Origin of the sequence: Cronobacter sp. JZ38 (assembly GCF_008932145.1) — a bacterium.
GTDB lineage: Bacteria > Pseudomonadota > Gammaproteobacteria > Enterobacterales > Enterobacteriaceae > Cronobacter > Cronobacter muytjensii.
This window is the reverse complement of record NZ_CP017662.1, coordinates 2,916,858-3,839,603: the sequence shown is the minus strand read 5'-3', so window position 1 is coordinate 3,839,603 and position 922,746 is coordinate 2,916,858. Positions and strand designations below refer to the sequence as shown.

Sequence of the window (922,746 nt, the reverse complement as noted above, 5' to 3'; positions counted from 1 at the left end):
TAAGCGCGTGGAAGTTGACGGTATTCAGGCGTGGTGGGATCTCGACCCGCGCGACATCATGGGCGATGACGCCGATGTCTATGAAAAAGTGCCGGATACGCTGGACGTCTGGTTCGACTCTGGATCGACCCACTCGTCAGTCGTTGACGTGCGCCCGGAATTCTCCGGCCATGCGGCGGACATGTATCTTGAAGGCTCTGACCAGCATCGCGGTTGGTTTATGTCTTCGCTGATGATCTCCACCGCCATGAAAGGCAAGGCGCCGTACCGTCAGGTACTGACCCACGGCTTCACCGTTGACGGTCAGGGCCGCAAGATGTCGAAATCTATCGGCAACACGGTCTCTCCGCAGGACGTGATGAACAAACTGGGCGCTGACATTCTGCGTCTGTGGGTAGCGTCGACCGACTACACCGGCGAAATGGCCGTGTCCGACGAAATCTTAAAACGCGCCGCCGATGCGTATCGTCGTATCCGTAACACCGCGCGCTTCCTGCTGGCGAACCTGAACGGTTTCGATCCGGCGAAAGACATGGTGAAACCGGAAGAGATGGTCGTGCTGGATCGTTGGGCGGTCGGCTGCGCGAAAGCCGCGCAGGACGATATCGTGAAAGCGTATGACGCTTACGATTTCCATGAAGTGGTGCAGCGCCTGATGCGCTTCTGCTCCATCGAAATGGGCTCGTTCTATCTCGACATCATCAAAGACCGTCAGTACACCGCGAAAGCTGACAGCGTGGCGCGCCGCAGCTGTCAGACCGCGCTGTATCATATCGCCGAAGCGCTGGTGCGCTGGATGGCGCCGATCATGTCCTTTACCGCGGATGAGATCTGGGGCTATCTGCCAGGCGCGCGTGAGAAATATGTCTTCACCGGCGAGTGGTACGACGGCCTGTTTGGCCTCGCGGAAACCGAAGCCATGAACGACGCTTACTGGGACGCCCTGCTGAAAGTGCGCGGCGAAGTGAACAAGGTGATTGAGCAGGCGCGCGCGGATAAAAAAGTCGGCGGGTCGCTGGAAGCAGCGGTCACTCTGTACGCGGAGCCGGAGCTGGCGGCGAAGCTCACCGCGCTTGGCGAGGAATTACGATTTGTCCTGTTGACCTCGCAGGCGAAGGTTGAGGATTATGCCAGCGCCGCCGCAGATGCCCAGCAGAGCGAATTGCTCAAAGGGCTGAAAGTGGCGCTCGCAAAAGCCGAAGGTGAGAAGTGCCCGCGCTGCTGGCATTACACCACCGATATTGGCAAGGTAGCGGAACACGCAGAAATCTGCGGTCGCTGTGTCAGCAACGTCGCCGGTGACGGCGAAAAACGTAAGTTCGCCTGATGAGTAAACCGATTCGTTCCACCGGTCTGCGCTGGCTGTGGCTGGTTGTGGTTGTGTTGATTGTCGATCTGGGTAGCAAGGCGTTAATCCTCCAGCACTTTGCGCTGGGGGAGACCGTCTCCCTGTTCCCGTCGCTGAATCTGCATTATGCGCGCAACTACGGCGCGGCGTTCAGCTTCCTCGCGGATAAAGGCGGCTGGCAGCGCTGGTTCTTCGCCGGTATCGCTATCGGCATCTGCGTGCTGCTCACCGTCATGATGTATCGTGCAAAGGCGAGCCAGAAGCTCAACAATATTGCTTACGCGCTGATTATTGGCGGCGCGCTGGGCAATTTGTTCGATCGTCTGTGGCACGGCTTTGTAGTCGATATGATCGACTTCTATGTCGGCGACTGGCATTTCGCCACCTTTAACCTGGCCGATACCGCTATCTGTATCGGCGCGGCGTTAATCGTGCTGGAAGGCTTTTTGCCGAAACCAGCCGCGAAAGCACAGGCGTAAATCTCCATGCCGGGTGGCGCTACGCTTACCCGGCCTGAAGCATTTGCGGCCTCTCGCAGGCCCGGTAAGCGCAGCGCCGCCGGGCAAACAGATGACCCAAAAAGTGAGCAACCTGCATGTCTACATCCATACAGAGCAACAGCGCGGTGCTGGTGCACTTTACGCTGAAGCTTGAAGACGGTTCCACGGCAGAGTCGAGCCGCAACAGCGGCAAACCGGCGCTCTTTCGCCTGGGCGACGGTTCGCTGTCGCAGGGGCTGGAGCGCGAACTGCTTGGCCTGCATGCGGGCGATAAAAAAGCGTTTACGCTGCTGCCGGAAGACGCCTTCGGAACGCCGAGCCCCGATCTCATCCAGTACTTCTCCCGCCGCGAATTTATCGACGCGGGGGAGCCGGACATCGGTGCTATTATGCTTTTTACCGCAATGGACGGCAGCGAAATGCCGGGGGTTATCCGTGAAATCAACGGCGACTCCATCACGGTGGATTTCAACCATCCGCTCGCCGGGCATACCCTTCATTTTGATATAGACGTGCTGGAAATCGATCCGGCGCTGGAGAGTTCTGATGCAGATCCTGTTGGCTAACCCGCGCGGCTTCTGCGCAGGCGTGGACCGCGCTATCAGCATTGTGGAAAACGCGCTGGCGATTTACGGCGCGCCTATCTACGTTCGCCACGAAGTGGTGCATAACCGCTACGTGGTAGACAGCCTGCGCGAACGCGGCGCAATTTTTATCGAGCAGATAAGCGAAGTGCCGGATGGCGCAATTTTGATTTTCTCCGCGCATGGCGTTTCCCAGGCGGTACGCAACGAAGCGAAAAGCCGTGACTTAACGGTATTTGACGCCACCTGCCCGCTGGTGACCAAAGTGCATATGGAAGTCGCGCGCTCAAGCCGCCGTGGCGAAGAAGCGATTCTTATCGGCCACGCCGGTCATCCGGAAGTAGAAGGCACGATGGGCCAGTACAGCAACCCGGAAGGGGGCATGTATCTGGTGGAATCGCCGGACGACGTCTGGAAAATTACCGTTAAGGATGAGGACAATCTCTCCTTTATGACCCAGACCACGCTGTCGGTAGACGACACCTCGGACGTTATCGACGCGCTGCGCCGCCGCTTCCCGAAAATCGTTGGTCCGCGCAAAGATGACATCTGCTACGCCACCACTAACCGTCAGGAAGCGGTGCGGGCGCTGGCGGAGCAGGCGGACGTGGTATTAGTGGTGGGTTCGAAAAACTCCTCTAACTCTAACCGCCTGGCAGAGCTCGCCCAGCGTATGGGCAAAACCGCCTACCTTATCGACGACGCGAATGATATTCAGGAAGCCTGGGTGAAAAACGCCGCCTGCGTGGGCGTTACCGCAGGTGCATCGGCGCCGGATATCCTGGTGCAGAACGTTATCGCGCGCCTGAAAGCGCTCGGCGGCAGCGACGCCCATGAGCTGACCGGTCGCGAAGAGAACATCGTGTTCGAAGTGCCGAAGGAACTGCGCATCGACGCCCGCGAAGTGCAGTAACTCCCGCGCGCGTACCGATAACAGCATGCCGGACGGTGAACATCGTCCGGCATTTTTTTATCCGCAAGCAGGCCAGTGATGACAGGACATTGTGTGAAAAAAACGCCGATTATTCTCGATACCGATCCGGGTATTGACGATGCCGTGGCCATTGCCGCCGCGCTGTTCTCGCCCGCAATCGATTTACAACTCATCACCACCGTGGCGGGTAACGTCAGCGTGGAGAAAACCACCCGCAACGCGCTGCAACTGCTGCATTTCTGGCAGGCTGATGTGCCGGTCGCGCAGGGCGCGGCCACGCCGCTGGTGCGCCCGCTGCGCGATGCCGCCTCAATTCACGGCGAATCAGGCATGGATGGTTACGATTTTCCGGCGCACGACCTGCAGACCCTCAATGTGCCCGCGTTTCAGGCAATGAATGAAAGCCTGATGGCAAGCCCCGAGCCGCTGACCATTGTCACCATCGGGCCGCTGACCAATATTGCGCTGTTGCTGACGCACTACCCGGCGTGTACCGCGAAAATCAAACGGCTGGTGATGATGGGCGGCTCCGCGGGGCGCGGCAACTTCACGCCGAACGCCGAGTTTAATATCGCCATCGATCCTGAAGCGGCCGCGCGGGTGTTTGAGAGCGGCATTGAAATTGTGATGTGCGGGCTCGACGTCACGCATCAGGCGGTGCTGACGCCCGACTATCTCGCCGCGCTGCCCGCGCTGAACCGGACGGGCCGACTGCTCCACGCGCTCTTTAGTCACTACCGCGCAGGCAGCATGACAACCGGGCTGCGCATGCACGATCTCTGCGCTATCGCCTGGGTGGTTAAGCCTGAGTTTTTCACGCTTAAGCGCTGTTTCGTTGCGGTGGAAACCCGCGGCGACTACACGGCGGGCACCACGGTTGTGGATATCGAAGGCCGGTTAAACCGGCCCGCTAATGCGCAGGTGGCGCTCGGAATCGACGTCGCCGCGTTTCGCGAATGGGTGGCGCAGACACTGGCGCTGGCGCCTTAGCTCACGGCCTCGCAGACAGTTTTTCCGTCAGATAGTCAATGAGCACCCGGATTTTGGCGGGCATATGACGTCCCGCCGACCACAGTAGCCAGAGTCTGCCTGAATAGCTGCTGATAAACTCCCATGCCGGCAGCACCTGTACAATCTCGCCTGCCGCCAGTGCGTCGCTTGCGGTAAAGCGCGGCAGGCTGCCGATACCGAGATGGCGCTTCACCGCGTCGAGCCGCACGCCGGTATGGTTGGCCGCGTAGCGCCCGCGCGTCTGGACCACCACGCTTTTTCCGTCGCGGCGAAATTTCCAGCGAGCGTCCGCCGCCGTCTCGCCAAGGCTGATGCAGCTGTGCTGACGTAATTCCTGCGGATGCTCCGGCGTGCCGTGGCGCGCCAGATACGCCGGGGTAGCGCACAGCAGGTGCTCTATCGGCATCAGCGGCTTGCCATACAAGCCGGGAGAGGGCGAGTCGGTGATACGCAGCGCCAGATCCACTTCATCATCAATCAAATCCATATAGCGGTCTTCGAGACGCAGGCAGATATCAACTTCCTGATAGCGCGCCAGAAATTCTTCCATCAGCGGGTGGATCACGAAACGGCCTACGGCTTTCGGCACGCCGAGCGTGACTCTTCCCTGCGGTGCCTGCGAGGCGGTGCCGCCGAGCGCCATGACATCGCGGGCGTTGTCCATCATGCTGGCGGCGCGCTGAAACACGCCGCAGCCTGCCTCGCTCAGGCGCAGCTTGCGGGTGGTGCGCACCAGCAGCTTGCAGCCCAGCTCACGCTCAAGACGTGAAACGCTGCGGCTGACGGAAGAGGGCGTGCTGCCAAGCTTTCGCGCGGCGGCGGAGAAGCTGCCGCTCTCCACCACCTGGACGAAAACGGCGATATCGGGCAGTAGAGCTAAATTCATATTTGTGCGCCTGATGCAAAGGTTCGTTGTCGCCGCGCAGGATTATCGCAGCGGCAATAATAAATATACTGTGTGATGAACCGGGAGGACAACGATGACACAACGAGACTACTACCTGAGTGACGCCTTAACGGGCGAGGCGACGGTGCTGCGCTGCGAGCAAAACGCGCAGGGCGACTATGAAGTGGAGCTGGACAGGACGCTGTTTCACCCGCAGGGCGGCGGGCAGCCCGCCGATAGCGGCACGATCAACGGCGCGCCGGTGCTGCGCGTAGAGAACCGCGGCGACACGGTCATTCATCTGCTGGCGCAGCCGCTGGCGAACGGCCCCGCCACGCTTGTGGTGGACGAACCGCTGCGCACACGCCATACCCGTTGGCACTCCGCCGGGCATCTGATTGGGTACGCGGGCGAGCGGCTTGGCTGGCGTCCGGTCAAGGCGCACCACTGGCCCGGCGAAGGCAAAATCACCTTTGCCCCGGATACGGCCACCGACGCGCCCGGGAGCGCGGCGTTTACGGCGGTTATTACGGAATGGGTTGCGGCCAATCTGCCGCGCAAGGTGGATTTCGTCGACGGGCGGCGTCAGGTGCGTTTCGGCGAGCTGCCGGTCTATGGCTGCGGCGGCACGCATGTCGCCTCGCTGTCGCAGGTGGGCGAGGTCACGCTCACCAGTATTAAAGTGAAAAAGGGGCAACTGCTGGTGGCGTACCAGCTTGCGGATTAACCCTCGCGGCAGGCGCAAACGCCTGCCGTCTCTACGGCATACCCTTAATAACATAGTGGTTACTACAGCTTTTACTGATATCCCCGCCGTTTTGTCATAATTTTCTAATTATCCCGGTTTTCCGCTGGCGGCCTGCGGTCAGGCTGGTTAACCTGAGAGCGATTTCTAAGCAATCTGAAGAGTATAAATATGCATGATGCACAGGTCCGCGTCGCGATCGCGGGGGCGGGTGGCCGTATGGGACGGCAATTAATCCAGGCGGCAATTTCAATGGAAGGCGTGGCGCTGGGCGCGGCGCTTGAGCGCGACGGCTCGACGCTGCTGGGCGCGGATGCCGGTGAGCTGGCAGGCGCTGGCGCGACCGGCGTTATTATTCAGAGCCGCCTTGAGGCAGTAAAAGATGACTTCGATGTGTTTATCGATTTCACGCGCCCGGAGGGCACGCTCGCCCATCTGGCGTTCTGCCGCGCGCAGGGTAAAGGCATGGTCATCGGCACCACCGGCTTTGACGACGCCGGTAAAGCCGCGATTCGTGATGCCGCGACGGCTATCCCGGTGGTTTTCGCCGCCAACTTCAGCGTGGGCGTTAATGTCATGCTTAAACTGCTTGAAAAAGCAGCGCAGGTGATGGGCGATTACACCGATATCGAAATTATTGAAGCGCATCACCGTCATAAAGTCGACGCGCCTTCGGGCACGGCGCTGGCAATGGGCGAGGCGATTGCCGGCGCGCTGAATAAAGATCTGAAAAGCTGCGCGGTATACGCTCGCGAAGGCCACACTGGCGAGCGAGAGCCCGGCACCATTGGGTTCGCCACGGTACGCGCGGGCGATATCGTGGGTGAGCACACCGCCATGTTTGCTGATATCGGCGAGCGCATCGAAATTACCCATAAAGCGTCCAGCCGTATGACATTTGCAAACGGCGCGGTGAGATCGGCGTTGTGGGTAAAATCCCGTAAAAATGGCCTTTATGATATGCGTGATGTGCTTAATCTCAATGATTTGTAATTATTATTACCCATCGTGATGTGGTTATTGCAATCGTAACTTTTTGATTGGAAGGGCAATAAATTATTGCCCTTTTTTATTTTGCTTTTTTTGGCGTTCTTAACGATTTTAAGGTTAAAGCACTCTTAAAAAAAAGTTTATGAGGGTTTTTTCGTTATCAGGTTGTGAATTTTGACCGTTTGGTCCACTTTGAAAGCTGTGTTATGCTTCCGCTTTATTTTTCTTGTCCAGCAACCGTTTTCCGCGCTTCGTTTTCTGTGTTTTTTGCCTATCATTCTCGCTGTTTTCATTAAAGCTTCCAAAATAACAATAAAAAGTGCGTTTTCAGGTAGACTTCCCCCTGGGTTATCTCTAGAATGCCGCCGTTTGCCAAAAATTCGCTGTTCAGGCGTTTTTGCATTGATTTAGCCACACCGGTTGAATTAATATGCAAATAAATTGACTGTTTATTCCCTGGAGGACGTTTTGATTAAGTCAGCGCTGTTGGTTCTGGAAGACGGAACCCAATTCTACGGTCGGGCCATCGGGGCAACAGGTACGGCAGTAGGGGAAGTCGTTTTCAATACTTCTATGACCGGTTATCAAGAAATCCTCACTGATCCTTCCTACTCCCGCCAGATTGTCACTCTTACTTATCCCCATATTGGTAATGTCGGTACTAACGACGCCGACGCTGAGTCCTCCCAGGTACATGCTCAGGGCCTCGTGATCCGCGATTTGCCGCTGATTGCCAGCAACTACCGCAACACCGAGGATCTCTCTTCTTACCTGAAGCGCCATAACATCGTGGCGATTGCCGATATCGATACCCGTAAGCTGACGCGTCTGCTGCGTGAGAAAGGCGCCCAGAACGGCTGCATCATCGCAGGGGATAATGTCGATGCCGCGCTGGCGCTTGAAAAAGCGAAAGCCTTCCCGGGCCTCAACGGCATGGATCTGGCGAAAGAAGTGACCACTAAAGAAGCCTGGAGCTGGACCCAGGGCAGCTGGGCGCTTAAAGGCGAGCTGCCGGAAGCGAAGAAAGCGGAAGAACTGCCTTACCATGTGGTGGCTTACGACTACGGCGTGAAGCGCAACATTCTGCGTATGCTGGTGGACCGCGGCTGCCGCCTGACGGTCGTTCCGGCGCAGACCCCGGCGGAGGACGTGCTGAAAATGAACCCGGACGGCATCTTCCTCTCAAATGGTCCCGGCGACCCGGCGCCATGCGATTACGCCATCGACGCCATTAAAAAATTCCTCGACACCGACGTGCCGGTCTTCGGCATCTGCCTTGGCCATCAGTTGCTGGCGCTGGCGAGCGGCGCGAAAACCGTGAAGATGAAGTTCGGCCACCACGGCGGCAACCACCCGGTAAAAGATCTCGACAACAACTGCGTGATGATCACCGCCCAGAACCACGGCTTTGCGGTTGACGAAGCCTCAATGCCCGCCACGCTGCGCGTGACTCACAAATCCCTGTTCGATAATACGTTGCAGGGCATTCACCGCACCGATAAACCGGCGTTCAGCTTCCAGGGGCACCCGGAGGCAAGCCCGGGGCCGCATGATGCCGCGCCGCTGTTTGACCATTTCATTGATTTAATTAAGCAGTATCGTCAAGACGCTAAGTAATCAGGAGACAGAGAGAAAATGCCAAAACGTACAGACATTAAAAGCATCCTGATTCTTGGCGCCGGTCCGATTGTTATCGGCCAGGCGTGCGAATTCGACTACTCCGGCGCCCAGGCGTGTAAAGCGCTGCGTGAAGAGGGCTACCGCGTCATTCTGGTGAACTCCAACCCCGCGACCATCATGACCGACCCGGAGATGGCGGATGCGACTTATATTGAGCCGATCCACTGGGAAGTGGTGCGTAAAATCATCGAAAAAGAGCGTCCGGACGCGGTGCTGCCGACCATGGGCGGCCAGACGGCGCTGAACTGCGCGCTGGACCTGGAGCGTCAGGGCGTACTGGAAGAGTTTGGCGTCACCATGATTGGCGCCACTGCCGACGCGATTGATAAAGCCGAAGACCGCCGCCGCTTCGACGTGGCGATGAAGAAAATCGGCCTTGAAACCGCGCGCTCCGGCATTGCCCATAATATGGACGAAGCGCTGGCTGTCGCGGCGGATGTCGGTTATCCGTGCATCATTCGTCCGTCCTTTACGATGGGCGGGACCGGCGGCGGCATCGCGTATAACCGCGAGGAATTCGAAGAAATTTGCGCCCGCGGCCTCGACCTTTCCCCGACCAAAGAGCTGCTGATTGACGAATCGCTGATCGGCTGGAAAGAGTACGAGATGGAAGTGGTGCGTGATAAAAATGACAACTGCATCATCGTCTGCTCTATCGAAAACTTCGACGCCATGGGCATCCATACCGGCGACTCCATCACCGTGGCCCCGGCCCAGACGCTGACCGACAAGGAATATCAGATCATGCGTAACGCCTCGATGGCGGTACTGCGTGAAATCGGCGTCGAAACCGGCGGCTCTAACGTGCAGTTTGCGGTGAACCCGAAAAATGGTCGTCTGATTGTTATTGAAATGAACCCCCGCGTGTCGCGCTCCTCAGCACTGGCCTCAAAAGCGACCGGTTTCCCGATTGCCAAAGTGGCGGCGAAACTGGCGGTGGGCTATACCCTCGACGAGCTGATGAACGACATCACCGGTGGCCGTACCCCGGCCTCCTTCGAGCCGTCTATCGACTACGTTGTCACCAAAATTCCGCGCTTTAACTTTGAGAAATTTGCGGGCGCTAACGACCGTCTGACCACCCAGATGAAGTCGGTCGGTGAGGTCATGGCGATTGGCCGCACTCAGCAGGAGTCGATGCAGAAAGCGCTGCGCGGTCTGGAAGTAGGCGCGACCGGTTTTGACCCGAAAGTGAGCCTGGATGACCCGGAGGCGCTGACCAAAATCCGTCGTGAGCTGAAAGACGCGGGCGCCGAGCGTATCTGGTACATCGCTGACGCTTTCCGCGCGGGCCTGTCCGTTGACGGCGTTTTCAACCTGACCAACATCGACCGCTGGTTCCTGGTGCAGATTGAAGAGCTGGTGCGCCTTGAAGAACAGGTCGCCGAGCAGGGCATTAATGGCCTGAACGCCGATTTCCTGCGGATGCTCAAACGTAAAGGCTTCGCCGATGCGCGTCTTGCGAAACTCGCGGGCGTCAGTGAATCGGAAATCCGCAAGCTGCGCGAGCAGTACAACCTGCATCCGGTCTATAAGCGTGTGGATACCTGCGCGGCGGAATTCGCCACCGATACCGCCTACATGTACTCCACTTATGAAGAAGAGTGCGAGGCGAATCCGAACCAGGATCGTGAAAAAATCATGGTGCTGGGCGGCGGGCCGAACCGTATCGGCCAGGGCATTGAGTTCGACTACTGCTGCGTACATGCCGCGCTGGCGCTGCGTGAAGACGGTTACGAGACCATCATGGTCAACTGCAACCCGGAAACCGTCTCCACCGACTACGATACTTCCGACCGCCTCTACTTTGAGCCGGTTACGCTGGAAGATGTGCTGGAAATCGTACGCATCGAGAAGCCGAAAGGCGTTATTGTGCAGTACGGCGGCCAGACGCCGCTGAAGCTGGCGCGCGCGCTGGAAGCAGCAGGCGTACCGGTTATCGGCACCAGCCCGGACGCTATCGACCGCGCCGAAGACCGCGAGCGCTTTCAGCAGGCGGTGGATCGCCTGAAGCTGAAACAGCCGGCGAACGCCACCGTGACGGCCATCGAACAGGCGGTCGAGAAAGCGAAAGAAATCGGCTACCCGCTGGTGGTGCGCCCGTCTTACGTGCTGGGCGGCCGCGCGATGGAAATCGTCTACGACGAAGCCGACCTGCGTCGCTACTTCCAGACGGCGGTGAGCGTTTCCAACGACGCGCCAGTGCTGCTGGACCGCTTCCTGGACGACGCCGTTGAAGTGGACGTGGACGCCATCTGCGACGGCGAAATGGTGCTGATTGGCGGCATCATGGAGCATATCGAACAGGCGGGCGTGCACTCTGGCGACTCCGCGTGCTCGCTGCCAGCGTACACCTTAAGCCAGGAGATTCAGGACGTGATGCGCCAGCAGGTGCAGAAGCTGGCCTTTGAACTCCAGGTCCGCGGCCTGATGAACGTCCAGTTCGCGGTGAAAGACAACGAAGTCTACCTGATTGAAGTAAACCCGCGCGCCGCGCGTACCGTGCCGTTTGTCTCCAAAGCTACCGGCGTGCCGCTGGCGAAAGTGGCAGCGCGCGTTATGGCAGGCAGAACGCTGAGCGAGCAGGGCGTCACCAAAGAGATAATCCCACCGTATTATTCGGTGAAAGAAGTGGTGCTGCCGTTCAATAAGTTCCCGGGCGTTGACCCGCTGCTGGGGCCGGAAATGCGCTCCACAGGCGAGGTGATGGGCGTGGGCCGCACCTTCGCAGAGGCATTCGCCAAAGCGCAGCTTGGCAGCAACTCCACCATGAAGAAACAGGGCCGCGCGCTGCTCTCGGTGCGTGAAGGCGATAAAGAGCGTGTGGTGGATCTCGCCGCCAAGCTGTTGAAATTTGGCTTCGAGCTTGATGCGACGCACGGCACCGCGATTGTGCTGGGCGAAGCAGGCATTAACCCGCGTCTGGTGAACAAGGTGCATGAAGGGCGTCCGCACATTCAGGACCGTATCAAGAATGGCGAATACACGTATATCATCAACACCACCGCAGGCCGTCAGGCGATTGAAGACTCCAAGCTGATTCGCCGCAGCGCGCTGCAGTATAAAGTGCACTACGACACCACGCTGAACGGCGGCTTCGCCACCGCAATGGCGCTGAATGCCGACGCTAAAGAAAAAGTGATTTCGGTGCAGGAGATGCACGCGCAGATCGCGAAGTAAGAAATTATGAATGAGCCAAAAGCCAGCGTAAGCTGGCTTTTTTTTATGCTTACCCCCTAAATTTAATAGCCAATTAGTTTTTCACTCCTGTGTGACCATCCGTTACCCTTGACCCCTTATCGTTTATCGAAGCCCAGTTTCACGTTTAAGGAGAAACACGTGTTAAAAAGAGTCATGCTTTTGGGTGCCTGTCTGGCATTGACCGCCTGTTTTGGCGGCGGTGACAGTAAAGAATTTTTGATTGATAACCCGACCGGGAAACCCTTAGCGATTTCTGTCGATGACCAAAAAATAACGGTTCCGGCAAAGGAATCTCACAATATTAAACTGGACGCGGGCCAACATACGTTGACGCTGGAAAATGGCGAAAAGGTAAAATTCAGCGTGTTTGGCGCCTGGCCTCGCTCCGGCGAGAGCGGCCTTATCAACCCGACCCGTACCCGTTACATTTACGTCGTGCAAAAGTATCTGGCGGAAGGCGTTCAGCCAGCCGGTGAAAATGGTGATGTTCACACCCTGACAATTGATGGGGAGACCGTCACCGGCCCATTCGAGGACCTGGGTAGCGAACTCTTTATTGATAATTTTGCGAAAGAGTGGGAGCTGAACCCGACAGAGGCTTTCCCTGAGTCGATGACATCCACGACGAACGATAATTACAAGACTAAGATTTTCCGCATCGAAGACTTTAAGCATTTCTATAACAATGAGTTTTCTCCGTCCGTTGAATATACGGAAAATATGCGTATTACGGAGTCGCGTTATCAGCCGCCTGTCATTACCGCGCATTTTAATTCTGCGGAATTACAGCAAAACCTGAATGACGCCACCAAAATTTATACCGCGTTTATTCACGCTGAGTCGGCAAGTGACCAAAAAGATCTGCTGAAAGAGTTTGAAAAACAGAACCGCGAAAAATGGCGTAAACCAGCAGCAGGCGGTGAAGAGCTGACCCGCTATTATGAAATCATGACCAATCTTAATCACATCATGATGAGCTCTATTCTTGAGCTTAAGCCGTAACGTCTGACCGCCGGGCGTCTGCATATCAGGCGCCCGGCCTCAGAACCTTCTGTATTTCCAAAAATTATCAGTCAGTTAACCTAAAATAATAAGGTGTGTAATCAAATCCAACGAAAAGCAGGGAGAACACCATGCGATCGAAACTACTGATAACATCCATTTTTGCTGCCGCCACGCTGTTTACCGTCGCGGGCTGTTCATCCAATCAGGCTGTTAAAACCACTGACGGCAAGACCATTGTCACTGATGGTAAACCGGAAGTAGATAGCGATACCGGCCTGGTATCTTATAAAAATGCCCAGACCGGCCAGACCGAGCAGATTAATCGCGGCGAGGTGAAATCCATGAGCGAGCTGGATAATTAAGCACGACGCTGGTTATTCCACACCTTAAAAACGGATGCTCAGGCATCCGTTTTTTGATTACGCGTTGATCCCACCTTCCCACTGCAAGAAATAATACCCCTGCGGATTGCCCCTGTAAGCGCGCCTGTTAACTGGCTACACTCATTCCATTCCCATGATGGGCAGCGACACAGGCAAAGTTATGATTTTAATTATTTATGCGCACCCCTATCCGCACCACTCTCACGCCAACCGGCGGATGCTGGAACATGTGCAGGGGCTGGACGAACTCGAAGTGCGCTCGCTTTATCAGCTCTACCCCGATTTCAACATTAATGTCGCCGCCGAACAGGAGGCGCTCGCGCGCGCTGATTTGATTGTCTGGCAGCACCCCATGCAGTGGTACAGCGTGCCGCCGCTTTTCAAACTCTGGATAGATAAAGTGCTCGCGCACGGCTGGGCCTATGGCAAAGGCGCAACGGCGCTGCAAGGCAAAAGCGTCTTGTGGGCGGTCACGACGGGCGGCGACAGGCATCACTTTGATATTGGCGATCATCCGGGGTTTGATGTGCTCGCCCAGCCGCTACAGGCGACGGCGCTCTATTGCGGCCTCAACTGGCTGACGCCCTATGTCATGCACCGCACCTTTGTGTGCGACGACGAAACGCTGGAAGGCAAAGCGCGGGAGTATCAACAACGATTAACCGACTGGCAGGAGCGTCATCATGGATAGCTATACTCTGATTCAGGCCCTGATCTATCTCGGATCGGCGGCGTTGATTGTGCCTGTCGCGGTGCGGTTAGGGCTCGGTTCGGTGCTGGGTTACCTGATTGCGGGCGGGCTGATTGGCCCGTGGGGATTGCGGCTGGTGACAGACGCGCAGGCGATATTGCACTTTGCCGAAATCGGCGTGGTGTTAATGCTGTTTGTCATTGGCCTTGAGCTCGATCCGCAGCGGCTGTGGAAACTGCGCGCGTCGGTGTTTGGCGGCGGGGCGTTGCAGATGGGCGCGTGCGGCTTGTTGCTCGGCGGCTTTTGCGTCGCGCTCGGGTTACGCTGGCAGGTGGCGCTGCTGATTGGCCTGACGCTCGCGCTCTCGTCAACGGCCATTGCCATGCAGGCGATGAACGAGCGCAACCTGACGGCTTCGCAGCTGGGGCGCAGCGCGTTTGCCGTACTGCTGTTTCAGGATATCGCCGCGATCCCGCTGGTCGCGATGATCCCGTTGCTTGCCGCGAGCGGCGAGGCGACGACCGCCAGCGCGTTTTTACTCTCGGCGTTGAAAGTCGTCGGCGCGCTGGCGCTGGTGGTATTGCTTGGCCGTTTCGTCGCGCGTCCGGCGTTGCGTTTCGTGGCGCGATCCGGGCTGCGTGAAGTGTTCAGCGCCGTGGCGCTGTTTCTGGTGTTTGGCTTCGGCCTGCTGCTGGAAGAAGCCGGATTGTCGATGGCGATGGGCGCGTTTCTTGCGGGCGTGTTGCTGGCGAGCTCCGAATACCGGCATGCGCTGGAGAGCGATATCGAGCCTTTTAAAGGGCTGCTGTTGGGGCTCTTTTTTATCGGCGTCGGTATGTCGATTGATTTCGGTACGCTGGTCGCGCATCCGCTGCGCGTGCTGACGCTGCTGTTCGGCTTCCTGATTATCAAGACCGTCACGCTGTGGCTGGTGGCGAAGCCGCTGAAGGTGCCGGGCCGCCAGCGTCGCTGGTTCGCGGTGCTGTTAGGTCAGGGAAGCGAGTTTGCGTTTGTGATTTTCGGCGCAGCGCGCAGCGCAGAGGTGCTGGATGCGGAATGGGCGAAGGCGCTGACGCTCGCGGTGGCGCTCTCCATGGCCGCGACGCCGCTGCTGCTCGTGCTGTTAACCTGCCTTGAAAAAACGGGACAACAACAGGCGCGCGAAGCCGACGAGATTGACGAAGAACAACCGCGCGTCATTATCGCGGGCTTCGGGCGTTTCGGGCAGATTGCGGGCCGTTTACTGCTCTCCAGCGGCGTGAAAATGGTGGTGCTTGATCACGACCCGGATCACATTGAGACCCTGCGCAAGTTCGGCATGAAAGTGTTTTATGGCGACGCCACGCGCGTCGATTTACTGGAGTCCGCCGGAGTGGCGAAAGCCGAAGTGTTAATCAACGCCATCGACGATCCGCAGGCGAATTTACAGCTGACGGAACTGGTGCAGACGCACTTCCCGCAGGTGCGGATCATTGCGCGCGCGCGCGATGTCGATCATTACATTCGCCTGCGTCAGGCGGGTGTGGCGCAGCCGGAGCGTGAAACGTTTGAAGGCGCGTTGCGGGTCGGGCGGATGGCGCTGGAAGAGCTGGGGATCGGGCGCTACGAAGCGCGCGAGCGCGCCGACCTGTTCCGCTGTTACAACCAGCAGATGGTCGACGAGATGGCCGATGGCGATAACGACACCACGGCGCGCGCCGCCACCTTCAAGCGCACCAGCGCAATGCTGACGGAGATTATCAGCGAAGACCGCGCGCATCTGTCGCTGATTCAGCGCCACGGCTGGCAGGGCACGCAGGAAGGCAAGCACACCGGCAACGACGCCGATGAGCCCGTCGTGAAACCGCAGCCATAAAAAACGCCCCGTCAGGGGCGTTTTCTTTTATATCAATGGCGGGCGCGAGTTAACTCAGCGCCACCTTGATGCCGAGCGCCAGCAGCATGCCGCCCAGCAGTTTATCGATAATCTTCTGTGCTTTGGTCAGGCCGCGACGCACCGGCGCGCTCTGGATAAGCAACACCAGCAGCGGCCACCAGACCAGCGTCAGCGCGACGATAATGCCCGCGTACCAGAGTTTTTCCATCATGCCGGAATTGACGTTCAGCACCTGGGTAAACATCGCCAGGAAAAACAGCGTGGCTTTAGGGTTCAGCAGGTTGCAGAGATAGCCCTGGATAAACGCCTTTTTGAGCGAGGTGGATTCCTGCGCCACGCCGTCCAGCGCCAGGCTGGTAGTGCCGCGGGCCAGCAGTGCATTGATGCCGAGCCAGACCAGATATGTCGCGCCGACATATTTCAGCGCGCCGAAAAGCCACGGCGTCGTGGTGATCAACACCGCGATGCCCGCCACGCAGTAAGTCATGTGCGTGACGACGCCTGCGATCACGCCCGCCGCCGTCATCATCGCCGCGCTACGCGGATACCGCGCGGCGTTTTTGATAACCAGAAAGAAGTCGGGGCCCGGCGAGAGCATACCCAGCGCCGCGATGGTGGCAACGAAAAGAGTGGTTTCCAGCATGGTCAATCCTCACATCAACGAGCGCGCACTATAAAGCATTCAGCCTGTTTTGGCATCCGCGTCAGCGGGCTTTACGGGGGTGTAAAGGCGAAGCGCTTGTGGTTTCAATGAGATAACGCGCGGGCGCGCACCTGTGCATCGTGCCCGGCGCAGCAGAACAAAAAAAATTCTCCGCCTGGTTCGGGTCGCCAGTCGACTAAAGATTGCGCTTTCCGTATAGTGGCGGCAATTTTTTACACCTGGGAAATTATCAATGATCAGTCTGATTGCGGCCTTAGCGGTGGATCGCGTAATTGGTATGGAAAACGCCATGCCGTGGGACCTCCCTGCCGATCTCGCCTGGTTTAAACGTAACACGCTTAACAAACCGGTTATCATGGGACGTCTGACCTGGGAGTCGATCGGTCGTCCGCTGCCGGGGCGTAAAAATATCGTGCTCAGCAGCCGTCCGGGCGATGACGATCGCGTAGTGTGGGTGCGCTCTGTTGAAGAGGCATTGCAGGCCTGTGGCGATGCCGAAGAGGTGATGGTCATCGGCGGCGGCCGCGTGTATGAACAGTTCCTGCCGCGTGCGCAGCGCCTTTATCTCACCCATATCGATGCGGAAGTGGAAGGCGACACCCATTTCCCGGATTACGAGCCGGACGAGTGGCAGTCGGTGTTCAGCGAGTTTCATGACGCCGACGAGAAAAACTCACACAGCTACTGTTTCGAGATCCTTGAGCGCCGTTAATCCGCGCGTCGGCGACGGTGATGTAAAAAAAGCGGAGGCGCAGGGCGCATCCGCTTTTTTTATGGCTTTGGTTTTATTAGGGTAATGGCGGCTGGCGCTTCGCTTCCCGCCCGGGGCGTCATGGTCGTAATGTGAGCTTCAGGAGGGGGCGACCGCTAAGCGTAGCGCGCTCGCCATTCTGGCATCACGACGCGACGGCGGCTTTATCGTCGTCGCTGTCGGTCTGACGGTTGGAGTGCTGGGTAAACACGGCTTTATCCTCCCAGCGCAGGCAGGTGAGGGTGCCGCCCCAGCAGCAGCCGGTATCCAGCCCATAGATGTTTTCCGGCGTGCCTTTGCCCTCAAGCGACGCCCAGTGCCCGAACACAATCGCATATTCTTCGGCGACCGGACCGGGAATGGCGAACCAGGGCTTCAGCGGCGCGGGCGCGCTTTCCGGGCTTTCCTTGCAGTACATATCCAGCTGGCCGTTCGGAAAACAATAACGCATGCGTGTAAATGCGTTCGTGATAAAGCGCAGGCGGGCAAGGCCGGTCAGCTCCGGCGACCAGTTGTTCGGCATATCGCCATACATGGCATCGAGGAACAGCGGGTAGCTGTCGCTTGAAAGCACCGCTTCGACATCGCGGGCGCAGGCCTGGGCGGTGGCGAGATCCCACTGCGGCGTGATGCCCGCGTGGGCCATCACCAGCTTTTTCTCTTCATCCACCTGCAACAGCGGCTGACGACGCAGCCAGTTGATAAGCTCGTCGGCGTCCGGCGCTTCAAGCAGCGGCGTGACCCTGTCCTTCGGCTTATTACGGCTGATGCCCGCGAAAACCGCTAACAAATGCAGATCGTGGTTACCGAGCACCAGGCGCACGGCATCGCCGAGCGAGCGCACGTAGCGCAGCACTTCCAGCGAGCCGGGGCCGCGTGCCACCAGATCGCCGGTCAGCCATAGCGTATCTTTACCAGGGGTGAATTCAACCTGCTGTAACAGCGCGACCAGTTCATCGTAGCAACCATGAACGTCGCCAATAAGATATGTAGACATCGTATCAGTGAATGAGTGTGGGGACGGCGAGGCGGAAAACCGGGATATCAAGGCGGAAGCCGTTGCCCTGGTCATCCACCATCTCGTAATGGCCCTGCATCGTGCCGAACGGCGTTTCAATAACCGCGCCGCTGGTGTACTGGTATTCGCCGCCGGGCTGAATATGAGGCTGAACCCCGACCACGCCTTCCCCCTGGACTTCGGTCTCTTTACCGTTGCCATTGGTGATAAGCCAGTAGCGGCCCAGCAGCTGAACAGGCGTTCGCCCCAGGTTGCGGACGGTGACGGTATAGGCAAAGACGAAACGCTCATCCTCCGGAGAAGACTGGGCCTCGATATAAACGCTCTGTACCTGTACGCAAACGCGGGGTGAATCAACCATGTTTAGCTCTCCTTCGAGGGCGGATTATCAGCTAAATAGTTCGCCATCTGGCAATACTGCGCAACAGAAATATTCTCGGCGCGCATGGCCGGGTCAATGCCAAGCGACGTCAGCACTTCCGGGCTGAACACATTGCCGAGGCTGTTGCGGATGGTTTTACGACGCTGGTTAAACGCTTCGGTAGTGAGGCGGCTTAACAGACGCAGCTCTTTCACCGGATGCGGCGGCGTAGTATGAGGCACGAGACGCACCACGGCGGAATCCACTTTAGGCGGCGGCGTAAAGGCGGTCGGCGGCACTTCAAGCACCGGGATCACCTGACAGAAATATTGCGCCATCACGCTTAAGCGACCATACGCCTTACTGTTCGGGCCGGCAACCAGCCGGTTGACCACTTCTTTTTGCAGCATGAAGTGCATATCGGCAATCGCACTAGTATAGCTAAACAGGTGAAACATCAGCGGCGTGGAGATGTTGTACGGCAGATTGCCGAACACGCGCAGCGGTTGCCCCATTTTCTCAGCAAGTTCGCCGAAGTTCATGGTCATGGCATCCTGCTGATAAATGGTCAGCTTCGGGCCGAGAAACGGGTGAGTTTGCAGACGCGCGGCGAGATCGCGGTCCAGCTCGATAACGGTAAGCTGGTCGAGGCGTTCGCCTACCGGCTCGGTTAACGCCGCCAGGCCCGGGCCGATTTCAACCATCGCCTGGCCTTTCTGCGGGTTAATCGCCGATACGATACTGTCGATCACAAACTGATCGTTTAGGAAGTTTTGCCCGAAGCGTTTGCGGGCTAAATGGCCCTGATGGACTCGATTATTCATTGATTCTTACTGTTCATAACCATGCTGATGGCGAGATTAAGCGCCGTGATAAAACTGCCGACGCTGGCGTTTCCTGATCCTGCCAGTTCCAGCGCGGTGCCGTGATCGACCGACGTGCGGATAAAAGGCAGGCCGAGCGTGATGTTCACTGCGCGGCCAAATCCCTGGTATTTTAGCACGGGCAGGCCCTGATCGTGGTACATCGCCAGTACCGCATCGGCGTTTTCGAGGTATTTCGGCTGGAAAAGGGTGTCGGCCGGTAGCGGACCAGTCAGATGCATTCCGCGTGCGCGCATCTCCTCCAGCACAGGGATAATCGTGTCGATCTCTTCGGTGCCCATATGTCCGCCTTCGCCCGCGTGCGGGTTCAGGCCGCAGACCAGCACATGCGGCTGCGCAATGCCGAACTTGCTTTGCAAATCATGATGCAGCGTCGTAAGGATATGTCGCAAAAGATCGGGTGTGATGGCGTCAGCGACGGCTTTCAGCGGCAGGTGCGTGGTTACCAGCGCCACGCGCAGCGCTTCGGTGGCAAGCATCATCACTACTTTTTCACTGCCGGCGCGCGCTTCAAAAAACTCGGTATGCCCGGTAAACGGAATGCCCGCGTCGTTGATAATTCCTTTATGCACCGGCCCGGTCACCAGCGCGTCGAATTCGCCGCGAAGGCAACCATCGCAGGCGCGCGCCAGCGTTTCGACAACATAAATGCCGTTAGCTGAGGCCAGCGTACCGGGTTTGACAGGCGCCTGTAAGGTGACGGGCAGAAGAGTGAGCGTACCCGCCGCTTGAGGGAGGGCGGGAGCGTCGGAAGAGTAGGGCAACAGCGTGAGCGGTAAATCAAGCTGCGCCGCCCGCGCCGTGAGCAGCGTCGGGTCGGCGCAGACGACCAGTTGCGCAGGCCAGGCGTGCTGGGCAAGCGCAACGACCAGGTCGGGGCCAATCCCGGCGGGCTCGCCGGGCGTAATGACCACTCGTGGGGTTTTTACCATCAGTTGCTCAGGATTTTCACGTAGGCGCTGGCGCGTTGTTCCTGCATCCAGGTTGCCGCTTCTTCGGAGAATTTACGGTTAAACAGCATCCGGTAGGCGCGATCTTTCTGCGCCGCGTCGGTGCGGTCGCTCTTACGAGTATCCAGCAGTTCAATCAGATGCCAGCCGAAAGAGGAGTGCACCGGCGTGCTCATCTGCCCTTTGCTGAGGTTCATCAGCGCGTCGCGGAACGCCGGATCGTAAACATCCGCCGCCGCCCAGCCGAGATCGCCGCCCTGGTTAGCCGAACCCGGATCCTGCGAGAACTCACGTGCGGCCTGCGCAAAGGTGGTTTTACCGCTCTTAATGTCTGCCGCGATCTCTTCAAGCTTCAGGCGCGCTTGCTGATCGGTCATGATCGGCGACGGCTTCAGCAGAATGTGGCGTGCGTGGACTTCCGTCACCGATACGGTCTGAGACTGGCCGCGCAGATCGTTGACCTTAATGATATGGAAACCGACGCCGGAGCGGATCGGGCCAATCACGTCGCCTTTCTTCGCGGTGCTCAGCGCCTGGGCGAACACGGACGGCAACTCCTGGATACGTCCCCAGCCCATCTGGCCGCCTTTCAGCGCCTGCTGGTCAGCGGAATAGGTCATCGCCAGCTTGCCAAAATCGCTGCCGTTACGCGCCTGATCGATAATGGAACGCGCCTGGGTTTCCGCTTCGCTCACCTGATCGGCCGTCGGATTTTCCGGCAGCGGGATCAGAATATGGCTCAGGTTCAGCTCGGTGCTGGCGTCATTCTGGTTGCCGACCTGTTCGGCCAGCGTTTCCACTTCCTGCGGCAGGATAGTGACGCGACGACGCGCCTCGTTATTACGTACCTCAGAGATAATCATCTCTTTGCGGATCTGCGCGCGATAGGTGTTGTAGTTCAGGCCGTCATAGGCCAGACGGCTACGCATCTGATCGAGCGTCATGTTGTTTTGTTTGGCGATGTTAGCGATAGCCTGATCGAGCTGCTCATCGCTGACTTTCACGCCCATTTTCTGACCCATCTGCAATATAATCTGATCCATGATCAGACGTTCGAGGATCTGATGACGCAGCGTGCTGTCGTCCGGGAGCTGCTGGCCGGCCTGGTTTGCATTAAGCTTTACCGACTGCATAAGGCCATCAACGTCACTTTCCAGTACCACGCCGTTGTTCACGACGGCTGCAACTTTATCGACAACCTGCGGAGCAGCGAAGCTGGTATTCACCACCAGGGTGATACCGAGAAGCAGCGTTTTCCAGTTCTTCATACCTTTTCCATTTCGTTTAACCGCAAAGCGGAGAATGTGTCAAAACCTGAGCATTACATGGAGCGCTGATACGGCAGAATGTTCGAGCGCAGCATCTGCTGGGTGCCGAGACCGTAGTTGGAGCTCAGGCCGCGCAGCTCAATGTTGAAGCCAATAACTTCGTCGTATTTGCTCTTATCGATATCCCAGCCGTTGATTTTACGCTCATAACCGACGCGGATAGCATAACAGCAGGAGTTGTACTGCACGCCGAGCATCTGATCGGCGGCCTCGTTGGCATTGGTGTCGTAGTAATACGCGCCCACCACCGACCAGCGATCCACAATCGGCCAGCTTGCCGTCATGCCCACCTGATTAATACCGTCTTTATACTGCTCCGCCGTTGAATACGAAGGCAGCGTGGCCTGGATATACTCCGGGCTGGCGTAACGGTAGTTAAGCTGTACGACGCGATCGTCATCGCGACGATATTCAAGCACGCCGTTACCGGTGGCGACGTTCGCGAGACGTGCGTCATACTGCACGCCGCCGCGCAGGCCCCAGCGATCGCTGATACGCCAGTAAGTATCGCCTGCCCAGACCATTGAGCCGGTATCTTTGTTCTTCTCCCAGTTAATATCGTCATCGCCGGTACGGGACTGGGTGAAGTAGTAGATTTGACCTACAGAAACGTTAAAACGTTCAACGGACGCGTCGTCATAAACACGCGACGTGACGCCGGTCGTTACCTGATTGGCTGAGGCGATGCGGTCAAGGCCGCCGTAAGTACGGTCGCGGAACAGGCCGGAGTAGTCGGACTGCAGCAGCGAGGAGTCGTAGTTATTAATGGCGCTCTGATCGCGGTACGGCACGTAGAGGTACTGCGCACGCGGCTCCAGCGTCTGGGTAAAGCCATTGCCGATAAGACCCGCGTCGCGCTCAAAGACCATTTTGCCGTCGAGCTTAAACTGCGGCAGCACACGGTTAACCGAATCTTCCAGATTGTTAGCCGCTTCATTTTTACCGCCGCGATATTCGCGATAGCGATCCAGATTTTCCTGCTGGTAGTGGGTCGCCAGCAGTTTTGCTTCGGCATTCAGGCTGCCCCAGTCGTTATACATCGGCAGATTGATGGTCGGCTCAAGGTGCAGACGCGTCGCTTCCGGCAGGTTTTCGTTCACGTTGGTAAAGCGCACCGCCTGGGCATAAAGACGGGTGTCAAACGGGCCGACGTCGTTCTGATAGAAATTCATGTCAAGCTGCGGTTCAGCGCGATAAGAGTCCCCGCGAGAAGTGTCGAACACCTGAAACTGGAGTGTTGAGAGCGTCGCGTCGAAGTTCTCAACCGCATAGCCAACGCTGAAAAACTGCCTGGCATAGCCATCAGTACTTGAGCCGTATTTGGAGTCGAAATCATTAAAGTAGCTGGTGTCGCTAACCTTGGTGTAGTTAACGTTAAAGCGCCACACCTGATCCATCACGCCGCCATGCTGCCAGTAGAACAGCCAGCGGTGCTTGTCGCTCATCCCCGGATTTTCGTCCTGATAGACGTCATCGGACGGCAGATAGTCGAACTCCATCAGGCCTGCGCCCGCGTGGGTCAGGTAGCGGAATTCGTTCTGCCACTGCACGTTGCCGCGCTTATGGATATAGTGCGGCGTAATGGTGGCGTCGAAGTTCGGCGCGATATTCCAGTAATACGGCAATGAGAACTCGAAATAGTTAGTGGTGCTGTATTTCGCGTTCGGAATAAGAAAGCCTGAGCGACGCTTGTCGCCGACCGGCAGTTGGAGATAGGGGCTGTAGAACACCGGCACCGGGCCGAGCTTAAAGCGCGCGTTCCAGATTTCCGCCACCTGTTCTTCGCGGTCGTGGATCACTTCGCTGCCCACGACGCTCCAGGTGTCTGAGCCCGGCAGGCACGACGTAAAGGAGCCGTTTTCGAGAATGGTGTAGCGGTTTTCGCCGCGCTGTTTCATCAGATCCGCGGTGCCGCGACCCTGACGGCCCACCATCTGGTAATCGCCGTCCCAGACGTTGGTATCTTTAGTATTTAAATTTGCCCACGCTTTAGGACCTTTCAGGATGACCTGATTGTCATCATAGTGCACATTACCCAGGGCATCGACCGTGCGCACGGGCTCTGGCTGGCCTTCCGCCTGTTTCTGATGAAGCTGTACTTCATCCGCCTGCAGGCGACCATTACCTTGCTGAATATCCACATTACCGGTAAACACCGCGTCGTCCGGGTAGTTACCTTTAGCGTGATCGGCGTTAATCGTCACCGGCAGCTGGTTAGGCTCGCCCTGCACCAGGGGACGGTTGTAGGTGGGAATGCCAAGCTTACATTGAGAAGCAAGATCGGCAGCCATGCCTTGTTGGCTGTAAAGGGCTGTGCCAATCATGGTGGCCAGCAAGGTGGGAATACGTTTTTTCATACGAGTTATTCGTGGTTCCATCATCAATGGCTTCGCGTCGGCAAACGGTCAGAGACTAACTTACTCATCACTACAGCGCCAGTGTTATCCTGTCTGCTTTTCTGCCTGCCTGTTAGGCACCGCTTTGAATGGCAGGTATGATAAAGGAATTTCTGGCTGACGGCATGACGATTTGGGGAGTATATGCAGTATTGGGGAAAACTGGTTGGAGGGCTCACCGGGCTGCTGGTCGGCGGTGGAGTCTGGGGCGTCATCCTCGGCCTGGTTATCGGGCATATGATAGACAAAGCGCGCAGCCGTCGTACCGTCTGGTTCACCAGCCAGCAGGAACGCCAGTCGCTCTTCTTCGCCACCACGTTTGAGGTGATGGGGCATCTGACCAAATCGAAAGGTCGTGTCACTGAAGCCGATATTCAGGTGGCGACGCAGTTTATGGACCGCATGAACCTGCACGGGGCGTCGCGAGACGCGGCCCGCAACGCGTTTCGCGTCGGCAAGGAGCATGGTTATCCGCTGCGTGAGAAAATGCGTCAGCTGCGCAGCGTCTGTTTTGGTCGCTTCGATCTGATTCGGATGTTTCTGGAAATTCAGATCCAGACCGCGTTCGCAGACGGCTCGCTGCACCCGAAAGAGCGCGACGTGCTGTATGTGATTGGCGAAGAACTGGGCATTTCCCGCATTCAGTTCGATCAGTTCCTGCGTATGATGCAGGGCGGCGCGCAGTTCGGCGGCGGTCAGCACTCCTGGCACAACGGCAGCGGCGAGGCGCAACAGGCTCAGCGCGCGCCGACGCTGGAAGATGCCTGCAACGTGCTGGGCGTGAAAACGACTGACGACGCCACGACCATCAAGCGCGCTTACCGCAAGCTGATGAGCGAGCATCACCCTGACAAGCTGGTCGCCAAAGGGCTGCCGCCGCAGATGATGCAAATGGCGCAGCAGAAGGCGCAGGAAATTCAGAAAGCCTACGATCTGATTAAAACGGCGAAAGGGTTTCGTTAAGGCTGCATAACGCTCTGCAACCGTTGTGCCATAAAAAAAGAGACGCTATGGCGTCTCTTTTTCTTTAATTATATAACGAGCGGCTTAAAAATCCGCAGGTGCCCGGAACGTCATCGGCGAGCCGTAAGCCGGGTGGGTGATGGTGAGCTGCTCGGCGTGCAGAAGCAGCCGTGGCGCAAGCGCGAGCGCCTGCGGCGTAGCATAAAACTTATCGCCGAGGATCGGATGACCAAGCGCCATCATATGCACGCGCAGCTGATGCGAGCGTCCCGTAATCGGCTTTAGCAGCACGCGGGCGGTATTGTCGTCCGCGTATTCCAGCACCTCATACTCGGTTTGCGCCGCTTTACCGGTTTCGAAACAGACCTTTTGCTTCGGCCGGTTCGGCCAGTCGCAAATCAGCGGCAAATCCACAACCCCTTCCGCCTTCTCCGGGTGGCCCCAGACTCGCGCCACATACTGCTTTTTCGGCTCGCGCTCGCGAAACTGGCGCTTAAGTTCACGCTCCGCGGCTTTGGTCAGCGCGACCGCAATCACCCCGCTGGTGGCCATATCCAGGCGATGTACCGACTCCGCGTTCGGGAAATCGCGCTGGATACGGGTCATCACGCTGTCTTTATGCTCATCGAGCCGGCCTGGCACGGAGAGCAGACCGCTGGGTTTATTCACCACCATGATGTGCTCATCCTGATAAAGGATGAGCAGCCAGGGCTCCTGCGGCGGGTTGTAGGCGTCCAGCATGTTTCGCTCCGGTTACTGGTGAGTCACCACGATGAGACGCAGCGCATCCAGTCGCCAGCTCGCCTGGTTAAGATTCTCCAGCACCTGCTGGCGGTTAGTTTCAATCGCCGCCAGTTCGTCGTCGCGAATGTTCGGGTTCACGGCGCGCAGCGCTTCGAGACGGGAAAGCTCGGCGGAAAGTTTGTCATCGGCTTCCTGGCGCGCCGCGTCGATAAGTTCGCGCGCCGCTTTTTCTACCCGCGCTTCACCGCCCTGGATTATCGCATGCACCTCTTGCTGTACCGCATTCACCAGCTTGCTGCCGGTATGGCGGTTAACGGCGCTCAGTTGACGGTTAAAACTTTCAAACTCCACCTGGCCTGCCAGGTTATTGCCGTTTTTATCGAGCAGCATGCGCACCGGCGTCGGCGGCAGGAAGCGGTTAAGCTGCAACTGCTTCGGCGCTTTGGCTTCCACGACATAAATCAGCTCCAGCAGCAGTGTGCCGACCGGCAGCGCCTTGTTCTTCAGCAGCGAAATGGTGCAACTGCCGGTATCGCCGGAGAGGATCAGATCCAGGCCATTGCGGATAAGCGGATGCTCCCAGGTGATGAACTGCGCGTCTTCGCGAGACAACGCCACGTCGCGGTTAAAGGTAATGGTGCAGCCATCCTCCGGCAGGCCCGGGAAATCCGGCACCAGCATATGATCGGAAGGGGTCAGCACAATCATATGCTCGCCGCGGTCGTCCTGGTTAATGCCCACGATGTCGAAGAGGTTCATGGCGAAGTTCACCAGACCCGTGTCGTCATCCTGTTCGGCGATGGCGTCAGCCAGTTGCTGAGCTTTTTCGCCGCCATTGGAGTGGATCTCCAGCAGGCGGTCGCGGCCCTGTTCGAGCTGCGCTTTCAGCTCATCGTGCTGCTTGCGGCACGCCTGAATGAGGTCGTCGAAGCCGTCAGTGTTTTCCGGCGCGGCCAGATAACCAATAAGCCGTTCATAAACGCTGTCGTAAATGGCGCGGCCGGTCGGGCAGGTATGCTCAAACGCGTCCAGGCCTTCGTGATACCAGCGCACCAGCACCGACTGCGCGGTTTTTTCGAGATACGGCACGTGGATCTGGATATCGTGCGCCTGGCCGATACGGTCCAGACGGCCGATACGCTGCTCCAGCAGATCGGGGTTGAACGGCAGGTCGAACATGACCAGCTGGCTGGCGAACTGGAAGTTACGGCCTTCGGAGCCAATTTCCGAGCACAGCAGTACCTGCGCGCCGGTATCTTCTTCGGCAAACCAGGCCGCCGCGCGGTCGCGCTCGATAATCGACATGCCTTCATGGAACACGGCGGCGCGGATGCCTTCGCGCTCGCGCAGCACCTGCTCCAGCTGCAGCGCGGTGGCCGCTTTGGCGCAGATCACCAGCACTTTTTGCGAGCGATGGCTGGTGAGGTAGCCCATTAGCCACTCCACGCGCGGGTCGAAGTTCCACCAGGTGCCGCTGTCGCCTTCAAATTCCTGATAAATCTGCTCCGGGTAGAGCATATCGCGGGCGCGTTCTTCGGCAGATTTACGCGCGCCCATGATGCCAGAAACTTTAATGGCGGTCTGATACTGGGTCGGCAGCGGCAGCTTAATGGTGTGCAGCTCGCGCTGCGGGAAGCCTTTCACGCCGTTGCGGGTGTTGCGGAACAACACGCGGCTGGTGCCGTGGCGGTCCATCAGCATAGACACCAGTTCCTGACGCGCCGCCTCGGCGCCATCGCGGTCACTGTTGGCGGTTTGCAGCAGCGGCTCGATATCCTGCTCACCGATAAGCTCGCTCAAGGCGTTGAGCTGTTCATCGTTCAGATGCGTCCCCGCCAGCAGCAGCGCGACGGCGTCCGCCACCGGGCGATAGTTCTGCTGTTCTTCGACAAACTGCCCGAAATCGTGGAAACGGCTCGGGTCCAGCAGGCGCAGGCGCGCGAAGTGGCTCTCCATACCGAGCTGTTCCGGCGTCGCGGTCAGCAGCAGCACGCCCGCCACGCGTTCGGCCAGCTGTTCAATGGCCTGATACTCGCGGCTCGGCGCGTCTTCGCTCCAGACCAGATGGTGCGCTTCGTCCACCACCAGCAGATCCCACTCGGCATCGCACAAGTGCTCAAGGCGCTGCTTGTTGCGGCGCACGAAATCCAGCGAGCATATGACCAGCTGTTCGGTTTCAAAGGGGTTGTCGGACTCGTGCTGGGCTTCGGTATAGCGCTCGTCGTCAAACAGGGAGAACCGCAGGTTGAAGCGGCGCAGCATCTCCACCAGCCACTGGTGCTGGAGCGTTTCCGGCACGACAATCAGTACGCGCTCAGCGGCGCCCGCGAGCAACTGCTGGTGAATGATCATCCCGGCTTCGATGGTTTTACCGAGACCTACCTCGTCCGCCAGCAGGACGCGCGGCGCATGGCGGCGACCCACGTCGTTTGCGATATTCAACTGGTGGGGGATAAGGTTAGTACGCTGGCCGCGCAGGCCGCTCCACGGCATCCGGTACTGTTCGCTCTGGTATTTGCGGGCGCGAAAGCGCAGGGCGAAACGGTCCATGCGGTCAATCTGACCGGCGAACAGGCGGTCCTGCGGTTTGCTGAACACCAATTTGCTGTCGAGGAACACTTCACGCAGCGTGACATTTTCCTCAAGCGTATCCAGACGGGTGCCGATATAAATAAGTAAGCCGTTTTCTTCCTTTACTTCATCCACTTTCAACTGCCAGCCTTCGTGGCTGGTCACGGTATCGCCCGGGTTGAACATGACGCGGGTGACCGGGGAGTCATTTCGGGCATACAGACGATTTTCACCGGTAGCCGGGAAAAGCAGCGTCACCATGCGGGCGTCGATCGCCACTACGGTGCCCAGTCCCAGTTCGCTTTCCGTATCGCTGATCCAGCGTTGACCAAGTGTAAAAGGCATATATATCGGCTCTATTCTCTTATCAGATTTGCAGGCAATAGTATGACTCCCGCCTGCGCGCAGGCGGGGGGTCGCAATCAGGGTGATGTGAAAAGGGCGCTATGGTACTGGATGCCAGGACGTTCGTCACGTGTCAAAAAAGCCCCATCTGCCCTGTCATCAGTGTAGCAAAGTCATCTTCCATGAACGGTAAGATCCCATCCGCGACGGGCTGTAACTGCTTCGTTAAATAGTGATCGTAGTCGAGCGCGCCCTGCTGATAATCCACCGGCTCCGGGCCGTTTACCGTCCAGACATACTTAATAGTGCCGCGGTTCTGGTACTGCGCCGGACGCCCGAGGCGCGCGTTATGCTCATCGGCGAGCCTTGCTGCGCGAACATGCGGCGGCACGTTGCGCTGATATTCGCTGAGCGGGCGGCGCAGGCGCTTGCGATACACCAGTCTGTCATCCAGTTCGCCCGCCATCAGCCGGGCGATGGTGTCGCGAATGTAATCCTGATAGGGCTCGCGGCGGAAAATCCGCAGGTAGAGATCCTGCTGAAACTGCTGGGCGAGCGGCGTCCAGTCGGTACGCACCGTCTCCAGCCCCTTAAACACCATACGCTGGCTCTCGCCTTCCTGAATCAGGCCCGCGTAGCGCTTCTTGCTGCCCATCTCCGCGCCGCGGATCGTCGGCATCAGAAAACGACAGAAGTGGGTCTCAAACTCCAGCTCCAGCGCGCTCTCAAGCCCCATGCTCTCCTGCAGATGCTGTTTCCACCACGCGTTGACGTGCGTCACCAGCCGTTGACCTATGCGCGCGGCTTCCGCTTCGCTGTGCGGGCTTTTCAGCCAGACGAAGGTGGAGTCAGTGTCGCCGTAAATCACCGTGTAGCCCTGCGCTTCGATAAGCGCTTTGGTCTGACGCATGATTTCATGGCCACGCATGGTAATAGAGGACGCGAGGCGCGGGTCGAAGAAGCGGCACGCGCTGGTGCCAAGTACACCGTAAAACGCGTTCATTATGATTTTCAGCGCCTGGGAAAGCGGTTTATTGCCAAGCCGTTTGGCCTCTTCGCGCCCCTGCCAGATCTGCGTGACGATCTCCGGCAGGCAGTGCGTTTCGCGTGAAAACCAGGCGCCGATAAAGCCTTCCACGCTCTTTGTCTGATCCGGCGCGCGGAGTCCTTCCACCAGGCCGACCGGGTCGATTAAAAAGGTGCGAATAATCGACGGATAAAGGCTTTTGTAATCCAGCACCAGCACTGAGTCATACAGGCCGGGCTGCGAATCCATCACATAGCCGCCGGGGCTTGCCTGGGACGGCACCGCGCCGAGATTCGGCGCGACAAAACCCGCGCGGTGCATACGCGGAAAATAGAGGTGGCTGAACGCCGCCACCGAGCCGCCGTGCCGGTCGACTGGCAGGCCGTTGACCGTGGCGCGCTCCAGCAGGAACGGCATGATCTCCGTTTTATGGAAAATGCGCGTCACCAGCTCGCAGTCTTTCAGGTTATAGGTAGCGAGCGCGGGTTTGTTTTCGGCGAAACGGCGATCAATCTCATCCATGCGCTGCCACGGGTTGTCGATGGCTTTGCCTTCGCCAAGCAGCTCCTGCGATACCGCCTCCAGCGAAAACGACGAGAAATTCCAGAAGGCGGATTTGAGCGCTTCGATGCCGTCGATAATCAGCCGCCCGGGGGCCTGCGCGAAAAAGACGCCATTTTTAAAACCATGTTCACGCCACTCCAGATCGGTGCCGCCGCGCCCGAGTCGCAGCGGCACGCCGTAGCGCTCGGCATGTTTTTGCAGCATACGCAGATCGAACTGAATGACATTCCAGCCAATCAGCACATCCGGATCGTGCCTTGCAAACCAGGCGTTCAGTTTTTCAATCAGCTGCGGGCGGCTTGCGACATATTCCAGCTCAAAATCGAGGCCGCGGGCGTCGCCGTTCTCCGGCCCGAGCATGTACACCACGCGGGAGCCGCAGCCTTCAAGGCCGATACAGTAAAGCTCGCCGTGGCGGGTGGTTTCGATATCCAGCGACACCCATTTAAGGGCGGGCGATAGAGCGGATTGGGCTTGAGGCGCGCGTTGATGAGCCGATCGCCCTGACGCTCGCCGCTGACCCACACGGGGGCGGTGATAAAGCGCTCCATCAGAAAGCGCTCCGGCGGGCGGATATCCGCCTCGTAGACCGTCACGCCGTTTTCGCGCAGCAGCTTATCAAGACGCATCAGCTGACGGTGCGAGCGGCAATAGAGGCCGCATACCGGCTGACGCTGAAAATCTTTCAGGACGAGCGAGGCGAAGCGTGCGTCGTTCTCGTGCGCCAGCAGGCTTTCGGCGCGAGGACGCTCGGCCTCAGGAATAAACGCCACCGACTCTTGCGGCGGCAGGCAAACCCGCAGAGGCCCGGTGTCCGTCGCCAGCCAGAACTCAATCTCCGTTCCCTGCGGTGTATCCCGCCAGTGACGGCTTAAAATAAACCCCTGATGCGCTTCAGACACGCTGCGTACTCACGTAAAAAACCAGGCATGATTATAGCCTGGCTGGCGGTGTTTTGCTGGGGTTTTATACAGTTGTGCCGTTGCCCGACGGGCGACGCAGGGCCGACCAGCGCTGCGCCTGTGGGAACGGTGCTACTGCCCGTAATACGCTTTCGCGCCGTGTTTACGCAGGTAATGTTTATCCAGCAACGTCTGCTGCATCGCGGGCAGTTCGGGCGCGAGCTGGCGACAGAAGATGCCCATATAGGCGACCTCTTCCAGCACGATCGCGTTATGCACCGCGTCGACCGCATCTTTGCCCCAGGCGAAAGGCCCGTGGGAGTGCACCAGCACGCCGGGCATCTGGGCCGGGTCAATATCCTGTTCGCGGAAGGTTTCGGCTATCACCACGCCGGTTTCCCATTCATACGCGCCATTGATCTCTTCATCCGTCATTTTACGGGTGCAGGGGATCTCGCCGTAGAAGTAGTCGGCATGCGTGGTGCCGGTCGCCGGGATCGGCAAGCCCGCCTGCGCCCAGATGGTGGCGTGGCGCGAATGGGTATGCACGATGCCGCCGATGGATGGGAACTGTTGATAGAGCAGCCGGTGAGTCGGGGTATCGGAAGAGGGCTTTTTGGTGCCTTCGACAACTTCGCCGGTCTCAATACTGACCACCACCATATCCTCGGCGGTCATCACGGTGTAATCGACGCCGGAGGGTTTGATAACAAACACGCCGCGCTCGCGGTCGACGGCGCTGACGTTACCCCACGTCAGCGTCACCAGATTGTGCTTTGGCAGCGCCAGATTGGCTTCCAGTACCTGACGCTTGAGTTCTTCTAACATTGTCGTCTCCATGCCGGAGGGCGCGTCGTGTGCGGCCTGCGATATCACAGGCCGGTCAACGAGCGCCGCCGGGCAGCAGTGCGTTAACGTTTGAGGCCGTAATAGACTTCATTCCAGCGCAGCGCGTCTTTAAAGGCGGGCAGGCGGGTGTCGTTGTCGATAACGGCAAGTTCAAGGTCGTGCATTTCGGCGAACAGGCGCATGTCGTCGAGCGTCAGCGCCTGGCTGAAGACGGTGTGGTGCGCGCCGCCGGCGAGGATCCAGGCTTCTGAGGCGGTCGGCAGATCCGGCTGGGCTTTCCACAGCGCGTTGGCGACCGGCAGCTTAGGCAGGGCGTGCGGCGTTTCCACCGCGTCGACGCAGTTCACCAGCAGACGGAAGCGATCGCCCAGATCGATAAGGCTCGCGTTCACCGCCGGGCCGGTGGTGGTGGAGAAGATCAGGCGCGCCGGATCGGCTTTGCCGCCGATGCCAAGGTACTGCACGTCGAGGATCGGTTTTTCCGGCGTGGCGATGGTCGGGCAGACTTCCAGCATGTGAGAGCCCAGCACCATGTCGTTGCCGTTCTCGAAGTTGTAGGTGTAGTCCTCCATAAAGGAGGTGCCGCCTTCAAGGCCAGCGGACATCACTTTCATGATGCGCAGCAGCGCGGCGGTTTTCCAGTCGCCTTCGCCCGCAAAGCCATAGCCCTGCTGCATCAGGCGCTGAACCGCGAGGCCCGGCAGTTGCTTCAGGCCATGCAGATCTTCAAACGTGGTGGTAAAAGCGTGGAAACCACCGTCCTCCAGGAAGCGCTTCATGCCAAGCTCGATGCGCGCCGCGTCGATAACGTTCTGGCGTTTATCACCGTTGATCTGTGCGGCGGCAGTCAGGCGGTAGCTGCTTTCATATTCATCCACCAGTGCGTTGATATCGCCTTCGCTGACGTCGTTAACGATAGCCACCAGGTCACCCACGCCCCAGGTGTTCACCGAGAAGCCGAACTTGATCTGCGCCGCGACTTTATCCCCTTCGGTCACCGCGACTTCACGCATGTTGTCGCCAAAACGCGCCACTTTCAGATGGCGGGTGTCCTGTTTCGACACCGCCTGACGCATCCACGCGCCAAGACGCCCCTGAGACTGTTTATCCTGCCAGTGGCCGGTCACGACGCTGTGTTGCAGACGCATACGCGCGCCGATGAAGCCGAACTCGCGGCCGCCGTGGGCGGTCTGGTTCAGGTTCATAAAGTCCATGTCGATGCTGCCCCACGGGATCTGCGCGTTGAACTGGGTATGGAATTGCAGCAGCGGTTTGTTGAGGATGGAGAGGCCGTTGATCCACATCTTGGCTGGCGAGAAGGTGTGCAGCCACACCACCAGGCCTGCGCATTTATCGTCATAGTTAGCGTCACGACAGATGGCGGTGATTTCGTCCGGTGTGGTGCCGAGCGGCTTTAACACCAGCTTGCATGGCAGTTTCGCTTCGGCGTTCAGCGCATTCACCACCTGTTCGGCGTGCTGATTCACCTGACGCAGCGTTTCAGGGCCGTAAAGGTGCTGGCTGCCAATCACAAACCACACTTCATATTGATCGAAAATTGTCATCATCGTGTCCTTAATGTGTCAGGGCCGCCTGGTCTGCGCGCTCGGCAGACTGCGGGGTGGCGGCTGAAGGGAGATAGTGTTGTTCCGCGCTTTGCGACCATTGCTGGAAGCGGCGATAGAGTTGTTCGAAGCGTGCGGCACGCTCTGGCTGCGGCTGTAGCGTGCTCTCAATCTGGCTTGCCATCGCCTGCTGCGCCTGCGGAATGTCGGCATGCGCGCCTGCGGCGACGGCGGCGAAGATGGCCGCGCCCAGCGCACAGCACTGATCGGAGGCGATGATTTGCAGCGGGCGGTTTAGCACGTCGCAGCAGACCTGCATGATCACCGGGTTTTTACGGGCGATGCCGCCGAGCGCCATCACGTTGTTCACGGCGATCCCCTGGTCGATAAAGCACTCCTGAATGGCGCGCGCGCCGAAGGCGGTGGCGGCAATCAGCCCGCCGAACAGCAGCGGCGCGTCGGTGGCGAGGTTGAGATCGGTGATAACGCCTTTCAGGCGCTGGTTGGCGAACGGCGTGCGGCGGCCATTGAACCAGTCAAGGATCACCGGCAGATGATCGAGCGACGGATTTTTCGCCCAGGCTTCGGTCAGTTCAGGCAGCAGCTGTTTTTTGCTCGCGTCGATCTGCGGTTTCAGTTCCGGATGTTGCTGCGCCAGTTTGTCGAGCGGCCAGCCGAGCAGGCGGCCAAACCAGGCATACATATCGCCGAACGCCGACTGGCCTGCTTCCAGCCCGATGAAATCCGGCACGACGCTGCCATCTACCTGACCGCAAATGCCTTTCACGGCGCGTTCGCCGACGTCCGCTTTTTCCGCCACCAGAATGTCGCAGGTGGAGGTGCCGATAACTTTCACCAGCGTGTTCGGCTGAGCGCCTGCGCCCACTGCGCCCATATGGCAGTCAAACGCGCCGCCGGAGATAACCACGCTTTCCGGCAGGCCGAGGCGCTGCGCCCAGTCGGCGCAGAGGTTGCCCACCGGGATGTCGGCGGTGAAGGTGTCGGTAAACATCGGATAGTCGAGATGCTGGTTAATCAACGGGTCGAGCTCATCGAAGAAGCTCGCCGGCGGCAGACCGCCCCAGCTCTCGTGCCACAGCGATTTATGGCCGGCGCTGCAGCGGCCGCGGCGAATATCCGCCGGACGCGTGGTGCCGGAGAGTAAGGCGGGCACCCAGTCGCACAGCTCAATCCACGAGGCGGCGGCCTGCGCGACCGCCCGGTCCTGACGCGTCACATGCAGAATTTTGGCCCAGAACCATTCGCTGGAGTAAATACCGCCGATGTAGCGCGAGTAATCCGCTTTGCCCGGCGTATGGCACAGGCGGGTAATTTCTTCCGCTTCTTCCACCGAGGTGTGATCTTTCCAGAGCACAAACATCGCGTTGGGGTTGTCGGCAAATTCAGGGTTGAGCGCCAGCACGTTGCCGCTGGCGTCAATGGGGGCAGGGGTCGAGCCGGTACTGTCTACGCCGATGCCCACCACGGCGGCGCGCTGTTGTGGCGAGAGTTCCGCCAGCACGGTTTTCAGCGCCGCTTCCATTGATTCAATGTAATCCCGCGGGTGATGGCGGAACTGGTTGCGGGCCGCGTCGCAATAGCGCCCCTCCTGCCAGCGTGGATACCACTCAACGCTTGTGGCAAGTTCGGCGCCGGTGGCGCAATCCACCGCCAAAGCCCGAACCGAGTCGCTGCCAAAATCGAGTCCCAGCGCAATAGCCATCTTCATACTCCATGCGATAAACAAACATGGAGAGAACATTAGTTTTACCCCGTCAAAAGGGTCAGGGTGGATCCGCTGAACTTATGGATAAAAATGCTGTGAAGCGAGAATTTGTGACGCCACGCAAATATTCGATGTGGACATTTCTGCCGCGCTTATAGACACTTCGGTTATGTATTAAAAAGCCTGACAGCGACGGCAATACAGGTTATTTTCTGTAATAAAGCGGGCTTAAGCTGCGGGCGTCGCCCTGAAGCGCGCCCCCGTACCTGCCGGTTCCGGCTAAAATGACGATATGGACAAATGGTTTCTTCACTCTCGCTTCGGAGCGCCGTGAAAATGGCTGAAACGCAAAACGATCCTCTGCTGCCCGGTTACTCGTTCAACGCCCACCTGGTGGCCGGACTGACGCCGATTGAGTCCGAAAGCTATCTCGATTTCTTTATCGACCGGCCGCTCGGCATGAAAGGCTTTATTCTCAACCTGACGGTGCGCGGCGAAGGCGTGGTGAAAAATCAGGGTAAGGAATATCTCTGCCGCCCCGGCGATATGCTGCTGTTCCCGCCTGGCGAAGTGCATCACTATGGCCGCAGCCCGGAGGCGAAAGAGTGGTATCACCAGTGGGTCTACTTTCGCCCGCGCGCCTACTGGCATGAATGGCTGAACTGGCCGGCGATTTTCGGCCAGACCGGGTTTTATCGCCCGGATGAAGCGCATCACGAGCAGTTCTCGGCGCTGTTTCAGGCGATCATCGACGCCGCACAGGGGCCGGGGCGCTATGCCGAGCTGCTGGCTATCAACCTGCTGGAACAATTGCTGCTGCGCCGCGTCGAGGCTATCAGCGAATCGCTGAAGGCGCCGCTCGACAGCCGTGTGCGCGACGCCTGCCAGTACATCAGCGATCATCTGGCCGACAGCCATTTTGATATCGCAAGCGTGGCGCAGCACGTCTGTCTGTCGCCGTCGCGGCTGTCGCATCTGTTCCGCCAGCAACTGGGCGTCAGCGTGCTGAGCTGGCGCGAGGATCAGCGCATCAGCCAGGCGAAGCTGCTGCTCAGCACCACACGTATGCCGATTGCGAGCGTCGGGCGCAATGTTGGCTTTGAAGATCAGCTCTATTTCTCGCGCGTCTTTAAAAAATGTACCGGGGCGAGCCCGAGCGAATTCCGCGCCGGATGTGAGTAAGGCAGGGCGGGCGTTGTGTCATGCCTGGTAAAGTAAAGTATGGTTAAAGAAGGATGTCTTGACGCAGGACATGGCGCTCAGGAAGAATCCTCTCTTCGTCACTTTACCGGATGCGTTATGGAAGCTTTGCTGGAACACTTTATCACTCAGTCAGTGGCGTATTCGCTGATTGCCATTACGCTGGTAGCGTTCCTTGAGTCTCTGGCGCTGGTCGGGCTGCTGCTGCCCGGCACCGTGTTGATGGCCGCGCTCGGCGCGCTGATTGGCAGCGGCGAGGTGAATTTCTACGAAGCCTGGGCGGCGGGGATTATCGGCTGCCTGCTCGGCGACTGGATCTCTTTCTGGCTCGGCTGGCGCTTTAAAAAGCCCCTTCACCGCTGGTCTTTCCTGAAAAAGCATAAGGCGCTGCTCGATAAAACCGAACACGCGCTGCATCAGCACAGCCTGTTTACCATTCTCGTCGGACGATTCGTCGGGCCGACTCGCCCACTGGTGCCGATGGTGGCGGGCATGCTTGACCTGCCGGTGCGTAAATTCCTGCCGCCGAATATCCTCGGCTGCCTGCTCTGGCCGCCGTTCTACTTTCTGCCGGGCATTCTGGCGGGCGCCGCCATCGATATCCCGCCAGAGATGAAAAGCGGCGCGTTTAAATGGCTGTTAGGCGGAGTGGCGCTGCTGGTGTGGCTGGCGGCGTGGCTGCTCTGGCGCTGGTGGCGCAGCGGCAAAACCGAAGACCGCCTTACGCGCTACCTGCCGCGCGCGCGTCTGCACTGGCTGGCGCCCGGCGTGGCGGTGGCGGCGGGAGCGGCGCTGTTTGCTATCCAGAGCCATCCACTGATGCCTGTCTACCGCGCTATTCTCTGGAAAGTGGTGACCGGCGCTCAGTGAGGCGTGATGCCGAGCAGCGCCGATGCGCTGGCCTCGCCGCTCAGCAACTGCGCGGTGGGGCCGTCCCAGACGATGCGGCCTTCCACGACCACCAGACTGCGTGGCGCGATGCGCGCCGCGTCTTCCACGCTGTGCGATACCATTAAAAGCGTCGTACCTTCTTCTACGCAGAGGTGCTTAAGCAGCGTCAGCATCTCCTGACGTAGCGCCGGATCGAGCGCGGAAAACGGCTCGTCGAGCAGCAATATGGGGCGCTGGCGTACCAGGCAGCGCGCCAGCGCGGCCCGCTGGCGCTGACCGCCGGAGAGCGCCGTGGGCAGCCGCTCCAGCAGGTCGCCAATCGCCATTTTACCGGCCATCTCTTCCACCTGACGCTTCTGCTGCGCGTCCAGCCGCAGGCCGGGCGAGAGCCCGAGGCTGATGTTCTGGCGCACCGTCAGATGGTTAAACAGATTGTTTTCCTGAAACAGCATCGACACCGGGCGTTGTGACGGCGGCGTATGGGTATGATCTTCGCCCGCGAGGCGCAGCGTGCCGCTCGCGGGAGCGAGAAACCCTGCCATCAGATTGAGTAGCGTGCTTTTACCCGCGCCGCTTGGCCCCAGCACCGCTATCCGCTCGGCCTCGCGGACGTCAAGCGTAAAGCGCATCGGCAGATGGTGATACAGCCAGGTGAGATCAGTCAGTGTCAGCATGGCGCCCCGGAAGTTTTTCAATCAAGGTGAACAACAGAAAACAGAGCAGCAGCAGCAGCAACGCCGTCACCGCGCCTGCGTCGCTGCGATAAGCGCCGATCTGCTGATAGAGATAAAAGGGCAGCGTGCGGAAATCCTCATTACCGAACAGGGCCACCACGCCGAAATCGCCAATCGACAGCACGCAGGCGAAGGCCATCGCCTGCGCGAGCGGTACGCGCAACGCGCGCGCCTCTACCAGCCGCAGCCGGTTCAGCCCACGTATCTCAAGCGACGCGCAGAGCGCGCCATAACGCGCGGCGATATCGCGCATCGGGTTATCCAGCACTTTCAGGGCGTAGGGGATAGCCATCAGCGCGTTGGTGAAAATCACTATCGCGTCGGCGCGCGCTGGCAACCCGACAGTGGCGTTTAGCAGCAGGAAAAAACCGGTCGCCAGCACGATGCCCGGCATGGCGAGGATCAGCACGCCGCAAAGCTCCAGGCTCTGCCCGGCGAGACGGCGGTGTCGCAGGTAAAGCTCGCGGGTGCTCCAGAGCAGCATCATGGTCAGGATGACGCACAGCAGGCCCGCGCAAAGCGCGATGCGCAGCGATGTCCAGAGCGCGCGCCACAGCGCCGGGTCGGCCAGCGCGTGCCCCATGTCGCCGCGTAAGCCATCCACCAGCACCGCCAGCAGCGGCGGCAGCAACAGCAGCAGCGCGGCGGTAATTAATAGCGCGTCGGTCAGTTTGCTGCGCCACGAATCTTCCGGGTTGCGCCAGCCGCGCACCAGCGTCGCGCCCACCGGGATCGCTTTACTAAGACGCTGGCTCAGCAGGATCAGCGACAGGCAGCAGCCCATCTGGAGAATCGCGAGCAGCGCCGCGCGTCCCGGGTCATAGTCGTAACTCAATGCCTGGTAGATGGCGAGCTCAATGGTAGTGGCCTGCGGCCCGCCGCCGAGCGCCAGTACCGTGGCGAAGCTTGCGAAGCAGAGCATAAAAATCAGCGCCGCCACCGGCGGGATCTGGCGGCGCAGCCAGGGCCACTCCACCAGCCGGAAAAAATCCCAGCCGCGCATGCCAAGCTGGGCGGCCAGCTGGCGCTGTTCGCCGGGGATCTGCGTCAGGGTCTGGTACAGCAGGCGGGTCGCCATCGGCATATTAAAAAAGAGGTGCGCCAGCAGAATGCCCTGCAGGCCGTAGGGCGAAAAAGACCATTCGATGCCAAGCGCCGCGCAGAGCGCGGCCAGCCAGCCGCTGCGCCCGTAAACGCTGAGCAGGCCGAAAATCGCCACCAGCACGGGCAGGATAAGCGTCATGGCGCACAGGCGCAGCAGGGTTCGCCGCCCCGGAAAGCGACGGCGATAGAGGGCGCGGGCAAGAGGAATGGCGGGCACCACGGAGATCAGGGCCGAGAGAAATGCCTGCCAGAAGGAGAAGCGCACCACATGCCACAGGTAGCTGTCGTTCAGCAGGGCGCGGGCATCGGTGTGCGGCGCGTGCACCCACAGCGCCGCGAAGGCCGCCAGCGCCACCGCCGCCATCAGCAGAGCGGCGATGAGGCCCGGCCAGAGCCAGCCCGGTGTTAGCGGCTCACGGCGCGTTGCCATTCGCTCGTCCATTGGGCGCGCTGCGCGGCCACATCCTCAGCGGTGAATTGCAATGAAGTGTGCGGTTTCGTCAGCGCGTTGAAGCCCTCCGGCAGCGCGACACCCGCGACCGGATACATCCAGTTGCCGGTCGGGATCGCATTCTGGAAACCCGGTGAAACCATAAATTTAAGGAATTTTTCCGCCAGTTCCGGCTGTTTGCTGGCGGCGGTGCGCCCGGCGACTTCCACCTGCAAATAGTGGCCTTCGCTGAAATTCGCGGCGGCGTAATTATCTTTTTTCTCTTCGATAATGTGGTAGGCCGGCGAGGTGGTGTAGCTCAGTACCAGATCGCCTTCGCCTTTCAGAAACAGGCCATAGGCTTCGCTCCAGCCCTTCGTGACGGTGACGGTTTTCGCCGCGAGTTTCTGCCACGCGTCCGGTGCCTTGTCGCCGTAGACTTTCTGCATCCAGAGCAGCAGGCCAAGCCCCGGCGTGCTGGTACGCGGATCTTCATAAATAACGCGCCATTTCTGATCGCTTTCCACCAGCTCTTTCAGGCTTTTCGGCGGGTTTTTCAGCTTGTTTTTGTCATAGACAAAGGCGAACCAGCCGTAGTCGAACGGCACGAAGGTGTCGTTGTTCCAGCCGCCCGGGATGTTGACGTCACCGGCCGGAACGCCGCTTTTCGCAAACAGCCCGGTCGCGGTGGCAGCCTGGAGCAGGTTGTTGTCGAGCCCCAGCACCACATCAGCTTTGCTGTTCTTGCCTTCCATGCGCAGGCGGTTGAGCAGCGAGACGCCATCTTCCAGCGCCACGTATTTCAGCTCACAGCCGCACTCGGCTTCAAAAGCGGTTTTGATTTTCGGGCCAGGGCCCCATTCGGAGGAGAAGGAATCGTAGGTGTAGACGGTCAGTACGGGTTTGGCGAAAACCGGGACGGCGACCAGCGCCAGCAGCGGAAGCAGTTTTTTTAACACTTTGCACCTTTATCAAATGGGGGCAAAGGATTTTGAGCGGTAGCCTCAAATCCCTTCGCCGGCGTTATCCGGATCAGGTTCGACGGGTATTATCTCAGCGCGCCGGTTTTCCGGCGGCACCCCGTTGAGAACGGTCCATTGTAATGATTTGCGTAATGTTGCGAAAGGGTTACGGCTCGGGCGGCGCAAACCAGGCGGATTTAAAATCAAACCAGCCGAGCGTATTCATCCGTACGCCGCGCATGCTGCGCTGGCCCTGTAGCATCAGCCAGTGGTGGATAAGCGGTAATATGTCTTGCCGCTCCAGCATTGTCTGGCACCACTGCGGCAGATTGAGCGCGCCGGTGCGCCAGCGCTGCGCGTCGCCCTGCCAGTCGAGCGGGATACAGCGCTGGATGAGCGGCACTTCGCACAGCTGCGCGAACAGCGAGAAATCAAGCGGCAGCGTGAAATTGGCGCTGTTCAGCCACAGATCGCTGGTTATCTCTCCCTGATACCACTCCTCGTAGCTCACTTCACGCAGCTCCAGCTCAACCTGTTCCTGCGCCAGAATATCGCGCAGCAGCGCGCCGATTATCCGATTCTCGATGTGATCGCCATAAAACGTGAGCGTCAGGCGCTCCAGCCCGGCGGGCTTTTGCGCCTCCAGAATTTGCGGCGCGTGGTGCCAGCGCGGCAGCAGGCCGTAGGCCGGGAACCAGATGCGCTGATATTGCGGCGCGGCGCGATGCAGCAGGCGCGCGGGCGTGAACAGATGGCTTACCCAGCGCCGTACCTGCGGCATCGCGCCGACGCGCGAGCGGGAATCAAACAGCAGGTAGTAGCAGCCCTCTTCGAGACGGCTTTCGACGGCTTTTTCTTCCGGCTCACGTGTCGGGCCCTCAAGCTGAACGGCGCAGCTTAACTCTTCGCCGATTTCAGGCAGTACCCAAAAATTCACTTCGTCAATAAGCGCCCGGTAGCCGAAATAGTCGTCGAAGGCGTGGATTTTCAGCTGCGTACTATTATTGCGTACCACCGCGTAGGGGCCGGTACCGACCGGCTGACTGGCGAATTTCGGCAGATCCGGCCATTCGCGTGGAAGGATCATCGCCGGTACGCTGCCGAGTAGCCACGGCAGCCAGTCATCCGGCTCGCTCAGGTGAATATCAAGCGTCCAGGCGGTAGGGGAGACTATCTGACGGAGATGCGCGTAAAGCGGCAGGGCGCAGATGCGTTGCAGCGAGCTGATGACATCGAGCATGTCGAGTTCGCGGCCATGATGAAAATGAATGCCGGGGCGCAGAAAAAAACGCCAGTGAAAAGGGGAAATACGCTGCCAGTGATGAGCAATATCCGCTTCCAGTTCCCCGTTTTCCTCGTTTATGCGCGTCAGCCCGCTAAAGATTTGCCGGGCGATATGGGTCTCTGAGCGGCGCAGCGCGCTGCCGGGCAGCAGGTTTTGCAGCGGGCGGTAGTAGAGCACGCGCAGGATATGACGCCCCTGACGGAAGCTACGGCCAAGATGCGAGAGCAGCATCTGACGCACGGCGGATTTGTCGCCAACGATCTGCACCAGCTGATCGATCCGGTCCTGCTCAAGCAGATCTTCCGCCCGCTGCTGCTGAAGCGCGAGCCCGGTATAGAGAAAACGCAGCCGTGAACGCTTGCCGCGCCCGGCTTCGGCGTCCCAGGTCAGCCAGCCGCGCGCCTGCATCGCGTTCAGCAACGTCCGCATATGGCGACGCGAACAGTTCAGCAGATCCGCCAGTTCATTGAGCGTGGTTTCCTGGGGCTTGCCGTCGCAGCATTGCCACAGGCGGATGAATTGCTGTTGCAGACGACCTGAAGGCATAAAAGGGGAACTCCTGCGGGAAACTCATCAATTTAATATTCCCTATATTACGGCAATACTTCTCTTCGATGAAAGCGGAGGTGCTTATGAAAACGTCAGCAACGGGCAGGTTTTACCAACGGTATTTCAGTGCAACAAAACGTCTTTCTGGCTCATGGCTGGCCCGCCTGAGTTGTCAGACGCCGCAACGGATGCTGAATGATGTGATGCAGTGGGAGACGACTTTCCCGGTGACGTTTAAGCGCCGTTAAGCAGACATCACGTGTAACTGAGTATTGGTGCTTTTCACCCGCCAGCAGTGTGCTACTGCTGGCTTTTTTCGTCTATGATGAACACTTTTCCGCCCGCCTTAAACGAAAGGATGCGCCCGATGTTGTGGTTCCTCACGCCTGCAAGACGTCTCAATCTGGTCTATCTCGCCTTTATGATTGTCGCTTTTATGATGGGCGTGGCGGGGGCGCTACAGGCGCCGACGCTGAGCCTGTTTCTGAGCCGTGAAGTCGGCGCGCCGCCGTTCTGGGTGGGGCTGTTTTATACCGTTAACGCCATCGCCGGGATTGCGGTAAGCCTGTTACTGGCGAAGCGCTCCGACAGCCGGGGCGACCGACGTAAACTTATCCTCTTTTGCTGCGTAATGGCCGTGGCAAACTGTGTGCTGTTCGCCTTTAACCGCCACTACCTGACGCTGATTACCGCAGGCGTGTTGCTGGCGTCGCTCGCGAATACCGCCATGCCGCAGCTGTTTGCTCTCGCGCGTGAATATGCCGATAACTCGGCCCGCGAGGCGGTGATGTTCAGCTCGGTGATGCGCGCCCAGCTGTCGCTCGCCTGGGTTATCGGGCCGCCGCTGTCGTTCATGCTGGCGCTGAGTTTCGGCTTTACCACCATGTTTTTGATTGCCGCTGGAATCTTCATCCTGAGCCTGACGATTATCTTCTTCGCATTGCCGTCGGTAGCGCGTATTGAGCAACCCGCCGATGTGGCGCTGACGCAGGTGAGCGGCTGGAAAGATAAAAACGTGCGGATGCTGTTTATCGCTTCTGTGCTGATGTGGGCCTGCAACACAATGTATATCATCGATATGCCGCTGTGGGTGAGCCAGGATTTAGCGCTGCCGGAAAGCCTCGCGGGCGTGCTGATGGGCACTGCGGCGGGGCTTGAGATCCCGGCGATGCTGCTGGCCGGTTTTTACGTGAAGCGATTCGGTAAAAAACCGATGATGCTGCTGGCGGTGGGGGCGGGCGTGGTGTTCTACGCGGGGCTGAATCTCTTTCACAGCCGCGAGGCGCTACTGGGGTTACAGCTGTTTAACGCGGTGTTTATCGGGATTGTCGCCGGGATCGGCATGATCTGGTTTCAGGATCTTATGCCGGGGCGAGCGGGCTCGGCGACCACGCTATTTACCAACAGCATTTCGACCGGCGTTATCCTCGCAGGCGTTGTGCAGGGAGCGCTGGTGGAGACCTTCGGGCATTATGCTGTCTATTATGTGATTGCCGGGGTGTCAGTGTTAGCGCTGTGGCTGACGAGCCGGGTGAAAGACGTTTAAAGCGGATGACGCCCGGGTAAAGGGGGCGATATCCAGGGTGGGTAAGCGTGGCGCACCCACCTTTTTTATAGCGGGTGCGGTTGGTTTGATGGCGGGTAAGCCGCGCGTACCCGCAGGGCCACTGCAAAAGCTGTAAAACTCAGCCCATAAACGCGGGCTGTTTTTTCTCATACGCGGCGATGGCAGCGTCGTGCTGCAGCGTCAGCCCAATGCTGTCCAGCCCGTTCATCATGCAGTGACGTCGAAACGCGTCAATGTCGAAGTGATAAGACTTCTCGCCCGCTTTCACCACCTGTGCGTCCAGATCCACTTCAAAGCGAATGCCTGGACTGGCTTTGACCAGCGCGAACATTTCGTCCACCTCTTCATCGCTGAGCGTCACCGGCAGCAGCTGGTTGTTAAAGCTGTTGCCGTAAAAGATGTCAGCGAAGCTCGGCGCAATCACCACTTTAAAACCGTAATCGGTGAGCGCCCACGGCGCGTGCTCGCGCGACGAGCCGCAGCCGAAGTTCTCGCGCGCCAGTAAAATTGATGCCCCTTTGTATTCCGGGAAATTCAGAACGAACTCCGGGTTCGGCACCTCGCCTTTGTCGTCCAGAAAGCGCCAGTCGTTAAACAGGTGTGCGCCAAAGCCGGTGCGGGTGACTTTTTGCAGGAATTGCTTCGGGATAATCGCGTCGGTATCCACGTTCGCCGCATCCAGCGGAACCACCAGACCGGTGTGTTGGGTAAATTTCTCTGCCATGGTGTTCCCCTTATTTCAGGCTACGGATATCGGCGAAACGGCCGGTAACGGCGGCGGCAGCGGCCATTGCCGGGCTGACCAGGTGGGTGCGTCCGCCGCGGCCCTGACGGCCTTCAAAGTTACGGTTGCTGGTGGAGGCGCAGCGCTCGCCCGGATTCAGGCGGTCATTGTTCATCGCAAGGCACATAGAGCAGCCGGGCAGGCGCCACTCAAAGCCCGCCTCGATGAAGATCTTATCCAGCCCTTCGGCTTCGGCCTGCGCTTTTACCGGCCCGGAGCCTGGCACCACCAGCGCCTGGACGCCCGGCGCCACTTTGCGGCCTTTGGCGATTTCCGCCGCCGCGCGTAAATCTTCAATGCGCGAGTTGGTGCAGGAGCCGATAAACACTTTATCGATAGCCACGTCGGTCAGCGGCACGCCTGCTTTCAGGCCCATATAGGCCAGCGCTTTCTCGGCAGAGGCGCGCTCAACCGGATCGGCGAATGACGCCGGATCGGGAATGGCGTCGGTCACAGAAATCACCTGGCCTGGGTTGGTGCCCCAGGTCACCTGCGGCGCGATATCTTCGGCATTCAGCGTCACTACGGCGTCAAACTGCGCGCCGTCGTCGGTTTTCAGCGTCTTCCAGTATTCCACGGCATCCGCAAAATCCTGGCCCTTCGGCGCATGCAGACGGCCTTTCACATAGTTGAATGTGGTCTCATCCGGTGCCACCAGGCCCGCTTTGGCGCCCATTTCAATCGCCATATTGCACAGCGTCATGCGGCCTTCCATGCTCAGCGCGCGGATAGCGTCGCCGCAGAATTCCACCACATAGCCGGTGCCGCCCGCACTGCCGGTTTTACCGATGATCGCAAGCACGATGTCTTTCGCGGTGATACCAGGCGCGGCCGTGCCGTTGACTTCAATTTTCATGGTCTTCGCGCGGCCCTGTTTGAGCGTCTGCGTCGCCAGCACATGCTCCACTTCCGAGGTGCCGATACCGAACGCCAGCGCGCCGAATGCGCCGTGAGTGGCGGTATGTGAATCGCCGCAGACGATGGTCATGCCTGGCAGAGTGATGCCCTGTTCCGGCCCCATCACATGCACGATGCCCTGATACGGGTGGTTCAGATCATAGAGCTCGACGCCGAACTCGTTGCAGTTCTTGATAAGCTCCTGCATCTGGATGCGAGCCATTTCGCCGGAGGCGTTGATGTCTTTCGTCTGGGTGGAGACGTTGTGATCCATCGTCGCGAAAGTTTTACGCGGCTGGCGCACCGGGCGGCCATGCGCGCGCAGGCCATCGAACGCCTGCGGAGAGGTCACTTCATGCACCAGATGGCGGTCGATGTAGAGCAGCGGCGTTTCGTTTGGCGCTTCATACACCACGTGAGCGTCAAACAGCTTTTGATATAAGGTCTTTGCCATGATTACACCCCTTCGGCCACATAGCGGGCGATGATATCGCCCATTTCATCGGTGCTGACAGCCTGACCGCCGCGGGCCAGGTCGCCGGTACGCACGCCTTCTTCCAGCGCGCGGTTAATGGCGTGTTCGATAGCCGTCGCCGCGTCATCGGCTTCCAGGCTATAGCGCAGCAGCAGCGAGAGCGACAGGATCTGGGCAATCGGATTAGCAATATTTTTACCGGCGATATCCGGCGCGGAGCCGCCTGCGGGCTCGTACAGGCCGAAGCCCTGCTCGTTAAGGCTGGCGGAAGGCAGCATACCCATCGAGCCTGTGATCATCGCGCACTCGTCAGAGAGAATATCGCCGAACAGGTTGGAGCAGAGCAGCACATCGAATTGCGACGGATCTTTAATCAGCTGCATGGTGGCGTTGTCGATATACATGTGCGACAGCTCGACATCCGGATACTCTTTGGCGATTTCATTGACGATTTCGCGCCACAGCAAGGACGTTTGCAACACGTTCGCTTTATCAATTGAGGTCACTTTATTGCGGCGCTTGCGCGCGGACTCAAAGGCGATGCGTGCAATGCGTTCAATTTCAAAACGGTGATAAACCTCGGTGTCGAACGCTTTTTCATGCATGCCGCTGCCTTCACGGCCTTTCGGCTGGCCGAAGTAGATGCCGCCAGTCAGCTCGCGCACGCAGAGGATGTCAAAGCCGTTGGCGGCGATATCGGCGCGCAGCGGGCAGAATTCTTCCAGGCCCGGGTAGAGCTTCGCCGGGCGCAGGTTGCTGAACAGCTTGAAGTGTTTACGCAGCGGCAGCAGCGCGCCGCGCTCCGGCTGCTGCGCCGGGGGCAGATTTTCCCACTTCGGGCCGCCGACTGAGCCGAACAGAATGGCGTCGGCCTGTTCGCAGCCTTCTACCGTCGCCTGCGGCAGCGGGTTGCCGTGGCGATCGATGGCGATGCCGCCGACGTCATAGTGGCTGGTGGTGATACGCATATCAAAACGGCCACGAACTGCATCCAGTACTTTCAGGGCTTGCGCCATCACTTCCGGGCCAATACCGTCGCCCGGCAAAACTGCAATATGATAATTTTTAGACATCACACGGTTTCCTGGTTGTGTTCTTTATTCTGTGCTTTGCGTTGCAACTCTTTCTCGACTTCGCCGGCGCGCCAGATATTGTTCAGCACGTTAATCATCGCGCGGGCGGAGGACTCGACGATATCGGTGGTCAGGCCCACGCCGTGGAAGTGGCGGCCGTTATAGCTGACTACGATATCTACCTGGCCCAGCGCGTTTTTGCCGTGGCCTTTCGCGCCTAACTGGTATTTCACCAGTTCAATGTCGTAATCGGTAATGCGGTTGATGGCCTGGTAGACCGCGTCAACCGGGCCGTTACCGTTGGCGGCTTCGGCTTTCACTTCCTCGCCGCAGGCGAGCTTGACGGACGCGGTCGCCATCGCGCTGGAGCCGGACTGCACGCTGAAGTATTCCAGACGGAAATGCTCCGGCTCTTCCTGCTGTTTATTGATAAAGGCCAGCGCTTCCAGATCGTAATCAAATACTTGGCCTTTTTTGTCCGCCAGCTTCAGGAAAGCGTCGTACAGGTTATCCAGGTTGTAGTCGCTTTCCTGGTAACCCATCTCCTCCATACGGTGCTTCACGGCGGCGCGGCCGGAGCGGGACGTGAGGTTCAATTGCACCTGATTCAGGCCGATGGATTCCGGCGTCATGATTTCGTAGTTTTCGCGGTTTTTCAGCACGCCGTCCTGATGGATGCCGGAGGAGTGGGCAAACGCACCGGCGCCGACCACCGCTTTGTTCGCCGGGATCGGCATATTGCAGATCTGGCTGACGGTCTGGCTGGTGCGCCAGATCTCCTGATGGTTAATCGTAGTGTGGACGTTGAGCAGATTCTGGCGCAGCTTGATAGCCATAATGACTTCTTCCAGCGCGCAGTTGCCCGCACGCTCGCCAATACCGTTCAGCGTGCCTTCAACCTGACGCGCGCCCGCGTGGACGGCGGCCATGGCGTTGCCGACGGCCATGCCCAGATCGTCATGGGTATGCACGGAGATAATGGCTTTGTCGATATTGGGTACGCGCTCATACAGGCCGGTGATGATGTTGCTGAATTCGAAAGGCAGGGTGTAGCCGACGGTGTCCGGGATATTAATAGTGGTGGCGCCCGCGTTGATGGCGGCTTCCACGACGCGCGCCAGATCCTCGATCGGGGTGCGACCAGCGTCTTCGCAGGAGAACTCGACATCATCGGTATAGTTACGGGCGCGTTTGACCATATAGACGGCGCGTTCGATAACCTCGTCCAGCGTGCTACGCAGCTTGGTGGCGATATGCATAGGCGAGGTGGCGATAAAGGTGTGAATACGAAACGCCTCGGCCACTTTCAGGGATTCCGCCGCCACGTCGATATCTTTTTCCACGCAGCGGGCCAGCGCGCAGACGCGGCTGTTTTTCACCTGGCGGGCAATCGTCTGTACCGACTCGAAATCGCCTGGCGAGGAGACCGGAAACCCGACTTCCATAACATCGACACGCATACGCTCAAGCGCCAGCGCGATTTGCAGCTTTTCCTTTACGCTCAGGCTCGCCTGCAGCGCCTGCTCACCGTCACGCAACGTGGTATCAAAAATAATGACTTGCTGGCTCATGGTTGGTGTCCTTATTTGTCCTGAGGCGCCTTGCGTGAGCATAAAAAAACCCGCGCAGCGGCGCGGGTTTTCGTATTTCTGATGACCTGACTCAAGCGTTATCGCCGAACGTCGCGCACCAGTCTACCGCGCACTGAAGATGCGTTTAGTAGTAGTAGACCAGCAAAACGAACGATGCGAATCATGACTCACGTCCCGAATAAAAGCGTTAATAGGCTTTTAGTGGTACTGGATAGCGCCGGCCATGTCAACCCCCTGTCCTTAATTCTACAGTTAATGCGCCAGCGCCCCGCAGTAAGCGGATTTAGTGGATTATGCTGGGTAATCGCATTTGTATAAAACATATCTATAAATTAAGCGAGGCGTAAGTATTCATGTATGCGGAGTGCCTCTTTATGGTCATTTTTTCCCGTTCCGATGGCATTAAAATATTCATCAAAACAATTAATTGCGGCGGCGGATAAGTGAGTTTTCTCTTTTAAACAGATTTTCTGAAAACGACGGGTCATCATTTATGAGAAAAGAGAAGAAGTTACTAAAACTTAATTGATAATTCATAAAGTGAATTATTGTTTATTCGTCTTTTTTATGATTTGATCACGCCGTACAGAGAAAGTCATGATAAACAAAGTCTAAAAGTGTCAGGGGAGTTAGCTTTATTGTCTATTAATGATCTTTTATTGCAAACCAAACGGCTTTTATGAAAATTTGAACCTCCTCTTTTGCCTGAGATTGCTACATGAAAACGGAATGTTTTGGGTAATGCATGCAAAGGGAATAATGTATCAGTGGAGTAAATTATGTCTGGTGATCATATTGATAATTCACCCGTATCTGAGGGGCTGAAGCCTCAATTACGCACGGTCGATCTTAATTTGTTGACGGTTTTTGATGCGGTGATGCAGGAGCAAAATATTACCCGCGCCGCGCATTTGCTGGGCATGTCCCAGCCTGCCGTCAGCAACGCCGTGGCGCGCCTTAAGGTGATGTTTAATGACGAATTATTCGTACGTTACGGGCGCGGCATCCAGCCGACCGTTCGGGCATGCCAGCTGTTCGGATCGATTCGTCAGGCGCTTCAACTGGTGCAAAATGAATTGCCGGGCTCCGGCTTTGAACCGCTCAGCAGCGAAAGGCTGTTTAACCTTTGTGTATGCAGTCCGCTGGATAATCTGCTGACGTCGATTATTTATAACAGCGTAATGAATATCGCGCCCAATATTCATTTAGTATTTAAATCTTCGCTGAATCAGAACATTGAACATCAGTTGCGCTATCAGGAGACGGAATTTGTTATCGGCTATGACGAATTTCGCCGTCCGGAGTTTACCTGCGTTCCGCTATTTAAAGATGAAATGGTGCTGGTGAGCAGCCAAAGTCATCCGCGTAAAGATAACCTGTTACGTGAAAGCGAAGTGTTTAAAGAGCAGCATGCGGTCGTGGCGTTAGATCGCTTTAGTTCTTTTAGCCTGCCGTGGTATGACACCACAGAAAAACAGGCCGCGATTGCTTATCAGGGAATGGCGATGACCAGCGTGCTGAATGTCGTGTCGCGTACCAATCTGGTGACTATCGCCCCGCGCTGGCTGGCGCAGGATTATGAGCATACCCTGCAACTGCAAATTATGCCGCTGCCGTTTAAATTAAACAGCCGCACCTGTTATCTCTCCTGGCATGAAGCGGCCGGGCGCGATAAGGGCCATCAATGGATGGAGGAGCTGTTATCCAACGTCTGCCGTCGCTGACGCGCCGTTAAGGCTCATCGGGCGGTCATGACCGCCCGTTTTTCTTTTATTATTGTCTTTTGTAGCATTTTATCCTGCCCTGATTTGCCGCCTCGCTGCGCCTCTGTTTATCCTCCTGATTATTTGATTTATCACTGTCAGGAATGAGCCTCACGAAATTTACGGTCATAAGCGCCGCTTATATTCAGCATATCTCTCCGTTTAACCGCTTTTCTTAAGCGCCGCGCAGGAATTTCGCGCGCGGCGCGGCACCCGATTGCTAATTGCCTGCCTCATTTTCAGCGGTTATGTTAGGGAGACGCATAACGATAATTAACGACAGGACATCACACCTGTACCAGTGACCGTGCGGAAAATGACTTCTGCCGTCAGTCCGTAAACAAAAGCCTGGAGGCAAACCATGGAGATGTTGTCTGGAGCCGAGATGGTCGTCCGATCGCTTATCGATCAGGGCGTGAAGCAAGTGTTCGGTTATCCCGGTGGTGCCGTGCTCGACATTTATGACGCGCTGCACACCGTTGGCGGGATTGATCATGTGCTGGTGCGCCATGAACAAGCCGCGGTGCATATGGCGGATGGTCTGGCGCGCGCAACCGGAGAGGTGGGCGTGGTGCTGGTGACCTCCGGCCCTGGCGCCACCAACGCGATTACCGGTATCGCCACGGCTTATATGGACTCCATTCCGCTTGTGGTGCTATCAGGCCAGGTGGCGACCTCGCTGATTGGCTATGACGCTTTTCAGGAGTGCGACATGGTGGGGATCTCCCGCCCGGTGGTGAAGCACAGCTTTCTGGTGAAGCAGACCGAAGATATCCCGACGGTGCTGAAAAAAGCGTTCTGGCTCGCCGCGAGCGGCAGACCGGGCCCGGTGGTGGTGGATCTGCCGAAAGATATTCTGAATCCAGCCAAAAAATTGCCTTATGTCTGGCCGGACACCGTCAGCATGCGTTCTTACAACCCGACCACGCAAGGCCACAAAGGGCAGATCAAACGCGCCCTGCAGACTCTTGTCGCCGCGAAAAAACCGGTGATGTACGTGGGCGGCGGCGCTATTACGGCGGCGTGCGAAAACGAACTGCGCGCGGTGGCGGAAAAGCTTAACGTGCCGGTGGTCTCTTCATTAATGGGGCTGGGCGCATTTCCCGGCACGCATCGTCAGGCGCTGGGCATGCTGGGGATGCACGGCACCTTTGAAGCCAACATGACGATGCATAACGCCGATGTGATTTTCGCCGTCGGCGTGCGCTTTGATGATCGCACGACCAACAATCTGGCGAAGTACTGCCCCAACGCGACCGTGCTGCATATTGATATCGACCCGACGTCTATCTCCAAAACCGTGGCGGCGGATGTACCTATTGTCGGCGATGCGCGCCAGGTGCTGAGCCAGATGCTGGAGCTGCTGGGCCAGGAAGAGAGCCAGCAGCCGCTCGACGACCTCCGCGACTGGTGGCAGCATATCGAGCAGTGGCGCGCCCGTCAGTGCCTGAATTACGACCGCGAAAGCGGCAGCATTAAACCGCAGGCGGCTATCGAAACGCTGTATCGTCTGACTAACGGCGACGCTTATGTGACGTCCGATGTCGGCCAGCATCAGATGTTTGCCGCGCTGTATTACACCTTTGATAAACCACGCCGCTGGATAAATTCCGGCGGCCTCGGGACGATGGGCTTTGGCCTGCCGGCGGCGCTCGGCGTGAAGCTGGCGCTGCCGGAAGAGACAGTCGTGTGCGTGACCGGCGACGGCAGTATTCAGATGAATATTCAGGAGCTCTCCACCGCGCTGCAATATGAACTGCCGGTGCTGGTGCTTAACCTGAACAACCGTTATCTGGGCATGGTGAAGCAGTGGCAGGATATGATCTATTCTGGCCGCCACTCGCAGTCTTATATGGAATCGCTGCCTGATTTCGTCCGCCTGGCCGAGGCTTACGGGCATGTCGGGATTTCCATTACCCGCCCGGAAGAGCTCGAAAGCAAGCTCAGCGAGGCGCTGGAGCATGTGCGCAATAACCGGCTGGTGTTTGTCGATGTCACCGTGGACGGGACGGAGCACGTCTATCCGATGCAGGTTCGCGGCGGCGGAATGGATGAAATGTGGTTAAGCAAAACGGAGAGAACCTGATTATGCGCCGGATATTATCAGTTTTACTGGAAAACGAATCGGGCTCGTTGTCTCGCGTGATTGGGCTCTTCGCACAGCGTGGCTATAACATTGAAAGCCTGACGGTGGCCCCTACTGACGATCCCACGCTCTCCCGCATGACGATCCAGACGGTCGGCGACGAAAAAGTGCTGGAGCAAATTGAAAAGCAGCTGCATAAGCTGGTGGATGTACTGCGCGTCAGCGAACTGGGGCAGGGCGCGCATGTCGAGCGTGAAATCATGCTGGTGAAAATCCAGGCGAGCGGCTATGGCCGTGAGGAAGTGAAGCGCAGCGCCGAAATTTTCCGTGGGCAGATTATTGATGTTACGCCGTCGCTCTATACCGTGCAGCTCGCGGGCACCAGCGAAAAGCTCGACGCGTTCCTCGCCAGCATTCGGGATGTGGCGAAAATTGTGGAAGTGGCGCGCTCCGGCGTGGTTGGCCTCTCCCGTGGCGAAAAAATTATGCGTTAACCGTATTGCCTTCTTGTTATGCATCCGCCCGGCGTTCCTGCCGGGCTTTTTTTTGCAGCAGGCGCGACAGGCGCGCGCAAAAGCAGTTGCTCAGGGTACTATTCTGCGCTTAGATGTTAAGGATTTTAACTTATAACCCTTGAAAGGTTATGGAGTAACACTCTTGTTAAGGGGCAAACGTGAAACTGGATGAAATCGCGCGGCTGGCTGGCGTGTCGCGCACCACGGCGAGCTATGTCATTAATGGAAAAGCCCGGCAGTACCGTGTGAGTGATAAAACCGTTGAAAAAGTGATGGCTGTGGTGCGTGAGCATAACTACCACCCGAACGCCGTCGCCGCAGGCCTGCGCGCAGGACGCACGCGCTCCATCGGGCTGGTTATCCCCGATCTTGAAAACACCAGCTATACCCGCATTGCCAACTATCTTGAACGCCAGGCGCGTCAGCGCGGGTATCAGTTACTTATCGCCTGCTCTGAAGATCAGCCGGATAACGAAATGCGCTGCATTGAGCATCTGTTGCAGCGACAGGTCGACGCCATCATCGTTTCCACCTCTTTACCGCCAGAACATCCGTTTTATCAGCGCTGGGCGAACGATGCCTTCCCGATCGTCGCGCTCGACCGCGCGCTGGATCGCGAACACTTTACCAGCGTCGTGGGCGCCGATCAGGACGATGCCGAAATGCTGGCAAGCGAGCTGCGCACATTCCCGGCCGAAACCGTACTTTATCTCGGCGCGCTGCCGGAGCTGTCGGTGAGCTTCCTGCGTGAACAGGGTTTTCGCAGCGCGTGGAAAGACGATCCGCGCGAGGTGCACTTTTTATATGCCAACAGCTACGAGCGTGAAGCCGCCGCCGCGCTGTTTGAAAAATGGCTGGAAACCCACCCAATGCCGCAGGCGCTGTTCACGACTTCATTTGCGCTGTTGCAGGGCGTAATGGACGTGACGCTCAAGCGCGAAGGGCGCCTCCCGTCTGAACTCGCTATCGCCACCTTCGGCGACAATGAACTGCTCGATTTCCTGCAATGTCCGGTACTGGCGGTCGCGCAGCGTCATCGCGATGTGGCGGAACGCGTGCTTGAGCTGGTGCTCGCGAGCCTTGACGAACCCCGCAAACCGCGACCGGGCCTGACCCGAATTCGCCGCAATCTCTACCGACGCGGCAGCCTCAGCCGTCGTTAAGCCGCCAGTGAAAATGGCAAAAAGGCAGCTTTGGCTGCCTTTTCTTTTGATTCGGATAATTCCGGCGCATTTTTACACATCCTGACATGAACGCTGCGCACTGTGCAGAAGAGATGTCTTATCCGGGATTAGTCGTAACCAATCATTTCTTATGTGTAATTTTGTAACTGTTTCTCGCGACGCGGAGGCTGCCGGAAGCAGTTTAGTTTCAGTCAGTTCGCGAATGGCAGATAAAAGCGCGCTAAACCATAGCAGGCGCTGTTAACTCCAGGGCTTTTACCTTAAAATGCCGCTCGCGTCGCAAACTCAACACTTAGTCCTCTTCACCGATCGTATTAAGTGGTTTTTAACGGTCCTGTGTGTATTCGTCATTTTTCTTACAAATATTCATAGCGTTAATTTTGCCTCGTCAGGATGGCAGGGATTTTATTTGCCGCTTTCTCTTTGTCAGCGCCGAATCTTTTGTTGAAGGCGGCCCCGGTGCTGGCTTGACAAGCTTTTCCTCCGCTCCGTAAACTCCGGTGGGTGGGATTTTGTGGGATAAAGTGGTGAAAAAGGGCAGAGCTCAGTGAGGCTTTAATGTTTCGTGGCGCAACGTTGGTTAATCTCGACAGCAAAGGGCGGCTATCCGTTCCGACGCGCTATCGTGATTTACTGCATGACGCCTCGTCCGGCCAGATGGTTTGCACTATCGATATTCACCATCCCTGCCTGTTGCTTTATACCTTGCCCGAATGGGTAATTATCGAACAAAAATTGTCGCGTCTGTCGAGCATGAACCCCGCAGAACGTCGAGTGCAGCGCCTGCTGCTGGGCCATGCCAGCGAATGCCAGATGGACAGCGCGGGCCGTCTTTTATTAGCACCCGTGTTACGGCAACACGCCGGATTGACCAAACAAGTGATGCTGGTCGGGCAGTTCAACAAATTTGAGCTGTGGGACGAAGCGACCTGGCATCAACAGGTCAGGGAAGACATCGACGCTGAGCAGTCATCTTCTGAAGTGTTGTCGGAGCGGCTGCAGGATTTGTCTTTATAAAATATGATGGAAAATTATAAACATACGACGGTGCTCCTTGACGAGGCCGTCAACGGCCTGAATATACGTCCAGACGGCATTTACATTGACGGCACCTTTGGCCGCGGCGGACACTCGCGTCTGATCCTTTCACAGCTGGGCGAACAAGGGCGGTTACTGGCTATCGATCGCGATCCGCAGGCGATTGCGGCGGCCGCTGCCATTGACGATCCGCGCTTCTCCATCATTCACGGTCCTTTCTCCGCGCTGGGCGAGTATGTCCGCGAACGCGAGTTACAGGGCAAAATCGACGGCATCCTTCTTGATCTCGGCGTCTCGTCGCCGCAGCTTGACGATCCTGAACGCGGCTTCTCTTTTATGCGCGATGGCCCGCTGGATATGCGTATGGATCCCACGCGCGGCCAGTCCGCCGCCGAATGGCTGCGTAACGCGGAAGAAGCGGATATCGCCTGGGTGCTGAAAACCTTTGGCGAAGAGCGTTTCGCGAAACGTATCGCGCGCGCCATCGTTGAGCGCAACCGCGAGCTGCCGATGACCCGCACCAAAGAGCTGGCGGAAGTCGTGGCGGCGGCCACACCGGTAAAAGATAAGTTCAAGCACCCCGCCACCCGAACTTTCCAGGCGGTGCGCATCTGGGTGAACAGTGAGCTCGAAGAGATTGAGCAGGCGCTGAAAGGCGCGGTGGCCGTGCTGGCGCCGGGCGGGCGTCTTTCCGTCATCAGTTTTCACTCTCTGGAAGATCGGCTGGTAAAACGCTTTATGCGTGAGCAGAGCCGTGGGCCGCAGGTGCCGGCCGGGCTGCCGATGACCGAAGCGCAGTTGCAAAAGCTTGGCGGTCGCGAACTGCGCGCGCTGGGCAAACTGATGCCGGGCGAGGCCGAAGTCGCTGAGAACCCGCGCGCGCGCAGTTCGGTATTGCGCGTCGCCGAGAGGACAGGCGCATGATAAGCCGGGTGACAGAAACCCTCAGCAAAGTCACCGGATCGCTGACCAGCACCGAACGCCACGCGCTGCCCGCCGTGATCGGCGGCGATCTTCTGCGCTACGGGAAACTGCCGCTCTGTCTGTTTATTGCCATTATCGTGACCGCTATCTTCGTGGTCACGACCGCGCACCATACCCGTTTGCTCACCGCGCAACGTGAGCAGCTGGTGCTGGAGCGCGACGCGCTGGATATCGAATGGCGCAACCTGATCCTTGAAGAAAACGCGCTCGGCGATCACAGCCGGGTTGAACGGATCGCAACGGAAAAGCTGCAAATGCAGCATGTCGATCCCTCGCAGGAAAATATTGTGGTGCAGAAATAAGGACTGACCAGGCGAATGAAAGCAGCAAAGACGCTTAAACCAAAACGTCAGGAAGAACAGGCCAACTTTATCAGTTGGCGTTTTGCGTTGCTTTGCGGCTGCATTTTGTTGGCTCTGGCATTTCTGCTGGCGCGCGTCGCCTGGCTGCAAATCATCGACCCGGATATGCTGGTGCGCCAGGGCGATATGCGTTCGCTGCGCGTGCAAGAGGTGTCTACCGCGCGCGGTATGATAACCGACCGCTCCGGCCGCCCGCTGGCGGTGAGCGTGCCGGTAAAAGCCATCTGGGCGGATCCGAAAGAGCTGCACGATGCGGGCGGCATCACTCTCGATAATCGCTGGAAAGCGCTTTCAGACGCGCTCAAAATTCCGCTCGACCAGCTTTCCGCGCGCGTCAACGCTAACCCGAAAGGCCGCTTTATTTATCTTGCCCGTCAGGTGAACCCGGATATCGGCGATTACATCAAAAAACTAAAGCTGCCAGGCATTCATTTGCGTGAGGAGTCGCGCCGTTATTATCCTTCAGGCGCAGTGACCGCTCACCTCATCGGCTTTACCAACGTTGACAGCCAGGGCATCGAAGGTGTTGAAAAAAGCTTTGATAAATGGCTCACCGGTCAGCCTGGCGAGCGTATCGTGCGTAAAGACCGCTATGGCCGCGTAATTGAGGATATCTCCTCCACAGACAGCCAGGCGGCGCACAACCTGGCGCTCAGTATCGACGAGCGCCTGCAGGCGCTGGTCTACCGCGAGCTCAACAACGCCGTGGCGTTTAACAAGGCGGAATCCGGCAGCGCCGTGCTGGTGGACGTTAACACCGGCGAAGTGCTGGCGATGGCCAACAGCCCTTCCTATAACCCGAACAACATTACCGGCACGCCGAAAGATGTGATGCGTAACCGCACCATCACCGACGTTTTCGAGCCGGGCTCCACCGTAAAACCGATGGTAGTGATGACGGCGCTGCAGCGCGGCGTGGTGCAGGAAAATACGGTGCTTAACACCGTTCCTTACCGGATTAATGGTCACGAAATCAAAGACGTCGCCCGTTACAGCGAGCTGACGCTTACCGGGGTTCTACAGAAGTCGAGTAACGTCGGGGTTTCCAAGCTGGCGTTAGCGATGCCGTCCTCAGCGTTAGTAGACACTTACTCACGTTTTGGACTCGGCAAGTCCACCAATCTGGGGCTGGTCGGAGAACGCAGTGGCTTGTTTCCACAAAAACAACGGTGGTCTGACATAGAGAGGGCCACCTTCTCATTCGGCTACGGGCTAATGGTAACGCCGTTACAGTTAGCGCGAGTCTACGCGACGATTGGCAGCTACGGCGTTTACCGCCCGCTGTCTATTACAAAAGTCGACCCACCGGTACCAGGCGAGCGTATCTTCCCGGAATCCATCGTGCGCACCGTGGTGCATATGATGGAAAGCGTGGCGCTGCCGGGCGGCGGCGGCGTGAAGGCGGCTATCAAAGGCTACCGCATCGCGATTAAAACCGGTACGGCGAAGAAAGTCGGGCCGGACGGACGATACATCAACAAATACATTGCTTACACCGCAGGCGTTGCACCTGCCAGCAATCCGCGTTTCGCGCTGGTGGTGGTGATTAACGATCCGCAGGCGGGTAAATACTACGGCGGCGCCGTTTCCGCGCCGGTCTTTGGTGCCATCATGGGGGCGTTCTGCGCACCATGAACATTGAGCCGGACGCGCTGACAACGGGCGAAAAAAGTGAATTTGTAATTAATCGAGAAGAGGGAACAGGTGGCAGATCGTAATTTGCGCGACCTTCTCGCTCCGTGGGTAGCTGGTCTCCCTGCGCGAGCTCTGCGGGAGATGACCCTGGACAGCCGCGTTGCGGCGGCAGGGGATCTCTTTGTGGCGGTGGTCGGTCATCAGGCGGACGGGCGTCGGTATATCCCGCAGGCGATAGCGCAAGGTGTAGCTGCCATCGTTGCTGAAGCGAAAGGCGAGGCGACGGACGGCGAAGTCCGTGAGATGCACGGCGTGCCGGTTATCTATTTAAGCCAGCTCAACGAACGCCTTTCGGCGCTGGCGGGGCGTTTTTATCACGAGCCGTCTGAACGCCTGCGTCTTATCGGCGTGACGGGCACTAACGGCAAAACCACGACCACGCAACTGTTAGCGCAGTGGAGCCAACTGCTGGGCGAAACCAGCGCCGTGATGGGCACCGTCGGCAACGGCCTGTTGGGTAAAGTGAGCCCGACTGAAAATACGACCGGCTCAGCGGTTGACGTACAGCATGTGCTGTCAGGGCTCGCCGACCAGGGCGCGAGCGTTGCCGCGATGGAGGTCTCCTCCCACGGGCTGGTGCAGCATCGCGTGGCCGCGCTGAAATTCGCCGCCAGCGTGTTTACGAATTTAAGCCGCGATCATCTCGACTATCACGGCGATATGGAGCATTACGAAGCGGCGAAATGGCTGCTGTTTTCCTCGCATCACTATGGCCAGGCGATTATCAATGCCGATGATGAAGTTGGCCGCCGCTGGCTGGCGAAGCTGCCGGATGCGGTAGCGGTGTCGATGGAAAATAACATCAATCCAGGCTGTCATGGACGCTGGCTGCGTGCCGATGCGGTGGAATACCACGACCGCGGCGCGACCCTGCGTTTCAGCTCTTCCTGGGGCGACGGCGAAATCGACAGCCGTCTGATGGGGGCATTCAACGTCAGCAATCTTCTGCTGGCGCTCGCGACGCTGCTGGCGCTGGGCTATCCGCTCGCCGCGCTGCTGGAAAGCGCGCCGCGCCTCCAGCCGGTCAACGGACGCATGGAAGTATTCAGCGCACCGGGCAAACCGACGGTAGTGGTGGATTACGCGCACACGCCGGACGCGCTCGAAAAAGCGTTGCAGGCCGCGCGCCTGCACTGCACGGGCAAGCTCTGGTGCGTCTTCGGCTGCGGCGGCGATCGCGACAAAGGCAAGCGTCCGCTGATGGGGGCGATTGCCGAACAGTTTGCCGACATCGTGGTGGTGACTGACGACAACCCGCGTACGGAAGATCCCAAAGCGATTATCGCCGATATCCTTACCGGCATGCTCGACGCGGGCCGCGCGCGCGTGGTTGAAGGCCGCGCTGAGGCGGTGACGAACGCCATTATGCAGGCGTCGGAAAACGACGTGGTGCTGGTGGCCGGTAAAGGCCACGAAGATTATCAGATTGTCGGCACCCGCCGACTTGATTACTCCGACCGCGTCACCGCGGCGCGTCTGCTGGGAGCAGTGGCATGATTCGCGTATCTCTGAGCCAGCTCGCCGCTGTTCTGAACGGCGAATTGCATGGCGTCGACGCTGATGTCGACGCGGTAACGACCGACACACGTAAGCTGACGCCGGGCTGTCTGTTTGTGGCGCTGAAGGGCGAGCGCTTCGACGCGCACGATTTCGCCCATCAGGCACAGGAAGGCGGCGCGGGCGCGCTGTTGGTAAGCCGTAAGCTGGATATCGCTCTGCCGCAACTGGTGGTGGCCGATACCCGCCTCGCCTTCGGCGAACTGGCCGCCTGGGTCAGACAGCAAATGCCGGCACGCGTGGTGGCGCTGACCGGCTCTTCCGGCAAGACCTCGGTAAAAGAGATGACCGCCGCCATTCTTGGCGAGTGCGGCAACACGCTCTACACCGCGGGCAACCTGAATAACGATATCGGCGTGCCGATGACGCTGCTGCGCCTCACGCCGGAACATCAGTTCGCGGTGATTGAGCTTGGCGCGAACCATCAGGGCGAAATCGCCTGGACCGTAAGCCTGACGCGCCCTGAAGCGGCGCTGGTAAACAACCTGGCGGCGGCGCACCTGGAAGGTTTCGGCTCGCTCGCCGGTGTGGCGAAAGCGAAAGGCGAAATCTTCACCGGGTTGCCGGAAAACGGCATCGCCATTATGAACGCTGATAACAACGACTGGCTGAACTGGCAGAGCGTGATTGGTAACCGCAAGGTCTGGCGTTTCTCGCCGAACCTCGCTACCAGCGATTTCAGCGCCACCAATATTCATATCACCTGCCACGGCACTGAATTTACGCTGCGTACTCCGACGGGCAACGTTGACGTTCTGCTGCCGTTGCCGGGCCGCCATAACATCGCCAATGCGCTGGCCGCCTCCGCGCTGGCGATGGCCGTGGGCGCGCCGCACCAGGCGATTAAAGCCGGTCTGGCGAAGCTGAAAGCGGTGCCCGGACGTCTGTTCCCGGTGCAACTGGCGGAAAACCAGCTGCTACTGGATGACAGCTATAACGCCAACGTCGGGTCGATGACCGCTGCGGCGCAGGTGCTGTCTGAAATGCCTGGCTATCGCGTGATGGTTGTCGGCGATATGGCGGAACTGGGCGAGGAAGCCGCGGCCTGCCATAAGCAGGTGGGCGAGGCGGCGAAAGCCGCGGGCATCGATAAAGTTCTGAGCGTCGGTACGCTCAGCGAAGCCATCAGCCGCGCCAGCGGCGTGGGCGAACATTTCAGCGATAAGCAGGCCGTGGTTGCACGCCTCAGAACCCTTATCAACGAGCATTCCATCATCACCCTTTTAGTGAAAGGTTCACGTAGTGCTGCCATGGAAGAGGTGGTGCGCGCATTACAGGAGAACAGGACATGTTAGTGTGGCTGGCCGAGTATCTGGTCAAATATTATTCCGGCTTTAACGTCTTTTCATACCTGACGTTTCGCGCCATCGTCAGCCTGCTGACCGCGCTGTTTATTTCGCTCTGGATGGGGCCGCGCCTGATCGCGCATTTACAGAAGCTCTCTTTCGGCCAGGTCGTGCGTAACGACGGCCCGGAGTCGCACTTCAGCAAACGAGGCACGCCGACGATGGGCGGCATCATGATCCTCACCTCTATTGTGGTGTCGGTGTTGCTGTGGGCGTATCCGTCCAACCCGTATGTCTGGTGCGTGCTGTTTGTGCTGGTGGGTTACGGCGCGGTGGGGTTTGTCGACGATTACCGCAAAGTGGTGCGTAAAGATACCAAGGGCCTGATCGCCCGCTGGAAATATTTCTGGATGTCCGTGATTGCGCTGACCGTGGCGTTTGCGCTCTATATCACCGGGAAAGATACGCCCGCGACCGAACTGGTCGTGCCGTTCTTTAAAGATGTCATGCCGCAGCTTGGTCTTTTCTATGTGCTGCTGGCCTATTTCGTGATTGTTGGCACAGGGAACGCAGTGAACCTGACTGATGGCCTGGATGGTCTGGCGATTATGCCGACAGTGCTGGTCGCCGCCGGGTTCGCGCTGGTCGCCTGGGCGACCGGTAACGTCAAGTTCGCGGAGTATCTGCATATCCCGTATCTGCGCCACGCGGGCGAGCTGGTGATTGTCTGCACGGCGATTGTCGGCGCGGGGCTTGGCTTTTTGTGGTTTAACACCTATCCGGCTCAGGTTTTCATGGGCGATGTCGGCTCGCTGGCGCTCGGCGGCGCGCTGGGCATTATCGCCGTGCTGCTGCGTCAGGAATTCCTGCTGGTGATCATGGGCGGTGTCTTTGTGGTGGAAACCCTGTCGGTCATTCTGCAGGTCGGCTCCTTCAAGTTACGTGGTCAGCGCATTTTCCGTATGGCGCCGATTCATCACCATTATGAACTGAAAGGCTGGCCGGAGCCGCGCGTCATTGTGCGCTTCTGGGTTATCTCGCTGATGCTGGTGCTGATTGGCCTGGCTACGCTTAAGGTGCGTTAATCATGGCAGATTATCAGGGTAAAAAAGTCGTCATTATCGGGCTTGGGTTAACCGGCCTTTCCTGCGTGGACTTTTTCCTGGGACGCGGCGTGACGCCGCGCGTCATGGATACCCGAATCTCTCCGCCGGGGCTTGATAAGCTGCCGGAAGAGGTGGAGCGCCATCTCGGCTCGCTGAATGACGCCTGGCTGTTAGAGGCCGATCTGATTGTGGCGAGCCCGGGCATTGCGCTCGCGCATCCGTCATTAAGCGCGGCAGCGGAGGCCGGCGTTGAGATCGTCGGCGATATCGAGCTGTTCTGTCGCGAAGCGCAGGCCCCCGTTATTGCGATTACCGGCTCAAACGGGAAAAGCACCGTGACCACGCTGGTAGGCGAAATGGCGAAAGCGGCGGGCGTGAACGTTGGCGTCGGCGGCAATATTGGCTTGCCGGCGTTAATGCTGCTGGAAGAAGGGCGTGAGCTTTATGTGCTTGAGCTTTCCAGCTTCCAGCTGGAGACCACGTACAGCCTGAAGGCAGCAGCCGCGACTATCCTTAACGTGACCGAAGATCACATGGATCGTTACCCGCTCGGCCTGCAGCAGTATCGCGCGGCAAAATTACGGATTTATGAAAACGCGACGGTGTGCGTGGTGAACGCGGACGATGCGCTGACCATGCCGGTGCGCGGCGCTGACGCGCGCTGCGTAAGCTTCGGTATTGATGTCGGAGATTATCACCTCAATCGCCAGCAGGGCGAAACCTGGCTGCGCGTGCGGGGCGAGAAAGTCCTGAATGTCAAAGAGATGCAGCTGGTTGGACAGCATAACTACACCAATGCGCTGGCGGCGCTGGCGCTGGCTGACGCCGCGGGCCTGCCACGCGCCAGCAGTCTGAAAGCGCTCACCACATTTGGCGGTCTGGCGCACCGTTTCCAGCTCGCTTTCGAGCATAACGGCGTGCGCTGGATTAACGACTCCAAAGCGACCAACGTTGGCAGCACCGAGGCGGCGCTGAACGGCCTGCATCTCGATGGTACGCTGCATCTGCTGCTGGGCGGCGACGGTAAATCAGCGGATTTCTCGCCGCTGGCGCGCTACCTGACGGGCGATCGCGTGCGTCTCTATTGCTTTGGCCGCGACGGCGACGCGCTGGTGGCGCTGCGCCCGGAAGTGGCGGAACGCACAGAGACGATGGAAGAGGCGATGAAATTGATTGCCGGGCGCGTGCAGCCGGGCGATATGGTGCTGCTTTCACCGGCCTGCGCCAGCCTCGATCAGTTTAAGAATTTCGAACAGCGCGGCGACGTCTTTACGCGTCTTGCGAAGGAGCTTGGCTGATGCGTTTATCTCTCCCGCGCCTTCGCCTGCCGCGTCTGCCCGGTATGGGTATTCTCGCCTGGCTGTTTATGGCGCTCCGTGGCTGGGTAATGGGCTCGCGCGAGAAAGACACCACCAGCCTGGTCATGTACGACCGCACGCTGCTATGGCTGACGTTCGGGCTTGCGGCGATCGGTTTTATCATGGTGACTTCGGCGTCGATGCCGGTGGGGCAGCGTCTGGCAAACGATCCGTTCCTGTTCGCCAAGCGTGACGGCATCTACATTCTGCTGGCATTTGCTCTGGCGCTTGTTACGCTGCGTCTTCCGATGGAATTCTGGCAACGCCACAGCGCCGCGATGCTGATAGCTTCCATAGTGATGCTGCTGATCGTGCTGGTAGTAGGGAGCTCGGTCAACGGGGCGTCCCGCTGGATTGCGCTCGGCCCGCTGCGTATCCAGCCTGCGGAATTCTCCAAGCTGTCGCTCTTTTGTTACCTCTCGAACTACCTGGTGCGTAAGGTTGACGAGGTGCGCAACAACCTGCGCGGCTTCTTAAAACCGATGGGCGTGATCCTCGTCATGGCGGTACTGCTGCTCGCGCAGCCTGACCTCGGTACCGTGGTGGTGCTGTTCGTCACGACGCTTGCGATGCTGTTTCTTGCAGGTGCCAAGCTCTGGCAGTTCATCGCGATTATCGGCATGGGCATCTCGGCGGTCGTGCTGCTGATCCTCGCCGAGCCGTACCGTATTCGCCGCGTAACCTCGTTCTGGAACCCGTGGGAAGATCCGTTTGGTAGCGGCTACCAGCTTACCCAGTCGCTGATGGCGTTTGGCCGCGGCGAGTTGTGGGGACAGGGGCTGGGAAATTCCGTCCAGAAGCTGGAGTATTTACCCGAAGCGCATACCGACTTCATCTTCTCCATTATTGGGGAAGAACTGGGATATATCGGTGTGGTACTGGCGCTTTTGATGGTATTCTTCGTGGCTTTTCGCGCCATGTCGATCGGGCGTCGCGCGCTGGAAATCGATCAGCGTTTTGCGGGCTTTTTGGCCTGTTCTATCGGCATCTGGTTTAGCTTCCAGGCGCTGGTTAACGTCGGCGCGGCGGCGGGTATGCTGCCAACGAAGGGCCTGACGCTGCCGCTTATCAGTTACGGCGGCTCGAGCCTGCTTATCATGTCGACGGCGATTATGTTTTTGTTGCGCATAGATTATGAAACGCGTCTGGAGAAAGCCCAGGCGTTTACACGAGGTTCACGATGAGTGGTCAACCAAAGCGGCTGATGGTGATGGCGGGCGGAACGGGCGGACACGTCTTTCCGGGGCTCGCCGTAGCGCACCATCTGATGGCGCAGGGATGGCAGGTTCGCTGGCTGGGGACCGCCGATCGCATGGAGGCAGACCTGGTGCCGAAACACGGCATTGAGATCGATTTTATTCGCATCTCCGGCCTGCGTGGTAAAGGCATGAAGGCGCTGCTGCTGGCGCCGGTGCGTATTTTTAACGCCTGGCGTCAGGCGCGGGCGATCATGAAGCGTTTCCAGCCTGATGTGGTGCTGGGCATGGGCGGCTATGTATCTGGTCCTGGCGGGCTGGCGGCGTGGTCGCTCGGTATTCCGGTCGTGCTGCATGAGCAAAACGGCATCGCGGGGCTGACGAATAAGTGGCTCGCGAAAATCGCCAGCCGCGTCATGCAGGCGTTTCCTGGCGCGTTCCCGAAAGCGGACGTGGTGGGTAACCCGGTGCGCACTGACGTGCTGGCGCTGCCGTTGCCGCAGGCGCGTCTGGCAGGCCGCGAGGGGCCGGTACGGGTGCTGGTGGTTGGCGGCTCCCAGGGCGCGCGCGTATTGAACCAGACGATGCCGCAGGTGGCGGCGCAACTGGCCGATGCCGTGACTATCTGGCATCAGAGCGGTAAAGGCGCGCAGGCGGACGTGCAAAAGGCGTATGCCGACGCGGGTCAGCCGCAGCATAAAGTGACGGAATTTATCGACGACATGGCGGCTGCCTACGCGTGGGCGGATGTGGTTGTCTGCCGCTCCGGCGCGCTGACGGTAAGTGAAATCGCCGCGGCGGGCTTACCGGCGCTGTTCGTACCGTTCCAGCATAAAGACCGACAGCAGTACTGGAACGCGCTGCCGCTGGAGAAAGCTGGCGCCGCGAAGATTCTGGAGCAGCCGCAGTTTACCGTTGAGGCGGTAAGCGAGACGCTGAAGGGATGGGATCGCGTCACGCTGCTCGACATGGCTGAGCGGGCGCGCGCTGCCGCTATTCCCGACGCGACCGAACGGGTCGCGGATGAAGTACGCGCGGTCGCCCGCGCGTAACGATTGCGGATAATGTTTGTTCCGCGTGAATTGATGATGTTATGGCGTTTGCCAAAGGCTTTTAAAGAATGAATACACAACAACTGGCGAAACTGCGTTCTATCGTGCCCGAGATGCGTCGCGTCCGGCACATTCACTTCGTTGGCATCGGCGGCGCCGGTATGGGCGGTATTGCGGAAGTGCTGGCTAACGAAGGCTACCAGATCAGCGGGTCCGATCTGGCACCGAACGCTGTCACGCAGCAGTTGACGGCGCTGGGCGCCACGATTTATTTCAACCACCGTCCGGAAAACGTTCTGGATGCGAGCGTGGTGGTGGTCTCCAGCGCCATTTCTGCGGATAACCCGGAAATTGTGGCGGCCCACGAGGCGCGCATTCCGGTTATTCGCCGCGCGGAGATGCTGGCGGAGTTGATGCGCTTTCGCCACGGCATCGCTGTCGCCGGTACGCATGGCAAGACCACGACCACCGCGATGGTGTCGAGCATTTACGCTGAAGCCGGGCTGGACCCAACTTTCGTTAACGGCGGGCTGGTTAAAGCGGCAGGGACGCATGCGCGCCTTGGCAACAGCCGTTATCTGATTGCTGAAGCGGACGAAAGCGACGCGTCATTCCTGCATTTGCAGCCAATGGTGGCCATTGTGACGAATATCGAAGCCGACCATATGGACACGTATCATGGTGACTTTGAGAACCTGAAACAGACGTTTATTAACTTTCTGCACAATCTGCCGTTTTACGGCCGTGCGGTGATGTGTGTGGACGATCCGGTTATCCGTGAGCTGCTGCCACGCGTTGGCCGTCAAATTACCACTTATGGTTTCAGCGAAGATGCCGATGTACGTGTGGAAAATTATCGTCAGACCGGCGCGCAGGGCCATTTCACTCTCGTGCGTCAGGACAAGCCTGAACTGCACGTGACTCTTAACGCCCCTGGCCGCCATAACGCGCTCAACGCGGCGGCGGCGGTGTCGGTGGCCACGGAAGAGGGGATTGAAGACGAGGCCATTCTGCGCGCGCTGGAGAGCTTCCAGGGCACCGGGCGTCGTTTCGATTTCCTGGGCGAGTATCCGCTTGCTGATGTAAACGGCAAAGCGGGTACCGCGATGCTGGTGGATGACTACGGTCATCACCCGACGGAAGTCGACGCGACCGTACGCGCGGCGCGTGCGGGCTGGCCGGAGAAAAATCTGGTGATGATTTTCCAGCCGCATCGTTATACCCGTACGCGCGATCTGTATGACGATTTCGCCAACGTATTGTCCCAGGTTGACGTACTGTTAATGCTGGACGTATACCCGGCGGGCGAAGCGCCGATTCCTGGCGCCGACAGCCGTTCGCTGTGCCGCACCATTCGTGCGCGCGGCAAAGTAGACCCGATTCTGGTCTCCGATCCGACGCAGGTCGCCGCCATGCTGGCGCCGGTCCTGTCGGGCAACGATTTGATTCTGGTTCAGGGCGCGGGCAATATCGGTAAAATTGCCCGCCAGCTGGCGGAAGCGAAGCTGCAACCGGAGGAGAACGCGCATGGCTGAGAAAATTGCCGTACTGCTGGGCGGCAGCTCAGCGGAGCGTGAGGTCTCCCTGCAATCAGGCAGCGCCGTGCTGGCGGGCCTGAAACAGGCGGGCGTCGATGCGTATGCGATTGACCCGCGCGACGTGTGCGTCACGACGCTGAAAGAAGAAGGGTTCGATAAAGTTTTTATCGCGCTGCATGGTCGCGGCGGTGAAGACGGCACGCTGCAGGGGACGCTGGAATATCTCGGCCTGCCTTACACCGGCAGCGGCGTGATGGCTTCGGCGATCACGATGGATAAATTGCGCACCAAACTGCTCTGGCAGGGCGCCGGGTTGCCGGTCGCGCCGTGGGTGGCCCTGGAGCACCGCGATATCGTAAGCGGCCTGAGCGAGACGCTGAAAGCGCGTATCGCCGCGCTTGGCCTGCCGGTTATCGTGAAGCCGAGCCGTGAGGGTTCAAGCGTTGGTATGTCGAAAGTCGACAGCGCCGATGCGCTGATGCCTGCACTGGCGCTGGCGTTTGAACATGACAGCGAAGTGCTGGTCGAAAAATGGCTGAGCGGCCCGGAGTTTACCGTGGCTATCCTGGGAGACGACATCCTGCCCTCGATTCGCATTCAGCCTGCCGGCGTGTTTTACGACTACGAGGCGAAATATCTCTCGGACGAGACGCAATATTTCTGCCCGAGCGGGATTTCAGCCGACCGCGAGCAGGCGCTGCAGGCGCTGGTAATGGACGCCTGGCGCGTGATGGGCTGTCAGGGCTGGGGCCGCGTGGACGTGATGCAGGACAGCGACGGCGGGTTTTATCTGCTTGAAGTGAACACGGCGCCGGGTATGACCAGTCATAGTCTGGTGCCGATGGCGGCGCGTCAGGCAGGGATGAGCTTCTCGCAGCTGGTGGTGCGTATTCTGGAGCTGGCGGACTGATATGTCGCAGGCTGCGCTGAACACGAAAAATCGTCCTGAAGAAAATACGGTTTCGCGCCGTAATAATGGGACGCGTCTTGCAGGCATCGTCTTTCTGCTGGCGGTCGTGTTAACCGTGATATTCGGCGGCTGGATGGTGCTGGGATGGATGGAAGACGCCCAGCGCCTGCCGCTGTCAAAGCTGGTGGTGACAGGCGAACGCCATTACACCCGCAACGATGATATTCGTCAGTCCATTCTGGCGCTGGGCGCGCCGGGAACGTTTATGACGCAGGATGTGAATATCATCCAGAATCAGATAGAACGCTTGCCGTGGATCAAACAAGCAAGCGTAAGAAAGCAGTGGCCGGACGAATTGAAGATTCATCTGGTTGAATATGTGCCGATAGCACGCTGGAATGACCAGCACATGATCGATACCGACGGCACCGCTTTTAGCGTGCCGTCCGATCGCGCCAATAAGCAGAGCTTACCGCTGCTTTACGGCCCTGAAGGCAGCGAGAACGAAGTGCTGCAAGGTTACCGGGCGATGGGCCAGGTACTGGCGAAAGATAAATTTACGTTGAAAGAAGCGGCGATGACCGCGCGTCGCTCCTGGCAGGTGACGCTGAGCAATGATATCAAGCTCAACCTCGGCCGGGATGACACCATGAAACGCCTGGAACGCTTTGTAGAGCTGTACCCGGTTCTGCAACAGCAAGCGCAAACTGACGGCAAGCGGATAAGCTACGTCGATTTACGCTACGATTCCGGCGCGGCGGTCGGCTGGGAGCCGGCCCCCACTGAGGAAATTAATCAGCAACAGAATCAGGCACAGGCAGAGCAACAATGATTAAGGCGACGGACAGAAAACTGGTAGTTGGACTGGAGATTGGCACCGCGAAGGTCGCCGCTTTGGTAGGGGAAGTTCTGCCCGACGGTATGATCAATATCATTGGCGTGGGGAGCTGTCCGTCCCGCGGGATGGATAAAGGCGGCGTAAACGATCTGGAGTCCGTGGTGAAGTGCGTTCAGCGCGCAATAGACCAGGCTGAACTGATGGCGGATTGCCAGATTTCTTCGGTCTACCTGGCGCTTTCCGGCAAGCATATCAGCTGCCAGAACGAAATTGGCATGGTGCCGATCTCTGAAGAGGAAGTAACGCAGGAAGATGTTGAAAATGTTGTCCATACCGCAAAATCAGTACGCGTTCGTGACGAACATCGCGTTTTGCATGTAATTCCTCAGGAATACGCTATTGATTACCAGGAAGGGATTAAAAACCCCGTTGGGTTATCCGGCGTTCGCATGCAGGCGAAAGTACATTTAATCACCTGTCACAACGACATGGCGAAAAACATCGTCAAGGCAGTGGAACGTTGCGGCCTGAAAGTTGACCAACTTATTTTTGCGGGCCTGGCGTCCAGTTATTCCGTATTAACGGAAGACGAGCGTGAGCTGGGCGTCTGCGTAGTGGATATCGGCGGTGGTACAATGGATATCGCCGTCTATACCGGCGGTGCGCTGCGTCATACTAAAGTTATTCCTTACGCGGGTAACGTTGTGACCAGCGATATTGCTTACGCGTTTGGCACGCCGCCGAGCGATGCCGAAGCGATAAAAGTACGCCACGGTTGCGCGCTGGGCTCCCTCGTTGGCAAAGACGAGAGCGTTGAAGTGCCGAGCGTGGGCGGTCGTCCGCCGCGCAGCCTGCAGCGTCAGACGCTGGCGGAAGTGATTGAGCCGCGTTATACCGAGCTGCTTAATCTGGTGAACGAAGAAATTCTGCAGTTGCAGGAGCAGCTTCGCCAGCAGGGTGTGAAACATCATCTTGCGGCGGGGATTGTATTAACCGGCGGCGCGGCGCAAATTGAAGGTCTGGCGGCCTGCGCGCAGCGGGTGTTCCATACGCAAGTACGTATTGGACAACCTTTAAATATTACTGGCCTTACCGATTACGCCCAGGAGCCTTATTACTCCACGGCGGTGGGTTTACTGCATTATGGTAAAGAATCGCATCTGAGCGGTGAGGCGGAAGTGGAAAAACGGACTTCAGTTGGCTCGTGGATCAAACGGATCAACAGCTGGCTGCGAAAAGAGTTTTAATTTTTTTCAGAGACCGGACAAAATTAGCGGTCTCAGGCGAAAGGCACAAAACGGAGAGACATTATGTTTGAACCTATGGAACTGACCAACGACGCGGTGATTAAAGTCATCGGCGTCGGTGGCGGCGGCGGTAACGCCGTAGAACATATGGTGCGCGAGCGCATCGAAGGCGTGGAGTTCTTCGCAGTAAACACGGATGCCCAGGCGCTGCGTAAAACCGCAGTCGGCCAGACTATCCAGATTGGTAGCGGCATCACTAAAGGTCTGGGCGCAGGCGCAAACCCGGAAGTCGGTCGTAACGCTGCGGAAGAAGACCGTGAAGCGCTGCGCGCCGCCTTAGATGGCGCAGACATGGTGTTTATCGCAGCCGGTATGGGTGGCGGCACCGGTACCGGCGCAGCACCGGTTGTTGCTGAAGTGGCGAAAGACCTCGGCATCCTGACCGTGGCTGTTGTCACCAAGCCATTTAACTTTGAAGGCAAAAAGCGCATGGCGTTTGCCGAACAGGGTATTGCCGAACTCTCCCGTCATGTCGATTCCCTGATCACCATTCCTAACGACAAGCTGCTGAAAGTGCTGGGTCGTGGGATCTCCCTGCTGGATGCGTTCGGCGCAGCCAACGACGTGCTGAAAGGCGCGGTACAGGGTATCGCCGAGCTGATTACGCGTCCGGGTCTGATGAACGTCGACTTTGCGGACGTGCGCACCGTAATGTCTGAAATGGGTTACGCCATGATGGGCTCCGGCGTTGCGAGCGGTGAAGACCGTGCGGAAGAAGCCGCCGAAATGGCTATCTCTTCTCCGCTGCTGGAAGATATCGATCTGTCCGGCGCGCGTGGTGTTCTGGTCAACATCACTGCGGGCTTCGACCTGCGTCTGGATGAGTTTGAAACCGTGGGTAACACTATCCGTGCTTTCGCGTCGGATAACGCGACTGTGGTTATCGGTACGTCTCTCGACCCGGATATGAACGACGAACTGCGCGTGACCGTTGTTGCGACCGGTATCGGTATGGACAAGCGCCCTGAAATCACGCTGGTGACTAACAAGCAGGCGCAACAGCCAGCTATGGATCGCTACCAGCAGCATGGTATGGCGCCGCTGACTCAGGAGCAGAAACCGGCTTCTAAAGTCGTCAACGACCCGACGCCGCAGACCGCGAAAGAGCCAGATTATCTGGATATCCCGGCGTTTCTGCGTAAGCAGGCTGATTAAGAATAAGCCGGAAGTTGGGCATATGCGCTCTTTGTGCTAAAATGCCCCACCGGTTGTGATGTACACTATCGGTAAGGTGAATTATTTGGCGAGATTATACGATGATCAAACAAAGGACTCTTAAACGTATCGTTCAGGCGACTGGCGTCGGTTTACATACCGGCAAAAAAGTCACCCTGACGCTGCGCCCTGCGCCGGCAAATACCGGGGTCATCTATCGTCGCACCGACTTGAATCCTCCGGTAGACTTCCCGGCCGATGCCAAATCTGTGCGTGATACCATGCTCTGTACTTGCCTGGTCAATGAGCATGATGTGCGGATTTCTACCGTCGAGCACCTGAACGCGGCCTTAGCTGGCCTTGGTATCGACAACATCATCGTCGAAGTCGACGCGCCTGAAATCCCGATTATGGATGGCAGTGCCGCGCCGTTCGTTTACCTGCTGGTTGATGCAGGTATTGATGAACTGAACGTTGCGAAGAAATTTGTACGCATCAAAGAAACCGTGCGTGTTGAAGACGGTGATAAGTGGGCGGAATTCAAACCGTATAACGGTTTTTCGCTGGATTTCACCATTGACTTCAATCACCCGGCGATTGATGCCAGCAATCAGCGTTACTGCATGAACTTCTCTGCAGACGCGTTTATGCGCCAGATTAGCCGTGCCCGTACTTTCGGTTTCATGCGTGATATCGAATATCTGCAGTCCCGCGGTTTGTGCCTGGGCGGCAGCTTCGATTGTGCCATCGTTGTTGACGATTATCGCGTTCTGAACGAAGACGGCCTGCGTTTTGAAGATGAATTTGTTCGTCACAAAATGCTGGATGCGATTGGTGACCTGTTCATGTGTGGCCACAACATTATCGGCGCGTTTACCGCCTATAAATCAGGCCATGCGCTGAACAACAAACTGCTTCAGGCTGTCCTGGCCAAACAGGAAGCCTGGGAATATGTCACCTATGAAGACGAGGCTGAACTGCCTCTGGCTTTCAAAGCGCCGTCGCTGGTGCTGGCGTAACAGCATAGTCTGACTAAAGACGACTGGTAAACCAGGTACTCTCTCCGGCCTGTGTTCGCCAGTCGTTTTTTATTGCGCTTTTGCATTGCTCTTGTACAACCATTTTTCTCGTCGCCTTTTTCCCTGCTTTAGCATCTCTCTGGTAATGACTAACTGCTGGTTTCTTGTGCGGATTGCGTAAGGTATCGCAGCGATACTGCTGCCGCCTCGCAGGAATGATGGTAGTATTTATGCCCTTATTAATGACAATCTAACGCTGGCCCTGCCGGCGTTATCCGGTGGGTTACAGTGCCTGGTATATTCACGCGTTGGCGACAGTTTGGAAGACGCTATTTCTGGCCGCATCTCCTGTTGGGGATGGTCGCGGCCAGTCTTGGCCTGCCTGCGCTCAATAATAATGCTGAACCTGCCGCGCCTGCGGAGGCCAGCAGCAGTCATACCGGCACGCTGCGCAGTTTCGATTCACTGGTACTGCTCGGCGAAACGTCCCGCCGTTCGGCGGCATTCGGGGTGGATTACTGGCAACAACACGCCATTCGCACCGTTATCCGTCATCTCTCTTTCGCTATGGCACCGCAAGCGTTGCCCATGGCGATGGAGGAAAGCTTTCCGCTTAAAGCGCAGCATCTTGCGCTGCTCGACACCTTAAGCGCCATGCTGACGCAGGCGTTTCAGCCTGCTGCCGCGCCTGTCCAGCCCGCGCCGCGTTTGCGTCCGCGTCTTTCCTTTACGGTTCCCGCCTGGATAAGCCAGGTACAGGGCATCCGCGCCGGTCCTCGTCTCCTCGCCTGAGTCTGTCCGTTTTTTAATTATCTTATTTTTGCCTGTGCGAGGCTTCAGAGAATTTATCATGTTAATCAAAATGTTAACCAAGGTATTTGGTAGTCGTAACGATCGTACTTTACGCCGTATGCGTAAGGCCGTTGCGCTTATTAATGGTATGGAACCGGCGCTGGAAAAGCTTTCCGATGAAGAGCTGAAAGGTAAAACCGCTGAGTTCCGCGCGCGTCTGGAAAAGGGCGAAACGCTGGAAAACCTGCTGCCGGAAGCCTTCGCGGTGGTACGTGAGGCAAGCAAGCGCGTCTTTGGCATGCGTCACTTTGACGTACAGCTTCTGGGCGGTATGGTGCTTAACGATCGCTGCATCGCGGAAATGCGTACCGGTGAAGGTAAAACCCTGACGGCGACGCTGCCGGCCTACCTGAATGCGCTGACCGGTAAAGGCGTTCACGTTGTGACCGTCAACGACTACCTGGCGCAGCGTGACGCCGAAAACAACCGCCCGCTGTTTGAATTCCTGGGCATGAGCGTCGCGGTGAACATGTCCGGCATGCCAGCCCCTGCGAAACGCGAAGCCTATGCTGCGGATATCACCTACGGCACCAACAACGAATACGGTTTCGACTACCTGCGCGACAACATGGCGTTCAGCCCGGAAGAGCGCGTACAGCGTAAACTCCATTACGCGCTGGTGGATGAGGTTGACTCCATTCTTATCGATGAAGCCCGTACGCCGCTTATCATCTCCGGCCCGGCGGAAGACAGCTCTGAGCTTTACAAAAAAGTTAACAAAATCATCCCCCATCTGGTGCGTCAGGAGAAAGAAGACTCCGACACCTTCCAGGGCGAAGGTCATTTCTCTGTCGACGAAAAAGCGCGTCAGGTTAACCTGACTGAACGCGGGCTGGTGCTGGTCGAGGAGCTACTGGTTAAAGAAGGCATCATGGACGAAGGCGAGTCGCTTTATTCGCCGGGCAACATCATGCTGATGCATCACGTCACCGCCGCGCTACGCGCGCATGCGCTTTTCACTCGCGATGTTGACTACATCGTTAAAGATGGTGAAGTCATCATTGTCGATGAACACACCGGTCGTACCATGCAGGGCCGTCGCTGGTCTGATGGTCTCCATCAGGCGGTGGAAGCCAAAGAAGGCGTGGAAATTCAGAATGAAAACCAGACGCTGGCATCCATTACGTTCCAAAACTATTTCCGCCTCTATGAAAAGTTGGCCGGGATGACCGGTACGGCGGATACCGAAGCGTTTGAATTCAGCTCTATCTATAAGCTGGATACCGTTGTGGTGCCGACGAACCGTCCGATGGTGCGTAAGGATCTGCCGGATCTGGTTTACATGACCGAAGCCGAGAAGATAGACGCGATCATCGAAGATATTAAAGATCGCACGGCGAAAGGCCAGCCGGTGTTGGTGGGTACTATCTCCATTGAGAAATCCGAAGTGATTTCTCAGGCGCTGACCAAAGCGGGCATCCAGCACAACGTCCTGAACGCCAAGTTCCATGCACGTGAAGCAGATATCGTCGCGCAGGCGGGTTATCCGGGCGCAGTGACTATCGCCACCAACATGGCAGGCCGTGGTACCGATATCATGCTGGGCGGCAGCTGGCAGGCAGAAGTCGCCGAGCTGGAAGCGCCGACCGAAGAACAGATTGCGCAGATCAAAGCCGACTGGCAGAAACGTCACGATGCGGTACTGGCATCGGGCGGTCTGCACATTATCGGCACCGAGCGCCACGAGTCGCGCCGTATCGACAACCAGCTGCGTGGCCGTTCCGGTCGTCAGGGCGATCCGGGTTCTTCTCGCTTCTACCTTTCCATGGAAGATGCGCTGATGCGTATTTTCGCCTCGGATCGCGTAGCTAACATGATGCGTAAACTGGGGATGAAACCGGGCGAGGCGATTGAGCACCCCTGGGTCACGAAGGCGATTGCCAACGCGCAGCGTAAAGTGGAAAGCCGTAACTTCGACATCCGTAAACAGCTACTGGAATATGATGACGTCGCCAACGATCAGCGCCGCGCCATCTACACCCAGCGTAACGAGCTGCTGGATGTGGCTGACATCAGCGACACCATTAACAGCATCCGCGAAGATGTGTTCAAAGCGACCATCGATGCGCATATTCCGCCGCAGTCGCTGGAAGAGATGTGGGACATCCCGGGCCTGCAGGAGCGCCTGAAAAACGATTTTGATCTGGAGTTGCCGATTGCAGAGTGGCTGGATAAAGAGCCGGATCTGCATGAAGAAACCCTGCGCGAGCGTATTCTGGAAAGCGCGAAAGAGGTCTATGCCCGTAAAGAAGAAGTGGTTGGCGCTGAGATGATGCGTCACTTCGAAAAAGGCGTGATGCTGCAGACGCTGGATTCACTCTGGAAAGAGCATCTGGCGGCAATGGATTACCTGCGTCAGGGTATCCACCTGCGCGGTTATGCGCAAAAAGATCCGAAGCAGGAATATAAGCGTGAATCTTTCGCTATGTTCGCAGCCATGCTGGAGTCGCTGAAGTATGAAGTGATCAGCACGCTCAGCAAAGTACAGGTGCGTATGCCGGAAGAGGTGGAAGCGATGGAGCAGCAGCGACGTGAAGAAGCGGAGCGCCTGGCGCAGATGCAGCAGCTCAGCCATCAGGATGACGAAACCGCTGCCGCGGCCGCACTTGCCGAGCAGAGCGGCGAGCGCAAAGTAGGCCGCAACGATCCGTGCCCGTGCGGCTCCGGTAAGAAATATAAGCAGTGCCACGGCCGCTTAAGCTAACCCGTTATTAAGCATCACAAAAGGCGCAGATATCTGCGCCTTTTTTACAGGAAAAAAGAATGAAAAAACTGCAAATCGCGGTAGGCATCATACGTAATCCACAGGGCGAAATCTTTATTACGCAGCGTGCCGCTGATGCGCACATGGCGAATAAATGGGAATTTCCTGGCGGTAAAATCGAAGCTGGCGAAACGCCGGAGGTGGCGCTGCGCCGTGAGCTTCAGGAGGAGACCGGGATCGTCGTGACGTCCGCCACGCTGTTTGAAACACTGGAGTATGCCTTTACGGATCGCCACATCAGTCTGTGGTTTTTCCTGGTGGAAAGCTGGGAAGGGGAGCCGTGGGGGAAAGAAGGGCAGCCGGGGCGCTGGGTGCATCAGCAGGCTCTGGAAGCGGAGGCGTTTCCTCCGGCTAACGAGCCTGTGATTGCTAAGCTGCGCCGCGCGCAACCTTAAGGCAGGTTTTCTTCTTCACTCCAGCCGTCACTGTCGGAGCGATCGCCGCTGCTGGGAATGCGTTTCTCTTCAGCGGCCCATTCGCCCAGATCGATAAGCTGGCAGCGTTTCGAGCAAAAGGGACGATACGGGCTCTGTTCGCCCCAGATAATTTCTTTGCCGCAGGTTGGGCAGTTAACGATAGTTGCGTCTGACATAGAGATTCCTTAACAGCAGGCCAGTTCAAAATCGAATCGTTCCGGTACGCGCCCGTGCTCGCTGTCGAGCGGCATAAAGCGGATCGCGAAGCGGCTTTTATGGCCGGAAATCTGTGGGTAAAGCGCTTCTTCCAGCGGAAGCTGCAGGCGCAGCAGATCGGCATCATCGCCGTTGTCCTGATAAAACCCGTTCAGGCTGGTTTGCTTACGAAACGGCGCAGACTGACGAATCAAATCCAGAATCATCTCCAGCGTGTGCGTCAGGGGCTGTAACGTGGCGAGCCAGTTGCTCACCTGAATATCGCGCTCTTCCTGCGGCGAGCAGAGCCAGACGTGCAGCAGCGGTAAATCGAAGCTACAGCAGCCGCCCGGAATACTGAGGCGCTGGCGCACCAGTGCGATAAGACGATCTTCACGCAGCGTCTGCCCCAGGCGGGGCGCTGCCATTAAGACGCTACTGCGCGCTTTCAGCTCCCGACGCAGCGCGTCGATGCGTTCGTTATCGACCCCCGGCACTTCGGCCCAGCTTTGCAGTTTACGCTGCTGGCGTTCCAGCTCTTTCAGCAGTTCGGTGCGGGTGTCCCCGCGTTCAAACACGTCCAGCAAATCGCCTGCATTGCGAAAGAAGTGCAGCGCGCTGGCATGATCGCGAACAGGCAGCAGCGCTTTCATTTGCTGGATGAGAAATTCGATACGCAGCCAGGTGCGCATTTTTTCATTCAGGGGGTGTTCAAAAAGAACGTGAGTCTGCATTACTTATTTTCCTGTGGAACGGCTTGCGCCGCCAGTTGCAGATAGCGTTGATGCAGACGCGCCACATCTTCGACTATCGTTTCCGGCGAGCCGTTATTATCTATAACGTCATCAGCGACAGCTAACCGGGTCTCGCGGCTGGCCTGCGCGTTCAGGATCTGCCCGGCATGCTCACGGGACACTCCATCGCGCTGCATGGTGCGCTGTATCTGCGTCTCTGGCGTCACGTCCACCACCAGCACGCGGTTAGCCTTCGTATGGAGTTCATTTTCAACCAGCAACGGCACGACCCAAAGCACATACGCCGAAGCGGCATGCGCAATTTCAGCCTGCGTCTGTTGATGGATAAGCGGATGCAGAAGCCCGTTAAGCCAGGCTTTTTCCTGCGGGGTTGAGAAGATAATTTCACGCAGCGCACGGCGATTGAGCGTGCCGTCGGGGTTGCAAATCGTCTGTCCGAAACGGGAGATAATGGCGTTTAATCCGGCGGTGCCCGGCTCAACGACCTGGCGGGCGATGATATCAGCATCCACTACGGTAACGCCGAGACGGGCAAAGGCGTCGGCGACTGTACTTTTGCCGCTCCCGATACCGCCCGTCAGTGCTACCGTATAAACCATAAAGCCTTCATCCCGAATCGTAAAATATGCGTAAGCCTCATGAAATATCTGTTATTTCATCGCGTTGCGATGCGCAAGCAAACGGTGGCTGCGGCCTCGTTTATCGTCCTCGCGCACAAGGTAAATTTATAGGATTGTAGCGTAAAAAAGCGCGCTTTCGCAGTCTTGCGGCGCCATTATTAGTGCGTATGATAACGTCACTGGAGTTGGCAGTTGTCCCGCCGCACACGTTACGCGCTCATCGCCATTAACCCAGGAATCGCACATGCGTATTGAAGAAGATCTGAAGTTAGGTTTTAAAGACGTTCTTATCCGCCCGAAACGCTCTACCCTCAAAAGTCGCTCTGATGTTGAACTTGAGCGTCAGTTCACCTTTAAACATTCCCGCGTACAATGGTCTGGTGTTCCGATCATCGCTGCCAATATGGATACGGTCGGTACCTTTGGCATGGCGCAGGCGCTGGCGGCTTTCGATATTCTGACCGCTGTTCATAAGCATTACAGCGTGCAGGAGTGGGGCGAATTCATTCAGTCAGTGCCATCTACCGTGCTGAAACATGTGATGGTATCGACCGGCACCTCTGATGCTGACTTTGAAAAAACCAAAGAAATTCTCGCCCTTTCGCCGTTGCTCCAGTTTATCTGTATCGACGTTGCGAACGGCTACTCGGAGCATTTCGTTCAGTTTGTCGCGAAGGCGCGCGCCGCCTGGCCTGATAAAGCGATTATCGCCGGTAACGTTGTCACTGGCGAAATGTGCGAAGAGCTGATCCTGGCAGGCGCTGATATTGTTAAGGTCGGTATTGGTCCGGGCTCTGTCTGCACTACGCGTGTTAAGACCGGCGTGGGCTATCCACAGCTTTCGGCTGTTATCGAATGCGCGGATGCCGCACACGGCCTCGGCGGACAGATCATCAGCGACGGCGGTTGTACCGTACCCGGTGATGTAGCAAAAGCCTTTGGCGGCGGCGCAGACTTCGTGATGCTGGGCGGTATGCTGGCAGGCCACGACGAAAGCGGCGGCACCGTCGTTGAGCAGAACGGCGAAAAATTCATGCTTTTCTATGGTATGAGTTCCGAATCTGCGATGAACCGTCACGTCGGCGGTGTCGCGCAATACCGTGCCGCAGAAGGTAAAACCGTGAAGCTGCCGCTGCGTGGGCCGGTAGAAGAGACGGCGCGCGATATTCTGGGCGGGCTGCGTTCCGCCTGTACCTACGTCGGCGCCTCCCGTCTTAAAGAGCTGACCAAGCGCACCACTTTTATTCGCGTGCAGGAGCAGGAAAACCGGGTATTCAACAGCCTCTGAAGCGCTGATCTCACGCTGGCGCAGCCCTTGCGCCAGCATTAATTCATCCCGCTCATCGCATCTCCCAGCCGGAATATTGGCAGATACATCGCCACCACCAGCGTGCCGACAATGAGTCCAATCACCATCATCATCAGCGGTTCCAGCGTCGCCGCCAGCGTCTGGGCGCGATCGGACGTTTGCCCAAGATGCCATCCGGCGAGTTTCTCCAGCATAATATCCAGTGCGCCGGTCTCTTCTCCGGTACGAATCAACTGAATACACAGCGCGGTAAATACCACCTCCTGCTCTATCGCCTTCCATAACGGCAAGCCTTCTGCAATACCTTGTTTGACGCGTCCGACTGCCAGCTGCCATAAGGGCGACGTCAGCGTTTCCTCCACGCTGCCGAGGCTTTGTAGCAAAGGAATGCCGGCGCGCTGCATCAATGAAAGTACCGTATAAATCTGGCTTAGCTGCTGGCCGCGGATTAGCGGGCCGAACAGCGGGACTCTCAAAAGCCACGCCGCTTCGCGTAACTGCCATTTCGGGCTGCGCCGCAGCCTGACAATAACCACTGGAGCCAACAGCAACAGACTGAGCCACCAGATTGCATATTGCATTAACCCTTCTGAAAGCGCGATCACGGCGCGTGTTACCAGCGGTAGCGGGGTATTAAAAGAGCGGTAGATAGCCGTAAACTGCGGTAGCACAAAACAGGTCATACCCAGCGTCAGCAACAGCGCGACGATAAAAATGAACGCTGGATAGCGCAGCGCCTTGATAACCTGTTTTCTTAGCTTTTGCTGATCTTCCTGCTGTTGCGCCAGTTGCTGACAGCATACGTCCAGCTTTCCGGTCAGCTCGCCCGTATGCATGAGCGAGATAAACAGCGGGGGAAAGATATCCGGCCACTGGCGCAGCGTCTCGGAAAAGGCGATCCCTCGTCCTAGCTGCTGCGCCAGTTGCCCAAGCAGCGCCTGCCATTGGGCCACCGGATGCTGACTCGCCAGCATGGTCAGCCCCTGCGTCAGACTGACGCCCGCCTGTAGCAGCGCAGCCAGCTGGCGGATCACCAGGATCCTGTGTTCGCTGCCCCAGTGGCGTTTATTAATGCTTGCCCGCTTAAGCATTAACGGGTGAACGTCGCTATCCATTAACTGTAGCGAGGCGCTGATTCTGTCCGGCGCCCAGAGCATGCCTGAATCGCTAACGCCGTCTTTATTTACGCCGCGCCAGCGCCATAACTGGTTATCCATGCGGCGCACCCGATACGCGATAAAGTTCTTCCAGCGTGGTTAGTCCCGCCTCCACCGTTTGTAAACCATGTTCAAAAAGCGTGGTCATGCCCTGCGCCCGCGCCTGTGAAGCTATCTCATCAAGCGGCGCGCCGCTGGCGACAGTCTGGCGCAGCGCCGCGTTGATGCTGAGCAGCTCGAAAAGCGCAATCCGGCCATAGTAACCACCATAGCAGCGCTCGCACCCGCAGGCCTTATAAGGGTGAAGCGGGCGCGGCCAGAGCGAGGCCGGGAGCGTTACTGGCTCCGGTGAAAATACCCGACAGTAAGGGCAGAGCTTTCTGACCAGACGCTGCGCGATGACCAGCTCCAGCGCGGAGGCGAGCATCCAGCGCGGCAGCCCCATTTGCTCAAGGCGCACTAATGTTTCCGTTGTGGAATTAGTGTGTAGCGTGGAAAGCACCAGATGCCCGGTCTGCGCCGCTTTAACGGCAATTTCCGCAGTTTCGAGATCGCGGATCTCGCCAATCATAATGACATCCGGATCCTGTCTTAACAGGGCGCGTAACACGGCCTGAAAGGTGAGCCCCGCTTTGGGCAATACGGGTGTCTGGTTCAGCCCGGTGACAGGGATCTCTACTGGATCTTCCACGCTACAGATATTTACCTGCGGATCGTTAAGCGCGCTGAGCGCGGTATACAGCGTGACGGTTTTACCGCTCCCGGTGGGGCCCGTAACCAGTATCAGTCCCTGTGGGCGTTGCAAAGAGTTGCAAAAAAGCGTCTCCTGCGCATGTGACAGGCCCAGCGCCTGAACCTCAAGCGGCTGTTCCGTTTGTTGTAGCAGACGCAGAACCACTTTTTCGCCACAGCGGCAAAGCAGGGTAGAGATACGAAACGAGACCGTTCGGCCTGCAAGCACAATACTGAACTGCCCATCCTGCGGCAGTCTGCGCTCGGCGATATCGAGGTTGCCAAGCACTTTCAGGCGGGCGGTAAGCGCGCTGGCAAGGGCCGCAGGCAGCGGCGGCAGCGCGTGTAACACGCCGTCAATGCGAAAGCGTATCTGGTAATGCGTTTCCGCGGGTTCAAAATGAATATCAGACGCGCGTCGCTGCAGCGCCTGTTGCAGCGTCTGGTCAATCAACTGAACAACGGAAGCGCCTTCCTCCTGTACGGCAGGGCGTAACGGGTCTGCCGCCAGCTGTCTTTCTTTCTCCAGCCGCTCGGCGCTCCAGCACTCAATATCAATATGCCGGTGCGTGGAAAAACGCAGCGCGTCCATCAGCTCAGCGCTGGGTTCGCCCGCCACGGCAATATGTACCGTGGCGTCGTCGATATTCAGCACCAGCGCGTTATAGCGCTGGCATAAGGTATGCAGATAATCGAGAGACATCATGGAGCCCTCGCTTAAGGTAGCGTGCTGCGAAAGACATCTTCGCAGGCCTGCTGCAATGCGGTATCGCTGGTAGCGCAGGTTCGCTTCCAGCCTTCCATGCCGTTAGCCGTGTTCCACTGGGGCGTCAGCGTCACTGACAAACCGTTAAGGCTGTCCTGGCCGGTAACGCTGATAACGCCTTGTGCGACGGTCATTTCGCTCACGTAGCGGGTAGTTTTGGGGGCGGGAATACCATTGGTGCCGGCATCACAGCTACTGAGCCCGCCGCGATCGATAACGCAAAGCTCAATCGCGGTGCGATAGGGGGTGACGGTTTGCAGCATATCCGTCAACGCCGCTTTGCGAAGGTAGTTTTGATATGCCGGTACGCCAATAGCGCTAAGAATGGCGATAATGCCTATCACCACCATCAGTTCAATCAACGTAAAGCCGCTTTGTCTGTTCATGTTTCCTCCTTGTGTGGGTGATGCCACTTTGGCAGGCCATAACAGGCGTCACCAGGAGGACAAACAGATTCAGGAATCTGTCTTCAGAAGAATTTCATACCGTTGCAAAGCCCAACAGCACCGTTGCGTAACATCTCGCAAAATCGTTAAGAAACAAGCGTGTCTTGTAAAAAGAGCAGGACAAGACAGAGGAGAAAATTGATGATAAAGCGCAAGGTGAGGGCAGGCGAAAACCTGCCCGGTGTTATTTAGCGAAACGCGGCTTTAGCGAAAGCGCATAGAGAGGTCGAGCGCGCGAATATGTTTAGTCAATGCACCGACAGAAATGAAGTCCACGCCGGTTTCGGCGAATTCACGCAGCGTTTCCAGCGTGACATTGCCAGACACCTCAAGCCGCGCCTGGCCTGCGGTACGCTTAACCGCGGCACGCATCTGCTCTACGTTAAAGTTGTCGAGCATGATGATATCTGCGCCAGCGTTGAGGGCGTCATCCAGCTCGTCCAGCGATTCCACTTCGACTTCTACCGGCACGTCCGGGTGCAGCCAGAACGCTTTTTCCACTGCCTGGCGCACCGAGCCGGAGGCAATAATATGGTTTTCTTTAATCAGAAACGCATCGGAAAGCCCGAGGCGATGATTCGCTCCGCCGCCGCACAGCACCGCGTATTTCAGCGCGCTACGCAGCCCCGGAACAGTTTTACGGGTGTCGAGCAGTTGAGTATGGGTACCTTCCAGCAGCGCCACGTAACGGCGCACTTCGCTGGCGACGCCAGAAAGCGTCTGGACGAAGTTCAGCGCGGTGCGCTCGCCGGTCAACAGCACGCGGGAAGGACCTTCGAGTTCGAAAAGCGGCTGATCGGGCTGCACGCTGTCGCCATCATTCACGCGCCAGGTCACGCTGACATCGCCGCCAAGCTGGATAAATACCTCATCAACCCAGCGCTTGCCGCAGAACACACCCGCTTCGCGCGTAATGACAACCGCGTGCGAGCGACTGTCTGGCGGTAACAACTGTGCAGTAATATCGCGGCTGGCATCCGTTTCGCCGCCGAGATCTTCACGCAGAGCCTGAGCGACGGTAACGGGGATATCCAGGGTGATTCTTTCCAGTAGCGCGTCACGTCGATGGTCCGGATTGTAACGGCGAGGCGGCATGATATAACTCCAGATTGGTGGCTAATCAAAAGAATGAAACATGCTACTCTGAAGCGAGTTTGAGTACCATAGAAAGGAGAACTGCGCATGCAGGTGAAAGATGGCTGGCTGGTGGATGCCAGGCTCGCGCCCTCGCCGCATCATGATTGCCGACCAGAGGACGAAGCGCCTTCGTTGCTGGTGGTGCATAACATCAGCCTGCCGCCAGGGGAATTTGGCGGCCCGTGGATTGACGCGCTGTTCGCCGGCACGCTTGACCCGGACGCACACCCTTATTTTGCCGGCATCGCCCATCTGCGTGTATCGGCCCACTGCTTGATCCGGCGCGACGGTGAGATTGTGCAGTATGTGCCTTTTAATAAACGTGCCTGGCATGCTGGCTTATCCTGCTATCAGGGGCGCGAACGCTGCAACGATTTTTCTGTCGGCATTGAGCTTGAAGGTACTGACACGCTGGCGTACACCGATGCGCAGTACCGGCAGTTGGCCGCGGTTACCCGCACATTGCTGGCGCTGTATCCGGCGATGAAGGGGCATATGACCGGTCACAGCGATATCGCGCCTGAACGTAAAACCGATCCCGGCCCGGCTTTTGACTGGCAGCGCTTTCGCGCCCTGGTGGCCGCCCCGTCTGATAAGGAGATGAGATGACGCTTTTCACCCTGCTGCTGGTGCTTATCGCCGAACGGCTTTTCAAGCTGGGCGAGCACTGGCAACTGGATCATCGCCTCGAGCCGCTGTTCCGCCGTGTGCGCCGCTTTTCGTTGTTCTATACGCTTGGCATGACGGCGCTGGCGATGCTGGTCGTTTTCCTGTGTCTGCATGCCCTGGAAGGGTGGTTCTTCAATGTGCCGCTGTTGATTTTCTGGATTGTCGTCGGCGTGCTGTGCATCGGCGCGGGAGGTGTGCGCAGGCACTATCACGCCTACCTCAAAGCGGCGAGCCAGGATGACGCCCATGCGCGCGAAAACATGGCGTATGAACTAACACTCATCCACGGCGTGCCGCCCGGCTGCGATGAGCGGGAGTACCTGCGCGAGCTGCAAAACGGTCTGCTGTGGGTAAATTACCGTTTTTACCTGGCACCGATGTTCTGGTTTGTTGTGGGCGGCATGTGGGGCCCGGTCACACTGACCGGTTACGCCTTTTTACGCGCCTGGCAAAGCTGGGTTGCCCGCCATCATACGCCGCACCAGCGACTGCTTTCAGGCATCGATGCGGTGCTGCATGTCCTTGACTGGGTGCCGGTGCGTCTGGCAGGCGTGGTGTATGCGCTGGTCGGGCACGGTGAAAAAGCACTCCCCGCGTGGTTCGCTTCCTTACTTGATCGCTTTACGTCACAGTATCAGGTACTGACCGGTCTTGCGCAGTTTGCGCTGGCGCGCGAGCCGCATGTGGATAAAGTGGAAACGCCGAAAGCAGCGGTATCGATGGCGAAAAAGGCGACGCTGGTGATTGTGGTCGTGGTGGCGTTGCTGACGATATACGGCACGCTCATGTGAGCGCGCCGTTGAGGGGCATTATGGGTGATCGGCGGGCGGTACGCCAAACTGCGGCATGCCGTTTTCATCCCAGATAACCAGCTTTACGCGGGTATGGCGGTTCGGGTCCCAGAGCGGATCGCCTTCGATTTCCGTGTAATTACGCGCGTGGTAAACCAGCACATCCTGGCCGTCCGGCGTCGTTGTAAAGCTATTGTGGCCTGGCCCGTACTGTCGGTTTTCATAGCTGGTGGTAAAGACAGGCTGCGGCGATTTATGCCAGTTGCGCAGATCACGCATATCGGCCGCCTGATCTATCCAGAGCAGCCCCATGCAGTAGTTCTCATCAGTAGCGCTCGCGGAGTAGGCGATAAACAAACGCTCGCCATGTTTCACCACCGCCGGGCCTTCATTGACTAAAAAGCCGCGGCACTCCCACTCCAGCTCAGGCTTACTCAACATCACCGGTTCGCCTTTCAGCGTCCACGGGTTTTCCATCTCACACAGGTACAAATTGGAGTTGCCCGGAATATCGGGCGCTTTCTGCGCCCACAAATACCAGAGTTTGCCCTGATGCTCAAACGTCGTCGCGTCCAGCGAGAAGGTGTCATACGGCGTTTGGATTTGGCCTTTTTCCACCCAGGTGCCGGTCAGCGGATCGCTGTCTGCACACTCCAGGACATACATCCGGTGCTGGAACATATTGTCTTTCAGCCCGCGCGTCGGGGCGGCGGCGAAGTAGATGTACCATATGCCCTGGATATGGTGCAGCTCCGGGGCCCAGATAAGCTCGCTCATCGGGCCGGTGTCCGGCTTACGCCAGACTACTACGGGTGCGGCATGACGCAGAGACTCGATAGACGGCGCGCGGCGGATCTCCAGCCGGTCATATTCCGGCACGGAGGCGATAAAGTAGTACTGGCCCTGATGGCGCAGAATAAACGGGTCGGCGCGCTGTTCAATCAGCGGATTCGGCCAGGGAGAAGTATTCATCATCGCTCCTTAAGGTTTAACTTCCACAGGTTTGGTCTGCTGGTATTCAGCAAGTTCGCGGTACTTTTCGCGGCGTTTTTCCAGGTCGCTCTGAATACGCGCCATCAGTTCGCGGTCCACTTTCAGCATCCGCACAACGCCTGCGGTAATCAGATACCCGACGCCCGGGATCACGGTAAACAGCATGACGATGCCGTTAAGGGCGCTCGCGCTCTGGGCTTTAGCGCCCGCGTCATATCCATACCAGGAGAGCAAAAAGCCTACCAGCGCGCCCGCGATAGCCAGCCCCAGCTTCAGGAAAAAGAGATTGCCGGAGAAGCTGATGCCAGTAATGCGTTTGCCGGTTTTCCACTCGCCGTAATCATCCACGTCCGCCATCAGCGACCAGTGCAGCGGCGACGGGATCTGGTGCAGCACATTTAGCAGGAAATACATCACGACAATCAGCACGGTGGCGTGCGGGTTCAGGAAGTAGAAACCGCAGGAGAAAATCGCCAGCACGATGTTGGTCCAGAAGAAGACTTTCAGCTTGCACCAGCGGTCGGTCAGCACTTTAGCCAGCGTGCTGCCGAGCATCATGCCGACCACGCCGAGGCTGATAAACAGCGTGGCGAAGCTGGTGCTCTGCTGCATTACCCAGGTGACGTAATACATGGTGGCCGCCATGCGGATAAAGCCAGGGCAGACGTTGCAGATGGTCAGCAGCAGGATGCGCACCCACTGGTCGTTTTTCCAGACGTCTTTAAGATCGGCTTTTAAATCGTCATTGGTTGGAACGGCCGGGCGAATGCGCTCGCGTACCGTAGCGAAGCTGAACAGAAACATGCACATGCCAATCAACGCCAGAATGGTCATGGCAATCTGATAGCCTTTGGCTTTATCGCCGCCGCCAAAGTAGTCAACCATCGGCAGCAGGGTCAGGGAAAGCAGAAGGGTGGCGATCCCTACCATCACGAAGCGGTAAGACTGACAGGCGACGCGCTCTTTCGGGTCGTTAGTAATCACGCTGCCAAGCGAGCAGTAGGGGATGTTGATGGCGGTATAGGTAATGGAGAGCAGAAAGTAGGTCACAAAGGCATAGACAACTTTGTTGCTGTAGCTCCAGTCCGGGGTGGTAAACATCAGCACGCTGAACAGAGCATAGGGGAACGCAATCCACAACAGCCATGGACGAAAACGCCCGAAGCGGCTGCGGGTGCGGTCAGCAATGGCACCCATAATAGGGTCGGTCACTGCGTCGATAACGCGAATAGAGAGAAGCAATACGCCAACCAGGGCAGGGGCAAGGCCAAAAATATCGGTATAGAAGTAGTTAACAAACAACATGATGGCGCCAAAGATAATATTGCATCCGGCGTCACCCATTCCGTAGCCGATTTTTTCTTTGACAGAGAGTCTGCTGTTTTCCATCGACACATCTCCGGTGAATAATATGGACAGAAGTATTATTCGACTGCAGGCAAACTGCGCAGCAGTAATAGGTCGCAGAGATGGATAATCGTGTTGTGCGGAAGAATTTGTGAGGAAGGTAACAACCCTCACCCGGTCGGGCGAGGGTTTGGACGCTTAACGGGCGTGCGCCGCTTTCGCTTTTTTCTCTTTCACGATATAGCCAATACCGAGAATAACCAGCCATACCGGGATCAGCCACACGGAGATCGCCATGCCCGGCGTCATCAGCATGATGACCAGCACCGCCGCCATGAAGATCAGGCACAGCCAGTTACCGGCCGGATAGAGCAGCGCCGGGAAACGTGGCGTGACGCCCTGCTGCTGTTTGGCGCGGCGAAAACGCATATGGGCCAGGCTAATCATCGCCCAGTTAATCACCAGCGCGGAGACCACCAGCGCCATCAGCAGGCCGAAGGCTTCCTGCGGGGCCAGATAGTTAATCAGCACGCACAGCGCGGTAAAGGCTGCAGATACCAGAATGGTATTCACAGGCACGCCGCGCTTGTCGACTTTTTGCAGCGCCTGCGGCGCGTTGCCCTGTTTGGCGAGGCCGAACAGCATACGGCTGTTGCAGTAAACGCAGCTGTTATAGACAGAGAGCGCCGCGGTCAGCACCACGATGTTAAGCGCGTTGGCTACCAGCGAGTCGCCGAGTTCATGGAAAATCAGCACGAACGGGCTGGTGTCTGCGGTGATGCGCGTCCACGGCAGCAGGGAGAGCAGCACCGCCAGCGAGCCCACATAGAAGATCAGAATACGATAGATAACCTGATTGGTGGCTTTCGGAATGCTTTTTTCCGGCTCGTCCGCTTCCGCCGCCGTGATGCCGACCAGCTCAAGCCCGCCAAAAGAGAACATGATAATCGCCATCATCATGACCAGCCCCGAGACGCCGTTCGGCAGGAAGCCACCCTGATCCCACAAGTTGCGAACTGTCGCCTGCGGGCCGGCGGTGTCGCTAAACAGCAGCCAGGCGCCGAAGAGGATCATCGCGACCACCGCGATGACTTTAATAATGGCGAACCAGAATTCCATTTCGCCGAACACTTTGACGTTTGTGAGGTTGATGGCGTTGATAACCACAAAGAAGACGGCGGCAGAAGCCCACGTCGGGATTTCCGGCCACCAGAACTGGATATATTTACCCACCGCCGTTAGCTCAGCCATCGCCACCAGCACATACAGCACCCAGTAGTTCCAGCCGGAGGCGAAGCCTGCGAAACCGCCCCAGTATTTATAAGCAAAATGGCTAAAAGAGCCTGCAACCGGTTCTTCCACGACCATTTCACCAAGCTGGCGCATGATCAGAAAGGCAATAAAACCCGCAATAGCGTAACCGAGAATAATCCCCGGCCCTGCGGACTGGATTACGGAGGCGCTGCCCAGAAACAGGCCCGTACCGATAGCACCACCCAGCGCGATAAGCTGAATATGGCGGTTTTTGAGGCCGCGCTTCAGCGTGTCGCCGTGCTGTTGACCTTCCATCATAAAACCTCGTGTGTGGTTGTTTTTATCCGCAGCATGACGCTGCTGTAATGTTGTTATGTCGCTGTGTGTAGTCTTTTCTTTACAGCCAATAAGGATGAAATTTGTAATAACGACTACCGCAGCGCCAAGAATAGTGATAAGCGCTGCCAAATGCACCTGCTTTCTCAGGGGTATCACGCGGAGTGAATAAAAAGAAACCATTTGTAAATCGCTGCGTTTATCCAGCACGCGGGCACTTCAATTTATTTTAAGCGAGAATAATGCATGGATATTCATATTTTAAACTAATGAATCGGTTCAGGTTGTAAAGCTTTACGTTTCATTAAAGTTAAAACTACCGCTTTGGAGGTAACAGGTTCATTTGCCCGGAGTTACATTTCTGAAACGTTATTTCTTTATGATTGTTAAAATATGCGGGCTTTCCTGATTTCAATCAAAACCAGGATGGACAGAAGGTGAATACTTTGTTACTTTAGCAACACGAACGTTAAATTGGTCATACCAATTGACTCCGGGCGAATGGCAGAGACAGGGAATAATGGCCTACAGCAAAATCCGCCAACCAAAACTTTCCGATGTGATTGAGCAGCAACTGGAGTTTTTGATCCTCGAAGGGACGTTGCGTCCCGGCGAAAAACTGCCTCCTGAGCGCGAACTGGCCAAACAGTTCGACGTTTCCCGACCCTCCCTGCGAGAGGCGATTCAGCGTCTCGAAGCGAAGGGACTGCTGCTTCGTCGCCAGGGCGGCGGTACTTTTGTCCAGAATACGCTCTGGCAAAGCTTCAGCGACCCGCTGGTGGAACTCCTCTCTGACCATCCCGAATCCCAGTTTGATCTTCTTGAGACGCGTCACGCGCTGGAAGGCATCGCGGCATACTACGCGGCGCTTCGCAGCACGGATGAAGACAAAACGCGTATCAGCGAATGCCATCAGGCTATCGAGCGCGCCCAGGAGTCCGGCGATCTGGACGCAGAATCAAACGCTGTGCTGCAGTATCAGATAGCCGTCACGGAAGCCGCTCATAATGTAGTGCTGCTTCATCTGCTACGCTGCATGGAGCCGATGCTGGCGCAAAACGTGCGTCAGAACTTTGAATTGCTCTACGCGCGCCGTGAAATGCTGCCGCTGGTCAGCAGCCATCGCACCCGTATCTACGAGGCGATTATGGCGGGAGAGCCGGAGCAGGCGCGAGAAGCGTCGCATCGCCACCTGGCGTTCATTGAAGATATTTTGCTGGACCGCAGCCGTGAGCAGAGTCGTCGTGAACGCTCGCTGCGTCGTCTGGAGCAACGTAAGAATTAATATTTTTCCGGTTTTTGCCGGAAGATTTGTACCAAAAGCGCCATTGAAGCGCGGCAACTAAACCCAGAACCTGTCTTATTGCGCTTTGTTAAGTGCGCGTAGTTCAGGTTGCATCGCGGCGGTAAGCGGCGAACCCCTTTGCAGGGCGCACGCGTAGCCACCGGTGGAGCAGCCGGACGCTGTAAGAGCATAGAGTGCAATGGGACAGGTTCCAGATTAATCAACGTATTAGATAGATGATAAGGAATACCCCCATGTCAGAACGTTTACAAAATGACGTGGATCCGATCGAAACTCGCGACTGGCTACAGGCGATCGAATCGGTAATCCGTGAAGAAGGTGTTGAGCGCGCTCAGTATCTGATCGATCAGCTGCTTTCCGAAGCTCGTAAAGGCGGTGTGAAAGTAGCGGCGGGCAGTGCTGCCCGTCAGTACATCAATACCATCCCCGTTGAAGAAGAGCCGGAATACCCGGGTAATCTGGAGCTGGAGCGCCGTATTCGTTCTGCTATCCGCTGGAACGCCATCATGACCGTGCTGCGCGCGTCTAAAAAAGACCTCGAGCTCGGCGGCCACATGGCCTCCTTCCAGTCTTCCGCGACCATCTACGAAGTGTGCTTTAACCACTTCTTCCGCGCGCGCAACGACAAAGACGGCGGCGACCTTGTGTACTTCCAGGGCCACATCTCTCCGGGCGTTTACGCACGTGCTTTCATTGAAGGCCGCCTGACCGAAGAGCAGATGAATAACTTCCGTCAGGAAGTACACGGCAACGGTCTGTCTTCTTATCCGCACCCGAAACTGATGCCGGAATTCTGGCAGTTCCCGACCGTATCCATGGGCCTGGGCCCGATCGGCGCTATCTACCAGGCGAAGTTCCTGAAATATCTGGAACACCGCGGCCTGAAAGATACCTCTGAGCAGACCGTTTACGCGTTCCTCGGCGACGGCGAGATGGACGAGCCGGAATCTAAAGGCGCCATCACCATCGCGACCCGCGAAAAACTGGACAACCTGGTCTTCGTCATCAACTGCAACCTGCAGCGTCTGGATGGCCCGGTCACCGGTAACGGCAAAATCATCAACGAACTGGAAGGCATCTTCGACGGCGCCGGCTGGAACGTCATTAAGGTCATGTGGGGCTCCCGTTGGGACGAGCTGCTGCGTAAAGACACCAGCGGCAAACTGATTCAGCTGATGAACGAAACCGTTGACGGCGACTATCAGACCTTCAAATCCAAAGACGGCGCCTATGTGCGCGAGCACTTCTTCGGTAAATATCCGGAGACGGCCGCACTGGTTGCAGACTGGTCTGACGATGAGATTTGGGCGCTGAACCGCGGCGGCCACGATCCGAAGAAAATCTACGCTGCATTCAAGAAAGCGAAAGAAACCAAAGGCAAAGCGACCGTTATCCTTGCTCACACCGTTAAAGGTTACGGCATGGGCGACACCGCCGAAGGTAAAAACATCGCTCACCAGGTGAAGAAGATGAACATGGACGGCGTTCGCTATGTCCGTGACCGCTTCAGCGTGCCGGTGGCCGATGAAGACCTGGAAAAACTGCCGTACATCACCTTCCCGGAAGGCTCTGAAGAGCACAAGTACCTGCACGAACGCCGTCAGGCGCTGCACGGTTACCTGCCGTCTCGTCAGCCTAACTTCACCGAGAAGCTGGAGCTGCCGGCGCTGGAAGATTTCCGCTCCCTGCTGGATGAGCAGAGCAAAGAGATCTCCACCACTATCGCTTTCGTACGTGCACTGAACGTAATGCTGAAGAACCCGTCTATCAAAGACCGTCTGGTTCCTATCATTGCCGACGAAGCCCGTACCTTCGGTATGGAAGGTCTGTTCCGTCAGATCGGTATCTACAGCCCGAATGGCCAGCAGTACACCCCGCAGGACCGTGAGCAGGTGGCGTACTACAAAGAAGACGAGAAAGGTCAGATTCTGCAGGAAGGGATCAACGAGCTGGGCGCAGGTTCTTCCTGGCTGGCGGCGGCGACCTCTTACAGCACCAACAACCTGCCGATGATCCCGTTCTACATCTACTACTCCATGTTCGGGTTCCAGCGTATCGGCGACCTGTGCTGGGCAGCGGGCGACCAGCAGGCGCGCGGCTTCCTGATCGGCGGCACCTCCGGTCGTACCACGCTTAACGGCGAAGGTCTGCAGCACGAAGATGGTCACAGCCATATTCAGTCTCTGACGATTCCGAACTGCATCTCCTACGATCCGGCTTACGCTTATGAAGTTGCTGTCATCATGCATGACGGTCTGCAGCGTATGTACGGTGAAGCGCAGGAGAACGTGTATTACTACATCACTACGCTGAACGAAAACTACCACATGCCGGCTATGCCGCAGGGCGCCGAGGAAGGTATCCGTAAAGGTATCTACAAACTCGAAACCGTTGAAGGCGCGAAAGGTAAAGTTCAGCTGCTCGGCTCCGGCTCTATCCTGCGTCACGTACGCGAAGCCGCGCAGATCCTGGCGAAAGAATACGGCGTGGGCTCCGATGTCTACAGCGTGACCTCCTTCACTGAGCTTGCTCGTGACGGTCAGGATTGCGAGCGCTGGAACATGCTGCACCCGCTGGAAACCCCGCGCGTTCCGTACATCGCTCAGGTGATGAACGATGCGCCGGCGGTGGCATCCACCGACTATATGAAACTGTTCGCCGAGCAGGTTCGTACTTATGTACCGGCTGACGATTATCGCGTACTGGGCACCGACGGCTTTGGCCGCTCTGACAGCCGCGAAAACCTGCGCCACCACTTCGAAGTTGACGCTTCTTACGTGGTCGTCGCAGCGCTGGGCGAACTGGCTAAACGTGGTGAAATCGATAAGAAAGTTGTGGCTGACGCCATCGCTAAATTCAATATCGATGCAGATAAAGTCAACCCGCGTCTGGCATAAGAGGTAAAGAAAGAATGGCTATCGAAATCAATGTACCGGACATCGGGGCGGACGAAGTTGAAGTCACCGAGATCCTGGTCAAAGTGGGCGACAAAGTAGAAGCTGAACAGTCGCTGATCACCGTAGAAGGCGACAAAGCCTCTATGGAAGTTCCGTCTCCGCAGGCGGGCGTGGTCAAAGAGATCAAAGTGTCCGTGGGCGACAAAGTCGAAACCGGCAAACTGATCATGATTTTCGATTCCGCCGACGGTGCAGCAGCTGCTGCACCTGCTAAGGCAGAAGAGAAGAAAGAAGCGGCACCGGCGCAGTCTACTGCCCCGGCTGCTGCGGCCGCAAAAGAAGTTAACGTACCGGATATCGGCGGCGACGAAGTTGAAGTCACCGAGATCCTGGTGAAAGTCGGCGACAACGTTGAAGCTGAACAGTCTCTTATCACCGTAGAAGGCGATAAAGCCTCTATGGAAGTCCCGGCGCCGTTTGCGGGCACCGTGAAAGAGATCAAAATCAACACCGGCGACAAAGTCTCCACCGGTTCTCTTATCATGGTCTTCGAAGTCGCAGGCGCTGCGCCGGCAGCTGAAGCGAAACCGCAGGTGACTGAGCAGGCTGCAACCGCGCCGGCCGCCGCTGCGGGCGCGAAAGACGTCAACGTGCCGGATATCGGCGGCGATGAAGTCGAAGTGACCGAAGTGCTGGTGAAAGTGGGCGATAAAGTCACCGCTGAACAGTCTCTTATCACCGTAGAAGGCGACAAAGCCTCTATGGAAGTTCCGGCGCCGTTCGCAGGCACCGTGAAAGAGCTGAAAGTGAACGTGGGCGATAAAGTCTCCACCGGCTCTCTGATCATGGTCTTCGAAGTGGAAGGCGCAGCGCCTGCTGCGGCTCCGGCGGCCAAACAGGAAGCGGCGGCACCGGCTCCGGCGGCGAAAGCGGATAAACCGGCTGCAACGCCTGCAAAAGCGGAAGGCAAATCTGAGTTTGCTGAAAACGACGCATACGTTCACGCCACTCCGCTTATCCGCCGTCTGGCGCGTGAATTCGGCGTGAACCTGGCGAAAGTGAAAGGCACCGGTCGTAAAGGCCGTATCCTGCGCGAAGACGTTCAGGCTTACGTGAAAGACGCGGTGAAACGCGCTGAAGCGGCGCCGGCTGCTGCCACTGGCGGCGGTATCCCGGGCATGCTGCCGTGGCCGAAAGTGGACTTCAGCAAGTTTGGTGAAGTGGAAGAAGTCGAGCTGGGCCGCATCCAGAAAATCTCTGGCGCGAACCTGAGCCGTAACTGGGTGATGATCCCGCACGTTACGCACTTCGACAAAACCGACATCACTGACCTGGAAGCATTCCGCAAACAGCAGAACGCCGAAGCTGAGAAGCGTAAACTGGATGTGAAATTCACCCCGGTAGTCTTCATCATGAAAGCCGTTGCTGCGGCCCTTGAGCAGATGCCGCGCTTCAACAGCTCGCTGTCTGAAGATGGCCAGCGCCTGACGCTGAAGAAATACATCAACATCGGTGTTGCGGTTGATACCCCGAATGGTCTGGTGGTTCCGGTCTTCAAAGACGTGAACAAGAAGAGCATTACCGAGCTGTCTCGCGAGCTGACGACTATCTCCAAAAAAGCGCGTGACGGTAAGCTGACTGCCGGCGAAATGCAGGGCGGTTGCTTCACCATCTCCAGCATCGGCGGGCTGGGCACCACCCACTTCGCGCCGATCGTGAACGCGCCGGAAGTGGCTATCCTCGGTGTCTCCAAGTCTGCGATGGAGCCGGTGTGGAATGGTAAAGAGTTTGTGCCGCGCCTCATGCTGCCGATCTCTCTGTCCTTCGACCACCGCGTGATCGACGGTGCTGATGGTGCGCGTTTCATCACCATCATTAACAACACCCTGTCGGACATTCGCCGCCTGGTGATGTAAGCGAAAAAGCCGGCCTGACGGCCGGCTTTTTTCTGGTAATTCCGCCAGACTGTGCGAAATTATCCGATGCCAAAAGGATTCGTTTGCCGTTTGTTGTTTCAAAATTGTTAACAGTTTTGTAAAATGCGAGCGGATAGAACGTCCCGGTGGATGATGGGCGTTAAAACATAAGCGTCAGACCCGCCGGAAAATTACAAAGAGGTCATGATGAGTACTGAAATCAAAACTCAGGTCGTGGTACTTGGGGCAGGCCCGGCAGGTTACTCTGCGGCCTTCCGTTGCGCTGACTTAGGTCTGGAAACCGTAATCGTCGAGCGTTACAACACCCTGGGTGGTGTTTGCCTGAACGTAGGCTGTATCCCTTCTAAAGCTCTGCTGCACGTTGCGAAAGTCATCGAAGAAGCGAAAGCGCTGGCCGAGCACGGTATCGTTTTTGGCGAGCCGAAAACTGACATCGACAAAATCCGCACCTGGAAAGAAAAAGTTATCAATCAGCTGACCGGCGGTCTGGCTGGTATGGCCAAAGGCCGTAAAGTCAAAGTGGTGAACGGCCTCGGTAAATTCACCGGCGCGAACACCCTGGAAGTGGAAGGCGAGAACGGCAAAACCGTGATCAACTTCGACAACGCGATTATCGCGGCGGGCTCTCGTCCGATTCAGCTGCCGTTTATTCCGCACGAAGATCCGCGCGTATGGGATTCCACCGACGCCCTGGAGCTGAAAGAAGTACCGAAACGCATGCTGGTCATGGGCGGCGGTATCATCGGTCTGGAGATGGGTACCGTTTACCACGCGCTGGGTTCAGAAATTGACGTGGTTGAAATGTTCGACCAGGTTATCCCGGCTGCCGACAAAGACATCGTTAAAGTCTTCACCAAGCGCATCAGCAAGAAATTCAACCTGATGCTGGAAACCAAAGTCACTGCCGTTGAAGCGAAAGAAGACGGTATTTACGTTTCCATGGAAGGCAAAAAAGCGCCTGCCGAAGCGCAGCGTTACGACGCCGTGCTGGTAGCTATCGGCCGCGTGCCGAACGGCAAAAACCTGGATGCGGGCAAAGCGGGCGTGGAAGTGGACGACCGTGGCTTCATCCGCGTTGACAAGCAGCTGCGCACCAACGTGCCGCACATCTACGCTATCGGCGATATCGTCGGTCAGCCGATGCTGGCGCACAAAGGCGTGCACGAAGGTCACGTGGCCGCTGAAGTTATCGCGGGCATGAAGCACTACTTCGATCCGAAAGTGATCCCGTCCATCGCTTACACCGAGCCGGAAGTGGCATGGGTCGGCCTGACCGAGAAAGAAGCGAAAGAGAAAGGCATCAGCTATGAAACCGCCACCTTCCCGTGGGCAGCTTCTGGCCGTGCTATCGCTTCCGATTGCGCAGACGGTATGACCAAACTGATTTTCGACAAAGAAACCCACCGTGTTATCGGCGGCGCGATTGTCGGCACCAACGGCGGCGAGCTGCTGGGTGAAATCGGTCTGGCTATCGAGATGGGTTGTGACGCGGAAGATATCGCGCTCACCATCCACGCGCACCCGACGCTGCACGAGTCTGTAGGTCTGGCGGCGGAAGTGTTCGAAGGTAGCATCACCGACCTGCCGAACCCGAAAGCGAAGAAGAAATAAGTTTCTCGCCTGATGAATAAACGCCTCTAGGGAGGCGTTTTTTTATGGCTGAAAAACCGCCCTTGCGGGCGGCAAGCCGGTAATTTCCCGGATTTAACACCAGCGATTCAACACCAGCGATTCAACACCAGCAGCACCGTGGTGCCGGAAATCTTCCAGCCACCGTGCGACGCCGCCAGCAGTGAACCCCGCGCAACGATGAGCGCAATAAGCCAACGCATCTCCATTGCGAGTAGCCCCGAAGGCGCTACGTTGATCCTCTCATCACCGCGAAAGGCAGAACCAGGCAAGTATGTCATGCTTGCCACACAGGTTGATGGAACTGCTTCCGGGCCCGGTGACTGGCTGCTACACCAGCGAAGCAGGCCAGGCGCTAATTTAGCGGTTCGAAGAGAAGGGTGTAAGGGGATTTCAGCGCTTGCAGCAAGTTACATGTAAATTCTGAAAGCGGTACGCAAAACGTACAGCCGGGCTTACGAGCAGAGCATTCTGTTGCCATCATTTGTCCTGTGTCATGCTTGCCACATAAACGGTGCAACGGTGTCTGCTATCACCCGCGCACAACAAGGAAACCGCCACCCGGCGGTTTTTTTGTGCCTCAAATCGCACTTCGGAAATGCGTTCTGCGGACCTTAACGATTCAGCAAAGATTTAATGTTGCTTTTTTGTAAACAGATTAACACTTCACCAAATTCCTGCTATTCTGCCCGTCGCGGAACCGGGCATTTACCCTACAAACTGCTGTCTCACAGGAGCGTGAAGAGAGAAGCCTGGCTCCGACTATGACAATGAGAGCGAGGAGAACCGTCGTGCTAGAAGAATACCGTAAGCACGTAGCTGAGCGTGCCGCCGAGGGGATTGTAGCCAAACCCTTAGATGCAACCCAAATGGCCGCACTTGTCGAGCTGCTGAAGAACCCGCCCGCGGGTGAAGAAGAGTTTCTGTTAGACCTGCTGACCAACCGTGTACCCCCGGGCGTTGACGAAGCCGCCTATGTAAAAGCAGGTTTCCTTGCCGCTGTCGCCAAAGGTGAAGCATCCTCCCCGCTGGTAACCCCTGAAAAAGCCGTTGAACTGTTAGGCACCATGCAGGGCGGTTATAACATTCACCCGCTGATTGAAGCGCTGGATAACGAAAAGCTGGCGCCGATTGCCGCCAAAGCGCTGTCCCACACGCTGCTGATGTTCGATAACTTCTACGACGTGGAAGAGAAAGCCAAAGCGGGCAACGCGTACGCGAAGCAGATTATGCAATCCTGGGCAGACGCCGAATGGTTCCTGTCGCGCCCGTCGCTGCCTGAAAAAATCACCGTCACCGTGTTCAAAGTGACCGGCGAAACCAACACCGACGATCTCTCCCCGGCGCCGGACGCCTGGTCGCGCCCGGATATTCCGCTGCATGCGCTGGCGATGCTGAAAAACGCCCGTGAAGGCATTGAGCCGGATCAGCCAGGCGTCGTCGGCCCGATCAAACAGATCGAGGCCCTGCAGCAGAAAGGCTTCCCGCTGGCCTACGTCGGCGACGTGGTCGGCACCGGCTCTTCCCGTAAATCCGCCACCAACTCCGTGCTGTGGTTTATGGGCGATGACATCCCGTTCGTGCCGAACAAACGCGGCGGCGGCGTGGTACTCGGCGGCAAAATCGCGCCGATTTTCTTCAACACGATGGAAGATGCGGGCGCGCTGCCTGTCGAAGTGGATGTGTCAAACCTGAACATGGGCGATGTGATTGACATCTACCCGTTCAAAGGCGAAGTACGCAACCACGAAACCGGCGAACTGCTGGCGAATTTTGAACTGAAAACCGACGTGCTGATCGACGAAGTGCGCGCGGGCGGTCGTATTCCGCTGATCATCGGTCGCGGCCTGACCACCAAAGCGCGCGACGCGCTGGGCCTGCCGCACAGCGATGTCTTCCGTCACGCCAAAGATGTGGCGGAAAGCAACCGCGGCTACTCCCTGGCGCAGAAGATGGTGGGCCGCGCGTGCGGCGTCGCCGGCGTTCGTCCGGGCGCGTATTGCGAGCCGAAAATGACCTCCGTAGGTTCTCAGGACACCACCGGCCCGATGACCCGCGATGAGCTGAAAGACCTGGCGTGCCTGGGTTTCTCCGCCGATCTCGTGATGCAGTCCTTCTGCCACACGGCGGCGTATCCGAAGCCGGTTGACGTGACTACGCACCACACGCTGCCTGACTTCATCATGAACCGTGGCGGCGTGTCGCTGCGTCCGGGCGATGGCGTTATTCACTCCTGGCTGAACCGCATGCTGCTGCCGGATACCGTCGGCACCGGCGGCGACTCCCACACCCGTTTCCCGATCGGCATTTCGTTCCCGGCGGGCTCAGGGCTTGTGGCGTTCGCGGCTGCGACCGGCGTGATGCCGCTTGATATGCCGGAATCCGTGCTGGTGCGCTTTAAAGGCCAGATGCAGCCGGGGATTACGCTTCGCGACCTGGTGCACGCTATCCCTTATTACGCTATCCAGCAGGGCCTGCTGACCGTTGAGAAGAAAGGCAAGAAAAACATCTTCTCTGGTCGCATTCTGGAAATCGAAGGTTTGCCGGATCTGAAAGTCGAGCAGGCGTTTGAGCTGACCGACGCCTCTGCCGAGCGGTCTGCGGCGGGCTGCACCATCAAGCTCAACAAAGAGCCGATCATCGAGTACCTCAACTCCAACATCGTGCTGCTGAAGTGGATGATTGCAGAAGGCTACGGCGACCGTCGTACGCTGGAGCGTCGTATCCAGGGCATGGAGAAGTGGCTTGCCGATCCGCAGCTGCTGGAAGCGGATGCTGACGCGGAATACGCGGCGGTGATCGATATCGATCTCAATGAAATCAAAGAGCCTATCCTGTGCGCGCCGAACGATCCGGACGACGCGCGTCTGCTCTCTGACGTCACTGGCGATAAGATTGACGAAGTGTTTATCGGCTCCTGCATGACGAACATCGGCCATTTCCGTGCTGCCGGTAAGCTGCTGGATACCCATAAAGGCCAGCTGCCGACCCGTCTGTGGGTGGCGCCGCCGACCCGTATGGACGCCGCGCAGCTCACCGAAGAGGGCTACTACAGCGTCTTTGGTAAGAGCGGCGCGCGTATCGAGATCCCGGGCTGCTCGCTGTGCATGGGTAACCAGGCGCGTGTGGCGGACGGCGCGACGGTGGTGTCCACCTCAACCCGTAACTTCCCGAACCGTCTGGGCACTGGCGCGAACGTCTATCTGGCGTCTGCCGAACTCGCCGCTGTCGCGGCGCTGATTGGCCGCCTGCCGACGCCGGACGAGTACCAGCAGTTCATGTCTCAGGTAGATAAAACTGCCGTGGACACGTACCGTTATCTGAACTTCGACCAGTTGAATCAGTACACTGAGAAAGCGGACGGTGTGATTTTCCAGACGGCGGTATAACGCAACCCGCCCTGGCGCGAAATGCGCCGGGCTGGTCAGTAAAAAGGGAAGCCACTGGCTTCCCTTTTTTATGGGCGTTACCGCTTACGAATTCGCTTTGCCGTCGTAACGCGGCAGGCTCACAACAGGGTAAGTAAACTCGCCTTCCACCTGACAGCGTTCCGGTTTCTGTTTACCGGCATCGAACAGCACATAGCGTTCTTTTTCCGGGAAGTAGATCAGATCGTCGCCGTTACGAAAGGAAATCGTCTCGTAAGGCACGCCGTTGTCAGTTTTGCTCTTCTCAATGCCCGAGGCAATCTGGAAGTGATCTTCCCACTTCATCGTTGAAAGGTGGTATTTGAAAAACGAAACCAGCACATTACCGCGGTTAACGCATTCAAGACGCACGGCCTCGCCGGCATACGCGCAGGAGAGCGGCAGCGCGGCGGTGGCGAGCAGCAGCGCGCGGCGAAGAAGAGAACTATTCACAGGCACATCCCATTACAGCAGTACTTAAGATAAACCAAGAGTAACATAGCTCATGCAACGGCTCGTCTACCGCGGCGTTTTCAGTTTCGTCGGCGGCGGCGCTTTTCTTTCCGTTTCATGCTGCGATAATAACAAGCGATAAACAATGCAACGGCCAGGCAGCGCCGGGCCAGAGGAAAACACCATGGATTATGAGTTTTTACGCGACATCACCGGCGTGGTGAAAGTCCGTCTTTCAATGGGCCACGAAGCGCTCGGGCACTGGTTTAATGAAGAAGTGAAAGGCAACCTGGCGCTGCTGGATGAAGTCGAAGCGGCGGCGAGCGAGGTCAAGGGCAGCGAGCGGCAGTGGCAGAAGACCGGTCATGAATACACGCTATGGCTCGATGGCGAAGAAGTAATGGTGCGCGCCAATCAGCTGGAGTTTTCCGGCGACGAAATGGAAGAAGGCATGAGCTACTACGATGAAGAGAGCCTGTCGCTGTGCGGCGTCGAAGATTTCCTGCAGGTGGTGAAGGCGTACCGCGACTTTCTGGCGCAGTACGGATAACGCGGCGCGTCCATGCGCCGCGCGGGGTTATACGGACGGAATATTGCGTCCGTAATAGATTTCACGCATCTCTTTCCAGAGCAGGTCGGTAATGACCTTACGCTCTTCTTCAGTTAACTCTTCCGGGCGGGTATGGAACATATAGTGCTTAAGGTCGAATTCCTTAAGCAGCATTTTGGTATGGAAGATGTTTTCCTGATAAACGTTCACGTCCACCATGTCATACAGCGCTTTCATGTCGTCAGACATAAAGTTCTGAATCGAGTTAATTTCATGATCGATAAAGTGCTTCATGCCGTTCACGTCGCGGGTGAAGCCGCGCACGCGGTAGTCGATGGTCACAATATCGGACTCAAGCTGGTGGATTAAATAATTCAGCGCCTTAAGAGGCGAAATCACGCCGCAGGTTGAGACTTCGATGTCGGCGCGGAAGGTGCACAGGCCGCCTTCAGGGTGGCTTTCCGGGTAGGTGTGGACGCAAATATGGCTCTTGTCGAGGTGCGCGACCACGGTCTCCGGCAGCGGGCCAGGATGCTCGGTTTTGTCGATAAGCTGCGGGTCGACCGGCTCTTCGCTCACCAGAATCGTGACGCTGGCGCCCTGGGGCTCATAGTCCTGGCGGGCGATATTCAGAATATTGGCGCCGATAATCGAGCAGGTTTCCGTCAGGATTTCCGTCAGACGGTTAGCGTTATAGAGTTCATCGATATACGCGATATAGCCATCGCGCTCTTCCGCCGTTTTGGCGTAGCAAATATCGTAAATACAAAAACTCAGGCTTTTGGTCAGGTTGTTAAAGCCATGCAGTTTCAGCTTTTTCAATTTTTATCACCTCCTTAGGATGCCTGAGACGCCAGGGCATCTTGCAAATATTGCGGCAGAGCGAAGGCTGCCGTATGAATGGCCGGATTGTAATAACGGCACTTCAGCCCGGCGGCGTGAAAGCGCGCCTGTAAGGTCTCGGTCGGCAGTTTACGCAGGGCCTCGTTATCCGTCGCCCAGGCGAAGGTCATAATGCCGCCGTAATAGGTCGGGATGGCGGCCTGATAAAAGCTGACGTCGCCAAAATAGTGGCTGAGCTTTTTATGGCTGCCGATGGCTTCATCCTGCTGCAGGAAGCAGACACCATTCTGCGCGACGAAAATCCCGCCTGGATTGAGGCAGCGCTTGCACCCTTCGTAGAACGCCGAGGTGAAGAGGCTCTCGCCCGGACCGATAGGATCGGTGCAGTCGGAGATAATCACATCGAATTTCTGGGTGGTCTGGTTGACGAAATTCACGCCATCGTCGATGACAAGCGTAAAGCGCGGATCGTCGTAGCTTCCGGCGTTGTGATTGGGCAGATGCTCGCGGCAAAACGCCACTACGCCCGCGTCGATTTCCACCATCGTGATGGATTCCACGCCCTTATGACGGGTCACTTCGCGCAGCATCGCGCCGTCGCCGCCGCCGATAATCAACACGCGCTTCGCGTGGCCGTGGGCCAGCAGCGGCACATGCGTCATCATTTCGTGATAGATGAACTCGTCGCGTTCGGTGGTTTGCACCACGCCGTCCAGCGCCATCACCCGGCCAAAGGCAGAGTTTTCGAAAATAATCAGATCCTGATGATCGGTCTTTTCGCGATAGAGCACTTTGTCGACGGCAAAGTATTGACCAAACTGATCGTGCAGCGTTTCATGCCACATAGGATTCTCGGTCACTGGCTGATACCTCCTTCGTTAACAACCCTTAAAAACGGGCGCAACATCATAGCTAACTATGACCGTGGATGCACGGTCACGATTTCACCAGAGGGGCAGGGGGAGGGGATTACTTCACGTAAGCAAGCAGGCTGAGCGAGTCTCGCGCCAGCGCTTTGCATTTTTTCGCGGTAGGAATAGCGATGCCGCTCAGATCGCGATAGCTGTCCTCGCCGAGCGCCTTCATATTGAAGCTGTCGTAGTTGCTTAAATCCCACTGATTCTGCTGGGCGAAAAAGACCAGCGCGCGGCGGATCTGCCCGTTCGGCAGGTTCTGGTAGCCGCAATCATTTTTCAGAAATACAAAAACAGCCGTCAGGTCGGCCATGTCTTCCGCTTCTGATTCACTCAGCGCAAAACTGTTGGTGGAAAAGGCCAACAGACAGCCCAGAAACATTAGCCTGACTACTTTTCTCATCACGTCTACCACTCGCCAACCGATACCAAACGATAGCACATTTCGTTCAGGCGCGACGAGGATATTTCGCCCTTCCATTGGCCGTTAAATGCCCATCTCAGGCGGCTTTGCGCCAACGTCAGAGGTAAGACAGCGAACAAAAAGGCTGTCTTTAACAGAGGAACGAAAAACCCGCAGGTTGATATGCCGAAGGCGGAACAATGAAGAGGTTTAAAATAAAACCACCGCTGTGAAATCTGCCGTTTAAGACCCTTTTTTACCGCCCGTCCTTAAGATATTGATTTTTATAGCGCTCGACGTTCACGTTAAAAAAGGGTTTCAGGAAGAAAAAGAAGAAATTTGTTTTTAATTCAAACAACCTGGTAATATTCGCTCTTGTTCACTGCCGTACAGGCAGCTTAGAAAAGTATTCGGCATGGTTAACTTCATCGACGATGGTTCACTGCCGTACAGGCAGCTTAGAAATGATAAGGAAATTTCCCCGAATACCCGATCATGTTCACTGCCGTACAGGCAGCTTAGAAAGATATCAAGACACCCCAGGTCAGAATAAAGAAGTTCACTGCCGTACAGGCAGCTTAGAAAACACCGGCGACGGCGATAGCCGCACCGCTTCAGTTCACTGCCGTACAGGCAGCTTAGAAATTGTTATTCCTGGACCAGGGTAGCCAGGAATTGTTCACTGCCGTACAGGCAGCTTAGAAATTATCGGTAGCTCTAATAATGTCTCGCCCGAAGTTCACTGCCGTACAGGCAGCTTAGAAACCTGTCTCAAGATTGATGCCCGCTGCGGCGATGTTCACTGCCGTACAGGCAGCTTAGAAAGGACTCGCCCGGACGCTACGCGCCCGCCCCGCGTTCACTGCCGTACAGGCAGCTTAGAAACGGCTGCGCGCAGCCTGGCGACGTTGAGAAACGTTCACTGCCGTACAGGCAGCTTAGAAAGGCGCGGGCGGTGCGGTGTAGAGCGGGGTGACGTTCACTGCCGTACAGGCAGCTTAGAAAAAAGAAGCAGACAAACTGGAAAGTTACGCTGTGTTCACTGCCGTACAGGCAGCTTAGAAATAGAGAAGCCGAAGCTGTCCAACAAACAGGTTGTTCACTGCCGTACAGGCAGCTTAGAAAGTGTGCGCGAGATATGCCGCATTCTCAAAATAGTTCACTGCCGTACAGGCAGCTTAGAAAAGTTCGTCGACGCGCCCGCGCCAGTTTTTGTCGTTCACTGCCGTACAGGCAGCTTAGAAATTGAACTACTTTCACGCCTTTAACCGGCATAAGTTCACTGCCGTACAGGCAGCTTAGAAATTCAGCTGGCAGTGAAGCGTTAATGGCTGTTCGTTCACTGCCGTACAGGCAGCTTAGAAATGCTTAAGCTGACTGAATAACGCATCAACCAGGTTCACTGCCGTACAGGCAGCTTAGAAATCTCGCCTTCTTCTGTGGAGCAGTCGCGCAAAAGTTCACTGCCGTACAGGCAGCTTAGAAATCTCTGCGTGCTCGGTTAGTCGCGACGAGATCGTTCACTGCCGTACAGGCAGCTTAGAAAGGGGAGTAGTTCTCGTTAAACCAGTTCTCCAGGTTCACTGCCGTACAGGCAGCTTAGAAATTACCAGCCCTGACCAGTTTACGAAATTCGGTGTTCACTGCCGTACAGGCAGCTTAGAAAATCACATCACCGGCAGATCGTCAGTAACTGCGGTTCACTGCCGTACAGGCAGCTTAGAAAGACGGCGCAAGGCCGGCCGCCCCTGCCCCGCTGTTCACTGCCGTACAGGCAGCTTAGAAAATATGCCGCGCTGGGTAAGCCGCATCACCCTGGTTCACTGCCGTACAGGCAGCTTAGAAATACGACTGGAATTCAATACAAAATAATCTCGAGTTCACTGCCGTACAGGCAGCTTAGAAATGCCGGACTGAATCAAACGCGCTCTGCGTAACGTTCACTGCCGTACAGGCAGCTTAGAAACGTGGCCGGTATTCAAAGGGCAGATTAACAACGTTCACTGCCGTACAGGCAGCTTAGAAAACTCATGGTAAGAGCTGGCGCTCTCAAAACGCGTTCACTGCCGTACAGGCAGCTTAGAAATGCCGCCAGGGTGGGGATTACTACACGTCGTTAGTTCACTGCCGTACAGGCAGCTTAGAAAGGCCGAGGAAAACAGGTGATAGGGCTGTTTGATGTTCACTGCCGTACAGGCAGCTTAGAAAACGCGGCCACCGTCTACACCCTGCCACGTCCAGTTCACTGCCGTACAGGCAGCTTAGAAAGGCTTGACCCGGACGCACCACGCACTAAACGCGTTCACTGCATACAGGCAGCTTAGAAAGCACGGCAGCGACGAGAAGCAAAACAATCAGAGTTCACTGCCGTACAGGCAGCTTAGAAAAGCATGTTTAGTGCTGTAGTCACAACATGAGATGTTCACTGCCGTACAGGCAGCTTAGAAAAAAACGCCTCACAAATTACAGAGGCTCATGGTGTTCACTGCCGTACAGGCAGCTTAGAAACATCAACTGATCGCCAAGCGATGCGGCCTGGCGTTCACTGCCGTACAGGCAGCTTAGAAAGCCTCGCTGCGCTGCGTCCCGTGGGGGTTTTGGTTCACTGCCGTACAGGCAGCTTAGAAAGTGAAAAGCGCCACGCCGGAAAGCGCCACGCTGTTCACTGCCGTACAGGCAGCTTAGAAAAGAAACTAATGCGTAAACGGGAGCGTGCCGCAGTTCACTGCCGTACAGGCAGCTTAGAAAAGTGATGATTACGTGCCGCCAGCTCGCGAACAGTTCACTGCCGTACAGGCAGCTTAGAAACGCTCCCCACGGTCGAGCGAGTGGATATCCACGTTCACTGCCGTACAGGCAGCTTAGAAAATCAGCAGGACGCTGAGACGCCACAAGGAACTGTTCACTGCCGTACAGGCAGCTTAGAAAAGTCGCGGGTAATGCTGAGGCGCTGCCATTTCGTTCACTGCCGTACAGGCAGTTAAGCAATGCCATTTTTAATGCCATCATCGGCGGCAAAAGCCCATACCTAAAGATTAATAAATAAAATTCTTTATTTATTCGTGCCCTTTGACGTGGCGGAGTGCATGACGACCGTGCATTTGGGCTGATATATTTTAAAAATTAAAAGGATGTCACGATATGGTGCCTTAATTAATCACATAATAACGCGTTATTTATATCTCTCTGTGATACTTCCTCGGTAATTATATAACGGAATTATAAGATGGACCGAAATTCTGTCACGCCGTCTGATTTAAAAACGATTCTCCATTCAAAGCGCGCCAATATTTATTATCTGCAATACTGCCGGGTGCTGGTTAATGGCGGCCGGGTGGAATATGTCACCGATGAAGGGAAAGAGTCGCTTTACTGGAATATCCCCATTGCCAATACCACGGTGGTGATGCTCGGCACCGGGACATCGGTCACACAGGCGGCTATGCGGGAATTCGCCCGGGCGGGCGTGATGGTGGGTTTTTGTGGTGGTGGTGGCTCACCGCTTTATTCCGGGAATGAAAGAGAGATTGAGGTTTCCTGGCTTGCGCCGCAAAGCGAATATCGGCCTACTGAATATCTGCAAAACTGGGTCGCGTTCTGGTTTGATGACGCGCTGCGCCTGGCGGCGGCAAAACGCTTTCAGCAAGTCCGGCTGCAAAACATTGAGCGTCACTGGCTCAGCAGTCGTATGCGGCGTGAACCTCACTTTCCCCTGATGGAAGAACCTCTGCTGGCGCTGCTTTCAAAAGCACAGACGCAAATGGCGCAAGCCGATACGCATAACACGCTGATGCTTCAGGAAGCGCAACTGACGAAGGCGCTCTATAAACTGGTGAGCCAGACGGTGAAATACGGTGATTTCACTCGCGCCAAACGCGGCGGTGGAACGGACGCGGCCAACCGTTTTCTCGATCATGGTAATTATCTCGCCTACGGGCTCGCCGCTGTTGCCGCCTGGGTCACCGGACTGCCGCACGGGCTCGCGGTGATGCATGGTAAAACCCGGCGCGGCGGCCTGGTTTTTGATATTGCCGACCTGATTAAAGACGCGCTGGTCATGCCGCAGGCGTTTATCGCGGCGATGACGGGGGATGATGAGCAGGCTTTCCGTCAGCGCTGCATCACCGGTTTTCAGCAGGCAGATGCGCTGGATCTCATGATTAACACCCTGCAGGAAACCGCCTGCGAACTGGGCGGTAAAGCCAGATGAACGTGCTGTTGATTTCGCAATGTACGAAGCGCGCCAGAGAAGAGAGCTGCCGCATTCTCGATCAATTTGCCGAACGTAAAGGCGATGGCGCCTGGCAAACGGTGATTACGCTTGAAGGGTTAAACACGCTGCGGCGTTTACTGCGTAAAACGGCCCGGCGCAATACCGCTGTCGCGTGCCACTGGCTTAAAAAAGGCGGCGAGACAGAGCTGATGTGGATTGTGGGAAATCTGCGGCGGTTCAGTGCACAGGGCTGCGTTCCGACTAACCGTACCGCACGGGATATTGTTCGTCGCGGGCAGGAGCATAGCTGGCACAGCGCCGAAGCGATGGCGCTTTTAGCCGCGATCGCCGGGCTGTTTCACGATTTCGGTAAAGCAAACACGCTTTTTCAGCAGACGCTTTCGGGGAAGTCCTCGCTCACTTTTCAGCCTTACCGCCACGAATGGATTTCGGTTCGTCTGTTCCAAGCGTTTGTCGGGCAACAGTCCGACCGGGAATGGCTGGCGGCGCTGGGCGTACTTGAAGCCACGGACGAAACGCGCTGGCTGGAAAGGCTGAAGACCGACGTGCCGGGCGATTCCGGCAGCCCTTTTGTCGGGCTGCCACCGCTGGCGCAGGCCGTCGCCTGGTTGATCCTCTCGCACCACCGTTTACCGCAGTGCTTTCTCAAAATCACAGGCCTGAACTGGAAGAGGCCGACGGCTGGCTGGTACGACAGCTTAACGCCGACTGGAATTCGCTCAACGCGCAGTGTCGCGAGTGGACCCCGCAGCAGGTTAACGCTGTGTGGCAGTTCCCACACGGTACGCCGTTGCAAAGCGCCCAGTGGCGCGATAAAGCAAGACAAATCGCCAGGCGGGCGCTCAACGCGGCATCGTTGTTCGGGTTCGGCAATATGCATCAGCTTTTTACGCTGCATATGGCAAGGCTTGCGCTGATGCTGGCCGACCATCATTACTCCGCCAGCGCGGCGTATTCGCGCTGGCAGGATGCTGATTACGCCGCCTGGGCCAACAGTGACAGAGCCACCGGCACGCTTAAGCAAAAGCTGGATGAACATAACGTGGGCGTGGCGCATAACGCGCTGCTGCTGGGAAGATCAATGCCCTGGGCGCGCCGGACGCTGCCTGCGATCGGCCGCCATAAAGGGTTCAGGGAGCGCGCAAGAGAGGGCCGCTTCAGCTGGCAGAATCGGGCCTGGGATATCGCCGAAGGGCTTCGCGAGCGCAGCCGTTCACAGGGGTTTTTCGGCATCAATATGGCATCGACCGGCTGCGGTAAAACATTTGCCAACGCGCGCATTATGTATGCGCTGTCTGAAGAGCAGGAGGGATGCCGTTTTACGGTCGCGCTGGGCCTGAGAACGCTGACGCTGCAAACCGGTGAGGCATTGCGGGAAAGGCTCCATCTTCAGGACGATGATTTAGCCGTCATGATTGGTTCGCAGGCCGTGCGACAGTTACATCAGCAGTTGCTTGCCGGACCGGATGCGGATAAAGACAGCGCCTCGCAGGAGGCCTTTTTCGATGCTCACCAGTATGTTCATTTCGAGGGCGCAATGGAAAGCGGACCGCTGCGTCACTGGCTTTCGGGCGATGAACGGCTCAACAAACTGCTCAGCGCGCCGGTGCTGGTGGCGACCATCGATCACCTCATGCCTGCCACCGAAGGCGTGCGGGGCGGCAAGCAGATCCCCGCGATGCTGCGCCTGCTGACCAGTGACCTGGTGCTGGATGAGCCTGATGATTTTGATATTGCGGACTTGCCTGCGGTTTGTCGGCTGGTCAACTGGGCAGGAATGCTCGGCTCACGCGTGTTGCTCTCTTCCGCTACGCTGCCGCCAGCGCTGGTTCAGGCCCTTTATGCGGCGTACTACAACGGCAGAAAACACTATCAACAGGCGTGCGGCGAACCCGGTTTACCAGTCAACATCTGTTGCGCGTGGTTTGATGAATATGGCGCGATGGCTGAAGAAATCGCCGACCCGCAAACGTTCCATACGACACACGCGGAGTTCGTGGCGAAGCGCGCCGGGAAGCTAAAAGAAAAGCCCATTCTTTGTCGGGCCCGCATTGCCGCGATAGAAGCAGAGTCGTCACAAGCTGCTGCGGTGGTGAACGTCGTTGCGCGCACGCTGCAACGGGAAATATTGGCGCTGCATCAGCAGCATCATGTTCAGCACCCTTCCGGCAAACAGGCGTCGCTGGGGCTGGTGCGCTTTGCCAACATCGATCCGTTGGTTGCCATTGCGCTGGCGCTGGCGGCGCTCCCTTCGCCCGAAAACGTCTGCATCCACTACTGTGTTTACCACAGCCATCATCCGCTGGCGGTACGCTCTTATATCGAAAATCATCTGGATAGCGCTTTTGACCGCAGCGGCAATAAGCCGCTGTGGCAATTGCCGGAAATTGACAACACGATGCAGTCTCATCCGGCGCAACACCATCTTTTTGTCGTGCTGGCGACATCGGTTTGTGAAGTCGGCCGGGACTGGGACGCTGACTGGGGCATTATTGAACCGAGCTCCATGCGCTCGCTTATCCAGTTCGCCGGGCGTATTCAGCGTCATCGCCAGCAAACGCCGGAGACAGAAAATCTGGTGATACTGGAGTACAACATCCGCGCATTACGTGAAAAGCAGCCTGTTTTTCACAAGCCGGGTTTTGAAACATCTCTCTTTCGGCTCCACAGCCACCGGCTGAGCGAGTTGCTGACCGAACCGCAATACCGCGCGATCAACGCCATTCCACGCATCCTTGCGCCAGTGCCTTTTCCACATGGCAAACGCGATTTTTCATCGCTGGTGGAGCTTGAACATGTGCGCCTGTACGAGGCGTTACTGGGCAAGCCTCAGAAGGATAATTTCCCGGCTTCGTCCTGGTGGCGCAAAAATGTGTCATGGAATGGCGAGTGCCAGCGGCGCACGCCGTTTCGGGATTCCGGCCCCGACGCCGCCTTTTATCTGCGTATGGAGGAATATGATGACGAACCGGTGTTTGTACACCGTTCGGAAAACGGCGTGGACTGGAAACGTTCTTCTTTTACCGGGCAACCGGTGGCATTTGCCGACGGCGTTATGCCCTGGCTGCATACCGATTATCAGGACATTTTACTGCGGCTGGCGGAGCGGATGGAGATGGAACTGACGGTGGTTTGCGAGCGCTTTAGCGAAACTCGTCTGCCTGTCAGCAATGATGACGCGATTAGCGAATGGCGGTATCACCCATTTTTAGGGGTGTTTCGCGCCCTCATCTGAGGGCGCGAGCTGCCTGTACGGCAGTGAATGTCTAACTATTAGATTTATTTCTAAGCTACCTGTTCGGTAGTCAAAATATTTTAAAGGTTAACGGGAGCGGCATCAAGGTATCAGGTATTTTTCTAATAATTATATTTAGGATAAAAAATTAATTGCCCAGTTTTTTGACGAGGAGTAGCGTTATCACATCGTCAAATGACAGGAGTAAAAAAGCGATGGGCAAATTCAGGCGTTTTTTTAGTGTAGCAATCGTAGCGTTCATGGTAACGCTGGGCTTACGCCCGTTACATATCGAGCTTTATCAGTCTTTACCCCAAGGAAAACAGGCTATTAACGCCTTTATCGCATTGGTTTTCTAGCAAAGGGCACCAACCAAAGGAGCAGGTATGTCACAAGGAGCACTGGCCGCTTTTATTGCCGACTACATCGCGACGCGACGGCAATCGAAGCTTGAGCAATTTGATAAAGATGCCGCTAAGCGCCTGGCGGCAGGAGAGCGTGACGAGGCCACGCTGTTACAGGAGCGGCGTGAACTGGAAACCCGTTATGAAACCCGTCACTGGCTGACGGATGCCGCCAGCCGGGCCAGCCAGATAAACCTGGTGACCCATGCGGCCAAGTTTACTCACGGCGATTCCAGAAGCAGCAGCGTCTACCGCACCACAAAAAACGGCGATGGCTATTTAAGTACGGCGTCTCTGGAAAACCCCGCTGCAGATGCGGTAGGTAATGCAGCCGCACTGGATGTGGCCAAACTTCTGCAAACTGAGGTAGAAGGCGATTCACTGCTCGCGGCTTTACAGCGTGGCGACTATAGCGCACTACAGGCGCTGGCGCAGGATGATGCGCAGCGACAGCACTGGGTCGAGGGATTTTCCCGCGCGTTAACCACAAGCGCGCCCGCTTCACATAAGCTCGCGAAACAGATCTATTTCCCGGTGGGTGAGGGCTACCACCTGCTGAGCCCGCTATTTGCGTCTTCGCTGGCCCATGCGATGCACCAGAAAATGCTGGCGTATCGCTTCGGCGAGGAGGTAAAAGCCGCCTGGGCCGCACGTAAAGCCCAGCGCTGGCACAGTACGCCGCTGACGTTATTCCCTGCTACCGCAGAGATGCACTTCGGCGGCACCAAACCGCAAAATATCTCTTCATTAAACAGCAGTCGCGGGGGCCGGATATGGCTGCTTTGCGCTCGTCCGCCGCTCTGGCAGCGGCAGGAAAAGCCGCCGCGTTATTTATCTTCTATTTTCGCAGGCAAGGCATTTAATCGGGCGACAAGCGGTACGGTGCAGCGTCTGGCTGACCTGCTGGTGGGCGTTAAAGATCACACCAACCTTGCCATCCGCCGGGCCCGCGATCGTTACGTGGATGAACTTATCGATCTGCTCTTTGCGCAGGCCAGTGAGTTACAGCGCCCGGAGTGGCAGGGCTGGAGTCTGGAGTGCGTAAAGCTAGTAGCGCATCAGCAGTGCTGGCTGGATCCGTGGCGTGCTCGCCAGGACGAGGCATTTTGTCGGGAGCGAGAGAGTGACCACTGGCAAGCAGCGGTGGAGGAAGACTTCGCGCGCTGGTTGAACTATCGCCTGAGCAAGCAGTTACCGGATGTGGGTAAGGTTGAAAAAGCATTCTGGGGCTCCCGCCCGCTGTTTCGCCAGCGCCTGCGTGAAATGGAATCCATTCTCGAGGAGGTGCTGAAATGAGCTCGCTAATCCTTCTTTCCCACCTGCGCGTGGAAAACGCGAATACCGTTGCCGGGTTAACGTGGGGGTTTCCGGCCATAACGCACTTTCTGGGTTATATGCATGCGCTCTCCCGCAGACTTACTGACAGCCACGGCGTGCGGCTTGATGGCTGCGCGGTGATTTGCCATGAGCATCAGGCTCATGCCTACTCTTCGGGGCGTGACTATCAGTTCGCTCTCACCCGAAACCCGCTCACGCGTGAAGGGAAAACGGCGGCTTTTAATGAAGAAGGCCGGATGCACCTTACGGTGTCGCTGGTCTTTGAATGTCACGGCGAGATAGCGAATGGCGAGCAGGGCAGGGCGGCGCTCGCAGACCATCTGCACACGCTTTGCCAGAGGCACAAACTGGCAGGCGGCAGCATCGTGGCGCTTCGTGACGTTAAGGTCATGGATTATCCACAGGAGGAGGGCGATACCCGGCGTCTGCTTTACCGGCTATTGCCCGGCTTTGCGCTGCTGGATCGCAGCCCTCTGCTCGCTGAACATCATCAGGCTCTCATGGCGAAAACGCCGCAGGCCACTTTGCTGGATGCCTGGCTTGATTTCGCGGCACTGAAGATAGCCGCCGCCGCGTCAGAAGATAACCCTGCGCCCACGCCTGATGACCCGGCGCAGTGGCGCTACGTGGAAAAACCGGCGCCGGGGTTTCTGGTGCCGCTGATGACAGGCTATCAGCGCCTCTCTGAACTCTACCCGGCAGGCGAGGTCGCGAACGCCCGCGATGATAAAACGCCCTTTGCCTGGGTAGAGGCCGCCTATGGCATTGGCGAGTGGTGTGGCCTGCATCGCATAAAGACGCTTACCGATCTTTTCTGGCGTTACCGAATCACCGAAACCGGTTACTACTGCTGCGGCACGCCGCAGAGTGAAGACGTGCAATGTCACGATGACACATTTAATTATGAATAATGAGGGACGAAATTATGGCAAAGGCTTCTGCTTCTCTGAAAACCGCTTCTGTACTGGCTTTTGAACGCAAACTCGCTGTTTCTGATGCGCTGATGTATGCCGGAAACTGGGAGGGCGCTAACTGGCAACCGATCCAGATTCAGGAAAAAGCCGTGCGCGGCACCATCTCCAACCGCCTGAAAAACGCGGCAACTACCGATCCGGCTAAGCTTGATGCCGACATACAAAAACCTAACCTCCAGCGCGTGGATGTGGCGGCGCTTGCGGCGCAGACCGATACGCTGAAAATCGTGTTTACGCTGCGCGTATTAGGTGGGCTTTCCACGCCGTCCGTCTGTAACGACCAGGCGTATCAGGACGCGCTGAAGGAGGTGATTGAAGGGTATGGCGAAGAGCACGGTTTTGGCGAGCTGGCGCACCGTTATGCCACTAACCTCGCGAATGGCCGTTTTCTCTGGCGCAACCGCGTTGGCGCAGAGCAGCTGCGCGTCGTGGTGAAGGGCAGCAACACATGGAGCTTTGACTGCCATGAATTTTCGCAGCGGGATTTCACCGCCCGAAACGCGGCTCTGAACGAACTGGCGCAGGAAATTGAACGTGGGCTTAACAGCGAAAGCTTTGTACTGCTGACGGTGGAGGCTTATGTACGGCTCGGCGCCGGGCAGGAGGTGTTCCCCTCTCAGGAGTTAGTGCTGGACAGCAACAGCAGCAAAAGCCGCCTGCTTTATCAGGTTAACGGCGTGGCGGGCATTCATTCACAAAAAATCGGCAATGCGTTACGCACTATCGATACCTGGCACCCGCAGGTCGCCGAGCTCGGCGCGATTGCGGTGGAGCCCTATGGTTCTGTCACCAGCCGCGGGATCGCCTGTCGTCAGCCGAAAGAGAAAATGGATTTTTATACCCTGCTGGATAACTGGGTGACCAAAGGCGTTAAGCCGGATGGCGATCAGCAACACTATGTCATGGCGGTACTGATCCGCGGTGGCGTTTTCGGTGAGAAAGCCGAATAAGGGGCGGTGATGGATCATTATCAGGATATCCAGGTCCTGCCGGACCCGGAATTCAGGCAGGAAACGCTGATGGCGGCGCTATTCGCCAAACTCCATCGGGCGCTGGGCGCGCGCGGCACAGGGGATATCGGCGTGAGTTTTCCGGACGTTGGTATCAAACCTGGCGGCCGGTTACGCCTGCATGGCCTGCAACCGGCGCTGGCGGAATTAGAGGCCACGCGCTGGCGGGCAGGGTTACAGGATTACTGCCAGAGCAGCGCAATATTACCCGTGCCTCAGGTGCAGGGCTGGCGGACCGTCTCGCGCGTACAGGTGAAAAGTAATCCCGAACGCCTGATGCGTCGCTCGGTGCGTAAAGGCTGGCTGACGGAAGAAGCCGCGCGGCAACGGCTCTGCGATTTACATGAGCAACAGACCTCTCTGCCATGGATTCAGGTTAAAAGTCTCTCCAGCGGCCAGTACTACAGGATCTTTATCCAGCACGGCGAGCTGCTGACCGCGCCCGTCAGCGGCGTGTTCAGCAGTTATGGATTAAGCCCCAGCGCGACGATTCCCTGGTTCTGACCTTTTTTAAAAATGCCTCGCTAACGTGTTGATTTTTATCATGCGCTGGCGAGGCGCTAAAAAAGGGTATACGGCATCAAAATGCATACCAGGCTTTTAAAAACAAAGGACTGATTTATTTCAGCGTTAGTTCACTGCCGCGCAGGCAGCTTAGAAAAGGGCGGAAACGATAATCGTCTTTCAGCTCACGTTCACTGCCGCGCAGGCAGCTTAGAAATTGAGCGTATAGCCGTTGTAACGGTTATCTTTGTTCACTGCCGCGCAGGCAGCTTAGAAAACGTCAAAATCCCTGGCGATCCTGTCAATGCCGTTCACTGCCGCGCAGGCAGCTTAGAAAACTGAAACCAGTAAGGCTGACCAGGGCGGAAAGTTCACTGCCGCGCAGGCAGCTTAGAAAGCCTCGCGAAAGTCGAGGCCGAGCGCGACGAGGTTCACTGCCGCGCAGGCAGCTTAGAAAAGCAACACACCAACGACCCGCTGGATGTGACGGTTCACTGCCGCGCAGGCAGCTTAGAAATTACGCCGCGATTGATGCTCGCATAGCTGAATGTTCACTGCCGCGCAGGCAGCTTAGAAACACAGTTGTGTCTCCGTTTGTACCGGCTCCGGGTTCACTGCCGCGCAGGCAGCTTAGAAAAGGGCAGGGCGAGAGCGGCAGCGCTGGCAAACGTTCACTGCCGCGCAGGCAGCTTAGAAAATGCCAGCGACCACTGATATAGCTATGCAAACGTTCACTGCCGCGCAGGCAGCTTAGAAAACTGACGCCTCCGGGCTTCGCCCTCCGCGATCGTTTACTGCCGTACAGGCAGCCACAAATCGTATACTGCTCCGCCAGACTTGACCTTCCCGCAAGGGGAGGGTTTAAGCTCAACGGGTGCACGTTGACGATAAGGACTGGAAGATGCAACGCCGAGATTTTATCAAGTACACCGCCGCGCTGGGCGCGTTAAGCGCGCTGCCGACATGGAGCCGGGCCGCGTTTGCCGCAGAGCAACCGGCGCTGCCCATTCCGGCGCTATTGACGCCCGACGCCCGCAGCAGCATTCAGCTTACGGTGCAGGCGGGCAAAACCGCGTTCGCCGGGAAAAATGTCACCACCTGGGGCTATAACGGCTCGCTGCTCGGGCCGGCTATCAAGCTGCGCCAGGGGAAGCCGGTGAATGTCGATATCCGCAATACCCTCGCCGAAGAGACCACGGTGCACTGGCATGGCCTGGAAGTGCCGGGCGCGGTGGACGGCGGCCCCCAGGGCGTTATCGCGCCGGGGCAGACCCGCAGCGTAAGCTTTACGCCGGAGCAGCGCGCCGCGACGTGCTGGTTCCACCCGCATCAGCATGGCAAAACCGGGCATCAGGTCGCGATGGGGCTGGCAGGGCTGGTGCTGATTGAAGATACCGAAAGCCTTCAGTTGATGCTGCCGAAGCTCTGGGGTGTCGACGACGTGCCGCTGATTATTCAGGATAAAAAATTTACCGCCAACGGCGAGGTCGACTATCAACTGGATGTGATGACCGCTGCCGTGGGCTGGTTTGGCGATACCTTGCTGTGCAACGGCGCCGTTTATCCGCAGCACACGCCGCCGAAAGGCTGGCTGCGCCTGCGTTTGCTGAACGGCTGTAACGCGCGCACGCTGAAAATTGCCGCGAGCGACAATCGCCCGCTGTACGTTATCGCCAGCGACGGCGGTCTGCTGGCGGAGCCGGTGAAAGTGACTGAGCTGCCGATGCTGATGGGCGAGCGTTTCGAGGTGCTGGTGGATACCAGCGACGCGAAGCCTTTCGATATCGTGACGCTGCCTGTGACGCAGATGGGTATGACCGTCGCGCCATTTGATAAACCGCAGCCGGTGGTGCGCATTCAGCCTGTTGTGGTGCCCGCGTCGGGCACGCTGCCGGATAAACTCGTGGATGTGCCGGCGCTGCCTGCGCTCGACGGGCTCCAGGAGCGCTGGCTGCAATTAATGATGGACCCGATGCTGGATATGATGGGGATGCAGGCGCTGACAAAACGCTACGGCAAGCAGGCGCTGGCGGGCAACCCGCACGGGCAGATGATGAGCCAGATGGGCCACGGCAAGATGTCGCACGGCGATAAGGGCCACGGCGGGCACGGGTTTGATTTCCACAACGCCAATAAGATCAACGGCAAAGCGTTTGATATGAACGCGCCCGCGTTCGCGGCGTCCCTGGGGAAATATGAGCGCTGGACCGTTTCTGGCGAGGGCGACATGATGTTGCACCCGTTCCATATCCACGGCACGCAGTTCCGCATTCTGACCGAGAACGGCAAGCCGCCCGCCGCGCATCGCGCCGGATGGAAAGATACAGTGTGGGTAGAAGGCGCGCGCAGCGAAGTGTTGGTGCGCTTTGATTACGCGGCATCGGCGGAGCATGCCTATATGGCGCATTGCCATTTGTTAGAGCATGAAGATACCGGGATGATGTTAGGTTTTACGGTGGCGTGATGCGATGAATGGCGGGTAAGCGCAGCGCACCTGCGCGCTGTTCAATTACAACACCGCCTGGTAAAAACATCCGTCAGCTCCACCATCCGCGCCCATAAAAAAAGCCCCTCGATGAGGGGCTTTTTATTATCCGACGCGGTTACTTCGCATCATCCGGCAAAGCATAGGCGACGATGTAATCGCCCATTTTGGTGCCGAACGAGCCGTGGCCGCCTGCGGAGATCACGACATACTGCTTGCCGTTCACTTCATAGGTCATCGGCGTCGCCTGGCCGCCAGCCGGCAGGCGGGCTTCCCACAGCTTCTCGCCGTTGGTCACGTTGTATGCGCGCAGATAGTTATCTGCAGTCGCACCGATGAACAGCACGTTACCGGCGGTGGTGACAGGACCACCCAGCATCGGCATACCCATGTTAAACGGCACCGGGAACGGCATCGGGAACGGCATGCTGTCGCGCGGCGTACCGATGCGTTTTTTCCACACTACGTCGTTGGTCTTCAGATCCAGCGCGGAGATATAACCCCATGCCGGCTGCTTGCACGGCAGACCAAACGGAGAGAGGAACGGGTTCAGGGTCACGCCGTAAGGCACGCCGTACTGCGGCTGGATACCGGATTCACTGCCGGTGCCCTGCGCGTCTTTCGGCTGCTCCATCGGGTTGCCCGGCCCACGCGGAATGAGTTTGGACACGAACGGCAGCGCCATCGGGTTGGCAATCGCCACCTGGCGGTGCGGGTCGATAGCCAGACCGCCCCATTCGAACATCCCCAGGTTACCCGGGAATACCAGGGTGCCCTGCTCAGACGGTGGGGTGAAGATGCCTTCGTAACGCAGGCTGTGGAACATCACGCGGCAGACCAGCTGGTCATACATCGTGGCGCCCCACATATCCGCGCCGCTCAGATCTTTCCTCGGACGGAAGGAGAGCTCAGAGAACGGCTGCGTCGGCGTCACGTAGTCGCCTTTCGCGGCACCCTGCGGAACCGGTTTTTCCGGCGCCGGGACAACCAGCTTGCCGTTGCGGCGATCCAGCACAAAGATGTTGCCGGTTTTCGCCGGTGCGTAAATCACCGGAACGGTTTCGCCTTTCACGGTAATGTCGGCAAGGGTCGGCTGCGCAGGCAGGTCCATATCCCACAGGTCGTGATGAACGGTCTGATAAGACCACACCAGCTTACCGGTCGAGGCGTTCAGCGCGACGATAGAGCTCGCGTAGCGCTCCTGCTCCGGTGTGCGGTTGCCGCCCCAGATATCCGGAGTGGTAACGCCCATCGGCAGGTAGACCATGTCGAGTTTCGCATCATAAGACGCCGGCGCCCAGGAGTTCGGGGAGTTCGGCGTAAAGTGATGCTCATCCGCCGGGATCGCATTCGGGTCTTTGGCACCCGGATCGAACGCCCACAGCAGTTTACCGGTGTTGATATCAAAACCACGGATGACGCCTGACGGCTCACGGGTGGAGAAGTTATCGGTCACCGCGCCCGCAATCACAATCACCTTATCGGTGACGATCGGCGGGGAGGTCGGCTCATACATGCCCGGCGTCGTGACCGGCATGTTGGTTTGCAGGTTCAGAATGCCTTTATTGGCGAAGCTTTCACACAGCTTGCCGTTATCCGCATTCACCGCAAACAGACGACCATCATTCACCGGCAGGATAATACGACGCGGGCAATCCGCGACAACGTCCGGGTTCGCATTCGCCGTCGTCGCTTCGTGATACGACACGCCGCGGCAGGTGACATGCTGGAACGTTGGGTTCGTATTCAGCTGCGGATCAAAGTGCCATTTCTCTTTACCGGTCGCGGCATCCACGGCGAAAAGACGCTGATGCGCGGTGCAAAGGAAAAGGGTGTCGCCCACTTTAATCGGCGTCACTTCGTTAGTGATTTCACCCGGATCGTTCGGCAGCTTCAGGTCGCCGGTGCGGAACACCCAGGCTTCTTTCAGCTGATGAACGTTATCGGTGTTGATCTGCTTGAGCGGAGAGTAACGCTGACCTTCCTGGTTACGCCCGTAAGCCGGCCAGTCGCCGTCAGGAATGCTCTGGCTGCCGTTCACGGCGGCAGGCGTGCTGTCCGCGCTGAGCGTGCCGTTGATTTCCTGCGGATCGTTAAAGCCCGCCCAGAACAGGAGCCCGGCGGTGATAATTAACGAGACCAGCAGCGCCGGTACGCCTGCGCGCGACGGCGTGCTGAGGCGACGCCAGACGAATGGCAGGATAAGCCAGACGCCGAAGAACACCAGAACGTCGCAACGCGGCGTCAGCGCCCAGAAGTCGAAGCCGACTTCCCAGATGCCCCAGGCCATCGTCCCAAGCAGGATAATGGCGTAAAGCCACAGCGCCGCGGCGTTACGTTTCCAGAGTAACCATGCTGTCGCCAGCATGCCCACCCCTGCGATGGGGTAGTACCAGGAACCACCGATTGAAACCAGCCATATACCACCAACCAATAAATACAGCCCTGATAATGCTGCGAACAGGGCTGTGAGAATCACGAGAAGTCGTGATTGTGTCTTTTTTGTTTCTGCCATAACCACACTCTTAATTTTTAAGTAGCAAGTTATTATAGTTGTTAACATATGTGATCTTAATCACAAAAAGAGCTTTTCGCACTTTTCTGCCGTCAGGGCGTTTTGCTGGTATACTGCCCCGCTTCTCAATCGTTACCGGCGGCAGCCGCGGCGGGTATCGGTGATTTATTTTTAAATCAAACGGTTAGCGATATGAAACATACTGTTGAAGTGATGATTTCCGAAGCGGAAATCAAGGCGCGCGTTGAGGAACTGGGCCGTCAGATTACGGAACGCTATCAGGACAGCGGCAGCGAAATGGTGCTGGTAGGGCTGCTGCGCGGCTCTTTTATGTTCATGGCGGACCTGTGCCGCCAGGTTAAAGTCGGGCATGAAGTCGATTTTATGACCGCCTCCAGCTACGGCAGCGGCATGTCCTCGACGCGGGATGTCAAAATCCTTAAAGACCTGGATGAAGATATTCGCGGTAAGGATGTGCTGATCGTTGAAGATATTATCGACTCCGGCAACACGCTGTCGAAAGTGCGCGAAATCCTGAGCCTGCGCGAGCCGAAATCACTTGCCATCTGTACGCTGCTGGATAAGCCGTCGCGTCGCGAAGTGGAGGTTGAAGTGGAGTTTGTCGGCTTCTCTATCCCGGATAAATTCGTGGTGGGTTACGGCATCGATTATGCGCAGCGCTATCGCCATCTGCCGTATATCGGCAACGTGGTGATGCTGGAAGAGTAAATCCAGCGTGCAAAAAAAGGGGCCAGCGGCCCCTTTTTTATTTCACGAACGCCCTTATTTATGGCTGGCGTGCGTTTTCTGGATATTGGAGACGCCTTTGCGATAACCCTGTTCCAGCGTGTCGCGGTCGGTAGCGGTCACGTCCAGATCGCGCAGAAGGCCATCGTGAATGCCATAAGCCCAGCCGTGAAGCGTCACGTTCTGGCCGCGTTTCCACGCGGACTGCATGATGGTGGAGTGGCCAAGGTTATAGACCTGCTCCATCACGTTCAGCTCGCAGAGCGTGTCGAGGCGTTTTTCCTGCGGCAGCTCGCTCAACAGCGCGTTATGTTTAAACCAGATGTCGCGGATATGCAGCAGCCAGTTGTTGATAAGGCCAAGCTCCGGGTTTTCCACCGCAGCCTGCACGCCGCCGCAGCCATAGTGGCCACAGATGATGATGTGTTCCACTTCCAGTACGTCGACCGCGTACTGCACCACGGAGAGGCAGTTGAGGTCGGTGTGGATAACCAGGTTCGCCACGTTGCGGTGAACAAAAATCTCGCCCGGCTCAAGGCCGGTCAGACGTTCAGCCGGTACGCGGCTGTCGGAACAACCGATCCAAAGGAAGCGCGGTTTCTGCGCCTGCGCCAGACGTTCAAAAAAGCCAGGGTCTTCTTCCACCAGCATTTTTGACCAGATTTCGTTATTACTAATGAGAGTGCTGATATCTTTCATAGAGGTTAACAACCTGTAACCAGACAATTGCGTTGGGGTAATATAGGGCAACTAAACTTTTTTTTAAACCACACAACTTATGCAAGAAAACAAGGTGACTGGACATCCATGACAATTGCACTGGAGCTGGAGCAGCTTAAAAAAACCTATCCCGGCGGCGTACAGGCGCTGCGCGGCATTGATTTACAAGTAGAAGCGGGGGATTTTTACGCACTGCTGGGGCCTAACGGGGCGGGAAAATCGACCACCATCGGCATCATCAGCTCGCTGGTCAATAAATCCTCCGGTCGGGTGCGCGTGTTTGGGTACGATCTGGAACGGGATGTGGTGAACGCCAAACGCCAGCTGGGGCTGGTGCCGCAGGAGTTTAACTTCAACCCCTTCGAGACCGTACAGCAGATCGTCGTCAACCAGGCGGGTTATTACGGCGTGGAGCGCCGTGAAGCCATCGCGCGCAGCGAAAAGTATCTTAACCAGCTCGATCTGTGGGAAAAACGCAACGAACGTGCACGTATGCTTTCCGGCGGGATGAAGCGCCGTCTGATGATTGCCCGCGCGCTCATGCACGAGCCGAAGCTGCTTATCCTTGATGAACCAACCGCGGGCGTCGATATCGAGCTGCGCCGTTCGATGTGGGGGTTTCTGAAAGATCTGAACGACAAAGGCACCACGATTATCCTGACCACCCACTATCTCGAAGAAGCGGAGATGCTGTGCCGCAATATCGGCATCATCCAGCGCGGCGAACTGGTGGAAAACACCTCCATGAAATCGCTGCTCTCCAAGCTGAAATCAGAGACGTTTATCCTCGATCTCGCCGCGAAAAGCCCACTGCCGAAGCTCGAAGGCTATCAGTATCGGCTGGTGGATACCGCAACCCTTGAGGTGGAAGTGCTGCGCGAGCAGGGCATCAACAGCGTCTTTAATCAGCTGACCGCCCAGGGCGTGCAGGTGCTGAGTATGCGCAACAAAGCGAACCGCCTTGAAGAGCTGTTCGTCACGCTGGTGAATGAGAAACAAGGAGAGCGCGCATGATGCAGCTTTATTGGGTCGCCCTGAAGAGTATCTGGGCGAAAGAGGTGAACCGGTTTGCACGCATCTGGGTGCAGACCCTGGTGCCGCCGGTCATAACGATGACCCTCTATTTTATTATTTTCGGCAATCTTATTGGCTCACGTATCGGCGAAATGCATGGCTTTAGCTACATGCAGTTTATCGTGCCGGGCCTCATCATGATGGCGGTGATCACCAACTCCTACGCCAACGTAGCCTCGTCGTTTTTCAGCGCCAAGTTTCAGCGCAATATCGAAGAGTTGCTGGTAGCGCCGGTGCCGACACATGTGATTATCGCCGGTTATGTTGGCGGCGGCGTGGCGCGCGGCCTGTGCGTCGGCGTGCTGGTGACGGCCGTGTCGCTGTTCTTCGTGCCGTTCCAAGTCCACTCGTGGCTGTTTGTCGCCCTGACGCTGCTGATGACCGCCATTCTGTTTTCGCTTGCGGGCTTGCTGAACGCGGTCTTCGCGAAAACGTTTGACGATATCAGCCTGATCCCGACCTTCGTGCTGACGCCGCTTACTTATCTCGGCGGGGTATTTTATTCGCTGACGCTGCTGCCGCCTTTCTGGCAGGCGCTGTCGCATTTAAACCCAATCGTCTACATGATTAGCGGCTTCCGCTTCGGTTTCCTCGGCATTTCCGATGTGCCGCTGCTGTTTACCGTCGCCGTGCTGGCGTGCTTTATCGTCGCGTTCTATCTGCTGTGCTGGTATCTCATCAGCCGCGGGCGCGGCCTGCGTTCCTGATGCGCTAACCGCGTCGGCGTTGATGAATATCACGCCGACGCGTCGCCACTTCGCTACACTACCCGGCCTGATGCAAGGAGATTCGCCATGTTAGGTTGGGTTATCGCCTGTCACGATTACGCCGCCCGCGACTACGCCGAACAGCTCGAAGCGCAGTTTGGCGCGCTGGCGCTGTGCCGGACAGTGGATTACTGGACGGGGCTTAGCACCAATATGCTAAGCCGTATGATGTGCGACGCGCTCTGGCACGTCGACCGCGGCGACGGCGTGATTTTTCTGACCGACAGCGTAGGCGGCGCGCCGTATCGCGCGGCGGCGCTGTTGAGTCATAAACATCCGCATAGCGAAGTTATCGCCGGCGTCACTTTACCGTTGCTGGCGCAGATGTACCCGCTGCGCGACGCGTGCGACAGCGCGGCGTTTCGCGACGCCATCGTGCAGGCTGGCGGCGAGGGCGTTACCAGCCTCTGGCATCAACAGCAAAAGCACCCGCCGTTTGTCCTGCTGCACGATAAATAACAGATTGGCTTGGTATTCATGTCACTTTTGTTAAAATGCACACAATTTCACCTCTGGTTGTCACTGTTCCTTCATTTCTATGTTAAAGCGTCTTTTTATCTGCCTGCTGCTGCTAGCCGCAGGCGCCGCGCAGGCGAGCCTGCTCGGCAACGAACCCGTTCCCGCGCAATATATGCAAATCACGGAAGATGCCGCTATCTGGGCCAAAGTAGGGGATAACGTACGGACAGTGGGCACGATCCGTAAAGGGCAGCTTCTGGCGGTCGTCCCGATTGCCGCTGACTATTACGAGTTCCGCTTTGGCTTCGGCACCGGATTTATTGATAAAAATCACCTGACCGACGTGCAGGGCAATAACCGGGTGAAAGACAGCCTGGGGGATCTCAATAAGCCGCTCAGCAACCAAAACCTGATCACATGGCGGGATGTCACCGTCTATAACGAGCCGGACATCAACAGCGCGCCGCTCGGCACGCTTGCGGAAAACCTGCGCTATCCTGTTGTCGGCAAGCTGAAGGACCGTCTGAATCAGACCTGGTATCAGATCCGCATCGGCGACCGGCTGGGGTATGTCAGCAGCCTGGAGGCGCAGGAGGATAACGGCGTTCCGGTGCTGACGTATCACCATATCCTGCACGATGACGAGAACACCCGGTTTCGCCATACCTCCACCACCACCTCGGTACGCGCGTTCAGTAACCAGATGACCTGGCTGCGCGACCAGGGGTATGCGACGCTCAGCCTCTACGATCTCGACGGCTACGTGCATAACCGCGTCAATCTGCCTGCCCGCGCGGTCGTCATTACCTTTGATGACGGCCTGAAATCGGTTTATCGCTACGCGTATCCGGTGCTGAAAGCGTACGGCTTTAAGGCGACGGCGTTTATTATCTCATCGCGCATCAAGCGCCATCCACAGCCGTGGGAGCCGAAGTCGCTGCAGTTTATGAGCGTCTCTGAACTGAAAGCGATCCAGGATGTGTTTGATATCCAGTCGCACACCCATTTTCTGCACCGTACCGACGGCGCGCATCATCCGATCCTGCTAAGCCGCACGTATCACAACATTCTTTTTGATTACAAACGCTCGCGCCGCGCGCTGGCCCAGTTCAATCCGCATGTGCTGTTTCTTTCATATCCGTTCGGCGGCTATGACGATAAAGCGGTGAAAGCCGCGGGCGACGCCGGGTTTCATCTGGCAGTGACGACGGTGAAAGGAAAGGTGAAACCGGGCGATAACCCGTTTCTGCTGAAGAGGCTCTATATCCTGCGCACCGATTCGCTGGAGACGATGTCGAAAATCATCAGCAACCAGCCGCAGGGATAAAAAAAGCCCTCGCGAGGAGGGCTTCATCTGTCGGTGCCGGGCGTTACGCCACCTGCACCGGCACCGCTTTGGCGATGCGTTTCATCTCATTGTCGCCGTCGAAATAGGCAACTTTCGGCTGCCAGCTACGCGCCTGCTCATCCGGCATGGTGACGTAGCTTGCGATAATCAGGATATCGCCGACATCCGCGCAGTGGGCCGCCGCGCCGTTCACCGAAATGATTTTCGAGCCGCGCTCGCCGGCGATGGCGTACGTTGAAAAGCGTTTGCCATTGGTCACGTTGTAGATATCAATAGCTTCATATTCCAGAATGCCCGCGGCCTCGAGGAAATCCTGATCGATGGCGCAGGAGCCTTCATAATGCAGGTCCGCCTGAGTGACTTTGACGCGGTGCAGTTTGCCCTGCAACATGGTGCGAATCATAACTTGAACCCTGTTTACCAGAATGTCGTCAGCGCCGGGCGGTGACCCGGTGCCAGGAATTTATCCCGGGCAGTATTGCCCTTTTTACCCGGACTGTCTACTGGGCTAATTCCACGGTCTGATTGTCGATTAATCGCGCCTGACCCAGCCATGCGGCCATCAGGATCACCGCCCGTTTGCTTGCCGGCGAGAGCGCCAGCAGCGTGTCGGCATCGCGGATTTGCAGGTCGTCCGGACGAAAGCCTTTGTCGCTGAGTTCTTCGCTTGCTGCGGCAATTATCGCCTCCAGATCGCGCTCGCCCGCGCGCAGTTTCTCCGCCATCGCGTTCATCACCTTGCTAAGACCCGGCGCGATTTTGCGCTGGTCGCTGGTCAGGTAGCCGTTGCGCGAGCTGAGCGCCAGACCATCTTTAGCGCGTACCGTCGGCACGCCGATGATATCGATGTCGTAGCCCATGTCGGCCACCATTTTGCGGATAAGCGCCAGCTGCTGATAATCCTTTTCGCCAAAGCAGGCGACATCCGGCTGCACCAGGTTAAAGAGTTTGCTGACCACGGTCGAGACGCCACGAAAGTGCCCCGGACGGCTTGCGCCTTCGAGCATTGTGGAGATGCCCGGCACCTCGACAAACGTCTGGTCGCTCATGCCGTGCGGATAGACCTCTTCCGGCGTCGGGGCGAAGACAATATCGGCGCCGCGCTTTTTCAGCTTTTCACAATCTTCCTGAAGCGTGCGCGGATAGCGCGCCAGGTCGTCGGCGCGGTCAAACTGCATCGGATTAACGAAAATGCTTACCACCACCACGTCGGCGTGGGTTTTCGCCTCATCCACCAGTTTCATATGGCCATCGTGCAGGTTGCCCATGGTCGGCACCAGCGCGATGCGTTTGCCTTCCATACGCAGACGGCGGATCTGCTGGCGCAACAGTGGTAAGGTTTCAATAATCAGCACAATACGACTCCTTTAGTGAAAACTGTGTTCTTCGCCCGGATACGCGCCGGACTCCACCTCAGCGATATACTGGCGCACCGCGGCGCGCATGTCGCCCGCCTGCGTCAGGAAGTTTTTGGCGAATTTAGGAATGTGGCCGCCGGTAATACCGAACGCGTCATGCATCACCAGGATCTGGCCGTCAGTGACATTGCCAGCGCCGATGCCGATGACCGGAATGGAGAGGGCTTCGGTGATGCGCTGCGCAAGCGCCACCGGCACGCATTCCAGCACCAGCAACTGCGCGCCGGCAGCTTCTAACGCCAGCGCGTCGTCAAGCAGCGTCTGGGCCGCGGCTTCATCGCGACCCTGCACTTTATAGCCGCCGAAAATATTGACTGACTGCGGCGTCAGGCCCAGATGCCCGCACACCGGCACAGCGCGTTCAGTCAGCATCCGCACGGTGTCGGCAAGCCAGCGACCGCCTTCGATTTTGACCATATTCGCGCCCGCGCGCATAACAGCGGCGCTGTTTTCAAACGCCTGTTCCGGGGTGGCGTAGGCCATAAACGGCAGATCGGCGAGCAGCAGGCAGTGCGGCGCGCCGCGTCGTACCGCGCGGGTATGATAGGCGATATCGTCTACCGTCACCGGCAGGGTGGAGTCGTGTCCCTGGACCGTCATTCCCAGAGAATCGCCGACCAGCATGACGCCAATCCCTTCTTCTTCAAAGAGTTTCGCAAAACTGAAATCGTAGGCGGTAATGGTGGCGAACTTCTTGCCCGCTTCCTTCAGGCGTCGCAATTGAGAAATGGTTGTCGGTTTCATGAGTGTCCCGCAAACAGAAAAAAAGCAGTGTAAACGATGCGTTTGCGGGAGGATACCGCGAGGAAAGCGGAAGCGGAATTTTTTGGTTTACCAGTGACGAATGGCTGAGCAATCAAGGCGTTCCAGCACGTCGGCCAGCCGCTCGCCATCCGGAAAGTGCAGCGTCGGGGCGATCTGTGCGAGCGGCAGCAGCATAAAAGCGCGGTTTTTCATGTCGTAGTGCGGAACGGTCAGCCGCGGCGTGTTTATTGTCTCATCGCCAAACAGCATGATGTCGAGATCGAGCGTGCGCGGCCCCCAGCGCTCCGCTTTACGCACGCGCCCCTGTTGCAGCTCGATGCGCTGGGTATTATCGAGGAGCGCATCCGCCGTAAGCGAGGTTTCCAGCGCCACGGCGGCGTTCAGGTAATCGGGCTGATCCTGCGGACCGAGCGGCGGAGTGCGATAAAATGACGAGGTCGCCACGATGCGGCTGTGCGGGATCTGCGCCAGCGCGGCCAGCGCGTCGTTCACCTGTGAAAGCGGCTCGGCGAGATTGCTGCCGAGCGCGATGTAGGCCAGAGTCACGCGCTGCCCTCGCGGCGCGGGGCGCGGCGGCGGGGACGACGCTGACGACGGCGCTCAGCCGGCTCGTCGCCCAGATCGTTAAGCATATTTTTTTGCAGCGGCGGCGCGGCCGACTGGAATTCACCCCACCAGTTCGTCAGGCGTTGCAGCTCGCCGTTGTTTTCCGCTTCGGCGCGCAGCGCCAGCAGATCGTAGGCGGCGCGGAATTTCGGGTGCTCCATCAGTTTCCAGGCGCGTTTACCCTGACGGCGCGACAGGCGCAGCTGCAGCATCCAGATATCGCGGATAAGCGTGGTAATGCGTTTCGGGATAGCGAGCGAGCGGCAGGCTTCGTCCAGCACGTCGTTCATCGCCAGCGCGAAGGCGTCATAGTAAGCAAGCCCGCTCTCCTGGGCGATTTTCTGCGCCATTTCGAGCTGCGGATACCAGTACATGGCGGCGAACAGGAAAGCCGGGTTCACGCGCATGTCGTTATGGATGCGGTTATCGGTATTCTTCAGCACCTGCGCGATGATGCGCTCCATCGGGCTGTCACCTTTCTCGGTGAAATAGCGGCTGATACCCGGGAACAGCGGCTGGAACAGGTTATATTCGCACAGCAGGCGATACGTGGCGTAACCGTAGCCTGCCTGTAACAGCTTTAAGGACTCTTCAAACAGACGCGCCGGCGGCACATCGTTCAACAGCGTGGCGAGGCGCGGGATGGGCTCCCCGGTCTCCGGGCTGATGCGCATATCGAGCTTCGCGGCGAAACGCACGGCGCGCAGCATACGCACCGGATCTTCGCGGTAGCGGGTTTCCGGGTCGCCAATCAGACGGATAATCCCGGCGTTAAGATCGTTAAGACCGCCTACGTAATCGCGCACCGTGAAATCGGCCACGCTGTAGTAAAGGCTGTTAATGGTGAAATCGCGACGCTGGGCGTCTTCTTCAATCGAGCCGAAGATATTATCGCGCAGCAGCATGCCGTTCTGGCCGCGCTGGGAAGTGGCGCGATCGCTCACGCTCTCTTCATGATGGCCGCGAAACGTGGCGACTTCGATGATTTCCGGCCCGAACATGACGTGCGCCAGGCGGAAGCGGCGGCCTACGAGGCGGCAGTTGCGAAACAGCTTGCGCACCTGATCCGGCGTCGCGTTGGTGGTGACGTCAAAATCTTTCGGTTTTTTGCCAAGCAGCAGATCGCGCACACCGCCGCCCACCAGCCAGGCTTCATAACCGGCTTTATTCAGGCGGTACATCACCTTGAGCGCGTTCTCGCTGATATCTTTGCGGGAGATAGCGTGCTGTTCGCGCGGGATAATGGTTATGGCGGGCTGTGCGGCGCCTTCGTCAACCACGCTCTCCTCGCGGTTTAACACCTTACGGCAAAAATTAGCGACTCGGGTAAAAATGGTGCACCTCGGTAGTGTCAGTCTCTGGACAAAAAACAGCGGCTAATATAGCTCAGCGCAACGCGTTTGAGAATGCCGGATTCGCGGCCACCGCCGCAGGCACCGCGCTGAGATCCCATTTTTCCACCGCCTGACGCAACAGCGTTTCGGTGGAAAGCGCGCGCCAGTCGTCTTCGACCGGCTGGTTTAAGAACGCCAGCGCGGCGCTCAGCACCGGACGCGGATCGCCCTTGGGCAGCGGCGGCGCGTGATTCTGTTTGGACAACTTGTTGCCATCCGGGTTAATTACCAGCGGCAGATGCACGTAATCGGGCGCCTGCCAGCCCAGTTGCTGATACAGCGAAATCTGGCGCACCGTCGGCTCGATAAGATCCGCGCCGCGCACGATTTCCGTCACGCCCTGGAAGTGGTCATCCACTACCACCGCCAGGTTATAGGCGAAAAGCCCATCCCGGCGATGAATAATAAAATCTTCGCGCGCCAGCGCCGGATCGGCGGTGAGTGTGCCGCGCAGTTTATCGGTAAAGGCCATAACCGGATGCGTCTGCACCAGCCGGACGGCCGCGTTTTCCGGGCCGTGATGCAGCGTGCGGCAGTGGCCGTCATAGACGCCGCCTGTCTGCTGAATGCGGCTGCGCGGGCAGGTGCAGTAGTAGCTCAGCCCGTGCTCGCGCAGGTATGCTAACGCCTCGCGGTAGGCGTCATGGCGTTGCGACTGGTACAGCACCTCGCCGTCCCAGTGCAGGCCGTAGTGCTCAAGCTGGCGCAAAATCGCGTCGGCGGCGCCAGGCATTTCGCGCGGCGGATCGATATCTTCAATGCGTACAAGCCACGTACCCTGCAATGCGCGGGCCTGCAGATAACTGCCGAGCGCGGCGATAAGCGAGCCGAAATGCAGTTCGCCGGAAGGAGAGGGGGCGAAGCGCCCGATATAAGGCTTCACAGACATGATGATGGCAGACATAAAAGAATACGGCGGGAAAATCCCGCCGTGAGTGATTTTGACCTGTGTCGGCGATTAGCCGGCCATCTGTTTTTCGCGGATTTCGGCGAGCGTCTTGCAGTCGATGCACAGATCGGCGGTAGGACGCGCTTCGAGGCGACGGATACCGATTTCAACACCGCAGGATTCGCAGTAGCCGAAATCTTCGTCTTCCACTTTTTTCAGCGTTTTTTCAATTTTCTTGATGAGCTTACGCTCACGGTCGCGGTTGCGCAGCTCAAGGCTGAACTCCTCTTCCTGGGCGGCACGGTCTACCGGATCCGGGAAGTTTGCAGCTTCATCCTGCATATGGGTTACAGTGCGATCGACTTCATCCCGGAGTTGATTACGCCATGCCTCAAGAATACGCTTGAAGTGCGCCAGCTGGGCTTCGTTCATATACTCTTCGCCCGGCTTCTCCTGATACGGCTCCACCCCAGCGATGGCGAGAATACTCAGGGACGATGTTTTACGGTTTTGCCCTTCTTGCATGTTGCTTCTCCTTAACACGCACTATCGATCCCCTTCTCGGGGGAAAAATCAGGCCGCTATAAATAACAGAAGCTTTTCCGGATAGCAATTATCTAAACGTTACACTTGACAACCCTGTGAGGAAAAGCGTATTTGCGCACGCGGCCGTATCATTATTAGTCGATTGCGGATCAACTGGTTATAAGCGAACCGGCAAAGGCGACGTCAGCGTTATCTCACTGGCGGAGAGCGAGGCCTTCCAGGCCAGCACTTCCACCCCCTTGCGCTGCGCCTCGCTTAAAAGCTCGGCGTAGCGTTCATCAATATGGCGTGCCGGGGCGACCTGCGTAATGGCGGAGTGCAGAACGGCGAACAACAGCACGGCCCGATCCCCGTTTTCCACCACGCTCATCAGCTCCCGTAAATGCTTCTGACCGCGCGCGGTCACCGCATCCGGGAAGTAGCCTGAATCGGGCTCCGACAGCGTCACGGATTTCACCTCAATATAGCAGTTAACCTTGTCACTCGCCTGTAACATGAAGTCAATTCGGCTGCGCTCCGCGCCGTACTTCACTTCGCTTTGGAGACTCTCATAACCGGCAAACGCAGGCAGACGCTGTGCCTGTAGCGCCTCTTTCACGACGGCGTTCGCGCGCAGCGTATTCACGCAAATTAACGCCCCGTCGCGGGTTTCGGTTAATTCCCAGGTATGCGGGTATTTGCGCGTCGCCACGCTGGACGTGGAATACCAGACGGTATCCCCCGGCGTGGCGCAGCCGGTCATCGCGCCGGTGTTCGGGCAGTGCAGGGTCAGGGTTTCGCCTTCCGGCGTCACCACATCGGCAAGAAAGCGCTTGTAGCGCGCAATCAGCCGGGCCGGTTGCAGGGCGGGGGTAAATTCCATGTCGCTTCCTTATGGGTTAAGAGACCAGCATTCCAGCGGCTGGTAACGGGTACGTCCCTTTTCAAAACGCGACTCATACAGCACAAACTCCCGCACCGGAAACTGCCAGCCAAACCCTGGCGGCGGCAGCCTGACCGGGTGCTGAGCGTTACGCAGTAATGTGACATGCGGATGAAAGGGTTGCACGCTTTGTGGGCAACCGCTGCGCGCCGCCTGCGCGCGCAGGAGATTCGCGAGCTGCAACAAGCCGCGCGGCGGCTGGCGCGACCCCAGCCAGACCACCTGCGAGCGGGGCCAGTGACCGGCGTCATCAAGATGCAGCGTAAAACCGGGCTGACTGATGCGCCCGGCGAGCGCGCTTAGCGTGCGCTGCTTCTGCGCGCTTACGTCACCTAAAAAGGCGAGCGTAATATGCAGATTAGCGGCGGCGATGGGCCTGCCCGCGTCGGGCGCGAAGGTCGCGGCGCGCCATTCAATAATTTGTTGCTGAAGCCCGGCGGGCAGCGGCAGCGCGAAAAACAGCCGTTTCTGGTCTGACATAGCGGTAACTCGTAATGATCGGGCGGAATGCTACAATGCGTGCCTTTCATAGTAACCCTCTGGAGCCTGTCGTGTCGTCTTTACCGGTCGCCGCCGTTTTGCCTGAACTTCTCAATGCCCTGAAGCATGCGCCCCAGGTGCTGCTTAGCGCCCCGACCGGCGCCGGGAAATCGACCTGGCTGCCGCTGGAGATCCTTAAGTCAGGCGGCTTTGACGGAAAAATCATTATGCTGGAGCCCCGGCGGCTGGCGGCCCGCAACGTGGCGCAGCGCCTCGCGGATCAGCTTGGCGAGCCGTGCGGTCAAACCGTGGGCTACCGGATGCGCGCCGAAAGCTGCACCGGCCCCACGACCCGGCTTGAAGTCGTAACCGAAGGCATTCTGACGCGGCTCTTACAGCGTGACCCTGAGCTGTCCGGCGTATCGCTGGTCATCCTCGATGAGTTCCACGAGCGCAGCCTGCAGGCGGATCTCGCGCTGGCGTTGCTGCTCGACGTCCAGCAAGGGCTGCGTGAGGATCTCAGGCTCCTTATCATGTCCGCGACACTCGACAACGACCGCCTCCAGGCGCTGCTGCCGCAGGCGCCGACGGTCATCTCCGAAGGGCGCAGCTTCCCGGTAGAACGTCGCTATCAGGCGCTGCCTGCGCATCAGCGTTTTGATGAGGCGGTGGCGCAGGCGGTGAGCGGGTTGCTGCGCGACGAAGCGGGGTCGCTGCTGCTGTTTTTGCCGGGCGTCGGCGAGATCCAGCGGGTGCAGACGCAGCTTGCGGAGCGCGTCGGGCGCGATGTGGTGCTCTGTCCGCTGTACGGCGCGCTGCCGCTCGCGGAGCAACGCAAAGCGATCCTGCCCGCGCCGCCGGGCGTGCGCAAAGTGGTGCTGGCCACCAACATCGCCGAAACCAGCCTGACCATCGAAGGCATCCGGCTGGTGGTGGACAGCGCCCAGGAGCGCGTGGCGCGCTTTGACGCCCGCACCGGCCTGACGCGGCTTATCACCCAGCGTATCAGCCAGGCGTCGATGACCCAGCGGGCCGGTCGCGCCGGGCGTCTTGAGCCGGGCATCTGCCTGCATCTCATCCCCAAAGAGCAGGCCGAGCGCGCAAGCGCGCAGGGCGAGGCGGAAATCACCCAGAGCGATCTCGGCGGTCTGCTGCTGGAGCTGCTGATGTGGGGCTGTCGCGATGTTGCCGAACTCCGCTGGCTGGATCTGCCGCCCGCGGTCAACCTTGCCGCCGCGCGCCAGCTGCTGACCACGCTTGGCGCGCTAAAAGACGGCCAGCTTACCGCCCGTGGACGCCAGATGGCGCAGCTTGGCAACGATCCGCGGCTCGCGGCGATGCTGGTCAGCGCGCAGGGCGCGGACGCCCAGGCAACAGCGGCGCGGCTTGCCGCTATTCTCGAAGAGCCGCCGCGCGGGCAGGAGACGGATCTGCGCGGCGCGTTTTCCAGAAACCAGGGCAACTGGCAGGCCCGCAGCGGGCAACTGATGAAGCGGCTGAAGGCGAAAGGCGGCGCGCCGTCGCTGACGCTTGCGCCCTCGCTGCTGGCTGGCGCGTTCAGCGATCGGATTGCGCGGCGTCGCGGCCAGGAGGGACGTTATCAGCTTGCGAACGGCATGGGCGCAATGCTTGAGGGGGACGACGCGCTGACGCGCTACGAATGGCTTATCGCCCCGCTGCTGCTTCAGGGGAGCCACAGCGCCGACGCGCGGATTTTACAGGCGCTGCCGCTGGATATTGACGCGCTGATTGACGCGTGTCCGCACCTGCTACGCCAGCGCGATTCGCTGGAATGGAACGACGAACAGGGCACGCTGCGCGCGCAGCGCCGCTGGCAGGTCGGGGAACTGGTGTTGAAAACCCAGCCGCTGTCGAAGCCTTCTGAAGAGGAGCTGCATCAGGCGATGCTCAACGGCATTCGCGAAAAAGGGCTTTCTGTTCTTAACTGGACGCCGGAGGCAGAACAACTGCGCCTGCGTTTGCACTGCGCGGCGCGCTTTCTGCCGGAACATCCGTGGCCGGACGTGAGCGACGAGGCGTTGCTGGCGTCGCTGGATGTCTGGCTGCTGCCTGAGCTGCGCGGGGTTCACTCGCTGCGCGCGCTGAAAAACATCAATCTCGCCCAGGCGCTGCTGCATTTACTCGACTGGCAGCAGCGGCAACGGCTGGATAGTGCGCTGCCGGGGCATTACACTGTGCCGACCGGCAGCCGGATAGCGATTCGCTATCATGAGGAAAACCCACCGGCGCTGGCGGTGCGCATTCAGGAGATGTTCGGAGAAGCCGAAACGCCGGTTATCGCCGAAGGCCGGGTGCCGCTTACGCTCGAACTGCTTTCACCCGCCCAGCGGCCGCTGCAAATTACGCGCGATCTCAGCGCGTTCTGGCGCGGCGCCTGGAAAGAGGTGCAGAAAGAGATGAAAGGGCGCTACCCGAAACATGTCTGGCCGGACGATCCGGCTAACGCGCTGCCGACCCGGCGCACCAAAAAGTATCAGTAGCGGCGGCGATGCCGTCGTGATGATTTGAGAGCTTTCTTCTTCCGCCTGCGGGCGGAAGAGCCAAGAATCTGGCCTTTGCGCCTGTACGTTGTGGAGAAAAAGCATGGCGGGGAATGACCGCGAACCTATCGGACGCAAAGGACGACCGACGCGTCCGGCAAAACAGAAGGTAAGCCGTCGTCGTCTCAGGGAAGAGGATTATGACGATGAGTATGAAGACGAAGACGATGAGGAGCCAATGCCGCGTAAGGTAAAAGGCAAAAAAGGCAAAGGCGGAAAACCGCGCGGCAAACGCCGCTGGCTGTGGCTTCTGTTAAAGCTGTTTGTGGTTTTTGTGGTGCTGTTTGTTATCTACGGCGTCTATCTGGATCAAAAAATCCGCAGCCGTATTGATGGCAAAGTCTGGCAACTGCCGGCGGCGGTCTATGGCCGTATGGTCAACCTTGAGCCGGATATGACCATCAGCAAGCAGGAGATGGTGAAGCTGTTGGAGGCGACGCAGTATCGTCAGGTGACGAAAATGACGCGCCCTGGCGAGTTTACCGTTCAGGCCAACAGCATCGAGATGATCCGCCGTCCGTTCGATTTCCCGGACAGTAAAGAAGGGCAGATCCGCGCGCGGCTGGAGTTTGACGGCGATCACCTGGCCACTATCGAAAATATGGACAGCAACCGTAACTTCGGTTTCTTCCGCCTCGATCCGCGCTTGATTACCATGCTTTCGTCGCCGAATGGCGAACAGCGCCTGTTTGTGCCGCGCTCCGGCTTCCCGGATCTGCTGGTGGATACGCTTATCGCCACCGAAGACCGGCATTTCTACGAGCATGACGGCATCAGCGTGTACTCCATCGGGCGCGCCGTGCTGGCGAACCTGACGGCGGGCCGCGCAGTGCAGGGCGGCAGTACGCTGACCCAGCAGCTGGTGAAAAACCTGTTCCTGACCAACAAGCGCACGCTGTGGCGTAAAGCCAACGAAGCGTATATGGCGCTTATCATGGACGCGCGCTACGGCAAAGACCGCATCCTTGAGCTCTATCTCAATGAAGTTTATCTCGGTCAGAGCGGCGACGATCAGATCCGCGGCTTCCCGCTGGCGAGCCTCTACTACTTTGGCCGTCCGGTCGACGAGTTGAGCCTCGATCAGCAGGCGCTGCTGGTGGGCATGGTGAAGGGCGCGTCGCTCTATAACCCATGGCGCAACCCGAAACTGGCGCTGGAGCGTCGTAACCTGGTGTTGCGGCTGTTGCAGGAGCAAAAGGTCATTGACCAGGAGCTCTACGACATGCTGAGCGCCCGTCCGCTCGGCGTGCAGCCGCGCGGCGGCGTCATCTCCCCGCAGCCGGCGTTTATGCAGATGGTGCGCCAGGAGCTGCAGGCGAAGCTTGGCGACAAAGTGAAAGATCTCTCCGGCGTGAAGATTTTCACCACCTTTGACTCGGTCGCGCAGGATGCGGCAGAGAAAGCGGCGGTGGAGGGCATTCCGGCGCTCATCAAACAGCGCAAGCTGAAGGATCTGGAAACGGCGATGGTCGTGGTGGACCGCTTTACCGGCGAAGTCCGCGCGATGGTAGGCGGCGCGAACCCGCAGTTCGCGGGCTATAACCGCGCAATGCAGGCGCGTCGCTCAATTGGCTCGCTGGCGAAACCGGCGACCTATCTGACCGCGTTAAGCCAGCCGAACACGTATCGCCTGAACACCTGGATTGCCGATGCGCCGATCTCCCTGCGCCAGCCGAATGGTCAGGTATGGTCGCCGCAGAACGACGATCACCGCTACAGCGGGCAGGTGATGCTGGTGGACGCGCTGACGCGCTCCATGAACGTGCCGACGGTGAACCTCGGTATGGCGCTCGGGTTACAGGCCGTGACTGACACCTGGAAAAAACTGGGCGCGCCGGAAAATCAGCTGCACGCCGTGCCGTCGATGTTGCTGGGCGCGCTGAACCTGACGCCGATTGAAGTGGCGCAGGCGTTCCAGACCATCGCAAGCGGCGGCAACCGCGCCCAGCTTTCCGTGCTGCGCTCGGTTATCGCTGAAGATGGCAGCGTGCTGTATCAGAGCTTCCCGCAATCCGAGCGCGCGGTACCGGCGCAGGCCGCCTACCTGACGCTCTGGACGATGCAGCAGGTCGTGCAGCGCGGGACCGGTCATGCGCTGGCGGTAAAATTCCCGAAACTGCACCTGGCAGGGAAAACCGGCACCACCAACAATAACATCGACACCTGGTTTGCCGGTATTGACGGGCGCGAAGTGGTGATCACCTGGGTAGGCCGCGACAATAACCAGCCGACCAAACTCTACGGGGCGAGCGGCGCGATGGCGATTTACCAGCGCTATCTGAGTAACCAGTCGCCGATCCCGCTGGATCTGACGCCGCCGGAAGATATTGTCGACATGGGCGTCGATGAGATGGGCAATTTCCTGTGCGGTGGCGGAATGCGTACGCTGCCGGTCTGGACCAGCGATCCGAACACGCTCTGCCAGCAGAGCCAGCCGGTCGCGCCGTCGGGCAATCCGTTCGATCAGTCCACGCCGCAGCAGCCGCAGCAGCAGCCTCAACAGGCGCCGCAGCAGGAAGAGAAGAGCGACGGCGTGGCGGGCTGGATTAAAGATATGTTCGGCAGCAATTAACGTCCCTTCCGGGAACACAGGGTTTAGCGCCTCTCCGGCTTCGGCGGGAAGAGGGCTAAACCCTTTTTTATTGTCACCGTTGTTTAATGTGCCGGTAACGTTCCGGCATCTCCCGATTAACCAGATAATTTCCTCTGGTGATTAATTGCCCCGTCGGCCCCCCGCGCCGCGCCAGGCGCTTGCTATATAAACAGCCTTTCGCATATTATCTCGGGCGCATAATAATAATTCTCGTTTACGTTATCATTTGTCACTATCACTCAGAGAAATTAGCATGGCGCGTTCCACTCACACTCAGATCAATACCAGGATTTGCAGACTGGCTGTTTTAGTCGCCACGGCGTGCAGCGGTTTCGCTGCGTCCGCCATTGCTGCCGACAACGGCCAGAAAGAGGAAACGATCACCGTTTCCGCTTCCGCAGCCGCGCAGGAAAGCGCCTGGGGCCCGGCCCCGACCATTGCGGCGAAGCGTTCCGCGACCGCCACCAAAACCGATACCCCCATTGAAAAAACGCCGCAATCTGTTTCGGTTGTGACGCGGGAAGAGATGGACATTCACCAGGCGCAGTCGGTGAAAGAAGCGCTGGGCTATACGCCAGGCGTGGTTGTCAGCAACCGCGGCGCATCGACCACTTATGACTTTGTCAGCATCCGCGGATTTACGTCCGTGGGCTTAAGCCAGAACAACTATCTGGACGGTATGAAGTTGCAGGGCAACTTCTACAACGATGCCGTTATCGATCCTTACATGCTGGAGCGCGTTGAACTGATGCGCGGCCCGACATCTGTGCTGTACGGCAAGAGCAATCCGGGCGGCATTATTGCGATGGTGAGCAAGCGCCCGACTACCGAACCGTTGCGTGAAGTCCAGTTTAAAATGGGCACCGATAACCTGTATCAGACCGGTTTCGACTTCAGCGACGCTATCGACGATAACGGCGAGTTCTCTTATCGCCTGACCGGCGTGGCGCGCTCCAACGACCAGCAGCAGGTCAACGCCAAACAGAAACGCTATGCCATCGCGCCGTCGTTCACCTGGCGTCCGGATGACAAAACCACTTTCACTTTCCTTTCTTACTTCCAGAACGAGCCGCAAACCGGCTACTACGGTTGGTTGCCGAAGGAAGGAACCGTCGAGCCGCTGCCAAACGGCAAGCGTATCGGCAGCGATTTTAACGAAGGCGCGTCGAACAACACTTATTCCCGCAACCAGAAAATGGTGGGATATAGCTTCGAACATGCTTTCGATGACACCTTCACCGTGCGCCAGAATCTGCGTTTCTCTGAGATGAAAACCTCTCAGCAGAGCGTCTACGGCACCGGCATTTGCACCACCAACACGTTTAACGCCCCTTGCCAGGCAATTTCGGCCAGCGAGCGCGATCACTATTTAGGTCGCGGTACCGTCGTGGATAACGAGCGCCTGCAAAACTTCAGCGTCGATACCCAGTTGCAAAGCGCATTCGCGACCGGTGAACTGGATCACACCCTGCTGACCGGCGTCGATTTCATGCGTATGCGTAACGATATCAACGCGAAGTTTGGCACGGCGCCAGCTATCGATCTCAACGGCGGCTACACGCCGGCAGATTTCGATTTCGAGGATGCCGAGCCGTATCAGCTTAATGAGACCAAACAGACCGGGATTTACATTCAGGATCAGGCTGAATGGGACAAATGGGTGTTCACGCTGGGCGGTCGCTACGACTGGTCTCAACAAGCAACAACCGTGCGTGCGAATTCCACTACGCCGGTCGCAGGATCGATTGAGCGCAACGACCATCAGTTTACCTGGCGCGGTGGCGTGAACTATCTGTTCGACAACGGTATTTCCCCGTACGTCAGCTACAGCCAGTCTTTCGAGCCGAACGCATTCGACCTCTACAGCACCCCGCGTATGGCCTTTGCGCCGTCCAAAGGTGAGCAGTATGAAGCAGGCGTGAAATATGTGCCGAAAGATATGCCGATTGTCATTACCGGCGCGGTGTATCAGCTGACCAAAACCAACACCCTGACCACCGATCCGAATGATGCGACCCAGCAGGTTCCGTCAGGTGAAGTGCGCTCGCGCGGTGTGGAGCTGGAAGCGAAAGCTGCGCTTAACGCGAATATCAACGTGACGGCGTCTTACACCTACATTGACGCGGAATACACCAAAGACACCAACCTCAAGGGGAATCACGTTGAGCAGGTGCCGCGTAATATGGGTTCGCTGTGGGGCGACTACACGTTTAACAACGGTCCGCTTTCCGGCCTGACCATCGGCACCGGCGGTCGCTTTATCGGCTCCAGCTACGGCGATCCGGCGAATACCTTTAAAGTTGGTAGTGCCGCGGTGATGGACGCTGTGGTCAAATATGACCTCGCGCGACTGGGCCTGCCGGGCTCAAGCGTTGCGGTAAACGTTAATAACCTGCTTGATCGTGAATATGTTTCCAGTTGCTTCCAGCCTTACGGCTGCTTCTGGGGCGCGGAACGTCAGGTTACGGCGACCGCAACATTCCGCTTCTGATCCGTCTTCGGGCACGCTTTGCGTGCCCTTCAACAAGTTGGCTACCATGCAGGACAAAACTTCCCCGCCCGATGCTGGTTTTTCTTTAAGAGATCTCGCTTTTCGTGTGCCTGGACGCACGCTGCTTCACCCCCTGTCGCTCACCTTTCCGGCGGGCAAAGTCACCGGTCTTATCGGCCACAACGGCTCCGGCAAATCCACGCTGCTGAAAATGCTTGGCCGTCATCAGCCCCCCTCTGAAGGCGATATTCTGCTCAACGGCGAGCCCCTGGCGCGCTGGAACAGCAAAGCATTCGCGCGCGAAGTGGCGTACCTGCCGCAGCAGTTGCCTGCCGCCGAAGGCATGACGGTACGCGAGCTGGTGGCGATTGGGCGCTATCCGTGGCACGGCGCGCTTGGGCGCTTCGGCACGGAAGACCGCGAGCGGGTAGAGGAGGCGATAAGCCTGGTCGGCCTGAAGCCGCTGGCGCACCGGCTGGTGGACAGCCTCTCCGGCGGCGAACGCCAGCGCGCATGGATTGCCATGCTGGTGGCGCAAAACAGCCGCTGCCTGCTGCTCGACGAACCGACGTCAGCACTGGATATCGCCCACCAGGTGGATGTGCTCGCGCTAATCCACCGCTTAAGCCAGCAGCGCGGTCTGACGGTGATCGCGGTGCTGCACGATATCAATATGGCGGCGCGCTACTGCGATCATCTGGTGGCGCTGCGCGGCGGCGAAATGATAGCCCAGGGCAGTCCGCTGGAATTAATGAACGGCGAGACGCTACAGCAAATCTACGGCATTCCGATGGGCATTCTGCCGCATCCGGCGGGCCTGGCACCGGTGAGCTTTGTCTGCTGATGCGTAATGTTCTCTCAACGCCTTTAAGCCGTCGGCGTCTGATGACGGCGATGGCGCTCTCGCCGCTGATGTGGCAGATGGCCAAAGCGCGCGCGGCGACGGTGGATCTTAAACGCATCGTGGCGCTCGAATGGCTGCCCGTCGAACAGTTGCTGGCGCTGGGCGTAACGCCTTACGCGGTGGCGGATGTGCCGAACTACCGGCTGTGGGTTAACGACCCGCCGCTGCCGGACTCGGTTATCGACGTCGGACTGCGCACCGAGCCGAACCTCGAACTGCTTACTCAACTGGAGCCGTCGCTGATGATCTGGTCGTCCGGCTATGGCCCGGCGGAAGCCCAGCTTAAGCGTATCGCGCCCGGCATGGGCGTGACCTTTACCGACGGCAAAGCGCCGCTTGCGATGGCGCGTCAGTCGCTGCTGGCGCTGGCGGAGCGGCTGGGCCTCCAGGCGGACGCGAAAGCGCATCTCGATGCGTTCGACCAGTTCCTGACACGGATGAAACCGCGCTTCGCGGCGCGGGGCAAACGCCCGCTGTTGATGATGTCGCTGCTCGACGCGCGCCATGCGCTGACTATCGGCACCAACAGCCTGTTTCAGCCGGTGCTGGACGCGGTCAACGTGCCTAACGCCTGGCAGGACGATACCAACTTCTGGGGCAGCGCGATTGTCGGCGTCGAACGGCTCGCGCAGTTTAAAGACGCTGACGTTATCTGCTTCGAACACGGCGATGACCAGGCGATGCAGCAGCTTGCCGCCACGCCGCTGTGGCAGGCGATGCCGTTTGTGCGCGCAGGGCGCTTTCAGCGCGTGCCCGCCGTCTGGTTTTACGGCGCGACGCTCTCGGCGATGCGTTTTGGCCGGGTACTCGATAATGCGCTGGGAGGCCGGGTATGAGGTCACGTCATCTGCTTTTTCCGGCGTTGCTGCTGGGGCTTTTGTTCGCGCTGGCGCTCGGCCTGAGCTGGGGCAACCTTAACGCCTTTCTGCCGCGCGCGCAGTGGCGCGAGGCGCTGTGGCGCCCGGATATCGACGCCATTGATCAGATGCTGTTCCACTACAGTCTGCTGCCGCGCTTTGCGGTGTCGCTGTTAGTGGGCGCAGGGCTTGGGCTGGTGGGCGTGCTGTTCCAGCAAGTGCTGCGTAACCCGCTTGCCGAGCCGACCACGCTTGGCGTGGCGACCGGCGCGCAGCTGGGCGTTACCGTCGCCACGCTCTGGGCGCTGCCCGGCGGCGTGCTGACGGCGCAGTTCGCGGCGCTGGCGGGCGCCTGCGTGGTCGGGCTGCTGGTGTTCGGCGTCGCCTGGGGCAAACGCCTCTCCCCGGTGACGCTTATCCTGGCAGGCCTGGTGGTGAGCCTTTACTGCGGCGCGGTCAATCAACTGCTGGTGCTCTTTCACCACGATCAGCTGCAAAGCATGTTTTTGTGGAGCACCGGCGCGCTGAATCAGAACGACTGGAGCGTGGCGGCGCGGCTGTGGCCGCAGTTGCTGGCGGGCCTGCTACTGACGCTGTTGCTGCTGCGCCCGTTAACCCTGATGGGGCTCGACGACGGCGTGGCGCGCAACCTTGGGCTGGCGTTGTCGCTGGCGCGCCTGGCCACGTTGACGCTGGCGATTGTCATTAGCGCTTTGCTGGTTAACGCGGTGGGGATCATTGGTTTTATCGGCCTGTTCGCGCCGCTGCTCGCCAAAATGCTCGGCGCGCGGCGGCTGCTGGCGCGGCTGCTGCTGGCGTCGCTTATCGGCGCGCTGCTGCTGTGGCTGTCGGATCAGTTTATCCTCTGGCTTTCCCGCGTCTGGCTGGAAGTCTCCACCGGCATGGCGACGGCGTTGTTTGGCGCGCCGCTGCTGCTGTGGCTGTTACCGCGCCTGCGTGCCATGAGCGCGCCGGAGATGAACGCGGGCGACCGTATTCCGGCGGAGCGCGGCCACCTGGCGCGCTGGACGCTGGCGGGTCTGCTGCTGCTCCTGGGCGTGGCGGCGCTGGCGCTCTGTTTTGGGCGCGATGCCGACGGCTGGGTCTGGGCGCAGGGCGATGTGCTGCGCGAGCTGCTGGGCTGGCGCTGGCCGCGCGTGCTGGCGGCGCTGTGCGCGGGCACGATGCTGGCGGCGGCGGGCTGCATTATCCAGCGGCTGACCGGCAACCCGATGGCGAGCCCTGAAGTGCTGGGCATCAGTTCCGGCGCAGCGTTCGGCGTGGTGATGATGTTGCTGTTCGTGCCGGGCGACGCCTTTGGCTGGCTGTTGCCGGCAGGGAGTGTCGGCGCGGCGGCGACGCTGATGATTATCCTGATTGCCGCCGGACGCGGCGGGTTCTCGCCGCACCGGATGCTGCTTGCCGGGATGGCGCTCAGCACGGCGTTTACCATGCTGCTGGTGATGCTTCAGGCGAGCGGCGATCCGCGTATGGCGCAGGTGATCACGTGGATCTCCGGCTCCACCTACAGCGTGACGCCGCAGCAGGCGTGGAATTCGCTGTGGGTAATGCTGGCATTGCTGGCGGTCACGCCGCTGTGCCGCCGCTGGCTGACGGTGCTGCCGCTTGGCGGCGACACCGCGCGCGCCGTAGGAATGGCGCTGACGCCGACGCGCATCGTGCTGCTGCTGCTCGCCTCGGCGCTGACCGCGGCGGCGACGCTGACCATCGGGCCGCTGAGCTTTATTGGTTTGATGGCGCCGCACATTACCCGCATGCTCGGTTTTCGCCGCGCGCTGCCGCAGCTGGTTATCGCCTCGCTGCTGGGCGGTATGCTGATGATGCTGGCCGACTGGGCGGGCCGTATGGCGATGTTCCCGTATCAGATCCCGGCAGGGTTGCTGGCGACGTTTATCGGCGCGCCGTATTTCGTTTATCTGTTACGCAAGCAGAGCCGGTAAGGATGGCGGGGGGCAGGCGCGCGCGTCGCTTACCCCCTGCATATTTAGGTAAGGTATCAGCACGGTGGCGGGTAAACGCAAGCGCACCCGCCACGCTAACACGCCCGATTACAGCGCCGCGAATACCCGGCGAGCGGCGTCGATGGTGGCGTTGATGTCTTCTTCGCTGTGCGCGACCGACATAAAGCCCGCTTCGAAAGCGGACGGCGCGAAATAGACGCCTTCTTCCAGCATCAGATGGAAGAAACGCTTAAAGCGCTCAACGTCGCATTTCACCACATCCTGATAGCAGGTCACGCTCTCAGCGTCGGTAAAGAAGATGCCGAACATCCCGCCGACATGGTTGACCACCAGCGGCACGTCCGCCTCTTTTGCGGCCTCGCGCAGGCCCTCCGCCAGCTGTGTCGTCAGCGCGTCCAGCGTGCTGTGCACACCCGGCTGCGACACTTCGCTCAGGCACGCGTAGCCTGCCGCCATGGCGATCGGGTTGCCGGAGAGCGTGCCCGCCTGATAGACCGGGCCGGTCGGGGCCAGCGCTTCCATCACTTCGCGACGTCCGCCGAACGCGCCCACCGGCATACCGCCGCCGATGATTTTGCCAAGGCAGGTCAGATCCGGCACCACGTTGTAATGCGCCTGCGCACCCGCCAGCGCGACGCGGAAACCGGTCATCACTTCATCGATAATCAGCAGCGCGCCGAATTCATCGCACAGCGCGCGCAGGCCCGGCAGGAAATCGGGCTGCGGCAGGATGCAGTTCATATTGCCCGCGACAGGCTCGACGATAATGCAGGCGATCTCCTGCGGGTAAAGCTCGAACGCCTCGCGCACCGAGGCGAGATCGTTATAGGTGCAGGTCAGGGTGTGTTTGGCGAAATCCGCCGGCACGCCTGGCGAGTTCGGCTGGCCGAGCGTCAGCGCGCCGGAGCCCGCTTTCACCAGCAGGTGATCGGCGTGGCCGTGATAGCAGCCTTCAAATTTGATGATTTTGTCGCGGCGGGTAAAGCCTCGCGCGAGACGGATGGCGCTCATGGTCGCCTCGGTGCCGGAGTTCACCATGCGCACCATATCCATCGTCGGCACCAGCTCGGTCACGAGCTGCGCCATTTTCACTTCCATCTCCGTCGGCGCGCCGAAGCTCAGGCCACGCTGCGCCGCTTCAATCACCGCGTTGCGGATAGCCGGGTGGTTGTGGCCCAGCACCATCGGGCCCCAGGAGCCGACATAGTCGATATAGGCTTTGCCGTCGGCGTCATAGAGATAAGCCCCGTCCGCCCGTTCGATAAACAGCGGCGTGCCGCCCACGCCGGTAAAGGCGCGCACCGGCGAGTTTACGCCGCCTGGGATAAGTTCGCGGGCAGCGGCAAAGAGGTTTTCAGACTTACTCATGAATCGGCTCCTGATTCGGGGAAATAGGGATAACGGACTATTCTAAGTCATCCCTTCCGGGTTATGAAAGTTTTGCCCGATTAAACCCCGACTGCCTGAAGGGCTTTTTTGAATGACGTCGCCGCCGGGCGTACAATGCGCAGCCTGAATTATCCCCGGAGAAACTGTTCGCATGAATTCGCAGACGACATCCACTCGCCGCGTCCGAGGCTTACGACGCGCCGCGATTATCCGCCAGCTCCTGCTGCGCGATAAAACGCCGCTGACGATTTTACTGCTGGCGGCGCTCACCGGCCTTGTGACGGGGCTGGCGGGCGTCGCGTTTGAAAAAGCCGTAGTCTGGGTGGCGCAGCAGCGCATCGGGCTGCTGGTGCAGACGGCAGACAGCCCGTGGCGCGTCTGGCCGCTGGCGTTTATTGTCTCCGCGCTGCTGGCTATGGTGGGCTATTTTCTGGTGCGCCGCTTCGCGCCGGAGGCGGGCGGCTCAGGCATTCCTGAGATTGAAGGGGCGCTGGAAGAGCTAAGGCCGGTGCGCTGGTGGCGGGTGCTGCCGGTGAAATTTATCGGCGGTATGGGCACGCTCGGCGCGGGCATGGTGCTGGGGCGCGAAGGGCCGACGGTGCAGATTGGCGGCAATATCGGACGCATGGTGCTGGATCTGTTTCGCCGCACCGACGCCGAAGCGCGCCACACGCTGCTGGCGACCGGCGCGGCGGCCGGGCTCGCGGCGGCCTTTAACGCGCCGCTGGCGGGCATTCTGTTTATCATTGAAGAGATGCGCCCGCAGTTTCGCTACAACCTGATTTCCATCAAAGCGGTGTTTACCGGCGTGATTATGTCGAGCATCGTGTTTCGCGTCTTTAACGGTGAGCGGGCGGTGATTGAGGTTGGACAACTGACCAACGCGCCGGTGCATACGCTCTGGCTCTATCTGCTGCTGGGCATTCTTTTCGGCGCGATCGGGCCGCTGTTTAACCGCCTGGTGCTCGGCATGCAGGATGTATTTGCCCGCCTTCATCGCGGCAATATTACCCGCTGGGTGCTGCTCGGCGGGACGATCGGCGGTTTGTGCGGCCTGCTGGCGCTATGGGAGCCGGTCGCGGCGGGCGGCGGCTTTGATCTGATCCCTGTCGCTGCGGCGGGGAATTTTACCGTCGGCATGCTGCTGTTTATTTTTATCGCCCGCGTGGTGACCACGGTGCTCTGTTTCTCCTCCGGCGCGCCGGGCGGGATTTTCGCGCCGATGCTGGCGCTCGGTACGCTGCTTGGCAGCGCATTTGGCATGGCGTGCGCCGCCTGGTTCCCGGACTGGCAGTTACAGGCGGGCACCTTCGCCATCGCCGGGATGGGGGCGTTGCTGGCCGCATCGGTGAGAGCGCCGATTACCGGCATCGTTCTGGTGCTTGAGATGACCGATAATTACCAGCTCATTTTGCCAATGATTATTACCTGTCTCGGCGCGACACTGCTCGCCCAGTTCCTCGGCGGCAAACCGCTCTATTCCACTATCCTTGCGCGTACGCTGGCGAAGCAGGAGGCGGAGCGACAGGCGCAGGCCGCCTGGCGGAATACTTGAACGATTTACCAGGGTAATAGATAATGGCCCTAAAGATCGGGTTATTCTTTGCCCGATTGCTGGTTTCCACGGGAGCAAAAAATGAGTGATGACGTAGCGCTGCCGCTGCAGTTTACCGACGCAGCCGCCAATAAAGTAAAAAGCCTGATCGCAGACGAAGACAACCCGAATCTCAAGCTGCGCGTCTACATCACCGGTGGTGGTTGCAGCGGCTTCCAGTATGGTTTTACCTTTGACGATCAGATCAACGATGGCGATATGACTATCGAAAAACAGGGCGTGTCGCTGGTCGTTGACCCGATGAGCCTGCAATATCTGGTCGGTGGCGCGGTGGATTACACCGAAGGCCTCGAAGGGTCGCGCTTTGTGGTGAATAACCCGAACGCCACCAGCACCTGCGGGTGTGGTTCTTCCTTCAGCATCTGACAGGCTGCTGAAACAAAAAAGCCGTGTTTTGCGACACGGCTTTTTTTATGGCTTACGCTTTTTCATCAAGCGCAAAGGTGGGCAGCTTCAGGTGCCAGCGAATGGCCGCAAGACGAATCGTCAGCGTTACAGCCATACCCATCATGCTGGCCTGCTCCAGCGGCACCGCGAAAGTATAAAACGCGGTGGCGTGGACAATGCCGCCTGCGATACATGCGGTGGCGTAGATTTCGGTTCGCAGGATCATCGGGATCTCGCGCGCCAGCACGTCGCGAATAATACCGCCGCCGACGCCCGTCACGACACCCATACAGATAGCCACCAGCGGCCCGGTGCCCGCCATAAACGCTTTATTCACCCCGATGCCGACAAACACCGCGAGGCCGACGGCATCCAGCACCGGTAAGATCCACTTCGGCAGACGCCGCGGCTGGCGCACCAGCGCGATGGTCAGTAAGCAGGTGACCATCGCCACCACCAGATCGGTAGGGTCTTTTACCCAGAACACCGGGCCGTGATCGAGCGCCATATCGCGGATCGTGCCGCCGCCGACCGCGGTGACGACGCCCAGCACCAGCACGCCGAAGGGGTCCATACGCAGTTTGCCCGCCAGCAAAACGCCGGAGATGGCAAACACCGCGGTGCCAATAATATCCAGCCAGTAAACCAGCATGATGTTCCTCGACTCGTTATTTTACCTCTGCCAGCGCCTGACAGAGCTGATTCGCGGCGAGGATAATACGCGGGCCCGCGCGCGCAAACCAGTCATCGTTAATGCTTATGACCGGCGCGTTGAGCTGAGGCTGCCAGAACTGCCGCGTGGCGGCGATATTTTTCTCGTCGCCGGGGATTATCACGGCCTGCGGCTGGCGGGCCAGCACCTGTTCACGGCTCACCTGCGGCCAGGGAACGGGGCTGTCGGCGAAGATATTGGCGCCGCCGCAGGTCTCGACAATTTCATTCTGAACAGATGCCCGGCTGGTGGTAAAGAGCGGACGCATACCGAACTGGATAAAGACGCGTTTTTTCGCGAGCCTCGCCGCGCGCGCGGCGAGCGTCTGCCAGCGCTGTTCGAGCGCGCGCGCTGCCGCCTGTGCCTTTTCCGGCGTCGGGCTATAAGGCGCCAGCGCGCGCAGGGCATCGGCAATCTGCGCGACATTTTGCGGATCGAGCCAGAGCACCTTAATGCCGAGCGATTTGAGCTGATTGACCTGCCGCTCCGGGTTGCCGCCGCGCCAGGCGACCAGCAGATCGGGCTTCAGGGCGACGATGCGCTCAAGGTTCATGCCCTGCCAGTTGGCGACCTGCTCAAGCTTACGCGCCGCGTCGGGGTAGTCGGAATAAGCGCTCACCGCAACGGGCGTAATGCCGGCGGCAAAGGCGAGTTCGGTATTGGCGGGGGAGAGGGTGATGACACGCGGCGCGGCGCAGAGCCACGCCGGGAGAAAAAGCAGGGCGACCAGCGCCCTGTTAAGCCAACGCTTAGCCACGGTTCAGGCTCGTGAGCAGCGTCTCTACCATCAGGCTCGACTGCTTCGCGGCCACCGCGAGGAACTCTTCAAAGCTCAGGTGCGACTGCTGATCCGCGACATCAGAAATCGCGCGCACGACAACAAACGGCACGCCGAAGTTGTGGCAGACGTGACCAATGGCGGTCGCTTCCATCTCCACCGCAATCGCCTGCGGGAAGTTATGGCGGATTTTCGCGAGATTCACCGAACCGTTAATGAACGCGTCGCCGCTCACCACCAGCCCGCGTACCGCGTGCAGGTTCAGTTGTTCAATCGTCGCCTGCGCCGCCGCGATGAGTTTCTCATCGGCTTTGAACGCCGCCGGGCAACCGGCCATCTGGCCATATTCGTAGCCGAACGCGGTGACATCGGCGTCGTGGTAGCGCACTTCGTCAGACACCACGATGTCGCCCACTTTCAGCGAAGGCGCGAGGCCGCCCGCAGAACCGGTATTGATAATCACGTCAGGCTTGCAGTGCTCCAGCAGCAGCGTCGCGCCCATCGCGGCGGAAACTTTACCGATGCCCGATTTCAGCAGCGCGACGTCCACGCCATTGAGGGTGCCGGTGTAAATTTCGCAGCCGGCGATGTTCAGGGTCTGGCGGTTGTCGATTTTGTCACGCAGCAGCGTCACTTCTTCTTCCATTGCGCCAATAATGCCTGCTTTCATAGAGATACTCGCTAAATGATGGATTCAGAGGCATAGTCTATCATGGCAGACAGCAAGGATTTAATTCGCGTGCGCGCGCAGACCGGGAGGGCGGATGCAGAAAATCGATTTCCGAAACAAAATCAACTGGCATCGTCGGTATCGCTCGCCGCAGGGCGTAAAGAGCGAACACGAGATCCTGCGCATCTTTGAAAGCGATCGCGGCCGCATTATTAACTCGCCCGCGATCCGGCGTCTGCAGCAGAAAACCCAGGTGTTCCCGCTTGAGCGTAACGCCGCGGTGCGCACCCGTCTGACGCACTCCCTTGAGGTGCAGCAGGTCGGGCGCTATATCGCCAAAGAGGTCTTAAGCCGCCTGAAAGAGCAGGGGCTGCTTGAGGCTTACGGGCTGGCGGAACTCACCGGGCCGTTTGAGAGTATCGTCGAGATGGCGTGCCTGATGCACGACATTGGCAACCCGCCGTTTGGCCATTTCGGCGAGGCGGCGATTAACGACTGGTTCAGCCAGCGGCTCTTTCCGGCGGACGCCGAAAATCTGCCGGTAAGCCAGGATCGCTGCGCGGTGCAGGCGCTGCGTTTGCAGGAAGGGGAAGATGACCTTAACGCCCTGCGCCGCAAAGTGCGTCGTGATCTGTGCCAGTTCGAAGGCAATGCGCAGGGCATTCGTCTGGTGCATACGCTGCTGCGCATGAATCTGACCTGGGCGCAGGTCGGCGGCATTCTTAAATATACGCGTCCGGCCTGGCATACCGGCCCGGTGCCGGAAACCCACAGTTATCTGATGAAAAAACCGGGCTTTTATCTCTCGGAAGCGCAATATATTTCGCGGCTACGTAAAGAATTGCAATTAGACGCTTACAGTCGCTTCCCGCTCGCCTGGATTATGGAGGCGGCCGACGATATTTCCTATTGCGTGGCGGATCTTGAAGATGCCGTGGAAAAACGCATTTTCAGCGTCGAGCAGCTATATCAGCATCTTTATGACGCATGGGGCGAGCATCAGCCGGGCGATCTCTTTAACCTGGTGGTGCAAAACGCCTGGGATAAATCGGGTACGAATCAGTTACACCACAGCGCGGAAGATCAGTTCTTTATGTATCTGCGCGTCAACACGTTAAATCGTCTGGCGCCGTACGCCGCCCAGCGCTTTATTGATAATCTGCCAGCGGTATTTGACGGCTCTTTTAATCACGCGCTGCTGGAAGATGACAGCCCGTACAGCCGCCTGCTGGAGCTTTATAAGAATGTCGCGGTGCGTCATGTGTTTAACCATCCTGACGTCGAACAGCTGGAATTACAGGGCTATCGGGTCATTAGCGGCCTGCTGGACATTTATCGCCCGCTGTTGTCGCTGACGCTGGCGCAATTTCGCGAGCTGGTGGAAAAAGAGAGCGTGCGCGCGCTGCCGATTGAATCGCGCCTTTATCATAAGCTTTCTTCCCGCCATCGGCTGGCTTATATAGAAGCGGTGAATAATCTGCACCCGCAGGCGGCAGATTTCCCCGTCTGGGAATATTATTATCGCTGCCGCCTTATCCAGGACTATATCAGCGGGATGACGGATTTATATGCATGGGATGAATATCGCAGGCTGATGGCGGTGGAATAATCCCGCTGCGTTTTGTAAAGACGACCAATAAATTTTTACTTTTTTCAGAAAATTAACGGTGGAACTTCGCGCTATAAATTCGCTCTGAGTAGTCACCTTCACAGCAATTTATTTGCGTTACTTGTTAGTTGGGAATGAAACGATGAAAAAAACCACGTTAGCAATGAGTGCGCTGGCTCTGAGCCTTGGGCTGGCTTTAAGCCCGGCTTCCTTCGCCGCTGAGACGGCGTCTGCGGTGACGTCGCAGGCGATGCCGAGCCTGGCGCCGATGCTGGAAAAAGTGATGCCTTCTGTTGTCAGCATTAACGTTGAAGGCAGCACGACGGTGAATACGCCGCGTATGCCACGCAACTTCCAGCAGTTCTTCGGCGATGATTCGCCGTTCTGCCAGGAAGGCTCGCCATTCCAGAGCTCCCCATTCTGTCAGGGTGGGCCTGGCGGTGGTGACGGCGGCGGTCAGCAGCAGAAATTCATGGCGCTGGGCTCCGGCGTGATTATCGACGCTGCCAAAGGCTATGTGGTGACCAATAACCACGTGGTGGATAACGCCACCACCATCAAAGTACAGCTGAGCGACGGTCGCAAGCTGGATGCCAAAATCGTGGGTAAAGATCCGCGCTCCGACATTGCGCTTATCCAGATTCAGGATCCGAAAAACCTGACCGCGATTAAGCTTGCGGATTCTGACAGCCTGCGCGTTGGCGATTACGCGGTCGCTATCGGTAACCCGTTTGGTCTTGGTGAAACCGTGACCTCAGGTATCGTCTCCGCGCTGGGCCGCAGCGGCCTGAACGCCGAGAACTATGAAAACTTCATCCAGACCGACGCGGCGATTAACCGTGGGAACTCCGGCGGCGCGCTGGTTAACCTGAACGGCGAGCTTATCGGTATCAACACCGCGATTCTGGCGCCGGACGGCGGCAACATCGGCATCGGCTTTGCTATCCCGAGCAACATGGTGAAAAGCCTGACGTCGCAGATGGTGGAATATGGCCAGGTGAAACGCGGCGAGCTGGGGATTATGGGCACCGAGCTGAACTCTGAACTCGCCAAAGCGATGAAAGTGGACGCCCAGCGCGGCGCATTCGTAAGCCAGGTGCTGGCGAACTCTTCCGCCGCGAAAGCGGGCGTGAAAGCGGGCGACGTGATTGTTTCGCTTAACGGCAAGCCGATTAACAGCTTCGCGGCGCTGCGTGCGCAGGTCGGCACAATGCCGGTCGGTACGAAACTGACGCTTGGTCTGCTGCGTGACGGCAAACCGGTGAATGTGGAGATGGAACTGCAGCAAAGCAGCCAGACGCAGGTAGATTCGTCTTCTATCTTCAGCGGCATCGAAGGGGCGGAAATGAGCAACCGCAGCGGCAAGGATAAAGGCGTGATGGTCAGCAGCGTGAAAGCGGGCTCGCCTGCGGCGCGCATCGGCCTGAAGAAAGGGGATATCATCGTCGGCGCGAACCAGCAGCCGGTGAACAATATCGCCGAACTGCGCAAAATCCTCGACAGCAAGCCGTCTGTGCTGGCGCTGAATATCCAGCGCGGCGACAGCTCTATCTACCTGCTGATGCAGTAATGGGTCAGCGAAAAGAAAAGGCCGCAAATGCGGCCTTTTTTACGTCTGATGCCTGGCGAGAATGCGCTTATTTATTGCGGGTAAGCTTTTCGAGATCGGATTCGATCTCAGAAATCTTATTCGCCACCACGCTTTCCAGATGGCGCAGGTCATCGAGGATTTTGCGTTTCAGATCGACTTCGGTGCGATCGCGCTGGCAGATTTGATCCAGCTCGTCTATCACATAGCGCAGGTTAGGGCTAATCTCCTGCACTTCTTTGTAACCCTGACCGACGCCGTCGGCGACCACGGTTTTGCGCTGGCGTGGGTATTTAAACTTCACGCTTTTGGCGAAGAACTCGCCTCTATCCTTATGAAAGTAGATCTTCAGGATATCGTTGTTCGCTTCCTGGCGCAGACTGTAACGGTCGATTTCATCAGGATTGGTTATGCCAAGACTCTTAAGATTGTCGTACATAGCGATCCCCCTGGGGAAATATTAACCTTTAGATAATTAACGAAAAGATCCCTTTGCGCCACCTTCAAGTGTGAAAAAGGCGGGTCAGGCCCGCCTTTTTTCGTTCTGCTTAGTCGATGGTACGCAGCAGTTCGTTGATGCCCACCTTGCCGCGGGTCTTCGCGTCGACTTTCTTGACGATCACCGCGCAGTAGAGGCTGTATTTACCGTCTTTCGACGGCAGGTTGCCGGATACCACCACGGAGCCTGCCGGTACGCGGCCATAGAAGGCTTCGCCGGTTTCGCGGTCATAAATTTTGGTGCTCTGGCCGATGTAGACGCCCATAGAGATAACAGAGCCCTCTTCGACTATAACGCCTTCTACCACTTCAGAACGCGCGCCGATAAAGCAGTTGTCTTCGATGATAGTCGGGTTCGCCTGCAGCGGCTCCAGTACGCCGCCGATGCCGACGCCGCCGGAGAGGTGAACGTTTTTACCGATCTGCGCGCAGGAGCCGACGGTCGCCCAGGTATCTACCATGGTGCCTTCGTCGACATACGCGCCGATGTTGACGTAAGACGGCATCAGCACCGTGTTGCGGGCGATAAACGCGCCCTGACGGACGGCTGCCGGCGGCACCACGCGGAAGCCTTCTTTCTGGAAACGCGCTTCGTCGTAGTGGGCGAATTTCATCGGCACTTTATCGAAGTAGCGGCTTTCGGCGCCTTCGATAACCTGATTGTCGTTAATGCGAAAGGAGAGCAGCACCGCTTTTTTCAGCCACTGGTGGGTGATCCACTCGCCGTTGATCTTCTCTGCGACGCGCAGTTCGCCGCTATCCAGCAGGGCGATAACCTGGTTAACCGCCTCGCGGGTGACGGCATCGACGTTCGCCGGAGTGATATCGGCGCGGCGCTCGAAAGCGGATTCAATAACGTTCTGTAGCTGCTGCATAATTAGCTTCTTTCCTGATAACTTTTGGGTATTAAAAATTCACTACACTTTATCGTTTGGATTGAGGGCCTCTGTCAACCGTTGTCTCACCTCCTGCTGGAGCAGATTATTAAGCCCACGCCGGTCCGCTGTCGCGATTATAAATAAATCTTCTACTCGCTCGCCGATAGTGCTGATTCGGGCGCCATGAAGCGAAATACCGAGGTCGGCGAAGACCTGGCCGACGCGCGCCAGAAGCCCTGGCTGATCGAGCGCGATAAGCTCCAGAAACGACTTTCTTTCCGTGTGGGTCGGCAGGAAATTGACTTCGGTATCTACCGTAAAGTGACGCAACTTAGCGGGCTGGCGTCGCGGCTGCGGCGGCTGCCAGGTGCGCTGTGTGATGGCCTGTTCGAGCCCGTGGCGAATCGCCTCGTGACGGTCGGCCGAGAGCGGGCTGCCGTCCGGCTCCAGCACAATAAAGGTATCCATCGCCATGTCGTCGCGGGTGGTGAAGATCTGCGCGTCGTGGACGCTCAGGTTGCGTCGGTCTAGCTCGGCGCAGACTGCGGCGAACAGGTAAGGGCGGTCCGGGCTCCAGATGAAGATCTCGGTGCCGCCGCGTGTCGCCTGCGGGCTTAGCAGGATCAGCGGCTGGCTGAGATCGTGTCGGAGGAGATGGCGCGCGTGCCAGGCGAGTTGATTCGGGCTGTGACGCACGAAGTAGTTGGCACGACAGCGTCCCCAGATATGGTGCAGCGCTTCTTCGTCGATGTTTTCCATCCGCAACAGCGCGAGCGCCTGCAACTGATGGTGACGCACCCGCTCGCGCATATCGGGCGTGCTTTGCATACCGCGGCGCAGCTGTTTCTCGGTGGCGAAGTAGAGCTCGCGCAGCAGGCTTTGCTTCCAGCTGTTCCAGAGCGTTTCGTTGGTGGCGCAGATATCCGCCACCGTCAGGCAGATCAGATAACGCAGCCGGTTCTCCGTCTGCACTTCCTCGGCGAACTGTTTAATGACTTCCGGATCCTGAATGTCGCGGCGCTGCGCGGTGACGGACATCAGCAGATGATGACGCACCAGCCAGGCGACCAGTTGCGTTTCGCGCGAGTTCAGGCCGTGCAGTTCGGCGAATTTCAGAATGTCCTGCGCGCCCAGCACCGAGTGGTCGCCGCCGCGTCCTTTGGCGATGTCGTGAAACAGCGCGGCGATAAGAATCAACTCAGGGTGCGACAGGCGCGGCCAGAGCTCCACGCAGAGCGGATGTTTCGGGCGGGTCTCTTCTTTGGCGAAGCTCTCCAGCTTCAGCAACACGCGAATGGTGTGTTCATCGACCGTGTAAGCGTGGAAGAGGTCGAACTGCATCTGCCCGACAATATGCGACCACTGCGGCATATAGGCCCACAGCACGCTGTGGCGGTGCATCGGCAGCAGGCCGCGGCTGACCGCGCCGGGGTGGCGCAGCATCGCCAGAAATAGCGACCGGGCCTCGGGGATGTAGCACAGCGGCTGTTTAAGATGGCGGCGTGCGTGACGCAGGTGGCGCAGCGTGGTGGAATAAATGCCGGTGATATCCCGGTTGCGCACCATCATATAAAACATGCGCAAAATCGCCTGCGGCTCGCGAATAAAGAGCGTTTCATCGCGCAGGTCGATAAGTGAGCCGCGCAGCTGGAAGTCATCATCCAGTACCCGCGGTTTTTCGTCGGTCGTCAGGGCGAGGATCGCTTCATCGAACAGTTGCAGCAGCATCTGGTTGAGCTCGCCGACGCGGCGCGTGACGCGGTAAAAATCCTTCATCATATGCTCGACCGGCTCGTTGCCTTCGCCTTCATAACGCAGACGCTGGGCCACGCTAAGCTGGCGGTCGAAGAGCAGACGGTTATCGTAGCGGTTGAGCTCCAGATGGAACGCGAAGCGGATGCGCCAGAGCAGGTGCTGGCATTCGTCGAGTTCGTTACGCTCCGCTTCGGTCAGAAAGCCGAAGCCGACCATTTCCCGCAATGACGTAGCCCCAAAGTGACGGCGCGCCACCCATTGCAGGGTGTGGATGTCGCGCAGGCCGCCGGGGCTGCTTTTAATATCCGGTTCGAGATTGTAGCTGGTGCCGTGATAGCGCTGGTGGCGCTCGTTCTGTTCCTCTACCTTCGCCGCGAAAAATTTCTCGGAAGGCCAGAAGCCGTCGCTGAAAATGTGCTTTTGCAGTTCAAGAAACAGCGCCACGTCGCCAATGAGCAGGCGTGATTCAATCAGGTTGGTGGCGACTGTGAGATCAGATAACCCTTCCAGCAGGCACTCTTCAAGGGTGCGCACGCTGTGGCCGACCTCAAGCTTGACGTCCCACAGGAGTGTCAGCAGTTCGCCCACCTTTTGCGCCTGCGCGTCAGACAGACGCTTGCGGCTCAGGATAAGCAGATCGATATCCGAAAGCGGGTGCAGCTCGCCGCGCCCGTACCCGCCAACGGCCACCAGCGCGGTATCCGGCGTTTCGCCGAAACCGGCGGCAAGCCACAGGCGTTGCAGAAGTTGATCGATAAATTCGGTGCGGGCTTCAATCAGCTGTTCGGCGGTAAAACCGTCGTCAAAGGCGGCGCTGAGCCACTGCTGGAAAGCGTCAAGATGCTGTTTTATCTGCGCGCAGGTGAGCGCGTCGGCAGGCCAGGTGGCGGGGTTTTCAGGCTGTCCGGGAAGAGGAGCGAGCGTGGTATTCACAGACTGCTCGGGTAATGTGTTGCTCATCATGCGCCACCCATAAAAAAAGCCGGCGTTTGCCGGCTTCTTATTAATCGTTATGCGAAATGATGTTGGGTATGGTGTCGTCTTTACGCAACGTCAGAATTTCGCAGCCGTTATCCGTCACCACAATAGTATGCTCGTACTGCGCAGACAAGCTGCGATCCTTGGTTTTCACCGTCCAGCCGTCCTTCATAGTACGGATGCGGTAGTCGCCAGCGTTGACCATCGGCTCTACCGTGAAAGTCATGCCCGGCTGCAGCACCACGCCGCCGTCGTCAGCATCGTAATGCAGCACCTGCGGCTCTTCATGGAAGCCGCGGCCAATGCCGTGACCGCAATATTCGCGCACGACGGAAAAACCCTGCGCTTCAACGAATTTCTGAATCGCGGCGCCGAGGCTGCGCAGGCGAATGCCAGGCTTCACCATGCGCAGCGCGACATACAGGCTCTCCTGCGTGATGCGGCACAGGCGCTCGCCCAGAATGGTCGGCTTGCCGACGATAAACATTTTAGAGGTGTCGCCGTGATACTCATCTTTAATAACGGTCACGTCGATGTTGACGATATCGCCGTCTTTCAGCAGCTTGCCGTCGTCCGGAATACCGTGGCATACGACTTCGTTAACGGAGATGCAGACGGATTTCGGAAAGCCGTGATAGTTGAGGCTCGCGGAGATCGCGTGCTGGTGATTCGTAATGTAATCGTGACAGAGACGATCCAGTTCGCCGGTGCTGACGCCCGGTTTTACGTGTTCTTCGATCATCTCAAGCACTTCAGCGGCAAGCCTGCCCGCAACGCGCATTTTCTCGATTTCTTCAGGAGTTTTGATTGAAATAGCCATAATCTGGTCCGCTGGTGCCGGAAAATTCGGCAATACTGATAAATGTAAAACAATGGTATCAGGGCATCAGGAAGGTGCCAAATTGAGAATCATTAAGGGCGACTCCCGTGAACAATTATTGGAGTCCCTGGCGAATTTGTGATATAAAGCGCGCCGGACTTCTGTACCAGAATCCTGGCACAGAGGCGACTACTCTCACTTTGTGTAATAACACACACGTATCGGCACATATTCCGGGGTGCCCTTCGGGGTCGGTAATATGGGATACGTGGAGGCATAACCCCAACTTTTAAACAGAGGTTTTAAATCATGGCAACTGTTTCCATGCGCGACATGCTCAAGGCTGGTGTTCACTTCGGTCACCAGACCCGTTACTGGAACCCGAAAATGAAGCCGTTCATCTTCGGTGCGCGTAACAAAGTTCACATCATCAACCTTGAGAAAACCGTACCGATGTTCAACGAAGCCCTGGCTGAGCTGAGCAAAATTTCTTCCCGTAAAGGTAAGATTCTGTTCGTCGGTACCAAACGCGCTGCAAGCGAAGCGGTGAAAGAAGCTGCTAACAGCTGCGACCAGTTCTTCGTGAACCATCGCTGGCTGGGCGGTATGCTGACTAACTGGAAAACCGTTCGTCAGTCCATCAAGCGCCTGAAAGATCTGGAAACTCAGTCTCAGGACGGCACCTTCGATAAGCTGACCAAAAAAGAAGCGCTGATGCGCACTCGTGAGCTGGACAAGCTGGAAAACAGCCTCGGCGGTATCAAAGACATGGGCGGCCTGCCGGACGCACTGTTCGTTATCGACGCTGACCACGAGCACATCGCTATCAAAGAAGCAAACAACCTGGGTATCCCGGTATTTGCTATCGTTGATACCAACTCCGATCCGGACGGTGTTGACTTCGTTATCCCGGGTAACGATGACGCCATCCGTGCTGTCAGCCTGTACCTGAATGCTGTTGCTGCAACCGTTCGTGAAGGCCGCTCTCAGGATCTGGCTTCTCAGGCGGAAGAAAGCTTCGTAGAAGCTGAATAATAAGGCATGCTCTTTTAGAGCCCTTATTAACCAGGTAGTAACAAGTTTGGTTAGGGGGCCTGTCTCAGGCTCCCTTTTTTGTTTGAGTCGGGCGTGCCGGAGCCTTCCGGCAGGCCTGGACTTATCTCCCCGCACGAGATAACCGAGGATTAAAGAATGGCTGAAATTACCGCTTCCCTGGTAAAAGAGCTGCGCGAACGTACTGGCGCAGGCATGATGGAATGTAAAAAAGCTCTGGTTGAAGCTAATGGCGACATCGAGCTGGCTATCGAAAACATGCGTAAGTCTGGCGCGATCAAAGCGGCGAAAAAAGCAGGCAACGTAGCTGCTGACGGCGTGATCAAAACCAAGATCGAAGGCAACTACGGCGTTATCCTGGAAGTTAACTGCCAGACCGACTTCGTTGCTAAAGACGGCGGTTTCCAGGCGTTCGCTGACAAAGTACTGGACGCTGCTTTTGCGGGCAAAATCACTGATGTTGAAGCACTGAAAGCGCAGTTCGAAGAAGAGCGCGTTGCACTGGTTGCTAAAATCGGTGAAAACATCAACATCCGTCGCGTTGCCTCTCTGGAAGGCGACGTTCTGGCAAGCTACCTGCACGGCGCGCGTATCGGTGTTCTGGTTGCGGCTAAAAATGCTGACGAAGAGCTGGTTAAACAGCTGGCGATGCACGTTGCTGCAAGCAAGCCGGAATTCGTTAAGCCGGAAGACGTGTCTGCTGAAGTGGTAGAAAAAGAGTACCAGGTTCAGCTGGACATCGCCATGCAGTCTGGCAAGCCGAAAGAAATCGCTGAGAAAATGGTTGAAGGCCGCATGAAGAAATTCACCGGCGAAGTTTCTCTGACCGGTCAGCCTTTCGTCATGGACCCGAGCAAAACCGTTGCTCAGCTGCTCAAAGAGCATAACGCTGACGTAACCAACTTCATCCGCTTCGAAGTGGGTGAAGGCATCCAGAAAGTTGAGACTGACTTCGCAGCCGAAGTTGCTGCAATGTCCCGCCAGTCTTAATGGTGTAAAAGAGCCGCCTGAGGGCGGCTCCTTTTTATCCGTCATTCATAAATTTCGGCCTGCTCTTATATAGCCAGAGCCGGAATGCGACGCATCATGTCGCCTGAATTAACCATCCCATTCGTTGACAGTTCCAGGAAAGAAACATGGCTACCAATGCAAAACCCGTCTATAAACGCATTCTGCTCAAGCTGAGTGGCGAAGCGCTGCAAGGAGCAGAGGGCTTCGGTATCGATGCGAGCATACTGGATCGCATGGCGCAGGAAATTAAAGAGCTGGTGGAGCTGGGCATCCAGGTCGGGGTGGTGATCGGCGGCGGCAACTTATTCCGCGGCGCGGGCCTGGCGAAAGCCGGGATGAACCGCGTTGTGGGCGACCACATGGGCATGCTGGCGACCGTGATGAATGGCCTTGCCATGCGCGACGCGCTGCACCGCGCCTATGTTAACGCTCGCCTGATGTCCGCCTTCCCGTTAAACGGCGTGTGCGACAATTACAGCTGGGCTGAAGCTATCAGCCTGCTGCGCAACAACCGCGTGGTCATTCTGTCTGCCGGCACCGGCAACCCGTTCTTCACCACCGATTCCGCTGCCTGCCTGCGCGGTATCGAAATTGAAGCTGACGTGGTGCTGAAAGCAACCAAAGTCGACGGCGTTTACTCTGCAGATCCGATGCAGGATCCGACCGCGACGCTTTACGATCAGCTCTCTTACCAGGAAGTACTGGAAAAAGAGTTGAAAGTCATGGATCTGGCGGCCTTTACGCTTGCCCGCGACCACAAATTGCCGATTCGCGTATTCAACATGAACAAACCGGGCGCGCTGCGTCGCGTCGTCATGGGCGAAAAAGAAGGCACTCTGATTACAGAATAATTTTCGTTTTCAGGGAATCAGGGTAAGATTCCGCTTTAAAATCGGTTTCCGTGACCAGGCGACCCGTCGGGTGCCGCAAGACAAATAAGGCTATACTTAGCACGCAGCCGCAAGGCATCGTGGCGCAGGTGTGGTCTGCCTGATAACCAGTTTTCAAGGATTCGTAACGTGATTAGCGATATCAGAAAAGATGCTGAAGTACGCATGGACAAATGCGTTGAAGCGTTTAAAACCCAAATCAGCAAAGTGCGCACCGGCCGCGCTTCCCCGAGCCTGCTTGACGGCATCGTGGTGGAATATTACGGCACGCCGACGCCGCTGCGTCAGCTGGCTAACGTCACCGTAGAAGATTCCCGTACGCTGAAAATCAACGTGTTTGACCGCTCTATGGGGCCGGCCGTTGAGAAAGCGATTATGGCCTCCGATCTTGGCCTGAATCCGAGCTCCGCAGGCAGCGATATCCGCGTTCCGCTGCCGCCGCTGACCGAAGAGCGTCGTAAAGACCTCATCAAAGTGGTCCGTGGAGAAGCCGAGCAGGCGCGTGTGGCTATCCGTAACGTGCGTCGCGACGCGAACGATAAAGTCAAAGCGCTGCTGAAAGATAAAGAAATTGGCGAAGATGAAGATCGTCGTTCTCAGGACGACGTTCAGAAAATGACTGACGCCGCCATCAAGAAAGTGGACGCGGCGCTGGCCGATAAAGAAGCCGAACTGCTGCAGTTCTGATCCCTTTCTGATGATACTGTAAACGCCGTACAGAAGAGCCGCCTCGCGGTTCTTGCTGGCGGCGTTTTGCATTGGATCGCGCGCCTGCGCGATGCGTTTACTCTTATTTCACGTTGAGCGCCTCATGAAGCATTTAACCATTCTCGGCTCTACCGGCTCTATCGGTTGCAGCACCCTTGATGTAATCCGCCATAATCCGGATAAATTTTCGGTTACCGCGCTGGTGGCGGGCAAGAATGTCGCCCGAATGGTTGAACAGTGCCTGGAGTTTCGTCCTCGTTTTGCGGTGATGGATAATGATGAGAGCGCGGCCGCGCTGCGCGCTGCGCTGCGTGAGCAGGGGAGTCAGACCGAGGTGCTGGCCGGACGCGATGCAGCGTGCGAAATGGCGTCGCTTGACGAAGTGACGCAGGTCATGGCGGCCATTGTCGGCGCTGCCGGGCTTCTGCCGACGCTTGCGGCTATCGCGGCCGGTAAGCAAGTGTTACTGGCGAATAAAGAGTCGCTGGTTACCTGCGGACGGCTGTTTATGGACGCCGTGGCCCGCAGCGGCGCGCAGTTGCTGCCGGTGGACAGCGAGCACAACGCGATTTTTCAGAGTTTACCGGCAACAATTCAACACAACCTGGGGTACGCTAAACTTGAGGAAAGCGGAGTCTCTTCGATTATCCTCACCGGATCGGGTGGACCGTTTCGACAAACGCCGTTATCTGACCTGGCGGCAATGACGCCGGACCAGGCGTGCCGTCATCCTAACTGGTCGATGGGGCGTAAAATATCTGTCGATTCGGCTACCATGATGAATAAAGGTCTCGAATACATTGAAGCTCGCTGGCTGTTTAACGCCCGGGCAGACCAGATGGAAGTGCTGATTCATCCACAGTCGGTGATTCATTCTATGGTGCGTTATGCCGACGGCAGCGTGCTGGCTCAACTGGGCGAACCCGATATGCGCACCCCCATCGCGCATACGATGGCCTGGCCGGCGCGAGTCCCTTCCGGCGTATCGCCTCTGGATTTTTGCAAGATAGCGACGCTGAGTTTCTGCGAGCCAGATTATCAGCGCTATCCGTGTCTGAAGCTTGCCATGGACGCGTTTGAGCACGGGCAAGCGGCGACGACGGCGCTTAACGCGGCGAACGAAATCACGGTCGCCGCTTTCCTTGCCGGAGAGATTCGTTTTACGGATATCGCAGCGCTCAATCAGGCGGTGCTGGATGAAATGGATCTTCGCGAACCGCAAAGTGTGGATGAAGTGCTCACCGTTGATGCCGAAGCGCGCAATATGGCGCACAAACGGGTGACAGGTCTCGCAAGCTGATGATTAATCACGCGGCGAAGGCGACGTTATTTGTGAGCGCTCTGCTTCGGTGATATAGTCTGCGCCACCTGAATACGGGTGGGTGAGCCTGGCCGGTCGGGCGAGCCGTGGTTGTCACGGCTTTTTTATGCAAAGGCTTCAGTATTCCTGAGTACCGCTTAATCCTTATCAGGGAATAAATACGCGTTATGTTGTCTGTAAACCTTCCATTAAGCGAAAACTTGCCCGCACATGGCGCGCGCCATGTTGCCATTATTATGGATGGCAATGGTCGCTGGGCGAAAAGACAAGGGAAAATCCGAGCCTTTGGTCATAAAGCAGGGGCGAAGTCGGTTCGCCGCGCGGTCTCTTTCGCTGCAAACAATGGTATTGAGGCACTGACGCTTTACGCATTCAGCAGCGAGAACTGGAACCGCCCCGCTCAGGAAGTCAGCGCGCTGATGGAGTTATTCGTCTGGGCGCTCGATAGCGAAGTCAAAAGCCTGCATCGCCATAACGTGCGTCTGCGGGTCATCGGCGATATCAGCCGCTTCAACACCCGTTTACAGGACCGTATCCACAAAGCCGAGGCGTTAACCAGCCAGAATAGCGGGCTGACGTTGAATATCGCCGCGAATTATGGCGGACGTTGGGATATTATTCAGGGAGTGCAGCATTTAGCGGCACAGGTCCAGGAAGGTCTGTTGCGTCCTGACCAGATTGATGAAGAGATGCTCAGTAAGCAGATCTGCATGAATGAGTTGGCTCCCGTAGATTTAGTGATTAGGACAGGGGGAGAACATCGCATCAGTAATTTCCTGCTGTGGCAAATCGCCTATGCAGAACTCTATTTTACCGATGTTCTCTGGCCTGATTTTGATGAACAAGACTTTGAAGGTGCGCTAAATGCCTTTGCCAACCGGGAACGCCGGTTCGGCGGCACGGCACCTGGCGGCATCGATGCCTGATGGGGGTAGCTTTTGCTGAAGTATCGCCTGATTTCTGCGTTTGTTTTAATACCGGTTGTTATCGCCGCGCTGTTTCTGTTGCCGCCGATGGGTTTCGCAATCGCCACGCTGGCCGTCTGCGTTCTGGCCGCCTGGGAATGGGGGCAACTGAGCGGTTTCGTTTCCCGATCTCAACGGGTGTGGCTGGCGCTGCTTTGCGGGCTGCTTCTGGCGCTGATGCTGTTTTTTCTGCCCATTTACCAGACGCCGATTAACGTTCCGTTGGTAGAAGGTGCGCTCTGGGCGTCGCTGGCATGGTGGGTGATCGCCTTATTACTGGTGCTTTTCTACCCAAATTCTGCCTCTTTCTGGCGCCATTCTAAAGCGCTGAGGCTGGTGTTCGGTCTGCTGACTATTGTGCCGTTTTTCTGGGGCATGGTGGCGTTGCGCGCCTGGCACTATGACGCCAATCACTACAGTGGCGCGCTCTGGCTGCTTTACGTCATGTTCCTGGTGTGGGGGGCGGATTCCGGCGCCTATATGTTCGGTAAGATGTTCGGCAAGCATAAGCTCGCGCCGAAAGTCTCTCCGGGGAAGACCTGGCAGGGCTTTATCGGCGGGCTGTTTACCGCGGCTATCATCTCCTGGATTTACGGCGCATGGGCGGATCTTAACGTTGCGCCTGCCACGCTTCTGACCTGTTCCATCGTTGCCGCACTGGCCTCTGTGCTCGGCGATTTGACGGAAAGTATGTTCAAGCGCGAAGCGGGCATTAAAGACAGCGGACATTTGATCCCGGGCCATGGCGGCATTCTGGATCGCATCGACAGCCTGACGGCGGCGGTGCCGGTATTCGCCTGCCTGCTGCTGCTGGTTTTCAGGACGATTTAACGGAATAAATTATGTTGAGCATACTCTGGAATCTGGCGGCGTTTATCATCGCACTGGGCGTTCTTATCACGGTGCATGAGTTCGGCCATTTCTGGGTTGCCCGCAAAGCGGGAGTGCGTGTGGAACGTTTTTCCGTCGGCTTTGGTAAAGCCCTGTGGCGGCGCACTGACCGCCACGGCACGGAATACGTTATCGCCCTCATCCCGCTGGGCGGCTATGTCAAAATGCTCGACGAGCGCGTGGAGCCGGTTGCGCCGGAACTGCGCCACCAGGCTTTCAACAATAAAACCGTGGCGCAACGCGCCGCGATTATCGCAGCCGGCCCCCTCGCTAATTTCCTTTTCGCTATCTTCGCCTACTGGCTCGTTTTCATGATGGGCGTGCCGGGTCTCAAACCCGTCATTGGTGAAATAACGCCCAATTCCATCGCCGCGCAGGCACAAATCGCACCAGGCACGGAACTAAAAGCCGTTGACGGCATCGAAACGCCAGACTGGGATGCTGTGCGTCTCGAACTGGTTGGTCGTATCGGCGAAGAGAACGTGACGCTAAGTGTCGCAACGCCTGGTGACAGCACCGTTACGGATAAAGTGCTCGATCTGCGTCAGTGGCAGTTCGAGCCAGATAAAGAGGATCCGGTGGCATCGCTTGGCATCCGGCCTTTCGGGCCGAAGATTGAACCAGTGCTTGCGCAGGTGCAGCCAAAGTCGGCCGCCAGCAAAGCGGGTTTGCAAGCCGGAGACAGGATCGTTAAAGTCGATGGGCAGCCGCTCAGTGAGTGGTCCGACTTTGTGACGACGGTGCGGGATAATCCGGCGCGTCCGCTCGCAATCGAGATAGAAAGACAGGGGAGCCCCTTGTCTTTAACGCTGATACCGGATACAAAACCCGGTAACGAAAAGGCGGAAGGGTTTGCAGGCGTGGTGCCGAAAATTGCGCCGCTGCCCGATGAGTACAAAACTGTGCGCCAGTATGGGCCGTTCAACGCCATCACAGAAGCTACAGCGAAAACGTGGCAACTGATGAAGCTGACGGTCAACATGCTGGGAAAATTACTGACCGGCGACGTTAAGCTGAACAACCTCAGTGGGCCAATCTCGATTGCCCAGGGCGCAGGGATGTCAGCGGAGTTCGGATTGATTTACTACCTGATGTTTCTGGCGCTGATCAGCGTGAACTTAGGCATTATCAATCTGTTCCCGTTACCCGTACTCGACGGGGGACATTTACTGTTTCTGGCGATTGAGAAGCTTAAAGGCGGGCCGGTTTCCGAGCGAGTTCAAGACTTTAGTTATCGCATTGGCTCTATTTTGCTGGTGCTGTTAATGGGGCTTGCACTTTTCAATGATTTCTCTCGGCTATAGAGAGCAGGTTAGGAAGAACGCATAACAACGATGGCGATGAAAAAGTTGCTCATAGCGTCGCTGCTGTTTAGCAGCGCCACCGTATACGGTGCAGACGGGTTCGTAGTGAAGGACATTCATTTCGAAGGCCTGCAGCGAGTCGCCGTTGGTGCGGCCCTCCTCAGCATGCCGGTTCGCGTAGGCGACACGGTTAATGACGAGGATATCAGTAATACTATCCGCGCGCTGTTTGCCTCCGGCAACTTCGAGGATGTGCGGGTGCTGCGCGACGGCGATACGCTGCTCGTTCAGGTGAAAGAGCGCCCGACGATCGCCAGCATCACTTTCTCCGGCAACAAGTCGGTGAAAGATGACATGCTTAAGCAGAACCTCGAAGCCTCTGGCGTGCGCGTCGGCGAATCCCTTGACCGCACCACGCTTTCCGATATCGAAAAAGGTCTGGAAGATTTCTACTACAGCGTCGGTAAATATAGCGCCAGCGTAAAAGCTGTCGTGACGCCGCTGCCGCGTAACCGCGTTGACCTGAAGCTGGTCTTCCAGGAAGGCGTTTCGGCGAAAATCCAACAGATCAACATCGTCGGCAACCGCGCCTTCAGTACCGAAGAGCTAATTTCCAACTTCCAGCTGCGCGACGAAGTGCCATGGTGGAACGTGGTCGGCGATCGCAAATACCAGAAGCAAAAGCTTCAGGGCGATCTCGAAACGCTGCGCAGCTACTACCTCGACCGCGGTTATGCGCGCTTTAATATCGACTCCACGCAGGTCAGCCTGACGCCGGACAAAAAAGGCATCTACGTCACCATCAATGTAACCGAAGGCGATCAGTACAAGATTGCTGGTGTTGAAGTGAGCGGCAACCTGGCGGGTCACTCCGCAGAAATCGAGTCGCTGACCAAAATGCAGCCGGGCGAGCTTTACAACGGCACGAAAGTGACCCGTATGGAAGACGACATTAAAAAGCTGCTTGGCCGTTACGGTTATGCGTATCCGCGAGTGCAGACGCAGCCGGAAATCAACGATGCCGATAAGACCGTTAAGCTGCATGTCAATGTCGATTCCGGCAACCGCTTCTATGTGCGTAAGATCCGTTTTGAGGGTAACGACACCTCAAAAGACGCCGTACTGCGTCGCGAAATGCGTCAGATGGAAGGCGCGTGGCTCGGCAGCGACCTGGTCGATCAGGGTAAAGAGCGTCTGAACCGTCTCGGCTATTTTGAAACCGTGGATGTGGATACGCAGCGCGTCTCTGGCAGCCCGGATCAGGTCGATGTGGTGTACAAGGTTAAAGAACGCAACACCGGCAGCTTTAACTTCGGCGTGGGTTACGGCACAGAAAGCGGCGTGAGCTTCCAGGTAGGTGTGCAGCAGGATAACTGGCTCGGTACCGGTTATTCCGTTGGCATCAACGGTACCAAAAACGATTACCAGACCTACTCCGAGTTCTCCGTCACCAACCCGTACTTTACGGTAGATGGCGTAAGCCTCGGCGGACGCATTTTCTACAACGATTTTAAAGCGGATGATGCGGATCTCTCCTCCTACACCAATAAAAGTTACGGTGTGGACGGGACGTTGGGCTTCCCGGTTAACGAATACAACACGCTGCGCCTCGGCTTAGGGTACGTGCATAACGACCTGTCGAATATGGAACCGCAGGTGGCGATGTGGCGTTATCTTGACTCCTTAGGCCAGAGCGCGAAAACAACGTCCGATGACAACGGTTTCTCGGCGGATGACTTCACGCTGAACTACGGCTGGACCTACAACAACCTTGACCGCGGTTTCTTCCCGACGGCGGGGTCGCGTGTGAACCTGAACGGTAAAGTGACGATTCCGGGCTCTGATAACGAGTTCTACAAAGTCACGCTCGATACGGCGACCTATGTCCCGATTGATGAAGACCACAAATGGGTGGTGCTGGGTCGTACGCGCTGGGGTTACGGCGACGGTCTGAGCGGCAAAGAGATGCCGTTCTATGAAAACTTCTACGCGGGCGGTTCAAGCACCGTGCGTGGCTTCCAGTCCAACAACATCGGTCCTAAAGCCGTTTACTACAGCGGTCCGGGTCTGGATAACTGTGACAAAGCCGCAGGCGGTTACTGTTCGTCCGACGATGCGGTCGGCGGTAACGCAATGGGCGTAGCAAGCCTTGAGTTCATTACCCCGACGCCGTTCCTGAGCGAGAAATATGCGAATTCCGTCCGTACCTCGCTGTTTGTTGACGCGGGTACCGTCTGGGATACTAACTGGCAGAACTCCGCTGCCATGCGTGCGGCGGGCGTGCCGGATTATAGCGATCCGAGCAACATCCGTATGTCTGCGGGTATCGCCTTACAATGGATGTCTCCGCTGGGGCCGCTGGTGTTCTCATACGCTCAGCCGTTCAAGAAATACGATGGAGACGAAGCGGAACAGTTCCAGTTCAATATTGGCAAGACCTGGTAATGTTCGTTACAAGGGAATGCGTTTAGCAGTCGCGATGACTTTCGGTGCGTGCGCATAGCACGCATCCGGGCCACGCAAAGAATAGTGCCTTCGGGCACATATGGGATGGTAAGGAGTTTATTGTGAAAAAGTGGTTATTCGCTGCAGGTCTTGGCCTGGCAATGGCAGCATCAGCTCAGGCTGCTGACAAGATCGCTGTAGTTAACATGGGTAATCTGTTCCAGCAGGTTGCACAGAGCACGGGCGTATCCAAAACGCTGGAAAACGAGTTCAAAGGCCGCGCCGGCGAACTGCAGCGTATGGAAACCGACCTGCAATCCAAAATGCAGCGTCTGCAGCGTGACGGCTCAACCATGAAGGCGAGCGAGCGCAGCAAACTGGAGAAAGACGTCATGGCGGGTCGCCAGGAGTTCTCCGGTAAAGCGCAGCAGTTCGAGCAGGATCGCGCGCGTCGCTCTAACGAAGAGCGCGGCAAGCTGGTTACCCGTATTCAGGCTGCCGTTAAAAAAGTGGCTGCTGACCAGGATATCGATCTGGTGGTAGACGCTAATACTGTGGCTTACACCAGCAGCGATGTGAAAGATATCACCGCTGATGTGCTGAAACAGGTTAAATAAGTAATGCCTTCAATTCGACTGGCTGATTTAGCTCAACAGTTGGATGCGGAGTTACACGGTGATGGCGATATCGTCATCACCGGCGTCGCTTCCATGCAATCTGCGAAGGGTGGGCAAATCACGTTCATGGTAAACCCGCGTTATCGTGAACAACTGGCGCACTGCCAGGCCTCTGCGGTCGTGATGACCGAGGCCGATCTTCCTTTTGCCAACAGCGCCGCGCTGGTAGTGAAGAATCCCTACCTGACTTATGCGCGCATGGCTCAGATTCTCGACACCACGCCGCAGCCGGCGGCCAGCATTGCGCCCAGCGCGGTGATTGACCTCTCGGCGCGGCTTGGCAATAACGTGGCCGTCGGTGCCAATGCTGTGATTGAATCCGGCGTTGAGCTTGGCGACAACGTCATTATCGGCCCTGGCTGCTTTGTCGGTAAAAACAGCAAGCTCGGCGCCGGCACTCGCCTGTGGGCGAACGTCAGTATTTATCATGATATTCAGATTGGCGAACAGTGCCTGATTCAGTCCAGTACCGTTATCGGCGCGGACGGCTTTGGTTACGCCAATGATCGTGGTAATTGGGTTAAAATTCCACAGCTTGGCCGCGTGATTATCGGCGATCGCGTCGAGATCGGCGCTTGTACGACGATCGACCGCGGCGCGCTGGATGACACGATTATCGGCAATGGCGTGATTATTGATAATCAGTGCCAGATTGCACATAACGTCGTGATTGGCGACAATACGGCGGTCGCGGGCGGCGTCATCATGGCAGGCAGCCTGAAAATCGGCCGCTACTGCATGATTGGCGGCGCCAGCGTGATTAACGGCCATATGGAAATCTGCGACAAAGTAACGGTAACAGGGATGGGGATGGTGATGCGTCCTATTACTGAACCTGGGGTCTACTCTTCAGGCATACCGCTGCAACCGAACAAAGTGTGGCGCAAAACGGCGGCGCTGGTGATGAATATTGATGAAATGAACAAACGCTTAAAAGCAGTTGAGCGTAAAGTCACTCAGCAAGACTGACTCGCCGGTTAATAAAGCCTGCCCGCCAACAGAACCGCGGCCTGCAAGCGATCCAGAATCGCCGCAGGCCGTGTTATTATTGCCCATTCAGTATATTTTTAGACAGGAAGAGTATTTTGACTACTGAAACTCATACTCTGCACATTGAAGAGATTTTAGAGCTTCTGCCGCACCGTTATCCATTCCTGCTGGTGGATCGCGTGCTGGATTTTGAGGAAGGTCGTTTTCTACGCGCAGTAAAAAATGTCTCTGTTAACGAGCCTTTTTTCCAGGGTCACTTTCCTGGTAAACCCATTTTTCCGGGTGTGTTGATTTTAGAAGCCATGGCGCAAGCCACCGGTATTCTGGCTTTCAAAAGCGTTGGCAAACTGGAACCGGGTGAACTTTACTATTTTGCAGGCATCGATGAAGCGCGCTTTAAGCGTCCTGTCGTGCCAGGCGACCAGATGGTGATGGAAGTTACCTTTGAAAAAACGCGCCGTGGAGTCACTCGCTTCAAAGGCGTCGCGCTGGTTGACGGTAAAGTGGTTTGTGAAGCCACCATGATGTGTGCACGGAGCCGGGAGGCCTGATACGTGATTGATAAGACCGCCTTTATTCATCCCACCGCCATTGTGGAAGAGGGCGCCGTTATTGGTGCCAACGCCCACATTGGTCCGTTTTGTATTGTCGGCCCTGATGTCAAAATCGGTGAAGGTACCGTACTGAAGTCTCATGTTGTCGTGAATGGTCATACTACGATCGGGCGCGATAATGAGATCTATCAGTTCGCTTCCATCGGTGAGGTTAACCAGGATCTGAAATATGCTGGTGAACCGACCCGCGTCGAGATTGGCGATCGCAACCGCATTCGCGAAAGCGTCACCATTCATCGCGGCACGGAACAGGGAGGTGGTCTGACGAAGGTGGGCAGCGACAACCTGCTGATGATCAATGCGCACGTCGCGCACGATTGTACTGTCGGCAGCCGCTGCATTCTTGCCAATAACGCCACGCTTGCCGGACACGTCTCTGTCGATGATTTCGCTATCATCGGCGGCATGACGGCCGTGCATCAGTTCTGCATCATCGGAGCGCACGTCATGGTTGGCGGCTGTTCCGGTGTCGCGCAGGACGTACCGCCTTACGTGATAGCTCAGGGTAACCACGCGACTCCGTTTGGCGTGAACATCGAAGGGCTCAAGCGTCGCGGCTTCAGCAAAGAAGCGCTGCACGCTATTCGTAACGCTTACAAGCTGCTTTACCGCAGCGGTAAGACGCTGGATGAGGTGAAGCCAGAAATCGCAGAGATTGCCGCAAAGCATCCTGAAGTGCAGCCGTTCTACGATTTCTTTGCCCGCTCCACGCGTGGTCTGATTCGTTAATGACCCGTCCCCTGACGATTGCCCTGGTCGCCGGAGAAACCTCCGGCGATATTCTTGGTGCCGGTCTCATCCGGGCGCTCAAGGCGCGCGTGCCGAACGCGCGTTTTGTCGGCGTCGCCGGTCCGCGTATGCAGGCCGAAGGCTGCGAAGCCTGGTATGAGATGGAAGAGCTGGCCGTGATGGGGATAGTGGAAGTGCTGGGCCGCCTGCGCCGCCTGCTGCATATCCGCGCTGACCTCACGCAGCGCTTCACCGCGTTAAAGCCGGATGTATTCGTCGGTATCGACGCGCCGGATTTTAACATCACGCTTGAAGGTAACCTGAAACAGCAGGGTATTCGCACTATTCACTACGTCAGCCCTTCCGTCTGGGCCTGGCGCCAGAAACGCGTTTTCAAAATAGGCAGAGCCACCGATCTGGTGCTCGCGTTTCTGCCTTTCGAAAAAGCGTTTTATGACAAATTTAACGTTCCGTGTCGTTTTATCGGCCATACCATGGCCGACGCCATGCCGCTTGATCCGGATAAAAACGCGGCGCGCGACGTGCTGGGCATCGCCCACCACGCCCGCTGCCTGGCCCTGCTGCCGGGCAGCCGTAGCGCGGAAGTTGAAATGCTGAGCGCGGATTTCCTTAAAACCGCGTTGCGTTTGCGCGAGCATTATCCCGATCTCGAAATCGTCGTACCGCTGGTGAACGCGAAACGGCGTGAACAATTCGAGCGCATCAAAGCGGAAGTCGCGCCGGCACTCACCGCGCACCTGCTTGACGGACATGCGCGCGAGGCGATGATCGCAAGCGACGCGGCGCTGCTCGCTTCCGGTACCGCCGCGCTCGAATGTATGCTCGCCAAATGCCCGATGGTGGTCGGCTACCGTATGAAGCCATTCACTTTCTGGCTCGCCAAACGGCTGGTCAAAACTGAATTTGTGTCGCTGCCGAACCTGCTTGCCGGGCGCGAGCTGGTCAAAGAGCTGCTGCAGGACGACTGCGAGCCGCAGAAGCTCGCCGCCGCGTTGTTGCCTCTGCTGGCCGACGGCAAACAGAGCCATGAGATGCACGACACTTTCCGTAAACTGCATCAGCAGATCCGCTGCAATGCCGATGAACAGGCGGCGGACGCGGTGCTGGAACTGGCGCAATGATGGAATTTATCTATCCGCACACGCACCTGGTGGCGGGCGTTGACGAAGTGGGCCGCGGCCCGCTGGTCGGCGCCGTGGTCACCGCTGCGGTGATCCTCGATCCGCTCAAGCCCATTGTCGGGCTGGCGGATTCCAAAAAGCTGTCAGAAAAGCGTCGCCTCGCGCTCTTTGATGAGATTAAAGAGAAGGCGATTGCCTGGAGCCTCGGGCGCGCGGAGCCGCACGAAATTGACGAGCTGAATATTCTTCATGCCACAATGCTGGCAATGCAGCGCGCGGTCGCCGGCCTCGCCGTGACGCCAGAGTATGTCCTGGTGGACGGCAACCGCTGTCCGGCTTTGCCGATGCCCAGTATGGCGGTCGTTAAAGGCGATAGCCGGGTGGCAGAAATCAGCGCCGCGTCGATACTGGCTAAAGTTACGCGCGATGCGGAAATGGCTGAACTGGACCTCACCTTTCCTCAGTATGGATTCGCTCAGCATAAGGGCTATCCTACCGCCTTTCATCTTGAGCGGCTGGCCGAGCACGGCGCGACGGCTCACCATCGGCGCAGTTTCGCGCCGGTCAAACGCGCGCTGGGCCTCGCCTCTTAACAGACACAGAGTTAACCGGAAACAGAAATGGCTGAACCTCGTTTTGTGCACCTGAGAGTGCACAGTGACTATTCCATGATCGATGGACTGGCTAAAACGGGGCCGCTGGTAAAAAAGGCGGCCGCGCTTGGCATGCCTGCCTTTGCCATCACCGACTTCACCAACCTGTGCGGGCTGGTGAAATTTTATGGCGGTGCGCATGGCGTCGGCGTGAAACCGATTATCGGCGCCGACTTCAATATGCAGTGCGAACTGCTGGGCGACGATTTTTCCCATATTACGGTACTGGCGGCGAATAATACCGGCTATCAGAACCTGACGTTGCTCATCTCGCGGGCTTATCAGCGTGGCTACGGCGCTTTAGGGCCGTGGATTGACCAGCAGTGGCTGGTGGAGCTTGGCGAAGGGCTGATTCTGCTTTCTGGTGGTCGTCAGGGTGACGTTGGTAAGTGTTTACTCCGCGGTAATAACGTTATGGCCGAGCAAGCGCTGGCGTTTTACCAGGAACACTTCCCGGATCGCTACTATCTTGAGCTTATCCGTACCGGTCGCCCGGATGAAGAGCGCTATCTGCACGCGGCGGTCGCGCTGGCGGAAGAAAAAGGCGTGCCGGTTGTCGCCACCAATGACGTGCGCTTTATCGAGCCTGGCGATTTCGACGCCCATGAAATTCGCGTCGCCATCCATGATGGCTTTACGCTTGATGACCCTAAAAGGCCGCGTCATTATTCGCCGCAGCAATATCTGCGTACCGAAGACGAAATGTGCGAGCTGTTCGCCGATATTCCGGAAGCGCTGGAAAACAGCGTCGAGATTGCCCGTCGCTGTAACGTAACGGTGCGCCTGGGTGAATACTTCCTGCCGAAATTCCCGACTGGCGACATGACCACCGAGGATTTCCTGGTCATGAAATCGAAAGAGGGGCTGGAAGAGCGCCTGGAGTTCCTGTTCCCGGATCCGGAAGTGCGTGCGCAAAAGCGCCCGGAATATGACGAACGCCTGGATATCGAGCTTCAGGTGATAAACCAGATGGGCTTTCCTGGCTACTTTCTGATCGTGATGGAGTTTATCCAGTGGTCGAAGGATAACGGCATTCCGGTGGGGCCGGGGCGTGGTTCGGGCGCGGGATCGCTTGTGGCATACGCGCTGAAAATCACCGATCTCGATCCGCTGGAGTTCGACCTGCTGTTTGAACGTTTCCTTAACCCGGAACGTGTCTCGATGCCCGACTTTGACGTCGACTTCTGCATGGAGAAACGCGACCAGGTCATCGAACACGTGGCGGACATGTACGGCCGCGAGGCGGTATCGCAGATTATCACTTTCGGTACGATGGCGGCGAAAGCGGTTATTCGCGACGTGGGCCGTGTACTGGGCCACCCTTACGGGTTCGTCGATCGTATATCGAAGCTGGTGCCGCCGGATCCGGGCATGACGCTTGCCAAAGCGTTTGAAGCTGAGCCGCAACTACAGGAAATTTATGATGCCGATGAAGAGGTGAAAGCCCTCATCGACATGGCGCGCAAGCTCGAAGGCGTCACGCGTAACGCCGGTAAGCACGCCGGTGGCGTGGTGATTGCGCCGACGCAAATCACCGATTTCGCGCCGCTTTATTGCGACGAAATGGGCCAGCATCCGGTCACCCAGTTCGATAAAAACGATGTCGAATACGCAGGGCTGGTGAAGTTCGACTTCCTGGGTCTGCGCACGCTGACCATTATCAACTGGGCGCTGGAGATGATTAACGCCCGGCGCGCGAAGCAGGGGCTGGAGCCCATTGATATTGCGGCGATCCCGCTTGATGACAAAAAAAGCTTCGACATGCTGCAGCGCTCGGAAACCACTGCGGTGTTCCAGCTTGAATCGCGCGGCATGAAAGACCTTATCAAGCGTCTTCAGCCGGACTGCTTTGAAGATATGATAGCCCTCGTGGCCCTGTTCCGTCCGGGGCCATTGCAGTCGGGCATGGTTGATAACTTTATCGACCGTAAGCACGGCCGCGAGGCCATTTCCTACCCGGATATCCAGTGGCAGCATGAAAGCCTCAAGCCGGTGCTGGAGCCGACCTACGGCATTATTCTGTATCAGGAACAGGTGATGCAGATAGCCCAGGTGCTCTCGGGCTATACCCTTGGCGGCGCGGATATGCTGCGTCGCGCCATGGGTAAAAAGAAACCTGAAGAGATGGCCAAGCAGCGCTCCATTTTTGAAGATGGCGCGAAAAATAACGGCGTCGACGGCGAGCTGGCGATGAAAATCTTTGACCTGGTGGAGAAATTCGCCGGGTACGGATTTAACAAATCGCACTCCGCCGCCTATGCTTTGGTGTCATACCAGACGCTGTGGCTTAAAGCCCACTACCCGGCGGAATTCATGGCGGCGGTGATGACGGCCGATATGGACAACACGGATAAAGTGGTCGGGCTGGTGGATGAGTGCTGGCGCATGGGGCTTAAGATCCTGCCGCCGGATATCAACTCCGGGCTGTATCATTTCCATGTCAATGACGACGGGGAGATTGTCTACGGCATCGGCGCGATTAAAGGCGTTGGTGAAGGCCCTATCGAGGCCATTATCGAGGCGCGTAATAAAGACGGCTACTTCCGCGAGCTGTTCGATCTCTGCGCCCGCACCGACACCAAAAAGCTCAACCGGCGGGTGCTGGAAAAACTGATCATGTCCGGGGCGTTCGACCGTCTCGGGCCGCACCGCGCCGCGCTGATGAATTCGCTCGGCGACGCGCTGAAAGCGGCGGATCAACATGCGAAAGCCGAGGCGATAGGCCAGGCGGATATGTTCGGCGTGCTGGCGGAAGAGCCGGAGCAGGTCGAGCAGTCCTACGCGAACTGCCAGCCGTGGCCGGAGCAGGTGGTGCTGGAGGGCGAGCGCGAAACGCTGGGGCTGTACCTGACCGGGCACCCGATTAACCAGTACCTGAAAGAGATCGAGCGATATGTCGGTGGCATGCGCTTAAAAGATATGCACCCGACCGAACGTGGCAAAGTGACCACGGCGGCGGGTCTGATAATTTCCGCGCGGGTAATGGTCACCAAGCGCGGCAATCGTATCGGCATCTGTACGCTGGATGACCGTTCCGGGCGTCTTGAAGTGATGTTGTTCACTGACGCGCTGGAAAAATACCAGCATCTGCTGGAAAAAGACCGAATCCTTATCGTCAGCGGACAGGTCAGCTTTGATGACTTCAGCGGGGGCCTTAAAATGACCGCCCGCGAAGTCATGGACATTGACGAAGCCCGCGAAAAGTATGCGCGCGGGCTTGCTATCTCGCTGACGGACAGGCAAATTGATGACCAGCTTTTAAACCGACTCCGTCAGTCTCTGGAACCCCACCGTTCGGGAACCATTCCAGTACATCTCTACTATCAGAGGGCGGATGCACGCGCCCGGCTGCGCTTTGGCGCGACGTGGCGTGTCTCTCCGAACGATCGTTTACTCAACGATCTGCGCGGCCTGATTGGTTCGGAACAGGTGGAACTGGAGTTTGACTGATGCGCTGCATCAGGTTCCGGGAGCCTCACTGGATGCAATCCGCGTGGCCTGCCAGGTTCGGAGCAGGTGGAACTGGAGTTTGACTAATACAGGAATACTATGAGTCTGAATTTCCTTGATTTTGAACAGCCGATTGCAGAGCTGGAAGCGAAAATCGATTCCCTGACTGCGGTTAGCCGTCAGGATGAGAAACTGGATATTAACATCGATGAAGAGGTGCACCGCCTGCGCGAAAAGAGCGTAGAGCTGACCCGTAAAATCTTCGCCGATCTGGGAGCCTGGCAGATTGCCCAGCTGGCGCGTCATCCGCAGCGCCCTTATACCCTGGATTATGTCCGCCTGGCCTTTGAGGAGTTTGACGAGCTGGCAGGCGATCGCGCCTATGCCGACGACAAAGCGATCGTAGGCGGCATCGCGCGTCTGGACGGGCGTCCGGTGATGATCATCGGTCACCAGAAAGGGCGCGAAACCAAAGAGAAAATTCGCCGCAACTTCGGGATGCCGGCGCCGGAAGGTTACCGTAAGGCGCTGCGCCTGATGGAAATGGCCGAGCGTTTCAACATGCCGATCGTGACCTTTATCGATACGCCAGGCGCGTACCCGGGCGTCGGCGCGGAGGAGCGCGGTCAGTCTGAGGCGATTGCCCGCAACCTGCGTGAAATGTCGCGCCTGAAAGTGCCGGTTATCTGCACCGTGATTGGCGAAGGCGGCTCCGGCGGCGCGCTGGCTATCGGCGTGGGCGATAAAGTCAACATGCTGCAATACAGCACCTATTCCGTTATCTCTCCGGAAGGCTGCGCGTCGATTCTGTGGAAAAGCGCCGATAAAGCGCCGCTGGCCGCTGAAGCGATGGGTATCATCGCGCCGCGTCTGAAAGAGCTGAAGCTTATCGACAGCGTGATCCCGGAACCGCTGGGTGGCGCGCACCGCAACCCGGAAGTCATGGCGCAGTCTCTGAAAGCGCAGCTGCTGGCGGATCTCGCCGATCTCGACGTGCTGAGCACAGAAGATCTGCTCAACCGCCGCTATCAGCGTCTGATGAGCTACGGCTACGCCTGATAAACGGCGAATAAAAATCTCAATGAGGGTCGCGCAAGCGGCCCTTTTTTATGGCCTCGCACCGCTGATGAAATGTGATTTTTGCAATGAGTTAACGTGAGATGACGCCGTCATTTCCGTTTCTACACTCGCTGGTGAACCACAACCAAAGGGGATACCGGAATGGAAATAGCAAAAATCGCGGCGATTGGCGCCGCAGGGCTTATCGCAGGTTCGCCGGCTTTCGCCGCGCCATTACTCAGCAGCAGTACACCATACACGCTCAACGCCAGCGACCTCACCCAAAAAGAGCATGAGCTGACCAATTTTCCACTGATGCAGTCGGTAAAAAGCGCTATCCGCACGCTGGATAACGCGCAGGTTGAGCAAATAGCGCCAGGGCGCGCCGCCAACCCGGATAACGTTAAGCGCGTAGAGAAAATCCTGAGCGCTCAGGACTGGGACTATCTCTTCCCGCTGCGCGCGCCGGAATATACCTACAGCAATTTCCTCAAAGCGGTCGGCAAATTCCCGGCGGTGTGCGGCGCTTACAGCGACGGGCGAGACGCCGAGGCTATCTGTCGTAAATCGCTCGCCACCATGTTTGCGCATTTCGCGCAGGAAACAGGTGGCCACGAAAGCTGGCGCGAGCAGCCGGAGTGGCGCCAGGCGCTGGTTTATCTGCGTGAAATGGGCTGGAGCGAAGAACAGAAGGGCGGCTATAACGGTGAATGTAACCCCGATACCTGGCAGGGGCAGACCTGGCCCTGCGGCAAAGATAAAGACGGCGATTACATGAGCTATTTCGGGCGCGGCGCCAAGCAATTGTCGTATAACTACAACTACGGGCCGTTCTCTGACGCGATGTACGGCGATGTTCGCCCGCTGCTGGATAAGCCTGAACTGGTGGCCGACTCCTGGCTGAACCTCGCCAGCGCGCTCTTTTTCTTTGTGTATCCGCAGCCGCCTAAACCCGGCATGCTTCATGTGATTGACGGCACCTGGACGCCGAACGCGCACGATAAAGAGAGCGGTCTGGTGCCTGGCTTCGGGGTCACCATTCAGATAATCAATGGCGGTGTGGAGTGCGGCGGTGAAGCGGAAAACGCACAGTCGTTAAACCGAATCGCGTATTACAAAGAGTTCGCCAAATACCTGAAGGTGCCGGTCCCGGCGGATGAAGTGCTGGGCTGCAAAAAGATGAAGCAGTTTGACGCGGGCGGTTCAGGCGCGCTGCCGATCTACTGGGAGATGGACTGGAGCTGGAGCACCACCACCCCGGACGGCCAAGCTTATGCGTGCCAGCTGGTGGGCTACCAGACGCCATTTAGCGCGTTCAAAGAGGGCGACTACGCAAAATGCGTACAGAATCACTTTAACGTGAAAATTGTCAATGAGGCCTCCGGCGGCACCACGCCTGCGCCGCAGCCACAACCTGCGCCGACGCCTGAGCCTTCCGCCAGCAACGTCGCGCCGGTTGCCCGCATCAGCGGCCCGGTGGGCGCAGTGGATGCCGGTAGCAAAGTGTCGCTGAGCGCGGCAGGCTCCAGCGATGCCAACGGCGATGCGCTGACTTACACCTGGATGACGCAGTCCGGCCAGACGCTGAGCGGTAAAGACAAGAGCGTCGTGACCTTCAACGCGCCGGAAAGCGCCAGCGACGCGCAATACACCGTCAGCCTGAAAGTGGATGACGGCAAGTTGAGCGACACCGTCAGCTATGTGCTTAACGTAAAAGCGAAAACCAAAACGCCAGACGCTGGCCCGGTAAGCTATCCGTCCTGGTCAGCAAGCCAGAGCTGGAAGCCGGGCGATATCGTCCTCAATCAGGGCGCGCTCTACCAGTGCAAGCCGTTCCCGGCGGGCGGCTGGTGCGGCGTGGCGCCCGCCTACTACGAGCCTGGCGCGGGCATTAGCTGGCAGGACGCCTGGGACGCGCTGTAACGCCCCGTTACGCAACACCCAACGCCAGCGAGCCGCTGGCGTTGTTCCTTCAACTATGCTTACCAGACGTTTTTTTTGCCAGGGGGTAAGCAGTGAATATCATCGCCATCATGGGGCCGCACGGCGTTTTCTATAAAGACGAGCCGATGAAGGAGTTGCAGGCGGCGCTTCAACAGCAGGGGTTTCAGCTGATTTGGCCGAAGAACAGCAACGATCTGCTGAAATTTATTGAGCATAACCCGCGTATTTGCGGCGTCATTTTTGACTGGGATGAATACAGCCTCGATTTATGCTGTGAAATCAATCAGCTTAACGAATACCTGCCGCTGTATGCTTTTATCAACACCCATTCCACGCTGGACGTCAGCGCCAATGAAATGCGTATGGCGCTCTGGTTTTTCGAATATTCGCTCGGCATCGCCGGGGATATCGCGACGCGCATCCGTCAGTACACGCAGGAATATCTCGATAACATCACGCCACCGTTTACCAAAGCGCTGTTTACCTATGTAAACGAAGGGAAATATACGTTCTGTACGCCGGGACATATGGCCGGGACGGCGTATCAGAAAAGCCCGGTCGGCTGCCTGTTTTACGATTTTTTCGGCGGCAACACGCTCAAGGCGGACGTGTCTATCTCTGTCACCGAACTGGGCTCGCTGCTTGACCACACCGGGCCGCACCTGGAGGCGGAAGAGTATATCGCCCGCACGTTCGGCGCCGAGCAGAGCTATATGGTCACCAACGGTACGTCCACCTCCAACAAAATTATCGGGATGTATGCCGCCCATGCGGGCAGCACCGTGCTTATCGATCGTAACTGCCATAAGTCGCTGACACATTTGCTGATGATGAGCGATATCGTGCCGCTGTGGCTCAAGCCCACGCGCAACGCGCTCGGTATTTTGGGCGGCATTCCAAAGCGGGAATTTACCCGCGACGCGATAGCGCAAAAAGTGGCGCAGACGCCGGACGCCAGCTGGCCGGTGCATGCGGTTATTACCAACTCCACTTATGATGGGCTGCTGTATAACACCAACTGGATCAAACAGACGCTGGACGTTCCCTCTATCCATTTCGACTCCGCCTGGGTGCCGTATACCCACTTTCATCCGATCTATAAAGGCAAAAGCGGCATGAGCGGCGATCGCGTGCCGGGCAAAGTGTTCTTTGAAACCCAGTCGACTCACAAAATGCTGGCGGCGCTGTCGCAGGCGTCGCTGATTCATATCAAGGGCGAGTATGACGAAGAAACATTTAACGAAGCCTACATGATGCATACCACGACGTCGCCGAGCTACCCGCTGGTGGCTTCGATTGAAACCGCGGCGGCGATGCTGCGCGGCAACCCGGGCCGGCGGCTCATCAACCGCTCGGTGGAGCGCGCCCTGCATTTTCGCAAAGAGGTACAGCGCCTGCGCGAGGAGACTGACAGCTGGTTCTTCGATATCTGGCAGCCGGAAGAGATTGACGAGGCGGACTGCTGGCCGATCACGCCAGGCGACGACTGGCACGGCTTTACCCATGCCGACCACGCTCATATGTATCTCGATCCGGTGAAAGTCACGATTCTGACGCCGGGCATGGACGCGCAGGGCAATATGGAAAAAGAGGGGATCCCTGCGGCGCTGGTGGCGAAATTCCTCGACGAACGCGGCGTAGTGGTAGAGAAAACCGGGCCGTACAACTTGCTGTTCCTGTTCAGCATCGGGATCGACAAAACCCGCGCGATGGGGCTGCTGCGCGGTCTGACAGAATTTAAGCGCGCTTACGATCTCAATCTGCGGGTGAAAAATATGCTGCCCGATCTCTGGGCGGAAGATCCCGATTTCTACCGCAACATGCGCGTACAGGAGCTGGCGCAGGGGATCCATAAGCTTATCCAGCAGCACGATCTGCCGGATCTGATGCTGCGCGCGTTTGATGTGTTGCCGGAAATGAAAATGACGCCGCATGCAATGTATCAGCAGCAGGTGAAGGGCAATGTCGAAACGGTGGAGATAGAAAAGCTGATCGGGCGCGTCTCGGCCAACATGATCCTGCCGTATCCGCCCGGCGTGCCGCTGGTCATGCCCGGCGAGATGATCACCGAGGAATCGCGCGCGGTGCTCGATTTTCTGTTGATGCTCTGCTCCATCGGCCGGCACTATCCGGGCTTTGAAACCGATATCCACGGGGCGAAGTGCGGCGAAGATGGCGTCTATAGGGTACGTGTCCTAAAAAACGAGTAACCCCTTGTTTTGCCGCACCAGGCTCAGTAACGTGCCAGACAATCATAAGGAGGGATTATGCTGGGTTTAAAACAGATTCACCATATCGCCATCATCGCGACGGATTATCATCGCAGTAAAGCGTTTTACTGCGACACGCTGGGCTTTACCCTGCAGTCGGAGGTGTATCGCGACGCGCGCGATTCCTGGAAGGGCGATCTGGCGCTTAACGGCCAGTACGTTATTGAGCTGTTCTCGTTTCCATTCCCGCCAGCGCGGCCAAGCCATCCGGAAGCCTGCGGCCTGCGCCATCTCGCGTTCAGCGTTGAGGATGTAGACCAGGCGGCGGCGTATCTGGAAAGCCGTGGCGTGACATGCGAGCCGGTGCGTGTGGATCCGCTAACCGGAAAACGTTTTACCTTCTTTGCTGACCCGGATGGCCTGCCGCTGGAGCTCTACCAGCAGTAACGCTTGCTCCCGACGCCATTGCCCGGTAAGTTGCCCGGCAATGGCTTCTCACTCTTTCGACGCAATGGATACTTCTCTGCTCTCTGCCCTGCGGGGCCGACGTCAGCTGCTGGTGGCCTACAGCGGCGGGCTTGATTCTACTGTGTTGCTCCATCAACTGGTGCGGCTGCGCGAGGCCTGCCCCGAGATGCGCCTGCGCGCCATACATGTGCATCACGGTATCAGCCCGAACGCCGACCGCTGGGCGGCGCACTGCCAGGCGCTCTGTCATCGCTGGCAGGTGCCGTTTGAACTGGCTTACGTAGAATTGGGGCAGGACGGACTCGGTCTTGAGGCGCAGGCTCGTAACGCGCGCTATCAGGCATTTGAGGCGGCATTGCTGCCGGGCGAGGCGCTGGTCACGGCGCAGCATCTTGATGACCAGTGCGAAACGCTGCTGCTGGCGCTCAAGCGTGGTAGCGGCCCGGCGGGACTGGCGGCCATGCCTGCTGAACTGTCGTTTGCGGGCAGCGTCATTCTGCGACCGCTGCTGAACACGCCGCGTGCGCAACTTGAGGCGTGGGCAGATCGTCATCAGCTTCGGTGGATCGACGACGAAAGCAATCAGGACGATCGTTACGATCGCAATTTTTTACGTCTGCGCATTCTGCCTGCGCTGGCAGCGCGCTGGCCGCATTTCACTCAGGCGGCCGCCCGCAGCGCGCAGCTGTGCGGTGAGCAGGAACAGCTGCTGGATGAGTTGCTGGCCCCGGAACTGGCTGCGCTGATGGATGGACGGACGCTTGCCATCGCGCCGCTTGAAGGCATGAGCGAACACAAACGCGCCGCGCTGCTGCGCCGCTGGCTGGCTGCGCTCAACGCGCCGATGCCCGCCCGCGCTACGCTGCAACGGATCTGGGATGAAGTGGCGCAAAGCCGTGAAGATGCGAGCCCGCGCCTTAAAGTGGGCGATAATGAAGCGCGGCGCTATCAGGGGCGGCTATGGTGGATCAAAGCGCGTCGCGGACAGCGCCAGACCGTTATCCCGTGGCATGACGCGCGCACTCCGCTGCGGCTTCCGGAGGCGCTGGGTACGCTGACGTTTGGTGGCGAGGGCGACACCGTGCGCGCGCCCCGCCCGGGCGAAAGGCTGTCGGTGCGCTTCGGCGCGCCAGGCACGCTTTATATTGTCGGGCGCGATCGCGGACGCACGCTTAAAAAGCTCTGGCAGGAACTCCAGGTGCCGCCCTGGCAGCGCGAAACCACGCCAATTCTGTTTTATGATGAGCAACCTGTTTGCGCTCCCGGCCTGTTTGTTACCCGTGAAGGCCAGGCGCAGAACGAACCAGGCTGGACTTTGGCCTGGCATAAGGAGCATGACGATGAATAAGCATGGTATTTTGCTGGCGGGCCTGCTGGGGCTTAGCCTGACGGCGCAGGCCAAAGGCGACCCGGCGGCGGGCGAAGAAAAAGCGGTCATGTGCGTCGCCTGTCATGGCGCGACGGGCAAAGCCAGCGCTCCTCTCTACCCCAACCTCGCGGGCCAGAACGAGGCGTATCTGGAGCACGCCTTGCAGGCTTATAAAAAAGGCGAGCGCAGCGGCGGCCAGGCAGAGATCATGAAGGCGTATGTCAGCGGACTGTCGGATGACGATATCGCGAATCTCGCGGCGTTTTACGCCGGGCAGAAACCATAAAAAAGGGCAGCCTCAGGGCTGCCCGTTGTGCAGGTGGAGCGCGCGTCAGGATTCGCTGACGACGACCGTGCCGATTTGTGGATGGCTGAAGCTGGCGATTTTATCGAGACGCAATTCGCGTACGGCACCGGCTTCATTGGCAACTAAATATTCGACGTTTTTGCGCGAAACCAGATCCTGCGCTTTGGCCTTAATGACCTCGCCGCTTTTCAGTTCCAGCGTCAGTAACAGATGATGCTGGCAGGCGAGTTCGAGGTTGTCATAGTCATCGCAGTTGATGGGTTGATAGGCATCATTCATTGACATAATCGCTCACCAGTAAGTTCGCGGCAGCATACGCCGCCTGTTCCCTGACCGACTCTGAAAGGGCTTCATCTGAGGCCACCTCATTCAGAACCCTTAATACGCAGCCCAGCGCGTCGGGAATGTACCCGAGCTCGCCGCTGGCTATCTGCGAATAGCGCTGTCGTATTAATTCACAATATTTATCCACATGCCCTCCTGTCAGAGCCTGACGACAGACTTCACCGCGGGATGCAAGTCTAAGCCTACGTAGTTAAACTCTGTTTAGCAAGGTGACTATACCATAGTCATCAGAGCCATAGCGCGAGCGCGCACGAGCCTGCCGCGCTCCGCTTGAATCGGCAGCCAGCCGGCGCGGATTGGGCTACAATACCCCCCAACTTTTCAGGGGGCCCTATGGCGTTAAAAGCAACCATTTATAAAGCGGCGGTCAATGTAGCCGATCTCGACCGGCAGCAGTTTCTCGACATCAACCTGACGCTGGCGCGTCATCCTTCGGAAACGCAGGAGCGGATGATGCTGCGTCTGCTGGCCTGGATGATGTACGCCGACGAGCGGTTGCAGTTCACCCGCGGCCTGTGCGCCGACGACGAGCCGGAAATCTGGCTGCGCAACGATCACCTCGGCATCGACCTCTGGATTGAACTGGGGTTGCCGGAAGAGCGGCGTCTCAAGAAGGCGGTGAGCCAGTCGCAGCAGGTGGCGCTGTTTACGTATAATGACCGCGCCGCGCAGGTATGGTGGCAGCAGAATCAGGATAAGCTTAAGCAGTACCAAAACCTGACTATCTGGTATATCAACGATGAACAGCTCGCACAGCTGAGCGCGCTGGCGGAGCGCACCATGACGCTGCAGGCGACGCTGCAGGAAGGCGTTATCTGGCTGTCCGACACGCAGCAGAATCTGGAGCTGCATCCTACCGTCTGGCACGCCAGGACATGATTACGTTTTCACGAAACGTGGTGGTGCCCGATGACGAAGTGACGTTCAGCGCCATTCGCGCGCAGGGCGCGGGGGGGCAGCACGTGAATAAAAGCTCCACGGCTATTCATTTGCGGTTTGATATTACTGCCTCCAGCCTGCCGGAGGAGTGGAAAGCCCGCCTGCTCTCGGCGAGCCATCATCTGATTACGGCGGAAGGCGTGGTCGTTATCAAGGCGCAGGAGTATCGCAGCCAGGAGATGAATCGCGAAGCGGCGCTGGCGCGTCTGGTGATGCTGGTCAGGGAACTTACCGCCACGCAAAAGCGTCGAAAGGAGACTCGCCCTACGCGCGCATCGAAAGTGCGTCGTCAGGAGGCGAAAACCCATAAATCCGCCACGAAAGCCCTGCGGGGGAAAGTGCGCGGTATGCCGGATTAAAAGCACACCCGAACGATAAGGAAATACGGTGAAAAAAATCATTTTTTGCGCAGCGGCGGCTCTGAGCCTGTTTTCGCTGTTGGGCTGTAATAACCGGGCGGAAATGCAAACCTTAGCGCCAACCAGCGCGGCGGAGTTAAAACCGATGCAGCAGAGCTGGAAAGGCGTACTGCCCTGCGCCGACTGCGAAGGTATCGAAACGGCGCTATTTTTAGAAAAAGACGGCACCTGGGTGATGAATCAGCACTATCAGGGCGCGAAAGGGCAGGCGGAATTCGCCTCTTACGGCACCTGGGCACGTACGGCGGATAAACTGGTTCTGACAGACAGCGAGGGCGATAAACACTATTTCCGCGCCCGGGGCGAGGCGCTGGAGATGCTTGATACTGAAGGCCACGCCATCGAATCGTCGCTCAATTATCGCCTTGAGCCCGTAAGCGATCCGCTGCCGGTGACGCCGATGACCATGACCGGGATGTATCAGCAAGACAGAAATGCCGCGACGTTTACCGACTGCGCGACCGGACGGCAGTCCGCCGTGGCGAATCACGCGGTGCTCGCACACGATGACCCGGTCGTGCGCGAAAAACCCGTGTTACTGGTGGTGGAAGCGCATTTCAGTATGACCGTGGATCCGGCGAACGGTACGGCGCAAAAGCGGCTGGTAGCCGACCGCAAAGTGGCGTTTAAGCCCGGCAAAGACTGCGACAATCCGTAACCGATGCGGATAAAAAAAGGCCCTCAACCGAGGGCCTTTTTTATGCGAAGTGCAAAGGCGCTTAGCGCTTCACGTTCGTCACCAGGTAATCCAGGATATCGCTGGTTTTGATCATCTTCTTCTCGCCGTCACGACGGTATTTGTACTCAATCTCGTCGTTGTCGAGGTTGCGGTCGCCGATAACCACCGTGTGCGGAATACCGATGAGTTCCATATCGGCGAACATGACGCCCGGACGCTCTTTACGGTCATCCATCAGCACGTCGATGCCTTTGGCGCGCAGTTCAGCGTAGAGCTTCTCGGCCAGTTCCTGCACGCGGAAGGATTTGTGCATGTTCATCGGCAAAATGGCGACCTGGAACGGCGCGATCGCGTCCGGCCAGACGATGCCGCGATCGTCGTGGTTCTGCTCAATTGCCGCTGCCACCACGCGCGTCACCCCGATGCCGTAGCAGCCCATGGTCAGGATCTGGTTGCGGCCATCTTCGCCCTGAACAGAGGCTTTCAGCGCGTCGGAGTATTTAGTGCCCAGCTGGAAAATATGACCCACTTCGATACCGCGCTTGATAAGCAGCGTTCCCTGGCCATCCGGGCTTGGATCGCCAGCAACGACGTTACGAATATCGGCGACGACAGGCGTCGCGACATCGCGGTCCCAGTTGATGCCGAAATAGTGTTTACCGTCGATGTTGGCGCCTGCCGCGAAATCGCTCATCACGGCGACGCTGCGGTCGATAATCACCGGAACCGGCATGTTTACCGGGCCGAGAGAACCGGGACCCGCGTTCACCGCGGCACGGATTTCCGCTTCGGTCGCGAACGTCAGCGGGCTTGCCACCTGCGGCAGTTTTTCCGCTTTCACGTCGTTCAGCTCGTGATCGCCGCGTACCAGCAGGGCGACCAGCGGAGAAGCGCTGCCTTCGGTCGCTTTAACCAGCAGGGTTTTCACCGTTTTCTCAATCGGCAGGTTGAACTGCTCAACCAGCTCGGCGATGGTTTTCGCGTTTGGCGTGTCGACCAGCGTCATTTCCTGCGTCGCTGCGGCGCGCGGGGTTGCCGGCGCAACGGCTTCGGCAAATTCTATGTTCGCTGCGTAGTCGGACGTGTCAGAGAAGACGATATCGTCCTCGCCGCTCTGCGCCAGCACCTGGAACTCATGGGACGCGCTACCGCCAATCGAGCCGGTATCGGCCTGCACCGGACGGAAATCGAGACCCATGCGGCTGAAGATTTTGCTGTAGGCTTCATACATCGCGTCGTACGTCTGCTGCAGCGACTCCTGAGAGGTGTGGAAAGAGTAAGCATCTTTCATCAGGAATTCGCGCGAGCGCATCACGCCAAAGCGCGGGCGCACTTCGTCGCGGAATTTAGTCTGGATCTGGAAGAAGTTGAGCGGCAGCTGTTTATAAGAGCTCAGCTCGTTGCGGATAAGATCGGTGATGACTTCTTCATGCGTCGGGCCGAGGACGAACGCGCGATCGCCGCGATCGACAAAACGCAGCAGTTCCGGGCCGTACTGCTCCCAGCGGCCGCTCTCCTGCCACAGTTCAGCAGGCTGAACCACTGGCATCGACACCTCGATAGCACCGGCATTGTTCATCTCTTCACGCACGATGTTTTCGACTTTTTTCAGGACGCGCAGGCCGGTCGGCAGCCAGGTGTATAACCCGGAGGCCAGCTTGCGGATCATCCCGGCGCGCAGCATCAGCTGGTGGCTGATAACCTCCGCGTCGGCAGGTGTCTCCTTCAGAGTGGAGAGCAGATATTGGCTAGTACGCATGTTGTTACGGTTCCGTTTGAACGTGTGAATTCAGGCACGCTAAAGCCTGACACAAAAAAGTGGTTTAGTGTACCAGCGAGAAAGGGCGGCCAAAAGAGAGGCTCAAGAAATTAACGCGGCTCCAGCGCGTAGACCTCAAAGCCCTGCGGCGTGACGCGCCAGCGGACGTTGAAATCAAGCAGCCAGACGGCGTAGCTTTTGCCGATCTCTTCTTCTTTACGGTAGGCCGGACGCGGATCCTGAGAGAGCACCTCGCCAATGAACCGTCCCAACATCGGGTAGCGTTTCTCAAGGCGCGTTAACTCGTGCGCTATCTCATCGGTAAAGGTGACCTGGACTGCGGCGTCCGGCGCCTGCTGGGCGTAGCCTGCGCGCGCGTCGGGCAACGCTTCGGCAAAAGGCAGATAAGGCTTGATATCGACAACCGGTGTGCCGTCCACCAGATCCAGCCCGCCGAGCGTCAGGATGACATGCTCTTTCTCGGTGCGGATACCCTGAAGCTCGACCAGCGACATGCCGACGGGATTCGGGCGAAAGGTAGAGCGGGTCGCGAAAACGCCCATGCGGGCATTGCCGCCAAGACGTGGCGGGCGCACGGTGGGGCGCCAGCCGCCTTCCATCGTCTGATGAAAAACGAACAGTACCCAGATGTGGCTAAACCCTTCCAGCCCGCGCACCGCGTCGGGCTGGTTATAGGGCGCTATCAGATGCAACTCGCCGCGCGCGCTGTTAACAAGGCCTGGCTGGCGCGGCACGGCGAATTTTTCTTTATAAGGCGAGCGAATGACGCCGATTTGCTCAAATGCAAATCCGGTCATTTGGTCGGAACGCTAAGGGCGGAGCCTACGCAGACGGCCTGACGGTAGCAGCCCGGCGTGCCGCTGGTCACTTCACAGCTATGCAGCAGAACGGCGTTCGCTTTCATTTTCGAGGCGTTGATCTGCAGGCGCTTGCGTGCTGTCGGGATATTCGGCGGAGAGTCCTGGTTAGAAGCCTGGCAAGATTCGCCGCTCACTTCGCCCAGATCGCGGAAGGGCTTGCCAACCAGATCCGCCGCATTGGTATAGATTTTTACCGGCGCAGGGCGAACCGTTTTGGGGCGAACAGGTTCAGATTTTTGCGGCGACGTGGTGCTTTGAGCAGGTTCTACAGGGGATCTGCTTAGCACGGAACAGCCGCTCAGGATGAATGCTAAAAGACAGATCGGTAAAGCACGCATAATAATTCCTCGTCGGTGATAAAAACGTGGCTTATTGAATCAGGAGCTTGCAGAAATAACAAGACGGGCTTAAGCCCGTCCTGAAATTAGTAGCAATGATAGCAAAACCGGCTTACCAGCCTTTAACCGCGCCGCCGTTAAAGACTTTGTTCGCCGCCTCGCTTACTTCGTCAGACTGATAAGCCTGAACGAATTTCTTCACGTTTTCCGCGTCTTTGTTGTCTTCGCGGGTCACGATCATGTTTACGTACGGTGAGTCTTTATCTTCGACAAAGATGCCGTCTTTGGCTGGCGTCAGGTTGATCTGGCTGGCGTAAGTGGTGTTGATGACCGCCAGAGCAATCTGATCGTCATCCAGCGAGCGAGGCAGCTGCGGCGCTTCCAGCTCGACAATTTTCAGGTTTTTCGGGTTTTCAGTGATATCCAGTACGGTCGGCAGCAGGCCAATATCGTCTTTCAGCTTAATCAGGCCCACTTTCTGCAGCAGCAACAGGGAACGGCCAAGGTTGGTCGGATCGTTCGGTACAGCAATCTGCGCACCTGGTTGCAGCTCTTCCAGCGATTTGATTTTGCGGGAGTAACCGGCAATCGGGTAAACGAAGGTGTTACCGACGGAAACCAGTTTATAGCCACGGTCTTTGATCTGCTGATCCAGATACGGTTTGTGCTGGAAAGCATTCGCGTCGATATCGCCTTTACTCAGCGCTTCGTTCGGCAGCACGTAGTCGTTAAAGGTCACCAGCTCGACGTCCAGACCATATTTGTCTTTCGCCACTTTTTTGGCGACTTCAGCGACCTGTTGTTCCGCACCCACAATCACGCCCACTTTAATATGGTTCGGATCTTTTTCTTCCTGACCGCAACCTGCCAGAGCCAGCGTGCCGAGCAGGGCGCCCACTGCCGCAAAGGTTTTAAATTTGAAAGACATAACCATTCCTTAACTGAAAGTATATTGATGTTGTGTGTAAACGTTACTTATGAGTGACAGCCCGGACGATGCGATCGCCTGAGAATTGAATTAAATACACCAGTACCACCAGTAATACTAATACGGTGTTCATCACGGTCGCGTTATAGCCGATATAACCGTACTGATAGCCGATCTGCCCAAGCCCCCTGCGCCGACCGCGCCACCCATCGCGGAATAGCCCACCAGAGTGATTAGCGTAATAGTGGCGGCGTTAACGAGGCCCGGTAACGCTTCCGGCAGCAGTACCTTACGGACGATCTGCATCGGCGTGGCGCCCATGGCGCGCGACGCTTCGATAAGACCCGATGGGATCTCCAGCAGCGCGTTTTCAACCATACGGGCGATAAACGGCGCCGCGCCGACCGTCAGCGGCACGATAGCCGCCTGCAGACCAATCGAGGTGCCGACAATCACGCGGGTAAACGGAATCATCCATACCAGTAAGATAATAAAAGGAATGGAGCGGAAGATATTCACCAGCGCGGAGAGAACGCGATAAAGTTTCGCGTTTTCGATGATCTGGCCCGGACGCGTGACGTACAGTAGCACGCCTACCGGCAGGCCAATGACGAAACCGAAAAAGCCGGAGACAAAGGTCATCGCCAGCGTCTCCCAGACGCCTCGCACCAGTAACCCCATCATTGCTTCAGACATAACCCAGCACCTCTACTTTTACATGATGTTGTTGCAGGTAAGCGATAGCCGCTTGTGTTTCTTCCTGAGTGCCGTGCATTTCGGTCAGCATGATGCCGAACTTAACGCCGCCGGCGTAATCCATCTGCGCGCTGATGATATTGTTGTTGACGTTATAACGACGCGCCGTTTCGGAAAGAAGCGGGGCGTCGACCGACTGACCGGTGAATTCGAGACGCAGCAGCGGTACGCGGTTCTCGCTGGATTGCGCATTAAGACGCTGGGCGTAATCTTCCGGTATATCGAGATGCAGCGTGGACTGAATAAACTGCTGGGCCAGCGGCGTTTTCGGATGTGAGAACACTTCGCTGACGCTGTCTTGCTCAATAAGCTCGCCATTGCTGATAACCGCGACGCAGTCACAGATGCGCTTCACCACGTCCATTTCATGGGTGATAAGCAGGATTGTCAGGCCCAGACGACGGTTGATGTCTTTTAACAGTTCCAGTATGGAGCGGGTGGTGGCCGGGTCGAGCGCGCTGGTGGCTTCATCGCACAGCAGCACTTTCGGGTTGCTCGCCAGCGCGCGGGCGATTGCCACGCGTTGTTTCTGGCCGCCGGAGAGATTCGCCGGATACGCGTCCTGCTTTTCGCTCAGACCAACCAGCTCCAGCAGCTCGTTAACGCGACGTTTGATTTCATCCCGTGGCATGTTGTCCAGCTCCAGCGGGAGCGCAACGTTGCCAAAAACAGTGCGCGAAGCCAGCAGATTAAAATGCTGGAAAATCATGCCAATCTGGCGACGGGCTTTGGTCAGTTCCGATTCAGAAAGCGCGGTCAGCTCCTGGCCGTCAACCAGTACGCTGCCCTGAGTTGGGCGCTCAAGCAGGTTGACGCAGCGGATGAGCGTGCTCTTACCGGCGCCGGAAGCGCCAATCACGCCATAAATCTGCCCGGCCGGGACATGCAGGCTGACATTATTCAGCGCCTGTATGGTGCGGTTTCCCTGCTGGAACACTTTGGTGATATTGGACAGTTTGATCATCTGGTTATTTATTATCTTATAGGAGTTAGCCGTGGCATTTTGTTCTGCTTTATACGGCCGGTGACCGTAAACAGAATGGATGTTAAGGCATCCAGACGTCTAAATCAATCTGACTGTCAGCAATGAGCGCTTTCTCCGTCCAGGAATCATGCGATACTAGACAGCATTATTTAAGGCAGGAGTTTTTCAGGTGGCTAAATCTGTACCGGCAATTTTTCTCGACCGTGACGGCACGATTAATATCGATCACGGTTATGTGCACGAAATCGATCGGTTTGAATTCATTGATGGCGTTATCGAGGCGATGCGTGAGCTAAAGGAAATGGGCTTTGCACTGGTGCTGGTGACGAATCAGTCCGGCATTGCGCGGGGTAAGTTCACGGAAGCGCAGTTTGAGCAACTGACTGAATGGATGGACTGGTCACTCGCTGACCGCGGCGTCGATCTCGACGGCATCTACTATTGCCCGCATCACCCTGAAGGGGCGGTAGAAGCGTTCCGCCAGAACTGCGATTGCCGCAAGCCGCAGCCAGGCATGCTTATCTCTGCCCGGGATTTTCTGCACATCGATATGGCTGCTTCTTATATGGTGGGCGATAAATTAGAAGATATGCAGGCGGCAGCAGCGGCAGGCGTCGGCACAAAAGTATTGGTGCGTACCGGCAAACCTGTGACGCCGGAAGCAGAAGCAGCGGCGGATTGGGTGTTAAATAGCCTGTCTGCACTGCCGGAGGCCATCAAAAAGCGCTAAAAACGTACGCAATGACGAAAAGGTGAGCGGTCGTGATTTTTTTTATGTTTTCCGCTTGCCATTACGTCTCGGCTCCCTATAATGCGCCTCCATCGACACGGCGCTGATGAAGAACATCACACAGCGACGGTGAGTCGGAAAGAGAAAAATCCTGAAATTAAGGGTTGACTCTGAAAGAGGAAAGCGTAATATACGCCACCTCGCGACAGCAGGCTGAAGGCCGCGTCGCACCGCTCTTTAACAATTTATCAGACAATCTGTGTGGGCACTCGGGGCACTGATATCTTAACGTCTTCGGACGATAAACGAATATCAAGTCTCAAGTGAACAACAGTTAATTCATTACGAACTAACAGTTTAATTCTTTGAGCATCAAACTTTAATTGAAGAGTTTGATCATGGCTCAGATTGAACGCTGGCGGCAGGCCTAACACATGCAAGTCGAACGGTAACAGAAAGCAGCTTGCTGCTTTGCTGACGAGTGGCGGACGGGTGAGTAATGTCTGGGAAACTGCCTGATGGAGGGGGATAACTACTGGAAACGGTAGCTAATACCGCATAACGTCGCAAGACCAAAGTGGGGGACCTTCGGGCCTCATGCCATCAGATGTGCCCAGATGGGATTAGCTAGTAGGTGGGGTAACGGCTCACCTAGGCGACGATCCCTAGCTGGTCTGAGAGGATGACCAGCCACACTGGAACTGAGACACGGTCCAGACTCCTACGGGAGGCAGCAGTGGGGAATATTGCACAATGGGCGCAAGCCTGATGCAGCCATGCCGCGTGTATGAAGAAGGCCTTCGGGTTGTAAAGTACTTTCAGCGAGGAGGAAGGGGTTAAGGTTAATAACCTTGGCCATTGACGTTACTCGCAGAAGAAGCACCGGCTAACTCCGTGCCAGCAGCCGCGGTAATACGGAGGGTGCAAGCGTTAATCGGAATTACTGGGCGTAAAGCGCACGCAGGCGGTCTGTCAAGTCGGATGTGAAATCCCCGGGCTCAACCTGGGAACTGCATCCGAAACTGGCAGGCTTGAGTCTCGTAGAGGGGGGTAGAATTCCAGGTGTAGCGGTGAAATGCGTAGAGATCTGGAGGAATACCGGTGGCGAAGGCGGCCCCCTGGACGAAGACTGACGCTCAGGTGCGAAAGCGTGGGGAGCAAACAGGATTAGATACCCTGGTAGTCCACGCCGTAAACGATGTCGACTTGGAGGTTGTGCCCTTGAGGCGTGGCTTCCGGAGCTAACGCGTTAAGTCGACCGCCTGGGGAGTACGGCCGCAAGGTTAAAACTCAAATGAATTGACGGGGGCCCGCACAAGCGGTGGAGCATGTGGTTTAATTCGATGCAACGCGAAGAACCTTACCTGGTCTTGACATCCAGAGAATCCTGCAGAGATGCGGGAGTGCCTTCGGGAGCTCTGAGACAGGTGCTGCATGGCTGTCGTCAGCTCGTGTTGTGAAATGTTGGGTTAAGTCCCGCAACGAGCGCAACCCTTATCCTTTGTTGCCAGCACGTGATGGTGGGAACTCAAAGGAGACTGCCGGTGATAAACCGGAGGAAGGTGGGGATGACGTCAAGTCATCATGGCCCTTACGACCAGGGCTACACACGTGCTACAATGGCGCATACAAAGAGAAGCGACCTCGCGAGAGCAAGCGGACCTCATAAAGTGCGTCGTAGTCCGGATTGGAGTCTGCAACTCGACTCCATGAAGTCGGAATCGCTAGTAATCGTGGATCAGAATGCCACGGTGAATACGTTCCCGGGCCTTGTACACACCGCCCGTCACACCATGGGAGTGGGTTGCAAAAGAAGTAGGTAGCTTAACCTTCGGGAGGGCGCTTACCACTTTGTGATTCATGACTGGGGTGAAGTCGTAACAAGGTAACCGTAGGGGAACCTGCGGTTGGATCACCTCCTTACCTGCAAGATACAACCTCGCGTGCTCACACAGATTGTCTGATAGAAAGTAAAGAAGCAAAACCTCTACAGGCTTGTAGCTCAGGTGGTTAGAGCGCACCCCTGATAAGGGTGAGGTCGGTGGTTCAAGTCCACTCAGGCCTACCAACTCCTCAGGAGTTGAAGAGGTTTAACTACGATGGGGCTATAGCTCAGCTGGGAGAGCGCCTGCTTTGCACGCAGGAGGTCTGCGGTTCGATCCCGCATAGCTCCACCATCACTTCAGAGTGTACTCACTGAGTATACTGCGAAGTATTTGCTCTTTAACAATCCGGAACAAGCTGAAAATTGAAACAGACACGCTGCTGCATTCTTCCGTAATAAGGAATGCGCGGTGTGTCAGAGTCTCTCAAACTCGCAGCACGAAGACTTCTTCGGGTTGTGAGGTTAAGCGAACAAGCGTACACGGTGGATGCCCTGGCAGTCAGAGGCGATGAAGGACGTGCTAATCTGCGAAAAGCGCCGGTAAGGTGATATGAACCGTTATAACCGGCGATGTCCGAATGGGGAAACCCAGTGCAATTCGTTGCACTATCTCAGCATGAATACATAGTGCTGTGAGGCGAACCGGGGGAACTGAAACATCTAAGTACCCCGAGGAAAAGAAATCAACCGAGATTCCCCCAGTAGCGGCGAGCGAACGGGGAACAGCCCAGAGCCTGAATCAGCTTGTGTGTCAGTGGAACGGTCTGGAAAGGCCGGCGATACAGGGTGACAGCCCCGTACACGAAGGCACACAGGCTGTGAGCTCGATGAGTAGGGCGGGACACGTGATATCCTGTCTGAAGATGGGGGGACCATCCTCCAAGGCTAAATACTCCTGACTGACCGATAGTGAACCAGTACCGTGAGGGAAAGGCGAAAAGAACCCCGGCGAGGGGAGTGAAACAGAACCTGAAACCGTGTACGTACAAGCAGTGGGAGCCTTCGTAAGAGGGTGACTGCGTACCTTTTGTATAATGGGTCAGCGACTTATATTCTGTAGCAAGGTTAACCGTATAGGGGAGCCGAAGGGAAACCGAGTCTTAATTGGGCGTTAAGTTGCAGGGTATAGACCCGAAACCCGGTGATCTAGCCATGGGCAGGTTGAAGGTTGGGTAACACTAACTGGAGGACCGAACCGACTAATGTTGAAAAATTAGCGGATGACCTGTGGCTGGGGGTGAAAGGCCAATCAAACCGGGAGATAGCTGGTTCTCCCCGAAAGCTATTTAGGTAGCGCCTCGTGAACTCATCTTCGGGGGTAGAGCACTGTTTCGGCTAGGGGGCCATCCCGGCTTACCAACCCGATGCAAACTGCGAATACCGAAGAATGTTATCACGGGAGACACACGGCGGGTGCTAACGTCCGTCGTGAAGAGGGAAACAACCCAGACCGCCAGCTAAGGTCCCAAAGTCATGGTTAAGTGGGAAACGATGTGGGAAGGCCCAGACAGCCAGGATGTTGGCTTAGAAGCAGCCATCATTTAAAGAAAGCGTAATAGCTCACTGGTCGAGTCGGCCTGCGCGGAAGATGTAACGGGGCTAAACCATGCACCGAAGCTGCGGCAGCGACACTGTGTGTTGTTGGGTAGGGGAGCGTTCTGTAAGCCTGCGAAGGTGTGCTGTGAGGCATGCTGGAGGTATCAGAAGTGCGAATGCTGACATAAGTAACGATAAAGCGGGTGAAAAGCCCGCTCGCCGGAAGACCAAGGGTTCCTGTCCAACGTTAATCGGGGCAGGGTGAGTCGACCCCTAAGGCGAGGCCGAAAGGCGTAGTCGATGGGAAACAGGTTAATATTCCTGTACTTGGTGTTACTGCGAAGGGGGGACGGAGAAGGCTATGTTGGCCGGGCGACGGTTGTCCCGGTTTAAGCGTGTAGGTGTGATGACCAGGCAAATCCGGTTATCTTTAACACTGAGGCGTGATGACGAGGCACTACGGTGCTGAAGCAATAAATGCCCTGCTTCCAGGAAAAGCCTCTAAGCATCAGGTAACACGAAATCGTACCCCAAACCGACACAGGTGGTCAGGTAGAGAATACCAAGGCGCTTGAGAGAACTCGGGTGAAGGAACTAGGCAAAATGGTGCCGTAACTTCGGGAGAAGGCACGCTGACATGTAGGTGAAGCCCCTGCGGGTGGAGCTGAAGTCAGTCGAAGATACCAGCTGGCTGCAACTGTTTATTAAAAACACAGCACTGTGCAAACACGAAAGTGGACGTATACGGTGTGACGCCTGCCCGGTGCCGGAAGGTTAATTGATGGGGTTATCGCAAGAGAAGCTCCTGATCGAAGCCCCGGTAAACGGCGGCCGTAACTATAACGGTCCTAAGGTAGCGAAATTCCTTGTCGGGTAAGTTCCGACCTGCACGAATGGCGTAATGATGGCCAGGCTGTCTCCACCCGAGACTCAGTGAAATTGAACTCGCTGTGAAGATGCAGTGTACCCGCGGCAAGACGGAAAGACCCCGTGAACCTTTACTACAGCTTGACACTGAACATTGAGCCTTGATGTGTAGGATAGGTGGGAGGCTTTGAAGCGTGGACGCCAGTCTGCGTGGAGCCAACCTTGAAATACCACCCTTTAATGTTTGATGTTCTAACCTGGCGCCATAATCTGGCGTGGGGACAGTGTCTGGTGGGTAGTTTGACTGGGGCGGTCTCCTCCCAAAGTGTAACGGAGGAGCACGAAGGTCAGCTAATCCTGGTCGGACATCAGGAGGTTAGTGCAATGGCATAAGCTGGCTTGACTGCGAGAGTGACGGCTCGAGCAGGTGCGAAAGCAGGTCATAGTGATCCGGTGGTTCTGTATGGAAGGGCCATCGCTCAACGGATAAAAGGTACTCCGGGGATAACAGGCTGATACCGCCCAAGAGTTCATATCGACGGCGGTGTTTGGCACCTCGATGTCGGCTCATCACATCCTGGGGCTGAAGTAGGTCCCAAGGGTATGGCTGTTCGCCATTTAAAGTGGTACGCGAGCTGGGTTTAGAACGTCGTGAGACAGTTCGGTCCCTATCTGCCGTGGGCGCTGGAGAATTGAGGGGGGCTGCTCCCAGTACGAGAGGACCGGAGTGGACGCATCACTGGTGTTCGGGTTGTCATGCCAATGGCACTGCCCGGTAGCTAAATGCGGAAGAGATAAGTGCTGAAAGCATCTAAGCACGAAACTTGCCCCGAGATGAGTTCTCCCTGAGACTTTAAGTCTCCTGAAGGAACGTTGAAGACGACGACGTTGATAGGCCGGGTGTGTAAGCGCAGCGATGCGTTGAGCTAACCGGTACTAATGAACCGTGAGGCTTAACCTTACAACGCCAAAGAAGTCTGGCGTGTTGAGAGATGATATTCAGCTTGTGACGGATAAACGTTCATGGCGGTACGCGGTGGACGGACAGAATTTGCCTGGCGGCTGTAGCGCGGTGGTCCCACCTGACCCCATGCCGAACTCAGAAGTGAAACGCCGTAGCGCCGATGGTAGTGTGGGGCCTCCCCATGCGAGAGTAGGGAACTGCCAGGCATCAAATTAAGCAGTAAGCCGGAACCATAATCCGGTGGTGTGACGAAATTCGGTGGAGCGGTAGTTCAGTCGGTTAGAATACCTGCCTGTCACGCAGGGGGTCGCGGGTTCGAGTCCCGTCCGTTCCGCCACTTATTAAGAAGCCCTGAGCAAATGCTCAGGGTTTTTTTTCGTCTTTATCATTTCAATTGCTTTTTTAGCAAAAAACTCCTGCTTTTATTGCTCTTTTTCGCTGCCTACATTCCTTTCATAATCCTCTCCAGCTTTTAAAAGAGAGGTAAAACATGACAGTTCCTGCATTCGGTTTGGGCACATTCCGCCTGAAAGATGACGTCGTTATCGCATCGGTAAAAGACGCGCTGGCATCAGGTTATCGTGCCATTGATACCGCACAAATTTATGGTAATGAAGCGGCAGTCGGGCAGGCTATTGAGGAAAGCGGCATTGCACGCGAATCGCTTTATATCACCACTAAAATCTGGACAGAAAACCTCAGCAAGGATCGTCTCATCCCCAGCCTGAAAGAAAGCCTGGAGAAGCTGCGCACCGACTATGTCGATCTGACTCTGATTCACTGGCCTTCACCGGGTAACGCTGTGAGCGTAGCGGAATCGCTGAATGCGCTGCTTGAAGCTAAAGCACAGGGGCTGACGCGAGAAATCGGCATTTCTAATTTCACGATTGCGCTGATGCAGGAAGCCATTGATGCCATTGGCGCCGATCAGATTACTACTAACCAGATTGAGCTGTCGCCATATCTGCAAAACCGAAAGGTTGCCGAATGGGCGCAGGCGCACGGCATTCACATTACGTCTTATATGACGCTGGCATATGGTAATGCGCTTAAGGATGAGGTGATTGGCCAGATCGCGCAGAAGCATCAGGCCACGCCTGCGCAGGTCATTTTAAGCTGGGCGATGGCGCAGGGATACGCTGTAATACCGTCTTCGACGAAGCGTGAAAACCTGCAGAGTAATCTGGGGGCCTTGACGCTGCAGCTGGATGCAGACGATATGGCAGCTATCGCCGCGCTCGATCGCAACGAGCGTCTGGTTAGCCCTGACGGACTGGCTCCGGCATGGGATTAACGGTATAGCCCCGCGGGGGCTATTTTTTTATCTGCTCGCTCAGGAAATCGATAAACGTCCTGATGCGCGTACTGACAGCGCGATCGCTGTAATATACCGCACTGAAAGGCATCTCCACCGGCAGACGGTACTCTACCAGTAATTCCACCAGTTCACCTCGTTCTATCTCTTTATCGATCATGTAATCTGACAGGCAGGCAATGCCATTGCCGTTGAGGCACAGTTGTTTGAGCGTCTCGCCGCTATTAGATGTCATCCCGGGCTTAATCTCCAGCAACTGCCCGTCTTCACAGGCGACTGGCCAGGTGTTAAGCGTCACTGGCTCCGTGAAGCCTAAACAAACGTGAGCTTTAAGATCGCAAATAGTGGCTGGCGTACCGTGATGCTCAAGATAGTCAGGGGCGGCAACGATTTTCCTGAAGCTGGTAAATAGCGGGCGTGCCCGGAGACTTGAATCAGTCAGCGTACCCGCGCGGATCGCCACATCCACTTTACGCTCGATGAGATTAATAAAGGTCTCAGAAGAAACCAGCGAGAGCGTGACCTCCGGGTAGCGCTCGCGAAAGGGTTTAATCATCGGCATTAACAGATGCAGGATCACCGGCGTGGCAGCATCGATCCGCAGCAGCCCGCGCGGCGTTTGCCGGCTTTCCATCAGTTCGGTTTCCGCAGCCCCCATCTCCTGCAACACCAGCTGAACACGACGGAAGTAACGCTCTCCTTCTTCCGTCAGGCTCAGCTGGCGCGTAGTACGGTTGAGCAAGCTGACGCCAAGTTTCATCTCCAGCTTTTTTACTGCCCGGCTGACGGCGGAATTTGCAAGATTGAGCTGCTCCGCCGCCCGGCTAAAGCTTCCGCTCTCCACGACCGCGACGAAAATAATCAGTTCATCAGAAGAAGCTTTCATTATTGCTCCAAAGGCAAAATTGTATTGAGACTTTGCATATTTTTGTTATTTAACCACAGCGCCATACTGCACGTCATCAACGACACAGTATGGAGTGAATTATGCCGCTGGCATTACTTGCATTAACCATTAGCGCCTTTGCGATAGGCACAACTGAATTTGTTATCGTGGGCCTGGTGCCCACCATCGCGCAGCAGCTCTCCGTTACGCTGCCTTCCGCCGGGTTGCTGGTTTCCGTCTATGCGCTGGGTGTTGCCATCGGCGCGCCCGTGCTGACGGCACTCACTGGCGCTATGCCCCGCAAGCAACTGCTTGTCGGGCTGATGGTACTGTTTACCGCCGGGAATCTGCTGGCCTGGCTTGCGCCTGACTATGAGACGTTAATTGCGGCGCGTCTGCTGACAGGGCTGGCTCACGGCGTCTTCTTCTCCGTCGGCTCCACGATCGCCACCAGTCTGGTCACGAAAGAAAAAGCCGCATCGGCCATTGCCATTATGTTCGGTGGGCTGACAGTCGCGCTGGTTACCGGCGTGCCGCTGGGGACGTTTATCGGTCAGCATTTCGGTTGGCGTGAGACATTTCTTGCCGTCTCTGCGCTGGGCGTGGTGGCGCTGATCGGCAGTATGGTCCTGGTGCCGAAAGAGATCCCTCGTCGCGCGGTGGCCAGCCTGCGGGATCAACTGAGCGTGTTAACGCACCCGCGTCTGCTGTTGATCTATGCGATCACTGCGCTGGGCTATGGCGGCGTGTTCACCGCCTTTACGTTCCTGGCGCCGATGATGCAGGAGCTGGCAGGTTTCTCTCCCGCCGCCGTCAGCTGGATCCTGTTGGGCTACGGCATTTCCGTTGCGGTCGGGAATATCTGGGGTGGTAAGCTGGCCGACCGCCGTGGTGCTGTAGCCGCGCTCACGCTTATCTTCGCGGCGCTGGCAATATTGCTGCTGGTCTTTCAGTTTACGGCGACGATGCACTATGCCGCGCTGGTGACGGTTCTGGTGATGGGGATCTTCGCGTTTGGCAACGTACCGGGGCTTCAGGTCTATGTGGTGCAGAAGGCGGAGCAATATACGCCAGGCGCGGTGGATGTCGCTTCCGGGCTGAATATCGCCGCCTTTAACATTGGTATCGCGCTGGGCTCGGTCATTGGCGGCCAGACGGTGCAGACAGTCGGGCTGTCCCAGACACCGTGGACAGGCGCGCTTATCGTTGCGGTGGCGCTGGCGTTGATTATCTGGAGCGGCAGGCTCGATAAACGTGCAAGCTTTAAACTTGCCTGATTTTCGGGAGCGCTTCGCAGGAAGCGCTCCTTCTGCTTTCCCCACGGTCATTGCATCTGTGAGCTAAAATCCCTATAACTGGTAAAAGTCGCTTATCTTGCGAACACATCTACAGGGGTTAGCAGCGAAACGTGCGAAAACATACTTATGCCATGCGCTATGTCGCCGGTCAGCCAGCAGAACGCATTCTGGCGCCAGGATCGTTTGCGAGTATAGGAAAGGCATTACCCGCCGGAGAACCCTTGCCTGGAGACGGCTCGCTCAGAGTCCTGGTCTGGAACATCTTTAAGCAGCAGCGCGCTGAGTGGCTCTCGGTCCTGCAAAATTTTGGTAAAGAGGCGCATCTGGTGCTGTTGCAGGAGGCCCAGACAACACCGGAGCTGGTGCGATTCGCCACCACCAACTATCTGGCGGCAGATCAGGTGCCGGCTTTTGTGTTGCCGCAGCATCCGTCAGGGGTAATGACGCTCTCTGCTGCTCATCCCGTTTACTGCTGCCCGCTGCGCGAGCGCGAGCCAATCCTGCGCCTCTCTAAATCCGCGCTGGTGACGGTCTATCCACTGCCGGATGGCCGCCTGCTGATGGTAGTTAACATTCATGCGGTTAATTTCAGTCTTGGGGTAGATGTCTACAGCAAACAGCTGGGGCCTATCGGCGATCAGATTGGTCATCACAGCGGCCCGGTGATCATGGCAGGCGATTTCAACGCCTGGAGCCGCCCGAGAATGAACGCGTTGTACCGCTTCGCGCGCGAAATGTCGCTGCGTGAAGTCCGTTTTACCGATGACCAGCGTCGCCGCGCGTTCGGTCGTCCACTCGATTTTGTGTTTTATCGCGGCCTGGCTGTCCAGGAAGCCTCCGTGCTGGTCACCCGCGCCTCCGATCACAACCCGCTACTCGTCGAATTCAGTCCCGGCAAACCTGAGCAGAAGTAAGGGGTGTCAGGTCTGCCGTTGGGCAGACCCTGCGCCTGCCCTTTCTTTTACTCAATGCAAGGACATGACAATGGCAACAGACTCTCATCACGATAATGTAGAAAAGCAGTTCGGCTCGCAGGCGAAAGCCTATTTAACCAGTCAGGTACATGCCACGGGGCGTGATCTCCGACAGTTGCGTGAGCGCCTGGCCGCATTTGCGCAGGCGCGAGTGCTCGATCTCGGTTGCGGGGCAGGGCACGCCAGCTTTGCCGCAGCAGAGCAGGTGCGAGAGGTTGTCGCTTATGATTTATCCTCCTCAATGCTTGCTGTGGTAGCGGAGGCGGCGCGCGAGCGCGGTTTCAGTCACCTGTCGACATGTCAGGGGCATGCGGAGTCTTTGCCATTTGAGGCAGAAAGCTTTGATATTGTGATAAGCCGTTATTCAGCGCACCACTGGCATGATGTGGGCCTTGCGCTGCGCGAGATAACGCGCGTCCTGAAACCCGGCGGTACCGTCATCATGATGGATATTCTTTCGCCCGGCCATCCGGTTCTGGATATCTGGCTGCAGACCGTCGAAGCGCTGCGTGATACCTCGCACGTTCGTAACTATGCCAGCGGTGAATGGTTATCGATGTTTAATCAGGCAGGGCTTATCACACGCAACGTCGACACCGATCGACTGGAACTGGAATTCAGTAGCTGGATTGCGCGCATGCGTACGCCTGAAGTACTCACGCAGGCGATCCGCGCTTACCAGCGCAGCGCGTCGGCCGGGGTGCAGCGTTATTTTGCGCTGCAGGAGGACGGCTCTTTCACCAGCGATACGATCATGATTGAGGCGAGTAAAGCGGCGTAATGCGGATAAAGAAAAAGGCACCGGGGGAATCGGTGCCTTTTCATGAGACTGCGGCTGGCGGTCAGGAATCGGGCGTCGAACTGTTCTTCACAAACAGGGTGATTTGATCGCCCGGTTGCAGATTGTCCGTATCGCTGTTCCAGCGCAACACATCCTTAATGTTTACGCCGTGACGCTTAGCTATGCTTGAGAGCGAATCGCCCTTACGCACTTTGTAGGTGATGCTGTCATTGTTGCTCGCCAGCTCGCCTGAGCTACTGACTGTGCCAACGGACAACGTCTGGCCTGGCTTCAGCTTCGCGCCGCGCAGATTGTTCCAGCGCTGCAAATCTTTGGTGCTGACGTTCATCCGGGCGGCAATTGCAGAAAGCGTATCGCCGGAACGCACTTTATAAGTGCGCGCAGACAGTGAATTATCGGCAACCAGCGTCGGCTGAACCGCAGCAATTTCACCCGCTGCCAGAGACGTACGCAACTGCTGCGCATGCTTCTGCGGCACCATGACGTACTGAGGCCCGCTCACGCCGAGGGTAGAGCCCTTAACGCCCGCATTGAAGGTTTTCAGCTTATTCACTGAAATCCCGGCCATTTCCGCAAGCTGTTCCATTTCCACCGGATTATTTACCTTCACGCGAGCCAGCGCACGGCTTTCATCCGTTGTCGGTAAACGCACCCCATACCTTTTGCTGTTTTTGAGTATGTCACTCAGCGCCAGCATTTTCGGCACGTAAATTTTGGTTTCCTGTGGCAGTGAGAGCGACCAAAAATCCGTGGGCATGCCACGTGCTTTATTCGCTTTCATTGCCTTCATTACACGACCTTCACCGCTGTTATAGGCCGCGACGGTCAGTAACCAGTCGCCGTCAAACATACGGTTCAGACGTTGCATCATGTTCAGTGCGGCAGTTGTGGACGCCACCACATCACGACGCGCGTCGTAATTTCGGGTCTGTTTTAAACCATAATTCCGCCCCGTGCTCGGGACAATCTGCCAGATGCCTGCGGCATTCGCGCCAGATGTCGCGTGGGGGTTAAAAGCGCTCTCCACTATGGGTAGTAGTACCAGTTCCATTGGCATATTACGTTTCTTAATCTGCCCGGCTATCCAGTACATATACGGCTCTGCCCGTAAAGTTACATCGTGGAGATAGCTCTTATTACTCAAGTACTTCAGTTTTTGTTCGCGGATCCGGTCATTTTCCGGAATCCCCATCTTTAGCTCGTCGCCAATGAAAGTCCACAGGTCCTGATCTTGCGCGAGGAAAGTTCCATCATCCATCCACCGCGCAGAAGCCGCTCGACCAGCGAACTTTCCTGCTTCCCCTTGACCAGCCGCAGAAAGGCTCTGTGCATGCTGTTGGACGCTGCCGTCGTGTTGCGACGCCTGGCACCCCACAAGCAGGACAGAGGCGAGTAAGATCGCTTTTGCCTTCATGTGTGTGTCAATAGTTGCTTAAAAGACGAGCAATGATAACGGCGAAGTTTCCTGAATACAAGCAAGAATTTTTAGAAGTTATCTTTCTTTGACCTTAACCATGCAAATCTCTCTTCAGGAGAGGACAACCGCAGATCTGCATTAATTTTTCCAATAAAATCATCATCTTCAAGACGGAGGTAAAGATTTATTTGGCGCTCATTTTTAAGAATTGAGGGGAGTGTTTTTTGATTTTTCGCACGTAACTCATTAACTTCTCGATAATATTGGGTTAAAACCGGATCGTTCGGCAAAATAGCCACTAAAAACTTAAGATTGCTTAATGTGTACTCGTGGGCGCAGCAAATAAGCGTTTCGTCGGGCAGGGCGTTTATCTTTTGGAAGGATTGGTACATCTGCGCTGGCGTGCCTTCAAACAGGCGTCCACAACCGCCAGAGAACATGGTGTCGCCACAAAACAGATAAGGGAAACTGAAATATGAGAAATGTCCTAAAGTGTGACCTGGCGTGGCGAACGCGAGGAAATCACAGCCCAGAATGTTGAACTTCTCGCCATCGTTGACTATAACCTGCGCGCCTTTGCTACGGGTCTCTTCTGGCCCGTACACAACGAGATCGGGAAAACGCGCCACTAATTCTTTTACCCCACCGGTGTGATCGTGATGATGATGGGTCAGTAAAATCGCCATCGGCCGCCATTGGTTTTCTTCAATAGCGTTCAATACCGGTTCCGCCTCGCCCGGGTCGACAATCAGGCATTGCCCTTCTGCATTATTCAACACCCAGATGTAGTTATCCTCGAAAGCAGGAATACTGTTAAGATTCATAAATCACCTCTTATGCATTACGGAAGGTAGTGATGAAACCGGCAAGGACACCCGCGACACTCAGCGCACCGGCCCACTGGGATGCATTTTCCTGGGGCGACAATTATCGCGCGACGCTTGAGCGGGAACTCCAGCCCTGGCTTGGGAAAATGTATGGCTTTCATTTGCTTAAGATAGGCAATCTCAGCGCGGAGATAAACACCGACGCCTGCGCTATTTCCCATCAGGTCAATATTGCGCAACAAGGCGATGCGCTGCAGGTGCAGGGCGACCCGCTGCATCTGCCGTTTGCCGCTAAATCCGTCGATGCCTGCCTGCTGGCGCATACGCTGCCCTGGTGCACCGATCCACATCGGCTGCTCAATGAGGCGGATCGGGTGCTGATTGATGATGGCTGGCTCATCATGACCGGTTTTAACCCGGTGAGCCTGCTGGGCGCGGCCAAACTCCTGCCGTTCGTTCGCAAACGCGCGCCGGTGAATAGCCGGATGTTTACCCTGATGCGCCAGATGGACTGGCTGTCGCTGCTTAACTTTGAGCTGCTCTATTATAACCGTTGTCAGGTGCTGCCCTGGTGTCGGCAGGGCGGCAAAATGCTGACGAAACATTTGCCTGCGCTGGGCTGTTTGCAGGTGATGGTGGCGCGCAAGCGCACCATCCCGCTGACGATCAATCCATTAATGAAGCCGCGCGCCCGCACGCAACTGCGCCCGGCTGTCGGCGCCACACGGCAGTATCGCAAGCCTTAACTCGCTGCCGTTTCCGGTTGATAGCCGGTGTCTTCAAGCGTTGGCGCCATTGCGGCCGCGCGCGCCAGTTCGTCACAGCGTTCGTTTTCCGGGTGCCCGGCGTGGCCCTTGACCCACTCCCACTTAATCTCATGCTGGCTTAGCGCCGCATCCAGCCGCTGCCATAAATCGACATTTTTAACCGGTTTCTTGTCGGCGGTTTTCCAGCCGCGCTTTTTCCAGTTGTGTATCCACTGCGTGATGCCCTGGCGCACATACTGGCTGTCGGTGCTGAGCGTGACGGTGCAGTGCTCGCGCAGCGCCTCCAGCGACACAATCGCCGCCATCAGCTCCATTCGGTTATTGGTCGTCAGGCGATAGCCGGCGCTAAAGGTACGCTCGTGCTGCTTATAACGCAGAATCGCGCCATAACCCCCCGGCCCCGGGTTGCCGAGACAAGATCCATCGGTGAAAATTTCTACCTGTTTACGCATCTCTGGTAGACTTCCTGTGAGTAAAAAGCCAAGTCTGACATAAACGAGCGCTATGAGCACAGCTATTACACGACAGATCGTTCTGGATACCGAAACCACCGGTATGAACCAGATAGGCGCCCATTATGAAGGGCACCGCATTATTGAGATCGGTGCGGTTGAAGTCATTAACCGTCGCCTGACCGGCAATAACTTTCACGTCTACCTCAAGCCCGACCGGCTGGTGGACCCGGAAGCCTTTATGGTTCACGGCATCTCCGACGAGTTTTTGCTGAATAAACCGGTTTTCGGCGATGTGGTGGACGATTTTCTCGACTACATTCGCGGCGCTGAGCTGGTCATCCATAACGCGTCGTTCGATATCGGCTTTATGGATTACGAATTCGGCATGCTCAACCGTGGCATTCCGAAGACCGAAACGTTCTGCAAAATCACCGACAGCCTGGCGATGGCCCGTAAGATGTTCCCGGGCAAGCGCAACAGCCTCGATGCATTATGTTCGCGTTATGAGATAGACAATACCAAGCGTACGCTGCACGGCGCATTGCTCGACTCCCAAATTCTGGCGGAAGTCTATCTGGCCATGACCGGCGGGCAGACGTCCATCGCGTTCGCGATGGAAGGGGATGGGCAGCAACAGCAGGGCGATACCGGCATTCAGCGTGTGGTCCGCCAGGCGTCGCGCCTTAAGGTCGTTCGGGCGTGCGATGAAGAACTGGCAGCGCATGAATCGCGTCTCGATCTGGTGCAGAAAAAGGGCGGTAGCTGCCTCTGGCGCGCCTGAGCATACTGAAAATGCTGACAAAATCGCCGGGCGGGCGATTTTTAAAGCAAACGATTCAAAATGTGAGAAAAACCGTTGACGGTTACGGGGCCAGCCCGTAATATTCGCCCCGTTCCCAAGGGAACACAACGCGGAGCGGTAGTTCAGTCGGTTAGAATACCTGCCTGTCACGCAGGGGGTCGCGGGTTCGAGTCCCGTCCGTTCCGCCACTATTCAGAAAGCCCGAATCAGCAATGATTCGGGCTTTCGTCTTTTCTGCGCCAGCAAAATCAACGGGCCGCTTTTAAGCCGCCCCTGAATATCACCCCAGCGTAAACGAGTCGGCGTCCTGCCAGGCCGGGAATTTTTCGCGATAGTCGTTCAGCGACTCCAGAGACAGCTCCGCTTCCAGACGAACCGCCTGATGCGCGTCGCTCGCGGCGATAATCTCGCCCTGCGGGTTGATGATGCGGCTGTCACCGCGGTAGTGATGGCCGTTGCCGTCGCTGCCTACCCGGTTGCAGCCAGCGACATACGCCTGGTTCTCAATGGCGCGCGCCGTCAGGAGCGCCTGCCAGTGCAGGGCGCGTGGGGCAGGCCAGTTCGCCACATAGAGCGCCAGGTCATAATCGTTGCGGTTGCGCGACCACACCGGGAAACGCAGGTCGTAACAGACCAGCGGCAGAATACGCCAGCCGCGCCATTCAACAATAAGGCGCGCTTCGCCCGCCACATAATGCTGATGCTCATCGGCCATGCGGAACAGGTGACGCTTGTCGTAGCGGTGTACCGCGCCCTGCGGCTCGACCAGTAAAAACCGGTTCACCGGCCCGCGTTCGCTCTGTAAGGCGGCGCTGCCCGCCACCATCGCACTGGTCTGGCGCGCCTTTTCCTGCATCCAGGCGACGACGGTCTCCTCCGGTAGCGACGCCTGCGCGGCTTCCATCGCAAAGCCCGTAGTGAACATCTCCGGCAGCACAATCAGATCCCGCCCCTGCATTTGTTCCAGCAGCACGTCGAAGTGGCGCAGGTTAGCGGGCCCGTCCATCCAGGTCAGCGGTTGCTGCATCAGCGATATTTTCAAACCAGACACGTTCAGACTCCCCCGTCATTGGCAACTCAGGCCACTTTATCACGCGCACGGCAGGATGCGAGGCAATAAAAAACCCCGCCGGAGCGGGGTTTTTCACAGAGCGACATTACGCGGCTTCGACTTTACGCACCGTCTCCGGCAGCTTTACAGGCTGTGTCGCCAGCGCATCCGGTTCGAACTCATCGACGTTAATGCTGCGCAGACGGCTCTCTTCGGCGCGAGTCAGAATAGCGGCTTCATCTTCATTGATGCGGCCTTCTTTCAGTGCGCGCTTCGCCAGCTCATCAAGACGGGTGAACGGCAGGTTTTTGCCCATCTCTTTGCAGATCCGCTGGTGGATAGGATCGGCGGCCATCACATCCTGCAATGCCTGCTCCAGCAACCCGACCGGGTTATGCTCGCTCGGCGTCAGGTACTGGCCGCGGCCGATGCGTGAACGGGTCGCCGACGGCGTCTGCAGGATCTTCGCAAGCTTGTGATCCAGCTTATCAGAAGGCGCGTCGTAACGGCGGCCCGCCGGGAAAATCGCTAGGCTCAGCAGGCCCGCGACCGCGCCGTTCGGGAAGTTACGCAGCAGATCGCTGATTGCCTGCTCGGCCTGATGCAGCGCGTCCTGCACGCCCCAGTGCACCAGCGGGAGATCCGCTTCCTGACGGCCTTCGTCGTCATAACGTTTCAGCACCGCTGAGGCCAGGTAGAGCTGGCTCAGCACGTCGCCCAGGCGCGCCGAGATGCGTTCACGACGCTTCAGGCTGCCGCCCAGTACCGCCATTGAGACGTCGGAGAGCAGCGCCAGGCTGGCGCTCAGGCGGTTGATATGTTGATAGTAGCGGCGCGTGGCGTCGCGGGTCGGGCTGCTGCTGGTCAGGCCGTTGGTCAGGCCGAGCCAGAAGCTCCGCACCAGGTTGCTGCCGACGTGGCCGATATGACGGAACAGCAGTTTATCGAACGCGTTAACGTCGTTATTCTGCGCCGCCGCCATCTCTTCCAGCACATACGGATGGCAGCGGATCGCGCCCTGGCCGAAGATCATCATGCTGCGGGTCAGAATGTTGGCGCCTTCCACGGTGATCGCGATAGGCGCGCCCTGGTAAGCACGGGCCAGGAAGTTGCCCTCGCCGAGCATAATGCCTTTACCGCCTGCGATATCCATCGCATCGATAATCGACTGCTGTCCGCGGTGGGTACAGTGATATTTCACAATCGCCGACAGCACCGCCGGTTTTTCGCCGAGCATAATGCCGTAGGTGATAAGCGACGCCGCCGCATCCATCACATACGCATTACCCGCGATGCGCGCCAGCGGCTCTTCGATCCCTTCCATTTTACCGATAGAGATTTTGAACTGACGGCGGATATGGGCATAAGCGCCGGTCGCCAGCGCCACCGATTTCAGGCCGCCGGTTGAGTTAGACGGTAGCGTAATGCCGCGACCCACCGACAGGCATTCCACCAGCATCCGCCAGCCCTGACCGGCCATTTTCGGGCCGCCGATAATGTAGTCAATCGGCACGAAGATATCTTTGCCGCGCGTCGGGCCGTTCTGGAACGGCACGTTGAGCGGGAAGTGACGTTTACCAATTTCCACGCCCGGCGTGTTCGTCGGGATCAAGGCGCAGGTAATGCCGAGCTCCTGCTCGCCGCCCAGCAGACGATCCGGGTCAGAAAGTTTAAACGCGAGACCCAGCACGGTGGCGATTGGCGCGAGCGTAATGTAGCGCTTGTTCCAGGTGAGGCGCATGCCGAGTACTTGCTCACCCTGCCACTCGCCCATGCAGACCACGCCGGTATCCGGAATAGCGCCCGCATCAGATCCCGCTTCAGGGCTGGTGAGCGCGAAGCAGGGGATTTCCAGCCCACGCGCCAGGCGCGGCAGATAATGGTTTTTCTGCGCTTCGGTGCCGTAGTGTTGCAGCAGTTCGCCAGGGCCGAGCGAGTTCGGCACGCCGACGGTAATCGCGAGAATGCCCGAGACGCCGGAGAGTTTCTGCAGCACGCGGGACTGCGCATATGCCGAAAATTCCAGACCGCCATACTCTTTTTTAATGATCATCGCGAAGAAGCGGTGTTCTTTCAGGTACGCCCACAGCTCCGGCGGCAGATCCGCCATTTCGTGGGTTATCTGGAAGTCATTGGCCATGCGGCACGCTTCTTCCACCGGGCCGTCGAGGAACGCCTGCTCTTCGGCGGTCAGCTTCGGCTGCGGGTAGTTATGCAGCTTTTGCCAGTCCGGGTTGCCGCGAAACAGATCGCCTTCCCACCAGGTGGTACCGGCGTCGATCGCCTCTTTCTCGGTGCGCGACATTGGCGGCATCACTTTACGAAAGCCGCGGAACACCGGTGCCGAGATAAGCGATTTACGCATCGGCGTCACGTTAAGGGGAACCAGAATGATAGCCAGCGGCACCAGCAGCCACAGCGACCAGAGGCCAACGGCGCCCAGGGCTGCGGTCCAGGCCAGCAGAATCAGGCTGCTGAGCGTCAGGCTGACGCGGTGATAAAACAGCGCACCGATCAGGACGAGGGTGGCAACGATACTCAAGATCATCATAAAGAAAAGCTCCCTTGCTTGTATGAGGTCTGACCACTTGTGATGATATGGTTGTAGAGGATGTTGCTTTTTTTAGCAATGCGTTCACAAAATAATTACAACCTGGCTCACATTGTTGCCGCACGTAAACGCAAAACCTGTATGCAGGCCCCGGCGTGGCGCTTCTCGCTCCCGGCGCTATCCGGTACACTGCATGCGGTTACTTTTTAATGCTGAAGGATATCCCTCATGTACCAGGATCTGATTCGTAACGAGCTGAACGAAGCCGCCGAAACGCTGGCTAACTTTTTGAAAGATGAAGCCAATATCCACGCTATCCAGCGGGCGGCGGTGTTACTGGCGGACAGCTTCAAAGCGGGCGGCAAAGTGCTCTCCTGCGGCAACGGCGGTTCACACTGCGACGCGATGCACTTCGCCGAAGAGCTGACCGGGCGCTACCGTGAAAACCGTCCGGGCTATCCGGCGATCGCGATTTCCGACGTCAGCCACATCTCCTGCGTTGGCAACGATTTCGGTTACGACCATATCTTCTCCCGCTATGTCGAGGCGGTAGGGCGTGAGGGCGACGTGCTGCTCGGCATCTCCACGTCCGGCAACTCCGGCAACGTTATCAAAGCCATCGAGGCCGCGCGTGAGAAAGGCATGAAAGTCATCACGCTGACCGGTAAAGACGGCGGCAAAATGGCCGGCACCGCCGATGTCGAAATCCGCGTGCCGCATTTCGGCTATGCTGACCGTATTCAGGAAATTCACATCAAAGTGATCCATATCCTGATCCAGCTGATTGAAAAAGAGATGGTGAAAGCCTGATTAGGCTGTTGTGCCGGTACGGGCGCGCGTCGCACGTCCGGCTGCCCCAGTGACGCCTTCTGCGAGGAAGGCGGCGTGTGACGAGGTGAATCATGTGCGAACTGCTCGGGATGAGCGCCAACGTGCCGACCGATATCTGCTTTAGCTTTACCGGCCTCGTGCAGCGGGGCGGAGGAACCGGGCCGCATAAAGACGGCTGGGGCATTACCTTTTACGAAGGCAAAGGCTGTCGCACGTTTAAAGATCCGCAGCCGAGCTACAACTCGCCCATCGCGAAGCTGGTGCAGGATTACCCCATCAAATCCTGCTCAGTGGTGGCGCATATCCGTCAGGCGAACCGCGGCGAAGTGGCGCTGGAAAACACCCATCCGTTTACCCGCGAGCTGTGGGGCCGCAACTGGACTTACGCCCATAACGGCCAGCTCACCGGCTACCGAACGCTCGACACCGGCCCGTTTCGCCCGATTGGCGAAACCGACAGCGAAAAAGCCTTCTGCTGGTTGCTGCATAAGCTCACCACGCGCTACCCACGCACGCCGGGCAACATGACGGCGGTCTTTCGGTATATCGCCGAACTGGCAAGCGAACTGCGCGAAAAGGGCGTCTTTAATATGCTGCTCTCTGACGGGCGCTACGTGATGGCGTTCTGCTCCACCAATCTCTTCTGGATAACACGCCGTGCGCCGTTTGGCGTCGCCAAACTGCTCGATCAGGATGTGGAAATTGATTTTCAGGAGGAGACAACACCCAATGATGTGGTCACGGTGATCGCCACGCAGCCGCTGACAGGCAATGAAACCTGGCACAAGATTATGCCAGGCGAGTGGGCGTTATTTTGTCTCGGGGAGCGTGTAGTTTGACGCCAGTTGCGGGTGCACCACGCTGCTGCTGAGCGGTTTGCTGACCACATAAGTGCCATTCACTACTGAAACGACTGGCGGCTGACGGGTCGCCATAAAGTAGTCATACCCAGGCTTCAGCTGTTTCCAGAAACCGATAAAGTACGAATACTTATGTCGCTCCATATTGGCGTCGGTCATGCGGAACGGATAAATGCTCACCTGGACATTCGGCTGACCAAACACCAGCGCGCCGGTGACGAACTGGAAAATCTCATCGATATTTTTATCGGTCATCGCATAGCAACCCACGGAAACGCAGGCGCCGTGGATCATCAGATATTTCCCTTCATAGCCGTTAGCGCGGTCAAAGGCGTTCGGAAAACCGATATTAATCGCTTTATAAAAACGGCTGTCGGGTTTGAGCTGGCTACGCTGCACGCTGTAAAAGCCTTCCGGGCTTTTGAAATCGCCCTGACGGCGTTTCGGCCCAAGACCGCCGGAATAGTTGCAGATACGGTAGCTATCCAGTAACTGGTATTGCTCGCCCATCTTGACGTACAGCTCAAGCGTGCGTTCTTCCTTAAAGATCTGGATATAAACCGGGGAACCCATTAACTGCTGTTTTAATTCTTTTTTTATCGGGGTAACGCTGTCGCTACTGACTGTACTGGCCCATGAAAAGCACGACACCAGAAGCATTGCGATTAACAATGCGATTTTACGCATACTGCTTGTTTCCTTGAGAACGCTAAGACCGATGCCGGAACGGCGCAGGGAGCCAAAATAAGACTATTCTGGTTCAGGAGCGCTCACATTAGCATCGCTGTTATTTTTCGCAAGCGCTGCCTGCTGCGTTTACAATTAAGTTCTGCTTAACTTCCCGGCGCCGCGTTGAATTTACTCAATCCCGCCGAAATAAGGAAGGTTGCCGCAGCGCCGCTTTTTTGCCAGACTGTATGCACATACAGTGCGAGGCCGGGGTATGCGCAAAATCATTCATGTCGATATGGACTGCTTTTTCGCAGCGGTTGAGATGCGCGATAACCCCGCCCTGCGCGATATTCCGCTCGCCATCGGCGGCAGCCGCGAACGCCGTGGCGTTATCAGTACCGCCAACTATCCGGCCCGAAAGTATGGCGTTCGCAGCGCGATGCCCACCGGAATGGCCCTTAAGCTCTGCCCGCACCTGACGCTCCTGCCGGGCCGTTTTGACGCTTATAAAGAGGCCTCTGCCCATATTCGCGATATCTTCTCGCGCTACACCCCGCTGATTGAGCCGCTCTCGCTCGACGAGGCGTATCTTGACGTCACCGACAGCCCGCACTGTTACGGCTCTGCCACGCTGATGGCGCGCGAAATCCGCCAGACGATTTTTAACGAATTACAGCTCACCGCCTCGGCGGGCGTGGCGCCGATTAAGTTTCTCGCCAAAATCGCCTCGGATATGAATAAGCCCAACGGACAATATGTTATTACGCCGGAAGCGGTGCCCGCATTTTTGAAATCGCTGCCGCTTGGCAAAATCCCCGGCGTCGGCAAAGTGACGGCAGGCAAGCTCGAAGGGCTGGGGCTGCGTACCTGTGAAGATGTGCAGAACAGCGATCTGGCCTCGCTGCTTAAACGCTTCGGAAAGTTTGGCCGGGTGTTATGGGAGCGCAGCCACGGCATCGATGAGCGTGAAATCAGCCCGGATCGCCAGCGGAAATCGGTGGGTGTCGAGCGCACGCTTGCGGAAGATATCCATGAATGGGCAGAGTGCGAGGCTATCATCGAACGGCTTTATCCGGAGCTCGAACTGCGGCTCGCGAAGGTCAAACCCGATCTGCGCATCGCGCGACAGGGCGTTAAACTCAAATTTAATGATTTTCAGCTGACTACTCAGGAACATGTCTGGCCGCGCCTGAATAAAGAAGACCTGATCGCGACCGCAAAAAAAACCTGGGATGAGCGGCGCGCCGGGCGCGGCGTGCGGCTGGTGGGGCTGCACGTGACGCTGCTTGATCCGCAGATCGAACGCCAGCTGGTGCTGGGGCTTTGAGATTTTCCCGGTCGGGCTGGTGGGCGCTGCGTTTACTCACCTGCATGGCGATGACCGGCGGGGGGCGTAGGGCGGGGAAGCGCAGCGCGCCCGACATCCGCAAACGACGCCAACGGCACCTCCCGTCCCCATCCTTCAAACATGTCTCGCGACGCCGCAAATAAAAAGGCGGCCTCAGAGCCGCCTTTATTCTGCATTCCGCTTAAACGCTTATTTAACCGGGATCGCTTTCAGCAGCTCGGTCAGCAGGGTCCAGTACTGGCCCACGCTTTCGATATGGACCTGCTCATCCGGCGAGTGCGGCCCGGTGATGGTTGGCCCGATGGAAACCATATCCATCTGCGGGTACGGTTTTTTGAACAGACCACATTCCAGCCCGGCGTGGATAACCTGGATATTCGGCGTTTTGTTAAACAGACGCTGGTAGGTTTCGCGCACCAGATGCATCACCGGCGAATTCGCGTCCGGCTGCCAGCCCGGGTAGCTGCCTTTAGCGACGCTCTGCGCGCCCGCCAGCTGGCCCAGCGCGTTCAGCATGCCCACCACGTAATCTTTACCGCTGTCGATAAGCGAGCGGATCAGGCAGATGATTTCCGCCTGCTCGTCGTTCATGGTGACCACGCCCACGTTCAGGGAGGTTTCCACCACGCCTTTGGCGACGTCAGAGTTACGGATGACGCCGTTCGGCATCGCGTTCAGCAGCGCCACAAACGCATCGCGGCTCTGTGCGGTCAGCGCGGCTTTATCCGTGCTCGCCGACTCCAGCAGAACGGTAATGTTCTTCTCTTTAACAGAGAGCTCATTTTTCAGGATATCGAGATAGGTATTCGCCAGCGTTTTCAGCTCGTCCGCTTTAGCGGCAGGCACCGCGACGGTCGCGAACGCTTCGCGCGGGATAGCGTTACGCAGCGTGCCGCCGTTGAAATCCACCAGACGCAGATCTAACGCTTTTGCATGTGCGAACAGGAAACGGGCCAGCAGTTTATTGGCGTTGCCGAGACCCAGGTGGATATCGCCGCCGGAGTGGCCGCCTTTCAGCCCTTTGAGCGTCAGTTTAAACGCCTCGAAACCGGCCGGGATCGCTTCGCGGGAAAGCTTCAGCGTGGAGATAAAATCGATGCCGCCGGCGCAACCCATGTAGATTTCGCCTTCCTCTTCGGAATCGGTATTGATCAGGATGTCCGCCTGCAACCAGTCGGCCTGCAGACCGAACGCGCCGTCCATACCGGCTTCTTCGGTCATGGTCAGCAGCACTTCCAGCGGGCCATGTTCAACGGCATCATCCGCCAGCACCGCCAGCGCGGAGGCCATACCGATGCCGTTGTCCGCGCCAAGCGTGGTGCCGCGCGCTTTCACCCACTCGCCGTCAATGTACGGCTGGATAGGATCTTTGGTGAAGTCATGAACGGTGTCGTTATTTTTCTGCGGCACCATGTCAAGGTGCGCCTGCAGCACGACCGGCTTGCGGTTTTCCATGCCGGCGGTCGCCGGTTTGCGAATTAAAATGTTGCCCACCTGGTCGCGCTCGGCGAACAGGCCTTTTTCCTTCGCCCAGCCCATGATGTGTTCGGCGAGTTGTTCTTCATGATAGGACGGGTGAGGAATAGAGCAGATTTTCGCGAAAATATCCCACAGCGGTTGAGGGGAGAGTTGAGACAGTTCAGACACGTTAAGTCTCCTTGACTGAGCCCGCTGCAATGCGGCGAACGGGCCTCTGGGTTATCGTTGTGATGTGCCGCAAGACGGGCCTGGGCAATAGCCCGAGAATACCACTTTCTTTTATGCCGTGCAGACCAAAGCGAGCAAAAACCACGGCCCGTGCCGCATGGCACTGGTTTTTAGCGGTTCAGATCTCTATAATCTCGCGCAACCTATTTTCCCCCTGAACACTTTTTAAGCCGTTTTTTAAACTGGCCGGGACACTTCACATGAGCGAAAAATACGTTGTCACCTGGGATATGTTACAGATCCATGCACGCAAGCTGGCGAGCCGCCTGCTGCCGGCCGAGCAGTGGAAAGGCATTATCGCCGTCAGCCGCGGCGGTCTGGTGCCGGGCGCGCTGCTGGCGCGCGAACTGGGTATCCGTCACGTTGATACCGTCTGTATCTCCAGCTACGACCATGACAACCAGCGCGAACTGAAGGTTATCAAGCGCGCCGAAGGCGATGGCGAAGGCTTTATCGTGGTGGACGATCTGGTGGATACCGGCGGCACCGCGGTGGCTATCCGCGAAATGTACCCAAAAGCCCGTTTCGTGACCATTTTCGCTAAGCCGGCAGGCCAGCCGCTGGTGGATGACTACGTTATCGACATTCCGCAGGACACCTGGATCGAGCAGCCGTGGGACATGGGCGTGGTCTTTGTACCGCCGCTGTCTGGCCGTTAATCCCGTCCTTACGCATCTTTACGCCCGGCACCGCCGGGCGTTTTTGTTTTTATCCATCGCCTGCGAGTACAATTAAGCTTTGTGACGTTTTCACGGAGGCAGAGAGCATGTCGCAGGCAAATCTGAGCGAAACCCTGTTTAAGCCACGGTTTAAGCACCCCGAAACGTCGACGCTGGTGCGTCGGCTTCAGCATGCCCCGCCTCCGGTCATTCAGTCCGCGCTGGATGGCAAAACGGTGCCGCACTGGTACCGCATGATAAACCGCCTGATGTGGGTCTGGCGCGGCGTCGATCCGCTGGAAATTCTTGAGGTGCAGTCGCGCATTGTATTAAGCGATGCCGAGCGCACCAATCCCGCCCTGTATGACACGGTGGTCGGCTATCGCGGCGGCAACTGGAATTACGAGTGGTCGAAGCAGGCGATGACGTGGCAGCAGCGCGCGGGGCAGGAAACGGACGAACACGCCATCGGCAAGGCGTGGCTGATGGCGTCGACGCTTTACAGTATCGCCGCGTATCCGCATCTGAAGGGCGACGCGCTGGCCGAACAGGCGCAGGCGCTCGCCAACCGGGCTTATGAAGAAGCGGCCACGCGGCTCTCCGGCGAACTGCGCGAGCTGACGTTCGCCATTCCCGGCGGCGCGTCCATCACCGGCTTTTTGCATCTGCCAAAAGGCGGGCAGGGGCCGTTCCCGACGGTGCTTATTTGCGGCGGTCTCGATTCGCTGCAAAGCGACTACTTTAATCTTTTCGAGCGCTACTTCGCGCCGCTCGGCATCGCCATGCTGACCATCGATATGCCGTCCGTCGGCGCGTCAGCGAAATGGACGCTCACCCAGGATTCGAGCTTTCTGCATCAGCATGTGTTGCAGGCGCTGCCGACGCTGCCGTGGGTCGATCACACCCGTGTGGCGGCGTTTGGGTTCCGCTTCGGGGCGAACGTGGCGGTGCGGCTGGCGTATCTGGAGGCGCCACGCCTGAAGGCGGTGGCGTGTCTTGGCCCGGTGGTGCATCAATTGTTAAGCGAGCCGACGCGGCAAGGCCAGGTGCCGGAGATGTATATGGATGTGCTGGCGAGCCGGCTTGGCATGTATGACGCCTCGGACAACGCGCTGCGCGTCGAACTCAACCGCTATTCGCTGAAAACGCAGGGGCTGCTGGGCCGCCGCTGTCCGACGCCAATGCTGGCGGGCTTCTGGAAAAACGATCCGTTCAGCCCGGAGGAAGAAGCGCGTTTAATCGCCTCGTCATCTGTCGCGGGCAAACTGCTGGAGATCCCGACTTCGCCCGTGTACAGCAACTTTGACAAGGCGCTGCATGAGATTTCCGGGTGGGTAAACCATAAATTGCGTTAATGATTGGCTAATTTCCATTGGTTTGGTAAAACAGTGGCTTCACAAAAGGAGATCGCAATGACGTTACCGAGTGGACACCCGAAAAGCAGGATGATTAAGAAATTCACTGCCCTTGGCCCGTATATTCGGGAAGAGCAGTGTGAAGATAACCGCTTCTTCTTTGATTGCCTGGCTGTTTGCGTCAACGTGAAACCAGCGCCGGAGAAGCGTGAATTCTGGGGCTGGTGGATGGAGCTGGAAGCACAGGAAGACCGTTTCACCTACACCTGGCAATTTGGTCTGTTTGATAAAGAGGGCGTCTGGAATGTCACCCCGATCAAAGACGCCGAAGTGAAAGAGAAGCTTGAGAAAACGCTGCGTGACTTCCATGAAAGATTGCGTGCGCTGCTCGCTTCGATGGATTTAAAACTGGAGCCGGTGACAGAAAACCTGAAACTTTCTGCATAAGCCGTATTTCAGTTAATACCTGGATAAGCCAAAAAATAACCCCGCCGCAGCGGGGTTATTTTTTTCGTAGCCACACGATGTTATAAACGCCCACGGCGTGGGCGTGTCAAATATTAATCAGAACTGGTAAACGAGACCCAGCGCAACAACGTCATCGTTGTTGATATTAAGTGCGTTGTCGTCGTCCAGCTGGTTAATTTTGTAATCAACAAAAGCAGACATGTTTTTATTGAAATAGTAGGTCGCTGCAACGTCCACATATTTCACCAGATCAACGTCGCCAATGCCGTTTTCAACATCTTTGGCTTTTGACTGCACATAGCCGATGGACGGACGCAGGCCAAAGTCGAACTGATACTGCGCAACCACTTCGAAGCCCTGGTTTTTATTGGCAAAACCGCCAGTGATCGGGGTCATGTTGCGGGTTTCCGCATAGGTCGCCGCCAGGTAGATATTGTTGGCGTCATACTTCAGACCAGTCGCCCAGGCTTCCGCGTTATCGCCTTTACCGAGCGTGGAATTACGCTGCGCCAGCGTACGGTTTGATTTGGTGTAAGCGCCGCCGATGCTCACCCCGCTGTCGCCCAGCGCGTAGTTAACAGAGGCACCGTAGCCGTCGCCGTTGGCTTTGCTGGCGGCACGGCTATCGTTCTCGTTTTTGCCCTGGTATTGCAGGCCGAATTTCAGACCATCCACCAGACCGAAGAAATCGGTGTTGCGGTAGGTGGCCACGCCAGTGGTACGGCCGGTCATGAAGTTATCGGTTTTGGTGTACGCGTCGCCACCGAATTCCGGGATTATATCGGTGTAAGAACCCACGTCATACAGGATGCCGTAGTTACGACCGTAATCGATGGAGCCCAGGTCGGCGAACTTCAGGCCCGCAAAAGCCAGACGGGTTTTGGTGGCGCTGTTCGTGCTGTCACCTTCCACACGGTTAGCGGCAACCTGATATTCCCACTGGCCGAAACCGGTCAGTTGATCGTTAATTTGTGTCGCGCCTTTGAAGCCCAGACGGATATAAGATTGATCCCCGTCTACAGCGTCGTTATCGCTCATATAATGTTCGGCTTTAACACGGCCATAAAGATCCAGCTTGTTGCCGTTCTTGTTATAAATTTCTGCGGCCTGAACAGCAGAAGACGCAACAATACCCATCACCACTAATGCCAGAGTGCTCTTTTTCATCATTAATCCCAATCATTATTTACGCGCTAAAATTCGCGGGTCAAAGACCTGTGAAAAAACAAGATGGGTTTTAACGGTCCGATATGAAAAAAATATGACAAAGTAAGATAAATTTTAAAAAGATATATTTTTCGTAAACTGTAATAAAAATATCAAACAGCGCCGCTATGCTTGCCGGTTCGTCTGCGCGCCGTGCGGTTTTTCGGGCCGGGAGTTGGCAAGGGCGCGCTCTCCTGTTACAACGTCATTTTGGGTTTAATTTTTCCAATTTCGTTGATACGGCAAAACATCATGAGTAACAGCCAGACCCTGGTGGTGAAACTGGGGACCAGCGTCCTGACCGGCGGCTCGCGTCGCCTCAATCGCGCCCATATTGTCGAACTGGTGCGCCAGTGCGCGCAGCAGCACGCCGCCGGGCATCGTATTGTGATTGTCACGTCCGGGGCGATTGCCGCCGGGCGCGAACACCTCGGCTACCCCGAACTCCCGGCGACCATCGCCTCCAAACAGCTGCTGGCGGCGGTCGGGCAGAGCCGCCTGATCCAGCTCTGGGAGCAGCTTTTCTCGATTTACGGCATCCATGTAGGGCAGATGCTGCTGACCCGCGCGGATATGGAAGATCGCGAGCGCTTCCTGAACGCCCGCGACACGCTCACCGCGCTGCTCGATAACCGCATCGTGCCGGTCATCAATGAAAACGACGCAGTTGCCACGGCGGAAATTAAAGTCGGCGATAACGATAATCTCTCGGCGCTGGCGGCAATTCTCGCCGGTGCCGATAAACTGCTGCTGCTGACTGACCAGCAGGGCCTCTTCACCGCCGACCCGCGCAACAACCCGCAGGCCGAGCTGATTCAGGATGTTTACGGCATCGACGACACCCTGCGCGCGATTGCGGGCGACAGCGTCTCCGGGCTCGGCACTGGCGGCATGGGCACCAAGCTTCAGGCGGCGGATGTTGCGGGCCGCGCGGGTATCGAGACCGTGATCGCCGCAGGCAGCAAGCCGGGTGTTATCAACGACGTTATCGAAGGGCTGCCGGTCGGCACGCGCTTCCACCCGCAGCAGACGCCGCTTGAGAACCGCAAGCGCTGGATCTTCGGCGCGCCGCCCGCTGGCGAAATCACCGTCGACGAGGGCGCGCAGGCCGCCATTATGGAACGCGGCAGCTCGCTGCTGCCCAAAGGCATCAAAAGCGTGACCGGCAATTTTTCGCGCGGTGAAGTTATCCGCATCCGCAATCTGGAAGGGCGCGATATCGCCCACGGCGTTACGCGCTACAACAGCGACGCGCTGCGCCGCATCGCCGGGCACCACTCGCAGCAGATTGACGCCATTCTCGGCTATGAATATGGCCCGGTGGCCGTTCACCGCGACGACATGATCACCCAATAAGGAGCCTGCCATGCTGGAGCAGATGGGCCAGGCGGCCAAAGCCGCCTCATATCAGATGGCGCTGCTCTCCTCGCGCGAGAAAAACCGCGTGCTGGAGAAAATCGCCGACTATTTAGAAGCGAATACCGAAGAGATTTTGCTCGCCAACGAGCAGGATTTACTGGAAGCGCGCCGCAACGGGCTGAGCGACGCGCTGTTAGACCGCCTGGCGCTCAACCCGCAGCGCCTGCACGCCATTGCGAACGACGTGCGTCAGGTGTGTCATCTGGCCGATCCGGTTGGGCAGGTGATTGACGGCGGTCTGCTGGAAAGCGGCCTGCGTATTGAGCGTCGTCGCGTGCCGCTCGGTGTGGTGGGGGTGATTTATGAAGCGCGCCCGAACGTGACGGTGGACGTCGCCTCACTGTGCCTGAAAACCGGCAACGCGGCCATTCTCAGAGGCGGCAAAGAAACCTGGCGCACTAACGCGGCGACCGTAAAAGTGATTCAGAGAGCGCTTGAAGAGTGCGGGCTGCCCGCCGCCGCCGTGCAGGCTATCGAAAGCCCGGATCGCGCGCTTGTGAACAAGATGCTGCGCATGGACAAATACATCGACATGCTCATCCCGCGCGGCGGGGCAGGGCTGCATAAGCTCTGCCGTGAGCAGTCGACCATTCCGGTCATTACCGGCGGCATCGGCGTATGTCATATTTTCGTTGATGAAAGCGCCGAGTTCGCGCCTGCGCTCAACATCATCACCAATGCCAAAACCCAGCGCCCGAGCACCTGTAACACGGTGGAGACGCTGCTGGTGCATGAGGCCATTGCAGAGCGTTTCCTGCCGGAGCTGAGCCAGGCAATGCACGCGCGCGGCGTAACGCTGCACGCTGACGAGCGCGCGCTGGCGCTGCTTGCCGGCGGCCCGGCGAACGTGGTGGCGGTGAAGGCGGAAGAGCTTGACGACGAATGGCTGTCGCTCGATCTCAACGTGAAGCTGGTGGCGGATATTGACAGGGCCATCGCGCATATTCGCGCGCACGGCACCCAGCATTCGGACGCCATTCTCACCCGCACGCTGCGCCACGCCGATCGTTTCGTGAATGAAGTGGATTCGTCGGCGGTGTACGTGAACGCCTCGACGCGCTTTACCGACGGCGCGCAGTTTGGCCTCGGCGCTGAAGTGGCAGTGAGCACCCAGAAGCTGCACGCCCGCGGCCCGATGGGCCTCGAAGCGCTGACCACGTACAAGTGGATCGGCTACGGCGACGATACGATTCGTGCTTAACTGAGGGCCGGGTGATGCAAAAATCGCCGCTTGATTCGCAAGGGCATTGACGTATCACCCGCTTTTACATAACCTTTTACCCCGTGCTCACGCACACCCTTCCTCAGGGCCGATATAGCTCAGTTGGTAGAGCAGCGCATTCGTAATGCGAAGGTCGTAGGTTCGACTCCTATTATCGGCACCACTTCTAGACTATTCAGAGTGTCATGCATTTCAATATGTAATTTGTTTTTTATAAAAGATAAATAACAGTACAACATTCATTAATCGCCTTTGTATTAAATCATCTATAATTCCTTTGCTCTATGAAGGCTATTGATTGGCTATCTTTTAAATGAAATTTTAAATAAATATAAAAATAGTGAGGCGTGTTTTATAACATAACACGCCCGCCTGTTTTTAACTCATGTTGAAGATGTTATCGCGCTGGATTCGATATGCGGCAATTGAAAGTAGCAAGCATAAGCTCTCTGAGAGAGACTACATAAATCTGGTTGTCGAAAATATCGCCTGATTTTTTCAACATTTATTATCTTATATGAACACTTCTTATAAACATCATTCTCACATTCAGTAATTTTTCCAAACATACTAAAATCGTCTTCAATATTTTGATGGGAAGATAAATCTATGTCTTCATAGGTCCAACAAATTATATAATGTATAATGTTTAGTGGATGATTTAAGATTTCAAGATGACTAAATCTATTCTTATATTCAATAGCCTTAAGTTTATCTTTATCAAAACTTGAATCTTGGTAAAATGTTCCTACACTATCAATCCCTCTGGCAGAGAATGTTAATGGTCTTAACCATAAATCTCTGTATGGAGAGTCTCCTGGAACAAAATGAGTAAGCGTTGTATAGAGCGTTCCAACCCAATGTTCGTCACTAGAATCTGGAGCAATAAACCATTTTTTTTCTAGTTGGGGAACGTCATTTATCATAAAACGTTCTCGATTTTTTAATCCTTGCTGAGTTTCAGTAAGTGCTTTTATTTGCTCTGAAATGTTTTCTGCATCTTTCTTTTTATTTAGCACATCAATGAAGTCCCTGAAAACTTCAAGTTCTACCTTCGCGGAGTCAATGAATTCTTTGATTTGATGTATGAAAGCTGAATCCTTAAGTACTTTATAAGCATCGTTACTAATTGAGTTTCTATTAGTAACCAAATCAAAAGGGCCATCAATTAAGAATAAGTAGTGTGACTGTGAATCATTATCGGCCAAGCATTGATAATCCGTTGCGAGTAAAGGCTCATTCCAGATTTGACTATAATTACAAGTTTTTATACCTTGCGATGATATAAAGGTACCTCTTTGATCTGTTAATTTTAAACCTGATTTTGATGAGCCCTGGCGATCAAGATTTGAATATTTCTCTAATGCTCGTCTATTTCCATCTATTGCAAATATCAGACTATATTTCTGGCCTTGATAGCGGATTACTTTAGCCTTTCGAGCATAAAATCGTGCAGAGCGTAAACGAGATAGTTTAGATGCTAATAAAGGTAATTCTCCATCAATGTCAATATCTAAATATGGATACCCTTGTTCAATTAAAGAGCATTCATCTCCGTCCCAAAGAAAAAGCTCAACATTTTTTATATCTTTAGATGCTTCATCAAGCTGCCTTTTTTCGATAGGTGAAAAACCATGGTTTTCATTAACGATTTTCACATCGCCATGTTTTGTGCAAAATCGAATGTAGTTATATACATATGAGTTTTCAATGTTGAAACCATTATTACTGTTTACAGTATAGAATTTTGAAAACTGTTCAACATTTAAATCTTTTATTATTATTATTGTTCCTGAAGAGAAATCATTAGGTGAAATATTTAATATAATATTGTCCACTGCTTTTTTAGTTCTTACATCTTGTTTAGGAATAATTTCAGATAATATCTCGGCAACGTTATTGCCTTTATGAGGAGTTATGTCGGTGTAAATATTTAAATTAGTCCTGGGGTTATCTATCCTTTTGTAAATCCAATCGGGCTCTGTACCAAATTTAGATATAACTGATATTTCAGAAGAAGCAAAGCATAACTTTGACCCTTGGCATTTATACCCTATACTTTCACCTTTTAACTTCGTGGTTTTTCCGATTGAAAAAAATGCTTCATAATTTGATATCTCTTTGCCGCCATCTCTTGATGTTGATAAACCTACTCCATTATCAATAAAGATAAGCCCATTATATTCTTCCAAAGGATAAAACCATATTTTACTAGCTTTGGCATCATATGAGTTAGATATGAGTTCTCTCAATACTTCGCAAGGGTCTTGTCTGTTCACAGAGAGTTCTGATAGTACATGTGTATAATCTATTTGAGGCGTAATGTTCATTATAGTTACCCATGTTAGGAAGAAGGTTTTTATATTGAATTGAACATATCATCTTTATATTTACGGAACAAGTTAATTTAAATAAATAGTTCTCGCTATGGTCCTTTATGTGCATTTAACTAAGAAGCATGACTTAAATCTTTCCTTAATCAAAATATTCAAGTTAAGTAACTATGCTGGACTCTACTGATTTCTTAAATATTCTGTTGAAGTAGGAACATAGGCGTTAGTTTTAAAAAAATATAATATATCATGTAGCAATTTATTTATATTCATAGCTTTTAGATTAGAAATATTATCCATTTGGTTTAAAGCCTAACCTCTTCAATTCTTCCCGCCCCAGGTTTTTAAACCAGTTTCCAAGGCTCATTCCCTGCGCCTTTGCAGCTTCCTCAAACTGCGCTTTGAGTTCAGGGGTAATCCTAATCTGAAAAGCGGGGGCTTTGCCGTTTCCTTTGGGTTGTTTGTCACGTTGTACAGTTGACATGTGTGTACCTATAGGAGGAATATAACTGCAATAGGTACGTACCCTAACATGGTTGACCTATCGAAACAACGCTCCGGTGTGCTGCAACACAACCGGAGCGTCTGACCACAAACGTTATACGGAGTAACGCTATGGCTAACGTCAATAGTAACACACCCGCACGCCCTGAAAATGAGGGCCATAATCTCAATCTGAACGCTCCCGCCACCCCGATGCCGCCGTCGGCGCATTCCAGAATGTTGAGCCTGCACACGTTGTGCGAAGGGCCGATCACGGCGGAAATGGATTTCTTCACGCTCGCCACGCTGTGTGAAGAAACAGTCAGCGAGCTGATTGAGTGCAAGGACGAGACGCTGTTTCTGGCGCTGACCGGGAGACTGGCGCTGATGCTGGAATCCCTCGCGGCCGCGCTCGACAGACCGGTGCCGGCGCATCTGTTTGCCTCACTGACGGCCGACACGCTCCCTTCAGAGGTGCCGTTCTGCATCGGCAGCGACGCGCAGATGCTGAGCCGCTACTGTAAAGCACTGAACATGACGTTAATAAGCCGCGCGCACCCGCCGGAAATGGCGGAAATGCTCACAGGGCTGCTGTTTGATCTCGTGAATCATCTGGTGGAATTTGTGAGAGCGCCCTGTTTTGTGCGTACTGAGGAGGGCTATGAAGACTGGGCCGGGCAGCACGTTATGTCGCTAAACTGACAAAAAGGCCGGGGGTTCCCGGCCTTTGTTTATCTGGCGCGCCAGTACAATGCAATAATCAGAAAGGGATTAAACACCTTCTATTCCAGGCTCGTTATGTGAAGCATCTGTATTTCTTTAATACGCTGTCTGTTCATGTTGATGTTACACGCCGTGGCGGCATTCCCAAGGTAGTGCGTGCTCGCTGCTTCTGTCACTGCAACGCCGCAATAATCATCACGATATTTGAGCCATTCGGCCTGGCTTCTTTTGAATAATTCAATCATCCGTTTTTTGCGGTCTTCATCTCCCATCCACCATTTGGTGTAATCAAAGTTCTCCATCTCTTTAAGCTTGTCCGCATAAGCCTTATTGAGCGCCCCGGTGGATTTATCATCAATGTCAGCTAAGCATTCGATGTTCTCGTCGCCATATTGATCTTCGCAGGCTTTCACGTCGTCGTTTCTTATTACGTTTGCTGTCTCAGTCGCCAGCGAAGCGTGGCTGACCAGCAGCACAGAAATGATAAAAACGATTTTTTTCATTGCAGTAAATCCCTTACTTTTCGTCTTGAGCCTGAACCCTGAATACCGCCATTCTACTGCGCGTAGCCGCCTTTAACCGGCGTCTCTTTATATGCCGCCCTGCCAGACGTGTTAGCACGGGTAGCCAGAGTTCTTCACCTGGTCGTCTCAACCACGATTAACTGTATCTCTTTGATGCGCCGTTTGTTCATATTGATGTTACAACCTACCGACGCCGCACCGAGAAAGTGAGTACCCTGCGCTGCGGTAGTCGCTACGTCGCAATAACCGTCCCGGTAGGTCAGCCAGTCACGCTGGCTTTTGCGGAAGGCCTCAATCATCCGTTTTTTGCGGTCTTCATCGCCCATCCACCATTTGGTGTAATCAACACGCTCCAGCGATTTAAGCTTTGTCTCATACGCCTTTTTGAGTTCGGCTTCGGTTTTATCGTTGAGATCTTCCAGACATTCGCTGCTGAATTCGTAATACTTATCCAGGCACTGGTCGACGGCGTTATCAGAAGTAATGTCTTTTTCATCTGCCGCCAGCGAAGCGGTAGCTATCATTAACAACGGGATTATTGCCAGGATCCTCTTCATTTTTGCAGATTCCTTATTCTTATTTGTGTTCTTTGCGCGTCGCGTCTTGAGCTTACGTCATTTCGAAGATAAGTAATGATTTCATTCCTGCTACCGCCTTTCGCTATAATTGCCACCATCTCTTTTGCGGTAACATTACCCTGAAATATAGTATCGATAAAGGTATCTCTAATCGCGGTATCGATACTGCTCCAGGGTAACGCATTCGGTATATTTAAATGACGGACATGTCGGCCATAAACATCCTTAGCATATATAACTTTCTCCTGATACGCGATTTCAAATAACCGGATTTGTTGCTGATGCGTAATCTCGCCTACCAGAGGCCCATAAAATTGTACAAACATCTCCGCTTCTCGTCCGCTCAGATAAGCGGCTTTAGAGCAAATGACAGCCTTATATTCCTCAATATCTGCGTGTCGCAGCGTAGCGAGTATTTCGCCGGCGCTACGCTTCTTCATATCAAATCCACGGCCAAGCGTTACACCAGACTCAAACCTGGGATGGTGGAGTATCCTCGAAAATTGCAGCAGATGTTTCGGTTGTCTGAAAGGCGCAACGGCGGTGATGTAATCCACGCCTTCACTGTCAAACGTCGTCTGGCCTTGCCGGACAATCAGGGGGCCTGCGACATGCCGTGGCCGCCAGCGGGGCGTTGTGGCCTCATGCAGGGCGTGCATAAACCAGTAATCAACCGGATGAATCAGGCCGGATGGTTTCATATTCAGTAAGCGCTGATACCAGTAAATGGCCTCCTGCGTTTGCAAATCACAGCGTCCATTTACGGTAATGTATCGCCCCGTTGTTTGACCGTAACCCGCATCGGCGATGAGTTTTTGCAGTGTTTTGACTTCATCGGGATTATTTGTTCCGCAGAAGCCAACCGAACCTGTGAGTCTGAATACCCTCGGGTTAGGGTAATGACGTTTTGGCATATTTCTCTCCCTTTCAGCCTGACAATCCTTTATTCGCTGGATGGTAGGCGGCGGGAGTAAACAGGAATATGATTCCTGTCATCCTTTAAAAAGGTATTATATTGCTCAGCATTCAATGCTAATGCTATTAATCAATGCTGTTAGTGGAATCGTTCATACATTTTATGAATGCTTTTTATATTTTTAGTTGGTCGGGGCATATTGATTTAATAAATATTATGAAGCCCCTGTAAGGTGAATAATGATGAATAAAGAAGAGGCCGAACAGGCCATTCTTGACTGGTACAGAGAAACATGGAACGGGAAATCTTTTATTTCAGGAAAACCCTGGAAGCTGGATTTAGACACGTGCCTGACCACGGGCGAACATCCCTGGGTGGTAGAAACGGGAGAAGAGATTATGGAGGATTACTTCTCGCGGTTTAATGTCGATAAAACAGGTTTCAGTCTTCTGAAATACTGGCCGGTCGAGCCGGGCTGGATCCCGAACGTTTTGCTTCCCGCCTCAATGCGCGTAAAGCGCGTTGCGCCAGCGCCATTAACGCTGCGTATGCTTGCTGAATCCGCAAAGGCGGGCCACTGGCTTTATGAGTAATCAACGGTCTACAACTGATAAGGCCGGAGTCTCCCGGCCTTTGTATGTGGCGCAGGTCAGAAGAAATCATTTACGGAAGAAAGCGCTTATGATCCGAAGATGCCTCTGTACATCGGTACTGTTCTTTATGCTGGCAGGCTGTGTCACGTTGCCGCCGAGGCATACGGCCAGCGTGACAACGGTCAGTGGCAATATCTGCCTCCGCGTGCCGGCACAACAGGGCGAAAGGCTCGACTGGATGGAAATCATGGAAAGCGCCAGGCCCTCCAGCACTATTATTCATTATGACGTTGCTCACCCGGTTTGGGTTTCTGCCGAAGAGTGTTTACCCGTTAAAGGGTTTCACTTTGTTGCAGGAAAATCTTACACAGTGCTGATTGCAACCGTTATCAACGAGAAAGATGCGCGTCAGTACGAATCAACATTTACAACGGGGCAAGGGCTGGCTGTCATTCAGTAATAACCGAACATGCAGGCGCTGTATTTCCCGTTGAAACACCATGACGGCTAAACCGCAGCGGCCCGGCATAGTATATAACCCCATAAGGTTTGGATGGCCTGCAACAGTGATCAGTAAATACGAAGCCCTGCGCATCGCAAAAGCCTGTGCGAATCAGTATCGCTTAAGCTGGAATGAGAAAAACCTGACGGTAACGAAAGGCCGGCTTGATGAAACGCCCTGTTTTATCGTTTCGACGCTTGACGACGGTATGGCAGAAACCGGCTCGTGGATGGATTTTGTCTTTTCGACGCCAGTGCGTTTTTATATCGACGCGTTGAACGGCACGTTTTTGGGTTATGAAGCAGGCAATCGCGGCGTGAACCCGGTCAAGCCTGCGTCATTTTAAGTAGCCGGTTATCCCACCGCCAGCAAACAGATCTTCAGCGCCACGTTATAAGACGCCTCAAACGATTTCACCGGCAGGAACTCAAAGCGTGAATGGAAGTTATGCGCGCCGGTAAAGAAGTTCGGCGTTAACAGGCCTTTCGCTGAGAGCGCCGCGCCGTCGGTGCCGCCGCGCATCGGAATGGTTTTCGGTTTAATATCGAGCGCCTCCAGCGCCTGATAAATCAGGTCAATCGGGCGGCGGTCATCGCCAATCGCGTTGCTGATATTGCTGTAAACGTCGCTGATGGTGATGTCCACTTTCGCGGTCGGGTGCGCGGCGGCGATTTTCTCCGCCACGTCATGCAGCTGCTGTTTGCGGCGCTCAAAGGCACTGAGGTCGAAATCACGGATGCTGGCGTTCAGCGTCGCGCTGTTCTGGCTCGCCTGCATGCCGTTAAACCACACATAGCCTTCGCGCCCGGCGGTGTGCTCCGGCGTCTCCTGGCGGTCGAAGTGGCTGATAAAATCGGTCGCCATCAGCAGCGGGTTCACCAGCACGCCTTTCGAGGCCATCGGGTGCGCCGTCACGCCGGTAAAGCGAATCTCCGCCTGCGCCGCGTTGAAGTTCTCATACACCACCTCGCCCAGCTCGCAGCAGTCGATGGTATAGGCGAAATCCACGTCAAAGCGCGCGAGATCCAGCGCCTTCGCGCCGCGCAGGCCAATCTCTTCGTCCGGAACAAACGCCACCACGATATCGCCGTGGCGCATCTCCGGCGTCAGGTTCTCCAGCAGCGTCATCACCACCGTCACCGCCGCTTTGTTGTCCGCGCCGAGCACGCTGGTGCCGTCGCTGAAAATAATCTCTTCGTTCGGGTAGGCTTTAATTTCCGGGCGCTCGTTCACCCGCAGCCAGATATCTTCTTTCGCGTTCAGGCAGAGATCTTCACCGGTAAACGTGAGGATTTGTGGATGAATCTCCGGCGACAGTCCGACGTCCACGGTGTCGGTATGGGTGATAAAACCGATGCGCGGCGCGCCCGGCACCGTGCCCTTTTTCACGGCGGTGACGGTCGCGTGTTCATCAATAATAATCTGCTCCAGGCCCAGCGTTTGCAGCTCATCGGCCAGGGCGCGGGCCATCTCATGCTGGCCCGGCGTGCTGGGCAGGGTGGTGGCAGATGCATCACTCTGGCTGGTGATTGCCAGGTAGCGAAAAAAGCGGCGGGTTAATTGACTGCCGAGCGGTGATGGCATGGTGGATCCTTCTTTATTTGTGTTATCAGGTGTTTGCGTTGTGGTTTTAATGTTATTGATGAAGTGACGAAGAATCAGACTCCTTTGGCACGAAATAAAAAACATAAAGGAATTACGATGATTAGCAAGCACACGATCCATGCGCTGGCGCTCGCCGCCCTCACCACCAGCGCCGCGGCAGGCGCGAGTACGCTGGTCTATTGCTCTGAAGGCTCGCCGGAGAACTTCAACCCGCAGTTGTATACCTCCGGCACCAGCGTTGATGCCAGCGCCGTGCCGGTTTATAACCGTCTGGTGGATTTTAAAACCGGCACCACCGAACTCGTGCCGAGCCTTGCGGAGCGCTGGGAGGTGAGCGACGACGGCAAAACGTACACCTTCCATCTGCGTAAGGGCGTGAAATTTCAGAGCAACAAATATTTCAAACCAACACGCGATTTCAACGCCGACGACGTCATCTTCTCGTTTATGCGCCAGAAAGACCCGAAACACCCGTACCACAACGTCTCGAACGGTAACTACTCCAACTTTGAAAGCCTGGAGTTCGGCAAGCTCATCACGGCTATCGATAAAGTGGATGACCACACGGTGCGCTTTACGCTCGCCCACCCGGAAGCGCCGTTCGTGGCCGATCTCGGCTGGTATTTCGCGTCAATACTGTCGGCGGAATATGCCGACGCGATGCTCAAAGCCGGCACGCCGGAGCGCGTGGACATGAACCCCATCGGCACCGGGCCGTTTAAGCTCGCGCAATACCAGAAAGATTCACGCATCCTGTTTACGGCATTTGACCAGTACTGGCAGGGCAAAGCGAAGCTCGACCGGCTGGTGTTCAGCATCACGCCAGACGCCTCGGTGCGCTACGCCAAGCTTGAGAAAAACGAGTGCCAGGTGATGCCGTTCCCCAACCCGGCGGATCTGCCGCGCATGAAGGAAAACCCGGATCTCACGCTGATGAGCAAATCGGGGCTGAACACGGGCTTCCTCGCGTTCAACACCCAGAAACCGCCGCTGGATAACGTCAAAGTGCGCCAGGCGCTGGCGATGGCCATCAACAAGCCTGCGATTATCGACGCGGTGTTCCAGGGCACCGGCACCGCCGCGAAAAACCTGTTGCCGCCGGGCGTCTGGAGCGCAGATAAAGATTTAAAAGACTATGACTACGCGCCGGAGCAGGCCAAAGCGCTGCTGAAAGACGCGGGCATGCCGGAGGGCTTTACCATCGATCTCTGGGCGATGCCCGTGCAGCGGCCCTATAACCCGAACGCCAAACGCATGGCGGAGATGATCCAGGCGGACTGGGCAAAAATCGGCGTGAAGGCGCATATCGTCACCTATGAGTGGGGCGAATATTTAAAACGCGTGAAAGGCGGCGAACACCAGGCGGCGCTGATGGGCTGGACGACCGCGACCGGCGATCCGGATAACTTCTTCGGCCCGCTCTTTACCTGCCAGTCCGCCAACGGCGGCTCGAACTCCGCGAAGTGGTGCTATGCGCCGTTCGATAAGCTCATCAGCGAGGCGAAAGCCACCAGCGATCGTCCGACGCGTGAAGCGCTCTATCGTGAGGCGCAGCAGATCATGCACGATCAAATGCCCGCCGTGATGATCGCCCACTCGACGATCTTCGAGCCGGTACGCAAAAACGTCACCGGTTATGAAGTCGATCCGTTCGGCAAACACATTTTTTATCAGGTGGATCTTAAAAAATAAGGCGGGAAACCGCCTCTGCGGAGGCGGTTTTAAAACGGCTAAGGATGCGGGAGATTACGGGAGAATTCCACATTCGCCACCGACTGCACTTTCCAGGCATTCCCTTCTTTAACCATGCAATCAATCACGATGTGATCCTGTTTTTTGCCAAACGCAATATAGACGTTATTGCATGCCGCATCCGCATCGCTGGCGACGGCGGCGATCTGCTGCCAGTCATCGCCCACGCTCTGCGCCTTAATAAACATATCTACGTCCGGGACGTCATATACATTTGGATCTAAGGCTGCCTGCGCTTTAAGTTTTTGAAGGGTGTCGGCGGTTACATAGCGGCTTAGCCCGGCGTAATCGGTCAGCGGCGCTTTGCCGCGTGCAATCTGCGCGATGTACCACTGATTAAACTGTACGGCGGCCGTAACGGGGGCCGGTACATCGTTCGCGGCTGCCAGTGAAACCAGCGGCCACAACAATACGATGGCGAGTAAGCTTTTCATATTAATCGTGCCTGTAAATAACATAAGAGGGCCTTACTGAGCGGTATTCAGGGCCCGGGTACATAGTTCGCTGAACAAAATCTGAATACCAGACACCTTTCCCGTCATAGATACAAGCGTGGCCCCATGGATGATGGGGCGTAGGTTGTATTACAGCGACATCACCGGCAACAGGTTCTCCATAAACCTGATGAAACCCAGCTTGAGTCAGATTCTGGCCCATATCTCTTGCATAATGGGTATTAATAATATCGACACCACCTGCACGAATGGCCTTCGAAACAAATTCTGCGCATCTTTTCTGACTTTGCTGACCTGCATGTTGGCGAGCATAAGAGACAGCCTCATTTTTATTCCAGGACATAACGCTTCCTTTTTTATGTGAGTGAAGAATAGTCAACGTTACGCCGAAAAAATATTTAAGGTTGTAAAACAGAGATAAGTGTTATTAACCACAATTTGAGAGGAATATAATTACCTTTTATTTATAAATTAAATAAATGACGGTTTTTTTGTCGCTTATCGCTCCGCACCTTCTCCCGCCACACTTCCCACCCAGGCCTGCAACATCACATCGCGCCACGCCTCATCCTGGCGTTCAAAAAACGCGGCGGTCTCATACAACAGCGCATCGGGCGCAAGGTGCGGTGATTGCAACAGCGCCAGTAACCCTTCATAGCCCGCGCAGGCGTGCCACTGGCACTGCGCCACGTAACCGATGTTTCGCTCCACCCGCATATGCTGGAAGAACGGCGCCTGGAGCGCGGCGGCGGCTTTGCGCTGCGCAGGCGCCAGCGGGATGAATAACAGCAACGCGCTGTCGGTGCCGTTTGCGGGCAGGGTAAAACGGCGCGGGGCGGGCAGCGGGCGCGGCGGCTGTGGGGTGACGAGCGGGAAGGGGAAGTCGCTTAAGCGGCGCGCGAGCGCGTCGCGCAGCAGCGGACCGCCGCCGTCAAGCGTAGCCTGCCAGGCCTGCGCGCCCGGTACACGCGTGGCCATCAGCAGCTCGCGGGGAAGCTGCGCCAGCAGGCGGCGCACTGCGATAGCCTGGTTTTTCTGTGCCTGCGCCCGCTGAGCCAGTCTTTCAGCTTCGGCGCGGTAGCGATCATCCGGCTCCCACAGGTACGTCATCATCTCCGTGAGTAGCACCATGATCAGCGCTTCGTCGCCGGACAGTGTGATGCGCCAGTCTCCGTTCACAGGCCCCACATGCAGCGCGCCGCCCTCAAGGCGCGCCCGGTCGCACAGCGGGCGCAGGCGTGAGAGCAGCTCCATGCCGCGACGCTCGCTGACGACGGTGCCCGGCGCGGGCGTAAGCGTCAGGGCGATACGTTCAGCGCCGGGTTGCCACGCGAGCGGCGCGCAGTCGCCTGGCAGCGCCACGGCAAGCGCGGGCGGAAAGACCGGCGCGGGGGAAAAGGGAATATCCGGCGATGTCCTGTCCGGCGTCGCCGGAAAATCGCCGAGCGTGAGCGTCAGCCCCTGCGTCGCGACCGGCGCGCCGTTGACTTCCGGGGCGAGCCACAGCCGCGTCGGGCGCTGCGCCATGAGCGCGGCCAGCAGCGGGCGCCATGCGCGGGCTTCCACCGGCGGCTGACCAAACGCATGCGCGCGCAGGGCGTCCATGGGCGATAACGCGTTGAAATCCTCGCAGGCGAGGCGCAGCAGGGGCGTCAGCGCCCCTTCCGGCAGCGCGGCGAGGGCCGCCAGCCAGCGGTGGAACAGCGCGTCCACGCGGGCCGGATCCACCGCCTCGCCAGCGAGCGTGAAGGTCACGCGCAGCCAGAGCGTGGCGTCATCCAGCGCGTCGGCCTCAAGCGCGGCGTCGTCGGCGAGCGTCTGTTCGCGCAGGGCGGCCATCAGGCCGCCGGGCGCTTCACTGCGAAGCGTGTGCGCCAGCAGGCGCAGGGCAGGGCGCACGGCGACGGGCAGCAAAAAACTCAACGCCAGTTGCGTAATCCCCGGCTGCGCCAGCGCGCACTCCTGGCCTGAATGCGCCTTAACGGTAAGCGGCTGCGCCACGCCCGGCGTGATGCGGGCGGCGGCCTCGCGGGCCAGCGCGTCGAGTTCATTAAGCGGCTGCGGGCCGCAGAGCCAGAGGTGCAGGTTCGCGGCGTGATAGTGCTGCTGATGATACGCAGTCAGCGCCGCGCGTAGTCGCGCGGCGTCGTCACCAAACGCCGCCTGATGGCCGATGCGCAGCCGCGTCAGCCGCGCATCGCCCGCCATTGTTGCCAGCATCGCCGCCTCACGCCGGGTCGCGGCGTCCTGCGTCAGCAGCCGATACTCGGCGTCAATCACCTGCGTCTCCTGCATCAGCGGCTCTGGCGTAAAGCGCGGGGCGACCAGCATATCGGTCAGGCGCGAAAGCCCAGGCTTAAGCGCCTGCGCAGGCACTTCAAAGAAAAACGCGGTCTGGCACAACCGGGTGGAGGCGTTAAGCCGCCCGCCCTGGCCCGGCGCCCAGCGCATCAGCCGCTCGTCGTCCGGGTAGCCCTCGCTTTCGCGAAACAGCATATGCTCCAGCAGGTGCGCGAGCCCCGGCCACGCGTCCGGCTCGTGCAGGCTGCCGGCGTTCACGCGCCACAGCGCCGCCGCCTGCGCGGCGTGCGGCTGGTGGATAAGCGTGAGCGTCACGCCGCTCTCAAGCCGGAGCGTGCGTGTCATTGCGGCGTTTTAAAGATGAGTTGCGAGTTGGCGCGGTTGCGAAACCGCAGATCGCCGATGCCCATCTGCGTGCGGTTCGCGGCCTCGCGCGCGGCGAGAATGGTGCCGTGATGCGGCGATTTGCTGCACACCGGATCGGCATTGGCCGCATCGCCGGTCAGCATAAACGCCTGGCAGCGGCAGCCGCCGAAATCCTGCTCTTTTTCCGGGCAGGAGCGGCACGGCTCCGGCATCCAGTCATTGCCGCGGTAGCGGTTAAACCCGAACGATTCATACCAGATGTGTGAGAGCGACTGCTCCAGCACCGACGGGAATTTGACCGGCAGCTGGCGCGCGCTATGGCACGGCAGCGCGGTGCCTTCCGGCGTCACCGAGAGGAAAATCGCGCCCCAGCCGCCCATGCAGCCTTTCGGGCGCTCTTCGTAGTAATCCGGCGTCACAAACAGCAGGTTGGCGAGGTTGCCGGTGTCGGCCATCTTTTCGCGGTACTGTTTCACCACCGCCTCGGCGCGGGCGATCTGCTCGCGGGTCGGCAGCAGCCCTTCGCGGTTGAGATGCGCCCAGCCGTAGAACTGGCAGGTGGCAAGCTCCACATCGTCCGCGTCAAGCTGGATGGAAAGCTCGATGATGCGGTCAATCTGATCGATGTTATGACGATGCAGCACAAAGTTCAGCACCATCGGGTAGCAGAGCGCTTTCACCGCTTTCGCCATCGCGAGCTTCTGGTGAAACGCTTTCTCGTTGCCCGCCAGCGCCGCGTTCAGCGTCTCGTCGCTCGCCTGGAAGCTAATCTGAATATGATCCAGCCCGGCGTCGGCGAAGGTCTGGAGCTTTTTCTCGGTAAGCCCAATGCCGGAGGTTATCAGGTTGGTGTAAAAGCCCATCCCGCGCGCGGCGGCGATAAGCTCCGGCAGATCCTTACGCACCAGCGGCTCGCCGCCCGAAAACCCGAGCTGCACCGCGCCCATCGCGCGCGCCTGGCGAAAGACGTCAATCCACTGCGCCGTGGTCAGCTCATTCTCCTGGGCGGCGAAGTCGAGCGGGTTTGAGCAATACGGGCATTGCAGCGGGCAGCGATAGGTCAGCTCCGCCAGCAGCCACAGCGGCGGGTTCACCGGTTTAGCGTCACTCACGGAAAATCACCCACTTTTGTTGATACGCGAGGCCGAGAAAGCCCAGCACGTCGTCGGTCAGGGAACCGGCTTCCGGGAAGCGCGCTTCCAGCGTGTCAATGATCGCGCCCGCCGTCTGCTGGCCGTCAACCAGTTGCAGAATGGCCGCCGCGCTCTCGTTGAGTTTCGCCATGCCTTCCGGGTAGAGGATCACATGTGTGTTCTGCGCCTCTTCCCATTGCAGGCGGTAACCGCGGCGAAATTGCGGTATATGATGGCGTTCAGGCTGCATCAGACCAGTCTCCGTTTGTGCCACACCGGCTCGCGGGTGACGGTGTGATAAGGGGCTCTGTCCAGCGCATAGGCCATCGTCATGGCGTCAAGCATGCTCCAGAGGATGTCGAGCTTGAACTGTAAAATCTCCAGCATCCGCTGCTGGCGCTCCAGCGTATTGCAGTACTCCAGCGCCAGCGACAGCCCGTGCTCCACGTCGCGGCGCGCCTGGCTTAAGCGGCTGCGGAAATAGTCATAGCCTTCCGCTTCAATCCAGGTGTAGTGCTGCGGCCAGCTGTCGAGCCGCGCCTGGTGGATCTGCGGGGCGAACAGCTCAGTGAGCGAACTGCACGCGGCTTCTTCCCAGCAGGCGCGGCGGGCGAAGTTCACATAGGCATCCACCGCGAAGCGCACGCCGGGCAGCACGCGCTCTTGCGAGAGCAGCGACTCGCGCGACAGCCCGACAGCCTCGCCGAGACGCAGCCAGGCTTCGATACCGCCTTCGCTGCCGTCATAGCCGTCGTGGTCGAGAATGCGCTGCACCCACTGGCGGCGCACTTCCGGGTGCGGACAGTTCGCCATAATGGCGGCGTCCTTGATGGGAATACTGGTCTGGTAATAAAACCGGTTCGCCACCCAGCCCTGGATCTGCTCGCGGGTCGCCTCGCCGTTATGCATGGCGATGTGATAAGGGTGGTGAATATGATAGAACGCGCCTTTTGCGCGCAGCGCCGCTTCGAACTCGTCGGGCGTCAGCAGTCGTTGCTCGGTCATAAAGCCTCTTATAGCGCGATAACCATCCCGTCGTGGCTCACCTCAATGCCCAGCTGGTGCAGGGACTGGCGCTCCGGGGACTCCTCGTTAAGGATCGGGTTGGTATTGTTGATATGAATGAGAATTTTGCGCTCTGCGGGCAGGCGCGCCAGCAGCGCCGCGAGCCCCTGTTCTTCTGAGAGCGCCAGGTGGCCCATCGCTTTGCCGGTGTTATGGCCGACGCCTGCGGCGGCAAGCTCATTGTCGCGCCACAGCGTGCCGTCAATCAGCAACACATCGGCGCGCTCAAGCCACGGCATAATCGCGTCGTCCGGCTCGCCGAGGCCCGGCGCATAGAGCAGATTTTTGCCGCCTTCTTCTTCGATAAACAGCGCGACGTTATGGCCCGGCAGCGGGCGGTCGCGGTAAGGCGAATAGGGCGGCGCGTTGCTCAGCAGCGGAATGGCGGTGAAATACACGCCCGGACAGACTCGCGTCTGAAAGCGCGCCAGCGGCGCGATAGCGTGATGAATCAGCCCGCCGTTCCAGTGAGAGAGCATCGGGAAGACCGGAAAGCCGGTACAGAGATCCTCATGCACTTCTGGCGTACACCAGACGTGATGCGGGCAACCTTCACGTAAATTGAGTAATCCCGCGCTGTGATCGATCTGGCTGTCGGTGAGAATAATCGCGCCGATACCGGTGCCGCGCAGCACCTCGGGATTATGCAATTCGGGTGAGGCGAGAAGCTGGTGACAAATATCGGGCGAGACGTTACACAACACCCAGTTTTTCCCGTCGTCACTGACGGCGATGGAGGACTGGGTACGGGCGGACGTCTTCATTGTGCCGTTACGCACGCCCTGGCAGTTGGCGCAGTTGCAGTTCCATTGTGGGAAACCGCCGCCGGCCGCCGAGCCGAGAACTTTGATCTGCATGTGTCAAACCGGAAAGGGAAAAGAGAAAAGGTGCCCGCGATGCCGCGGGCACAGGCGATTAACGGTTGGAAATGTACAGCGTCACTTCCAGACCCAGGCGCAGGTCAACAAACGCAGGTTTAGTCCACGTGGTCATAGTCTTACTCCTCATATAGCGGGTGATTTTTTATCACCCTGGTGAAACCGATTACCGGCGCGCTTATGTTGCGTAAATGTGATCGAGATCGCAACTTAAATGCTTAACCATTTATTGCGATTCTCCAAAGGCGAGCCTGAGAACACGCAACCAGTTGCGCCAGGCGAGCTTTTCAAGCAGCGGCGCGTCGAACCCGGCCACTGCCAGCGCCTCCATGAGACGCGGTAAACCGGTGACGTCGCCCATCGCATCCGGCAGGCTGATGCCGTCGAAATCCGATCCGAACGCCACCCGGTCTTCACCCAGTTTAGTAACCAGATACTCAACGTGCGTAACAATTTCAGATAATGGCGTATCGCCGTTGCGCTGGCCGTCGGCGCGCAGAAAGGCGGTGCCGAAGTTCACGCCGACCAGACCGTCGCTCTCTTTGATGACCGCCAGTTGCTCGTCCGTCAGGTTGCGCGGCTGCGCGCAGCGCGCGTGGGCGTTAGAGTGCGTCGCCACCAGTGGCCCGCCGCCAATAGCGGCGGTGTCGAAAAACGCCTTCTGGTTCATATGCGAGACATCCACCAGCACGTGATGCGCGCGACAGGCGCGGATAAGCGCTTTACCTGCGGACGTTAATCCGGCGCCGGTATCTGGCGAGCCTGGGAACGGCCCGCTGACCCCCTCGCCGAACGCGTTCGGCAGATTCCAGAACGGCCCGATACTGCGCACGCCCTGGGCGATCAGGGCTTCCAGCGGCTCCAGCTGCGCGTTAATCGCCTGCGCGCCTTCGATATGCAGCACCAGCGCCACCACGCCCTCCGTGATGCACTGCTCGATATCCGCAACCGTAAGGCAGACGCGCATTTTTCCACCGGACGCCTGCGCCATCTGATGAAACAGCGCTATCTGCGCCTGGGTTATCGCAAGGGGATCGTGCATCGTTTCGGCATCCGCCAGCGGCAGGTTGCGCATCTGCGCGACATACTCCGCTGGCGGCACGAACACCGCGAACAGCCCGCCGGCAAAACCGCCCTGACGCATCCGTGGATAATCCAGATGACCGCCTTCAAGGCCGGTAAACACCGCGCCGACAGGCTCGCTTTCAGCGCGCAGCCACAGGCGCAGCAGCAGATCGTTATGGCCGTCAAACACGGGCGGAAAAGCAGAACAGGGGGCGTGCATCGGCGCTCCGAAGTAAAAAAATGGTTAACCTATTGTGGCATGGGTAAGGGGAGCGCGCTTAAACGTGGGTGCGGTTTGGGAAACGGCGTTGGGATTCTCTCAACGCCTTTACGCGACGTTTGCCTTTAGCGAGTTTGCTTTACTTTTCCGCAAGCGTTTTGCCATTTTTTATCCACCAGCCGATTTTTGCTGATGAGGATAGCGGTAAATCGTTAACCAGAATTTGTGCAGTGAATTCGCCATGATGGATGCTCTTAATAGCCACGTTATCATGGTTCAGGTAATTCAAAAGAAAAATGGCGGCATTAATGACAGGAATAATGAAAAGGCAGATTTTTTCACCGGCAATTCCTTCTGAACCAGGTGCGAAGCGGTGACCAGCATAGCGTAAATGCATGTATTGAGGAGCATCAAACGTTGCGGTGTTTCAGCCGTCGCCATAATGTTTTCACAACAATAAACAGCAGCAGGGCGACTATGAAATCCGCTAACGCCATTAACAACCACCACAGCTCCTGCGCATTAAGAAAACCTATCCATTCGGCGGTCGCTACCAGACTGTCCGTTTCCTGACGCGTGAGTGGTCGCCAGAAATGAATGGTCGGGATAGTTATCATATAAAGCACACCAAACAGCACTACATTAGCGAGCAGGGCAGAGACTTTCATAAGCCACCACTTCAATTTCTCCATATGTCAGGATCCCTTTACCCATGACGACTTTATTCGTTGCCAGTAACGCGTCACGTATTAATGCAAAATCAGAAGAGTGCTGTAGCGTAATACATCCCAATGATAAACCCTGCCCCCAACAGGATGAAGACGAAAGTTACCGCGTTTTACCTCGTTTATCCAGGTATAGTCATCCAGCAGACCATCAGCGCGATATAATGCGAACCATTGAGTATGATCAGAAGGAACGCCCGCTACGCTGTTCCATGCATCTATCACCTGGGTTCTTATTCTTGAACCTGCGCCTCCCTGTGGTCTGTCTACAATCAGATATCGTCCTGGGGGTAATGGGCCTTTGTCGGGTAATGCAACGCATCCACCGCGGTTGCGGTATGTTGAATCTCCTGAAAAAGCCATAAAAGTGCCGACGCCATAGATTAATAGCGGTGAAAAATCAGCATTGTTAATTGTGAATTTCCCAAACAGCGCCAGGGTGATATTCCTCTGTCTGAGTATGCGTAAGATATTGTTCTGAGGCGTGATTAAACCTGAAACTGACGCGGCGATATTACGTGATTTTTAAGCGGGTTCTGTGTAAATACCGAGAGTTATTAGCTTTTAGGAAAAACAATAAAGGGTTGCTGTTAGTGGGTTGATTAATAAAAATTGCCATGATGCTCAGTCCGAAAAATAATCTCTCCGGTATGCTTATTCCATGGGTTTGCCTCTTTGTTCCGCGCCTCGCTTATTTTTTTGTACCCGGCGCATTCCGCTTCCCTGTACTACCCTTTATTTTTCACCTGTTGAAGGAGGCACGATGGCAGAGTCGCATCTGATTGATACCCTGGAATTTGGGCCGGAAAACGCGCCTGAGTGTAAATATGAAATTTACGGCGAGGACGACAAACAGCCGCAGTACGCCACGCGGTTTGTGCGCGACGACAGCGGCGAATGGCAGCCGCAGCAGGATCAGCTCCGTTTTGCCGCGCAGCAGGAGCAGCAGGCCGCCAGCAGCACGATGGATTACGGCTACAGCGACGGCGCGCCGGAACTGCGCGACTTACTGGCCGAAGCAAAAGAACACTGCGAACGCGACTGGCAATCGCGCCAGTAAGGCTTGCCCCGCTGCGCTGGCAGCGGGCACTCCCTCTGAAATAACGCGGCCTCACGGCATCACCGCGCCCCGGTTTGCGCCTACTCCATTCCCACTTCGCTGACTTGCTTGCGATTCTCCTGATTCCATAACGGGCTATCCCTGCCTGATAGCGGAGACATCACGCCATCCCATGCTCGAAAAGCGCCACGCAGTAAAGTAACCGTGTTGACTTAATTTGTATAAAGCGTATTTTTCAGGACATGAAAACGATTCTGATCATTGCCCCGGAAGGGGGCATGCTGCTGGAAGCGACCGGCATCGCGGATATCTTTACCCGCGCCAATCAGCTGCGGCCTGCGTCTTCCCCTGAGCCGCATTACCAGGTAACGCTCGCTACCACGCAGCCGCACCACGTCATCCACGGTGCCTCCGGCTTTAAGCTGCTGGCGGAGCATCGCCTGTGCGATCTCGCGCCGCAAACGCCGTTCGACACGATCATGGTGACTGGCCGCGGCCTCACGGAAGAGGAGGGCGATCAGGTGGCGCAGTGGCTCGCGCAGGCGGCCCCGTATGCCCGGCGCGTGGTCTCGGTGTGCGGCGGGGCGCTGCTGCTGGCGCAGGCCGGTCTGCTGGACGGGCGGCGGGCCACGACCCACTGGCGGATGCTCGATACGCTCGCCGCGCGTTTTCCGGCGGTGACCGTAGAGCGCGGGCCTATCTATGTGCAGGATGGCGATATCTGGACCTCCGCCGGCGTCACGTCGGGCTTTGATCTGACGCTCGCGCTGCTGGAAGAAGACGGCGGGTTTGAGCTGGCGCGCAATGTCGCGCAGGAGCTGGTGATGTACCTGCGCCGCCCCGGCGGGCAGTCGCAGTTCAGCCGCTACCTGCTGACGCAGGCGAAAACGCCCGGCCCGATCCGCGATCTCCAGGGCTGGATCCTCGAGAACCTGGCGCAGGACCTCAGCGTCGAGCGGCTGGCGGAGCACGTGGCGATGAGTCCGCGCAATTTCACCCGCGTCTTTACCCGTGAAACCGGCGTGTCGCCTGCGCGCTATGTCGAAGAGGCGCGCCTGGACGCCGCCCGCCAGCGGCTGGAGCAGGGAAGCGAAAGCGTTGAGCAGGTCGCCACCCTGTGTGGCTTCGGCAACGGCATTAACCTGCGGCGCGTCTTTGAGCGTAACCTGCATCTCACGCCATCGGAATACCGCGAACGCTTCTGCGCCCGCATGCTGGCGTAAAGTGATCTAATATCGTCGTTTACGCCATTTTCCCTCTGTTACATACTCTCTACAGAACGTTAACAGAGGAGCTTTATCATGGTTAAGGTAGGCATTAACGGTTTTGGCCGCATCGGCCGCAACGTATTACGCGCCGCGCTGGGCAATGAGGCGTTTCAGGTGGTGGCGATTAACGATCTCACTGACAGCAAAACCCTGGCGCATCTGCTCAAACATGACTCCCTGCTCGGCACGCTGCCTGCGACTGTAGAGGCGGGCGACGGCGAGCTTAAGGTTGACGGGCGCGCCGTTCGCGTCTTCTCCGAGCGCGACCCCGGCAATATTCCGTGGAGCAGCGTCGGCGTAGAGATTGTCATCGAAGCCACCGGTTTTTTCACCGATAAAGCCCAGGCCGACGCGCACATCACCAAAGGCGGCGCAAAGCGCGTGATCATCTCGGCACCGGCCAAAAACGACGACCTGACCATCGTGATGGGCGTTAACCATGAGCAGTACGATCCGGCGCAACACCGCGTGGTCAGCAACGGCAGCTGCACCACCAACGGCCTCGTGCCTGCCGCCCAGGTGCTGCATCAGCAGTTCGGCATCCGCCACGGGCTGATGAACACCACGCACGCTTACACCAACAGCCAGGCGCTGCACGATCAGCCCGAGAAAGATCTGCGCGGCGCCCGCGCCGCGGCGCTCTCCATCGTGCCTTACTCCAGCGGCGCGGCGAAGGCGATTGGCAAAGTGATCCCGGAGCTCGACGGCCGCATGACCGGCTACTCGCTGCGCGTGCCGGTACCGGTGGTGTCGATTGTCGATTTAACCGTGACGCTTGAGCGCGACGTGACCGTAGAAGAGGTCAACGCCGCGTTCCTGAACGCCTCGCAGGGCGGGCCGCTGAAAGGCATTCTCGGCTACAGCGATGAACCGCTGGTCTCCAGCGACTACCGCGGCGATCCGCGCTCGTCCATTATCGATGGCCTTTCAACGCTGGTGATTGGCGGCAACATGGTCAAAATCCTCGCCTGGTATGATAACGAGTGGGGCTTTTCAAACCGGCTGGTGGATCTGGCGCTGTTCATGGCGCGCCGCGGGCTGTAACGCATTACCGCTGAAAAAGGATGGCTCAGGCCATCCTTTTTTTATGCCCGCGGCGCGTCCGGGATGCGGGCAATCACTTTGATTTCAAAATCAAAACCGGCAAGCCAGGTGACGCCGACGGCGGTCCAGTTCGGGTATGGCGGCTGCGGGAAAATAGCCTGTTTCACCGCCATAATGGTTGGGAACTGGGTTTGCGGATCGGTGTGAAACGTGGTGACATCCACCAGATCGTCAAACGTACAGCCCGCGGCGGCGAGCGTCGCGCGCAGGTTTTCAAAGGCGAGGCGCACCTGGGCGTCGAAATCCGGCTCTGGCGTGCCGTCAGCGCGGCTGCCGACCTGGCCTGAGACAAACAGCAGGTCGCCGGAACGAATGGCGGCGGAGTAGCCGTGCTCTTCATAAAGCGCATGGCGGTGAGCGGGGAAAACAGGTTCACGGGCAATCATAGCGGGTCCTCTTATCGGTCAGGCGCAAGGCGGATGCAACGCGCCGGTTATTGATTTAATATACGTGGCGTATGTGAATAATAATCATACATACGCCGCGTATGTCAATTGAAATACGTAGCGTATGTGAAATGGAGGAGTTATGGCTGCGAGACGCCGCATCGACACGATGGAAGAAAACCGCGCGAAGCTCATCGCGGCGGCGCGTAAGGCGTTTGCCGAAAAAGGCTTTGCCGCCGCCTCAATGGATGAGCTGACTGCAAGCGTCGGCCTGACGCGCGGCGCGCTGTATCATAATTTCGGCGACAAAAAAGGGCTGCTCGCCGCCGTGGTGGCGCAGGTGGATGGCGAAATGGCGCAGCGCGCGAAGGCGGCTGCCGCGAACGCCGGCGACGACTGGGAAACGCTGCTCGCCGAAGGCGTGGCGTATATCCGGATGGCGCTGGATGAAGAAGTGCGGCGCATCGTGCTGCTGGATGGCCCGGCGTTTCTCGGCGATCCGGCGCAGTGGCCGAGCCAGAACTGCTGTCTTGATGCCACACGCCAGACGGTTATCCGTATGATGGAGAGCGGGGTTATCAAACCGGTGGATGCCGACGCCGCCGCGCGGCTGCTCAACGGCGCGGCGCTCAATGCCGCGCTGTGGGTGGCGGCAAGCCCCGATCCGCAGCAGGCGCTGCCAAAGATGATCGACGCCTTCACGCTGCTGGCAGGCGGTCTGCGCGCCTGAGTGGGCGGCGTTTATGCGAAAAAAGGATGGCCGGTGCCATCCTTTTTAGTCAGCGAGACAGAACGAATTGATAAAGCGCCACGCTAAATTATCGTCAAGAAACGCTTTATGTTGCCGAAATAGCGATTAGCGTTTGCCGGAAAATAAACAGAATGGATGGTTCCTTATGAAGAAACTCCTGCTTCTTGTGCCGCTGGTGTTTACTGCGCCGGTACAGGCTTCTGAAGTCACGGTAGGTCAGGTTTGCAAGGCTGCTTCTGCTGCGATGTTTGGCCGTGACCATAAGATCATGCAGTTGGATAAAGTCGAATCAGGTATTGCCTACGTACATTATATCCGACAGGACGACGGCACCCGTTGGGCAATCAAGTGCAAACTTATAGGCGATCAAGTTATGTGGGCATCTGACAATCCTGACAGCACCGGTCGCTGGCGAGATGATCCTGCAGACAGTACGGTCAAATATGCTATTGATGGTAAAAAAATGATTATTACCGAGCTTTACAGCGACGGTTCCAGTACCACTAACGCTTACCCCTTGAAGCAACTAAAGTGACCAGGATCTGCACTCCGTTGATTAAGCGGCTTCAATGTTAGTCATGGCGTTGCGGGCTTCCGCATCTCCCTCATACCCAACCGCTATATCCCCATTCCCCCCAAACGAAGCGGTTCCAGTTTCAGGATCCGCAGGCAGTCAAAAAGCTCTTCTTTTTGCGTTCTGCGTATCCCGGTCCAGACTAAAAGCTGGGCTGCGTCGTCCTGCAAGCCTGCGGCGGCGCGGCAATCTGCTGATAAAAGGGGGCCGGTATGTCTGAAGAAAGAATGATCAATACCACCATCGTCATCACCGGGGCGTCGAGCGGTTTTGGGCGCGGCGCGGCGTTAGCGCTGGCGAAACGCGGCGCGAATGTGGTGCTGGCGGCGCGACGGGGCGAAGCGCTGGAGGCGCTGGCGCAGGAGATCAACGCCGGTGGCGGCCACGCGCTGGCGGTGGAGACGGATGTCAGCCAGCCGGATCAGGTGGAGCGTCTGGCGCAGGCGGCGATCACGCGCTTCGGGCCGATTAATATCTGGATCAATAACGTCGGCATTGGGGCGCTCGGCTGGTTCTGGGAGATCCCGGTGGCCGATCACGAACGGCTGGTGGACGTAAACCTCAAAGGCGTCATCTATGGCGCACACGTAGCGGTAAAACATTTTATTGCCCAGGGCTTCGGCGTGCTGATCAACACCGGCTCCGTGGACAGCGAAGTGCCGCTCGCGTTTCAGTCGAGCTACGCCGCCACCAAAGCCGCGGTGCTGAGCCTCGGGCGCACCATCAACGAAGAGCTGCGGCTCAATGACTATAACGACATTAAAGTGGCGACCATCATGCCGTGGGCGGTCGATACGCCGTGGTGGACCCACGCCGCCAACTATACCGGCCACGCGCCGCGCATGGCCGCGATGGATTCCCCGGAAAAAGTGATCGACGCCATAGTGAAAGCCTGCTTCAAACCGGAAGAGGAGATCCCGGTGGGATGGAAGGCGCGCTCGTCTAACCTGTCGCACCACCTGTTCCCGGATATGACTGAGAAACTCTCGGCGAAGGTGATTAACCGTTCAGTGGAGAAAGCGCAGCCGCTGGCCCCGACGACCGGCGCTATCTATACGCCTATGGCCGACACCACCACCATTGACGGCGGCATCCGCGCTCGAATGAAGCAGGAGGATAAAGCGCGCTGAACGTGCAACCCGCCGGAAGGCCCGGCGGGTGCGGCTTAAAAGTCGTAGCTCATGGAGAGTTTCAGCGTGCGCGGTTTGCCCTGATAGAGATAAATGCCGCTGCTTTCCACGGTCGACCAGTATTTCTCATTGGTGACGTTATCGACACCCGCGCGCCACGTCACGGTATTCTGCTGATCGTTAAGCGTCATGCGGTAACGCACGCCGAGATCGAGCGTGGTGAAGTCTTCCAGCTTGCGGGTGTTGGCGGCGTTAGCGTACTGCGCGCCGGTGTGGTTCACCCAGGCGCTGGCGGTCAGCCCCTCGACCGGCGCGATATCCACCTCGCCGCCCACGCGCATCGCAAAGCGCGGCACCCCGACGGCGTCGTTACCGTCATTCACGCCGTCTTTGGTGCGGGTCATTTGTGGGTCAATCCAGGTGGCGCTGGCGTTCAGGCGCAGCCCCAGCACCGGCTCGCCGAACAGGTTCAGCTCCACGCCGCGGTTGCGCTGCTCGCCGCTGAGGGCGTAGATATTCGTGACGCTGTCCTGGGTGGCGACGGGCTTTTTGATTTCAAAGGCGGTCAGGGTGCCGCCAAGCCGCCCGAAATCTACCTTCACGCCCGCTTCATTCTGTTTTGAATGCAGAATGCCGGTGCTCTCGCCGTAGTTGGCGGCGGTCGACGGCGCGCTGCCGCCAGGCTCCAGCGACTCAGTATGGTTGGCGTAGAGCGATACCTGTTCGGTTGGCTTGTAGACGATGCCATAGGTCGGCATCCAGCGGCTGTCGTTAAACCGTGAATCACGCGTCTCATCGCCAGTTCTGGCGCTGTATTTGCGCACCACCACTTTCTGATGGCGCGCGGCCACCGTCAGCAGCACGCGGTCATCCAGCACGCCCAGCGTATCGCTCAGCAGCCAGCCCTGGGTGCGCGAGCGCCCGGTGGTCGGCGGCGAGCCATAGTTACCGCTGAAGCTGGCGTTGGGCGGACGGCCCACGTCTGGCGGGTCATAAATATTCACCGCCCGGGTGGTTTTCGCCATGCGCCAGGAGGTCGCGTCGCGGCGCGCGATGGCCGAATACCCCACATGCACCTGATGCGAAATAAACCCGGTGTCGAAGCGCCCGCGCACGCCGCCCATCCCGCTGAAATTATCAATAATGCGGTTGGTATCCATGCGGCCCATCGTGGCGTCGCCGGCGGCGTTGATCAGCCGCGGCGTGGCGTACAGCCCTTTCTCGTGGCTGTGCTGGCCGCCGAGGCCGCCATAAAGCGTCCAGTCGTCGGTGAGCGCATACTCAGCGCGCGCCATGCCGAACTGGCTTTCGAGATCGCTGTAAACCCAGTCCTGGCTGTAGTTCTGCGTCGCTTTCGGCACGGCCGGGATGAAATCGACGTTGCGAATATCCACGCCAATCCGCCCGCCGTGGAAGCCCTGCTTCTGGTAGCCGAGATCGAGCGAGGTTTTCAGCCGGTCGCCTTTGTAATCGAGGCCGACGGAGGCAAAGGTGGTGCGGCGCTTTTCGTTATCCACCGCCGTCTCGCGCTCGCGCTGCACCAGGTTTACGCGCGCGCCGAACTGCTCCGCGTCGCCGAAACGCCGCCCGGCATCCAGCGTGACGCCCGCCTGGCTTGCGGAGGTGTAGTCAACGCCAAGACGGGTGAGCGGCAGGTCGTCGGCATGTTTCGGCTCAAGGTTGATAACGCCGCCCACGCCGGTGGTGGACGCGCCGTTCACCAGCGCGTTGGCCCCTTTGAAGATCTCGATGCGGTCGACCATCGCCATCTCCACCACCTGACGCGGCATCACCCCGCCAAGGCCGCTAAAGGTCATGTCGTCGCCTTCAAGCGCAAAGCCGCGAATACGGTACGTCTCCTGGAAGTTGCCGTAGCCCTGCACGTTCTGCACGCCCGCATCGTTACGCACCACGTCGGCGACGGTGCGCGCCTGCTGATCTTCCACAAGCTTTGAGGTAAAGCTGATGACGTTAAAAGGCACATCCATCGCGCGCTGCTCGCCGAGCATGCCGAGCCGGCCGCCGTGCGCCACCTGGCCATCCAGATAAGCGGGCGGGGGCGTGTCGCCGCCCGGCGTAAATGCCTCGCCGGCGGCCTGTACCACAATGGTGTCTTGCGCCTGCGCATCGCCGCTGGCGGCCTGCGCGTAAGACGCGGCGCAGCCCACGGCCATCGCCAGCAGCGTTTTGCGTAACGTTACGTGTTTCATCCCCGAGGTTGTCCTGTCGTTATTCTTGTAAGGAAAAAGGGCCCCTTGCCGGGCCCGTAAAGCGGTTATTTCAGGTCGATGCGCACCACGTGCTCCGGCCCTTTAGTGGAGTGATCTTTATTAAACGGCTGTTTGACGGTAACCCACAGCGTCTGGCCGTCTTGTGAGAGCAGCAGGCTGTTCGGGTTCGGCGGCAGATCCCACTCTTTTTTCACTTTGTAAGTGGTGGCATCGAGGCTCAGTAGTTTTCCTCCGTCGCGCCGGGTGAGGTAGATCTCCTGGCGCTGCGGGTTGAATTTCACCGCCAGCGAATCGCCCACGTCGAGCTGTTTGATGACGTCGCCGCTGCGGATATCCAGCGCCAGCGTGGTTTTCGCTTTGGAGTTGTCGGTAACAAACAGACGGCCGGTCGCCGGATCTTCCGCCATGTTCAGCAGCAGCGCCGGTTTATCGCCGAGCGGTTTCCAGCGCTTTTCGATGCGCTGCGTGGTCGGGTTGATAACGAGAATTTCGCCGCCGCCGTTTGCCGCATACAGCCGTTGCGTGACAGGGGAGAAGTGCAGGCCGGTCACCCATTTGCCCGCGTTTTTGATGCGTTTTTTAAGCTTCAGCGTTTTCGCGTCGACGACCCAGATCACCGCCGGATCGGCGACGGCACCGACATACAGCAGGCCGTCGTGCCAGAGAATTTCACGCGCGCCGGACGGGAAGCCTTTCTCGTTACGCTCGTCAAACAGCAGGCGACCGGTGATTTTCCCGGTAGCGGCGTCGAGCGCGCTGATGCCGCCATCCAGCGAGTTGGTCACCCAAATCGTTTTACCTTGCGGATCGGTGGTCATGCCGAAGTTTTTCAGGTCGGTATGCGTTTCGCCGAGGGTTTTCAGCGACGCGGGATCGAGCTTGTAGATAACGCCGCCCTGAACATCTTTAAACGACTGTGCCGTGGCGACGTAAAGCGCGTGGGTCGTCGGGCTTAGCGCCATCTCATAGACGCCGTAAGCGAGCTCGCGCTTCACGAGGTTATCAGGCTGGGTTTGTGCGGCGGGAGCCGGAGAGGTGGCCTGCGCGGGGGAGGGTTGTGTCGCGCAGCCGCTAAGGGCGAGCGCCACCAGCAGCGCCAGGGCGCCAGTCTTGTGGTTCATCAGACAACTCCATTTGGTTTAACATATTGTTATAAAACGAAAAAGGGGAGTTCGCCCGCCGTCTGCGCCAGCGGTTCCTGCCATAAACTGAAACACCCTTTCACAGAAGCTGCAAATGTTACTAATAATCATTTGCAATTGAAAGCAAAAATCATCGGCGTGAAAAGGCGGCTAAAAAGCAGGGAAATGCGCTAAAAAGGCAGGAAAATAAGCAATGCCGGCAGGGGGGGCCGGCGTGGCGTTAACAGTCTCGCAGCGCCTGAACGAGGCGCGCCATTTCGTCGAGCAGGCGCTCGCGGTCGGCGCGGCGATCGCGCAGCGGGGCGGCAGAGCGGCGTTCAATAAAGCGCGTCGGCAGCAGCGTTGAGCCGCCGTCGCCATGGCCGGTGAGGCGCGCCACCATCCGGCGCACCGACTCCGCGCCGAGGCGGTTGAAATCCTGCTCGACGGTAGTGAGCGGCGGAATGAAATAGGCGCTGTCCGGCGTGTCGTCATAGCCAATTACCGAGACATCCTGCGGCACGCGCAGGCCGAGCTCGTCCAGCGCGCTCATCGCGCCGAAAGCCATCTGATCGTTTGCCACCAGCAGCGCGGTAATGTCGCGCCGCGTGCGGAACAGACTGAGCGTCTGCTGCCAGGCGTCCTTTGAGCTCCAGTCGCCATGCAGCAGCGCGCAGGCGTTGAGCCCGCGCTCTGCGAGCACCGCCTGCCAGCAGGCGAGACGCATTGAGGAGGCGACCGAGTGCGCGGGTCCCGCGAGCAGCGCGACCTGCTGATGTCCGGCATTGAGCAAAAATTCCGCGCTCTGACGCGAGCCGTCGCGCGGGTCAAAGCTCACGTGAAACACGTCGCTGTCGGCGGGCACGTCGAGAAACTGGCAGAGCAGATCGCTGTTTTGCGCCGCGAGTGTCGCCGCGGCGTCGGCCCCGAGCGGCAGGTTGATAATGACACCATCCACTTTCTGCGCGCGCATTTCGTTTAGCGAGCGTTGCAATTCCTCCAGCGTGCCGGTTTCCAGGGTGGCGATCACCACGCTGTAGCCCGCCCGCGCGGCGTGGCTTTTGATGGCGGCGGCGATCTGCGACGGCGCGTGGAGCGCCAGCGAGACGGTAATAAAACCGAGCGTGCGGGTGGCTTTGCCGGCCAGCAGCTGCGCGTTGCGGTTCGGCACAAACTGCAACGCCTCCATCGCCTCCAGCACCCGTTGGCGGGTGGCGGGCGACACCAGCGCCGGTTTGTTAAGCACGCGCGATACCGTCTGGTGCGATACCCCGGCCTTCCGCGCCACGTCATCCAGCGTGCTGAGTCGTTTTTTCATCGCCTTTCCTCTGCGTCTCGTCGGCGCAATCATCGGCGATGGCGGCGGCGAAAGTCAATTTCTGGCGCGAAATGTCTAGCGCTAACATCGGTGGTGTGACGTTGATCTCACTTCTCGATCCATTCACCGCAGGGATGTGATCCGGGATCGCATTCTGAAAAGCCGCTATTCGCCATTCTTACGCTTTCCCGCCATGCTGATTACCAATGTTAGCGCACGACATTTTTTGATTTCCAGGGAAAACTCATGACAGAAAACCCCACCACGACCGCTTTTAACGAGCTCCAGACGCGCCCGCTGGCGACCATTCTCGCCCGCAATGACTGGCAGAACCCGGCCATCACCAGCGTCAACCGCCTGCCGTCCCATACGCCGCTACACGGCTGGCGCGACGCCTGCCAGGCGCGCCGGGGCGAAACCTCCGACGCCGTGCTGTCGCTCGACGGCGAGTGGCAGTTCAGCTTTTTCACCAGCCCTCAGCAGGTGCCGGACGTCTGGCTGGCGGCCGATTTGAGCGACGCCTGCGCAACCAGGGTGCCGTCGAACTGGCAGATGGAAGGCTACGACACCCCGATCTACACCAACGTGCGTTACCCGATCCCGGTGAACCCGCCGTTTGTGCCGGACGAGAACCCGACCGGCTGCTATTCGCGCGATATCGACGTGCCGCAGGCGTGGCTGGAGGCGGGCCGCACGCGCATCATCTTCGGCGGCGTGAATTCGGCGTTTTATCTCTGGTGTAACGGGCAGTGGGTGGGGTACTCCCAGGACAGCCGCCTGCCGGCGGAGTTCGATCTCACCGACGTGCTGCATGCGGGCCGCAACCGCCTGTGCGTGCTGGTGTTGCGCTGGTCGGACGGCAGCTATCTTGAAGATCAGGATATGTGGCGCATGAGCGGCATTTTCCGCCCGGTCAGCCTGCTGCATCTCCCGGAGCAGGCCTTCGCGGACGTGCGCGTTCACACCGAGCTTGCGCCATCGCTGCGCCACGCCACGCTGTTTAGCGAGGTGGAAGTCACGCCCGCCGCGCGCGGGCTTGGCGTCAGCCTGGCGCTGTGGCACGGCGACACCGAAGTGGCGAGCCAGACGCGGCCGCTCGGCTCAGCCCCCATTGATGAGCGCGGCAACTACCCGGAGCGCGTAACGCTCTCGCTCGACGTTGACAACCCGCTGCTCTGGAGCGCCGAAGCGCCGCATCTCTACCGCGCGGTGGTCACGCTGCTTGACGCCGACGGCATGCCGCTGGTTTCTGAGGCGCACGACGTCGGCTTTCGTCGCGTGGAAATCCACAATGGCCTGCTGACGCTCAACGGCCAGCCGCTGCTTATTCGCGGCGTGAATCGTCACGAGCACCACCCGGAGAAAGGCCAGGCGGTGGATGAGGCGGCGATGGTGCAGGACATCCTGCTGATGAAGCAGAACAACTTTAACGCCGTGCGCTGCTCCCACTATCCTAACCAGCCGCGCTGGTATGAGCTGTGCAGCCGCTACGGGCTTTACGTGGTGGATGAAGCGAATATCGAAACCCACGGCATGGAGCCGATGAGCCGCTTGTCTGACGATCCGGTCTGGCTTGGCGCGTACAGCGAGCGCGTCACCCGGATGGTGAAATGCAACCGTAACCATCCGAGCATTATTATCTGGTCGCTCGGCAATGAGTCCGGCAATGGGGCCACCCACACCGCGCTCTACAACTGGATCAAGCATCAGGACCCGACCCGCCCGGTGCAGTATGAAGGCGGCGGGGCGGATACCCGCGCCACCGATATCATCTGCCCGATGTATGCCCGCGTGGAGACCGATCAGCTCATCCCGGCGGTGCCGAAGTGGTCGATTAAAAAATGGATTTCCATGCCCGGCGAAACCCGCCCGCTCATTCTGTGCGAATACGCCCACGCGATGGGCAACAGCCTCGGCAACTTCGCCGACTACTGGGCCGCGTTCCGCCAGTATCCGCGTCTGCAGGGCGGGTTTATCTGGGACTGGGCCGACCAGGCCATCACGCGCGTGGAGCCGGACGGCAGCCGCTGGTGGGCCTACGGCGGCGATTTTGGCGACACGCCGAATGACCGCCAGTTCTGCATGAACGGGCTGGTCTTCCCGGACCGCACGCCGCACCCGGCGCTCTTTGAGGCGAAGCATCAGCAGCAGTTCTTCCAGTTCCGGCTGGTGAGCGAAAGCCCGCTGCAAATCGAAGTGACCAGCGAATACCTGTTCCGCGACAGCGACAACGAGCGCCTGGTCTGGAGCGTCGAAGTGCGCGGTGAAGCGCGCATCAGCGGTGAAACCGTGCTGGAGCTCGGCCCACAGGCGAGCCGCGTGCTGACGCTCAGCGAAGACGGGTTTACCGCCAGGGCGGGTGACGACGCCATCTGGCTGCACGTGCGCGTTGAACAGCCGCAGGCGACGGCATGGTCCCCGGAAGGGCATCTCAGCGCCTGGGCGCAGTGGCCGCTTGCCGCGCCGCTCGCGCTGCCCGAGCCGCCGGTTGCGGGCGATGCGCCGCAGCTTGATATCACCGACGCGGAATTTGTCATCCGCCACGGGCGTCAGACATGGCGCGTCAGCCGCGCCAGCGGCCAGCTCACCCAGTGGAGCGACGACGGCGTCGATCAGCTGCTGACGCCGCTTGCCGATCAGTTTATTCGCGCGCCGCTTGATAACGATATCGGCGTCAGCGAAGTGGAACGCATCGACCCGAACGCCTGGGTGGAGCGCTGGAAGGCGGCCGGGCTGTATGAGACCGAACACCGCTGCCTGGTCTGCTGCGCGCAAACCATCCGCGAGGGCGTGGAAGTGCGCGCGCAACATGCGTATTTCGCACGCGGCCTGGCGGACGGCCCGGCGATCCTCAGCCGCTGGCGCATGGTGGTGGATAACCAGGGCGCGCTGCACTGCGATATCGACGTCGAGCGCAGCCCGGCGCTGCCGCCGCTGCCGCGCGTGGGCGTCGTCTGCCAGCTGCGCGGCGGCGAAGAAACCGCAAGCTGGCTCGGCCTCGGCCCGCATGAAAATTACCCGGACCGCCTGAACAGCGCCTGCTTCTCGCGCTGGACGCTGCCGCTCGCGGAGCTCTCCACGCCGTATATCTTCCCGAGCGAAAACGGCCTGCGCTGCAGCACCCGCGAGCTGAGCTGGAACGGCTGGCAGGCCGAGGGCGAGTTTCATTTCTCACTCAGCCCCTATGGCACCCGTCAGCTGATGGAGACCAGCCACTGGCATAAATTGCAGCCGGAGGCGGGCGTCTGGCTGACGCTTGACGGCTTCCATATGGGCGTCGGCGGGGACGACTCCTGGACGCCGAGTGTCCACCAGGAGTATCTGTTGACCGCGCGGGAATACCGCTACCGCTTTACCCTGCGCAGACGGCAAGGCTGACAGGGCGCGACCGCCGGGGCGCGCCCCGGCTTTTACAACAAAAACAGCCTTATTAACCCTGAAGGTGAAAGATGAATAAGCCTGCCCTGACCCCGGTTGAAAGACAGAACTTCATATTCTTTTTGCTGTTCTTCTTTTTCTACTACTTCATTATGTCGGCCTATTTTCCGTTCTTTCCGGTGTGGCTCGCGGATGTCGCCCATCTGAATAAAACGGATACCGGGATCGTCTTCTCGTGCATCTCGCTGTTCGCGATTATCTTCCAGCCGGTGTTCGGGCTGGTCTCCGATAAGCTCGGGCTGCGTAAGCATCTGCTGTGGACGATAACCGGGCTGCTGGTGCTGTTTGCGCCGTTTTTTATCTTTGTGCTCAAACCGCTGCTGGCGTTTAACATCTGGGTCGGGGCGTTTGTCGGCGGCTGCTATCTCGGCATCGTATTTTCGAGCGGCTCAGGCGCCGTGGAGGCTTATATTGAGCGCGTAAGCCGCGCCAATAACTTCGAATATGGCAAAGTGCGCGTTTCCGGCTGCGTGGGCTGGGCGCTGTGCGCCTCGATGACCGGCATGCTGTTTGGCGTGAACCCTAATATCATCTTCTGGGTGGCCTCGGCGTGCGCGCTGATTCTGGCAGGCGTGCTCTGGTTCTCGCGTCCGGCAGGAGAGAGCGGCAACCTGATCTCCGGCACCCAGGAAACCAGCCAGGCCTTCTCAATGAAGCTGGTGGGCGAACTGTTCAGAATGCGCAGCTTCTGGGCGTTCATCATTTACGTGGTGGGCGTGGCGAGCGTCTATGACGTCTTCGACCAGCAGTTTGCCAACTTCTTCAAAGGCTTTTTCTCAAGCCCGGAGCGCGGCACGCAAATTTTCGGTTTTGTCACCACCGGCGGCGAACTGCTCAACGCCACCGTGATGTTCTTCACGCCGTTTATCATCAACCGCATCGGCAGCAAAAACGCGCTGCTGATAGCAGGCGCGATCATGTCGATGCGCATTATCGGCTCGTCGTTCGCCACCGCCGACTGGCAGGTGATCATCCTGAAAACGCTGCATATGTTTGAGCTGCCGTTCCTGCTGGTGGGCACCTTTAAATACATTTCCGCCGTTTTTGATCCGCGGCTTTCCGCCACGCTGTTTCTGGTGGGCTTTAACCTCTCGAAACAGCTTTCGGGCGTCGTGCTCTCCACCTGGGCGGGGCGGATGTATGACACGGTGGGCTTCCAGCAGACTTATCTGGTGCTGGGGCTGATTACGCTTGGGTTTACCGTTATCTCCATCTTTACGCTTCAGGGGCGACCGCGCCCGGCGCTTGAGAAATCGCCTAATTCTTCTCTCGCCTGACGCCCGCGCCCTCCACGGGGGAGCCTGGCTCCCCCGCTATTCCCCTGAATGAATAAATTGCATGGCATAGATGTCAGAAATCTGTCCATTTATGGAAGAGCGGCGGGCCGCTTTCTTATACACTATGTGCCGCTATGGTAATCCGCCCGTTCCGACGCGGCCTCCAGAAAGCCGGTGATGAGGCTTCTGCCGCGCAAAAAAGAGTGAGACAGATGGAAATCAAACACAAAAAAAACCGTTCGCTTTATATCCCCTACGCCGGCCCGGTTCTGCTGGAGTTTCCGCTGCTGAATAAAGGCAGCGCCTTCAGCATGGAGGAGCGCAGCAACTTCAACCTGTTAGGGCTGCTGCCGGAAGTGGTGGAAACCATAGAAGAGCAGGCGGAGCGCGCGTGGCGACAGTTTGAAGATTTCAAAACGGATATTGATAAACACATCTACCTGCGCAACATCCAGGACACCAACGAAACCCTGTTCTACCGCCTGCTGGAAAACCATCTCGACGTGATGATGCCCATCATCTACACGCCGACCGTGGGCTCCGCGTGCGAGCGTTTTTCTGAAATTTACCGCCGCGCCCGCGGGGTGTTCATCTCCTGGCCGAACCGCCACAACATGGACGACATCCTGCAAAACGTGCCTATCCATAATATCAAAGTGATTGTGGTGACCGACGGCGAGCGTATTCTCGGCCTCGGCGACCAGGGTATCGGCGGCATGGGCATTCCTATCGGCAAGCTGTCGCTCTACACCGCCTGCGGCGGCATCAGCCCGGCGTATACGTTGCCTATCGTGCTGGATGTCGGCACCAACAACCAGCAACTGCTCAACGATCCGCTCTACATGGGCTGGCGTCATCCGCGCATCACCGACGATGAGTATTACGCGTTTGTGGATGACTTTATCCAGGCCGTGAAACAGCGCTGGCCGAACGTGCTGTTGCAGTTTGAAGACTTCGCGCAGAAAAACGCGATGCCGCTGCTGGAGCGCTATCGTGACGAGATCTGCTGCTTTAACGATGACATTCAGGGCACCGCGGCGGTCACGCTCGGCACGCTGATTGCGGCGAGCCGCGCGGCGGGCAGCCAGCTTAGCGAGCAGAAAATCGTCTTCCTCGGCGCGGGCTCCGCCGGGTGCGGCATCGCCGAGCAGATCATCGCCTGGATGCGCACCGAAGGCGGCTTAAGCGATGAGCAGGCGCGCGCCCGCGTTTATATGGTCGACCGTTTCGGCCTGCTCACCGACAACATGCCGAATCTGCTGTCGTTCCAGTCGAAGCTGGTGCAAAAGCGTGACAGCCTCCAGAGCTGGGACACCAGCAGTGATTCGCTGTCGCTGCTGGATGTGGTGCGCAACGTCAAGCCGGATATCCTGATTGGCGTGTCCGGGCAGACGGGCCTTTTCACCGAAGAGATCATCCGCGAGATGCATAAACACTGCGCGCGCCCGATCGTTATGCCGCTCTCAAACCCGACGTCCCGCGTTGAGGCCACGCCGCACGATATCCTGAACTGGACCGACGGCGCGGCGCTGGTGGCGACCGGCAGCCCGTTCCAGCCGGTGACCATCAAAGAGAAAACGTACCCGATTGCCCAGTGCAATAACGCGTACATTTTCCCGGGCATCGGGCTTGGCATTATTTCGTCCGGCGCGCTGCGCGTCACCGATGAGATGATGATGGCGGCCAGCGAAGCGCTGGCGTCGCATTCGCCGCTGGTCAATACCGGCAGCGGGCTGGTACTGCCGCCGCTGACCGACATTCAGCAGGTGTCGAAAGATATCGCGTTTGCAGTGGGGAAAATGGCGCAACAGCAGGGCGTGGCGGTGAAAACGTCCGCCGAGGCGCTGTTGCAGGCCATTGAGGAAAACTTCTGGCTGCCGGAGTATCGCAGCTACCGCCGCACGTCTATCTGATGCGGCTTCACGCTGGCGCGTCGCGCCAGCGTGCTTTCACTTCTGGCGTCTACCGCCGCGCCACTGCGCCCAGAGGCATTTGCCCGCCACCGTCGTTATCAGCGAACAGATAACCGACACCACCGCCAGCTCAATAAAATACGCGTTAAAGTCATCCAGGAACGGCACCACGTTCACCACGGCGGCCACGTCGCGCAATTCTGCTGCGTGCAGCAGGGCGAACAGCACATGCGGAATATTCAAAAAGAAGAAAATAAACAGCAGGCAAAAGATAATGGATTCAATGGTGTTGGCCGGGGTGACTCTCATTGACGCGCTCGGTTCTGAATAAAGGACAACCCCGACGACGCCTGGCGCCGCGGGGTCTGGCCTCGCATCATACCTGAAACCGCGCCCGACAACAGGTGATTTTATCGCCGGTTTCCCGGCGCACAGGCTCAGGCAACATGCTGGCGCACCTGCTCAATGCTGCTTAGGATCTCGCGCTCGATATCCGCTTCGCGCCATGTCGCCAGCGCTGATGAGAACGGCTCAAAAGCGTAAATCCCCTGATAGCCCCGCGCCTCCAGCGCGTTAACCTGCGCAACCGAGTTCAGGCGATCGCCCGGCGTCAGCATAACGCGCTGATCGTCGGTCAGCGCGTCGAACGGGCGCGTGTCTTCCACGCCTGAGAGGTGCACCAGCCCAATCATTGAAACCTCAACCTGCGCGAACTCCTGCGCTGCCTGCGGGTAGAGCGCGTGGTGAAAGGTGTCGATCAGCAGTTTAAAAGGGACGCTGGCGTCGCGGATCAACGTCTGGGCCTGCGCCGCCGAGCGCAGCGAGCTCTGCGGAAAACCGAGCGGCTCGACCAGCCCCTGAATGCCGTAGCGTTCAAAGAGGGGGGCGAGATCCTGAAGCGCCGCCAGCGTCTCGTCGGGCGCTATCTGGCGACCGTCGTTCAGCGGGCAGAGCACCAGCCCCGCCGCGCCCACCGCCTGCGCCTCTTTCAGCAGCGATTCGGTCAGTTCGCGCACCGCGGGCGTGCGCTGATTAAAGGGATACACGGCGTTAATCGTGACAATCTCAATACCGCAACGCGCCGCCAGGTCGCGCACCTGCGCATGGCTCAGGTCATCGGTCACGCTACCGCCGGGCATGTCATTACGCAGCTCGACCTTATTCAGTCCAAGCCGGTTAACAAGCTTAAAGAACGCGGGAATGTCCAGTCCTGGGGCGATTTTGCGGTTAACGCAGAAGCGGTGCAGTGCAACGGTCATCTTACTCTCCTGAAAGCAACAGAATGAAAGGGTCAGCCTGTCATTAATCAAAACATTTATTTCATAATTGGCAATGTTTGAAAATCCGCTTCTTTGATCGGCTTCGCAAAAAAGTGTTGAAGCCAGGCGGATATGCCCGTTATACGCGGTATAAGCCGTGATGTTTCAGGGGGTAAACCGATAAGGCGAAGGCGGGTTGAAACGGCGCAGGATGAAAATGCGACCATTGTCACCAAAATTACATTTCATTTGATTGCCTTATTGAAATATTCATTTCATTTAGCCAGGATAAGGACAGACGAGTTTACGCGAGCCGCCACGGCTACGGCATTGACCCCCTCCAGACGACGAGGCTAAGCATGACTATTACAGGAAACTTTATCGGCGGGAAAATCTGCTACAGCGACAGCAACCAGACGGTGCCGGTCTTCGACCCGGCCACGGGCAAACCGGTGCGTGAGCTGACGCAATCCACGGCCCGGGAGGTCTCGGGCGCGATTCAGGTCGCCCATGAGGCGTTCGCCGCCTGGTCGAACACCACGCCGCTGCGCCGCGCCAGGGTGCTGTTTCATTTCAAAATGCTGCTGGAACAGCATGCCGAAGAGCTGGCGGCGATTATCGTCAGCGAACATGGCAAGGTCTGGTCGGACGCGATGGGCGAACTGACGCGCGGCATGGAAGTGGTGGAGTTCGCCTGTGGCATTCCACACCTGATCAAAGGGGAATACTCCTCCGACGTCGGCACCCGCGTCGACAGCTACTCCCTGATGCAGCCGCTCGGCGTGGTCGCCGGCATCACTCCGTTTAACTTCCCGGCGATGGTGCCGATGTGGATGTTCCCGATAGCGCTCGCCTGCGGCAACAGCTTTGTGCTCAAACCGCCAGCGCTGGCGCCCACCGCTGCGGTGCGACTGGCGGAGCTGCTAAAAGAGGCCGGCCTGCCGGACGGCGTTTTTAACGTTGTGCATTGCAGCAATGAGGACGCCGAACAGCTCTATACCGATCCGCGCATCGCGGCGGTGAGCTTTGTCGGCTCGTCCGGCGTGGCGGAGCATATCTACAAAACCGCCAGCGCCTGCGGCAAACGCGTGCAGGCGTTCGGAGCGGCGAAAAACCACGCTATCGTGATGCCGGATGCGGATCTCGACGCGACGGTCAACGCCATTATGGGCGGCGCGTTCGGCTCGGCGGGCGAACGCTGCATGGCGCTGCCGGTGGTGGTGGCGGTGGGCGATGAAACGGCGGATAAACTGATCGCGCGCCTGAAGCCGCTGGTGGAGGCGCTGAAAGTCGGCCCAGGCTGTATGCGCGGGCCGGAAGAGAATGAGATGGGGCCGGTCGTCTCTGACGCGCACCAGAAAAAAGTCCTGGGCTATATTGAGAAAGGCGTCAACGAGGGCGCGAAACTGGTGGTGGATGGTCGCCGGTTCCGCCTGCCGGGCTATGAAGCGGGCTATTACGTGGGCGGCACGCTGTTCGATAACGTGACGCCGGAGATGGTTATCTGGCGCGAAGAGATTTTCGGGCCGGTGCTTGGCATCGTGCGCGCGCCGGACTACGACAGTGCGCTGGCGCTGATAAACAGCCACGAATTCGGCAACGGCAGCGCGATTTTCACCAGCAACGGCCACACGGCGCGCGAGTTCGTGCACGATGTGCAGGCAGGCATGGTGGGCGTCAACGTGCCGGTGCCGGTGCCAATGGCATTCCACAGCTTCGGCGGCTGGAAACGCTCTGTCTTCGGCGCGCTTAACGTGCACGGGCCGGACGGCGTGCGTTTCTACACCCGCATGAAAACCGCCACGGTGCGCTGGCCGCAGGGGCAACAGACCGTCTCTGAATTCAGTATGCCGACGCTGGGTTAATTTTCCAGGAGGAGCCATGTCGTTACTTGCAAAGGCGCAGCGCGACGCGCGCCATCTTCAGCACATCACGCCGGAAAGCGCCGGCTGGCGCTATATCGGCTTCGATGTCTGGATGTTGAAAGAGGGGGAAACGCTCACGCTTGAGAGCGGCGACCGGGAGCTGTGTCTGGTGCTGGTGGCGGGGCGTGCCTCGGTGAAAACGCGCAAGGCGGATTTCCCGGGGCTCGGCGGGCGGATGTCGCCGTTTGAGCGCACGCCGCCGTGGTCGGTCTACGTGCCGCCGCAGGAGCGAATTGAAGTGACGGCGGATTCCAGCCTGGAACTCGCGGTCTGCAGCGCGCCGGGTAAAGGCACGCTGCCTGCGCGGGTGATAACGCCGCAAGAGGTGGGCGTCGAGCATCGCGGCAAAGGACGTAACCAGCGCCTGGTGCATAACATTCTGCCGGACAGCGGCGAGGCGGACTGTCTGCTGGTGGTCGAGGTGTATACCGAAGAGGGCGCCACCAGCTCCTGGCCCGCGCACAAGCACGACACGCCAGTGCCCGGCCAGGAGACGCAGCTCGAAGAGACCTACTATCACCGTTTCGACCCGCCGCAGGGCTTTGCGTTTCAGCGGGTTTACACCGATGACCGCAGCCTCGACGCCTGCATGGCGCCCTACAATCACGACGTGGTGATGGTGCCGCGCGGCTATCATCCGGTCGCGGCGATTGCAGGTTACGACAGCTACTACCTGAACGTGATGGCCGGGCCTGAGCGAAAATGGCTCTTCACCTGGGAAGAGGACCACGCCTGGATAAACCACGACGACTATCCGCGGCGCTAAGCGTGGAAACAAAAACGGCCCGTACGGGCCGTTTTTTTGTGGCGCGCGTCAGGCGCTCTGCTGCTGCGCGGTTTTGCTGTTGTTAAGCGCCAGCGACACGGCCAGCGTCTGGGCGAGACAGAGCGAGGCCACCTGCGAGCGGAAGCCGTCCACCTGGGCTTCACGCACCACGAAACAGACATCGCTGAAGGCGGCGAGCGGGCTTACCTGGCTGTCGGTAATGGCAATCTGGCGCGCTTTGCGCTGCGCGCCAAGCTCGACCAGCTCCACCACTTCGCGGGAATAAGGCGAGAAGCTCACCGCCACCACCACATCTTTCGGCCCCACCAGGCTTAACTGCTCGGTAAACATCCCGCCCAGCCCGTCGATAAGAAACGCTTTACGGTCGAGATGGCGCAGCGCGTAGGTGAGATAAGACGCGACGCTGAACGAGCGGCGCAGGCCAATCACGTAGATATTTTCCGCCTCCGCCAGCAGCTTTACTGCGTTTTCCAGGTCTTCCGGCGCCATCTGCATCGCCAGCTGTTGCAGCGCCTGGCTGTTGACCATCGTAAACATGCTGAGGATTTCGCCCGGCGTTTCCGGAGCGCTGGTCTCTTCGCTGGCGGTCTGGCGGAACAGGCGCGCGCGCTCGGTATAGTTGGCGGTCTCCTCCATCAGATGCTGTCTGAACATCTGCTTCATTTCATTAAAGCCGCTGAAGCCGAACGCGTTGGCGAAGCGGATAAGTGTGGATGGCGGCACATCCGCCTGCTGGGCGATAGAGGCCACGGTGTCGAACGCCACGCTGTTGCTGTTATCGAGAATGTAGCGCGCCACCTGTTTTAGTCGTTTGCTGAGCTCGTCATACCGGCGACGAATTTCATCCTGCAGGATGGAGAGCTGGGTCGGATTATTTGCCATGTATCGTGCCTGAAAAAGGGGAAAAAGGAGGAAAGCTTGTGTCAGTGTATCAAATGAAGCGAATTTTTCATTTTCCCGAATGAAATACGCGATTCATTTCACGAAGCAGGAAGGCGCGGAGCGACAGGGCCGCTCCGCGAGGGGATCAGGAACGGGCGTCGCGCCAGAAGCCGATAAGCGTCAGGTAATTGTTTTTTACCTCGCGGATCAGCGCCTCGTCGCTAAGCTCGCCCTGCATCCAGCGGCGCGACGGCTGGCCAAAAATGGTGCGCCCGACCGCAAAGCCTTTGATGATGGGATGCGACGCCGCCTCAGCGAATCCTTCACGCAACTGCTCCTGCGGCGCGTCAAGGCCCAGCAGCAGGATGCCGCGACAGTACGGATCTTCCTGCTCAATCAGCGCGCTGATGGCCTGCCAGTGATGGCTCGCCAGCGGCGGCAGTTTCCACCAGTCCGGTTTGATGCCGAGCTGATAAAAATGCGCCAGCATACTGTGGTAATGCTGTTGGTCTTTATCCGGCCCGCTCTCGGGCAAAATGACTTCCAGCAGCAGTTCATGACCCGACTGCTGACAGGCGCGCCACACCTCCCGCAACAGCGCGTCTTGCTCTTCACGCAGCGCGAGCGGATCGTGCGGATGGTAAAAGACCAGGCATTTCACCACATGCTCCAGCGGCCAGCTTGCGAGCTGCGAGCCGATATCGCCATGCTCCAGGCGCAGCGGGCGGGAGCCCGGCAGTTCAATCGGGCGGCCAATCCACCAGCCCTGGCCGGTAATGGCGTTCAGCGCGCGCTGGCCGTAGGTGCCGTCCGCGAGAATGCCGCTGCGCCCCTCAAGCCCCGCTGCCTGCGCTGCGTCTTTCGCGGCCTGTAGCAGCAGTTGTTTCAGCGCCGGGATGCGCGCGTCGTCACAGCCGGTATCGCGGGCCAGATCGGCGAGCTGTTTGCGGTGATCGAAGGCGAAAATGCACAGCTCCGGCCACGCCTGGCGGCGGGAAGTGACGCGATGCAGATGATTTAAGCGGGCGTCGAGATCCGGGCGCGGCACCGCTTGCGCGCGGGCCAGATAATCATCAAGCTCGTCGCGGGTCGGCATCGCCGGGGCGCAGCCGTGGCGAGATACCACCAGCGCGCCGCAGGCGTTGGCGTAGCGGCAGGCCTGCTCCCAGCCCTCGTCATTCAGCCAGCCGCGCAGCAGGCCGGACATAAACGCATCGCCCGCGCCCAGCACGTTCAGCACCTCCACGCGCACCCCCTGAAAGAGCGGGATAGCGTCCCAGCCGTCCGGCACCGCGCCTTCCAGCACCACGCAGCCCATCGGCCCGCGCTTGCAGACCAGCGTGGCGTTCGTGGCGTGGCGGACATTTTTCAGCGCCGTCAGCGTGTCGGTGCTGCCGCCCGCGATATGAAACTCCTCTTCCGTACCGACAACCAGATCGAAAAGATGCAGCACTTCCTGCAACTGGCGCGTCACCGGCTCTGACTCCACATAGCGCGTTTCGCCGTCGCCGGGTGAGGTCAGCCCCCACAGCACCGGACGGTAGTCGATATCCAGCGCGGTACGCAGCCCGTGGCGGCGCGCATATTCCAGCGCTTTCAGCACCGCGGCGCGGGTGTCCGGGTGGGAGAGATGCGTGCCTGTCACCGCCAGCGCGCGGGCGGAGGCGATATAGTCTTCGTTGATATCCTGCGGCGTCAGCGCCATGTCGGCGCAGTTATCGCGATAGAAAATCAGCGGGAACGTCTCCTGGTCTTTAATGCCGAGCATCACCAGCGCCGTCAGCCGCTGTTTATCCGTTATCAGGTATTCAGTATCGACGCCTGCGCGCTGCAGCGTTTCCCGCAGGAAACGTCCATTATGTTCATCCCCCACGCGGGCCAGCATCGCCGATTTCAGCCCCTGAATCGCGGTACCGAACGCGACATTGCCCGACGAACCGCCGAGATATTTGGCGAAGGTCGCCACATCTTCAAGCCTGGCGCCGATTTGCTGCGCGTAGAGATCCACGGCAACCCGGCCAATACAAATGACGTCGAGCCGCTTAACTGCTGCATTCATAGCTACGGTTTCCTTTTGCATGCCTGCTTCACGAGAGGGCCGGAGAGCCGGCGGCGCGCCCGCAAGCAGCCTGAGGGTTAACGGTTGAACGTAGTATGAGAAATAAATATTTCATTTACAAATTAGTTTGAAATTAAAAAACCAAAAATGTGAACGCTATTCCACTCTGCGTGTCTTCAGCGCATGGCGCGCAGGCGCGAGCGCCGCTTCCGGGCAGCGCATCACCGGCCGCTGCAAAAGCATAGACTCTGCGGGGTTATCTGGCGCGGCGCGGTGTTGCGGGTTGCAGCGTTTCGCGATCCCTGCCACAGAAAAAGCCAGGGGGCGAAACAGAGTTTGATCGCTCTCTCAAAATGAAACATTTCATCTGTATTTTGGTTTAATGAAAAATATGTTTGCCTATAATCCAGACAGATTCCGGCAGGCAGTCCGCTTTTACACCGACACCAGAGCGAGCCTGCATGACATTGGCTGAAAAAGGAAGGCGAACATGGGCAAGCAGAGACTGACAATGGCGCAGGCGCTGGTGAAGTTTCTTGATAATCAGTATCTGGAGGTGGATGGCGAGACCGTCAAATTCGTCAAAGGCATTTTCGCCATCTTCGGTCACGGCAATGTGCTGGGGCTTGGCCAGGCGCTGGAGCAGGAGCGCGGCGAATTGCGTCTCTATCAGGGCCGCAACGAACAGGGGATGGCCCATGCGGCCACCGGTTTCGCCAGACAGTCGCTGCGCCGCCAGATCCTCGCCTGCACCTCGTCGGTCGGGCCCGGTGCCGCCAACATGATAACCGCCGCCGCGACGGCCACCGCCAACCGGATCCCGCTATTGCTGCTGCCGGGCGATGTCTTCGCCACCCGCCAGCCCGATCCGGTGTTACAGCAGATAGAGCAGAGCTACGATCTCAGCATCAGCACCAACGACGCCTTTCGCGCCGTCAGTAAGTACTGGGATCGCATTACGCGCCCGGAACAGCTGATGAGCGCCTGCATTAACGCCATGCGCGTCCTTACCGATCCGGCGGAAACCGGCGCGGTGACGCTGGCGCTGCCGCAGGATGTCCAGGGCGAAGCCTGGGATTATCCGACGGAGTTTTTCGCCCGCCGCGTGCATCGTCTCGACCGCCGTCCGGCGAGCGCCGCCCAGCTCAATGACGCCGTGGCGGCCATAGTCGCCAGCCGCAAACCGCTGATTGTCTGCGGCGGCGGCGTGAAATATTCCGGGGCGGGCGAGGCGCTGGCGCAGTTCGCTGAGCGTTATCACATTCCGTTCGCCGAGACCCAGGCGGGAAAAGGCACGCTCATCTCGTCGCACCCGTATAACGTCGGCGGCGTCGGTGAAACCGGCTGTCTCGCGGCGAACCTGCTCGCCAAAGAGGCGGATCTGGTGATCGGCGTCGGAACCCGTTTTACCGATTTCACCACCGCCTCGAAATGGATTTTCCAGCATCCGGGCGTGCGGTTTCTCAATATCAACGTCAGCAACTTTGACGCCTGGAAGCTCGACGGCATTCCGCTGCTGGCCGACGCCCGCGAGGCGCTGACGGCGCTTGACGCCGCGCTTGGCGATACCGCGTGGCAGGCGGGCTGGGGCGAGCAGATTGCCGCCGTGCAGAACCGCCAGATGAAAGAGACGCACCGTGTATATCAGGCCACGTTTCAGGAAAAGGGATTCGTTCCGGAGATAGATGATCATCTCGACCGCGAATCGGTCTGGCGAGAATTTCGCCTGCTGACCGACTCGACGCTCACCCAGAGCAGCGTGCTCGGCCTGCTTAATGAGGCGTTACCTGAAGAGGCGGTGATCGTCGCGGCGGCGGGCAGCCTGCCGGGAGATTTGCAGCGCGTCTGGCGCACCCGCGCGCCCAATGCCTATCACGTTGAATATGGCTACTCCTGCATGGGCTATGAGGTGAACGCGGCGCTCGGCGTGAAGCTCGCCGAGCCGCAGCGCGAGGTCTACGCGATGGTGGGCGATGGCGCGTTCATGATGCTGCATTCAGAGCTGGTCACCTCCTTACAGGAAGGCGCGAAAATTAACGTGCTGCTGTTCGACAACATGACCAACGGCTGTATCAACAATCTGCAAATGGAACACGGCATGGACAGTTTCGGCACCGAGTTCCGCTTCCGCTCGCCGGAGAACGGCCAGCTGAGCGGCGGGCTGGTGCCGGTGAACTTCGCCGCCATCGCGGCGGGCTACGGCTGTAAAACCTGGCGCGTCACCACGCTGGATGAGCTGAAAGCGGCGCTGGAGGCGGCGCAGCGCGAGACCGTCAGCACCCTTATTGATATCAAAGTGTTGCCCAAAACCATGGTGCACAAATATGGCAGCTGGTGGAACGTCGGCGTGGCGCAGCAGGCGCTGTCCGAACGTATTCAACGCGTGGCGCAACAGATTAACGAAAAACGCGCGCAGGCGCGGGATTACTGATTTTCCCTTTAAAAGACAACTTACCTTAACCCTGATTATTCCGGAGATAACCCTTATGTCGCTCAGATTAGGCGTAATTGGCGCAGGCGCCATTGGTAAAGAACATATCCGCCGCTGCACGCAGGTGCTGCAGGGCGCGACCGTCGTCGCGGTATCGGACATCAACCTGGATAACGCGCGCGCCGCGGTCAACGCGCTCGGCCTGCAAGCGGAAGTGTATGCCGACGGGCAGGATGTGATTAAGGCGCAGGATGTGGACGCGCTGATTGTCACCTCCTGGGACCCGACGCACGAGGCCTTTACGCTCGCGGCTATTGACGCGGGCAAACCGGTGTTCTGTGAAAAGCCGCTCGCTATGACCGCCGAAGGCTGTCGCCGTATTGTGGACGCCGAGATGAAAGCGGGCCGCCGTCTGGTGCAGGTGGGCTTTATGCGTCCTTACGACGAAGGCTACCAGGCGCTGAAAGGGGTTATCGATAGCGGCGACATCGGCGCGCCGCTGATGCTGCACTGCGCGCATCGCAACCCGGAAGTGGGCGAGAACTACACCACCGATATGGCCATCACCAGCACGCTTATCCATGAGCTCGACGTATTGCGCTGGCTGCTGAACGACGACTATGCCTCGGTGCAGGTGCGTTTCCCTCGCGCCACGTCGCACACCCACGCGCAGCTCAAAGATCCGCAAATCGTGATGCTGGAAACCCGCAAAGGGACGCTTATCGACGTCGAGATTTTCGTTAACTGCCGCTACGGCTACGACATCCAGTGCGAAGTGGTCGGCGAAACCGGCATTGCCCGGCTGCCGGAGCCTTCGTCGGTGCAGATGCGTAAAGCGGCGAAGCTTGCCACCACGATCCTGACCGACTGGAAAGACCGTTTCATTAAAGCGTATGACGTGGAGTTGCAGGCGTTTATCAATGACGTAAAAGCGGGCGAACTGCGCGGCCCGTCCGCCTGGGATGGTTACGCGGCGTCGGTTGCGGCGGATGCGTGCCTGAAGGCGCAGGAGAGCGGCGCGCTGGAGTCCATCAGCCTGCCGGAGCGCCCGGCGTTTTATCTGCGCTAAACCCGCAGCCTGCTAATGAATCTGACAGGGGTTAACCATGAAAATCGCCTTTGACGTCGACGTCATTAAAGACCTCGGGATCACGAATATGGTCCGGCAGGTCGCGGAGTGGGGCTATCAATACATTGAGCAGTCGCCGCACCCGCAAATTAACCCGTTTTATAAGCACCCGAAAGCGGGCCGGGAAGTGATCGCCGAATATAAAAAGGCGCTGCGCGACACCGGCGTTGCGCTTTCTTCCTTTATTTGCGTCTACCGCTGGTCGGGTCCGGACGAGCTGCGGCGACAGGCGGCGGTGAAAAACTGGAAGCGCCTAATCGAAATCGCCATCGAGATGGATGTGCAGGTGATCAACACCGAGCTTTCCGGCGACCCAAACCAGCCGGAGATCTGCGAGGAGATGTTCTATCGCTCAATGGAGGAGCTGTTGCCGATTTTCGAGCGCGAGGGGTTGCGCGTGGAGATCCAGGCTCACCCGTGGGATTTCTGCGAAGAGAACAACGAGACTGTCGATATCGTGAAGTCGTTTCGCAGCGATAACGTGAAATATGTCTACAGCGTGCCGCACACTTTCTTTTATGACAAAGGCAAAGGAGAGGTGGAAAAGATGCTGCGCTACGCCGGGGATGACCTGTCGCATGTGCTGATCGCCGATACCATGAACCACACCCGCCACTGTCGCTATATCGTCAACCCGCCGGGCGTCGACGCCGCGGTGCATCAGCATGTGGGCGTAGGGGAGGGGGAAGTCGATTTCCAGGCGTTGTTCAGCACGCTGCGCGATATGGGGTTCGCCCACCAGAGCTTTAAAGTGGGCGGCGAGCCGATTGTCGCCGCGTCGCTCTTTGGCTACCCGGAGAAGATGAAATACCAGGCGGTGGAAACCCGCGAACTGATTGAGCGCGAACTGCTGGGCCGTTAAGCCCCAGCCGGTTGCGACCTGAGAGGCGCATTATGAATAAGCAAGATGTGAAGCTGGCCATCGCCCCGATCGGCTGGACAAACGACGACATGCCGGAGCTGGGCAGTGAAAACACCTTTCAGCAGACGGTCAGCGAAATGGCGCTGGCGGGCTTTACCGGCAGCGAAGTCGGTAGCAAATACCCGCGCGACCCGGCCATTCTCAAGCCGATGCTGGCTATCCGCGGCATTGAGATCTGCAACGCCTGGTTCAGCACCTTTTTTGCGGCGGGCGAGCGGGAGAAAACCCTCGACGAGTTTGTGAATCACATGAATTTCCTGCATGCGATGGGCGCGAAAGTGATTGGCTGCTCCGAGCAGAGCGGCAGCATTCAGTGCACCACGCTGCCGGTGATGGGGCCGGACAAACCGTGTTTCAGCGAGGAGGAGTGGGCGCGCGTGGCGGAGGGCTACAACACGCTTGGCCGGCTCGCCGCCGAAAAGGGCATGCAGGTCTGTCTGCATCATCATATGGGCACCGGTATCCAGACCGCGCAGGAGATAGACACGTTTATGTCGCGCGTGGATGACACAGTGTTTCTGCTGTTCGATACCGGACACGCCTGGTACGCCGAAGGCAGCGAAGCGGCCATGCTCGCCATTCTGGAAAAACACCTGCCGCGCATTAACCATGTGCACCTGAAAGATGTGCGCCCGGCAGTCATTGACGAGGTGAAACGCGACGGGCTGTCGTTCCTGGCGGGCGTCAGGAAGGGCACCTTCACGGTGCCGGGCGACGGGGCTATCGATTTCCGTCCGGTATTCCGGCTGCTGGATGAGCATGGCTATCGCGGCTGGATGGTGGTGGAGGCCGAGCAGGACCCGGCAGTGGCGAACCCGTTTGAATATGCGGTGAAAGCGCGTCGCTATATCCTGGAGACCGCCGGGATCTGACCCTCGCGCGCTGGCCCGCCAGGGGCAAACTGGCGGGTCTGTCCATTCAGTCTGGCTTTTTTTGAAAACAACGTTTCATTATGGCTGGCGCTGTTCGCATGACGGCGTCGGCCCGCCCCGCGTTACGCCACCACTGGTTTTTTCTCGGTTTTATGCTTTTATCTGTTTGATAGTTCGTACTATTTTTTCGTATTGGGTGTCTTCCCCACAGCGATCGCTTCCCCGCCTGCGTGCTCATTATCACAAAGTAATAACAAAACATGACCTGCCACTCAAAATTAAAATTTCATTGTTTATATAAATGAAATATTCGATCTAAATTGATTGTGGTGAATATATCATCAACCGAGCCCGGCCCCTGACAACTGGCCGCCTCGTTTTTCCCTGAACGGCAGGTTACTGGAGTCTTTTATGACTAAAGAACAATATCTCACCCTTAACAGAGCATCAGGGCCTAACAGCGACGCGCCGACGTCGCCGTTTGTCAAAGTGATTGCGCTAATCGCCACGCTCGGCGGTCTGCTCTTTGGTTACGACACTGGCGTTATCTCCGGCGCGCTGCTGTTTATGGGCAGCGAACTGCACCTCACCCCGCTTACCACCGGTCTTGTCACCAGCTCTCTGCTTTTTGGCGCCGCCTTTGGCGCGCTGCTGGCGGGCCATATGGCGAACGCCGCGGGACGAAAGAAAATCATCATTTATCTGGCGGTCATTTTCGCTATTGGCGCGGTGGGTACCGCGATGGCGCCGGACGTGTCGTGGATGATTTTCTTTCGCCTGGTGCTCGGCGTGGCCGTGGGGGGCGCGGCGGCAACGGTGCCGGTTTATATCGCGGAGATCGCGCCTGCCAACAAGCGCGGCCAGCTGGTAACCCTCCAGGAGTTGATGATCGTCTCCGGGCAATTACTGGCCTATATCTCTAACGCCTCCTTCCACGAGCTGTGGGGCGGCGAGTCGACCTGGCGCTGGATGCTGGCCGTCGCGACGCTGCCCGCCGTGTTGCTGTGGTTCGGGATGATGTTTATGCCCGATACGCCGCGCTGGTACGCCATGAAAGGGCGTCTTGCCGAAGCGCGTCGCGTGCTGGACCGTACCCGTCGCCCGGAGGATGTCGACTGGGAAATGATGGAGATTGAAGAGACGCTCGAAGCCCAGCGCGCGCAGGGCAAGCCGCGTCTGCGCGAATTGCTGACGCCGTGGCTGTTTAAACTCTTCCTGATAGGCATCGGCATCGCCGTTATTCAGCAGTTAACCGGCGTGAACACCATTATGTATTACGCGCCGACGGTACTGACGGCGGTCGGGATGTCCGATAACGCCGCGCTGGTGGCGACCGTCGCCAACGGCGTGGTGTCGGTGCTGATGACGTTTGTCGGCATCTGGATGCTCGGTAAAATCGGGCGGCGCGCCATGACCATGATTGGCCAGTTCGGCTGTACCGCGTGTCTGGTGTTTATTGGCGCTGTCAGTTATCTGCTGCCGGAAACCGTTAACGGCCAGCCGGACGCGCTGCGCGGCTATATGGTGCTGGCGGGAATGCTGATGTTTCTGTGCTTCCAGCAGGGCGCGCTCTCGCCGGTGACCTGGCTGCTGCTCTCGGAGATTTTCCCCACCCGCCTGCGCGGCATCTTTATGGGCGGCGCGGTGTTCGCAATGTGGATAGCCAACTTCCTGATCTCGCTCTTCTTCCCGATCCTGCTCGCCTGGGTCGGGCTCTCCGGTACGTTCTTTATCTTCGCGGCGATCGGCATCCTGGGCGCGACGTTTGTCATCAAATGCGTGCCGGAAACCCGCAACCGCAGCCTGGAACAGATTGAGCACTACCTGCATGACTGGCTGGATAATAGCCCTGAGGGCCAGCGCCGCGCTCGCGAGCGCCGGGCGTGTCGGGCGCAGATGGATAACGCGCGGTCATAACGGGCGCGCGACGCAGAGGGAAGCCGCCGGGCTTCCCTTTTTTTGGCCGCTTATTGTTATATTTCTGTAACAAATATTCCGTAGCCTCACGTGCATAAAAACTATTCCCCTTCAAAACGACATCCCGAAAGGAAACCGCGATGGGCAGACCGTTAAAAACCTTATTCAAACGTGAGCATAGTGAAGAGATCAGCAACCGCAGCGACAACTGCGCGTTTTCGCAGGTGGCAGAAGTCTATTTGTCGCGCCGTCGCCTGTTGCAGGCGGGCGCGGTTGCAGGCGCTGCGGCAGCGTTCCCGTTTCTGCTGAAGCCGGAAAACGCGCTGGCGAAAGCGGTTGCAAACGCCAGCGGCAACCTCGGCAAAGCCACTGCGCTGGGCTTCACCAGTCTGCCGGTTTCCACAGAAGATACCGTTATCGTGCCGGAAGGCTACATTGCGAAGCCCTTCTATAAGTGGGGCGACGCCACCGGGCTTGCGGGCAACCTGCCGGTTTTCAAAACCGACGGCAGCAACACGACGCAAGAGCAGGCGGCGCAGGCCGGGATGCACCACGACGGCATGGCGTGGTTTAGCCTGCCGCAGGGCGGGCACAGCGCCGATCACGGTCTGCTCGCTATGAACCATGAATACATCGACAACGGCCTGCTGTTTAAAGACGGCGAAGCCAACTGGAGCCCTGATAAAGCGCTCAAAGGCCAGAACGCGATGGGCGTGTCGGTTATCGAAGTGAAAAAAGGCCAGCAGGGCTGGGAAGTGGTGCGCCCGTCCACCTTCGCCCGCCGCATCACGGCTAACACGCCGATGAAAATCACTGGCCCGGCGCTGCACAATAAACTGATGCAGACCGCCGCTGACCCGAAAGGCGAAACCATTCTCGGCACCATGCAGAACTGCGCCAACGGTTTTACGCCATGGGGCACTTACCTGACGTGCGAAGAGAACTGGTCCGATATTTTCGTCAAGAAAGCGGAAATGAACCCGCTTGAGAAGCGCTACGGCATCAGCGACAGCGACGACTCCTACCGCTGGAATGAAGTCGACAAACGCTTCAGCGTCGACGCCACGCCGAACGAACCGAACCGTTTCGGCTGGGTGGTGGAAATCGACCCTTACGATCCGCAGTCGGTGCCGCGCAAGCACACCGCGCTTGGCCGCATCAAGCATGAAGGCGCCGCCGTCACCATCGCGCCGGATAACCGCGTTGTGGTTTATATGGGCGACGACCAGAAATTCGAATACATCTATAAATTCGTCTCGGAAGGCAAATACAACCCGCAGGATCGCAAAGCCAATATGGGCCTGCTGGAAAAAGGCACGCTGTACGTGGCGAAATTCCACGACGACGGCAAAGGCGAGTGGCTGCCGCTGGTGTTCGGCCAGAACGGGCTCGACGCCAGTAAAGGCTTTGAAAACCAGGGCGATCTGCTGGTGAAAACCCGCCTTGCGGCAGATGCCGTGGGCGCGACCAAAATGGACCGCCCGGAGTGGATTGCCGTTGATCCGTATCATAGCGGCAGCGTCTACTGCACGCTCACCAACAACAGCGATCGCGGCAAGGAAGGCAAAGCGCCGGTGGATGCGGCTAACCCGCGCGCCAAAAACGTTTACGGCCACATCATGCACTGGCTGGAGCAGAACGGCGATCCGACCGCGCAGCAGTTCGCGTGGGATATTCTGGTGATGGGCGGTCGCACCGATACCGACAAACCGGAAGCCAAAGGCAGCATGAAGGGCGCGGAATTCGGCAGCGCCGATGGCCTGAGCTTCGATCATCGCGGCGTGCTCTGGATCCAGACCGACGTGTCGTCCTCGACCATCAACCGCAAAGATTATGAAGGCATGGGCAATAACCAGATGGTGGCGACGATCCCTGGCACCAACGAGTTCCGCCGCTTCCTGACCGGGCCGCGCGGCTGTGAAATCACCGGCATCGCGTTCACGCCGGATAACCGCACGCTGTTTATCAATATTCAGCATCCGGGCGAGCCGGGCGAAGGGCTGAGCGACCCGCAAAACCCGACGGCGGTCTCTACCTGGCCTGACGGCGACAAAGCGGGCCGCCCGCGCTCCTCGACCGTGGTGATCGTCAAGGCCGACGGCGGCATGATCGGCACCTGACAGTAAACCATTCAGAAAACAACGCAGGCGCAGTCAGCCTGCGTTTTTTTATGGGCCGTGGCAGGCTAAATCATGGGCTTGAGCCATGTGGAGGCTGGTCAATCTGCATACGCTGGTGCGGTTTAGAATCATCTGTTATATAACATTCTCTTTTATTCATGTTCACCTTCAGGCCTTTCGGTATATTCCTCCAGGATAAGACCTAAAGTCGGAACGTCTGCGCGCGGCGCACCCTGTTTTTTGCGGCAGTGCGCCGCTGAAGGAAAGTAAAACCTTATGATAGTTTTAAGGAACATCTCAAAGCTGTTTCATCAGGGTAAGGACACCATTACGGCCGTGGATGACGTCAACCTTGACGTCGAGCGCGGACAAATCTACGGCATCATTGGCTACAGCGGCGCGGGGAAAAGTACCCTGATTCGCCTGTTAAACGGCCTCGAAAAACCGACGTCCGGCACGGTGACCATCGCCGGCAAAGAGATTTCGGCCGCGCGCGGCGAATCGCTGCGCCAGGCGCGCCTGAAAATCAGCATGGTGTTCCAGCATTTCAACCTGCTCTGGTCGCGCACCGTCAGTGAAAACATCGCCTTTTCGATGCAAATCGCCGGCGTGCCGAAAGCGGAAATTAAAACCCGCGTGGCGGAGCTTATCGACCTTGTCGGCCTGAAGGGGCGCGAAAATGCGTATCCGTCGCGCCTTTCCGGCGGGCAAAAGCAGCGTGTCGGCATCGCCCGCGCGCTGGCGAACCGCCCGGACGTGCTGCTGTGCGACGAAGCCACCTCGGCGCTCGACCCGCAAACGACCGATCAGATCCTCGATCTGCTCCAGGACATTAACCGCCGCTTCGGGCTCACCATTGTGCTTATCACCCATGAGATGCACGTGGTGCGTAAAATCTGCGATCGCGTGGCGGTCATGGAAGAGGGGCGCGTGGTGGAAGAGGGCGACGTGTTGCAGGTCTTTACGCACCCGCAGCAGCCGATCACCCGCCAGTTTGTGCGCCAGATTAGCCAGGAAGAGGGCGATGAGGCGTTCGACCCCGCGCTTGCGGGCGAGCTTAACGGCGCCGTTATCAAACTGACTTTCGTCGGGCACAGCACCCACAAGCCAGTGGTGGGCGAACTGACGCTGCGCTACGGCCTGCCTTTTAATATTCTGCACGGCAAAATGACCCAGACCGCCCACGGCGTGTTTGGCCAGCTCTGGCTGCACGTGGTGGCGACGCCGGAACAGCTTGAGAATATCCTCGCCGATTTACGCCTGCATGAGATCCACTGCGAGGTTATCAAACATGCTTGAGTCACTTTTCCCTCATCTGAAGCTCGACCAGCTGCTGGCCGCCACCCAGGAGACGCTCTACATGACCGCGCTCTCCGGCGTCGCCACCTTTGTGCTCGGCATCGTGCTCGGCCTGGCGCTGTTTTTGACGGCGCGCGGCGGGCTGTTTGAAAACCGTCTGGTCTACGGCGTTATCTCCATCGTGGTGAACGTGTTCCGTTCCATCCCGTTTATCATTTTGATTGTGCTGCTGATCCCGTTTACCAAAACGATTATTGGCACCATTCTCGGGGCTAACGCCGCGCTGCCCGCGCTGATTGTTGGGGCCGCGCCGTTCTATGCGCGTCTGGTGGAGATTGGCCTGCGCGAAGTCGATAAAGGCGTGATTGAAGCCACCCGTTCAATGGGCGCACGCATGAGCACGCTGATTTTCCGGGTTCTGCTGCCGGAGTCATCCCCCGCGCTGGTGTCGGGTATCACCGTCACCCTTATTGCGCTGGTCAGCTACAGCGCGATGGCCGGGGTGATTGGCGCGGGCGGGTTAGGGAACCTTGCTTATCTGGAAGGATTCCAGCGTAACCACAACGACGTCACGCTGGTGGCGACGGTCGCTATACTGGTGATTGTCTTCATCATTCAGTTCATCGGTGACGCCTTAACCTCTTATTTAGATAAACGCTAACAACAACAGAGAACACACATCATGAAAAGAGTACTGACGCTGATTGCCGCCGCCACCCTGAGCGTTTCCGCCTGGGCCGACACCCTGACCGTGGGCGCGTCCAACGTGCCGCACGCGGAAATTCTTGAGCAGGCGAAGCCGATCCTGGCGAAGCAGGGTATCGATCTGGAAATCCGCCCGTTCCAGGATTACATCCTGCCGAACACGGCGCTGGCAAGCCGCGATATCGACGCGAACTACTTCCAGCACATCCCGTATCTGAACAGCGTGCTGAAAGATCACGCCGACGATAAAACCTATGATTTCGTCAGCGCCGGTGCTATCCATATCGAGCCAATCGGCATCTATTCTAAAAAGTACAAATCGCTCAAAGATCTGCCGGAAGGCGGCAAAGTCATTATGCGTGACGCCGTGGCGGAAGAGGGCCGTATTCTCTCTATCTTCGAGCGCGAAGGCGTTATCAAGCTGAAACCGGGCGTGAATAAAGTCGATGCGCGCATCAGCGATATCGTGGAAAACCCGAAAAAACTGAAGTTCATGCCGAACGTGGAAGGCTCTCTGCTGCCGCAAATGTATAACAACGACGAAGGCGACGCGGTGGTGATCAACGCCAACTACGCCATCGACGCGGGCCTCGACCCGGTGAAAGATCCGATCGCGGTGGAGAGCGGCGAAAATAACCCGTACGCCAACATCATTACCGTGCATAAGGGCGACGAGAAGAAAAAAGATATCGTGGCGCTGGTGAACGTGCTGCACTCTAAACAGATTCAGGACTGGATCCGCACCAAATATAAAGGCGCGGTGATCCCGGTAAATAACTGATTTGCCATTGGTAAAAGGGGAGCTGCGGCTCCCCTTTTTTTGCCCTGCGGCGGGTTAAATCCTGTGCCCCGGATTCTCCCTGGAAAGCGCGTTGGCCGCGCAGATAAGCGACAGATGGCTTAAGCCGAGCGGCATATTGCCGCGCCAGCCGCCCGTGCGGGTGTCATACATCTCATTAAAGATTTGCACGTTGCCGCTCTGGCACAACGTGTCGAGAATCTCTTTCATATCGTGCTGCGCCTCATCGCGCTTTTTCAGCTCCGCCAGGGCCTCGACGCGCCAGAAGGCGCAGGCCACAAAGGTGCTCTCTTCCACCTCGACGCCCGAATAGCGGTAGAGCATCGGGCTGTTGTGGCCCAGTTCCTGATAAATCGCTTCAAGCGTTGAGAGCATTCGCTTGCGGTTAACCTGACTGCCGTAATAGTGGGTGAGGCTGATAGCGGCGTCGAGCGTTTCGCTCCCCGCGTAGAAGGTGTACGCCTGGCGGCTTTCGCTCCAGCAGTGCGTTTCGATCCACTCGCTGATACGGTCGCGTTCGCGCGCCCAGCGGCCTTTCCAGGTCGGTTCGATATGGCCGATTTCCGCCAGCGCCACGGCCTGATCGAGCGCCAGCCAGCAGGCCATTTTCGAGTGCGTGTAATGACGCTCCTCGGGCAACTCCCAGATGCCGGAATCGGGCAGCCGCCAGCGATCGGCGCAGCGGTTCGCCAGATGCCCGAGCAGGCGTGAAGTGGCGAGATCAAGCACATGGCCCATCTCGACAAACAGACGCGCGGTCGCTAACAGGTCGCCATACATGCTGGGCTGGAACTGATCGCGGGCGTTATTGCCGAGCCGCACCGGCTGCGTACCCTGGTAGCCTTCCATCTGCGGGTAGCGTTCCTCAGGCACCCAGCCGCCTTCGAGCGTATAGCAGGCGCGCAGTTCGCCGTCGTGGCGAATAATGGTCGAGGTGAGCCAGGAAAACGCCGCCTTACAATCCTCAATCGACCCCAGGTAGACAAACGATTTAATAATCAGGCAGGCGTCGCGCACCCACGCGTAGCGGTAGTCGTAGTTTTTCTCTTTGCCGAGCCCTTCCGGCAATGAGGTGGTGGCGGACGCCGCCAGCGCGCCGGTCGGCGCATACCAGAGGAATTTCAGCGCCAGCGCCGAGCGCTTGACGTGATGTTCAAACGGGCCGTTCCAGTGAAGATTCTCTGCCCAGTCGCGCCAGGCGCGATCGCTGGTGTCGATACGCTGGTCGATTTTCTCAAGCGGCGGTATCGCCAGCGGCTCTTTTTCGGTGGCGACCAGCGCCACCAGCGATCGCGAGCCGGGCGAGGTCGTCAGGGTGCCTGTCATTCCCATGTCGTCACAGCGTTCGGTCTCCACGTCATCGGAAAGGCGCAGGGCCACCATCAAATCATCGAGGTGAAAAAGGGTTTTCTCCTGCACGTGATCCAGCCACGGCGAACAGGTGTGAGCGCGCGTGCCGGGTTTAAAACGCACCGTCAGGCGCACGTGGCCTTTGATGCCTTCAACGCGGCGCGCCATCTCGCTCCAGGGCAGGCGTCCGGCGAAGGTGCTGTTAATGGATTCTGTAATCAGCACCTCGCCGGAGGCGGTTTTATAGCGCGTTTCCAGTACGTTGCTGTTCTCACGGTAGCTGCGCGACATCTCCCACTCTTCTTCTGGCGTCAGCGCGAAAAAGCCGCCTTCGGGCGCATCGAGAATACGGTCAAACAGCGGCGGCGAATCGAGATTCGGCACGCACCACCAGTCGATAGCGCCGTCCGGGGCGATAAGCGCCACCGAGCGGCCTTCGCCGATGGCGGCATAATCGCCGAGGCCCGCATAGCCTTGCTGACGCGCGGGAGAGCGGTAAGTCTTATTTTTCACAGGCGGGATAATCCTTTCTCTGGTCCATGCTGGCGCAACCGCCGCAAGGCTGCGGCGAAACGGTAATGCCTTAAGCGTAGACCATGAGAGCGCGGTCACAGTTTGACCGAGGGGCGGGGGAGAGATAAAAAAACGGCCCGCCGACAGGCGAGCCGTGGCTGCGCGAGGAGAGAATTAGCGCAGGTTATCCGGGAAGTTAGCCGGCAGCTCGCTTGCGGCGCAGGCTATCACGGTGTCATCGTCAGGGCCGCAGTCACGCACGAAGGTGATGGTGGCGAACTCATCGATCACTTCGGTCGGGTAAGCCGGGCCTGCTTCACGGTAGGCTTCCATCTGTTCGATATGTTCATTCTGGAAGCAGACGGTTTTCTGCGGATCGTTCATCACCCAACGCGGGAAGAAAATGGTGCCGTGGAACAGCAGGTCGCCGAGGTTAGCGATCAGGCTGACGTCAGTACCGGTCGGTTCGGTCCAGGAGATTTTATAGATGCTTTCGCCGACGCGAACGATATACACGCGCTGATCTTTCACCCAGCGGTTGCCCACGATACCGCTGTGGATACGGTAATCGATGGTGGTTTCGTTTTTTACGTAGATCTCGTAGTTCCAGCCGTTGTCATAGGTATAGACCAGATGTTTACCCACAAAACCGCTTAAATCGTGTTTGTCGAAGTTGCTCATTGTTGGCCTCCTTTGTTTCGTTGAATTAAGCATAGACCTTTATTTTTTTAATGAAAAACGCTAATTTTGCATAAAATTGATTCAAAATTTCGATGAGTTATGCATAAAACAACGCTGGAACAATGGGCTTTGCTGGACAAAGTGGTGGAAGAGGGCAGTTTTGCGCGCGCAGCGCAAAGCACGCACCGCAGCCAGTCCTCGGTGAGTTACAACCTGGGGCTGTTGCAGGAGCGGCTCGGCGTGGCGCTTCTGGAAACTCAGGGCCGCCGCGCGGTGCTGACGCCTGCGGGCGAGCTGCTGCTGGCGCAAGTGCGCCCGTTACTGAGCGCTTTTACCTGGGTCGAGGCGCATGCCGCCACGCTTCGCAACGGCGTGCGTACCCGGATTGATCTGGTGGTGGACAACATCTTTCCGCGCGAGACGCTGTTCGCTGTCCTGCGCGAATTTCAGCGCCAGCACCCTTCGACACAGGTGCAACTGACCGAGGTGCTGGAGAGCCAGAGCGACGCCATCGCCGCGCACTCCAGCGCCGATCTGCTGGTGCTCTCGCGTCGCGAAGACAGTCTGGGACGCGGCGAGTGGCTGATGAACGTAAATTTTGTGGCGGTGGCTCACCGCGATCACCCGCTGGCGCAGATGCCAGGGCCGATTGGCGAAGAGGCCCTTGGACGGTACGCCCGCATTAAGCTTGCAGGCGGTGAGACGCAAAGCCCCGGCGGCGCGCCGGAGCAGTGGGTGTTTTCAACGGTAGATGCCGCCATCGAGGCGGTAATGCATCAGGTGGGCTACGGCTGGCTGCCGGAGGCGCGCATCGCAGGGCCGCTGGCGCAGGGGCTGTTGCGCCCGCTCCCGCTCGCCCACGGCGCGCGGCGCGCCACGCCGCTGCATCTGATTGTGAAAAAAGATCTGCTGGTGCCGGACGCCGCCGTCAGTACGCTGATTGCCCTGTTTAGTCGGCTGCGCGAGGCGTAGCGGCGCGCCGGTTGCCAAGGTAAATCAGCGCCAGCGCCACGGCGAGGCACGCTACCGCGCCGAGACGGCTTAGTGAGAACGGGATCGCCGCGTTGCCGAGCCAGCCGAAATTATCGATAAGCATGCTCATGGCGAGCTGACCGAATATGACCGCCACCGTCGCGACCGCTGTGCCGATGCGCTGTACCGCAAGCACCATGACCACAATATACGGCACGCCGCACAGCGCGCCGGTAAGCTGCCACTTCGGCACGTCCAGCAGGGAGATCGCGTGCGGCGGCTCGAAGAAGAAAATCAGCAGCGCGCAGACCAGCGCGCCCACTGAGAACGTCAGAAAGGCGCAACGAAACACGCCCACTTTCGCGCCAAGCTGGCCATTAATCGCCGCCTGAATGCTCAGCAGCGCGCCGCCGATCACGGCAAGAATAATCATTAACGTTGTCATCAGTGCACCTTAGCCCCGCGCGACCAGCGCCAGCGCGGCGAGAATAAACAGCAGCGCCAGCAGGCGCAGTTTGTCCATCGGGCGGCGCTTCGCGCCGAACAGTCCGAAGTGGTCGATAATCAGGCTTTTGAAAACCTGTCCTGCCAGAATGCCTATCATGGTCATGGCAATGCCGATAACCGGCGTGGCGACGGTCAGGATCACCACATACCCCGCGCCGAGCAGGCCGCCGGTCAGTTGCCAGCCGGGCTGGGCGAAAAACGACGGGCTGTTGCGCGGGCTATAGAACAGCATCAGCAGAAAGGTGAGCGCCGCGCCGACGCCAAAAATGCTGAACGCCGCCCAGAAATCCCCGACCTCGCCGCCGAGCGGCCCCAGCAGGCCCGCCTCAACGGAAAGCCCCATCCCGCCCGCAATGACGAGCGCTATTAATAAAAGCTGCATGGTTATCCTTAATAAAACGCGAAGGTCGCGCAGTGTAGTGCAGCGCGCTGTGTTGAAAAACGCTACGATGCACGAAACACCTTTGCAGGATTGGCACAGATGATGGACCCCAGTTCAGTCAACATTCGGGCGCTACAGCTTTTTATCAGCGTTTTTGACGGGCAGAGCTTCTCGGCCGTCGCGCGCCGTGAGGGCGTTTCGGCATCAATGGTCTCCCGGGTTATCCGCCAGCTTGAAGAGGCGCTCGGGCAGCAGCTTTTCTACCGCAATACCCGTGCCGTCATCCCAACCGAAGCCGGGCGGCTGTTTGCGCAGTACGCGCGCGGCATGGCCGAACAGTTCAGCGAGGCGCGCCGCGAATTACAGGACCGGGCGCTGGAACCCTCCGGGCTGCTTCGCATCAACGCGCCGGTGTTCTTCGGCCAGCGGCATATCGCGCCGTGGCTGACCGGCCTTGCGGAGCGCTATCCGCGCCTGCAGCTGGCGCTGACCCAGACTGACGACTATGTCGACCCGCACCGCGACGCCACCGATCTTATCGTGCGCATCGGTACGCTCACCGATTCCAGCTTTCACGCCCGCGTGTTTTGCGAGCAACGCTATTACTTCGCCGCCGCGCCGCGCTATCTGGCGCGCTACGGCACGCCCACGTCGCCGGAGGATTTCCGCACGCATCAGTGTCTGGTTTACAGCGGCTCATCGGGGCCGAACCGCTGGCTGGCGCGCAGGCCGGGCGAGCCGTGGGTGCATTACCCGGTGAACGCGCGGCTCGCTTCCAACAACGCCAGCTCGCTGCTGACCGCGGCGCTTGACGGCATGGGGCTGGTGCTGTTTCCGGACTGGATGACAGGAGAGTGGCTGAAGCAGGGCAGGCTGGTGAAGGTGTTGCCGGAGTATGAGGCGGCTATCAATACCGAGGCGCAGCATATCGCGGCAATCTACCCGAACGCGCGTCACCCGCCGCTGAACGTGCGCGCGGCGATTGACTATTTTATCGAGGCGTTCGGCACGCCGGTTTACTGGCAGCGCGATTAACACGCCAAAAAGGCCGCGCGAGGCGGCCCTTTTGGCGGTCTGGCTGTGCGGCGTTACGGCAGCGCGTAGGCTATCACGTAATCGCCACGGTCAGGAGACTGGCGGGCGCCGCCGGCGGAGATAAGCACATACTGCTTGCCGGTTTTCGGCGACACATAGCTCATCGGGCCGCCCTGGCTGCCCACCGGCAGGCGCGCTTTCCACACCTCTTTACCGGTCGACGAATCAAAGGCGCGCAGGTAGTAGTCCTGCGTGCCCGCGATAAACACCAGACCGCCCTGCGTCGCCAGCGTACCGCCAAGCGTCGGCATACCGACCGGCATCGGCGCGCGCATCTTGATACCGAACGGGCCGGTATCCTGTACGGTGCCGACCGGCACCTGCCAGACGATTTTCCGGGTTTTCAGGTCGATGGCGGAAAGCGTGCCGAACGGCGGCTCCTGGCACGGAATGCCGAGCGGCGACATAAAGCGGTTTTTATTCACCGCATACGGCGTGCCTTTCAGCGGCACCGCGCCCATGCCGGTGTTAATCGCCTCGCCGCCGTTGCTGCCACGGTCGATGGCGCTGGTGTCCGCCGGGATCATCTGCACCCACAGACCAAGACGCATGTCGTTGACGAAGATGTAGTGATTATTCGGGTCGGTCGACAGGCTGCCCCAGTTCATACCGCCGAGCGAGCCGGGGAAACTCAGGGATTTATCGGTGCCGGGAACAGTAAACAGGCCGTCATAGCGCATGCCTTTAAACGCGATGCGGCAGGCGAGTTGGTCAAACGGCGTCGCGCCCCACATGTCCGATTCGGTCAGGGTCTGCGCGCCAATCTGCGGCATACCGACCGAGTGCGGCTGCGTTTTAGAGTACTGCTCGTTGGGAATGGTGCCAGGCTTCATCGGCAGCTCTTTGACTTCCGTCAGCGGCTTGCCGGTCAGGCGATCCAGCACGAAAATCTGGCCCGCTTTAGTGCCGAACACCACGGCGGGCGTGGTTTTACCGTCTTTTTGCGGAAAGTCCACCAGGCTCGGTTGCATCGGGATATCAAAGTCCCACAGATCGTTATGGACGGTCTGATACACCCATTTCTCTTTGCCGGTGGTGGCGTCCAGCGCCAGAATCGACGCGCCATATTTATGATCGAGCGGCGTGCGGTTCGCGCCCCACAGATCCACCGAGGAGCTGCCCATCGGAATGAACACGGTGTTCATTGCCGGGTCATAAGACATCGGCGCCCACGAGTTCGGGGTGCTACGCGCGTAGTGCTGGCCCGGTTGCAGGCGGGCGTTCGGATCCTCGTTACCCGGGTCAAAGGCCCAGCGCATTTCGCCGGTTATCACATCAAAGCCGCGCAGTACGCCGCCCGGCATATCGGTCTGGACGTTATCCGCCACGCGGCCGCCCACCACCACCGTCGTGCCGGCAACGGTCGGCGCGGAGGTTAGCTGGTATTTCGGGTCCTGCGCGTCGCCGAGACCCGCTTTAAGATCCACGACGCCGTGGCTGCCGAAGCCTTCGCAGAATTCGCCGTTATCGGCGTTCAGCGCAATCAGGCGCGCGTCGATGGTGTTCATCAGAATACGGCGCTGGCAGGCGGCGCCCGCCGGTAGCGAAGGCGCGGGCACCGGCGTGGCGCCCGGCACGGTCGGCTGAGCGATCGGTTGGGTGGCGTCAAAATACGCGAGGCCGCGGCAGCGGTTCCATACTTCCGCTTTAGCGTTGATTTCACGCTTCCAGATCTGCTTGCCGGTATCGGCTTCAACCGCGATCACGTTGTTATGCGGCGTGCAGAGATAGAGCGTATTGCCGATTTGCAGGGGCGTTTGCTGATCTTCCGCGCCGTTGCCGGTCGGGCTGTCAGGAATATCGCCGGTGTGGAAGGTCCAGGCGACTTTCAGATCTTTAACGTTATCGCGGTTAATCTGATCGAGCGCGACAAAACGGCTGCCGCCCGGCGTGTTGCCGTAGTTCGCCCACGCTTTTTGCGCGTTCTCTTTAGCGACCGGAACCAGCGGCAGCGGCTCGCCTTTGAAGGCGACCGTCGGGTGTGGCTGGAACATCTGTACCAGCGTCGCGACCATACCGACGGCAATCACCGCGCTCAGCGCATAAGAGAGTTTCGCGAGCGGCGCTTTGCCTTCGCGACGACGCAGGGCAGGCCAGGTGAGAAATGCCAGCAGCATCATGCCCGCAGGCACCATCAGGCGAGAGACCAGGCCCCAGAATTCCAGCCCGGTGTCATACAACGCCCAGAGAAGCGTGCCGACAAACACCAAAAGAAACAGCACCACCGCCGAGGATTTGCGGCGCAGGAACTGAATCGAAGAAAGCAGCGTGACAACGCCTGCGATAAGAAAATAGACGCTGCCGCCAAGCGAGACCAGCTTGCCGCCCCCGATAACAAAGAAGAGGCCAATAGCGAGCAGCACCAGCCCCAGTAATACAGACCAGATGGCAAGCCCCTTTGAGCCGCCGGTCTTAGTTTCCGACATAAAATAACTCTCCCGAAAAGAACGTTCCCCGCGCGAAGCGGGTACAAAAACGCTTCATAAAAAGATTATGAAGCGTAAAATTCGCACAAAATTGCCTTTCGAGTGTAACATCAGACAGCTTTGAATGGGGTTTTTAACGCCCCTGGCGAGGCGTTAACCGCACTTTTTTCAAATTGTTCAGGAAGGGTCGTCTTCTTTTTTCTCCAGCGGCAAAGAGGTGCGACCGGGGCCGGCGGAGAAGGTGTTCCAGCAGGTGACAAAGAGCGCTGCGATAAGCGGCCCGACCACGAAGCCGTTAATGCCGTACACTTCCAGCCCGCCCAGCGTCGCGAGCAGGATAAGCCAGTCGGGCATACGGATATCTTTCCCCACCAGCAGCGGACGCAGCAGGTTATCCGCAAGGCCCACCACAACGATGAAAAACGCGGTCAGCAGCACCGCTTTCACGATGGCTCCGGTGGTGAAGAGATAGATAACCGCCGGCACCCAGATAAGCGCCGTGCCGACGGCGGGCACCAGCGACAGGAACGCCATCAGCGCGCCCCACAGAATGCTCGCGCCAATGCCCGCGAAATAAAACGCCACGCCGCCAAGCACGCCCTGAACCACCGCCACCACCACCGTGCCTTTTACCGTGGCGCGCGCGACGGCGGCGAAGCGGCGAAAGAGCCGCTGTTTGACTTTATCCGAGAGCGGCAGCGCATTCAGCACCATCGACACCAGCCGCGGGCCATCCTTCAGCAGGAAAAACAGCAGATAGAGCATGATGCCGAACCCAACCACCACGCTGAACGTGTTGCGGCTGATAAGAAAAATGCTGCCCGCCACGTACTGGCTGCCCTTAAGCGCCGCGCCGGAAATTTTCTCCTGAATGGCGGTCGCGCTGTCGAGCTGGTTTTCGGCGAGCATCTGCTGCGCCCAGTCCGGCAGTATGCGCACCACATCCGCCAGCAGCACGGAAAGCGTGGTGTTATTGGCCTGCAAATCGCTGTAAACCGTGTTGAACTCTTTAACCAGCGACGAGGTGATCACCGCCAGCGGCGCGAACACCAGCAGGCAAATCAGCACGACGGTTAAGAGCGAAGCGATACTGGCGCGCCCGCCCATCGCATGACAGAGCCTGCGCTTTATTGGATAGAAGATCACAGCGAGGATCACGGCCCACAGCACGGCGGAAAGATAGGGTTTGATCAGGTTGAAAAACAGGATCGAAACGATAAACAGGATCAAAATAAAAAACGCCCTGGACATCTCTTTCGAGTTCATGATGCATCCTTATCGTCAGTCAATAGCAGCCGGATACCACAACGGCGCGGCACCCGCTTCATTCCAGAAGGGTCTTACAAACGTAGCTGAACTCGGGGCGTTTTGCCGAAGGCGGCGAATCGGGGGCCTGTCCGACAGGCCCCCGGCGGGGTCAGGTTACCGGCCACTGGGTGAGGCGAATACCGCGCTGCGGCGCGTTCTGCGCAAAGTCGCTCAGCACCGCTTTGACATCCGGATCGAAATAGTCGGCGTTGTCATGCTCGACAATCACCACGCTCTTTTCCGGAATTTTATCCAGCAGCGCTTGCAGGCGCGGGTTATGCATAAACGTCAGGTTTTGATGAATGCGCAAGACATAGTGGTCGTCATAACGCGCCAGCTGCATGGCGTTGCGATGGCTATGCCAGAGGCTGAGCGCTATCTGGGCGGCAAGCCCGATGCCGATACCTGCCAGCATCCCGAACGCGATGATGCCAATGATGGTGGCGAGGAACGGCACCGACTGCTGCGCGCCCGCGCGGAACTGTTCCACAAAGAGGCGCGGCGTGGCGAGCTTATAGCCGGTATAGAGCAGCACCGCCGCGAGGCTCGCCAGGGGGATAGTCATCAGGACTTCACGAAACCACAGCACGCAGATGAGCAGCAGCGCGCCATGAATGAAAATCGACAGTTTGGTCTGCGCGCCAGTGCTGACGTTCACGGAACTGCGCACAATCACCGCCGTGATCGGCATTGCGCCGACCAGCCCCGAGAGCAAGTTACCCGCGCCCTGCGCCAGCATTTCACGGTTGGGCGACGGCGGCGGGTTTTGCGGGCGCAGTTTTTTCAGCGCCTCCTGGCTTAGGAGCGTTTCAAGGCTCGCCACCAGCGCCAGCGTCACGGCCACGACATACACCGACGGATTGGTAAACGCCTGCCAGGCGGGCGTCTCCAGCTCCGAAACCAGCGCGCCCAGGCTTGCGAACTCCGGTAGCGTAATCAGCGGCAGGCGGGCGAGCAGCGCGGGCGAGCTGTGGCTAAGCGCAAGCGTCGTCACGCAGCCCACCAGTACCGCGACCAGCGGGCCTGGGATCCAGGCGAGGCTTTTAACGCGCCGGATAGCTGGCGAGCCCCAGAGCGCCATCAGCAGCAGCCCGCCGACCGCGACCGCAATCGACACCGGCGAGAATGCAAAATCGCCGCTGAACACCGCCAGCAGGCTGTTTTCATCCGCCGCGCCCAGCGCCACCGGGATCTGCTGCATAATAAGCAGCAGGCCGATAGCCGCCAGCATGCCTTTAATAACGCTCCCTGGCACAAGCGAGATAAACCGCCCGGCGCGGATAAGCCCGAGCGCGATTTGCAGCACGCCCGCCAGCACCAGCGCCAGCAGAAAGGCGGAAAACGAACCCAGCGTTTCAATCGAGGCGACGACAATCGTCACCAGGCCCGCAGCGGGGCCGCTGACCGCGAACCGCGACGGGCTTAGCGCCGTGACCACCAGCCCGCCGATAATGCCGGTCAGCAGGCCGACAAACGGCGGCAGGCCGCTTGCCTGGGCGATCCCAAGGCAAAGCGGCAGCGCTACCAGGAAGACAACCACCCCCGCCAGGCTATCCTGGCGCAGCGTATTCATATTCATACCGCTTCCTCTCCCGTTTGCTCCGTCAGCATTTCCAGATGGCCGGACGCCAGGTCATACACGCAGCCGTAAACATTCAGCTCCTGGCCGCTGCGCCAGATATTGCGCACCGTGCGGGTCTGCACCAGGCGGTTGAATTGCGCGATGACGTTGGCTTCCACCAGTTGATTCAGGGTTTGTGTATCGGGCGGCGACGCATCGCGACCGGCGATATGCTGCGAGAGCGCGTCGCGCAGATGGCTGATGCGCCGCGCCAGCGATGAGGATTCATGCGCGAGCGACATTTGCGGCAACGTCAGCGCCGCCTGTACGCCGCCGCAGCCGTAATGGCCGCACACCACGATGCGTTTCACCTTCAGGTAGTGCAGCGCGTATTGCAGCACGCTCATAAAATTGTCGTCGTCCGGATCAACCATATTGGCGATATTGCGGTGTACGAACAGTTCGCCAGGGTGAGAGCCGGTAAGCACTTCCGCCGGCACGCGGCTGTCGGAACAGCCTATCCAGAGCGAGTGCGGCTGCTGCTGGTCCAGGTGTTTGCCAAAGTAATCCGGGTCCCGTTGAAGACGCTGCTGCGCCCAGCTACGGTTTTTGGCCAGAAGAGGTTTTAAGGTGGTCAAAATGCTGTCTCCATGAGGGATTCAACGAGCCGAATATCGACTGCCCGTTAAAGGCATTCTCCGTGGACTCGTTACGGCGAAATTAATAAGTAGCATTCTTCTTCGATATTTATTACTCAGGAAATTCCTATAAGAGAAATTAAAGTTTAAAGGTTTATCAGCTTTGTAAAGTTTTAAAAATTCTGGGTAAGTAAATGCGAGTGGCGATAATAGAAACAGAGAGGTAATTTATCAGGAAATGATTAGCTGGATGATAATCAGTATAGATAAGCCATTGTTATATTGTGGGTAATAAAGGCGGGCGCTTAACTTTATTTATAAATGCCTTTCACGGAAATATATCCGCTGATTCTCTTCCCAATTTCCTCATGCGTACTTCTGTTAATAAGAAATATTTATGTTTTAGGCGCAGTGCTGTCAGGTTTCTTTGGGCTGGGCGGCGGGGCTGACCGCACCCGTTGCCAGGCAGAGGATTGCGGTAAATACTCTTCTCATTTTCGCGCGGTACGCCGCTGTTAAGGCGCGCCGCGCAACATCCGACTGCTAAGGAGAACATGATGGCAGGGGAACATGGCGCGCGAACCAGCGCCTTTCAGCTGGAGGATTTCCTGAACGGCGACGTGATTGCCAGCAATGATGCCCTGCGTGACAGCGGCGCGAGTCTGGTGCAGCTTATTCGCCGCGAGCGTGATAACCCCGGCGTTACGGTGCCTGCCGTCGCGGAGCCGCTTCTGGTGTGGGTGGTGGACGGCGAGGCGCAGGTCAGCGAACGCGAGGGAGAAGGCGAGTGGCAAACCCGCCTTGCCCGCGCCGGTACGTTTTATCTCACCGCGACCGCCACGCCCTATGACATGCGCTGGACGCTGCCAGACGGCAAGCCATTTACCGTAATGCATATTTATCTGGAGCAGGCATTGCTGGATGACGCTTTCCGGCTCTGCCACGGCATCGATTATGCGCAGGGCGAGATTGACGATGTCGCTGCCGAAAGCGATCCGCATCTGGATAAACTGCTGAGCTGGTGCCAGCAGGAGATCGCGCATCCGCAGAAGGGCAGCGGCGCCGTGCTCGCGGGCGCGCTGAAAAGCCTGGCGGTCTGGCTGGTGAGGCGGTATGGCAGGCCGCGCCATCCCAACGACGCCGCGCGCCAGCATGCGCTGCCCGCCTGGAAGCTACAAAATGTGAAGCAGCATTTGCGCGCTCATCTCGCCGCGCCGTTTCATCTCCCGACGCTTGCGCAGATGTGCGCAATGAGTAACTGGCATTTCTCACGGCAGTTTAAGCAGGCGACCGGCGCATCGCCGTCGGCATGGTTTATTCAGCAGCGTATCCAGGTGGCCTGCCGCCTGTTGCGTGAAACGGCGCTGCCGGTGATTGATATCGCCTGCGAGGTGGGGTACGTCAGCCCCAGCCACTTTTCGCAGGTTTTCAGGAAGATAACCGGGATGTCGCCGGCGGCTTACCGCCGGCGTTAACGCTTAACTCACCGGCACGGTCATACCGCCGTCGGCCATCACAACCGCGCCGACGATGAAGCTGGCGCGCTCTGAGGCGAGAAAGGCGGCCACTTCGGCGATTTCGTGCGGCTGCGCCGCCCGCCCGATGGGCGCACTCTGCCCGTGCTGCGTCAGAAACTCGCGCCCGTCGTCACGGAAATGATTGAGGATATTCGTCACAACATCGCCCGCGCCAACGGCGTTGACCCGGATGCCATGCGGGATACCCTCCAGAGCGGCGGTGCGGGTAAGCTGCGCCAGCGCGCCTTTCGAGGCGGCATACGCGGCTATGCCCGGAAACGTAAAATATGACGCGTAAGACGCGATATTGACGATGGCGCCGCGACGCTGCGCCCTCATCTGTTTCATGGCCTCACGAGTGTGTAAAAACGCGCCCGTGACGTTGGTCGCCATCTGCCACTCCCACTCGTCACGGCTCAGCGCATCGACAGGTTTATAGAGAATGCGCCCGGCGTTATTAATCAGTATGTCAAGCTTACCGAAATGGCTCACCGCCAGTTCTGTGGCACGTTCCGCCGAGCCGTCTTTTGAAATATCCGCCACCAGCGGCACGATATTCTCCTGCGCCAGCGCGTTAACGTCCGGGTTAATATCTTCGGCGATAATTTTCGCGCCGCGTTCATGAAACAGCGTCACCAGCGCTTTACCAATACCGCTCGCCGCGCCCGTCACAATAACCACATTATTTTCAAATTCGTTCTGCATATTCATTGTCTGTCTCCATTGTTGTCCGGAGCGTTATTTATAAAAGACGTGGCCTGGCGTACCGTGGCGGTTTTGCTGCGGCTGTCGTGATTTTGCGTTTACTTTTATCCGGCCATGACAGCACGCGGCGAGTATGCGATGGTAGGTGGAAACATCGCGGTTAGAGCAGGAAAATAACAATGGCAGGGAATATCCTGATGTGGCTGATATCGTCAGCGTTACTGCTGGCCTATTTCTGGCGTGTCACGCTCAGGAAGCCGTTTAAAACGGTGGGTAAGCACTTTCTTATTCTGCTGGGCGTGCATCTGGCGCTCAGCGTGGGCGCGATGTCGCTCAGACAGTCCGGGCATTTTATCCCCGGCGAATACCGTTCAGCGGGCATATTGCTGATTAAAGGGTATATGCTGGCGATAGTGATTGTACTGGTGAATTTTTTCGCCGCGCTTTCCGCGCGCGGCGCGGCGAAAATGACTGACTTTCATGAAAAACATAACGCGGCCAATTTACACCGTCAGCCGCTGCGTTTTTATCTGCGCCATCAGGCGGGGATAGTCTCGGCGTACCAGTGTTTTTTTATCGCCGGCGGCGTTTTTATGCTTTGGGCGGTCTGTTTCCGCCTGGGGTTTTAAGCGGCTCGCGGCGCGGCGCGAGCCCCGGTTATTTCGCCGACTGCGCCTCGCGGCGCTCCGCCAGCAGGCGGCAGATCTCGGCGTGTTTCTCTTCGGTAAACGTAAAGCGCGACATCAACAGCAGGCGGATTAGCGAACCGATGGCGGGCAGCAGGCAGATGCCGAAAAACAGCCCATTCAGCACCGCAGGCGTCTGGCTCTGGGCCTGCGGCACATAGCCAATCAGCGTCAGGAACACGCCAATCAGCCCGCCGCCTACCGCCACTGACATCTTGCCGGTAAATGTCTGCCCGGAGAAGGTGATCGCCGCGCAGCGCCGGTGAGTGTGATACTCGGCATATTCAATAGTGTCGGCAATCATCGACGAGGTGAGAATATTGGTCATCATCACAAAGATATTGCTAAGCCCCAGCAGGATGAACAGCAAAATAGTGTGCTCAAAGCCCGCGAACCACATCACCACGCGCACGGCGATATCCAGCCCGCAGAGGATCATAAACAGCCGGCGCTTTTGCATCCGCCGCGTCAGCAGCGGTGCTATCAGGCAGACTACCGCGGCCACAATGCCGAGCACGCCAACCACCGTCTGTAAGCCTGCGTCGCCGAGGTTATAGATAAAGAAATAGATGTAAATGCCATTCGCGACGTTATGAAAAACGCAGAAAAAGAACGACATCAGAATAATAAACAGCGGCTTGTTATGGCGTAAGTTGCGGAAAGTGTCACGAATGGTGACTTTTTCCGGGCTGGGCGGCACGCGCTCTTTTACCTGCATAAAGCCGTTAATCATCAGCGGCAGACCAATCAGCATCATGACCAGCGCGCCCATGAAATAACCTTTGTCATCGCTGTAGGGGGCGAAAAAGGCGGCGAGGCGCGGAAAGAAAATACTGGCGCAGGCGATACCGGCGTTGACGCCGAGCATAGCGGCGGTCACCGCGCGGGTACGCTGCACCGAATCATTGGTCATCACCGATGACATCGACCAGAACGGAATATCGGAAATCGCATACAGCGTGCCCCATAAAATATAGGTCACTCCGGCGTAAATAATTTTGGTGGTCATGTCCGCGTCGATTTTATAAAACGACAGCAGCGTGACGCCGGTAATTAACAGCGGCGCGATGAGCATAAAGTGGCGGAACTGCCCGAAGCGGCTGTTTATGGTGTCCATAATGCTGGCAAACAGCGGATCGTGAATCGCATCCCAGGCGCGGGCTATCAGAAAAATGGTGCTCGCGGCCAGCGCTGAAATACCCAGCACGTCGGTATAGAAATAGTTAATAAACGATCCCACCAGCCCAAAGCTAAAACATTGCCCTAACCCATAGCCGAAATAGGACCAGAGTTCGCGGGACGGGATTTTCATCGTGTTTGCCATAGTCTCTGCCTTACTACCCGGCCACCGGGGCCGGGCAAAGATGTTATACAGCGGTGGATGTCACGGCGGGATGAAGGCCGATTTTGCTTAAGCGGCGTACCAGCTCGATTTCCGCCTGTGAAAAAGGAATGCCGTTTTCTTCAAACACATCGTGGAACCAGAGCCGGCAGTAGTCGGGGCTGTTTTTCATCACCACCGGCCACGGCAGCCACGTCTGGGTTTTGCCGCGCACCAGCCCCCACTGATAAGGCGCCACATTGGCGGCGTGCATCAGCGGCAACTGTTCTTCCACCGTGCTTCCGACGTGGCGCGCCAGCCACTCGGTACAAAACAGCGGGCGGCCGAGCTGCTGGAGCTGGTGGATGATAGCCACCATGCGCGCGGTGTGGGTGTAGGCGTGGAAGCTGATGACATCCGAAAGCGAGAGCGCCGCCTGGTCGAGCGGATGAGTGAAGTAGCGCTCGTTCGCCTCCTCGGCGGGCAGATGCCAGGCGCAGACGGTCAGCGGCTGGGAGGGGTTTTCCTCGCGCGCCCAGCTAAACGCCTGCGTCATCAGTTCCATCGCAAAACGTTCCAGCTTTTCGTCATACAGCACCTCTTCGGTGCCGCTTGAGAAAATGCCGCGGTTGCCGGGCTCGTTGTAGAGATCCCAGAGCAGTACGCGTGGGTCCTGACCGAAGCGGCGGAGAATATCGCGCACGTAGCGCTCCACCTGCGGCCAGGTGCTTTTATCGCACACTTTTGCGCGCCCCGGGCTCGCGGCGGCCTGGCTGTTGTGTTTGCCAGGCACCGGCGGTTTTTGCGGCCCGAGGTAAGGCTCATCGCCCGAAAACCCGCAGTCGTCCATCAAGGTGAGCATGGTGCGCAAACCGTGCGCCCCGGCAATGGCGAGAAACCGGTCGATGCGCGCGAGCAGCCCGTCGCGGTCATGTTCCCAGACGATAAACGGCAGATTGATGCGCAGCGAGTTATAGCCCGCCAGGGCCGCCCAGCCCAGCTCGCGCGTGATGGTTGGCTCGTCGAAGGTTTCCGCCTGCCAGATATCCGTCCAGTTCACCGCTGTCGAAGGCAGATAGTTAAAGCCGCACAGCCAGCCCTGATCCTGATACCACGCCTGCGCCTGCGCCTGGCTCCATTGCTGTTTCATTTATCGCTCCTTTCAGTTAATAATAATTAACTAATAAATATTAGCTGTGCGATAAACCAGCAAACCCCTGAGTGACGAAAGGAGAGGCAAGTCACAAACTGGCGGCACCGCCCGGCGTAAAACGTGACGCGCCACACAGGAGATTGCCCGTAGCGGGGCATGTCAGGTTATGATGCAGGGCTCACGACAGCGCGGGAAAAGGACGATGCGAAAAAATAAGGTGACGATGAATGATATCGCGCGCGCGGCGGGCGTCTCCCAGGCGACGGTATCGCTGGTGATTAACCAGTCCCGCAATATCAAGCTGAGTGATGAAACCCGTCAGCGGGTGATGGCTGTGGCGGCAGAGCTTGGTTACGACCGCGTCCCGGCCATCCACTCGCCGCGCAATCAGGAAGAGATCGCGCTGCTGATAAGCTCCCTGCAAAGTTTTGATCCGTTTATCGACGCCATCAGCCAGGCGCGCGAGGCCGCGTGGCGTAACCAGGTGCTGCTGACGGTTTATGACTACGGCGATGACGATGCGCTGGCGCGCGATATCATTCGCCAGCTTGAAAAGCGCAACTGCGTGGGGATTATTCTGGCCTCGCCGGTTACCGCCGTCATCGACATGTCGCCGTTTCATCAGTGCACCGCGTTACCGCTGGTGCTGCTGAACCAGAGCGCGCCGCAGTCGCCGCAGGTGCCATCTTTCGTACCGGACGATTACGCAAACGCGTATCTGCTAACACGCCATCTCATCGCCCAGGGCGCGCGACGCATCGCGCATATTACTGGCGAAGAGTGGATGGAGGCGACCCGCCAGCGGCTGGCGGGCTATCTCGCCGCGCTGAAAGAGGCGGATATCGACCCGGAGCCGGAACTTATCATGCAAACCAACTGGCAGTTCAGCGAATCGTTCCAGGCGACGCAAACGCTGCTGACGCGGACGCCGCGCCCGGAGGCTATCTTCTGCGCCAGCGACTGGCTGGCGATTGGCTGCTATCAGGCGCTGGCGACCGGCGGCGTGCGCATCCCTGACGATATGCTGGTGGCGGGGTATGACGATCAGAAAATTTCCGAGCAGCTTACGCCCGCGCTCACCAGTATTCAGTTGCCCTACAGCGAGCTTGGCCGGATGGCGGTGGAGTATTTGTGCAACGGCGAAGACGCGATAGCGCATGTCACGCTGACCGGACAGTTGCGTACGCGCCTGTCGACCTCGGCAAAGGGCGGCGCAAAATAACGGCCCCCTGAAATTTAGCGGGTACGCAAAAAGCGTTTTTTATGACAGCAAAATAAAAAGTTTATTACTGCTAAAAAAAAGCGTAGCGAAAGTAACCGATTATTTTGGGCGATCGAATAAAAAAACGGCAAGCCGTTCGAAAGACTGCGCTGACCAGAATGAATGAATAAGATAAAACTTAACCATCATCATATTTTTTCATAAAATCCGCGTTAAAAATGTCTGCGGGTTGCGAGCTTCAGCGTAAACTGCGTTTTCGCCAGGGATGCTACGTAAATACCAGACTGGAGGTGAATATGTATTCCTTTATCGCCAGGCAGCCCATCTTTGACGCTGCGCTTAATACCGTCGCGTATGAGCTGCTTTATCGCAATGGATTGACCAATACGTTTCCGATGGTGACGGAAGAATATGCCACTAACCATCTGCTGGCGGAGCAATTTCTTGTCACCCCGCTGCAACGTCTGGTGGGGCAGCACACGTCCTATATCAATTTCCCGCATGAGATGATTGTCAACGGTCTGGCGCAAACCCTCCCGGCGGAAAAAGTGGTGATTGAAATTCACCAGAACGCCGCCCCGGAACCCGAGCTGTTAAAAATGGTGCGGGAGATGTATTACAAGGGCTTTCGTTTCGCCCTGGATAACTTTCGTTTGAGTGAGGCGTGGTCAAGTTTTTTGCCGTATGTGACGGTTATTAAGTTCGATATTCAGGCATTAACGCCGGAGCAAATTTCACGTTTTATTCGTGAAAATAATATCAGTAACCGCAAATTACTGGCCGAAAAAGTCGAAACTCGCGAGCAGTTTACCCTTTACAAAGAGATGGGCTTTCAGCGTTTCCAGGGCTATTTTTATGGCGAGCCGGAAATGATTAAGACCCGTAAATTGCCGGAGCAGCAGATGTTTATTCTGCAATTGCTCAATGAAGTGGTTTTGGCCAACCCGGATATGCGCAAAATAGAAGAGCTGATAAGCCGCGATGTGGCGATCACTTACAAGCTGATGCGCTATGTCAATAATATCAAATATAAAATTAACCACCATGCCAACGCGGATGTGCTGCCTTTTCGCAATGTTCTCTATTTCCTGGGGCTTAGCGAATTGCGCCGGTTTATCGCGATCCTGGCGGTGACACACAGTAGCGAGCCTGCGGTCACCGAACTGTTTAACTACAGTCTCGCCTGCGGCCGCTTCTGTGAAATGGCCGTCGCGCAAACGGGCGCGAACGTCGATGAAAACGACGCCTTTATCGCCGGGCTCTTCTCGCGGCTGGATATTATTCTGAGCGTGCCAATGGTGGTGCTGCTTGAGCAGATAACCGTACCGGTCATCGTGCGCGAGGCGCTGTTAAACCGCAGCGGCACGCTCGGCGCGCTGTTGAATCTCTATGAAGGCTACGAGCAGAATCACTGGCAGGGCGTCACGCAGGGCATGAAACAGCTCAACATGAGCGAAGAGCAGGTCACGCAGCTGTTCCTGGAAGCGGTGGAGTGGGGCGACAGAATTATTTAAGGCTGCGCCGCAACCCGCTCCTGCCCGGTTGCGGCTAAACGTGCAACTTCAGGCATTACGCCTGTGGAACCTCGTCCAGCGAAAAGTAAATCGTCAGCCCGTGTTCGCGGGCGATCTCCACATCGCGGTCCGCGCCGCCAGAGGCGCCAGGCAGGCGCAACACCGCGTCGCATTTCGCCACCAGGCGGTGCGCGACCGGATACAAAAACCGCTCGCTTAGCGCATCGCCAGGCTTTTCGCTACCGGCAGTCCTGGAGAGCGGCAGCGCGAGCCATTCGCCAATCACCGGCACGTGGCCGCGCTCAAACAGCGCCAGCGCCGCCTGCTCAAGGCGCGCCAGGTTCTGCCGCATCAGGGTTTCATCGCCGTGGGTGCCGCTGCGCCACGGGCCCGCCACCAGAATCAGTTTGCTCATCGTCTTGTCCTTACACTAGCGCGTTCAGCGCCGCGTATTGCAGCAGCATGATGGTTTTGGCATCGACTATCTCGCCGTCGCGCACCGCGCGCAGCGCCTCGTCGAAGGGCATTTTCACGACCTCGATATCCTCGCCTTCTTCCGCGATCCCGCCGCCCGCGCCGCGTCGTCGCGCCGGATCGTATTCGCCGATAAAGAAATAGAGTTTTTCCGTCACCGAGCCGGGGCTCATGTAAGCTTCAAACACTTTCTCGACCTTCTCCACGAGATAGCCGGTCTCTTCTTCGGCCTCCGCCCGGATGCGCGCTTCAGGCTCGGCTTCATCCAGCAGGCCCGCCGCCGTTTCGGTCAGCAGCCCGTCGTAGCCGTTGATAAATACCGGCAGACGAAACTGGCGAGTGAGAATGACGCCGCGTTCAGCGCGGTTATACAGCAGAATGGTCGCCCCGTTGCCGCGGTCATAGGCTTCGCGGCTCTGTCGCTGCCACCGGCCGTCACGGCGCTGATAATCAAAGGTATATTTCTTCAGCACATACCAGTCGTCTGACAGGGTTTGCGTTTCAACAATGCGTACTTTTTCACGAACAGATGGCATGATGACGTCTCCACAGGTAGAATCGGCAACATAACGCGCATATTCGTGCATGGTCAAGAAATATCGTGCAAACAGGAAACCCGTATGCTGACGTCACAACGTAAAAAGCTCATCCTGGAAAAACTGGCGGCGGAAGGGCAGGTGCAGTCCCGGGCGCTCAGCGAGTGGTTTAACGTCTCAGAAGATACGATACGGCGCGATCTGCGCGAGCTTTCCGCCGAAGGCCGTCTGCAACGTGTGCATGGCGGCGCGCTGCCTGCGTCGGCGGCGGTGGCGGATTTCGCCGGACGCAGCCAGCTTTCGCTGGATTCCAAACGGGCGGTTGCCCGGCGCGCCGCAGCCCTGATTGAGCCTGGGCAGATTGTGATGCTTGACGGCGGCACCACCACCAGCGAGCTGGTGAAATGTTTGCCGCCAGATCTCGCTATTACCGTTATCACCCACAGCCCCGGCATCGCGCTGCTGCTGGTGGAGCACCCGCGGATTGAAGTGATCCTCATTGGCGGCCGGTTGTTTAAACATTCGATTGTCTCGGTGGGCGCGGCGGCTATCGAGGCGATGAGCCACCTGCGCGCCGACCTGTTTTTTATGGGCGTAACCGGCATTCGCGCCGACGCGGGTCTTAGCACCGGCGACTACGAAGAGGCGTGCGTGAAGCGCGCGCTGGCGTCGCGCGCCGCCGAAACGGTGGTCATGGCCTCGCGGGAAAAACTCAACGCCGCCTCCGCGTTCTGTATCGGCGATATCTCGCTTATCCATACGCTGGTGGTGGAAGGCGACACCGCCGACAGCCTGCTTGCGCCCTTCGCGGCGCAGGGCGTGACGGTGATAAAAGCGTAGCGTCGAGAGGGAATAACCCGGTCGGAAAGTGCGCATAACCGTGCAAAGCTGTCTATCCTGTGAATGACGACGCCCGAAAACGGTTATGCGGATAATTTCAGGAGGGACGGCATGAAGTTTTTTTATTTTGTTTCGTTAATTGCAGCGGCCTGTTATCTGTTTGCTTTTTTACCGCGCGCGAAAAGCGACCGCGAGCCGCTTGCTTACTGGGGATGCTGGATTTATCTGGGTGCCTCGGCGATTTACTGGGCAATTTTCGGATTAAAACACTATTTTTAATCGCTATATTAACGCGCCGGGAAATAATGCCCGGCGGATAACGCGATTTTATCGGAAAAGTAAATAGCGAGGGCATAATTCCTAAAACGTTTCTTTTTACCTGACCTCCATAATTCCATCGCTTTCTTTACAAAATTACGCTATCTTTCCGCGCGCAAAAGGCTCACTCTGACACATCGCGTTAGCGCTGTGGTTGGCAACGCGCTCAGGATTACCGTGCCGCTTTACTAATTTTCCTTTAATGACAAAGCGATACGAATTTCCGGTCGTAACATTCTTTTAAGACTGGAGCCAGTTTCTGTTAATTAAGGTTGTTATCATTAGCGGATTAAGTTTTTTTACAGCGGCGTTTTGCTGTGGTTGTCACCAGAAATTACGACGTAATAGGGTGAAGTGTTTCAGAATTAATAAAAAGACCATTTTTTATTCACATTCTGACATTACTTTATTTCAAACCGCGAGCCATTACGGCGCTTGTGCTTTTTTGGCTTCACCTGTTTTATTCTGTAGCAGGAAGGCAATATCCCTGCTGAATCATTCTCTGTCTGGTTTGTACCGCTTACGGAACGGCTTCTTTATGCGATACACCGCTGTGCATAAAGGGGCTTTATATGAATAACGTCACGCCTTTTTCCCGTGCGCTGTTGCATCCGCGCTACTGGTTTACCTGGTTTGGTCTCGGCCTGCTGTGGCTGCTGGTTCAGATGCCGCATCCGCTGTTAATGCGCCTCGGCGCGTTTCTCGGTCGTAACTCGCGCCGTTTTCTCAAGCGCCGTGAAAAAATCCTGCGCCGTAATCTTGAACTATGCTTCCCGAACTTCAGCGAGGCGCAAAAAGAACAGCTGATTCAGGAAAATTTCCTGTCGCTCGGCATGGCGCTGCTGGAAACCGGCATGGCCTGGTTCTGGTCAGATGCGCGCATCAAAAAATGGTTTAACGTCGAAGGGCTGCACCATCTGCACCAGGCGAGCGCGCAGCAGCGCGGCGTCATCGTCATCGGCGTGCATTTTATGTCGCTGGAGCTGGGCGGCCGCGTTATGGGGCTCTGTAAGCCGATGATGGCGATGTACCGCCCGCATAACAATAAAGCGATGGAGTGGGCGCAGACCAAAGGGCGCATGCGCTCCAACAAAGCGATGATCGACCGTAAAGATCTCAAAGGTATGGTGAACGCGCTCAAGCAGGGCGAAGCGGTCTGGTTCGCGCCGGATCAGGACTACGGCCCGCGCGGCAGCACCTTCGCGCCGCTGTTTGCGGTGAACAACGCCGCCACCACGCGCGGCACCTATGTGCTTTCACGCCTGAGCAACGCGGCAATGCTGACCATCGTGATGATCCGCAACCCGGATGCCAGCGGCTATAAGCTGATTATCCAGCCGGAACTGCAGGGTTACCCGCGTGAAGATGAAGCCGCTGCGGCCTGCTACATGAACAAGGTGATTGAGCGTGAAATTCTGCGTGCGCCGGAGCAGTATCTCTGGATCCACCGCCGCTTCAAAACGCGTCCGGCTGGCGAAGCGTCGCTCTATACCTGATACGCGTCATTACAGAAAGCCCCGCTCAGTGCGGGGCTTTTTTTTGGCTCAATCGTGGTTTTACCATGCCATGCAGCGCCGGGTTATCGCTCTCATCCTTGAGCTTCACGCCGGTGAGCCTGCGTAAAAATGCCTGTTCCAGCAGCCAGGCGAGCTTAAAGGCCGCCGCCTCCCAGGGCAGCCCCTCAGGGCGAATATTGGAGATGCAGTTGCGCTCGGACTCAATACGCGAGCGCTGCGGCTGCCAGGTGAGGTACACCCCGAGGCTGTCCGGCGACGAGAGGCCGGGGCGCTCGCCAATCAGGATCGCCACGGCCCGCGCGCCCAGCGCCTCGCCGATATCATCTCCCAGCGCCACCCGCGACTGATGCGCCAGCACCACCGGCGCGAGCGACAGCCCGAGCGTGTCAATATAGGGCAGCAGGGCGCGGATAAACCCGACCGACTGGCGGTGAACGGCATGGGACGACAGCCCGTCGCCAATCACCAGCAGCAGATCGACGTCGCGTTTACGCGCGCTCAGCACGGCCCGGCTCTCGTCATCCAGACGGCGACCCAGATCCGGGCGGTGCAGATAGGTGGCGCGATCGGGCGCGGCGCTGTGCACGGTCAGCGTCTCAAGCCCGAGCGCCTCCAGGGCGGTGCGCAACTGCTCGCTGTCGAAGGGCTGATGGATGGCGTCGCGCGCCTGCGCATGCGCCAGGCCGAATTTCAGCACCTCATCGGTAGGAAGGCTCGCGCCGCTGCGCCCGAGCGCGATGCGGGCATCGGTAAACTGGCGTAGCAGTTCCCAACTGTCGTGGATGCTCATACATTTTCCCCCTGCGGCAGCGCCGTCAGCAGCGGATGGTTAGTACCGGTCAGGCGCAGATCGCCCTGGGCGTTGATTATCTGCATTTTTTCAAGCCAGGCGGCGAATTCCGGTGCGTGCTTCAGGCCCAGCAGGCGACGGATGTAGAGCGCGTCGTGAAATGAGGTGCTCTGGTAATTCAGCATAATGTCGTCCGCGCCCGGCACGCCAATAAGAAACGTCAGCCCGGCGGTGGCGAGCAGCGTCAGCAGCGTGTCCATGTCATCCTGATCCGCCTCGGCATGGTTGGTGTAACAGACGTCGCAGCCGAGCGGCAGCCCCATCAGCTTGCCGCAGAAGTGATCTTCAAGCCCCGCGCGGATGATCTGTTTGCCGTCATAGAGGTATTCCGGGCCGATAAACCCCACCACGGTGTTGACCAGCAGCGGTTTAAAATGGCGCGCCACCGCGTAGGCCCGCGCCTCGCAGGTTTGCTGATCGACGCCATGATGCGCGTTTGAAGAAAGACAGCTTCCCTGGCCGGTCTCGAAATACATCACGTTGTCGCCGAGCGTGCCGCGTCCGAGACTCAGCGCCGCCTCGTGCGCCTCCTGAAGCAGCGCAAGGCTGATGCCAAAGCCGCTGTTCGCCGCCTCGGTGCCCGCCACCGACTGAAACACCAGGTCCACCGGCGCGCCGCGCTCGATAAGCTGGAGCGTGTTGGTCACATGCGTCAGCACGCAGGACTGCGTCGGGATCTCAAAACGGCTGATGACGTCATCCAGCATATAGTTGAGCCGCTCCAGCACCGGCAGGCTGTCGCTCGCCGGGTTAATGCCGACCACCGCGTCGCCGCTGCCGTAAAACAGCCCGTCGAGCATACTGGCGGCGATACCGCGCAGGTCGTCCGTCGGGTGATTCGGCTGCAAGCGCACGCTTAAATGGCCCGGAAGGCCGATGGTGTTGCGAAAGCGCGTCACCACGCGGCATTTGCTGGCGGCGAGGATCAGATCCTGATTGCGCATTAATTTGCTGACCGCCGCCGCCATCTCCGGCGTGATGCCCGGCGCCACCCGCGTCAGCGTCTCGCTGGTGGTCGATTCATCCAGCAGCCAGTCGCGAAAATCGCCGACCGTGAGATGGCTGACCGGCGCGAAGGCGTCGCGGTCATGGGTATCGATAATCAGCCGCGTCACTTCATCTTCTTCATACGGGATAACGGGGTTATCGAGGATGTCGCGCAGCGGCACGTCGGCAAGCGCCATCTTCGCCGCCATTCGCTCGGCGGCGCTTTGCGCCGCGACGCCCGCCAGCACATCGCCGGAGCGTGCCGGGGTGGCTTTCGCCAGCAGCGTTTTCAGGCTGTCGAACTGATATGTCGAATGGGTCAGCGTAGTGCGATACACAAGCGCTCCTTATGAGGCGACGCGCAGCTGGGCATCCACGGCGGCGGCGGCCCGCGCGCTGGCGGTCAGCCGGAACCACAGGTAGCCCGCCAGCATCATCACGGCGAAAATCGCGGCCAGCGCCGGGTTAAACCAGACCATCGCCACGAGGCAGATCAGGGCCATACCCAGCGCGAACGCGGGCGCCAGCGGCCAGAGCGGCGCGCGGAAAGGCCGCGCCAGATGCGGCTCGCTGCGCCGCAGCTTAAACAGCGCGGCCATCGAGACGATATACATAACAATAGCCCCAAACACCGACATAGTGACGATGCTGGCCGTGAGCGACATCCCGTTTATGGTTATCAACGAATCGGAGAAGATAGCGGCGATCCCGACAATACCGCCCGCGAGGATCGCCCGGTGCGGCGTGCGGGTACGCGGGTGAACGGTTGACAGGCTTGCCGGCAGAAAGCCTGCGCGCGCCAGAGAGAATATCTGGCGTGAATACCCCATGATGATGCCGTGAAACGACGCCACCAGGCCAAACAGGCCGAGCCACACCAGCATATGCAGCCAGCCGCTGTTGGCCCCGACGATGGTTTTCATCGCCTGCGGTAAGGGATCGTTAATATTAGCAAGCGTACGCCAGTCGCCGACGCCGCCTGCGAAGATCATCACGCCTGTCGCCAGCACCGTCAGGGTGATAATGCCGCCGCCGAGCGCGCGCGGAATGGTGCGCTGCGGATCTTTCGCTTCTTCGGCGGCCATTGAGGCGCCCTCAATGGCTAAGAAAAACCAGATGGCGAAGGGAATGGCGGCGAACATGCCCGGCAGGGCGAGGCTGCTGAAGTTCTCTGCTCCCGCCCAGCCGTGCGCGGTAAAGTGGCTCCACGAAAAGCCCGGCGCCACCACGCCCATAAAGACCAGCAGTTCGAAGATGGCGAGCAGGGTGACGATAAGCTCAAAGGTGGCGGCGATCCCGACGCCGAGAATGTTGAGCGTCATAAAGATGACGTACGCGCCGCAGGCGACCCATTTCGGGTCAAGCGACGGGAACTGCACGTTAAGATAGGCGCCGATGGCCATCGCGATGGCGGGCGGGGCGAACACAAACTCAACCAGCGTGGCGAAGCCCGCGATAAACCCGCCGGTGGGGCCAAAGGCCCGGCAGGCGTAAGCGAACGGCCCGCCCGCGTGCGGGATGGCGGTCGTCAGTTCGGTAAAGCTGAAGATAAACGCGCAATACATAGCGGCAATCGCCAGCGCCACCACCAGAAAACCCATCGTGCCTGCCTGAGACCAGCCATAGCTCCAGCCGAAGTGTTCGCCGGAAATCACCAGCCCCACCGCGATGCCCCACAGCCGGAAACTGCCCAGCGTGCGTTTTAACCCTGCCTGCTGTTCGCTCATACCTCACCTCGTAAGATACCGGATAGACCGGATGAGCGCTGCAAAGAGCGTACCAGCCGCGCAGGCCCGCATGGCGCGGGGGCGGGCGGGTCCGGCTGCGCCAGCGTGGTGCTGATAGTGCGCTGCTTTGGTGAAACGTGCGGCAGGCTTTGAAAAAGCGCGCAGGGTATGTGTTAATAACATTTTATTTACATGTGGAGCCGTCACGATGGCCGGGACCGCCGTAGCTTTTTCATTTCGCGAGGTCATGCAACAGCGCGCGCAGGAGAACGCGCTGCGGCTGGATGCGGATCAGACGCAGCTGGTCGCGGCGCTGGATGCGCTGGCGGCCCCGCGGCTGGCGGGCGGAGCGCGTTTCGCCGGGCTCTATGTCTGGGGCAGGCCCGGGCGCGGTAAAAGTTTTATCGTCGATAACTTTTTTGCCTCGCTGCCTCTCGCCGCGAAAAAGCGCGCCCACTTTCATGGCTTTTTTCGCGAACTGCATCAGCGGATGATGCACCAGCCGCTGGAGGCGGCGCTGCGCGCGCTGCTCGGCGACGCGCGGCTGCTCTGCTTTGACGAGTTTCACCTGCACGATCCGGGCGATGCGATGCTCGCGAAAAAGCTGCTGGAGGTGGCGCTCTCGATGAATATCACCCTTATCCTCACCTCCAACTATTCGCCGCGCGAACTGCTGGCGCATCCGCTGTATCACGAGCTTTTCGTGCCGTCGATTGCGCTTATCGAACGCGAAATGACAATTTTCGCGCTGAACGGCGAGCGCGATTATCGTCTCATGGCCGGGAGCGACGCCGGGCTGTTCAGCCAGGGCGCGTGGCTGCGCCCCGGTACGCCCGCCCAACGCGACGCCTGCGGGCTGCCTGGCGCCTGCGGCGAATTTGCCGTTGCGGCGGGGTATCACACGTTTTACGCCGTCTCGCCGCCGGGCGAAATATTACATTTTACGTTTGCGGGCTTATGCGAAGCGCCGACGGCGGTAATGGATTATTTAACGCTCTGTGAATCGTATTCCTGCTGGTTTATTGACGCGGTGCCGTTGCTCGCTAATGTAAATCCGGCCGCCCAGCAGCGGTTTATTAATCTTATTGATGTGCTTTATGATAAGCAGAGGCAGTTATTTGTTTCCAGCGCCTATGGCGTGACGGATATTATTCACGGGGTGGAACTTGACGATATCGGGCGCACCGCCAGCCGGCTTTCGCAATTACCGGTAATACAGATTCCTGTTACGGGTTAACGGAATAATAAAGCGCGCGCGTATTAAGAAAATAAATAATGAATGGTAATGAAAAAAAGGGTGCCTGAGAGGCATAAAACCGCCAGCCAAATCGCGGGGATTGCTCCCCGCGTCAGACGCTTACTCTCTGGATTTACAAGCCAGTGAAGCGACAACTTCCATGCTCGCGCCCCGCAAGCGCAGCTCGCAAAGCGTTTCCCGTGAGAGGGTGGTGAACATTAATACCGTCACGCAGACAATAATAACGCACCAGATAAAAGTATTGTCCTTCATAGCCATTCTCCTTGCCGTGAGGCGAGTAAGAGGCTAACATATGAACTGTCGGGTTCATGTGTCGGCCTCGGGTTAAGTTAATTAACTCGGGGCCTTCATCTTTTTGGGAACCTGCACAATGCCTGAAACCAAAAAGCTTCAGGCACCCGCCGCGAATAATACGCTTCTTTTATCCTGGTAAAATCTTTTCCTTTTTTGGTTTCTTTAAAAGTCACCCGAGTGAATATTCACTTCGCTTTGGCGCCGCGAATATTCACATTAGGGGTTCCTGTTATTCTTTTTCTTATTTATTGCTGACAGCGATTAGCCACGGCCCGCCAGAGCAAGGCCGCGACGCTGACGACCCGCAGGCGCGGCGTCAGGGGCGCTCATCGTCGTGCGCGGCGTGGATTTTGCCGCGAAAGATCCAGAAGCCCCAGCTGTTATAGATAAGCGTGACGGGCACGAAAACGCCGAAAGCCATCAGCATCAGCTTTTGCGTGGCGGGCGGGGCGGCGGCCTGCGTGAGCAGCAGTTTCGGCGGCAGAATAAACGGAAACACAGCGAGCAGCATCGCGCCGAACGCGGCGATGAACAGCAGCAGCGTCATCGCGAGCGGCAGAAAATCGCGCTGCTGGCGCAGCGCCAGGCCGAGCCCGGCGAAGGCCAGCAGCCCTGTTGCCGCAAGCGGCCCGCTCCACGCCCACGCCTGCAAATGCAGCCGGTAGCTTTCAGTAAGCTGCACCGTCCAGATAAGCAACCCGGCCAGCAGCGCGGCGGTGAGCGGCGCAAGCCACATCGCCTGATGCCGCGCCCGGATACTGAGCCCGCCTTCGCCGCGCCAGATAAGCCAGCAGGCGCCGAGCAGCGCGTACCCGGCGCTGAGCGCTATCGCGCAGTACACCGAAAACGGCGACAGCCAGTCCATCGCGCTGCCGGTGAACCGCGCGCCGTCATGCGTGATCCCTTCCATCCACGCGCCCATTGTCGCGCCCTGGCTCAACGAGGTTAGCCAGGAGCCGCCAATAAACAGCGCGTCGAAGAGCCGCGGGCGCAGATGACGGTACTCAATCGCCATACCGCGCACAATCATCGCCAGCAGCATGATATAGACCGGCAGGTAGAGCGCGCTGTAAAGCATGCTGAAGGCGACGGGGAACATCGCCAGCAGCGCGCCGGCGGTCAGCACCAGCCAGGTTTCGTTGCCGTCCCAGACCGGCAGCAGCGAAATATTCATCTGCTGGCGCGCCTGCGGCGGATGAAACGGCGCGAGCAGCCCGACGCCGAGATCCGCGCCGTCGAGCAGGACATAAATCAGCACGCCCGCCGCGAGCGCCCCGGCGCAGAGCAGCGTTAACAGCGGCAGGGAAAGCAGCAGTTCAGTCATTGGTTCTCCCTCGCAGGCTGTGCGGCACGATGCCGCCGCCGGTTTGCGCCGCCACGGCCGGGTTGGCGTCAGGCTCGTCGTCGCCCGGCGGTTTTGCGAGCAGGCGCAGCATAAACCACAGGCCCAGGCCGAACACCAGCAGATAGACCGCGACAATCGCGCCGAATGACCCGAGCACCAGCGAAGGGGCTACAGGCGAGGCGCTGTCGCGGGTCAGCAACTGCCCGTAGATGGTCCACGGCTGGCGGCCCGTTTCCGTCACCACCCAGCCTGCCAGCATCGCGATAACACCCGCAGGCGCCATCGCCACCATGCTTCGTTGCAGCCAGCGCGCCTCCCACAACCGGCCACGCAGCCGCACCACCAGACCGGCCACACCAAAGAAAATCATCAGAACGCCGAGCCCGACCATCGCGCGAAACGCGAAAAACACGCCCGGCACCCACGGCAGTTCATCCTGCGGATATTGATTGAGGCTATGGATCACGCCGGTAAGGTTATGGCGCAGATAGAGCGAGCCTGCGGACGGGATCGCCACTTCCACATGGTTGCGCCGCGCTTCCATATCCGGAATAGCAAACAGCCGCAGCGGCTCGCCTTCGCCGGGCGGCGGCGGGTTCCAGCTGCCTTCCATCGCCGCCAGTTTCACCGGCTGGTGGTCGCGGGTGTTGGCGCCGTGCAGGTCGCCCACCACCGCCTGTAAAGGGGCGAGCGCGAGCAACAGCCACAGCCCCCAGGAAAACATCCGTCGCGCGCCCGGTTGTTGCGGGCGTTTTAGCAGATGCCACGCGCCGACGGCGGCTACCAGGCACGCCGTGGCGAGCAGCGCGGCGATGGACATATGGATAAGCCGGAAGGGAAACGACGGGTTAAAAATCACGGCCCACCAGTCGACGGGCTGAAAGCGGCCATCAGGGCCGATACTAAAACCGGCGGGCGTCTGCATCCACGAGTTCGCGGCGAGTATCCAGAAGGCGCTGAACAGGGAGCCTGCCGCCACCACGCAGGTGGCGAGAAAGTGCACCCACGGGCGCACCTTGCCCATGCCGAACAGCACCACGCCCATAAACCCCGCTTCGAGGAAAAACGCCACCAGCACTTCCATGTACATCAGCGGCCCGATCACGGCGCCGGCGCGGCTGGAAAGTTCTCCCCAGTTAGCGCCGAACTGAAACTCCATCAGCACGCCGGTCACCACGCCGATCGCGACATTCAGCGCGAACACCTTGCTCCAGTATGTATAGAGATCCAGATAAATACGCTGCCTGCGCCACAGCCAAAGGCCCTCCAGCAGCATCAGCCACTGCGCGAGGCCAATCGTCAGCGCCGCCAGTACGATATGAAACCCGATGGTGAAGGCAAACTGGCTACGCGCCAGCAGCAGCGCGGTTTCCGGACTTATCATGAACACTCCGTTAAAGCAGGCGACGCGCGCTTTACCGGAAAAGCGGCGCGCGAAAAGGCGAGGTCAGGGGTGGTTTAAAGGTAGCCCGCCGGGGCGAGCCTGACCAGGCGGAGTATTCATATCAGCAATTTATTCTCCCCTGGCAGGGCGGCGTCTGAAACAGGGGGCATCCCTAACCTGCTGACAACGTGACGGCTTTTGCAATTTGCACGGCTTCCCGGTATAACGTTTATCTATGGATGTTTAGACGTCTGAACGTATAGAAGGGTTTATGCAGGAATCGCAGCAGTTACAACGCACCATGAAGGCCCGTCATCTGGTCATGCTCTCGCTGGGAGGCGTTATCGGCACCGGGCTGTTTTTTAATACCGGCTATATTATCTCCACTACGGGTGCGGCGGGCACGCTGCTGGCGTATCTTATCGGCGCGCTGGTGGTGTGGCTGGTGATGCAGTGCCTCGGCGAGCTTGCCGTCGCCATGCCCGAGACCGGCGCGTTCCACGTGTATGCCGCGCGCTATTTAGGTCCGGCGACCGGCTATACCGTCGCCTGGCTTTACTGGCTCACCTGGACGGTGGCGCTCGGCTCAAGCTTTACCGCCGCCGGATTCTGTATGCAGTACTGGTTCCCGCAGGTGCCGGTGTGGGTCTGGTGTCTGGTCTTCTGCGTCGTGATTTTCTCGCTCAACGTCTTCTCCACGCGCCTGTTCGCCGAGGGCGAATTCTGGTTTTCGCTTATTAAAGTCATCACCATCGTGGCATTTATCGTGCTGGGCGGGGCGGCGATGTTCGGCATTCTGCCGATGAAAGACGGCTCGCCCGCGCCGCTGTTTCATAACCTCACCGCCGCAGGCTGGTTCCCTGCCGGAACGCTGCCTATCCTGATGACGATGGTGGCGGTGAACTTCGCGTTTTCCGGCACTGAGCTTATTGGCATCGCGGCGGGAGAGACCGAAAACCCGCAGCAGGCGGTGCCGGTGGCGATTCGCACCACCATCGTGCGGCTGGTGATTTTCTTTCTCGGCACCGTGCTGGTGCTGGCGGCGCTGATCCCGATGGATCAGGCGGGCGTGGTGAAAAGCCCGTTCGTGCTGGTGTTTGAGAAAATCGGCATCCCGTATGCCGCCGATATCATTAATTTTGTCATTCTTACCGCTATCCTTTCTGCGGCCAACTCGGGCCTGTACGCCTCAGGGCGGATGCTCTGGTCGCTGTCTAACGAGCGCACGCTGCCGCGCGGTTTCTCGCGCCTGACGCGCCGCGGCGTGCCGCTGACGGCGCTGACCGTAAGTATGCTCGGCGGCGTGCTGGCACTCTTTTCAAGCATTGTGGCGCCGGATACCGTTTTTGTGGCGCTGTCGGCGATTTCCGGTTTTGCGGTGGTGGCGGTGTGGCTCAGCATCTGCGCCGCGCACTTTATGTTCCGCCGTCGTCATCTGGCTGAAGGTCGTGCGCCGGAAGAACTGCACTATCGCGCGCCCTGGTACCCGCTGACGCCGATCCTCGGCTTCGTGCTCTGCCTTATCGCCTGCGTGGGGCTGGCGTTCGACCCGAGCCAGCGTATCGCGCTGTGGTGCGGGCTGCCGTTTGTCGCGTTCTGCTACGGCGCGTATTATCTGACACACTTTTTCCGCACGCGCCGCCATGAGGAGCCTCGCCATGTCGCTGAATAACCCGTTATCCCTTCTATTAAGCCAGCGGCCATTTGTGGTGCTGGACGGCGCGCTCGCGACTGAGCTTGAGGCGCGCGGCTGCAATCTCGCGGACAGCCTGTGGTCGGCGAAAGTGCTGATGGAGCAGCCGGAGCTGATTTACGCGGTGCATCTTGATTACTTCCGCGCCGGGGCGCAGTGCGCCATTACCGCGAGCTATCAGGCGACGCCTGCCGGTTTCGCCGCGCGCGGACTTGACGAGGCGCAGTCGCGCGCGCTGATTGCGCGAAGCGTTGAGCTGGCGCGTCAGGCGCGTGAGGATTTCCTCAAAGAACAGCCGGAGGCCGGGCCGCTACTGGTGGCGGGCTCCGTCGGGCCGTATGGCGCTTTTCTGGCGGATGGCTCGGAATACCGCGGTGACTATCAGCTGACTGAAGCGGAATTCGCGGCGTTCCATCGCCCGCGCGTGGAAGCATTGCTCGCGGCGGGCGTGGATCTGCTGGCGTGCGAAACGCTGCCGTCGCTTGCCGAGGCCCGCGCGCTCGCCGTGCTGCTGGCGCAGTACCCGCAGGCCCGCGCCTGGTTCTCGTTTACGCTGCGCGACAGCGAGCATATCAGCGACGGCTCGCCGCTCGCCGACGTGGCGGCGGCGCTGGCGTCCTGTTCGCAGATTGTGGCGCTCGGCATCAATTGCGTACCGCTGGACGACGCCACCGCCGCGCTGACGCGCCTGCATAACGCCACGCCGCTGCCGCTGGTGGTTTACCCTAACTCAGGCGAGCAGTATGACGCGGTCAGTAAAACCTGGCGTCACGACGGACACGCCTGTCATACGCTGGCGCACCATCTCGACGCCTGGCGTGACGCAGGCGCGGCGCTCATCGGCGGCTGTTGTCGCACCACGCCTGCGGATATCGCGGCGCTGCGTGTGCAGCGTTGAGCATGATTGCCGGGGGGCGCTTCGCTTACCCGGCCTACAAAATATGGAGCAGGCAGGGCGGGTAAGCGCACCCGCCGTTTCCGGCTTCACCCGTCAGGTGAAGAGAGCGGGGCGCATATGAAAGCCTGGTGAAATCGTTCCGTTCGCCATCACGTCGCGTTTATATGCGTGTCTTTCTCACGCGAACGTGCAAAGGGGGCTCGCCGCCGCCCCCTTTGCCATCCCGGCTCCCGGCGGAAAATCGCCCCGGTGGGCCGATTTTTTTTTAGCCGGAGCAAACCCCCTTTCCCTGACGTTTTCTGCGCAGTAGGGCGGGTAAGCGCGCCCGCCATCCCGCACATCGCCCTCCATAGCGCACAAAATTAACTATCCATTACCGCTTTTTTTCTAAAAACGATTCGGCATGAGCGATGCCTTTTTATTCCTTTATCAAACGCCGCCTGCCGGAAATACTCCCCCATAACAAAAGAAGGGGAGCAGAGACTATGGCAATTTCATCGCGCATTATCTTGTCAGGCGCACTGGCGCTATGGGCATTTCAGGCGCAGGCGGTAGACGTCACCGTCGCGTATCAGACCTCCGCCGAACCGGCGAAAGTGGCGCAGGCGGACAATACCTTTGAGAAAGAGAGCGGTGCGAAGGTCGACTGGCGTAAATTCGACAGCGGCGCAAGCGTGGTGCGCGCGCTTGCCTCAGGCGATGTCCAGATAGGCAATATCGGCTCCAGCCCGCTCGCCGTGGCGGCAAGCCAGAATCTCCCCATCGAAGTCTTCCTGCTCGCCTCGCAGCTCGGTAATTCCGAAGCGCTGGTGGTGAAAAAATCGATTCGCACGCCTCACGATCTTATCGGCAAACGCATCGCGGTGCCGTTTATCTCCACCACCCACTACAGCCTGCTCGCGGCTCTGAAACACTGGGGCATCAAACCGGATCAGCTACAGATTGTGAATCTCCAGCCGCCCGCGATCATTGCCGCCTGGCAGCGGGGCGATATTGATGGCGCTTACGTCTGGGCGCCTGCCGTTAACGCGCTTGAAAAAGAGGGCGTCGTGCTGACCGACTCTTCTGAAGTCGGGAAATGGGGCTCGCCGACGCTTGATGTCTGGGTCGTGCGCAAGGACTTCGCCGAGAAACACCCGGAGGTGGTCACAGCCTTTGCCCGCAGCGCGCTGGCGGCCCAGCGCGGTTACATCGACGACCCGCAGGGCTGGCTGAAACAGCCGGCGCATCTGGAAAAGCTGTCGCGCTTAAGCGGTGTGCCGCAAAGCGATGTGCCGGGGCTGGTGCAGGGGAATACCTATCTCACCGCGAGCCAGCAGGTGGAGCAGCTTAACGGGCCGGTAAATCAGGCGATTATCGACACCGCCGCGTTTTTGAAAGCGCAGGGCAAAGTGGCGCAGGCCGGGCAGGATTACCGCGCGTTCGTGACCGACCGCTTTGTGAAGCCGCTGGCTCAGCCGTAAGGGGGCGCGATGTTACGGGTTTCTCATCTGCATGCCAGTTTCGACGGCAAGCCCGCGCTTGCCGATATCAACCTGACGCTTAATGACGGCGAGCTGCTGGTGGTGCTTGGCCCGTCCGGCTGCGGAAAGACCACGTTACTGAATCTGATCGCCGGTTTTTTGCCGCTCACGGCCGGAAGCATTACGCTCGACGGCAAACCGGTCATCGGCCCCGGCGCTGACCGCGGCGTGGTGTTTCAGCATGAGGGGCTGCTGCCGTGGCGCAGCGTGCTGGATAACGTCGCGTTCGGGTTGCAGTTACAGGGCGTTGGGCGTGAAGAACGCCGCGAACGGGCCCGCCAGATGCTCGCGAAAGTGGGGCTTGAGGGCGCGGCTAACCGGTTTATCTGGCAGCTCTCCGGCGGTCAGCGCCAGCGCGTCGGCATCGCCCGGGCGCTCGCCGCCGATCCGCAACTGCTGCTGCTCGACGAGCCCTTCGGCGCGCTCGACGCCTTCACCCGTGAACAGATGCAGACGCTGCTGCTGCGCCTGTGGGCCGGGAGCGGCAAGAAAGTGCTGCTCATCACCCACGACATCGAAGAAGCGGTCTTTATGGCGACCGACTTAGTCCTCCTGTCGCCTGGGCCAGGCCAGGTGCAGGAGCGGCTACGGCTTGATTTCGCAAGGCGGTTTGTCGCAGGCGAACCGGCGCGCCGTATTAAATCCGACCCGGCGTTTATCGCCCGCCGCGAATATGTCCTGAACCGGGTCTTTGAATTACGGGAGAGCGCCGATGAGCGTACTGATTAACGATAACGCGGCGAGTCCGCCCACGCGCCGCCGTCGTGCGGCCCCCCGCCCGCTGGCGCTTAGCCTCGCCACGCTGGGCGCGCTGCTGGCGCTCTGGTGGGCGGCGACGGCGCTACAGCTTGTCAGTCCGCTGTTTCTGCCCGCGCCGCAACAGGTATTGCGCCAGCTGATGACCATCGCCGGGCCGCAGGGGTTTATGGACGCGACGCTCTGGGCGCACCTCGGCGCGAGCCTCGCGAGAATGCTCACTGCATTGCTGGCGGCGGCGCTTATCGGCATTCCGGTCGGCATCGCGATGGGGCTGAACCCGTCACTGCGCGCCATTCTCGACCCGCTGATTGAGCTTTACCGACCGATTCCGCCGCTCGCCTATCTGCCATTGATGGTTATCTGGTTCGGCATCGGCGAGACCTCCAAAGTGCTGCTTATCTACCTCGCGATTTTCGCGCCGGTGGCGATGTCGACGCTGGCGGGCGTCAAAAGCGCGCAGCAGGTGCGTATCCGCGCCGCGCAGTCGCTGGGCGCAAGCCGCTGGCAGCTACTCTGGCACGTGATTTTGCCCGGCGCGCTGCCGGAAATTTTAACCGGTCTGCGCATCGGGCTTGGCGTCGGCTGGTCGACGCTGGTCGCCGCCGAGCTTATCGCCGCCACGCGCGGGCTGGGATTTATGGTGCAGTCTGCCGGTGAGTTTCTGGCGACCGACGTGGTGCTGGCAGGGATCGCGGTGATAGCCCTGGTGGCCTTTATTTTAGAACTGGGGCTGCGCGCGCTGACGCGTCGGCTGACGCCCTGGCATGGAGAAACACAATGAGCGAACGCATTACTATTACGCCGCTGGGGCCGTACATCGGCGCTCAGGTATCCGATATCAATCTGGCGAAACCGCTGAGCGACAGCCAGTTCGAGCAGCTGTATCACGCGCTTATCCGCCATCAGGTGCTGTTTGTGCGCGATCAGCCCATCACGCCGCAGCAGCAGCGGGCGCTGGCGATGCGCTTTGGCGATCTGCATATTCACCCGGTCTATCCGCACGCCGAAGGCGTGGAGGAGATAATCGTGCTGGATACGCATAACGACAATCCGCCGGATAATGATAACTGGCACACCGACGTGACCTTTATCGACACGCCCCCCGCGGGCGCGATACTGGCGGCCAAACAGCTGCCTGCCAGCGGCGGCGACACGCTCTGGACGAGTGGCATCGCGGCGTTCGAGGCGCTCTCCGCGCCGTTGCGGACGCTGTTAAGCGGCCTGCGCGCCGAGCATGATTTCCGTAAATCTTTCCCGGAGTGGAAGCACATGAAAACGCAGGAGGAACACCAGCGCTGGCGCACGGCGGTAGAGAAAAACCCGCCGCTGCTCCATCCGGTGGTGCGTACGCATCCGGTGAGCGGCAAACAGGCGCTGTTCGTCAACGAAGGCTTTACGACGCGCATTGTGGATCTGTCGCCCAAAGAGAGCGAGGCGCTGCTGGGCTTTCTTTTCGCGCATATCACGAAGCCGGAATTCCAGGTGCGCTGGCGCTGGCGGGAGAACGACGTGGCGCTGTGGGATAACCGCGTGACGCAGCATTACGCCAACGCCGATTATCTGCCTGAGCGGCGCGTGATGCACCGCGCGACAATCTTAGGCGATAAGCCCTTTTACCGGGCCGGTTAATCAAAGGGCGCTGCGGCGCCCTCTCTTTTTACACTCGCTTGTACATTCGGTTACACGCCGATACCAATCACTCACGGAAGCGGCGGCGCGGCTTCTCTATAGTGATTTCCAGAGCCCCGACGCGGGGTAACTGAAAGCCAATTCGAGGGTAAAGAGATGAAAAAAGTATTAGCGCTGGTTGTTGCCGCCACTATGGGTCTGTCTGCTGCTGCGTTCGCGGCGGATAACACTGCCGCACCGGCTCCGGCCGCTGCGACCACCACCACCGCTGCGCCGGCAAAAGCGCCTGCGGCGAAAACGCACCACAAAAAAGCGCACAAGAAAGCGGTAGAGCAGAAAGCGCAGGCTGCGAAAAAACACCACAAGAAAGCCGCCGAACAGAAACCGGCTGCTGAGCAGAAAGCCCAGGCGGCCAAAAAGCACCACAAAAAAGCCGCCGGGCAGAAACCGGCCGCTGAGCAGAAAGCGCAGGCAGCCAAAAAGCACCACAAAAAAGCAGTAAAACACGACGCGGCTAAACCGGCTGCCCAGCCTGCTGCATAAGTCATACGATCCCCCAGTAATTAAAACACCCGGCTTGCCGGGTGTTTTTTTATGGGTGAAATGTGGGCTGAATGGTGGGTGCGCTGCGCTTACCCACCCTACAGAATTCACATCAGTTTTTTGTCGGGCGGGTAAGCGACGCGCACCCGCCGTTCGGGGTTTCTCGATCTCGTTCAGAAAGAGCGTCGGTATGAGGGAATATATACCAGGGCGGTGAACAGGTTCCGTTCGCCTTAAAGTCGCCTTCATATAGGCGCTTTGCTCACGCGAACGTGCAAAGGGGGCTCGCCGCCGCCCCCTTTGCAATCCCGGCTCCCGGCGGAAATCGGCCCTGAGGGGCCGATTTTTTTTAGCCGGAGCAAAACCATCCACCACCAACCGATTAACGCCCGGGCGGAAAAAAGGTGGGTGCGCTTCGCTTACCCACCCTACGATGAAAATGGTGTTGTTTGGAGGGCGGGTAAGCGACGCGCACCTGCCGTTCGGGGTTTCTCGATCTCGTTCAGAAAGAGCGTCGGTATGAGGGAATATATACCAGGGCGGTGAACAGGTTCCGTTCGCCATAAAGTCGCCTTCATATGGGCGCTTTGCTCACGCGAACGTGCAAAGGGGGCTCGCCGCCGCCCCCTTTGCAATCCCGGCTCCCGGCGGAAATCGGCCCTGAGGGGCCGATTTTTTTAGCCGGAGCAAAACCATCCACCTTACCAACCGATTAACGCCCGGGCGGAAAAAAGGTGGGTGCGCTGCGCTTACCCACCCTACGATTAGCGTGGTGCTGTTTGCATGGCGGGCGCGCCAATATACCGCTCCCGGCGCGACGCTTTAAGGCGCGTTAAATCGACCAGCACCAGGCCGTCCACGCAATCGCTGAACGCCGGATCGCTGCCGAAATCGATAAACTGCACGCCGCCTGGCTCGCAGAGCTCCGAATATTGCTTGTAGAGCGGTGGTATCCCGCAGCCCAGATTGCCGAGCAGCGACTTCAGGCGCGTCAAATCATCCTGATAATTCACGCCGCCGAACTGCGCCAGCGCCTCCGGCAGCGAAACCGGGTAAGGGCGGCGCGAGGCGGCGAGCGGATGCTGCGCCGGGAACCAGAGCCGGTAAAACGCCACCAGCAGATCGCGCGCGGCAGGCGGCAGGCCGCCTGAAATCGATACCGGCCCGAAGAGATAGCGGTACTGCGGGTAACGCGCCAGATACGCGCCGATGCCCGACCAGAGATAATCAAGCCCGCGCCGTCCCCAGTATTGCGGCTGGATAAAGCTGCGGCCAAGCTCGATCCCCTGGCTTAACACCTCATCCATCCGCTCGTCGTAGTGAAAGAGGCTGTAGCTGTAAAGCCCCTGCGGCCCGCGCAGCGCCACCTGCTGCGCCGTCGGGATAAAGCGATACGCGCCGACTATCTCCAGCGCCGCGTCATCCCATAACACCAGATGCCAGTAGTCATCGTCATACGCATCGGTATCGCGGCGCTTGCCGCTGCCTTCGCCCACGGCGCGAAAGGCGATTTCACGCAGCCGCCCGAGCTCGCGCAGCACCGGCGCCTCTTCCATGCCGTTGCGTCGCCACAGATAAATGGTTTTGCCGTCCGGCGTCTTGCCGAGGGTCTCGGCACTGGCCAGCGCCCGACGCAGCACCGCCCGGTCTTCCGGGCGCGCAATGGCGCATTCCGTTTTAAAACAGCCTTTTTGCCCTTTGCCGAGGCGCGAAACGTGCAGGCGAAAACGCGCCGCCATCTCGCGCGGCGGCGTGTTTGCATCATGCCAGGCGCTCCAGGGAATGCGCTCGCCAATATTCACCGGCAGCGACGTGCCGCGTTTGCGGAACATCTCGCGGATTAGCATCAACATGGCGAGCGGCGGGGCGATAAGGGCAGCGCCGTAGAAGGCCAGACTGTTGCGCCCGGCGATATGCACCGGCAAAACCGGCGCGCGGTAACGGCTTGCGAGCTTCACAAATCCGGCGTTCCAGTCGCCATCCTGGATGCCCTCCATGCCGGGGCGCGACACTTCGCCGGACGGGAAGAAAATCAGCGCGCCGCCGCGCTCCAGATGCGCTTCCATCTCTTTAATCGCGGTTTTGCGGGTGCGGTTGCCGATATTGTCGACGGCGATAAAGAGCGACGAGAGCGGCTCCAGATGGCTTAGCATCCTGTTTGCCACCACGCGCACGTCGCGCCGCACGCGGGAAATGGCGTAGAGCAGCGCCAGCCCGTCGGCGGTGCCGGTCGGGTGGTTGGCGACGACGACCAGCGGGCCGTTGTCCGGAATTTGCTCCAGCGCGCGCGCCGGCAAATCGCAGCGAATATCAAGATGCTCCAGCACCTGCTCGACCATATCGAGCCCTTTAAGGTGGCGATGGCGGGCGGCAAAAGCCTGAAATTCGTGTTCATACAGCAGGCGCTTAAGCGTTTTTTTAAGCCAGGGGGCGGGGGTTTTCTGCGGGTAGAGATCGTCCAGAACGTTGTCGATGCTAAACACGGTTGTGTCTCCTCGGGAACCGTCTGCGAACAGTGATAGACCCGGAAGATGACGCCAGCATGTCAGGGGCGTGAAGGAACGGTCACAGCGCGGGGGGCGCAGGGAAAACGGCGGCGGGCAGAGCGCCCGCCGCGGCAGGTCAGAGAATGTTTTTCTCGGCCAGATCGAGCGCGAAATAGCTGAAGATGAGATCCGCGCCCGCGCGCTTGATAGCGCCGAGGCTTTCCAGGACCACTTTTTCTTCGTCGATCGCGCCCGCCTGAGCGGCGAATTTGATCATCGCGTATTCACCGCTCACCTGATAAGCGCCAAGCGGCAGGCTGGTGCGCTCGCGCACGTCACGCAGGATGTCGAGATACGCGCCCGCCGGTTTGACCATCAGCGCGTCGGCGCCTTCGGCTTCGTCCAGCAGCGATTCGCGGATCGCTTCGCGGCGGTTCATCGGGCTCATCTGATAGGTTTTACGATCGCCTTTCAGCGCGGTGCCGGCGGCTTCGCGGAACGGGCCGTAGAAGGATGAGGCGAATTTGGTGGAATAGGAGAAAATCGCGGTGTCGGTGAAGCCTGCCGCGTCCAGCGCCTGGCGAATGGCTTTCACCTGGCCGTCCATCGCGGCGGAAGGGGCGATAAAGTCAGCGCCCGCCGCGGCAGCCACCACGGCCTGACGTCCCAGATTGGTGAGCGTCGCGTCGTTATCCACGCCGTGCTCACACAGCACGCCGCAGTGCCCGTGGGTGGTGTATTCGCAAAAACAGGTGTCCGACATCACGATCATTTCCGGCACCGCGTCTTTGGCGATACGCGACATGCGCGCCACCAGCCCGTTTTCATTCCAGGTGTCGCTGCCGCACTCATCGGTATGATGCGAAATGCCGAACGTCATCACGGAGCGGATACCCGCCTTCGCGATGCGCTCGATTTCACGGGCGAGATATTTTTCTGGAATACGCATCACGCCAGGCATGGCGGCGATCGGTTTGTAGTCGTCCAGCTCTTCCTCAACGAAAATCGGCAGCACCAGATCGTTGCGGCTTAACGTGGTTTCTTCAAACATGGCGCGCAGCGAGGCGGACTGGCGCAGGCGGCGCGGGCGGGAACTCAATGAAAAATCGGCCATAATTGCTTCTTATCAGAGAAATGGGACAGGCTTTATTTTAACCCGAAACAGGGGTGGATGTTTGACGATTGTGGGCGCTAAACCGCGCGCCGTCGCGCAGAGCAGGGCCTGCCGGGGGGAAAGCGCGGACAGACCCTGACGCGCGCCGGTTATTCCCGCGCTTTTAACAGCTCGACGAGGCGCTCCAGCGCAAACACTGCGGCCTGATCGATAACGGTTTTTGGATCGCCGTTAAAGTGGCGTTTTTCCGCCACGGTTTCCTGGCCCGGCATTCCCCAGCCGAACCACACGGTGCCGGGCGGCGTGCCGTCTTCACCGCCAGATGGCCCGGCGTAGCCGCTCACGGACAGGCTGACATCTTCGCCGGAGCGCGCGCGCGCGCCTGCCGCCATTTCATGCACCGTCTGCTCGCTGACGGCGGTGTAGAGGCGCAGCGTCTCTTCTTTCACGCCCAGCATGCGCTGCTTGGCTTCATTGGTGTAAGTGATAAAACCGCTCGAATAAAACGCAGTGGTGTCTTCGGTGGCGCACAGCGTGTAAGTGATAAGCCCGCCGGTGCAGGACTCCGCGGTCGCCAGGCGTAGCCCGCGCTGGCTGAGATAAATGCCGGCCTGTTTTGCGGCGTGCTGAAGTTTTTCGTTCATTCGATTCATTTTCTCCATGCCATTGAGATATTCACATTATAGATGAGTATCCCGCAGTGAATGTGAAAAGTACCGGGAGCGCAGCGGCACCTGTATTTTATAACCGGTGGCTATGTTATTTATTGGAACAATAAGAGTTATATTTTTATCTCAATAAACCATTGCTTTTTTTATGACGGAATCATGAGGTTTTCTCGCAGGCAAGGCAGCAAAAGGAGCGGGGGGATATTCGCTGCTCTGAATTAAATAACCAAAAAGTTTGAATTCATACAATCCGTAAAGAAGAATTGAACCTTTAATTTCCCGATGTGCATAATTTTGCCGTTAATACACTCCGCTTGTATTACGGCAAACCATTTGATGGACCAACTTTGTGACGTCCCTGAGGAGGGATGATAAATGCACTCCTGGAAAAAGAAACTTGTAGTCTCACAATTAGCCGTGGCCTGCACGATGGCTATCGCTTCTCAGGCATCCGCCGCCACGGATATTTCAGGCAAAAGCTACGACACGTTTTATTATGACGGCGGCATTATGTATCAGGGTTATGTCGGCTATGACTATGGCGCTGATTATTATAACGGCAATATTTATCCGCAAATTTCCGGCGCGCAGGTCGACGGTGTTATTTCCACCTGGTATCTCGACGACGGTACCAGTAATAATAGCAACCGCAACGCCCTGACCATTAAGGACAGTACCATTCACGGGATGATTACCTCCCAGTGCATGACTGATAATTGCGATAATCGTACCGGAGATTACCTCTATAATCGTCTCGCCTTAACGGTCGATAATTCAACTATTGACGATGATTTCGAACACTACACTTATTATAACGCCGACGATAAAACCACCGCCTCTCAGGATATTTACAATCTCGGCACCGCGATTACGCTTGATCAGGAATCCGATCTGGTTATCCAGAATAACTCCCACGTTGCCGGTATTACGCTGACGCAGGGTTATGAATGGGAAGATAATCAGGACGTCACTTCCGCGACTGGCGCAAATAGCGGCGAAATTTTTAATAACACCATAGCGGTGACAGATTCTGTGTTGAGCTCTGGCTCATGGACCGATGAAGGCACCGATGGTTTTTACGGCCATACCGGTAAGGCCAGCGATTACGATAACGCTATTACCGCTGACGATATCGCACTGGCCGTTGTCGCTAACGCCAGCGCCGATAACGCGATGCAAACCACCGCCTCTTTCGATCGCTCAACCATTAACGGCGACATCTACTTCGAAAGCACGTTCGACGAGAATTTCGGGGGGTATGACCGCACCACGCTTGATGCCGACGGCAATCCGGTTACGACGCATGTCAACGCGTATGACGTGAACGGCGACGGCACGCTCGATTCCAACGGCTGGGATGACACTGACCGCCTGGACGTCACGCTGACGAATGGCAGCAAATGGGTGGGCGCGGCTGTCTCCAATGTGGAGGCGACCGCCGAGCTTTATGACTATCAGCCGAACAGCCTCTGGCCGGGCTCTACCTATGGCATCGAAAACGACGACACGGCGTTTAACGAAGCGGGCCACGTGACGGGCAACGAGGTTTACCAGAGCGGTATTTTCAACGTGACGCTGCAAAACGGCTCCGAATGGGACACCCGCAAAGCCTCGAACATCGACGCGCTGGTCGTGGATAACGTTTCGCAGGTGAACGTGGAAAGCTCATCGCTGCTGGCGGATTCTATTGCCCTGACTAATGCTTCCACGCTGAATATCGGCGACGGCGGCGCAGTCGCGACTGACTCGCTGACGCTGGATAGCGGCAGTGAAGCGACGCTGACGGAAGAAACCGCCTCGCTGTACGCCAACACGCTGACCGTCGATAACGGCGCGCAGCTGAATCTGGGTCTGGGCCAGGTGGACGCCGACCAGGTGGTGCTGACCGACGGCGGCGTGCTGAACGTGGCGAGTCGTGACTATGTGCTGGACGCGTCGCTTGGCAACGCGCGCTACGTCACCAACGATCCGCACCAGAAAGATTATGACGACGGCGTGATCGCGCTGAATTCCGATGGTCATCTGGCGGTCAACGGCGATGTGTCAGGCAACTACCGGGTGCGTATCGATAACGCGACCGGCGCGGGCGCGATCGCGGATTACAAAGGCAATGAAGTGCTGCGCGTGTACGACGATAACGACGCGACCACCGCGCGCTTTACCGCCGCCAACAACGCCGATCTGGGCGCGTACACTTACGAGGCCAGCCAGCAGGGCGATACCGTGGTGCTGAAACAGCGCGAGCTGACCGACTACGCGAATATGGCGCTGAGCATTCCTTCCGCCAATACCAATATCTGGAACCTGGAGCAGGATGTGTTGAGCACGCGTCTCGCGCAGGGCCGCCACAGCGCGGCGGATACCGGCGGTGCGTGGGTAACCTACTTCGGCGGTAACTTTAACGGCGATACCGGCGAGCTGAGCTATGACCAGGATGTGAACGGTCTGATGGTCGGCCTCGATAAACAGGTGGATGGCAATAATGCGAAATGGATGCTGGGCGCTGCGGCGGGCTTTGCGAAAGGCGACATGGACGATCGCACCGGGAGCGTTGATCAGGACAGCCAGTCCGCGCGTCTGTACGCCTCCGCGCAGTTCGCCAACAACGTGTTCCTCGACTCCAGCCTGAGCTACAGCCATTTCAGCAACGATCTGAGCGCGGTCATGAGCGACGGCCAGGCGGTCTCTGGCGATATCTCATCCGACGCCTGGGGCTTCGGGCTGAAACTGGGTTACGACTGGGCGTTTAATCCGCAGGGTTACCTGACGCCTTACGCCAGCGTTTCCGGGCTGTTCCAGGACGGCGACGGCTATCAGCTGAGCAACGATATGCGCGTCAACAGCCAGTCTTATGACAGCCTGCGCTATGAGCTGGGCGCAGATCTCGGTTACACGTTCAGCTATGGCAACGACCAGGCGTTCACCCCGTATGCGAAACTGGCTTACGTCTATGACGACGCGAACGATAACGATGCCGACGTAAACGGCGACAATATCGATAACGGCGTGGAAGGCTCTGCGGTTCGCGCGGGCCTCGGCGGCAAATTCAGCTTCACCAAAAACTTCAGCGCCTATGCCGACGGCAACTACCTCGGCGGCGGCGACGTTGAGCAGGACTGGGCGGCCAACGTGGGCGTCAAATATACCTGGTAATCATGTTAGTTAGCGTCAAAAGCTGCCTGTCCCGCGCGGACAGGCAGTTCCTATTAACACACCTGAAATGGATATCTCGCGTGTTAGATCTGGTAAAACCCCTTCATCATCTCGATGCCCTTCAGCGTCATCTCGGCCCGGCAGGAACGCCCTTTGACATTGACGCCCACTGCGAACTGTCGTTTTTCAACGAACAGGGCGAGCCGCAGTGCTGGTTTTTTAAGGAGGGTAGCCTCAATCTCTGGCGTGAACAAAACCGCATTCATGTCGATTTAATGACCTCGCCGCTTTATTTAAGCTTTTCCGACGCGGTGATCCCCGAGCCGCTGCGCTATACGCTGATGACCGAAACACCGTGTCGCGGCTTTCGGATGCCGGTGCGCCGGGCGATAGAAATCATCGAACATCGTCAGCTGTGGAAATCGTTCTGCCACTGGCAGACATGGCTGATGCGTTCGTTTGAGTGGCGCGACGCGCATTTTATCGGCACCACGACCTATTCGCAGATCCGCGCCACGCTGTTGACGATGGCGAGATGGAGCCCGGAACTGCGCGCCCAGATAGGCGTTATCCATCATATTCAGAATCACACCCATATTTCCCGCTCGGTCATCGCCGAAGTGCTCGCTGAGCTTCGCAAGGGCAAGTACATTGAAATGCAGAAGGGAAAGCTGGTGGCGGTGAATAAACTGCCGCTCAACTACTGAAAAAGTACGGCGCCGCAGAGGCGCCGTTTTTGAGATTACGATCCCGGCGTTTGCAGCGGTTTGTTGCCGCTCAGCTCGGTCACCAGATCGTTGATGCCGTCGCTCATGTTAGTAAAGCGCGTCAGCGGGGAGCGAGTCACCACCACGAACGCGCCGATGTTATGCTGCGGCACCATCGCCATGTAGGTGATAAAGCCGCCGCCGCCGCCGGTTTTCTGAATAATGCCAGGGCGTCCGGCTTTCGGAGCCATATAGACCCAGCCAAGACCGAGCGCGTCCGCTTTGCCCGGCACGTCCATTCCCACCACTTTCGTGAGCTGCGTGCGCTGATAAATCAGCGTCTGCATCCGGTCGGCCTGCGCGCTGCGACGGTGGAAATCGGACGCCAGGAACTGCTGCATCCAGCGCATCATGTCATCCGGCGTGGAATAGACGCCGCCGCTGCCAATCGCCGCCAGCGTGTTATTGCACGGGCTGGCGCCTTTTTCGGCCACCATCAGGCGCTTGCACTGATCCGGCGAGGGCGTAAACGTGGTGTCTTTCATGCCGAGCGGACGGGTTATCTGCTCTTCGAACAGCTGCGTATAAGGCTTGCCCGCCGCGTTCGCCAGCGCGTCAGCCAGAAGATCAAAGGCGAGGTTGGAATAGGCCGCCGTGGCGCCAGGGGCGGCTTTTAGCGTCGCGGTGGAGAGCCACTCCCAGCGCTGCTGGCGCGTCGGCCAGACAAACACCGGGCGTTTCGCCGCGCCGCCAGGCTGTTCGCGGGGCAGGGCGCTGGTATGCGTGGCGAGGTTCACCAGCCGGATAGGCTCGCCCTGATACGTCGGCACGCGCGCGCCGGGCGGGGCGTAGCGGCTGAGCGGATCGTCAAGCCGCACCACGCCCTGATCGAGCATTTTCACCAGCATTTCGCTGGTCATCAGTTTGGTGAGCGAGGCGATACGGATAACCGAGTCGAGCTGCGGGCGAACGTTATTGCCGGGGCGCGTTTCGCCGAAGCTTCTGAATACGCGCTGGTTACCGTCAATCACCACAATCGCCATGCCGGTCGCGCCGCTGCCATAGAAAATATGGTTGGCGTAACGGTCGACAATATCGGACGCAAAGACCGGGTCGGGCGAAGTTTGCGCGGCATGAGCCGCAGAAAAGGCCGCGCTAATCAGCAGGGCGCAGGAGAGCAGACAACGTTTCAACGAAGCAATCCATTCAGTGAGCGGGGATAGAGGGTATTTATACTACTGCGCGCAGATCTGCAAAGGCCGGAAAAGCACGCCCGCGTGCGAAAAAACGTAACGACGCGTAACAGCTCGTTTTTTTGCGCTAATTTTTTGTGCAATCGGCACCACTTCGCCTGTGGTAACCTCCTGCTTTCCCCAGAAGGAGTGCGCGATGTCTGTACCAAAGGTTGTGATGGTTATCGATATGCAAAACGGCGTTTTCGCGACGCCACGTTTTGACCGGGAAGGGCGCGTCGCCCGCATTAATCAGCTGATGGCGGGGGCAGAGCAGGTCATTATCATTCAGCACGCCGAGGCGGGCGGGCTGGAAGAGGGGACAGCCGGGTTTGCGGTGTTGCCAACACTCAACGTACCCGCAAACGCCCTGCGGGTGACGAAAACCGCCTGCGACGCCTTCTGGCGCACGCCGCTTGAGGCGCTACTGCGCGAGCATAACGTCGACGCGTTCGTGGTATGCGGCTGCGCCAGCGACTACTGCGTGGATACCACTATCAAACAGGCCGCGAGCCGCGGCTTTCGCGTTACCATCGCCGGGGATGCGCACACCACCGCCGATCGTACTGCCGCCACCGCGCCGGCGCTCATCGAGCATTACAACGAGATGTGGCGCAACCTGACGATGCCGGGCAATCCGCTGCGCGTGCTGAGTACCGGGGAGATCCTCACTGCGTGGCAGGCGAACTAACGCGCTTGCGGTCTGTCTCACCACGGCGCGAGCGTGGGCCGCGCCGTTACACTTTCAGAAACAATCGGGGCGGTGCGCTGGCCGCTCGTCGGGTTACACTCAACGCCCCTGTCGCGAGGGCAGGGCTGCGGTCATACAGCAACAGCAAAACAAGAATATTTGCAGGAGTGATTGATGTTTAAATCCTTTTTTCCTCGTCCCACCGCGTTTTTTCTTTCAGCGCTGGTCTGGGCGATGATTGCCGTGGTCGTCTGGCAACTGGGTGGCGACTGGCTTAGTGAACGGCTCGGCGTGGCGGGCGAACTGCCCATCAGCGCGGCTCGTTTCTGGTCGGGCAGTTTTCTGCTTTTCTACGCGTATTACGCGCTCTGCGTGGGGCTGTTCGCCGCCTTCTGGCGCTTTTACAGCCCGCACCGCTGGCAGCGCTGGTCGGTGCTGGGATCGGCGCTGCTGATCTTCGTCACCTGGTTTATGGTGGAACTGAGCGTTGCCATTAACGCCTGGTACGCGCCGTTTTTCGATCTGATCCAGACCGCGCTCGGCGCGCCGAATAAAGTCAAAATCGGCCAGCTCTACAGCGGGCTTACGGTGTTTCTCGGCATTGCGCTTATTTACGTGACGGTGGGCGTGCTGAATAACTTTTTCATCAGCCATTACATCTTCCGCTGGCGTACCGCCATGAACGAATACTATATGGAGCACTGGCAGCGGCTGCGCCATATCGAAGGCGCCGCGCAGCGCGTTCAGGAAGACACCATGCGTTTCGCCTCAACGCTTGAAGATATGGGCGTGTCGCTGCTGAAAGCCGTAATGACGCTGATTGCGTTTCTGCCGGTGCTGGTGGCGCTCTCGCCGCACGTGAAAGAACTGCCGGTGGTGGGCGCCGTGCCTTATGGGCTGGTATTTGCCGCGATCGTCTGGGCACTGATCGGCACCGGGCTGCTGGCGCTCGTTGGGATCAAGCTGCCGGGGCTGGAGTTTCGCAACCAGCGGGTCGAGGCCGCCTATCGTAAAGAGCTGGTGTATGGCGAAGACGATCCGACGCGTGCCGATCCGCCGACAGTACAGGCGCTGTTCAGCAATGTGCGCTACAACTATTTCCGGCTCTATTTTCACTACACCTATTTCAATATCGCCCGGATCCTCTACCTGCAAGTGGATGCGATTTTCGGCCTGTTTTTGATGTTCCCGTCGATTGCGGCAGGGAGCATTACGCTGGGTCTGATGTCGCAAATAGGCAACGTGTTTGGTGAAGTACGCGGCGCGTTCCAGTATTTAATTAACTCCTGGACAACGCTGGTGGAGCTGATGTCTATCTACAAACGTCTGCGCAGCTTTGAGCGAACGCTAAACGATCGGCCTGAGCCGCAACACGAACCGCAGGAAGCGATGTAACGCGCGCTGCCGCTGCGTCTTCGGAGCGATCCGCTTTTCGCGGCGGCAAAAACGTGGCAGGGTAAACGGCCTGAACCCAGCCTGACAGGATTATCATGGCCGCCACGCTTGCCTTGCCCGCTCGTTTTCGTCCCCTTACGCTCGCCGCCCTGCTGGCGCTGGCGGGCTGTACCAGCCAGACCTCAACCACAGAAAAGGGCGCGAAGCCGCTCGACGTGCGCGCCGTGGTGAAGCAGAAAATGCCCGCCAGCGTGAAAGACCGGGACGGCTGGGCGCGCGATATCGCCCGCGCGTTTGAAATGCAGAAGATAACGCCCAGCGAAGAGAACATCTGTTCAGTGCTGGCGGTGGCGGAGCAGGAGTCGAATTATCAGGCCGATCCGCAGGTGCCGGGGCTTGGCAAGATTGCCTGGAAGGAGATAGAGCGCCGCGCCGGTAAGTTGCATATTCCCGCTTTCGTGGTGCGCACCGCGCTGCTGATTAAATCCCCTAATGGCAAAAGCTACAGCGAACGGCTCGATAACGTGAAGTCTGAACGTGAGCTGAGCGCGATTTTCGACGATTTCATCGGCATGGTGCCGCTCGGCCAGACGCTGTTCGGCAACCTGAACCCGGTGCATACCGGCGGGCCAATGCAGGTGAGTATCGCCTTTGCCGAAGCGCACGCGCGCGGTTACCCGTATGATATCGACGGCACGCTGCGCCAGGAGGTCTTTACGCGGCGCGGCGGCCTCTGGTTCGGCATCTGGCATTTGCTTAACTACCCGGCGGATTACTCGCGCCCGCTCTATCGCTTCGCCGATTTCAACGCCGGCTGGTACGCGAGCCGCAACGCGGCGTTTCAGAATGCGGTCAGCAAAGCGAGCGGCGTGAAGCTGGCGCTGGACGGTGATGTCATTCGTTACGACAGCAGCGAGCCGGGCGCTACCGAAAATGCGGTGCGTAAACTGGCGGGCAGGCTGGACATGAGCGAGAGCGCGATTCATCGCGCGCTGGCGAAAGGGGATAGCGAAGATTTCAGCGACAGCGAGCTTTATAAAAAGGTGTTTGCGCTGGCGGACAAACGCGCCGGTAAGGCGCTTCCACGCGAGTTACTGCCGGGTATTCAACTGGAAAGCCCGAAGATCACGCGTAAGCTCACCACGGCGTGGTTTGCAAAGCGCGTGGACGACCGTCGGGCACGCTGTATGAGTAAAGATTAAAGGCGATGACGTCGCAGGCGGAAGAAAAACGCCATGACCATCGCAAAGACGCAGCCTGCCAGAAACGGCACCAGCGCGAACACGGTGCCGACCGCGAGTCCCATTTTGATTTGGGGACGGCCGTTTTCCTGCATCTGCATCAGATTATCCAGAACGCCTGGCGCATGCACCACGACATTCAGGAGTTGCGCGCCAACCCAGAAAGAGAACAACACAAACAGCGCGTAAGCGAGGTTGCCCAGCGCGGACGATCTTCCAGGTTTCCCGGCGATTATGGGTTTGGGTAACGATATCTCAGCCATACAGACCTCCGGGGTGTTCGACCTTCGTACTGGCGTGACGCCAGGTGCTACAGGGGAAGTTTGGCAGGAGATTTTATTTGTCAATATCGGATTCGTGGTAATTTGGCGGGCAGATTACTCCTGAATGTCAAAATTATGTCGATTCTCACATTTCTGTAACTGCGTTAATAAATGGTTAACATTCAGACTTTTCCTGCTCTCCGCGCGCAGCTCGATGGCCCACAGATATTCCGGTTTCTGACGCTTTTCGGCGTTTTTTAAGCGTAACCGTAACGCGCTTCACACCGCGCGACGCGGGCCACAGACAGGCGTCAGGGGATATGCGAAGATGCTTTTTTTGACGCTTTCGGAGTAACCATGCAACTCTCTGCCAAAATTCGCCGTGACTGGCACTATTACGCGGTCGCGCTGGGCCTGATTTTTATTATGAACGGCGTGATTGGCCTGCTGGGGTTTGAAGCGAAAGGCTGGCAAACCTATGCGGTGGGGCTGGTGACCTGGGTTATCTGCTTCTGGATAGCGGGCTTTATTATCCGCCGTCGCCCCGAAGAACCGGGCGCGGCGGAAGAGTAACGCTTTAACCGGTGATGGAGCTTTTCAGCGACGCGTCGGCGCGATGACGCTCCAGCGCCAGTTCAATCAGGCGGGTGATCAGTGCCTGGTAACCGATGCCGCTCGCCTGCCACAGTTTCGGATACATGCTGATATTGGTAAAGCCCGGCAGCGTGTTGATCTCATTTATAATCACCTCGTTTTCCGGCGTCAGGAAAACGTCCACGCGCGCGAGGCCAGCGCACTCCAGCGCCTGAAACGCGCGCACGGCGATGGCTCGGATCTTCTCGTTGATCTCAGGCGCGATATCGGCAGGCACCACCACGCGGGCAGCCTGATCGTCGATGTATTTGGTGTCGTAAGAGTAAAACTCGCTGTTGACCACGATCTCGCCGCAGGTGCTCGCCTGAGGATCCTCGTTGCCCAGCACCGCGCACTCGATCTCACGGCCCTGAATGCCGGTTTCCACCACCACTTTATGATCGAATTCAAAGGCCAGCGCCACGGCGGCGTGGAACTGCGCCTCGTCGTTGACTTTACTGACGCCGACCGATGAGCCCTGGTTCGCCGGTTTGACGAACAGCGGCAGGCCCAGCTGCGCTTTAACCTCGGCGAAGGTGATGCGCTGGCGGTTTGCGCGGGTAAGGGTAATAAACGGCGCGACGGCGAGACCGGCGTCGCGCAGCAGTCGCTTGGCGACGTCTTTATCCATGCTGACCGCCGAACCCAGCACGCCTGCGCCGACAAACGGAATATTCGCCATGCGCAGCATCCCTTGCAGGGAACCATCTTCGCCGAGCGTGCCGTGAACGATGGGGAAAATCACATCCAGTTGCGGCAGCGCCTGGCGGTTGTCAGAATCAATCAGCTGCTGCGCTTGCTGGCCTGGGATCAGCGCGACGTTTTTCTCCGAGCGGTGCAGGGCGATGCGCGCCGGGTTATCGGCATTCAGCAGATAGTGCGACGCGTCGTTAACATGCCACTGGCCTTGTTTATCAATGCCAAGCAGCACCACGTCGAATTTTTCTTTATCAATCGCATCGACGATATTTTTCGCCGACTGAAGCGACACTTCGTGCTCCGCCGATTTTCCGCCAAACACAATGCCCACGCGCAGTTTTGCCATTTTTACAACCATCCTCAAAGCAGACGAAAGTCCACAACATAGCACGCCCGGCAGGCGGATTCATGTGGTTCGTCGCCACGCAGCGCGAAGCGGTTATACTTTGATTTTGTGTCTGGTTTTCTGGCGGTGGCATGGCGAAAAAAGGGATAGCGATGGTAACGACCCTGGCGTTAACGGCGCTGGCAGGCGTCTGGCTGTATGATTCTCTGCCCGCCTGGTACAACCCCTTCGCGCCACTCTCGCCGCTCGATCCGCCGACGATGGTGACGCGCTACAAACTGCGCCAGATGGCGAAAAATCCGCAGGCGTGTCTGGCGCTACTCGACGAAGCCCGTAAGCGGGACATGATCCAGTACCGCGTCCAGGCATCGACCCGGGGCGACTGCCCGCTGAATTCGCCGGTGCGGGTGCAAAGCTTCGGCGAGGTGAAACTTAGCAGTTCGTTTCTCGCAAGCTGCCCGCTGGCGCTCAGCAGCGCCATGTATGTGCAGCAGCAGGCGAAACCCATCAGCGCCTCTGTGATGGGCAGCCCGCTGGTGCGCATCGACCACTACGGCAGTTACGCCTGTCGCAATATCTATCATCGCGCTAATGCGCGTTTAAGCGAACACGCGACGGCGGACGCGCTGGATATCAGCGCCTTTCGTTTTGCCAACGGCCAGCAGATAAGCGTGCTGAAAGGCTGGAAGGAGAGCGGCCCGCGCGGCGAGACGCTGCGCGCGCTGTTCGGCCAGAGCTGTCTCTACTTCGGCAACGCGCTGGGGCCGGACTATAACGCGGCGCACGCCAACCATTTTCACTTAGGCATGCGCGGTTTTGGCATTTGCCGCTAAGGATAATCGTCGGCGCAGGCGGCGCTCTGGTGTGATAAATGTCACAAACGATTTTATATTAATAATAAGCATCCAAAATATCTCAGGCCGCACTGATGGGCATATGTCTTTTGGCACATCCTGATACTCTTATACTTCATCGACTTACAGAAAGCAGATAGCGCGCGTATGGAATCCTGGAAGGTTAATCTTATCTCCGTCTGGTTTGGCTGTTTTTTTACCGGCCTTGCTATCAGTCAAATCCTTCCGTTTTTGCCGCTGTATGTCGCCGAGCTCGGCGTGCAGTCGCACGAGGCGCTGTCGCTCTGGTCAGGGCTGACGTTCAGCGTCACCTTTCTCGTCTCCGCGTTTGTCTCGCCGCTCTGGGGAAGCCTCGCCGACCGCAAAGGCCGCAAGCTGATGCTGCTGCGCGCCTCGCTTGGCATGGCAGTAGCTATCCTGTTGCAGGCGTTCGCGACCAGCGTCTGGCAGCTCTTCGCGCTGCGCGCGCTGATGGGGCTCACCTCCGGGTATATCCCTAACGCGATGGCGCTGGTGGCCTCGCAGGTGCCGCGCGACCGCAGCGGCTGGGCGCTCAGTACGCTTTCCACCGCGCAAATAAGCGGCGTGATTTTAGGCCCGCTGATGGGCGGTTTCCTCGCTGACAGCGTCGGGCTGCGCCCGGTCTTTTTGATAACCGCGCTGCTGCTGATGATAAGCTTCGCGGTAACGTTATTTCTGATTAAAGAGGGTGCCCGTACAGCGCTTTCCAGAAGCGAACAGCTTAGCGGCAAAGCCGTGTTCGCCTCGCTTCCGGCGCCGTGGCTGGTGGTGAGTCTGTTTATCACTACGATGGTCATTCAGCTCTCTAACGGCTCCGTCAGTCCCATTCTGGCGCTGTTTATCAAAGAGCTGACGCCGGACAGCAGCAATATCGCCTTTTTAAGCGGGATGATCGCGGCGGTGCCTGGTGTGTCGGCACTGCTGAGCGCGCCTCGCCTCGGGCGGCTTGGCGACCGCATCGGCACTGCGCGGGTGCTGATGGCGACGCTGGTGGTCGCGGTCGTGCTCTTTTTCGCCATGTCGTTCGTCACCTCGCCGCTACAGCTCGCGGTGCTGCGTTTTCTGCTCGGCTTTGCCGACGGCGCGATGTTCCCGGCGGTGCAGACGCTGCTGGTGAAATACTCCTCCGATAACGTGACCGGACGTATATTTGGGTACAACCAGTCGTTTATGTATCTCGGCAACGTGCTGGGGCCGCTGATGGGGGCCGGGATCTCCGCTGCCGCCGGTTACCGTTGGGTTTTTATCGCCACGGCGATAGTGCTGCTGCTGAACGTGTGGCAATTTGCCGCAGCCTTAAGACGTAACGCAAAAGCTGTAAATAATTAAACTGCCGCCGCGCGGGGGAATTAATTTCTTACGTCAGGCCGCTGTTAAGCGAGGGCGGATAATCGTTTTCTTAGCGGTATTGCTTTATTCCAGTCAGTAAAACGTTTCGCTCACGGGAATTTTTTGTGGCGCCGCACAAAACCGATGCGCCATTAAAAAAAGCCGCTGCGATCACTAGGCAACCCCGACGGCTAATGATAACTTCTCAGCAACAATTTCACGGGAAGACAGTGATGAAAAACCTTATAGCTGAGTTGCTGGTCAAGCTTGCAGAAAAGGAAGAAGAGTCTAAAGAGCTGGTGGCGCAGGTCGAGGCTCTGGAGATTGTCGTCACCGCCTTGCTGCGTCATCTGGATAACGAAACGCAACAGACGCTGATTGCGAGCGTGGAAGGGGCGCTCGAAGGCGTACAGCCGGACAGCCACATTCCGCAGCGCGATACCGAACTGCTCCAGCAATACGTAAAAAAGCTGCTGCGGCACCCCAGATCATAAACAGGTGAAGGGGGAGCCGCGTTATTTTTCTGTCACATGATTGCGCTACGCTTGGGACACAGCGTTATTCGCCAGCGCTATTTTCAGGAGGCGTTATTCCCGTTATGCGCATCAGGAAATACCCTGCGATACTGCCATTATTTTCAGCCCCTCTCTCCCTTTGTCGCGCGCTTTATCCTGCAGGTATGGCGCTTTTGTAATAATAACTTTACCGTATCACGCTTTCGTTAATTACGGCCGCCTCTTCTTTATCAGCGCAGCTATTTTTATGTGCGTCATAAGATTATTGTCTGGCTGACAAATACGACGACAGAAATAACCGGCTGCGATTTTTCTCTCTTACTTTTATATAGCGGCGGCTGGCGGCTGTACTCTCTGTGCTCGCCTGCCGATGGCGCGCCGTTTTCCGGCGGGTTAAAACGCCGCCAGCCTCTCTGACGGAAACAGGAAACTCTCTGATTGTCCATGAGAGAAACGGCGGATTAACGTTGTGTTGTTTTAAAAATATGGCGCTTTATCACATTAATTCCCACCATGCGGGGATATAGCGCGAGGTGAAGCGATTTTTCGGTTTTATAACCTGCATCACAAAACATTACTTCACAGCAATTTTATCCATATCTTCGCCGTTTCCCGCCTGACCGCTCAGCGGCGTTGCCACTACCGTTATGAAGATGGCCGATTGCCTTTAACGGGAGAAAAAAGATGTCCTCGGTAAGTGAAGTCACGCCTGCTGCCAGCGCTCAGGAACGTAAAGCGCGCCGCATGAACCTGTTTGTTTCTGTTTCTGCCGCTGTCGCGGGCCTGCTGTTTGGCCTGGATATCGGCGTTATCGCCGGGGCGCTGCCCTTTATCACCGATCATTTCAGCTTAAGCAGCCGCGCCCAGGAATGGGTAGTGAGCAGCATGATGCTCGGGGCAGCGCTGGGCGCGCTGTTTAACGGCTGGCTCTCCTCGCGGCTCGGGCGTAAATACAGCCTGCTGGCGGGCGCCGTGCTGTTTATTTTCGGATCGCTCGGATCCGCGTTTGCGCATTCGCTGGAAGTGCTGCTCGCCGCCCGTGTGATCCTCGGTATCGCGGTCGGGATCGCCTCCTACACCGCGCCGCTATACCTCTCGGAGATGGCGTCCGAGAAAGTGCGCGGCAAGATGATAAGCCTGTATCAGCTAATGGTGACGCTCGGCATTCTGCTGGCGTTTCTGTCTGATACCGCGCTCAGTTACAGCGGCAACTGGCGCGCCATGCTGGGTGTGCTGGCGCTGCCCGCCGTGATCCTGCTGGTAATGGTGGTGTTTTTGCCGAACAGTCCCCGCTGGCTGGCAGCCAAAGGGATGCATATCGAGGCGGAAAATGTACTGCGGATGCTACGCGACACCTCGGAAAAAGCGCGCGAGGAGCTTAACGAAATTCGCGAAAGCCTGAAGGTGAAGCAGGGCGGCTGGGCGCTGTTTACCGCCAACCGCAACGTGCGCCGCGCCGTGTTTCTTGGGATGTTGTTGCAGGCGATGCAGCAATTTACCGGTATGAACATCATTATGTATTACTCGCCGAAGATCTTTCAGATGGCGGGGTTCGCCAGCACCGAACAGCAGATGATCGCAACCGTCGTGGTGGGGCTTACCTTTATGCTCGCCACGTTTATCGCGGTGTTTACCGTGGATAAAGCAGGGCGCAAACCGGCGCTGAAAATCGGCTTCAGCGTGATGGCGCTCGGCACGCTGGTGCTCGGCTACTGCCTGATGCAGGTCGACCGGGGGCAGATCTCCACCGGTATTTCGTGGCTGTCCGTCGGCATGACCATGATGTGTATCGCGGGCTACGCCATGAGCGCCGCGCCAGTGGTGTGGATTTTATGCTCGGAAATTCAGCCGCTGAAGTGCCGCGATTTTGGCGTCACCTGTTCGACCACGACCAACTGGGTATCGAACATGATTATCGGCGCCACCTTCCTGACGCTTATCGATCATATCGGCGCGGCGGGCACGTTCTGGCTTTATACGGCGCTGAACATCGCCTTTGTCGGCGTCACGTTCTGGCTTATCCCGGAAACCAAAAACGTCACGCTCGAACATATCGAGAAAAACCTGATGTCTGGCAAGAAACTGCGCGATATCGGGCAGTGAGCCAACAAAAAGGGCTACCGCGGGTAGCCCTTTGTTTTTTAGCCCTTGCTGAGCTTTTCCGATTTGGCCATGCACTGGGCCATCGCTTCAATCACGGCGGCGCGCATGCCGCGCTCTTCCAGTACCCGCACCGCCTCGATGGTCGTACCGCCTGGCGAGCAGACCATATCTTTCAGCTCGCCCGGATGTTTGCCGGTCTCCAGCACCATTTTCGCCGAGCCCATCACCGCCTGCGCGGCGAATTTATAAGCCTGCGCGCGCGGCATACCGCCAAGCACGGCCGCGTCGGCCATTGCCTCGATAAACATAAAGACATACGCCGGCGCGGAACCACTCACGCCCACCACCGGATGGATCAGGTACTCCGCCACCACTTCCGCCTCGCCGAAGCTTCGGAACATCGCGAGCACATTCTGGATATCTTCGTCGCTGGCGAGCGCGTTCGGGGTGATGGAGGTCATACCGGCACCCACCAGCGACGGCGTGTTCGGCATGGTGCGGATAATTTTGCGATCGTGTCCCAGCACGGTTGCGAGCTGGTCAAGCGTGATACCGGCAGCGATAGAGACCACCAGCGAATCTTTGTTCAGACTGGAGGCGATATCGCTCATCACTTTCAGCATGATGTTGGGCTTCACCGCGCCGATGACGATATCCGCCGCCTGAGCGACCTCCTGCGCGCTGGAGGCGGTATTAACGCCATATTCCTGCTTCAGCGCCGCCTGGCTCTCTTCAGAGGGCGTATACACCCAGACGTTCTCCGCCCGCGCCTGGCCGCTCGCCAGCAGCCCGCCAAGAATCGCCTTGCCCATATTGCCGCAACCGATAAAGCCTGTTTTCTTCTCCACAGCATCACTCCGTTTTATCGCGTCCAGAATCACAAGGGGTATAGCTTAACGCGCTTTCAGGCAATCCGTTAAGGCTTCGGCTACGCTTATCCTGAATCCAGGGAGATGTGTGATGGCGAAATCTGTTTCTGACGAACGCGTCAGCCGGGAGACGCCGGTGCGCGAACATATGCATGCCCAGCGCGTCGAGTGGCGTATACAGCAGGGCGGAAACTGGCTGCTGTTTACGATTGTCGTTATCGCGCTGCTCGGCGGGTTTTCCGACGGCTGGCTGAGCGAAACCTCAATCACCAACCGCGAAAAAAGCCTGACCATTGAATACCAGCGTTTTCTGCGCGCCGAGAGTGACGAGCCGTTTGCGCTGCGCATTCAGGGGCCGAAAAACCAGCCGGTGACGCTGACCTTCGGCGGCGATCTCCCCGATCGCTTCGTGCTGCAAACGCTCCAGCCGCAACCGGTCGTCGCGCATACCGGCCAGCACACCCTGACGCTCACCTTCCCGCCGACGCCGGATGGCGCGCACGCGGTCTGGATGGTGACGCAGCCGCAATCGGCGGGGCGCCTGAGCTCTACCGTGACGCTGAACGGCGCGTCGCCGGTACATCTCACCCAGTGGGTTTATCCTTAGGAGAACAATATGGACAGCGTATTACGCGCCGCAGGCATGTATTTTCTGCTGCTGGTGGTGCTGAAGATCGCCGGTCGCCGCACCTTAATGGAGATGAACTCATTTGATTTCGTGCTGCTGCTTATCATCAGCGAGGCGACCCAGCAGGCGCTGCTCGGCAATGATTTCTCCTTCACCGGCGCGGCCATCACTATCATTACGTTGATTGTGCTGGATATCGTGCTGAGCTGGTTGAAAAACGCGTTTCCGCGTCTCGATTTGCTGCTCGACGGCTCGCCGCTGATCCTTGTGGAGAATGGTCGGTTGCTCACCGCGCGCATGAAAAAATCCGGAATTTCCCGCGACGATATCTTAAGCTCTGCCCGCACCAGCCAGGGGATTGAGCGGCTGGAGGAGATAAAATTCGCCATCCTTGAGAAAAATGGCAAAATCTCCATTATTCCCGCCGATAACCAGGAGTCGTAATGCCAGTCTGGGTGGATGCCGACGCGTGTCCGAAAGTGATTAAAGAAGTGCTGTTCCGCGCCGCCGAGCGTACCGAAACGCACGTGGTGCTGGTGGCGAACCAGCCGCTGCGCGTGCCGCCCTCGCGGTTTATCCGCGCGCGCCAGGTGCCTGCGGGTTTCGACGTGGCGGATAACGAGATTGTGCGCTGTTGCGAGCCGGGCGATTTAGTCGTGACAGCGGATATTCCCCTGGCCGCTGAGGTCATAGCGAAAGGAGCGGTGGCGCTGAACCCGCGAGGCGAACGTTACAGCGAAGCCACGATCCGCGAGCGCCTGACGATGCGCGATTTCATGGATACGCTGCGCGCCAGCGGCATCCAGACCGGCGGTCCGGACGCCCTGAGCCAGCGCGACCGCCAGCAGTTCGCCGCTGAGCTCGACAAATGGCTCAGCGGCCAGAAGCGGCAGGCTTAGACCCAGTTATCGTCGTCGCCGCCGAAATCATCGCCGCCAAAGTCATCGCCCGCGAAGTCGTTATTCCAGTCTTCTTCGCCGCTTGCCGGCACATAATCGTTGCTGTTGTCCTGTTGCAACCCGGCGTCCTGATTCAGGAACTGGCTGTCATCCGCCTGGTTGTAATCTTCCACGGCATTCACCGGGGTGTTATCTGCCGGTTGCGCCGGTTCGTTGATGATATTGACGAGTTCTTGCGGCTGGTGGTGACTGAACATGCTGGTCAGCATATTGCCAAGCACCACGCCGCCTGCGACGCCTGCCGCAGTCTGCAGAGCGCCCGCCATAAAGCCGCCGCCGCCGCGCGGGGCGTTATTGTAATACTGGCCCTGGGCCGCCTGCGGCGCATAACCAGCGGGCGGGGCGCTCTGGTACTGCTGCGCGCCGGGGATAGGATCAGAGCCGCGCGCGACCGCCTGCGGACGCGGCGGTTCCTGTTCGTGCTTATTGCCGCCAAACAGCCCGGCCAGGAAGCCGCCGCTGCTCTGCTGGCGGCTGGCGGAATGCTTAAGCTGTTCCACTTCCGCTTCCAGCGCCTGAATACGGCCATTAAGCTGTTTCATGGCCGCTTCCTGGATAAGAATGGTTTGCGCCATATAGTACGCCGCGCCCGGCTGAGCGCGCATGTGCTGCTCAATCCAGCGCTCGGCGTCCGCGTCGCGCGGCGCGCTGTTTTCGCCGGCGGCTTTGAGTCGGTCAAAAAGCCCGTCGATCAGACGTTGCTCTTCAGATTGCATGATTCATCCCTCTGTCATTGAACGCGATAATAGTAAGTCTGGAGAAAAATCCACACTTGTAAATGTCCGGTGCGTAAAGGAAATAAGAAATATGTAACCGGGTGCGGCGGATAGTGGGGTTGTGCCGGGCGTCCCCTTTCAAGTATGGTGGGCGCGTTTTGCATATTCTTGCGAGTGGTAGCGTGGCTTTACACTTGGCATTGACCCGAACGGTTGTTCCTCGCGGGGTTTCACGCGACATCCGCACTTTTGTAAGTTTAAATTTACGCCTGTCCTGTGTACTAGTTTATTGTTAAACTCATGGCTTACGGCCTGCGTTTTCACCCTTTCGTGGCTTGCGAAAGGCGAGGTAATCCATCCATGAATCAACCCATTTATTTAATCGGCGCGCGCGGCTGCGGCAAAACCACTACCGGCGAGGCGCTGGCTCGCGCGCTGGCATACAGCTTTGCCGATACTGACCGCTGGCTGCTTGAGCAGACGCAAATGACCGTCGCCGAGGTGGTGGAGAAAGAGGGCTGGCCCGGTTTTCGCGACCGTGAAAGCCAGGCGCTGCAGGCGGTGACTGCGCCTGCGACAGTGGTGGCGACAGGCGGCGGCATGGTGCTGCGCGAAGAGAATCGCGAGTATATGCGCCAGCACGGCGTGGTGATTTATCTCAGTGTGCCCGTGGCGGTACTGGCGCAGCGGCTTGAGGCGTTTCCGGAAGAAGGGCAGCGCCCGACGCTCACCGGCAAGCCGATGACGGAAGAAATCGCCGAGGTGCTGGCGGTGCGCGACGTTCTCTACCGCGCCTGCGCGCATCATGTGATTGACGCCGCCGACGCCCCGGCAAGCGTCGTCTCGCGCATTATCGCAGCGCTGCAACCGGCGCACGCCAGCTAAGTGCCGGGATTGTCTATACTTAAAGCTCGTCCCCGATAATTAAGGAAGAGCTATGCCGAGCAGACCCCCCTATCCGCGCGAGGCGCGCGTGGTTCCCATTGAAAAAGGCGTGCCGGGTAAAACCGTCACCAGCTATCAGCTGCGTGCCGATCACCCGGAGCCCGATACGCTTATCAGCGAGCACCCCACCGAGCACGAAGCGCTGGATGCCAAGCGCCGTTACGAAGATCCGGATAAATCCTGACCGCCAATGGCGGCAGGCGTCAGCGTGTCGCTGCGCTTACCGCCAGTCTGAAAAAATGCGCCTGCCGCTTTGTATCACACCTTTCATCCAAAGCTAATGTTAACGATACGTTATGATTATTGTGCTGCGGCAGGCGCGGTTTCGCGTGTTTGTCTCCTGTGCGGCGCCGGAAAGCTGCTACGCTTTCTGATTCCCCCTTCGCTTGCGCTCAAGTTTCAGGCATAGGGTGTCGTTATTAATGTGAGAGGCTGTAAACCAAGGCGATAAAAATGTGTGCGACTCTGGCGATAATTACCATCGGCGTAGTGCCTGTCAGCGAGGTGCTGCCGCTGTTAACGGAACATATCGATGAGCAGCAAATCACCCATCTGAGTCTGATGGGTAAGCTGTCGCGCGAAGAGGTCATGGAAGATTACGGCGTGTTGGGTCAGGAAGAGACGCTGGTGACCCTGCTCTCTGACGGCGAAAAAGCGACGGTATCGAAAGCCAAAACCGAAAGGGCGCTGCAAAGCGTTATCGAAGTGCTCGACAACCAGGGGTATGACGTCATTTTACTGATGAGCACGCAGCGCTTCTCTGGTTTGCGGGCGCGTAATGCGATGTTGCTTGAGCCGGACCGCATCATTCCGCCGCTGGTGGCGTCTATTGTCGACGGGCATCAGGTGGGGGTGATTGTGCCGATCCCGGAGCTGATGGATATACAGGCACAGAAGTGGCAGGTGCTGGAAAACCCGCCGCTCTACTCGCTCTCTAATCCGTTTTACGGTACGGAAGACGAGCTGGTCGGCGCCGGGCGCGATCTGCTGGCCCGCGGGGCGGATGTTTTGCTGCTCGACTGCCTCGGCTTCCATCAAAAACACCGCGATTTACTGCAAAAGTCGCTTGATGTGCCAGTGCTGCTGAGCAATGTTCTGGTGGCGCGGCTCGCTTCCGAACTCCTTGTCTGAGCGCGGGTCACAATTTGCGTGACAGCGCTCAGGCTGGCCCTCTATATTGTTTTTCCAACCATTTTTTCGATAAGGGCCTGCTTATGCTTCAGAGTAACGAATACTTTTCCGGTAAAGTGAAATCCATTGGCTTCACCAGCAGCAGCACAGGCCGCGCCAGCGTCGGTGTGATGGCGGAAGGCGAGTACACGTTTGGCACTGCGCAGCCGGAAGAGATGACCGTCGTCAGCGGCGCGCTGAATGTCCTGCTGCCAGGCGAAACTGAATGGAAAACGTATGAGGCGGGGCAGGTCTTTCACGTGCCAGGGCACAGCGAATTTCATCTGCAGGTGGCCGAGCCGACCTCTTATCTCTGTCGTTACCTGTAATTGCGCCGCCCCGGACGGGGCGACGCGAGCGAATTAACGCTGGGCTTCGCCGCCCAGCGCTTCCACTAAGTTCTGAATCAGCGCCGCCAGTTCGCCAGTCATTAGCGTGAAATCGGCGTCAAAGCGCTGCGCCACGTCTTCACGTGCAATGTCGTCGTTCTGATCGCGCAGCTCGTCGGCAAATTTCAGACGCTTGAGCGAGCCGTCCTCGCACAGCATAAATTGCACGCGCTGTTGCCAGTCGAGCGCCAGCTTGGTCACCACTTTGCCCGCTTCGATATGCACAGCGATTTCGTCGCTCACCAGCTCCTGTTTTTTACAGCGGATCACGCCGCCATCTTCAAGGATTGCCTTAAGCTCCGCTTCATCGAGCAACTGAAAGCCCTGCGGCACGTTATTAGCGCGCACCCATTCGGTAAGCGTCAGCTCGATCGGGTTTTCCAGCGTCAGCGGCACCACCGGCAGCGAGCCGAGGCTTTTGCGCAGCAATGCCAGCGTGTCTTCCGCTTTTTTGGCGCTGGCGCAATCCACCACGATAAGTCCGCTGGCGGTATCTATCCACATCATGGTCTGGCTGAAACGGCTGAAGGCACGCGGCAGCAGCGAGTGCAGCACTTCATCTTTGAGCGAATCTTTTTCCGTCTTTTTCAGTTTGCGGCCCTGATCGGCCTCCAGACGGGCGATTTTCGCTTCCAGCGCCTGTTTGATGACCGGCGCCGGGAGAATTTTTTCTTCTTTGCGCGCGCAAATCACGATCTGGCCGTTGGCGGCGTGGGTAAGCGCGTCGCTGCCGCCGCCCATCGGCGGCACCCAGCCGGTTTTCGCCATATCCTGGCTGCCGCACGGGGTGAAGGTAAACGCAGCTAACTGTTTTTCCATCTCATCCGCACGCAGCGCCGCGTCGCGGTTTAAACGGTAAACCATTAAATTTTTGAACCACAGCATGTTGATTTCCACGGCCTGGTAGTTAAACGCAGCGGGCATGATAACGAATCAGCCGCAGCGTTTCATTGCCTTTCACGGACAGGTTATCTACTCTCCAGGTAAGTCATTGAATATGAGGAAGCAGACGTGCGTATTGGGATCGATTTAGGCGGCACCAAAACCGAAGTGATTGCGCTCGACGACGACGGCGAACCGCGTTTTCGCCACCGCGTGCCGACGCCGCGCGACGATTATCCGCAAACCGTCGAGACGATAGCGGGCCTCGTTGAGCTTGCCGAGCAGGAAACCGGCGAGCGCGGTACGGTGGGCGTCGGCATACCCGGCACGCTTTCGCCTTATACCGGCATGGTGAAGAATGCGAACTCGACCTGGCTGAACGGTCAGGCGCTCGATAAAGATCTGAGCGCGCGGCTCAATCGTGAAGTGCGGCTTGCGAATGACGCCAACTGTTTCGCTGTCTCTGAGGCCGTGGACGGGGCCGCGGCGGGCGCGCAGACCGTGTTCGCGGTCATCATCGGCACCGGCTGCGGCTCCGGCATCGCGCTGGGCGGCAGAAGCCATATCGGCGCCAACGGCAACGCGGGCGAGTGGGGCCATAATCCGCTGCCATGGATGGATGAAGATGAGCTGCGCTATCGCGAAGAGGTGCCGTGCTACTGCGGCAAGCAGGGCTGTATCGAAACCTTTATCTCCGGCACAGGCTTTGCGACCGACTACCATCGTCTGAGCGGTCAGCCGCTCACTGGCAGCGAAATCATCCGCCTGGCGGACGCGCAGGATGCAGTGGCGGAGCTCGCGCTCAGCCGTTATGAACTGCGGCTGGCGAAATCGCTGGCGCATATCGTCAATATTCTCGACCCGGACGTGATTGTGCTGGGCGGCGGAATGAGTAACGTCGACCGGCTCTACAAAACTGTACCGCCGCTGATGAAACACTGGGTATTTGGCGGCGAGTGTGAAACGCCGGTACGTAAAGCGGTGCATGGCGACTCCAGCGGCGTGCGCGGCGCGGCGTGGCTCTGGCCTGCCACGCGCTAATAAAAAAGGGGCGCAATGCCCCTTTTGTCAGTCGACCTGATATTCCCGCGCCAGCCGGCTCACGCCGAGTCCGTTAATCTTCCTGACTTTAATCTGCACCGGAATACGCTCTTTCATCGCCTCAACGTGGCTGATGACGCCGATGGTTTTGCCGCTGGCGTTCAGCGCGTCCAGGGCATCCAGCGCGGTGTCGAGCGTCTGCGCGTCCAGCGTGCCGAAGCCCTCATCGAGGAACAGCGAATCGATGCGGGTTTTATGGCTGACCAGATCCGAAAGCGCCAGCGCCAGCGCGAGGCTTACCAGGAAACTCTCGCCGCCGGAGAGCGTGCGGGTATCGCGCACCGCGTCCGCCTGCCAGGTGTCAACCACTTCAAGCTCCAGATCTTCGCTCAGCTTCCGCTTCAGCAGATAGCGGCCATGCAGACGCGTCAACTGGTTATTAGCAAGCCACACCAGGTTATCCAGCGTCAGCCCCTGGGCGAATTTACGGAACTTATCGCCTTTCTGGGAGCCGACCAGATGGTTGAGCTGCCCCCATTCGTCGGCCTCGCGCCGCGCCTCGTCAATCAGCCCGAGCAACGAGGCGAGCCGCGCGCGGTTCTCTTCATCCTGGCGCAGCTGCTGGCGCAGCTCGCCCTGACGCGTCGTATTATCACGTAATCGCTCAGCGATAAGCGCCAGCGCCGCCTCGCTCTGACGCGCATCCGCCGTGTCGTCAAGCGTGGCCGGGCGCGCGTTAAGATGGTGCTCCAGCGCCTGTTGCGCCTGCGTAAACAGCGTCTGCTGCGCCTCCCGCTCTCGCGCCAGCCGCTGTTTTAACGCCTCAAGCGCGCGCAGCGTCGCGTCATCCAGCAAAGCGGCGAGGAACGCCGTTTTATCCGCGAACGGGCTGGCGGCGAGCGCCTCGTCAAACGCGCGGCAAGCGGTTTGATAACGCGCGCGCTCCTGCTCAAGCTGCGCGCCGAGCGTCTGCCACTGGGCCTCCAGCGACAGGCAGAGCGTATGAGCCTGCTGGCCTGCACGCGGCAGGTCGTCCACCGGCGTGGCGGCCGCCTGCGCGTCGCCATCCTCCGGCAGCAGAGTAAGGAGATTTTCACAGGCCGTCAGCTGCTCGCGCAGGCGTTGCTGGCGATCGTGCTCCTGTTGCCAGCGTGTCGCCTCTTCTTCGCGCGCGGCGAACCACGGCGCCGGGTCGTCGTGGTCCGGCTCGGCCAGCGACAATGCCGCCAGCTGGGCGCGCAGTGTCTCCTGCTGGGTCTGATACGCGCTTTCAAGCGCGGTGAGCTGGCGCTGCGCGCTGTCGATGGCCGCCTCCAGCATCTGGCGTTCGCGCAGCAGATGCAACTGCTGCTCGCGCTGTGTCTGCTCGTCAAGCCACGGCGTGATATCCTCGCCCGGCATCGCGTTGATCGCGGCGGCGGCGCAGAGCGTCTGCCACTGCGACGTGAGCGCTTGCTCCTCTTCCAGCAGGCTTGTCGCTTCGTTTTCCTGTTGCTGGCGCTGTCTTATCAGCGCGTCGAGCTGGCCGCGCAGCGCCGCGCCCTCCGCGCCAAGCTGTTCTTTTTCTTGCTCCAGCTGCGTGAGCCGCAGGCGGCTGGCGTCGGGTTTCAGCGCCTGATACGCCTCCACCGCCGGGTGTTCGGTCGCACCGCAGAGCGGGCAGGGGCTGCCAGGCTGCAGGCGCGCGCGCTCTTCGACCAGACTTGCGATGCGCTGCTCCAGCTCGCAGACCGCTTTTGCTCGGGCCACCTCGTCCTGTTTGGTTTTGTAATCCTGACGCTTTTGCGCAAGCTGCTGCTCCAGCTGCTGGATTTGCGTTTGCAGCGCGACAAAGCCCTCCTGCTGGCGCGCTTTACGGCGCATCAGCGGCGCAAAAGCCGACTGGAGCGTTGCCAGTTGCTGGCGCAGCGGGCGCTGTTCGTTGAGCGTCGAGAGCGCCTGGGCAACATCTTCAGGGGTGAGGAAAAGCCCGGCGTCCGGCAGCGCGTCGCGCTTGCGCCGGGTGGCGGCGAGACTGTCGTTAAGCGCCCGTACCTGTTGGCTGTCGCGTTTTTGCTGCGCCAGCACGGCGCGCCAGCCCGCCAGTTCGCTGCTCCAGAGGCGGTAGCGGTCGTGTTCCGTGAGCCAGCGGGCGACCCGGGCGAGGTCGTCTGCGCGGATCTGCGCCTGTTCCGCCGCTGCCTGGCGGATCTCCCGGCGGCGCTGCGCGCTTTCCTGTAAGCGAACGCTCACTTCTTCATGCTGGCGCTGGGTCGCGGCAAGCGAGGTCTCAAGCTCCTGGCAGCGCAGCCAGGCCGGACGCAGTTTTTCGGCGGGCAGCGCCGCCTCCAGTTTTGCAAGCTGCGGGGCGGCCTCCTGCAATGCCTGTTCCGCCCGCACCGCGCCCTGACGCGCCGCCTCAAGCGCGGCAGCGAGCGCGGTGCGCTGCGTCAGCCACAGATGCTGTTGCTGGAGCTGACGCTGCTGCGCCAGCTGCGTTTTTTCATCGTCAGTAAGCGCCAGCAAACCTCTGGTAAGGCTTTCGCGCTGCGCGTCATCCAGAAGCGTCACGCCCTGCGCCTGGGATTCGAGCTTCTCAAGCTGGCTGCGCGCTTCCTTATGCTGTTCGAAAATACGCGCGGAGACCTGGCCGTAGATTTCAGTGCCGGTGAGCTCTTCTAACAGTTCGGCGCGGGCTTTGGCCTCGGCGTTGAGAAACGCGGCGAACTGCCCCTGCGAGAGCATCATCGATCGGGTGAAACGGTCATAATCCAGCCCGGTCAGCGCGGCGATGCGGTCAAGTTTGTCTTTGATTTTATCGGCGACGATTTTGCCATCGTCACAGCGAGCAAGCTCCACGCGCGGCGCCTGTAAATTGCCGTCCGGCTGGCCGCGGGCGCGGCTCTGGCTCCAGAACGCGCGCCAGGCGACGCCTTTAACTTCAAACTCCACCTCCGCCAGACATTCGGCGGTGTCGCGGGTCATTAAATCGTTCTGGCTTTGCGACAGCGCGTTCAGACGCGGCGTGCGGTGATAGAGCGCAAGGCAGATGGCGTCAAGCAGCGTGGTCTTGCCCGCGCCGGTCGGGCCGGTAATAGCGAACAGTCCATTGCTGGCGAACGGCTCGGCGGTGAAGTCGATTTTCCATTCGCCTTTGAGTGAATTCAGGTTTTTCAGCCGCAGGGTTAAGATTTTCATGCCTCGTCTTCCTCGTGCAGGCTCTCCAGCGTGCGGGCGAACAGCGTGCGCAGCCGCGCCCGCTCTGGTTCTTCCAGCGCTTCCAGATCCAGGCGGCGCTCAAACACTTCTTCCACGCCCAGTTCGCTGAGGGTTTCAGTGCTGAGCGTGCCAGGCGCGCGCTCGCGCATCTCGCGGCTGCGACGCAGCAGGACGACTTCCACCGGCAGGCTTTCGGTAAGCTGGCTTATCTGGCGGTGCATGTCGTGCAGGAACTCTCCGGTGTCAATTTCAATATCGAGCCAGACTTTCGGCTCGTCGGGCGCGTCGCGCCACTGTTCGAGCTGGGCGGTAATGGACGCCAGGCTGCCTTTTAAAACCGCCAGCGGCTGGCTGACCGGCACAGGCAGGGCCGTGACCTCGCGCAGCTTGCCGTCGGCGAACTCCACCAGAAACACGCTTTTCTCTTTGCCGGTTTCATCAAAGCTCAGCGCAATCGGCGAGCCGCTGTAGCGGATATGCTCGCAGCCCGCGACCTTCTGGGCGCGGTGGATATGGCCAAGCGCGATGTAATCGGCGGGCGGAAAGCGATCCGCCGGAAACGCGTCGAGCGTGCCTATATAGATGTCGCGTACCGCGTCACTTTTCGTCACGCCGACGGTCGTGAGATGGCCGGTGGCGATAATCGGCAGATTACGCTCGCCGCGAAGCTGGCAGGCGGCCTCGTAGCACTGTTGATAGTGCTGGCTGATGGCCTCCAGCAACTGCTGTTGTTTTTCGCGCCCCGACTGGCCGCTAAGGCTGCGCAGCACATCGCGCGGGCGCAAAAACGGAATGGGGCAGAGCACCGCGCCGGGCTCGCCGTCGCGCCGGTATAATAAGGTGGCCTGACTTTCCGGCGTCAGCCGGGCGCTGGCGATCACCTGCGTGTTAAGGCAGGCGAGCAGCTCGCGGGATTCATTCAGCGTCGCCACCGAATCGTGGTTGCCGCCCAGCACGATAAGCGGACAGTTCGTCGCCTGCAGTTTGACGACAAAGCGGTTGTAGAGCTCGCGCGCATAGCTCGGCGGCGCGCCGGTATCAAAGATGTCGCCTGCGACGATAATCGCGTCCACCTGATGCTCGATGGCAGCGCCGAGGAGCCAGTCGAGAAAGGCTTCATGCTCGGCGGCGCGGCTTTTGGCATAAAAATTTTGACCAAGATGCCAGTCTGAGGTATGCAGAATACGCATGGGATGCCCTGTGGCGAAAAAGCGAGAAGGGGATTATAAACATCCGGTACGGCGAGTGTCCTGTTTCGTCGCGCCGCGCGGTTTTTTCGCCTGCGCTGACAGGTCATCTTACGGTCATCTTTTTCATAAATCTGTCATAAATCTGACGCATAATGGCGCCGCATTACATTCTGTTTACTTTATTTAACAGGGCTAATCATGGCGAGACGTATTCTGGTCGTTGAAGATGAAGCACCTATCCGCGAGATGGTGTGCTTCGTACTGGAACAAAATGGCTTCCAGCCGGTGGAAGCGGAAGATTATGACAGTGCGGTGAATCAACTCAATGAGCCCTGGCCGGATCTGATTTTGCTGGACTGGATGCTGCCTGGCGGATCGGGGATCCAGTTTATTAAACATATCAAACGCGAAGCGCTGACTCGCGAGATCCCGGTCGTGATGCTGACCGCGCGCGGCGAAGAAGAAGATCGCGTACGCGGTCTGGAAACGGGCGCGGATGATTACATTACCAAGCCGTTCTCCCCGAAAGAACTGGTGGCGCGCATCAAAGCCGTCATGCGCCGCATCTCCCCGATGGCGGTGGATGAAGTCATTGAAATGCAGGGCTTAAGTCTCGATCCGTCATCGCACCGCGTGATGACCGGCGAAAATCCCCTCGACATGGGGCCAACGGAATTCAAACTGTTACACTTCTTTATGACGCACCCGGAGCGCGTTTACAGCCGCGAACAGCTGCTGAACCACGTCTGGGGTACGAATGTGTATGTGGAAGATCGCACTGTCGATGTGCATATCCGCCGCCTGCGCAAGGCGCTGGAACATAGCGGTCATGACAGAATGGTACAAACGGTGCGCGGTACGGGTTATCGGTTCTCGACCCGTTTTTAAACCCAAAACAGGAGTGTGACGCGTGCTGGAACGGCTGTCATGGAAAAGACTGGTGCTGGAGCTGTTGCTTAGCTGTATTCCGGCGCTGGTTCTCGGGGCGATATTCGGCTATCTGGCATGGTTTTTACTGGCGGCAGTGACCGGATTGCTCATCTGGCATTTCTGGAATCTGCTGCGCCTTTCCTGGTGGCTGTGGGTGGATCGCAGCATGACGCCGCCGCCTGGCAGCGGCAGCTGGGAGCCGCTGCTCTACGGGCTGCACCAGATGCAGTTGCGCAATAAAAAGCGTCGCCGTGAGCTGGGCAATCTTATCAAACGCTTTCGCAGCGGCGCGGAATCGCTGCCGGACGCCGTGGTGCTGACCACGGAAGAGGGCGCCATCTTCTGGTGTAACGGTCTTGCGCAACAGCTGCTTGGCCTGCGGTGGCCCGACGATAACGGGCAGAACATCCTTAACCTGCTGCGCTACCCGGAGTTCACCAGCTATCTGCGCGGCCAGGATTTCAACCGACCGCTGCATCTGGTGCTCAATAACGGGCGTCATCTTGAGTTTCGCGTGATGCCGTACAGTGAAGAGCAGTTGCTGATGGTGGCGCGCGATGTCACGCAGATGCATCAGCTCGAAGGCGCGCGACGCAACTTCTTTGCGAACGTCAGCCATGAGTTGCGCACGCCGCTGACCGTGTTGCAGGGCTATCTTGAGATGATGCATGAGCAGACGCTCGAAGGGCCGCTGCGTGAAAAAGCGCTGCATACCATGCGCGAGCAAACCTACCGGATGGAAGGCCTGGTAAAACAGCTACTGACGCTGTCGAAAATCGAGGCGGCGCCCGCGATGCAGCTCAACGAAACCATCGATGTGCCGATGATGCTGCGTGTCGTGGAGCGCGAAGCGCAGACGCTCAGCCAGCAGAAGCATACCTTTACGTTTGAGGTGGAACCACAGCTTAAAGTGCTTGGCAACGATGAGCAGTTGCGCAGCGCGATTTCCAACCTGGTCTATAACGCGGTGAACCATACGCCTGCGGGCACGCATATCACGGTGCGCTGGGAGCACACGCCGCATGGCGCGCGCTTTAGCGTGTCGGATACCGGGCCTGGGATCGCGGCGGAGCATATTCCTCGCCTGACGGAGCGCTTTTACCGGGTGGACAAAGCGCGCTCGCGCCAGACCGGCGGTAGCGGGTTAGGACTCGCGATTGTAAAACACGCGCTGACGCATCATGACGCGCGACTGGAGATTGAAAGTACGCCCGGCAAAGGAACGACGTTTTCGTTTCTGCTGCCGGAAAGACTCATTGCCGCCGCGCCTGCCAAAGCGGTTTCTGTAGTGTAACTCGTCACGTCTGCTTTCCGGGGCCAGCCATAAGCTGGCCTTATTCATTTTTTATCCACCCTGCAGCGCTTTTTACATCGTTTGTTGCTTTTTTGCTCGCGCGAATCGCCGGAGGTTTTTTAGGAAATTAGATTTTATCACTGCCCCGAAACTTAGATCTGGCATAAAGGTCTGGTTTTACGATCCCGTCTTGCCTTTAAACGTTATAAGCGTTTAAATTGCGCCCCTGCTATTGCCAGACCGACTGTTTTTGCGTGGTAAACTGAAAAACAATTCTTCGCCAGCGTAATCGGGAAGCATATCCCGCTGTCGCCGTCTGAAATAGCCGCGTTTTCGTCAGGCAACTGACGGTAAAAAATATTTATTTCAACACCACATCCACAGGCAGTAAATCTTATGACCCATCAGTTAAAATCGCGCGACATTATCGCACTGGGGTTTATGACCTTTGCGCTGTTCGTCGGCGCGGGTAACATCATTTTCCCTCCTATGGTTGGTTTGCAGGCCGGTCCGCATGTGTGGACGGCGGCGATCGGCTTTCTGATAACCGCTGTTGGTCTGCCTGTGCTGACCGTGGTGGCGCTGGCGAAGGTCGGCGGCGGCGTTGACAGCCTGAGCCATCCGATCGGCCGCGTGGCGGGTATTCTGCTGGCGACCGTCTGCTACCTGGCGGTAGGGCCGCTGTTCGCGACGCCGCGTACCGCCACCGTGTCGTTCGAAGTGGGCATTGCGCCACTGACCGGCGACGGCGCGCTGCCGCTGCTGATTTACAGCCTGGTCTATTTCGCGCTGGTGATCCTGGTCTCGCTCTATCCGGGCAAACTGCTGGATACCGTGGGCAACTTTCTGGCGCCGCTGAAAATCATCGCGCTGGTGGTGCTGTCGGTCGCGGCCATTCTCTGGCCGGCGGGCGATATCAGCGTGGCGACAGAGGCCTACCAGAAAGCGGCGTTTTCCAACGGGTTTGTGAATGGCTATCTGACGATGGATACCCTGGGCGCAATGGTGTTCGGGATTGTTATCGTCAACGCGGCGCGCTCGCGCGGCGTTACCGACTCTCGTCTGCTGACGCGCTACACGGTGTTCGCAGGCCTGATGGCGGGCGTGGGCCTGACGCTGCTCTATCTGGCGCTGTTCCGCCTGGGCTCTGACAGCGCGACGCTGGTGGATCAATCCGTTAACGGCGCGGCTATCCTGCACGCTTATGTTCAGCATACCTTCGGCGGTGCGGGCAGCTTCCTGCTGGCGGCGCTGATTTTCCTGGCATGCATGGTGACCGCGGTCGGCCTGACCTGCGCCTGCGCTGAGTTCTTCGCGCAATACCTGCCGCTCTCCTACCGCGCGCTGGTCTTTATCCTGGGGCTGTTCTCCATGGTGGTGTCGAACCTCGGCTTAAGCCAGCTGATTCAGTTCTCGATTCCTGTGCTGACGGCCATCTATCCGCCGTGTATCGCACTGGTTGTGCTGAGCTTTACCCGCGGCTGGTGGCATAATGCGAGCCGTGTTATCGCCCCGGCGATGGCGGTCAGTCTGCTGTTCGGTTTGATTGATGGGGTGAAAGCCTCGGCGATAAGCGGTATCCTTCCGGCCTGGACTCAGAAACTGCCGATGGCGGATCAGGGGCTGGCCTGGCTGCTGCCGACCATCGTGATTGCGCTGGCGGCGGCCGTCTGGGATCGCATGGCCGGACGGAGCGTGACTTCCACCGCACACTGATCGTCGGTTGATTGTTGAACCACGGGGCCTGGCTCCGTGGTTTTTTTATTGTATGACGTGGTACTGGAAAGATGGAAAACGAGAACAAGCTCAAGCGCGGATTGAGTACAAGACACATCCGCTTTATGGCGCTGGGTTCAGCGATTGGCACCGGCCTGTTTTACGGCTCGGCGGACGCCATCAAAATGGCAGGCCCAAGCGTACTGCTGGCCTACATTATTGGCGGCGTGGCGGCGTATATCATCATGCGCGCGCTCGGCGAAATGTCGGTGCATAACCCGGCGGCGAGCTCTTTCTCTCGCTATGCGCAGGATAACCTTGGCCCGCTCGCGGGTTATATCACCGGCTGGACCTACTGCTTTGAAATCCTGATTGTCGCCATCGCCGACGTGACCGCTTTCGGCATCTATATGGGCGTCTGGTTTCCGGCGGTGCCGCACTGGGTCTGGGTGCTGAGCGTGGTGCTGATTATCTGCGCCATTAACCTGATGAGCGTCAAAGTGTTCGGCGAGCTGGAGTTCTGGTTCTCGTTCTTTAAAGTCGCCACCATTATCATCATGATTGCCGCCGGTATCGGCATCATTATCTGGGGCATCGGCAACGGCGGCCAGCCGACCGGTATCCATAACCTGTGGAGCAACGGCGGCTTCTTTGCGAACGGCTGGATTGGCACCGTGATGGCGCTGCAGATGGTGATGTTCGCCTATGGCGGCATTGAGATTATCGGCATCACGGCGGGCGAGGCGAAAGACCCGGCGAAATCCATTCCGCGCGCCATCAACTCCGTACCGCTGCGTATTCTGGTGTTTTATGTCGGTACGCTGTTTGTGATCATGTCTATCTATCCATGGAACGAAGTCGGCACCAACGGCAGCCCGTTCGTCCTGACCTTCCAGCATATGGGCATTACCGTCGCGGCGGGTATCCTGAACTTCGTGGTGCTGACCGCTTCACTGTCGGCGATCAACAGCGATGTCTTCGGCGTCGGTCGCATGCTTCACGGCATGGCGGAGCAGGGCAGCGCGCCGAAAGTGTTCGCCAAAACCTCGCGTCGCGGCATTCCGTGGGTGACGGTGGTCGTGATGTGCTTCGCGATGCTGCTGGCGGTGTACCTCAACTACATCATGCCGGAAAACGTCTTCCTGGTGATTGCGTCGCTCGCGACGTTTGCGACCGTCTGGGTCTGGATAATGATCCTGCTCTCGCAGGTGGCTTTCCGCCGTCGCCTGAGCGCTGACGAAGTCAAAGCCCTGAAATTCAAAGTGCCGGGCGGGGTGGCGACCACCATCGCGGGCCTGATTTTCCTGGCGTTTATCATCGCGCTGATTGGCTATCATCCGGATACCCGCATTTCGCTCTACGTCGGTTTCGCGTGGATTGCGCTGCTGCTGGTCGGCTGGGTGTTTAAACGCCGCCGCGACGCCCGTCTTACCGCGTAATCCTTCTCCCTTCATCCCCGCCGCCTGGCGGGGATGATGTTTTCGCTCTACGCTCACCTGAGATTCTCCGCCTCCCGTCTCCTCCCCCAATAAAATCCAGAATGAGGAAGGCGCGCGGTTGCCCGTGTGAAAAGATCGCCCCGTTTTCTGTCGATTAAGGATTAAGTGTATGTTGAATGCCTGGCATCTCCCCGTCGCGCCCTTTATTCGCAAGCAGGGGGAGACGTTACAGATTACCCTCTGGCTCAAGGGCGACGCGCTGCCGGAAACCGTTGTGCTGCGCTACGAGCGCGATAACGAAGAAACGCCGTTTACCATGAAGCGGCTGTCAGCCGCGCCGCACCCGGAGGTCAGCGCGTGGCAGGCGAGTATTCCGCTCGGCGACGGTCAGCCGCGCCGCCGCTACGCCTTCAAACTGCTCTGGCGCGATCGTCAACAGTGGTTCAGCCCGCTCGGCTTTAGCGCAGTCCCGCCTGCTCGTCTGGCGCTGTTCGCGACTGACGCGCCGGACAACGGCCCGCAGTGGGTGCAGGATCAGGTGTTTTATCAGATTTTCCCGGATCGCTTTGCCCGCAGCACGCCGCGTGGGGCGCAGCAGGACAAGATTTACTATCACCACGATCAGGGGCGCGACATTATTCTGCGCGACTGGCACGAGCCGGTAAGCGCGGAGGCGGGCGCCTCGACGTTTTACGGCGGCGATCTCGACGGCATCTGCGAAAAGCTGCCCTATCTGAAAGCGCTTGGCGTTACGGCGCTTTATCTCAACCCCATCTTTTGCGCGCCAAGCGTACATAAATATGACACCGCCGATTACCGCCACGTCGACCCGCAGTTTGGCGGCGATGAGGCACTGTTGCGCCTGCGCGAAAAAACGCGTGAGGCGCAAATGCGGCTGATTCTGGACGGCGTCTTTAACCACACCGGCGATACGCACCCGTGGTTCGATCGCCAGAACCACGGCGAAGACGGCGCGTGCCACCATCCTGACTCGCCGACGCGCAACTGGTACAGCTTCACCGATGACGGCCACGCGTTCTGCTGGCTCGGTTATGACAGCCTGCCGAAACTCGATTTCGCCGAGCGCGGCGTAGTGGAGGAGATCTACGCAGGCGAAGAGAGCGTCGTGAAGCACTGGCTGAAAGCGCCGTGGAACATTGACGGCTGGCGGCTTGACGTGGTGCATATGCTCGGCGAGCGCGGCGGGGCGAAAGAAAACCTGCGCCACGTCGAGGGCATTACGCGCGCGGCTAAGGCCGTGGATCCGCAGGCGTTTGTTTTCGGCGAGCATTTTGGCGACGCGCGCCAGTGGCTGCAAAACGACGCCGAAGACGCGGCGATGAACTACCGCGGCTTTACCACGCCGCTGTGGAGTTTTCTCGCGGGTGTGGATCAGGGGCTTGAACCGCAACGGCTCGACGCCGCCGACTGCATCCGATGGATGGAGGAGTACCGCGCGGCGCTCTCGCACCAGCAGCAGTTGCGGATGTTTAACCAGCTCGACAGCCACGATACCGCACGCTTTAAGACGCTGGTTAACGGCGACCCGGCGCGCCTGCGGGCGGCGGCAGTATGGCTTTTCTGCTGGCCTGGCGTGCCCTGCATCTTCTATGGCGACGAAGTGGGCGTGGAAGGCGGTAACGATCCGTTCTGTCGCCAGCCATTCCCGTGGGAACCCGCGCGCCAGGACGGTGAGTTGCTGGCGCTCTATCAGCGGCTCGCGCGCCTGCGCCATCGCAGCCGGGCGCTGCGTTCCGGCGGCTGTCAGGTGGCGTATGCCGAAGGCGATGTCATCGTATTCGCGCGCGTCTTCCGACAGGAGCGGGTGCTGGTGGCGCTCAATCGCGGCGCGGCCTGTGACGTGACGCTGCCTTTCTCACCGCTCCTTGCGGGGCAAACCTGGACGCATGAAGAGGGCGATGGCGCGCTGGATGAACAGACGCTGCGACTGGCGGCGGGGGCGGCGGTTATCTGGCGCACGCGATAAGCGTACCGAAATGCGGTAAAGGAATACCGCTTTTCATTCAGATATGGGAAAGTAGCCGCACCTCTGTCGCAGGGTCTGAAATCAATGGATGAGATTTTTGTATTTGCTGCTCTGATTGCGCTTTTCTGCATCGTCGTGGTGCCGGTACTGGCTATCATGGCGCTAAAGCGCAGCGCACGTAACGAAACTGAACTTCAGCACCTGCGCGAGCGGGTAGCGACGCTGGAGGCGCGTCTCGCCGACGCCTCTGCGACGGGCGCCGTAGCGCCTGCGCCGCAGGCCGCGCCTGTGCCCGCCACCGCAGTGCCTGTTGTCACTGCGCCTGAGCCTGATACGGCCCCTGCGCCTGAACCTGAACCGGCACCTGCGCCGCAAGTGGCTGATACGCCGCCGGTCTGGTCGCAGGCGGTGCGTGACGCGGCGAAACCGCGTGACGCCGCGCCGCGCCGTGAGAAGCCGGTGCAGGAAAACCGCGGCGAGGCCGCGCTCGGCGGCCTATTCACGGGGCTCGCCCGCTGGTTTATGCAAGGTAATCCGCTCGCCAAAATCGGCGTTATTTTGCTCTTTTTAGGGCTCTCCTTCCTGCTGCGCTACAGCGTTGAGCGCGACATGCTGCCGCTTGAGCTGCGCGTCGCGGGCGCGGGCATCGCGGGGCTGGCGCTGCTGGCGTTCGGCTGGCGGCTGCGGCATAAGTCTCCTCTCTATGCGCTGATCCTCCAGGGCGGTGCGGTCGGCGCGTTGTACATCACGATTTTCGGTGCGTTCCGGCTCTGGCAGATGTTGCCGATGCCGCTCGCCTTTAGTCTGATGCTGATCGTGTGCGCCGCGAGCGTGGCGCTGGCGGTGCTGCAACGCGCCTTAAGCCTCGCGATGCTGGCGAGCCTCGGCGGCTATCTTGCACCGCTGTTGCTCTCCACTGGCGGCGGCAGCCATATCGCGCTCTTTTCGTTCTATCTGCTGCTTTCTGTGGGCATCGCCGCCGTGAGCGTCTGGCAGCACTGGCGCGAGCTGAACCTGCTCGGGCTGCTCTTTACCTTCGGCGTGGCGGGCTTGTGGGGCATTAACGGCTATCAGCCGGATGACTGGCTGAGTTGCCAGCTCTTTCTTATCGCCAATATTCTGCTCTTCGGCGTGGTCTGTGTGGCGCTGTCGTTACGCGCGCAGCAGCACAGGAGAATCGTCGACGGCGTGCTGCTGTTCGCGCCGCCGCTGGTCGGGTTCGGGATGCAGTACGCAATCACCCGACACTGGACATACGGCCCGGCGTTTTCCGCGCTCGGCTTTGGGCTGGTCTATTTACTGCTTGCGCGCGCTGCGCTGCGTCGCTACCCGCAGGAAGGGCGGATACTGGCGATGGGCGGACTGGCGCTCGGCGGCGCGTTTGTCACGCTCGCGATCCCGCTGGCGCTTTCGGCCCGCTGGACGGCGCTCGCCTGGGCGCTGGAAGGGCTGGGGCTGCTGTGGTTTGGCATGCAACAGGCTCAGCGGCGCATGAGCTACAGCGGCAGCGCGCTACTGGTGCTGGCGGCGGCGAGCGCGATGTACGCCTGGCTTGACGGCATCGCCATGCTGAACGCGGCGTTTATCTGCGCGGTGCTGGCGCTCTGCTGGCTTGCCGGTGGCTGGCTGTGGCGTGAGCCGCAGCGGCAGGTGAGCCGCGTGCATCTTGGCGCTGGCATTGCGTTCTGGCTGTTGGCGCTTTTGCAGGCCGCCCGCTGGACGTTTGCGGATTTCTCCGTCGGGTTTGCCCTGTTGCTTGCGCTGCTCGCGCTCTCCGTGGTGCTGTGGCGCGTGGGCGCGCGTAAAGCCGCGTGGCCGGATCTTGCGTACGCCGTCTGGCTGCTGTGGCCTGGCATGGCCCTGATGCTGCTGTGTCATCTCGTGATTGACGGCGCGCTGATGCAGGCAGGCTGGCACAGTCTCGTCTGGTGTCTGGCGCTGCCGTGCGCGCTCTGGCTGCTGCGCCGCGATGCCGGCACGCTGCCGGCGCGTATCCAGCAGGGGCTGCACCTGACGTTGTTCTGGATGCTGTTGCTTGCCGCAGGCGCGGAGACCTGGTGGTTTACTGACAGCCTGCCGTGGGGCAGCGAGGCGTGGCAGGCGGGTATTATTCTGGCTGTCAGCGCCGCTATTGTGCTGCTGGTGAGCGCGGCGATCCGACGCCAGTGGTGGCCGTGCGCGCAGTGGCCTGCGCTTTACTGCGGACCGGGGCTGGCGCCGCTCGCGCCTGCGCTTGCGCTAGTGCTGCTAACGGGCAATCTGCTGGACGGCGTATCGATCGGCTGGCCGTATCTGCCGTTTATCAATCCGCTGGAGCTTGGCGCGGGCTTCGGCCTGCTGGCATTGCTGAGCTGGTGGCGGCTGCTCACGCGCTTCTGGTTGCCGGCGCTGCGTCAGGCTGAACCCTGGGCGCCGCTTGTCTGGCTGGCGCTGCTGTTCTGGTGGGGCAACGGCGTGGTGCTACGCACCCTGGCCTGGGGGGGGATATTCCCTGGCAGGCCGACGCGTTATGGGGCTCGCGCCTGGTGCAGACCACATTCGCGCTACTCTGGATGCTGCTGGCGCTGCTGGTGATGGTGTGCGCCACACGCCAGGGCGCGCGGCAGGGCTGGTTTTGCGGCGCGGGGCTGCTTGGCGTGGTGATTGTGAAATTGATGCTGGTGGACAGCGCTGGCGGCGGCGGGCTCGCGCGCGCCGTCGCGTTTATCGGCGTCGCGGTGCTGGTGCTGATTGTGGGTTATTTTTCTCCGCTGCCGCCGAAAGCGGCGCAGCCGGTCAACGCCCGTCAGGGGGAGTCAGAATGAAACGATACTGGATGGCCCTCGTCTGGGCGATGACCGCCGCGTGTGCGGCAAGTGATGACACCTCAGGCCCTGCCGAGAGCCCGCAGGATTACGCGCGTGGCGTTGAGCTTGCCGTCGAAGGGCAATCGCCCTGGTACCAGCTGACGCTGCCGGAGGCGGTGTATCAGCAGAGCGCGTTTCCGGACCTGCGCGATGTTCGCGTATTTAATTCGCAGGGCGCGAGCCTGCCTTTCGCGATGGAAACCACGACGCCGCCCGCGCCCGCGCCGCAAAGCGCGCCGCTGACGGTCTATAAGCTGGACGCGCAGCCGCTCAAACCCGTCCGTGACGACGATGCGCAGGCGGTGCTGCTGACCGCGCCGTCCGGCGTGCAAATCCGCATGGAAAACCCGCCCGACGAGACGCTGAGCGCAAGCTGGCTTATCCCGCTCGGCGAGGGGCGGGGCGAGCAGGCGCTGACGCAGCTGCGTCTGGCGTGGCCGCCGCAGGCGAACGGCTGGCAGGCACGGGTGGATGTGCTTAGCAGCGAGACGCTGCGCGACTGGCAGCCGGAAGTGGCCGACGCGCCGCTGATGGATTTAACCTCCGGCGATCAACGTCTGTTGCAGGACAAGGTGGATTTCAGCGACGGGCTCGCGCTTTCCGGCGCGAAATACCTGCTGGTGGTGGTGAAAAACGCCAGCGCGCCGCTCGAATTCACTTCGGCCACCGGGCAGTGGCAGGCGCCGCATCCGCAGCCTGTGCGCATACCGCTGCCGGCTCAGGGCGTGAAAGCGCCGGATAACGCGGCGGTCTACCATTGGCCGCGCCCGCAGCCGTTTGATGCGCTGACGCTGCGCCCGGCGCAGGAGAACGCCGTTGTGCCGGTGGAGATTGACTATCGCCGCGCGGATAACATGCCCTGGCAGCCGCTTAGCCGTACCGTGATTTACCGCCTGCCGGAGCGCCCTGTGGTCAGAATTGCGCTGCACGGTGAGCTGATTTCCGCCCTTCGCGTGCGCGCTATCAATCAGCGCTTCGGGGATGCCCTCCCGGAAGTAGTCGGCGAACGCGATGAAAAAACGCTGGTGTTTAACGCCCAGGGCCACGGCCCGTTCCTGCTTGCCTGGGGCAACGGCGCGGCGCAACCGCAGGCGCTGGCGCTGCAAACGCTGGTGCCGGGACAGCGCAACCTTGAGACGCTGCCTTACGCGCAGGCGGACAATCCTGTGACGTTAGGCGGCGATGCGCGGATGGTGGCGAAAGATGCTGTCGCGCAGCGCAGCGCGCTCTATACGTGGCTTATCTGGGGCGTGCTGGTGGCGGGAGCCGCCGGGCTGCTGCTGCTCGCCTGGCGGCTGTGGCGGGAGATCCGTCGTGAAAAGGCGGCGTAATCAGAGCGTCTGCTGGCGCGCCATCTCCATCATACGTGGATAAAAGCGCCAGAACTGGCGCTCCAGCGCGGCGTAGTGGGTATTGAGATCGTCCCAGGAATCGCGCAGCGCCGCCAGTTTCGGGCGGCGGCTCGCCATGCCGTTGAGCACGCGAGCGATAAAGTCCATGTCGCGGTAGCGCTCCATCCAGCGCTCGCGCCAGAGAACCTCGTTAAGGTTGACGAAGCGCTCGGGCGCATCGGGCAGTACAGGCAGGATCAGCGCGTGCGCATGGGCGACGAACTGGTCTAGCGGCATCTCGGGCGAAATGCGCGCCCAGTGGCGCGATAGGAAGTGATCCCACATGACGTCCAGCGTGACCGGCGCCACGCGGCGGGTTTCCGGGCGGAACCAGTCGCGCGCCTCGCGTACTTCCGGCAGGTTATCGGTGAGGACATCCACGCGCCGGTGCATGTAAATTCCCGCCACGACATCCGCCGGGTAAAACGCGTCCGGCTTGCCGCGCACAAAGTCCGCCATCAGGTTTCCGGGCAGCGAACTTTGCGCGAGATGCGCGAGGTGCAGATGGGCGAGAAAATTCATAACGATCCTTTCCAGAAAGAGAGATAAAGCGGCTTATCAGTTGCAGGGAGCGCGCCCCGGCACTAGACTAGCCGCCTGTTTTTTATGTCAGAGTTCCAGCCATGCGTTTGACCGATTTTTCCTTTGAATTACCCGAATCCCTGATAGCTCACTATCCACAAGCTCAGCGCAGCGCCTGTCGCCTGCTGTCGCTCGACGGGCCGACGGGCGATCTCACGCACGGCACTTTCACCGATTTGCTCGATAAGCTCAACCCCGGCGATCTGCTGGTCTTTAACAATACCCGCGTGATCCCGGCGCGCCTGTTCGGCCGTAAGGCGAGCGGCGGCAAGATCGAAGTGCTGGTGGAGCGTATGCTTGATGACCACCGTGTGCTGGCCCATATCCGCGCGTCCAAAGCGCCGAAGCCGGGCGCGGAATTACTGCTGGGCGATGATGAAAGCGTAAACGCGACAATGACCGCGCGCCACGACGCCCTGTTTGAAGTGCAGTTTAACGACGAACGTCCGGTGCTGGATATTCTCAACAGCATCGGCCATATGCCGCTGCCGCCGTACATTGAACGTCCGGATGAAGAGTCCGACCGCGAACTCTATCAGACCGTCTACAGCGAGAAACCGGGCGCGGTCGCGGCGCCGACCGCCGGGCTGCATTTTGATGAGCCGCTGCTGGCACGCCTGCGTGAAAAAGGCATCGAGATGGCGTTCGTGACGCTGCACGTCGGCGCGGGCACGTTCCAGCCGGTACGCGTCGAGAGCATTGAGGATCACGTGATGCACTCCGAATATGCGGAAGTGCCGCAGGACGTGGTTGACGCGGTGCTGGCCGCGAAAGCGCGCGGCAATAAAGTCGTCGCCGTGGGCACGACGTCGGTACGCTCGCTGGAAAGCGCGGCACAGGCGGCGCAAGACGCGCTTATCGCGCCGTTTTTCGGCGACACGCAGATTTTTATCTATCCTGGCTATCAGTACAAAGTGATCGACGCGCTGGTGACAAACTTCCACCTGCCGGAATCCACGCTCATTATGCTGGTGTCCGCCTTCGCGGGTTATCAGCACACCATGAACGCTTACCGCGAAGCGGTGAAAGCGGAGTATCGCTTTTTTAGTTACGGCGATGCGATGTATATCACGTACAATCCGCAGGCCATTAACGAGCGTCCGGGCGAATAACCGGGCGCAATACCGCTATTTTCTCTCTCCATAAGCGGAGAGGGCCGGGGTGAGGGGAGCCTTCACCCTGCAACATTAATCATCAGACTGTCTCTCTGATGTGGAGAAAAACGTGAAATTTGAACTTGATACGACCGATGGCCGCGCGCGCCGCGGCCGCCTGGTATTTGATCGCGGCGTGGTGGAAACCCCGGCGTTTATGCCTGTCGGCACTTACGGCACCGTTAAAGGCATGACGCCGGAAGAAGTGGAAGCCACCGGCGCGCAGATTCTCCTCGGCAATACCTTTCACCTCTGGCTGCGTCCCGGCCAGGAGATCATGAAACTGCACGGCGACCTGCACGATTTTATGCAGTGGAAAGGCCCGATCCTGACCGACTCCGGCGGCTTCCAGGTCTTCAGCCTGGGCGATATCCGTAAAATCACCGAGCAGGGCGTGCATTTCCGCAACCCGATCAATGGCGATCCGATTTTCCTCGACCCGGAAAAATCGATGGAGATCCAGTTCGATCTCGGCTCTGACATCGTGATGATTTTCGACGAGTGTACGCCATACCCGGCAGACTGGGATTACGCCAAGCGCTCCATGGAGATGTCTCTGCGCTGGGCGAAACGCAGCCGTGACCGCTTTGACAGCCTCGGCAACAAAAACGCGCTGTTCGGTATTATTCAGGGCAGCGTTTACGAAGATTTACGCGATATCTCGGTTAAAGGTCTGGTAGAGATAGGCTTTGATGGCTACGCTGTCGGCGGCCTGGCTGTCGGCGAGCCGAAGGAAGATATGCACCGCATTCTTGAGCATGTCTGCCCGCAGATCCCGGCGGACAAGCCGCGCTACCTGATGGGCGTGGGCAAACCGGAAGATCTGGTCGAAGGCGTACGTCGCGGCATCGATATGTTCGACTGCGTAATGCCGACGCGCAACGCGCGTAACGGCCATCTTTTCGTCACCGAAGGCGTGGTGAAAATCCGCAACGCGAAGTACAAAAGCGATACGGGGCCGCTGGATCCTGAGTGTGATTGCTATACCTGTCGCAATTATTCACGCGCCTACTTGCATCATCTTGACCGTTGCAACGAAATACTGGGCGCGCGGCTCAATACCATTCATAACCTTCGTCACTATCAGCGCTTAATGGCTGGTTTACGCAAGGCTATCGAAGAGGGTAAATTAGAGCACTTCGTCGCGGATTTCTACCAACGCCAGGGGCGGCCGGTGCCACCGTTGAACGTTGATTAATTTAATAATGAGGGAATTTGAATGAGCTTTTTTATTTCTGATGCGGTAGCCGCTGGCGGTGCGCCGGCGCAGGGCAGCCCGATGTCACTGATTCTGATGCTGGTGGTGTTTGGTCTGATCTTCTACTTCATGATCCTGCGTCCGCAGCAGAAGCGCACCAAAGAACATAAAAACCTGATGAGCTCTATCGCTAAAGGCGATGAAGTGCTCACTAACGGTGGTCTGGTGGGTCGCGTGACCAAAGTAGCGGAAAACGGCTACATTGCTATCGCCCTGAACGACACCACCGAAGTGGTTATCAAGCGTGACTTCGTCGCAGCCGTCCTGCCGAAAGGCACCATGAAGGCGCTGTAATCCATTGTTTTCCCAAAGGGAACTGCCGTGTTAAACCGTTATCCTTTGTGGAAGTACCTCATGCTGGTCGCCGTGCTTATCGTCGGCCTGCTTTATGCACTTCCCAACCTGTATGGTGAGGATCCGGCTGTTCAAATCACTGGCGCGCGCGGCGTCGCCGCCAGTGAGCAAACGCTGATCCAGGTCCAGAAAACGTTACAACAAGAAAAAATTTCCGCGAAATCTGTGGCTCTGGAAGAGGGCGCCATTCTCGCGCGCTTTGACTCCACCGATACTCAGCTACGCGCTCGCGAAGCGCTGATGAGCACGATGGGCGATCAATTCGTCGTCGCGCTTAACCTCGCGCCTGCCACCCCACGTTGGCTCACCGCTATTTCCGCCGAACCGATGAAGCTCGGTCTTGACCTGCGCGGCGGCGTTCACTTCCTGATGGAAGTGGATATGGACACTGCGCTTGGCAAGCTCCAGGAACAGAATATGGACAGCCTGCGCAGCGATCTGCGCGAAAAAGGGCTGAGCTGGACGAACGTACGTAAAGCCGATAACTACGGCGTGACGATTCAGTTCCGTGACAGCGATACCCGTGACGCCGCGGTTTCTTATCTGACGACCCGCCATCGTGACATGGTTATCTCCGGGCAGGGCGACAACGGTCTGCGCGCGGTGATGTCTGATGAACGTCTGCGCGAAGCGCGTGAATATGCTGTTCAGCAGAACATTAACATCCTGCGTAACCGTGTTAACCAGTTGGGCGTTGCCGAGCCGCTGGTGCAGCGTCAGGGCGCTGACCGCATCGTGGTTGAACTGCCGGGTATTCAGGACACCGCGCGCGCTAAAGAGATCCTCGGCGCGACCGCCACCCTGGAGTTCCGTCTGGTCAACAGCACGGTTGATCGCTCTGCCGCAGCCGCAGGTCGTGTTCCTGGCGACTCCGAAGTGAAGATGACCCGTGAAGGGCAGCCTGTCGTGCTGTACAAACGCGTTATCCTGACCGGCGACCATATTACCGATTCCACCTCTGGCGTTGATGAATACAACATGCCGCAGGTGAATATTTCGCTCGACAGCTCGGGCGGCAATATCATGTCCAACTTCACCAAAGACAACATCCATAAACCGATGGCGACGCTCTTTGTGGAATATAAGGACAGCGGTAAGAAAGACGCTAACGGCCGCAGCATTCTGGTGAAACAGGAAGAAGTGATTAACGTCGCGACTATCCAGGCGCGTCTCGGTCAGAATTTCGTCATCACCGGCATCGATAATCCGAACGAAGCGCGTCAGCTCTCGCTGCTGCTGCGTGCGGGCGCGCTGATTGCGCCTATCCAGATCGTTGAAGAACGCACTATCGGCCCGACGCTTGGGATGCAGAACATCACCCAGGGTCTGGAAGCGTGCCTGGCGGGCCTCGCGGTCTCCATTCTCTTCATGATCCTGTTCTATAAAAAGTTCGGCCTTATCGCGACTACCGCGCTGCTGGCAAACCTGGTGCTGATCGTCGGCATTATGTCGCTGCTGCCGGGCGCCACGCTGACCATGCCGGGTATCGCGGGGATTGTGTTAACCCTTGCGGTCGCGGTGGATGCGAACGTGCTGATAAACGAGCGTATTAAAGAAGAGCTCAGCAACGGCCGTTCGGTGCAGCAGGCGATTGATGAAGGTTACCGTGGGGCGTTCAGCTCTATTTTCGACGCCAACGTCACGACGCTGATTAAGGTCATCATCCTGTACGCAGTGGGGACCGGGGCGATTAAAGGGTTTGCTATCACGACCGGTATCGGCGTGGCGACCTCCATGTTCACCGCTATTGTCGGTACCCGTGCCATTGTAAACCTGTTGTACGGCGGCAAACGCATCAACAAGCTGTCTATCTGAGGAGTGCGTTGTGGCACAGGAATATACTGTTGAACAATTGAACCACGGCCGTAAAGTCTATGACTTTATGCGCTGGGACTACTGGGCCTTCGCCATTTCCGGCCTGCTGCTTGTCGCCTCTATTGTGGTGATGGGCGTGCGCGGCTTTAACTGGGGCCTCGATTTCACCGGCGGTACGGTCATCGAGATCGCGCTGGAGAAGCCGGCGGAACTGGATTTAATGCGCGAATCGCTGGAAAAAGCGGGCTTTGAAGAGCCGCTGCTGCAGAACTTCGGCAGCAGTCGCGACATCATGGTGCGTATGCCGCCTGCGCAGGGCGAAACGGGTGGTCAGACGCTCGGCAACAAAGTGCTGAACGTGATTAATGAGGCGACCGGCCAGAATGCGGCGGTGAAGCGTATCGAGTTCGTCGGCCCGAGCGTGGGCGCTGACCTCGCTCAGGCGGGCGCGATGGCGCTGCTGGTCGCGCTGCTCTCCATTCTGGTGTATGTCGGGTTCCGCTTTGAGTGGCGTCTGGCGGCTGGTGTGGTTATCGCGCTGGCGCATGACGTCATTATCACCATGGGCGTATTGTCGCTGTTCCAGATTGAGATTGACCTCACCATTATCGCATCGCTGATGTCGGTGATCGGTTACTCGCTGAACGACAGCATCGTGGTTTCCGACCGTATTCGTGAAAACTTCCGCAAAATCCGTCGCGGAACGCCTTACGAAATCTTTAACGTGTCGCTGACCCAGACGCTGCAAAGGACGTTGATCACCTCCGGCACCACGCTTGTCGTGATCCTGATGCTGTACCTGTTCGGTGGCGCAATGTTGCAGGGCTTCTCGCTCACCATGCTTATCGGCGTGTCTATCGGTACGGCGTCGTCGATTTACGTCGCGTCCGCGCTGGCGCTCAAGCTTGGCATGAAACGCGAACATCTGCTGCAGCAGAAAGTGGAAAAAGAGGGCGCGGATCAGCCGTCGCTTCTGCCGTAATCACGTAACGCATTACGCCAGTAAAAACCGCAGGTTTCGGCCTGCGGTTTTTTTTCGCCTGAATAAGGATTAAGCGAAAGCGCAGGTGCCACGATCATAAGCGCAGCCGTCTGGCTGATGACCGTGGAGCATCGGTGATGAACAATCATAAAAAAAGCCAGCGTACGCTGGCTTTTTGATTGAAGTGGTCAGGCTCAGAAGTTGTAACCGACCACCAGGTAACCACCCCAACCGGTCGTACGGGTGTTGTAGTTGGTGAATATCAGTTCGGCATCGTCATTCCACTGGCCGCCGTTGTGCCAGTAACGCGCCACCACAGAGTAGTGCCAGTGATCGTAGTTCAGCGCCAGGATATGGCTGGAGGCGATGGAGTCGTTCGTGCGGGCCTTCACGCCATTGAGCGCATAACCGCCTTTATCGCCGAGGTCTGAGCCCCAGTCAAAGTTGGTAAAGCCGATATAGCTCAGGTTGCCGCCCCACAGCTGGGTAATAGGCACAAAGTATTTCACTTTGAAGCGGTAGCCATCCCATTCGTTCTGGTTCTGCGCGCCATAGTTCTGCCACTGGTATTTGGCGTACACGTTCAGGGAGAGGCTCATCGGCAGGCCGGTATCGATATCGGTACCGAGACCCATATACCAGGTGCTCTGGCGACCCGAGGAGTTACGCCCCATATCGTAGATATAGTTGTTCGCAAAGTACCACTCTTTGAACGGGCCAAACGCCAGGCTGGTGCCGGTCAGTTTGTCGATAGAGAAACGCGGTTCGATCTCCATAAACAGTGGTGAGCCGTGGTTCCAGATCCCTTTGGCATCGGTATTACCACCGAAGAATACTGGCGCATCCAGATAGCCGTAGAAATCAAACCAGTCTTTTTTCGCGAAAGCTTCATATTCCAGGTAGGTATCGTTGCGAATGGTCGGTCCGAAGCGGGTGTGGTAACTGCCCACCACGTTGACGCTCTGGTGCCACCAGTCGGAAACAAACTCACTATTGCTGGTTTCTGCCGCGCTGGCAGTAAAAGAGGTGGAGAGCGCCAGGGCTGCACCGGCAGCTAAAACAATTTTTTTCATAATAGAGCCACTGTTTTAAGGAAATCCCCATTTCTGGGTGGAGTAAAGCTTTCGCATTTGGCGGGCTGGCCGCCACCGCATAAATTGTGCTGCCTATTATAAGTATCCAGCCTCACAAAAATATGTGGCGTTTCACATTCTTGCCATGTACGTAATCGATTGCGTTCACGTTTGCGTACATCGGAACGCGGATTCTAACGGCATAAGGGAACTCTGCCAACAATCACGATCTCACTTTTTGCTTAACGCGGCGGGAAAAGACGGAAATTAGCGGGACAAAAAAGCAAGTGGACCCAGCGGCGCGAATGTAACAAATGGTGCGCCGCTGGCGGAGAAGACGTTACGGCGCGACGATGGCGTCGCCCGCGATAAGCGGCTGGATATCATGTACGCGGATAAAACCCAGTTGCCCGGGCGTAACACCGGCGAGCGTGAGCGGAATGGAAACGTCACTGGGTGCCAGCGTACTGGCTGGCGCGCTGAACGGTTGATTCTGCACATTCACCTCCTGATAGTTCTCGGTAGTGCCCTGTAACTGGCCCCATTCCACGGTGCCGGTAAAGGCGGGCAGCGGTTCGTTGGACTCGCTCTGGATAAATAACGTCGCCTGCGTGCCGTTCGCGCCCGCCGAGACGTTACGCAGCGACATTTTCAGCATTCCGAGCTGGCTGCTGAGACGCGCAGGGGTATTTGAGCCTGGCAGCAGATAAACGCCGCTTTGCGATTTCACATTCAGCGCGTTCTGCTGCGTGATTTTGACGGTTTCCTGCTTCAGCTTCGTCATTTCGTGATTCAGCGTGCTGACATTCTGGTGCATCTGGCGCACTTCGCTTTGCGGAGCGCAGGCGCTTAATGCCAGGGTGCTGCCGGCGATCAGCCATTTCAGATAACGTGTTGTCATTGTTCGCTTTTCCTGAAAAAGGTGAGGTGCAGTAATGGTAGAGCCTGCCGGCGCGTCTGGCATAGCGCCTTTGTCTCAAAAAGGTTGCGTCTTTGTAGTCCCGCCAGTTCAGGGTAAACTGTTGTTCAGTTAACTTTTTCAGTCAGGAAGCGCTATGCATTGCCCGTTCTGTTTCGCCGTTGACACTAAAGTGATCGATTCCCGCCTGGTGGGCGAGGGCTCCTCGGTACGCCGTCGCCGCCAGTGCCTGGTGTGCCATGAGCGTTTCACGACGTTTGAGGTGGCCGAGCTGGTGATGCCGCGCGTAGTGAAAAGCAACGACGTGCGCGAGCCTTTCAATGAAGACAAACTGCGCAGCGGCATGCAGAAAGCGCTGGAAAAGCGCCCGGTCAGTTCCGACGACGTCGAAATGGCCATCAACCATATTAAATCCCACCTGCGCGCCACCGGCGAGCGCGAAGTGCCGAGCAAACTTATCGGCAATCTGGTGATGGAGCAGCTCAAAAAGCTCGATAAAGTGGCGTATATCCGTTTTGCCTCGGTCTACCGCAGCTTTGAAGATATCCGCGAATTCGGCGAAGAGATCGCCCGTTTACAGGATTAACCGATGTCCGACGAATTTTACATGGCGCGCGCGCTGACGCTCGCGGGACAGGGACGCTTCACCACGCATCCAAATCCGCGCGTGGGCTGCGTCATTGTTAAAGATGGCACGATCGTCGGCGAAGGCTTTCACCTGCGCGCAGGCGAGCCGCATGCCGAAGTGCACGCGTTGCGCATGGCGGGCGAGAGGGCGCGCGGCGCAACGGCGTACGTCACGCTGGAGCCGTGCAGCCACCACGGGCGTACGCCGCCGTGCTGCGACGCGCTGATTAATGCGGGCGTCGCGCGCGTCGTCGCGGCGATGCAGGACCCAAACCCGCAGGTGGCGGGGCGTGGGCTATATCGTTTGCAGCAGGCGGGCATTGATGTCAGCCACGGGCTGATGATGAGCGAGGCCGAAGCGCTGAATAAAGGCTTTCTCAAACGCATGCGCACCGGTTTTCCGTATATACAGCTTAAGCTTGGCGCGTCGCTTGACGGGCGTACAGCGATGGCGAGCGGCGAAAGCCAGTGGATAACCTCGCCGCAGGCCCGGCGCGACGTGCAGCGTCTGCGCGCTGAAAGCCATGCTATCCTCACTACCAGCGCCACCGTGCTGGCGGACGATCCGTCGATGACCGTGCGCTGGGACGAACTTGGCGACGCCACGCAGGCGGTGTATCCGCATGAAAACCTGCGCCAGCCGCTGCGAATCGTCCTTGATCGCCAGAATCAGGTGACGCCCGCACATAAGATTGTCAATCAACCCGGCGAAACCTGGCTTGCCCGCGCCAACCCTGACGACACCGTCTGGCCTGCGGGCGTGGAACAACTCCCGACGCCGGTACATAACGGCAAGCTGGATCTCGTCCTGCTGATGATGCAACTGGGCAAACGCCAGGTGAACAGCCTGTGGGTGGAAGCGGGCCCGCAGCTCGCAGGCGCGCTGCTCCAGGCCGGGCTGGTGGATGAACTTATTGTTTATATGGCCCCGAAACTGCTCGGCAGCGAGGCCCGCGGGCTTTTCTCCCTGCCAGGTCTTAAGAAACTTGCCGATGCGCCACGTCTGGAATTTCGCGACGTTGTTCAGGTCGGCCCCGATTTGCGCCTGCGCCTGACGCTCGCCTGACGGCGGGACGTAAAACGTAAGCAGTGCGCGAAAGAGTATGATAAAATCCGCCCCCCTGCGGGGGCTACATAACCCTAAGGTAAGAGTATGAACATTATTGAAGCTACCGTTGCTGCCCCGGACGCTCGCGTCGCCATCGCCATTGCGCGTTTCAACAACTTCATCAATGACAGCCTGCTGGAAGGCGCGATCGACGCCCTGAAACGTATTGGTCAGGTAAAAGATGAAAACATCACCGTGGTGTGGGTGCCAGGCGCTTACGAGCTGCCGCTGGCGGCACAGGCGCTGGCGAAAACCGCGAAATATGACGCGGTTATCGCGCTCGGTACGGTGATCCGCGGGGGTACTGCGCATTTCGAATACGTTGCCGGCGGCGCCAGCAATGGTCTGGCCCACGTGGCGCAGAACAGCGAAATCCCGGTAGCTTTTGGCGTACTCACCACTGAAAGTATTGAACAAGCCATCGAACGCGCTGGCACCAAAGCCGGGAACAAGGGCGCCGAAGCGGCGCTGACCGCGCTTGAAATGATTAATGTCCTGAAGGCTATCCAGGCCTGATTTTTTTGTAAGGGGAATTCCGTGAAACCTGCTGCTCGTCGCCGCGCCCGTGAGTGTGCCGTCCAGGCGCTTTACTCCTGGCAGTTGTCCCATAACGACATCGCCGATGTTGAATATCAGTTCCTGGCGGAACAGGATGTCAAAGATGTGGACGTGATGTATTTCCGCGAACTGCTCTCCGGGGTGGCGACCAACAGCGGCTATCTCGACGGCCTGATGAAGCCGTACCTGTCCCGTCAGCTCGAAGAGCTGGGCCAGGTGGAGAAAGCGGTGCTGCGTATCGCCCTGTACGAACTCTCAAAACGTGACGATGTGCCGTATAAAGTGGCCATCAATGAAGCGATTGAGCTGGCGAAAGTCTTTGGTGCCGAAGACAGCCACAAGTTCGTCAATGGCGTGCTCGACAAAGCCGCGCCGCATATTCGCCCCAACAAAAAGTAATATCCGCCTGCCGTCGGCAGGCGAGACCTGGCCCTCGTTTTCTTTTACCGTTCTGTGCGTCAGACGGGCAAAAAGCTGGCGATTGTCTACTATGGTCATCAATACGAAGAACCCGCTGTTCTTCGTCTGCTGTCTGAGGCCGGGCTTCCGGCCTTTTCTTCTTCTCTTCTGTAGAGGCGTAACCCTATGGCATGCGGCGAGTTTTCCCTGATTGCACGTTATTTCGATCGGGTCAGAAGCTCTCGTCTTGATGTCGAGACCGGCATCGGCGACGACTGTGCGCTGTTAACCGTGCCGGAGAAGCAAACCCTGGCGATCAGCACCGATACGCTGGTGTCAGGTATTCACTTTTTACCGGATATTGATCCGCGCGATCTCGGCTACAAGGCGCTGGCAGTCAATGTGAGCGATCTGGCGGCGATGGGCGCCGACCCGGCCTGGCTGACCCTGGCGTTAACCCTGCCGGAGGTTAATGAGCCCTGGCTTGAGGCCTTCAGCGACAGCCTGTTTGAACAACTCAGCTATTACGATATGCAGCTTATCGGCGGCGATACCACGCGCGGCCCGCTCTCGATGACGCTCGGCATTCACGGCTTCGTCCCGGCCGGGCGGGCGCTGAAGCGCTCAGGCGCGCGTCCTGGCGACTGGATCTACATCACCGGCACGCCGGGCGACAGCGCTGCGGGGCTCGCGATTTTGCAGCAGCGCCTGGCGGTGGAAAACGACCCCGACGCCGATTATCTCATCAAGCGCCATCTGCGCCCGACGCCGCGCGTGCTGCACGGTCAGGCTTTGCGCGGGCTGGCGAGCGCGGCTATCGATCTCTCTGACGGGCTGATTTCCGATCTCGGTCACATCCTGAAGGCGAGCGACTGCGGCGCGCGTATTGAGCTTAATGATATGCCGTATTCTGCGGCGATGACGCGTAACACCACGCCGGAGCAGGCCTTGCGCTGGGCGCTCTCTGGCGGTGAAGATTACGAGCTCTGCTTTACGGTGCCGGAGATTAATCGTGGCGCGCTGGAGGTGGCGGTGAACCATCTCGGTGTGTCAGTCACCTGCATCGGACAGCTGACCACCGCCGCCGAAGGTATGGTTTTTTTACGCGATGGCGCGCCGGTAACGCTCGACTGGAAAGGATATGACCACTTCGAAACGCACGTTTAATAAGGATGTCGCCAAAAGCCGGCTGAATTTACGCAACCCCTGGCATCTGCTTGCCACGGGGTTTGGCAGCGGCTTAAGCCCGTGGGTGCCGGGTACGATGGGGTCGCTTGCGGCAATCCCGTTCTGGTATCTGATGACGTTTTTGCCCTGGCAGCTTTACTCGCTGGTGGTGATGTTCGGCATCAGCCTCGGCGTTTATCTCTGCCACCAGACCGCCAAAGACATGGGCGTGCACGATCACGGCAGTATCGTCTGGGATGAGTTTATTGGCATGTGGATAACGCTAATGGCGCTGCCGACCCACGACTGGCAGTGGGTTGCCGCCGGGTTTGTGATTTTCCGCATTTTCGATATGTGGAAACCCTGGCCTATCCGCTGGTTTGATCGCAACGTTCACGGCGGCATGGGGATCATGGTGGATGATATCGTCGCAGGGATTATTTCGGCGGGCCTGCTCTACTGGGTGGGCCATCACTGGCCCATCGGTCTGATTTAACCGCATCAGCCCTCGCATCAGAGGGCTGATGTTTTCTGCCTATTTGAAACCGACGACCGGATGCGCCTTGTAAGGCGTTTCCAGCTCGGCCATCTCTTCGCTGGTGAGCGTCACCTCGACCGCGTCAATCAGCTCCTGCAACTGCTCCTCGCGCGAGGCGCCGATAATTGGCGCGACAACGCCCGGTTTACTCAGCAGCCAGGCGAGCGCCACCTGCGCGCGACTGACGCCTTTATCCTGCGCGATAAAGGCCAGCCGCTCGGCGATTTTCGCGTCGTTTTCTTCGGTTTCGCTGTAGAGCGTTTTACCAAATTCATCGGACACCAGCCGCGCCGTGGTTTCGCCCCAGGGGCGAGTCAGACGGCCGCGAGCCAGCGGGCTCCAGGGGATAACGGCCACGCCTTCGCGATAGCAAAGCGGCAGCATCTCCTGCTCCTCTTCGCGATAAATCAGGTTGTAGTGGTTTTGCATGGTGACGAACGGCGCCCAGCCATGCTCTTTTTGCAGGTTCAGCGCCTGCTCGAACTGGTGCGGATGCATGGAAGACGCGCCGATATAGCGCGCTTTACCGGCTTTCACCACGTCGTTTAAGGCTTCCAGCGTCTCTTCAATCGGGGTGTCGTAGTCCCAGCGGTGGATTTGCAGCAGGTCGACATACTCCATGCCGAGGCGGCGCAGACTGTCGTCGATAGCGCGGAGGATCAACGGGCGGGAAAGCCCCTGCGGCAGATCGCCAACCTGGTGATAGACCTTGGTGGCGACCACGACATCCTCGCGGCGTGCGAAATCACGCAGCGCGCGGCCTACGATCTCCTCGCTGCTGCCGTCAGAATAACTGTTGGCGGTGTCGAAAAAGTTAATGCCGCCGTCAAGGGCGTGTTTGATGATAAGGCGGCTGCTTTCTTCGGGGAGAGTCCAGGCGTGGTTACCGCGGTCCGGCTCGCCAAACGTCATACAGCCCAGGCACAGACGGGAAACCTGAAGGTCGGTTTTTCCTAATTGCTTGTATTGCATGGTTCCGCTCCTGCTTTCGGGTCACAAAGGGTACCTTTAAGCATAGCAGGAGCGGAAACGAAGCAGAGGTCAGGCGAGCCAGTCGCGCACGCGCCGGGCGATGCCGTCGGCGGTAAGGCCAATCTCCGCGCGCGCTTCGTCCTGGGTGCCCTGAGGGATAAAGTGATCCGGCAGGCCGAGGTTCAGCACCGGCACCGGTTTGCGCTTCGCCATCAGCAATTCGTTAACGCCGCTGCCCGCGCCGCCCATAATGGCGTTCTCTTCGATGGTGACCAGCGCCTCGTGGCGTTCGGCGAGCTCCATGATCAGCGCTTCATCAAGCGGTTTCACAAAGCGCATATCGACAAGCGTCGCGTTGAGCGCTTCGGCGGCCTGAGTGGCCTCCGGCAGCAGTGTGCCGAAGTTGAGCAGCGCCACTTTTTCACCGTGGCGTTTTACCACGCCTTTGCCAATCGGCAGCTTTTGCAGCGGCTCCAGCGTCACGCCGAGCGCGTTGCCGCGCGGATAGCGCACGGCGCTCGGGCCGTCGTTGTAGTGATAGCCGGTAAACAACATCTGGCGGCACTCGTTCTCATCGCTCGGCGTCATGATGACCATATCCGGGATGCAGCGCAGATAAGAGAGATCGAACGCGCCCTGATGCGTCTGGCCGTCGGCGCCGACGATCCCTGCGCGGTCAATCGCGAACAGCACCGGCAGTTTCTGGATGGCGACATCATGAATGACCTGATCATAGGCGCGTTGCAGGAAGGTGGAGTAAATCGCCACCACCGGCTTGTAACCGCCAATCGCGAGACCCGCCGCGAAGGTGACCGCATGCTGTTCGGCAATCGCTACATCAAAATATTGCTCCGGATACTGGCGGGAGAATTCGACCATGCCGGAGCCCTCGCGCATGGCGGGGGTGATGGCCATCAGTTTGTCGTCTTTAGCGGCGGTTTCGCACAGCCAGTCGCCGAAGATTTTTGAGTAGCTCGGCTGGCCGCCGCTGCTTTTCGGCAGCGTACCGCTTTCCGGATCGAATTTCGGCACCGCGTGGAAGGTAATGGGATCTTTTTCCGCCGGCTCATAACCACGGCCTTTCCTGGTCATGATATGCAGGAACTGCGGGCCTTTGAGGTCGCGCATATTTTTGAGCGTATGCACCAGCCCCAGCACGTCGTGGCCGTCTACCGGGCCGATATAGTTAAAGCCCAGTTCTTCAAACAGCGTGCCCGGCACCACCATGCCTTTAATGTGCTCTTCAGTACGCTTGAGCAGCTCTTTGATTGGCGGCACATTAGAAAATACGCGTTTGCCGCCTTCGCGAAGCCGCGAGTAGAGCTTGCCGGAGAGTAACTGCGCCAGATGGTTATTCAGCGCGCCGACATTCTCGGAAATCGACATTTCGTTGTCGTTAAGGACGACCAGCATATCCGGGCGGATATCGCCCGCATGGTTCATCGCCTCGAACGCCATACCGGCGGTAATCGCGCCGTCGCCAATCACGCAGACGGTGCGGCGGTTTTTCTCCTCGCGCGCCGCGGCGACGGCGATACCGATACCCGCGCTGATAGACGTGGACGAGTGGCCGACGCTTAACACGTCATATTCGCTCTCGCCGCGCCACGGGAACGGGTGCAGGCCGCCTTTCTGACGAATGGTGCCGATGCGGTCGCGCCGTCCGGTCAGAATTTTATGCGGGTACGCCTGATGGCCCACATCCCAGATAAGCTGGTCAAACGGCGTGTTGTAGACGTAATGCAACGCCACGGTAAGCTCCACCGTGCCCAGCCCGGAGGCGAAGTGTCCGCTTGAGCGGCTCACGCTGTCGAGCAGATAGCGACGCAGTTCGTCGCACAGCTTCGGCAAACTCTCTTTTGGCAACAGGCGCAGCTGTGCAGTGGAGTCCACCAGCGCCAGGGTCGGGTATTTGGCAGTATCAAAACTCATTCAGAGACTCATCGTGGTGTTATACGTTTATTTATCACGTTGGATTATGAAATTCGCTAACGCTTCCAGTGTTGCGGTATCCAGCGTCTGGGCTTTCAGCGGCGCCAGCGCCGCCAGAGCGTCGTCGCACAAACTGCGCGCTTTCGCCTGGGCTTGCTCAAGACCCAGCAGGGCGGGGTAGGTGCTTTTGCCAAGTTGCTGATCGGCACCCTGGCGTTTACCAAGGGTGGCAGTATCACCCACCACATCCAGAATGTCATCCTGTACCTGGAAGGCGAGGCCGATGCTTTCTGCGTAACTGTCAAGGTAAACCAGCGCGTCGCGGCCTTTATCTCCAGCGCACAAAGCGCCCATGCGTACCGCCGCGCGGATAAGCGCGCCGGTTTTATGGCGATGGATGCGCTCCAGCGCGTCGAGATCGACCTGCTGGCCTTCGGCTTCGAGATCGAGCGCCTGACCGCCGCACATGCCCGCCACGCCGCTCGCTTTCGCGAGCTCAGAGACCATCGCGAGACGGTCGCGCAGCGCCACGTTGTCCATCGGCGCGTCGCTTAAAATTGAAAACGCCAGCGTTTGCAGCGCATCGCCCGCAAGGATCGCGCTCGCTTCGCCGAAGCGGATATGGCAGGTCGGCTGTCCGCGACGCAGATCGTCGTCATCCATTGCCGGCAGATCGTCATGCATCAGCGAGTAGGCGTGAATGCACTCAATGGCCGCGGCCGGGGCATCCAGCGCGGTCGGGCTGACGCCGAACATCTCACCGGTGGCGTAGACCAGAAACGGCCGCAGGCGTTTACCGCCTAATAATGTGCCGTAGAGCATCGCCTCAACCAGTGGACTCTTCTGAAACGGCAGGGCGCCAATAAAATGCTGCAGCGCGCCGTTGGCCCGCTCAGCCTGCGACTGAAGCTGTTGACTGAAATCCATGTTTACTCGGCGTCCGGCGTAAAGGGGGTAAGAGGCGCATCCTCATTCTGAGAAAGCAGGATCTGCACGCGTTGCTCCGCCTGTTGCAGTTTTACCTGGCCCTGGCGCGCAAGCTGCACGCCGCGTTCAAATTCATTGAGCGCCTCTTCGAGCGGCAGGTCGCCGCTTTCCAGACGGTTGACGATGAGCTCAAGTTCCGACAGGGCAGTTTCGAAGCTGGCCGGCTGTTCATTTTTCTTCGGCATAGTAAATGTCTGACTCTATGGGTTAACTGTCATTTCAGCGACACTGCATGGTAGCGGAGACGCAAAGATTAGCAAATAACGCCTTGTGGGTTGGTAACAGGCGCAGTTACACCGCGATGGTGATATACTGCCGGGCTCACGATGCAGGCGCGCTACGTCCTGCAGTACCATTTTCTAAGCCCCGGTGGGCTTGCCAACGAATCATAGCCACCATGAAGTTTATCATTAAATTATTCCCGGAAATCACCATTAAAAGCCAGTCTGTGCGGTTGCGCTTTATAAAAATCCTGACCGGGAATATTCGTAACGTACTGAAACACTACGATGAAAATCTTGCCGTGGTTCGCCACTGGGACCATATCGTGGTGCGTATTAAAGATGAAGCCCAGCACGATACCGTGCTCGACGCGCTGACCCGTATCCCTGGCATTCACCACGTTCTTGAAGTCGAAGACGTGCCGTTCACGGATATGCACGACATTTTCGAGAAGGCGCTCGCCAACTGGCGTGAGCAGCTCGAAGGGAAAACATTCTGCGTGCGCGTTAAGCGACGCGGTCAACATGAGTTTAGCTCTATTGAAGTGGAGCGCTACGTTGGCGGCGGGTTAAATCAGCATATTGAAACCGCCCGCGTCAAATTAAAACAGCCTGACGTTACCGTCCATCTTGAGATTGAAGACGATCGTCTGCTGCTGATAAAAGGCCGCTATGAAGGCATCGGTGGTTTCCCGATCGGCACTCAGGAAGATGTGCTGTCGCTCATCTCCGGCGGCTTCGATTCCGGCGTCTCCAGCTATATGCTGATGCGCCGCGGTTGCCGTGTGCATTACTGCTTCTTTAACCTGGGCGGCGCGGCGCATGAAATCGGCGTACGCCAGGTGGCGCACTACCTGTGGAGCCGCTTTGGCAGCTCGCACCGCGTGCGTTTTGTGGCGATTAACTTCGAGCCGGTGGTCGGCGAAATCCTTGAAAAAGTGGACGACGGCCAGATGGGCGTGGTGCTCAAGCGTATGATGGTGCGCGCGGCGTCGAAAGTGGCGGAGCGTTATGGCGTGCAGGCGCTGGTCACCGGCGAGGCGCTGGGACAGGTCTCCAGCCAGACGCTGACCAACCTGCGCCTTATCGATAATGTCTCTGATACGCTGGTGCTGCGCCCGCTTATTTCTTACGACAAAGAGCACATTATCGATATCGCCCGCAAAATCGGCACCGAAGATTTTGCACGGACCATGCCGGAATATTGCGGCGTGATCTCTAAAAGCCCGACCGTGAAAGCCGTGAAAGCGAAAATCGAAGCCGAAGAAGCGAACTTCGATTTCACTATCCTCGACCGCGTAGTGGAGGAAGCCACGAACGTCGACATCCGCGAAATCGCCGAGCAGACCGAACAGCAGGTGGTGGAAGTGGAAACTGTCAGCGGTTTCGGCCCGAACGACGCGATTCTGGATATCCGCTCGGTTGACGAGCAGGATGACAAACCGCTGGTTATCGATGGCGTTGAGGTAGTGTCGCTGCCGTTCTATAAGCTCAGCACGAAATTTGGGGATCTCGACCAGAGCAAAACCTATCTGCTGTGGTGCGAGCGCGGCGTGATGAGCCGCCTGCAGGCGCTGTATCTGCTGGAACAGGGCTTTAAGAACGTGAAAGTCTACCGTCCGTAACGCCAGTGCGTTGCGTGAAGTGACAGAAAAATCCCCTCCACGGAGGGGATTTTTTATGGGCAGAATTTCTGGCGGGAAAGCTTAGTAGTCGCGATAGCTGTAAATCCCCGCCGCCAGCACCAACTGACCGGCGACCTCGTGCGCTTTTTCACGCCCGACCAGCAAGTCGATAATCTTCAGCGCGAAATCAATCGCGGTGCCTGGCCCCTGGCTGGTCAGCAGGTTGACGCGCGGATCCCAGACCACGCGTTTATCCTGCCACTGATCGTCCGGGATCGTCTCTTTCAGCGCCGGGAAGCCGGTCATGTTGCCGATGGGGAAGAGCGCATGCGGCACCAGTACTGTACCTGCCGCCGCGCAAATAGCCGCGACAATCCGCCCGGATAAATGAAACTGGCGCACCGTTTCGACCAGCAGCGGACTGTCGCGAAACGCTTCAGCGCCTTTCAGGCCGCCCGGCAGCACAATGATGTCGAAATCACCGTCCGCCACTGCCACCAGCGGCGCGTCCGCCAGCAGCCGGACGCCGCGCGAACACGCAATCGTTAAATCACCGTCGCTCGCGACGCTCGCGGTGGTGACCTTAATGCCGCCGCGAACCAGCAAATCGATGGTGGTGACCGCTTCGGTCTCTTCAGTGCCAGGGCCGAGGCATACCAGTGCCGATGCGCTCATACTCATTCTCCTTGCGTTTAATCTGTTCATACAGACGGCTGTTCACCGGCAGCGTCAGGCCATGCGCTCTGGCGCGGCGCAGCAGATAGCCGGTGATGTAATCAATCTCGGTGTGACGCTGCTGGCGGACATCCTGCAGCATTGAGGAGATATTGGCGGCGGTGCTCTCGATAACCTGGTCGATATAGTAAAGCAGGCTGTCCGTCGACGTGTGGTAGCCTTCGCGCTGCATGACCTGCGCCACTTCGGCGCAAATCTCCCGCACTTCATTCTGGCGCTCGCGCAGCTCGCCGTTCGGGCAGTTATAAAGCGCTGTCAGCGGGTTTATCACGCAGTTGGCGGCAAGCTTTATCCAGCGCGACGCATTAACGTTATCATGCCAGGCGACATCCGGCAGCGCCTGCTGCAACAGCGCCGCCAGCCGGGAATAGTCCTGCGCGTCCGGGGTGACCGGGCCAATATGCGTGGTGCCGCAAGCGACATGCGTTACTACATTGCCGTCGCGTCGCGCCGCATGCGTTGTGACGCCGGCGAGCAGCGGCTGCGCGATAGCGCGTAGCTCATCCAGCGTTCCCATACCGTTATGCAGCAGCAAAATGGGGCTGGCGGCGGGCAGGCGGGCGGCGAGCGCTCTCACCGCCTCGGAGACCTGCCAGGCTTTCAGCGTTACCAGCAGCAGCTCGCTGTCGGCGAGAAAGGCGGCGTCGTTCGCGGTAAAGGTGTGTGTAAACGCGCTGCCGTCGATTTCCACCAGGCTGACGTGGCAGGATGACTGCGGCACGCGCAGCCACCCCTGTACCTCGTGACCTTGTTTGTGCAGCGCGCTCATCCAGAGCTGGCCTAAAGCGCCGCACCCAAGCACGGTAATTTTCATTATTCCTCCTCGCCCGCAACGGCGCCGGGCGTTGTGTCATACGTCTATTATAACGTGAGCGCTTAGGCTTTCGCCTGCCGCCGGTTTCCGGGTTGTGTTATGCGCCTTTGCGGGTATTATGCAACGCACATACTGAGAGGGAGATAGAAAACATGCCATCTTTTGACATTGTCTCTGAAGTCGAAATGCGGGAAGTGCAGAACGCGGTTGAGAACGCCACGCGTGAACTTGAAACCCGTTTCGACTTCCGCAACGTGACCGCAAGCTTTGAGCTGAACGAAAAAAACCAGACCATTAAAGTGACGAGCGAATCAGATTTCCAGGTCAACCAGCTGCTGGATATCCTGCGCGCGAAGCTGCTAAAACGCGGCATCGAAGGCAGCTCCATCGACGTGCCGGAAGAGTTTGAGCACAGCGGGAAAACCTGGAGCGTGGAAGCGAAGCTCAAGCAGGGCATCGACACCGCGATGGCGAAGAAAATCGTTAAGCTGATTAAAGACAGCAAGCTTAAAGTCCAGGCACAAATCCAGGGCGAGCAGGTTCGCGTAACCGGTAAAGCCCGCGACGATCTCCAGCAGGCGATCGCGCTGGTGCGCGGCGGCAACCTCGGCCAGCCGTTCCAGTTCAATAACTTCCGCGACTAAGCGAGCGGAAGGGCAAAAATCAAAAGGGCGGAATATCCGCCCTTTTTTGTGTCTGATTGTCGCGGCTACGGTTAAGCGTGGCGGATCTGCTGTTCTATCTCGACGCGGTTTGTCACTTTGGTGTCGATTTTCAGATACGCGCTGCGTTCATCAGGCACTACCACCGCCTCGCTGACGCCCGCAGTCTCACGCAAACGCTGCGCGAGCGCTTCATCTGCCGACACTCCAGGCGGAATTTCCACGCGAATACTGCTGACATACGGCGGCTCTTTCATCGTGGTGCTGACCAGCAGCCAGACGGTCGCCAGCAGCGCGCCGACCAGAAAGACCGTCTGGGAATCGAACAGGCCATCGACCCAGCCGCCCAGCGAGCCGCCGATGGCCACACCCAGAAACTGGCTGGTGGAGTATACGCCCATGGCGGTGCCTTTATAGCCCGCCGGCGACTCTTTGCTGATAAGCGACGGCAGCATCGCCTCCATCAGATTAAACGCGATGAAAAATAGCTGTACGCCGACGATAAGCTCCCAGAAGTGCGGGCCTGCGCCCCACAGCACGATTTCGGCGATAAGCAACAGCGCCACGCAGAGGAGAAACACGCGCTTCATTTTGCGCTTCGCTTCGGCATAAATAATGAACGGCACCACCGAGACGAACGAAATCAGCATGGTGCACAGATAAACTTTCCAGTGCGCCGCCGCCGGGTAACCTGCGGCTTCCAGCTGGCCGGGCAGGGCGACAAAGGTCGACATCAGGAGAATATGCAGGCACATAATGCCGAAGTTAAGTTTCAGCAGCGTCGGCTCGGCCAGCACTTTGCGAAAACAGCCTTTGACCATGCCTGAGTCACGGTTCAGCACATGGCTGTCGCTGTCGGGCACGACCCAGAGCGTGATGAGAATGCCCGCGGTCGCGAGCACCGCGATCATCCAGAACAGCGCATGCAGGCCGAGCGCGTGGGTAATTATCGGGCCAAGCACCATCGCGATGGCGAACGTCACGCCGAAGCTGACGCCGATAAAGGCCATCGCCTTGGTACGGTTCTGTTCGCGGGTGAGATCGGAGAGCAGCGCCATAACGGCGGCGGCGATAGCGCCGGAGCCTTGCAGCGCGCGCCCGAGAATAATGCCCCAGATGGAGTCGGTCAGCGCAGCGACCAGGCTGCCGATAACGAAAATCGCGAGACCGCCGACAATCAGCGGTTTACGACCAATACGGTCAGAAAGCAGGCCAAACGGCACCTGGAAAATCGCCTGCGCGAGGCCGTAAATACCAATCGCGAGGCCAATCAGCGCTTCGCTGGCACCCTGTAACGCCATTCCGTAAGTAGTAATGACCGGCAGTACCATAAACATACCGAGCATGCGCAAAGAAAAAACCGTCCCTAAACCCCATGTCGCGCGCAACTCGACTGGTGTCATTTTGTTATCGTTCATTACCACCTCAGATAAAAAGCAGGCCTTAGTGTAGTGCGAGGGCAGGGGAGGGTAAATGCCGGGTTATTTAGAAAATATTTCAAGGGTTAACTATTCATGCTGTCAATGAATATCGGCCCGGATGAGCGCAATAAAAAAGGGTGCCGTAGCACCCTTTTTCGTGTCGGTGACTTACCAGACGTAAGTCAGCAGACTCTGTGAATCCGGCACCATAAAGTCCACGGACATCATCACGCTCAGCGAGGTGATGGCGACAATCGAGAACACAAACAGTTTGCGTGCCCAGACTTTATCGTTTTCAGCCTTGTAGCCGCGCAGGGCCATGCCAAGCCACCAGACGCTGACCGCTGCCGCCACCACCAGGTATTTATACCCGGCATAACCGCCCAGCGAGAGCATCAGGGTCGCCACGGCGAAGGCGATGATGTAAAGGGTAATGTGGTTTTTGGCCACAGAAATCCCTTTAACCACCGGCAGCACCGGAATGTTAGCGGCCTGATAATCCTTAAAGCGGAAAATCGCAATCGCGTAGGAGTGAGGCATCTGCCACAGGCTGAAAATCGCAAGCAGGATCAACGCGCCGGTATCGAACTCGTTAGTCACCGCGCAGTAGCCGATAACCGGCGGCGCAGCGCCGGACAGCGAGCCTATCAGCGTGCCATAGACCGAGTGGCGTTTCATGTAGAGGCTATATACCCCGACATACACCACAAAGCCCATGACCGCCAGCCACATCGCCAGCGGGTTCGCACCGAACCAGAGCAGCATAAAGCCAGCAATACCCAACAAGGTGGCGTACACCAGCGACATTTTCGGTGAAATCAGTCCCTTCACCAGCACACGGTTTTTGGTGCGCTCCATTTTGCGGTCAATATCACGGTCGATGTAGTTGTTAAACACACAACCGGACGCCACGACCAGCGACACCCCCACGAGGGTGAAAAGGAACAGGGGATAGTCGATGCTGCCTTTGGAAGCCAGCAGGAATCCCCCGATAACCGATATCAGGTTGCCGAAAATGATGCCTGGTTTCGTTACTTGCAGGTATTGCTTAATCATACTCGCCGCTCTTAGTGAACCATCATGTTGTAATTCAGGTTCCACATAATCCAGATAGAGCCTACCACTACTATCGCGATAATCAGCAACGTAAAGACAAAGGCTACCAGGTTCCAGCGCTCCTCAGAGGAAGCGTTCATGTGCAGGAAGCACACCAGGTGAACCAGAATCTGTACGACTGCGGTTGCCACTACCACACCCAGCAGGGTGCCGTGAGACGCGGAACCATTCATGACCATCCAGAACGGGATTACTGTCAGAATAACCGACAGGATAAACCCGATCAGGTACGTCTTGACGCCACCGTGATGAGCGCCGTTGTGATCGGTTGAATGACTCATTACATCGCCCCCATCAGATAGACTACAGAGAACACGCAGATCCACACCACGTCCAGGAAGTGCCAGAACATGCTCAGGCACATCAGGCGCGCGCGGTTATTGTGGGTCAGACCGCGGCGGGAGACGTGAATCATCATCACAACCATCCAGATAAGGCCAGAGGTCACGTGGAGACCGTGGGTGCCGACCAGCGCGAAGAAGGCGGACAGGAAGCCGCTTCTGTCTGGGCCGAAGCCTTCTGCGATCAGATGATGGAATTCATAGATTTCCATCGCCACGAACCCTGCGCCAAACAGGAAGGTCAGGGCGAGCCAGGACATCACCTGGCTCTGTTTGTTGTTGTTCATGGCGATCATCGCCATGCCATACGTGATGGAGGAGAACAACAGCAGGAAAGTTTCAACCAGCACAAACGGCAGTTCGAAAATGTCTTTCCCGGTCGGGCCCCCCGCCGTGCCGTTCACAAGAACGGCATAGGTGGCAAACAGACATGCAAACAGAATGCAGTCGCTCATCAGGTAGATCCAGAAGCCGAACACTTTGTTCGCTCCTGCATCGTGGTGCCCATGCTCATGGCTGCCATGGGCAAGTTCGTGATTAATGCTCTCAGTTGACATTTTTCAGCCCTGCTTTGGTGATTTCTTCGAAGTGCTGGTTTTCCAGTTTCTCAACGGTGGCTACCGGTACATAGTAATCCACGTCTTCATCGAAGCTCTTCGCAATCCAGGTAATAACGATACCCGCGAAGCCCACGATAGCCAGCCACCAGATGTGCCAGATCATCGCGAAGCCAAAGATGGTGCTGAACGCGCCGATGAAAATACCCGCTGCGCTGTTGCGCGGCATATGAATTTCTTCATAGTGCGCCGGCTGCTTGTAAGCTTCACCTTTGTCTTTCATTTCCCAGAACGCATCGCGCTCGTGGATTTCCGGTACTACCGCGAAGTTGTAGAACGGCGGCGGAGAAGAAGTCGCCCACTCCAGCGTACGGCCGCCCCACGGGTCGCCAGTCAGGTCGCGGTTCAGATGACGGTCGCGAACACTCACGTAGATCTGCAGGATGATGCACAGGATACCGCAGGCAATCAGCAGCGCGCCGATTTCAGCGACAATCATCAGCGGCTGGAACATCGGGTCGATGTTCTGGCTAACGCGACGCGTCATACCCATGAAGCCCATGGCGTACAGCGGCATAAAGGTCACGAAGAAGCCGATGATCCAGAACCAGAAGGCGCGGATGCCCCAGGTTTCGTTCATCTTGTAGCCAAAGGCTTTCGGCCACCAGTAGCTCATACCGGCGAAGCACCCGAAGACCACACCACCGATAATCACGTTATGGAAGTGCGCAATCAGGAACAGGCTGTTGTGCAGTACGAAGTCTGCGCCCGGCACCGCCAGCAGTACGCCAGTCATACCACCGATAGAGAAGGTGATGATGAAGCCGATGGTCCACAGCATGGAAGAGTGGAACTGAATACGGCCCTGATACATGGTGAACAGCCAGTTGAAGATCTTCACCCCGGTCGGGATGGCGATAATCATCGTGGTGATACCAAAGAAGGCGTTAACGTTCGCGCCACTACCCATGGTGAAGAAGTGGTGCAGCCACACGATGAACGACAGCACGGTAATCGCGATGGTCGCCCAAACGAGGGAGGTGTAACCGAACAGACGTTTCTTCGAGAAGGTGGAGGTGATTTCAGAGAACACACCAAACACCGGCAGAACCAGGATGTACACTTCCGGATGGCCCCAGGCCCAGATCAGGTTCACGTACATCATCATGTTGCCGCCCATATCATTGGTAAAGAAATGGGTGCCCAGATAGCGGTCCAGGGTTAGCAACGCAATAGTGACGGTCAGGATCGGGAACGAGACGATAATCAGGACGTTAGTACACAGCGACGCCCAGGTGAATACCGGCATTTTGAACATGGTCATGCCCGGCGCACGCATCTTCAGGATGGTCACGAAGAAGTTGATACCGGTCAGTGTCGTACCAATACCGGAGAGCTGGAGACTCCAGATCCAGTAGTCCACCCCAACGCCCGGACTGTACTCAATACCCGAGAGCGGCGGATAGGCCACCCAGCCGGTCTGAGCAAATTCGCCCACGCCCAGAGAGACGTTCACAAGGATTACCCCGACAACCGTGAACCAGAAGCTCAGGTTGTTCAGGAACGGATATGCCACGTCGCGCGCGCCGATCTGCAGCGGAACCACCAGGTTCATCAGACCGATAACGAACGGCATCGCCACGAAGAAGATCATGATAACGCCGTGGGCGGTAAAGATCTGGTCGTAGTGATGCGGCGGCAGGAACCCGGCTTCGCCGGAGGCCGCCAGCAATTGCTGGGTACGCATCATGATGGCGTCCGCGAAGCCGCGAACCAGCATCACGATAGCCACGAGGATATACATAATCCCCAGACGTTTGTGGTCCACAGAGGTGAGCCACTCGTTCCACAGATAAGACCACTTACCGAAGTAAGTGATAGCTGCAACTAGCGCCAGACCCCCGACGATAATGGCAGCCACCGTAACCATGATAATCGGCTCATGGTACGGGATTGCATCCAGTGTAAGTTTTCCGAACATCGTATTATTCCTCGGCCCCTTAGTGAGAGGTTTCCGCGTGATTCATGTCCATGCCTTCCATGCCTTCGTGGGCGTTGTGCTCCCCTTCAGACTGAGTCACGTCCATGCTCTTCCCAGGTCCCATGAATTTGTTAATCACGTCTTTAAACAAATTCGGTTTTACGCTGGAGAAGTATTCGACTTTGTTGTATTCGCTCGGGGCCGCCAGCTTGTCATAGGTCGCCATATCGTTAATGGTTTTGCCAGACTGCTTCGCTTTGGCCACCCACTGGTTGAAGGTCTCGTTATCCGGCGTGGCGATTGCCTTGAACTTCATGCCGGAGAAACCTGCACCACTGTAGTTAGCAGAAATACCGTCGTAGGTGCCGGCTTCGTTCGCAATCAGGTGCAGTTTGGTCTGCATACCTGCCATTGCGTAGATCTGGCTACCCAGGCGCGGAATAAAGAAGGAGTTCATCACCGAGTTGGAGGTGATTTTGAATTCCACAGGCGTGTTCGCCGGGAACGCAATTTCATTGACCGTCGCGATGCCCTGCTCCGGATAAATGAAGAACCACTTCCAGTCCATTGCGATAACTTCGATGGTCACCGGCTTCGCATCGTGCGCCAGCGGACGGCTGGGTTCGAGCGAGTGCGTGGTTTTCCATGTCAGTACTGCAAGGAAAATGATGATAAGGATAGGGATGGTCCAGACAACAGCTTCAACTTTGTTGGAGTGTGACCAGTTGGGGCTGTATTTTGCGTCCTTATTGGTTGCCCGATATTTCCAGGCGAAGCCAATAGCCATCACGATGGCTGGAATCACGACAATCAACATCAGCCCGAGGGCGGTCAGTATCAGTGAACGTTGCTCCAGTCCAATCTGTCCTTTGGGGTTGAGAAGCGCAGCATCGCAGCCACTGAGTAAAACAGTGCCTGCGAATAATGACAGCAGTCCCAAACTTTTATTGTATTTCCTGAGTCTCATTTAACGACCTCAATTCAGGGGGATCTGGTGGCGGTTAAAGTGTGCCGGGCATTTTACGGGAAGGTTACATTACTGTAAACACGAATGGCGCAGTGTCTGTGGGGTGTAACCGGGTTCTGTCGCTACCGTCACAGCCAATGCAACAAAATGTAAAATGTAAGCCATGACAGCCACATGGCAAGGGTTATAACAAAATCCTATGTAAAGTAAGGTCAAGACGGGAATTGAGTATATAGGGGTGGAAATAACATACAATAAATTAACAATGCGGTTTCAAATGAGAAACAATAACGGCGGGAAAATAATTTTTCACGGTGCTGAATCGTTAAAAATAATGTCGCACAGAATGATAAACGAAATTATTTAAAGTCTCTGCTACCAAATTTCGATAAATATATCTAAGCAAATCAAATGCTATTTTATTGACCAGTAAATTGGAACGCTTTCCTGGTTGTGCTTTTTTTCTGGCGATAAAAGCAACAATAAAACAACAATCATTCAGGGTAAAGGATTGATACGCATGGAAACAGTAACGCCTCTGATAGGCATCGATTTAGGCACGTCTAACAGCGCGGTGGCCTGGTTTACCGGGGGGCAGTCGACGCTGATTGCCGATGGTGATAAGCGCGTGCTGACGCCTTCTGTCGTCGGCCTGGACGATGACGGACATCTGATTGTCGGCGCTGCGGCGAAAGCCCGCCTGGTGAGCCACCCGACGCTCACGCACGCGAGCTTCAAACGCTACATGGGCACCGACAAAGTGTTTACCCTCGGCGAGCATCGCTTTCGCGCGGAAGAGCTCTCGGCGCTGGTGTTGCGCAAGCTGAAAACCGACGCTGAAGTGGCGCTCGGGTCGCCCATCACACGTGCGGTCATTACCGTCCCGGCCTGGTTTAACGATATTCAGCGCAAAGCGGTGAAAACCGCCGGGCATCTGGCGGGACTTGACGTCGAGCGTCTGGTCAATGAACCGACAGCGGCCTCGCTTGCCTATGGTCTTGCCGATAACCGTGAGCAAAAGTTCCTTGTTTTTGACCTGGGCGGCGGCACGTTTGACGTCTCTATCGTCGATATGTTTGAAGGCGTGATCGAAGTACGCGCCAGTAGCGGCGACGCGCGCCTCGGCGGCGATGACTTTACCGATGTTATTCGCCAGTGGATGCTGTCGCGTTACCCTGACTACCAGCCGGCGGACGCATTCGAAGAGGCGCAACTGACGGCGCAGGCCGAAGACCTGAAACACCAGCTCACGCAGCAGGCGCTGGCGACAGCCACGCTCCACGCTGGCGGGCAGGAGATGACCTGGCGGCTGGATAATGACACGCTCACCGATATCTGCCAGCCGCTGCTGGCGCGGCTGAAACAGCCCGTTATCCAGGCGCTGCGCGACGCCCGTTTTGATATCGGCGATCTGGACGATGTTATCCTGGTGGGGGGCGCCACGCGCATGCCGGTGGTGCGCCAGCTGGCGGCGCGCATGTTTGGCCGCTTCCCGCGCGCTGAGCTCAACCCGGATGAAGTGGTGGCGCTGGGCGCGGGCATCCAGGCGGGGCTTGCAAGCCTCGACGCGGCGCTCGACGACGTTGTACTTACGGATGTAATGCCCTATTCGCTCGGCATCGAAACGGCGCGCCGTCACGGCGAACGCTTCGAGAGCGGCTACTTTCTGCCGATTATCGAGCGCAACAGCTTTGTACCGGTCAGCATGTTCCGCTCCATCGCGACCGTTTATGACAACCAGCGCCAGCTCGAAATCGCCGTATTTCAGGGCGAGGCGCGCCGGGTGGCCGAGAATATTCTGCTCGACAAATTTACGCTCGATATCCCACCGCGCCCGGCGGGCGAAGTGACCGTGGATGTACGTTTCACTTATACCCTTGATGGCATTCTGGAAGTGGAATGTAAAATCGACGGTCAGGAGGACGTGGCGTCGCTGGTGATTGAACGCGCGCCTGGCAGCCTCAGCCCGGAGGAGATCCAGCAGCGCCTGGCGCAGCTCAATGCGTTGAAAATCCATCCGCGCGACCGCACGGAGAACCGGCAACTGCTGGCGCAGACGAGCCTGCGTTATGAGCAGACGCTCGGCGAGCGGCGTCATCTTATCGATCACTACAGCGCGCAGTTTGAGCAGGCGCTGGAAAGCCAGGATCTGCGCGCGATCGCCGACGCGCGTCAGTCGCTGGCGCAGATCCTCGCCCAGTTTGACGACGGGTTACGCTAATGGATGCCTGGAGCCTTCTCGGCCTTGAGCCGACCAAAGACAAAAGCGCGTTGCGCCGCGCCTGGGCGAAAGTGGTCAAGCAGCATCGTCCGGATCAGGACCCGCAAATGTATCAGCGGCTGCGCGAAGCCTACGAGGCGGCGCAACGCTACCAGGAAGAAGAAGACCTGGACGATGCAACCGACGGCGACGAGGCGCAATCGCCTGTCGTTATCACAGACGGTGATATCCCTGCCTGGCTGCAAACGGCCCTGCAAGCGGAAGCGACTCCGCAGCCGGATGTCATGTCGCAGCCCGGCTGGGATGCGCAGCAGCTTCGCGAGAAAGCGCAGTGGCTGTCGCCTTTTATCGTCGCCGATGAGATGGCTGGCTGCCAGCTGCTGGAAACTTACCTGGTAACCGAGCTGCCGGATGCGCTGGCGGCGCGCCGCTACTTCAGCGAGCAACTGGCCGGAGCGCTGGCGGATGAACAGTGGCTCACGCGAGGCCAGCTGGAGCATGTCGGTAGGGTAATGGGGTGGGAGCTTGAGAGCTACCGCAGCACAGCGCTGTCCGACTGGCTGGTGGAGGCGCTCGACGCGCGCGTCACCACTACGGAAGAAGATTACCGGATGATCGTGGAGCGCGGGCAGCATCAGGCGAACTGGCTCTGGCGAGCCCGCTGGCGACTGATGACCGAGCCGCAGGCGCCGCTGCCGTGGTGGGGGCGACTGTGGCCTGGATTTCTTGACGAGGCCCGGCAGCAGGTCCAGACGATGTGCGGCGAACAGCCCGGTTTATGGCAGCGTATTAACCCGGTGATGATGGAACTGCTCTATACGCCAGGCCGGGCGCTGTCGATGCATCTCTTCATAAGCCTGCTCTTTTGGGGCGGCGTGCTGGGTTTTCTGGCGGTCGATCCTCAGGTAAGGGCGGTGGATGTGGGGATTGTGAGTGCGATTGTGGGGGCTTATCTGTTCGGCATCCCGGCGCTCTGGAACCGCTATCCTGAGGGGAGCCGACAACGGATCGGCGTCCGTATTGGGTATGTGCTGTTATCAGTCACGCTGCTGGCGGCCCCGGTGGGGCTTTTTGCGCACTATGCCGTGGCGTTCTATCAGAAAAGCCACGAAATCACGTCGGTGCTTTATATGGTCGTGATTATCGTGGGAGTGCTGGTGGTGTGTCTGAGACCGCGGGCGCGGCAGTGGTGGCGCTGGCCCATTGATATCATCTCCGGGCCGATCGGGTTTCCTGTTCAGTTGCTTTGTCAGCTGCCGTGGGTGATTAACCTGTTTTTAATTCCGTTCGGCACGAAATTGTACAGCGTGTTTATCCGCCTTTTTATTGAGGCGATAAGATCAGGGTTCTGAACGCACCGCGACGCGACGTAGCGCCAGGTAATCAAGCAAACAGCCCAGCACGATCCCCCCCAGCGCCAGTAACGCGCCGGCTTCAAGCAGCATCGCATCAAAGGTTAACGCGCTCAGGCCGAGCGCGTTGCTGATAATCACCAAAAGCCAGGCGCCGAGCAGCGCGCAACCGATCAGCAGCAGGCGCAGCGCGAAACGATAACCCGCCGGGAACGCCTGGCGGCGCAAAAACGCGCCGGTTTCACGGGTATACTCCAGTGTGCCCCGGCACAACTGCAAGAGCAGAATACCCGGCACCGCCGCGACTACCGAGAAGAGATAAAAGCTCGGCCAGCCGTAAGCTTCCACAAACCAGCCCGCCACCGGGCCCACATAGACGCGTCCGACAGCCGAGAGCGCGGAGAGCAGGGCAAACTGGGTGGCGGAAAACGACTTATTACACAGCGTCATCAGCAGCGCCACAAACGCCGCGGTGCCCATGCCGCCGCACAGGTTTTCAAAGAAAACTGCGGCCGCCATGGTCAGCAGATCTTTATCGCTCACTGACAGCAGCCAGTAACCGGCGTTTGACGCCGCCTGTAAAATGCCGAAGATCAGCAGCGCGCGGAACAGCGACAGCCGCTGCATTAATACCCCGCCGTAGAGCGCGCCGATAATCGTCGCGAGCAGCCCCAGCGTTTTATTCACCATGCCGACCTGAGCGGCGTCAAAGCCGACGCCGCGAATAAGAAAGGTGGTGGTCAGGCTCATGGCGAACGCGTCGCCAAGCTTATAAAGGACAATCAGCAACAGGATAAGCCAGGCGTTGTTACGCGCGAAGAAATCGCGCAGCGGCGCAACGACGGCCTGCTCCAGGGTGCGCGGGGCCGGGATGGCGTCGTCAGGCTCCGGCGCAAACCAGGTGGCGATAAGGCAGGGGATGAGAAGCGCTGCCATCAGCCAGTAAGTGGCCTGCCAGCCGAGCCAGCGGTCTGCGAGCCACAGCGCCAGTCCGCCTGAGACCAGCATCGCCAGCCGATAGCCAAGCACGCTAATCGCCGCGCCCGAGCCGCGTTCGTCAGCGGGCAGCACGTCGGTTTTCCAGGCGTCGAACACGATATCCTGCGAGGCTGAACAGAACGCGATAAGCACCGCCAGCGCCGCCATCCAGCGCAGATGTGTCGAGGGCTCTAAAAAGCCCATCCCGGCGATAGCTACCAGCAGTAACAGTTGCGTGATAAATAGCCAGCCGCGACGCCTGCCGAGCAGCGGCGGCGTATAGCGGTCCATGACCGGCGACCAGAGAAACTTAAAGACGTAAGCCTGACCGACAAGCGAGAAAAAACCGATGGTTTTGAGGTCGATATTCTCAACCGTCATCCAGGCCTGAAGTGTGCCGGAGGTGAGCGCCAGCGGCAGGCCGGAGGCGAAGCCGAGGATCAGTAAAATGGCGGATTTCGGCTGCTGAAAAAGGCGTAAATAATGACTGTGCATGGGCGGCCGTAAAAAAAGCGGCCCGGCGAACCGGGCCTTTAAAAACAAGGATGATTAACGCGCGTTCTGTTTGATGAACTCGTGGATGCTGGTGTCCTGCGCCATATCGGCGATAGTGTCGCTCAGCACGGAGTTAACCGCGTCGGCGATATTTTTGTTGCTCGCCTGGAAAGCGCCTTCCACAGAATAACTGGCGCGGTAGTTTTTGGTCATCTTATTGCCCGTTTTCGCGGTCGCAATGATAGAGATGTCCGCTTTCGTGGCGATGTTGTAGCGCACGTTGCCCTGCGAGACGTCAGCATAGAGCTGGTTAACGATAATCTGCAAATCTACCGCGCCGCTTGGGCCAATCATGTAGCCGCGGGAGGTCATCTGTTTCTCCAGCACTTCCTGGAGCAGGAAACGCAGATCGCGCGAGGCGGTCAGCGTCACCAGCTGGTTGTCACGAGTCACTTTCGCCAGCGCCTGATCCTGACGCTGATCCGCGCCGTTAATGCTGACGGTCACGCCCATCAGGCTCGGGTCCTGCTGCGGCAGAGTGATTTTAGGGGAGACTTCAATCGTCGTCGGCGGGGTCGCGCAACCTGCCAGCATAAAAAGGGCAACGAGCGGGAAGAGTACTTTTTTTAACATGTTCAGGCTCTCAACGGTCCATGGGCAATAAAGAAGAAAATTCCCGCCATCATAGCATCGCCATGCGCGAGGGGAAGAGGCCAGTCGACTGAAAATAACGCAATGTCTTTTTTATGACCGCCGTCTGGCCTGGCATCGTCTGAAATTGCGGTTATAAGCGCGCTGACCGGCGCTGAGCGTGCCATAAAGCGCAGCGGCGGCAAAAGTTAAAATTGTGTTGTTTTTTGACAATGGAAACGGTAAAAGCGGCTAACCTTTAAAGTGATGGCTGCCATCGCAGCGTTGTCGAGGAGAGTCTTATGATGATACGCGAGCAGATTGAAGAAAAACTGAAGGCAGCCTTTGAGCCTGTCTTTCTGGATGTAGTGGATGAAAGCTATCGTCATAACGTACCGGCGGGCTCTGAAAGTCATTTCAAAGTCGTGCTGGTCAGCGATCGCTTCGTCGGCGAGCGTTTCCTCAATCGCCACCGGCTCATTTACGGCATTCTTAGCGAAGAACTGGCCTCGACGGTGCATGCTCTGGCGCTGCACACCTATACCCTGAAAGAGTGGGAAGGGCTTCAGGATACAGTGCTGCCTTCTCCGGCTTGTCGAGGGGCCGGCACCCTGGCCTGATGAATCACAGTTGCAACGGCGGGAGCTTTTCCAGTATGTTGCGCCAGCGGTAATAAAACGAAACGGCCTGCGTGGCCGTTTTTGTTTTGCCTGAATTTTGCACGCTATGTGCACTTTTCAGTCATAAATTTGCCGGGAAGTGTGAAAAGTGCCGCAATGCCTCGGCTGGCTTTTCTCGACTCCCCAAGGGGATGCCGCTATAATGCTGCGTCTTATTTTTCGGAATGTCTTCGGGACGATTCTGGCGACAGGGATAGTGTTTCTGCTAAAGAAGACGTCCCGGTTCTGCGAAGCGAATACCATAGGGCTTCCAGAGTTGACCGAGCACTGTGATTTTTTGAGGTAACAAGATGCAAGTTTCAGTTGAAACCACTCAGGGCCTTGGGCGCCGTGTAACGATTACTATCGCTGCTGACAGCATCGAGAACGCTGTAAAAAGCGAGCTGGTCAACGTGGCAAAGAAAGTGCGTATCGACGGCTTTCGCAAAGGCAAAGTACCGATGAATGTTGTTGCTCAGCGTTATGGCGCATCCGTGCGTCAGGATGTGCTGGGCGATCTGATGAGCCGTCACTTCGTTGACGCTATCATCAAAGAAAAAATCAATCCGGCTGGCGCGCCGAACTATGTGCCGGGCGAATACAAACTGGGCGAAGACTTCACCTACGCGGTAGAGTTCGAAGTGTACCCGGAAGTTGAGCTGCAGGGCCTGGAATCTATCGAAGTGGAAAAACCGGTTGTTGAAGTCACCGACGCTGACGTAGACACCATGCTGGACACCCTGCGCAAGCAGCAGGCGACCTGGAAAGATAAAGACGGCGCTGCCGACGCAGAAGACCGCGTAACCATCGACTTCACCGGCTCTGTAGACGGCGAAGAGTTTGAAGGCGGCAAAGCGACCGACTTCGTACTGGCGATGGGTCAGGGCCGCATGATCCCGGGCTTTGAAGAAGGCATTAAAGGCCACAAAGCAGGCGAAGAGTTCACCATCGACGTGACCTTCCCGGAAGAATACCACGCGGAAAACCTGAAAGGTAAAGCTGCTAAGTTCGTTATCAACCTGAAGAAAGTTGAAGAGCGCGAACTGCCGGAGCTGACCGAAGAGTTCATCAAACGTTTCGGCGTTGAAGATGGTTCCGTTGCCGGTCTGCGTACCGAAGTACGTAAAAACATGGAACGCGAGCTGAAAGGCGCCGTGCGTAACCGCATCAAGTCTCAGGCTATCGACGGTCTGGTGAACGCGAACAACATCGACGTTCCGGCTGCGCTGATCGACGGCGAAATCGACGTGCTGCGCCGCCAGGCCGCACAGCGTTTTGGCGGTAATGAGAAACAGGCTCTGGAACTGCCGCGCGAACTGTTCGAAGAACAGGCTAAACGTCGCGTCGTTGTTGGTCTGCTGCTGGGCGAAGTCATTCGTACCCACGAGCTGAAAGCTGACGAAGATCGCGTGAAAGCGCTGATCGAAGAGATGGCTTCCGCTTATGAAGATCCGTCAGAAGTTATTGAGTTCTACAGCAAGAACAACGAGCTGATGGACAACATGCGCAACGTGGCGCTGGAAGAGCAGGCGGTTGAAGCGGTACTGGCGAAAGCGAAAGTGACCGAGAAGCCGACCTCTTTCCAGGAACTGATGAATCAGCAGGCGTAAGCCCTTTCATCGTTCCACGACGAGGCATATGGGCCCGTCACCGCAGGGTGACGGGCTTTTTTGTCACTTTTCCTACCCAGAAATGGCGGGTAAGGGGTGTTTCGGTGTTAGCGTAACAGCAAAAGATTGTTATGCTTGAAACAGGGCATCATTATCCCATTAATGAAACAGTAAAAAGTGAACGACTGGCTGATAATCCGTCCGTAAGGTGTTTACCGGCAGGAGCGTAGTCATCCTGAGCGGTCTCAAGTAGAATCAGTACAGCAGGTTACTCAGAATATTTATCCAGGAGACGGATATGTCATACAGTGACGAACGTGATCAATTTGCACCCCATATGGCTCTGGTGCCGATGGTTGTTGAACAGACCTCGCGCGGCGAGCGTTCTTACGATATTTTCTCCCGTCTGCTCAAGGAACGTATCATTTTTCTGACCGGCCAGGTCGAAGACCAGATGGCCAACCTGATTGTCGCGCAGATGCTGTTTCTGGAAGCGGAAAACCCAGAGAAAGACATCTATCTTTACATTAACTCGCCGGGTGGGGTAATCACCGCCGGGATGTCAATCTACGACACCATGCAGTTTATTCAGCCGGACGTTAGCACCATTTGTATGGGCCAGGCCGCGTCAATGGGCGCTTTCCTGCTGACTGCGGGCACGAAAGGTAAGCGTTTCTGCCTGCCCAACTCGCGCGTAATGATCCACCAGCCGCTGGGCGGCTACCAGGGGCAGGCGACGGATATCGAAATCCACGCCCGTGAAATCCTGAAAGTGAAAGCACGCATGAACGAACTGATGGCGCAACATACGGGCCAGCCTCTTGAACAAATCGAGAGAGACACAGAGCGCGACCGTTTCCTCTCTGCAGGTGAAGCAGTAGAGTATGGTCTGGTTGACTCCATCATGACCCACCGTAACTGATGCCCGCCACGCGAGGGCCGCTATACTAGAAGAAGGCGGCCCTTTGCATCCTGGCGGCAGGCGCTGGTACGAGCATGGCGTTGTCGCGTGCGGCACTAAGAACAGAAAAGAGGTTTTGACTCATGACAGATAAGCGCAAAGACAGCTCAGGCAAACTGTTGTACTGCTCTTTTTGCGGCAAAAGCCAGCATGAAGTGCGAAAGCTAATCGCCGGGCCGTCCGTGTATATCTGCGACGAGTGTGTCGATTTATGTAACGACATTATTCGCGAAGAGATTAAAGAAGTGGCTCCGCACCGTGAACGCAGCGCTCTGCCGACGCCACATGAAATCCGTAGCCATCTTGACGATTATGTTATTGGTCAGGAAAGGGCGAAAAAGGTGCTGGCGGTAGCGGTCTATAACCACTACAAACGTCTGCGCAACGGCGACACCTCGAACGGCGTCGAACTCGGCAAAAGTAACATTCTGCTGATCGGTCCGACCGGTAGCGGTAAAACCTTGCTGGCGGAAACGCTGGCGCGCCTGCTGGATGTACCGTTTACCATGGCTGACGCCACTACGCTGACCGAAGCCGGTTACGTGGGCGAGGATGTGGAAAACATCATCCAGAAACTGCTGCAAAAGTGCGACTACGACGTCCAGAAAGCGCAGCGCGGCATCGTTTATATTGATGAGATTGATAAAATCTCCCGTAAATCCGATAACCCGTCCATCACGCGCGACGTATCCGGCGAAGGCGTACAGCAGGCTCTGCTGAAGCTTATCGAAGGCACCGTGGCGGCCGTACCGCCGCAGGGCGGGCGCAAACATCCGCAGCAGGAATTCTTGCAGGTTGATACCTCCAAAATCCTCTTTATCTGCGGCGGCGCGTTCGCAGGTCTCGATAAAGTGATCGCGAATCGTGTAGAAACCGGCTCCGGCATTGGTTTTGGCGCGACAGTAAAAGGCAAATCGCAGAAGGCGACCGAAGGTGAGCTGCTCTCCCAGGTCGAGCCGGAAGATCTGATTAAATTTGGTCTGATCCCGGAATTCATTGGCCGTCTGCCGGTTGTCGCCACGCTAAATGAGCTGAGCGAAGATGCGCTGATCCAGATCCTCAAAGAGCCGAAAAACGCCCTGACCAAACAGTATCAGGCGCTGTTCAACCTCGAAGGCGTAGAGCTGGAGTTCCGCGACGAAGCGCTGGAAGCCATCGCCAAAAAAGCGATGTCGCGTAAAACCGGCGCGCGTGGTCTGCGCTCCATCGTCGAAGCGGCGCTGCTGGAAACTATGTACGATCTGCCGTCCATGGAAGACGTTGAAAAAGTGGTTATTGACGAGTCCGTAATCGCGGGCCAAAGCGAACCGCTGCTGATTTATGGCAAACCGGAAGCCCAGCAGGCATCCGGCGAATAATTCGCCAGTTCTGACAATCAGTTAACAATAAATGGGGGAAATAATCCCCCATTTATTTTTCCTGCATCCGTGCCGTTGAATGTGCGGGAAACATCCCCATATACTGATTTACTTATTGGTGATGCCGTGAAGTGCGTTCACATGCGCCCCATCACCAGGCGGAAACTAAACTAAGAGAGAGCTCTATGAATCCTGAGCGTTCTGAACGCATTGAAATCCCCGTATTGCCATTGCGCGATGTGGTGGTTTATCCGCACATGGTTATCCCTTTGTTTGTGGGACGGGAAAAGTCTATTCGTTGCCTTGAAGCCGCCATGGATAATGACAAAAAAGTCATGCTGGTGGCGCAGAAAGAGGCCTCAACGGATGAGCCGGGCGTGAACGATCTGTTTACTGTCGGTACCGTGGCGTCCATTTTGCAGATGCTGAAACTGCCAGACGGCACCGTCAAAGTGCTGGTTGAAGGTTTGCAGCGCGCGCGTATCACCACGCTTTCCGACAACGGCGACCATTTCGCCGCGAAAGCCGAATACCTGGAATCGCCGGCCATTGACGAGCGCGAGCAGGAAGTGCTGGTGCGCACTGCCATCAGCCAGTTCGAAGGCTACATCAAGCTCAATAAGAAAATCCCGCCAGAAGTGCTGACGTCGCTTAATAGCATCGACGATCCGGCCCGTCTTGCGGACACCATCGCCGCGCATATGCCGCTGAAACTCAGCGATAAGCAGTCGGTGCTGGAGATGTCTGACATCAACGAGCGTCTGGAATACCTGATGGCGATGATGGAGTCGGAAATCGACCTGCTGCAGGTTGAAAAACGCATCCGTAATCGCGTCAAAAAACAGATGGAAAAAAGCCAGCGCGAGTACTATCTGAACGAGCAAATGAAAGCCATTCAGAAAGAGCTCGGCGAGATGGACGATGCGCCGGACGAAAACGAAGCGCTGAAGCGCAAAATCGACGCGGCTAAAATGCCGAAAGAGGCTAAAGAGAAAGCCGAGGCCGAGCTTCAGAAGCTGAAAATGATGTCTCCGATGTCGGCCGAAGCCACCGTGGTGCGCGGCTACATCGACTGGATGGTGCAGGTGCCGTGGAACGCGCGCAGCAAAGTGAAAAAAGACCTGCGCCAGGCCCAGGAGATTCTTGATACCGATCACTACGGCCTTGAGCGCGTTAAAGATCGCATCCTGGAATACCTCGCGGTTCAGAGCCGTGTGAACAAAATCAAAGGGCCGATCCTGTGTCTGGTGGGGCCGCCGGGGGTGGGTAAAACCTCGCTTGGTCAGTCCATCGCTAAAGCGACCGGTCGTAAATATGTCCGTATGGCGCTGGGCGGCGTGCGTGATGAAGCGGAAATCCGCGGTCACCGTCGTACTTACATCGGTTCTATGCCGGGTAAACTGATCCAGAAAATGGCAAAAGTGGGCGTTAAAAACCCGCTGTTCCTGCTCGATGAGATCGACAAAATGTCCTCCGACATGCGCGGCGATCCGGCTTCTGCGCTGCTGGAAGTGCTCGATCCGGAACAGAACGTGGCCTTTAACGATCACTATCTGGAAGTGGATTACGACTTAAGCGACGTGATGTTTGTCGCCACGTCCAACTCCATGAATATTCCGGCGCCGCTGCTGGACCGTATGGAAGTGATCCGTCTTTCCGGTTACACCGAAGATGAAAAACTCAACATCGCGAAGCGCCACCTGCTGCCGAAGCAGATTGAGCGTAACGCCTTGAAAGAGAATGAAATCGAGGTGGATGACAGCGCTATTATCGGCATCATCCGTTACTATACCCGCGAAGCGGGCGTGCGTAGCCTTGAGCGTGAGATCTCCAAACTGTGCCGTAAAGCGGTTAAACAGCTGCTGCTGGACAAATCGCTTAAGCGCATCGAGATCACCGGTGAAAACCTCAAGGATTTCCTCGGCGTTCAGCGCTTTGACTACGGCCGCGCCGATAGCGAAAACCGTGTAGGACAAGTAACGGGTCTCGCGTGGACGGAAGTGGGCGGCGATCTGCTGACCATCGAAACCGCCTGCGTGCCGGGTAAAGGCAAACTGACTTACACCGGTTCACTCGGTGAAGTGATGCAGGAGTCCATCCAGGCGGCGTTAACCGTGGTTCGCGCGCGTGCCGAGAAGCTTGGCATCAACAGCGACTTCTACGAAAAACGTGATATTCACGTTCACGTACCGGAAGGCGCCACGCCGAAAGATGGCCCGAGCGCCGGTATCGCTATGTGCACCGCACTGGTGTCCTGTCTGACCGGCAATCCGGTGCGCGCTGATGTGGCGATGACCGGTGAAATCACGCTGCGTGGCCAGGTGCTGCCGATTGGCGGTCTGAAAGAGAAACTGCTGGCGGCGCACCGTGGCGGCATTAAAACGGTGCTGATCCCGGATGAAAACAAGCGCGATCTGGAAGAGATTCCGGAAAACGTCATCGCCGATCTGGATATCCATCCGGTGAAACGCATTGAAGAGGTGCTGAGCCTGGCGCTGCAAAACGCGCCGTATGGCATGCAGGTCGCGACCGCAAAATAGTGACCTGACGCAAGCACGCTGAGAAAAACAGGGCTGGTAAGTGTTTTCGCACTTGCCAGCCTTTTTTTGTATAGCTAATTTAGATTGCCGTCCGAAGTGCCATCACTAACTCTTGTTGTAAGGGCATGAGAGGACTGCTATAACTGCTGCGCGGTCGCGTCGTGAAGGATTCCGGTGCGATATAAAATATAAAGAGAGGAAGAGAAGAGTGAATAAATCTCAACTGATAGACAAAATTGCCGCAGGTGCCGATATTTCTAAAGCAGCGGCCGGACGTGCGTTAGATGCTTTGATTGATTCTGTTACCGAATCTCTGCAGGCAGGGGATGAAGTTGCGCTGGTTGGCTTTGGTACCTTTGCTGTTCGTGAACGTGCTGCCCGCACCGGCCGTAACCCGCAAACTGGCAAGGAAATCACCATCGCAGCGGCGAAGGTTCCGGGTTTCCGTGCTGGTAAGGCGCTGAAAGACGCGGTTAACTGATCCTTTGGCTGGCATTATCGCAGCCGGGGGAGAAAACAAGGCGCATCATCTGATGTGCCTTTTTTATTTCTGGATGAGTAATCTGCTGATATGGGCTGACAACCGCCCCGGTTTCTTGTCACAATACGCCTTTGCGCGCAGCGGCCGAGCGGATGTCGTCACGTTTCTGTGCGAGTTCTACCTGTCATTCTACAGCGGAGTGTTGTTACACCATGATGGACAATTTACGCGCGGCGGCGAATCACGTCGTGCTCAAGATCATTCTGGGTTTGATTATCCTGTCATTCGTTTTGACTGGCGTGAGTAACTACCTGATTGGCGGTAACAGTAACTATGCCGCAAAAGTTAACGATCAGGAAATCAGCCGGGCCCAGCTTGAAAACGCGGTCAACGCGGAGCGCAACAACCTCGAAAGAAGACTGGGCGATCGTTTTTCGGAGCTCGCTTCCAATGACAAATATATGGCCGATCTGCGCCAGCGTGTACTGCAAAGTCTGATCGACGAAGCGCTGATCGACCAGTATGCGCATGCGCTCAAGCTTGAGATCAGCGACGAACAGGTGCGCGACGCGATTTTCAAAAATCCTGCGTTCCAGGAAAACGGTAAATTCGATAACGCGCGCTACAACGCGATTATCACCAGCATGGGTATGAGCGCCGATCAGTACGCGCAGGCGCTGCGTCGTCAACTGACCACTGACCAGCTGGTTAACGCCGTTATGGGCAGCGACTTCGTTCTGCCGGGCGAAAACGATCAGTTCGCGGCGTTGTTCTCGCAGCAGCGTCAGGTTCGCACCGCGACCATCGCGATTGATGCGCTGGCACAGAAGCAGCAGGTTTCCGGGCAGGAAATCAACGATTACTACCAGCAGCACACCAACAACTTCATGTCGCCTGAACAGTTCCGCGTCAGCTATATCAAGCTTGATGCCGCTGCGCTTGCCGAAAACGCCAGTGAAGAAGAGATTCAGGCTTACTACGACAAACATCAGGATGAGTTTGGTCAGCCGCAGCGCAACCGCTACAGCCTGATCCAGACCAAAACTGAAGCTGACGCGAACGCGGTACTCGCGCAGCTCAAGCAGGGCGCGGATTTCGCCACGCTGGCCAAAGAGAAATCGGTCGATGTCATCACGGCCCGTAACGGCGGTGATATGGGCTGGCTGGAGCCGGGCACCACGCCGGAAGAGTTTAAAAACGCCGGTCTGAAAGAGAAAGGCCAGCTTTCTGGCGTTATCAAATCTTCTGTCGGCTTCCTTGTCGTGCGTCTTGATGACATTCAACCGGCCAAAGTGAAGCCGCTTTCTGAAGTGCATAACGACATCAGCGCTAAAGTGAAGCAGGAGAAAGCGCTGGATGCCTTCTTCGCGCTGCAACGTACCGTAAGCGATGCGGCAAGCAACGACAACGAGTCGCTGGCGGGAGCTGAGAAAGCGGCAGGCGTGAAAGCGGTCGAAACCGGCTGGTTCAGCCGCGACGCCGTTCCGCAGGAGATCAATTTTAAACCGGTCACCGACGCGGTGTTTGGCGGTAATCTGCTGGGTGAGAATGGCACGCCGGGTAATAACTCCGACATCATTACCGTCGATGGCGATCGTGCTTTTGTGCTGCGTATCACCGAGCACAAACCGCAGGCCGAGAAACCGCTCGCCGAGGTAAAAGATCAGGTTACTGCGCTGGTGAAACATGAGAAGGCACTGAAACAGGCGAATGAAGAGGCGCAAAAACTGCTGAGCGCTCTGAATGCAGGCAAAGGTGATGAGGCGCTTAAAGCGGCAGGTATCTCCTTCAGCGCGGCGAAAACCTTCGAGCGCAGCACGCAGGATACGCTGACGCAGCCGGTCTTCGCGCTGCCGCTGCCGGCGAAAGGTAAACCGAGCTACGGCATCGGCAATGACATGCAGGGCAACGTTGTTCTGCTGGCGCTGGATGACGTTCGCAGCGGCACCATGCCGGACGCGCAGAAGAAAATGATGGCGCAGCGTCTGACCCAGAATAATGCGGAAATTGCATTTGACGCGTTGCTGGTGGGGCTGCGTAAAGACGCCAAAATCAAGTTTGGCGATACCGGCGCCGCGCCGCAGCAATAACGAGACGTCTCGCACAAATTTTGCAATTCTCTGCAAACCTCAAAGGCCGCTTTCGCGGCCTTTTCCATTTCTGAAATCTGGCGTTTGAGCCGTTTTCTCTGTCCGCTTATGGTGGCGGTGCTGTTAACAAACAAGGAGAACACAGCATGAAACGTGGAATCAAAATCTTCTGTCTCGCCGTCGCTCTGGCTGGCGGTACCTTTTGCACCGCGACGAGCGCGGCGCCATCAGCAGGAAAAGTCCAGGCGGAGCAGATAAAAGATAAACCAGCCGCCGCTGCGCCGCAGGCAAGGCCAGAAAGCGCGCCAGAAACCCTGGAAGAAACCGTGAGTATCAACACCGCCACGGCGGATGAGCTGGCACAGGCGATGAACGGCGTCGGTAAAAAGAAAGCGCAGTCTATCGTCAGTTATCGGGAAGAATATGGCCCGTTTAAATCCCTGGAGGATCTCAAACAGGTGCCCGGCATGGGCAATTCGCTCGTCGAACGCAACCTTTCCCGGATCCGGCTCTAATCGTTAACCATCCGCGCTTGCAGAGTTGAAAAACTTTGCCAGACTAAAGAGGTCATACCAGTGGTGTGGCCTCTCTTGTTTTTATCACTCTGTATCTCTTACAAAAAAGAAAAGGTTTAAGCGCTATGCAGACTCAAATCAAAGTGCGTGGGTATCACATAGATGTTTACCAGCATGTGAATAACGCGCGTTATCTGGAGTTTCTCGAAGAGGCCCGCTGGGATGGGCTGGAGAATGACGAAAGCTTTAAATGGATGATGGCGCACAACATTGCTTTTATTGTCGCCAATATCAACATCAACTACCGACGACCCGCAGTGCTGGGCGATCTGCTGACTATCACCAGCGAGGTAAAACAGCTTAACGGCAAAAGCGGCGTGCTGAGTCAGGTGATTACGCTTGCGCCTGAAGGCGAGGTGGTTGCCGATGCGCTCATCACCTTCGTGTGTGTCGATCTGAAAACGCAGAAAGCGCTGCCAATTGAAGGCGAGCTGCGCGAAAAACTGGAAAACATCACAGGCTAAATTCTGCAATCACGCCGCCTGTGCATGCAGTGATGGATTTCTCTCCGTTAAAGGCGAACAATCCGGTAGATGTTATCGGCCCGGAAGCACTGTAAAAAAATGCTTTTAAAATCAACAGGGCAGCCGCTCTTTAACAAGATGGGTTGTGATGTAAATGTTGGTAGGTTGTGGCGGGCGATAAAAAGGTAAATAAAACAAAGTATTGTCTTTAGAGTGTTCCCCGCGCCAGCGGGGATAAACCGTTTTCAGCGGGCGATCCAGTCACGGCGGTTGCGTGTTCCCCGCGCCAGCGGGGATAAACCGGGTGGAAGCTGGTGCCGATTGAGCCAACTAAAGTGTTCCCCGCGCCAGCGGGGATAAACCGATTTCCCTGTCGATTTGTTTTGAACATACCAAGTGTTCCCCGCGCCAGCGGGGATAAACCGTATCAATTGGAACGGGTATCATATAGCACAAAGTGTTCCCCGCGCCAGCGGGGATAAACCGAACGAGACCAGCAGCGGGAGGGGTGCGCGCAAGTGTTCCCCGCGCCAGCGGGGATAAACCTACGTCGAGCGTCGGGGGCTTGAGTTCGGCGTTGTGTTCCCCGCGCCAGCGGGGATAAACCGCAGATAAATATTTCAAACAGAAGTACCTCATCGTGTTCCCCGCGCCAGCGGGGATAAACCGCTCACCGGGCTTGATAGGCAGGTTGTGGAACTGTGTTCCCCGCGCCAACGGGGATAAACCGGAGGGGTAGAGGCGAGCAGGCAAAGAAAACCCGTGTTCCCCGCGCCAGCGGGGATAAACCGCCTGGCATTGGGAGTGGTGGCAGGCTGGTGGAGTGTTCCCCGCGCCAGCGGGGATAAACCGCTCTTCCCGGAGAAGTCTGCAGCGCTCATCTAGTGTTCCCCGCGCCAGCGGGGATAAACCGTCATAAACGGGCGCGCCGGGATTAACTCCCAGTGTTCCCCACCCCAGCGGAAATAAACCGGAACAGGGCGGTGAATAGAGACCAGAGAATACGCGTCCTCTGGCCCCCCACATTCTTCAGCGGCGTTTATACTTCAAAGCCAACGTAAAATTTCGCAACACTGCGCAACAAAGGAGAGACGATGCGGGTACACCATCTTAACTGCGGTTGTATGTGTCCTTTGGGCGGCGCGCTGTATGACGGCTTCAGCAAAGGGCTGCACGCGCATCTTATTTGCCACTGCCTGCTGATTGAAACCCAAAACGACGGGCTGGTACTGGTGGATACCGGCTTTGGTCGCGACGATATGCGCCATCCTGGCCGTCGGTTGCCGCTGTTTTTTCGGGCGCTGAACAATATCCAGTACCGCGAATCATTAACGGCGTTGCATCATATTAAAGCGCTCGGCTTTAAGCCGGAGGATGTACGACATATCGTGCTGACGCATCTCGATTTCGACCACGCAGGCGGTATCAGCGATTTCCCGCATGCGCAGGTGCATCTGATGCAACAGGAGATCACTGCGGCGAATGGGCGGGGTACCTGGCTCGACAGCGCGCGCTATCGGCCGGGGCAGTGGGGCAACCGGTCGGGCTGGCACGGCTATCAGGCGCATGGCGAGCCGTGGTTTGGTTTTAGCGCCGTGCGCTCACTCGATGGCCTGCCGCCGGAGATACTGCTGATCCCGCTGCCGGGACATACCGAAGGCCATGCAGGCGTGGCGATTGATACGCCGCAGGGCTGGATCCTTCATGGCGGCGACGCGTGGTTTTATCGCGATGAGATGGCGGCGGACCCGCACTGCACGCCGGGCCTGCGCTTTTATCAGTGGATGATGCAGAAAGACAAATCAGCGCGACTGGCGAACCAGAAACGCCTGCGGAACCTGGCCGCTGACGCAAATGCGGGCGTGACGCTGTTTTGCAGCCACGACGCCCGCGAATTTGAACGCGTCAGCGGTAAAAACCTGGCTATTTAAGCCCGGTTTTTTGTTTCATGGCGGCCATAACGGCAGGCTGATTTGCCTGATATTGTGACAGCCCGTTGGCGCGCAGATGGCAGGCGGCGCACTCGCCGCAGCCATCACCCTGAATGCCGTTATAGCAGGTGAGCGTCTGCTGGCGAATCACATCCAGCTTGCCCCAGTAATCCGCCAGCGCCCAGGTTTCCGCTTTATTAAGCCACATCAGCGGCGTCTCAAAGCGCACGTCACGCGCCATGCCAAGCGTGACGGCGTGGTTGAGCGCTTTAACAAACTCGTCGCGACAGTCCGGGTAGCCGGAAAAATCAGTCTCGCAAACGCCGGTGATCACTGCTTCGGCCTGCACCTGATACGCATAAACAGATGCCAGCGTCAGGAACAGAATATTGCGGCCCGGCACGAAGGTGCTCGGCAACCCGTCGGCATCGGGATCGTAATCCGGCACAGGGATGCTGTCGCGCGTCAGGCTGCTGACCGCGAGTTCGTTAAGCAGCGTCACATCCAGCACTTTGTGCGCACGCGCGCCCAGCGATGCGGCAAGGGCGCTCGCGACATCAATCTCGGCGCGATGACGCTGACCGTAATCGAACGTCACGCAATGCACTTCATCATATTGATGTAACGCCTGAATCAGGCAGGTGGTGGAATCCTGGCCCCCGCTGAAGACCACAACGGCACGTTTCATAAAGCCCCTGTCATTGAATAGCAAAAACGTTATGGTAGCGCCGCGTCGCCGCGCCCACCAGCTTCTTGCGGCGGCGGCAGCCATGCGCGGCTGAAATCAAACCAGCCGAGCGCGTTCAGTTCGATGCCGTTAACGCCAGGCGGCGCGCTTATCTGATAGCGATAGTTAAAGAGCGGGGTGATGACGGCGTCGTGCATCAGCGTCTGCCAGACCTGGCGCAGCGCTGCATTGCGGCCCCGATCGTCCGGATGGCTTTGCACCGCGTCCAGCGTGGCGTCAAGGTGCGCCCGTTGTGGGCCGGTTAACAAATGTCGCCAGAGCGGGTCGCAGCGCAGCCACTGTTCCAGCGTATATTCCGGCGCCTCGCCAATCAGCCTGTCGCCCATCACGATATCCGCCTGCGGCAGCAGCGCGCAGCCATCCCAGTTTTTCGCGTTATGAAAATGCAGTGTCAGACAGCATCCGCGCTGTGCCAGAAAAGCCTGAAGCTGGCGGGCCATTACCGGCAACTCTACTGGCAGGTGATAGACCAGCGTCAGTGAAGGCGGCAGCGGCGGCGGCGGTTCGTCGGGCCATTCCGGCAGTTCCCAGCCGGGCAGCAGTTCGTTGCTGGGCGTAATCAAATGTTCATCAAGCGGCAGGGCGTCAATCATGCCGCTGCGGTGAATGAGTTGCATCAGCCAGCGCGCCTGCGTACGCGACAGCCGCCCGTTTTGCCGGATACCGAGATAGCAGAACCCGAGGCTGATGCTGTTGCTCACCGGGCGCAGATGCTGGAGCTCTTCCTGCTGGCCGATGGCAATCTGCACCGGATGGCGGCAACTGGTGCCGAGCGCGCTGTCGAAGAGATCCGGCGTAATCCAGTATTCGACCGCTTTTAACAGTGGATGATTAAGATGATAAAGATCGTGGCTTTCGATGCGCACCAGGTCAGGCGTGAAAGCGGCAAGCCGGAACGGGCCGCAGCCGAGCGTCGCCTCGTCCGGATGCGCCAGATAACTGCAGTGGCTGGCAAACCGCCACGCCAGCCAGTAATCGGGGCGGATCAAATCGACGCGCAGGCAGTGCGTGTGCTCCACCGTAATACTTTTGACGCTGGCGAAGAGCTGGCGCAGTGCGTCAGGCTCAAGTAACTGTTGCAGCCGTCGCTGCAACTGCGCGGCGTCTACCGGTTCATGGTTGTGCCAGTGCAGGGTGGGGCGCAGATAAAAGCGCCAGCTGAGGCCGTCCGGCGACACATGCCAGTGGTGTGCCATATCGCCTTCCGGGCGCGCGCTTTGCGGATTAAACCGCGTCAGTCCGCTGAAAATTTGCCGGGCGAGGTGCTGTTCGGCGCGGCCTGGCAAAAAGCCGGGCGTCAGCGGCTCAAGCGGGCGGTAATAGGGAATGCGCAGCGTGGGAGTGTCGTTATGCCACTGGCCGCCCAGAAACGGGTGCAGCAACTGACGCAACTGGCCGGAAGCGAGCTGCGCGAGTGTGAGGGCGTTATGGTGCTGGCCCTGGCGTAACACGGTTTCCATCATGCCGGCGCGCACGGTTTGCGGCGAGACCATAAAAGTTAACTCGCCCCGTTTGCCACGGCCCGGCTGCGCACGCCAGCGCAGCCAGCCCTCTTGTTCCAGCTGGCGCAGCAGCGTACGGACGTGGCGCTCGCTGCAAAAACAGCGCGCGGCGAGCTCCGCGACAGTGACGGCCTGCGGGTCACCCTCCGACGCCTGCCACAGGCGCTGGAATTGATTAAGCCGGTTCAGGAGACGCATAAAAAACCCGGAACAATTTTTCGCAAGTATTCACTATTAGTTCCGTATATGCCAGGCAATACTGCCCGTCAACCGTAAGAGGGGATGAAAATGGTACGACTGGCCGCTTTTGATATGGATGGTACGCTCTTAATGCCCGATCACCGCACGGGCGACGCAACCCTGAAAACGTTACGTCGCCTGCAGGAGCGCGGCGTCACGCTCGCGTTTGCAACGGGTCGGCATTTGCTTGATATGCGTCCTCTGTTGCAGGAAATAGCGCCGGAGGCCTTTCTCATCACCGGCAACGGGACGCGCATTCATGCGCCATCAGGCGAGCGGCTGTTCGCCAGAGATTTACCGCCGCAGGTCGCTGAAATCGTGCTGCACGGTCACTGGAATACGTCCGCCAGTGTGCATGTGTTTAACGACAGCGGCTGGCTCACGGATAAAGATATTCCGGCGCTGTTGCAGGCGCATAGCTGGAGCGGCTTTCGCTATCAGCTTACCGATCTCAAACGCCTTCCCGCGCATGAGGTGACGAAAATTTGCTTTGTTGCCGACCATGCCACGCTCTGCACGCTGCGCACGGCGCTGAGCCAGACGCTTGGCGCGCAGGCGCATCTCTGTTTTTCCGCGACCGACTGTCTCGAAGTTCTGCCGCCTGACTGTAATAAAGGCGCGGCGTTACAGGCGCTGGCTCATCACCTGGGCATCACGATGGCGGATTGTATGGCGTTTGGCGATGCGATGAACGATCGCGAAATGTTATCGATGGCCGGGAAGGGGCTGATTATGGGTAACGCGATGCCAGAGCTTATCGCGGCGCTGCCTCATCTGCCGGTTATCGGGCACTGCAACAGAGAGGCGGTCGCGCACTATTTGACGGATTGGCTGGACACGACACCTTAATGATTCCCCCGAATGATGAGGCATTCCAGCAAGCCGGGGCTATCGTTATCCCCCGGCTTTTTTTATTTCCCGCCGCTGATGGTCACCGTCAGCTTCATTAATGAGTAGTTAAAAAGCTGCGGCGGCATGGTGTCCGGGTTGTAGAGATCGCCTGCGAAGCAGTAAACCTCCATCACGCCACCCCGTTTACCGAGCTCCAGCGCCTGCTGGAAAATATACGGCAGGTTTTCGTCATAGGTCACCGGCACATTGGCGTTATTGTTCAGCACGCGCCCGTCAAGGGTCGCCTCTTTGAACGTGACGTTGAGCGTTTCGCCCGGCGCGATAGCCTTTTTGCCCGCTTTGGTCTGAATAAAGAACAGCGACTTATTACGCTTAAGCAATTTTTTCTGCGCGGTCACTTTCTCCAGTTGTTTAATGCCCGCCTCGTACTTCTTCTCTTCGCGGCTGGACAGCTCTTTCAGCATCGATTCATGCAACGTCAACAGCAGTTTCGGTTCGATCGCGACTTTTTGCGCCAGACCATCTTTGATACCCATCAGCAGAAGCGGCAGATCCGTTTTGATGCCGAGATCGTTCATCTGATCCATGCTTTTTTGCACCAGCCGCGAGAACATCACGCCGTTGGCGTAAGACTGTTTGCTCGCTTTATCCTTAAGCGATACGGTGCCGGCTTCCGGCCCGGTTTTGCCGGTCGTCTGCGCCTGAACCTGGGCCGCGGTATCCGCCCTCAGTTTCTCAGCCTGTGCCAGCAGCTCTGTTTTTTCTTTTTCAGCCTGTGCTTTTTGCGCGGCGTTTTCCGCGTTCAGGCTCGCCAGTTTATCGGTCAGTTCCTGATTCGCCCGTTTGAGGGTTTCCAGTTCGGCTTGCGCTTTTTGCTGATCGGTAGCGGAGGCCGAACGCAACGCTTTGTCTGACGCCTCTGGCTGGTGTTCTTTATCAGCGAGCGACTGCTTCAGCGTCGCGATCTCCGCCTGGGCGGTAGTGAGCTGCTGGTTTATCGCCTCTTTTGCGGCGGCCATTTGCGCGGTCTGCTGTTGCTGGCTACGGAGCGCCAGATCTTTTTCGCTCTCACTGTCTTTGAGTCCGGAAAGCTCTGTCTGTAGCGCCGTCGCTTTCTCCTGAGTGCGGGTGGCGAGCGCAGTTGATGCGTTAAGTTTCTCCGTAAGCGCGGCTACCTGCGCCTTAAGCGCCGCTTCCGTCGCCTGGTTTTTTTGCAGCAGTGCGGCTTGTTCCGCCTGCATTTTTTGCAGTTTCTCTTTATCTTCTTTGCTGAGCGTACTGGTTTTAAGCTCCAGCAGGCTGTTTTGCTGTTTCAGGGCTGTGAGTTCAGCGGCGCGTTTATCAAGCTCCGCCTGCAGCGCCTGCGCTTTCTGGTTCAGCGCCTCAACGCTCTGCGCGTTTTGCTTCGCAAGCGTCGCCTTTTCCTGCTCAAGCTTCGCGAGCTGGGTTTGCAGCGCGTTTTCGCTTTGCGAATGTTCAGCGCCTGCCTTTTTGAGCGCCGCCAGTTCGTCAGCGCGTTTATCAAGCTCCGCCTGCAGCGCCTGCGCTTTCTGGTTCAGCGCGTCAACGCTCTGCGCGTTTTGCTTCGCAAGCGTCGCCTTTTCCTGCTCAAGCTTCGCGAGCTGGGTTTGCAGCGCGCTTTCGCTTTGCGAATGTTCAGCGCCTGCCTTTTTGAGCGCCGCCAGTTCAGCGGCGCGTTTATCAAGCTCCGCCTGCAGCGCCTGCGCTTTCTGGTTCAGCGCGTCAACGCTCTGCGCGTTTTGCTGCGTGAGCGTCGCTTTTTCCTGCTCAAGCTTCGCGAGCTGGGTTTGCAGCGCGTTTTCGCTTTGTGAATGTTCAGCGCCTGCCTTTTTGAGCGCGACCAGTTCAGCGGCGCGTTTATCAAGCTCTGCCTGCAGCGCCTGCGCTTTCTGGTTCAGCGCCTCAACGCTCTGCGCGTTTTGCTTCGCAAGCGTCGCCTTTTCCTGCTCAAGCTTCGCGAGCTGGGTTTGCAGCGCGTTTTCGCTTTGTGAATGTTCAACGCCTGCCTTTTTGAGCGCCGCCAGTTCAGCGGCGCGTTTATCAAGCTCTGCCTGCAGCGCCTGCGCTTTCTGGTTCAGCGCCTCAACGCTCTGCGCGTTTTGCTTCGCAAGCGTCGCCTTTTCCTGCTCAAGCTTCGCGAGCTGGGTTTGCAGCGCGTTTTCGCTTTGTGAATGTTCAGCGCCTGCCTTTTTGAGCGCGACCAGTTCGTCAGCGCGTTTATTCAGCTCGGCGCGTAGCGCCTGCATATCGTTGTTAAAACGCGCCGTGCTCTGCGTATTTTGCTGCGTGAGCGCGGCTTTTTCCTGCTCCAGCCGGGCAATCTGTTTTTGTAACGCATTTTCGCTCGCGGAATGGGTGTCGCTTGTTTTTTTCAACTGTGCGAGCTCCGCGGTTTTACTGGCGAGCGCCGCCTGAAGTTCAGCGGTTTTTTGCTCCAGCGCTTCAATACGCGCGGCCTGCTGCGTGCTGGTCGCGCCTTGCTCGCGCTGCGCATTTTGCAGGCTGCGGGAGAGGCGATCGTTTTCCTTTGCCAGCGCGCTGTTGTCTTTCAGCAGCTGCGCGTTTTGCGCCTCAAGCGCTGCGGGCGCGCCGAGGCTTTTTTTCTCCTGCTCCGCTGCTTTGAGCTGTTTTTTCAGCCGGGCGATTTCCTGCTGGAGATCGTTTATCTGGGCGCGCGAGGCGGAACGCGTTTGCGGACGTCTGGTGGGTTCAGGGAAGTCCATCGGTTTTACGTCGATTTGCTGAATAGTCGACAGAAAGTCATTTCCCTGCGCGGCCTGGCTATTTTGCGCAGCCCAGGATGACTGGCCGCTCAGCGCCAGTGCCAGCATGCAGGCGAGCGCGCTTTTGCGGCTTATTATTCTTCCCTTCATCCCGTCACCTCTCATTTAGCAATTCCCGCGCCTTTTTTCAGCTCGGCCAGCAGAGACTGCGAAATCGTATTGCAGGCGTCATTCACGCGGAACTGATAAAGCGGAGTGATGGTGTCTACCATAATATTGGAGAGATCGTTACTGATTGACGCGTAATATTGCGTCGCTTTAATGCTGCGATACAGTGTGTCGATCTGCTCGCGATATTTATCCCGATTAATATCGGCAAGGTGTTTGGTTTCCGCGAGGCAACGCTCAAGGCGCAATTTTGTATCATTGTTAACGGGCGCCAGTTGATTCATCGACTCCACCGGCGTGGGGGCTGTCTGCGCTGAGGGAGTGGTCGCCGCGGCGCTCGTCGCCTGCGGCGCGGAAGTTTTCACTGGCGCATTTTTTTTAGCAGTAGTACAGGCGCTTAAAGACATCATTATTGCGGCAATATAAATGATTTTTTTATTTAACATATTTTATCTCTTTTTATCTCTTATCTGTCTCATCTGTGTCTGATTACAGGATGCCAGCCATCCCTGGCGCAATCTGGCCTGGATAACCCAAATTTTGTCCAGTAATAGACTTACTCATCGCGAAGGGCGCGCGAGATTACGCCAGCATACCGGGAGAAAGAACGATGATTTTATACAGACTTGAGGAAGATAGATTTTAATAAATTCTTAAAAGTGGTTGTTTTATTTTTAAAGTAGATAATAAGCGCTGGAATATTTATTGAAATTATATTTTTGCGGATGGCGGCCGTGAACGGTAAAGAGGGTCTGTTGTATTTTTCGCGCAAATAAGAAAAATAAATTAATAAAAATAACAAATAAAAAAGCGGCGTACTGGCGCCGCTTTGCAGTGATTGCGCGTTACGCGCGCGCCTGGCGCAGCAATGCATTGATGTCCGCACGCCACGGCGAGATGTCGCCAAGTGTCGCCGCGACCCATTCCGGATTGTGATACGTGTCCAGATAACGCTCGCCGCTGTCGCATAAGAGCGTCACGATAGCGCCGTTACGGCCTTCCTCGCGCATCCGTGCCGCCAGCTGTAGCGCGCCCCACATATTCGTGCCGGTCGAAGCACCCACTTTGCGGCCCAGCAGTTCGCTTATCCACTGCATCGCCGCCACGCTCGCGGCGTCCGGCACCTGCAACATTTCATCAATCACGTCGGGGATAAAAGAGGGCTCGACGCGCGGGCGGCCAATGCCTTCAATCCGGCTGCCGACCGCGCTTTTCAACCCGCCGTCGCGCTGGCGCCAGTAATCGTAAAAGACTGAATTTTGCGGGTCGACCACCATCAGGCGCGTGGCATGTCCCTGGTAGCGCAGGTAACGGCCAATCGTCGCGGAAGTGCCGCCGGTGCCGGCGCTCATCACGATGTAATCAGGGATGGGGTGCGGCTCGTCGGCCATCTGACGGAAAATGCTGTCGGCAATATTGTTATTGCCGCGCCAGTCGGTCGCGCGTTCGGCGAAGGTGAACTGATCCATATAGCGGCCATGCAACTCGCGCGCGAGCGTTTCGGACGCCTCGTAGATCTCGCAGGCGCTCTGCACAAAGTGGCAGCGGCCGCCGTAAAACTCAATCTGTTCCACTTTGCGCCGCGCGGTACAGGCGGGCATGACGGCGATAAACGGCAGGCCCAGCATCCGGGCGAACCAGGCTTCTGAGACGGCGGTCGAGCCGGAAGAAGCTTCGATAATCGGCGTGCCTTCACGGATCCAGCCGTTACATAAGCCATATAAAAACAGCGAGCGCGCCAGGCGATGCTTAAGGCTGCCGGTGGGGTGCGTGCTTTCGTCTTTCAGATAGAACCAGATGCCCGGAAACGCGGGCAGGGTAAAGCGGATCAAATGGGTATCCGCGGTGCGCCGGGCGTCGGCGTGGATCTCGTTAATGGCGTGGTGAACCCAGGTGCTGGACATGATACGTTCCGGTTTATCAATTTGTGCCCAGCGTAAAGCATCTTTCAGGAAAATAAGTTGCCTTTTAGCCTGCGGATTGCTGCTATAGGAGAAAATTTTTCTACAGGAGGCGGGAATGTTAGATAAAATTGATTGCAGACTCCTCGCGCTGCTTCAGGAGGACGCGACGCTTTCTTTGCAGGCGCTCGCCGATGCCGTTAATCTGACAACGACGCCCTGCTGGAAGCGGCTTCGGCGGCTGGAGGACGAGGGCTATATTATTAAGCGCGTCGCGCTGCTGGATCCGCAAAAACTCGGTCTCGGCCTCACTGCCTTTATGCTGATTAAAACGCAGCATCACAGCAGCGACTGGTACAGTCAGTTCGTCGCGGTGGTAGAAGAGATGCCGGAAGTGCTCGGTTTCTGGCGCATGGCGGGCGAATACGACTACCTTATGCGGGTACAGGTAGCCGATATGAAAAGCTATGACGACTTTTATAAACGTCTGGTTAACCGGGTGCCGGGGCTGTCAGATGTCACTTCGAGCTTCGCGATGGAGCAGATAAAATACACCACAGCCCTGCCGCTTAAGCGCTAAACCGTCTGGCTCGCCACGACGCCCGCGCTTTATCATCAGACCAATCAGGAATTTCGCGTGCGATTATTTGCTCAGTTAAGCTGGTATTTTAGCCGGGAGTGGCGTCGCTACCTCGGCGCCGTTGCCCTGCTTATTCTTATCGCCATTCTGCAACTGGTGCCGCCGAAAGTGGTGGGTTACGTTGTCGATGGGGTCACTCAAGGTCATTACACCACCCGGCAGGTGCTGCTGTGGATTGGCCTGCTGGTGGCGATTGCCATTGTGGTTTATCTGCTGCGCTATGTCTGGCGCGTGCTGCTGTTCGGGGCGTCTTATCAGCTCGCGGTCGAACTCCGGCGCGATTTCTATCGCCAGCTCAGCCGCCAGCATCCGGAATTTTACCTGCGCCACCGCACCGGCGATCTTATGGCGCGCGCCACTAACGATGTCGATCGCGTGGTGTTTGCCGCGGGCGAAGGTGTGCTGACGCTTGTCGATTCGCTGGTCATGGGCTGCGCGGTGCTGGTCGTTATGTGCACCCAGATAAGCTGGCAGCTCACGCTGCTGGCGCTGCTGCCGATGCCGGTGATGGCGATTGTCATTAAACGCTACGGCGACAAGCTCCATCACCGTTTCAAGGCCGCGCAGGCGGCATTTTCGTCACTTAATGACCGCACTCAGGAGAGCCTGACCAGCATTCGCATGATCAAAGCGTTTGGGCTGGAGGACAGGCAGTCGGCGCTGTTTGCCGAGGACGCGCGCGACACCGGCGTAAAAAACCTGCGCGTGGCGCGCGTTGACGCCCGTTTCGACCCGACAATTTATATCGCCATCGGCATGGCGAATCTGCTGGCCATCGGCGGCGGCAGCTGGATGGTCATGAACGGTACGCTGACGCTTGGCCAGCTCACCAGTTTCACCATGTATCTCGGCCTGATGATCTGGCCGATGCTGGCGCTGGCATGGATGTTTAATATTGTCGAGCGCGGCAGCGCGGCGTACAGCCGTATCCGCGCGCTGCTGGCGGAGGCGCCGGTGGTGGAAGATGGTCAGGCGGCGCTGCCCGCCGGGCGTGGCGAGCTGAACGTGGCTATCCGCGAGTTTCGCTACCCGCACGCCGCCCGCACCACGCTGCAAAACGTCCAGTTTACGCTCAAGCCCGGCCAGATGCTGGGGCTCTGCGGCCCGACTGGTGCCGGGAAGACCAGCGTGCTGGCGTTGATTCAGCGTCATTTTGATCTCGACGCCGGCGAGATTACGTTCCACGACGTACCGCTCGCGCGCCTGCATCTGGACGAATGGCGCGCCCGGCTGGCGGTCGTCAACCAGACGCCGTTTTTATTCTCCGACACCGTTGCCAGCAATATCGCGCTCGGCAAGCCCGACGCGACGCGTGACGACATCGAGCGCGCGGCTAAACTCGCCTGCGTCCATGACGATATTCTGCGCCTGCCGCAAGGGTATGAAACGCAGGTCGGGGAGCGCGGCGTGATGCTCTCCGGCGGACAGAAGCAGCGTATCTCGATTGCCCGCGCCCTGTTGCTGGAGGCGGAAATTCTGGTGCTGGACGACGCGCTTTCCGCCGTCGATGGCCGCACCGAACATCAAATTCTGCATAACCTGCGCCAGTGGGGCGAAAACCGCACGGTAATCATCAGCGCGCACCGGCTCTCGGCATTAACCGAGGCCAGCGAAATCCTCGTGCTCCAGCACGGACAGGTGGCGCAGCGCGGGCGTCATGAGGCGCTGGCGGCGCAGCCGGGCTGGTATCGGGATATGTATCGCTATCAGCAGCTCGAAGCGGCGCTGGATGACGCGCCGGATGAGAATGACGAGGAGGCGCTGAATGCGTAATCCAGGACAGAGCTGGTCGACGCTGCGGCGTCTGCTGGCCTATGGCTCGCCGTGGCGTAAACCGCTCGGCGGCGCAGTGATCATGCTGTGGGTCGCGGCGGCGGCGGAAGTCACGGGGCCCGCGCTTATCAGCTATTTCATCGACAACCTGGTGGCGAAAAACCAGCTGCCGCTGGGGCTCGTGGCCGGACTCGCGTTCGCGTATGTGCTGCTGCAAATCCTCGCGGCGGGGCTGCACTACTGGCAGGCGCTGTTGTTTAACCAGGCGGCGGTCGGCGTGGTGCAACAGCTGCGAACCGATGTGATGGACGCCGCGCTGCGCCAGCCGCTCAGCGCGTTCGACACCCAACCGGTGGGCCAGTTGATTTCGCGCGTCACCAACGATACCGAAGTGATACGCGATCTTTATGTCACCGTGGTCGCGACGGTGCTGCGCAGCGCCGCGCTGATTGGCGCGATGCTGGTGGCGATGTTCAGCCTCGACTGGCGCATGGCGCTGGTGGCCATCACCATTTTCCCGGCGGTACTCATTGTTATGACGATTTACCAGCGCTACAGCACGCCGATTGTGCGCCGGGTGCGGACATATCTTGCTGATATCAACGACGGCTTTAATGAAGTCATCAGTGGTATGAACGTCATTCAGCAGTTTCGCCAGCAGTCGCGGTTTGGCGAACGCATGAATGCTGCCAGCCATTCGCACTACCTGGCGCGCATGCAGACGTTGCGCCTGGACGGGTTTTTGCTGCGCCCGCTGTTGAGCCTCTTTTCCGCGCTGGTGCTGTGCGGGCTGCTGATGCTGTTTGGGTTCACGTCCGTTGGCACGATTGAAGTGGGCGTGCTGTATGCGTTTATCAGCTATCTGGGCCGCCTTAACGAGCCGCTGATTGAGCTTACGACGCAACAGTCTATTTTGCAGCAGGCGCTGGTGGCGGGCGAGCGCGTCTTCGAGCTGATGGACAGACCGCGGCAGAATTACGGCCACGACGAGCGGCCTCTCTCAAGCGGAGCGATTGACGTGGATAATGTCTCGTTCGCCTATCGCGACGATCAACTGGTGCTGAAGGATATCTCGCTTTCGGTGCCGTCCCGCCATTTTGTGGCGCTGGTCGGGCATACCGGCAGTGGTAAAAGCACGCTGGCGAGCCTGCTGATGGGCTACTACCCGCTGACCGCAGGCGAAATTCGCCTTGATGGACGCCCGCTTGCCTCGCTCAGCCACGGCGTGCTGCGTAAAGGCGTGGCGATGGTGCAGCAGGATCCTGTCGTGCTGGCCGACTCGTTCTTTGCCAACGTGACGCTTGGACGTGAGATAGACGAAGCGCGCGTCTGGGAGGTGCTGGAAACTGTGCAACTGGCGGAGCTGGCGCGCGGCATGAGCGACGGCATTTATACGCGTCTTGGCGAGCAGGGCAATAATCTCTCGGTCGGGCAGAAACAACTGCTGGCGCTGGCGCGCGTGCTGGTGGACGCGCCGCAAATCCTGATCCTCGATGAAGCGACCGCCAATATCGATTCCGGCACCGAGCAGGCCATTCAGCAGGCGCTCGGCGCTATTCGCCAGCACACCACCCTTGTGGTGATAGCGCACCGCCTCTCGACTATCGTGGAAGCGGACACCATTCTGGTGCTGCATCGCGGTCAGGCAGTGGAGCGGGGCAGCCATCAGGCGCTCCTGGAAGCGCGCGGGCGTTACTGGCAGATGTATCAGCTACAGCTGGCCGGTGAAGAGCTTCAGGCCGCTGCGCAGGAGGAGTCGCTCAGCGCCTGATGCACCAAAACAACGCGTTCTGCTAACACTCATCGTTAGTGGTGCAAAAATGCAACGCACCCTGCACTGGCATGGTGCGTTTTTGCTTTCTGGCACCCTCGCGCCGCGCTGCGCTGCGCTTCCTTTCCCATCTCCTCGCCGCCGCCGCGCGCTTTTTCATTCCTGGCACGCCGCTTGCTTTATCCGTTCAACATCGCTGCCGCATTACCCAATTCTGACTGGAGGGGATCTATGAAGCTGGTTACCGTGGTAATCAAACCGTTCAAACTGGAAGACGTGCGTGAAGCACTTTCCACCATTGGCATTCAGGGCCTTACCGTCACTGAGGTGAAAGGGTTCGGGCGTCAGAAGGGCCATGCCGAGCTTTACCGCGGCGCCGAGTACAGCGTGAATTTTCTGCCCAAAGTAAAAATCGACGTGGCGATCGCCGACGATCAGCTTGATGAAGTGATCGACGTGGTCAGCAAAGCCGCGTGGACCGGTAAAATTGGCGACGGCAAAATTTTCGTCGCCGAACTGCAACGCGTGATTCGTATTCGTACCGGCGAAGCCGACGAAGCGGCACTCTGATTTCTGGCCAACCGTAACAGGAATGGAAAAGATGAAACACACAGCCCTCAAATCTGGTTTCGGCCTGCTTGCTCTGCTGCCCGGCTTCGCGCTGGCGGCGCCTGCGGTGGCGGATAAAGCCGATAACGCCTTTATGATGATAAGCACCGCGCTGGTGCTGTTTATGACAATCCCCGGCCTTGCGCTCTTTTACGGCGGTCTGATCCGCGCGAAAAATGTGTTGTCGATGCTGACGCAGATCTCCGTCGCTTTTGCGCTGGTGTGCGTGCTCTGGGTGGTATACGGCTATTCGCTGGCGTTTGGCGCTGGCGGCAGCTTTTTCGGCAATGTCGACTGGATCATGCTGAAAGGCATCAAAATTACGGATCTGATGGGCAGCTTCTATCAGTACATCCACGTCGCCTTCCAGGGGTCGTTCGCGTGCATTACCGTGGGGCTTATCGTCGGCGCGCTGGCGGAACGTATTCGCTTCTCGGCGGTGGTGATTTTCGTGGTGGTGTGGCTGACGTTCTCTTACGTGCCGATTGCGCACATGGTGTGGGGCGGCGGTCTGCTGGCCTCTCATGGCGCGCTGGATTTCGCGGGCGGTACCGTGGTGCATATTAACGCGGCGGTGGCGGGCCTGGTGGGCGCGTATCTGGTCGGCAAACGTGTCGGTTTCGGCAAAGAGGCATTCAAACCGCATAACCTGCCGATGGTCTTTACCGGCACCGCAATCCTCTATTTCGGCTGGTTCGGCTTTAACGCCGGCTCCGCCAGCGCCGCGAACGAAATCGCCGGTCTGGCCTTTGTGAATACCGTTGTTGCGACGGCGGCGGCCATCCTTGCCTGGGTGTTTGGCGAATGGGCGCTGCGCGGCAAGCCTTCTCTGCTGGGCGCATGCTCCGGCGCTATCGCCGGGCTGGTCGGCGTGACGCCTGCGTGTGGTTATATCGGCGTCGGCGGTTCGCTGATTGTCGGTATCGCGGCGGGCCTTGCGGGTCTGTGGGGCGTGACCATGCTGAAGCGCTGGCTGCGCGTTGATGACCCGTGCGATGTGTTCGGCGTACATGGCGTCTGCGGCATCGTAGGTTGTATCCTCACCGGTATCTTCGCCTCCACGTCGCTCGGTGGCGTCGGTTACGCCGAGGGTGTGACGATGGGCCATCAGGTGCTGGTGCAGCTTGAAAGTATCGCCATTACCGTGGTGTGGTCTGGCGTGGTGGCGTTTATCGCCTACAAAGTGGCGGACATGACCGTTGGGCTGCGCGTCTCTGAAGAGCAGGAGCGCGAAGGTCTGGACGTGAACAGCCACGGCGAGAACGCGTACAACGCCTGATCGTTGTGATTGCGAGCATAAAAAAACCTCCCGCGCGCGGGAGGTTTTGTTTTTTGTGGGGGAGGCCGGAAATGGCAAGCTTTGGAAAGGGGGACGTCTGGCAAGGGTGGGGCGCTTCGCTTACCCACTGAGCCTCATCTTCAAACGGTTATTCGCTGGGCGGCTAAGCGCAGCGCACCCGCTGTTCGGCAAACGGCGCGCCAACCTTACCCGCGCTTTCTCATCACGCCTTCCTGCACGGTCGAGGCGACAAGGACGCCGTCCTGGGTATAAAACTCGCCGCGTACAAACCCACGGGCGCTGGAGGCGGACGTGCTCTCCACGCTGTAAAGCAGCCACTCGTTCATATCAACCGGGCGGTGGAACCACATGGAATGGTCGATGGTCGCCACCTGCATCCCCGGCTCCAGGAAACCGACGCCGTGCGGTTGCAGCGCTACCGGCAGGAAATTGAAATCCGAGGCGTAACCGAGCAGCGACTGGTGCACCCGGATATCGTCCGGCATCTGGCCGTTGGCGCGCAGCCACACCTGACGCTCCGGCTTCGCCACATGGCCTTTAAGCGGGTTATGAAACTCTACCGGGCGAATTTCCAGCGGTTTGTCGCACAGAAACTTTTCTTTCGCCTGCGGCGGCAGGAGGTGCGCCAGCGAGCGGGCGATATCGGTTTCCGATTTCAGGCCGTCAGGCGAGGGCGCAGGCGGCATGGTTTTCTGATGCTCGAAGCCGCTTTCGGGTGCCTGGAACGAGGCGGTCATATAGAAAATCGGCTTGCCGTGCTGGATAGCCGCCACCCGCCGGGCGCTGAAGCTGTTGCCGTCGCGCAACACTTCCACGTCATACACAATAGGCTTCTGGCTGTCGCCGGGGCGCAGAAAATAGCTATGAAAAGAGTGCACCAGCCGCTCTTCCGGCACGGTCGCTTTGGCGGCGTAAAGCGCCTGGCCGACGACCTGACCGCCGAACACCTGCCGTAACCCGAGATCTTCGCTTTGGCCGCGAAAGAGCCCTTCTTCAATTTTTTCCAGATTTAATAACGCCAGTAAGTTGCTCAGCGCCTGACTCATAAAGGGTCCTCTGATACCGAGAAATGCACAGCCGTGCGAATGATATATGCCGATTATAACGCAGAAAGACAACTGGTCAGAGGGGTTCAATAATCTTAATAGCGGCCCGTTTCCAGGCGAAAATTAGTGATATGTGCCACACTTAGCACGACAAGCATGTTGTGAGAGCTCACGCTGGTGAGTGCAAGGCGCTTACTGGTGCATCGAAAATAAGGAGAACGCTATGAAACTCGTGCACATGTTAAGTGGTTTAGCCGTTGCCGTTGCGCTGGCTGGTTGCGCGCAGGATAAAAGTGCCGATATCGCCGTTCCCGCGCCGAACCCGAATACTTCTGGCGTCGCGACGAAGCCGGTGATTAAGCAGCCGAACGTGTCCGGGACAGTCTGGATCCGCCAGAAAGTGGCGCTGCCGCCGGATGCGGTGCTGACCGTGACCCTGTCGGACGCGACCCAGGCGAACGCGCCGTCTAAAGTCATTTCGCAGAAAGTGGTGCGTACAGAAGGCAAACAGGCCCCGTTCAGCTTCGTACTCCCGTTTAATCCATCCGATATCCAGCCGAATGCCCGCATTCTGCTGAGTGCCGCGATTACGGTTGACGATAAGCTGGTGTTCATCACCGACCGCGTACAGCCGGCGGTGAACGATGGCGGCAAGAAAATCGACCTGACCCTGGTGCCGGTGCAGCAGACCGCCGTGCCGGTACAGGCTGGCGGCGGCGCGGTCACAACCGTACCGTCTACCTCGCCGACGCAGGTCACGCCGTCCTCCGCCGTTCCGGCGCCGACGACGTACTAAGCCTGCCACAGCGCCTCTTCGGAGGCGCTTTTCAGTAGCGCCACCCGTAGCGCGCCAGATCGATCTCTCCTTTTCCCGACACCTGTACGCCTTCTGCAAGCAATGCCTGACGCTGACGCTGTAAATCCGGCCCTGTCAGCGAAATTTCTCCCCGACGATTCACCACGCGATGCCACGGCAAAAGGCTGCCCTCCGGCAGGCGCTTTAACACGCCGCCTACCTGACGCGCCGCCCGCGGCGAACCCGCCAGCCGCGCCACCTCGCCATAGGTTGTGACGCACCCTTCCGGAATGGCGGCGACAATCTGGTAAACGCGTTGCGGGAAGGTGTCGTGGTTATGCATGAGGACTCCTGTCAGTCAGGTTGTAAGCATATGAACGCACGCTCAGAAGGGCAACTCCGGGTGAACATGTGGCGTGGTTACTATAATAACGATGAATAAACCCTGCATAATCATTTGTAATTATTGATTTTTTTTTCCGTGCAGGGAAATACGCTTGCGCTCACAGTACGTTTACGGAACGCGCCGCAGAATAGCGCCCGTCTTTTTCAACGGACTGATTTATGAACAGTTTATTGTACTGGGGAAAAGCCCGGCCAGGTGAGAATCATCAGGGTGATGAATTTCATTTACTACAGTGGCACTCGCTGGACGTGGCCGCCTGCGGTTACGTGATGGTAATGGAAAACCGCTTTAACGCCGCCTCGCTATTCGCCGCGCTGGGCATTGAAGAGCGCCAGACGGCGGCAGAGTTTTTCGCCTGGCTGCTGTGCTGGCATGATATTGGCAAGTTTTCACGTCTGTTCCAGCAAAAATATACCCACAAGGCGCTTGAGCACGGCCAGCGCGATGTCAGTGACAGCCATCATCATCACACCGTGACGGGGACGTGGCTGTGGCGACATCATCTCGGCGATACCGCGGCGCAGAGCGTCACAGGCCCGCTGTCGGCGCGGGAGCGTCAACGCGTGCTGGATCGCTGGATACCCACCGTGATGGGGCATCACGGCAAGCCAGTGTCGTATGAGAATTGCCATAACGATTTCCTGGCGGAGGATATCGAGGCCGCGCAGTCGTTCGCACGGGCCGTACAGACGCTGCTTCCGTCCGTCACGCTGCCGCAGGCGTGGAACGACGCCTCCTGGCGTGAGTCATTTTTACCGCAAAGCTGGCGGGTCTCGGCGCTGGTTGTGCTGGCCGACTGGGTGGGTTCCGTCAATCACTTTTTCCCGTGGGTAGCCGGGGAGATGCCGCTTGCGCGCTACTGGGCGCGGGCCGTCGCGCAGGCGCAAAACGCGCTGCGGCGGCTGCCGCCTGCGAGCGATGTCGCGCCGTTTAAGGGCATCGACACGCTTTTTCCCTTTATTACCGAGCCGACGCCGCTTCAGCAAAAAGCGCTGGAGCTCACAATCAGTATGACCGGCCCGCATCTGTTTATTCTGGAAGATGTCACCGGGGCCGGTAAGACTGAAGCGGCGCTGGTGCTGGCGCACCGGCTGATGGCGGCGGGGCAGGCGCGGGGGCTCTATATCGGGCTGCCGACGATGGCGACGGCGAATGCGATGTATGCGCGGATGGAGCGCGCCTGGTTACGGCTCTACCGTGAAGGCAGTCATCCGAGCCTGGTACTGGCACACAGCGCCCGCAAACTGTCCGCGAGTTTCAATGCCTCTCTCTGGGAAAGCGAATTATTACCCAATGAATCCGGCGACGAAGCCACCGCGTTTGAGGGCTGCGCCGCCTGGTTCGCCGGGTCGCCGAAAAAGGCACTACTGGCGGAAACCGGCGTCGGCACGCTGGATCAGGCGTTAATGGCGGTGCTGCCGTTTAAACACCAGAATCTGCGCCTGCTGGGCCTTAGCGACAAAATCCTGATTGCCGATGAGATCCATTCGTATGACGCTTATATGTCGCACCTGCTGGAAAAGCTGGTAGAGATCCGGGCCGCCAGCGGCTGCGCCACAATTTTGCTCTCCGCCACGCTTTCGCAGACCCAGCGCGATCGGCTGAGCGCCGCGTTTTACAAAGGACTGAACACGCACCGCGAGCCGCCACGCCTCGGGCTCGACGACTACCCATGGGTCACGCATCTGCACGCGCAGGGGATTGACGGGCAGCGCGTCGCGACACGCGCGCAGGTGCAGCGCCGTGTTGGCATCGGCTGGATGGCGGATGAAGCCGCGTGCCTCGATAAAACAGAGAGGGTGGCGCGCGAAGGCGGCTGTATCGGCTGGATACGCAATTCCGTTGACGATGCAGTGAACAGCTATCGGGAATTAATTCGCCGAGGCAATATCCCTGAAGAAAATATTCTTTTATTCCATAGCCGTTTCGCGTTTATTGACCGTGCCGCGACGGAATTAAAAACACTGCAATGGTTTGGGAAAGAGAATGCCGATAATCGAAGCGGTAAAATAATTATATCCACTCAGGTAATAGAACAGTCTGTCGATATAGATCTGGATTATTTAATTAGCGATCTCGCGCCGGTGGATTTATTAATTCAACGCGCCGGACGCATGCAGCGCCACATTCGTGATAAAGACGGAAGGCTTAAATTCACCGGCGCAGATGAAAGGCCCGCGCCTTGCCTGGATATTCTGGCGCCGCCGTGGCAGGCGCAGCCGGATAAAACCTGGCTTTCTGCCGCGATGCGTAATACCAGTTACGTGTATCCGGCGCATTCCAGGCTGTGGCTGACCCAGCGCGTGCTGCGCGAACAGGGCGAAATACGCATGCCGGAGGCGGCGCGTCTGTTAATTGAAGCGGTCTATGGCGAAGGGTGCGCCGTGCCGGATGGCATGCAGAAATCTGAAGATGAAGCGATGGGCGACTATTACAGCCAGCGCGCCATTGCCGCCAATTTTGAAATTCACTTTGAAAACGGGTATGACCCAACCAGCGCGGCGCAGTGGGTGCCGGATGTCTCCACTCGCCTCGGGGAGCGCACAGTTGATCTCTGCCTGGCTTACGCGTCCCCGGAGGGTGTCACGCCCTACGCGCCGGGCGAAAACGCCTGGGAGATGAGCGCGTTACGGGTGCGTAAAACCTGGTGGGACAAGCACAGCGCCGACTTTACTTGCCTTACGGGTGACGCGCTGGCGCGCTGGCGTTTAACCCATCGCAAGCAGGAGACGGAGGTGATTTTGCTGCCGGGCGGCTATTCATCGAAAGAAGGGCTGCTGGGGAGCGATACAGCGCGGTAACCCAGGGGCGAATGCCCCCGGGGATTTATCCCCGCGTGAGTGGGGAACGGTTAAACACCAGGAAAAAAAATACACCGGTTTATCCCACAGGGAACGAGACAAGATTAACGGCTACAAAGGAAACGCAAAAGGTGTAATTTTTGTTTTGTTATTTCTTTAATCATTTTAAGAATTGTGCAGGGGCAATTTTTCTCTGTTTGGGGGTATTTTGTGAGTGTCAATTTTCTGGCGGGTGAAATACCTGGCTTCTCATTTTTGTAGTGTCCGCTGTCCGCCTTTTAAATTATTCGTGAAAGCATGCCTGTGAAATATTCGCAGGCAGAGGAGGGATGTGTTTTGCATTCATTAATTACCACAAAATGGCTCCCCGTTATTTACCGCGACGGCAGTCGCGGGAAAATCGCGCCGCTGGATTTGGCCGATGACAATATTCTGGAGCTGGTTTTACCCCGCCCGGATTTTCAGGGGGCGGCCTGGCAGTTTCTGCTCGGGTTGCTGCAAACGGCGCTCGCCCCGAAAGACGCTGAAAGCTGGGAGGATATCTGGGAGGATGGGTTAACCGCCGGGGCTATTCGCGAAGCCCTTGCGCCGCTGGAGAAACTGTTTGAATTTGGCCCGCACACCCCCTCATTCATGCAGGATTTCGAGCCGCTGGAAGGTGAAAGCGTGCCGCTGGCGCTACTGTTACCGGAAACCCCGGGCGCCCAGACGGTAAAGCTCAATAAAGACCATTTTATTAAGCGCGGCATCACCGAGAAATTCTGCCCGCACTGCGCCGCGCTGGCGCTCTTTTCCCTGCAGTTAAACGCGCCGGCAGGCGGTAAAGGCTACCGCACCGGGCTGCGCGGCGGCGGGCCGATGACCACCTTGCTGGAACTGCACCGCTATAACGGCGAGGCTCCGTCGCTGTGGCGCAGGCTGTGGCTCAACGTGATGCCGCAGCGTGAAAGCCGCTTGCCCCGGCCTGCGAACTATGACGCCCGCATCTTCCCCTGGCTTGCGCCAACCCGTACCAGCGAAAAAGCTATCGTAACGCCGGAGCAGGTCGACGCGCTCCAGGCGTACTGGGGCATGCCGCGCCGTATCCGTATCGATTTCTCTGCAACGCAGCCGGGCCATTGCGACCTTTGCGGCGAGCCGGGCGAGGCGCTGTTAACGTCAATGACGGTGAAAAACTACGGCGTTAACTATGTCGGCTGGATGCACCCGCTCACGCCGCATCGCATTCCCAAAAAAGAGGGCGGCGAGATGTTCTCCGTTAAAGGCCAGCCGGGCGGCCTGCTCTGGCGTGACTGGCTGGGGTTGATGATGGAGAGCGAAAGCGACAACAACCGGGAGCAGCCCGCCAGCGTGGTGAAAATTCGCCAGCAGCAACGGCTCGATAACGCGGAAACCGGCTTATGGTGCTTTGGTTACGATTTCGACAACATGAAGGCCCGCTGCTGGTACGAGCACCATCTGCCCTTTCTGCAAATCCCCGAATCACGACAGCCGTTTGTCCGCCAGACCCTCAGCGACGCCGCGCGTGTCGCCACGCTGATGCTCAGTAAATTACGCAGCGCGCTAAAAGAGGCGTGGTATGGCGAAGGCGCTACCGTGCGCGGCGATTTCAGCTTTATCGATATCGACTTCTGGCAGCAGACACAGTCGCGGTTCCTGGCGCTGGTCGAGGCGGTAAAAGCCGATGAATCCGGTGATAACCGCGCCCTGCTCAGCGCCTGGAACAGCGATATCTGGCGCTATACCCGTAGCTACTTCGATGAACGCGCCCTGACTAACCCGCAGGAGCGCACGGAATTCTCAGACATCATGAAAGCCCGCAAAAAGTTTTTCACGCAGACGAAAGCGAAGCCTGCGGCGAAAGGCGCGCGGGCGAGAAAAACGCAGGAGGCAAATTAAGTGAGCATTTTATCGCAGGCGCATCGCGAATCGCTGCTGAAGTGGCATTCGCTCATCAATGAACAGCAGGGACGACGGTTGCGCGCCGGCTTGCGGCGCAGTCATACGCTTTCTGACGTCTGGCTCAGTGAAGGGTTTCGGGTGCTGACAGCCCGTATCCCTTCGCTCTGGAATATACCGGGGCGAGAGTGGCGCTTCTGCGCGCTCGGCATCGTCGCGGCACTGGCCGCTCACGTCAAAAGCATTGAGACGCGCCAGTCTTTTGCCGCGCAGCTCGGGCAAATCAGTGGCAACAATCCGGTGATGTCTGAGCTGCGCTTTCGGCGACTGAACCAGGCGCATTCGCAGGAGGAGCTGTTCCGCCAGCTGCGCCGCGCGGTGCAGTTGCTCGGCGGCACGGTCAATCTGCCGGATCTCGCGGAAGGCGTGTTTCGCTGGTGCGCGGAAGAAGACGAACGCGAGCGCCACGCGGCACAAAAGCGTACCCCGACCGAATACATTCGCGTGCGCTGGGCGCTCGACTATTACATGGCGGGCACGGCGTCAGACACGCCGGATGCCGTCACTACCGACTTACCGGCCGATTCGGCCACCACTCAGGAATAAGGAACATTCGCGATGACCACATTTATTCAGCTTCATCTCTTAACCGCTTACCCTGCCGCCAACCTGAACCGCGACGACACTGGCGCGCCGAAAACCGTCACCATTGGCGGCGCGTCGCGTCTGCGCATCTCCTCGCAAAGCCTTAAGCGCGCCTGGCGTACCTCAGCGCTCTTTGAAGAGGCGCTCAGCGGGCATATCGGCACCCGCACCGCGCGTATTGGCCGCGAGGCGGCGGAAATCATGCTGGAAGGCGGCGTTTCACAAGCAAATGCGGTTGATTGGGGAAAAACTATTGCCAACTGTTTTGGCAAAGCCAAAACCGGCAAAGCAAAGAATGACCTCATCAACACGGAAACCGAGCAGCTCGCCCATGTCAGCCCGGCGGAAAGAGAGGCCGTGCAGGCGCTGGCCCGCACGCTGGCGACAGAGAAGCGCGCACCAAAGGTGGAGGAGCTTTCCTTCCTGCGCAAAGACGCGATGGCCGTCGATATCGCGCTGTTTGGCCGCATGCTCGCCTCAACGCCTGAGCACAATATCGAGGCCGCCTGTCAGGTCGCCCACGCGTTCGGCGTTGGCGAAACCCTGCTGGAAGATGATTTCTTCACGGCCGTTGACGATCTGCGCCAGGCATCAGCGGAAGAAGCCGGGGCCGGGCATATCGGCGAACTCGGTTTCGGCTCGGCGCTGTTTTATACGTACCTGTGTATTGACCGCGATCGCCTGCTGGAAAACCTTAACGGCGACGAAAAGCTCCTCGCGAAAACATTACGCGCCCTCGGTGAATGCACGCTGAAAATCTCACCCACCGGCAAACAAAACAGCTTCGCCTCCCGCGCTTACGCCAGCTGGGCGCTCGCGGAAAAAAGCACCGAACAGCCGCGTTCGCTGGCCGCCGCATTCTGGGAACCGGTCACCGGGACTGACCAACTGGAAGAGGCCGTGCGCCGCATTACCACGCTTCGCGACAATATGAATAACGTTTATGGCGGCCAACAGACGCCCTGCGCGACGTTATATGGCGTGAAAGGCGAAGGTTCCGTCGCGCAACTGCTGGATTTCATCAGCGCATAAGGGGCGACCATGAACCGCTATCTTATTTTCCAGCTCCAGGGGGCGATGGCCTCCTGGGGAGAGATCGCCGTCGGCGAAGTGCGCCATTCGCGGGCGCTGCCGGGGCGATCGGCGCTGCTGGGTCTGCTTGCTGCCGCACTCGGCATCCGACGCGATGACGAGGCGGCGCTCAACGCGCTCAGTCAGCATTATCAGTTTATTGTCTGCGCGGGGGAATGTGCCGCCTGGGCGCGGGATTACCACACGGTCCAGGTCCCGCGCGAAGCGCGCAAGGTGCGCTACTTCACCCGTAAAGACGAGTTGCGCGACGCGCTTATGCTCGAAACCACGCTTTCCCGTCGCGATTACTACGCTGACGGCTACTGGCTGGTGGCAGTGGCGGCGACGCCGGGCGCGCCTTATACGCTGGAGGCGTTGCAGGCGGCGTTACTGGCGCCTGAGTTTCCGCTCTACCTCGGTCGCAAAAGCCATCCGCTCGGGCTGCCGCTCTGGCCACAGCTGCATGACGGCAACGCGGCGACGGTACTGCGCGAGGCGCAGGCAGGCTACGGCGCCGCGCTAGGCGAGCTGTCGCCAGCGCTTAAACCGCTTGCGCGCTTTTATCCCCATCTCTGGTGGGAGGGCGATCACGCTGGTCTTGAGGCTGACGAACTCCAGACCTGGCGCGACCAGCCGCTCAGCCGTCGGCGCTGGGATTTCGGTATCCGAACCGTTAAACAAGGGCGGCTGACGCCGGAGGCGACATGTATCTCTCAAAAATAACGCTCCCCACCGCCAGGCTGACTCCGCAACGGCTGATGGACATGATGGCGCGTGGCGAATATGTCATGCACCAGTGGTTGTGGGAGCTGTTCCCCGATGTGGCGCAGCGCCAGTATCTTTATCGTCGTGAGACGTTACAGACCGGCTTCTGCTTCTGGTTGCTCTCAGCGAGCGCGCCGGCGCGCTCGCATCCGCTGTTTGAGGTGCAGACGCGCGCTTTCGCCGCAACGCCGCAGCCGGGCATGGCGTTACGTTTCACGCTTCGGGCAAACCCCGTTGTCACCCGCAACGGTAAGCGCCACGACGTGCTGATGAATGCGAAACATGAATGGAGGCGCAACGCCCAGGCGGGTGAGCTGTGGACGCTTCAGGAGCAGGCGGCGCTTGGCTGGCTTGCCGCGCAGGGCGAGAAAAGCGGATTTCAGCTCACGCAGGCTTCAGTGACCGCGTATCGTCAACAGCAGGTGGCGAAAGGGCGCGGCGCCCTGATCCAGTACAGCTGCGTGGACTATGACGGCACGCTCATCGTCACCGATCCGGCGCAGTTTAACGCGAGCATCGCGGCGGGCTTTGGTAAATGTCGCGCCTTCGGCTGTGGGCTGATGCTTATCAAACCGGACGATGGCGCATGAGTTTTGTCCCGTTAAACCCGATCCCGCTCAAAGATCGCACGTCGATGATCTTCCTTCAGTATGGCCATCTTGATGTTCTGGATGGCGCTTTCGTGCTGGTGGACAAAACCGGCGTGCGCACGCATGTGCCGGTAGGCGCTGTCGCCTGCATTATGCTGGAGCCAGGCACGCGGGTTTCTCATGCGGCTATCCGGCTCGCCGCCCAGGTCGGAAGATTGCTGGTGTGGGTCGGCGAGGCGGGCGTGCGCCTGTACGCTTCCGGGCAGCCTGGCGGCGCGCGCGCTGACAAGCTGCTCTACCATGCGAAGCTCGCGCTCGACGAACGCTGCGCCTGAAAGTGGTTCGCAAAATGTATGCGTTGCGCTTTGGCGAGCCGCCGCCTGAGCGTCGTTCGGTCGAACAGCTGCGCGGGATTGAAGGGGCCAGAGTGCGCCAGACTTACGCGCTGCTTGCAAAGCGCTACGGCGTAAAGTGGCACGGGCGTAATTACGATCCGAAAGACTGGGCGAAGGGCGATATCGTCAACCAGTGCATCAGTGCCGCCACCTCCTGTTTATACGGCATCAGCGAGGCGGCGGTGCTGGCGGCGGGTTACGCGCCTGCGATTGGTTTTATTCATAGCGGCAAGCCGCTCTCGTTCGTTTATGACATCGCAGACATCATTAAATTTGACGCGGTCGTGCCTAAAGCGTTTGAGATAGCGGCGCGCCACCCCGCGCAACCGGACCGCGATGTACGTCTGGCGTGTCGGGATATTTTTCGCAGCGAAAAGCTGACTGGCAAACTGATTCCGCTTATTGAAGAAGTGCTGGCGGCGGGCGACATTGAGCCGCCGCAACCCGCGGCGGATATGCTGCCGCCCGCTATTCCACTGGCGGATTCGCTCGCCGAAGCGGGCTTCAGGAGCCGCTAATGAGCATGCTGATGGTTGTCACCGAGAATGTGCCGCCGAGACTGCGCGGGCGGCTCGCCATCTGGCTGCTTGAGCTGCGCGCCGGGGTTTATGTCGGCGATGTCTCTAAGCGGGTACGTGAAATGATCTGGAATCAGATAACCGAGCTCGCGGAAGAGGGCAATGTGGTGATGGCCTGGGCTACGAATAATGAATCCGGCTTCGATTTCCAGACGTATGGCGAGAACCGACGCATTCCGGTGGATTTAGACGGCCTGCGCCTTGTCTCATTTTTACCCCTTCAGAATCAGTAGGTTAACTGTTCTTTAAGAATATGGAGATGTAATAAAAAGGTTGGTGGATTGTTGGGTGTGAAAAATTTCCTTATAAAACAGTTATATAGTTTTAGAGTGTTCCCCGCGCGAGCGGGGATAAACCGTAATTTTCTGCGCCGTAAATGACATTCATCGAGTGTTCCCCGCGCGAGCGGGGATAAACCGAATTTGCCGAAAAAGAGGAGGCAGCCTTTACGGTGTTCCCCGCGCGAGCGGGGATAAACCGATCCGCCTGAAAATAATAATAGTCGGCGTTACGTGTTCCCCGCGCGAGCGGGGATAAACCGCTCGCTATAGTGGATTTTAGTGGCAAAACAAAGTGTTCCCCGCGCGAGCGGGGATAAACCGACGTGATCTCTGACGCCAGCAGGCCGCCGGAAGTGTTCCCCGCGCGAGCGGGGATAAACCGCCTGGGAGCGTTTGTAACAAAGAGGTGGGCCCGTGTTCCCCGCGCGAGCGGGGATAAACCGGTTCGACGTTGTATTCGCTGACCTTGAAAAAGGTGTTCCCCGCGCGAGCGGGGATAAACCGGTTATAACAGGCTGGTAGCTGTGCGCGCGGCGGTGTTCCCCGCGCGAGCGGGGATAAACCGGCCGGGGTCGTTGAGGTTGGTTAAAACTGTGGGTGTTCCCCGCGCGAGCGGGGATAAACCGTTTGCAACGACAAACACTCGCAACGACAAACAGTGTTCCCCGCGCGAGCGGGGATAAACCGTTCGGCCTCTATGACGGTGCGCAGTGGCGGATGTGTTCCCCGCGCGAGCGGGGATAAACCGGCTCTGTCTGTTTTTGCCTGTGAGTTCGACACGTGTTCCCCGCGCGAGCGGGGATAAACCGCGCGACTGGTCCACCATGCCCGTGAACGGCTGTGTGTTCCCCGCGCGAGCGGGGATAAACCGGTTTTCGCTGACCCATCCATCCAGTGTTGCAGGTGTTCCCCGCGCGAGCGGGGATAAACCGAGCAGGGCAAAACGCGCTCACGAAGAGTCGGCGTGTTCCCCGCGCGAGCGGGGATAAACCGCCGGGCAAAACTGTATATATTTTCAACTCCGAGTGTTCCCGCGCGAGCGGGGATAAACCGACGAATTTTATCGTTGGCATCATGGCGCAGGTGTGTTCCCCGCGCGAGCGGGGATAAACCGCGCGCAATCAATAAAGACGAACCTAAATTTTCGTGTTCCCCGCGCGAGCGGGGATAAACCGACCCGACTACGCCGTGGCACGCGGTCTACAGCGTGTTCCCCGCGCGAGCGGGGATAAACCGAGTACACCCGAATCATTCCCAAATGACACCGAGTGTTCCCCGCGCGAGCGGGGATAAACCGCCGCGGCGTCAAATTCAGCTGATGCAAAGAGGGTGTTCCCCGCGCGAGCGGGGATAAACCGGAGGCAAACAACAACGAAGAAATCCCCGCTTGGTGTTCCCCGCGCGAGCGGGGATAAACCGGATCTGCGCGATATTTGCGATCCCGCCGTAGGGTGTTCCCCGCGCGAGCGGGGATAAACCGGTTACTGGCATTTAAATTCTCAGCCGGTATCGGTGTTCCCCGCGCGAGCGGGGATAAACCGTCGGCCGCTGGCTTGTCACACCTTGAAAATAGGTGTTCCCGCGCGAGCGGGGATAAACCGAAACGCCGTGGTGCGCGGCTTTTACTGGTGCGGTGTTCCCCGCGCGAGCGGGGATAAACCGATAATCACCGGTAGCAGTCATATTAAATACAAGTGTTCCCCGCGCGAGCGGGGATAAACCGCGGCTGCTCAGGGGCAGTGGGTGATTATTTCAGTGTTCCCCGCGCGAGCGGGGATAAACCGGTGTTTACCACGTTAGCCAGTGGAAAAAAAATGTGTTCCCCGCGCGAGCGGGGATAAACCATCTAGCCAGCCGACGCCCTGTTTCACGCTCCTTTCACCATGATTGCGCAATAAACCGGCATCCGGCGCGCGTTGGGTTGCAATCGCCAGGGGCAACAGACATAATGCGGCCTGCGCGTTTAACGACGCTCTCAATGGGGGCCCTGTTGGTTCTCCCGCAACGCTACTCTGTTTACCAGGTCAGGTCCGGAAGGAAGCAGCCAAGGCAGATGACGTGTGTGCCGGGATGTAGCTGGCAGGGCCCCCACCCATTTCAGGCGCTCTCGCCGCCACCGTCACAACATGCTGCTTCTTCTCTTATCCAGAGTATCTGTCTCTACTTTTTCTTATCCGCGAAACGCAATATCCATTTCCGCCACGTAGCGTTATATATTTTGTTTTTTATTTGCAAATTCATTTAACTGTCATTTATTTGTCATCTTATTGTCATAATAGCTTGTCGAATATCTCATTTTTGAAACGTCTTTTTATAAGAAAGAGCTTAGTGCTGGATCTTAATAATCAATTAAGGTATTAAATAGCTCTCATCTGTAAAGAAAGGAATTTTCTATGACTGCTGCGGTGCTTAACGTAAAAATAAATACGGACCTCAAAGAAAAGCTTCGTCAGTATGCTGAGCAGAACAGTGAGACGCTCAGCGCCGCCACAGAAAAGCTGCTGCTTAAAGCGCTGGTGCTTGCTGATGAAGACGACGCGGTGAGCGGCGAAGAGATCGACAGCCAGCATACCGAAGAAGATATCTCCCCACTTTCTGTAAAAGAAATCAAAGCGCTACGTAAACTTCTGAAGAAGAAAAAATGAAAAACGCCCCTCTGTCTACCACGGCTTCAACCTATCGGGAAGCCTGCGAGCTGTTGCGTTCAGGCTATGTAAAACACGTCCGTCTGGGCTGGGATGTCGGCAGCGATGAGTTTTTTCGCATTGCGTCTGACTGGTGCGATGCTGGCGCCAAAATAAAAAAAGAGGGCAATGAGTTTATCATTTCCCTGAAAGGCTTCCCGGTTCCCCGTCAGCATTAATTCCCGCTTGTTGAATGCGTCATTAATATATCATCTCCGTGACACGGCGCTGTTACAAAGCGCCGTCATTATCTTCCGCATAATAAAATGATACGCCTCACCATCTCATAACATGTGCAGTCACGGATGACGGTATTTTATGGCGAGCCGGAAGGGTCGCCATCTGTTTTTTCTGGCCGGGGTGATGTTATCGCTGTCATCCGACGCTATCGCTTCAGACTGACCTCATTCACGCTGCGCGGCATCTGTCAGGCCCTACACCAGGCCGCGGGCGGTCGTCGCGCGCGTCTCCATTAACTGCTGCCAGAGCGGCTGCAACCGGCTGAACGCCTCTTCCAGCCGTTCGGTCTCCAGCGTAAACGGCATACGCAGATAACGCTCGAACGCGCCATCCACGCCGAACCGGTTACCTGCGCCAAGATGAATGCCAAGCCCTTCGGCGCTGGCGGCAAAACGCGTCGCCAGCGGGCGCGGTAGCTCAACCCAGAACGATAATCCTCCTTGCGGCAGCGGGCTGCACCACTGCGGAAAATAGCGTTGCATGGCGTCGAGACAGGCGTCGCGGCGCGCTTTTAACGCCGCACGGCGCGGCGGCAAAAAGCGCGATGACTCCTCAATAAGCGTGGCGACGGCGAGTTGCTCCAGTAACGGCGAGCCGAGATCGAGCGTGTCGCGCATCTGTACCAGCGAGGCGATAGTGCGCGCGCTGGCGCGTATCCAGCCGAGCCGCAGCCCACCCCAGAAGCTTTTACCCGCCGACCCGAGCGTAATGACGTCATCCTGCCAGCTGAATGCGGCAAGCGGCGACGGCGGGGCGTTTTCATACCAGAGGTCGACCATGGTTTCATCCACTACCAGCGTCGTACGGCAGGCCGCCGCCGCCGCCGCCACGCGCTCGCGGGTCGCCGCGTCCATGCAACTGCCGGTTGGGTTGTGATAATCCGGAATAAGATACGCGAGGCGCGGCGACGTCTGGGCGAATGTGGCCGCCAGCCCGTCCGCGTCCCATCCTTGTGCGGTCAGCGATACCGGCACCGGGCGGCACGACGCGCCGCGAATAGCGGCGATGGCAAGCGGGTAAGTGGGGTTATCGACCACTACCCGGTCGCCGGGGCCGGTCAGCAGCCGCAGGATGAGCGCGAAACCGCTCACCGCGCCGTTGACCAGCATCACCTGATCGGCGCTGGTAGGCAGGCCACGCGCGTTATAGCGGGCGGCGATAATTTCGCGCAGGCGCAGCAGCCCGTGCGGATCGTAACCGGTATGGCCAAGGTAGTCCGGCAGCTGCGCGACGGCGCACTGGCAGGCTTCCAGCACTTCCGGGCCTGCGCTCAGCGCGGCGGTGGAAAGATCGAGCGCGCCGCCGCTGCCGGTCAGCGTCGGTACTGAAGCGCTGCCAGCCGGCAGAGCGATGGCGGAGCCCGCGCCATGGCGGCTTATCAGAAACCCCTCATCACGCAGCAGCCCCAGCGCGCTGGCGACCGTGGTGCGGCTGACGCCAAGCGCGCCCGCCAGTTCACGCTCGCCCGGCAGCCGGCTGGCGAGGGGCAGGCGCCCGTCAAGAATGACCAGCCGCAGGGCCTGCGCCAGCTGACGATAAACCGGCAGGCGGGCGTGCTCCTGCTGCCAGCGGCCAAGCAGGCGCAGCAGCGAGGCCGCGCCGGTGCGACGCGTATTCATAAGCAGTCCACTTTGTTGTAACTGGACCTTAATCTTAGGCCGGCTGGCTTTAAAGTAGTAGCCAATTTACTGGCGAGGAAAAAAGTATGTGGCGTCGTTTACTTCAGCTGTATGTCGGGCTTGCGTTGTATGGCGTGTCTACCGCGATGTTCGTGCGGGCCGATCTCGGCACCGATCCGTGGAACGTGTTTCATCTGGGCGTCGCGCGGTTGCTTTCGCTGAATATCGGCCTGGTGATTATCGGCGTCGGTGCGCTGGTGCTGCTGCTGTGGGTGCCGCTGCGCCAGAAGCCCGGGCTTGGCACTATCAGTAATGTCATCATGATTGGGCTTGCGGCGGACGCGGCGCTGGCCGTGTTGCCCGCAGCCTCCTCACTGGCGGTGCGCAGCGGGCTGCTGGCGGCGGCTGTCGTGGTGAATGCGCTCGCGACTGGCATGTATATCGGCGCGGGCTTCGGCGCGGGGCCGCGCGATGGTCTGATGACCGGCATCAATGCCCGCACCGGCTGGTCGGTGCGCAGCGTGCGAACCGCGATTGAAGTGTCGGTATTGCTGGCGGGCTGGGCGATGGGCGGCTCGCTCGGCATCGGCACGGTGGTTTACGCGCTGACAATCGGGCCGCTTATCCAGCTCTGCCTGCCGTGGTTTCAGGCAAAGCGCGTAAAGCGCGCCGCGCCAGGCGCCGCGGCGATTGAGAAAGGTTGAGTCGCCTTTTTCCGGCGCTGCGTTATGCTGAGAGTTTCCGCTGGCGAGGAACTGCGATGTCGAATAAGGAATCACTGCGTGCGCTGCCCGCAATCCACTGGAGCAGCGAGGCGCTGGCCGCCATGCTGTGCCGCTGCTTTGATGGTTATCTGGTGCCGTTCCAGCTGGATGGCGCCACCTTCGCTCAACGTTTCGGCGCGGAGAATGTCTGCCTGAACGCGAGCCGCGTCTGGCTTGAGGGCGATAACATCGTCGCGCTGGCATTGATTGCCCGGCGCGGCTGGCGCAGCCGCCTGGCCGCGTTCGCCATTCACCCGGCGTGGCGCGGCAAAGGCGTTGGTAAGATGCTGATGATGCAGTTGCTTGATGAAGCGCACGAGCGCGGCGAGAAAAGCATGACGCTTGAGGTGATCGTCGGCAACGACGCGGGGCAGGGGTTATATGAGCGGGTAGGGTTTGCCTGCGAAAGAACGCTGGTCGGCTTTCAGGCCCACAGCCCGGCGACGTTTGTCGATACGCAGGCGCTGATGCCGTGCGATCCGCATGAGGTGGCGCGCCGTATCGCGGCGCAGGCGGACGACCTGCCGTGGCTGGTGTCGCCCGAAACCGCCCAGGCGCTGCCGGGAACAGGGTTTTCACTTGATGACCGGGCGTTCGCGATTGTCGCGACCTGCTATGCCCAGCCGCAGCTGCGCGCGCTGTGGGTGGCGCCTGCGGCGCGGCATGAAGGGCGTGCGCGGCAACTGTTATCGCTGCTGCATGAGCGCTTTCCGGGGCTGATGACGCCGGTGGCGGTGGAGCAACGCCTCGCGCCGCTTTTTGAGCAGAGCGGCTTTCGGATCCAGCCGGTGCGCCAGTACGAGATGCGACACTCGCTTACCTGACGCCGTGCGCTTTACACCAGGCGATAAATGCCTCGGCGGGCAGCGCTTTACTGTAAAGCCAGCCCTGGGCGTACTGCACGCCGTGTTCGCGCAACCACTGCGCCTGGCTTTCGTTTTCCACGCCTTCGGCCACCATCTCCAGCTTCAGCGTTTTCGCCATTTCGATGATGTGCGGCGTGACCGTTTTGTACTCCAGCGCGTCGACAAACGATTTATCGATTTTCAGGATATCGACGTTCAGATCTTCGAGATAACTCAGGCTGGAGTAGCCGGTCCCGAAATCATCGATGTAAATCTCATGACCCGCCGCGCGTAGCCGCTCAATCACAGGGCCGCTTAAGCTCGGGTCGGCAAAGCCGCGCTCGGTAATTTCCAGCGCCAGCTGGCACGGTGGGATACCATGCTGCGCCAGCGCCTCGCTGAACATATCAACGAACTGCGGCTCATGCAGATCGAAGGCGGAAATGTTAATTGAGATGTGCTGTTGCGGGTGCGCGCGCAGCCAGTCGCCGAGATCGTGCAGAACGTTGTAAACAATCTGGCGCGTCAGCGGGCCGATAAGCCCGGTCTGTTCGGCGAGCGGAATGAAAATATCCGGCGTCAGCATACTGCCGTCCGGCTGGGGCCAGCGGATCAGCGCCTCGGCGCCAATGGGTTTGCCGTCCGCCAGGCGAATAATCGGCTGGTAGTGCATCACCAGTTCATTGTTGTTAATGCCGTCCTGCAGGCGATAGCGCGGGGACTGTAAACGCCGTAACAGGCGCAGCAGGTAAAACGCCGCCGCCAGGCTGATTAAAATCCCGGCCGGCAGCCAGATGAGCTGGAGCTTGCGGATCTCCGCCGTCTGCGGCGCCCGCGACGCCCAGGCCACCACGGCAATCCCGGAGCGCGGCTTCATGCGTATCAGGTAAATATTGCCGCGGTACTCGATTTTTTCGGCGCCGCTTTCACGCGCTTTACGCCAGACGGAGATATCAAACGGGCTGCTGCTGGCGAGGATCCGGTTGCGCTGTAACCCGATAATCGTCGTGTTGATGGGCCAGGCGCTGAACGGGATGAGATCGATAAACGAGTTGGGATCGATCAGAACCATATGTGGCATCCGACCGATCATGATCATGGGCGTCGGCATGCCGAGATCGTTTTGCGCGCTAAACCAGATGGGGTAACTGGATTCGCTGACCCATGTCGGCGTCGGCAGCGGTTTTGAGATGCTGCGGCCCACCAGCGATGAACAGAGCGGCGTCATATCCTGCAGGTAAACCACTTCCTGAACGTGGCGGAACACGAACGACGTGCGGCGCATCGCCTGCAGATGCGTCTCGCTGCATGCCTCGCCGTCGAAGCGATTGATTTGCGTCAGCGCCGCTTTCGCCTGTTGCATAATGGTGTCGGTGCGGATCAGCGTGCGTTCCGTGTAGGCGTCGAGCTCCATCATAAAGTGCTCTTCGGCCTGGTGGCGGGCGAGCCAGAAACTGAAAGCGACGGGCAGCAGAACGCTGAGCAACAGCACGGCTGTTACTACCCTTATCAGTTTTGCAATGGTCACGATGGTTGCCTGCCCGTAATGAAGAAAAGAGTGCGGAGTACCTTTAGCGTAGTGGGGGATAATGGCTTTTGCGACGGCATGTCGCATTGATTTCGCTTAGGGTTTAGGCAAAAAATAAGAAAGCAGCGCAGCCGCGCGGGCCGCGCCGCAGAACATACATCTTAGCGGCGGTGCGCGAGGCGGCGCACCAGCCGATCGCCGAGCGTTTGCACGCCCTGCACCAGCGCCACCAGAATCACCACCGTGGTGGCCATCACTTCATTATTGAAGCGCTGATAGCCGTAGCGGATCGCGAGGTCGCCAAGCCCGCCGCCGCCAATCACGCCCGCCATTGAGGAAAAGCCTATCAGCATCACCACTGTAAGCGTGACGCCTGCCAGCAGCGCAGGCAGCGCCTCCGGCAGCAGCGCTTTGCTGATCACATGCCAGGCGTTGCCGCCCATCGCGATGATCGCTTCGGCGCGTCCTTTGTCCACCTCATCAAGCGCGTTTTCCACCACGCGCGCGAAAAAGGGAAACGCCCCGATAGTAATGGGCACTACGGCGGCGGTACTGCCGAGCGTGGTGCCGATAATCAGGCGCGTCAGCGGGATAAGCGCAATCAGCAGCACGATAAACGGCAGCGATCGCCCGATGTTAATGACCCCGCCCAGCAGACGGTTAAGCCGGGGCAGAGGGAGCACGCCGTCGCGCCGGGTGATAAACAGCATCACGCCGACCGGCAGGCCGATAAGCACCGTAAAGAGCGCCGCCAGCCCAACCATATAGAGCGTCTCCAGAGTTCCCTGCGCCAGTAGCGGCCAGAGATCGTCAAAACTCATGCGACTTCGCACAGTATTCTGCCCTCCACGCCGTGACGACGTAAAAACGCCTGCCAGGCGGCGTTATCTCGCACCAGCGTCTGGCGCAGCACCGACCACGGCGCGGTTAACAGATCCGCGAGCCTGCCGCTCTCCACCAGCCGTCCGTTCTCCAGCAGCGCGGCGTGATCGCAGATGGCTTTCACCACCTCCAGCTCATGCGTGATAAGCACGATGGTCAGCCCCAGCTGGCGATTGATGTCGGCAAGCAGCGCCAGGATGGAGCCAGTGGTTTCCGGATCAAGCGCGCTGGTGGCCTCGTCGCACAGCAACACCTGCGGATGCGCGGCCAGCGCCCTGGCGATGCCGACGCGCTGCTTCTGTCCGCCGGAAAGGCGCGAGGGAAACGCGTTCGCTTTATCCGCAAGCCCCACGAGCTCCAGCAATTCCCCGACCCGCTGACGGCGCGCAGTACGCGGCATACCGGTTATCTCCAGCGGCACCGCCACGTTGTCCGCCACCGTGCGCGCATGCAGCAGGTTAAAGTGCTGAAACACCATTGCGGTGCGCTGGCGATGCTCGCGCAACGCGCGGTCGTCAAGGCGCGTGATCTCCGCGCCGTTCATCAGGATGCGACCTGCCGTGGGCCGCTCCAGCAGATTAAGACAGCGCAACAGGGTGCTTTTGCCCGCGCCGCTGCGCCCGAGTATCCCGTAAACCGCGCCCTGGGGAATGGCGAGCGAGACGTCGTCCAGCGCCGGGCGGCCCTCTCCGGCGTAAGTTTTGCTCAGCCCTTCCAGCGTTATCATGACTGCGGGGCCGCGACCGGGATCACCGAGCCGTTATAGTGCTGGCGGATAAATTCCGCGACCTGCGGCGACTGCAAATCCTTCGCCAGCGCTTTGATGCGCGGGTCGTTCACCAGCGTCGGGTTAGTCACCAGCAGGTTGGCATACGGGTTATGGTCGGCGCTCTCAAGGCCCAGCGCATCTTTCGCGGGCGTAAGTCCGGCTTCCAGCGCGTAGTTGCCGTTGATCACTGCCAGATCCACATCATCCAGCGAGCGCGGGATCTGCGGAGATTCGATTTCGAGGATCTTCAGGTTTTTCGGGTTCTCCCTGATATCGTTCGGCGTGGCGAGGCTGCTTGCCGGATCGTTAAAGCCTGCTTTAAGCGTAATCAGTCCCTGCTTTTGCAGTAAAAACAGCGCGCGGCTGAGGTTGGTTACGTTATTCGGCACCGCTACCGTGGCGCCTTCCGGCACGGTTTTGAAATCCTTATATTTATGCGAATAGATGCCGAGGGGTTCGACATGCACCGTCGCGGCGACCGCGAACGTTTTGCCGAGCGCTTTTTCCTGATCCTTCAGGTACGGCAGATGCTGAAAATAGTTGGCGTCAACGTCGCCGTTCGCCAGCAACTCGTTGGCGTTCACGCCGCTGGAGAGCTCCACCACGTTCAGATCGAGTTTGGGGTCGAGCGTTTTAATGTAGTTAAGGATTTCAGCGTGCGGCACCGGATCGGCGGCGATACGCAGCGGTTCGGCGGCCTGTAAGCCGGTCGCTACCAGCAGCGTCAGCCCTGCCAGCGTCAATGTGGCCTTATTCATGGTCTTTTCCTTTGCAAGTGAAGGTCAGGCAATCAGTTCATGGCTTTCGCGCAGCACGTCGCGGTAGTAGCGTTCGGCGACATCGGGGTGCGATCGCAGGCGGCCTTTTAAGTAGTTCCAGCCGACGTCGCGCAGCAGCGGATTGCGCGGATCGCTTTGCGGGCCGTGCGCCTCGCGGGCGAGTTCCGGCGGTAGGGGATAGACCGGCACCACGCCGTCGAGCCGCGCGCCCAGAAAGAAGGCGATGGAAAGGCGTTCTTTATCCGCTGGCGGCGAGACGACGCGGTGCACCGTGGCGCGCAGATAGCCGTTGGTGGCAAGCTCCAGCAGTTCGCCGATATTGACCACAAAGCTGGCGGGCAGCGGGGCGGCGTCAATCCACTCGTCGGGTGCCACTTCCACCTGCAAGCCCTGTTGCTGATCCTGCAACAGAAAGCTCAAAAAACCGGAATCCTTGTGCGCGCCGACGCCCTGATCGCTTTGCGTATGCTGCTGGCCGGGGTAGCGGATGAGCTTGATATGCTCGTTGGGCTGTTCGCCATACAGCGTGTCGAACGCGTCTGGCGCGAGATGCAGGGCTTCTGCGAAGGCGCGCAGCAGACGCAGCGCCATCTGCGCCATGTCGCGCTGAAAGCGCAGCAGAGTCGGTTTAAGCGATGGCTGGGCGTCGGGCCAGAGGTTCGGCCCCTGCAAACGACGCCAGGACGGCGCGTTCGCGGAAAGCGTGAGCGCCGGGCGCTCGGCGCCAATATCAAACTGTTCGCGCCAGTCCGGTTTGCCGCGCGTCAGCTCCGCCGCGGCGCGGTTATAGCCGCGAAAGTGAGGCGAATGGATCATCGCCACCCGCGCTTTTTCGTCTTCCGGCAGCGCGAAGAACCGGCGCGCTTCGTGTTGAACGTCGTCCAGCAGGCGGGTATCGACACCATGATTCACGATATAGAAAAAACCGATGTCGCGGGCGGCGTAGCGCAGGTGATCGAGAAACGCGGCGCGGTCGGCCGGGCCCTGATTAAGCCGGGCGAGATCCAGGATTGGCAACGTTGGGGGAAAGGCTGTGCTCATGGGGCGCTCCGTTAGCAAAAGAAAATAACAGTCGGTTATCAGCAAACAGACAGGCACAACAACAGCGCAGGCGCATAGGGATCTCCTCAGGTTGGCTCCATGACGTCACGGTGCCTGAAAAGCGTCGGCGCGCCCAATATCGTTCTTTTCTGATTTATAACGTCATGGGGTAAAAAGGATTTCTGGCTACCGCATAAGGAAGTATTTCAAAATGTTTCCGATGGAACGGAATTTGTTTTACCCGTCAATGGGTTAAATTTTCGTTAAAATCTTAACAATGATTCAACCTTCAAGTTTGCCGCTGCGCTGCCGTTGTCCTGAAAGAAGTTCCCTCTGAATCTTTCCAGGTAAATAACAATGCTAAAAACAACGCAAGCCAGGTTTATCGTTTTACTCTGTCTCTTTTTTGCGGCGCTCAGCGTTATTACCGCGCTGGTGATCCACTTTTTTGTGACGCCGGAAATTAAGCGCACTGAGACGCGTCTTATTCGTTATGAAGTGGATAACGTGGCGTTCAGCATCGTCGAACAGATGAACCGCGTGCAGGCGCAGATGCGCAGCGTGACGCAGAGCGTCGCGACCATGCAGAGCGATGAAATCGATCGTCTGCTGCCCGCGCTGGTAGATCAATACCAGGATGTGAATGTCTTTGGCGGGGGCATCTGGCCGCTGCCGGAAAAACGCGAGGCGGGGCGCAATAAATTCAGCACCTTTTTCGCCCGCAACGCCAGCAATCAGCTGGAAGTGAACACGTACTGGAACTCTGAGGCGGCGCCGAACTATTACGAGCAGGTCTGGTATAAAGCGGGGCTGAATGCGCCCGTAAGCCAGTGCGCCTGGGCGAACGCGTATCAGGATGACGCCAGCCCGCAGCCGCGCACCAACTGCGCGATGGTGATTACGAAAGATGGCCAGCCGTGGGGTGTGGCGACCATCGACGTGACGCTGGGCTTTTTCAACCAGCTGGCGAAACAGATGAACGAGGCGATTTCCGGACGCGTGCTGATTCTCGAAGCGGACGGCAAAATTGTCGGCGACGCAAACCAGGTAGGGAAAACCGCCAGCCTGAAAAAGCTCGCCGATCTCGGCGATGACCCGATGGCGCAGGCGGTGCAGAACACGTTGTCCCGCTTCCGCGCAGGCGAAAAAACCGAGCAGGAGTATGACCAGGATGGCGAATCGCACACCGTGATGTTGCAGTCCATCAAAAATAGCCCGTGGATTATCGCCGTCGATCTGCCGACCGCGCTGCTGACGACGCAGACTGATACCATTCTGGCGCGCCTGAGCATGGTGCAGATCCCGATGATGTTGCTGCTGCTGGGTGTGCTGGTGCTGTTTATCCGTTCGCTGATGGGCAAGCTGGCCGATCTTAACCGCAACATCAGCCGTCTCTCCGCAGGCGGCGCGGATCTGACGCAGCGCCTGGAGCCGACCAGCAGCCCGGAATTTAACGCGATTATCGACAGCTTCAACGGCGTGATCGACTATCTGCAAAAAATGCTGCGCCAGGTGGGCGACAGCGCCCGCGCGCTCTCGTCGGCATCGCAGCAGATCTCAAGCGGCAACCAGGATCTCTCCGCGCGCACTGAAGATCAGGCGAGTTCCATTGAGGAGACGGCGGCCTCCATGGAACAGCTCACCAGCACGGTGCGCCAGAACGCCGATAACGCCGCGCATGCCAACGAGCTTGCGCATCAGGCGTCGCAGGTGGCGGAGCGGGGCGGCAACGTGGTGCGCGAAGTGGTCAGCACCATGAGCGCGATTCAGAGTTCGTCCGGCAAGGTCGTGGATATTATCGCGGTAATCGACAGTATCGCGTTCCAGACGAACATTCTGGCGCTCAACGCCGCGGTAGAAGCGGCGCGCGCGGGCGAACAGGGCCGCGGTTTTGCGGTAGTCGCCTCCGAGGTACGCAGCCTGGCGCAGCGCTCCGCGCAGTCGGCGCGTGAAATCAAACAGCTTATCGAAAACTCCGCCAGCAATATCGACACAGGCACGAAGCTTGTGAATGAGGCGGGCGCGACGATGGATGAACTGCTGAGCGGCGTGCGCAACGTAACCACGCTGATGGGCGAGATAATGTCCTCCAGCCGCGAACAGAGCGCGGGGATTTCACAGGTGAACCTGGCGATTAACCAGCTCGACAGCGCGACGCAGCAGAACGCGGCGCTGGTACAGGAAGTGTCGGCGGCGTCTCACTCAATGAGCGAGCAGACGCAGCAGCTCGACCGCGTGGTAGCGGGCTTCCGCCTGTAAGTTAGCGCTTGCCTCTGAGAAGCCGGCCGCCCGATGCGCCGGCTTTTTTATTTCTGCCGCTCGACCCTTCACGCCAGCCGCTTGCAATTTCAGCGCGGTCGTTTTACGATATTGTTACGTTATAACATTTCTTTAAGGGCGAATGATGAAACCAGATATCCATCCCCACTACCGCACCGTGGTGTTCCACGACACGAGCGCCAACGAATATTTCAAAGTGGGCTCGACCATTAAAACCGAGCGTGAAATCGAACTCGATGGCGAGACATATCCGTACGTGACGATTGATGTGTCATCGGCGTCGCACCCGTATTACACCGGGCGTCAGAAGACCATCACTACCGAGGGCAGCGCCGCGCGCTTCCAGCAGCGTTTTGGCCGTTTCTTTAACGATAAAAAGGCGTAAACCATGCAGGTGCTGAATTCATTACGCAGCGCGAAAGCGCGCCATCCTGACTGTCAGATAGTCAGACGCAAAGGCCGGTTGTATGTTATCTGCAAATCGAATCCGCGTTTTAAAGCGGTGCAGGGCAGGAAGAAAAGACGGTAAGCATCGCCCTCGCAAGAGGGCGATTTTTTTAGTGCGCCTGGGATGCCGTCGCGGTGTTCACCGGCGGATTAGCGCTACCCGCGTGTTTATCGAGCGAGTAGATATCATAAAAGGAGAGCGCTTTTTTACGGGTCAGCATTTTCTCCAGCTGCGCTTTTTGTTCGGCGGTAATACGCGGCGAATGCTGGATCTCGTTCACCAGGCTCTCCGGCACGTTGCGGGTATTATACCACTCGCCGTTGTAACACACGCGCAGATCCAGAACATCGATATCTTCGTAGTGGTAGCGCGGGTTAACGTCGAAAAAGAAAAAGCCGTTAAGCAGCGCAAACAACACCACCAGCAGCCAGACCGAGCCTGCCAGCGTTTCCGACTGGAGCATCACCGCCATGGTGGCGAGCCACCCCAGATACATGGCGATAAACAACCCCGGATGTTTACGGATAAAGCTGATGCTAAAACGCGGACGGTTATCGCGCTTCTCTTCTTTGTTGAGCTGGTCAATCGTGGCCGTCAGCAGTCGCTGGATTTCAGTCATGCAAAACCTTCAAAATCTGTGTCGCGCGTGCGCGGGAAAGGGCATTTTAGAAGGCCGCCGCGCGCGAAAAAAGTAACAGACGGCCAACAAAAAACCATAACAGTTAACCGCAGCGGCACTCAGAGGCGGCGGATCACGCGCGCCGGGTTGCCTGCCACCACGCAGTTATCTTCCACTGAATGGGTCACTACCGCGCCAGAGCCGACCACGACGTTATCGCCAAGCGTGACGCCGGGGTTGATGATGGCGCGCCCGCCAATCCAGACATTATTGCCAATGGTGACCGGTTTCGCGAACTCCAGCCCGCTGTTACGTTCGGTCGGGTCCAGCGGGTGCGTGGCGGTATAGATGTGCACGCCGGGCGCCAGCATACAGTTATCGCCGATGCGCACCGGACAGACGTCCAGAATCACGCAGTCAAAATTGGCGTAGAAGTTTTCGCCAAGATAAATGTTATAGCCGTAATCGCAGCGGAACGTGGGTTCGATATACGCGTTCCCCGCCGCGCCAAGCAGCGTCGCCAGAATCTCCTGACGTCGCGCTTTCGCATCCGGCGCGCTGTGATTGTATTCATGCAACAGATGTCTGGCGCGCAGACGGTCCTCACGCAGTACCGGGTCGTTGGAGAGGTACAGCTCGCCCGCAATCATTTTGCGTTTTTCTTCGCTCATGGCTTAAGTCACTCCTTTAACAGTAAGGCCTGATAGTAGCCACTAAACGCGCGACTGACCATTCACTGCATTTAAGAGGGGGAGGCGCTGCACAAAAGAGAGGGGAGGAGGGGCCATGCTAACGGAGGCTCTGTTCGGTATGGCACGCATAATCCGAATCGCTCGACACTAACATGGCGCCAGCATCATCAATATCACTGATGATAATCACGTACAAAATAACAGGGGATTAACGGACAAATTTCCACACAGAGGTTGGGATTTTATCGTAAAGCTTATTCATGGTCAGTTCAGCGAGACGATGATCTGCAGCTGAATAAAATACCGCCAGTTCATTGTCAGGCAATTCATATTTATTTTTTTCAATCACACGTTCCAGCGTATCAATTGTCTGACAGCGTCTGAGTCGCATTAAATAATCGGTTTTGGTTAATGGTTTGGTCGTCATAATACACCTAAGTGGTTGTTCTATTTTTAAAAAGACAAGCTCACAGGATTCTCCCGGCTGGCGTTTACGAAACACCGGAAAAGCCTGTTTCCGGACTTGCGCCATTTTTGCAAATCTTGCGCATTGATACCGTAATTGCTGAAAAGCATAAAAGTATCATCCAGATATTCATCTAATTGCTCAATGAGAGCGGCATCTTCGTCATGCTTAATTTTATAATTAAGACCGAAACTGGCAATATGCTCAATCAGATCGTTCAGTTGCAGGTTAACGGCGGATGTGGGGTCGTTAACCCAGCCATGCTGGTTTTCGCCTAGCGTGGCGAGGCAATCATGATACAGGCTTTCGCAAAGAAATTTAAGCTGCGCTATATCATGCCGTTTTGGTGAGTATTCGTCCATAACGTATCCCCTTTTTAGCGAAAATTTTTAGTCAACAGCACCGCAGGGGCAGATACACAACGCGTATCAGGAGGCTTCGCGCTCCATTTTTAATCTACTTTTACTATAAAACACCCTGAGGATTTTTTCCTGGCACGATTACGAAAAATTACATTTTCGCTTTTAATCGCCCATCATTGTCGACACATTTACGCGAATCAATATTGGCAGCGAACGCTGACGCATTGAGAAAGAAAACTTAAGCTTTAAGTCTTAGATTTACCTTAGTTTAAAACTTTCATTTATTCGCGCCTGAAGAATATTCTGTAATAAGATCTTTTTCTGCATCGGATTAATCCCAATAAAATATTTTTAATGCAAAAAAGAGGGATACGGAGGCGAGGTGATGTTTTTTTGCGCGGGATTCTAAAAACGCCGGAAGGGGACGATGCGCCCCGTGGGGAATATCCCGGCAAAAAGAAAGGCCGCATCAGCGGCCTTTCTTATTCACGTTGCTCAACCGATTAGTGGTGCTCAACCGGATGGCTATGCTCAATATCTTCATTCTTGCGGCTGAAGCGGCGGCGTACCACTACAAAGAACACCGGAACGAAGAAGATAGCCAGAATGGTCGCGGTCACCATCCCGCCCATTACGCCTGTCCCTACCGCGTTCTGCGCGCCGGAACCTGCGCCGGAGCTGATAACCAGCGGCATTACGCCGAGAATAAACGCCAGCGAGGTCATCAGAATAGGACGCAGACGCATACGCACGGCTTCCAGGGTCGCTTCAATCAGGCCCTTGCCTTCTTTCTCCATCAGGTCTTTGGCGAATTCCACAATCAATATGGCGTTCTTCGCCGACAGGCCGATGGTGGTCAGCAGGCCCACCTGGAAGTAAACGTCATTGCCAAGACCGCGTACCGATGCCGCCAGCAGCGCGCCGATAACCCCAAGCGGAACCACCAGCATGACCGAGAACGGAATTGACCAGCTCTCATAGAGCGCCGCCAGACACAGGAACACCACGATAAGCGAAATGGCGTACAGCGCCGGCGCCTGGTTGCCTGACAGACGTTCCTGATAGGACATACCGGTCCAGTCGTAGCCGATACCGGTCGGCAGCTTGCTGGCGATCTCTTCCATCATCGCCATCGCTTCACCGGTACTCTTACCTTCTACCGCCTGGCCCTGGATCTGCATGGACGGCAGACCGTTATAACGCTCCAGACGCGGCGAACCGTATTCCCAGTGGGACGTCGAGAAGGCGGAGAACGGCACCATCTGCCCGTCAGAACCACGCACGTACCAGTTGTTGATATCGCTCGGTAACATACGGTACTGCGCCTGCGACATGACATACACTTTCTTCACGCGACCGCGGTCGATGAAGTCGTTGACGTAGCTGCCGCCCCACGCGGAGGCCAGCGTCGTATTGATGTCGCTCAGCGAAACGCCCAGCGCCTGCGCTTTTTCCTGGTCGATGTCGATTTTGAACTGCGGCGTATCTTCCAGACCATTCGGACGCACCTGCGAGAGCAGATCCGGGTGTTTCGCCGCTTCGCCCAGCAGCTGGTTACGCGCCTGCGTCAGCTTTTCATGGCCCAGGTTGCCCTGGTCAATGAGTTCGAAGTCAAAGCCCGTCGCGGTACCGAGTTCCACAATCGCCGGGAGGTTAAAGGCGAAGACCATCGCATCTTTGATCTGCGAGAAACGCCCCATCGCACGGCCAGTAATGGCAGGAACTTTGTTTTCCGCACCCGGACGATCCTCCCAGTTTTTCAACGAGACGAACGCCAGACCGGTGTTCTGACCGCGGCCGGAGAAGCCAAAGCCGTTAACGGTGAAGACGGAGTTAACGTTGTCTTTCTCCTGAGTGAGGTAGTAATTCGTCACCTCATCCAGCACCTTCTGGGTGCGCTCCTGAGTGGCGCCCGCCGGTAGCTGGGCCATCGTCAGGAACACGCCCTGATCCTCTTCCGGCAGGAAGGAGGTTGGCAGGCGGATAAACAGGAACGCCATCGCCACGACAATCAGCAGGTAGAGCAGCAGGTAACGACCGGTGCTGCGCAGAATATTCCCTACGCTGTCGGTGTAGTGATGCGTGCTCTTGTCGAACATGCGGTTAAACCAGCCGAAGAAGCCTTTTTTGCCTTCGCCGTGATCGCCTTTGGCGACCGGCTTGAGCATGGTGGCGCACAGCGCCGGCGTCAGGATCATCGCCACGATAACCGACAGCACCATCGCGGAAACGATAGTAATCGAGAACTGACGATAGATAGCGCCCGTCGAGCCGCCGAAAAAGGCCATCGGGATAAATACCGCCGAGAGCACCAGCGCGATACCCACCAGCGCGCCCTGAATCTGACCCATTGATTTACGGGTCGCCTCTTTGGGCGGTAGTCCTTCTTCCACCATCACACGCTCGACGTTTTCCACCACGACGATGGCGTCATCCACCAGCAGACCGATGGCGAGTACCATCCCGAACATGGTGAGCGTGTTTATCGAGTAGCCGAACGCCGCCAGTACCGCAAAGGTGCCGAGCAGAACGACCGGAACCGCGATGGTTGGAATCAGCGTCGCGCGGAAGTTCTGGAGGAACAGGTACATGACCAGGAACACCAGCACGATCGCTTCAACCAGCGTTTTCACCACTTCGAAAATAGAGATTTTCACGAACGGCGTGGTGTCGTACGGATAAACCACTTTCAGACCGCTTGGGAAGAACGGCTCCAGCTCCGCAATGGTCTTGCGTACCGCTTCCGCGGTATCCAGCGCATTGGCGCCGGTCGCGAGTTTAATACCGAGACCCGAAGCCGGCTGGCCATTGAAGCGCGCGATAACGTCGTAGTTTTCGCCGCCAAGCTCAACTTTCGCCACATCTTTCAGGCGCACCTGCGAGCCGTCCGGGTTCACCTTCAGCAGAATTTTGCTGAATTCTTCCGCGGATGTCAGACGGGTCTGCGCGATGATTGAAGCGTTAAGCTGCTGGCCTTTCACCGGCGGGGTGCCGCCAAGCTGACCGGCCGCGACCTGGGCGTTCTGCGCTTTAATGGCGCTGATAACGTCCACGGGCGTTAGCTGGAAGTTGTTCAGCTTATTTGGGTCGAGCCAGATACGCATCGCGTACTGCGAACCGAAGAGCTGTACATCACCCACGCCGGAAGTACGGCTGATGGGATCTTTAATGTTGGCGCCCGCGTAGTCGGCGATATCTTCCTGGGTCATCGACCCGTCAGTGTTGATAAGACCCAACACCATCAGGAACGAACTGGAGGATTTCTCGACGCTGACCCCTTGCTGCTGGACTTCCTGCGGCAGCAGCGGCATGGCGAGCTGCAGTTTGTTCTGCACCTGCACCTGCGCGATATCCGCGTCAGTGCCGGATTCAAACGTCAGCGTTATCTGCACGGTGCCCGAGGAGTCGCTGGTGGAGGACATGTACATCAGGCCATCGATACCGTTCATGTTCTGTTCGATAACCTGCGTCACGGTGTCCTGCACCGTTTTCGCATCCGCACCCGGGTAGGTCGCGTTAACCGTCACCGCTGGCGGCGCAATCGATGGATATTGCGCAACGGGCAGTTTCATAATGGACAAGCCACCTGCCAGCATGATGATGATGGCGATCACCCATGCGAAGATGGGGCGATCGATAAAAAACTTAGCCATGTTTTAACGGCTCCTGTTAACTCAAGACTGCGGTTGCTGTGACTGCGTCTGACCAGCGGCGCCGGATTTCTGCTGTTGCTGCTGGTTTTCAGTCACTTCCTGCACTTTCACCTGCGCGCCCGGGCGAACTTTTTGCAACCCGGTCACGATCACGCGATCGCCGGCTTTCACACCGTCGGTGACGACCCACTTGTCGCCCATCGCCTGGCCAACCGTCACCGGACGCACTTCAACTTTGTCGCCTTCGCCAACCACCATGACCGTCGCGTCACCGCGCGGCGTGCGCGCCACGCCCTGCTGCGGCACCAGAATCGCGTTCGGGTTAACCCCTTCTTCGAGACGGGCGCGGACAAACATGCCCGGCAGCAGCGTGTGGTCAGGGTTCGGGAAAATCGCGCGCAGCGTAATGGAGCCTGTGGTCTGATCCACAGTCACGTCGGAGAATTCGAGCGTGCCTTCCTGCGAATATTTCAGGCCGTCAGCGGTGGAGAGCGTTACTTTCGCTTTGCCGTTATCCTGCTTCAGCTGTCCGCTCGCCAGCTCCTGCTTAAGACGCAGGAAATCGTTGCTGGACTGGGTCACATCGACATAAATAGGGTCAAGCTGCTGCACCGTTGCGAGCGCCGTCGTCTGGCCGCTCTGCACCAGCGCACCTTCCGTTACGGCGGATTTGCCGATACGGCCGCTGATAGGAGAGGTCACTTTGGTATAGGCGAGGTTGATACGCGCAGTTTCCACCGCCGCTTTTGCCGCGACGACCGCCGCATTCGCCTGCTGGGCTTCCGCCTGCGCATTGTCGTAATCCTGCTGGCTGATGTACTGCGTGCCGAGCAGTTTCTGATAACGCTTGAGCGTCACCTGGGCGATATTGGCGCTGGCCTGCGCTTTGGCGAGATCGCCTTTCGCGCTTTCATAAGATGCCTGATAGGTCGCGGGATCGATCTGATAAAGCGAAACGCCTGCTTTGATATCGCTGCCTTCCTCGAAATTACGCTTGAGGATAATGCCGCTCACCTGAGGACGAACTTCCGCCACACGATACGCGCTGGTGCGGCCAGGAAGTTCAGTTGTGATTTGCAGAGGTTCGCTTTTCAGCGTCACCACACCCACTTCGGGCGCCTGGGGCGCTTGTTGCTGAGCCTGTTCACCGTCACATCCTGTAAGCGCTATGCTGCCTGAAAGCATCAGAACGACCGCCAGAGGCGTGAACCCTCTGTTTTTGTTCATATCTAAACCTCGAGTGTCCGATTCCAAAAAATGACCAATGGATCAAAAGTCCGCAAACCCATTGCTGCGTTTATAGTGTCGTCATGCTATGGTACATACATACAGAAATGTATGTAAATCTGACTCCTGTAAATTCACCGACATATGGCACGAAAAACCAAACAGCAAGCCCTGGAGACGCGTCAACACATTCTGGATGTGGCGATTCGCTTGTTCTCGCAACAGGGGGTGTCAGCCACATCGCTGGCGGACATTGCCCAGGCGGCGGGCGTAACGCGAGGCGCCATCTACTGGCATTTCAGGAACAAGTCGGATTTATTTAGTGAAATCTGGGAATCATCAGAGGCCAGCATTGGCGATCTTGAAAATGAGTATCGGGCAAAATTCCCAGACGATCCACTCTCTGTGTTACGCGAGATTCTCGTTTATATACTTGAAGCTACGGTGACAGAAGAGCGTCGCCGCCTGATGATGGAAATAATTTATCACAAATGTGAGTTTGTTGGAGAAATGGCTGTCGTTCAGCAGGCGCACCGCAGCCTCTGTTTTGAAAGTTATGACCGTATCGAACAGGCGCTGACGCAGTGCATCCAGTCCGGCATGTTGCCGGAAAACCTCCAGACCCGCCGCGCCGCGATCCTGATGCGCAGCTATATTACCGGCTTGATGGAAAACTGGCTCTTCGCGCCACAGACGTTTGATCTTAAAAAAGAAGCACGTGAACTGGTGGCGATTTTACTGGAGATGTATCAGTACTGTCCGTCCCTGCGCCACGCCCCCGACGCCGCGCCTGCGGCCACCTCTCGCTGAATTTATCTTAAAGCCCGGCGGGCCGCTATTCCATGCGCCAGAGCCGTGGTATTCTCTGCGCCGTTCCAGTATCCCCGCAGGCATTCCGCGTGCGGTCCGGCCATGATTTCATTCAAATGACAATGCAGCACACAACCCTTTCGCGGCGCCTGACGTCCGCCATGCTTTTGACCGTCCTGCTGATGTTCGGCGCGCTTTCGCCTGTCGTGGCGCAGGCGGCGTCCGCCAGCGGAGAGATCCCCTCGCGCGCCGAAGTGCAGTCGCAGCTTGATGCGCTGGGCAAACAGAAAAACCACTCTGCGCAGGATAAGCTGACGACGGAAGATTTAACGGCGACGCTTGAGACGCTGGATAAAATCGAACGCATCAAGCAGGAGACGGTGCAACTGCGCCAGCAGGTGCTGCAGGCGCCGGAGAAAATGCGCCAGGCGACTGAAAACCTGAACGCGCTGCGCAATCAGGATAGCGACGAGGTTGTGCGCCAGACGCTGAAAAACCTGTCGCTGCGCCAGCTGGAGTCGCGCGTCGCGTCGGTGCTTGACGACCTGCAAACCGCGCAGGGCGATCTCGCCACGTTCAACAGCCAGCTGGTGTCGCTACAGACCCAGCCGGAGCGGGTGCAGAACGCGATGTACAACGCCTCGCAGGAGCTGCAGCAGATCCGCAACCGCCTGAACGGCACGGCGCCCGGCGAAGAGACGCTGCGTTCTTCGCAACAAACGCTGATGCTGGCCCAGCAGGCGCTGCTGAACGCGCAGATTGATCAGCAGCGTAAAAGCCTCGAAGGTAATACGGTGCTGCAGGACGCGCTCCAGAAGCAGCGCGACTACACCACCGCGCACATCAATCAGCTGGAGCATCAGCTGCAACTGTTGCAGGAGGCGGTGAACAGCAAACGCCTTACTATTACCGAGAAAACCGCCCAGGAGGCGATTGCTCCGGAAGACGCCTCCAGCATCCAGAACAACCCGCTGGTGCGCCAGGAGCTGGAAGTGAATCACCAGCTCAGCCAGCGCCTGATCGACGCCACCCAGAGCGGCAATAATCTGGTACAGCAAAATATTCGGGTGAAAAACTGGCTCGACCGCGCGTTGCAGTCGGAGCGTAACCTGAAAGAACAAATTTCGGTGCTCAAAGGCAGCCTGCTGCTGTCACGCATTCTGTATCAGCAGCAACAGACGCTGCCTTCCGCTGACGAACTGGAAGATATGACCAACCGCATCGCGGATCTGCGTCTCGAACAGTTTGAAGTAAACCAGCAGCGCGACGCGCTGTTCCAGAACGACGCGTTCGTTGCGAAGCTGGAAGAAGGGCATCAGAGCGAGATTAATGACGACGTGCACGACGCGCTGTTGCAGGTGGTCGATATGCGCCGCGAACTCCTTGATCAGCTCAACAAACAGCTTGGCAACCAGCTGATGATGGCGATTAACCTGCAGATCAATCAGCAGCAGTTAATGAGCGTCAGCACCAATCTGCAGGAGATGCTCACGCAGCAGATCTTCTGGGTGAACAGCAACAAGCCGATGGACTGGGAGTGGGTGAAAGCCTTCCCGCAGGCGCTGCACGACCAGGTGAAGGCGATGAAAATCACCTTTAACTGGGAGAAAGCCTGGCCCGCCATGCTGAAAGCGTTGTTGGCAGGGCTGCCGCTATTGCTGATAGCCGGTCTTATCCGCTGGCGTTTTAGCTGGATGCGCCAGTATCTGAATAAACTGGCGGGCGAAGTCGGTCAGTTGCGCAACGACAGCCAACTGCATACCCCCAAAGCGATTCTGATAAACCTGATCCGCGCGCTGCCGGTCTGCCTGATTATTCTGGCGGTAGGGCTTTTTGTTTATGTGATGCAGCTGAATATCAGCGATTTGCTCTGGGCGTTCAGCAAAGAGCTGGCGATGTTCTGGCTGGTATTTGGCCTCTGCTGGCGCGTGCTGGAAAAAGACGGCATGGCGGTGAGCCACTTCAATATGCCTGCGACGCTGACCAGCCACTGGCGCCGTCAGATTGTGCGGGTGAGCCTGGCGTTGCTGCCGCTGCTGTTCTGGTCGGTGCTGGCGGAACTCTCGCCGTTGCATCTGATGGACGACGTGCTCGGCCAGACCATGATTTTCCTCAACCTGCTGCTGATTAGCGCGCTGGTATGGCCGATGTGCCGCGATAGCTGGCGCGATAAAGAGTCGCACACCATGCGGCTGGTCACGGTCACGGTGCTGTCCATTGTGCCTGTGGCGCTCCTGGTGCTCACCGCGACGGGGTATTTCTATACCACGCTGCGCCTCGCGGGGCGCTGGATAGATACCGTCTATCTGGTGATTATCTGGAACCTGCTCTACCAGACCGTGCTGCGTGGCCTGAGCGTCGCGGCGCGCCGTATCGCTTACCGCCGCGCGGTGGCGCGTCGGCAGAATATGGTGAAAGAGGGCGCCGAAGGGGCCGAGCCGGTGGAAGAGACCTCGCTCGCGCTCGATCAGGTGAATCAGCAGACGTTGCGTATTACCATGCTGGTGATGTTCGCGCTGTTTGGCCTGGTGTTCTGGGCTATCTGGTCTGATTTAATCACCGTATTCGCCTACCTCGACAGCATCGTGCTGTGGCATTACAACGGCACTGAAGCGGGCGCGGCGGTGATGAAAAATGTCACCCTCGGCAGTATTTTGTTCGCGGTAGTGGCGTTTATGGTGGCCTGGGCGCTTATTCGTAACCTGCCAGGCTTGCTGGAAGTGCTGGTGCTCTCGCGCCTTAAAATGCGCCAGGGCGCGTCCTACGCCATCACGACTATCCTGAATTACGTGATTATCGCGGCGGGTGCCATGACGGTGTTCGGCTCGCTTGGGGTGTCGTGGGATAAACTGCAATGGCTGGCGGCGGCGCTGTCAGTCGGTCTCGGTTTCGGCCTGCAGGAGATTTTCGGTAACTTCGTCTCCGGCCTGATTATCCTGTTCGAACGCCCGGTGCGTATCGGCGATACCGTCACCATCGGCACGTTCTCCGGCACGGTCAGCAAGATCCGCATCCGCGCCACTACCATCACCGACTTTGACCGTAAAGAGGTGATTATCCCGAACAAAGCGTTTGTGACGGAGCGCCTTATTAACTGGTCGCTGACCGACACGATCACCCGCGTGGTGATCCGCCTCGGCGTGGCGTATGGATCGGATCTGGATAAGGTGCGGGAGATCCTGCTGAAAGCGGCGATGGAACACCCGAAAGTGATGCACGATCCGGAGCCAGCGGTGTTCTTTACCACTTTTGGCCCAAGCTCGCTGGATCACGAACTGCGCCTTTATGTGCGTGAACTGCGCGATCGCAGTTATACCGTGGATGAGCTGAACCGTACCATCGACAGGCTGTGTCGTGAAAGCGATATCAATATCGCGTTCAACCAGCTTGAAGTGCATCTGCATAACAACCACGGCGAGATGCATACCGAAGTGAAGCGCGATCTGCGTAACGACAAAAACGACGGCGAGGCGAACGCCGCCAAAGCCTGATGCGTCAGCCCTTCTTCGCGTATCGGGGAGAAGGGCTGTTAGCTGTCGGCGTCGCGCAGCTTACGCAGATAGTCATCACGCACGATCTCCAGCGCCGCCAGCACCGTTTGCGGCGGGATCTCATGATTTTCCAAGAGCATAATTAAATCGACCGCGAGCTTGACCTCATCAGGGGCTTGTTCCAGCGACATCGTTTCTCTCCTTCAACCTCATTTAGTTTTAACGCGTAATGCGCTCCAGCGCACGCTCTGTGCGGGCCACTGCGGCCCGGCAGCGCGCCAGACGTTCGTCCAGTGCCTGGATTTCGCGTTGCAGTTGCGGGTCGTCGCCCGCGGCGAGCTGCCGTTCGCGCCCGGTTTTCATCGCCAGCAGGCGGCGTTCATACTCCTGATATTGCGCAAGCCTTGTGTGCAGACGCCCGCCGGGCAGATGCGCGTTCTCGTGACGGCGCAGCGCGGCGGTCGCCGCCTCGCGCCGTAACGCCTCAGTTTGAAGCGCGAGCCGTTCGGCAAGCCAGGCTACGCGCGCGGCGTCATTCTGCGCGACCGCCGCCTCAAGCCGCGACAGCGTTCCTTCAGCCTGCGTCAGATAATCGCCCAACCGCTCGCTTTTAGAAGGAAAAAGCTGGCGGTCAAAACGCGGCGAGAAATGGCGCTGCGACGCCAGCGGGCCGATCAGTTCGTGAAGCCCCGCGAGGCGGGCCTTAAGCGATTGCAATAATAGGGGGTTCTCATGTGACTCCGGGCGTTACGCCATGCGCGCTGTGCTACAGTAACTCACCTGGTTTCGCGAGTACGATTATGCAAAGGACTATTTTACTCATCCTGGGGTGGCTGGCGGTAGTGCTGGCGACGCTGGGCGTGGTGCTGCCGCTGCTGCCGACGACGCCGTTTCTGCTGCTGGCCGCCTGGTGTTTCGCGCGCTCGTCGCCGCGTTTTCACCACTGGCTGCTCTACCGCTCCTGGTTTGGCGGCTATCTTCGCCACTGGCAGCAATACCGGGCGATGCCGCCGGGCGCGAAGCCGCGAGCGATACTCGTTATCCTCGCTACCTTTGCTATCTCACTGTGGATGGTGAAGATTTTCTGGGTGCGGATCGTACTGCTCATCATCTTAGGCGGCCTGTTGATGTTTATGTGGCGCATCCCGGTCGTTGATGAAAAACAACAAAACCCGTAAAGCGCACCCGCGGTGGTTGCAATTGCCGCGCGCAGCCAGTAAATTCGAGCGTTTTCGAGTACAGGCGCCGTTGGTTAAAGGGTAAACAACTTCTCCCTTCAATCCTCTCCGGCGCCCTGTGAGTAATACCGTTTTTATCAGGCATACATCCATGACCGCAACTGCGCAGCAGCTTGAATTTCTTAAAAACAGCATTAAAAGCATTCAGGATTACCCGAAGCCGGGCATTCTCTTTCGTGACGTGACCAGCCTGCTGGAAGACCCTAAAGCCTATGCCCTGAGCATCGAACTGTTAGTGGAGCGCTACAAAAACGCGGGTATCACGAAAGTCGTCGGTACCGAAGCACGCGGTTTCCTGTTCGGCGCGCCGGTCGCGCTGGCGCTGGGCGTGGGTTTTGTCCCGGTGCGCAAGCCGCGTAAACTGCCGCGCGAAACCATCGCGGAAAGCTACGAGCTGGAGTACGGCACCGATCAGCTGGAGATCCATGTCGACGCGATTAAGCCTGGCGATAAAGTGCTGGTGGTCGACGATCTGCTGGCGACCGGCGGCACTATTGAAGCCACCGTGAAGCTTATCCGTCGTCTGGGCGGCGAGGTTACCGACGCGGCGTTTATCATTAATCTGTTCGACATCGGCGGCGAAGCGCGCCTCAACAAGCAGGGCATCACCTGCTACAGCCTCGTGCCGTTCCCGGGCCACTGATCTTCTTCCCGGCAGCCTCGCCCATCGGGTGGGGCTGTGTTAGCATTACCCCTTCAGAATCCACCACTCAAGCGTTTCAGAGCCTGCCCATGAGTTATCAGGTCTTAGCCCGAAAATGGCGCCCACAAACCTTTGCTGACGTCGTCGGCCAGGAGCATGTGCTCACCGCCCTGGCGAACGGTTTATCGCTGGGCCGAATTCACCACGCCTACCTGTTTTCCGGTACGCGCGGCGTCGGCAAGACTTCTATCGCCCGTCTTCTGGCGAAGGGGCTGAACTGTGAAACCGGCATCACTGCCACTCCGTGTGGCGTGTGCGACAACTGCCGCGAAATCGAGCAGGGGCGTTTCGTCGATCTTATTGAAATCGACGCCGCCTCGCGCACCAAAGTGGAAGATACCCGCGATCTGCTGGACAACGTCCAGTACGCGCCAGCCCGTGGCCGCTTTAAAGTTTACCTTATTGACGAAGTGCACATGCTTTCGCGGCACAGCTTCAATGCGCTGCTGAAAACGCTGGAAGAGCCGCCGGCGCATGTGAAATTTCTGCTCGCGACGACCGATCCGCAAAAGCTGCCGGTGACTATCCTTTCCCGCTGCCTGCAATTCCATCTGCGGGCGCTGGATCTTGATCAAATCCGCCAGCAGCTTGAACATATCCTGACGCAGGAAGGCATCAGCCACGAGCCGCGCGCGCTGCAACTGCTGGCCCGCGCCGCCGACGGCAGCCTGCGCGACGCGCTGAGCCTGACCGATCAGGCGATCGCCAGCGGCGACGGACAGGTGACCACCCAGGCGGTGGGCGCGATGCTCGGCACGCTTGATGACGATCAGGCGCTGAGCCTGATTGAAGCGCTGGTCGCCGCCGACGGCGAGCGCGTGATGCAGCAGATTAACGACGCCGCGGCGCGCGGCGTTGAGTGGGAGGCGCTGCTGGTCGAAATGCTTGGCCTGCTGCACCGCGTGGCGATGGTGCAACTGTCGCCGTCAGCGCTTGGCGCGGATATGGCTCCGCTGGAGCAGCGCCTGCGTGAGCTCGCGCGCGTAGTGCCGCCGGGCGATATTCAGCTCTATTACCAGACGCTGCTTATCGGGCGCAAAGAACTGCCCTGGGCGCCGGAGCGCCGGATGGGCGTTGAAATGACGATGCTGCGTGCGCTGGCGTTCCATCCGCGCGCGCCGCTGCCGGAGCCGGAGCGTGAGGTTCAGCCCGCCGCCGTGCTGCCGGTCGTGAACGCGACGCCTGCCCCGCAACCGCAGGCTCAGCCGCCGCAGCCCGTGCAGACAGAGGCCGCGCCGCAGTATCAGACGCCGTCTCAGCCGGTTTCGCCGTCTCAGCCGACCGCGCAGACGATTCCCGACACCACCAGCCAGCTTCTACAGGCGCGCAGCCAGTTACAGCGCGCTCAGGGAGCGGCCAAAACAAAAAAGAATGAACCGGCAGCGCCAGCCACAGCGCGGCCGGTGAATAACAGCGCGCTGGAGCGGCTGGCGTCCGTCACTGAGCGCGTGCAGTCCCGGCCTGCGGTGGTGAAAGACGACGCCCCGGCCAAAAAAGAGGCATATCGCTGGAAAGCGAAAAACATCGTGCCGCAGGCGCAGCAGGCCCCCGTCGCCACGCCGCGCGCGCTGAAAAAAGCGCTGGAGCACGAGAAAACGCCGGAACTTGCCGCGAAGCTTGCCGAAGAGGCGCTTACGCGTGACGAATGGGCTGCCGAAGTCAGCCGCCTGCAGGTGCCGAAGCTGGTGGAACAGGTCGCGCTGAACGCATGGAAAGAGCAGGACGGACAGAAAATTTGTCTGCACCTGCGCCCGTCTCAGCGCCACCTGAACTCCGCATCGGCGCAGAAAACCCTCGCCGACGCGCTGGGCGTTTTGTACGGCGCGCCGGTTGAACTGACTATCATTGAAGATGATAATCTGGCGCACCGGACGCCGCTGGAATGGCGGCAGGCTATCTACGAAGAGAAACTCGCAAAGGCGAGAGAATCGATTATCGCGGATGCCAATATCCAGACGCTGCGTCGTTTCTTCGACGCGGATCTGGATGAGGAGAGTATTCGCCCCCTTTGACAGGCAGTGTCGCTGCCTGTTGTAACCCCTGGCCTCGCTGTCGGCTCTGCCGTCAGCGACCTGAAGCAAAGAGAGAAGCTTATGTTTGGTGGTAAAGGCGGTCTGGGCAACCTGATGAAACAGGCCCAACAGATGCAGGAAAAAATGCAGAAGATGCAGGAAGAAATCGCCCAGCTGGAAGTGACGGGCGAATCTGGCGCGGGTCTCGTAAAAGTGACCATCAACGGCGCGCACAACTGCCGTCGCGTGGAGATCGATCCGAGCCTGCTCGAAGACGACAAAGAGATGCTGGAAGATCTGGTCGCTGCTGCGTTTAACGACGCCGCTCGCCGCATCGAAGAGACGCAGAAAGAAAAAATGGCTTCCGTTTCCTCCGGTATGCAGTTGCCGCCGGGCTTTAAGATGCCGTTCTGATGCCTTCGGGACGACAGGGCTCGCCTGTCGTCCTGCTTCCCGCGTTTTTCCTCGTTGCTCACGTTTTCCCGCTGCCCGTCACCTCTGGACTATGCTCTTACAAGAGGTTTGCCGTGCGTGCGCGAAGGCGCAGGTGGTAATCTACACGCTTTGTTCGTTGTTAAGGAATTCTTCATGCAGACCAGTCCTCTGCTGACTCAACTGATGGAAGCCCTGCGCTGCCTGCCGGGCGTGGGCCCGAAATCGGCGCAGCGCATGGCGTTTACGCTGCTGCAGCGCGATCGCAGCGGCGGTATGCGTCTTGCTCAGGCGCTGACCCGCGCCATGTCGGAAATTGGCCACTGCGCCGACTGCCGCACTTTCACCGAGCAGGAAAAATGTAATATCTGCACCAACCCGCGCCGTCAGGAAAATGGACAAATTTGCGTGGTGGAAAGCCCGGCGGATATTCACGCCATCGAGCAGACCGGCCAGTTCTCAGGCCGCTATTTCGTGCTGATGGGGCATCTGTCGCCGCTCGACGGCATCGGCCCTGACGACATCGGGCTTGACCGTCTGGAGCAGCGTCTGGAGGCGGAGCCGCTCAAAGAGATTATTCTTGCCACTAACCCGACCGTGGAAGGGGAGGCGACCGCCAATTACATCGCCGAGCTCTGCGCCCAGTATGGCGTTGACGCAAGCCGCATCGCGCATGGCGTGCCCGTGGGCGGCGAGCTGGAAATGGTCGACGGCACCACGCTCTCGCACTCGCTGGCGGGCCGCCACAAAATGACCTTCTGAGCCTGTCTGTCCTCTTTTTGCCCAAAGCCGCGTTGCGCGGCTTTTAACCAGTTAACGCCCGCCGCGTTAACCGCCGCTTGAAAAATCTTTGCGCTATCCCCATCTCTGCCTCAACCGTTTTTGTTCACTGTGGCCTGTTTTGTTGAGGTATCACCATTATGAAAGGACAAGAGACCCGTGGTTTTCAGTCAGAGGTAAAACAGCTTCTGCACCTGATGATCCATTCTCTCTATTCAAATAAAGAGATTTTCCTGCGTGAGCTTATCTCCAACGCCTCGGATGCGGCGGACAAACTGCGCTTCCGTGCACTCTCCAGCCCCGATCTCTATGAGGGCGACGGCGACCTGCGCGTACGCGTCTCGTTTGATAAAGATAACCGCACCCTGACCATCGCCGATAACGGCATCGGCATGACGCGCGATGAAGTGATAGACCATCTCGGCACCATTGCGAAATCGGGCACCAAAGCGTTTCTTGAATCGATGGGCTCTGACCAGGCGAAAGACAGCCAGCTTATCGGTCAGTTCGGCGTGGGTTTCTACTCCGCGTTTATCGTGGCGGATAAAGTGACCGTTCGCACCCGCGCGGCTGGCGCCAGCGCCGATGAAGCGGTGTTCTGGGAATCGGAAGGTGAAGGCGAATATACCGTTGCGGATATCTCCAAAACGGATCGCGGCACCGAAATCACCCTGCATCTGCGTGAAGGCGAAGATGAGTTCTTAAACGACTGGCGCGTGCGCTCGATTATCAGCAAATATTCTGACCATATTGCGCTGCCGGTCGAGATTGAAACCCGTGAAGAGAAAGACGGCGAAACCGTTGTCTCCTGGGAGAAAATCAACAAGGCGCAGGCGCTGTGGACCCGCAGCAAAGGCGAAATCAAAGACGAAGAGTACAACGAGTTCTACAAGCACATCGCCCATGATTTCACCGACCCGCTGACCTGGAGCCACAACCGCGTGGAAGGCAAGCAGGAGTACACCAGCCTGCTGTACATTCCTTCCCAGGCACCGTGGGATATGTGGAACCGCGATCATAAGCACGGGCTGAAACTCTACGTGCAGCGCGTATTTATCATGGACGACGCCGAGCAGTTCATGCCGAACTACCTGCGCTTTGTGCGCGGCCTGATTGACTCTAACGATCTGCCGCTCAACGTGTCGCGTGAAATTCTCCAGGACAGCTCTATTACCCGTAACCTGCGCAGCGCGCTGACCAAACGCGTGTTGCAGATGCTGGATAAACTCGCCAAAGACGACGCTGAGAAATACCAGACTTTCTGGAAACAGTTTGGCCTGGTGCTGAAAGAGGGTCCGGCGGAAGACAGCGCCAACCAGGAAGCGATCGCGAAACTGCTGCGTTTCGCCTCGACCCATACCGACTCCTCCGCCCAGACTGTGTCGCTGGAAGAGTATGTCTCCCGCATGAAAGAAGGGCAGGAGAAAATTTACTACATCACCGCCGACAGTTACGCGGCCGCGAAGAGCAGCCCGCATCTGGAGCTGCTGCGTAAGAAAGGCATCGAAGTGCTGCTGCTTTCCGATCGCATCGATGAGTGGATGATGAGCTATCTCACCGAGTTCGACGGCAAAGCGTTCCAGTCGGTGGCGAAAGCCGACGAGTCGCTGGAGAAACTGGCGGATGAAGTCGACGAAAGCGCGAAAGAAGCGGAAAAAGCGCTGGAGCCATTCGTGGAGCGCGTGAAAACCCTGCTGGGAGAGCGCGTGAAGGAAGTGCGTCTGACGCATCGTCTCACCGATACCCCGGCGATTGTCACTACCGATAACGACGAAATGAGCACCCAGATGGCGAAACTCTTCGCCGCAGCGGGCCAGGCGGTGCCGGAAGTGAAATACATCTTTGAACTCAACCCTGATCATCAGCTGGTGAAACGCACCGCCGATACTCAGGACGAAACACAATTCAAAGAGTGGGTGGAACTGCTGCTCGACCAGGCGCTGTTCGCCGAACGCGGTACGCTGGAAGATCCGAACCAGTTTATCCGCCGTATGAACCAGCTGCTGGTCTCCTGATCGCCGTGGGGGCTTAAGGTGGGACGCTTCGCTTACCCACCTTACCACCGGGGCATGTATTGGCGCAGGGCGGATAAGCGTTAGCGCATCCGTCATCGCAAAAACGCGCCCCCTCCCGTTACCCATAAAAGGCGGGCACACGTAAACGTACCCGCCTTTTTTATGCCCCGCCCCCGGTTTTCTGCACCTCAATCCCCGTTGAAACCATTCACCATCCGCCGCGTTTGTTGTCGGGATAGCGCCTTTAATGGTATGGTTTTCGCTTCAATCACGTAGTGAAAATGCAAACGTATGGAGAATTACGCAATGCGTATTATTCTGCTCGGCGCTCCGGGCGCAGGTAAGGGGACTCAGGCACAATTCATCATGGAGAAATACGGCATTCCGCAAATCTCCACCGGTGATATGCTTCGCGCCGCAGTGAAATCCGGCTCTGAGCTGGGCAAACAGGCTAAAGACATCATGGACGCCGGCAAGCTGGTTACCGACGAGCTGGTTATTGCGCTGGTCAAAGAGCGTATCGCACAGGAAGATTGCCGCAACGGCTTTTTGCTGGACGGCTTCCCGCGCACTATTCCTCAGGCGGATGCTATGAAGGACGCAGGCATCAACGTTGACTACGTGCTGGAATTCGACGTGCCGGATGAACTGATTGTCGATCGTATCGTTGGCCGCCGCGTACACGCCGCCTCCGGTCGCGTTTACCACATCAAATTCAATCCGCCGAAAGTGGAAGGCAAAGACGACGTGACCGGCGAAGCGCTGACCACCCGTAAAGACGATCAGGAAGAAACCGTGCGTAAGCGTCTGGTGGAATACCATGAGATGACCGAGCCGCTGATCGGCTATTACCGCAAAGAAGCGGAAGCGGGCAACACCCGTTACGCTAAAGTCGACGGCACCAAAGCCGTGAGCGACGTGCGCGCCGAACTGGAAAAAATCCTCGGCTAAACCGCCTTCGCGTGACCGACGCCGGGCCGAGCCCGGCGTTTTGCTTTCTGTCTCCCTCCTTTACGCTGCGCTTTTTCCGCCTGCGCCTTAAATTTCTCCGCCTGAGGGCGTATAACGTCTGCGGGTTAACAGACAGGGAATACCGCATGTTCAGACAGACTCCGCTGCTGGATGAGTCCACCGCAAGGCTTATCGTCCGGCGCGCCATGAGCATCATCGACTATCCGGTTAACGTGATGGACAGCCACGGCGTTATCATCGCCTCCGGCGATCCGCAGCGGCTAATGGAGCGCCACGAAGGCGCGCTGCTGGCGCTCGCTGAGAGCCGCGTCGTGGAAATAGACGCCGCTACCGCGCGTCATCTGAAGGGCGTGCGGCCTGGCATCAACCTGCCGTTCTGTTTTCGCCAGCGTCAGATTGGCGTTATTGGTATTTCGGGCGAGCCCGAGCTGGTGCGCGCCAGCGGCGAGCTGGTGAAAATGGCCGCCGAACTGATGGTCGAACAGGCGGCGCTGCTTGAGCAAAACCAGTGGGAGAAGCGCTACCGTGAGGAGCTGACGCTCCAGCTGCTCGCGGGCGGCGGCGAGCGCGAGGCGCGCGAATCTATGGCCGCCTGGCTTGGCGTCGCGCTCGACGTGCCGCGCATCGCCTGGATTGTCGAACTGCGGGACGGTAACCCGCAACAGATGCGCGAACTGCTGGCGGAGCTGGAGCGCGAAGCGCGCGACGCGCTGTTCGCCATGACCGGCTTTAGCGAAATGGTCATGCTGTGCCCCGCGAGCCTTGAAAACGGGCGGTGGAGCCAGGCGCAGGACCGGCGTCAGGCGCAGCGGCTGCATGCGCTCTGGCAGGGACGTTTTAACGTGCGGCTGATTATTGGCGGCTTTTACTCAGGCGATGCGGGGCCGTCCCGTTCGCTGCGCGCGGCGCGCGCCACGCAGTCGATGGCGCGCCGCCTTAAGCTGCGCCACAAGACGCTGTTCTATGATGAAAATCCGCTGGCGGCGCTGCTGTGCGATTCCGGTGACGACTGGCGCGCGGAAGAGCTTGGCGCACCGTGGCGCAGGCTTGCGGAACACGATGAAAAAGGCGTGCTGCGCCAGACGCTGCGCTGCTATTTTTCCCGGAATTGTGAGCAGGCGCAGACGGCCAGCGCGTTGCATATCCACGTCAACACTCTGCGCTACCGGCTTCAGCGCGTCGAAGCGATAACCGGCCTTAAAATCAATCAGTTATCTGATTGTCTCCAGCTCTACGTCGGGATGCTCACGCAGGCGTAATTTGTAGAAACCCACAAACAACGGCGTACTGAAGCGCGCGTTCTTTGTGGGTTTCGCTCAGGCATTCCCCCCTTCGCGACGCTATGTTGTCCTGACCCTTACCTCAACGAGAAAACAATAATGACAACGGTATCCACTCTCGGCGCGCTGACGGCGTTAGTCGTCGCGATTATTCTGATCCTGCGTAAAGTGCCGCCTGCTTACGGCATGCTGGCAGGGGCGCTCGCAGGCGGGCTGGTCGGCGGCGCCGATCTTGTCCATACGGTCAGCCTGATGATTGAAGGCGCGCAGGGCATCACTAACGCGGTGCTGCGCATTCTCGCGGCGGGCGTACTGGCTGGCGTGCTGATTGAATCCGGTGCGGCGCATACCATCGCCGAAACCATTGTGCGCAAAGTGGGAGAGAAACGCAGCCTGCTGGCGCTGGCCATCGCGACGCTTATTCTGACGGCGGTTGGCGTATTTATTGACGTGGCGGTAATAACCGTCGCCCCTATTGCGCTCTCTATCGCCCAGCGCGCGGGCATTTCGCGTATCGCCATTCTGCTTGCCATGATTGGCGGCGGCAAAGCGGGCAACGTGATGTCGCCAAACCCCAATACCATCGCCGCGGCGGACAACTTCCATGTGCCGCTGACTTCCGTGATGCTCGCAGGCGTAGTGCCGGGCCTGGTGGGGCTGGCGATGGCCTGTTTTCTGGCGAGCCGTCTTAGCCATAAGGGCAGCCGCGTCACCGCGCAGGAGCTGCCGGTCGAGAATACCGGGCCGCGCCCTGGCTTCGCCGCGGCGATCAGCGCGCCGCTGGTGGCGATTCTTTTACTGTCGCTGCGCCCTGTTGCGGGCATCGCCGTTGACCCGTTAATCGCGCTTCCGGCAGGCGGTCTGGCAGGCGCGCTGCTGATGGGGCGTTTGCGTCAGTGCAACACGTTTATGGTCTCTGGCTTAAGCCGTATGGCGCCGGTCGCGATTATGCTGCTCGGCACCGGCGCGCTGGCGGGGATTATCGCTAACTCCGGGCTGAAAGATGTGCTGATCGACACGCTGACCCATACCGGGCTGCCCGCCTGGCTGCTGGCGCCGCTCTCGGGCACGTTAATGTCAATGGCGACGGCCTCCACCACCGCCGGCACCGCCGTGGCGTCCGCCGTGTTCAGCCATACGCTGTTGGAGCTTGGCGTCAGCGGTCTGGCTGGCGCGGCGATGATCCACGCGGGCGCGACAGTGCTCGATCACCTGCCGCACGGGAGCTTTTTCCATGCGACCGGCGGCAGCGTCGGGATGACCGTGCATGAACGGCTTAAACTCTTACCGTATGAAACGCTGGTGGGCTTTACCATTGCCACCGTGTCGGCGCTGATGTTCGGCGTACTGGGTGTGGCTGCTTAAGGAATAAACCATGACAACCCTGAAAAAAATCGTTATCGCCCCGGATTCATTTAAGGAAAGCCTGAGCGCTATGGATGTCGCGAAGGCTATCGAGGCAGGCTTTCGTGAGATCTACCCGCAGGCCAGCTATGTGCGTCTGCCGATGGCGGACGGCGGCGAGGGCACCGTCGAGGCGATGGTCGCCGCGACGGGCGGACATATTGTGCACGTGCCGGTCACGGCGCCGCTCGGCAACCGGGTGGAGGGCTTCTATGGCGTGCTCGGCGACGGTGAAACCGCGGTAATCGAAATGGCGGCGGCCTCCGGCCTGCATCTGGTGCCGCCCGCGCAGCGCGATCCGCGCATCACGACCAGTTTCGGCACCGGGGAGCTTATCCTCGCGGCACTGGATAGCGGCGTTAAGGCGATAATCATCGGCATCGGCGGCAGCGCCACCAACGACGGCGGCGCGGGCATGATGCAGGCGCTGGGCGCGCGCTTTCTCGATAATCAGCAGCGCGGTCTGGCGCCGGGCGGCGCGGCGCTGGCCGCGCTTGCAAGCGTGGATATGTCCGGTCTCGATCCGCGTCTGGCGCACATCTCTTTCACGGTCGCCTGTGATGTCGATAACCCGCTGTGCGGCGCGAAGGGCGCGTCGGCGATATTCGGGCCGCAGAAGGGCGCGACGCCGGACATGGTGACGCAGCTCGACGCCGCGCTGCGCCGCTTCGGCGCCACGCTCGAAGCGGTAACCGGCAAAAACATCATCAGCGCGCCGGGCGCGGGCGCGGCAGGCGGCATGGGGGCTGCGCTGCTCGGTATGCTCAATGCGCAACTGCGCCCTGGCATTGATATCGTGATTGAAACGCTGGGGCTGGCGCAGGCGGTGCGCGACGCGGATCTGGTTATCACCGGCGAAGGACGGCTCGACAGCCAGAGCATTCACGGTAAAACGCCGGTCGGCGTGGCGCGGGTGGCGAAGCAGTTCCAGCGTCCGGTCGTGGCGATCGCAGGCAGCCTGACGCCCGATTATCAGGTGGTGCACGAGCATGGCATCGACGCCGCGTTCTCGGTGCTCGATCGCATCGTCACGCTGGAGGAGGCGCTGGACGACGCCGCGCGCAACCTGCGCGTGACGGCCCGCAACGTGGCGGCGCTCTGGCAGATGGCGGAGAACCACCGCTAGCGCCTTTTGCTGTTATCGGTTCCGGTGAATTCGTTTTACGTTACAATGATTTTCATTCGCAGCGGTGCGGCTGATGATTTCAGTCGCTCCGCTCGCGCCGGATATCAATGAGGAACCGTGATGCAGTCAGTGAAAAGCGGCGTTTTATTAGTCAATCTCGGCACCCCGCAGGCGCCAACCCCTTCAGCCGTAAAGCGTTATCTGAAACAGTTTTTGAGCGACCGGCGCGTCGTGGATGTGCCGCGTTTTATCTGGTGGCCCCTACTGCGCGGCGTCATTCTGCCGCTGCGTTCGCCGCGCGTGGCGAAACTCTATCAGTCCATCTGGATGGAAGAGGGCTCGCCGCTGATGGTCTACAGCCGTCGTCAGGAGAAAGCCCTGAGCGCGGCGCTCGGCGATGTGCCGGTAGCGCTCGGTATGAGCTACGGTCAGCCGTCGCTCGACAGCGCGGTGCAAAAGCTGCTCGACCAGCATGTTGATCACATCATTGTCCTCGCGCTCTATCCGCAATACTCCTGCTCCACCGTGGCGGCGGTGTGGGACGAGCTGGCGCGTATTACCGCCCGCTACCGTAAACTGCCGTCAATGACGCTTATCCGCGATTACGCCTGCGAGCCGGCCTATATTCGCGCGCTGGCGCAATCGGTACAGCGCTCGTTTGAAAAACATGGCGAGCCGGATCTGCTGCTGCTCTCCTACCACGGCATTCCGCAACGCTACGCCGACGAAGGCGACGACTACCCGCAGCGCTGTCGCGATACGACCCGCGAGTTGGTATCAGCGCTTGGCATCGCGCCGGAAAAAGTGATGATGACGTTCCAGTCGCGCTTTGGCCGCGAGCCGTGGCTCACGCCGTATACCGACGAAACCATGAAAATGCTCGGTGAAAAAGGCGTGAAGCATATTCAGGTGATGTGTCCGGGCTTCTCCTCGGATTGTCTGGAGACGCTGGAGGAGATCGCCGAACAGAACCGGGAAATTTTCATCGAGGCGGGTGGCGAAAAGTATGAATATATTCCGGCGCTTAATGACGAGCCGGCGCATATCGCGATGATGAAGGAACTTGTAGACCGTTACCGTTGATCGCATGCGGGGCGGGGAGTGTGCTACCATTCCCCGCCTGAATAGCCACCTGCACGCAAGACCATGAAATTTCCCGGCAAACGTAAGTCCAAACACTACTTTCCCGTCAGCGATCGCGATCCGCTCCTGCAACAAATTCAACCAGAAAGCGAAGTCAGCACCTCCTGGGTGGTGGGTATCGACCAGACGCTGGTGGATATCGAAGCCCGCGTGGATGACGCGTTTATTGCTCGCTACGGCCTGAGCCTCGGCCATTCGCTGGTCATTGAAGACGATGTCGCCGAAGCGCTGTATCAGGAGCTGGTGCGCGAAAACCTGATAACCCACCAGTTCGCCGGGGGCACCATTGGCAACACCATGCACAACTACTCGGTGCTGGCGGATGACCGCTCGGTGCTGCTGGGTGTGATGTGCAATAACGTGCAGATTGGCAGCTACGCCTATCGTTATCTCTGCAACACCTCAAGCCGTACCGATCTGAACTACCTGCAGGGCGTGGACGGAGCGATTGGCCGCTGCTTCACGCTGATAAGCGAGCAGGGCGAGCGCACGTTCGCCATCAGCCCAGGCCACATGAACCAGCTGCGCCCGGAAAGCATTCCCGAAGCGGTGATCGCAGGCGCGTCGGCGCTGGTGCTGACGTCCTATCTGGTGCGCTGCAAGCCCGGCGAGCCGATGCCGGAAGCGACCATGACCGCCATTGGCTACGCCAAAAAACATAACGTGCCGGTCGTGCTGACGCTTGGCACCAAATATGTGATTGCCGATAACCCGCAGTGGTGGCGCGATTTCCTCAAAGAACACGTATCGATTCTCGCGATGAATGAAGAAGAGGGCGAGGCGCTGACTGGCGAAAACGATCCGCTGCTGGCGTCCAATAAAGCGCTCGACTGGGTGGATCTGGTGCTCTGTACTGCCGGTCCGGTGGGGCTCTATATGGCGGGCTTTACCGAAGATGAAGGCAAACGCAAAACCCAGCATCCGTTGTTGCCGGGCGCTATCCCGGAATTCAACCAGTATGAGTTCAGCCGCGCCATGCGCTTTAAAGATTGCGAACAGCCGCTGCGTATTTTCTCCCATATCGCGCCATACATGGGCGGGCCGGAGAAGATAATGAACACCAACGGCGCCGGCGACGGCGCGCTGGCGGCGCTGCTGCATGATATTACCGCCAACAATTATCACCGCACCAACGTGCCGAACTCCAGCAAGCATAAATACACCTGGCTGACCTATTCGTCGCTGGCACAGGTGTGTAAATACGCAAACCGCGTAAGTTATCAGGTGCTTAACCAGCACTCTCCGCGCCTGACGCGCGGCCTGCCGGAGCGCGAGGATAGCCTCGAAGAGGCGTACTGGGAGCGGTAAGTGTAGCCGTAGTGGCGGGGGCGCTTGCGCTTACCCGCCCTACGGGGCTCCGACGTCTGTTTCTGTGTAAGGTGAGTGAGCGCATGCGCACCCACCTTTTTATTGGCGGCGGGAACAGCGGTTTTCTTCTCTTCCCCGTGGGTCAAGGACTGAGCTAAGGGAAATAGGCGAGGCCGTTGAAATCGTTCCGTTCGCCATAACGCCGCGTTTATTTGTGCGTCTTCCTCACGCGAACGTGCAAAGGGGGCTCGCCGCCGCCCCCTTTGCAATCCCGGCTCCCGGCTGAAAATCGCCCCTTCGGGGAAGCCGCGCCTTATTCCCTCTGGCCACGGGTCGGGCATGACAATACGTCCCTGTATTGTCATGCCCTCGCACCGCTTACTCGGCCCATCCCTGGGCCTCGCCCCTTCGGGGCCAACGCTTCGCGTTGTTCAAAAATGCTCCCGGCATTTTTGTCCCTCCGGTGCGTCCCGGCCTGCGGCGAAACGGCGCGCCCGATTTTTTTTAGCCGGAGCAAAACCTTCCACATTGACGCCGTGATGATTTTCTGGGCAGGTAAGCGAAGCGCACCCACCCTGACCAGCCGCCACCGCCTTAACTGTGGCTCAACACCTCCTGCGCCTGCTCGGGTTTATCGAGCATCCGCAGCATCGTGCTCGCGATTTCGCGCTCGCCCATCACGACCTCATTCGCGCCACGTTCGGTGATGTAATCCACCTCGTCGTCATAATGCGCGCGGGCGATGATCTCAATATCCGGACGCTTCTCACGCGCGGTAGCGACGATTTCGCCTGCCTCATAGCCGTTCGGGATTGTCAGTAGCAGCCAGCGCGCGCAGTCGAGGTGCGCCAGCGCCATGGTCTGCTCGTTAGCCGCGTTGCCAAGTACCGCGCGCACGCCACGCTCGCGCAGCGCCTCTACGCGGGCACGCGAGGTCTCTACCACCACCAGCGGAATACCCTCGGCGATAAGCTTCTCGCCAAGCAGGCTGCCGACGCGCCCGTAGCCCACCAGCAGCGCATGATTACAGACATCCACCGGGTTCTGCTGCTCTTCTTCCATCGCCTCTTCAAGCGTCTGCTCCTCCAGTTCGTCGTGGCGCGAAAGAAAGCGCTCCAGCAGAGCAAACATCACCGGGTTAAGCATAATGGAGAGGATAGCGCCCGCCAGCACCAGATTCTGTCCGTCCTGCGGCAGCAGATCCAGCGCCATGCCGAGCCCGGCCAGGATAAACGCAAATTCGCCAATCTGCGCGAGACTGACCGCAATCGTCAGGGCAGTGCGGCGTGAGTGGCCGAACAGCTTCACCAGAATGAAGGCCGCCAGCGACTTACCGAACAGGATAATCAGCAGCGTGCCCAGCACCGCCATCGGCTGCTGCACCAGGATCATCGGGTCGAACAGCATTCCGACCGAGACGAAAAACAGCACCGCGAAAGCGTCGCGCAGCGGCAGCGTATCGTGCGCGGCGCGATGGCTGAGCTCGGATTCATTCAGCACCATCCCCGCGAAAAAGGCGCCGAGCGCAAAGGAGACATCAAACAGCTCCACGGCGCCGAAGGCGATGCCGAGCGCCAGTGCCAGCACGGCAAGCGTAAACAGTTCTCGCGAACCGGTCGCTGCGCTGCGCGCCAGGATCCACGGCACCAGGCGGCGACCCACCAGCATCATCAGCGCGATAAAGGCGATAACTTTGCCAAGGGTGATCCCCATATCGACGCTCAGCGTCGCGAGGCCGAGATTGCCTTTTTCCAGCATGCCGGCGACGGCGGGCAGCAGCACCAGCGTCAGCACCATGACTAAATCTTCGACAATAAGCCAGCCGATGGCGATCTGCCCGCGCTGGCTGTCGATAAGCTGCCGCTCTTCAAGCGCGCGCAGCAGCACCACCGTACTGGCGGTAGAAAGACACAGGCCGAAAACGATACCTGTCATCAACGACCAGTCAAGGAAGGAGGCCAGCCCCATGCCAAGCAGCGTCGCCACGGCTATCTGCAAAATCGCGCCGGGTATGGCGATGGACTTTACCGCCATCAGATCCTTCAGAGAGAAATGCAAACCCACGCCGAACATCAGCAGGATCACGCCAAGCTCCGCCAGCTCCGGGGCGAGCTTCGTATCCGCGACAAAACCGGGCGTGAACGGCCCGGCCACCACGCCCGCCAGCAGGTATCCCACCAGAGGGGAGATGCGCAGCCGGTTGGCGAGCATACCGAGAATAAAGGCCAGAACAAGGCCACCGACAAGTGTGGTGATAAGCGGTGTGGCGTGATGCATTCCGTCTCCTTTCGTTGAATGTGGTACACCGGATGTTTTGCGTCCAACTCGTAACAGTTTATGACAATTTTCGGCAGCGCGGAGGAGAAAATTAGCGAAAACTTTCTGAAATCGTCCATTAAGCGCAAAAAATGCAAAGTGACGACATAACTCAATATTATCTTGAGCAAAGCAAGATGCCATGCGGGTAAATCGTCAAAATAAGGCACGATTCTCCCTGTAAAAAGACCTGTTTTAGACGGAGAAAACAGGCGGCGCTCTTCAATAACGAGAGTTTGGTGTTAAATGGCGGATTTTTGACGGAAAGATGACTGCAAGATGATAGCAATCATAAAGATTGAGTCGGTGACGGCGCTTTTTTGCGGGCCACGGCCTGAAACCCCGCCTGGGGAATAAGGCATAAACTTTGCTTCCTTCTGGCGTGCGGTTTTGAGGAAAGTCGCAAATCTGAAAACAAAGTTGAGTATGTTCGGCAGGCGCTGTAATTTCAGCATTTCACGTTAAGGATAGGGAGAGTTGTCATGGGGTTAGCCAGAAAAGGGTTGGCTGTCGCGCTGCTGGCGGGGCTTAGCCTGCTGAGCGGCGGCGCATCCGCCTGGGAGCAGGATAAAACGTATAACATCACCATTTTGCACACCAACGATCATCACGGTCATTTCTGGCGTAACGAATATGGCGAATATGGGCTGGCGGCGCAAAAAACGCTGGTCGACAGCGTGCGCCGCGAGGTCACGGCCCAGGGCGGCAGCGTGCTGTTGCTCTCTGGCGGTGATATCAACACCGGCGTGCCGGAATCCGATCTCCAGGATGCCGAGCCCGATTTTCGCGGCATGAACCTGATTGGCTATGACGCGATGGCCGTTGGCAACCATGAATTCGATAACCCGCTGAGCGTGCTGCGCCAGCAGCAAAAGTGGGCCAAATTCCCGCTCCTCTCCGCCAATATCTACCAGAAAAGCACCAATGAGCGGCTTTTCAAGCCCTGGGCCATTTTCAAACCGCAGGGCATTAAAATCGCCGTGATTGGGCTTACGACCGACGACACGGCGAAAATCGGCAATCCGGAATTTTTCACTGATATCGAATTTCGCAAGCCTGCCGACGAAGCCAAACTGGTAATTCAGGAGCTGCAGCAGACTGAAAAACCGGATGTGATTATCGCCGCGACCCATATGGGGCATTACGATGACGGCAACCACGGCTCTAACGCGCCGGGCGATGTCGAACTGGCGCGCGCGTTGCCGCCAGGGGCGCTTACCATGATTGTGGGCGGCCACTCGCAGGATCCGGTCTGCATGGCCTCGGAAAATAAAAAGCAGGTCGATTACGTGCCGGGCACCCCGTGCGCGCCGGACCAGCAGAACGGCACCTGGATTGTGCAGGCCCATGAGTGGGGCAAATATGTCGGCCGCGCCGATTTCCAGTTCCGCAACGGCGAAATGAAGCTGGTGCGCTATCAGCTCATTCCTGTCAACCTGAAGAAAAAAGTGACCTGGGATAACGGCGACAGCGAGCGCGTGCTCTACACGCCGCAGATCCCGGAGAACCCGCAGATGCTCTCGCTGCTGACGCCGTATCAGAAAAAGGGCCAGGCGCAGCTGATGGTGAAAATCGGCAGCGTTAACGGGCGTCTTGAGGGCGACCGCAGCAAGGTGCGCTTTGTGCAGACCAGCATGGGCCACTTAATTCTCAACGCCCAGATAGCCCGCACCGGGGCTGATTTCGCGGTGATGAGCGGCGGCGGCATTCGCGATTCCATCGAGGGCGGCGACATTACCTATAAAGATGTGCTCAAGGTACAGCCATTCGGCAACACGCTGGTGTATGTCGATATGACGGGTAAAGAGGTCGTGGAATACCTGACGGCGGTCGCGCAGAAAAAACCGGATTCCGGCGCTTATCCGCAGTTTGCCAACGTGAGCTTTACGGCGTCTGGCGGCACGCTCAATGATGTGAAAATCAAAGGCGAACCGGTCGACCCGGCGAAAACTTACCGTATGGCGACGCTCAGCTTTAACGCTACCGGCGGCGACGGCTATCCGGCCATCGATAAAACGCCAGGCTACGTCAACACCGGTTTTGTGGATGCGGAAGTGCTGAAACAGTACATCCAGCAGAACTCGCCGCTGGATGTAAACGCGTTTGAGCCGAAAGGCGAGGTGAGCTGGCAGTAACTCAGTCGCGACGGGCGATATCGGCGAACTGCGCGCTCAGCAGTTTCGCTACATCCGCCGTCGCCAGTTCGATATCCAGCCCGCGCTTGCCGCCAGAAATATAAATGGCCGGGAAGTCGCGGGCTGGCGCGTCTATCAGCGTCGGCAGGCGCTTTTTCTGCCCAAGCGGGCTGATGCCGCCCACCAGATAGCCGGTGGTGCGCTGCGCTATCATCGGGTCTGCCATTTCCACTTTCTTAGCGCCCAGCGCCTTAGCGACCTTTTTTAAATCGAGTTGTGTCGCAACCGGCGTCACGGCGACCGCCAGCTGTTTCATATCGCCGTTCACCGCCACCAGCAGCGTTTTATAAACCTGCTCTGCATTAAGCCCGAGCTTACGCACCACTTCATCGCCAAAGTTGGTTTCGTTTGGATCGTGCTCATACGTGTGCAGCGTGAAAGGTATTCTATTTTTTTCGAGTAATTTCACGGCGGGCGTCATCTTTCCTTTCCCATTTCTGTGGCCTGTCGGCGCAGCATAGCGCCGTTGATGGCCGAAAAAATTGTATCAGCTTGCTGGATTATATTGGCAGCGTGTATGGATTGCGCGACAATCGCCGCAACCGTTCGCTTCGCGGGCGGCATAACGACAATAATGAAAGTTCCTCTTTGACGGGCCAGTAGCGATACTGGCCTTCTTTTTTAGCGCGCGCGGAACATCGCCGGCAGGTTGTCTTCACCATAGAGATGCAGTGCGCCGACCGCCACCACATAGCGGCCCGGCGGCAGCGTCAACAGATACTGGTGCCACTGCCGGTTACGCTGCTGCATCAGCATATCCCCCAGCTCGGCGCTGAAGGTGTTCGGCAGCGCGACGTTATCCGCTTCCGGCGGGCGCGCCATCCACCAGCCAATCATAATCTGCAACAGGCGCGCGTTGGTTTGCCAGTGGGTCAGGGTATCCTCCAGCAGCGCCAGACCCTCCTGCGGCAAACGGCGCAGCAGCGCTACCTGACTTTGCGCGCCCTCCAGCTCCTTAACCGCTACCTGATGCGTTTCGGCCGCATTTAACAGCTGAAAATCGATCCCGAAATCAGGCCGCAGGCCGAGGCGCTGCGCCTGGTGCGCCTGTAGAATCAACGCCACCTGCCACAGCGGCAGGTCGTCCAGCCGGGAAAGCGGCAGCGCCAGGTCGTCGATGCGCTTTTCAAGCTGGCTGAACAGCGCCTCGTCGAGACGCTCGCGCAGCGGCGGGCAGAGCGGCACATCGCCGAAGGGCGAGGCGTCGCCGCGGATATCGGCTTCGACAATCAGCGCATCGGCGCGCTTTAGTTTTTCCACCAGGCGGGCGGGTAGCGGCGACATATCGGGCGTGCCCATATGGATGCTGCCGACCAGGTGCAGGTAGCGGCCGCCTGGCAGCGTAATATCCACTGCGGGCCACGGATAACCGGGACGCAGGCTGTCAAACCAGGTGCGCAGACGACGTAACAGGCCCATAACCACTTTCCCTGAGTAAAAAAGCCATGCTAACGCGCAGACGTGACGGGTGCAAACGAGAGGGGGCCGGGGGGCAGGTACGTGGAATGCCGTGCGCCATAAAACGCCAGAACAGGTAAGCGAAGCGCACCCGCCATTTCGCGTGTATTCGCAAAAAAGCCCGCCGGAGCGGGCCTGACATTACGGTTTCGGCGTAAAGCGCAGCAGCCGGTTGGCGTTGCTCACGACAGTAATGGATGACAGCGCCATCGCCGCGCCCGCCACTACCGGGTTTAACAGCGTGCCGGTCAGCGGCCACAGGATACCCGCCGCGATGGGGATGCCGAGCGCGTTATAGATAAAGGCACCCAACAGGTTCTGCTTCATATTGCCAAGCGTCGCTTTAGCGATAGCCATCGCGTCGGCGACACCCGTCAGGCTGTGGCGCATCAGCGTGATGGCCGCGGTTTCAATCGCCACGTCGCTGCCGCCGCCCATCGCGATGCCTACTTCCGCCTGGGCCAGCGCCGGGGCGTCGTTGATGCCGTCGCCAACCATCGCCACCTTGCGGCCCGCCTGCTGGAGTTGCTTAATGGCCTGCGCTTTGCCGTCCGGCAGTACGCCTGCGATCACCTCGTCAATACCCGCCTCGCGGGCAATGGCGTTGGCGGTCACGGCGTTATCGCCGGTCAGCATCACCAGCCGGTAGCCTTCGCGATGCAAACGCGCCAGCGCGGCGGCGCTGTCTTCACGCAGCGGATCGCGAATGGCGAACAGCGCCGCCAGCTTACCGTCCACCGCCAGCAGCACCGGCGTGGCGCCGAGGCTCGCCTGACGCTGCGCCTCGTCGCGCAGCGCGTCGGTCGCGATGCCGTTTTCCTCAAGCAGCGCCTGATTGCCGAGCAGCAGCGTTTTACCCTCTGCCGCACCGCTTACGCCCAGCCCGCGCAGCGTTCTGAAACCGCTGATGGCGGGCAGGGAAGCCCCTCCGGCACGCTCGATAATGGCGCGCGCCAGCGGGTGGCTGGAGCCTTGCTCAAGCGCGGCGGCAAGGCGCAGCGCGTCGGCTTCGGTGATTTCGCCAGTAGTGGCGATGGCCGCCACCTGCGGTTTGCCTTCGGTCAGCGTACCGGTTTTATCAAACACCAGCGTATCCACGTCGCTGGCCCGTTGTAGCGCATCCGCGTCGCGCACCAGTACGCCGAACTCCGCCGCGCGCCCGACGCCGGAGATAATCGACATCGGTGTGGCGAGCCCCAGCGCGCATGGGCAGGCGATGATAAGCACCGTAGTGACGATAACCAGCGTATAGACAATCTGCGGTGCGGGGCCTGCGAAGAACCAGACCGCGCCGCTTAGGAGCGCAATCAGTACCACCACCGGCACGAAGACCGCAGAGATGCGATCGGCCAGCTTGCCGATTTCCGGCTTGCTGCTCTGCGCCTGGCGCACCATACGAATAATGCGCGACAGCGTGGTGTGGTTGCCCACCGCGGCGGCGCGAAACAGCACGCTGCCATCCTGCACGACGGTGCCCGCATGTATCGCATCACCCGCCGCTTTTTGCTGCGGCACCGGCTCGCCGGTTAACATCGCTTCGTCAAACCAGCCTTCGCCATCGGTGATGTTGCCATCCACCGGCACGCGATCGCCGGTGGTGAGTCGCAGCGTCATGCCCGGCGTGACCTCCGCCAGCGGCACGCTTTTTTCGCCTTCCGGTGTGACGACGCGCGCGACCGGCGGCGTCAGATCCAGCAGGCGTTCCAGCGCCTTCGACGAACGCTGACGCGCGCGCGCCTCCAGCATATGGCCGAGGTTAATCAGACCGATAATCATGGCGCTGGCTTCGTAATAGAGGTGGCGGGCTTCCATCGGAAAATGCTGCGGCCAAAGGTTAACGCTCATGGAGTAGAGCCACGCCGCGCCGGTGCCGAGCGCGACCAGCGTGTCCATTGTCGCGCTGCGGTTACGCAGGCTTTTCCAGGCGCTGCGATAGAAATGGCCGCCCGCGAAAATCATCACGCCGAGCGTGATAAGGCCGATGACCAGCCAGAGCGACCGGTTGGCATCGGTGACCATCATATTGTCGCCGAACATGCCCCAAATCATCACCGGCACGCCGATGGCGAGCGCCAGCGTCGCCTGCCAGCGAAACCGCTTCATTGCTGCCTGCGCGGTCTGCTGCTGGCGCTCGCGACGTTCGGCGTCATCGTCAATCGCTTCGGCGCCGTAGCCTGCCTTTTCAACCGCCGCAATCAGCTCATCGGCGGACGCGTGGCCCATCACCAGCGCCGTACGCTCCGCCAGGTTGACCCGTGCCTGCGTGACGCCTGCCACCCCCTGAAGGGCGTTCTGAACGCGGCTCACGCAACTGGCGCAGCTCATGCCGTTGATAAGCAGCTGGCGGCTGTCGTCATCAATGGCGATATCGGCTGCCGGAAGCTCAGGTTGCGCCGCTGTCAGTGCTTCCGACGGGGTTGATGACTCTGTCAGCGGGTTAGCCTTTGGGTGTGCGAGCGTCGCGTCGTAGCCGGCCTGTTTGACCGTATCGATAAGCGCCTGCGCAGAGGCGGTGGTGGTCACGCTGGCATGTTCAATGGTGACCTCAGCGTGCTCAACATCCGGGCGTTGCTCCAGGCTCTCTTTCACCCGTTTTACGCAGTGCCCGCAGGAAAGCCCGTCCAGGGCCAGCTCAATGGTGTTCGACATACGTTGTCTCCTCAGTTAACGATCAACCTCAGGTTGACCAGAAAATCGTATTCGTTCTACTGTTATTCAGCGTAAACCTTCCATCAAGGGGAAGGTCAAGGGGGAAACATGAATATCAGCGATGTGGCGAAAAAAACCGGGCTGACCAGCAAAGCGATTCGTTTTTACGAAGAGAAAGGGCTGGTGACGCCGCCGTTGCGCGGGGATAACGGTTACCGGACTTACTCGCAGCGGCATATTGATGAGCTGACGCTGCTGCGTCAGGCGCGTCTGGTGGGGTTTAACCTGGAGGAGTGCCGCGAGCTGGTGCATCTGTTTAACGATCCGGCGCGCCATAGCGCGGATGTAAAAGCGCGCACGCTGCAAAAGGTGGCGGAAATCGAAAGTCATATCGAGAGCCTGCAGGCGATGCGCCAGCAACTGCTTGACCTCGCCGCCGCGTGTCCGGGCGACGACAGCGCCGACTGTCCGATTATTGATAATCTCTCGGGCTGCTGCCACCGGCGCGCCGACGCGTAAGGGTCAGCGCCCGGCGTTAAGCACGAATATTACCGCGCCGCGATACCACGGCGAGGCCGCAAGCTTCGCCTCCTCGGTTTTATTCCACTCGCCGTTCTGCGCGATGCCGATTTTAAAGGGAATGCGCAGCCCCAGCAGGGCGGGCAGATAGCGGGCGTACCCCGGCACGGTATGACGCCCCTGATAGGTCTGCACCACCAGCTCATCCACCGGCAGCGCGTTGAGACGCGCGATGCTGCCGGTCTGCGCCCAGTCGAGCAGCCCCGTGACGCCGAGCGCGAAGCGCGCATCCAGCCGCGCCCGCAGCCGCGTTAAAAACTGGTCGTAGTCGTCGATTCGGTGCGTGGCGGCGTCAAAATCAATCTGTAACCCGGTCACCCGATTCCCCGCCTGCGACCAGCGGGCGGGCAGACGGGCGAGCGTATCGAGCATCTCCTCCGTGAGATCGAGCCGCTCCAGCCTGACGGTGACCCAGATGGCCGGTGCGCGCAGCCGGGCGACGGGCTGACCGAGACGCACGAATGTCGCCTCGCCCCGGCGCGTGACCACTTCCCCCTGGTGCAGATAGATAACCTCGGCCTGACGCAGCGCCGCGGGCGGCCTGACGCCGGACCAGAGCCAGAAGGCCCGGTAGTCGGCGTCATTCGCCCGCGTCGCCTGCGCCCAGGCCCCCGCTGATGCCAGCAGCAGGCTTACCAGTAATATTTGAGCTGCTGCGCCCATGGGCTTCCCGGCCAGTTTTTCTTAAGCTGCCCGAACCAGGCTTTGCGCGTCGCTTTGTCCACCTCTTTACCGCCACAGTCGTTATAGCCTGACGGCGCGTAGCACATCACAGCACGGTAGAGCGCATAGCTTTTATCTTCCGGCTCGGCTTTAGGGTTGGCGATGACCTGCTGGTAATAGTGCTGACGGTTCGGCAGCCCGACCGGGTGTTCGGTGCGGGTCACGGTATCGAGCGTGCTGTTGCCGCCGCTGTCGCCCCACGGGTTGACCTGCGCGCCCGTCAGGCGGAAAAACTCGCCGAGACAGTTCAGCGCATGGCTGTCGTCCGGGTGAGCCGCCAGCGTTTTCGCGGTCTCGTCAAGCGGCATGCAGGCGTAGCCTTTCGCCACATCGTCGCCTTTCCAGTTGAAAATGGTCAGGCTGACGTCACCGTATGCCTTCTCATCCAGCGGTTTGAGATCGCCTGCGAGCGCTTTATCCTGGAGATAATCCTGGTAGCGGCCTTCGGTCAGATGGCGTGTAAGCAGCGTGTGCAGCGCAATCGTGCGCTCTTCGTTATTCATGCCGTGCAGCGCCTGGTGTTTAAGGAGATCCAGCGGCGCTCTGGTTTTCAGCACCAGTGAGCGGTAGCGCAGGCCCGTCACCAGGCTCTGCGGCGCGAAAATCGCCGCCGTTTCGTTGTTCTCAACCAGCGCGGCCGCCAGTTTCATCTGCAACAGCTGCTGTTCAGCGCCCGGTTTGGCGGATTTCAGCAGGCGCTGCCAGTGGTCGCGCGCGGCGGCCCACTGCTTTTGCGCGCCCAGCGCGTCGCCGTACAGCACCTGCTCGCTGAAGGCGAGAATATCGTTCTGCGGCAGGCTGTCGGCAGGCTTGATCGCCGCCACGACGGCCGCGTAATCCTGCTGCTGCCAGAAGAGCCAGGCGTTTTGCAGGTAGTTCCACAGCGGCATCAGCCCCGCTTTTTCATAGATGGGTTTGTAATCGTCGAGCATCTGGCGCGTCACGTGCGGGTTTTTGTCGGCTTTACGTTCATTTTCGCGCAGCCAGCGCAGCGTCTGGGTAAAGGTGAGCAGCGGCGCGTCCGGGCTGCTGATAAACCAGGTGTCGCCGCTGGCGTCTTTGCTTTGCAGTTTGGTGTCATTCTCTAAAAGCAGCGCGCGCAGCGCGTCGGCGTCCGGTGCTGCTTTCAGCGCCTGCTCATAGCGCGGGGCCAGCGAGTCCCAGTCCTGCAGATACCAGTAAATCCGGCGCTGCATACCGCGTGCGGAGTCAGCGTAGTCGCCCTCCGGCCAGGCTTTCAGGTACGCCTCAGAATAAGCGAGCGCCTGGCGCGCGGCGTTTTTGTCAATTTTAGTAGTGTCAAACAGGCCGTAATCGTCGTCCACCGCCGCGACGCTGCTCTGGTTAAGCGCCACGCGCATCAGCATATAGGCGGCGGTCTGCGCCACCCACGGCTGGCTGCTGGCTTTAAGCGCGCTAAAGCGTTCCGTCGCGGCGGGGTAGTCGCCCTGATAAAACGCGCTCGCCGCGCCAAGATATTCATCGAACGCGGCGGCGGCCGATCCCTGCGGCGCGTGGAGGCTCTCTGGCGTGCTGTCAGGTGCCTGATAAATACTCAGACGCGCCTGCGCCAGATGCTGACGCTGCGCGTCGGTCAGCGATTTCTCATTATTCAGCGCGGTCAGAAACGCGATGACGCTCTGAGAATTATTGGAGACAAAACGGTTTTCACGGTCGGCATCGCTGAGCGTCGCGGCGGCCGGGTCGAGATGCATACTGGTCAGCAGCGTTGCCAGCGGGTCCGGCGCATCGCCTGCGGCAGTGCCGGGCGCGGCAGTTTCCGTGACATCTTCTTCGTGATACCCAAAGTGGTAATCGCGAGTGGTGCGCGGGTCGGCGGGCAGCGGATATACCGGCAGCGTGAACTGTTTCTGCTCGCCGATGATGCGCATCAGGTTATCACGGGTATCATTATCTACGTCGAGCCAGGGTTCGCTTTGCAGCACGCAGCCGGATGAGCCCCAGGTACAGTCTTCGATATCAGAAGAAGCCTGCGCGCAGAGCGTGGGCAGCGCGAGAAGGGCGAGGGCGATCCCTGTCAGTCGTGGCGTCATAACGTCATTTCCTTGTGAAAATATTGTAAAAAAACCTGCCCGGATCATGCCCGAACAGGCTTTTATTGAACAGTGGCCTGGCGTGAAAAAGGGTCAGCGCGTCTGGCTTGTCTTTACGCGCAGGCGAATGCCGTCGATAGCGACCACCTCGACCGCCGTGCCCGCCGGTAAATCGCTGTCGGCAACCACCGGCCAGACGCTGTCGCCCACGGTAATCTGGCCGCGCCCGTTAACCAGCGTCTGCGTCAGCGTAAAGCGCTGGCCCACCAGCTGATGGCCGCGCTGGTTCAGCGCGTTGTCAGGGCGCGGCCCGGCCCGGCGGGACAGCCAGCGCCACCACAGCCAGACCGCGACTAACATCAACAGCGCGAAGCTCACGCCCTGCCACTCCCAGCCCATCGGCAGGAGCCAGGCGAGCAGCCCGGTCGCCACCGCCGCCACGCCGCTCCAGAGCAGGAAGCCGTTGCCGCCGAGCATTTCCGCCGCCAGCAGCAGGCCGCCTAAGCAGAGCCAGAAGACGTGAGGGTGAGCGAGGATAAGCGTCATCATGGGCGTTTACGCTCGTTGCCGCTCTCTTTCATCAGCTCGGCGATACCGGCGATCGAACCCATCAGGCTGGACGCGTCAAGCGGCATCATGACGACTTTGCTGTTGCTGGAAGAGCCAATCTGCTGGAGCGCGTCGGTGTATTTCTGCGCCACAAAGTAATTCACCGCCTGAATATCGCCCGCGGCGATCGCTTCCGACACCATCTTCGTGGCGCGCGCTTCGGCTTCCGCCGAACGTTCGCGGGCTTCCGCCTGCAAAAACGCCGACTGGCGGTCGCCTTCCGCTTTGAGGATCTGCGACTGCTTCTCCCCTTCGGCTTTGAGGATCTCCGCCTGGCGCACGCCTTCGGCCTCAAGGATATAGGCGCGTTTGGTACGCTCGGCTTTCATCTGGGCATTCATCGAGGCGATAAGCTCGGCGGGCGGGCGCACGTCACGGATTTCGATACGCGTAACTTTAATGCCCCACGGGTTGGTGGCTTCATCGACGATATGCAGCAGGCGAGTGTTGATACTGTCACGCTGCGAGAGCATTTCGTCGAGTTCCATCGAGCCCAGTACGGTACGGATGTTGGTCATGGTGAGGTTAATGATGGCGAGCTCAAGGTTGCTCACCTCATACGCCGCGCGCGGAGCGTCGATCACCTGAATAAAGCAAACCGCGTCAATCGTGACGTTGGCGTTATCTTTGGAGATAACCTCCTGCGACGGAATATCGAGCACCTGCTCCATCATATTGATTTTACGACCGATACGGTCCATGAACGGTACGACGAGGTTCAGGCCCGGTTGCAGCGTTTTGGTATAGCGGCCAAAGCGCTCCACGGTCCACTGGAAGCCCTGCGGCACGATTTTGACGCCGGCCATAACGATAACCAGCGCGACGAAAATAAGAACGGGGATAATAAACAGCATCAAACCAACCTCCTGTTGTTTGTGATAGCGGTTATTGTACCCCTTGCCAGCGTCGGGCGCAGCGCCCGAATCTGGCAGGGGAAGGTCACGGCGTCCTTGCCGCGTAGCGATCAGTAAAGCAGGGAGTAGAGCTGACGGCGGTATTTCGACGCCAGCGCGTCACCGGTACCCAGCGCGGCCAGGATTTCCTGGAACATTTTACGCGCCTGGCCGTCAGCGGCGCCCAGATCTTTTCTCAAATGTGCGAAAAGCAACTCCAGCGCCTCTTCGTTGCGGCCCACCTGATGCAGTTGCAGCGCGAGCTGGCTTGCGAGCTGCGCGTCATCCGGATTTTCCTCCACCTGCTGTTGCAGCTGCTGGATTTCCGGGGTGTCCGCCGCCTGCTTCAGCAGGTCAATCTGCGCGACCAGGCCCTGATAGCGGGTATCCTGATCCTGCAACGGAATCGCCTTCAGCACCGCTTCGGCGTCATCAGTGCGGTTAAGCGCAATTTGCGTCTGCGCCAGCAGAAGACCGATTTCACTCGACTGATTCGACATCTGCCAGGCCTCTTTGAGCAGCGGCAAAGCGTCGGCATGTTTGCCTTCCTGCATCAGCGCCATCGCCTCCTGGGCTTTCAGCTCTTCCTCACGCGGCAGAACTTTATCCAGCAGCGCGCGGATCGCTTCTTCCGGCTGCGGGCCCTGGAAGCCGTCCACCGGCTGGCCCTGGCTGAACAGGTATACGGTCGGAATAGCGCGCAGGCCGAACTGCGCGGCGATAGCCTGTTCATTGTCGCAGTCTACTTTCGCAAGGATAAACTGGCCCTGATACTGGTTCGCCAGTTTGTCTAGCACCGGCGTCAGCTGCTGGCAGTGCTGGCTGCGATCGGACCAGAAGTAGAACAGCACCGGCACGTTCATGGATTGCTCCAGTACCTGATGCAGGTTCGCTTCGCTGAGGTTGATAATATACTGTTCGGACATGAGTCACTCTCTGTTGTCGATTTCCTTTTTACATGGGGGCAGGGCGCGCGCCTTCAACTTACCCGTGTAAAATTTTGTCCATCATTCGCGTCGGCAGCAGCCGTTTCAGCCAGGCGACGGCGTGGGTCACCAGCGTGACCGGGTAGCGAATGCGCGGGTTCGGGCTCTCAAAAGCATGGCGCACTTTAGCGACCACCGCCTCCGGGCCGAGCGTAAATCGCGCGGCGATGCCAGGGTTTTCCACTGGCTTGTCCGTCTGCGTCTGGTTGACGTTTTCCGTAAAGCGCGTCCGGATGGGGCCGGGTTCAATCAGGCTCACCTTCACGCCGCTGTAGCGCAGCTCCATGCGCAGCGCGTCGGCCCATGCCTCCAGCGCGTATTTGCTGGCGGCGTAGGCGCCGCGGCCGGGTGTGGAAATCAATCCCATCACCGAACTGGTGTTGACGATGCGCCCTTCGCCATGCGGCAGCATCGCGGGCAGCAGCAGCATGGTGAGCTGGTGCGCGCCGAAAAAGTTGGTGGAGAACTGCTGCTCCATCTGCGCGCGGCTGATGGTGGAAAGCGGGCCGTACACGCCATAGCCGCCATTATTAAAAATGCCGTACAGGCGGTTATTCGTCAGGCGGATCACTTCCTGCGCGGCAGCCTCCACGCTCTGCGGCGAATCGAGATCGAGTTCAATGCCGGTAAAGCCCAGCGCGTTCATGCGCGCGACATCTTCCGGCTTGCGGCAGGCCGCGAGGATCTGAAAGCCCTGACGGCGCAACTCATGCGCGCAGGCAAGACCAATACCGCTGGAACATCCTGTAATTAAGAGTGATTTTTGCATAACTTTACCCGCTCAGCGCCCCGCAGGGTTATGAGTCGTGTTTAACTAAAGGGGCCAGTCGCTGCGCCATCCAGTCGGCGATAAACGGCTGGGCGTCGCGATTGGGATGAATGCCATCCTCCTGCATCCACTGCGGTTTGAGGTAAACCTCTTCCATAAAGAAGGGCAGCAGAGGGATGGAGTAAGACTGTGCAAGCTCAGGGTAAATCGCCTCGAACGCCTGATTGTAACGGCGTCCGTAGTTGGCGGGCAGTCGAATCTGCATCAGCATCGGCTGCGCGCCCGCCGTTTTCACCTGTTCTATGATTTTCGTCAGCGTGGCCGAGAGCGTCGCTGGTGGAAAACCCCGCAGGCCGTCATTGCCGCCAAGCTCAATCAGCACCCAGCGCGGCTGATGCTGTTTGAGCAACGCGGGCAGGCGCGACAGCCCCTGCTGCGCGGTGTCGCCGCTGATGCTGGCGTTGACCACGCGCACGTCGCGTTGCTGCCATTTATCGTTGAGCAACGCAGGCCAGGCGGCGTCTGCCGCCATGCGATAACCGGCGCTCAGGCTGTCGCCCAGCACCAGTAACGTGTCCGCCGCGGCGGCGCGAAAGCTTAATAACGCCAGTAACAGGAAAGGGAAATGCCAGCGGAAAACATTCTTGAAGTTCATCATCTTAATAAATCCGTCGGTCAGGGGGAACACGCACTTTCCATCCTTACCGGAGTTGAACTGGTTGTCAAACCGGGCCAGAGCATCGCGCTGGTGGGCGAATCGGGGTCTGGCAAGTCAACGTTGCTTGCGATCCTCGCCGGTCTCGACGACGGCACCAGCGGTGAAGTGCGCCTGCTGGGCGAGCCGCTGCATCAGATGGATGAAGAAGCGCGGGCGCGGCTGCGCGCCCGTGACGTCGGCTTCGTGTTTCAGTCATTCATGCTGATCCCGACGCTTAACGCGCTGGAGAATGTCGAGTTGCCCGCGATGCTGCGCGGCGAGAGCGGCAAGGCCAGCCGCCAGCAGGCGCAGGCGCTGCTGGAGCAACTGGGGCTTGGCAAACGTCTTGACCACCTGCCGGCGCAGCTTTCCGGCGGCGAGCAGCAGCGCGTGGCGCTGGCGCGCGCGTTCAATGGCCGTCCGGCGGTACTGTTCGCCGATGAACCCACCGGCAATCTTGACCGTCAGACCGGCGATCGCATCGCCGATCTGCTCTTTTCTTTAAACCGCGACAGCGGCACCACGCTTATCCTCGTCACCCACGATCCTGAACTGGCGGCCCGCTGCGATCGCACTTTGCGGCTGCGCGACGGCAAGCTGTGGGAGGAAGCATGACGGCCCGCTGGTTCTGGCGCGAATGGCGCTCCCCGTCGCTGTTAATCGTCTGGCTGGCGTTAAGCCTCGCGGTGGCCTGTGTGCTGGCGCTCGGCAAGATAAGCGATCGTATGGAAAAAGGCTTAAGCCAGCAGACCCGTGAATTTATGGCGGGCGACCGCACGCTCAGGAGCTCCCGCGCGGTGCCGCAGGCGTGGCTCGACAAAGCCGGGGAAGACGGCCTGGCCGTCTCGCGGCAGCTCAGTTTTTCCACCATGACGTTTGCCGCCGACCGTCCGCAGCTTGCGAGCGTCAAGGCGGTGGATAATCTCTACCCGCTCTACGGCACGCTGCAAACGCGCCCGCAGGGGCTGCTGCCTGCGCCGGGCACGGTGCTGCTGGCACCGCGTTTGATGGCGCTGCTTGGCCTGAAACCTGGCGATAACGTGGATGTGGGCGACGCGACGCTGAGCGTGGCGGGTGAAGTTATTCAGGAGCCGGACAGCGGCTTTAATCCGTTCCAGATGGCGCCCCGGCTGCTGATGAATCTCGCGGACGTTGAACGCACCGGCGCGGTGCAGCCCGGCAGCCGTCTCACCTGGCGCTACAAATTCGCCGGTACCCCCGAACAGCTCGGGCGCTATGAAAGCTGGCTGTTGCCGCAGTTGCAGCCGGAGCATCGTTGGACCGGCCTTGAGCAGGACGAGAGCGCGCTCGGCAAATCGTTGCAGCGCTCGCAGCAGTTTTTGCTGCTCTCCGCGCTCCTGACGCTGCTGCTGGCGGTCGCTGCCGTGGCGGTGGCGATGAGCCACTACTGCCGCAGCCGCTACGATCTGGTGGCTATCCTGAAAACCCTCGGCGCCGGGCGCGCGGCGCTGCGTAAGCTGATTGTCGGCCAGTGGCTGATGGTGCTGACGCTCGCCGCCCTCACTGGCGGGGCGGCGGGCCTGCTTTTCGAAGCGATCCTGATGCGGTTGCTGAAACCGGTGCTGCCCGCCACGCTGCCGGAGGCGAGCTTCTGGCCCTGGGTCTGGGCCGTAGGCTCAATGGTGGTAATTTCTCTGCTGGTGGGGCTGCGCCCGTATCGTCTGCTGCTGGCCACACAGCCGCTGCGCGTCTTGCGACGCGACGCGGTGGCGAACCTCTGGCCGCTGAAAATTTATCTGCCGGTGATGGCGCTTATTGTGGTGGCGCTGCTCGCCGGCCTGATGGGCGGGCGGATGTTGCTCTGGGCAGTGCTGGCGGGCGCGGTGGCGCTGGCCGCGCTGTGCGGCGCGGCAGGCTGGGCGCTGCTGTGGGGCCTTAAGCGGTTGCGGCTGCGTTCGCTCGCGCTGCGCCTCGCGGTCAATCGTCTGCTGCGCCAGCCGTGGCAAACCCTGAGCCAGCTCGCCACGTTTTCACTCTCTTTCATGCTGCTGGCGCTGCTGTTGGTGTTAAGGGGCGATCTGCTCGACCGCTGGCAGCAGCAGTTGCCGCCGGAAAGTCCGAACTATTTTCTGATTAATATCGCACCGGAACAGCGCGATGCGGTGAAAGGGTTCCTGGCGGAGCACCAGGTTATTACGCAGGCGTTCTATCCCATTGTGCGTGCGCGCCTGACGCAGATTAACGGCAAGGCAACCGCAGGTCATGAAGATGAGGCGCTTAACCGCGAGCTTAACCTGACCTGGCAGGCAGAGCGCCCGGATCACAACCCGATTACCGCGGGCAGCTGGCCGCCAAAAGCGGGCGAGGTATCAATGGAAGAAGGGCTCGCGCAACGGCTGAATATCGCCCCCGGCGACAGCGTGACGTTTACCGGCGACACCCAGGCCTTCACCGCCAAAGTGACCAGCCTGCGTAAAGTTGACTGGGAGAGCCTGCGGCCAAACTTCTTCTTTATTTTCCCGCCGGGGGCGCTGGACGGACAGCCGCAAAGCTTCCTGACCAGCTTCCGGGCTGATAACGCCGACACGATGCTGACGCAACTGAACCGGGAGTTCCCGACGGTCAGCGTGCTGGATATCGGGGCAATCCTGAAACAGATTGGTCAGGTGCTGGAGCAGGTGAGCCGCGCGCTGGAAGTGATGGTGGCGCTGGTAACGACCTGCGGCGTGCTGCTGTTACTGGCGCAGGTGCAGGTCGGGATGCATCAGCGCCGCCAGGAGCTGGTGGTCTACCGCACGCTCGGCGCACAGAAAAAACTGCTGCGCGCCACGCTCTGGAGCGAGTTCGCGCTGCTGGGGCTGGTGGCCGGTCTGGTGGCGGCTATCGGCGCGGAAGTGGCGCTTGGCGTACTGCAGACCCGCGTGTTTGACTTCCCGTGGGAGCCTGACTGGCGGTTGTGGGTGACGCTGCCGCTATGCGGCGCGCTGCTGTTGTCGCTATGCGGCGGCTGGCTCGGCGTGCGGCTCCTGAAGGGTAAAGCGCTGTTTCGGCAGTTCAGCGCTTAGCACATTTTCGTCGGTATTTATGCGCCTCCGGTCTTATGACCGGAGGCGTTTTTGTTTGTGGTTATCTTTCATCGTCTTAGCGCGGCCTGCCGTCAGCAGCAGCGAGCCGATGAATGAAATATTTTCAATTACCCGCCGCTTGCGAATATGCCATCTTAACGTGCCGCACCTCACGTGCGCGCGATCACAATAATCAGGCGGCTCACCGCCGTTACGCACTGACACACTTCATCAAAGGGAGATCCTCATGGGATTGCTAAAAGGCTGGCGCACGCTTGCGGGCGCATTACTTCTGGCGGGCGGCATGCAGGCCGCGCAGGCGGGCGACCCGCAAACCATCACGTTCGGCGTAGCGCCGGGGCCTTACGGCGATATGGTTAAACAGGCCATTGCGCCGTCGCTTAAAGAGAAAGGCTATAAGGTGGTGGTGCGCGAATTCAGCGACTACGTACAGCCGAACATGGCGCTTGCGAACGGCAGCATTGACGCCAACCTGTTCCAGCACTCGCTCTATTTTGAAAAATTCACCGCCGATAAGGGCCTTAAGCTCACGAAACTGCTGACGGTGCCGACTGCCGGTATGGGGCTCTATTCCCGCAAAGTGAAAAGCATCGATGCGCTGAAAAAAGGCGACATCGTTACGCTCTCTAACGACCCGACCAACCTGGCGCGCGGGCTGCGCTTTTTGCAGGCGATGGGCTTAATCACCATCAAGCCGAATATCGATCCGACCAAAGCGTCCGAACGCGACATCGCCACTAACCCGAAAGGACTGGTGTTTAAACCGCTGGAGGCGGCGCAATTGCCGCGCACGCTTGACAGCGTCACGGCGGCGCTGGTCAACGGCAACTTCGCCATCGCGGCGGGTCTGGATCTCTCTTCTGCCCTGAAGCAGGAACAGCTTGATGAAAATCTGAAAAATATCATTGCGGTACGCAGCGAAGACGCCGACAAGCCGTTTGCGAAGGATATCGTGGCGGCGGTGAAATCCCCGGCTTACGCGGCGGTAATTAACGATCCGAAAAATATTTTTAACGCGTTCCAGAAACCGGACTGGATGACGGCGACGCAAAAATAATGGTCGGCAGTGTCGCGCGGGCGGGCCTGATGCCTGCCCGCGCGTTTTTCAGAGGGTTGTCATGATTACACTCACTCACGTCAGTGTCGATTTCACGTCGGGCGGCCAGCGCACCCGGGCGGTTGACGACGTTAACCTGGAGATCCCGCGCGGAGCGATTTTCGGCATTGTCGGCACCAGCGGTGCCGGGAAAAGCACGCTGCTGCGTACCCTGAACGCCTTGCAACGGCCATCGGAAGGGCGCGTCACCGTGGCCGGAACGGAAATCTCCGCGCTTTCCGGCGCGGCGCTGCGCACCGCACGTCAGCGCATCGGCATGATCTTCCAGCACTTTAATTTAATGCATACGCGTACCGTGGCGCAGAACGTCGCCTTTAGCCTGAAAGCGGCGGGCTGGGAGCGGGCGAAAATAGGCCCGCGTGTCGCGGAAATCCTCGAACTGGTGGGGCTTAGCGATAAAGCCAGCCGCTACCCGGTACAGCTTTCCGGCGGACAGAAGCAGCGCGTCGGCATCGCCCGCGCTATCGCCAATCACCCGGACGTGCTGTTGTGCGACGAGCCCACCTCGGCGCTGGATCTGGAAACCTCCGCCACTATCCTGGCGCTGCTCAGGGAGATCAACGCTCGCCTTGGGATCACGGTTGTGTTGATCACTCATGAAATGAACGTTATCAAGACGATTTGCGATCGCGTGGCGGTGATGTCCGGCGGCAAGGTCGTGGAAGAGGGCGAGGTGTTTGATATTTTCGCGCGCCCGCAGCACCCGTTTACGCAGCAGCTGGTGTCGCACACGTTGAACCTGACGCTTCCGGCGCGCCTGCGCGAGCATCTGCACGGCTCGCTGCTGAAGATTTTATTTATTGGCGACTCCGCCGAACAGCCGGTGCTGTCGGAAGTGGCGGTTAACTTTGGCGTGGCGGTGAACATACTGCACGGCAAAATCGAGTATATCGGCGAGCGCGCGCTCGGCATTTTAGTCGTGCAGCTTACGGCGAACGATAACCCGGCGGCGGTCGAGGCGGCGGTGGAGCATATTCGCGCCCGTACGGCACAGGTGGAGGTGATCCATGGATGATTTACACGCTGACCTGACGCTGGCGTTTGGCGAAACGTTCCAGATGCTGGGCATTTCGACGCTGCTTGCGATCGTGGGCGGTCTGCCGCTCGGCTTTTTGCTTTTCGTGACCGACCGCCATCTGTTCTGGCAGAACCGCGCCATTAACGTGGTCGGCTCGGTGCTGGTGAATATCATCCGCTCGGTGCCGTTCGTGATCCTGCTGGTGTTGCTGCTGCCGCTGACGCAGTTTCTGCTGGGTAATACCATCGGGCCCGTGGCGGCGTCGGTGCCGCTCTCCGTCGCGGCCATCGCGTTTTACGCGCGACTGGTGGATGGCGCGCTGCGTGAGGTCGATCGCGGGATTATCGAGGCCGCCGAAGCGTTTGGCGCAAGCCCGATGCGTATCATCTGCACGGTGCTGCTGCCGGAGGCGAGCGCGGGCCTGCTGCGCGGCCTGACGGTGACGCTGGTCAGTCTGATTGGCTATTCGGCAATGGCCGGGATTGTCGGGGGCGGCGGCGTCGGCGATCTCGCGATTCGCTACGGCTATTATCGCTACGAAACCGGGGTGATGGTCGTGACCGTTATCGCGCTGATTGTGCTGGTGCAGGCGGTGCAGATGCTCGGTGACTGGCTGGCGAATCGCGCCGACCGACGCGGCAGGCATTAAAGACCACCGGCATGAATATTCACGGCGCGCCGGGCTTCCTGCGCGCCGTTTTCTTTTCTTCAGTCTCGTTTTCCTCTTCGATAAATTCCGGCAATCCAAATACGCAAACTGGCAAAGCGGGTCGCTTACGGGCGTAAAAATGCTGAAAATAACGCCAAAAAACCGTCGTTCAGCCATCGATATTTCTGGACGACTTTACCGCTTGCCTTCTTTACTGCTGAAACCGCAGAGAATATTCCATCTGGTTCTAACGTACCGCGAATGATTCTTTAACCGCCGAAAAACGCAGCCCTATCATTTGTCCGTTCTCTGTTTAACGGATAAATACACCATGTCGATAGTCGATTCTGTGACGTCTCTTATCGGGCAGACGCCGCTGCTGCGCCTCGCTAAGCTTGATACCGGCCCGTGCGAATTGCTGCTGAAGCTGGAAAACCAGAACCCCGGCGGCTCTATCAAAGACCGCGTGGCGCTCTCGATGATTAACGAGGCTGAGCGCCAGGGGCGGCTTGCGCCCGGCGGCACGATAATCGAAGCCACTGCGGGTAATACCGGCCTCGGGCTTGCGCTTATCGCCGCGCAAAAGGGCTACCGGTTGATTCTGGTGGTGCCCGATAAAATGAGTCGCGAGAAGATTTATCACCTGCGCGCGCTCGGCGTGGACGTGCGGCTGACCCGTTCGGACGTTAACAAGGGCCATCCGGCGTATTACCAGGATTACGCGCAGCGTCTCGCCGATGAGACGCCTGGCGCGCTCTATATCGACCAGTTTAATAACCCGGCGAACCCGCTGGCGCATGAAACCACGACCGCGCCGGAACTCTTTGACCAGGCGGGCGGGCGCATTGACGCCATTGTGGTGGGCGTCGGCTCCGGCGGCACGCTCGGCGGATTGCAGGCCTGGTTTGGCAAACACTCCCCGCAGACCGAATTTGTGCTGGCCGATCCGGCAGGATCGATCCTGGCCGATCAGGTCGAGACCGGGCGCTATCACGAGGCGGGATCGTGGCTGGTGGAAGGCATCGGCGAAGATTTTATTCCGCCGCTGGCGCATCTCGAGGGCGTTAAACAGGCGTTACGCGTCACTGACGCCGAGGCGTTCAGCACCGCGCGCGACCTGCTGAAAATCGAAGGCGTGCTGGCGGGCTCCTCCACCGGCACGCTGCTTGCCGCCGCGCTGCGCTACTGCCGCGCGCAGACGACGCCGAAGCGCGTCGTGACCTTCGCCTGTGACAGCGGCAATAAATATCTCTCGAAAATGTTCAATGACGACTGGCTGCGCCAGCAGGGGCTCCAGGCGCGGCCCGCCACCGGCGACCTGCGTGATTTTATCGCGTTTCGCCATGACGAGGGCGCCGCCGTCACCGCCGCGCCGGATGACACGCTGGCAACCGTGCTGGCCCGGATGCGGCTCTATGATATTTCGCAGCTGCCGGTGCTGGAGGCGGGCCGCGTGGCGGGCATCGTCGATGAATGGGATCTGCTGACGTTTATTCAGGGCGACAGCCAGCGTTTTCTCACGCCCGTTTCCGCCGCCATGAACCGCGAGGTGGTCACGCTCGATAAACACGCCAGCGAACGCGAGCTGTTTGACGTTTTCTCGCGCGGGCTGGTGGCGGTCATCACTGACAACACGCGCTTTCTGGGGCTTATCACCCGCACCGATGTGCTGAACCGCTGGCGCAACCGGCTTGAATCGTAAGGAGCTTTATTATGGATAAATTTGCCACTCTTAGCGTGCATAGCGGCACGCACCACGACCAGCACGGCGCGGTGATGCCGCCGATTTACGCCACGTCTACTTTCGCGCAGCCCGCGCCCGGCGAACATACGGGCTATGAGTATTCGCGCAGCGGCAATCCGACCCGCCACGCGCTGGAGCGCGCCATCGCTGAGCTGGAGGCGGGCCGTCAGGGGTTTGCGTTCGCCTCCGGGCTGGCGGCGATTTCCACGGTGCTGGAACTGCTCGACAAAGAGAGCCACATCGTGGCGGTAGATGATGTTTACGGCGGCACTTACCGGCTGCTGGAAAACGTGCGCAAGCGTACCGCCGGGCTTTCGGTCACATGGGCGAAGCCGGACGATCTTGCCGCGCTGGAGGCGGCGATCCGCCCGGAAACGCGCATGATCTGGGTGGAAACGCCGACCAATCCGTTGCTCAAGCTTGCGGATCTTGAAGCCATCGCCGGGCTGGCGCGCCGCCACGGAATTATCAGTGTGGCCGATAATACTTTTGCTTCACCGGCGATCCACCGCCCGCTGACGCTCGGGTTTGATATCGTGGTGCATTCGGCCACCAAATACCTCAACGGCCACTCGGATGTCGTGGCGGGGCTGGCGGTGGTGGGGGATAACGCGGCGCTGGCGCAGCAGCTGGCGTATCTGCAAAACGCCGTCGGCGGCGTGCTCGATCCGTTCAGCAGCTTCCTGACGCTGCGCGGTATCCGCACGCTGGCGCTGCGTATGGAGCGCCACAGCGCGAATGCGCTGAAGATAGCGCAGCGGCTGGAGCGGCATCCGCAGGTGGAAAAGGTCTTTTTTCCGTGGCTCGACAGCCATCCGCAGCATGCGCTGGCGCGCCGTCAGATGGCGCTGGCGGGCGGGATGATTTCCATCGTGGTGCGCGGTGACGACGCGCGCGCGGCGCAGGTAATAAAAAAGCTGCGGCTCTTTACGCTTGCGGAGAGCCTGGGGGGCGTCGAGAGCCTGGTGAGCCAGCCTTTCAGCATGACGCACGCGTCGATTCCGCTTGAGCAGCGGCTCGCGAACGGCATCACGCCGCAGTTGATCCGGTTGTCGGTGGGGATCGAGGAGGCGGAGGACCTGATTGCCGATCTGGAGCAGGCGCTGGAAGAGTAACGATGTGCGGGACGGCGGGTGGCGCTTTGTTTACCCGCCAACCGGACATAACGTGATGCGGTTGTGCTGGGGGAGTCAGCGCACTGACCTTATCAATCACCGCACCCAGGCGCCTGTAAAAAAGGCACCCCTCGGGGTGCCTTTCGCTTAGCGTAACAGCGCCTGCGCCCAGGCGATGCCGCTGGCATACTCTGGCGGAAGCAGCGGCGCGAGCGCCTCCAGCGTGGCGTCAAGCAGCGCTGGGTCGTTGTCGCTGAGGTTAAGGTGACCCACTTTACGGCCCGGACGCACCTCTTTGTCGTACCAGTGCAGATGCACCAGCGGCAGCTTGAGCCAGTCGTAATTGAGATCGCTGCCAATCAGGTTGACCATCACCGACGGGCTGCTGACCACCGGCTGCGGCAGCGGAAGGCCGGTCACGGCGCGCAGGTGCAGCTCAAACTGGCTTATCGATGCGCCATTTTGCGTCCAGTGGCCGCTATTGTGCACGCGCGGCGCCAGCTCGTTAATCAGCAGGCCCTGCGGTGTCACGAAACACTCCATCGCCATTACACCGACATAGTTCAGCTCGTCCATAATGGCGCGCAGCATCGACTCGGCCTGATCCTGCTGCGTGGCGCTCGCGTGCGGGAAAGCCACGCTGGTGCGCAGAATGCCGTCCTGATGCAGGTTATGGGTCAGCGGATAAAAGACCGCGCTGCCGTCGTGCGCGCGCGCGCCCACCAGCGACACCTCGCCGGAAAAGTGAATGCCCTGTTCGACGATACATTCGCCGTAGCACTCGGCAGGCAGCGTGTCGGTCTCGCCTTCACGCAAACGCCACTGGCCGCGGCCGTCGTAGCCGCCAGTGCGGCGCTTCACGATAGCCAGTTCGCCAAGACGGCTGAACACCTGCGGCCACTCGCTGCGGTCGGCCAGCAGCTGCCAGGGCGCGGTAGGAAGCGCGAGCTTATCAAGCAGTTGCTTCTGGGTAAGGCGGTCGGCGATAAGCGGGAAAACGTCGCGGTTCACAAAGGCGTTATGACGCGCCAGCTCGCGGGTGAGGGCGGTTTCCGGCCAGCGTTCGATCTCCGCTGTGATAACGCTTTGCGCGAACGGCACCGCCTGCGGATCGGCGTCGAGCCCTACCGGCCAGACGCGAATGCCGAGCGGCTCGCCTGCCTGACGCAGCATTCTGCCGAGCTGGCCGTTCCCCAGCACGCATACCTGCTTCATGCGTCACCCCGCGGGTCCGGGTTCTCCAGCACCTCGTCGGTTTGCTTCTGGCGCCAGACCTGAAGACGCGCCAGCAGGGCGCTGTCGTGCTGCGCCAGAATCTGGGCGGCCAGCAGAGCGGCGTTGGCTGCGCCTGCTTTACCGATAGCCAGCGTACCCACCGGAATACCGCGCGGCATCTGTACGATAGAGTAGAGGCTGTCCAGCCCGCTTAACGCGGCGCTCTGCACCGGCACGCCCAGCACCGGCACCAGCGTTTTCGCGGCGATCATGCCCGGCAGATGCGCCGCGCCGCCCGCGCCCGCGATAATCACCTGAAAACCGTTCTCCTGCGCGCTTTCGGCGAAGCTGAACAGTTTATCGGGCGTGCGGTGCGCGGAGACCACTTCAACGTGGTGAGGAACATCCAGAGCATCAAGGATTTCTGCGGCAAACTGCATGGTGGCCCAGTCGCTTCTGGAACCCATGACGATGGCGATACGCGCCGGGGTGTGGCTGGAGGACATACGTCTCAAAACTCCTGTGGTCAGGCGGCAAAATCAACGGGGTCGCCGTTACGAGGGCTTCGAGAATATCATGGATAACGGGCAAGGAAAACGGTTGCGTAGGCGTGCGGACGGCAAAAAAGGGGAGGGCGAATCAGAACGGAAAGGCGATCAGTTCAACGTCGTCTGGCGTGACTTTGATCATTGAGCCTTCGCTGTGCCAGGCGCCTAACACGACGCGATGAGCGGGCTGGCCGTTGGCTTCAAGGGCATGGACGGCGGGGCGGTGGGTGTGCCCGTGGATCAGCCACTGCACGCGCTGGCGCGTCATCGCCTCAGCCACAGCCTGGGGGTTGACGTCCATAATGGCGAGATCTTTCTGGCTGTTGGAAGCTTTGCTGCCGGCACGCATTTTTGCGGCGATGCGGCGGCGCAGGCGCAGAGGGAGCGTGAGGAAAAGCCGTTGCAGCCACGGCTTATGCACTTTGGCGCGAAACGCCTGATAGCCGGCGTCATCCGTGCAGAGCGTGTCGCCATGCATAATCAGTACGCGTCTGCCGTAAAGCTCAAGGACTTTTTCTTCCGGCAGAAGCTGCATACCGCTTTCACGCGCGAAGCGTTTGCCCAGCAGGAAATCGCGGTTGCCGTGAATGAAGTAACAGGGCACGCCGCTTGCCACGAGCGCCTTTATGGCGGCGGCGATATCGCGGTGCAGCGGCTCGGGGTCATCATCGCCAATCCAGGCTTCAAACAGGTCGCCCAGGATGTAAAGCGCGTCCGCCTCACGTGCCGTACCGGCTAAAAAACGCAGAAAACCGGCGGTAATCGCCGGTTCTTCTGAGCACAGATGAAGATCTGCAATAAAGAGCGTCGCCACGAATTACTCGCTGACGGTTACGCGCTCGATAATCACGTCTTCTTTCGGCACGTCCTGATGCATGCCGCTGCGGCCGGTGGAAACGCCTTTGATTTTATCAACCACGTCCATGCCTTCGACCACTTCCGCGAATACGCAGTAGCCCCAACCCTGCAGGCTTTCGCCGCTGAAGTTCAGGAAGTCGTTATCAACCACGTTGATGAAGAACTGGGCGGTCGCGGAGTGCGGCGCCTGCGTGCGCGCCATAGCCAGCGTGCCGCGGGTGTTCTTCAGGCCGTTGTTGGCTTCGTTCTTGATAGGGTCTTTCGTGCTTTTCTGTTTCATGCCCGGCTCGAAGCCGCCGCCCTGAATCATAAAGCCGTTAATTACACGATGGAAAATGGTGTTGTCGTAGAAACCTTCGCGGCAATATTCCAGAAAGTTTTTTACCGTTTCCGGCGCTTTGTCATCAAAAGTTTTGATTACGATATCGCCGTGATTGGTGTGAAAAGTAACCATGTCTGCATCCTGTTGTGTTTCAGTGGTGCTTCGGCTTCCAGAAGAAGCCACAGTAGGAGGCTGTTATAGCATAACTCACCGCTTGCTTCACCTTGCAAAGTGAGGTGCTTGCGCTTTCAATTATGGGTAATATAGGGGTTTTATCTGCTTACCACACACTGACACGGAAACTTCTGATGTTAAAAATCTTCAATACCATGAGTCGCCAGAAAGAGGAATTCAAGCCTATCCATGCCGGGGAAGTCGGCATGTACGTGTGTGGTATTACCGTTTACGACCTCTGTCACATCGGCCACGGGCGCACGTTTATCGCCTTTGACGTGGTCGCGCGTTACCTGCGTTTTCTCGGATATAAGCTGAAATATGTACGTAACATTACCGATATTGACGACAAAATCATTAAACGCGCAAACGAGAACGGTGAAGACTTCGTGGCGCTGGTAGACCGCATGGTCGCCGAAATGCACAACGATTTTGATGCGCTGAACATTCTGCGCCCGGATAGCGAGCCGCGCGCGACGCAGCACATTCCGGAGATTATTGAGATTGTGGAGCAGTTGATCGCCCGCGGTCATGCGTATGTCGCCGGCAACGGCGATGTCATGTTCGCCGTGGAGAGCGACGCCGATTACGGCAAGCTGTCGCGTCAGGATCTCGAGCAGCTTCAGGCGGGCGCGCGCGTCGAAGTGGCCGACAGCAAACGCAATCCGATGGATTTCGTGCTGTGGAAGATGTCCAAGCCGGGCGAGCCGAGCTGGCCGTCGCCGTGGGGCGATGGCCGTCCGGGCTGGCATATCGAATGCTCTGCGATGAACTGCAAACAGCTGGGCAGCCATTTCGATATTCACGGCGGCGGCTCTGATCTGATGTTCCCGCACCATGAAAACGAAATCGCCCAGTCAACCTGCGCGCATGACGGCGAATACGTTAACTACTGGATGCACTCCGGCATGGTGATGGTTGATCGCGAGAAGATGTCTAAATCGCTTGGCAACTTCTTTACCGTGCGCGATGTGTTGCAGCATTACGACGCGGAAACTGTGCGCTATTTCCTGATGTCGGGCCACTATCGCAGCCAGCTGAACTACAGCGAAGAGAACTTAAAGCAGGCGCGGGCTTCCCTTGAGCGTCTCTACACCGCGCTGCGCGGCACCGACAGCAGCGCGACAGCCGCGGGCGGCGAGGCGTTCGAAGCGCGCTTTATCGAGGCGATGAACGACGATTTCAATACGCCGGAAGCCTATTCAGTGCTGTTTGATATGGCGCGTGAAGTGAACCGCCTGAAAGCGGAAGACAGCCACGCGGCGAACCAACTGGCGGCGCATCTGCGTAAGCTCGCGGCGGTGCTCGGGCTGCTGGAGCAGGCGCCAGAGCAGTTCCTGCAATCCGGCGCGCAGGCCAACGATGACGAAGTGGCGGAAATCGAAGCGCTGATCGTTAAACGTCTGGAGGCGCGTAAAGCGAAAGACTGGGCGGCGGCGGACGCGGCGCGCGATCGCTTAAACGAGATGGGCATCGTGCTGGAAGATGGCCCGCAGGGCACCACCTGGCGGCGTAAATAAGAAAAAGCGGCGAAAGCCGCTTTTTTTATGCGCGATGTTCAGGGAGGGGGCAAGTGTGCTGCGCTTATCACCCCAGGTATGCATCCACACCAGGCTTGTTAGCAGGTAAACGTAGCGCACCCTTCCTCCGTCAGCGACGCACCATCACGCGGAGCCGCGCGCGATAAGCTGGCCTGAGAGCGTAATGCGCTGCGCGGCAAGGCCCGGCTCGTGAATAAGCCTGACAATAAGCCCGGCCGCCTGCCGGGCGGTCTCTTCGCTGGCGGACGAGACGTAGGTGAAAGACGGTGAGGTGAGATTCACATGCATCATGTCTTCAAAGCCAATCAGCGACACCTGCTGCGTCAGAAACACGTCTTTCCCCACGGTGCGGCCCACCTGATGGATCGCCTCCAGGCAGCCGATAATCGCATGCGGCGAGTGGCACAGCAGGGCGGTAATTTTATTATTCGCTTCAAGCAACTGGCGTACCGACTGGCTTACCGCGAGCGTCTCTTCAGCGCAGGCAGGCGCGAACTCATCGCGCCAAGGGAGGCCATATTGCGTGAGCGCGGCACGGTAGCCGAGCAACCGCTCCTGGCGAATCAGACACCCCGCCGTACCGCCAATATAGGCGATATTGCGGTGGCCCCGCTCTATCAGATAGCGCGTGGCGAGCCCGCCCGCCTGGCGGTTGTCGCGCACTACGCTGTTGAGCTTTTCCTCAACCGGCGACTGTGACACCACCACTACGGGCAATGTGCTTTGCGCGACCGGCGCAGGCAGCGTGCGGTGGTCGGAATCGGCGGTCAGGTAAACGACGCCCGCCACGCCCTGGCGGATAAACGAGACAAAACAGGCCGCCAGCCGCCCCGTTTCTCGGCCCGGCTGGGTGAGAAAGACCATATAGCCCTGCGCCTCCAGCGCCTGCACCAGGCTTGCCGTGACGCGGGTGGAGAACGGATCGTTGAGATCGTCCACCACCAGGCCTATCAGGTTGGAGGTTTTGCCGCGCAGGTTAGCGGCGGCGACGTTATGCACATAGCCCAGCGCCTTAATGGCGGCATGCACTTTTTCGATGGTCGCGGCGGAGATTTTTCCCTTCTGGCGCAACACCAGCGAGACGGTGGACACCGACACGCCCGCGTGACGCGCCACATCAATAATGCTGACCTTTTTCATCTGCCCTGATTTATCCTTTTATCGCCTGAGAACGCGGGCCTGGCGCCAGGCCCGCGCGGGCGTTATTTCCCCGTCATGCCTGACATGTTTTGCGCGATAAACTGCGCGCGCGCGCCGAATATCACCTGTATGCCGTTATCGCCCACAAACACCACGCCGCGCGCGCCAAGGGCGTTCAGCCCGTCTCTGTCAACCAGTTCCGGACGAGCGACCTCAAGACGCAGGCGGGTGATACAGGCACCGACGCTGGTGATGTTCTCTTTGCCGCCCAGCAGGCCCATGATATTGCCCGCCAGCTCCGCATCAGTTTTATCATCCACATTCGCGGTGATTTCCACCCGGCCCGGCGTTTTCACGTCAAAACGGCGAATAACAAAGCGGAAGGTAAAGTAGTAAATGATCGCCATCGGAATACCGACAATCACCGCGTTCAGGAAGTGGGTCTGATAGCCATTAAAAGACGGCAGGATCCCGAACGAGATGTAATCGATAAGCCCGGCGGAGAACGATTTGGCGATATGCGCGTCCAGCAGATACATGCACATATACGAAAGCCCCGCCATGATGGCGTTAAATACATACAGCACCGGCGCGACAAAAATAAAGGTAAATTCCACCGGCTCCGTGATCCCCGTCAGAAAACAGGTCAACGCGGCGGAGAAAAGAATGCCGGAGGCGATTTTTTTATTTTTCGTGCTGGCTTCGTGATACATCGCAAGACACGCCGCCGGCAGCGCGAACAGCATCAGCGGGAACTCGCCCTGCATAAATTTACCGGCATTCTGGTAAGTATCGCTGCTGAAGCTTTTCACGCCTTCTTCCAGCATCTTGAACCAGATGGTCTGGTCGCCGTGGATAACCTGCCCGGTCTGGGTGGTGTAATCGCCAAACGAATACCAGAACGACGGATACCAGATATGATGCAGGCCGAGCGGGATGAGCGCGCGCTCCACCAGCCCGAAGATAAAGGTCGAGGCCGCCTGGTTATCCCCATTCACGATGACCGACAGCGCGTCAATGCCCGCCTGGATGTGCTGCCAGACATAGGGCAACGCCAGTCCGAGCAGGAATGAGAGCAACGCCGCGGCAATCGCCACAAACCGTTTACCGGAGAAAAAGCCCAGGAATTCGGGCAGTTGCAGCGTGTGGAAACGGTTATAGCACCATGCGGCGAGAATGCCGGAAATCAGACCGCCGAACACGCCCATCTGGAGCGTCGGGATGCCGACCACCATCGCATATTTGCCGCCGCTCGCTGCCATCTCCGGCGTAATGCCAAGCTGCGTGCTGATGGTGATGTTGATAATAAACACCGAGACGGCGGCAGAGAGCGCCGCGATGCCCGACTCCGACGCCAGACCGACGGCAGAGCCGATGGCGAACAGCAGGGGCAGGTTATCAAAAATAACGCCGCCCGCGTTCATCATCAGCGGCAGATGAAATTTATCGCCGAACGCCAGCAGCAGACCGGCGGCGGGCAACAGCGAAATAGGCAGCATCAGCGCGCGGCCTATCATGGACAACTTCGAAAGCGATTTAACGACACCTGTGATGAGACTCATACCGATCCCCCGATTGGAACAGCCGGGCTTTGGCGCCCTGTTTTATAGTAAGTAGAACGTTCTAGTAGAACGTTCTACTTATGCTGTGGGATCGGAGGCTGAACACGCAACATCTATTTAACGTTCCGTCAGAAGATTTGCTGATTCTTTGAAGTCGGTTAGAAAACGCGGCGGATACGCAGCATGCGAAAAAACGGTAAAAGGGCAGGAGAGGGCGATAAGAAAAGCATCTGGAGCAGGGAATAATACGCCCTCTGCGACGAGAGGGCGTGAGGCGTTACGCGGTGACGGTCACGCTCTGGCCATCGAAGCTGACGGTCTGGCCGGCGACGATTTTGCAGCGCTTGCGGGTTTCTACCGCGCCGTCCACGGTCACCAGCCCTTCGGAGATAAAGATTTTCGCCTGCGCGCCGCTCTCGCTCCAGCCTTCAAGCTTCAGCAGATCGCACAGTTCGACGTGAGGGTGTTTGCCTAAAGAAAATGTCGCCATGTTATGCGTCCTCGCTGTCGTGATATTCAACACACGCCTGTAGCGTGTTCTGGATGAGCGTGGCGACCGTCATCGGGCCGACGCCGCCCGGCACCGGGGTAATGTAACCGGCGCGCTCTGCGGCGTCGTCAAACACCACGTCGCCGACCACTTTGCCGTTTTCCAGACGGTTAATGCCAACGTCAATCACGATAGCGCCTTCTTTGATCCACTCGCCCGGAATAAAGCCTGGTTTGCCGACCGCGACGATCAGCAGATCGGCGTTTTCGACATGCTGACGCAGGTTTTTGGTGAAACGGTGGGTCACGGTGGTGGTACAGCCCGCCAGCAGCAGCTCCATGCTCATCGGACGGCCAACGATATTGGATGCGCCAATCACCACGGCATTCAGCCCGTAGGTGTCGATATTGTAGCGTTCAAGCAGCGTCACGATGCCGCGCGGCGTACAAGGGCGCAGACGCGGCGCGCGCTGGCACAGACGACCGACGTTGTATGGATGGAAACCGTCCACGTCTTTATCCGGCGCGATGCGCTCCAGCACTTTCACGTTATCGATGCCTGCCGGCAGCGGTAGCTGAACCAGAATACCGTCAATGGCGGCGTCGGCGTTCAGTTCATCAATCAGCGCCAGCAGTTCGGCTTCGCTGGTGGTGTCCGGCAGATCGTAAGAGCGGGAAACAAAACCCACTTCTTCACACGCCTTACGTTTGCTGCCGACATAAATTTGCGACGCCGGGTTCGCGCCGACCAGCACGACCGCGAGCCCGGGGGCACGTTTTCCGGCCGCCACGCGCGCTTTTACTTTTTCGGCAACTTCAAGGCGCACCTGCTGCGCAATCGTTTTACCGTCAATAATCTTTGCTGCCATCAGAGAGAAGATTCCGTCTGTAATCAAAAGAAGAGGGGATGAGGATATTCTGTCAGAAGCGCGCCGTGCTGTCAGTTTTCGTTTGTGTCTTTCGCTCAATTGTCCAGCAGGCGGTTCGAAAGCCATTGACTCACCAGGTGCTGACCGTATAATTCCAGGCGTTTCACACCGCTGCCGCAGGCAAAAGGTGAAACGCCTCTCCACGAGGCGCCCTTAGCTCAGCTGGATAGAGCAACGGCCTTCTAAGCCGTGGGTCGCAGGTTCGAGTCCTGCAGGGCGCGCCATTATTTTTCAATGACTTACCCTTTGCTGTTTGCCTCCTTTTTTTCCATGTGGGACAGAGTTGGGGCATCAACGTCATAAATCGCCTCGACTGGCACCCCGCGCTTTACCCAGTGGCCACGCAGACTGCCTCTCACACGGTACGTTCTGTCAGTGCGTTTTGCGAAACCGACTAAGGGCGCGGTACGGAATAAGCCCGTTTGCTTATGCGCGCCGCAGAGCGCTGGCAAAATTTTCATTCGTCGTCGGCTCGAAGTCCGGGCGCACTCAGTTTCCCAGCGCCGCAAGAATGGCGGTTTCCATTTTTTCGGGGGGCGTGAACGGCGCAAAACGTTTGAGTGGTTTGCCATCGCGTCCAATCAAAAACTTCGTGAAGTTCCACTTGATCCGGCCACCCAGCACGCCGGGCAATTCATCTTTCAGGTAACGAAACAGCGGGTGCGTAGCCGCGCCGTTGACCGCCACTTTCCCGAACATGGGGAAGCTCACACCGTAATTGATGTGACAGGTCTGTGCGATTTGATCGGCACCGCCGGGCTCCTGATTACCGAACTGGTTGCAGGGGAAACCAAGCACTATAAACCCCCGGGCGGCATACTTTTTATAAAGCGCCTCAAGGCCTGCGTATTGCGGCGTGAAGCCACAGTGGCTGGCGGTATTCACCACCAGAATCACCTTGCCCGCGTAGTCGGCCATAGAGATAAGCTCGCCACGCAGGCTGGTGGCAGTCAGTTGATGAAAGGGGGTCATGACGGGATCCTCAAAACAAAATCAGTGTGACGTCGACATTGCCACTTCGCGCGTTGTAGCAGGGGACACACGGGATGTGCCGGGCGAGATGCTCCTGCTCCCGATTGCTCAACATACCATGATTTTAGTGAAAGGACGCCGGTAGCGCAGGCGTCCTGAAATGTGATGACCGCGCATCCCCATTAGCCGGAGCAGGCGCGCCGTATCGCGGAAGAAGCCGTTTACGCCGTCATCCCGCCATCGATGATAAGCTCTGCGCCGCTCACGTACCTGCTTTCATCCGAGGCAAGAAACAGGGCGGCGGCGGCCACGTCGTCGGGGGTCCCTAAACGCCCGGCAGGGATACGCGCGTTCATCATTTGCCTGAAGTCGTCGCTGACCTTGTCAAACATCGGCGTATCCGTGGGCCCGGGGCTGAGTGTGTTCACTCTGATGCCGCGTGGCGCCAGCTCTGCGTTCCACGAGCGCGCATACGAGCGAACCGCGGCTTTGGTGGCGGAATAGGTGCCATAACCGGCATTCGCCATGTTGCCTGCAATCGAACCGAGCAACACGATAGCGCCGCCATCGCCCATATGGCGAACCGCGTGCTGCGCCGTTAATACCATCGCACGCACGTTCAGGCCGAAGGCGCGATCGATATGCTCCCCGGTGGTCTCTTCAAGGCTCGCAGGCTCAGAGAGACCTGACGAGTACACCAGAATATCAAGGCGTGCGGCTCTGGCCTGAAGCGTGTCGAAAAGGCGCGCCCGCTCGTCGGTTTTAGTGAGATCGCAGGGGATCGCTTCGATTCGACCACCGATGGCGGCAACCGCTTCGGCCAGCTGCGCTTCGCGTCTACCGGTGATGAAAACATGGGCGCCTTCCTGCACAAAACGGCGCGCGATCGCAAGCCCGATACCGCTGTTGCCGCCTGTTACCAGGACGGTCTTTCCTTCAAGTTTCAACATGGCTACTCCAGAAAGAGGGTGGAAGCCAGATGATACATTTTGTATATTTAGGGTCAATTACGCACCTGATGTACATCAGATATATAAAAGGAAACCTCATGTCTACGGATATCGCTGCCCAACTGGCAGAAATCAACAGCACACGCCCTGTCCTGGAACAGGTGGCCAACAAATGGTCAATATTAATTCTGACCGTATTGTGCACCCAACCTGCGCGCTTTAACGCCATCAAGCGCAGGCTGGATCCCATCACGCACAAGGCCCTGACGGAAGCGCTGCGCCGGCTTGAGCGCAACGGTCTGGTCAGCCGCCGCGTGATTGCATCGTCACCCGTAGCGGTCGAATATGCGATTACGCCGCTGGGCCGGACCCTGCAGGAACCTTTTGTGGCGCTGGTGAGCTGGGCCAGGCAACATGGCGCCTCGATAGCGCAGGCGCAGGCGGCTTATGACGACAGGCTCGCTGCCGATGAGGCGGTGTAAGCGTCTTGTTTCCACCAGGGCCGGGCAACACGGCGGCTGAATAATGACTGCGGAGGCGTTATGGATATCACGCGTTTTTATACCTCTGTTAACGGCATTTTTTATCGGGCAATCGATCCTGCGTATCGGCACTTCGCCTTATCCGGCTCCAGGGCGCCGGGGCGATATTCAGGAGGCGATCAACCCACGCTCTACCTGAGTTCTTCGCCGGAAGGCGTCGGGGCTGCCATGCAGGCTCATCGCGATAACAGAGCGAGCCTTGAAATCATTAAAGTCAGCGTCGTGGCAGAGAAGATTTTTGACCTGCGCAATGGCGGGGCGATGCTGGCCGCAGGTATTGATCTTCACGACGCGATTGCGCCGTGGCAGGAGACCGTAAAAGAGGGCGGCATCCCCCGGTCATGGAAGGTTCGCCAGCGCCTGGAATCACTGGGAATGAAGGGGGTGATTGATCCCTCCCGCAAAGCGCCCGGCCTCTGGCATCTGGTGCTTTTTTCCTGGAATGATGACAGTCAGGCGCGGGTAAACATTATCGAATAGCGCATAAGCGCAGCATGGCTGAGTGGGCGTGACGCGCTAAGCATCACGTCGTCACAGCCCCATCCACAATGCGATTAAGGCGAGCAGCGCGGGCAGCGCCTGCACATAAAGAATTTTTCTGCTGGCGGTAAGCGCACCAACGATGCCGGCAATCAGTACGCAAACCAGAAAGAAGAGTTTGAACTGAAAACCGTTATCGCCCAGCCAGAGTCCCCAGAACAAACCTGCCGCTAAAAAGCCGTTATATAGTCCCTGATTGGCGGCAAGCACCCGGCTGTCGCGGGCAAAATCGGCACTCAGGTTAAACGCCTTGCGGCCCGTTTTCGTCTCCCATAAAAACATCTCAAGTACGAGAATATAGACGTGTATGACGGCGACAAGCGCGATAAGAACGGTAGCTGCCATGAGCACCCCTCATAAAGAAAAAAGCAACATCAACAGTATATATCGCGCAGCCGCACTGCGTGGAAGGCGTCAAGCCGTCGCAGGTACCCGCGCGCCCGCGCGCCACCAGACGATTAACGCCGCCAGCGCTACCACCCCGAGGGTCGCGAATGCTACGCGCCATGACGACTGCGCGACGATGCTTCCGGCGAGCGCCGGGCTGAACGCCGCCCCCGCGCCCTGCATCAGCATAATCACGCTCTGCCCGGCATTGATATGCCCGGAGCCGCGCAGCGCGTTAACGATATATCCCGGCACCGCCACGCCTAAGATCCCGGCGGCGACGCCATCCAGAATTTGCACCGGGATGACAGATAACGGCCCGGCAAAGCTCGCTGCCAGCGCGGCGCGTACCGGCAGCACGATGAGCGCAATCAGAATCAGCCTGCGATAGCCATATCTTTGCGCCTGCGCCGGGGTCAGGAGCGCGACCGGGATCATCACGCATTGCGCAATCACCACGGTCGCCGCCGCGTAAAGACCTGGGCTCCAGAGGTTGCTGCCGGTGGACGCCACGCGCATGCTCAGCATCGGCAGCAGCGCGGCGTTAGCGAGGTGAAACAGCAGCAGCGTGATACCCGTCGTCAGCAGCACCGGGTTGCGCATCAGCACCGACAGCCGTGGCACCGCGTGCGCTTTGTCATGTGTTTCAATGCCGCGCGCCACATCGTGATCGATATCCTGCTCACGGATAGCCAGCACGCTAAGCGCGGTGAAAACCGCCATACTGGTCATCAGAATAAAGACCGCACCGATGCCCCACAGCCACATCGCGCTGCCCGCCAGCACCGCCGCCACCATATTGCCGCCGTGGTTGAACGCCTCGTTGCGGCCCATCTGTCGCGTGAAGCCGCTCTGGCCGGTCAGGCCCAGCGTAATCCCCGCCACCAGCGGGCCAATCAGGGCGGCAACCAGACCGGAAACCATCTGCGACACCATCGCAATGCTGTAACGGGTGCTGTACCAGAGCAGCAATGTCGCCAGCGTCACCAGCGCGCAGCAGACCAGCAGCAGCAGGCGTTTCTGGCGCGTGGCGTCGATGATAATTCCGGCCGGTACCGTCGCCAGCAGCGCCGCGATGCCGCCTGCGGTCATCACAAAGCCGATATCATCCGGTCGCCAGTGCTGCTCTGTGAGAAAAATGCCGAGAAAAGGACCCAGCCCGTCGCGGACATCCGCCAGAAAAAAGCTCATCAGGCAGAGCGCCTGTAGCGAACGCAACATTCTTATCATTCTCCCTGCAAAATGTGGTGACGCGAAACGACGTTATCGAGTTGTTATAAAAGAATGATGGCGACAATAAAAAAAGTCACCCAGGGGAAAAGTAACCAAATGAAACGGGCGAGGCGGCGAGAGGCAACGCGCCCGCGAAGGGCGGCGCTTCAGCGTGCTGACGGGAAAGCGTATTTCAGGCAGAGGAATTGCTCAAACCGGGCGAACGGTATTTTACCCGCGGCGTTATCGTACTGGTCGACATGAGGGGCACCCGGACGATCACTCGCGCTTTGGCGCGGCTGCCGACCGCCTTACAGGCGTCTTCAGCCAAATCCACTTCCTGATAAATCAGCCGGGCGCTCACAGCGTCGGTGTTGATATCCGTGGAGACGCGCTTGCACGCCGCCTGATATTTTAGTATTTTCTAAATTTAGAAAACGCTAAACTATTCTTAAATGACCGAACGGGATCTGTTACAACGGCAGGCGAATGACGCGGCTGCACTACTGAAAACGCTGAGTCATCCTCAGCGCTTATTGATTTTGTGTATGCTCATCGACAAGCCCGGCACCGAAGCCGGTGAGCTGTGCAGGATGAGCGGGCTCAGCGCGTCCGCGACCTCACAGCATCTGGCCCGTATGAAAGCCGAAGGGCTTATCGAAGGCGTCCGGCAGGCCCGGTTTATCCGCTACCACATTAAAAATGAGGCGGTCGTCGCTGTGGTGCACACGCTGAAAAATATCTATTGTCCGGGAGCATAATATGTCGTCTGTGTTTATCACCCCTGCCGAGGCGAAGGCGCTTATTGAGCGCGATGCCATCCTGATGGATATCAGAGGCCATGATGAATGGCGGCGCGAGCATATTTCCGGCGCCCGTATGGTGTCGCCTGAAAACAGTCAGCCTGACGATTTTAGCGACACGGCGCTGCGCGAGACCGATACCGTCATTTTTCACTGCCAGAGCGGAATGCGTACGGAAAAATTTAAAGACCGGCTTATCGCTGCGGTATATCCGGCCAGAGCGCTAATCATGCAGGGCGGTATTAATGCCTGGAAAGCCGCCGGTTATCCCGTCATCACCGATCGCCGTCAGCCATTACCGCTGATGCGGCAGGTGCAGATCGTCGCTGGCGCGCTGGCGCTGTGCGGTACGCTTGCGGGCGCCACGCTTGCGGCGGGGTTTTATATTATTCCCGGCATTGTCGGGGCCGGGCTGCTGTTTGCCGGCGTGACCGGCTGGTGCGGTATGGCGAAATTACTGGCGGCGATGCCGTGGAATAAACGCGCCGCATAGCCGCTGGTGCGCGTAATGGGCAAATAATGAGAAAGTGAGCGCGCGCGCCACTTGCTGTCGTGCGGCAACGTGAGAATGATTGCGCCAGCGTCGGTAATGCGCGCCGTGAGGATACCGAAACCCAAAAACAACGCTGACGGTATGATAAATACAGGAAAAGAGGCGCAATGCCTCTTTGTTTTTTAATGTGTATAAACGTTGGGGAAGAAAGGGTGCCAAATCCTTTTGGCGGGTATTAAAGCGTTATGCTGTGATTAAATCGCTATGCCAAATAAAAGAAACAGACACGCGATAAACGCCACATACAGCGAAATAATAAAATATTTCGCGCCAAAACTATATTCCATTGTCACTCCCGGCGTGCTTCAGAGGCTGTGTAAAGTCTTTATCGTTAATTGCGAAGCGTTATAATCAATATGGCCCTCAAGGCGAGGTGCTCCGACGGTGCAGCGTAAAATAAAAAAATAAAAAAGCCGCTTTTAAAAGGCGGCTTAACCCTGTTTCCAGGTGGCGCGCATGGTAGGGGATTACCGGCAGCTTATCAAGCAATGGCCGGTCATTCCCCCTGAAAACCACTATATTTTGTAGCGATACGAATAAAGCGGCGTTATTTCATTAGGCCACAATAAACCGGTTAACCAGCAGCGACATCGCCTCCGACTGGTTATCAAGCGTCTGGCTGGCGGTCGCAGCCTCGGACACCAGCGAGGCGTTCTGCTGCGTCACCTGCTCTAACTGGTTCAGCGCCTCATGCACCTGCGACACGCCGAGCGACTGCTCAGCGGCGGCGCGGGCGATATCGCTGATAAACGTCCTCATCCGGGCGGTGTTCGCCACGGCGGCGTCCAGCGCGTGACCCGAGGCGTCCACATGCTCCACGCCTTCGCCGATTTTCGCCATGTTATTGGCGACCAGCTCACGGATAAGCCCCGCCTCGCGGGCGCAGCGCTGCGACAGCGTGCGCACTTCGGACGCGACCACGGCAAAGCCGCGACCCAGTTCGCCCGCCCGCGCCGCTTCCACGGCGGCGTTAAGCGCCAGCAGGTTGGTCTGGAAAGAGATATCGTCAATGGAGCCGACAATGCGCGAGATCTGTTCGCTGGAAGACTGAATATCCGCCATGCTCTGGCGGGCCGCATGCGCCACGGTGCTTGCGCTCTGCATCTCTTCTTCCATCAGGCGCGTCAGACGCTCGGCCTCGTGGGCGTTGTCGGCGGTCTGGGTAATGACGGTCGTTATCTGCTCCATGCTGGCGGCGGTTTCCACCAGCGAGGCCGCCTGTTCATCGGTGCGCTGCGCCAGATCCTGGTTGCCCGCCGCGATCCCGGCGCTGGCGTGGCGCAGCACCACGGCGCCGGATTTTATCTGCGCGACGATCTGCTGGATATCCTCAATGGCGCGGTTATAGGCGCGGTTGAGCGCGGAGAGTTCATCGCTGCCCGGCACGTCCAGACGGCGGGTTAAGTCGCCCTGCATCCCGTCAATAGTGGTTAACGTGGCGTGCAACTGACGATGAATACTGCGCGCGACCATCACGGCGAAACTCATCGCCACGATAAGCGCCAGCAGGGTGATAGCGAGAAAACGCTGCCATCCGGCGCGGGCGTCGCGCGCAAGGTCGCCCGCGGTGGTCAGAAGCTGCGCGGAGGCGGCGTTCTCCAGCGTGCGCAGGGTATCGATGCGCTGCGTCTGGGCCTCGAACCAGCTTCCCGGCGAGACGCCGAATCCGCCGCTTGCGGCTTTATCGAACGCGGTCTGGCGCAGCGCCAGCGCATGGGTGGCTGACGGCAGGGCGAGCGTCTCATCAATGCGTTTCACGCCGTTCGCATCGGAAAGCTGACGCGAGGCGGCAAGCCAGGCCTGCTGTTTGCCCACCACTTCGCTCAGGCGCGCCAGCTGGCCATCGCTGAAGCGGTCGGCGAAGAAAATCCCGGAGAGCAGCGCGCGCTCGACGCCCGCCTGTTCTTTCATGCTGAGCAGGCTGTAGTAAACCACCATCTCATTCACAATGACGCCCGCATGGCTCAGGTGCGTGCTGCGGCCCACCAGCTCCAGCACGGTGCTGATAGTTTCAGTGTAAAACGCCACGCCCTGCGGGGCGGGAATCGACAGGGCGGTTATCTGCTGGCGCGTCTCATCCAGCATCGAGACGCGTTGCTGGAAGGCGCGGATTGCCTCGCCGACGCTGCCTTTCAAACTGGCTTCATCGGTGCTGTTCATGGCGGCATTAAACGCTTTCAGCGCGTCGTCGGTATGGCTGCGCTGCGCCGTGAGCTCGCCGTTAAACTGCGCGCCTTTGCTGCCGAGATAACCGGCGCTCAGTCCGCGCTCTTTTTGCAGTTCATGCACCACATCGCCAGCGCTTTTCGCAAGGCGCGTCACTTCTTCGACATTTCGCATCTGCCGTTCAGTATCGATGCGCGCCAGCATTCCGGCACCCGCCAGCCAGAGCAGCGCCAGTAATAAAGGCAAAAGCGCGATGGCTAATTTCGTTTTCATAGAGATACGATATATCCATGACATAAGCGTCATTCCTGTGTTGCGATAAAAACAGATATATTTTTTATCGGTAACACAAATCAGGAGCTTTAATGGCTGACGCCGCGCTTAAGTCAATAAAATAACTAAAAAGAGTTATTCTGATGATCCAGAATATAAAAGAGTGAATTATTTTTTCAGATACCGTTTAAAACCGGCAATGCATCGCCGGTTTTTCAGGGCAGGCGGCGCCTTCTTTCTGATAAATACCGCTAATCAGAAGGGCGCCTGTCACGGGACGTGCTCAGGCAGCCCAGATCTCGCCGTGCAGGCGCACCAGTTCGGAGAGCGAGCCGCCGTCAGCGGTAAACTCGCGGACGCGATGCACGTCGCTGTCGTTGTTTTTCACGTAGCGGTGAATCGCCTCCAGCGCGCTGCTGGCGTTCAGCGGACGGGCGTAGCGCTCCAGTTTATCGAGCAGGCGCAGAATATCCTCGCCGAGGGTGCGCTGCTCGCCGGTACATACATCCGTCAGCGTACCGTCGAGACCATAGCGGCAGGCCTGGAAACGGTTGAACCGGTAAATCAGGTAATCCTCAGCTTTATGTTTATACGGCCGCTCTTCTAACAGCCAGTGTGAAAGCGCCTGAATAAAGCCGGCGATATTAATGGCGCGCTCCAGCGTCAGCGGCGTATCCATGACGCGCACCTCCACCGTGCCAAAGCCGGGGCTTGGGCGAATATCCCAGTGGAGATCTTTAATCGACTGCACCACGTGGGTGCCTTCAAGCCGCGCGTACATCTTCTCAAATTGCGTCCAGTCGGCGGCAAACGGCGCCGGGCCGTTGTCCGGGAACGCCGAGAAAATATTAAGCCGCGAGGAGGCGAAGCCGGTGTCCGAACCCTGCATATAGGGCGACGACGCCGAGAGCGCCACAAAATGCGGCACAAAACGCGAGAGTCCATGCAGCAGGTAAATCGCCTCTTCGCCGGTGCGGCAGCCGACATGCACATGCTGGCCAAACACGGTCGCCTGTTTAATCAGGTAACCGAACAGCTCCAGCGTGCGGGCGTAGCGCTCGCTGGCGCAAACCTCCTGGCGCTGCCATTTCTGGAACGGGTGCGTGCCGCCGCCGCTGATGACTAAATGGTGTTGCTGGGCGCAGGCCAGAATTTCACGCTGCATCGCGGCGAACTCCGCCGCGACCTGGTTGATATCACGACAGACGCCCGTCGCTATCTCCAGCATGCTCTCGGTGATGTCATGTTTGACCTCACCTGCGGTGATGCGGCTTTCCAGCGCGCTAATCAGCGTTGACGAATCCTGGCTTAAGTTATAGCCAGGCGGGCTGACGACCTGGAGCTCCAGCTCAACGCCCAGGGTGTAGGGCTCGGAAGCGGCGAAAGGTTTAAGCGGCATTGGAGGCTCTCTTATCCGTAATGGGTTCTGCTCCAAGTATAGTCACGCGACATCATTCAGTTGCGCATCGGCGGCTCGGATAACACTGAGTTCGTACACGCGTTTCCCCCCATAAATCAATGGCTATCTTCTGCACAGAAGGGCTGATATACCTTTTTATTAACAACACGCCGGGAGGAGAAAACGTGGCTTATTACAATCATTACGGCCAGCAGGTAGACGCGCCGCTGCCAGACTGGCAGGGCGCCCGCATGCCGGAGCGCGTGACGCTTGAGGGCCGCTACTGCACGCTGGCGCCGCTCAACGCAGACGCATATGCCGCGCAACTTTTCGCGGCATATCAGGAGGCCCCCGACGATCGCGACTGGACATGGCTTGCCAGCGATCGCCCCGACAGCGTCGCCCGGTGTCACGACTGGATAATGCAAAAAGTCATGGATCCGTCGCTGGTGCCGTTTGCCGTCATCGATAACGTTCGCGGCGAGGCGGTGGGGCTGGTCTGCTTTATGCGCATCGATAAAACCAACGGCGTGGTGGAAATCGGCCACGTCACCTGGTCGCCGCGCATGAAAAATCGCGTGACCGGCACCGAGGCGCTCTGGCTTCTGATGCGTGACGCCTTTGCGCGCGGCTTTCGTCGCGTGGAGTGGAAATGCGACTCCATGAACACCGCCTCGCGCCGCGCCGCCGAACGGCTCGGCTTTACATATGAAGGGCGTCTGCGTCAGATGATGGTGCGTAAGGGCCGCAACCGCGATTCCGAGTGGTTTTCGCTGCTGGACGGCGAATGGCCGCAGGCGGATGCCGCGCTCCGCGCCTGGCTTTCAGCGGAGAATTTCACCGCCGATGGCGTGCAGAAGCAGCCGTTAAGCCACTTTCGCAAGCTTTAAGCGACGCGCAGGAGCGTCAGGATCTGCTGCGCGTCCTGCTGCCAGTGCAGGGTAAAACACTGCCCCTGCGGGAAGGGGCCGAGCGCACAGGCAAGGCGCAGCGTCAGCCGGCTTTCCTCCAGCGCGACGACGCGCGCGCACGCAAAGCCAAACCAGTGGCCCACGTGCGGGAACAGCGCTTTAAAGAGGCTCTCTTTGGCGGAAAAGACCAGCGTCAGGGCGCTGGCGAAGGGCAGGGGCGTACGTTCAAGCAGCGTGCGCTCCTGCGCGTCGATAATCCCCGACGCCAGTTCCTCCGCCGTTGGGGACGCCATCACGGTTTCCACATCAAGCCCGATGCTGCCAGGCGTGGCGATAACCGTCGCCCAGGCGCGGTTACCCGTGTGCGTGATGCTGCCGGTAAAACCGGCGGGCCAGCGCGGCTCGCGGTGCGCGCCGATGCCGGGAACGCACGGCTTTGCGCCGGCGTCCCGTAGCGCCGCCACGGCGGCCATGCGGCCCGCCAGATGTTCCGCCTGACGCCGCACAACGGCGTTTTTAAGCGAGGCGTGGTGCGGCAGCCAGAGAAGATCGGCAGGCTGTAAAGTCTGCGGGGAGAAATCGACGCGCCAGACAGCGTGTCCGGCCACGTTAAAGGGGTGAGGGTCGTCTGCATAAAAAACGGGCGGGAGTCGCCTCCCGCCGTGGTCATCAGAAGTGGGTGTTGATGCCCATGAACCAGGTGCGTCCCGATTCGTTATAGGTTTCCGCTCCGGCGCCATACATCCAGGCGTTGGTTTTGGCGTTACCGGTGGTCTGGGCGTTACCGGCGCGCCAGTGACGCTTGTCGAAGACGTTATCGACGCCCGCGGTCAGGCTGACGTTTTTGGTCACATCCCAGGTGCCGCTCAGGCCGACGATGCTGTAAGGACTCACTTCGTTGGTGCCGCTGTCGCTTACGCGCTCGCCCTTGTAGTTATACATCTTCGGTTTCTGACGACCATACCAGGTCAGGGTGCTTTGCAGCGACAGATCGTCGCGCACCTGCCAGCTCAGCGTCGAGTTCAGCGTAAACTCCGGGATGATAGACAGGCGATCGCCGGTGGTTTTGTTTTTACTCTGCAACATCCAGGTCAGGTTGTTGCTCCACTGTACGGTATCGGTCACCGGCAGGTTCAGCGTGCCTTCCAGCCCTTCAACCACGGCTTTCGGCACGTTCTCCCACTGGTAGAGATCGGTTTTGCCGCTGATAGCCGTGACGCGCGAATAGCCCGCTTCGATTTTGTCGTGATAATCGTTACGGAACCAGGTCAGGCCCGCCTGATAACCCTCCTGCTTGTACTCCAGGCCAATCTCTTTATTGACGCTGGTTTCGGCCTTGAGATCGTCGTTACCCATCAGGTAGCAGCCGATATTGGTGGCGCTGGCGTAGCAGCCCTGGCCGCGGCTGTAGAGGATGTAGTTGTCGTTGGTCTGATACAGGCTCGGCGCTTTATAGGCGCGGGCGATGCCCATTTTCAGCGTCAGCGTGTCGGTCAGCGCCTGGGTGAGGTTCAGCGCCGGGCTCCAGTTGTTGCCAACGATAGTATGGTGATCGAAACGCAGCGACGGGGTCAGCGTGGTGCTGTCGGTCAGTTGCATGTTGTCTTCTGCGAACAGCGAGAAGATCTCCGCTTTAGCGTATGGGCTGCGGCCCGTTGTCTCGACGCCCGGAATCTCGCCGCCGCTGGTGGAGCCGGTCAGCGCCTGCGCGGTGGAAGTGCCGTCTTTCAGGCGCTGCTGATTCCACTCGGTGCCGACGGTCAGGTTCTGGTTCACCAGCCAGTCGAACGGAATGCTCACTTCGCTGTGCAGCAGCACGTCGCTCAGGTTGATATCCGAGAACTTCTCGCTGTTGAATAACCCTTCCAGACCGCCCGTGAGACCTTCGCCCAGGCGCGAGTTGCGGGTGTGCTCATACTGGGCGTAAGTGTTGGTGGTGACGCCGTTATCCCAGCCGCCGGTCCAGGTGACGGCGTAGTTCTGGCGATAAAGGCGGTTGGTTTCCTTGCCGTAGTATTTCTTCACCAGACCACTGGAGTTGTTGTCGTTGTTGGTGTTTTGGGTGTCGCCCGCGTAGAGGTTGCCCTGGCGGCTGTAGCCCGCTTCGAACTCCAGCGCCTGCATCGGCGCGAATTCCCAGCGAATCTGGCCGTTGATGTCTTTATTCACCACCCCTTCGCGCCCGGCGGGCAGGGTATCGGCGTAGCTGCCGGTGCGCAGCGATTCGTGCCCGGCGTTAATGTCCTGCGCGTCCGCCTGGGTTTTCGCCAGATTGCCGTAGAGGCGGAAGCTGACGCTGTCGCCAAGCGGCCCGGTCAGGCTGAAGTTAGTGCGTTTGGTGGCGCCTTCGGCTTTATGTTCCGGTACGTCGAAATAGCTGTCCCATGCGCCGTGCCATTCGTTGCTGCTGCGTTTGGTGATGATATTCACCACGCCGCCCGCCGCGCCGTTGCCGTAGCGCGCGGCGGCAGGGCCGCGCAGCACTTCGATGCGTTCTATCATCTCCGGCGGTACCCAGGCGGTATCGCCGCGGCTGTCGCGCTCGCCGCGCCAGCCCTGACGCACCGAGTTGCGGCTGCTCACCGGCTTGCCGTCAATCAGGATAAGCGTATTTTCCGGGCCCATGCCGCGGATATCTATCTGGCGGTTATTGCCGCGCTGGCCGCTGGTGGAGTTACCGGTCAGGTTGACGCCTGGCATGGTGCGGATGATTTCCGACACGTCGCGCGCGGGCGGGTTTTTGCGAATTTCGTCAGCGGTGATGGTGGAAACGCCAGGCGCCTGAAGGTTTTGCTGTGCGGCGGTAACCACAATTGTGTCGTCGTTTTCCGTTGCTTTGCCATCCACGGCGGCGGTGCTGTCCTGTGCCCAGGCGGGCAGCGCAACGCCATAAATCCCCATGTTTATCAGCATCGCCAGGGAGAGAGGGAGCTTTTTATTCATTTTGTATCCTGCTGTTTTCCGCAGCGGCCCGGAAGTCCTTCCCCAACGGGGCAGGGCGCGGCATGGAATTGCCAGGCTCGCCTTACGCAACAGACCGCTCATCCCGGAGCGGCAATGCGCAGAGGCCTGGTCGGGTTAATGTTTTAAGGGTGAAAGACGCGCTTCCCACAGCGCGCCAATACGCTATTGCAAATGCAAATAATTATCAATAATATTATCGACAAATTATCACGAGTTCCTTAAATTCATGATATTTATTAAAATTAATAAGGGGTTGGACGGTGGCGGTGCACGCAACGGGAAGTGAGGCCTGGTGGCAGGCAAAGCAGGCACAGGGCGTGCCGGAAATTTCCGGCGCGCAGCAGGGTAAATGCAGCGTCACCTTCTGGTGGCGCGATCCGGCGGGAGATGAAACCACCTCCGACGTGCAGCGTGTCTGGATCTACATCACCGGCATCACCGATCACCACAAACCCTCCGCGCCACAGTCGCTGACGCGCCTGCCTGGCACCGACGCCTGGTTCTGGCGCACAGCGCTGAGCGAGCACTGGCGCGGCAGCTACTGTTTTATCCCCTCGACGCGCCCGGATGATTTCGCCCCTGAAGCCTTCAGCGATACGCCCGCGCGCCATGCGCTGCGCGAAGGCTGGCGCAAATTACTGCCGCAGGCCCTGTCTGACCCGCTCAATCCGCACCACTGGCGCGGCGGTCGCGGCCATCCGGTCAGCGCGCTGCATCTGCCCGGCGCGCCCGCGCAGCCGGGCTGGGAAGAAGGCGAGGTGGCGTATACGCCCGCCGAAGAATTTCTCTGGCGCAGCGACCGGCTCGGCAATCAGCGCCGCGTCTGGCTTTTCACCACCGGCGGCAATGACGCCCCCGAGGCGCGCCCGCTCGCTATTCTGCTCGACGGCCAGTTCTGGGCGCATAGCCAGCCGGTCTGGCCTGCGCTTCAGCGGCTGACCGATCGCGGCGTGCTGCCGCCTGCCGTTTATCTGCTGGTGGATGTGATTGATACGGCGCACCGAAGCGAGGAGTTGCCCTGTAACGCCGTTTTCTGGGAGGCGCTGTGGGAGGAATTGCTGCCGCTGGCGCGAGCCAAAACCGCATGGCGCGACGCCCCGCAGACCACCGTCGTCGCCGGGCAGAGCTTCGGCGGCTTGTCGGCGCTCTACGCCGGGCTGCACTGGCCGCAACGTTTCGGCTGCGTGCTAAGCCAGTCCGGCTCGTTCTGGTGGCCGAAACGCGACGCGAACGGCGACGGCTGGCTGGTGGAAGCCCTGGCCGCAGGCCGCCTCGACCCGCGTCCGCTGCGCATTTTTCTTGAGGCGGGCCTTTATGAACCGCTCATTTTGCAGGCCAATCAGCGCTTGGTTTCCTTACTGCAACAGACACAGCAGCCGCTTTTCTGGCGTCAGGTTGACGGCGGACACGATGCGCTTTGCTGGCGCGGCGGGCTCACCGAAGGGCTGGCCGCGCTGTGGGGCAGCCCTCACGCCCCGGCGCGTTTTTAAAGACAGGAGTGAAGTATGGAATTCAGCAACCCCTTCGATAACCCGCAGGGCCGCTTCTGGCTGCTCGAAAACGACCAGCAGCAGTTAAGCCTCTGGCCGCAGGCGTGCGCGCTGCCGCCGGGCTGGCGCGTGGTGGCGCCGCCGCAAAGCCAGCAGGCGTGCGAGGCGTGGCTCGCACCACATGGCGCGGCGCTTCAGCCGACCCGTTTCGCGCATTCCGACGACAAGCGAGGTTAACGTGAAGGACGTAACCCTGACACCGGCGACGCACGCCGCCGCGCTGCCGCTGGTCGCGGCGCAGCCTGGCATCTGGATGGCAGAAAAACTCTCTGACCAGGTCAACGCCTGGAGCGTGGCGCACTATGTGGAGCTGAACGGCTCGCCCGATGCGCCGCTGCTGGCGCGCGCCATCGTCGCAGGCATGATGGAGGCGGATACGCTGCGCATGCGCTTTGACGAGCACGACGGCATCGTCTCCCAGCGTGTCGACCCCGATTTCACATTCGATACGCCCGCGATAATTGATTTGCGCCATGAAGCTTGCCCACAGGCAGCGGCGCTGGCGATGATGCGCGCCGATCTGGAGCAGGATTTGCGCGTCGCGAGCGGCAAACCGCTGGCGCACCATCAGCTGCTGCGCGTGGGCGACACGCGCTGGCTCTGGTATCAGCGCTATCACCATCTGGTGGTCGATGGCTTTAGTTTCACCGCCATTACCCGCCGTATCGCCGATATTTACCGCAGCTGGCATCGCGGCGAAGACCCCGGCCCGTCGCCGTTTGTCTCTTTTACCGAGGTGGTGGAGGAATACGCACGCTATCAGGCGTCGGACGCCTGCGCGCGCGATGCCGCTTTCTGGGCGCAGCAGGTGCGCGAGCTGCCGCCGCCGGCGACGCTTTCTGACAAACCGCTGAGCGGACACTCCTCCACCACGGCGCTTATCCGTCGTTCGCTGCGTTTTGACGACGCGCAGTTCGCCGCGCTGCTGGCGAAGGCTGACGGGCTCGCCGCGCCGGACATCGCGCTGGCGCTGGTTGCGCTGTGGCTCGGGCGTCTGAGCGGGCGTAATGACTACAGCGCCGGTTTCATTTTTATGCGCCGCATCGGCTCCGCCGCGCTGTGCGCCACCGGCCCGGTGCTCAATGTGCTGCCATGCCCGGTTCACATCGACCCGTCGCAGACGCTCGCGCAGTTTGCGGCAGGCTTCGCAAAGACGCTTAAAACGCTGCGCCGCCATCAGCGCTATGACGCCGAGCAGGTGCTGCGCGACAGCGGCAACGTGGCGCAGCAGACGCCGCTGTTCGGCCCGGTGCTGAATCTGAAAATGTTCGATTACCGGCTCGATTTCGACGGCGTCGAAGGTATCACGCATCAGCTCGCCTCAGGGCCGGTGAAGGATCTGGAAATCGCCCTTTATGTGGACGAACAGGGCGGCGTGACGCTGGAGCTGCTGGCCAATCAGCAGCGCTACGATGCCGCACAGATTGAGCGCCAGCTCGCCCGCCTGCCGCGTCTGCTGGCGCAGTTTGCGGCTGATCCTGAGCTTGCGTGCGCGCAGGCGGATCTGCTGGGTGAGGAGGATTATGCGCTGATTGAGCGCGTGAACCAGACCGCCATGCCGCTACCGCAGGAGACGCTCAGCAGTCTGCTGGACAAACAGGCCCTGGCGACGCCGCAGGCCGCCGCGCTGGCCGATGAACATTACGCGTTCACCTACCGCGAAATGCGCGAGCAGGTGCTCACACTCGCGGCGGAGCTGGTGCGTCGCGGGGTGGCGCCTGGCGATGTCGTGGCGGTCGCGCTGCCGCGCTCGGTATTTCTTTCGCTCACGCTCCAGGCCATTGTGGAAGCGGGCGCCGCCTGGCTGCCGCTCGATACCGGCTACCCGGACGATCGCCTGCGAATGATGCTGGAAGACGCGCGCCCGGCCATGCTTATCACCGCCGCGCAGGAGCAGGGCCGTTTTGCCGGTCTGGATCTGCCGGTGTTCTGCTATGAGGCGCCGCTGCCGGTGAACGCGCCGCAGCCGCTTGCCCGCTCGCGTCCGTCGCACACCGCGTATGTCATTTTCACCTCCGGCTCCACCGGACGTCCGAAGGGCGTGATGGTCGGCCAGACCGCCATCGTCAACCGGCTGTTATGGATGCAAAGCCACTACCCGCTCGGCGCGGATGATGTGGTGCTACAAAAGACGCCGTGTAGTTTTGACGTCTCGGTGTGGGAGTTTTTCTGGCCGCTTATCGTCGGCGCGCGGCTGGTGATGGCGCCGCCTGAGGCGCATCGCGACCCGCAGGCGCTACAGGCGCTGTTCGCGCGCTGGCGCGTGACGACGACGCACTTTGTGCCATCGATGCTGGCGGCGTTTGTCGGCGCGCTCGCCACGCCGCAGGCCGTTGATGCCTGCGCGTCGCTGCGTCAGGTGTTCTGTAGCGGCGAAGCGCTGCCGACCGGGCTATGCCGCGAGTGGGAGCGCCTGACCGCCGTTCCGCTGCATAACCTTTACGGCCCAACGGAAGCGGCCGTTGATGTGAGCTGGTATCCGGCTTTTGGCGAGACGCTCGCGAAGGTGGAAGGCCCGAGCGTGCCCATCGGTTTTCCGGTGTGGAATACCGGCCTGCGCATTCTGGACAGCGCTATGCGTCCGGTGCCGCCAGGTATGGCGGGGGACCTCTATCTCACCGGCATCCAGCTGGCCCAGGGCTATCTGGGCCGCCCTGATCTCACCGCCAGCCGCTTTATCGCCGACCCGTTCGCGCCAGGCGAGCGGATGTATCGCACCGGCGATGTGGCGCGCTGGCTTACGGACGGCGCGGTGGAATACCTCGGGCGCAGCGACGATCAGCTGAAAATTCGCGGCCAGCGCATCGAGCCTGGCGAGATTGACCGCGTCATGCAGAGCCTGCCGGACGTGGCGCAGGCCGTCACCCACGCCTGCGTACTGAACCAGAATGCCCGGACGGGGGGCGATGCGCGCCAGCTGGTGGGGTATCTGGTTTCCGCCTCCGGCGAGGCGCTGGATGTCGACGCGCTGCGCGCGCGCTTAAGCGCGCTTCTGCCCGCGCATATGGTGCCGGTAACGCTGATTCAGCTTCCCGCGCTACCGCTCAGCGCCAACGGCAAGCTGGATCGTAAAGCGCTACCGCTGCCGCAGCTCACCGCCCGTGCGCCAGGGCGACAGGCGGCGCCAGGCGTGGAAACGACGATCGCGCAGGCGTTTTCACAGCTTCTGGGCGTGGACGTGACCGACGCGCAGGCCGATTTCTTCGCGCTCGGCGGCCATTCGCTGCTGGCGATGCGGCTTGCGGCACAGCTTACGCGCGAGCTGGAGCGGCCGGTAACGGTCGGGCAAGTGATGATTGCGCCGACGGTGGAAAAACTCGCGGCGCAGGTAAACGCGGACCTGAGCGATGCGCAGGCGGAACAGGCGGGCTTCGACGCGGTGTTGCCGCTGCGCGATGGTACCGGGCCGACGCTTTATTGCTTCCACCCGGCGTCGGGTTTCGCCTGGCAATTCAGCGTGTTGCAGCGCTGGCTGTCGCCACGCTGGGCGATCACGGGCATTCAGTCGCCGCGCCCGGACGGCCCGATGCAGCAGTGCGCGTCGGTCGATGAAGTGTGCGATCGCCATCTCGCGACGCTTCGTGCGCTACAGCCGCACGGCCCGTACTGGCTGTTCGGTTATTCGCTTGGCGGCACCATCGCGCATGGCGTCGCCGCGCGCTTAAAGGCGGCGGGCGAAGAGGTGGCGTTCCTCGGCCTGCTCGACACCTGGCCGCCGGAAACCCAGAAATGGCAGGAAAAAGGCGAGCAGGAGCTCGACCCGGCAGTGCTGGCGGAGATTGAACGCGAGCGGGCGGCGTTTGTCAGCGCGCAGCAGGGGCAGGGCTCGACGCGGCTGTTTGAAACGATTGAAGGGAACTATGCTGACGCAGTGCGGCTGCTCTCGACCGCGCGCAGCACGCGCTTTGACGGCGATGCCACGCTGTTTGTCGCCGAACGCACCGTGACGCCGGGCCTCAACCCGCGCGACGCATGGGCACCCTGGACGCGCGCGTTAGAGGTGCATAACATCGATTGCGCGCATGTGGAGATAATCTCCCCATCCGCGTTCGAGGTAATAGGCCCGCTGCTGCGGGAAAGGCTGGATCAGGAGGCGGCGAAGGGCGATCTATAAGAGCGTTGATATCGTTCCGTTCGCCATCACGCCGCGTTTCTCTCTGCGCTTTTCTCACGCGAACGTGCAAAGGGGGCCCGCCTTCGCCCCCTTTGCCATCGCGGCTCCCGGCGGAACATCGGCCTGCGGGCCGATTTTTTTGAGCCGGAATACCACCGCTTTACCGCACCCGCCGTGGTTTTCCATCCAGGGAGGTGCGCTTCGCTTACTCACCCTGTAACAGAAACCGGGGCTGACCGTCTGGCGGGTAAGCGTTAGCGGCCCCGCCACTCATAACCGTCCGCCATCCGTAACCCCGTCATCCCCGGGCTTACGCGAGGCGCGGGTAACTTTCGGCGATGGGGCTGCCGGTGAAGTTCGCAATCCATCCTTCGGGATTATCGAAAATGCGGATCGCCGTGAAATGCGGCTGCGAGCCCATATCAAACCAGTGCGGCGTACCTGCCGGCACCGAGATCAAATCGTTTTTCTCGCATAACACCTGGTAGATTTTGTCGCCGATATGGAGGCAAAACAGCCCCGCGCCTTCGACGAAAAACCGCACTTCGTCTTCGCCGTGGGTATGTTCGTTGAGAAATTTGCCGCGCATCGCCTCTTTTTGCGGGTTATCGGCGCGCATGCTGATGACATCCCAGCTCTGATAGCCCTTTTCCGCCACCAGCCTGTCGATCGCATGTTGATAAGCGTTTAACACCGCCTCCGGCGTTGGGTTATCGCCGAGATCGCGGTCGGCCTGCCAGCGCTCGAACCGCACGCCCTGTGCGTTAAGCTGTTCGCGAATCGCCTCTGCATCGGTGCTCTGCCACAGCGGTTCGCGGGCATCATTATCGGCAAAAATCGTCAATGCGCTCATGTCGGGATCTGCTCCGGGTGGATGTCATCGAAACGGGAAACCTGGGGGTGGGTGCTTTGCGGATCCGGCTCGCCGCGAATCAGCTGAAGGGTTTTCCAGCCCGCCTCACGCGCGGCGTCCAGCTCTTCATGGATATCCGAGAGAAACAGCATCTGATGCACCGGCACGCCAGTTTTCATGGAGATATTGCGGTAGGACGACACCTGGCGTTTAGCGCCGACCTGGGTGTCGAAAAAGCCGCTCAGCAGCCCCGAAACGTCGCCTTCATCGCTGTAACTGAACAGCAGCTTTTGCGCCGGAACGGAGCCGGAAGAGTAGATGTAGATATCGATATCCTGATCGCTCCAGCGGCGCAGCGCGGGTACGACGTCCGGGTAGAGGTGGCCGGTGAAATCGCCATTTACATAACCTTCGCGCCAGATATGGCCCTGAATGGATTTCAGCGCCGGGGATTTACGATCTTCATCCATAAATTTGAAGAGGGTGTCAATCAGCTGATCGACTGACGCTGCCGGCTGGTGGATCTCGCCGCGCAGTTCGTTAAGCAGCAGATTCACCGGTTCGCGCTGCTCGCCTGAGCGGATAAAGCGCTCCAGACGCTCGCGCGCATACGGAAACAGGACGTTATGAACGAAGCGGATATCGGTCGTGGTGCCTTCAATATCGGTAACAATGGCGCGGATCATGCTCTCTCCAGCAGGCGTCGCTGCATTTCACATTCAAACAGGAATTCGAGCCCCTCCAGATGGCGACGCGCTTGCACGACATCTTCCCCCAGCAGGTCAGCCCGTGGCCGCGCAGCAAAAAACCGTAGCGCAGCGGAAACTGGCGGTGATGATGCGCAATGCGCTCCGCCAGAGCACCAATATCCTGATCGTTATCGAAAATGGCAACAGGCACGTCATCAAGATGGGTGGTTTGTCCGGCAAGCGATTTCTGCATCTCGTAACCGGTAAGGCGCAGCGTGTCGCTTTTCTCCACGCGGGAGAGCACCGTTGCGTTGACGGTATGCACATGCAGCACGCAGTTTGTCTCAGGGAAGAGGCGATAAATCAGGGTATGCAGGCCGGTCTCGGCGGAGGGTTTACGGCCAGACGGCGCGCGCGAGGTGGCGATTTCCACCTGTAAAAAATCGTCCGGCGTCAGGCTGCCTTTATCTTTGCCCGACTCGCTCAGCCAGCACCAGCGCGCGTCTTCACGCAGCGACATATTGCCGCCGGTGGCGGGCGCCCAGCCCTTTGCGCCGATCCAGTGGCAGGCCGCCACCAGTTGCTCCAGTTGGCTCTCTTTACTCATCGCATCCCCGCAGGCATATCGTTAGCGTTTAGACGTCTAAGCGTCTTGATTGCCAGAGAGTAGCATCGTGTTATAGTGTCGGCAACACAAAGACAACACCATAACAACACGACACCGAGCGAAAGGATCAGCCGTTATGAGCCACACCCCGTTGACGCCAGAAAGCAAGCTGCCCGCGCTGGGCACGACCATTTTTACCCGTATGAGCGCGCTGGCGCAGCAGCATCAGGCGATTAATCTGTCGCAAGGATTCCCGGATTTCGACGGCCCGCGCTATTTGCAGGCGCGGCTCGCGCACCACGTGGCGGCGGGCGCAAACCAGTACGCGCCAATGACCGGCGTACAGGCGCTGCGCGAGGCGATTGTCGATAAAACCGAGGCGCTCTACGGTTATCGCCCGGACGCCAGCCTTGACGTGACCGTCACGGCAGGCGCGACCGAAGCGCTCTATGCCGCCATTACGGCGCTGGTGCGCCCTGGCGATGAGGTCATCTGCTTTGACCCGAGCTATGACAGCTACGCGCCCGCAGTGGCGCTCTCTGGCGGCGTGCTGAAGCGCATCGCGCTGACGCCGCCTGACTTTAGCGTCGACTGGCAGCAGTTCCCGGAATGGTTAAGCGATCGCACCCGGCTGGTTATCCTCAATACGCCGCATAACCCCTCCGCCACGGTCTGGCGCAAAGCGGATTTCGCAGCGCTCTGGGCGGCGATTGCGGAGCGTGAAATCTATGTGTTGAGCGATGAAGTCTATGAGCACATCTGCTTTGCCGACGAGGGGCACGCCAGTGTGCTGGCGCATCCACAGCTGCGCGAGCGGGCGATTGCGGTGTCATCGTTCGGCAAGACCTATCACATGACCGGCTGGAAAGTGGGGTACTGCGTGGCGCCCGCGGCGCTCAGCGCCGAGCTTCGCAAAGTGCACCAGTACCTGACGTTTTCGGTCAACACCCCGGCGCAGCTGGCGCTGGCGGATATGCTGCGCGCCGAGCCGGCGCACTATCTTGATCTGCCCGCGTTTTACCGGGCGCGGCGCGACACGTTTATTCAGGCCCTCGCGGGAAGCCGCTTTAAGATTTTGCCCTGTGAAGGCACCTACTTTTTACTGGCGGATTACAGCGCGATCTCCTCACTGGATGACGTCAGCTTTTGCGAATGGCTGACCACGGAGGCGGGCGTCGCCGCCATTCCGCTGTCGGTATTCTGCGAGGCGCCATTCCCGCACAAACTCATCCGGTTATGCTTCGCCAAGCAAGAGGCGACGCTGCTGGCCGCGGCAGAACGGCTGGCGCGTTTATAAGGTCGGCTGATCCGGTGGCGCGCCGCCCTGTTTTAGCGCGGCGGGCACATCGTGCAGAAAATGCTGTTCTATCCGCGACACGAAGTTCACGAACGACGCGTTGGTTAACGATGAGCGGTTGTAGATAAGGTAGTAGTCTATCTGCGGCAGAGTGATGTTCAGCGCCACTGGCCGCAACCGGAAGACCGAGCGGTAGCGGCGCAGCGTGGAAACGGGCAGAATGCCGACAAAGTCGGTTTTGCCAATTACCGCCATGATCGCCGACGGCGAGTTACTGGTAAACGCGATTTGCCGCTCGCCGATAAGCTCGGATGACTTCACGTGGAAGTGTTTCTGACCCTCTTCGGTGCCGTTAAACAACGTGAATTTTTCCTGCGCCAGCGCGGCCTCGTCGGCGCGCTCCCCCAGCCGCGGATGGTTTTCGCCGCACACCAGCACGGTCTCCTCGCTAAAGCAGTGTTTGCAGATCATTGAATGACTGACGACAGGCGTCATGCCGATTATCAGATCGGCTTTGCGATAGGCCAGCAAATCTTCTGCGGTTTCGCTGGCGAGCGTGGTGTCGTAATGCTCCAGCTCGAAATCGTAAAGCTCACGAAACGCGCTCACTAACTCCGGCAGATGATCCGCCGCCAGCGACGGCGGGCAGTAGAGCACGAAATTTTTACGCAGCGGCGCGCCCTGCATCATATTGATGGTCTGCTCAAGCTGATTCAGATTGTCTTCGAGATAGTGATGCAGATTGGTGCCGACGGTGGTGGGCGTGATGCCTTTGCCGGAGCGGACAAACAGCGGATCGTTAAGCTGGTTGCGCAGGCGCTGCAACGACTGGCTTATCGCCGAGGGCGTGAGAAACAGCGCTTCAGCCGCCTTGCTGACGCTACGATGTAAATAGATACACTCAAAAATAACCAGAAGATTGAGGTCGAACTTTTTCAGATCCTGCAAATTTGCCATGGCAGCCTCGCAACGAGACGAAAGGGTTTTTATGGTTTATGCATTCTCTGTAAATAATAGATAAGGAATATGTTTTTGTGCGTACGAAGCGGGGCATATTCTGAAAAACCGAGCGGCCTTCACAGAAGCCGCCTGGCCGCGAGCGCAAGGGCGTTTTATACCGCGTGAAAGGCAAGTAAAAGCCATTTAATACAATATGTTGAGCGATAAAAAGACAACGTGTAAAGCGCGCGGCCCGTTGTTAAGCTATGCCTATCAGAGCCATAGACGGGAATAATCTTCGCCTGCGTTGCCCTTAAGGCAGGAGAGTGTTCTAATCGCAGGAATGCTTGTGTCGTAAATAGCGGCGCAGCACCTTTGCCAGCACGCTGGCTCTGACGTTACCTGCGGGTATCTCAGCGACTCAGGCCGCCCGTTCAGGTGGCTTTTTTATTTTTTTCGCCCGTTGGCGTCAAAAGTTCATAAGGTTGCCCCGGAAGCGTTGTTAGCTATCACTTATTGATTTGATAATACAAACGCATTGGCCCGGGTTGCTAAAATTCGATACCTTACGTCCCATCGAAAACACGGAGGAAGTATAGATGTCCTTGATTAATACCAAAATCAAACCTTTCAAAAACATGGCGTTCAAAAACGGTGAGTTCATCGAAGTTACCGAGAAAAACACTGAAGGCCGCTGGAGCGTATTCTTCTTCTATCCGGCTGACTTTACTTTCGTATGCCCGACCGAACTGGGCGACGTGGCTGACCATTACGAAGAGCTGCAGAAACTGGGCGTAGACGTTTACTCCGTTTCTACTGACACCCACTTCACCCACAAAGCATGGCACAGCAGCTCCGAAACCATCGCGAAAATCCAGTACGCGATGATCGGCGACCCGACTGGCGCCCTGACCCGTAACTTCGAAATCATGCGTGAAGACGAAGGTCTGGCTGACCGCGGTACTTTCATCGTTGACCCGCAGGGCGTTATCCAGGCTATCGAAATTACTGCTGAAGGCATCGGCCGCGACGCGTCTGACCTGCTGCGTAAAATCAAAGCAGCTCAGTACGTTGCTTCTCACCCAGGCGAAGTGTGCCCGGCTAAGTGGAAAGAAGGCGAAGCGACGCTGGCTCCGTCTCTGGACCTGGTTGGCAAAATCTAATTTTTCTTCGGCTTTTGCTGCATAGCTGTGTTGGCATCACTCTCGCGCCCCGGTCACTTACTTTTGTAAGCTGCCGGGGACTTAAGAGTTCGCCGCCTTGCTCTGCAACAAAAATCCTTCGAAAAATACAGGCATTATCACGGGTGCAGTTCTGTACCCGTTTTTTTGAAAACGCTTTTACGCGCTCTCATTTAAGTTGCAACGCGGCGCAGCCTGTACGAGGCGGCTTAAATGAGGAAGCGTAAGCTCAGGAGAAAATTATGCTCGACACAAACATGAAAACCCAGCTCAAGGCGTATCTTGAGCGTCTGACAAAGCCTGTTGAGTTAGTGGCCACGCTGGATGACAGCGCGAAATCAGCAGAAATCAAAGAACTGCTGACAGAAATCGCTGAGCTGTCTGACAAAGTCTCCTTCCGGGAAGACAACACGCTCGCGGCGCGTAAACCTTCATTCTTAATCACCAACCCAGGCTCAACCCAGGGCCCGAGCTTTGCGGGCTCGCCGCTCGGCCACGAGTTTACCTCGCTGGTGCTGGCGCTGCTGTGGACCGGCGGTCATCCGTCGAAAGAGGCGCAGTCGCTGCTGGAGCAGATCCGCGATCTGGATGGCGATTTTGAGTTCGAAACATATTATTCGCTCTCCTGCCACAACTGCCCGGATGTCGTGCAGGCGCTGAACCTGATGGCGGTGTTGAACCCGCGCATCAAGCACACCGCTATCGATGGCGCGGTGTTCCAGAATGAAATCACCGAGCGCAACGTAATGGGCGTGCCGGCGGTGTTCATGAACGGCGTGGAGTTCGGCTCCGGTCGTATGACGCTTGCGGAGATTGTGGCGAAAGTCGACACCGGTGCTGAAAAACGCGCGGCGGAAGAGCTGAACCAGCGTGACGCGTACGACGTGCTGATCGTCGGCTCCGGCCCGGCGGGCGCGGCGGCGGCGGTATACTCCGCACGTAAAGGCATCCGTACCGGTCTGATGGGCGAGCGTTTCGGCGGCCAGGTGCTGGACACTGTGGATATCGAAAACTACATCTCCGTGCCGAAAACCGAAGGTCAGAAACTGGCGGGCGCCCTGAAAGCGCACGTGGACGACTACGACGTTGACGTTATCGATACCCAGAGCGCGACGAAGCTTATTCCGGCGGCGAGCGAAGGCGGCCTGCATCAGATTGAAACCGCTTCCGGCGCGGTGCTGAAAGCGCGCAGCGTTATCGTGGCGACCGGCGCGAAATGGCGCAACATGGGCGTGCCTGGCGAAGATCAGTATCGCACCAAAGGCGTGACCTACTGCCCGCACTGCGACGGCCCGCTGTTTAAAGGCAAACGCGTTGCGGTGATCGGCGGCGGTAACTCCGGCGTGGAAGCGGCGATTGATCTGGCGGGTATCGTTGAGCACGTAACTCTGCTGGAGTTCGCACCGGAAATGAAAGCCGACCAGGTACTGCAGGACAAACTGCGCAGCCTGAAAAACGTCGACATCATCCTGAACGCGATGACCACCGAAGTGAAAGGCGACGGCACGAAGCTGACGGGTCTGGATTATCAGGACCGCGTGACCGGCTCCGTGAAGCATCTGGAAGTGGCGGGGATCTTCGTTCAGATAGGTCTGCTGCCGAACACCACCTGGCTGGACGGCACGATTGAGCGTAACCGTATGGGCGAAATCATCATCGACGCCAAATGCGAAACCAGCGTGAAAGGCGTGTTCGCGGCCGGCGACTGCACCACTGTGCCGTACAAACAGATTATCATCGCCACCGGCGAAGGCGCGAAAGCGTCGCTGAGCGCGTTTGATTACCTGATTCGCACCAAAACCGCGTAAGAATAAGAAAGTAAGACACCTGCGTAAAAGCCGCCTGCAAGGGCGGCTTTTTTATTGGCGCGCGGTGGGTGCGGCTTCGTTATTCATCCCTGTTTATCGTTAAAACGTTTACTTCACGAGGGGCCGTCATGACCTCTCTGCCGCTGCGAGCGCTCCGGTTCAAGGGTTTCAGGGGGTCATGGGTAGGAATAATACTGAGCCTTGCGCGCCAGTTAACATGATCCCGCTCGTGAAAGAGGGTTTAACGTCAACGCAGGGCGGGTAAACGCCAGCGCACCCGCCATTTAGCCTCAAATCACGCGCCATGTATGCGCAGGCATTACCGCACCACAAAAACCGGCACATGGGCGTGGCGCACCACGCTTGAGGCGTTTGAGCCTAACAGGTGGGTGCTTATCGACGGATCGCGCGAACCGATGACCACCACGTCGGCGCGTAACTCTTTCGCCATCGCGTTAACTTCATCGCGCACGCTGCCGAACCGGATATGGCTGCGCAGACGGTCTTCCGGCAGGGTGAAATGGTGCTTCAGGGTTTGCAGGCGCGCATTCGCCTCGGCTTCAAGATGTTCTTCAAACCGGCGGATATCGGCGGCGAAGCGGTGGAGGCTCAGGTTGGCCGAGCCGGGCAATACATGTAGCAGATGAATAATCCCAGCCTGCTGCGCCAGAAACTCCGCATGGGCAATCGCTTTGTCGCTCAGTTCCAGTTCAAACACATCAACAGGCATCAGAATAGTGTTGTACATCGTCACTCCTCCTTTAGCGGTTATCAACGCCTGCATAAAACCATATTTTTTGAGCGGATAATTTTAGCCGCCCGACAAATTTGTCCTTTTTTACACCGCAGCTTTGCCAGGAAAACTCTCAAAGCCGCCGCGCCACGAGCCGATCCCGCGGCGGGCGGGCCATCCGGTCTACCCTTGGTGTAGACCAGATGAACTTTCGCACTGGAACCTGTCTCTTTTTACTCTCTGCCAGGAGGTCGTAATGAAGGCGTTAACCTACCACGGGCCGCATAACGTTAAAGTTGAAAATGTCCCGGACCCGATTATCGAGGCGCAGGACGACATTATTCTGCGCGTCACGGCCACCGCGATTTGCGGTTCCGATTTACACCTCTATCGCGGCAAAATTCCGCAGGTGCATCATGGCGATATTTTCGGCCATGAATTTATGGGCGAAGTGGTGGAAACCGGCAGCGCGGTGAAAGATATCCGCCGTGGCGACCGTGTAGTGATCCCGTTTGTTATCGCCTGCGGGGAGTGTTTTTTCTGCAAGCTGCAGCAATATTCCGCCTGTGAGACCACCAACAAAGGCACCGGCGCGGCGCTGAATAAAAAACAGATCCCGGCGCCCGCCGCGCTGTTTGGCTACAGCCACCTCTATGGCGGCATCCCGGGCGGCCAGGCGGAATATGTCCGCGTGCCGAAGGGCAATGTCGGGCCGTTCAGGGTGCCGCCGGTGCTCTCCGACGATAAAGCGCTGTTCCTCTCTGACATTCTGCCGACCGCCTGGCAGGCCGTGAAGAACGGCCAAGTGCAGAAGGGCTCGCAGGTAGCGATTTACGGCGCAGGCCCGGTCGGGCTTCTGAGCGCCGCCTGCGCGCGGCTGATGGGGGCCGAGCAGATTTTTATGGTCGACCATAACGACTATCGTCTCGCGTTTGCCAAAGAGCGCTACGGCGTTATCCCGATCAATTTTGACGACAACGACGATCCGGCGGCGTTCATTATCGAAAACACGCCGGGCAACCGCGGCGTGGACGCGGTCATTGATGCGGTTGGCTTCGAAGCCAAAGGCAGCCTGACAGAAACCGTGCTGTCGAATCTCAAAATCGAAGGCAGCAGCGGCAAAGCGCTGCGCCAGTGCATCGCGGCGGTGCGCCGCGGCGGCGTGGTGAGCGTGCCGGGCGTGTACGCGGGCTTTATCCACGGCTTCCTGTTTGGCGATGCGTTTGATAAAGGCATCAGCTTCAAAATGGGCCAGACGCATGTGCATGCGTTCCTGCCGGAGCTGCTGCCGCTTATCGAGCAAGGGCTGCTGACACCGGAGGAGATAGTGACGCACTATCTGCCGCTCGAAGACGCCGCGCGCGGCTATAAGATTTTCGAGAAGCGAGAAGAGGAGTGCCGCAAGGTGATTCTGGTGCCGGGCGCCGCAACGCCGGAGGCCGCGCGCGATAAAGTCACCGCGCTGATGAACGCGCCATTGCAGCCGTAAACGCGTCGCGCATAAACAGAAAGAGGATGCCGGAGCATCCTCTTGTTTTTTGCCGCCATGCGGGCTTAGCGGTGATATTCGCCCGCCGCTTCCGGCTGGTAGAGCAGTTCCAGCACTTCGATATGCGTTTCGCTGCCGTCCGGCAACGGCCAGCGGATGGCGTCGCCCACGCGCAGCCCCAGCAGCGCCGCGCCCACTGGCGCCATCACCGACAGCGCGCCGTCGTTGCTGCCTGCAAGCTGCGGGTAAACCAGCTGCCGCTCGTATGTTTCACCACTCGCCAGATCGCGGAATTTCACCCGGCTGTTCATCGTCACCACATCCTGCGGCATCGCCTGCGGGCTGACCATCCGGGCGCGATCCAGCTCATCGTTCAGCGCGTCGGCGACCGGCAGACGCGCGAACGCGGGCTGTTCCAGCAGGCTATCGAGACGTTCGGCATCGAGTTCGTTGATGATAAGGGCAGGTCGGGACATTTCTTACTCCATGTCGTTGAATCAGGCAGCGTTTCGCCGCTAACAAGCGTCCAAAGAAAAACCCTCACCGTCAAAACGATGAGGGTCCGCGTCAGGGGATGATACTCAGCCTTGCGCGCCGTTTGAAGTGACCTGGGTCACGAAACGGGGCTTAAAGCAGGATGCTGCCCACCGTCGCCAGCAGGAAGGCGATAGTGCCCAGCAGGGTTTCCATCACGGTCCAGGTTTTCAGCGTCGTTTTCTCATCCATCTCAAGGAAACGGCCCACCAGCCAGAAACCGGAGTCGTTGACGTGTGAAAGCACCGTCGCGCCGCCCGCGATAGCGATAACGATAAAGCAGAGGTCGAACTGGCTTAAGCCTGGCGTCGCCTGCACCATCGGCGCGACCAGCGCGGCGGTGGTAGTCAGCGCGACGGTCGCCGACCCTTGCGCCACGCGAAGCGCGGTAGAGATAACAAACGCTGCCAGGATAACCGGCATGCCGGTATCAGAGAGTACGCCCGCCAGCGCGTCGCCGATGCCGCTTGCGCGCAGCACGCCGCCGAACATGCCGCCCGCGCCGGTCACAAGGATAATCCCGCAGATAGGTCCGAGCGCGCCGTCGCAGACTTTCTCCAGATGCTGGCGGCTGTGGTTGCGGCTAAATACCATCAGCGCGAAAAACACGGTGATCAGCAGCGCCACCGGGGTTTTGCCGAGCATACGCAGGAAGTTCACCACGCTATTATCGGCGCTGACCCAGCCCAGCACTTTGGCGGTGTTGAGGCCCGTATCCAGGAAGATGAGCGCCAGCGGCAGCAGCAGAATGGCCAGCACCATGCCAAATGACGGCGGGCGGTGCGTCGGGTCGGCTTCCACTTCGCCAAGGAAAGACGAGGGCAGTTTGATATCGAATTTCTTACCGGCGTACTGCCCATAGAGATAGCCGCCGAAATACCAGGTGGGGATCGCGATAATCAGCCCCACGATCACCAGCAGGCCGATATTAGCGCCCAGCAGTTCGCTGGCGGCAACCGGGCCTGGATGCGGCGGCACCAGCGCATGCATGGCGGCGAACGCGCCCGCCGCCGGGAAGGCGTATTTCAGCGTCGAGCCACCAAAACGTTTCGCCACGCTGAAGATAATCGGCAGCATCACCACCAGACCTGCGTCGAAGAAAATCGGGAAGCCGAACAGCAGCGAGGCGACGCCCAGCGCGAACGGCGCGCGGTGTTCGCCAAATTTATTGATAAGCGTGTCGGCCAGCACTTTCGCACCGCCGGAGATCTCCAGCATACGGCCTATCATCGCGCCGAGTCCCACCAGCAGCGCGACGCCCGCGAGCGTGCTGCCAAAACCGGTCAGCAGCGTGGGCACAACTTTATCAAACGGCACTTTGGTCAACAGCGCCACAACGATACTGACCAGGGTAAGAGCAAGAAAAGCATGCACTTTAAAGCGCATGATAAGTACCAGCAGCAGCACGACGGCACAGGCGGCAATGCCCAGCAGCGTACCGGCGCCATAAGCGTAAGTGGTTTCTGTCATCGTTATTGTCCTCAACATGGGTACAGTGAAACCGTAGCCTGGTCGGCGGTTTTCTCACTGATACCGGTAACATGATACTGGTAACATGCGGAGGGTTGTAAACAGGGGGTGTCATATTTATTAACATTTTGAGATCACCGTCAAACTCCCGCTTTCGCGGAGCCTGACGATGCATATCCCGCCTGACGCGTCTGTCAAATTTTCCGGCGCATTTTTTTCACTAAATCGCCAGATTTGTTGGCTATATCGAGCTTTTTTGTTGTGAAGTGGCCACGAAGTTGTCGCTTTGGTCTGTCGTTAACTAGCTTAGGATCGTGATGATTTGCCGTACATCGCGCTGTATACGGCGGCGCAACGCCACCGGACCCTGATCAGTGCATAAGAGGACATCATGAAAAAGCTCACCTTCACGTTTCTGACCGTGGCGCTGGCGGGCACCAGCCATTTCGCCTTTGCCGATACCCTGCGCATGGAATGTCCCGTCTCTCCCGGTGGCAAACAGTACTGCCAGTACATCAAAGAACGCTTTGAGAAGCAGACGGGCAACCAGCTCGAATTTATCGAATTCCCGGCCGCCTCGGATGAAAAGCTGGCGCTGCTGCAACAGCTGTTCGCCGCCAAAGATGAAAAAGCGGTGGATGTGTTTCAGTCCGACACCATCTGGATTGGCCTGCTTGATAAGCAGACGCTCGATCTCACCGATGCCATGGGGGGGATGGAAAAAGAGTTTTTCCCGGGGCCCTGGAAGAACAACACCGTGAATGGACGCCTGAAAGCGGTGCCGTCATATATCGACACCGGCGTACTGTTTTATCGCAAAGACTTACTGGAGAAATATAAAGAGCAGCCGCCGAAAACGTGGGACGAGATGACGCGTATCGCCACCAAAATCCAGGCGGAAGAGCGCAAGGCGGGGCATAAAAATTTCTGGGGATACATCTTCCAGGGCAAATCATATGAAGGGCTGACCTGCAATGCGCTGGAGTGGGTCGATTCCTATGGCGGCGGCACGTTTATCGACGAAAAAGGGAACGTGACCATTAACAATCCGAAAGCGGCGCAGGCGTTCGATATGGCGCGCGGCTGGATGGGTAAGATAACGCCGAAGGGCGTGCTGGGCTACAAAGAAGAAGAGTCGCGCACGGTGTTCCAGAATGGCGATGCGCTGTTTATGCGCAACTGGCCTTACGTCTGGCAGTTGTCGCAGGCGGATGACAGTCCGCTGAAAGGCAAGGTGGGCGTGATGCAACTGCCTGCCGGGCCGGACGGGCGTCAGGCGACGACGCTCGGCGGCTGGCAGTGGTCGATTAACGCCAATACTAAAAACCCGCAAGCCGCTATTGCGCTGCTGAAAATCTTAAGCGACGACGACTCGCAAACCACGCGCCTGAAAATCCTCGGTCACGCGCCGACGCGCGTCGCGCTTTATGAAAACAAAGACGTGCTGGCGATTGCGCCGGAGCTGACCCAGTTCCGCGATATCTTCGCCCAGGCGGTGCCGCGACCGGCGACGGTGACGAAAGCCCAGTATCCGCGCGTGTCGAACGCGGTGTTCAACGTGACCTTTAGCGTGCTGAACGGCAAAGAGGATGGCAAGAAAGCCACCGCGGATCTGCAAAAACGCCTGACGCGCGCAAAGGGCACCGGCTGGCGGTAAAGGCGGGATAACGATGTGGGGGCGGGTGCGCTTTGCTTACCCGCTCTGCACGTGACGAAACTGCGTGTCGCAGGGCGGGTAAGCGGCGCGCCCCCGCCATTCAAACCTGATAAACGCCGCCACACAGGGAACGAATTTCCCCTCGCGCCTGCGCGAAGAAAGCCGGAGCGAGGGCAATACCGTCGTGTCCGTCAACATGCTCAACGGAGCGCTTATGAAATCCGATAGCCTTACGCAGCCGCCGACAGCCCGGCGGCACAAGGTCTCCTGGCATCAGCGCCGTCGCCGCGTGGCGTGGGGGCTTGTGCTGCCCTCGCTGATCCTGCTGGCGCTGGCGGCGGGCTGGCCGCTCGCGCGCACTATCTGGTTCAGCTTCACTAACGCCATGCTCGACGCGCCGCAGGACTATCAGATGGTCGGCGTCGCCAACTATTTTGCGCGTCAGGATGGCGTCAGCATCGGCGTGCTGAGCGACCCGCTCTGGTGGCAGGCGGTAGGCAATACGCTGTGGTTTACCTTCACCTCGGTGGCGCTGGAGCTGCTGCTCGGCATGCTGCTGGCCCTGCTGATGAACGAGAAATTTCGCGGTCAGGGGCTGGTGCGCACCGCCATTCTCATTCCGTGGGCCATTCCGACTATCGTCAGCGCCAAAATGTGGGGCTGGATGTTCCACGACCAATATGGCGTGGTGAACGATCTGCTCGGCAAAATCGGTCTGCCGTCACACCTCGCCTGGATTGCCGAGCCGTCGCTCTCCATGTGGGCGGTGGTGATTGCCGACGTCTGGAAAACCACGCCGTTTATGGCCCTGATGCTGCTGGCGGCGCTACAGCTTATCCCGGCGGATCTCTACGAGGCGGCGAAAGTGGACGGCGCAAGCCCCTGGCAGCGCTTTAAGCGCATTACGCTGCCGCTCATTATGCCAGCGCTGGTCGTGGCGCTGATTTTCCGCGTCATGGATTCGATGCGCATCTTTGACCTCATCTACGTGCTGACCTCCAACAGCGAGGCGACGATGTCGATTTCTGGCTACGCCCGCGAGCAGATTGTCTCTTATCAGGATATGGGCATGGGCTCCGCGGCGTCGGTGCTGGTATTTATGATGGTGGCGGGCATCGCGGCCTGCTTTATCCGCGTCGCGCGTTTAAACGACAAGGAGAAGAACTGATGAAAATCACGCGCGGGCAGCGCAGGGCAGGGCATAAAGCGGTGATTTTTATCGGCGCGCTGATGGCCTGTCTGTTCTGCGTTTTTCCCTTTTACTACGCGATTATTACTTCGCTGCGCGCAGGCCAGGAGCTGTTTACCCCGGCCTATTTCCCGACCGGCTGGCACTGGGATAACTATGTGGTCGCGCTGGTGGATAACGGCATCGCCCGCAGCCTGCTGAATTCCGTGCTGGTGGCGGTGGTGACGGTAGGGCTGTGTCTGCTGGTGTCGGTGACCGCCGCGTTCGCGCTGGCGCGCGTGCCGTTTCGTGGGCGGCGCGTGCTGCTGTTCACCATTCTGTGCGTCTCGATGTTTCCGCAGGTGGCGGTGCTGACCGGCATGTTCGAACTGGTGCGCTTTCTCGGGCTGTATGATTCGCTCGGCGCGCTGGTTATCTCCTACACCACCTTCTCGTTGCCGTTTACCGTCTGGGTGCTGACCACGTTTATGAAGTCGATTCCGGTGGAGCTGGAGGAGGCGGCTATCGTTGACGGCGCGACAACCGGCACCATTATTCGACGCGTGTTCGCCCCGGTACTGGCGCCCGCGCTGGTGACGACCGGGCTACTGGCGTTTATCGGCGCGTGGAATGAATTTATGTTCGCGCTGACGTTTATTATCTCCGGCGACAAGCGCACCGTGCCCGTCGCCATCAGCATGTTCAGCGGCGCGTCGAGCTACGAGCTGCCGTGGGGCAGCATTATGGCCGCGTCAGTGGTGGTGACGCTGCCGATTATTATTCTGGTGCTGATTTTCCAGAAACGTATTGTCAGCGGGCTCACCAGCGGGGCGATAAAGGGGTAAATCATGGCGCAACTCCGGTTAGAAAAAGTGCAGAAACGCTACGGCTCTCATGCCGAGGTGATAAAGCCGCTCGATTTACAGATTAACAGCGGAGAGTTTGTAGTGGTGGTCGGGCCGTCCGGCTGCGGCAAATCGACGCTCCTGCGCCTGGTGGCAGGGCTTGAGGAGATTACCGATGGCGATATGTATATCGACGATCTGCGGGTAAACGACGATTCGCCCTCCGATCGCGGCATCGGCATGGTGTTCCAGTCCTATGCGCTCTATCCACACATGACCGTGTACCAGAATATGGCCTTCGCGCTCGAAATGGCGAAAGTGCCTGAAAAGGCAATCGACGAGCGGGTGCGTGAAAGCGCGCGGATTTTACAGCTGGAGCATCTGCTGGATCGTCGTCCGAAAGATCTCTCCGGCGGTCAGCGCCAGCGCGTGGCGATAGGCCGGGCGATTGTGCGTGAGCCGAGCCTGTTTCTCTTTGATGAACCGCTCTCGAACCTTGATGCTTCGCTGCGTGTGCAGATGCGTATGGAGATAGCGGCGCTGCATAAGCGTATCAACGCGACCATTCTCTATGTCACTCACGATCAGGTGGAGGCGATGACGCTCGCTGATCGCATCGTGGTGCTTAACCAGGGCCAGATTGAACAGGTCGGCTCGCCGCTTGAGCTCTACGATACGCCTGCCAACGTCTTTGTGGCGCAGTTTATCGGCTCGCCAAAGATGAATCTGATCCCCGGCAAAATGCTGCGCATTATGGAGCACGCCTGCGAAGTGGAGCTGGAAAACGGGCTGCGGCTGACGCTGCCGATACAGGCGCAAGCGGGCAAGGAAGGCGACGCGGTGCAGCTCGGCATTCGCCCCGAGCATGTCGGGATAATGACGCTTGCCAAAGCGGACGTGGAGGGGGAGGTGCTGTTCGTCGAACATATGGGCAATGAGACCCTGATTTACGTCAACGGCGGTTATGGCGCAGAACCGCTGGTCATGCGCCATACTGAGAGGCTGGAGATACGGCCGGAGCACCATCTGGGCCTGAAACTCCCACCGGAACACTGTTATCTTTTCGACAGCGCGGGCAGGGCGTTTGTACGGCTCAGCGGCCCGAAAAACCAGCACTAAGGGAGCGTGATGAAAGCAATCGACAAGAAGTGGTGGCACAACGCGGTGGTCTATCAGATCTACCCGCGCAGCTTTATGGACGCCAACGGCGACGGCGTGGGTGACCTGGCCGGGATCATCAGCAAACTCGACTATCTGCAACAGCTTGGCATCAACCTTATCTGGCTCTCGCCGGTCTACAAATCCCCGATGGACGATAACGGCTACGATATCTCGGATTACGATGATATCGCCGCCGAGTTCGGCACGATGGCGGAAATGGAGCAGCTGATTCATGAAGCGAAAGCGCGCGATATTTATATCCTGATGGATCTGGTGGTGAACCACACCTCGGATGAACACCCGTGGTTTATCGAGGCGAGAAAGGGCAAAGATAACCCGTACCGCGACTTCTATATCTGGCGCAAACCGGCGCCGGACGGCGGCCCGCCCAATGACTATCGCTCGCACTTTGGCGGCAGCGGCTGGGCCTATGACGAGGCGAGCGGCGAATATTATCTGCATCAGTTTTCGGTGCGCCAGCCGGATCTCAACTGGGAAAATCCACGGGTGCAGGAGGAGATCCACGCGATGATGAACCGCTGGCTCGATAAAGGCATCGGCGGCTTTCGCATGGATGTTATCGATCTTATCGGTAAAGAGGTTGACCGACAGATCATGGCGAACGGCAAGCACCTGCATGTGCTGCTGCGCCAGATGAACGAGGCGACCTTCGGCCCGCGCGATTCGCTGACTGTGGGTGAAGCCTGGAGCGCCACGCCGGAAGATGCGCTGCTCTACAGCGACCCGGCGCGCCAGGAGCTGTCGATGGTGTTTCAGTTTGAGCATATCAAGCAGACCTGGGACGAAAAAGCCGGCAAATGGCGCAGTAAGCCGTTCGAGCTGTCGCGTTTTAAGGCGGTTATCGACAAATGGCAGACGGCGCTCGCCGACCGCGGCTGGAACTCGCTGTTCTGGAGTAACCATGACCTGCCGCGCGCGGTGTCGAAATTCGGCAACGACGGCGAATTCCGCGAGGTGTCGGCCAAAATGCTTGCCACCGCGCTCCACTGCCTGCGCGGTACGCCCTATATCTATCAGGGCGAAGAGATAGGCATGACCAATGTGCGTTACTCCACCATTGAAGAGTACCGCGACATTGAGAGCCTCAATTTTTATCGCGAGCTTATCGCCGGCGGCCTGACGCATGACGAGATGATGACCGGTATTTACGCCAACGGACGCGATAACGCCCGCACGCCAATGCAGTGGGACGACAGCCCGCACGGCGGTTTTACCACCGGTATGCCGTGGCTTGGCGTTAACCCGAACTATCGTGAGATAAACGTCGCCCAGGCGCTGGCCGAGCCTGACTCTATTCTCTGGCACTATCAAAAGCTGGTGGCGCTGCGTAAACAGTACCCGATTCTGGTTTACGGCGATTATCAGATGCTGTTTGCCGAACATCCTGAAGTGTTCGCCTGGGTGCGCCGCTACGAGGGCGACACGCTGCTGGTGATTAACAACTTCTTCGGCAACGCCATTACGTTGCCCATTCCGGAAGCGATGCAGGCGTGGCACGGCGAGTGCCTTATCAGCAACTACGCGCCGCGCGACCAGCTCGCCGTGAGCCTGGAGCTGCAACCTTATGAATCTTTCGCGCTGTTAATTCATCAGGAGGGGTAATGATTGAGGCAACGACGCAGGTAAAAGGCCGCTGGTGGAAAGAGGCGACGGCCTACCAGATTTATCCGCGCAGCTTTAAAGACAGCAACGGCGACGGTATCGGCGATCTGAACGGGATTATCGAGAAGCTCGACTACCTGAAAGATCTCGGCATCGACCTTATCTGGATCTGCCCGATGTATCCATCGCCCAACGACGATAACGGCTACGACATCAGCGACTATCAGGGGATCATGGCGGAATTCGGCACAATGGCCGATTTTGACCGGCTGCTTGCGGGCGTACATCAGCGCGGGATGCGGCTTATTCTCGATCTCGTCGTCAACCACACTTCTGACGAGCATCCGTGGTTTCTGGAGTCGCGCTCATCGAAAGATAACCCGAAACGCGACTGGTATATCTGGCGCGATGGCAAAGACGGCGCCGAGCCGAATAACTGGGAATCTATCTTCAGCGGCTCGGCATGGAAGCGTGATGAGGTGACCGGCCAGTATTTCATGCACCTGTTCAGCAGCCGCCAGCCAGATCTCAACTGGGAAAATCACGAGATGCGCGCCGCCGTCTACGACATGATGCGCTGGTGGCTCGATAAGGGCATCGACGGTTTTCGCATTGACGCCATCGCGCATATGAAAAAGGAGCCGACGCTCAGCGATGTGCCGAACCCGGACAAACTGCCGTATGCGCCGTCGATGGTGGCGCACCTTAACTACGACGGCCTGCTGGATTATGTGGACGATATCTGCCGCAACGTCTTTAACCATTACGACATCGTGACGGTGGGCGAGATGAACGGGCTGGATGCGGATCACGCGGAAGAGTGGGTGGGGGAGAACCGCGGACGGCTCAATATGGTGTTTCAGTTCGAACATGTCCGGCTCTGGGAGCCGCAGGCGGGCCTGCGACCGACACCCGCCGTGCTGCGTAATATCTTCACCAGCTGGCAGCAGGCGCTGGAAGGCAAGGGGTGGAACGCGCTGTACGTGGAAAACCACGATGTGACGCGGGTGGTTTCACGCTGGGGCGATACTGAACGCCACTGGCGCGAGAGCGCGACCTGTATTGCGGCGATGTATTTTCTGATGCAGGGCACGCCGTTTATCTATCAGGGCCAGGAAATCGGCATGACCAATACGCGGTTTGCGAGCCTTGACGATTTCGACGACGTCTCGGCGCATAACAAAGCGCGCGATCTGCGAGATCAGGGCATGAGCGAAGAAGACATTGTCGAATTCCTGACGCGCACCGGGCGCGATAACTCACGCACGCCGATGCAGTGGGACGCGTCGCCGTACGCCGGTTTCAGCACTCACGAGCCGTGGCTGAAGGTGAACCCGAACTACGAGATGATCAATGTCGAAAGCCAGCAGCACGACCCGCATTCGGTGCTCAATTTTTATCGGCAGATGATCCACCTGCGTAAGCGCGAACCGGCGCTGATCTACGGGCGTTACGAGCCGCTGCTTGACGATCATGAGCAGATTTACGCTTATGGACGCACGCTGGGCGAGGAGCGCGTGGTGGTGCTCTGTAACCTCTCCGGCAAGGCTGCGGAATGGGAGGCGCAGGCGCTGTCGCTTGACGGCGCTACCTGCCTGCTCGCCAATTTCAGCGAGGGTCCGGAGGGGCATCGCCTGAAAGCCTGGGAGGCGCGGGTGTATAAACTGGCGACATAACGCGCGTCAACCTGTGACGTAACAGCATTTTTTGGAAGACAGATCGCGCCACAATGGCGCGATTTTTTTACATGGATGCAAATGATGATGCGTAAAACCGTTCTGGCCGCGCTGGCGTTACTGGCAATGTGGCAGGTATCCCCGGCGCTTGCGGCATTAAGCGACGATCAGGTCAAAGAGCAGATTATTCAGGAGGAGATTGACAATTATTCCGGCAATTGCCCGTGCCCTTATAACACGATGCGTAACGGTCGTGCCTGCGGCGGGCGCAGCGCGTGGAGCCGGGAAGGGGGCGCTTCGCCAGTCTGTTACAAACGTGAGGTGACCGAGGAGATGATCCGCGAATGGCGCGAGCGCAACGAATAATCGCGCTCGCGCGGATGGCTTAATACCCGACGGTATCAAGGATAAAGTTTTTCCCACAGTTGCCCGGATGCGGCTGCGGCGCGAACGCGTCGGCGCTGAGCGGCGCGTTGATCTGCGCGGCGTTCAGCGAGATCTGCATTTCGGTGAGATAGGCCGGGTTACCGTTGCAGGTGAGTTTGACTGCACGCACGCTCTGACGTCCAAAGGCTTTGGCGACGGCAGTATCAAACGCCTGACGACTCACCGCTTTGCCGTAGTTGGCCGCCAGAAACGCGCCCAGCGGACTCTGCTTGATCTCGTTGTTCATGCGGACCATCGTGCCGAAATAGGCGTCCGGATCAAAACCAAAGCAGACGCCGTGCTTGGCATATTCGTAGCGTTCAAGGCAGGAGTCGCCGCCCGCGCCAGGCATGGTCTCACTCAGTTTCTCCGCCGTTTCCAGCGACAGGCCGGTTTCCGCCGCCTGGCATTTTCTGTCGGCGCGGGCGAGCGGCATATTCGGCACAGGACGCGTGGCGCAGCCATAGCGCATCCAGCGTTTATCGTCGACGCCGCGCGCGGCGATGGATTTCGGCAGGCCAGGCCACAGGCCGTGCACCGTCAGGTAGTTGCGTTTATCGTCTTCTTCTTTTTGCAGCGCGCATTCGGTTGGTTCGTCGCGGTGACGCTCATGCATGCTCTGGCAAAAACCAGTCTGCCAGGAGAGCGCCAGCACGTAGCGATCGAAATCGCCATACTGCTTCGCTTCCAGCGGCTGCGCGGCGGCGGTTGTCGCGGCCATCGCCAGCAGCGCGCCTGCGGCGAGTAAAACTTTCCTGTTAACCATGGTATGGGTCCGAAATCGACGGGATAAATGACAAAGATGTGTCATTTAACCATAAAAAAAGCGCCGCGAGGGCGCTTTTCGGACAGATTCCGCTTAAGGGCAGAAGATTATGCCGCCACCAGCAGTTGCGTGGCGAGGATCACGACGATTAATCCAACCAGCACCGGCACCGAAGTGCGTTTTACTACTTCAAACGGCGAAATCTGCGCCATACCGGCAACCGCGACCACGACGCCGGAAACCGGCGACAGCGTACGGCCCAGGTTAGAGGCCTGAAGCATCGGGATAGTCAGATAGGCCGGGTTAATGCCGGCGCTGTGGGCAAGCTTCGGGATCATCTCTACAAACGCATAGAACGGCGCGTTGCCGGAGCCGGTGGTCATCGCGGCAAGCATAGTGAGCGTGACCAGCACCAGCATCAGAATAATACTGGCGGAGCCAAAGGAGGTGGCGACAGAGATCAGGCTCTGAATAAAGCCGATGGTGCTGAGGCCCTGGGCGAAAACCCCGGCGGCCACCAGCAGAATGACGACGCCCGCGAAGGCGTCCGCCATGCCCCGGTAAGCGACCTCCAGCCCGGCAAAGACTTTTTTACTGTCAAAGCCGCGCAGGAACTCAATAATGGCAGTCAGCACGATACAGATCACGAGAATGGTGATGATGTGCAACTGCGGACCCCATTTACCATCAAAAATCAGCACGCCGATGATAGGACTGAACGGCAGGATGGCGTAAAACGCGGGCGCATGGGTTTTAATATCGTTTACGTCGAGCATTTCATGGCTGACCTGCTCTTTTTTATCCAGCCAGCGCTGCCAGAAGAAGTGCGCGATCGCCATGCTGATAATCGCGGCGATGGAGATGGGCAGCGTGGTTTTAAAGGCGAAATCGATAAGCGGCATCTCAGAGGCCTGAGCGGCCAGCACCACATCACCGGAGGTGGGTGAGAGGATAATCGCCGCCGGAGAGGCGCAGATGGCCGCCGCCGCGCCGCGGCTGATGCCGACGTTCACCATTACCGGAAACAGCGTGGCCATCAGGAGTACGCCAAGCCCGGTGGCGGATGAGACGGCCAGCGACATCAGGCAGGCGACAAAATAGGCGGCAATCATCAGCACGTAAGGGGAGTTGATATAACGCAGCGGACGCGAGGCGAGTTTCACGACCATATCGTTTGCGCCGGTGTGCGTCATATAAGCCGCAAAACCGCAGAGCATCATAATCATCATGCCGAGATCGCCGCCGCGGCTCATCAGCAGAATTTTAATGTATTCAAAAATATCGCTGATGGCATAACCGGTACTGGTTTCTTTTGCCGGTAATATCGCGTGACCCATTAGCGCGCTAATGATTAACAGCAGCAGGCCGCCAACAAAAAGCACGCCGGTGGCGGAATAACCTTTAATGATATAACGCGCGACTCCCACAATAACCACGGCTCCTGTGAGGAGTTCCAGAATTGTTCCCATAATTGCCTCTGTTGAGCGACCGGAAAATAGCCTGGCGACGATAGGTGTATGGCTCAGGCGAGATGCGGGGGAATGTGCCTTAATTACGCTGAGTGTTATCTGATACATATCAATAAACTCTCTGCTAGTGGATAAGGCAAAGGGCAAGAAAATAAAGTATTTATAAATTAATTACTTGCATAAGGCAACCGATTAACAGCGATGAACGAAAATGCGCAGGGCATGTACAAAACGGAATTTGCGTTAAGGTGTGGCGGGCATCGCGATTATTGACAGGCATTATTCCGGCGCGTCAAGGAATAAAGAAATCAGGGGTTTTTAAGTGGCTCTGACAGTGTGCAATTCGATTTCAGAGGCCAGAAGCGTCTGAAAAAACCATGCGTAGTAAGTCTGAGGGCTCGCTTTCGGAATCAACCGACATCTGGTTAAGACTTCATTGAGGCACGATCGCCCAGAATATGGCTTCATACTAACAGTGGTAATTAAGACGTGACCGTAGTTAATAAATCCTTTCTGACAATTTTTCTGCTTTTCTGCCAGTTTGTGTTTCCCCTGAATGCCTCGGCGCTGGAAGCGCCACGCACCGTTAAAGCCTGGGCTTCTGTGCTTGGTGATAATATCGCCGAGACGTGGAACGAGCCGCAGCATGTGGATCTCTATGTGCCTGCCATTACCTGGCATGCGCGCTTTGCCTACGACAAAGAAAAAACCGATCGCTACAACGAGCGCCCGTGGGGAGCCGGTATCGGTAAATCGCGCTGGGACGAGAAAGGCAACTGGCACGGTCTGTATGTGATGGCGTTTAAAGATTCCTACAACAAATGGGAGCCTATCGCCGGGTACGGCTGGGAGGCGACATGGCGCCCGCTGCCTGATGACGCCTTTCATGTCGGGCTGGGCTATACCCTCGGCGTGACGGCGCGCGATAACTGGGATTACATCCCTGTTCCGCTGGTGCTGCCGCTCGCTTCCGTGGGTTACGGCCCGGCGACGTTCCAGATGACGTACATCCCGGGCACTTACAACAACGGAAACGTTTACTTCGCCTGGCTGCGGTTACAGTTTTAAGCGCAAAATATTTTCAGTCATAAGAAAATGCGCTAAGCCAGAGAAGACAAGGCTCACAAGCCCAACGGCAAAAAAAGTTCGCGACTTTTATCACTTTTTCTAAAAGTTCGACTGGACAAAAGCCACCACAATTGATGTACTGATATCCGACACAGCATTTGTGTCGATTTTTCATGTAAAGGTAATTTTGATGTCTAAGATTAAAGGTAACGTTAAGTGGTTTAATGAATCCAAAGGATTCGGTTTCATTACTCCGGAAGATGGCAGCAAAGACGTGTTCGTACACTTCTCTGCGATCCAGAGCAATGGTTTCAAAACTCTGGCTGAAGGTCAGCGTGTAGAGTTCGAAATCACTAACGGTGCCAAAGGCCCTTCTGCTGCTAACGTAATCGCTCTGTAATTACAACAGCAAGAATTTCAAAACCCGCTGACTCAGCGGGTTTTTTTATGCCTGTCCGTTTTACCGTTATTCAGTAAAACAGAAAGCTCTTCAGGAAAAACCCGACCACCAGAACGCTGAACAACACCGCCAGCCAACTCATCATTTGCGCTTTCATAAGCCCCTCCGCACCAGACAATGGGGCGATAGTGGCAGAGAAAAATTAAGCTAACATTAACGAGACGCCGTTTAGCGCATGTTCACGGACGAAAAGAGCCAGAATGCGAGCGCCGTCATCATAAATGAGCCCAGCAGGTTCAGCATGACGTTAAGCCCCGCCCAACCGATACGGCCTTCCTGAAGCAAAAAGACCACTTCTGCGGAAAAGGTTGAAAAGGTCGTCAGGCCGCCGCACAGGCCGGTGGTGATAAGAAGTTTCCACATCGGGTCCAGATGCGTCATCCGGTTGAACCAGGCAAGCCCTGCGCCGATGATAAACGCGCCGGCCAGGTTGGCCGTCAGTGTGCCGAGCGGAATGGCGTGATGGACCGGGTTCAGGCGCAGGCCAAGCCACCAGCGCAGCACGCTGCCGGTGCCGCCGCCCAGAAAGACCGCAAGCATAATTTTCAACATGAGCATTCGCCATTATGTTATTGGTAAGGCGAAGAGTTTACCGCCAGCCACGGCACGCTGGCTACCGTAACGAGGAGAGGCGCAGATGAAAGTAGCGGTGGGACAGTTCGCGGTCACCCCCGACTGGCAAAAAAACGCGTTAACCTGCGTGACGCTTATGGCGGATGCGGCCCGTCAGGATGCCGCGTTGCTGGTACTCCCGGAGGCGCTGATGGCCCGCAGCGATAACGACCCGGATCTGTCGGTAAAATCGGCCCAGGCACTCAATGGCGAGTATGTCAGTCGGTTGCGCGAAGAGAGCGCCAGAAACGGCCTCACAACGCTTCTGACGCTGCATATCCCCACCCGTGAGGGGAGAGCGGCCAACACGCTTATCGCGCTGCGTGGAGGCGAAATTATCGCGCAATACCAGAAGCTCCATCTCTATGACGCCTTCGCGATGCAGGAGTCGCGTCTGGTGGACGCGGGCGATGCAATACCGCCGCTAATTGAGGTGGCGGGTATGAATGTGGGGCTGATGACCTGTTACGATTTGCGTTTTCCGGAAATGGCCCTCAGCCTGGCGCTCGCAGGCGCCGAGTTGCTGGCGCTGCCGGCGGCCTGGGTACGCGGCCCGCTCAAAGAGCATCACTGGGCCACGCTGCTCGCGGCCAGAGCGCTGGATACCACCTGTTATGTGGTCGCAAGCGGCGAATGCGGCAACCGAAATATCGGACAGAGCCGTATCGTTGACCCGCTGGGCGTGACGCTCACGGCAGCGGCAGAAGGCCCGGACCTGATTTTCGCAGAGGTATCGGCACAGCGCGTGGCGCAGGTACGCGCCCAGCTACCGGTGCTTAAAAACCGCCGTTTCGCGGCACCGCAATTATTTTGATGTTTTTTTATCCAGCGCTTGATTCATCTCGTTACAGATTGCTATTGTGTGTCGGGCTGAAATGACCGTTAATAAGTGCGGTCTTTAAGATGGCCGAATGGCGCCAGATTTTCTAAGAAGGTAAGTATGGGTGAAATTAGTATTACCAAACTGCTTGTGATCGCCGCACTGGTTGTTCTGCTGTTTGGTACCAAAAAACTGCGTACGCTTGGGGGAGACCTGGGCGCGGCGATTAAAGGCTTTAAAAAAGCGATGAACGACGATGAGTCCGGCGCGAAAACGCCTGCCGCGACCGACGCTCCGGCGGAACGTCTGTCTCATAAAGAGTAATCTCCGGCCCTTGCGGCATAAAAAAACCGGCCTCTGATGAGCCGGTTTTTTTGTGGGCGATTGCCAGACGGTAACGAAATATTACGCGTTTATTTGACTTCTTCGCCTTTCGCCTGGAGATCGGCGTGGTAGGACGAGCGCACGAACGGGCCGCAGGCGGCGTGGGTAAAGCCCATCGCGAGCGCTTCCGCTTTCATCTCTTCAAATTCGTCCGGGCTGACGTAGCGCTGCACCGGCAGGTGGTGACGGCTCGGCTGCAGGTACTGGCCCAGCGTCAGCATGGTAACGCCGTGTGCACGCAGATCGCGCATAACCTCAATAATTTCCGCGTTAGTTTCGCCAAGGCCGACCATCAGCCCTGATTTGGTCGGGATCTCCGGGTGCGCTTCTTTAAAGCGCTCCAGCAGCTTCAGCGACCAGGCGTAATCGGCACCTGGACGCACCTGACGATAAAGACGCGGCACGTTTTCCAGGTTGTGGTTAAACACGTCCGGCGGCGTGGCGTTGAGGATATCCAGCGCTTTGTCCATACGGCCGCGGAAATCAGGCACCAGCGTTTCGATTTTGATGGTCGGGCTCTTTTCACGGATTGCGCTGATGCAGTCCGCAAAGTGCTGAGCGCCGCCGTCACGCAGGTCATCGCGATCCACAGACGTGATAACGACGTAGCGCAGCGCCATATCGGCGATGGTTTGCGCGAGCTTCTGCGGCTCGTTGGCATCCGGCGCCACCGGGCGGCCGTGGGCCACGTCGCAGAACGGGCAGCGACGCGTGCAGATAGCGCCGAGGATCATAAAGGTCGCGGTGCCGTGGTTGAAACACTCCGCAAGGTTCGGGCAGGAGGCCTCTTCACAAACTGAGTGAAGGCCATTTTTGCGCATCGCCGCTTTGATACCCTGAATGCGGGTTGAGTCGGCAGGGAGTTTGATTTTCATCCACTCCGGCTTTCTTAACAAAGCCTCGCGCTCTGTCGCCACATTCTTAACCGGGATAAGGGCCATTTTATCGGCATCGCGGTATTTCACACCGCGTTCCATCACAATGGGTTTACTCATAGCGTGCGTGTTCCAGTTGCGGATAACGAAGGAAAGCGTTTAAATTCAAGCTAATGTTGTATTTATCAACTATTTTTGAATTAACGGCACGCAGTATAACATTACTGCCACACAGAATCAGCCTGAGGGCACCCGAATTGCCGAAGAATTTGTAAAATAGTTGTTATTTAGTGCCCTTAAGCCGTCGCCCGTTATGAGGGCGACGCGTGAGCGGAAACCGCTTTGCTGGCAAACCCTTCCACAATCGCTTCAATCACATTCTGTACCACCGGATCGCGCAGGCTGAATTTATTGTAATGCAATGAAATGTCGATAGTTTCTTTAATTACGACATCGCTTTCTACTTCAATAAGTCCAAAGCTGTCTTTAAATAACGCGAATATACGTGCGGGCATAAAGCCGATTAAATCGCTGCTGCCGATGATGGACGCGATAGTAACCATATTGTAACTGCTGAACGAAACGTTTCGATCTGGCAGTAACGTATTGATCTGCTTGCGTACGCCGTTCACCATGCCGCCGGGCAGCATAATAAACGTATGTTCCCAGGTTTGCAGATCTTCAGACGTGACGGGTTCACCGGTACGGCTGCACGGATGGCCGCGACGGCAGACCACCGCGACGCGATCCTTAAAGAGCAGGTGCGTACTAAGCGTGCGCGAGGACCATGAGCCGCTGTCGACTACCAGATCGGTCTGGAACTGGCTCAGCTGCGTTTCGGTGTCCTGCAGGGGAATATTGCGGATTTGTAAGTGCGGATTCACCTTGCGGATCTGCTGATAAATCTGCGGGATCACCAGGGCGCCCAGCGAGGCGGACGTGGCGATAGTAATGGTGCGCTGTTTTTCATGCTCGCCCTGTAAATCCAGCGCGCCGAGAATAGACTCCAGTCCCTGACTGATATATTCGTGCATATGGGTCGCGTAAGCGGTCGGCGTGACCCCTTGCCCCTTACGAATAAACAACGGATCGGGAAATATCAGGCGCAGTTTTTGAATAGACTGGCTGATGGCCGATGGCGTCAGGTTCAGTACTCTGGCCGCGTTGACAATGCCTTTATGCACGTATACGGCTTCGAAAATCGTCAGCAGGTTAAGATCGATATTTCGCAGAGTCTGGAATATTTGCGGTCTACTGTCATCTTCCTGTTTGGCTGAAGGTTTTTCAGGGGGATGGTTCAATTCCACGCTACGCTCCAACTGTATAGATAAATCAAATAATAGAGAGGTTCTATTTATAATAACTGTGAACAGGTCCCTTAGCCGATAATAAAACGCTCCGGGGATCTTACCCGCATAAAGTGAACAGGACTTTACATGGTCGGCAAAGGGGCGGGTGGCGTTTTCAGATAAATCCCGCTTATCTTCTCGTACCGTTAATGTATTGATGAGATTAAGAAAAATCTACTCAGGCGCAGAGAAAATAAATAATCCGTTATGGAATGTAAAGCGGCAAATTGCATAACGATTAAAGGCCGCCACAAGAAGGGCGGCGAACAGGTAAAGTCTTAAGCGCTGATATATTCCGCCGTGGGATTATTAAGTAGCGCTAAAAAGTGATGCACCAGTCGCGGTTGTACAACTTCCAGTTGCGCGCCAGCAGATAGCGCGCTGACCTGAGTCATTTCCATTCCCGCGTAGCCGCAAGGGTTAATTCGTAAAAACGGACGCAGATCCATATTTATATTCAGTGCGAGCCCGTGAAATGAACAGCCTTTACGAATTCGCAGTCCCAGCGAGCAAATTTTTTTGCCGTCCACATAGACGCCCGGCGCGTCCGGGCGCGGATAGGCGTTAATGGCAAATTCAGCGAGCGTATTCACTACCGTCTGTTCCAGCAGCGTCACCAGTTCACGCACGCCAAGCTTGCGGCGTCGGAGATCCAGCAACACATACATCACCTGCTGACCGGGCCCGTGATACGTTACCTGGCCGCCACGATCGCTCTGAATAACCGGAATGTCGCCGGGCATTAACACATGCTCTGCCTTACCGGCTTGCCCCTGAGTGAACACCGGCGAGTGTTCTACCAGCCAGAGCTCATCCGGCGTGTTTTCATCGCGTTCATCGGTAAACTGATGCATCGCCTGCGAAACGGGTTCATAAGGCTGAAGCCCAAGCTGGCGAATGAGGATTTTTTCCTGAAGCAAAACTGCGTCTCCGAAGAGAGAAGGTGCGGGGAGTATATCACGAAGAGAAGTTACCCGGGCGCGGCCGGGTAACGGGGATCACAGTACCATACGCACGATTTCGATATTGCCGAGCTCTTCATAGAGCGTTTCCACCTGCTCGATATGCGTCGCGTTGATGGTAATCGAAACGGAATGGTAGTTGCCTTTGCTGCTCGGTTTCACCTGCGGCGTGTAGTCGCCAGGCGCATGGCGCTGCACGACCTCGACGACCAGATCGACCAACTCAGGCTTCGCCAGGCCCATCACTTTGTAAGTAAAGGGGGTCGGGAACTCAAGCAGCTCGTTAAGTTTGGTTTTCATGTCAGCTCCAGCGTTACGTCAAAAAATAATAACTCCCGCCGGGGCGGGAGTAGGATTGATGCTTAGTATATGGGGATGAAAGTCAGGCTTTCAAGTGGTCAGCAATTAACCAAACCAGTGGTGGAACATCAGCTTGATGTAATCAATGATGCGACCAAAGAAGTTACCTTCCTGAATCTCTTCCAGCACGACCAGCGGGCGCTGTTCGATGGTTTTTCCGTCCAGCTGGAAGTTAATCGTGCCCACGACCTGATTTTTAGCAAGCGGCGCGTGCAACTCGGAAGTGTTCAGCACATAACTCGCTTTGAGATCCTTCATGCGTCCGCGCGGAATGGTCAGATAAATGTCTTTATCAACGCCAAGCGATGCGCGATCGCTGTCGCCAAACCAGGCGGGCTCAGAGGCGAACTCTTTGCCGGCTTTCAGCGGGTTCACGGTTTCGAAGAAGCGGAAGCCCCAGGTCAGCAGTTTTTTGCTCTCGGCTTCGCGGCCTTTAAAGGTGCGCCCGCCCATCACGGCGGAAATCAGGCGCATCTGGCCTTCGGTCGCCGAGGCCACCAGGTTATAGCCCGCTTTGTCGGTGTGACCGGTTTTGATACCGTCCACGTTCAGGCTGTTATCCCACAGCAGGCCGTTACGGTTGGTCTGGCGGATACCGTTAAAGGTGAACTCTTTCTCTTTGTAAATAGAGTATTCATTCGGCACGTCGCGGATCAGCGCCTGGCCAATCAGTGCCATATCGCGTGCGGAGCTGTACTGGCCGTCGGCATCAAGGCCGTGGACGGTCTGGAAATGAGTGTTTTTCAGACCCAGCGCGGTGACGTAGCTGTTCATCAGGCCCACAAACGCATCCTGGCTGCCCGCAACGTAATCGGCCATCGCCACGCAGGCGTCATTGCCGGACTGTAAGTTAATGCCGCGGATGAGCTGAGATACCGGTACCTGCATGCCAGGCTTCAGAAACATCAGGGATGAGCCTTTGAAGACCGGGTTGCCGGTCGCCCAGGCGTCGTTGCCGATAGTCACCAGATCGGACTCTTTAAATTTGCCTGCTTTCATCGCCTGGCCGATGACGTAACTGGTCATCATTTTCGTCAGGCTCGCCGGATCGCGGCGCGCGTCAGCGTTCTGTTCCGCCAGCACTTTCCCTGAGTTGTAGTCGATGAGGATGTAGGCTTCCGCGTCGATCTGCGGCACCCCTGGGATCATCGTTTTGATATTAAGGTCGTCGGCATGGGCGGCGGTGGAGAGGGCTGCGACAGAAAGCGTCGCGCTAACGGCGAGACGCTGCATAAAACGAACGGAGAAAGTGGTCTTCATGGTCTGAACAACGACATCCGTGATGAGTGAAAAAAGTGCCTTACTATAGCAAATGCCTTATGGGCTGGCATCCGACTTTGCGCAGGATTTGTTAACGGTCTTTACCGTAACTGACAAAGCGGCAGGCCAGCCCGGCCTGCGTTTATTGGGCGACAGTAATGAAAGACTGTACCTGCGCTTCGCTCTGCAAACGCTGCTGGAGCGAGGCGGCCTGCGATTTGCTGGCGAACGGCCCTAACTGAACGCGATAAACCGCGCCGTTCTGGCTGACGCGTCCCGGTACGGAGAACTGCTGGCTCAGCTTCTGCTGCCACTGCCCGGCACGCGCGGCGTCGCTCACGGCGCCGACCTGCACCACATAGTTGCCCGCAGCGGCACTCGCCGGTGCGCTGGCGGCCGGTGCGACGCTACCCTGGACAGAGCCCGGTGCAGTCACCGGCGCGTTACGGGTCGCGGGGGCTGCGAGCTGCGCCGGTTCAGAGGCCGGCTGCGCGGTAGTATCTCCGACAGCCGGTTGAGGGGCCGCTGCGGCAGGCGCGGTTTCTGGCGTTGCGCTCTCCAGTACGCCTGAGGCAAGCGTTGTCGGCGCGCCTAAAAAGCCGCCGCTTTTCACCGGCGCGCCGGTGGTATCGTCACTTTGCAGCGTGTCATTGCTGACCGGACGGATATCGCCCTGCGGCGCCACCGGCTGCGGCGCGGATGACACACTGCCGAGGCCGCCGCTTAAATCAGGGCGCGCCGGGAGCGCGTAAGTCTGCTTCGCGACGGTTGTACAGGCCATGCCGGGGCCTGAAAGCGAGCCGTCCGGCGCGACGATAATCGGATCGATACGCACTTTGGTGTTATTCGAGGTGTTCAGTCTGTCCGCCGCCGCGCGTGAGAGCGAAATCACGCGGTCGTTGCCGTAAGGGCCGCGGTCGTTAATGCGCACCACAATCATGCGGCCGTTGGCGAGGTTGGTGATACGCGCATAACTCGGCACCGGCAGGGTAGGGTGCGCGGCGGTGAGCTGCATCGGGTCGAACGGTTCTCCTGACGCCGTCAGATTGCTATCCGGCTCGGCGTCATAAATCGCCGCGAGCCCCGCCTGGCTGAAGCGCGAGAGATCCTGAACGATGCTGTAGCGCTTACCGTCGCGCTCGTAATCGCTGTTCACGGAAGGGTTCAGTTGCTCGTAGCGAGGCTCCGCGCCGCTTATCTCAACGATCGGACCGTTGCAGACCGGCTGCTGTGGCGCCACGCTCGCCTGTTGTTGCCCTTCGTTATTTACGCCGCAAGCGGTTAATAACCCCGCGGCGATGCAGACGCCAATCCACTGCTTACGCATTGCGCACCTCTTATACGCTCTTCGACAACATTTTCCTGTGGGTATGGATCGACATGACGATACCAAACCCTGCCATGAGTACAATCAGGGCGGAACCCCCGTAGCTGACCAGCGGCAGCGGAACGCCCACCACCGGTAAGATACCACTCACCATCCCAATATTCACAAACACATAAACAAACAGAATCAGCATCAGCCCGCCTGCCATTACGCGCCCGAAGGTCGTCTGCGCGCGCGCGGCGATCCACAGCCCGCGCATAATCAGCAGCACATAGAGCGCCAGCAGCACCAGTACGCCGACAAGCCCCAGCTCTTCGGCGAGTACCGCGAAGATAAAGTCGGTATGGCGCTCCGGCAGGAATTCCAGCTGTGACTGTGTGCCGTGCAGCCAGCCTTTACCGCGCAGACCGCCGGAGCCGATAGCGATTTTCGACTGAATAATATGATAGCCCGCGCCAAGCGGGTCGCTCTCCGGATCAAGCAGCATCATCACGCGCTGACGCTGATAGTCATGCATCAGGAAGAACCACAGGATCGGGATAAACGCCGCTATCAGCAACACCGCGATACCAATCAGACGCCAGCTCAGGCCGGAGAGGAACAGCACGAACAGCCCGGAGGCGGCAATCAGAATCGAGGTGCCGAGGTCAGGCTGTGCGGCCACCAGCAGCGTCGGCATGAAAATGAGCACCAGCGCGATACCGGTGTTTTTAAGCGAAGGCGGGCAGACGTCGCGGTTGATAAAACGCGCCACCATCAGCGGCACCGCGATTTTGGCGATCTCCGAAGGCTGGAAGCGCACCACGCCGAGATCGAGCCAGCGCTGCGCGCCTTTAGAGATAGCCCCGAAGGCGTCCACCGCCACCAGCAAAATGATACAGACGATATAAAGATAGGGCGCCCAGCCTTCATAGACGCGCGGCGGGATCTGCGCCAGCACAATCATAATCACCAGGCCCATCATTATCTGGCCTATCTTGCGCTCCATCATGCCGATATCCTGGCCGCTGGCGCTCCAGATAACCATCGCGCTGTAAAAGCAGAGCGCCAGAATAATCAGCATAAAGGTCGGGTCGAGGTGGATTTTATCCCACAGCGACTTTTTATTCGGATTGTCGGTCATCTTATCGATCCTCCGCCGCCGCCGTGGCGGGGTTTTCCGTCGGCAGTTCGGTGTTGTTATCCCCGAGCATAATGTGATCGAGGATCTGACGCATGATGGTGCCCACCGCCGGGCCCGCGCCGCCGTTTTCCAGGATCATCGCCACCGCGACCTGCGGGTTGTCATAAGGCGCGAACGCGGTCATCAGCTTGTGGTCGCGCAGACGCTCGGCGATACGGTGCGCGTTGTAGGTCTCGTTGGCTTTCAGCCCGAAGACCTGCGCGGTACCGGATTTCGCGGCGATTTTATATGGCGCGCTGGCGAAATATTTATGTCCTGTGCCGTTGGCGCGGTTGGCAACGCCGTACATACCGTCTTTGGCGATTTCCCAGAAACCGGAGTGGATGTCGCCTACCGGCGGCTGTTCCGGCTGTTTCCACGGCACTTTCTGGCCGTTAACGACGGTCGTCATCAGCAGATGCGGCACTTTTACCACGCCGTCGTTAATCAGGATCATCATGGCTTTGTTCATCTGTACCGGCGTGGCGGTCCAGTAACCCTGGCCGATGCCCACCGGAATGGTGTCACCCTGATACCACGGCTTTTTAAAGCGTTTCATTTTCCATTCGCGGGTCGGCATGTTGCCGGAGCGCTCTTCAGAGAGATCGATACCGGTCATGCTGCCGTAGCCGAATTTACGCATCCACTCGGAGAGCCGGTCGATGCCCATGTCGTAAGCGACCTGATAGAAGAAAGTATCCGCCGACTCTTCCAGCGATTTCGTGACATTAAGCCGCCCGTGGCCCCACTTTTTCCAGTCGCGGTAGCGCTTCTCAGAGCCCGGCAGTTGCCACCAGCCCGGGTCGAACAGCGAGGTGTTGCGGTTAATCACGCCCGCGCTTAAGGCAGACACCGCCACGTATGGCTTCACGGTCGACGCGGGCGGATAGACGCCCTGGGTGGCGCGGTTAATCAGCGGCGTGTTCGGGTCGTTCAGCAGCCCGGAATAATCTTTGCTGGAGATGCCATCCACGAACAGGTTCGGGTTGTAGCTCGGCATCGACACCATCGCGAGGATGCCGCCGGTGCGCGGGTCAGTAACGACCACCGCGGCGCGGCTGCCCTGCAACAGCGTTTCAATATAGGTTTGCAGCTTGAGGTCGAGCGTCAAATAGATGTCATGGCCCGCCTGCGGCGGCACTTCTTTAAGCTGGCGGATCACGCGCCCGCGGTTGTTGACTTCTACCTCTTCATAACCGGTCTGGCCATGCAAAACATCTTCGTAGTAGCGCTCAATGCCGAGCTTGCCGATATCGTGCGTGGCGGCGTAGTTGGCGAGCTTGCCGTCTTTATCGAGGCGCTCAACGTCTTTATCGTTAATCTTCGACACATAGCCGATAACGTGGGTCAGCGCCGCACCGTAAGGGTAATAGCGGCGCTTATAGCCTTTCACTTCCACGCCGGGGAAGCGGTACTGGTTCACCGCGAAACGCGCCACCTGGACTTCTGTCAGGTTGGTTTTCACGGGAATGGAGGTAAAACGGTGCGAGCGTGCGCGCTCTTTTTTGAAGTTCGCGATGTCGTCGTCAGTGAGATCGACCACTGCGCGCAGCCCTTCCAGCGTGTCCTGCACGCTGTCGACCTTTTCAGGCATCATTTCTATCTGGTAGATAGTGCGGTTCAGGGCCAGCGGGGTGCCGTTGCGATCGTAGATAATCCCGCGGCTTGGCGGGATGGGCACCAGTTTGATGCGGTTCTCGTTGGAGCGGGTCTGGTAGTCGTTAAAACGCAGGATCTGTAAATGGTAGAGGTTGAAGACCAGGATCCCGGTCAGCACCAGGATGCCGGCAAAGGCGACCAGCGCCCGACGCACAAAGAGCGCGGACTCAGCCGTATAGTCACGAAAGGAATCCTTGAGTTTCATCCGCTGCTTAACTTACCTGATGGTGATTATTCACGATGATACGGGTGATTGGTGGTGATGCTCCAGGCGCGGTAGAGGCTCTCCGCGACAATCACCCGCACCAGCGGATGGGGCAGGGTCAGCGTGGAAAGCGACCAGCTCTGTTCCGCCGCCGCTTTACACGCATCGGACAGCCCTTCCGGCCCGCCTATCAGCAGGCTCACGTCGCGACCGTCTTGTTTCCAGCGCTCAAGCTCGCGAGCCAGTTGCGGCGTGTCCCACGGACGGCCCGGAATATCCAGCGTGACGATGCGGTTCTTCCCGGCCGCCGCCAGCATCATTTCGCCTTCTTTATCCAGAATACGTTTGATGTCGGCGTTTTTGCCGCGTTTTCCCGCCGGGATCTCAACGAGTTCGAACGGCATATCTTTCGGGAAGCGGCGCAGATACTCGCTGAACCCCGTCTGCACCCAGTCGGGCATTTTTGTGCCAACGGCTATCAGCTGAAGCTTCACGCCTTAACCCCAGAGCTTTTCCAGCTCATACAGGCGACGACTTTCTTCCTGCATGACGTGAACAATCACATCGCCGAGATCGACCACAATCCAGTCGGCGGCATTTTCGCCTTCCACACCGAGCGGCATCATGCCCGCCGCGCGGGATTCCTGGACAACATGATCGGCGATAGACATCACGTGACGGCTGGAGGTGCCGGTGCAGATGATCATACAGTCGGTGATGCTGGATTTGCCCTTAACATCAATGGCGATAATATCCTGGCCTTTAAGATCGTCAATTTTATCAATGACAAAATCCTGGAGTGCTTTACCCTGCAAGTTTTCCCCCTGGGAATGTGAACCTCGGATGACGCCGGATGCGCCATCGAATGACCGATACGAACACAGCGCCCGACAGGGCAGGCTGCGCTCAGAAGTGGGCTATCATCCCACCGCAGGCAAGAGTTTGCATCGCCATTTTTGTAAAACAATTTCAGAAAGGCGGTTTGCGGCGGGAAATATCTGGCAGCGGAGGATAACAGTATCGCCCGTTGTGTCAATGCCTGAGCCACAATCGGCTCAGCGCGCGGCAGGCGACGGGAGATACAGCGCGTGGCGGTGAATGTAATCCAGTACCGCCGGAGGCAGCAAATCGTCACACGGCTGCCGGCGCGCCAGGCGAGTGCGAATGTCGGTCGCGGAAATCGGGTAGAGCGGGGTATCGGCAAGATAGATTTTTCCGGCGGGCTGCTGGTGAAGCTCATCAGCATGATGGGCGAGATGCGCTGACAGCCAGCGTTGATCTTCTTCGGTTTTCATCTCGACCGGATAACCCGGACGGCGGCAGACCAGCAGGTGACAGCACGCCAGCAGGGCCTCGTAACGGTGCCAGGTGCGCAGCGTCAGTAAGGAATCCTGGCCGATGATAAATCCCAGCGGCGCGTCCGGTCCGGCCTCCTGGCGCAACTGCGCCATCGTTTCGCTGGTCCATGACGGCGTTGAGCGTTGCAGTTCGCGAGAATCGAGGCGGAACAGCGGATTACCGGCAATCGCCAGTTCAACCATCTCTTTGCGCTGGACGCTGCTGGCGCCCGGTTGCGGGCGATGCGGCGGCACATTGTTCGGCAGCATCGTCACCTGCGTGAGTTTCGCTTCTTTCGCCAGCGCCTCCACGGCGCGCAGATGGCCGTAATGGATGGGGTCAAACGTGCCGCCATACCAGGCCTGAAGAGAAGAGGCGAGATCAGCCATCAATAAAGACATCCGCCAGCGCTTTATGGCACAACACCAGAGAGAGACTTTCCAGCTCCGGCCAGACGTTCTGGCCGTAATCCTGCTTCAGCGTAATTTCACACTGTGTCAGCAGGCGCACGGCCTGCCACAGCCGGTCGTCGGTCAGGCGGGACAGCGCTTCGCCAAGAAGCGGGCGGCGGTTCTGCCAGACGCGATGCTGGTCGAACAGCGTGCGCAGCGGCGTGGTCGCCGACTGACGTTTCAGCGTCACCAGCGTGAGTAACTCGCGCTGCAGCGTGCGCAGCAGAATAACCGGTTCGGCGCCTTCCAGCCGTAGCTGTTGCAGGATATGCAGCGCGCGTTTGCTTTTGCCCGCCAGCAGCGCGTCGACCCAGTGGAACGGCGTGAAGTGCGCGGCGTCGTTGACTGCCTGCTCAACGCGCGGCAGGGTCAGCTTGCCGTCCGGCCAGATTAAAGAAAGCCGCTCCAGCGCCTGCGCCAGCGCCAGCAGGTTGCCTTCATAGCAATAGCAGAGCAGCTGGTTTGCCGCGTCATCAAGTTGCAGGTTCATCTGTTTCGCCCGGTTAGCCACCCAGCGCGGCAGCTGCGCCTGCTCCGGCGTCTGACAGCTCACCTGCACCGCACGGTCGGCGAGCGCGGTGTACCACGCGGCGTTTTCCTGGGCTTTGGTCAGCTTGTTGCCGCGTACGATCAGCAGCAGATCGTCATGAAGCAGGCTGACCAGCGTGGCGAGTTGTTCATTGATGGCGGCGTTGGGGCCGTTTTCCGGCAGCGCCAGCAGTAATGTCTGGCGACTCGCGAACAGGCTCATCGCCTGACAGAGTGAGAAAATAGCCTGCCAGTCGGTGCTGACATCAATGATATAGCGATGATGCTCGTCAAACCCCTGTGTCTGCGCCTGATGATGGATAGCGTCCTGGCTTTCCTGGAGGAGCAGCGGATCGTTGCCGAGCACTAAATAGGCCGCGCGCAGCCCTTCGTTGAGCTGCGCGCGGAGTTGTTCAGGGTAAAGCCGCAGCATTACTGAACGGGGAGGGTCGTGGAGACGCGGTTGCTGGCCGGCGCGGCGTCAGCGGTGGCAGGCGGCGTGGCAGCCTGCGGCGCGTCGCGGGTTTCCGAGACATCGCGCGCGTGAACCGCCACCAGTTTGCGGATCAGCTGTTCGGCGGCTTTGTCATACATCTCCTGAACGATGATGGTGCGTTCAGCCGACTTCGCGAGCGCCGTCAGCGGGTTGTCAAAGAATGAGCGATAGACGCGGGCACTGATCGGGTAGATGTCGTGACCCGGGATCAACACGCTGGCGTTTACCGTCATCACCATCTGGTACTCCGCGGTGCGGCCGTTCTGGAAGACCGATGCGGTATCCTGAGAGATAGACGCCGCGCCGATACGCAGCGACGGCACGTCCTGGCGAATTGAACTCGCCTCGACAATTTCCACACCGTTCAGACGCAGCTGGTTACGCACCGCGCGCGTCAGCGGACCGTTCGGATCGCCGGAGTTAAGGATTAACGTATGCATTTGCTCTGGCACCTGCGTGGTATTGCGCAGATGCCAGCCGCAACCGGCGGTGAGCATCACCGCCAGGCCTACTAACAGAGTAATCAGATGTCGCACGCTTCCTCCTGCGCTTAGCCTACAACCAGGTTAAGCAGTTTACCCGGTACGTAAATCACTTTACGTACGGTCACGCCGGCGAGGTATTTCGCCACCAGATGTTCCTGAGCGGCGCGCTCGCGCACCTGCTCTTCTGTCGCGTCGGCCGCCACGGTGATTTTACCGCGCACTTTCCCGTTGACCTGGACGACGACAAGCGTGGTGTCTTCCACCATCGCGCTCTCATCAGCCTGCGGCCACGGCGCATTGTCGATATCGCCTTCGCCTTTCAGCTCCTGCCACAGCGTAAAGCTGGCATGCGGGGTGAACGGGTTAAGCATACGTACTACCGCCAGCAGCGCTTCGCGCATCAACGCGCGATCCTGTTCGCCATCCTGCGGCGCTTTCGCCAGTTTGTTCATCAGTTCCATGATGGCGGCGATAGCGGTGTTGAAGGTCTGACGGCGGCCGATATCATCGGACACTTTCGCGATAGTTTTATGAACGTCGCGACGCAGCGCTTTCTGATCGTCATTCAGCGCATCCACGTTCAGCGCTGGCGCGTCACCGAGTTGGGTGTGCTCGTACACCAGACGCCAGACGCGTTTCAGGAAGCGGTTCGCGCCTTCCACGCCGGATTCCTGCCATTCGAGCGTCATATCCGCCGGGGAGGCGAACATCATGAACAGACGCACGGTGTCGGCGCCGTAACGCTCTACCATCTCCTGCGGGTCGATGCCGTTGTTTTTGGACTTCGACATCTTGCTCATGCCGGTATACACCAGTTCGTGACCTGCAGCGTCGCTCGCTTTAACAATACGGCCTTTTTCGTCGCGCTCAACGATGGCGTCTTTCGGGGAGACCCAGTTACGCTCGCCATTCGCGCCGACATAGTAGAACGCGTCCGCCAGCACCATACCCTGACACAGCAGCTGTTTTGCCGGCTCGTCGGAATCGACCATGCCCGCGTCGCGCATCAGTTTGTGGAAGAAGCGGAAGTAGAGCAGGTGCATGATGGCGTGTTCGATACCGCCGATATAGATATCGACTGGCAGCCAGTAGTTGGCCGCTTTCTCATCCAGCATGCCTTCTTTGTACTGCGGGCAGGTATAGCGCGCGTAGTACCAGGACGACTCCATAAAGGTGTCGAAGGTGTCGGTTTCGCGCAGCGCCGGCTGGCCGTTAACGGTGGTTTTCGCCCACTCCGGATCGGCTTTGATCGGGCTGGTGATACCATCCATAACCACATCTTCCGGCAGGATAACCGGCAGCTGATCTTCCGGCGTCGGCATCACGGTGCCGTCTTCCAGCGTCACCATCGGGATCGGCGCGCCCCAGTAGCGCTGGCGGGAAACGCCCCAGTCGCGCAGACGGTAGTTAACTTTGCGCTCGCCCACGCCTTTGGCGGCGAGTTTATCGGCAATCGCGTTAAAGCCCGCCTCGAAGTCCAGTCCGTCGAATTCGCCGGAGTTGAACAGGACGCCTTTTTCCGTCAGCGCCTGCTCGCTCAGATCCGGCGCGGTGCCTTCTGCGGTCAGGATAACCGGCTTGATCGGCAGACGGTATTTGGTTGCGAATTCATAGTCGCGCTGGTCGTGGCCCGGAACCGCCATTACGGCGCCGGTGCCGTATTCCATCAGCACGAAGTTCGCTGCCCATACCGGGATGGCTTCGCCGGTCAGCGGATGAATCGCTTTCAGGCCGGTGTCGATGCCTTTCTTCTCCATCGTCGCCATATCGGCTTCGGCCACTTTGGTGTTGCGGCATTCTGCGATGAAATCGCCAAGCGCCGGGTTAGCGGCGGCAGCGGCCTGCGCCAGCGGGTGACCCGCCGCGACGGCCAGATAGGTGACGCCCATGAAGGTGTCCGGACGGGTGGTGTAAACCGTCAGTTTCTCGTCGCTGTTCTGGACGTCGAAGGTGATCTCCACGCCTTCGGAACGGCCAATCCAGTTGCGCTGCATCGTTTTAACGGTGTCCGGCCAGTGATCGAGCTTGTCCAGATCGTTTAACAGTTCGTCAGCGTAAGCGGTGATTTTAATAAACCACTGCGGGATCTCTTTGCGTTCGACTTTGGTGTCGCAGCGCCAGCAGCAGCCGTCGATAACCTGTTCGTTGGCAAGCACGGTCTGGTCGTTCGGGCACCAGTTCACCGCGGAGGTTTTCTTATACACCAGGCCTTTTTTATAGAGCTCGGTGAAGAATTTCTGCTCCCAGCGGTAATATTCCGGTGTGCAGGTCGCCAGCTCGCGGCTCCAGTCATAGCCGAAGCCCAGCATTTTGAGCTGGTTCTTCATGTAATTAATGTTGTCGTACGTCCACGGCGCCGGCGCGGTGTTGTTTTTTACCGCTGCGCCTTCGGCCGGCAGACCAAAGGCGTCCCAGCCGATGGGCTGCAACACGTTTTTACCGAGCATACGCTGGTAGCGTGCGATCACATCGCCAATGGTGTAGTTACGAACGTGGCCCATGTGTAGTCGGCCAGAAGGATAGGGAAGCATCGACAGGCAGTAATACTTCTCTTTGCTCTCGTCTTCGGTCACTTCAAATGTGCGCTTCTCTTCCCAGTGAAGCTGTACTTTGGATTCTATCTCTTCCGGGCGATATTGCTCTTGCATGGCAGCCAGTAGTCCTGTTTTCAATACAGCTACAAATGTAGCTTTAACGTGTGTTATTTCAGATCCGCATAGCATAGCCGATTCGACCGCCGCACAACAGCCTTTCAGCGGAGGCGGCGCGAATAAGGAAAAGCGCGCTTTTAACGGGCGCTGTGCGCTGACAAACAAAGCGCTGCGGGATTAACGTCTACAATAAGAAGAGGTTACCCATCCAGGAGGAGAAAGGCGATGAACAAGGTTGCGCAGTACTACCGTGAACTGGTGGCCTCGCTCACCGAACGCTTACGCAACGGCGAGCGCGATATCGACGCGCTGGTGGAGAGCGCCAGGCGGCATATAGCCCGCAGCGGCGAGCTTACCCGCACGGAGGAAGAGGAAGTGACCCGCGCGGTGCGGCGCGATCTCGAAGAATTCGCCCGCAGCTATGGCGAAAGCCAGGATGAGCTCACAGACAGCGTTTTTCTACGGGTAATAAAAGAAAGCGTCTGGCAGGAGCTGGCGGATATCACTGATAAAACCCAACTGGAGTGGCGCGAAGTCTTCCAGGATCTCAACCATCACGGCGTGTATCACAGCGGCGAGGTGGTGGGGCTTGGCAATCTGGTGTGCGAAAACTGCCATCATCATCTGGCGTTTTACACACCCGAAGTGCTGCCGGTCTGCCCGAAATGCGGCCATAACCAGTTCCAGCGTCGGCCGTTTGAGCCATAATCCACACGCCTGCCCGCGGGGCGCGTATCGCTGACGCCCCGCGAGCGCTGGCTGCTGTGTTACGATTTTTATTGCCCCTAAGCGCGATTTCCAGCACGTTGCGTATCGCTTACGGCATTCTGCCGTAAACGCTGTTGTCCTGCCCGCCGTCGATTGTGTTGACGCGTCTCGTCGTTATACTCACCCCTGATTTTTAATGGAAAACTCTTGAGGGAACAGTGAAACACGCATACTGGCTCGCAGCCGCGCTGCTGGCGCTGACCGCCTGCAACAAACAGGACACCTGGGAAAATAGCGACTATCTCATCAAAACGATTAGCGTTGATTATGACAATAAATCCCAGAACGGCACTGGAGCAGAAGGACATCCTGAGTTTCAGGCTGCTATTACAGAAGAAATACGCGGGCTTAAAGGGAAATTCTATTTTCACCTGAATAAGGACACGTTGACGTGGTATCAGGATACGCGGCCGCATACGGAGAAAATCGCGGATCGTCGGGTGCAGATTAACGGTATCTGGCACACACTCACGCGCGATGCGACGAGCAATATCGTGCGCGTCGTATCGGATAACACGGGTATGTGCGGGTTATACCGCTGTACGGTCACGATGGAGTTGACGCCTGCAAGCGCCGAGCCGGCACGGCTGGCGCGCCTGAAAGCACAGTTTCAGCAGACCGAACAGCGCCGTCTTGCTCAGACGCAGCGCCAGAAGGCGCAGGCGGAAGAGGCGCTACGCCATCCACCCGCAGGGTTTCTTGTCAGCCTGAATAACGATGCCGAACTGACGCTGCCCGACGCGATGATTCAAAGCCTGCAACGCTGGGAGTCTGGTATTTACAGCCGTCGTATTGGCAAGCTCAGCATCGACTGGCAAAACGAACATGATGAAATCTATTCGTTTACTAACCCGGCGCAAACCCTGCACGGTGAACTTATTATCGCACCGGGCGCGCAAGGCGATATTGAATTCGACCGCTGGCTGGCGTTGCAGGAGAGCGTGATTTACGCCTCGTCGCGCGGCGCGATTTATTATAATGCGCAGGGCTTGCCGGAGGCGTTTTATTACCACTATAACGCGGCGGCAAAACGCTATGTCATCGGCATCGCTAACAGCGAGTCTTTTGCGGATATCCTGACAACCTATTCGGTGTTACGCACGATGGATCCGGAATACCGCATGCAAAACGTAATTAAGATGGATGATCTGGCGCTGCCAGCGGCGGCGCTTGAAGAGCGAATGGGGATCACCGCCAGCGACCTGTTTGACTGCGCCCGATCCCGCCTGCTCATCCTCGATACCATAAATACGCTGCTGGCGGAGGCTGAGCGTGGCGAGAAAGCGACGCGTAACGTGCACCGCGTTCCCGCTCAGCTCAGCGGCGGCGGCCATGAGGATTATGCGAAGATGGTCATTCACCGTGGCACCCTGCGTGACGTGGCGGCGAAAACGCAGAAGGACTATCCGGGCGGCAGGTGGCTTAATGAAACTTACCTGTACCCGCAAAACGCGCAGTTTGACGGCGCCTACAGCTTCTTGCTGGAAAAAGATGGCCTGGTGTATGAGTTCTACGTGGATAACAGCGAGTATACGCAGGCGGAGCGGATGCTTTATCTGACGGTGCTAAGAACAATCGACGCCGCAGGTATTCATTCTCTGCCGGCGAGCAAGCGCGCTAACCTGTTTGCGCCGCAGAAACCGTAACAGACGCGCCGGCATACCGTGCGGGTATGCCGGCAGGGGCGTCATCAATGCAGGATTTTAGCGAGGAAGTCTTTCGCGCGTTCCGATTTGGGGTTGGCGAAAAACTCTTCTTTCGGCGAATCTTCCACAATTTTGCCTTCGTCCATAAAGATAACGCGGTGCGCAACCTTACGCGCGAACCCCATTTCATGGGTCACGACCATCATCGTCATCCCTTCCTGCGCCAGTTCAACCATCACGTCCAGCACCTCGTTGATCATTTCAGGGTCGAGCGCGGAGGTGGGTTCGTCAAACAGCATCGCCACCGGGTCCATACAGAGCGCGCGGGCGATCGCCACACGTTGCTGCTGGCCGCCGGAAAGCTGTGACGGGAACTTATTGGCATGAGCGGAAAGCCCGACGCGCTCCAGCAATTTCAGCCCTTTTTCGCGGGCAGCGGCTTTATCGCGCTTGAGCACTTTTACCTGCGCCAGCGTCAGGTTTTCGATGATTGAGAGATGTGGAAACAGCTCGAAGTGCTGGAATACCATGCCGACATGCGAGCGCAGCTGCGCCAGGTTGGTTTTTTTATCGTTGACGCGGGTGCCGTTGACGACAATTTCGCCCTGCTGAACAGGTTCGAGGCCGTTAACGGTTTTAATCAGCGTCGATTTGCCGGAGCCGGAAGGGCCGCACACCACCACGACTTCGCCTTTTTTTACGGCCGTGGAGCAGTCGGTAAGCACCTGAAAGTGACCATACCATTTCGAAACGTTTTTCAGGGTAATCATTATACAGTCCTTTTCTTCAGCCAGCTGACCAACAGCGATGCACTTAAACTAATGACAAAGTAAACGGCGCCTGCAAACAGGATCATCTCTACCTGCGTGCCGTCGCGCTCGCCAATCGTCGAGGCGGTGCGGAAGAAATCCGCGAGACTCAGCACGTAAACCAGCGAGGTATCCTGAAACAGCACGATGCCCTGAGTGAGCAGAAGCGGCACCATGGCGCGAAACGCCTGCGGCAGGATAATCAACTTCATGGATTGCCAGTGTGTCATCCCGAGCGCCAGCGCGGCGCTCGACTGGCCGCGCGAGATGCTCTGAATACCGGCGCGAATAATTTCCGAATAGTACGCGGCTTCAAACATTGAAAACGCCACCATCGCCGAGATGAGGCGGATATCGGTTTTTGGCGAGATGCCCAGAACATCCTGCAAAATGCCCGGCACAATCAGGTAAAACCACAGTAGCACCATCACCAGCGGAATAGAGCGAAACACGTTGACGTACGCCGTGGCGAACCAGGCGAACGGCTTAAACGTGGAGAGGCGCATGACCGCCAGCAGCGTGCCCCAGACGATGCCGATAATGACGGCCGTGACGGTGATTTTTAAGGTGATGACCAGCCCTGCCAGCAGATAGGGCATAGAGGGAACAATCGATCCCCAGTCGAACTCGTACATTATTTGCTCCCCATATTGCCCGGCAGGCGAACCTTACGTTCCACCAGATTCATGACCAGCATGATGACCGTATTGATAAATACATAGGCGAGCGTAATAGCCGTAAACGATTCCCAGGCGTGGGCGGAGTAGTCGAGCAGCTTGCCCGCCTGCGCCGCCATATCCACCAGACCGATAGTGGAGGCGATAGCTGAGTTCTTCACCAGGTTCATCATCTCGGATGTCATCGGCGGCACAATGACGCGATAGGCGTTAGGCAGCAACACATAGCGATAGGTTTGCGGCAGCGTCAGGCCCATCGCCAGCCCGGCGTTCTTCTGACCGCGCGGCAGCGACTGGATAGCGGCGCGCACCTGCTCGCACACGCGCGCGGCGGTAAACAGCCCCAGGCAGATCATCGACGAGAGGAAAAACTGTACGTTGGGATCAAGCTCTGCTTTAAACCACATGCCGAGATCTTCCGGCAGCAGCTCCGGCACCACGAGATACCAGGTAAAAAACTGGACGATCAGTGGAACGTTGCGGAAAAGCTCGACGTAGCAGGTGCCGATGGCGGAGAGAAAGCGGTTTGGCACGGTGCGCAGAATACCGAACAGGGAGCCGACGAGGAATGCGATTATCCAGGCGGTGATCGACAGCGCGACCGTTACCTGGAAGCCACTCCATAGCCAGCCTAAGTAGGTGGTGTTGCCGAACGGCGCATCCTGTAAAAAGATGCCCCAGTTCCAGTCTATAGACATAACGGACTCCGAAAAAAAGGGGGTAGCAGCGCTACCCCCTAAGATTGATGAGAAGCCTCTTGTATTCGCGCCGGATGGGGAACGGCCATCCGACGTATAGTCTGTCCGGGCTTCATGTCGTCAATCGTGAGGGCAGGGTGACCCGCCCCTTAATGGTTGTAATTAGTTAAGCGCTTTATCGTTAGGCTCTTTGAACAGGGCTTTCATGTCGTCGGAAAGCTCGAAGTTCAGGTTAAGGTTTTTCGGCGGAATCGGGTTTTTAAACCACTTATCAAACCATTTCGCCGCTTCGCCGGAGGTCTGCGCTTGGGCGATGGTGTCGTCTACGAGTTTTTTGAACGTCTCGTCGCCTTTACGCAACATGCAGCCGTAGGCTTCTTTGGATTGCGGCGTGCCGACAATTTCCCAGTTGTCCGGTTTCTTCGCTTTAGCGCGTTCGCCGGCGAGCAGAGCGTCATCCATCATAAAGGCCACCGCGCGGCCGCTTTCCAGCGTGCGGAAAGAGTCGCCGTGATCTTTAGCGCTGATGATGCGCATATCCATTTTCTTCTCATCATTGAGTTTATGCAGCAGCACTTCAGAGGTGGTGCCGGAGGTCACAACGACCGCTTTGCCTTTCAGATCCGGGAAATCTTTAATCGGGCCGCCCTTTTTCACCAGCAGGCGTGTGCCCACGACGAAAATCGTGTCAGAGAACGCGGCTTGCTTCTGGCGCTCCAGGTTATTGGTGGTCGAGCCGCATTCAAAATCAAAGGTGCCGTTTTGCAGCAGCGGGATACGGTTTTGTGACGTAATCGGGATCATCTTGACCTGCAGATCCGGCTTGTTGAGCTGTTTTTTAACGGCTTCAACGATAGCGTTGGAGTAAGCCTGCGAGTAGCCGACCACTTTTTGCTGATTGTCGTAATAGGAGAAAGGAACTGAGGATTCGCGATGGCCGACGACAATAACGCCGTTCGCTTTGATTTTATCCAGCGTACTTTGACCGCTGCTCGCTTCTTCCGCATGGGCCAGACCTGCGCTCAGCCCCATTACCAGCATTGCTGCGGTCAGTTTACGTAACTGCATATCCAACTCCTTTATCGCGGCGCCAGAGACGCCATTGATACCCAATTGTGAATGTGTGTTGTTATATCCTGCCGTCCCGCCAGCAGCGTTAGTACCGTGTTGGTACCATTTAGCCTGGCTGGATGTAAATAATTTGCTGTGAATTTGTTTATTTTTGCGAAGCGCGCCGCACCAATTAGAGGCAAAAATGCGGCGTTGCACTAAAGTGGTGCCGCAAAAGTTTTTTACTGGTGCAAAGGCCGCCTCTGCATCGCCTGTTAAGGCGTTTCAGCTAAATCATTGGATTAACTAAAGCAAAGGATATGCCAGGAAAGAAAAAGGCCAGCATAGCTGACCTTTTTTAGCGTGGTTTACGCGCGTCTGCGTCTGCCGAGGCTTATCAGCACCGCCGCGAAGCCGCCAAGTGCGACGATAATCCAGATAATCGCATTGCCGAAACGGGCATACGGCGTAAGCCCGCTGGTGGGCGTGACGGAGGCGTTTAACACCTCGCGGGTGAATTGCGGAATGATGGACTGGACGTCGCCGTTTGCGTCAATCACCGCTGTGACGCCATTGTTAGTGCTACGCAGCAGCGGACGCGCCAGCTCCAGCGCGCGCATGCGCGCCATCTGGAAATGCTGCCACGGGCCGATGGAGTGACCGAACCAGGCATCGTTTGAAATCGTCAGCAGGAAATCGGTGTCCGGACGGAAGTTATCACGCACCTGTTCGCCGAGAATGATTTCATAACAGATAGCCGCCGTCAGCTTCATACCGTGGGCCTGCAACTGCGGTTGCAGATAGGGCCCACGGCTGAATGACGACATCGGCAGGTCGAAGAATGGCGCCAGTGGCCGCAGGATGGATTCCAGCGGCACAAACTCGCCGAACGGCACCAGATGATTTTTGTGGTAGCGGTTGGCGGAATTGTAGCTGTAGGGCGTATCGGCGCCGAGCGTAATAATGGTGTTATAGGTGTCGTAACGGTTTTTCTCGTTAAGACGCGCATCCACCACGCCGGTTATCAGCGTCGCGTCATTCGCGCGCAACACCGTGTCAAGATCGTGCAGGAATTGCTGCTGGTTGCTCTCTAAATCGGGAATAGCGGATTCCGGCCAGATAATCAGCCCGGCTTTGCCGAGTTGCTGGCGCGTGGCGTTGAGATAGATACGCAGCGTATTCATCAGCTCGCCTTCATCCCATTTCATAGACTGCGGAATATTGCCCTGCACCAGCGACACGTTGATTGCGCGCTCGGCGTGCGGCTGATACCACTGGATATAGCGCAGCGGGAAGGGGAGCGCGAACAGCACCAACGCGCAAACGGCGGGCTTCCAGGCGCGACGCGCCAGCGCCAGCGTCAGAAGACCGCTGACGGCCATCAATAAGAAGTTGATCGCCTCGACGCCCATTACCGGCGCCAGGCCTTTCAGCGGGCCGTCTATCTGGCTGTAGCCGAACTGCAGCCACGGGAACCCGGTCAGCACCCAGCCGCGCAGAAACTCGGTGAGATGCCAGACGACCGGCGCGGCGATAGCCACACGCAGCCAGCAGGTTTTCGGCCACAGGCGCGCCAGCACGCCGGCGAAAAGACCGGTGTAAAGTGACAGATAGGCGGCAAGCAGCACGACCAGCGCCACATTGACCGGGCCCGGCATACCGCCAAACTGGGCGATGCTGACATAGACCCAGTTCACACCGCTGCCAAACAGGCCAATCCCCCAGGCAAAACCAATCGATGCGCTTTGCATCGGGCGACGGTTAAGAGTGAGCCCCTGGAGGCCCATCAGCGAAATAAGGGCGGCGGGCCAGATATCGTAAGGGGAAAAGGCCAGCGTTCCGCTGGCACCGAAAAGCAGCGCCAGCAGCAGACGCACGCGCTGGCGTTCAATCATTGAGGCAAGAGCCATTCCATTAGTCTTCCAGTTTAGGCTGCGGCGAGTTTTCCGGCATTCTGACGTGGACCTGGATAATACGACGGCTGTCCGCCATGGCAACTTTAAACTGGTAACCATCGATATCGATGGTCTCTCCGCGCGCAGGCAGATGGCCAAACGCCTGCATGACAAGACCGCCGATGGTGTCCACTTCTTCATCGCTGAACTGGGTGCCGAAGGTATCATTGAAATCTTCGATGGACGCCAGCGCGCGTACGGTCCAGGTATGACGGCTGAGCTGACGGAAATCGATATCTTCTTCGTCGTCATATTCGTCTTCGATTTCGCCGACGATAAGCTCAAGAATATCTTCGATGGTCACAAGACCTGACACGCCGCCAAATTCGTCAATCACGATAGCCATGTGATAGCGCTGGGAGCGGAACTCTTTCAGCATCCGGTCGACCCGTTTGCTTTCCGGCACGACAACCGCCGGGCGCAACACTTTATCCATGCTGAAAGCGTCGGCGTCGCTGCGCATAAACGGCAGCAGATCCTTGGCCATCAAAATCCCTTCAATGTGATCTTTGTCTTCGCTGATCACCGGAAAACGCGAGTGCGCCGATTCGATAATGACGTCGAGACATTCATCGAGGCTCTGGTTGCGTTTGAGGGTGACCATCTGAGAACGGGGGATCATGATGTCGCGCACGCGCTGGTCGGCAATATCCATTACCCCTTCGAGCATGTCGCGCGTATCCTGATCGATAAGCTCGTTCTGCTCGGAATCACGGATAAGCTCAAGCAGTTCATCACGGTTTTTCGGTTCACCGTGGAAAAGCTGGCTTAAGAGGAGGGAGAAAAATCCCTTTTTGTTAAGTGAGTCGCTACTGTGTGAGTTGTCGTCGCTCATGGCGTTAATTCAGGGTTCTCATGTTGGTGGATGTGTCGCCCGCGGCGGGAAATACACGCCGCAGCAATAGAAATCACTGGCGGCAGCGGACTGCCGCACAGATTACGCTTTCTCGGCAATGTACGGATCGTCAAAGCCCAGGGCAAGCATTATCTCGGTTTCGATGCCTTCCATCTCTTCGGCTTCGTCATCCTCGATATGGTCATAGCCCAGCAGATGCAGACTGCCGTGCACGACCATGTGCGCCCAGTGGGCTTCCAGCGGCTTTTCCTGCTCCTGCGCCTCGCGCTCTACCACCTGGCGACAGATGATAAGATCGCCAAGCAGCGGCATCTCAATGCCGGGCGGCGCTTCAAACGGAAACGACAGCACGTTGGTGGATTTATCTTTGCCGCGGTAGGTCAGGTTTAAATCGTGACTTTCTGCTTCATCCACCAGACGTATCGTCACCTCTGATTCTTCCTGAAATTGTGGGATGACGGCATTCAGCCATGTCTGAAACTGGGCTTCATCCGGCAAACCGGAGGTCTCTTCGCAGGCAACCTGCAAATCAAGGATCACCTGACTCATTTACTCTCCTGCGTGCCAGCGGCCAGCGCCTGGGCTTCGCGTTTACGTTCCGCCGCCTGTTCGGCCTTGCGTTTCTGATCGGCCTCTTCCCAGGCTTCATAGGCGGTGACGATACGTGCGACCACCGGGTGGCGCACCACGTCTTCGCTATGGAAGAAGTTAAAGCTAATCTCTTCCACTTCTGACAGCACTTCGATGGCGTGACGCAGACCGGACTTCAGGTTTCTCGGCAAGTCGATTTGCGTGACGTCGCCGGTGATCACCGCTTTGGAGTTAAAGCCGATACGCGTCAGGAACATCTTCATCTGCTCGATGGTGGTGTTCTGGCTCTCATCAAGGATGATGAATGCGTCATTCAGCGTACGGCCGCGCATGTAAGCCAGCGGCGCGACCTCAATCACGTTGCGCTCCATTAGCTTTTCTACGCGCTCAAAACCTAACATCTCAAACAGCGCGTCATAGAGCGGGCGCAGGTACGGGTCAACCTTCTGGCTGAGATCGCCTGGCAGGAAGCCGAGCTTTTCGCCCGCTTCGACCGCCGGACGGGTCAGCAGAATGCGCCGGATCTCCTGGCGCTCCAGCGCGTCCACGGCTGCGGCAACCGCGAGATATGTCTTACCGGTACCGGCAGGGCCGATGCCAAAAGTGATGTCGTGGTCAAGAATGTTGGCGATGTACTGCGCCTGGTTCGGCGTACGGGGTTTAATCACGCCGCGCTTGGTCTTGATGTTGACCGCTTTGCCGTACTCCGGCACGCTTTCAGCGCTCTGTTCGAGTACGCGAAATTCTTTGATAGCCAGATGGATCTGTTCCGGCTCAATTTCTTTGATTTCGCCACGCATCGGCGCGGTATCGACATACAGATGGCGCAGAATATCTGCCGCGGCGCTGACGCAAATCGTGCGGCCGGTCAGTTTAAAGTGGTTGTCGCGACGGGCGATTTCTATGCCGAGGCGTCGTTCCAGCTGTTTGATGTTGTCATCAAAGGGTCCACAGAGGCTAAGCAGACGAGCGTTGTCTGCCGGTTCCAGCGTAAATTCACGAGTTTCTATATTCAAACTTGTCCTCTTGGTCACACAGGGCCAGTTAAGGTGAATAAAATGCCTGCTGATTTTCTCAGGGCCTTAGAGAAATTATTCACGGCGAGGGAAAAAGGCGCAAGCGACAACCCGGATATTTGGGTGACGCCTTCAGAATACAAGAGCGGATGCGTGAAAAATAAGCGTATGCCGCAGCGGGGCGGCATACGTGAGACGGCGGGTTAAGGCTGGAAAATACCGACGCCGAGTTCGTTCTCTTTACGCGTGCGGGCGATGATCGCTGCCGGAGATTCGACCACGCGCAGGCCCATCTCTTCCTCGGTGCGGATAACCTTGCCGCGCAGAGAGTTCGGGAACACTTCGGTGATTTCTACATCGACGAATTTGCCAACCATGTCCGGCGAGCCTTCGAAATTGACCACGCGGTTGTTTTCGGTGCGTCCGGACAGCTCCATGATGCTTTTACGCGACGTGCCTTCCACCAGGATGCGCTGGGTGGTGCCGAGCATTCGACGGCTCCAGGCCATTGCCTGCTGGTTGATGCGCTCCTGCAGAATATACAGACGCTGCTTTTTCTCTTCTTCCGGCACATCGTCCACCATGTCGGCGGCAGGGGTACCCGGGCGTGCCGAGAAAATAAAGCTGTAGCTCATGTCGAAATTGACCTCGGCAATCAGCTTCATGGTCTGTTCGAAATCCTGCTGGGTTTCGCCCGGGAAGCCGACGATAAAGTCTGAGCTAATCTGGATATCCGGACGTGCGGCGCGCAGTTTGCGGATAATCGCTTTGTATTCCAGCGCGGTGTGGGTGCGCCCCATCATGTTCAGCACACGGTCGGAGCCGCTTTGCACCGGCAGGTGCAGGAAACTGACCAGTTCCGGCGTATCGCGATACACCTCGATAATATCGTCGGTGAATTCGATCGGGTGGCTGGTGGTGAAGCGAATACGATCGATACCGTCGATAGCGGCTACCAGGCGCAGCAGATCGGCGAAGGTGCCGGTAGTGCCGTCATAGTTTTCACCGCGCCAGGCGTTGACGTTCTGCCCCAGCAGGTTGACTTCACGTACGCCCTGGGCGGCAAGCTGTGCGATTTCCAGCACGATATCATCGCTCGGGCGGCTGACTTCTTCGCCGCGGGTGTACGGAACCACGCAGTAGGTGCAATATTTGTTACAGCCTTCCATGATGGAAACGAACGCCGTTGGGCCTTCCGCGCGTGGCTCAGGCAGACGATCAAATTTTTCGATTTCCGGGAAGCTAATGTCAACAACCGGACTGCGGGTGCCTTTCACCTGGTTGATCATTTCCGGCAGGCGGTGCAGGGTCTGTGGCCCGAAAATGATGTCGACGTAGCGGGCGCGATCGCGAATATGATCGCCTTCCTGAGAGGCCACGCAGCCGCCCACGCCGATAATCACTTCCGGATTTTTTTCCTTTAACGTTTTCCAGCGACCTAACTGATGGAAAACCTTCTCCTGCGCCTTCTCACGGATCGAGCAGGTATTCAGCAGCAGAATATCTGCTTCTTCCGCCACGTCGGTCAGCGTAAAGCCGTGCGTGGTTTCCAGCAGATCGGCCATCTTCGATGAATCGTACTCATTCATCTGACAGCCCCAGGTTTTGATATGGAGTTTTTTTGTCATTGACTTGCCATTGCTCAGTTAAAGCCACTCATTTTGGCCGCGTATTGTAATGCTTTGATGTGTTCGTGACCAGTGGCGAGGCAAAGACGTCAGGCGGCGAAAAATCCGGTAAACTGAAGGAAGACTGCTTAAGGATAAAATGACCATGATAAATCAACCAATTGAAGTCGCCGTCGTCGGCGGTGGCATGGTGGGCGCCGCTGCCGCGCTGGGGCTGGCGAAAAATGGTTTTCAGGTAGCGGTGGTGGAGCATGCCGCGCCGCCCGCGTTTTCGCCACAAAGCCCGCCTGACGTGCGAATTTCTTCCATTAGCTGCGCCTCAGTGGATCTTCTGCGGGGGCTGGGCGTGTGGCAGCGGGTGCTGGCGATGCGCGCGCATCCTTATCGTCGCCTCGAAACCTGGGAGTGGAACGAGGCGCGGGTGGAGTTCAGCGCTGACGAGCTGCAACTGCCTGAGCTCGGTTACATGGTAGAAAACAACGTGCTGCAACGCGCGTTGTGGGAGGCGCTGGAGGCGCATCCGGCCGTGAGGCTGCTATGTCCCGCGACGCTCACGCAGATGACGCCGACGCAAAACGGTTATCAGCTGGCGTTAGATAATGGCGAAACGCTCCAGCCACGGCTGGTGATTGGTGCCGATGGCGCGAGCTCGCAGGTGCGCAAATGGGCCGGGATAGGCGTTAACGCCTGGCAATATCAGCAGTCGTGTTTGCTCATCAGCGTGCAGTGCCAGCTGCCGCCCGGCGACAGCACCTGGCAGCACTTTACGCCTGACGGGCCGCATGCGTTTCTGCCGCTGTTCGATAACTGGGCTTCGCTGGTCTGGTATGACCGTCCGGCGCGCATTCGTCAGTTGCAGGCGATGAATATGGCGCAGCTCGGGCGCGAAATCGCAGCGACGTTTCCGTCGCGGCTCGGCGGCGTGACGCCGGTCGCCTGCGGCGCGTTTCCGCTGGTACGCCGCCATGCGCTGCGCTACGTGCTGCCGGGCGTCGCGCTGGTGGGCGACGCCGCGCATACCATTCACCCGCTGGCGGGGCAGGGCGTGAATCTCGGCTACCGGGATGTCGATGCGCTGCTGAAGGTGGTGATTGACGCCCGCAATGCGGCGCAAGACTGGGCTTCTGTCGATGTACTGAAGCGCTATCAGCGCCGCCGGATGCCAGATAACCTGATGATGCAAAGCGGTATGGATCTCTTCCACGCAGGCTTTACCGCGAAGCTCAAGCCGCTGCGCGTACTGCGTAATCTGGGGCTTATCGCTGCCCAGCGGTCGGGCGTGCTGAAGCGCCAGGCGCTACGATATGCGCTGGGTTTATAATTTCATAGTTACAACATACTTATTGCTGTCGTAAAAGAGATGACGGAGGCGTTAGCGCCGTCATCGCCTGACGGCGGTGAACGAGGGGAGTAAAAAGGCCTGCATGTGCGGGCTTTTTTTATTGAGCGATTCAGCCAGAGAGCGACAGGGTTTGTGAAGCGCGCTGAAGAGAGCCGTACATGTCGGGCGCAGAAAAGAAAAAAGCCTGCTTTCGCAGGCTTTTAAAGAGTGGCTGGGGTACGAGGATTCGAACCTCGGAATGGTGGAATCAGAATCCACTGCCTTACCGCTTGGCGATACCCCAACAAAATGTTGGTGCTGAATTGTCAGTTAAAGGAAGAAACAAAGAACCTTTAACCTGTGCGTTTAGCTTCTTGCCAACCGCTTCTTCAAAGTGGCTGGGGTGCAGGGATTCGAACCCCGGAATGGCGGAATCAGAATCCGCTGCCTTACCGCTTGGCGACACCCCAAGAAACTCTTGCGAACTTTACTTCGCGCTATCTCGCATAAACACTGCAAGATGCTTAAATATGGTGGCTACGACGGGAATCGAACCTGTGACCCCAGCATTATGAGTGCTGTGCTCTAACCAGCTGAGCTACGTAGCCAAATTTTATTGCTTTACCAGCCATAACGACTGGCTGGGGTACCTGGATTCGAACCAGGGGATGCCGGTATCAAAAACCGGTGCCTTACCGCTTGGCGATACCCCAACGACCACTGCGCTATACGCAAAAGTCGAAGAAATATGGCTGGGGTACCTGGATTCGAACCAGGGAATGCCGGTATCAAAAACCGGTGCCTTACCGCTTGGCGATACCCCATCCGTGCAACGCTAACCCGGGAATGGTGCGGGAGGCGAGACTTGAACTCGCACACCTTGCGGCGCCAGAACCTAAATCTGGTGCGTCTACCAATTTCGCCACTCCCGCAAAAAAGATGGTGGCTACGACGGGAATCGAACCTGTGACCCCATCATTATGAGTGATGTGCTCTAACCAGCTGAGCTACGTAGCCATCTTTTTTCGCGTTACCTTATCGGCGTTGCGGGGCGCATTATGCGTATTGGGCCTGGAAGCGTCAACACCTTTTTTGGCGAAAATCGACGTATTGTGACTGTTTGACTAGCTTGCGAACAGCTTGATGCAATATTCGTCGATTCCGGTTGATTTATCCACTAAGTCAATGGAAAACGAGCCACTGTCTGAACAACGTTGTGCCAATAAAAAAAACGGGCCGCGAAGGCCCGTTGTTCATTTAAGGAGTACTCATTTATAGGCGGACTGGTGTACACCCACCGCGCGGCCTGACGGATCGTTCATGGTTTTAAACGCTTCGTCCCATTCGATGGCTTTCGCAGAAGAGCAGGCGACAGACGGCCCGCCCGGCACGCACTCCGCCGCGCTCGGCACCGGGAACAGCTCTTCGAAAATCTCGCGGTAGAGATACGCTTCTTTCGACGACGGCGTGTTGTACGGGAAGCGGAAGCTGGCCGTGGCTAATTGCTGATCGGTGACCTGCTCAGCGGCCACTTCTTTCAGCGTATCGATCCAGCTGTAGCCGACGCCGTCAGAGAACTGCTCTTTCTGACGCCACGCCACGCTGGCTGGCAGGTAAGATTCAAAACATTCACGCAGGATATGTTTTTCCATTTTGCCGTTGCCGCACATTTTATCCTGCGGGTTGATGCGCATCGCCACGTCGAGGAATTTCTTATCAAGGAACGGTACGCGCGCTTCGACGCCCCAGGCTGACATCGCCTTGTTTGCACGGGCGCAGTCAAACATATGCAGTGCCTGCAGTTTACGCACGGTTTCTTCGTGCAGTTCTTTCGCGTCAGGCGCTTTATGGAAGTACAGATAGCCGCCGAATACCTCATCAGACCCTTCACCCGAAAGCACCATTTTAATGCCCATCGCTTTGATCTTACGGGACATTAAATACATCGGAGTTGACGCGCGAATGGTCGTCACATCGTACGTTTCAATGTGGTAAATCACATCGCGAATCGCATCCAGCCCTTCCTGAACGGTAAAATGAATTTCATGGTGCACCGTGCCGAGGTGGTTCGCCACTTCCTGCGCCGCTTTCAGATCCGGCGAGCCTTCAAGACCGACGGCAAAAGAGTGCAGCTGCGGCCACCAGGCCTCGGAACGCTCCTGATCTTCCACGCGACGCGCCGCGAATTTCTTGGTGATCGCAGAAATCACCGATGAATCCAGACCGCCGGAGAGCAGCACGCCGTAAGGCACGTCTGACATCAGGTGGCTTTTCACGGCGTCTTCCAGCGCCTGACGCAGTTCGGCTTTATCCGTCACGTTGTCTTTTACCGCCTCATAGTCAAACCAGTCGCGCTGGTAGTACTGGCGGATTTCGCCGTCCTGGCTCCACAGATAGCTGCCCGCCGGGAATTCTTTAATGGTGCGGCACACCGGCACCAGCGATTTCATCTCGGAAGCGACATAGAAGTTGCCGTGCTCATCGTGGCCCATATAGAGCGGGATGATCCCGATATGGTCACGGCCAATCAGGTACGCGTCTTTTTCGCTGTCATAGAGCACGAAAGCGAACATGCCCTGTAACTCGTCGAGAAATTCCGGGCCCTTTTCCTGATACAGCGCCAGGATAACTTCGCAGTCAGAACCGGTCTGGAACTGGAAACGGTCGCCATATTCCGCACGCAGCGCCTGATGGTTGTAAATCTCGCCGTTCACGGCCAGTACATGCGTTTTTTCGGTGTTGTAAAGCGGTTGCGCGCCTGCGTTGACGTCGACAATAGAAAGACGTTCATGCGCGAGAATAGCTTTATCGCTGGCGAAAACGCCGGACCAGTCCGGGCCGCGGTGACGCATCAGGCGTGACAGCTCAAGTGCTTTTTTACGCAGCTCAACCGCATCGGTTTTGATATCCAGCACACCAAAAATAGAACACATAGAAAACTCCGTTAACCCTGGCGGTGATGTTGTGTTGTCTGTCTGCGAGGCGTTGCGGTTTATGCAATTTTTCCGCTTCAGCCTCCGTTGTTGATTAAGAAAATGCCGTAATTCATACAGACTATGCAAGCCTTTTAGCGATGGAGTAATAAATAGTTCAACAGGCGTTAGCGGAAATTTAAAAATGATTACCAGAATGGCTCGGTTTTTAGCGATTTCTCAAAAAAAAGGCGATTTTATTGAATGCGGGGGGGCGGGGCAGGCAGAAAAAACGGCCATCATTAATGGCCGTCAGGATCAGATAACGTCGATTTCGGCGACGGAAGGATAAATCCAGCTCGGTCGGAACGGCATCGCGTCGATATCATTGATGGTGGAGACGCCAGAAAGTACCAGGATGGTTTCGAGCCCGGCCTGGAAGCCTGCCAGAATATCAGTACGCAGGTTATCGCCGACAATCACGGTATGCTCGGAGTGCGCCTGCATTTTGTTCAGCGCCGCGCGAATGATCCACGGGCTCGGCTTGCCGACGTAAAACGGCTTACGGCCAGATATTTTCTCAATACCCGCGCACAGCGCGCCACAGGCGGGGTAGAAGCCACGCCCGTGGGTGTCCGGGTTAGTGGCGATAAACCGCGCGCCGTTGGCGACGAAAAAGGCGGCCTTATGCATCATCTCCCAGTTATAGGAGCGGGTTTCGCCGACGATCACGAAATCCGGATTGATGTCGGTAATGGTAAAGCCAGCTTTATACAGCTCGTGAATTAATGCCCCTTCGCCGACCACATACGCTTTTTTGCCTTCCTGGCGACGCAGAAAGTCCGCTGTCGCCATGGCGGAGGTGTAAAACACGCTGTCCGGCACGTCGATCCCGGCGGAGGCGAAACGGTTAGCCAGATCCTGGCCGGTCTGGGACGGGTAGTTGGTCAGCAGGACCAGCGGAAACCCTTTTTCAAGAATGCGGGTCAGAAATTCACTGGCGCCGGGCACCGCAACGTTATCGTGCATCAGCACGCCATCGATATCGCAAATTACGTTCTGAATGGTCATGGACTACTCTGGCTCAGGGAACAGAAAGGCGTAACTATAGCGCAAACGCCAAAGTCACTCGTTAACTTTCCAGCAAACGCTGTAATAACAAACCGTTAAGCATGGCGCGTTTCACCAGCGCGAAAGCGCCGATTGCCGAGCGGTGATCGAGTTGTGACGGCACCACCGGCAGGTTTTTACGAAATGCTTTGAGGGATTGGGTGTTGATGCAGCTTTCGATAGCGGGCAACAGCACTTTCTGCGCTTCGACGATTTCACCGGCAATAACGACTTTTTGCGGGTTAAAGAGGTTAATGGCGATGGCGATAGTTTTACCAAGCTGACGCCCAACGCGCTCCACGACTTCGCTCGCCAGCGCGTCGCCCCGGTTAGCGGCTTTGCAAATCGCTTTGATATTGCACTCGTCTGGCGTCAGGCGGCTCTGATAGCCCTGCTCAAGCAGTTGGCGCACGCGTTGTTCAATCGCGGCATTGGCAGCGACAGTCTCCAGACATCCGAAGTTGCCGCAGTGGCAACGCTCGCCTAAAGGGTCGACCTGAATATGACCAATTTCGCCGACGTTGCCGTTGCGGCCGATGAAGATGCGCCCGTTGGAGATAATGCCTGCGCCCGTGCCCCGGTGAACGCGCACCAGAATGGAGTCTTCGCAATCGCGTGTTGCACCGAAATAGTGCTCCGCCAGCGCCAGGCTGCGGATATCGTGCCCAACAAAACAGGCGACGTTGAAGCGCTTTTGCAGCGCGTCGACCAGCGGCCAGTTTTCCACGTTAATGTGCGGCATATAGCGGATAACGCCGCTTTCCGGGTCCACAAGACCCGGCAGAATAACGGAGATGGCGATAAGCTCGCGGATTTTGCGCTGCCAGGTCTCGATAAACTGCGCAATCGTATTCAGCAGTGCGTGCTCAAGCGTTTCCTGAGTACGCTCTGGCAGGGGGAAATGTTCTTCCGCCAGCACTTTGCTGCTCAGGTCGAACAGCGTAAGCGTCGCGTCGTGTCGGCCAAGCCGTACGCCAACTGCCTGGAAGTGCCGGGTTTCGGTGATGATGGAGATAGCGCGGCGGCCCCCGGTAGAGGCCTGCTGATCGACTTCTTTAATCAGGCCGCGCTCAATCAGCTGGCGAGTAATTTTGGTAACGCTGGCGGGCGCAAGCTGGCTCTGTTCGGCTATCTGTATGCGCGATATCGGCCCATGCTGGTCGATAAGACGATAAACCGCCGCGCTGTTAAGCTGTTTTACGAGATCAACGTTGCCAATTTGAGCCTGTCCGCCAGTCGTCATGCCTTTATTTACTCAGTAACGACCTCGTTACCATTAACGATGGTCTTGATGATTTTATAGTCGCGGGTAAAGGCGGTGAGATTCGCCACTTTGCCCGTTTCAATGCTGCCAAGCCTGTCTGCCACGCCCATGGCGCGGGCCGGATACAGCGTCGCCATACGCAGCGCTTCGTCCAGTGCGATATTGACATGCTCCACCAGGTTGCGCACGCCTTCGATCATGGTCAGCGCCGAGCCGCTGAGGGTGCCGTTTTCGTCCACGCACAGGCCATTGCGGTAGTATATTGTTTTACCAGCAAAAATGAACTCATCAATATTGGCACCTGCGGGCGCTGTCGCGTCAGTCACCAGACAGAGTTTGTCGCCTTTTACTTTTTTCGCGAGGCGCACGTTTGCGAAATCCACGTGCAGGCCATCGGCGATAATGCCGCAAAAGACATCCGGCTCGTCAAAGATAGCGCCAGTCAGGCCCGGCTCGCGACCAGTGATGTAAGGCATTGCGTTGAAGAGGTGGGTTGCAAAGCGGATCCCGGCGCGAAAGCCTGTTTTTGCCTCTTTCAGGGTCGCGTTCGAGTGCCCGGCGGATATCACAATGCCCGCCGCGGTGAGCTGGCTAATGACCTCTGGCGCGACCCGTTCCGGCGCGAGCGTGATTTTGGTAATAACGTCAGCATTTTCACACAGAAACTTGACCAGCTCAGCGTCCGGTTCACGCACGTAATCCGGGTTGTGCGTGCCTTTTTTGACGATATTCAGCCACGGGCCTTCAAGGTGCAGACCCAGCGCCTGATTTTTGTGGTGCGCCAGGTATTCGCGCATTACCCGCACGCCCTGTTTCATCAGCGCGTCGCTACAGGTAATCAGCGTCGGCAGATAGCTGGTGCAGCCCGATTTCTCGTTGGCTTTCTGCATAATTTCCAGCGTTTCGACCGAGACCGCGTCTGCCGTGTCGTTAAACTGCACACCGCCGCAGCCGTTTAACTGTACGTCGATAAAACCGGGGGCGATGATGGCACCGCCCATGTCGCGCTGTTCGATTCCCGCCGGCAGGTCAGCCAGCGGGCACAGGCGCTCAATCAGGCCATCGGCGATAACAATCGCATGGTCATCCAGAATGTCGTGGCCGGTGTAAATCCGGCCGTGGGTTAAAGCGTACATAATGCCCCCGGTAACCAGTCCTTAAAGATCTTTAATATTTTCAGCTTCGAGCTCGGTGAAGTATTTTAACGTCTTCACTTTCAGTTCCATGGTGGAAGGCTCGTCACACACGATAACCGCTTTCGGATGCAGTTGCAGACAGCTGATGGTCCACATATGGTTCACGTTGCCTTCGACGGCCGCCTGCAGCGCCTGCGCTTTAACATGGCCCAGTACCAGAATCATCACTTCCTGCGCGTCAAGCAGTGTGCCGACGCCGACCGTGAGGGCGTATTTTGGCACCTGATTCACATCGCCGCCAAAGAAACGCGAATTCGCCACGCGGGTGTCGTGCGTCAGCGTTTTGATACGGGTGCGGGAGGCCAGTGAAGAGGCTGGTTCGTTGAACGCAATATGACCGTCGTTGCCCACGCCGCCCATAAAGAGGTGAATTTTGCCGTAAGCGCGAATTTTTTCTTCATAGCGGCGGCATTCTGCGTCAATATCCGGCGCGTTACCATCCAGCAGGTTGATATTTTCTTCGGGAATATCAACGTGGTCGAAGAAATTGCGGTACATAAAGCTGTGGTAGCTTTCCGGATGATCTTTCGGCAACCCGACATATTCATCCATGTTAAAGGTCACCACATGTTTGAAGCTCACCTGGCCCGCTTTGTGCATCTCAATCAGCGCTTTGTAGGCTTCAAGCGGCGTGCCGCCTGTCGGCAGGCCGAGCACGAACGGACGGTCGGCGGTGGGGTTGAAATCGTTAATGCGCTTAACAATATGGCGGGCGGCCCATTTGCCTACCTGCTGCGGCGTAGCCAGCGGAATCAGTCTCATTGTTCACCTCGAAAGTTAGAAAACAGGCGCGGATTGAACGACGCACAGTGTAAGGGTATACCCGTTCGCTGAAAGCGGGAGCAATCCGTCTCGATTTTTTGAATGATAAAATAAGTTTTCGAGGTAAGCCATAGGTCAGGACCTTCAACTACGATATTTGGTGATAAAAATCACAGAAAAGACGCGTTTAATTTGCGAGGCGAATTAATTTTGCAGACACTCAGCGTTGATACCAAGTGTCGCCGCGTTTCAGGGTTGGTAGCACAATAAAAAACGGCTTAGCTGGAGCCTCATCGGGGTTTCATAGGGGGAAAAAGTGAGTATTTTAGGTTATTTACAACGAGTGGGCCGGGCGCTGATGGTGCCTGTGGCTACGCTGCCTGCGGCAGCTATTCTGATGGGGGTCGGCTACTGGCTCGACCCGACCGGCTGGGGCGGCGGCAACGCACTGGCGGCATTTTTCATTCAGTCTGGCTCCGCCATTATCGACAACATGGGTGTGCTGTTTGCCGTGGGCGTCGCTTATGGCATGTCAAAAGATAAAGACGGCGCCGCGGCGCTGGCGGGGTTTGTCGGTTTTCTGGTGCTGACGACGCTTTGTTCGCCTGCCGCAGTCGCCATGATCATGAAGATCCCGGCCGATCAGGTACCGGCCGCTTTCGGTAAGATTAAAAACCAGTTTGTCGGCATTATGGTGGGGATTATCGCCGCAGAACTCTACAACCGCTTTAGCGCCGTCGAGCTGCCGAAAGCGCTCTCGTTCTTCAGTGGCCGTCGTCTGGTGCCGATTCTGACCTCGTTCGTGATGATTGTTGTCGCTTTCATCATGATGTACATCTGGCCGGTCGTTTTTGGCGGTCTGGTAGAGTTTGGCGAGCAGATCCAGAAACTCGGCTCCGTTGGCGCAGGCGTCTACGCCTTCTTTAACCGTCTGCTCATTCCGGTGGGCCTGCACCACGCGCTGAACTCAGTGTTCTGGTTTGACGTCGCCGGCATCAACGATATCCCGAATTTTCTCGGCGGCGCGCAGTCTATTGAATCCGGTAAAGCCGTGGTGGGTATTACGGGGCGTTACCAGGCGGGCTTCTTCCCGATCATGATGTTCGGCCTGCCGGGCGCAGCGCTTGCGATTTACCACTGTGCGCGTCCTGAGAACAAAGCCAAAGTGCTGGGCATCATGATGGCAGGTGCTTTCGCCGCGTTCTTTACTGGCATTACCGAGCCGCTGGAATTCTCCTTTATGTTCGTGGCGCCGGTGCTGTATGTCATCCATGCGGCGCTGACCGGTATTTCGGTGTTTATCGCGGCGACCATGCACTGGATTGCCGGTTTCGGCTTCAGCGCGGGTCTGGTGGATATGGTCCTCTCCTCGCGTAACCCGCTGGCGACCCACTGGTACATGCTGATTCCGCAGGGCCTGGTGTTCTTCGTCATTTATTACGTGGTGTTCCGCTTCACTATCACCAAATTCAACCTGATGACGCCGGGCCGTGAGCTGGCTGTCGCAGGCAGCGAGGCGGACGGTGAAGACGTTAACGTGAGTGGCGATAAAGCCCTCGATGCGACCGGGCTGGCACGTCAGTACATTGCGGCGGTTGGCGGCTCCGATAACCTGACTGGCATCGACGCCTGCATTACCCGTCTGCGTCTTTCCGTGAAGGATTCGGCGCTGGTGGATGAAGCGCTGGCTAAACGCCTCGGTGCGACCGGCGTTATCCGTCTTAACAAAACCAGCGTGCAGATTATCGTTGGTTTTGTGGCGGAAAAAATCGCTAACGCGATGAAAACGACCGGCCACGTGGCGGCCTCTGCGCCGACAGCCCCTGCTGGCGCGCCTGTCGCACCCGCGGTAAAACCGCAGGCGCTGGCGAATGCGCAGACGATAGCCGCGCTGGTCTCGCCGGTGACCGGCGAGGTTGTGGCGCTGGATGCGGTGCCGGATGAAGCGTTCGCCAGCAAAGCCGTCGGTGATGGCGTCGCTATCAAACCGACCGACAAAACGGTGGTGTCACCGGCGGCGGGCACGATTGTCAAAATCTTCAACACCAACCATGCGTTCTGCCTTGAAACCGAAAACGGCGCGGAAATCGTGGTTCATATGGGGATTGATACCGTCGCGCTGAACGGGCAGGGCTTTAAACGTCTGGTGGAAGAGGGCGCGCAGGTGACCGCGGGCCAGCCGGTGCTGGAGCTTGATCTGGATTACCTGAACGCGAACGCGCGCTCAATGATTAGCCCGGTGGTGTGCAGCAACATCGACGATTTCGGCGGCATGGTCATTAAGGCGCAGGGTGCGGTTGTGGCAGGGCAGAGCGCGCTGTATGAGATTAAAGGCAAATAATCGCTTCTGAGTCGTCATGCCTTAAACGGCGGGAGATGCTCCCGCCGTTTTTTTTTGCTTTTTTTCGGGGCTGGCGCAGGGGGTGGGAAGCCGTGTAGGGTGTCGCCCATCAGGATTAAGGAGAATCATATGCGCCATTGTATTATCGCGGTTTGCGCCGCCGTGCTGCTGAGCGGCTGCGTGCCTCGCTACGCCACGCACCGGCCTGCGCTTGAAATGGAAATTCAGAACGAACGGGGCGAGCCGGTTCCTCACGCCACGCTCTGGCTGCAAACGCACCGCATGCCGCCGGGCTTTTACCCACCGCCGGAGAAATTCATGGCAGATGAGAAAGGCCATATTTCCGTTTCACGCGTCTCGGAGTGGGAACCCATGATTTTCTTCCTGCACGGCACGATGATCTATTCCTGGACCTGGTGTGTTGAAGCGCCGGGCTATATTCCGCGCGACGGAAATGTCGACTCGTTAAGCTCACCAGTAAGAATGCTCAAAGCCACTGTCCCCCAGCGTTGTCGGCAGGTGGAATATGCCCAACGCGGGCAATGACAGGCGCTGCCCCACGGCGGGATTTTCTGTAACTAAAGGTTGTTTCCCGCTGCAGCTTATAAGATCATACGCCGTTAAACGATGTTGACGCTTTGAGGAATATGCGATGAGTGAGGCAGAAGCCCGCCCGACTAACTTTATTCGCCAGATTATTGATGAAGATCTGGCGTCTGGAAAACACACCACGATTTGCACCCGCTTCCCGCCGGAGCCGAACGGCTATCTGCACATCGGCCACGCGAAGTCCATCTGCCTGAACTTCGGCATCGCCCAGGATTACCAGGGCCAGTGCAACCTGCGCTTTGACGATACCAACCCGGTGAAAGAAGACCTGGAATTTGTCGAGTCGATTAAAAACGACGTGCAATGGCTGGGTTTCCACTGGTCTGGCGATGTGCGTTACTCCTCTGACTATTTCGATCAGCTGTACAATTACGCCGTTGAGCTTATCAACAAAGGGCTGGCGTATGTCGACGAGCTGTCGCCGGAGCAGATCCGCGAATACCGCGGCACCCTGACCGCGCCGGGCAAAAACAGTCCGTTCCGCGATCGCAGCGTGGAAGAAAACCTGGCGCTGTTTGAAAAAATGCGCGCTGGCGGGTTCGAAGAAGGCAAAGCGTGCCTGCGTGCGAAAATCGACATGGCGTCGCCGTTTATCGTGATGCGCGATCCTGTTCTGTACCGCATCAAGTTCGCTGAACATCACCAGACTGGCAATAAGTGGTGCATCTACCCGATGTATGACTTCACCCACTGCATTTCCGATGCGCTGGAAGGGATCACTCATTCGCTCTGTACGCTGGAATTCCAGGACAACCGTCGTCTGTATGACTGGGTACTGGATAACATCACCATCCCGGTACATCCGCGTCAGTACGAGTTCTCTCGTCTGAATCTGGAATATACCGTGATGTCCAAGCGTAAGCTGAATCTGCTGGTGACCGACAAGCATGTTGAAGGCTGGGACGATCCGCGTATGCCGACCATTTCCGGTCTGCGCCGTCGCGGTTATACCGCCGCTTCCATTCGTGAATTCTGCAAGCGCATCGGCGTCACCAAGCAGGATAACACCATTGAGATGGCGTCTCTTGAGTCCTGCATTCGTGAAGACCTCAACGAGAACGCGCCGCGCGCGATGGCGGTTATCGATCCGGTGAAACTGGTTATCGAAAACTACCCGCAGGGTCAGAGCGAAGTGGTTTCAATGCCTAACCATCCGAACAAACCGGAAATGGGCAACCGCGACGTGCCGTTCAGCGGCGAAATCTGGATCGATCGCGCAGACTTCCGCGAAGAAGCGAACAAGCAATACAAGCGCCTGGTGCTCGGTAAAGAAGTGCGTCTGCGTAACGCGTACGTTATTAAAGCGGAACGTGTTGAGAAAGACGAGGCGGGCGAAATCACGACTATTTATTGCTCGTACGATGCTGATACGCTGAGCAAAGATCCGGCTGACGGTCGCAAGGTAAAAGGCGTTATTCACTGGGTCAGCGCCGCGCATGCGTTGCCGGTTGAGATCCGTCTCTATGACCGTCTCTTCAGTGTGCCGAACCCTGGTGCTGCGGAAGATTTCCTGACGACAATAAATCCGCAATCTCTGGTGATCAAACAAGGTTATGCTGAACCGAGTCTGAAATACGCCGAAGCGGGCAAAGCCTGGCAGTTCGAGCGCGAGGGTTATTTCTGCCTCGACAGCCGCCATGCAAACGGTGACAAACTGGTGTTTAACCGCACCGTTGGCCTGCGTGACACCTGGGCTAAAATCGGCGAGTAAAGGCTTGCCTGTCATAAGACGCCGCCATCGCGCGGCGTTTTTTTTATTTGCTGAATCAATCTGTTAACTCCTCTTAAAGATTCGCGATGCGAATTAATTTCTTTTGTTTTGATAAACGCCTTTCATCGCATATCTCCCCGCTACAGAGCTTTCCACTTTATTAAAAATTGTAATCGCTTTCATTTTATTGTTTTGACTGCGTTTTCTATGTTGTACGGCATAAAAATTCACCCTTATGAAAATGTTACAAAATGAAGGAATTTTTGTGCTGCTCGTCATAAAGCCATAAAGAATTCAGGTTTTAAGATTGATAATTCGCGCTGCGAAAAATGGTCTTTAAGTGCGGTAGCGCGGGGGGAAGCTCCGCCGCCGTCTTTTATTTTTTTAATTTTTTCATTCGCTTTATGGGCGTTGTTCCACGCGAATTTTTTACGTCAAAGAGGAATTTCACATGCGTTCGTTGAAATACAAACGTAGCGGCATCGCTTTGGCTCTCGCCAGCGTCAGCGCGCTGGGCGGCTTGTGCAGCCCACCCGGTGCTCTGGCAGCGGGGTTTATTGATGACTCTACGTTAACCGGCGGCATCTATTACTGGCAGCGCGAGCGCGACCGTAAAGATGTTGTAGAAGATAAATACAAAACCAACCTTTCTCACTCCACCTGGAACGCGAATCTCGATTTTCAGTCAGGGTTCGCCGCCGATATGTTCGGGCTGGATATCGCCGCTTTTACTGCCATCGAAATGGCGGAAAACGGCGACAGCGGTCACCCGAACGAAATTGCGTTCTCCTCCAGCAATAAAGCCTACGACGAAGACTGGTCAGGGGATAAAAGTGGTATCAGCCTTTATAAAGCCGCGGGCAAATTCAAATACGGCCCTGTCTGGGCGCGAGCCGGCTGGCTGCAACCGACCGGGCAGACACTGCTGGCGCCGCACTGGAGCTTTATGCCCGGCACATATCAGGGCGCGGAAGCCGGGGCGAATTTCGACTACGGCGATGCTGGCGCGCTGAGTTTTTCCTATATGTGGACCAACGAATACAAATCGCCGTGGCATCTGGAGATGGATAAGTTCAGGCAGAACGACAGAACGACTCGCGTGGATTATCTCCACTCTATCGGCGCGAAATATGCGTTTAAAAATTCGCTGGTGCTGGAGGCGGCGTTCGGCCAGGCGCAGGGCTATGTCGATCAATACTTTGCCAAAGCGAGCTACAACTTTTCGCTTGCCGGAAACCCGCTGGCCACCAGCTATCAGTTTTACGGCGCGCGCGATAAAGCCAGCAGCGGCACTATTAATGATATCTACGATGGTACGGCCTGGCTCCAGGCGCTGACGTTTGGCTATAAGGTCGGGCCGGTGGATCTGCGCCTCGAAGGCACATGGGTGAGCGCCGAAGGGCAGCAGGGCTATTTTCTGCAGCGTATGACGCCGACGTATGCCTCCTCCAACGGACGGCTCGATATCTGGTGGGATAACCGCTCAGATTTCAACGCTGACGATGAAAAAGCGGTGTTTTTCGGCGCGATGTATGACCTGAAAAACTGGAAGCTGCCGGGCTTTGCGATAGGCGCCTCTTACGTCTACGCGTGGGATGCAAAGCCCTCAACGCTTCCGACCACCGACAACTACTACGATCCTGACTACCGCCTGAAAGAGTCTGCCTACAGCCTGGACGCGGTCTACACCCTGCAGGACGACCGCGCCAAAGGCACGATGTTTAAGCTGCATTTCACCCAGTATGACAACCATTCCGACATCCCGAGCTACGGCGGCGGCTACGGCAACATTTTCCAGGACGAACGCGACGTGAAATTTATCGTCACGGCACCGTTTACGATTTTCTGAATGCGCAGGGGCGCGCAGGTGCGCCTTACATAAAGGGCAGTGAAAAGGACGAGATGATGAAAAAGTTAAAGATCAGTCTGTTAGCCGGGGTGGTGATGGGGATTTTTGCCGGTAGCGGCGCACAGGCGTCAACGGCAGACCAAATCAGCCAGTTTGGGCTCAACTACGCGATTACCGACAACCACGCGGCACAGCATGGCGTCGACTGCGCCGCGCTTGGCGCCGACTGGGCCTCCTGCAATAAAGCGGTTATCACGCTCACCAATCCGGGTGACGCGGTGACGGATAAAAACTGGACTATCTGGTTTCACAGTATTCGCCAGATCCTCAAGGTCGATAACGATCAGTTTAAAGTGACCCACGTGATGGGCGATCTCCATAAGCTTGAACCGACGGACAAATTCACCGGCTTCCCGGCCAATGCCTCGGTGGAGATCCCAATCGTCAATGAATACTGGCAGCTCTTTATCACCGATGTGCTGCCGCGCTGGTACGTTACGGCGGACGATGGCGCGCCGAAAGTGATCGCCAGTACCGATACCGAAACGTTAACCGGGTTCGTCAGCCCGCTGAAAGATCAGTGGAAACGCACGCCGGACGATAAAAACATCCTGATGACCGCGGAAGCGCGCTTCGATAAAAATAGCGACATCAAAACACTGAATGCCGACAGCCTGCGTGGGCAGATCATCCCGACGCCGCGCCAGGTCAGGCTGCACGGGCAGGACGTCGCTCTCGACCAGGGCGTTAAGCTTGATATAGCCGTGCTTGATAAAGGCTCGCAAGAGGCGATTACCGCGCGCTTTGCGCTGCTGGGAGTGAAAACCGGATCGGGTTATCCGGTGCGTACGGCCATCGCGAGCCGCGCGTTTAACGGCAAAGAGGCGGTGTCCGGCGCTTATCAGCTGCATATAGGACAGAAAGAGGCGGTAATCACCGGCTACGATCGCGCAGGCGTCTTTTATGGTTTGCAGTCACTGCTGTCGCTGATCCCGGTGGACGGCGCGCGCCAAATCGCGACGCTTGACGCGCAGGATGCGCCGCGTTTTGCGTATCGTGGCATTCACCTTGATGTGGGGCGCAACTTCCATACCAAAGCCGCCGTGCTGCGCCTGCTCGATCAGATGGCGGCCTGGAAGCTCAATAAATTTCACTTCCATTTAAGCGACGATGAGGGCTGGCGCATCGATATTCCGGGGCTCCCGGAGCTGACTGAAATTGGCGCGAAACGCTGCCACGATCTGAGCGAAAAAACCTGTCTGCTGCCGCAGCTCGGCTCCGGGCCAGATACCAACAACAACGGTAGCGGCTATTTCACCCGCGCCGATTATATCGAGATAGTGAAATTCGCCGCGGCGCGCCAGATTGAGGTCATTCCGGAAATAGATATGCCGGCTCACGCCCGCGCGGCGGTGATTGCAATGGAGGCACGCTACGATCGGCTGATGAAAGCGGGTAAAACCAACGAGGCGAACGCGTACCGCCTGCTCGACCCGCAGGATACCTCCGTCACAACAGGCGTGCAGTATTACAACCGTACCGGCTACCTCAATCCGTGCCTCGATTCGTCACGCCGTTTCGTGGATAAAGTGATCGGCGAAATTCAGCAGATGCACCGGGAGGCCGGACAGCCGCTCACCACCTGGCATTTTGGCGGCGACGAGGCGAAAAATATTTACCTTGGCACCGGTTATACCGATAAAACGAAACCGGAAGCCGGGAAGGGCATTATCGATCAAAGCCGCCAGGATAAACCCTGGGCGCGCTCGCCGGTGTGTCAGAAAATGGTTAAGGACGGGGTGGTCGCGGACGTTGAGCATCTCTCCAGCTACTTTGGCGTTGAGGTCAGCAAGCTGGTGAAAGCGCACGGCATTGACATCATGCAGGCCTGGCAGGATGGCCTTAAAGATGCGAAAGACGCCAGCGCCTTTGCCACCTCACATGTCAACGTCAACTTCTGGGACACCCTCTACTGGGGCGGTTTTGACAGCGTCAACGACTGGGCCAACAAAGGCTTTCGCGTCGTGGTCTCTAACCCGGATTACGTCTATCTCGATTTCCCGAACGAAGTGAATCCGGCGGAGAGCGGCTACTACTGGGGCACGCGCTTTAGCGATGAGCGTAAGATTTTCAGTTTCGCGCCGGATAACCTGCCGCAAAACGCCGAGACGTCGGTCGATCGCGACGGCAACGCGTTTAGCGCTAAATCCGATAAACCCTGGCCTGGCGCTTATGGGCTCTCGGCACAGCTCTGGAGCGAAGTGGTGCGTACCGATAAGCAGATGGAGTACATGATGTATCCGCGTCTGCTGGCCGTAGCGGAGCGCGCCTGGCACCGTGCCGCATGGGAGCAGGATTATCAGGCGGGGCGCGAGTATAAGGGCGGCGAAACGCATCAGGTCGATATGCAGGCGCTACAACGGGACTGGACGCGTTTTGCGAACCTGCTTGGCCGTCGCGAACTGCCGAAACTTGAGAAAGCGGGCGTGCAGTTCCGTCTGCCGGTGCCGGGCGCACGCGTGAAAACAGGGGTATTGCAGATGAACATCAGCCTGCCTGGCGTGACGATGGAGTATTCCACTGATGGCGGCGCGCGCTGGCAGCCTTATGACGCCGCGCAACCGCCGCGCGTGACGGGCGAGGTGCAGGTACGCAGCGTAAGCGTGGATGGCAAACGCCACAGCCGGACGGAGCGCGTACAGCCGTAACGCGCTTTTTAAAAAAGCCAGCCTCCGGGCTGGCTTTTACGTGTATTAAAGCGGTGTCTTACAGCGCCTCTGGCAGATGGTGAACGGCAAGCAGTTTGCCTTTGCTGATTTCAATATGTTTCGCGCTGCGTAGCTGGGACAAGGTTTTCATTACCATACTGCGGGAAAGATTTGTTTTTTTAACAATATAATCGGCGACGTTAATCCGGTTACGCATAAACTCATCCATCGACGCCAGACAATCGATATTGGCTTTAATCATACTGTAGCTGTTTCTGCCCAGCATAATTTCTTCCCGATAGCAAAGCATATTAATTATCCATGAGGACAAAATAAGAAGATGTAACTGGCAATGATTTTTTTCGATTTCCTGCATGAAATAATCAAAAGGAATTAACTGATAATGACATTCTGAATCAGCCTGTAATTTTATGAATTGGGATTTACCTAAATTCCGCGCCAGGCCCAGAACCGAAGGGGCGCTGCATTTTTCCAGCAACAGGCGGTCACTCTGGCGCATCAGAGAAAACTGACCGCCGCGAATGATGCAAATTTCCCCGTCTCGCAACGGGATAAGCGTATTTTTTTCCGCACGAGACCAGTTGCCGTAGCTATTGAAAATATCGGCAATGCGGTAAATCTCAGCAAGAGGTTTAGAGGGTAATACCATATTGGTTACCTTGTTTAAAATAAATTTATGTCGTTGCTGTATCTTAATGGATGCTTTTTTATTGCTGCAATAAGGGGCAGAGAAGAGGGAATGAACAACGGCAATCTTTCGTTGGCTAACCGCTTGACCGATAAAGATATTTATCTTTTCTGAATTTATATTTAATAAAATATATGTGGTTTAATTAAGCATTGTGCGCTGTATTAAAATACATATTTATGTGCTATTAATCCAAAATGATACATGTGTATTTTCAGCGTCTGGTTTTCAGACAATAAAAAAGCCGACAAACGTCGGCTTTGGATCAGGCGTTATGGCGAACGTTACTTCTCGCCGACCTCGTGCGCGTGTTCATTCTCGCGGCAGTCGCCATCGGCACAGTGACCATACAGATAGAGGCTGTGGTTGGTCAGGCGGATGCCGTGACGTGTCGCGATTTCACGCTGACGGGCTTCAATAGAGTCATCGCTGAATTCGATCACTTTGCCGCAATCGAGACAGATCAGGTGATCGTGATGATGCTGTTGCGTCAGCTCGAAAACGGATTTACCGCCTTCGAAGTTGTGACGGGTGACGATGCCGGCATCGTCGAACTGGTTCAGTACGCGATAGACCGTGGCAAGGCCAATCTCTTCACCCATGTCAATCAGACGCTTATAGAGGTCTTCCGCACTGACATGATGATTGACCGGTTCCTGCAGCACTTCGAGGATTTTTAATCGAGGAAGCGTGACTTTCAGGCCGGCCTTCTTTAATGCGGTATTGTTGTCAGTCATGCGGAATCTGTCCTGTTGCTTAACGACTCGCCCCAGAAGGGAGCGATACATCGGATACGCCGAAGATGAATGCGTCTCATTATAGAACTGACATGCCTAAATGAAAACCGCAAGCGTCCGGCAAAAAAGAGCTTAAAAATCGTGGGCCCGCCAGCGTTTTACACGGGGAGGCCTGATAATTAAGGATGCCATTGTACAGCGTAGTGAGGGAAAGTTAAAAATTTGTAGCAATTATTTTCATTGCTTTTATCTATCAACCGGCGCGGACGGCCGCCCGCGCCGTTTATCATCAGGCGTTGATGATTTCCTGCAGGTGCAGCTCTTCGGAGACCTGTTTCACCCATTTTTCAACGCGTTCCGCCGTCAGCTCCGGCTGGCGATCTTCATCAATTGCGAGGCCGACAAAGTGATCGTCGTCTGCGAGACCTTTGGACGCTTCGAAGTGATAACCCGCCGTCGGCCAGTGGCCAACAATGGTCGCGCCGCGCGGCTCGATAATATCGCGAATGGTGCCCAGCGCGTCGCAGAAGTATTCTGCGTAATCTTCCTGGTCGCCGCAGCCGAACAGCGCGACCAGTTTACCGTTGAAGTCAATTTCTTCCAGCGTCGGGAAAAAGTCGTCCCAGTCGCACTGCGCTTCGCCGTAGTACCAGGTCGGGATGCCAAGCAGAAGAATATCGAACGCTTCCAGATCCTCTTTGCTGCTTTTAGCAATGTCATGCACTTCAGCAACGTCTTTCCCGAGCTGTTTCTGGATAATTTTTGCGATATTTTCGGTATTGCCGGTGTCGCTGCCGAAAAAGATGCCTACGATTGCCATAAGAAGAATAACCTCTTGAATCTAAATGTGATGGTGCTGGCATAACGCCCACAGATAGGGCAATCATAGCAGAACAGGTGAAGGTGCGGAAACGGTATCAGGCGCCGGGTGCACTCTCTGCTACATTGCCCCGTCCTTTTGGGTAAAATTCAGACCAGACCTTACTCCTGCAAGGCTTTCAGCTGAGCGAGGAGCATAGCTTCTATCAGCTCGCTGCGGCTGATATTACGCGCCTGAGCCAGATGGTTCAGCGCGTCCACCGCATCGGCGTTCAGCTTCAATTCCACGCGCTTAAGCCCGCGAACTTTGTCACGCTTAAGCTGGTTGCGCTTATTGATGCGCAGCTGTTCGTCGCGCGACAGCGGATTGGTTTTCGGTCTGCCCGGACGGCGTTCATCCGCGAAAAGATCGAGCGTTGTGCGGTCCGTTTGTTCTTTTGCCATGGTATGAGTATAGACAGGGGAAACAGGCTGCCGGGGCGGGCCCGGCGGTATTTCAGCGCGCCATCATACATCAGGCAGCGAAGCGCGCCAACGCATCCGGCGCGCGACGGCGCCGGTCGGTCTGTTTTTAATCAGTTTCCAGAAAACGCCGGATAGCGCGCAGCACCGCCTGCGGCTTTTCGGCATGCACCCAGTGACCCGCGCCCGCGATAACGTGCGCGCGGGCCTGCGGGAATTGCGCCAGCAGCGCTTCGCGGTGCGCTTCTTCCACATAAGGCGACGCGCCGCCACGGATAAACAGCGCCGGGCCGCGCCAGGCGGGGAGGGGTTCCCAGCCGACAATATGGGCGTATTGATTCCACAGCACCGGCACATTGAAGCGCCAGACGCCATCGACAAACGACTTCAGCAGAAACTGAATCACGCCTTCTTCCGCGATATACTGGCGCATGATATCCGCCGCCTGCTGGCGTGTTGTCGCGCCCGCATCGCTCACCGCGTTGACCGCCGCGAAAATGTCGTCGTGGCGGCGGACCTGATAATCCACTGGCGCGATATCGATAGCCACCAGCTTTTCAATGCGATCTGGCGCCAGCGCCGTTACCGCCATCGCCGCTTTGCCGCCCATCGAATGCCCGATAAGAATCACTTTCTCCAGCCCCTGCGCATCCAGCGTATCGAGAATGTCCTGCGCCATCGCCGGGTAATCCATCGTCTCGCTACGCTCAGAAAGCCCGTGGTTACGCAAATCGACCTGCACAATATTGTTATCCTGCACCAGATCGCGGGCCAGCACGCCGAGATTGTCCAGGCTGCCAAACAGCCCGTGAATTAACACAATCGGTGTATTTTGAGTCGGTTGTTGCGCAGATTGCGTGCGGGTATTTAATTTCATGGCAAAGTTCTTTTTTGGCGACTGACAGGTTAGGTTATCATGTTGACCATTCTGCCGCCCGGCTGCAAGGTTCCAGTTAATTCCGACTTTTGCGGCCTTCCTGGTTTGACGCTATCCGCTGTTGGGTTTTAACTCTATAATCCCAATGACTTGTATTCAGAAAAGAAATCGCACTGGATTAAGATGAAAACGATTGAAGTTGATGACGAGCTGTATCGCTACATTGCCAGCCACACCCTGCATATTGGCGAAAGCGCGTCCGACATTTTACGGCGCATGTTGAAATTTTCCGCCTCCACGCAGATCGCCGCTACACCAGCCAAAGCAGAGATCCCAGCCACCGTCGCGCCCGCCGCTGACAAACCGGCCAACCCGGCGCGCGATCGCGTTCGCGCCATGCGTGAGCTGCTTCTTTCGGATGAATACGCCGAACAAAAACGCGCGGTCAATCGTTTTATGCTGGTGCTGTCTACACTCTATTCACTGGATGCAGACGCTTTTGCCGAAGCTACCGAATCGTTACATGGTCGCACCCGCGTCTATTTCGCCGGCGACGAGCAAACGCTGCTGCAAAGTGGCAACCAGACGAAACCCCGCCACGTGCCGGGCACGCCGTACTGGGTTATCACGAACACGAATACAGGCCGCAAATGTAGCATGATTGAACACATCATGCAGACCATGCAGTTCCCGGCGGAATTGATTGAGAAGGTTTGCGGCACCATTTAACTCTTGCGTCAGAAGGACCAGGCCATGGCAGTCAATAACCGTGCGGGACAGCCTGCACAACAGAGTGATTTAATCAACGTCGCCCAGCTGACCGCGCAGTACTATGTGCTGAAGCCCGAAGCGGGTAATGCGGAGCACGCGGTGAAGTTCGGGACTTCCGGCCACCGCGGCAGCGCCGCGCGTCACAGCTTTAACGAGCCGCACATTCTGGCCATCGCCCAGGCGATTGCGGAAGAGCGCGCCAAAAACGGCATCACTGGGCCGTGCTATGTCGGTAAAGATACGCATGCGCTCTCCGAGCCTGCGTTTATCTCCGTACTGGAAGTGCTGGCGGCAAACGGCGTCGATATCATCGTGCAGGACAACAACGGTTATACGCCGACGCCTGCGGTCTCTAACGCGATCCTTGAGCACAACAAACGCGGCGGCGCACAGGCTGACGGCATCGTCATCACGCCGTCGCACAACCCGCCCGACGACGGCGGCATCAAATACAACCCGCCTAACGGCGGCCCGGCAGATACCAACGTCACCAAAGTGGTCGAAAACCGCGCAAACGCGCTGCTGGCGGACGGCCTGAAAGGCGTGAAGCGTATTTCGCTGGACGACGCCTGGGCGAGCGGCCGCATTCAGGAAAAAGATCTGGTGCAGCCGTTTATCGAAGGGCTGGCGGAGATCGTCGACATGGCCGCTATCCAGAAAGCGGGCCTGAAGCTTGGCGTTGACCCGCTGGGCGGCTCCGGCATCGAATACTGGAAGCGCATCGCGGAGCACTACAAGCTCAACCTGACGATTGTTAACGATCAGGTGGATCAGACGTTCCGCTTTATGCATCTGGATAAAGACGGCGCTATCCGTATGGACTGCTCCTCGGAATCCGCGATGGCGGGCCTGCTGGCGCTGCGCGATAAGTTCGACCTGGCGTTTGCCAACGACCCGGACTACGACCGCCATGGCATCGTCACGCCTGCGGGGCTGATGAACCCGAACCACTATCTCGCTGTCGCTATCAACTATCTGTTCCAGCATCGCCCGCAGTGGGGCCAGGACGTTGCCGTCGGTAAAACGCTGGTTTCTTCCGCGATGATCGACCGTGTGGTCGACGCGCTGGGCCGTAAGCTGGTGGAAGTGCCGGTCGGGTTTAAATGGTTCGTTGACGGTCTCTACGACGGCAGCTTCGGCTTTGGCGGCGAAGAGAGCGCGGGCGCGTCCTTCCTGCGCTTTGACGGCACGCCGTGGTCCACTGATAAAGACGGCATCATCATGTGCCTGCTCGCGGCGGAAATCACCGCGGTGACCGGGAAAAACCCGCAGCAGCACTATGACGAACTGGCCGCGCGTTTCGGCGCGCCGAGCTACAACCGTCTGCAGGCGTCCGCCTCCTCCGCGCAGAAAGCCGCGCTTTCTAAACTCTCTCCGGAAATGGTCAGCGCAAGCACACTGGCAGGCGATCCGATCACCGCACGTCTGACAGCCGCGCCGGGCAATGGCGCTGCTATCGGCGGCCTGAAAGTGATGACCGAGAACGGCTGGTTCGCGGCGCGTCCTTCCGGTACCGAAGACGCGTACAAGATCTATTGCGAAAGCTTCCTCGGTGAAGAACACCGCAAGCAGATCGAGAAAGAAGCGGTAGAAATCGTCAGCGAAGTGCTGAAAAACGCGTAAGCGTTGCGGGGCAGGCCGTAGCGCTCGTCCCGGCGATAACATAAAAACGGCAACCTTCGGGTTGCCGTTTTGCTTTGCCTGCCAGGCCACGTTACCCCTGCTTGTTGGTCAGCTCAAAGCGCGCAGAGACCAGCCCGTAGAGCGTCCAGCCCATAAACGTGACCATGGCGCCATACAGCATCGCCTCCTCGCCGGATGAATAGAGCGCGTAAAAGCTGTAAATCGCGCCCACCAGCGCCACCACGTTGGCCTGCTTCGCCTTGCGCGACGGCACATTCGCCACTTGCTGAATGATTACCAGCGCCGCCATCGACAAAATATACGGGATGATATTGGTCACCACCGCCAGGTTAACCAGCACGTTAAATTGTTTATTGAGTGACGGGCTGATGGTCATCAGCGACAGCGCGCTCTGGATAATCACAATCGTCAGCATCCCTTTTACCGGCGCTTCGGCTTTGCTCAGGCGTGAGAACACTTTGGGGAAATAGCCCGCGTCGGCGGAGGAGCGGAACACCTGGGCGATGGTGAACTGCCAGCCGAGCAGCGAACCGCAGCAGGACATTACCATCAGCGCCATAATGATTTTCCCGACGCCCGGCGTGAACATCTGCGCGAACGCCAGCCCGAACGGCGCGGTGGAGTGCGCGAGACTCAGGTTAGGCACAATGCCCGCAATCACGTTGGTGGAAACAATATAAATCACCGCCGCGCCGAGCGTGCCGCCCAGTACCGCAATCGGCACGTTGCGCTCCGGGTTTTCCACCACCTCGGTGTTGGCGCAGGCCGACTCCAGCCCGAGGAACGCCCATAGCGTCATGGCGATGGAGGAGCCTACCGCGTCGAAAAACGGCACGTGATGCGGGTTCCAGGAGTCTGCATACAGCGACGGGCTGAACCAGAACCAGCCGATCACCGACAGCCCGACCACCGGGATGATTACACCCCAGACGGTAATACCGCTGAGCTTGCCGGTGATGCGCGCGCCGCCGAAGTTGGCGACCGTGCAAATCCACAATACGCCCATCGTGGCGATGCCGGTCTGCACCGGCGTCAGCGCCGCGCCGAACAGCTCGCTGCCATAGCCGACCGCGGAGATAGCGATGGCGACGTTAGCGATAAGCAACGATACCCCGTAGGTATAGTTGGCCATAAAATTGCCCGACTTACCGAACGCATACTCCGCATAGCCGCCCATGCCGCCCGCTTTGCGGCTGAACATTCCGCATCTTGCGAAAGCCCAGGCCAGCGCCGTTGAGCCGACGGCGGTCACAAGCCAGGAGATAATCGAAATAGTGCCCACTTCGGCAAGCTTGGTCGGCAGCATAATAATGCCGGAGCCCATCATGTTCACCATCGTCAGGATGGTCAGCGGCACGACGCCCATTTTGTTGGATTTGCTCATCATAACGCTCCTTCGGCGCGGCCCTGCGTGACTGGCCGTTGACGGATGACGTAACACCACACCTGGCGGCGACCGTCATTCTCCTGTACATACACACCCTGTAATTCCGGCGCGAAACCCGGCAGCAGGTTGATCCCTTCTTCCAGCGCCCGGAAGTAGTGCAGCGCCGCGCCGCCCCAGATTTCGCCGGGCACCACACACAGCACGCCCGGCGGGTAGGGGAGCGCGCCTTCAGCCGCGATGCGGCCTTCCGCCTGGTCAAGCCGCACCAGCTCCACCTCGCCACGAATAAACGCGTGGTTCGCCGCCTGCGGGCTCATGGCGACGCGCGGGAAATACGCCTTACGAAACATCTCTTTTTGCAGCTGCTTTACGTTACGGCTGGCGTAAAAATCGTGCATCTCCTGACAGAGCTGGCGCAGCGTATACCCGGCGTAACGGGCCTGATGCTGTTTCCAGAGCGTCGGCAGCACCTCGCTTAACGGCGCGTCGCTCTCCAGCAGCTTTTCAAAACGCGCCAGCTGCGCCACCAGCTGTTGCAGCTTGCTCATCTCTTCGGCAGGGGTGAGCAGAAACAGGATCGAGTTCAGGTCGCACTTCTCCGGGATGATATGGTTCTCGCGCAGGTAGCTTGCGAGCACCGCCGCAGGCACGCCGAACGCCGCATATTCGCCGGTCGCGATGTCGATACCCGGCGTGGTGAGCAGCAGCTTACATGGGTCGACAAAATACTGGTGCGGCGCGTAGCCCTCAAAGGCGTGCCAGCGCTCGCCGGGTTCGAAGTGGAAAAACCGCAGGTCGGAGGCTATTTCCTGTGTCTCATAGCTCTGCCACGGACGGCCATCGACCGTCGCCGGAACGAAGGGGTGTATGGCGCGGCAGTTGTCGAAAATCATCTTGCGCGCCTCGATGCCATATTCCACGCAGCGCATCCACATGCGGCGTCCGCCTTCGCCTTCATGCATCCGCGCGTTGATGTCGAGTGCCGCGAAAAGCGGGTAAAAAGGGCTGGTGGAGGCGTGCATCATAAAAGCGTTATTCATGCGCTTGTGGGGCACATAACGCGGCTGTCCTTTGATATGACTGTCTTTTTTATGAATCTGTGACGTCTGGGAAAACCCGGCCTGCTGTTTATGCACCGACTGCGTGACCAGAATGCCCGGATCGTTTTCATTGAGCGTCAGCAGTAAGGGCGAGCAGGGCGCCATCATCGGAATAAACTGCTCATAGCCCACCCAGGCGGAGTCGAAGAGAATGTAATCGCACAGCGGCCCCAGGCTATCGACCACCTGGCGGGCGTTGTAGATAGTGCCGTCGTAAGTGCCGAGCTGGATAACTGCGAGGCGAAACGGCCGCGCCATCGCGGCGCGCTCCGGGGCGGTCTCGCGTACCAGGCTGCGCAGATAACGCTCATCGAAGCAGTGCGCGTCGATGCCGCCGATAAAGCCGTACGGGTTACGCGCGGTTTCCAGATAAACCGGCGTGGCCCCCGCCTGCAACAGCGCGCCGTGGTGGTTCGACTTATGGTTATTGCGGTCAAACAGCACCAAATCGCCGGGCGCAAGCAGCGCGTTAAGCACCACTTTATTGGCGGATGACGTGCCGTTCAGCACAAAGTACGTTTTATCAGCGTTGAACACCTGCGCGGCGTGCTGCTGGGCGAGGCACGGCGCGCCTTCGTGGATCAGTAAATCACCCATCGCCACATCGGCATTGCACAAATCGGCGCGAAACAGCGTCTCGCCGAAGAAATTCACAAACTGGTTTCCGGCCGGGTGGCGGCGGAAAAACTCACCGCCCTGGTGCCCGGGGCAGTCAAACGCGCTGTTGCCCTGATTCACGTAATCGACCAGCGCGCGAAAGAAGGGCGGGCGCAGCGCGGTTTCATATTTCTGCGCGGCGGCTTCAAGCTGTCGACCATAGTAGTCGCGGTGCGTTTCGTTATCGTCAAACACGCCGGAAATCCGCGCCAGATACTCAGCAGGCACCCGCTCCTCGGGCTGACACATGACAAATACCGGAACGCCGAAGCCAGTCAGCTCTATTTCATCAATAATGCCCTGGAAAATATCGCTGACGGAAATGACCGCCGCGGCAATATCAATATAGTTGGTGTCATGAATATTAATAAGCTCCCGGTCAGTTGAAAAACAGTCCGGGCATAAACGGCTAACGCCGATTTTTAACGCTTGCATGGTGATTCCTTATTTTCAGGCAAAGCAATCCCGCGCTATTTCCTTGCGGAAATGGCTTTGTTATTTGTTCAGGTAAAAGCTTGCCGCCGCATAATAAATGCGGGAAATAACCTTGGTTTTATTTTTGCCAGACAAAGCCCTGCCAGCTAACAGGCTGGTTATCATAGGGTTTATGGCAAAAAGAGGCGCGCATTCTCAGGCGTAAACCCGTTATTACATCACATGGAATTTTCGCTGAGAAATGGCAGGCGCGCTGCGGCGCTAAAGGCTAGCGGGCGTTGAAAATATGGAAGTCGAAGCAGTTGCGGTGAGCAAACATCATAATATGGGTTGTCCGCCGGATATGCGGCATTAACCGATTGTTATTTTCCATTGTCGTTTCCTTTCACTTATTGAAAGCGTGGTCATTTTATCCGGCTTAGAGCGTTATTCTGTGAAAGAGATCAATAAAAACGGCCTGAACCAGAAATAATACGTCGTTATTTATGCATAATGCAGCGCAGATCTCTTCTGGTTACATAAATGTAAGCGGTTGGTTATTGAAATAAATTTCATTATTTTGAGCGTTATTTAATTTTGGCAGGAATTAATTTCAGGGCCTGGAAAGGCACTGTGTGAATAAGCATTGACATGAGGCGAGGATGTATTCAGAAGCAAGGCGGGGAGAAACGCCGCCGCGCCAGGCCTGACGCGGCGATGCGCTTACAGCATAAACCGGTAGCCGATGCCGGTTTCCGTCAACAGGTGGTGCGGGCGCGCCGGGTCAAGCTCCAGCTTCTGGCGCAGGTGGCCCATATAGATACGCAGATAATGGCTGTGCTCCACCGCGTTCGGCCCCCACACCTGGCTTAACAGCTGGCGCTGGGTCAGCACTTTGCCCGCGTTGTTCAGCAGCACGGCCAGCAGGCGGAATTCTATGGGCGTCAGGTGGATCTCCTGCGCGCCGCGCGTGATGCGCCGCGCCGCCAGATCAACGGTGATATCGGAAAATCGCACCACCGGGTCGCTCTGGCTGGCGGCGCCGTGACGGCGCAGGGCGACGCGCAGTCGCGCCTGTAACTCGCCAATGCCGAACGGTTTGCCCAGAAAGTCATCGGCGCCCGCGTCCAGCGCCGCGATTTTGTCCTGTTCGTCGCTGCGCGCCGACAGCACAATCACCGGAGTCTGGCTCCACTGGCGGTAGTCGCGGATAAAATCGATGCCGTCGCCGTCCGGCAGGCCGAGATCGAGAATCACCAGATCGGGCTTGCGGGTCGCGGCTTCAATCAGCCCGCGCTGCAGAGTTTCAGCGTCATACACGCGCAGTCCCTCGCTCTCCAGCGCGGTGCGCAGAAAGCGGCGGATCTCTTTTTCATCTTCGACAATCAGAACGCTAATCACATGACCTCGTGGATATCCAGTTCCGGGGGCGTTTCTTTGGGCAGCAGCACGTGGAAACTTGCGCCGCCTTCCGGGCGATTACGGGCGTAAATCTCGCCGCCGTGCACCTCGACAATCGCCTGGCAAATGGCAAGCCCCAGCCCGACGCCAGGGATGGCGGATTCTTTATTACCGCGAGCGAATTTAGCAAAAATCGCCTGCTCCTGACCAGCCGGAATGCCGGGGCCGCTGTCCCAGACTTCGAGATCGAGCCGCTCGTCGCGCCAGCCCGCCCGCACGCCTATCTGCGCCCGTGACCCCGCATATTTAGCGGCGTTTTCCAGAAGATTAATCAGCACTCGCTCAAACAGCGGGCCGTCAACGTGGATAAGCGTCAGCGGATCGCTCAGGCTCAGCGCGATATGCCGCCCGCCGAGACCCGGTTCGAGCATTTTGAGCGCGCTGCCCACGACCTCTTCCAGCGTCAGCCACTCTTTACGCAGGTTAAAACCGCCGGACTGAATGCGCGCCATATCCAGCAGATTATTCACAAGCCTTGCGGTGTTAAGCACATGCTGGCGGATTTCGCTCGCCTGCGGCGCGTGTTTCGAGCCTTCTGAGGCCAGATCGAGCGTCAGAATTTCCGCCTGGCCGAACAGCACCGTCAGCGGCGTGCGCAGGTCGTGGGAGAGTGCCGCCAGCAGAGAGTTGCGCAGCTGTTCGCGCTCGCTTGCAAGCCGCGCCTGTTCTTCGCTTTCGGTCAGGAACAGCCGCTCCAGCGCGCTTGCCACCAGTAGCGTAAACGTCTCCAGCAACCGCTGCTGTTCGGGGATCATTAGCTGGCGCAGATTGCTCGGCTCGACAATCACCAGCCCGAGCGTCCGTCCGGCGGTGCGCAGCGGAAGAATTTGATAAGGCACGCCGGGCAGGGTGTCGGTGCCCGCGCCGGCAGGCAGCCCTTTATCAAAGCTCCAGCGGGCAATGGCTTCATCCCACGGCGTGATGTCCGCCAGCGGCTGTGGCGGCTGTAATTTGCCCTGGTCGTCCGGCAGCAGCAGCAGGCCGCGAGCATGAAAGGTGGAGGCGATAAACTGCTGGCTTGTGGCGGCGATATCGCGTGCGGTACGGCCCACGGCCAGCGCTTTAGACATCTCATAAAGGTGCCGGGTGCGCTGTTCGCGATAGCGTGCGATACGCGCCTGGTAGCGTACGCCCGCGGTCAGGTTGCCGATGATAAGCCCGACGCTCAGCATCACGGCGAAGGTCAGCAGATACTGCACATCCGACACCGCCAGCGTGCCACGCGGCGCGATAAAAAAGAGATCGAAACTCACTACGTTGATGACGGTGGCAAGCACCGACGGCCAGCGGCCATAAAACAGCGCCACCACCACCACGCCAAGCAGATAGACCATCACCAGGTTGGCGGCGTCAAAAGCGATAAGCCACTGGTGCGCGACCAGCGTAATCAGCGCGCAAAGCGCAAGCGCCACCGCGCAGCCGCGCATCTGCACCCGCCACTTCTCCATAAAGGTGCGGTTGTCGGCGGGTTTCGCCGTGGCGGGCGCGGGTTTGTCATCCAGCGCGACAATCAGTAAATCGAGATCCGGCGCGTGGCGCGCCAGGCGTTCGGCGAACGTATCCTGGCTCCACCAGCGGCGTTTGTTGCGCCGCCCGATGACGATTTTGCCGAGGTTATGCTCGCGGGCGTAGCGCAGCACGGCTTTTTCCTCTACCGGATCGGCGAGGGTCGCGGTCTCCGCGCCCAGCTCCTGCGCGAGGTGCAGCGCGCTTAAAATGGTGCGTCGCGCCGATTCCGACAGCCGGTGCAGGCGCGGGGTTTCGACATACACGGCATGCCAGACGCTACCGAGCCTTGCCGCCAGCCGCGCGGCGGTGCGCACCAGTTTTTCGTTACCGGCGCCCTGGCCGATACACAGCAAAATGGCGTCGCGGGTATGCCAGACTTTCTCCTGTCCCTGTCGGTCGCGCCAGGCGCGCATCTGATCGTCTACCCGGTCGGCGGTGCGGCGCAGCGCCAGCTCGCGCAGCGCGATAAGATTGCCTTTACGGAAAAAATGCTCAATGGCGCGCTCGGCCTGGCCTGCGATATAGACTTTGCCTTCATGCAGGCGCTGGCGCAGATCGTCCGGCGGCAAATCCACCAGCACAATTTCATCGGCTGCGTCGAAAATCGGATCCGGCACCGTTTCGCGCACCTGGATACCGGTCACGCCGCCCACGACGTCGTTCAGGCTCTCCAGATGCTGCACATTAACGGTGGTAAACACGTCGATGCCGGCGTCCAGCAGCTCGTCGACATCCTGCCAGCGTTTCGGGTGGCGCGAGCCGGGCGCGTTGCTGTGCGCCAGTTCATCCATAAGGATAAGCGCCGGGTTGCGCGCCAGCGCCCCGTCGAGATCGAACTCCTGCACCACGCGGCCCCGGTGATGGATACGCTTAAGGGGCTGGATAGCCAGCCCCTTGAGTAATGCCGCCGTCTCCTGGCGGCCGTGGGTTTCGACCACGCCCACCAGGATATCGAGGCCCTGCGCCCGCAGACGCTGGGCCTCCTGAAGCATGGCGTAGGTTTTCCCTACGCCTGCGCAGGCGCCGAAGAAGATTTTGAGTTTTCCGCGCGTCCGGCCCTGCGTCTGCTCCAGCAGGCGATCCGGGTCGGGGCGCATCGGCTCTTCGGTCATGGTTTTTCCTTACGGTTGCAGGGCGTCCAGCGCCAGATTGAGTTGCAGCACATTCACCACCGGCTGGCCGAGGAAACCGGCGAGCGGCGCCTGGGTCGCCTCGCGGATAAGCCGTCCGACTTCCGCTTCAGAGATCCCGCGCGCCTGCGCCACGCGCGGTGCCTGCCAGAACGCGGCGTCTGGCGAGATGCCGTAGTCAAGACCGCTGGCGGAAGCCGTCACCAGCTCCACCGGCACCGCCGTGCGGGCGTCCGGGTTGGCGGCGCGCAGCGCGGCCACGCGCGCCTGAACCTGTTTATCCAGCTCCGGGTTGCTGGCGGCGAGATTGCTGCCGCCGGAAGCCATTGGATTATAAGGCGCTTCGGCGGTGGCGGAAGGGCGGCCCTGGAAATATTTCGCCTCGCTGAATGCCTGGCCGATGAGGCGCGAGCCGCGCACCTCATCATTCTGGCGGATAAGCGATCCTTGCGCCTGATCCTTAAACCACCACTGGCCGAGCACGGTAGTGGCCAGCGGGTAAACGCCACCGGTAATAAGCGTCAGAAAAATCAGTACTGCGAGTGCAGGGCGTAACGTAGCCATAACGTTTCCTTTTAAACCAGACCAAACAGCGTTAACAGCAGGTCGATGAGCTTGATGCCGATAAACGGCACCACAAGACCGCCCAGACCATAAATCCACAGGTTACGGCGCAGCATCGCCGCGGCCGCAAGCGGCTTGTAGCTCACGCCCTTCAGCGCCAGCGGGATCAGAAAGACGATAATCAGCGCGTTGAAAATCACGGCGCTCAGAATGGCCGAGGCGGGCGAGTGCAGATGCATCACGTTCAGCGCGTTAAGCTGCGGGTAAGTCGCCGCGAACGCCGCCGGGATAATAGCGAAATATTTGGCCACGTCGTTGGCGATACTGAACGTCGTCAGCGAGCCGCGCGTCATCAGCATCTGTTTGCCGATATGCACCACTTCGATGAGCTTGGTGGGGTTGGAGTCGAGATCCACCATGTTCCCCGCCTCTTTCGCCGCCTGGGTGCCGGAGTTCATCGCCACTGCGACGTCCGCCTGCGCCAGCGCCGGGGCGTCGTTGGTGCCGTCGCCGGTCATCGCCACCAGTCGTCCTTCGGCCTGATACTGGCGGATCAGCGCCAGTTTGGCCTCCGGCGTCGCTTCGGAAAGAAAATCATCCACGCCGGCTTCGGCCGCGATGGCTGCGGCGGTCAGCCGGTTGTCGCCGGTGATCATCACCGTTTTGATGCCCATTTTGCGCAGCTGCGCGAAGCGCTCTTTAATGCCGCCTTTGACGATATCTTTCAGCGCAATAACGCCGAGCACCTGCGCGCCTTCGGCCACCACCAGCGGCGTGCCGCCGGTGCGCGCCACGCCTTCCACCAGCGTATCGACCTGCGCCGGGAACTGGCCGCCGTTGGCTTCCACGTGGCGGCGAATGGCGTCCACTGAACCTTTGCGGATCATCCTGTCCTGGACGTTAATCCCGCTCATGCGCGTCTGGGCGGTGAAGGGCACAAACGTCGCCTGAAGGCTCTGCACGTCGCGCTCGCGCAGGTTAAAGCGCTGTTTGGCGAGCACCACGATGCTGCGGCCTTCCGGCGTTTCGTCGGCGAGCGAGGCGAGCTGGGCGGCGTCCGCCAGCGTTTTTTCATCGACGCCGGGCGCGGGCAGGAACGCGGAGGCCTGACGGTTGCCAAGCGTAATGGTGCCGGTTTTATCAAGCAGCAACACGTCCACATCGCCCGCCGCTTCTACCGCGCGCCCGCTGGTGGCAATCACATTCGCGCCAAGCATGCGGCTCATGCCCGCCACGCCGATGGCGGAGAGCAGCCCGCCGATGGTCGTCGGGATGAGGCAGACCAGCAGCGCCACCAGCACCGTCACGCTAACCGCCGCGCCGCCGTACTGCGAGAACGGGTAGAGGGTCGCGGTCGCCAGCAGAAAGACGATGGTGAGCGCCACCAGCAGAATGGTGAGCGCGATTTCGTTCGGCGTTTTACGGCGCTCGGCGCTTTCGACCATCGCAATCATGCGGTCAAGGAACGTCTCGCCCGGGTTAACGCTGCACTGGATGACCAGCCAGTCGGAGAGAATGCGCGTGCCGCCGGTCACCGAGGCGAAATCGCCGCCCGATTCACGGATAACCGGCGCCGATTCGCCGGTAATGGCGCTCTCGTCAACCGACGCGCCGCCTTCGAGCACCTCACCGTCGCACGGGATGATATCGCCCGCTTCCACCAGCACGATATCGCCTTTGCGCAGGTCGGTAGCAGGCACGTGATCCACCTGGGCGTCGTGGTGTGGCACGCGTAGTTTACGGGCGAAGGCGGTCTTTTTAACGCCTTTCAGGCTGTTAGCCTGGGCTTTGCTGCGGCCCTCGGCCAGCGCCTCGGCGAAGTTCGCGAACAGCACCGTAAACCACAGCCACAGGCTGATGGCGCCGGTAAACAGCGCCTCGCCGGGCAGTTTCCCGGCGGCAATCGCCACGGCAATCAGCGTGGTCAGCAGGCTGCCGACCCAGACGATAAACATGACCGGGTTGCGCCACTGGGCGCGCGGACTCAGTTTTTTAAAAGAATCGATCAGCGCCTGACGAACCAGAGAGGATTCAAACAGGGCCAGTTGCTTGCGACTCATGGATAGCGACTCCGCAATGGTCATTTCACAAGAGAAAGGTGTTCCGCGACCGGGCCTAAGGCGAGGGCGGGGATAAAGGTCAGGGCGCCGACCAGCAGCACGGTGCCCGTCAGCAGGCCGATAAACAGCGCGCCGTGGGTAGGCAGCGTGCCGGGGCTCGCGGGCTGCGCTTTTTTAGCGGCGAGCGATCCGGCAATCGCCATCACCGGCACAATCACCAGGAAGCGGCCAAACCACATGCAGAACGCCAGCAGCAGGTTCCAGAACGGCGTGTTGGCGCTCAGGCCCGCAAAGGCGCTGCCGTTGTTATTGGCAGCGGACGAGACCGCGTACAGCACTTCGCTGAACCCATGAATGCCGGGGTTGAAAATGCCCGCGCGGCCTGCGTCGGTCATCAGCGCCAGCGCCGTGCCGATAAGCACCAGCGCAGGCGTTACCAGAATCGCCAGCGCGGTCATTTTCATCTCGCGCACGTCAATTTTTTTACCGAGGTATTCCGGCGTGCGGCCAATCATCAGGCCGGCGATAAACACGCCCAGCAGCACAAACAGCAGCATCCCGTACAACCCGGAGCCGACGCCGCCGAAGACCACTTCGCCAATCTGCATCAGCCACATTGGCAGCATGCCGCCGAGCGCCGTAAAGGAGTCGTGCATGGCGTTGACCGCACCGCATGAGGCCGCTGTCGTGACGACCGCAAACAGGCTGCTGGCGAGGATGCCAAAGCGGCTCTCTTTGCCTTCCATATTAATGTCGCTGTCGGCGCCGAGCGTCAGAAAGTGCGGGTTGCCTGCCGTTTCAGCCCACATCACCAGCGCCACGCAGACCACGAAAATCACCGTCATGGTCCAGAGAATGGCGCGGCCCTGACGCGCGTCGCCCACGGCGTCGCCGAAGGCGAAACAGAGCGCCGCCGGGATCAGGAAGATAGCCAGCATCTGCACGAAGTTCGTCAGCGCGGTCGGGTTTTCAAACGGGTGAGAGGAGTTGGCGTTAAAGAAGCCGCCGCCGTTGGTGCCGAGCATTTTGATGGCCTCCTGCGAGGCGACCGGGCCCATCGGCAGCATCTGCCGCGCGCCTTCCAGCGTGGTGAAAGGCTGATACGCCGAGAAGTTCTGAATCGCGCCTTGCTGAATAAAAAACAGGGCGATAATCAGCGAGAGCGGCACCAGTACCCACAGCGTCACGCGGGTAAGATCCTGCCAGGCGTTGCCGAGCGTTGTGGCCGACTGGCGTGCGAACGCACGAATCAACGCAAACGCTACCGCAATGCCGGTGGCGGCGGAGAGGAAGTTTTGCACCGCGAGCCCTGCCATCTGGCTGAAATAGCTCACCGTGCTTTCGCCCGCATAAGATTGCCAGTTGGTGTTCGCGACAAAACTCACCGCCGTGTTCAGCGCCAGGTGCCAGGAGAGGCCCGGCAACTGTTGCGGATTAAGCGGCAGGAAGCCCTGACACATCAGTATGGTGAACAGCACCACCAGCCCGAGTGTGTTAAAGGCCAGGATCGCCAGCAGGTAGCGCTTCCAGTCCATCTCTTCCTGACGAATGCCGAGCACGGCCCAGAGCACGCGCTCCACGCCGCCCACGCCCGGCAAGGGCTCGCCGTCGATCATCCGGGCAAGCAGGCTGCCCAGCGGTCTGGCGAGCGCCATCAGCACCAGTAAAAAACTGGCGATAAGTAAAAATGCCGAAGCCGCCATCAGAACGCCTCCGCATTAATCAGGGCGTATACCAGATAGCCCAGTAACAGGAAAACCAGCACGATGCCGGTTATCAGGCCTGCACTCACAATCCACCTCCATGGGGGTTTTTGGAATATGCGCAGAGGGTAGGGATTCAGGCGTAAAGGTTTCGCAAAAATCGCGAAGCGGGGTGTAAAAAAAATATAAAAATCGCAAAAACCATAATTTAACTGCGGGTTAGTATTTCGTTAACCGTTTTGTAACTTATTTACGATATCAATTGTAAAGATGCTAAGAATTCGTCTGAATGGTGGTCGGATGAGTAGTAAAATTACAGGCAAAGCGGTACAATTTTAACCAGCTCACAAAATTCAATTTCCGGCCTTGCATGCCGGGCAAGTTAAAAAGGGGGAGAAACCTATGTCTTTATATAAAAAATATCCTGCGCATCAGGTCTTCCTGCGTCGCGTGCTGGTGCTGATCGCGGGCATTGTCGCCCTGCCGGTAATGCTGTTCTGGAAAGATCGCGCTCGCTTTTATAGTTATCTGCACCGCGTATGGTCGAAAACCAGCGATCAGCCGGTCTGGATGGCGCAGGCTGAACAAGCTGCCTGCGATTTCTACTGATTCGCGCGACGCCCTGAAAAACCGCTCATTTCGAGCGGTTTTTTTATGCCTGCGAAAGTCGTGCGCCGCTGCGTTTTTCGCTGCAAACAGGCTGGTGTTAACAGGCTGCCTCTGGCTACACTGAGAGTGTATAAAAATGAGGAAGGCCGAATGAGTGTAAAAATCCCTGTTGGCATTAGCGCCTGTCTTTTAGGGGAAAATGTGCGTTTCGACGGCGGCCATAAACGGCTGGCCTTTGCGGTGGAAGAGCTTGCGCCCTGGGTAAAATATGAGCCGGTCTGCCCCGAAATGGCGGTTGGTCTGCCTGTGCCGCGCCCGGCGCTCCGTCTGGTGAAAACCGACGACGGCCATCTCGCGCTGCGCTTTAGCGATAAACGCGACGGGGATCTCACTGAAGAGATGGCTGCCTTTTCACGCGAGCGCGTCAGCCGCCTTGATCACCTGTGCGGCTATATCGTCTGCGCCAAGTCGCCAAGCTGCGGTATGGAGCGCGTGCGCGTCTACGATCAGGACGGTAAAAACAACCGAAAAGCCGGACGCGGCATCTATACCGATATTCTGATGAACGCGCTGCCCTGGCTTCCGGTGGAAGAGGACGGGCGTCTGCACGATCCGGCCATTCGCGAAAATTTCGTCGAACGCATCTATACCCTGCATGAACTCCACGCGCTGCGCGCCGAAGGGCTGAGCCGCGGGAATCTGATTGCGTTCCACAGCCGTTATAAGCTCCTGCTGCTGGCGCATTCGCAGCCGCTCTATCGCGAGCTGGGGCGTTTTGTCGCCGCCATCGACAAGTGGGAATCGCTGGACGCCTATTTTGAGGAGTACCGCCTGCGCCTGATGGCGCTGCTGTCCATCCAGGCGACCCGGCGCAACCACACCAACGTGCTGATGCACGTGCAGGGCTATTTCCGCAATCAGCTTAACGGCCGCCAGCGTCAGGAGCTCTCCACGCTTATCGACCGCTACCGTCAGGGCACCCAGCCGCTGCTGGCGCCGGTCACGCTGCTCAAACACTACATGGCGGAATTTCCTGACCCCTACCTTGATCAACAACGCTATTTTGAGCCTTACCCGGAAGCGCTGCGCCTGCGCTATGGCCGGTAAACAAGGAGTGTTATGACCACGCATCTGGTCTGGTTTCGCGCGGATTTACGCGTCTTTGATAACCTGGCGCTCGCCGCCGCCTGCCGTGACCCCGACGCGCGGGTCATCGGTCTGTTTATCTCCACCCCGCAGCAGTGGCGCGATCACACCCTCGCGCCGCGCCAGGCGGCGTTTATCTGGCAAAACCTTGCGGCATTGCAACAGGCGCTCGCGAAGCGGGGCATTCCGCTCTTTACCTGCGACGCGCCCGATTTCGCCGCCGCCGTAGAAACGCTGGCGACGTTTTGCGACGAGCATCAGGTATCGGCGCTGTTTTATAACTACCAGTATGAACTGAACGAGGCACGGCGTGACGCGGCGGTCGAACGCCGGCTGGCTGAGCGCGTCGCCTGCCAGGGCTTCGATGACAGCGTGATGCTGCCGCCCGGCAGCGTCGTGACCGGCAACGGCGAGATGTATAAAGTTTTCACGCCTTACAGCCGGGCATTTTTGCGCCGTCTGGGCGAAGGGCTGCCGCCATGCGTCAGCGCGCCGAAACCGCGCGCGGGCGGCGCCATTACCGACATACCACCGCTTGCGCCGTTCGATTACCCGAGTGCTACGCCGGACGCGCTGCTGTTTCCGGCAGGCGAAGAGGCCGCGCTGCAACGCCTGCGCGAGTTTTGCCAGACGGCGGCGGGTGACTACCCGGAAAAGCGCGATTTCCCGGCGCTTCGCGGCACCAGTCTGCTCTCGCCATATCTCGCCATCGGCGTGCTGTCGCCGCGCCAGTGTCTGCATCGTCTGTTAACCGAACACCCGCGCGCGCTGGAAGGCGGCAGCGGGGCGGTCTGGCTGAATGAGCTTATCTGGCGCGAATTCTACCGTCATCTTATCGTCGCCTGGCCGCACCTGTGCCGCCATCAGCCGTTTATCGACTGGACGGCGCGGGTGGCATGGCAGCAGAACGACGCGCACTTTCAGGCCTGGTGCGAAGGCCGGACGGGTTACCCGATTGTGGACGCCGCCATGCGCCAGATGAACGCGACTGGCTGGATGCACAACCGGCTGCGGATGATCACCGCGAGCTTTCTGGTCAAAGACTTACTGGTCGACTGGCGGCGCGGCGAACGCTATTTTATGTCGCAACTGATCGACGGCGATTTCGCGGCCAATAACGGCGGCTGGCAGTGGGCGGCCTCGACCGGCACCGACGCCGCGCCCTATTTCCGTATTTTTAACCCTGTCACGCAGGGGCAGCGGTTTGACGCCGACGGCGATTTTATTCGCCGCTGGGTGCCGGAGCTGAGCCATGTTCCCGGTAAGGCGGTGCACGAGCCGCATGTCTGGGCTAAAAAACACGGCGCAACGCTGCGCTACCCGCAGCCGATAGTCGACCACAAACAGGCGCGCGTCGCGACGCTCGCGGCCTATGAAGCGGCCCGCAAGGCATAAGAGAGACGAAACATGAAAAACAGCGAACTGGAACAACTGATTAACGACAAGCTTAACAGCGCGACGTTCAGCGACTACGCGCCGAACGGGTTGCAGGTCGAGGGCCGCGACGAGGTGCATAAAATCATCACTGGCGTGACCGCAAGCCAGGCGCTGCTCGATGAAGCCGTGCGCCAGCAGGCGGACGCCGTCATTGTGCACCACGGTTATTTCTGGAAGGGCGAATCGCCGGTGGTACGCGGCATGAAGCGCAACCGTCTGAAAACGCTGCTCGCCAACGATATTAACCTCTACGGCTGGCATCTGCCGCTCGACGCGCACCCGCAACTGGGCAATAACGTGCAGCTGGCGCAACTGCTTGGCATTGAGGTGAAAGGCGAAATCGAACCGCTGGTGCCGTGGGGTGAACTCTCGATGGCGGTTTCTGGCCCGGAATTCGCCTCCTGGCTTGAGGCGCGTCTGGGGCGGCGCCCGCTGTGGTGCGGCGATACCGGCCCCGATCTCGTTAAACGCGTCGCCTGGTGTACCGGCGGCGGCCAGAGCTTTATCGACAGCGCGGCGCGCTTCGGCGTCGATGCGTTTATTACCGGCGAAGTATCGGAGCAGACCATTCACTCGGCGCGCGAGCAGGGGCTGCACTTCTACGCCGCCGGCCACCACGCCACCGAGCGCGGCGGCATTCGCGCGCTCAGTGAATGGCTGAATGAAACCACCGATCTGGACGTGACTTTTATCGATATCCCGAATCCGGCTTAAACAACACAAGAGAGGAAAACGTGCAGCGAGCCCGTTGTTATCTGTTAGGCGAAAGCGCCGTAGTGCTGGAGCTGGAGCCGCCTGTGACGCTGGCCAGCCAGCAGCGCATCTGGGGGCTGGTGCAGCGTCTGGAGGCGGTGCCCGCCGTGGTGGAAGTCATTCCCGGCATGAATAACATTACCGTGATGCTGCGCGAGCCAGGCACGATGGCGCTGGACGCGATTGAGCGGTTACAGCGCTGGTGGGAGGAGAGCGAGGCGATTCTCCCTGACGCGCGGCGCATAGAAATCCCGGTCGTGTACGGCGGCGAAGGCGGGCCGGACCTGGCGGAAGTCGCGCGCCACGCCGGGCTTAGCGAAAAGCAGGTGGTGGAAAAGCACTCCCAGGTCGACTACGTGGTCTATTTCATCGGCTTTCAGCCGGGCTTTCCTTATCTTGGCGGGCTCGCGCCCGAGCTTGCCACGCCGCGTCGGGCCGAGCCGCGGCTGTCGGTCCCGGCAGGCTCCGTCGGTATTGGCGGCAGCCAGACGGGCATCTATCCGCTGCCAACGCCAGGCGGCTGGCAGATAATCGGCCACACGCCGCTTGCGCTGTTTAACCCGCAGAAAAACCCGCCGGGCCTGCTCGCGCCCGGCGACACCGTGCGCTTTGTGCCGCAACAGGAGGGCGTATGCTGAAGATTATTCGCGCGGGCATGCACGCCTCGATTCAGGACGGCGGCCGTTTCGGGCTGCGCCAGTATGGCGTGAGCCAGTGCGGCGCGCTGGATGGCCCGTCGTTGCAGATTGCCAACCTGCTGGTGGGCAACGATCCGAACGCGGCGGCGCTTGAAATTACGCTCGGGCAGTGCGTGGTGGAGTTCACCGAAGACGGCTGGTTTGCGCTCACTGGCGCGGGCTGCGACGCGATGCTTGACGATCGCGCCGTCTGGACCGGCTGGCGCCTGCTGGCCCGTGCGGGACAACGTTTAAGCCTGAAGCTGCCGCGCCGCGGCATGCGCAGCTATCTGGCGCTGGCGGGCGGTTTCGACGTGCCGGAAGTGATGGGCTCTTGCAGTACCGACGTCAAAGCGGGCGTCGGCGGTTTTGAAGGTCGTCTGCTGCGCGACGGCGACGCCGTGCCGGTGAAGCCAGCCACCCGCCATTTTCGCGAGGCGCGCGGCGTGAAGCAGTTACTGTGGGGTAACCGCATTCGCGCGCTGCCAGGGCCGGAGTATCATGAATTCAGCCACGCGGCGAAAGAAGCGTTCTGGCGTACGCCCTGGCAGCTAAGCCCGCAGAGTAACCGCATGGGCTACCGGTTGCATGGCCATGTGCTGGAGCGCACTACGGAGCGCGATCTGCTCTCCCACGGGTTGTTGCCGGGTGTGGTGCAGGTGCCCCCCGGCGGTCAGCCGATTGTGTTGATGAACGACGCCCAGACCACCGGCGGCTACCCGCGTATCGCGTGCGTCATTGACGCCGACCGCTACAACCTCGCGCAGCTGCGTTTAGGCGAGCCCATTCACTTTGTGCAGTGCTCCATCGAAGAGGCGCTGAAGGCGCGCAGCGACCGTGAACGTTACCTTGAACAACTGGCATGGCGGCTGAATGATGAAGATTGATCTGAACGCCGATCTCGGCGAGGGCTGCGGTAACGACGCGTTGCTGATGCCGCTGATTAGCTCGGCCAATATCGCCTGCGGGTTCCATGCGGGCGACGCGCGGACGATGCGCGAAAGCGTGCGGCTGGCGCTGGCGCACGGCGTGGCCATCGGCGCGCATCCAGGCTTTGCGGATCGCGAAAACTTCGGGCGCACGGCGATGCAGTTACCGCCCGAGACGATCTACGCCGAGACGCTGTATCAGACAGGCGCGCTCGCGGCGATTGCGCGCGCCGAGGGCGGCAGGCTCACGCACGTGAAACCGCACGGGATGCTCTATAACCAGGCGGCGAAAGACGCGGCGCTTGCCGACGCCATCGCCCGCGCGGTGAAGGATTTCGATGCCACGCTGCTGCTGGTGGGGCTTGCCGGGAGCGAGTTAATTCGCGCGGGCGCGCGCCATCAGCTTGCCACACGCGAAGAGGTGTTCGCCGATCGCGGTTATCGGGCGGACGGCTCGCTTGTGCCGCGCAGCGAGCCGGGCGCGTTAATCGAGGATGACGATGAGGCGGTCTCGCGCACGCTGACGATGGTGCTGGAAGGGCGGGTACTGAGCCGGGAAGGGGCCTGGGCTGCGGTCAACGCCCAGACGGTCTGCCTGCATGGCGACGGGGCGCACGCGCTGGCGTTTGCGCGCCGTTTACGTGAGGCTTTTGACGCGCGGCAGATTCAGATAAGCGCGTAACTTACAGCGACGCCGCCGCCCGCGCGGCGGTGTCGTAGAGCGAGGCGATAGTGCGCAGCAGTTGCGCCGTTTCGCCAATCGCCGCCCCCGGTATGCCGCTCTCCACCTGGATGGCGATAAGACACGCCTCGCGCACGTCGCGGTACTTCATGCACAGCGCTTTTCCTTCCTCGGTGGTAAAGAAATAGAGTTCTTTGCCCACTTTCTCGCTGCTCACATAGCCCGCTTTCACCAGCTTTTTCAGCGCGTAGGTGACGACATGAGTGTCTTCGACGTTCAGCACAAAGCAGATATCCGCCAGCTTTTTCTTGCGGTTACGGTGGTTGACGTGATGCAGCAGCGACACGTCGAACGCGCCCATATCCGGCTCGCCCGCTGCCGTCATGCAGCGCACCATCCATTTGTTAAACGCGTTGCTGGTCATGATCAGCGCGTACTCCAGCTCCGATAATTCGGCGCAGCGCTCTGAAACCAGATGACGGGACGAGACGATACGCCCGTCGGTGATATCGTCGTTACCGTTTGATGTTTCAGCTTTTTTCTGGCTCATCGCGGCCCTTATTCTTTTGCGGGTATTGGTAAAAACTATAAAACGTAACCGACAAAATAAAAACATTTTATTGATAAATTGTTTACATGTTGTGACCGTTCAGATATAGCTTTTTGGTCAGGTTCTGCACGTTCACAGCGCCTGCCCACACAACAACGTTCGCCGTAATGCCCACGCTTCGCCACCCCGGCGAAGGAGTAGAACAGCCTTCGGCGTGCAACGCTCACTTTGGAAAGGGTAACAATGTATGGACGGTTCCTCTCTGTTGCCACTCATCGGGATCCCGGTGGTGGTTCTCGGTTTTGCGCTGCGCTTTAACCCGCTGCTGGTCGTCGTGGTCGCCGGGCTGACGACGGGGCTCACGGTCGGTATGGATTTCGGCATGTTGCTGGAAACCTTCGGCGAAAAATTTGTTAACAGCCGCTCGCTCGCGACGTTTATTTTGATTTTGCCGGTGATTGGCCTGCTGGAGTATTACGGGCTGAAAGAGCGCGCCCAGGCGTGGGTGGCGAAAATCGCCAGCGCCACCTCGGCGCGTATTCTGATGCTCTATTTTGTGGTGCGCGAAGGCACCGCCGCGCTCGGGCTGATGTCGCTCGGTGGTCACGCCCAGACTGTGCGTCCGCTGCTGGCGCCGATGGCTGAAGGCGCGGCGCTTAACGAATATGGCGAGCTGCCTCAACACATCCGCGACAAAATCAAGGCGCACGCCGCCGCGTGCGACAACATCGCGGTGTTCTTCGGCGAAGATATCTTTATCGCCTTCGGCGCGGTGCTGCTGATTGACGCCTTCCTGAAAGAGAACGGCATCGCGGGCATTGAGCCGCTGCATATCGGCCTGTGGGCTATCCCGACCGCCATCGCCGCGCTGATTATCCATATGGCGCGCCTGCTGCGCCTCGACGCCAGCGTGCGGCGCGACGTAATGGCCTGGCGTGCGGAGCAGGGCAAACAGGAGGCGGCGCAATGAGCACTTTGCTGACCATTAACCGCGTCTACTACCTCATTGGCTTTGTCGTCATGCTGCTGGTGGTGATGACGCTGCGCGATCGCGGCAACCCGAAGCGTTTTACCACTGCGCTGTTCTGGTTCCTGTTCGGCGGTATTTTCCTCTTCGGCGATCTGATGGTGCAGGAGCTGGGCCGCTCGCTGGCCTACCGAATTATTGGCGGCGCGGTGATTGTTATCGCCCTGCTGGCGGGCTTTGGGCTGGTGGGGAAAGGGCACTATAAAATGTCCACCGAGGCGGAGCGCGTGGCCTCCTCAGAGCGTCTGCGCAACTGGCTGTTCCTGCCCGCGCTGCTGATCCCGGTGGTGACGGTGCTCGGCACGCTGTTTTTAAAAGGCGTCTCGGTGGGCGGCGTTTTCCTGCTGGATCAAAAACAGCTGACGCTTGCCGCGCTGTGCGTGGCGTGTGTCGCGGCGCTGCTGGTTGGCTGGTGGCTGACGCGCGGCACGCCGCTGCATGCGGTGCGCCAGTCGCGCCGTCTGGTGGATACTATTGGCTGGGCGGTGATTTTACCGCAGATGCTGGCCATGCTCGGCGGCGTGTTCGTCGTCGCCAATACCGGCACCGCCGTGCAGAACGTGGTAAGCCTGTTTGTTGACCCGGAAAACCGCTTCATGCTGGTGGTGATTTACTGCATCGGCATGGCGCTGTTCACGATGATTATGGGCAACGCGTTTGCGGCATTTCCGGTGCTGAGCGCCGGTATCGCGCTGCCGCTGTTGATTAACCATCATCATGGCGACCCGGCGCCGCTGCTGGCGATTGGCATGTATGCCGGGTATTGCGGCACGCTGATGACGCCGATGGCGGCCAACTTCAATATCGTTCCCGCCGCGCTGCTGGAGCTTAAAGATAAGTACCAGGTGATAAAAATTCAGATCCCAACGGCGGTGACGCTGTTGGTGGTGAACGTTTTCCTGATGTATTTCATCGTGTTCCGCTAAGCGCGGCACGGTTGCCCCTAAGGAGCTGTTATGACACTGACGCAATCCCAGGCTGACGCCTTTGCCCGGATGCCTTTAACGTATCTGCGCCGGGAATACCCGAACCACATCATGCATCTGATGAATGAGGACGCCGATGCGCTGCCGCCGCGCGAACTGCATCCGATTTTTTATGGCTGCTTTGACTGGCATTCGGCGGTGCACGGCTACTGGCTGCTGCTACGCTGCGTGCGCCTCTACCCGACGCTGTCGTGTCGTGACGATATCATCGCGCTGTTCGATGAGCACTTCACCCAGGCGAACGTGGCGCGCGAAGTGGACTATTTCACCGCGCCGTTTCGCGCGTCGTTCGAGCGTCCGTATGGGTACGGCTGGCTGTTGGCGCTCGCCCAGGAGCTGAAGCAGTCGGACGTGCCGCAGGCCGCGCGCTGGCACGAAACACTTGAGCCGCTGACCCAGGATATCCGCGCGCGCCTTATCGATTATCTCAGTAAGCTGACCTACCCGATCCGCGTCGGCACGCATTACAACACCGCGTTTGCGCTGGCGCTTGGCCTCGATTACGCCCGCGCGCTGGACGACGAGGCGCTGGAGCGCGCTATTACTGACGCCTCGACGCGGTTTTATCAGGCCGACACCGCGTACCCGGCGCACTACGAGCCGGGCGGCGATGAATATCTCTCCGGGGCGCTGACCGAGGCGTTGCTGATGAGCAAAACGGCGGAAGGTTTCCCGGCGTGGTTCGATGCCTTCCTGCCGGATATCGGCGGCGTGGCGGCGCTGATGAACCCGGCGGTGGTAAGCGATCGCGCCGACCCGAAAATCGCGCATCTTGACGGGCTGAATTTAAGCCGCGCGTGGTGCATGAAGCATATCGCGGCGGCGCTGCCGGAACATCACGGCGCACAGGCTCCGCTGAAGGAGGCGGTGGCGCGCCACCTGGCCGCAAGCGTTGAACATGTCGTCGGCAGTCACTACAGCGGCGGCCACTGGCTTGCGAGTTTCGCGCTGCTGGCGCTGGAATAACCCTTTCAACCGCCGCTTTTTTGCGGCGGTTTCGTTTTTCTCCCCCAGGCCCGCTGCTACAGTTTATCCTTATGTTTTCATCTTTAAGTAACCCAAAAAGGATGCACGATGCCGGAAGGACCGGAGATCCGCCGCGCGGCGGATAAGCTTGAAGCGGCGGTGGCGGGAAAGCCGCTGACCCATGTCTGGTTTGCCTTTCCTGAACTGAAAGCGTTTGAAGCGTTGCTGACGGGCGCGCGCGTCGAGCGCTTTGAAACACGCGGCAAAGCGCTGCTGACGCATTTTTCTAACGGGCTGACGCTCTACAGCCATAACCAGCTGTATGGCGTCTGGCGGGTGGTGAAAGCGGGTGAAACGCCGCAGACCACGCGCAGCCTGCGCGTACGGCTCGACACCGAAGACGCCGCGGTGCTGCTCTACAGCGCTTCTGAGATTGAAATGCTCGACGCCGACGGTGTGGCGGCGCACGCGTTTTTACAGCGCGTCGGGCCAGATGTGCTGGATCTGTCGCTGACGGTGGAACAGGTAAAAGAGCGGCTGTTAAGCCCGCGCTTTCATCGCCGTCAGTTTAGCGGCCTGCTGCTCGATCAGGCGTTTCTCGCGGGGCTTGGCAACTATTTGCGGGTCGAGATCCTCTGGCAGGCGCAGCTTGCGCCGCGCCATAAAGCCTCAACGCTCAATGACGCGCAGCTCGACGCGCTGGCCCGCGCCTGCCTTGACATTCCACGGCTCTCATATCAGACGCGCGGCAGGGTGGATGAGAACAAACACCACGGCGCGCTGTTTCGCTTCGAGGTGTTTCATCGCGCGGGGAAAAAATGCCGCCGCTGCGGGGGCATTATCGAAAAAACGACGCTGTCGTCGCGGCCGTTCTACTGGTGTCCGGGGTGTCAGACGTAGGGGCGATGGTGGCGGGCGGTGCGTCGTTTACCCGCCCTGCACTGTAATGTGCGCAGAAATATGAGCGTTCCGTTCGCCATCACGTCACGTTTCTGTGTGCGTTTCTCTCACGCGAACGTACAAAGGTGGGCGCCGCCGCGCCCTTTGCCATTCCGGCTCCCGGCGCAAAATCGCCCTGTGGGCCGACGTTGTGAACAGGAGTAACACCCTCCGCGCTGCATTTTGTGCATGGTAGGGGGAGGCGCACCCGCCCTGGTTATGACCCGCCGGGCGTTGAAACCGCCATAAAAAAACGCGCCAGAAGGCGCGTTTTTTAAGAATAACCGCAGCGTTAAATTAACGTTTGGTCAGATCAGATTTGAAATCACGCTGTTCGTAGCCGGTATAGAGCTGACGCGGACGCGCGATCTTCATGCCTTCGCTGTGCATCTCGTTCCAGTGCGCAATCCAGCCTACGGTACGCGCCATCGCGAAGATAACGGTAAACATGGACGACGGAATGCCCATCGCTTTCAGGATAATGCCGGAGTAGAAATCCACGTTCGGGTAGAGTTTCTTCTCAATGAAGTACGGGTCGTTGAGCGCGATGTTTTCGAGTTCCATCGCCACTTCCAGCAGATCGTCTTTGGTACCCAGCTCTTTCAGCACTTCGTGGCAGGTTTCACGCATGACGGTGGCGCGCGGGTCATAGTTTTTGTAAACGCGATGACCAAAGCCCATCAGGCGGAAAGAGTCGTTTTTGTCTTTCGCGCGACGTACGAATTCCGGAATGTGCTCAACGGAGCTGATCTCTTCCAGCATTTTAAGCGCTGCTTCGTTAGCGCCGCCGTGCGCCGGTCCCCACAGAGAGGCGATACCGGCTGCGATACACGCGAAGGGGTTCGCGCCGGAGGAGCCTGCGGTACGCACGGTGGAGGTCGAGGCGTTCTGCTCATGATCCGCGTGGAGGATCAGAATGCGATCCATCGCGCGTTCCAGCACCGGGTTCACCTCATAAGGCTCGCACGGGGTGGAGAACATCATATTCAGGAAGTTGCCGGAGTAGGAGAGGTCGTTACGCGGGTAAACAAACGGCTGGCCGATTGAATATTTGTAACACATCGCCGCCACGGTCGGCATTTTAGAGAGCAGGCGGAAGGCCGCAATCTCACGGTGGCGCGGGTTATTGACGTCCAGCGAGTCGTGATAGAACGCCGCCAGCGCGCCGGTCACGCCGCACAGCACCGCCATCGGGTGGGAGTCGCGACGGAAACCGTGGAACAGACGCGTGATCTGCTCATGGATCATGGTGTGGCGGGTGACGGTCGTTCTGAATTCGTCGTACTGCTCCTGAGTGGGCTTTTCGCCGTAGAGCAGGATGTAGCACACTTCGAGATAGTTGGACTCGGTGGCTAACTGATCGATAGGGAAACCGCGGTGCAGCAGGATACCTTCATCACCATCGATAAAGGTGATTTTGGACTCGCAGGATGCGGTAGAGGTAAAGCCGGGGTCGAACGTGAAAACACCTTTAGAACCAAGACTACGGATATCGATTACATCCTGACCGAGCGTGCCTTTTAGCACATCCAGTTCGATAGCACCATCACCGTTATAGGTTAGGTTTGCTTTTTTATCAGCCATTTACGGTCTCCTTAGCGCCTGTTGCTTGCGACGGTTAACCGCCGATTTACCTCCAGCCAGCAGGGGGAATGTTGCCAGTTTGTTGTGTGGCGCGCAGCTCTGTTTCAGAGGGGAAACCAGGGTACAGAGCGATGGGCGGCTTGCAGGCAACCATTCAAACCTGGGTGAAACAACAGTAAATCAGGGTGTTAGCCGTCAGTATTTGTCAAACCTGATTATCACTAATACCTGGCTAAATTACTGCGGTCAATACCGGCACACTGTTACATAACTTATTCTCAGGTGAAAGTATGACCCCATAACTTTTGCGAATTATATGCATTTCCTGGTGATGTTTGTAACTAATTTGTTTAACATTTGTCAAATCAGATGATTAAAAATTAAAATAATGTTGTTATCGTGATCCTGGTCACTGTTCCGACCAAAAGCGGCCAAAGTATTTGTATGTTAATTGTAATGATATTGTGAACATCCTATACTGCCGCCAGGTCTCCGGAACACCTTGCAACCGCGAGCCACCCAGCGTAGTAACGCGTTATGCAGCCTTTGGAAGCGGTGATTTTGCATGACGCGGAGTTATAGAAAGATGACGCTGCTTGACCCGCCTGCAGACCGGAGGAAGGACACAATAAGAACAGCATGTGGGCGCATTCATGATAAAAAAGGTGAATAAACAACGACCTGTCAACCTGGATCTGACAACGATCCGGTTTCCTGTCACCGCGATCGCTTCTATCCTCCACCGCGTTTCCGGCGTGATTACCTTTGTCGCCGTCGGCATTCTGCTTTGGTTGCTAGGGCTGTCTCTCTCGTCTCAAGAAGGTTTTCTGACCGCGTCCTCAGTCATGGACAGCTTCTTCGCTAAATTCATCATGTGGGGCATCCTGACTGCGCTGGCTTACCACGTCGTCGGCGGCGTCCGCCATATGTTAATGGACTTCGGCTACCTTGAAGAAACCTTCGCAGCAGGCCAACGCTCCGCTAAGTTCGCTTTTATTCTCACTGTCGTGCTTTCAATTCTCGCAGGAGTCCTCGTATGGTAAGCAACGCCTCCGCATTAGGACGCAACGGCGTACATGACTTCATCCTCGTTCGCGCCACCTCTATCGTCATGACGCTCTATATCATTTATATGATTGGCTTCTTCGCGATGAACGGCGACCTGACGTATGAAGTCTGGACAGGTTTCTTCTCCTCCACCTTCACGAAAGTGTTCACCCTGCTAACGCTGGTTTCGATTCTGGTCCATACGTGGATTGGGATGTGGCAGGTGCTGACCGACTACGTAAAACATCTGGCGCTGCGCCTCTTTTTACAGCTGGCGATTGTCGTCGCCCTGGTGGTTTACGTGATTTATGGATTTGTTGTGGTGTGGGGTGTGTAAATGAATTTGCCAGTCAGAGAATTTGATGCCGTTGTTATTGGCGCAGGCGGCGCAGGTATGCGCGCGGCGCTGCAGATTTCCCAGAGCGGCCAGACATGCGCGCTGCTCTCCAAGGTGTTCCCGACCCGTTCTCACACCGTTTCCGCCCAGGGCGGTATTACCGTTGCGCTTGGCAATTCCCATGAAGACAACTGGGAATGGCACATGTATGACACGGTAAAAGGTTCCGACTATATCGGCGACCAGGACGCGATTGAATATATGTGTAAAACCGGCCCGGAAGCGATTCTGGAGCTTGAGCACATGGGGCTGCCGTTCTCCCGTCTGGACGATGGCCGCATCTACCAGCGCCCGTTCGGCGGCCAGTCGAAAAACTTCGGCGGCGAGCAGGCGGCGCGCACCGCAGCGGCGGCGGACCGTACCGGTCACGCGCTGCTGCACACGCTGTATCAGCAGAACCTCAAAAACCACACCACGATTTTCTCCGAGTGGTATGCGCTGGATCTGGTGAAAAACCAGGATGGCGCGGTGGTGGGCTGTACCGCGCTGTGCATCGAAACCGGCGAAGTGGTGTACTTCAAAGCCCGCGCGACCGTGCTGGCGACCGGCGGCGCAGGCCGTATTTACCAGTCCACCACCAATGCCCACATTAATACCGGCGACGGTGTCGGTATGGCGCTGCGCGCAGGCGTACCGGTGCAGGATATGGAAATGTGGCAGTTCCACCCGACCGGCATCGCCGGCGCGGGCGTGCTGGTCACCGAAGGCTGCCGCGGCGAAGGCGGCTACCTGCTGAACAAACACGGCGAGCGCTTCATGGAGCGTTACGCGCCGAACGCCAAAGATCTGGCGGGTCGCGACGTGGTGGCACGCTCCATCATGATCGAAATCCGCGAAGGCCGCGGCTGCGATGGTCCGTGGGGCCCGCACGCCAAGCTTAAGCTCGACCATCTGGGCAAAGACGTTCTGGAATCCCGTCTGCCGGGCATTCTGGAACTCTCCCGCACCTTCGCGCACGTCGACCCGGTGAAAGAGCCGATCCCGGTAATCCCGACCTGCCACTATATGATGGGCGGCATTCCGACCAAAGTGACCGGCCAGGCGTTGACCGTGAACGAGAAGGGCGAAGATGTGGTGATCCCGGGTCTGTTCGCGGTGGGTGAAATCGCCTGCGTATCGGTGCACGGCGCCAACCGTCTGGGCGGCAACTCGCTGCTTGACCTGGTGGTCTTCGGCCGCGCGGCGGGTCTGCATCTGCAGGAATCTATCGCCGAGCAGGGCCCGCTTCGCGACGCCAGCGACTCCGATGTGGAGTTCTCGCTGGAGCGCCTCAACCGCTGGAACAACAACCGCGACGGCGAAGACCCGGTGGCGATCCGCAAAGCGCTGCAGGAATGTATGCAGCACAACTTCTCGGTATTCCGCGAAGGCGACGCGATGGCCAAAGGGCTTGAGCAACTGAAAGTGATCCGCGAGCGCCTGAAAAACGCCCGTCTGGACGATACCTCCAGCGAGTTCAACACCCAGCGCGTCGAGTGCCTGGAGCTGGATAACCTGATGGAAACCGCTTACGCCACCGCCGTATCGGCGAACTTCCGTACCGAGAGCCGCGGCGCGCATAGCCGCTTCGACTTCCCGGACCGCGACGACGAAAACTGGCTGTGCCACAGCCTCTATTTGCCGCAAACAGAGAGCATGACGCGTCGCGAAGTGAATATGCAGCCGAAGCTGCGTCCAGCTTTCCCGCCGAAAGTGCGTACTTATTAAGAGCGGAGCAATGTGATGAAACTCGAGTTTTCCATTTATCGCTATAACCCGGATGTCGACGACGCGCCGCGCATGCAGGATTACACCCTGGAGCAGGAAGAAGGGCGTGACATGATGCTGCTCGACGCCCTGATGCTGCTGAAAGAGAAGGACCCGAGCCTCTCTTTCCGCCGCTCCTGCCGCGAAGGCGTGTGCGGCTCCGACGGCCTGAACATGAACGGTAAAAACGGCCTCGCCTGTATTACACCGGTGTCTAATTTAGGTGCGGGTAAGCAGAAAATCGTTATCCGTCCGCTGCCTGGTCTGCCGGTTATCCGCGACCTCGTAGTGGACATGGGGCAGTTCTATGCCCAATATGAGAAGATTAAACCTTACTTGTTGAATAATGGACACAATCCGCCGGCACGCGAACACTTGCAGATGCCGGAACAGCGCGAGAAGCTCGACGGGCTGTATGAGTGCATTCTGTGCGCCTGCTGCTCCACGTCGTGCCCGTCGTTCTGGTGGAACCCGGATAAATTTATTGGTCCGGCAGGGCTGTTGGCCGCGTATCGCTTCCTTATCGACAGCCGCGATACCGAAACCAACGAACGCCTGGACGGCCTGAGCGACGCGTTCAGCGTGTTCCGTTGCCACAGCATCATGAACTGCGTGAGCGTCTGTCCGAAGGGGTTAAACCCGACGCGCGCCATCGGTCATATTAAGTCGATGCTGTTGCAGCGCAGCGCGTAAGCAAGCGTTGTGGTAGTGGCGGGTGCGCATACGCTTACCCGCCCTGGAAAGAAATATCCCTCTCCCTGAGGGGAGAGGGAAAAGCAGGAAACCTTTAAAAACCGCTACAGAGTAGTACCAGTAATCGAGGCGTTCAGAGCGAGACAAGGCGGCAACTGAGCGCATCCCCAGGAGCATAGTGAACTATGTGACTGGGGTAAGCGAAGGCAGCCAACGACGTCGCAGCCTGAACGAAGAAGATTAATGGCAGTTTTTAAAGGTTCCTTCGCGGGCCCCACTAACAAGAGCTCGCAGGTGAACCCCGGCACGTACAACACTGTACGTGGTAGTTTCTACGGCGAAATAAGCAGACATGCTTAAGGGATCACGATGCAGAACGGCGCAATGAAAGCCTGGCTGGACTCTTCTTACCTCTCTGGCTCTAACCAGAGCTGGATAGAACAGCTCTATGAAGACTTCTTAACCGATCCTGATTCAGTGGACGCCCACTGGCGCTCTATGTTCCAGCAACTGCCTGGCACCGGCGCGAAACCGGATCAATTCCATTCAAAAACGCGTGATTATTTCCGTCGTCTGGCGAAGGATGCCTCACGTTACTCTTCCTCGATTTCCGACCCTGACACGAATGCGAAGCAGGTTAAAGTCCTGCAGCTTATTAACGCCTATCGCTTCCGTGGCCATCAGCACGCGAATCTTGATCCGCTTGGGCTGTGGCAGCAGGAGCGCGTCGCGGATCTGGACCCTGCGTTCCACGATCTGACCGAAGCCGATTTCCAGGAAACTTTTAACGTAGGCTCTTTTGCGCTCGGCAAAGAGACCATGAAGCTCGGCGATCTCATTGAGGCGCTTAAGCAGACTTACTGCGGCTCCATCGGCGCGGAATACATGCATATCACCTCGACTGAAGAGAAACGCTGGATCCAGCAGCGTATTGAATCTGTCGCAGGCCACGCGGGCTTTAGCGTGGATGAGAAAAAACGCTTCTTAAGCGAACTGACCGCAGCAGAAGGTCTGGAGCGTTATCTGGGCGCTAAATTCCCCGGCGCGAAACGTTTCTCGCTGGAAGGCGGCGATGCGTTAATCCCGATGCTTAAAGAGATGATTCGCCACGCCGGTAAGAGCGGCACGCGCGAAGTGGTGCTGGGTATGGCGCACCGCGGTCGTCTTAACGTCCTGATTAACGTGCTCGGTAAAAAGCCGCAGGATCTGTTCGACGAATTCGCCGGCAAGCATAAAGAGCATCTCGGCACCGGCGACGTGAAATACCATATGGGCTTCTCGTCCGATATCGAAACCGAAGGCGGCCTGGTTCACCTGGCGCTGGCGTTTAACCCGTCGCACCTGGAGATTGTCAGCCCGGTGGTGATGGGCTCTGTGCGCGCGCGTCTCGACCGCCTGGATGAGCCGAGCAGCAACAAAGTGCTGCCGATCACCATTCACGGCGACGCGGCCGTTGCAGGGCAGGGCGTGGTTCAGGAAACCCTGAACATGTCGAAAGCGCGCGGCTACGAAGTGGGCGGTACGGTTCGTATCGTTATCAACAACCAGGTAGGCTTTACGACGTCCAACCCGCTTGACGCCCGCTCCACCCCGTACTGCACCGACATCGGCAAAATGGTGATGGCGCCGATTTTCCACGTCAATGCGGACGATCCGGAAGCCGTGGCGTTTGTGACCCGTCTGGCGCTCGATTTCCGTAACACCTTTAAACGCGACGTGTTTATCGACCTGGTGTGCTACCGCCGTCATGGCCATAACGAAGCCGACGAGCCGAGCGCGACCCAGCCGCTGATGTACCAGAAAATCAAAAAGCACCCGACACCGCGCAAACTCTACGCTGACAAGCTGGAGCAGGAAGGTGTGGCGAAGCTTGAAGACGCGACCGAAATGGTCAATCTCTACCGCGACGCGCTGGATGCCGGCGAGTGCGTGGTGAAAGAGTGGCGTCCAATGAATATGCACTCCTTTACCTGGTCGCCGTACCTCAATCACGAGTGGGACGAAAGCTACCCGAATAAAGTCGAGATGAAGCGTCTGCAGGAGCTGGCGAAGCGCATCAGCACCGTGCCGGAAGGCATTGAGATGCAGTCGCGCGTGGCGAAAATCTACGGCGACCGTCAGCTGATGGCGAACGGCGAAAAACCGTTTGACTGGGGCGGCGCGGAAACGCTGGCCTACGCGACGCTGGTCGATGAAGGCATTCCGGTGCGTTTGTCCGGCGAAGACTCCGGCCGCGGTACGTTCTTCCATCGTCATGCGGTGGTGCATAACCAGGCCAACGGTTCGACCTGGGTACCGCTACAGCACATCCATAATGGCCAGGGCCCGTTCAAAGTCTGGGACTCTGTACTCTCTGAAGAAGCGGTGCTGGCGTTTGAGTATGGCTACGCGACCGCAGAGCCGCGCACCCTGACCATCTGGGAAGCGCAGTTTGGCGACTTCGCCAACGGCGCGCAGGTGGTTATCGACCAGTTTATCAGCTCCGGCGAGCAGAAGTGGGGCCGTATGTGCGGCCTGGTGATGCTTCTGCCGCACGGTTACGAAGGCCAGGGCCCGGAACACTCTTCCGCGCGTCTGGAACGTTATCTGCAACTCTGCGCTGAGCAGAACATGCAGGTATGCGTGCCCTCGACGCCGGCGCAGGTTTACCACATGCTGCGTCGTCAGGCGCTGCGCGGTATGCGTCGTCCGCTTATCGTGATGTCGCCGAAATCACTGTTGCGCCACCCGCTGGCGGTCTCCACGCTGGATGAACTGGCGAACGGCGCATTCCAGCCTGCTATCGGCGAAATCGATGAGATCGATCCGCAAGGCGTGAAACGCGTCGTGCTCTGTTCTGGTAAGGTTTATTACGACCTGCTGGAGCAGCGTCGTAAGAATGATCAGAAGGATGTGGCGATTATCCGTGTCGAACAGCTCTATCCGTTCCCGCACCACGCGTTGCAGGAAGCGCTGAAGCCGTTCGCGCACGTGCATGATTTCGTCTGGTGCCAGGAAGAGCCGCTTAACCAGGGCGCCTGGTATTGCAGCCAGCACAACTTCCGTGAAGTGATTCCGTTTGGCTCTGCATTACGTTATGCAGGCCGCCCGGCCTCCGCCTCGCCTGCGGTAGGGTATATGTCCGTTCACCAGAAACAGCAACAAGATCTGGTTAATGACGCGCTGAACGTCAATTAATTAAAGGATAAATAATGAGTAGCGTAGATATTCTTGTTCCCGACCTGCCTGAATCCGTTGCTGACGCAACCGTCGCCACCTGGCACAAAAAGCCGGGCGACGCGGTGAAACGCGATGAAGTGCTGGTAGAAATCGAAACTGACAAAGTGGTACTGGAAGTACCGGCGTCGGCTGACGGCGTGCTGGATGCGGTACTGGAAGACGAAGGCAGCACCGTGACCTCTCGCCAGATCCTGGGCCGTCTGAAAGAGGGCAACAGCGCGGGTAAAGAGAGCAGCGCTAAACCGGAAGCGAACGAGTCTACCCCGGCGCAGCGCCAGCAGGCGTCTCTGGAAGAACAAAATAACGACGCGCTGAGCCCGGCGATTCGCCGTCTGCTCGCGGAGCATAACCTCGACGCGGCGGCCATCAAAGGCACCGGCGTTGGCGGCCGTCTGACCCGCGAAGACGTGGAAAAACATCTGGCGAAAGCGAACGGCAGCGATACGGCGAAAGCGCCGGAACAGGCTGGCGCGACAGCCGCGCCGCAGCTCGGCTCCCGCAGTGAAAAACGCGTGCCGATGACCCGTCTGCGTAAGCGCGTCGCCGAGCGTCTGCTGGAGGCGAAGAACTCCACCGCGATGCTGACCACGTTCAACGAAGTGAACATGAAGCCGATTATGGATCTGCGTAAGCAGTACGGCGACGCCTTCGAAAAACGTCACGGCATCCGTCTGGGCTTTATGTCTTTCTACGTGAAAGCGGTTGTGGAAGCGCTGAAACGCTTCCCGGAAGTAAACGCGTCTATCGATGGCGACGACGTGGTGTATCACAACTACTTCGACGTCAGCATGGCCGTCTCCACGCCGCGCGGTCTGGTCACGCCGGTACTGCGTGACGTTGACGTGCTGGGCATGGCCGACATTGAGAAGAAAATTAAAGAGCTGGCGGTGAAAGGCCGCGACGGCAAACTGACCGTGGAAGATCTGACCGGCGGTAACTTTACCATTACCAACGGCGGCGTTTTCGGCTCGCTGATGTCCACGCCTATCATCAACCCGCCGCAAAGCGCGATCCTGGGCATGCACGCCATTAAAGACCGCCCGATGGCGGTGGATGGCAAGGTTGAGATCCTGCCAATGATGTACCTGGCGCTCTCCTACGATCACCGCCTGATCGATGGCCGTGAATCGGTAGGTTTCCTGGTGACCATTAAAGAGTTGCTGGAAGATCCGACTCGTCTGCTGCTGGACGTGTAGTCTCAGAAGGGCGGCTCGTCCGCCCTCAGGTAGTGTTTATGGTCGCGTCGTGAGGCGCGGCAATTTCGAACTCCGAGCGTGAATGCGCTTTTTCTTGATGGACTGAAGAGATGAACTTACACGAATATCAGGCGAAACAGCTGTTTGCCAGATCAGGCTTACCGACGCCAGTGGGTTATGCCTGCTCAACCCCGCGTGAAGCAGAAGAAGCCGCCTCTAAAATCGGCTCCGGCCCGTGGGTGGTGAAATGCCAGGTTCACGCGGGCGGCCGCGGTAAAGCGGGCGGTGTAAAAGTCGTTAAGAGCAAAGAAGAGATTCGCGCCTTTGCCGAGCACTGGCTGGGCAAACGCCTGGTGACCTATCAAACTGACGCCAACGGCCAGCCGGTTAACCAGATCCTGGTGGAAGCTGCGACCGATATCGCAAAAGAACTCTACCTCGGCGCAGTGGTTGACCGTGGCACCCGTCGCGTGGTGTTTATGGCCTCCACCGAGGGCGGCGTGGAAATTGAAAAAGTGGCGGAAGAAACCCCGCATCTGATCCACAAAGTCTCTATCGATCCGCTGACCGGCCCGATGCCGTATCAGGGACGCGAGCTGGCCTTTAAACTGGGCCTCGAAGGGAAACTGATCCAGCAGTTCACCAAAGTGTTCATGGGTCTCGCGAACATTTTCCTGGAGCGCGACCTGGCGCTTATCGAGATCAACCCGCTGGTTATCACCTCTCAGGGCGATCTGATCTGTCTCGACGGCAAACTGGGCGCTGACGGCAACGCGCTGTTCCGCCAGCCGGATCTGCGTGAAATGCGCGACCAGTCTCAGGAAGATCCGCGCGAAGCACAGGCGGCGCAGTGGGAACTCAACTACGTGGCGCTGGATGGCAACATTGGTTGCATGGTGAACGGCGCGGGCCTCGCGATGGGCACCATGGACATCGTGAAGCTGCACGGCGGCGAGCCGGCGAACTTCCTGGACGTTGGCGGCGGCGCGACCAAAGAGCGCGTAACCGAAGCGTTCAAAATCATTCTGTCTGACGACAAAGTGAAAGCCGTTCTGGTTAACATCTTCGGCGGCATCGTGCGCTGCGACCTGATTGCCGACGGCATCATCGGCGCGGTGGCGGAAGTCGGCGTGAACGTGCCGGTTGTGGTGCGTCTGGAAGGCAACAATGCCGAGCTGGGCGCGAAGAAACTGGCCGACAGCGGCCTGAATATTATTGCAGCGAAAAGTCTGACGGATGCAGCTCAGCAGGTAGTTGCTGCTGTGGAGGGGAAATAATGTCCATTCTGATCGATAAAAACACCAAAGTTATCTGCCAGGGCTTTACCGGCAGCCAGGGGACATTCCACTCCGAACAGGCTATTGCTTACGGTACGCAGATGGTCGGCGGCGTTACGCCGGGCAAAGGCGGCACCACGCATCTGGGCCTGCCGGTGTTCAACACCGTGCGTGAAGCGGTAGAAGCGACCGGTGCGACCGCGTCTGTTATCTACGTCCCGGCGCCGTTCTGCAAAGACTCCATTCTGGAAGCCATCGACGCGGGCATTAAGCTCATCATCACCATTACTGAAGGCATTCCAACGCTGGATATGCTGACCGTAAAAGTGAAGCTGGATGAAGCGGGCGTGCGCATGATCGGCCCGAACTGCCCGGGCGTTATCACCCCAGGCGAGTGCAAAATCGGCATCATGCCGGGCCATATTCATCAGCCAGGCCGTGTGGGGATCGTCTCCCGCTCCGGCACCCTGACCTATGAAGCGGTTAAGCAGACCACCGATTACGGCTTCGGCCAGTCCACCTGCGTGGGCATCGGCGGCGACCCGATCCCGGGCTCTAACTTCATCGACATCCTGAAGCTGTTCCAGGAAGATCCGCAGACCGAAGCGATCGTGATGATCGGCGAGATCGGCGGTAGCGCGGAAGAAGAAGCGGCGGCGTACATTAAAGATCACGTCACCAAACCGGTGGTAGGCTACATCGCGGGCGTCACCGCGCCGAAAGGCAAGCGTATGGGCCACGCGGGCGCGATTATCGCGGGCGGCAAAGGCACTGCGGATGAAAAATTCGCAGCGCTGGAAGCCGCAGGCGTTAAAACCGTTCGCAGCCTGGCGGACATCGGCGACGCGCTGAAAACCATTCTGAAGTAAACGTCTCGCCTCGTGGATGCGAGGTAAACACATCCAATAATAAGATTCGACATGGTTGGCTACCCGCAAGGGTAGCCTTTTTTATTGCCTGCGGCGGCGTCTGAGCGGCTATGTATGGTTTCCGCTCGCCTTAAGCAAGAAAATCGCGCGCATAACGCTGCGGGCATGCGCTCTGACGGCGCGACGCCTGTGCAACAGTGAGGCGCGGTTTCACAACCTACGTCGTTACCAGATACGGCTGAATGAAGCCTCCCTGAAAAGGCGCTGGCCCACCCAGGGCTTCTTTTTAACAACGCTTGTCGCCGGATCTACGGATATGCAACCCGGGCAACGCATTTATTATTATATGTGCGTAATAAGTTTTAAAACTGCAATTAATTAGTAAATGAATTGTGAAATAAAAAGGCGTTTTTTGATCTAAGGAATTTTTATTTTTCGCCGATATTAACAAGGAAGTGTGATTAATATCTCGAATCGATCGTGGTGAAAATAACGGGGAGTTATTGTTCGTATTGCTTTGGTAACCCGACAGGCAATAAAAAAACACTTATCGTTAACATTATTTTCACTTAACCCATCCGGGGTGAAACATAATTAACAATGGGTATAAAAACTGATTTGAATCAAACTTTTTCTGTTGAAAAAAAGCGTGAGAAAGCGCTAAATTGCGGTCGATCAATCTGGTCTCGAAGCGGCAATTTAGGTATAAATTGATCGCCATCGAAAAACGCAAATAACGGTATGTGCAAATCTGTTTATTATCCCTGAATTGCAGCGTAAAATATTTGCCGAATCAATTTGGATTTCTTTTAACTTATTTGTAACCTTTCGCCTTTACTTTTTCACAAATACACGCAGTGATATAAGCGACGGCTAACGGAAGCAAATGTCATTGGTATTGGGGCATGCGTTGTGGCGCTTTTAAAAAACGCCACGCTCGAAGTCTTCATGCGAGGAGCAAGGAGTCAAGATGTTAGATATAGTCGAACTGTCGCGCTTACAGTTTGCCTTGACCGCGATGTACCACTTCCTTTTTGTGCCGCTGACGCTCGGTATGGCGTTCCTGCTGGCCATTATGGAAACGGTCTACGTCCTCTCTGGTAAACAAATCTATAAAGATATGACCAAGTTCTGGGGCAAGTTGTTTGGTATCAACTTCGCACTGGGCGTGGCGACCGGCTTGACCATGGAGTTCCAGTTCGGGACTAACTGGTCTTATTATTCCCACTATGTAGGCGATATCTTCGGTGCCCCGCTGGCCATCGAAGGCCTGATGGCGTTCTTCCTGGAATCGACCTTTGTCGGCCTGTTCTTCTTTGGTTGGGATCGTCTTAGCAAAGTACAGCATATGGCCGTGACCTGGCTGGTGGCGCTCGGCTCTAACCTCTCCGCATTGTGGATCCTCGTGGCGAACGGCTGGATGCAAAACCCGATCGCGTCCGATTTCAACTTCGAAACCATGCGCATGGAGATGGTGAGCTTCTCCGAGCTGGTGCTGAACCCGGTAGCGCAGGTGAAATTCGTTCACACCGTGGCGGCAGGCTACTGCACCGGCGCGATGTTCATTCTGGGCATCAGCGCGTGGTACATGCTTAAAGGCCGCGATTTCGCCTTCGCCAAACGCTCTTTCGCTATCGCGGCGAGCTTCGGCATGGCGGCGGTGCTTTCCGTTATCGTGCTGGGTGATGAATCTGGTTACGAAATGGGCGACGTACAGAAAACCAAACTGGCCGCGATTGAAGCCGAGTGGGAAACCCAGCCGGCGCCTGCCGCGTTTACGCTATTCGGTATCCCGGATCAAGAGACGCAGGAAAACCGCTTCGCTATCCAGATCCCTTACGCACTCGGCATTATTGCGACCCGTTCTGTGGATACCCCGGTCATCGGTCTGAAAGATCTGCTGGTGCAGCATGAAGCGCGCATCCGTAACGGGATGAAAGCGTATGCGCTGCTTGAGCAGCTGCGTTCCGGCTCAACCGATCAGGCGGTACGCGATGAATTTAACAGCGTGAAGAAAGATCTCGGTTACGGCCTGCTGCTCAAACGCTATACCGATAACGTCGCTGATGCGACCGAAGCGCAGATCCAGAAAGCGACGCAGGATTCTATCCCGAGCGTGGCACCGCTGTACTTCTCGTTCCGCATCATGGTGCTGTGCGGCATTCTGATGCTGCTGATTATCGGCGCGTCGTTCTGGTCAGTAATTCGCAACCGCATCGGCGATAAAAAATGGCTGCTGCGCGCGGCGTTCTACGGTATTCCGCTGCCGTGGATTGCGGTGGAATCGGGCTGGTTTGTGGCGGAGTACGGCCGTCAGCCGTGGGCTATCGGTGAAGTACTGCCGACCGCGGTAGCGCACTCTAACTTGTCTGCGGGCGACATCCTCTTCTCTATGGTGCTGATCTGCGGCCTGTACACGCTCTTCCTGGTAGCGGAACTGTTCCTGATGTTCAAATTCGCCCGCCTGGGGCCGAGCAGCCTGAAAACCGGTCGCTATCACTTCGAGCAGTCCACCGTGGCTTCTCAGCCGGCACGCTAAGCGAGGAGATGTAAAATGATCGATTATGAAGTACTGCGTTTAGTCTGGTGGCTGCTGGTTGGCATTTTGCTGATAGGTTTTGCTGTCACCGATGGCTTTGATATGGGGGTCGGCATGCTGACCCGCATCCTGGGGCGTACCGACACCGAGCGCCGCGTGATGATTAACTCCATCGCGCCGCACTGGGACGGCAACCAGGTATGGCTTATCACCGCGGGCGGCGCGCTGTTCGCGGCCTGGCCGCTGGTCTATGCCGCAGCGTTCTCCGGCTTCTACGTGGCGATGATTCTGGTGTTGGCGTCGCTGTTCTTCCGTCCGGTGGGTTTTGACTATCGCTCCAAGATTGAAGATATGCGCTGGCGCAACATGTGGGACTGGGGCGTTTTCGCGGGCAGCTTCGTGCCGCCGCTGGTGATCGGCGTGGCGTTCGGCAACCTGCTGCAGGGCGTGCCGTTCCACTTCGATAAATACCAGGGCATGTTCTACACCGGCAACTTCTTCCAGCTGCTGAACCCGTTTGGTCTGCTGGCAGGCGTGGTAAGCGTAGCGATGATCCTGACCCAGGGCGCGACCTACCTGCAAATGCGTACTACTGGCGAGCTGCACCTGCGTTCCCGTACCACCGCGCAGATTTCCGCGCTGGTGATGATGGTCTGCTTCGTGCTGGCAGGCGTATGGGTCATGTATGGCATCGACGGCTATGTGGTGACCTCCGCCATCGATCCGCGTGCGGCATCTAACCCGATGAATAAAGAAGTGGTTCGTCAGGCGGGCGCCTGGTTTGCTAACTTTAATAACATGCCGGCGCTGTGGGCGATTCCTGCCCTGGGCGTGGTGCTGCCGCTGCTGACGGTACTGGCGTCGCGTCTGGAGAAAGGCGCCTGGGCGTTTGTGTTCTCTTCACTGACGCTGGCATGCGTTATTCTGACTGCCGGTATTGCGATGTTCCCGTTCATCATGCCGTCCAGCACCATGCTGAACGCCAGCCTGACGATGTGGGATGCGACGTCCAGCCAGCTGACGCTGACCGTCATGACCTATGTCGCGGCGGTGTTTGTGCCGATTATTTTGCTCTACACCACCTGGTGCTACTGGAAAATGTTTGGCCGTATCACCAAAGAACATATCGAAAGCAACACGCATTCTCTGTACTGATAAGGAGCTTACTATGTGGTATTTCGCCTGGATTCTCGGAACGCTTCTTGCCTGTGCTTTCGGGATCATTACCGCGCTGGCGCTGGAGCACGTTGAAGCGACCAAAGCCGGTAACGTCGAGTCGTGATGAAACGCATCATTACCGCGCTTTACGCGCTCATGGATAAGAGCCCGCTACGGGCTCTTTCTTTAATCATGGCGCTAGTGCTGGCGGGCTGCATGTTCTGGGACCCGTCGCGCTTTGCGGCGAAGACCAGCGGCCTTGAGATCTGGCAGGGGCTGTTCCTGATGTGGGCCGTCTGCGCCGGGGTTATCCACGGTGTGGGTTTTCGCCCTCGCGCGGTACACTGGCAGGGCATCTTCTGTCCGCTGATTGCGGATCTGGTGATGCTGGCCGGGCTGCTATTTTTCTTTGCCTGAACAAGGTTTCACCGGCTTTTCTGTGGGCTTTTCGGAGCCCATAAATATTTACTCTCCGTTTACTTCTTCCCATTCCAAACCCACATTCACTTGCGTATAGTAGCAGCGTTTATTTGCATTACCGGGATGTAGAGTGAGCACAACGCTGTTTCGATGGCCGGTTCGTGTCTATTACGAAGACACCGACGCCGGTGGTGTGGTTTATCACGCCAGTTACGTCGCCTTTTATGAAAGAGCACGCACAGAGATGCTGCGCCACCACCACTTTAATCAGCAGGATTTACTGGCGGAGCGAGTAGCCTTTGTGGTTCGCAAGATGTCGCTTGAGTATCTTGCGCCTGCCCGACTCGACGATATGCTCGAAGTCCAGACCGAAATTACAACGCTGCGTGGCACCTCTATGGTGTTCAGGCAACGGATTGTTAACGCGGAAAACCAGCTTCTCAACGAAGCCGAGGTGCTGATTGTCTGCGTTGATCCACTCTTAATGAAGCCTCGTGCGCTTCCCAAGTCTATTGTCGCGGAGTTCAAGCAGTGACTGACATGAATATCCTTGATTTGTTCCTGAAGGCAAGTCTTCTGGTTAAACTTATCATGTTGATTTTGATTGGTTTTTCAATCGCGTCCTGGGCCATTATCATTCAGCGAACGCGCATTCTTAATGCCGCTTCGCGTGAAGCCGAAGCCTTCGAAGATAAATTCTGGTCGGGCATTGAGCTTTCTCGCCTGTATCAGGAGAGCCAGGGCCGTCGTGAAAACCTCTCCGGCTCCGAGCAGATCTTCTATGCCGGTTTTAAAGAGTTCGCCCGTTTGCATCGCGCCAACAGCCATGCGCCGGAAGCGATCGTCGAAGGGGCGTCGCGCGCGATGCGCATTTCGATGAATCGCGAACTCGAAACCCTTGAAAACCATATTCCTTTCCTCGGCACCGTCGGCTCTATCAGCCCGTATATCGGTCTTTTCGGCACCGTGTGGGGGATCATGCATGCCTTTATCGCGCTCGGCGCGGTGAAACAGGCCACATTGCAGATGGTCGCGCCGGGTATCGCCGAAGCGTTGATCGCGACCGCGATCGGTCTGTTCGCGGCGATCCCGGCGGTTATGGCTTATAACCGCCTGAACCAGCGTGTGAACAAGCTGGAGCTGAATTACGACAACTTTATGGAAGAGTTCACGGCTATCCTGCATCGTCAGGCTTTCAGCACCAGCACCAGCGAAAGCAACAAGGGGTAAGTCATGGCCAGAACACGTGGACGTGGTCGTCGTGATCTGAAATCTGAAATCAACATCGTTCCGCTGCTGGACGTGCTGCTGGTGCTGTTGCTGATTTTTATGGCGACGGCGCCCATCATCACCCAGAGCGTGGAAGTGGATTTGCCGGACGCCACGGATTCCCAAACCGTCAGCAGCAACGACAACCCGCCGGTGATAATTGAAGTCTCTGGCGTGGGCCAGTACAGCGTGGTGGTTGAGAAAGACCGCATGGACCAGTTGCCTTCTGAGCAGGTGGTGGCTGAGGCGCAGCGTCGCCTGCAGGAAAACCCGAAAACGGTCTTTTTAATCGGTGGCGCCAAAGACGTTCCTTACGACGAGATAATCAAAGCGCTGAACCTGTTGCATCAGGCAGGCGTGAAATCTGTCGGCTTAATGACGCAGCCTATCTGATCCACCCGCCTGACAGGGCTACAAGTTTTGGAAACCGAGAGTGGCAAAGGCAACCGAACAAAACGATAAGCTGAAACGCGCGATTATCATTTCAGTAGTGCTGCACCTGTTGCTGATTGCGCTGCTGATCTGGAGCTCGTTCGACGAGCATATCAATGAAGACGCTGCGGGCGGCGGCGGCGGTTCTGCTATTGACGCCGTGATGGTCGATCCCGGCGCGGTAGTGCAGCAATATAATCGTCAGCAGCAGCAACAGGCTAGCGCCAAACAAGCCGCCGAGCAGCGTGAAAAACAGGCGCAGCAGCAGGCGGAAGAACTGCGCGAGAAACAGGCCGCCGAACAGGAACGCCTGAAAAAGCTTGAGCAGGAGCGTCTGGAAGCACAGGAGAAAGCGCAGCAGCAGGCCGAACAGCAGAAACAGGCTGAAGAAGCGGCGAAGCGCGCTCAGGAACAACAAAAACAGGCTGAAGAGGCGGCAGCCAAAGCGGCGGCGGATGCTAAAGCGAAAGCCGATGCGCAGGCGAAAGCGGCGGAAGAAGCCGCGAAGAAAGCCGCTGCGGACGCGCAGAAAAAAGCGCAGGAAGAGGCAGCGAAAGCGGCCGCTGCGGCGAAGAAAGCGCAGGAAGAAGCGGAGAAGAAAGCTGCTGCTGACGCTGCGAAGAAAGCCCAGCAGGACGCCGAGAAAAAGGCAGCCGCTGAGGCAGCGAAGAAAGCCGCAGCTGAAAAAGCTGCCGCTGAAAAAGCGGCGGCTGCGGAAAAAGCGGCAGCCGAGAAGAAAGCGGCCGCTGCAAAAGCCGCGGCTGAGAAAGCGGCAGCCGAGAAGGCCGCCGCCGATAAGAAAGCCGCTGCCGAAAAAGCGGCAGCCAAAAAGGCGGCCGCCGCGAAAGCGGCTGCTGAGAAGGCTGCTGCCGCGGAAGGTGTCGACGATCTGCTTGGCGATCTCAGTTCAGGTAAGAATGCGCCGAAAACCGGCGGTGGGGCAAAAGGCAGTAATGCAGCACCGGCGGGTAGCGGTAATAGTAAGAACAACGGTGCCAGCGGCGCTGAAATCAACGGCTATGCCTCGCAGATAAAGGCTGCCATTGAGAGCAAGTTCTACGATGCGTCGTCGTATTCAGGTAAAACCTGTACGCTGCGTATTAAACTGGCACCGGACGGCTTACTGCTGGATATCCAGTCGGAAGGCGGCGATCCTGCGCTTTGCCAGGCAGCTATTTCCGCCGCCCGACAGGCTAAGATTCCTAAACCGCCAAGCCAGGCTGTTTATGAAGTCTTTAAAAACGCGCCATTGCTTTTCAAACCGCAGTGATTTCCGGTAACAAAACCGGGCTTCACTGTCCGGTTTAAGCCGGCGTGCAATGTGGTTGTCTATCTTTGAGTTTGTTAACATTCTGCTAAATTATCGCGGGCTTTGAGTCCAGATAAGGGAGATATGATGAAGCAGGCATTACGTTTAGCATTTAGTTTTCTGATGCTGTGGGCAGCCGTGCTGCACGCAGAAGTACGCATCGAGATAACCCAGGGGGTTGACTCGGCGCGTCCGATTGGTGTGGTGCCGTTCCAGTGGGCCGGGCCGGGTGCCGCGCCTGAAGATATCGGCGGCATTGTGGCGGCGGATCTGCGCAACAGCGGTAAATTCAACCCGCTCGATCGCTCACGTATGCCGCAGCAGCCCGCTTCCGCGCAGGAAGTGCAGCCAGCGGCATGGTCTGCGCTCGGTATTGACGCCGTGGTGGTAGGGCAGGTGACGCCGAACGGCGACGGCAGCTATACCGTGGCATACCAGCTGGTGGATACCGGCGGCGCGCCGGGCACTGTGCTGGCGCAAAACTCTTACAAAGTGAATAAGCAGTGGCTGCGTTACGCGGGCCATACGGCAAGCGACGAAGTGTTTGAGAAGCTGACCGGCATCAAAGGCGCGTTCCGCACCCGTATCGCTTATGTGGTACAGACCAATGGTGGTCAGTTCCCGTATGAGCTGCGCGTTTCTGACTACGACGGTTACAATCAGTTTGTGGTTCACCGCTCGCCGCAGCCGCTGATGTCTCCGGCCTGGTCGCCAGATGGCAGCAAACTCGCTTACGTCACGTTTGAAAGCGGTCGTTCTGCGCTGGTTATCCAGACGCTCTCTAACGGCGCTGTGCGTCAGGTTGCTTCCTTCCCGCGTCACAATGGCGCGCCGGCATTCTCGCCGGACGGTAGCAAACTGGCCTTCGCACTCTCCAAAACAGGCAGCCTGAACCTGTACGTGATGGATATCGGCTCCGGCCAGATCCGTCAGGTGACTGACGGTCGCAGCAACAACACCGAACCGACCTGGTATCCGGACAGCCAGACGCTGGCCTATACCTCTGACCAGGCGGGGCGTCCGCAGGTGTATAAAGTCAACGTCAACGGCGGCGCGCCGCAGCGCGTAACCTGGGAAGGGTCTCAGAACCAGGACGCTGACGTGAGCTCTGATGGTAAATTTATGGTGATGGTGAGCTCCAATGGCGGCGCTCAGAATATCGCTAAACTGGATCTGGTAACGGGTGGCGTACAGACGCTGTCGTCAACGTTCCTGGATGAAACGCCAAGTCTGGCACCTAACGGCACTATGGTTATCTACAGCTCTTCTCAGGGGATGGGATCCGTGCTGAACCTGGTTTCTACAGATGGGCGTTTCAAAGCGCGTCTTCCGGCAACTGATGGACAGGTGAAATCGCCTGCCTGGTCGCCGTATCTGTAATAATAATTAATTGATTACTAAAGGAATCAAAGAAATGCAACTGAACAAAGTGCTGAAAGGGCTGATGATCGCTCTGCCTGTTATGGCAATCGCGGCGTGTTCTTCTAACAAGAACGCCAGCAATGACCAGAGCGGCGAAGGCATGCTGGGTGCCGGCACTGGTATGAACGGCAACGGCGGCAACATGTCTTCTGAAGAGCAGGCGCGTCTGCAGATGCAGCAGCTGCAGCAGAACAACATCGTTTACTTCGATCTGGACAAGTACGACATCCGTTCTGACTTCGCTGCGATGCTGGACGCTCACGCTAACTTCCTGCGTAGCAACCCGTCTTACAAAGTGACCGTTGAAGGTCACGCGGATGAGCGCGGCACGCCGGAGTACAACATCTCCCTGGGTGAGCGTCGTGCTAACGCCGTTAAGATGTACCTGCAGGGTAAAGGCGTTTCTGCTGACCAGATCTCCATCGTTTCTTACGGTAAAGAAAAACCTGCAGTACTGGGCCACGACGAAGCGGCATATGCCAAAAACCGTCGCGCCGTACTGGTTTACTAAGAGAATTGCATGATCAGTAACTTCAGACATCACCTGTTGAGTCTGTCGTTACTGGTTGGCGTAGCGGCCCCCTGGGCCGCTAATGCCCAGGCGCCAATCAGTGATGTCGGCTCAGGCTCGGTCGAAGACCGTGTCGTTCAACTCGAGCGTATTTCTAACGCTCATAGTCAGCTTTTAACCCAACTTCAGCAGCAGCTCTCCGATAACCAGTCCGATATTGATACCCTGCGAGGTCAGATTCAGGAGAATCAGTATCAGCTTAACCAGATTGTTGAACGTCAAAAGCAGATCCTTCTGCAGATGGACAGTCTGAGTAATGGCAATAGCGGAGCGGCAGCGGCGCAGGATGGCTCGCAGGCGCAAACCGGCGCGGCAACCGCCGCTCCGGACTCAGGCGCTTCCGCACCTGCTGCCAGCGCGCCGGCGCAAAGTGGGGATGCCAATACCGATTACAACGCAGCTATCGCGCTGGTGCAGGATAAATCCCGTCAGGATGAAGCCATCACTGCGTTTACTAATTTTATTAAGCAATACCCGGATTCTACTTACCAGCCGAACGCCCATTACTGGCTCGGGCAACTGAATTACAACAAAGGTAAGAAAGATGACGCGGCGTATTACTTTGCCTCGGTGGTAAAGAACTATCCCAAATCACCGAAAGCGGCAGATGCGATGTTTAAGGTGGGCGTAATCATGCAGGATAAAGGCGACACCGCGAAAGCGAAGGCCGTTTATCAGCAGGTTATCTCCAAATACCCCGGCACCGACGGCGCAAAGCAGGCGCAAAAACGCCTGAACGCGATGTAATGCATGTGGCTTGACCAGATGCCGTATTATTTCTGGTCTGGCCGCATGAAACATAAGCAGTTAAGTGATCTGCCTCGAAATTTTTGTTGCGTCAGAATCTTAAATCAGTAATATATGCCGCCGTTGCCACGGGATACGAAACAAACCCGCGGTGGCAAAAAAGTGGGTCGTTAGCTCAGTTGGTAGAGCAGTTGACTTTTAATCAATTGGTCGCAGGTTCGAATCCTGCACGACCCACCACTCGCTCAGGTGGTTTAAATGAGCGATATCGTGAAGGCAACGCCGCGTAAGCATCGTTAAGTTTCTCCCTCCACGACGCACCACAAGCAGTAGTCCAGCGCAGTATCGGGTGATTAGCTCAGCTGGGAGAGCACCTCCCTTACAAGGAGGGGGTCGGCGGTTCGATCCCGTCATCACCCACCACTCGGGTCGTTAGCTCAGTTGGTAGAGCAGTTGACTTTTAATCAATTGGTCGCAGGTTCGAATCCTGCACGACCCACCAATCGCTTTAGTGGAAACACTGGCGATACCGTGAAGGATAACGTTGCGCAGCAACGGCCCGAAGGGCGAGGCGAAGCCGAGTCATCCTGCACGACCCACCAATCGTTTTAGCGGAAACGCTGGCGTTGGTACTCAGAAGTAGATCTTTCAGATAACACCCGAATGGGTCGTTAGCTCAGTTGGTAGAGCAGTTGACTTTTAATCAATTGGTCGCAGGTTCGAATCCTGCACGACCCACCACGATTAAGGTGGGTGTTAACAGTCGGTGTGAAGGATAACGTTGCGTCGCAACGGCCCGAAGGGCGAGGCAAAGCCGAGTCATCCTGCGCAACCCACTAACTGAAAGAAGTATTGAGCAAGTGCAGTAACCCGCAAGGGGTCGTTAGCTCAGTTGGTAGAGCAGTTGACTTTTAATCAATTGGTCGCAGGTTCGAATCCTGCACGACCCACCAGTGTAAAAAGGCGCCCTAAAGGCGCCTTTTTGCTATGCGCAGTTGCCAATGATTCGAACCTGCCGCAGGTTCGAGCCGAGCTTTAGCGAGGCAACATTGCCGCTTGCGGCAATGGCCCGAAGGGCGAAGTCATCCTGCACGACCCACCAGTGTAAAAAGGCGCCCTAAAGGCGCCTTTTTGCTATCTGGACGCCAGAAAGATTCACAAAATTGCCGGGAGCAATTGAACAACGTGAAACGTTGCCCGCAGGGCGAGTCTCAGGATGAGCCGTCTAACCTGCGGCATGTACGAGTCGAGCCATTGATGGCGAGACACCGGAGCCGTTGACGGCGACGGCCCGAAGGGGGATTCTGCACGGCCCACCTGCGTTGAAGGGCGCTGGCGGTGCCTTTTTGCTGTCTGTGCGATGGTGAGCCTTGTGCCTACGCCGCGTCTCTGTCTGTAATAGCGGTCTGCGTCTTCTCCACTGCTTTCCTGCGCTTTTATCCCTGATGTTTTCCTGTGACTTTTCCTTTCCGATCCGCTATCTTGTTTAGCATATAAAACAAATGAAGCTGCCAGGTGGCTATCATTGGCTCGGTATAGCGGCTTTAGTTCAGTGAAAAAAACGAGATGGCGCAAATGAGTGTAATGTTCGATCCCGAAGCCGCGATTTATCCCTTCCCCCCCAAGCCGGCTACGCTGACCGCCGACGAAAAAGCCGTTTACCGCGAAAAAATTAAGCGTCTGCTTAAGGCGCGTAATGCGGTGCTGGTTGCTCACTATTATACCGACCCTGAAATTCAGGCGCTGGCGGAAGAGACCGGCGGCTGTATTTCCGACTCGCTCGAAATGGCGCGCTTTGGCGCAAATCACGAAGCCACCACGTTGCTGGTCGCGGGCGTGCGCTTTATGGGCGAAACCGCCAAAATTCTTAGCCCCGAGAAAACCATTCTGATGCCGACGCTACAGGCGGAGTGCTCGCTGGATCTCGGTTGCCCGGAAGAGGAGTTCGCGGCGTTCTGTGACAGCCACCCGGATCGCACCGTGGTGGTATATGCCAACACCTCGGCAGCGGTCAAAGCGCGCGCAGACTGGGTAGTGACATCCAGTATCGCCGTCGAGCTGATTGAACATCTCGACAGCCTTGGCGAGAAAATCATCTGGGCCCCCGATCGGCATCTCGGCCGCTACGTGCAAAAGCAGACCGGCGCAGACGTACTCTGCTGGCAGGGCGCCTGTATCGTGCATGACGAGTTTAAAACGCAGGCGCTCGCGCGCATGAAAGCGCTCTATCCGGACGCCGCCGTGCTCGTGCATCCAGAGTCGCCGCAGGCGGTTGTCGATATGGCCGATGCGGTCGGCTCGACCAGTCAGTTGATTAACGCCGCCAGAACGCTGCCGCAGCAGACGCTGATTGTGGCGACGGATCGCGGTATCTTTTACAAAATGCAGCAGGCGTGCCCGGAAAAAACGCTGCTCGAGGCGCCCACGGCGGGGGAAGGCGCGACGTGCCGCACCTGCGCGCACTGCCCGTGGATGGCGATGAACGGTCTTCAGGCTATCGTAGAGGCGCTGGAGCATGGTGGTGCGGCGCATGAGATTCATGTCGACGCGGGGCTGCGAGAGCGTGCGTTAAAGCCGCTTAACCGCATGCTGGATTTTGCGGCTACACTTCGTCTTTCTGTTAAAGGCAATGCGTAAGGACTTTACGCTTCGGGGATAATATGGATTTTTTCAGCGTACAAAACATTCTGGTGCATATTCCGCTCGGCGAGGGCGGCTACTCGCTTTCATGGATTGAAGCCGTCGGAACGCTGGCGGGGCTGCTGTGTATCTGGCTCGCGAGTCTTGAGAAAATCGTTAACTATGCGTTCGGCTTAATTAACGTCACGCTGTTTGCCATCATCTTCTTTCAGATCCAGCTCTATGCCAGCCTGCTGTTACAGGTCTTTTTCTTTGCCGCCAATATCTACGGCTGGTACGCCTGGTCGCGTCAGAGCGGCGATAATCAGGCTGCGCTACACATCCGCTGGCTACCGCGCTCAAAAGCGTTCGGCTGGCTGGCGGTCTGCGTGGTCGCGATTGGGCTGATGACCGTCTGGATCGACCCGGTCTTCGCATTCTTAACCCGCGTTGCGGTAGAGGTGATGCAGGCCGCCGGGCTTAACGTCACGGCACCGCAGCTGCAGCCGGACGCTTTCCCGTTCTGGGACTCTTGTATGACGGTGCTGTCGGTAGTGGCGATGATCCTGATGACGCGCAAATATGTCGAAAACTGGCTGCTGTGGGTCATTATTAACGTCATCAGCGTGGTGATTTTCGCGCGTCAGGGCGTTTACGCCATGTCGCTGGAATACCTCATCCTGACGTTTATTGCGCTTAATGGTAGCCGGATGTGGATCAAAGCCGCGCGCGAACGAGGCTCGCACGCGCTGTCGCACTAATGAGAATGGCCGTGGGCGTGCGGCGTCTCGTCCCCGGCATTCAGAGAGCAGTCTTTACCGCTGCATGACTGATACTCCAGCTGTACCGTCGCATGCGCTATCTGATAATGCTGTTTCAGATAGTCGTGAATGCTGGCCAGCAGCGCATCGTGATTGTGTGGCGGGATCACCTGGACATGCAGCGTCATCACCGGTTTTTCCCCGACCAGCCAGAGATGCACATGATGCACATCCCGCGCTTCCGGGATTTCGCGCAACAGCCGACGACGCAGCTGGTCTACATCCACGGCGCGCGGCGCCCCTTCCAGCAGCTCATTCATGCTTTCCTTCAGCAGCCGCCAGGCGCTGCGCAACACCAGACACGACACCAGAATGGAGAGGATCGGGTCAATGGGCGTCCAGCCGGTCCAGAGTATGACCAGCGCGGCCACAATCGCGCCGACCGAGCCTAGCAGATCGCCCAGCACATGCAACGCCGCTGCGCGCACGTTCATGTTTTTCTCGTCGCTGCCGCGATGCAAAATCCAGAACGACAGCAGATTCGCCACCAGACCCGCCACAGCGATGCCGAGCATCGCGCCGCCCGCCACTGGCTGAGGCGTGATAAAGCGCGCAATCGCCTCCCAGACGATAATTCCCGTGATAACCAGCAGCGCCAGCGCGTTTACGAAAGCGGCAAGGGTAGTTAAACGTAACAGCCCGAAGGTATGCCGCGTATCAGGCGCGCGGCGCGCAAAACGCACCGCCATCAGCGCGACCAGCAGCGCGGCAGTATCGGTAAACATATGGCCCGCATCGGCCAGCAACGCCAGCGAGCCGGAGAGCAGGCCGCCGACGATCTCCAGCGCCATAAAGGCGGCGGTCACCAGAAAGGCGATCAGCAGGCGCTGGCTGTTGGAGTGTTGGGAAGGGTTGTGGGAGTCGTGTGTATGAGAATGCGAATGGGCCATAGCGTGCGTCGCTCAGAATAAATTGTTGTGGTTATCGATTCAGTCACTGGCGCGGCAAGCGCGCGCTACCACAATAGCAAAAATAAAGGAGAGCCGAAGCTCTCCTTTTTAATCAACGCATTAAATGCGGTTACTGGGAGGTGCTGCCTGAGGTGCTCGGGCAGGCGTCGCCAGTACATTGTACGGTGCTATTGCTGCTGCCTGCGGCTCCTGCGCTGCCGGTAGCGCCCGTGCTGGTACCGGTGCTGTTAGCCGTGCCGGACGTGGTGCCGGCGGAGGTGCCGGTGCCGGTATTCACGCCGCTGTTCGCGGAATTGGTGCCAGAGGTATTGATATTGCTGTTATCAACGCCGTTCGGGGCGACATTCTGTTTAGCGTCTGGCGCAACCTGGCCTGCATTGGCGGCCGCGTTCGCAGAGCCCGTATCGCTACCGCCCGTTGAAGAGCCGGAGTCGGCGGCAAGCGCCGCGCCGCTGGCCAGAGTCAGAGTGGCGGTCAGAAAGAGTGAAGTCAGTTTATTCAGTTTCATAGTCATGCTCCTGTTCTGGTCGTTATTGCTGGATAACTTCTTCCAACAGTGCACTGCGAAAAAGTTGCTCAGCGTGTGTGTTGCGGTCGAAAAAACCACACCATCGCCGACAGGCAGTAGGTGATTCTGTAAAATGTATAAAACAGAGTGCTAACAATTAAAAAGTGTAGACTGGATCTCTCTTTACGCTACTTTCTGGCGTTTTTAAGTTAACTTCCAGGAATTTTCCGTGCGAACTGTAAATGCGTGTTTACACTACTGATGCGACAAGATAGATTGAGGGGATTGCATTACAATAAAACTGTAGGGCCTCCTGGAACCATCATGACTTATCAGAACGACGATTTACGTATCGAAGGCATTAACGAATTACTCCCGCCTGTCGCACTCCTGGAAAAATTTCCCGCTACTGAAAAAGCCGCTGAAACCGTATCTGCGGCCCGTCAGGCGATTCATCAGATCCTGCATGGCGATGACGATCGTCTGCTGGTGGTCATCGGCCCGTGCTCCATTCACGACCCGATCGCAGCGAAAGAGTATGCATCGCGTCTGCTGCCGCTGCGTAAAGCGCTTAAAAACGAGCTGGAAATTGTTATGCGCGTCTATTTTGAAAAACCGCGCACCACGGTGGGCTGGAAAGGGCTCATCAACGATCCCCATATGGATAACAGCTTCCAGATTAACGAGGGCCTGCGTATCGCGCGCAAGCTGCTGCTGGATATCAACGACACCGGCCTCCCGGCGGCAGGCGAGTTTCTGGATATGATCACGCCGCAATATATGGCGGACTTAATGAGCTGGGGCGCCATCGGCGCGCGCACGACAGAATCTCAGGTGCACCGCGAGCTCGCCTCCGGGCTTTCGTGTCCGGTTGGTTTTAAAAACGGGACAGACGGCACCATTAAAGTGGCTATTGACGCCATTAACGCCGCCAGCGCGCCGCACTGTTTCCTGTCGGTAACCAAATGGGGCCACTCGGCTATCGTCAACACCAGCGGCAACAGCGACTGCCATATTATTCTGCGCGGCGGTAAAGAGCCGAACTACAGCGCGGCGCATGTCGCCGAGGTGAAAGCCGGGCTTGAGAAGGCCGGGCTTAAGCCGCAGGTGATGATCGATTTCAGCCATGCCAACTCCAGCAAGCAGTTTAAAAAGCAGATGGAAGTGGGCGCGGACGTGTGCGGCCAAATCGCCGGCGGCGAACAGGCCATTATGGGCGTGATGATCGAAAGCCATCTGGTGGAAGGTAATCAGAGCCTTGAGAGCGGTGAACCGCTGGTGTATGGCAAAAGCGTCACCGACGCCTGCATCGGTTGGGAAGATACCGACGCCATCCTGCGTCAGCTCGCCGAAGCTGTAAAAGCGCGCCGCGGGTAATTTCCCCTGTATGAAGGGTGGGGGCGCTTTGCTTACCCACCCTGCTGATGATGTAACGATGATTGCTGAGCGGGTAAGCGCAGCGCACCCGCCGCCCGGCACCATAGGCCATCTCGTCAGGCATCACCTAATAAAAAAGGCGTGGTTCTCACCACGCCTTTTCCACACCACGGTTACGAATTACTTCGCTTTACCCTGGTTTGCGACGGCCGCGGCTTTCGCTGCGATTTCGTCAGCATTACCCAGATAGTAATGTTTAATCGGTTTGAAATTCTCGTCGAATTCATACACCAGCGGTACGCCGGTCGGAATGTTCAGCTCAAGGATCTCTTCTTCGCTCATGTTATCCAGGTATTTCACCAGGGCGCGCAGAGAGTTGCCGTGTGCGGCGATAATGACGCGCTCGCCGCTTTTCAGGCGCGGCAGAATGGTTTCGTTCCAGTAAGGGATAACGCGATCGATGGTCAGCGCCAGGCTTTCGGTCAGCGGCAGCTCCTGCTCGCTCAGCTTCGCGTAACGCGGATCGTGGCCCGGAAAACGCTCGTCATCTTTGGTCAGCGCCGGCGGGGTTACCGCGAAGCCGCGGCGCCACTGTTTAACCTGCTCGTCGCCATATTTTTCAGCGGTTTCGGCTTTGTTGAGGCCCTGCAGGGCGCCGTAGTGACGCTCGTTCAGTTTCCAGGATTTTTCAACCGGCAGCCAGGCCTGATCCAGCCCGTCCAGGATGTTCCACAGCGTGTGGATGGCACGTTTCAGCACGGAGGTATAAGCAAAGTCAAAGCTATAGCCTTCGTCTTTCAGCAGCTTGCCTGCGGCTTTCGCTTCGCTGACGCCTTTTTCGGACAGGTCAACGTCGTACCAACCGGTAAAGCGGTTTTCGTTGTTCCACTGGCTTTCACCGTGACGAACCAGAACCAGCTTAGTAACAGCCATAGTATTACTCCTTCATAAGCCTGATTGAATGATAACAGTTATCATTATATTGCCGTGTTGACGCCAGCGGCAACGCTAAACCTTTAACATAGCGAAAATAGCGGTGCAGTGTAAGGCGCATGTGAACTGGCCGTGATTTTTTTGTCAGTAACTGGCGGGAATTACAGCGAAATGGCGAAAAAAAGCCCTCTTTGAAAAGAGGGCTGAACGATTACTGAGGAATAAAGTGATACTGCGTGACGCTCAGGTATTCCTGACCGGGGCGCAGAATGCAGTCCGGCTGCGGCCATTCCGGGTGGTTAGGGCTGTCAGGCAGGAATTCGCTTTCCAGCGCCAGTCCCTGCCAGGCGCTGTAGGTTCCCTGTTCGCGCGCGGGCGTCCCTTCCAGATAATTGCCGGAATAGAACTGCAGCGCGGGCGCGGTGGTATAAACCGTCATTTTCAGCTTGTCATCGCTCGACCAGACATGCGCCGCTGGCTTGGTCAGATCGCCTCTGGCGTCCAGCAGCCAGGCGTGATCGTAGCCTTTCACCCGCTGCTGACCGTCGTCTTTGAGGAAATCCTGCGCGATGGTTTTCGCTTCGCGGAAATCAAATCCCGTACCGGCTACGTCTGCCAGCCCTTCGCGCGGAATACCCTGTTCATCGACCGGCAGATAGCGCTCTGCGAAAAGCTGCAGGCGATGCGCGCGCACATCGTTCTGCTCGCCATCCAGGTTGAAATAGGCATGGTTAGTCAGGTTAACCGGGCAGGGCTTATCCACGCGGGCGCGATATTCAATGCTGATGCGGTTATCGTCCGTCAGGCGGAAATGCGCGGTGGCGCGCAGCTCGCCGGGATAGCCCTGATCGCCGTCCTGGGAATCCAGCGTATAAAGCACTTCCTGCTCGTTCTGACGCACGATGCGCCAGCGGCGTTTGTCGAACCCTTCCGGGCCGCCGTGCAGCTGGTTTTCGCCCTGGCTCGGCGTAAGGGACCAGGTTTCGCCGTCCAGCGTAAAGCGCGACTGCGCGATACGGTTAGCGTAACGGCCCACCGACGCGCCGAGGAAAGCGGTTTGTTCAAGCCACACTTCCGGGCTCGGACAGCCCAGCAGCGTCTCACGCACGCTGGCGTCTTTCATCGGGACACGGGCCGACAGCAGCGTCGCGCCCCAGTCCATTACGGTCACCACCATCCCCGCGGCATTACGCAGGGTGGAGATGCGATACGGTAGCCCATCCGGGGCCAGTTGCGGCGTCTCTTTTAGCACAGACCTGCTCCTTCTGAAGGTTTGCACACGTAAAACGTTTCTTTAATACCGGTGCGCGCTTCGTACTGCGCTTCGACGGCGGCCTGCACTTCCGGCACGATAGCCTCCGGCACCAGCGCCACGACGCAGCCGCCGAAGCCGCCACCCGTCATGCGCACGCCGCCTTTATCACCGATAACCGATTTAACAATCTCCACCAGAGTATCGATCTGCGGAACGGTAATTTCAAAGTCGTCGCACATTGAGGCGTGGGATTGCGCCATCAGTTCGCCCATGCGCGTCAGATCGCCTTTCGCCAGCGCGTCAGCCGCTTCCACGGTACGGGCGTTTTCGGTCAGTACATGACGCACGCGTTTAGCCACGGTCGGATCGAGCTCATGAGCGACGGTATTAAACTGATCGAGGCTCACATCGCGCAGCGCTTTTTGCGTGAAGAAACGCGCGCCGGTTTCGCACTGCTCGCGGCGTGTGTTGTACTCGCTGCCGACCAGCGTGCGTTTAAAGTTACTGTTGATAATCACCACCGCGACGCCCTGCGGCATCGGCACAGCTTTGGTGCCGAGGCTGCGGCAGTCGATCAGCAGCGCATGATCCTTCTTGCCGAGTGCGGAAATCAGCTGATCCATAATGCCGCAGTTGCAGCCGACAAACTGGTTTTCCGCCTCCTGGCCGTTCAGGGCTATCTGGGCGCCGTCGAGCGAGAGATGATAAAGATGGCGGAACACGGTGCCGACCGCGACTTCCAGCGACGCAGATGAGCTTAAACCCGCGCCCTGCGGCACGTTGCCGCTGATAACGAGGTCGGCGCCGCCGAAGCTGGCATCACGCTGTTGCAGGTGTTTTACCACGCCGCGCACATAGTTCGACCACTGCTGGCTGTCGTGCGCCAGGATAGGCTCATCCAGTGAAAACTCGTCGGTCTCGTTTTCGTAATCGGCAGCGATGACGCGTACGCGGCGGTCGTCACGTTTCGCGCAGCTGATAACCGTCTGATAATCAATCGCGCACGGCAGTACGAAACCGTCATTGTAATCGGTGTGCTCGCCGATAAGGTTAACGCGGCCCGGCGCCTGAATATGGGTGGTGGCAGGGTAGCCGAATTTTTCGGCAAACAGGGATTGTGTCTTCTCTTTCAGGCTCATTGTTATTCTCCGGATTCGCGAAAATGGACGTCGCTGACGGCGCGCAGGCGCTCTGCCGCCTGCTCGGCGGTTAAATCACGCTGAGTTTCCGCCAGCATTTCATATCCCACCATGAACTTGCGTACCGTGGCGCTGCGCAGCAGCGGCGGGTAGAAATGGGCATGCAACTGCCAGTGTGTGTTCTCTTCGCCGTTAAAGGGCGCGCCGTGCCAGCCCATTGAGTAGGGGAAGGAGGTCTGGAACAGATTGTCGTAGCGGCTGGTAAGCTTTTTCAGCGCCAGGGCCAGATCGCTACGCTGCGCGTCCGTCAGGTCGGTCATGCGCAGAATATGCGTCTTCGGCAGCAGCAGCGTTTCAAACGGCCAGGCCGCCCAGTACGGTACAACCGCCAGCCAGTGTTCGGTTTCCACCACCGTGCGGCTGCCGTCGGCCAGCTCGCGCTGCGCGTAATCCACAAGCATCGGCGAGCCCTGCTGTTCGAAATACGCACGCTGAAGGCTGTCTTCACGCGCGGCTTCATTCGGCAGGAAGCTGTTCGCCCAGATCTGGCCGTGCGGGTGCGGGTTGGAGCAGCCCATCGCCGCGCCTTTGTTCTCAAACACCTGCACCCACGGGTAGGTCTGCCCCAGCTCGGCGGTCTGCGTCTGCCAGGTTTTCACTACTTCTTCGAGCGCGGGCAGCGTCAGCTCCGGCAGCGTTTTGCTGTGATCCGGCGAAAAACAGATAACGCGGCTGGTGCCGCGCGCGCTTTCAACACGCATCAGCGGATCGGCGCTTTCCGGCGCATCCGGCGTGTCGGTCATTAGCGCGGCGAAATCGTTAGTAAAAACGTAAGTGCCGGTGTATTGCGGGTTTTTGTCCCCGGTGACGCGGGTGTTGCCGGGGCAGAGAAAACAATCGGGATCGTGCTGCGGCAGCGTCTGTTTCGCCGGCGTTTCCTGCGCCCCCTGCCAGGGGCGTTTGGCGCGATGCGGCGAGACCAGAATCCATTGGCCGGTCAGCGGGTTATAACGACGGTGCGGATGATCCACGGGGTTAAACTGTTCCATCTGACTTCCTTTAATCGGGATAACCTTGGGGATGACGGGACTGCCAGCGCCAGGTGTCGTCCGCCATCTCCTGTAATGAACGCGTCACGCGCCAGTTAAGCTCCTGGTCAGCTTTGGTGGCGTCTGCCCAGTACGCGGGCAGGTCGCCGTCTCGGCGCGGCGCAAAGTGATAGTTAATCGGTTTGCCACAGGCCTGGCTAAAGGCGTTAACCACATCCAGCACGCTGCTGCCAACGCCCGCGCCGAGGTTGTAAATATGCACGCCCGGTTTGCCGGCCAGCTGCTGCATGGCGGCCACGTGACCGTCGGCGAGATCCATCACGTGGATATAGTCGCGCACGCCGGTGCCGTCTTTCGTCGGGTAGTCATTGCCAAACACCGCCAGCGATTCGCGACGGCCTACCGCCACCTGGGCGATATACGGCATCAGGTTATTCGGGATGCCCTGCGGGTCTTCGCCCATATCGCCTGACGGATGTGCGCCAACCGGGTTGAAATAACGCAGCAGCGCGATGCTCCACTCCGGGCAGGCTTTTTGCAGGTCGGTCAGAATCTGCTCGACCATCAGCTTACTTTTGCCATACGGGCTTTGCGGGGTGCCGGTCGGGAAGCTTTCCACATAAGGGATTTTCGGCTGGTCGCCATAAACGGTGGCAGAAGAACTGAAGATAAAATTGGTGACGCCAGCGGCGCGCATAGCGGAGATAAGGCGCAGCGTACCGTTCACGTTGTTGTCGTAATACTCAAGCGGTTTGGCGACGGATTCACCGACCGCCTTCAGACCGGCAAAGTGGATAACCGTGTCTATCGCATAATCGTGGAAGATCTCGCGCAGCAGGGCTTCATCGCGAATATCGCCGTCGATAAACGTCGCGGCTTTGCCGCCCAGACGCTCAATCACCGGCAGCACGCTGCGCTTACTGTTGCAGAGGTTATCGAGAATGACCACATCATGATCGTTTTGCAGCAGTTGCACACAGGTATGACTTCCGATGTAACCGCTACCACCCGTTACCAGAACTCGCATATTTGGCTCCATTACGCTTATGGTATGTATTAACCATAGCATAACAGAGAGCCAAAAAGTGTGACATGGGATAAATTAGTGGAATCGTTTACACTGATTTTCACTCTACCGGCTGACATTGCTAAGCCATTGTAAAACAAAACGTGACGCGCGCATTTGCAGCTAATCTGAAAGTGAAAGCGGCGTGCCGGACCGGGGAAGGCGCGGCACGCAGAAAAGCGTGTGGCGTGTTAACGCAACGTATCGAACTGGTAACGATAACTGTCGCCGTCCGGCACGAAGGTTAAGCGGTGGGTCATACACTGCGGAGCGTCTTCGGCATGATGGGAGACAAACAGCAGTTGCGTCTCGCCTTCGCTAATCAGCACATCGACAAAGCGGCGCACCAGCTGACGGTTCAGCGGGTCAAGCCCCTGCAACGGTTCGTCAAGGATAAGCAGCGTCGGATGTTTCACCAGCGCACGCACAATAAGCGCCAGCCGTTGCTGCCCCCAGGAGAGGCTGTGAAACGGGGCGTCGGCGGTGGCGTCGTCCATGCCGAGGATCGCGAGCCATTCGCGCGTCAGTTGCTGCTGACGGTCCGACACCGCCTGATAAATCCCGATAGAGTCGAAATAACCTGACAAAATCACGCTGCGCACCGAGGCGCTGACGCGGTAATCAAGATGCAGACTGCTGCTGACGTAGCCGATATGCTTTTTGATATCCCAGATGGTTTCGCCGCTGCCGCGACGGCGGCCAAAGAGCGTGAGATCGTTGCTGTAACCTTGCGGATGATCGCCGGTCACGAGACTTAACAGCGTCGATTTCCCGGCGCCGTTGGGGCCGACTATCTGCCAGTGTTCGCCGGGTTTGACCGTCCAGCTCAGGTTGTTAAGAATAGGTCGGTCGTTATAGGAGACCACGCCGTTACGCAGCACGATACGCGGTTCGGCATCCTTCAGCGCGTGGCGCGCCGCAGGCGCGTCCGCCTCCGGCAGCCGCACGCCCGCCAGTTTTTCGCTGTGCGCCAGCTGCGCCACCAGCGCCTGGTTCAGCAGCGTGGCCTTATCGCCGGTTTCCACCAGCGTGCAATCCGCGACTACGCCCGCGCGCTGCACAAAATCAGGGATCTCATCAAAGCGATTGAGGATAAGCCCCAGCGTGTAGCCCTGCGCGCTCAGCTCACCGAGGAGTCGCGCCAGCTGTTCGCGCGAGGCGACGTCGAGACCGTCGAACGGTTCATCAAGAATGAGTAAATCCGGCTGCGACATGAGCGCCTGACAGAGCAGCGCTTTGCGGGTCTCGCCGGTAGAGAGGTATTTAAAACGCCGCTCAAGCAGCGGTTCAATGCCGAACAGCGCCGCAAGCGCCGCGCAACGGGCCGGATCGCGGACGTCGTCCTGAATGATCTGCGCCGTGGTGCGTCCGGTGTCGTCTTCATCCGGGCCAAGCATATCGGTGTTATTACGCTGCCACTCGTCGCTTACCAGCTGTTGCAGCTGTTCAAAAGAGAGCAGGGCGATGCGGGAGAACTGACTGACGCGCTCGCCTTGTAACAGCGGGAGTTCGCCTGCAAGCGCCCGGGCAAGGGAGGATTTCCCGCTGCCGTTAGCGCCGACAAACGCCCAGCTCTCGCCCGCCTGGAGGGTCAGGCTCTCAATATGAAGCGCGCGCGTATCGCTAATGCGAAACGTGCCTTGCATAATTTGCAACGTCGTCATCTCGTATCCCATTTTCTGCAGCACAAAACCACAGGGATACGTCTTTCATGCCACGATGTCAACGGCGGAGCGCGTTAGCAGAGCGTCGCGACAATCACGCTGTCAGCGCTAAACCACGCGGTTACGGCCAGGCCTTCTTCCGGATCTAATGCCTGCGCCGCCTCGGGCGAGAGCGTGGCGCACAGCGTCTGGCCATCCGGCAGCGTCAGGAGAATTTCGCAGTGCTGCGCGGTGCGGGAAATATGGCTAATAGTGCCGGCAAACTGATTATCGGCGCTGGCGGCCGCCTGCGGGTTACGGGCGAGCTGCACCCACGGCGCTTTAATCAGCGCCAGCACCTCTTTGCCTGGCGTAAGCGCCAGACGTTCGGCGCTCTGGCGCGTCACTGCCGCTCTGATGCGCGTGCCGCTGCCCGCCAGCGCTATTTCAATCATCTCCTGAACCGGGTCGGCGTCGCGTGTTACCACATGCCCGAACCACTGATTGCGGGCGCTGGTTTGCAGCGAAAAACGGGCGATGGCGGCAAGCAAGCTGTCGAGCGGCAGCGCGTCGTCGCTGAGCGCGTTAAACGCCTTCTGCTGGATCTGCCCGAGAAGATCGTAGAGCGCGATTAGCCGCGCGCCGTAAGGAGTCACCTGCGCGCCGCCGCCGCCTTTGCCGCCGGTGGCGCGCTCAACCAGCAGCTGATCGCCAAGCTGATTCATCTCATTGATGGCGTCCCACGCGCTTTTATAGCTGATACCGGCGAGCTTCGCGCCCTGGCTGATAGAGCCGGTCTGCGCCACCTGTTTTAGCAACGCGATGCGCCGCGGGTCGGCAAAAATTTTGTCGTGCAGTTTAAGCGTCAGAAGAATATCGGCCTGCATGGTGGCCTCCTGCGGGGCAAAAGGCTATTGTGAAGGAAAGCGGCGCGTCGGCGCAAATGGCACAAAAGGGCAGGATGTTTCGCACGGATGCCGCTAGAATGACGGTTTACTGATATTCAGGAGGCAACCATGTTGGAGTTGTTGAAAAGTCTGGCGTTTGCCGTGATTATGGTGCCGGTGGTGATGGCCGTGATCCTGGGTTTAATCTGGGGCCTGGGCGAGGTGTTTAACATCTTCTCCGGCATTGGTCATAAAGACCAGTCAAAACAGCACCGCTGATTTCCCTCGCGCCCGGCTTTGCCGGGCGTTTTCATTTCTGTTCCCTCTCTGCCCTCAAGCCGCCGCGCTCTTTGCCGATAATTGCTGGGAAAACCCTGCCCGCAGCGTTATATTATTCGTTATATAACGAAACGGTAAGGAGTGTGTCATGGCTAAATTATGGGTACGACTGGCGCTCGGCGTCACCTTAAGCGCGGGCGTTGTCGGCCAGTCGCTGGCGCAGGATAATACGGTAACGGTCTTCGCTGCCGCCTCGCTGACCAACGCAATGCAGGATATCGCCAAAGAGTATGCCAAAGCGCAGCCGGTGAAAGTGGTCTCGTCGTTCGCCTCCTCTTCGACGCTCGCGCGACAGATTGAAGCGGGTGCGCCGGCAGATATTTTTATCTCCGCCGACCAGAAGTGGATGGACTACGCCGCCGATAAAAAAGCCATTGACGCGGGCAGCCGCAAGACGCTGCTCGGCAACAGTCTGGTGGTGGTGGCGCCCGCCAAAAGCGCGCAGGGCGATATAGTCATTAACCGCAGCACCGACTGGAAAAGCCTGCTGAAAGGCGGCCGTCTGGCGGTGGGCGATCCGGCGCATGTGCCGGCCGGCATTTACGCCAAAGAGGCGTTGCAAAAGCTCGGCGCCTGGCAGACGCTCTCAGCACAGCTCGCGCCCGCAGAAGACGTTCGCGGCGCGCTGGCGCTGGTGGAGCGCGACGAAGCCCCGTTGGGCATCGTCTATGGTTCTGACGCCGTGGCAAGCCGCGGCGTGAAAGTGGTTGGCACCTTCCCGGAGGATTCCCATCAGAAAGTGGAATATCCGCTGGCGATTATCGACGGGCATAACAACCCGACGGTCAGCGCGTTTTACCGCTATCTGCAGGGCCCGGAGGCTGCCGCGGTGTTTAAACGATATGGATTTACGACCAGCCAATGATGTTGACAGAACCCGAATGGCAGGCGGTACTGCTTAGCCTGAAAGTCTCTACACTTGCGGTACTTATCAGTTTGCCCTTCGGGGTTCTTCTCGCCTGGGTGCTGGTGCGCTGCACCTTCCCGGGCAAAACCCTGCTGGATGGCGTTATCCATCTGCCGCTGGTGCTGCCGCCCGTAGTAGTGGGCTATCTGCTGCTGGTGGTGTTTGGCCGCCGCGGTCTGATAGGGGAGTGGCTTTACGATCTCTTCGGCGTCACGTTCGCCTTTAGCTGGCGCGGGGCGGTGCTCGCCTCGGCGGTGATGGCATTTCCGCTGATGGTGCGCGCCATTCGTCTGGCGCTGGAGGCGGTCGATATCCGTCTGGAAGCGGCGGCGCGCACGCTGGGCGCCGGGCGCTGGCGCGTCTTCTTCACCATTACGCTGCCGCTGATGCTGCCGGGAATTATCGTCGGGACGGTACTGGCCTTCGCCCGCTCGCTCGGCGAATTCGGCGCCACTATTACTTTTGTCTCCAATATTCCGGGCGAAACCCGCACGCTGCCGTCGGCGATGTATACGCTAATCCAGACGCCGGGCGGGGAAAGCGCCGCCGCGCGCCTGTGCATTATCGCCATCGTGCTGGCGCTCTGTTCGCTGATGCTTTCTGAATGGCTGGCGCGCCAGAGCCGCCGCCGTCTGGGGGCGTCATAATGCTGGAGCTTAATTTCACCCAAATGCTCGGCAACCATCGCCTGACGGTCAATGAAACCCTGCCGGGCAGCGGCATTACCGCCGTTTTTGGCGTCTCGGGCGCCGGGAAAACGTCGCTGATTAACGCCATCAGCGGGCTGACGCGTCCGCAGCACGGGCGCATCGCGTTAAACGATCGTGTGCTGAGCGATACGGAAACCGAAACCTTCCTGCCGCCGGAAAAACGCCGCATCGGCTATGTCTTTCAGGATGCGCGCCTGTTCCCGCACTATAAAGTGCGCGGCAACCTGAAATATGGCATGGCGAAAGAGATGGCGGGGCAGTTTGACAAGCTGGTGACGCTGCTCGGCATTGAGCCGCTGCTGGACCGCTTTCCGGGCACGCTCTCGGGCGGCGAAAAACAGCGCGTGGCGATAGGCCGCGCGTTGCTGACCGCGCCGGAACTCTTGCTGCTCGACGAGCCGCTCGCCTCGCTTGATGTGCCGCGTAAGCGTGAACTGCTGCCGTATCTGCAACGGCTGGCGCGCGAGATTAACATTCCGATGCTCTATGTCAGCCATTCGCTGGAAGAGATTTTGCACCTGGCGGATAAAGTGCTGGTGCTGGAGCAGGGCGAGGTGAAAGCGTTCGGCAGCCTGGAGGAGATCTGGGGCAGCAGCGTGATGCATCCGTGGCTGCCGCCGGAGCAGCAGAGCAGCGTGCTGAAAGTCACAGTGCTTGAACATCATCCCCATTACGCCATGACGGCGCTGGCGCTGGGCGACCAGCATCTGTGGGTCAACCGCGTCGAAAAGCCGTTACAGACGCCGTTGCGCATTCGCATTCAGGCGTCCGATGTCTCGCTGGTGCTGCAACCGCCGCTGCAAAGCAGTATTCGCAACATCCTGCGCGCCCGCGTGGCGCAATGTTATGACGATAACGGGCAGGTGGAAGTCCAGCTTGAGGTAGGCTCGCGCACCCTCTGGGCGCGCATCAGCCCCTGGGCGCGCGACGAGCTGGCCATTAAGCCCGGCCTGTGGCTCTACGCCCAGATCAAAAGCGTGTCGATCACCACTTAAAGCACCCACTGACGCAGCGCGTCGGCAATACTGGCCTCGGTGTTAGGGCCAATCACTTTGTCGGCGTGCGATTTCACGATGTCATCGGCGTTGCCCATAGCGATGCCGAGCCCGGCGCGCTCCAGCATGGAGATGTCATTGTGGTTATCCCCGAACGCGACCACTTGCTCCATCGACAGCCCCTGAGATTCCACCCACTGCGCCAGCCGTTTGCCTTTGCTGTTGCCTGGCGCGGCTACGTCCACCTGATCGTGCCATGACCACTCGCAGGCGAGCCCCAGCTCGCGCTCAATGGTCAGCGCGACGCTTTGCAGGCGCGGAATGTCCTCGCCCGTCAGCGCGAATTTCCAGATATTCTCCACCGAGCGCGCCGCATCACGCAGCGAGGCGACCTGACGGAAGATCGGACGCTTGGCTTCGGGCAGGCGCAACGCCCAGTTTTCGGTGCGCTGGATATGGCCGGAAGCGTGCTCATACAGCATCGCGTCATCCACATACATTAAGGAATGTATGCCGTATTCGGTGAGCAGTTCGAGCAGGGCGCTGGCCTGCTGCGGCGTCATCGGGTCGGCGGTCAGTACCTTTTTCGCTTGATAATCATACAAATAAGTGCCATTACAACAAATTGCAGGTGTATCAAGCGCCAGTGCCTGATAAAAAGGATGGATGGCATTGTGATGGCGTCCGGTCACGATAACCGGTTTCAGCCCGGCGTCTTTCGCCAGCGCGAGCGCGTCGAGGGATTCCTGGAGAATGGTTTTTTGTGCGGTGAGCAGGGTGCCGTCTAAGTCGAGTGCGATTACGCGAAAGGTCATGCGGGTTTCCAGAGTCGTCAGTCAGAATATCCGGTTGATGGTACACCGCCAGAGGCGAGGGGTGAAACCCGCAACGCCCGCGTCGGCACAGGAAGATAAAACACGCTACCCTTGAGACAGTCTTTCAAGCTGCAGTGAGGAAAGGAGTATTCATGAAACAAACCGTTTATACCGCAAGCCCTGAGAGCCAGCAGATCCACGTCTGGCGTCTGGAGCCGCAGGGCTCGCTGACGCTGTTGCAGGTGGTGGACGCGCCGGGGCAGGTTCAGCCGATGGTCGTCAGCCCCGACAAGCGTTTTCTGTATGTTGGCGTGCGTCCGGAATTTCGCGTTATCGCTTATCGCATTGCCGCCCATGACGGCACGCTCAGCGAGGCGGGCGAAGCGCCGCTGCCGGGCAGCCCGACCCATATCTCTACCGATCATACCGGTCGCTTCCTGTTCAGCGGCTCGTATAACGCGGGCAGCGTGAGCGTCGTGCGCCTGAACGACGGGCTGCCGGGCGAGACCGTCACCGTGGTGGAAGGGCTGGAAGGCTGCCACTCCGCGAATATCGCTCCTGATAACCGCACCCTGTGGGTGCCGGCGCTGAAACAGGACCGCATCTGTCTGTTCACGTTAACCGACGATGGCCGCCTTGAGCCGCAAACCCCGGCGGAAGTGACTACCGTCGCGGGCGCCGGGCCGCGCCATATGGTTTTTCATCCGAGCAAGCCATTTGCCTACTGCGTGAATGAGCTCAACAGCTCGGTCGACGTCTGGGCGCTCAACGATCCGCACGGCAAAAAAGAGTGCGTGCAGACGCTGGATATGATGCCTGCCGGTTTCGCCGACACCCGCTGGGCGGCGGATATTCACATTACGCCGGATGGCCGCCATCTCTACGCCTGCGACCGCACCGCAAGCGTCATCACGGTGTTTACCGTCTCTGAAGATGGCAGCGTGCTGGAAGTGCAGGGACATCAGCCGACGGAAACCCAGCCGCGCGGCTTTAACATCGACAACAGTGGTCAGTATCTGATTGCCGCTGGCCAGAAGTCGCATCATATCGCGCTCTACAACATTGAGGGCGCGCAGGGGCTGCTGACGGAAAAGGCGCGTTACGCGGTGGGCCAGGGCCCGATGTGGGTGGTTATCAACGCCTTCGAGGCGTAAGACGCACAAAAGAAAAAACCTCGCCGCGGCGAGGTTTTTTTTCGGCGGGGGTGAGCCGCCTGCACGTCTGTTGTTCTCAACGCTTTTATCCTAAATATTCCCGACTTTCCTGTAAACGTTTAGTGTGTACAAAAATCTCGTATTATTTTTATACGCAATAAAATGTTTTTTAAACAGGAAGTTATAAGATCTGAATATTATCCTAATCATTTGTGATGCTGTGTTTATATACAGTTTCTGGTGATAAAATTTGTGCGTTGAGTTGATGCTGCTTCGGGGCTGTATGGGTAACGAATTAAAGTCCTGGCTGGCGGGTGGTGCCGTCAGTGCCTTAGCCCCCGGAGCACGTCTGCTGTTCTCAACATTACCGGTGGCGACAGGCAAACTAAGGGTAAGTCATCGGGAGTGCTCCTTTTCAGGAGTCGCGTATGAGCGGTGTGGAATGGACTATTCTGTTCCTGCAACTCATTGTTGCAGTACTGCAACTGCTTGATGCTTTCTGAAGTGCTTTGGATAACGCAACAGGTCGCAGCAAAAAGGGGGATTGCTCCCCCTTTTTTGCTAAAGCCCGGTGACCGGCGCGATTACTTTTTCGGCTCAGCGACGACTTTGCTGCCGAGCCCGCGGTTGTTGTATTCCCACAAGCGGTTGGCGTTGGCGTCGTTCAGGTCACGCTGAATATTGCCTTTATCGTCCTGCGCGCCGGTGTTGCCGGTAAACGGACGCTGTGAACCCAGCGCCGGGCCCCACGGCTGCGCGGTGTTGAAACCGGCGTCAATCACGCTGTCGCGAATGACAACCTGGCCGTTCGGCGTCTGGCCTGGCGTATAGCCGTTAGCGCTCGCGTCCATATCCCACGCGCGGCCCAGTTGCGCCACACCTTCACCGGCCGCCACAAAACGGCTGTTCACCGCGAGGAAGCCGTAATAGAAGTTTGGCGCGGTCGCCGGCGCGAAGACATAGCCTTCTTTCTGGGTACGGGTGTTTACCACGCGGAATTCGGTGTTATCAAACACCACCGCGCCGCGACCGGCCACCAGATCGACATCGCCTTCCACATAGCTGTTCGTCACCTGCGTGCGGGTCAGACGATCCGGCGTAAAGCGGTTGCGGATATCGCTGTTGGTCACCAGGAACGGGTTCTGGCGGCCCAGGATATTAACCTTGTTGATCTGCACCCGATCGCCGTCGGTACGCAGCGCGACGGCCTGATGCTGGCCTTCGCCCGCCGCGTCGCCGAGGCTGTTTTCAATGGTCAGGTTTTGCAGTTGCAGGCCGTTATTCTGCGACCAGAACACGGCGGAACACATCAGGCCAACGCTGCCGTTACGGTGATTCTGGCAGTTGTCGAACATGTACCAGGCCGGTTTGCCGGGCATATATTTGCCGGATGGGTTCACGGTACGACGCCAGGTGTTGGCATCCATTTCGCTGTCCAGCGCGGCGCTGATCTTCACGTCAATCGGTTTTTCGCCGGTGCCGTAAAGGGTCACGCTGCCCGGCGCGGCGGGCACATATACGGTGCCTTCATAGGTGCCCGGCAGAATCGCGATGTACTGACGATTGCTGGCGTGACGGGCGATCGCCGCGTCCACCGCCGCCTGAATGCTGGTATGGGTCACGCCCTGTTCGCCCGCCTGGCCGACCACGAAGTCCGGTTTTTCAGGCAGTCGAATCGACGACGGTGCCCACGGCGCGGCATTCGGGTCGATATTAGAGAAGTAGCGGGCCGGGACGAAATTCTTCGCTTCATCCGCAGACAGCACCGGGCGAGCCGACGTACCCGGCGCGCGTTGTTCAGAAGGACGTTGATCCGGTGGCGTTGAGCTGCATGCAGTCAGTGTCACGCCAAAAGCGAACGCCAGCGCCAGACGGGATACCGAAAATTTGTTCAAGGGTTGCTCCTTGCTAAGCCTGTTAAAATGAGGGAACGCACAAGAGCCTGCTTTTTTATACTAAGTTGAGCGAAACGGGAAGCCGATTGTGACAACCGGCTTCAAAATGCGTCAGAGATAATGCGCGGTCAGCGAGGCGCTGGCGAGGCGGTGAAAGTGCACGTTAAACCCGACCAGCGCGCCGCTGGCGTTCTCATCCACCTCGATACGCTCTGTGTCCAGCGCGTGCACCGTGAAGATATAGCGGTGTGTTTCGCCCTTCGGCGGCGCCGCGCCGCCATATCCCGCGGTGCCGAAATCGGTGCGCGTCTGGATGGCGCCGTCCGGCAGCTCGGCCTGGCCGGAGCCCGCGCCCTGCGGCAACACGCGCGTGTCGGCAGGCAGATTCGCCACGACCCAGTGCCACCAGCCAGAGCCGGTCGGCGCGTCCGGATCGTAGCAGGTCACCACAAAGCTTTTGGTGCCGGGCGGCACGTCATCCCAGGTAAGATGGGGCGAAATATTATCGCCCTCGTAACCCATGCCGTTAAAGACGTGGCGCATGGGGAGTTTGTCGCCGTCGTTAAAATTGACGCTGATGAGCTTCATGCCGTCTCTCCGTTTACAGATGCAGCAGTTTTAACAGCGCTTCGGCGGTGGCGGCGGAAGAGGCCGGGTTCTGGCCGGTCACCAGATGCCCGTCGACCACAACATGCACGCCCCAGTCGTCGGTGCGCTCAAAGTGACCCCCCGCCTGTTTCAGCGCGTCTTCCACCAGGAACGGCACGACGTTGGTCAGCCCGACCGCCTCTTCTTCGCTATTGGTAAAGCCGGTCACGCGTTTACCTTCCACCAGCGGAGTACCGTCCGGCTTTTTCACATGGCGCAGCACGCCGGGCGCGTGGCAGACGGTCGCCACCGGCTTGCCGCCGCCCCAGTAGTGCTCAATCAGCGCGATGGAGATAGGATCTTCGGCGAGATCCCACAGCGGGCCATGACCGCCGGGGTAAAACAGCGCGTCATATTCGTCGGCGTTGATCTCATCAAGGCGCACAGTACTGGCGAGCGCCTCCTGAGCCTGCGGATCTTCGCGAAAGCGACGGGTGTCGGAGGTCTGCGCGTCCGGCGCGTCGCTTTTCGGATCGAGCGGCGGCTGGCCGCCCTGCGGCGTGGCGAGCGTTACGTCGATGCCCGCATCGTGAAAGACATAGTAAGGCGCGGCGAACTCCTCCAGCCAGAAGCCGGTTTTTTTCCCGGTATCGCCCAGTGTGTCGTGGGATGTCAGTACCATCAGAATCTTCATCGCGTCCTCCTGGTTTTATCGCAAATCCTGAAAGTGTAGTGCATCCCCGTCGTTTGCCTGGCGCTCAGTGTCTGAAAAAGCGCGGGTTTCTCACCGCCTCACATACCGCGCGGGTCAGGCGCGAAAGCTGTTCCGGCGTGATGATATAGGGCGGCATCAGGTAGATCAGGCGGCCAAACGGACGCACCCAGACCCCTTGTTCAACGAAAAAGCGCTGCAGCAGCGCCATATCGACCGGATGATGGGTTTCGACCACGCCGATAGCGCCGAGTACACGCACATCGGCGACCAGCGGCAACGCGCGGCACGCAGCGAGTTCGTCGCGTAGCTGCTGTTCTATGGTCGCCACCTGCGCGCGCCAGTCGCCGGTTTCCAGCAGCGCCAGGCTCTCTGCGGCCACTGCACAGGCGAGCGGATTGCCCATAAACGTCGGGCCGTGCATAAAACAGCCTGCCTCGCCGTTGCTGATGGTCTCGGCCACGAGTCGGGTAGTGAGCGTCGCCGAAAGCGTCATGGTGCCGCCGGTCAGCGCTTTGCCCAGGCAGAGAATATCCGGCGCGATCCCGGCGTGCTCGCAGGCGAACAGCTTGCCGGTGCGGCCAAAACCGGTCGCTATCTCATCGGCGATAAGCAAAATCCCTTCGCGATCGCACATGCGGCGGATGCGCTTTAGCCACTCCGGGTGATACATGCGCATGCCCCCGCGCCCTGGACAATCGGCTCCAGAATAACGGCGGCGATGTCATGACGGTGCGCAGCCAGCAGCCTTGCGAACGGAGCGATATCGCGCTCATCCCACTCGCCGTCAAAGCGGCTCTGCGGCGCGGGCGCGAACAGGTTCTCCGGCAGGTAGCCTTTCCACAGGCTGTGCATGGAGTTGTCCGGATCGCACACCGACATCGCCCCAAACGTGTCACCGTGGTAGCCGTGGCGGAAGGTGAGAAAGCGCTGGCGCGGCTCGCCGCGGGCGTGCCAGTACTGCAACGCCATTTTCATCGCCACTTCCACCGCCACCGAACCGGAATCGGCGAGAAACACACATTCCAGCGTCTCCGGCGTCATCGCCACCAGCCTGCGGCACAGGGCTATCGCGGCAGGGTGGGTGATGCCGCCGAACATCACATGCGACATCGCCTCAATCTGGTTTTTCATGGCCGCGTTAAGGCGCGGATGGTTATAGCCGTGAATGGCGGCCCACCACGACGACATGCCGTCCACCAGCCGCTCGCCGGTCGCCAGTTGCAGTTCACAGCCTGCCGCACCCGCCACCGGGTAAACCGGCAACGGCGCGCTCATTGAGGTATAGGGGTGCCAGATGTGGTCACGATCGAAGGCGAGATCGTCGGGTGTTATCATGACTTGTAAACCAAATTAAAAAGATTTAGGTTTACGAGTATATCCATAACCCAGATAAATAAAACCCTTTGGAGATGCCCGATGGCTCACCTTTCACGCTGGACTTTGTCGCAAGTCACTGAACTTTTTGAAAAACCGCTGCTGGATCTGCTGTTCGAAGCCCAGCAGATCCACCGCCAGCATTTCGACCCGCGCCAGGTGCAGGTCAGCACGCTACTGTCGATCAAAACCGGCGCCTGCCCGGAAGATTGCAAATATTGCCCGCAGAGCGCGCGTTACAAGACCGGCCTTGAGGCCGAGCGCCTGATGGAAGTCGAGCAGGTGCTTGATTCGGCGCGTAAAGCCAAAGCGGCCGGCTCCACGCGCTTCTGCATGGGGGCGGCCTGGAAAAACCCTAACGACCGCGATATGCCCTACCTTGAGCAGATGGTGCAGGGCGTCAAAGCAATGGGCCTTGAAACCTGCATGACGCTCGGCACGCTGAGCGACGCCCAGGCGCAGCGTCTCGGCGAGGCGGGGCTTGACTACTACAACCACAACCTCGACACCTCGCCGGAGTTTTACGGCAACATCATCACCACGCGTACCTACCAGGAGCGTCTCGACACGATTGAAAAAGTGCGCGAGGCGGGCATAAAAGTCTGCTCCGGCGGCATCGTGGGGCTGGGGGAAACCGTGACCGACCGCGCCGGCCTTCTGCTGCAACTCGCCAACCTGCCGACGCCGCCGGAAAGCGTGCCGATTAACATGCTGGTGAAGGTGAAAGGCACGCCGCTTGCCGATAACGACGACGTCGACGCGTTTGATTTCATCCGTACCATCGCGGTGGCGCGCATCATGATGCCGACTTCATACGTGCGTCTCTCGGCGGGCCGCGAGCAGATGAGCGAGCAGACCCAGGCGATGTGCTTTATGGCGGGCGCTAACTCCATTTTCTACGGCTGCAAACTGCTGACCACGCCAAACCCTGAAGAGGACAAAGATTTGCAGCTGTTCCGCAAGCTCGGCATCAACCCGCAGCAGACCGCGGTGCTGGCGGGCGATAACGAACAGCAGCAGCGTCTGGAGCATGCGCTGCGCGACGCCGACAACGCACAGTATTACAACGCGGCGGCGGTATGACCTGGCAGGCGAGAATCGACGCGGCGCTCGCTTCGCGTGAAGCCAGCCACAGCCTGCGCCGTCGCGTCGTCTGCGACCCGGCGCCCGGCGGCGCCCTGGTCCATCAGGGCATTCGCTACCGGAACTTTTCCGGCAACGACTATCTGGGACTGAGCCAGCATCCGGCGCTGGTCGCCGCCTGGCGACAGGGCGCGGAAAAGTATGGCGTCGGCAGCGGGGCGTCTGGTCACGTCAGCGGATACAGCGGCGCGCATCAGGCGCTGGAAAACGCACTGGCGCAGTGGCTCGGCTACGATCGCGCGCTGCTGTTTATCTCCGGTTTCGCCGCTAATCAGGCGGTGGTGGCTGCGCTGATGCAGCCGCAGGATCGCCTTTTTGCTGACCGGCTAAGCCACGCCTCGCTGCTGGAGGCCGCAAGCCACAGTCCGGCGACGCTTCGCCGCTTTGCGCATAATTCGCCGCAGGCGCTCGCGGCGCTGCTAGATAAACCCGGCGCCGGTCTGACGCTCGCCTTCACCGAAGGGGTGTTCAGCATGGATGGCGATCTCGCGCCGCTCGCTGAGCTCGCCGGGCTGACGCAGGACGCGCAGACGCTGCTGATGGTGGATGACGCCCACGGCATCGGCGTGCTGGGCCGTGAAGGGCGGGGCAGTTGCGATGTCGCCGGCGTGAAGCCCGATTTACTGCTGGTGACGTTCGGCAAGGCGTTTGGCCTGAGCGGCGCGGCGCTACTGTGCAGCGAGCCGATGGCCGATTATCTGCTCCAGACGGCGCGCCACCTCATTTACAGCACCGCGATGCCGGCGGCGCAGGCGCAGACGCTGAACGCCGCGTTAACGCTCATTCGCGAAGGCGACGATCGGCGCGCGCGACTGGCGCGCCATATCGCCCGGTTTCGCGCGGGCGCGGCGCAATTGCCGCTGAGGCTTGCCGGGTCGCAGACCGCGATTCAGCCGCTCATCGTCGGTGAGAACGGTGCCGCGCTTGCGCTCGCCGCCCAGTTGCGCGAACGCGGCTGCTGGGTAACGGCCATCCGCCCGCCGACCGTGCCTGCGGGCACCGCGCGGCTGCGCCTGACGCTGAGCGCCGCGCATCAGGATGACGACATCGACGCGCTGCTGGAGGCGTTATATGACGGTTGCCGTTGATAAACGCGCCGTGGCCGCCGCGTTTGGCCGCGCGGCGCAGAGCTATGATAATTTCGCGACGCTCCAGCGCCAGAGCGCGCAATTGCTGGCGGAACACTGCGGCGCACAGGGCGTCGCGACGGTGCTGGACGCGGGCTGCGGCACCGGCGCGGGCAGTCTCGACTGGCGTGCGCGCGGCTGTGACGTCACCGCATTCGATCTAAGCCCCGGCATGCTGGCGCAGGCGCGCGAACGCCGCGCCGCACACCGCTACGTGCAGGGCGATATTGAGGCGCTGCCGTTCGCCGATGCAAGCTTTGATCTCGTCTGGAGCAACCTGGCGGTGCAGTGGTGCCAGAGCCTTTCGGCGGCGCTGGCGCAGATGTTACGTGTCGCACGGCCGGGCGGGCGAGTGGCGTTCAGCACGCTGGCGCACGGCTCGCTTCACGAACTGCATCAGGCGTGGAGGGCGGTGGACGACCGGGCACACGCCAATCACTTCGCCAGCCCGCAATCCATTCACGCCGCCGCGCCCGCAGCCCGCATGACGCTGCGCCAGCATCCGGTAACCCTGCTGTTTGCCGACGCGCTCGGCGCGATGCAGTCCCTGAAGGGCATCGGCGCTACCCATCTGCACGCCGGACGCGAGAGCCGCACGCTCACGCGCCGCCAGCTGCGTGCGCTGGAAGAGGCCTGGCCGCGACAGGATGGCCGCTTCCCGCTGACTTACCACCTGATTTCTGGAGTGATTAAACGTGACTGAACGCTGGTTTATTACCGGAACCGATACTGAAGTGGGCAAAACCGTCGCCAGCTGCGCGCTGCTCGAAGCGGCGAAGGCTGCCGGACGGCGCGCGGCGGGCTACAAGCCGGTTGCCTCGGGCAGCGAAATGACGCCGGAAGGGCTTCGCAACAGCGATGCGCTCTCGTTACAGCGACACAGCAGCGTGGCGCTGCGTTACGAGCAGGTCAATCCGCTGACGTTCGGGGAGCCGACCTCGCCGCACATCGCGAGCCGGGAAGAGGGGCAGCCGATTGATTTCGCGGTGATGTCCGCAGGCCTTCGCGCGCTGGAGCAGCAGGCCGACTGGGTGCTGGTGGAAGGCGCGGGCGGCTGGTTTACGCCGCTCACCGACGACGCCACCTTTGCCGACTGGGCGCAGCAGGAGCGTCTGCCGGTTATCCTGGTGGTCGGCGTAAAGCTTGGCTGCATCAACCATGCGCTGCTGACCGCGCAGGCGGTGCAGGCCGCCGGGCTGCGTCTTGCGGGCTGGGTGGCGAACGATGTGCAACCGCCGGGCCGTCGTCATCAGGACTATCTCGCCACGCTGCAACGCCTGCTGCCGGCGCCGATGCTTGGCGAGATCCCGTGGCTGGGCGCTGAGCCGGACGTGACGCCCGCCGCGCAGTGGATTGATGTAGGGAAACTGGCGCGTTAACGCCTCAGGGCGTTATCCAGTGCGTCATGCGCGCATCGGTTAACTGCGCCACGCTGCCGCGGGCCACGGCGCGCCCGCGATGCAGCAGACAGAAGCGATCCGCCACCCGGCGGATAAACGCCAGGTGGCGCTCCACCAGCAGCAGGCTCATTCCCCATTCGCGGTTAAGCCGCACCAGAATATCGCCCAGTCGCGGAATAAATTTCTGTCCAAGCCCGCGCGTTGGTTCATCAAGGATGAGCAGGCGCGGACGCGTCACCAGCGCCTGGGCAAGCGTCAGCTGGTGCGCCACTTCCGGCGTCAGGCGCGAGGCCTGCGCGTGGCGCTCGTCATACAGCGCCGGGAAAAGGTCAAACACCGGCTCCGGCAGGGTGGCTCCGGTCCGGGGCTGCGCGAGCAGGGCGATATGCAGATTTTCTTCGACGGTGAGCTGCGAAAAATAGCGCCGTTCCTGCGGTACATAACCGATGCCCAGCGCCGCGCGCGCCTGCGCCCCGACGCGCATTAACTCCTGCGGCGCGCATCCGGCCTCGCGCCAGAGAATACTGCCGCTTTTCACCGGTAAATGCCCGGCGATGCAATTTAACAACGTGGTCTTTCCCATGCCCGGCGCGCCGATGACGCAGGTGCACTCCCCCGGCAGTAAATCGAGGCTGACGTCCCACAGGGTATGCTGCGTGCCGTAAAAGTGGTTAACCGCGTGCAGACTTAACATGGCGCTTCTCCTTCAGACAGGGTATCGAAAAACGGCGTTGGCGCGCCGCGCGTAAACGCGGGTCGCGCTCTGACTTCCCCGGTCTGCCCACGCATCCTGCTTCGCTCCCCGGCAAGGACGGGAAGCGGGTGTCGTTCCGGTAACAGGGGTATTGCAATTCTCTTGCCAGCCAGTGAAAACACCTTTGATCGGGCCAGGAATTGAGACTAAACCTAAAGGAGCGCCGGCAAGCCAGTGCGTTATCCTGGCGAAAGCCTGTCGGCGTGCACGTTTTGAGTGCCAGGCTTAGCGTGGTTTTGGTGCAGCGCGAGGCAAAAGCAAGCAAAAATCTGTGAATGGGATCGCGCCACAGGCGCCCGTCAGAGGACGTAAATACGGCGAAAACCAGGCGGGAAAAATTTTTTCTGAGCCAGACGCGGGGGTTCAGAGTGAATAGCCCACGCGGCGCGCTTTCAGGGCTGGAGGCAGTTATCCACTATTCCTGTGGATAACCTTGTGCATTAGAGTTAGAAAACGCGCCGTAAGCGAGAGCGGATGCGGGTTTCACCCGATCTGGCGCGAAAGCCGTCTTTTATGAAAAATCGTTTTAAATTAGCAGGTTAATTAAAAGCAAGCGCTGAAGGAAAAGTGTCATCTGCTGCAACAAAAGTATCACAGCTTCGCTTGACAAATGTTAAAGGACAAAAAGTTCTGGGGATAACCGCTACCCGCCAGTGTTTTATCTCGCAAGCGGGCAAATTTTCTTCATTCCTGCCGGTAAAAGCGCGACAAAGACAACATCCGCTAACCGGCTACTGATTTTATATCCAGTATTTATCGCTGGCAAAAATCGCTGCGGTGAGTACAATTAACGCTCTGTTCCGCGCGAATCTTCATCAGGTGTTTCTTCATGAGCAAACCGTTCAAACTCAACTCCGCTTTCAAACCTTCCGGCGACCAGCCAGAGGCTATCCGCCGCATCAAGGAAGGGCTGGAGGACGGGCTGGCGCACCAGACGCTGCTTGGGGTGACGGGCTCGGGTAAGACCTTCACCATGGCGAACGTTATCGCCGATTTGCAGCGCCCGACGATGGTACTGGCGCCTAACAAAACGCTGGCGGCGCAACTCTACGGCGAGATGAAAGAATTCTTCCCGGAGAATGCTGTCGAGTATTTCGTCTCCTACTACGACTACTACCAGCCGGAAGCCTATGTGCCGAGCTCCGACACCTTTATCGAAAAGGACGCGTCGGTGAACGAGCATATTGAGCAGATGCGTCTGTCGGCGACCAAAGCGTTGCTGGAGCGGCGCGATGTGGTTGTGGTGGCGTCGGTGTCGGCGATTTACGGTCTGGGCGATCCGGATCTCTATCTGAAAATGATGCTGCATCTCACCAAAGGGATGATCATTGACCAGCGCGCGATTCTGCGTCGACTGGCGGAGCTGCAATATACCCGCAACGATCAGGCGTTTCAGCGCGGCACCTTCCGCGTGCGCGGCGAAGTGATCGATATCTTCCCGGCGGAATCGGACGACCTGGCGCTGCGCGTCGAGCTGTTTGACGAAGAGGTGGAGCGGCTGTCGCTGTTCGACCCGCTGACCGGCACCGTGGATTCCATTATCCAGCGTTTCACCGTCTACCCGAAAACGCACTACGTCACCCCGCGCGAGCGCATCGTGCAGGCGATGGAAGAGATCAAAGTGGAGCTGGCGGAGCGTCGTAAGGTGCTGCTTGAGAACAACAAGTTGCTGGAAGAGCAGCGTCTGACCCAGCGCACCCAGTTCGATCTCGAAATGATGAACGAGCTTGGATATTGCTCGGGCATCGAAAACTATTCGCGCTATCTCTCCGGGCGTGGGCCGGGCGAGGCGCCGCCAACGCTGTTTGACTATCTGCCGGCGGACGGGCTGCTGGTTATCGACGAATCGCACGTGACCATTCCGCAAATCGGCGGGATGTTCCGCGGCGACCGGGCGCGCAAAGAGACGCTGGTGGAGTATGGCTTTCGACTGCCGTCGGCGCTGGATAACCGTCCGCTGAAGTTTGAAGAATTTGAGGCGCTGGCGCCGCAGACCGTCTATGTGTCGGCGACGCCCGGCAACTATGAGCTCGAAAAATCGGGCGGCGAGATTATCGATCAGGTGGTGCGCCCGACCGGGCTGCTCGACCCGATTATCGAAGTGCGTCCGGTGGCGACGCAGGTGGACGATCTGCTGTCGGAGATCCGCAAACGCGTCGCTATCAACGAACGCGTGCTGGTGACGACGCTCACCAAGCGAATGGCCGAAGATTTAACCGAATATCTGGAAGAGCACGGCGAGAAGGTGCGCTACCTGCACTCTGACATCGATACCGTGGAGCGTATGGAAATCATCCGCGACCTGCGGCTGGGTGAATTTGACGTGCTGGTGGGCATTAACCTGCTGCGAGAAGGGCTGGATATGCCGGAAGTGTCGCTGGTGGCTATTCTTGACGCCGACAAAGAGGGCTTCCTGCGTTCCGAGCGCTCGCTTATTCAGACCATTGGCCGCGCGGCGCGTAACGTCAACGGTAAAGCGATTCTCTACGGCGATAAAATTACGCCGTCGATGGCCAGAGCGATTAGCGAAACCGAACGCCGTCGTGAGAAGCAGCAGGCATACAACGAAGAGCATGGCATTGTGCCGCAGGGGCTGAACAAGAAGGTGGTGGATATTCTGGCGCTTGGCGAGAATATCGCGAAAACCAAGCCGAAAGGCCGCGGCAAAGGCCGGACCGTCGCCGATGTCGAAGCCGCTGAGCTGGCGCTGACGCCGAAAGCGCTGCAGCAGAAAATTCATCAGCTGGAAGCGCAGATGGTGCAGCACGCCCAGAACCTGGAGTTTGAAGAGGCGGCGCAGCTGCGCGACAAGCTTCACCAGCTACGCGAGCTGTTTATCGCTGCCTCGTAATGCTCTCGCTCTGGCGCGGGCGTGAATGCGTCAACGTGGAGGGTAAGCAGCGGTGCTTCGCTTACCCCTGCGATATTGAACAAAGAGCATGGCGTTTGCAGGGTGGGTAAGCGCATCCGCCATCATGCCCCGCGACAGCCCCGGTCTCACCCGCCGTTGCGGCGGTAAAACCCCACACTTTCTCATCACGCCCATCCACGCCAGGGGTCACCCCAACGCCTGAATCGCTTTTTCAAGCGCGACGCGCAGGAGATGCCGGTCGTGGCGGTAGGGAATATCGCTCGCTTCCAGCGGCTCCTGAATGATGATTCTGTCCTGCGCCCCGCTGACATCCACCTTCGGGCCGACGACGACCGCATCCACGACACGTTTGCCAACACGCGCTTCCATCAGCGCCAGTTTTTCTTCCAGACGCAGCGCGGCGGCGGCCGGGCTCAGCTCACGCCCCAGATTGCCGATGTAGACCATCGGCGCAGGCGTGCGGCGCAGCGCCTTCGCGAGATCGTCCAGCAACAGCAGCGGCATCAGGCTGGTGTAAAAGCTGCCGGGACCAATGATAATTAAATCAGCCTCGCCAATCGCTTCCACCGCCTCGCGCGTCGCCTTGACGCTCGGGTAAAGCATCAGCTCTTTCGGCGGGTGGCTCAATAAATCGATGTTTACCTCGCCATAGACTTCGTTGTCTTCGCGATCGATAGCCATCAGATCCACCGGCTGCTCGGACATCGGGATCAGGAACGCGTCGACTTTGAGCAGGTTACGAATGAGATTGATTGCCTCAAGAGGCCGCACGCTCAGGTGATCGAGCGCTTTTAACATGAGATTTCCGAGGTTATGCCCCGAAAGTTCTCCATTACCTCCAAAACGGTATTCAAACATCGCCGACGCGACGCTCGGTTCAGTAATTAACTGATTCAGACAGTTGCGCATATCGCCCCAGGCGATGCCGCCTTCCGAGCGACGAATACGGCCCGTGGAGCCGCCGTTATCGGTCGTGGTGACAATGCCTGTCAGACGTGACCCCAGAGAAGAGAGCGAGGACATGACGCGTCCTAAACCGTGACCGCCGCCGAGTGCCACCACCCGGTCGAGGTCCGCAAACGTGCGATTGCGCATACCTAATCCTTATTATATCGATCCCGCATACGTTAGCTGAAAAGCGTCAGAAAAACGATCGGCTGGCGTCGAAAATGACACACATCAAAGTGAAAGCGTGGGTTTTGCGTATTCTGGTGCCCGTAACGGGAATAATGCCGTTATATATAAATTTATATAGCGAAATCGCGCGTGGCGAAAAACGCCGTAACGCGCTACTATCGCGGCTGGCAGGTTTAATTACCTGAATATGACACTCAAGCCTTTGCGCCTACGTTTTCAATAAAATATGGCGCTCTGGCCGTGGCGAAACGCCACCAGGGTGCAGGAAGAAATGACTGCATCTCCCGATTTGGAAAGGTGTACATGGCTTCTCAACTTACCGATGCGTTTGCGCGTAAGTTCTATTACTTACGCCTGTCAGTGACTGACGTTTGCAACTTTCGTTGCACCTACTGCCTGCCGGATGGCTACAAGCCCGCCGGCGTTACCAACAACGGTTTTCTTTCACTCGATGAAATTCGCCGCGTGACGCGCGCGTTCGCAAACCTTGGCACTGAAAAAGTGCGACTGACCGGCGGCGAACCGTCGTTGCGCCGCGATTTTTGCGACATCATCGCCGCCGTGCGTGAAAACCCCTCCATTCGCCAGATTGCCGTGACGACCAACGGCTACCGCCTGGCGCGCGACGTCGCGCAGTGGCGCGACGCCGGACTCACGGCAGTCAACGTCAGCGTCGACAGCCTCGACGCCCGCCAGTTTCACGCCATCACCGGCCAGGATAAATTCCGCCAGGTGATGGCGGGCATTGACGCCGCCTTTGACGCAGGCTTCGCGAAAGTGAAGGTCAACACCGTGCTGATGCGCGACGTGAACCATCACCAGCTCGATACCTTTCTCAACTGGATCAAAACCCGTCCCATCCAGCTACGCTTTATTGAACTGATGGAAACGGGCGAGGGCAGCGAGCTGTTCCGCCAGCACCATATCTCGGGCGCGACCATTCGCGACGAGTTGCTAAAACGCGGCTGGATCCACCAGTTGCGCAGCCGCGCTGACGGCCCGGCGCAGGTCTTCTGCCATCCGGATTATGACGGTGAGATCGGGCTTATCATGCCGTATGAGAAAGATTTCTGCGCCAGCTGCAACCGCCTGCGCGTCTCGTCGATCGGTAAGCTGCATCTGTGCCTGTTCGGCGACGGCGGCGTGGATCTGCGCGATCTGCTGGCCGAAGAAGGGCAGCAGGCGGCGCTGATGGCGCGTATCGAAGAGGCGCTGCGCGGTAAAAAGCAAACCCATTTCCTGCATCAGGGCAATACCGGCATCACCCAGAATCTGTCCTATATCGGCGGCTGACGCCGCGCACAAGGAGTCACTATGAGTCAGGTTAGCGCAGAGTTTCTGCCGGCGCGCGTCGCCATCCTTACGGTTTCCAGCCGTCGCGGCGAAGATGACGACACCTCCGGGCATTTTTTACGTGATGCGGCGATTGAGGCCGGACATCAGGTGGTCGATAAAGCCATCGTCAAAGAGAACCGCTACGCCATACGCGCCGAGGTGTCGCGCTGGATAGCCAGCGACGACGTACAGGTGGTGCTGATTAACGGCGGTACTGGTTTTACCGCAGGCGATCAGGTGCCGGAGGCGTTACTGCCGCTGTTCGACCGTGAAATCGCCGGTTTCGGCGAAATGTTCCGTATGCTCTCGTTTGAAGAGATAGGCACGGCCATGATGCAGTCGCGCGCGGTGGCGGGGATTGCCAACGACACCCTGATTTTCGCGATGCCGGGCTCTACCCGCGCCTGCCGCACGGCCTGGGAAAACATCATCGCGCCGCAGCTCGACGCCCGCACGCGCCCGTGTAATTTTCACCCTCATCTGAAGAAGTAAGTTATGTCGCAACTGACCCACATCAACGCCGCCGGCGAAGCCCATATGGTCGATGTCTCCGGAAAAGCGGAAACGGTGCGCGAGGCGCGCGCTGAAGCGTTTGTCGCTATGCGCCCGGAGACGCTGGCCATGATCGTTAACGGCAGCCACCACAAGGGCGACGTGTTCGCCACCGCGCGCATCGCGGGTATCCAGGCGGCGAAGCGCACCTGGGAGCTGATCCCGCTCTGTCATCCGCTGCTGTTAAGCAAAGTGGAAGTGCAGCTGTTCGCGGACGAAGCGCACAGCCGCGTGCGTATTGAGTCACTGTGTCGTCTTACCGGTAAAACGGGCGTTGAGATGGAAGCGCTGACGGCCGCCTCGGTGGCGGCGCTCACCATCTACGACATGTGTAAAGCGGTGCAGAAAGATATGGTGATTGGCCCGGTGCGGCTGCTGGCAAAAAGCGGCGGCAAATCGGGCGATTTTCAGGTGGATGCCCATGATTAACGTGCTTTTTTTCGCGCAGGTGCGCGAGCTGACCGGCGTGGATGCCGAGCGCGTGGCGGCGGATTTCGCGACCGTCGAGGCGTTGCGGCAACATCTGGCGGCGCGCGGCGGGCGCTTCGCGCTGGCGCTGGAATCCGGCAAGCTGCTGGCGGCGGTGAATCAGACGCTGGTGCCATTTGACCATCCGCTCGCCGACGGCGACGAAGTGGCCTTCTTCCCGCCCGTGACCGGAGGCTAAGATGAACAATACCCGCATTCGCGTCGGCCATGAAAATTTCAGCGTCGGCGAAGAGTATGCGTGGCTCGCGCAGTGCGATGAAGACGGCGCGGTCGTGACCTTTACCGGCAAAGTGCGTAACCACAACCTCGGCGACAGCGTGCGTGCGCTGACGCTGGAGCACTATCCGGGCATGACTGAGAAAGCGTTGACGGAGATTGTTCAGGAGGCGCGGGCGCGCTGGCCGTTGCAGCGTGTGTCCGTGATCCACCGCGTGGGCGAACTGTGGCCGGGCGATGAAATCGTTTTTGTCGGCGTGACCGGCGCGCACCGCAGCCAGGCTTTCGAGGCGGCGCAGTTTATTATGGATTATCTGAAAACGCGCGCGCCGTTCTGGAAGCGTGAAGCCACGCCGGACGGCGACCGCTGGGTCGAGGCGCGCGACAGCGATCAGCAGGCGGCGCAGCGCTGGTAATGACATCGGCGGAGATTTGTTCCAGGCTTAATGGAGGGGAGACGCACGTATCGTGTGTCTCGACACGCATTAACCGCACATTAACCGTATAAGTGAGGCAGCGTCATGGATCGATTCCCACGCTCAAGTCAAACTATTGTGCAGCCGCGCGCCGGGCTGCAAACCTTTATGGCGCAGGTGTATGGCTGGATGACCTGTGGTCTGTTACTGACCGCGTTTGTCGCCTGGTATTCAGCCAATAATGAAAACCTGATGATGTACATCTTCTCAAGCCGGTTTGTGTTCTTCGGGTTGATTATCGCCCAGCTCGCCGTGGTGTTTATTCTCTCAGGCCTGGTACATAAGCTCAGCCCGGCGGTTGCCACCGCGCTGTTTATGCTCTATTCAGCGCTCACCGGCTTGACGCTCTCATCGATATTCCTGGTCTATACCTACGCCTCGATTGCCAGCACCTTTGTGGTGACGGCGGGGATGTTTGGCGTGATGAGCCTGTACGGCTACACCACCAAGCGCGATCTCAGCGGCTGGGGGAATATCCTCTTTATGGCGCTGATCGGGCTGATTATCGCTTCGCTGGTGAACTTCTGGCTGAAAAGCCCGGCGCTGATGTGGGCGGTCACCTATATTGGCGTTATCGTGTTTGTGGGCCTTACCGCCTATGACACGCAGAAGCTGAAAACCCTGGGCGAGCAGATTGACGTGAGCGACCGCGGGAACCTGCGCAAATATTCGATTCTCGGCGCGCTGACGCTGTATCTCGATTTCATCAACCTGTTCCTGATGCTGTTACGTATTTTCGGCAACCGCCGCTAACGGCGCTTCACATCAAATAAAAACCCTCTGCGGAGGGTTTTTTTATGGGCGCCGGGTGAGGGGCGGGCGCGCTGACGCTTACCCGCCCTGCATACAACAAGCCCTTCCTGGGTAGAGCGGGTAAACCACGCGCCACCCGCCGTCGTACCTCACTTCTCTTTTGCAAGCTTCAGCGGCGGCTCGCCGTTCTCCTCTTGCGCCTCACCGGACTGCTGCGCTTTCGCGAGCTGCTTCTCGTTTTTGGCGCGCAGTTTCTTCGCACGGCTCTCAAGCACAAGGTAGAAAATGATAGCCAGCAGCAGCGGGGCGAAGAAATAGAGCATACGGTAGGCGAGAAGCGCCGCGATAATCGCGCCGTGGCTGATGTGCTCGCCGCCAAGCAGCGCGATAAACACCGCCTCCAGCACGCCGATACCTGCCGGGATATGGATAATCACCCCCGCGATACTGCTCACCAGCAGTACGCCCAGCACAAAGAAATAGTTGATCTCCTGGCCCAGCAGCAGCCAGATAATCGCGCCCATCGCCATCCAGTTGGCGCTGGAAATCACCATCTGGGCGATAGCAAATTTCCACGACGGCAACACCAGCTTCTGGCCTTTTATCGTCACATGGCGGCGCTTCGCGAAGGCGCAGAACCACATATACACCGCAATCACGGCGAGCAGCGCCACGCCGATAATGCGCAGCGTCATCTCGTCGATATACCAGTGCTCAGGAAGCTTCACCACGCCGAAAGTGAAAATCACGCCGCCCAGCAGAATATAACCGAGCCAGTTGGTGGTAATGCTCAGGGAGAAAATACGCGTAATCGTACTGCCCGGCAGCCCGAGGCGCGAGTAGAGCCGGTAGCGCATCCCCACGCCGCCTACCCACGTACTCAGCGTCAGGTTGAATGCGTAACAGACGAACGACACCAGCATCACCTGCCGCTTGGCGAGCTTATGGCCGCAGTAGGCGCGGCCGAGCAGGTCGTAGCAGCCGTAAAGCAGATAACTCACGATAACCAGCGCCACCGAGATGAGCAGGGCGGTGCGGTTGTAGTTTTTGATAACCTTCCACACCTCCTCCCAGTCGACTTTCTGCGCGTACATCACAATCAGCACGACGACAGCGATAAAAAACAGCCATGTCAGGATCTTCTTCGTCAGACGCCACTTCGAATGCGATTTCGCCATTACGGTTTCACTCCCGGATTTTCAGTCTCGACCCGGTCCTGGGTTTCGATTTCAGGTTGTACCGGCGGCGGCACCTGCGCGAGCTTCGGCGTATGGGCGGGCAGCCAGCCCACCATTGCCGGGAAGTGGCGCAGGAAGTGGAACACGATGACGCTCTTGGTGAGATTCCACCAGGTGCGTTTCGGCATCATGCTCTCATCCACCTGTTTACAGTCTTCGCGGATAAGGCGCGTCAGGTTGTCGCGCAGGGTCTGGTTGAACTGCGTATCGTGAATAATCAGATTCGCCTCCAGATTAAGCGACAGGCTCAGCGGGTCGAGGTTACTGGAGCCGACCGTCGCCCAGTGATCGTCCATCAGCGCCACTTTGCCGTGCAATGGACGGCGCAGGTATTCGTAGACTTCAACGCCTCCCTTCACCAGATAGTTATAAAGCAGGCGCGCGCCTACCTTAACGATAGGCATATCCGGCTCACCCTGCACGATGAGCTTCACCTTAACGCCGCGGCGGGCGGCGTTGCGCATGGCGTGCAGCAGACGGTAGCCAGGGAAAAAATAGGCGTTGGCGATAATCACTTCTTTTTTAGCGTTCGCCAGCATCTTCAGGTAATGGCGCTCGATATCGTCGCGATGATCGTTATTGTCGCGCCAGATAAACAGCGCCTGCGCCTCGCCCGGCATCGTGTTATCCACCGCCTGCTGATAATGGCGCTGCCACCAGCGGCTCACCTGTTCTTCGCCAAGATTACTGAGGACAAACTGATAAATGTCCTGCACCACCGGGCCTTCGACGCGTACCGCGTAATCCTGTTTCGCCTCCGGGCCATAATCGCTCATATGTTCAGCGGAGTAGTTAATCCCGCCGACGAACGCCACTTCGCCGTCGATCACCACAATTTTGCGATGCATACGGCGGAACACATTCGTGCGCATGCCCATCGTGCGCGGGCGCGGATCGTAATAGCGGAACGTTACGCCCGCCGAGGTGAGGGTGCCGACGAACTCGTCGCTGAGATCCGGCGAGCCGTAGCCGTCCAGCAGCACTTCGACGCTGACGCCGCGCTGTGCGGCGCGCAGGATGACCTCATGCAACTGACGGCCGACGTTGTCGTCGAACCAGATAAAGGTTTCCAGAATGATTTTGCTGCGCGCGTTATCTATCGCCTCAAAGACGGCGGGATAAAATTCATCGCCGTTCTCTAACAACTCAATGCGGTTGCCGTCACGCCAGTTTGTTTTCATAGATGGATCTCCACTGCCAGCGGGGCATGGTCGGAAAGATGGCGCCAGTTACGCAGCGGCAGCGCGGTCGGCGCGCTCGCCGAGGCGTTTTTCACATAGATCCGGTCAAGACGCAGCAGGGGGAAGCTTACCGGGAAGGTGCGCGCCGGACGCCCGTGAGCGCGGGTGAACACCTCGTCAAGCCCCGCCTGGGCGCGCAAAATGCGGTTCGCCTGCTGGCGCCAGTCATTAAAATCGCCAGCCACCACCACCGGCTCGCCGTCCGGTAGGCTGTTGACCAGCTCCGCCAGCATGGCGAGCTGCGCCTGACGGTGCGCCTCTTTCAGCCCCAGATGAACGCATATCACATGAATGGCTTTCGGGAAGCCGGGCGGGGTGATACGGCAGTGCAGCACGCCGCGCTTTTCGGTGCCGGGCACCGAGACGTCGCGGTTTTCGTAATGCTCAATCGGGTAGCGCGACAGCACGGCATTGCCATGATGCCCCTCCGGGTAGACGGCGTTGCGCCCGTAGGCGTAATCGCTCCACATCGTGTCGGCCAGAAATTCATAGTGGGTGGTGTCCGGCCAGTTTTCGACGTGCAGCGGGTGAACCTCGTGCGCGCCCATGACTTCCTGGAGACAGACAATATCCGCCGAGACCGTGCGAACCGCATCGCGCAGTTCCGGTAAAATAAAGCGTCGGTTAAAAGCGGTAAAACCCTTGTGGGTATTAATAGTCAAAACGTTAAATGAAAATCGCTGTGTATTATCTGCCATGTTTCCCCAGCCACTTCTTATTCTCCTGATGTCAGTAAAGTGTAGTCCCAGTCACAAAAAGCGCCGGGGATACGGAATTTTCCGTAAACTGCGGTACTCTGAAGAATGAGTGAAAAATCCCACAGGAGTGCGGCCATGAAGTGGCAACAATATATTCGCGTGGCGACAGGCTTAAGCTGCTGGCAGATTATGCTGCATCTGGCGGTCGTGGCGCTGCTGGTGGTGGGCTGGATGAGCGGGGCGCTGGTGAAAATCGGGCTGCTGTTATGCGCGCTGTACGCGCTGACGGTCGCGCTGATGCTGGCGTTTCAGCGCCATCACGACGGCGTCTGGCGTGAAGTAGGCGATTTTCTGGAAGAGCTCACCACGACCTGGTATTTTGGCGCGGCGCTGATTGCGCTCTGGCTGCTCTCGCGCGTGCTGCAAAATAATTTGCTGCTGGCGCTCGCGGGCATCATAATCCTGGCAGGCCCGGCGCTGCTCTCGCTGCTGGTGAAAGAGCGCAAGCGCGATGCGGCCCACTTTTCATCGAAACATGGCCTGCGCCGCTAACCCATAAAAAGGCGGCACGTCAGAGAACGGTGGGGCGCGCGAGATTTTATGCGCTGCCTCACAAAAACTGTTACACTCCGCCCCTTAGCGACATTGTGGTTTGTGTCCCCTCTCCGGCCAGACGGCCATTAGACTCCCTGAAACTACACCCTTTGCGGTCGGGACGAGTCAGGAATAATTATGTCTTTTGATTCACTGGGCTTAAGCCCTGAGATCCTGCGCGCCATTGCCGAGCAGGGTTACAATGAACCGACTCCGATCCAGCGCCAGGCCATTCCTGTGGTGCTTTCAGGCAAAGATTTGATGGCCAGCGCCCAGACCGGCACCGGCAAAACCGCGGGCTTCACGCTGCCGCTGTTACAGCGCCTGACGACCAGCCAGCCGCACCCTCAGGGCCGTCGCCCGGTGCGCGCGCTGATCCTGACCCCGACGCGCGAACTGGCAGCCCAGGTGGGCGAGAACGTGCGCGAATACAGCAAATATCTCGATATCCGCTCGCTGGTGGTATTTGGCGGCGTGAGCATCAACCCGCAGATGATGAAACTGCGCGGCGGCGTAGATGTGCTTATCGCCACTCCTGGTCGTCTGCTCGATCTTGAACACCAGAACGCGGTGAAGCTCGATCAGGTCGAAGTGCTGGTGCTTGATGAAGCGGACCGCATGCTCGACATGGGCTTTATCCACGACATTCGTCGCGTGCTGGCGAAGCTGCCGGCGAAGCGTCAGAACCTGCTGTTCTCCGCCACCTTCTCCGATGACATCAAAGCGCTGGCGGAAAAACTGCTGCGCAATCCGGAAGAAGTGGCTGTGGCGCGCCGCAACACCGCCTCCGGGCAGGTGACGCAGCATGTGCATTTCGTTGATAAAAAACGTAAGCGGGAACTGCTTTCTTACCTGATTGGCGATGGCAACTGGCAGCAGGTGCTGGTGTTTACCCGCACCAAGCACGGCGCTAACCATCTGGCCGAGCAGCTTAATAAAGACGGCATCACCGCCGCGGCTATCCACGGCAACAAGAGCCAGGGCGCCCGTACCCGCGCGCTGGCGGATTTCAAGACCGGCGGCATTCGCGTGCTGGTAGCGACTGACATCGCCGCGCGCGGTATTGACATCGAAGAGCTGCCGCACGTAGTGAACTACGAGCTGCCGAACGTGCCGGAAGATTACGTTCACCGTATTGGTCGTACCGGACGCGCCGCCGCGACCGGCGAGGCGCTCTCACTGGTGTGCGTCGATGAGCACAAACTGCTGCGCGATATTGAACGCGTGCTGAAGCGTGAAATCCCGCGTATGGCCATCCCGGGCTATGAGCCGGACCCGTCTATCCCGGCGGAGCCTATCGTTAACGGTCGTCAGGGCCGCGGCGGTCGCGGCGGTCAGGGCGGCGGCGGTCGTGGTCAGGGCCAGCCGCGCCGTCAGGATGGCGACGGCAATCGTTCGTCTGGCGAGCGTTCGCGCCGTCAGGATGGCGAAGGCAATCGGCCGTCTGGCGAGCGTTCGCGCCGTCAGGGTGGTGAAGGCAATCGTCCGTCAGGTGACCGTCCGCGTCGTCCGGGCGGCGAGGGCAACCGTCCGGCTGGCGCGAAGCCGCGCACCCGTCGCGCACCGCGTAAAGCGTCCGGGGAATAATCCGCGGACGTTGCCAGTCTGATGCGGGGTAGCTAACATACCCCGCAGTCTGTTGCGGGAGCCCGTTGCGATGATCGATAAGCACTCCACCACGCCGGTGTATTTACAGGTCGAACAGTTTTTGACGGCGCAGATCCAGTCTGGCGCATTGCGCCCTGGTGACGCGCTGCCGTCGGAAACGGCGCTCTGCCAGCAGTTCGGCATTGCCCGGATGACCGCCCGTAAAGCCGTCGATTACCTGGTGCGCCAGGGCAAAGTGGAGCGCCGCCGCGGTCAGGGCACGTTCGTTACCCGCGACAGCGCTCCGCTGCGCATCGCGCTGCCGCTCGACCGGCACCTCTCCTCCAGCGAAGCGGCCACCGGCCTTGACGCGCCGATGACCAACCGCCTTATCTGCCTTGAACGCACCCGCGCCAGTGACGCGCTGGCCGCGCAACTTGCCATTTCCGCAGGGGAACCGCTCTGGTTTATGAAACGCCTGCGCCTGCTCGGCGACGTGCCGTTCGTCTTTGAAATCTCCTGGATGATAAGCGCGCCATTCGACGATCTGAGCGAGGCGGATCTCAACGCCTCCAAATATGCCTACATTAGCCGTAAAGGCTTTGCTGTCGCCCACAGTGAAAAGCAGATCCGCGCCGAACTGCCGTCACGCGAGGTGCGGGACATGCTCGGTCTGCAACGCGAGGAGCCCGTTCTGCATGCGACCTCTGTCGCCTGGCTGACGCTTGGCACCCCCTTTGAAGTCTCTGAAATCTATTACAATCAACAGCATTATCTCTTCACCCTGACTGCCAGTCGCCCCTAGCGCCACGCGCCAGCGCTGCGCGTTTTGTGATCAACCTCTGTTTCCTGCTAACTTGTATAGACAACTATACAAGTTAGCAGCCTATAATCCCCTCATCGTTGGTCATTAAGCATTTCTCTTGGTAAAGGGAGCCGCGTATGAGTCGGGCAGGTGAATTTGTTCAGGATTTAGGCAAGGCGCTGATGATGCCGATTTCGGTGATCGCGGCGGCCGGTATTTTCCTCGGCCTCGCCGCGGCGTTGCAGAATCCGGCCATCGTCAGCGAGGCGCTGCTGAATGCGCAGGCGATGCAGCACGCGATTGGATTTATCCGCAAGGTGGCGGGCGCGCTGTTCGGCAACCTGCCGCTGCTGTTCGCCATCGCGGCGGCGGTGGGGCTGGCGCGCGATGAAAAGCCGACCGCGGCGCTCGCGGCGGTCATTGGTTTTATCACGCTGCACGTCGGCGTAAATTTCAGTCTGACGGCGCAGGGCCTGACGCCCGCGACGACGTCGGTGAGCGCCTTTATGGAAAAGGGCTACAGCCAGACCGAAGCGGTGATGTACGCCGCGGAATTCGCTAACACGCTCGGGATTTTCTCTTACCAGATGAGCGTCCTGGGCGGGGTGATCGCAGGCATTGTCACCGTGCTGCTGCATAACCGCTTTTACACCATCGAACTGCCCGCCGCGATCGCGTATTTCGGCGGGCGGCGCTTCGTGCCTATCGTGACCGTTGTAGTGCTGCCGTGCGTCGGCGTGCTGCTGTCGTTTATCTGGCCGGTGGTGGCGAGCGGCATTATCCGTCTCGGCGAGTTTATTGGCCACGCGGGCGCGGCGGGGACATTCTTTTACGCCTTTACCGAGCGTCTGTTGATCCCAACCGGGCTGCATCACATTCTCAATGAAACGGTGCGCTTCACGCCAGTGGGCGGCATGGTGCATGTCGATAACGAAAGCATCATCGGCGCGCTCACCATCTTTAACTATTCGCTCTCCCACCCAGGCGAGCTGGCGGGCGATGTGGTGCGTGAGGCCACGCGCTTTCTGGCGCAGGGCAAAATCCCGGTGATGATGTTCGGCCTGCCTGCCGCGGCGCTGGCGATTTACCGCTGCGCGAAACCGGAACACAAGCAGCGCGTTAAGGCGCTGATGATGGCGGGCGCGCTGGCGTCCTTTACGACCGGCATCACCGAGCCGCTGGAGTTCAGCTTTATTTTCGTCTCCCCGCTGCTGTTTATTTTTCACGCCGTCATGACCGGCCTTTCCTTCGCCTGTTCGCAACTGCTGGGCGTGATGATAGGCAATGTGCAGGGCGGAATTATTGACTTAACCGTCTTCGGCATCCTGGGCGGCGCAAAGACCGCATGGTGGTTCAGCCTGCTGCTGGGGGCCATCTGGGCGCCGGTGTATTACTTCACGTTCCGCTGGGTCATCCTGCGCTTTAACGCCCGCACGCCGGGGCGCGAAGAGGATGACCGTCGCGCGCCTGCCGCTACCCCCTCGGCCAGCGGCGCGACCGCGCAGATAATCGATGGTCTGGGCGGTCGCGACAACATTCAGGCCGTGGACTGCTGCTTTACCCGCCTGCGCGTGCGGGTGGCGGATATGCAGAAAATTGACGAGCCCGCGCTGATGCAGACCGGCGCCAGCGGCATCGTCCATGCCAGCCAGAACGACATTCAGATTATCTATGGCCCGCAGGTGGAAGGTATCGCCAGCCGGGTGAAACAGAACTTACTCGTCCAACAGCCGTAAGAGAGCCATATTATGCAAAAGACTTTTAATATCGTTTTAGTCGGTGGGGGTTCCACCTGGACGCCGGGCTTACTGAAAGCGCTGTGCAAGCTGAAAACGCGTCTGCCGCTGGGGCGGCTCGTTATGTTCGATGTGAACGCCGAACGCCAGGCGGTGATTGGCGAGTACGCGAAGGTGCTGTTTCGCGAGGAATATCCGCAACTCGATTTTGTCTACACCACGGATAAAGATGTCGCGTTTCACGAGATGGATTTCATCTTCTGTCAGATGCGCACCGGCGGCTACGCGATGCGTGAAAAAGATGAAAAAATTCCGTTGAGCCTCGGCGTTATCGGCCAGGAGACCTGCGGCCCCGGCGGGTTTGCCTACGGCATGCGCTCCATCGGCGACATGATTAAGCTGGTGAACGACGTGCGCGAGCGCTCGCCGCAGGCGTGGATTTTAAACTATACCAACCCGGCGGCGATTGTGGCCGACGCGCTGAAAAAGTGCTTTCCGAAAGATGAGCGGATTATCAATATCTGCGACCAGCCGGTGAACCTGCTGCGCTCCTATGGTCGTCTGCTGGGCCGCGACCCGGAAACCTTCGAACCGGTCTACTTCGGCCTTAACCACTTCGGCTGGTTTACGCATCTGTATGACGAGACCGGGCAGGATCTGGTGCCGGAGCTGAAGTCGATTATTCGCAGCAACGGCTTTAAGCCGGTGGATGCCGAGCAGCGCGACGCCTCGTGGCTCGACACCTACGCGGTGGTGGCGGATATGCTGAACGATTTCCCGGATTATCTGCCCAACACCTATCTGCAATATTACCTTTACCCGGATTACAAGCTCAGCAAGCTGGACCCGAATTACACCCGCGCCAACGAAGTGATTAACGGGCGTGAGAAGCGGGTGTTTGACGAGTGCCGCACCGCAGTGGCGGAAGGCACCACCAAAAACGTCCATGTGGTGCACAACGACGCCCACGGCGACATGATTGTCGAGCTGGCCGAATCGATAGCCTTCAACCTGAAGAAGATATTTATCGTGATGGTGGAAAATAATGGCCTGGTGGCGAATCTCGATAATGACGTGATGGTGGAGGTGGCGGCGCAAATGGGGGCCAACGGCCCGCGTCCGTTTGGCGTGGGTAAAATCCCAACCTTCTATAAAGGTTTAATTGAGCAGCAGTACGCCTACGAGCGGCTGACGGTGGAGGCGTATCTGGAAGGCTCTTACACCAAAGCGCTGATGGCGTTGACGCTCAACCGCACCGTGGTGGACGCGAAGAAAGCGCGCAAAGTGCTGGATGCGTTAATCGAGGCGAATAAAGCGTATTGGCCGGAATTGAAGTAGCGGGTAGTGATGGCGGATGGCGCTGCGCTAAGGCGCCTTATCGGTATAGGGATTTGCGTTTCATCGTGATAAATAGCAGGGGGCGCGTGCTCGCCCCCTTTTTTGTGGCGCTGATGGCGGGGATGCGGCGCTGACCCCAGCCGCCAGTCCGCCGCGTTAAAGCTGTTCGCCGTTACTGGCTATCACCTGTTGATACCACGCAAAGCTGCGCTTCTTGCGCCGCGCCAGGGTGCCATTGCCGTCGTTGTCTTTATCGACATAAATAAACCCGTAGCGCTTTTTCATCTCGCCCGTGCCGGCGCTCACGATATCAATCGGCCCCCACCAGGTGTAACCCATGATGTCGCAGCCATCCGCCACCGCCTCGGCCATCTGCTGGATATGCGCGCGGCCATAGGCGATACGCGCCTCGTCGTTGAACTCGCCGTGTGCATCGGCGATGTCATCGCCGCCGTAGCCGTTCTCGACGATAAACAGCGGCTTCTCGTAGCGGTCGCTAAGCTCGTTACACACCAGCCGCAGACCGACCGGATCAATCGGCCAGCCCCATGCCGTCTTTTCAAGACAGGGATTGTCTTCGCCCATCGCGCCGCCGGTGTCGACGCGCAGTTGCGCGCCTGCGCGATGCAGGACGCTGCGGTAATAGCTAAAGCCAAGATAATCCGACGGGTATTGCGCCAGCAGTTCGGTATCGCCGGGGTGGATTTCGAGATCAATGTCGTTATCGCGAAACAGGCGCTTCGCGTAGGCCGGATAGCGGCCGCGCATCATCACGTCGGCGTAAAAGAGCGAACGGCGGCGCAACTGGTAGGTCGCCAACATATCGTCCGGGTGGCAGGTCGCCGGATAGGCGGTACTGAGCGACAGCATGCAGCCGATTTTCGCCTGCGGGATAATCTCGTGGCACAGCTTATTGGCGAGCGCGTTGGCGACAAACTGGTGATGGTTCGCCTGGTAAATCTCCTGCGCCGACGCGCCAGCCGCCACCGCGCCGGTGGCGAACGGAATGCGGTTCATGTTGTTCAGCTCGTTAAAGGTCATCCAGTATTTGACCTTATGCTGATAGCGGCGAAACACCGTCTCGCAGTAGCGGGTAAAGAACGCGATAAGCGCGCGATTCTTCCAGCCGCCGTACTCCTCAAACAGCGCCAGCGGCGTTTCGTAGTGGGAGAGGGTGATGACCGGCTCGATGCCATATTTCAGCAGTTCGTCAAACAGCGCGTCATAAAACGCGAGCCCCGCCTCGTTTGGCTCCGTCTCATCGCCGCGTGGAAAAATCCGCGACCAGGCAATCGACGTGCGAAAACACTGGAAACCCATTTCGGCAAACAGCGCCACGTCTTCTTTATAGCGATGATAAAAATCGATGGCCTCATGGCTCGCGTAATAGAGAGACGGATCGACCGCCGCGTCGTGCCTGCCGGAGATAATGCCGCCGCGCACCACATCCGCGATGGACGGCCCTTTGCCGTCCTCATTCCACGCCCCTTCGGCCTGATTCGCGGCGATAGCGCCGCCCCATAAAAAGTGTTCCGGAAACGTTGCCATGTCTGCTCCTTAATCGCTGAGATCCGCGCCGTTTGTGGCGATGACTTTTTTGTACCAGTGGAAACTCTTTTTGCGCGACCGCGCCTGGCTGCCGTTGCCCATATCATCCTGATCAACGTAGATAAAACCGTAACGCTTGGAGATCTGCGCGGTGCCGGCGCTCACGACGTCAATGGGCCCCCACCAGGTGTAACCGAAGAGCTTCACGCCGTCGGCGAGCGCCTCCTGCATCTGCCCGATATGCTGGCGCAGATATTCGATGCGGTAATCGTCGTTAATCGTGCCGTCAGGTGCGGGCGAATCGAGCGCGCCGAGGCCGTTTTCGGCGATAAACAGCGGCTTCTGGTAGCGGTCATAGAGCTGGTTTAGCGCAAGGCGCAGCCCCTGCGGATCAATCTGCCAGCCCCAGTCGCTCTGCGGCAGGTACGGGTTACGGATGCCGCCGGTGATAAGATTGCCGGTCACGCCTTCAAGCTGCTCCGGGTGCGCGCTGACGGTACTCGACATGTAGTAGCTGAACGACACGTAATCGACCGGGTAGAGACGCAAAATCTCATCGTCGCCCAACGCTTTTTCCAGCCGGACGTTTTTCTCGGCGAACATCCGCTCGGTCCAGGCCGGGTAGTAGCCGCGCGCCTGGACATCACTGAAAAACAGCGAGACGCGCTGCTCCTCTTCGCAGGCCTGTAAGTCGTCCGGATGGCAGGTGTGGGGGTAGAGCATCTGGTAACTTATCATGCAGCCCACCTGCGAGCCGGGGATTATCTCGTGGCACGCTTTGGTCGCGAGCGCGCTCGCCACAAACTGATGGTGCGCGCCCTGGTATTTCGCCTGTTCAAGATGCGGATGGTTCTCTTCAATCACCCCGACGCTGACATACGGGTGGTGCTTCACGCAGTTGATCTCGTTAAAGGTCATCCAGTATTTGACCTTCTTGCGATAGCGGGTGAAAACGGCGGTGGCGAAGCGCACGTAGAAATCCACCAGCTGGCGGTTGGGCCAGCCGCCGTAGTCGGTCACCAGCGCGAGCGGCATCTCGTAGTGCGAGAGCGACACAATCGGCTCAATGTTATGTTTTAACAGCGTGTCGAAGACGCGATCGTAGAAGGCCAGGCCCGCTTCATTCGGCTCGGTCTCGTCGCCGCGCGGGAAAATACGCGTCCAGGCGATCGACATGCGAAAGCATTTAAAGCCCATTTCGGCGAACAGCGCGATATCTTCTTCATAACGGTGATAGAAATCGTTGCCCTTGCGCTTGGGGTAATACTTCGTGCTGGCCGGATCCTGCGCTTCGGCCACCTGGCGGTGGGTCATGCCGAGCCACTGATCGAGCCAGCGTTCTTTCGGCGTGCTGACATCAAAGGTGTAAACGTCTGAGACCGACAACCCCTTGCCGTCCACGTTCCACGCGCCTTCAAGCTGGTTCGCGGCGGTCGCGCCGCCCCACAGGAAATCCTCAGGAAATGGTTTTGAAAAGGCCATGCAGTTCTCCCTTAAGCCGCCGCAGCGGTCAGTTTCAGAAAGGCTTCACGGGTTGCCACGTCGCCCTGTTTCAGCGGGCTGATGTCGCCGTAGCAATCGGTATTGGTGACGATGACGATAACGCTCGGGTCGATATTGCGCGCGGCGAGCGCGGCGAGATCAAAGCTAATCAGCGGTTGTCCGGCCTCGACGAACTGGCCGTTCTCCACGTGCCGGGTAAAATGCTGGCCGCCAAGCTTCACGGTGTCGATGCCGATGTGAATCAGCACCTCGGCGCCGTTATCGCTCCTGAGCGTCAGGGCGTGGTTGCTGTCGAAGACAGATTCGATGCGCCCATTGACCGGCGAGAGTAGCTCGCCGCTCTGGGGCACGATGGCGATGCCTTTGCCGAAGATCTCATCGGCAAAAACCGGGTCGGTGAGCGCTGAGAGCGGGATGAGACGCCCACTGACGGGCGCGAACAACTGCTCCTCGCGGGCGAGCGCCACGGGGCTTAGCCCGGCCACCACTTCTGGCGGCGCGTCGTGCCGCGCGGGCGTTTCTGCGGGCTCCTCAAAGCCCAGGATCACCGTCACCAGCGCCGCCGCGCAAAAGGCAATGGCGAGGCTCGCCAGCGCCCAGAGAAACGTGGGGCCGACCAGCGCCGGAATGCCCGGAATACCGCTTAAAGCGAAGGCGTACGTTTTCACGCCGAGCGCCATCGCGAACGCGCCGCCGCACGCGCCGCCAATCAGCGCCGCGGCGAACGGGCGCTTAAAGCGGATATTGATGCCATACATCGCAGGTTCGGTAATGCCCATCGCCGCGCTGAAGCTGGTGGAGAGCGCCAGCGTCTTGATTTTCTTATTGCGGGCGCGCAGGAACACGCCGAACGCCGCGCCCGCCTGGCCCATATTGGCGACGTAAAACAGGATCTTAAACGGGTCATAACCGAGCCGGCTGATGTTATTAATCACAATCGGCACCAGCACGTAGTGCATGCCCGTGATGATCATCAGCGACAGCGTGCCGCCGACAATCACGCCCGCGAGCCAGCCCATGTTCGCCACCAGCCAGATAATCCCGCCGGAGAGCGCGTTACCAAAGAAAATCCCCGCCGGACCGATGGCGATAAGCGTCACCGGCGCGACGATAACAAGGCTCAGCAGCGGCACGAACATGGTTTTCAGCGCGGCCGGCATCACGCGGTCGATGACCCGCTCGACATAGCTCAGCAGCAACACCGCCAGCAGAATGGGAATTACCGATGAGGCATACGAGACGCTGGCGACCGGCATGCCGAGGAACGCGACCGGCGCGCCCGATTTCAGGAGTGTGGTGAGGGTAGGGTGAAACAGCGTGGCGGCGAGGGCGACGGCCACATATGGGTTGGCGCCGAACTTATTCCCGGCGCTGTAGGCGAGCACCAGCGGCATAAAGAAAAAGACGCCGTCGCTTATCGCCATCAGGATCTGGTACGTCTGGTTACTGGCCGCCACCCAGCCGAGCGCGAGGCAGAGCGACAGCACGCCCTTAAGGATACCCGCCCCGGCGATAGCCGGAATAATCGGCGAGAAAATGCCCGCTAACCCTTCCAGTACGACGGAAACCGGGTTGCGCCGTTTCGGCGGCGAGGCGGCTTTTTTCCCGTCGAGGTTCGGCAACTGCGCCAGCACCGCCTGGCAGAGCGGGGCGACCTCGTTGCCGATAATCACCTGAAACTGGTCGCCGGACAGATTAACGCCCATAACGCCGTCCTGGTTTTCCAGGGCTGCGCGGTTGACCCGGTCGAGGTCGACCAGCGCGAAACGCAGGCGGGTAATGCAGTGGTAAAGCGAAATAATATTCGCCTCGCCGCCGAGATGGTCAATTATCTGGCGGGCGGTGTGCGGGTAGTTCATGGCTATTCCTCTCCAGAATGAAACCCTGGGGTTTCATTAAACCGTCGCCGGTGAAAATACCGGCAGGTTGCTGCCTCTGGGGTTTGCCTGATTGAACAGTAACAAGCCTAAAGGGAATGCGCTAAACGATGAATCACATTGTCGATATGCACCGTTAAATACAATTTTTCAGAATGCGTCATGGCGTGGCGATAATTCTTTTCCACAAAGTCGCTAATGGCTTCGACGCACGCCACGGTATTTTTATACCGCTGCTGCACCATCGCGAATAATTCACTGTCATCATTTTCCAGCCGCTGGCCCTCTATTACCCGCTGGGCGAAAAACTTTACGTGGGTAATAAAGCGCTGGTAATTGAGCGACTGTTCATCGGGGCCCACGGCGAACCAGTACTTCACAATATTCTGGATCTGAGAAATCAGCCGGGTAATGTCGTTAATTTTGCTTTTCGGATCGTTAAGCCCGGCGTTCACAATATGCAGCGCGATGCTGCATGCCTCGCTATCCGGCATCAGCACGCCGGTGCGCGCGGCGATCAGCGCCAGCGCCTGGCGCCCGATGGCGTATTCGTCCTGATAAAAGTGACGCACTTCCCACTGTAACGGGTTAGCGATTTCCTGGCCCTGCCGGGTGCGCGCAATGGCGTAATAAAGGTGATCGGCAAGCGTCACATAAATGCCTTCGCTTAATTTCAGGCCCGGCGTCTGGCGCGCCAGCGCGACAATATCGTCGGTCAACTGGACAATTTCCACCGGCACTTCATCGAGCAGGACTTTAAACCGCGCGGAAATCGTGTCGTCATGCAGACGAAACGTTTTCTCAACATGGCTTATTGCCACCGTTTCGCCGACGTGCGCATTAAAACCGAGCCCTCTGCCGGTCACGATAACTTCCTGGCCGCGTTCGTCGACGGCGCTGACGACATTATTATTAAGTATTTGCTTAATGATCATCGCCGACTCCTGAAAGCAAAAACGGGCAAAACATAAATACAGGCGCCAGGGAGTTCCCCGGTGCTGCATTCAGGTTTTGCCCGCCGAACGGTAACAAGCGCAATGCAATATCAAAAAACCTAACACCCACCTGGTATTCGGTCAATGAATGGCCCTTGATTTATCATAAGCCTGACGACGATTTGTGATCCGCCTTACGGATCGCTGCGCGCCGCGCGGGCAAAAAAAGGTTCAGCTGCCCCCTGAAAAGTGCCACAATAGTGGCTGTTTATACAGTGTTTCAGGGCTTCCGATGGCATTAACCGCCGCGCAGAAATCGCAAATTGCCGCCTGGTATAAGGCGCTTCAGCAGCAGATTCCGGACTTTATTCCCCGCGCCCCGCAGCGGCAGATGATTGCCGAAGTGGCGAAAACGCTCGGCGGCGATGACGGACGGCATCTGGCTATCGAGGCGCCGACCGGCGTTGGCAAAACGCTCTCTTACCTTATTCCCGGCATCGCCATCGCCCGCGAAGAGCAGAAAACCCTGGTGGTGAGCACCGCCAACGTGGCGCTGCAGGATCAGATCTTCAGTAAGGATTTGCCGCTGCTGCGTAAAATCATCCCTGAGCTGCGCTTTACCGCCGCCTTTGGTCGCGGGCGCTATGTTTGCCCGCGCAACCTGACAGCGCTCTCAACCGACAGCGCCTCGCAGGGCGATCTGCTGGCGTTTCTTGACGACGAGCTGACGCCTGACAGCAAAGAAGAGCAGCAGCGCTGCGCGAAGTTAAAAGCGGATCTCGACAGCTATAAGTGGGACGGCCTGCGCGACCATACCGATCAGGCGATTGACGACAAACTCTGGGCGCGGCTCAGCACCGATAAAGCAAGTTGCCTTAACCGTAACTGTCACTACTACCGCGAATGCCCGTTTTTCGTGGCGCGCCGTGAGATTCAGGAGGCGGAAGTGGTGGTCGCCAACCATGCGCTCGTTATGGCGGCGCTGGAGAGCGAGTCGGTGCTGCCGGAGCCAAAGCACCTGCTGCTGGTGCTGGATGAAGGCCATCATCTGCCGGATGTCGCCCGCGACGCGCTGGAGATGAGCGCTGAAATCAGCGCGCCCTGGACGCGGTTGCAGCTCGATCTTTTTAGCAAGCTGGTCGCCACCTGTCTTGAGCAGTTCCGCCCGAAAACCGTGCCGCCGCTCGCCACACCGGAGCGGCTGAACAACCATTGCGAAGAGGTCTATGAGCTTATCGCCGCCATGAACCGCATCGTGGGGCTGCTGCTGCCGCCCGGCGAGGAGAGCGAGTTCCGTTTTCCGATGGGCGAATTGCCGCAGGAGGTGATGGAGATCTGCGAGCGGCTGGCGAAGCTTACCGAAAACCTGCGCGGGCTGGCGGAGCTCTTTTTAAACGATCTCAGTGAAAAGACAGGCAGCCACGACATTGTGCGTCTGCACCGCGTACTGTTGCAGATGAATCGCGCGCTCGGCCACTTTGAGGCCCAGAGCAAGCTCTGGCGGCTGGCGTCGCTGGCGCACGCCTCCGGCGCGCCGGTGTCCAAATGGGTGACGCGCGAAACCCGCGAAGGGCAGCCGCATCTCTATTTCCACTGCGTGGGGATCCGCGTGAGCGATCAGCTTGAAAAGCTTATCTGGCGGCAGGTGCCGCATGTCGTCGTGACCTCCGCCACGCTGCGCTCGCTTAACAGCTTCGCGCGGTTGCAGGAGATGAGCGGCCTGCGCGACAAAGCGGGCGACCGCTTCGTGGCGCTCGACTCGCCGTTTAATCACGTCGCGCAGGGGAAAATCGTCATTCCGCGCCTGAAGCATGAGCCGCTGATGGAGCATGAGGAGGCGCACCTCGCCGAGATGGCGGCCTATTTCCGCGCGGAATACAAAAAGGGCGAACACAAAGGGATGCTGGTGCTGTTCGCCAGCAACCGCGCGATGCAGACCTTTTTATCTTTTGTGCCGGATCTGCGTCTCGGTCTGCTGGTACAGGGCGATCAGCCGCGCTACCGGCTGGTGGAGTTACACCGTAAAAAAGTGGAGCAGGGCGAGGCGAGCGTGCTGGTGGGGCTACAGTCGTTCGCCGAAGGGCTTGATCTCAAAGGCGAGCTGTTAAGCCAGGTGCATATCCATAAAATCGCGTTTCCGCCCGTGGACAGTCCGGTCGTCGTGACGGAAGGCGAGTGGCTGAAAAGCCTTAACCGCTATCCATTTGAAGTGCAAAGCCTGCCTGCCGCCTCATTTAACCTCATCCAGCAGGTGGGGCGGCTTATCCGCAGCCATAGCTGCTGGGGCGAGGTGGTGATTTACGACCGGCGTCTGCTGACCAAATCCTACGGCAAGCGGCTGCTGGACGCGCTGCCGGTGTTCGCGATTGAACAGCCGGAGGCGCCGGAAGCGGCCAAAAAACCCCCTCAGGCGAGGCGTGCGAGCGCGACAAAACGTCATGGCAGCGCAGGCGCGCGACGCGGCGCTACTCGTAAGTAAACGTCACCTGAACGGTGCTGATAAACGTGCCGCCTGTGGCATTCCCTTTGGTCGCGACATAGCGCGCGGCGAGGGGGAGCGTCACGGTGCCATCGCTGCTGTTGACGGGGGTGGTCAGTTGACTGCCCGTGCTGAGCGTTTTGCTGTGATCGCCTGAACTCAGCTCCAGACCCACTCCGGTTCCCGTGCCGGTACTGGCGAAATAGTCCGGCGCATCGGCATCCGCCGTACCGTTAAACGTGCTGGTCACCTGTGTCACAGAGGACGGACATTGCGACAGCGACAGCTCAAAATCCACCCAGTCGCCCGTAGCCCCCGCTTGCTGGAACTGCCCTGACGTGGCCTCGCCCATCTCCACGCTGGCGCTTTTACTGCCGTTATCGACCATGCAGGTGGCACCGACAATATTACCCGTCACGCGTATGGCGACTGAATCGGCACAGGCATTGTGAATAACGCCTGCCCATATAAGCAGAAGAAGAAACTTTTTCATTGGTGCGTAAACCTATTGATAAGCGATGGTCAAAATCACAGCCGCATTCGCACTCCCTGGTGTGACCTCGTGAGAGGTCTGGTAATAACGGATACCCACTGGTAGGGTGAGTGTTTTATTGACAAGGGCTATCGGCGGATAATAACCAGAGAAATAATCTATCGTGGTGTTATTAACCTGCATTTGAATGCCCAGCCCGGTAGCGCTGTCAGCGGTATCGTCAAGTTTCATGACGCTTTGCTGACCATCAACCGTCCCCTCAGCGCCATTAACGCGATACATAATGGTGGCATCCTCATCACAGTTAATATGTACATCAAAGTTATTCCATGCTGTCGTGGTACCAGACCCGGTGAATTGCGATGCAGGGATGTCCCCCAGATTGACGACTAAACCTTTAGGGTCTACAGAACAGGTCACTTTTGTTGGAAATAAATAAGCGTTATAGTACGTGGTACTATTATTAGCCAGCTTTTCTGCATTATATATTTTGAATGTAAAGCTGGTGTTAGAACTGTTTAAATTCCCTTCGCCTTGCTGCTCTGCTGTTTTTATTAATGCAAGATGTGCCGATGTGGAAAATGATTTATTACTGTCGAGTGTATAGACAGGCGTGCCCCGTGAATCACAGCTTTCGCCTTTTCCAGTAATTCGTTTCCATTTGTCGTTATATAATGCGACGCCAAGGCCTGGAATACCTGTGGCGTAAACGCCAGGCATCCCCGGCACTTCTTCACCCGAGCCGGTAAAGCAGGCAACCAGCACTTCACCGCTGCGATCTGATGTGCAGCTTACCATAAAATTCACTGCTCTTTCTGAGCCCGCAATAATTTCCCCAATATCTGTTGAGGTTGAAATTTTTAAATTATATATGCTCTGAACACTTGGGAATTGCCTTGAGCTGCAGGACGCGTGCGCATGCGGAATAAATAAAATCCCTCCAGCCAGCAGGCAAAGCGATAAAAAATAGCGAATGTATTTCATACTAATTCTCCGGCGCTGTAAATTAAGAACATGGCGCAGTGACGGTTATGATGGCGCTGCCCTGAGATTTCTCCGGCAGAGGATAGTGCGCGCTGCAATGCTGGTTTGCCGCATTGCCCCAGGAGGCGGTTAACAGCGCGCCGGGTTGCAGGCCGGTCAGGTAAACCTGGCCGTTATCGCCCACGATGGACGCGTCGCTTTGCTCGCCGTTCGCCACTGAGGCGCCAAACGGTACGGGACGCCCGTCGGCGCGCAGGAGCGTCATCAGCACGCGGTTGCCCACGTGCGCATCGAAGCGAGCGCGCACCACCGCCCCCCTGGCCGGCGTGACGGTTTTTGCGGCATAGGTAACATCCGCGCCGTCCGGAAGCGTCTCGGTATCCAGCGCAATGCTGTTACGCCGCCAGGGGCTGGTGTAAGGCACAATGGCGTAGCCACGAAAATCGGTTTTAATGCCGTTCTGATTTGCGATAGCGGTACCGCTGACGCCAGGCACCTCCACCAGCGCGAGAGTTTCGCCCAGCGGTTGCCCCAGCGTAACGCCATGACGATGCGCGACAATACCGCCGCTCACGCCGTAGTTAATCTGCCGCTGGGTATGATCCTGCGAATAACCGGCGCTCAGTTCACCATACGTACCCCGGTAATCGGCGTTCAGCGTCGTGGCGTTATTGTTCCCGTCACGGCTGATGCTCTGCTGAATGCCCCAGTTCAGGTTATTATCTGCAAGCGCTGCGCCGTTCAGGCCGAGCGTCTGGACGCTGCCTTCTTCGCTGTTATTCAGGCTATAGCTGGCCCAGGTATTGCTCATCCATCCGTCTAACGGCACAGAAACGCTAAGAGAGAAGCGCTGCTCGTGATTTTTCGCGGCGAGACTGTCATCAAGCGCCTGCGTATTCTCGTTAAGGCTGTAGTTGAAACCGAAGCTAATCCCATGCCAGCTATTGCTGTAGCCTGCGCCGATTGAAGTCTGCGTCTGCGCGTTATCCCAGTATTTTTCTTTTATCAGGCTCAGATTGAGCGAGCCCAGGTCGTCGCCGAGATTCTGATTAAGCGTTATCTCCTGGCGGCTTCGCCGTCTGTCCGACGTGTCCCACAAGTCGTCGCGGCGGTAAGCGTCCATGTTTTCCTGGAGCGTATAAAACCCGTCGCTGTTGTAGCGATAGCCCGCCACCGCAAGCGTTGTGTCTGTGCTGGCGATATTTTTACTGTAACGCACACGCCATGAGCGGCCATTCTGCGCGTCACCCCGAAAGGGTTGCGACTTTGCCGAGGTGACATCCACGGAAAGGGCGCCCCAGTCGCCCAGGTTTTTGCCAGCGCCCAGCGCCAGCGCCCGGTAATACGGGCTGTACTGCACCCCGCCATAGACCGTAAAGCCATCCCGCATCCCGTAAATGGCGGCGCTTTGTATAAAGGGCGTTTGGGCCACATCCTCATCGTAAGCGCGATACTTCCCGCCCGTCAGGCTGTATTTGAGGCGGCCTTCACGCTGTAAAACCGGTACGGACGCGTAGGGCACAACGAAATGCTGCTCGCTGCCGTCCGTTTCTTTAACCGTCACGTTAAGGTCGCCGCTGCTGCCGGAGGGGTAGATATCCCGGATTTCAAACGCGCCAGGCGCGACGGTATTCTGATAAATCATGTAGCCATTCTGGCGGATGGTTATCAGCGCATTACTGTTGGCTATCCCGCGTACCACGGGCGCATAGCCACGTTCACTCTCCGGCAACATGTCATCGTCCGAGGCGATTTGAATGCCAGTAAAAGAGATGCTGTCAAAGACATCCGCCGGCGAACTGCTCTGACCCAGCACCAGTTCGCCGCCGATCTGGCGTAAGTCGCGTTGCAGATAGGTATAGACGGGCGAAAAGTCAGCTTCCGTTTGCGCACCGTTGCGGCTGCGGCTCCACGTTGAGTAGTTACGAAGCCGCCATGCGCCTATATTGAAACCGGGGCGCAGGTTAAGATAATCATTCTCGCTTTCCTCTCTGCCTGGTTCCTGCGGCTTAATTTGACTGCCGGAATAGCTGTAATTAAGCAGCAGTGCGGTGATCCCCTCATCGAACTCCTCCGGGGGGATCGCGCCACGTGCCATCTGGCTCATCGCGCTTTGCGGAATACTCAGCAAAAGTTGCTGACGGTTCGCGATAAAGGTGGCGCTGGCGGCAGGGATAGCGCCGAGCGTGGCGCAGCCATTGCGCTCCGTAAGCTCCCGGAATTTTTCCGTCGCCACGCCCGCGCTTTTCAGCGCGCTGATACTCAGACAGGGTGCGAGAATGGCGTTGCCGCTGGCATCTTTATCGAGAAAAAACGTGACGTCACGGTTACCGATATTTTGGTTATTGACCAGAATGTCGACATGATATTTTCCAGGCGCCAGGCCGGGGCCTTTTTCATAAAGAGAAAGATCCGGTCGCTCCTCAGTTTGTTCGCCATCGTCTAACAGCGCCGGGTTGAAATAATCGTCGCCCCAGGCCTGCCCTGTTGATAACCCCAGCGACAGGCACTGTAAAGCAATCAGCAGAGCCAGATGGCGAATGCGGTTTTTCTTCATTCGTCTGGCATTATTGAGTGACATTATTCATCCCCGGATAAACGGTTTTATTCTCAGGACAGTGAATTAAGAGGCAGTGTTTAAAACGCGGTTTTCCATTCTTTGCTGATGCTGCCGTAGTCGTTTATGATTTTCCATGACACGGTATTGCCTGAAATAGTCGCGGGTATCTCAAAGCGTGTTTCGCTTTTTGGCGCAGCATAACCAATTTTCGGTAATGTCTTCCCGCCCAGAGTAATAGACTGGAAATTCATATAATAGGGCGAGGTGTTATTTACTATCAGGGTATTGCCGTTGCGCCGCCACTGTAAATGATTTGCCGCTTCCTCTGGCTTGCCGGTAATGGCTGCCGGGCGGTAAATTAATTTAATGCGGGTTTTAATGGCTATCTGTAGCGTATTTTGATCCTGTTGCTTCGCGGTGGAAGGAATGGATTTGACGTTGAGCCAGTAAAGCGATTCGCGGTCCTGCGGTAAAGACGCGCCAGTAAATATCACGCGCAGTATGTTATCCTGCCTGGCATTAAGACGAAACAGCGGCGGCGTCACCAGAAAAGGCGCTTTGCTGCCGTCGGTCGCCTCCACCGAACTCTGAATCAGATAGTTAATATCATCGGAGTTAGAGACAATGAGTGAACTTTCTTTTTTATCGCCCGGATAAATCAGGCGAGTGCCGCCAACGACGACGCCCGCCTGAGCCACAGAGGTCGCCATTAATAAAGCGCTGAGGATAATAAATTTACGCATAGTGATCTCTTCTTAATAGCGGGATATTAGCTTTCTGGCGACAGCGAATATCCCGGGGAGGATTAGTTATAAGTAACCGTAAAGGTTGAGGTCGAATCCGCTTTTCCAGCCGTCACCGTGGCCGCCGTCTGGATATAACGCGCGCCAAAAGCCAGGTCGTTTGTCTCAGTGCCGGATTTCAGCGTGTATTCAGAAGAAGCGGTATAGAGATCCAGCGGCGCGCCGGAGGCGTCGAGCAACTGAATGCCCACACCGCTGGCTACGCCGGTGCCGCTGGACAACGCCAGCACTTTGTCATTGTCAGTGCTCGCGCTGCCGCCAAAAGTAACGGAAGCGGCGGTCACGGCGGCCGGGCAGTTTTTAAGCTGTAACGCAAAGCTTGTCGGGGTTGCCGTTGAGCCAACACCGCTAAATACCGTTTTGGAAATTTTACCTAAATCGACCTGGAGCGGGCTGCTCAGGCTGTTTACCACTTCACAGGCGGAATCAAGGATTTCGCCTGTGAAATTCACCTGTCCTTCCCCGGTCGATGCAGCCCAGGTAAAAGAAGAGCAACCCGCAATAGCGGCGATGGCGGTACTGAACACTATTTTTTTCATCATTCATCCTGTTTAAGGTTGAAAAGAAAGCCTTAAATAATTAAGGCGTGAATAAGAACGATGAAAAATATGCGCCTGATGTATTGAATGCTCCAGTTATGAACACTTAACTATTCTTTTAGTGAATTAATATATTAAAAAACTTCGTCAGAGTTATGCGTTAACGCGGCGGGGCTGGTACGGCGACGGCGGCGCCAGGTGCTTGTCACACCAGAGTTTTAACTTGTATTGTGCAACGAGGCAGATAGCGATCCGCAGTGGAAGCACGGGCGGCGCATCGGAGAGAATGATTCACCGGGGCTATTACCAGGCCTGTCAGAGAGGAGAGGAAGATGGATTACCGCGCAATCATTAAAGAGATTGGCCGGGGAAAGAACCATGCGCGTGACCTGGACCGGGATACCGCACGGTCTCTCTACGCGCATATGCTGGATGGCGACGTGCCGGACCTGGAGATGGGCGCCATCCTGATTGCGCTGCGCATTAAAGGCGAAGGCGAGGCGGAGATGCGCGGCTTTTATGACGCGATGCAGCAGCACACCCTGCGCCTGACGCCGCCGGTCGCAAAGCCGATGCCGGTGGTCATTCCAAGTTACAACGGCGCGCGCAAGCAGGCGAACCTGACGCCGCTGCTGGCGCTGCTGATAAGCCGCCTCGGCTTTCCGGTGCTGGTGCACGGCGTGAGCGACGATCCGACCCGCGTGTTGACCGAAACCATCTTCACGTTGATGGGCATTACCCCGACGCTGCATGCAGGCCAGGCGCAGGCGAAGCTGGACGGGCGCGACCCGGTGTATGTTCCCATTGGCGCGCTCTGCCCGCCGCTCGAAAAACAGCTGGCGATGCGCTGGCGGCTTGGGGTGCGCAACAGCGCCCACACGCTCGCCAAACTGGCGACGCCGTTCGGCGAAGCTGACGCGCTGCGCCTTTCCAGCGTGTCGCATCCGGAATATGTCAGCAGAGTGGGACAGTTTTTCATGGATATCGGCGGGCGCGGGCTGCTGATGCACGGCACTGAAGGGGAGGTATACGCCAACCCGCAGCGCTGTCCGCAAATCGCGCTTATCGACGCGCAGGGCACGCGCATTCTGGCGGAGCGCCAGAGCGAGGCGGCGTCTGTGCCGGTCATACTGCCGCAGGCGAAGGATCCCGAAGTGACCGCCCGCTGGACCGAGCGCTGTCTGTCCGGTCTTGAGCCGGTGCCGGAATCGCTGAAAACCCAGATGGCGTGCGTGCTGGTGGCGAGCGGCGAGGCGGAAGATATCCCGGCGGCGCTGGCCCGGATTGCGCAGATGTTCTGATAAAAAAAGCCCGCAGCATCCGCCGCGGGCAAAAAGGGTAACAAAGGGTTAATGAAGGGCAATAAGGGTATGTCAGTGGCTCAGGTCAATCAGTTGTAGATAACCGCGGTACCGCTGGCGAGATTATTGGTGTTGGCGGAGGTGATGCTATACGCCTTCGCGCCTGCCGCTTCGGCTTTTGCCGCAAGCGTCGCATTCAGTTCATCCAGCGTGCTGACGCCCTGAGCAGACACGACACCGATTTTATTCAGGCCCTGCGCCTGCGCCGGGCTGACCTGTTCTGCCGCACCGGCAGCAAAAGAAAAAACGGACAGGGTCAGGGCGGCTACAGCATATTTGATGGCTTTCATAGTGATTCTCTCGCAGTTTGTTCTGTTTAATACGGCTTGTTCCGTTGATGTGATGATTGTCACATTCAGCGGCAGAATATAAAACCGAAGAGAATTGACAGCCTTATTCTAAAAATTTGAATGTAATATAAGCTGTTGAATAAATTGGCAATAATGCCTTTTTTCCACGCTTCTTTACAGGCCCTTACCGTCCCGTTTTTTAAGGGCACAAATCGACACATCGAAACGGTAAAAGCGTGTATGGGGGAGCGCAGGTGTTAGCGCAACTGGCTGTCTTTTGAGCCGCGGCGATTATAGAGTGAGTAACGCTGGCGGTGTTCATCCTGTTTTTGCTGGCAGTTCACACACAGACGCACGCCCGGGATAGCCTTACGGCGCGCCTCGGGGATCGGCTCATCGCACATCTCGCAGAATTCCAGACTTTCGCCTGTTGGCAGGTCGCGTCGCGCCCGCGCCACGGCGTCTTCAACGGTGCTGTCAATTTGATCCTGAACCGCGCCGTCGTTTGCCCAACCTGAAGCCATAGGGACCTCCTGAATGGTTAAACACAGGGGTAATTATAGCAAAAAAGGGGGCATCCTGCCGGGAGAAAGCCCGCCGCAGCGGGCTTTGGGCGCGATCAACGCGCGTCCGGGCGCACCAGATCGAAGCGCTGCGCCTCGTCAATACCGTAGTAGGCGCTCGGGCCGCCCGCGCGCAGGATGGGATGGGCTTTCGCGGTCTGATAGATGCCATCTTCCAGCAGCGACTCGTCAATATGCACCGCGACCACTTCGCCTAATACCAGCCAGGTATCAATCAGCTCGCCGCTGGCGGCCGTGAGCTGAATACATTGCGTGAGGCGGCATTCGAAATTGACGGGGCTTTCGGCGACGCGCGGCGCGCTGACCACCCGCGACGGCGCGGCGGTAAGACCGGCGCGGATAAACTCATCTTCACCGTGGGGCAGGGAGGCGGAGGTTTCATTCATCGCCACTGCCAGCTCGCGCGTGGCGAGGTTCCAGACGAACGCTTTCGTCGCGGCAATATTTCTTACGCTGTCTTTCCAGCCGTTGCTGGAAAAACCGATAATCGGCGGGCGATAGTTAAAGCAGTTAAAGAAGCTGTATGGCGCAAGGTTGCGGCGGCCTTCGCTGTCTTGTGAGGCTATCCAGCCGATGGGGCGCGGGCCGACGATGGCGTTCAGCGGATCGTGCGGCAACCCGTGGCCGCGAGCCGGTTCGTAGTAATAGTGCATAGCGGACTCCCTGGACAAAAAAACTATCATAGCCGTCGCGGTAAATTTTGCCGCGCTTATTTACCAGGGGCGGGTCAGCGGGTATTGTACGCGCCCACACAGGAGGAAGCCGATGAACCGCAAACCGGGCCTGCACCCACGTAACCGCCACCACAGCCGCTATGATTTCGACGCGCTGACACAGCGCTGTCCGGCGCTTGGCGCGTATGTTCGCCTCTCGCCCGCCGGCGAGCCGACCGTTGATTTCGCCGATCCACAGGCGGTCAAAACCCTCAATCAGGCGCTGCTGGCGCACTTTTACGGCGTGCAGCAGTGGGATATTCCTGACGGCTTCCTCTGTCCGCCGGTGCCGGGCCGCGCGGATTATATCCATCATCTGGCGGATCTGCTGGCCGGGGGCAACGGCGACGTTGTTCCCGCGCAGGCGAGCGTGCTGGATATCGGCGTTGGCGCCAACTGCATCTATCCGCTAATCGGCCAGTACGAGTACGGCTGGCGGTTTACCGGCACCGATACCAGCGAAGAGGCGATCCGCAGCGCGAGCGCCATTATTGACGCCAATCCTGGGCTCAACCGCGCCATCCGCCTGCGCCGCCAGAAAACCCCGGACGCGATATTCCACGGAATCATTCACAAAAATGAGCGTTACGACGCGACGCTGTGCAACCCGCCGTTCCACGACTCCGCCGAAGCCGCCAGCGCGGGTAACGCGCGTAAACGCCGTAACCTCGGGCTCGCGCCGGACACCGGGTTAAACTTTGGCGGCCAGCAACAGGAGCTGTGGTGCGAGGGCGGCGAGGTCGGCTTCATCACCCGGATGATCGCTGAGAGCGCGCTGTTCGCCCGTCAGGTGCTGTGGTTTACCACGCTGGTGTCGAAGGGCGACAACCTTCCGCAGCTTTACCGGGCGCTGGAACAGGCGGGCGCAGTGAAAGTGGTCAAAAAAGAGATGGCCCAGGGCCAGAAGCAGAGCCGCTTTATCGCCTGGAGCTTTATGGATACGGCCCAGCGCGAACGCTGGGCCCAGAACCGTTCGCGGTAATTACACCGTCGGATTCGCAGGCGGCAGCGCGCCACCTGCCGCCGCCTGCGCCTGGGCGGCGGCGGTGGCGTCCGGCATCGGCTGCATGACCTGCACCGTCTGTACCGGCGGGCGAATACCTGCCAGATCGAAGTGTTTTTTCACCATGCCGTCAAGCGCGAAACGCACCGTCCACTGCTTCAGCGGCTGGGTGGTGAAAGTCACGCGGATCGTAAAGGCGGTGTTGGTCAGCCCCACAATGCCCACCACGTTCGGCTCGCCTATCACAAGCATTCGGATATCCTCCTGCTCCATCAGCTCATCCACCGCCGCACGCAACGCGCGGTTAGCCTTTTCGGTATCCTCAAAGCGGTCGACATCATAGTTCGCCACAAACGAGCCTATCCCGCGCACGAAGTTGGCGAAGGTCGTTATCGATGACCACGGAATAATGTGGTAGGCGCCGGTGTCCTGGCGTACGCCCACCGAGCGGATCGACATGCGCTCCACGGTGCCGGTCAGCGGGCCGATGGTCACCAGATCGCCGGTATTCATGCCGTTCTCAAACTGAATAAAGATGCCGGTGATGATGTCTTTGACCAGCGTTTGCGAGCCGAACGAGACCGCAAGGCCCAGCGCGCCCGCGCCCGCCAGCAGCGGCGCGATATTGACGCCAATCTCCGAGAGCACAATCATCACCGTAATCGTGCTGATAATGACCGCCAGCGCGTTGCGAAACAGCGTCAGCAGCGTGCGGGTGCGGGCGCTCGGCATCGGGCGACCGTGGATGTCAGACGCGAGGCGGCTCTCAATCAGGCTCGCCAGCACCGTCCAGCCGACGGCGGAGAAGAACAGGATAAGCGAGATGCGGATCAGGATATCCACGGTTTTCTCACCCGCGCCCACGGTGAGCCACTCCCAGAAATCAAACAGGCCCCAGGCGTTCATCAGCAGCATGATCGACACGCAAACCGTGAGAATGCGCGCCAGCTTCAGCGTGACGGAAATCCAGCCGTTGAGACGTTTTTGCAGCTCCGGATAGTTGCGCTGTACTGGCGGGGAGAGCGTGATGGTTTTACTCAGCCAGCGGGTGAAGACGCCGCAGATAAACGCCGCGACGCTGACGATGGCGAGCGTTTTCAGCGAGGCACCCATCATAAATTTCAGGCTGTTGCCCGGATCGAAGAGCGAAAAGAAAAACAGCACGATGAAATAGGCGCTCGCCAGCCAGTGCCAGACCAGCGCGAACGCGCGGATAAACAGGCTGAAAAAGGCGAGCGAGCGGTCCGCAAGGCGGGTCAGCCCGGCGGTGATAGCGCGTTTATTATGGAAAATGAGGTACAGCGCCCAGCCGGTCATAGTCAGCATAATAATGACGTTTGCCAGCGCGCCGACCTGCACGTTGACCTGCGCTGAGATGATAGGCACCGCCACCAGCAGGCCGTAGCCTATCAGGCTGCTTAGCCCGCTCAGGCGCAGGTGCCAGTAACGCGCGCTCGCATCGCTGATGACAAACGGGCGCAGCGACGGGAAGCGCGGGCAGAAGATAAGCCGCAATATAGCCTTAAAGAATTCGATAAGCGCAAAGGCGTTCAGGAACAGCCCCTGCTGGCGGGCAATGGTACGGCTGCCCGCGTTCATCATATCGATCGCTATCTGGCCGACAAACAGCGTCAGGGCCAGCAGCGCGAGGTCGATAATAAACGCCAGAATAATCATCAGCGGCAGCTGTATCCAGCTCGCCCGGTTGATGTTTTTGCGCCGTCCCCACTGGCCCATTTTTCGGTACAGCGGAATGGCGCACGCGCGTACCGCGAAGTAAAACAGGAATACCGAGACCGCGAGCAGGGTGAAGTGGGTGAGCGCGTTGAAAAAGGTTTTCTCGTTAAATACCTTGTGCGGCGCGCTGGTGATATTGCGATGCAACTGAGCAAAGCGCCCGGCAAGCTCGCCGCCGTAGTGGCGCGTCACCTCGGTGACGTTCTCCAGCACCGTTTTTTCTTCTTCTTCGGCGACGGGCGGCTTGATGACGGGCGTGGCTTCAGTGGCGGGCGTGGCCGCCGCCTGGCGCAACTGGTCGATAAGCTCCTTGCGGGAGGCGTCGTTTTCGAGCACGTCCGCGAGCGCCGCGTAGGCCGCTTTCTTTTTTTCCGCGTCAGGCTCTGTGGGCGGCGCCTCGCTTTTTTGAGTGGTCGAGGCGGCAACCGCCGCGGCGGGCAGGCTTACAGCGTTGGCTGAAACGCTAAACAGGCTGACAAGCAGCAGTAAAATCCACGGCACGCTCTCCTCCGGCTGAGAAAGTGACACAAAGAGGTAAGTATAGTGCCCGGATAAGCGAAGCCCGGAAAAGAGGAGTATTCCGGAGATTGGGAAGAGGGGCGCCGCACCCGGTTTGACATCCAGGGGCCGGTAAGCGCAGCGCCGCCGCTACGGTTGCGGGAGAGAGGGGGCGGGCGCGTCGCTTACCCACGCTGGGCAATCACCCGCAGGCCGCCCTACCCACGGCGACGCTAAAAAAAACCCTCTCCGGGGAGAGGGTTTGCACAGGGCGAAAACCTTAAGAGACGTGCTGCAAAAACTCCTGCAGACGCGGGCTTGGCGGGTTCTCGATGAGCGCCTGCGGATTGCCGTCTTCGGCGATGCGGCCTTTGTCGATAAAGATCAGACGAGACGCCACTTTTTCGGCGAAGCCGATTTCGTGGGTCACGATAACCATCGTCATGCCTTCTTCGGCCAGATCCTGCATCACTTTTAACACTTCGTGGCGCAGCTCCGGGTCAAGCGCGGAGGTCGGCTCATCAAACAGCATCATCTTCGGTTTCACCGCCAGCGCGCGGGCAATCGCCACACGCTGCTGCTGGCCGCCGGAAAGTTCAGACGGATAGTGATGCCCGCGCTCGGCAAGCCCCACTTTCGCCAGCAGCGCTTTCGCCAGCTTCTCAGCCTCGGCTTTGCTGGCGCCGCGCACGCGAATCGGCCCGAACATGACATTTTCCAGCGCCGTCAGGTGCGGGAAGAGATAGAACTGCTGGAACACCATGCCAGCTTCCTGACGGATCAGGCGCTCGTCCACTTTCGGGTCGTTCACCTTAAGCCCATCGACAATCAGATCGCCGCTGGTGATTTCTTCCAGTTTGTTGATGCAGCGCAGCAGCGTCGATTTCCCGGAGCCGGACGGCCCGATGATGACGACGACTTCGCCCTGGTTAATCTTTAAATCGATATTATGCAGCACCTGGGTTTGACCAAAATGCTTGGAGACGTTTTTAAATTCAATCACAGGATTTTCATCCTTTTTTCCAGACGACGCAGAACAAAGCTCAGAACGAGGGTAATGACCAGATAAATCACCGCAACGGCGCTCCAGATCTCAAGCGCGCGGAAGTTGCCCGCGATGATCTCCTGGCCCTGACGGGTCAGTTCGGCGACGCCGATAACGATAAACAGCGAGGTGTCTTTAATGCTGATGATCCACTGGTTGCCGAGCGGCGGCAGCATACGACGTAGCGCCAGCGGCAGGATCACGTGGCGGATGGTTTCACGCTTCGACAGCCCCAGCGCCAGGCCCGCTTCACGAAAGCCTTTATGGATGGAGAGCACCGCGCCGCGGGTGATTTCCGCGATATACGCGCCGGAGTTGATCATGATGGTGACCACCGCCGCGGTGAACGGGTCGATGCGTAAATCGTTAAATGCCATCGGCAGGGCAAAATAGATAAACATCACCTGCACCACAATCGGGGTGCCGCGAATGATTTCAATAAAAACCAGCGCGATGTGATTCGCAATCCAGCCGCCAAACGAACGGGCGAAACCGGCCACCAGACCGATTATCAGACCGCCGACCAGACCGAGGACCGAAATCCACAAGGTCATTTTGGCGCCTTCAAGCAAGAGGGGAATGGCAGGCCAGATGGCGCTCCAGTCAAACTGCATGATGATTTCCTGTGTTACCGTGGTTCAAAAATAGCAGGGGCGAAGGCCGCCCCTGACAGATATTAACTGCTTAATAAGAATTATTATTTTGGCTCAGTGCCGAACCATTTTTTGTAGATTTCGTTATAGGTGCCGTTCTCTTTCAGGGTCTTCAGCGCGCCGTTGACTTTGGTGCGAAGATCGTCGCTGCCTTTCGGGAACGCGATGCCATACTGCTGGCCCGCCAGAGAGTCGCCAACGGCTTTGAACTGACCATTACCTGCGGTTTTGATGAAGTACAGGATGTTAGGCGTATCGTGCAGAACAGCGTCAGCACGGTTGGTGCCAAGCTCCATGTACGCGTTGTCGATGTTCGGGAACTGGCGCAGATCTTTGGTTTTGATGTTCGCTTTCGCGTAATCGACTGAACCGGTGCCGCTCTTCACGGCGACAACTTTACCGTCGAGATCCTTCACGCTTTTCACGTCGTTGTTGTTCGCTTTCACCATCACCAGCAGGCCGCTGTTGTAGTAGCCGTCGGAGAAGTCGATCGCTTTTTTACGTTCGTCAGTGATGGTGATACCGGCCAGCGCCAGGTCAACGTTTTTGGTTTGCAGCGCCGGAATAATGCCGCTGAAATCCATTGGTTTTAAGGTGTAGTCGAGCTTCAGCTCTTTAGCGATAGCGGCCCACAGGTCGACGTCGAAGCCGACATACTTATCGCCTTGTTTAAATTCGAAGGGAACAAACGCGGTGTCGGTTGCTACAACCAGCTTATCCGCCGCCTGAGAAGAGACCGCAAAGGCCAGAGTCAGGGCTGCCAGGGAAACTTTAAAAACAGACTTCATAGCATTTCCTTTATTTATCCGCGGGGCGATCCCCGATAAGAACGTAGCGCTGCATGAAAAAATCATGCCAGTTTTACAACCCGCTGTTTTGAAAGGCAAGATAAAAGTCCTTCTGCACAATCAATGCGCTTATTACCGTTATTTGCACCAATATGGTGCACCAAAATAGTGCGCAGCGGCAGTCAGCCGGGTGAAGGGTCTTTTTAGCCTGAAAACCGGTGATAAAACAATCTTTCATTAACGATTGTGTGAGGGGATTATTACAAAGAGATAACGTTTGCGGGGTAAATCGGGCGAGTGGTGCCCTCTTTTAGTGCAAAGCCCCCTCCGGGAGGAGAGGGCCTGATAAGTAAAGCGTCTGGTATAACCGGGAATTATTCGATATTCGACTCGATAAACCACAGGAATTTATCCAGATCGCGAGACGCTGCGGTAAAGATATCCGCCGTATCTTCGTCGCTGGCTTCGCTGATGGCCTTACGCACGTCGTTCGCGACAATCGCGTAGCGGTCCGCCAGCTCTTTCAGGTGCTCCTGAACGCTATGGATGTCAAGCGGATAGCTTTTCAGTGCGGTTTTGCTGTTAACCACCTGCGTGGTGCCCAGCGCAACGCCGCCCAGCTGTACGGCACGTTCAGCGATAGTATCGAGGTGCTCAGTCAGCGCGGTACGGAAGCCGTCCAGCATTTCATGAACGCCAATAAAGTTCGCGCCGCGCATGTTCCAGTGCGCCTGTTTAGTAATCAGCGACAAGTCAATGAAATTAACCACCTGGCGGTTCAGCAGCTCGATGGTGGCCTTTTTGTCGCTGTCTGCTACATCATTGCGGGTGTAGAGCAGGTCGGAAGCCTTTGTTTTAACCAGTTTAGCGGTACCCATAATTTCATATCCTCTTGATGATTGTGTCCCAGGAAATTACGGAATTAAGTATAGCACCGGGTCTGGAGTTTGCTGGCGTGGCTGTGCCTATCAGATAAATAGAAAAGGGGTGGTTGCCTGTAAAATTTCTTTATGAACAGGGTGTTGGATAATTTTGTAAGTATTTTTATAACGTTTAAATTAACGCTGAATTAAAGCGAACCGCGCATGTGGTTATTTTAATAGCGAATCAATCGCAACGCAGAAATATCTGAAACTGGCGAGAGGGAAATAGGCTGGCACGGCATAAACCGTGCCAGGAAATATAAATTCTGCTTAATCAATATCGAGGCTTTTTATCTGCGTTTCACGCCGCAGCGTCAGCGTCGAACCGATGGAAGCGATAATTATCGACAGCAAGGCCAGCCACTGCACCAGCGTCAGCGTTTCGCCGAGGAACAGCATGCCGGAAAAGGCCGCCAGTGCCGGCTCCATACTCATTAGCGTGCCGAATGTTCGCGTGGGCAGGCGCGTGAGCGCGGTCATCTCCAGCGAATAGGGCAGAGCAGTGGAGAGCACGGCGATGCCAAGGCCGAGCGGCAGCACCGACCAGTGCCAGAGCGCGTCGCCCGCGGCAATCGCGCCGATGGGCACAAAAACTATCGCGGCAATGAACGAGCCGAGCGCGACGGTCGCCGGGCCATGTTCCGCGCCCGCTTTTTGCCCGGCGATAATGTAGACCGCCCAGCAGGCACCCGCGCCTAACGCGCAGGCGGCACCGAGCGGATCGACATGCGTGACATCCTGGCCGAGCGGCAGCAGAAACCACAAACCCAGTACCGCCAGAATGACCCAGAGGAAATCCACCGGGCGGCGAGAGCCGAACAGCGCTACCGCCAGCGGGCCGGTAAACTCCAGCGCGACGGCGATGCCGAGCGGCACGGTACGAATCGATAAATAAAAGAGGTAGTTCATCGCGCCGAGCGCCAGCCCGTAAATCAGCAGCGGCATTCGCTGACTGCGGGTAAAGCGCAATCGCCAGGGTTTAAACACCACGGCCAGGATAAGCGTGCCGAGCGCGAGGCGCAGCGCGGTCACGCCGGGCGCGCCCACCAGCGGAAACAGTGATTTAGCGAGCGACGCGCCGCTTTGAATAGACGCCATGGCAATAATAAGCACCACGACGGGCAACCAGAGGGGAGTTTTACGGGACAACGTTGGCATCCTGCGCACCTGTAAACGTTAAAGATAAGTAAACGCGATAGCTTACTGTATTTAAATAACGGGTGGTTTAGCAAACATTGAAAAACGCGGCGGCAATAGCGGTTATCATACCCGGGTTAGCGCAAAATTTGTTCAGTCGCGTTTAGGAATAATCCGGATGCAGGCGCACTCTGACAGAGGCCATAATCGTTGCCGCCGGTTAAAATGCAGTGTTTTTAGCAAGATAGACGCGGGCGGAAACGTTCTGTTACAGGAAAGACCGGGTTAGACAACGTGAACAACAAAGAGTTTCCTGCTGGGTTTTGATATATTTAAATCTTAGGACTTACTTGAAGCACATTTGAGGTGGTTATGAAAAAAATTGCATGTCTTTCAGCACTGGCTTGTGTTCTGGCCGTTTCCACAGGTTCTGCTGTTGCTGGCACCGCTACCGTTTCCGGTGGCTACGCTCAGAGCGACGCGCAGGGCGTGATGAACAAAATGAACGGTTTCAACCTGAAATACCGCTATGAGTTCGACGACACCAACCCGCTGGGCGTGATCAGTTCCTTCACCTACACCGAAAAAGATCGCTCTGAAAACGGTGAATACAACAAAGGCCAGTACTACGGCATCACTGCAGGTCCGGCTTACCGTATCAATGACTGGGCAAGCATCTACGGCGTAGTGGGTGTTGGCTACGGTAAATTCCAGAGCACCGACTATCCGACCAAAACCAGCGACACCAGCGACTACGGTTTCTCTTACGGTGCTGGTCTGCAGTTCAACCCGGTTCAGGACGTTGCCCTGGACTTCTCCTACGAGCAGAGCCGCATCCGCAACACCGACGTTGGCACCTGGATCGCAGGCGTGGGTTACCGCTTCTAATCACTCCGGTGATAAAAAATCCGCCCTCGGGCGGATTTTTTTTATCTGCGCGTCGCCTCAGTGCGTACGTGCGTCAAACAGATCGCAGCCCAGGTGATCATAGCTCACCTTATTGAGTTTAAAGTTGGTCACATAGACCGGCCCCGCTTTTTGCCCCGAAATAAATTTATATTTCGGCGCGATCTCTTTCACTTTAATCCCCGTCCACTGCGCAAAAAAGCTCAGGAAATCATTGGCGGAGCGGCGCGCTTTGATAATGCGGTGCGCTTTATCGTCGCTGGAAAGCACCATAAACGGCACCTGAAAATTTTGCTGAAATTTATCGTCATGCGCCAGGTACTGCACCGCTTTGCCGCGCTCTTTAAAGGCGAGACCGTGATCGGAGAAGTAGACCAGGGAGAAACTCTGCCCGCTGTTTTGCAGTTGCTGATAGAGCTGACGTAACAAATCATCAGTCTGGCGAATGCTGTAAAGGTAGCAGGATGTCTCTTTCGACTGCACGAATACATCATACTTACCCTGCGTGCGATCGCACGCCTGCGGATGCGAGCCCATCAGATGCAGCACAATAAGCTGCGGCTGCGGGCGCTGCGTCGCCAGCACCTGCGCGGTCATTTTCAGCAGCGCCTCGTCGCGGGTGTTTTTATCCGCTTCGAAATCGCCGCTTTTTAAGAAATGCACTTCGTCGGCGCGCCGGGCGATGCTCGCAATGGCCGTGTCATATTCGCCAATCTGCCCCTGGTTTGAAAACCACCAGGTCTGGAAACCGGCGCGGTTGGCGAGCGTGACGACGTTATCCTGATATTGCGGCTTATTATCCACGACCCGGTTAAGCGTCAGTCCGAGCGATTTCTGTGTCGAGCCGCTGGCGGCGATATAATCTGTGAACAGATAGCCATTCACGCGGCTCGCGAACGGGCTGTTATCCCACTGGCCGCCAAACGCGCCGACCGCGTCACGCCGAACGCTTTCGCCAATCACCACCACATAGGTGTGATATTTCGGCGCGACCGCGAGGACGTTCCAGGAGTCCTTGATTTTCGACAGCGCCTCCATGCGTTGCTGTTCGTCCAGCACCTCGTAATTATTCACCACCACGTCTTTAACGAAGCGAAACACCGGGTAGCCGCTGTCTTTTAGCGCAAACACGCCGCCGTAAAGCTGGTTTTGTACCGGCGTCACGAAAAAACTCACCACGCTCACCGCAAGGCAGAGGCTGTCGAACGGCCGCCAGCGACGGCGGGCTGCAGGCGTGCGGCGCAGCGCAATAATGCCCAGCGTGAAAATAAACAGCGATACCAGATAGCTGTACCACGGGAAAATGGTCAGCAGCTCCGTCGACTCTTCCATATTGGTGGCATGCAGCGCCAGCAGCGTGTTGAAATTCGGCGCGCCGTAAGTCTGCCCGAACGGAAAATAGAGCCCGGCCACCAGCGAGCAGACGGCCAGCAGCCCTTTCTGTACGCGCGGCGCGCTTCTCCACAACAGCAACAGCACGCAGCAAAACGCGACGGCGTAGAGCAGGCTGAATTCATAACCCAGAGCGACATTAATTAATAACGATTGCAGAAAATAGAAGCCAATCCACGGATCGAGGGCGATGCCGCGCGCAGCAAGAGTATTTTTTAGCGTTAGATTCATAGTACGGGTTCAACGAAACGCCATGCGTAAACCCTGGCGTCAAGGGTATTCGCCCGCCAGAGTGCAGGACCAGAAGGGAGGGAGATCCGCATTCGGTAACATCGTGAGGGCAGGGCTGCAAGAAGATAGAGCCGCGCGGCAAGAATAGCAACGGGGGGAAACCAACTAGTTTGCGAGAAAGGCTGCAAAACTCGCCAAAAGAGAGAAGAAAACCAACGTGAGGTGCGCAGGGCGCAGTGTAACGCAGAATAATGAAGAAAAAATGACAACAGGGCGGGGCGGCAGGCTGCTTACTTCTGCCCGTGATCGTCCTGCTCCGGCTGGGGTTTCGGGTTAAACATCTCGCACAACATATTCAGCAGCCGCAGCCGCACCTGAAAGGGGGAGTGAGTAAACACGCGCATACACCTCATTACTTCGTTCATACCAGGCCTCCGCGTCTGACAGCCCGAAACCTCCGGGCTGTTCGCATTACATACAGATATAGCACAGGCTATGTTGTATAGCTATGGCTAACACGTTAATTTTTTGTGCTCGCGGTGCGGTGGTTTACAATGGCCCGCAAAACAGCGTTAACCGTATCGCGCCACTGTAATGAGGAAGCATAATGAGCCGTCGGGCAGGTAAGCAGAGCAGCATGAAAGTGACGCAACTGGTGAACGTCGAGGAGCATGTCGAAGGTTTTCGCCAGGTGCGTGAAGCCCACCGGCGCGAGCTTATCGACGATTACGTCGAACTGATTTCCGATCTTATCCGCGAGGTCGGCGAAGCGCGTCAGGTGGATATGGCCGCGCGTCTTGGCGTGTCGCAGCCTACCGTCGCCAAAATGCTCAAACGTCTCGCCACCGTTGGCCTGATTGAGCAGATCCCCTGGCGCGGCGTGTTTCTGACGCCGGAAGGTGAAAAGCTGGCGCAGCAGAGCCGCGAGCGTCACCAGATTGTCGAGAACTTCCTGCTCGCGCTTGGCGTGAAACCGGATACCGCGCGGCGCGACGCCGAAGGGATGGAGCATCATGTCAGCGAAGAGACGCTTGAGGTCTTTCGCCGTTTCAGCCAGCAGAACGGATTTGAATAATCATGTTACGTCGCCTTGCGCGTCCTTTTCTTCACGACAGGTTTTTCCAGCTTTTATTGATAACCGGCATTCTGCTGAGCTTTTTTGTGCCTTTCGCACCGCGCGAATGGCCGCAGGCCGTGGACTGGCGCACCATCATTACGCTCGCCGGGCTGATGATGCTTACCAAAGGCGTTGAGCTGAGTGGTTATTTCGACGTGTTGGGCCGCCGCCTGGTGCGCCGCTTCACGACGGAACGCAGCCTGGCGCTGTTTCTGGTCTGCGCCGCCGCGCTGCTCTCCACTTTTTTAACCAACGACGTGGCGCTATTTATCGTGGTGCCGTTGACGCTGACGCTTAAAAAACTGTGCGCCATTCCGGTGAACCGCCTCATTATCTTTGAAGCGCTGGCGGTGAACGCCGGTTCGCTGCTCACGCCCATCGGTAATCCGCAAAATATCCTGTTGTGGGGGCGCTCCGGTCTCGCGTTTGGCGAGTTTATTTTGCACATGGCGCCGCTGGCGTTAGCGCTGATGGCGAGCCTGCTGGTGCTCTGCCGGGTGTGCTTCCCGGCGAAGGCGCTGCATTATCAGTCGCACGATAAAGCGCATGACTGGCAGCCGCGTCTGGTCTGGTGCTGTCTCGCGCTTTATGTGGTGTTCTTAACCGCGCTGGAGCTGGAGCTGGCGCTATGGGGGCTGGCGCTGGTTGCGGCCGGATTTTTACTGGCGGCGCGCCGGGTGCTGATTAGCATCGACTGGAGCCTTTTACTGGTGTTCGTGGCGATGTTTATCGACGTGCATCTGCTGACGCAACTGCCCGCGCTCACGTCCAGCCTGCATCACGTCACGCAACTGCCCCCCGTCGGGCTTTACGCGCTCGGCATCGGGCTTTCGCAGTTTATCAGCAACGTGCCGGCGACTATTCTGCTGCTCAATTACGTGCCGCCGACGACGCTGCTCGCCTGGGCGGTGAATATCGGCGGTTTCGGGCTGCTGCCCGGCTCGCTCGCCAACCTGATAGCCCTGCGTATGGCCGCCGATCGCCGCATCTGGTGGCGCTTTCATCTCTACTCCCTGCCGCTGCTTATCTGGTCGGCGCTGGTGGGTTATCTGCTGTTGTGGGGGCTTTTTCTCAGATAATGCTAATTTGTCAGTTTTTCCTGGCAAATGTATAGACTGGTCCTAAGTTTAGTAAACGGTAATTTGTGATGTTTTTAACTTACAGGACTGTTGCTGAACTATGGCGGAAAATCACAATAACAACGCTGACGAAGAGAAACGTCAGGAGCAGAGCGACGATACCAGCAAAAACAAGGATAACGGCAAGGCGGAGGGCGAAACGCGCAAGCGCCCTGGCAAAAAGCCGCTGATTATCCTTGGTATCGTGGTCATTATTATGGTGGTGGGAGCCCTTATCTGGTGGCTGATGACCCGCAACCTCGAAACCACAGACGATGCTTTTATTGAAGGTGATGCCGTCACCGTCGCGCCGAAAGTCGCGGGCTACGTCACTGAACTGCGCGTTAAAGATAACCAGCGGGTAAAAAAAGGCGATCTGCTGGTGGTGATTGACCCGCGCGACGCCACCGCACAGCGCGATCAGGCACGCGCGCAGTTGTCGCTTGCTGAGTCGCAGTTGCATCAGGCGCAGGCGCAGCTGGCGCTCGCCAAAGTGCAGTACCCGGCCCAGCGGGATCAGGCCAAAGCGCAGGTGCTGCGCGCCGAGGCGGAGCTTGCTAACGCGCGCGCCGAATATCAGCGCCAGCGCGGCGTCGATCCTCGCGCCACCTCCCGGCAAAACATTGATGCCGCCAGCGCCCAGCTGCGCAGCGCCGAGGCGGGGCTTGCTAACGCGAAGGCCCAGCTGGAAGTCGCGGAACAGGTGCAACTGCAAATTCGTCAGCAGGAAACCAACGTCGAAGCCCGTGAAAGTCAGGTCGCCCAGGCGCGCGCGCAGCTACAGACGGCCGAACTGAATCTTTCTTATACCGAAGTCCGCGCGCCGTTCGACGGCTTCGTCACTAAGCGCAACGTCCAGAACGGCACGCTGGTGCAGGCGGGCAGCGCGCTCTTCTCGCTGGTATCGCCCGAGATCTGGGTGGTGGCGAACTTCAAAGAGTCGCAGCTGGAGCGGATGCGCCCTGGCAATAAAGTCGCTATCTCCGTAGACGCCTTCCCGGATCTTGAGCTCGAAGGCCATGTTGAGAGCATTCAGCAGGGTAGCGGCTCACGTTTCTCGGCATTTCCGGCGGAAAACGCCACCGGCAACTTTGTGAAAATCGTCCAGCGCGTGCCGGTGAAAATCGTTATCGACAAAGGGCTTGAGAACTGGGATCAGCCGCTGCCGCTGGGGCTGTCCGTTGAACCTGAGGTGACGGTGGAATGAGCGAGCAGGCCCACAGCGGCTGGCGCCCGGCCAGCAACCCCTGGTCCGTCGCGATAGTGGTCACTATCGCGGTGTTTATGGAAATTCTCGACACCACGATTGTCAACGTGGCGCTGCCGCACATCGCCGGTTCGCTGTCGTCGAGTTACTCCGAATCGACGTGGGTCCTGACGTCTTATCTGGTGGCGAACGGCATCGTGCTGCCGCTGTCGGCGTTCTTCAGCCGCCTGTTTGGCCGCAAGCAGTTTTTCCTGATTTGCATCGTGATGTTTACGGTCTGCTCGTTCCTCTGCGGTATCGCCACAGAGCTTTGGCAAATCATCCTGTTTCGTATCCTGCAGGGCTTTTTCGGCGGCGGCCTGCAACCGACGCAGCAGTCGGTGCTGCTGGATTACTTCAAGCCGGAAGATCGCGGCAAGGCGTTCGGGCTCTCCTCAATTGCCATCATCGTCGCCCCGGTGCTCGGCCCGACGCTCGGCGGCTGGATAACCGATAACTACTCCTGGCGCTGGGTCTTTTTTATTAATATCCCGGTCGGGATTGTCTGCGTCCTGGCGGTCTATCAGCTGCTGGAAGATCCGCCGTGGGAGAAAAAATCGGAAGAAAAAATCCCGGTGGACTGGACCGGCATCGGGCTTATCGCGCTCGGGCTTGGCTGTTTGCAGGTGATGCTTGATCGCGGCGAAGATGAAGACTGGTTTGCCTCTGATTTCATCCGCACCTTCGCGGTGCTGACATTTATCGGGATCATCGGCGCGATTTACTGGCTTATCTACACTCGCCGTCCGGTGGTGGATCTGCATTGCGTGCGCGATAAAAACTTCGCCGTCTCCAGCGTGCTGATGGCGGGCATGGCGCTTATTCTCTACGGCAGCTCGGTGGTTATCCCGCAGCTTGCGCAGCAGGATCTCGGCTATACCGCCACCTGGTCGGGGCTTATCCTCTCGCCCGGCGCGGTGCTTATTGTCTTTACCATCCCGATTGTGCTGAAGCTGATGCCGCTGGTGCAGACCCGCTGGATCATCGCGTTCGGATTCCTGTGCCTCGGCGTGTCGTTCTTCTGGTCGCGCAATCTGGTGCCGAACGTCGATTTTGAAACGCTGATGCTGATGCGCAGCGCGCAGTCGATAGGGCTCGGCTTTTTGTTTGTGCCGCTTACCACCATTGCGTTTATCACCATTCCCCAGCGGCTGAACGCCGACGCGGCGGCGCTCTTTACCATGTTCCGCAACGTGGCCGGGTCGATAGGCATTTCGCTCTCCACCGCGGCCATTACCGAGCGCGCGCAGGTGCAGAGCGCCCATCTGAGTACGCACATGTCGCCGTTCGATGAACAGTTCCAGCAGGCGATACGCAGCGGCGCCGAGGCGGTGCGCAATTTCACGGCGCAGCTTGGCGACCCGACCGGCATAGCCACCGGACAACTGTATAAAACGATGATTGCCCAGTCGCGCATCCTGGCCTACATCGACGTGTTCACGCTGCTGAGCGTGGTGGCGATTTTACTGATTCCGTTTTGTTTATTGCTTTCGCCGATTAAGAGCGAAGGCTCCGCAGGAGCACACTGATATGTACGGAAGAGTGACCTTCCCACTGAGTCTGATGGCGGTAGCGCTGCTGCTGGCTGGCTGCGCGGTCGGCCCTGATTACCGGGCGCCCGAACCGGTGACGCCGGGCGCGTTTGGCGAAACCGCGCGGCAGAACGCGCCGGATGTCGCCTCGAAGGCGCGCAGCACCGCGCCTGACCCGCGCTGGTGGCGCACGTTTAACTCGCCGCAGCTCGACAGCCTTATTGAGCGCGCTATCGCGGGCAATTTATCGCTTCAGCAAACCGTGCTGCGCATCGCAGGCGCCCGCGAGCAGATAAACCAGGCGGGCGGCGCGTTTTTCCCGGCGGTGAACGGCAACGTGCGCGCCACGCGCCAGCAGCTCGGGCTGGAAGGCGAACTGAAATCGCATGACGTTTACGGCCAGCTTGACGCGGTCGACCCGCAAATCAGCTCCGCGCTTGGCCCGCTGACGCAGCCGATTAACCTGTATCAGGGCAGCTTTGACGCGCAGTGGGAGATAGATCTCTGGGGCAAAGTGCGCCGTCAGGTTGAGGCGGCGGACGCGCAGCAGAAGGCGGCGATTGAGCAGCGCAACGACGCGCTGGTCTCGCTGGAAGCCGAAGTGGCGCGCGCCTGGCTACAACTGCGCGGCGCGCAGAGCATTCTCGCGACCATGAATGAGCAGATAGCCTCGGCGCAGCAGACGCTGGAGCTGACCGAAAGCCGCCAGCGCAGCGGGCTGTCGCCGCAGCTGGATGTGGAAAATGCCCGCGCCCAGCTCGGCACATTGCAGGCGCAACTGCCGCAGTATCAGGCGCAGGAGCGTCAGGCGATGAACGGGCTGGCGGTGCTGCTTGGCAAACCGCCCGGCGCGCTCGACGCCGAACTGCGGGCCGCGCAGCCGCTGCCGGCCTTGCCGGAAAACGTGCCGGTCGGCATTCCGTCGACGCTCGCGCGTCGACGTCCGGACGTGCGCGAAGCCGAAGCCAGACTGCATGCCGCGACCGCACAGATTGGCGTGTCGGTGGCGCAGCTCTTCCCGAGTCTGTCGCTTTCCGGCCAGTTCGGCATGCGCAACAGCGAAACCGACTACCTCACCGACTGGAGCAGTCACTTTTACAGCTTCGGCCCGCAGGTCTCCATTCCCATCTTCCAGGGCGGGCGGCTGGTCTCCAGCGTGAAGCTCGCGCGGGCGGAGCAGGGCGCGGCGGCGTTGCAGTATCGCCAGACCGTGCTGACGGCGTTAAGCGATGTAGAAAACGCGCTGGTGAGCTATCGCACCGACCAGCAACGCGAGGCGGGGCTGGAGAAGACGCTTGATGCGCTGCAAACCTCGTTTGATTTAGCGAGCGACAGCTACCGTAAAGGCATCGCCACGTTTATCGAGGTGCTTGACGCCCAACGTCAGCTCGCCCAGGCTGAGCAGCAACGCGCGCAGGCGCGGGTACAGAGCAGCCTTGACCTCGTCGCGCTTTACAAAGCGCTGGGCGGCGGCTGGGAGCCGTATCAGAACGTGCGGCTGCCGGATTACGACGTTTTCGGACCCGCGCCGCGCGGTTAAGCCAGTTTCGGCAATAAAAAACCCCGCGGGCAGCGATGCGCGCGGGGTTTTTCGTTTTCTGGACGATCAGTTCAGACGGACCGGCATACCGGAACGGTTCTGCACCGCCTGTTCAACGACGTTCTGATCGACATCGCTCTGGCTGGTCACGGTGGTGACCGCTTTGGTCAGCGTGATCGGCACGATTTCGTTGTTATTGATCTGATCTTCACTGGTCGAGAGCGGGTTATGCACCTCGATATAGCGGCTGCCATCCGGCTCGGTGGTCGCTTTCACCGGCTCGCTGATGAACTGGACGCGGGTGCCGACCGGCACGTTCTCGAACAGGAATTTAATGTCTTCGTTACGCAGACGCACGCAGCCGTGGCTCACGCGCAGGCCGATACCGAAGTTGGCGTTGGTGCCGTGGATAGCGTACAGACGGCCAATGTAGAGCGCATAAAGGCCCATCGGGTTATCGGGGCCTGCCGGTACGACCGCTGGCAGCGGCTCGCCCGCCGCTGCGTATTCCGCGTGCATCTTGGCGGTCGGCGTCCAGGTCGGGCCCGCTTTCTTGCGTTCCACTTTGGTCACCCAGTTGATCGGCGTGTCTTTACCGAGCTGGCCGATACCGATCGGCAGCACGATAACGGTATTGGTGCCTTTCGGGTAGTAGTAAAGACGCATTTCGGCGCTGTTGATCACAATGCCTTCATGCGGGGTATCCGGCAGGATCAACTGCTGAGGAATGTTCAGAATGGTGCCGCCTTTCGGCAGGTACGGGTCAACGCCCGGGTTGGCCTCCAGCATGTTGGAAAGCCCCATCTGATACTGCGCGGCGAAATCTTCCAGCGGCAGATTATTGCCTTCAGGGATCGTCACGACCTGGTTTTCACCCACCAGACGGCTACCGTCGGTCGGCAGAGGATAAGTCACAGCAGACGCGGTGTTACAAAACCCGACGACTGCGAAAGCTGCCACTAAAAGCGTGCGTAATTTCATCTTCATGTTATGCAAATATCGTTGCCGGACCGGCCGTTAGAGTGAAACGAAACAATACAGGGAGCGCATTATATGTGCATTCTCCACGGCAGGGAATTGAGATGTGTACTAATTCACATATTTTTCCCGTCTGGTAGTGAGTGTAGCCAGCCCATTGACGGGGGAAATAAATTCGGAGTTATGGCATAATGCGGTGTTTATCACACATCTTACCCAGGAATCACGCGTGTTAGTTACCAGCAACGTCACCATGCAGTTCGGCAGTAAGCCGCTGTTTGAAAACATTTCCGTCAAGTTTGGCGGCGGCAACCGTTACGGTCTGATTGGCGCCAACGGGAGCGGGAAATCCACTTTCATGAAGATCCTCGGCGGCGATTTACAGCCGAGCGCAGGCAACGTATCGCTCGATCCTAACGAGCGCATCGGCAAGCTGCGTCAGGATCAGTTCGCTTTCGAACAATACACCGTGCTGGATACCGTGATCATGGGGCACGGCGAGCTGTGGGAAGTGAAACAGGAGCGCGACCGCATTTATGCGCTGCCGGAAATGAGCGAAGAAGACGGCTATAAAGTGGCCGATCTTGAAGTGAAATATGGCGAAATGGACGGCTATAGTGCTGAATCCCGCGCAGGCGAACTGCTGCTGGGCGTCGGTATTCCGCTGGAGCAGCATTACGGCCCGATGAGCGAAGTCGCGCCAGGCTGGAAGCTGCGTGTTTTGCTGGCGCAGGCGCTGTTCTCCAACCCGGACATCCTGCTGCTCGATGAACCGACCAACAACCTGGACATCGACACCATCCGCTGGCTGGAGCAGACGCTAAACGATCGCGACAGCACCATGATTATTATTTCGCACGACCGTCACTTCCTGAATATGGTCTGCACCCATATGGCGGATCTGGATTACGGCGAGCTGCGTGTTTATCCGGGCAACTACGACGAATACATGACCGCCGCGACCCAGGCGCGCGAGCGTCTGCTGGCGGATAACGCCAAGAAAAAGGCCCAGATTGCCGACCTGCAATCCTTCGTCAGCCGCTTTAGCGCCAACGCCTCGAAATCTCGCCAGGCGACCTCCCGCGCCCGCCAGATTGACAAAATCAAGCTGGAAGAAGTAAAAGCCTCCAGCCGCCAGAACCCGTTTATCCGCTTCGAGCAGGATAAAAAGCTGTTCCGTAATGCGCTGGAAGTGGAAGCCATGACCAAAGGCTTCGACAACGGCCCGCTGTTTAAAAACGTCGGTCTGCTGCTGGAAGTGGGCGAGAAGCTCGCGATCCTCGGCGCCAACGGCGTGGGTAAATCCACCATGCTTAAAACGCTGGTGGGTGAACTCCAACCGGATAACGGCACCGTGAAATGGTCCGAAAACGCGCAGATCGGCTACTACGCGCAGGATCATGAATATGAGTTCGACAACGATCTGACCGTGTTCGAGTGGATGAGCCAGTGGAAACAAGAAGGCGACGACGAGCAAGCGGTGCGCAGCATCCTGGGCCGCCTGCTGTTCAGCCAGGACGACATCAAAAAGCCCGCCAAAGTGCTTTCCGGTGGTGAAAAGGGCCGTATGCTGTTTGGCAAACTGATGATGGAAAAACCGAACATTCTGGTGATGGATGAACCGACCAACCACCTGGATATGGAGTCGATCGAATCGCTTAACGCCGCGCTGGAGATGTACCAGGGTACATTAATTTTCGTCTCCCACGACCGTGAGTTCGTAAGCTCGCTGGCGACCCGCGTCATTGAAATCACCCCGGAACGCGTGGTGGATTTCTCTGGTGGGTACGAAGATTATCTGCGCAGCAAAGGCATCGAATAACGTTCCCGTCGTCTTTCGCGCCGCAGCGGTGTTGGCTGCGCCTGCGCACCTGCTATCCCAAAACAACACCGTCATCCCCGACAAAAAAGGCGAGCCTGCGGCTCGCCTTTTTCTTTTGCGCTCTCTTTACCGTACCCAGCGGTCAGTTTCTTCGCCGTTGATGACCAGACAGCGGGTTTCATTCGGCGGTAGCGACACCGTCATCGTCTTCCACGCCGGTTGATAATCGCCGGTAGTGGAGAAGGTCAGATGAATGGCGTCGGCGGTGCATCGCATCTGCCAGTTGACCCACAGCGCGTTACCCGCTTTGTAACCCCAGGATTCGCCGTCATCTTCAAACACCAGGCCTGCGGCCTCGCCGTTGCCCGGCACCGGGAACAGCTTCAGTTCGCGCTTGTCGTCCCGCAGCGCGTCCACATGCCGGATGCGCTCGCTAAGCGGCAGGCCCGCACCAGCGCGCACCAGCAGCGGCAGGCGCTCCAGCGGCGCGTCGAGCGTCACCCACTGGCCGCCTGCGTACCAGCCGCCCGTGTGGAAATCGTACCAGCCGTGGTCGTTTGCAGGCAGCCAGAGTGTGCGGGTGCGCGCGCCGGGCTCCACGACGCTTGCCACCAGCAGATCGCGGCCCAGCATAAACTCGTCGCACTCGCACAAGGTCTGCGCGTCGTGCTCGTGGTCGAGAAATGTCGGGCGTAGAATCGGCTCGTCATCGGCATGTGCCTGCCACAGCAGCGTGTAAAGGTAAGGCAGCAGGCGATAGCGCAGTTCAATCGCGCTGCGGATAGCGGGCGTCACCGCCGGGTACATCCACGGTTCGTTAACGGTGTGATCGTCATTCCACGAGTGAATGGTAAAGCGCGGATGCATCACGCCGTTCTGCACCCAGCGGACAAACAGCTCGGCATCCGGTTTGTCGCCTGAGAAGCCGCCAACGTCATGGCCCACGTTATACAGCCCGGAGAGGCTCATTCCGAGGCCCATGCGAATGTTGTAGCGCAGCGTCTGCCAGCTGGTGCGGTTATCGCCGCTCCAGGTCTGGACATAGCGCTGCATCCCGGCGCAGCCGGAGCGGGAGATCAGATAAGGGCGTTTGTCCGGCGCGAAGCGCTGCTGCGCTTCCATTGACGCGCGCATCATTAAGAGCGGCATTACCGGGCGGATATGTTTAATCGCCACCGGCTCGCCGAAACCGTGGCAGCGCGCTTCGCCGTCCCACACTTCATATTCGTTATTGTCATTCCAGGTGGAATCGATGCCCATCTCCAGTAGCTGCGTGGTGACGCCGTTCTGCCACCAGGCGACCGTCGCCGGGTTGGTGAAATCGAGATGCGAACCTTCGTCATCCCAGAAGCTGGAGCGCTCCGGCGCGTCCGTTTCCGAATCGCGGATAAAGAGCCCCTGCTGCGCCACCTCCTGATAGCGCGGATGATCCTGCAACAGGCAGGGCTTGATGTTCGCGGCAAGCTTCAGTCCGGCATCATGGAAGGCCGCGCTCATCGCTTTGGGCTGCGGCACTTTGTCGTAATTCCAGTTAAAGACGTAGCGCTTGTTGTTAATGGAGGTATAGCCCGACGACAGCTGGAAGGAGTCGCACGGGATCGCCTGCTCGTCGCACAAGCGGATAAAGTTCATCAGCTGATCCTGCGCGTCCGGCGCGTCAGTATAGTGCATAGTGGAGCCGCTGTAGCCGAGGCTCCATTTCGGGCCGAACAGCGTCTTGCCGGTCAGTCGCACAAAGGCTTTCGTGACATCCAGCACGCGCGGGCCGACGAACAGATAGTAATCAATATCGCCCGCGTCGGCCTGCCAGCGGCGGTAGGGCTGGTGATAGTTGTCGATCTCGTTGCCCAGATCCAGCCAGCAGCTGCTGAGGTTGTCGTAAAACAGCCCGAAGCTGACCTGCTCGCGGCGCGTAATCGTAAACGGAATATGCTTATACAGCGGATCGGTGCTGGCGGCGTTATAGCCCATCGCGTCCAGGTTGCGCATCTCGAAGCGGCGTCCGGTGCGTTCCAGCTCGCCCGCCTTTTCGCCAAGGCCGTAATAGCGGTCGTCTTTCTGGCGGCGTTGGTAGTGCGCCACGCCCTCGCCGTGCGCGTTAAGCAAATACGCGCTGGTGGGGCGGTCGCTTGTCAGAAACTGCCAGTCGCCGTCGTCGTCGCGGTAGTGCCACTCCAGCCACAGCGGCTGGTGCACCGTAACCCGCAGCCGTTCGCTGCTGAGCGTAAGGCGCTCCGGGGTTTCTTCAAGCGTAAAGCCCGGCAGGCTGAACCCCGCGAGGCTGTCGCGCGCGCGGCCCTCCCACGGCGTGTCACTGCCTGGTGCGATGCTCCAGGTGCGGTTGAGCGCATACGCCCCGCGGCGCTTCACCGCCACGCGGAACAGGCCCGGTTCCAGCACCCACACGCACAGCGTATGGGCGTCGTCCACCGTCAGTTCGACATGGTGGTCGTCAGAATGGGTGAATCTCCAGTGTTTGAGGGTTTTCATTCGTATCTTCCCTATGAAACGCGCGTATTACGGCGCTCGGCAATAAAGGCAACCAGGAACATCGCGCCAATCAGGTCAAAAAAGCCCATGGCGACAAACAGCGGGTTGAAGCCGATTTTGTCGGCAGTCACCCCGATAATCAGCGAGAACAGGAAGCTGGCAATCCAGGCGCAGGAGCCGCGCATCCCGTTTACCGTGGCCATCTGGCCGCGGTCGAAGGATTCCACCACCAGCGCGCTCAGCATGCAGGAGATAATCTGATGCCCGAAGCCGCCAATGGAGATAAGAATGATGGTGATGTACGGATCGCGCGTCAGAGTGACAATCGCCAGCGACACCATCAGAAACGCGCCGGTCACCGAGCTTGCCACGACGGAATTGACCCGCGTGCAGCCGAAAAGGCGCACATACAATTTGGTGAGATAACCGCTTGCGACCGAGCCTAAGTCAGCGGCGAGGAACGGCAGCCAGGCGAACATGGCTATCTGTTTGAGATCCATGCCGTGCTCTTTGGCGAGATAAAGCGGCACCCAGAAGCTCATCACCGCCCAGGCAGGCTCGGCCATAAACGCCGGGATGGCGATGCCGTAAAAACGTTTGTTCTTCGAGACGGTTTTCAGCGCGGTAAAGAAGGGCAGGCGCACCGGCGGCGGCTCGTTATCCTGGCGAATAAAAGCGAGCTCTTCTTCGCTCAGACGCGGGTGGCGTTCCGGGTTGTGATAAAACAGCCACCACAGCACGACCCAGCCGAGCGCCAGCACGCCGGTAAACAGAAACGCGCCCTGCCAGCCGAAGGAGATATGCGCAAAGTAAATAATCGGCGGGGCCAGCATCGCGCCGATAGAGAACCCGACGCCTGCCCAGCCCGCGGCGACCGGACGCTCCTTTTTCGGGAACCATTCGCCGAGCGTTTTGGCGTTGGCGGGCGTCGCCGCCGCTTCCGCTGCGCCCATAAAGAAGCGCAGGATAGCGAGATGCAGCCAGCTACCTGCGCCCGCGTGGAAAATACACATCAGCGCCCATAATGAGGCGCAAATCAGAAAGCCGAGTTTGAGGCCAATGACGTCAATCAGCCACCCGCACAGCGGCTGAAACAGGGTATAGGCGAGCTGAAACGCGCCCACGATGTACGAATATTGTTCGGTAGTAATGCCCAGGCTCTCTTTGAGCTCGGGGGCGAGAATGCCAAGCGAGTTACGGGTGATGTAGTTGACGGTCACGCCCATCAAAAACAGCACCAGCACCCACCAGCGCAGATGACGGATTGCGCGACGGGTACGGGTTTTCACCGCGCCGACATCCTGGTTAATGCTCTGACTCATTTATTCTTCTCCACGGTTAGCCTGACGGGTATAACAACTCGCATTCCGGACGCGCCGGAAACCACAGCAGAGACCGCTATTTATTTGAATTAACACAGTATTTGTAGGGTTTGTCGTAAGCTTCAGCAGGAAAAGCTGTACGACAACCTGAGGGTAGAGCAGCCACTGGAATGGTAGTAGTCTCTTTTATGCAAAGATTTTCATGAAACAGCGGAGGTGTGTTAAAAGAAGCCGTAACGGAAGGGATATATCGTAAAAATAAGCGTGAAAAATTTTTCATTTCACAACCGGAGATGGATCACAAAATGAGTAAAAAGCTCCAGGTGGCCCGGATCGCCGAACAAACCGGCCTCTCACTCAGCACCGTTTCCCGCGTGCTGGCAGGCAAAGCGAATACCAGCGAAAAGGCGCGTCGCAGAGTGCGGGAGTGCGCGAAAGCGCTGGGCGTGCTGGAAGATATGGCGGCGGGCCGGTTGCTGCTAAACAGCCTGGTGGTATTCGCGCCACGACGGGCGTTTGATGAGCGGTCCGACATCTTTTACTACCGTGTGATCCAGAGCATCAACAAAGCGCTGGAGCCCCACGAAGTGCGGCTGCGCTACTGCGCGCTGGAAGAGAACGACGCCGACGCCAATCTGTTTCTCGCCAGAATGAACGAGCCGCAGACCGAGGCGGCGCTTCTGCTCGGCATCGACGATCCGCATATTCACGATCTGGCCGTTGATGTGGGCAAGCCGTGCGTGCTCATTAACTGTCGCGACCGCAACATGCGTTTGCCTGCCGTGGCGCCCGATCACCGGGCCATCGGCGAGAACGCGGCGCGCTACCTCTTTGAGATGGGGCATCGTGACGTTGTCAATGTGTTGTGCCTGCGTCGTTATACGATGGAGCAGCGGCTCGCGGGCATTCGCGACGCCTGGGAGGCGCAGAATCTGACGTTTGATGAACAGCGTCACCTGCTGACGGCGCCCGATTTCAGCGCCAGAGGCTGCGAGGCGCTGGTGACCCGCTTTCTGGCCGATACGCCCGCGGACGCGGTGCCCGGCGCGCTGCTGGTAGGCGGCGACTTTATGGCGGCGGGTGCGGTGAAAGCGTTACAAAACGCCGGGCTGCGCGTGCCGCAGGATATCTCCGTGATGAGCATCGACGCTTTTAACCTGGCGGCGATTGAGGATGTGCCGCTTACGGCGGTGCATGTGCCGCGCGACGCGCTGGGAGAAGAAGCGGTGCTGATGCTGCAACAGCGGCTGATCCGCCCGCAGGCGGCCATCGGCACGCTGTTGCTGAACGGCACGCTGGACGTGCGCGAATCGGTGCGGCGCGTCAGACCGGGGCGGGGCAGAACCAGCGTGCAGCGCGACGGCCTGTATGATTAACGCCCGTCGCCGCACACCTCGCAATGCGGGTTGCGCGCCAGTTTCATCTCGCGAAACTGCGTGCGCAGAGCGTCATAGATAATAAGCTTTCCGGCGCACGGCTCGCCGTAGCGCGCCAGCACCTTAATGGCCTCCATCGCCTGGAGCGAGCCAATCACGCCTACCAGCGGCGCCATCACGCCCGCTTCCACGCAGGTCAGCGCGTTGTCGCCAAACAGGCGGCTCAGGCAGCGGTAGCACGGCTCGCCGGGCTGCCACGTAAAGACGCTGATCTGGCCTTCCATGCGGATAGCCGCGCCGGACACCAGCGGCACCTGATGACGAAAACAGAGCGCGTTAAGCTGATTGCGCGTCGCCACGTTATCGGTGCAGTCGAGCACCAGCGCGTGACGGGCGATAAGTTCGGCGAGCGCGGCGTCATCAAGCTGCGCGTTAACCGTGTCGACAGCGCAGTGCGGGTTGATGGCGCGAAGCGTCTCTCGCGCCGATTCGACTTTCGGCTGGCCGATAGTGGCGTCGCGATGCAGCACCTGGCGTTGCAGGTTGGAGAGCGCGACCGTGTCGAAATCCAGCAGCGTGAGCCTGCCGACGCCCGCCGCCGCCAGATACGGCGCAGCGGCGCAGCCGAGCCCGCCCAGCCCCACCACCAGCACCGACGAAGCTTTCAGCCGCTCCTGGCCGTCGAAATCGAAATCGCGCAGGATGATTTGCCGGTTATAGCGCAGCATCTCCGCATCGCTTAACGCCTCAGTCATCTCAGCCTCCAAACAGGTGATTAAACAGCTCGACCTCAACCCATTCGCCCGGCTCGACGTGGCCGCGCTCGCGCTCCAGCACGATAAAACAGTTGCCCTGGGTGAACGAGCTGAAAATATGCGAGCCCTGGTGGCCCGTGCTCACCACTTCCGGCTGGCCGTCGGCGCCGGTGCGCAGCACGCCGCGCTGGAAATCGAGCCGTCCGGGGGATTTTTTCAGACGCTCCGCCGCGCGTACCCGCAGACGCGGGGCGCGAACCACCTGCTGGCCGCTCAGCTTCGCCAGCAGCGGCTGCACCAGCTGGTAAAACGTGACGGCGGCAGAAACCGGGTTGCCCGGCAGGCCGCAGAACCAGCTGCTGGCGAGGCGGCCAAAGGCGAACGGTTTGCCAGGCTTAATGGCAAGCTTCCAGAAGCCGATTTCGCCGAGTTCTTCCAGCAGCGTTTTCGTGTAATCCGCTTCGCCCACCGACACGCCGCCGGAGCTTAACACCACATCGGCCTCGCGGTCGGCTTCCAGAAACGCGGCGCGCAGGGCGTCCGGGTCGTCGCGGATGATGCCGAGGTTAATGACGTCGCAGCCGAGCGCTTCCAGCATCAGATGCACCGCGAGACGATTAGTGTCGTAAATCTGGCCTTCTGCGAGCGGCTGGCCGGGGAGCTGGAGCTCATCGCCGGTGGAGAAAATCGCGACGCGCGGCTTGCGTACCACTTCCACTTCGGGAATGCCGAGCGAGGCGAGCAGCGGCAGTTCGGCGGCGCTCAGCTTCTGACCCGCCTCCATCACCACCGCGCCCTGACGAATATCTTCGCCGCGACGGCGGATGTGCTGGCCCGCGCGCGCCGGCGCGGTGAAGCGCACGCCCGCGTCGCCGGTTTGCGCCTCTTCCTGCATGATGACGGCCTCTGAGCCTGGCGGCACCGGCGCGCCGGTCATAATACGGATAACGCTGCCTGCCGGCCATTCGCCGTTAAACGGCTGCCCTGCGAACGCTTTGCCCGCCACCGGCAGCCACGCGCCAGACGCGAGATCCGCTAACCGAACGGCGTAGCCATCCATCGCCGCATTATCAAAGCCCGGCACATCCAGCGGCGAGGTGACTGCGCGCGCCGTCACCCGGCCCATGCTCTTTAGCAGCGGCAGCGTTTGCGTCTCACTCAGGGGAAGAATGCGGGAGAGCATCTCTTCAAGGGCGGTTTCCAGGGACATCAGTCCTGCGGTCGGTTCCATCTTTCACTCCAGCGCGACAGTCACAAAACGCCTATTATGACAGAAAGGGTCACGGGTATGCATGTTTCACCGCCCGCGCCGCCCGCCGGGCTTTACATCACTTTTACCTCTTTCTATATTCAAAATTCGTCTGAATCAGCGGCAACGATAATGATATTTATAGAAAAAACGCAGCCGCCCCAGCAAAATCGCTGCGTTGTATTCTGAACGCTGAACCATCACCAGTGAGGAACCGCAGTGCCCAACGATGAAGTGTTGCCTGAAGATGCCGTCCTGTCGGTCTCTGGCCTGAACGTCTGCTTTACGGAAGAAGGGGAGCGTACCGCCGCGGTGCGCGGGCTCTCATTCAGCCTGAAACGCGGCGAAACGCTGGCGATTGTCGGGGAATCGGGCTCCGGCAAATCGGTCACCGCGCTTTCGCTGATGCGCCTGATTGAACAGGCGGGCGGCGCGATGGAGAGCGGCCCGCTGCTGCTGCGCCGCCGCAACCAGCAGGTGATCGATCTGCGAACGTTTTCGCAAAAACAGATGCGCGACGTGCGCGGCGCCGACATGGCGATGATTTTTCAGGAGCCGATGACCTCACTGAACCCGGTGTTTCCGGTGGGCGAGCAGATAGCGGAGTCGATTCGTCTGCATCAGGGTTTCGGGCGCGAAAAGGCGATGCGCGAAGCCAAACGCATGCTGGATTTAGTGCGCATTCCTGAATCGGAGGCGATGCTGGCGCGCTTTCCACACCAGCTTTCCGGTGGAATGCGCCAGCGTGTAATGATTGCGATGGCCCTCTCGTGCCGCCCGGCGGTGCTGATCGCCGACGAGCCGACCACGGCGCTGGACGTGACTATTCAGGCCCAGATCCTGCAACTCATCCGCGTGCTCCAGCAGGAGATGTCGATGGGCGTAATTTTCATTACGCACGACATGGGCGTGGTGGCCAATATGGCTGACCGGGTGCTGGTGATGTACCAGGGCGAGGCCGTCGAAACCGGCCCCGTTGAGGAGATCTTCCGCCGTCCGGCGCATCCATATACCCGCACGTTGCTGGCGGCGGTGCCGCGCCTGGGGGCGATGAACGGCACCGATCTGCCGCGTAAATTCCCGTTGAACCATGCGCCACGCCGCGAGATAGACCCGCCGGAAGCCGAACAGGATACCGTGGTGCCGGACAGCGAACCGATTTTGCAGGTGCGCGATCTGGTCACGCGTTTTCCGGTGCGCAGCGGTATTTTCAACCGCGTGAAGCGCGAAGTGCATGCAGTGGAGAAAGTGAGTTTTGACCTGTGGCCCGGCGAGACGCTGTCGCTGGTGGGCGAGTCGGGCTGCGGGAAATCGACCACCGGGCGCTCGCTGCTGCGCCTCGTGGAGACCCAGGGCGGCTCAATTACCTTTAGCGGCAAGCGCATCGACACGCTCTCCGACAGCGCCATGCAGGCGGTGCGCCGCGATATGCAGTTTATCTTTCAGGACCCCTACGCCTCGCTCGATCCGCGCCTGACGGTGGGGTATTCCATTATGGAGCCGCTGCTGGTGCATCGTTTGCTCGACGGCGACGCGGCGCGCAAACGGGTGGCGTGGCTGCTGGAGCGCGTGGGGCTGAAGCCTGAGCACGCCTGGCGTTATCCGCATGAGTTCTCCGGCGGCCAGCGCCAGCGAATTTGCATTGCACGCGCGCTGGCGCTCAACCCAAAAGTGGTGATCGCCGATGAATCGGTCTCCGCGCTTGATGTCTCGATCCGCGCGCAAATTATTAATCTGCTGCTCGACCTGCAGCGCGATTTCGGCATTTCGTTTCTGTTTATTTCGCATGATATGGCGGTGGTGGAGCGCATCAGTCATCGCGTGGCGGTGATGTATCTCGGACAGATTGTTGAGATAGGTCCACGGCGCGCGGTGTTTGAAAATCCACAACATCCGTACACCCGCAAGCTCATGGCGGCGGTGCCGGTGGCCGATCCTGGTCATCCGCGTCGCCAGCCGGTGCTCCTTTCCGATGAGATCCCGAGCGCCACGCGCCCGAAAGGCGACGAGCCGTTTGTCGCGCCGCTGGTGCAGGTAGGGCAGGGCCATTATGTGGCGCGTCATCCCGTTGGGGCGACGGACCATCATTTTTAATTTTTCAGGCAAGGCTTTCAGGAGAAGACTATGACACAACGAATCGCACGCCGCTGGCTCGCCGCGGCTGGGCTGGTTTCTGCGCTAGCCGCCGCGCCCGCCTGGGCTGAAAAAGAGATTGTCGTGGCGGTGGGCTCAAGCTTTACCACGCTCGATCCTTATGACGCTAACGACACGCTCTCCCAGCAGATCGCCAAATCGTTCTACCAGGGGCTGTTTGGCCTCGATAAAACGATGAAAGTGCAGAACGTGCTGGCGGAGAGCTACAGCGTGTCGGACGACGGGCGGGTCTACACCGTTAAGCTGCGCAGCGGCGTGAAGTTTCAGGATGGCACCGATTTCAACGCCGATGCGGTAAAAGTGAACCTCGATCGCGCGAGTAACCCGGATAACCATCTCAAGCGCTATAACCTTTATAAAAATATCGCCAGCACCGAGGCGGTCGACCCGACCACGGTGAAAATCACCCTGAAGCAGCCGTTCTCCGCGTTTATCAATATTCTGGCGCACCCGGCCACGGCGATGATTTCGCCCGCCGCGCTGAAGAAATATGGCAATGAGATAGGGTTTCACCCGGTCGGCACCGGGCCTTATGAACTGGTGACCTGGAACCCGACCGATTTTGTGAAGGTGAAGAAGTTTGCGGGCTACTGGCAGCCGGGGCTGCCGAAGCTCGACGCCATCACCTGGCGCCCGGTGGTGGATAACAATACCCGCGCCTCGATGCTGCAAACCGGCGAGGCGCAGTTCGCGTTCCCGATCCCTTACGAGCAGGCCGCGCTGCTGGCGAAAAACAGCAAGCTGGATCTCGTGGCGTCGCCGTCGATTATGCAGCGCTACATCAGTATGAACGTGACGCAAAAGCCGTTCGACAACCCGAAAGTGCGCGAGGCGATTAACTACGCGATTAATCGTCAGGCGCTGGTGAAAGTGGCGTTCGCCGGCTACGCGACGCCCGCGACCGGCGTCGTGCCGCCGACCATAGAATTTGCGCAGCAGTATCAGCCGTGGCCGTATAACCCGGCCAAAGCGCGCGAATTGCTGAAAGAGGCGGGCTACCCGAACGGCTTTAGCACCACGCTCTGGTCATCCCATAATCACAGCACCGCCCAGAAGGTGTTGCAGTTTACCCAACAGCAACTGGCCCAGGTGGGGATTAAAGCCAAAGTAACGGCGATGGACGCCGGACAGCGCGCCTCGGAAGTGGAGGGCAAAGGGCAGAAAGAGAGCGGCGTGCGAATGTTCTACACCGGCTGGTCAGCTTCGACCGGCGAGGCCGACTGGGCGCTGTCGCCGCTGTTCGCCTCACAAAACTGGCCGCCGACGCTCTTCAACACGGCGTTCTACAGCAATCCGAAGGTGGACACCGATCTCGCCGACGCGCTGAAAACGACCGATAAAGCCCGTAAAGCCGCGCTGTATAAAGACGCGCAGGATACGTTATGGAAAGAGTCGCCCTGGGTGCCGCTGGTGGTGGAAAAATTAGTGTCGGCGCACAGCAAATCGCTGACCGGATTTTACATGATGCCGGATACGGGCTTTAGTTTTGAGGATGCGGATCTGAAATAAGCGCCACCTGCCAGAGTACGGTTGACGTTGGCGGAAGGTGGGGGCGCTTACGCTAACCCACCCTGCAAAGGTTAAAGCGGCAGGCCGTAAAACTCAGGGCGGATAAGCGTCAGCGCACCCGCCGGGAGAGATGGCTTCAACCGATAACCCATTCTCATAAAGGAAGACAAGGTTTCGCATGTTTAGCTACATCGTAAAACGCCTGCTGGGCCTCATCCCGACGCTGCTTATCGTGGCGGTGCTGGTGTTTTTATTCGTTCACCTGCTGCCGGGCGATCCGGCGCGCCTGGTGGCCGGGCCTGAGGCCGACGCGGAGGTGATAAATCTCGTGCGCCATCAGCTTGGGCTCGATCAGCCGCTCTGGCAGCAGTTCTGGCACTACATCAGCAACGTGGTGCGGGGCGATTTCGGCACCTCGCTGGTGTCGCGCCGCCCGGTCTCTGAAGAGATTGCCAGCCGCTTTATGCCGACCTTCTGGCTGACGCTCGCCAGCATGAGCTGGGCGATGCTGTTCGGGCTCGCCGCCGGGATCGTCGCAGCCGTGTGGCGCAACCGTTGGCCGGATCGCCTGAGCATGACGCTCGCGGTGTCGGGCATTTCGTTTCCCGCCTTCGCGCTCGGCATGCTCCTGATGCATATCTTCTCGGTGCAGCTCGGCTGGCTGCCGACCGTGGGCGCCGACAGCTGGCGGCACTATATTCTGCCGTCGCTGACGCTTGGCGCCGCCGTGGCCGCTGTGATGGCGCGCTTCACCCGCGCCTCTTTTGTTGACGTGCTCGGCGAAGACTATATGCGCACCGCCCGCGCCAAAGGCGTGAGCGAAAAATGGGTTATTCTGAAACATGGTCTGCGCAACGCCATGATCCCGGTCGTCACCATGATGGGCTTACAGTTTGGCTTTCTGCTGGGCGGCTCTATCGTGGTGGAAAAGGTGTTTAACTGGCCGGGGCTTGGGCGTCTGCTGGTAGATTCAGTGGAGATGCGCGACTACCCGGTCATCCAGGCAGAAGTGCTGCTGTTCTCGCTGGAATTTATTCTTATCAACTTAGTGGTGGATGTGCTCTACGCCGCCATTAACCCGGCTATCAGGTATAAGTAAGGATGCGACTTTTCAACTGGCGTCGACAGGCGCTTTTAAACGGCATGCCTGCCGTCCGGCCCCAACAGACGCGCACGCCGTGGCATGAATTCTGGCATCGCCTCAAGCGCCAGCCGGTGGCGCTGGTCGCGGGCGGCTTCGTGCTGCTGTTGATAGCCCTGGCGCTGTGCGCGCCGTGGATAGCGCCGTTCGATGCGGAAAACTATTTTGACTACGACCGCCTGAACGAAGGGCCGTCGATGGTGCACTGGTTCGGCGTCGATTCGCTGGGGCGCGATATTTTCAGCCGCGTGATTGTCGGCGCGCGGATTTCGCTCGCCGCCGGGGTGTTTGCGGTACTGACGGGGGCGCTTATTGGCACTGTGCTGGGGCTGCTGGCCGGATTTTATGAAGGCTGGTGGGACCGGGTGATTATGCGTATCTGCGACGTGCTGTTCGCCTTTCCGGGCATTTTGCTCGCCATTGCGGTCGTGGCGGTGATGGGCAGCGGTATGGCGAATGTGATTATCGCGGTGGCGATTTTCAGCATCCCGGCCTTTGCCCGACTGGTGCGCGGCAATACGCTGGTGCTGAAACATCAGACCTTTATCGAATCGGCGCGCAGCATCGGCGCGTCGGATCTCACCATTCTGTTTCGCCATATTTTGCCGGGCACGGTGTCGTCGATTGTCGTCTATTTCACCATGCGTATCGGCACGTCGATTATCTCCGCCGCCAGCCTGTCATTTCTCGGCCTCGGCGCGCAGCCGCCGACGCCGGAGTGGGGCGCGATGTTAAACGAGGCGCGCGCGGATATGGTGATGGCACCGCACGTGGCGATTTTCCCAAGCCTCGCCATTTTTCTGACGGTGCTGGCGTTTAACCTGTTAGGCGACGGATTGCGCGACGCGCTCGATCCGAAGATTAAAGGGTAGGGGAACCGCTGTAACGGCCCACGAAATGGCGAGCGCCCGGGATGGGGGGTGCGCTGCGCTGGCGCACCCTGCACGGGGCAATACCGGCAACTTTTGTTAGGTGTACGTTTGCGCCCCCGCGCGCTCAACCTCTCGCTATTTCTGAACACCGGCCGTCCCCCCTCCGCCAATAAAAAAGGCTGCCCCCGGCAGCCTTTTTTGACGCGGGAGCCTTATACCAGACTGCCCCACAGGTCGTACTCGTCGGCGTTTTCCACCTTCACGCGTACAACATCGCCCGGCTTCAGCGTCGTTTCACCGTTGAGGTAAACCGCGCCGTCGATTTCCGGGGCGTCAGCCATGCTGCGGCCAATGGCACCTTCGTCATCCACTTCATCGACGATAACCAGGATCTCGCGGCCCACTTTTTCCTGCAGGCGCTCGGCGGAGATCTGCTGTTGCAGCGCCATAAAGCGGTTCCAGCGCTCCTCTTTCACCTCTTCCGGCACCTGATCCGCCAGCTCGTTAGCGGTCGCGCCTTCGACCGGGCTGTATTTAAAGCAGCCGACGCGATCCAGACGCGCTTCTTTGAGGAAATCCAGCAGCATCTGGAAATCTTCTTCGGTTTCGCCAGGGAAGCCGACGATAAAGGTTGAGCGCAGGGTCAGCTCCGGGCAAATCTCGCGCCACTGCTTAATGCGCGCCAGCTGACGGTCGACCGAGCCAGGACGCTTCATCAGCTTCAGGATACGCGGGCTCGCGTGCTGCAGCGGAATATCGAGATACGGCAGGATTTTGCCTTCCGCCATCAGCGGGATCACATCGTCCACGTGCGGGTACGGGTAGACATAATGCAGACGCACCCAGACGCCGAGCTTCGCGAGCTGTTCGCACAGGCTCACCATGCTGGTTTTCACCGGCGAACCGTTCCAGAAGCCGGTGCGATGTTTCACGTCCACGCCATACGCGGAAGTGTCCTGGGAGATAACCAGCAGCTCTTTGACGCCGGCTTCGACCAGGCGCTTCGCCTCGGCCAGCACGTCGCCAATCGGACGGCTGTCGAGATCGCCGCGCATCGACGGGATAATGCAGAAGGTGCAGCGATGGTTGCAGCCTTCAGAGATTTTCAGGTAGGCGTAGTGACGCGGCGTCAGCTTCACGCCCTGCTCCGGCACCAGGCTCAGGAACGGGTTGTGCTTCGGCTTCGGCACATAGTGATGAACATGTTGCAGCACCTGCTCGTAGCTGTGCGGCCCGGTTATCTCCAGCACTTTCGGGTGCACTTCGCGGATCTGATCTTCTTTCGCGCCGAGACAGCCGGTGACAATCACCTTGCCGTTTTCATTGAGCGCCTCGCCGATCGCCTCCAGCGACTCCTGCACCGCGCTGTCGATAAAGCCGCAGGTGTTGACGATAACCATATCGGCGTCGTCATAGCGCGGCACCACGTCATAGCCCTCGGTGCGAAGCTCGGTCAGGATGCGCTCAGAGTCCACCAGGTTTTTCGGGCAGCCCAGCGAAACAAAGCCAATCTTAGGCTGCTGCATTACATTGCTCATAGATTAAAAATTCATCATTTATGGAGTTATCAGGGCGGGGATTTTACAGAGGTTGGCGGGAAATTTGTACTGGTATCTTATGCCTGCCGCTTTGTTAAAGTTTTTGTAAAAGTCAGGCTGCCGCCGTGACCGCTGGCTACCCTTAATCGGGACTGCCATAAGGAGAACGCCATGCCATTACGCTCGCCTCGTTTACTTGCGCTGCTGCTCTTTGTCAGCGCCTCCGCCGCCGCGCTGCCCGCGAAAGTCGACGTGTTGCAGGAGAATCTCGACCATCCCTGGTCGTTAGCGTTTCTGCCAGATAATCAGGGCATGTTGATTACGCTTCGTGAAGGCGAGCTGAAACGCTGGCAGCCGGGCAAAGGGCTCTCTGGCCCGATTACCGGCGTGCCTGAGGTCTGGCATCAGGGGCAGGGCGGGCTGCTGGATGTCGTGCTGGCGCCGGATTTTAACGAAAGCCGCCGGGTCTGGCTGAGCTACGCCGAAGCCGGCAGCGACGGTAAAGCGGGCACCGCGGTGGGCTACGGGCGTCTTAGCGACGATATGCAACGGCTGGAGAATTTTAAAGTGGTGTTCCGTCAGCAGCCGAAGCTCTCCACCGGCAATCACTTTGGCGGACGTATGGCGTTTGACGGCAAAGGCTATCTCTTTATCGCGCTGGGCGAGAACAACCAGCGCCCGACCGCGCAGGATCTCGATAAGCTCCAGGGCAAAGTGGTGCGTCTGACGGAAAACGGCGACGTGCCGAAAGACAATCCGTTCGTCGGTAAGCCGGGCGCGCGCCCGGAGATCTGGTCATACGGCATACGTAACCCGCAGGGGCTGGCGCTCAACCCCTGGAGCCAGGCGATGTGGCTTAATGAGCACGGCCCGAAAGGCGGCGATGAAATTAACCTTCCCGAAGCGGGCAAAAACTACGGCTGGCCGCTCGCGACCTGGGGCATAAACTACAGCGGCGAGCCGATTCCGGAAGCCAAAGGCGGCGAGGCGCCGGGGACGGAACAGCCGCTCTTTTACTGGAAGGTGTCGCCAGCGGTGAGCGGCATGGCGTTCTATAACGCCGATAAATTTCCGCAGTGGAAAAACAAGCTGTTTATCGGCGCGCTTAAAGATCAAAACCTGATACAGCTGTCGGTAAACGGCAATAAGGTCACGGAAGACGGACGGCTGCTGGAGGGGGAGAACAAGCGGATTCGCGACGTGCGGGTCGGGCCGGACGGCTTCTTATATGTGCTGACCGACGAAACCGACGGTCAGCTGCTGAAAGTCAGTCCGGCGTCGTGATTAGCTGACCGGGATCATGACGATATTGCGAAACGCCGGGCGCTCGGTGAGCTGCTGATACCAGCGCGCCAGATGCGGGCGCGGCGTCCATTCGATGCCGACGTTAAAGAGATTATAGATGTGCGGCGCAGGGGCCATATCGGCGATGCCGAACGCGTCGCCGGAAAGCCACGGGGTTTTCGCAAGCTCAGCGTCAAGCATGGCGAACAGCGCGTCGCACTGCTTTTTGCTCTCTTCAATCAGCGCCGGGTCGCGCTGCTCGGGCGGCGTGCGCACCAGGCTGAACACGACGCCGCGGTGCGGCGCGGGCAGCGTGCTGATGGCCCAGTCCATCCACTTCTCGCCGCGGGCGCGCTCAACGGGGCTTTCCAGCCACAGACGACCCTGACCATACTGCGCCGCCAGATAACGCACAATGGTGTTAGATTCCCACAGCACCAGACCGGTTTCATCGTCACGCAGGCATGGCACCAGCCCGTTCGGGTTCATCTCCAGGTAGTCCGCGTCGCGGTTAATGCCATACTGGCCGCCCGCCGGAATGCGGTTATACGGCAGCTCCAGCTCTTCCAGACACCACAGCACCTTCTTCACGTTGGTGGAATTCTCTCGACCCCAGACGGTTATCATGACTTGCTCCTTTTGCAGATGAACGATGCCGCGGCGGCGAACGCCTGCGCGCCACGTGTGAACGCTCATGGTGGAATAAACCCCGCGCTTTAGCAACCGCCTGAAAATGTTCTCCCGCCGCGCCGGTTTGTGACGGTAAAAGTGAAACTTTAAAAACTTTACCCGCGCGCTGTTTCATTGAAGCCGTTTGTGCGTTATTACTCACCTTTTCACCGATACGGTTGATTTGTAGTAGTTTCTGGAATGGATATTCAGGTGGCTTTTATGACCTCACTCTCACGCTCCGGCGCTTCCTGCGCGCGTGCTCTCTCAGGCGCGTTTCTTCTGATTTCGCTTACCGCCGCCCATGCGGCCGACCCCATCGCGCCCGCCGCGCCTGCGGTCGAGGCCCGCGCCTGGATCCTTATGGACTATCACAGCGGCAAAGTACTGGCCGAAGGCAACGCCGATGAAAAACTCGATCCGGCGAGCCTGACCAAGCTGATGACCAGCTATGTGGTCGGCCAGGCGCTCAAGGCGGGAAAAATTCACCTCGATGATAAAGTCACCGTCGGCAAAGACGCCTGGGCGACCGGCAACCCGGCGCTGCGCGGTTCATCGCTGATGTTCTTAAAGCCCGGCGATCAGGTCTCGGTCGCGGATCTTAATAAAGGCGTGATTATTCAGTCCGGCAACGACGCCAGCATCGCCATCGCCGATTATGTGGCGGGCAGCCAGGACGCGTTCGTCAGCCTGATGAACGGCTACGCGAAGCGCCTCGGGTTGACCAACACCACGTTTAAAACGGTACACGGCCTTGATGCGCCGGGGCAGTTCAGCACCGCGCGCGATATGGCGTTGCTCGGCAAAGCGCTGATCCACGACGTGCCGGATGAGTACGCCGTCCACAAAGAGAAAGAGTTTACGTTTAACAATATCCGCCAGCCGAACCGCAACCGCCTGCTGTGGAGCACCAGCATGAACGTGGACGGTATGAAAACCGGCACCACGGCGGGCGCGGGCTATAACCTCGTGGCTTCGGCGACGCAGGGCGATATGCGTCTTATCTCGGTGGTGCTCGGCGCGAAAACCGACGGCGTGCGCTTTCGCGAGTCAGAAAAGCTGCTGACGTGGGGGTTCCGCTTCTTTGAAACCGTCACGCCCATCAAGCCGGACGCCGCGTTTGTCAGCCAGCGCGTCTGGTTTGGCGACACCAGCGAGGTCAGGCTCGGCGCAGGCGAGGCAGGCTCGGTGACTATCCCGAAAGGCCAGCTGAAAAACCTCAAGGCCACGTATACCCTCAATTCGCCTCAACTGACCGCGCCGCTTAAGGCGGGGCAGGTGGTCGGCACGATTGATTTTCAGCTCAACGGCAAAAGCATCGAGCAGCGTCCGCTGGTAGTGATGGAGGCGGTTAATGAAGGCGGTTTCTTCAGCCGGATGTGGGATTTTGTCCTGATGAAATTCCATCAGTGGTTTGGCGGCTGGTTCTCGTAACAGCACGCTCCCGCCATGCGGGAGCGCTTACCACAGCACGTCGACTTTCGCCGACTGCGCCCAGGCGATAAACGCCTCGTCGGGCATCCTGTCGGTCGCAATCGTGCCGAACGCTTCAAGCGGCCCCATACAGGCGGGCCGCACCTGACCAAACTTACTGTGATCGGCCACAATGACGTGCCGTTGCGCCATCTCCAGCGCCCAGTGCTTCACCGGTAATTCGTCGAGATTAAAACAGGTGGCGCCATACTGCGGATGCACGCCCGCCGCCGAAAAAAAGGCGATATCCGGGCACAGATTGCGCAACGTTTCCTGGAAATTGAGCGGTTTGAAAATGGCGTTGCTGGCGTGAAACTCGCCGCCGCACAAAATCACGCGGCACTGCGGTTTCTCCTGCAACGCCAGAAAGGTGTTCAGCGAATAACAGATGCCGGTAAAGGGCAGCGCGTCGTCCAGCGCTTCGATAATCCACGGCGTGGTGGTGCCGCAGTCGAAAAACAGCGTCTGATGCGGGCGCGCGAGCGACGCCGCAATCCGCGCCGCATGGCGTTTCTCTTCCACCAGACGGGTTTTTTCGTCGCTCAGCAGGTAACGGCTGACGGTCACGCCGCGCGGCTCCAGCACAATATAGCCGCCGAGCAGCGTAACCGGCGCGTCGTGGCCCTGCAGGTCGCGGCGAATCGTCATCTCAGAGACGCCAAGCAGCGCCGCCGCCTCTTTAAGATGAATTTTATCCTGTCGCTTTAGCGCCTGTAGCAGTTGCGCTATTCGCTCGTCACGCCGCGTTTCCATAAAGCCTCTTGCTCAACCCGGCGCCACGCCCGTCGCGCGGCACCTGAAAAGTCGTGCAATCTTACCTGCGGCCCTGCGGTTAGTCACGCACCCAGCCTTTACGGATAGGCAGCGCGAAGCACAGGCGATAAAGCTGACGCAGCGCGCGATAAAGCGGCTCGCCAAACGGCGCCCAGAGGATCTGCGCGCTCAGGCAGGCAAGCAGCGCCACCAGCAAGCCGCCCGCCATATCGAGCGGCCAGTGGACGCCGAGATAGATGCGCGACCAGGCAATCGCGCAGGCGACCGCCAGCAGCACCAGCCCCGACCAGACGCGGTGCCAGAAGAGAAACGCCAGCGCGAAGGTGAAAATCACGGTGCCGTGATCGCTTGGGTAGGAGTCGTCCGGCGCGTGCGGCAGGAACTGATGGCCGAGGCCCACCACAAACGGCCTGGGGTGCGGAAAAAGATGACCGGCAATCCAGGAGACCGCGAGACTGATAAGCAGCGCCAGCGCGAACTTCACCACCAGCCGGCGCTCGGTGGGGCGCCACAGCCAGAGCACAACAGGCAGTAGCGGCACGATAGAGATAAGATCGCGGGCGATAAACGTCGCGAGCGCGATAAGCCAGCTTGCGGAGTCTGGCGTGGCGTTGATTTGCAAAAAGAGAAAGTGATTCAGCGCTTCCATCATAGGGTTGCAGATTCCTTATTCATCAATGTGGTGGTCACGCCCCACGTCACCACCTGCGTAAGCCACACCCACCAGCCTGCCCACAGGTTATGGGTGAAAAAATGCGCGCCGCGCATCACCTGGCCGAAGCCCATCGTAAGGCCGAGCACAATGCCTGCCGTCAGCACCAGCCGGGCGAGACCCGGACGTTCGCGCCGCAGCCCGAACCAGAGCCCCATCACCATAAAGCCGCTTGAGGCATGGCCGCCGGGGAAACAGCGACCGGGGCCGCTGGCGTCGGGCGCCGCACTGAAGAGCGGATAAGAAAGCGCTTTTCCGCCATACTCGACCAGATCCCACGGGCAGCTGTGGTGGCTGGTGGCCTTCAGCACGCCGACCACGGCGGTGCCAAGCCCCATCAGCAGCGCCACCATTATCCAGCGCGGGTGTCGGCGAGCGAGACCGTACAGCAAGCTCCCGACCGCTATCGCGACGGCGCAATATTTGGCGAAACGGTGGTTGATAAGATCAAGCCAGGGGTTGTTCTGCCAGGGAAAGCGCTGCGCTGCGGCATCAAACCACATCTGCGTCAGCCAGCGGTCCAGCACCTCGTTGCGCGAAAGCCAGGTAAACAGCACGCCCAGCGCCGTTAACAGCGCAAGCTGACCAACATAAAAGCGCAGGGGCAGCGAATAAAGGGAGATTATCTTATTTATCCGCGGCCTGGCGGGATACAGGAGCGGGGATAGCGTGCGCATAACGGCGCCCTCTGCGAGCTGAAAACGGCCAGCATAAAACGGCTAACTTAAGAAAACCTTAAACAGCCGGACGAAAGGCGCGCGCCGCCCGTTTGTCGCACATAATTCACTATCGCGCGGCGCGGCAATTCATTACACTCAGCGCGATTTTATGGATGGAAGACTCATGCAAACTCACGCAAACCGAACCGGACGTCTCGGACGCCAGGCGCTGCTGTTCCCGCTCTGTCTGGTGCTCTACGAATTTTCTACTTATATCGGCAACGACATGATCCAGCCGGGGATGCTCGCGGTCGTCGAGCAGTATCAGGCGGGCGTGGAATGGGTGCCGACCTCGATGACCGCCTATCTCGCGGGCGGCATGTTTTTACAGTGGCTGCTTGGCCCGCTCTCGGATCGCATCGGTCGTCGCCCGGTGATGCTGGCGGGCGTGGTGTGGTTTATCGTGACCTGCCTTGCCACGCTGCTGGCCCAGACTATCGAACAGTTCACGGTGTTGCGTTTCTTACAGGGCATCAGCCTGTGCTTTATCGGCGCGGTGGGGTATGCGGCTATCCAGGAGTCGTTTGAAGAGGCGGTGTGCATCAAAATCACCGCGCTGATGGCGAACGTGGCGCTGATTGCGCCGCTGCTCGGCCCGCTGGTGGGCGCGGCCTGGGTGCATGCCGCGCCCTGGGAGATGATGTTTGTGCTGTTCGCGGCGCTGGCGGCCATCTCGTTCTTCGGGCTGTGGCGCGCGATGCCGGAAACCGCGACGCGGCTTGGCGAGAAACTGTCGCTGCGTGAACTGGGGCGTGACTATAAAGCGGTGCTGAAAAACCTGCGTTTTGTCTCAGGCGCGCTGGCGATCGGATTTGTCAGCCTGCCGCTGCTGGCGTGGATTGCCCAGTCGCCGGTGATTATCATCAGCGGCGAGCAGATGAGCACCTATGAATATGGGCTGTTGCAGGTGCCGATTTTCGGCGCGCTGATCCTCGGCAACCTGGTGCTGGCGAAGCTCACCGCACGGCGCAGCGTGCGCTCGCTGATTATCATGGGCGGCTGGCCGATTATGGCCGGGCTGGCGCTGGCGGCGCTCGCGACGCTGCTCTCCTCCCACGCGTATCTCTGGATGACGGCGGGGCTCAGTATTTACGCCTTCGGCATCGGCATCGCCAACGCGGGCCTGGTGCGCCTGACGCTGTTTGCGAGCGACATCAGCAAAGGCACCGTTTCCGCCGCGATGGGCATGTTGCAGATGACGATTTTCACTGTCGGCATCGAAGTGAGCAAACACGCCTGGATCGGCGGCGGCAACGGCCTGTTCAACCTGTTTAATCTCGCAAACGGTCTGCTGTGGCTGGGCCTGATGGTGATTTTCCTGAAAGATAAAACCGTCGGCGCCAGCCGGGAAGGCTGATGCGACGTGCGGCGGCCCGGACGGGCCGCCGTTTCATGCGAATGGCGCCTCGTTGTTCAGGATCTTATCAATCACCTCAAGCACCCCTTCCTCGTTGTTTGTCGGCGCCCGGTAAGGCGCCACCTTGTGAATCGCTTGCGGCGCGTTTTCCATCGCAAAGCCAAACGCCGCGTGGCGCAGCATCTCCACGTCATTGCCGCCGTCGCCAAACGCCACGACCTCGCTGTCCGCAATGCCCCAGCGCGCTTGCAGCATCTGAATGCCGTTCGCTTTGTGCAGACCCGGAATGATGAGATCGATAGAGCCGTGGCCGCTGGAAACCGGCACCACGATGCCGTTAAACGCCTCGGTCAGGTCATCCATCGTTTTCAGCAGCTGAATATCCGGCAGGTTGAGCGCGAATTTAAAGAAAATATCTTTTACGGCGAACAGATCGTCGACAAACTGCAACCGGTGATAATAGCGCGACGCCATCTGTTTAAAGCGCTCGTCGTAGCGGTTGAGCGAGTACCCGCTGTGCTTGCCGCAGGCGATGATCTCCACGTCTTCCAGCGTCAGCAGATGCGCGATGACGTGGCGGTACTCCTCTTCGGTCAGTTCCCCGTTAAACAGATCCTCGCCTTCGCACACCACCCACGCGCCGTTTTCCGCCACGAAAGCTATCTCGTCGGCAATTTCCGGGAAGAATGATTGCAACTGGTAAAACTGGTTGCCGCTCGCCACCACAAAACGGATGCCGCGCGCTTTTAATTCGGCATACTGCGCGAGGAAACGCGCGCGATTGTAAGTCTTGGCGTCGCTTAAAAATGTGCCGTCCATATCCACGGCGATTAACTTCACTGCCATAAACGCTCCTTAAGCATTTTCAGGCGCGGCACCGTAAAAGTACGGATTTGCGCCTGTTAACATAAGCTATGGTTATTAAAAGGATTTTTCACTTAATTCAAATTTAAACCTAAAGCTAAATTGCCTGGGGGCCGATAGTAGCCTTGTTAACGACTCTCCGACGTGCGAAACGGCAACCCTATGGCGACTATCTTCAATAATCTGATGTCAGGTAATGTCCTGACGCAGCAGAAAAAAACGGCCGCTAGCTTAAGCCAGTCCATTGAGCGGCTCTCATCCGGCATGCGCATTAACGGCGCGAAGGACGATGCTGCCGGGCAGGCTATTGCCAACCGTATGTCCGCGACGCTTAAGGCCAATGATGTGGCGTCGCGCAGCATGAACGATGGCATTAGCCTCTCGCAGACCGCCGAAGGCGCGCTCTCTGAAGTCAGCGCTCTGCTGATGCGCGCCAAAGAGCTGGCTGTGCAGGCGGCGACCGGTACGCTCGATACGAGCGATCGCGCGGCTATCTCCACGGAGTTTAGCCAGATAAAAGCGCAGATTGACGCCATTGCCACAGGGACGACGATTTTCGGCAAATATCCGCTGGCGCCCGCTGCGCCGCCGACACCCCCTGCGGCGCAGCTTGGCAATATTCCGTCCATTAACCAGCGTTTCCCGGTGCCTGGCCAGCAGTACACGTTCAGCTCCGGGCTGGTGCCGCTGGCTTATATCCCGGCAGGCGCGACCGATATTACGCTGACCATTAACTCCGGCTGGATGGATGACGATATCCAGCTGTTCAGCCGCGACGGCAGCCACCTGGTCGGCACGCCGGTAAACGGCGCTACGCGTGATTTCACCTGGACGAATAACGGGGTGAACAGTACCGCGACGGCTAACACCAAAATTATCTCCACCGATAACGGATTTTTGCCTGACGCCAGCTACAGCGACGCGAACCTGACGCAGGGGCCGGCTACCTATAACGTGAGCGGCGGGGCGGTAAAGAATTACAACGGCATGACCATCACCTACAGCGGCGACGGCGACCGCTATGAGACGCCTGCGACCGGCTGGGGTAACAACGGCACCGTCTCGGCGGGCAACTATCTGGAGCGGCTCTCCATCGATAAGGTGACGGAAGATGTGATCATTATGGTGGTTGGCAACGGATCCTTTTTCGGTCAGATGACCTGGACGAAGCTGCCGCTGCCGACCGATAAGCCGGACGGGCCGGTCAGCACCGACACGGATATCGTGATGAGCGCCGATTATGGCGAGGCGGTGGAGTATAAAACCATTCCCGCCACGCCCTCGGACACGAAAACGCTCGGCCTGGACGCCGCGCGGCTCGATAATCAGCAGGGCGCGTCGCAGGCGATTGACACTATTGACCACGCGCTGGATACCGTCAGCAGCTACCGCGGCACCTACGGTAGCCTGGTGAATACGTTTGACTCCGCAAAGGCGGGGCTGGCGCAGAAAACCGTCGCCACCGCCGCCGCGCGCAGCCGCATTGAGGATGCGGATTTCGCGCAGGAGGCCAGCAATCTCAGCCGCTCGCAGATCCTGCAACAGGCCGGGAATGCCGTACTGGCGCAGGCGAACCAGCAGGCGGAAAGCGTGCTGTCGCTCCTTAAATAGCGTCACGCGCCGGCTCGACGGGCGTCGCCGGTTTCGCCACCGCGCGAGCCACCAGCGCCGCCAGCACCACCAGCGACAACACCACCAGCATCGCGCTGCGCAGTCCGTAATGTTCCCCCAGGAAGCCGAGCAGCGGCGGGCCGACCAGGAAGGCAACATAGCCCGCCGTGGCCACCACGCTCACGCGCACCGGCGCATCCGGCCCGGTATCGCTCGCGGCGGAAATCGTCAGCGGGAAGCCGAGCGACGCGCCTAATCCCCACAGCAGTACCGACACGCTCGCGATAAGCGGGTTATCGACAAAGATAATCAGCCCGATGCCGAGCGCGCCCATCATGGCGCTGGCGCGCACCACATTTACGCGGCTGTAGCGGTCGATAAACCAGCCGCCGAAGAAGCGGCCCAGCGTCATGCCGAGCGTGAAGCCGGCGTAAATCAGCGATCCGGAGGTCGGGCTGAAGCCGTGGCCATCCACCATGAGGAGCGGCAACCAGTCGTTGGCGGAACCTTCGGCAAACGCCATCGCGAGCACAATCAGGCCAATCAACAGCAGCTGGCTGTCTTTCCAGAAAGGAATATGTCCGGCGGGGCGCTGCTGACGCGCCTCTTTCGCCTCTTTGCCAACGCCGTGCGGGATAGCGCGCAGCCCGACGATAATCGGGATGACGGTAATCAGCGTGGCGATGGTGAGGTGCAGATCGGCAGGAAAATGCAGCGCCGTCAGGCTAAGCCCGATGCCCGCGCCAATCAGCGTGCCGAGACTGAAAAAACCGTGCATCATCGGCAGAATGGTTTTGTTCTGTAACTGCTCGACCGTCGCGCCTTCCACATTCAGCGCCACCTCAGCGGAGCCCATTCCGGCGCCCAGCACCGCCAGCCCGCAGGCGAACAGCAGCGGCGAGGCGAGCCACAGCGCGAACGCCATCAGCAGCATACCGAGTACGCCCAGCGCCATGCCGTTGCGGATAACCGGGCGCGTACCAAGACGCTTCACCAGCCAGCCTGAACAGAGGATGCCGCTCATTGAGCCTACCGAGAGACCGAACAGCACAATGCCCATCCCGGCGGTAGAGACCTGCAGCACATCACGGATTGAAGGCGTACGGGTCGCCCAGGAGGCCATCAACAGGCCCGGCAGAAAGAAAAACAGAAACAGCGCCCACGTTCTGTGACGCAGCGCGGGAGAGAGATTCACGTCGGATGACATAGCCCATTCGCCTGGAGTGAAAAAAGAAACCTTTAAAACGTAGCAAGGTTGTGTACATTTGTACACATACCAAAAATGCTTTTTCCTGGTGGAGGAGCCGACCTCTTATGGCGACACGACAAAACGACCCGCAACGCCGCGAGCGTATTCTGGAAGCGACGCTTACCTGCATCGCCACACATGGCTTTCATCATATTACGCACCGTAAAATCGCGCTTGAAGCAGGCGTGCCGCTTGGCTCCGTCACTTATTATTTCACCTCGCTGGAGGCGCTGCTTGCAGAGGCATTCACGCGCTTCGCCGAGACAATGTCATGCCAGTATCAGGCGCTGATGGCACAGGCGCAGAGCCGCGAAGAAGCCTGCGAGGCGGTGACGGCGCTCATTTGCGGCGCGCAGGTGACGACCCCTGAAAATATGGAGCTGATGTACCAGCTTTACGCCTACGCGGGCCGCCAGCCGCAGCTGAAAATCATCATGCAGGACTGGATGCGCCGCAGCCAGCAGACGCTCGAAACCTGGTTCGACCCGGCGACCGCCCGCGCGCTCGACGCGTTTGTCGAAGGGATGACGCTGCATTACGTCATCGACCGCGAGCCGCTCAGCCGCGAAACAATCCGCGCGATGGTGGGGAGAATTGTGGGGGAGGGGGGATGGGGTTAAGGTGGGTTGTCAGGCAGACAACGATACTTCTGAACGGCTGGGGCTAATAAAAAACGGTATTTCGCTTGAATACACTTGTGTGCATGGAGGCAAGGCGCGGATGAAAACGATTTCTGATGAAGACATACAAGCAATGATCTTAAAAGAACTGCCGCGGGTAACGTCTTTCACATTTAAGAAGCAAGAGCCTGATATCGACACCCCTTTGCAGGAAATCTTTGAAGTCGAAGATATCGCAGAAATGGCTCAGACCCTTTTCAGCCATTTCGAGACAGAACACAGCTACTTCGATCTTACCGCTTACTTTCCGTGGAAAACGCCAGGACTGTTTTCACGCAAGCCCGTGATACAGGATAAAACGCCTTTGACAATCAGGATGTTTGTGGAGTCGGTGAAGGCGGGGAGATGGTTGTATGGGTAAACACAACTAAGTGATTAACGTCAGAATTGATTAGCATGTGATTATTAAAACAGCTGTTCCTGCAATGCATTTTGCCTCATCAAAATATGCCATTGTGTTTTTATACATTTAACGTGTCGCAGAGATATTATGTCGTCGGTTTTTACAGGCAATTGGGTTTATTGAAGACTGATAATGAGCGTGAGAATCACAACACAAAAAGTGGATACCCGGAAGAAGCGCATTCAGCGTGATGGATTGAAGGGATCCACATACTTTTGCCAGCAGGGTGGAAAAGTATGGGTTTCGGCTTCCGGAGACCATCAGACTATCTGTCAGCGGGTTTTAGGCAAAGATTCAGGAACAAGTTCACTGGATAGTTACTTGCGTTGGGATGATATCAGTGCGATAGCGCTGGTTGATCTGCTTTACGCCATTGAAACGGCATAACGTCAGGCATGATATCGCATTTTACAGCGCTGGCGCAGCTGCATAACTACCTGAATCAGGGATACCTTCCAGAGGTGCGTTTTCTACACTCAAACCCCAGGCAACAAAAAACCCATCAACCTTGAACCAAGATGGCGGGGTTGATGGGCTCCACAAAAATGGGGACATCAAAGAAAAGCAGTGGCACTAATTGAGACTGGCGCTTTTTCGAAAAGTTCGCGCCTTACGCAAAATTTCTCGTTTTTTTATGTGCCGGGCCAGACAATGACGATAAGCGTACCGGCGAGCGTCAGCAGAACGTTGGCAATCGCATATGTCCCCGCATAGCCGAGCGCCGGGATGTTGCTGCGCGCGGTGTCGCTGATGATCTCCATCGCAGGCGCACAGGTACGCGCGCCCATCATCGCGCCGAAGAGCAGCGCGCGGTTCATGCGCAGCACATACGCGCCAAACAGGAAGCAGATAACGACCGGCAGCAGGCTGACGAGCAGGCCCGCGAAGAGCATCTGGCCGCCCACGACGCCGAGGCCGTGACCGATACCGCTGCCCGCACTCAGGCCTACGCCCGCCATAAACACCATCAGGCCGAACTCTTTGACCATCATCAGCGCGCCCTGCGGGATATAACCAAACGTCGGGTGGTTAGCACGCAGGAAGCCGAGCATGATGCCCGCAAACAGCAGCCCGGCGGCGTTACCGATGCCGAAGCTAAATGAGCTGAACTGGAAGGTGATCATCCCGATCATCAGGCCAACAATAAAGAAGGCGCAGAAGGCGAGGAGGTCGGTCACCTGGCTGTGAATGGAGATAAACCCGATGCGGTCGGCGATGGTTTTCACACGTCGCGCGTCGCCGCTCACCTGCAACACGTCGCCCTTGTTGAGCACAATGTTGTCGTCAATCGGCATTTCAATCTGGCTGCGAATGACGCGGTTTAAGAAACAGCCGTGGTCGGTAAGCTTAAGCTGGCCGAGGCGGCGACCCACCACGTTATGGTTTTTCACCACGATCTCTTCGGTGACGATGCGCATGTCCAGCAGGTCGCGGTCGAACACCTCTTTCCCGTTGCGAAAGCTCGGGTCGAGGCGCGCGTGCGCGTCCGGGTAACCCACCAGCGCGATTTCGTCACCCATCTGCAACACCGCGTCGCCGTCCGGGTTTGCGAGAATACCGTTGCGGCGGATGCGCTCAATGTAGCAGCCGGTCTGGCGATAAATGCCGAGTTCGCGCAGGTTTTTGCCGTCTGCCCAGGAGACCAGCTCCGGCCCTACGCGATAGGCGCGGATGACCGGCAGATAGACTTTGCGATTGGCGTCGGTGTCGAGACCGCGTTCGCGCGCAATCTGCTGGGCGCTGGTTTGCAGATCCTGATGCTGAAGCTTCGGCAGGTAGCGCGCGCCGAAAATCAGGCTTACCAGTCCGATAAGATAGGTCAGCGCATAGCCGAGGCTCAGGTGATCCAGCGCCTGGGCAAGCTGCGCGCCCTCCATACCGGCATGGCGCAGGGTGTCGCCTGCGCCCACCAGCACCGGCGTTGAGGTCATGGAGCCCGCCAGCATCCCGGCGGTCAGTCCGATATCCCAGCCAAACGCCTTGCCGAGGCCGAGCGCGATAAGCAGGGCGCTTGCAACCATCACCAGCGCGAGCATCAGGTAATTTTTACCGTCGCGAAAGAAAATAGAAAAAAAGTTGGGACCGGCTTCCACGCCGACGCAAAAAATAAACAGCATAAAGCCGAGGTTAAGCGCGTCGGTGTTAATCGTAAAATGTTGCTGGCCTAATAATAATGAAACCACTAAAACGCCAATGGAATTACCCAGTTGCACAGAACCCAGGCGTAATTTACCAAGACACAGGCCGAGCGCCAGCACCACAAATAATAACAGGATGTAATTCCCGTTTAACAAATCTGCGACGTTTATATTCACGGAGGCTAACTTCTTGTTTACCAGTAAGTTGTTGAAAAGGAGAGGCTTCTGGGCTAGGATTTTGCTTATGTTTTGCCGGAAGTGCGCTTTCCGGCGCAGTTATTTCGTCTGCATAAGCTTTTCGCCGCCGCTAGTTTAATCGTTATGTATAGTATCGGCCAGCAAGAATATTCTAATACCCGCAGTTAATTATGAGGCACGGATTGCCACGATGCTTTATCTGACTAGAGATCCGCACTGGCGGAGAGGAGATCAGGTTGATACAGGCACTATCAGGGGGATATCTGTTGATGCGACGTCATAGCCGGGCTGCAACCGCCTGCTGTTTTATTCTGTTCCTGGCGGTGTTTATTGCGCAGAAAATGGTGCTTCACCCTTTCGAGCCGGTTAGCGGAACACGGGATTTGGGCATCTTATGCTTTATTCTGCCGGGGGCGCTGGCGGGCGTGTTCGCGCGTCGCGGACGCGAGCTGAAGCCGTTACTTGGCGCGCTGGTGGCCGCGCCGGTTTGTCTGCTGCTCCTGCATCTGTGGGGCGGCGCGGGGCGTTCATTCTGGCAGGAGCTGGCGTGGATTTTCAGCGCGCTGTTCTGGTGCTCTCTGGGATCGCTCTGCTGGCTGTTTCTGCTGACGCTGCTGCGTCGCCACGCTGGCGTACGTCGGCTGTAACGGCGGGTTTCATCTTCTTCCTAAACGCAACGTTCCGTTAACCGTTATCCGGCGCATTACGATTATACTGATGAGTTTTGGCAGCCAGCCCGCGCGCTGGCTTTTCAACACACCAGGAATAAGGAAAACGTGATGACGCCAACGATTGAGCTGCTTTGCTCACACCGTTCTATCCGCCACTACACCGATGAGCCCATCAGCGACGCCCAGCGTGAAGCGATTATCCACGCCGCGCAGTCCGCTTCCAGCTCCAGTTTCCTGCAATGCAGCTCGATCATTCGCGTGACCGACCGCGCGATGCGCGAGCAACTGGTGACGCTCACCGGCGGCCAGCCGCATGTCGCCAAGGCGGCGGAGTTCTGGGTCTTCTGCGCCGATTTCAACCGCCATTTGCAAATCTGCCCGGACGCGCAGTTGGGTCTTGCCGAACAGTTGCTGCTTGGCGTGGTAGATACCGCGATGCTCGGCCAGAACGCGTTAGTCGCGGCGGAATCGCTCGGTCTCGGCGGGGTTTATATCGGCGGCATTCGCAACAGCATTGAAGCCGTAACCGAACTGCTGGGCCTGCCGCAGCATGTGCTGCCGCTGTTTGGCCTCTGCCTCGGCTGGCCCGCGGACGATCCGCAGGTGAAGCCTCGCATGCCGGCAGGGCTGATGGTGCACGAAAACCGTTATCAGCCGGTCGACCGCGAACTGCTGGCCGAGTATGATGAAGAGATAGCCAACTACTACATGCATCGCGACAGCAACGCCCGCCGCGATACCTGGAGCGACCAGATCCGCCGCACCATCATCAAAGAGAACCGTCCGTTTATTCTCGACTATCTGCACAAGCAGGGCTGGGCGACGCGCTAAGCCTTTTTGCATTCCCCCGCCCGCGCGGGGAGTGGCTTTATTGGCTTGATGGGAAGGGGGTAGTTTATGCATTCCCCCGCCCGCGCGGGGGAGTGTATGATAGGCCGGTTTTCACGACGTGTTCAGAGAGGTGCAGGGTGAAAATCGCCATTTTGTCCCGGGACGGTACGCTCTATTCTTGTAAACGCCTGTGCGAAGCCGCGACGCGACGCGGCCATCAGGTGGAAATTCTCGATCCGCTTTCCTGCTATATGACCATCAACCCTGCGGCGTCCTGCGTGCATTACAAGGGCCGTCAGCTGCCGCATTTCGACGCGGTGATCCCACGCATCGGCTCGGCCATCACCTTTTATGGCACCGCCGCGCTGCGCCAGTTCGAGATGCTCGGCAGTTACCCGCTGAACGAATCGGTCGCCATCACCCGCGCGCGCGACAAGTTGCGTTCGCTGCAGTTGCTGGCGCGTCAGGGGATTGATCTGCCGATTACCGGCATAGCCCATTCGCCGGACGACACCAGCGATCTTATCGAGATGGTGGGCGGCGCGCCGCTGGTCGTGAAGCTGGTGGAAGGCACGCAGGGCATCGGCGTGGTGCTGGCGGAAACCCGCCAGGCGGCCGAAAGCGTGATTGACGCTTTTCGCGGGCTCAACGCGCACATTCTGGTGCAGGAATATATTAAAGAGGCCAGGGGGCGTGACATTCGCTGCCTGGTGGTGGGCGACCGCGTCGTCGCGGCTATTGAGCGGCAGGCGAAAGAGGGCGATTTCCGCTCGAACCTGCATCGCGGCGGCGTGGCGCGCATCGCACAGATAAGCGAACGCGAACGAGAAATAGCGATAAAAGCCGCCGCCACGCTGGGTCTTGATGTGGCGGGAGTCGATATTCTGCGCGCCGAACGCGGCCCGCTGGTGATGGAGGTGAACGCGTCGCCGGGCCTTGAAGGCATTGAGAAAACCACGGGACTGGATATCGCCGGCCAGATGATTAGCTGGATTGAGCGTCACGCGCGGCCCGACTACTGCCTGAAGACCGGCGGCTGATGCGGCGTCATGGTATAACGTCCGTTTTTTGCGTAAGCTATCCGATTGACATGTTTGTTTACTAAAAGAGGCTACAGGTTTTATGGATTCACTCGTCGTCCCGACGCTGGACACCCTGCGCCGCTGGCTCGATAACCTCGGCGTGAGCTTTTTCGAGTGTGATACCTGCCAGGCACTCCATCTTCCGCATATGCAGAATTTCGACGGCGTATTCGACGCCAAGATAGATCTGGTGGATAACGTGGTGCTGTTTTCCGCGATGGCGGAAATCAAGCCCTCGGCGCTGCTTACGGTTGCCTCCGATCTTTCGGCTATCAACGCAGGCTCGTTGACCTTAAAGGCATTTCTCGACATTCAGGATGATAACCTGCCAAAGCTGGTCGTCTGTCAGACGCTGCTGGTTGAGGTGGGCGTGACGGCGGAGCAGTTCGGGGCGTTTTTCCGCCAGAGCGAGCAGCAAACCTCCATGGTCATTATGGAAGCGCGCGCGCAACAGCTGATTTATACCCCTGAAGAGGACGAAAAAGGGGAAGCCGTAGTGAATAACCATTTTCTTCACTGATCCCGCCTGCTTTTAGCGCAGTCGCTACCAGGGCGACTGCGTATTTCGCTTTTTTATTCTGCATTGAAACTGTTGCGATAGCATAAATCACCGCTCACCGTGCCGTTTTGGCTTATCCCATAGACCAAATCTGACTAAAAAATTGTTAAAAGGCGTTTTTTATTCCGGGCTATAGCCTCGGGGTCAGGCTACAGTTATCCTTGCGAGGCTGCATACAGCGTGCAACATCTGCCTGGAGAGTCGCTCTCCTTTTTCTGCGCAGAATGACCATCTATGCATGAATCTTGCATATGTTTAATTGCGTAAATTTAGTTCGCGTCGACGCGGACTTTTACCCTTTATTCAGAAGGAAAACAGATATGTCCACCCAAAGTAAAAAATGGTTATCGGGTGTGGTTGCCGGTGCGTTGATGGCCGTTTGTGCGACAACCTCAGCGGCTGAACAGAAAACGCTGCATGTGTATAACTGGTCAGATTATATTGCCCCGGACACGATTGAGAATTTCACCAAAGAGACCGGCATTAAAGTTGTCTACGACGTGTTTGATTCCAACGAAGTGCTGGAAGGCAAACTGATGGCCGGCAGCACCGGCTTCGACCTGGTGGTGCCTTCTGCAAGCTTCCTTGAGCGCCAGCTCACCGCGGGCGTGTTCCAGCCGCTCGACAAGAGCAAACTGCCGAACTGGAAAAACCTCGACCCGGAAATCCTCAAGCTGGTGGCGAAGCACGATCCGGAGAATAAATACGCTATGCCTTATCTGTGGGCGACCACCGGCATCGGCTATAACGTCGACAAAGTGAAAGCGGCACTCGGCAAAGACGCCCCGGTCAACAGCTGGGATCTGGTGCTGAAGCCGGAAAACCTCGAAAAACTGAAAAGCTGCGGCGTCTCATTCCTGGATGCCCCGGAAGAGATCTTCGCTACCGTGCTGAACTACCTCGGTAAAGATCCGAACAGCAGCAAAGCGGATGACTACAGCGGCGCGGCGACCGACCTGCTGCTGAAGCTGCGTCCGAACATTCGCTATTTCCACTCCTCGCAATACATCAACGATCTGGCGAACGGCGACACGTGCGTGGCCATCGGCTGGGCGGGCGATGTCTGGCAGGCGGCGAACCGCGCGAAAGAAGCGAAAAACGGCGTCAATATCTCTTATTCCATTCCGAAAGAGGGTGCGCTGGCATTCTTTGACGTCTTCGCCATGCCGGCAGACGCCAAAAACAAAGAAGAAGCGTATCAGTTCCTCAACTACCTGATGCGCCCGGACGTCATGGCGCACATCAGCGATCACGTCTACTACGCAAGCGGCAACAAAGCCTCCACGCCGCTGGTGAGTAAAGAAGTGCGTGACAACCCAGGCATCTACCCGCCGGCGGATGTAATGGCCAAGCTCTTCACCCTGAAGGTGCAGGAGCCGAAGCTCGATCGCGTGAGAACCCGCGCCTGGACCAAAGTGAAAAGCGGTAAATAAGGCCGCTTCGTCGTAAACGGTCTGCATCGGGGCGGTGCAGCTGCCCCAAAACAGGACAGAGGTCATGCGCCTCTGTTCTGCCATTTGTGCGGCAACCGGGCCGCACAGGTACTTTTGCTTTTTGCCGGAGAGCAATGTAGTGAACGACGCTATTCCCCGCCCACAGGCGAAACCCCGCAAGGCGCTGACCCCGCTGCTGGAAATCCGTAACCTGACCAAATCGTTTGACGGCCAGCACGCCGTGGACGACGTCAGCCTGACTATCTATAAAGGCGAAATTTTCGCGCTGCTTGGCGCCTCCGGGTGCGGAAAATCGACGCTGCTGCGCATGCTCGCGGGCTTTGAAGCGCCGACCGCCGGGCAGATTGTCCTGGACGGCGTGGATCTCTCCCATGTGCCGCCGTACCAGCGCCCCATCAATATGATGTTTCAGTCCTACGCGCTCTTCCCGCATATGACGGTCGAGCAGAATATCGCTTTCGGCCTGAAGCAGGACAAACTGCCGAAGGCGGAAATCACCAGCCGCGTCGAAGAGATGCTCGGGCTGGTGCATATGCAGGAGTTCGCCAAACGTAAGCCGCACCAGCTTTCCGGCGGCCAGCGTCAGCGCGTGGCGCTGGCCCGTAGCCTGGCCAAACGCCCAAAACTGCTGCTGCTTGACGAGCCGATGGGGGCGCTGGATAAAAAACTGCGCGACCGTATGCAGCTCGAAGTGGTGGATATTCTTGAGCGCGTCGGCGTTACCTGCGTGATGGTAACGCACGATCAGGAAGAGGCGATGACGATGGCGGGCCGCATCGCCATTATGAACCGCGGCAAGTTTGTGCAGATAGGCGAACCCGAAGAGATTTACGAGCATCCGACCACGCGCTACAGCGCTGAGTTTATCGGCTCGGTCAACGTATTCGACGGCCTGCTGCGCGAGCGCCGCGACGACGGGTTAATCATCGACGCACCGGGGCTGGTGCATCCGCTCAAGGTTGATCCCGATGCCTCGGTGGTGGACGGCGTGCCGGTCCACGTGGCGCTGCGCCCGGAAAAGGTCATGCTCTGCGACGAGCCGCCGGCGGATGGCTTTAACTTCGGCGTGGGCGAGGTGGTGCATATCGCCTATCTTGGCGACCTCTCTATCTACCATGTGCGTCTGCACAGCGGGCAGATGATCAGCGCCCAGTTGCAGAACGCGCACCGCTACCGCAAAGGCGCGCCCACCTGGGGCGATGAAGTGCGCCTGTGCTGGGATGCGGACAGCTGCGTTGTGCTGACGGTGTAAGGAGGCGAAAGATGAGTTCCCTTGAACGTCAAACCGAGCCGCCGTCCGCCGCGCCCGGCGGTTTCCGGCTGTGGCTCGCGCGCCTGCAAATGGCGCATGGCCGTAAACTGGTTATCGCGCTGCCGTATCTGTGGCTGATCCTGCTGTTTATGCTGCCATTCCTGATTGTCTTTAAAATCAGCCTGGCGGAAATGGCGCGGGCGATCCCGCCCTACACCGATCTGGTGAGCTGGGCGGACGATCAGTTGTCGGTGACGCTGAACATCGCGAACTTCCTGCAACTGACCGACGATCCGCTCTATTTCGAGGCGTATTTGCAGTCGTTACAGGTAGCGGCGGTCTCGACGCTGTTCTGTCTGCTGCTCGGTTATCCGCTCGCCTGGGCGGTGGCGCACAGCAAACCGTCGACGCGCAACATCCTGTTGCTGTTGGTGATCCTGCCGTCGTGGACGTCATTTCTTATTCGCGTCTACGCCTGGATGGGCATTCTCAAAGAGAACGGCGTGCTGAATAATGTGCTGCTGTGGCTCGGCGTTATCGACCAGCCGCTCGCGATTCTGCACACTAACCTCGCGGTCTATATCGGGATTGTCTACGCCTATCTGCCGTTTATGGTGCTGCCGATTTATACCGCGCTGACCCGCATCGACTATTCGCTGGTGGAGGCGTCGCTGGATCTGGGCGCCCGTCCGGTGAAAACCTTCTTCAGCATTATCGTGCCGCTGACCAAAGGCGGCATTATCGCAGGCTCGATGCTGGTGTTTATTCCGGCGGTGGGGGAGTTTGTTATTCCGGAACTGCTCGGCGGGCCGGACAGCATCATGATTGGTCGCGTGCTGTGGCAGGAGTTCTTTAACAACCGCGACTGGCCGGTGGCCTCAGCGGTGGCGATCACCATGCTGGTGGTGCTTATCGTGCCCATCATGTGGTTCCACAAGTATCAGAACAAAACGATGGGAGACCATGCATGAACAATCTGCCTGTGGTGCGCTCGCCGTGGCGCATTCTGATCCTGGTGGTCGGCTTCGCGTTCCTCTACGCGCCGATGCTGATGCTGGTGGTTTACTCGTTTAACAGCTCCAAACTGGTGACGGTATGGGCCGGCTGGTCGACCCGCTGGTATGGCGAGCTGTTCCGCGATTCCGCGATGATAAGCGCAGTCGGGCTGAGCCTGACGATTGCCGCCTGCGCCGCGACGATGGCGGTGGTGCTTGGCACTATTGCGGCGGTGGTGATGGTGCGGTTCGGGCGCTTTCGCGGCTCGAACGGCTTTGCCTTTATGCTCACCGCGCCGCTGGTCATGCCGGATGTCATCACCGGGTTGTCGCTGCTGCTGCTGTTTGTAGCCCTCGGTCACGCCATCGGCTGGCCGTCGGACCGTGGGATGCTGACCATCTGGCTCGCGCACGTCACGTTCTGCACCGCCTATGTGTCGGTGGTCATCAGCTCTCGCCTGCGCGAGCTGGACCGCTCGATAGAAGAGGCGGCGATGGATCTCGGCGCCGCGCCGCTGAAGGTATTCTTCGTCATCACCCTGCCGATGATCATGCCCGCGGTGGTCTCAGGCTGGCTGCTCGCCTTTACGCTCTCGCTCGACGATCTGGTTATCGCGAGCTTTGTCTCGGGGCCGGGCGCCACGACGCTGCCGATGCTGGTCTTCTCCAGCGTGCGCATGGGCGTTAACCCGGAGATTAACGCGCTGGCCTCCATCATCCTCGCCGTTGTCGGCGTTATCGGCCTGATCGCCTGGTTTTTCATGGCGCGGGCAGAAAAGCAGCGACTGCGCGACATCCAGCGTGCAAGGCATAGCTGAAGCGCCTAAAATCTGCAATCATGTGCTCCCAGCGCCGCGTATGACGCGGCGCTGTTTCACAGGGAAGGCGAGATTTGGACATTTTCAGCAAAGCGCGACAATCACACGCCCGAATGAACGCTCCTACGCTGGTACAGGTGGCGGCGATAGCCATTATTTCCACGCGCTGCCTGGATCTGCTGATGCTGTTTAACCTGCTGGGCGTGCGCGGCGTGATGGATTTTATCCACCGCAGCGTACAGACCTGGAGCCTGACGCTGATTTTCTTCGGCAGTCTGGTGTTGTTGTGTATCGAGTTTCGCTGCGCTTTCGTCATTCTGAAAGGCCGCGCCTGGGGGCGCTGGGTTTTTTTGCTCACCCAGATTATCGCCACAAGCTATCTGTGGGCGGCGTCGCTCGGCTGGGGTTATCCTGAACTTTTCAGCATCGCGGGCGGCTCCCGCCGCGAGATTTTCCATTCGCTTGCGATGCAAAAACTGCCGGATTTGCTGGTGCTTTCCTTGCTGTTTATTCCCGCCCGCAGCCGACGATTTTTCCGACTACAGTAATCCTGCGGCGTGATAGAATCGCCGGTCCGCGTTTTTTTAAGGTTTTTAGCTATGCACTGCGCACTCTATGACGCGGGGCGCTGCCGCTCCTGTCAGTGGATTGAACAGCCCCTCGACACCCAACTTGCCGCCAAAATGTCCGATCTGCGAGCGCTGCTGGCTGAACTGCCGGTGGCTGAGTGGTGCGCGCCGGTCAGCGGGCCGGAACAGGCGTTTCGCAACAAGGCCAAAATGGTGGTGAGCGGGAGCGTGGAAAAACCGCTGCTCGGCATGCTGCACCGCGACGGCACGCCGGTGGATTTGACCGAATGCCCGCTCTATCCGGCGTCGTTTTACGCGGTCTTTGCGGCGTTAAAACCGTTTATCGCCCGCGCGGGGCTAACGCCGTATAACGTTGCCCGTAAGCGCGGCGAACTGAAATATCTGCTGTTGACCGAAAGCACGCTCGACGGCGGGTTGATGCTGCGATTCGTACTGCGATCGACCACCAAACTCGCCCAGCTGCGCGCCGCGCTGCCTGCGCTGCTGGCGCAACTGCCGCAGTTGAAAGTAGTGACCGCCAACATTCAGCCGGTGCATATGGCGATTATGGAAGGCGAGGAGGAGATCTGGCTCACGGAGCAGCAGGCGCTGGCCGAGAATTTCAACGGCGTGCCGCTGTGGATCCGCCCGCAGAGTTTTTTCCAGACTAACCCGACGGTGGCGAGCGCGCTGTACGCCGCAGCCCGAGACTGGGTGCGCGCGCTGCCGGTAAACCATATGTGGGATCTGTTTTGCGGCGTGGGCGGTTTTGGCCTGCACTGCGCGACGCCTGCGATGACGCTGACCGGCATTGAAATCGCGCCGGAAGCCATCGCCAGCGCCCGCGCCTCGGCGCAACAGCTTGGCCTGCGTCACGTGCATTTTCAGGCGCTCGACTCTACGAATTTCGCGACCGGCCAGCAGGCTGTGCCGGATCTGGTGCTCGTCAACCCGCCACGGCGCGGCATCGGCGAGGCGCTGTGCGACTATCTAAGCCGTATGTCGCCGAAATACCTTATTTACTCCAGCTGTAACGCCCAGACGATGGCGAAAGATATCAAACAGCTCCCCGGCTACCGCATTGCGCGCGTGCAACTGTTCGATATGTTCCCGCATACTGCGCATTACGAGGTGCTGACGCTGCTGGTGCGGCAGTAAATTCTGGCAGGGCGGGTAAACGACGTGCACCCGCCATGCGCACCGTCCCTTACCAGTAAAGCTTCCAGCTTTGCGACAGCCGCGTCAGCGCTTCCATGTAGAAATAGTCGCCCCAGCTGCAACACTCATCGACGCCTTTGTCGCTTGCCAGATGGTAAACCGAATGCTTCAACAGACCGTTGCAGGCGTCTTCGGGCTTCGCCAGATAGCCCTGCGTCAGGGACGCGAAAATATATAGCGCCCACTGCTCGCAGACGGCGCGATCCGGGTCGGTGGCGGGCAGATGTTTGATAAGCTCCAGCAGCCCGCATACGGTAATCGCAGCGGCGGACGAATCACGCAGCGCGTCAGTACCCTGCAGCGCCAGATCCCAGTGGCAGACCCCGTCTTCCGGCAGGCGGTTGAGGAAATAGCTCGCGAGCTTCTTCGATAGCCCTACCATCCGTTTATCGCCGGTATAGCGGTAACTCAGCAGAAACCCGTAAATCCCCCATGCCTGGCCGCGCGACCAGCAGGAATCATCGGCGTAACCCTGCTGGGTGTTGCCGAAACGCGGATCGCCCGTCACCGGATCCATATAATAGGTATGCCACGACGAGGCGTCCGGGCGCACCAGATAACGCGCCGCCTGATTCACGTGCGCCTGCGCCGCCGCCGCGAAACGCCCGTCGCCGGTCTGCTCGCTCGCCCACCAGAGCAGCGGCAGGTTCATGTTGCAGTCGATAATCATCCGCCCCGCCTGCTCGGGGTCATCCAGATTGCCCCAGGCCTGAATAATTTGTGCCTTTGGATGATAACGCTCAAGCAGCGCCTCAGCCGCCAGCAGCGCGAAGCCGCGCGCCTCGCGGCTGGCGTTGAGCCGCCAGTCTGCCACGCAGGAGAGCGTATAGAGAAAGCCCAGATCGTGCGTGTTAGTGTCGTGACGCCCGGCGATACGTGCGCCAAACGAGCGCACCTGACGCTGCGCGGCGGCGCGAAACGCCTCATCGCCAGACAGCTCCCACGCCAGCCAAAGCTGGCCGGTCCAGAAGCTGGTTGTCCACTCGACGTTTTCCGTCAGCGGGTAATACCCTTGCACACAGGTTTCAGCGGGGAAACGATCGCCAAACGCGGCCAGATTCTGGCGCAGACGCGCCAGCACGGCTTCGCGGGTTTGGCCAAGTATCTCGCGTAGGCCGGCCAGACCGGGTGTCTGCGGCGGAGAGATAAACGGTTCACTGGCGATGGATTGCAACATAACAGCTCCTTAAAAGTGTGTCTGACAGTCAGTTTTTCACCGCCGCCGCGGTGTGAGCCGCGCCGGCGCGCTTGCTCTGACAGGCGGAAAGGGTAAAGGCGGAAATGAACGTAAAGGTGAGGGCGATAGCGCCCATCAGGATGTAGGTCTGCTCGAAACCGATGCGGTCATAGAGATACCCTGCGGGCGATGACACCACCACGTTGCCGACGTAGAGCATCGCCTGGTAGCCCAGCAGATACATGGTGGCGTTGACGCGCTTGTCGAAATGCTCGGCGATATATTTGAACACCGACACCAGCAACAGGCAGATTTCGAGCCCGTAGAGCGGCTTAAGCACCGAAATCAGCAGGTGGGAATCACACAGGCCCGAGATAATCAGCCGCGCGCCCACCACCAGGCCGACAATCAGCAGCCCTTTTTTGGCCCCCACGTAATTCACAAATACCGGCACCACCATGTACATCACAAATTCCATACCGGACTGCACCGTGCCGAGGTAGCCGAACACCGCGTTGCCCTGCTGCACGTCGTCAAAGAAAGTGACGAAATAGCGCGAAAACTGCTGCTCGGCGATGAACATCATCCAGGCGACGCCCGCCACATAGAGGCAGAACGCCCAGAACTTACGGCTGCGCAGCAGTTCATACACGTCGCTCATGGCAATTTTCTGTTTCGAAAGCACCTCGCTTGCGTGGGTGGTGGACGTGTTGACCTTCAGGCTCAGCAATACGCCGAGCATGACCAGCGACGCGACGCTGCCGAGCACAAAGTTATACGCCGGGGAGAGGTTAAACAGCAGGCCGGAGAACGACGAGGCGACCGCCCAGCCGAGCGAGCCCCACATGCGGATCTGCCCAAACTCCATGCCGTTCAGGCGGCTGTAGCGATCGGTGTAGGATTCACAGGCGGCGACGCCTGCATACCACGCGAAGCTTAAATAAATCGCGCCGACGATAATCCCGAGCAGCGTATTCGAGATGAGCAACGGTTGATAAACATAGATAAAAAACGGCGCCATCAGCGCGGACATGCCCACCACAAAATAGAGCAGGTGTTTGCTCATGCCGATTTTATCGAGAATGTAGCCATACACGGGCTTGAGGATCACCGAGAAAATCCCGTTTACCGCAAACACGGTTCCGATGACCGAACCGCTCAAATGGGTTTTCTGGCCGAGCCAGATAGCCAGCAGACCGATGCTGGCAGACCAGGTAAAGAAGTAGAGAAAGATAAAACTACTGATTTTCACGTATTCCGCTTTATTCGCAGCAGTGATGTTTTTCATACAGACCTCTCAGGGGCTTATTTATTGTTGTAGAGCGGGATGCGGCGCGCCTCGCCGTCCGGCGTACGCAGGCACAGGGCATCATCCAGAAAGGCGATAGCCGGCGCGTGCGAAAGCGCGTCGGGCGCGCCGATAACGCCTGCCGCCGCGCAGCACAGCCAGGTGTCGCCTGGGGCTATCGCGCCGCTAAGAGCCGCAATAGCGGCGCATTCGGCAAACATCACGCTGCTGTTAGGCGGGGTAATGACCGGTTCCGGCTGTCGGGCGTTAGCGGGAGACAGCTCGACGATGGCGCAGGCGCCGTGCGGGGCATGGATGTCGCAGCGGCCTGGTAGGGTTTCAACACGTGTCGTTTGCGGCTGCCAGCGTGTGGCGAAGGCGCCTTCGACGCTGTGGAGTTCGCGGGCGCTGCGAATATGGTGCACGCGCAACTGCCACACGCCGCAGGGGATAAGCCAGGTCGCGACCTGTACGTCATGCCACGGCGACCAGCGCGAGAAAATATGGTCGTGCGCGGTAATCACCTCGTCGCACGCGCGGCGGCCGCGGTAGTAGCCGTCGTTTTCGCACAGCAGCAGCATGGAATCGCAGGCCGCGTGTTTAATGCCGTAGCGACCACGCTCAAGGGTGAAGCCGAAATGGCTGGAGTAGGCGAATTTGGTGTATTTGGCCTCGGTATTCACATAGTTATTCAACTCCAGCTGGCCTGCGGTCAGCAGCCAGGCGTGGCGCGACGCTTCGCTGTGAACAAGCAACTGCGAGGCCTCGGGAATAGCGTGATGCCCGTCGGCGAGCGGCAGCGGCGCTTCCTGCGCCTGCCAGAACGGATGCGTTTGCGGGAGCGCCAGCACCAGAAACACCTTCAGCGCCCAGTACGGGGAGCCGGGGGAGTTATAGTCCTCGCACATCGCGAGATTCGGGCAGGCGTAGCCGAGCGTGAGAATGTCGTCGCGATCGAGAATCGGCTGTTCCATCCACCAGCGCAGGTGGCGCAGCACGATGCCTTTCACCACGCCCGGCGTATAAACTTCCAGGCCGGAGAACGCGACGGCGCTCCAGAACGCGACCATCGCGAAGCGGTAGGTGAGGCTGCGGCCAAACGGAATTGACGCCCCGCTGGCTGCGGAAAACCAGATGAAATCCGTGGCGAACCGGCGCGCGCGGTCGCGAAGCGTGGCGGCGCGATCGGCGTCGTCCTGTGCCATTAGCGTGGCGTAGACCAGCCCGTAGAAGTGAAACGCCATCGAGATGTAGTAATCCCTCGGGCGGCCTGGGCCATCGGCGTACCAGCCGTTGCCGAGGTAATACGCCTCCATGCGGGCGAAGCGCGCCTCCAGCACATCGCGCCGCCACGGCAGCCCGGCGCGCTTAAAGCCCAGCTCCACGAGGATCGCGAAGTAATTCCAGTTGCTGTCCGGCATGTCGGCGTCAGCAATCTGGCGCAGCCAGCGACAGAGATTATCGAGTTCGCGGGCGCTGAACCGCGCGGTGAGCGTCTCCTGCAACAGCGCAAGCCCCAGCCCGTAGGCCGCCATCTCCACCAGCCGCTGATCGTAAGGGCCGGTATCTCCCCAGTAGCCTGGATGCTGCGGATCGGTGCCGTGGCGGATGGCCGTCAGGTATTTTTCACACTCCGGCGGCGCATCGCCGCCCGCCATCAGCGGAAACAGGCCCCACAACGCGCGCGACAGCCCCTCCATGCGAGCGATGTCCGGCCCGTAGTGCGCGCAGGTCGCCCCGAGCGTAATGCCGGTGTCGCCTGCCACAAACTGCGCGTCCAGCCCGCGCAACAGCCGCATCAGCAGCGCCGCTACATCGCTGCGGGAAGAGAGCGGATTTTCTCTGTTTTTCTCGCCTGCCATTATTCACCTCATCAATGCGCTTGTATCGCGCTGCGCTCCTGCGTAATGGGTGCAAGCATAGGTAAGCCGGGCGAGGGCTAAATGTTAGCTGTGTCACAGGGTGACGCATTCCCTAAGACACTGTTTGAGAAAATTTAAAACTATGGTTTATAACTCCTGTCACCTGGCCAAAAATTGAAATCTGTTGCCCTGTGGATACCGCCTGCGAAAAATCGCTGCTGGAGCTTATCTCGCTTGATGACGACATCGTCTCGTTCAGCCGCCTGTATGCCAATTCGATTCGCTATCATCACTGGCATCAGTGTCTGGAGCTGCTGTATGTGGAGGAGGGCTACGGCGTGGTGATGGTGGATAACCAGCAATACACGATGCGTCCCGGACGGCTGTTTATCTTTCCACCGATGACGCTGCATAAAGTGATGGTGGAAGAGAGCGAGCGTGAGCGCTACCGGCGCACGGTTATCCATCTGGATAATCACGCCGCGCTGCGGCTGCTCACGCCGTTCGCGCAGCGCCACGCGCGGCTGGCGCAGCTCTGCCAGCGCGGCGCGCGCGCAACCGTGGTGGATTTCGCCGACATTCACGCGCATCTTGACCATCTTTTCACGCTTTACGCGCCGCGACTCGCGAAAGGGCGTAGCGAGCATGAAGAGGTGGCGAGCTTTTTAATCCATCTGCTGAGCCTGTTACCGCAGACGCCCGCGCCGCTGCCGCGCGCCAGCAATACGCTCTCAACGCAGGTGATGTACTGGGTGGAAGAACACTACGCGCAGAAATTCAGCCTCAGCGCGCTGGCGCAGAAGCTTAACCGTTCGCGCAGCTATCTTTCGCGTCGCTTTCAGCAGGAGACGGGGGAGGCTATCCACGACTATCTGACGACGTTCCGGCTGCGCAAAGCGTGCGAGCTGTTACGCCATCACGCGTACAGCGTGGCGGAGATCGCGCAGATGACCGGTTTTTCCGATACCACGTATTTCATCAGTTGCTTTCGCAAGCGGCTTGGCGAAACGCCGTTGCAGTACCGCAAATCGCGAAAAAATTAGGGCCCGCATGGCGGGCCCTGGAAGGCGAGACGCGACGCTTACTGCGGGAACCACTGGTCGCTGATTTTCTGGTATGTGCCGTCGGCTTTGATGGCTTCCAGCGCGTCGTTGAGCTTTTTCAGCAGCGCGACGTTTTCCGGGCGTACCGCGATGCCAAGCCCGGTGCCGAAGTATTGCGGGTCGGTTACTTTTTCCGTGGCGGTGCCAAGCTGCGGGTTATTCTTCAGCCATTCATTCACCACGGCGGTATCCCCGAAGACGCCGTCGAGACGGCCATTTTTCAGGTCGATAATCGCGTTCTGGTAGCTGTCATACGCCACGGTTTTCACTTCCGGGTGTTTATCCTGGAGGTATTTCTGGTGCGTGGTGCCGTTTTCCATGCCGATGCGTTTGCCTTTCAGTTCATCGAAAGATTTGTACGCGCCTTTTTTGGCAATCACCACCGCGGAATTGGCGTAATAGGGCGCGGTAAACGCGACCTGTTTCTGGCGCTCGGGCGTGATGTCCATACCGGAGATGACGGCGTCATATTTTTTAAATTTTAGCGCCGGGATCAGGCTGTCGAACGCATGGTTGGTGAATGTGCACTCCGCCTGCATTTTTTTGCATAACGCTTTAGCGAGATCGATGTCAAAACCGACGATCTGATTGCTGGCGTCGAGCGACTCGAACGGCGGGTACGTGGCGGATGAGCCGAAGCTGATTTTATCCGCGGCAGTGGCGTGGAAAGCGGCACCCGCCAGCATGGCGGCCAGAATGATTTTTTTCATGCGTAAAGCTCCCGTCTGTCAATCTCGTTATAAATCACCGTTTACCCGGCGTGATAACACCATGCCATTAAGTGAATTTTTATTCAATAAAAATGTATAACTATTTTTATTTGCCGGCGCAGGGGGGCAGAGGGGGCGCTTCGCTCGCCCCTCCAGCAAAAGAGGAGTATGTTGCTTCAGGTTTTACAGGGCGGGTAAGCGAAGCGCATCCGCCATCAAACATACCGCCCTCCCCGCAAGGAGGAGGGCGGGGTGAGGGGAACTAGCTGCGGCGCTCAAACGCCAGCGCGCGACGCTCAATCAGGCGCATCAGCAGCGTTAACAGGCCATTGACGATAAGATAAATCACGCCCGCCGCGCCAAACACCATCACGTCATAGGTGCGGCCATACAGCAGTTGCCCGTGGCCCATCACTTCCATCAGCGTGATCGTGTAGGCGAGCGACGTACTCTTAAACACCAGCACCACTTCGTTGGAATACGACGAGAGCGCGCGCTTAAACGCATACGGCAGCAGGATAGCGAGCGTATCTTTGCGGCTCATGCCGAGCGCGCCGCAGGACTGCCACTGGCCGTCCGGGATAGCCCGGATAGCGCCGTAAAAGAGCTGCGTGGTATACGCCGCCGAGTTCAGCGATAGCGCCACCAGCGCGCACAGCCACGGCTCGGAAAGCACGTGCCACAGCCACGGATAGTTCTGCAGCGACGGAAACTGCCCTGGCCCGTAGTAAATCAGGAAGATCTGCACCAGCAGCGGCGTCCCGGTGAACAGCGTAATGTAGCCGCGCACCAGCCAGACCAGCACTGGCGTTTTCAGCGTCAGGATAATCGTGAAGATAACCGACAGCACCAGCGCCACGGCGATGGACGCCACGGTGAGCGTCAGGCTGGTGTGCAGCCCTTTGAGAAGCTCCGGCAAGTAATCAAGCATCAGCCAGGCCTCCGCTCAAAACGCGTGGCGCGCAGGTCAATACGCTTGAGGATGTACTGGCTTATCAGGGTGATCACCAGATAAATCGCCGCCGCGACAATGTACCAGGTAAACGGCTCCTGGGTGCGGGTGGCGATGCTTTTGGTTTGCAGCATCAAATCGTTCACGCTTATCAGCGACACCAGCGCGGTGTCTTTCAGCAGCACCAGCCACTGGTTGCCAAGCCCCGGCAGCGCGTGGCGCCACATCTGCGGCATCACCAGACGGAAGAAAATCGCCGATTTCGACAGTCCCAGCGCCTGGCCCGATTCCCACTGACCGTGCGGAACGGCTTTCAGCGCGCCGCGCAGCGTCTGGGAGGCGTACGCGGAGTAGAGCAGCGCGAGCGCAATCACGCCGCACAGAAACGGGCTGACATCGAAGTTATCGATCTGCACCTGCACGGGAATAGTGGCGAACCCCAGCGGAATGGTAAACCCGTCCGAGAGCGTCAGCAGCAGTTGCGACGAGCCGAAATAGATAAACAGCACCACCAGAATTTCCGGCAGGCCGCGCAGCAGCGTCACCAGCCCCGTGGCGAGCCACGCCACGGGCCGCCACTTCGCCGATTCCAGGACCGCGAACAGCATCGCCAGCACCAGGCCCAGGCAAAGGGCGCAGACGGCAAGGCCGACGGTCATCCCGGCGGCGCTTGCTAATGGAAACATTTCGTTCATTCAGGCGATTACTTCTGGAACCATTTGTCGTAGATGGCTTTGTACGTGCCGTCTTTTTTCACTTTCTCCAGCGCGGTGTTGAATTTCTGCTGAAGTTCGGTGTTGCCCTGGCGCACCGCGATGCCAAGACCGGTGCCGAAGTAGTCTTTGTCCGTCACTTTATCGCCAACCGCGGCCAGTTTCGGGTTGGTTTTCAGCCATTCGGTTACGACGGCGGTATCGCCAAACACGGCATCGATGCGGCCATTTTGCAGATCCAGACGCGCGGTCTGGTAGCTGTCATAAGGCACGGTGGTGATTTCCGGGTGTTTGTCGGTAATGAATTTCTGGTGAGTGGTGCCGTTCTGCACGCCCACGCGTTTGCCTTTCAGCTGCGCAATACTGCTGTTTTTACCCTGCAGGCCGATAAACAGCGCGGAGTTGTCGTAATACGGCGCCGTGAACAGCACCTGTTTTTCACGCTCAGGGGTAATATCCATGCCCGCCATTACCGCATCCACGCGCTTGAATTTCAGCGCCGGGATCAGGCTGTCGAATGCTTGGTTGGTGAACGTACAGGTCGCGTCTATCTCTTTACACAGCGCATTGGCCAGATCGACGTCGAAACCGACGATTTTATTGCTTGCGTCCATCGACTCAAACGGCGGGTAAGAGGCTTCGGTCGCGAAACGGATAGTTTGTGCTGCGGCGGCGGAAAGGCTAACGCTTGCAAGAAGCGCGGCAATTAATACGTTTTTCATTGTCATTATTCCGGTCATCTTTAGTGGGAAAGATAGTTTTTAAACGCGTCGGTCGCAGGCGCGCTAAAGCAGCTCGCGTCGCCCTGCTCGATAATATGTCCATTTTCCATATAGACCACACGGCTGGCGGTTTTACGCGCCACTTCCACTTCGTGCGTCACGATAACCTGCGTGATCCCGGTCTGTGACAGCTCGCGGATAATGCTGACGATCTGGGCGGTGATTTCCGGGTCGAGCGCGGCGGTCGGCTCGTCAAACAGCAGCACCTGCGGCTCCATCATCAGCGCGCGCGCAATCGCCACGCGCTGCTGCTGACCGCCGGAGAGGTGCAGCGGATAACGATCGACATAAGGCGTCAGGCGCAGGCGCTCCAGCAGTTTGTCGGCACGCTGACGCGCGGCCTCTTTGCTAAGCCCCAGCACCCGGCACGGCGCTTCGATAAGATTATCCAGCACCGTCAGGTGCGGCCACAGATTGTACTGCTGGAACACCATGCCGACATTGCGGCGCAGTTCGCGGATAGCTTTATCGCCCGGCGCTTTCGAGAAGTCGAACTGGTTGCCCGCAATGCTGAGCTGCCCGGAACGCGGCATTTCCAGCAAATTGAGTACCCGCAGCAGCGAGCTTTTCCCCGCGCCGCTTGGGCCAAGCAACACCAGCGTTTCGCCCTCAGGGCAGCTGAGCGTGATGTCAAACAGCGCCTGATGCGCGCCGTAGAAGCAGTTTATGCCGTTTAGTTGAATACTCATGCGTAGCAGTTGAATAGCAATTGAGACCGCGAATAGTACCGTTGGCAGAATAGTTATGCAATATTAGTGCGTTAAAACTTAATATTCTCCACATTTACGGTACAAAACCAGCACGATATAGCGGGGTGGGGGTGGGGCAAGAATAAATGTCGGCCAGATGGCGCTAAGCCAGACGGTTTATCGCACCCACTCCCGCCGCGCTTAGCGGCGCTCCAGCGACTGGCGCAGCGTGCCCGCTGGCGCATGTACGTTGCCGCCGAGATAGCGCACGTCATCCACGGCCCAGCACTGGCCTTCGCGCACCATCAGCACTTCATCCAGCCATTTTGTCTCGCCGCGCTGCTGCTCCACGCGTAGCGGGATATTGCGCGCGTCGGTGTTGGGAATGCGCGAGGCGCTGGCGACGCGCACGCTCTCAGGCGCGTCGGTGCGGCTGGAGAATGGATCGGTGCGTAAGAAGCCGTTATCGGCGTGGTTTTCGCGGTTCGATTTATCAAGAAGCTGATAGAGCGAATCGCTTAAATAGGGACGTAAATCGGTCAGGCGCGTCAGCCCCTGGCTGCGCTGTTCGATGCGGTGCTGGTAGAACTGTTCCGCCACGGCATCAGGGCCGCCTTCCACGCACGGGCCGCTGCGCGAGCCGATATCCTTAAAGGCGGGCGTCACGGTGGTACAGGCGCTCAGCATCAGGGCGCACGGAAGAACCAGAGTCAGAACGGTATGGCGCATTTTTATTTCCTTATTCCGGTAAGCAGGACTACGTTTCTTGTCACAGGACTTTTTTAGCATAGCGTATCGTTACCGAATTGCGTCTGGTATCGTCTGCTAACGCATTGATAGCCAAAAGGAGAGAACCATGCAGTTTTCCACCACGCCAACCCTGGAAGGACAAGTTATCGTTGAGTATTGCGGCGTCGTCACTGGCGAGGCGATCCTCGGCGCCAATATTTTCCGCGACTTTTTTGCAGGCATCCGCGATATCGTCGGCGGCCGCTCCGGCGCGTATGAAAAAGAGCTGCGCAAGGCGCGCGAAATCGCATTTCGCGAGCTGGGCGACCAGGCCGCGTCGCTCGGCGCCGATGCCGTCGTCGGCATTGATATCGATTATGAAACTGTCGGTAAAGACGGCAGCATGCTGATGGTGAGCGTCAGCGGCACGGCGGTGAAAACCCGTCGATGAAACTGCGTTTCTGGCCGCTGCTGCTGGCGGCGCTGCTCGCAGGGTGCGCGGGCGAAAAAGGGATTGTCGATCGCGGCGATTATAAAGTGGATACGCGCCGGGCGGCGCAGGCGGCGTATCCGCGCATTAAAGTGCTGGTCATTCACTACACCGCCGATGATTTCGACACGTCGCTTGCCACGCTGACTGACCGGCACGTCAGCTCGCACTATCTGATCCCGGCGAACCCGCCTGAAAAAGGCGGCAAACCGGTTATCTGGCAACTGGTGCCGGAGCGCGAGCTGGCGTGGCATGCGGGCGCGAGCTTCTGGCGCGGCGCCACGCGGCTAAATGACACCTCTGTCGGCATCGAGCTTGAGAACTATGGCTACCGGAAAATCGACGGGCAGAAGCGTTTCTTCCCGTTCAGCCCGCCGCAGATAGCCGTGCTCAGCAAGCTTGCGCGCGACATCATCCACCGCTACCAGATTACGCCTGAGAATGTGGTGGCGCATGCGGATATCGCGCCGCAGCGCAAAGACGATCCGGGGCCGCTGTTCCCGTGGCAGGCGCTGGCGGCGCAGGGCATCGGGGCGTGGCCGGATGAACAGCGCGTCGCGTTTTATCTCGCCGGGCGCAACCCTTATGCGCCGGTAGATGAAAACACGCTGCTGGATCTGCTGGCGCGCTACGGCTATGACGTGACGCCGCAAATGAGCGAAGCGCAGCGCAAACGCGTCATTCAGGCGTTCCAGATGCATTTCAGGCCCGCGCGCTATGACGGCCTGCCGGACGCGCAGAGTCAGGCGATCGCCGAGGCGTTGCTGGAGAAATACGGTCAGGGGTAAATATGAAAACGCCGCAGAACGCGGCGTTATTTTTGGCGTTATCCGCGGTGCAGCGTGCCGTGGTCGCGCAGCCAGTACGCGGTGCGCTCAATGCCGTCATCCAGCGACACCACAGGCTTATAGCCCAGCTCGCTTTCAGCGCGGCTGATATCCAGCGTGAAATCGAAATTCAGCTTTGAAACGCCGTAGTGCGTCAGCGCCGGCTCTTTATGCGAATGCTTGCCGAGGCGCTCCAGGCTTCGCGCCATCATATCCAGCATCGGATAAGGCACCGAGCGGATACGACACGAAATTCCCAGCTCATCAATCAGCTTCTGCACGATACTTTTCAGCGGACGCGCTTCGCCGTTAGTGATGTTATACGCGCGCCCCGACGGCAGCGCGTCGCAGGCGCTGCTGCTGGCAAGCCACATCGCGTGAACCGCGTTTTCATGGTAAGTCATATCCACCATTGCCTCGCCGCCGCGTGGCAGCAGCACGCTGCCGTAATGGCGCATCATCTGCACCAGACGCGGGAAAAAGACTTTATCATGCGGCCCGAACAGGCTTTGCGGACGCAGAATGGTAAAGCGCGTCTGCGGGTTCGCCTGCGCCAGCAGCTGGATAACCTCTTCGCTGGCGGCCTTGCTGCGCGCGAACGCGTTCGCCATCCGGTGCGGGCGGAAATCTTCGCGAATATCGCGATGGTGGTGATAATCGAAATAGAGCGCGGGGGAGGAGATATGCACGAAGTTGCGCACGCCCCAGGCGACGGCCCATTCGCCGAGACGGCGAGTGGCGCGCACGTTGGCAAGATCGAACGCCTCCTGCGGGCCCCAGGGCGAGGTAAAGCTCGAACAGTGCCAGAGGGTATCAATACCGGCCAGCATGACTTTCGCCTGCGAGGATACCAGCTCGGTTAAATCGGCAGGGATAAATTCCGCGCCCATTTTCTCCAGCAGCTTGCCCATCGCTTCATTGCGCCCGGTGGCCCGGACCTGGACACCCTGATGACGTAAATATTCGACCGCGTTTCGGCCTAAACCGCTGGTGGCGCCCGTGACCAGTACCTTCATATCGATCCACTGTGCTGTAACGTTTAGCCGCGCATTCTTCCGTGAAATCAGCGCTGATGCAATGGGTACAACGTAACAATGCGCGTAAGCGCAGCTGAACAGGCCCCTTGCCGCAGCGCTGTAAAGGCGTTATGCCGCCTGCTGTAAAAACTCCCGCCAGTACGCCACGACGGTTTCAAGCTGTTCGCGGTTGACATCAAGGTGCGTCACCAGACGCGTCACCGGGGCGGCGCTTATCAGCACGTCGCGCGATTTCATAAACGCGCCGAGCGCGGCGACCTGCGCCGGCGGCACGCGGATGAACAGCATATTGGTGTCGTGGCGACGCACATCCGCGCCCACATCGCGCAGCGCCGCGGCAAGCCAGGCGGCGTTGTCGTGATCCTCTTTCAGACGCGTAACGTTATGCTCCAGCGCATAAAGCCCGGCGGCCGCGAGAATACCGGCCTGACGCATGCCGCCGCCGGTCATTTTCCGCCAGCGTTTTGCGCGCTGAATGTACTCATGGCTGCCGAGCAGCAGCGAGCCTACCGGCGCGCCGAGCCCTTTGGAGAGGCAAATCGTGAACGTATCGCAAAACTGCGCGATATCTTTCAGCTCGCAGCCATACGCCACTACTGCGTTAAAGATGCGCGCGCCGTCCACATGCAGCGCGAGACCGCGCTCGCGGGTAAATTCCCACGCCTGTTGAAGATAATCGCGCGGCAGTACTTTGCCGTTATGGGTATTTTCAAGGCTTAACAGGCGGGTGCGGGCGAAGTGCACATCGTCGGGTTTGATTTTCGCCGCGACGTTATCAAGCGGCAGCGTGCCGTCACTGTTGGCGTCAATCGGCTGCGGCTGAATGCTGCCGAGCACCGCTGCGCCGCCGGCTTCATAGAGATAATTGTGCGCGAGTTGTCCGACAATATACTCCTCGCCGCGCTCGCAGTGACTCAGCAGCGCTACCAGGTTCGCCTGGGTGCCGGTAGGCAGAAACAGCGCCGCCTCTTTGCCGCTCAGGCGCGCCGCATACTCCTGCAGCGCGCTAACGGTCGGGTCGTCGCCATAGACATCATCCCCGGTGGGGGCCGCCATCATACGCGCCAGCATGGCGTTGCCAGGGCGCGTGACGGTATCACTGCGTAAATCGATCACGGTATATCCTTTTCGGTGAACAGAAACGTCTCTTTTACCGGAACCAGTTGGTTTTCGCCAGATCGATAACTTCATCCCCGCGGCCATTGATGATGGCGCGCAGCATATAGAGGCTAAAGCCCTTAGCCTGTTCCATCTTGATTTGCGGCGGCATCGCCAGCTCCTCTTTGGCGACGGTGACATCCACCACCACCGGGCCGTCGGTGCTGAAGGCGCGTGAGAGCGCGTCATCCAGCTCGCTCGCTTTTTCCACGCGAATGCCCGGAATGCCGCACGCTTCGGCGATGCGCGCGTAATTAGTCGCGTGCAGATCGGTGCCGTCGGTCAGGTAGCCGCCCGCTTTCATTTCCATCGCCACAAAGCCGAGCACGCTGTTGTTAAAGACGATGACTTTCACCGGCAGGTTGAGCTGCACCAGCGAGAGCAGATCGCCCATCAGCATGCTGAAGCCGCCGTCGCCGCACATCGCCACCACCTGACGCCCCGGCGCGCTCGCCTGGGCGCCGATCGCCTGCGGCATGGCGTTCGCCATCGAGCCGTGGTTGAACGAACCCAGCAGGCGGCGTTTGCCGTTCATCTCCAGATAGCGCGCCGCCCACACGGTCGGCGTGCCGACATCGCAGGTGAAAATCGCGTCCGGCGCGGCGAAGTGGCTTATCTGACGGGCCAGATACTGCGGGTGCAGCGCCTTTTCACTCGGCTGCGCCAGGTCGTCGAGCCCTTTGCGCGCGTCGCGGTAATCCTCCAGCGCTTTATCCAGGAAATGCCGGTCAGTTTTCTCCTCCAGCAGCGGCAGCAGAGCGGCGAGTGTCGCTTTCACATCGCCCACCAGCGCCATGTCGACTTTGCTGTGCGCGCCGATGCTGCCGGGGTTGATGTCTATCTGGATGATTTTGGCGTGGGTCGGATAGAACGCGCGGTAGGGAAAACGGGTGCCGAGAAGGATCAGCGTGTCGGCGTTCATCATGGTGTGGTAGCCGGACGAGAAGCCGATAAGCCCGGTCATGCCCACGTCATAGGGATTGTCGTACTCGACATGCTCTTTGCCGCGAAGCGCATGGACGATGGGCGCTTTCAGCGTACGGGCGAACGCCAGCAACTCCTCATGCGCGCCCGCGCAGCCGCTGCCGCACATCAGCGCGATGTTATCGGAGTAGCGCAACAGCTGGGCGAGTTTTTTAAGTTCGTCCTGCGGCGGCACGATAACCGGCTGCGGCGCGTGATACCAGGCGGGATTCACATCTTCAGGCGCGGGTTTGAGCGCCACATCGCCCGGCAGCACTATCACCGAGACGCCGCGTTCCAGCACGGCTTTACGCAGCGCGATGGCGAGCACCTGCGGGATCTGCTCCGGCGTCGACACCAGCTCACAGTAATGGCTGCACTCGCGGAACAACTCCTGCGGGTGCGTCTCCTGGAAATAGCCGCTGCCGATTTCGCTGGAGGGAATGTGCGCGGCAATCGCCAGTACCGGGACGTTGTTGCGATGGCAGTCAAACAGCCCGTTGATGAGATGCAGGTTGCCCGGCCCGCAAGAGCCCGCGCACACGGCCAGCTCGCCGGTCAGTTGCGCTTGCGCGCCCGCCGCGAAGGCCGCCACCTCTTCATGGCGCGTCGACATCCAGTCGATGGTGCCCATGCGGTTTAAGCTGTCGCTAAGGCCATTGAGCGAGTCGCCGGTTACGCCCCAGATGCGTTTCACGCCCGCCTGCTCCAGGGTTTTTGCGATATAGGACGCCACGGTCTGTTTCATTTTCCCTCCTTAGTGCGTTGTCTGTGATACCGGTTACAAGCTTAGTCCAAATTGCTTTGCAGGCAGCGGGAATAGCCTTTAATTTCATATGGATTTGTGGGCGACCACGCCGCTGGGCGTCGCCGGGACAGCGATTCAGACGGAATAAAAAAATGCTAACGACAACACTCACCGCCTTTAACCGGGCGCTGGACAGAGAGGCTTTAGGTAAATTACTGCTGCGCCTGACCGTGGGCGGGCTGATGCTGTTTCATGGGGTGCATAAGCTGCTGGATGGCGTGGACGGCATCGCCGGGATGCTGGCGGCGCGCGGCCTGCCGGAGTTTATCGCGTACGGTACGCTGGTGGGCGAGGTGGTGGCGCCGCTGCTGGTCATTCTGGGGATCCTGACGCGCCCGGCAGCGCTCGTCATCGCCTTTACGATGGTTGTCGCGTGGCTGATGGTGGGTATGGACAAGACGTGGATGCTCGATAAAACCGGCGCATGGGCCATTGAGAATATCGTCTATTTTTTCACCGGCGCGCTGGCGGTGGCGTTTTGCGGCGCCGGGCGGTATTGCGTCGCGCGCCGCCCGGCGTGGCAGTGAGTGAAGGGCCAGCAGGTGTGCGTACAGGCAAAAAGGCGGGGGGCGCTTCGCTGACCAGCCCTACCATTATTGCCAGCAAGCACAGGGCGGGTAAGCGTTAACGCACCCGCCCTGTGCGTCAGGCCAGCACCAGATCGCTTGCCGGATGGCACGAACACGCCAGCACATAGCCGTCGGCTATCTCCTGATCGGTCAGCGTCATTGTGCTCGTCACGCTGTATTCGCCGGAAAGTACCCGCGTTTTGCAACAGCCGCACACGCCTGCGCGGCACGCGGCGTTCACCGGCACTTTATTGCTCTCCAGCGCCTCCAGTAGCGTGGTGCCAACCGCGCCATAAAATTCGCGTGCAGGCGTAAGCGTGGTGAATTTAAGCCCGCTGGTGGCGGCCCCGGCGACCGGCGTGAAGAACTGCTCTTTAAAAAAGCGCGTCACGCCGAGCGCTTTCACTTCCTGCTCGACGAAATCCATATACGGCGCGGGGCCGCAGACCATCACGGTACGGCTGGCGAGATCCGGCACCGCCTCCAGCATGGCCCGGGTTAAACGCCCGTGCGCAAAGCCCGGCGCGTCGCCATTTTCCGCAACCAGCGTTACCGGATAGTCGCGCCATTCGTCGGCGAAAATCATATCCTGCGGCGTGCGCACGTTATAAATCACCTGCACGTCAGCCTGCGGACGATACTTCGCCAGCCACCGGCGCATCGACATAATCGGTGTCACGCCGCAGCCGCCTGCCAGCAGCAAAAAGCGTTCGCTGGTTTTATCCGCGCAGGTGAAATCGCCCTGCGCGTCGGAGAGCCACAGATAATCGCCGCGTTTCACCTCGCGCGTCAGCCAGCCGGAGCCTTCGCCGTCGTCGATCCGGCGCACCGTTAAGGTGATAAACGGGCTCACGCCAGGCGTTGAAGAGAGCGTGTAAGCGCGCAGCGTATCGGCGCGATTGCGAATGCTCACCAGAGCATACTGCCCCGCCTGGTACGGGTAGAAATCGTGGCACAGGAGCGACAGCGTCCAGACATCCGGCGTCTCCTGCCGGATGTGGTGAACCTGCATGCGCCACGGGCATTGTGGGGTTGGCATCGTCATGTTTCCTCCTTACGCGCCCAGCAGCGCGCGCATATCCTGCTCAACGGTGGTGACCTGGCGCAGGCCGAACTTCTCATTCAGCACTGCCAGCAGATCCGGCGTCAGGAAGCCAGGCGCGGTCGGGCCGGTAATAATATTGGTCACGCCGAGCGACAGCAGAGTCAGCAGGATCACGATAGCTTTCTGTTCAAACCAGGAGAGCACCAGCGACAGCGGCAGATCATTGACGCCGCAGCCGAGTTTTTCAGCCAGCGTCACCGCGAGAATAATCGCAGAGTAGGCGTCGTTACACTGGCCGGCGTCCACCAGACGAGGCAGCCCTTCGATATTGCCGAAGTCGAGCTTATTGAAGCGGTATTTGCCGCAGGCCAGGGTCAGGATCAGGCAATCCTGCGGCACCTGGGTGGCGAAATCGGTAAAGTAGCTGCGTTCGCCGCGCGCGCCGTCGCAGCCGCCCACCAGGAAGATGTGGCGCAGTTTCTCACGGCTCACGAGATCAATGAGCGTGTCGGCGGCGCCGAGCAGCGTCTGGCGGCCGAAACCAACGGTAATCAGGTGTTCAATCTCAGAATACGGGAAGCCCGCCATCTGTTGCGCCTGAGCGATGACCGGCGCGAAGTTGTCGCCTTCGAGGTGGCTGACGCCTGGCCAGCCGACGATGCTGCGGGTCCAGATGCGATCGTCATAATTGCCGACAGTCGGGTCGATAATGCAGTTGGACGTCATCACAATCGGGCCAGGGAAGCGGGCGAATTCCACCTGCTGGTTCTGCCAGCCGCTGCCGTAGTTGCCGACCAGATGCTTAAATTTGCGCAGCTCCGGGTAGCCGTGCGCGGGCAGCATTTCGCCGTGAGTGTAAACGTTAACGCCGGTGCCTTCGGTCTGCTCCAGCAGGTTATAGAGATCGTTCAGATCGTGGCCGGAAATCAGAACACATTTGCCCGCCACGGCTTTGACATTGACCTGCGTCGGGGTCGGGTGGCCATATTTGCTGGTTTCGCCCGCGTCCAGGATGCTCATTACTTTGAAATTCATCTGGCCGATTTCCATCGCGCATTCCAGCAGCGCGTTCATATCCGCAGGCCAGGTGCCGAGCCACGCCATAATTTTGTGATACTGCGCATAGATATCGTTGTCTGACTTCCCGAGCACGTGCGCGTGTTCCATATACGCCGCCGCGCCTTTCAGCCCATAGAGGCACAGCAGGCGCAGGCCAAGAATATTCTCGCCGATCACCGCTTTATCGATATTCGGGGCGAAGGCGGCGGCCTGGCGCTGTAACTCGCCGAGGTCGTCGCTTGCAAGCGTTAGCGCCGCCATCGGATTGTCGACCTGCGCGTTTTCGTCAACAGCCAGACACTGGGCTTTCAGCGCGTCGCGCAGCGCAATCGCTTCGCGGGTGTAGCCCACAATGCGCGGCGAATCGAAGTTCACGTTGGTGAGAGTGGAGAAGAAAGCGCGGGGCGCAAAGCTATCTACATGATGGTCGATGATGCCAAGCTCACGTGCTTTGACCGCCCAGGCGGAAAGCCCCTGCAAAGCCGCAATCAGCAGATCCTGCAGGTCGGAGGTTTCGGCGGTCTTTCCGCACATCCCCTGCGCATACGCGCAGCCATTGCCCGCCGGAGTACGAATCGTTTGTTCACATTGCACGCAAAACATGATGACACCTTAAAGTTATATTTAATATGCATGTTTAAGGTTAGGCCTGGGCGCAGGGGGAGAAAAGCATTTTTTAAGGAACCTGAAGTGAGATTGACGTAGCGCAATTTTGGCGGCAGGAGCCTACCGCCAAAGAGGTATCAGGCGGCAAACAGCGCCATGAGCAACGGTACCAGCAGGCTCAGAATAAAGCCGTGAACAATGGCTGCGGGCACCAGTTCCAGCCCGCCGCTGCGTTGTAAAACTGGCAGCGTGAAGTCCATCGATGTCGCTCCGCAGATGCCGAGCGCGGTGGAACGGCTGCGGCGCACCAGCGCCGGGATCAGCATAATCGCGATAAGCTCGCGGCCCAGATCGTTAAAGAACGCGGCGCTGCCGATAACCGGGCCCCAGGATTCCGTTATCAGAATGCCGGAAAGTGAGTACCAGCCGAAGCCTGATGCCATCGCCAGCCCCGCGCGCAGCGGCAGATCCAACAGCTGCGCGTTCACGACGCCCGCGATAAGCGAACTGCCCAGCACCACGACCGCCACCATCATGCCGCGACGGTTAAGCACAATCTGCCTGAGCGTCATACCGTTGTTACGAAGCTGAATACCTATCAGGAACAGCAGGAAAATTAAGGTGTATTCGCTCGCCGCTGTGGCGTGCTTAAGAAACGTAAGGCCGGTCAGCCCCAGCAGAAAGCCGAGCACCACGACGCCGCACAGCTTGAGGGATTCCAGCGCCATCGCGAGGCGCGACGGTAGTTTCTCCTGATGATGCCGATGGCGCCACGGGATCGCGCGTTCAAGCCACAGCAGGGCGGCGATATTGCACAACATAATGACTGTAATGCTGACGGCGGAATAATGAAAAATCGCCAGCAGATTCGCAGACAGATTATCAAGAAACGCCAGGCTTATTCCCATAAAGAACAGAATGATATACACCAGCCAGCTTAAAAACCGGTTGATAAGCCGCAGCGCGCCTGCTTTGCGCAAGGGAATAAGGTAGCCGAGAATAAGCGGTACTAAAATAATTAACAGTCCTGCAAACATGAGGCGGGGGATCCCTGAAATACCTGAAATTATGGTGCCGCCACACCCTACAGAATTCGCCACTGCGAGTAAAGCCGCTATTATCAGCGATATTTCATTGCGTTAGCGCATAATGAAAGTCATTAATGACGCGTCTTCATCATCACAATTTTTATTATTACGAGATGTCTCGCAGCGATGCGTATTCATCGGCACGGCGCCTGTTAAGCCTCTGATTGAATAGCTATACTGGCCACATGCAGCCATGCCTGATGCAGCCGGAGGAAAGATGTTTCTTGAGCGTGTGGAGATCGCCGGGTTTCGCGGAATTAACCGCTTATCGTTAACGCTTGAACATAATAATGTGCTGATTGGTGAAAACGCGTGGGGGAAATCGAGCCTGCTGGACGCCCTGACGCTGCTGCTAAACCCCGGGGACGCGCTCTATTCCTTTACCCGCCACGATTTCTGGTTTCCGCCTGGCGATATTCACGGGCGCGAGCGACATCTGCATGTGATCCTCATCTTTCGCGAGTCGGAGCCAGGTGATGCCGGGCGCCACCGCTACCGTGGACTGCGGCCGCTCTGGACGGCGGGCGACGATAATTATCAGCGGATTTTCTACCGGCTGGAAGGCGAGCTTAACGACGATGAAAGCGTGCTGACGCTGCGCAGTTTTCTCAACGCGCAGGGAGAGGCGCTGGCGCTTGAGGATATCGATAACAGCGCGCGCCAGCTTATCCGGTTAAGCCCGGTGCTGCGGCTGCGCGACGCCCGCTTTATGCGCCGCCTGCATGACAGCGCTATCGCCCATACCCCGCAGGTTGAAGTGACGGCCCGCGAGCTTGATTATCTGACGCGCGAACTGGTCTCCCGCCCGCAAAACCTGACGGATGAACAGATTCGCCAGGGGCTGTCGGCGATGGTGCAACTGCTGGAACACTACTTTTCCGAGCAGGGCGCGCCGGGGCCGCGTTACCGCCTGATGCGTCGTCATTCGCATGATGAACAGCGCAGCTGGCGCTATCTCGACACCATCAACCGTATGATTGATAAACCTGGCGGGCGAGCCTATCGGGTGATCCTGCTTGGGCTTTTCGCCACGCTGTTACAGGCCAAAGGCAACGTGCGGCTCGATAAATACGCCCGCCCGCTGCTGCTGGTCGAAGACCCCGAAACGCGCCTGCACCCGATTATGCTGTCAGTGGCCTGGCAGTTGCTGAATCTGCTGCCGCTGCAAAAACTCACCACCACTAATTCAGGCGAACTGCTGTCGATGACGCCAGTGGAGGACGTGTGTCGCCTGGTGCGCGCTTCCGGCAAAGTGGCGGCCTGGCGTCTCGGGCCTGGCGGTATGAACGCCGAAGACAGCCGCCGCATCGCATTTCATATTCGCTTTAACCGCCCCTCGGCGCTGTTCGCGCGCTGCTGGCTGCTGGTGGAAGGCGAAACGGAAGTCTGGATGATGAACGAACTGGCGCGCCAGTGCGGCTACCATTTCGAGGCTGAAGGCGTAAAAGTGATTGAGTTCGCCCAGTCAGGTTTAAAGCCGTTAATTAAGTTCGCCCGCCGTATGGGCATTGACTGGCACGTGCTGGTGGATGGTGACGACGCCGGGCGCAAATACGCCGCAACGGTGAAAGGGCTGGTCAACCACGACAGCGAACAGGTGCGTCAGCACTTAACCGAGCTCCCGGCGCTGGATATGGAGCACTTTATGTATCGCGAGGGATTTGAGACGGTGTTTTACCGGGTGGCGCAGTTGCCGGACGGCGTACATATGAATATGCGGCGGGTTATCGTCAAGGCTATCCACCGCTCCTCAAAGCCCGATCTGGCCATAGAAGTAGCGATGGAGGCCGCGCGCCGCGGTGTAGACGCCGTGCCGTCGCTGCTGCGCAAAATGTTCTCTCGCGTGCTGTGGCTCGCCCGCGGGCGAGCGGATTAACGTATCGTGTGGCAGGGAAGTGCTGGGCGGGTAAACACACCGCACCTGCCGAAAGAGATGTGGCGGGCAAGCGAAGCGCACCCGCCAAAAGAGGCGTGGCGGGCAAGCGAAGCGCACCCGCCAAAAGAGGCGTGGCAGGCAAGCGTAGGGCAGGCAAGCGAAGCGCACCCGCCAGCTTAACGCCCTGCAACTTGACTCTCGTTAAACCACGCGGCGATTTGGGCAGTCATACTGTTCAGCAGCTCATAACGGCGGCGATACTCCGCGCGTTTTTTACTGGCTATCTCCTCAAGCGATTTCCGCGCGATGTGCAGCGGCATGTGATAAAGGCCCTGCGCGTCCTTCTCACCGCCCAGCGACGCCCAGAAGCTGTCATAGTCGGCATGCAGTTTATCTTTTTTCTTCTTCGCGTAGCGCCAGCTGCGATAGATATGCGTGTCGTTACTGACGGCGAGGATCTGGCTTACGGCGAAATGGCGCGCCAGCAGGCAGACGGCCTCCAGCAGCAGGCGTTTGGGGAACAGCCCGTGGCAGGCTTTGGTCGCAAGCTGGATCTTGTCATGTTCCACCCAGGCTTTGGCACCCTGTAAGCCGCCGATAAACAGCGTGCTTTTCCCGTCAACTTCGCACAAGGTGAACGTCATCTCGGCGAGCACGACGCCGGCGGCGTCGCGGAAAATCACCGTCGTTTCGCCCTCTTTATCGAGATCCGCGACGGCGGCGAGGTCGAGACGATACTGCGCGTCGTTTTTGCCGGTAAGCAGGGCAAGCGTGACGCCCGGACGGGTGAGGTGCCCGTGCATCAGCGCGCTGGGCAGAAGACACGCGATATGCTGGTAGTGGTATTCCAGCGCAGCCAGCGCCTGCTGGCGGGAAACATTCACGGAGAGCCACGGCCGGTGCAGGCGGCACGGCAAACCTGGCTGGGCATGCAGCAGCGCGTCCAGCATGGGCTGTTGCGCCAGCACGGCAAGCCAGCGGCGGGTGGCGAAAGGCGTCACCAGCGAACGCAGCATAAATTTACGGCGATAGGCCGGGTTCTGCCAGGCGAGCCCCGGCGTTTTCTGACCGGTCGCAAGCAGGCGGAAGAGCTGCCAGGCGCTGTGGGCTGGCGATGGTACGGAAAGTTCGGCGAGTGCGGACATAGCCCAGTCTCATGCGTGATGAACAATGAGGCTATGGGAACAAACCATCACTCAACGCAATATCAACGCCCTGGTTTATTTACAGGTCGCATAGGGTTTGGTTGAGATTGCGTTTAGAATAGGAGAGCAAACTCTGTTTACTCGTCTGAAACGTCAGGAAAGATATGAAGCTTAAGGGAAGGATCAAGAAGCGCTACGTGGTGCTGGCTCTGGTTATCATTATTGGCGGTATCTGGCTGTGGAAGACCCTGAATGCGCCGCTGCCCCGCTATCAGACCATGCTGGTGCGCAAAGGGGATTTGCAGCAGAGCGTACTGGCGACCGGCAAACTCGACGCGCTGCGCAAAGTGGATGTCGGTGCGCAGGTGAGTGGCCAGTTAAAAACCTTGTCGGTCAATATCGGCGATAAAGTGAAAAAGGATCAGCTGCTTGGGGTTATTGACCCGGAGCAGGCCGAAAACCAGATCAAAGAAGTGGAAGCGACGCTGATGGAGCTGCGTGCGCAGCGGCGACAGGCCGAGGCGGAGATGAAGCTTGCCCGCGTCACGCTTTCTCGTCAGCAACAGCTCGCCCGCACACAGGCGGTCTCGCGCCAGGATCTGGATACCGCCGCCACCGAACTTGCAGTAAAAGAAGCGCAAATCGGCACGATCGACGCGCAGATCCAGCGTAACCAGGCGTCACTCAGCACCGCGAAAACCAATCTGGACTATACCCGCATCACCGCGCCTATCGCGGGCGAAGTGACGCAGATAACCACGCTACAGGGCCAGACAGTGATCGCCGCCCAGCAGGCACCGAACATTCTGACGCTGGCCGATCTCAGCACGATGCTGGTGAAAGCGCAGGTTTCCGAGGCAGATGTCATCCATCTTAAGCCCGGCCAGAAAGCCTGGTTTACCGTGCTCGGCGATCCGCTGACCCGTTATGAAGGGCGGCTGAAAGATATTCTCCCCACGCCGGAAAAAATCAACGACGCCATTTTTTATTACGCCCGTTTTGAAGTGCCGAACCCGCAGGGGGTGCTGCGTCTTGATATGACCGCGCAGGTGCATATTCAGCTTGGCGGCGTCAGTAATGTGCTGACCATTCCGCTGGCGGCGCTGGGCGAGCCCGTCGGAGATAACCGCTATAACGTGACGCTGCTGCGTAACGGTGAAACGCGCGAGCGCGAAGTGACTATTGGCGTGCGCAATGATACGCAGGTCGAAGTAGTGAAAGGCCTCGACGAAGGCGATGAAGTGGTGATCGGCCGCGCGGTCGGGAGCGACCAATGACGGCGCTGCTTGAACTGCGCGATATTCGCCGCAGTTATCCGTCGGGCGACACCGATGTTGAAGTGCTTAAAGGCGTCTCCCTGACCATTCACGCCGGTGAAATGGTGGCGATCGTCGGCGCGTCCGGCTCCGGGAAGTCGACGCTGATGAATATTCTCGGCTGCCTCGATAAGCCGAGCAGCGGCAGCTATAAGGTGGCGGGCGTGGATGTGGCGACGCTTGACAGCGACGCGCTGGCCCGCCTGCGGCGCGAACACTTCGGCTTTATTTTCCAGCGTTACCATCTGCTCTCGCATCTGACGGCGGCACAGAATGTCGAAGTCCCGGCGATTTATGCCGGCACCGGACGTGCCGCGCGACAGGCGCGGGCGCGGGAATTGCTGGCGCGGCTCGGTCTTGAGGCGCGGGTGGATTATCAGCCGTCGCAGCTCTCCGGCGGGCAGCAGCAGCGCGTCAGTATCGCCCGCGCGCTGATGAATGGCGGACAGGTGATCCTCGCGGACGAACCGACCGGCGCGCTCGACAGCCATTCCGGCGAAGAAGTGATAGCGACGCTAAAGCAACTGCGCGATCGCGGGCATACCGTGATTATCGTAACCCACGACCCGAATGTCGCCGCGCAGGCGGAGCGGGTTATCGAAATCCGTGACGGGGAAATCATCAGTAACCCGCCGCCGGTGGCGACGCGCGACGGGGCGGGGTTGAACGCGCAGCCGCACGACGCTCCGGCGTTAGGGCAGTTTATCAACAGTTTTCGCGAGGCGCTGACGATGGCGTGGCTTGCGATGGCGGCCAATAAGATGCGCACGTTACTGACGATGCTCGGCATTATTATCGGCATCGCGTCGGTGGTCTCTATCGTGGTGGTCGGGGATGCCGCCAAGCAGATGGTGCTGGAAGATATTCGCTCCATTGGCACAAACACCATTGACGTCTACCCCGGTAAGGATTTCGGCGATGACGATCCGCAGTATCAGCAGGCGTTACAGTATGACGATTTGCAGGCGATCCAGCGTCAGCCGTGGGTGAGTTCCGCCACGCCTGCCGTCTCGCAGAATTTACGGCTGCGCTACGGCAATGTGGATGTCGCCGCCAGCGCCAACGGCGTGAGTGGGCAATATTTCAACGTTTACGGCATGACTTTCAGCGAGGGCAATACCTTTAACGACGAGCAGTTGCGTGGCCGCGCGCAGGTGGTGGTTATCGACAGCAACGCCCGCCGCCAGCTCTTTCCCAATAAGGCGAGCGTCGTCGGCGAAGTGGTGCTGGTGGGCAACATGCCCGCGACGGTTATCGGCGTCGCGGAAGAAAAACAGTCGATGTTCGGCAGCAGCAAAATTCTGCGGGTGTGGATGCCGTACAGCACCATGTCCGGGCGCATCATGGGCCAGTCGTGGCTGAACTCCGTCACCGTGCGCGTGAAAGAGGGCTACGACAGCGGCGAGGCGGAGCAGCAACTGACCCGGTTACTGACGCTCCGCCACGGCAAAAAAGACTTTTTCACCTGGAATATGGATGGCGTGTTGAAAACGGCGGAAAAGACCACACGTACACTTCAGCTGTTTTTAACGCTGGTGGCGGTGATTTCGCTGGTCGTCGGCGGGATCGGGGTGATGAATATCATGCTGGTGTCGGTGACCGAGCGTACCCGTGAAATCGGCATTCGTATGGCGGTCGGTGCGCGCGCAAGCGACGTCTTACAGCAGTTTTTAATCGAAGCTGTGCTGGTGTGTCTGGTAGGCGGAGCGCTCGGGATCGGCTTGTCGCTGCTTATCGCCTTTTCTCTGCAACTTATTCTGCCCGGCTGGGAGATTGGCTTTTCGCCGGTGGCGCTGTTGACGGCGTTTTTATGCTCCAGCGCGACGGGCGTGTTGTTCGGCTGGCTACCCGCCCGCAGCGCCGCGCGGCTTAATCCTGTCGATGCGCTGGCGCGGGAATAAATAAAAATGCCAGTCCACGGGACTGGCATTTCAGGAGCAGGATGTACACAATGAAACAGAAGAGTTACGCAACTGCGGATGCGACTTCTGCTTCAAGAGGGACAATAACGCTGGCATGGTTGCCTTTGGGACCCTGATGTACATCGAACCTCACGACTTGTCCGGCTTTCAGCGTTCTGTAGCCGTCCATCTGGATTGTAGAGTAGTGCGCGAAGATATCTTCGCCGCCGCCTTCAGGGCAGATAAACCCGAACCCTTTGGCGTTATTGAACCATTTAACAGTACCCGTCTCCATGCTTCGACATCCTTCATAAGTCTTATTGAGTAAGATGGATTGAACCGGTGGGTGAGGGGGGCTGTTCAAAACCTCGCCAACTCACGCTTGTACAATTTAGAGAAATCGCACTCTTCGTCAAGCGTTGAGCGGGGTCTGGCAGGTGGGATTGAGTCAAAATTTTGAAGCAGTTAACGCTATTTTCATTAATGTGACAGAGCTCGCGAATACCAGTGATAGCTGGTGGCGTGCTGAACATTAGGGTAGATTCAGGATGCGTATTACACTCAACCAGAGCGCCGGAAAACACGCTGGCTGTACTGTTTAACCATGATGACGACTGGCAATGAGTAAAGACAAAAGTTGGCTGGATTTTGACCATTTGGCGGAAGATGACCTGCGCGAAGCGCTAAAACCGCCATCTATGTATAAAGTTATATTAATGAACGATGATTACACGCCGATGGAATTTGTCATTGACGTGCTGCAAAAGTTCTTTTCTTATGATGTAGAACGTGCAACGCAACTGATGCTCACGGTTCACTATCAGGGGAAAGCCATCTGTGGCGTTTTCACCGCGGAAGTGGCGGAAACCAAAGTGGCGCTGGTGAACAAATATGCGAGGGAGAACGAGTATCCGTTGTTGTGTACGCTGGAAAAAGCCTGATTAAGGCAAACTATTGAGGGGGTGCCCTATGCTCAACCAGGAACTGGAACTCAGTTTAAACATGGCTTTCGCCAGAGCGCGCGAGCACCGACACGAGTTTATGACCGTCGAGCATCTGTTACTGGCTCTGCTCAGTAACCCATCGGCACGGGAGGCGCTTGAAGCCTGCTCCGTGGATCTGGTGGCGCTGCGTCAGGAACTCGAAGCCTTCATCGAACAAACCACACCCGTACTGCCCATGACAGAAGAAGAGCGCGACACTCAGCCGACGCTCAGCTTCCAGCGCGTGTTGCAGCGTGCGGTGTTCCACGTCCAGTCCTCCGGCCGTAGCGAAGTGACCGGCGCGAATGTCTTAGTGGCTATCTTCAGCGAACAGGAGTCCCAGGCGGCCTATCTGTTGCGTAAACATGAAGTCAGTCGCCTCGATGTGGTGAATTTCATCTCTCACGGCACCCGTAAAGACGAGCCAGGCCAGGCGCCGGGCAATGATAATCCGGTCAACGAAGAGCAGGCAGGCGGGGAGGAGCGTATGGAAAACTTCACCACCAATCTCAATCAGCTTGCCCGCGTTGGCGGCATTGATCCGCTGATTGGCCGCGATAAAGAGCTGGAGCGCGCCATTCAGGTGCTCTGCCGTCGCCGGAAAAACAACCCGCTGCTGGTCGGCGAATCGGGCGTCGGGAAAACCGCGATTGCCGAAGGGCTTGCCTGGCGTATCGTGCAGGGCGACGTGCCGGAAGTGATGGCCGACTGCACCATTTACGCGCTGGATATCGGCTCGCTGCTGGCGGGCACTAAGTACCGCGGCGATTTTGAAAAACGCTTTAAGGCGCTGCTTAAACAGCTGGAGCAGGATAACAACAGCATCCTGTTCATTGATGAGATCCATACCATCATCGGCGCGGGCGCGGCCTCTGGCGGCCAGGTGGATGCGGCTAACCTGATTAAACCGCTGCTTTCCAGCGGCAAAATCCGGGTGATGGGCTCCACGACGTATCAGGAGTTCAGCAATATTTTCGAAAAAGACCGCGCGCTGGCGCGTCGCTTCCAGAAAATCGACATCACCGAGCCGAGCGTTGAGGAAACCGTACAGATAATCAACGGCCTGAAGCCGAAGTATGAAGCGCACCACGACGTGCGTTACACCGCGAAAGCGGTACGCGCGGCGGTGGAACTGGCGGTGAAATATATCAACGACCGCCATCTGCCGGACAAAGCCATCGACGTTATCGATGAAGCGGGCGCGCGGGCGCGTCTGATGCCTGTCAGCAAGCGTAAGAAAACGGTTAACGTGGCGGATATCGAGTCTGTCGTGGCCCGTATCGCGCGTATTCCGGAGAAGAGCGTGTCGCAAAGCGATCGCGATACGCTGAAAAATCTGGGCGATCGCCTGAAAATGCTGGTGTTTGGTCAGGATAAAGCCATTGAGGCTTTAACTGAGGCCATCAAAATGAGCCGCGCGGGGCTGGGCCACGATCGTAAACCGGTCGGTTCTTTCCTCTTCGCGGGCCCGACCGGCGTCGGGAAAACCGAGGTGACGGTGCAACTGTCTAAAGCGCTGGGTATTGAACTGCTGCGCTTTGATATGTCCGAGTATATGGAGCGTCATACCGTCAGCCGCCTGATTGGCGCGCCTCCGGGCTATGTCGGTTTCGATCAGGGCGGTCTTTTGACCGACGCGGTTATCAAGCATCCGCATGCGGTTCTGCTGCTTGATGAGATAGAAAAAGCGCATCCGGACGTCTTTAACCTGCTGCTGCAGGTAATGGATAACGGCACGCTCACCGATAACAACGGGCGTAAAGCGGATTTCCGCAACGTGATTCTGGTGATGACGACCAACGCCGGCGTGCGTGAAACCGAGCGTAAATCCATCGGGCTTATCCGTCAGGACAACAGTACTGATGCGATGGAGGAGATCAAAAAGATCTTTACGCCGGAGTTCCGCAACCGTCTCGACAATATCATCTGGTTCAACCATCTCTCTTCCGAGGTGATCCATCAGGTGGTCGACAAGTTCATCGTCGAATTGCAGGCGCAGCTTGACCAGAAAGGCGTTTCCCTGGAAGTGAGCCAGGAAGCGCGCGACTGGCTGGCGGAGAAAGGCTATGATCGTGCGATGGGCGCACGTCCGATGACCCGCGTGATTCAGGACAACCTGAAAAAACCGCTGGCCAACGAACTGCTCTTCGGCTCGCTGGTGGATGGCGGTCAGGTTTCCGTCGCGCTGGATAAAGATGCCGATAAGCTGACGTACAGCTTCCAGAGCGCGCAGAAGCATAAGCCTGAAGCCGCGCACTAAGCGATACGCGCTAAACACAACGCCGGATAGCGATATCCGGCGTTTTTTTATATGTTTTCAGCGGCATAACATGCGTCGCGCCCATAAAAAAGCGCCGCTAAGTGCGGCGCTTTTTCTCAGGCTGGCGCGGCAAACGGCGGCGCGGCCCGGCTTCTCACTGGGGAGAAGCCTGTACAAACTTAGCGACTACGGAAGACAATGCGGCCTTTGCTCAGGTCGTACGGGGTCAGCTCAACAGTCACTTTGTCGCCCGTCAGAATGCGGATGTAGTTTTTGCGCATTTTACCGGAGATATGGGCAGTTACCACGTGACCGTTTTCCAGTTCTACGCGGAACATAGTGTTAGGTAACGTTTCAAGAACGGTACCCTGCATTTCAATATTGTCTTCTTTGGCCATCTAATCCTCTGGGGTATCACTACCATAGTTTGAACCGGCAAGATAATGCCCAAGTTCACCCATTAAGTAAAGTTTTGCGGGCGAAATGCCCGTTGTACCGCTGCGCCTTCCTGCCCCCACGACAAAACCGCGCGGGCAGCGCAAGCGTAACGGGGAGCGTGAGATCCAAAGCGTTGCGTTAACGGAGGGTCCCAAAACGGCGGCAGGGTAATGGCAGTCATTTTCTGCGTGCGTAAGTATAACACCCTGATAAAAAATGTGCCGAAAACATTCTGTTATCCTGCCGAGGTAAAGAGGGTTTGCGGTATCCAGCAGCGTTTTTCAACCGGCAACTGGCGCAGTTCGCCCAGTCGTTGCAGATAATCGCGGCGCGGGATCTCTATAGCGCCCAGCGATGCGGTATGCGGATTCAACACCTGGCAGTCGATAAGCCTGCCGCCCTGCGCCTGGAAGTACTCACAAAAGACGACCAGCGCGGTTTTTGAGGCATTTTCCCGGCGGCTGAACATCGATTCGCCACAAAACAGCGCGCCCTGCGCCACGCCATACATGCCGCCCACCAGCTGATCCTCCAGCCAGACTTCAACCGAGTGCGCGTGACCCAGTTCATGCAGGCGCTGCCAGGCGATAATGACGTCATTAGTTATCCATGTGCCGTCGTCGCGATCGCTGGCGCAACCCTGAATGACAGCGTTGAAGGCGTGATTCAGCGTCACGCGATAAGGCGAGCGGCGATGAAAGCGCTTCATGCTACGGCTGATATGCAGCCGGTCGGGCCAGAGCACCGCGCGCGGATCGGGCGACCACCATAAGATCGGGTCGCCAGGCGAAAACCACGGAAAAATCCCGTGCTGATAGGCCATCATCAGACGCGCCGGGCTGAGATCGCCGCCTAAGGCCAGTAAACCGTTGGGTTCACGTAACGCCCCCTCGGGCGAGGGGAAAGCAATCGAATGACGAGAAAGCTGCACCAGACGCATCACAACGGCGCTCCCTGACAACGTTGTCAAATATCAATCAATGATAGTGTACTGTTCGCTGACGAAACTGATAATACCGTCCCTGCTGCGCCAGTAATTCTGCGTGACTACCTTGCTCAATAATCTGCCCGTTGTCCATGACAATGATGCGATCGAACGCCGTCAGGCCCTGCAGGCGATGGGTGACCATCAGCAACGTTTTCTGCGTGGCGACGTCCCTGACCAGCGCGAGTATCTGACGCTCGGTTTCTGCATCCAGCCCTTCTGTCGGCTCATCCAGTAAAAGCATCGGCGCGTCGTGCAGCAGCGCGCGGGCGATACCGAGACGGCGCAGCTCGCCGCCGGAAAGCTGACGCCCGCCTTCGCCAAGCCAGGCATTCAGGCCGTCGTCTGCCAGCAGTTTCTCTAACCCCACGCGTTCAAGCGCGGCGGCAAGGGCGGCGTCATCCGCCTCCGGCGCGGCGAGCCGCAGGTTATCCCGAAGGGTAGCGCTGAACAGATGCACGCGCTGCGGCACGACGCTCATCGTCGCGCGTAAGGCGGCTTCGTTATACGCGGCGAGGGCAACGCCGCCCAGCATCACCGCGCCCTGCGTCGGATCCCAGGCGCGGGTGAGCAGTTGCAGCAGCGTCGACTTACCGCAGCCGGTGCGCCCAAGTATCGCGATATGCTCGCCCGGCGCGACATCAAGGGTAATATCGCGCAGCGCAGGCTGCGGCTGACCCGGATAACTAAAGCTCACATCACGCAGCGTCAGCGACGCCTGGCGCGGCGCGTCGGCGCCTGGCCTGGCAAAGGCGATGTCTGCAGGCTGCTCGATAACGTCGCTGACGCGACGGGCGGAAGCGATCACCTGGCCGAGATGCTGGAACGCGCCGCCCACCGGCGCCAGCGCTTCAAAAGCCGCCAGCGCGCAGAAGACAAAGAGCGCGATCAGCGAGCCGGGCGCGCTGTTGCCGCCGACGCCGCCTGCGGCCATCCAGAGAATCAGCACGACTGTCATGCCGCTTATCAGCGTCATCATTGCCTGCGAGAGCGCCGTCAGACCGGCCTGACGACGTTGCGCCTCGTGCCAGGCTTGTTCAGTCGCGTCGAGATTATCGCGATAGCGCCCGGCAGCGCCAAAAATCGACAGCTCCGCCTGGCCGTGCAGCCAGCTGGTCAACTGCTGGCGATAGCTGGCACGCAGCCCGGTCAGCGCTTCGCCCACCGGACGACCCGCGCGATAGAAAAGGGGAGGAAGCAGCAACAGCGTCGCCAGCATGATCCCGCCAAGCGTCAGCGCCAGCGTGATATCCAGCACGCTCAGGCCCAGCGTCACAACCACGATAACGGCCAGCGCGCCGATAAGCGGCGACATCACGCGCAGGTAAAGGTGATCCAGCGTATCGACGTCCGCCACCAGACGGTTTAGCAACTCGCCCTGACGAAAACGCGCCAGCCCCGAAGGGGAGAGGGGCAAGAGGCGGCTGAAGGTGTGAACCCGTAAATGTTCCAGCACGCGGAACGTGGCTTCATGGCTCACGAGACGCTCGAAGTAGCGCCCGGCGGTGCGAAAAATCGCGGCGCCGCGCACGCCCGCGGCAGGCAGCATATAGTTGAAACTGTAAAGGCCGGCCATGCCCACGACCGCCGAGGCGGACAGGAACCAGCCTGAAAGCGTCAGCAGACCGATGCTGGCGAGCAGCGTTACGATAGCCAGCACGACACCGAGCGTCAGCAGCCATTTGTGGCGTTTATAGAGCGCCAGATAGGGTAATAACGCGCGCATTTAAATCTCCTCCTGACGGTGCGCCAGCAGCGCCGCGAAATAGCCGTCGGCGGCGCTGAGGGTGGCGACGTCGCCCCGTTCCACCAGGCGGCCATCGCGCATCACCCAGACTTCATCCCAGGCGGCGATATCATCAATCTGGTGTGTAACCATCAGCGTGGTCTGCGCCAGCGACGCGTTCTCCAGCGCCTGCATCACACGGCGCTCGCTGCCTGCGTCAAGGCTTGCGGACGGCTCATCCAGCAGCAACAAACGGCAGGGCGAGAGAAGGGCGCGGGCGACGGCTACGCGCTGCGCCTGGCCGACGGAAAGTCCGGTTGACTGATCGCCGACGGGCGTGTCCACGCCCTGCGCCAGCAGCGGCAGAAATTCGCTTACCCAGGCTTTATCGAGCGCCGCCTGAAGCTGCGCTTCGCTCGCGTCAGGATCGGTCAGCAGCACGTTCTCTTTTAGCGTCTGTGCCGGCAACTGCGGGTTTTGCCCCACCCAGCTCAACTGACGACGCCAGCTTTCCGGCTCCAGCTCGCGCAGCTCAACGCCATTAACGCGCAGCGAGCCTTCATACGGCAGAAAACCGGCCAGCAGATTCAGAAGCGAGCTTTTACCCGCGCCGCTTTGCCCTACCAGCGCCACGCGTTTGCCCGCAGGCAGCGTGAAATTGAGCGGCCCGGCGAGGCGTTTGCCTTGCGGGGAGAGAATAGTGAGCCCCTGCGCGTCAAGCGTGATCGGCTCGCAGCCGGAAAGCTCCAGCGTGCCTTTTTCGGCATGCTGAATAGGGGTTTCGAGGAAGGTTTTCAGGCTGTCGGCTGCGCCGATCGCCTGCGCTTTGGCGTGATAAAACGTCCCAAGATCGCGCAGCGGCTGGAAGAACTCTGGCGCCAGTATCAGCGCCAGGAAGCCCGCGAACAGCGTCACGCCGGTGCCATAATGGCCGAAGTTAAGCTCGCCCAGATAAGAAAATCCGAAATAAACCGCCACCAGCGCAATAGAGAGCGAGGTGAAAAATTCCAGCACGCCGGACGAGAGAAACGCCAGGCGCAACACTTCCATGGTGCGCTGGCGGAAATCCTGCGAGGCGGCCTGAATGTTGCGCGTTTCCGCCGCGCCGCGGTGGAAAAGACGCAGCGTTTCCATACCGCGCAGGCGGTCGAGAAAGTTGCCGCTAAGCCGCGTCAGCGCCTGGAAATTACGGCGGTTGGCGTCGGCGGCGCCCATGCCGACCATGGCCATAAAGAGTGGGATCAGCGGCGCGGTGCCGAGAAGGATCAGGGCCGCAGTCCAGTTGTAGGGGAAAATCGCCAGCACAATCAGCAGCGGCACGCTCGCCGCCAGCGCCATTTGCGGCAGATAACGGGCATAGAAATCGTGCATATCGTCAATCTGCTCAAGGATAAGCGTCGCCCAGCTACCGGCGGGTTTGCCCTGGATCCAGGCCGGGCCCGCCTCCTGAAGACGGTCCATCACCTGCTGGCGGATGCGCACGCGAATATGCTGTCCGGCATGGAACCCAACTTTTTCGCGCAGCCAGACTATCCACGCGCGCAGCACGAAGACCAGAATCAGCAGGACAAACGGCAGCAAGAGCGCCTCGCGCGGGATGCCTTTCATTATCATGTCATGCAGGAGATCGGCCAGCAGCCAGGCCTGTGCGACGATAAGCAGACCGCTCACCACGCCGAGCAGGCGCGACAGGCTGAGCCAGCGGCGGGAGATAACGCTTTGCTGTTTAAGCCAGCGGGTCAGTTCTTGTTGACGGGTTTTATTCATTGCATGCACTGAGCAGTAAAATCCAGAGTGCTCGCCGCAAGGCGAGAGAGCAGGCAATGTTACAACGGGGATAAAAGAAAGGCGACTGATTCGTCGCCTTGTTTAAATCGTGGAATTAGCTGTGCTTTTCAGCCAGACCGTCCAGATAGCGCTCGGCGTCCAGCGCGGCCATACAGCCGGTGCCAGCGGAGGTGATCGCCTGGCGGTAGATATGGTCCATCACGTCGCCTGCGGCGAAGACGCCAGGGATGCTGGTCTGCGTGGCGTTACCATGGATGCCGGACTGCACTTTGATGTAGCCGTTCTCAAGTTCCAGCTGACCATCAAAAATCGCGGTGTTCGGGCTGTGACCGATTGCGACAAACAGGCCCGCGACATCCAGCGTCTCGACGTTTTCCGGATTCAGCGTGTCGCGCAGACGCAGACCGCTCACGCCCATCTGATCGCCGGTCACTTCTTCGAGCGTGCGGTGCGTGTGCAGCACGATATTGCCGCTTTCCACTTTATCCATCAGACGTTTGACGAGAATTTTCTCGGCGCGGAAGGTATCACGACGGTGGATCAGGTGCACTTCAGAGGCGATATTCGCCAGGTACAGCGCTTCCTCCACCGCCGTGTTGCCGCCGCCGATGACGGCAACTTTCTGGTTGCGGTAGAAGAAACCGTCGCAGGTCGCGCAGGCAGAGACGCCGCGGCCTTTGTAGGCTTCTTCCGACGGCAGGCCCAGGTAACGCGCGGACGCGCCAGTCGCGATAATCAGCGCATCGCAGGTGTATTCGCCGCTGTCGCCAATAAGACGGAACGGACGGTTTTGCAGATCGACCTTGTTGATATGGTCGAACAGGATTTCTGTTTCAAACTTCGCGGCATGCTCATGCATGCGTTCCATCAACAGCGGACCGGTCAAATCATGCGGGTCGCCCGGCCAGTTTTCCACTTCAGTGGTGGTCGTCAACTGACCGCCTTTTTCCATCCCGGTAATCAGAACCGGTTTCAGGTTAGCGCGCGCCGCGTAGACCGCAGCGGTGTATCCCGCCGGGCCGGAGCCAAGAATTAACAGCTTACTGTGTTTAGCCGTGCCCATGAGATCCTCATTGTTGTTGGCAGACAATGGGCTGGATTGTAGGGAATTTGCCGGGGTAAAAAAGAGTGTGGCAATTTTGTTAACGATTCATGCAATAGCTTTAGCCAATAGCGTCATTATTTTTACTGATTAAAAAGCGCGGCAGATAAGGCAATAAAATGAGGAATAATCGCCGGTCGTTACCACTCTCTGGCACGTTCTACTAAAAATCGATGTTTTGCTTTGACAATCCCCTGCGCTTTTGCGAAAACATTCGAGGAAGAAAAAAGTGTTGGCTTTGGTTGTAGCGCATTCTGGCGCAAGCTTGTGCCAATTTCCGGGCTATTGAAATTCACGCATGGCGTGGACAGACGCCATGCGTAATATCGATAGCTGCCAGCGGGCAACGGTCTTCTAACTGACACCCTGAACAGTGAAGTGCAATGGGTAATGGCAGGTGTAGGGAAGGAATACAGAGAGACAATAATAATGGTAGATAGCAAGAAGCGCCCTGGCAAAGATCTCGACCGTATCGATCGTAACATTCTTAATGAGCTGCAAAAGGATGGGCGTATTTCTAACGTCGAGCTTTCAAAAAGAGTGGGTCTTTCCCCGACGCCGTGCCTTGAGCGCGTTCGTCGTCTGGAACGACAGGGTTTTATTCAGGGCTACACGGCTCTGCTGAACCCGCATTATCTGGATGCCTCACTTCTGGTTTTTGTTGAGATTACTCTGAATCGTGGCGCGCCGGATGTGTTTGAGCAGTTCAATGCCGCTGTACAAAAGCTGGAAGAAATTCAGGAGTGCCATCTGGTTTCCGGTGATTTCGACTACCTGTTGAAAACCCGCGTACCGGATATGTCCGCTTACCGTAAGCTGTTGGGCGAAACCCTGCTGCGTCTGCCGGGCGTCAATGACACCCGTACTTACGTGGTCATGGAAGAAGTTAAGCAGAGTAATCGTCTGGTCATTAAAACCCGCTAACACAGAACAGGTGCAAACCGGGCGTAGTTTGATTACACTCCTGTTAATCCATACAGCAGCAGTGGCGGGGTTTCTCGCCACTGCTGTCCGTTTTACCTCATGGACCTGGAGAGCCTGTCTTGAGCCAGGAATACACCGAAGACAAAGAAGTCACACTCACTAAATTAAGCAGCGGGCGCCGACTGCTCGAGGCGTTGCTGATCCTCGTCGTGCTGTTCGCCGTCTGGCTGATGGCCGCCTTGTTAAGCTTTAACCCTTCCGATCCGAGCTGGTCGCAAACGGCCTGGCATGAGCCTATCCATAATCTGGGTGGCGCGCCTGGCGCGTGGCTGGCGGATACGCTGTTTTTCATTTTCGGCGTGATGGCCTACACCATTCCCGTGATCATGGTCGGCGGCTGCTGGTTTGCCTGGCGTCAACGTGGCAATGACGATTACATCGACTATTTTGCCGTGGCGCTGCGCCTTATCGGTGTGCTGGCGCTTATCCTGACGTCCTGCGGGCTCGCGGCGATTAACGCCGATGATATCTGGTACTTCGCCTCCGGCGGGGTAATTGGCAGCCTGCTCAGCACCGCGTTACAGCCCATGCTTAACAGCAGCGGCGGCACCATCGCGCTGCTCTGCGTCTGGGCGGCGGGCCTGACGCTGTTTACCGGCTGGTCGTGGGTCAGTATCGCAGAGAAAATCGGCAGCTTTGTGCTGACCGTGCTGACGTTCGCCAGCAATCGCACCCGTCGGGACGATACCTGGCAGGACGACGACTATGAAGATGACGATGAAGAGCACGAGGAATATGAAGAGGATGAGCACGAGCCGCAGCAGGCGAAAGGGGAGTCCCGTCGCGCGCGTATTCTTCGTGGTGCTTTAGCCCGTCGCAAAAGGCTGGCCGATAAGTTCAGCAACCCGATCGCGCGCAAAACTGACGCCGCGCTGTTTTCGGGCAAACGCATGGATGACGCCGATGAGGTGCAATACAGCGTGCGCGGCACGCCTGCGGATGCTGATGACGTCCTGTTCTCCGGCCATAAAGTGACCGAGCCGGAGGCGTTTTATGATGACAACGATCCGCTGCTGAATGGTCATTCAATCGCTGACCCGGCCGCTGTCGCCGCGGCCGCCACCCCGGTTGCGCCGGTCTGGGCGACTGCACAGACTGCGATGCCGTCAGATACCGTGAGCGTCCAGGCGCCGGACGTCGCGCCTGAGATCGACTGGCATGCCGCGCCTTCTGCGCCCCATGCTCATCCGGGCATCGCACCGGAGCCGGATTACTACGCGCCGCAAGAGCCGCCGGTCGCGCACGCGCCCCAGGATGATATTTACTGGCAGCCCGCTCAGACGAGCGCGCCGCAGCCTCATCAGCCTGCGCAGCCACCATCTCAGCCAGTGCAACAGCCTTATCAGTCTGCACAGCCGCAGCAGTATCAACCGCAGCCAGCGCAACCGCACGCCTTTCAGGCGCAACAACCGCACCCGATGACGCATCAGCAAGCGCCAGCAGCGCACGACGCGTATCCGCCGCACACCGCGCCGTATGCGCCTGCGCCTGAATCTCATGCCCAGGTGCCGCGCGAGCCTTACGCTGCGCCAGAACCTTACGCGTCAGCGCAACCCGCCGCGCCGGTGTATGAGCCAGAGCCCGTTGCGCCGCCGGAAGAGAGCAAACCCGCGCGTCCGCCGCTGTATCATTTCGAAGAAGTGGAAGCGCAGCGCGCTCGCGAGCGCGAACAGCTGGCCGCCTGGTATCAGCCTGTCCCGGATCCACAAGAGCTCGCCCGTAAAGAAGAACCAACGCGCGCGCCGCAGCCTGCGCCTGCCGTTCCATCGTCACCGGTATCTGATAGTGCGAACGCTGCGGCCTCTGGCCTGAATGTTGCGGCACAGGCAACCGTCGCCTCAACTGCCGTTCACGCTGCATCCAGGACAGCTTCAGCCGCGTCGCAAACCGCCGCTGCTTTTACGCCGGTCGCTGGTGAAGCGCCGCGTCCGCAGGTGAAAGAGGGCATTGGCCCGCAGTTGCCGCGACCGAACCGCGTGCGTGTACCGACCCGTCGCGAGCTTGCGTCTTACGGCATCAAACTGCCGTCGCAACGCATGGCGGAAGAGCGCGCCCGCGAAGAGGCAGAACGTCGTATGGCGCAGCAGCAACAGGGCGTTTCTGACGAAGAAGCGGATGCTATGTACCAGAATGAACTGGCGCGTCAGTTTGCCGCCTCACAGCAGCAGCGCTACGGCGAAGAGTATCAGGCAGAAATGAGCCCCGAGGATGAAGAGGCCGCAGAACAGGCGGAGCTGGCGCGCCAGTTCGCCGCGACGCAGCAGCAGCGCTACTCGGCACCGCAACCGTCCGGCGCGGCACCGTTCCTGCCGGATGATTTTGAGTTTTCGCCGATGAAAACGCTGGTCAATGAAGGCCCGAGCGAGCCGCTGTTTATGCCGGAGCCTGTCGAGCCCGAGCCGCCTCGTCCGGTACAGCAGCCTCAGGCGCAGCAACACATTCAGCAACCGCCGCAGCCTGTCGCGCCTGCGCAAGGTTATGCGCAACCTCAGGGTCATACGCCGCAGCCGCAAACACCGCCAGCGCACGCGCCTCAGCAATACGCACCGCAGCCTGCTGCTTATCAGCCGCAGCAGCCGTCAGCGCCTGCGCAGGGTTATCAGCCTCAACAACCGGCCGCAGCGATGCACGCGCCTCAACAACCTGCCGTGGCGCCGCGGGACAGCCTGATCCACCCGCTGCTAATGCGTAACGGCGATGAACTGCCGATGCATAAGCCTTCCACGCCGCTGCCGTCGCTTGATCTGCTGACGTCGCCGCCAGCGGAAGTGGAGCCGGTGGATACCTTCGCCCTTGAGCAGATGGCGCGTCTGGTTGAAGCGCGTCTGGCGGATTTCCGTATCAAGGCTGATGTGGTGAACTATTCGCCAGGGCCGGTTATCACCCGTTTCGAGCTGAACCTCGCGCCGGGCGTGAAGGCGGCGCGTATTTCCAACCTGTCGCGTGACCTGGCGCGTTCGCTTTCTACCGTCGCAGTACGTGTCGTGGAAGTGATCCCCGGCAAGCCGTATGTCGGCCTCGAGCTGCCGAATAAAAAGCGTCAGACCGTGTACCTGCGTGAAGTGCTGGACTGCGCGAAATTCCGGGATAATCCTTCGCCGCTGAGCGTGGTGCTCGGTAAAGATATCGCCGGCGATCCGGTGGTGGCGGATCTCGCGAAAATGCCACACTTGCTGGTGGCCGGTACGACTGGCTCCGGTAAATCGGTGGGCGTGAACGCCATGATCCTGAGCATGCTCTATAAAGCAACGCCGGAAGACGTGCGCTTTATCATGATCGACCCGAAAATGCTGGAACTGTCTGTGTATGAAGGCATTCCGCATCTTCTGACCGAAGTGGTCACCGACATGAAAGACGCCGCCAACGCGCTGCGCTGGAGTGTGAATGAGATGGAACGCCGCTACAAACTGATGTCCGCGCTCGGCGTGCGTAATCTCGCGGGTTACAATGAGAAAATTGCCGAAGCCATGCGCATGGGCCGCCCGATCCCGGATCCGTACTGGAAACCCGGTGACAGCATGGATGCTACCCATCCTGTGCTGGAGAAACTGCCGTATATCGTGGTACTGGTCGATGAGTTTGCCGATCTGATGATGACGGTCGGTAAGAAAGTCGAAGAGCTTATCGCGCGTCTGGCGCAAAAAGCGCGTGCGGCAGGGATCCACCTGGTGCTCGCGACCCAGCGTCCGTCGGTGGATGTTATTACCGGCCTGATTAAAGCCAACATCCCGACACGTATCGCCTTTACGGTGTCCAGTAAAATCGACTCGCGAACCATTCTTGACCAGGGCGGTGCGGAATCGCTGCTGGGTATGGGGGATATGCTTTATTCCGGCCCGAACTCCTCCATGCCGGTGCGCGTTCACGGTGCCTTTGTGCGTGATGAAGAAGTGCATGCTGTCGTGCAGGACTGGAAAGCGCGCGGTCGCCCGCAATATGTCGACGGCATAACTTCCGACAGCGAAAGCGAGGGCGGTGGTAGCGGTTTTGACGGCGGCGAAGAGCTCGATCCGCTGTTCGATCAGGCGGTCGCGTTTGTCGTGGAAAAACGTAAAGCGTCGATTTCCGGGGTGCAGCGCCAGTTCCGTATCGGTTATAACCGCGCGGCGCGTATTATCGAACAGATGGAAATGCAGGGTATCGTCAGCGAGCAGGGCCACAACGGCAACCGCGAAGTGTTGGCGCCGCCGCCATTCGAGTAAGGATCTTTCCCTGCGTGTGCGGCATCAGGCAGCGCGCGCAGGGCGTTACGCTCATCAGCATTCTGCAAAGATGGGTAAATTACCAAAAAAATCAGGTTTTTCTTCTGTCGACAAGCGCAGCCTTGTGGCTACAGTAAGGGACAGTAAGCGATCCCGTACCGGGGTCGGTCGTATTCTGAGGGATAACAATGAAAAAAATCGCCGTAACCTGTGCTTTGCTTTCCGCGTTTGCCGCATCGTCCGTCTGGGCGGATGCCGCAGGCGATTTGAAAAGCCGCCTGGACAAAGTCAGCAGTTTCCACGCCAGCTTCACCCAGAAAGTGACTGATGGCAGCGGCGCAGCCGTGCAAGAAGGCCAGGGCGATCTGTGGGTTAAACGTCCTAATCTGTTCAACTGGCATATGACCCAACCGGATGAGAGCGTGCTGATTTCTGATGGTAAAACGCTGTGGTTCTATAATCCGTTTGTTGAGCAGGCGAGCGCTACCTGGCTGAAAGACGCCACCAGCAATACGCCGTTCATGCTGATTGCACGCAACCAGAGCAGCGACTGGCAGCAGTACAACATTAAACAGAATGGCGATGATTTCGTGCTGACGCCGAAGGCCAGCAGCGGCAACCTGAAGCAGTTCACCATCAATGTGAGCCGCGACGGCACCATTAATCAGTTCAGCGCTGTTGAGCAGGACGATCAGCGCAGCAGCTATCAGCTTAAATCCCAGCAGAATGGCGCTGTGGACATGAGCAAATTTACCTTTACGCCGCCGCAGGGCGTAACGGTGGACGACCAGCGCAATAAGTAGAGGTACGGGTGGGCAATCTTTCGCTCGATTTTTCCGATAACACCTTTCAGCCTCTGGCCGCGCGTATGCGGCCAGAAAACCTGGCGCAGTATATCGGGCAGCAGCATCTGCTGGCGCCCGGTAAGCCGCTGCCCCGCGCCATTGAGGCCGGGCATCTCCATTCTATGATTCTCTGGGGCCCGCCGGGCACCGGTAAAACTACGCTTGCCGAAGTCATTGGCCGTTACGCGAATGCCGATGTTGAGCGCATCTCTGCGGTCACGTCCGGTGTGAAAGAAATCCGCGAGGCCATTGAGCGCGCACGACAAAACCGTAATGCGGGCCGCCGCACCATTCTGTTTGTCGATGAAGTGCATCGCTTTAACAAAAGCCAGCAGGATGCTTTCCTGCCGCATATTGAAGACGGCACCATTACGTTTATCGGCGCGACGACAGAAAATCCGTCGTTTGAGCTTAACTCTGCGCTACTGTCGCGCGCGCGTGTCTATCTGCTGAAATCCCTGACGATCGACGATATCGAACAGGTGCTGACGCAGGCGATGACCGACCGCGAGCGCGGCTATGGCGGGCAGGATATCGTTCTGCCGGATGAAACCCGCCTCGCTATCGCTGAACTGGTGAACGGCGACGCTCGCCGTGCGCTTAATACGCTTGAAATGATGGCGGATATGGCGCCAACCGACGACAGCGGCAAGCGGGTGCTGAAGCCTGAGCTGCTGACGGAAATCGCCGGCGAGCGCAGCGCGCGCTTTGATAACAAAGGCGACCGCTTTTACGATTTGATTTCGGCGCTGCATAAATCGGTACGCGGCTCCTCGCCGGACGCTGCGCTTTACTGGTATGCGCGCATTATCAGCGCGGGCGGCGATCCGCTTTACGTGGCGCGCCGCTGTCTGGCTATCGCATCGGAAGATGTCGGCAATGCCGATCCGCGCGCAATGCAGGTTGCTATATCCGCGTGGGACTGCTTCACGCGCGTCGGGCCTGCGGAAGGCGAAAGGGCGATTGCGCAGGCCATTGTTTACCTCGCCTGCGCGCCGAAGAGTAATGCGGTTTACACCGCCTTTAAAGCAGCGCTGAAAGACGCCCGCGAGCGTCCGGATTACGACGTGCCGGAACATTTGCGCAATGCGCCGACGAAGCTCATGAAAGAGATGGGCTACGGTCAGGAGTACCGATATGCGCACGACGAGCCCAACGCCTACGCGGCTGGCGAAGACTATTTCCCGTCGGAAATGGCACAAACGCGTTACTATCATCCCACCAACAGAGGTCTTGAAGGCAAGATTGGCGAAAAGCTAGCCTGGCTTGCTGAACAGGATCAGAAAAGCCCCACAAAACGCTACCGCTAATGCGGTCGTTGCGGTAAGGTTAATCGTTGAATATCAGTGCGACCGCAGGCAGCGGTCGCCTTTCCCTTTTCTTTTTTTCGATAAGCACAGGATAAGCATGCTCGATCCCAATCTGCTGCGTACCGAGCCAGACGCAGTCGCTGAAAAACTGGCACGCCGGGGCTTTAAGCTGGATGTAGATAAGCTGGTCGCTCTTGAAGAGCGTCGTAAAGTTCTGCAGGTAAAAACTGAAAATCTGCAGGCTGAGCGTAACTCGCGATCGAAATCCATCGGCCAGGCGAAAGCGCGTGGGGAGGATATTGAGCCGCTTCGTCTGGAAGTGAATAAGCTTGGCGAAGAGCTTGATGCGGCGAAAAATGAGCTCGATGTGCTGCTGGCGGAAATTCGCGATATCGCGCTGACCCTGCCTAACCTGCCGGACGATGACGTACCGTCGGGCAAAGATGACAGCGAAAACGTTGAAGTGAGCCGCTGGGGCACGCCGCGTAAATTTGATTTCGAAATCCGCGATCACGTGACGCTTGGCGAAACGCTGGGCGGCCTGGATTTTGCGAGCGCGGTGAAACTGACCGGCTCACGTTTTGTGGTCATGAAAGGGCAGATTGCCCGACTGCACCGCGCGCTGGCGCAGTTTATGCTGGATCTGCATACCGAAGAGCACGGCTATAGCGAAAACTATGTGCCGTATCTGGTGAACCATGACACGCTTTACGGTACCGGCCAGCTGCCGAAGTTTGCAGGCGATCTGTTCCATACCCGCCCACTGGAAGAAGAGGCGGACAGCAGCAACTACGCGCTGATCCCGACTGCGGAAGTGCCGCTGACCAACCTGGTGCGCGATGAGATCATCGACGAAGACGCGCTGCCTGTCAAAATGACTGCGCATACGCCGTGTTTCCGCTCTGAAGCGGGATCGTATGGTCGTGACACGCGTGGCCTTATCCGTATGCACCAGTTCGACAAAGTCGAAATGGTACAGATAGTGCGTCCGGAAGATTCCATGCAGGCGCTGGAGGAGATGACGGGTCACGCGGAGAAAGTGCTGCAACTGCTGGGCCTGCCGTATCGTAAAGTGCTGCTGTGCTCTGGCGACATGGGCTTTGGCGCGCGTAAAACCTATGACCTGGAAGTCTGGCTTCCGGCGCAGGATACGTATCGCGAAATCTCTTCCTGCTCCAACATGTGGGATTTCCAGGCTCGCCGTATGCAGGCGCGCTGCCGCAGCAAGTCCGATAAAAAGACCCGTCTGGTGCACACCCTTAACGGCTCTGGTCTGGCGGTAGGCCGCACGCTGGTCGCGGTGCTGGAGAACTATCAGCAGGGTGATGGTCGCATCGAAATTCCGGAAGTGTTGCGTCCATATATGAAAGGCCTTGAGTTTATCGGTTAAGGTAATATCCCTTTCTTTTTAAAGCGCCTGCGGGCGCTTTTTTCGTTTTTGTCCGTGTACTTTTTTACGTGATTTATTGATAAATATTTTCATGGATGTTGGCGTGGGTTTATTTAATTAACTAATTATTTTTTATAGATAATATCTTACAGTCAACGTTAACGCCGCTGCGGATAAATCAAGGCTGTTCATCGACAGCGCATTACGGCGTGAAAAGACGATTTCTGGCAGATTGACTTTGTCGTGGCTGGTGGCATGATGCGCACGAATTCTGATCTTCCTCACGGTTTATTCCATGTCTACCTATACCCGGCCAGTGCTGCTTTTGCTCTGTGGCCTGCTTCTGTTGACCCTGGCGATAGCGGTGTTAAATACGCTGGTACCGCTGTGGCTTGCCCATGACAATTTGCCTACCTGGCAGGTCGGCATGGTCAGCTCATCGTATTTTACCGGCAACCTGCTGGGCACGCTGATTACCGGCGCGCTTATCAAGCGTTTTGGTTTCAATCGCAGTTACTATATTGCTTCGCTGATTTTCGCAGCTGGCTGCGCCGGGCTTGGCGTGACGCTGGGCTTCTGGAGCTGGCTCGCGTGGCGCTTTATCGCCGGTATCGGCTGCGCCATGATTTGGGTGGTGGTGGAGAGCGCGCTGATGTGCAGCGGCACGTCGCGCAACCGCGGCCGTCTGCTGGCCGCCTATATGATGGTTTACTACATGGGCACGGTCGCAGGCCAGTTGATGGTGAGTAAACTGCCGACCGACCTGATGAGCGTGCTGCCATGGGTGACGGGCATGGTGATGGCGGCCATTCTGCCGCTGCTCTTTACTCGTATCATGAACAGCAGCGGCGAGCATCATGAAAAGACGCACGTCTGGCCGATGTTCAAGCTGCGTCAGGCGCGTCTTGGCGTTAACGGCTGTATTATCTCCGGTATCGTACTGGGTTCGCTTTATGGTCTGATGCCGCTCTACCTCAACCATCAGGGCGTCAGTGACTCCGGAATCGGCTTCTGGATGGCGGTAATGGTCAGCGCAGGGATCATCGGCCAGTGGCCAGTGGGTAAGCTCGCCGACCGCTTCGGGCGTTTGCTGGTGCTGCGTGTCCAGGTATTTGTCGTGATTGTGGGCTGTATGGCCATGCTGACCCAGGCGGCAATGGCGCCTGCGCTGTTCGTTCTCGGCGCAGCGGGTTTCACGCTCTATCCGGTGGCGATGGCCTGGGCCTGCGAAAAAGTAGAGCAGCATCAACTGGTGGCGATGAATCAGGCGCTGCTGCTTAGCTACACTATCGGTAGCCTGCTTGGGCCGACCTTTACCGCTATGCTGATGCAGAGCTATTCAGACAGCCTGCTGTTTGTGATGATAGCCAGCGTCTCGTTCGTGTATTTGATGATGCTGATGCGCAAAGCCGGCCATCATCCGACGCCTGTCGCTCACGCCTGATAACAAAACGCCCGCGAAATGCGGGCGTTGTTTTTTATCTGTCGCGTTGTCAGTACATTACCTTGTGGCCGTACTGCTCCAGAATACCTTTAACCCGCTCCATCGTCTCTTTCTTCGGCGGTTTCACGCCGTCCAGCTTGTACTCTTCACCCATCGCAACCCATTTGTGTTTGCCGAGTTCGTGGTAGGGCAGCAGTTCGATTTTTTCGATATTGCCCATTTCGCGGGTAAATTCACCGAGACGGTGAGCGGAGTCATCATCGTCGGACCAGCCCGGTACAACCACATAGCGTATCCAGGTTTTGATACCTTTCGCGGCGATATAACGGGCAAATTCCAGCGTGCGGTGATTGGAGACGCCCACCAGATTCTGATGGATTTCGTCATTCATCTGTTTGAGATCGAGCATCACCAGGTCGGTCACTTCCAGCAGCTCGTCAATCACCGGATCGTAACGGCGCACAAAGCCGTTGGTATCGAGACAGGTATGAATGCCTTCTTTCTTGCAGGCGCGGAACCAGTCACGCACAAACTCTGCCTGCAAAATAGCTTCGCCGCCAGAGGCGGTCACGCCGCCGCCGGACGCGTTCATAAAATGCCGGTAGGTCACTACCTCTTTCATTAGCTCTTCAACTGTGATCTCTTTGCCGCCGTGCGTATCCCAGGTGTCGCGATTATGGCAATAGAGGCAGCGCATCAGGCAGCCCTGAAAGAAGGTGATAAAGCGGATCCCCGGGCCATCTACGGTGCCACAGGATTCATAGGAGTGAATGCGACCAATAACTGACATTGCGGTGTTATCTCCAGTTCGGGCCCGATACTGCGGGGCCGGGTGAGCGCGGTCTGTGCCGCGTCGAGTCTTTTTTGCGAGATAACTGAATTATAGTCAGTCGCCTTGCAGAAAAGGCTCATAACGGGGTGGGTTATAAGAAAGGCCCCACAAACGTGGAGCCTTCATTTTACGCGTTTTCAGCCAGAGCGGGTATTACATTGTCTGAGTGAAAGTACGGGTGATGACGTCCTGCTGCTGCTCTTTGGTCAGCGAGTTGAAGCGCACCGCGTAGCCAGACACGCGAATGGTCAGCTGCGGATATTTCTCAGGATGTTCCATCGCATCCAGCAGCATTTCACGGTTCATGACGTTCACGTTGAGGTGCTGGCCGCCTTCGATAGACGCTTCATGGTGGAAGTAACCATCCATCAGGCCTGCCAGGTTGGTTTTGCGCACTTCATCGTCTTTACCCAGTGCGTTCGGCACGATAGAGAAGGTATAGGAAATACCATCTTTTGCGTAAGCGAACGGCAGTTTCGCAACAGAGGTCAGAGAGGCGACGGCGCCTTTCTGGTCACGGCCGTGCATCGGGTTAGCACCCGGGCCAAACGGTGCGCCTGCGCGGCGGCCATCCGGGGTGTTACCGGTTTTCTTACCATAAACCACGTTAGAGGTGATGGTCAGCACGGACTGGGTCGGAATCGCGTTGCGGTAGGTGGTCAGTTTCTGAATTTTCTTCATGAAACGTTCAACCAGGTCAACTGCAAGGTCATCCACGCGAGCGTCGTTATTACCGAACTGCGGGTATTCGCCTTCGATTTCGAAGTCGATAGCCAGGCCGTCTTCATCGCGAATCGGTTTAACTTTCGCGTATTTAATAGCAGACAGGGAATCCGCTGCTACCGACAGACCCGCGATACCGCACGCCATGGTACGAATCACGTCGCGATCGTGCAGCGCCATCAGCGAAGCTTCGTAGCTGTACTTGTCATGCATGTAATGGATGATGTTCAGGGCGGTGACGTACTGTTTCGCCAGCCAGTCCATGAAGTGATCCATACGTTCCATAACTTCATCAAAGTTCAGCAGATCGCCTTTGATCGGCTCAGATTTCGGGCCTACCTGCATTTTCAGTTTTTCATCAACGCCGCCGTTGATAGCGTACAGCATGGTTTTCGCGAGGTTAGCGCGAGCGCCGAAGAACTGCATTTGCTTACCAACTACCATCGGGCTTACGCAGCATGCGATAGCGTAGTCGTCGTTATTGAAGTCCGGACGCATCAGGTCATCGTTCTCATACTGCAGAGATGAGGTATCGATGGAGACTTTTGCTGCGAATTTTTTGAAGTTCAGCGGCAGTTTTTCGGACCACAGAATAGTGATGTTCGGCTCCGGAGACGGCCCCATGGTGTACAGGGTGTTCAGGAAACGGAAGCTGTTTTTGGTCACCAGGGTACGGCCATCAACGCCCATACCGCCAACGGATTCGGTCGCCCAAATCGGGTCGCCAGAGAACAGCTCATCATATTCCGGCGTACGCAGGAAGCGTACCATACGCAGTTTCATCACCAGGTGATCGATCAGCTCCTGGGCTTCCTGCTCGGTGATTTTGCCCGCTTTCAGGTCGCGTTCGATGTAAACGTCGAGGAACGTAGAGACACGGCCAAAGGACATTGCAGCGCCGTTCTGGGATTTCACCGCAGCCAGGTAGCCGAAGTACGTCCACTGCACCGCTTCCTGAGCGTTCGTTGCCGGACCGGAGATATCGCAACCATATTTCGCCGCCATCTCTTTGATCTGACCCAGCGCGCGGTGCTGTTCAGCAATCTCTTCGCGCAGACGAATGGTCGCTTCCAGATTAACGCCGTTTTCCAGGTCCTGTTGCAGAGAGACAAACTGTGCGTATTTGTCTTTCATCAGGAAGTCGATACCGTACAGTGCAACGCGACGGTAGTCACCAATGATACGACCACGGCCGTAAGCATCCGGCAGACCGGTCAGCACGCCGGATTTACGGCAGTTCAGAATGTCTTTGGTGTAAACATCGAATACGCCCTGGTTATGGGTTTTGCGGTATTCGGTGAAGATTTTTTTCAGCTGAGGATCGAGCTCGCGGTTATACGCTTTGCAGGAACCTTCAACCATTTTGATGCCGCCAAACGGAATAATGGCGCGTTTGAGCGGAGCTTCAGTCTGCAGGCCAACAATTTTTTCCAGCGACTTGTTGATGTAACCCGCGTCGTGCGAGGTGATGGTGGACGCGACAGAAGTGTCAAAATCAACTGGCGCATGCGTGCGGTTTTCCAGTTTGACGCCTTCCATCACTTTGTCCCACAGGGTAGTGGTGGCTTCAGTTGCGCCAGCCAGGAAGGACTCGTCACCCTCGTATGGCGTGTAGTTTTTCTGGATAAAGTCGCGGACGTTGACTTCATTCTGCCAGTCGCCTTTCGCAAAACCTTCCCAGGCTGTGGCTAACTTTTCATTAAGCTCGGACATGTAACACCTACCTTCTTAAGTGGATTTTTTATTTACTGCCTGGAACAACTATCAGCGATGGTCGTCGCCACGCAGGTAAATGACCCAGTATGTCAATCCGACGAGCAAACCCCCACCAATGATATTACCTATGGTTACCGGTATCAGGTTATCAATGATGAAATTCATCACGGTCAGATGAGAAAATTGGTCTGGCGAAGCGTGAATCGCGCTCCAGAACTCCGGGCTGCCAAAGTGACGGATCACTATCCCCATCGGGATCATAAACATGTTGGCGATACTGTGTTCGAAACCGCTGGCCACAAACATCCCGACCGGCAGAATCATAATAAAGGCCTTATCAATAAGGCTGCGCCCTGAGTAACTCATCCAGACGGCGAGGCATACCATAAGGTTAGCCAGGATACCGAGGCAGACCGCCTCAATAAAGGTATGCTCGACTTTGTGCGACGCCGTTTGCAGGACGTTGAGCCCCCAGCCGCCGTTGGCGGTCATATACTCGCCGGAAAGCCACATCAGTAAGACAAAGAGCAAGGCGCCAATCAGGTTGCCCACATAGACATTCAGCCAGTTGCGTGCCAGTTGCCCCCACGTGATACGCCCGCTGGCCTTAGCGACGACAATCAGCACCGTCGACGTAAAGAGATCGGCGCCGCAAATGACGCAAAGAATCAACCCGAGTGAGAAACAGATACCGCCAATGAGTTTTGTTATGCCGAATGGCATCGCGGCTGTGCCGGTGGTGGCGGTGATATAGAAAACGAAAGCAATAGAGATAAATACGCCAGCCGTAATTGCCAGATAAAACGTCTTTAACGGATGTTTCGTGGCTTTGTAAACACCCGCTTCCTCGGCGACTTTCGCCATAGCAGCGGGGAGTAATAGATCAAAAGGGTTGTCAGCTTTCACACTAACTCTCTCTTTATTTATTCGGCGAGTTGATACTAACAAAGCATGATGGAGTAAAATTTGATATGGATCATATCTCGCCAGGTTTGCAGGACTGAAAGGCGTTTGGTTTTTACGCAATTTCAGATTAACTTTTTGATTATAGACTAAAAAATAAATTTTAAAATTTATTAAATGAGTTGAAAAAAGACGAAAAGACTCTCCCCATAAAGTGTTAATCACTATGAATTATTGGCTAAAAAAAGTAACAATCAAGCCGGGCGGATATAATTTATATTCACCAGCAATTAACTCGATTTTTACAATTTCAGGCTAGCCAGATAAATAAAAACGGGGCCGTAAACGCGCCCCGTCATATTTGCTAAACATAAGTGTGAAGCAAGTCAATTGATATGCGTTATATCAATTTCCCTGCCAAAACGTCGCCTTAGCACGCTGTAGTTTTTCGTAGGCCGCCAGTAACGACTGATGCGCCGGGAAAGCTTTGAGGTCGCTGTCGACCGGCTGAAGACCGTAGAACGGCGCTTCGCCGCTGATAGCAGCGCTGGCGGCTTCCACCGCATCAGCACCGTACATGCGCACAAACGCATTGAGATACTGCAGTGGCTCGCGTTCCTCTTCCTGCGCCAGCAGCAGCAGAGTTTGCAGGCAGCGATAGTAGTTGGCGCGCCCGGCGCTAAAGACCGACGCGTTAAACTCGATTGTCCATTCTGTCCAGATCAGCGCCTGATCCAGATCGCCGCCCGCCAGCGCCAGCATTGCTTTCAGCTCGCCGATGCGCAGGGTATACCAGCCGTTGTCTTTACCGGTCGCCAGACCAAGCAGTTCGCGTACGCGGGTAAAATCGTCATGGCCTTCTTCATCAAGCTGGGCGATGAGATTGAGATAATCTTCTTTCTCCCATTCGCTGCCCGGCAGCGCCAGCAGGGTTTCGCGCAGGTGCGCGCCCATGCTGTTATTGGCGAGCCACAGATCTTCCGCCGGATAGATGTCGGACATGCCTGGTACCAGGATACGGCAGGCGTAGACGCCCAGATGTTCGTAATCGGCGATATACACTTCTTTATCTTCGGCGCGGAAGATAGCCATCAGCGTGGCGAACTCTTCTTCCGTAGTACCGGCGAAGCTCCAGTCCACGAACGGGTAGTCTGCGTCTTGCTTAAACATATCCCAGGAGATAAGACCGCTGGAGTCAATGAAATGGGTCTCCAGGTTAGCGTGCTCAGCGACTTCTTCATCATCAAACGTCGGCGGGGTGAACACGTCGAGATCTTTCAGGCCGCGACCTTGCAACAGTTCCGTCACGGTACGCTCCAGTGCTACGCCGAAATCAGGATGCGCGCCAAAGGAAGCGAAGCAGGTGCCGTTCGCCGGGTTAAACAGCACGACGCAGATAACCGGATACTTACCGCCCAGCGAGCCGTCATAGGCGAAAATGGGGAAACCTTCGGCTTCGAGCGTATTGATGGCTTCCACGACACCCGGGTAGCGCGCCAGCACATCCTGCGGGATCTCCGGCAGGCTGATGCTCTCAGCGATAATACGGTTTTTAATGTGGCGCTCGAAGACTTCAGAAAGCCCCTGAACGCGGGCCTCATTGCGGGTATTGCCGGCGGACATGCCGTTGGACACGTACAGGTTGCCTACAATATTCATCGGAATATAGACGGTCTGCTCGTCGGACTGACGGGTAAACGGCAGGGCGCAGATGCCACGCTCTTCATTACCAGACTGCAGATCTACCAGCATACTGGCGGTCAGCGCGTTTTCCGGATCGTAAAACGCGCGCAGGCGGGCGTCGAGGATCCCTTCTGGCAGCGCGTCGCTCTGCGGGATCGGGAACCATTTTTCATTCGGATAGTGTACAAAAGGGCCATTCGCAATGGTGTCGCCCAGCCAGAAATCAGCGAAGAAATAGTTGGTGGACAGACGCTCAAAATATTCGCCCAGCGCGGACGCCAGCGCGGCTTTTTTCGTGGCGCCTTTACCGTTGGTAAAGCACAGTGCGCACTCTTTGTCGCGAATATGCACGGACCAGACGTTTGGCACCGGGTTCAGCCAGGAGGCCTCTTCGATGTTAAAGCCCAGATCGGCGAGTTTCTGCTGGAAGCGAGCGATGGAATCTTCCAGAGCGGCATCTTTGCCGGGGATGAAGGTTTGAGTCATGGGATCCACTTTTGTCGTACGCAAAGCGCGCAATGATACGGATTTTAGCCGCTGTTAGCCATCGTCCCGCCCGGCACGGCAAAAATAAATCTTACGGCTATTCTTAGAAGTGATAACTCCCTGTTATGGCGTAAGAAAAATATGAAAGCTTTCGATTTGCAACGGATGGCGCTTGACAAGTTTCCGCTTGAATTTCTGGGCGAAGTCGCGCTACGCAGCCTCTATACCTTTCTTCTGGTCTTTGTGTTTCTCAAAATTACCGGGCGACGCGGCGTACGCCAGATGTCGCTGTTTGAAGTCTTAATCATTCTGACGCTTGGCTCGGCGGCGGGGGACGTGGCGTTTTATGATGACGTGCCGATGCTGCCGGTGCTGGCCGTGTTTGTCACCATCGCGCTGCTCTATCGGCTGGCGATGTGGCTGATGTCATTTAGCGAAAAGCTCGAAGATCTGCTTGAGGGCAAGCCACGCATCATTATTGAAGATGGCGAGCTGGCCTGGGAGAAACTCAACCGGGAAAACATGACCGAATTTGAATTCTTTATGGAGCTGCGCACCAAAGGGGTGGAACATCTGGGGCAGGTGCGGCTGGCGATTCTGGAAGCGAGCGGGCAAATCAGCGTGTACTACTATCCTGATAAACTGGTGCGACCGGGGCTCTCCATTTTGCCAGAGTATTGCAGCGAACGGTTTGAAACGATCCCGGAAACCGGCGACTACGCCTGCATTCGCTGTAGCGAAGTGGTGACCTTTGAGTCAGGCGTTAAACCACCGTGTCCGCGCTGTAAAAACCACATCTGGGTGAAGGCAAGCACCGCGACCCGCGTCACCTGACAGCGAATTCCACCGCCAGCGCAGCGCGCGCTGGCGGAATCTGTTGTGTGATTTAGCGCACATTACCCATGGTGCCAGGATTAGCCGTTGCAGCCCCGGCGACGGAATGATAAAACCGATAGCCACAGGAAAAACTTATTGCTTTTAGCGTGGTGAGGGGAAATGGCTCAGGTCTACAATTTTAGTTCTGGCCCGGCGATGCTGCCGGCGGATGTGTTGCGAGTAGCTCAGGAAGAGTTGCGTGACTGGCAGGGGTTAGGCACCTCTGTGATGGAAATTAGCCACCGCAGCAAAGAGTTTATTCAGGTTGCGGAGCAGGCAGAGCAGGATTTTCGCGATCTGCTGCAGATCCCCTCAAACTATAAAGTATTGTTCTGTCACGGTGGTGGGCGAGGCCAGTTTTCCGCTATTCCGCTGAATCTGCTGGGCGACAAGACGACGGCGGATTATGTCGACGGCGGCTACTGGGCGGCCAGCGCCGTTAAAGAAGCCAAAAAATACCTGACGCCGAATGTTATCGACGCGAAAATTACCGTCGACGGCAAACGCGCTATCAAGCCGATGAATGAATGGCAGCGCTCTGAAGGCGCGGCGTATTTGCACTATTGCCCGAATGAAACTATCGACGGTATCGCAATTAACGATACGCCCGATTTCGGCGACGCTATCGTGACCGCGGATTTTTCCTCTACTATTCTGTCTCATCCCATCGACATCAGTCGCTATGGCGTCATTTATGCGGGCGCACAGAAAAATATCGGCCCGGCGGGTCTGACGCTGGTCATTGTGCGCGAGGATCTTCTCGGCAGGGCGCATGTGGCGTGTCCTTCCGTGCTGGATTACAGCGTGCTGAGCGAAAATGACTCTATGTTCAATACGCCCCCAACCTTCGCCTGGTATCTGGCAGGACTGGTCTTTAAATGGCTCAAAGGTAAGGGCGGCGTGGCCGCGATGGACAAAATCAATCAGCAAAAAGCGGAACTGCTTTATGGCGTGATTGATAACAGCGGCTTCTATCGCAACGACGTGGCGACGGCGAACCGTTCGCGCATGAACGTGCCGTTCCAGCTCGCCGACAGCAATCTGGATAAGCTGTTCCTTGAGGAGTCCTTCGCGGCGGGTCTGCATGCGCTGAAAGGCCACCGCGTGGTTGGCGGGATGCGCGCCTCTATTTATAACGCGATGCCGCTCGAAGGGGTGCAAGCCCTGACCGATTTTATGGTTGATTTCGAACGCCGCCACGGTTAATCCTTCCATGACGATTCTCCCCGCGGCTGCCCGCGGGGTTTTTATTCTGTTTTATTGAGACTTTTTCCATGCAGGAATCCCTGACCTTACAACCCATCGCGCGCGTGGATGGCACCATTAACCTTCCTGGCTCCAAAAGCGTGTCCAATCGCGCGCTGCTGCTGGCCGCGCTCGCGAAAGGCACCACCACGCTGACCAACCTGTTAGACAGCGATGACGTGCGCCACATGCTGAATGCGCTTAAAGCGCTGGGTGTGAATTATTCGCTCTCCGACGATCGCACCCGCTGTGAAATTCAGGGGCAGGGTGGGCCGTTTAACACGCTCGTGGAGCTGGAGCTATTTTTAGGCAACGCGGGCACAGCGATGCGTCCACTGGCCGCCGCGCTGTGCCTCGGCACCAATAATGTTGTGCTGACCGGCGAGCCGCGTATGAAAGAGCGCCCGATAGGCCATCTGGTAGACGCGCTGCGTCAGGGCGGCGCAGACATTACATATCTGGAGCAGGAAAACTATCCGCCGCTGCGCCTGAAAGGCGGTTTTGCGGGCGGTAACGTCACCGTTGACGGCAGCGTCTCCAGCCAGTTTTTAACCGCGCTTCTGATGACAGCACCGCTGGCGCCGAGCAATACCGCTATCGACATCAAAGGTGAGCTGGTTTCAAAACCCTATATTGATATTACGTTGCACCTGATGAAAACCTTCGGGATTGAGGTGGAGAACCAGAATTACCAGCGTTTTGTGATTCAGGGCGGCCAGCAGTACCAGTCGCCGGGGCACTATCTGGTGGAAGGCGACGCCTCGTCCGCGTCCTATTTCCTCGCCGCCGCGGCCATTCGTGGCGGCACTGTGAAGGTCACCGGGATCGGGCGCAACAGCGTGCAGGGCGATATCCGTTTTGCCGATGTGCTGGAGAAAATGGGCGCACGCATCACCTGGGGCGACGATTTCATTAGCTGCACCCGCGGTGAGCTTAACGCTGTTGATATGGACATGAACCATATCCCCGATGCGGCGATGACCATCGCGACGACCGCGCTGTTCGCTAACGGCACCACCACGCTTCGCAACATCTACAACTGGCGTGTGAAGGAAACAGACCGTCTGGCGGCGATGGCGACGGAGCTGCGTAAAGTGGGCGCGACGGTGGAGGAGGGACATGACTTCATTACCGTTACGCCGCCAGCGCAGCTGCAATTCGCTGATATCGGTACCTATAACGATCACCGCATGGCGATGTGCTTCTCGCTGGTGGCGCTCTCCGACACGCCGGTGACCATTCTCGATCCAAAATGCACCGCGAAGACCTTTCCTGATTACTTCACCCAGCTCGCGCGCATCAGCCACTCCGCCTGATCTGACCGGTAGCCCCGTATCATAAGTACGGGGCGCTGTGTAGCCGTGATTATTCGGATAAGCGTCCATGTTTCAATAATGTTAATCTGCCGCCGGGTTAATTAACCCGCTGCATTTTTACGTTGAATCCATGGACGATTTATTATGAAAAACAAAAAAGTACTTCTGAGCTGCCTGGTTGCCGCAGCGCTGGTGTCTGGCTGTAAAAATATGGGCGCGCTGAATGGCGACGCGCTGGCAAAATCCGGCATGTCCGCATATCAGGCTGCGACGCTCAGCGACGCAGACGTAAAAGCACTGTCCGATCAGGCATGCGCGGAAATGGATAAAAAAAATCCCGTCGTGCCGGCGTCCAGCAAATACGCGAAACGCCTGAATAAAATCGCGAAAGCGCTTGGCAACAATATCAATGGCACGCCGGTAAACTACAAAGTTTACGAAACGCCTGAAGTCAACGCCTGGGCGATGGCGAACGGCTGCATCCGCGTTTATAGCGGTCTGATGGATATGATGACCGACAACGAAGTGGAAGCGGTTCTGGGCCACGAAATGGGGCATGTGGCCTTAGGCCATACCCGCAAAGCTATGCAGACCGCGTATGCGACCGTGGCGGCACGCGATGCGGTATCCGCTACCAGCGCTGCAGGCGCGCAACTCTCTGAATCTGAGCTGGGCGACATGGCGCAAAACGTGATTAACTCCGCGTTCTCCCGCAGCCAGGAGTCGGATGCTGATGACTTCTCTTACGATCTGCTGAAAAAACGTAAGATCAGTACCAAAGGCCTGGTCACCAGTTTCGAGAAGCTGGCGAAACTGGACGCGGGTTCCGAGAAATCGATGTTTGACTCTCACCCGCCTTCAGCGGAACGCGCTCAGCACATCCGCGATCGTATCGCTGCAGACAAGAAATAATCCTGCTTACCCGGACCGCCATCGCGGCGGTTCGGGCATCTGCGTCCAATTCTTCTACACTCAGCCACAATGGCGGCGATATTTCGCCGGAAAGATAACAGTCTGCGTTGATGAAGCGTATAATGCGCCGCGTTCACGTTGCAGGCCTGCCATTTGTTATTGAAGGAGAAAAAGATGACGGCATCCGTCCCGGTAATCACAATCGATGGCCCAAGCGGCGCAGGCAAAGGCACGCTGTGTAAAGCGATGGCTGAGACCCTGCAATGGCATTTACTGGATTCCGGCGCCATTTACCGGGTTCTTGCGCTGGCCGCGCTGCATCATCATGTCGACGTCGCCTCTGAAGAAGCGCTGGTTCCGCTGGCTGCGCATCTCGACGTGCGTTTCGTCGCGCAACAGGGCGAACTGGAAGTGATTCTGGAAGGCGAGGACGTCAGCGCCGAGATCCGCACGCAGGAAGTGGCGAACGCCGCTTCGCAGGTCGCCGCGTTTCCGCGCGTGCGCGAGGCTCTGCTGCGTCGTCAGCGCGCGTTCCGTGAAGCCCCTGGCTTGATAGCCGACGGGCGCGATATGGGAACCGTGGTTTTCCCTGATGCGCCAGTGAAAATTTTCCTCGACGCCTCTTCGGAAGAGCGTGCCCATCGCCGCATGCTACAGTTGCAGGAAAAGGGCTTTAGTGTTAACTTTGAACGCCTTTTGGCCGAGATAAAAGAGCGCGATGACCGCGATCGTAACCGGCCCGTAGCACCGTTGGTGCCTGCGCAAGACGCTCTGGTGCTGGATTCCACCAGCCTTAGCATCGAACAGGTCATCGAAAAGGCGCTCGAATACGCCCGTGAAAAACTGGCGCTCGCGAAGTAACGCGACCGAATTTGCAGTACCCCCGTTGCAATGGAGTGACAGCGGGTATGTGAAACAACCCCACCCAGCATGATGCCAGGTGGACGTTAATTTAAAACCTGAAGATTAAACATGACTGAATCTTTTGCTCAACTCTTTGAAGAATCCCTGAAAGAAATCGAAACCCGCCCGGGTTCTATCGTTCGTGGCGTTGTTGTTGCTATCGACAAAGACGTAGTACTGGTTGACGCCGGTCTGAAATCTGAGTCCGCCATTCCGGCAGAGCAGTTCAAAAACGCCCAGGGCGAAATTGAAATCCAGGTTGGTGACGAAGTTGACGTTGCTCTGGATGCAGTAGAAGACGGTTTCGGCGAAACCCTGCTGTCTCGTGAGAAAGCTAAACGTCACGAAGCGTGGCTGATGCTGGAAAAAGCTTACGAAGAAGCTGCAACCGTTACTGGTGTTATCAATGGCAAAGTCAAGGGCGGCTTCACTGTTGAGCTGAACGGTATTCGTGCGTTCCTGCCGGGTTCCCTGGTAGACGTGCGTCCGGTTCGTGACACCCTGCACCTCGAAGGCAAAGAGCTTGAATTCAAAGTAATCAAGCTGGACCAGAAGCGTAACAACGTTGTCGTTTCCCGTCGTGCCGTTATCGAATCTGAAAACAGCGCAGAGCGCGATCAGCTGCTGGAAAACCTGCAGGAAGGCATGGAAGTTAAAGGTATCGTTAAGAACCTCACTGACTACGGTGCATTCGTTGATCTGGGCGGCGTAGACGGCCTGCTGCACATCACTGATATGGCATGGAAACGCGTTAAGCATCCGAGCGAAATCGTGAACGTGGGCGACGAAATCACTGTTAAAGTGCTGAAGTTCGACCGCGAGCGTACCCGTGTCTCCCTGGGCCTGAAACAGCTGGGCGAAGATCCGTGGGTTGCTATCGCTAAACGTTACCCGGAAGGCACTCGCCTGACTGGTCGCGTAACCAACCTGACCGACTACGGCTGCTTCGTTGAAATCGAAGAAGGCGTTGAAGGCCTGGTACACGTTTCCGAAATGGACTGGACCAACAAAAACATCCACCCGTCCAAAGTTGTTAACGTCGGTGACGTGGTAGAAGTGATGGTTCTGGATATCGACGAAGAACGTCGTCGTATCTCCCTGGGCCTGAAACAGTGCAAAGCCAACCCGTGGCAGCAGTTCGCTGAGACCCACAACAAAGGCGATCGCGTTGAAGGTAAAATCAAGTCTATCACTGACTTCGGTATCTTCATCGGCCTGGACGGCGGCATCGACGGTCTGGTTCACCTGTCTGACATCTCCTGGAACGTGGCTGGCGAAGAAGCCGTTCGCGAGTACAAAAAAGGCGACGAAATCGCTGCCGTTGTACTGCAGGTTGACGCAGAGCGTGAGCGTATCTCCCTGGGCGTTAAACAGCTCGCGGAAGATCCGTTCAACAACTACGTTGCGCTGAACAAGAAAGGTGCAATCGTTACTGGTAAAGTAACCGCAGTTGACGCTAAAGGTGCTACAGTTGAATTAGCAGACGGCGTTGAAGGCTACCTGCGTGCTTCTGAAGCTTCCCGTGACCGCGTAGAAGACGCGACTCTGGTTCTGAGCGTTGGCGACGACGTTGAAGCTAAGTTCACCGGCGTTGATCGTAAGAACCGCGTAGTAAGCCTGTCTGTTCGTGCGAAAGACGAAGCTGACGAGAAAGATGCAATCGCTTCTGTTAACAACAAACAGGAAGAAGGCAACTTCTCTAACGCAATGGCTGAAGCGTTCAAAGCAGCTAAAGGCGAGTAATTGCCTTGACAGATTACAGGTTCCGGCCTGTAATCAGACACTAAGGGCGGCTTTGGCCGCCCTTGTTCGATGGTAGCTGTAAGACAATTTTCCTGAATGGAAACCGGAGGAAACATGACCAAGTCAGAATTAATAGAAAGACTTGCAAGCCAGCACTCCCATATCCCGGCGAAAGCGGTGGAAGATGCGGTTAAAGAGATGCTGGAACATATGGCCTCTACTCTTGCCCAGGGCGAGCGTATTGAAATCCGGGGTTTCGGCAGTTTCTCCTTACACTATCGCGCACCACGCACCGGGCGTAACCCGAAAACAGGTGATAAAGTTGAGCTGGAAGGTAAGTACGTTCCGCACTTTAAACCGGGTAAAGAACTACGCGACCGCGCCAATATTTACGGTTAAGTCCATCCCTTAACCTTGCAGAGAACGGCACCTCAGGGCGCCGTTTTTTGTACCTGTCACAGGGTACTGCGAGCTGCCTCGACACTTTTACTGCAACCGTTGTAACGTCATAAATTCCTTTCTGTACGCCTCGTAAAACCAGCAATCTCTGTCTGACAATCTCGTTTGACCGCTGCACACTCCTTCGCAACAAGGAGGTGTTTGTGATCCCGCTGCCCGCGTTATGCCTGTGCGTCATGGCAGGTCTGTCGCCACTGCTTTTCCTGCCCGCGCTGCCACCCGTCACGCAGATAACGGCGCTCACGCTGCTGGCATCCGTCATGGTTTTTCTGCGTTATCGGGCCGTGCGTTATCCGGCGCTGATGTTGCTCTTTCTCTGCTGGGGGCTATTCGCCGCGCGGCAGGCCACGTTGCCATATACATCGCTTGCCGGAAAGACGCATCAGGCCGAGGTGGTGGTGACTGATACCGACGGCGCGACAGAGCATAAAGTGAAAATTCTCCGGTTGAATGGCGAACGGTGGCTTTCAGCGCCTGGGGCAATATTGCGGGGCACTTATCTTCCGCAGCAGGTATGCGCAGGCCAGCGCTGGTTAATGACGCTGCGCTTGAGGCCAGTGCATGGGCAACTCAACGAAGGCGGTTTTGACCGCCAGCGCTATGCCTTATCGCAACACCAGCCGCTTAACGGGCGCGTGGTGGCAGCGCAGCGGCTGAGTGAGGCGTGCAGCTTTCGCTCGCGCTATATCGCGTCGGTCAGCCAGCAACTGGCACCGTTTACCTGGCGACCTGTCATTCTGGCGCTCGGGTTCGGTGAGCGGGTGGCCCTGACAGATGACGTCAAAACGCTCCTGCGTGAAACCGGCACTGCGCATTTGATGGCTATCTCCGGGCTGCATATCGGTTTTGTCGGCACGCTGGGGTGGGCGTTGGCGCGTTTGTTACAGCTCTTATTGCCTGCGCGCTGGATAGGCTACCGGTTTCCCTTAATGGCGATGCTGGCAACAGCGGCACTTTATACCTGGCTCTCAGGCAGTAATCCGCCCGCCGTGAGAACCCTGGTCGCGATTTCCGTCTGGTGCGCGCTGCGATTTTGCGGCAGGCAATGGACGCCCTGGCAAGTTTGGGCCTGCTGTGTGGGTAGCATTCTCTTCTGCGATCCCGTGGCGATACTCTCTGAAAGCCTCTGGCTTTCAGCCTTTGCTGTGGCTGCGCTGATTTTCTGGTACCAGTGGGTGCCGTTGCGCGCTGACGGGAGATGGCGTCATCTGAAAAGCCTGCTGCATCTGCAGTGCGGTATGACGCTGCTGCTGCTGCTGCCGCTTCAGCTTTTGTTGTTCCATGGCATTAGTCTGTCCTCGCTGCTGGCGAATCTGGTCGCGGTGCCGGCGGTCACGTTTATTGCCGTGCCGCTGGTGCTGGCTGGCATACTGCTGGATCTGGCTCATCTAACGTGGGCGGAGCAGGGGATATGGCTGATAGCTGACCGAGCGCTGGCCGCGCTTTTCTGGTTCTTACGGCAGTTGCCTCCCGGCTGGCTTGGCCTTGATCAACGCTATCAGTGGCTGATGCTTGCGCCCTGGGCCGGGGTTATTCTCTGGCGGACGCGCTGGTGGCGTACCTCGACTGCAACATGCGGTATTACGCTGGGGCTGCTGTCATGGCCATTCTGGCAGAAACCCGCAGAGGATACCTGGCGGTTACATATGCTGGATATCGGTCACGGTCTCTCCGTGGTGATTGAGCGCCACGGCAAGGCGATACTGTACGACAGCGGAAATGCCTGGGCTGGCGGCGACAGCGCTCAGCAAACGATTATCCCCTGGCTTCGCTGGCATCATCTTGAGCCGGAAGGGATAGTTATCAGCCATGAGCACCTCGATCACCGGGGTGGGTTGGAGAGCCTGGCGCGCGCATGGCCGCAGATGTGGATCCGCAGCCCACTCGGTTGGGCCAACCATTTTCCCTGCGTGAAAGGCGTGCGCTGGCGCTGGCAGGGCCTCGATTTCACTGTGCACTGGCCACCGGAGGGTTTTCAGGCGCGGGGTAATAACCGTTCATGTGTGGTGAAAATCGATGACGGCGAGCACAGCGTCTTGCTGACTGGCGATATTGAAGCTCCGGCAGAGTTGGCTATGCTCAAAAAGCAGTGGCGGCAGTTACAGGCAGATATTATTCAGGTGCCTCACCACGGCAGCCGTACTTCATCAACGCCGACGCTACTTTCGGTTGTGAATGGCAAAGCGGCGCTGGCGTCGGTGTCTCGCTACAACGCCTGGCGCCTGCCATCCACGACCATAATACGACGCTATAAAACACGTCGCTATCAATGGTGCGATACGGCACACGCCGGGCAAATCTCTGTCTCTTTTTCGCCAGGGCAATGGCAGATTGAAGGGTTCAGAGAACAGATTTTACCCCGCTGGTATCATCAGTGGTTTGGCTCACCTGCTGAATACAGGTAGAATATGCGGCTATTTCAACGAAAGCTGGTTTTTTGAATGCATAACGATAAAGATCTCTCCACGTGGCAGACCTTCCGCCGACTCTGGCCGGTGATTGCACCCTTCAAAGCGGGTCTGATTGTGGCTGGGGTAGCGTTAATACTCAACGCAGCCAGCGATACCTATATGTTATCGCTACTTAAACCATTACTGGATGATGGTTTTGGTAAAACAGACCGCTCAGTGCTGCTATGGATGCCGCTGGTGGTGATTGGCCTGATGGTGCTGCGCGGTATCACCAGTTACATTTCCAGCTACTGCATCTCCTGGGTCTCCGGGAAAGTCGTAATGACGATGCGCCGCCGCCTGTTTAATCACATGATGGGCATGCCCGTATCTTTCTTCGATAAACAGTCTACCGGCACGTTGCTCTCCCGCATTACCTACGACTCAGAGCAGGTGGCCTCGTCTTCCTCCAGCGCGCTTATTACCGTAGTGCGTGAGGGGGCGTCGATCATCGGCCTGTTCATCATGATGTTTTATTACAGCTGGCAGCTTTCACTGATTTTGATTGTGCTGGCGCCGATTGTGTCCATCGCTATCCGCGTTGTGTCGAAGCGTTTTCGCAGCATCAGCAAAAACATGCAGAACACCATGGGGCAGGTGACGACCAGCGCCGAGCAGATGCTGAAAGGCCATAAAGAAGTCCTGATTTTCGGCGGCCAGCAGGTTGAAGGCGAACGCTTCGCGAAAGTGAGCAATAAGATGCGCCTGCAGGGCATGAAAATGGTGTCCGCCTCGTCGATTTCCGACCCGATTATCCAGCTGATTGCTTCTCTGGCGCTGGCATTCGTGCTGTATGCCGCAAGCTTCCCGAGCGTGATGGAAACCTTAACGGCGGGCACCATCACCGTGGTCTTCTCTTCAATGATTGCGCTGATGCGTCCGCTGAAATCTCTGACTAACGTCAACGCGCAGTTCCAGCGTGGGATGGCAGCCTGCCAGACACTGTTCGCCATCCTCGACAGCGAGCAGGAAAAAGACGAAGGCACCCGTGTCATCGAACGCGCTCAGGGCAATCTCGAGTTCCGTGACGTTACCTTTACCTATCCGGGCCGTGACATTCCGGCGCTGCGTGATATCAGTCTCTCGATCCCGGCAGGGAAAACGGTGGCGCTGGTGGGGCGTTCGGGCTCCGGTAAATCGACGCTCGCCAGCCTTATTACGCGCTTTTATGACATCGACAGCGGTGAGATCCTGCTGGACGGCCACGACCTGCGTGACTATACGCTCTCATCACTGCGTAACCAGGTCGCGCTGGTCTCTCAGAATGTCCATCTGTTTAATGACACTATCGCCAATAATATTGCTTACGCGCGTACCGAAGAGTACAGCCGTGAAGAGATCGAAAAAGCTGCCCGTATGGCCTATGCGATGGACTTTATTAATAAGATGGATAACGGTCTTGATACCGTTATCGGCGAAAACGGCGTGCTGCTTTCAGGCGGCCAGCGTCAGCGTATCGCGATTGCCCGGGCTCTGCTGCGCGACAGCCCGATCCTTATCCTTGATGAAGCCACCTCCGCGCTGGATACCGAATCAGAACGCGCCATCCAGGCGGCGCTGGACGAGCTGCAAAAGAACCGTACGTCACTGGTTATCGCGCACCGTCTCTCCACCATAGAACAGGCAGATGAAATCGTGGTAATCGAAGATGGGCGCATCGTGGAGCGCGGTAACCATACCGAATTGCTGGAGCACCGCGGCGTCTATGCGCAGTTGCATAAAATGCAGTTTGGTCAATGATTGAGCGCATCTGGTCCGGCCGTTCGCCGTTATGGGTCTTGCTACTGCCGCTCTCCTGGCTCTATGGCCTGGTGAGCGGCGCTATCCGCCTGAGTTATCGCTTAGGGTTGCGTAAAGCCTGGCGCGCGCCGGTGCCGGTAGTGGTGGTGGGCAACCTGACCGCAGGCGGCAATGGCAAAACGCCGGTTGTAGTCTGGCTGGTTGAGCAACTACAGCGGCGGGGCGTGCGTGCAGGCGTTGTCTCCCGTGGCTACGGCGGTAAGGCGACGCATTATCCGCTGGTGCTTAACGATGCCACCACGCCTGCGGAAGCTGGCGACGAGCCGGTGCTGATTTATCAGCGTACCGGCGCGCCTGTGGCGGTATCCGCAAACCGCGCAGAAGCGGTGCAGGCGCTCCTCGAACGCGCGGGCCCGCAAATGATCATCACCGATGACGGCCTTCAGCATTACGCGCTGGCGCGCGACAAAGAAATTGTCGTTGTCGATGGCGCACGCCGTTTCGGCAATGGCTGGTGGCTCCCCGCCGGGCCGATGCGCGAACGCGCCTCTCGCCTTAAACAGGTCGATGCCGTTATTACCAACGGCGGCGAATCCCGGAGCGGCGAAATTGCAATGCAGCTTACTCCAGGCCTGGCGGTGAATCTGCGTAGTGGTGAAAAGCGCCCGGTTGAAAGCCTTAACAACGTCGTCGCGATGGCCGGAATCGGCCATCCGCCGCGCTTTTTCGCCACGCTTGAGAAATGCGGCCTGACGCCGGTGAAAACGGTAAGCCTCGCCGACCATCAGGCGCTGCGCGAAGCCGACGTCCTGGCGCTGTTGAGTGACGGGCAGACGCTCATCATGACCGAAAAAGACGCCGTAAAATGCCGCGCTTTCGCCCATGACGACTGGTGGTATTTGCCGGTGGAAGCGGTGCTGTCGCAGCCGCAGGCCGATCAATTATTGAAGGATATCCTCGCGCTGGTGCGTTAAGCAGGTGTGCCAGTCAGGTTCGCGTACGGGAGCTGATATGTCTGGAGTGCATCTTTCTTTACGCGCGGCGCGCCATCTCCATCTTGCCGCGCAGGGGCTTTTGAAAAAGCCGAGGCGGCGCGCACGCTCTGCCGATATCCTCGCTGCCGTTGCCCGCATGTCGCTACTGCAAATCGACACGATTAACATCGTGGCGCGCAGTCCGTATCTGGTGCTGTTCAGCCGTCTCGGCGCTTATCCGGGGCACTGGCTTGATGACGCCCTGGCGCGCGGCGAACTCATGGAGTACTGGGCGCATGAAGCCTGTTTCCTGCCGCGCAGCGATTTCCCGCTTTTCCGTCACCGTATGCTCAACCCTGAAAACATGGGCTGGAAATACCGTGCCGGCTGGATGAAAGAGCACGCGCAGGAGATAGGCGAACTGATGGCGTTTATCGAGCGCAACGGCCCGGTTCGTTCGGCGGATTTCGGGCATCCGCGCAAAGGCTCCAGCGGCTGGTGGGAATGGAAACCGCATAAAAAACACCTGGAAGGGCTTTTTACCGCGGGCCAGGTGATGGTGGTGGAGCGACGCAATTTCCAGCGCGTCTACGATCTCACCACCCGCGTACTGCCTGACTGGGACGACAGCCTGCATCTGATCGACAAAGCGCAGGCCGAGGCGCAGATGCTTGCCAGGAGCGCGCGCAGCCTCGGCATTTTCCGCAGTGCCTGGCTTGCCGATTACTACCGGCTGCGTCATGTCGCGACGGGGCCATTGCTACAGGCATGGCAGGAGGAGGGACTCGTGGTGCCGGTGGAGGTCGAGACGCTCGGGCTGATGTGGCTGCATCATGAACTGGTGCCGCTGCTGGAACAGGCCGTGGCGGGCAAACTCAGCGCGACTCACAGCGCGGTGCTCTCGCCATTCGACCCGATCGTCTGGGACCGCCGACGCGCTGAGGCGTTCTTCAATTTTTCCTACCGTCTTGAATGTTATACCCCGGCGCCCAAACGTAAATATGGCTATTTCGTTCTGCCTCTGTTGCATAAGGGAGCGCTCGTCGGGCGCATGGACGCCAAAATGCACCGTCAGCAGCAGTGGCTTGAGGTGATTGCGCTTTATGGCGAAGAAGACGTGAAGTTTACGCCAGGTGTTATCGCTGGATTGCGCCAGGCTATCAGCGATTTCGCCGCCTGGCAGGGCGCCCACCGGGTGGTTTTCCGCCAGTTGCCCGGCCCGCTTGCGCAGGCGTGGGGCGAGGGCTGGGAAATTGACCCCGCGCCCCGGACGCATGTGATATCCTCAAAAGATTAATACCACCGGTCCATCAGGAGGAACCATGGATCATCGTTTACTCGAAATCATCGCCTGCCCGGTTTGCACCGGCAAGCTCTACTTTAATCAGGAAAAGCAGGAGCTTATCTGTAAAGCCGACCGTCTGGCTTTCCCGCTACGCGACGGCATTCCGGTTCTGCTGGAAAATGAAGCCCGCTCGCTTGCCGCAGAAGAGACCAACCCATGAGTTTTGTGGTCATTATTCCCGCCCGTTACGCATCGACGCGTCTGCCGGGCAAGCCGCTTGTGGATATCAACGGCAAACCGATGATTGTGCACGTGCTGGAACGCGCGCGCGAATCGGGCGCTGAGCGAATCATTGTCGCGACCGACCACCCCGATGTCGCCCGCGCGATTGAAGCGGCAGGCGGCGAAGTCTGTATGACCCGCGCCGATCACCAGTCTGGCACCGAGCGTTTAGCGGAAGTCGTGGAGAAATGCGGTTTCGCCGATGATACGGTTATTGTGAACGTGCAGGGCGACGAGCCGATGATCCCGCCGGCGATTATTCGTCAGGTGGCGGAAAACCTGGCGGGCGCTCAGGCGGGTATGGCGACGCTGGCGGTACCGGTTCATGACGCGCACGAAGCGTTTAACCCGAACGCGGTGAAAGTGGTGATGGACGCGCAGGGCTACGCGCTCTACTTCTCTCGCGCCACCATTCCGTGGGATCGCGATCGTTTCGCGCAGTCGCGCGACGCTATCGGCGACAGCTTCCTTCGCCATATCGGTATTTACGGCTATCGTGCGGGTTTCATCCGCCGTTACGTTACCTGGCCTGCCAGCCCGCTTGAGCAGATTGAAATGCTGGAGCAGTTGCGCGTCCTGTGGCATGGCGAGAAAATCCATGTGGCCGTCGCCGAAGTCGTGCCGGGAACCGGCGTCGATACGCCTGAAGATCTTGAGCGCGTGCGCGCCGAGATGTGTTAACGAAAACCGGCCAAGGCCGGTTTTTTATTGCCGCCCTGCGGCGCTGACCGGCAGCGTCTGGAACGGTTTTATCTCCTTTAGCACAAACATACTTTGCATCTCTTTAATGCCCGGCAGACGGCGCAGTACCGACATGGCGAATTCTGCATAGGCATCGAGGTCGCGCGACACCACCTGTAACAGGAAATCGGCATCACCGCCGATGCTGTAGCAGGCGACAACATTTTCAAGCTCCATGACCTCCTGTTCAAAGCGTCGTGCCTGTGTCTCGCTGTGGCTGTCAATGCTTACGCGCACAAACACCATCACGCCAAGGCCGATTTTCCGACGGTCCAGCGCGGCGTGATAACCGAGGATAACCTTATCTTCTTCCAGCTTCTTCACCTTGCGCCAGCAGGGCGAAGGCGAAAGATTAACGGCATCCGCCAGCGCCTGGTTGGTTATGCGCGCGTCCTGTTGCAGCAGCGTCAGCAGGGTGATGTCAGCAGGTGCCAGCGTATCGTCAGACATAATTTTCCTTATTACCGAATTTAAAGGGTGATTTTACCCTTTAACCGCGCATTTTGGTGCATAAAAGAACATTTTTATCCGGCATTATCGGGCAGACTGTCCATAACAACTGACAGGGAGAAAAATATGCAATTCGATACCAGCCTGCATAAATGCACTATCGTCGTCGACCGCGCGCTGACGCCGGGCCTTGCCATGAATGCCGCCAGCGTGCTCGGCGTCTGCCTCGGGCGCAGGGTGGAGGCACTGGTCGGGCCGGATATGCTAAGCGCCGATGGCGTCGTCTACCCGGGGGTGATCCGCGCGCCGCTGCCGGTATTGCTCGGCGAGGGCAACACATTGCTGAGCCTCTTTAACGCCGCGCGAAACGATCCGCAGATTCTGGTGCTGCCCTTCAGCGCCCTGGCGCAATCGTGTAAAACCTGGGAGGAGTATGAGCGGCGAATCGCCGGAACCACCAGCGAGCAGACCGAACTGGCGGCGCTCGGGCTGGTCGGGCCGAAAAAGCACATCGCCCGGTTAACGGGCAACCTTCCGCTTTACCGTTAGCGTCAAACTGGCGAGGAATTGATCTCAGCAGATGACATCTGTCTTCAGGACGCCCATTATAAAAACAACAGCTTTTATAAGGGTAACGGCAAATGGATCAACTGCGTGCGGAACTCAGTCATCTGTTAGGTGAAAAACTCAGTCGGCTTGAATGCATCAGCGAAAAACCGGATACGGCGCTCTGGTCGCTGTATGACAGCAAAGGCAATCCGCTGCCGCTGCTGGCGCGAAGCTTTACCTCGCCCGGGCTTGCGCAACAGCAGGCCGGGAAAATGTCGATACTGGCGCGTTACGGCACGGTGCGTCTGCCGGTAGTGTACGGCGTGATGACCCACGAAGAACATCCGGGGCCGGATGTACTGCTGATGGAGCGTCTGCGCGGGGTGCCGGTGGAAGCGCCGGCGCGCACGCCGCAGCGCTGGGAGCAGTTGCAGGATCAGATAATCGAAGCGCTGTTAAGCTGGCACCGCGTCGACAGCCACGGCTGCGTGGGGAGCGTCGACAGCACCCAGGAAAATCTCTGGCCGTTCTGGTATCGCCAGCGGGTCGAGGTGCTCTGGAGCACGCTCAATCAGTATCAGAATACCGGCCTGACAATGCAGGATAAACGCATGCTGTTTCGTACGCGCGAATGCCTTGAGGGGATGTTCGCCGGGTTTAACGATAACTGCGTGCTGATCCACGGGAATTTCAATCTGCGCAGCATGTTGAAAGACGCGCGCAGCGATCAACTGCTGGCGATGGTCAACCCGGGCATCGTGCTCTGGGCGCCGCGCGAGTATGAGCTGTTCCGCCTTTTCGACACACCGCTTGCCGAAAGCCTCTTCTGGCGTTATCTCCAGCGCGCGCCGGTCGCGGAGTCCTTCCTCTGGCGCCGCTGGCTCTACGTGTTGTGGGATGAAGTGGCGCAACTGTTACAAACCGGCAAAATGAACCGCGCGGCGTTTAACACCGCATCGGAATCACTTCTGCCCTGGGTCGCCTGAACCCATGCCTTTCATCCACTGCCAGACGCGCCCGAGGATCTCATACCCGGCGCGTTCGCTATGCATCAGCCACAGCGAGGACGGATAAATACGCTCCCACGGATTAAGCGGCGACGTTATCGCCATCTGGTTGGCGGGCGCGGGGATCGGATTTAACCCCTGTCGCCTGAAGAAAATTACCGCGCGCGGCAGATGCGATGCCGAGGTAACCAGCAAAAACGGCTCCTTGCCCAGCGCTTTCGCGACAGCCGCCGCTTCTTCTTCCGTATCTCTGGGCGTATCAAGCGTAATGATGTCGCTACGCGGAACGCCTAAGCTTTCCGCCACGCGGGCGCCCGCTTCCGCCGTGCTCACCGGATTAGTAGTGGCTCGCGCGCCGGTAAAGACCATCTTCGCGCCGGGATTGGCCAGCCACAGCCGCACCCCTTCGGTCACCCGTGGCAGGCTGTTATTGATAAGATTCGAGCTGGGCGCCCATTTGTCGTTCCAGGTGTAGCCGCCGCCCAGCACCACAATATAATTCGCCTTTTCGCCGCGCCAGGTGGGGTAGTCATCTTCCACGGGTCTTAGCAGGCCGTCGGCGACCGGTTGCAGGCTCAATAGCAGCAAAACCAGCCAGCTTGCCGTCATTAACACTTTCCCGCTTTTCTTAAATCGCGTGAACCACAGCAGCGCCAGCGCGATGCCCATCATCAGCAGCAGAAACGGCAGCGGCAGCAGCAGCGCGCCGGTGATTTTTTTCAGAATAAAAAGCATCGGTTATGGGTCCTTTTTTAACCATACGGCAGGTAAAGGCTGCCTATCTTACGCCAGATGGGTTCATTCTCCCTCCGGCTGTGACAAAATAGCGGTTTTGCCGGATGCGCTTATCACCTGGAGAGTGTGCCCATGCGGGATCGCAATTTTGATGACATCGCCGAAAAGTTTGCGCGCAACATTTACGGTACAACAAAAGGCCAGTTGCGTCAGGCTATCCTCTGGCAGGATCTCGACGCGTTGTTAAGCGCCTTGCCCGACCGTCCACTGCGCGTGCTTGACGCCGGCGGCGGCGAGGGGCAAACCGCCTGTCGCCTCGCTGAGCGTGGCCATCAGGTGTTGCTGTGCGATCTCTCGGCGGAAATGATAGCCCGCGCTCGTCAGGCCGCCCAGGAGAAAGGTGTGAGCGGCAACATGCATTTTGTACAATGCGCCGCGCAGGACGCAGGTCAGCATTTGGAAAGCCCGGTTGATCTGATATTGTTTCACGCTGTGCTGGAATGGGTAGCCGATCCGCAGGCGGCGCTGCGCCATTTATGGCAATGCCTGGCGCCGGGCGGCGCGCTCTCGCTGATGTTCTACAACGCCAACGGCCTGCTGATGCACAACATGGTGGCAGGTAACTTCGCCTACGTGCAACAAGGCATGCCCAAAAAGAAAAAACGCACCCTTTCGCCGGATTACCCGCGCGAGCCGCAGCAGGTTTACCGCTGGCTTGAAGAGATGGGCTGGCAGATCCACAGCAAAACCGGCGTGCGGGTTTTCCATGACTATCTGCGTGAAAAACATCAGCAGCGCGACGAATACGAGACGCTGCTTGAGCTTGAAACGCGTTACTGCCGACAGGAGCCCTGGGTGAGCCTGGGCCGATACATCCATGTCACTGCGTTTAAGCCGGAGATCCAAGGATAAATTATGAGTACTTTTTCCCAGACAGTCCCTGAACTGGTTGCCTGGGCCAGGAAAAACGATTTCTCGATCCAGCTTCCGGTGGACAGACTGGCGTTTTTGCTGGCTATCGCCACGCTGAACGGTGAAAGGCTGGACGGCGAAATGAGCGAAGGGGAGCTGGTGGACGCGTTTCGCCACGTCAGCGACGCGTTTGAGCAATCCACAGAGACGGTCGCCCAGCGCGCCAACAACGCCATTAACGACATGGTGCGCCAGCGTCTGCTTAACCGCTTTACCAGCGAACAGGCGGAAGGCAACGCCATTTATCGCCTGACGCCGCTGGGTATCGGCATCACTGATTACTATATCCGCCAGCGTGAATTCTCCACGCTACGCCTGTCCATGCAGCTCTCGATCGTGGCCAGTGAACTCAAACGCGCTGCGGACGCTGCCCTGGAAGGGGCGATGAATTCCACTGGCACCGCAACGTTTACGCGCCGCTCAAATATTCGGTGGCAGAAATTTTCGACAGCATCGATCTCACTCAGCGCATCATGGACGAACAGCAACAGCTGGTAAAAGACGATATTGCCCAGTTGCTGAATAAAGACTGGCGCGCGGCGATCTCCAGCTGCGAACTGCTGCTGTCGGAGACCTCCGGCACGCTGCGTGAATTGCAGGATACGCTGGAGGCGGCGGGCGATAAGCTGCAGGCCAACCTGCTGCAAATTCAGGAAGCGACGCTTGGCCGTGACGATCTGCATTTCATCGACCGCCTGACGTATGACCTGCAAAGCAAGCTCGACCGTATTATCAGCTGGGGCCAGCAGGCGATTGACCTGTGGATCGGCTATGACCGTCACGTCCATAAATTTATCCGTACCGCGATTGATATGGATAAAAACCGCGTCTTTGCCCAGCGCCTGCGCCAGTCGGTACAGAACTATTTCGACGCGCCGTGGGCGCTCACCTACGCCAGCGCCGATCGTCTGCTCGATATGCGCGATGAAGAGATGACGCTGCGCGATGAAGAAGTCACCGGCGAACTCCCGCCGGATCTGGAATTTGAAGAGTTTAACGAGATCCGCGAACAGCTGGCGGCGATGATTGAAGCCCAGCTTGACGTCTACCGGGAACGCCAGCAGCCGCTCGACTTAAGCGTCGTGATGCGCGAATACCTGACTCAGTTCCCGCGGGCCCGTCATTTCGACGTGGCGCGCATTGTGGTAGACCAGGCAGTGCGTCTGGGCGTCGCTGAAGCGGACTTTACCGGGCTGCCGGCCAAATGGCAGCCGATTAATGATTATGGAGCCAAGGTACAGGCGAATGTCATCGACAAATATTGAACACGTGATGCCAGTGAAGCTGGCGCTGGCGCTCGCGAATCCGCTGTTTCCGGCGCTCGACAGCCAGTTGCGCGCCGGGCGTCACATTGGCCTGGATGAACTGGATAATCACGCCTTTCTGATGGACTTCCAGGGCGAGCTGGAAGAGTTCTACAGCCGCTATAACGTGGAGCTTATACGCGCGCCGGAAGGATTTTTCTATCTCCGTCCGCGTTCCACCACGCTCATCCCGCGCTCGGTGCTATCCGAGCTGGATATGATGGTCGGCAAAATCCTCTGCTATCTCTACCTGAGCCCCGAGCGGCTGGCGAACGAAGGCATCTTCACCCAGCAGGAGCTGTATGATGAGCTGCTGGCGCTGGCGGATGAGACCAGATTACTGAAGCTGGTGAATAACCGCTCAACCGGGTCGGATCTCGACCGTCAGAAGCTGCAGGAGAAAGTGCGCTCTTCCCTGAGCCGCCTGCGTCGTCTCGGTATGGTCTGGTTTATGGGCCATGACAGCAGCAAATTCCGCATCACTGAGTCGGTATTCCGCTTCGGTGCGGACGTGCGCGCCGGCGACGACCCGCGCGATGCGCAGCTGCGCATGATCCGCGACGGCGAAGCGATGCCGGTGGAAAACCACCTGCAGCTCAATGATGAGAACGACGATACCCAGCAGGATAACGCGGAGGATGACAATGATTGAACGCGGTAAGTTTCGCTCGCTAACGCTTATCAACTGGAACGGCTTTTTTGCCCGGACGTTTGATCTCGATGAACTGGTCACCACGCTGTCCGGCGGCAACGGCGCCGGGAAATCGACCACGATGGCGGCGTTTGTCACGGCATTGATCCCGGACCTCACGCTGCTGCACTTCCGTAATACTACCGAAGCGGGCGCGACCAGCGGCTCGCGCGATAAAGGCCTGCACGGCAAACTCAAAGCGGGCGTCTGTTATTCGGTGCTTGACGTCGTTAACTCGCGCCATCAGCGCGTGCTGGTGGGTGTGCGTCTGCAGCAGGTCGCCGGGCGCGATCGTAAAGTGGACATCAAACCGTTCGCTATTCAGGGCCTGCCGAGCGCCATGCTGCCGACGCAGCTCCTGACGGAAACCCTGAACGACCGTCAGGCGCGCGTGCTGAGCCTCAACGAACTGAAAGACAAAATTGATGCGATGGAAGGGGTGCAGCTTAAGCTGTTTAACTCCATTACCGATTACCACTCGTTGATGTTCGATCTGGGCGTGGTGGCGCGTCGTCTGCGCTCAGCATCCGATCGCAGCAAATATTACCGCCTGATTGAAGCGTCGCTCTATGGCGGTATCTCCAGCGCCATTACCCGCTCGCTGCGCGACTACCTGCTGCCGGAAAACGGCGGCGTGCGTAAGGCATTCCAGGATATGGAAGCGGCGCTGCGCGAAAACCGCATGACGCTGGAAGCGATTCGCGTGACCCAGTCGGACCGCGATCTGTTCAAGCACCTGATCTCCGAAGCCACCAACTACGTGGCGGCGGATTATATGCGACACGCCAATGAGCGCCGCATTCATCTTGACCAGGCGCTGGAGCTGCGCCGCGAGCTGTTCACCAGCCGCAAGCAGCTCGCTGCCGAACAATATAAACATGTCGATATGGCGCGCGAGCTCTCCGAGCACGCCGGTGCCGAAGGCGATCTCGAAACCGATTATCAGGCCGCGAGCGACCACCTCAATCTGGTGCAGACTGCGCTGCGCCAGCAGGAGAAAATTGAGCGCTACGACGCCGACCTTGAAGAGCTGCAAATTCGCCTGGAAGAACAGAGCGAAGTGGTGGCTGAAGCGGCCGAGCAGCAAGAAGAGAACGAGGCCCGCGCCGAAGCCGCCGAGCTGGAAGTTGACGAGCTCAAAAGCCAGCTTGCGGATTATCAGCAGGCGCTTGACGTCCAGCAGACCCGCGCTATCCAGTATCAACAGGCGCTGACCGCGCTGGAGCGTGCCCGTGAACTGTGCCATCTGCCGGATCTGACTGCCGAAAGCGCTGACGAATGGCTGGATACGTTCCAGGCGAAAGAGCAGGAGGCCACCGAGCGCCTGCTGTCGCTTGAGCAGAAAATGAGCGTCGCGCAGACCGCGCACAGCCAGTTCGAACAGGCTTATCAACTGGTCACATCCATTAACGGCCCGGTGAGCCGCGCTGAAGCGTGGAGCGTCGCGCGTGAACTGCTGCGCGACGCCAGTCAGCAGCGTCATCTGGCCGAACAGGTACAGCCGCTGCGCATGCGCCTTTCCGAACTGGAGCAGCGCCTGCGCGAACAGCAGGACGCCGAGCGTTTGCTGACTGAGTTCTGCAAGCGTCAGGGCAAAGATTACGATCCTGAAGATCTCGAAGCGCTCAATGAAGAGCTGGAAGCGCGCATCGCCGCGCTCTCCGACAGCGTTGCTCAGGCGGGCGAACAGCGCATGACGCTGCGTCAGGAACTGGAGCAGATCCAGAGCCGCGTGAAGACGCTCACCAGCCAGGCGCCCGTCTGGCTGGCGGCGCAAAACAGCCTTAACCAGATAAGCGAACAGAGCGGCGAGACGTTTGAGTCCGGCCAGCAGGTCACCGAATACCTTCAGCAGTTGCTGGAGCGCGAACGTGAAGCCATCGTCGAGCGCGACGAAGTAGGCGCGCGTAAGCGAGCGGTTGATGAAGAGATTGAACGCTTAAGCCAGCCGGGCGGGGCCGAAGACGCGCGTCTGAACGCGCTGGCGGAACGCTTTGGCGGCGTGCTGCTGTCTGAGATTTATGACGACGTCTCCCTTGAAGACGCGCCTTACTTCTCGGCGCTGTATGGCCCGTCGCGTCACGCGATTGTCGTGCCGGATCTCTCAAGGGTGCGCGAGCTCCTCGACGGCCTTGAAGAGTGCCCGGAAGATCTCTACCTGATAGAAGGTGACCCGCAGTCCTTCGATGACAGCGTTTTCAGCGTTGAAGAGCTGGAAAAAGCGGTAGTGGTGAAAGTCGCCGAGCGCCAGTGGCGCTACTCCCGCTTCCCGTCGTTGCCGCTGTTTGGCCGCGCCGCGCGAGAAAGCCGCATCGAGAACCTGCATGCCGAACGCGAAGCGCTCGCCGAACGTTACGCGACACTCTCTTTCGACGTGCAGAAAACCCAGCGTTTGCATCAGGCGTTTAGCCGCTTTGTCGGCCAGCATCTGGCCGTGGCGTTTGAGGCGGATCCGGAAGCGGAAATCCGCAAGCTCAACACGCGCCGCAGCGAAATCGAGCGTGCCATCAGCCAGCACGAAAACGACAACCAGCAACAGCGCGTGCAGTTTGAACAGGCAAAAGAGGGCGTCGCCCAGCTTAACCGCCTGCTGCCGCGCCTGAGCCTGCTGGCGGATGACAGCCTGGCGGACCGCGTTGATGAAATTCAGGAGCGTCTGGCGGAAGCCCAGGACGCTGCGCGCTTTATCTCCCAGCACGGCAGCGCGCTGGCGAAGCTTGAGCCGGTAGCCTCTGTCCTGCAAAGCGATCCGGAGCAGTTTGATCAGCTGAAACAGGATTACGAGCAGGCGCGCCAGACTCAGCGCGATGCCCGTCAGCAAGCCTTCGCGCTGAGCGAAGTAGTGCAGCGTCGCGCGCACTTCAGCTACAGCGACTCAGCGCAGATGCTCAGCGGCAATACCGATCTCAATGAAAAACTGCGCCAGCGTCTGGAGCAGGCGGAGGCCGAGCGTACCCGCGCCCGCGAAGCGTTGCGTACTCACGCGGCGAAGCTCAGCCAGTATCATCAGGTGCTGGCGTCGCTGAAAAGCTCGTTTGATACCAAAAAAGAGATGCTGGGCGATTTACAGCGCGAGCTTCAGGATATCGGCGTACGCGCCGATGCCAGCGCCGAAGAGCGCGCCCGCCAGCGTCGCGATGAACTGCATACGCGTCTTAGCAACAACCGCTCGCGCCGCAACCAGCTGGAAAAACAGCTGACGCTGTGCGAAGCGGAAATGGATAACCTGACCCGCAGCCTGAAACGCCTTGAGCGTAACTACCACGAGATGCGCGAACAGGTGGTGAGCGCGAAAGCGGGCTGGTGCGCGGTGATGCGTATGGTGAAAGACAACGGCGTCGAACGGCGCCTGCACCGTCGCGAACTGGCGTATCATTCCGGCGACGATTTGCGGTCGATGTCGGATAAAGCGCTCGGCGCGCTGCGCCTCGCGGTCGCGGATAACGAACATCTGCGCGACGTGCTGCGCCTGTCTGAAGATCCTAAACGTCCGGAACGTAAAATTCAGTTCTTCGTCGCGGTCTACCAGCATCTGCGCGAGCGTATCCGCCAGGATATCATCCGCACCGATGACCCGGTCGAGGCGATTGAGCAGATGGAGATTGAGCTGGGCCGCCTGACGGAAGAGCTTACGTCGCGCGAGCAGAAACTGGCGATAAGCTCCCGCAGCGTGGCGAATATTATTCGCAAAACCATTCAGCGCGAACAGAACCGTATCCGTATGCTTAACCAGGGGCTACAGAGCGTTTCTTTCGGGCAGGTCAACAGCGTGCGCCTGAACGTCAACGTACGTGAAAGCCATGCGACGCTGCTGGATGTACTCGCCGAACAACATGAACAGCACCAGGACTTGTTTAACAGTAACCGCCTGACCTTCTCCGAAGCGCTGGCGAAACTCTGGCAGCGCCTGAATCCGCAGATAGACATGGGCCAGCGCACTGCCCAGACCATCGGCGAAGAGCTGCTCGATTACCGCAATTATCTGGAGATGGAAGTCGAGGTTAACCGCGGCTCCGACGGCTGGCTGCGGGCGGAGAGCGGCGCGCTCTCGACCGGCGAGGCGATCGGCACCGGGATGTCGATTCTGGTGATGGTGGTCCAGAGCTGGGAAGATGAGTCGAGCCGTCTGCGCGGCAAAGATATTTCGCCATGTCGCCTCTTGTTCCTCGACGAAGCGGCGCGCCTTGACGCCCGTTCCATCGCCACGCTGTTCGAGCTGTGCGAGCGCCTGCAGATGCAGCTGATTATCGCGGCGCCGGAGAACATCAGCCCTGAAAAAGGCACGACCTATAAACTGGTGCGTAAAGTGTTCCAGAATCACGAACACGTGCATGTGGTGGGGCTGCGCGGTTTTGCCGCACCGCCAACGGAAGCGTTGCCGGGCGCGGCAGAAGTTTCGTAATGACATCACCATAAAGAGCGGGCTTCGGCCCGCTTTCTTTTTGGTCAGCAAATCTTTAAACTTCTTTACATTCGGTCAGGCAAATGGTTTTTTCTCTTTATATACTCAAAATAAGCCTGAGTGCCGAACTATTCTGAAAAACAGGGGGCAAGGGATGGTGCTTAACAATATGCATGGTTTTCGACGGTCAGCGTTGAGTTTGTGTCTGGCTCTCAGTATCGCTCCACTGTTTAACGCGTATGCCGACGAACCGGAACTGATCGCTACCGACAGCATCACCACGCTGAGCGCGCAGCCGATCGCGCTGTCGCCGGGCATGGTATTCCTCGCGGCAAACGCGGCGCCTGACGCCGCGAGCCGTCTTGCAAGCGCGCGCGCACAGCTCCAGGCGGCGCTGCCTGCAGGTTTTACGCCAGTCTATATGAACGCGCTGGTGGGCCTGTATGCCGCCCGCGATCTGAAGCCAATGTGGGAGAACCGCGACGCGGTTCAGGCGTTCCAGCAGCAGCTCGCGGAAGTGGCGCTCGCCGGTTTTCAGCCGCAGTTCACCGCCTGGGTGGAACAGCTGACAAACCCGGCGGTCACCGGCCTTGCCCGCGATATCGTGCTGAGCGACGCGATGGTCGGCTATCTGCATTTTATCTCCGGCATTCCAAGCCAGGGCAATCGCTGGCTCTACAGCGCTAAACCCTACAAACCAGAGCTGCCCGCGTTGACGGTGCTTAACCAGTGGCAGGTCGCGCTGGATAATGGCTCGGTTCCGGCATTTGTCCGCTCGCTGGCGCCGGCGCACCCGCAATACGCCGCAATGCACGCCTCGCTGCTGCAACTGGTCGCGGACACGCGCCCGTGGCCGCAGATGACCGGCAAAGAAAAACTACGCCCTGGCCAGTGGAGCAACGACATCCCGGCCCTGAAAGAAATTTTACAGCGTACGGGCATGCTGGATGGCGGCCCGGATATTGTCCTGCCGGGCGATAATAACGGCGTCGTCAGCCCGTCCGCCGCGCCGCAAACGGCCAGCCAGACCAGCGCGAAAAAACCGACCCGCGGGGTGTACGACAAAGAGCTGGTCGCGGCGGTGAAACGTTTCCAGAAATGGCAAGGGCTTGGCGCGGATGGCGTGATTGGCCAGTCGACCCGCGACTGGTTAAACGTGACGCCAGCCGAGCGCGCTGCGCTGCTGGCGCTCAATATTCAGCGCTTGCGCCTGCTGCCGGGCAAACTCGATACCGGCATTATGGTCAATATTCCGGAATATTCGCTGGTCTATTACCAGAACGGCAATCAGGTGCTGGCGTCGCGGGTGATTGTCGGCCGTCCGGATCGTAAAACGCCGCTGATGAGCAGCGCGCTGAATAACGTAGTGGTGAATCCGCCGTGGAACGTGCCGCCAACGCTTGCGCGCAAAGACATTCTGCCGAAAGTCTGGAACGATCCGGGTTATCTTGAAAGCCACGGCTATACGGTGCTGAACGGCTGGAGCAGCAACGCTGAGGTCGTGGATCCGTGGATGGTGGACTGGGCGACGATTACGCCGTCGAACCTGCCGTTCCGGTTCCAGCAGGCGCCGGGCGCGCATAACTCGCTGGGGCGTTATAAGTTCAACATGCCAAGCTCAGATGCTATTTATCTGCACGACACGCCGAACCATAATCTGTTCCAGCGCGACGCGCGGGCGCTCAGCTCCGGCTGCGTGCGCGTGAATAAAGCCTCAGAGCTTGCCAATATGCTGCTGCAGGATGCGGGCTGGAATGATTCGCGTATTTCGCAGACGCTGAAAGAGGGGAATACGCGTTACGTAAATATTCCGCAGACCATTCCGGTGAACCTCTATTATCTGACCGCGTTTATTGGTGAAGACGGACGTCCGCAATATCGTACAGATATTTACAATTATGATCACACCGCGCGATCGGGCGCACAAATTCTCCCGAAAGTGGAACAACTCATCCGCTAACAGGTTTAATTCCGCGGACTTAACCTGCTCAATATGAACATAAAACGGGCCAAACGTGAAAAAAGGCCCGTTATTCCTGGCTTTGACCTGTATTGACTCCCCCCCGGCTGGCGGTTAAGGTGCCTCTCGTGCGCCAGAAGTGCATAGTTATTGTTCATATTGATTGTAGACCTGAATATCATGGATAAAATTGACGCTCACCGCCGCAAACTGCTGGCGTTTGGCGGCGCCGCTTTAGGCGCTGCAATACTGCCCACGCCTGCGTTTGCTACTCTGTCGACGCCGCGACCGCGTATTCTTACGCTGAATAACTTACATACCGGCGAATCGATTAAGGCCGAATTTTTCGATGGCCGGGGCTATATTCAGGATGAATTAGCAAAGCTTAACCATTTCTTTCGTGATTACCGGGCAAATAAGGTAAAAGCGATCGACCCCCGTTTATTTGACCAGCTGTTCCGTTTGCAGGGCCTGCTCGGCACCCGCAAGCCGGTACAGCTGATCTCCGGCTATCGCTCCGTTGATACCAATAACGAGCTGCGATCCAAAAGCCGCGGCGTGGCAAAGCACAGCTACCACACCAAAGGCCAGGCGATGGATTTTCATATCGAAGGTATTTCGTTAAGCAATATTCGCAAAGCGGCGTTATCTCTGCGCGCCGGTGGTGTAGGATACTACCCCAGCAGTAACTTTGTGCATATTGATACCGGGCCGCTAAGGCACTGGTAATTAACGACCCCGGCAGCGCGCCGGGTAAAAGGAGCGGTATGAACTATCATATTATTCCGGTAACGGCGTTCGCCCAGAACTGCTCGTTAATCTGGTGTGAGGAGACGCAACAGGCAGCCCTGGTGGACCCCGGCGGCGACGCGCAGCGTATCAAGGAAGAGGTCGCTCAGAAGGGCGTCACGCTGCAGCAGATCCTGTTGACACATGGTCACCTTGACCATGTCGGCGCGGCGGCAGAGCTTGCGGCGCACTACGACATCCCCATTATCGGCCCGGAAAAAGAAGATGAGTTCTGGCTGCAGGGCTTACCGGCCCAGAGCCGTATGTTCGGGCTCGATGAGTGTCAGCCGCTGACGCCAGACCGCTGGCTCAATGAAGGCGACACGGTGAGCGTTGGCAATATTTCGCTTAGCGTGCTGCACTGTCCGGGCCACACGCCGGGCCATATCGTCTTTTTCGACGCGCAGTCACGTCTGCTGGTTTCCGGCGACGTGATATTCAAAGGCGGGGTGGGGCGCAGCGATTTTCCGCGCGGCGATCACGGTCATCTGATCGATTCCATCAAGCGTAAGCTGCTGCCGCTCGGCGATGACGTCACCTTTATTCCTGGCCACGGCCCGATGTCCACGCTCGGTCATGAGCGTCTGCATAATCCTTTCCTGCAGGATGAAATGCCGGTCTGGTAATTTGCCTCCAACAAAAAGGGCCGCTCAGTGCGGCCCTTTTGCTTTTACGCTCTCATTACAGCACAGCGACAATGGCTTCGCACAGCGGCGCCATGTTATCCGGCGTCATGCCCGCCACGTTGACACGGCCTGATGCGACCGCGTACACACCAAACTCCTCACGCAGACGCAGCACCTGCTCTTTGGTCAGACCGCTGAAGGAGAACATGCCGTTCTGTTTGGTGATAAAGCTGAAATCGCGGTTCGCGCCTTTCTCGGCCAGCGTGTTCACAAACAGCTGACGCATACGCTGGATGCGCTGGCGCATATCGGTCAGTTCCTGCTCCCACATGGTGCGCAGCGCGTCATTGCTGAGAATGGTCGCGACCACGGAGGCTCCGTGCGCCGGCGGGTTTGAGTAGTTGGCGCGAATGCAGGATTTCATCTGGCTGAATGCGCGATCGGCCGCCTCGGCATCCGCCGCCACCAGCGTACAGGCGCCCACGCGCTCGTTGTACAGACCGAAGTTTTTCGAGAACGAGCTCGCGACAATAAGCTCTTTATGCAGGGCGACGAATGCGCGCAGGCCTTCGGCGTCTTCTTCCAGACCACGGGCGAAGCCCTGATAGGCGAAGTCGAACAGCGGCAGCCAGCCTTTCTCAACGGACAGCTTCGCCAGCTGTTCCCACTGCTCAAGCGTCGGATCGATGCCGGTCGGGTTGTGGCAGCAGCCGTGGAACAGCACCACGTCGCCTGCCTGGGCGTCCTGCAGGCTGTTTAACAGGCCGTCGAAATCGAGCGTGTGGTTGGCGGCGTCGTAATAGGCGTATTCACGCACTTCCAGACCGGCGGAGTTAAACACGCCTTTATGGTTCGGCCAGCTCGGGTTAGAGACCCAGACGCGTTTCACGTCGGTGTTTTTCGCGAGGAAATCCGCCGCGACGCGCAGCGCGCCGGTGCCGCCTGGAGTCTGCGCGGTGCGGGCGCGTTTGTCGCTGATAACCGGGCTTGCTTTACCGAACAGCAATTCCTGCGTGCAGCGGCCGAATTCGGGAATACCGTCAATGCCGAGGTAGTTTTTGGTGGTTTCATTTTCCAGCAGATATTGTTCTGCTTTTTTAACGCTGGTCAGAACCGGGGTCTTACCGGTTTCATCCTTGTAAACACCAATGCCTAAATTAATTTTGGTCGGGCGGTCGTCGGCACGAAACAGATCGGCCAGGCCAAGGATCGGGTCGGCTGGGGCGGCGGTAATGTTCTCAAACATGACGAGGTTCCATTGTGATTTCAGAAGGGAAATTCGCTATCAGGTTAACGGGAGATTTACAAAATGCCAACCGTTTGCCCGGAAAAGTTACTTGGATCGCAAAAGTCGGCAGAATTTTCTTTTACCCATAAAAAAACAGGGCCGAAGCCCTGTTTTTTCGCTATCAGACAACAAGGTTGTGCTGATTAGAACTGGTAAACTGCCGCCAGGCCCAGCTGGTCGTCGGTACCAACCCAGCCGCCGCCAGTGCGTTCAGCCTGGTCTTCGTCCAGCAGGTTGATACGGTAGTCAGCAGATACGCTGAAGTTTTTGTTGAAGTAGTAAGCAGTACCAACTTCGATGTATTTAGCCAGGTCAGCATCGCCACCGGTAAAGCCAGAACCGTTGTAAGGGTTCGCGCTCAGGTCCTTACCTTTAGACTGTACGTAAGAAATGGACGGACGCAGACCGAAGTCGAACTGGTACTGAGCAATCACTTCAAAGTTCTGGGTTTTGTTCGCTACGTTGTAGTACTCATCCGGATAGGATGTAGCAGAAGAAGTATTGTCAGCATAGCTGTTAGCCAGAATGCTCATGTTACGCGTTTCTGCATACACTGCTGCCAGGTACAGGTTGTTTGCATCGTACTTCGCGCCGAAAGCCCATGCTTCGGCTTTATCGCCTTTACCGTCATCTTTTTGATCAAGAGTACGGTTAGCGTTGCTGTATGCACCGATAACGCTGAAGCCTTCACCGAAATCATAACCCAGTGAGTAACCTACGCCGTCGCCGTTAGCGCGACGGAGATCATCACGTTCGTTTTTACCCTGGTACTGAATGGCAAAGCTCAGGCCATCGGCCAGGCCAAAGAAATTGCTGTTACGGTAGGTCAGCAGGCCAGTAGAACGACTGGTCATAAAGTTATCGGTATAACCGCCACCCCAGGTTTCACCAGACCAGGTCGGTGCCATATCGGTGAAGGATTCTACGTCATAAACAACACCGTAGTTACGGCCGTAATCAATAGAACCTGCATCAGCGAATTTCAGACCAGCAAAAGCCAGACGTGTACGGCTGGAGTTGTTGGCACCCTGCTCAGCTTCCGCGTCGCTAGCATAGGTACGGTATTCCCACTGGCCGAAACCAGTAATCTGATCGTTGATCTGGGTTTCGCCTTTGAAGCCCAGTTGAGCATAAGTGGCATCGGCGTTATTGGTGTTATCGCCAGAGGTCACGAAATCATGCTCGGCGTTTACTTTACCGTAAAGATCCAGTTTGTTGCCGTTTTTGTTATAGATTTCAGCAGCGTTTGCTGCACCGGCTACCAGCAGGGCAGGGATAACCACTGCCAGGATATTGCGCTTCATCATTATTTATTACCCTCATTGGTTTTTTTGAACACCTGCCACTGCCGTCAATAATTCATTACGGAACTATTGATGAGAGTTTGGTGTCTTTCTGTGTCTGTCTGGCATCTTTCCATTCATATAATCGTTTCGCTACACGGAAAGTGCTACAAATGTCTAAATCAGGTAACAAAAAGAAATATTGTGTAAGAATTTATTAATGGAAGGGAACTTTGTGAGAGACCTCAAATTTATTACTTAAGTGAATAAATTTCGCCCATTCCTTTCTTATATATATGAAAAACTTATCATTAATTTGTCTAAGCTGCATTTTTATACAATTGTAAGCGCAAGGCGAGTTTTACTGGATAAGCCGGATAGAAGTCCGGATGTCTGTGGAAGATGTGTCCAAATGTGCTATAGCGAAGCGGTATAAAAATTCGCCATCAGAGAAATGATTAATTTTTATACAAACGAAAATGAACGGGAAATGTAATAAAAAATGGACAACAGGCGAGCGGGCAGAAAAAGGGCCAGCAAGCTGGCCCTGTAAAACTCAGAAATTCGCGTTGCGCGGGGTACGCGGGAAGGGAATGACATCACGCACGTTCTGAACGCCAGTCACATAGGCGATTAGACGTTCAAAGCCAAGACCAAAACCGGCGTGCGGCACGGTGCCGTAACGGCGCAGGTCGCGATACCACCAGTAGTCTTCTTTATTAAGGCCCATCTCTTCCATACGCGCGTCCAGCACGTCAAGGCGCTCTTCACGCTGGGATCCGCCGATGATTTCACCGATACCTGGCGCAAGAACGTCCATCGCCGCCACGGTTTTGCCATCTTCGTTAAGACGCATATAGAACGCCTTGATGTCTTTCGGGTAGTTTTTCACGACAACCGGCGCTTTAAAGTGTTTCTCGGCGAGATAACGCTCATGCTCGGACGCCAGATCCACACCCCAGTAGACCGGGTTCTCGAATTTCTCGCCGCATTTCTCAAGGATGGCGACCGCGTCGGTGTAATCCACCTGCGCGAAGTCGGCAGAAATGAAACGCTCCAGGCGATCAATCGCTTCTTTATCCACGCGTTCGGCGAAGAACTTCATGTCATCCATGCGTTCGTCCAGCACGGCTTTGAAGACATATTTCAGCATCGCTTCCGCGAGACCCGCCACGTCGTTCAGGTTAGCGAACGCGACTTCCGGCTCCAGCATCCAGAACTCGGCCAGGTGGCGGCTGGTGTTGGAGTTTTCGGCGCGGAACGTCGGGCCGAAGGTGTAAATTTTCGACAGCGCGCAGGCGTAAGTTTCGCCGTTCAGCTGGCCGGAAACGGTCAGGAACGCTTCTTTGCCGAAGAAGTCTTTATCGAAATCGATTTTGCCCTGGCCATCGCGCGGCAGGTTTTCCAGATCCAGCGTCGAGACGCGGAACATCTCACCGGCGCCTTCGGTATCGGAAGCGGTAATCAGCGGGGTAGATACCCAGAAAAAGCCCTGCTCGTGGAAGAAACGGTGCAGCGCCTGCGCCAGCGTATGACGCACGCGGGCAACCGCGCCGATAAGGTTGGTGCGCGGACGCAGATGCGCGACCTCACGCAGGTACTCGATGCTGTGGCGCTTGGCCGCCATCGGGTAGGTGTCCGGATCGTCCACCCAGCCGGTGACTTCTACCTGGGTCGCCTGCAGCTCGAAGCTCTGGCCTTCGCCCGGGGATTCGACCACCTTGCCGGTGACGATAACCGAGCAGCCCGTCGTGAGGTGCAGCACCTCTTCATTATAATTGGGCAGAGAATTATTGATGACAGCCTGTATCGGATCAAAGCAGGAACCGTCATAAACGGCGAGGAAGGAGATGCCAGCTTTTGAATCTCTTCGGGTACGCACCCACCCGCGCACGGTGACTTCACTGTCAACGGCAACGCGGCCCTGGAGTACGTCGGCTACAGGCACAACGCTCATAATTATCTCTCTGGTTAATGGTCAAAAATAACATTTTCCACCCGGACGGGGGGATATCTATGTTACCTGGCATACGCCATCAGACAAGCAGAATTCGCGATGCGGGAAAAAGAAATCGGAAACGGGCAGGGAAAGCAGGGAGCGCGCGGCTCCCTGAGGGAAAACATCAGCTTGCTTTTCGCACCTGCGGCAGGTCGAACGCTTTGCGCAGCGCGCGCACAAACGCTTTGTCGTGACAGATGGTTTTGCCAGGGCTGTCGGAAAGCTTCGCGACCGGGCGGCCGTTACACTCCACGAGCTTAATCACGATATTCAGCGGCTTAACATGCGGAATATCGCAGGTCAGGCGGGTGCCGATGCCAAAGCCAAGTTTCACGCGGTCGGCGAAGTGGCGGTAGAGTTCAATGGCTTTCGCGAAATCGAGATTATCAGAGAAAATCAGCGTTTTGCTGAGCGGATCAATGCCGAGCTGCTGATAATGGGCGATGGCTTTTTCGCCCCACTGCACCGGGTCGCCGGAGTCGTGGCGCAGCCCCTGATAACGCCCGGCGAATTCCGGGCCGAAATCGCGCAGGAAAGCGTCCATCGTAATGCAGTCGGTGAGCGCGATGCCAAGCATATCCGGGTATTCATCAAGCCATGCCTGCAAGGCGGCAATCTGGCTGTTGGCGAGGTCAGGGCTGATTTGCTGATGCGCCTGGAACCATTCATGCGCCTGCGTGCCCATCGGCGTCAGGGAGAGACGGCGGGCGAGATCGTAGTTGCTGGTGCCGATAAACCACGGCTCCTGCTGGAGACGCTCGACAATCGCCTGCTGCACCTCACGCGAGAAGCGACGCCGGGTGCCGAAATCCATCAGGCGGAACGCGCTGAGATCCAGCCCGTCGGTCATGGCGCGGAAATCCTGCAATTTGACTTCCAGATGCGCCAGCGCCTGCTCAACGCTCGCTTCCGGTGAACGGTAGCGATGCACCAGTTCGCTTATTACCGCCAGCAGCGGTACTTCCCACATAATCACTTCGCGCCACGGGCCGCTTAAGCGAATATCAAGCTTGCCGCCCTCGTTGCGGATCTGCACCTGCGACGGGTCGTAGCGGAAATTTTTCAGCCACGCTAAATAGTCCGCTTTGAAAAACGGTAGGCCCGAGAGCCACTGAAACTCCGCGTCAGAAAGCGCCAGATGCTGCATGGCATCGACCTGTTCGCGGATTGCCTCAGCATAAATGCCCAACAGATCGTCACCCCGGCAGCGAAATTCCGCTGCGACATGCACGTCATAATAGTGGTGAAAAACCGCCTGCTGCATATGCAGCTTATAGGCGTCCGTATCCAGCAGCGTTTGCAATAGGGGGGAAGCGTATTGTGTCATGGTGCGAACTGGCATCCTCTCACAGGCGCGTGTCTATCAGTGGCATAAGCAGATAAAGACGCAGGAGTATACCCTGATTATCGGTTTATTGAAGCAGGATCACAACACAACCGGCGAAGCGGGTCGAGGGCAATTTGTGCCGCATGTTACTTAAATGTAGCAATCTGCCCGGTAGCCCCTGAAAAGTGAAAGATTCTGCGTGGCAACATTAACGCAACAGGAATAGACTGGAGACGTAACCATACGGACCCTGGATAAGGTTTTTTATGACTCAACAGCCACAAGCAAAATACCGCCACGACTATCGTGCGCCGGATTACCTGATTACCGATATTGATCTGACCTTCGACCTCGACGCCGCCAGAACGCGGGTCACGGCAGTCAGTCAGGTCAACCGCCGCGTGGCGGAGAACGCGCCGCTGCGTCTGGACGGCGAAGACCTTACCCTGATTTCGGTCGACGTGGATGGCAAACCCTGGCCGCATCACCGCCTGGAAGAGGGCGCGCTGGTGCTGGAAAACCTGCCTGAGCGCTTCACGCTAACCATCGTCAATGACATCCATCCGGCAACGAATACGGCGCTCGAAGGACTTTATCAGTCCGGCGTGGCGCTCTGCACCCAGTGCGAAGCGGAAGGTTTCCGTCATATTACCTGGTATCTGGACCGCCCGGACGTGCTGGCGCGCTTCACGACCAAAATCATCGCCGATAAAGCGACCTACCCGTATCTGCTCTCGAATGGCAACCGCGTGGCGCAGGGCGAACTGGACGATGGCCGCCACTGGATGCAGTGGGAAGATCCCTTCCCGAAACCGTGCTACCTGTTTGCGCTGGTGGCAGGCGATTTCGACGTGCTGCGCGATACCTTCACCACCCGTTCCGGACGTGACGTGGCGCTGGAGCTGTATGTGGATCGCGGCAATCTGGACCGCGCCAGCTGGGCGATGACCTCGCTCAAAAACTCCATGAAATGGGACGAAGAGCGTTTCGGTCTGGAGTACGATCTCGACATTTATATGATTGTCGCCGTCGATTTCTTCAACATGGGCGCGATGGAGAACAAAGGGCTTAACGTCTTTAACTCTAAATTCGTGCTGGCGCGTGCCGAAACCGCGACCGATAAAGACTATCTCAATATTGAGCGCGTTATCGGCCATGAATATTTCCACAACTGGACCGGCAACCGCGTCACCTGCCGCGACTGGTTCCAGTTGAGCCTGAAAGAAGGTCTGACGGTGTTCCGTGACCAGGAATTCAGCTCTGACCTCGGCTCCCGCGCGGTCAACCGCATCAGCAACGTGCGCACCATGCGCGCGATGCAGTTCGCCGAAGACGCAAGCCCGATGGCGCACCCGATTCGCCCGGACATGGTCATCGAAATGAACAACTTCTACACCCTGACCGTGTATGAGAAAGGGTCGGAAGTGATCCGCATGCTCCACACGCTGCTTGGCGAAACGAATTTCCAGAAAGGCATGCAGCTCTATTTCGAGCGTCACGACGGCAGCGCGGCTACCTGCGACGATTTCGTGCAGGCGATGGAAGACGCGTCCAATGTCGATCTTTCACATTTCCGTCGCTGGTACAGCCAGTCCGGCACGCCGATTGTTACCGTGCAGGATGACTACAATCCGCAAACCGAGCAGTACACGCTGACCCTAAGCCAGCGCACGCCGCCGACGGCGGACCAGCCGGAAAAACTGCCGTTGCATATTCCGTTCGACATCGAACTGTATGACAACGAAGGCAACGTCATTCCGCTGCAAAAAGATGGCCACCCGGTACATCACGTGCTGAACCTGACGCAGGCGGAGCAGACGTTTGTTTTCGATAACGTTTACTTCCAGCCGGTGCCGTCACTGCTGCGTGAATTCTCCGCGCCGGTGAAACTGGAATATAAATGGAGCGATCAGCAACTGACGTTCCTGATGCGCCACGCGCGTAACGATTTCTCGCGCTGGGACGCGGCTCAGAGCCTGCTCGCGACCCATATCAAACTGAACGTGGCGCGTTATCAGCAGCAACAGCCGCTGTCGCTGCCGCTGCATGTGGCGGACGCCTTCCGCGCGATCCTGCTTGATGAAACCATCGATCCGGCGCTGGCGGCGGAGATCCTGACGCTGCCGTCACAAAATGAAATCGCCGAGCTGTTCCAGATCATCGATCCGCAGGCTATTGCGGCGGTGCACGACGCGCTGACCCGCACGCTCGCCACTGAGCTTGCCGATGAACTGCTGGCGGTTTACAACGCGCATAAGCTCACCGGTTACCGTATCGATCATGCAGATATTGGCAAACGCGCGTTGCGTAACACCTGCCTGCACTATCTGGCCTTCGGCGACGCGCAGCTGGCCGATAAGCTGGTTGCGACGCAGTATCACGACGCTGACAACATGACTGACGCGCTGGCAGCGCTGGCTGCGGCCGTCGCCGCACAGCTGCCGGGACGCGACGCGCTGCTCGCCGAATATGACGACAAGTGGCACCACGACGGTCTGGTCATGGATAAGTGGTTTATGCTGCAGGCGATGAGCCCGGCGAAAGATGTGGTCAGCACGGTGCGTGCCCTGCTGGAGCACCGCTCGTTCAGCCTCGGCAATCCGAACCGCGTACGTGCGTTGGTCGGCGCATTCGCCACCAACAACCCGGCGGCGTTCCATGCCGAAGATGGCAGCGGCTATCGCTTCCTGGTGGAGATGCTGACCGAGCTCAACACCCGCAACCCGCAGGTGGCGTCGCGTCTGATTGAGCCGCTAATCCGTCTGAAGCGTTATGACGCCAAACGTCAGGCGTTGATGCGTACGGCGCTGGAGGAGCTGAAAGCGCTGCCGAAGCTCTCTGGCGACCTGTATGAAAAGGTGAGCAAAGCGCTGGCGTGATGCGGTTGTTGAAGTGAGGAGGGTGGGCGCGCTTCGCTTATCCGCCTTACAGATAAAACGCGTGTATTCACAGGGCGGGTGAGCGTAGCGCACCCGCCTTCTTTATATAAAACTTTCGCGTTCTGTAAATAACCGTCTTTCTTTTTCCTGACCCTGTTATCCCGCTTTAACCACCCGTATGGGCGCAGGCGTTTTACGCATCACCCGATCCAGCACCTCGGCTTCCAGCTCCGCGAGACGCGGCGTGCCGTGGCGGCGCGGGTGCGGCAAATCCACCGTCAGGTCAAGCCCGATTTTTCCTTCTTCAATTAATAACACCCGCTCCGCCATCGCCACCGCTTCGCTCACGTCATGCGTCACCAGCAACACCGTAAACCCATGCTCGCGCCACAGCGACACAATCAGCGCCTGCATCTCAAGACGCGTCAGGGCGTCCAGCGCGCCAAGCGGTTCGTCGAGCAGCAGCAGGCCGGGGCGATGGATTAACGCGCGCGCCAGCGCCACGCGCTGCTTCTGGCCGCCCGACAGCGCAGCAGGCCAGTCGCCTGCGCGGTCGGCCAGCCCCACTTCGTCCAGTACCTGGCGCGCCGCAGGCTGCCAGTCGCCCTTCAGCCCCAGCCCGACATTGTCGAGCACTTTTTTCCACGGCAGCAGGCGCGCATCCTGAAACATCATTCGGGTGTCGTCCTGGGCTTCGCAAAGCGGCGCGTTGCCCGCGCGAAGCGCCCCGGCACTGGGTGTTTCGAGCCCGGCGAGCAGACGCAACAGCGTGCTCTTGCCGCCGCCGCTGCGCCCGACCACCGCCACAAACTGCCCGGCGGGAATATGGAGGTCCAGCCCGTTAAGAATGGTTTTTGCGCCGTAGCGTTTGGTTACGCCTTCCAGCAGCAGCGGGGTACCCTGGTTAAGTCGTGCGGTCGTCATGCGTTCGCCTCCTTAAGCTGATAAGCGGGGTGCCAGCGCAGCCAGATACGTTCCAGCGCACGGGCGCTGAGATCCGCAAGCTTGCCGAGCAGGGCGTAGAGAATAATGGCCACCACCACGACGTCGGTTTGCAAAAATTCACGTGCGTTCATCGCGAGATAGCCGATGCCGGAGTTCGCCGAAATGGTTTCCGCCACGATAAGCGTCAGCCACATCAGCCCGAGCGCGAAGCGCACGCCAACCATCATCGAGGGCAGAGCGCCTGGCAAAATCACCTGCCGGAACAGGCTGAATCCGGAAAGCCCGTAGCTGCGCGCCATTTCCAGCAGTCCGCTGTCGATATTGCGAATGCCATGCCAGGTGTTGATGTAAATCGGAAACAGCGTGCCGAGCGCCACCAGGAAAATTTTGGCGCTTTCGTCGATGCCGAACCACAAAATCACCAGTGGGATCAGCGCCAGATGCGGCACGTTGCGCAGCATCTGGATCGAGCTGTCGAGCAGCCGTTCGCCCCAGCGCGACAGCCCGCTGATAAGCCCAAGCGTCAGGCCAATCAGCCCGCCGATGGAAAATCCCACCAGCGCGCGCCAGCTGCTGATCGCCAGATGCTGCCAGAGCTCGCCGCTGGCGGTCAGCCGCCAGAAGGTCTCTGCCACGCTTTCCGGTGACGGCAGAATGCGCGTGGAGAGCCAGCCTGCCTGAGAGGCGAACTGCCAGACGACGAGCACGCCCACGGGCAGCGCCCACGGCGCGGCGCGCTGGAGCCATTTTTGCGAAGCGCTTGCCATGCGGCCTCCTTAACTCTGCGCCACCCGGCGCGGAATAAACTCATTCGCCACCGCCTCGCCCTGCGCGGCCAGCGCGCGCGGTTGCGGCACGTCAGGAATAGCGACATCCAGGTGCGGGAACAGCAGTTCGCCCACCCGATACGCCTCTTCCAGATGCGGGTAACCGGAAAGAATAAAGCTGTCGATACCGAGCGCCGCATATTCATTAATTCGCGCCGCGACCGTCGGGCCGTCGCCCACCAGCGCTGTGCCTGCGCCGCCGCGGACCAGACCTACGCCTGCCCACAGATTGGGGCTGATTTCCAGCCGGTCGCGACGCCCGCCGTGCAGCGCGGCCATCCGCTGCTGGCCGACGGAATCCTGACGCGCGAACGCCGCCTGCGCTTTGGCGATCGTCTCGTCGTCGAGATGGGCGATCAACCGGTCGGCGGCCTGCCAGGCTTCTTCCGTAGTTTCGCGGACAATAACATGCAGGCGAATGCCAAAGCGCACCGTGCGCCCGTGGGCCGCGGCTTTGGCGCGTACCTGGGCGATTTTCTCTTTTACCTGTTCCGGCGGCTCGCCCCAGGTCAGGTAGAGATCGACCTGTTCGGCGGCCAGATCCTGCGCTACGTCCGACGATCCGCCAAAATAGAGCGGCGGGCGCGGTTGTTGCACCGGCGGGAACAGCAGTTGCGCGCCGCGCACCTTGATATGCTTGCCGTCAAAATCGACTTTTTCGCCTTCCAGCAGACGGCGCCAGACGCGGGTAAATTCCGCTGATGCCTCGTAACGGGCGGTGTGATCGAGGAAAACGCCATCGCCCGCCAGCTCCTGTGGGTCGCTACCGGTCACCAGGTTAAACAGCGCGCGGCCGTTCGAAAGCCGGTCGAGCGTTGCCGCCTGGCGCGCTGCTACGGTCGGCGACACCACTGACGGGCGCAACGCCACCAGAAATTTGAGCCGCTGGGTTACCGGGATCATGGACGCGGCGACCAGCCAGGCGTCCTCGCACGAGCGCCCGGTCGGGATCAGCACGCCGGTAAATCCGAGGCGGTCGGCGGCCTGCGCGATTTGTTGCAGATAACCGTGATCGACCGGGCGGGCGCCTGCGTCGCTGCCGAGATAGTGGCCGTCGCCGTGGGTCGGTAAAAACCAGAACAGATTCAGACTCATGATTTCTCTCCTTCGGTTGCGCCGGTCCAGATGCGGCTGCGGATATCGACTTTTTTCGGTACCAGATGATTGTCATAAAACAGATCCGCAGTGTGCTGCTGGCGCGCGGCGGTCTCTTCGTTGACGGGCGTGATGCGGGTCGGCGGGCGGTGATCGAAATAGCGCTCAATCACCGGCACGGGCAGGCCGATGCTCTGCGCAAACAGCTTCACGCTCTCTGCGCGCTGGCTGCGGGTGAGTGCGTCCGCCTCGCTGAAGCTGTCCAGCACACCGGACAGGAACGCGCCATATTTCTGCGCGTACGGGCGGGAGGCGAGATAGAACGAGCCGGTGAGGTCAAGATCGGTGCCGTCGGTCAGCACCCGCACGCCGCCCTGAATCAGCGCCGCGGAGTAGTACGGGTCCCAGATGGCCCAGGCGTCGACGTTGCCCTGCGTGAAGGCGGCGCGCGCATCCGCGGGCGTCAGATAGACCGGCTGGATATCCTGAAAGCTCAGCCCGGCTTTTTGCAGCGCGCGCAGCAGCAGGTTGTGGGAGCTGGAGCCTTTCTGGAAGGCGACCTTATGGTCTTTTAAGTCGGCGACACTTTTAATCGTACTGTTTTCAGCCACCAGCAGTACTTCGGCTTTCGGTTTTGGCGGCTCGCTGCCGATATACACCAGATCCGCGCCGGCTGCCTGCGCGAATATCGGCGGAATATCGCCGGTACTGCCGAGATCGATACTGCCCACGTTTAACGCCTCCAGCAGCTGCGGGCCCGCCGGGAATTCAACCCAGCTGATTTTGGTATGCGGATAACGTTTTTCCAGCAGCTGATGGCTTTTCGCCAGCACCATGCTCACGGAGCCTTTCTGATACCCGATGCGTAGCGCCTCGGGCTGCGGCGCGGCGGCGCTGGCGCCTGCGGCGAAGAGCGTGAAGCTTACTGCCAGCAGCGGCGCGGCGTGACGGCGCAAAAGATTAAGCATGTAACGTTCTCCTTGTGAAGTGCGGCGCAGAGGGCGCCTGATGACGGCGCGTCAGCGCCTGCCTGAAAGTGTCCAGCGCCTCGTCAAGACGCGTTTGCAGCAGCGGCGAAAAGCGCGGCTGGTGATGGTAATCGAGCACCTGGCTGTCGTCGGCGAAGACGCCGTGCAGGATCTCCTGCGCTTTGAGGGCGTTCAGCACCGGCTTAAGGGCGTAGTCGAGCGCCAGCAGATGGCCGACCGAACCGCCTGTCGCGACGGGCAGCACCACTTTTTTCTCAAGCGCCCGTTCGGGCAGGAGATCGAGCAGCGTTTTCAGCGCGCCGGAAAAGGACGCTTTATAAATGGGTGTTGCGATAATCACGCCGTCCACCTGCTGTAGCTGTTCAATAAGCGTGAGCAGCGCGGGGCTGTCAAAACGGGCGTAAAGGAGATCGTCGGCGGCGAAATTCTGGATATGCCAGTGGCAAACCTCAACATCAAGCCGGGTCAGTTCGCCTGCGAGATAAGAGAGCAGGGCGCTGGAGCGTGACGGAAAACGTGGACTTCCCGCCAGAGTAATAACCCGCATACCACCTCCTTATAACCAAAAGTAAGTTTTCAGTTAACATTAATAACAATATGAGAGGATAGTGGCAGAGGGGCGCGCGGCGAGAAACTAAAAATTTCGGCGATACTTTGCCGAAAAACGCATAATCAGCGCGGCGGGAAGAAAACGTTTGCCTGTGCCGGTCTTTTTTGCCGCAGGTCAATTCCCTTTGTGAAGCGGATCGCAGATAATAGCGCCCCGGTTTGCATACCGGGAATCCAGGAGAGTTCATGTACTACCCCTTCGTTCGAAAAGCCCTGTTTCAGCTCGACCCCGAGCGCGCTCACGAATTTACCTTCCAGCAAATGCGCCGTATTACGGGCACGCCTCTTGAGGCGCTGATGCGCCAGAACGTGCCGGCGAAACCGGTCACCTGTATGGGGCTGACGTTTAAAAACCCGCTGGGGCTTGCCGCAGGCCTTGATAAAAACGGCGAGTGCATCGATGTGCTCGGCGCGCTGGGTTTCGGCTCGGTCGAAATCGGCACCGTAACGCCGCGTCCGCAGCCGGGCAACGACAAGCCGCGTATCTTCCGTCTGGTGGAGGCGGAGGGGCTGATTAACCGCATGGGCTTTAATAATCCCGGCGTGGATAACCTGGTGGAGAATGTTAAAAGAGCGCACTTTGACGGCGTGCTCGGCATTAATATCGGCAAAAATAAAGACACGCCGGTGGAGCAGGGGAAAGATGACTATCTGATCTGCATGGAAAAGGTGTTTCCTTATGCGGGTTACATCGCCATTAATATCTCTTCACCGAATACCCCCGGTCTGCGTTCGCTGCAATATGGCGATGCGCTGGACGATCTGCTCGGCGCGATTAAAGCGCAGCAGCAGCAGCTTTCGCAAAAGCATCATAAATATGTGCCGGTTGCGGTAAAGATCGCGCCGGATCTTTCCATTGAAGAATTGATCCAGGTCGCCGACAGCCTGGTACGGCATAATATCGACGGGGTAATAGCCACCAATACCACGCTCGATCGTACTCTCGTGCAGGGCATGAAACATTGCGATGAAACCGGCGGATTAAGCGGGCGTCCTCTGCAATTAAAAAGCACAGAAATCATTCGCCTGTTAAATCAGGAGCTGCAAGGACGCCTGCCCATTATCGGCGTCGGCGGGATTGATTCTGTTATCGCCGCGCGTGAAAAAATGGCGGCTGGCGCTTCGCTTATTCAGATCTATTCCGGTTTTATTTTTAAAGGCCCGCCGCTCGTCAAAGAAATTGTGACCCACCTTTAAGCATTTCCTTATCCAGGACGACCAGGGCTTTATTTTCAGCCCTGGTTGTTTTATATTCCGCGGTTGTTGCTAATTTAAACGTCATAGTCTTAGATTAATGAGGGAATAAACGAAGCGGCAAAATAAAGGAAATATTTTTAGTTTCAGAGCGGTAGGGGGATGACAATGCGTATAAAGCCGGACGACAACTGGCGCTGGTATTATGATAATGAGCACGACCGGATGATGCTCGATCTGGCCAACGGCATGCTGTTTCGCTCGCGTTTCGCCCGCAAAATGCTCACACCAGACGCGTTCGATCCTTCCAGATTCTGCGTCGATGACGCCGCGCTCTGGTTTTCCTTCGATGAAAAATGCCGTGAATTGCCTCTCGCCGCTGAGCAGCGCGCCGAACTGGTGCTGAACGCGCTGGTCGCCATCCGTTTCCTCAAACCCCAGATGCCGAAAAGCTGGCACTTTTTAGCGCATGACGAAGAGTGGCTGCCTGGCTGTGGCGATGCGGCCTGCGTATGGCTGAGCGACAGCGGTGAGGCGGTGAGCCTGCTGGTGGTGGAGCCGGGCGATAACGCCACGCTCTGCCTGCTGGCGCAGCCAGTGTTGACGCTCGCAGGCCGCGCAATGCAGTTAGGGGACGCGATTAAAATCATGAACGACAGGCTCAAACCGCTGGCGTGTGCGCCGCAGTTGAGCCTTGATCAGGCTGTTTAACGAGCGAGCCGCACCGCGCCCGCCGGCACGCAACTACAGCTTAAGAAGGTGCCGTCATCGCCCAGCGCGCTCTGCTTAAGCGGCGTCACCTGACCTTCCAGCAGCGTTACGCGACAGCTGCCGCAGATCCCGGCGCGGCAGGAGTACGGCACCCGGATCCCTTGCTGCTCCAGTTGCTCCAGCACGACCTGCTGGTTATTGCCATCAAAGCGCTTGCCTTCCCATTCTATCGACACCTGCGCCGCCGCGGCAGTGGCCGGTGCCACGCGCTCTTCCACATCGCCTGCGCCATACGGGCGTGCCGGGCCGGTCGCCAGCACTTCCACGCAATCGCCCGCGCGAATGACGCCGCGGTTGCGGGCAATCAGATTCTGACCGAAATCGACATCCCCGTTATCAAGCGCCGTGCGGAATTTTTGCAGCGTCGCCAGCGGCTCGCCGCTCGGATGCTTGCGTCCCCGCTCGGGGCTGATGGTCGTAAAAATACAGCGGCTGCACGGTTTGGCGACGTCAAAAACGACCTCGCCGATGCGAATGACTTTCCAGGTATCTTCCGCCCAGGCGTCAACACCAGTCACCACCAGATTGGGGCGAAACTGATTCATGGCGACGCCTGCCGGACAGCGCTTTTGCAAATCGCGCAAAGAGGCTTCATTGGCGAGCAGGTACGGGTAGCCGTCGGCGAAACCGAGCGGTACTTCCGGATGACGCTTTACGCGGCGTGTGAGCGACGGGCCGACCCAGCGCAGCTGGACGTCACGACCAAAAAAGCCGCTCAGCCACTGGTTTATAGCGTCCGGCGCGATAAGCGCGGTGAAATGGTTGCCCCAGACTTCGGTGGGCGCGGCCACGGGCAGGAAATCGGCGAAGCGAATGGCGCTGCTGCTGCCATCCGGCGCGGTAAGATGCAGGCCATCCGGCAGCAGGGCAGGCGTAAAGCGCACCATTTGCGGAAACTGGCGCGCGGTAATAAAGGTGCCATCCGTTTCCGTCACCATAAACGCGCGATCAAACGCCAGACCGCTGACGTCTGCCAGCGCGTGAGAGACCTGCAATCCACGCATTGATTTCACCGGATGAATAAAAAGCTGTGATAAAACCATGGCGTGAGCCCTCCCGGCATAAGAAATAGAAGGGCAACTTTATGACATGCGTGGCGGATTGGCTATAATGCGCCACAATTTTCTTTTTACTGAAGTGACGATATGAATGCTTTGTTTGCCAGTACGGCGCGTGGGCTCGAAGAGCTGTTAAAAACTGAACTGGAAAACCTGGGCGCGCAGGAGTGCCAGGTGGTTCAGGGTGGCGTGCATTTTCAGGGCGATGCGGCTCTGGTTTATCAAAGCCTGATGTGGAGCCGCCTGGCGTCGCGTATTCTTCTGCCGCTCGGCGAATGCGCGGTCTACAGCGACCTGGACCTCTATCTGGGCGTTCAGGCTATCGACTGGACGAGCATTTTCGCGCCCGACGCCACGTTCGCCGTTCATTTCAGCGGTCTTAACGACACCATTCGCAACAGCCAGTACGGCGCAATGAAAGTTAAAGACGCGATTGTTGACGCTTTCACCCGTAAAAACCTGCCGCGCCCGAGCGTTGATCGCGAGCTGCCGGATCTGCGCATTAACGTCTGGCTGAATAAAGACACCGCCAGCATTGCCATCGATCTTAGCGGCGAAGGCCTGCACCAGCGCGGCTATCGCGATCGCACCGGACAGGCACCCATAAAAGAAAACCTGGCGGCGGCCATTGTGATGCGCTCTGGCTGGGAAGCCGGCACGCCGCTGCTCGACCCGATGTGCGGCTCCGGCACGCTGTTGATTGAGGCGGCGATGATCGCGACCGATCGTGCGCCGGGCCTGCATCGCACTCACTGGGGCTTTAACGGTTGGGCGCAGCATGACGAAACTGTATGGAAAGCGGTGAAAACCGAAGCGCAGGTACGCGCCCGTCGTGGTCTCAGCGAATATGGTTCTCGCTTCTACGGCTCCGACAACGATCCGCGCGTGATTGAACGCGCCCGCACCAACGCCCGTCGCGCGGGCCTTGCCGACATCATTACGTTCTCGGCGCAGGATGTGGCGCAACTGACTAATCCGCTGCCAGAAGGCCCCACCGGCACCGTTATCAGCAACCCGCCATACGGCGAGCGACTGGAGAGTGAACCGGCGTTGATCGCGCTGCACAGCCTGCTGGGCCGCATTATGAAAAACCAGTTTGGCGGCTGGAATCTGTCGCTGTTTAGCGCCTCGCCGGAACTGTTGAGCTGCCTGCAACTGCGCGCCGATCGCCAGTTCAAAGCCAAAAACGGCCCGCTGGACTGCGTGCAGAAAAACTATCGTCTGGCGCCGACCCAGCCGGGCGCGGCTCCGGCGCAGGTGGCGGAAGATTACGCTAATCGCCTGCGTAAAAATCTGAAGAAGCTGGAGAAGTGGGCGAAACAGGAAGGCATCGAGTGTTATCGCCTGTATGATGCCGACCTGCCGGATTACAACGTCGCGGTGGACCGCTACGCAGACTGGATTGTGATTCAGGAATATGCGCCGCCAAAAACGATTGAGCCGGAAAAAGCCCGTCAGCGCCTTTTTGACGTGATTGCAGCCACCCTTTCTGTGCTGGGCCTCGCGCCTAACAAACTGGTGCTGAAAACCCGCGAGCGTCAGAAAGGTAAAAATCAGTATGAAAAACTGGCCCAGAAGGGCGAGTTTATGGAAGTCAACGAGTTTAACGCACGGCTGCTGGTGAACCTGACGGATTATCTCGACACCGGCCTGTTTCTCGATCACCGTATCGCGCGCCGTATGCTCGGCCAGATGAGCAAAGGAAAAGATTTCCTCAACCTCTTTTCCTACACCGGCAGCGCCAGCGTACATGCAGGTCTCGGCGGCGCGCGCTCTACCACTACGGTGGATATGTCGCGCACCTATCTGGAATGGGCTGAGCGCAATTTGCGTCTCAACGGGTTGAGCGGTCGCGCGCATCGCCTGATTCAGGCTGACTGCCTGAGCTGGCTTGCCGAAAGTGACGAGCAGTTCGATCTGATCTTTATCGATCCCCCGACGTTTTCGAACTCCAAACGTATGGAAGAGACGTTCGACGTGCAGCGCGATCATTTGCGTCTGATGAAAGATCTCAAACGCCTGCTGCGTCGCGACGGGACGATTATGTTTTCCAATAACAAGCGTGGGTTCAGGATGGATCACGAAGGGCTTGCGGCCCTGGGCCTGAAAGCGCAAGACATTACACAAAAAACGCTCTCTCAGGACTTCGCGCGCAACCGCCAGATCCATAATTGCTGGCTCGTAACCCACCAGACCAAGGACTAAAGAATTATGTCGTTAATCAGTATGCATGGCGCCTGGCTCTCCTTTAGCGATGCGCCGCTGCTCGATAATGCCGAACTGCATATCGAAGAAAATGAGCGCGTCTGTCTGGTCGGGCGCAACGGGGCCGGGAAATCGACCCTGATGAAAATTCTTAACCACGAACTGCCGCTGGACGATGGTCGCCTGGTCTATGAACAGGATCTGGTGGTGGCGCGTCTGCAGCAGGATCCTCCGCGCAACGTGGCCGGTAGCGTGTATGACTTCGTTGCCGAAGGCGTAGCGGAGCAGGCGGAATACCTTAAGCGCTATCACCAGATTTCGCACCTGGTGATGACTGACCCGAGCGATAAAAATCTTTCGGAGCTGGCGCGCGTTCAGGAGATGCTGGAGCATCACGACTTATGGCAGCTTGAAAACCGCATCACCGAAGTGCTGGCGCAGTTAGAGCTGGACGCGGATACGCCGCTGGCGTCGCTGTCCGGCGGCTGGCTGCGTAAAGCGGCGCTGGGGCGCGCGCTGGTGAGCGCGCCGCGTGTCCTGCTGCTCGACGAGCCGACCAACCACCTGGATATCGAAACTATCGACTGGCTGGAAACCTTCCTGAAGTCGTTCTCCGGCAGCATCGTGTTTATTTCGCACGACCGCTCCTTTATTCGCAACATGGCGACGCGCATTGTCGATCTTGACCGCGGCAAGCTGGTCTCCTATCCGGGCGATTACGATAAATATCTGGTGGCCAAAGAAGAAGCGCTGCGCGTTGAAGAACTGCAAAACGCTGAGTTCGACCGCAAGCTGGCGCAGGAAGAGGTCTGGATCCGTCAGGGCATCAAGGCGCGCCGCACCCGTAATGAAGGCCGCGTACGCGCGCTGAAGGCGATGCGTCGCGAGCGCGGCGAGCGCCGCGAAGTGATGGGCAGCGCGAAAATGCAGGTCGAAGAGGCGACCCGCTCCGGCAAAATCGTCTTTGAGCTGGAAAATGTGAATTACCGTCTCGGCGATAAAACGCTGGTGCGGGATTTCACAGCCCAGGTACAGCGCGGCGATAAAATTGCGCTGGTTGGGCCGAACGGCTGCGGGAAAACCACGCTGCTGAAACTGATGCTTGGCCAGCTTAAGGCCGACAGCGGTCGCGTGCACTGCGGCACCAAATTAGAGGTGGCGTATTTCGATCAGCACCGCGCCGAGCTGGATCCGGAACGTACCGTGATGGATAACCTCGCTGAGGGCAAACAGGAAGTGATGGTGAACGGCAAGCCGCGCCACGTGCTCGGCTACCTCCAGGACTTTCTGTTCCATCCGAAACGCGCCATGACGCCGGTACGCGCGCTTTCCGGCGGCGAGCGTAACCGCCTGCTGCTGGCCCGCCTGTTCCTGAAACCCAGCAACCTGCTGATCCTCGATGAACCGACCAACGACCTCGACGTGGAAACGCTCGAACTGCTGGAGGAGCTGATCGATGGCTATCAGGGTACGGTACTGCTGGTGAGCCACGATCGTCAGTTTGTTGATAACACCGTTACCGAATGCTGGATTTTCGAAGGCGAAGGCCGTATCGGGCAGTATGTCGGCGGTTACCATGATGCCCGCGGCCAGCAGGCGTCATCGCGCGCGATGCAGCAGCCCGCCGCGAAGAAAGCCGAAGCGGCGGCGGACGCGAAGGCAGAAACTGTCAAACGAGGCAGCAACAAACTAAGCTATAACTTGCAGCGCGAACTGGAGCAGTTGCCGGCCCGGCTGGAAACGCTGGAGGCGACGCTGGAAGCGCTGCAGGCGCAAGTCAGCGACGCGGCGTTCTTTAACCAGCCTCACGATGTTACGCAGGATGTGCTGGCGCAGCTGAGCGCCGCCGAAGCCGCGCTGGAAGAAGCGTTCGAGCGCTGGGAATACCTTGAGTCACTTAAAAACAGCTGATTATTCAGGAACCCGCATGCATGAACGTCATCATGCGGCAGAGCATATGCTCTGTCCGCAATGCGATCTTCTGGTAAAGCTCCCGGCGCTTGCGCCGGGGCAAAAAGCGCATTGTCCCCGCTGTGATACTACGCTGACCGTCGAATGGGCCGCGCCGCGTCAGCGGCCGACAGCCTATGCGCTGGCGGCGTTGTTCATGCTGTTACTCTCAAACCTCTTTCCGTTCGTTAATATGGAAGCGGCGGGCGTCAGCAGTGAGGTAACGCTGCTGGAAATCCCCCGCGTTCTGTTTAACGAAGATTATGCCAGCCTCGGCACGCTGTTCATGCTGTTCGTACAGCTGGTGCCCGCGTTCTGTCTGGTCACGATAATCCTGCTGGTCAATCGCATTGCGCTGCCGCCGCGTCTTAAAATTGCGATGGCGCGCGTACTGTTTCAGTTGCGCAGTTGGGGCATGGCGGAAATCTTCCTCGCGGGCGTGCTGGTGAGCTTTGTGAAGCTTATTGCATATGGCGATATCGGCATCGGCAGCAGTTTTATCCCGTGGTGTCTGTTCTGCGTGCTTCAGCTACGCGCGTTTCAGTGTGTGGATCGCCGCTGGCTCTGGGATGATATCGCGCCGATGCCGCTGTTAACCCAGCCGCTTAAGGTCGGTGTGGCCGGCATTCGGCAGGGGTTGCGGGCGTGCCCGTGCTGTACCGCCATTCTGTCTGGCACCGATGGCCGTTGCCCGCGCTGCCATACCGTCGGCCACGTCCGGCGCAAAAACAGTATTCAGTGGACCGTCGCGCTGTTGGTCTGCTCCATTATGCTTTATCTGCCCGCGAACCTGCTGCCCATCATGATTACCGATCTGCTGGGCGACAGAATGCCTTCCACGATTATCGCGGGCGTGATCCTCATCTGGAATGACGGCTCGTACCCGGTGGCGCTGGTGATTTTTATCGCCAGCATTATGGTGCCGACGCTTAAGATGATTGCGCTTGGCTGGCTGTGCCTGGACGCCAAAGGTTATGGGCGCCAGGAGCGAGAGCGTATGCACCTGATGTATGAAATCGTGGAATTTGTCGGCCGCTGGTCGATGATTGACGTCTTCGTGATTGCGGTACTTTCCGCGCTGGTGCGCATGGGCGCGCTGATGAATATTTACCCGGCCTGGGGAGCGGTAATGTTTGCGATGGTGGTCATTATCACCATGTTCGCCGCAATGACCTTCGACCCGCGTCTCTCCTGGGACCGTGAGCCTGATTCAAGCTATGAGGAGTTACCCGAACATGGAAAATAAACGCGGGGAAGCAAAGATTAAGAAGGTAAAGAACTGGTCGCCGGTCTGGATCTTCCCGATTATTACCGCGCTTATCGGCGCCTGGATCCTGTTTTATCACTACAGCCATCAGGGGCCGGTAGTAACGCTGATGACCACCAACGCGGAAGGCATTGAAGGCGGTAAAACCACTATCAAAAGCCGCAGCGTGGATGTCGGCGTCGTGGAGAGCGCGGTGCTGACCGACGATCTGCATCATGTCGAGATTAAAGCGCGAATGAATCCAGGCATGGAAAAACTGCTTTATGAAGATTCGGTCTTCTGGGTAGTGAAGCCGCAGATCGGCCGTGAGGGCGTGACCGGCCTCAATACGCTGCTCTCTGGCGCCTATATTGAACTGCAGCCGGGCTCGAAGGGCAGTGTGCCGGAGTCCTATAAACTGCTGGACGCGCCGCCGCTGGCGCCGCCGGATGCCAAAGGTATCCGTGTGATCCTCGACAGTAACAAAGCCGGGCAGCTTAACCCCGGCGATCCGGTGCTGTTTCGCGGTTATCGTGTCGGTTCGGTGGAAACCAGCACTTTCGACCCGCAAAAACGCACAATCAGCTACCAGCTGTTTATCAACGCGCCAAACGATCGTCTGGTGACCAGCAACGTGCGTTTCTGGAAAGATAGCGGGATCGCGGTGGATCTGAGCTCATCGGGGATGCGGGTGGAGATGGGATCGCTCAGCACGTTGTTTAGCGGCGGCGTCAGCTTTGACGTGCCGGATGGCTGGGAGCTGGGGCAGCCGGTCGCCGAGAAAACTGCGTTTACGCTCTATGATGACCAGCGCAGCATTCAGGAATCGCTCTACACCGAACATATCGATTATCTACTCTTCTTCAAAGACACCATTCGCGGCCTGCAACCGGGCGCGCCGGTGGAGTTCCGTGGTATTCGTCTGGGTACCGTCGCGCAGGTGCCGTTCTTCGTGCCCGGTCTGCGTCAGGCGGTGAACACCGATTACAGCATTCCGGTGCTGGTGCGCATTGAGCCGGAGCGTCTGGCCAACCAGATTGGCGAAGATCCTGATGTAGCGAATCACCTGCATGATCTGATGAAAAAAGGCCTGCGGGCGACACTGAAAACCGGCAATCTGGTGACCGGACAGCTGTTTGTCGATCTCGACTTCTACCCGAAAGCGCCGCCGGTGACCAAAATTGCGAGTTACAACGGTTATCCGGTGATCCCGACCGTGAGCAGCGGGCTGGCGCAAATCCAGCAGCGCCTGATGGATACGCTGGATAAGATTAACAATCTGCCGCTCAATCCGATGATCGAACAGGCGACCAACACGCTTTCGGAAAGCCAGCGCACGATGCGCCGTCTGCAAACGACGCTCGATAATCTTAACCAGCTGACCTCCAGCCAGTCAGCGCAGGAGCTGCCAGCGGATATGCAGAAAACGCTGCGTGAACTCAATCGCAGCATGCAGGGCTTCCAGCCAGGTTCTGCCGCCTATAACAAGATGGTGGCGGATATGCAGCGTCTGGATCAGGTATTGCGCGAGCTTCAGCCGGTGTTGCGTACGCTTAACGAGAAGAGCAACGCGCTGGTGTTTGAATCGAAAGAGAAAAAGGATCCGCAGCCGAAGAGGGCAAAAGAATGAAAAAATGGCTCCCGCTAGCCGCTGTTATGCTGTTGAGCGCCTGTAGCAGCACTGAGGAAACCACCTGGTATCAGCTTCCGGCGTCCACCGCGCCGGTCACACACAGCGCGCCGGCAAACAGCCAGCGCCTGCTGTGGGTGGAGCAGGTGGCGGTGCCCGATTATCTGGCGGGCAATGGTGTCGTCTATCAGACCACCGATGTGCAGTACGTGATAGCGAGCCAGAACCTGTGGGCGAGTCCGCTGGATCAACAGTTACGCAATACGCTGGTAACGAATCTCAGCGCCACGCTGCCTGGGTGGGTGGTTTCCGCTCAACCGCTCGGCGCGGAGCAGGATACGCTGAACGTCAACGTGACCGGTTTTCACGGTCGCTATGACGGGCGAGTGATTGTCAGCGGCGAGTGGCTGCTTAAGCATAAAGGTCAGCTTATTAAGCGGCCTTTCTACACTGAACTTAAGCAGCAGCAGGATGGCTATGACGCGATGGTGAAAACGCTCGCGCAAGCGTGGCAGCAGCAGGCGAAAACCATAGCGGATGAGCTGGCGCGCCAGCCATAAAAAATTTGAATGACCCTAAAAAGCCGTCGTCTTCTGCTTAAAGAGGGCGGCGGCTTTCTCTTTTATGCCAGTCAGATAACCTCACTGCACCCTCATTTTTTGTATAAAATTTATCCAAACTAGCTCACAAATATGACATTGGCGTGAATTTTGCGCATTGACGCGCCCGATATTTGCAGGTATTCGTAAAGTGTGATTGCGCAAAATGTAATCACTGTTTTCTTTTCCACCAGACCTGAAATGAGGGAAACGAGGCATGAAGAGACAGAAAAGAGATCGCCTGGAACGGGCACATCATCGTGGTTATCAGGCCGGTATTACCGGACGCTCAAAAGAAATGTGTCCTTACCAGACCCTGAATCAGAGGTCTCATTGGCTGGGAGGCTGGCGAGAAGCCATGGAGGACAGGGCTCAGACTGCGTGAGCTTGTCTCTTTAAAAAGAAACCTCCGCATTGCGGAGGTTTCGCCTTTCTGGATGCCATCAAATGAGGCTATCAGAACACAGAGGTGTCCTGGAACAGGCCAACTTTCAGGTCAGTCGCGGTGTAGATCTGTTTGCCGTCGACCAGCACTTCGCCATCGGCAATACCCATGACCAGACGACGGTTTACCACGCGTTTGAAGTGAATACGGTAGGTCACTTTTTTGGCAGTCGGCAGGATCTGGCCGGTAAATTTCACTTCGCCTACGCCCAGCGCGCGGCCTTTACCTTCGCCGCCCAGCCAGCCTAAATAGAATCCGACCAGCTGCCACATGGCATCAAGACCGAGGCAGCCCGGCATTACCGGATCGCCGATAAAATGGCAGCCAAAGAACCACATGTCAGGATGGATATCCAGCTCCGCTTCCACGTAACCTTTATCAAAGTTACCGCCGGTTTCGGTCATTTTCACCACGCGGTCCATCATTAACATGTTGGGTGCCGGCAGCTGAGGGCCTTTTGCGCCAAACAGCTCGCCGCGCCCGGAGGCAAGAAGGTCTTCTTTCGTATAGGATTCGCGTTTGTCTACCATGTTCTCTGTATGCCTTATTTTAGTGAAGCCCGCAGGTTAGCTAACACGTGTACGCTGAACAAGTCCGATCAGTTGTGGTTAAACCAGTTCAGCCAACGTAACGGCCATGGCCGCTGGCGGATATCCTGCTGCGTCGCCTGAGCGATTCGCTCGCCGATAGCCGACAGCAAGGTCGTCTGGCCTTCGCCATCCCACGGGAGAGTGGTTAATAAGGGTAGCGCATCTGCGACATCATCAATGGCCCAGATGGAAAATTGCCCCTGGTCGACTGCGTCCAGAATCTCCTGGCACAACGATAAATGACGTACGTTGGCGGCAGGAATAATGACGCCCTGTTTGCCCGTTAAGCCGCGAGCCTGACAGACGGTGAAAAAACCTTCGATTTTCTCGTTAAGCCCGCCGACCGGTTGCGCGCGGCCAAATTGATCCACTGAGCCGGTAATGGCAATCTGCTGGTTAAGTGGGGCGTTGGCGAGTGCGCTGATAAGCGCGCACAGCTCCGCCATTGAGGCGCTGTCGCCGTCCACTTCGCTGTAGGACTGCTCAAAAGTTAGCGAGGCGGAGAAGGGCATCTGCTGTTCAAGATCCAGCTCAGCCATCAGGAATGCCTGCATGATCATCATGCCCTTGGCGTGAATATTACCGCCCAGTTCGGCTTTGCGTTCGATATCGGTAAACTCGCCGTCGCCGATATGCACCACGCAACTGATGCGAGACGGTTCGCCGAACGCGCGCGGATGCCCGGGAAATTCCACGACTGACAGCGCGTTTATCTGACCGATGCGTTCGCCTTCGGTTTCCACCAGCAACTGGCCGAGCAGGATTTCATCCTGCATGCGCTCGGCGAGATAGCCTTCACGCCAGGCGCGGCGGGCCAGCATCTGCGCGAACTGCGCGGCGTTGAAGGTGGCGTCTTCGCATAGCGCCGCGACTTCGCCGAGCTGGCGCGTCATCCAGACAGGATCCAGCGGCAGCGTCTCCTGGTCGCCGGTGTACCGCACGGCTTCACGAATCAGCAGCGGCCAGGCGTCGCGTGCCGGCGCGGGCAGCTGATGCTGTTGAGCGAGCGTGCAGACCCAGTTGCACCAGAGTGAAATATCTTCTTCGTCGGCGATTTGCAGATCATCTTCATATTCACTGTAAATAGCCTGCTGTGCGAGTACGGGCTCCATCTCCTGGAAATCGGCCAGCGATTCACGATCGCCCACCAGCACGACGCGCAAATCGAGCGCGAGGGAAGGGAGGGAAACCGGCAACGGACGCGATTCGTCCGGCGCTATCCACTCAAAGCGCTTCGCGATGATCATCTGCTTCAGGCGCATCCATAACAGCGGCTGCATCAGGAGCGTTTTCAGCGCCACCACCAGAATGCCGCCGTTCGCTTTGTGCACCAGGCCTGGCTCTAAGGAAATTTTACCGGCGAACTGGCGCACGCAGCCGAAAAGCTCACCCGCTTCGGCCCAGGCGGCGACCACCACGTCCGGACGCACGGCGAAATCACCTGGCGCGTTATCAGGCGGCGCCAGCGTGACTTTCTGGTCTTCGATAAGATAGTGCCCGCCGACAAGGCGTGATTGTTCCGGCAGTAGCGCTTTTGCCGCGCTGGCAATCAGTTCCAGCAAAGGTTTCTCTTCATCCGCCTTTACCAGCATAAAATCATTTAAGGGGCGCGGCGCGCAGAGCTGACTCAGCCCATCGTGGAGGCGAGGCTGGAGCGCCTCAAAATCAAGCGCGCCGTCAGATGCGGCGTCCATTTCATCAAACCGGGACTGGAAGGTTTCCGTATCAGGTACAAGCGCTTGTGATGTAAGTCTGTTAATGGTCAATGTCGAGGTTTTTTAGTCAGATGTAAAAGGCGAGATTATAGCGTAATGGGCCGGTCAACACACCGGAAATGCCGAGATTGCCCTGCAGAATCTCCCGGCGCGTCACAGACGGTTATTTCCCCTCAGCGAAACGAAAAAAAACTGTTATCCTGAAATGAGTTACACGGTCATCCTGAGATCGCAATGAAATACCAACAACTCGAAAACCTCGAAAGCGGCTGGAAGTGGAAATATCTGGTTAAAAAGCATCGCGAAGGCGAGCTGATAACCCGCTATGTCGAAGCCAGCGCAGCGAAAGAGGCGGTGGATCTCTTGCTGGGTATGGAAAACGAACCGGTAAGAGTGCTGGGCTGGATCGAGAAGCATATGAACCCGGCGCTGCAAAACCGCCTTAAACAGACGATTCGCGCCCGTCGTAAGCGGCATTTTAATGCCGAGCATCAGCATACCCGTAAAAAGTCTATCGATCTGGAGTTTATGGTCTGGCAGCGACTGGCCGGGCTTGCGCAGCGTCGCGGGATTACGCTTTCAGAAACCATCGTGCAGCTGATTGAAGATGCCGAGCGTAAAGAGAAGTATGAAAATCATATGTCGACGCTGAAACAGGATTTGCAGGCGCTGCTGGGTAAGAAAGAGTAACGCGGGCGAGGCGCCGCAAAACGTCAGGCTGACACGCTTGCCCGGAGCATAGCGCAGCGATTGCAGGGCAAAATGTGATGCCTGCGGCGATGATAAACCCTTCCGAAAACACAACAGGCGTTGATGACAGGCGCAAAGCCAGTCTCTGAACTTATTCCGGCAGAAACATGAACGCCAGAAACAAAAAACCCCGCCTGGGCGGGGTTTTTCTTAACGTATAACTTAAGCCTGCGGCTGAGTTACAACGTCTTTAACGCCTTTAACTTCGATCTCTACGCGACGATCCGGACCCAGGCAGTCGATCAGAGCTGCACGAGCTTTCACGTTGTCACAGGTGTTGCCAGTGACCGGGTTGGATTCGCCCATACCACGTGCGGAGATCTTGTTGGACGGGATACCTTTGGAGATCAGGTAGTCAACAACAGACTGAGCACGTTTCTCAGACAGACCCTGGTTGTAAGCGTCAGAACCGATACGGTCGGTGAAGCCCAGAACCACTACAGAACCGTCTTTCGGATCCAGGTTGCTCAGCTGAGAGTACAGCTGATCCAGCGCCTGCTGGCCTTCCGGTTTCAGGGTAGCTTTGTTGAAGTTGAACAGAACGTCAGACTTCAGAGTGAAGTGCTTGGTCTGTACTTCCGGAGCCGGAGCCGGAGCCGGAGCTACAACCGGAGCTGCATCTTCCTGCTGACCGAAACGGTAGGAAACACCTACGCTCAGCATGCCGTTGTCCGGACGCGCGCCAACAGTCTGTGCGTCGCCGATGTTGTTAACCCACTGGTATTCCAGACGGGTAGCGATGTCGCGGGTCATTGCCCACTCAACGCCGCCTGCGAATACAGGAGAAACGCCGGTGTCGTGGTCGTCGCCAGCGATGTTAGAAGAGGAATCAGCACGCCATACCATGCCGCCCAGACGGGTGTAAACGTCCAGATCGTCGGTTACCGGGTAACCCAGTTTAGCGGTCAGCTGTACGCCCTGAGCTTTGAAAGCGCCGTTTACAGTGTCGCCTTTATACGGCATGCGGCCCAGCCAGTCGTAGCCCATTTCGAAGCCAACGTACGGGTTAACCTGGTAACCACCGAACGCGCCTGCGCCCAGCTGGCTTTCGTGAGTCGGACCGTCGTTAGGAATAAAACCGGTATCGTGGAACTGGGACCAGCCCAGTTTGCCGCCTGCATACCAGGTGTTATCTTTCGGTGCGGCCTGCGCTACGGTAGCGAAGCCAGCCAGTGCCACTGCAATCGCGATAGCTGTCTTTTTCATTTTTTGCGCCTCGTTATCATCCAAAAAGGCCATGCGCTTTTCCGGGAGGAAAAGTTCACGGTTAAATCCTTCACCGGGGTTATAGCTCAATGGTTACTCTACCGATATTGTCGGTTTATTGATGAGCACCCTGGCGAGGTAAAGTCTACAACGTAGTTGGAAACTTACAAGTGTGAAGTCCGTCAGGCATATGAAAAAAAACAACTTGCGAAAGCAAAATTTAACATTTTTGCGGCAATTTTAAACACTCGTAAAGTGTGAAACCGGACGAAATCGCCCGTCTGGCCGTTCATTCGCCACAATCACTCTAACGCAGAGCGCGAGAACAAATCTGTACCAGGATTTATCCTAAAAACAATTAATGCACCATTCTTGAGTGAATTCTTAAGCCCGAACGTGGTCGGTCACCGGTCAGAGAGGGTTGGACAGGGCGCATTAAAAACCCCATTGCGTTTCCTTTCTCTGCCGCTTCCGTCAGACGGCGATGCTCGTCATCCGTTAAGTCATCATGCAGCCAGGCGATCACGACGCTGTAATTACCCGTTTCCATCGCACGAATCATTGAGTCGATAGTGACTTGTGGGTTCATCTGACTCACCTGCATTACTTTCGTCAGCGGTAAACCGGCGGATTCGACCCATTCACGGCTCAGACGCTGTTGCGGCGTGAGCCACAGCTGCCAGCGGGACTGCTGACCGAGCTGCTGCAACAGGGGCAGCAACACCAGTTGCGTCATCCACGGCTGATCTTCGTTGTACATCACTTCACTTATCAATCCCTTGGTTTCAGCCTGAGCTAACGCGCCTGCCGTTTCTTTTGCCAGACGACGGGAGCCATGCGCGCGATTTTGATGAGAAAAGTACATAAAGGTCCAGCCTCGCTAGTTACTGTATGCATATACAGTACTGCTGGCGAGACCAAAGATCAATCTAAATTTCGGAAAGCATCTCGCAAATTTTGCATCTTATGACGTTGGAAAATGAAATTCGGATTGCTCACCGGGCGCAACTTTCATATGTTCCTGTTAAAGGAAAAGCTAATGGGATTTTTATCCGTTACTTATTGATATAAAAGGAATAATCATGGATAAAGCTTCGTCTGACACTCTGGTTCGGGTACAAAATACGCTTTCATCGCTGGGAAATGTTACTCATCGTTCGCTCTTTGGCGGCTACAGCCTCGCCATTAACGACGCCGTATTCGCCATGCTGGTGGAAGGGCGCTTGTATCTGCGTGCCAGCGATCAGAGCCGCGATTATCAACAAGCGCATAATCCGCCGATGCTGGTATGTACCCGGCGCGGTCGCCATATTAGCCTCAACTATTATCTGGCGGATGAGACACTCTGGCGCTCGCCATCAGCGCTGCGTGAGCACGCGCGCATCGCGCTGGCCTGCGCGCAGGCAGAGAAAACCGAGCGTGCCCGCGAGCGGCGCGTCAAAGATCTGCCAAACCTTAACGTTCAGCTTGAAATGTCGCTCTGGGAAGCCGGGATCCGGGATGTGGAAACGTTATGCGCCTTTGGCGCGAAGGAGTGCTGGCTGAAGTTACGCAAGGCTCGCAAAAACCTCAGCCTGCATGTGTTGTACGCGCTTCAGGGGGCCATTACCGGCACCCATGAAGCGGCGTTACCCACCCAAATCCGCGAAGAGCTGCTGGAATGGTTTATGCAATTCTCAGTACAGAATCAGTCCTGAGCCAGTTGACGCTGCAGGCGGCTGATTTCCGGCAGCAGAGAGATAAGCAGTCCTATCTGCTGTAGCACCAGCGGTTCTTTACTCTCCTGGCGCGGCTCAATTTGCCCAATGCGCTGCGCCAGTTCCGCCAGCGACTGCTTCACCCGCGCGTCGTCAGCAGGCTGGTGATGGAGCGCGTCATCAACGTAACAGACAGCATCGTCGAGCACGGAGAGGATCTCCTGACGCGTCAGCTTTTCCCTGTGCGCGCCAAGCGCGGAGATATAGCTGGTAAGCGTGTGGTTAAGACACAAAAACCGGAAAGCGATATCGCGCATCTGCCCACTGACTCTGGGCTCGCTCGACATATTCGACACCACCGACGCCAGCTCCGCATCGCTGTTATGCGCATCGCGACGGGCGATACGATAGGCGAGCCGGTTGTCGCGCCCTTGATGATACTGTTCAAGGATCGCGTCGAGATAACGACAGTTGGCGTTTAGCGCGCGCTCAAGCACCGCTGGCAGCCGACGGAACCGCCAGTCGGGCCAGATAAAGCTCACCGCAAACCAGGCGATGGCGCAGCCGATTATCGTATCCACCACGCGCGGCAAAGCCACTTCAAAGCCCTCGCCCAGCAGATTAAAGCAGAGCAGTACCAGTAGCGTGATAAAGAGCGTGGCGTGGGCGTATTGCACGGTGCGGAAAACGAAAAACAGCACGCCGGTAATCACGATCAGCACCAGTTGCCCTTCCAGCGAAGGTACAAAATAGAGCACGGGAATGCCGACCGCGACGCCCGCCAGCGTGCCGATAATACGCAGTGTCAGGCGATGGCGCGTGGCGTTGTAGTTCGGCTGACAGACAAACAGGCTGGTGAGCAAAATCCAGTATCCGTGATTAAGGCCGGTCAACTGGATAAAAGCGTAACCGACGCACAGTACGACGGACATCCGCACCGCGTGGCGAAACAGCGCCGACTGCGGCGTAACGTTACGGCTCAGGCGAAACCAGATATCGCTGAAGCCGTTCAGGCTGTCATCCGCCAGACGGTGTTCACTGTCACTGGCGGCAGGCTGGGTAAAGGGCTGCTCCGATTCAATAGTGGCAAGCTGCGCGTCAATGGCTTTAAGGTTGGCGACCAGAAACTGCACGGCTTTGAGCTGTGTGGCCGACCCGCCCGCCGCCGCGGTGCGATCGAGCGCGGCCTCCAGATGCGTAAATGCGCGCTCGAAACGCGGATCGTGCTGGTAGGGCTTGCGCAGCAGCACGGAACGCGCCAGTTGCTGACACGCCTGTGACTGCATGGAGAGCAAACGCTGGAAGCGGAACATTACATCGCTGTAGCGAAAGGTGTCACGCAGCGTCTGGTAATGAATATGCGAGGAGCTTGCGCGCTCGTGGATATCCTGCGCGACAAAATAATAGTGCAGCGTGCGGCGCGTGCTGCGCTGGCCGCGGTCACCGCGCAAGCGGGTCAACAGCGAGGCTTTGGTCTGATTCAGCGTGGCAACCAGCTGGCTGTTCGCCATCGCCAGCTCCAGCATCGGCACCTGGCTTTCATCTTCAATATCCGGATCGAACAGCCGCGATTTAATTTCCAGATAGTGCGCCAGCTGTTCATAGCAGCGGGCCAGATTTTCCTGCAACGGCCGCACCGGGAAGAGCAAATGCCCGGCGAGCGTCAGCAGGTTGTACCAGACCGCGCCTGCGAGCAGCAGCAGCGGCTGCTGGTACCAGTGCTCATAAAGCGATACCCCAAGCATGGTATAGATAGCTATCAGCAGCGCGCCGAAGGCGATAGTCGCATAGCGCTGCCCAAGCCCGCCCAGCAGAATAAAGCCAATGGTCGAAACTGTCAGCCCGGCGGCGAACAGCCACGGCCACGGGAACAGCAACTCCACCGAGGCCGAGGCGATAAAAAAACTGATAAGCGTAATCAGCAGGTTGCGCAGTCGGCCCGTCAGGCGATCGTCGAGGTCGGTCAGCGCGGCGGCGACCACGCCAAGCGTCAGCGGAATCGTCAGCTTCGCCTCGCCAAGCCACCAGGGCAGCGCCGCGGTGCCGCACAGCGCAATAAAGATACGCACGTTGGTGAGCCACGCGCTGTTCCATGCGTGGCGGTGAAGCAGAGGGTTGAGCATCATGAGCGGCCCTGGTTTACTGGAAACGGCGGCGGGCGTTCGCGTCGCGCGCGGCCCTGGCCGTCTCCACGGAAACGACGCGGCGGCCTACTGGCCAGAGCGCAATCGCGGCGATTTTAAAATTCGCAATACCGACCGGGATCCCGATAATAGTCAGGCACTGCGCGATACCAGCGGCGATATGCATCAGGCACAGCCACCAGCCGAAAAACAGCAGCCAGAAGAGATTCAGCAGCGTGCCGCCGGTATTGAGCAGCACATTTTTCCCCGCCGGATCAAGCTCGTCCACATGTACCGCTTCATTCCCATAGGGCAGTAGCGACAGTTTTGTAATTTCCCAGCAGGAGCGTGTCAGCGGCAGGGTGATAACCAGAACGATGCTGACAAGCGTCGCCAGCAGCCAGGAGAGGGTCGTGGCGAAACCGCCCAGCACAAAATTCAGAATATTTAAAACAGTACGCATAAAACCTCAGAAGCGTCGGCAAAGCGCCGGGATCATAACCACAACAATTGTAACGCGTTTTGGGTCTGGAGCGTGATATCGCAGGCGGGTAAACTTAGCGCTCTGACACCATTCACTGGCAGCCTCATGGAACTGAAAGCAACCTCTCTGGGTAAACGTCTGGCGCAACACCCCTACGATCGTGCGGAAATCCTCACCGCCGGGGTAAAAGTCTCTGGCGATAAGCACGAATATCTGATCCCATTTAATCAGTTGCTGGATATCCAGTGCCGCCGCGGCCTGGTCTGGGGCGAGCTGGAATTCACGCTGGCGGATAATAAAGTGGTGCGCCTGCACGGCACGGAATGGGTGGAAACCCAGCGTTTTTATCATCACCTGACAGCGCTCTGGCAGCAGTGGAGCCTTGAGATGAGCGAGGTAGCGGCGGGCGTGCTCAACGCCTGGCAGGAGAAAATCCGCAGCGGCGCAACGCATGAGAAATGGCTAAAGCGTGAAGAGAGCCAGGCGTTATGTCAGGCGCTGCGCCGTGCGTTACAGGCGCTGCCGGTGCCGACAGCGCGCCTTGAGTCGTTCGATAACTGCCGCGACGCCTGGCGGGAATGCCAGGCCTGGCTTGGAGACAGCGAGGCGAAGCGTCTCGCGCATAACCAGGCCTTTACCGACGCCATGCTGACGCGTTACGCCGATTTTTTCGCGCATATTGAAAGCTCGCCGCTTAACCCGTCCCAGGCGCGGGCGGTGGTAAACGGCGAAAGCTCGCTGCTGGTGCTGGCAGGCGCGGGGAGCGGCAAAACCTCCGTACTGGTGGCGCGCGCGGGCTGGCTTATCGAGCGCGGCGAGGCGACAGCTGAACAAATTCTGCTGCTGGCGTTCGGGCGTCAGGCCGCCAGAGAGATGGAGGAGCGGCTTCAGGCGCGTCTTAACACCGATGCGATCGTCGCGCGTACCTTTCATGCGCTGGCGCTGCATATCATCGGCCAGGGCGGGCGTAAAACGCCGCGCGTGAGCGAGCTTGAAAACGACACGGTAGCGCGCCACGACCTTCTGCTGAACGCCTGGCGCGAACAGTGCCGCGAGAAAAAAGCGCAGGCGAAGGGCTGGCGGGAGTGGCTGCGTGACGAACTGGAGTGGGACATCGACAACGGCGATTTCTGGGAGGACGAGGCGCTGGGGAAACGGCTCGCCAGTCGTCTCGACCGCTGGCTTGGGCTGATGCGCATGCATGGCGGCTCGCAAGCAGAGATGATAGCCGCCGCGCCAGATGATGTTCGTGCGCTCTTCCAGAAGCGCGTCAAGCTGATGGCGCCGTTATTGAAAGCCTGGAAAGCGGCGCTGAAAGCCGAGGAGGCGGTCGATTTTTCGGGGCTTATCCATCAGGCGATCAGCGTGCTGGAGAAAGGCCGTTTTGTCAGCCCGTGGAAGCATATTTTGGTGGACGAATTCCAGGATATTTCACCGCAGCGGGCGGCGTTGCTGGCGGCGCTGCGCCGTCAGAATTCAGCCACCAGCCTGTTTGCCGTGGGCGACGACTGGCAGGCGATTTACCGCTTCAGCGGGGCGCAACTCTCCCTGACTACCGCATTTGACGCGCATTTTGGCGAGGGCGACCAGTGCGCGCTCGACACCACGTACCGTTTTAACGGGCGCATCGGCGACATTGCTAACCGCTTTATCCAGCAAAACCCGCATCAGCGGGAAAAACCACTTAACAGTCTGCGTGCGGGCGACAGCAAAGCCGTCACGCTGCTGGCGCAGGAGCAACTGGAAGCGCTGCTGGATAAAATGAGCGGCTATGTGCGCCCCGATGAGCGCGTACTGGTGCTGGCTCGCTATCATCATCTGCGCCCGGCGGCGCTGGAGATGGCCGCGACGCGCTGGCCAAAACTCTCGCTGGAGTTTATGACGATTCACGCCAGCAAAGGGCAGCAGGCGGATTACGTCATTATTGTCGGTCTGAACGAGGGGCGGGATGGGTTTCCGGCGCCTGCCCGAGAATCGGTTATGGAACAGGCGCTGCTGCCTGCCACGGAAGACTTCCCGCATGCCGAAGAGCGCCGCCTGCTGTATGTGGCGCTAACCCGCGCGCGGCATCGTGTCTGGCTGCTGTATGACAACGCGGCGCCGTCGGTGTTTGTTGACGCACTGACGCGTCTTGGCGTGCCGACGGCCCGCAAACCCTGATTATTTCAGGCGTTCTGCGAGATAACGCGGATAGTCAGGGATCAGCACATCCAGCGTGTCGCTAAAGGTCGGCGACTGGATAATAAAATCTGCCGTCGACAGGTTCGTCGCCACCGGGATATTCCAGACGGTGGCGAGACGCAGCAGCGCTTTAACGTCCGGATCGTGCGGCACGGCGTTCAGCGGATCCCAGAAAAAAATCAATACGTCGATTTTCCCTTCGGCGATCATCGCGCCCACCTGCTGATCGCCGCCCATCGGGCCGCTCAGCATCGCGTTAACCTCAAGGCCGGTCGCGCGCTGCACCAGATTGCCGGTAGTGCCAGTTGCGTACAGTGAATGATGCGCCAGCAGCGCTTTATGGCGCTCCACCCAGTTCATCAGCATCGATTTGCAGTGGTCATGCGCCACCAGCGCGATTTTCTTTTGGGCGGGCAGGGTTCGGGTTGTCAGTTCCATATCATTTTCCAGATTAAATAACTGGCTACAGATTACTGTAAGTGATGGATGCTGCAAGCGAAGCCGGTAAAAAACTGCGCCCCGTCGCATCGGTTGCGCTCAGACGCGGCGTTGCGTGGTGAGCGCGCCGCCTTTGGCATACACTTTACTGGAACGCTTTGAGGGGAGAGAAAATGAAAGAAGCTGATATCGCAGAGATTTTGCAAAATACCAAAACTATCGCGCTGGTGGGCGCCAGCGACAAGCCCGACCGTCCGAGTTATCGCGTGATGGCGTATCTGCTGGAGAAAGGGTATCACGTCATTCCCGTGTCGCCGAAAGTAGCGGGGAAAACCTTGCTTGGCCAGCAAGGATACGCCACGCTCGCCGACGTGCAGGAAAAAGTTGATATGGTGGACGTGTTCCGTAATTCCGAAGCCGCGTGGGGCGTGGCGCAGGAGGCCATTGCGATAGGCGCGAAAACGCTCTGGCTACAACTTGGCGTGATTAACGAGCAGGCGGCGGTGCTGGCGCGTGACGCGGGGCTTAACGTGGTGATGGATCGCTGCCCGGCGATAGAAATACCGCGGCTAGGCCTGTTTCAGTAATAAAAAACCCGGCGTGGCCGGGTTTTTTTAGTTACGCAGGCGGGGCGCCTGGAGCTGCTGGCGAATCGAACGCGCCAGTTCATCCATAGAGGGTTGCTCCGGATGCTCCTCCTGCATTTCGCCGCTTAGCTGGGCTTCAGCAAGATAAGTATGCACGGGCTGGCCGTCGTCGTCTTCCATCACGACGTGATACCACGGCGCGGCGCGCAGCTCGGCGTTTACCGCCAGTTCATCGACTTCAGGTTCATCAAGCGAATATTCAGGGTCGATATCCACCACGACACCCAAATACCCTAACAGAGAATGACGAACCTGCTGGCCGATACCGAATTTGCTGGCAATCATTGTCACCTCCCGGGAAACGTTCATACCCTGTATATAAGGGCAGTGTATTCCTTTTCAAGTTACATGACGCGACAGGCAAACCCTTTCAGATAAAGACCTTCCGGGTAGCTGGCGATCACAGGGTGATCGGCGGCCTGACGGAACTGCTCTATAAATTGTACATCACGTCCGGCATCTGTTGCGGCGTCGGCGACGATTTTCTGGAATAAATCGGTGGTCATCAGCCCGGAGCAGGAGAACGTGAGCAGAATGCCGCCAGGGTTAAGCAGCTGAATTGCGAGCATATTAATGTCTTTATAGCCGCGGCATGCGCCATGAAGCTGGCTTTTGTTCTCTACGAATTTTGGCGGGTCCATCACGATAACGTCGAACTTCTCGCCCTGATCGCGGTATTTACGCAGCAGCTTGAATACGTCATCGCGCACGAATTCGGCTTTGCTCAGGTCGAGCTGGTTAAGCTCCACGTTCTGTTTCGCCACATCCAGCGCCTCCTGCGAGGTATCAACGCTTATCACCTGGCGACAGCCGCCCATCAGCGCAGAGACCGCAAAGCCGCCAGTGTAAGAGAAGCAGTTCAGCACGCGCTTGTCGTCGACATAGCGGCGCGTCGCGAAACGGCTGTCGCGCTGGTCAAGGTAATAACCGGTTTTATGACCGCCTTTAATATCCACCAGCAGCTTCATGCCGTGCTCTTCAATCGCCAGCAGATCCGGCGGCAGCTCGCCGCTGATCGGGCCCTGCGCAAGCTCCATGCCTTCTTTTTTACGTACCGCGACGTCCGAGCGATCGTAAATCGAGCATTCCGGGTAGAGCGACTGCAACGCCGATACCAGCGCCGGGCGCTGATATTCCGCACCGGCGGAGAGCAGTTGCAGCACGAGGAAATTGCCGAAACGGTCAATCGTCACGCCCGGCAGGCCGTCCGATTCACCGGCGATAAGGCGATAGCTGTCGAGCCCGTCTTTTTGCGCCAGCCAGTCGCGCCACTGCTGCGCCTGAGCCAGGCGACGGGTGAAAAAGGCGATGTCGATGGTTTCATTCGCATCAAACGTCCAGACGCGCGCGCGGATCTGCGAGGCCGGGGAGAGGGCGGCGCGTGCTAACCATTTTCCCTGATGGTCGACGATGTCGATGGTTTCACCTGGCGCGGCTTTACCTTCCATACGCGCGACGGCGCCGGAAAAGACCCAGGGATGGCGGCGCAGGAGAGACTTCTCGCGCCCTTTGGCTAACACTAAACGTACGCTCATAATTTGCTATTCTGTGAATCAAAGAAAATGGGCGCCATTCTCCCGACTTCAGCCGGGAAATGCAACGCTACCGCAAAGGAGAACCGCTATGACTCAACAATGCACGATGGCCTGGGTACACGGCCGGGTACAGGGCGTCGGGTTTCGCTACACTACCCAGCACGAGGCGACGCGACTGGGCCTGACCGGCTACGCACGTAATCTTGACGACGGCAGCGTGGAAGTGCTGGCCTGCGGCGAGGCCGGGCAGGTGGAGAAGCTTATCGCCTGGCTAAAAGCGGGCGGGCCGCGTAGCGCCCATGTGGAGAAGGTCCTGACGGAGCCGCATTCGCCCGCTGAAGATTACCGGGAATTTCGCATTCGCTATTAAATGCACTTCACGGGTTTCGGCAGGCCGGCGATTTTAGTGGCCTGCTTCGCCGGGCCTTTCGGGAACAGGCGATAGAGATAGCGGCTGTTGCCTTTCTCTTCGCCGAATTTCGTCGCCATTGCTTTGACCAGCATGCGGATAGCGGGCGATGTATTAAATTCGATATAAAAATCGCGTACAAAGCGCACCACTTCCCAGTGCTCCGGCGTTAGCGTAATGCCTTCTTTTTCGGCGATAACTTCCGCCAGCCCTTCGCTCCAGGCGTCGAAGACTTTCAGATAGCCTTCAGCGTCGGTTTCAAACTCTTTACCATCAAACGTCAACATACCGATTCTTGCCCTGTTACTGATTGCGCGCAGTGTAGCAAATTCCTGGCGCCAGAAAAAACAAAGCCCCGCACGGGGCGGGGCTTAAGCGCAGCTTCAGCTAACCATTAGTCGCGGCTTGCGAAGCCCAAAATGCTCAGCAGGCTCACAAAGATGTTGTAGAGCGAAACATACAGGCTGACGGTCGCGCGAATATAGTTGGTCTCGCCGCCGTGGATGATATTGCTGGTTTCAAACAGGATCGCGCCTGAAGAGAGCAGAATAAACACGGCGCTGATCGCCAGATGCAGCGCAGGCAGCTGTAAGAAGATGTTCGCCACCATGCCGATCAGCACGACGACCACACCCGCCATCAACATACCGCCCAGGAAGGACATATCCTTGCGGGTGGTGAGCACATAGGCGGAGCAGCAGAAGAACACCAGCGCGGTGCCGCCGAGCGACAGCGCGATAAGATCGCCCATCCCGGCAGACAGATACGCATTAAGCATCGGCCCCAGGATATAGCCCAGGAAGCCGGTGAAGGCGAACGCCGCGATGATACCGCTCGGCTTATTGGCCAGACGGTAGGTCAGGAACATCAGACCGTACATGCCCACCAGCGTCAGGATCAGGCCCGGCGAAGGCAGTGCCAGTACGGTGCTGGCGGTCGCGGTGATCGCGGAAAACGCCAGCGTCAGGCTCAGCATAAAATAGGTGTTACGCAGAACCTTATGGGTGCTAAGCAGCGACTGTCTGTCGCGCGCAGAGGTAATTAAGCGATCCATGAGTAGTCTCTCATTACAGGTGTTTAGTTTCCGAGCATAGAAGGTTGCACGCAACGGGGAAAGGGCTTTTACCCATCTTTACGCTGCTTTATTTCTCTAAAAACAAGGACTCAGAAAACGCATTTATATCATAAAAAACGGTCGGCTCCGGCGTGCTTTCAGATCCCCCTCTTATATATGACGTAAAACCGTTGCGCGAAAGCCGGCGCGCGTCTATCTGTGTTAACGACATATCACAACAACACACAAGGCGTGGAAAATGAACGTAAAACAGAAAGCTCTGTCTTTTTCTCTCATCGCTGCCGTCATTTCGGGCGCATGCGCGACGGCGTATGCGGCGCAGGTGCCGGCAGGCGTTGAGCTTGCTGCAAAACAGGAACTGGTGCGCAACAATGGCAGCGAACCTGCCTCGCTCGACCCGCATAAAGTAGAAAGCGATGTCGAATTCAATATCATCAGCGATGTTTTCGAAGGGCTGGTGGCAGTGCGTAAGGATGGCTCCATTGAGCCGCGGCTTGCGCAAAGCTGGGAAAACAAAGACAACACCGTCTGGACGTTTCATCTGCGCAAAGGCGTGACCTGGTCCGACGGCGAGCCCATTACGGCGGAAGATGTGGTCTGGAGCTGGCGTCGTCTGGTTGACCCGAAAACCGTCTCGCCTTACGCCAGCTTTCCCGGCAACATGAATATTGAAAATGCCGCTGAGATAGCGAATGGCAAGAAACCGGCGGACACGCTGGGAGTCAAAGCGCTGGATGACAACACAATCCAGGTCACCCTCACGCAGCCCACCGCGGCGTTCCTGTCGATGCTGGCGCACCCGTCGCTGGTACCCATCGATAAAACCGCCGTTGAGCGTTTCGGCGATAAATGGGCGCGTCCGGAGCATTTTGTTTGTAGCGGCGCGTATAAAGTCATTGACTGGGTGGTCAATGAAAAGATTGTAGCCGAGCGTAATAAACGCTACTGGAATGATAAAGAGACGGTGATTAATAAAGTCACTTACTTGCCGATCGCCGCTGAAACCGCAGATCTGAACCGCTACAAAGCGGGTGAAATTGACATCACCAGCACCGTGCCGCTCAATCAGTTCGCGCAGCTGAAAAAAACGATGCCGGAGCAGGTGGACGTCTCGCCACTGCTTGGCACGTATTATTACGAATTCAATACCAGCAAAGCACCGTTTAACGATCCGCGCGTGCGCCGTGCGCTCAACATGGCGCTCGATAAAAATATCATCGCAGCGAAAGTGCTGGGGCAGGGGCAGCGACCGGCGTGGGTGGTCAGCCAGCCGGAGATTGGCGGTGTAAATATCACTCCGCCGGAATATGCCAGCTGGCCGCTGGAAAAACGTATCAGCGAGGCGAAAAAACTGCTGGAGGCGGCGGGCTTCAACGCACAGCATCCGCTCACGTTTAACTTGCTTTATAACACGATGGAATCGCACCAGCGCATCGCCATTGCGGCGAGTTCCATGTGGCAAAAAAATCTCGGCGTGGTGGTAAAACTCCAGAACCAGGAGTGGAAAACCATGCTCGATAACAAACACACCGGTAACTTCGACGTGGTGCGCTACGCGTGGAACGCCGATTATGACGATGCCTCGACATTTCTGAACAACTACCGCACCGGCGACAGCCAGAACACCTCGCGCTACACCAACAAAGCCTATGACGAGGCGCTCGCGAATGCGGCGAAAGCGGCTGATGTCACCGCGCGTGGGACGTTTTATCAGCAGGCGGAAACCATTCTGGCTGACGACGTGCCCGCGATTCCGGTTTACCACTATGTTCGCACCCACATGGTGAAGCCCTGGGTTGGCGGTTTTTACTCCAGTAACCTGGGCTTTTATTACACCAAAGATATGTACATCAAAAAACATTAACCCCGGGCGAGCGCCGTAAGGGTCGGTAAAAATGCTGCAAATGTGATCGTTGTGCCGATATTTCAGTCGATTAGCGCGCTTTTGGCTGTTTTTAAGGCAATCGAACACATTCGGGCTTTACACGGCGCAGGGGGATGTTTATAGTTCGCGTCATTGCGGAAGTGTGGCCGAGCGGTTGAAGGCACCGGTCTTGAAAACCGGCGACCCGAAAGGGTTCCAGAGTTCGAATCTCTGCGCTTCCGCCAACCAATTTAAGGGGATGCCGAAAGGCGTCCCCTTTTTCATTTGGAGAGTTTCTTTCCGCGCTTTCTGGCGTTTCCTGTCAGGCGTTTCTTAACGTCTTCCTGCAAGTTTGTTACCAAAGACAATTCCTGTGTCGCGCAAAGACAACGTGTGCGCGCGCTAACGCGCGCGCTGTCCGTATAGTCTGTTACATCTGCCTGACGCCTTGCGCTTGTCAGCGCCTCGTCCGCGCGTAGCATCTGCTGCTCAGTGAACTATTCCGCCGCGCGGCGGCGGGGCAGAGCTATCACCGGCGGGTTTCAGGGAGAGAAACAATGGCATCGCTGCAAACGGTTATAGAAAGTTGTCAGGCGAGCGCGGAGGAACTGGCGCCGCAGGCGCAGCAGCGGCTCGCGCTGTGGGAAAAATGGCTGCAACCTATTTTCGACCATAATCCCACGGGCGACGATCCGGGTTACGACGACGATTTCCAGCAGATCCGCGAAGAAGTCAATAAACTCTCCGGCGCGGATACCACGCGGGTCGGCGCGCTTGCGGAAAAAGTCCTGATGACTGCCGCGAAAGATCTCCGCGTCGCCACTTATTATGCCTGGGCGCGGCTGCACCGCGACGGCGAGGCGGGCTTTGCCGAAGGGCTGGAGTTGATAGCCGCGCTGCTACAGCGTTTCGGCGCAACGCTTCATCCGCAGCGTGCGCGACGTCGTCAGGCGTCGCTTGAGTGGCTCGCGGGTTCACGCGTGCTCGACAGTCTTTCTGTCTGGCCCGAAGTCACCCGTGAAGATGCCAGACGTACCGCAGGCGCGCTGCTCCTGATTGACCAGGCGCTGGCGCACGACGAGGCGGCGGCGCGCCCGCAACTTGCCGCGCTCTATGGCGCGCTGGAGGCCCGGCTGATGAAAGCGGGCGGCGTTGATGCCGTTGTGCCCCAAACCACCAGCGACGCCCTTGCCACCCATGCCGCGCCGGCCATCAGCGCGATCGCCTCAGGGCGCGATCTGCTGGATCAGGGCCGCCTGCTTGCCGACTATTTGCGCAATCAGCCCGACGGCTGGCTTGCCGCGCACCGGCTGATGAAATGCCTGCGTCACGACACACTCCACCAATTGCCGCCGCTGTCAGACGACGGGCGCACCCGCATTGAGCCGCCAAAGGCCGACCAGCGCGCGCTGCTAAAACGCCTCTGGCTCCAGCAGAGCTGGCCCGAGCTGCTGGAGCAGGCAGACAGCCTGTTTTCACGCGGCGCTAATCATCTGTGGCTTGATGTGCAGTGGTATATCCACGAAGCGGTGCTGAAATCCGGTCAGGAGACGCTGGCGGGGATTATTCGCGCCGATCTGAATGGCCTGCTGAACCGCCTGCCGGGTCTTGAGACGCTGACGTTTAATGATGGCACGCCGTTCGCCGATGAGGTGACGCAGCACTGGATCACGCAGCAGGTACGGGAGGCGTCGCCCGGTCAACATGAGATGCCTGCTGCCGACACATGCGGCGCGGGCGACGACGAGGTGCTACAACTGGAGCCGGAAGCCATTGCGCTCGCTGACAGCGAAGGCGTTGACGCCGCGCTGGGCTGGTTACAGAGCCGGCCATCGTTGACTTCAACGCGTCAGCGCTGGCTGTTGCGTCTGCTGATGGCGCGTCTTGCCGAGCAATATGGCAAAAATGAACTGGCGCTGCATCTGCTGGCTGAACTGCAAACAGCGGCCTCGGCCATGACGTTGCCGCAATGGGAGCCTGCGCTGCTGTTTGAGGTGAGCGCCCGGCGGCTGCGGCTGCTGCGCATGAAGGCCGGGCGCAGCGATACGGATAAAGCGCGCCTGCATGCGGATATGGAACAGCTGCTCGCGACGCTTATCGCCATTGACCCGGCGCGCGCCGCCGTTTTGTGTAGTTAAGCCTGTTCAGGGAAGGAAAAACATGCCCGAAAGCCATCACACGCCGTCGCTTTATGAAATCCTCTACGGTAATTTCGCAGGTGGGCTGGCGCTGCATGACGTCAGCGAGGAAAACCAGGTCATCCTGTCGGTGCTCGACAATATGCAGCGTATCCTCAATACCCGCGCCGGTAGCCTGAAGCATCTGCCGGACTACGGCCTGCCGGATATGACCAAAATCCTCCAGGGAATGCCCGGCACGGCGCATGAACTTATCAGCACACTCTGTGCCGTGCTGCTGAAATATGAGCCACGCCTCAAGCGTCTCAACATCGCGCTGCTGGCGCAAACCACACCAGGCGAGCTGCGCTACGCTATCGACGCCGAGTTGAAAGGCGTCGGGCTGGTGCGCTACGGCACGGAATTTATGCCCGAAGGGCGGGTACTTATCCGCCATCTTAAACAACAGCAATTAATGGATAACCGGGCCGCACTTTGAGCGGCTTTTCCGACAGGGATATCATGAACACCCCTTCTGAACGACATCTCAAAACCGGCGGCGATCCGCGTCTGCTGCCGGACTACGCCGCGCTGCGCGAAGAGCTCAGCAAACTCACGCACCCGGCGCGCCCCGATGTGGACTGGCGACGGGTCGAACAGTTATCGCTCTCCCTCTTTGAGCGCAACGGCGTCGAACTGCAAACCGCCGTCTGGTATACGCAGGCCCGCCTGCGCCTGCTGGGCTTGCCTGGCCTCAACGAAGGGCTGGCGATTCTGGCGGCGCTTATCGCGCACCAGTGGGGCAACCTGTGGCCGCAGCCAGTACATGCGCGTATGGAGATCTTAAGCAGTTTCAGCCAGCGCGTGCAGCAGACGCTGCGCACCTTGTCGCTGCGCTATGCCGATCTCGGCGCGCTTTATCAGGCAGAGCAGCATCTCTCGTCAATGATTGCAGTGCTGGCGCGCCTTGAGCTTAAGCATGTGAGCCAGATGGACGCGCTGCGGGCGCAGTTTCAGCAGGCCGCAGCGCGGCTGGAGAGCGAAACAGGCGAGGGCGACGCGCGGGCGGCGGATGTCGCGACGCCGCCGTGTGATGAGTCTTCTGACGATGCGCGCCGTGTTTATGTCGCCGCAAGCCTGGCGGCATCGCCGGAAATGCCGCGCCGCGCTATCGATAAAACTCGCCTGAAACCTTTCCTTGCCGGCATGCTGACCATGCTGGTGGCAGGCGGCGGGGCGCTGCTCGGCTGGCAGGCGTATCAGCGTCCCGACCCGCTGGCGGCGCAGGTTGCGGCGTCGCTGGATGCATGGCCGAAAGTGGCGACCGGCGCCGTACTGACGCCTGAGCGCGGGCGCGGGCTCGCTCCGCAGACCGTTTTCGCGCCCACGCGCCAGCGTCTGGACTGGCTTGCGCGACTGCCGCCGGATCGCAATATTCGCTACGGTGGTGAACTGGTGCGCCAGGCGGACGCGCTCTGGCCGCAAAACCCGCAGGCGCAGGCGCTTGCGCGTCGGTGGCGTCAGCAGATGAGCGCGGCCGCGCTGCCTTTACAACATCTGGATGGCTGGCATCAGGGCATGACGCAGCTCGATCAGCTCGCCGCGCGGCTCAACGCGCTGGATGAGCGGCGCGGCAAATACCTGACAGGCAGCGAGCTTAAAACCATGGTGTTTAACATTCGTCAGGCGTTTGACGCGATGCCGCCTGCCGAGGAGCTGCTGCGTCGGATGGCGGCGCAGCGTCAGCAAGGCGCTGTTCCCGAGGCGCTGCGCGTTGAGACTGAAAGCCGTCTCAGTCAACTGCTTTACCGGTACGTGTTGCTCACGCCTGATACGCCTGACAACACCGCGCCGTAACGTGCGGTATGTCTGTGCAGGGTAAGACGCAACAGAGAAAGACACCCGTCGCGCACTGGTTAAGGTTTTTTGTCTGTTCAGCGCGTAAGACGCCGCTAAACAACGCAGTGACGGCTTAAAAGCGAATTGATCCCGAAGCGGCGCTACTCTCGGCCCTGGTTGTATTCCGCTACCAGACATTCCAGCGCCGCGCTGACGTTCGCCGGGGAAAGGCGTACCAGCTGCGGGTAAAAAGGGTGGTGATACACAAAATCGATAAAACGCCGCGCAGGCTGGAGCGTGGCGTCGCGTAACTCACTGAGACGCTGCGCGCCGGTCAGGCTGCATACGGCCATTTGGTAGTCGGGTTGAGAAAACGTGCGCCAGATGTCGTTCCAGATAATATCGGACGCAATCACTTCAGAGCGATACGGCTGCTGCGGCACGCGTTTTCCTGCTTCGTGAACAAAAGCGATATGGCAATGACCACTCAGGATCTCCTCCCGGTTTGCCATCAGGCAACCCCCATAAAGGAAACATTCATGCTCAAGATAATGGCGGGTATACAACGCGGCATTGTCGGTCAGCGATTTAACGACTTCAAAATGGCGGTAAGCAGCAAGTACCGGCTTAACCACAGTGCCGGCATCGTTAACTTTTAAGCGCGCAGCCCCATAACGGGTATCGAAAAGAAGATCGCGCCGCCTTATCTGCCTGTCTTTCGCGAAAATCCTGGCGATAAGGTTTTCGTTATCGATGTGTTCTTCTTTATCAGCGCGATAACGGTAGTTTTCCGGGATTGCAGCGCCGGGCGGCGCATAGTTGGTTGTCAGCGCGATAACCTGATGGCTCGCTTTCTCGGCGGTTACCACGACGTAAAGGCGGTTAGCGGAGTGATTAAAGCCCAGCGTAAAGGTGGCGGTCGCGAAAACCGGATTCAGGGAGCAGACGTGAACTGAGGCAGACGCAATACGGGCGGCAAAAGCCAGTTGATGAAGCGCACGCCCGAAGGTTTTATTGCTGATCTCACTGGCTGCGCGAAAGTCACACAGCCGCCCGCCTGTACGAATCAACTGCGCGAGTGGTAAAAGGTGAGGGGCCACGTGCGCCTTCTCATACCAGACAAATGTAGAGCGACAGCCTGTACAAAGCAGGCGCTGTCGTCCATTTTCGGCATAGCCGTTACGGATCAGGCTATTGCGTCCCCCGCAGCGTGGGCAGGCCCGGATCACGCCCTGATAGTTTCTGTTTACCTCAGCCTTAAATGCATTCAGCGCGGCTGCGCTAATCACCGGAAAGGGAAAACCACACGCCTGGCAAAGGATGTTTTCGCCGCGCTGCAAATAAGAAGGGCTGCCCAGAACACCAAAATTCTCGCAGCCAAACGTCTTACAGGCGTTCACATTGCTGGTCCGAAAAAGCGCGGCAGCCTGCATTATCGAGCCTTTCAGGCGATCAGCCATTTGATCTCCGCCGGGGAGCGTCCGCTTTGTGAAAGCGTTTTCAACATCAGCATATAAGGGTTGATGTAACTGAAAAACGCCTGATACCCCTCACAAAACCAGTTGCGGTTTAGCTTGCCCTCCGCAGAGGGCAGAATGCGGTGTTTCGGGCAGCCGCCGTAACAGGCAAACCGGTAAGGGCAACGGTGGCATTCAGCCGCCATAGCATGTGCTTTCGCGCGTGAAAAAGCCTGGTTTGCATCGCCGTCGCGGAGTGCGGCAAGCGGGGTGGAGTGGATATTGCCGAGTTTATAGCGGGGCCAGACATAATGGTCGCACTGATACACATCACCGTTCATTTCCATCGCCAGCGCGCTGCCGCAGCGCTCTGCGAAAACGCAAATTTGCGCAGGCAGGCCGCACCAGGCGGCGAACGCCTGATCAAAAAGCTGAATGCTGATGTCGCCAATATCCCGCCGTATCCAGGTGTAAAAAATCGTTTTTAAAAAGACACCGAAGGCATCACCTGGCACTGACCAGGGCGCAATAGCGGCGTCTGCCTGATCGTCAGGGGACACCAGAACGCGGTTTTCGGCTGCCAAAGCATGACGCTCCAGCAGAGGAATAAACTGCATATCGCGACTGCCGATGCTCCGAAGGTAGTCATACACGCGCAGCGGATGGTGAACGTTAATATTGTTCACGACCGTCAGGGTATTGAATTCAATATGGTGCTTTATAAGCAGACGAACCGCGTTTTCCACGCGGTCGTGCGTCGGTTTCCCGGAGCGGGTTTTACGCCATGCATCGTGCAGCTCTGCATCGCCATCAATGGAAAGACCGATTAAAAAATGATGTTTGCTTAAAAAGCGGCACCATGCGTCATTGAGTAACAGCCCGTTGGTTTGCAGCGTATTGATTATCCGTTTTCCGCAGGAATATTTTTCCTGTAAAGCAACGGCGCGCTGATAGAAATCGAGACCGGCAAGGGTTGGCTCACCGCCTTGCCAGGCGAATATGACCTCGTCGGTCTGCTGCGCTTTAATATGTTGTTCAACGAATAATTCAAGGGTCGCGTCATCCATACATTTTTGTTGGCGACCCGGATAAATCTGCGCTTTTTCGAGGTAAAATCAGTAATCACAGTTTAGATTACAGGCCGCGCCTACCGGCTTGACCATGACATGGCAGCTTTTCTTTATCACTGTATTTTCTCTCACAGGAAAACTCTGCGGCGATTCTGAACCACCACGCCGCAGAGCAGGTGGGTAAAACCTGAGCAGTGAAACTTAATTCCAGTCAACCGGCTCAGGTTTTTCTCCACGGGCGCGCATCAGCGAATCGTTATCGATATCGTTTTTATAGCGCGTAAAATCTGCAATGAGTTGTTTCTCAAGGTCTGGTTGTTTGCCAAGCAGGTTATTGACCTCGCCAGCATCCATTTTCAGGTTATAAAGGTATTTCGGTTTAGCGTTACGGTCGAAAATCATTTTCCAGTCACCTTCCCGGATGGCCCACATATCCGTCGGATCGTCCTGAAAAGGCATATCAATTGACCAGATAAGCGGTTTCTGACGCGTAAGCATTTTCCCTTCCAGTATGGGCCTGATTGATTCGCCATCGATAACGCGATCGGTTGGTAAAGGAAAGTGCAGCATGTCAGCAAGCGTCGGCAGCACATCCAGCCCGGTAACGGGTGAGTCGGAAACCGTTCCCGCTTTAATATGGCTCCCGTATTTGATAATGGCTGGTACGCGTATACCGCCCTCCCAAAGATTATCCTTCCGGCCCCGTAATCCGTTGGTTTCGCCTGCCATATTTAACTCATACCATTTGCGCGCTTCCCGCGTGACCGGCCCATTGTCGCTGGTAAAGAGGATAATAGTGTTATCCTCTTCCCCCATTTCCTTAATTTTTGCGACCACTTTACCGACCTGTTCATCGAGGTAACTGATATTCGCGTAATATTCACCCGTGCCCCGCCAGGGTTTATCCGCCCAGTCGGCATAAAAGAGATCCTGATGCTGGCGTTCATATTCCGACATATAGCTTTTGTACATATCGAGATATTTTTGCGGGGAGGCGAGCGGGGTATGAACTTCGGTAAACGCGACGTATAAGAAGAACGGTTTATTGTCTTTGCGGCTGTCGAGCCAGTGAATCGCCTCGCTGCTAACCAGTTCACCGCTCATCTGTTTAACCGTGCCGATGGGTTGACCATTACGATAAAAACCGTTGGGATACACCACGCCATAGCGCGGGCGCGTTTTTACTTTATCGAGATCGCTTGTGACAAAGCCTGCTGCGTTCACCAGAGAATAATCAAAACCCATATCTTTGGCCTGCGGCTGATCGGTACGGTCAGCGCCCGCATTTAAATGGAGCTTGCCCATCATCGCCGTGTCATAGCCCTGTTCTTTTAAATAGCTGGCGATCGTTTTTTCATTACGGCCCAGCGCCACATTTTTTCCACCGGAAGGGATCCAGGAGCGAATCCCGGTACGAAACGGCGTGCGCCCCGTTAATAAACCCGCCCGTGAAGGCGAACAGAGCGGGGCCGGGGCGTAATATTCCGTAAAGCGCATACCCTCCTGCGCCAGGCTGTCGATATTGGGCGTTTTGACAATCGGATGCCCATAAACGCCGGTATCACCGTAGCCAAGATCGTCCGCCATAATAATAACGACGTTAGGCCGTTTAACGGTGGTGTCAGAGCCCGGTGTCGGGGCAGGAGATTGTGCTCCGGCGCTGGCGGCCAGCATCAGGCTCACCAGGCTTGTCAGCATTCGCTTTTGCATAATGTTTTCCTTATTAAAATCAAAACTCATAGCCCAGCATATAAATCATCTGATCGCCGAAACCGTCATACCCCAGCTTGTTTTTGAAATAGCGCCAGGTGACGCTCGCTTTAAGATGCGGATAAAACTTCCATGTCAGCGTTAAACCGCCATTAATGCCGTTAGCGCCATGCTGCTGCTCTGCATAGGCGTCGTTACGATCGAATTCAAATTCATGCCAGTCTGATAACACAAAAGACTCCTCCCACAGCGAGAAGAAATACGCGGTCGTCCATCCTGCGACATAGCCGTTGCGCCCGCTGGCGCTTCTGCCGCCGAGCCGTTGTGAGTAATAATCGGAAGATTGATTATGAAAGGCGAGGTAAGGCTTAAAAAATCCCCATTTACCGCTTAAGCCCAGGTAGCCCAGGCCATACATCATATCCAGATCGTCGCCCCAGGTATTATCAAACTGACCGTAAACTTTTCCCATCAGGCTCACGTCGGAGCTGAACAGCCGAATATGTGTCTGTGCGGACAACACATAGTTCTGGCCGGAAATGTCGTGGTTCAGTACATTATTTTCATAAAACGAGTAAAATTCGCCTTTATCAAAAATGGCGCCAAAATCTGCGGTCAGTTTCCACACCTCGCCACGGTGGGTATTTTCAAACCCACTATTCCAGTCTGCATATCCTGCATTCAGGGAGCCGTAAGCGTTTTTGATTTCAAGGTCCAATGCGTTTACATGGCTGGCATGTAATAAAATAACCAGAGTGGTAATCGGAACTAACGTGCCTATACCTCTGCGTATTATTCCTAAAATCATTCTATGAACGTCCTTATTATCGGTAAGCATTCGCAAGAAATCATAATGAGTACGGCTTATTATGTTTGTGATAAAAATCACAGGTGAAAATAAGGGGGCGTTTATAAAGGGGGAAGTGTCAAAAAGTGTTGGTTTTAAACTGATATCTTATTGAAAAGGTTACGGGTTTGTTTTTCATTATTTAGTCACTTTCATGGCTGTTTTGCTGGGCGGTAATGCATTTTCTTATTTTCTGAGATTTGTTGTTTTTGTGGTGAGAGTAACGGTTCCAGTTACAAGAATGAATAAAAATTTTCTTCATCGATAGCACCTTGATTGAGCATATACCCATAAATCAATAAGTTTTCATAATATTTATTGTGTGTCCGATGAGTGATATTGAATGTGAGAACTGTCATGCCCGTTATAACGATGGGTGAGCTGCGTTAGTTTTATGATGAGCTTTATTATCAATAAGGAGTTTGCTATGGCTGGTAACTTAAACGTTCTGCCCCTTCCTCGTCCGCCTGTCAATCAAGGAATTGATACCGCAAATGCGACTGTATTAAATCATAATAGTATTTATTCAACGTTGATGACTCAGATCACGTCAGAAAACACTCAAAGAAATGCCGTTCTTACACTAAACCCTTATGGCACCGCGCCACTGAGTCTTTATGTCGGTATATGGGCTAATGAGGCTGATTCGGTGCAAATTACGGTAACCGATGAAAGTGGTAGCGTTCCTTTACTCACTTTTCATCAGAATATCGTTACTGGTCCAAATCTGGTTCCAGTTTCAGGTCTTGTTGCAGATAAAGTAAACATCATTAGCTTAACGTCGACGTCTGGTACCACAAGCTGGTCAATGCTTACAGCACCCCTCCCACCTGGTGATGCTCAGAACCCTGACGGGCATAACCTTTTCCCTCAAGTGACTCAAAAAACACCGGTGACCGATCCTTCTCTCCTTGCTGATGGCGTTTATTTTGTATCATGCTTCGATCGCAATAATATTGCGCTTGATTACCAGGCCAATATTCGATGGTTTACTACCAAGGATATAGCATCAAATAATTTACTACGTATCGCAAATGGTAATTTTTTGTCGTCGGCAATCGCGCAGAATAACTATTTAGAGATGTATGAGTTTGATATGGTTGGGCGAGTCCATACTGTCTATAAACTGGATAATGCTTTGCATCATTCGTTATATCAGCAAAGTAACGGGGTGCTGGTAGGGGCATCTGAGTATGCGCCCGGCACTCGACCAGATGGCGGAAAAAGCATAGAGGATGGTGTTTCTGTTATCGACCTTTCAACAGGCTTAGAGATTCGCTATTACGATATGGTGAAAGTCCTCGACCCTGGGCGTATTACACGCCCCTCCAATCCCCCCTCTACCGACGGTACTATAGACTGGCTTCATGTAAATCAGGCCTATATCAATGAAACCAATAATATTCTTGTTACCTCCGGGCGCAATCAAAGTGCTATATTTGGTATTAATGCAGATACTGCGGAACTTGTGTTCATTATGGGGGCTCATGAAGACTGGTCCTCAGCATTTACAAACTACTTGCTGACGCCGGTAGATAGTCAAAATAACCCACTCTATGATTTCAGTGACCCGCAGCAAGTGGCTGCCGCTAATTTATCTTTCTGGAACTGGGGGCAACATAATGTTCTCGAAATCCCTAATAGTCATACTGGCCTGATTGATATTTCAGTTTTCAACAACGGTAATTACCGTGCGAGTACCGACGATAAGAGCCTTGAGCCATGGAAAAACCAGAGCCGCGTAAGTAATTATCGTATCGACATTAACGCCCGGACGGTGCAAAAGCTGAGCGAATATTATTCCGGGCCTGAAGGTTATAGTAGTTTATGCGGAGCGAAGCAGATTATGCCGAACGGTAATCTGGTGGTTTGTTATGGCGGAGCCACTTTCGATGGCACCGGCCTTACCATGACATGCGATCCTGGCTATAGCGACGTGGATTACGGTGTCTGGGATGACAGCGCCGAAGGAAAACTACCGCTCAGGGAGCTCGACGAACAAGGCAATATTCTGCTTGATATCACTATTGGCTCAGGGTTAGCACGAAGTAAAAATGATGATCCGGCCATGTTTCGGTACAACATCACTTGTTTCAGAGCTTACAAGTTACCGCTATTTGGCTAAGCGAAATATGCCGCTGCGTTTGCCGCAGCGGTGACAGCGCGGCCCTCTGCGCAAACAGAGGGCCGAAAGGTCAGACGTTTTTACGTTCGATAGTCTGTTCGCCCCAGAAGAGCGAATCCGCATCGGTTTTCTTGAAGGCCCGAATCAGCACCTCATCGCTGCCTTCTTCCCAGATTTTCTCGGCCATCACCTCGTCATAGTCGGCCACTTCGAAAATCGCTTCGGCGATTTCGGGCGACGTATTACGCAGGCTGGCCCATTCCCCCACGTGATGGGATTTCGATTCTTGTGTCGGCATGATTTCCTCCAGTGAAGTGAGTTAGCCTTTCAGTTTGACAGCGAGGCCCGCAACGTATTCGCCCTGATAACGGGCGATAGCCAGCTCTTCCGGACTGGGCTGACGCGAGCCGTCACCGCCTGCGATTGTGGTCGCGCCGTAAGGCGTTCCGCCGCGAACCGTGGAAATATCAAACAGCTCCTGCGCCCCGTAACCGATAGGCACAATGATCATTCCATGATGAGCAAGGGTAGTCCATGTTGAGGAGATAGTGTGCTCCTGACCGCCCCCGGTACCGGTGGAGCTAAAGACGCTGCCCAGCTTGCCGTACAGCGCGCCGGAGGCCCACAGGCCGCCCGTCTGGTCGAAAAAGGTGCGCATCTGGCCGGACATATTGCCGAAACGGGTCGGGGTGCCGACGATAATCGCGTCGTAATCCGCAAGCTCCTGCGGCGTAGCGACCGGCGTGTCCTGCGCCTTACCGCCCGCTTTCGTGAAGGCTTCCGCCTGCATGGTTTCCGGAACGCGCTTGATAGTGACCTGCGCGCCCTCAACCTTTTCAACGCCTTCGGCCACCGCATGGGCCAGCGTTTCAACATGCCCGTACATGGAATAATAAAGCACCAGAACTTTCGCCATCAGCTTTGCTCCTGTCTCAGTGTTTGCCACAGCCTGTATCGCTGCGCTCATCATTAAAGGATATGCCGCCACGGGCAGAGTGCAAATGACCAGCCAAAAAACCTTTGAAAATAAGAATTTACCTGAAGAAGGGCGATTTGTAGCATCAGGTCACATTTTTGCGGCGGCGAATTTTTCTAATCATAAGAATGCCTTATTAATCGTTTCGTCAGATTCATCGTCGAAACGCCAGATTGATGTTGCAGAATGTTTCAGGAGAGTGGCGAGCGGGCGCGCCCTGGCTAAGCTTTTAATCACGCGGCAACGATAACGGCTCCGGCCAGATGCCGTGAGGTGAAAGAATCCTCTTTTACTGAATGCAGTATGATGTCTAATGATTCACATAATCTGGAGGTCAGAAATGGCAAACCATCGTGGTGGTTCAGGTAATTTCGCAGAAGATCGTGACAGAGCATCAGAAGCAGGTCGTAAAGGTGGCCAGCAGAGCGGCGGGAACTTCAAAAATGACCCGCAACGCGCTTCCGAAGCTGGGAAAAAAGGGGGTAAAAACAGTCATGGCGGCGGACGTAGTTAGCGCCACGCATGACCGTTATTAACCGCCAGCGCTGAAAAGTACGGGTTAATAACCACCCTCTGACCGCCGGGCACTCCCGGCGGTTTTTTTATGCCTGCGAGGGCGGGTCTTGTGGAGCCAGTCGCGCATCCGGCGCGGCCTGACGACGGCTTAACAGCGCGTTTAACGCAATGGCCCCGAACGTCGCGGTACCGATGCCGCCAAGCGTAAAGCCGCCAAGCGTCAGCGCAAAATCGCCCGCGCCCAGTACCAGCGTCACCGCCACCATTATCAGGTTGCCATTCTGGCTGAGATCCACATGGTTCTGCACCCAGATGCGCGCGCCCGCCACCGCAATCAGGCCGAAGACCACAATCGATGCGCCGCCGATCACCGGCCCGGGAATCGTATGGATAAGCGCGCCGAATTTCGGTGAGAAGCCGAGGAGGAGGGCAATCATGGCCGCCGCCACAAACACCAGCGTTGAGTAAACTTTGGTGACCGCCATCACGCCGATATTCTCTGCGTAAGTAGTGACGCCGCTGCCGCCCACCGCGCCGGAGAGCATTGTCGCGAGCCCGTCGCCCACAAACGCGCGGCCCATATACGGGTCCATGTTGCGCCCGGTCATGCCCGCTACCGCTTTCAGGTGTCCGAGATTTTCCGCGACCAGAATCACCGCCACCGGCGCAATCAACATGATTGCCTGCGCGTTGAAGGCCGGCGCGGCGAAGTGCGGCAACCCGAACCACGCCGCCTGGGCGACGGGCGTGAAGTCGACCGGTTTGCCAAGCCCGAGCACATTGGTAAACAGCGCATAGAGTACCCAGGCGGCAATCAGCCCCACCAGGATCAGCAGCCGCTGCACCATGCCCCGTGTAAATACCGCCACCAGCCCAATGCACAGCACCGTCATCACCGCCATCCAGCCGTCAAAGGCGCTCGCGGAGACGCCCTTTACCGCAATCGGCGCAAGATTAAGCCCGATAGCCATCACCACCGCGCCGGTCACCACCGGCGGCATCAGCCTTTCAATCCAGCGCGTGCCCGATTTCATCACCACCACGCCAATAAGCGTGTAGAGCAGGCCACAGGCGATAATGCCGCCGAGCGCCACGCTCATATTCGGGTTCAGCCCCTGGCCACTGAAACCCGTCGCGGCGATCACCACGCCGACGAACGCGGCGCTGGAGCCGAGATAGCTCGGCACCCGGCCGCCGGTTATCACAAAAAACAACAGGGTGCCGATACCGGACATCAGAATCGACAGGTTTGGATCGAGCCCCATTAAGAGCGGCATTAACACCGTCGCGCCAAACATCGCCACCGCATGCTGCACCCCCATCACCAGCGTCTGACCGGCGGAGAGCGTTTCATCGGGAGCCACCACGCCGCCAGCGGGGCCGGCAGCTTTACGCCAGTGAGGAAACCAGGAATTGGCCATGTTTATCTCCTGTGGAGCTAAGAGGCGAGCCCGCAGACGGGCCGCGCCAGAGAGTGATAGCTGCGGTCGAACCAGACCAGACCGTGCGTATCGTCGGTGCGTGCTATCTCCAGCACGCGGCACAGCAGCACATCATGCGTAGAAACCGGCACCACCTGTTCCATGCGACAGTCGAACGAGACCACCGCGCCTTCGAGCTGCGGACAGCCGGTGACGCCACGTCGCCAGCGGGCCGCGGCGAAGCGCTCCTCCATCGGCGTTTTGCCGCCGAACAGCCCGGAGAGCGCCTCATGCCCGGCGGCAAGCGTATTGACGCACAGCTGTCCGTTAGCCTGGAATACCGGCCAGACGGAGGCGTTGCGGTTAAGACAGACCAGCAGCGTCGGCGGGCTGTCCGTTACGCTACATACCGCCGAGGCGGTAAACCCCGCGAGACCGGCGGCGCCGTCGGTGGTGACGATATTGACCGCCGCCCCGAGCCGCGACATCGCATCGCGAAAAGCCTGTTGTTCACTCATAGCGCCTCCTTAAATGATCGCGCACGTATCGTCAAAGGTGAGCCGCGGCAGGCGCGGATGCAGTCTGGCGGTATCGCCATAGCCGATATTGATAAGCAGATTGCTTTTCCAGGTCGTGCCGCTGAAAAATTCAGCGTCCACCGCCGCCCGGTCAAAACCGGACATCGGGCCGGTGTCGAGCCCCAGCGCGCGACAGGCCATAATCAGATACCCCGCCTGAAGCGAGCTGTTGCGAAACGCCGTCTCTTCGGCCACCGCCGGGCTTGAGGTAAACCAGGCGCGGGCGTCGGCATAGGGGAAAAGCTGCGGCAGCGCCTCGTAAAACTCGTGGTCCCAGGCGACGATGGCGGTCACCGGCGCGCGCATCGTTTTCTCCACGTTGCCGCTCAAAAGCGCCGGTTTCAGGCGCGCTTTCGCCGCAGGCGTTTTCACGAACAACAGCCGCCCCGGCGAGCAGTTGGCAGAGGTCGGGCCGAGTCGCACCATGTCGTAAATGTCGCGCAATTGGTCGTCGCTCACCGGCGCGTCGAGCCAGGCGCTGTGAGTGCGGGCGTCGGTAAATAACGTGGCGAGCGCGCTGGCGCTCAGGGCTTCGCTCATACGGTCTCCTTGTGGGGCCCGGCAACAAGCGCCGCGAGCCCGGCTAACAACAGGGGGGTAAAAAGGGACGCTGCCGCGACGTTGCAGGCGTGCGCGCCACTCTCCATCACCGCCAGCTGGCTGTGTGGGAGCGCTGCCTGCAATGCCTGCGAGCAGGTCCACGGCACCAGCAAGTCGTCGCGGGCGCAAATCAGCTGTACCGGTGTGGTGATGCTGGCGGCCCGCTTGCGGTAGTCGGCGCTTTTCAGCGCCCGGAGCCTGCGCAGCAGGTTTTCGGTGCCCTGAAAATGCGCGTTATGCAGCGCCTCTTCGGCTTCAAGCCGCGGCTGGTTTTCTTCAGCCCACGCGGGCGGGTAGAGAAACAGCGGCTGTGCGGCAACGTAAGCCGCCGGGCCGCTGTCCAGCAGCAGCCGTTCGCGCGCGTCGAAGCAGCGGCGGGTCCAGGCGCTCAGCGACAGCCAGCCGTTGACGATAACCAGCGCGCTGACCGCCTCCGGGAACGCCAGCGCCAGCTCCATGCCGACCAGCCCGCCAAGCGCGTGGCCGAGCACCGCGTAGCGCCGCACGCCGTGGATAACCAGCGCCTGGTGAAGCTCCCGCGCCATATCGGCAAGCGTATAGCCCTCGGGCAGCGCGTCAGGGTTTTCGCCGGTGCCGCGCTGGTCATACACCACCGTCTGGTATGCGTAACCGAGCGCGCTCTGCTGCGCGAGCCAGTAGCCGCCAAGCCCGCCGAGACCAGCAATCATCACCACCACAGGCGCGCCGGGAAAGGGCGCCTCGCCGACGCGCAGTTTCATCACGCGCCTCCCGCAGGCCCGATATGGGCCACGCTCGCGATTTCCACCAGCGCCTCCGGCTTCACCAGCCCGCACTGAATGCAGAAGCGCGCGGGTTTATCGCCGGGGAAAAATTCTGCGTAGATCTCGTTAATCGCGGCGTAATTTTTCCAGTCGGTAATAAAAATCGAGTTGAATGTCACGTCCTCCATCGTCCCGCCCGCGGTTTCGATAACATTCCGTATCGTCTCCAGCACGTGACGGGTTTGCGCTTTTGGGTCGCCGGGGTACACCACATTGTTGGCCTTATCAAACGGCAGCGTACCGGAGACATACACCACGCCGTCCGCCAGCGTGCCGGGCACGAACGGCGCGATGGGTGTCGTGGTGCCGGGGGGAATAATGACCTGTTTGGGCATAAAGACTCCTTACGCGATGCGGGCCAGGGTGGCGGGGGAGAGGGCGTGACAGAAGCTCTGCACGTCGCTGACCCAGCCGAAAAAGGTTTCGATATTAAACAGCGCGGCCTGCTGGGCGAACGGCGGCCCGGCCTGGTGGGTGGCGTCTTCCAGCACCACGCCGAAATACTCCAGGAAAAAGCCGTCCCGCAGGGTCGACTCCACGCAGACGTTGGTGGCGATACCGGTAAAGACCAGGTGACGGATATTGCGCGCGCGCAGCATGCTGTCGAGCGGGGTGTTAAAGAAGCCGCTGTAGCGCGGTTTCGGCAGCACGATATCGCCAGGAAGCGGTGTGAGTTCATCCACCAGTTGGTAATCCCAGCCGCCTTTCGCCAGCAGCTTGCCGTACAGCTCCGGGCGGCGGCGCATGGTTTTCAGCGCGTTCGATTTATGCCAGTTCGGCGAGCCGGGGCCGCCTGCTTCGAGATAGTCGCTGTCCCAGCCGTTCTGAAACCAGACAATCGTCATGCCCGCCTCGCGCGCGGCGGCGACGGCGGTTTTGATGTTGGCAATGACCGGCGCGGTAGCCGAGACGTCAAAACCAGCGAGATCCAGATAGCCGCCCTGGCTTGCGTAGGCGTTTTGCATATCCACCACAATCAGCGCGCCCTGCTCCGGCGCGAAGGTGAGCGCCTCGGGGCGCGCCGCCAGATTGATAGCGTTCATCACGCCACCTCCTGCGTCACGCGCAAATGATCGCGACAGCGCATCAGCGGCTGAATATGTTCGCCAAAGGCGTCAATGCCGGTCAGGAAGTCGTCAAACGTCAGCAGCACGCCTTCGGTGCCCGGTACGGCGGCGACTTCATCAAGCATCCGGGCGACGCTCGCGTAAGAACCCACCAGCGTGCCCATATTGATGTTGACCGCCGAAGTCGGGTCTGCCATCTGGCGCACGTTGGTGTCACTGCCTGAGCGGGTATCCTTCTGGCTCTGTTCGGTCAACCAGGAGAGCGCCTCTTCATCGGCACCGGCTTTGTAATGTTCCCATTTCGCGCGCGCCGCCTCGTCGGTTTCGTCGGCAATCACCATAAACAGCACGTAGGAGCCGACACCGCGCCCGGCTTCATCGGCGGCGGCTTTCATGCGCGCGGCGGTGGGGGCGAAGGCGGCAGGCGTGTTGACCCCTTTGCCGAAGCAGAAGTTGTAATCAGCATATTGTGCGGAAAACGCCATGCCCGCGTCGCTCTGGCCTGCGCAGATGACTTTCATCGGCTGCTGTGGGCGAGGGCTGACGCGACAGTCATTCATGGTGAAGTAGTCGCCTTTAAAATCGCTCTGGCCGGTGTTCCAGAGATCGCGCAGCACCTGAACATATTCGGTGAGATAGTCATAGCGGCGCGCGAAATAATCGTCGCCGGGCCACAGCCCCATCTGCTCATATTCCGGCTTCTGCCAGCCCGTCACCAGGTTAACGCCGAAACGCCCGCCGGAGATGGAATCAATCGTGGAGGCCATGCGCGCCACAATGGCGGGCGGCAGCGTGAGCGTGGCGGCGGTGGCGTAAATCTGAATACGCGAGGTTACCGCGGCGAGGCCCGCCATCAGGGTGAACGACTCCAGATTATGATCCCAGAATTCGGTTTTACCGCCGAAGCCGCGCAGTTTTATCATTGAGAGCGCAAAATCGAACTGCTGCTGCTCCGCCTTCTGCACGATGGCTTTATTAAGCTCAAACGTAGGCATGTATTGCGGGGCATGGGTGGAAATCAGCCAGCCGTTATTGCCGATAGGCACAAAGACACCAATTTTCATCACGAACCTCTCTTTTGCGGATAAAAGAACCGTCGCGTGGCGTTGCTTCCTGCACGTCCCGTGCCGCGCTCAGAGGGTGAATTGCAAAGCGAATGCCAGTTTTTAAAATGCCTTTGTTATCATTGTGTTGCTTGTGTGTGTAAATTTTGGACGCTAAAAACCGGACTAAACGGTCAAAAACGTTGCACAGAAAACAGGCAGCGTTGCGCAATCAAAGTGCAGATGGCGCGCCGCGGGTCGAGCCGCCGCCGCGCTTTTGCTATGCTTGAGCAAAACATAAGGAGAGAGCGCATGGCACAAGGCGCGCAAAAAGAGACGGGCAAGCGCTCAAAAGCGGTGGCGGCCAAAAAACAGGCGATACTGGACGCCGGGCTAACGCTGTTTTCGCAGTTTGGCATTCACGGCACCAGCCTTGAGCAGGTGGCGGAGCGCTCCGGCGTTTCTAAAACCAATCTGCTTTACTATTTTCCGTCTAAAGAGGCGCTCTATATCGCCGTGCTGAAGCATATTCTCGATATCTGGCTGGCGCCGCTGCGCGCGTTTCGCGAGGATTTGCAGCCGCTCGCGGCGATTAGTGAATACATTCGCTTAAAGCTTGAGGTGTCGCGCGACTTTCCCGAGGCGTCGCGGCTGTTCTGTCTGGAGATGCTCCAGGGCGCGCCGCTTTTGATGGCCGAATTGCAGGGGGATTTAAAAGCGCTGGTGGAGACAAAATCCGCCATCATTACCGGCTGGGTCGCCAGCGGCAAGCTCGCCCCCATCGACCCGCACCATCTCATCTTTATGATCTGGGCCACCACGCAACACTACGCGGATTTCGCCACCCAGGTGGAGGCGGTCACCGGCGCGACGCTCGCCGACGAGGCGTTTTTCAACCGCACCGTGGAGAACGTCCAGCGCATGATCATTGAGGGGATTCGGGTGCGGTGAGGCCGGTGTTACCGCCAAATAAAAAGGCGCCCGTGGGCGCCTTTTGTATGAGATGAACGTCAGCCGATAGTCATCAGGCTGGCGTTGCCGCCGGCGGCGGCCGTGTTGACGCTGAGCGAGCGCTCCAGCCACAGGCGTTCCAGCAGCAGGTTGGTTTCCCCGCGCCCGAAGCCCTGTACCGAAACAATCGCGCCCTCGCGCGCGGCCACTTTTTCGCACAGCGCGCGCAGCTGATCCGAGTCGCCGTGATAGATAACGGCGTCAAAGAACTGGCTGAACAGCACGTCCGGTTTGGCGAAGTCGATAATCGCGTTCACCGCAGCCGGGAGCTGTTTGGCAAGCGTGCGCTGGAGCGGCTCATCCGCCCACAGCACGCGGCTGCCCGCGCTGGTGACGGCGGCGAGCTGCACCAGCAGATCCTGCTCGTTGTCCGCAAGGCAGAGCACGCGCTCGCGCGGCAGCAGGGTGTAGGTATTGCGCTCGCCGGTCGGGCCTGGCAGGGTGCGCTGCACGCCGCTTTGCGACAGGGCGAGATAGTGCTCGCACAGCGCTTTGAGGTCCGGGCGGCCCGCCGCCCACTCGGTCAGCGCCTGGTGCGGGCGCGTGATGAGCGTTTTCACCTGCGCGTCCTGGGCGTAGCGGGCGTCGTGGCGCTCAAGCGTCGTCTGCACCGCCGCGTCCGGACGGCTCGCCAGCAGGCGGTAGAGATAGAGCGGGCCGCCCGCTTTCGGGCCGGTGCCGGAAAGCCCTTCGCCGCCGAACGGCTGCACGCCGACCACGGCGCCGACCATATTGCGGTTCACATACAGGTTGCCGACGTGCGCGCTGCCGGTTACCTGGGCGATGGTCTCATCGATGCGCGTATGCACGCCAAGCGTCAGGCCATAGCCCGCTTTGTTGATCTGCTCAATCAGCCCCGCCAGGTTGTTGCGGTTGTAGCGCACCACATGCAGCACCGGGCCGAAGACCTCTTTTTTCATTTCATCAAAGCTTTCAAGCTCAATCAGGGTCGGCGTGACAAAGGTGCCGGTCTGCCATTCGCGGGCGTCCACGCTGTTGTCGCGTACCGCCTGGAAGACCTTGCGGCCTTTGGCGCGCATCGTCTGGATATGGCGCTCAATTCCGGCTTTGGCATCGGCATCAATAACCGGCCCGATGTCGGTGGTCAGGCGGCCAGGGTTGCCCATGCGGCACTCCGCCATCGCGCCTTTCAGCATGGTCAGCGTGTGATCGGCGATTTCTTCCTGCAGGCAGAGCACGCGCAGCGCCGAGCAGCGCTGGCCGGCGCTGTCAAAGGCCGAGGCGACGACATCCACGACAACCTGTTCGGTAAGCGCGGAGGAGTCGACAATCATGGCGTTCAGGCCGCCGGTTTCGGCAATCAGCGGCGTCGGGCGGCCCTGCGGGTCGAGACGGTCGGCGATATTGCGCTGCAGGAGCGTCGCCACTTCGGTGGAGCCGGTGAACATCACGCCGCGCACGCGCGCATCGCCCGTAAGCTGTGCGCCCACGGTTTCGCCGCGCCCCGGCAGCAGTTGCACCACGCCCTGCGGCACGCCCGCTTCCAGCAGAAGCTGAATGCCCTGCGCGGCGATAAGCGGCGTCTGCTCCGCCGGTTTCGCCAGCACGCTGTTGCCTGCCGCGAGTGCGGCGGCCACCTGGCCGGTAAAGATAGCGAGCGGGAAGTTCCACGGGCTGATACAGACCACCGGGCCGAGCGGGCGGTGGGTTTCGTTGTCGAAATCGTCACGCACCTGGCCTGCGTAATAGCGCAGGAAATCGACCGCCTCGCGCACCTCGGCGATGGCGTTGGCGAAGGTTTTACCGGCTTCACGCACCAGAATGCCGATGAGCGTCTGGGTCTGGGCCTCCATCAATACTGCGGCGCGCTCAAGGATGGCGGCGCGCTCCTGCGGTGGGGTGGCAAACCAGATAGGCGCGTTATTAACCGCGCTTTCCAGCGCCTGCGCCACTTCCGCTTCGCGGGCGTCGCGGGCGTAACCGACGATATCGCGCGGCTCCGCCGGGTTAACGACCGGCGACAGCTCGCCTTCTTCCACGGCGTTTTCCAGCATCGGCAGCGCGCGCCATTTTTGCAGGGCGCTGTTGAGCAGCGACGAAGAGAGGGAGGCCAGGCGGTGTTCATTCGCCAGATCGAGACCAGCCGAGTTCACGCGGCCTTCGCCGTAAAGATCCTGCGGCAGCGGAATTTTCGGGTGCGGCAGACCGACGCGGCCTTCCTGCGCGGCCAGTTTCTCGACGGCGCTCACCGGGTCGGCCACCAGATCGTCCAGCGACAGGGTGTTATCGGCGATGCGGTTAACAAACGAGGTGTTAGCGCCGTTTTCCAGCAGGCGGCGTACCAGGTAGGCCAGCAGCGTCTCGTGGGTGCCGACCGGGGCGTAAATACGGCACGGACGGTTGAGTTTGCCGTCGGTGATTTTGCCCACCACCTGCTCGTAGAGCGGCTCACCCATGCCGTGCAGGCACTGGAACTCATACTGGCCGGGGTAGTAGTTCTGGCCGGCGAGGCTGTAAATGGCCGCCAGCGTATGGGCGTTGTGCGTCGCGAACTGCGGATAGATCAGGTTCGGCACCGACAGCAGTTTTTTCGCGCAGGCGAGGTAGGAGATATCGGTATAGACCTTGCGGGTATACACCGGATAGCCTTCCAGGCCTTCCATCTGGGCGCGTTTGATTTCGCTGTCCCAGTAGGCGCCTTTCACCAGGCGGATCATCAGGCGACGGCGGCTGCGGGTGGCGAGATCGATTAAGTAGTCGATGACGAACGGGCAGCGCTTCTGGTACGCCTGAATGACAAAGCCGATGCCGTTCCAGCCCGCAAGCTCCGGCTCGAAGCAGAGTTTTTCCAGCAGATCGAGGGAGATTTCCAGGCGGTCAGCTTCTTCAGCGTCGATGTTAATGCCGATGTCATACTGGCGCGCCAGCAGCGTCAGAGATTTGAGGCGCGGGTAGAGCTCCTCCATCACGCGGTCATACTGCGCGCGGCTGTAGCGCGGGTGCAGGGCGGAGAGCTTGATGGAAATACCCGGCCCTTCATAGATGCCGCGGCCGTTGGAAGCTTTGCCGATGGCGTGGATCGCCTGCTGGTAAGAGACCATATAGGCCTGCGCGTCGGCGGCGGTGAGCGCCGCCTCGCCCAGCATGTCGTAGGAATACCGGAAGCCTTTTTCTTCGAGCTTACGGGCGTTGGCCAGCGCCTCGGCGATGGTTTCGCCGGTGACAAACTGTTCGCCCATCAGGCGCATCGCCATATCCACGCCTTTACGGATCAGCGGCTCGCCGCTCTTGCCGATGATGCGGTTGAGCGAGCGCGACAGGCTGGCTTCGTTATGGGTCGAGACCAGACGGCCCGTAAACAGCAGGCCCCAGGTGGCGGCGTTGACGAACAGCGACGGGCTGCGGCCAATGTGAGACTGCCAGTTGCCGTTGCTGATTTTGTCGCGGATCAGCGCGTCGCGGGTGGCTTTATCCGGAATACGCAACAGCGCCTCGGCAAGGCACATCAGCGCCACGCCTTCCTGGGAGGAGAGCGAAAACTCCTGCAACAGGCTCTGCACCATACCGGCGCGACCGGAAGCGGTTTTCTGATTACGCAGCTTCTCGGCGAGGCTCCAGGCGAGCTGATGGGTTTTCTCCGCGACCGGCTGCGGCAGGCGGGCCTGCTCCAGCAGCATCGGCACCGCGTCGGTTTCCGCGCGACGCCAGGCGGCGGTAATGGCCGCGCGGCTCACCGACTGCGGCTGGATCTGCTCGGCGAACTCAAGAAACGGCTGGTGGCTCTCTTCCGGCGGCGCGGCGGCTTCGTCGCTCTCATTGGTGGCGCCGGCCAGCAGCGCGGGCAGTTCCGGCAGGCCGTCGCTGTTTTCCAGCTGCTCAAGATAATTAAAGATGGCCTGCTTAATCAGCCAGTGCGGCGTGCGGTCAATTTTGGTCGCGGCGGCTTTAATACGCTCGCGGGTGGCGTCGTCCAGCTTGACCCCCATCGTGGTGGTGCCCATGCCCTTACTCCTGTGTGTCGCGTCAATATAAGAACGGTGATGTTCGGCAATATCTATCATGTTGCAACTTTGTGCAACCTTGTTAAATGTGACCTCGCCAGCAAGCTTAAAAATGAATGAAATGTTAAATATGAAATCGCTATGACGCGTGGGAGAAAGGGCGGTTATAAGCTCAGAATTCGGGCCTGGTTAACATTTTTATCCGGTGCAACCTGCAAAAGCGTGAGCGAGTGCAACCTCTCAAAAAATGTACAGGTTTCACAGATGCAAAACATGTGAATGATGTGTTAAATCGATTGTGAATAAAAAACGCTTCCGGCAGGATACTGCCGCCACACGATACGACAATAACGCCACCGCTGCGTTCCGGCGGTGATAAACGGGGCGACCCGGTAATAACGCGGAGAAGTGAAATGACGACGAGTACACCGATGCTGGTGACTTTCATTGTTTATATTTTGGGGATGATACTGATTGGGTTTATTGCGTGGCGCTCCACCAAAAACTTTGATGACTACATTCTTGGCGGACGCAGCCTGGGCAGCGTCGTAACCGCGCTCTCTGCCGGCGCGTCGGATATGTCGGGCTGGCTGCTGATGGGCCTGCCGGGCGCGGTGTTTCTCTCCGGGATCTCCGAAAGCTGGATTGCCATCGGGCTGACGCTCGGGGCCTGGATTAACTGGAAGTTGGTGGCGGGGCGCCTGCGCGTTCACACCGAGCACAACAATAACGCGCTGACGTTACCGGATTATTTCACCGGACGTTTTGAAGATAAGAGCCGCCTGCTGCGCATTATCTCGGCGCTGGTGATTCTGCTGTTCTTCACTATCTACTGCGCATCCGGCATCGTAGCGGGCGCGCGCCTGTTTGAAAGCACCTTTGGCATGAGCTATGAAACCGCGCTCTGGGCAGGGGCTGCGGCGACCATCCTCTACACCTTTATCGGCGGGTTCCTGGCGGTAAGCTGGACCGACACCGTTCAGGCGAGCCTGATGATTTTCGCGCTGATCCTCACACCGGTTATCGTGATTTTCGCGGTCGGCGGCCTGGACGATTCGCTGGCGGTGATTAAGCAAAAGAGCATCGAGAATATCGATATGCTCAAGGGGCTGAACCTGGTCGCGATTATTTCGCTGATGGGCTGGGGGCTGGGCTATTTCGGCCAGCCGCATATTCTGGCGCGCTTTATGGCGGCGGACTCTCACCACACCATCGTTCACGCGCGTCGCATCTCCATGACCTGGATGATCCTCTGCCTCGCGGGCGCGGTGGCAGTGGGCTTCTTCGGTATCGCCTACTTCAATAACCATCCGGAACAGGCGGCGGCGGTGAACCAGAACGGCGAGCGCGTGTTTATCGAGCTGGCGCAGATCCTGTTTAATCCGTGGATTGCCGGTATTCTGCTCTCCGCTATTCTGGCGGCGGTGATGTCAACGTTAAGCTGTCAGCTACTGGTCTGCTCCAGCGCCATTACCGAAGACCTCTACAAAGCGTTCCTGCGTAAAGGCGCGAGCCAGAAAGAGCTGGTATGGGTCGGCCGTATGATGGTGCTGGTGGTGGCGCTGGTCGCCATCGCGCTGGCGGCGAACCCGGAAAACCGCGTGCTGGGCCTGGTGAGCTACGCGTGGGCGGGCTTTGGCGCGGCGTTTGGCCCGGTTGTGCTGCTGTCGGTGATGTGGTCGCGCATGACGCGCAACGGCGCGCTGGCGGGCATGATCATCGGCGCGGTAACGGTGATTGTCTGGAAACAGTTCGCGTGGTTTAACCTTTACGAAATCATTCCGGGCTTTATCTTCGCAAGCCTCGGCATCGTGGTGGTGAGCCTGATGGGCAAAGCGCCATCGGCCTCCATGCAGGCGCGCTTTGAAAAAGCGGACGAGGAGTATCACACCCCTGCGCCGTCAAAGCTTCGCGCTAACTAAGCGTCTTATAAAACCCGCCGCCTGGCGGGTTTTTTCTTTCTCATCAATCCTGTAGCTTGCCAGACGCTGCGATTTACGCTGTTATCTTCGCGTTTACCCATAACAAAAAAGGACAGGATGATGGCGATTCGCAAGGTAATGATGTCGATAGCGCTGGCGGCGACGCTTGCAGGCTGCGCCCCGCACGCGGCTGAGCAGGCGCAAACCCCGGCGTGCGCTGCGCAAAACCGCATGACGCAGACCACGCTCTATTTCGGGCTGAACCGGCCAGCCGGGGCGGCTATCACTGAACAGGAGTGGCAGCGCTTTGTGGATAATGACGTGACGCCGCGTTTTCGCGACGGGCTGACCGTCTTTGACGCGCGTGGACAGTGGCTTGGCAACGACGGCAAGGTGGCGCGCGAGCCGAGCAAGGCGCTGATGCTTATCCACGCCAGCGACAGCGCGAGCGAGAAGGGGATTGAAGCCCTGCGCGGGATTTATAAATCGCGTTTCGCGCAGGAGTCGGTGATGCGGGTCGATGAAACCGTGTGCGCGCAGTTCTGAAAAAAGGCGGGGAAGCCCCGCCTTATCTTTACACCGCTATTTCTGGCCGGGTAAACGGAACGCCACCCGGCATTCATTCACAGCACCAATCCCGCAAAACTCGCCGACAGTAAACTCACCAGCGTCGCGCCGTAGACCAGACGCAGGCCAAAGCGCGATACGACGTTGCCCTGCGACTCATTCAGGCCCTTGATAGCGCCCGCCACGATGCCGATAGAGGCGAAGTTCGCAAACGACACCAGAAATACCGACAGGATCCCAAGCCCGCGCGGGGAGAGCGTCGCGGCGATTTTTTGCAGCTCAATCATCGCGACAAACTCATTCGCCACCAGTTTGGTCGCCATAATGCCGCCTGCCGTCAGGGCGTCCGCAGCCGGGATCCCGATAAGCCAGGCGAGCGGGTAAAAAACATACCCCAGCAACTGCTGGAAACTGTGGCCGAACAGCGTCAGAAACAGCGCATTCACCGCGCTGATAATGGCGATAAAGCCGATCAGCATTGCGAGAATAATCATCGCTACCTTAAAGCCCGCCAGAATGTACTCGCCGAGCATCTCAAAAAAGCTCTGGGATTCATGTAGCTTTTCAAGCTTCACCTCCGGCTCGTCCTGCGGGCGTGTCGGGTTGATGACCGACAGAATAATGAAGGTACTGAAAAGATTAAGCACCAGGGCTGCCACCACGTATTTCGCCTCGATCATCGACATATACGCGCCGACAATAGACAGCGACACCGTGGACATCGCCGTCGCGGCCATCGTAAAGAGGCGGCGCGAGGAGAGATCGCCAAGCACCCCTTTATAGGCGATAAAGTTTTCCGACTGGCCGAGGATCAGTGAACTCACCGCGTTAAAAGATTCCAGCTTGCCCATACCGTTGACTTTAGAGAGCAGCGTGCCGATAACGCGGATAAAAATCGGCAGAATACGCCAGTGTTGCAGGATGCCGATGAGCGCCGAGATAAACACGATAGGGCAGAGCACGCCGAGAAACACAAAGGCGAGGCCCTTCTGGCTCATGCCGCCGAAAACGAAGTCGGTACCCTGAGCGGCAAAGTACAACAGCGACGAGAACGCGCCGGCAATTGACTGGATCGCCGCCAGCCCCGCCTGCGCATGCAGGAAGAACCAGGCGAGCGCCGCTTCGATAATTATCAGCTGAAGAATATAACGCAGGCGAATGCTTTTACGGTCAAAGCTTGCAAGCCAGGCAAGCGCGAGTATCGCCACGACGGCGAAAATAAAGTGCAGAATGGTTGTCATAGTTACGCAGGTGTCTGAAAGAAAAATAGTTAGCCACATAAATACCGGCCGGTAAACAGCGCGCTAAGCATAATTTCCCGCATCGTTATCTGGCAAATAGAATAAGAAAAAGCGATGACGGGCTATTCTGGTCATGGCTATTTACAGTGTCTTTTTGGTCAAAAACGCCAGCGAGAACGGCGCGGCAGCGCGCCCGCCTGACAGAGTGGTTTACGCTAGTGACTACTCAACTTCGCAACTTTTACACTTCGTCATAATTATCCCCACATTTCGCTTGTGTTTCTTTTGGTGGTAATGATAATCACTTGCACTCAAGTTTACGTTTCTTTGCATCAGTTGACCTGATTTCACATTTGCAGGTGCCCGAATGTTCGTTCCTTTTCTGATTATGCTGCGTGAAGGCCTCGAAGCGGCGCTCATCGTCAGCCTTATCGCCAGCTATCTCAAGCGCACTCAGCGCGGCAACTGGCTCGGCGTGATGTGGGTCGGCGTGTTTCTCGCCGCCGCGCTCTGCCTGGGCCTCGGTATTTTTATTAATGAAACCACCGGCGAGTTCCCGCAAAAAGAGCAGGAGTTGTTCGAGGGGATCGTGGCGGCCATTGCGGTTGTGATCCTCACCTGGATGGTGTTCTGGATGCGTAAAGTCTCGCGCAACGTGAAAGGCGAACTGGAGCAGGCGGTGGATCGCGCGCTCAAGCGTCCGGGCGGGCACGGCTGGGCGCTGGTGATGATGGTCTTTTTCGCCGTGGCGCGCGAAGGGCTGGAGTCGGTCTTTTTCCTGCTGGCCGCGTTTGGTCAGGATGTCGGTATCTGGCCACCGCTCGGCGCGATGCTGGGGCTTGGCACCGCTGTGGTGCTCGGATTCCTGCTTTACTGGGGCGGCATTCGTCTTAACCTCAGTGCTTTTTTCCGCTGGACCAGCCTGTTTATTCTCCTGGTCGCCGCCGGGCTTGCGGCGGGCGCTGTCCGCGCCTTTCATGAAGCCGGGCTGTGGAACCATTTTCAGGCGGTGGCGTTTGATTTGAGCAATGTGCTCTCGACGCACTCGCTCACCGGCACGCTGCTGGAAGGGATTTTCGGCTACCAGGAAGCGCCGACCGTCAGCGAAGTGGCGGCATGGTTTATCTATCTGATCCCGGCGCTGGCGCTCTATGCGCTGCCAGCGCGCGCCGACGCGCGGATCTCCGGGAACGCCTGATTTTTGCCGCGCCCGTGCGCGACTTAGTTACAACATACTTTTAGAGGGATGGGTCATGACGAAACAACTTCGCCGTAGCGCGCTTTCCGTGACGCTGCTGGCACTTATCAGTTCCGCATTTACCGCGCAGGCGGCCGAGGTTCCGCAGGTGAAAGTCACCGTCAACGACAAACAGTGCGAGCCGATGACGCTCACGGTGAACGCCGGTAAAACCCAGTTCATTATCCTCAACCACAGCCAGAAGGCGCTGGAATGGGAAATCCTTAAAGGCGTAATGGTGGTGGAAGAGCGTGAAAACATCGCGCCGGGCTTCAGCCAGAAGATGACCGCCAACCTTGAGCCTGGCGAATATGACATGACCTGCGGCCTGTTGAGCAACCCGAAAGGTAAGCTTATCGTCAACGCGGCAGGCGGCGAGAAAGCCGCGGCGAACAGCGGCCTGATGTCGCTCGAAGGCGCGGTGACCGACTATAAAGCCTGGGTGACGGTGGAAACCGCCGCGCTGGTCTCTGGCACCAAAGCCTTTACCGACGCGGTCAAAGCGGGCGATATCGAAAAAGCGAAATCCCTGTATGCCCCAACGCGCCAGCACTATGAGCGCATCGAACCTGTCGCTGAACTGTTCTCCGATCTCGACGGCAGCATTGACGCCCGCGAAGATGATTACGAACAGAAAGCGGCGGACCCGAAATTCACTGGCTTCCACCGTCTGGAGAAAGCACTGTTCGGCGATAACAGCGTCAAAGGCATGGAGACGTACGCCGACAAGCTCAACAGCGATGTGCTGGATTTGCAAAAACGGATCAGCGAGCTGGCGTTCCCGCCGGGTAAAGTGGTGGGCGGCGCGGCGGGCCTGATCGAAGAAGTGGCGGCCAGCAAAATCAGCGGTGAAGAAGATCGCTACAGCCATACCGACCTGTGGGATTTCCAGGCGAACATCGACGGTGCGCAGAAAATCGTGAATCTGCTGCGTCCGCAACTGCAAAAAGAGAACGCGCCGCTGCTGGCGAAAGTGGATGCCAACTTCAAAAAAGTGGATGCCATTCTTGCCAAATACCGCACTAAAGAGGGCTTTGAGACTTACGACAAGCTGACCGATGCCGACCGTAACGCGCTGAAAGGGCCGATTACGGCGCTTGCTGAAGATCTCTCCTTATTGCGCGGCGTGCTCGGGCTGGACTAAGCGTTATGCAAGAACATGATAATCACGGCGTGCCGCAACCGGCGCGCCGCCGTCTGCTGAAGGGGCTTGGCGCGCTGACCGGAGCGCTGGCGGTTACTGGCGGTTGTCCGGTCGCGCATGGCGCGCAGACGAAAACCGCGCCCGGTACGCTCTCTCCCGACGCGCGCTCGCAGACGCAGCCGTTTTACGGCGCGCATCAGGCGGGTATTCTGACGCCGCAGCAGGCCTCGATGATGCTGGTGGCATTTGATGTGCTGGCGGCGGATAAAGCCGACCTGGAACGGCTGTTCCGTCTGCTGACCGACCGCATTGCATTTCTGACCGAGGGCGGCCCGGCGCCACAAACGCCGAACCCGCGTCTGCCGCCGATGGATTCGGGCATTCTCGGGCCGGTCATTGCTCCGGATAACCTGACCATCACGGTGTCGCTGGGCCGGTCGCTGTTTGACGAGCGCTACGGGCTTGCGCCGCAGATGCCGAAAAAGCTGCAAAAAATGGAGCGTTTCCCCAACGACTCGCTGGACGCGGCCCTGTGCCACGGCGATTTGCTGCTGCAAATCTGCGCCAATACGCAGGATACGGTTATCCATGCGCTGCGCGACGTCATTAAGCACACGCCGGATCTGCTGAGCGTACGCTGGAAACGCGAAGGGTTTATCTCCGATCACGCGGCGCGCAGCCTCGGTAAAGAGACGCCGGTTAACCTGCTCGGTTTTAAAGATGGCACCGCGAACCCGGATACCCGCAATGCGCCGCTGATGGATAACGTGGTGTGGGTAACGGCGGAGCAGGGCGAGCCCGCGTGGGCAGCAGGCGGCAGCTATCAGGCTGTGCGCATTATCCAGTTCCACGTGGAGTTCTGGGACCGGACGCCGCTTAAAGAGCAGCAGACGATTTTTGGTCGTGACAAGCAGACCGGCGCGCCGCTCGGCATGCAGCATGAGCACGACGTGCCGGACTACAGCAAGGATCCGGACGGCAACGTGATTGCGCTCGACAGCCATATCCGGCTTGCGAATCCACGCACGCCAGAGACCCAGTCCAGCCTGATGGTGCGTCGCGGTTACAGCTATTCGCTGGGCGTGACTCCTTCCGGCCAGCTCGATATGGGCCTGCTGTTTGTCTGCTATCAGCATGACCTGGAAAAGGGTTTTTTAACGGTGCAAAAGCGGCTTAACGGTGAAGCGCTGGAGGAGTACGTGAAGCCTATCGGCGGCGGCTATTTCTTCGCGCTGCCGGGGGTAGCGGATAAATCCCGCTTCCTGGCCGACGGCCTGCTGAAAGCCTGACATAAACCCCGCCCCATGAGGCGGGGTTTTTTATGTTTCATTTGCTAACAATTTTCGCGCGCCTGTGGCAGAGCATTTTCGCGGCAGCTATTCTGTTGATACATTTCTGTAATATTTTTCTGTCATAAAAGAATCATTGTACGGCGGGTCTCAAAAGTTATCTTTTAGTAAATATTATGTTGCAAAGTTGATAATTTTTGTTGTACTTAAAGCGTTAGCGGTAGTTCCCCGACGGTGTCAGCAGTAGCACGATGGAGATCGCGAATGGTAGCGTCCAGAAGTGGACTTAAACGGAATACAACCCGCACCACCCGGCGCGGAGGAGCCTCCTCCGGCAGCGTTATCTCCACCCCCTCAAACACGTTTCAACTTTCTTCCACAGTTCCAGACGATGCGGTAAGCGGTGCGCGTAGCCGTACTACCGCGTCTTTTCGACCGGCAATTCATGGCTTACAAGGAAGCCAAACCTCAAACGTTCGTGCGCATAATCGCGTCCATCATCAGGATGCGGCTCATGTAAACCAACTTAACAAGGTGCCATCCATGGGAAGACAGAAAGCAGTGATCAAAGCTCGTCGTGAAGCAAGACGCGTTCTCAGACGAGACTCACGCAGCCACCGGCAGCGTGAAGAGGAATCGGTCACCACGCTTGTGCAAATGAGTGGCGTAGAAGCAATCGGCATGGCGCGGGATAGCCGCGATCTGTCGCCGATTGCCGCTCGTACCGACGCTCAGGCGCATTATCTTGAGGCTATTGAGAACAAGCAGCTGATATTCGCCACCGGCGAAGCCGGATGCGGCAAAACGTTTATCAGCGCCGCGAAAGCGGCTGAGGCCCTGATTCACAAGGATGTCGACAGGATAATTGTCACCCGTCCGGTGCTGCAGGCCGATGAAGATCTCGGCTTCCTGCCCGGCGATATTTCCGAGAAATTCGCTCCCTATTTCCGCCCGGTCTATGACGTGCTGGTGCGCCGCCTCGGCGCCTCCTTCATGCAATATTGCCTGCGCCCGGAGATAGGCAAAGTCGAGATTGCGCCGTTCGCCTATATGCGTGGACGTACTTTTGAAAACGCCGTTGTGATTCTGGACGAGGCCCAGAACGTGACTGCCGCGCAAATGAAAATGTTTTTGACCCGCCTCGGGGAGAACGTGACCGTTATCGTCAATGGCGATATCACCCAGTGCGATTTGCCGGCGGGCGTGCAGTCCGGCCTGAGCGACGCGCTGGCGCGTTTTGAGGAAGATGAGATGATTGGCATCGTGCGGTTCGGTAAAGCCGACTGCGTGCGCTCCGCGCTCTGCCAGCGAACGCTTAACGCTTACGATTAACGTAACCGATAACAAAAAACCGGCGTCTGGAACGGCGCCGGTTTTTATTTGTCAAGACCCTGCTATTTGCCTGCCTGCATCCTTACCTTTTTTATTCTCTGGTCGATAACCCTTACGCACCGCGCCATAGAAAATGGCCGTAATTAATTACGTTTTGGTAAGGATATCGTTATGAAATCTTCTTTCGCGCTTCCCTTTGCGTTTTGTTCGCTGGCCTTAGGCGGATGCAGTAATACGCCGCCGCCGCCTGTTGAGAAGGTGGTCAACACCAGCACCGTTAAAGGCGAGGGCGGCGCGTTATTGTCGATTCAAAGCTACGAGCAGCTCAGAACCGATACCCATCAGCCAACCGATACGTCGCTGCGCTACATCACGCGCGGCGACACCAGCAAAGTGGTGGCGCTAAAAACCCTGCAGTTTATTGTTGGCCTGGCGGCGGGTGGCGCTCAGGAATCAGGATTTACGAAAGATCAGCTGGTGGGTACGCCGATAACTATGATGCCTAACCCAACGCTGACCTATTTTTCTGATGCTATGAAAAAATCGCTTGAGAAAGATATGGCGAAATTACCTGCCGGAGAGATTAAAAACCCGATAGAGATTCGTCCTTATACCTGGATGCTGGTTTATGAAAACCTCTCCGGAGGCGACAGCTACGAGCTTCACTATCAGACAGCAATCAGACGCACAAAAACGGCGCTTGAAAAAGGTAAAGAAGCGTCCGCCTCGGTGTCGTGTTATCCAGAGGCAGTAAAAGCGCCGCTGGCTCAGTGGCAGGCAAACCATTACCAGAAAGTGACTGAGGTCACGCGCGGTTTTATGGACGCGTGTCTGAAAGATTTTGAAGCCCATAAGGCCGAGTTTCTGCAATAAAAGCGTTTCGCCGGGTTTGGCATCAGACAGGTAAGCGCAGGGCCGCCTGCCATCCGGGCAGGCGCGATATAAATGCAAAAGAGCCTGTACTTGCGTACAGGCTCTTTCTTTGAATATGGCGGTGAGGGAGGGATTGATTCGGCCCGCGGGGCCTCACCCTTCGGGCAGTCGGCTCGCCTGGCTCGCAGACTGTCCCACTGGCTGCGCCAGTGGTCGAACCCGGGTCGAGGCTTCTCATCCCTCCCCGGGGTGGCGAGATATAAATGCAAAAAAGCCCGTACTTGCGTACAGGCTCTTTCTTTAAATATGGCGGTGAGGGAGGGATTGATTCGGCCCGCCGGGCCTCACCCTTCGGGCAGTCAGCTCGCCTGGCTCGCAGACTGTCCCACTGGCTGCGCCAGTGGTCGAACCCTGGTCGAGGCTTCTCATCCCTCCCCGGGCAGGCGAGATATAAATGCAAAAAAGCCCGTACTTGCGTACAGGCTCTTTCTTTGAATATGGCGGTGAGGGAGGGATTGATTCGGCCCGCCGGGCCTCACCCTTCGGGCGGCATGTCCGCAAGCGGCCCTGCCGTCCAGGCGGTAAACCGCCTGTCGAACCCGGGTCGAGGCTTCTCATCCCTCCCTGGGCAGGCGAGATATAAATGCAAAAAAGCCTGAGTGTTAGCTCAGGCTCTTTCTTTGAATATGGCGGTGAGGGAGGGATTCGAACCCTCGATACGTTGCCGTATACACACTTTCCAGGCGTGCTCCTTCAGCCACTCGGACACCTCACCATATTGTCTTGCTGCCTCGCGTAGCGGGGCAACGGGGCGCTACTATAGGGATCTGCATGAAAACGGTCAAGCAGATTTTTTTCTTTCTTATTCGTTCGGTTAAGGGTTAAACGAAATGACGTTTTTGCCCGCTGGTCCGCCCTGGACAGCCCGCCGCGCGGGCGGATAACGCCACGCCTGCTTCGCTTATCCCGATTTCTGTACCAGGCTTAATACACAACAATGAGACAGAAAATGTGGAGCACTATGAAAGAGCGAAATCGTACTATCGGCATCGCGCCCTATGGCGGATCGGCGGGTGGTTGGGGGGCATTAAAAGCCGTTGCTGACGCCATCCGCGGCCAGATGTCGGTGAAGCAGGACGTGATTGCCCTGTTCAAAGTTAATCAGCCGCAAGGATTCGACTGCCCCGGCTGCGCCTGGCCCGATCCGCAGCATGCGTCGTCATTCGAATTCTGCGAAAACGGCGCGAAGGCGGTTTCCTGGGAAGCGACCAGTAAACGCACCACGCCGGAATTCTTCGCGGCGCATCCTGTCAGCGAACTCTGGGAGCGTAGCGCCTTTGAACTTGAAGGCGAAGGGCGCCTGACGCACCCGATGAAATACGATCCGGCAAGCGACACCTACCAGCCCATCGAATGGGAGACCGCATTTCGGGAGATTGGCGAGCGCCTGCGCAGCTATGACGATCCGGACAGCGTGGAGTTTTACACCTCGGGCCGCGCTTCCAATGAGGCTGCGTTCCTGTGGCAGCTTTTCGCGCGCGAATATGGCACCAACAACTTCCCGGACTGCTCTAACATGTGCCATGAACCCACGAGCGTCGGCCTGCCGGAGTCCATCGGCGTCGGTAAAGGGACGGTAGAACTGGAGGATTTCGACCACTGCGATTTGGTGTTGTGCATCGGCCATAACCCTGGCACCAACCATCCGCGCATGCTCGGCACGCTGCGTGAAGTGTCAAAGCGCGGCGCGACGATTGTGGCAATCAACCCCCTGCGCGAACGCGGCCTTGAGCGCTTTACGTCACCACAAAGCCCGATCGAGATGCTGTCGCTAAGCTCCACTGAACTTGCTTCGACGTATTATAAAGTGCGGGTCGGCGGCGACGCGGCGATGCTCAAAGGCGTGATGAAAATTCTGCTCTCAATGCATGAAGAGGCGCTGGCTAACGGCGAGCCGGGCGTGCTTGACGAGACATTTATTCAGGAACATACCGAAGGGTTTGACGCGCTGAAAGCGGATCTCGACGCCACCGACTGGGCGCATATCCTCAAAGTCTCCGGGATGGAGCGCAAGGAAATCCAGAATATCGCGCGCCTGTATGCGAACGCCGAACGCACCATTATCTGTTACGGCATGGGGATCACTCAGCACCAGTACGGCACGCAGAATGTGCAGCAGATCGCCAATCTGCTGCTGTTGCGCGGCAACATCGGCAAAAAAGGCGCCGGAATTTGTCCGCTGCGCGGCCACTCGAATGTGCAGGGCGATCGCACGGTCGGCATCACTGAAATCCCGCCTCAGTCGCTGCTCGACGGCATCGAGCGTGTCTTTGGGTTTAAACCGCCGCAAAAACATGGACACGGCGCGGTGGCGGCGATTCAGGCGATGCGCGACGGCAAGGCCAAAGCGCTGCTCTGTCTGGGCGGCAATCTGGCGGAGGCGATTTCCGACCCGCAGGTGACCTTCCCGGCCATGCGCAATCTCGATTTGGTGGTGCATATGGCGACTAAACTCAACCGTTCGCATCTGTTACTTGGCAAGCATAACTATATTCTCCCGGTGCTTGGCCGCACCGAGACGGATGTACAGGCGTCGGGCGAGCAGAGCATTACGGTGGAAGATTCGATGTCGATGGTGCATGCCTCGCGCGGCATGCTGAAACCGGCGTCGCCGTATCTGCGCTCGGAGCCCGCTATTGTGGCGGGGCTTGCGAAAGCGACCCTGCCAGATACGGTGGTCGACTGGGATAAAATGATAGGCGATTACAGTTTTATCCGCGACGCTATCGAGGCGGTGTTCCCGGCCTTCGCGAATTTCAACGAGCGGGTGAAAAAACCGGGCGGGTTCCGGCTGCGTAATGCGGCCTCGGAGCGTGTCTGGAATACGCCCAGCGGCAAAGCGCAGTTTAAAGTGATGCAGGGGATTAATGAGGATCCGCGGTCGCTGAAGTGTCATGACCTGGTGTTGACGACGCTGCGCAGCCACGACCAGTACAACACGACGCTGTACGGCCTGAACGACCGTTACCGTGGCGTGACGGGGCGGCGCGATGTGCTGTTTATCAATCCGGATGAAGCGGAGAGACGTGAACTGCGCGTGGGCGACCAGGTGAATATCACCGCGCTTGACCCCGATGGCAACCCGACCTCGCGGCGGATGCACAATCTGACCGTAGTGGTTATCGATATGGCGCCCGGCTCGGTCGGCGCGTATTACCCGGAGGCCAACGTGCTGGTGCCGCTCGACAGCCACGATACTCAGAGCGGGATCCCCGCCTACAAGAGCATCCCGATTGCGATGGAGCGCGTCGCCGCGCCGGTCGAAACATCCGGTGCGCGCCGATAGACGGGGGCGTAAGAGCGTTCCATCCATTTTTCCTAAACCCGTGAAGCGGTGCGCGCCTGCCGTTCGGAATAGCGCGATATAAATGCAAAAAAGCCTGAGAGTTAGCTCAGGCTTTTTCTTTGAATATGGCGGTGAGGGAGGGATTGATTCGGCCCGGTGTGCCTCACCCTTCGGGCAGTCAGCTCGCCCGGCTCGCAGACTGTCCCACTGGCTGCGCCAGTGGTCGAACCCGGGTCGAGGCTTCTCATCCCTCCCCGGGGTGGCGCGATATAAATGCAAAAAAGCCTGAGGGTTAGCTCAGGCTCTTTCTTTAAATATGGCGGTGAGGGAGGGATTCGAACCCTCGATACGTTGCCGTATACACACTTTCCAGGCGTGCTCCTTCAGCCACTCGGACACCTCACCATATTGTCTTCCCGACGCTGCGGGACGGGCGCTAATGTAGGGGAAAGGCCCATAGCCGTCAATGCAAATTTAGCGCTTTCTGGAGCGTTTAAACAAACTTCATACAAAGTGCCCTAAAAGTAACCGTTCAATGCCTGTGAGTAAGATCCATAACAGGAACAAAAAAGTGCCTTTTTTTGAATCTGGAACATTCCCACGCGCTGCATTATGTGCTGCGTAATAGAAGACGATGAATGAATCACCAGCTTGATAACGGCAGAGCTAACCATCAAATTCCAGAATAACAAAAGGATAGATAATTATATCTATATAAAGGCATATATATTTGCACCAGAAATGTTCATGTTTAAGATGATATTAAATCAATGTATATATTAATTGAATGATTTGATGTAACGCTAACCGATAGAAATCTGCTGCTTAGTTAGTGAATTTAAATAAAAATTCAGACTGCTAATTGTCAGTTTATTTAACTGAGGCTAAGATGCGTTGGCTTTAATCTGTAAGCGATATTTATTCGTTAAATATATAGTTTGGGATAAACAATCATGGAGAAGATATGAGAAAACATGTCTGTTTGATGATGCTCGCAGGAGCGTTGGCGATAAATGCAGCTTCGGCGTTAGCAGCAGATGGAACCATTAAATTTACAGGTAAAATTACCGATCAGGCCTGTGAAATCGATGATGACGATAAAGTGCTTGATGTCGAGATGGGCGTATATTCAGTAAAGCAATTTAACGCGACCGTAGGGGTGAAAACGCCGCCGATCCCGGTAAATATTAAGCTGAAAAACTGTCCGGTTGTGGAAGAGGGCGCCAATCCGCATTTCAGTATTTATCTCACAGGCGATGCTGACCCGGTGAATAAAGATTACCTGAAAGTGGCGGACGGCGGTGCGACGGGGGTTGCGATTGTCATCACGGATGACGAAGGTACGCTTATTCCCATGAACCAGTTCTCTGAGCGTAAATTTGAAATTACCGATGCCACGATGGATCTGAATCTCATTGCCTATTACGAATCCACTGATACCACTATTGGTGCAGGTGCCGCTAACGGAACAACGGATATTACTTTTGACTACCGTTAATCTTTATTAAGTTAACGTGTAATTAAGCCGCCAGCCCAGGCTGACGGCTTATTATTCCTTTTCGACGTGAGTTTGATTATGCGTACGATGAGAAAATCTGTTCTCAAAACCATCCTTTTTTTATTATGCTGTTTAATCTACATAGCGCTTTGGCCGGCGGGATTGTGGTTGGCGGCACGCGCGTGATCTATGAAGGCAATAAAAAGGAAGCGTCGCTTAGCGTAAAAAATAACAGCGGCACCAGCCCGTTTTTATTACAGTCCTGGATTGATACTGGCGATGGCAAAACACGCGGCCCATTTATGGTGACGCCGCCGCTGTTTCGTATTGAACCCAATGAAGATCATGAGTTACGCATCGCGAGAACCGGCAATTTACCGGAGGATCGCGAGTCGCTTTTTTATCTGAATATTCGCGCTATTCCGCCGTCATCACCTGATGCGGTCAATACGCTCAAGCTGGTGGTGAAAACCCGCATTAAGCTTTTTTACCGTCCGCAAGGCCTTATCAATGACGCGGCGACAGCCTACAAGCAGCTGGCGTTTCATCTCGCCGATGGCCAGCTGGTTGCCGAGAACCCAACCCCTTTTTATGTGGTGTTCGATAGCCTGACTGTCGGCGCGACGCGTATTCAGCGCGCGGATATGCTGGCGCCGTTCGCCAGCCAGCGTTTTGATCTGCCCGCAACGGAAACCGGGCGAGGCGTGAGCTGGCGCGTTATTAACGATTATGGCGGCGTGACGAAGCCAGAGACCCGCGCTCTGTGAGCCGTACAGCAAGGAATGCGCCTGTGAAGAACACTGCTTACTCTTTTGATAGTCGTCTGCCGGAAACCGTTCGGCCTGTTGCGCTCATGGTGGCGGCTGCGCTGACGTACATGCTAAGCGGCCATCACCACGCCTGCGCGCAGGAGAAAGTCTGGTTTGACCCGATGTTAATGGAGCAGGGCGATCCGGGGCAGCGGGGCGTCGACCTGTCGATTTTCAGCACTAAAGATCAGCTGCCGGCGGGGAATTATCCGCTACGCATCCGGCTTAACGGCGATGAACAGTTTACCCGCACGGTGCCTCTGACCGTGGACACGCGCGGCGAGACGCATCCGGTCATTACGCCCGCGCTTCTGGAAGAGCTGAATGTGAAAACCGAGGCGTACCCGGCGCTGGCGGCGCTCTCGCCGCTCGCGCCCGTTGAAGATATCGGCTCGCTGATCCCGGCGGCGTCAGTGCGGCTGAACACCCATAGCATGGCGCTGGAGGTCAGCATTCCGCAGGCGGCGTTGCGGCGCACCGCTCGCGGCTTTGTGGATCCCGCATACTGGGATGACGGTCTTCCCGCATTTTTTAGCAACTACACGTTTAACGGGACGGATACCCAAAGCGATGTCGACGCAGACGATTCATCGCAATATCTCAACCTGCAGAACGGGCTGAATATCGGGCCATGGCGCGTGCGTAACTATTCCACTTGGAGCAAAAGCGACGACGAGGCGCGCTGGGATACGGTCTACACGTTTTTACAGCGGGATATCAAGCCCTGGCGCTCGCAACTGACCATGGGGGAGAGCTATTCCCCGTCGATGATTTTCGACAGCGTGAAATTCAAAGGCGCGCAGCTGG

At 58.1% G+C, this 922,746-nt stretch carries 795 protein-coding genes, 21 tRNA genes, 3 rRNA genes, 6 other RNA genes, 12 pseudogenes, 4 CRISPR repeat arrays, 2 riboswitches and 1 other annotated feature (2 of these 844 running past the window's edge); of the genes and pseudogenes, 459 read left to right on the top strand and 378 right to left on the bottom strand.

The window, feature by feature from the left end; genetic code table 11:
• The 5 genes from ileS to rihC all read left to right on the top strand — a co-directional run.
• A protein-coding gene (gene ileS / locus BJP61_RS18100) for an isoleucine--tRNA ligase (protein WP_171998923.1) crosses the window boundary here: on the top strand, positions 1 to 1,327 show its end. It extends 1,490 nt beyond the left edge of the window; the window shows 1,327 of its 2,817 coding nt (coding positions 1,491–2,817); its start codon lies beyond the left edge, outside the window; its stop codon occupies positions 1,325 to 1,327.
• Positions 1,327 to 1,827 (top strand): signal peptidase II, encoded by a 501-nt coding sequence (gene lspA / locus BJP61_RS18095; RefSeq protein ID WP_038864980.1) that lies wholly within the window; start codon positions 1,327 to 1,329, stop codon positions 1,825 to 1,827. Before ileS ends, lspA begins: the two co-directional genes overlap by 1 nt.
• Before the next feature lie 116 nt (positions 1,828 to 1,943).
• Positions 1,944 to 2,414, top strand: coding sequence for an FKBP-type peptidyl-prolyl cis-trans isomerase (gene fkpB, locus BJP61_RS18090; protein WP_004386255.1), 471 nt, complete (start codon positions 1,944 to 1,946; stop codon positions 2,412 to 2,414).
• Positions 2,395 to 3,345 carry a 4-hydroxy-3-methylbut-2-enyl diphosphate reductase gene (gene ispH, locus BJP61_RS18085; protein WP_038864978.1) on the top strand — a complete coding sequence of 317 codons (951 nt, stop codon included), beginning with the start codon at positions 2,395 to 2,397 and terminating at the stop codon, positions 3,343 to 3,345. The genes fkpB and ispH overlap by 20 nt, the downstream gene beginning before the upstream one ends.
• Before the next feature lie 93 nt (positions 3,346 to 3,438).
• Positions 3,439 to 4,356 carry a ribonucleoside hydrolase RihC gene (gene rihC, locus BJP61_RS18080; RefSeq protein ID WP_171998921.1) on the top strand — a complete coding sequence of 306 codons (918 nt, stop codon included), beginning with the start codon at positions 3,439 to 3,441 and terminating at the stop codon, positions 4,354 to 4,356.
• Position 4,357: 1 nt separating this feature from the next.
• Here the strand turns inward: rihC and BJP61_RS18075 are convergent, their stop codons facing one another.
• Positions 4,358 to 5,263: a LysR family transcriptional regulator gene (locus tag BJP61_RS18075; RefSeq protein ID WP_038864974.1), complete on the bottom strand. Its 906-nt coding sequence runs from the start codon at positions 5,261 to 5,263 to the stop codon at positions 4,358 to 4,360.
• Between the two features lie 94 nt (positions 5,264 to 5,357).
• Between BJP61_RS18075 and BJP61_RS18070 the strand changes: the two genes are divergently transcribed.
• The 8 genes from BJP61_RS18070 to kefC all read left to right on the top strand — a co-directional run bounded on the left by BJP61_RS18070 (position 5,358) and on the right by kefC (position 15,813).
• Positions 5,358 to 5,990, top strand: coding sequence for an alanyl-tRNA editing protein (locus tag BJP61_RS18070; protein WP_161579991.1), 633 nt, complete (start codon positions 5,358 to 5,360; stop codon positions 5,988 to 5,990).
• 189 nt (positions 5,991 to 6,179) lie between these two features.
• Positions 6,180 to 7,001: a 4-hydroxy-tetrahydrodipicolinate reductase gene (gene dapB / locus BJP61_RS18065; protein WP_075193469.1), complete on the top strand. Its 822-nt coding sequence runs from the start codon at positions 6,180 to 6,182 to the stop codon at positions 6,999 to 7,001.
• A 465-nt stretch (positions 7,002 to 7,466) separates the two neighbouring features.
• Positions 7,467 to 8,615: a glutamine-hydrolyzing carbamoyl-phosphate synthase small subunit gene (gene carA, locus BJP61_RS18060; protein ID WP_171998919.1), complete on the top strand. Its 1,149-nt coding sequence runs from the start codon at positions 7,467 to 7,469 to the stop codon at positions 8,613 to 8,615.
• 18 nt (positions 8,616 to 8,633) lie between these two features.
• Entirely contained in the window at positions 8,634 to 11,858 is a 3,225-nt protein-coding gene (gene carB / locus BJP61_RS18055) for a carbamoyl-phosphate synthase large subunit (RefSeq protein ID WP_171998917.1), read from the top strand.
• Between the two features lie 159 nt (positions 11,859 to 12,017).
• Positions 12,018 to 12,881, top strand: coding sequence for a hypothetical protein (locus BJP61_RS18050; protein ID WP_038864964.1), 864 nt, complete (start codon positions 12,018 to 12,020; stop codon positions 12,879 to 12,881).
• 131 nt (positions 12,882 to 13,012) lie between these two features.
• Entirely contained in the window at positions 13,013 to 13,246 is a 234-nt protein-coding gene (locus BJP61_RS18045) for a YgdI/YgdR family lipoprotein (RefSeq protein ID WP_038864962.1), read from the top strand.
• A gap of 181 nt (positions 13,247 to 13,427) precedes the next feature.
• Positions 13,428 to 13,958, top strand: a complete 531-nt coding sequence (gene kefF, locus BJP61_RS18040) for a glutathione-regulated potassium-efflux system oxidoreductase KefF (RefSeq protein WP_038864960.1) — start codon at positions 13,428 to 13,430, stop codon at positions 13,956 to 13,958.
• Entirely contained in the window at positions 13,951 to 15,813 is a 1,863-nt protein-coding gene (kefC, locus tag BJP61_RS18035) for a glutathione-regulated potassium-efflux system protein KefC (RefSeq protein ID WP_171998914.1), read from the top strand. Before kefF ends, kefC begins: the two co-directional genes overlap by 8 nt.
• 49 nt (positions 15,814 to 15,862) lie before the next feature.
• Here the strand turns inward: kefC and BJP61_RS18030 are convergent, their stop codons facing one another.
• Positions 15,863 to 16,477 carry a LysE family transporter gene (locus BJP61_RS18030; protein WP_171998912.1) on the bottom strand — a complete coding sequence of 205 codons (615 nt, stop codon included), beginning with the start codon at positions 16,475 to 16,477 and terminating at the stop codon, positions 15,863 to 15,865.
• Positions 16,478 to 16,730: 253 nt separating this feature from the next.
• Here BJP61_RS18030 and folA point away from each other — a divergent pair, with 253 nt between their 5' ends.
• Positions 16,731 to 17,210, top strand: coding sequence for a type 3 dihydrofolate reductase (folA, locus tag BJP61_RS18025; protein ID WP_004386239.1), 480 nt, complete (start codon positions 16,731 to 16,733; stop codon positions 17,208 to 17,210).
• A gap of 184 nt (positions 17,211 to 17,394) precedes the next feature.
• On the opposite strand, the gene apaH is transcribed toward folA, so the two are convergent.
• From apaH to lptD, 6 genes are read right to left on the bottom strand one after another with little or no spacing between them, the layout of a single operon-like run.
• Positions 17,395 to 18,246 carry a bis(5'-nucleosyl)-tetraphosphatase (symmetrical) ApaH gene (gene apaH / locus BJP61_RS18020; protein ID WP_038864953.1) on the bottom strand — a complete coding sequence of 284 codons (852 nt, stop codon included), beginning with the start codon at positions 18,244 to 18,246 and terminating at the stop codon, positions 17,395 to 17,397.
• 4 nt (positions 18,247 to 18,250) lie between these two features.
• Entirely contained in the window at positions 18,251 to 18,628 is a 378-nt protein-coding gene (apaG, locus tag BJP61_RS18015) for a Co2+/Mg2+ efflux protein ApaG (protein ID WP_038864952.1), read from the bottom strand.
• A gap of 2 nt (positions 18,629 to 18,630) precedes the next feature.
• A complete protein-coding gene (rsmA, locus tag BJP61_RS18010; protein WP_038864950.1) occupies positions 18,631 to 19,452 on the bottom strand; it encodes a 16S rRNA (adenine(1518)-N(6)/adenine(1519)-N(6))-dimethyltransferase RsmA in 822 nt (273 codons plus the stop codon).
• On the bottom strand, positions 19,449 to 20,444 hold the full coding sequence (pdxA, locus tag BJP61_RS18005; RefSeq protein WP_038864946.1) for a 4-hydroxythreonine-4-phosphate dehydrogenase PdxA: 996 nt from the start codon (positions 20,442 to 20,444) through the stop codon (positions 19,449 to 19,451). The genes rsmA and pdxA overlap by 4 nt, the downstream gene beginning before the upstream one ends.
• Positions 20,444 to 21,730: a peptidylprolyl isomerase SurA gene (surA, locus tag BJP61_RS18000; RefSeq protein ID WP_171998910.1), complete on the bottom strand. Its 1,287-nt coding sequence runs from the start codon at positions 21,728 to 21,730 to the stop codon at positions 20,444 to 20,446. The genes pdxA and surA overlap by 1 nt, the downstream gene beginning before the upstream one ends.
• A 53-nt stretch (positions 21,731 to 21,783) precedes the next feature.
• Positions 21,784 to 24,147, bottom strand: coding sequence for an LPS assembly protein LptD (gene lptD, locus BJP61_RS17995; RefSeq protein WP_171998908.1), 2,364 nt, complete (start codon positions 24,145 to 24,147; stop codon positions 21,784 to 21,786).
• Between the two features lie 183 nt (positions 24,148 to 24,330).
• Here lptD and djlA point away from each other — a divergent pair, with 183 nt between their 5' ends.
• Complete coding sequence (gene djlA / locus BJP61_RS17990) at positions 24,331 to 25,149, top strand: co-chaperone DjlA (protein ID WP_038864936.1); 819 nt, start codon at positions 24,331 to 24,333, stop codon at positions 25,147 to 25,149.
• Between the two features lie 84 nt (positions 25,150 to 25,233).
• On the opposite strand, the gene rluA is transcribed toward djlA, so the two are convergent.
• The 6 genes and pseudogenes from rluA to araB form a co-directional block, all read right to left on the bottom strand.
• On the bottom strand, positions 25,234 to 25,890 hold the full coding sequence (rluA, locus tag BJP61_RS17985) for a bifunctional tRNA pseudouridine(32) synthase/23S rRNA pseudouridine(746) synthase RluA (protein WP_038864934.1): 657 nt from the start codon (positions 25,888 to 25,890) through the stop codon (positions 25,234 to 25,236).
• Positions 25,891 to 25,902: 12 nt separating this feature from the next.
• Positions 25,903 to 28,809, bottom strand: a complete 2,907-nt coding sequence (gene rapA / locus BJP61_RS17980; protein ID WP_171998907.1) for an RNA polymerase-associated protein RapA — start codon at positions 28,807 to 28,809, stop codon at positions 25,903 to 25,905.
• 133 nt (positions 28,810 to 28,942) lie between these two features.
• A pseudogene (gene polB / locus BJP61_RS17975) lies at positions 28,943 to 31,302 on the bottom strand (DNA polymerase II).
• 132 nt (positions 31,303 to 31,434) lie between these two features.
• Positions 31,435 to 32,130 carry an L-ribulose-5-phosphate 4-epimerase gene (gene araD, locus BJP61_RS17970; protein WP_038864928.1) on the bottom strand — a complete coding sequence of 232 codons (696 nt, stop codon included), beginning with the start codon at positions 32,128 to 32,130 and terminating at the stop codon, positions 31,435 to 31,437.
• A gap of 83 nt (positions 32,131 to 32,213) precedes the next feature.
• Positions 32,214 to 33,716 (bottom strand): L-arabinose isomerase, encoded by a 1,503-nt coding sequence (gene araA / locus BJP61_RS17965; RefSeq protein ID WP_038864926.1) that lies wholly within the window; start codon positions 33,714 to 33,716, stop codon positions 32,214 to 32,216.
• A gap of 10 nt (positions 33,717 to 33,726) precedes the next feature.
• Positions 33,727 to 35,439, bottom strand: a complete 1,713-nt coding sequence (araB, locus tag BJP61_RS17960) for a ribulokinase (protein WP_171998905.1) — start codon at positions 35,437 to 35,439, stop codon at positions 33,727 to 33,729.
• 339 nt (positions 35,440 to 35,778) lie between these two features.
• On the opposite strand from araB, the gene araC reads away from it, so the two are divergent.
• Both araC and BJP61_RS17950 read left to right on the top strand, forming a co-directional pair.
• Entirely contained in the window at positions 35,779 to 36,624 is an 846-nt protein-coding gene (araC, locus tag BJP61_RS17955) for an arabinose operon transcriptional regulator AraC (protein ID WP_144420909.1), read from the top strand.
• Between the two features lie 117 nt (positions 36,625 to 36,741).
• Positions 36,742 to 37,512 (top strand): DedA family protein, encoded by a 771-nt coding sequence (locus BJP61_RS17950; RefSeq protein ID WP_171998903.1) that lies wholly within the window; start codon positions 36,742 to 36,744, stop codon positions 37,510 to 37,512.
• Here BJP61_RS17950 and thiQ read toward each other — a convergent pair.
• The 4 genes from thiQ to sgrR form a co-directional block, all read right to left on the bottom strand.
• Positions 37,506 to 38,207, bottom strand: a complete 702-nt coding sequence (gene thiQ, locus BJP61_RS17945) for a thiamine ABC transporter ATP-binding protein ThiQ (protein ID WP_171998901.1) — start codon at positions 38,205 to 38,207, stop codon at positions 37,506 to 37,508. The two genes, BJP61_RS17950 and thiQ, sit on opposite strands and share 7 nt — an antisense overlap.
• Positions 38,191 to 39,801, bottom strand: coding sequence for a thiamine/thiamine pyrophosphate ABC transporter permease ThiP (gene thiP, locus BJP61_RS17940; protein ID WP_171998899.1), 1,611 nt, complete (start codon positions 39,799 to 39,801; stop codon positions 38,191 to 38,193). Before thiP ends, thiQ begins: the two co-directional genes overlap by 17 nt.
• Positions 39,777 to 40,760 carry a thiamine ABC transporter substrate binding subunit gene (gene thiB / locus BJP61_RS17935; protein ID WP_171998897.1) on the bottom strand — a complete coding sequence of 328 codons (984 nt, stop codon included), beginning with the start codon at positions 40,758 to 40,760 and terminating at the stop codon, positions 39,777 to 39,779. Before thiB ends, thiP begins: the two co-directional genes overlap by 25 nt.
• Positions 40,761 to 40,792: 32 nt before the next feature.
• A riboswitch (TPP riboswitch) is annotated at positions 40,793 to 40,894 on the bottom strand.
• A gap of 35 nt (positions 40,895 to 40,929) precedes the next feature.
• Positions 40,930 to 42,594: an HTH-type transcriptional regulator SgrR gene (gene sgrR, locus BJP61_RS17930; protein WP_038864911.1), complete on the bottom strand. Its 1,665-nt coding sequence runs from the start codon at positions 42,592 to 42,594 to the stop codon at positions 40,930 to 40,932.
• A gap of 86 nt (positions 42,595 to 42,680) precedes the next feature.
• Between sgrR and sgrT the strand changes: the two genes are divergently transcribed.
• Positions 42,681 to 42,845 carry a glucose uptake inhibitor SgrT gene (gene sgrT, locus BJP61_RS17925; protein WP_071603734.1) on the top strand — a complete coding sequence of 55 codons (165 nt, stop codon included), beginning with the start codon at positions 42,681 to 42,683 and terminating at the stop codon, positions 42,843 to 42,845.
• A 119-nt stretch (positions 42,846 to 42,964) separates the two neighbouring features.
• A complete protein-coding gene (locus BJP61_RS17920) occupies positions 42,965 to 44,143 on the top strand; it encodes a sugar efflux transporter (protein ID WP_038864909.1) in 1,179 nt (392 codons plus the stop codon).
• 139 nt (positions 44,144 to 44,282) lie between these two features.
• Here BJP61_RS17920 and leuD read toward each other — a convergent pair whose 3' ends face one another.
• The 4 genes from leuD to leuA are packed head-to-tail and all read right to left on the bottom strand — an operon-like array spanning position 44,283 to position 48,964.
• Positions 44,283 to 44,888 carry a 3-isopropylmalate dehydratase small subunit gene (leuD, locus tag BJP61_RS17915; RefSeq protein ID WP_161579981.1) on the bottom strand — a complete coding sequence of 202 codons (606 nt, stop codon included), beginning with the start codon at positions 44,886 to 44,888 and terminating at the stop codon, positions 44,283 to 44,285.
• A 10-nt stretch (positions 44,889 to 44,898) separates the two neighbouring features.
• The gene (gene leuC, locus BJP61_RS17910; RefSeq protein WP_038864905.1) at positions 44,899 to 46,299 is read right to left on the bottom strand and encodes a 3-isopropylmalate dehydratase large subunit; all 1,401 of its coding nucleotides are present in this window, start codon (positions 46,297 to 46,299) and stop codon (positions 44,899 to 44,901) included.
• Between the two features lie 2 nt (positions 46,300 to 46,301).
• Positions 46,302 to 47,393, bottom strand: a complete 1,092-nt coding sequence (gene leuB, locus BJP61_RS17905; RefSeq protein WP_053531581.1) for a 3-isopropylmalate dehydrogenase — start codon at positions 47,391 to 47,393, stop codon at positions 46,302 to 46,304.
• Positions 47,393 to 48,964 (bottom strand): 2-isopropylmalate synthase, encoded by a 1,572-nt coding sequence (leuA, locus tag BJP61_RS17900; protein WP_038864884.1) that lies wholly within the window; start codon positions 48,962 to 48,964, stop codon positions 47,393 to 47,395. Before leuA ends, leuB begins: the two co-directional genes overlap by 1 nt.
• An 800-nt stretch (positions 48,965 to 49,764) precedes the next feature.
• On the opposite strand from leuA, the gene leuO reads away from it, so the two are divergent.
• The 23 genes and pseudogenes from leuO (at position 49,765) to mutT (ending at position 76,945) form a co-directional block, all read left to right on the top strand.
• Positions 49,765 to 50,709 carry a transcriptional regulator LeuO gene (gene leuO, locus BJP61_RS17890; protein ID WP_038864881.1) on the top strand — a complete coding sequence of 315 codons (945 nt, stop codon included), beginning with the start codon at positions 49,765 to 49,767 and terminating at the stop codon, positions 50,707 to 50,709.
• A gap of 400 nt (positions 50,710 to 51,109) precedes the next feature.
• Positions 51,110 to 52,834: an acetolactate synthase 3 large subunit gene (ilvI, locus tag BJP61_RS17885; RefSeq protein WP_038864878.1), complete on the top strand. Its 1,725-nt coding sequence runs from the start codon at positions 51,110 to 51,112 to the stop codon at positions 52,832 to 52,834.
• A 2-nt stretch (positions 52,835 to 52,836) separates the two neighbouring features.
• Positions 52,837 to 53,328, top strand: coding sequence for an acetolactate synthase small subunit (ilvN, locus tag BJP61_RS17880; protein WP_004386411.1), 492 nt, complete (start codon positions 52,837 to 52,839; stop codon positions 53,326 to 53,328).
• A gap of 179 nt (positions 53,329 to 53,507) precedes the next feature.
• Positions 53,508 to 54,512: a catabolite repressor/activator gene (cra, locus tag BJP61_RS17875; RefSeq protein ID WP_007709830.1), complete on the top strand. Its 1,005-nt coding sequence runs from the start codon at positions 53,508 to 53,510 to the stop codon at positions 54,510 to 54,512.
• A gap of 579 nt (positions 54,513 to 55,091) precedes the next feature.
• Positions 55,092 to 55,550: a division/cell wall cluster transcriptional repressor MraZ gene (gene mraZ, locus BJP61_RS17870; protein ID WP_038864871.1), complete on the top strand. Its 459-nt coding sequence runs from the start codon at positions 55,092 to 55,094 to the stop codon at positions 55,548 to 55,550.
• 3 nt (positions 55,551 to 55,553) lie between these two features.
• Positions 55,554 to 56,495: a 16S rRNA (cytosine(1402)-N(4))-methyltransferase RsmH gene (gene rsmH / locus BJP61_RS17865; RefSeq protein WP_038864868.1), complete on the top strand. Its 942-nt coding sequence runs from the start codon at positions 55,554 to 55,556 to the stop codon at positions 56,493 to 56,495.
• Positions 56,492 to 56,857 carry a cell division protein FtsL gene (gene ftsL / locus BJP61_RS17860; RefSeq protein WP_038864865.1) on the top strand — a complete coding sequence of 122 codons (366 nt, stop codon included), beginning with the start codon at positions 56,492 to 56,494 and terminating at the stop codon, positions 56,855 to 56,857. Before rsmH ends, ftsL begins: the two co-directional genes overlap by 4 nt.
• Before the next feature lie 15 nt (positions 56,858 to 56,872).
• Positions 56,873 to 58,635 (top strand): annotated as a pseudogene (locus BJP61_RS17855) (peptidoglycan glycosyltransferase FtsI).
• Entirely contained in the window at positions 58,622 to 60,109 is a 1,488-nt protein-coding gene (murE, locus tag BJP61_RS17850) for a UDP-N-acetylmuramoyl-L-alanyl-D-glutamate--2,6-diaminopimelate ligase (protein ID WP_038864860.1), read from the top strand. The pseudogene BJP61_RS17855 and the gene murE overlap by 14 nt, the downstream one beginning before the upstream one ends.
• On the top strand, positions 60,106 to 61,464 hold the full coding sequence (gene murF / locus BJP61_RS17845) for a UDP-N-acetylmuramoyl-tripeptide--D-alanyl-D-alanine ligase (protein ID WP_171998895.1): 1,359 nt from the start codon (positions 60,106 to 60,108) through the stop codon (positions 61,462 to 61,464). Before murE ends, murF begins: the two co-directional genes overlap by 4 nt.
• Positions 61,458 to 62,540, top strand: coding sequence for a phospho-N-acetylmuramoyl-pentapeptide-transferase (gene mraY / locus BJP61_RS17840; protein WP_007709802.1), 1,083 nt, complete (start codon positions 61,458 to 61,460; stop codon positions 62,538 to 62,540). The genes murF and mraY overlap by 7 nt, the downstream gene beginning before the upstream one ends.
• Before the next feature lie 2 nt (positions 62,541 to 62,542).
• Positions 62,543 to 63,859: a UDP-N-acetylmuramoyl-L-alanine--D-glutamate ligase gene (gene murD / locus BJP61_RS17835; protein WP_171998893.1), complete on the top strand. Its 1,317-nt coding sequence runs from the start codon at positions 62,543 to 62,545 to the stop codon at positions 63,857 to 63,859.
• Entirely contained in the window at positions 63,859 to 65,103 is a 1,245-nt protein-coding gene (gene ftsW / locus BJP61_RS17830; protein ID WP_038864851.1) for a cell division protein FtsW, read from the top strand. The genes murD and ftsW overlap by 1 nt, the downstream gene beginning before the upstream one ends.
• Positions 65,100 to 66,167, top strand: coding sequence for an undecaprenyldiphospho-muramoylpentapeptide beta-N-acetylglucosaminyltransferase (gene murG, locus BJP61_RS17825; protein ID WP_171998891.1), 1,068 nt, complete (start codon positions 65,100 to 65,102; stop codon positions 66,165 to 66,167). Before ftsW ends, murG begins: the two co-directional genes overlap by 4 nt.
• Before the next feature lie 68 nt (positions 66,168 to 66,235).
• A complete protein-coding gene (gene murC, locus BJP61_RS17820) occupies positions 66,236 to 67,702 on the top strand; it encodes a UDP-N-acetylmuramate--L-alanine ligase (protein WP_038864847.1) in 1,467 nt (488 codons plus the stop codon).
• Positions 67,695 to 68,615, top strand: a complete 921-nt coding sequence (locus BJP61_RS17815; RefSeq protein ID WP_171998889.1) for a D-alanine--D-alanine ligase — start codon at positions 67,695 to 67,697, stop codon at positions 68,613 to 68,615. Before murC ends, BJP61_RS17815 begins: the two co-directional genes overlap by 8 nt.
• 1 nt (position 68,616) lies before the next feature.
• Entirely contained in the window at positions 68,617 to 69,447 is an 831-nt protein-coding gene (gene ftsQ, locus BJP61_RS17810) for a cell division protein FtsQ (protein WP_038864843.1), read from the top strand.
• Positions 69,444 to 70,700 carry a cell division protein FtsA gene (ftsA, locus tag BJP61_RS17805; RefSeq protein ID WP_004388394.1) on the top strand — a complete coding sequence of 419 codons (1,257 nt, stop codon included), beginning with the start codon at positions 69,444 to 69,446 and terminating at the stop codon, positions 70,698 to 70,700. Before ftsQ ends, ftsA begins: the two co-directional genes overlap by 4 nt.
• A gap of 63 nt (positions 70,701 to 70,763) precedes the next feature.
• On the top strand, positions 70,764 to 71,915 hold the full coding sequence (gene ftsZ, locus BJP61_RS17800; protein ID WP_007677031.1) for a cell division protein FtsZ: 1,152 nt from the start codon (positions 70,764 to 70,766) through the stop codon (positions 71,913 to 71,915).
• A gap of 101 nt (positions 71,916 to 72,016) precedes the next feature.
• Complete coding sequence (lpxC, locus tag BJP61_RS17795; protein ID WP_004388392.1) at positions 72,017 to 72,934, top strand: UDP-3-O-acyl-N-acetylglucosamine deacetylase; 918 nt, start codon at positions 72,017 to 72,019, stop codon at positions 72,932 to 72,934.
• A 288-nt stretch (positions 72,935 to 73,222) separates the two neighbouring features.
• Positions 73,223 to 73,726: a secA translation cis-regulator SecM gene (gene secM, locus BJP61_RS17790; protein WP_071603733.1), complete on the top strand. Its 504-nt coding sequence runs from the start codon at positions 73,223 to 73,225 to the stop codon at positions 73,724 to 73,726.
• Positions 73,727 to 73,784: 58 nt separating this feature from the next.
• A complete protein-coding gene (secA, locus tag BJP61_RS17785; RefSeq protein WP_038864833.1) occupies positions 73,785 to 76,490 on the top strand; it encodes a preprotein translocase subunit SecA in 2,706 nt (901 codons plus the stop codon).
• A gap of 59 nt (positions 76,491 to 76,549) precedes the next feature.
• Positions 76,550 to 76,945, top strand: coding sequence for an 8-oxo-dGTP diphosphatase MutT (mutT, locus tag BJP61_RS17780; RefSeq protein ID WP_161579976.1), 396 nt, complete (start codon positions 76,550 to 76,552; stop codon positions 76,943 to 76,945).
• On the opposite strand, the gene yacG is transcribed toward mutT, so the two are convergent.
• From yacG to coaE, 3 genes are read right to left on the bottom strand one after another with little or no spacing between them, the layout of a single operon-like run.
• Entirely contained in the window at positions 76,942 to 77,142 is a 201-nt protein-coding gene (yacG, locus tag BJP61_RS17775; protein ID WP_007748637.1) for a DNA gyrase inhibitor YacG, read from the bottom strand. The genes mutT and yacG overlap by 4 nt on opposite strands.
• A 9-nt stretch (positions 77,143 to 77,151) precedes the next feature.
• A complete protein-coding gene (zapD, locus tag BJP61_RS17770; RefSeq protein ID WP_038864825.1) occupies positions 77,152 to 77,895 on the bottom strand; it encodes a cell division protein ZapD in 744 nt (247 codons plus the stop codon).
• Positions 77,895 to 78,515, bottom strand: coding sequence for a dephospho-CoA kinase (coaE, locus tag BJP61_RS17765; protein WP_038864822.1), 621 nt, complete (start codon positions 78,513 to 78,515; stop codon positions 77,895 to 77,897). Before coaE ends, zapD begins: the two co-directional genes overlap by 1 nt.
• 265 nt (positions 78,516 to 78,780) lie before the next feature.
• On the opposite strand from coaE, the gene BJP61_RS17760 reads away from it, so the two are divergent.
• On the top strand, positions 78,781 to 79,824 hold the full coding sequence (locus BJP61_RS17760) for a GMP reductase (RefSeq protein ID WP_038864818.1): 1,044 nt from the start codon (positions 78,781 to 78,783) through the stop codon (positions 79,822 to 79,824).
• Positions 79,825 to 79,862: 38 nt separating this feature from the next.
• On the opposite strand, the gene hofC is transcribed toward BJP61_RS17760, so the two are convergent.
• From hofC to nadC, 4 genes are all read right to left on the bottom strand, one after another.
• Positions 79,863 to 81,062 carry a protein transport protein HofC gene (gene hofC, locus BJP61_RS17755; RefSeq protein WP_171998887.1) on the bottom strand — a complete coding sequence of 400 codons (1,200 nt, stop codon included), beginning with the start codon at positions 81,060 to 81,062 and terminating at the stop codon, positions 79,863 to 79,865.
• The gene (gspE, locus tag BJP61_RS17750) at positions 81,055 to 82,437 is read right to left on the bottom strand and encodes a type II secretion system protein GspE (RefSeq protein ID WP_171999366.1); all 1,383 of its coding nucleotides are present in this window, start codon (positions 82,435 to 82,437) and stop codon (positions 81,055 to 81,057) included. The genes hofC and gspE overlap by 8 nt, the downstream gene beginning before the upstream one ends.
• Before the next feature lie 14 nt (positions 82,438 to 82,451).
• Complete coding sequence (ppdD, locus tag BJP61_RS17745; RefSeq protein ID WP_038864809.1) at positions 82,452 to 82,886, bottom strand: prepilin peptidase-dependent pilin; 435 nt, start codon at positions 82,884 to 82,886, stop codon at positions 82,452 to 82,454.
• 264 nt (positions 82,887 to 83,150) lie between these two features.
• On the bottom strand, positions 83,151 to 84,041 hold the full coding sequence (gene nadC, locus BJP61_RS17740) for a carboxylating nicotinate-nucleotide diphosphorylase (RefSeq protein WP_038864805.1): 891 nt from the start codon (positions 84,039 to 84,041) through the stop codon (positions 83,151 to 83,153).
• Between the two features lie 87 nt (positions 84,042 to 84,128).
• Here nadC and ampD point away from each other — a divergent pair, with 87 nt between their 5' ends.
• Both ampD and ampE read left to right on the top strand, forming a co-directional pair.
• A complete protein-coding gene (gene ampD, locus BJP61_RS17735; RefSeq protein ID WP_161581458.1) occupies positions 84,129 to 84,692 on the top strand; it encodes a 1,6-anhydro-N-acetylmuramyl-L-alanine amidase AmpD in 564 nt (187 codons plus the stop codon).
• Positions 84,689 to 85,543 (top strand): beta-lactamase regulator AmpE, encoded by an 855-nt coding sequence (gene ampE, locus BJP61_RS17730; protein ID WP_038864803.1) that lies wholly within the window; start codon positions 84,689 to 84,691, stop codon positions 85,541 to 85,543. Before ampD ends, ampE begins: the two co-directional genes overlap by 4 nt.
• A gap of 18 nt (positions 85,544 to 85,561) precedes the next feature.
• Here ampE and BJP61_RS17725 read toward each other — a convergent pair whose 3' ends face one another.
• The 3 genes from BJP61_RS17725 to aroP form a co-directional block, all read right to left on the bottom strand.
• Positions 85,562 to 86,515 carry a family 43 glycosylhydrolase gene (locus tag BJP61_RS17725; RefSeq protein WP_171999364.1) on the bottom strand — a complete coding sequence of 318 codons (954 nt, stop codon included), beginning with the start codon at positions 86,513 to 86,515 and terminating at the stop codon, positions 85,562 to 85,564.
• A gap of 9 nt (positions 86,516 to 86,524) precedes the next feature.
• Positions 86,525 to 87,925, bottom strand: a complete 1,401-nt coding sequence (locus BJP61_RS17720) for an MFS transporter (protein ID WP_171998885.1) — start codon at positions 87,923 to 87,925, stop codon at positions 86,525 to 86,527.
• Positions 87,926 to 88,081: 156 nt separating this feature from the next.
• Entirely contained in the window at positions 88,082 to 89,452 is a 1,371-nt protein-coding gene (aroP, locus tag BJP61_RS17715) for an aromatic amino acid transporter AroP (RefSeq protein WP_038864895.1), read from the bottom strand.
• 541 nt (positions 89,453 to 89,993) lie between these two features.
• On the opposite strand from aroP, the gene pdhR reads away from it, so the two are divergent.
• From pdhR to acnB, 5 genes are all read left to right on the top strand, one after another.
• Positions 89,994 to 90,758, top strand: a complete 765-nt coding sequence (gene pdhR, locus BJP61_RS17710) for a pyruvate dehydrogenase complex transcriptional repressor PdhR (protein WP_038864792.1) — start codon at positions 89,994 to 89,996, stop codon at positions 90,756 to 90,758.
• A gap of 254 nt (positions 90,759 to 91,012) precedes the next feature.
• Positions 91,013 to 93,676: a pyruvate dehydrogenase (acetyl-transferring), homodimeric type gene (gene aceE, locus BJP61_RS17705; protein ID WP_038864790.1), complete on the top strand. Its 2,664-nt coding sequence runs from the start codon at positions 91,013 to 91,015 to the stop codon at positions 93,674 to 93,676.
• A gap of 14 nt (positions 93,677 to 93,690) precedes the next feature.
• Entirely contained in the window at positions 93,691 to 95,592 is a 1,902-nt protein-coding gene (aceF, locus tag BJP61_RS17700; RefSeq protein WP_171998883.1) for a pyruvate dehydrogenase complex dihydrolipoyllysine-residue acetyltransferase, read from the top strand.
• A gap of 207 nt (positions 95,593 to 95,799) precedes the next feature.
• Complete coding sequence (lpdA, locus tag BJP61_RS17695) at positions 95,800 to 97,224, top strand: dihydrolipoyl dehydrogenase (protein WP_038864893.1); 1,425 nt, start codon at positions 95,800 to 95,802, stop codon at positions 97,222 to 97,224.
• Positions 97,225 to 98,033: 809 nt separating this feature from the next.
• Complete coding sequence (gene acnB, locus BJP61_RS17690; protein WP_108695705.1) at positions 98,034 to 100,631, top strand: bifunctional aconitate hydratase 2/2-methylisocitrate dehydratase; 2,598 nt, start codon at positions 98,034 to 98,036, stop codon at positions 100,629 to 100,631.
• An 84-nt stretch (positions 100,632 to 100,715) separates the two neighbouring features.
• Here acnB and BJP61_RS17685 read toward each other — a convergent pair whose 3' ends face one another.
• A complete protein-coding gene (locus BJP61_RS17685; RefSeq protein ID WP_038864784.1) occupies positions 100,716 to 101,102 on the bottom strand; it encodes a hypothetical protein in 387 nt (128 codons plus the stop codon).
• 184 nt (positions 101,103 to 101,286) lie between these two features.
• Here BJP61_RS17685 and yacL point away from each other — a divergent pair, with 184 nt between their 5' ends.
• The gene (gene yacL, locus BJP61_RS17680) at positions 101,287 to 101,652 is read left to right on the top strand and encodes a protein YacL (protein WP_171998881.1); all 366 of its coding nucleotides are present in this window, start codon (positions 101,287 to 101,289) and stop codon (positions 101,650 to 101,652) included.
• A gap of 27 nt (positions 101,653 to 101,679) precedes the next feature.
• On the opposite strand, the gene speD is transcribed toward yacL, so the two are convergent.
• The 3 genes from speD to BJP61_RS17665 all read right to left on the bottom strand — a co-directional run bounded on the left by speD (position 101,680) and on the right by BJP61_RS17665 (position 103,812).
• Positions 101,680 to 102,474 (bottom strand): adenosylmethionine decarboxylase, encoded by a 795-nt coding sequence (gene speD / locus BJP61_RS17675; RefSeq protein ID WP_038864780.1) that lies wholly within the window; start codon positions 102,472 to 102,474, stop codon positions 101,680 to 101,682.
• 14 nt (positions 102,475 to 102,488) lie between these two features.
• Positions 102,489 to 103,340: a polyamine aminopropyltransferase gene (gene speE, locus BJP61_RS17670; RefSeq protein ID WP_108695704.1), complete on the bottom strand. Its 852-nt coding sequence runs from the start codon at positions 103,338 to 103,340 to the stop codon at positions 102,489 to 102,491.
• A 124-nt stretch (positions 103,341 to 103,464) separates the two neighbouring features.
• The gene (locus tag BJP61_RS17665; RefSeq protein ID WP_015386992.1) at positions 103,465 to 103,812 is read right to left on the bottom strand and encodes a YacC family pilotin-like protein; all 348 of its coding nucleotides are present in this window, start codon (positions 103,810 to 103,812) and stop codon (positions 103,465 to 103,467) included.
• A gap of 377 nt (positions 103,813 to 104,189) precedes the next feature.
• Positions 104,190 to 106,800: a CRISPR direct-repeat array (repeat unit 28 nt; unit sequence GTTCACTGCCGTACAGGCAGCTTAGAAA).
• A 238-nt stretch (positions 106,801 to 107,038) separates the two neighbouring features.
• On the opposite strand from BJP61_RS17665, the gene cas1f reads away from it, so the two are divergent.
• From cas1f to cueO, 7 genes and pseudogenes are all read left to right on the top strand, one after another.
• Entirely contained in the window at positions 107,039 to 108,022 is a 984-nt protein-coding gene (gene cas1f / locus BJP61_RS17660; protein ID WP_038864776.1) for a type I-F CRISPR-associated endonuclease Cas1f, read from the top strand.
• A pseudogene (gene cas3f / locus BJP61_RS17655) lies at positions 108,019 to 111,281 on the top strand (type I-F CRISPR-associated helicase Cas3f). Before cas1f ends, cas3f begins: the two are co-directional and overlap by 4 nt.
• A gap of 386 nt (positions 111,282 to 111,667) precedes the next feature.
• A complete protein-coding gene (gene csy1 / locus BJP61_RS17650; protein WP_171998879.1) occupies positions 111,668 to 112,981 on the top strand; it encodes a type I-F CRISPR-associated protein Csy1 in 1,314 nt (437 codons plus the stop codon).
• Entirely contained in the window at positions 112,978 to 113,934 is a 957-nt protein-coding gene (gene csy2 / locus BJP61_RS17645) for a type I-F CRISPR-associated protein Csy2 (protein ID WP_161579968.1), read from the top strand. Before csy1 ends, csy2 begins: the two co-directional genes overlap by 4 nt.
• Before the next feature lie 14 nt (positions 113,935 to 113,948).
• The gene (gene csy3, locus BJP61_RS17640) at positions 113,949 to 114,947 is read left to right on the top strand and encodes a type I-F CRISPR-associated protein Csy3 (RefSeq protein WP_038864768.1); all 999 of its coding nucleotides are present in this window, start codon (positions 113,949 to 113,951) and stop codon (positions 114,945 to 114,947) included.
• Positions 114,948 to 114,956: 9 nt separating this feature from the next.
• Positions 114,957 to 115,511: a type I-F CRISPR-associated endoribonuclease Cas6/Csy4 gene (gene cas6f / locus BJP61_RS17635; RefSeq protein WP_171998877.1), complete on the top strand. Its 555-nt coding sequence runs from the start codon at positions 114,957 to 114,959 to the stop codon at positions 115,509 to 115,511.
• Positions 115,512 to 115,640: 129 nt separating this feature from the next.
• Positions 115,641 to 116,328: a CRISPR direct-repeat array (repeat unit 28 nt; unit sequence GTTCACTGCCGCGCAGGCAGCTTAGAAA).
• Between the two features lie 84 nt (positions 116,329 to 116,412).
• Positions 116,413 to 117,975 (top strand): multicopper oxidase CueO, encoded by a 1,563-nt coding sequence (cueO, locus tag BJP61_RS17630; RefSeq protein WP_075194042.1) that lies wholly within the window; start codon positions 116,413 to 116,415, stop codon positions 117,973 to 117,975.
• Positions 117,976 to 118,114: 139 nt separating this feature from the next.
• On the opposite strand, the gene BJP61_RS17625 is transcribed toward cueO, so the two are convergent.
• Complete coding sequence (locus tag BJP61_RS17625; RefSeq protein ID WP_038864762.1) at positions 118,115 to 120,511, bottom strand: glucose/quinate/shikimate family membrane-bound PQQ-dependent dehydrogenase; 2,397 nt, start codon at positions 120,509 to 120,511, stop codon at positions 118,115 to 118,117.
• 192 nt (positions 120,512 to 120,703) lie between these two features.
• Between BJP61_RS17625 and hpt the strand changes: the two genes are divergently transcribed.
• The gene (hpt, locus tag BJP61_RS17620; RefSeq protein WP_038864755.1) at positions 120,704 to 121,240 is read left to right on the top strand and encodes a hypoxanthine phosphoribosyltransferase; all 537 of its coding nucleotides are present in this window, start codon (positions 120,704 to 120,706) and stop codon (positions 121,238 to 121,240) included.
• A 54-nt stretch (positions 121,241 to 121,294) separates the two neighbouring features.
• On the opposite strand, the gene can is transcribed toward hpt, so the two are convergent.
• On the bottom strand, positions 121,295 to 121,957 hold the full coding sequence (gene can / locus BJP61_RS17615) for a carbonate dehydratase (protein WP_038864753.1): 663 nt from the start codon (positions 121,955 to 121,957) through the stop codon (positions 121,295 to 121,297).
• A gap of 108 nt (positions 121,958 to 122,065) precedes the next feature.
• Between can and BJP61_RS17610 the strand changes: the two genes are divergently transcribed.
• The 4 genes from BJP61_RS17610 to BJP61_RS17595 all read left to right on the top strand — a co-directional run bounded on the left by BJP61_RS17610 (position 122,066) and on the right by BJP61_RS17595 (position 125,605).
• The gene (locus tag BJP61_RS17610; RefSeq protein WP_038864751.1) at positions 122,066 to 122,992 is read left to right on the top strand and encodes an ABC transporter ATP-binding protein; all 927 of its coding nucleotides are present in this window, start codon (positions 122,066 to 122,068) and stop codon (positions 122,990 to 122,992) included.
• Positions 122,989 to 123,759, top strand: coding sequence for an ABC transporter permease (locus BJP61_RS17605; RefSeq protein ID WP_038864749.1), 771 nt, complete (start codon positions 122,989 to 122,991; stop codon positions 123,757 to 123,759). Before BJP61_RS17610 ends, BJP61_RS17605 begins: the two co-directional genes overlap by 4 nt.
• A gap of 87 nt (positions 123,760 to 123,846) precedes the next feature.
• Positions 123,847 to 124,278, top strand: coding sequence for a PTS sugar transporter subunit IIA (locus BJP61_RS17600; RefSeq protein WP_038864747.1), 432 nt, complete (start codon positions 123,847 to 123,849; stop codon positions 124,276 to 124,278).
• Positions 124,279 to 124,357: 79 nt separating this feature from the next.
• Positions 124,358 to 125,605, top strand: coding sequence for a polysaccharide deacetylase family protein (locus BJP61_RS17595; protein ID WP_171998875.1), 1,248 nt, complete (start codon positions 124,358 to 124,360; stop codon positions 125,603 to 125,605).
• A 43-nt stretch (positions 125,606 to 125,648) separates the two neighbouring features.
• Here the strand turns inward: BJP61_RS17595 and panD are convergent, their stop codons facing one another.
• From panD to thpR, 9 genes are all read right to left on the bottom strand, one after another.
• Positions 125,649 to 126,029 (bottom strand): aspartate 1-decarboxylase, encoded by a 381-nt coding sequence (gene panD, locus BJP61_RS17590; protein ID WP_007749215.1) that lies wholly within the window; start codon positions 126,027 to 126,029, stop codon positions 125,649 to 125,651.
• 97 nt (positions 126,030 to 126,126) lie between these two features.
• Positions 126,127 to 126,981, bottom strand: a complete 855-nt coding sequence (gene panC, locus BJP61_RS17585) for a pantoate--beta-alanine ligase (protein ID WP_038864743.1) — start codon at positions 126,979 to 126,981, stop codon at positions 126,127 to 126,129.
• 12 nt (positions 126,982 to 126,993) lie between these two features.
• Positions 126,994 to 127,788 carry a 3-methyl-2-oxobutanoate hydroxymethyltransferase gene (gene panB, locus BJP61_RS17580; RefSeq protein ID WP_038864741.1) on the bottom strand — a complete coding sequence of 265 codons (795 nt, stop codon included), beginning with the start codon at positions 127,786 to 127,788 and terminating at the stop codon, positions 126,994 to 126,996.
• An 87-nt stretch (positions 127,789 to 127,875) separates the two neighbouring features.
• Entirely contained in the window at positions 127,876 to 128,355 is a 480-nt protein-coding gene (gene folK, locus BJP61_RS17575) for a 2-amino-4-hydroxy-6-hydroxymethyldihydropteridine diphosphokinase (protein WP_171998873.1), read from the bottom strand.
• Entirely contained in the window at positions 128,352 to 129,749 is a 1,398-nt protein-coding gene (gene pcnB / locus BJP61_RS17570) for a polynucleotide adenylyltransferase PcnB (protein ID WP_217348518.1), read from the bottom strand. Before pcnB ends, folK begins: the two co-directional genes overlap by 4 nt.
• A 52-nt stretch (positions 129,750 to 129,801) precedes the next feature.
• Entirely contained in the window at positions 129,802 to 130,698 is an 897-nt protein-coding gene (gene gluQRS / locus BJP61_RS17565) for a tRNA glutamyl-Q(34) synthetase GluQRS (protein ID WP_171999362.1), read from the bottom strand.
• A gap of 69 nt (positions 130,699 to 130,767) precedes the next feature.
• Positions 130,768 to 131,223, bottom strand: a complete 456-nt coding sequence (dksA, locus tag BJP61_RS17560; protein WP_007749299.1) for an RNA polymerase-binding protein DksA — start codon at positions 131,221 to 131,223, stop codon at positions 130,768 to 130,770.
• A gap of 178 nt (positions 131,224 to 131,401) precedes the next feature.
• A complete protein-coding gene (gene sfsA / locus BJP61_RS17555) occupies positions 131,402 to 132,106 on the bottom strand; it encodes a DNA/RNA nuclease SfsA (RefSeq protein ID WP_161579963.1) in 705 nt (234 codons plus the stop codon).
• Positions 132,107 to 132,115: 9 nt separating this feature from the next.
• A complete protein-coding gene (gene thpR, locus BJP61_RS17550) occupies positions 132,116 to 132,646 on the bottom strand; it encodes an RNA 2',3'-cyclic phosphodiesterase (protein ID WP_171998871.1) in 531 nt (176 codons plus the stop codon).
• Positions 132,647 to 132,717: 71 nt separating this feature from the next.
• Between thpR and hrpB the strand changes: the two genes are divergently transcribed.
• From hrpB to fhuB, 6 genes are all read left to right on the top strand, one after another.
• Positions 132,718 to 135,147, top strand: coding sequence for an ATP-dependent helicase HrpB (gene hrpB / locus BJP61_RS17545; protein WP_171998869.1), 2,430 nt, complete (start codon positions 132,718 to 132,720; stop codon positions 135,145 to 135,147).
• 103 nt (positions 135,148 to 135,250) lie between these two features.
• Positions 135,251 to 137,779 carry a bifunctional glycosyl transferase/transpeptidase gene (gene mrcB / locus BJP61_RS17540; RefSeq protein WP_171998867.1) on the top strand — a complete coding sequence of 843 codons (2,529 nt, stop codon included), beginning with the start codon at positions 135,251 to 135,253 and terminating at the stop codon, positions 137,777 to 137,779.
• A gap of 274 nt (positions 137,780 to 138,053) precedes the next feature.
• Positions 138,054 to 140,291 (top strand): ferrichrome porin FhuA, encoded by a 2,238-nt coding sequence (fhuA, locus tag BJP61_RS17535; RefSeq protein WP_171998865.1) that lies wholly within the window; start codon positions 138,054 to 138,056, stop codon positions 140,289 to 140,291.
• Positions 140,292 to 140,337: 46 nt separating this feature from the next.
• The gene (gene fhuC / locus BJP61_RS17530; protein ID WP_038864724.1) at positions 140,338 to 141,135 is read left to right on the top strand and encodes a Fe3+-hydroxamate ABC transporter ATP-binding protein FhuC; all 798 of its coding nucleotides are present in this window, start codon (positions 140,338 to 140,340) and stop codon (positions 141,133 to 141,135) included.
• Entirely contained in the window at positions 141,135 to 142,031 is an 897-nt protein-coding gene (fhuD, locus tag BJP61_RS17525; RefSeq protein WP_171998863.1) for a Fe(3+)-hydroxamate ABC transporter substrate-binding protein FhuD, read from the top strand. The genes fhuC and fhuD overlap by 1 nt, the downstream gene beginning before the upstream one ends.
• Positions 142,028 to 144,013, top strand: coding sequence for a Fe(3+)-hydroxamate ABC transporter permease FhuB (gene fhuB, locus BJP61_RS17520; protein WP_075194131.1), 1,986 nt, complete (start codon positions 142,028 to 142,030; stop codon positions 144,011 to 144,013). The genes fhuD and fhuB overlap by 4 nt, the downstream gene beginning before the upstream one ends.
• A gap of 108 nt (positions 144,014 to 144,121) precedes the next feature.
• On the opposite strand, the gene hemL is transcribed toward fhuB, so the two are convergent.
• On the bottom strand, positions 144,122 to 145,402 hold the full coding sequence (gene hemL, locus BJP61_RS17515; protein ID WP_075194130.1) for a glutamate-1-semialdehyde 2,1-aminomutase: 1,281 nt from the start codon (positions 145,400 to 145,402) through the stop codon (positions 144,122 to 144,124).
• Between the two features lie 172 nt (positions 145,403 to 145,574).
• On the opposite strand from hemL, the gene clcA reads away from it, so the two are divergent.
• Complete coding sequence (clcA, locus tag BJP61_RS17510; protein ID WP_171998861.1) at positions 145,575 to 146,978, top strand: H(+)/Cl(-) exchange transporter ClcA; 1,404 nt, start codon at positions 145,575 to 145,577, stop codon at positions 146,976 to 146,978.
• A gap of 81 nt (positions 146,979 to 147,059) precedes the next feature.
• Positions 147,060 to 147,404 carry an iron-sulfur cluster insertion protein ErpA gene (gene erpA, locus BJP61_RS17505; protein ID WP_004386149.1) on the top strand — a complete coding sequence of 115 codons (345 nt, stop codon included), beginning with the start codon at positions 147,060 to 147,062 and terminating at the stop codon, positions 147,402 to 147,404.
• A 52-nt stretch (positions 147,405 to 147,456) separates the two neighbouring features.
• On the opposite strand, the gene BJP61_RS17500 is transcribed toward erpA, so the two are convergent.
• Genes BJP61_RS17500 through mtnN form a run of 3 tightly spaced genes read right to left on the bottom strand, consistent with a single transcriptional unit; the run spans position 147,457 to position 149,585 of the window.
• Positions 147,457 to 148,077: a TRIC cation channel family protein gene (locus tag BJP61_RS17500; protein WP_038864714.1), complete on the bottom strand. Its 621-nt coding sequence runs from the start codon at positions 148,075 to 148,077 to the stop codon at positions 147,457 to 147,459.
• A 16-nt stretch (positions 148,078 to 148,093) separates the two neighbouring features.
• Complete coding sequence (gene btuF / locus BJP61_RS17495; protein WP_171998859.1) at positions 148,094 to 148,894, bottom strand: vitamin B12 ABC transporter substrate-binding protein BtuF; 801 nt, start codon at positions 148,892 to 148,894, stop codon at positions 148,094 to 148,096.
• Positions 148,887 to 149,585 carry a 5'-methylthioadenosine/S-adenosylhomocysteine nucleosidase gene (gene mtnN / locus BJP61_RS17490; protein WP_038864710.1) on the bottom strand — a complete coding sequence of 233 codons (699 nt, stop codon included), beginning with the start codon at positions 149,583 to 149,585 and terminating at the stop codon, positions 148,887 to 148,889. Before mtnN ends, btuF begins: the two co-directional genes overlap by 8 nt.
• Positions 149,586 to 149,679: 94 nt before the next feature.
• On the opposite strand from mtnN, the gene dgt reads away from it, so the two are divergent.
• On the top strand, positions 149,680 to 151,194 hold the full coding sequence (gene dgt / locus BJP61_RS17485) for a dGTPase (protein ID WP_171998857.1): 1,515 nt from the start codon (positions 149,680 to 149,682) through the stop codon (positions 151,192 to 151,194).
• A gap of 142 nt (positions 151,195 to 151,336) precedes the next feature.
• On the top strand, positions 151,337 to 152,764 hold the full coding sequence (degP, locus tag BJP61_RS17480; protein WP_038864706.1) for a serine endoprotease DegP: 1,428 nt from the start codon (positions 151,337 to 151,339) through the stop codon (positions 152,762 to 152,764).
• Between the two features lie 67 nt (positions 152,765 to 152,831).
• Here degP and BJP61_RS17475 read toward each other — a convergent pair whose 3' ends face one another.
• From BJP61_RS17475 to map, 4 genes are all read right to left on the bottom strand, one after another.
• Positions 152,832 to 153,221: a DUF3461 family protein gene (locus tag BJP61_RS17475; protein WP_007718082.1), complete on the bottom strand. Its 390-nt coding sequence runs from the start codon at positions 153,219 to 153,221 to the stop codon at positions 152,832 to 152,834.
• Between the two features lie 109 nt (positions 153,222 to 153,330).
• Entirely contained in the window at positions 153,331 to 154,155 is an 825-nt protein-coding gene (gene dapD, locus BJP61_RS17470; protein ID WP_171998855.1) for a 2,3,4,5-tetrahydropyridine-2,6-dicarboxylate N-succinyltransferase, read from the bottom strand.
• A gap of 42 nt (positions 154,156 to 154,197) precedes the next feature.
• Positions 154,198 to 156,873, bottom strand: coding sequence for a bifunctional uridylyltransferase/uridylyl-removing protein GlnD (glnD, locus tag BJP61_RS17465; RefSeq protein ID WP_171999360.1), 2,676 nt, complete (start codon positions 156,871 to 156,873; stop codon positions 154,198 to 154,200).
• Positions 156,874 to 156,916: 43 nt separating this feature from the next.
• On the bottom strand, positions 156,917 to 157,711 hold the full coding sequence (gene map, locus BJP61_RS17460) for a type I methionyl aminopeptidase (RefSeq protein ID WP_038864703.1): 795 nt from the start codon (positions 157,709 to 157,711) through the stop codon (positions 156,917 to 156,919).
• A gap of 309 nt (positions 157,712 to 158,020) precedes the next feature.
• On the opposite strand from map, the gene rpsB reads away from it, so the two are divergent.
• From rpsB to BJP61_RS17350, 22 genes are all read left to right on the top strand, one after another.
• Positions 158,021 to 158,746, top strand: a complete 726-nt coding sequence (rpsB, locus tag BJP61_RS17455) for a 30S ribosomal protein S2 (protein ID WP_032984084.1) — start codon at positions 158,021 to 158,023, stop codon at positions 158,744 to 158,746.
• A 156-nt stretch (positions 158,747 to 158,902) separates the two neighbouring features.
• On the top strand, positions 158,903 to 159,754 hold the full coding sequence (gene tsf, locus BJP61_RS17450; RefSeq protein WP_038864702.1) for a translation elongation factor Ts: 852 nt from the start codon (positions 158,903 to 158,905) through the stop codon (positions 159,752 to 159,754).
• A 146-nt stretch (positions 159,755 to 159,900) separates the two neighbouring features.
• Positions 159,901 to 160,626, top strand: a complete 726-nt coding sequence (pyrH, locus tag BJP61_RS17445) for a UMP kinase (RefSeq protein WP_007666699.1) — start codon at positions 159,901 to 159,903, stop codon at positions 160,624 to 160,626.
• 168 nt (positions 160,627 to 160,794) lie between these two features.
• The gene (gene frr, locus BJP61_RS17440) at positions 160,795 to 161,352 is read left to right on the top strand and encodes a ribosome recycling factor (RefSeq protein WP_171998853.1); all 558 of its coding nucleotides are present in this window, start codon (positions 160,795 to 160,797) and stop codon (positions 161,350 to 161,352) included.
• Between the two features lie 124 nt (positions 161,353 to 161,476).
• Entirely contained in the window at positions 161,477 to 162,673 is a 1,197-nt protein-coding gene (gene ispC / locus BJP61_RS17435) for a 1-deoxy-D-xylulose-5-phosphate reductoisomerase (protein WP_038864700.1), read from the top strand.
• Positions 162,674 to 162,861: 188 nt separating this feature from the next.
• Positions 162,862 to 163,620, top strand: a complete 759-nt coding sequence (gene ispU / locus BJP61_RS17430) for a (2E,6E)-farnesyl-diphosphate-specific ditrans,polycis-undecaprenyl-diphosphate synthase (RefSeq protein ID WP_012815355.1) — start codon at positions 162,862 to 162,864, stop codon at positions 163,618 to 163,620.
• A gap of 12 nt (positions 163,621 to 163,632) precedes the next feature.
• Positions 163,633 to 164,490, top strand: a complete 858-nt coding sequence (cdsA, locus tag BJP61_RS17425; RefSeq protein ID WP_171998851.1) for a phosphatidate cytidylyltransferase — start codon at positions 163,633 to 163,635, stop codon at positions 164,488 to 164,490.
• An 11-nt stretch (positions 164,491 to 164,501) separates the two neighbouring features.
• Positions 164,502 to 165,854 carry a sigma E protease regulator RseP gene (gene rseP, locus BJP61_RS17420; protein ID WP_171998848.1) on the top strand — a complete coding sequence of 451 codons (1,353 nt, stop codon included), beginning with the start codon at positions 164,502 to 164,504 and terminating at the stop codon, positions 165,852 to 165,854.
• Positions 165,855 to 165,884: 30 nt separating this feature from the next.
• Entirely contained in the window at positions 165,885 to 168,299 is a 2,415-nt protein-coding gene (gene bamA / locus BJP61_RS17415; protein ID WP_038864696.1) for an outer membrane protein assembly factor BamA, read from the top strand.
• A gap of 122 nt (positions 168,300 to 168,421) precedes the next feature.
• Positions 168,422 to 168,916, top strand: coding sequence for a molecular chaperone Skp (skp, locus tag BJP61_RS17410; RefSeq protein WP_075193747.1), 495 nt, complete (start codon positions 168,422 to 168,424; stop codon positions 168,914 to 168,916).
• 3 nt (positions 168,917 to 168,919) lie between these two features.
• The gene (lpxD, locus tag BJP61_RS17405; RefSeq protein WP_171998846.1) at positions 168,920 to 169,945 is read left to right on the top strand and encodes a UDP-3-O-(3-hydroxymyristoyl)glucosamine N-acyltransferase; all 1,026 of its coding nucleotides are present in this window, start codon (positions 168,920 to 168,922) and stop codon (positions 169,943 to 169,945) included.
• A gap of 116 nt (positions 169,946 to 170,061) precedes the next feature.
• A complete protein-coding gene (gene fabZ, locus BJP61_RS17400; RefSeq protein ID WP_004386127.1) occupies positions 170,062 to 170,517 on the top strand; it encodes a 3-hydroxyacyl-ACP dehydratase FabZ in 456 nt (151 codons plus the stop codon).
• Between the two features lie 3 nt (positions 170,518 to 170,520).
• Positions 170,521 to 171,309, top strand: a complete 789-nt coding sequence (lpxA, locus tag BJP61_RS17395; protein ID WP_038864685.1) for an acyl-ACP--UDP-N-acetylglucosamine O-acyltransferase — start codon at positions 170,521 to 170,523, stop codon at positions 171,307 to 171,309.
• Entirely contained in the window at positions 171,309 to 172,451 is a 1,143-nt protein-coding gene (gene lpxB, locus BJP61_RS17390; RefSeq protein ID WP_075193749.1) for a lipid-A-disaccharide synthase, read from the top strand. The genes lpxA and lpxB overlap by 1 nt, the downstream gene beginning before the upstream one ends.
• Positions 172,448 to 173,044 carry a ribonuclease HII gene (gene rnhB / locus BJP61_RS17385; protein WP_038864681.1) on the top strand — a complete coding sequence of 199 codons (597 nt, stop codon included), beginning with the start codon at positions 172,448 to 172,450 and terminating at the stop codon, positions 173,042 to 173,044. Before lpxB ends, rnhB begins: the two co-directional genes overlap by 4 nt.
• 27 nt (positions 173,045 to 173,071) lie before the next feature.
• On the top strand, positions 173,072 to 176,554 hold the full coding sequence (dnaE, locus tag BJP61_RS17380; RefSeq protein ID WP_038864679.1) for a DNA polymerase III subunit alpha: 3,483 nt from the start codon (positions 173,072 to 173,074) through the stop codon (positions 176,552 to 176,554).
• 99 nt (positions 176,555 to 176,653) lie between these two features.
• Positions 176,654 to 177,613, top strand: coding sequence for an acetyl-CoA carboxylase carboxyl transferase subunit alpha (accA, locus tag BJP61_RS17375; RefSeq protein WP_038864677.1), 960 nt, complete (start codon positions 176,654 to 176,656; stop codon positions 177,611 to 177,613).
• 162 nt (positions 177,614 to 177,775) lie between these two features.
• Entirely contained in the window at positions 177,776 to 179,536 is a 1,761-nt protein-coding gene (locus BJP61_RS17370; protein ID WP_171998844.1) for a glycoside hydrolase family 19 protein, read from the top strand.
• Between the two features lie 92 nt (positions 179,537 to 179,628).
• Positions 179,629 to 181,767, top strand: a complete 2,139-nt coding sequence (locus BJP61_RS17365) for a lysine decarboxylase LdcC (RefSeq protein WP_038864673.1) — start codon at positions 179,629 to 179,631, stop codon at positions 181,765 to 181,767.
• A 57-nt stretch (positions 181,768 to 181,824) separates the two neighbouring features.
• Positions 181,825 to 182,214: a VOC family protein gene (locus BJP61_RS17360; RefSeq protein WP_038864670.1), complete on the top strand. Its 390-nt coding sequence runs from the start codon at positions 181,825 to 181,827 to the stop codon at positions 182,212 to 182,214.
• A gap of 64 nt (positions 182,215 to 182,278) precedes the next feature.
• Positions 182,279 to 183,583 carry a tRNA lysidine(34) synthetase TilS gene (gene tilS / locus BJP61_RS17355; protein WP_171999358.1) on the top strand — a complete coding sequence of 435 codons (1,305 nt, stop codon included), beginning with the start codon at positions 182,279 to 182,281 and terminating at the stop codon, positions 183,581 to 183,583.
• Positions 183,576 to 183,890, top strand: a complete 315-nt coding sequence (locus tag BJP61_RS17350; protein WP_161579952.1) for a cytochrome c — start codon at positions 183,576 to 183,578, stop codon at positions 183,888 to 183,890. The genes tilS and BJP61_RS17350 overlap by 8 nt, the downstream gene beginning before the upstream one ends.
• Positions 183,891 to 183,935: 45 nt before the next feature.
• Here BJP61_RS17350 and rof read toward each other — a convergent pair whose 3' ends face one another.
• Positions 183,936 to 184,196 carry a Rho-binding antiterminator gene (gene rof / locus BJP61_RS17345; RefSeq protein ID WP_171998842.1) on the bottom strand — a complete coding sequence of 87 codons (261 nt, stop codon included), beginning with the start codon at positions 184,194 to 184,196 and terminating at the stop codon, positions 183,936 to 183,938.
• A complete protein-coding gene (locus tag BJP61_RS17340) occupies positions 184,183 to 184,383 on the bottom strand; it encodes a YaeP family protein (RefSeq protein WP_038864664.1) in 201 nt (66 codons plus the stop codon). Before BJP61_RS17340 ends, rof begins: the two co-directional genes overlap by 14 nt.
• A gap of 206 nt (positions 184,384 to 184,589) precedes the next feature.
• On the opposite strand from BJP61_RS17340, the gene BJP61_RS17335 reads away from it, so the two are divergent.
• The 3 genes from BJP61_RS17335 to nlpE are packed head-to-tail and all read left to right on the top strand — an operon-like array spanning position 184,590 to position 186,272.
• Positions 184,590 to 185,135, top strand: coding sequence for a YaeQ family protein (locus tag BJP61_RS17335; protein WP_171998840.1), 546 nt, complete (start codon positions 184,590 to 184,592; stop codon positions 185,133 to 185,135).
• Positions 185,132 to 185,554, top strand: a complete 423-nt coding sequence (arfB, locus tag BJP61_RS17330; protein WP_171998838.1) for an alternative ribosome rescue aminoacyl-tRNA hydrolase ArfB — start codon at positions 185,132 to 185,134, stop codon at positions 185,552 to 185,554. The genes BJP61_RS17335 and arfB overlap by 4 nt, the downstream gene beginning before the upstream one ends.
• 28 nt (positions 185,555 to 185,582) lie before the next feature.
• A complete protein-coding gene (gene nlpE / locus BJP61_RS17325) occupies positions 185,583 to 186,272 on the top strand; it encodes an envelope stress response activation lipoprotein NlpE (protein ID WP_038864658.1) in 690 nt (229 codons plus the stop codon).
• Positions 186,273 to 186,333: 61 nt separating this feature from the next.
• On the opposite strand, the gene proS is transcribed toward nlpE, so the two are convergent.
• The 6 genes and pseudogenes from proS to metN form a co-directional block, all read right to left on the bottom strand.
• Positions 186,334 to 188,052 carry a proline--tRNA ligase gene (gene proS, locus BJP61_RS17320; RefSeq protein ID WP_075193756.1) on the bottom strand — a complete coding sequence of 573 codons (1,719 nt, stop codon included), beginning with the start codon at positions 188,050 to 188,052 and terminating at the stop codon, positions 186,334 to 186,336.
• Positions 188,053 to 188,162: 110 nt separating this feature from the next.
• On the bottom strand, positions 188,163 to 188,870 hold the full coding sequence (gene tsaA / locus BJP61_RS17315) for a tRNA (N6-threonylcarbamoyladenosine(37)-N6)-methyltransferase TrmO (protein ID WP_075193757.1): 708 nt from the start codon (positions 188,868 to 188,870) through the stop codon (positions 188,163 to 188,165).
• Complete coding sequence (gene rcsF / locus BJP61_RS17310) at positions 188,867 to 189,271, bottom strand: Rcs stress response system protein RcsF (protein ID WP_038864652.1); 405 nt, start codon at positions 189,269 to 189,271, stop codon at positions 188,867 to 188,869. The genes tsaA and rcsF overlap by 4 nt, the downstream gene beginning before the upstream one ends.
• A gap of 112 nt (positions 189,272 to 189,383) precedes the next feature.
• Entirely contained in the window at positions 189,384 to 190,199 is an 816-nt protein-coding gene (locus BJP61_RS17305; protein WP_038864650.1) for a MetQ/NlpA family lipoprotein, read from the bottom strand.
• A 43-nt stretch (positions 190,200 to 190,242) separates the two neighbouring features.
• Positions 190,243 to 190,895: pseudogene (locus tag BJP61_RS17300) on the bottom strand (methionine ABC transporter permease MetI).
• Positions 190,888 to 191,919, bottom strand: a complete 1,032-nt coding sequence (metN, locus tag BJP61_RS17295; RefSeq protein WP_171998836.1) for a methionine ABC transporter ATP-binding protein MetN — start codon at positions 191,917 to 191,919, stop codon at positions 190,888 to 190,890. Before metN ends, BJP61_RS17300 begins: the two are co-directional and overlap by 8 nt.
• A gap of 190 nt (positions 191,920 to 192,109) precedes the next feature.
• On the opposite strand from metN, the gene gmhB reads away from it, so the two are divergent.
• The 8 genes from gmhB (at position 192,110) to dkgB (ending at position 199,216) form a co-directional block, all read left to right on the top strand.
• The gene (gene gmhB / locus BJP61_RS17290) at positions 192,110 to 192,670 is read left to right on the top strand and encodes a D-glycero-beta-D-manno-heptose 1,7-bisphosphate 7-phosphatase (protein ID WP_161579947.1); all 561 of its coding nucleotides are present in this window, start codon (positions 192,110 to 192,112) and stop codon (positions 192,668 to 192,670) included.
• A 380-nt stretch (positions 192,671 to 193,050) separates the two neighbouring features.
• Positions 193,051 to 194,593: ribosomal RNA gene (locus tag BJP61_RS17285) — 16S ribosomal RNA — on the top strand.
• A 68-nt stretch (positions 194,594 to 194,661) separates the two neighbouring features.
• Positions 194,662 to 194,738: transfer RNA gene (locus tag BJP61_RS17280), tRNA-Ile, on the top strand.
• Positions 194,739 to 194,771: 33 nt separating this feature from the next.
• A tRNA-Ala gene (locus BJP61_RS17275) sits at positions 194,772 to 194,847 on the top strand.
• A gap of 168 nt (positions 194,848 to 195,015) precedes the next feature.
• Positions 195,016 to 197,919 (top strand): 23S ribosomal RNA (locus BJP61_RS17270).
• Positions 197,920 to 198,012: 93 nt separating this feature from the next.
• Positions 198,013 to 198,128: ribosomal RNA gene (gene rrf / locus BJP61_RS17265) — 5S ribosomal RNA — on the top strand.
• The 16S, 23S and 5S rRNA genes sit together here with 3 tRNA genes alongside, the layout of an rRNA operon.
• 54 nt (positions 198,129 to 198,182) lie before the next feature.
• A tRNA-Asp gene (locus BJP61_RS17260) sits at positions 198,183 to 198,259 on the top strand.
• A 153-nt stretch (positions 198,260 to 198,412) separates the two neighbouring features.
• Positions 198,413 to 199,216, top strand: a complete 804-nt coding sequence (dkgB, locus tag BJP61_RS17255) for a 2,5-didehydrogluconate reductase DkgB (protein ID WP_171998834.1) — start codon at positions 198,413 to 198,415, stop codon at positions 199,214 to 199,216.
• Positions 199,217 to 199,235: 19 nt separating this feature from the next.
• Here dkgB and yafC read toward each other — a convergent pair whose 3' ends face one another.
• A complete protein-coding gene (gene yafC, locus BJP61_RS17250) occupies positions 199,236 to 200,123 on the bottom strand; it encodes a DNA-binding transcriptional regulator YafC (RefSeq protein WP_161579311.1) in 888 nt (295 codons plus the stop codon).
• 101 nt (positions 200,124 to 200,224) lie between these two features.
• Here yafC and BJP61_RS17245 point away from each other — a divergent pair, with 101 nt between their 5' ends.
• The 3 genes from BJP61_RS17245 (at position 200,225) to BJP61_RS17235 (ending at position 203,176) form a co-directional block, all read left to right on the top strand.
• The gene (locus tag BJP61_RS17245; protein ID WP_038864628.1) at positions 200,225 to 201,400 is read left to right on the top strand and encodes an MFS transporter; all 1,176 of its coding nucleotides are present in this window, start codon (positions 200,225 to 200,227) and stop codon (positions 201,398 to 201,400) included.
• A gap of 131 nt (positions 201,401 to 201,531) precedes the next feature.
• Entirely contained in the window at positions 201,532 to 202,335 is an 804-nt protein-coding gene (locus tag BJP61_RS17240) for an endonuclease/exonuclease/phosphatase family protein (protein WP_038864625.1), read from the top strand.
• A 70-nt stretch (positions 202,336 to 202,405) separates the two neighbouring features.
• Positions 202,406 to 203,176 carry a class I SAM-dependent methyltransferase gene (locus BJP61_RS17235; RefSeq protein ID WP_161580665.1) on the top strand — a complete coding sequence of 257 codons (771 nt, stop codon included), beginning with the start codon at positions 202,406 to 202,408 and terminating at the stop codon, positions 203,174 to 203,176.
• A 61-nt stretch (positions 203,177 to 203,237) separates the two neighbouring features.
• On the opposite strand, the gene mltD is transcribed toward BJP61_RS17235, so the two are convergent.
• Together mltD and gloB are read right to left on the bottom strand one after the other, a co-directional pair.
• Positions 203,238 to 204,611, bottom strand: a complete 1,374-nt coding sequence (gene mltD, locus BJP61_RS17230) for a murein transglycosylase D (protein WP_038864620.1) — start codon at positions 204,609 to 204,611, stop codon at positions 203,238 to 203,240.
• Between the two features lie 71 nt (positions 204,612 to 204,682).
• Positions 204,683 to 205,438 carry a hydroxyacylglutathione hydrolase gene (gene gloB / locus BJP61_RS17225; protein WP_171998832.1) on the bottom strand — a complete coding sequence of 252 codons (756 nt, stop codon included), beginning with the start codon at positions 205,436 to 205,438 and terminating at the stop codon, positions 204,683 to 204,685.
• Positions 205,439 to 205,470: 32 nt separating this feature from the next.
• Here gloB and BJP61_RS17220 point away from each other — a divergent pair, with 32 nt between their 5' ends.
• On the top strand, positions 205,471 to 206,187 hold the full coding sequence (locus BJP61_RS17220) for a class I SAM-dependent methyltransferase (RefSeq protein ID WP_171998830.1): 717 nt from the start codon (positions 205,471 to 205,473) through the stop codon (positions 206,185 to 206,187).
• On the opposite strand, the gene rnhA is transcribed toward BJP61_RS17220, so the two are convergent.
• Positions 206,184 to 206,759: a ribonuclease HI gene (rnhA, locus tag BJP61_RS17215; protein WP_161579310.1), complete on the bottom strand. Its 576-nt coding sequence runs from the start codon at positions 206,757 to 206,759 to the stop codon at positions 206,184 to 206,186. The genes BJP61_RS17220 and rnhA overlap by 4 nt on opposite strands.
• On the opposite strand from rnhA, the gene dnaQ reads away from it, so the two are divergent.
• Both dnaQ and BJP61_RS17205 read left to right on the top strand, forming a co-directional pair.
• Complete coding sequence (dnaQ, locus tag BJP61_RS17210; RefSeq protein ID WP_007720151.1) at positions 206,713 to 207,444, top strand: DNA polymerase III subunit epsilon; 732 nt, start codon at positions 206,713 to 206,715, stop codon at positions 207,442 to 207,444. The genes rnhA and dnaQ overlap by 47 nt on opposite strands.
• Positions 207,445 to 207,576: 132 nt before the next feature.
• Positions 207,577 to 207,653: transfer RNA gene (locus BJP61_RS17205), tRNA-Asp, on the top strand.
• Positions 207,654 to 207,745: 92 nt separating this feature from the next.
• Here the strand turns inward: BJP61_RS17205 and BJP61_RS17200 are convergent.
• Positions 207,746 to 208,516 (bottom strand): amidohydrolase, encoded by a 771-nt coding sequence (locus tag BJP61_RS17200; protein ID WP_171998828.1) that lies wholly within the window; start codon positions 208,514 to 208,516, stop codon positions 207,746 to 207,748.
• Between the two features lie 106 nt (positions 208,517 to 208,622).
• Positions 208,623 to 211,067, bottom strand: a complete 2,445-nt coding sequence (fadE, locus tag BJP61_RS17195; protein WP_171998826.1) for an acyl-CoA dehydrogenase FadE — start codon at positions 211,065 to 211,067, stop codon at positions 208,623 to 208,625.
• 228 nt (positions 211,068 to 211,295) lie between these two features.
• Here fadE and lpcA point away from each other — a divergent pair, with 228 nt between their 5' ends.
• Both lpcA and BJP61_RS17185 read left to right on the top strand, forming a co-directional pair.
• Positions 211,296 to 211,877: a D-sedoheptulose 7-phosphate isomerase gene (lpcA, locus tag BJP61_RS17190; protein WP_007720156.1), complete on the top strand. Its 582-nt coding sequence runs from the start codon at positions 211,296 to 211,298 to the stop codon at positions 211,875 to 211,877.
• Between the two features lie 92 nt (positions 211,878 to 211,969).
• Complete coding sequence (locus tag BJP61_RS17185) at positions 211,970 to 212,737, top strand: class II glutamine amidotransferase (RefSeq protein WP_038864608.1); 768 nt, start codon at positions 211,970 to 211,972, stop codon at positions 212,735 to 212,737.
• Here the strand turns inward: BJP61_RS17185 and dpaA are convergent.
• The gene (gene dpaA, locus BJP61_RS17180) at positions 212,708 to 213,445 is read right to left on the bottom strand and encodes a peptidoglycan meso-diaminopimelic acid protein amidase (protein WP_038864607.1); all 738 of its coding nucleotides are present in this window, start codon (positions 213,443 to 213,445) and stop codon (positions 212,708 to 212,710) included. The two genes, BJP61_RS17185 and dpaA, sit on opposite strands and share 30 nt — an antisense overlap.
• 256 nt (positions 213,446 to 213,701) lie before the next feature.
• On the opposite strand from dpaA, the gene dinB reads away from it, so the two are divergent.
• Entirely contained in the window at positions 213,702 to 214,757 is a 1,056-nt protein-coding gene (gene dinB, locus BJP61_RS17175; RefSeq protein ID WP_161580661.1) for a DNA polymerase IV, read from the top strand.
• 210 nt (positions 214,758 to 214,967) lie between these two features.
• Here the strand turns inward: dinB and pepD are convergent, their stop codons facing one another.
• Positions 214,968 to 216,425, bottom strand: a complete 1,458-nt coding sequence (pepD, locus tag BJP61_RS17170) for a cytosol nonspecific dipeptidase (protein WP_161579305.1) — start codon at positions 216,423 to 216,425, stop codon at positions 214,968 to 214,970.
• 260 nt (positions 216,426 to 216,685) lie between these two features.
• Here pepD and gpt point away from each other — a divergent pair, with 260 nt between their 5' ends.
• The 3 genes from gpt (at position 216,686) to crl (ending at position 218,946) form a co-directional block, all read left to right on the top strand.
• Entirely contained in the window at positions 216,686 to 217,144 is a 459-nt protein-coding gene (gene gpt, locus BJP61_RS17165; protein WP_004385350.1) for a xanthine phosphoribosyltransferase, read from the top strand.
• Between the two features lie 107 nt (positions 217,145 to 217,251).
• Entirely contained in the window at positions 217,252 to 218,499 is a 1,248-nt protein-coding gene (gene frsA / locus BJP61_RS17160; protein ID WP_171998824.1) for an esterase FrsA, read from the top strand.
• Positions 218,500 to 218,556: 57 nt separating this feature from the next.
• Positions 218,557 to 218,946: a sigma factor-binding protein Crl gene (gene crl, locus BJP61_RS17155; protein ID WP_038864599.1), complete on the top strand. Its 390-nt coding sequence runs from the start codon at positions 218,557 to 218,559 to the stop codon at positions 218,944 to 218,946.
• A 117-nt stretch (positions 218,947 to 219,063) separates the two neighbouring features.
• Here crl and ompC read toward each other — a convergent pair whose 3' ends face one another.
• Entirely contained in the window at positions 219,064 to 220,134 is a 1,071-nt protein-coding gene (gene ompC / locus BJP61_RS17150; protein ID WP_075193544.1) for a porin OmpC, read from the bottom strand.
• A gap of 291 nt (positions 220,135 to 220,425) precedes the next feature.
• On the opposite strand from ompC, the gene proB reads away from it, so the two are divergent.
• The 3 genes from proB (at position 220,426) to BJP61_RS17135 (ending at position 222,977) form a co-directional block, all read left to right on the top strand.
• Entirely contained in the window at positions 220,426 to 221,529 is a 1,104-nt protein-coding gene (proB, locus tag BJP61_RS17145) for a glutamate 5-kinase (protein ID WP_007750943.1), read from the top strand.
• Between the two features lie 10 nt (positions 221,530 to 221,539).
• Positions 221,540 to 222,793, top strand: coding sequence for a glutamate-5-semialdehyde dehydrogenase (gene proA, locus BJP61_RS17140; protein WP_171998822.1), 1,254 nt, complete (start codon positions 221,540 to 221,542; stop codon positions 222,791 to 222,793).
• Positions 222,794 to 222,901: 108 nt separating this feature from the next.
• Positions 222,902 to 222,977 (top strand) — tRNA-Thr (locus BJP61_RS17135).
• A gap of 220 nt (positions 222,978 to 223,197) precedes the next feature.
• On the opposite strand, the gene BJP61_RS17130 is transcribed toward BJP61_RS17135, so the two are convergent.
• Both BJP61_RS17130 and BJP61_RS17125 read right to left on the bottom strand, forming a co-directional pair.
• Positions 223,198 to 225,093, bottom strand: a complete 1,896-nt coding sequence (locus tag BJP61_RS17130) for a hypothetical protein (RefSeq protein WP_171998820.1) — start codon at positions 225,091 to 225,093, stop codon at positions 223,198 to 223,200.
• A 346-nt stretch (positions 225,094 to 225,439) separates the two neighbouring features.
• Positions 225,440 to 225,631, bottom strand: a complete 192-nt coding sequence (locus tag BJP61_RS17125) for a toxin-antitoxin system HicB family antitoxin (RefSeq protein WP_071603730.1) — start codon at positions 225,629 to 225,631, stop codon at positions 225,440 to 225,442.
• 131 nt (positions 225,632 to 225,762) lie between these two features.
• On the opposite strand from BJP61_RS17125, the gene BJP61_RS17120 reads away from it, so the two are divergent.
• The gene (locus BJP61_RS17120) at positions 225,763 to 226,332 is read left to right on the top strand and encodes a hypothetical protein (protein ID WP_171998818.1); all 570 of its coding nucleotides are present in this window, start codon (positions 225,763 to 225,765) and stop codon (positions 226,330 to 226,332) included.
• Between the two features lie 80 nt (positions 226,333 to 226,412).
• On the opposite strand, the gene BJP61_RS17115 is transcribed toward BJP61_RS17120, so the two are convergent.
• From BJP61_RS17115 to BJP61_RS17105, 3 genes are all read right to left on the bottom strand, one after another.
• Positions 226,413 to 226,856, bottom strand: coding sequence for a lysozyme inhibitor LprI family protein (locus BJP61_RS17115; protein WP_171998816.1), 444 nt, complete (start codon positions 226,854 to 226,856; stop codon positions 226,413 to 226,415).
• Between the two features lie 134 nt (positions 226,857 to 226,990).
• A complete protein-coding gene (locus BJP61_RS17110; RefSeq protein WP_171998814.1) occupies positions 226,991 to 227,434 on the bottom strand; it encodes a lysozyme inhibitor LprI family protein in 444 nt (147 codons plus the stop codon).
• Entirely contained in the window at positions 227,431 to 228,369 is a 939-nt protein-coding gene (locus BJP61_RS17105; RefSeq protein WP_171998812.1) for a peptidoglycan-binding protein, read from the bottom strand. The genes BJP61_RS17110 and BJP61_RS17105 overlap by 4 nt, the downstream gene beginning before the upstream one ends.
• Positions 228,370 to 228,610: 241 nt before the next feature.
• On the opposite strand from BJP61_RS17105, the gene BJP61_RS17100 reads away from it, so the two are divergent.
• Genes BJP61_RS17100 through BJP61_RS17090 form a run of 3 tightly spaced genes read left to right on the top strand, consistent with a single transcriptional unit; the run spans position 228,611 to position 229,812 of the window.
• The gene (locus BJP61_RS17100) at positions 228,611 to 228,964 is read left to right on the top strand and encodes a DUF1493 family protein (RefSeq protein WP_171998810.1); all 354 of its coding nucleotides are present in this window, start codon (positions 228,611 to 228,613) and stop codon (positions 228,962 to 228,964) included.
• Positions 228,957 to 229,424 carry a putative T6SS immunity periplasmic lipoprotein gene (locus BJP61_RS21825; RefSeq protein WP_346341553.1) on the top strand — a complete coding sequence of 156 codons (468 nt, stop codon included), beginning with the start codon at positions 228,957 to 228,959 and terminating at the stop codon, positions 229,422 to 229,424. The genes BJP61_RS17100 and BJP61_RS21825 overlap by 8 nt, the downstream gene beginning before the upstream one ends.
• 40 nt (positions 229,425 to 229,464) lie before the next feature.
• Positions 229,465 to 229,812, top strand: a complete 348-nt coding sequence (locus BJP61_RS17090; protein ID WP_255485389.1) for a hypothetical protein — start codon at positions 229,465 to 229,467, stop codon at positions 229,810 to 229,812.
• Positions 229,813 to 229,820: 8 nt separating this feature from the next.
• On the opposite strand, the gene pepT is transcribed toward BJP61_RS17090, so the two are convergent.
• Entirely contained in the window at positions 229,821 to 231,050 is a 1,230-nt protein-coding gene (gene pepT, locus BJP61_RS17085; protein ID WP_171998807.1) for a peptidase T, read from the bottom strand.
• Between the two features lie 117 nt (positions 231,051 to 231,167).
• Here pepT and BJP61_RS17080 point away from each other — a divergent pair, with 117 nt between their 5' ends.
• Positions 231,168 to 232,763: an ABC transporter substrate-binding protein gene (locus tag BJP61_RS17080; protein WP_161580926.1), complete on the top strand. Its 1,596-nt coding sequence runs from the start codon at positions 231,168 to 231,170 to the stop codon at positions 232,761 to 232,763.
• Between the two features lie 38 nt (positions 232,764 to 232,801).
• Here the strand turns inward: BJP61_RS17080 and BJP61_RS17075 are convergent, their stop codons facing one another.
• From BJP61_RS17075 to BJP61_RS17020, 12 genes and pseudogenes are all read right to left on the bottom strand, one after another.
• Complete coding sequence (locus tag BJP61_RS17075) at positions 232,802 to 233,257, bottom strand: DUF3828 domain-containing protein (protein WP_171998805.1); 456 nt, start codon at positions 233,255 to 233,257, stop codon at positions 232,802 to 232,804.
• 1 nt (position 233,258) lies between these two features.
• Complete coding sequence (locus BJP61_RS17070; protein WP_075192846.1) at positions 233,259 to 233,621, bottom strand: CHAP domain-containing protein; 363 nt, start codon at positions 233,619 to 233,621, stop codon at positions 233,259 to 233,261.
• 155 nt (positions 233,622 to 233,776) lie between these two features.
• The gene (pqqF, locus tag BJP61_RS17065; protein WP_171998803.1) at positions 233,777 to 235,924 is read right to left on the bottom strand and encodes a pyrroloquinoline quinone biosynthesis protein PqqF; all 2,148 of its coding nucleotides are present in this window, start codon (positions 235,922 to 235,924) and stop codon (positions 233,777 to 233,779) included.
• Positions 235,921 to 237,057: a pyrroloquinoline quinone biosynthesis protein PqqE gene (pqqE, locus tag BJP61_RS17060; RefSeq protein ID WP_171998801.1), complete on the bottom strand. Its 1,137-nt coding sequence runs from the start codon at positions 237,055 to 237,057 to the stop codon at positions 235,921 to 235,923. The genes pqqF and pqqE overlap by 4 nt, the downstream gene beginning before the upstream one ends.
• Entirely contained in the window at positions 237,050 to 237,328 is a 279-nt protein-coding gene (pqqD, locus tag BJP61_RS17055; RefSeq protein WP_038864550.1) for a pyrroloquinoline quinone biosynthesis peptide chaperone PqqD, read from the bottom strand. Before pqqD ends, pqqE begins: the two co-directional genes overlap by 8 nt.
• Positions 237,328 to 238,083, bottom strand: coding sequence for a pyrroloquinoline-quinone synthase PqqC (gene pqqC / locus BJP61_RS17050; RefSeq protein ID WP_075192848.1), 756 nt, complete (start codon positions 238,081 to 238,083; stop codon positions 237,328 to 237,330). The genes pqqD and pqqC overlap by 1 nt, the downstream gene beginning before the upstream one ends.
• An 8-nt stretch (positions 238,084 to 238,091) precedes the next feature.
• Entirely contained in the window at positions 238,092 to 239,000 is a 909-nt protein-coding gene (gene pqqB / locus BJP61_RS17045; protein ID WP_075192849.1) for a pyrroloquinoline quinone biosynthesis protein PqqB, read from the bottom strand.
• Positions 239,001 to 239,058: 58 nt separating this feature from the next.
• Positions 239,059 to 239,136 (bottom strand): pyrroloquinoline quinone precursor peptide PqqA, encoded by a 78-nt coding sequence (pqqA, locus tag BJP61_RS17040; protein WP_071601127.1) that lies wholly within the window; start codon positions 239,134 to 239,136, stop codon positions 239,059 to 239,061.
• A 111-nt stretch (positions 239,137 to 239,247) separates the two neighbouring features.
• Positions 239,248 to 240,306 (bottom strand): dipeptidase, encoded by a 1,059-nt coding sequence (locus BJP61_RS17035; protein ID WP_171998799.1) that lies wholly within the window; start codon positions 240,304 to 240,306, stop codon positions 239,248 to 239,250.
• A 139-nt stretch (positions 240,307 to 240,445) separates the two neighbouring features.
• Positions 240,446 to 240,703, bottom strand: a complete 258-nt coding sequence (locus BJP61_RS17030; protein ID WP_171998797.1) for a DUF943 family protein — start codon at positions 240,701 to 240,703, stop codon at positions 240,446 to 240,448.
• A gap of 13 nt (positions 240,704 to 240,716) precedes the next feature.
• Complete coding sequence (locus BJP61_RS17025; protein ID WP_236613117.1) at positions 240,717 to 240,998, bottom strand: hypothetical protein; 282 nt, start codon at positions 240,996 to 240,998, stop codon at positions 240,717 to 240,719.
• Positions 240,949 to 241,469: pseudogene (locus BJP61_RS17020) on the bottom strand (DUF2778 domain-containing protein). Before BJP61_RS17020 ends, BJP61_RS17025 begins: the two are co-directional and overlap by 50 nt.
• Before the next feature lie 325 nt (positions 241,470 to 241,794).
• Between BJP61_RS17020 and BJP61_RS17015 the strand changes: the two are divergent.
• From BJP61_RS17015 to gap, 3 genes are all read left to right on the top strand, one after another.
• The gene (locus tag BJP61_RS17015; protein ID WP_171998795.1) at positions 241,795 to 242,091 is read left to right on the top strand and encodes a hypothetical protein; all 297 of its coding nucleotides are present in this window, start codon (positions 241,795 to 241,797) and stop codon (positions 242,089 to 242,091) included.
• Positions 242,092 to 242,333: 242 nt separating this feature from the next.
• A complete protein-coding gene (locus BJP61_RS17010; RefSeq protein ID WP_038864539.1) occupies positions 242,334 to 243,314 on the top strand; it encodes a helix-turn-helix domain-containing protein in 981 nt (326 codons plus the stop codon).
• 78 nt (positions 243,315 to 243,392) lie between these two features.
• Positions 243,393 to 244,403 carry a type I glyceraldehyde-3-phosphate dehydrogenase gene (gap, locus tag BJP61_RS17005; RefSeq protein WP_171998793.1) on the top strand — a complete coding sequence of 337 codons (1,011 nt, stop codon included), beginning with the start codon at positions 243,393 to 243,395 and terminating at the stop codon, positions 244,401 to 244,403.
• Positions 244,404 to 244,444: 41 nt separating this feature from the next.
• Here the strand turns inward: gap and BJP61_RS17000 are convergent, their stop codons facing one another.
• Positions 244,445 to 244,849 carry a RidA family protein gene (locus BJP61_RS17000; protein ID WP_161580935.1) on the bottom strand — a complete coding sequence of 135 codons (405 nt, stop codon included), beginning with the start codon at positions 244,847 to 244,849 and terminating at the stop codon, positions 244,445 to 244,447.
• Positions 244,850 to 244,991: 142 nt separating this feature from the next.
• Here BJP61_RS17000 and BJP61_RS16995 point away from each other — a divergent pair, with 142 nt between their 5' ends.
• The 3 genes from BJP61_RS16995 to BJP61_RS16985 all read left to right on the top strand — a co-directional run bounded on the left by BJP61_RS16995 (position 244,992) and on the right by BJP61_RS16985 (position 247,304).
• On the top strand, positions 244,992 to 245,579 hold the full coding sequence (locus BJP61_RS16995; protein WP_171998791.1) for a TetR/AcrR family transcriptional regulator: 588 nt from the start codon (positions 244,992 to 244,994) through the stop codon (positions 245,577 to 245,579).
• Between the two features lie 166 nt (positions 245,580 to 245,745).
• Entirely contained in the window at positions 245,746 to 246,135 is a 390-nt protein-coding gene (locus BJP61_RS16990) for a hypothetical protein (protein WP_075192854.1), read from the top strand.
• 251 nt (positions 246,136 to 246,386) lie between these two features.
• On the top strand, positions 246,387 to 247,304 hold the full coding sequence (locus tag BJP61_RS16985) for an SDR family NAD(P)-dependent oxidoreductase (protein ID WP_171998789.1): 918 nt from the start codon (positions 246,387 to 246,389) through the stop codon (positions 247,302 to 247,304).
• 35 nt (positions 247,305 to 247,339) lie between these two features.
• Here BJP61_RS16985 and BJP61_RS16980 read toward each other — a convergent pair whose 3' ends face one another.
• The 3 genes from BJP61_RS16980 to BJP61_RS16970 all read right to left on the bottom strand — a co-directional run bounded on the left by BJP61_RS16980 (position 247,340) and on the right by BJP61_RS16970 (position 251,974).
• Entirely contained in the window at positions 247,340 to 249,514 is a 2,175-nt protein-coding gene (locus BJP61_RS16980) for a TonB-dependent siderophore receptor (protein ID WP_171998787.1), read from the bottom strand.
• A 65-nt stretch (positions 249,515 to 249,579) separates the two neighbouring features.
• On the bottom strand, positions 249,580 to 250,656 hold the full coding sequence (locus BJP61_RS16975; RefSeq protein WP_171998785.1) for a hypothetical protein: 1,077 nt from the start codon (positions 250,654 to 250,656) through the stop codon (positions 249,580 to 249,582).
• 241 nt (positions 250,657 to 250,897) lie between these two features.
• The gene (locus BJP61_RS16970) at positions 250,898 to 251,974 is read right to left on the bottom strand and encodes a LacI family DNA-binding transcriptional regulator (RefSeq protein ID WP_171998783.1); all 1,077 of its coding nucleotides are present in this window, start codon (positions 251,972 to 251,974) and stop codon (positions 250,898 to 250,900) included.
• 246 nt (positions 251,975 to 252,220) lie between these two features.
• Between BJP61_RS16970 and BJP61_RS16965 the strand changes: the two genes are divergently transcribed.
• From BJP61_RS16965 to BJP61_RS16955, 3 genes are all read left to right on the top strand, one after another.
• Positions 252,221 to 255,352, top strand: coding sequence for a beta-galactosidase (locus BJP61_RS16965; protein ID WP_171998780.1), 3,132 nt, complete (start codon positions 252,221 to 252,223; stop codon positions 255,350 to 255,352).
• 71 nt (positions 255,353 to 255,423) lie between these two features.
• Complete coding sequence (locus tag BJP61_RS16960; RefSeq protein ID WP_171998777.1) at positions 255,424 to 256,689, top strand: oligosaccharide MFS transporter; 1,266 nt, start codon at positions 255,424 to 255,426, stop codon at positions 256,687 to 256,689.
• Positions 256,690 to 256,901: 212 nt separating this feature from the next.
• Complete coding sequence (locus tag BJP61_RS16955; RefSeq protein WP_075192859.1) at positions 256,902 to 258,602, top strand: NAD-dependent malic enzyme; 1,701 nt, start codon at positions 256,902 to 256,904, stop codon at positions 258,600 to 258,602.
• A gap of 36 nt (positions 258,603 to 258,638) precedes the next feature.
• On the opposite strand, the gene BJP61_RS16950 is transcribed toward BJP61_RS16955, so the two are convergent.
• Both BJP61_RS16950 and BJP61_RS16945 read right to left on the bottom strand, forming a co-directional pair.
• Entirely contained in the window at positions 258,639 to 258,911 is a 273-nt protein-coding gene (locus BJP61_RS16950) for a hypothetical protein (protein ID WP_161580944.1), read from the bottom strand.
• Between the two features lie 128 nt (positions 258,912 to 259,039).
• On the bottom strand, positions 259,040 to 259,861 hold the full coding sequence (locus BJP61_RS16945) for a TIM barrel protein (RefSeq protein ID WP_171998775.1): 822 nt from the start codon (positions 259,859 to 259,861) through the stop codon (positions 259,040 to 259,042).
• 359 nt (positions 259,862 to 260,220) lie between these two features.
• Between BJP61_RS16945 and BJP61_RS16940 the strand changes: the two genes are divergently transcribed.
• Both BJP61_RS16940 and iolB read left to right on the top strand, forming a co-directional pair.
• Positions 260,221 to 261,726, top strand: a complete 1,506-nt coding sequence (locus BJP61_RS16940; protein WP_171998772.1) for a CoA-acylating methylmalonate-semialdehyde dehydrogenase — start codon at positions 260,221 to 260,223, stop codon at positions 261,724 to 261,726.
• Between the two features lie 16 nt (positions 261,727 to 261,742).
• Positions 261,743 to 262,552 carry a 5-deoxy-glucuronate isomerase gene (gene iolB, locus BJP61_RS16935; protein ID WP_038864507.1) on the top strand — a complete coding sequence of 270 codons (810 nt, stop codon included), beginning with the start codon at positions 261,743 to 261,745 and terminating at the stop codon, positions 262,550 to 262,552.
• Positions 262,553 to 262,600: 48 nt separating this feature from the next.
• Here the strand turns inward: iolB and BJP61_RS16930 are convergent, their stop codons facing one another.
• Positions 262,601 to 263,455, bottom strand: coding sequence for a MurR/RpiR family transcriptional regulator (locus BJP61_RS16930; RefSeq protein WP_038864504.1), 855 nt, complete (start codon positions 263,453 to 263,455; stop codon positions 262,601 to 262,603).
• A gap of 145 nt (positions 263,456 to 263,600) precedes the next feature.
• Positions 263,601 to 265,514 (bottom strand): 5-dehydro-2-deoxygluconokinase, encoded by a 1,914-nt coding sequence (gene iolC, locus BJP61_RS16925; RefSeq protein WP_075192863.1) that lies wholly within the window; start codon positions 265,512 to 265,514, stop codon positions 263,601 to 263,603.
• A 490-nt stretch (positions 265,515 to 266,004) separates the two neighbouring features.
• On the opposite strand from iolC, the gene iolD reads away from it, so the two are divergent.
• The 9 genes from iolD (at position 266,005) to BJP61_RS16880 (ending at position 277,690) form a co-directional block, all read left to right on the top strand.
• Entirely contained in the window at positions 266,005 to 267,945 is a 1,941-nt protein-coding gene (gene iolD / locus BJP61_RS16920) for a 3D-(3,5/4)-trihydroxycyclohexane-1,2-dione acylhydrolase (decyclizing) (RefSeq protein ID WP_038864497.1), read from the top strand.
• A gap of 55 nt (positions 267,946 to 268,000) precedes the next feature.
• Positions 268,001 to 269,014: a Gfo/Idh/MocA family oxidoreductase gene (locus BJP61_RS16915; RefSeq protein WP_171998770.1), complete on the top strand. Its 1,014-nt coding sequence runs from the start codon at positions 268,001 to 268,003 to the stop codon at positions 269,012 to 269,014.
• A 37-nt stretch (positions 269,015 to 269,051) separates the two neighbouring features.
• Positions 269,052 to 269,936, top strand: coding sequence for a sugar phosphate isomerase/epimerase (locus tag BJP61_RS16910; RefSeq protein WP_038864487.1), 885 nt, complete (start codon positions 269,052 to 269,054; stop codon positions 269,934 to 269,936).
• A gap of 32 nt (positions 269,937 to 269,968) precedes the next feature.
• Positions 269,969 to 270,868 (top strand): myo-inosose-2 dehydratase, encoded by a 900-nt coding sequence (gene iolE, locus BJP61_RS16905; protein WP_171998768.1) that lies wholly within the window; start codon positions 269,969 to 269,971, stop codon positions 270,866 to 270,868.
• A gap of 411 nt (positions 270,869 to 271,279) precedes the next feature.
• Positions 271,280 to 272,785: a sugar porter family MFS transporter gene (locus BJP61_RS16900; protein WP_038864482.1), complete on the top strand. Its 1,506-nt coding sequence runs from the start codon at positions 271,280 to 271,282 to the stop codon at positions 272,783 to 272,785.
• A 140-nt stretch (positions 272,786 to 272,925) separates the two neighbouring features.
• Positions 272,926 to 274,905, top strand: coding sequence for a PhoX family phosphatase (locus BJP61_RS16895; protein ID WP_171998765.1), 1,980 nt, complete (start codon positions 272,926 to 272,928; stop codon positions 274,903 to 274,905).
• Positions 274,906 to 275,181: 276 nt separating this feature from the next.
• Entirely contained in the window at positions 275,182 to 276,204 is a 1,023-nt protein-coding gene (locus BJP61_RS16890) for an ATP-binding cassette domain-containing protein (protein ID WP_038864478.1), read from the top strand.
• Entirely contained in the window at positions 276,197 to 276,865 is a 669-nt protein-coding gene (locus BJP61_RS16885) for a methionine ABC transporter permease (protein WP_007720530.1), read from the top strand. The genes BJP61_RS16890 and BJP61_RS16885 overlap by 8 nt, the downstream gene beginning before the upstream one ends.
• Before the next feature lie 21 nt (positions 276,866 to 276,886).
• Positions 276,887 to 277,690: a MetQ/NlpA family ABC transporter substrate-binding protein gene (locus tag BJP61_RS16880; protein WP_038864476.1), complete on the top strand. Its 804-nt coding sequence runs from the start codon at positions 276,887 to 276,889 to the stop codon at positions 277,688 to 277,690.
• A 54-nt stretch (positions 277,691 to 277,744) separates the two neighbouring features.
• Here the strand turns inward: BJP61_RS16880 and BJP61_RS16875 are convergent, their stop codons facing one another.
• Positions 277,745 to 279,571 carry a glycoside hydrolase family 15 protein gene (locus BJP61_RS16875; RefSeq protein WP_171998762.1) on the bottom strand — a complete coding sequence of 609 codons (1,827 nt, stop codon included), beginning with the start codon at positions 279,569 to 279,571 and terminating at the stop codon, positions 277,745 to 277,747.
• Between the two features lie 174 nt (positions 279,572 to 279,745).
• Positions 279,746 to 280,252 (bottom strand): phenolic acid decarboxylase, encoded by a 507-nt coding sequence (locus BJP61_RS16870; RefSeq protein WP_075192869.1) that lies wholly within the window; start codon positions 280,250 to 280,252, stop codon positions 279,746 to 279,748.
• Positions 280,253 to 280,351: 99 nt separating this feature from the next.
• On the opposite strand from BJP61_RS16870, the gene BJP61_RS16865 reads away from it, so the two are divergent.
• Positions 280,352 to 281,224, top strand: coding sequence for a LysR family transcriptional regulator (locus BJP61_RS16865; RefSeq protein WP_161579274.1), 873 nt, complete (start codon positions 280,352 to 280,354; stop codon positions 281,222 to 281,224).
• Here the strand turns inward: BJP61_RS16865 and BJP61_RS16860 are convergent.
• Complete coding sequence (locus BJP61_RS16860; RefSeq protein WP_161580952.1) at positions 281,202 to 281,669, bottom strand: DMT family transporter; 468 nt, start codon at positions 281,667 to 281,669, stop codon at positions 281,202 to 281,204. The two genes, BJP61_RS16865 and BJP61_RS16860, sit on opposite strands and share 23 nt — an antisense overlap.
• Before the next feature lie 9 nt (positions 281,670 to 281,678).
• A complete protein-coding gene (locus BJP61_RS16855) occupies positions 281,679 to 282,113 on the bottom strand; it encodes a DMT family transporter (RefSeq protein WP_038864457.1) in 435 nt (144 codons plus the stop codon).
• Positions 282,114 to 282,212: 99 nt separating this feature from the next.
• On the opposite strand from BJP61_RS16855, the gene BJP61_RS16850 reads away from it, so the two are divergent.
• The gene (locus BJP61_RS16850; RefSeq protein ID WP_038864455.1) at positions 282,213 to 283,148 is read left to right on the top strand and encodes a LysR family transcriptional regulator; all 936 of its coding nucleotides are present in this window, start codon (positions 282,213 to 282,215) and stop codon (positions 283,146 to 283,148) included.
• A 53-nt stretch (positions 283,149 to 283,201) separates the two neighbouring features.
• Here BJP61_RS16850 and BJP61_RS16845 read toward each other — a convergent pair whose 3' ends face one another.
• The 4 genes from BJP61_RS16845 to BJP61_RS16830 all read right to left on the bottom strand — a co-directional run bounded on the left by BJP61_RS16845 (position 283,202) and on the right by BJP61_RS16830 (position 289,141).
• Complete coding sequence (locus BJP61_RS16845; RefSeq protein WP_171998760.1) at positions 283,202 to 285,634, bottom strand: glucose/quinate/shikimate family membrane-bound PQQ-dependent dehydrogenase; 2,433 nt, start codon at positions 285,632 to 285,634, stop codon at positions 283,202 to 283,204.
• 177 nt (positions 285,635 to 285,811) lie between these two features.
• On the bottom strand, positions 285,812 to 286,900 hold the full coding sequence (locus BJP61_RS16840) for an AI-2E family transporter (protein ID WP_038864450.1): 1,089 nt from the start codon (positions 286,898 to 286,900) through the stop codon (positions 285,812 to 285,814).
• Positions 286,901 to 287,051: 151 nt separating this feature from the next.
• The gene (locus BJP61_RS16835) at positions 287,052 to 288,515 is read right to left on the bottom strand and encodes a SulP family inorganic anion transporter (protein ID WP_161580969.1); all 1,464 of its coding nucleotides are present in this window, start codon (positions 288,513 to 288,515) and stop codon (positions 287,052 to 287,054) included.
• Positions 288,516 to 288,517: 2 nt separating this feature from the next.
• Entirely contained in the window at positions 288,518 to 289,141 is a 624-nt protein-coding gene (locus BJP61_RS16830) for a carbonic anhydrase (RefSeq protein WP_038864447.1), read from the bottom strand.
• 554 nt (positions 289,142 to 289,695) lie between these two features.
• On the opposite strand from BJP61_RS16830, the gene BJP61_RS16825 reads away from it, so the two are divergent.
• Positions 289,696 to 290,616, top strand: a complete 921-nt coding sequence (locus BJP61_RS16825; RefSeq protein ID WP_171998757.1) for an AraC family transcriptional regulator — start codon at positions 289,696 to 289,698, stop codon at positions 290,614 to 290,616.
• Between the two features lie 3 nt (positions 290,617 to 290,619).
• On the opposite strand, the gene BJP61_RS16820 is transcribed toward BJP61_RS16825, so the two are convergent.
• Positions 290,620 to 291,369 (bottom strand): SDR family oxidoreductase, encoded by a 750-nt coding sequence (locus BJP61_RS16820; RefSeq protein ID WP_171998755.1) that lies wholly within the window; start codon positions 291,367 to 291,369, stop codon positions 290,620 to 290,622.
• A gap of 173 nt (positions 291,370 to 291,542) precedes the next feature.
• Between BJP61_RS16820 and BJP61_RS16815 the strand changes: the two genes are divergently transcribed.
• Positions 291,543 to 291,992, top strand: coding sequence for a hypothetical protein (locus BJP61_RS16815; RefSeq protein WP_038864568.1), 450 nt, complete (start codon positions 291,543 to 291,545; stop codon positions 291,990 to 291,992).
• A gap of 28 nt (positions 291,993 to 292,020) precedes the next feature.
• Here BJP61_RS16815 and BJP61_RS16810 read toward each other — a convergent pair whose 3' ends face one another.
• Both BJP61_RS16810 and BJP61_RS16805 read right to left on the bottom strand, forming a co-directional pair.
• Positions 292,021 to 293,373 (bottom strand): MFS transporter, encoded by a 1,353-nt coding sequence (locus BJP61_RS16810; protein WP_050568179.1) that lies wholly within the window; start codon positions 293,371 to 293,373, stop codon positions 292,021 to 292,023.
• Positions 293,374 to 293,416: 43 nt separating this feature from the next.
• Positions 293,417 to 294,520, bottom strand: coding sequence for a cellulase family glycosylhydrolase (locus BJP61_RS16805; RefSeq protein ID WP_171998752.1), 1,104 nt, complete (start codon positions 294,518 to 294,520; stop codon positions 293,417 to 293,419).
• A gap of 205 nt (positions 294,521 to 294,725) precedes the next feature.
• Here BJP61_RS16805 and BJP61_RS16800 point away from each other — a divergent pair, with 205 nt between their 5' ends.
• Together BJP61_RS16800 and BJP61_RS16795 are read left to right on the top strand one after the other, a co-directional pair.
• Complete coding sequence (locus BJP61_RS16800) at positions 294,726 to 295,745, top strand: LacI family DNA-binding transcriptional regulator (RefSeq protein WP_075194010.1); 1,020 nt, start codon at positions 294,726 to 294,728, stop codon at positions 295,743 to 295,745.
• Between the two features lie 296 nt (positions 295,746 to 296,041).
• Positions 296,042 to 297,259 (top strand): HDOD domain-containing protein, encoded by a 1,218-nt coding sequence (locus BJP61_RS16795; protein ID WP_171998750.1) that lies wholly within the window; start codon positions 296,042 to 296,044, stop codon positions 297,257 to 297,259.
• A gap of 55 nt (positions 297,260 to 297,314) precedes the next feature.
• Here the strand turns inward: BJP61_RS16795 and BJP61_RS16790 are convergent, their stop codons facing one another.
• Together BJP61_RS16790 and BJP61_RS16785 are read right to left on the bottom strand one after the other, a co-directional pair.
• The gene (locus tag BJP61_RS16790; RefSeq protein ID WP_075194011.1) at positions 297,315 to 297,674 is read right to left on the bottom strand and encodes an NUDIX hydrolase; all 360 of its coding nucleotides are present in this window, start codon (positions 297,672 to 297,674) and stop codon (positions 297,315 to 297,317) included.
• Between the two features lie 10 nt (positions 297,675 to 297,684).
• Entirely contained in the window at positions 297,685 to 298,269 is a 585-nt protein-coding gene (locus BJP61_RS16785; RefSeq protein ID WP_038864441.1) for an NUDIX domain-containing protein, read from the bottom strand.
• 84 nt (positions 298,270 to 298,353) lie between these two features.
• Between BJP61_RS16785 and BJP61_RS16780 the strand changes: the two genes are divergently transcribed.
• The 3 genes from BJP61_RS16780 (at position 298,354) to lpxP (ending at position 300,923) form a co-directional block, all read left to right on the top strand.
• Positions 298,354 to 299,109, top strand: coding sequence for a DeoR/GlpR family DNA-binding transcription regulator (locus tag BJP61_RS16780; protein WP_075194012.1), 756 nt, complete (start codon positions 298,354 to 298,356; stop codon positions 299,107 to 299,109).
• A gap of 111 nt (positions 299,110 to 299,220) precedes the next feature.
• Positions 299,221 to 299,388 carry a hypothetical protein gene (locus BJP61_RS16775; RefSeq protein ID WP_171998749.1) on the top strand — a complete coding sequence of 56 codons (168 nt, stop codon included), beginning with the start codon at positions 299,221 to 299,223 and terminating at the stop codon, positions 299,386 to 299,388.
• A gap of 611 nt (positions 299,389 to 299,999) precedes the next feature.
• Positions 300,000 to 300,923, top strand: coding sequence for a kdo(2)-lipid IV(A) palmitoleoyltransferase (gene lpxP, locus BJP61_RS16770; protein WP_038864438.1), 924 nt, complete (start codon positions 300,000 to 300,002; stop codon positions 300,921 to 300,923).
• Between the two features lie 25 nt (positions 300,924 to 300,948).
• Here the strand turns inward: lpxP and eutC are convergent, their stop codons facing one another.
• From eutC to eat, 3 genes are read right to left on the bottom strand one after another with little or no spacing between them, the layout of a single operon-like run.
• Positions 300,949 to 301,734, bottom strand: coding sequence for an ethanolamine ammonia-lyase subunit EutC (eutC, locus tag BJP61_RS16765; protein WP_171998747.1), 786 nt, complete (start codon positions 301,732 to 301,734; stop codon positions 300,949 to 300,951).
• A complete protein-coding gene (locus tag BJP61_RS16760) occupies positions 301,731 to 303,119 on the bottom strand; it encodes an ethanolamine ammonia-lyase subunit EutB (protein WP_171998745.1) in 1,389 nt (462 codons plus the stop codon). Before BJP61_RS16760 ends, eutC begins: the two co-directional genes overlap by 4 nt.
• Positions 303,120 to 303,128: 9 nt before the next feature.
• On the bottom strand, positions 303,129 to 304,508 hold the full coding sequence (gene eat, locus BJP61_RS16755; RefSeq protein WP_171998743.1) for an ethanolamine permease: 1,380 nt from the start codon (positions 304,506 to 304,508) through the stop codon (positions 303,129 to 303,131).
• 208 nt (positions 304,509 to 304,716) lie between these two features.
• Between eat and zapE the strand changes: the two genes are divergently transcribed.
• On the top strand, positions 304,717 to 305,745 hold the full coding sequence (gene zapE / locus BJP61_RS16750) for a cell division protein ZapE (RefSeq protein WP_171998741.1): 1,029 nt from the start codon (positions 304,717 to 304,719) through the stop codon (positions 305,743 to 305,745).
• A 120-nt stretch (positions 305,746 to 305,865) separates the two neighbouring features.
• Here the strand turns inward: zapE and BJP61_RS16745 are convergent, their stop codons facing one another.
• From BJP61_RS16745 to BJP61_RS16735, 3 genes are all read right to left on the bottom strand, one after another.
• A complete protein-coding gene (locus BJP61_RS16745) occupies positions 305,866 to 306,018 on the bottom strand; it encodes a Hok/Gef family protein (RefSeq protein ID WP_081642088.1) in 153 nt (50 codons plus the stop codon).
• Positions 306,019 to 306,376: 358 nt separating this feature from the next.
• Positions 306,377 to 307,384, bottom strand: coding sequence for a cytochrome d ubiquinol oxidase subunit II (locus BJP61_RS16740; RefSeq protein WP_075194018.1), 1,008 nt, complete (start codon positions 307,382 to 307,384; stop codon positions 306,377 to 306,379).
• On the bottom strand, positions 307,377 to 308,789 hold the full coding sequence (locus BJP61_RS16735; protein ID WP_161579262.1) for a cytochrome ubiquinol oxidase subunit I: 1,413 nt from the start codon (positions 308,787 to 308,789) through the stop codon (positions 307,377 to 307,379). Before BJP61_RS16735 ends, BJP61_RS16740 begins: the two co-directional genes overlap by 8 nt.
• Before the next feature lie 271 nt (positions 308,790 to 309,060).
• Here BJP61_RS16735 and mmuP point away from each other — a divergent pair, with 271 nt between their 5' ends.
• From mmuP to asr, 7 genes are all read left to right on the top strand, one after another.
• Positions 309,061 to 310,461, top strand: coding sequence for an S-methylmethionine permease (gene mmuP / locus BJP61_RS16730; protein WP_171998739.1), 1,401 nt, complete (start codon positions 309,061 to 309,063; stop codon positions 310,459 to 310,461).
• Complete coding sequence (gene mmuM / locus BJP61_RS16725) at positions 310,448 to 311,380, top strand: homocysteine S-methyltransferase (RefSeq protein WP_161580963.1); 933 nt, start codon at positions 310,448 to 310,450, stop codon at positions 311,378 to 311,380. The genes mmuP and mmuM overlap by 14 nt, the downstream gene beginning before the upstream one ends.
• Positions 311,381 to 311,865: 485 nt before the next feature.
• Positions 311,866 to 312,843, top strand: coding sequence for a taurine ABC transporter substrate-binding protein (gene tauA, locus BJP61_RS16720; RefSeq protein WP_038864424.1), 978 nt, complete (start codon positions 311,866 to 311,868; stop codon positions 312,841 to 312,843).
• A 9-nt stretch (positions 312,844 to 312,852) separates the two neighbouring features.
• The gene (gene tauB, locus BJP61_RS16715) at positions 312,853 to 313,632 is read left to right on the top strand and encodes a taurine ABC transporter ATP-binding subunit (protein ID WP_171998737.1); all 780 of its coding nucleotides are present in this window, start codon (positions 312,853 to 312,855) and stop codon (positions 313,630 to 313,632) included.
• Positions 313,616 to 314,443, top strand: a complete 828-nt coding sequence (gene tauC, locus BJP61_RS16710; protein ID WP_038864422.1) for a taurine ABC transporter permease TauC — start codon at positions 313,616 to 313,618, stop codon at positions 314,441 to 314,443. Before tauB ends, tauC begins: the two co-directional genes overlap by 17 nt.
• Positions 314,440 to 315,291 (top strand): taurine dioxygenase, encoded by an 852-nt coding sequence (tauD, locus tag BJP61_RS16705; protein ID WP_171998734.1) that lies wholly within the window; start codon positions 314,440 to 314,442, stop codon positions 315,289 to 315,291. Before tauC ends, tauD begins: the two co-directional genes overlap by 4 nt.
• 156 nt (positions 315,292 to 315,447) lie before the next feature.
• Positions 315,448 to 315,834, top strand: a complete 387-nt coding sequence (gene asr, locus BJP61_RS16700; RefSeq protein WP_075194025.1) for an acid resistance repetitive basic protein Asr — start codon at positions 315,448 to 315,450, stop codon at positions 315,832 to 315,834.
• A 764-nt stretch (positions 315,835 to 316,598) separates the two neighbouring features.
• Here asr and BJP61_RS16695 read toward each other — a convergent pair.
• From BJP61_RS16695 to BJP61_RS16685, 3 genes are all read right to left on the bottom strand, one after another.
• Complete coding sequence (locus BJP61_RS16695) at positions 316,599 to 318,317, bottom strand: GNAT family N-acyltransferase (RefSeq protein WP_038864418.1); 1,719 nt, start codon at positions 318,315 to 318,317, stop codon at positions 316,599 to 316,601.
• 139 nt (positions 318,318 to 318,456) lie between these two features.
• Positions 318,457 to 319,434, bottom strand: a complete 978-nt coding sequence (gene hemB / locus BJP61_RS16690) for a porphobilinogen synthase (RefSeq protein ID WP_038864417.1) — start codon at positions 319,432 to 319,434, stop codon at positions 318,457 to 318,459.
• Between the two features lie 149 nt (positions 319,435 to 319,583).
• Entirely contained in the window at positions 319,584 to 320,078 is a 495-nt protein-coding gene (locus BJP61_RS16685; protein ID WP_038864416.1) for a nicotinamide-nucleotide amidohydrolase family protein, read from the bottom strand.
• A 399-nt stretch (positions 320,079 to 320,477) separates the two neighbouring features.
• On the opposite strand from BJP61_RS16685, the gene BJP61_RS16680 reads away from it, so the two are divergent.
• Positions 320,478 to 323,255, top strand: coding sequence for an autotransporter outer membrane beta-barrel domain-containing protein (locus tag BJP61_RS16680; RefSeq protein ID WP_171998732.1), 2,778 nt, complete (start codon positions 320,478 to 320,480; stop codon positions 323,253 to 323,255).
• A gap of 80 nt (positions 323,256 to 323,335) precedes the next feature.
• Positions 323,336 to 323,962 (top strand): helix-turn-helix domain-containing protein, encoded by a 627-nt coding sequence (locus tag BJP61_RS16675; RefSeq protein ID WP_038864414.1) that lies wholly within the window; start codon positions 323,336 to 323,338, stop codon positions 323,960 to 323,962.
• Positions 323,963 to 323,997: 35 nt separating this feature from the next.
• Here the strand turns inward: BJP61_RS16675 and ampH are convergent, their stop codons facing one another.
• Entirely contained in the window at positions 323,998 to 325,155 is a 1,158-nt protein-coding gene (ampH, locus tag BJP61_RS16670; RefSeq protein ID WP_038864413.1) for a D-alanyl-D-alanine-carboxypeptidase/endopeptidase AmpH, read from the bottom strand.
• A 196-nt stretch (positions 325,156 to 325,351) separates the two neighbouring features.
• Here ampH and BJP61_RS16665 point away from each other — a divergent pair, with 196 nt between their 5' ends.
• The 3 genes from BJP61_RS16665 to BJP61_RS16655 all read left to right on the top strand — a co-directional run bounded on the left by BJP61_RS16665 (position 325,352) and on the right by BJP61_RS16655 (position 328,482).
• Positions 325,352 to 325,885 (top strand): isochorismatase family protein, encoded by a 534-nt coding sequence (locus tag BJP61_RS16665; RefSeq protein WP_171998730.1) that lies wholly within the window; start codon positions 325,352 to 325,354, stop codon positions 325,883 to 325,885.
• A gap of 174 nt (positions 325,886 to 326,059) precedes the next feature.
• Positions 326,060 to 327,280: a peptide antibiotic transporter SbmA gene (sbmA, locus tag BJP61_RS16660; RefSeq protein ID WP_038864411.1), complete on the top strand. Its 1,221-nt coding sequence runs from the start codon at positions 326,060 to 326,062 to the stop codon at positions 327,278 to 327,280.
• 95 nt (positions 327,281 to 327,375) lie between these two features.
• Complete coding sequence (locus tag BJP61_RS16655; protein ID WP_038864410.1) at positions 327,376 to 328,482, top strand: DUF1615 domain-containing protein; 1,107 nt, start codon at positions 327,376 to 327,378, stop codon at positions 328,480 to 328,482.
• Here the strand turns inward: BJP61_RS16655 and BJP61_RS16650 are convergent.
• Positions 328,479 to 328,784 carry a DUF2755 family protein gene (locus BJP61_RS16650; protein ID WP_038864409.1) on the bottom strand — a complete coding sequence of 102 codons (306 nt, stop codon included), beginning with the start codon at positions 328,782 to 328,784 and terminating at the stop codon, positions 328,479 to 328,481. The genes BJP61_RS16655 and BJP61_RS16650 overlap by 4 nt on opposite strands.
• A gap of 357 nt (positions 328,785 to 329,141) precedes the next feature.
• On the opposite strand from BJP61_RS16650, the gene BJP61_RS16645 reads away from it, so the two are divergent.
• Positions 329,142 to 329,357 (top strand): DUF2754 family protein, encoded by a 216-nt coding sequence (locus BJP61_RS16645; protein WP_038864408.1) that lies wholly within the window; start codon positions 329,142 to 329,144, stop codon positions 329,355 to 329,357.
• Positions 329,358 to 329,361: 4 nt separating this feature from the next.
• Here the strand turns inward: BJP61_RS16645 and ddlA are convergent, their stop codons facing one another.
• Positions 329,362 to 330,462 carry a D-alanine--D-alanine ligase gene (gene ddlA, locus BJP61_RS16640; protein WP_038864407.1) on the bottom strand — a complete coding sequence of 367 codons (1,101 nt, stop codon included), beginning with the start codon at positions 330,460 to 330,462 and terminating at the stop codon, positions 329,362 to 329,364.
• Between the two features lie 131 nt (positions 330,463 to 330,593).
• Here ddlA and BJP61_RS16635 point away from each other — a divergent pair, with 131 nt between their 5' ends.
• The 4 genes from BJP61_RS16635 (at position 330,594) to BJP61_RS16620 (ending at position 335,284) form a co-directional block, all read left to right on the top strand.
• A complete protein-coding gene (locus tag BJP61_RS16635; protein ID WP_171998728.1) occupies positions 330,594 to 331,295 on the top strand; it encodes an extensin family protein in 702 nt (233 codons plus the stop codon).
• A gap of 168 nt (positions 331,296 to 331,463) precedes the next feature.
• The gene (locus BJP61_RS16630) at positions 331,464 to 332,666 is read left to right on the top strand and encodes a multidrug efflux MFS transporter (protein WP_038864405.1); all 1,203 of its coding nucleotides are present in this window, start codon (positions 331,464 to 331,466) and stop codon (positions 332,664 to 332,666) included.
• A gap of 233 nt (positions 332,667 to 332,899) precedes the next feature.
• Positions 332,900 to 333,160 (top strand): anti-adapter protein IraP, encoded by a 261-nt coding sequence (gene iraP / locus BJP61_RS16625; protein WP_038864404.1) that lies wholly within the window; start codon positions 332,900 to 332,902, stop codon positions 333,158 to 333,160.
• 705 nt (positions 333,161 to 333,865) lie between these two features.
• Positions 333,866 to 335,284, top strand: a complete 1,419-nt coding sequence (locus BJP61_RS16620; protein ID WP_171998726.1) for a sugar porter family MFS transporter — start codon at positions 333,866 to 333,868, stop codon at positions 335,282 to 335,284.
• A 38-nt stretch (positions 335,285 to 335,322) separates the two neighbouring features.
• Here BJP61_RS16620 and proC read toward each other — a convergent pair whose 3' ends face one another.
• Positions 335,323 to 336,132, bottom strand: a complete 810-nt coding sequence (gene proC, locus BJP61_RS16615; protein WP_038864401.1) for a pyrroline-5-carboxylate reductase — start codon at positions 336,130 to 336,132, stop codon at positions 335,323 to 335,325.
• 112 nt (positions 336,133 to 336,244) lie between these two features.
• On the opposite strand from proC, the gene BJP61_RS16610 reads away from it, so the two are divergent.
• Genes BJP61_RS16610 through BJP61_RS16600 form a run of 3 tightly spaced genes read left to right on the top strand, consistent with a single transcriptional unit; the run spans position 336,245 to position 337,680 of the window.
• Complete coding sequence (locus BJP61_RS16610) at positions 336,245 to 336,760, top strand: hypothetical protein (RefSeq protein WP_161580993.1); 516 nt, start codon at positions 336,245 to 336,247, stop codon at positions 336,758 to 336,760.
• A 9-nt stretch (positions 336,761 to 336,769) separates the two neighbouring features.
• A complete protein-coding gene (locus tag BJP61_RS16605) occupies positions 336,770 to 337,225 on the top strand; it encodes a YetF domain-containing protein (RefSeq protein WP_038864398.1) in 456 nt (151 codons plus the stop codon).
• Positions 337,225 to 337,680 (top strand): YaiI/YqxD family protein, encoded by a 456-nt coding sequence (locus BJP61_RS16600; protein ID WP_038864397.1) that lies wholly within the window; start codon positions 337,225 to 337,227, stop codon positions 337,678 to 337,680. Before BJP61_RS16605 ends, BJP61_RS16600 begins: the two co-directional genes overlap by 1 nt.
• Here the strand turns inward: BJP61_RS16600 and BJP61_RS16595 are convergent.
• On the bottom strand, positions 337,677 to 338,456 hold the full coding sequence (locus BJP61_RS16595; RefSeq protein ID WP_171998724.1) for a DUF2076 domain-containing protein: 780 nt from the start codon (positions 338,454 to 338,456) through the stop codon (positions 337,677 to 337,679). The genes BJP61_RS16600 and BJP61_RS16595 overlap by 4 nt on opposite strands.
• Positions 338,457 to 338,816: 360 nt before the next feature.
• Here BJP61_RS16595 and aroL point away from each other — a divergent pair, with 360 nt between their 5' ends.
• The 4 genes from aroL (at position 338,817) to ppnP (ending at position 340,900) form a co-directional block, all read left to right on the top strand.
• A complete protein-coding gene (gene aroL / locus BJP61_RS16590; RefSeq protein ID WP_075194033.1) occupies positions 338,817 to 339,341 on the top strand; it encodes a shikimate kinase AroL in 525 nt (174 codons plus the stop codon).
• A gap of 52 nt (positions 339,342 to 339,393) precedes the next feature.
• On the top strand, positions 339,394 to 339,585 hold the full coding sequence (locus BJP61_RS16585) for a YaiA family protein (RefSeq protein ID WP_038864389.1): 192 nt from the start codon (positions 339,394 to 339,396) through the stop codon (positions 339,583 to 339,585).
• Positions 339,586 to 339,854: 269 nt separating this feature from the next.
• Entirely contained in the window at positions 339,855 to 340,532 is a 678-nt protein-coding gene (locus BJP61_RS16580; protein ID WP_075194034.1) for an AroM family protein, read from the top strand.
• An 83-nt stretch (positions 340,533 to 340,615) separates the two neighbouring features.
• Entirely contained in the window at positions 340,616 to 340,900 is a 285-nt protein-coding gene (ppnP, locus tag BJP61_RS16575; protein ID WP_038864387.1) for a pyrimidine/purine nucleoside phosphorylase, read from the top strand.
• A gap of 33 nt (positions 340,901 to 340,933) precedes the next feature.
• Here ppnP and rdgC read toward each other — a convergent pair whose 3' ends face one another.
• Positions 340,934 to 341,845 carry a recombination-associated protein RdgC gene (gene rdgC, locus BJP61_RS16570; protein ID WP_038864394.1) on the bottom strand — a complete coding sequence of 304 codons (912 nt, stop codon included), beginning with the start codon at positions 341,843 to 341,845 and terminating at the stop codon, positions 340,934 to 340,936.
• A gap of 126 nt (positions 341,846 to 341,971) precedes the next feature.
• Between rdgC and mak the strand changes: the two genes are divergently transcribed.
• A complete protein-coding gene (gene mak, locus BJP61_RS16565) occupies positions 341,972 to 342,883 on the top strand; it encodes a fructokinase (RefSeq protein ID WP_171998722.1) in 912 nt (303 codons plus the stop codon).
• 27 nt (positions 342,884 to 342,910) lie between these two features.
• Here mak and sbcC read toward each other — a convergent pair whose 3' ends face one another.
• Both sbcC and sbcD read right to left on the bottom strand, forming a co-directional pair.
• Positions 342,911 to 346,060 (bottom strand): exonuclease subunit SbcC, encoded by a 3,150-nt coding sequence (gene sbcC, locus BJP61_RS16560; RefSeq protein ID WP_171998720.1) that lies wholly within the window; start codon positions 346,058 to 346,060, stop codon positions 342,911 to 342,913.
• Entirely contained in the window at positions 346,057 to 347,271 is a 1,215-nt protein-coding gene (sbcD, locus tag BJP61_RS16555) for an exonuclease subunit SbcD (RefSeq protein ID WP_171998718.1), read from the bottom strand. The genes sbcC and sbcD overlap by 4 nt, the downstream gene beginning before the upstream one ends.
• A gap of 198 nt (positions 347,272 to 347,469) precedes the next feature.
• Between sbcD and phoB the strand changes: the two genes are divergently transcribed.
• The 8 genes from phoB (at position 347,470) to BJP61_RS16520 (ending at position 358,814) form a co-directional block, all read left to right on the top strand.
• On the top strand, positions 347,470 to 348,159 hold the full coding sequence (gene phoB / locus BJP61_RS16550) for a phosphate response regulator transcription factor PhoB (protein ID WP_007720408.1): 690 nt from the start codon (positions 347,470 to 347,472) through the stop codon (positions 348,157 to 348,159).
• A 22-nt stretch (positions 348,160 to 348,181) separates the two neighbouring features.
• Positions 348,182 to 349,495, top strand: coding sequence for a phosphate regulon sensor histidine kinase PhoR (gene phoR, locus BJP61_RS16545; protein WP_038864383.1), 1,314 nt, complete (start codon positions 348,182 to 348,184; stop codon positions 349,493 to 349,495).
• A gap of 396 nt (positions 349,496 to 349,891) precedes the next feature.
• Positions 349,892 to 351,211, top strand: coding sequence for a branched-chain amino acid transporter carrier protein BrnQ (gene brnQ, locus BJP61_RS16540; protein ID WP_075193650.1), 1,320 nt, complete (start codon positions 349,892 to 349,894; stop codon positions 351,209 to 351,211).
• A 71-nt stretch (positions 351,212 to 351,282) separates the two neighbouring features.
• A complete protein-coding gene (gene proY / locus BJP61_RS16535) occupies positions 351,283 to 352,650 on the top strand; it encodes a proline-specific permease ProY (RefSeq protein ID WP_075193649.1) in 1,368 nt (455 codons plus the stop codon).
• 169 nt (positions 352,651 to 352,819) lie between these two features.
• On the top strand, positions 352,820 to 354,637 hold the full coding sequence (malZ, locus tag BJP61_RS16530) for a maltodextrin glucosidase (protein ID WP_161579124.1): 1,818 nt from the start codon (positions 352,820 to 352,822) through the stop codon (positions 354,635 to 354,637).
• Positions 354,638 to 354,721: 84 nt separating this feature from the next.
• The gene (locus BJP61_RS16525; protein ID WP_346341552.1) at positions 354,722 to 357,211 is read left to right on the top strand and encodes a DUF2339 domain-containing protein; all 2,490 of its coding nucleotides are present in this window, start codon (positions 354,722 to 354,724) and stop codon (positions 357,209 to 357,211) included.
• Entirely contained in the window at positions 357,112 to 357,441 is a 330-nt protein-coding gene (locus tag BJP61_RS21820) for a DUF2339 domain-containing protein (RefSeq protein WP_346341556.1), read from the top strand. The genes BJP61_RS16525 and BJP61_RS21820 overlap by 100 nt, the downstream gene beginning before the upstream one ends.
• Positions 357,438 to 358,814 (top strand): DUF3999 family protein, encoded by a 1,377-nt coding sequence (locus tag BJP61_RS16520; RefSeq protein WP_171998716.1) that lies wholly within the window; start codon positions 357,438 to 357,440, stop codon positions 358,812 to 358,814. The genes BJP61_RS21820 and BJP61_RS16520 overlap by 4 nt, the downstream gene beginning before the upstream one ends.
• Here BJP61_RS16520 and acpH read toward each other — a convergent pair whose 3' ends face one another.
• The gene (gene acpH, locus BJP61_RS16515; protein ID WP_171998715.1) at positions 358,815 to 359,396 is read right to left on the bottom strand and encodes an ACP phosphodiesterase; all 582 of its coding nucleotides are present in this window, start codon (positions 359,394 to 359,396) and stop codon (positions 358,815 to 358,817) included.
• Between the two features lie 101 nt (positions 359,397 to 359,497).
• Here acpH and queA point away from each other — a divergent pair, with 101 nt between their 5' ends.
• The 5 genes from queA to secF all read left to right on the top strand — a co-directional run bounded on the left by queA (position 359,498) and on the right by secF (position 365,019).
• Positions 359,498 to 360,568, top strand: coding sequence for a tRNA preQ1(34) S-adenosylmethionine ribosyltransferase-isomerase QueA (queA, locus tag BJP61_RS16510; protein WP_161579121.1), 1,071 nt, complete (start codon positions 359,498 to 359,500; stop codon positions 360,566 to 360,568).
• A 112-nt stretch (positions 360,569 to 360,680) separates the two neighbouring features.
• Positions 360,681 to 361,808 (top strand): tRNA guanosine(34) transglycosylase Tgt, encoded by a 1,128-nt coding sequence (gene tgt / locus BJP61_RS16505; RefSeq protein ID WP_171998713.1) that lies wholly within the window; start codon positions 360,681 to 360,683, stop codon positions 361,806 to 361,808.
• Positions 361,809 to 361,829: 21 nt separating this feature from the next.
• Positions 361,830 to 362,162 carry a preprotein translocase subunit YajC gene (yajC, locus tag BJP61_RS16500; protein ID WP_007720388.1) on the top strand — a complete coding sequence of 111 codons (333 nt, stop codon included), beginning with the start codon at positions 361,830 to 361,832 and terminating at the stop codon, positions 362,160 to 362,162.
• A 27-nt stretch (positions 362,163 to 362,189) separates the two neighbouring features.
• Positions 362,190 to 364,037 carry a protein translocase subunit SecD gene (gene secD, locus BJP61_RS16495; RefSeq protein ID WP_071603725.1) on the top strand — a complete coding sequence of 616 codons (1,848 nt, stop codon included), beginning with the start codon at positions 362,190 to 362,192 and terminating at the stop codon, positions 364,035 to 364,037.
• Positions 364,038 to 364,047: 10 nt separating this feature from the next.
• Positions 364,048 to 365,019, top strand: a complete 972-nt coding sequence (secF, locus tag BJP61_RS16490) for a protein translocase subunit SecF (RefSeq protein WP_038864371.1) — start codon at positions 364,048 to 364,050, stop codon at positions 365,017 to 365,019.
• 194 nt (positions 365,020 to 365,213) lie between these two features.
• Here the strand turns inward: secF and BJP61_RS16485 are convergent, their stop codons facing one another.
• Both BJP61_RS16485 and BJP61_RS16480 read right to left on the bottom strand, forming a co-directional pair.
• A complete protein-coding gene (locus tag BJP61_RS16485; RefSeq protein WP_171998712.1) occupies positions 365,214 to 366,092 on the bottom strand; it encodes a nucleoside-specific channel-forming protein Tsx in 879 nt (292 codons plus the stop codon).
• A 340-nt stretch (positions 366,093 to 366,432) separates the two neighbouring features.
• Positions 366,433 to 366,993: a DUF3251 domain-containing protein gene (locus BJP61_RS16480; RefSeq protein WP_075193643.1), complete on the bottom strand. Its 561-nt coding sequence runs from the start codon at positions 366,991 to 366,993 to the stop codon at positions 366,433 to 366,435.
• Positions 366,994 to 367,147: 154 nt separating this feature from the next.
• Between BJP61_RS16480 and nrdR the strand changes: the two genes are divergently transcribed.
• From nrdR to pgpA, 6 genes are all read left to right on the top strand, one after another.
• The gene (nrdR, locus tag BJP61_RS16475) at positions 367,148 to 367,597 is read left to right on the top strand and encodes a transcriptional regulator NrdR (RefSeq protein WP_007673903.1); all 450 of its coding nucleotides are present in this window, start codon (positions 367,148 to 367,150) and stop codon (positions 367,595 to 367,597) included.
• A 3-nt stretch (positions 367,598 to 367,600) separates the two neighbouring features.
• Complete coding sequence (gene ribD / locus BJP61_RS16470) at positions 367,601 to 368,704, top strand: bifunctional diaminohydroxyphosphoribosylaminopyrimidine deaminase/5-amino-6-(5-phosphoribosylamino)uracil reductase RibD (RefSeq protein WP_171998711.1); 1,104 nt, start codon at positions 367,601 to 367,603, stop codon at positions 368,702 to 368,704.
• Between the two features lie 87 nt (positions 368,705 to 368,791).
• Complete coding sequence (gene ribE / locus BJP61_RS16465) at positions 368,792 to 369,262, top strand: 6,7-dimethyl-8-ribityllumazine synthase (protein ID WP_038864365.1); 471 nt, start codon at positions 368,792 to 368,794, stop codon at positions 369,260 to 369,262.
• Positions 369,263 to 369,283: 21 nt separating this feature from the next.
• Positions 369,284 to 369,703, top strand: a complete 420-nt coding sequence (nusB, locus tag BJP61_RS16460) for a transcription antitermination factor NusB (protein ID WP_038864364.1) — start codon at positions 369,284 to 369,286, stop codon at positions 369,701 to 369,703.
• Positions 369,704 to 369,889: 186 nt separating this feature from the next.
• A complete protein-coding gene (gene thiL, locus BJP61_RS16455; RefSeq protein WP_171998710.1) occupies positions 369,890 to 370,870 on the top strand; it encodes a thiamine-phosphate kinase in 981 nt (326 codons plus the stop codon).
• A complete protein-coding gene (pgpA, locus tag BJP61_RS16450; protein ID WP_038864361.1) occupies positions 370,845 to 371,366 on the top strand; it encodes a phosphatidylglycerophosphatase A in 522 nt (173 codons plus the stop codon). The genes thiL and pgpA overlap by 26 nt, the downstream gene beginning before the upstream one ends.
• Before the next feature lie 39 nt (positions 371,367 to 371,405).
• Here the strand turns inward: pgpA and BJP61_RS16445 are convergent, their stop codons facing one another.
• From BJP61_RS16445 to xseB, 4 genes are all read right to left on the bottom strand, one after another.
• Complete coding sequence (locus BJP61_RS16445; protein ID WP_171998709.1) at positions 371,406 to 372,380, bottom strand: aldo/keto reductase; 975 nt, start codon at positions 372,378 to 372,380, stop codon at positions 371,406 to 371,408.
• A 69-nt stretch (positions 372,381 to 372,449) separates the two neighbouring features.
• Entirely contained in the window at positions 372,450 to 374,312 is a 1,863-nt protein-coding gene (gene dxs / locus BJP61_RS16440) for a 1-deoxy-D-xylulose-5-phosphate synthase (RefSeq protein ID WP_038864359.1), read from the bottom strand.
• A 27-nt stretch (positions 374,313 to 374,339) separates the two neighbouring features.
• Positions 374,340 to 375,239 carry a (2E,6E)-farnesyl diphosphate synthase gene (gene ispA / locus BJP61_RS16435; RefSeq protein ID WP_038864358.1) on the bottom strand — a complete coding sequence of 300 codons (900 nt, stop codon included), beginning with the start codon at positions 375,237 to 375,239 and terminating at the stop codon, positions 374,340 to 374,342.
• 2 nt (positions 375,240 to 375,241) lie between these two features.
• On the bottom strand, positions 375,242 to 375,484 hold the full coding sequence (gene xseB, locus BJP61_RS16430) for an exodeoxyribonuclease VII small subunit (RefSeq protein WP_038864357.1): 243 nt from the start codon (positions 375,482 to 375,484) through the stop codon (positions 375,242 to 375,244).
• A 212-nt stretch (positions 375,485 to 375,696) separates the two neighbouring features.
• On the opposite strand from xseB, the gene thiI reads away from it, so the two are divergent.
• On the top strand, positions 375,697 to 377,145 hold the full coding sequence (gene thiI, locus BJP61_RS16425; protein ID WP_171998708.1) for a tRNA uracil 4-sulfurtransferase ThiI: 1,449 nt from the start codon (positions 375,697 to 375,699) through the stop codon (positions 377,143 to 377,145).
• Between the two features lie 81 nt (positions 377,146 to 377,226).
• Here thiI and yajL read toward each other — a convergent pair whose 3' ends face one another.
• Both yajL and panE read right to left on the bottom strand, forming a co-directional pair.
• The gene (yajL, locus tag BJP61_RS16420; RefSeq protein WP_171998707.1) at positions 377,227 to 377,820 is read right to left on the bottom strand and encodes a protein deglycase YajL; all 594 of its coding nucleotides are present in this window, start codon (positions 377,818 to 377,820) and stop codon (positions 377,227 to 377,229) included.
• On the bottom strand, positions 377,780 to 378,694 hold the full coding sequence (panE, locus tag BJP61_RS16415) for a 2-dehydropantoate 2-reductase (RefSeq protein WP_171998706.1): 915 nt from the start codon (positions 378,692 to 378,694) through the stop codon (positions 377,780 to 377,782). The genes yajL and panE overlap by 41 nt, the downstream gene beginning before the upstream one ends.
• A 152-nt stretch (positions 378,695 to 378,846) precedes the next feature.
• Here panE and BJP61_RS16410 point away from each other — a divergent pair, with 152 nt between their 5' ends.
• Positions 378,847 to 379,338, top strand: coding sequence for a YajQ family cyclic di-GMP-binding protein (locus BJP61_RS16410; protein WP_007720350.1), 492 nt, complete (start codon positions 378,847 to 378,849; stop codon positions 379,336 to 379,338).
• Positions 379,339 to 379,409: 71 nt separating this feature from the next.
• On the opposite strand, the gene BJP61_RS16405 is transcribed toward BJP61_RS16410, so the two are convergent.
• The 6 genes from BJP61_RS16405 to cyoA all read right to left on the bottom strand — a co-directional run bounded on the left by BJP61_RS16405 (position 379,410) and on the right by cyoA (position 385,739).
• Complete coding sequence (locus BJP61_RS16405; protein WP_161579116.1) at positions 379,410 to 380,774, bottom strand: MFS transporter; 1,365 nt, start codon at positions 380,772 to 380,774, stop codon at positions 379,410 to 379,412.
• Positions 380,775 to 380,945: 171 nt separating this feature from the next.
• A complete protein-coding gene (gene cyoE, locus BJP61_RS16400; RefSeq protein WP_038864350.1) occupies positions 380,946 to 381,833 on the bottom strand; it encodes a heme o synthase in 888 nt (295 codons plus the stop codon).
• An 11-nt stretch (positions 381,834 to 381,844) separates the two neighbouring features.
• On the bottom strand, positions 381,845 to 382,174 hold the full coding sequence (locus tag BJP61_RS16395) for a cytochrome o ubiquinol oxidase subunit IV (RefSeq protein WP_004387740.1): 330 nt from the start codon (positions 382,172 to 382,174) through the stop codon (positions 381,845 to 381,847).
• The gene (locus tag BJP61_RS16390) at positions 382,174 to 382,791 is read right to left on the bottom strand and encodes a cytochrome o ubiquinol oxidase subunit III (RefSeq protein WP_038864348.1); all 618 of its coding nucleotides are present in this window, start codon (positions 382,789 to 382,791) and stop codon (positions 382,174 to 382,176) included. The genes BJP61_RS16395 and BJP61_RS16390 overlap by 1 nt, the downstream gene beginning before the upstream one ends.
• The gene (gene cyoB / locus BJP61_RS16385; RefSeq protein ID WP_038864347.1) at positions 382,781 to 384,772 is read right to left on the bottom strand and encodes a cytochrome o ubiquinol oxidase subunit I; all 1,992 of its coding nucleotides are present in this window, start codon (positions 384,770 to 384,772) and stop codon (positions 382,781 to 382,783) included. The genes BJP61_RS16390 and cyoB overlap by 11 nt, the downstream gene beginning before the upstream one ends.
• Positions 384,773 to 384,791: 19 nt before the next feature.
• Entirely contained in the window at positions 384,792 to 385,739 is a 948-nt protein-coding gene (gene cyoA / locus BJP61_RS16380) for a cytochrome o ubiquinol oxidase subunit II (RefSeq protein WP_038864346.1), read from the bottom strand.
• 520 nt (positions 385,740 to 386,259) lie between these two features.
• On the opposite strand from cyoA, the gene BJP61_RS16375 reads away from it, so the two are divergent.
• Both BJP61_RS16375 and BJP61_RS16370 read left to right on the top strand, forming a co-directional pair.
• Positions 386,260 to 387,960 carry a molecular chaperone HscC gene (locus tag BJP61_RS16375; RefSeq protein WP_171998705.1) on the top strand — a complete coding sequence of 567 codons (1,701 nt, stop codon included), beginning with the start codon at positions 386,260 to 386,262 and terminating at the stop codon, positions 387,958 to 387,960.
• Positions 387,960 to 389,312, top strand: a complete 1,353-nt coding sequence (locus tag BJP61_RS16370; RefSeq protein WP_171998704.1) for a J domain-containing protein — start codon at positions 387,960 to 387,962, stop codon at positions 389,310 to 389,312. The genes BJP61_RS16375 and BJP61_RS16370 overlap by 1 nt, the downstream gene beginning before the upstream one ends.
• Here the strand turns inward: BJP61_RS16370 and ampG are convergent.
• Together ampG and BJP61_RS16360 are read right to left on the bottom strand one after the other, a co-directional pair.
• Complete coding sequence (gene ampG, locus BJP61_RS16365; RefSeq protein WP_171998703.1) at positions 389,301 to 390,785, bottom strand: muropeptide MFS transporter AmpG; 1,485 nt, start codon at positions 390,783 to 390,785, stop codon at positions 389,301 to 389,303. The genes BJP61_RS16370 and ampG overlap by 12 nt on opposite strands.
• Before the next feature lie 54 nt (positions 390,786 to 390,839).
• Positions 390,840 to 391,418 (bottom strand): lipoprotein, encoded by a 579-nt coding sequence (locus BJP61_RS16360; protein WP_004387734.1) that lies wholly within the window; start codon positions 391,416 to 391,418, stop codon positions 390,840 to 390,842.
• A 299-nt stretch (positions 391,419 to 391,717) separates the two neighbouring features.
• Here BJP61_RS16360 and bolA point away from each other — a divergent pair, with 299 nt between their 5' ends.
• The 10 genes from bolA (at position 391,718) to BJP61_RS16310 (ending at position 404,084) form a co-directional block, all read left to right on the top strand.
• Complete coding sequence (gene bolA, locus BJP61_RS16355) at positions 391,718 to 392,035, top strand: transcriptional regulator BolA (protein ID WP_004387733.1); 318 nt, start codon at positions 391,718 to 391,720, stop codon at positions 392,033 to 392,035.
• Positions 392,036 to 392,385: 350 nt separating this feature from the next.
• Complete coding sequence (gene tig / locus BJP61_RS16350) at positions 392,386 to 393,684, top strand: trigger factor (protein ID WP_038864340.1); 1,299 nt, start codon at positions 392,386 to 392,388, stop codon at positions 393,682 to 393,684.
• A 298-nt stretch (positions 393,685 to 393,982) separates the two neighbouring features.
• Complete coding sequence (gene clpP / locus BJP61_RS16345) at positions 393,983 to 394,606, top strand: ATP-dependent Clp endopeptidase proteolytic subunit ClpP (protein WP_004387730.1); 624 nt, start codon at positions 393,983 to 393,985, stop codon at positions 394,604 to 394,606.
• A gap of 122 nt (positions 394,607 to 394,728) precedes the next feature.
• Positions 394,729 to 396,003 carry an ATP-dependent protease ATP-binding subunit ClpX gene (gene clpX / locus BJP61_RS16340; RefSeq protein ID WP_038864339.1) on the top strand — a complete coding sequence of 425 codons (1,275 nt, stop codon included), beginning with the start codon at positions 394,729 to 394,731 and terminating at the stop codon, positions 396,001 to 396,003.
• 185 nt (positions 396,004 to 396,188) lie between these two features.
• A complete protein-coding gene (gene lon, locus BJP61_RS16335; protein ID WP_071603724.1) occupies positions 396,189 to 398,543 on the top strand; it encodes an endopeptidase La in 2,355 nt (784 codons plus the stop codon).
• Between the two features lie 208 nt (positions 398,544 to 398,751).
• Positions 398,752 to 399,024, top strand: coding sequence for a nucleoid-associated protein HU-beta (gene hupB, locus BJP61_RS16330; RefSeq protein WP_007720325.1), 273 nt, complete (start codon positions 398,752 to 398,754; stop codon positions 399,022 to 399,024).
• 212 nt (positions 399,025 to 399,236) lie between these two features.
• The gene (ppiD, locus tag BJP61_RS16325; RefSeq protein ID WP_075193635.1) at positions 399,237 to 401,114 is read left to right on the top strand and encodes a peptidylprolyl isomerase; all 1,878 of its coding nucleotides are present in this window, start codon (positions 399,237 to 399,239) and stop codon (positions 401,112 to 401,114) included.
• 146 nt (positions 401,115 to 401,260) lie between these two features.
• Entirely contained in the window at positions 401,261 to 401,629 is a 369-nt protein-coding gene (locus BJP61_RS16320) for a helix-hairpin-helix domain-containing protein (protein ID WP_038864335.1), read from the top strand.
• A gap of 125 nt (positions 401,630 to 401,754) precedes the next feature.
• The gene (locus tag BJP61_RS16315) at positions 401,755 to 402,153 is read left to right on the top strand and encodes a YbgC/FadM family acyl-CoA thioesterase (RefSeq protein WP_038864333.1); all 399 of its coding nucleotides are present in this window, start codon (positions 401,755 to 401,757) and stop codon (positions 402,151 to 402,153) included.
• 213 nt (positions 402,154 to 402,366) lie between these two features.
• Positions 402,367 to 403,126: direct repeats of the CRISPR family, unit length 29 nt; unit sequence GTGTTCCCCGCGCCAGCGGGGATAAACCG.
• Between the two features lie 121 nt (positions 403,127 to 403,247).
• A complete protein-coding gene (locus tag BJP61_RS16310; RefSeq protein WP_038864332.1) occupies positions 403,248 to 404,084 on the top strand; it encodes an MBL fold metallo-hydrolase in 837 nt (278 codons plus the stop codon).
• Here the strand turns inward: BJP61_RS16310 and queC are convergent.
• Positions 404,077 to 404,772: a 7-cyano-7-deazaguanine synthase QueC gene (queC, locus tag BJP61_RS16305; protein ID WP_038864330.1), complete on the bottom strand. Its 696-nt coding sequence runs from the start codon at positions 404,770 to 404,772 to the stop codon at positions 404,077 to 404,079. The genes BJP61_RS16310 and queC overlap by 8 nt on opposite strands.
• 29 nt (positions 404,773 to 404,801) lie before the next feature.
• A complete protein-coding gene (locus BJP61_RS16300) occupies positions 404,802 to 406,532 on the bottom strand; it encodes an SgrR family transcriptional regulator (protein WP_038864329.1) in 1,731 nt (576 codons plus the stop codon).
• A 90-nt stretch (positions 406,533 to 406,622) separates the two neighbouring features.
• Here BJP61_RS16300 and cof point away from each other — a divergent pair, with 90 nt between their 5' ends.
• The gene (gene cof, locus BJP61_RS16295) at positions 406,623 to 407,423 is read left to right on the top strand and encodes an HMP-PP phosphatase (protein WP_171998702.1); all 801 of its coding nucleotides are present in this window, start codon (positions 406,623 to 406,625) and stop codon (positions 407,421 to 407,423) included.
• Between the two features lie 62 nt (positions 407,424 to 407,485).
• On the opposite strand, the gene BJP61_RS21765 is transcribed toward cof, so the two are convergent.
• From BJP61_RS21765 to BJP61_RS16280, 3 genes are all read right to left on the bottom strand, one after another.
• Complete coding sequence (locus BJP61_RS21765; RefSeq protein WP_255485384.1) at positions 407,486 to 410,320, bottom strand: hypothetical protein; 2,835 nt, start codon at positions 410,318 to 410,320, stop codon at positions 407,486 to 407,488.
• 11 nt (positions 410,321 to 410,331) lie between these two features.
• Positions 410,332 to 410,784: a hypothetical protein gene (locus BJP61_RS21815; protein WP_075193632.1), complete on the bottom strand. Its 453-nt coding sequence runs from the start codon at positions 410,782 to 410,784 to the stop codon at positions 410,332 to 410,334.
• Positions 410,785 to 411,183: 399 nt separating this feature from the next.
• Complete coding sequence (locus tag BJP61_RS16280; protein WP_171998701.1) at positions 411,184 to 412,242, bottom strand: PLP-dependent cysteine synthase family protein; 1,059 nt, start codon at positions 412,240 to 412,242, stop codon at positions 411,184 to 411,186.
• Positions 412,243 to 412,357: 115 nt separating this feature from the next.
• On the opposite strand from BJP61_RS16280, the gene BJP61_RS16275 reads away from it, so the two are divergent.
• From BJP61_RS16275 to amtB, 5 genes are all read left to right on the top strand, one after another.
• A complete protein-coding gene (locus BJP61_RS16275) occupies positions 412,358 to 412,819 on the top strand; it encodes an Lrp/AsnC family transcriptional regulator (RefSeq protein ID WP_038864318.1) in 462 nt (153 codons plus the stop codon).
• Positions 412,820 to 412,876: 57 nt separating this feature from the next.
• Positions 412,877 to 414,652 (top strand): SmdA family multidrug ABC transporter permease/ATP-binding protein, encoded by a 1,776-nt coding sequence (locus BJP61_RS16270; RefSeq protein ID WP_038864316.1) that lies wholly within the window; start codon positions 412,877 to 412,879, stop codon positions 414,650 to 414,652.
• Positions 414,645 to 416,423 carry a SmdB family multidrug efflux ABC transporter permease/ATP-binding protein gene (locus tag BJP61_RS16265; protein WP_161580794.1) on the top strand — a complete coding sequence of 593 codons (1,779 nt, stop codon included), beginning with the start codon at positions 414,645 to 414,647 and terminating at the stop codon, positions 416,421 to 416,423. Before BJP61_RS16270 ends, BJP61_RS16265 begins: the two co-directional genes overlap by 8 nt.
• Positions 416,424 to 416,654: 231 nt before the next feature.
• A complete protein-coding gene (gene glnK / locus BJP61_RS16260; protein WP_007673733.1) occupies positions 416,655 to 416,993 on the top strand; it encodes a P-II family nitrogen regulator in 339 nt (112 codons plus the stop codon).
• A gap of 31 nt (positions 416,994 to 417,024) precedes the next feature.
• A complete protein-coding gene (amtB, locus tag BJP61_RS16255; protein ID WP_038864312.1) occupies positions 417,025 to 418,311 on the top strand; it encodes an ammonium transporter AmtB in 1,287 nt (428 codons plus the stop codon).
• Between the two features lie 206 nt (positions 418,312 to 418,517).
• On the opposite strand, the gene tesB is transcribed toward amtB, so the two are convergent.
• A complete protein-coding gene (tesB, locus tag BJP61_RS16250; protein WP_038864311.1) occupies positions 418,518 to 419,378 on the bottom strand; it encodes an acyl-CoA thioesterase II in 861 nt (286 codons plus the stop codon).
• Between the two features lie 223 nt (positions 419,379 to 419,601).
• Between tesB and BJP61_RS16245 the strand changes: the two genes are divergently transcribed.
• A complete protein-coding gene (locus tag BJP61_RS16245) occupies positions 419,602 to 420,174 on the top strand; it encodes a YbaY family lipoprotein (RefSeq protein WP_075194125.1) in 573 nt (190 codons plus the stop codon).
• 31 nt (positions 420,175 to 420,205) lie between these two features.
• Here BJP61_RS16245 and BJP61_RS16240 read toward each other — a convergent pair whose 3' ends face one another.
• Positions 420,206 to 420,517, bottom strand: coding sequence for an MGMT family protein (locus tag BJP61_RS16240; RefSeq protein WP_038864308.1), 312 nt, complete (start codon positions 420,515 to 420,517; stop codon positions 420,206 to 420,208).
• A 221-nt stretch (positions 420,518 to 420,738) separates the two neighbouring features.
• On the opposite strand from BJP61_RS16240, the gene cas3 reads away from it, so the two are divergent.
• The 11 genes and pseudogenes from cas3 (at position 420,739) to BJP61_RS16185 (ending at position 432,468) form a co-directional block, all read left to right on the top strand.
• The gene (gene cas3, locus BJP61_RS16235; protein ID WP_171998700.1) at positions 420,739 to 423,381 is read left to right on the top strand and encodes a CRISPR-associated helicase Cas3'; all 2,643 of its coding nucleotides are present in this window, start codon (positions 420,739 to 420,741) and stop codon (positions 423,379 to 423,381) included.
• Between the two features lie 297 nt (positions 423,382 to 423,678).
• Positions 423,679 to 425,280 carry a type I-E CRISPR-associated protein Cse1/CasA gene (gene casA / locus BJP61_RS16230; protein WP_171998699.1) on the top strand — a complete coding sequence of 534 codons (1,602 nt, stop codon included), beginning with the start codon at positions 423,679 to 423,681 and terminating at the stop codon, positions 425,278 to 425,280.
• Positions 425,281 to 425,886: a type I-E CRISPR-associated protein Cse2/CasB gene (gene casB / locus BJP61_RS16225; protein ID WP_171998698.1), complete on the top strand. Its 606-nt coding sequence runs from the start codon at positions 425,281 to 425,283 to the stop codon at positions 425,884 to 425,886. It abuts the gene before it with no gap.
• Positions 425,887 to 425,898: 12 nt separating this feature from the next.
• Positions 425,899 to 426,957 (top strand): type I-E CRISPR-associated protein Cas7/Cse4/CasC, encoded by a 1,059-nt coding sequence (gene cas7e / locus BJP61_RS16220; protein ID WP_171998697.1) that lies wholly within the window; start codon positions 425,899 to 425,901, stop codon positions 426,955 to 426,957.
• Positions 426,958 to 426,966: 9 nt separating this feature from the next.
• Positions 426,967 to 427,719: a type I-E CRISPR-associated protein Cas5/CasD gene (gene cas5e, locus BJP61_RS16215; protein WP_171998696.1), complete on the top strand. Its 753-nt coding sequence runs from the start codon at positions 426,967 to 426,969 to the stop codon at positions 427,717 to 427,719.
• Positions 427,701 to 428,351, top strand: a complete 651-nt coding sequence (gene cas6e, locus BJP61_RS16210) for a type I-E CRISPR-associated protein Cas6/Cse3/CasE (RefSeq protein ID WP_171998695.1) — start codon at positions 427,701 to 427,703, stop codon at positions 428,349 to 428,351. Before cas5e ends, cas6e begins: the two co-directional genes overlap by 19 nt.
• Positions 428,348 to 429,264 (top strand): annotated as a pseudogene (gene cas1e, locus BJP61_RS16205) (type I-E CRISPR-associated endonuclease Cas1e). The gene cas6e and the pseudogene cas1e overlap by 4 nt, the downstream one beginning before the upstream one ends.
• Entirely contained in the window at positions 429,264 to 429,557 is a 294-nt protein-coding gene (gene cas2e, locus BJP61_RS16200; protein WP_171998694.1) for a type I-E CRISPR-associated endoribonuclease Cas2e, read from the top strand. The pseudogene cas1e and the gene cas2e overlap by 1 nt, the downstream one beginning before the upstream one ends.
• Positions 429,558 to 429,653: 96 nt before the next feature.
• Positions 429,654 to 431,450: direct repeats of the CRISPR family, unit length 29 nt; unit sequence GTGTTCCCCGCGCGAGCGGGGATAAACCG.
• A 143-nt stretch (positions 431,451 to 431,593) separates the two neighbouring features.
• An RNA gene (gene ffs / locus BJP61_RS16195) (signal recognition particle sRNA small type) lies at positions 431,594 to 431,690 on the top strand.
• Between the two features lie 308 nt (positions 431,691 to 431,998).
• Positions 431,999 to 432,250, top strand: coding sequence for a hypothetical protein (locus BJP61_RS16190; protein WP_007755637.1), 252 nt, complete (start codon positions 431,999 to 432,001; stop codon positions 432,248 to 432,250).
• Positions 432,247 to 432,468 carry a hypothetical protein gene (locus BJP61_RS16185; RefSeq protein ID WP_038864305.1) on the top strand — a complete coding sequence of 74 codons (222 nt, stop codon included), beginning with the start codon at positions 432,247 to 432,249 and terminating at the stop codon, positions 432,466 to 432,468. Before BJP61_RS16190 ends, BJP61_RS16185 begins: the two co-directional genes overlap by 4 nt.
• A 255-nt stretch (positions 432,469 to 432,723) precedes the next feature.
• On the opposite strand, the gene BJP61_RS16180 is transcribed toward BJP61_RS16185, so the two are convergent.
• Positions 432,724 to 434,148: a PLP-dependent aminotransferase family protein gene (locus tag BJP61_RS16180; protein WP_171998693.1), complete on the bottom strand. Its 1,425-nt coding sequence runs from the start codon at positions 434,146 to 434,148 to the stop codon at positions 432,724 to 432,726.
• Positions 434,149 to 434,234: 86 nt separating this feature from the next.
• On the opposite strand from BJP61_RS16180, the gene BJP61_RS16175 reads away from it, so the two are divergent.
• Together BJP61_RS16175 and BJP61_RS16170 are read left to right on the top strand one after the other, a co-directional pair.
• A complete protein-coding gene (locus tag BJP61_RS16175; RefSeq protein ID WP_038864303.1) occupies positions 434,235 to 434,852 on the top strand; it encodes a membrane protein in 618 nt (205 codons plus the stop codon).
• Between the two features lie 56 nt (positions 434,853 to 434,908).
• Entirely contained in the window at positions 434,909 to 435,736 is an 828-nt protein-coding gene (locus BJP61_RS16170; RefSeq protein ID WP_171998692.1) for a GNAT family N-acetyltransferase, read from the top strand.
• Here the strand turns inward: BJP61_RS16170 and BJP61_RS16165 are convergent.
• The 5 genes from BJP61_RS16165 to BJP61_RS16145 form a co-directional block, all read right to left on the bottom strand.
• Positions 435,729 to 437,285 (bottom strand): EAL domain-containing protein, encoded by a 1,557-nt coding sequence (locus tag BJP61_RS16165; protein WP_075192149.1) that lies wholly within the window; start codon positions 437,283 to 437,285, stop codon positions 435,729 to 435,731. The genes BJP61_RS16170 and BJP61_RS16165 overlap by 8 nt on opposite strands.
• Positions 437,286 to 437,446: 161 nt before the next feature.
• Complete coding sequence (locus BJP61_RS16160) at positions 437,447 to 438,106, bottom strand: methionine ABC transporter permease (RefSeq protein ID WP_171998691.1); 660 nt, start codon at positions 438,104 to 438,106, stop codon at positions 437,447 to 437,449.
• Positions 438,103 to 438,894, bottom strand: a complete 792-nt coding sequence (locus BJP61_RS16155) for an ATP-binding cassette domain-containing protein (protein ID WP_075192151.1) — start codon at positions 438,892 to 438,894, stop codon at positions 438,103 to 438,105. Before BJP61_RS16155 ends, BJP61_RS16160 begins: the two co-directional genes overlap by 4 nt.
• Positions 438,891 to 439,694, bottom strand: coding sequence for a MetQ/NlpA family ABC transporter substrate-binding protein (locus BJP61_RS16150; RefSeq protein ID WP_038864298.1), 804 nt, complete (start codon positions 439,692 to 439,694; stop codon positions 438,891 to 438,893). Before BJP61_RS16150 ends, BJP61_RS16155 begins: the two co-directional genes overlap by 4 nt.
• A gap of 24 nt (positions 439,695 to 439,718) precedes the next feature.
• A complete protein-coding gene (locus tag BJP61_RS16145; protein WP_171998690.1) occupies positions 439,719 to 440,756 on the bottom strand; it encodes an isopenicillin N synthase family oxygenase in 1,038 nt (345 codons plus the stop codon).
• A 357-nt stretch (positions 440,757 to 441,113) separates the two neighbouring features.
• On the opposite strand from BJP61_RS16145, the gene BJP61_RS16140 reads away from it, so the two are divergent.
• From BJP61_RS16140 to ykgO, 3 genes are all read left to right on the top strand, one after another.
• The gene (locus BJP61_RS16140) at positions 441,114 to 443,015 is read left to right on the top strand and encodes a methyl-accepting chemotaxis protein (RefSeq protein ID WP_075192154.1); all 1,902 of its coding nucleotides are present in this window, start codon (positions 441,114 to 441,116) and stop codon (positions 443,013 to 443,015) included.
• A 145-nt stretch (positions 443,016 to 443,160) separates the two neighbouring features.
• Positions 443,161 to 443,421 (top strand): type B 50S ribosomal protein L31, encoded by a 261-nt coding sequence (locus tag BJP61_RS16135; protein ID WP_038864295.1) that lies wholly within the window; start codon positions 443,161 to 443,163, stop codon positions 443,419 to 443,421.
• Between the two features lie 3 nt (positions 443,422 to 443,424).
• A complete protein-coding gene (gene ykgO / locus BJP61_RS16130; RefSeq protein ID WP_007713754.1) occupies positions 443,425 to 443,565 on the top strand; it encodes a type B 50S ribosomal protein L36 in 141 nt (46 codons plus the stop codon).
• 28 nt (positions 443,566 to 443,593) lie between these two features.
• On the opposite strand, the gene BJP61_RS16125 is transcribed toward ykgO, so the two are convergent.
• From BJP61_RS16125 to acrA, 6 genes are all read right to left on the bottom strand, one after another.
• Positions 443,594 to 444,103, bottom strand: coding sequence for a YlaC family protein (locus BJP61_RS16125; RefSeq protein WP_038864293.1), 510 nt, complete (start codon positions 444,101 to 444,103; stop codon positions 443,594 to 443,596).
• Positions 444,104 to 444,222: 119 nt separating this feature from the next.
• Positions 444,223 to 444,774, bottom strand: coding sequence for a maltose O-acetyltransferase (gene maa / locus BJP61_RS16120; RefSeq protein ID WP_038864292.1), 552 nt, complete (start codon positions 444,772 to 444,774; stop codon positions 444,223 to 444,225).
• Between the two features lie 229 nt (positions 444,775 to 445,003).
• Positions 445,004 to 445,222: an HHA domain-containing protein gene (locus BJP61_RS16115; protein WP_007713751.1), complete on the bottom strand. Its 219-nt coding sequence runs from the start codon at positions 445,220 to 445,222 to the stop codon at positions 445,004 to 445,006.
• Between the two features lie 26 nt (positions 445,223 to 445,248).
• Positions 445,249 to 445,623: an Hha toxicity modulator TomB gene (gene tomB, locus BJP61_RS16110; RefSeq protein ID WP_038864291.1), complete on the bottom strand. Its 375-nt coding sequence runs from the start codon at positions 445,621 to 445,623 to the stop codon at positions 445,249 to 445,251.
• Between the two features lie 503 nt (positions 445,624 to 446,126).
• A complete protein-coding gene (acrB, locus tag BJP61_RS16105; protein WP_075192156.1) occupies positions 446,127 to 449,276 on the bottom strand; it encodes a multidrug efflux RND transporter permease subunit AcrB in 3,150 nt (1,049 codons plus the stop codon).
• 21 nt (positions 449,277 to 449,297) lie between these two features.
• A complete protein-coding gene (acrA, locus tag BJP61_RS16100) occupies positions 449,298 to 450,503 on the bottom strand; it encodes a multidrug efflux RND transporter periplasmic adaptor subunit AcrA (protein ID WP_038864289.1) in 1,206 nt (401 codons plus the stop codon).
• Between the two features lie 144 nt (positions 450,504 to 450,647).
• Here acrA and acrR point away from each other — a divergent pair, with 144 nt between their 5' ends.
• Both acrR and mscK read left to right on the top strand, forming a co-directional pair.
• Positions 450,648 to 451,313, top strand: coding sequence for a multidrug efflux transporter transcriptional repressor AcrR (gene acrR / locus BJP61_RS16095; protein ID WP_038864288.1), 666 nt, complete (start codon positions 450,648 to 450,650; stop codon positions 451,311 to 451,313).
• 182 nt (positions 451,314 to 451,495) lie between these two features.
• The gene (gene mscK / locus BJP61_RS16090; RefSeq protein WP_254424580.1) at positions 451,496 to 454,804 is read left to right on the top strand and encodes a mechanosensitive channel MscK; all 3,309 of its coding nucleotides are present in this window, start codon (positions 451,496 to 451,498) and stop codon (positions 454,802 to 454,804) included.
• Positions 454,805 to 454,842: 38 nt separating this feature from the next.
• On the opposite strand, the gene rsmS is transcribed toward mscK, so the two are convergent.
• Positions 454,843 to 454,995 carry a pleiotropic regulatory protein RsmS gene (gene rsmS, locus BJP61_RS16085; protein ID WP_071603723.1) on the bottom strand — a complete coding sequence of 51 codons (153 nt, stop codon included), beginning with the start codon at positions 454,993 to 454,995 and terminating at the stop codon, positions 454,843 to 454,845.
• Positions 454,996 to 455,023: 28 nt separating this feature from the next.
• Positions 455,024 to 455,521, bottom strand: coding sequence for a primosomal replication protein (locus tag BJP61_RS16080; RefSeq protein WP_171998688.1), 498 nt, complete (start codon positions 455,519 to 455,521; stop codon positions 455,024 to 455,026).
• 83 nt (positions 455,522 to 455,604) lie between these two features.
• On the opposite strand from BJP61_RS16080, the gene BJP61_RS16075 reads away from it, so the two are divergent.
• The 12 genes from BJP61_RS16075 (at position 455,605) to BJP61_RS16020 (ending at position 469,217) form a co-directional block, all read left to right on the top strand.
• Complete coding sequence (locus tag BJP61_RS16075; RefSeq protein WP_038864285.1) at positions 455,605 to 455,982, top strand: DUF454 family protein; 378 nt, start codon at positions 455,605 to 455,607, stop codon at positions 455,980 to 455,982.
• Positions 455,983 to 456,133: 151 nt separating this feature from the next.
• Positions 456,134 to 456,685: an adenine phosphoribosyltransferase gene (apt, locus tag BJP61_RS16070; RefSeq protein WP_007713738.1), complete on the top strand. Its 552-nt coding sequence runs from the start codon at positions 456,134 to 456,136 to the stop codon at positions 456,683 to 456,685.
• A gap of 89 nt (positions 456,686 to 456,774) precedes the next feature.
• Positions 456,775 to 458,757 (top strand): DNA polymerase III subunit gamma/tau, encoded by a 1,983-nt coding sequence (gene dnaX, locus BJP61_RS16065; RefSeq protein ID WP_171998687.1) that lies wholly within the window; start codon positions 456,775 to 456,777, stop codon positions 458,755 to 458,757.
• Positions 458,090 to 458,154, top strand: a sequence feature (DnaX frameshifting element). It overlaps the preceding gene by 65 nt.
• A gap of 81 nt (positions 458,758 to 458,838) precedes the next feature.
• Positions 458,839 to 459,171 carry a YbaB/EbfC family nucleoid-associated protein gene (locus BJP61_RS16060; RefSeq protein ID WP_004386900.1) on the top strand — a complete coding sequence of 111 codons (333 nt, stop codon included), beginning with the start codon at positions 458,839 to 458,841 and terminating at the stop codon, positions 459,169 to 459,171.
• Positions 459,172 to 459,345: 174 nt separating this feature from the next.
• The gene (gene recR, locus BJP61_RS16055) at positions 459,346 to 459,951 is read left to right on the top strand and encodes a recombination mediator RecR (RefSeq protein WP_007673635.1); all 606 of its coding nucleotides are present in this window, start codon (positions 459,346 to 459,348) and stop codon (positions 459,949 to 459,951) included.
• Between the two features lie 158 nt (positions 459,952 to 460,109).
• Entirely contained in the window at positions 460,110 to 461,984 is a 1,875-nt protein-coding gene (gene htpG, locus BJP61_RS16050; RefSeq protein ID WP_171998686.1) for a molecular chaperone HtpG, read from the top strand.
• Positions 461,985 to 462,290: 306 nt separating this feature from the next.
• A complete protein-coding gene (gene adk, locus BJP61_RS16045) occupies positions 462,291 to 462,935 on the top strand; it encodes an adenylate kinase (RefSeq protein ID WP_038864282.1) in 645 nt (214 codons plus the stop codon).
• Positions 462,936 to 463,081: 146 nt separating this feature from the next.
• Complete coding sequence (locus tag BJP61_RS16040) at positions 463,082 to 464,215, top strand: sugar diacid recognition domain-containing protein (protein WP_171998685.1); 1,134 nt, start codon at positions 463,082 to 463,084, stop codon at positions 464,213 to 464,215.
• Between the two features lie 120 nt (positions 464,216 to 464,335).
• Positions 464,336 to 465,601, top strand: coding sequence for a GntP family permease (locus BJP61_RS16035; RefSeq protein ID WP_075192163.1), 1,266 nt, complete (start codon positions 464,336 to 464,338; stop codon positions 465,599 to 465,601).
• Positions 465,602 to 465,611: 10 nt separating this feature from the next.
• The gene (locus tag BJP61_RS16030) at positions 465,612 to 466,766 is read left to right on the top strand and encodes a glycerate kinase (protein WP_038864278.1); all 1,155 of its coding nucleotides are present in this window, start codon (positions 465,612 to 465,614) and stop codon (positions 466,764 to 466,766) included.
• 120 nt (positions 466,767 to 466,886) lie between these two features.
• Positions 466,887 to 467,849: a ferrochelatase gene (gene hemH / locus BJP61_RS16025; RefSeq protein WP_075192165.1), complete on the top strand. Its 963-nt coding sequence runs from the start codon at positions 466,887 to 466,889 to the stop codon at positions 467,847 to 467,849.
• A 63-nt stretch (positions 467,850 to 467,912) separates the two neighbouring features.
• Complete coding sequence (locus tag BJP61_RS16020; RefSeq protein WP_075192166.1) at positions 467,913 to 469,217, top strand: inosine/guanosine kinase; 1,305 nt, start codon at positions 467,913 to 467,915, stop codon at positions 469,215 to 469,217.
• A gap of 594 nt (positions 469,218 to 469,811) precedes the next feature.
• On the opposite strand, the gene ybaL is transcribed toward BJP61_RS16020, so the two are convergent.
• Both ybaL and BJP61_RS16010 read right to left on the bottom strand, forming a co-directional pair.
• Complete coding sequence (gene ybaL / locus BJP61_RS16015; protein ID WP_075192168.1) at positions 469,812 to 471,494, bottom strand: YbaL family putative K(+) efflux transporter; 1,683 nt, start codon at positions 471,492 to 471,494, stop codon at positions 469,812 to 469,814.
• 281 nt (positions 471,495 to 471,775) lie between these two features.
• Complete coding sequence (locus BJP61_RS16010) at positions 471,776 to 471,988, bottom strand: hypothetical protein (protein WP_171998684.1); 213 nt, start codon at positions 471,986 to 471,988, stop codon at positions 471,776 to 471,778.
• Positions 471,989 to 472,015: 27 nt separating this feature from the next.
• Here BJP61_RS16010 and ushA point away from each other — a divergent pair, with 27 nt between their 5' ends.
• Complete coding sequence (gene ushA / locus BJP61_RS16005; protein WP_038864269.1) at positions 472,016 to 473,668, top strand: bifunctional UDP-sugar hydrolase/5'-nucleotidase UshA; 1,653 nt, start codon at positions 472,016 to 472,018, stop codon at positions 473,666 to 473,668.
• Between the two features lies 1 nt (position 473,669).
• Here ushA and ybaK read toward each other — a convergent pair whose 3' ends face one another.
• From ybaK to copA, 3 genes are all read right to left on the bottom strand, one after another.
• Positions 473,670 to 474,149 (bottom strand): Cys-tRNA(Pro)/Cys-tRNA(Cys) deacylase YbaK, encoded by a 480-nt coding sequence (gene ybaK, locus BJP61_RS16000; RefSeq protein WP_171998683.1) that lies wholly within the window; start codon positions 474,147 to 474,149, stop codon positions 473,670 to 473,672.
• A 200-nt stretch (positions 474,150 to 474,349) separates the two neighbouring features.
• The gene (locus tag BJP61_RS15995; RefSeq protein ID WP_171998682.1) at positions 474,350 to 475,147 is read right to left on the bottom strand and encodes a TraB/GumN family protein; all 798 of its coding nucleotides are present in this window, start codon (positions 475,145 to 475,147) and stop codon (positions 474,350 to 474,352) included.
• A gap of 180 nt (positions 475,148 to 475,327) precedes the next feature.
• Positions 475,328 to 477,835, bottom strand: coding sequence for a copper-exporting P-type ATPase CopA (gene copA, locus BJP61_RS15990; RefSeq protein ID WP_038864265.1), 2,508 nt, complete (start codon positions 477,833 to 477,835; stop codon positions 475,328 to 475,330).
• A gap of 108 nt (positions 477,836 to 477,943) precedes the next feature.
• Here copA and cueR point away from each other — a divergent pair, with 108 nt between their 5' ends.
• A complete protein-coding gene (gene cueR / locus BJP61_RS15985; RefSeq protein WP_038864264.1) occupies positions 477,944 to 478,354 on the top strand; it encodes a Cu(I)-responsive transcriptional regulator in 411 nt (136 codons plus the stop codon).
• Positions 478,355 to 478,357: 3 nt separating this feature from the next.
• Here the strand turns inward: cueR and BJP61_RS15980 are convergent, their stop codons facing one another.
• The 7 genes from BJP61_RS15980 to tesA all read right to left on the bottom strand — a co-directional run bounded on the left by BJP61_RS15980 (position 478,358) and on the right by tesA (position 485,106).
• Positions 478,358 to 479,077: a DUF3142 domain-containing protein gene (locus tag BJP61_RS15980; protein ID WP_171998681.1), complete on the bottom strand. Its 720-nt coding sequence runs from the start codon at positions 479,075 to 479,077 to the stop codon at positions 478,358 to 478,360.
• A complete protein-coding gene (locus BJP61_RS15975) occupies positions 479,047 to 481,191 on the bottom strand; it encodes a hypothetical protein (RefSeq protein ID WP_171998680.1) in 2,145 nt (714 codons plus the stop codon). Before BJP61_RS15975 ends, BJP61_RS15980 begins: the two co-directional genes overlap by 31 nt.
• 93 nt (positions 481,192 to 481,284) lie before the next feature.
• Positions 481,285 to 481,740 (bottom strand): NfeD family protein, encoded by a 456-nt coding sequence (locus tag BJP61_RS15970; RefSeq protein ID WP_075192172.1) that lies wholly within the window; start codon positions 481,738 to 481,740, stop codon positions 481,285 to 481,287.
• Positions 481,737 to 482,654, bottom strand: a complete 918-nt coding sequence (locus BJP61_RS15965) for an SPFH domain-containing protein (RefSeq protein WP_171998679.1) — start codon at positions 482,652 to 482,654, stop codon at positions 481,737 to 481,739. The genes BJP61_RS15970 and BJP61_RS15965 overlap by 4 nt, the downstream gene beginning before the upstream one ends.
• 110 nt (positions 482,655 to 482,764) lie before the next feature.
• Entirely contained in the window at positions 482,765 to 483,619 is an 855-nt protein-coding gene (locus tag BJP61_RS15960; protein ID WP_171998678.1) for a co-chaperone YbbN, read from the bottom strand.
• A gap of 58 nt (positions 483,620 to 483,677) precedes the next feature.
• On the bottom strand, positions 483,678 to 484,448 hold the full coding sequence (locus BJP61_RS15955) for an SDR family oxidoreductase (RefSeq protein WP_075192174.1): 771 nt from the start codon (positions 484,446 to 484,448) through the stop codon (positions 483,678 to 483,680).
• Positions 484,449 to 484,476: 28 nt separating this feature from the next.
• Complete coding sequence (gene tesA, locus BJP61_RS15950) at positions 484,477 to 485,106, bottom strand: multifunctional acyl-CoA thioesterase I/protease I/lysophospholipase L1 (RefSeq protein WP_038864274.1); 630 nt, start codon at positions 485,104 to 485,106, stop codon at positions 484,477 to 484,479.
• Between tesA and ybbA the strand changes: the two genes are divergently transcribed.
• From ybbA to BJP61_RS15915, 7 genes are all read left to right on the top strand, one after another.
• Positions 485,074 to 485,760 carry a putative ABC transporter ATP-binding protein YbbA gene (gene ybbA / locus BJP61_RS15945; RefSeq protein WP_038864253.1) on the top strand — a complete coding sequence of 229 codons (687 nt, stop codon included), beginning with the start codon at positions 485,074 to 485,076 and terminating at the stop codon, positions 485,758 to 485,760. The two genes, tesA and ybbA, sit on opposite strands and share 33 nt — an antisense overlap.
• Positions 485,757 to 488,171 carry a putative ABC transporter permease subunit YbbP gene (ybbP, locus tag BJP61_RS15940; RefSeq protein ID WP_171998677.1) on the top strand — a complete coding sequence of 805 codons (2,415 nt, stop codon included), beginning with the start codon at positions 485,757 to 485,759 and terminating at the stop codon, positions 488,169 to 488,171. Before ybbA ends, ybbP begins: the two co-directional genes overlap by 4 nt.
• 247 nt (positions 488,172 to 488,418) lie before the next feature.
• Positions 488,419 to 489,249, top strand: coding sequence for a MetQ/NlpA family ABC transporter substrate-binding protein (locus tag BJP61_RS15935; protein ID WP_038864247.1), 831 nt, complete (start codon positions 488,419 to 488,421; stop codon positions 489,247 to 489,249).
• A gap of 61 nt (positions 489,250 to 489,310) precedes the next feature.
• On the top strand, positions 489,311 to 490,324 hold the full coding sequence (sfbB, locus tag BJP61_RS15930; protein WP_075192178.1) for a virulence-associated ABC transporter ATP-binding protein SfbB: 1,014 nt from the start codon (positions 489,311 to 489,313) through the stop codon (positions 490,322 to 490,324).
• Entirely contained in the window at positions 490,317 to 490,976 is a 660-nt protein-coding gene (locus BJP61_RS15925; protein WP_171998676.1) for a methionine ABC transporter permease, read from the top strand. The genes sfbB and BJP61_RS15925 overlap by 8 nt, the downstream gene beginning before the upstream one ends.
• A 331-nt stretch (positions 490,977 to 491,307) precedes the next feature.
• Positions 491,308 to 492,678, top strand: a complete 1,371-nt coding sequence (locus tag BJP61_RS15920) for a cystathionine beta-synthase (RefSeq protein ID WP_038864244.1) — start codon at positions 491,308 to 491,310, stop codon at positions 492,676 to 492,678.
• Positions 492,679 to 492,689: 11 nt separating this feature from the next.
• Positions 492,690 to 493,835: a PLP-dependent aspartate aminotransferase family protein gene (locus BJP61_RS15915; protein ID WP_171998675.1), complete on the top strand. Its 1,146-nt coding sequence runs from the start codon at positions 492,690 to 492,692 to the stop codon at positions 493,833 to 493,835.
• 147 nt (positions 493,836 to 493,982) lie between these two features.
• Here BJP61_RS15915 and purK read toward each other — a convergent pair whose 3' ends face one another.
• The 4 genes from purK to ppiB all read right to left on the bottom strand — a co-directional run bounded on the left by purK (position 493,983) and on the right by ppiB (position 496,910).
• Positions 493,983 to 495,050, bottom strand: a complete 1,068-nt coding sequence (purK, locus tag BJP61_RS15910; RefSeq protein WP_038864242.1) for a 5-(carboxyamino)imidazole ribonucleotide synthase — start codon at positions 495,048 to 495,050, stop codon at positions 493,983 to 493,985.
• Positions 495,047 to 495,556, bottom strand: a complete 510-nt coding sequence (purE, locus tag BJP61_RS15905) for a 5-(carboxyamino)imidazole ribonucleotide mutase (protein ID WP_038864241.1) — start codon at positions 495,554 to 495,556, stop codon at positions 495,047 to 495,049. The genes purK and purE overlap by 4 nt, the downstream gene beginning before the upstream one ends.
• A gap of 133 nt (positions 495,557 to 495,689) precedes the next feature.
• Complete coding sequence (lpxH, locus tag BJP61_RS15900) at positions 495,690 to 496,412, bottom strand: UDP-2,3-diacylglucosamine diphosphatase (protein ID WP_038864240.1); 723 nt, start codon at positions 496,410 to 496,412, stop codon at positions 495,690 to 495,692.
• A 3-nt stretch (positions 496,413 to 496,415) separates the two neighbouring features.
• Positions 496,416 to 496,910: a peptidylprolyl isomerase B gene (gene ppiB, locus BJP61_RS15895; RefSeq protein ID WP_038864239.1), complete on the bottom strand. Its 495-nt coding sequence runs from the start codon at positions 496,908 to 496,910 to the stop codon at positions 496,416 to 496,418.
• 176 nt (positions 496,911 to 497,086) lie between these two features.
• Here ppiB and cysS point away from each other — a divergent pair, with 176 nt between their 5' ends.
• Positions 497,087 to 498,472 carry a cysteine--tRNA ligase gene (cysS, locus tag BJP61_RS15890; protein WP_075192183.1) on the top strand — a complete coding sequence of 462 codons (1,386 nt, stop codon included), beginning with the start codon at positions 497,087 to 497,089 and terminating at the stop codon, positions 498,470 to 498,472.
• 144 nt (positions 498,473 to 498,616) lie between these two features.
• On the opposite strand, the gene malI is transcribed toward cysS, so the two are convergent.
• The 4 genes from malI to folD all read right to left on the bottom strand — a co-directional run bounded on the left by malI (position 498,617) and on the right by folD (position 502,553).
• The gene (gene malI, locus BJP61_RS15885; protein ID WP_171998674.1) at positions 498,617 to 499,633 is read right to left on the bottom strand and encodes a Mal regulon transcriptional regulator MalI; all 1,017 of its coding nucleotides are present in this window, start codon (positions 499,631 to 499,633) and stop codon (positions 498,617 to 498,619) included.
• 62 nt (positions 499,634 to 499,695) lie between these two features.
• On the bottom strand, positions 499,696 to 501,195 hold the full coding sequence (locus BJP61_RS15880; RefSeq protein WP_038864236.1) for a PTS transporter subunit EIIC: 1,500 nt from the start codon (positions 501,193 to 501,195) through the stop codon (positions 499,696 to 499,698).
• 277 nt (positions 501,196 to 501,472) lie between these two features.
• Complete coding sequence (gene ybcJ, locus BJP61_RS15875; protein ID WP_038864235.1) at positions 501,473 to 501,685, bottom strand: ribosome-associated protein YbcJ; 213 nt, start codon at positions 501,683 to 501,685, stop codon at positions 501,473 to 501,475.
• A 1-nt stretch (position 501,686) separates the two neighbouring features.
• Positions 501,687 to 502,553, bottom strand: coding sequence for a bifunctional methylenetetrahydrofolate dehydrogenase/methenyltetrahydrofolate cyclohydrolase FolD (gene folD / locus BJP61_RS15870; protein WP_038864234.1), 867 nt, complete (start codon positions 502,551 to 502,553; stop codon positions 501,687 to 501,689).
• 207 nt (positions 502,554 to 502,760) lie between these two features.
• Here folD and BJP61_RS15865 point away from each other — a divergent pair.
• Positions 502,761 to 502,837 (top strand) — tRNA-Arg (locus tag BJP61_RS15865).
• A 265-nt stretch (positions 502,838 to 503,102) separates the two neighbouring features.
• Here the strand turns inward: BJP61_RS15865 and BJP61_RS15860 are convergent.
• Positions 503,103 to 503,585, bottom strand: coding sequence for a glutathione peroxidase (locus tag BJP61_RS15860; RefSeq protein WP_171998673.1), 483 nt, complete (start codon positions 503,583 to 503,585; stop codon positions 503,103 to 503,105).
• 221 nt (positions 503,586 to 503,806) lie between these two features.
• A complete protein-coding gene (locus tag BJP61_RS15855; protein WP_038864231.1) occupies positions 503,807 to 504,535 on the bottom strand; it encodes an SDR family oxidoreductase in 729 nt (242 codons plus the stop codon).
• A gap of 98 nt (positions 504,536 to 504,633) precedes the next feature.
• On the opposite strand from BJP61_RS15855, the gene BJP61_RS15850 reads away from it, so the two are divergent.
• Both BJP61_RS15850 and BJP61_RS15845 read left to right on the top strand, forming a co-directional pair.
• Entirely contained in the window at positions 504,634 to 505,017 is a 384-nt protein-coding gene (locus BJP61_RS15850; RefSeq protein ID WP_038864230.1) for a helix-turn-helix domain-containing protein, read from the top strand.
• A gap of 60 nt (positions 505,018 to 505,077) precedes the next feature.
• Positions 505,078 to 505,557 (top strand): RES domain-containing protein, encoded by a 480-nt coding sequence (locus BJP61_RS15845; protein ID WP_171998672.1) that lies wholly within the window; start codon positions 505,078 to 505,080, stop codon positions 505,555 to 505,557.
• Between the two features lie 51 nt (positions 505,558 to 505,608).
• Here the strand turns inward: BJP61_RS15845 and BJP61_RS15840 are convergent, their stop codons facing one another.
• The 3 genes and pseudogenes from BJP61_RS15840 to BJP61_RS21755 form a co-directional block, all read right to left on the bottom strand.
• Positions 505,609 to 505,962 (bottom strand): DUF1304 domain-containing protein, encoded by a 354-nt coding sequence (locus BJP61_RS15840; protein WP_161581125.1) that lies wholly within the window; start codon positions 505,960 to 505,962, stop codon positions 505,609 to 505,611.
• Between the two features lie 69 nt (positions 505,963 to 506,031).
• Entirely contained in the window at positions 506,032 to 507,225 is a 1,194-nt protein-coding gene (locus BJP61_RS15835; RefSeq protein ID WP_038864226.1) for an MFS transporter, read from the bottom strand.
• A 158-nt stretch (positions 507,226 to 507,383) separates the two neighbouring features.
• A pseudogene (locus BJP61_RS21755) lies at positions 507,384 to 507,544 on the bottom strand (hypothetical protein); the annotation flags it as partial.
• 127 nt (positions 507,545 to 507,671) lie between these two features.
• On the opposite strand from BJP61_RS21755, the gene BJP61_RS15830 reads away from it, so the two are divergent.
• Together BJP61_RS15830 and BJP61_RS15825 are read left to right on the top strand one after the other, a co-directional pair.
• Complete coding sequence (locus BJP61_RS15830) at positions 507,672 to 507,977, top strand: metalloregulator ArsR/SmtB family transcription factor (protein WP_038864225.1); 306 nt, start codon at positions 507,672 to 507,674, stop codon at positions 507,975 to 507,977.
• Between the two features lies 1 nt (position 507,978).
• Positions 507,979 to 508,512: a rhodanese family protein gene (locus BJP61_RS15825; RefSeq protein ID WP_171998671.1), complete on the top strand. Its 534-nt coding sequence runs from the start codon at positions 507,979 to 507,981 to the stop codon at positions 508,510 to 508,512.
• Positions 508,513 to 509,127: 615 nt separating this feature from the next.
• Here the strand turns inward: BJP61_RS15825 and BJP61_RS15820 are convergent.
• The gene (locus BJP61_RS15820) at positions 509,128 to 511,035 is read right to left on the bottom strand and encodes a methyl-accepting chemotaxis protein (protein WP_171998670.1); all 1,908 of its coding nucleotides are present in this window, start codon (positions 511,033 to 511,035) and stop codon (positions 509,128 to 509,130) included.
• A gap of 259 nt (positions 511,036 to 511,294) precedes the next feature.
• Complete coding sequence (locus tag BJP61_RS15815; protein WP_038864220.1) at positions 511,295 to 512,410, bottom strand: YbdK family carboxylate-amine ligase; 1,116 nt, start codon at positions 512,408 to 512,410, stop codon at positions 511,295 to 511,297.
• Between the two features lie 185 nt (positions 512,411 to 512,595).
• Between BJP61_RS15815 and BJP61_RS15810 the strand changes: the two genes are divergently transcribed.
• A complete protein-coding gene (locus tag BJP61_RS15810; RefSeq protein WP_171998669.1) occupies positions 512,596 to 513,300 on the top strand; it encodes a GNAT family protein in 705 nt (234 codons plus the stop codon).
• Here the strand turns inward: BJP61_RS15810 and entD are convergent.
• Both entD and BJP61_RS15800 read right to left on the bottom strand, forming a co-directional pair.
• A complete protein-coding gene (gene entD, locus BJP61_RS15805) occupies positions 513,297 to 513,929 on the bottom strand; it encodes an enterobactin synthase subunit EntD (protein WP_255485379.1) in 633 nt (210 codons plus the stop codon). The genes BJP61_RS15810 and entD overlap by 4 nt on opposite strands.
• A 61-nt stretch (positions 513,930 to 513,990) precedes the next feature.
• Positions 513,991 to 516,264: a TonB-dependent siderophore receptor gene (locus BJP61_RS15800; RefSeq protein ID WP_171998667.1), complete on the bottom strand. Its 2,274-nt coding sequence runs from the start codon at positions 516,262 to 516,264 to the stop codon at positions 513,991 to 513,993.
• 281 nt (positions 516,265 to 516,545) lie between these two features.
• On the opposite strand from BJP61_RS15800, the gene fes reads away from it, so the two are divergent.
• From fes to BJP61_RS15785, 3 genes are all read left to right on the top strand, one after another.
• Complete coding sequence (gene fes, locus BJP61_RS15795) at positions 516,546 to 517,775, top strand: enterochelin esterase (protein ID WP_075192195.1); 1,230 nt, start codon at positions 516,546 to 516,548, stop codon at positions 517,773 to 517,775.
• A gap of 15 nt (positions 517,776 to 517,790) precedes the next feature.
• The gene (locus BJP61_RS15790) at positions 517,791 to 518,012 is read left to right on the top strand and encodes an MbtH family NRPS accessory protein (protein ID WP_038864215.1); all 222 of its coding nucleotides are present in this window, start codon (positions 517,791 to 517,793) and stop codon (positions 518,010 to 518,012) included.
• A 76-nt stretch (positions 518,013 to 518,088) separates the two neighbouring features.
• Entirely contained in the window at positions 518,089 to 521,949 is a 3,861-nt protein-coding gene (locus BJP61_RS15785) for an enterobactin synthase subunit F (RefSeq protein ID WP_255485536.1), read from the top strand.
• A 310-nt stretch (positions 521,950 to 522,259) separates the two neighbouring features.
• Here the strand turns inward: BJP61_RS15785 and BJP61_RS15780 are convergent, their stop codons facing one another.
• From BJP61_RS15780 to BJP61_RS15770, 3 genes and pseudogenes are all read right to left on the bottom strand, one after another.
• A complete protein-coding gene (locus BJP61_RS15780; RefSeq protein WP_161581119.1) occupies positions 522,260 to 522,802 on the bottom strand; it encodes an acireductone dioxygenase in 543 nt (180 codons plus the stop codon).
• Positions 522,799 to 523,488 (bottom strand): acireductone synthase, encoded by a 690-nt coding sequence (gene mtnC, locus BJP61_RS15775; RefSeq protein ID WP_075192197.1) that lies wholly within the window; start codon positions 523,486 to 523,488, stop codon positions 522,799 to 522,801. The genes BJP61_RS15780 and mtnC overlap by 4 nt, the downstream gene beginning before the upstream one ends.
• Positions 523,485 to 524,098 (bottom strand): annotated as a pseudogene (locus BJP61_RS15770) (methylthioribulose 1-phosphate dehydratase). Before BJP61_RS15770 ends, mtnC begins: the two are co-directional and overlap by 4 nt.
• Before the next feature lie 136 nt (positions 524,099 to 524,234).
• On the opposite strand from BJP61_RS15770, the gene BJP61_RS15765 reads away from it, so the two are divergent.
• Positions 524,235 to 525,395: a pyridoxal phosphate-dependent aminotransferase gene (locus BJP61_RS15765; protein ID WP_171998666.1), complete on the top strand. Its 1,161-nt coding sequence runs from the start codon at positions 524,235 to 524,237 to the stop codon at positions 525,393 to 525,395.
• On the opposite strand, the gene BJP61_RS15760 is transcribed toward BJP61_RS15765, so the two are convergent.
• Entirely contained in the window at positions 525,390 to 526,352 is a 963-nt protein-coding gene (locus BJP61_RS15760; RefSeq protein WP_038864207.1) for a LysR substrate-binding domain-containing protein, read from the bottom strand. The two genes, BJP61_RS15765 and BJP61_RS15760, sit on opposite strands and share 6 nt — an antisense overlap.
• Before the next feature lie 581 nt (positions 526,353 to 526,933).
• Between BJP61_RS15760 and ahpC the strand changes: the two genes are divergently transcribed.
• Positions 526,934 to 527,497, top strand: coding sequence for an alkyl hydroperoxide reductase subunit C (gene ahpC / locus BJP61_RS15755; RefSeq protein ID WP_038864206.1), 564 nt, complete (start codon positions 526,934 to 526,936; stop codon positions 527,495 to 527,497).
• Between the two features lie 260 nt (positions 527,498 to 527,757).
• Positions 527,758 to 529,323, top strand: a complete 1,566-nt coding sequence (ahpF, locus tag BJP61_RS15750) for an alkyl hydroperoxide reductase subunit F (RefSeq protein ID WP_171998665.1) — start codon at positions 527,758 to 527,760, stop codon at positions 529,321 to 529,323.
• A gap of 319 nt (positions 529,324 to 529,642) precedes the next feature.
• Here ahpF and uspG read toward each other — a convergent pair whose 3' ends face one another.
• The gene (gene uspG / locus BJP61_RS15745) at positions 529,643 to 530,071 is read right to left on the bottom strand and encodes a universal stress protein UspG (protein WP_038864192.1); all 429 of its coding nucleotides are present in this window, start codon (positions 530,069 to 530,071) and stop codon (positions 529,643 to 529,645) included.
• A 241-nt stretch (positions 530,072 to 530,312) separates the two neighbouring features.
• Between uspG and BJP61_RS15740 the strand changes: the two genes are divergently transcribed.
• The gene (locus BJP61_RS15740) at positions 530,313 to 531,545 is read left to right on the top strand and encodes a zinc-dependent alcohol dehydrogenase (RefSeq protein ID WP_038864191.1); all 1,233 of its coding nucleotides are present in this window, start codon (positions 530,313 to 530,315) and stop codon (positions 531,543 to 531,545) included.
• Positions 531,546 to 531,610: 65 nt separating this feature from the next.
• Here the strand turns inward: BJP61_RS15740 and rnk are convergent, their stop codons facing one another.
• Positions 531,611 to 532,021, bottom strand: coding sequence for a nucleoside diphosphate kinase regulator (gene rnk / locus BJP61_RS15735; protein WP_075192201.1), 411 nt, complete (start codon positions 532,019 to 532,021; stop codon positions 531,611 to 531,613).
• A 151-nt stretch (positions 532,022 to 532,172) separates the two neighbouring features.
• A complete protein-coding gene (locus BJP61_RS15730; RefSeq protein ID WP_038864189.1) occupies positions 532,173 to 533,549 on the bottom strand; it encodes a GntP family permease in 1,377 nt (458 codons plus the stop codon).
• Between the two features lie 391 nt (positions 533,550 to 533,940).
• Here BJP61_RS15730 and BJP61_RS15725 point away from each other — a divergent pair, with 391 nt between their 5' ends.
• From BJP61_RS15725 to BJP61_RS15695, 7 genes are all read left to right on the top strand, one after another.
• Positions 533,941 to 535,206, top strand: coding sequence for an ABC transporter substrate-binding protein (locus tag BJP61_RS15725; RefSeq protein ID WP_171998664.1), 1,266 nt, complete (start codon positions 533,941 to 533,943; stop codon positions 535,204 to 535,206).
• Between the two features lie 214 nt (positions 535,207 to 535,420).
• A complete protein-coding gene (locus tag BJP61_RS15720) occupies positions 535,421 to 536,374 on the top strand; it encodes a sugar ABC transporter permease (protein ID WP_038864187.1) in 954 nt (317 codons plus the stop codon).
• Positions 536,374 to 537,219, top strand: coding sequence for a carbohydrate ABC transporter permease (locus tag BJP61_RS15715; protein WP_038864183.1), 846 nt, complete (start codon positions 536,374 to 536,376; stop codon positions 537,217 to 537,219). The genes BJP61_RS15720 and BJP61_RS15715 overlap by 1 nt, the downstream gene beginning before the upstream one ends.
• Positions 537,220 to 537,222: 3 nt before the next feature.
• Positions 537,223 to 538,338, top strand: a complete 1,116-nt coding sequence (gene ugpC, locus BJP61_RS15710) for a sn-glycerol-3-phosphate ABC transporter ATP-binding protein UgpC (protein ID WP_038864181.1) — start codon at positions 537,223 to 537,225, stop codon at positions 538,336 to 538,338.
• 9 nt (positions 538,339 to 538,347) lie between these two features.
• Complete coding sequence (locus tag BJP61_RS15705; RefSeq protein WP_038864180.1) at positions 538,348 to 540,003, top strand: alpha-glucosidase; 1,656 nt, start codon at positions 538,348 to 538,350, stop codon at positions 540,001 to 540,003.
• The gene (locus tag BJP61_RS15700; RefSeq protein ID WP_171998663.1) at positions 540,003 to 541,679 is read left to right on the top strand and encodes an alpha-glucosidase; all 1,677 of its coding nucleotides are present in this window, start codon (positions 540,003 to 540,005) and stop codon (positions 541,677 to 541,679) included. Before BJP61_RS15705 ends, BJP61_RS15700 begins: the two co-directional genes overlap by 1 nt.
• 84 nt (positions 541,680 to 541,763) lie before the next feature.
• Positions 541,764 to 542,045: a hypothetical protein gene (locus BJP61_RS15695; RefSeq protein WP_050568177.1), complete on the top strand. Its 282-nt coding sequence runs from the start codon at positions 541,764 to 541,766 to the stop codon at positions 542,043 to 542,045.
• Positions 542,046 to 542,064: 19 nt separating this feature from the next.
• Here the strand turns inward: BJP61_RS15695 and rna are convergent, their stop codons facing one another.
• Entirely contained in the window at positions 542,065 to 542,871 is an 807-nt protein-coding gene (rna, locus tag BJP61_RS15690) for a ribonuclease I (RefSeq protein WP_038864176.1), read from the bottom strand.
• Positions 542,872 to 542,978: 107 nt separating this feature from the next.
• On the bottom strand, positions 542,979 to 544,340 hold the full coding sequence (gene dcuC, locus BJP61_RS15685) for an anaerobic C4-dicarboxylate transporter DcuC (protein ID WP_038864175.1): 1,362 nt from the start codon (positions 544,338 to 544,340) through the stop codon (positions 542,979 to 542,981).
• 489 nt (positions 544,341 to 544,829) lie between these two features.
• On the opposite strand from dcuC, the gene pagP reads away from it, so the two are divergent.
• Positions 544,830 to 545,408, top strand: coding sequence for a lipid IV(A) palmitoyltransferase PagP (gene pagP, locus BJP61_RS15680; protein ID WP_075192204.1), 579 nt, complete (start codon positions 544,830 to 544,832; stop codon positions 545,406 to 545,408).
• Positions 545,409 to 545,598: 190 nt separating this feature from the next.
• Positions 545,599 to 545,808 carry a transcription antiterminator/RNA stability regulator CspE gene (cspE, locus tag BJP61_RS15675; RefSeq protein ID WP_002439184.1) on the top strand — a complete coding sequence of 70 codons (210 nt, stop codon included), beginning with the start codon at positions 545,599 to 545,601 and terminating at the stop codon, positions 545,806 to 545,808.
• A 228-nt stretch (positions 545,809 to 546,036) separates the two neighbouring features.
• Here cspE and crcB read toward each other — a convergent pair whose 3' ends face one another.
• Entirely contained in the window at positions 546,037 to 546,420 is a 384-nt protein-coding gene (crcB, locus tag BJP61_RS15670) for a fluoride efflux transporter CrcB (protein WP_038864172.1), read from the bottom strand.
• Between the two features lie 85 nt (positions 546,421 to 546,505).
• On the opposite strand from crcB, the gene BJP61_RS15665 reads away from it, so the two are divergent.
• Positions 546,506 to 547,294: a deaminated glutathione amidase gene (locus tag BJP61_RS15665; RefSeq protein WP_161581109.1), complete on the top strand. Its 789-nt coding sequence runs from the start codon at positions 546,506 to 546,508 to the stop codon at positions 547,292 to 547,294.
• A gap of 126 nt (positions 547,295 to 547,420) precedes the next feature.
• Positions 547,421 to 547,624 (top strand): twin-arginine translocase subunit TatE, encoded by a 204-nt coding sequence (tatE, locus tag BJP61_RS15660; protein ID WP_038864170.1) that lies wholly within the window; start codon positions 547,421 to 547,423, stop codon positions 547,622 to 547,624.
• A gap of 89 nt (positions 547,625 to 547,713) precedes the next feature.
• Here the strand turns inward: tatE and lipA are convergent, their stop codons facing one another.
• The 14 genes from lipA to leuS form a co-directional block, all read right to left on the bottom strand.
• The gene (gene lipA / locus BJP61_RS15655; RefSeq protein ID WP_038864168.1) at positions 547,714 to 548,679 is read right to left on the bottom strand and encodes a lipoyl synthase; all 966 of its coding nucleotides are present in this window, start codon (positions 548,677 to 548,679) and stop codon (positions 547,714 to 547,716) included.
• Between the two features lie 191 nt (positions 548,680 to 548,870).
• On the bottom strand, positions 548,871 to 549,866 hold the full coding sequence (locus BJP61_RS15650; RefSeq protein WP_038864164.1) for a YbeF family transcriptional regulator: 996 nt from the start codon (positions 549,864 to 549,866) through the stop codon (positions 548,871 to 548,873).
• Between the two features lie 320 nt (positions 549,867 to 550,186).
• Positions 550,187 to 550,828 carry a lipoyl(octanoyl) transferase LipB gene (lipB, locus tag BJP61_RS15645; RefSeq protein WP_038864163.1) on the bottom strand — a complete coding sequence of 214 codons (642 nt, stop codon included), beginning with the start codon at positions 550,826 to 550,828 and terminating at the stop codon, positions 550,187 to 550,189.
• A 78-nt stretch (positions 550,829 to 550,906) separates the two neighbouring features.
• A complete protein-coding gene (gene ybeD / locus BJP61_RS15640) occupies positions 550,907 to 551,170 on the bottom strand; it encodes a DUF493 family protein YbeD (RefSeq protein WP_007710678.1) in 264 nt (87 codons plus the stop codon).
• A gap of 105 nt (positions 551,171 to 551,275) precedes the next feature.
• Entirely contained in the window at positions 551,276 to 552,490 is a 1,215-nt protein-coding gene (gene dacA, locus BJP61_RS15635; RefSeq protein WP_038864161.1) for a D-alanyl-D-alanine carboxypeptidase DacA, read from the bottom strand.
• Between the two features lie 142 nt (positions 552,491 to 552,632).
• A complete protein-coding gene (rlpA, locus tag BJP61_RS15630; RefSeq protein WP_171998662.1) occupies positions 552,633 to 553,817 on the bottom strand; it encodes an endolytic peptidoglycan transglycosylase RlpA in 1,185 nt (394 codons plus the stop codon).
• A gap of 10 nt (positions 553,818 to 553,827) precedes the next feature.
• Positions 553,828 to 554,940 carry a peptidoglycan glycosyltransferase MrdB gene (gene mrdB / locus BJP61_RS15625; protein ID WP_038864158.1) on the bottom strand — a complete coding sequence of 371 codons (1,113 nt, stop codon included), beginning with the start codon at positions 554,938 to 554,940 and terminating at the stop codon, positions 553,828 to 553,830.
• Between the two features lies 1 nt (position 554,941).
• Positions 554,942 to 556,843 carry a peptidoglycan DD-transpeptidase MrdA gene (gene mrdA, locus BJP61_RS15620; protein ID WP_038864156.1) on the bottom strand — a complete coding sequence of 634 codons (1,902 nt, stop codon included), beginning with the start codon at positions 556,841 to 556,843 and terminating at the stop codon, positions 554,942 to 554,944.
• Between the two features lie 26 nt (positions 556,844 to 556,869).
• Positions 556,870 to 557,337: a 23S rRNA (pseudouridine(1915)-N(3))-methyltransferase RlmH gene (gene rlmH / locus BJP61_RS15615; RefSeq protein ID WP_038864155.1), complete on the bottom strand. Its 468-nt coding sequence runs from the start codon at positions 557,335 to 557,337 to the stop codon at positions 556,870 to 556,872.
• Between the two features lie 3 nt (positions 557,338 to 557,340).
• Positions 557,341 to 557,658 carry a ribosome silencing factor gene (gene rsfS, locus BJP61_RS15610; protein ID WP_038864153.1) on the bottom strand — a complete coding sequence of 106 codons (318 nt, stop codon included), beginning with the start codon at positions 557,656 to 557,658 and terminating at the stop codon, positions 557,341 to 557,343.
• 240 nt (positions 557,659 to 557,898) lie between these two features.
• Entirely contained in the window at positions 557,899 to 558,570 is a 672-nt protein-coding gene (nadD, locus tag BJP61_RS15605; RefSeq protein ID WP_161581106.1) for a nicotinate-nucleotide adenylyltransferase, read from the bottom strand.
• Complete coding sequence (gene holA / locus BJP61_RS15600; RefSeq protein ID WP_171998661.1) at positions 558,563 to 559,594, bottom strand: DNA polymerase III subunit delta; 1,032 nt, start codon at positions 559,592 to 559,594, stop codon at positions 558,563 to 558,565. Before holA ends, nadD begins: the two co-directional genes overlap by 8 nt.
• On the bottom strand, positions 559,594 to 560,193 hold the full coding sequence (lptE, locus tag BJP61_RS15595) for an LPS assembly lipoprotein LptE (RefSeq protein ID WP_038864147.1): 600 nt from the start codon (positions 560,191 to 560,193) through the stop codon (positions 559,594 to 559,596). Before lptE ends, holA begins: the two co-directional genes overlap by 1 nt.
• 14 nt (positions 560,194 to 560,207) lie before the next feature.
• Positions 560,208 to 562,790 (bottom strand): leucine--tRNA ligase, encoded by a 2,583-nt coding sequence (gene leuS, locus BJP61_RS15590; RefSeq protein ID WP_144420905.1) that lies wholly within the window; start codon positions 562,788 to 562,790, stop codon positions 560,208 to 560,210.
• 228 nt (positions 562,791 to 563,018) lie between these two features.
• Here leuS and BJP61_RS15585 point away from each other — a divergent pair, with 228 nt between their 5' ends.
• On the top strand, positions 563,019 to 563,501 hold the full coding sequence (locus BJP61_RS15585; protein WP_075192212.1) for a zinc ribbon-containing protein: 483 nt from the start codon (positions 563,019 to 563,021) through the stop codon (positions 563,499 to 563,501).
• Between the two features lie 218 nt (positions 563,502 to 563,719).
• Positions 563,720 to 565,207, top strand: coding sequence for a hypothetical protein (locus tag BJP61_RS15580; RefSeq protein ID WP_171998660.1), 1,488 nt, complete (start codon positions 563,720 to 563,722; stop codon positions 565,205 to 565,207).
• 44 nt (positions 565,208 to 565,251) lie between these two features.
• Here the strand turns inward: BJP61_RS15580 and BJP61_RS15575 are convergent, their stop codons facing one another.
• The 8 genes from BJP61_RS15575 to BJP61_RS15540 all read right to left on the bottom strand — a co-directional run bounded on the left by BJP61_RS15575 (position 565,252) and on the right by BJP61_RS15540 (position 572,859).
• Positions 565,252 to 565,977: an amino acid ABC transporter ATP-binding protein gene (locus tag BJP61_RS15575; RefSeq protein WP_007699518.1), complete on the bottom strand. Its 726-nt coding sequence runs from the start codon at positions 565,975 to 565,977 to the stop codon at positions 565,252 to 565,254.
• On the bottom strand, positions 565,977 to 566,651 hold the full coding sequence (gltK, locus tag BJP61_RS15570) for a glutamate/aspartate ABC transporter permease GltK (RefSeq protein WP_038864141.1): 675 nt from the start codon (positions 566,649 to 566,651) through the stop codon (positions 565,977 to 565,979). Before gltK ends, BJP61_RS15575 begins: the two co-directional genes overlap by 1 nt.
• Entirely contained in the window at positions 566,651 to 567,391 is a 741-nt protein-coding gene (locus BJP61_RS15565; RefSeq protein ID WP_075192214.1) for an amino acid ABC transporter permease, read from the bottom strand. Before BJP61_RS15565 ends, gltK begins: the two co-directional genes overlap by 1 nt.
• A 162-nt stretch (positions 567,392 to 567,553) precedes the next feature.
• Complete coding sequence (locus tag BJP61_RS15560; protein WP_038864138.1) at positions 567,554 to 568,459, bottom strand: amino acid ABC transporter substrate-binding protein; 906 nt, start codon at positions 568,457 to 568,459, stop codon at positions 567,554 to 567,556.
• Between the two features lie 350 nt (positions 568,460 to 568,809).
• Positions 568,810 to 570,351, bottom strand: a complete 1,542-nt coding sequence (gene lnt, locus BJP61_RS15555; RefSeq protein ID WP_171998659.1) for an apolipoprotein N-acyltransferase — start codon at positions 570,349 to 570,351, stop codon at positions 568,810 to 568,812.
• Positions 570,352 to 570,355: 4 nt separating this feature from the next.
• A complete protein-coding gene (corC, locus tag BJP61_RS15550; RefSeq protein ID WP_007710647.1) occupies positions 570,356 to 571,231 on the bottom strand; it encodes a CNNM family magnesium/cobalt transport protein CorC in 876 nt (291 codons plus the stop codon).
• A 102-nt stretch (positions 571,232 to 571,333) separates the two neighbouring features.
• Positions 571,334 to 571,801, bottom strand: a complete 468-nt coding sequence (gene ybeY, locus BJP61_RS15545; RefSeq protein ID WP_038864134.1) for an rRNA maturation RNase YbeY — start codon at positions 571,799 to 571,801, stop codon at positions 571,334 to 571,336.
• The gene (locus tag BJP61_RS15540; protein WP_038864133.1) at positions 571,798 to 572,859 is read right to left on the bottom strand and encodes a PhoH family protein; all 1,062 of its coding nucleotides are present in this window, start codon (positions 572,857 to 572,859) and stop codon (positions 571,798 to 571,800) included. Before BJP61_RS15540 ends, ybeY begins: the two co-directional genes overlap by 4 nt.
• 42 nt (positions 572,860 to 572,901) lie before the next feature.
• Between BJP61_RS15540 and BJP61_RS15535 the strand changes: the two genes are divergently transcribed.
• Positions 572,902 to 573,066: a hypothetical protein gene (locus BJP61_RS15535; protein WP_171998658.1), complete on the top strand. Its 165-nt coding sequence runs from the start codon at positions 572,902 to 572,904 to the stop codon at positions 573,064 to 573,066.
• On the opposite strand, the gene miaB is transcribed toward BJP61_RS15535, so the two are convergent.
• A complete protein-coding gene (gene miaB / locus BJP61_RS15530) occupies positions 573,063 to 574,487 on the bottom strand; it encodes a tRNA (N6-isopentenyl adenosine(37)-C2)-methylthiotransferase MiaB (protein ID WP_038864132.1) in 1,425 nt (474 codons plus the stop codon). The genes BJP61_RS15535 and miaB overlap by 4 nt on opposite strands.
• 145 nt (positions 574,488 to 574,632) lie before the next feature.
• Here miaB and ubiF point away from each other — a divergent pair, with 145 nt between their 5' ends.
• On the top strand, positions 574,633 to 575,808 hold the full coding sequence (ubiF, locus tag BJP61_RS15525; protein ID WP_171998657.1) for a 3-demethoxyubiquinol 3-hydroxylase: 1,176 nt from the start codon (positions 574,633 to 574,635) through the stop codon (positions 575,806 to 575,808).
• A 229-nt stretch (positions 575,809 to 576,037) separates the two neighbouring features.
• Here the strand turns inward: ubiF and BJP61_RS15520 are convergent.
• The 12 genes from BJP61_RS15520 to nagB form a co-directional block, all read right to left on the bottom strand.
• Positions 576,038 to 576,112 (bottom strand) — tRNA-Gln (locus tag BJP61_RS15520).
• Positions 576,113 to 576,203: 91 nt separating this feature from the next.
• Positions 576,204 to 576,278 (bottom strand) — tRNA-Gln (locus BJP61_RS15515).
• Between the two features lie 61 nt (positions 576,279 to 576,339).
• Positions 576,340 to 576,416, bottom strand: a tRNA-Met gene (locus BJP61_RS15510).
• Between the two features lie 30 nt (positions 576,417 to 576,446).
• A tRNA-Gln gene (locus tag BJP61_RS15505) sits at positions 576,447 to 576,521 on the bottom strand.
• 36 nt (positions 576,522 to 576,557) lie between these two features.
• A tRNA-Gln gene (locus BJP61_RS15500) sits at positions 576,558 to 576,632 on the bottom strand.
• Positions 576,633 to 576,655: 23 nt separating this feature from the next.
• A tRNA-Leu gene (locus BJP61_RS15495) sits at positions 576,656 to 576,740 on the bottom strand.
• Between the two features lie 8 nt (positions 576,741 to 576,748).
• Positions 576,749 to 576,825: transfer RNA gene (locus BJP61_RS15490), tRNA-Met, on the bottom strand.
• 251 nt (positions 576,826 to 577,076) lie between these two features.
• Positions 577,077 to 578,741 carry an asparagine synthase B gene (asnB, locus tag BJP61_RS15485; protein WP_171998656.1) on the bottom strand — a complete coding sequence of 555 codons (1,665 nt, stop codon included), beginning with the start codon at positions 578,739 to 578,741 and terminating at the stop codon, positions 577,077 to 577,079.
• 297 nt (positions 578,742 to 579,038) lie between these two features.
• On the bottom strand, positions 579,039 to 579,791 hold the full coding sequence (locus tag BJP61_RS15480; RefSeq protein WP_004387185.1) for an HAD-IIA family hydrolase: 753 nt from the start codon (positions 579,789 to 579,791) through the stop codon (positions 579,039 to 579,041).
• Positions 579,792 to 579,852: 61 nt separating this feature from the next.
• Positions 579,853 to 581,073, bottom strand: a complete 1,221-nt coding sequence (locus tag BJP61_RS15475) for an N-acetylglucosamine repressor (RefSeq protein ID WP_171998655.1) — start codon at positions 581,071 to 581,073, stop codon at positions 579,853 to 579,855.
• An 8-nt stretch (positions 581,074 to 581,081) separates the two neighbouring features.
• Positions 581,082 to 582,230, bottom strand: a complete 1,149-nt coding sequence (gene nagA, locus BJP61_RS15470; RefSeq protein ID WP_171998654.1) for an N-acetylglucosamine-6-phosphate deacetylase — start codon at positions 582,228 to 582,230, stop codon at positions 581,082 to 581,084.
• Between the two features lie 21 nt (positions 582,231 to 582,251).
• Positions 582,252 to 583,052 carry a glucosamine-6-phosphate deaminase gene (gene nagB / locus BJP61_RS15465; RefSeq protein ID WP_007670385.1) on the bottom strand — a complete coding sequence of 267 codons (801 nt, stop codon included), beginning with the start codon at positions 583,050 to 583,052 and terminating at the stop codon, positions 582,252 to 582,254.
• Between the two features lie 316 nt (positions 583,053 to 583,368).
• Here nagB and nagE point away from each other — a divergent pair, with 316 nt between their 5' ends.
• The 5 genes from nagE (at position 583,369) to BJP61_RS15440 (ending at position 592,270) form a co-directional block, all read left to right on the top strand.
• Positions 583,369 to 585,393 (top strand): N-acetylglucosamine-specific PTS transporter subunit IIBC, encoded by a 2,025-nt coding sequence (nagE, locus tag BJP61_RS15460; protein WP_171998653.1) that lies wholly within the window; start codon positions 583,369 to 583,371, stop codon positions 585,391 to 585,393.
• 129 nt (positions 585,394 to 585,522) lie between these two features.
• A complete protein-coding gene (locus BJP61_RS15455; RefSeq protein ID WP_171998652.1) occupies positions 585,523 to 585,939 on the top strand; it encodes a hypothetical protein in 417 nt (138 codons plus the stop codon).
• A gap of 106 nt (positions 585,940 to 586,045) precedes the next feature.
• Complete coding sequence (gene glnS / locus BJP61_RS15450; protein ID WP_171998651.1) at positions 586,046 to 587,713, top strand: glutamine--tRNA ligase; 1,668 nt, start codon at positions 586,046 to 586,048, stop codon at positions 587,711 to 587,713.
• A gap of 451 nt (positions 587,714 to 588,164) precedes the next feature.
• On the top strand, positions 588,165 to 589,562 hold the full coding sequence (chiP, locus tag BJP61_RS15445) for a chitoporin (RefSeq protein WP_171998650.1): 1,398 nt from the start codon (positions 588,165 to 588,167) through the stop codon (positions 589,560 to 589,562).
• 56 nt (positions 589,563 to 589,618) lie between these two features.
• On the top strand, positions 589,619 to 592,270 hold the full coding sequence (locus BJP61_RS15440; RefSeq protein WP_171999351.1) for a beta-N-acetylhexosaminidase: 2,652 nt from the start codon (positions 589,619 to 589,621) through the stop codon (positions 592,268 to 592,270).
• Positions 592,271 to 592,328: 58 nt separating this feature from the next.
• Here BJP61_RS15440 and BJP61_RS15435 read toward each other — a convergent pair whose 3' ends face one another.
• From BJP61_RS15435 to ybfF, 5 genes are all read right to left on the bottom strand, one after another.
• The gene (locus BJP61_RS15435; protein WP_038864117.1) at positions 592,329 to 592,940 is read right to left on the bottom strand and encodes a helix-turn-helix domain-containing protein; all 612 of its coding nucleotides are present in this window, start codon (positions 592,938 to 592,940) and stop codon (positions 592,329 to 592,331) included.
• Positions 592,941 to 593,263: 323 nt separating this feature from the next.
• Positions 593,264 to 593,716 (bottom strand): ferric iron uptake transcriptional regulator, encoded by a 453-nt coding sequence (gene fur / locus BJP61_RS15430; protein WP_038864115.1) that lies wholly within the window; start codon positions 593,714 to 593,716, stop codon positions 593,264 to 593,266.
• Between the two features lie 289 nt (positions 593,717 to 594,005).
• Positions 594,006 to 594,536, bottom strand: coding sequence for a flavodoxin FldA (fldA, locus tag BJP61_RS15425; protein WP_038864113.1), 531 nt, complete (start codon positions 594,534 to 594,536; stop codon positions 594,006 to 594,008).
• 161 nt (positions 594,537 to 594,697) lie between these two features.
• Entirely contained in the window at positions 594,698 to 594,979 is a 282-nt protein-coding gene (gene ybfE, locus BJP61_RS15420; protein ID WP_004387174.1) for a LexA regulated protein, read from the bottom strand.
• A gap of 127 nt (positions 594,980 to 595,106) precedes the next feature.
• The gene (gene ybfF / locus BJP61_RS15415) at positions 595,107 to 595,874 is read right to left on the bottom strand and encodes an esterase (RefSeq protein WP_171998649.1); all 768 of its coding nucleotides are present in this window, start codon (positions 595,872 to 595,874) and stop codon (positions 595,107 to 595,109) included.
• Positions 595,875 to 596,057: 183 nt separating this feature from the next.
• Between ybfF and seqA the strand changes: the two genes are divergently transcribed.
• Complete coding sequence (seqA, locus tag BJP61_RS15410; protein ID WP_038864110.1) at positions 596,058 to 596,603, top strand: replication initiation negative regulator SeqA; 546 nt, start codon at positions 596,058 to 596,060, stop codon at positions 596,601 to 596,603.
• 24 nt (positions 596,604 to 596,627) lie between these two features.
• Complete coding sequence (pgm, locus tag BJP61_RS15405) at positions 596,628 to 598,268, top strand: phosphoglucomutase (alpha-D-glucose-1,6-bisphosphate-dependent) (RefSeq protein WP_171998648.1); 1,641 nt, start codon at positions 596,628 to 596,630, stop codon at positions 598,266 to 598,268.
• Between the two features lie 91 nt (positions 598,269 to 598,359).
• Here pgm and potE read toward each other — a convergent pair whose 3' ends face one another.
• From potE to kdpF, 9 genes are all read right to left on the bottom strand, one after another.
• Positions 598,360 to 599,673 (bottom strand): putrescine-ornithine antiporter, encoded by a 1,314-nt coding sequence (gene potE / locus BJP61_RS15400; protein WP_171999349.1) that lies wholly within the window; start codon positions 599,671 to 599,673, stop codon positions 598,360 to 598,362.
• Complete coding sequence (gene speF, locus BJP61_RS15395; protein WP_171998647.1) at positions 599,673 to 601,868, bottom strand: ornithine decarboxylase SpeF; 2,196 nt, start codon at positions 601,866 to 601,868, stop codon at positions 599,673 to 599,675. Before speF ends, potE begins: the two co-directional genes overlap by 1 nt.
• Before the next feature lie 268 nt (positions 601,869 to 602,136).
• Positions 602,137 to 602,241 carry a leader peptide SpeFL gene (speFL, locus tag BJP61_RS15390; RefSeq protein WP_106503839.1) on the bottom strand — a complete coding sequence of 35 codons (105 nt, stop codon included), beginning with the start codon at positions 602,239 to 602,241 and terminating at the stop codon, positions 602,137 to 602,139.
• Positions 602,242 to 602,570: 329 nt separating this feature from the next.
• Positions 602,571 to 603,248, bottom strand: coding sequence for a two-component system response regulator KdpE (gene kdpE, locus BJP61_RS15385; protein ID WP_038864106.1), 678 nt, complete (start codon positions 603,246 to 603,248; stop codon positions 602,571 to 602,573).
• Positions 603,245 to 605,929, bottom strand: coding sequence for a two-component system sensor histidine kinase KdpD (kdpD, locus tag BJP61_RS15380; protein WP_038864105.1), 2,685 nt, complete (start codon positions 605,927 to 605,929; stop codon positions 603,245 to 603,247). The genes kdpE and kdpD overlap by 4 nt, the downstream gene beginning before the upstream one ends.
• 9 nt (positions 605,930 to 605,938) lie before the next feature.
• Positions 605,939 to 606,511 (bottom strand): potassium-transporting ATPase subunit KdpC, encoded by a 573-nt coding sequence (kdpC, locus tag BJP61_RS15375; protein ID WP_075192225.1) that lies wholly within the window; start codon positions 606,509 to 606,511, stop codon positions 605,939 to 605,941.
• Positions 606,512 to 606,522: 11 nt separating this feature from the next.
• Complete coding sequence (gene kdpB / locus BJP61_RS15370; protein WP_171998646.1) at positions 606,523 to 608,571, bottom strand: potassium-transporting ATPase subunit KdpB; 2,049 nt, start codon at positions 608,569 to 608,571, stop codon at positions 606,523 to 606,525.
• Positions 608,572 to 608,591: 20 nt separating this feature from the next.
• Positions 608,592 to 610,274, bottom strand: a complete 1,683-nt coding sequence (gene kdpA, locus BJP61_RS15365; protein ID WP_171998645.1) for a potassium-transporting ATPase subunit KdpA — start codon at positions 610,272 to 610,274, stop codon at positions 608,592 to 608,594.
• The gene (gene kdpF / locus BJP61_RS15360; RefSeq protein WP_015386886.1) at positions 610,274 to 610,363 is read right to left on the bottom strand and encodes a K(+)-transporting ATPase subunit F; all 90 of its coding nucleotides are present in this window, start codon (positions 610,361 to 610,363) and stop codon (positions 610,274 to 610,276) included. Before kdpF ends, kdpA begins: the two co-directional genes overlap by 1 nt.
• 313 nt (positions 610,364 to 610,676) lie before the next feature.
• On the opposite strand from kdpF, the gene BJP61_RS15355 reads away from it, so the two are divergent.
• From BJP61_RS15355 to pxpA, 7 genes are all read left to right on the top strand, one after another.
• A complete protein-coding gene (locus BJP61_RS15355; protein WP_171998644.1) occupies positions 610,677 to 610,883 on the top strand; it encodes a YbfA family protein in 207 nt (68 codons plus the stop codon).
• 150 nt (positions 610,884 to 611,033) lie between these two features.
• Positions 611,034 to 611,990, top strand: a complete 957-nt coding sequence (locus tag BJP61_RS15350) for a DUF523 and DUF1722 domain-containing protein (protein ID WP_171998643.1) — start codon at positions 611,034 to 611,036, stop codon at positions 611,988 to 611,990.
• A 12-nt stretch (positions 611,991 to 612,002) separates the two neighbouring features.
• The gene (phrB, locus tag BJP61_RS15345; RefSeq protein WP_171998642.1) at positions 612,003 to 613,424 is read left to right on the top strand and encodes a deoxyribodipyrimidine photo-lyase; all 1,422 of its coding nucleotides are present in this window, start codon (positions 612,003 to 612,005) and stop codon (positions 613,422 to 613,424) included.
• Positions 613,425 to 613,436: 12 nt separating this feature from the next.
• Positions 613,437 to 614,180, top strand: coding sequence for a type 2 GTP cyclohydrolase I (locus BJP61_RS15340; RefSeq protein ID WP_038864095.1), 744 nt, complete (start codon positions 613,437 to 613,439; stop codon positions 614,178 to 614,180).
• Between the two features lie 20 nt (positions 614,181 to 614,200).
• Entirely contained in the window at positions 614,201 to 614,857 is a 657-nt protein-coding gene (gene pxpB / locus BJP61_RS15335; protein ID WP_038864093.1) for a 5-oxoprolinase subunit PxpB, read from the top strand.
• A complete protein-coding gene (gene pxpC, locus BJP61_RS15330; protein WP_161581864.1) occupies positions 614,851 to 615,783 on the top strand; it encodes a 5-oxoprolinase subunit PxpC in 933 nt (310 codons plus the stop codon). The genes pxpB and pxpC overlap by 7 nt, the downstream gene beginning before the upstream one ends.
• Positions 615,773 to 616,507 (top strand): 5-oxoprolinase subunit PxpA, encoded by a 735-nt coding sequence (gene pxpA / locus BJP61_RS15325; protein WP_075192284.1) that lies wholly within the window; start codon positions 615,773 to 615,775, stop codon positions 616,505 to 616,507. The genes pxpC and pxpA overlap by 11 nt, the downstream gene beginning before the upstream one ends.
• A gap of 1 nt (position 616,508) precedes the next feature.
• Here the strand turns inward: pxpA and BJP61_RS15320 are convergent, their stop codons facing one another.
• Positions 616,509 to 617,057, bottom strand: a complete 549-nt coding sequence (locus BJP61_RS15320; RefSeq protein WP_038864091.1) for a winged helix DNA-binding protein — start codon at positions 617,055 to 617,057, stop codon at positions 616,509 to 616,511.
• Between the two features lie 247 nt (positions 617,058 to 617,304).
• Here BJP61_RS15320 and BJP61_RS15315 point away from each other — a divergent pair, with 247 nt between their 5' ends.
• From BJP61_RS15315 to nei, 4 genes are all read left to right on the top strand, one after another.
• Entirely contained in the window at positions 617,305 to 618,027 is a 723-nt protein-coding gene (locus BJP61_RS15315; protein WP_038873459.1) for a DUF969 domain-containing protein, read from the top strand.
• On the top strand, positions 618,024 to 619,010 hold the full coding sequence (locus BJP61_RS15310) for a DUF979 domain-containing protein (protein WP_038864088.1): 987 nt from the start codon (positions 618,024 to 618,026) through the stop codon (positions 619,008 to 619,010). The genes BJP61_RS15315 and BJP61_RS15310 overlap by 4 nt, the downstream gene beginning before the upstream one ends.
• Positions 619,011 to 619,040: 30 nt before the next feature.
• Complete coding sequence (locus tag BJP61_RS15305; RefSeq protein WP_171998641.1) at positions 619,041 to 620,036, top strand: DUF2891 domain-containing protein; 996 nt, start codon at positions 619,041 to 619,043, stop codon at positions 620,034 to 620,036.
• 108 nt (positions 620,037 to 620,144) lie between these two features.
• On the top strand, positions 620,145 to 620,936 hold the full coding sequence (gene nei / locus BJP61_RS15300; protein WP_075192234.1) for an endonuclease VIII: 792 nt from the start codon (positions 620,145 to 620,147) through the stop codon (positions 620,934 to 620,936).
• A 336-nt stretch (positions 620,937 to 621,272) separates the two neighbouring features.
• Here nei and BJP61_RS15295 read toward each other — a convergent pair whose 3' ends face one another.
• Complete coding sequence (locus tag BJP61_RS15295) at positions 621,273 to 622,559, bottom strand: citrate synthase (RefSeq protein WP_038864084.1); 1,287 nt, start codon at positions 622,557 to 622,559, stop codon at positions 621,273 to 621,275.
• Positions 622,560 to 623,212: 653 nt separating this feature from the next.
• Between BJP61_RS15295 and sdhC the strand changes: the two genes are divergently transcribed.
• The 27 genes from sdhC to pnuC all read left to right on the top strand — a co-directional run bounded on the left by sdhC (position 623,213) and on the right by pnuC (position 646,250).
• Positions 623,213 to 623,602 (top strand): succinate dehydrogenase cytochrome b556 subunit, encoded by a 390-nt coding sequence (gene sdhC, locus BJP61_RS15290; RefSeq protein WP_007669739.1) that lies wholly within the window; start codon positions 623,213 to 623,215, stop codon positions 623,600 to 623,602.
• On the top strand, positions 623,596 to 623,943 hold the full coding sequence (gene sdhD / locus BJP61_RS15285) for a succinate dehydrogenase membrane anchor subunit (protein WP_007706826.1): 348 nt from the start codon (positions 623,596 to 623,598) through the stop codon (positions 623,941 to 623,943). Before sdhC ends, sdhD begins: the two co-directional genes overlap by 7 nt.
• The gene (gene sdhA, locus BJP61_RS15280) at positions 623,944 to 625,710 is read left to right on the top strand and encodes a succinate dehydrogenase flavoprotein subunit (RefSeq protein ID WP_161581862.1); all 1,767 of its coding nucleotides are present in this window, start codon (positions 623,944 to 623,946) and stop codon (positions 625,708 to 625,710) included.
• Between the two features lie 15 nt (positions 625,711 to 625,725).
• Positions 625,726 to 626,442 carry a succinate dehydrogenase iron-sulfur subunit gene (locus BJP61_RS15275; protein ID WP_007669742.1) on the top strand — a complete coding sequence of 239 codons (717 nt, stop codon included), beginning with the start codon at positions 625,726 to 625,728 and terminating at the stop codon, positions 626,440 to 626,442.
• A gap of 369 nt (positions 626,443 to 626,811) precedes the next feature.
• Positions 626,812 to 629,619 carry a 2-oxoglutarate dehydrogenase E1 component gene (gene sucA / locus BJP61_RS15270; protein WP_075192235.1) on the top strand — a complete coding sequence of 936 codons (2,808 nt, stop codon included), beginning with the start codon at positions 626,812 to 626,814 and terminating at the stop codon, positions 629,617 to 629,619.
• Between the two features lie 14 nt (positions 629,620 to 629,633).
• Entirely contained in the window at positions 629,634 to 630,857 is a 1,224-nt protein-coding gene (gene odhB, locus BJP61_RS15265) for a 2-oxoglutarate dehydrogenase complex dihydrolipoyllysine-residue succinyltransferase (RefSeq protein WP_038864079.1), read from the top strand.
• 110 nt (positions 630,858 to 630,967) lie between these two features.
• Complete coding sequence (gene sucC / locus BJP61_RS15260; protein ID WP_007720002.1) at positions 630,968 to 632,134, top strand: ADP-forming succinate--CoA ligase subunit beta; 1,167 nt, start codon at positions 630,968 to 630,970, stop codon at positions 632,132 to 632,134.
• Positions 632,134 to 633,003, top strand: a complete 870-nt coding sequence (sucD, locus tag BJP61_RS15255) for a succinate--CoA ligase subunit alpha (protein ID WP_004385340.1) — start codon at positions 632,134 to 632,136, stop codon at positions 633,001 to 633,003. The genes sucC and sucD overlap by 1 nt, the downstream gene beginning before the upstream one ends.
• Positions 633,004 to 633,973: 970 nt before the next feature.
• Positions 633,974 to 635,542: a cytochrome ubiquinol oxidase subunit I gene (cydA, locus tag BJP61_RS15250; protein ID WP_038864078.1), complete on the top strand. Its 1,569-nt coding sequence runs from the start codon at positions 633,974 to 633,976 to the stop codon at positions 635,540 to 635,542.
• Positions 635,543 to 635,557: 15 nt separating this feature from the next.
• Positions 635,558 to 636,697: a cytochrome d ubiquinol oxidase subunit II gene (cydB, locus tag BJP61_RS15245; RefSeq protein ID WP_007848415.1), complete on the top strand. Its 1,140-nt coding sequence runs from the start codon at positions 635,558 to 635,560 to the stop codon at positions 636,695 to 636,697.
• Positions 636,698 to 636,710: 13 nt separating this feature from the next.
• Complete coding sequence (cydX, locus tag BJP61_RS15240; RefSeq protein WP_071603716.1) at positions 636,711 to 636,824, top strand: cytochrome bd-I oxidase subunit CydX; 114 nt, start codon at positions 636,711 to 636,713, stop codon at positions 636,822 to 636,824.
• Positions 636,824 to 637,117, top strand: coding sequence for a cyd operon protein YbgE (gene ybgE, locus BJP61_RS15235; protein WP_161581860.1), 294 nt, complete (start codon positions 636,824 to 636,826; stop codon positions 637,115 to 637,117). Before cydX ends, ybgE begins: the two co-directional genes overlap by 1 nt.
• A 133-nt stretch (positions 637,118 to 637,250) precedes the next feature.
• Positions 637,251 to 637,655, top strand: a complete 405-nt coding sequence (ybgC, locus tag BJP61_RS15230; RefSeq protein ID WP_038864074.1) for a tol-pal system-associated acyl-CoA thioesterase — start codon at positions 637,251 to 637,253, stop codon at positions 637,653 to 637,655.
• Positions 637,652 to 638,350, top strand: a complete 699-nt coding sequence (gene tolQ / locus BJP61_RS15225) for a Tol-Pal system protein TolQ (RefSeq protein WP_007756414.1) — start codon at positions 637,652 to 637,654, stop codon at positions 638,348 to 638,350. Before ybgC ends, tolQ begins: the two co-directional genes overlap by 4 nt.
• A 3-nt stretch (positions 638,351 to 638,353) precedes the next feature.
• A complete protein-coding gene (gene tolR, locus BJP61_RS15220) occupies positions 638,354 to 638,782 on the top strand; it encodes a colicin uptake protein TolR (protein WP_038864070.1) in 429 nt (142 codons plus the stop codon).
• A 40-nt stretch (positions 638,783 to 638,822) separates the two neighbouring features.
• Positions 638,823 to 640,091 (top strand): cell envelope integrity protein TolA, encoded by a 1,269-nt coding sequence (tolA, locus tag BJP61_RS15215; RefSeq protein WP_038864069.1) that lies wholly within the window; start codon positions 638,823 to 638,825, stop codon positions 640,089 to 640,091.
• Between the two features lie 126 nt (positions 640,092 to 640,217).
• Entirely contained in the window at positions 640,218 to 641,510 is a 1,293-nt protein-coding gene (gene tolB / locus BJP61_RS15210; RefSeq protein ID WP_171999347.1) for a Tol-Pal system beta propeller repeat protein TolB, read from the top strand.
• A 34-nt stretch (positions 641,511 to 641,544) separates the two neighbouring features.
• On the top strand, positions 641,545 to 642,063 hold the full coding sequence (pal, locus tag BJP61_RS15205; RefSeq protein ID WP_004386751.1) for a peptidoglycan-associated lipoprotein Pal: 519 nt from the start codon (positions 641,545 to 641,547) through the stop codon (positions 642,061 to 642,063).
• 9 nt (positions 642,064 to 642,072) lie between these two features.
• A complete protein-coding gene (gene cpoB, locus BJP61_RS15200; RefSeq protein WP_161581858.1) occupies positions 642,073 to 642,870 on the top strand; it encodes a cell division protein CpoB in 798 nt (265 codons plus the stop codon).
• Between the two features lie 164 nt (positions 642,871 to 643,034).
• Positions 643,035 to 643,110: transfer RNA gene (locus tag BJP61_RS15195), tRNA-Lys, on the top strand.
• A gap of 107 nt (positions 643,111 to 643,217) precedes the next feature.
• Positions 643,218 to 643,293: transfer RNA gene (locus BJP61_RS15190), tRNA-Val, on the top strand.
• A 3-nt stretch (positions 643,294 to 643,296) separates the two neighbouring features.
• Positions 643,297 to 643,372 (top strand) — tRNA-Lys (locus BJP61_RS15185).
• A gap of 163 nt (positions 643,373 to 643,535) precedes the next feature.
• Positions 643,536 to 643,611: transfer RNA gene (locus BJP61_RS15180), tRNA-Lys, on the top strand.
• A gap of 136 nt (positions 643,612 to 643,747) precedes the next feature.
• A tRNA-Lys gene (locus BJP61_RS15175) sits at positions 643,748 to 643,823 on the top strand.
• 22 nt (positions 643,824 to 643,845) lie between these two features.
• Positions 643,846 to 643,972: non-coding RNA, RtT sRNA (locus tag BJP61_RS15170), on the top strand.
• Positions 643,973 to 644,445: 473 nt separating this feature from the next.
• Complete coding sequence (gene nadA, locus BJP61_RS15165; RefSeq protein ID WP_171998640.1) at positions 644,446 to 645,507, top strand: quinolinate synthase NadA; 1,062 nt, start codon at positions 644,446 to 644,448, stop codon at positions 645,505 to 645,507.
• Positions 645,508 to 645,530: 23 nt separating this feature from the next.
• Positions 645,531 to 646,250 (top strand): nicotinamide riboside transporter PnuC, encoded by a 720-nt coding sequence (gene pnuC / locus BJP61_RS15160; protein WP_038864062.1) that lies wholly within the window; start codon positions 645,531 to 645,533, stop codon positions 646,248 to 646,250.
• Here the strand turns inward: pnuC and zitB are convergent.
• Both zitB and BJP61_RS15150 read right to left on the bottom strand, forming a co-directional pair.
• Entirely contained in the window at positions 646,247 to 647,200 is a 954-nt protein-coding gene (gene zitB / locus BJP61_RS15155; protein WP_171998639.1) for a CDF family zinc transporter ZitB, read from the bottom strand. The two genes, pnuC and zitB, sit on opposite strands and share 4 nt — an antisense overlap.
• 130 nt (positions 647,201 to 647,330) lie before the next feature.
• A complete protein-coding gene (locus tag BJP61_RS15150) occupies positions 647,331 to 647,729 on the bottom strand; it encodes a protein YbgS (protein WP_038864058.1) in 399 nt (132 codons plus the stop codon).
• A gap of 324 nt (positions 647,730 to 648,053) precedes the next feature.
• Between BJP61_RS15150 and aroG the strand changes: the two genes are divergently transcribed.
• Positions 648,054 to 649,106: a 3-deoxy-7-phosphoheptulonate synthase AroG gene (aroG, locus tag BJP61_RS15145; protein WP_075192243.1), complete on the top strand. Its 1,053-nt coding sequence runs from the start codon at positions 648,054 to 648,056 to the stop codon at positions 649,104 to 649,106.
• A 180-nt stretch (positions 649,107 to 649,286) separates the two neighbouring features.
• Here the strand turns inward: aroG and gpmA are convergent, their stop codons facing one another.
• The 7 genes from gpmA to modE all read right to left on the bottom strand — a co-directional run bounded on the left by gpmA (position 649,287) and on the right by modE (position 657,078).
• The gene (gene gpmA / locus BJP61_RS15140) at positions 649,287 to 650,039 is read right to left on the bottom strand and encodes a 2,3-diphosphoglycerate-dependent phosphoglycerate mutase (RefSeq protein ID WP_007706899.1); all 753 of its coding nucleotides are present in this window, start codon (positions 650,037 to 650,039) and stop codon (positions 649,287 to 649,289) included.
• Between the two features lie 211 nt (positions 650,040 to 650,250).
• Entirely contained in the window at positions 650,251 to 651,291 is a 1,041-nt protein-coding gene (gene galM / locus BJP61_RS15135) for a galactose-1-epimerase (RefSeq protein ID WP_075192244.1), read from the bottom strand.
• Positions 651,285 to 652,433, bottom strand: coding sequence for a galactokinase (gene galK, locus BJP61_RS15130; protein ID WP_171998638.1), 1,149 nt, complete (start codon positions 652,431 to 652,433; stop codon positions 651,285 to 651,287). The genes galM and galK overlap by 7 nt, the downstream gene beginning before the upstream one ends.
• A 2-nt stretch (positions 652,434 to 652,435) precedes the next feature.
• Positions 652,436 to 653,482, bottom strand: coding sequence for a galactose-1-phosphate uridylyltransferase (gene galT, locus BJP61_RS15125; protein WP_038864054.1), 1,047 nt, complete (start codon positions 653,480 to 653,482; stop codon positions 652,436 to 652,438).
• Between the two features lie 10 nt (positions 653,483 to 653,492).
• A complete protein-coding gene (galE, locus tag BJP61_RS15120) occupies positions 653,493 to 654,509 on the bottom strand; it encodes a UDP-glucose 4-epimerase GalE (RefSeq protein WP_038864053.1) in 1,017 nt (338 codons plus the stop codon).
• A gap of 230 nt (positions 654,510 to 654,739) precedes the next feature.
• On the bottom strand, positions 654,740 to 656,212 hold the full coding sequence (gene modF / locus BJP61_RS15115) for a molybdate ABC transporter ATP-binding protein ModF (RefSeq protein ID WP_171998637.1): 1,473 nt from the start codon (positions 656,210 to 656,212) through the stop codon (positions 654,740 to 654,742).
• 74 nt (positions 656,213 to 656,286) lie between these two features.
• Entirely contained in the window at positions 656,287 to 657,078 is a 792-nt protein-coding gene (modE, locus tag BJP61_RS15110) for a molybdenum-dependent transcriptional regulator (protein ID WP_171998636.1), read from the bottom strand.
• 129 nt (positions 657,079 to 657,207) lie between these two features.
• Here modE and BJP61_RS15105 point away from each other — a divergent pair, with 129 nt between their 5' ends.
• The 4 genes from BJP61_RS15105 (at position 657,208) to modC (ending at position 660,029) form a co-directional block, all read left to right on the top strand.
• Positions 657,208 to 657,357 carry an AcrZ family multidrug efflux pump-associated protein gene (locus BJP61_RS15105; RefSeq protein WP_038864049.1) on the top strand — a complete coding sequence of 50 codons (150 nt, stop codon included), beginning with the start codon at positions 657,208 to 657,210 and terminating at the stop codon, positions 657,355 to 657,357.
• A 148-nt stretch (positions 657,358 to 657,505) separates the two neighbouring features.
• Complete coding sequence (gene modA / locus BJP61_RS15100) at positions 657,506 to 658,282, top strand: molybdate ABC transporter substrate-binding protein (protein WP_038864048.1); 777 nt, start codon at positions 657,506 to 657,508, stop codon at positions 658,280 to 658,282.
• Positions 658,279 to 658,971, top strand: a complete 693-nt coding sequence (gene modB, locus BJP61_RS15095) for a molybdate ABC transporter permease subunit (RefSeq protein WP_038864046.1) — start codon at positions 658,279 to 658,281, stop codon at positions 658,969 to 658,971. Before modA ends, modB begins: the two co-directional genes overlap by 4 nt.
• Positions 658,971 to 660,029, top strand: a complete 1,059-nt coding sequence (gene modC / locus BJP61_RS15090; RefSeq protein ID WP_038864045.1) for a molybdenum ABC transporter ATP-binding protein ModC — start codon at positions 658,971 to 658,973, stop codon at positions 660,027 to 660,029. The genes modB and modC overlap by 1 nt, the downstream gene beginning before the upstream one ends.
• On the opposite strand, the gene BJP61_RS15085 is transcribed toward modC, so the two are convergent.
• A complete protein-coding gene (locus tag BJP61_RS15085) occupies positions 660,026 to 660,844 on the bottom strand; it encodes a pyridoxal phosphatase (RefSeq protein ID WP_171998635.1) in 819 nt (272 codons plus the stop codon). The two genes, modC and BJP61_RS15085, sit on opposite strands and share 4 nt — an antisense overlap.
• Before the next feature lie 152 nt (positions 660,845 to 660,996).
• Between BJP61_RS15085 and pgl the strand changes: the two genes are divergently transcribed.
• Entirely contained in the window at positions 660,997 to 661,998 is a 1,002-nt protein-coding gene (pgl, locus tag BJP61_RS15080; RefSeq protein ID WP_171998634.1) for a 6-phosphogluconolactonase, read from the top strand.
• Positions 661,999 to 662,582: 584 nt separating this feature from the next.
• On the opposite strand, the gene BJP61_RS15070 is transcribed toward pgl, so the two are convergent.
• From BJP61_RS15070 to bioA, 4 genes and pseudogenes are all read right to left on the bottom strand, one after another.
• Positions 662,583 to 663,893: a putative acyl-CoA thioester hydrolase gene (locus BJP61_RS15070; RefSeq protein WP_161581849.1), complete on the bottom strand. Its 1,311-nt coding sequence runs from the start codon at positions 663,891 to 663,893 to the stop codon at positions 662,583 to 662,585.
• A gap of 111 nt (positions 663,894 to 664,004) precedes the next feature.
• Entirely contained in the window at positions 664,005 to 664,481 is a 477-nt protein-coding gene (locus BJP61_RS15065) for a kinase inhibitor (protein ID WP_171998633.1), read from the bottom strand.
• A gap of 13 nt (positions 664,482 to 664,494) precedes the next feature.
• A complete protein-coding gene (locus tag BJP61_RS15060; protein WP_038864036.1) occupies positions 664,495 to 665,175 on the bottom strand; it encodes a type 1 glutamine amidotransferase domain-containing protein in 681 nt (226 codons plus the stop codon).
• A gap of 64 nt (positions 665,176 to 665,239) precedes the next feature.
• Positions 665,240 to 666,528, bottom strand: a pseudogene (bioA, locus tag BJP61_RS15055) (adenosylmethionine--8-amino-7-oxononanoate transaminase).
• Between the two features lie 84 nt (positions 666,529 to 666,612).
• On the opposite strand from bioA, the gene bioB reads away from it, so the two are divergent.
• The 4 genes from bioB to bioD are packed head-to-tail and all read left to right on the top strand — an operon-like array spanning position 666,613 to position 670,219.
• A complete protein-coding gene (gene bioB / locus BJP61_RS15050; protein ID WP_171998632.1) occupies positions 666,613 to 667,653 on the top strand; it encodes a biotin synthase BioB in 1,041 nt (346 codons plus the stop codon).
• A complete protein-coding gene (bioF, locus tag BJP61_RS15045; RefSeq protein WP_171998631.1) occupies positions 667,650 to 668,801 on the top strand; it encodes an 8-amino-7-oxononanoate synthase in 1,152 nt (383 codons plus the stop codon). Before bioB ends, bioF begins: the two co-directional genes overlap by 4 nt.
• Positions 668,785 to 669,543 (top strand): malonyl-ACP O-methyltransferase BioC, encoded by a 759-nt coding sequence (gene bioC / locus BJP61_RS15040; RefSeq protein WP_171998630.1) that lies wholly within the window; start codon positions 668,785 to 668,787, stop codon positions 669,541 to 669,543. The genes bioF and bioC overlap by 17 nt, the downstream gene beginning before the upstream one ends.
• On the top strand, positions 669,536 to 670,219 hold the full coding sequence (gene bioD, locus BJP61_RS15035; RefSeq protein ID WP_161581844.1) for a dethiobiotin synthase: 684 nt from the start codon (positions 669,536 to 669,538) through the stop codon (positions 670,217 to 670,219). The genes bioC and bioD overlap by 8 nt, the downstream gene beginning before the upstream one ends.
• 4 nt (positions 670,220 to 670,223) lie before the next feature.
• Here the strand turns inward: bioD and BJP61_RS15030 are convergent, their stop codons facing one another.
• Positions 670,224 to 670,934 (bottom strand): ATP-binding cassette domain-containing protein, encoded by a 711-nt coding sequence (locus BJP61_RS15030; RefSeq protein ID WP_038864024.1) that lies wholly within the window; start codon positions 670,932 to 670,934, stop codon positions 670,224 to 670,226.
• A gap of 889 nt (positions 670,935 to 671,823) precedes the next feature.
• Between BJP61_RS15030 and uvrB the strand changes: the two genes are divergently transcribed.
• Positions 671,824 to 673,845 (top strand): excinuclease ABC subunit UvrB, encoded by a 2,022-nt coding sequence (gene uvrB / locus BJP61_RS15025; RefSeq protein WP_038864023.1) that lies wholly within the window; start codon positions 671,824 to 671,826, stop codon positions 673,843 to 673,845.
• 207 nt (positions 673,846 to 674,052) lie between these two features.
• Here uvrB and yvcK read toward each other — a convergent pair whose 3' ends face one another.
• Positions 674,053 to 674,961, bottom strand: a complete 909-nt coding sequence (yvcK, locus tag BJP61_RS15020) for a uridine diphosphate-N-acetylglucosamine-binding protein YvcK (RefSeq protein WP_171998629.1) — start codon at positions 674,959 to 674,961, stop codon at positions 674,053 to 674,055.
• A 221-nt stretch (positions 674,962 to 675,182) separates the two neighbouring features.
• A riboswitch (molybdenum cofactor riboswitch) is annotated at positions 675,183 to 675,319 on the top strand.
• On the opposite strand from yvcK, the gene moaA reads away from it, so the two are divergent.
• The 6 genes from moaA to BJP61_RS14990 all read left to right on the top strand — a co-directional run bounded on the left by moaA (position 675,307) and on the right by BJP61_RS14990 (position 678,824).
• Complete coding sequence (gene moaA / locus BJP61_RS15015) at positions 675,307 to 676,296, top strand: GTP 3',8-cyclase MoaA (RefSeq protein WP_171998628.1); 990 nt, start codon at positions 675,307 to 675,309, stop codon at positions 676,294 to 676,296. Its footprint overlaps the riboswitch before it by 13 nt.
• 21 nt (positions 676,297 to 676,317) lie before the next feature.
• Positions 676,318 to 676,830 (top strand): molybdenum cofactor biosynthesis protein B, encoded by a 513-nt coding sequence (moaB, locus tag BJP61_RS15010; protein WP_038864019.1) that lies wholly within the window; start codon positions 676,318 to 676,320, stop codon positions 676,828 to 676,830.
• 3 nt (positions 676,831 to 676,833) lie between these two features.
• Entirely contained in the window at positions 676,834 to 677,319 is a 486-nt protein-coding gene (moaC, locus tag BJP61_RS15005; RefSeq protein ID WP_038864018.1) for a cyclic pyranopterin monophosphate synthase MoaC, read from the top strand.
• Positions 677,312 to 677,557 (top strand): molybdopterin synthase sulfur carrier subunit, encoded by a 246-nt coding sequence (moaD, locus tag BJP61_RS15000; protein ID WP_038864015.1) that lies wholly within the window; start codon positions 677,312 to 677,314, stop codon positions 677,555 to 677,557. Before moaC ends, moaD begins: the two co-directional genes overlap by 8 nt.
• Before the next feature lies 1 nt (position 677,558).
• Positions 677,559 to 678,011 carry a molybdopterin synthase catalytic subunit MoaE gene (gene moaE / locus BJP61_RS14995; protein WP_171998627.1) on the top strand — a complete coding sequence of 151 codons (453 nt, stop codon included), beginning with the start codon at positions 677,559 to 677,561 and terminating at the stop codon, positions 678,009 to 678,011.
• 105 nt (positions 678,012 to 678,116) lie between these two features.
• The gene (locus BJP61_RS14990; RefSeq protein WP_038864012.1) at positions 678,117 to 678,824 is read left to right on the top strand and encodes a Bax inhibitor-1/YccA family protein; all 708 of its coding nucleotides are present in this window, start codon (positions 678,117 to 678,119) and stop codon (positions 678,822 to 678,824) included.
• A gap of 149 nt (positions 678,825 to 678,973) precedes the next feature.
• On the opposite strand, the gene BJP61_RS14985 is transcribed toward BJP61_RS14990, so the two are convergent.
• The 3 genes from BJP61_RS14985 to BJP61_RS14975 are packed head-to-tail and all read right to left on the bottom strand — an operon-like array spanning position 678,974 to position 682,001.
• Complete coding sequence (locus tag BJP61_RS14985) at positions 678,974 to 680,002, bottom strand: YbhN family protein (protein WP_161581838.1); 1,029 nt, start codon at positions 680,000 to 680,002, stop codon at positions 678,974 to 678,976.
• The gene (gene clsB, locus BJP61_RS14980; RefSeq protein ID WP_038864004.1) at positions 680,002 to 681,243 is read right to left on the bottom strand and encodes a cardiolipin synthase ClsB; all 1,242 of its coding nucleotides are present in this window, start codon (positions 681,241 to 681,243) and stop codon (positions 680,002 to 680,004) included. Before clsB ends, BJP61_RS14985 begins: the two co-directional genes overlap by 1 nt.
• Positions 681,240 to 682,001 carry an endonuclease/exonuclease/phosphatase family protein gene (locus BJP61_RS14975; RefSeq protein ID WP_038864003.1) on the bottom strand — a complete coding sequence of 254 codons (762 nt, stop codon included), beginning with the start codon at positions 681,999 to 682,001 and terminating at the stop codon, positions 681,240 to 681,242. Before BJP61_RS14975 ends, clsB begins: the two co-directional genes overlap by 4 nt.
• A 135-nt stretch (positions 682,002 to 682,136) precedes the next feature.
• On the opposite strand from BJP61_RS14975, the gene BJP61_RS14970 reads away from it, so the two are divergent.
• The 5 genes from BJP61_RS14970 (at position 682,137) to BJP61_RS14950 (ending at position 688,061) form a co-directional block, all read left to right on the top strand.
• Positions 682,137 to 682,553 (top strand): YbhQ family protein, encoded by a 417-nt coding sequence (locus BJP61_RS14970; RefSeq protein WP_171998626.1) that lies wholly within the window; start codon positions 682,137 to 682,139, stop codon positions 682,551 to 682,553.
• A gap of 180 nt (positions 682,554 to 682,733) precedes the next feature.
• Positions 682,734 to 684,182: an ATP-dependent RNA helicase RhlE gene (rhlE, locus tag BJP61_RS14965; RefSeq protein WP_038863999.1), complete on the top strand. Its 1,449-nt coding sequence runs from the start codon at positions 682,734 to 682,736 to the stop codon at positions 684,180 to 684,182.
• A 70-nt stretch (positions 684,183 to 684,252) separates the two neighbouring features.
• The gene (locus tag BJP61_RS14960; protein ID WP_038863998.1) at positions 684,253 to 684,987 is read left to right on the top strand and encodes a GntR family transcriptional regulator; all 735 of its coding nucleotides are present in this window, start codon (positions 684,253 to 684,255) and stop codon (positions 684,985 to 684,987) included.
• Between the two features lie 137 nt (positions 684,988 to 685,124).
• Entirely contained in the window at positions 685,125 to 686,723 is a 1,599-nt protein-coding gene (locus BJP61_RS14955; protein WP_038863997.1) for a PTS transporter subunit EIIC, read from the top strand.
• Positions 686,724 to 686,735: 12 nt separating this feature from the next.
• A complete protein-coding gene (locus BJP61_RS14950; protein ID WP_171998625.1) occupies positions 686,736 to 688,061 on the top strand; it encodes a 6-phospho-alpha-glucosidase in 1,326 nt (441 codons plus the stop codon).
• A 156-nt stretch (positions 688,062 to 688,217) separates the two neighbouring features.
• Here BJP61_RS14950 and BJP61_RS14945 read toward each other — a convergent pair whose 3' ends face one another.
• From BJP61_RS14945 to BJP61_RS14930, 4 genes are all read right to left on the bottom strand, one after another.
• Complete coding sequence (locus BJP61_RS14945) at positions 688,218 to 689,609, bottom strand: family 1 glycosylhydrolase (RefSeq protein WP_171998624.1); 1,392 nt, start codon at positions 689,607 to 689,609, stop codon at positions 688,218 to 688,220.
• A 9-nt stretch (positions 689,610 to 689,618) separates the two neighbouring features.
• The gene (gene ascB / locus BJP61_RS14940; protein WP_161581834.1) at positions 689,619 to 691,091 is read right to left on the bottom strand and encodes a 6-phospho-beta-glucosidase; all 1,473 of its coding nucleotides are present in this window, start codon (positions 691,089 to 691,091) and stop codon (positions 689,619 to 689,621) included.
• 11 nt (positions 691,092 to 691,102) lie between these two features.
• Positions 691,103 to 692,971, bottom strand: coding sequence for a beta-glucoside-specific PTS transporter subunit IIABC (locus BJP61_RS14935; protein WP_171998623.1), 1,869 nt, complete (start codon positions 692,969 to 692,971; stop codon positions 691,103 to 691,105).
• 107 nt (positions 692,972 to 693,078) lie between these two features.
• Positions 693,079 to 693,924, bottom strand: coding sequence for a PRD domain-containing protein (locus BJP61_RS14930; protein WP_038863973.1), 846 nt, complete (start codon positions 693,922 to 693,924; stop codon positions 693,079 to 693,081).
• Positions 693,925 to 694,216: 292 nt separating this feature from the next.
• On the opposite strand from BJP61_RS14930, the gene dinG reads away from it, so the two are divergent.
• Positions 694,217 to 696,403, top strand: a complete 2,187-nt coding sequence (dinG, locus tag BJP61_RS14925) for an ATP-dependent DNA helicase DinG (RefSeq protein WP_075192268.1) — start codon at positions 694,217 to 694,219, stop codon at positions 696,401 to 696,403.
• Here the strand turns inward: dinG and BJP61_RS14920 are convergent.
• From BJP61_RS14920 to BJP61_RS14900, 5 genes are all read right to left on the bottom strand, one after another.
• Positions 696,390 to 696,821, bottom strand: coding sequence for a fimbrial protein (locus tag BJP61_RS14920; protein ID WP_158408862.1), 432 nt, complete (start codon positions 696,819 to 696,821; stop codon positions 696,390 to 696,392). The genes dinG and BJP61_RS14920 overlap by 14 nt on opposite strands.
• A gap of 87 nt (positions 696,822 to 696,908) precedes the next feature.
• Positions 696,909 to 697,880, bottom strand: a complete 972-nt coding sequence (locus BJP61_RS14915; RefSeq protein ID WP_171998622.1) for a fimbrial protein — start codon at positions 697,878 to 697,880, stop codon at positions 696,909 to 696,911.
• Between the two features lie 22 nt (positions 697,881 to 697,902).
• Entirely contained in the window at positions 697,903 to 700,461 is a 2,559-nt protein-coding gene (locus BJP61_RS14910) for a fimbria/pilus outer membrane usher protein (protein WP_171998621.1), read from the bottom strand.
• 56 nt (positions 700,462 to 700,517) lie between these two features.
• Positions 700,518 to 701,183 (bottom strand): molecular chaperone, encoded by a 666-nt coding sequence (locus BJP61_RS14905; protein ID WP_171998620.1) that lies wholly within the window; start codon positions 701,181 to 701,183, stop codon positions 700,518 to 700,520.
• Positions 701,184 to 701,245: 62 nt separating this feature from the next.
• Entirely contained in the window at positions 701,246 to 701,782 is a 537-nt protein-coding gene (locus BJP61_RS14900) for a fimbrial protein (protein ID WP_038863967.1), read from the bottom strand.
• Between the two features lie 332 nt (positions 701,783 to 702,114).
• Here BJP61_RS14900 and ybiB point away from each other — a divergent pair, with 332 nt between their 5' ends.
• Positions 702,115 to 703,083 carry a DNA-binding protein YbiB gene (gene ybiB, locus BJP61_RS14895; protein WP_171998619.1) on the top strand — a complete coding sequence of 323 codons (969 nt, stop codon included), beginning with the start codon at positions 702,115 to 702,117 and terminating at the stop codon, positions 703,081 to 703,083.
• Positions 703,084 to 703,172: 89 nt separating this feature from the next.
• On the opposite strand, the gene ybiJ is transcribed toward ybiB, so the two are convergent.
• The 3 genes from ybiJ to BJP61_RS14880 form a co-directional block, all read right to left on the bottom strand.
• Positions 703,173 to 703,433: a DUF1471 family protein YbiJ gene (ybiJ, locus tag BJP61_RS14890; RefSeq protein ID WP_161581827.1), complete on the bottom strand. Its 261-nt coding sequence runs from the start codon at positions 703,431 to 703,433 to the stop codon at positions 703,173 to 703,175.
• 257 nt (positions 703,434 to 703,690) lie between these two features.
• Complete coding sequence (locus BJP61_RS14885) at positions 703,691 to 703,957, bottom strand: DksA/TraR family C4-type zinc finger protein (RefSeq protein ID WP_038863963.1); 267 nt, start codon at positions 703,955 to 703,957, stop codon at positions 703,691 to 703,693.
• 95 nt (positions 703,958 to 704,052) lie between these two features.
• Positions 704,053 to 704,670 (bottom strand): flavin reductase family protein, encoded by a 618-nt coding sequence (locus BJP61_RS14880; RefSeq protein ID WP_161581826.1) that lies wholly within the window; start codon positions 704,668 to 704,670, stop codon positions 704,053 to 704,055.
• A gap of 112 nt (positions 704,671 to 704,782) precedes the next feature.
• Between BJP61_RS14880 and rlmF the strand changes: the two genes are divergently transcribed.
• Positions 704,783 to 705,712, top strand: coding sequence for a 23S rRNA (adenine(1618)-N(6))-methyltransferase RlmF (gene rlmF / locus BJP61_RS14875; RefSeq protein WP_038863960.1), 930 nt, complete (start codon positions 704,783 to 704,785; stop codon positions 705,710 to 705,712).
• On the opposite strand, the gene ybiO is transcribed toward rlmF, so the two are convergent.
• The 6 genes from ybiO to rhtA all read right to left on the bottom strand — a co-directional run bounded on the left by ybiO (position 705,713) and on the right by rhtA (position 712,535).
• Positions 705,713 to 707,971: a mechanosensitive channel protein gene (gene ybiO, locus BJP61_RS14870; RefSeq protein WP_171998618.1), complete on the bottom strand. Its 2,259-nt coding sequence runs from the start codon at positions 707,969 to 707,971 to the stop codon at positions 705,713 to 705,715.
• Positions 707,972 to 708,248: 277 nt separating this feature from the next.
• On the bottom strand, positions 708,249 to 708,971 hold the full coding sequence (gene glnQ, locus BJP61_RS14865; RefSeq protein ID WP_038863958.1) for a glutamine ABC transporter ATP-binding protein GlnQ: 723 nt from the start codon (positions 708,969 to 708,971) through the stop codon (positions 708,249 to 708,251).
• Positions 708,968 to 709,627, bottom strand: coding sequence for a glutamine ABC transporter permease GlnP (glnP, locus tag BJP61_RS14860; protein ID WP_038863956.1), 660 nt, complete (start codon positions 709,625 to 709,627; stop codon positions 708,968 to 708,970). Before glnP ends, glnQ begins: the two co-directional genes overlap by 4 nt.
• Before the next feature lie 83 nt (positions 709,628 to 709,710).
• The gene (glnH, locus tag BJP61_RS14855) at positions 709,711 to 710,454 is read right to left on the bottom strand and encodes a glutamine ABC transporter substrate-binding protein GlnH (protein ID WP_007711680.1); all 744 of its coding nucleotides are present in this window, start codon (positions 710,452 to 710,454) and stop codon (positions 709,711 to 709,713) included.
• A gap of 374 nt (positions 710,455 to 710,828) precedes the next feature.
• Entirely contained in the window at positions 710,829 to 711,332 is a 504-nt protein-coding gene (gene dps, locus BJP61_RS14850; RefSeq protein WP_038863954.1) for a DNA starvation/stationary phase protection protein Dps, read from the bottom strand.
• Positions 711,333 to 711,647: 315 nt separating this feature from the next.
• Positions 711,648 to 712,535, bottom strand: a complete 888-nt coding sequence (gene rhtA / locus BJP61_RS14845; RefSeq protein ID WP_038863953.1) for a threonine/homoserine exporter RhtA — start codon at positions 712,533 to 712,535, stop codon at positions 711,648 to 711,650.
• 351 nt (positions 712,536 to 712,886) lie between these two features.
• On the opposite strand from rhtA, the gene ompX reads away from it, so the two are divergent.
• Complete coding sequence (gene ompX, locus BJP61_RS14840) at positions 712,887 to 713,402, top strand: outer membrane protein OmpX (protein ID WP_171998617.1); 516 nt, start codon at positions 712,887 to 712,889, stop codon at positions 713,400 to 713,402.
• A 57-nt stretch (positions 713,403 to 713,459) separates the two neighbouring features.
• Here the strand turns inward: ompX and BJP61_RS14835 are convergent, their stop codons facing one another.
• A complete protein-coding gene (locus BJP61_RS14835; RefSeq protein ID WP_038863950.1) occupies positions 713,460 to 715,043 on the bottom strand; it encodes a phosphoethanolamine transferase in 1,584 nt (527 codons plus the stop codon).
• 290 nt (positions 715,044 to 715,333) lie between these two features.
• Positions 715,334 to 715,468 (bottom strand): manganase accumulation protein MntS, encoded by a 135-nt coding sequence (gene mntS / locus BJP61_RS14830; RefSeq protein ID WP_144420903.1) that lies wholly within the window; start codon positions 715,466 to 715,468, stop codon positions 715,334 to 715,336.
• A gap of 182 nt (positions 715,469 to 715,650) precedes the next feature.
• Between mntS and mntR the strand changes: the two genes are divergently transcribed.
• The 5 genes from mntR to BJP61_RS14805 all read left to right on the top strand — a co-directional run bounded on the left by mntR (position 715,651) and on the right by BJP61_RS14805 (position 721,596).
• On the top strand, positions 715,651 to 716,118 hold the full coding sequence (gene mntR, locus BJP61_RS14825; RefSeq protein WP_038863949.1) for a manganese-binding transcriptional regulator MntR: 468 nt from the start codon (positions 715,651 to 715,653) through the stop codon (positions 716,116 to 716,118).
• A 2-nt stretch (positions 716,119 to 716,120) separates the two neighbouring features.
• A complete protein-coding gene (locus BJP61_RS14820) occupies positions 716,121 to 717,239 on the top strand; it encodes an anion transporter (protein WP_038863948.1) in 1,119 nt (372 codons plus the stop codon).
• Between the two features lie 100 nt (positions 717,240 to 717,339).
• Positions 717,340 to 718,485: an HlyD family secretion protein gene (locus tag BJP61_RS14815; RefSeq protein ID WP_038863946.1), complete on the top strand. Its 1,146-nt coding sequence runs from the start codon at positions 717,340 to 717,342 to the stop codon at positions 718,483 to 718,485.
• A complete protein-coding gene (locus tag BJP61_RS14810; protein ID WP_038863944.1) occupies positions 718,482 to 720,053 on the top strand; it encodes a DHA2 family efflux MFS transporter permease subunit in 1,572 nt (523 codons plus the stop codon). Before BJP61_RS14815 ends, BJP61_RS14810 begins: the two co-directional genes overlap by 4 nt.
• A 1-nt stretch (position 720,054) precedes the next feature.
• Positions 720,055 to 721,596: an efflux transporter outer membrane subunit gene (locus tag BJP61_RS14805; RefSeq protein WP_171998616.1), complete on the top strand. Its 1,542-nt coding sequence runs from the start codon at positions 720,055 to 720,057 to the stop codon at positions 721,594 to 721,596.
• 66 nt (positions 721,597 to 721,662) lie between these two features.
• Here the strand turns inward: BJP61_RS14805 and ldtB are convergent, their stop codons facing one another.
• Positions 721,663 to 722,583: a L,D-transpeptidase gene (gene ldtB, locus BJP61_RS14800; RefSeq protein WP_161581820.1), complete on the bottom strand. Its 921-nt coding sequence runs from the start codon at positions 722,581 to 722,583 to the stop codon at positions 721,663 to 721,665.
• A gap of 220 nt (positions 722,584 to 722,803) precedes the next feature.
• On the opposite strand from ldtB, the gene BJP61_RS14795 reads away from it, so the two are divergent.
• Positions 722,804 to 724,396 (top strand): ABC-F family ATPase, encoded by a 1,593-nt coding sequence (locus BJP61_RS14795; RefSeq protein WP_007707121.1) that lies wholly within the window; start codon positions 722,804 to 722,806, stop codon positions 724,394 to 724,396.
• A gap of 126 nt (positions 724,397 to 724,522) precedes the next feature.
• Here BJP61_RS14795 and BJP61_RS14790 read toward each other — a convergent pair whose 3' ends face one another.
• Positions 724,523 to 726,886, bottom strand: coding sequence for a glycoside hydrolase family 31 protein (locus tag BJP61_RS14790; RefSeq protein WP_171998615.1), 2,364 nt, complete (start codon positions 726,884 to 726,886; stop codon positions 724,523 to 724,525).
• A gap of 11 nt (positions 726,887 to 726,897) precedes the next feature.
• Complete coding sequence (locus BJP61_RS14785) at positions 726,898 to 728,208, bottom strand: MFS transporter (RefSeq protein WP_038863939.1); 1,311 nt, start codon at positions 728,206 to 728,208, stop codon at positions 726,898 to 726,900.
• Positions 728,209 to 728,513: 305 nt separating this feature from the next.
• Here BJP61_RS14785 and BJP61_RS14780 point away from each other — a divergent pair, with 305 nt between their 5' ends.
• The gene (locus BJP61_RS14780; RefSeq protein ID WP_151030386.1) at positions 728,514 to 729,584 is read left to right on the top strand and encodes a LacI family DNA-binding transcriptional regulator; all 1,071 of its coding nucleotides are present in this window, start codon (positions 728,514 to 728,516) and stop codon (positions 729,582 to 729,584) included.
• Here the strand turns inward: BJP61_RS14780 and moeB are convergent.
• Positions 729,581 to 730,339 (bottom strand): molybdopterin-synthase adenylyltransferase MoeB, encoded by a 759-nt coding sequence (gene moeB, locus BJP61_RS14775; protein WP_038863937.1) that lies wholly within the window; start codon positions 730,337 to 730,339, stop codon positions 729,581 to 729,583. The genes BJP61_RS14780 and moeB overlap by 4 nt on opposite strands.
• Before the next feature lies 1 nt (position 730,340).
• On the bottom strand, positions 730,341 to 731,570 hold the full coding sequence (gene moeA / locus BJP61_RS14770; RefSeq protein ID WP_075193797.1) for a molybdopterin molybdotransferase MoeA: 1,230 nt from the start codon (positions 731,568 to 731,570) through the stop codon (positions 730,341 to 730,343).
• A 237-nt stretch (positions 731,571 to 731,807) separates the two neighbouring features.
• Here moeA and gsiA point away from each other — a divergent pair, with 237 nt between their 5' ends.
• From gsiA to gsiD, 4 genes are all read left to right on the top strand, one after another.
• Positions 731,808 to 733,682, top strand: coding sequence for a glutathione ABC transporter ATP-binding protein GsiA (gene gsiA, locus BJP61_RS14765; RefSeq protein ID WP_161581815.1), 1,875 nt, complete (start codon positions 731,808 to 731,810; stop codon positions 733,680 to 733,682).
• 30 nt (positions 733,683 to 733,712) lie between these two features.
• Positions 733,713 to 735,251 carry a glutathione ABC transporter substrate-binding protein GsiB gene (gene gsiB, locus BJP61_RS14760; RefSeq protein ID WP_075193795.1) on the top strand — a complete coding sequence of 513 codons (1,539 nt, stop codon included), beginning with the start codon at positions 733,713 to 733,715 and terminating at the stop codon, positions 735,249 to 735,251.
• Positions 735,252 to 735,429: 178 nt separating this feature from the next.
• Positions 735,430 to 736,350 carry a glutathione ABC transporter permease GsiC gene (gene gsiC / locus BJP61_RS14755; RefSeq protein WP_161581813.1) on the top strand — a complete coding sequence of 307 codons (921 nt, stop codon included), beginning with the start codon at positions 735,430 to 735,432 and terminating at the stop codon, positions 736,348 to 736,350.
• Positions 736,351 to 736,352: 2 nt separating this feature from the next.
• Complete coding sequence (gene gsiD / locus BJP61_RS14750) at positions 736,353 to 737,264, top strand: glutathione ABC transporter permease GsiD (RefSeq protein ID WP_038863930.1); 912 nt, start codon at positions 736,353 to 736,355, stop codon at positions 737,262 to 737,264.
• 212 nt (positions 737,265 to 737,476) lie between these two features.
• On the opposite strand, the gene rimO is transcribed toward gsiD, so the two are convergent.
• Positions 737,477 to 738,802 (bottom strand): 30S ribosomal protein S12 methylthiotransferase RimO, encoded by a 1,326-nt coding sequence (gene rimO, locus BJP61_RS14745; protein WP_007711823.1) that lies wholly within the window; start codon positions 738,800 to 738,802, stop codon positions 737,477 to 737,479.
• A 171-nt stretch (positions 738,803 to 738,973) separates the two neighbouring features.
• Between rimO and BJP61_RS14740 the strand changes: the two genes are divergently transcribed.
• A complete protein-coding gene (locus tag BJP61_RS14740) occupies positions 738,974 to 740,086 on the top strand; it encodes a PQQ-dependent sugar dehydrogenase (protein WP_038863921.1) in 1,113 nt (370 codons plus the stop codon).
• On the opposite strand, the gene BJP61_RS14735 is transcribed toward BJP61_RS14740, so the two are convergent.
• A complete protein-coding gene (locus BJP61_RS14735; protein WP_171998614.1) occupies positions 740,087 to 740,713 on the bottom strand; it encodes a glutathione S-transferase family protein in 627 nt (208 codons plus the stop codon). It lies immediately after the preceding gene.
• A gap of 264 nt (positions 740,714 to 740,977) precedes the next feature.
• On the opposite strand from BJP61_RS14735, the gene dacC reads away from it, so the two are divergent.
• Positions 740,978 to 742,189, top strand: coding sequence for a serine-type D-Ala-D-Ala carboxypeptidase (gene dacC / locus BJP61_RS14730; RefSeq protein WP_050568175.1), 1,212 nt, complete (start codon positions 740,978 to 740,980; stop codon positions 742,187 to 742,189).
• 27 nt (positions 742,190 to 742,216) lie between these two features.
• Here dacC and deoR read toward each other — a convergent pair whose 3' ends face one another.
• The 3 genes from deoR to BJP61_RS14715 all read right to left on the bottom strand — a co-directional run bounded on the left by deoR (position 742,217) and on the right by BJP61_RS14715 (position 744,391).
• Positions 742,217 to 742,981 (bottom strand): DNA-binding transcriptional repressor DeoR, encoded by a 765-nt coding sequence (deoR, locus tag BJP61_RS14725; RefSeq protein WP_075193793.1) that lies wholly within the window; start codon positions 742,979 to 742,981, stop codon positions 742,217 to 742,219.
• Between the two features lie 79 nt (positions 742,982 to 743,060).
• The gene (ybjG, locus tag BJP61_RS14720) at positions 743,061 to 743,654 is read right to left on the bottom strand and encodes an undecaprenyl-diphosphate phosphatase (protein ID WP_075193792.1); all 594 of its coding nucleotides are present in this window, start codon (positions 743,652 to 743,654) and stop codon (positions 743,061 to 743,063) included.
• On the bottom strand, positions 743,651 to 744,391 hold the full coding sequence (locus tag BJP61_RS14715; protein WP_171998613.1) for a phosphatase PAP2 family protein: 741 nt from the start codon (positions 744,389 to 744,391) through the stop codon (positions 743,651 to 743,653). The genes ybjG and BJP61_RS14715 overlap by 4 nt, the downstream gene beginning before the upstream one ends.
• 166 nt (positions 744,392 to 744,557) lie before the next feature.
• Here BJP61_RS14715 and BJP61_RS14710 point away from each other — a divergent pair, with 166 nt between their 5' ends.
• The gene (locus BJP61_RS14710) at positions 744,558 to 745,790 is read left to right on the top strand and encodes an MFS transporter (protein WP_038863913.1); all 1,233 of its coding nucleotides are present in this window, start codon (positions 744,558 to 744,560) and stop codon (positions 745,788 to 745,790) included.
• Between the two features lie 33 nt (positions 745,791 to 745,823).
• Here BJP61_RS14710 and BJP61_RS14705 read toward each other — a convergent pair whose 3' ends face one another.
• Entirely contained in the window at positions 745,824 to 746,636 is an 813-nt protein-coding gene (locus tag BJP61_RS14705) for a Cof-type HAD-IIB family hydrolase (protein WP_161581811.1), read from the bottom strand.
• A gap of 180 nt (positions 746,637 to 746,816) precedes the next feature.
• On the opposite strand from BJP61_RS14705, the gene BJP61_RS14700 reads away from it, so the two are divergent.
• Positions 746,817 to 748,265 (top strand): flagellin, encoded by a 1,449-nt coding sequence (locus BJP61_RS14700; RefSeq protein WP_161581810.1) that lies wholly within the window; start codon positions 746,817 to 746,819, stop codon positions 748,263 to 748,265.
• Here BJP61_RS14700 and BJP61_RS14695 read toward each other — a convergent pair.
• The gene (locus BJP61_RS14695) at positions 748,258 to 749,472 is read right to left on the bottom strand and encodes an MFS transporter (protein WP_171998612.1); all 1,215 of its coding nucleotides are present in this window, start codon (positions 749,470 to 749,472) and stop codon (positions 748,258 to 748,260) included. The two genes, BJP61_RS14700 and BJP61_RS14695, sit on opposite strands and share 8 nt — an antisense overlap.
• 107 nt (positions 749,473 to 749,579) lie before the next feature.
• Here BJP61_RS14695 and BJP61_RS14690 point away from each other — a divergent pair, with 107 nt between their 5' ends.
• On the top strand, positions 749,580 to 750,134 hold the full coding sequence (locus tag BJP61_RS14690; protein WP_171998611.1) for a TetR family transcriptional regulator: 555 nt from the start codon (positions 749,580 to 749,582) through the stop codon (positions 750,132 to 750,134).
• Between the two features lie 100 nt (positions 750,135 to 750,234).
• Positions 750,235 to 750,555: a DUF1493 family protein gene (locus BJP61_RS14685; RefSeq protein ID WP_171998610.1), complete on the top strand. Its 321-nt coding sequence runs from the start codon at positions 750,235 to 750,237 to the stop codon at positions 750,553 to 750,555.
• Positions 750,556 to 751,229: 674 nt separating this feature from the next.
• On the opposite strand, the gene BJP61_RS14680 is transcribed toward BJP61_RS14685, so the two are convergent.
• A complete protein-coding gene (locus BJP61_RS14680; protein WP_171998609.1) occupies positions 751,230 to 752,912 on the bottom strand; it encodes an aspartate:alanine antiporter in 1,683 nt (560 codons plus the stop codon).
• Between the two features lie 290 nt (positions 752,913 to 753,202).
• Here BJP61_RS14680 and ybjM point away from each other — a divergent pair, with 290 nt between their 5' ends.
• The 10 genes from ybjM to rlmC all read left to right on the top strand — a co-directional run bounded on the left by ybjM (position 753,203) and on the right by rlmC (position 762,322).
• Positions 753,203 to 753,580, top strand: a complete 378-nt coding sequence (gene ybjM / locus BJP61_RS14675) for an inner membrane protein YbjM (RefSeq protein ID WP_038863892.1) — start codon at positions 753,203 to 753,205, stop codon at positions 753,578 to 753,580.
• Positions 753,581 to 753,712: 132 nt separating this feature from the next.
• Entirely contained in the window at positions 753,713 to 754,435 is a 723-nt protein-coding gene (gene nfsA, locus BJP61_RS14670; protein WP_038863891.1) for an oxygen-insensitive NADPH nitroreductase, read from the top strand.
• Between the two features lie 137 nt (positions 754,436 to 754,572).
• On the top strand, positions 754,573 to 755,475 hold the full coding sequence (rimK, locus tag BJP61_RS14665) for a 30S ribosomal protein S6--L-glutamate ligase (protein ID WP_038863890.1): 903 nt from the start codon (positions 754,573 to 754,575) through the stop codon (positions 755,473 to 755,475).
• Between the two features lie 82 nt (positions 755,476 to 755,557).
• Entirely contained in the window at positions 755,558 to 756,037 is a 480-nt protein-coding gene (locus BJP61_RS14660; RefSeq protein WP_038863889.1) for a YbjN domain-containing protein, read from the top strand.
• A gap of 359 nt (positions 756,038 to 756,396) precedes the next feature.
• Positions 756,397 to 757,509: a spermidine/putrescine ABC transporter substrate-binding protein PotF gene (potF, locus tag BJP61_RS14655; protein ID WP_038863888.1), complete on the top strand. Its 1,113-nt coding sequence runs from the start codon at positions 756,397 to 756,399 to the stop codon at positions 757,507 to 757,509.
• A 139-nt stretch (positions 757,510 to 757,648) separates the two neighbouring features.
• Positions 757,649 to 758,782, top strand: a complete 1,134-nt coding sequence (gene potG, locus BJP61_RS14650; RefSeq protein WP_148562986.1) for a putrescine ABC transporter ATP-binding subunit PotG — start codon at positions 757,649 to 757,651, stop codon at positions 758,780 to 758,782.
• A gap of 11 nt (positions 758,783 to 758,793) precedes the next feature.
• Positions 758,794 to 759,753 (top strand): putrescine ABC transporter permease PotH, encoded by a 960-nt coding sequence (potH, locus tag BJP61_RS14645; RefSeq protein ID WP_038863886.1) that lies wholly within the window; start codon positions 758,794 to 758,796, stop codon positions 759,751 to 759,753.
• Positions 759,750 to 760,595: a putrescine ABC transporter permease PotI gene (gene potI, locus BJP61_RS14640; protein WP_007747033.1), complete on the top strand. Its 846-nt coding sequence runs from the start codon at positions 759,750 to 759,752 to the stop codon at positions 760,593 to 760,595. Before potH ends, potI begins: the two co-directional genes overlap by 4 nt.
• Positions 760,596 to 760,708: 113 nt before the next feature.
• Entirely contained in the window at positions 760,709 to 761,143 is a 435-nt protein-coding gene (locus BJP61_RS14635; protein WP_050568166.1) for a YbjO family protein, read from the top strand.
• A 51-nt stretch (positions 761,144 to 761,194) separates the two neighbouring features.
• Positions 761,195 to 762,322: a 23S rRNA (uracil(747)-C(5))-methyltransferase RlmC gene (gene rlmC / locus BJP61_RS14630; RefSeq protein WP_161581807.1), complete on the top strand. Its 1,128-nt coding sequence runs from the start codon at positions 761,195 to 761,197 to the stop codon at positions 762,320 to 762,322.
• 49 nt (positions 762,323 to 762,371) lie between these two features.
• Here the strand turns inward: rlmC and BJP61_RS14625 are convergent, their stop codons facing one another.
• The 3 genes from BJP61_RS14625 to BJP61_RS14615 are packed head-to-tail and all read right to left on the bottom strand — an operon-like array spanning position 762,372 to position 766,709.
• Positions 762,372 to 763,559: a glycoside hydrolase family 88 protein gene (locus tag BJP61_RS14625; protein WP_171998608.1), complete on the bottom strand. Its 1,188-nt coding sequence runs from the start codon at positions 763,557 to 763,559 to the stop codon at positions 762,372 to 762,374.
• Positions 763,560 to 763,587: 28 nt separating this feature from the next.
• Complete coding sequence (locus BJP61_RS14620) at positions 763,588 to 764,847, bottom strand: oligosaccharide MFS transporter (RefSeq protein WP_075193778.1); 1,260 nt, start codon at positions 764,845 to 764,847, stop codon at positions 763,588 to 763,590.
• Between the two features lie 17 nt (positions 764,848 to 764,864).
• A complete protein-coding gene (locus BJP61_RS14615) occupies positions 764,865 to 766,709 on the bottom strand; it encodes a DUF2264 domain-containing protein (protein ID WP_171998607.1) in 1,845 nt (614 codons plus the stop codon).
• Between the two features lie 191 nt (positions 766,710 to 766,900).
• Between BJP61_RS14615 and BJP61_RS14610 the strand changes: the two genes are divergently transcribed.
• The gene (locus BJP61_RS14610; RefSeq protein WP_038863874.1) at positions 766,901 to 767,752 is read left to right on the top strand and encodes an AraC family transcriptional regulator; all 852 of its coding nucleotides are present in this window, start codon (positions 766,901 to 766,903) and stop codon (positions 767,750 to 767,752) included.
• 38 nt (positions 767,753 to 767,790) lie between these two features.
• On the opposite strand, the gene artJ is transcribed toward BJP61_RS14610, so the two are convergent.
• The 6 genes from artJ to BJP61_RS14580 form a co-directional block, all read right to left on the bottom strand.
• Positions 767,791 to 768,522 (bottom strand): arginine ABC transporter substrate-binding protein ArtJ, encoded by a 732-nt coding sequence (gene artJ, locus BJP61_RS14605; protein ID WP_038863873.1) that lies wholly within the window; start codon positions 768,520 to 768,522, stop codon positions 767,791 to 767,793.
• A 262-nt stretch (positions 768,523 to 768,784) separates the two neighbouring features.
• Positions 768,785 to 769,453 carry an arginine ABC transporter permease ArtM gene (gene artM / locus BJP61_RS14600; RefSeq protein ID WP_038863871.1) on the bottom strand — a complete coding sequence of 223 codons (669 nt, stop codon included), beginning with the start codon at positions 769,451 to 769,453 and terminating at the stop codon, positions 768,785 to 768,787.
• Positions 769,453 to 770,169 (bottom strand): arginine ABC transporter permease ArtQ, encoded by a 717-nt coding sequence (gene artQ / locus BJP61_RS14595; RefSeq protein WP_161581802.1) that lies wholly within the window; start codon positions 770,167 to 770,169, stop codon positions 769,453 to 769,455. The genes artM and artQ overlap by 1 nt, the downstream gene beginning before the upstream one ends.
• Positions 770,170 to 770,177: 8 nt before the next feature.
• Entirely contained in the window at positions 770,178 to 770,909 is a 732-nt protein-coding gene (gene artI, locus BJP61_RS14590) for an arginine ABC transporter substrate-binding protein ArtI (RefSeq protein WP_161581801.1), read from the bottom strand.
• Between the two features lie 20 nt (positions 770,910 to 770,929).
• Positions 770,930 to 771,658, bottom strand: a complete 729-nt coding sequence (gene artP / locus BJP61_RS14585) for an arginine ABC transporter ATP-binding protein ArtP (protein WP_038863866.1) — start codon at positions 771,656 to 771,658, stop codon at positions 770,930 to 770,932.
• Between the two features lie 201 nt (positions 771,659 to 771,859).
• Positions 771,860 to 772,387, bottom strand: a complete 528-nt coding sequence (locus BJP61_RS14580; RefSeq protein ID WP_038863864.1) for a lipoprotein — start codon at positions 772,385 to 772,387, stop codon at positions 771,860 to 771,862.
• 127 nt (positions 772,388 to 772,514) lie between these two features.
• Between BJP61_RS14580 and BJP61_RS14575 the strand changes: the two genes are divergently transcribed.
• Positions 772,515 to 772,838 carry a heavy metal-binding domain-containing protein gene (locus tag BJP61_RS14575; RefSeq protein ID WP_004386731.1) on the top strand — a complete coding sequence of 108 codons (324 nt, stop codon included), beginning with the start codon at positions 772,515 to 772,517 and terminating at the stop codon, positions 772,836 to 772,838.
• Positions 772,835 to 773,665 carry an N-acetylmuramoyl-L-alanine amidase gene (locus BJP61_RS14570; RefSeq protein WP_075193773.1) on the top strand — a complete coding sequence of 277 codons (831 nt, stop codon included), beginning with the start codon at positions 772,835 to 772,837 and terminating at the stop codon, positions 773,663 to 773,665. Before BJP61_RS14575 ends, BJP61_RS14570 begins: the two co-directional genes overlap by 4 nt.
• Before the next feature lie 38 nt (positions 773,666 to 773,703).
• Here the strand turns inward: BJP61_RS14570 and BJP61_RS14565 are convergent, their stop codons facing one another.
• From BJP61_RS14565 to poxB, 3 genes are all read right to left on the bottom strand, one after another.
• Positions 773,704 to 774,720, bottom strand: a complete 1,017-nt coding sequence (locus BJP61_RS14565) for an NAD(P)-dependent oxidoreductase (RefSeq protein WP_038863861.1) — start codon at positions 774,718 to 774,720, stop codon at positions 773,704 to 773,706.
• A 129-nt stretch (positions 774,721 to 774,849) separates the two neighbouring features.
• Positions 774,850 to 775,857, bottom strand: coding sequence for a low-specificity L-threonine aldolase (gene ltaE, locus BJP61_RS14560; protein ID WP_171998606.1), 1,008 nt, complete (start codon positions 775,855 to 775,857; stop codon positions 774,850 to 774,852).
• 34 nt (positions 775,858 to 775,891) lie between these two features.
• Positions 775,892 to 777,610 carry a ubiquinone-dependent pyruvate dehydrogenase gene (gene poxB, locus BJP61_RS14555; protein WP_075193771.1) on the bottom strand — a complete coding sequence of 573 codons (1,719 nt, stop codon included), beginning with the start codon at positions 777,608 to 777,610 and terminating at the stop codon, positions 775,892 to 775,894.
• 152 nt (positions 777,611 to 777,762) lie between these two features.
• Here poxB and BJP61_RS14550 point away from each other — a divergent pair, with 152 nt between their 5' ends.
• Positions 777,763 to 778,197, top strand: coding sequence for a DoxX family protein (locus BJP61_RS14550; RefSeq protein WP_038863856.1), 435 nt, complete (start codon positions 777,763 to 777,765; stop codon positions 778,195 to 778,197).
• A gap of 118 nt (positions 778,198 to 778,315) precedes the next feature.
• Here BJP61_RS14550 and hcr read toward each other — a convergent pair whose 3' ends face one another.
• The 3 genes from hcr to BJP61_RS14535 all read right to left on the bottom strand — a co-directional run bounded on the left by hcr (position 778,316) and on the right by BJP61_RS14535 (position 781,986).
• Positions 778,316 to 779,284 carry an NADH oxidoreductase gene (gene hcr, locus BJP61_RS14545; protein WP_171998605.1) on the bottom strand — a complete coding sequence of 323 codons (969 nt, stop codon included), beginning with the start codon at positions 779,282 to 779,284 and terminating at the stop codon, positions 778,316 to 778,318.
• Positions 779,285 to 779,293: 9 nt separating this feature from the next.
• Positions 779,294 to 780,946: a hydroxylamine reductase gene (hcp, locus tag BJP61_RS14540; RefSeq protein WP_171998604.1), complete on the bottom strand. Its 1,653-nt coding sequence runs from the start codon at positions 780,944 to 780,946 to the stop codon at positions 779,294 to 779,296.
• 140 nt (positions 780,947 to 781,086) lie between these two features.
• Positions 781,087 to 781,986 carry a lysine exporter LysO family protein gene (locus tag BJP61_RS14535; protein WP_171998603.1) on the bottom strand — a complete coding sequence of 300 codons (900 nt, stop codon included), beginning with the start codon at positions 781,984 to 781,986 and terminating at the stop codon, positions 781,087 to 781,089.
• Between the two features lie 268 nt (positions 781,987 to 782,254).
• Here BJP61_RS14535 and BJP61_RS14530 point away from each other — a divergent pair, with 268 nt between their 5' ends.
• Both BJP61_RS14530 and BJP61_RS14525 read left to right on the top strand, forming a co-directional pair.
• The gene (locus tag BJP61_RS14530; RefSeq protein ID WP_171998602.1) at positions 782,255 to 783,913 is read left to right on the top strand and encodes an ATP-dependent endonuclease; all 1,659 of its coding nucleotides are present in this window, start codon (positions 782,255 to 782,257) and stop codon (positions 783,911 to 783,913) included.
• 6 nt (positions 783,914 to 783,919) lie between these two features.
• Complete coding sequence (locus tag BJP61_RS14525) at positions 783,920 to 784,093, top strand: hypothetical protein (protein WP_171998601.1); 174 nt, start codon at positions 783,920 to 783,922, stop codon at positions 784,091 to 784,093.
• On the opposite strand, the gene BJP61_RS14520 is transcribed toward BJP61_RS14525, so the two are convergent.
• Entirely contained in the window at positions 784,090 to 785,058 is a 969-nt protein-coding gene (locus BJP61_RS14520; protein WP_171998600.1) for a VirK/YbjX family protein, read from the bottom strand. The two genes, BJP61_RS14525 and BJP61_RS14520, sit on opposite strands and share 4 nt — an antisense overlap.
• A 164-nt stretch (positions 785,059 to 785,222) precedes the next feature.
• Between BJP61_RS14520 and macA the strand changes: the two genes are divergently transcribed.
• On the top strand, positions 785,223 to 786,335 hold the full coding sequence (gene macA / locus BJP61_RS14515) for a macrolide transporter subunit MacA (protein ID WP_038863846.1): 1,113 nt from the start codon (positions 785,223 to 785,225) through the stop codon (positions 786,333 to 786,335).
• Positions 786,332 to 788,275, top strand: a complete 1,944-nt coding sequence (gene macB, locus BJP61_RS14510) for a macrolide ABC transporter ATP-binding protein/permease MacB (protein WP_038863845.1) — start codon at positions 786,332 to 786,334, stop codon at positions 788,273 to 788,275. The genes macA and macB overlap by 4 nt, the downstream gene beginning before the upstream one ends.
• A gap of 64 nt (positions 788,276 to 788,339) precedes the next feature.
• Here macB and cspD read toward each other — a convergent pair whose 3' ends face one another.
• The gene (gene cspD / locus BJP61_RS14505) at positions 788,340 to 788,570 is read right to left on the bottom strand and encodes a cold shock-like protein CspD (RefSeq protein ID WP_007664616.1); all 231 of its coding nucleotides are present in this window, start codon (positions 788,568 to 788,570) and stop codon (positions 788,340 to 788,342) included.
• A gap of 325 nt (positions 788,571 to 788,895) precedes the next feature.
• Here cspD and clpS point away from each other — a divergent pair, with 325 nt between their 5' ends.
• Together clpS and clpA are read left to right on the top strand one after the other, a co-directional pair.
• Entirely contained in the window at positions 788,896 to 789,216 is a 321-nt protein-coding gene (gene clpS, locus BJP61_RS14500) for an ATP-dependent Clp protease adapter ClpS (RefSeq protein WP_038863842.1), read from the top strand.
• A gap of 28 nt (positions 789,217 to 789,244) precedes the next feature.
• Positions 789,245 to 791,518 carry an ATP-dependent Clp protease ATP-binding subunit ClpA gene (gene clpA / locus BJP61_RS14495; RefSeq protein WP_038863840.1) on the top strand — a complete coding sequence of 758 codons (2,274 nt, stop codon included), beginning with the start codon at positions 789,245 to 789,247 and terminating at the stop codon, positions 791,516 to 791,518.
• Between the two features lie 179 nt (positions 791,519 to 791,697).
• On the opposite strand, the gene infA is transcribed toward clpA, so the two are convergent.
• The 5 genes from infA to trxB form a co-directional block, all read right to left on the bottom strand.
• Complete coding sequence (gene infA, locus BJP61_RS14490; protein ID WP_001040187.1) at positions 791,698 to 791,916, bottom strand: translation initiation factor IF-1; 219 nt, start codon at positions 791,914 to 791,916, stop codon at positions 791,698 to 791,700.
• Positions 791,917 to 792,191: 275 nt separating this feature from the next.
• Positions 792,192 to 792,896, bottom strand: a complete 705-nt coding sequence (gene aat, locus BJP61_RS14485; RefSeq protein ID WP_171999345.1) for a leucyl/phenylalanyl-tRNA--protein transferase — start codon at positions 792,894 to 792,896, stop codon at positions 792,192 to 792,194.
• 37 nt (positions 792,897 to 792,933) lie between these two features.
• The gene (gene cydC, locus BJP61_RS14480; RefSeq protein ID WP_171998599.1) at positions 792,934 to 794,667 is read right to left on the bottom strand and encodes a cysteine/glutathione ABC transporter ATP-binding protein/permease CydC; all 1,734 of its coding nucleotides are present in this window, start codon (positions 794,665 to 794,667) and stop codon (positions 792,934 to 792,936) included.
• Entirely contained in the window at positions 794,668 to 796,434 is a 1,767-nt protein-coding gene (cydD, locus tag BJP61_RS14475) for a cysteine/glutathione ABC transporter permease/ATP-binding protein CydD (RefSeq protein ID WP_171998598.1), read from the bottom strand.
• Between the two features lie 115 nt (positions 796,435 to 796,549).
• Complete coding sequence (gene trxB / locus BJP61_RS14470; RefSeq protein ID WP_038863835.1) at positions 796,550 to 797,518, bottom strand: thioredoxin-disulfide reductase; 969 nt, start codon at positions 797,516 to 797,518, stop codon at positions 796,550 to 796,552.
• Between the two features lie 468 nt (positions 797,519 to 797,986).
• Here trxB and lrp point away from each other — a divergent pair, with 468 nt between their 5' ends.
• The 6 genes from lrp (at position 797,987) to BJP61_RS14440 (ending at position 807,732) form a co-directional block, all read left to right on the top strand.
• Positions 797,987 to 798,481, top strand: a complete 495-nt coding sequence (gene lrp, locus BJP61_RS14465; RefSeq protein WP_000228469.1) for a leucine-responsive transcriptional regulator Lrp — start codon at positions 797,987 to 797,989, stop codon at positions 798,479 to 798,481.
• 119 nt (positions 798,482 to 798,600) lie between these two features.
• Positions 798,601 to 802,743: a DNA translocase FtsK gene (gene ftsK / locus BJP61_RS14460; protein ID WP_171998597.1), complete on the top strand. Its 4,143-nt coding sequence runs from the start codon at positions 798,601 to 798,603 to the stop codon at positions 802,741 to 802,743.
• Positions 802,744 to 802,931: 188 nt separating this feature from the next.
• On the top strand, positions 802,932 to 803,546 hold the full coding sequence (lolA, locus tag BJP61_RS14455) for an outer membrane lipoprotein chaperone LolA (protein ID WP_038863831.1): 615 nt from the start codon (positions 802,932 to 802,934) through the stop codon (positions 803,544 to 803,546).
• A gap of 8 nt (positions 803,547 to 803,554) precedes the next feature.
• Complete coding sequence (gene rarA / locus BJP61_RS14450; protein ID WP_038863830.1) at positions 803,555 to 804,898, top strand: replication-associated recombination protein RarA; 1,344 nt, start codon at positions 803,555 to 803,557, stop codon at positions 804,896 to 804,898.
• A gap of 97 nt (positions 804,899 to 804,995) precedes the next feature.
• Positions 804,996 to 806,288 (top strand): serine--tRNA ligase, encoded by a 1,293-nt coding sequence (serS, locus tag BJP61_RS14445; RefSeq protein ID WP_171998596.1) that lies wholly within the window; start codon positions 804,996 to 804,998, stop codon positions 806,286 to 806,288.
• 295 nt (positions 806,289 to 806,583) lie between these two features.
• Complete coding sequence (locus BJP61_RS14440) at positions 806,584 to 807,732, top strand: MFS transporter (RefSeq protein WP_171998595.1); 1,149 nt, start codon at positions 806,584 to 806,586, stop codon at positions 807,730 to 807,732.
• A 49-nt stretch (positions 807,733 to 807,781) separates the two neighbouring features.
• Here the strand turns inward: BJP61_RS14440 and pflA are convergent, their stop codons facing one another.
• The 4 genes from pflA to ycaO form a co-directional block, all read right to left on the bottom strand.
• The gene (gene pflA / locus BJP61_RS14435; RefSeq protein WP_007730248.1) at positions 807,782 to 808,522 is read right to left on the bottom strand and encodes a pyruvate formate lyase 1-activating protein; all 741 of its coding nucleotides are present in this window, start codon (positions 808,520 to 808,522) and stop codon (positions 807,782 to 807,784) included.
• A 195-nt stretch (positions 808,523 to 808,717) separates the two neighbouring features.
• Positions 808,718 to 811,000 carry a formate C-acetyltransferase gene (gene pflB, locus BJP61_RS14430; protein ID WP_038863824.1) on the bottom strand — a complete coding sequence of 761 codons (2,283 nt, stop codon included), beginning with the start codon at positions 810,998 to 811,000 and terminating at the stop codon, positions 808,718 to 808,720.
• A gap of 51 nt (positions 811,001 to 811,051) precedes the next feature.
• Complete coding sequence (gene focA, locus BJP61_RS14425; protein ID WP_038863823.1) at positions 811,052 to 811,909, bottom strand: formate transporter FocA; 858 nt, start codon at positions 811,907 to 811,909, stop codon at positions 811,052 to 811,054.
• A 402-nt stretch (positions 811,910 to 812,311) separates the two neighbouring features.
• The gene (gene ycaO, locus BJP61_RS14420) at positions 812,312 to 814,075 is read right to left on the bottom strand and encodes a 30S ribosomal protein S12 methylthiotransferase accessory factor YcaO (RefSeq protein ID WP_171998594.1); all 1,764 of its coding nucleotides are present in this window, start codon (positions 814,073 to 814,075) and stop codon (positions 812,312 to 812,314) included.
• 141 nt (positions 814,076 to 814,216) lie between these two features.
• Between ycaO and BJP61_RS14415 the strand changes: the two genes are divergently transcribed.
• From BJP61_RS14415 to kdsB, 13 genes are all read left to right on the top strand, one after another.
• Positions 814,217 to 814,909 carry a DUF421 domain-containing protein gene (locus BJP61_RS14415; RefSeq protein ID WP_038863818.1) on the top strand — a complete coding sequence of 231 codons (693 nt, stop codon included), beginning with the start codon at positions 814,217 to 814,219 and terminating at the stop codon, positions 814,907 to 814,909.
• Between the two features lie 162 nt (positions 814,910 to 815,071).
• The gene (gene serC / locus BJP61_RS14410; protein ID WP_038863817.1) at positions 815,072 to 816,157 is read left to right on the top strand and encodes a 3-phosphoserine/phosphohydroxythreonine transaminase; all 1,086 of its coding nucleotides are present in this window, start codon (positions 815,072 to 815,074) and stop codon (positions 816,155 to 816,157) included.
• 68 nt (positions 816,158 to 816,225) lie between these two features.
• Positions 816,226 to 817,512 (top strand): 3-phosphoshikimate 1-carboxyvinyltransferase, encoded by a 1,287-nt coding sequence (gene aroA / locus BJP61_RS14405; protein ID WP_038863816.1) that lies wholly within the window; start codon positions 816,226 to 816,228, stop codon positions 817,510 to 817,512.
• A 144-nt stretch (positions 817,513 to 817,656) separates the two neighbouring features.
• Entirely contained in the window at positions 817,657 to 818,424 is a 768-nt protein-coding gene (locus BJP61_RS14400; RefSeq protein ID WP_075193840.1) for a M48 family metallopeptidase, read from the top strand.
• Positions 818,425 to 818,598: 174 nt separating this feature from the next.
• Positions 818,599 to 819,285 carry a (d)CMP kinase gene (gene cmk / locus BJP61_RS14395; protein WP_038863812.1) on the top strand — a complete coding sequence of 229 codons (687 nt, stop codon included), beginning with the start codon at positions 818,599 to 818,601 and terminating at the stop codon, positions 819,283 to 819,285.
• 111 nt (positions 819,286 to 819,396) lie between these two features.
• Entirely contained in the window at positions 819,397 to 821,070 is a 1,674-nt protein-coding gene (rpsA, locus tag BJP61_RS14390) for a 30S ribosomal protein S1 (protein WP_004387354.1), read from the top strand.
• Positions 821,071 to 821,184: 114 nt separating this feature from the next.
• Positions 821,185 to 821,469 carry an integration host factor subunit beta gene (gene ihfB, locus BJP61_RS14385; protein ID WP_004387353.1) on the top strand — a complete coding sequence of 95 codons (285 nt, stop codon included), beginning with the start codon at positions 821,185 to 821,187 and terminating at the stop codon, positions 821,467 to 821,469.
• A 203-nt stretch (positions 821,470 to 821,672) separates the two neighbouring features.
• Positions 821,673 to 823,934, top strand: a complete 2,262-nt coding sequence (locus BJP61_RS14380; RefSeq protein ID WP_171998593.1) for a ComEC family protein — start codon at positions 821,673 to 821,675, stop codon at positions 823,932 to 823,934.
• A gap of 36 nt (positions 823,935 to 823,970) precedes the next feature.
• Positions 823,971 to 825,719, top strand: coding sequence for a lipid A ABC transporter ATP-binding protein/permease MsbA (gene msbA / locus BJP61_RS14375; protein WP_038863810.1), 1,749 nt, complete (start codon positions 823,971 to 823,973; stop codon positions 825,717 to 825,719).
• Positions 825,716 to 826,693 (top strand): tetraacyldisaccharide 4'-kinase, encoded by a 978-nt coding sequence (gene lpxK / locus BJP61_RS14370; RefSeq protein ID WP_171998592.1) that lies wholly within the window; start codon positions 825,716 to 825,718, stop codon positions 826,691 to 826,693. Before msbA ends, lpxK begins: the two co-directional genes overlap by 4 nt.
• 37 nt (positions 826,694 to 826,730) lie before the next feature.
• Positions 826,731 to 827,990, top strand: a complete 1,260-nt coding sequence (locus BJP61_RS14365; protein ID WP_171998591.1) for a winged helix-turn-helix domain-containing protein — start codon at positions 826,731 to 826,733, stop codon at positions 827,988 to 827,990.
• Between the two features lie 25 nt (positions 827,991 to 828,015).
• Positions 828,016 to 828,198, top strand: a complete 183-nt coding sequence (ycaR, locus tag BJP61_RS14360; RefSeq protein WP_038863806.1) for a protein YcaR — start codon at positions 828,016 to 828,018, stop codon at positions 828,196 to 828,198.
• On the top strand, positions 828,195 to 828,941 hold the full coding sequence (gene kdsB, locus BJP61_RS14355; RefSeq protein ID WP_075193842.1) for a 3-deoxy-manno-octulosonate cytidylyltransferase: 747 nt from the start codon (positions 828,195 to 828,197) through the stop codon (positions 828,939 to 828,941). The genes ycaR and kdsB overlap by 4 nt, the downstream gene beginning before the upstream one ends.
• A gap of 24 nt (positions 828,942 to 828,965) precedes the next feature.
• On the opposite strand, the gene BJP61_RS14350 is transcribed toward kdsB, so the two are convergent.
• Positions 828,966 to 829,451 carry an Lrp/AsnC family transcriptional regulator gene (locus BJP61_RS14350; protein ID WP_038863803.1) on the bottom strand — a complete coding sequence of 162 codons (486 nt, stop codon included), beginning with the start codon at positions 829,449 to 829,451 and terminating at the stop codon, positions 828,966 to 828,968.
• A 126-nt stretch (positions 829,452 to 829,577) separates the two neighbouring features.
• Between BJP61_RS14350 and BJP61_RS14345 the strand changes: the two genes are divergently transcribed.
• Both BJP61_RS14345 and BJP61_RS14340 read left to right on the top strand, forming a co-directional pair.
• Entirely contained in the window at positions 829,578 to 830,000 is a 423-nt protein-coding gene (locus BJP61_RS14345; RefSeq protein WP_038863801.1) for a DUF2000 domain-containing protein, read from the top strand.
• Positions 830,001 to 830,092: 92 nt separating this feature from the next.
• Positions 830,093 to 830,986: a YcbJ family phosphotransferase gene (locus BJP61_RS14340; RefSeq protein WP_038863799.1), complete on the top strand. Its 894-nt coding sequence runs from the start codon at positions 830,093 to 830,095 to the stop codon at positions 830,984 to 830,986.
• Here the strand turns inward: BJP61_RS14340 and elyC are convergent.
• Complete coding sequence (gene elyC / locus BJP61_RS14335) at positions 830,963 to 831,742, bottom strand: envelope biogenesis factor ElyC (protein ID WP_038863798.1); 780 nt, start codon at positions 831,740 to 831,742, stop codon at positions 830,963 to 830,965. The two genes, BJP61_RS14340 and elyC, sit on opposite strands and share 24 nt — an antisense overlap.
• A gap of 132 nt (positions 831,743 to 831,874) precedes the next feature.
• On the opposite strand from elyC, the gene cmoM reads away from it, so the two are divergent.
• From cmoM to BJP61_RS14300, 7 genes and pseudogenes are all read left to right on the top strand, one after another.
• On the top strand, positions 831,875 to 832,654 hold the full coding sequence (gene cmoM, locus BJP61_RS14330; RefSeq protein ID WP_038863797.1) for a tRNA uridine 5-oxyacetic acid(34) methyltransferase CmoM: 780 nt from the start codon (positions 831,875 to 831,877) through the stop codon (positions 832,652 to 832,654).
• A 3-nt stretch (positions 832,655 to 832,657) separates the two neighbouring features.
• Positions 832,658 to 833,979: pseudogene (gene mukF, locus BJP61_RS14325) on the top strand (chromosome partition protein MukF).
• Positions 833,960 to 834,670: a chromosome partition protein MukE gene (gene mukE / locus BJP61_RS14320; RefSeq protein ID WP_075193846.1), complete on the top strand. Its 711-nt coding sequence runs from the start codon at positions 833,960 to 833,962 to the stop codon at positions 834,668 to 834,670. The pseudogene mukF and the gene mukE overlap by 20 nt, the downstream one beginning before the upstream one ends.
• Positions 834,663 to 839,111: a chromosome partition protein MukB gene (mukB, locus tag BJP61_RS14315; RefSeq protein ID WP_171999343.1), complete on the top strand. Its 4,449-nt coding sequence runs from the start codon at positions 834,663 to 834,665 to the stop codon at positions 839,109 to 839,111. The genes mukE and mukB overlap by 8 nt, the downstream gene beginning before the upstream one ends.
• A gap of 154 nt (positions 839,112 to 839,265) precedes the next feature.
• The gene (ldtD, locus tag BJP61_RS14310; RefSeq protein ID WP_171998590.1) at positions 839,266 to 841,071 is read left to right on the top strand and encodes a L,D-transpeptidase; all 1,806 of its coding nucleotides are present in this window, start codon (positions 839,266 to 839,268) and stop codon (positions 841,069 to 841,071) included.
• A 180-nt stretch (positions 841,072 to 841,251) separates the two neighbouring features.
• The gene (locus tag BJP61_RS14305; RefSeq protein WP_032805302.1) at positions 841,252 to 841,800 is read left to right on the top strand and encodes a YcbK family protein; all 549 of its coding nucleotides are present in this window, start codon (positions 841,252 to 841,254) and stop codon (positions 841,798 to 841,800) included.
• Positions 841,801 to 841,838: 38 nt separating this feature from the next.
• Positions 841,839 to 842,486, top strand: coding sequence for an MBL fold metallo-hydrolase (locus BJP61_RS14300; protein ID WP_075193848.1), 648 nt, complete (start codon positions 841,839 to 841,841; stop codon positions 842,484 to 842,486).
• 55 nt (positions 842,487 to 842,541) lie between these two features.
• Here the strand turns inward: BJP61_RS14300 and BJP61_RS14295 are convergent, their stop codons facing one another.
• From BJP61_RS14295 to pncB, 4 genes are all read right to left on the bottom strand, one after another.
• A complete protein-coding gene (locus BJP61_RS14295) occupies positions 842,542 to 843,732 on the bottom strand; it encodes an amino acid aminotransferase (protein WP_171998589.1) in 1,191 nt (396 codons plus the stop codon).
• Positions 843,733 to 843,917: 185 nt separating this feature from the next.
• Positions 843,918 to 845,081, bottom strand: a complete 1,164-nt coding sequence (locus BJP61_RS14290) for a porin (RefSeq protein WP_275940621.1) — start codon at positions 845,079 to 845,081, stop codon at positions 843,918 to 843,920.
• 532 nt (positions 845,082 to 845,613) lie between these two features.
• On the bottom strand, positions 845,614 to 847,014 hold the full coding sequence (asnS, locus tag BJP61_RS14285) for an asparagine--tRNA ligase (RefSeq protein ID WP_038863786.1): 1,401 nt from the start codon (positions 847,012 to 847,014) through the stop codon (positions 845,614 to 845,616).
• A 166-nt stretch (positions 847,015 to 847,180) separates the two neighbouring features.
• Positions 847,181 to 848,383: a nicotinate phosphoribosyltransferase gene (pncB, locus tag BJP61_RS14280; protein WP_038863785.1), complete on the bottom strand. Its 1,203-nt coding sequence runs from the start codon at positions 848,381 to 848,383 to the stop codon at positions 847,181 to 847,183.
• A 266-nt stretch (positions 848,384 to 848,649) separates the two neighbouring features.
• On the opposite strand from pncB, the gene pepN reads away from it, so the two are divergent.
• A complete protein-coding gene (pepN, locus tag BJP61_RS14275; protein ID WP_171998588.1) occupies positions 848,650 to 851,262 on the top strand; it encodes an aminopeptidase N in 2,613 nt (870 codons plus the stop codon).
• A gap of 156 nt (positions 851,263 to 851,418) precedes the next feature.
• Here the strand turns inward: pepN and ssuB are convergent, their stop codons facing one another.
• From ssuB to ssuE, 5 genes are read right to left on the bottom strand one after another with little or no spacing between them, the layout of a single operon-like run.
• Complete coding sequence (gene ssuB / locus BJP61_RS14270; RefSeq protein ID WP_171998587.1) at positions 851,419 to 852,186, bottom strand: aliphatic sulfonates ABC transporter ATP-binding protein; 768 nt, start codon at positions 852,184 to 852,186, stop codon at positions 851,419 to 851,421.
• Positions 852,183 to 852,974, bottom strand: a complete 792-nt coding sequence (gene ssuC / locus BJP61_RS14265; RefSeq protein WP_161579326.1) for an aliphatic sulfonate ABC transporter permease SsuC — start codon at positions 852,972 to 852,974, stop codon at positions 852,183 to 852,185. Before ssuC ends, ssuB begins: the two co-directional genes overlap by 4 nt.
• Before the next feature lie 9 nt (positions 852,975 to 852,983).
• Positions 852,984 to 854,129: an FMNH2-dependent alkanesulfonate monooxygenase gene (ssuD, locus tag BJP61_RS14260; RefSeq protein ID WP_075193854.1), complete on the bottom strand. Its 1,146-nt coding sequence runs from the start codon at positions 854,127 to 854,129 to the stop codon at positions 852,984 to 852,986.
• A complete protein-coding gene (locus BJP61_RS14255) occupies positions 854,126 to 855,097 on the bottom strand; it encodes a sulfonate ABC transporter substrate-binding protein (protein ID WP_171998586.1) in 972 nt (323 codons plus the stop codon). Before BJP61_RS14255 ends, ssuD begins: the two co-directional genes overlap by 4 nt.
• Positions 855,090 to 855,665 (bottom strand): NADPH-dependent FMN reductase, encoded by a 576-nt coding sequence (gene ssuE / locus BJP61_RS14250; protein ID WP_171998585.1) that lies wholly within the window; start codon positions 855,663 to 855,665, stop codon positions 855,090 to 855,092. Before ssuE ends, BJP61_RS14255 begins: the two co-directional genes overlap by 8 nt.
• 248 nt (positions 855,666 to 855,913) lie before the next feature.
• Here ssuE and pyrD point away from each other — a divergent pair, with 248 nt between their 5' ends.
• Complete coding sequence (pyrD, locus tag BJP61_RS14245) at positions 855,914 to 856,924, top strand: quinone-dependent dihydroorotate dehydrogenase (RefSeq protein ID WP_171998584.1); 1,011 nt, start codon at positions 855,914 to 855,916, stop codon at positions 856,922 to 856,924.
• Positions 856,925 to 857,089: 165 nt separating this feature from the next.
• A complete protein-coding gene (locus BJP61_RS14240; RefSeq protein ID WP_171999339.1) occupies positions 857,090 to 857,632 on the top strand; it encodes a cell division protein ZapC in 543 nt (180 codons plus the stop codon).
• On the opposite strand, the gene BJP61_RS14235 is transcribed toward BJP61_RS14240, so the two are convergent.
• A complete protein-coding gene (locus BJP61_RS14235; protein ID WP_171998583.1) occupies positions 857,629 to 858,735 on the bottom strand; it encodes a YcbX family protein in 1,107 nt (368 codons plus the stop codon). The genes BJP61_RS14240 and BJP61_RS14235 overlap by 4 nt on opposite strands.
• A 102-nt stretch (positions 858,736 to 858,837) precedes the next feature.
• On the opposite strand from BJP61_RS14235, the gene rlmKL reads away from it, so the two are divergent.
• The 6 genes from rlmKL (at position 858,838) to rmf (ending at position 866,765) form a co-directional block, all read left to right on the top strand.
• A complete protein-coding gene (gene rlmKL, locus BJP61_RS14230) occupies positions 858,838 to 860,955 on the top strand; it encodes a bifunctional 23S rRNA (guanine(2069)-N(7))-methyltransferase RlmK/23S rRNA (guanine(2445)-N(2))-methyltransferase RlmL (protein WP_161581773.1) in 2,118 nt (705 codons plus the stop codon).
• 6 nt (positions 860,956 to 860,961) lie between these two features.
• Positions 860,962 to 862,866, top strand: coding sequence for an ABC transporter ATP-binding protein (locus BJP61_RS14225; RefSeq protein ID WP_171998582.1), 1,905 nt, complete (start codon positions 860,962 to 860,964; stop codon positions 862,864 to 862,866).
• A 16-nt stretch (positions 862,867 to 862,882) separates the two neighbouring features.
• Positions 862,883 to 864,151 (top strand): membrane integrity-associated transporter subunit PqiA, encoded by a 1,269-nt coding sequence (gene pqiA / locus BJP61_RS14220; protein WP_038863767.1) that lies wholly within the window; start codon positions 862,883 to 862,885, stop codon positions 864,149 to 864,151.
• On the top strand, positions 864,141 to 865,781 hold the full coding sequence (pqiB, locus tag BJP61_RS14215; RefSeq protein WP_038863765.1) for an intermembrane transport protein PqiB: 1,641 nt from the start codon (positions 864,141 to 864,143) through the stop codon (positions 865,779 to 865,781). The genes pqiA and pqiB overlap by 11 nt, the downstream gene beginning before the upstream one ends.
• The gene (gene pqiC, locus BJP61_RS14210) at positions 865,778 to 866,341 is read left to right on the top strand and encodes a membrane integrity-associated transporter subunit PqiC (protein WP_038863763.1); all 564 of its coding nucleotides are present in this window, start codon (positions 865,778 to 865,780) and stop codon (positions 866,339 to 866,341) included. Before pqiB ends, pqiC begins: the two co-directional genes overlap by 4 nt.
• A 256-nt stretch (positions 866,342 to 866,597) precedes the next feature.
• Entirely contained in the window at positions 866,598 to 866,765 is a 168-nt protein-coding gene (gene rmf / locus BJP61_RS14205) for a ribosome modulation factor (RefSeq protein WP_071603705.1), read from the top strand.
• Between the two features lie 71 nt (positions 866,766 to 866,836).
• On the opposite strand, the gene fabA is transcribed toward rmf, so the two are convergent.
• Together fabA and BJP61_RS14195 are read right to left on the bottom strand one after the other, a co-directional pair.
• Positions 866,837 to 867,355: a bifunctional 3-hydroxydecanoyl-ACP dehydratase/trans-2-decenoyl-ACP isomerase gene (gene fabA / locus BJP61_RS14200; protein WP_032983916.1), complete on the bottom strand. Its 519-nt coding sequence runs from the start codon at positions 867,353 to 867,355 to the stop codon at positions 866,837 to 866,839.
• 68 nt (positions 867,356 to 867,423) lie between these two features.
• Complete coding sequence (locus tag BJP61_RS14195; RefSeq protein WP_171998581.1) at positions 867,424 to 869,181, bottom strand: Lon protease family protein; 1,758 nt, start codon at positions 869,179 to 869,181, stop codon at positions 867,424 to 867,426.
• Between the two features lie 183 nt (positions 869,182 to 869,364).
• Here BJP61_RS14195 and matP point away from each other — a divergent pair, with 183 nt between their 5' ends.
• Complete coding sequence (matP, locus tag BJP61_RS14190) at positions 869,365 to 869,820, top strand: macrodomain Ter protein MatP (RefSeq protein ID WP_007717899.1); 456 nt, start codon at positions 869,365 to 869,367, stop codon at positions 869,818 to 869,820.
• A 222-nt stretch (positions 869,821 to 870,042) separates the two neighbouring features.
• On the opposite strand, the gene ompA is transcribed toward matP, so the two are convergent.
• A complete protein-coding gene (ompA, locus tag BJP61_RS14185) occupies positions 870,043 to 871,086 on the bottom strand; it encodes a porin OmpA (protein ID WP_108695697.1) in 1,044 nt (347 codons plus the stop codon).
• Positions 871,087 to 871,444: 358 nt separating this feature from the next.
• Complete coding sequence (gene sulA, locus BJP61_RS14180; RefSeq protein WP_038863758.1) at positions 871,445 to 871,951, bottom strand: SOS-induced cell division inhibitor SulA; 507 nt, start codon at positions 871,949 to 871,951, stop codon at positions 871,445 to 871,447.
• A gap of 217 nt (positions 871,952 to 872,168) precedes the next feature.
• Between sulA and BJP61_RS14175 the strand changes: the two genes are divergently transcribed.
• Positions 872,169 to 872,783 carry a TfoX/Sxy family DNA transformation protein gene (locus tag BJP61_RS14175; RefSeq protein ID WP_161579335.1) on the top strand — a complete coding sequence of 205 codons (615 nt, stop codon included), beginning with the start codon at positions 872,169 to 872,171 and terminating at the stop codon, positions 872,781 to 872,783.
• Here the strand turns inward: BJP61_RS14175 and yccS are convergent.
• Positions 872,774 to 874,906: a YccS family putative transporter gene (gene yccS / locus BJP61_RS14170; RefSeq protein ID WP_161579358.1), complete on the bottom strand. Its 2,133-nt coding sequence runs from the start codon at positions 874,904 to 874,906 to the stop codon at positions 872,774 to 872,776. The two genes, BJP61_RS14175 and yccS, sit on opposite strands and share 10 nt — an antisense overlap.
• Before the next feature lie 16 nt (positions 874,907 to 874,922).
• On the bottom strand, positions 874,923 to 875,369 hold the full coding sequence (locus tag BJP61_RS14165; protein WP_075193867.1) for a YccF domain-containing protein: 447 nt from the start codon (positions 875,367 to 875,369) through the stop codon (positions 874,923 to 874,925).
• 126 nt (positions 875,370 to 875,495) lie between these two features.
• On the opposite strand from BJP61_RS14165, the gene helD reads away from it, so the two are divergent.
• Positions 875,496 to 877,550, top strand: a complete 2,055-nt coding sequence (helD, locus tag BJP61_RS14160; RefSeq protein WP_171998580.1) for a DNA helicase IV — start codon at positions 875,496 to 875,498, stop codon at positions 877,548 to 877,550.
• Here the strand turns inward: helD and mgsA are convergent, their stop codons facing one another.
• Positions 877,551 to 878,009: a methylglyoxal synthase gene (gene mgsA / locus BJP61_RS14155; protein WP_038863752.1), complete on the bottom strand. Its 459-nt coding sequence runs from the start codon at positions 878,007 to 878,009 to the stop codon at positions 877,551 to 877,553. It lies immediately after the preceding gene.
• A gap of 173 nt (positions 878,010 to 878,182) precedes the next feature.
• Between mgsA and BJP61_RS14150 the strand changes: the two genes are divergently transcribed.
• A complete protein-coding gene (locus BJP61_RS14150; protein WP_171998579.1) occupies positions 878,183 to 878,596 on the top strand; it encodes a CoA-binding protein in 414 nt (137 codons plus the stop codon).
• Positions 878,597 to 878,623: 27 nt separating this feature from the next.
• Here BJP61_RS14150 and hspQ read toward each other — a convergent pair whose 3' ends face one another.
• Together hspQ and rlmI are read right to left on the bottom strand one after the other, a co-directional pair.
• A complete protein-coding gene (hspQ, locus tag BJP61_RS14145; RefSeq protein WP_004385415.1) occupies positions 878,624 to 878,941 on the bottom strand; it encodes a heat shock protein HspQ in 318 nt (105 codons plus the stop codon).
• A 59-nt stretch (positions 878,942 to 879,000) separates the two neighbouring features.
• Positions 879,001 to 880,191, bottom strand: a complete 1,191-nt coding sequence (gene rlmI / locus BJP61_RS14140) for a 23S rRNA (cytosine(1962)-C(5))-methyltransferase RlmI (protein ID WP_171998578.1) — start codon at positions 880,189 to 880,191, stop codon at positions 879,001 to 879,003.
• An 88-nt stretch (positions 880,192 to 880,279) separates the two neighbouring features.
• Between rlmI and yccX the strand changes: the two genes are divergently transcribed.
• Positions 880,280 to 880,561: an acylphosphatase gene (gene yccX, locus BJP61_RS14135; protein WP_038863748.1), complete on the top strand. Its 282-nt coding sequence runs from the start codon at positions 880,280 to 880,282 to the stop codon at positions 880,559 to 880,561.
• On the opposite strand, the gene tusE is transcribed toward yccX, so the two are convergent.
• A complete protein-coding gene (gene tusE / locus BJP61_RS14130) occupies positions 880,558 to 880,887 on the bottom strand; it encodes a sulfurtransferase TusE (RefSeq protein ID WP_038863747.1) in 330 nt (109 codons plus the stop codon). The two genes, yccX and tusE, sit on opposite strands and share 4 nt — an antisense overlap.
• A gap of 107 nt (positions 880,888 to 880,994) precedes the next feature.
• A complete protein-coding gene (gene yccA, locus BJP61_RS14125; protein WP_007664775.1) occupies positions 880,995 to 881,654 on the bottom strand; it encodes an FtsH protease modulator YccA in 660 nt (219 codons plus the stop codon).
• A 259-nt stretch (positions 881,655 to 881,913) separates the two neighbouring features.
• Between yccA and BJP61_RS14120 the strand changes: the two genes are divergently transcribed.
• The 5 genes from BJP61_RS14120 to BJP61_RS14100 all read left to right on the top strand — a co-directional run bounded on the left by BJP61_RS14120 (position 881,914) and on the right by BJP61_RS14100 (position 887,513).
• Positions 881,914 to 883,539 (top strand): ABC transporter substrate-binding protein, encoded by a 1,626-nt coding sequence (locus BJP61_RS14120; RefSeq protein ID WP_161581767.1) that lies wholly within the window; start codon positions 881,914 to 881,916, stop codon positions 883,537 to 883,539.
• A 157-nt stretch (positions 883,540 to 883,696) separates the two neighbouring features.
• A tRNA-Ser gene (locus BJP61_RS14115) sits at positions 883,697 to 883,784 on the top strand.
• 312 nt (positions 883,785 to 884,096) lie between these two features.
• Positions 884,097 to 885,677 carry a type VI secretion system protein TssA gene (gene tssA, locus BJP61_RS14110; protein WP_171998577.1) on the top strand — a complete coding sequence of 527 codons (1,581 nt, stop codon included), beginning with the start codon at positions 884,097 to 884,099 and terminating at the stop codon, positions 885,675 to 885,677.
• A gap of 22 nt (positions 885,678 to 885,699) precedes the next feature.
• Positions 885,700 to 886,155, top strand: a complete 456-nt coding sequence (gene tssE, locus BJP61_RS14105; RefSeq protein ID WP_038863744.1) for a type VI secretion system baseplate subunit TssE — start codon at positions 885,700 to 885,702, stop codon at positions 886,153 to 886,155.
• Positions 886,156 to 886,178: 23 nt separating this feature from the next.
• Positions 886,179 to 887,513: a VasL domain-containing protein gene (locus BJP61_RS14100; RefSeq protein ID WP_171998576.1), complete on the top strand. Its 1,335-nt coding sequence runs from the start codon at positions 886,179 to 886,181 to the stop codon at positions 887,511 to 887,513.
• A gap of 143 nt (positions 887,514 to 887,656) precedes the next feature.
• Here BJP61_RS14100 and BJP61_RS14095 read toward each other — a convergent pair whose 3' ends face one another.
• From BJP61_RS14095 to BJP61_RS14080, 4 genes and pseudogenes are all read right to left on the bottom strand, one after another.
• Positions 887,657 to 888,955: a cytoplasmic protein gene (locus BJP61_RS14095; protein ID WP_171998575.1), complete on the bottom strand. Its 1,299-nt coding sequence runs from the start codon at positions 888,953 to 888,955 to the stop codon at positions 887,657 to 887,659.
• Positions 888,940 to 890,139 (bottom strand): annotated as a pseudogene (locus tag BJP61_RS14090) (anaerobic sulfatase maturase). Before BJP61_RS14090 ends, BJP61_RS14095 begins: the two are co-directional and overlap by 16 nt.
• A gap of 84 nt (positions 890,140 to 890,223) precedes the next feature.
• Positions 890,224 to 891,732, bottom strand: a complete 1,509-nt coding sequence (locus BJP61_RS14085) for a sulfatase-like hydrolase/transferase (RefSeq protein ID WP_171998574.1) — start codon at positions 891,730 to 891,732, stop codon at positions 890,224 to 890,226.
• Positions 891,733 to 891,751: 19 nt separating this feature from the next.
• Positions 891,752 to 892,540 carry an outer membrane protein OmpK gene (locus BJP61_RS14080; protein WP_038863709.1) on the bottom strand — a complete coding sequence of 263 codons (789 nt, stop codon included), beginning with the start codon at positions 892,538 to 892,540 and terminating at the stop codon, positions 891,752 to 891,754.
• A 466-nt stretch (positions 892,541 to 893,006) separates the two neighbouring features.
• On the opposite strand from BJP61_RS14080, the gene BJP61_RS14075 reads away from it, so the two are divergent.
• Positions 893,007 to 894,704, top strand: coding sequence for an aryl-sulfate sulfotransferase (locus BJP61_RS14075; protein ID WP_161581761.1), 1,698 nt, complete (start codon positions 893,007 to 893,009; stop codon positions 894,702 to 894,704).
• Positions 894,705 to 894,774: 70 nt separating this feature from the next.
• Here the strand turns inward: BJP61_RS14075 and BJP61_RS14070 are convergent, their stop codons facing one another.
• Both BJP61_RS14070 and wrbA read right to left on the bottom strand, forming a co-directional pair.
• Positions 894,775 to 895,002: a YccJ family protein gene (locus BJP61_RS14070; RefSeq protein ID WP_007726489.1), complete on the bottom strand. Its 228-nt coding sequence runs from the start codon at positions 895,000 to 895,002 to the stop codon at positions 894,775 to 894,777.
• Between the two features lie 21 nt (positions 895,003 to 895,023).
• The gene (gene wrbA, locus BJP61_RS14065; protein ID WP_038863705.1) at positions 895,024 to 895,620 is read right to left on the bottom strand and encodes an NAD(P)H:quinone oxidoreductase; all 597 of its coding nucleotides are present in this window, start codon (positions 895,618 to 895,620) and stop codon (positions 895,024 to 895,026) included.
• A gap of 85 nt (positions 895,621 to 895,705) precedes the next feature.
• On the opposite strand from wrbA, the gene BJP61_RS14060 reads away from it, so the two are divergent.
• Both BJP61_RS14060 and BJP61_RS14055 read left to right on the top strand, forming a co-directional pair.
• Complete coding sequence (locus BJP61_RS14060) at positions 895,706 to 895,930, top strand: hypothetical protein (protein WP_161581760.1); 225 nt, start codon at positions 895,706 to 895,708, stop codon at positions 895,928 to 895,930.
• Between the two features lie 90 nt (positions 895,931 to 896,020).
• Positions 896,021 to 896,194: a general stress protein gene (locus BJP61_RS14055; RefSeq protein WP_032981312.1), complete on the top strand. Its 174-nt coding sequence runs from the start codon at positions 896,021 to 896,023 to the stop codon at positions 896,192 to 896,194.
• Positions 896,195 to 896,282: 88 nt separating this feature from the next.
• Here the strand turns inward: BJP61_RS14055 and rutG are convergent, their stop codons facing one another.
• From rutG to rutA, 7 genes are read right to left on the bottom strand one after another with little or no spacing between them, the layout of a single operon-like run.
• Positions 896,283 to 897,617 carry a pyrimidine utilization transport protein G gene (gene rutG, locus BJP61_RS14050; RefSeq protein ID WP_038863702.1) on the bottom strand — a complete coding sequence of 445 codons (1,335 nt, stop codon included), beginning with the start codon at positions 897,615 to 897,617 and terminating at the stop codon, positions 896,283 to 896,285.
• 17 nt (positions 897,618 to 897,634) lie between these two features.
• A complete protein-coding gene (gene rutF, locus BJP61_RS14045) occupies positions 897,635 to 898,135 on the bottom strand; it encodes an NADH-dependent FMN reductase RutF (protein ID WP_171998573.1) in 501 nt (166 codons plus the stop codon).
• A 9-nt stretch (positions 898,136 to 898,144) separates the two neighbouring features.
• Complete coding sequence (locus BJP61_RS14040) at positions 898,145 to 898,735, bottom strand: malonic semialdehyde reductase (protein ID WP_161579346.1); 591 nt, start codon at positions 898,733 to 898,735, stop codon at positions 898,145 to 898,147.
• Entirely contained in the window at positions 898,732 to 899,535 is an 804-nt protein-coding gene (gene rutD / locus BJP61_RS14035) for a pyrimidine utilization protein D (protein WP_171998572.1), read from the bottom strand. The genes BJP61_RS14040 and rutD overlap by 4 nt, the downstream gene beginning before the upstream one ends.
• Positions 899,535 to 899,933, bottom strand: coding sequence for a pyrimidine utilization protein C (gene rutC / locus BJP61_RS14030; protein ID WP_007726498.1), 399 nt, complete (start codon positions 899,931 to 899,933; stop codon positions 899,535 to 899,537). The genes rutD and rutC overlap by 1 nt, the downstream gene beginning before the upstream one ends.
• Positions 899,934 to 899,942: 9 nt before the next feature.
• Positions 899,943 to 900,641 (bottom strand): pyrimidine utilization protein B, encoded by a 699-nt coding sequence (gene rutB, locus BJP61_RS14025; protein WP_161581758.1) that lies wholly within the window; start codon positions 900,639 to 900,641, stop codon positions 899,943 to 899,945.
• Positions 900,641 to 901,729 carry a pyrimidine utilization protein A gene (gene rutA / locus BJP61_RS14020; RefSeq protein ID WP_171999337.1) on the bottom strand — a complete coding sequence of 363 codons (1,089 nt, stop codon included), beginning with the start codon at positions 901,727 to 901,729 and terminating at the stop codon, positions 900,641 to 900,643. The genes rutB and rutA overlap by 1 nt, the downstream gene beginning before the upstream one ends.
• A gap of 291 nt (positions 901,730 to 902,020) precedes the next feature.
• Here rutA and rutR point away from each other — a divergent pair, with 291 nt between their 5' ends.
• Complete coding sequence (rutR, locus tag BJP61_RS14015; protein WP_075193884.1) at positions 902,021 to 902,659, top strand: HTH-type transcriptional regulator RutR; 639 nt, start codon at positions 902,021 to 902,023, stop codon at positions 902,657 to 902,659.
• A gap of 59 nt (positions 902,660 to 902,718) precedes the next feature.
• Here the strand turns inward: rutR and putA are convergent, their stop codons facing one another.
• On the bottom strand, positions 902,719 to 906,681 hold the full coding sequence (gene putA, locus BJP61_RS14010) for a trifunctional transcriptional regulator/proline dehydrogenase/L-glutamate gamma-semialdehyde dehydrogenase (protein ID WP_171998571.1): 3,963 nt from the start codon (positions 906,679 to 906,681) through the stop codon (positions 902,719 to 902,721).
• A 413-nt stretch (positions 906,682 to 907,094) separates the two neighbouring features.
• Between putA and putP the strand changes: the two genes are divergently transcribed.
• Positions 907,095 to 908,603 (top strand): sodium/proline symporter PutP, encoded by a 1,509-nt coding sequence (putP, locus tag BJP61_RS14005; RefSeq protein WP_038863690.1) that lies wholly within the window; start codon positions 907,095 to 907,097, stop codon positions 908,601 to 908,603.
• A gap of 120 nt (positions 908,604 to 908,723) precedes the next feature.
• Positions 908,724 to 909,149 carry a DUF3574 domain-containing protein gene (locus BJP61_RS14000; RefSeq protein ID WP_081642076.1) on the top strand — a complete coding sequence of 142 codons (426 nt, stop codon included), beginning with the start codon at positions 908,724 to 908,726 and terminating at the stop codon, positions 909,147 to 909,149.
• Positions 909,150 to 909,226: 77 nt separating this feature from the next.
• Here BJP61_RS14000 and BJP61_RS13995 read toward each other — a convergent pair whose 3' ends face one another.
• Positions 909,227 to 910,411: a nucleoside transporter C-terminal domain-containing protein gene (locus BJP61_RS13995; protein ID WP_075193887.1), complete on the bottom strand. Its 1,185-nt coding sequence runs from the start codon at positions 910,409 to 910,411 to the stop codon at positions 909,227 to 909,229.
• Between the two features lie 367 nt (positions 910,412 to 910,778).
• Between BJP61_RS13995 and efeU the strand changes: the two genes are divergently transcribed.
• The 5 genes from efeU to BJP61_RS13970 all read left to right on the top strand — a co-directional run bounded on the left by efeU (position 910,779) and on the right by BJP61_RS13970 (position 916,286).
• Positions 910,779 to 911,609: an iron uptake transporter permease EfeU gene (gene efeU, locus BJP61_RS13990; protein ID WP_171998570.1), complete on the top strand. Its 831-nt coding sequence runs from the start codon at positions 910,779 to 910,781 to the stop codon at positions 911,607 to 911,609.
• A 55-nt stretch (positions 911,610 to 911,664) separates the two neighbouring features.
• Positions 911,665 to 912,792: an iron uptake system protein EfeO gene (gene efeO / locus BJP61_RS13985; protein WP_075193889.1), complete on the top strand. Its 1,128-nt coding sequence runs from the start codon at positions 911,665 to 911,667 to the stop codon at positions 912,790 to 912,792.
• Positions 912,793 to 912,797: 5 nt separating this feature from the next.
• A complete protein-coding gene (gene efeB / locus BJP61_RS13980) occupies positions 912,798 to 914,081 on the top strand; it encodes an iron uptake transporter deferrochelatase/peroxidase subunit (protein WP_171998569.1) in 1,284 nt (427 codons plus the stop codon).
• A gap of 543 nt (positions 914,082 to 914,624) precedes the next feature.
• Positions 914,625 to 915,413: a phosphate starvation-inducible protein PhoH gene (gene phoH, locus BJP61_RS13975; protein WP_171998568.1), complete on the top strand. Its 789-nt coding sequence runs from the start codon at positions 914,625 to 914,627 to the stop codon at positions 915,411 to 915,413.
• 171 nt (positions 915,414 to 915,584) lie between these two features.
• Entirely contained in the window at positions 915,585 to 916,286 is a 702-nt protein-coding gene (locus BJP61_RS13970) for a hypothetical protein (RefSeq protein WP_171998567.1), read from the top strand.
• A gap of 116 nt (positions 916,287 to 916,402) precedes the next feature.
• Here BJP61_RS13970 and BJP61_RS13965 read toward each other — a convergent pair.
• From BJP61_RS13965 to BJP61_RS13950, 4 genes are all read right to left on the bottom strand, one after another.
• Positions 916,403 to 916,545: non-coding RNA, RtT sRNA (locus tag BJP61_RS13965), on the bottom strand.
• 48 nt (positions 916,546 to 916,593) lie between these two features.
• A non-coding RNA gene (locus BJP61_RS13960) (RtT sRNA) lies at positions 916,594 to 916,736 on the bottom strand.
• Positions 916,737 to 916,784: 48 nt separating this feature from the next.
• Positions 916,785 to 916,925: non-coding RNA, RtT sRNA (locus tag BJP61_RS13955), on the bottom strand.
• Between the two features lie 48 nt (positions 916,926 to 916,973).
• Positions 916,974 to 917,061: transfer RNA gene (locus tag BJP61_RS13950), tRNA-Ser, on the bottom strand.
• Positions 917,062 to 917,307: 246 nt separating this feature from the next.
• On the opposite strand from BJP61_RS13950, the gene BJP61_RS13945 reads away from it, so the two are divergent.
• Positions 917,308 to 919,632 carry an FdhF/YdeP family oxidoreductase gene (locus BJP61_RS13945; RefSeq protein ID WP_171998566.1) on the top strand — a complete coding sequence of 775 codons (2,325 nt, stop codon included), beginning with the start codon at positions 917,308 to 917,310 and terminating at the stop codon, positions 919,630 to 919,632.
• A gap of 126 nt (positions 919,633 to 919,758) precedes the next feature.
• Here the strand turns inward: BJP61_RS13945 and BJP61_RS13940 are convergent.
• Both BJP61_RS13940 and BJP61_RS13935 read right to left on the bottom strand, forming a co-directional pair.
• A non-coding RNA gene (locus BJP61_RS13940) (RtT sRNA) lies at positions 919,759 to 919,901 on the bottom strand.
• A gap of 48 nt (positions 919,902 to 919,949) precedes the next feature.
• Positions 919,950 to 920,037, bottom strand: a tRNA-Ser gene (locus BJP61_RS13935).
• Between the two features lie 559 nt (positions 920,038 to 920,596).
• Here BJP61_RS13935 and BJP61_RS13930 point away from each other — a divergent pair.
• The 3 genes and pseudogenes from BJP61_RS13930 to BJP61_RS13920 all read left to right on the top strand — a co-directional run.
• Positions 920,597 to 921,130, top strand: coding sequence for a fimbrial protein (locus tag BJP61_RS13930; RefSeq protein ID WP_038863678.1), 534 nt, complete (start codon positions 920,597 to 920,599; stop codon positions 921,128 to 921,130).
• Between the two features lie 78 nt (positions 921,131 to 921,208).
• Positions 921,209 to 921,897, top strand: a pseudogene (locus BJP61_RS13925) (molecular chaperone).
• 86 nt (positions 921,898 to 921,983) lie between these two features.
• Positions 921,984 to 922,746, top strand: partial view of a fimbria/pilus outer membrane usher protein gene (locus BJP61_RS13920; protein ID WP_171999335.1) — the start only. The gene runs 1,721 nt beyond the window's last position; only the first 763 of its 2,484 coding nucleotides appear in the window; it begins with the start codon at positions 921,984 to 921,986; its stop codon lies beyond the right edge, outside the window.

What these genes read in the sequence shown, in the direction of transcription:
- lspA (WP_038864980.1), top strand. Translation starts at nt 1,327, where the DNA reads ATGAGTAAACCGATTCGTTCCACCGGTCTGCGCTGGCTGTGGCTGGTT.
- fkpB (WP_004386255.1), top strand. Translation starts at nt 1,944, where the DNA reads ATGTCTACATCCATACAGAGCAACAGCGCGGTGCTGGTGCACTTTACG.
- ispH (WP_038864978.1), top strand. Translation starts at nt 2,395, where the DNA reads ATGCAGATCCTGTTGGCTAACCCGCGCGGCTTCTGCGCAGGCGTGGAC.
- BJP61_RS18075 (WP_038864974.1), bottom strand. Translation starts at nt 5,263, where the DNA reads ATGAATTTAGCTCTACTGCCCGATATCGCCGTTTTCGTCCAGGTGGTG.
- BJP61_RS18070 (WP_161579991.1), top strand. Translation starts at nt 5,358, where the DNA reads ATGACACAACGAGACTACTACCTGAGTGACGCCTTAACGGGCGAGGCG.
- dapB (WP_075193469.1), top strand. Translation starts at nt 6,180, where the DNA reads ATGCATGATGCACAGGTCCGCGTCGCGATCGCGGGGGCGGGTGGCCGT.
- carB (WP_171998917.1), top strand. Translation starts at nt 8,634, where the DNA reads ATGCCAAAACGTACAGACATTAAAAGCATCCTGATTCTTGGCGCCGGT.
- BJP61_RS18045 (WP_038864962.1), top strand. Translation starts at nt 13,013, where the DNA reads ATGCGATCGAAACTACTGATAACATCCATTTTTGCTGCCGCCACGCTG.
- kefF (WP_038864960.1), top strand. Translation starts at nt 13,428, where the DNA reads ATGATTTTAATTATTTATGCGCACCCCTATCCGCACCACTCTCACGCC.
- kefC (WP_171998914.1), top strand. Translation starts at nt 13,951, where the DNA reads ATGGATAGCTATACTCTGATTCAGGCCCTGATCTATCTCGGATCGGCG.
- BJP61_RS18030 (WP_171998912.1), bottom strand. Translation starts at nt 16,477, where the DNA reads ATGCTGGAAACCACTCTTTTCGTTGCCACCATCGCGGCGCTGGGTATG.
- folA (WP_004386239.1), top strand. Translation starts at nt 16,731, where the DNA reads ATGATCAGTCTGATTGCGGCCTTAGCGGTGGATCGCGTAATTGGTATG.
- apaH (WP_038864953.1), bottom strand. Translation starts at nt 18,246, where the DNA reads ATGTCTACATATCTTATTGGCGACGTTCATGGTTGCTACGATGAACTG.
- apaG (WP_038864952.1), bottom strand. Translation starts at nt 18,628, where the DNA reads ATGGTTGATTCACCCCGCGTTTGCGTACAGGTACAGAGCGTTTATATC.
- rsmA (WP_038864950.1), bottom strand. Translation starts at nt 19,452, where the DNA reads ATGAATAATCGAGTCCATCAGGGCCATTTAGCCCGCAAACGCTTCGGG.
- pdxA (WP_038864946.1), bottom strand. Translation starts at nt 20,444, where the DNA reads ATGGTAAAAACCCCACGAGTGGTCATTACGCCCGGCGAGCCCGCCGGG.
- surA (WP_171998910.1), bottom strand. Translation starts at nt 21,730, where the DNA reads ATGAAGAACTGGAAAACGCTGCTTCTCGGTATCACCCTGGTGGTGAAT.
- lptD (WP_171998908.1), bottom strand. Translation starts at nt 24,147, where the DNA reads ATGAAAAAACGTATTCCCACCTTGCTGGCCACCATGATTGGCACAGCC.
- djlA (WP_038864936.1), top strand. Translation starts at nt 24,331, where the DNA reads ATGCAGTATTGGGGAAAACTGGTTGGAGGGCTCACCGGGCTGCTGGTC.
- rluA (WP_038864934.1), bottom strand. Translation starts at nt 25,890, where the DNA reads ATGCTGGACGCCTACAACCCGCCGCAGGAGCCCTGGCTGCTCATCCTT.
- rapA (WP_171998907.1), bottom strand. Translation starts at nt 28,809, where the DNA reads ATGCCTTTTACACTTGGTCAACGCTGGATCAGCGATACGGAAAGCGAA.
- araD (WP_038864928.1), bottom strand. Translation starts at nt 32,130, where the DNA reads ATGTTAGAAGAACTCAAGCGTCAGGTACTGGAAGCCAATCTGGCGCTG.
- araA (WP_038864926.1), bottom strand. Translation starts at nt 33,716, where the DNA reads ATGACAATTTTCGATCAATATGAAGTGTGGTTTGTGATTGGCAGCCAG.
- araB (WP_171998905.1), bottom strand. Translation starts at nt 35,439, where the DNA reads ATGGCTATTGCGCTGGGACTCGATTTTGGCAGCGACTCGGTTCGGGCT.
- araC (WP_144420909.1), top strand. Translation starts at nt 35,779, where the DNA reads ATGGCTGAAACGCAAAACGATCCTCTGCTGCCCGGTTACTCGTTCAAC.
- BJP61_RS17950 (WP_171998903.1), top strand. Translation starts at nt 36,742, where the DNA reads ATGGAAGCTTTGCTGGAACACTTTATCACTCAGTCAGTGGCGTATTCG.
- thiQ (WP_171998901.1), bottom strand. Translation starts at nt 38,207, where the DNA reads ATGCTGACACTGACTGATCTCACCTGGCTGTATCACCATCTGCCGATG.
- thiP (WP_171998899.1), bottom strand. Translation starts at nt 39,801, where the DNA reads ATGGCAACGCGCCGTGAGCCGCTAACACCGGGCTGGCTCTGGCCGGGC.
- sgrR (WP_038864911.1), bottom strand. Translation starts at nt 42,594, where the DNA reads ATGCCTTCAGGTCGTCTGCAACAGCAATTCATCCGCCTGTGGCAATGC.
- sgrT (WP_071603734.1), top strand. Translation starts at nt 42,681, where the DNA reads ATGAAAACGTCAGCAACGGGCAGGTTTTACCAACGGTATTTCAGTGCA.
- BJP61_RS17920 (WP_038864909.1), top strand. Translation starts at nt 42,965, where the DNA reads ATGTTGTGGTTCCTCACGCCTGCAAGACGTCTCAATCTGGTCTATCTC.
- leuD (WP_161579981.1), bottom strand. Translation starts at nt 44,888, where the DNA reads ATGGCAGAGAAATTTACCCAACACACCGGTCTGGTGGTTCCGCTGGAT.
- leuC (WP_038864905.1), bottom strand. Translation starts at nt 46,299, where the DNA reads ATGGCAAAGACCTTATATCAAAAGCTGTTTGACGCTCACGTGGTGTAT.
- leuB (WP_053531581.1), bottom strand. Translation starts at nt 47,393, where the DNA reads ATGTCTAAAAATTATCATATTGCAGTTTTGCCGGGCGACGGTATTGGC.
- leuA (WP_038864884.1), bottom strand. Translation starts at nt 48,964, where the DNA reads ATGAGCCAGCAAGTCATTATTTTTGATACCACGTTGCGTGACGGTGAG.
- leuO (WP_038864881.1), top strand. Translation starts at nt 49,765, where the DNA reads ATGTCTGGTGATCATATTGATAATTCACCCGTATCTGAGGGGCTGAAG.
- ilvI (WP_038864878.1), top strand. Translation starts at nt 51,110, where the DNA reads ATGGAGATGTTGTCTGGAGCCGAGATGGTCGTCCGATCGCTTATCGAT.
- ilvN (WP_004386411.1), top strand. Translation starts at nt 52,837, where the DNA reads ATGCGCCGGATATTATCAGTTTTACTGGAAAACGAATCGGGCTCGTTG.
- mraZ (WP_038864871.1), top strand. Translation starts at nt 55,092, where the DNA reads ATGTTTCGTGGCGCAACGTTGGTTAATCTCGACAGCAAAGGGCGGCTA.
- rsmH (WP_038864868.1), top strand. Translation starts at nt 55,554, where the DNA reads ATGATGGAAAATTATAAACATACGACGGTGCTCCTTGACGAGGCCGTC.
- ftsL (WP_038864865.1), top strand. Translation starts at nt 56,492, where the DNA reads ATGATAAGCCGGGTGACAGAAACCCTCAGCAAAGTCACCGGATCGCTG.
- murF (WP_171998895.1), top strand. Translation starts at nt 60,106, where the DNA reads ATGATTCGCGTATCTCTGAGCCAGCTCGCCGCTGTTCTGAACGGCGAA.
- mraY (WP_007709802.1), top strand. Translation starts at nt 61,458, where the DNA reads ATGTTAGTGTGGCTGGCCGAGTATCTGGTCAAATATTATTCCGGCTTT.
- murD (WP_171998893.1), top strand. Translation starts at nt 62,543, where the DNA reads ATGGCAGATTATCAGGGTAAAAAAGTCGTCATTATCGGGCTTGGGTTA.
- ftsW (WP_038864851.1), top strand. Translation starts at nt 63,859, where the DNA reads ATGCGTTTATCTCTCCCGCGCCTTCGCCTGCCGCGTCTGCCCGGTATG.
- murG (WP_171998891.1), top strand. Translation starts at nt 65,100, where the DNA reads ATGAGTGGTCAACCAAAGCGGCTGATGGTGATGGCGGGCGGAACGGGC.
- murC (WP_038864847.1), top strand. Translation starts at nt 66,236, where the DNA reads ATGAATACACAACAACTGGCGAAACTGCGTTCTATCGTGCCCGAGATG.
- BJP61_RS17815 (WP_171998889.1), top strand. Translation starts at nt 67,695, where the DNA reads ATGGCTGAGAAAATTGCCGTACTGCTGGGCGGCAGCTCAGCGGAGCGT.
- ftsQ (WP_038864843.1), top strand. Translation starts at nt 68,617, where the DNA reads ATGTCGCAGGCTGCGCTGAACACGAAAAATCGTCCTGAAGAAAATACG.
- ftsA (WP_004388394.1), top strand. Translation starts at nt 69,444, where the DNA reads ATGATTAAGGCGACGGACAGAAAACTGGTAGTTGGACTGGAGATTGGC.
- ftsZ (WP_007677031.1), top strand. Translation starts at nt 70,764, where the DNA reads ATGTTTGAACCTATGGAACTGACCAACGACGCGGTGATTAAAGTCATC.
- lpxC (WP_004388392.1), top strand. Translation starts at nt 72,017, where the DNA reads ATGATCAAACAAAGGACTCTTAAACGTATCGTTCAGGCGACTGGCGTC.
- secA (WP_038864833.1), top strand. Translation starts at nt 73,785, where the DNA reads ATGTTAATCAAAATGTTAACCAAGGTATTTGGTAGTCGTAACGATCGT.
- mutT (WP_161579976.1), top strand. Translation starts at nt 76,550, where the DNA reads ATGAAAAAACTGCAAATCGCGGTAGGCATCATACGTAATCCACAGGGC.
- yacG (WP_007748637.1), bottom strand. Translation starts at nt 77,142, where the DNA reads ATGTCAGACGCAACTATCGTTAACTGCCCAACCTGCGGCAAAGAAATT.
- zapD (WP_038864825.1), bottom strand. Translation starts at nt 77,895, where the DNA reads ATGCAGACTCACGTTCTTTTTGAACACCCCCTGAATGAAAAAATGCGC.
- coaE (WP_038864822.1), bottom strand. Translation starts at nt 78,515, where the DNA reads ATGGTTTATACGGTAGCACTGACGGGCGGTATCGGGAGCGGCAAAAGT.
- BJP61_RS17760 (WP_038864818.1), top strand. Translation starts at nt 78,781, where the DNA reads ATGCGTATTGAAGAAGATCTGAAGTTAGGTTTTAAAGACGTTCTTATC.
- hofC (WP_171998887.1), bottom strand. Translation starts at nt 81,062, where the DNA reads ATGGATAACCAGTTATGGCGCTGGCGCGGCGTAAATAAAGACGGCGTT.
- gspE (WP_171999366.1), bottom strand. Translation starts at nt 82,437, where the DNA reads ATGTCTCTCGATTATCTGCATACCTTATGCCAGCGCTATAACGCGCTG.
- ppdD (WP_038864809.1), bottom strand. Translation starts at nt 82,886, where the DNA reads ATGAACAGACAAAGCGGCTTTACGTTGATTGAACTGATGGTGGTGATA.
- nadC (WP_038864805.1), bottom strand. Translation starts at nt 84,041, where the DNA reads ATGCCGCCTCGCCGTTACAATCCGGACCATCGACGTGACGCGCTACTG.
- ampD (WP_161581458.1), top strand. Translation starts at nt 84,129, where the DNA reads ATGCAGGTGAAAGATGGCTGGCTGGTGGATGCCAGGCTCGCGCCCTCG.
- ampE (WP_038864803.1), top strand. Translation starts at nt 84,689, where the DNA reads ATGACGCTTTTCACCCTGCTGCTGGTGCTTATCGCCGAACGGCTTTTC.
- BJP61_RS17725 (WP_171999364.1), bottom strand. Translation starts at nt 86,515, where the DNA reads ATGAATACTTCTCCCTGGCCGAATCCGCTGATTGAACAGCGCGCCGAC.
- BJP61_RS17720 (WP_171998885.1), bottom strand. Translation starts at nt 87,925, where the DNA reads ATGGAAAACAGCAGACTCTCTGTCAAAGAAAAAATCGGCTACGGAATG.
- aroP (WP_038864895.1), bottom strand. Translation starts at nt 89,452, where the DNA reads ATGGAAGGTCAACAGCACGGCGACACGCTGAAGCGCGGCCTCAAAAAC.
- pdhR (WP_038864792.1), top strand. Translation starts at nt 89,994, where the DNA reads ATGGCCTACAGCAAAATCCGCCAACCAAAACTTTCCGATGTGATTGAG.
- aceE (WP_038864790.1), top strand. Translation starts at nt 91,013, where the DNA reads ATGTCAGAACGTTTACAAAATGACGTGGATCCGATCGAAACTCGCGAC.
- aceF (WP_171998883.1), top strand. Translation starts at nt 93,691, where the DNA reads ATGGCTATCGAAATCAATGTACCGGACATCGGGGCGGACGAAGTTGAA.
- lpdA (WP_038864893.1), top strand. Translation starts at nt 95,800, where the DNA reads ATGAGTACTGAAATCAAAACTCAGGTCGTGGTACTTGGGGCAGGCCCG.
- yacL (WP_171998881.1), top strand. Translation starts at nt 101,287, where the DNA reads ATGGATTATGAGTTTTTACGCGACATCACCGGCGTGGTGAAAGTCCGT.
- speE (WP_108695704.1), bottom strand. Translation starts at nt 103,340, where the DNA reads ATGTGGCATGAAACGCTGCACGATCAGTTTGGTCAATACTTTGCCGTC.
- BJP61_RS17665 (WP_015386992.1), bottom strand. Translation starts at nt 103,812, where the DNA reads ATGAGAAAAGTAGTCAGGCTAATGTTTCTGGGCTGTCTGTTGGCCTTT.
- cas1f (WP_038864776.1), top strand. Translation starts at nt 107,039, where the DNA reads ATGGACCGAAATTCTGTCACGCCGTCTGATTTAAAAACGATTCTCCAT.
- csy1 (WP_171998879.1), top strand. Translation starts at nt 111,668, where the DNA reads ATGTCACAAGGAGCACTGGCCGCTTTTATTGCCGACTACATCGCGACG.
- csy2 (WP_161579968.1), top strand. Translation starts at nt 112,978, where the DNA reads ATGAGCTCGCTAATCCTTCTTTCCCACCTGCGCGTGGAAAACGCGAAT.
- csy3 (WP_038864768.1), top strand. Translation starts at nt 113,949, where the DNA reads ATGGCAAAGGCTTCTGCTTCTCTGAAAACCGCTTCTGTACTGGCTTTT.
- cas6f (WP_171998877.1), top strand. Translation starts at nt 114,957, where the DNA reads ATGGATCATTATCAGGATATCCAGGTCCTGCCGGACCCGGAATTCAGG.
- cueO (WP_075194042.1), top strand. Translation starts at nt 116,413, where the DNA reads ATGCAACGCCGAGATTTTATCAAGTACACCGCCGCGCTGGGCGCGTTA.
- BJP61_RS17625 (WP_038864762.1), bottom strand. Translation starts at nt 120,511, where the DNA reads ATGGCAGAAACAAAAAAGACACAATCACGACTTCTCGTGATTCTCACA.
- hpt (WP_038864755.1), top strand. Translation starts at nt 120,704, where the DNA reads ATGAAACATACTGTTGAAGTGATGATTTCCGAAGCGGAAATCAAGGCG.
- can (WP_038864753.1), bottom strand. Translation starts at nt 121,957, where the DNA reads ATGAAAGATATCAGCACTCTCATTAGTAATAACGAAATCTGGTCAAAA.
- BJP61_RS17610 (WP_038864751.1), top strand. Translation starts at nt 122,066, where the DNA reads ATGACAATTGCACTGGAGCTGGAGCAGCTTAAAAAAACCTATCCCGGC.
- BJP61_RS17605 (WP_038864749.1), top strand. Translation starts at nt 122,989, where the DNA reads ATGATGCAGCTTTATTGGGTCGCCCTGAAGAGTATCTGGGCGAAAGAG.
- BJP61_RS17600 (WP_038864747.1), top strand. Translation starts at nt 123,847, where the DNA reads ATGTTAGGTTGGGTTATCGCCTGTCACGATTACGCCGCCCGCGACTAC.
- BJP61_RS17595 (WP_171998875.1), top strand. Translation starts at nt 124,358, where the DNA reads ATGTTAAAGCGTCTTTTTATCTGCCTGCTGCTGCTAGCCGCAGGCGCC.
- panD (WP_007749215.1), bottom strand. Translation starts at nt 126,029, where the DNA reads ATGATTCGCACCATGTTGCAGGGCAAACTGCACCGCGTCAAAGTCACT.
- panB (WP_038864741.1), bottom strand. Translation starts at nt 127,788, where the DNA reads ATGAAACCGACAACCATTTCTCAATTGCGACGCCTGAAGGAAGCGGGC.
- gluQRS (WP_171999362.1), bottom strand. Translation starts at nt 130,698, where the DNA reads ATGTCTGTGAAGCCTTATATCGGGCGCTTCGCCCCCTCTCCTTCCGGC.
- dksA (WP_007749299.1), bottom strand. Translation starts at nt 131,223, where the DNA reads ATGCAAGAAGGGCAAAACCGTAAAACATCGTCCCTGAGTATTCTCGCC.
- sfsA (WP_161579963.1), bottom strand. Translation starts at nt 132,106, where the DNA reads ATGGAATTTACCCCCGCCCTGCAACCGGCCCGGCTGATTGCGCGCTAC.
- thpR (WP_171998871.1), bottom strand. Translation starts at nt 132,646, where the DNA reads ATGTCAGACCAGAAACGGCTGTTTTTCGCGCTGCCGCTGCCCGCCGGG.
- mrcB (WP_171998867.1), top strand. Translation starts at nt 135,251, where the DNA reads ATGGCGGGGAATGACCGCGAACCTATCGGACGCAAAGGACGACCGACG.
- fhuA (WP_171998865.1), top strand. Translation starts at nt 138,054, where the DNA reads ATGGCGCGTTCCACTCACACTCAGATCAATACCAGGATTTGCAGACTG.
- fhuC (WP_038864724.1), top strand. Translation starts at nt 140,338, where the DNA reads ATGCAGGACAAAACTTCCCCGCCCGATGCTGGTTTTTCTTTAAGAGAT.
- fhuD (WP_171998863.1), top strand. Translation starts at nt 141,135, where the DNA reads ATGCGTAATGTTCTCTCAACGCCTTTAAGCCGTCGGCGTCTGATGACG.
- fhuB (WP_075194131.1), top strand. Translation starts at nt 142,028, where the DNA reads ATGAGGTCACGTCATCTGCTTTTTCCGGCGTTGCTGCTGGGGCTTTTG.
- hemL (WP_075194130.1), bottom strand. Translation starts at nt 145,402, where the DNA reads ATGAGTAAGTCTGAAAACCTCTTTGCCGCTGCCCGCGAACTTATCCCA.
- clcA (WP_171998861.1), top strand. Translation starts at nt 145,575, where the DNA reads ATGAATTCGCAGACGACATCCACTCGCCGCGTCCGAGGCTTACGACGC.
- erpA (WP_004386149.1), top strand. Translation starts at nt 147,060, where the DNA reads ATGAGTGATGACGTAGCGCTGCCGCTGCAGTTTACCGACGCAGCCGCC.
- BJP61_RS17500 (WP_038864714.1), bottom strand. Translation starts at nt 148,077, where the DNA reads ATGCTGGTTTACTGGCTGGATATTATTGGCACCGCGGTGTTTGCCATC.
- mtnN (WP_038864710.1), bottom strand. Translation starts at nt 149,585, where the DNA reads ATGAAAGCAGGCATTATTGGCGCAATGGAAGAAGAAGTGACGCTGCTG.
- dgt (WP_171998857.1), top strand. Translation starts at nt 149,680, where the DNA reads ATGCAGAAAATCGATTTCCGAAACAAAATCAACTGGCATCGTCGGTAT.
- degP (WP_038864706.1), top strand. Translation starts at nt 151,337, where the DNA reads ATGAAAAAAACCACGTTAGCAATGAGTGCGCTGGCTCTGAGCCTTGGG.
- BJP61_RS17475 (WP_007718082.1), bottom strand. Translation starts at nt 153,221, where the DNA reads ATGTACGACAATCTTAAGAGTCTTGGCATAACCAATCCTGATGAAATC.
- dapD (WP_171998855.1), bottom strand. Translation starts at nt 154,155, where the DNA reads ATGCAGCAGCTACAGAACGTTATTGAATCCGCTTTCGAGCGCCGCGCC.
- glnD (WP_171999360.1), bottom strand. Translation starts at nt 156,873, where the DNA reads ATGAGCAACACATTACCCGAGCAGTCTGTGAATACCACGCTCGCTCCT.
- map (WP_038864703.1), bottom strand. Translation starts at nt 157,711, where the DNA reads ATGGCTATTTCAATCAAAACTCCTGAAGAAATCGAGAAAATGCGCGTT.
- rpsB (WP_032984084.1), top strand. Translation starts at nt 158,021, where the DNA reads ATGGCAACTGTTTCCATGCGCGACATGCTCAAGGCTGGTGTTCACTTC.
- tsf (WP_038864702.1), top strand. Translation starts at nt 158,903, where the DNA reads ATGGCTGAAATTACCGCTTCCCTGGTAAAAGAGCTGCGCGAACGTACT.
- pyrH (WP_007666699.1), top strand. Translation starts at nt 159,901, where the DNA reads ATGGCTACCAATGCAAAACCCGTCTATAAACGCATTCTGCTCAAGCTG.
- ispC (WP_038864700.1), top strand. Translation starts at nt 161,477, where the DNA reads ATGAAGCATTTAACCATTCTCGGCTCTACCGGCTCTATCGGTTGCAGC.
- ispU (WP_012815355.1), top strand. Translation starts at nt 162,862, where the DNA reads ATGTTGTCTGTAAACCTTCCATTAAGCGAAAACTTGCCCGCACATGGC.
- rseP (WP_171998848.1), top strand. Translation starts at nt 164,502, where the DNA reads ATGTTGAGCATACTCTGGAATCTGGCGGCGTTTATCATCGCACTGGGC.
- bamA (WP_038864696.1), top strand. Translation starts at nt 165,885, where the DNA reads ATGGCGATGAAAAAGTTGCTCATAGCGTCGCTGCTGTTTAGCAGCGCC.
- lpxD (WP_171998846.1), top strand. Translation starts at nt 168,920, where the DNA reads ATGCCTTCAATTCGACTGGCTGATTTAGCTCAACAGTTGGATGCGGAG.
- lpxB (WP_075193749.1), top strand. Translation starts at nt 171,309, where the DNA reads ATGACCCGTCCCCTGACGATTGCCCTGGTCGCCGGAGAAACCTCCGGC.
- rnhB (WP_038864681.1), top strand. Translation starts at nt 172,448, where the DNA reads ATGATGGAATTTATCTATCCGCACACGCACCTGGTGGCGGGCGTTGAC.
- dnaE (WP_038864679.1), top strand. Translation starts at nt 173,072, where the DNA reads ATGGCTGAACCTCGTTTTGTGCACCTGAGAGTGCACAGTGACTATTCC.
- accA (WP_038864677.1), top strand. Translation starts at nt 176,654, where the DNA reads ATGAGTCTGAATTTCCTTGATTTTGAACAGCCGATTGCAGAGCTGGAA.
- BJP61_RS17370 (WP_171998844.1), top strand. Translation starts at nt 177,776, where the DNA reads ATGGAAATAGCAAAAATCGCGGCGATTGGCGCCGCAGGGCTTATCGCA.
- BJP61_RS17360 (WP_038864670.1), top strand. Translation starts at nt 181,825, where the DNA reads ATGCTGGGTTTAAAACAGATTCACCATATCGCCATCATCGCGACGGAT.
- tilS (WP_171999358.1), top strand. Translation starts at nt 182,279, where the DNA reads ATGGATACTTCTCTGCTCTCTGCCCTGCGGGGCCGACGTCAGCTGCTG.
- BJP61_RS17350 (WP_161579952.1), top strand. Translation starts at nt 183,576, where the DNA reads ATGAATAAGCATGGTATTTTGCTGGCGGGCCTGCTGGGGCTTAGCCTG.
- rof (WP_171998842.1), bottom strand. Translation starts at nt 184,196, where the DNA reads ATGTCAATGAATGATGCCTATCAACCCATCAACTGCGATGACTATGAC.
- BJP61_RS17335 (WP_171998840.1), top strand. Translation starts at nt 184,590, where the DNA reads ATGGCGTTAAAAGCAACCATTTATAAAGCGGCGGTCAATGTAGCCGAT.
- arfB (WP_171998838.1), top strand. Translation starts at nt 185,132, where the DNA reads ATGATTACGTTTTCACGAAACGTGGTGGTGCCCGATGACGAAGTGACG.
- proS (WP_075193756.1), bottom strand. Translation starts at nt 188,052, where the DNA reads ATGCGTACTAGCCAATATCTGCTCTCCACTCTGAAGGAGACACCTGCC.
- tsaA (WP_075193757.1), bottom strand. Translation starts at nt 188,870, where the DNA reads ATGACCGGATTTGCATTTGAGCAAATCGGCGTCATTCGCTCGCCTTAT.
- rcsF (WP_038864652.1), bottom strand. Translation starts at nt 189,271, where the DNA reads ATGCGTGCTTTACCGATCTGTCTTTTAGCATTCATCCTGAGCGGCTGT.
- BJP61_RS17305 (WP_038864650.1), bottom strand. Translation starts at nt 190,199, where the DNA reads ATGTCTTTCAAATTTAAAACCTTTGCGGCAGTGGGCGCCCTGCTCGGC.
- metN (WP_171998836.1), bottom strand. Translation starts at nt 191,919, where the DNA reads ATGATCAAACTGTCCAATATCACCAAAGTGTTCCAGCAGGGAAACCGC.
- dkgB (WP_171998834.1), top strand. Translation starts at nt 198,413, where the DNA reads ATGACAGTTCCTGCATTCGGTTTGGGCACATTCCGCCTGAAAGATGAC.
- yafC (WP_161579311.1), bottom strand. Translation starts at nt 200,123, where the DNA reads ATGAAAGCTTCTTCTGATGAACTGATTATTTTCGTCGCGGTCGTGGAG.
- BJP61_RS17245 (WP_038864628.1), top strand. Translation starts at nt 200,225, where the DNA reads ATGCCGCTGGCATTACTTGCATTAACCATTAGCGCCTTTGCGATAGGC.
- BJP61_RS17235 (WP_161580665.1), top strand. Translation starts at nt 202,406, where the DNA reads ATGGCAACAGACTCTCATCACGATAATGTAGAAAAGCAGTTCGGCTCG.
- mltD (WP_038864620.1), bottom strand. Translation starts at nt 204,611, where the DNA reads ATGAAGGCAAAAGCGATCTTACTCGCCTCTGTCCTGCTTGTGGGGTGC.
- gloB (WP_171998832.1), bottom strand. Translation starts at nt 205,438, where the DNA reads ATGAATCTTAACAGTATTCCTGCTTTCGAGGATAACTACATCTGGGTG.
- BJP61_RS17220 (WP_171998830.1), top strand. Translation starts at nt 205,471, where the DNA reads ATGAAACCGGCAAGGACACCCGCGACACTCAGCGCACCGGCCCACTGG.
- dnaQ (WP_007720151.1), top strand. Translation starts at nt 206,713, where the DNA reads ATGAGCACAGCTATTACACGACAGATCGTTCTGGATACCGAAACCACC.
- fadE (WP_171998826.1), bottom strand. Translation starts at nt 211,067, where the DNA reads ATGATGATCTTGAGTATCGTTGCCACCCTCGTCCTGATCGGTGCGCTG.
- lpcA (WP_007720156.1), top strand. Translation starts at nt 211,296, where the DNA reads ATGTACCAGGATCTGATTCGTAACGAGCTGAACGAAGCCGCCGAAACG.
- BJP61_RS17185 (WP_038864608.1), top strand. Translation starts at nt 211,970, where the DNA reads ATGTGCGAACTGCTCGGGATGAGCGCCAACGTGCCGACCGATATCTGC.
- dpaA (WP_038864607.1), bottom strand. Translation starts at nt 213,445, where the DNA reads ATGCGTAAAATCGCATTGTTAATCGCAATGCTTCTGGTGTCGTGCTTT.
- dinB (WP_161580661.1), top strand. Translation starts at nt 213,702, where the DNA reads ATGCGCAAAATCATTCATGTCGATATGGACTGCTTTTTCGCAGCGGTT.
- gpt (WP_004385350.1), top strand. Translation starts at nt 216,686, where the DNA reads ATGAGCGAAAAATACGTTGTCACCTGGGATATGTTACAGATCCATGCA.
- frsA (WP_171998824.1), top strand. Translation starts at nt 217,252, where the DNA reads ATGTCGCAGGCAAATCTGAGCGAAACCCTGTTTAAGCCACGGTTTAAG.
- crl (WP_038864599.1), top strand. Translation starts at nt 218,557, where the DNA reads ATGACGTTACCGAGTGGACACCCGAAAAGCAGGATGATTAAGAAATTC.
- ompC (WP_075193544.1), bottom strand. Translation starts at nt 220,134, where the DNA reads ATGAAAAAGAGCACTCTGGCATTAGTGGTGATGGGTATTGTTGCGTCT.
- proB (WP_007750943.1), top strand. Translation starts at nt 220,426, where the DNA reads ATGAGTAACAGCCAGACCCTGGTGGTGAAACTGGGGACCAGCGTCCTG.
- proA (WP_171998822.1), top strand. Translation starts at nt 221,540, where the DNA reads ATGCTGGAGCAGATGGGCCAGGCGGCCAAAGCCGCCTCATATCAGATG.
- BJP61_RS17125 (WP_071603730.1), bottom strand. Translation starts at nt 225,631, where the DNA reads ATGTCAACTGTACAACGTGACAAACAACCCAAAGGAAACGGCAAAGCC.
- BJP61_RS17120 (WP_171998818.1), top strand. Translation starts at nt 225,763, where the DNA reads ATGGCTAACGTCAATAGTAACACACCCGCACGCCCTGAAAATGAGGGC.
- BJP61_RS17115 (WP_171998816.1), bottom strand. Translation starts at nt 226,856, where the DNA reads ATGAAAAAAATCGTTTTTATCATTTCTGTGCTGCTGGTCAGCCACGCT.
- BJP61_RS17110 (WP_171998814.1), bottom strand. Translation starts at nt 227,434, where the DNA reads ATGAAGAGGATCCTGGCAATAATCCCGTTGTTAATGATAGCTACCGCT.
- BJP61_RS17105 (WP_171998812.1), bottom strand. Translation starts at nt 228,369, where the DNA reads ATGCCAAAACGTCATTACCCTAACCCGAGGGTATTCAGACTCACAGGT.
- BJP61_RS17100 (WP_171998810.1), top strand. Translation starts at nt 228,611, where the DNA reads ATGATGAATAAAGAAGAGGCCGAACAGGCCATTCTTGACTGGTACAGA.
- BJP61_RS21825 (WP_346341553.1), top strand. Translation starts at nt 228,957, where the DNA reads ATGAGTAATCAACGGTCTACAACTGATAAGGCCGGAGTCTCCCGGCCT.
- BJP61_RS17090 (WP_255485389.1), top strand. Translation starts at nt 229,465, where the DNA reads ATGACGGCTAAACCGCAGCGGCCCGGCATAGTATATAACCCCATAAGG.
- pepT (WP_171998807.1), bottom strand. Translation starts at nt 231,050, where the DNA reads ATGCCATCACCGCTCGGCAGTCAATTAACCCGCCGCTTTTTTCGCTAC.
- BJP61_RS17080 (WP_161580926.1), top strand. Translation starts at nt 231,168, where the DNA reads ATGATTAGCAAGCACACGATCCATGCGCTGGCGCTCGCCGCCCTCACC.
- BJP61_RS17075 (WP_171998805.1), bottom strand. Translation starts at nt 233,257, where the DNA reads ATGAAAAGCTTACTCGCCATCGTATTGTTGTGGCCGCTGGTTTCACTG.
- BJP61_RS17070 (WP_075192846.1), bottom strand. Translation starts at nt 233,621, where the DNA reads ATGTCCTGGAATAAAAATGAGGCTGTCTCTTATGCTCGCCAACATGCA.
- pqqF (WP_171998803.1), bottom strand. Translation starts at nt 235,924, where the DNA reads ATGACACGCACGCTCCGGCTTGAGAGCGGCGTGACGCTCACGCTTATC.
- pqqD (WP_038864550.1), bottom strand. Translation starts at nt 237,328, where the DNA reads ATGCAGCCTGAACGCCATCATATACCGCAATTTCGCCGCGGTTACCGC.
- pqqC (WP_075192848.1), bottom strand. Translation starts at nt 238,083, where the DNA reads ATGACCGAGCAACGACTGCTGACGCCCGACGAGTTCGAAGCGGCGCTG.
- pqqB (WP_075192849.1), bottom strand. Translation starts at nt 239,000, where the DNA reads ATGCAGATCAAAGTTCTCGGCTCGGCGGCCGGCGGCGGTTTCCCACAA.
- pqqA (WP_071601127.1), bottom strand. Translation starts at nt 239,136, where the DNA reads ATGACCACGTGGACTAAACCTGCGTTTGTTGACCTGCGCCTGGGTCTG.
- BJP61_RS17035 (WP_171998799.1), bottom strand. Translation starts at nt 240,306, where the DNA reads ATGCACGCCCCCTGTTCTGCTTTTCCGCCCGTGTTTGACGGCCATAAC.
- BJP61_RS17030 (WP_171998797.1), bottom strand. Translation starts at nt 240,703, where the DNA reads ATGCATTTACGCTATGCTGGTCACCGCTTCGCACCTGGTTCAGAAGGA.
- BJP61_RS17025 (WP_236613117.1), bottom strand. Translation starts at nt 240,998, where the DNA reads ATGGAGAAATTGAAGTGGTGGCTTATGAAAGTCTCTGCCCTGCTCGCT.
- BJP61_RS17015 (WP_171998795.1), top strand. Translation starts at nt 241,795, where the DNA reads ATGGCAGAGTCGCATCTGATTGATACCCTGGAATTTGGGCCGGAAAAC.
- BJP61_RS17010 (WP_038864539.1), top strand. Translation starts at nt 242,334, where the DNA reads ATGAAAACGATTCTGATCATTGCCCCGGAAGGGGGCATGCTGCTGGAA.
- gap (WP_171998793.1), top strand. Translation starts at nt 243,393, where the DNA reads ATGGTTAAGGTAGGCATTAACGGTTTTGGCCGCATCGGCCGCAACGTA.
- BJP61_RS17000 (WP_161580935.1), bottom strand. Translation starts at nt 244,849, where the DNA reads ATGATTGCCCGTGAACCTGTTTTCCCCGCTCACCGCCATGCGCTTTAT.
- BJP61_RS16995 (WP_171998791.1), top strand. Translation starts at nt 244,992, where the DNA reads ATGGCTGCGAGACGCCGCATCGACACGATGGAAGAAAACCGCGCGAAG.
- BJP61_RS16990 (WP_075192854.1), top strand. Translation starts at nt 245,746, where the DNA reads ATGAAGAAACTCCTGCTTCTTGTGCCGCTGGTGTTTACTGCGCCGGTA.
- BJP61_RS16985 (WP_171998789.1), top strand. Translation starts at nt 246,387, where the DNA reads ATGTCTGAAGAAAGAATGATCAATACCACCATCGTCATCACCGGGGCG.
- BJP61_RS16980 (WP_171998787.1), bottom strand. Translation starts at nt 249,514, where the DNA reads ATGAAACACGTAACGTTACGCAAAACGCTGCTGGCGATGGCCGTGGGC.
- BJP61_RS16975 (WP_171998785.1), bottom strand. Translation starts at nt 250,656, where the DNA reads ATGAACCACAAGACTGGCGCCCTGGCGCTGCTGGTGGCGCTCGCCCTT.
- BJP61_RS16970 (WP_171998783.1), bottom strand. Translation starts at nt 251,974, where the DNA reads ATGAAAAAACGACTCAGCACGCTGGATGACGTGGCGCGGAAGGCCGGG.
- BJP61_RS16965 (WP_171998780.1), top strand. Translation starts at nt 252,221, where the DNA reads ATGACAGAAAACCCCACCACGACCGCTTTTAACGAGCTCCAGACGCGC.
- BJP61_RS16960 (WP_171998777.1), top strand. Translation starts at nt 255,424, where the DNA reads ATGAATAAGCCTGCCCTGACCCCGGTTGAAAGACAGAACTTCATATTC.
- BJP61_RS16955 (WP_075192859.1), top strand. Translation starts at nt 256,902, where the DNA reads ATGGAAATCAAACACAAAAAAAACCGTTCGCTTTATATCCCCTACGCC.
- BJP61_RS16950 (WP_161580944.1), bottom strand. Translation starts at nt 258,911, where the DNA reads ATGAGAGTCACCCCGGCCAACACCATTGAATCCATTATCTTTTGCCTG.
- BJP61_RS16945 (WP_171998775.1), bottom strand. Translation starts at nt 259,861, where the DNA reads ATGACCGTTGCACTGCACCGCTTCTGCGTTAACCGCAAAATCGCCCCA.
- BJP61_RS16940 (WP_171998772.1), top strand. Translation starts at nt 260,221, where the DNA reads ATGACTATTACAGGAAACTTTATCGGCGGGAAAATCTGCTACAGCGAC.
- iolB (WP_038864507.1), top strand. Translation starts at nt 261,743, where the DNA reads ATGTCGTTACTTGCAAAGGCGCAGCGCGACGCGCGCCATCTTCAGCAC.
- BJP61_RS16930 (WP_038864504.1), bottom strand. Translation starts at nt 263,455, where the DNA reads ATGGCAAATAATCCGACCCAGCTCTCCATCCTGCAGGATGAAATTCGT.
- iolC (WP_075192863.1), bottom strand. Translation starts at nt 265,514, where the DNA reads ATGAATGCAGCAGTTAAGCGGCTCGACGTCATTTGTATTGGCCGGGTT.
- iolD (WP_038864497.1), top strand. Translation starts at nt 266,005, where the DNA reads ATGGGCAAGCAGAGACTGACAATGGCGCAGGCGCTGGTGAAGTTTCTT.
- BJP61_RS16915 (WP_171998770.1), top strand. Translation starts at nt 268,001, where the DNA reads ATGTCGCTCAGATTAGGCGTAATTGGCGCAGGCGCCATTGGTAAAGAA.
- BJP61_RS16910 (WP_038864487.1), top strand. Translation starts at nt 269,052, where the DNA reads ATGAAAATCGCCTTTGACGTCGACGTCATTAAAGACCTCGGGATCACG.
- iolE (WP_171998768.1), top strand. Translation starts at nt 269,969, where the DNA reads ATGAATAAGCAAGATGTGAAGCTGGCCATCGCCCCGATCGGCTGGACA.
- BJP61_RS16900 (WP_038864482.1), top strand. Translation starts at nt 271,280, where the DNA reads ATGACTAAAGAACAATATCTCACCCTTAACAGAGCATCAGGGCCTAAC.
- BJP61_RS16895 (WP_171998765.1), top strand. Translation starts at nt 272,926, where the DNA reads ATGGGCAGACCGTTAAAAACCTTATTCAAACGTGAGCATAGTGAAGAG.
- BJP61_RS16890 (WP_038864478.1), top strand. Translation starts at nt 275,182, where the DNA reads ATGATAGTTTTAAGGAACATCTCAAAGCTGTTTCATCAGGGTAAGGAC.
- BJP61_RS16885 (WP_007720530.1), top strand. Translation starts at nt 276,197, where the DNA reads ATGCTTGAGTCACTTTTCCCTCATCTGAAGCTCGACCAGCTGCTGGCC.
- BJP61_RS16880 (WP_038864476.1), top strand. Translation starts at nt 276,887, where the DNA reads ATGAAAAGAGTACTGACGCTGATTGCCGCCGCCACCCTGAGCGTTTCC.
- BJP61_RS16870 (WP_075192869.1), bottom strand. Translation starts at nt 280,252, where the DNA reads ATGAGCAACTTCGACAAACACGATTTAAGCGGTTTTGTGGGTAAACAT.
- BJP61_RS16865 (WP_161579274.1), top strand. Translation starts at nt 280,352, where the DNA reads ATGCATAAAACAACGCTGGAACAATGGGCTTTGCTGGACAAAGTGGTG.
- BJP61_RS16860 (WP_161580952.1), bottom strand. Translation starts at nt 281,669, where the DNA reads ATGACAACGTTAATGATTATTCTTGCCGTGATCGGCGGCGCGCTGCTG.
- BJP61_RS16855 (WP_038864457.1), bottom strand. Translation starts at nt 282,113, where the DNA reads ATGCAGCTTTTATTAATAGCGCTCGTCATTGCGGGCGGGATGGGGCTT.
- BJP61_RS16850 (WP_038864455.1), top strand. Translation starts at nt 282,213, where the DNA reads ATGATGGACCCCAGTTCAGTCAACATTCGGGCGCTACAGCTTTTTATC.
- BJP61_RS16845 (WP_171998760.1), bottom strand. Translation starts at nt 285,634, where the DNA reads ATGTCGGAAACTAAGACCGGCGGCTCAAAGGGGCTTGCCATCTGGTCT.
- BJP61_RS16840 (WP_038864450.1), bottom strand. Translation starts at nt 286,900, where the DNA reads ATGAACTCGAAAGAGATGTCCAGGGCGTTTTTTATTTTGATCCTGTTT.
- BJP61_RS16835 (WP_161580969.1), bottom strand. Translation starts at nt 288,515, where the DNA reads ATGAATACGCTGCGCCAGGATAGCCTGGCGGGGGTGGTTGTCTTCCTG.
- BJP61_RS16825 (WP_171998757.1), top strand. Translation starts at nt 289,696, where the DNA reads ATGATGGCAGGGGAACATGGCGCGCGAACCAGCGCCTTTCAGCTGGAG.
- BJP61_RS16820 (WP_171998755.1), bottom strand. Translation starts at nt 291,369, where the DNA reads ATGAATATGCAGAACGAATTTGAAAATAATGTGGTTATTGTGACGGGC.
- BJP61_RS16815 (WP_038864568.1), top strand. Translation starts at nt 291,543, where the DNA reads ATGGCAGGGAATATCCTGATGTGGCTGATATCGTCAGCGTTACTGCTG.
- BJP61_RS16810 (WP_050568179.1), bottom strand. Translation starts at nt 293,373, where the DNA reads ATGGCAAACACGATGAAAATCCCGTCCCGCGAACTCTGGTCCTATTTC.
- BJP61_RS16805 (WP_171998752.1), bottom strand. Translation starts at nt 294,520, where the DNA reads ATGAAACAGCAATGGAGCCAGGCGCAGGCGCAGGCGTGGTATCAGGAT.
- BJP61_RS16800 (WP_075194010.1), top strand. Translation starts at nt 294,726, where the DNA reads ATGCGAAAAAATAAGGTGACGATGAATGATATCGCGCGCGCGGCGGGC.
- BJP61_RS16795 (WP_171998750.1), top strand. Translation starts at nt 296,042, where the DNA reads ATGTATTCCTTTATCGCCAGGCAGCCCATCTTTGACGCTGCGCTTAAT.
- BJP61_RS16790 (WP_075194011.1), bottom strand. Translation starts at nt 297,674, where the DNA reads ATGAGCAAACTGATTCTGGTGGCGGGCCCGTGGCGCAGCGGCACCCAC.
- BJP61_RS16785 (WP_038864441.1), bottom strand. Translation starts at nt 298,269, where the DNA reads ATGCCATCTGTTCGTGAAAAAGTACGCATTGTTGAAACGCAAACCCTG.
- BJP61_RS16780 (WP_075194012.1), top strand. Translation starts at nt 298,354, where the DNA reads ATGCTGACGTCACAACGTAAAAAGCTCATCCTGGAAAAACTGGCGGCG.
- BJP61_RS16775 (WP_171998749.1), top strand. Translation starts at nt 299,221, where the DNA reads ATGAAGTTTTTTTATTTTGTTTCGTTAATTGCAGCGGCCTGTTATCTG.
- lpxP (WP_038864438.1), top strand. Translation starts at nt 300,000, where the DNA reads ATGAATAACGTCACGCCTTTTTCCCGTGCGCTGTTGCATCCGCGCTAC.
- eutC (WP_171998747.1), bottom strand. Translation starts at nt 301,734, where the DNA reads ATGAGCATCCACGACAGTTGGGAACTGCTACGCCAGTTTACCGATGCC.
- eat (WP_171998743.1), bottom strand. Translation starts at nt 304,508, where the DNA reads ATGAGCGAACAGCAGGCAGGGTTAAAACGCACGCTGGGCAGTTTCCGG.
- zapE (WP_171998741.1), top strand. Translation starts at nt 304,717, where the DNA reads ATGGCCGGGACCGCCGTAGCTTTTTCATTTCGCGAGGTCATGCAACAG.
- BJP61_RS16745 (WP_081642088.1), bottom strand. Translation starts at nt 306,018, where the DNA reads ATGAAGGACAATACTTTTATCTGGTGCGTTATTATTGTCTGCGTGACG.
- BJP61_RS16740 (WP_075194018.1), bottom strand. Translation starts at nt 307,384, where the DNA reads ATGACTGAACTGCTGCTTTCCCTGCCGCTGTTAACGCTGCTCTGCGCC.
- BJP61_RS16735 (WP_161579262.1), bottom strand. Translation starts at nt 308,789, where the DNA reads ATGATAAGTCCGGAAACCGCGCTGCTGCTGGCGCGTAGCCAGTTTGCC.
- mmuP (WP_171998739.1), top strand. Translation starts at nt 309,061, where the DNA reads ATGCAGGAATCGCAGCAGTTACAACGCACCATGAAGGCCCGTCATCTG.
- mmuM (WP_161580963.1), top strand. Translation starts at nt 310,448, where the DNA reads ATGTCGCTGAATAACCCGTTATCCCTTCTATTAAGCCAGCGGCCATTT.
- tauA (WP_038864424.1), top strand. Translation starts at nt 311,866, where the DNA reads ATGGCAATTTCATCGCGCATTATCTTGTCAGGCGCACTGGCGCTATGG.
- tauB (WP_171998737.1), top strand. Translation starts at nt 312,853, where the DNA reads ATGTTACGGGTTTCTCATCTGCATGCCAGTTTCGACGGCAAGCCCGCG.
- tauC (WP_038864422.1), top strand. Translation starts at nt 313,616, where the DNA reads ATGAGCGTACTGATTAACGATAACGCGGCGAGTCCGCCCACGCGCCGC.
- tauD (WP_171998734.1), top strand. Translation starts at nt 314,440, where the DNA reads ATGAGCGAACGCATTACTATTACGCCGCTGGGGCCGTACATCGGCGCT.
- asr (WP_075194025.1), top strand. Translation starts at nt 315,448, where the DNA reads ATGAAAAAAGTATTAGCGCTGGTTGTTGCCGCCACTATGGGTCTGTCT.
- hemB (WP_038864417.1), bottom strand. Translation starts at nt 319,434, where the DNA reads ATGGCCGATTTTTCATTGAGTTCCCGCCCGCGCCGCCTGCGCCAGTCC.
- BJP61_RS16685 (WP_038864416.1), bottom strand. Translation starts at nt 320,078, where the DNA reads ATGAACGAAAAACTTCAGCACGCCGCAAAACAGGCCGGCATTTATCTC.
- BJP61_RS16680 (WP_171998732.1), top strand. Translation starts at nt 320,478, where the DNA reads ATGCACTCCTGGAAAAAGAAACTTGTAGTCTCACAATTAGCCGTGGCC.
- BJP61_RS16665 (WP_171998730.1), top strand. Translation starts at nt 325,352, where the DNA reads ATGTCTGTACCAAAGGTTGTGATGGTTATCGATATGCAAAACGGCGTT.
- sbmA (WP_038864411.1), top strand. Translation starts at nt 326,060, where the DNA reads ATGTTTAAATCCTTTTTTCCTCGTCCCACCGCGTTTTTTCTTTCAGCG.
- BJP61_RS16655 (WP_038864410.1), top strand. Translation starts at nt 327,376, where the DNA reads ATGGCCGCCACGCTTGCCTTGCCCGCTCGTTTTCGTCCCCTTACGCTC.
- BJP61_RS16650 (WP_038864409.1), bottom strand. Translation starts at nt 328,784, where the DNA reads ATGGCTGAGATATCGTTACCCAAACCCATAATCGCCGGGAAACCTGGA.
- BJP61_RS16645 (WP_038864408.1), top strand. Translation starts at nt 329,142, where the DNA reads ATGCAACTCTCTGCCAAAATTCGCCGTGACTGGCACTATTACGCGGTC.
- ddlA (WP_038864407.1), bottom strand. Translation starts at nt 330,462, where the DNA reads ATGGCAAAACTGCGCGTGGGCATTGTGTTTGGCGGAAAATCGGCGGAG.
- BJP61_RS16635 (WP_171998728.1), top strand. Translation starts at nt 330,594, where the DNA reads ATGGCGAAAAAAGGGATAGCGATGGTAACGACCCTGGCGTTAACGGCG.
- BJP61_RS16630 (WP_038864405.1), top strand. Translation starts at nt 331,464, where the DNA reads ATGGAATCCTGGAAGGTTAATCTTATCTCCGTCTGGTTTGGCTGTTTT.
- iraP (WP_038864404.1), top strand. Translation starts at nt 332,900, where the DNA reads ATGAAAAACCTTATAGCTGAGTTGCTGGTCAAGCTTGCAGAAAAGGAA.
- BJP61_RS16620 (WP_171998726.1), top strand. Translation starts at nt 333,866, where the DNA reads ATGTCCTCGGTAAGTGAAGTCACGCCTGCTGCCAGCGCTCAGGAACGT.
- BJP61_RS16610 (WP_161580993.1), top strand. Translation starts at nt 336,245, where the DNA reads ATGGCGAAATCTGTTTCTGACGAACGCGTCAGCCGGGAGACGCCGGTG.
- BJP61_RS16605 (WP_038864398.1), top strand. Translation starts at nt 336,770, where the DNA reads ATGGACAGCGTATTACGCGCCGCAGGCATGTATTTTCTGCTGCTGGTG.
- BJP61_RS16600 (WP_038864397.1), top strand. Translation starts at nt 337,225, where the DNA reads ATGCCAGTCTGGGTGGATGCCGACGCGTGTCCGAAAGTGATTAAAGAA.
- BJP61_RS16595 (WP_171998724.1), bottom strand. Translation starts at nt 338,456, where the DNA reads ATGCAATCTGAAGAGCAACGTCTGATCGACGGGCTTTTTGACCGACTC.
- aroL (WP_075194033.1), top strand. Translation starts at nt 338,817, where the DNA reads ATGAATCAACCCATTTATTTAATCGGCGCGCGCGGCTGCGGCAAAACC.
- BJP61_RS16585 (WP_038864389.1), top strand. Translation starts at nt 339,394, where the DNA reads ATGCCGAGCAGACCCCCCTATCCGCGCGAGGCGCGCGTGGTTCCCATT.
- BJP61_RS16580 (WP_075194034.1), top strand. Translation starts at nt 339,855, where the DNA reads ATGTGTGCGACTCTGGCGATAATTACCATCGGCGTAGTGCCTGTCAGC.
- ppnP (WP_038864387.1), top strand. Translation starts at nt 340,616, where the DNA reads ATGCTTCAGAGTAACGAATACTTTTCCGGTAAAGTGAAATCCATTGGC.
- rdgC (WP_038864394.1), bottom strand. Translation starts at nt 341,845, where the DNA reads ATGCTGTGGTTCAAAAATTTAATGGTTTACCGTTTAAACCGCGACGCG.
- sbcC (WP_171998720.1), bottom strand. Translation starts at nt 346,060, where the DNA reads ATGAAAATCTTAACCCTGCGGCTGAAAAACCTGAATTCACTCAAAGGC.
- sbcD (WP_171998718.1), bottom strand. Translation starts at nt 347,271, where the DNA reads ATGCGTATTCTGCATACCTCAGACTGGCATCTTGGTCAAAATTTTTAT.
- phoB (WP_007720408.1), top strand. Translation starts at nt 347,470, where the DNA reads ATGGCGAGACGTATTCTGGTCGTTGAAGATGAAGCACCTATCCGCGAG.
- brnQ (WP_075193650.1), top strand. Translation starts at nt 349,892, where the DNA reads ATGACCCATCAGTTAAAATCGCGCGACATTATCGCACTGGGGTTTATG.
- proY (WP_075193649.1), top strand. Translation starts at nt 351,283, where the DNA reads ATGGAAAACGAGAACAAGCTCAAGCGCGGATTGAGTACAAGACACATC.
- malZ (WP_161579124.1), top strand. Translation starts at nt 352,820, where the DNA reads ATGTTGAATGCCTGGCATCTCCCCGTCGCGCCCTTTATTCGCAAGCAG.
- BJP61_RS16525 (WP_346341552.1), top strand. Translation starts at nt 354,722, where the DNA reads ATGGATGAGATTTTTGTATTTGCTGCTCTGATTGCGCTTTTCTGCATC.
- BJP61_RS16520 (WP_171998716.1), top strand. Translation starts at nt 357,438, where the DNA reads ATGAAACGATACTGGATGGCCCTCGTCTGGGCGATGACCGCCGCGTGT.
- acpH (WP_171998715.1), bottom strand. Translation starts at nt 359,396, where the DNA reads ATGAATTTTCTCGCCCATCTGCACCTCGCGCATCTCGCGCAAAGTTCG.
- queA (WP_161579121.1), top strand. Translation starts at nt 359,498, where the DNA reads ATGCGTTTGACCGATTTTTCCTTTGAATTACCCGAATCCCTGATAGCT.
- yajC (WP_007720388.1), top strand. Translation starts at nt 361,830, where the DNA reads ATGAGCTTTTTTATTTCTGATGCGGTAGCCGCTGGCGGTGCGCCGGCG.
- BJP61_RS16485 (WP_171998712.1), bottom strand. Translation starts at nt 366,092, where the DNA reads ATGAAAAAAATTGTTTTAGCTGCCGGTGCAGCCCTGGCGCTCTCCACC.
- BJP61_RS16480 (WP_075193643.1), bottom strand. Translation starts at nt 366,993, where the DNA reads ATGACAACACGTTATCTGAAATGGCTGATCGCCGGCAGCACCCTGGCA.
- nrdR (WP_007673903.1), top strand. Translation starts at nt 367,148, where the DNA reads ATGCATTGCCCGTTCTGTTTCGCCGTTGACACTAAAGTGATCGATTCC.
- ribD (WP_171998711.1), top strand. Translation starts at nt 367,601, where the DNA reads ATGTCCGACGAATTTTACATGGCGCGCGCGCTGACGCTCGCGGGACAG.
- ribE (WP_038864365.1), top strand. Translation starts at nt 368,792, where the DNA reads ATGAACATTATTGAAGCTACCGTTGCTGCCCCGGACGCTCGCGTCGCC.
- thiL (WP_171998710.1), top strand. Translation starts at nt 369,890, where the DNA reads ATGGCATGCGGCGAGTTTTCCCTGATTGCACGTTATTTCGATCGGGTC.
- pgpA (WP_038864361.1), top strand. Translation starts at nt 370,845, where the DNA reads ATGACCACTTCGAAACGCACGTTTAATAAGGATGTCGCCAAAAGCCGG.
- BJP61_RS16445 (WP_171998709.1), bottom strand. Translation starts at nt 372,380, where the DNA reads ATGCAATACAAGCAATTAGGAAAAACCGACCTTCAGGTTTCCCGTCTG.
- dxs (WP_038864359.1), bottom strand. Translation starts at nt 374,312, where the DNA reads ATGAGTTTTGATACTGCCAAATACCCGACCCTGGCGCTGGTGGACTCC.
- ispA (WP_038864358.1), bottom strand. Translation starts at nt 375,239, where the DNA reads ATGGATTTCAGTCAACAGCTTCAGTCGCAGGCTGAGCGGGCCAACGGC.
- xseB (WP_038864357.1), bottom strand. Translation starts at nt 375,484, where the DNA reads ATGCCGAAGAAAAATGAACAGCCGGCCAGCTTCGAAACTGCCCTGTCG.
- thiI (WP_171998708.1), top strand. Translation starts at nt 375,697, where the DNA reads ATGAAGTTTATCATTAAATTATTCCCGGAAATCACCATTAAAAGCCAG.
- yajL (WP_171998707.1), bottom strand. Translation starts at nt 377,820, where the DNA reads ATGAGCGCATCGGCACTGGTATGCCTCGGCCCTGGCACTGAAGAGACC.
- panE (WP_171998706.1), bottom strand. Translation starts at nt 378,694, where the DNA reads ATGAAAATTACCGTGCTTGGGTGCGGCGCTTTAGGCCAGCTCTGGATG.
- BJP61_RS16410 (WP_007720350.1), top strand. Translation starts at nt 378,847, where the DNA reads ATGCCATCTTTTGACATTGTCTCTGAAGTCGAAATGCGGGAAGTGCAG.
- BJP61_RS16405 (WP_161579116.1), bottom strand. Translation starts at nt 380,774, where the DNA reads ATGAACGATAACAAAATGACACCAGTCGAGTTGCGCGCGACATGGGGT.
- cyoE (WP_038864350.1), bottom strand. Translation starts at nt 381,833, where the DNA reads ATGATTAAGCAATACCTGCAAGTAACGAAACCAGGCATCATTTTCGGC.
- BJP61_RS16395 (WP_004387740.1), bottom strand. Translation starts at nt 382,174, where the DNA reads ATGAGTCATTCAACCGATCACAACGGCGCTCATCACGGTGGCGTCAAG.
- BJP61_RS16390 (WP_038864348.1), bottom strand. Translation starts at nt 382,791, where the DNA reads ATGTCAACTGAGAGCATTAATCACGAACTTGCCCATGGCAGCCATGAG.
- cyoB (WP_038864347.1), bottom strand. Translation starts at nt 384,772, where the DNA reads ATGTTCGGAAAACTTACACTGGATGCAATCCCGTACCATGAGCCGATT.
- cyoA (WP_038864346.1), bottom strand. Translation starts at nt 385,739, where the DNA reads ATGAGACTCAGGAAATACAATAAAAGTTTGGGACTGCTGTCATTATTC.
- BJP61_RS16375 (WP_171998705.1), top strand. Translation starts at nt 386,260, where the DNA reads ATGGAAACAGTAACGCCTCTGATAGGCATCGATTTAGGCACGTCTAAC.
- BJP61_RS16370 (WP_171998704.1), top strand. Translation starts at nt 387,960, where the DNA reads ATGGATGCCTGGAGCCTTCTCGGCCTTGAGCCGACCAAAGACAAAAGC.
- ampG (WP_171998703.1), bottom strand. Translation starts at nt 390,785, where the DNA reads ATGCACAGTCATTATTTACGCCTTTTTCAGCAGCCGAAATCCGCCATT.
- BJP61_RS16360 (WP_004387734.1), bottom strand. Translation starts at nt 391,418, where the DNA reads ATGTTAAAAAAAGTACTCTTCCCGCTCGTTGCCCTTTTTATGCTGGCA.
- bolA (WP_004387733.1), top strand. Translation starts at nt 391,718, where the DNA reads ATGATGATACGCGAGCAGATTGAAGAAAAACTGAAGGCAGCCTTTGAG.
- tig (WP_038864340.1), top strand. Translation starts at nt 392,386, where the DNA reads ATGCAAGTTTCAGTTGAAACCACTCAGGGCCTTGGGCGCCGTGTAACG.
- clpP (WP_004387730.1), top strand. Translation starts at nt 393,983, where the DNA reads ATGTCATACAGTGACGAACGTGATCAATTTGCACCCCATATGGCTCTG.
- clpX (WP_038864339.1), top strand. Translation starts at nt 394,729, where the DNA reads ATGACAGATAAGCGCAAAGACAGCTCAGGCAAACTGTTGTACTGCTCT.
- lon (WP_071603724.1), top strand. Translation starts at nt 396,189, where the DNA reads ATGAATCCTGAGCGTTCTGAACGCATTGAAATCCCCGTATTGCCATTG.
- ppiD (WP_075193635.1), top strand. Translation starts at nt 399,237, where the DNA reads ATGATGGACAATTTACGCGCGGCGGCGAATCACGTCGTGCTCAAGATC.
- BJP61_RS16320 (WP_038864335.1), top strand. Translation starts at nt 401,261, where the DNA reads ATGAAACGTGGAATCAAAATCTTCTGTCTCGCCGTCGCTCTGGCTGGC.
- BJP61_RS16315 (WP_038864333.1), top strand. Translation starts at nt 401,755, where the DNA reads ATGCAGACTCAAATCAAAGTGCGTGGGTATCACATAGATGTTTACCAG.
- BJP61_RS16310 (WP_038864332.1), top strand. Translation starts at nt 403,248, where the DNA reads ATGCGGGTACACCATCTTAACTGCGGTTGTATGTGTCCTTTGGGCGGC.
- queC (WP_038864330.1), bottom strand. Translation starts at nt 404,772, where the DNA reads ATGAAACGTGCCGTTGTGGTCTTCAGCGGGGGCCAGGATTCCACCACC.
- BJP61_RS16300 (WP_038864329.1), bottom strand. Translation starts at nt 406,532, where the DNA reads ATGCGTCTCCTGAACCGGCTTAATCAATTCCAGCGCCTGTGGCAGGCG.
- cof (WP_171998702.1), top strand. Translation starts at nt 406,623, where the DNA reads ATGGTACGACTGGCCGCTTTTGATATGGATGGTACGCTCTTAATGCCC.
- BJP61_RS21765 (WP_255485384.1), bottom strand. Translation starts at nt 410,320, where the DNA reads ATGAAGGGAAGAATAATAAGCCGCAAAAGCGCGCTCGCCTGCATGCTG.
- BJP61_RS21815 (WP_075193632.1), bottom strand. Translation starts at nt 410,784, where the DNA reads ATGTTAAATAAAAAAATCATTTATATTGCCGCAATAATGATGTCTTTA.
- BJP61_RS16280 (WP_171998701.1), bottom strand. Translation starts at nt 412,242, where the DNA reads ATGTCCAGCACCTGGGTTCACCACGCCATTAACGAGATCCACGCCGAC.
- BJP61_RS16275 (WP_038864318.1), top strand. Translation starts at nt 412,358, where the DNA reads ATGTTAGATAAAATTGATTGCAGACTCCTCGCGCTGCTTCAGGAGGAC.
- BJP61_RS16265 (WP_161580794.1), top strand. Translation starts at nt 414,645, where the DNA reads ATGCGTAATCCAGGACAGAGCTGGTCGACGCTGCGGCGTCTGCTGGCC.
- glnK (WP_007673733.1), top strand. Translation starts at nt 416,655, where the DNA reads ATGAAGCTGGTTACCGTGGTAATCAAACCGTTCAAACTGGAAGACGTG.
- amtB (WP_038864312.1), top strand. Translation starts at nt 417,025, where the DNA reads ATGAAACACACAGCCCTCAAATCTGGTTTCGGCCTGCTTGCTCTGCTG.
- tesB (WP_038864311.1), bottom strand. Translation starts at nt 419,378, where the DNA reads ATGAGTCAGGCGCTGAGCAACTTACTGGCGTTATTAAATCTGGAAAAA.
- BJP61_RS16245 (WP_075194125.1), top strand. Translation starts at nt 419,602, where the DNA reads ATGAAACTCGTGCACATGTTAAGTGGTTTAGCCGTTGCCGTTGCGCTG.
- BJP61_RS16240 (WP_038864308.1), bottom strand. Translation starts at nt 420,517, where the DNA reads ATGCATAACCACGACACCTTCCCGCAACGCGTTTACCAGATTGTCGCC.
- cas3 (WP_171998700.1), top strand. Translation starts at nt 420,739, where the DNA reads ATGAACAGTTTATTGTACTGGGGAAAAGCCCGGCCAGGTGAGAATCAT.
- casA (WP_171998699.1), top strand. Translation starts at nt 423,679, where the DNA reads ATGCCTGTGAAATATTCGCAGGCAGAGGAGGGATGTGTTTTGCATTCA.
- cas7e (WP_171998697.1), top strand. Translation starts at nt 425,899, where the DNA reads ATGACCACATTTATTCAGCTTCATCTCTTAACCGCTTACCCTGCCGCC.
- cas5e (WP_171998696.1), top strand. Translation starts at nt 426,967, where the DNA reads ATGAACCGCTATCTTATTTTCCAGCTCCAGGGGGCGATGGCCTCCTGG.
- cas6e (WP_171998695.1), top strand. Translation starts at nt 427,701, where the DNA reads ATGTATCTCTCAAAAATAACGCTCCCCACCGCCAGGCTGACTCCGCAA.
- cas2e (WP_171998694.1), top strand. Translation starts at nt 429,264, where the DNA reads ATGAGCATGCTGATGGTTGTCACCGAGAATGTGCCGCCGAGACTGCGC.
- BJP61_RS16190 (WP_007755637.1), top strand. Translation starts at nt 431,999, where the DNA reads ATGACTGCTGCGGTGCTTAACGTAAAAATAAATACGGACCTCAAAGAA.
- BJP61_RS16185 (WP_038864305.1), top strand. Translation starts at nt 432,247, where the DNA reads ATGAAAAACGCCCCTCTGTCTACCACGGCTTCAACCTATCGGGAAGCC.
- BJP61_RS16180 (WP_171998693.1), bottom strand. Translation starts at nt 434,148, where the DNA reads ATGAATACGCGTCGCACCGGCGCGGCCTCGCTGCTGCGCCTGCTTGGC.
- BJP61_RS16175 (WP_038864303.1), top strand. Translation starts at nt 434,235, where the DNA reads ATGTGGCGTCGTTTACTTCAGCTGTATGTCGGGCTTGCGTTGTATGGC.
- BJP61_RS16170 (WP_171998692.1), top strand. Translation starts at nt 434,909, where the DNA reads ATGTCGAATAAGGAATCACTGCGTGCGCTGCCCGCAATCCACTGGAGC.
- BJP61_RS16160 (WP_171998691.1), bottom strand. Translation starts at nt 438,106, where the DNA reads ATGAGTTTTGACGATCTCTGGCCGCTACTGGCGCAGGGAACTCTGGAG.
- BJP61_RS16155 (WP_075192151.1), bottom strand. Translation starts at nt 438,894, where the DNA reads ATGATAACGCTGGAAGGGCTGAGCAAAACTTACGCCGGAGAGGGCCGC.
- BJP61_RS16150 (WP_038864298.1), bottom strand. Translation starts at nt 439,694, where the DNA reads ATGAATAAGGCCACATTGACGCTGGCAGGGCTGACGCTGCTGGTAGCG.
- BJP61_RS16145 (WP_171998690.1), bottom strand. Translation starts at nt 440,756, where the DNA reads ATGAGCACAGCCTTTCCCCCAACGTTGCCAATCCTGGATCTCGCCCGG.
- BJP61_RS16140 (WP_075192154.1), top strand. Translation starts at nt 441,114, where the DNA reads ATGCTAAAAACAACGCAAGCCAGGTTTATCGTTTTACTCTGTCTCTTT.
- BJP61_RS16135 (WP_038864295.1), top strand. Translation starts at nt 443,161, where the DNA reads ATGAAACCAGATATCCATCCCCACTACCGCACCGTGGTGTTCCACGAC.
- ykgO (WP_007713754.1), top strand. Translation starts at nt 443,425, where the DNA reads ATGCAGGTGCTGAATTCATTACGCAGCGCGAAAGCGCGCCATCCTGAC.
- BJP61_RS16125 (WP_038864293.1), bottom strand. Translation starts at nt 444,103, where the DNA reads ATGACTGAAATCCAGCGACTGCTGACGGCCACGATTGACCAGCTCAAC.
- maa (WP_038864292.1), bottom strand. Translation starts at nt 444,774, where the DNA reads ATGAGCGAAGAAAAACGCAAAATGATTGCGGGCGAGCTGTACCTCTCC.
- BJP61_RS16115 (WP_007713751.1), bottom strand. Translation starts at nt 445,222, where the DNA reads ATGACGACCAAACCATTAACCAAAACCGATTATTTAATGCGACTCAGA.
- tomB (WP_038864291.1), bottom strand. Translation starts at nt 445,623, where the DNA reads ATGGACGAATACTCACCAAAACGGCATGATATAGCGCAGCTTAAATTT.
- acrB (WP_075192156.1), bottom strand. Translation starts at nt 449,276, where the DNA reads ATGGCTAAGTTTTTTATCGATCGCCCCATCTTCGCATGGGTGATCGCC.
- acrA (WP_038864289.1), bottom strand. Translation starts at nt 450,503, where the DNA reads ATGAACAAAAACAGAGGGTTCACGCCTCTGGCGGTCGTTCTGATGCTT.
- acrR (WP_038864288.1), top strand. Translation starts at nt 450,648, where the DNA reads ATGGCACGAAAAACCAAACAGCAAGCCCTGGAGACGCGTCAACACATT.
- mscK (WP_254424580.1), top strand. Translation starts at nt 451,496, where the DNA reads ATGTTCGGCGCGCTTTCGCCTGTCGTGGCGCAGGCGGCGTCCGCCAGC.
- rsmS (WP_071603723.1), bottom strand. Translation starts at nt 454,995, where the DNA reads ATGTCGCTGGAACAAGCCCCTGATGAGGTCAAGCTCGCGGTCGATTTA.
- BJP61_RS16075 (WP_038864285.1), top strand. Translation starts at nt 455,605, where the DNA reads ATGCAAAGGACTATTTTACTCATCCTGGGGTGGCTGGCGGTAGTGCTG.
- apt (WP_007713738.1), top strand. Translation starts at nt 456,134, where the DNA reads ATGACCGCAACTGCGCAGCAGCTTGAATTTCTTAAAAACAGCATTAAA.
- dnaX (WP_171998687.1), top strand. Translation starts at nt 456,775, where the DNA reads ATGAGTTATCAGGTCTTAGCCCGAAAATGGCGCCCACAAACCTTTGCT.
- BJP61_RS16060 (WP_004386900.1), top strand. Translation starts at nt 458,839, where the DNA reads ATGTTTGGTGGTAAAGGCGGTCTGGGCAACCTGATGAAACAGGCCCAA.
- recR (WP_007673635.1), top strand. Translation starts at nt 459,346, where the DNA reads ATGCAGACCAGTCCTCTGCTGACTCAACTGATGGAAGCCCTGCGCTGC.
- htpG (WP_171998686.1), top strand. Translation starts at nt 460,110, where the DNA reads ATGAAAGGACAAGAGACCCGTGGTTTTCAGTCAGAGGTAAAACAGCTT.
- adk (WP_038864282.1), top strand. Translation starts at nt 462,291, where the DNA reads ATGCGTATTATTCTGCTCGGCGCTCCGGGCGCAGGTAAGGGGACTCAG.
- BJP61_RS16040 (WP_171998685.1), top strand. Translation starts at nt 463,082, where the DNA reads ATGTTCAGACAGACTCCGCTGCTGGATGAGTCCACCGCAAGGCTTATC.
- BJP61_RS16035 (WP_075192163.1), top strand. Translation starts at nt 464,336, where the DNA reads ATGACAACGGTATCCACTCTCGGCGCGCTGACGGCGTTAGTCGTCGCG.
- BJP61_RS16030 (WP_038864278.1), top strand. Translation starts at nt 465,612, where the DNA reads ATGACAACCCTGAAAAAAATCGTTATCGCCCCGGATTCATTTAAGGAA.
- hemH (WP_075192165.1), top strand. Translation starts at nt 466,887, where the DNA reads ATGCAGTCAGTGAAAAGCGGCGTTTTATTAGTCAATCTCGGCACCCCG.
- BJP61_RS16020 (WP_075192166.1), top strand. Translation starts at nt 467,913, where the DNA reads ATGAAATTTCCCGGCAAACGTAAGTCCAAACACTACTTTCCCGTCAGC.
- ybaL (WP_075192168.1), bottom strand. Translation starts at nt 471,494, where the DNA reads ATGCATCACGCCACACCGCTTATCACCACACTTGTCGGTGGCCTTGTT.
- BJP61_RS16010 (WP_171998684.1), bottom strand. Translation starts at nt 471,988, where the DNA reads ATGCTGAAATTACAGCGCCTGCCGAACATACTCAACTTTGTTTTCAGA.
- ushA (WP_038864269.1), top strand. Translation starts at nt 472,016, where the DNA reads ATGGGGTTAGCCAGAAAAGGGTTGGCTGTCGCGCTGCTGGCGGGGCTT.
- ybaK (WP_171998683.1), bottom strand. Translation starts at nt 474,149, where the DNA reads ATGACGCCCGCCGTGAAATTACTCGAAAAAAATAGAATACCTTTCACG.
- BJP61_RS15995 (WP_171998682.1), bottom strand. Translation starts at nt 475,147, where the DNA reads ATGGGCCTGTTACGTCGTCTGCGCACCTGGTTTGACAGCCTGCGTCCC.
- copA (WP_038864265.1), bottom strand. Translation starts at nt 477,835, where the DNA reads ATGTCGAACACCATTGAGCTGGCCCTGGACGGGCTTTCCTGCGGGCAC.
- cueR (WP_038864264.1), top strand. Translation starts at nt 477,944, where the DNA reads ATGAATATCAGCGATGTGGCGAAAAAAACCGGGCTGACCAGCAAAGCG.
- BJP61_RS15980 (WP_171998681.1), bottom strand. Translation starts at nt 479,077, where the DNA reads ATGGGCGCAGCAGCTCAAATATTACTGGTAAGCCTGCTGCTGGCATCA.
- BJP61_RS15975 (WP_171998680.1), bottom strand. Translation starts at nt 481,191, where the DNA reads ATGACGCCACGACTGACAGGGATCGCCCTCGCCCTTCTCGCGCTGCCC.
- BJP61_RS15970 (WP_075192172.1), bottom strand. Translation starts at nt 481,740, where the DNA reads ATGATGACGCTTATCCTCGCTCACCCTCACGTCTTCTGGCTCTGCTTA.
- BJP61_RS15965 (WP_171998679.1), bottom strand. Translation starts at nt 482,654, where the DNA reads ATGCTGTTTATTATCCCCGTTCTTATTTTCGTCGCGCTGGTTATCGTT.
- BJP61_RS15960 (WP_171998678.1), bottom strand. Translation starts at nt 483,619, where the DNA reads ATGTCCGAACAGTATATTATCAACCTCAGCGAAGCGAACCTGCATCAG.
- BJP61_RS15955 (WP_075192174.1), bottom strand. Translation starts at nt 484,448, where the DNA reads ATGCAAAAATCACTCTTAATTACAGGATGTTCCAGCGGTATTGGTCTT.
- ybbA (WP_038864253.1), top strand. Translation starts at nt 485,074, where the DNA reads ATGCCAGCGGAAAACATTCTTGAAGTTCATCATCTTAATAAATCCGTC.
- tesA (WP_038864274.1), bottom strand. Translation starts at nt 485,106, where the DNA reads ATGATGAACTTCAAGAATGTTTTCCGCTGGCATTTCCCTTTCCTGTTA.
- ybbP (WP_171998677.1), top strand. Translation starts at nt 485,757, where the DNA reads ATGACGGCCCGCTGGTTCTGGCGCGAATGGCGCTCCCCGTCGCTGTTA.
- BJP61_RS15935 (WP_038864247.1), top strand. Translation starts at nt 488,419, where the DNA reads ATGGGATTGCTAAAAGGCTGGCGCACGCTTGCGGGCGCATTACTTCTG.
- sfbB (WP_075192178.1), top strand. Translation starts at nt 489,311, where the DNA reads ATGATTACACTCACTCACGTCAGTGTCGATTTCACGTCGGGCGGCCAG.
- BJP61_RS15925 (WP_171998676.1), top strand. Translation starts at nt 490,317, where the DNA reads ATGGATGATTTACACGCTGACCTGACGCTGGCGTTTGGCGAAACGTTC.
- BJP61_RS15920 (WP_038864244.1), top strand. Translation starts at nt 491,308, where the DNA reads ATGTCGATAGTCGATTCTGTGACGTCTCTTATCGGGCAGACGCCGCTG.
- BJP61_RS15915 (WP_171998675.1), top strand. Translation starts at nt 492,690, where the DNA reads ATGGATAAATTTGCCACTCTTAGCGTGCATAGCGGCACGCACCACGAC.
- purK (WP_038864242.1), bottom strand. Translation starts at nt 495,050, where the DNA reads ATGAAGCAGGTATGCGTGCTGGGGAACGGCCAGCTCGGCAGAATGCTG.
- purE (WP_038864241.1), bottom strand. Translation starts at nt 495,556, where the DNA reads ATGTCCTCCAGCCACACCCCGGCGCGTATCGCCATCGTCATGGGTTCC.
- ppiB (WP_038864239.1), bottom strand. Translation starts at nt 496,910, where the DNA reads ATGGTTACTTTTCACACCAATCACGGCGATATCGTAATCAAAACTTTT.
- cysS (WP_075192183.1), top strand. Translation starts at nt 497,087, where the DNA reads ATGTTAAAAATCTTCAATACCATGAGTCGCCAGAAAGAGGAATTCAAG.
- malI (WP_171998674.1), bottom strand. Translation starts at nt 499,633, where the DNA reads ATGAAAAAGGTCAGCATTATTGATGTGGCGCGTCACGCGGGCGTGTCG.
- BJP61_RS15880 (WP_038864236.1), bottom strand. Translation starts at nt 501,195, where the DNA reads ATGAGTCTCATCACAGGTGTCGTTAAATCGCTTTCGAAGTTGTCCATG.
- ybcJ (WP_038864235.1), bottom strand. Translation starts at nt 501,685, where the DNA reads ATGGCGACATTTTCTTTAGGCAAACACCCTCACGTCGAACTGTGCGAT.
- folD (WP_038864234.1), bottom strand. Translation starts at nt 502,553, where the DNA reads ATGGCAGCAAAGATTATTGACGGTAAAACGATTGCGCAGCAGGTGCGC.
- BJP61_RS15860 (WP_171998673.1), bottom strand. Translation starts at nt 503,585, where the DNA reads ATGACCCCCTTTCATCAACTGACTGCCACCAGCCTGCGTGGCGAGCTT.
- BJP61_RS15855 (WP_038864231.1), bottom strand. Translation starts at nt 504,535, where the DNA reads ATGTTGAAACTTGAAGGAAAGACCGTCCTGGTAACAGGCGGCAACAGC.
- BJP61_RS15850 (WP_038864230.1), top strand. Translation starts at nt 504,634, where the DNA reads ATGTCTACGGATATCGCTGCCCAACTGGCAGAAATCAACAGCACACGC.
- BJP61_RS15845 (WP_171998672.1), top strand. Translation starts at nt 505,078, where the DNA reads ATGGATATCACGCGTTTTTATACCTCTGTTAACGGCATTTTTTATCGG.
- BJP61_RS15840 (WP_161581125.1), bottom strand. Translation starts at nt 505,962, where the DNA reads ATGGCAGCTACCGTTCTTATCGCGCTTGTCGCCGTCATACACGTCTAT.
- BJP61_RS15835 (WP_038864226.1), bottom strand. Translation starts at nt 507,225, where the DNA reads ATGTTGCGTTCGCTACAGGCGCTCTGCCTGATGAGCTTTTTTCTGGCG.
- BJP61_RS15830 (WP_038864225.1), top strand. Translation starts at nt 507,672, where the DNA reads ATGACCGAACGGGATCTGTTACAACGGCAGGCGAATGACGCGGCTGCA.
- BJP61_RS15825 (WP_171998671.1), top strand. Translation starts at nt 507,979, where the DNA reads ATGTCGTCTGTGTTTATCACCCCTGCCGAGGCGAAGGCGCTTATTGAG.
- BJP61_RS15820 (WP_171998670.1), bottom strand. Translation starts at nt 511,035, where the DNA reads ATGTCATGGATATATCGTATCTCTATGAAAACGAAATTAGCCATCGCG.
- BJP61_RS15815 (WP_038864220.1), bottom strand. Translation starts at nt 512,410, where the DNA reads ATGCCGCTTAAACCTTTCGCCGCTTCCGAGCCCTACACCCTGGGCGTT.
- BJP61_RS15800 (WP_171998667.1), bottom strand. Translation starts at nt 516,264, where the DNA reads ATGAATAAAAAGCTCCCTCTCTCCCTGGCGATGCTGATAAACATGGGG.
- BJP61_RS15790 (WP_038864215.1), top strand. Translation starts at nt 517,791, where the DNA reads ATGGAATTCAGCAACCCCTTCGATAACCCGCAGGGCCGCTTCTGGCTG.
- BJP61_RS15785 (WP_255485536.1), top strand. Translation starts at nt 518,089, where the DNA reads ATGGCAGAAAAACTCTCTGACCAGGTCAACGCCTGGAGCGTGGCGCAC.
- BJP61_RS15780 (WP_161581119.1), bottom strand. Translation starts at nt 522,802, where the DNA reads ATGAGCGCATTGACGATTTTTGCCGATAATGATGCCCGCGAACCGCTG.
- mtnC (WP_075192197.1), bottom strand. Translation starts at nt 523,488, where the DNA reads ATGATCCGCGCCATTGTTACCGATATTGAAGGCACCACGACCGATATC.
- BJP61_RS15765 (WP_171998666.1), top strand. Translation starts at nt 524,235, where the DNA reads ATGAGCCACACCCCGTTGACGCCAGAAAGCAAGCTGCCCGCGCTGGGC.
- BJP61_RS15760 (WP_038864207.1), bottom strand. Translation starts at nt 526,352, where the DNA reads ATGGCAAATTTGCAGGATCTGAAAAAGTTCGACCTCAATCTTCTGGTT.
- ahpC (WP_038864206.1), top strand. Translation starts at nt 526,934, where the DNA reads ATGTCCTTGATTAATACCAAAATCAAACCTTTCAAAAACATGGCGTTC.
- ahpF (WP_171998665.1), top strand. Translation starts at nt 527,758, where the DNA reads ATGCTCGACACAAACATGAAAACCCAGCTCAAGGCGTATCTTGAGCGT.
- uspG (WP_038864192.1), bottom strand. Translation starts at nt 530,071, where the DNA reads ATGTACAACACTATTCTGATGCCTGTTGATGTGTTTGAACTGGAACTG.
- BJP61_RS15740 (WP_038864191.1), top strand. Translation starts at nt 530,313, where the DNA reads ATGAAGGCGTTAACCTACCACGGGCCGCATAACGTTAAAGTTGAAAAT.
- rnk (WP_075192201.1), bottom strand. Translation starts at nt 532,021, where the DNA reads ATGTCCCGACCTGCCCTTATCATCAACGAACTCGATGCCGAACGTCTC.
- BJP61_RS15730 (WP_038864189.1), bottom strand. Translation starts at nt 533,549, where the DNA reads ATGACAGAAACCACTTACGCTTATGGCGCCGGTACGCTGCTGGGCATT.
- BJP61_RS15725 (WP_171998664.1), top strand. Translation starts at nt 533,941, where the DNA reads ATGAAAAAGCTCACCTTCACGTTTCTGACCGTGGCGCTGGCGGGCACC.
- BJP61_RS15720 (WP_038864187.1), top strand. Translation starts at nt 535,421, where the DNA reads ATGAAATCCGATAGCCTTACGCAGCCGCCGACAGCCCGGCGGCACAAG.
- BJP61_RS15715 (WP_038864183.1), top strand. Translation starts at nt 536,374, where the DNA reads ATGAAAATCACGCGCGGGCAGCGCAGGGCAGGGCATAAAGCGGTGATT.
- ugpC (WP_038864181.1), top strand. Translation starts at nt 537,223, where the DNA reads ATGGCGCAACTCCGGTTAGAAAAAGTGCAGAAACGCTACGGCTCTCAT.
- BJP61_RS15705 (WP_038864180.1), top strand. Translation starts at nt 538,348, where the DNA reads ATGAAAGCAATCGACAAGAAGTGGTGGCACAACGCGGTGGTCTATCAG.
- BJP61_RS15700 (WP_171998663.1), top strand. Translation starts at nt 540,003, where the DNA reads ATGATTGAGGCAACGACGCAGGTAAAAGGCCGCTGGTGGAAAGAGGCG.
- BJP61_RS15695 (WP_050568177.1), top strand. Translation starts at nt 541,764, where the DNA reads ATGATGCGTAAAACCGTTCTGGCCGCGCTGGCGTTACTGGCAATGTGG.
- rna (WP_038864176.1), bottom strand. Translation starts at nt 542,871, where the DNA reads ATGGTTAACAGGAAAGTTTTACTCGCCGCAGGCGCGCTGCTGGCGATG.
- dcuC (WP_038864175.1), bottom strand. Translation starts at nt 544,340, where the DNA reads ATGGGAACAATTCTGGAACTCCTCACAGGAGCCGTGGTTATTGTGGGA.
- cspE (WP_002439184.1), top strand. Translation starts at nt 545,599, where the DNA reads ATGTCTAAGATTAAAGGTAACGTTAAGTGGTTTAATGAATCCAAAGGA.
- crcB (WP_038864172.1), bottom strand. Translation starts at nt 546,420, where the DNA reads ATGTTGAAAATTATGCTTGCGGTCTTTCTGGGCGGCGGCACCGGCAGC.
- BJP61_RS15665 (WP_161581109.1), top strand. Translation starts at nt 546,506, where the DNA reads ATGAAAGTAGCGGTGGGACAGTTCGCGGTCACCCCCGACTGGCAAAAA.
- tatE (WP_038864170.1), top strand. Translation starts at nt 547,421, where the DNA reads ATGGGTGAAATTAGTATTACCAAACTGCTTGTGATCGCCGCACTGGTT.
- lipA (WP_038864168.1), bottom strand. Translation starts at nt 548,679, where the DNA reads ATGAGTAAACCCATTGTGATGGAACGCGGTGTGAAATACCGCGATGCC.
- ybeD (WP_007710678.1), bottom strand. Translation starts at nt 551,170, where the DNA reads ATGAAAACCAAACTTAACGAGCTGCTTGAGTTCCCGACCCCCTTTACT.
- dacA (WP_038864161.1), bottom strand. Translation starts at nt 552,490, where the DNA reads ATGAAGACCACTTTCTCCGTTCGTTTTATGCAGCGTCTCGCCGTTAGC.
- rlpA (WP_171998662.1), bottom strand. Translation starts at nt 553,817, where the DNA reads ATGCGTAAGCAGTGGATTGGCGTCTGCATCGCCGCGGGGTTATTAACC.
- mrdB (WP_038864158.1), bottom strand. Translation starts at nt 554,940, where the DNA reads ATGACCGACAATCCGAATAAAAAGTCGCTGTGGGATAAAATCCACCTC.
- mrdA (WP_038864156.1), bottom strand. Translation starts at nt 556,843, where the DNA reads ATGAAACTCAAGGATTCCTTTCGTGACTATACGGCTGAGTCCGCGCTC.
- nadD (WP_161581106.1), bottom strand. Translation starts at nt 558,570, where the DNA reads ATGGCTGATCTCGCCTCTTCTCTTCAGGCCTGGTATGGCGGCACGTTT.
- holA (WP_171998661.1), bottom strand. Translation starts at nt 559,594, where the DNA reads ATGCTGCGGCTTTACCCTGAACAACTCCGCGCGCAGCTCAACGAAGGG.
- leuS (WP_144420905.1), bottom strand. Translation starts at nt 562,790, where the DNA reads ATGCAAGAGCAATATCGCCCGGAAGAGATAGAATCCAAAGTACAGCTT.
- BJP61_RS15585 (WP_075192212.1), top strand. Translation starts at nt 563,019, where the DNA reads ATGAACAAGGTTGCGCAGTACTACCGTGAACTGGTGGCCTCGCTCACC.
- BJP61_RS15575 (WP_007699518.1), bottom strand. Translation starts at nt 565,977, where the DNA reads ATGATTACCCTGAAAAACGTTTCGAAATGGTATGGTCACTTTCAGGTG.
- gltK (WP_038864141.1), bottom strand. Translation starts at nt 566,651, where the DNA reads ATGTACGAGTTCGACTGGGGATCGATTGTTCCCTCTATGCCCTATCTG.
- BJP61_RS15565 (WP_075192214.1), bottom strand. Translation starts at nt 567,391, where the DNA reads ATGTCTATAGACTGGAACTGGGGCATCTTTTTACAGGATGCGCCGTTC.
- BJP61_RS15560 (WP_038864138.1), bottom strand. Translation starts at nt 568,459, where the DNA reads ATGCAGTTACGTAAACTGACCGCAGCAATGCTGGTAATGGGGCTGAGC.
- lnt (WP_171998659.1), bottom strand. Translation starts at nt 570,351, where the DNA reads ATGGCTCTTGCCTCAATGATTGAACGCCAGCGCGTGCGTCTGCTGCTG.
- corC (WP_007710647.1), bottom strand. Translation starts at nt 571,231, where the DNA reads ATGAGCGACGACAACTCACACAGTAGCGACTCACTTAACAAAAAGGGA.
- ybeY (WP_038864134.1), bottom strand. Translation starts at nt 571,801, where the DNA reads ATGAGTCAGGTGATCCTTGATTTGCAGGTTGCCTGCGAAGAGACCTCC.
- BJP61_RS15535 (WP_171998658.1), top strand. Translation starts at nt 572,902, where the DNA reads ATGCCTGCTGATTTTCTCAGGGCCTTAGAGAAATTATTCACGGCGAGG.
- miaB (WP_038864132.1), bottom strand. Translation starts at nt 574,487, where the DNA reads ATGACAAAAAAACTCCATATCAAAACCTGGGGCTGTCAGATGAATGAG.
- ubiF (WP_171998657.1), top strand. Translation starts at nt 574,633, where the DNA reads ATGATAAATCAACCAATTGAAGTCGCCGTCGTCGGCGGTGGCATGGTG.
- asnB (WP_171998656.1), bottom strand. Translation starts at nt 578,741, where the DNA reads ATGTGTTCTATTTTTGGTGTGCTGGATATCAAAACCGATGCGGTTGAG.
- BJP61_RS15480 (WP_004387185.1), bottom strand. Translation starts at nt 579,791, where the DNA reads ATGACCATTCAGAACGTAATTTGCGATATCGATGGCGTGCTGATGCAC.
- BJP61_RS15475 (WP_171998655.1), bottom strand. Translation starts at nt 581,073, where the DNA reads ATGACGACTGGCGGACAGGCTCAAATTGGCAACGTTGATCTCGTAAAA.
- nagA (WP_171998654.1), bottom strand. Translation starts at nt 582,230, where the DNA reads ATGTACGCTTTAACCCACGGCCGGATTTACACCGGCCACGACATTCTG.
- nagB (WP_007670385.1), bottom strand. Translation starts at nt 583,052, where the DNA reads ATGAGACTGATTCCGCTGGCTACGCCGCAGCAGGTAGGCAAATGGGCC.
- BJP61_RS15455 (WP_171998652.1), top strand. Translation starts at nt 585,523, where the DNA reads ATGCGCCATTGTATTATCGCGGTTTGCGCCGCCGTGCTGCTGAGCGGC.
- glnS (WP_171998651.1), top strand. Translation starts at nt 586,046, where the DNA reads ATGAGTGAGGCAGAAGCCCGCCCGACTAACTTTATTCGCCAGATTATT.
- chiP (WP_171998650.1), top strand. Translation starts at nt 588,165, where the DNA reads ATGCGTTCGTTGAAATACAAACGTAGCGGCATCGCTTTGGCTCTCGCC.
- BJP61_RS15440 (WP_171999351.1), top strand. Translation starts at nt 589,619, where the DNA reads ATGAAAAAGTTAAAGATCAGTCTGTTAGCCGGGGTGGTGATGGGGATT.
- BJP61_RS15435 (WP_038864117.1), bottom strand. Translation starts at nt 592,940, where the DNA reads ATGGTATTACCCTCTAAACCTCTTGCTGAGATTTACCGCATTGCCGAT.
- fur (WP_038864115.1), bottom strand. Translation starts at nt 593,716, where the DNA reads ATGACTGACAACAATACCGCATTAAAGAAGGCCGGCCTGAAAGTCACG.
- fldA (WP_038864113.1), bottom strand. Translation starts at nt 594,536, where the DNA reads ATGGCAATCGTAGGCATCTTTTTCGGCAGCGACACCGGCAATACCGAA.
- ybfE (WP_004387174.1), bottom strand. Translation starts at nt 594,979, where the DNA reads ATGGCAAAAGAACAAACGGACCGCACAACGCTCGATCTTTTCGCGGAT.
- ybfF (WP_171998649.1), bottom strand. Translation starts at nt 595,874, where the DNA reads ATGAAATTAAATACCCGCACGCAATCTGCGCAACAACCGACTCAAAAT.
- seqA (WP_038864110.1), top strand. Translation starts at nt 596,058, where the DNA reads ATGAAAACGATTGAAGTTGATGACGAGCTGTATCGCTACATTGCCAGC.
- pgm (WP_171998648.1), top strand. Translation starts at nt 596,628, where the DNA reads ATGGCAGTCAATAACCGTGCGGGACAGCCTGCACAACAGAGTGATTTA.
- potE (WP_171999349.1), bottom strand. Translation starts at nt 599,673, where the DNA reads ATGAGCAAATCCAACAAAATGGGCGTCGTGCCGCTGACCATCCTGACG.
- speF (WP_171998647.1), bottom strand. Translation starts at nt 601,868, where the DNA reads ATGCAAGCGTTAAAAATCGGCGTTAGCCGTTTATGCCCGGACTGTTTT.
- speFL (WP_106503839.1), bottom strand. Translation starts at nt 602,241, where the DNA reads ATGGAAAATAACAATCGGTTAATGCCGCATATCCGGCGGACAACCCAT.
- kdpD (WP_038864105.1), bottom strand. Translation starts at nt 605,929, where the DNA reads ATGACCGAAGAGCCGATGCGCCCCGACCCGGATCGCCTGCTGGAGCAG.
- kdpC (WP_075192225.1), bottom strand. Translation starts at nt 606,511, where the DNA reads ATGGCTACGTTACGCCCTGCACTCGCAGTACTGATTTTTCTGACGCTT.
- kdpB (WP_171998646.1), bottom strand. Translation starts at nt 608,571, where the DNA reads ATGAGTCGCAAGCAACTGGCCCTGTTTGAATCCTCTCTGGTTCGTCAG.
- kdpA (WP_171998645.1), bottom strand. Translation starts at nt 610,274, where the DNA reads ATGGCGGCTTCGGCATTTTTACTTATCGCCAGTTTTTTACTGGTGCTG.
- BJP61_RS15355 (WP_171998644.1), top strand. Translation starts at nt 610,677, where the DNA reads ATGTCTTTATATAAAAAATATCCTGCGCATCAGGTCTTCCTGCGTCGC.
- BJP61_RS15350 (WP_171998643.1), top strand. Translation starts at nt 611,034, where the DNA reads ATGAGTGTAAAAATCCCTGTTGGCATTAGCGCCTGTCTTTTAGGGGAA.
- phrB (WP_171998642.1), top strand. Translation starts at nt 612,003, where the DNA reads ATGACCACGCATCTGGTCTGGTTTCGCGCGGATTTACGCGTCTTTGAT.
- BJP61_RS15340 (WP_038864095.1), top strand. Translation starts at nt 613,437, where the DNA reads ATGAAAAACAGCGAACTGGAACAACTGATTAACGACAAGCTTAACAGC.
- pxpC (WP_161581864.1), top strand. Translation starts at nt 614,851, where the DNA reads ATGCTGAAGATTATTCGCGCGGGCATGCACGCCTCGATTCAGGACGGC.
- pxpA (WP_075192284.1), top strand. Translation starts at nt 615,773, where the DNA reads ATGAAGATTGATCTGAACGCCGATCTCGGCGAGGGCTGCGGTAACGAC.
- BJP61_RS15320 (WP_038864091.1), bottom strand. Translation starts at nt 617,057, where the DNA reads ATGAGCCAGAAAAAAGCTGAAACATCAAACGGTAACGACGATATCACC.
- BJP61_RS15315 (WP_038873459.1), top strand. Translation starts at nt 617,305, where the DNA reads ATGGACGGTTCCTCTCTGTTGCCACTCATCGGGATCCCGGTGGTGGTT.
- BJP61_RS15310 (WP_038864088.1), top strand. Translation starts at nt 618,024, where the DNA reads ATGAGCACTTTGCTGACCATTAACCGCGTCTACTACCTCATTGGCTTT.
- BJP61_RS15305 (WP_171998641.1), top strand. Translation starts at nt 619,041, where the DNA reads ATGACACTGACGCAATCCCAGGCTGACGCCTTTGCCCGGATGCCTTTA.
- nei (WP_075192234.1), top strand. Translation starts at nt 620,145, where the DNA reads ATGCCGGAAGGACCGGAGATCCGCCGCGCGGCGGATAAGCTTGAAGCG.
- BJP61_RS15295 (WP_038864084.1), bottom strand. Translation starts at nt 622,559, where the DNA reads ATGGCTGATAAAAAAGCAAACCTAACCTATAACGGTGATGGTGCTATC.
- sdhC (WP_007669739.1), top strand. Translation starts at nt 623,213, where the DNA reads ATGATAAAAAAGGTGAATAAACAACGACCTGTCAACCTGGATCTGACA.
- sdhD (WP_007706826.1), top strand. Translation starts at nt 623,596, where the DNA reads ATGGTAAGCAACGCCTCCGCATTAGGACGCAACGGCGTACATGACTTC.
- sdhA (WP_161581862.1), top strand. Translation starts at nt 623,944, where the DNA reads ATGAATTTGCCAGTCAGAGAATTTGATGCCGTTGTTATTGGCGCAGGC.
- BJP61_RS15275 (WP_007669742.1), top strand. Translation starts at nt 625,726, where the DNA reads ATGAAACTCGAGTTTTCCATTTATCGCTATAACCCGGATGTCGACGAC.
- sucA (WP_075192235.1), top strand. Translation starts at nt 626,812, where the DNA reads ATGCAGAACGGCGCAATGAAAGCCTGGCTGGACTCTTCTTACCTCTCT.
- odhB (WP_038864079.1), top strand. Translation starts at nt 629,634, where the DNA reads ATGAGTAGCGTAGATATTCTTGTTCCCGACCTGCCTGAATCCGTTGCT.
- sucC (WP_007720002.1), top strand. Translation starts at nt 630,968, where the DNA reads ATGAACTTACACGAATATCAGGCGAAACAGCTGTTTGCCAGATCAGGC.
- sucD (WP_004385340.1), top strand. Translation starts at nt 632,134, where the DNA reads ATGTCCATTCTGATCGATAAAAACACCAAAGTTATCTGCCAGGGCTTT.
- cydA (WP_038864078.1), top strand. Translation starts at nt 633,974, where the DNA reads ATGTTAGATATAGTCGAACTGTCGCGCTTACAGTTTGCCTTGACCGCG.
- cydB (WP_007848415.1), top strand. Translation starts at nt 635,558, where the DNA reads ATGATCGATTATGAAGTACTGCGTTTAGTCTGGTGGCTGCTGGTTGGC.
- cydX (WP_071603716.1), top strand. Translation starts at nt 636,711, where the DNA reads ATGTGGTATTTCGCCTGGATTCTCGGAACGCTTCTTGCCTGTGCTTTC.
- ybgE (WP_161581860.1), top strand. Translation starts at nt 636,824, where the DNA reads ATGAAACGCATCATTACCGCGCTTTACGCGCTCATGGATAAGAGCCCG.
- tolR (WP_038864070.1), top strand. Translation starts at nt 638,354, where the DNA reads ATGGCCAGAACACGTGGACGTGGTCGTCGTGATCTGAAATCTGAAATC.
- tolB (WP_171999347.1), top strand. Translation starts at nt 640,218, where the DNA reads ATGAAGCAGGCATTACGTTTAGCATTTAGTTTTCTGATGCTGTGGGCA.
- pal (WP_004386751.1), top strand. Translation starts at nt 641,545, where the DNA reads ATGCAACTGAACAAAGTGCTGAAAGGGCTGATGATCGCTCTGCCTGTT.
- cpoB (WP_161581858.1), top strand. Translation starts at nt 642,073, where the DNA reads ATGATCAGTAACTTCAGACATCACCTGTTGAGTCTGTCGTTACTGGTT.
- nadA (WP_171998640.1), top strand. Translation starts at nt 644,446, where the DNA reads ATGAGTGTAATGTTCGATCCCGAAGCCGCGATTTATCCCTTCCCCCCC.
- pnuC (WP_038864062.1), top strand. Translation starts at nt 645,531, where the DNA reads ATGGATTTTTTCAGCGTACAAAACATTCTGGTGCATATTCCGCTCGGC.
- zitB (WP_171998639.1), bottom strand. Translation starts at nt 647,200, where the DNA reads ATGGCCCATTCGCATTCTCATACACACGACTCCCACAACCCTTCCCAA.
- BJP61_RS15150 (WP_038864058.1), bottom strand. Translation starts at nt 647,729, where the DNA reads ATGAAACTGAATAAACTGACTTCACTCTTTCTGACCGCCACTCTGACT.
- aroG (WP_075192243.1), top strand. Translation starts at nt 648,054, where the DNA reads ATGACTTATCAGAACGACGATTTACGTATCGAAGGCATTAACGAATTA.
- gpmA (WP_007706899.1), bottom strand. Translation starts at nt 650,039, where the DNA reads ATGGCTGTTACTAAGCTGGTTCTGGTTCGTCACGGTGAAAGCCAGTGG.
- galK (WP_171998638.1), bottom strand. Translation starts at nt 652,433, where the DNA reads ATGAGCCTGAAAGAGAAGACACAATCCCTGTTTGCCGAAAAATTCGGC.
- galT (WP_038864054.1), bottom strand. Translation starts at nt 653,482, where the DNA reads ATGGAACAGTTTAACCCCGTGGATCATCCGCACCGTCGTTATAACCCG.
- galE (WP_038864053.1), bottom strand. Translation starts at nt 654,509, where the DNA reads ATGCGAGTTCTGGTAACGGGTGGTAGCGGTTACATCGGAAGTCATACC.
- modF (WP_171998637.1), bottom strand. Translation starts at nt 656,212, where the DNA reads ATGACGACGTTGCAAATTATGCAAGGCACGTTTCGCATTAGCGATACG.
- modE (WP_171998636.1), bottom strand. Translation starts at nt 657,078, where the DNA reads ATGCAGGCCGATATTCTTCTGACGCTTAAACTGCACGACAAAATTTTT.
- BJP61_RS15105 (WP_038864049.1), top strand. Translation starts at nt 657,208, where the DNA reads ATGTTGGAGTTGTTGAAAAGTCTGGCGTTTGCCGTGATTATGGTGCCG.
- modA (WP_038864048.1), top strand. Translation starts at nt 657,506, where the DNA reads ATGGCTAAATTATGGGTACGACTGGCGCTCGGCGTCACCTTAAGCGCG.
- modB (WP_038864046.1), top strand. Translation starts at nt 658,279, where the DNA reads ATGATGTTGACAGAACCCGAATGGCAGGCGGTACTGCTTAGCCTGAAA.
- modC (WP_038864045.1), top strand. Translation starts at nt 658,971, where the DNA reads ATGCTGGAGCTTAATTTCACCCAAATGCTCGGCAACCATCGCCTGACG.
- BJP61_RS15085 (WP_171998635.1), bottom strand. Translation starts at nt 660,844, where the DNA reads ATGACCTTTCGCGTAATCGCACTCGACTTAGACGGCACCCTGCTCACC.
- pgl (WP_171998634.1), top strand. Translation starts at nt 660,997, where the DNA reads ATGAAACAAACCGTTTATACCGCAAGCCCTGAGAGCCAGCAGATCCAC.
- BJP61_RS15065 (WP_171998633.1), bottom strand. Translation starts at nt 664,481, where the DNA reads ATGAAGCTCATCAGCGTCAATTTTAACGACGGCGACAAACTCCCCATG.
- BJP61_RS15060 (WP_038864036.1), bottom strand. Translation starts at nt 665,175, where the DNA reads ATGAAGATTCTGATGGTACTGACATCCCACGACACACTGGGCGATACC.
- bioB (WP_171998632.1), top strand. Translation starts at nt 666,613, where the DNA reads ATGGCTCACCTTTCACGCTGGACTTTGTCGCAAGTCACTGAACTTTTT.
- bioF (WP_171998631.1), top strand. Translation starts at nt 667,650, where the DNA reads ATGACCTGGCAGGCGAGAATCGACGCGGCGCTCGCTTCGCGTGAAGCC.
- bioC (WP_171998630.1), top strand. Translation starts at nt 668,785, where the DNA reads ATGACGGTTGCCGTTGATAAACGCGCCGTGGCCGCCGCGTTTGGCCGC.
- BJP61_RS15030 (WP_038864024.1), bottom strand. Translation starts at nt 670,934, where the DNA reads ATGTTAAGTCTGCACGCGGTTAACCACTTTTACGGCACGCAGCATACC.
- uvrB (WP_038864023.1), top strand. Translation starts at nt 671,824, where the DNA reads ATGAGCAAACCGTTCAAACTCAACTCCGCTTTCAAACCTTCCGGCGAC.
- yvcK (WP_171998629.1), bottom strand. Translation starts at nt 674,961, where the DNA reads ATGCGCAATCGCACGTTTGCGGACCTCGACCGGGTGGTGGCACTCGGC.
- moaA (WP_171998628.1), top strand. Translation starts at nt 675,307, where the DNA reads ATGGCTTCTCAACTTACCGATGCGTTTGCGCGTAAGTTCTATTACTTA.
- moaB (WP_038864019.1), top strand. Translation starts at nt 676,318, where the DNA reads ATGAGTCAGGTTAGCGCAGAGTTTCTGCCGGCGCGCGTCGCCATCCTT.
- moaC (WP_038864018.1), top strand. Translation starts at nt 676,834, where the DNA reads ATGTCGCAACTGACCCACATCAACGCCGCCGGCGAAGCCCATATGGTC.
- moaD (WP_038864015.1), top strand. Translation starts at nt 677,312, where the DNA reads ATGATTAACGTGCTTTTTTTCGCGCAGGTGCGCGAGCTGACCGGCGTG.
- moaE (WP_171998627.1), top strand. Translation starts at nt 677,559, where the DNA reads ATGAACAATACCCGCATTCGCGTCGGCCATGAAAATTTCAGCGTCGGC.
- BJP61_RS14990 (WP_038864012.1), top strand. Translation starts at nt 678,117, where the DNA reads ATGGATCGATTCCCACGCTCAAGTCAAACTATTGTGCAGCCGCGCGCC.
- BJP61_RS14985 (WP_161581838.1), bottom strand. Translation starts at nt 680,002, where the DNA reads ATGGCGAAATCGCATTCGAAGTGGCGTCTGACGAAGAAGATCCTGACA.
- clsB (WP_038864004.1), bottom strand. Translation starts at nt 681,243, where the DNA reads ATGAAAACAAACTGGCGTGACGGCAACCGCATTGAGTTGTTAGAGAAC.
- BJP61_RS14975 (WP_038864003.1), bottom strand. Translation starts at nt 682,001, where the DNA reads ATGGCAGATAATACACAGCGATTTTCATTTAACGTTTTGACTATTAAT.
- BJP61_RS14970 (WP_171998626.1), top strand. Translation starts at nt 682,137, where the DNA reads ATGAAGTGGCAACAATATATTCGCGTGGCGACAGGCTTAAGCTGCTGG.
- rhlE (WP_038863999.1), top strand. Translation starts at nt 682,734, where the DNA reads ATGTCTTTTGATTCACTGGGCTTAAGCCCTGAGATCCTGCGCGCCATT.
- BJP61_RS14960 (WP_038863998.1), top strand. Translation starts at nt 684,253, where the DNA reads ATGATCGATAAGCACTCCACCACGCCGGTGTATTTACAGGTCGAACAG.
- BJP61_RS14955 (WP_038863997.1), top strand. Translation starts at nt 685,125, where the DNA reads ATGAGTCGGGCAGGTGAATTTGTTCAGGATTTAGGCAAGGCGCTGATG.
- BJP61_RS14950 (WP_171998625.1), top strand. Translation starts at nt 686,736, where the DNA reads ATGCAAAAGACTTTTAATATCGTTTTAGTCGGTGGGGGTTCCACCTGG.
- BJP61_RS14945 (WP_171998624.1), bottom strand. Translation starts at nt 689,609, where the DNA reads ATGGCAACGTTTCCGGAACACTTTTTATGGGGCGGCGCTATCGCCGCG.
- ascB (WP_161581834.1), bottom strand. Translation starts at nt 691,091, where the DNA reads ATGGCCTTTTCAAAACCATTTCCTGAGGATTTCCTGTGGGGCGGCGCG.
- BJP61_RS14935 (WP_171998623.1), bottom strand. Translation starts at nt 692,971, where the DNA reads ATGAACTACCCGCACACCGCCCGCCAGATAATTGACCATCTCGGCGGC.
- BJP61_RS14930 (WP_038863973.1), bottom strand. Translation starts at nt 693,924, where the DNA reads ATGATCATTAAGCAAATACTTAATAATAATGTCGTCAGCGCCGTCGAC.
- dinG (WP_075192268.1), top strand. Translation starts at nt 694,217, where the DNA reads ATGGCATTAACCGCCGCGCAGAAATCGCAAATTGCCGCCTGGTATAAG.
- BJP61_RS14915 (WP_171998622.1), bottom strand. Translation starts at nt 697,880, where the DNA reads ATGAAATACATTCGCTATTTTTTATCGCTTTGCCTGCTGGCTGGAGGG.
- BJP61_RS14910 (WP_171998621.1), bottom strand. Translation starts at nt 700,461, where the DNA reads ATGTCACTCAATAATGCCAGACGAATGAAGAAAAACCGCATTCGCCAT.
- BJP61_RS14905 (WP_171998620.1), bottom strand. Translation starts at nt 701,183, where the DNA reads ATGCGTAAATTTATTATCCTCAGCGCTTTATTAATGGCGACCTCTGTG.
- BJP61_RS14900 (WP_038863967.1), bottom strand. Translation starts at nt 701,782, where the DNA reads ATGAAAAAAATAGTGTTCAGTACCGCCATCGCCGCTATTGCGGGTTGC.
- ybiB (WP_171998619.1), top strand. Translation starts at nt 702,115, where the DNA reads ATGGATTACCGCGCAATCATTAAAGAGATTGGCCGGGGAAAGAACCAT.
- ybiJ (WP_161581827.1), bottom strand. Translation starts at nt 703,433, where the DNA reads ATGAAAGCCATCAAATATGCTGTAGCCGCCCTGACCCTGTCCGTTTTT.
- BJP61_RS14885 (WP_038863963.1), bottom strand. Translation starts at nt 703,957, where the DNA reads ATGGCTTCAGGTTGGGCAAACGACGGCGCGGTTCAGGATCAAATTGAC.
- BJP61_RS14880 (WP_161581826.1), bottom strand. Translation starts at nt 704,670, where the DNA reads ATGCACTATTACTACGAACCGGCTCGCGGCCACGGGTTGCCGCACGAT.
- rlmF (WP_038863960.1), top strand. Translation starts at nt 704,783, where the DNA reads ATGAACCGCAAACCGGGCCTGCACCCACGTAACCGCCACCACAGCCGC.
- glnP (WP_038863956.1), bottom strand. Translation starts at nt 709,627, where the DNA reads ATGCAGTTTGACTGGAGCGCCATCTGGCCTGCCATTCCCCTCTTGCTT.
- glnH (WP_007711680.1), bottom strand. Translation starts at nt 710,454, where the DNA reads ATGAAGTCTGTTTTTAAAGTTTCCCTGGCAGCCCTGACTCTGGCCTTT.
- dps (WP_038863954.1), bottom strand. Translation starts at nt 711,332, where the DNA reads ATGGGTACCGCTAAACTGGTTAAAACAAAGGCTTCCGACCTGCTCTAC.
- rhtA (WP_038863953.1), bottom strand. Translation starts at nt 712,535, where the DNA reads ATGCCAACGTTGTCCCGTAAAACTCCCCTCTGGTTGCCCGTCGTGGTG.
- ompX (WP_171998617.1), top strand. Translation starts at nt 712,887, where the DNA reads ATGAAAAAAATTGCATGTCTTTCAGCACTGGCTTGTGTTCTGGCCGTT.
- BJP61_RS14835 (WP_038863950.1), bottom strand. Translation starts at nt 715,043, where the DNA reads ATGAATCTAACGCTAAAAAATACTCTTGCTGCGCGCGGCATCGCCCTC.
- mntS (WP_144420903.1), bottom strand. Translation starts at nt 715,468, where the DNA reads ATGAACGAAGTAATGAGGTGTATGCGCGTGTTTACTCACTCCCCCTTT.
- mntR (WP_038863949.1), top strand. Translation starts at nt 715,651, where the DNA reads ATGAGCCGTCGGGCAGGTAAGCAGAGCAGCATGAAAGTGACGCAACTG.
- BJP61_RS14820 (WP_038863948.1), top strand. Translation starts at nt 716,121, where the DNA reads ATGTTACGTCGCCTTGCGCGTCCTTTTCTTCACGACAGGTTTTTCCAG.
- BJP61_RS14815 (WP_038863946.1), top strand. Translation starts at nt 717,340, where the DNA reads ATGGCGGAAAATCACAATAACAACGCTGACGAAGAGAAACGTCAGGAG.
- BJP61_RS14810 (WP_038863944.1), top strand. Translation starts at nt 718,482, where the DNA reads ATGAGCGAGCAGGCCCACAGCGGCTGGCGCCCGGCCAGCAACCCCTGG.
- BJP61_RS14805 (WP_171998616.1), top strand. Translation starts at nt 720,055, where the DNA reads ATGTACGGAAGAGTGACCTTCCCACTGAGTCTGATGGCGGTAGCGCTG.
- ldtB (WP_161581820.1), bottom strand. Translation starts at nt 722,583, where the DNA reads ATGAAGATGAAATTACGCACGCTTTTAGTGGCAGCTTTCGCAGTCGTC.
- BJP61_RS14790 (WP_171998615.1), bottom strand. Translation starts at nt 726,886, where the DNA reads ATGAAAACCCTCAAACACTGGAGATTCACCCATTCTGACGACCACCAT.
- BJP61_RS14785 (WP_038863939.1), bottom strand. Translation starts at nt 728,208, where the DNA reads ATGAGTCAGAGCATTAACCAGGATGTCGGCGCGGTGAAAACCCGTACC.
- BJP61_RS14780 (WP_151030386.1), top strand. Translation starts at nt 728,514, where the DNA reads ATGAGTAAAAAGCTCCAGGTGGCCCGGATCGCCGAACAAACCGGCCTC.
- moeB (WP_038863937.1), bottom strand. Translation starts at nt 730,339, where the DNA reads ATGACTGAGGCGTTAAGCGATGCGGAGATGCTGCGCTATAACCGGCAA.
- moeA (WP_075193797.1), bottom strand. Translation starts at nt 731,570, where the DNA reads ATGGAACCGACCGCAGGACTGATGTCCCTGGAAACCGCCCTTGAAGAG.
- gsiB (WP_075193795.1), top strand. Translation starts at nt 733,713, where the DNA reads ATGACACAACGAATCGCACGCCGCTGGCTCGCCGCGGCTGGGCTGGTT.
- gsiC (WP_161581813.1), top strand. Translation starts at nt 735,430, where the DNA reads ATGTTTAGCTACATCGTAAAACGCCTGCTGGGCCTCATCCCGACGCTG.
- gsiD (WP_038863930.1), top strand. Translation starts at nt 736,353, where the DNA reads ATGCGACTTTTCAACTGGCGTCGACAGGCGCTTTTAAACGGCATGCCT.
- rimO (WP_007711823.1), bottom strand. Translation starts at nt 738,802, where the DNA reads ATGAGCAATGTAATGCAGCAGCCTAAGATTGGCTTTGTTTCGCTGGGC.
- BJP61_RS14740 (WP_038863921.1), top strand. Translation starts at nt 738,974, where the DNA reads ATGCCATTACGCTCGCCTCGTTTACTTGCGCTGCTGCTCTTTGTCAGC.
- BJP61_RS14735 (WP_171998614.1), bottom strand. Translation starts at nt 740,713, where the DNA reads ATGATAACCGTCTGGGGTCGAGAGAATTCCACCAACGTGAAGAAGGTG.
- dacC (WP_050568175.1), top strand. Translation starts at nt 740,978, where the DNA reads ATGACCTCACTCTCACGCTCCGGCGCTTCCTGCGCGCGTGCTCTCTCA.
- deoR (WP_075193793.1), bottom strand. Translation starts at nt 742,981, where the DNA reads ATGGAAACGCGGCGTGACGAGCGAATAGCGCAACTGCTACAGGCGCTA.
- ybjG (WP_075193792.1), bottom strand. Translation starts at nt 743,654, where the DNA reads ATGATGGAAGCGCTGAATCACTTTCTCTTTTTGCAAATCAACGCCACG.
- BJP61_RS14715 (WP_171998613.1), bottom strand. Translation starts at nt 744,391, where the DNA reads ATGCGCACGCTATCCCCGCTCCTGTATCCCGCCAGGCCGCGGATAAAT.
- BJP61_RS14710 (WP_038863913.1), top strand. Translation starts at nt 744,558, where the DNA reads ATGCAAACTCACGCAAACCGAACCGGACGTCTCGGACGCCAGGCGCTG.
- BJP61_RS14705 (WP_161581811.1), bottom strand. Translation starts at nt 746,636, where the DNA reads ATGGCAGTGAAGTTAATCGCCGTGGATATGGACGGCACATTTTTAAGC.
- BJP61_RS14700 (WP_161581810.1), top strand. Translation starts at nt 746,817, where the DNA reads ATGGCGACTATCTTCAATAATCTGATGTCAGGTAATGTCCTGACGCAG.
- BJP61_RS14695 (WP_171998612.1), bottom strand. Translation starts at nt 749,472, where the DNA reads ATGTCATCCGACGTGAATCTCTCTCCCGCGCTGCGTCACAGAACGTGG.
- BJP61_RS14690 (WP_171998611.1), top strand. Translation starts at nt 749,580, where the DNA reads ATGGCGACACGACAAAACGACCCGCAACGCCGCGAGCGTATTCTGGAA.
- BJP61_RS14685 (WP_171998610.1), top strand. Translation starts at nt 750,235, where the DNA reads ATGAAAACGATTTCTGATGAAGACATACAAGCAATGATCTTAAAAGAA.
- ybjM (WP_038863892.1), top strand. Translation starts at nt 753,203, where the DNA reads ATGCGACGTCATAGCCGGGCTGCAACCGCCTGCTGTTTTATTCTGTTC.
- nfsA (WP_038863891.1), top strand. Translation starts at nt 753,713, where the DNA reads ATGACGCCAACGATTGAGCTGCTTTGCTCACACCGTTCTATCCGCCAC.
- BJP61_RS14660 (WP_038863889.1), top strand. Translation starts at nt 755,558, where the DNA reads ATGGATTCACTCGTCGTCCCGACGCTGGACACCCTGCGCCGCTGGCTC.
- potF (WP_038863888.1), top strand. Translation starts at nt 756,397, where the DNA reads ATGTCCACCCAAAGTAAAAAATGGTTATCGGGTGTGGTTGCCGGTGCG.
- potH (WP_038863886.1), top strand. Translation starts at nt 758,794, where the DNA reads ATGAGTTCCCTTGAACGTCAAACCGAGCCGCCGTCCGCCGCGCCCGGC.
- potI (WP_007747033.1), top strand. Translation starts at nt 759,750, where the DNA reads ATGAACAATCTGCCTGTGGTGCGCTCGCCGTGGCGCATTCTGATCCTG.
- BJP61_RS14635 (WP_050568166.1), top strand. Translation starts at nt 760,709, where the DNA reads ATGAACGCTCCTACGCTGGTACAGGTGGCGGCGATAGCCATTATTTCC.
- rlmC (WP_161581807.1), top strand. Translation starts at nt 761,195, where the DNA reads ATGCACTGCGCACTCTATGACGCGGGGCGCTGCCGCTCCTGTCAGTGG.
- BJP61_RS14625 (WP_171998608.1), bottom strand. Translation starts at nt 763,559, where the DNA reads ATGTTGCAATCCATCGCCAGTGAACCGTTTATCTCTCCGCCGCAGACA.
- BJP61_RS14620 (WP_075193778.1), bottom strand. Translation starts at nt 764,847, where the DNA reads ATGAAAAACATCACTGCTGCGAATAAAGCGGAATACGTGAAAATCAGT.
- BJP61_RS14615 (WP_171998607.1), bottom strand. Translation starts at nt 766,709, where the DNA reads ATGGCAGGCGAGAAAAACAGAGAAAATCCGCTCTCTTCCCGCAGCGAT.
- artJ (WP_038863873.1), bottom strand. Translation starts at nt 768,522, where the DNA reads ATGAAAAAAATCATTCTGGCCGCCATGCTGGCGGGTGCCGCTTTCCAC.
- artM (WP_038863871.1), bottom strand. Translation starts at nt 769,453, where the DNA reads ATGCTTGATTACTTGCCGGAGCTTCTCAAAGGGCTGCACACCAGCCTG.
- artQ (WP_161581802.1), bottom strand. Translation starts at nt 770,169, where the DNA reads ATGAACGAAATGTTTCCATTAGCAAGCGCCGCCGGGATGACCGTCGGC.
- artI (WP_161581801.1), bottom strand. Translation starts at nt 770,909, where the DNA reads ATGAAAAACGTATTAATTGCCGCGCTTCTTGCAAGCGTTAGCCTTTCC.
- artP (WP_038863866.1), bottom strand. Translation starts at nt 771,658, where the DNA reads ATGAGTATTCAACTAAACGGCATAAACTGCTTCTACGGCGCGCATCAG.
- BJP61_RS14580 (WP_038863864.1), bottom strand. Translation starts at nt 772,387, where the DNA reads ATGCGCCATACCGTTCTGACTCTGGTTCTTCCGTGCGCCCTGATGCTG.
- BJP61_RS14575 (WP_004386731.1), top strand. Translation starts at nt 772,515, where the DNA reads ATGCAGTTTTCCACCACGCCAACCCTGGAAGGACAAGTTATCGTTGAG.
- BJP61_RS14570 (WP_075193773.1), top strand. Translation starts at nt 772,835, where the DNA reads ATGAAACTGCGTTTCTGGCCGCTGCTGCTGGCGGCGCTGCTCGCAGGG.
- BJP61_RS14565 (WP_038863861.1), bottom strand. Translation starts at nt 774,720, where the DNA reads ATGAAGGTACTGGTCACGGGCGCCACCAGCGGTTTAGGCCGAAACGCG.
- poxB (WP_075193771.1), bottom strand. Translation starts at nt 777,610, where the DNA reads ATGAAACAGACCGTGGCGTCCTATATCGCAAAAACCCTGGAGCAGGCG.
- BJP61_RS14550 (WP_038863856.1), top strand. Translation starts at nt 777,763, where the DNA reads ATGCTAACGACAACACTCACCGCCTTTAACCGGGCGCTGGACAGAGAG.
- hcr (WP_171998605.1), bottom strand. Translation starts at nt 779,284, where the DNA reads ATGACGATGCCAACCCCACAATGCCCGTGGCGCATGCAGGTTCACCAC.
- hcp (WP_171998604.1), bottom strand. Translation starts at nt 780,946, where the DNA reads ATGTTTTGCGTGCAATGTGAACAAACGATTCGTACTCCGGCGGGCAAT.
- BJP61_RS14535 (WP_171998603.1), bottom strand. Translation starts at nt 781,986, where the DNA reads ATGTTTGCAGGACTGTTAATTATTTTAGTACCGCTTATTCTCGGCTAC.
- BJP61_RS14530 (WP_171998602.1), top strand. Translation starts at nt 782,255, where the DNA reads ATGTTTCTTGAGCGTGTGGAGATCGCCGGGTTTCGCGGAATTAACCGC.
- BJP61_RS14520 (WP_171998600.1), bottom strand. Translation starts at nt 785,058, where the DNA reads ATGTCCGCACTCGCCGAACTTTCCGTACCATCGCCAGCCCACAGCGCC.
- macA (WP_038863846.1), top strand. Translation starts at nt 785,223, where the DNA reads ATGAAGCTTAAGGGAAGGATCAAGAAGCGCTACGTGGTGCTGGCTCTG.
- macB (WP_038863845.1), top strand. Translation starts at nt 786,332, where the DNA reads ATGACGGCGCTGCTTGAACTGCGCGATATTCGCCGCAGTTATCCGTCG.
- cspD (WP_007664616.1), bottom strand. Translation starts at nt 788,570, where the DNA reads ATGGAGACGGGTACTGTTAAATGGTTCAATAACGCCAAAGGGTTCGGG.
- clpS (WP_038863842.1), top strand. Translation starts at nt 788,896, where the DNA reads ATGAGTAAAGACAAAAGTTGGCTGGATTTTGACCATTTGGCGGAAGAT.
- clpA (WP_038863840.1), top strand. Translation starts at nt 789,245, where the DNA reads ATGCTCAACCAGGAACTGGAACTCAGTTTAAACATGGCTTTCGCCAGA.
- infA (WP_001040187.1), bottom strand. Translation starts at nt 791,916, where the DNA reads ATGGCCAAAGAAGACAATATTGAAATGCAGGGTACCGTTCTTGAAACG.
- aat (WP_171999345.1), bottom strand. Translation starts at nt 792,896, where the DNA reads ATGCGTCTGGTGCAGCTTTCTCGTCATTCGATTGCTTTCCCCTCGCCC.
- cydC (WP_171998599.1), bottom strand. Translation starts at nt 794,667, where the DNA reads ATGCGCGCGTTATTACCCTATCTGGCGCTCTATAAACGCCACAAATGG.
- cydD (WP_171998598.1), bottom strand. Translation starts at nt 796,434, where the DNA reads ATGAATAAAACCCGTCAACAAGAACTGACCCGCTGGCTTAAACAGCAA.
- trxB (WP_038863835.1), bottom strand. Translation starts at nt 797,518, where the DNA reads ATGGGCACGGCTAAACACAGTAAGCTGTTAATTCTTGGCTCCGGCCCG.
- lrp (WP_000228469.1), top strand. Translation starts at nt 797,987, where the DNA reads ATGGTAGATAGCAAGAAGCGCCCTGGCAAAGATCTCGACCGTATCGAT.
- lolA (WP_038863831.1), top strand. Translation starts at nt 802,932, where the DNA reads ATGAAAAAAATCGCCGTAACCTGTGCTTTGCTTTCCGCGTTTGCCGCA.
- serS (WP_171998596.1), top strand. Translation starts at nt 804,996, where the DNA reads ATGCTCGATCCCAATCTGCTGCGTACCGAGCCAGACGCAGTCGCTGAA.
- BJP61_RS14440 (WP_171998595.1), top strand. Translation starts at nt 806,584, where the DNA reads ATGTCTACCTATACCCGGCCAGTGCTGCTTTTGCTCTGTGGCCTGCTT.
- pflA (WP_007730248.1), bottom strand. Translation starts at nt 808,522, where the DNA reads ATGTCAGTTATTGGTCGCATTCACTCCTATGAATCCTGTGGCACCGTA.
- pflB (WP_038863824.1), bottom strand. Translation starts at nt 811,000, where the DNA reads ATGTCCGAGCTTAATGAAAAGTTAGCCACAGCCTGGGAAGGTTTTGCG.
- ycaO (WP_171998594.1), bottom strand. Translation starts at nt 814,075, where the DNA reads ATGACTCAAACCTTCATCCCCGGCAAAGATGCCGCTCTGGAAGATTCC.
- BJP61_RS14415 (WP_038863818.1), top strand. Translation starts at nt 814,217, where the DNA reads ATGAAAGCTTTCGATTTGCAACGGATGGCGCTTGACAAGTTTCCGCTT.
- serC (WP_038863817.1), top strand. Translation starts at nt 815,072, where the DNA reads ATGGCTCAGGTCTACAATTTTAGTTCTGGCCCGGCGATGCTGCCGGCG.
- aroA (WP_038863816.1), top strand. Translation starts at nt 816,226, where the DNA reads ATGCAGGAATCCCTGACCTTACAACCCATCGCGCGCGTGGATGGCACC.
- BJP61_RS14400 (WP_075193840.1), top strand. Translation starts at nt 817,657, where the DNA reads ATGAAAAACAAAAAAGTACTTCTGAGCTGCCTGGTTGCCGCAGCGCTG.
- cmk (WP_038863812.1), top strand. Translation starts at nt 818,599, where the DNA reads ATGACGGCATCCGTCCCGGTAATCACAATCGATGGCCCAAGCGGCGCA.
- rpsA (WP_004387354.1), top strand. Translation starts at nt 819,397, where the DNA reads ATGACTGAATCTTTTGCTCAACTCTTTGAAGAATCCCTGAAAGAAATC.
- ihfB (WP_004387353.1), top strand. Translation starts at nt 821,185, where the DNA reads ATGACCAAGTCAGAATTAATAGAAAGACTTGCAAGCCAGCACTCCCAT.
- msbA (WP_038863810.1), top strand. Translation starts at nt 823,971, where the DNA reads ATGCATAACGATAAAGATCTCTCCACGTGGCAGACCTTCCGCCGACTC.
- lpxK (WP_171998592.1), top strand. Translation starts at nt 825,716, where the DNA reads ATGATTGAGCGCATCTGGTCCGGCCGTTCGCCGTTATGGGTCTTGCTA.
- BJP61_RS14365 (WP_171998591.1), top strand. Translation starts at nt 826,731, where the DNA reads ATGTCTGGAGTGCATCTTTCTTTACGCGCGGCGCGCCATCTCCATCTT.
- ycaR (WP_038863806.1), top strand. Translation starts at nt 828,016, where the DNA reads ATGGATCATCGTTTACTCGAAATCATCGCCTGCCCGGTTTGCACCGGC.
- kdsB (WP_075193842.1), top strand. Translation starts at nt 828,195, where the DNA reads ATGAGTTTTGTGGTCATTATTCCCGCCCGTTACGCATCGACGCGTCTG.
- BJP61_RS14350 (WP_038863803.1), bottom strand. Translation starts at nt 829,451, where the DNA reads ATGTCTGACGATACGCTGGCACCTGCTGACATCACCCTGCTGACGCTG.
- BJP61_RS14345 (WP_038863801.1), top strand. Translation starts at nt 829,578, where the DNA reads ATGCAATTCGATACCAGCCTGCATAAATGCACTATCGTCGTCGACCGC.
- BJP61_RS14340 (WP_038863799.1), top strand. Translation starts at nt 830,093, where the DNA reads ATGGATCAACTGCGTGCGGAACTCAGTCATCTGTTAGGTGAAAAACTC.
- elyC (WP_038863798.1), bottom strand. Translation starts at nt 831,742, where the DNA reads ATGCTTTTTATTCTGAAAAAAATCACCGGCGCGCTGCTGCTGCCGCTG.
- cmoM (WP_038863797.1), top strand. Translation starts at nt 831,875, where the DNA reads ATGCGGGATCGCAATTTTGATGACATCGCCGAAAAGTTTGCGCGCAAC.
- mukE (WP_075193846.1), top strand. Translation starts at nt 833,960, where the DNA reads ATGTCATCGACAAATATTGAACACGTGATGCCAGTGAAGCTGGCGCTG.
- mukB (WP_171999343.1), top strand. Translation starts at nt 834,663, where the DNA reads ATGATTGAACGCGGTAAGTTTCGCTCGCTAACGCTTATCAACTGGAAC.
- ldtD (WP_171998590.1), top strand. Translation starts at nt 839,266, where the DNA reads ATGGTGCTTAACAATATGCATGGTTTTCGACGGTCAGCGTTGAGTTTG.
- BJP61_RS14305 (WP_032805302.1), top strand. Translation starts at nt 841,252, where the DNA reads ATGGATAAAATTGACGCTCACCGCCGCAAACTGCTGGCGTTTGGCGGC.
- BJP61_RS14300 (WP_075193848.1), top strand. Translation starts at nt 841,839, where the DNA reads ATGAACTATCATATTATTCCGGTAACGGCGTTCGCCCAGAACTGCTCG.
- BJP61_RS14295 (WP_171998589.1), bottom strand. Translation starts at nt 843,732, where the DNA reads ATGTTTGAGAACATTACCGCCGCCCCAGCCGACCCGATCCTTGGCCTG.
- BJP61_RS14290 (WP_275940621.1), bottom strand. Translation starts at nt 845,081, where the DNA reads ATGATGAAGCGCAATATCCTGGCAGTGGTTATCCCTGCCCTGCTGGTA.
- asnS (WP_038863786.1), bottom strand. Translation starts at nt 847,014, where the DNA reads ATGAGCGTTGTGCCTGTAGCCGACGTACTCCAGGGCCGCGTTGCCGTT.
- pncB (WP_038863785.1), bottom strand. Translation starts at nt 848,383, where the DNA reads ATGACACAATACGCTTCCCCCCTATTGCAAACGCTGCTGGATACGGAC.
- pepN (WP_171998588.1), top strand. Translation starts at nt 848,650, where the DNA reads ATGACTCAACAGCCACAAGCAAAATACCGCCACGACTATCGTGCGCCG.
- ssuB (WP_171998587.1), bottom strand. Translation starts at nt 852,186, where the DNA reads ATGACGACCGCACGACTTAACCAGGGTACCCCGCTGCTGCTGGAAGGC.
- ssuC (WP_161579326.1), bottom strand. Translation starts at nt 852,974, where the DNA reads ATGGCAAGCGCTTCGCAAAAATGGCTCCAGCGCGCCGCGCCGTGGGCG.
- ssuD (WP_075193854.1), bottom strand. Translation starts at nt 854,129, where the DNA reads ATGAGTCTGAATCTGTTCTGGTTTTTACCGACCCACGGCGACGGCCAC.
- BJP61_RS14255 (WP_171998586.1), bottom strand. Translation starts at nt 855,097, where the DNA reads ATGCTTAATCTTTTGCGCCGTCACGCCGCGCCGCTGCTGGCAGTAAGC.
- ssuE (WP_171998585.1), bottom strand. Translation starts at nt 855,665, where the DNA reads ATGCGGGTTATTACTCTGGCGGGAAGTCCACGTTTTCCGTCACGCTCC.
- pyrD (WP_171998584.1), top strand. Translation starts at nt 855,914, where the DNA reads ATGTACTACCCCTTCGTTCGAAAAGCCCTGTTTCAGCTCGACCCCGAG.
- BJP61_RS14240 (WP_171999339.1), top strand. Translation starts at nt 857,090, where the DNA reads ATGCGTATAAAGCCGGACGACAACTGGCGCTGGTATTATGATAATGAG.
- BJP61_RS14235 (WP_171998583.1), bottom strand. Translation starts at nt 858,735, where the DNA reads ATGGTTTTATCACAGCTTTTTATTCATCCGGTGAAATCAATGCGTGGA.
- rlmKL (WP_161581773.1), top strand. Translation starts at nt 858,838, where the DNA reads ATGAATGCTTTGTTTGCCAGTACGGCGCGTGGGCTCGAAGAGCTGTTA.
- BJP61_RS14225 (WP_171998582.1), top strand. Translation starts at nt 860,962, where the DNA reads ATGTCGTTAATCAGTATGCATGGCGCCTGGCTCTCCTTTAGCGATGCG.
- pqiA (WP_038863767.1), top strand. Translation starts at nt 862,883, where the DNA reads ATGCATGAACGTCATCATGCGGCAGAGCATATGCTCTGTCCGCAATGC.
- pqiB (WP_038863765.1), top strand. Translation starts at nt 864,141, where the DNA reads ATGGAAAATAAACGCGGGGAAGCAAAGATTAAGAAGGTAAAGAACTGG.
- pqiC (WP_038863763.1), top strand. Translation starts at nt 865,778, where the DNA reads ATGAAAAAATGGCTCCCGCTAGCCGCTGTTATGCTGTTGAGCGCCTGT.
- rmf (WP_071603705.1), top strand. Translation starts at nt 866,598, where the DNA reads ATGAAGAGACAGAAAAGAGATCGCCTGGAACGGGCACATCATCGTGGT.
- fabA (WP_032983916.1), bottom strand. Translation starts at nt 867,355, where the DNA reads ATGGTAGACAAACGCGAATCCTATACGAAAGAAGACCTTCTTGCCTCC.
- matP (WP_007717899.1), top strand. Translation starts at nt 869,365, where the DNA reads ATGAAATACCAACAACTCGAAAACCTCGAAAGCGGCTGGAAGTGGAAA.
- ompA (WP_108695697.1), bottom strand. Translation starts at nt 871,086, where the DNA reads ATGAAAAAGACAGCTATCGCGATTGCAGTGGCACTGGCTGGCTTCGCT.
- sulA (WP_038863758.1), bottom strand. Translation starts at nt 871,951, where the DNA reads ATGTACTTTTCTCATCAAAATCGCGCGCATGGCTCCCGTCGTCTGGCA.
- BJP61_RS14175 (WP_161579335.1), top strand. Translation starts at nt 872,169, where the DNA reads ATGGATAAAGCTTCGTCTGACACTCTGGTTCGGGTACAAAATACGCTT.
- yccS (WP_161579358.1), bottom strand. Translation starts at nt 874,906, where the DNA reads ATGCTCAACCCTCTGCTTCACCGCCACGCATGGAACAGCGCGTGGCTC.
- BJP61_RS14165 (WP_075193867.1), bottom strand. Translation starts at nt 875,369, where the DNA reads ATGCGTACTGTTTTAAATATTCTGAATTTTGTGCTGGGCGGTTTCGCC.
- helD (WP_171998580.1), top strand. Translation starts at nt 875,496, where the DNA reads ATGGAACTGAAAGCAACCTCTCTGGGTAAACGTCTGGCGCAACACCCC.
- mgsA (WP_038863752.1), bottom strand. Translation starts at nt 878,009, where the DNA reads ATGGAACTGACAACCCGAACCCTGCCCGCCCAAAAGAAAATCGCGCTG.
- BJP61_RS14150 (WP_171998579.1), top strand. Translation starts at nt 878,183, where the DNA reads ATGAAAGAAGCTGATATCGCAGAGATTTTGCAAAATACCAAAACTATC.
- hspQ (WP_004385415.1), bottom strand. Translation starts at nt 878,941, where the DNA reads ATGATTGCCAGCAAATTCGGTATCGGCCAGCAGGTTCGTCATTCTCTG.
- rlmI (WP_171998578.1), bottom strand. Translation starts at nt 880,191, where the DNA reads ATGAGCGTACGTTTAGTGTTAGCCAAAGGGCGCGAGAAGTCTCTCCTG.
- yccX (WP_038863748.1), top strand. Translation starts at nt 880,280, where the DNA reads ATGACTCAACAATGCACGATGGCCTGGGTACACGGCCGGGTACAGGGC.
- tusE (WP_038863747.1), bottom strand. Translation starts at nt 880,887, where the DNA reads ATGTTGACGTTTGATGGTAAAGAGTTTGAAACCGACGCTGAAGGCTAT.
- yccA (WP_007664775.1), bottom strand. Translation starts at nt 881,654, where the DNA reads ATGGATCGCTTAATTACCTCTGCGCGCGACAGACAGTCGCTGCTTAGC.
- BJP61_RS14120 (WP_161581767.1), top strand. Translation starts at nt 881,914, where the DNA reads ATGAACGTAAAACAGAAAGCTCTGTCTTTTTCTCTCATCGCTGCCGTC.
- tssA (WP_171998577.1), top strand. Translation starts at nt 884,097, where the DNA reads ATGGCATCGCTGCAAACGGTTATAGAAAGTTGTCAGGCGAGCGCGGAG.
- tssE (WP_038863744.1), top strand. Translation starts at nt 885,700, where the DNA reads ATGCCCGAAAGCCATCACACGCCGTCGCTTTATGAAATCCTCTACGGT.
- BJP61_RS14100 (WP_171998576.1), top strand. Translation starts at nt 886,179, where the DNA reads ATGAACACCCCTTCTGAACGACATCTCAAAACCGGCGGCGATCCGCGT.
- BJP61_RS14095 (WP_171998575.1), bottom strand. Translation starts at nt 888,955, where the DNA reads ATGGCTGATCGCCTGAAAGGCTCGATAATGCAGGCTGCCGCGCTTTTT.
- BJP61_RS14085 (WP_171998574.1), bottom strand. Translation starts at nt 891,732, where the DNA reads ATGCAAAAGCGAATGCTGACAAGCCTGGTGAGCCTGATGCTGGCCGCC.
- BJP61_RS14080 (WP_038863709.1), bottom strand. Translation starts at nt 892,540, where the DNA reads ATGATTTTAGGAATAATACGCAGAGGTATAGGCACGTTAGTTCCGATT.
- BJP61_RS14075 (WP_161581761.1), top strand. Translation starts at nt 893,007, where the DNA reads ATGGCTGGTAACTTAAACGTTCTGCCCCTTCCTCGTCCGCCTGTCAAT.
- BJP61_RS14070 (WP_007726489.1), bottom strand. Translation starts at nt 895,002, where the DNA reads ATGCCGACACAAGAATCGAAATCCCATCACGTGGGGGAATGGGCCAGC.
- wrbA (WP_038863705.1), bottom strand. Translation starts at nt 895,620, where the DNA reads ATGGCGAAAGTTCTGGTGCTTTATTATTCCATGTACGGGCATGTTGAA.
- BJP61_RS14060 (WP_161581760.1), top strand. Translation starts at nt 895,706, where the DNA reads ATGACCAGCCAAAAAACCTTTGAAAATAAGAATTTACCTGAAGAAGGG.
- BJP61_RS14055 (WP_032981312.1), top strand. Translation starts at nt 896,021, where the DNA reads ATGGCAAACCATCGTGGTGGTTCAGGTAATTTCGCAGAAGATCGTGAC.
- rutG (WP_038863702.1), bottom strand. Translation starts at nt 897,617, where the DNA reads ATGGCCAATTCCTGGTTTCCTCACTGGCGTAAAGCTGCCGGCCCCGCT.
- rutF (WP_171998573.1), bottom strand. Translation starts at nt 898,135, where the DNA reads ATGAGTGAACAACAGGCTTTTCGCGATGCGATGTCGCGGCTCGGGGCG.
- BJP61_RS14040 (WP_161579346.1), bottom strand. Translation starts at nt 898,735, where the DNA reads ATGAGCGAAGCCCTGAGCGCCAGCGCGCTCGCCACGTTATTTACCGAC.
- rutD (WP_171998572.1), bottom strand. Translation starts at nt 899,535, where the DNA reads ATGAAACTGCGCGTCGGCGAGGCGCCCTTTCCCGGCGCGCCTGTGGTG.
- rutC (WP_007726498.1), bottom strand. Translation starts at nt 899,933, where the DNA reads ATGCCCAAACAGGTCATTATTCCCCCCGGCACCACGACACCCATCGCG.
- rutB (WP_161581758.1), bottom strand. Translation starts at nt 900,641, where the DNA reads ATGAACGCTATCAATCTGGCGGCGCGCCCCGAGGCGCTCACCTTCGCG.
- rutA (WP_171999337.1), bottom strand. Translation starts at nt 901,729, where the DNA reads ATGAAAATTGGTGTCTTTGTGCCTATCGGCAATAACGGCTGGCTGATT.
- rutR (WP_075193884.1), top strand. Translation starts at nt 902,021, where the DNA reads ATGGCACAAGGCGCGCAAAAAGAGACGGGCAAGCGCTCAAAAGCGGTG.
- putA (WP_171998571.1), bottom strand. Translation starts at nt 906,681, where the DNA reads ATGGGCACCACCACGATGGGGGTCAAGCTGGACGACGCCACCCGCGAG.
- putP (WP_038863690.1), top strand. Translation starts at nt 907,095, where the DNA reads ATGACGACGAGTACACCGATGCTGGTGACTTTCATTGTTTATATTTTG.
- BJP61_RS14000 (WP_081642076.1), top strand. Translation starts at nt 908,724, where the DNA reads ATGGCGATTCGCAAGGTAATGATGTCGATAGCGCTGGCGGCGACGCTT.
- BJP61_RS13995 (WP_075193887.1), bottom strand. Translation starts at nt 910,411, where the DNA reads ATGACAACCATTCTGCACTTTATTTTCGCCGTCGTGGCGATACTCGCG.
- efeU (WP_171998570.1), top strand. Translation starts at nt 910,779, where the DNA reads ATGTTCGTTCCTTTTCTGATTATGCTGCGTGAAGGCCTCGAAGCGGCG.
- efeO (WP_075193889.1), top strand. Translation starts at nt 911,665, where the DNA reads ATGACGAAACAACTTCGCCGTAGCGCGCTTTCCGTGACGCTGCTGGCA.
- efeB (WP_171998569.1), top strand. Translation starts at nt 912,798, where the DNA reads ATGCAAGAACATGATAATCACGGCGTGCCGCAACCGGCGCGCCGCCGT.
- phoH (WP_171998568.1), top strand. Translation starts at nt 914,625, where the DNA reads ATGGGAAGACAGAAAGCAGTGATCAAAGCTCGTCGTGAAGCAAGACGC.
- BJP61_RS13970 (WP_171998567.1), top strand. Translation starts at nt 915,585, where the DNA reads ATGAAATCTTCTTTCGCGCTTCCCTTTGCGTTTTGTTCGCTGGCCTTA.
- BJP61_RS13945 (WP_171998566.1), top strand. Translation starts at nt 917,308, where the DNA reads ATGAAAGAGCGAAATCGTACTATCGGCATCGCGCCCTATGGCGGATCG.
- BJP61_RS13930 (WP_038863678.1), top strand. Translation starts at nt 920,597, where the DNA reads ATGAGAAAACATGTCTGTTTGATGATGCTCGCAGGAGCGTTGGCGATA.